This window comes from Herbaspirillum sp. 1130, assembly GCF_017833835.1.
Taxonomy (GTDB): Bacteria; Pseudomonadota; Gammaproteobacteria; order Burkholderiales; family Burkholderiaceae_D; genus Herbaspirillum; species Herbaspirillum huttiense.
Genome location: NZ_JAFICQ010000001.1, coordinates 344,598 through 1,267,343 on the forward strand (window position 1 = coordinate 344,598; position 922,746 = coordinate 1,267,343).

The window sequence follows — 922,746 nt, forward strand, 5'->3', positions numbered from 1 at the left end:
CGCGAAAAGCGCGCCCTGATCGCTGCCTCCGAGGGTCGCAAGCAGGAACAGATCAACATCGCCACCGGTGAGCGCGAAGCCGCGATTGCCCGTTCCGAAGGCGAGAAGCAGGCCTCCATCAACCGTGCCGAGGGCCAGGCTGCGGCCATCCTCGCCATCGCCGAAGCCAGTGCCGAGGCGATCCGCAAGACCGCCGCCGCCATCGAGCAGCCGGGTGGTTCGGATGCGGTCAACCTGAAGGTCGCCGAGCAGTACGTGGATGCCTTCGGCAAGCTGGCCAAGACCAATAACTCCATCATCGTGCCGGCCAACCTGGCGGACATGAGCGGGCTGATCGCCTCGGCCCTGCAAGTCGTCAAGCAGCAGAAGTAAGCCATGCATTCACGTTTCACGTCCGTTTTTGCATGCAAACCGCTGGCTGCACTGATGGCGGCGGGCCTGATGCTCGCTTCCGTTTCCGTGCTGGCGCAGGAAAGCCCCGACATGGCCGCCGTGGCCGAACGCGTCGACCAGCAGATGACGCAATTGCTCGGTCAATATCCCGTGCCCGGTGCCAGCATCGCCATCGCCTATCAAGGCAAGCTGGTTTACCAGCGTGGCTACGGCATGGCGGTGACCGAATCGAATACGCCGGTCACGCCGCTGACGCGTTTTCGGATCGGCAGCGTCTCCAAGCCGGTCACGGCGGTGGCGGTGCTGAAGCTGTTCGAGAAGGAGCTGCCGCAGGTCCTGGATCGTCCCGTGTTCGGTCCGGAAGGATTGCTGCCGGACGCCGCCTATCCTGACTTTGCCCAGCCCCTGGACCAGCGTGTCCTGAAGATCACCTTGCGCGAGCTGTTGCAGCACACCAGCGGCTGGGGTGGCAGCGATTACGATCCGCAATACGACCTGGTCAACATCGCCAAGGCGCGCCAGGTAGCCGCACCGGCCTCGGCGCGCGACGTGATCGCCTACGTGCTCAAGCAGCGCCTGCTGGATGCAGCGCCTGGGACGGAGTATTTCTACAGCAATTTTGCCTACAACGTCCTGGGACGCCTGGTGGAGCAGAAGTCCGGCATGTCTTATGAAGAGGCGTTGCAGGCACTGGTCTTCAAGCCCGCTGCGGTGGAGGACGCCGCCATCGCCGGTGACCGCCGCATCGAGCGCGCCGCCAACGAGACCGTCTACTACGACGATCCACGCTGGCCCGCTGTGGCCGATCGCGATGGCAGTGGCGCCACCGGTCCGGAATCCTATTCGGCCCTGCATTTCAAGGCCATGGATGCCACTGCGGGCTGGATCGCCACGGCGGCCGACCTGGTACGCTTTGCCGATGCGACGCAGGGACGGGGCGTTGCTGCGTTGCTGCAACCGCAGACGCTGGCACTGATGAAGCAGCGCAATCCCGCACAGGCCGAGAACAACTATGGCCTGGGCTGGGTGGTGACCCGCAGCAATGGGGTGGAGATCCTCTCCCACAGCGGCGCCCTCACCACCGGTACGTACGCCTACCTGCAATCGCGCGCCGATGGCTGGACCTGGGCAGTGCTGATGAACCGCCTGCCGATTCCTTATCCACCCGAGCAGGGCGTGAGCGAGTTGCAGGCCTTCCAGGTGGCGGTGCAGCGCGGGTTGATGAATGCCATCGTCAATCCGGCCGCGGTGCCTTCTGCTGCACAATAATTCATACAGCAAACGCCCATTGAAAAGCCCCGCCCGGCGTGAAACCGGACGGGGCTTGGTCTTGGTGAATATCGTTCATATCGTGCTTGTCGCCCGCGAGGCGGCGCTCAGATCTCGGCAGTGTCTCCGCGTGCCGGCTCATCGGCCATGAAGGGCAGGGTGATGTCCACCCGCAAGCCACCGTCGCTGCGATTGGCGGCGCGGATGAAGCCCTGGTGCGCTTCGACGATGCGCCGTGCAATCGAGAGCCCCAGTCCGTGGCCGGCGCTGTTGCTCTTGGTGCGGCTGCTGCGGAAGAACAGCTCGAAGATGCTGTCCATTTCTTCTTCCGGTACACCCGGTCCGCGATCCAGGATGGACAGGTGCAGCAGCTTGTTGACCTCGTCGATCTCGGCCACGAATTGCACGGCCGTCTCGGGTGCCGTGTGCTTGATGGCATTGCGCAGCACGTTCTCGATGGCGCGATAGAGCAATTCCGGATTGCCCTTGACCTGCACCCGGCAATCGATGCGGCTTTCCACCCGCTTGCCCAGCGCCTCGGCCTCGAAGCTGGCGTCATTGGTCATGTCGGCCAGCATGGCCTGGATGGCGATAGCTTCTTCCATCGAACCGGGCACGTTGGCTTCCAGCCGCGACAAGGTCAGCAATTCGCCCACCAGCTTGTCCATGCGCACGCTTTCGCGTTCGATGCGTTCCAGGGTCAGTTCCAGCTTGTCCTTGTCCTGCACGCGTGCCAGGCCGATGGCCATCTGCAGGCGCGCAATCGGCGAGCGCAGCTCGTGCGAGACATCGTGCAACAGGCGGCGCTGGCTTTCCATCAGGGTACGCAACTTGGCCGTCATGGCGTCGAAGTCGCGTCCCAGGTCGGCCAGTTCATCGTTGCGCGCGCTCATGACCGGTTCCAGCGCCTGGTCCAGATTGCCGTTGGCGGCCTGGTTGAAGGCATTCTTGAGGTGCCGGATCGGATGCGAGAAATACCAGGCCAGCAGCAACGCAAACACCAGACTGGCCACCAGCGCCACGGCAATCGGCATGGTCGGGAAGAACAGCGGCTTGGGTCCGCCCCTGTCCTTCATGTAACGCGGCTCGCGGCCCGGCATGCCGCCCGGGGGCGGGCCGAACTCGTCGTTGGGCGTGGGAATGAACATCAGGTAGCTGTGGCCATTGGCGGCCTTGACCAGTTCCACCACCCGGCGATCGCGTTCGGTGGCCAGCACGCGGCGCGCCTGTTCCACCAGATGCGGCGAGACTTCGCGGCCCATCAGGTCCTGGTTGTCTTCATCCACGGCATACAGCTGCAGGCGATGCGGGCGCCCCTCGTTGATCAGGCTGCGCAAGGCTTCCGGGCCGCCGAACTGCAGGGTGGCGGCGGCCGCGCGGATCATGAAGGAGGCCGGTGGACTGAGGTCGATCTCCGAATTGCGGTTGCTGCGTTCCAGGTTCTCGATCCAGAACAGCACGCCCACGCCGAAGGTGGCGGTGATCTGGGCGATCGCAATGAAGAAGAAGAACTTCCAGAAAAGCCGGCCCACTTTATTCCTTGATGAACTGGTAGCCCAGGCGGTAGACGGTCTGGATGCAGCTCTTGTCGCTGCCCAGCGCGGCGATCTTCTGGCGGATGCTGGAGAGGTGGACGTCGATGTTGCGGTCGAAGCGCGCCAGCGGACGGCCCAGGCCTTGCTCCGACAGGGTCTGCTTGCTGACCGGCTTGCCGGCATTGCGGGCCAGCACTTCAAGCAGGTTGAATTCGCTGCTGGTCAGTTCCAGCGGACGGCCGTTCCAGGTGGCACGGCGCTGTTCCGGCCACATCGACAGGGCCCCCACGGCCAGCGGCGAATAGGGCGCCTGCTCGCTGCTTTCGGCCGAGGCGCGACGCAGGATGGCACGGATGCGGGCAGCGATCTCGCGCGGCGTGCAGGGCTTGGGGACGTAGTCGTCGGCACCGAGTTCCAGACCGATGATGCGGTCGGTGTCATCGCCCTTGGCGGTCAGCATCACGACCGGCATGTTGCTCTTGGCGCGGATGCGGCGCAGGGTGTCGACACCGTTCAGGCGCGGCATCATCACGTCCAGCACGGCGATGGCGTACTGGCCGGTGAGCGCCTCGGCGGCACCGGCTTCGCCGTCATGGGCGACGTTGACTTCGAATTTTTCCTGCTCCAGGTATTCCTTGAGCATCTCGACGAGCTCCACGTCATCGTCGATCAAAAGCACTTTAGACATTGCTGCATTCCATTCTCGAATTGCCCTGCCTTCAGGCCGCAGGGCGTCGGCAGCCCGTAATATGCCGTAAAAGGTTTTGCAGAAGTGTTTCAGGCCTTCTTTACAATTGCATCTTTACATTCATTTACCGCGGCCGGCCGCCGCCTGTCAAAGTGCGAGAACTCGCATTTTTCTTGCTTTCCATTCATCAGTGCCTGACGGCAACCCGCACCGGGCCTGGCTGGGGCGCTGAGGCCGGACGAGCGCGCTTAACAAGACTTTACTCGGCTTTACGCAGCAGGCATCAACTTAACACGTCTTGATGACCGATACTTTTGGCATGTACAAGGGAGCGATGCACGGGGCATCGCGCACAATAAAAGGAGTCCGTCATGGCCATCAGCAGCGTGTCGTCCAGCAATTTCAGTCTTGCCGATCTGTCGGCGTTGTCCGGAACCAGCGGTTTTTCGACCAGCGCCACGCCGCGCATGGATGCGCCGCCACCGCCGCCGCCGCGTGGTGACAAGGGCGGGGGCCTCATCGGGGCGCTCAAGGATATCCTGTCCGCGCTGGGCGTCGATCTCGACAGCTCGGCCACCAGCGCCACTTCGGTCACGTCGGCGACCACCACTTCCTCCAGCAGCAGCATCTCGTCGGCCAACGTCGATTCCAAGCTCGATGCCTTCCTGCAGGAATTGATGGCGGCTCTGAAGGGCCAGAACAATCCGCCGCCGGGACCGCCCCCGGCCAGCTCCACGTCTTCCTCGGACAGCAGCACCAGCAGCGTATCGGCCACCAGCGATACCAGCAGCACGAGCAGCACGAGCAGTACCACCAGTTCAACCAGTACTGATACCACCGCACGCGCCTACACACCGGGCGGCCGTCCGCCGCCACCGGGAGGAGGGCTGGAGGCGGATCTCCAGAGCCTCATTTCCAGCCTCTCCGGCAGCAGCGGCGGCACTGATGCAGGCTCAGGAGACGGCACCGTCTCCTCGCTGGAAAGTGCGTTCAGCAACCTCCTCAGTTCCTTGGGCGCGTCGTCATCCACGACCTCGCTCTCGAGCTTCCTGCAAAGCCTGCAGAGCAAGCTGGCCGCAGGCAAGACCACCGGCAACCTGATCGATACCACGGCGTGACGGGAAGGGCCGTGCCCGGGCCGGCAGCCATGCTAAGCTGCCGGCCATGAATGCTCCCGACCCCGCCACCCTGGCTGGCATCATGGGCCTGATGTGCGAGGCCATCGCCCTGCGCGGTGCAGGCCAGCCTGCCGCCGCCCTGGCCGCTCTCGATCAGGCCCTGCGACTCGATGCCGGCTTCCTGCCCGTGCTCATGCAGCGTGCCAGCCTGTTGCAGGAAACCGGCGATCTTCCTGCCGCGGCCGCTGCCTACCAAGCCTGCCTCGATCTGCTGCCCGATTACGACGAAGCCCGTGTGGCGCATCGTGCCGTCTTGCTGCAATGGGCCGATGCGCTCCAAGCGCGGCTGCTGCAGGAGGGCGCAAGGCCTGTCGATCAGCGGGTGTTGCTGGCGCGCTTGTACCACCAGCTGGACCAGCCTCATGCGGCCTTGTCCGCCATCGAGCCTGCCCTCCCGCTGCCTGCGCTGGAGGACCAGGCCCTGCATGCCGATATCCTGCTGCGGCTGAATCGCCATGAAGAGGCCTTGCGCTGCTATCCCGACGACGCGGCCGAGGATGATGCGCGCGCCCTGATCGCCTTCAATCGGGCCGACATCCTGCGTCGCATGGGCCGGATCGAGGCGGCTCAAGCCGGATATGAAGAAGCCTTGCGCTGGCATGCCGACTTTCCGCAAGCCCAGGTGGGGCGTGCGCATATGTTGCTCACGCGCGGGGACTTCGCCGAAGCTTGGCGAGAACATGAAGCGCGCTTCCGGATTCCGGAATTGGCCCGGCGCGCCATCGCCACGTCCAGCCCGTCCTGGCAGCACGGTGAGTCGCTCAGTGGCAAACACATCCTGCTGTGGTCTGAACAAGGGCAGGGCGATTGCCTGCAATTTGCTCGCTATCTGCCGCTGGTGGCAGCGCAGGCGGCGCAGGTCACCCTGTGTGCGCCGGCGGGCTTGGTGGCAGTGCTCGCGCCGTCCTTTGCGCAGGTTCGCTGCGTGGCGCATGTCAGTGAAGCCGGTCCGCATGATTGTCACGCTTCCTTGCTCAGTCTTCCGTATTTGCTGGATCTGCCTCATCCGAGCCAGGCTCCGGCCGCGCCTTACCTGAATGTGGATCCGATCCGCCTTCAGCAATGGCAGCAGCGTCTGGCCGAGACAGCGGCGGCTTCACCGCGCCGTCCGCGCATCGGCCTGGCCTGGGCCGGTCGCCAGTACGCCACGCCGCACCCCAGTCGCGACGTGCCACTGGCCGAGTGGCTACCTTTGTTTGAGTTGCCGGTAGAGGTGGTCTGCCTGCAAGTCGAGATCCCGCTGGCCGATCAGGGCGTACATCAGGAGCTGTCTGGCCGGCTCTGCACCTTCCCGCTGGCGGACTGGGCCGATTCGGCAGCGCTGGCCTGTGCGCTGGATCTGGTCATCAGCGTCGATACCGCCGTGGTGCACCTGGCCGGGGCGTTAGGCTTGCCGTGCTTCCTGCCGCAGCGGCTGGAGGGCGAGTGGCGCTGGGGCGTGCAGGGCGAGCAGACTGCCTGGTATCCCTCGGTGAGGCTGTTCCGCCAGCAGCAGCGGGGGCAGTGGGGCAGTGTGGTGCAAGAAATCGTCACCGCTTGCCGTGAACGGTTTGAGGGTTGGGCGTAAGCGCGCTGCAAGCGGACATGAAAACGGCTGCACAAGGCAGCCGTGGTCGCAGTCAAGGAGAGGCAGGAAGGGATCAGCGGCGATGCTGCTTCATCGCCGTCTGGATTTCGCGCTGGGTGTCGCGCTGTTTTTCGGTCTCGCGCTTGTCGTGCTGTTTCTTGCCCTTGGCCAGGCCGATGTCGCATTTGACGCGGCCTTTGCTGTAGTGCAAGTTCAGTGGCACCAGCGTGTAGCCGGAGCGTTCCACCTTGCCGATCAGCTTGCTGATCTCGGCGGCATTCAAGAGCAGCTTGCGGGTGCGGGTGGTCTCCGGATGCACGTGCGTGGAGGTGCTGGTCAGTGCACTGATGTGGCAGCCGAACAGGTAGACCTCGCCATTGCGCACGATCACGTAGGCTTCCTTGAGTTGCACGCGGCCGGCGCGGATCGATTTGACTTCCCAACCTTGCAAGACGAGGCCTGCTTCGAATCGCTCTTCGATGAAGTAATCGAAAAAGGCCTTTTTGTTATCAATAATGCTCATCTAAATAAAAATTCGTCTCGTCGGTTAAAATTGTGCCTTTGCGATTTTATCAAACGGATCACCCTCGATGGCAGTCGTACACAAAACCGTCCTGATCAACTATAGCGCGGAGCAGATGTTCAACCTGGTCGACAAGGTTGAGGATTACCCTGAATTCCTGCCCTGGTGTGGCGGTGTCGAGGTTTCCGAGCGCAGTGATGAGAGCCTCACGGCCAAGATCAAGATCAATTATCACGGCCTCAAGCAATCCTTCAGCACCCAGAACACCAACGTGCGCCCGACCAGCATGACCATGCGCCTGGTGGAAGGCCCGTTCAAGCATTTCGAAGGCCGCTGGACCTTCAAACCGCTGCGCGAGGATGCCTGCAAGATCGAATTCGACATGGAATATGAATTTTCCAGCCGCATCCTGGAAGGGGTGATCGGGCCGGTCTTCAGCATGATCGCCAACAGCTTCGTCGATTCCTTCTGCAAACGCGCCGAACAGATATATGGCTGATGATGCCTTTTTGCAAGTCCAGCTCTGCTACGCCGCGCCCGGCCTGCAGATCCTGCAGGACCTGCAGGTAGCCCCCGGCAGTACCATCCAGCAGGCCATTCTGGACAGCGGCCTGCTGCGCGAGCAGCCGGCCATCGACCTGTCGGTGTGCAAGGTCGGCATCTTCGGCAAGATCAAGACGCTCGACACGGTGCTGCGCGCACGCGACCGCATTGAGATCTACCGGCCGCTGATTGCGGACCCCAAGCAGTCGCGCCGCCGCCGCGCCGCGCACCGGGAGCAAGCGGACCGCCCTTGAACGGTGCTGCTGCCCGGCCCGGAATCCCAGCCTTCCGGCATTTTTACGACGCCCGGAGGGAGAAACGCAAGTAGAGCAAGACGCGCGTTCAGCTTTTCTGTATAATTCGCTTTTGCGCCTATAGGAAACACTATGCGTCTTCTCCAAAAAGCACTCACGTTCGATGATGTGCTGCTCGTTCCGGCCTTCTCGGACATCCTCCCCAAAGACACTTCCCTGACCACGCGCCTGACGCGCAACATCTCGCTGAACATTCCGCTGGTCTCCGCGGCAATGGATACCGTGACTGAAGCCCGCCTGGCCATTGCCATGGCGCAAGAGGGCGGCATCGGCATCATCCACAAGAACCTGACGCCCAAGGAACAGGCGCGCGAGGTTTCCAAGGTCAAGCGTTTCGAGTCCGGCGTGGTCCGTGACCCGATCACCATCCCCCCCACCATGAAGATCCGTGACGTCATCGCGCTGTCCAAGCAGCATGGCATTTCCGGCTTCCCGGTGGTGGAAGGCAAGGCGCTGGTCGGCATCATCACCAACCGCGACCTGCGCTTTGAAGAAGAACTGGACGCAGAAGTCCGCGCCAAGATGACCCCGCGCGACAAGCTGGTCTACGTCAAGGAAAACGGCTCCAGCGCCGATCCGGAAGAAGCCAAGCGCCTGATGAACAAGCACCGCCTGGAGCGCGTGATGGTCGTCAACGATGCCTTCGAACTGCGCGGCCTGATCACCGTCAAGGACATCGAAAAATCCACCGAACACCCCTTCGCCTGCAAGGACGAACACGGCAAGCTGCGCGTGGGCGCCGCCGTCGGCGTCGGCCCGGACAATGACGAGCGCATCGAGCTGCTGGTCGCCGCCGGTGTGGACGTGATCGTGGTCGACACCGCCCACGGCCACTCTGCTGGCGTGCTCAACCGCGTCAAGTGGGTCAAGACCCGCTACCCGCACGTGGAAGTCATCGGCGGCAACATCGCTACCGCCGCTGCCGCCAAGGCTCTGGTGGAACATGGCGCGGATGCTGTCAAGGTCGGTATCGGCCCCGGCTCCATCTGCACTACCCGTATCGTCGCCGGCGTCGGCGTGCCGCAGATCTCGGCCATCGCCAACGTCGCTGAAGCCCTCAAGGGTACTGGCGTTCCGGTGATCGCCGACGGCGGTATCCGTTTCTCGGGCGACGTCGCCAAGGCGCTGGCCGCCGGCGCTTCGGCCGTGATGATGGGCAGCATGTTCGCCGGTACCGAAGAAGCCCCGGGCGAAGTGATCCTGTACCAGGGCCGCAGCTACAAGTCGTATCGCGGCATGGGTTCGCTGGGTGCGATGGCTGACGGTTCGGCCGACCGCTACTTCCAGGACGGCGACAACACCGCAGACAAGTTCGTGCCGGAAGGCATCGAAGGCCGCGTTGCCTACAAGGGCTCGGTGGTTGCAATCCTGTACCAACTGGTCGGCGGCGTGCGCTCCTCCATGGGTTACTGCGGTTGTGCCTCCATCGACGACTTCCGCGAGCGCGCCGAGTTTGTCGAGATTACCGCGGCCGGCATGCGTGAATCGCATGTCCACGACGTGCAGATCACCAAGGAAGCCCCGAACTACCGCGCCGAGTAATTTTCGATGCGGCCACAGCCCGACAGTCCACCGGCCTTGTGCCAGGCTGTCGGGCTGTTGATCTTTTCAGAAGTCCATTTTTAACGTAGCCAGACCTCACTGCCCATGTCCACGCATTCGCATTCGAAAATCCTGATCCTCGACTTCGGTTCCCAGGTGACCCAGCTCATCGCTCGCCGCGTGCGCGAAGCCGGTGTGTTTTCCGAGGTATTCCCGCATGACGTGACCGACGAGTTCGTGCGCAACTACGGCGCGGCCGGCGTCATCCTCTCCGGCGGCCCCAACAGCGTCACCGAAGGCGATACGCCGCGTGCCCCGCAAGCGGTCTTCGAACTGGGCGTGCCGGTGCTGGGCATCTGCTACGGCATGCAGACCATGGCCGAACAACTGGGCGGCAAGGTCGAGAACGGCCACCTGCGTGAATTCGGTTACGCCGAAGTGCGCGCCCACGGCCACACCAAGCTGCTGGACAACATCAGCGACTTCACCAATGCGCAAGGCCACGGCATGCTGAAGGTGTGGATGAGCCACGGTGACAAGGTCAACGAACTGCCCGCCGGCTTCAAGCTCATGGCCTCCACGGGCAACTGCCCGATCGCCGGCATGGCCGACGAAGAGCGTCGTTTCTACGGTGTGCAATTCCACCCGGAAGTGACTCATACGGTGCAGGGAAAGGCCATGCTGGGCCGCTTCGTGCACGAGATCTGCGGCTGCCAGTCGGACTGGAACATGCCGGACTACATCGCCGAAGCCGTCGAGATGATCCGCCAGCAAGTGGGCAGCGATGAAGTCATCCTGGGCCTGTCGGGCGGTGTCGACAGCAGCGTGGCGGCAGCGCTGATCCATCGCGCCATCGGTGACCAGCTGACCTGTGTGTTCGTCGACCACGGCCTGCTGCGCCTGGACGAAGGCAAGATGGTCATGGAGATGTTTGCCAAGAACCTGGGTGTGAAGGTGATCCATGTGGACGCCACTGCGCAGTTCATGGGCCATCTGGCGGGCGTGACCGATCCCGAAGCCAAGCGCAAGATCATCGGCCGCGAATTCGTGGAAGTGTTCCAGGCCGAATCGGCCAAGCTGACCAGCGCCAAGTGGCTGGCCCAGGGCACGATTTATCCGGACGTGATCGAAAGCGCCGGCAAGGGCAAGAAGACCGCCCACACCATCAAGAGCCACCACAACGTCGGCGGCCTGCCGGAAACGCTGAACCTGAAGCTGCTGGAGCCGCTGCGCGAACTGTTCAAGGATGAAGTGCGCGAACTGGGCGTGGCGCTGGGCTTGCCGCCGGAGATGGTGTATCGCCATCCGTTCCCGGGTCCTGGCCTGGGTGTGCGTATCCTGGGTGAAGTGAAGAAGGAGTACGCGGACCTGCTGCGCCGTGCGGATGCGATCTTCATCGAAGAACTGCGCAATACGAAGGATGAAGATGGTCAAAGCTGGTATGAGAAGACCAGCCAGGCCTTTGCCGTGTTCCTGCCGGTGAAGTCGGTGGGCGTCATGGGTGATGGCCGTACCTACGAATACGTGGTGGCCTTGCGTGCGGTGCAGACGCAAGACTTCATGACGGCGCACTGGGCGCACCTGCCGCATGAACTGTTGGGACGCGTGTCCAATCGCATCATCAACGAGGTGCGTGGCTTGAACCGGGTGGTGTATGACATTTCGGGGAAGCCGCCGGCGACTATTGAGTGGGAATGATTCCCTAGAAACCCGGATCAGCCTGAACCTGGCTTTGCAAAAACCCGCTGAATGGCGGGTTTTTTCATATCCGGAGGGCGACCGTGGCGCGCTATCATTGGCTTCGCCCCATTGCGCCGCCGTTTCGGGCAAAGGCCTGGCCTTGAATCTTCATATCGCCCCTGAACCTCATGCCCCCACCGCAAATCCACTTCCGATGCGATCCTGCGCTGATTGATCATCTCCCACGCCCCCGCCTGGCCCGCGAGCTGATCCCCGACTGGATCCGCAGCATGCCGGCCAAGGCCTTCTCCGCGCTGCATGACCGCGATATCCGTACCGTCAAGCAATGCCCGCCCTTCATCGATGCAATGGCCCATGGCTTCATGATCCTGCTGCCCTGCGACGTGCACGTGGACAAAGGCAGCTTCAGTTGGGATTGGGAAGCCCCGGCGACCACCGTGGAGGGCCATCCGCGCGCGCCATTGAGTTTTCATCCGCCCGCACAGGTCACCGGCACACCCTTCGAACAGGGCGATGCGCTGGTGCTGAAGTTCAACAGCTTCTGGACCATCGAACTGGAACCTGGCTGGTCACTCTTTGCGACGCATCCGGTGAACCGCCACGACCTGCCGTTCCGACTGCTCTCAGGACTGGTGGATGCGGACCAGTTCCATGACGCCGGTATCAATTTCCCTGCCGTCTGGACCGATGAAGAGTTTGTCGGCGTACTGCCCAAAGGCATGCCGGTCGCGCAATGCATGCCCGTGCCGCGCGAACGGCCCGTGCTGCACTTCGATACCCTGGAAGGGGAGGCCGCTACCCGCTACAGCCAGACCGTCGCCGACGTGCTGGCCGCCCCCAACGTCTACCGCAAACAATACCGCCAGCGCAAATAGCCGCTTACGGGCGTCCCGGCAGGATGGTCGGTGTGGCGCGGGGCAGGGTGCGTGGATAGTCCTGGCTGAAGTGGAGGCCGCGGCTTTCCTTGCGCATCAGGGCGCTGGAAACGATCAACTGCGCCACATCCACCAGGTTGCGCAGCTCCAGCAGATCGCGCGAGATGCGGAAGTTGGCGTAGTACTCGTCGATCTCTTCCTTGAGCAGGCGGATACGGTGCTGGGCGCGTTCGAGACGCTTGTCGGTGCGCACGATGCTGACGTAATTCCACATGAAGCGGCGCAGCTCGTCCCAGTTGTGGGCGATCACCACTTCCTCGTCGGCATCGCTGACGCGGCTTTCATCCCATTGCGGTACCTCGGCGATGCGCCAGGTGCCCGCTGACAATTCCCGTTCAATATCCTCGGCGGCCGAGCGGCCCAGCACCAGGCATTCCAGCAGCGAATTGCTGGCCAGGCGATTGGCGCCATGCAGTCCGGTATAGGCCGTCTCGCCGACCGCGTACAAGCCCGGCAGGTCGGTACGGCCGGCCATGTCGGTCACCACGCCGCCGCAGGTGTAGTGCGCTGCCGGCACCACCGGGATGGGCTGGCGCGTGATGTCGATGCCGAACTCCAGGCAGCGCGCCTGGATGGTCGGGAAGTGCTCGGCGATGAAGGCCGGGCTTTGATGACTGATGTCCAGGTCGACATGGTCCAGCCCGCGTTTCTTCATCTCGAAATCGATGGCACGCGCCACGATGTCGCGCGGCGCCAGCTCGGCACGCTCGTCGTGTTCCGGCATGAAACGCTGGCCCGCCAGGGCACCCGCCGAAGCCGGCAGCTTGAGCAAGGCCCCTTCGCCGCGCAAGGCCTCGCTGATGAGGAAGGATTTTGCGTAAGGGTGATACAGGCAAGTCGGATGGAACTGGATGAATTCCATGTTGGCCACCCGGCAGCCGGCGCGCCAGGCCATGGCGATGCCGTCGCCGGTGGCTGAATCGGGATTGGAAGTGTAGAGATACACCTTGCCGGCCCCGCCTGTGGCCAGCACCGTGCGGCCGGCCGCAATGGCCAGCACGCGGCCGCTGGCGGTGTCCTGGACATGCACGCCCAGGCAGCGCGGTTCGGCCTTGGGATCGAGCTTGCGCGCGTGGATCAGGTCGATGGCGCAGTGATGCTCCAGCAGCGTGATGTTGGGGTGGGCCCGCACGCGCTGCTCCAGCGTCACCTGGACGGCGTGGCCGGTGGCATCAGCGGCGTGGATGATGCGGCGCTGGCTGTGGCCACCTTCGCGGGTGAGGTGATAGCCCAGCTCGGCGCTGTCGTCGCGGGTGAAGGGCACGCCCTGCGCGATCAACCATTCGATGGCCTCGCGGCCGTGTTCGACGATGTAGCGGGTGGCGCTTTCATCGCACAGGCCGGCACCGGCCACCAGCGTATCGTCGATATGCTGGGCGTGGCTGTCGCCCGAATCGAGCACGGCAGCAATGCCGCCTTGTGCCCAGTTGCTGGCCCCGTCCAGCAGCTCGCCCTTGGAAACGACCACCACCTGGTACTTCTCTGCCAGATGGAGGGCCACGGAAAGACCGGCCAGACCGCTGCCGAGGATGGCGACATCACACTTCATGATCGTGAGCAAAGCTGCTGTTGTGGAGGGAGACGGTGATTATAGCGGCATGCCGTAGGCATATCGTTTATATCGTTTCTGGCACAAGGGTGATGTTTTTGCCCGCCCAAAACAAAACGGGCCCCGATTTTCGTCGGAGCCCGTTCACGTCATGCGACTGAGTGCAAGATCACTGCGGAATCACCGGCTTGACCTTGGCCGCAGCCTGCTTGGCGCGGATACGTGCGGTTTCGACGCTGTCACCGGAAGCCAGCGCCACGCCCATGCGGCGGCGGGCGAAGGATTCCGGCTTGCCGAACAGGCGAATATCGGCACCCGGGATGCGCAGCGCTTCAGCCACGCCATCGAAGGCGATGCCCCGGGCGTCATGCTGGCCGTAGATCACGGCGGAGGCACCGGGGCTCCTGAGGGCGGTATTGACCGGCAGGCCGAGGATGGCTTTGGCGTGCAGTTCGAACTCGCTCTGCACCTGGCTGACCATGGTGACCATGCCGGTGTCATGCGGACGCGGGCTGACTTCGGAGAACCAGACCATGTCGCCCTTGACGAACAGTTCCACGCCGAACAGACCCAGGCCGCCGAGGTTCTCGGTGACCTTGCGGGCGATGTCGCGGGCCTTTTCCAGGGCGGCGCCGGGCATGGGATGCGGCTGCCAGGACTCGACGTAGTCACCCTTGACCTGCACGTGGCCGATGGGGTCGCAGAAGCTGGTGATGGTGTCGCCGTTTTCGTTCAGCGAGCGCACCGTCAGCAGGGTGATTTCATAGTCGAAGTCGATGAAGCCTTCGACGATCACGCGGCCGGAGTCGACGCGGCCACCGGCGGCGGCGTAGTTCCAGGCGGCTTCAATTTCATCGGGGCCGTCGATCTTGGACTGGCCCTTGCCGGAAGACGACATGACCGGCTTGATCACGCAGGGGAAGCCGATCTGGTCAATGGCCGCCTTGAGTTCGTCCAGGCTGTCGGCGAAGCGGTAGGGCGACGTTGCCAGGCCCAGGGTTTCACCGGCCAGGCGGCGGATGCCTTCGCGGTTCATGGTCAGCCAGGCAGCGCGCGCGGTCGGGATCACGCGGGCACGGCCGGCTTCTTCCAGCTTGACCAGGGTCTCTGTGGCAATGGCCTCGATTTCGGGCACGATCAGGTCGGGCTGCTCCTGCTCGATCAGTGCGGCCAGGGCGGCACCGTCGGTCATGTTGATCACATGGGCACGATGGGCGACCTGCTGGCCAGGCGCGTTCTCATAACGGTCAACGGCAATGACTTCAACGCCCAGGCGTTGCAGGGCGATGATGACTTCCTTGCCGAGTTCGCCGGAGCCCAGCAGCATGACTTTGGTGGCGGAAGGAGACAGCGGAGTGCCGAGTCGGATTGGTTTTTTCATATCGGGGGGAGTGTGTCAGCGGGGGGCGCTGATGCAGTGCGAGAATCAATCACGGGCGGACGATACCAAATCTTGCAGGGTTTGGACAGACGCAATGTACGCAGTTTAGCCAGGAATAATTGGCTAAAAATTTCCTATTTTTCCAAGGGGAAACTAATATCTTCCGATGCCGATGCTGATGTGACTAACGTCGCGCTAACTGGCGTCAAAAGCCCATAAATTGCTGAAGATTTTTCATTCTTGCTGGGTGGGAATGCTCTTCGCTTTGTCAAAAATCCTGTTCAGCGACCTCGACTCGCAAGTCAATATCGAGCATCACCCCCGACAACGCCTTCCCATGCGCATCCAGCGCCAGTGACCGGGTAACCCCTCCGCCCAGCGCACGTTGCATCACGAAGTTGAGCGCCCCCAGATGCGGCAGCGCGTGGCGCACCACTTCCCCATGGACCACACCGGCAAAATGCGCACGCACCCGTTCGGCCGTCAGGGTGCGCTCCAGCAGCGCATAGTCCTCCTGCCGATAGGCGATTACGGAGATATTCGATATGTCGCCTTTGTCTCCGGCGCGCGAATGAGCAATTTCTCTGAGCAGCATCTCAGGCCTCCTCGATGAAAACGGATGGATGCACCAGCGTGCGTGGAAGCAGCAGCGACAGCACGGCGATGACTTCGCGGGCCGACTTGGTGGCGCCGCCGCCACCGGCCGGGCCATTGGTATAAAGCGTCTCGACTTCGTTGCCGATGCGGACCGCCTCTTTCATGCTGGCCGTGCGGCCGGTCACACGCAGGCGGACTTCGTGCGGCTCGGGCGCTTGCGCCGACATCTGTTCACCGGCAATGGCATTGATGCCGATCAGGTCCACGCGCAGTTCTTCAGTCTGCACGCCGGTCATCGCCAGCCGCTCGCGCACGATCTCGCCGGCCAGTTGCGCACGCGCTTGCGCGCCTGGCCCGGCATACGAGATCTGGCCTTCGCCAATGAAACTGTCGCGGTAGCCCAGCGTGGTCTTGAGCGTCTGCGGTCGCGCACGGCCGCGGCCGCCGGTGACGGCGACGCGGTCCGGCCCGACTTCTTCGATGCGGACTTGCGAGAAATCGGCAATCACATCCGGCGTGAAGTAGGCGCTCGGATCATGGATTTCATAGAGCAATTGCTCCTTGCAGGTGCGCGCCGTGACTTGTCCTCCGGAGCCGGCCACTTTTGTAATGACTGCACTGCCATCGGCTTTCACTTCACCAATGGGAAACCCCAGCCGCGCCAGTCCGGCTACGTCCTTCTTGCCGGGGTCGGCAAAATAGCCACCGGTAATCTGTCCTGCGCACTCCAGCAGGTGGCCGATGAGGGTGCCCTGGCCGAGCTTGTCCCAGTCATCGGCGGCCCAGCCGAATTCGTGTACCAGAGGCGCCAGCACCAGCGCAGGGTCGGCCACGCGGCCGGTGATGATGACCTGGGCCCCGGCCTGCAGGGCTTCGACGATGGGGGCGATGCCCAGATAGGCATTGGCCGAGATGAGGCGGCTACCGAGGGAAGCGACCGGCTGGCCATTGTCCTCGATGCGCCATTCGTCCTGCTGCACGGCCTCCAGCACGTCGTCTCCTGCCACGGCTGCTACCTTCAGTCCGCTCAGTCCCAGTTCACGCGCGATCTCGCGCACGCGTTGCGCCGCCGCCAGCGGATTGGCCGCGCCCATGTTGGTGATGATGCGGATGCCCCGGGTGGCGCAGGTCTTGAGTACCGCATGCATGCGCTCGGCCAGCAGCGGGTCGTAACCCTTGCCCGGGTCCGCTAGCCGGGCTTGCTGGCCGATGGCGATGGTGCGCTCGGCCAGGCATTCGAAGATCAGGTAATCCAGCTGGCCGTGTTCGGCCAGTTCGGCGGCCGGCTCGATGCGGTCGCCTGAATAGCCGGCACCGGCGCCGATGCGCACGGTGCGCTGTGGATCTTGGGTCATGCGATTCTCCAAAACAGGGTGTTGCACTTCCGGTGGCCCGCGCTCAGAACAGCGGGAACAGCCCCAGTACCACGCAGGCGATGGTCATCACCACGGAGGCACCGAAGAGGAAGGGAATGGTGTATTTCTGGTGGTCCGCCAGTTCGATCCCGGCCAGGCCGCACACCAGGAAGGTCGCGGGCGTGAGCGGGCTGACCGGGAAACCGGTCGTCATCTGGCCCAACAGCGCTGCCTGGGCCACCTGGATGGTCGGTACGCCCAGCATGTGGCTGACCTCGGCGATCACCGGCAGCACGCCGAAGTAGAAGGAATCCGGATCGAACAGCAGCGACAGCGGCATCGACAGCACGCCCAGCACCACCGGGATATGCCCGGCCATCTCGGGCGGCACGAAGCCGACCGCGGTCTTGGCCATGGCCGAGAGCATGCCTGACTTGGTCATGATGCCGGTGAACACGCCCGCCGCAAACAGGATGCTGGCCATCAGCAGGGCCGCCTTGGCGTGGGCGTCGATGCGCTCGCGCTGCATGGCCACGTCACGGTAGTTGATCATCAGCGCCAGCACCACGCCGATCATGAACATCACCACCGGATCGACCTTGCCGCTGATCATCACGCCCAGCACGAAGACCGTCAGCACGATGTTGGCCCAGAAATTCTGCGGGCGACGGATCTTCAGTTGCGCTTCGCTCAGCTCATGCTGCTGCACGAAATCGACCGTCGATCCCTTGCCCAGCCCGAGTCGGCGCTCTTCCTTCAGGCCCAGCAGATACGAGGCGATGAACACGAACGCCAGCCCCACCAGTTGCACCGGCACCAGCGGCGTGAAGATGTCCGAGACCGGGATGTGCAGCGCCGCCGAGGCGCGGATCATCGGCCCGGTCCACGGCAGGAAATTCACGCCCGCCGCCATCGAGGCCACGCAGGCCAGGATGCGCTTGTCGATGCCCAGCCGCGTGTACAGCGGCAGCATGGCGGGGATGGTGATGAGGAAGGTCACCGCACCCGAACCATCCAGGTGGATCAGCAGCGCCAGCAGCGCCGTGCCCGGCACGATGCGGGTAGGGCGGCTGCCCACGGTCTTGAGGATGCGGCTGATGATCGGGTCCAGCATACCGGCATCGGTGACGATGCCGAAGAACAGGATCGCAAAGACGAACATGCCGGCCACCGGCGCAATGGCGGTCACGCCCTGGACGATGAACTTGGAGGTCTGCAAGCCGAAACCACCCACTAATGCGGCAATGATGGGGATGGCGATCAGCGCCACCAGGGGCGACATCCTCTTGGTGAGGATGGCCGTGAACAAGGATACGATCGTAACAAAGCCGAGCAGGGCCAACATGCGTGTCTCCGGTTTTTTTGATGTGATGTTCTTGTCGTGTCAGCACATCCGGTACCGGTTCGTTCTTTTTTCTGCTTCAGCTTCTGTACATGATTCCGTACAGGGTGCGCGGATGTGAGCAGGGCGAGTGTAGGTGGCGGCTGATTTTGTTGTAAAGTCGCTTTTTTCGATTGATTGACCTGCTTTTCGGCATAATCCGCTCCCGTCTTCCACCATGCACGCCAACCTGTCCACGCGCCTGCTGCACGCATTCCTCGCACTGGCCGACTGTCGCCATTTCGGCCACGCGGCCGAGCGCTGCCATGTGTCGCAGTCAGCGTTCAGCGCCATGATCCAGAAGCTGGAAACGGCAACCGGCGCGCGCCTGTTCGAACGCGATACCCGCAACGTGAGCCTGACGCCGGAAGGTGAAGTCTTTGTCGAGGTGGCACGCCAGCTGGTCGCAGACATGGAGGCGGCGCTGGCGGACATGAACGATTACGTCGCACGGCGCAAGGGCAGAGTGGCCATCGCGGCCTTGCCATCGCTGGCGGCGGGGTGGCTGCCGCCGGCGCTGGCGGCTTACCGGCAACGTCATCCGGGCGTGGCGGTGGAGCTGTTCGATGCCATATCGGATCAATGCCTGGACCTGCTGCGCCAGGGCAAGGCCGATATCGCCCTTACCGCGCCGGGCCCCAATCTGCTGGAGTTCACCACGCAGCCCCTGTGCGCCGACCCGTTCTACCTGGTCTGCCGCAAGGACCATGCGCTGGCCGGCAAGCGCCGCATCAAGGTGGCCCAACTGGCCGGGTGCGAAATGATCCACCTGGCGCGCTCCACCAGCGTGCGCCAGCATCTGGATGCCGTGCTGCGGCCGGGCGCGGTGATCCACACCGGGCTGGAGGTCGAGCACCTGGCCACCCTGGCCGCCCTGATCGAAAGCGGCCTGGGCGTGAGCGTGGTGCCGGAGCTGACGCTGTTCCAGTTCCGCCTGCCCAATCTGGTGGCCATTCCGGTGGACGCGCCGGAGCTGGTGCGGCCGCTGCTGATCGTCACGCCCAAGGAGCGCAGCCTGTCCATCGCCGCACAAGGATTGCTGGACCTGATCCAGGCCAAGGCGCGCGCTGAAAGCGCAACCCCCGCGCGGCGCGGCCGCAAACCACAGGCTTCCTAGAACAATTCCATGGCCGGCAAGTCCGGCTCGCGCACCAGGTGGCGGTGCTCCTGTTCCACGTAATCGATGACCACCTGCGCGATGACAGTGGCCGCCTCATGCGCGGGCAGGATCACCGTGGTCTCGCCCGCCATTTGGGCCAGGGCCGCATTGCGCCGGTCCACGGCGTACTGGACGCGCTCCACGCATTGCCGCACTACGTCCTGGAACTGCAGATGGCCCAGCATGTTGCCGGTGGTCGCGACCAGTTCCTCGCCGTGCGCCATCATCTGCGCGTATTGCTGGTCACTGGTATCGCGCACGTGCTCGAAGCTGCTACGCAGCCTGCCCACGGCCTCGGCGGTGGCGGCGATGCGATCCAGGTCGGCCGCCGACTGGGCCGTATTGCCGCCCAGTTCGTCGTGCAAGGTCTTGCGCACTTCCGACAGGGTGGTGCGAATCCGTGCCGCCGCGGTATGCGAATTGGCTGCCAGGTTGCGTACCTCCGAGGCGATCACCTTGAAGGCTGCTCCCTGCTGGCCGGCGCGGCTGGCCTCGATGGCCGTATTGATCGACAGCAGGTGCGACTGCGTGCTGATGGCCTGGACGTTCTGCGCCAGATCGGAGAGGTTGTCGATTTCCTCGGCGATGCGGGCAATGCTTTCAACATCGCGGCGCATGCGTTCGGGCAGGCTCTTGAGGAATTCGGTCATGGACACCAGGGCATCGACCGTTTCCAGCATCTCGTCACGTACGCGTTCGTTTTCCTGGCTGGCACGCTGCATGCGCTCCAGCAGTTGCGCAGAGCGGTCGCACAGGGCGCGCGCTTCGCTCATGATGGCCAGCGAGGAATTCTCGGTCTGCTCCACCGCACCCTTGAGGCGCACGGCGATTTCTTCGTCGAGTTGCATGCTGGCCACCAGGGCGGCCTGGCAGGTCGGTCCCGGTTCTGCCGGCATGTGCGGCTGGGCGCGTACCCGGGTGCGCAAGGCGTGGATGATTCCCATGTCAGGCCCCCGGCAGCACCTGTTTGACGATCTTGAGCAGCTCGGCGCCCGGCACCGGCTTGACCATCCAGCCGCTGGCCCCGGCACTGCGGGCTTCATCGCGCTTGGCCTGCTGGCTCTCGGTACTGAGCACCAGGATGGGCGTGAAGCGGAAACCCGGCAGGGCGCGCGCCTTGCCGATGAATTCGATGCCGCCCATGTTGGGCATGTTGATGTCGGTGATGATGAGATCCGGCTTTGGCGCCTGGCCCAGGCGGGCCAGGGCGGCCGCACCGTCGTTGGCGGTGATGACCTTGAAGCCGGAAATTTCGAGATTGTTTTTCAGGCTCAGGATCATGGTGCCTGAATCGTCCACTACCAGGATGGTCTTGCTCATTTGGGTACTCCTTGCTGGTTGATGCTGCTTGTCTGGTTTGTCTGGTGTGTTAGTTTGTCCGGGTCGTTGGCGGCGCAGGCGGCCTCAGTGCTGCGGCAGAGCCGCGCGCAGCCATTCGCTGAGTTCCGGCGCGCCCGGCCAGGCGCTGATGCTGGCGGCACTCGCCATCAAGACCTGCAGGCAGGCCGTATGCACATGCTCGCAGGCAGAGAGGTCCACCGCGGCCGCCGGATGGCCGGCCACCAGGGCCAGCAGGGCCTCGGCATCCTCCACGGCCAGTACGCCCGCACAGTGCAGGGTGTCGTCCTTGAATTCGATCGTCATTTCAGCAGCTCCTTGGGGTTGATGACCATCAGTACCGAGCCGTCGCCCAGCAGGGCCGATCCGGCATAGGCCGTGAGGCCGGCGAGCACGCCCGAGAGCGGCTTGAGAATCACTTCCACCACCTCCCGGAAGTCATCGATCACCAATCCCAGGTACTGCCCGTGCACGCGCAGGATCAGGGTCGCCCATTCGTCGTGCTCGTTGCAGCGCTGCGGGGTGTCCAGCCCGAGCAGGCTGTTCAGTTCCAGCAGCGGCACGATGCGCCCGCGCAGGACGGCGGCATTGTGCTGCTTGATGCGGTGTACGTCGGCGGCCGGGACGCGCACCGTTTCCACCACCGCTTCCATCGGCAGGCCGTACTGCACGCCGCCGGACTGCACGATCATCACGTTGGTCACCGCCATCGACAGCGGCAGCGACAGTTGCAGGCGGGTGCCCTGGCCGGCTTTGCTTTCCAGCTGCACGCTGCCGTGCAGGCGTTCGATGGCGGTGCGGACCGCATCCATGCCCACGCCGCGCCCGGAGAGATCGGTGACGGCCTCGGCCGTGGAGAAGCCGGGCAGGAACACCAGGTTCACGGCCTCGCGGTCGCTCATCCTTTCCAGTGCCGCTTCATCCACCAGGCCGCGCGCATAGGCCTTGCGCCGGATCACGGCGGGGTCGATGCCGCGCCCGTCGTCGGCGATCTCGATGACCACGCAATCAGCTTCCTGGCGTGCGCTCATGACCAGCTTGCCGGTGGCCGGCTTGCCGGCGGCGCGGCGTTCTTCGGGCGTTTCCATGCCGTGGTCCAGCGCATTGCGCACCAGGTGAACCAAGGGGTCGGCCAAGGCCTCGATGACGTTCTTGTCGGCCTCGGTGGTCTCGCCTTCGAGCAGCAGTTGCACCTCCTTGCCCAGCTTGCGTGCGATGTCGCGCACCAGGCGCGGGAAGCGCTGGAACACGAAGGACACCGGCATCATGCGCACCTGCATGATGGCATCCTGCATTTCCTCGACGATGCGGTTGATGACCGCATGCTGGGCCCGGATATCGCGGCCCAGCTCGCGCTCGCCGTACTGGTTCTCGGCACGGGAGGCCAGGTAGGGCAGGCCGTTGCGGGCCACCACCATCTCGCCGATCAGGTTCATGAGGCGGTCCACTTTTTCCTGTTCCACCTTCAGGACCCGCGCGCCATTGCTGTCCTCGGCACGGCGTCCGAAATTGACGGGAGCCTCTCCCTCGGCAGTGGCGGGCGCCATTGCCGCCGTCGCCGGGGCGGCAGCCGCTGCCACTGCGGCCGGTGCGGCGATCTCTGCCGCGATCATTTCTTCTTGTACATCAGCGTCTGCGCTCATCTCGGCCACCGACTGCACTTGCGCATGCTGCTCGATCCAGGCCACCACCGGCGCCACGCCAGACAGCGCAAGGGCTTCCTCGGCGCAGGCTTCCAGTGCCGGCAAGACATCCAGGCGTCCGATGGCGCGCATGCAATTGGCGATGGTCGTCACGGCCGCTTTCAGATGGCCAGGGACCCAGGGCGCGCCTTCTAGCGCCCACAGTGCATCGTTCTGGGTTTGCACGATCATCAGCGCATCGTTGGCCCGGGTCTGGTCCTTGACTTCGATGGCCGCTGCCGGCAGGGCGGTGATCCAGAACTGTCCCGGCACGTAGCGGAAATGATCATCCAGCAGGCTGCGGTCGGCTGTCGTTACTGCCTGGAATACCAGGTTGGCCCGATAGGCGTCCAGCTCGGCCAGGGCCGGCCAGGCGCTGCCGGGCAGGACCCGGCGCCACAGCACGCCCGGCATCTGCGCGGCCAGGCGCAGCGGATCCTCGCCTTTGAAGAAGCATTCCGGTTCCGGCGTGTATTCCACCCACAGCAAGGTCTCGCCATTGCGGGCGGCATCCGCCCACGCCATCCGCAGGCTGGCCGGCACCCGGCCCAGGGCCTCGGCCATGCGGCTGCGGGCGGCTTCTTCAGCCGCGCGCTGGCTCGCCTGGTGGGCATCCTGGCCACCGCCCTGGGCCAGCTGCATCCCGCAGCGCTGGCGCAGGCGGGCCACCAGTTCCGCGCACGGGGCAGCCTGGGCCGGGTCCGGCTGGCCGGCCAGTTCGATGTCGTCGAACTGGCGTACCACGAAATCCATGGCTTCCAGCAGCAGGTCGGCCATCTCGCGGTCATAGGCGACCTGGCCGTCGCGCACCGCACTCATCAAGTCTTCGGCCGCATGCAGCACCCGGAACATCTCGGGAAACTCGAACAGTCCGCAGTTGCCCTTGAGCGTATGCACCACCCGGAACAGGGACTCCATCAATTCAGGATCGGCCGGCTGGCGTTCCAGGGCCAGCAGGCGGCTGGCGATCTCCTGCAGGCCGTCGCGCGACTCCTGCATGAATTGCAGCAGCAGGGGGGAGAAGGCGGTCGTCATTGCGTTTCTCCCAGCATCAGTTTCACGTTGCGCAGCAGCGGCACGGGGCGCGCCGGCTTGACGATGTAGAGATTGGCGCCGGCCTCGAAGGCCTTGCGGCGATCGCATTCCTGGGCTTCGGTACTGACCATGATGGCCGGTGCCTGGGGGATGTCGTGCTGGCGCAGGGCGCGCAGGAAAGAGTAGCCATCCATTTGCGGCATGTTGACATCGACCACGTACAGGTCGAAGGGCTGCTGGCCTTCGGCGCAGGCGGCCAGCGCCGTCTCCAGCGCCTCCAACCCGTTGCTGGCTTCGCGCACGGTATAGCCGGCGTCCTCGAAGATGGCCCGTTCATACAGACGGACGGTGGCAGCATCGTCCACGATGAGGATATGTTTCATGCTTGCTCCAATGGCTTCTGGTAGACGATCGCTTGTGCAAACTTGCGGATCGCAAACAGCGATGAGATGCGGCTCATCGACTCCGAGTGGCCCAGGCAGATGAAACCGCCCGGGCGTAATACGTCATAGAAGGCTTCGGCGGCACGGCGGCGCGAGGCGTCGTCGAAGTAGATCAGCAGGTTGCGGCAGAACACCAGGTCGTAGTTGCGGTAGGCCGCCACTTCGGCGCGTTCGTTCAGGTTCACGCGGGTAAAGGCCACGACCTCGCGCAGGCTGCGGTTGATGCGCCAGTTTTCCCCCTCGCGGGTGAAATACTTCTGCAGCCAGGCGGCCGGCAGCTGGTGCACGGCACGCGGCGAATAGAGGCCGGCCTCGGCCTGGGCCAGGATGCGGGTGTCGATATCCGAGGAGACGATCTCCACATCCCAGCGTGCCAGTTCCGGCCAGCGTTCCAGCAGGTACATGGCCACCGTGTAGGCTTCCTCGCCGGAAGACGACGGCATGATCCAGATGCGCATCGGTTCGCCGCGCGGCTTGAGCGCCACCAGCTCGGGCAGCATCGACTGCACCATGCAGTCGAACTGGTAGTGCTCGCGCATGAAGTAGGTCTCGTTGACCGTCATCTCGTTGACCAGGCGCTGCCATTCGCGGCCCGAGGTCTCGAAGCGCAGCAGCGAGAAGTACTCGCGAAAGTCGGCACAGCCTGCTGCCTGGATGCGGTCGATGAGGCGCTTGTCGACGAAGTAGCGTTTGGTCGATTCGAAGTGGATGCCGCTGCGGCGGTAAAAATATTCACGGAAGCGCTCGAAGTCTTCGGCGCTGATGCTGCTGGTGGGGGCTTCTGCAGAAACATTCATTACGCGCCCCGTCCAAGCCGGTTCAGCAGCAGGCGCCCGGCAAACGTGATGTAGGGCTCGTCGGCAAAGCGGCGCATGAGCGTGGTCACCGGTCCGATGGCCGCTGGCGTGCCGATGGTGGTCAGCACTTCCAGTGCAGCGCCGCAGACGTTGACATCGGTCTCGGCATCGATCAGTTGCAGCAGCCAGTCCTCCACCCGCGCATGGCGCAGCGTGTCGAGGATGCCCACGGCCAGGATGCGGATATCGGTTTCCGGATCAATGAGCATGTGCGCGATCACGGGAGCCACCTGCTCGGGCATGCCGCGCAGCAGGTCGATGGCGGCGTTGCGCAGCCAGGCGTCTTCGCTGCGCAGGCAGCCGGCCAGGGCTTGCACGGCCTCGTCGCCGGGCGTGGCCGCCAGTGAATCGAGCAGGGCCGTGCGCACGGCCAGGCTCGATTCGCGTTCCAGGGCATCGAGGATGACCGGTACCGCCTCCGGCTGTCCGGCCAGGGTCTGGGCCGCACTGCGGCGCAATGCCGGGTCCGCCGCCTGCAGGCTGGCCAGGGCCGTGGCGCGGGCCACTTCCGGGATACTGGCGCTGGACATTCCTGTGGACTTGTTCAAGGGCATGATGGGTTCCGTATCGGTGTGATTCGTATCAGTTGAGGGGACACAGCCACTGGATCAGCTGGCCTGCAATCCGTTCGGCCGGCAGTACGCTGCTGGCGCCGCCACGGCGGATCAGTTCGGCCGGCATGCCGAAGACCACGGCGGATTGTTCGCTTTCGGCGATGGTGCGTCCGCCGGCTTGCCGGATCTCGGTATAGGCCTCGGCACCATCGCTGCCCATGCCGGTGAGCATGACGCCCACGATGGCCTGGGGCGGATACAGCTGCAGGGCGCTGGCCCCCAGTAACTGGACCGAGGGATGCCACAGCTGGGTTGCGTCGGGCGGGCGGCTGACCAGCGTGGGACGGCCGTTGCGCGTGGTGAAAATGCTGTCGGCACCGCCCTTGCAGACATACACCGTGCCCGCTTCCAGCGGCATGGGCTGCGCCGCCTCGACCACACGCAGGGCGCATAGCCGGCCCAGGCGCTCGGCGAAGGGCGCGGTAAAACTGGTCGGCATGTGCTGCGCCACCACCACCGGCCAGGGGAAGTGCGCCGGCAACTGCGGCAGGATGCGCTCCAGCGTGCGCGGGCCGCCGGTGGAGACTCCGATGACCACCACCCCCGGCCGGCGGGCATCCAGCGGCGCGGAGAGGGTAGCAGTCGGGGCCGCCGTCGCTGGTCCGGCAGGATCGGCTGGCCGAGCGGCGCTACGGGGGCGGGCAGCGGTGCGCGGCGACGTGGCCGGCGGTGCTGCGTCGGGCCCGCGCACCTTGGCCTTGGCGGCGCCCCGTACCTTGGCCACCAGTTCGGTGCGCAGCGCATCGATGCCCAGGCTGATGGTGCCGCCCGGCTTGGCTACGTAATCCACCGCCCCCAGGGCCAGGGCTTCGAAGGTCGCCAGCGCCCCCTGGGCCGTCAGGGAGGAAAGCATGATCACCGGCACCGGACGTTGCAGCATCATCTCCGCCAGCGCCGAGAGACCATCGAGTTCGGGCATGTTGATGTCGAGGGTGACGACATCGGGCGCGAATTCCAGGTTCATGCTGACGGCTTCGCGGCCATTGCGGGCAAAGGCCACCGCAAAGCCACCGGCCTGCTCGAAGAGCTCGCCCAGTTGCTTGCGCATGAGGGCTGAATCGTCGACGATGAGCAGCTTCATCCTTCTCTCTCCTGTCCTTTCTCGTGCGTAGGCTTACGCGGCTTGTCTCATGCCGGCCAGCAGGGCCAGCTCTTCGCCTTCCACCAGGTAGCGCGGTTCCACCAGCTGGATCATGCGTTTCTGTTTCTCGATGTTGGCCATGCGCGAGAGCAGGCGCACCTGCTGGCTCGACAGCGAAGGCGCGGGCCCGATGGCGCGGCGTTCGATTTTGAGGACCTCGGCCACCGAATCGACGATGAAGCCGGTGCACACCTGGTCGATCAGGAACACCATGATGCGCTGGCGGTCACTGCGTTCCACCCGTGGCAGGCCCAGCCGCATGCGCAGGTCGATCACCGGCAGCACGGCGCCGCGCAGGTTGATGACGCCTTCCACAAATGTCGGGGCGCGCGGCACGTGGGTCAGTTGCTCCGGCACGCGCACGATCTCCTGCACGCTGTCGATGGGCACGCCGAATTCCTCCTCGCCGAAGCGGAACACCACGACCTGTTCCTCATCGTCGCTGCGGGTTTCGGGCTGCTTGTTCTGGTTCACCTCGTTGTCCTCCAGCAAGGTTTCGATGGCCGGCTGGCGCAGCAAGCTCACGGCATCGATCACCGACACCAGCCGCTTTCCGTTGTCCAGCCGGCAGATGCGGGCGATGTCGGCCATCCCCTGGTCGCGCGCCAGCAGCGTGGGGACCGCTTCCACGGTGTTGAGCGGCACCCGCAGCACTTCGTTGACGGTATCGATGACCACTCCCACGGCGCCTGCCGAGTCCCCGGCCGCCGGGGCAACCACGGCGATGCGGCTGCTGTGGTCCTGCTGGTGCGGCGGCAAGCCGAACATGTGGCGCAGCGACACCAGCGGCAAGAGCCGGTTGCGCAGGGTCATGATGCCCAGCACGTGCGGCTCCGCATGCGGCACCTGCACGATGGTCTGCGGCATCTGCACGATTTCCTGTACGTCTTCGATGGCTACCGCATATTCCTGGCCGGCCACCATGAAGCTGACCAGTTGCAGTTCGTCGCCACCCTGGGCCTGCACGTCTTCGGTGCTGCCGCCATCCATGGCAGTCTGTCCGGCGCGCGTGCCGGTAGCGGCTTCGGCAAATTCGGCCGCCACCAGCCGGGCGAAATCCAGCACCATGATCATGGGGTGGCCGCCGACGTCCTTGATCAGTCCGGACAGCAGCTCGGTGCGCACCGAGGAGGCGATGCAGGCCACGTCTTCGATCTGGCGCAGGTCCACGCCGACCACGCTGGCCACGTGATCCACCACGAAACCCAGCGGCTGGCCCAGGTCGATCACCACGGCACGGCTGGCATCGTCGGCCGGCCGGTCCGGCAGCCCGAAGATGCGGCTCAGGCTGACGATGGGCAGCACCTTGCCGCGCAGGTTGGCCAGGCCCAGGAGGGCCTGCGGGGCCAGCGGCACGTGCACTACTTCCGGCACGCGGATGATTTCCTGTACCGGTGCCATGTCCACGCCAAAGACCTCGTCGCCCACCGTGAAGGTGACGAACTGGCGCAGTTCGGTGTCGCCGGTGGTGGGCGGGGGCAGGTCGTCGTCGGCTGTGCCGGAGTAGGCCGGCGGCGTCGCTGCGCCGGGTACGGGCGCGACGGCGGCCGGGGCCGTCTCGCGCTCGATGAGGGATGCGTCATTCATGTTGTGTGTGCCTTTCTCGGGTCCACGGGTTCACTGGAGCAGCGAGTCAGGTGCTTTGCAGCTCATCGGCCAGCGAGGCCACTTCCTCGACGGCGGCGGCCAGTTGCTCGGCCCCCTGGGACTGCTGGCGCGCGGCGGCAGCAGCTTCGGTGGCGGCACGGTCGGCTTCCTGGGCGGCGGCGGCAATCTGCTCGGTGCCGGTGCGCACCTGCACGATGGCCGCAGCCACCTCGCTGGCAGCCGACAGGATTTCCTGCGTGCCTTGCTCCACGGCGGCCACATCGCTTTCGATGCTGACCAGGGCGCTGGTGATGGCCTTGGCTTTTTCGGCTTCACCGATGGCAGCGTCGGCAATTTCTTCCAGGTCGCGTTCGACCACGGCGATCTGGTCCTGCACTGCTTTGACCAGATCCTTGATGTTGTCGGCATTGCCGGCCGAGTCGTGGGCCAGGTTGCGGATGTCTGTCGCGACCACCACGAAGCCCTTGCCGAACTCGCCGGCGCGGGCCGCTTCGATGGAGCCGTTCACGGCCAGCATGTTGGTCTGGATGGAGACGGTGGTGATGGCATCGACGATCTTGTCGATGCGGCGCGAGACCAGGGCCAGGTCCTTGATCTGGCGGATCGAGGCGCGTGAGGCGTCCACCGAATTGGCGATGCCGGCGATGAGCGAATCGACGGCCTTCTTGTTCTCGCCCAGCAGCGTCCGGATCGCGGTGGCGCGTTCGCCGCTGGTGCCGGCGCGTGCTTGTGCCACCTGCAGGCCGCGTGAGATCTGTTCGATGGCCGTGGCCGATTCTTCGGTGGCCACTGATTGCACCTGCGTACCTTTGCGGATCTGTTCGATGGCCGACATGATCTGGGCGCTGGCGCGGCTGATTTCCTGTACGGCCGCCGAGAGTTCTTCGGCACTGGCGGCGACTTCTTCGGCACTCTTGGCCACATCGGTGGAGTTCTTGAGGTCTTCGGACAGTTCCGAGAGCGCTTGCGAGGTGGTTTCTGCTTCCGACAATGCCTGGCCTTGCTCGGCCACGGTCTTGGCGGATTCGACGGCAGCGGCCGATTGTTCTTCGGCGGCAGCGGCGATTTCCTGGGCGCCATCAAGCGCCTGCTTGGTCGCGGCGACCGACTGCTGGGCGCCTACGGCAATCTCTTGCACGCCGGCGACGATCACCTGGGCATCGCGGCGGATGTTCTCCAGCTGGGCGCTGATCATCTTGCCGCTTTCGACCTCGCCCAGGACAGTGGTGGCGGCCGCGCCGATACCTTCGACCACGGCCTTGACTTCACGCTGGATCTGGCCGACCAGTTCCTGGATCTGCTTGGCGCTTTTTTCCGAGGTCTCGGCCAGGGTGCGCACCTCGTCGGCCACCACCGCAAAGCCCTTGCCATGCTGTCCGGCGCGGGCCGCTTCGATGGCCGCGTTCAGGGCCAGCAGGTTGGTCTGGTCGGCGATGCGGGCCACGGCCTTGACGATGTCGCCGATGTTGGCGGCCTGCTTTTCCAGTTCGGCCACCATGGCCACCGAGCTGGACTGGCGCTGGGCGGCGATGCCCACGTTGGTGACCAGGGTGGCGATATCGCCGCTGGTGCGGGTGACCTGGTTCTGCACGGCCAGCATGCGGGCCTGGCTTTGATCGGCATTCTGCAACTGGCGGCCGATGGCCTGCTCGACCTGGCGGAAGGCGGCCAGCGACTCCTGAGCGGCGCTGGAGGCTTGCTCGGCGCCGCTCGCAATCTGGTCGGAGGCGCTTTTCAGTTCTTCTGTGGCGGCAGAAGCCTCCGAGATGCCGGCGCTGAGTTCGGCGGTGGCGGCGGCGATGCGCTCGGCGGCCTGCTGCTGCTTGGCCAGGGTGCGTGCCTTCTTGCGCAGGGCATCGGCCTGGCGCGACGTCGAGGCGGCCGCACGCTGGTCGGTTGTGCCCTCATAGTTGGAGTTCTGGATAGTCTTGACGAGCGCCATGTGCGCCTCCTGGAAAAAAGTTGTGCTCAAACGGACGGTCTTGCAGGAGAAATGGTAGGCGGCAATATTGCCGGGCGGAATCGGTTCTGGTCCTAGGAGATACATAGGAAATGTCCTAGGCAAACCGAGCAGCCCGGTTGCGCTTGCCTAGGGCCGTGTTGACGCCTTGGCCATGTGCGCAGGACCGCGCTTTGCGCAAGGCAAGCGCGAAAGCACGCGTGCCGCGGTCAGCGGGCGCTGTTCCGTACAAAGGATGGGGTGGAAAGTCGCCGCACTGGCGTGCCGGGTGGCAGGAACGGGGACAGAGAGGGCGCGGGAAGTTGCGCGAATGGATCAGGAAAAACGACTGCAGCAGCAGCTGAAGGAAGGTTCAGGTCTGCCGTTCCACCAGGTTGTTCTTGACGGCCCACAAGACCAGTCCGACCACGTCGCGTACGCCGATGCGGTCCATGATCTGGGCGCGGTGGGCCGCGATGGTCTTTTCGCTCAGGTCCAGTTCGTAGGCGATTTCCTTGGTCGTCTTGCGATGGGCGATCATGGCCAGGATCTGGTGCTGGCGCGGCGTAAGCGGATCGGCCTGGGTCTGCCGGGCGGGCCCCGTGTAGAGGCAGTGGCTGATCATGGACTTGGCTACAGCCGGGGTCAGGTAGCACTCGTTGCGGGCGACGGCCTGCAAGGCGATATCGAGTTCAGCGGGATTGGATTGCTTGAGCAGATAGGCCGCTACCCCCATGCGCATCACCTCGGCCAGCAGCTCGGCATCGGGCTGGTTGCCGACGATCACCACGCGGCTGGCAGGGCATTTGCTGCAGATGTCGGCCAGCAGGGCCAGTCCCTTGCGGGTGTCGGTGGAGATATCGATGATGACCGCGTCCGGCGCCACGCTCTGGATCACATGCAAGGCCACCGGTCCGGCTTCCACTTCGCCAATGACTTGTTGGCCTTCCAGCTTCTCGATCAGGCAACGCAGGCCCGCGCGCATCATGATCTGGTCGTCCACCAGGACTATATTCATGTTCAGGATCCCCCACTGAGCAAGTTGATGTGGCAACCCTCCTCAGTGTGCCGGCGACAGCGCAGGGCACGCGCAGCGGTCTCGGGATGCCTGTTCTCAGCGGTGAATTTACCGGTTTTTCTTAATCATTTCAATCAAATATAGCGAATAAGTGCAAATTCATCAGAAGTATGATTTTTGATGAAGATGATCTGGTCATTCTGTTCACGTTCAGCACGCCCGTTCTTGGCTGTTACGCCTCACCCATGAAAAAACCGGGCGCAATCATGATTGCGCCCGGTCCGGGAATGCTTTGCGCTGCGCCGTCCTGCCTTGGGGGGCGGGCGGCGAGCACGTCATTGAGAAGCTTACTCGTGGATGTTGTTGCGCACGGTTTCCTTCACGAACAGCAGACCGATCACCACGGTGATCAGCGAGATCACGATCGGATACCACAGGCCGTAGTAGATGTCGCCCTTGAAGGCCACCAGTGCGAAGGAGGTGGTGGGCAGCAGGCCGCCGAACCAGCCGTTGCCGATGTGGTAAGGCATGGACATGGAGGTGTAGCGGATGCGGGTCGGGAACATTTCGACCAGGCAGGCGGCGATCGGGCCGTAGACCATGGTCACGTAGAGCACCAGGATGAACAGCAGCAGCAGGACCATGGGCTTGTTGATCTGCTCCGGATCCGCCTTGGCCGGGTAGCCGGCGGCCTTGATGTCGTCTGCAAGTGCCTTGGACAGTTCCTTGTCCTTGGCAGCAGCGTCTTCCTTGGACAGGCCGGTCGCGTCATAGGAGGTGATGATGCGATCGCCGATCTTGACGGTGGCCACCGAACCCGGGGCGCCGGCCACGTTCTGGTAGTTCACCGAGGCAGCCGACAGCTTGGCCTTGACGATGTCGCAGGACGAGGTGAACTTCTTGGTGCCGGTCGGGTTGAACTGGAACTGGCAGCTGGCCGGGTCAGCGGTGACGATCACCGGCGACTTTTGCAGGGCGGCTTCCAGCGCCGGGTTGGCGAAGTGGGTCAGGCCGTTGAAGATCGGGAAGTAGGTCACGGCGGCGATCAGGCAGCCCCCCAGGATGATGGGCTTGCGGCCGATCTTGTCCGACAGCGATCCGAAGAACAGGAAGAAGGGCGTGGCCAGCAGCAGGGCTGCAGCGATCAGCAGGTTGGCGGTCGGGCCATCCACCTTCAAGGTCTGGGTCAAGAAGAACAGAGCGTAGAACTGGCCGGTGTACCACACCACGGCTTGACCGGCGGTCAGGCCGACCAGCGCCAGGATCACCAGCTTCAGGTTCTTCCATTGGCCGAAGGCTTCGGTCAGCGGGGCCTTGGAGGTCTTGCCTTCAGCCTTCATCTTCAGGAAAGCCGGCGACTCGTTCATGGACATGCGGATCCACACCGAGATGGCCAGCAGCAGGATGGAGACCAGGAAGGGAATGCGCCAGCCCCAGTCGGCGAAGGCGGCTTCACCCACGGCCGTACGCACACCCAGGATCACCAGCAGCGACAGGAACAGGCCCATCGTGGCCGTGGTCTGGATCCACGCGGTGAAGGCACCGCGGCGGCCTTCCGGCGCGTGCTCGGCCACGTAGGTGGCGGCACCGCCGTATTCACCACCCAGCGCCAGACCCTGCAGGATGCGCAGGATGATCAGGATGATCGGGGCAGTGATGCCGATGGAGTTGTAGTTGGGCAGCACGCCGACGATGAAGGTCGAGGCCCCCATGATCAGGATGGTCACCAGGAAGGTGTACTTGCGGCCGACCAGGTCACCCAGGCGGCCGAACACCAGCGCGCCGAAGGGACGCACGATGAAACCGGCAGCAAAGGCCAGCAGGGCGAAAATGAACGCGGTATTGGGGTCGGTGCCGGCAAAGAACTGCTTGGCGATGATGGCCGCCAGCGAGCCGTACAGGTAGAAGTCATACCATTCGAAAACGGTGCCTAGCGAAGAGGCGAAGATGACTTTCTTCTCCTCCGGGGTGATGCCGCGCGCAGTCGTATTGACTGATGCTGTGGTCATGTCTGTCTCCTTGGTTTTAATGAGTGTGCTACTGCATGGAATGCAACCAGGTACTCGGGGCAACAGGGCAACAATGCAACAGATGGCCGAATGGGGCGTTATGCAAGAACGCACCGGAGAACAAAGCATGAAGAGCATGCAAAGCATGAAACATCGACACCCCTCGCTTCCCCGTCTGACACAAACCGCGATATTGGCTTCGCATTGCTTGCGTAAGGACCCACTTGTCCATGCGGCGAGTGTGCGACGCCAAACTTACGCAGGACTTGCTCCAAACTTACACAAGCTTACAGCGCAGCAAGTCGATTTCTGGTTGCGACGCAGCAGCAAAAAGCCCGTCAGCCAAGGCCTTGCGGGGTGGTAACAGATATTGCGGCGCAGCGGCCGCAGCGCGCGGCTCGCCTTTTGGGGAACGCGGTCAAAAAGATTTTTCTGTCAGGAATCAGCGCGAGCAAGTGAAGCATCGTGCCAGGCATGCGGATCAGCGGCAGGTGCTCCCGGGCGGGACGGCAGACGGGACGGCGGTGACAGGACGGCATCACCGCCCTGTCACGGCTCAGGTGCGGGGATCAGGCCAGCGCAGTGGCCGGGGTTGCTTGCGCTGTCGGTGTGGGCAGGCTGTCGCCCTCCAGCAGCGCCTTGACCACGCGTTCGCCCAGGCCCAGGCCGACGCTCATGCCGATGCCGGTATGCATCAGCACCACCGAGGTGTGGTCGTCGATGGCCAGGGCCGAGAACGGGCCCGGTCCCTTGCTGCCGTAGACGCCTTGCCAGCGCTCGATCACCTGCACGCGCGAAGCCAGGGTATGTTCGACCAGGCCGATCAGCAGTTCATCGATTTCCTCACTGTTGAACGGGGGCGAATCGGTACCGTAATGGTGCGAATCGCCGACGATGAGCTCCTGATACGGGGTCGGGCTGACCAGCAGGTGAATGCCGTGCTTGTTCAGCAGCGGGGCGTTCGCCTCGATCTCCGCGTGCACCGCGCGGGCGGTCGGCAGGTCCGAGAAAGCGCCGTAGTGGGTGCAGGACAGGCCGGTCAGCACGGCATGGGTCAGCGGCACCGCCTCTTCAGTCTTCAGGCGCAGCATCTGCAGGCGGCACTGCTTCAGGTTCATCGGCTGCAGACGGTCGGCAAAGAGCGTCAGGTAATCGTGGCCCGAGCACACCACCACGCGCTCGGCGCGGAATTCGCCGGCGGTGGTCGAGAGGCGGCCGTCGGCGGTGCCATGCACCAGCGTGTTGAAACGGAAATGCACGCCCTGCGAATGCAGGTAGGCCACCAGGGCCGGCATGGCTTCGCGCGAATACAGCTGCAGGTCTTCGGTGCCGTGCAGGGCCGAGCGGTGATGGCTGAAACGGCCGTTGTAGAGCGCGTCCAGCTTGTCGCCTTCGAGCAGGGAGGCGCGGTAGTCGTACTGGCGTGCACGCACGGTCATGAATTCCAGCAGCACGTCGTGTTCGGCCTCGCTGCGGGCAAACAGCAGGGTGCCAGCTTCACGGGCGCTGAAATGCGCGCGCGCGGCCAGGTGCAGCCAGAGGGCGCGGCTTTCGCGGGCCAGGTCGAGCATGATGCCGGGGGGCTGGCCGGTCACCAGGCCCATGCCGAAGTTGCGTACGGACGCGCCCAGCGGCGTGCCGGTGCGTTCGAAGACGGCCACCTTGAGGCCGCGCTTGACGGCGGCATAGGCGTGGGCGAGGCCAAGGATGCCCGAGCCGACCACGGCCAGGTCGAAGTGCTGCGGATCGTGTTCTGAGAGGGAATTGTTCATGAGAAGTGCTCCATCGGAGTCAGTGGCGAGATGTTGTGCGGCGTCTTGTGCGGGGACGCTCTGACGGCGTCCTGCGGTCCTCTCCGTGCGCCGTCACGCTACAGCTCGAAGCTGTTGGACCCGTGACGGCGCGGTAGTGCGGGCAAGTGCAGGGATTACTGCTTCTTCTCCGACTTGCTTTCGTAACGCTTGCTCCACTCGGTCAGGATGCGGTCACGGCTGGTGCTGGCCCAGGTGAAGTCGTTCTTGATCAGGCGCTTTTCATAGTCGGCCGGCAGCAGCTCGTCCGGCTTGGCCACGCCAGGAATGGCGACCACGGCGAAGTTCTTTTCATACAGGGCCATGGCTTCCTTGCTGGCGGAGAAGTCGGCCAGTTTCTTGGCGGCTTCCAGGTTCTTGGTGCCCTTGACGATGGCAGTGGCTTCGATATCCCAGCCCAGGCCTTCGGACGGCAGGATCACGTCGATCGGTGCGCCTTCCTTCTTGGTCTTGACGGCACGGTACTCGAAGGCGATGCCGATCGGGAATTCACCGGTGGCCGCCTGTTTGCAGGGCTTCGAGCCGGAGTGGGTGTATTGGCCGATGTTCTTGTGCAGGGCGTCCATGTAGGCCCAGCCTTTTTCTTCACCCATCATCTGCAGCCAGGCCGAGACATCCAGGTAGCCGGTGCCGGAGGAAGCCGGATTGGGCATGACGATCTTGCCGGCATAGACCGGCTTGGTCAGGTCGGCCCAGGAGGTCGGCTTGGGCAGGCCCTGCTTTTGCGCTTCCACGGTGTTGAAGCAGATGGCCGAGGCCCACACGTCCATGCCGACCCAGGCCGGCGGATTGGCGGCGCTGCGGTACTTGGCGTCGATCGCTGACAAGCCTTGCGGGGCGTACGGGGTCAGCATGCCTTCCTTGTCCAGCAGGGCCAGGCTGGTGGCGGCCAGGCCCCAGATCACGTCAGCCTGCGGGTTGGCTTTTTCGGCCAGCAGCTTGGCGGTGACGATGCCGGTGGAGTCGCGCACCCACTTGATCTCGATGTCCGGGTTGGCCTTCTGGAACGCGGCCTGGTAAGCCTTGATCTGGTCGGCTTCGAGGGCGGTGTAGACGGTCAGCGTGGTAGCGGCGTGGGCCTGGGCCGAGAACAGCAGGCCGGCACCGATCACCGATGCGAACAGGGAAAACAGCTTGGTTTTTTTCATGATGGCCTTCGTCAGTGAATGGCTGGGTTGAAAACGCGTCGGGGACGCAAGGTGGAGAAATCGTAGGGCTGCCGGTCCGGCTCAATGCGCGCGTCCACGGCGCCAGGCCTGGGCCCGCGCCAGCCAGCGGCTGCCGGCCAGGTGCATGAAGAGCGAGGCTGCAGCCGAGGTCAGCAGGATCAGCGTGGACATGGCGGCCGCCGGGCCGACATCGCCGGCGTCGTCCATGTTCAACACCGCCACCGAGGCCAGTACCGTATCCGGGCGATACAGGAAGATCACCGCCGACACCGTGGTCATCGAGGACACGAACAGGTAGCGGAAGATCTCCAGCATCTGCGGCAGGCACAGCGGCACCGTCACGCGCAGGAAGGTCTGCAGCAGAGGCACCTTCAGCGACAGCGAGGCCGCTTCGAATTCAGGATCGAGCTGCTTGAGCGCGGTGACGGCGGTGAGATGGGCCGTGGTGTAGAAGTGCACGATGGAGCAGAGCACCAGCAGCGTCATGGTCCCGTAGAGGAAATTGAACGGATTGGACGGATGGTTGAAGAACAGCAGGCTGCCCAGACCCAGCACCAGCCCGGGCACGGCCATCGGCAGGAAACTCAGCATGCGCAGCAGGGGGGCGAGCCAGGCCTGGCCACGCGTCTTTTCCATCAGCCAGGCACCGGTGAAGATGACCAGGGTCCCGGCCACGCTGGTGCCGCAGGCCAGTTTCAGGCTGTTCCAGTAGGCCAGCCAGCCGCCGCCATCCATGTTGTCGAAGTCGTAGTGCTGCAGCGTCAGTTGCAGGTTGTAGGGCCACAGCTTGACCAGAGAAGCCCCCATGGCCACCACGATCATCATCAGGATGGCGGCCGCAATCAGGGCCACCGCCAGCAGGTTGATGCCATCACGGCGCCAGTCGGGGCGGGGAACGTAAGCTTCGGAGCGGCTGCTCATGGTGGCGCGCTGGCGCCGCTGCAGCCAGGCGTCCAGCGCAAAGGTCAGCAGGGCCGGCACCAGCAGCAGCAAGCCGATCAGGGCACCGCGTCCGAACTGCTGCTGGCCGACCACCGCCTTGTAGGCTTCCACGGCCAGCACGCTGTAGGCGCCGCCGGTGATCTTGGGTACGCCGAAGTCGGTGATGGTGAGCGTGAACACCAGGCACAGTGCACCGAAGATGCCGTAACGCGTGGCCGGCAGGGTGACGGTAGTGAAGATGCGCCAGCGCGAGGCGCCCATGGCGTGCGCCGCGTCGTACAGCCGGCCATCGGCCTGCGACAGCGCCGACAGCAGGATCATCATGGCATGCGGGAAGGTGTAGAACACTTCACCCAGCAGGATGCCCCAGAAGCCGTAGATGCTGCCATCCATCCACTCCTTGAACAGCCCCTGGTTGCCGAACAGGTAGATCAGCGCGATACCGGGCAACAACGACGGTGCCAGCAGCGGCAGCAGGCCGATGCCACGCCACAGGCCTTTGAAGGGAATGCAGGTGCGCTGCAGGGCGTAGGCGAACACATAGGCCAGCGGTACCGTCACCACGGCGGTCACTGTAGAGACCCACAGGCTGCGCCCCAGCATGGGCAGGAAATTGATGTTGGAGAACAGGGTCACGAAGGGCTGGCTGCCCGCCCAGTTGCCCTCGGGCGTCAGCACGGCTTGCGCCAGGATGAACAGCAGCGGTCCGCCCAGACCCAGCAGGAGCAGGGCCAGCAGCATCCATTTCATCGCGCCCGGCAGCCGCTGGCTGCGGTCGGTCGGGGAACGCCGCGCCGCTGGGGCGCCAGCTTGGGTGCGATCGCGCGCCAGGGCAGGCATGGGGGAGGTGGGCGGCAAGGAAGATTGCATCGTCATGAACGGTCCGGCTCAGGCAAAGACCTGCAGGGCCTGACGCGGCAGCGCCACCCACAGTCCGTCGTGCGCCGGCAAATCGGCCAGGCGCTCGTGCGATTCACCGCTGACATCGGCCAGCAGCGTCTGGCCCGGCAGGGCATCGGCCGCCAAGGCCAGGCGATAGCGGTTGCCGAGATAGATGCGATCGATCACGCGCGCCTGGAAGCGGTTGGCGCAGGACTCGGTAGCAAACAGTTCCACGGCTTCGGGGCGGCAGAACAGGCGGCCGGTTTGCAGCTCCGCTTCTTCAGGGCGGACTTCGAAGCGCAAGGCCCCGACCGTGACCTGCGAACCCGAGATGCGCGAAAACGGCAGCCAGTTGGCGTGGCCGATGAAATCCGCCACGAAGGGCGTGGCCGGGCGACGGTAGATCTCGGCGGGCGTGCCGAACTGTTCGATGCGGCCATGCTGCATGACGGCGATGCGGTCGGCCATGACCATGGCTTCTTCCTGATCGTGCGTGACCATCAGGGTAGTGATGCGGAATTGCTTCTGCAGGCGGCGGATTTCCAGTTGCAGGTGTTCGCGCACCTGCGCGTCCAGGGCCGAGAGCGGTTCGTCGAGCAACAGCAGCGAAGGCGAGGGGGCCAGCGCGCGCGCCAGGGCCACCCGTTGCTGCTGGCCGCCTGAAAGCTGGCCGGGATACTTGGATTGGCTGCCGGCCAGGCCGACCATGGAGAGCATTTCCGTGACGCGCTCCTGGCGTGCCTGGCGCTTCATATTGCGCAGGCCGTAGGCGACGTTGTCGGCCACGGTCAGATTCGGGAAGAGGGCGTAGGACTGGAACAGGATGCCGTAATCGCGCGATTGCGGCGGCAGATCGGAAATGTCGCGGCCAGCGGCGAAGATCTGGCCGGCATCCTGGCGCTCCAGGCCGGCGATGGTGCGCAGCAGGGTGGTCTTGCCGCAGCCCGAGGGACCCAGAAGGCAGACCATCTCGCCTTGGCGCACTTCCAGCGAAACGCCGTCCAGCGCGGTGAAGGCGCCGAAACGCTTGTCGATGCCGCGCACCGACAGGAAACGCGCGTTGCCGTCGGTGTCATCAGGCGGGCAAACCGGCATCGCAAGGGCGGCGGCGGAAGAGGGTGTCTGCATCATTTCGGAGGGTTTCCAGCTGGTTCGCGATGTTGCCCAAAGGCAGTCCCCATGCGGACTTTCGCCGGATGGACTGGCCCGTTCAGAGGCAAGCGGATGGTACGGGCCAAATATGACTGCTGGATGACACCCCCTGCTGTGATAGCAGCCCGGAATCCTTGCTATAGATTGAAGCTATGGATCATCTTGGAAGCTCTCGCGGCGAGGGAATCCGGGCGGCGCAACGCTGTCCAAATTCGGTCCGATCATTCATTGACGCCATGCGGCGAGTGAAGCAAGATCGGCCAGTGATCAGGAGGAGAAAATGAATAAATACGGTAGGCCCGCCCGCCGGCCGGGCGTGCGCCTGGCGATGTCGGGCTTGGGCATTGCTGCCATGCTGGCGGCCTGCTCCGCACCCGAGAGCACCCAGCAGGAGCGTGATGCGCTGGCGCGCTCCCTGATCGAGCAGAAGAAGACCACCGAGGACGCCACCTCCACAGCGACGTCCGTGGATGGCTACAAGGTCGACCTGGCCAAACGCATTTCGCAGGTCAACTTCACCAGTGTCTACGTGGAACGCCCCCAGGCCTTGCTGCGCTCGGTGATCGTCATCAAGTACGTGGTCGATGGCGACGGCAATCTGGTCAAGAGCGAGATCCTGCGCAGCAACCGCGACAAGCACGCCGAAGCCAGCGCCCTGGGCAGCCTGAAATCGGCCACGCCCTTCCCCAAGCCGCCGCCGGCGCTGCTCAAGCAGGGCCGCATCGAACTGTCGGAGAGCTGGCTGTTCAACAACGACGGCCGCTTCCAGTTGCGCAGCGTGGCCCTGGCCCAGATGGACCGCTAGCGGCAGCCTTGCCAAAGATGCCGCCCGGCATTGGCATGTGTATAATGTCGCGCGAGCACGACGGTGTGCGTTGTGTCTCCCGGGCCTGACGGGCCTGCGCCGGATCAGGGCGAACGCGAGTTCGCCTTTTTTCTTATGGGCGCGCACCAGCGGCAGTCTGCGCTGAACCCCGCTGTCCTTCATTGACCAGATCGTTTATTGATTGGCTATACATGTTTGATTTCATTCGTACTCACCAGCGTCTGATGCAGTTCCTGCTGCTGCTGTTCATCTTCCCGTCGTTCGCTTTCTTCGGCCTGGAAGGCTACAGCCGCCTGACCGACGACAACGGCGTGGCCAAGGTGGCCGGCCAGACCATCACCAAGGAAGAGTGGGATGCCGCGCATCGCCAGCAGCTGGACCGCATGCGCCAGGTGTACGGCAATCAGTTCGACAGCAAGATCTTCGACAGCCCGCAGGCGCGCCGTGCCATCCTCGACAACCTGATCGCCCAGCGCGCCCTGGGTGCCGAAGTGGTGGCCAGCAAGCTGGTGGTGCCGGACCAGGTGCTGCAGCAAAGCATCCTGCAGATCCCCGGCCTGACCAAGCCGGACGGCAGCTTTGACAATGAGCAGTATCGCGTGCTGCTGGCGGCCCAGGGCATGACCCAGAAATCCTACGAAGCCGGCCTGCGCCGCGAGATGGCCCTGCAGCAGCTCAATGCCGCCATCCAGACCACCGCCTTCGCCCCCAAGACCGTGGCCGAGAACCTGTCCAGCCTGAACGACCAGGAGCGCACGGTCCAGATGCTCAACTTCAAGCCGGACAGCTACGCCGGCCAGGTCAAGGTGAGCGACGACATGCTCAAGGCCTACTACGACAAGAACGGCGCCCGTTTCGAGACTCCGGAACAGGCCGACATCGAATACGTGGTGCTGGATGCCGCTGCCGTGGCCGCCCAGGCCAGCGTCACCGATGACGACATCAAGGCCTACTACGAGCAGAACCAGAAGCAGTACGCCACCGAAGAACAGCGTCGTGCCAGCCACATCCTGATCACCGTCAAGAAGGATGCGTCGGCCGCCGACAAGGCTGCCGCCAAGACCAAGGCCGAAGGCCTGGTGGCGCAGCTGCGCAAGAACCCGGGCGACTTCGCCAAGCTGGCCAAGGCCAATTCGCAGGATCCGGGCTCGGCCGACAATGGCGGCGACCTGGGTTACTTCAGCCGTGGCGCGATGGTCAAACCCTTCGCCGATGCCGCTTTCAGCCTGAAGCAGGGTGAGATTAGCGATCCGGTCGAGTCTGACTTCGGCTATCACGTCATCGAAGTGACCGGCATCAAGCCGGCCGCCGTCAAGCCGCTGGAGTCGGTCAAGGCCGAGATCGGAGCCGAGATCAAGAAGCAGATCGCCGCCAAGAAGTATTCCGAAATGGCCGACCAGTTCAACAACCTGGTCTATGAAAACGGCGACAGCCTCAAGGCCGTCTCCGACAAGCTCAAGCTGAAGATCCAGACCGCCTCGGGCGTCACCCGCAATCCGAATCCAGCTGCCGGCGCTGCGCCGTACAACAATGGCAAGTTCCTGGCCGCCCTGTTCACCGACGACGTGATCAAGGCCAAGCACAATACCGAAGCCGTGCAGACCGCCCCCAACACCCTGGTGGCCGGCCGCATGACCAGCTACAAGCCGGTGGCCAAGCGTCCGTTCGAGGAAGTCAAGGCCGATGTGCAGAAGGCCGTTCTGTTGGCCGAAGAGCAGTCGCTGGCGGTCAAGGCCGGCCAGGAACGCCTGGCCCAGCTGCAAGCCAAGGATGATGCGACTGGTTTCAGCGACGCCAAGGTGGTCTCGCGCGTGAAGTCCGAGGGCTGGACCCAGGAAGCCTTCAACGCCGTCATGAAGGCCGATACCGCCAAGCTGCCGGCCTACGTCGGTGCCGAGACCCCGGGCATGGGCTACCAGATCTACCGCATCACCAAGGTGGAACCGCCCAAGACGGTCGACACCGCGCGCCGCAAGGCCGAGCAGGAACAGATCACCGCCGCCTTGTCGCAGCAGGAAGCACTGGGTTACCTGGACTATCTGCGCGAGAAGGCCAAGACCAAGCTGTTGAAGGGCGCCGCCGCCGTCAGCGCGGATGACGCCGCCAAGTAAGGTGAAGGGCATGGCCCGCCTTTGGGGCAATGCGTGCAGAGGGCGCACCGGGATCGTGAATCGGTGCGCAGTGCCGCCCCAAGGCGGGGAATTGTCGGCATGACTGCCACAATTTACTAAAAAATTTACACGGGCCGCTTTTCCAGCGGCCCTTTTTGTTTCATCATGGACACCGGCGCTGCATTCGGGCGGGATGCACAAGGGAGCCGGCACCGGGGAATCCGCTTCATTTCTTCCATCGCCGTTGGCGTTTCGTCAGCTTTCCATCTAGCGGGAAAAGGCAGTTTTTGTGCTGTCGAGATGAATTTCCTGTCATCCGCACGTCATGTTGCGCCGTTTCGGAAACAAACGGCTGCCGTACTTGTTGTCGCTTTCTCCAGTCGACATTCGAAAAGCATCGCAGGGGGTATTTCCACGAGGAGTACGTCCGATGCGAGTCTTGCCCTGAATACGACCACGTTTTTATGCCTGCCCCAGTCCTGATCATACAAACCGGCGATGCCAATCCCGCCCTCAAGACCAACTACGGTGGTTACGCCGACCAGATAGGCTGCGCTGCCGGCCTGTGCCACACCGAGATCGAAGTCGTCACCGTTTATGAAGGCCAGCGCCCGTCCTGCCCGCGCAGCTACCGGGCAGTCTTCATCACCGGCTCACCGGCCATGGTGACCGACAAGGAAGACTGGAGCGAACGGACCGCCGAATGGATCCGCGACGCTGCCGAGCTCGACACCCCCATGTTTGGCATCTGCTACGGCCACCAGCTGCTGACCCACGCCTTTGGCGGCGAAGTCGGCTACAACCCGGCCGGCCGCGCGGCCGGCACCATGCACGTGAAGACGCTGGAATGCTGCCGCCAGGATGAATTGCTGGGCGTGCTGCCTTCGGAGTTCCCGGCCCACATGCTGCACATGCAGTCGGTGCTGCGTCCGCCCAAGGATGCCATCGTCATGGCGCGTTCGCCGATGGATCCCCACCACGTCATCAAGCACAAGCACAACGTCTATTCGACCCAGTTCCATCCCGAGTTTTCGCCGGAGTTCGTGCGGGCGCACCTGCATTACTACACCGATATCTATCGTGGCTGTGGCATCGATGCCCAGGCGCTGTGCGAGAAGGTGTGTGACACGCCGCAATCGACCGGATTGCTGCGGCGATTCCTGGAGTTGTACGCGCGGCATTGAAGCGCCTGCGCTCAATGAAATAGCCCCTGCGACCAGCGATGGCACAGGGGCTTTGTTTTGTGTTGCTGCGCTGAGGAGGCTTACTTCACCCCGACCAGCGGCTTCAGATACGGCCACACATTGTCCAGCAGCCTGGGCTGGGCCTGTTCATTGGGATGGATGCGGTCGGCCTGGAACAGCGAAAGATCGGCGGCAATCCCCTCGAAGAAGAACGGCACCAGTGCCACCTTGTTGCTCTTGGCCAGCTCCTGGAACATCCCTGCGAAGCGGCGCGTGTAGTCGGGGCCGTAATTGGGCGGAATCTGCATGCCCACCAGCAGCACCTTGGCCTTCTGCTGGCGCGCCAGGTTGATCATGGCCTGCAGGTTGTCCTGGCTGGTCTTCAGCGGCAGGCCGCGCAGGGCATCGTTGGCGCCCAGTTCGATCACCAGGACCTCCGGCTTGTGCTGCGTCATCAGCGCCGGCAAGCGGTTGCGCCCGCCGATGGTGGTGTCGCCGCTGATGCTGGCGTTGACCACCCGGTAATCCGCCTTGCTCTGTTGCAGCCGCTGCTGCAGCAGTCCGGTCCAGCCGGTGCCGCGCTGCAGCCCGTATTCGGCCGAGAGGCTGTCGCCGAGCACGAGCAGGTTTTTTGGGGCAGAATAAGCGCTCGTCGCCGCAACCACCAGCGCGACGCCCGCCAGCAGCCGCACTGCCGCGCCCAACAGCGCCTTGCGCCTCGCCCCTGTTCCGGACCCTCTTGCCCGATTGCCCTGCATGCCTGCTTCCGCTCCTGCCAGTTCCGCCGTCATTGCCGCCATTGAAGTCCTTCAGTTATCCAAACACGTTGCCGATGTCTCCGCGCCTGCCGGCCGGCTGACCATCCTGAGCGACATCGATTTTACCGTGGCCGCCGGGACCACGGTGGCCATCGTCGGCGCCTCCGGCTCCGGCAAGTCCACCTTGCTGGGCCTGTTGGCTGGACTGGATACGCCCAGCGAAGGTTCCGTCCGGCTTGATGGCGAAGACATCTATGCCCTCGACGAAGACGGCCGGGCGCTGCTGAGAAAGCGCAAGCTGGGGTTCGTGTTCCAGTCCTTCCAGTTGCTCGGGCACCTCAATGCCTTGGAAAACGTGATGCTGCCGCTGGAACTGCGCGGTGATGGCCAAGCGCGGGCCAAGGCCGAGCAGATGCTGGGCCGGGTCGGCCTGGGCAGCAGGCTGAAGCACTATCCCAAATACCTCTCCGGCGGTGAGCAGCAGCGGGTGGCGCTGGCACGCGCCTTCGTGACCGAACCGCCGTTGCTGTTTGCCGATGAACCGACTGGCAGCCTCGATGCGGCGACAGGAGAATCGGTCATCCAGCTGATGTTCGAACTGAACCGCGAGCGCGGCTCCACCCTGGTGCTGGTGACCCATGACCCCGGCATCGCGGCGCGCTGCGAGCGCACCCTGACCATCGCGGCCGGGCGGCTGGTGAAGTAAATCCGACCGATCAGACGGATTCCATCGGATCGGCCGGCGGCAGCGGGTGCGCCCGCTTGTGTTCGATATAGGCAATGCCGATGCCGCTGGCGCAGATGATGGCAATGCCCAGTACCGTGATCTGGTCCGGGAACTGCCCGAAGACCAGCCAGCCCATGCCGCAGGCCGAGATGATCTGGGCGTAGAAGAAGGGCGTGAGCACCGAGGCTTCCGCGTGCCGGTAGGCCGAGTTCTGCAGGAAATGGCCGATGGTGCTGGTGATGCCGGTCGACACCAGGATCGCCAGTTCCACCACCGTCGGCGTATGGCTGGTCCAGAAGAAGGGCACCAGCAGCGTCGAGACGATGCTGCCCACCAGCGCGCCATAGAACAGCGTCACCATCGGATTGTCCGCCTGGCTGGCCTTGCGGTTGAGGATGGATAGCAAGGCTTGGGTGAAGGCCGAGACCAGGCCCAGCGCCACGCCCACCGGCGGGATGTCGCCGCTGGGGCGGATCACGATCAGCATGCCCGTAAAACCGATCAGCACCGCAATCCAGCGTGACAGATAGCTGCGCTCGCCCAGCAGCCAGGGAGAGATCGCCAGCACGATCATGGGCGCGCAGAAGTTCATGGCCGTGCCTTCGGCCAGCGGTACGATCTTCAACACCGAGAAGAAAATCAGCGTCGAGGCCAGCAGCAGTGCGCCGCGCCCCAACTGCAGTCCCAGCCGGTTCGACTTCAGGATGCTGCGCCCGTGACGCCGCCGGTAGAGCGGTGCCAGCGTGGCCGCCATGAAGAACAGGTTGATGGTGTAGCGCATCCACGCAATCATCACCACGTGATACCCGGCCAGCGCCAGCAGCTTGCCGGCCGTATCGAGCAAGGACAGCGTCCACAGGCCCGCGATGAGGAAAATGATGCCCAGCTTATGGTTGTGGGCGATGCGGATGTAAGGCAGGACGGCGCTGGACATGGTCTCGGAGGATCTGGTTGAACACGGCACGGATGGCCGGGATGAATTCGCTGGCGGTCAGCCCCACCGGGCCCTGGCCGGCCGCCACCAACTGGTCGGCGGCGGCGCCGTGGATCCAGGTGGCCGCCAGTGCCGCTGCCCGGGTCGGCCAGCCCTGCGCCAGCAGCGCGCCACACAAGCCTGACAGCACGTCGCCGGTGCCGGCCGTGGACAGCGCAGGATTGCCGCTGGGGTTGATGGCGATCTCGCCATCGGGGAAGGCAATGACGGTCCCCGCGCCCTTGAGCACGGTGATGGCGTTGAACTGGCGTGCCAGCAGGCGTGCGGCCTGCGGGCGGTCCTGCTGGATTTGCTGGGTAGTGCTGTCGAGCAGGCGTGCTGCCTCCAGCGGATGGGGCGTGATGATGCTGCAGGCCTCCTTGCTGCGCTGGCTGCGGCGATGCAGCTTGTGCTGCAGCGTGGGTTCGGCCGAGATCAGGTTCAGGGCGTCGGCATCGACCACGATGTCGGCTTCGCTGTCGAGCGCCCGCGCCAGGATGTCATGCGCATGGCGCGAGGTACCCAGGCCGGGGCCGATCACCAGCGCTGCGCTGGCGCCGAATTCGACACGGTCGGCCAGGCGGAACATCAGTTCGGGGTGCTTGTCGTCATAGGCCGGGCCATCGTCGACGAAGGCCACATAGACCCGTCCGGCTCCGCCGAAGGCGGCGGTGCGCGCCGCCAGCACCGGCGCACCGGCCATGCCGCGCGCCCCGCCGACCACGATGACGTCGCCGTAGCTGCCCTTGTGGCTGTTGTTGGCACGCGGCTTGAGCGCGGTGGCAAAACTCTGCGGACCATTCAGGAAGGCACGCGCCGGCGGCAGCAGGGCGGTGTCGATCTCCAGCGCGTCGACCACGATCTGGCCGCTGTGGTCGCTGCCGTCACAGGTGTGCAGTCCGGGCTTGTCGCCGATGAAGCTCAGGGTATGGGTGGCCTGCACCGCCACGCCCTCGCGGCCGCCCACAATGCTGCCGGTATCGGCATTCAGTCCGCTGGGGACATCGATGGACAGCACCGGGCAGCGCAGGCTGTTGATGTACTCGATGATGGGCCGCAGGGCCGGGCCGGGCGGGCGCGTCAGGCCGATGCCGAACAGTCCGTCGATCACCAGCGCCCAGGAGCGGGCGCGCAGCGGGACATCCCCCGTTCCTTCAATGAACTCCAGCTCGGCCTCGCGCGCCCGTGCCAGGGCACGGCGCGCATCGGCAGGCTGGCGGCTTTCATCAGCGTGCAGTTGCACGCTCACTTCGATGCCGGCTTCTTCCAGCAGGCAGGCGGCTTCCAGTGCGTCACCGCCATTGTTGCCGGGACCGGCCAGGACCAGCACCGAGGGCGAGGAGGCCGTGGTCGAGCACAGCAATTGCTGGGCCTGCTCGGCGATGGCGGCGCCGGCGCGCTGCATGAGGGTGTAAGGAGGCAGGGCGGACAGGGCCGCTTGTTCAACCTGGCGGATCTCGGCAACGGAATGGAGCGCGCTCATGATCGGGGTGGCAGGGACGTTGAGTGGATGGGCGTGAGTGCAGCAGGCAGATCGCTGGAACCCCGCGCAAGATCGGCGCTGGGAAGCCAAGTGCAGAAAAATTCACCTGCTCAAGCGCTGGTCACGCGGGTGCTTGATTTTAAGTGAATTGTTCTGCCAGCGCAGGCGCTTCGGCGATTTTCATCGATGAAAAGAATGCACGCGGTCGGCCTGCACCGCGTGGTTCGGCAACTGCTCGCTCAGCCGAGCACGTCGCGCGGCAGCAAGCCTTCGACCGGGATTTCGCTGTCATCGCCGCTGATCATGTCGCACAACAGGCGCGCCGAACCGACGCTGGCGGCCCAGCCGGTGGCACCGTGGCCGACGTTGACGAAGACGTTGCCTTGCCGCGTCGGTCCCACCACAGGCAGGCCGTGCGGCAGCAGGGCCATGGTATTGCTCCAGAAATGCGCCTGGTTGTAGTTGGCGGCATTGGGGTAATAGTCGCCGGCAATCTTGAGCAGGTTGCGCAGCGCCTTGGGCGGCAAGGTCTGGCTCTGCGGCACGAAGCCCAGCAGGCCACTGATGCGGATGCGGCTGCCCAGGCGCGTCATGCTGACCTTGTAGCTGTCGTCATGCAGGGCCATGCTGGGTGCATCATCCGGATTTTTCACCGGTACCAGTGCCGAATAGCTCTGCAGGGCCAGCAGCGGCAGGTCGGTATCGAGCGGACGCAGCAGTTCGGCGCTGGACATGCCGGCTGCCACCACCACGGCATCAACCCGCATTTGCGAGGCCAGATGAGGCGAGCTGACGTGCAGCGTCAGGCGGCCGCCGAATTCGGCGTTGATCGAGGTGACGGTGGAATCGAAATGGAAGCTCACCCCCAGCTCCTGGGCCGCATTGCGCATCTGCTTGGCAAACAGCACGCAGTTGCCGGCCATGTCTTCCGGGTAGTAGAGCGCGCCGGAGAGCTTCGCTTCCGACGAGAAGGCCGGTTCCAGTGTGCGGATGCCGGCCGCGTCCAGGGCCTGGTGCTTGAACTCGCATTGGCCGGCGGCTTCCTCCAGCTGCGCCATACGGGCCGCTTCGGCAGGTTGGCGGAAGAGGTGGAACACGCCCTGGCCATTTTCATGGTCCAGGTTGTGATGGGCCTGCAATTGCAGGGTCAGGCTCTGGCCGTAGGCCGACAGGCGCGTCAGGCGCAGCTTGTTCCCGGCAAAATCGTGGTGCTGGGCCTGGCGCGTGGCGCGCATCCAGCGCCGGCGGCCGAAATCGGTCCCGGGGGCCAGCAGGACCCGCGGCTCGTCCTGGAAGCGGCAGGCGAAGGTCGCCATGGCACCCGGTAATGTCAGCGGCATGGCCGCCCCCGGTGCCAATAATCCTGAATCGCCGAAGGTGGCTTCTTCGGCCACGTGCGCACGGCGCTCGATGACGGCAACTTCATAGCCTCTGGCGGCCAGGAAGTAGGCGCTGCAAATCCCTGAAAGTCCCCCGCCGATGACGGCGATCTGTCGTTGTGTGCTGTTCACTCTGTTCGTCTTGGAAGCGGCAGGGCCGCTGTGGTCGTGGGCATCGGCCATGGATCGCCGGGCTGGCCCTGCGCCGATGCGGGCCGAATGATACCGCGAAATTTCCTTGCAGTTTGGATATTGCCGCAGGGCTACGTGCGTCCTGCCCGAAAGGGGGGGGACATTTTCTGCTCCAAATGACAACGTCTGGCGACACGGCGCGGATGACAGCGGTCTGCTGCATCGCGCTGCCGCCCGCTTGGAGGCAGCGCGGCCCCACCGCTCGCTTTGCGCGGGACTTGGCGCGGTGTCCACTGTATAATGCCGGCTCTGCCAGCAAACGCGCGCACGATCCATCATTCCGCCAGTCCCCGACCTGCACGATTTTTCCTTGTGCGATGCGTCATCCGGGGCGGTTGGTGTCGGTGGACCGGTCCCTGCCGCGATGCTGCGACGGTTTTCCCGATTCAAGCTAACTGCCTCGACCTCGCCATGCTGATCCTGCCGGGCTCCAATGCCCTTTCCGCTTTCCGTACCCAACGCCTTCTGACCCAATTGCAAGCAGTGGATGCCGCCATCACCGGCGTATCCGGCCGCTATCTGCACTTCGTCGACGCCGGCCAGGCCCAGGCCCTGACGCGGGAGGACGAGGCACGCCTCAACGGCCTGCTGACCTATGGCGATCCCTTCAATGGCAGCGACGAGGGCGATGCCTTCGTGGTGATCCCGCGCTTCGGTACCATCTCGCCGTGGGCCAGCAAGGCCACCGACATCGTGCGCAACTGCGGCATGGGCCACATCCACCGGGTCGAGCGCGGCATCATCTTCCGCGTGCAGGTCAAGACCGGCCTGCTGGGGGGGACCAAGAAACTGAATGAAGCCAGCATCCCGGCCGTGGCCGCGCTGCTGCACGACCGCATGACCGAAACCTTGCTGCGCGATCCGCAGGACGCCGCCGGCCTGTTCTCGGAACTGCAGGCCAAGCCGCTGGAATCGGTGGACGTGATCGGCGGCGGCCGTGCCGCGCTGGAACGCGCCAACACCGAACTGGGCCTGGCCCTGTCGGATGACGAAATCGATTACCTGGTGGACGCCTTCACCAAGGCCCAGCGCAATCCGACCGATGTCGAACTGATGATGTTCGCCCAGGCCAACAGCGAACACTGCCGCCACAAGATCTTCAATGCCGACTGGACCATCGACGGCGAAAAGCAGGACAAGTCGCTGTTCGGCATGATCAAGAACACCCATCAACTGGCGCCCAAGGGCACCGTGGTGGCCTATTCGGACAACTCCTCCATCATCGAGGGCGCGACCGTTTCGCGCTTCTACCAGCGTGGTGCCACCAAGGGCAACGTGTATGAAGCTTCGGACGAGCTGACCCACATCCTGATGAAGGTCGAGACCCACAACCACCCGACCGCCATCTCCCCGTTCCCGGGTGCCTCCACCGGCGCCGGCGGCGAGATCCGCGACGAAGGTGCGACCGGCCGTGGCTCCAAGCCCAAGGCCGGTCTGACCGGCTTTACCGTGTCCAACCTGATGGTCACGCATGCGGTGCAGCCGTGGGAAAACGCCCGCGACGTCGCCCAGCCGGTGGACCAGCGCGATGAACACGCCCAGGGCGGCATCTACGGCAAGCCGGAGCGCATCGCTTCGCCCCTGCAGATCATGATCGACGGCCCGCTCGGTGGCGCGGCCTTCAACAACGAATTCGGCCGTCCCAACCTGGGCGGTTACTTCCGCACCTACGAGCAGAACGTGGGCGGGCAGGTCATGGGCTATCACAAGCCCATCATGATCGCCGGCGGCATGGGCAACATCTCCGCCAAGCACACCAAAAAGAACGACCTGCCGGTGGGCAGCCTGCTGATCCAGCTGGGCGGCCCCGGCATGCGCATCGGCATGGGCGGTGGTGCTGCGTCCTCGATGGCTACCGGCGTGAATACTGCCGATCTGGACTTCGATTCGGTCCAGCGCGGCAACCCGGAAATGGAGCGCCGTGCCCAGGAAGTCATCAATGCCTGCTGGGCGCTGGGTGACGACAATCCCATCCAGTCCATCCACGACGTGGGTGCGGGCGGCCTGTCCAACGCCTTTCCCGAGATCACCAATGATGCCAAGCGCGGTGCCATCTTCGACCTGCGCAAGGTGCCGCTGGAAGAAAGCGGCCTGGCTCCGCGTGAGATCTGGAGCAATGAATCCCAGGAGCGTTACGTGCTGGCCATCCTGCCGGAACACCTGGATCTGTTCAAATACCTGTGCGAGCGCGAGCGCGCCCCCTTCGCCGTGGTCGGTACCGCCACCGAAGAACGCCAGCTGAAAGTCATCGACCCCGAGCACAACAACAACCCGGTCGACATGCCCATGGATGTGCTGCTGGGCAAGCCGCCCAAGATGCACCGCGACGTGCAGCACGTCGAGAAGCAATTGCCGCCGGTGGACCTGACCGGCATGGAGCTGGTGGACGTGGCCCAGCGCGTGCTGCGCCTGCCGGCCGTGGCCGACAAGTCCTTCCTGATCACCATCGGTGACCGCAGCGTCGGTGCCATGACCGTGCGCGACCAGATGGTCGGCCCGTGGCAGGTACCGGTGGCTGACGTGGCCGTGACCGCCATGGGCCTGGAAGGCTACCTCGGCGAAGCCATGGCCATGGGCGAGCGTACGCCGCTGGCCGTGATCGACGCCCCGGCTTCTGGCCGCATGGCCGTCGGTGAAGCCATCACCAACATCGCTGCCGCGCCCATCGCCGAAATCGGCGACATCAAGCTGTCGGCCAACTGGATGGCGGCCTGCGGCCAGCCCGGCCAGGACGCCGCGCTGTTTGACACCGTCAAGGCCGTGGGCATGGAACTGTGCCCGGCACTGGGGATCTCGATCCCGGTGGGCAAGGATTCGCTGTCCATGCGCAGCACCTGGAGCGATGAAGAGGGGGCCAAATCGGTGACCTCGCCGGTCTCGCTGATCGTCTCCGGCTTTGCGCCGGTGACCGACGTGCGCCGCGTGCTGACCCCGCAACTGCGCAAGGACAAGGGCGAAACCGTCCTGATCCTGATCGACCTGGGCCGTGGCAAGAACCGCATGGGTGCCTCGGCGCTCACGCAGGTGATGCAGCAGATCGGCAACGAGACCCCGGACGTGGATAGCGCAGAAGACCTGAAGGCCTTCTTCAACGCCATTCAGCAACTCAATACCGAAGACCGCCTGCTGGCCTACCACGACCGTTCCGATGGCGGCCTGTATGCCACCCTGGCCGAAATGGCCTTTGCAGGTCACACCGGCATCTCGGTCAACCTCGACATCCTGACCATGGAAGCCGAGCATGCCGCTGACTGGGGCGATTCCAAGAACTGGACCACCCAAGTGGCCGAACGCCGCAATGAACTGACCCTGCGCGCACTGTTCAGCGAAGAATTGGGTGCGGTCATCCAGGTTCCGGCCGAGCAGAAGTCGGACGTCATGAACGTGCTGCGCAGCTACAACCTGGGCGCGTGCAGCCACATCATCGGCAAGCCCAACGACCGCGACGTGATCGAATTCATGCGCGACGCCAAGAACATCTACAGCCAGCCGCGTGCCGAGCTGCACCGGGTCTGGAGCGAGACCAGCTGGCGCATCGCCCGACTGCGCGACAACCCGGCCTGCGCCGATGCCGAATACGAACGCCTGCTGGACGCAGCCGACCCCGGCATGACGCCCAAGCTCACCTTCGATCCGCAGGAAGACATCGCCGCACCCTACCTGTCGCTGGGCGCAGCGGCGCGTCCCAAGGTCGCCATCCTGCGCGAGCAGGGCGTGAACTCGCACATCGAGACCGCCTATGCCATGCACAAGGCCGGCTTCACCGCCGTGGACGTGCACATGAGCGACCTGATCGCCAACCGTGCCAAGCTGGATGACTTCAAGGGCTTCATCGCCGTGGGCGGTTTCTCCTACGGTGACGTGCTGGGCGCCGGCGAAGGCTGGGCCAAGACGATTCTCTTCAATGCGCAGCTGGCCGAGCAGTTCTCGCGCTTCTTCCAGCGCCAGGACACCTTCTCGCTGGGCATCTGCAACGGCTGCCAGATGATGAGCAACCTGAAGTCCATGATCCCGGGGGCGGAAGCCTGGCCCAAGTTCACCCGCAACAAGTCCGAGCAGTTCGAGGCGCGTTTCGTGATGGTGGAAGTGGCCGATTCGCCGTCCATCTTCATGCAGGGCATGGCCGGTACCCAGGCACCGATCGCCACCGCCCACGGTGAAGGTTTTGCCGACTTCTCGCAGACCGGCGACATCGACAAGGCCCTCATCGCCATGCGCTACGTCGACCATCGCGGCGCGGCCACCGAAGCCTATCCGTTTAACCCCAACGGTTCGCCACAGGGCATCACCTCGGTGACCACCCCGGACGGCCGCTTCACGGTCCTGATGCCGCACGCCGAACGCGTGTTCCGTACCGTGACCCAATCCTGGCACCCGGAATCGTGGGGCGAGGATTCGCCGTGGATGCGCATGTTCCGCAATGCCCGCAAGTGGGTGGGTTGAGCCGGAAATGGCTTGAAATGAAGTTTCCTGTTCCGACTGCCCGCTGTGCGGGGCACTCGGGCAGGGGCTGAAAAAGCAGGATGAAAAAAAACGCAGTTCCTTTCGGAACTGCGTTTTTTTGTTTCTGCTGCGCGGTCGGATGATGGCGCTTCCCCGAAGGAAAGCGCCATCCTCAAGCCGGATCAGAAGATGTGACGAATGCCAACGCCGACGGTGGTCAGGTTGCTCTTGCCGTTGGCCGAGTTGGTGATCTCGTACACGGCAGCATCCTTGGCCTTGTTGTAGTCCACGGTGGTGTACAGCTGGGTGCGCTTGGACAGGGCGTATTCGGCCACGCCCACGACGGTGTAACGCTTGCCGTCGCCGACATTGCCCAGGGCCTGGTAGGCCACGTTCTTGCTCTTGTCGTAGTACACGCCGCCGGTCAGGCTCAGTGCAGCGGTGGCCTGGTAGTTGGCACCGAAGAAGTAGCCATCATCCTTGCGTTCCACGCCGACGGTGTTGCCACCTGCGGTGTTGGCCAGCGAGTAGTTGGTGGTTTCCATGAACAGACCGTTCAGGCCGGTCGCGTCCTTCATGCGGTAGTAACCGGCGAAGACCTTGGCCGCGCCGAAGGCGTAGGAAGCCGACAGGTTGTAGGTCGTGGCCTTGTTGCGTGCAGCCGTGGTATCGACGGTTTGCTGGAAGCCGCCACCGATGGCGAAGCCACCGTTGTTGTAGCGCAGGGCGGTGCTGATCTGGCTGCCGCTGCGGGTCGAACCGGCTTGCTCGCCGAAGGCGTAGCTCACGGAAGCGGCCACGGGGCCGAACTGGCCGTCATAGCGCACGGTATTGTCGCTGCGCACGCGGGTGGCGGCAGCCGGCATCCAGGAGTTGGTTTCGTAGTTGCCGACGGTCAGCGGATCGAAGTGATCGGCCATCAGGTCGAACAGGGCGGTGTTCTGGCGGCCCACGGAGACCTTGCCGAAGTCACCGGCCAGGCCAACCCACGATTGACGACCGAACAGACGGCCACCCTGTTGGGCGGCGCCGGTGTCGCTGCTGAAACCGTTTTCCAGACGGAACACTGCCTTCAGGCCGCCACCCAGGTCCTCGGTCCCCTTGAAACCGATACGGCTGTTGGAAATGGCGCCATTGTCCATGCGCACGTTGCTGCTGCCCTGGGCATTGTCATTGCTCAGATAACGAATGCTGGTGTCGACGATGCCATAGATGGTCACGGAGGACTGGGCAAAGGCTGCGCCGCCGGTGGTCAGGCCGGCTGCCAGCAGCAGCATGGAACTCTTCTTCATAGGTTTCTCTCCAGAAAGCACGATGTTGTGTTGTTGATGGCGCCGCGGATCAGCCTTGTGTGCCTCTCCCCGAAACACCTCTTTTATCGCCGCGACCGCATTCAACGTGGCCGGCCGCAGCCTGTCCCTATTTGGAACTGGATCGAAGAATATCAGAACGATGGTTCGCAAAATGCGCGAAATGCTGCAGGAAAATTCCTCTTTTTTAATTATTTAGTGAATTTATATGATTATAAAAAATTCATTGCGTAAATCTTTTATAAAAATAAATCTTCGCTATGAAACTGGATTTGTGTCTTCCATATGACAGGAAAGCCAATTTCAGCGGTTTTTTGGAGGAAATCCGGGGTTTACAAGCGACTTTTTGACGTTTCAAGCAGAACTTGTGCGTGCAAACGTAGCTAAAAAGCAACATGCCCGGCAAGGAAACCTGGCCGGGCATGCGGGGAGAGCGATGAAGAGGAGGGCGCGCGGCCGTCCTCTTCGGCGATCAGGGCGTCAGGCTTATTGCACCTTGGCCTTGGCGCGCAGTTGCTCCTGGTAAGCCTGCAGCTTCTTCTGTTGCAGGGCTTCGGCGATCTGCGGCTTGACTTCGTCCAGGGTCGGGACCTTGGCCGGGCGCACATCTTCCAGCTTGATCACGTGCCAGCCGAACTGGGTCTGCACCGGAGTCTGGGTGATGTCACCCTTCTTCAGGGCCACCATGGCGTCGGAGAACGGCTTGACGAAGGAGGCCGGGGTCGCCCAGTCGAGGTCGCCACCGTTGGCTGCCGAACCGGTGTCCTTGGATTGCTTGGCCAGGTCTTCGAACTTGGTGCCGGCCTTCAGCTTGGCGATGATGGCCTCGGCGTCTTCCTTCTTGTCCACCAGGATGTGGCGGGCGTGGTATTCCTTGTCGCCGGCCTGGGCCTTGAACTTGTCGTATTCGGCCTTGATGTCGGCGTCGGAGACCGGGTTCTTCTTCAGGTAGTCAGCGATCAGGGCGCGGATGACGATGGACTGGCGGGCCAGTTCCAGCTGGTTCTTGACGTCGGTGCTGTTGGACAGGCCTTGCTTGTCGGCTTCCTGCATCAGGATTTCACGATTGATCAGCTCTTCCTTGATGGCACCGCGCAGTTGCGGGCTGTCAGGCTGGCCTTGCGCAGTCATCTGCTTGACCATCAGTTCGGCGCGGGAGGAAGGGATCGCCTTGCCGTTCACGACGGCCAGGTTTTGAGCGAAGGCCGGGATGGAAGCGATGGCGAACAGCAGCACCAGCAGACGAGCGGGTTTGAATGTCATTGTTGAATCCTAGAAAAGAAAGGAATGAATCAAAACGGAGAAGAAAAACAGGAGGGGCTTGGATAAAAGCAGGCGTCGGTCTTTGTTCTTGGTCTCAGTTCGTTGCCTCTGATGGGGAGAGCGCCACTATGGCCAGCGCATGGATCTCCTGCTGCATCAGGTCGGACAGGCAATCATACACCAGCCGATGGCGGTTCAACCGATTTTTGCCCTCGAACAAGTCGGAAACCAGGCGGATCCTGTAATGTCCTCCGCCAGAGGCGGCACCGGCATGTCCAGCATGCAGGGCCGACTCATCCTCGACCAGACAGACCTGCGGCGAGAAAGTTGCAGTCAGACGCTCGGTGATGCGCTGCACGCGTGTGTCAGCGGCGCTCATTCGGCATCCTTCATGTACTTGGAGAGGAACAGGCTCTGGCCGATGATGAAAGCAAACATCAGGCCCATGCTGCCGAACATCTTGAAGTTGACCCAGGTATCGAGCGAGTAATTGAAGGCGATGTACAGGTTCAGTACGCCCATGACCGCGAAGAACACGATCCAGGCCAGGTTCAGGCGCGGCCAGATCGCTTCGGGCAGGGTGACCTGCTTTTCCATCATGACGCGGATGAGATTTTTCTTCATGAACAGCTGCGACACCAGCAAGGCCAGGCCGAAGGCCCAGTACAGGATGGTCGGTTTCCACTTGATGAAGGTATCGTCACGGAAATAGATGGTGGCACCGCCAAAGACCACGATGATGGCCAGCGACACCCACAGCATGCCGTCCACCTTGCGCCGGCGCAGCAGCAGCCAGGCGATCTGGCCCAGCGAGGCGACGATGGCGACCGCGGTCGAGAGCAGGATCGGGGCCTGGCTGGCCGTGACGGCACCGGCTGACATGGCCCCGCCCAGGTATTGCATCACCAGGTCCTGCGCGGCCGAGGGATGGCCCTCGGCCCATTTGAAGACGCCGAAAAACAGGATGACGGGGAACAGGTCGAACAGAAACTTCATCGGGTTGGCTTCTTCAGTGAGTCAATGAAACGGTGGAGGAGCGGCTTACGCCGGGTCGAAACGCAGCGAAGCCGAATTGATGCAATAGCGCAGTCCGGTCGGCGGCGGGCCGTCGGGGAAGACGTGGCCCAAGTGGGCGTCGCAGACGTTGCAGATGATCTCGGTGCGAATCATGCCATAACTGCGGTCCACTTTCTCGCGCACGTTGGCCGGATCGATGGGTTCGAAGTAGCTGGGCCAGCCGCAGCCGGAATCGAACTTGGCATCCGAGGTGAAGAGCGGCGTGTCACAGCAGACGCAGGTATAGGTGCCGGCTTCATGATGATCCCAGTAACGGCCGGTGAAGGCGCGCTCGGTGGCGGCTTCGCGGGTGACCTGGTATTCCATCGGGTCCAGTTGTTCGCGCCATTGCGCTTCGGTCTTTTCTACACGTTTGTTCATGCTTGGCTCCTTGGGGGATGACGGGCGGCGGGCAACTGCGGCCTGCTCAGGAAGAAAGTTTCAGATGTGCCAAAAGTCAGGCCATGCTTCAGGATGAACAGCTCACTTCCAGGTGACGGGCCCATTCCGGCGGCAGTTCGGCATAGCGCTCGAATTCGGGCTGTTCGTCAAAGGGATGTTGCAGGATCTGCTGCAGGCGGGCCACTTCCCTGAAGTCCTTCTCCAGCGCACGGTCGATGGCGTCCTGGGCGAGGTAATTGCGTAGAACGTACTTGGGGTTGACCGCGTGCATTGCAAGCCGGCGGGCAGCGTCGTCGCTGTCTTCGGCGCGCAGCCGGGCGCGGTATTGCGTGGCCCAGGCATCGAAGGCGGGGCGGTCGAGGATGAGATCGCGTACCGGCTCGTCGTCAGCCGTATTGCCGATACGCAAGTCGCCCAGGCGGCGGAAGAACAGGGTGAAATCCACGCCATTGGCTTGCAGGATGGCAAACAGCGCTTCGATCAGTTGCTCATCCTCGGGCTGTTGCGTGCGCAGCCCCAGCTTGGCGTGCAGCAATTCGGCATGGCGCGCCTGGAAGATGGCTTCATAGTCGGCCAGCGCCGCTTCGGTCCGCTCCACCGAGCCGATCAGCGGCAGCATGGCCTGGCCCAGCGCGAAGCAGTTCCATTGGCCGATGCGTGGCTGCATCTGGTAGCTGTAGCGGCCCTGGCGGTCGGTGTGGTTGCAGATGTGGCGGGCGTCGAAGGCTTCCATGAAGCCGAAGGGGCCGTAATCCAGCGTCAGGCCCAGGATGGACATGTTGTCGGTATTCATCACGCCATGCATGAAGCCCACGGCCTGCCATTGCGCCATCAGCGCCGCCGTGCGGCGGGTGACTTCTTTCAGCAGGGCCTGATACGGGTTCTCTTCAGACAGCAGTTCCGGATAGAACTGCTCGAGTACGGTATCGGCCAGAATCTTCAGTTCATCGAAGCGCTGGTTGTAATACCAGTGCTCGAAAGAACCGAAGCGGATGAAGCTGGGGGCCATGCGGGTGACGACGGCGGCGGTTTCCGGGGCTTCGCGCATGACGCGCTGGTCCGAGCCGATCACGGTCAGGGCACGCGTGGTCGGGATGCCGAGCGCGGCCATGGCTTCCGAACAGAGGAATTCACGGATCGAAGAGCGCAGCACGGCACGGCCATCACCCATGCGCGAATAGGGGGTCATGCCCGCGCCTTTGAGCTGCAGCTCGATGCGTCCCTGGCCGTCGGCGGCCGGCAGGTCGCCCAGGGTGATGGCGCGGCCATCGCCGAGCTGGCCGGCCCAGACGCCGAACTGGTGTCCGGAATAGACCGCCGACAGCGGCGTCGAACCGGGCGGGATCAGGTTGCCGGCGAAGATGTCGAGGAAGCTGAAGTGCTCATCGGCCGGCCGGGGCAGCCCGGCCGTGGCCGCGGCTGCCTCGCTGAATCCGACCAGATAGGGCGCGGGCAGGGGCGTCGGCTGCAGCCGGGTATAGAAGGCCGGTGGCAGTTCGGCGAAACGGTTCCCGAAAGGGGGCAGCGGATAGGATTGCGTCATGGTCAGCCTGTGGCGCGCAGCCCGGACCGGGCCGCAATCCGCTATTTTGACAGAGAAGCGCGAATCCCATAGGATCGCTGCACTTTTGCGTCCTGCCGCGCCTGGCCGGACGCGGCAAGCTCTTCAACCTCCTCGATACGGCATCTCCCCGCAAGGCTGGCAATTTGGAATTCGCGCTGATCACCTTCCTGAACGGCCTGGGCTACGGCTTTTTGCTGTTCCTGCTGTCCTCGGGCCTGACGCTCATCTACAGCATGATGGGCGTGCCCAATTTCGCCCATGCCAGCTTCTACATGCTGGGTGCCTATGTTGCCTATGCACTGGCTGGCGTCCTCGGATTCTGGTGGGCGCTGCTGCTGGCGCCCCTGATCGTGGGTGTGGCCGGGGCGCTGGTCGAGCATTACGGCCTGCGCATCGTGCATCGCTATGGGCATGTGCCGGAATTGTTGTTCACTTTCGGTCTGTCCTATCTGGTGGTGGAACTGGTGCAACTGGTGTGGGGCCGCTCGCCGGTGCCTTATCGCATCCCGCCCGAACTGGACGGCACGCTGTTTACCCTGTATTCGACCGCCTTCCCGGTCTATCGCGGCTTCATGCTGCTGGTGGCGGCCTTGATGCTGCTGGCCTTGTGGCTGTTGCTGCGCCATACCCGCATCGGACTGGTGATCCAGGCCGCGCTGACCCATCCGCAGATGGCCGAAGCGCTGGGCCACAACGTGCCGCGCGTGTTCATGCTGGTATTTGGCGGCGGCTGCGCACTGGCGGCGCTGGCAGGCGTGATCGGTGGCAATGCCTTCGTCACCGAGCCGGGGATGGCGGCGGCCGTGGGCAGCATCATCTTCGTGGTGGTGGTGGTGGGCGGCCTGGGCTCGCTGGCCGGAGCCTTCATCACCTCCCTGCTGATCGGCATGATGCAGACCTTTGCGGTGGCGCTGGATGTCTCGCTGGCCAGCCTGGGCTTGCAGGTGCCGGCCGGCAGCGCGCTGGCACCGCTGGCGCGGCTGACATTGGCGCAGGTGGCACCGGTCTTGCCCTATCTGCTGCTGGTAGTGATGCTCATCGTGCGTCCCAAGGGCCTCATGGGCCGGCGGGAGAGTTGAGCCATGCGACGGATCGTGCTTCCCTGGCTGCTCTTTGCCCTGATGCTGCTGGCCGCACCGCTGGTGTTTCCGCAGAGCGCAGCGTTGTCGCTGCTGTCGCAGATGGGCACGATGGTGCTGCTCTGCCTCTCATACAACATGCTGCTGGGCGAGGGTGGCATGCTTTCTTTCGGGCATGCGGTGTATTCCGGCCTGGGCGCCTTTGGGGCCATCCACCTGATGAACCGCATGGCCGATGGCGTGCTGGCCTTTCCGGTGACGCTGGTCCCGCTGGCCGGCGGCCTGACCGGTGCGCTTTGTGCGGTGGTGCTGGGCTATCTCACCACGCGCCGCGCCGGCACGACGTTCGCCATGATCACGCTGGGACTGGTGGAACTGGTCTCGGCCTGCGTGTTGATGTTTCCCGAGGTTTTCGGCGGGGAGGGCGGCATTTCGGGCAACCGCGTCATCGGCGAGCCCGTGCTCGGGATCAGCTACGGCCCGCAGATTCAGGTGTATTACCTGATCGCCGGCTGGCTGCTGGTCTGTGCCGTCGCCATCCATGCCCTGCGCCATACCCCGCTGGGCCGCATCCTCAATGCCGTGCGCGACAATCCTGAACGCGCCGCCTTCCTCGGCTACGATCCGCAGCGGGTGCGCTATCTGGCCTTGATCCTGTCGGCTTTCTTTGCCGGCGTCTCTGGCGGGCTGTCGGCCATCAATTTCGAAATCGTCAGTGCGGAATACGTCGGAGCGCTGCGCTCCGGCACCATCCTGCTGTTTACCTTCATCGGTGGCACCGCCTATTTTTACGGGCCCGTCATCGGGGGCGTGGTCGGGGTGCTGTTTTCTTCCTGGCTGTCGGCTTATACGCAGGCCTGGCAGTTCTATCTGGGTGCGTTCTTCATCCTGATCGTGATGACTACGCCGGGCGGGCTGGCCAGCCTGATCGACCGCAGCTGGCACCTGCTGCAAGGCGGCCAGATGAATGCCCGTCTTGCGGGACGTCTGGCATGGTGGCTGGCGGCTGCATTCTGTACCTCGACGGGTGTCATCCTGGCGACCGAGATGGCGTATCAGGCCAGCCTGGGCAGCCTCGCCGATACCGGCGAAGGCGCTGCATCGCTGATGCTGTGGGGCTGGCGCATCGACGTTCATGCCGCTGCCCCGTGGGGCATTGCAGCGCTCTGCGTGGTGGTCGGCGCGGGTGCGCTGGTGGGCTGGCAACGTTCGGGGAGGGCGCGATGACGGCCGCTTTGCCACTGGTACTGCAGGATGTGCACAAGGCCTTCGACCGCAGCGAGATCCTGCGTGGTGTCGATCTGCAATTGCAGCCCGGCGAGCGCTGTGCCCTGATCGGGCCGAATGGAGCCGGCAAATCCAGCCTGTTCCACGTCGTCTCGGGACGCCATCGCGCCGATGCCGGCCGCGTGCTGCTGCACGGACGCGACATCACGCGCCAGCCGCCCCAGCAGATTCACCGGCTGGGACTGGCACGCAGCTTCCAGATCACCAGTCTGTTCCCGCGCCTGAGCGCTTTTGAGAATGTGCGTTGCGCGCTCTTGTGGACCCTGGGCTACCGCTATGCCTTCTGGCGTCGCATCGGCCAGTTGCGCGATGCCAGCGAGCGGGCGCTGTCCGTGCTGGACAAGGTCGGTCTGGCCCAGCGTGCCGAGGTGGCCGCGGGCGAGCTGAGCTATGCCGAGCAGCGTGCCCTGGAGCTGGCAGTGACCATCGCGGCCGATGCCTCCGTGATCCTGCTGGACGAACCGACCGCCGGCATGAGCCGTGCCGAGAGTGCCGCCATGGTCGCGCTGATCCGCGAAGTCACCGTCGGCAAGACCCTGCTGATGGTGGAACACGACATGCAGGTGGTCTTCGGCCTGGCGGACCGCATCGCAGTCATGGACAACGGCCGCGTGATCGCTTGCGACAGCGCCGAGCGCATCCGCGCCAATCCGGATGTCCAGGCGCTGTATCTGGATCGGAGGCCCCATGGATAAATCCTCTGCGTTGCTCAGGCTCACCGGCCTGCAGGCCTGGTACGGCCAGAGCCACGTACTGCATGGCATCTCGCTGGAGGTGGCGCGCGGGGAGATCGTCAGCATCCTGGGCCGCAACGGCGCGGGCCGCTCGACCCTGCTCAAGGCCGTGATGGGCCAGGTGCGCAGTACGGGGGAGATCGATTTCGAGGACCGTTCGCTGGCCGGTCTGGCCACCTACGCCATCGCGCAGCGCGGCATCGGCTACGTGCCTGAAAGCCGCGATGTCTTTCCGGCGCTCACCGTGCAGCAAAATCTGCTGCTCGGCCGCAAGAGCGGGCCGGTACCGCGCGATGGCTGGCGCGAAGAGGAAGTATTGACCTTGTTCCCGTCCCTGGAACGGCGCTACAAGGTGGCGGCCGGGGCGCTGTCGGGCGGGGAGCAGCAGATGCTGGCGCTGGGCCGCGCACTGATGGGCAATCCCCGGCTGTTGCTGATTGACGAACCGACCGAGGGCCTGTCGCCACAGATGGTCGGGCAGGTCGCCCATTACCTCGAACTGCTGCGCCAGCGACAGGTGGCGGTGCTGCTGATCGAGCAGAAACAGGCTCTGGCGCTGGATCTGTCACAGCGGGTTTACGTGATGGGACGCGGCGAAATGGTCTTTCATGGCACGCCGGCGCAACTGGCGGCGGACCAGGCCTTGCAGCAGGAGTGGCTGGCTCTCTGAGGCCAGCGTCGATGAAAGGCGGCAATTCTCGTGCCGCCACGATGGCCGGGCCATCAGGGGACGCGCACAATCCCCGCTTTAGCCGATCGGGAGATGTTCATGCTGCTCTGGCCCCTGCTGATTTGCCTGGCCGTCCTGGCCCTGTATGCGGCTGACCGCGCCTGGTTGCGTTACGTCCGTCGCGAGGATGTGCCCTTGCACGATCCGCAGGGCTATCTGGAAATGACCGCTCGCATGACCGAACTCTGCCACGGGGACCGGATGCGGGTTGACCAGCTGATTGCCCGCCAGCGGCAGCGTTTCCCGCAGGCGGGGCATGCCGAGCTGGTGCGGCTGGCCATGCGGGCATTGCTGGAGCCGCAATCCGCAAGCCAATCGGAACGCAGACGTTGATCCACGGCGTGTGGATTTTTCTCTTCTGATTACAGCATGGCCGGTGGCAAATCCAATCCCAGGGTGCGCAGCATCTCCTTGCGACGCAGGCGCAGGTCGTCGTCGCTGGCCGGCCATTTGCGGTAGATCGACAAATAGTCCAAGGCGATCGAACCTTGGGACTTGGCGTCGTTGTTGCGGCTCTGGCCTTCATTGATGTGCACGACCGGCCCGGAAATGCCGAGGAAATTGAAGTCGTATTTGACCACCAGCGAAATCAGGTAATCCCAGTCCTCATGGCTTTGCAGCGCGGCATCCACCAGATGGCGCTTGGCGATGGACGAGGAGAGGATGATGGTGTTGTTGGGGATGAAATTGCTGACCAGCAGGCCGCGGATGTCGGTGCCGCTCATATCGATGTCGGTGCTGGAGATCACCTGGGTGCTCTCGGCTGTACGCATTTCCCTCACCTGGCTATAGGACACGTAGTTGACGGCATCGCTGCGGAAGCGGTTGCATTGGACGATGGCCTGCAGGAAATCGGGCCGATAGCTGTCGTCATCATCCAGGAACAGGATGAAACGGCCACGCGCCAGCTGCACGCCCGCATTGCGTGATTCGGCCGGGCCCTTGGCACCGGGCAGGCAGAGGAAGACATCAGTTTCGCGCAGCAGGCGGCTGGCGACTTCCTTGGTCGCGGCAGTGCCTTCATCAGCGACCAGGACAATCTCGAAATCCCTGAAACTCTGGGCCAGCAAGGATTGCAGAGCGCGTTCAAGGATGGCCGGGCGGCGGTGCGTGGAGACGACGATGGAAAACACGGGCGCAATATGCATGGTCATGAGTCAGTAGTGGGCGGTGGATGTCAGCCGGCCTGGGCCGGTAATCCTGAAAGGAGATCGTCAGGCCATTCGTCCGGCTGGCAGGCAATGCTCTCCCGGCGAAGGTAGAAGAGGTGCAGGGTGTCGATGAACATCGGCCCGGCGGGCAGACGATGCAGCAAGATGGGATCCCCCCCGGAATCGACTTTTATTGGGGGCTAACTATAGCGCCCAAAACAGGCACTGTAAACTTGATGCGGGGAGCTGCATGAAGAAGTCCTCCTGCCGGGAGGCAGGTGGAGGGCCGACCTGAATGCGAAGAGGATTGCCAGGCCGTCTTACTTGTTGACCAGCTTGGCTGGCAAGCTCAGCGTGAGCAGACCGCCGATCACCAGCGAGGCCGCCAGCACATACATGCCGGCATTGGTGCTCTGCGTGGTGTCCTTGAGCCAGCCGACCAGGAAGGGGCTGACGAAACCGGCCAGGTTGCCCAGCGAATTGATCAGCGCGATGCCGGCCGCAGCTGCGGTGCCCGACAGGAAGGCCGTCGGCAGGCTCCAGAACAGCGGCAGGGTGGTCAGGATGCCGACGCTGGCCAGCGTCAGCGAGGCCATCGCCAGCGCCGTGTTGTGACCATACAGGGTGGACAGCAACAAGCCGATGCAACCGACGAAGGCGGGAATGGCCACGTGCCAGCGGCGCTCGCGGCGGGCGTCGGCGCTGCGGCCGATCAACACCATGGCCGCAGCGGCGAAGGCGTAGGGGATGGCGGTGAGCAAGCCCACGTTCAGCGGATCGGAGACGCCGGTGGCCTTGATGATGGTCGGCAGCCAGAAGCTCACGCCATACAGGCCCATGACGAAGCAGAAGTAGATCAGCGCACCCAGCCAGACGCGGCCGTTGGCGAACATGGCACCCAGGGACAGGTGCTCCTTCTGGCTTTCTTCGTGGCTGATATTGGTTTCCAGCAGGCGCTTTTCGTCTTCGGTGAGCCACTCGGCGTCACGGATGCGATCCTTCATATACAGGATCACCAGAACGCCCAGGATCAGCGAAGGAATGGCTTCCAGGATGAACATCCACTGCCATCCGGTATGACCCCATACGCCCGGCATGGCATGCATGATCCAGCCCGACAGCGGGCCGCCGATCACGCCCGAGAGGGCAATGCCGGTCATGAAGAGCGCAGTGATCTTGCCGCGCCGCGCAGCCGGATACCAGTAGGTCAGATACAGGATCACGCCCGGGAAGAAGCCGGCCTCGGCCACCCCCAGCAGGAAGCGCATGATGTAGAACATTTCCGGCGTGGTGACATAGGCCATCGCGCCCGAGATGATGCCCCAGGTGATCATGATGCGGGCGATCCAGAGGCGCGCGCCGACCTTGTGCAGGATCATGTTGCTGGGCACTTCAAAGACGAAGTAACCCAGGAAGAAGATGCCCGCGCCCAGGCCGTAGACGGTATCGCTGAATTTCAGGTCCTGCAGCATCTGCAGCTTGGCAAAGCCGACGTTGACCCGGTCCAGGTAGGAAGCGACATAGCACAGGAACAGCAGCGGCAGCAGCCGCCAGGTGACCTTGCTGTAGGTCGCGTCTTCAAAGGATGCGCGCGCGCCGTCGGCGGCTGCGCCTGCTTGGTAGGTCATGTCTCGCTCCAGATGATGTTTGACGTATCGTTGTTGTGCGTCGCCGGTTCTTTGTGACCGCTTGACGGTGCCACGCATTGTAGTGGCGGTGAGGACATTGTCAAATCATTATCCTCACCGCTTGCATGAAGATTTTTACATCGCCGCCTTACACGCAACGCCCGCCATCGACCTCGATGCAGACGCCGGTGACGAACTCTGCTTCATCCGAACCCAGGTAGAGGCAGGCATTGGCGATGTCTTCCGGGGTGGAGAAACGGCCCATGGGGATGGTGGCGACGAACTTCTTGCGGTTTTCCGGGGTGTCGGCCACGCCCATGAATTCCGACAGCAGGCCGGTGGCCGAGATGACCGGATTGACGCAGTTCACGCGGATCTTGTCCGGACCCAATTCGGCCGCCATCGACTTGCTGGTGGTGATGACGGCGCCCTTGCTGCCGTTGTACCAGGTCAGGCCGGGACGCGGGCGGATGCCGGCGGTGGAGGCGATGTTGACGAAAGCACCGCCACCAACCTGGCGGAAATAGGGCACGAAGGTCTTGGCCGAGAGGAAGATGCTCTTCACGTTGACCGCATAGACGCGGTCGAACTCGTCTTCTTCCACTTCCAGCATGGGGCGGTTGCGATGCGTGGTGCCGGCATTGTTGACGACGATGTCGAGCTTGCCGAAGTGCTCCAGGGCGCTGGCCAGCAGCTGGTCCATGTCAGCGCGCTTGGAGACGTCTGCCTTGGCGAAGACCGCACGGCCGCCGGCCGCCTTGATCTCTTCAACCACCCGCAGGCCGCCCGTTTCGCCGATATCGGCCACCACCACGGAGGCGCCTTCACGGGCATAGGCCTTGGCGATGCCTTCTCCGAAACCCGAACCGCCACCGGTGACGATGGCTACCTTGTCTTGCAAACGCATGATGTGTCTCCTTGAAAATTGTGTGTGTTGAATGAGGGGGAGGATGTCAGCCGTGGCGGATGGCGATGGTCTTGAGGACCGTGAAGCCATAAAGGGCTTCGAAGCCCTTCTCGCGTCCGTGGCCGCTGGCCTTGACGCCGCCGAAGGGTAGTTCCACGCCGCCGCCGGCGCCATAGTTGTTGATGAAGACCTGGCCGCTGCGAATGGCGCGCGCCAGCCGCAGCTGGCGGCCGCCGTCGCGGGTCCAGACGCTGGCTACCAGGCCGTAGTCGGTACCATTGGCCAGGGCGATGGCTTCTGCTTCATCCTCGAAGGACATGGCCGCCAGCACCGGACCGAATACTTCTTCCTGCGCCAGCCGATGCTGCGGCGGCACGTCACGCAGCAGCGCCGGGGCCTGGTAGAAACCGCCCGCCGGGGCGCCGGGCGCGATCTCGCCCTGCGCCACCAGGGCGATGCCGTCGCGCCGCGCATCCGAGAGGAAGCCGGCCACACGTTCCTGCTGGGTCTTGCGGATCAGCGGGCCGCAATCCAGGTCCATCTGCGAGGAACCCACCTTGAGTTGCGAGAACAGCCCGCCAAGCCGTTCCAGCACCTGCTCGTAAGCGCCACGTTGCACCAGCAGGCGGCTGCCGGCCGAGCAGGTCTGGCCGGCGTTCTGCACGATGGCATTGACCACCACCGGCAACAGGGCGTCCATGTCGGCATCCTCGAAGACCACCTGCGGCGACTTGCCGCCCAGCTCCAGAGTGACCGGGGTGTGATGCTCGGCGGCCGCGCGCACCACCAGCTTGCCCACATTGGGCGAGCCGGTGAAGGACACGTGGTCCACGTCAGGGTGCTTGACCAGCAGGTCGCCGGCCTCGTGGCCATAGCCGGTGACGATGTTGAGCGCACCCTCGGGGAAGCCCGCCTCGGCGGCCAGTTCGGCCACCCGGAGGATGGACAGGCAGGCATCCTCGGCCGGCTTGACCACGCAGGTATTGCCGGCAGCCAGGGCGCCGCCCACGCAGCGTCCGAAGATCTGCATCGGATAGTTCCACGGCACGATGTGGCCGGTCACGCCGTGCGGCTCGCGCAGGGTCAGTACCGTATAGCCGGCCTGGTAGGGAATGGTGTCGCCGTGCAGCTTGTCAGCGGCACCGGCGTAGAACTCGAAGTAGCGCACGATGGCCGCAGCATCGGCACGTGCCTGTTTCATGGGTTTGCCGCAGTCGCGTCCCTCCAGCTGGGCCAGTTCTTCCTGATGATCCTGCAGTTTGAATGCCAGCTTCATCAGCAGGCGGCTGCGCTCGGCGGCGGAAAGCTTGCCCCACGCACCTTCATACGCGCGGCGTGCTGCCTGCACGGCCTGGTCGATGTCGGCGGCATTGCCACGGGCGATGGCCTCGAAGGCCAGGCCATCGGAGGGATCGATGACCGGGATGCTTTCGCCGGAGGCGGGGGCGACCCAGCGATTGTCGATGAAGTGCTGTTTCATGGCGGTGCGGTCCTTGGAGGCGGATGACGGGGGGGGCAGCACAGGGACGCGGCAGGATGGCACGCCTTGCAGGCGCGGGCCTGCTTCGGATGGTCAGTCCGAGCTTGGCCGGGTAGGGGCTTGTCTCCTGGTGTCTTGTCGTGTGCTGCTGTTTTTTGTTGTGCCTGAATCTAAGCCTGTGCATCCAAGATGTCAAATATATTTACTACTTTGATGACTACTTGCATCGGATGGCTGGCGGTGAGACTGACAAATCCGCTACCATGCGGCCCATGCCGTTCCTGTCCTTTCCTGCCTAACTGGAGTGTCGATGCCCTCATCGAGCAAGTCCCCACGCCCCGGCGCTTCCGGTGACATCCTGAGCCTGGCCGCGGCTGGCCTGGGTCCGGTGCGGCCGGAACGCTTCGCTGAACGGGTATATGAAACCTTGTTCCATGCCATCGTTGAAGGCCGCATTGCCGTCGGCAGCAAACTGCCTTCCGAAAACGACCTGGCCACGCTGTTCGAGGTTTCGCGGCCGGTGGTGCGGCAGGCGCTGGATCGGCTGCGTGAAGATCAGCTGGTGGAGTCCCAGCGTGGCTCCGGGACCTATGTGAAGGAAAAGGCAGGATTGGCCCCGGCCCGTCCCGATGGCGATCCCGAGACCCGCATCGGCCACATCATGAACGGGCTGGAACTGCGGCTGGTGCTGGAGCCGGAATGCGCCTACATGGCCGCCCTGCGACGCAACAAGCAGGATCTGGAAAAGATGGATGCCTTGCTGCTCGGATTCGAGGAAGCCAACCGCGTGGGCGGCATCGCCCATCACTATGATTTCGGTTTCCATGAAGCCATCGCTCAGGCCACCGGCAACCAGCGCTTCGTGCAGGTGATGAAGACGCTGGAATACGATGTCAGCCACGCCGTCAACATGCTGCGCCACCTGATGCAGATCCCGCCCTGGAAGCGCTCGCAGGATGCCATGGACGAACATCGCCAGATCTTCGAGCTGATCCGCCTGCAGGATGCCGAAGGCGCACGGCGCGCCATGCGTGGGCATATCGAGAATGCCCGCACGCGCATGTTCAACAGCCGGCCCGGCTTGTAAGGCTGCTTGTCATTCAGGCTGTCAATTTAGTTAACTACTTATCGTCAAGCAGGAAGCTCTTCGCATGGAATTACGCCAACTGCGCTACTTCGTGGCCATCGTCGATCACGGCTCGCTCTCACGCGCGGCGCGTGTGCTGCACATCGCCCAGCCGGCGCTGACCCAGCAGATCCGCCAGCTGGAGGACGAGATGGCGGCGCAATTGCTGCATCGCTCGGCCCAAGGGGTCATCGCTACCGATGCCGGCAAGGTCTTCTATGAGCACGCGCTGGCGATCTTGAAACAGGTGCAGGATGCCAAGCAGGCCGTGGCGCAGTCCACCGACAAACCCTCCGGCACGGTGGCGCTGGGCATTCCGCAGAGCGTCTCCAATGCGCTGGCCTTGCCGCTGCTCAATGCAGTGCGCTCGATCTACCCCGAGATCACCCTGCAACTGACCGAGGAATTGACCGGTAACCTCATCACCCAGTTGAAATCCGGCCGCATCAATCTGGCGGTGCTGTTTGACGACGGCCAGCTGTCGTCCTTCGCAGCCACGCCCATGATCGAGGAAGAGATGATGTACATCACCCGCGCCAAGTCGAGATATGGGGTGAAAGGCCGCAAGGGCGTGCCGCTGGCCAAGGCCATCGAAGCCCCGCTGATCCTGCCGGGCCTGGCCCATGGGGTGCGCCCGCGCATCGAGAGCCTGGTGCGCGGCCAGGGCATGAGCCTGGACAACGTCATCGAGATCAACTCGGTGGCCATCCTCAAATCCGCCATCCTGGCCGATATCGGCGCCACGATTCTGCCGGTGGCACCGCTGCTGGCCGACATCGAGCGCGGCGAGATGGTCGCCCATGCCATTGCCGGCGAACAGATCTCGCGCACCCTGGTGCTGTGCGCCTCGCGCAATATCCCGCTGACCACCGCGGCGGCTGCGGTGGAACGGCTGGTGCTGGATGTGACCGACGCGCTGTGCCGTTCCGGCCAGTGGGGACATACCCGGCTATTGGAACGTACATGAACCACGCTAATAAAGTGAATAAAATTGAACAAGCGCCGTCTTTTTGAGCTTAAAAGTTCAGATTTTTTGATGAATTGCTGAAAATCACTGCTGAGCTGGCGCCTTCGGTTACACTGGCGACGACCCTGGCCGTCCTCGAGCCCCAAGCCAACTGAGGATGCCGCCGATGCGCTGAGGGGCGCATCCTCCGCATCGCTTGCCGCGATGCCTTCTATACCTGCCCGCAAGGGCAAGCGAATCCGCATGAATCCTTTCACCGCCAGCATTGCGCTGGCCATCGTACAGTTTTGCAGTGGCGTGATCATGACCGGCCTGTTCATCAGCACGCCGTCAGAGCGCTTCACGCGGCTGTGGGCGCTCTCGGGCGTGTTCTCGGCACTGGGGATCTGCGTCACCGTTGCAGTGTATGCCGGGCTGGCTGGCAGCCTGCGGCCGCTCGGCTTGTTGCTGGGCAATACGCTGGTGTTTTCTTCCGGCATCGTTGCCTGGTGCGGACTGCGCAGCTTTTACCAGCGCCAGTCGGGCGACTGGCCTTGGATGCTGCTGATCGCCTATGCCGTCAGCTTTACCGCGCTGCTGATCGGCGGCGCCGATTTCACCCATCGTGCCTACCTCGCCGTGGGCGGCATGCAGGTGGTGTTCTGCCTGGTGCTGCTTGAATTCTTCAAGGGCTTGTCCGGGCCGCTGGCCGCGCGCTATCCACGCTGGACCTTTGGCCGCTGGATCGGCATCGTGGCCTTGTTGATCCTCAGCGCCACCCATGTGAGCCGGCTGCTGCTGTCGTTGTCGCATCCGGAACTGTTCATGCCCCCTGAGATGAGCAGTCTGGGTGTGGGCCTGATCTATCTGATTCCCATCAGTGGCACCTTGCTGCTGTCGGTGTCGCTGATGATGATCTACTTCGAACGGCTGCTGGCCGACAAGCAGCGGCTGGCGACCGAAGATGAACTGACCGGCACCCTCAACCGCCGCGAGCTGGTGCGCTGTGGCGAAGAGGCGCTGGCCCGGGCCGTGCAGGGCAGGCGGGTCCTGACGCTGGCCTTCATCGATGTGGATCACTTCAAAGACATCAACGACACCCACGGCCACCTGGTCGGAGATCGGGTGTTGGCTGACATCGGCGCCTTGCTGCGCGAGCACTGTTGCCAGGGCGGCATGGTCGGCCGCTACGGTGGCGAGGAATTCTGCGCGGTCTTCCCGGACTGGTCGGAAGCCCAGGCACGTCAGATTGCCCAGCATCTGCTGGAAACCGTACGCAACCACGATTTCGGTCATGGACAACCAGTCACCATCAGCGTCGGATTGGCCGTGCTGTCACCGGGCCAATCCAGCAGCTGGGATGCGCTGGTGCACGAAGCCGACCTGGCCCTGTACCGTGCCAAGAGCGAAGGGCGCAATGCTTTCCGGATGGCGCTGGCGGCTTGATTTCATCGGTAAAAAATGCTGAGTAAAGAACACAGCGAGTCAGCACGACTTGCTTGACTTGCCGCTATACGAGTTGCTAGTCTTCAACCTCCCATGTAAATGGGATCGGGTTTGGCGACTCGAATTCACCCAAAGCGGACATCCGCCTCACGGCGGCTTTTTTACGTCCGTTGCCTTCGCACGTCCGTACCATGGCGGGCCTGGGCAGGGATACCTTCGGGTATGCCGGTGGCTTTGGGTGCCGGTTCGCCAACCCTGTCTTGTGCCTGCCACCTTCATTTGGCGATGAAGTGGCTGGTTTTTCAATGCGACCCAAGGAGGCAACATGCCTGATACTCGTCATTCCGAAGTGTCCCCGGTGCCCTTATTCCAAGCGTTTTCGTGGCACAACCCTGAAGTCCCTCCCTCCCACAACAAGAAGTTTTTTGAGTACGCACACGACGTCAGCAACGGCGTGGCGATCCTGCTTTCTCTGATCGAGTTCAGCGAAAGTGAGAAAGAAGATGAGAGGCCGCTGCTTTGCGAGCCTGACAAAGGCGCGTTAATGCGGTTGGCGATTACTGCAAGCCGGATGCTCGCCAACGTCGCGGAGAAACAGATCGACTCAGCCAATAACGCTTATTCGCAGCAATAGTTCTCTGCCTTGGGAGGTGTCATGACGCCTCCCAAGTTCGCTTCAGCACGCATTCAGAAGAAATCCCGGCTGCGCGGCTGCAGCTCGCCCAGCAGATGGGTCCAGTCTTCCAGCCGTCCCGCCACCAGGTGGCGCACTTCTCCATGGCACTGCCAGCTGCCATACACCCCCAGCAAGCGCGCATTCAAGACCTCGCTGCGCTGCCTTTCCAGCACCGAAGGCCAGACGATCACGTTGGCCGAACCGGTCTCATCCTCCAGCGTCATGAAGATCACTCCCTTGGCCGTACCCGGCCGCTGGCGCACCGTGACGATGCCGCAGCAGCAGGCGAACTGGCGGTTCTGCAGTGTGTTCAGGTCGGCCACGCTCATGAAGCGCCGCCGCTGCAAGGTCGGGCGCAAGAGCGCCAGCGGATGGCGGCGCAGCGTCAAATTCATGGCGCGGTAGTCGTCGACGATCTGGTCGCCTTCGCCGGGTGCCTCCAGCTGGACCGCGTCATCCCCGCGCGCTGCCGTGCGCAGCAGGTCACGGTCGGGCACTGCGCCTACCGCATGCCAGAGCGCAGCGCGCCGGTGTCCGGCCAGCTCGCGCAAGGCATCACCTGCTGCCAGTGCCTGCAGGGCGTGCCGATCCAGTCCGGCGCGCCGGGCCAGGTCATCGACATCGACAAAGGGACGTTCGGCCCCGGCCTGCTCGATACGCTGCGCCGCCTGTTCGGGCATGCCGCGCAGCAGGCTCATGCCCAGCCGCACGGCCGGACGCGCCTGGCCGGTCGGGTCCAGCTCCAGAATGGATTCCCAGCGGCTGCGCAAGACGTTCACCGGCAGGACCTTGACCCCATGCCGGCGTGCATCCTGGATCAATTGAGAGGGCGAGTAAAAGCCCATGGGCTGGCTGTTGAGCAGGCCGCACAGGAAGGCTTCCGGCTCGTGGCACTTGAGCCAGCTGCTGAAATAGGTCAGCAGGGCAAAGCTGGCGGCATGGCTTTCGGGGAAACCGTATTCGCCGAAACCCTCGATCTGGTTGAAGATGCTCTCGGCGAATTCACGTGAATAGCCATTGTCGGTCATGCCCAGCACCAGCCGTTCATGGTGCGGTCCCATGCCGCCCTTGCGCTTCCAGGCGGCCATGGAGCGGCGCAGGTCATCGGCTTCACTGGGGGAATATCCGGCAGCCTCGATGGCCACATCCATCACTTGCTCTTGGAAGATCGGGATGCCCAGGGTGCGCTCCAGCACTTTCCTGATCTTGCCGCTCTTGCTGGTGTTGTCCGGATAGTCGAAGCTGCCGCCGCTGCGCACCAATTCCCGCCGCCGCAGGTAGGGATGGACCATGCCGCCCTGGATCGGCCCCGGCCGCACGATGGCGACCTGCACCACCAGGTCGTACTGGGTGCGTGGCTGCATGCGCGGCAGCATGCTCATCTGGGCGCGGCTCTCGATCTGGAACACGCCGATGGTATCGGCCTTGCAGATCATGTCGAACGTGGCCGGATCTTCACGCGGAATGTCGTACATCTGCATGACTTGGGGCAGGCCGCGCCGCAGGCTCACCAGTTCCAGCGAGCGGCGCAGGGCGGTCAGCATGCCTAGCGCGAGCACGTCGACCTTGAGCAGCTTCAACGACTCCAAGTCATCCTTATCCCATTCGATGACGGAACGCTCTTCCATGGCCGCATTCTGGATCGGCACCAGCCGCGACAACTGCCCGCGTGCGATCACGAAGCCCCCGGTGTGCTGCGACAGATGGCGCGGAAAGCGCAACAGCTTGCCGGTGATGCTGGCCCATAGGCCGATCTGCGGCAGTTCCGGGTCCAGACCGGCTTCGGCAAAGCGGGCCAGCAATTCTTCCCGGCTGTCGAACCAGTGCTGCGACTTGGCCACCGTATCGACGATGGCCGCATCCACGCCCAGTGCCTTGCCGACCTCGCGCAGAGCGCCACGCGGCCGGTAGCTGTGCACGGCGGCCGCCAGCGCAGCGCGGCGGCGGCCGTACTTGCGGTAGATGTGCTGGATCACTTCTTCGCGGCGCTGGTGCTCGAAGTCCACGTCGATGTCGGGCGGTTCTTCCCGTTTTTCGCTGATGAAGCGGGCAAACAGCAGCCGGGTGGAGGTGGGATCGACCTCGGTCACCCCCAGGCAGTAGCACACCGCCGAGTTGGCCGCCGAGCCGCGCCCCTGGCACAGGATGCCGCGTGAACGGGCGAACTTGACCAGGTCGTAGACCGTCAGGAAATAAGCTTCATATTCCTTTTGGGCGATCAGGGACAATTCCATCTCGATCTGTGCGCGCACCTCGCCCGGCATCCCTTGCGGATAGCGTTTAAAGGCCCCGGCCAGGGTTTCCTGCCGCAGGTAGTCGGCCGGGCTCATGCCCAGCGGCACCAGTTCGTCAGGATATTCATATCGCAATTCAGCCAGGCTGAACTGGCAACCGGCCGCCACCGCCAGGGTCTGGGCCAAGGTGGCCGGGCTGTGCACCAGCGACAGCCGCATGCGTGGCCGCAGGTGCTGTTCGGCATTGGGGGCCAGGGCCAGGCCGCATTCCTGCACCGGCTTGCCGACGCGGATGGCCGTGACCACATCTTGCAGGTATTTGCGCGAACGCTGGTGCATCTGCACATCGCCCACCGCCGCCAGCGGCAAGCCATGCCGCCGTGCTGCGGCATCGATGGCAGCGCGATGCAGGTCGTCCAGCGGACGGTACAGGCGCGTCATGCCGACCCATGAGCGGCCGGGGGCCAGCGGGGCGAACCAGCGCAATTGCGCATCCAGCGTTTCTTCATCGGCCGGGTAGTCCGGCACCAGGATCAACTGGCAATCGGGCAGGGTGCGCAGGTGCGACAGGGCGGGCGGCGGCTGGCTCAGGTCTTCCGGCGACAGCAGGTAGCTGCCTTTTTCGGCGCGGGTGCGCGCCAGGGTGATGAGTTCGCAGAGGTTGCCATAGCCCTCACGATTCCTGGCCAGGGCCACCAGGGTCATCCTGGCCAGGGGATGGGCCGGATCGTCCTTCAAGGCTGTAAATCGGAAGCAACTGCCGATGAGCAGCTTGAAATCCTTGGCCTTGCCGCGATGGACCTGTTCCACCCAGGCGGCATGGGCGCGCACCACCCCGGCCATGGTGCATTCGTCGGTGATGGCCAGGGCCCGATAGCCCAGTTCGATGGCACGATCCACCAGTTCCTGCGCATGCGAGGCCCCTTGCAGGAAACTGAAGTTGGTGCGGCAATATAGTTCGGCATAGTCGGGCAGGCCGGTCTGGGGGACGCCCAAGGGCAGGGAAGCTTGCATGCCGTGCTCCTAGCCGAACAGGCCGTGCAGGAACCACTGCGGCTCCTCGTCGGACCACTCGCCGCCGCGCCACTGGCGGAAGATCCAGTAATAGGCATGGCTGGCATCGCGCGCCGTGAAGTAGTCGCGCGTCAATGGCCGGCCTTCCCACCAGCCGGCTTCGATGCGTTCGGGCGGCGAAGTGAATTCCAGCGCACTGCGATAGAAGGGCTTGTGCTGCTGCATCCGCAAGGGCAAGGGTTCGGCCAGCAGCCACAGCGGACGCGGCGGCAATCGTGCCGCATCGGTGTTCAGGGCAGCCGGCAGGCTGGCGGGGCTCTGCATCACGCTGCACCAGCGGTTGGCGATCTCGGGCCGGTGATCGGCGCGCGGGGCGGCCTGCTGCACCTTGTCCGCGCCCAGACGCGCCACCAGCAGTTCCAGCAGGCGCTGGTGATCCTCGGCACTGCCGCCGGGTTCGGGAAAGAGCATCTCGCTGGCCGCCTGCTGGCTTTCCAGTTCATCGGCGGCCAGCCCCAGGGCGATGGCCGGGGCGGGCAGGGAGGAACGGGCCAGCTTTTCCTTGACCAGGGTGTGCAGGTGGTCTTCCTGCCAGGCCGGGACCGACAGCGCTATCTGCAGCCCGGTCGGTGCCACTGCCTGCCGTCCCCGTTCATGTTCCAGCCACAGGCACAGCTTCTTGATGGCCAACTGGCGTGCCGTCAGCCAGCCGGCCAGCTGGGCCAGCAAGCCTTGAGCATAGGCGGCCAGGATGTCGGTGTGCTCGATGCGGTCCGGCAGCTCCACCCGGGCCTGGAAGGTTGGCGGTGCCACGATCCAGTCATGCACTTCGGGTGCGGCACCATAGGCGCGGTCCAGCATGGCCAGCAAGTCCTTGCCGCAGCGGCGCTGCAGACCGGCGCGGGGCAGGCGTTGCACCTGACCCAACTGGCGGCAGCCCAGCCCGTGCAGCCATTCCAGATGGGCACGGGCGGCGGTGAGCAGAACCACTGGCAGGCGGTCCAGTCGGCGCTGCAGGGAACGATGATTGAGGGTACGCACGTAGCCGTAGCGCGCCAGCAGCCAAGATCCGGTCGCCGTAACGGCGCAGGACAGGGTAGCCGACAGTCCCATGCGGGCGATAGTCACGCGGATCTTGCGGCACAAGGCCCGGATGCCGCCGAACAGGCGCAGGCTGGCGCCCACTTCCAGCAGGATGCAGGCCTCTTCGGCCAGCGTGACCTGGGGCGTGTATTGCAGCAGGGCCAGGGCGGCTTGCTGCAAGGTGGTTTGCTCCCGCAGGATATCCCGCTCATTCAGATGCGCTTGCGGTGCCAGCAACTGCACGCCGCCACGCCGCATGCCTTCGTGCACGCCCAGCGCGCGCGCCGGTGCCGTCAGGGCGGATACGCGATCGCGCTCGAAGACCACGGCCGCTTCCTCATCCAGCCAGTTCGGACGGAAGACTTCCAGCGGCAGCAGTGGCAGGTGTACGGCGATCCACAGGGGTGACATGGCGTTGCAAATTCGGTGAAGGCAGCAAAGGGAGAAACAGGCTTTGTTCGCGCAGCGGTCCGCGGCGCTTGAGAAAACCGATCTCCAGCCCGTCGCGCGCCGGCTTGAGCGTCAGCCGCAGGGGCGCGGGGGAAGGCTCGCGCGCGCAGGACAGCGGCCTCAGCATGAAGAACAGCGTCTGACCGGCCTGCGCCGCCACATGCAGGCGTCGCAGCAAGTCATGATCGCCCTTGCGCAAGCGCGGCTGCCACATCAGCAGGGCCTGGCAACTGTCGGCCCGCAAGACCTGCTCGGCAGCCCAGCAGGCGTCGGCCGCATGATCGGCCTGCAACTGCAGCAGCCGTGATGCTTCCACCCCCATATGCGCCCAGCCGGGGGCATTGACCTGGTGTGGGGCCTGCAGCAGGGCGATCCGGCCAGCCTGCGGCGGGCGCCGGGCAGTGGCGGGCGCACGCGCCAGTACCGGGCGCAACAGGCGCAGCTCGCCCACGCCCTCCTGCGGCAGCAGCAGCTCGATGAGCACCCCGGGCGGCCAGCCGCGTTCGGGCAGCTCGGCATCCAGCGCCTCGAATCCGCTGGCGACACCGCGCGCACCACCGCGCGCCAGCTGGGAGGCCAGCCAGAGCGAGGGGTGGATGATTTCCGGACGAGGGACCGGAGAGCTGGATGTCAACATGGCAAGAAAACGAGGATGCGAAACAGCAGGAAAGTGCGGGTAAAAGCAAAGACTGTATAAATATACAGTAATTGTTTTGAGGTGTGAAAAAAACTGCCTTTGGGCTTTCAATCACGTGAAATTTCCTGGGTGCAATGCCGAAGATCGCTGATCCATCAGCAATTGATACCGAAAATGCAAGCTCATCTTCAGTTTTTCCTACCTGTCTGACAGCCATTGCTGACCTTGGCAGAAGAGCTCTTCCGATAGTGAGGATCGGTGAGGCTTTCTACACTGCAGATGTGGACAAAAGTTGGGTTGTCATTTGCATGCTCGCGCAGAGCAAGAGGGCGGCGAATGACAAATGTCTGCTCCATTCGATCATCCAAGACAAGGAGTCACACATGGCAAATTCACAAAATCCGGGGAACAGCAATCGCGGCTTCGCCGCCATGGATAGGGAGAAACAGCGCCAGATCGCCAGCATGGGAGGCAAGGCCGCCCACGCCAAGGGTGCCGCCCATGAGTTCACCTCCGCCGAAGCCCGGGAAGCCGGACGCAAGGGTGGTCTGAACAGCCATGGCCGCAAGAATGCCGCCGCGGCCGCCGCTGCTCAGAACGGCAATGGTGGCAATGGCGCCAGTGCATCGGCCCAGCCGCAAATGAACCAGAGCACGCCGCAAGAGGGCAATGGCGCCCAGCAGCCGCAGCAGTCGGACAGCAATCCCCAGCAGCAAGGCTGAGAAAGCGGCCCCAGCGGCCACCTCAGGCAGACTCAGCCGCCGTACCAGGACCCTGATCGCATCAGGCAGCCGTTCCAACGAAGGACCCTGCGCTCCACTGGCTTCAGGAACCGGGCGGTGCACCTAAGTCGATAACAATAAAACGAAAGGCGCGTTGAGCGCCTTTTTTGTTGCCTGCAGCCCGCCTCCGATGGGAGGCTTCAATTGCGTGCCAGATCATCCATCATCGGCACCAGCGCCAGCAGGAACAATGCGGCTGCCAGCGGCATGGTCGCGAGGAAGCCCAGCGCCTTGAAGCCAAAAGCACCCGTCACGCCCCCCAGGAAGAACATCAGCAACAGCGAGGACAGCAGCATGAACTTGCGCCGCGCACCCGGCACGGGATCTTCCGTCACCGCCTCATGGGGCTGGCGGGGGGCCAGGGTCCAGTAGCACATCTTGCCGATCTCGATGCCGATGTCGGTGACCAGGCCCGTGACGTGGGTGGTACGGATCTCCGATCGCGAAATCTTGCTGATCATGGCATTTTGCAGACCCATCACGAAGCACAGCAAGGCCGCGGTCACCGGCACGAACAGCAGACGGTGATTTTCCAGATTGCTGCCGAGGATGCCAAAACACAGCAACAGCATGGCTTCCAGCATCAGCGGCATGGCGTATTCGCTGTGCAGGCCGCGCCGCCGCGCCCAATTGATCATCACCGCCGAACAGGCCGCTCCCAGCAGGAACGACAGCAAGGCACTGGCGCCGGCCACCAGCAGCAGGGTTTCCCCCAGCACCAGGTTGTCGGCCAGCGAGGAGACGATGCCCGACATGTGCGAGGTGTATTGGCCCACGGCCAGGAAACCGCCCGCATTGACGGCGCCGGCGATGAAGGCCAGTGAACGCCCCAGATGGCGGTTGGAGAGATCGGTGCGCGCCGGACTGGTCAGACGGCGCAGGTAATTGATGGGCATGACGGTTCCAGACAGAGAGGCAAGCACCCCAGGCGACAGCATCCCCCAGCCACCCCTGCGCAACGTCTGCCTCTCCTGTCCCCCCGGAGAGACTCATCTTCGCCGCTTCCTACGCAGAGAGCCGGTGGCTTCTTGCTGCCTTTGCCTTCAGTGTTTCTTATGCTGACAAGAATACTTCTTCCTGGCCCGGCGCGGGGAAAGAGGCTGCATTGCCTGACCTGCGTCAGTGGCGCGGGCGGCACAGGTTTCTTCCTGCCGGGTCTTTCACCTTGAACAGAGGAGCACACCATGAGCATTCCCATCGACATTCCCGGCGGTCACCATCTGGGCGAACTGAGCGGCCCCGTGGCCGATGCGCAAGGAGGAGCGCTCATGCAGCCAGGCGTGCAGCAATCCGAGGAAGGCGGCTTTCGCGGCATCGTGCTCATCGGCGCTTCCCCGCAAGCGCCGCAGGAGCCGGTCTCTACCCATGTCTGCCCGATGTTGCGCACGACCAGCGAACTGGCCTATGCCGATGCTCTGGCGTTTATCGCCGGACAGGGCAAGTGAATCATTCGACCCATGCGAACCATTCTTCAGGTGAAGAAACCAATGCGGATAAAAATGAAGATAAAAAAAGGCCGCCTGGGGAGGCGGCCTGAGGGGGAGGGATATAAGACGCCGGGGATCGGGGGAATCGCCGGAGAATTTCTGCTTATGAAAACGACTCGTGGGGATAAACCGATGGGGGATGGACTGTATTCATGACACGACGGAGGGGGACGTTCGTATCGGAATGTGGGGTCCTCGGTTTCGAGTTCGTTGAGATGCATAGTAGCGATGCAGCGCAAAAAAGAAGATCGGACAGTGTCCAATAAACGCGTAGGAAAACACCTACAGCGCGTCTCTCCAGATGCCCCGCAAAGCCGCGCCAGTACTAGTTGTGGCCGATATTGACCTCGTGCATGTCACTATTGCGCACTTCCGGCAATTCGAAGTCGCCAGAAGGCGACACTTCCTGTGCCGGACGCACCGGTGCAGCGGGCAAGGAAATCTCCGCCAGTGCGTTGCCCACGCCGCGATTCTGGGTCTTGGCGGCGACGTCGCCCAGGCTCACCATGCCGACCAGATTCTTCTGGCGGTCCATCACGGGCAGGCGGCGGATCTGGCGCTGCACCATATCTTCGTAGCACCACAGGACCTCGTGGCTCATTACCTCGGTCAGCGGCAGGCTCTCGGAAAGGCGATTGCGGGCCACGGCGCGCAGAACGATGTCGCGGTCGGTGACCAGGCCGACCAGATTGTGCTGGGCATCGCAGACGGGCAGGGCGCCTACGTCCAGTGACTCCATCGCCTGGGCGGCCCGGATGACGGAATCATCCGGGCTCAAGGTATGGACACCGCGTGTCATGACGTCGGCAATGGTTCGGGTAGCGTGCATGTTGACCTCCTGAGTGGATGGGAATGGCTGTAAAGGGGGATCTGAAGGGGGATCTTGACTTCCACTCCAGACTAGGGAAGTGAGGCCGATGCCGCAATGCCACATGCGCCCTTTGTCGGGTCGGCCAATTCGCGCAGGCCCGTGCGAATGCGCCGACCTGCGTTGCAGGGCTGCCGGGGAAACTTCCTACACCGCCTCGCGGCGCTGGCCGACTGTGGCCGCTGCCGGCTTGGTCCACCATCGGCACACCATTCGCTTGCCGGGCCTTCACGGGCTCATCTCGACCATCATGTCCGATCACATCACCGACCTCATCGGCTGGGGCGCGACCCTCATCCTTCTGCTCACCATCTCCTCCCAGGTCTACGAACAGTGGCGCAGCCGCTCCACCCAGGGCGTCTCGCACTGGCTCTTTGCGGGCCAACTGGCGGCTTCTACCGGCTTCGTCGCCTACAGCGTCCTGCAAGGGGACTGGGTGTTTGTAGTCTCCAATGTGTTCCTGCTCTTTACCGCATTGCTGGGGCAGGTGCTGTATCTGCGCAATCGCCGCCGGCAGCAGTGAGTCACGCATGAGTCACGCATGATCCGGGCGCCATCCCGCTCATCGATTCTTACATCGGTCATTGGCGCTGTCTGATGCAAGCCGCCGCGCTTCCTGACTACAGTGAAAACATGGCAGCCCCGAATGGGGCAGAAGCTGATCCATCATCCACACGACAAGGAGCCTTTCATGCAACGTACGCAGAATATTCAATCCCGCCCGCACACCTGCGCCAGCCGCCGCCTGATCGGGGCCGGCCTCCTGATGATCGCCGGGGCCGCCTTGTCCTTCAATGCCGCGGCCGAGTCCGTGAACAGCAAGGACAAGAGCTTCATGACCAACGCCGCCGAAGCCGGTCATGCCGAAGTCGAAGCCAGCAAGATCGCGCTCGAAAAGAGCAGCAACCAGGCCGTCAAGGATTACGCCCAGAAAATGATCGACCAGCACACCACGGTGGATGAGCAACTCAAGCAACTGGCCTCGAGCAAGGATGTCACCCTGCCGGCCGAACCGAGCATGGCCCAGCGCGCCAAGATCGCCATCCTGGAGAAGCTCAAGGGCAATACCTTCGACAAGCGCTATGCCAGCATGATTGGCGTGTCCGCCCATGAAGATGCGGTCAAGCTGTTCCAGAAGTCGTCCAAGGAAGCTCAAGATCCGGATGTGAAGACTTTTGCCGCCAAGACGCTGCCGGGCCTGCAGGAACACCTGCAGATGGGCCGTGATCTGAAGAAAACTGTGGATGCCGCCAAGAAATAATCGTCATCCCTTCAGTCGATCAGCTCTGCAAATGAAATAAACCTTCCCTTGCGGCGTTGATCGACTAAGCTGTAGTCAGCTTCACTCCCGCTCCCTGTCATGCCGTCCCCCCCTCACGCCCGTGTGCCCAGGAGACTTGCCATGAAACACTTCGCCCGCTCCGTCGAACAGCAGCAAGCCGGTCATTTCATGCCGCGTGTCACCAAGCTGGACAAGCACAAATACGTCGCCTACATCGATACCCGTATTGATGAACTCTGGCACATGGATTTGCTGGACCTCGGTGCGCAACCGGTGCGTATCTGCAAGAAACGTAAAGCGGCCGAGAAGGCTGCCTTGGCACTGCTGGCCGAAGCCATGCACAAGCATCAAGCGGAACAGAGGGGCTAGGCCGCCGATGGATGCCGGCCATTTGCCTGGCGTCCTTGGTGCTGCCAATGCCGTCCGGCGTGGTCCGGGCGGCATGCTCATTTTCAGGGCTGGCAGTTTTGGTCAATTCCTTCACGCAACAGGCGCGCGCTTCAGAGCCAACCCGTCGCCCGGCCATAAAAAATCGAGGGGCTAGCCCTCGATTTTCACTTTCCTTCATATCAGCCTGAAACCGTGCTTAACCATCGCTTTGCGCCGATTCGCCATGGGCGACCGCAAAGGCTTCGCTTTCATGGTTGGGCGGTGCGGCCGGGGCACTGCCTTTCTCCGACAATTGCGGTTTGGAGGAGCCGCCGGCAGAGATGGAGCCATCGCCTGCAGCGTCGGCGGGTTGCTGGCGCTGTTCACGGCGCTGCTGCTCATCCAGCAGTTTCATGAATTCATTGTTGAAGGCCGGGATATCGGCGGGTTTGCGCGAGGACACGAAGTTTTCGTCCCGCACCACTTCCTGGTCGACCCACTGGCCACCCGCATTCTTGAAGTCGTCCTGCAGGCTGGGCCAGCTGGTGACGGTGCGCCCCTTGGCGATGCCCGCCGAGATCAGCAGCCAGCCGCCATGGCAGATGGAGGCGATGGGCTTTTCCGCATCATTGGCGGCGCGCACGAAATTGCGGGCTTCGGGCAGCAGGCGCATGGCGTCGCCATTGACCACGCCACCCGGCAGCAGCACGGCCGAATAATCAGCCGGATTGGCGCTATCCAGGCTGTCATCGACACTGACCACTTCGCCCTTGTCCACGTGCTTGAAGCCCTGCACGCTGTCGCTCTTGTCGGAGAGGATGTGGACCGTCGCGCCGGCGGCTTCCAGCGCCTTTTTCGGTTCCAGCAGTTCGGCCTGCTCGAAGCCATCGGTCACCAGCACGGCGACCTTCAATTGGTTGTAGCGATTGCTCATCATGGTTCTCCCTTCATCAAATAAAAAAGCGGCCGGCATGCACCGGCCGCCCAGGAATCGGGCGCAACTGGATCAGTTGGCCTTGGGGGTGTTTTCCTTGACCCGGTGGCTGTTCTGGTGGTCGTCCTTGGCCTTGTCCATCTCGGGCGCCTTTTCGATGCGCGTGATGTTGGAGGTGGACACCGGATCGCTGCCGGGGAAGCTCATCTCATTGGCCTCATCCAGCGTTACTTCGGACGGCGTGTCGTACTGGTTGGGACGATGGTCCTTGCCGGTTTTGCTTTCGCTCATGCTGTTCTCCTTCTGGTCTGATGGAATGGGCTGGCAAGCGGTGCAGCCTGTGAGATGAAGCTTACTGCGCCTGCCGCTGCCCCCCTATAAGCGGGAGGCGCAACCGCACGTAAGAATGCGCGAGGAAGATTTCTCCCCGCGCAGATTTCACGGCCAGGGTGCTGGCGTCACGTCTTCGAACTGCGTTTGCTGCGCGCCGCTGGCGGGAATGCCGTCGGGTTTGCGGCCCGGGTGCAGCATGGTGCCGGTGAGCAGATCCAGTTCACGTTCGGCCGCAATGAACGCGCTGTCGTCCAGCGGCTGTTCCGCCACGGGCCAGTGCTCGATGGCCCAGCGCTTGTATTGCTCGAAACGCAGGCGCAGCTGCCTGGCGTACTCTTCTCGTTGCTGTTCGATGGCATCCATGGTTCATCCTCCTTGCATGGCAATCAGGCTTTCCTTGACCTTGGCCAGGCCGAATTTCCAGATCTGCTCCATCTTGATGTGCGGCATGACGGGCAGCTCCGACGGATCGATGAAAACATCCAGCACCGCCGGGCCAGGCGCGGCCAGCAGCTGCTGCAGGCTCTCCTGCAACTCTTCCGGGGCGCGCGCAGTGAAACCTTGGCCGCCACAGGCACGGGCGAAGGCGGCGAAGTCGGCATTGGGGAATTCCGAGCCCTCGAAGGCAGGCATGCCGGCTTCTTCCATCTCCAGATGCACCAGGCCCCATTCACGGTTGTTGAAGACGATCACCTTGACCGGCAGCTTGTGTTCCACGCTGGTCATGAACTCGCCCAGCAGCATGGTGAAGCCGCCGTCACCCACGCCCACGATCACCTGGCGTTCGCGGTCCAGTGCCTGGATGCCATTGGCCTGGCCAAGCGAAGTGCCGACCGCGGCATTGTTGAACGAGGCCAGCAGGCGCTGCTGGCCGCGCTGGCGGATCCAGTTGCCGCACCACAGCGTGACCACGCCGGTATCGATCACGAAGCGCGCATCATCGTCGGCCAGGTCGCTCAGGGCCCGGGCCACGCTTTGCGGTTTGATCTTCTTGTGATGGCGCTTGATCTCGGCGGCGCTGTCCAGCTTGCTGTTCCAGCGTTCACGATCGGCATTGGCTTTCTGCAGGAAACTGCCATCGGTCTTGCCGTCGACCTTTTCCAGCAAGGCTTGCACGGCCGGTCCGACCGAGCCGGTAATGCCCAGCGTGACCGGGGCGCGGCGGCCGAGCACGAAACCGCGTTCGTCAATCTGGATGATCTTGGCTTTGGTCGGCAGGAATTCCGAATACGGATAATCCGAGCCCAGCATCAGCATCACCTCTGCACCATGCAGGGCATCAGTGCCAGGCGCGCCACCAATGAGGCCGACTCCGCCGATCCAGTGCGGATGGTCGTAAGCCACCAGATCCTTGCCTCGGAAGGTATGCATGACCGGAGCCTGCAGCTTGCTGGCCAGGGCCAGCACCTGGTCGATGGAACCGCGGCAGCCATTGCCGGCGAAGATGGCCACCGAGCCGGCGGCATTGATCAGTTCAGCCGCAGCGGCAATCTCGGCGGCCGGCGGGGCCAGTTCACTGCGTTCACGCAGCGTATGAATGCTGGGGACGGTGCCGCTGACCTTGGCGCCGATGATGTCTGCAGGAATGTTCAGGTGCGCTACGCCGCGCTGTGCATAGGCCTGGGCGATGGCCTGGTGGAACACGGCGGGGGCCTGTTCCGGGCTGGTGACGACCTGGCTGTAGGCAGCCACATCGCGGAACAGCATGTCGGGTGAATTTTCCTGCAAATAGTCGGTGCCGCGCTTGGCCGCGGGCACACCGCCTGAAATGGCCAGCACCGGCGCGTGGTCCTTGCGGGCTTCGTAGAGCCCGGCCACCAGGTGGTTGGCACCGGGGCCGGTGGTGCCGCAGCACACGGCCAGGCGGCCGGTCAGTTTGGCCTGGCCGGCGGCGGCCAGGGCGGCGCCTTCTTCGTGGCGTACACCGATCCATTCGATGCGCTTGTCACGGCGGATGGCGTCGGTCAGCGGGTTCAAGGCATCACCGACGACGCCAAAGATCTGGCGCACGCCGATCTCGTAGAGCGTGTCGATGAGAATGTCTGCAACGGTAGCGGGCATGGCGGCTCCTGGGAGGGGGAGGGAATCGCTCAAGAGTAAGTCCGGCAGTGCCGGGCCTGTATCGGCATGTGCGGTAAATCCATGTAGGAGAAGACCGGGCGGGAGGCCGCAAGGCGCGCCATGGCGGGCGGGAGCGGCACATTCCTACGCGGGCTTCATCGGCAGTCCGACTGCGCGGCGGACGGGGCGATTTGATAATCGGCGCATCAGCGAACTTGCGGAGGAAGCGATGCGACGCGCACTGTGGAAGGGAGCCATCAGCTTCGGGCTGATCAATATCCCGGTCGAACTCTATACCGCCGAAAAACACGATGAGCTGGATTTCACCCTGCTCGACAAGCGCGACCTGTCTCCGGTGGGCTACAAGCGCTACAACAAGAAATCCGGGCGCGAAGTCCCCTGGGAAAACATCATCAAGGGCTACCAGTACGAGGAGGGCAAGTTCGTCCTCATGTCCGATGAAGATTTGCGCCAGGCCAATGTGGAGGCGACCCAGAGCATCGACATCCAGAGCTTCGTGGAGCGTGAGAAAGTCCCCATCCTCTACTATGAGCAGCCGTATTTCCTGGCCCCGGCCAAGGGCGGCGACAAGGCCTACGCCTTGCTGCGCGAAACCCTGCTGGCCAGCGACAAGATGGCCATTGCCCAGATTGTCATCCGTACCCGGCAGCATCTGGCCGCCCTGATTCCCCAAGGCGACATGCTGCAACTGATCACCTTGCGCTATCCCAGCGAATTGCGGGCACCGGATGACTTGCCGGTGCCGTCACGCAAATCGAAGAAATCCGCCGTGTCCAAGCAGGAAGTCGAGATGGCGCGGGCGCTGGTGGATCACATGTCTTCCGATTGGGAGCCCGGCCAGTTCCACGATACCTATCGTGATGACGTGCTGGCGCTCATCAAGAAGAAGATCAAGAGCCGCCAGACGCATGCGGTGGCCGAACCCGATGAGGCCGCTGCGCCAGCCACGTCGGGCGCGAAGGTGGTGGACCTGATGGCCTTGCTCAAGAGCAGTCTGGAGGGACGAGGCAAATCCAAGCCAGCCCCGAAAGACAAGGCAGAAGAGAGCACTGCCAAGGTCCACAAGATGGCCGACCGCAAGCCTGCTGCCAAACGCCGCAGCTCGGCCAAGAGCGAGTCCCGAACGGCGGCCCGCAGCAAGGCATCGCCCCGTAGCAAGGCCGCCGCCAGCAAGAGTACGGCGCGCAGCATGCCTGCGCGCGCCAACGCCAGGAGGGCGCAGGCATGAGCCGGTCTTCTTCCGCACTGGATCGTTACCATGCCAAGCGTGATTTCAGCGTCACGCCCGAGCCGTCCGGCCACGCTCAGGCTGCCCGGCGGCAGGGCAAGCAGGCCTCACCGGAGGGCTTGCAGTTCTTCATCCAGCGCCATCATGCACGTCGGCTGCATTACGACTTCCGGCTCGAGCTCGATGGCGTACTCAAGAGCTGGGCCGTTCCCAAAGGGCCGAGCCTGGACCCGCATGACAAGCGGCTCGCCGTGAGGGTCGAAGACCATCCTTTTGATTACGGCACGTTTGAAGGCGATATCCCGGCCCACCAGTACGGTGCCGGCCACGTGGTGCTGTGGGATCGCGGCCAATGGCAACCGCATGGCGATCCGCAGGCCGGGCTCAGGAAAGGCCATCTCAGCTTCCTGCTCACGGGTGAGAAACTGCAGGGCCGCTGGGCTCTGGTGCGCATGGGCAAGCCTGCCGAGGACGGCAAGGAGAATTGGCTGCTCATCAAGGAAGAAGATGACGCCGCCCGCACCGGCGCAGCCGCCGCCATCACCGACCTGCGCCCGGAAAGCGTGAAGGACCAGGGGGATACGCCCCCTGCTGGCAAGGCCATCGCGCCTTCGCCCGCGCAATCCACCAGCGACATGTCCGAACGCATGGAAGCGCAGTTGGCCACGCTCGCCGACAGCGCACCCCAGGGCGAGGAATGGCTTTCCGAACTGAAGTTCGACGGTTATCGCGGCCTGTGCCGCATCGAGAACGGCCGGGCTGCCATCCATACCCGGGAAGGACTGGACTGGAGCCATCGCTGGCCCATCCTGGTGGAGGCGCTGGCCAAGCTGCCGGTGGATCAGGCCTGGATCGACGGCGAGGTGGTGGCACTGGATGCCGACGGCCGTGTCAGTTTCGAGGCCCTGCAAAATCTGGTGCGCGGCGACCGCCAGCAGGCCAACGGCATCCGCCTGGCCCTGTACGCCTTCGACCTGCTGTACCTGAATGGCCATGACGTGCGCGAACTCCCGCTGCACCAGCGCAAGGAGCTGTTGCGCGAGGTGATTCCGGGTGGCGATGAACAGGGCTTGCTGCTCTACAGCGAGCATATCGCTGGCCACGCAGATGAAGTATTTCGCCACGCGTGCCAGCACGGGATGGAAGGTATCGTGGTCAAGCGGGCCGATGCGCCCTATAGCGGGCGGCGCGACCGCAACTGGATCAAGGTCAAGTGCGAACATCGGCAGGAGTTCGTCATCGCGGGTTATACGGAGCCGGCCGGACAGCGCAGCGGCTTCGGGGCCATCCTGGTGGGTGTGCATGACGAACAAGGGCAACTGCAATATGCCGGCCGCGTGGGCACGGGCTTCGACGAACGCTTGCTGGGCAGCATGCTCAAGCAGTTCCACCAGCGCGAACAGGACCAGCCTGCCTTCGTCAATCCGCCGACCGGGCAGCAGCGGCGTGGCGTGCACTGGCTGAAGCCGGAACTGGTGGCAGAGGTGAAATTCGCCCAGTGGACCAAGTCCGGCATCCTGCGTCACGGCAGCTTCGTAGCGCTGCGCGAGGACAAGGCACCGGAGGAGATCGTCAGGGAAACGCCGGGAAGCGCCTCTGATGAGGTCCATCCCGAAAACGCGGAAGCGAAGCCGAAAGCACCCGTCCGCCGCAGCGCCCAGGACCTGTCCAGGCCCGTGATGGTGGAGGGCGTCAAACTGACGCATCCCGGCAAGATCCTGTTCCCCGATACCGGCCTGACCAAGCTGGAACTGGCGCGCTACTACCAGAGCGTTGCGCCCTGGATCCTGCCCGAACTCAAGCAGCGCCCGCTATCCCTGGTGCGCTGCCCGGATGGCCATGCCGGGAAGTGCTTCTTCCAGAAACACACTGGCCAGGGCATGCCGGACGCCATCGAGACCATAGAAGTGCCGGAAGGCGAAGGTACGGCCCGCTACATGATGGTCAACGACGTCGCCGGACTGGTCGCCACCGTCCAGATGGGCGTCCTGGAGCTGCACGCCTGGGGGGCCACCGGGCGGGCGCTGGACAAGCCGGACCGGGTGGTGTTCGACCTCGATCCGGCACCTGATGTGCCCTGGGCCACGGTGGTGGAGGGTGCGCAACTGGTACGGGGGCTGCTGGAGGAGCTTGGCCTGAGCTGTTTTTTGAAGACTTCCGGCGGCAAGGGCCTGCATGTCATGGTGCCAATTCGTCCGGAACACGACTGGGACGTCATCAAGGACTGGGCACACCGCCTGGCGGCGCATCTGGCGCGCCTGCTGCCGGATCGTTTCATTGCCCGCATGAGCAAGGCCGCCCGCACCGGCAAGATCTTCATTGACTACCTGCGCAATGCGCCCGGTGCCACTACGGTTGTGGCGTATTCGGTGCGCGCCCGCGACGGCGCGCCGGTGTCGGTGCCGATCACCTGGGAAGAGCTGGAGCAGGGCGTGCAGGCCGACCATTTTCGGGTCTCCACCATGCAGAAAAGGCTGGAAAGCCTGTCCCACAGCGACCCTTGGGCCGATTTCAACAAGCCTCCGCAGCGCCTGACGCGCGCCATGCTGAATGCCTTCGATCCGGCCTGAGCCGACCGGCAAGCTCAACAAGGAGGTGATGTCCTACACGCGGTTCATCTTCCTGCCGACTGTGGATGACAAGGGCAAACTTCATAATCCACTTTAACTTGATGGACGCGGCTAGCCGGTCCGTTTGCAACCTGACAGAGCACGCCCCGCCGTGACATGAACAACAAGAAGGATTTGGCCAGCGCCATGAATACCATCAGCCACCGCACTTCGCTGACCCAGCTGTTTACCCGCCCCTTGCAAGCCGTGATGCCGGCCCTGATGCCGCAGGCTCCCGCCGCGCTGCACGTTGCCCAGCCGCGCAAGTTGCCGGCGGCACTGGTGGACCGCCTGCTGGAACAGGAAGGACAGCGCGGCCTGCGCCACGCGGGCTTGCCCCGCGCCACCTTCAATGCACCGCAGCCGGCGGCCCATCGCGCTGCCACGTTCAGCTATCCGCTGCATATCGACCGCGCCAGCATTGAAGCCTTGCCCGCAGCCTGCGGCGTCTACATTTTGCGTGGTGTGAACGATCAGGCTTTGTACGTGGGCCGCAGCGTGAACCTGCGCAGCCGCGTGCTGGCCCATTTGCACAATCATGAAGAACAATTCCTGATCGGCCAGACCCGCCGCATCGAATGTCGTCGCACCGCCGGTGAGCTGGGCGCTGCCCTGCTGGAAAGCAGCCTGCTGCGCGATCTGCGTCCGTCGCACAACAAGAAGCAGCGCACCAAGCGTGGACTGTTCACCTTGCGCCTGAACGCTGCCGGCCAGCCGCAGGTGGCCCAGGTCGAGGAACGTGAATTCAGCCGTGCCGAGAATCTGTTTGGCATCTATACCAGCGAGCGTGCTGCACAGGAAGCGCTGCAAAAGATGGTCGAGCGCCATGGCCTGTGCTCCATTGCCACCGGTCTGGAGCAGGCCGATGGTGTCGGCATGGCCTGCTTCGGCCGCCAGATCCGCCGCTGCCGCGGTGCCTGCACCGGTGAAGAAACGCATGAACAGCATCAGCAGCGCCTGATGCAGGCGCTGGAAGACCTGCGCATCCTGCCTTGGCCTTATGCTGGCCCGATGGCCCTGGTAGAGCAGGGTGATGGCTGGCAGCAGGTGCATGTCATCGATCATTGGCGTTATCTGGGCTCGCTGGACCGGGACAACCGCCAACTGGCCAGCCGTCCGGCCGCCAGTCTCAAGGGTTTTGACCTGGACAGCTACAAACTGATGATCCAGCCGTATCTGCTGGGCCAGTTGGAATTGCGTCCACTGCCCGGGCTGCCGCTGGCGCAGGGCTGAATTCGCATTGACTTGGGCCGGTCTTCCCGGCCCTTGCTGTTTTTGCCGGACCAGAAGTCCGCATCACACTCCTCCCGCTTTTTCTGTTTTGACTCCCTTCGATCCGATGCAACGACGATTCCCTCTCCCTGTCGCCGCCATCCTGCTGGCCGCTCCCATCAGTCTGAACCCGGCCCATGCCGCTGATTCCGCAGGTTTCTGCAACACCGAGCAAACGCTGGACAAGGACCAGCTGGCTGCCACGCTGATCCGTACCTATCCCGTGAGTACCGCCTATCTGTCGGTCGGCAAGGAGCCAGCGCCGCTGAACTCGCCGCGCGCGCTGGTCGCCTGGCTGCTGCAAAAGCGCGCCACGGAAAAGTCAGGGGGACAGGCCTGCCAGGGCGACAGCTGCAACGTCGACCACATGGCGGCCGATGTGCAATCGCTGCTGGATGGCAAGGATGCCCGTTTCCAGCCTAGTGGCCGCAGCGATGTCATCGCCTTCTTCCGCGACAACAGCCGCGTGGCCTTGCGCTGCACGACGGCCGATGCCACTCCGCGGCTGGCCCATGCAGATGCCGCCTTGCGCATGGGCGTGGCACCGGCTCCTGCATCGACGCCAGCGGCCGCACCCGCCGCGCCAGCCACGGCGCAGGCTCAGGAGGCTCAGCAGGCGGGCTGGATGGACCATGTACGCATTCGCGGCAATCCTGACCAGCTTTCCATCGATCATCGCAACAAGGCGGCTTTTGCCTCGGTCGACCGGGCCAGGGTGTCGCTGGCCAATGACGATGTGGCGCAATCGCGTACCAATGATGTTGTGGTGTTTGCCGGGTATTCGCTGGACAAGCGGGCCATGGGCGAGCCGGGCAGCACCTATGAGGCGGTGCCTTATGTGGGCTTCAAGCAGAACCGGGTGACCACCTATGACACGGGCAATCCCGAGATCACCACGACGCGCACCAGCCAGATCGGGATGCTGTCCGCCTTTCACTTCGCGCATGCGGATACGGCCAATACGGAGGATCTGACGGCGCGTCCCGACTACCTGGTCAACAATACCGACGGCAGCCGCCTGCTGACGGTCAACTTCACGCTTACGCCGGTTCGCCCGGGCGTGCTCAACGATTTCCTGCGCTGGAACAACGGGCTGGCGTTCAAGCCGATTCTGATTGGCCAGAGCCGTAACGGTATCTACATCAACCGGGGGGATCCGGATGTCTACGACCAGCACCGGGATTTCATCCGACTGGGGGCGCAGGCGGGGTTCACGCTGTCTTCGACCAATCCGGCCTTGCCGTTTGATTTCACCACGACCTATACCGGATTGAAGGCTTTGCAGGGCAATCGCAGCATTCATTACTGGAAGTCGGTGCTGACGTACAACTTCAACCAGAACGTGGGCCTGAGCCTGGATTATTCGAACGGCTTGCTGCCCGATAGCGGGGATGCGGAACGCAAGTGGGGGTTGGGGTGTCGAGCAAGTTCTGATGAGTGGACGCAGCGCTGACGGGGTCGGCGGCGCTGTCGCGATGCTTAATCGCATCCTGCGCCAAGCCCGTAGAGCAGCCATTTTCCCTGGTCGAGTCGGAGGCTGCGGCTTTCCACGCAGGCTTCGTCGGCAAAGAACATCACCTCAATTTGCTCATCGGTGACGGTTGTGGTGACGCCAGGCTTCACCGGCTTTCATCAGGTGATCGAGCAGCTCGTCGTTTCATCTTGACGCCACGAATTCACTGAGTACTTCTTTGATTTCGTCCTTGGATAGATAGCCAGTGCTGAGAATCGTATCGAGATCCTTTCTGGTAAGGGGATGATTCCTGAGAAGTTTCAGCAGGGCTTCCTGACGGAAAGGAGCTGCTTCTAACGGGGCGATCATGGTCGGATCCGGCAGGTTCTCCAGCGGCAGCGGCATGCGGTCGATGTTGACGTAAATTTTATAGCGGGAAAATCCTTCAGGGAACGAGGTGTCGTAATAGAGCGTTGTGCCAACCGGTAAAAGTCCATTGGAAGCCTCCTTCGTGCCGAGCTGCAGCGGTGCGGCCAGGCGATGGATTTTTACGGTAGCTGGCTTCCAGACAAGGTAGACGCAGATCAGCAAACTTGCGGCAGTGGCCCCGCCAAGGAAAGAAAGTATCGTGCCTGGTATTTTCATGATTCGTAAATTTCTGAGCTTGAGCCTTTTGCGCCTCGACATCATGAGGGCAGCAGTAGTCGGTAATTGTTAGCCTGACTGCTTTCCGGGAAATGCGGGACAAGTTTCCAAATCAAGATTCATGTCGTAAATCACGTCGACCACCTTTCCTGTCGTCAGATCCACGATATCGTGATCCACTATCGCTGTTCTGTGATTCCTGCTGAAGGCCGCTTCGTAGGGGCCCCTCGTTCTCGTGAAATGATTGATCGGCTTTCTCTTTTTTAGATCGATGACGTAAATCTTATTAACGGGCGGGGCACCTATCCGTGCTTTACTTAGATCTTGTCCCCATGCAATGGCACGGGTTCTTGAGCAGTTGACGGCCCAGTCGCTCACTCGGATACCGAGCGGAATTGAAACTGTACGTTTTCCTGCTTCGAATGCGAATCCATTTGCTCCGCCGCGGAACGAATTGCGAAGTTCAATGTTCGAGGCGCTGATCGGATCTGGAAATAAGAAAAACATTGAGAGAAATAGGGAGAGGTAATCGCATGCTTCGCCAATTTTGTAGAGAAGCCATTTTCCTTGAGCAAAGCTGAGAGTGCGGCCTTGCAAACATGCTTGGTTGACAAAAACCATTGCGTCAATTTGTCTGTCAGTGATGTCTGCCGGGCCTGAGATGGCTGAGCGAGAAACTAATCGCAAGCATCATCGGTTTCGGCGATCCACCATTTTCCTTTGAGCCGAATTAAATTCCGACTGGAATGACAAACTTCATTTGGCATGAAGTTGAGCTGGATTCTGTCAGTAGTGACCTCCAAATCTACATTCCATGCTTCGCCTGCGCTCAGTAGTTCTTCTGCAAGCTCGGGGTCGGCTTTGATCACTTTGGTGCGCTCAATATAATTTTCGTCTAGTCCTGTTCTTTTAATGAATTTGCGCATATGCCTCAGCAAATAGGTTTTGCTGGCTTCTGTTTTCTTTACACATAAAAGGGCATCAACTAAGCCACGGGCGTCCTCCGGTAGTCTCTTCAACATGGACTGCTTTTGTTCGGGGAGACACGCGTTATGTTTTATCTCTCCATAAACGTCAAGAGGTGGAAAATCTGTACTGTGCGGGTTGGCCGAAGCTGCAGTGCAAAGGATCAACAAGGTATGAAACAGCACAAGAGGAAATTTGCTGATCATAAAATCTTTTCTTCCAAGATGGTGATGTGGAAATGATGCGCGTGTGTTTTCTTGTTCTGTGTGATTTGCATATGAGGTAGTGGTACGTCTTTATCTTTGCTGTTGGCATCGATGTGCCATGGCTCAAATATGTGCGATACCGCTGGTTGCCTCATCAGTGACTGTCTAAACGTCCTGACCCGTTTGCCTGGGTGACAGCAAGGGTGATCAGGATCGCTTGCGCGGTATTGCGGAGTGTTATTTTTTCTCCAAATTGATGTCAATGGCGAAGCCATGGCTGCGCTTGCATTGGCCTGATGAGCAGCAAGGGCGATGAGAATTGCGTACGTGGTGTTGCGGAGCTGACCTGCTTCTGAATTACTAATCAATTACTTTTGTTCCGAATGCTTTCCGGGGAATGATGGACAAGCTTCCGTGGCTATCTTTACGTTATCCGTCATGCTCAGCACTTTTCCTGAATTTTGGTCTATCACATAGTCATCTACTATCACCGTTCTATGATCCGCGCTGAATGCGGCACTAAATGGACCACGTGTGATTGTGTAGTGATTAATGATTTTCCTGCTATCAAGGTTAATGATGTAAACCTTGCTTACTGACGGTACACCTGATTGACTTAGGCCAAGATCGACGCCCCAGACGACGGCCCGAGTTCTTGTGCAGTTGATGGACCAACCATTGACATGGATGTCGAGATCAAATCTAACCGTCCGCTTTCCCTGTTTGAAGGAAAACAAATTCTTCCCGCTGCTGAACGAACTGCGCGATTCGAAATTCGCGGCGTTAGCCTTACCTGAAACAGGAAGTGCTGATAGTAGTATTGAGAAAATCAAAATCTTATGGCCGTGGAAGCGCCCCACGACCAGGGATTCGGGAAATCCAGCGTCCTGTGCGCTGGCCAGCGTGATCAGGCGCGCGTGCTGCAACAGGCCGGGCCCGAACAGCGTAGAGGGGAAACCAGAAAGGAGTGTGGAAAGTAAGCGTGCTGCAACAGGCGCGCTGTGCTGCCTGCCGGGCGGTGCTGCATCTTGCGTCACGGGATAGCCTCATCTTGATGGTCCGCCATTCGCGCTGTACTGCGAATGAACGTGTGTTGGTCTTCAACACCACGCTGGCATCAAGTTGTCCCCGTGCTACCCCCGTATCGACTGCTGCATGGCAGCGGCGCTCAGCAATAAGCCCGCTCATTTTTGTGCCGTGCATTTTGCCAATCCGGGCCTTCACCCTCCATCGAAAAAGTTCGTTAATTCATGACTGAAATATGGGCAAGAAAAATAAAGCTTCATGCCGCAGCATGGCGACATGAAGCTTCAACCAGGTTTGCTCTTTACTGGAACGTGCTGGCCATCTTCGCCGGCAGCGGCACGTTGAGCCATTTCTGAACAATGGCATTGAGTTCGCCGCTCTTCTTGGCCGCCGTCAGCACCTCGTTGACCTTGCCCAACAAGGCCGTCTCGCCCTTGTTCAAGCCGACGTTGCAGGCCGATTCCTGGATGATGTACTTGAGCACCGGCTTGTTGTTGGGTGCCTTCTCCGCCAGGGCGTAGGCCACGAAGTCACCCGTGCCCACCAGCTGTACCTGGCCCGAGACATAGGCCGAGATCATGGCGTTGTTGTCCTCGTAGCGTTTGATGGTGGCGCTCTTGGGCGCCGTGTCGGTCAGTTGCAAATCCTGGAAGGTACCGCGTGCCACGCCCACGGTCTTGCCGGCCAGGTCCGCAGGGCCGCTCACCGCCACACTGGCCACACCGAACACGCTGTTGTTGTAGGGCGCATAGGGCTGGGAAAAATCGATCACCTTCTCACGCTCGGCATTCTTGCCCAGGGTGGAGATCACCAGGTCGGCCTTGTGCGTCTGCAGATAGGCGATGCGGTTGGCGCTGGCCACCGGGACCAGTTGCACCTTGAGGCCCATTTTCTGGGCGATCAGCTTGGCCACATCAATGTCCAGCCCCTGCAATTGCAGGTCCGTATTGACTGAACCGAAAGGCGCAAAGTCCTGCGGTACGCCGATACGAACCACGCCGGCCTTCTGGATGTCGGCCAGTGCATCGGCCTGTGCCGGCGCGTTGGCCAGCACGCCCAGACCGAGTGCAATTGAAAGGGCCAGCAGGCGGTGTTTGGATGTCATTTTCTTGGTCTCCTCTTATGAATATCAGCGCGCCGATGATACCCCCATATTGCATGGGGGTTCAGCCCGGCAGCGGCAAGACACAATCCTCCGCCGCCAGATAGATGCGCTGCCCCGGCAAGGCATCGACACGATAGCCGCCCGTGAACGCGCCAAAGGCCGGAAGCATCGCCCAGCGCTCATCCACGACAAAGCAGGGCAGCCGCAAGCTGTCGCCCGCCGAGGACAGGCGATACACCGGATGCACATGGCCGACAATGGCAAAGGCACCGTCGACCGTCTGCGGATGATGGCAAAAGGCCAGCGGGCCGACCCGCCAGGGTTCATCGACCAGCTCCATGCCCAGTGCTTCAGGCGGATCCCCCGCATGATGGTCGTGATTGCCGCGCACCAGCGTGAGCGTCAGCCCCGCGTTGCGGCCACGCCATTGCGCCAGCGCCGCGAGCGTTCCTGCAGCACGGCCCGCGCGAGCATGCAGGAAATCCCCAAGGAACACGATGTGACGCACCGCATGCTGCTGAACCAGCGCATCAATGGCCTCCAGGTTGGCGCGGGTCGTGCCGTGCGGGACGGGAATGCCGCCCGCCCGAAACGCCGCCGCCTTGCCGAAATGCACATCGGCCAGGATCAGCATGCCGCGCTCGCGCCACAGCAGGGCGCGTTCCGGCAACATGGTCAGGATGGCGCCATCGGCGTCGAAGCTGGGGTAGTGCATCATGCAGCTGTCTTGGGCTTGGCCTTGCGCCGTGCGGCGGGCTGGGGTTGTTCACGAGAAGCGGTCTTGTCTGCGGCACCTTCCAGCTCGCGCAGCATGCGTGCGACACGGTCCGCCAGTTTCTCGGTCGAGAGTTTCTCGCGGAAGCGTTCCACCATCAGCGGCAGCGCAAACGGGGTAGGGCGCTCCAGTTGTACCAGCGTCATGGTGCGCGCCCGCAGCTCGGCGAGGGTGCTGCGCAGGCGTTCCAGTTCCAGCTCCTGTTCCAGTACCTCGCGCTGGGCCTGGGTGAGCAGCAGATTGCCGGCATCATGCTTGCGGAAGACCTCGAAGAACAGCGCCGACGACGCCTGCAACTGGCGCGCGCTCTTGTGCTGGCCCGGATAGCCCTGGCTGACCAGTCCGGCAATGCGGGCGATCTCGCGGAAGCGCCGTTGCGACAATTCCGTCGCGTTCAGGCTGGCGAGCACGTCCTCCAGCAAGTGTTCTTCGCTGAAAAGGTCCTGCGCCTGTTGCGGGGCCAAACGGGCCATCTCCACCTGGTCCGCCGCCAGCAATTCGAAACCATAGTCGTTCACGGCAATGGAAAAGGTGGCGGCGCGCGTGCTGGCCAGTCGCCAGGCCAGCAGCGAGGCCAGCCCCATGTGGACCAGACGCCCGGCAAAGGGATAGAAGAACAGGTGATGCCCCTCGCGGCTTTTGAGGGCTTCCACCACCAGCCGCTGCCCCGTTGGCAGCGCCGACCAGGCATGCTGCAAGGCCAGCAGCGGCTGCACGGCCTGCATCTCGGGGCCGTCGAAGTGCTGTTGCTCGGCTTGCTGCAAACGATCCAGGACAGCATGCGCCAGTGTCGAGGACAAGGGCATGCGCCCGCCTTGCCAGCGAGGAACCGCGCCACTGCCGGCGGTGCTGCGGCGGACCCAGGCCGTCATCTCATGCACCCGGACAAATTCCAGCACCCGCCCCCCGAAGAGAAAACGGTCACCCGGACGCAGGCGCGCGATGAAACCTTCTTCGATGGTGCCGATGCGTCCGCCCTTCATGTACTGCACATGCAGGCTGGCATCGGCCACGATGGTGCCGATGTTCATGCGATGCCGGCGCGCGATGGCGGGCACATCCACACGGTAGACGCCATCCTCGCCCTGGCGCACCCGGTGGTATTCGGGATAGGCGGTCAGGCTCTGGCCCCCGCGCACCACGAAATCCAGCGCCCACTGCCACTGGTCCTCGCGCAGATCGCGATAAGACCAGGCTTGCCTTACTTCGTCCAGCAGCGCATCGGCCTGGAAGCCGCCGCCCAGCGCGATGGTGACCAGATGCTGCACCAGCACGTCCAGTGGCGTTTCCGGTACCGGACGCTGTTCCACACGACCCGCTGCGATCGCATCCTGGGCCGCGATGGCTTCCACCAGTTCCAGGCTGTTGGTCGGCACCAGCGTGGCGCGCGAACTGCGACCCGGGGAGTGGCCGGAACGTCCGGCACGTTGCAGCAAGCGGGCCACGCCACGCGGACTGCCGATCTGCAATACCCGCTCTACCGGCGTGAAATCCACGCCCAGGTCCAGGCTGGAGGTGCAGACCACGGCCTTGAGCCGGCCATCGCGCAGGCCGTGTTCGACCCAGTCCCGCACTTCGCGGTCCAGCGAGCCATGGTGCAAGGCGATGATGCCAGCCCAGTCAGGCCGGGCGTCCAACAAATTCTGGTACCAAAGTTCAGCCTGGGACCGGGTATTGGTGAAGACCAGCGTACTGCCACTGGCCTCGATCTCCTGCACCACGGCCGGCAGCATCTGCATGCCCAGGTGGCCGGCCCAGGCGAAGCGTGCCGGTTGCGGCGGCAGAAGGGTGTCGATGACGATGCGCTTGCGCTGTTCGCCGCGTACCAGTACGCCTTGTTCGGCAGCTGCCGGACCCAGCAGGGCTTGCAGTGATTGCTCAAGATTGCCCAGCGTCGCCGACAGCCCCCAGACCACCATTCCGGGCCGCCAGCGGCGCAGTCGCGCCAGCGCCAATTGCACCTGCACGCCGCGCTTGTTGCCCATCAGCTCATGCCATTCATCGACGATGACGGCATCGAGCCTGGCAAAGCGCTGCCGGGCATCGGCTTGCGAAAGCAGCAGGGACAGGCTTTCAGGGGTGGTCACCAGCGCCTGCGGCAGGGATTTCATCTGGCGCGCACGTTCGCCGGAGGCGGTATCGCCGGTCCGCATGCCCGCCTGCCAGTGCGGCAGCAGATCGGCCAGCGGCGCTTGCAGGGCGCGCAGGGTGTCGGCCGCCAGGGCGCGCATCGGTGTAATCCACAAGACCCGCAAGCCAGGAGCGTTGGCGGGCAGGTCAGGCTGGCCGAGCCTCGGCTCGGCATGGAGCAGGGCTCCGAACCAGACGGCATAGGTCTTGCCGGACCCCGTGCCGGAATGCAGCAAGCCGCTTTGGCCGCTGGCAGCGGCCTGCCAGACGGCGCGCTGGAAATCGAAGACTTCCCAGCCGCGCTGGCTGAACCATTGTTCTGCGCGTTTCAGTGCGGGCGCACGGGAGTTAGTCGTCTTGCGTGGCACGATGCAGTTCTTTCTGTTTTTCTTCAGGCGGCAGGCTGGCCGACGGCCCCAGCAGCGCCCGCAGGCTGGCCAGGGTATCGGCCTGCTCGATGGTCTTGTCCAGGCGCTGGCGCAGGATGCGCGGGAAGCGCACGGCGATGCCTGCCTTGTGGCGCGAGGACAGCGCAATCCCTTCGAAGCCGATCTCGAACACCATGCTCGGCTTGACGCTGCGGACGGGGCCGAATTTCTCGATGGTCGTCTTGCGGATGGCCTGGTCCACCACGGCAATTTCGGCATCGGTGAGGCCGGAATACGCTTTGGCGAAGGGCACGAGCTTGCGTTCGCCCTGGTCGTCCGGCGCCTCCCAGACGGCAAAGGTGTAATCGGTGTAGAGCGAGGCGCGTCGGCCATGGCCGGCCTGGGCGTAGATCAGCACGGCATCGATGGAATAGGGATCGACCTTCCACTTCCACCAGGTGCCGACATTGCGCGTGCGGCCAATGCCGTAGCGGGCTTCCCGTTGCTTGAGCATCATGCCTTCCACGCCGCGTTCGCGCGAGGTGCTGCGCAATCGCGCCAGTGACTCCCAGTCGCCCGAGGCGATTTGCGGTGCGAGCATCAGCGCCGGGCTTGCATGGGCCTGCACCAGCGTTTCAAGCCGGCTGCGGCGTTCGTGCTGGGGCAGGCTGCGCAGGTCTTGCCCATCCTGCTCCAGCAGGTCGTAGGCAATCAAACCGGCCGGCAGGTCCGCCAGCAGTCGGGCGGTGAGGTTCTTGCGGCCGATACGTTTTTGCAGATCGGCGAAGGGGGCCACACGATCGGCCCGGGGGCCGGAATCGGGCAGGCGGATCACGATCTCGCCATCGATCACGGTGCCGTCCGGGAGGGCCAAAGCGGCTAGCTCGGGGAAGCGATCCGTGATCAATTCTTCACCGCGCGACCACAGCCAGTTGCTTCCCTGACGTCGCACCAGCTGGGCGCGGATGCCGTCGTATTTCCATTCGACTTGCCAGTCCGAGAGCGGACCCAGGGTGTCCGGTGTTTCCAACAGGGGATGCGCCAGGAAGAATGGATAGGGCTGGCCGCCCTGCAACTGCGCATCCTGGCCGTCCGCCGGCGCGATGAGCGCGGCGAAACGGCGGGCGTCCGGACGGGCGCGGCCATCTGTCCAACCAACCATGCGTTGCGCCACCAGCTTGGGATCGAGTTGTGCGACGCTGGCCAGTGCACGCGTGACCAGCAGCCGCGACACGCCCACCCGGAAACCGCCGCCGATCAGTTTGGCCAGCAGGAAGCGTCCCTGCCAGTCCAGTTCATCCCAGGCAGCAAACAGGGCGGTGCGGATCACGGCAGGATCGGCCCCGCGCAAGGGTGCGATGCGCTCTTCCATCCAGCGCGCCAGCCCCAGGTCGCTTGACCCCTTGGGCGGCGGCAGGACGTGGGCGATGGTCTCGGCCAGGTCGCCGACGCTGTGATAGCACTCCTCGAACAGCCATTCATCGATCTGCGCGTATTCCATGGCGCATTGTTTGAGCAAGCCCGTCGGGACGGCCTGGCGCGGCTTGCCGCCTGCCAGGAAATACACCGCCCAGGCCGCATCGGCGGCATCGGCGCGGCCGAAGTAATCCTGCAGGGCCGCCAGCTTGCGGGTGGTGGAGGTGGTGGCGTCCAGTTCGGCATACAGCCGTGAAAATTCACGCATGGCCGCCTTCCTGCGCCGTCACGGCGGCGGCGGGGCTGGGGTTCTCGTCAGTTTCTTCATCTCCGTATTCAGTGGCGAAGGCCCCGGCATCCAGTCCGTTCTGACGCAGCCAGCGCACCATGGTGGCGACTTGGCCGTGGGTGACGATGACGCGTTCAGCACCGGTGGCGTGGATGGCTTCGTGCAGGGCCGGCCAGTCCGCATGGTCGGAGAGGATGAACCCGCGATCCACGCCACGCCGGCGGCGCGTGCCGCGCAGGCGCATCCAGCCGCTGGCGAAGGCATCGCTGTAGTCGCCGAAGCGGCGTATCCAGGGCGACCCGGCCGCCGATGGCGGGGCAATCACCAGACTGCCCGCGTAGGCGGCCGCCTTGCCGCGCTTGCTGGCTTCCGCTTCGCCGACCGTCAGTGTCTCCGGCAGGGCGATCCCGGCCTCGCGGTAGAGGCGATTGAGCGGCTCTACCGCGCCATGGCACACGATGGGGCCAATGCTGGCATCGATGCCGTGCAGGATGCGCTGCGCCTTGCCGAAGGAATAGCAGAACAAGACGCTGGCACGCCCTTCGGCGGCATTGCTGCGCCACCATTGGTTGATTTCCTCGAAAATTTCCCGCTGTGGTTGCCAGCGGTAGATCGGCATGCCGAATGTGGACTCGGTAATGAAGGCGTCGCAGCGTACCGGCTCGAAGGGGGCGCAGGTGCCATCCGCTTCCAGCTTGTAATCGCCGGAGGCTACCCAGATGCGGCCTTCATGTTCCATACGCAGTTGCGCCGAGCCCAGCACGTGGCCGGCCGGGTGCAAAGACAGGCGCACGCCATTGTGGGTGATGGTTTCGCCATAGGGCAGGGGCTGCAGGTTGATCTCTGCGCCCAGCCGCGCACGCAGGATGCCGGCCCCCGGCGCTGCTGCCAGATAGTGGCCATGCCCTACGCGCGCGTGGTCGGCGTGGGCATGCGTAATCACCGCGCGCGCCACCGGTCGCCAGGGATCAATGTAGAAATCGCCGGGCACGCAATACAGGCCCTCTTTGCGTACCACGACCATGTCTTCCTTGCCTGCCATTGCTGATGTGTCCTCGCTCTGCCTTGTCGAAATCGTGCGGCTCCGTTGTGCCGTGTCCGGCGGGCTTTGTCCATGCCTGCCGCGTCCTTGTCCCGGCTTTGCCGCAAGTTATATGAAGGTTCAGGCAAATTTGCCGCTACTTGTCACGCTCGGTCAGCTTAACGGCAAGCCGGTCCGGAAGCTGTCAGTGCCTGTCTTGCCTTTCTGTCAGCGGGAAGGTCGCGAGCACGCATGAAACTTGATTTCAGTTTGCAATGATGCAACGCACAACGGCTATTATTTGGGTATGCTTGTCGTCAATTCCAATTGGCGTTGCGCCAAGCATCGAACTCAAAAGAATCACACCAATCCTCATGTCTCATTACGTCGATCCCAAGGTTTTCCGTGAACTGCAAGACTCCGAAGTCTTGCCTGCGCCTTCCGGCGTGCGTCTGAAGATCATGCAGATGTGCCAGCAGGAAGACATCGCGCTGCCGGATCTGGTGGCGCAGGTGCAGGGCGACCCTGTACTGGCCGGCCGCCTGATCCAGATTGCCAACATCCCCAACATCAACAAGGGGCGCATGGTTGCAGCCGTCAATGTCGAGCTGTTGCTGATGGTGGGGCTGCACGCGGTACGCCAGATGGCGCTGGCGATTTCGCTGACGGAATCGGCACGGCGCGGCGATTGCAAGGAATTCGATTACGACCTGTTCTGGAGCCGTTCCACGGCCATGGCCTGCGCCGGCCAGGCGTTGGGCGACCTGCTGCAGGTGGCTCCCCCGGCAGAAATGTTCACCATCGGCCTGCTGGCCGATATCGGCCGCCTGGGTCTGGCCTCGGCCCGTCCCAAGCGGTATGGCGAACTGCTGGCTAGCGGCGTGCAGGGCAGCCAGTTGCGCCAGGAAGAAAAGGCGCTGTTCGGATTCAATCACCTGGAGCTGGCCGCCGCGATGATGCAGGACTGGCATTTCCCCAAGCTCTTCTGTGAAACGGTGCTGTATCACCATGACGCCGACAATACCGGCATGGACGAGGAAGACCGCCAGCAGCGTCTGATTCGCTTGCTGGAACTGGCGGCTTGTGTGGCGGACGTCTGCGTGGCCAGCGATGCCGCACGGCCAGCTTTGCTGCCGCGCCTGCTGGCGCTGGGTCAGCGCTTCGAGCTGCCGCTCTCCAGCCTGGAGTACCTGTGCGGCCGCGTTTCGTGGGACTGGAGTGACTGGGGGGCCTTGCTCAAGGTGCCGACCCGGGTGCTGCGAGAGATCGGGACCGAACTGGCTGCCGCCGCGGAAAAGCCGGAGTGACGGATCTGCAAGAATCGTCAGATTTAGTCATGAAAAATCGAAGTTTTTTGTTGCTGATTTGTCAGTCGCCGATGGTACTATCCCCCTCGCTCTGGAAGTGAAGCGCCTCTGTTGACCGTCAGGATCGCTGCAGGAACCGCCTGCAGCCGGCATTCCCCGTCATCATCAGACCCTGCCAAAACTTCGCTTCCAGCCGCATGCAAGGCTCGATGAACCCAGCCAGATTGATGTTCCTTCCGTAAAAGCCACGGCATTTACCGCAGCCACCAACGAGGACATATTCATCAATAAGGCCTTGCCTGCGCCTCTCCTGTCCGGAATGCCTGGCAAATTCCTTTGCTAATGTGTCCCGGCATGGCAGCGGCGCGATTTCCCTTCGGTTCGCTCCGACCACTTTGCTGTACCCGTCGCCTGCGGCGTGCTCCGTCACGTCCGTGGCAGGCACGGGTGTGTCAGTGTGGCCACGCGAATGCCGTACCGATCAAAACAAAGTACACAAAGTACAAGAAAGTGGGGTCTTTCATGAAAAACAACACCATCCGTCTGTCCTGCCTGACCGCACTGCTGCTGGCAGCCAGCCATCCCGCCTTCGCGGCCCACCCGCTGAACACCGACGATGCCGGCGTACAGGGGGCCGGCGGTATCCAGCTCGAAATGAATACCGACTGGAGCAAGCAGAGTGGCGATGCTGGTCACGTCGGCGCGTTTACCTTCACCTATGGTGTCACCGACAAGCTCGACCTGTTCTTCAACCTGCCACAGACCTTTCAGTCGCCTAACGGCACGGGGGTGGGCGATGTCTCGGCAGGAGCAAAGTGGCGCTACTACGAGGCGGACGGTCTGGCCCTGGCGCTCAAGCCGGAATTGTTCATGCCCAGCGGCGAGGAAAGCAAGGGGCTGGGGAGCGGCCGCAACGGCATGGGCCTGACTGGCATCGCTTCCTATGAGACCGGCCCCTGGACCCTGCACGGCAACCTGGGCCTGCGCTATAGCCCGTACAAGCTGGAGACTGAACAGGAAACGAAGCGCAAGACCATCTGGCGCGCCTCGGTGGCGGTCTGGTATGGGCTGAACGAACAATGGCGACTGGTGGCCGATACCGGCGTGGCACAGAATCAGGACGCGTCCAGCCGGAAATTGCCCTCGTATGCCCTGGTGGGGGCCATCTGGTCACCCAACAAGACGGTGGACATCGATGCCGGCGCCAAATTCGGCCTGAACAAGGCCGAGGTGACGCGCCAGTTCGGCGTCGGAGTGACCTTGCACTTCTGACGAGGCAGGCAACGGCGCACAAAGCTTCATCTCTGTGCGCTGCAACATGCAATGCGCTGGAAAGCCGCGCCAAATCTGCTATCGTTGACCTTGGCGCTAGGCCACGACTAAGGAGACGACATATGGATCTGGTGGAAAAATTCGATGCCAAGGGCAAGACCGGCGCACCTTACCACGTAGAGGTGTACCAGACGCAGCAGGACGAGGCCGATGAAGCGGCCCAGGCCTTCAGCCGCAGCTACAAGCTGGCTGATGGTCGCGCGCTGGATCCCCTGACCAACGAGAAATTCAGGATCGTCCAGACCGGGGAGAAAATCTACCGCGTCTGAGTCCACCCTGGACCCGCAAGCCGATCAAGCCGGCACCGCAAGGTGGCCGGCTTTTTCATGTCTGCAGCCACTGGCCGCAGCCTCGCCTCAGAACGCATCCCCCGGCACCCGCACCCACCCCTCCATCAACACCCGCGCGCTGCGGCTCATGATGGCCTTGGTGACGACCCACTGGCCGTCTTCCAGCTTCGCTTCCGCACCGACACGCAAGGTCCCGGACGGATGGCCGAAGCGTACGCTGGTGCGTTCACCGCCGCCGGCCGCCAGGTTCACGAGCGTTCCGGGAATGGCGGCTGCCGTGCCGATGGCCACGGCAGCCGTGCCCATCATGGCGTGGTGCAGCTTGCCCATGGACATGGCACGCACCAGCACGTCGGTATCCTGTACCGTGACGGTCTTGCCGCTCGAAGAGACATATTCCTTGGGCGGCGCAACAAACGCGACCTTGGGCGTGTGCTGCCGGGTCGCGGCTTCTTCCACCTTGCTGATCAATCCCATGCGGATCGCTCCATGGGCGCGGATGGTCTCGAAGCGGGCCAGCGCGGCGGGATCGCTGTTGATGGCGTCCTGCAGTTCGGTGCCGGTATAGCCGATCTCGTCGGCATTGAGGAAGATGGTCGGGATGCCCGCATTGATCATGGTGGCCTGGAAGCTGCCGACGCCGGGCACTTCCAGCGTATCGACCACGTTCCCGGTGGGGAACATGGCACCGCCGGCGCCTTCTTCCTCGGCCGCCGGATCCATGAATTCCAGCTGGACTTCAGCGGCGGGGAAAGTCACGCCATCCAGTTCGAAGTCGCCGGTTTCCTGCACCTGTCCGCCGCGAATGGGCACATGAGCCACGATGGTCTTGCCGATGTTGGCCTGCCAGATGGTGATGACGGCCACGCCGTCCTGCGGCACTTTGGACGGGTCCACCAGCCCGGCGGAAATCGCGAAGGGGCCGACGGCTGCGGACAGGTTGCCGCAATTGCCGCTCCAGTCCACGAAATCCTTGTCGATGGAGACCTGGCCGAACAGGTAGTCGACATCATGGCCCGGCCGCTCGCTGCGTGAAATGATCACTGTCTTGCTGGTGCTGGAAGTCGCACCGCCCATGCCATCGATCTGCTTGCCATAGGGATCAGGACTGCCGATCACGCGCTGCAGCAGCTTGTCGCGCGCAGGGCCCGGGACGCGGGCGGCTTCGGGCAGGTCATCCAGCTTGAAGAAGACGCCTTTGCTGGTGCCGCCCCGCAGATAGGTGGCGGCAATGCGGATCTGGGGGACTTGGCTCATGCTTGTTCCTTGGCGTTCTGGCCGGCGTTGGCGGAGGCTTCCAGGAAATCCTGGGCGAAGCGCTGCAGCACGCCGCCGGCTTCGTAGATCGACACTTCTTCGGCGGTATCGAGGCGGCAGGTCACCGGCACTTCCACACGCTCGCCATTCTTGCGGTGGATCACCAGCGTCAGGTCGGCGCGCGGACGGCGCTGGCCGATGACGTCATAGGTTTCGGTGCCGTCGATGGCGTAGGTATTGCGGTTTTCGCCGGCCTTGAATTCCAGCGGCAGCACGCCCATGCCGATCAGGTTGGTACGGTGGATGCGTTCGAAGCCTTCGGCCACGATGGCTTCCACACCCGCCAGGCGCACGCCCTTGGCGGCCCAGTCGCGCGAGGAACCCTGGCCGTAATCAGCCCCGGCAATGATGATCAGCGGCTGCTTGCGTTCCATGTAGGTTTCGATGGTTTCCCACATGCGCATGACTTTGCCTTCCGGTTCCAGGCGCGCCAGTGAACCTTGTTGCACGCTGCCATCGGCCTTCCTGACCATTTCGTTGAACAGCTTGGGATTGGCAAAGGTGGCGCGCTGCGCGGTCAGGTGGTCGCCGCGATGGGTGGCGTAGGAATTGAAGTCTTCTTCCGGCAAGCCCATCTTGGCCAGGTATTCGCCGGCCGCGCTGTCGAGCAGGATGGCGTTGGAGGGCGAGAGGTGGTCGGTGGTGATGTTGTCGCCCAGCACGGCCAGCGGACGCATGCCCGAGAGCGTGCGCTCACCGGCCAGCGCACCTTCCCAGTAGGGCGGACGGCGGATGTAGGTGCTTTGGGGACGCCAGTCGTACAGCGGGCTGACCGATTGGCTGCGGTCCACGCGGGCGGAGAACATCGGGGTGTAGACATTGCGGAATTGCTGGGGCTTGACTGCGGTAGCCACCACGGCATCGATTTCCTCGTCGCTGGGCCAGATGTCCTTGAGACGGATTTCCTTCCCTTCGGCGGTCACGCCCAGCACGTCCTGTTCGATATCGAAACGAATGGTGCCGGCAATGGCATAGGCCACCACCAGCGGCGGCGAGGCCAGGAACGCCTGCTTGGCATACGGGTGGATGCGGCCATCGAAGTTGCGGTTGCCGGACAGTACGGCAGTGCTGTAGAGGTCGCGGTCGATGATTTCCTGCTGGATCTTCGGATCGAGCGCGCCTGACATGCCGTTGCAGGTGGTGCAGGCGAAGGCGACGATACCGAAGCCCAGCTTTTCGAGGTCAGCGGTCAGGCCCGCTTCTTCCAGATACAGTTCCACCGCCTTGGAGCCGGGTGCCAGCGAGCTCTTGACCCACGGCTTGCGGGTCAGGCCCAGGCGATTGGCATTGCGTGCCAGCAGGGCGGCTGCGATCACGTTGCGCGGGTTGCTGGTGTTGGTGCAGCTGGTGATGGCGGCGATGATGACGGCCCCATCGGGCATCTTGCCTGGCTCGCTCTCCACCTTGCCGGCGATGCCTTGGGCGGCCAGTTCGGAGACCGGCAGGCGCTTGTGCGGATTGCTGGGACCGGCCAGGGTGCGGACCACGGTGGAGAGGTCGAAGCGCAGCACGCGCTCGTATTCAGCCTTGCTCAGGCTATCGGACCACAGGCCGGCCTCCTTGGCATAGGTTTCCACCAGCTTGACCTGTTCATCTTCGCGACCGGTCAGCTTCAGGTAGTCGATGGTCTGCTGATCGATGGAGAACATGGCGGCCGTCGCGCCATACTCCGGGGCCATGTTGGAGATGGTGGCGCGATCCCCCAGCGTCAGGCTGGCCGCGCCATCGCCATAAAATTCCAGATAGGCCCCCACCACCTTCTGCTTGCGCAGGAATTCGGTCAGCGAGAGCACGATGTCGGTGGCAGTGATGCCGGGCTGGCGGCGGCCGCTCAGTTCCACGCCGATGATGTCGGGCAGGCGCATCCAGGAGGCGCGGCCTAGCATGACGTTTTCCGCTTCGAGGCCACCGACGCCGATGGCGATCACGCCCAGCGCGTCCACGTGCGGGGTGTGGCTGTCGGTGCCGACCAGGGTGTCGGGGAAGGCCACGCCATCCTTGGCGTGGATCACCGGCGACATCTTCTCCAGATTGATCTGGTGCATGATGCCGTTGCCGGGCGGGATCACGTCCACGTTTTCGAACGCCAGCTTGGTCCAGTCGATGAAGTGGAAGCGGTCTTCATTGCGGCGGTCTTCGATGGCGCGATTCTTTTCGAAGGCCTGCGGATCGTCGCCGCCACATTCCACCGCCAGCGAGTGGTCCACGATCAGTTGCACCGGTACCACCGGGTTGACCTTGGCCGGGTCGCCGCCCATGTCGGCAATTGCGTCGCGCAAGCCGGCCAGATCCACCAGCGCGGTCTGGCCCAGGATGTCGTGGCACACCACGCGCGCCGGGAACCACGGGAAGTCCAGTTCACGCTTGCGTTCGATCAGCTGGCGCAGTGAATCCGTCAGGGTCGCCGGATCACAGCGGCGCACCAGGTTTTCTGCCAGCACACGGGAAGTGTAGGGCAGGGTTTCCCATGCGCCAGGACGGATCGCTTCCACGGCGGCGCGGGCATCGAAATAATCCAGTCGGGTGCCGGGCAGTTGCTTGCGGTATTGGGTATTCATGGCGGTTGGCTCGTGTCTCGTTGATGGAATGGTTGTTGTGTGGAGGAATGCGTTCAGGCCTGATCGCGCTGCTGCCCGGTACTGCCGGGCCCGGTCTGGGCGATCTGGTGTTCGATGTTGCGGCGGGAGGCCCCGATGTGACGCCGCATCAGCAGGTCGGCCAGTTCGCCGTCGCCATCGGCCAAGGCATCGAGGATGCGGTGGTGTTCGGCAAAGGCCTGGCGTGGCCGGTTGGGTGCGGCCGAATACTGGATGCGATACATGCGCGCCAGCTGGTACAACTCGCCGCAGAGAATGCGCGTGAGGATCTGGTTGCCGCTGGCCTGGATGATCTTGTAATGGAAGTCGTAGTCGCCTTCCTGCTGGTAATAGCCGCGTCCGGCCTGGAAGGCTTCGTCCTTCTCGTGGGTTTCCAGCACCCGGCGCAGCTCGTCCAGCTCGGCGCGGCTCATGCGCTGCGCCGCCAGGCGGCAAGCCATGCCTTCCAGCGATTCGCGGATCTGGAACAGTTCCACCAGCCCTTCCAGGGTCAGTGAAACCACGCGCGCTCCCACGTGCGGCACGCGCACCAGCAGGTTCTGGCCTTCCAGCCGGTGGATGGCTTCGCGCAGTGGTCCGCGGCTGATGCCATAGGTGCGGGCCAGTTCCGGTTCGGAAATCTTGCTGCCGGGCGCGATCTCGCCCTGCACGATGGCGCTCTGGATTTTGCGAAAAACGTGTTCGGAGAGGGTCTCTCCCTCACGTTCGGCACCAGGCAGTGCAATCAGCTCGCTCATGGGTTTTTTACCGTGTCAACAATCCAAGGAATTTGATGCGTTTAATCATAGCACTTCGCCTGAAAAATGGAAGAAGTGTCGACACTAGAATATTTTCGGCACTACCTAGTAAAAAAATAGCATGAGGCAATTTTCGTTACAGGTGAGAAAATTCAGCCGCCCGCTGGGAATATATGAAAAAGTAGCTCAAAATTTTTCTATTTATTTCCTCATATACGGGAATCGTTCGCCCAAAGTGAGAATTTAACCTTATATTGCCGCCATGGACTCACCACAAACCTCTACCATCGTTGACCGCGTTCTCCACGTACTCGCCGGCGTGGCCCGTGCCGGCAAGCCCGTCAGTGCCAAGCAGATTGCTGCGATGGTGCAACAACCGGTCAGTACCGTTTATCGCCACCTGGCATCCCTCAAGAAATGGGGACTGTTGCAGGAGCACATGAATTCCGGCACCTTCGAGCCGGGTCCGACCGGGGTGCAGCTGGCGTGGGGGTTCGACCAGAACTCCAACCTCATCAGCCAGAGCCGCGAGGAAATCATTTCGCTGGTCCAGCGCAGCGGGGAGAGCGTGGGCCTGCTGGTGCCGATCAATGGCCAGATGGTGTGCATCGCCATGGAAGAAAGCGATCAGCCACTGCGCTGTTCCTTCACCAAGGGCCGGGCACATCCCTTGCTTAAGGGAGCATCGGCCAAGAGCCTGCTGGCCTTCATGCCACGCAAGCTGCAACAGAAACTGGTGGCTGACCAGCTGGGCGACAAGCCCGAGGAAGCCGCCGCGCTGGAAGCACAGCTCGATGAGATTCGCCGTCGCGGCTATTCCATCAGCGAGAGTGAAGTGGACCTGGGCGTGTGGGGCGTCTCGGTACCCATCATGACTTCCAATGGCCGCCTGGAAGGCACCATCACCCTGATGGCGCCGGCCCTGCGCGTGGGTAACCGCGAACAGGAGCTGGTCCGCATGACGGTGGAGTCCGCCCAGCGCATATGTAATCGTTTTTAAGCCAGTCAGGCTGCGCCGTCCGGAGAGACGGTGCTGGCTGGACGCGGGAGGGCCCCATCCGGGCCCAGGGATGAATAATCCATTACGCCGGTACCCCGGCGTCCAGTCCATGTCGTCGTTTCTACCGAGGAACTCATGATGAAGCTTTCCCGCCTGCTGTGCGCCGTCTCGGCCAGCCTGTTTCTGCTGGTGGCGGCCGCGCCTGCCGCCCGTGCCGCCGACAACGTGATCCGTGTCGGTACCGATGCCACCTTCCCGCCGATGGAATTCGTCAAGGATGGCAAACGTACCGGTTTCGATATCGAATTGATGGAAGCCCTGGCCAAAACCATGGGCAAGAAGATCCAGTGGATCGACATCGACTTCAAGGGCCTGATTCCCGGCCTCATTTCCAACCGCTTCGACATCGCTGCCTCGGCCATCTACATGACCGACGAGCGCCGCAAGGTGGTTACCTTCAGCGATCCCTACTATCGGGGTGGTCTGGCCGTGCTGGTGCGGCGTGACGACAACAGCATCAAGGTGCCGGAAGACCTGAACAAGGGAAAGCGCGTCTCGGTCCAGGTCGGCACCAAATCGGTGAGCTATCTGCGTGACAACTTCCCCGGCGTGGAACGCGTGGAAGTGGAAAAGAACCAGGCCATGTTCGACCTGCTGGCCACCGGCCGCGTCAATGCGGTGGTGACCGGCCGTCCGGCCGCCGTCGAATATGCCCGCACCCAGCCGCTGGTACGTGTGCTGGACAAGGGATTGACCACCGAACTGTATGGTTTTGCCCTGCGCAAGAACGATACCGCGCTGGTCGAGCATCTCAACAAGGCCCTGCAGACCTTGCGCATGAACGGCACCTACGATGCGCTGACCGAAAAGTGGTTTGCCAGGAAGGACTGAGATCCTGCGCACCTGGCCTGGCGTTGTCGCCGGGCTCCTCCATTCCTCTCTGCATGGCCGACCCGGTCCGCCAGCCGTGACCGGGCAAGCGACTCCTTTTGCCGGAGCACTTCATGAAACTGGATTTTTCGGGCGTCTGGGACAGTTGGCCCTCGCTCCTCCACGGCACCATGGTGACCGTGGAAATCACCGCCGCCTCGCTGGTGCTGGGGTGCGTGCTGGGCCTGCTGACCGGCCTGGGGCGACTCAATCCGCAGCGCCGGCTGTTGTATGGCCTGTGTACTTTCTATCTCACGCTGGTACGCGGCACGCCCTTGCTGGTGCAACTGTTCCTGTGGTTCTTCGGATTGCCGCATGTAGGCGTGATTCTGCCGGCGTATGTGTGCGGCATCCTCGGGCTCGGCATCTACAGCGCTGCCTATATTTCGGAAATCGTGCGTGGCTCGATCCAGTCCATCGAACGCGGCCAGATGGAAGCGGCACGCTCGCTGGGCTTGCCTTATCGGATGGCGATGCGCCGCGTGATCCTGCCGCAGGCCTTCGTGCGCATGATTCCGCCGCTGGGCAATGAATTCATCGCGCTGATCAAGAACTCGGCACTGGTGTCGCTGCTGACCATCGCCGACCTGATGCATGAGGGCGAGAAGATCATCAGCATTACTTACCGCTCGCTGGAAACCTATCTGGTCATTGCCCTGATCTATCTCGTGCTGACCAGCGTGACCACGCTGGCGCTGCGCCGGATCGAGAAGGTCCTGCGCTCCGAAGGGAGGGTGTGATGGAACACAGCGTGGTCGATATCAAAGGCTTGCGCAAATCCTTCGGCAGCCATCTCGTGCTCAAGGACATCGATTTTTCGGTCGCCCCAAGTCAGGTGGTCGTCATTATCGGCCCCAGCGGCAGTGGCAAGAGCACCTTGCTGCGCTGCCTGAACGGGCTGGAGACCGCCGAGGGCGGCACCGTGGTGGTCGGCGGTCATACGGTGGTCGAGGGCGGGCGCATGATGCCTGAAGCCATGCTCGATGCGCTGCGCGCCGAGGTGGGCATGGTATTCCAGTCCTTCAACCTGTTCCCGCACCTGAACGTGCTGGACAACATCACCCTGGCACCGACCTGCCTGCGCGGCGTGCCGCGCAAGGCGGCGCAGGAGCAGGGGCTGCGGCTGCTCAGGAAGGTCGGGCTGGAACACAAGGCGAAGGAATATCCCGGCACCTTGTCCGGCGGCCAGAAACAGCGCGTGGCTATCGCCCGTGCGCTGGCCATGGAACCGAAGGTGATGCTCTTCGACGAGCCCACCTCGGCGCTGGATCCGGAACTGGTCGGTGAAGTACTGCAGGTGATGCAGGACCTGGCCAGCGACGGCATGACCATGCTCATCGTCACGCACGAGATGGGATTTGCGCGCGAGGTGGCCGATGTGGTGGTGGTGATGGATCACGGCAGCATCGTCGAGTCCGGTCCGCCCTCCGAGATATTTACTTCACCGCGCGAGGCACGTACCCGCAGTTTCTTGCAAACCATGCTGGCCCGCGAGGTGGGTCATGCCGGGTAAAGCCCATGCGGTGGCGGGTTCCGGGGTGCCGCAGCACGGCGCGATAGCGTTCGTCGGCGAGCTGGCCAGCGTGGCAGCCGTCCCCTGGAAGAACGAGGGCGGGCAGACCCGTGAACTGTGCGTGGAGCCGCCAGAGGCCGACTTCGCCAGTTTTATCTGGCGGGCCAGCGTGGCCGACGTCGGTAGCGATGCAGATTTTTCCACCTTCGAGGGTATCGATCGCACCATCGTCCTGCTTGAAGGCGGCGGTTTCACGCTGCACAGCGAGGGACGGCAGGTCCACGATCTGGCGCACTGCTTTGCGCCCTACGACTTCCCCGGCGAGCAGCCGATCCAGGTGCGGATGCATGGTGCGCCCACGCTGGACTTCAACCTGATGGTGCGGCGTGAAGTCGCCGAGGGCAGGGTAGTGATGCTGGACGAGCGCAATTCGCGTTGCCTGCCCAGCCACAGCGCTTTGTTGTACGTGGCAAGAGGCGCCGCCTGCCTTTCCGATGAAGACGGTCTGCAACAGGCCTTGCGCGCCGGCCAGTTCGCGCGGCTGCAACCAGGGCACAGAGCGCGCATGCCCGATCTGCTTTGTGCGCCAGGGGCGGTGGTGGTGCTGGTCTGCATCATCCCCAAGCAAAAGGAAGGCCAGCACATGTAAGCGTTGAAGCGCCGAGGCCGTTCTGATTCCACCCGCTGCAAGCGGCACAACGGTGTCCGGCATACACTACAAAACCGCCAGTATAAAAGGTGAGCATATGGCATCGCTTGGCGAACAAACACAGCAACACCTGCATGCACATCCACAGCCGCATGCGCACGCGCTCCCTCGCCAATCGGCGCGTGCCCTGTTTTGCCCGCTGGCCTTGCTGCCGGATGGCTGGCAGCATGACGTCCTGCTGCGCTGGGATGACTCCGGACGCCTGATCGAGATCAGCGCCCGCAGCGCGCCTGGCACAGCAGCGCAGGCATCCGGGCCGGTGATTGCCGGCATGCCCAATCTGCATTCGCATGCCTTCCAGCGTGCCATGGCCGGCCTGACCGAGGTCATGGGCAGTCCTTCGGATTCCTTCTGGAGCTGGCGCAAGCTGATGTACCGTTTTGCCCAGCGACTGCAGCCGGAGCACCTGCACGCCATTGCCTGCCATCTCTATATCGAGATGCTCAAAGCGGGCTATACCTCCGTCTGCGAATTCCATTATCTGCACCACGCCCCGGGCGGCAGCCCCTACGCCGACCGCGCCGAACTGGCGCTGCGGCTGATGCAGGCGGCGTCCGAGGCGGGCATCGGCATGACCCTGCTGCCGGTGCTGTACCAGTACGGCGGCTTCGGGGGCCAGCCGGGTTCGCAGGAGCAGGCGCGCTTCATCGCGACGCCTGACGACCTGCTGGCCCTGCGCGAGCGCCTGCTGCACGCCTTGCCGGAGAACCCGATGCGCCGCTATGGCGCAGCCCCGCATTCGCTGCGGGCGGTATCGCCGCAAGGCCTGGAAGAACTGGTCAGCGGCCTGCGCCAGCAGCCGGGAGGACGCGACGCTCCCGTTCACATCCACGTCGCCGAGCAGTGGCGCGAGATTCAGGATTGCCTGGCCTGGTGCGGCCAGCGTCCGGTGCAATTGCTGCTGTCGCTGCAGGAGGTGGATGCGCGCTGGTGCCTGATTCACGCCACCCACATGGATCAAGCGGAATACCTGGATCTGGCCGCCAGTGGTGCGATCGTGGGACTGTGCCCGACGACCGAGGCCAATCTGGGCGATGGCATCATTGATGCCGGGCAGCTTTTGCAGTCCCGGACTCCCTGGGGCCTGGGCTCGGACAGCAATATCGCCATCAACCCGCGTTCCGAATTGCGGCTGTTGGAGTATGGACAACGCTTGCATCATCGCCGGCGCAACGTGCTGGCCTCCGAAGCGTCACCGGCCACGGCCGACCGCCTGTTTGCCCAGGCCGTGGCAGGCGGTGCGGCTGCCAGCGGCCGCGCGGTCGCCGGGCTGGCTGTGGGGCAGCAGGCGGATTTCGTGGTCCTCGACGGGGACGACGTCAACCTGGCCGATCGCAGCCCCGGGCAATTGCTCTCGGCACTGGTGTTTTGCGAGCATGATGGCCAGCCCATCCAGGATGTCTACGTGGGTGGCCGCCAGGTGGTGACCGCCGGGCAGCACCCCTTGCAGGATGATGCGCGCCGCGCCTATCGCCGCGCGATTGCCGAATTGTTGAAGGATTGAGGACCGCACGATGCCAGTAATGCCGCACGATATTTGCCAACTGCACCAGGGCAGTTCGCCCCTGCTGATTTCCATGCCTCACGTGGGCACCCGTCTGCCGGAGGAGTTGCTGGCCTCCTTTAGTGCGGTTGGCCTGCAGGTGGACGATACCGACTGGCATATCGCCGAGCTCTATGATTTTGCCGTTGGTCTTGGTGCTTCGGTGATTCGTCCTTTTCATTCACGTTACGTGATCGATCTCAACCGGCCAGCGGACGGACAGAGCCTGTATCCGGGGCAGAACACCACCGGGCTGTGTCCGCTGACGACATTCGACAACCTGCCGCTGTACCGCGAGGGCTGTGAGCCGGATGCCGCCGAGGTCGCACGCCGCCTGCAGGTCTACTGGCATCCCTATCATGCGGCACTGCAGGCCGAACTGGCGCGCCTGAAGGCAGTGCATGGCTACGCGCTGCTGTGGGATGCGCACTCGATCCGCTCGGTGATTCCGCATCTGTTCGAGGGCGAACTGCCGGTCTTCAATTTCGGAACTGCCAGCGGTGCTGCCTGCGCACCTGGTCTTGGAGAAGACTTGCTGGCGCTGGCGCAGCAACTGGCACCGCAGTTTCCCGCCGTACTCAATGGCCGCTTCAAAGGCGGCTACATCACTCGTCATTACGGCCAGCCCGCCCGGCAGGTCCATGCCCTCCAACTGGAATTGGCGCAGCGCAGCTACATGCAGGAGCACGCACCTTACGCGTTGCAGGCAGCGTTGGCAGATCGGCTCAAGCCGGTGCTGAAGGCGCTGGTGACGCGCTTCATGGCGTTTCATCCCTGATGCGAGCCTGCGCCCGTACCATTTGATCCAGCGCAAACGCAGGCCAGCTGCGGCGCTGCAGCCCGGGCGGCTTGATGCATGTCAAATCCGTTCATGCAGGCGAGGCTTAGTATGCAGTCATACCAAGTCAACGCAATCCAGTCACCTGCTGAGGTCATCATGTTCAAGAACATCCTGTTGGCAACCGATGGTTCCCGTCTGTGCAACGAATCCGTCAAGGCCGCCATCGCGCTGGCCAAGAGCTGCGGCAGCACCTTGGTTGGCTTGTCGGTAGCAGGCAATCTGCGGGCCTTGTCGATTCCTGAAGTCAGCGTCGGCGTGGATGTGGAGCGCACCGATGAAGCCGGTCGCGAACGTGCCCTGGCCAGCGTCGAGATGATCACCGCGATGGCCCGTGAAGAAGGTGTCCCCTGCACGGTGCAGGTGGCCCAGGGTGGACGTCCCTACGAAGAGATCATGCGCGTGGCCGAACGCGAGCACTGCGATGCCATCATCATGGCCTCCAAGGCCCGTTCCACGCTGGGCCGCCTGCTGCTCGGCAGCCAGACCCAGAAGCTGCTGGCGCATAGCAAGGTACCGGTGCTGGTTTATCGCTGATTGGCGAAAAGATGAAGAGATGCGCACCGCATGCGTGCGCATAGGGCGGTTGAAAATGCCGTCATGAAGGTTTGTGGTGTGGAGGGTCGGGCCGTTCCTGTGGAGAGGGACGGCCCATTTTTTTTTGTCCGCGCATCGCGAGCCCGGGGCCGAAAGTTTGGAGAAAGACCTCGGCCTTTGTTACAGTCAGGCCTTGTTTTGAAGACGACAACAAGGAGCCCGCATTGACCACATCCCCTCATCAGGCCCACGGCGGTAACGCCTTTACCCGCTTCTTCGCGCATGAAGCCGCTGGCGGCATCGTGCTGGCCATCGCTGCGGTGCTGGCGCTGATCATCAGCAACAGCAGCTGGCGAGAAACCTACGAGGCCTTCACCCGAATTCCCGGCAAGGTCGACATCGGTGGATTGGTGGTCTTGTCCAAGCCGCTGTTGCTGTGGGTGAACGACCTGTGGATGGCGGTGTTCTTCTTCCTGGTCGGTCTGGAAATCAAGCGCGAATTCGTCGAAGGCGAACTGGCCTCACGCAAACAGGCCATCCTGCCGGCGGCAGCGGCCTTGGGCGGTATGGTGGTGCCGGCGGCGATATATGCGCTCATCAACCTGGGCGATCCGGTAGCGCTGCGCGGCTGGGCCATTCCGGCAGCGACCGACATCGCCTTTGCGATCGGTATCGTGATGCTGCTGGGGTCGCGGGTTCCGACCTCGCTCAAGGTTTTCCTCACCGCCGTGGCCATCATCGATGACCTGGGCGCCATCGTGGTCATCGCGCTCTTCTATACCGACAACCTCTCACTGGGCATGCTGGCCGGGGCCGGGGTAGGGACGCTGGTCCTGTTGCTGCTCAATCGCAGCGGCGTGCGGCGCGCAGATATCTACATCGTCGTCGGTCTGGTGATCTGGGTGTGCGTGCTCAAGTCGGGCATCCACGCCACGCTGGCCGGGGTGGTCACGGCGCTGGCCATTCCCATGCGCGACGCCGACGACCAGCCGCTGGCGGGTGCCCTGGAGCATGGCTTGCATCCCTGGGTGGCCTTCCTTGTGCTGCCCATGTTTGCCTTCGCCAATGCCGGCGTGTCCTTCCAGGGCATGTCGCTGGGCAACCTGTTTGAGCCGATCCCGCTCGGCATCGCCGGCGGACTGGTACTGGGCAAGACCATCGGTGTCTTCGGTGCAGCCTGGCTGATGATCCGCAGCGGACTGGCCGCAGCACCGGCCGGTGCCAGTACCCGGCAGTTCATCGGCGTCTGCATGCTGTGTGGCATCGGCTTCACCATGAGTCTCTTCATCGGCGGCCTGGCCTTCCAGGGATTGAGTGCGGATTTCGAAGCCAAGCTCAAACTGGGGGTGCTGGGCGGCTCCATCCTGGCGGGCTTGCTGGGCACACTGGTCTTGTGGCGCAAAGAGATATCACCAGCGTGAACATCACGGTGCGCCGCATTTTCCATGCGGCCACTGTGCGTGTTGTCTATCAAAAACCTCATCAATACGCTTGAGACACACGAAAAGTCGCCATTTGGCGACGAAATATCGACTTTCTGTTTTGCGATGCAAAAAATTATATAAAAAATAATTGTTTGCACACCATTAGTGCGATTCCGGCCGGAAATGGGGTCCCGACGGGCTTCCGCTTCCACATGACGAAGTGAATCCCTACGACAACGAAATGTCGACCAGCAGCTCGGCCATGAATTGCTGCTGCGCAGAACAAGCGATTGTTTACATCACCTTTTGGCAGTAGCAAGATACTTGCACGGGCCTGTAACGGCGCGGCGTGGAAGGGCGCCGATGCTGACACTACTGACAACAGCGCCCGCAGCAAGCCGGGGATATTGTCTTTTCGACATTTTCACCCCTTGGGACGATAAGCCAGGCGAATAACAGCCCGGCCATCAAAAGCAGAGGAGACAAGCATGAAACTGATGGAATTGCTCATGAGCTACGGTAGCCAGGCACTGGTGTGGTATGCGATGTACGTGATCGTGGGGAGCTGTGCCTTCGGAGCTTATGTCTGGCGCCGCACCCATTTCGGTCACTGACCTCCAAACATTCACCCTGACGCACGCCGGAATGAACGCCGGCGCTGCGTGAACGACGCCAGGCGAGGGTACCGGACCAGTGCTGGCCTGAAGCATGCCGCTTCCCATCCCGCGCAAGGGCGTGGACATGGGAGCGGTGCCGTGCTGGTCTCCCGCGCGTATCGTCGACTTGTCATTTGACACCTGCATTTGCCTGCCAGAACGGCGGGGAGCGTCTTGCCGGCGCTCCCCGCCGTTCGCCGTTTTGGCGGTGGGGAAGGGCTGCAGCGGGCTTCCTCACGCAATCTCCAAGGATGAAAAAAAGCTGCACCGCAGCTTTATTTTCTTATTTTGCGGTGCTATTCTCCTTTCCGCGCAAACGTTTGCGCACTTATAACGGCGTCTATCTTCTAGGAAACGCCGGCAACATCAATACTGGAGACCCAGATGAACAAATTCACCCGCCGCCATTTCGCCATCGCCGCCCTGGCATGTGCAGTCCTTCCCGGTGCCGCCATGGCACAGACTCCGGCCAAGCCCAAGGTGGCCCTGGTCATGAAGTCGCTGGCCAACGAGTTCTTCCTGAACATGGAGAACGGCGCCCGCGAATACCAGAAGGCCAACGCCAGCAAGTTCGACCTGATCGCCAACGGCATCAAGGACGAGCAGGACACCGCCAACCAGATCAAGATCGTCGAGCAGATGATCGTCTCCAAGGTCAATGCCCTGGTGATCGCCCCGGCTGACTCCAAGGCCCTGGTGCCGGTGGTCAAGAAGGCCATCGATGCCGGCATCATCGTGGTCAACATCGACAACAAGCTCGACGACGCCGCCCTGAAGGAAAAGGGCATCACCGTGCCGTTCGTGGGCCCCGACAATCGCAAGGGCGCCAAGCTGGCCGGCGACTACCTGGGCAAGCAACTGCAGAAGGGTGACAAGGTCGCCATCATTGAAGGCGTGTCCACCACCTTCAACGCACAGCAGCGCACCCTGGGCTTCCAGGATGCGATGAAGGATGTCGGTGCGAATGTCGTGACCGTGCAGTCGGGCCAGTGGGAAATCGACCAGGGCAACAAGGTCGCCGCCTCGATCCTGAACGCGCATCCTGACATCAAGGCCATCCTGGCCGGCAATGACAACATGGCGCTGGGCGCCGTGGCAGCCATCCGCGCCGCTGGCAAGACCGGCAAGGTGCAACTGGTGGGCTACGACAACATCAACGCCATCAAGCCGATGCTGAAGGATGGCCGCGTACTGGCCACCGTGGACCAGTTCGCCCAGCAGCAAGCCGTCTTCGGCATCGAGACCGCCCTCAAGGCCGTGACCGAGAAGAAGCCGCAAAGCGCCCTGGGCGGTGTGGTCGAGACCAAGGTCTCGCTGGTCACCAAGTAATACCGACGCTCTCTGGCGTCTTCTCTGCAAGGTACCTGCGCCCGTGACCGGGCGCGGGGCTTTGCCTCTCCCTCCTTGTGCGCTACAGAACCATGCAGCCCAACGACTCTCCCTCCCAAGCTTCGCCCTTGCTGACCTTGTCCGGCATCGGCAAGAGCTACGCCGCACCGGTGCTCGATGGCATTGACCTGGACCTGCGTCCGGGCCAGGTGCTGGCCTTGACCGGCGAAAACGGCGCCGGCAAGAGCACGCTCTCCAAGATCATCTGCGGCCTGGTCGATGCCAGCGCCGGCGGCATGACGCTGGATGGCCAGCCCTATCAACCGACATCGCGCACGCAGGCTGAAGGCCTGGGCATCCGCATGGTGATGCAGGAACTGAACCTGATCCCCACGCTGTCGATTGCGGAAAACCTGTTCCTGGAAAAACTGCCGCGCCGCTTCGGCTGGATCGACCGCAAGAAGCTGGCCGAGGCCGCTCGCGCCCAGATGGAAGTGGTCGGACTCGGTGAGCTCGACCCGTGGACGCCGGTCGGCGACCTGGGCCTGGGCCACCAGCAGATGGTCGAGATCGCCCGCAACCTGATCGGCAGCTGCCGCTGCCTGATCTTGGACGAACCCACGGCCATGCTGACCAACCGCGAGGTGGAACTGCTGTTCTCGCGCATCGAGCGCCTGCGCGCCGAAGGTGTGGCCATCATCTACATCTCGCACCGGCTGGAAGAATTGAAGCGCATCGCCGACCGCATCGTCGTTCTGCGCGATGGCAAGCTGGTCTGCAATGACGACATCGGCCGTTATTCGACCGAGCAACTGGTGCAACTGATGGCCGGTGAGCTGACCAAGGTTGACCTGGATGCCGAACATCGCCACATCGGTGCTCCGGTGCTGCGCATTCGTAGCCTCGGGCGTGCTCCAGTCGTGCAGCCGGCCAGCCTGGCGCTGCATGCTGGTGAAGTGCTGGGCATTGCCGGCCTGATCGGCTCCGGCCGGACCGAACTCCTGCGCCTGATCTTTGGCGCAGACCGTGCCGATCAGGGCGAGATCTTCATTGGCGACAGCCAGCAGCCTGCGCGCATCCGCAGTCCCAAGGATGCGGTCAAGGCCGGTATCGCCATGGTCACCGAAGACCGCAAAGGGCAGGGCCTGCTGCTGCCGCAAGCCATCAGCGTCAATACCTCGCTGGCCAATCTGGGCAGCGTGAGCCGCGCCGGCATGCTCGATCACGCGGCCGAGAGCAGCGTGGCGCAGGACTATGTGAAGAAACTGCGCATCCGCAGCGGCAGCGTGGCGCAAGCCGCCGGCGAACTGTCGGGCGGCAACCAGCAGAAGGTGGTGATCGCCCGCTGGCTGTACCGCGATTGCCCCATCATGTTGTTCGATGAACCCACGCGCGGTATCGACATCGGCGCCAAGTCCGATATCTATCGCCTCTTTGCCGAACTGGCGGCGCAGGGCAAGGGCTTGCTGGTGGTCTCCAGCGACCTGCGCGAGCTGATGCAGATCTGTGACCGTATCGCCGTCATGAGCGCAGGCCGCATTGCCGATGCCTTCAGCCGCGATGACTGGTCGCAGGAGCGCATCCTGGCGGCCGCCTTCAGCGGTTATGTGGGACGCCAGGAAGCTGCCGCAGCGGCGCACGTGGCCGGCAATACTGCCTGAGTGGCCGCACTCTTCGGCCCGACTATCAACTGCCAAGAATCAACGAGACAGATGCAAACTTCTTCCTCTACCCCCGCCGCCAGCCGGCAAGCGGCCTACCTGGCCGGTTTCAAGAACTACCTGGGCCTGATCGCGGCCTTGCTGGCCATGTGCGTGATGTTCGCCTTCCTGAGCGAGAACTTCCTCAGTGCGGCGACCTTCATCACGCTTTCCAATGACATCCCGCCGCTGGTGGTGATGTCGGTGGGCATGACCTTCATCCTCATCATCGGCGGCATCGACCTCTCGGTCGGCTCGGTGATGGCACTGGCGGCCTCCATGCTGTCCATGGCCATGGTGCGCTGGGGCTGGCCGCTGTATGCCGCAGCCCCGCTGGGCGTGGTGGTGGCGGCGCTGTGCGGCACGCTGACCGGAATGGTCTCGGTGCACTGGCGCATTCCTTCCTTCATCGTCTCGCTGGGTGTGCTGGAGATCGCTCGTGGCCTGGCTTACCAGGTCACCAACTCGCGCACCGAATACATCGGCAGCGCGGTGGACGTGATCAGCTCGCCGATTCTGTTCGGCATGTCCCCGGCCTTCCTGTCGGCCATCGCCATCGTGATCATCGCTCAACTGGTGCTGACCCGCACCGTGCTGGGCCGCTACTGGATCGGCATCGGCACCAATGAAGAAGCGGTGCGCCTGTCCGGCGTGAATCCCAATCCCAGCAAGATCCTGGCCTTCGCCCTGATGGGCGCGCTGGCCGGTATCGCGGCGCTGTTCCAGGTCTCGCGCCTGGAAGCGGCCGATCCCAATGGCGGCGTGGGCATGGAGCTGCAAGTCATCGCGGCGGTCGTCATCGGCGGCACCAGCCTGATGGGTGGCCGGGGTTCCATCGTCAGCACCTTCATCGGCGTATTGATCATCTCCGTGCTGGAAGCGGGCCTGGCCCAGGTTGGCGTGAGCGAGCCGATGAAGCGCATCATCACCGGCGCCGTCATCGTGGTCGCCGTGATCCTGGACACCTATCGCCGTCGCGGCCAACGCCACGCCCGCTGAGCGAATTCGCCATGGCCACCATCAAGGATGTCGCCAGGCTGGCCGGGGTGTCCTACACCACGGTCTCGCATGTGCTCAACCAGACGCGCCCGGTCAGCAGCGACGCCCGTGAGCGCGTGCTGGCTGCCGTCAAGGAACTGGACTACGTGCCCAGCGCACTGGCGCGGTCATTGCGCAGCAAGGTCACGGGCAGTATCGGCCTGATCATTCCCAACAACACCAACCCGTACTTTTCGGAGCTGGCGCGCGGAATCGAAGACCACTGTTATGGCGCCGGCTACAGCGTCATCCTCTGCAATTCCGACGATGATCCCGACAAGCAGCGCGACTACCTGCAAGTCCTGCAGACCAAGCGCTGCGATGGCCTCATCATCGCCACCTTGAACCAGGCCGATCTCAATCCGGCGGGCAGGCTCGATATTCCGACGGTCCTGCTGGACCGCGCGCCCAAGGAGCTGGACATCGATCTGGTCAGCACCGACAACGCGCTCGGCGGCAGCCTGGCGGCGCGCCATCTGCTGGACTTGCAGCGCCGCCACGTGGCCTGCATTGCCGGGCCGGATGGGCTGGAACTGTCGGACGAGCGCGTGCAGGGCTTCCGCCAGACCCTGCAGGCGGGCGGCCTGGCGCTTGCCGAGGGAGACCTGCTGCATGCCGACTTCAGCGGCATCGGCGGTTATCAGGCTGCGATGCAATTGCTGCAGGGACGAGCGCAGGGCGCACGGCCGGATGCCATCTTCTGCTGTAACGACATGATGGCCATCGGCGTGTTGCGTGCCGCCGGTGAATTGCAGATCGAGGTGCCGGGCGAATTGTCGGTGGTGGGTTTCGACGATATCGAACTGGCGCAATTCGTCCATCCGCCCCTGACCACGGTGGCACAAAATACCCGCAAGCTGGGCAACCTGACGGCGCAGTTCCTGCTGGAACGCATCGCTGACCCCGGCTTGCCGGCGCGCCGCGAGACGGTGGCACCGCAACTCCAGCTGCGCGGCTCGACCGGCCCGCGCCGGAACCCGACCTGAACAAGAAACACTTCAACAGAGCACGAGAGAACACACATGATCGTCATCATCGGCAGCGTCAACATGGACCTGGTCCTGCGCGTCCCGCGCATGCCCTTGCCGGGCGAAACCCTGGCTGGCGACAAATTCATGACCATCCCCGGCGGCAAGGGTGCCAACCAGGCCGTGGCTTGCGCCCGCCTGGCCGCACCGGGCACCTCGGTGGCCATGGTGGCCTGCGTGGGCGACGATGCCTTCGGTGGCCAGATGCGCCAGTCGATCACCGCCTGCGGCATCGATGACCGTTACATTGACGAAGTCGCGGGCGAAGCCACCGGCATTGCCTCCATCATGGTCGACGCCAATGCCCAGAACAGCATCGTCATCGCCGCCGGTGCCAATGGCCGCCTGGACGTGGAGCGCATCGAACGCGCGCGCCCCGTGATCGAACAGGCTTCCATCGTGCTGCTGCAACTGGAAGTGCCGATGGAGACCGTCATCCACAGCATCGAACTGGCTCACGCCCTGGGCAAGACCGTAGTGCTCAATCCCGCACCGGCACAAGCCTTGCCCCGTGCACTGCTGCAGAAGATCGATTACCTGATCCTCAACGAAATCGAAGCCGCCATGCTGGCCGAGGAACAATCCGAGGACATCCCGCTGCTGGCGCAGAAGTTGCACGGGCTGGGCGCGCGCAACGTGGTGGTGACGCTGGGCGAGAAGGGCGTCTACGGCTCCTTCGCCGACGGCCAGCAGCGCCATCTGCCGGCGCGCAAGGTACAGGCGGTCGACACCACGGCGGCAGGCGACACTTTCATCGGCGGTTTCATCGGTGCCATTGCGCAGGGCCGCGATCAGTTCGACGCCATCGCCTATGCCCAGGCGGCGGCCGCCCTGAGCGTGACCCGCGTCGGTGCCCAGACCTCCATTCCCACGCGCGACGAAGTCGTGCTCTGATCGCTTATCTTTCTGATTGCCATGAAAAAGACTGCTCTGCTCAACGCTGCCATTTCCCAGGTCATCGCCACCATGGGGCATGGCGATACGCTGGTCATCGGGGACGTCGGTTTGCCTGCCCCCGCAGGTGTTCCTGTGATCGATCTGGCGGTGACCCGCGGCGTGCCGGACTTCATGACGGTACTCAAGACGGTGCTCACGGAATTGCAGGTGGAATTCCACGTCGTGGCCGATGAAATGCAGACCGTCAGCCCTGCCTTGGCTGCACAGATTGCGGCGCTGGACCTGCCGCAAGCGCGTACCCTGTCGCATGAGGCCTTCAAGCAGGCAACCGCCGCTGCCAAGGCCTACATCCGCACCGGGGAATGCACCCCTTACGCCAATATCATCCTCGGCGCTGGCGTGGTGTTCTGAGCAAGAGATTTACAAACAAACACATTTATACATCTAGTTGTGTGATGACTTTGCGACACTTGCTGAAATAGTGTCGCGCAACGGTTGTACGATGGGTTGCCTTGGCGCATCATGCGGGCTCCAGAATAAAAATACAGAGGAGCTTGTTTCCCTGTTCGATAACAAGAAGCTGGATCTTCGAGGACTGGAAGAGACAGACAATGAATGAACAGCATAGGGAACCAGCATGTTTGGATATTTCGGGAATCTCAAGGTCGGCGCGCGCCTGGCGATCGTGTTTGCTTTCATCGTGGCCTTGCTGGCCGTGGTGAGCATCACCGCCTTCATCAAGATCAACAACATCAATCGTGCGATCGACCAGATCGTCAATGACCGCTACCTGAAGGTGCGCTGGGCATTCGACCTGCGTGACGGCGTCAACGAGCAGATCAAGTACCTGCGTGGCATGGCCATCGACATCGGCAATCCGGCCGCCAATGAAAAGCGCATCGGCCAGCTGGACGTTGCGGTCCGCGCCAGCAAGGAAGCCCTGGACAAGATCACGGCGCGCCAGGTGACTGCAGTAGGCCAGAAGAAGGCCAAGGCGCTGGATGATGCGCGCCAGCTCTTCGAGACCAGCCGGGCGCAGTTCCTGGCGTTGATCCGGGCAGGCCAGGGCGATGCCGCCGACGAATTCGTCCTGCGCAAGATTACCGACAGCCAGAACGCCTATCTTTCCCTCGCCACCGCCTTCGCCGATTCCCAGGACAGCCAGCTGCGTGCTGAAGGTGCGCAGGCCGTCGCTGACGGTGCGCTGGCGATCCAGGTCACCCTGGCTTGCTCGGCGGTCGCCGTGCTGGCCGCGATCCTGCTGGGGTATTTGATGGTACGTTCCATCGTCAAGCCGCTCAACGAGGCCGTCCGCGTGGCCGAGAACGTCGCTGCCGGTGACCTGACCACGCGCATCGAACCGCATTCCAGAGATGAGACGGGCCAACTGATGGCGGCCCTGCGCAAGATGAACGACAACCTGGTCGACATCGTCTCCGGTGTGCGTCGCAGTACCGACTCGATTGCCACCGCCTCGGGAGAAATCGCCAGCGGCAACATGGACCTGTCGTCGCGCACCGAGCAGCAAGCCGGTTCGCTGGAAGAAACTGCCTCGGCCATGGAAGAGATGACTTCCACCGTGCGCCAGAACGCTGACAATGCCCGCCAAGCCAACCAGCTGGCTGCCACGGCCTCCGAGGTGGCCTTGCAAGGCGGTGAAATCGTCGGCCGCGTGGTCACCACGATGGAAGAAATCAACCAGTCTTCGCGCAAGATCGTCGACATCATCGGTGTCATCGACGGTATCGCCTTCCAGACCAACATCCTCGCCCTGAACGCTGCCGTGGAAGCGGCGCGCGCGGGCGAGCAGGGCCGCGGCTTTGCGGTGGTGGCTTCTGAAGTGCGCTCGCTGGCGCAGCGTTCGGCGGCCGCAGCCAAGGAAATCAAGGGCCTTATCAGCGATTCCGTCGCCAAGGTGGAGGGCGGCAGCCTGCTGGTGGCCGAAGCCGGCCACACCATGGAGCAGGTGGTCAGCAGCGTGCGCAGCGTTACCGACATCGTCGGCGAGATTTCGGCCGCCAGTGTCGAGCAGAGTACCGGGATTGAGGAAATCAACCGGGCAGTGGGCCAGATGGATGAAAGCACCCAGCAAAATGCTGCCTTGGTCGAACAGGCCGCTGCCGCTGCGGGAGCTCTGCAGGACCAGGCCGCCAACCTGGCCACCGCGATCAGCATCTTCAAGCTGGCGCAAGGCCCGCAGGTGACCGTGGCAGCGCCTGCCAAGCCGGCAGCACCCGTCCGGCCGCCGGTCCGGCCGCCAGTTGTGGCCCCGAAGGCAGCGGCCGTCCCGGTTCTCCGTGCGCCTGCCGTGGCGGTCCCGGCGTCCACACCCGCGAGCAAGTCCGCAGCGCGCGCTGACGAAGACCTCTGGGAAACCTTCTGAGCGGTTCCTGACGGTGCTGCCCTCCGCGCTGCCGCTACTCTGACAAGCAGGTGGCGCAGCCTCCTATAGCCTTGGCGCGTCCGCCAGCTGATACTGTTGCGTTTGCAGAACGCAGATCAGTCGATGGCCAGCGGCCAGGGAGGAAGGGGAAACATGCGAGAGGGCGGGGAGACGGCAATCACTATCATGATGAGGCGGGGTTTCAGGTTCCTGACCTGGGTGGCCCTGACGCTGGTCGCATTGATGGCCACGCTCGCGCTGGCCGTTGCCCTGTTCGACTGGAACCTGGCCAAGCCCTGGATCACGCGCCAGCTCTCTGCTGTGCTGGCGCGCGAGATTCGTGTCGATGGCCCCATCACGCTGGGGTGGTCGCTGGCTCCTGCGCACAAGGACGGCAGCAGCCCCTGGCTCCCCCAACTGCATTTCACTGCACGCGAACTGCACATCGGCAATCCCGATTGGGCCCGCAGTGCCGACCACCTGCTGCGCGCCCGCACGCTGGATCTGCACTTTTCTCCCTTGCCGCTGCTGCGCTGGCATTGGCACATTACCGACCTGCGCGTCGAAGGCCTGGACCTGGTCATGGAACGCGCCGATGAGCGTCGCAAGAGCTGGCGCTTTTCCGACCAGCCACGTTCACGCTGGAGTTTCGACATTCATCAGATCGTCTTCGAGCGCGCACAGATCCGTTATGTCGACCAGCCGCTGAACATGGATCTGCACTTCGATGTTCGACCGCTGGTCAGTTCGGCTAACCAGGCCGCCGAGGTACGCCAGGCAGAAGGCGCTGCCAGTGTCGGCCCTGCCAATCCATCGGCCATGGTGTTGCAGGCCGCGATCACCGGGCGCTTTGGAGATGCCAGCATTCAGGGCAATCTGCGCGGCGGAGCCTTGCCCGATCTCCTCAATGAAGACAGTATTTATCCCTTGCAGGCCGAAGGTGAGGTTGGCGAAGTCCATACGGCGTTATCGGGCAAACTCATCAATCCTCATCAATTGACCCGTGCCGAACTGCAGTTGCAACTCAGCGGCGACAGCCTCGACCGGCTTTACGCCGCCAGCGGTGTCCCGCTTCCCGCCACGCGGCCCTTCACGACCCAAGGTCAGCTCAGCATCACCCGCCTCGATACCGAGACCCGCGCCTGGGACTGGCACTATGCGCACTTCACCGCCAAGGTCGGTGACAGTGATTTCTCCGGCGATGCACAGTACTACCGCGGCCCCCCCAAGAATCGCTTGCGCGTGACGGCGGAGGCGGGCCTGCTGCGCCTGTCCGACTACGTTCCCGATGCAGGGAAAAAATCCGGCGCGCATCCGGACAAGACCGACTCCCGCGTTCTTCCCGATCAGCCCGCCAAACCACAGCGCTGGGCCAAGCTGGATGCCGAGATCGCCTTGCATGCAAAACGCTTGCAGTTGCATCCGGACATCGCCTTGCAGGACGCCAGCACCACGCTGCGCCTGCAAGACCAGGTGCTGACCGCCGCGCCACTGCGCTTTGCACTGGCCGGTGGCAAGGGAGAAGGAGAGATCCGCCTGGACGGACGCCAGGCCGATATCGGCGCGAAGCTGCAACTGCAAGTGCAGGGTGTGCAGGTGCGTGAACTGTTCCCGCGTCTGGCCCGCATCGATGCCAGCTTCGGCAAGGTCGATGGCCGCGCCACGCTGACTGGTAGCGGCAATTCGGTCGCAGCCATGCTGGCCCATGCCAATGGCGAAATCAAGGCGGACCTCAGCCAGGGCACCATCAGTCAATTCATTCTGGAGGCGGCCGGCCTGAACCTGGCCAATGCAGTGTTCGCCAAGCTGTATCGGGACCAGCAGGTCAAGCTGCTGTGTGGTGCCGCCGATGTTGGCATCAAGGACGGACTGGCGCAGGTGCGTCATGGCATTCTCAATACCGAGGATGCCGCCATCGACATCAGCGGCCAGGTTGATCTGGCCAAGGAAACCCTCTCGCTGGACGTGGTCCCTCGCACCAAGCAGGTTCGCATCCTGTCGCTGCGTACGCCCTTGTATGTACGTGGCACGTTCGCAAAACCGGACATCGGTGCCAGCAAGGGTGCACTGGCCGCGCGGGCTGGTGCGGCCGCTGCGCTGGCGCTGGTGGCGCCGGTGGCCGCAGTGATTCCATTGATTACGCCGGGACAGAAGATTCCCGACGACTGCGCGCCGCATGCCGCTGCGGCACCCTCATGATGGTATTGCGTTTCAGTCGGTGAATTCGAAGACGGCGTCAAAATCAGGCAGGGCCACCAGCACCCGTTGCGCATCCTGCTGCAACGGCAATCCGAGGGAGCGCGCGCCCGCGGCGACAATGGCCCGGTCCGCCCCGAAGAAACGTAGCATGGCAAAGGCCGCCGGTCGCGAGGGAGCATGCTCGGCCAACGTGTCGAGACGTGAAGCGAGGGCAGGAGCATCCAGGAACTCCAGCTGGAAGCCATCTTCCCACTGGCCCAGCCGTGCATAGGAAAGGCGGGTCGCCTGAGGATCGCGATCCACCACGACCATGCTGGCAACACCGCGCGCACCATTGGCGTGGGCCATCCACTGCGGACGCCAGACCAGTTCGGGCGTGAAGTGATGGCAGGCATAGACGCGTCCGGCGGCGAACTGGCCGGGAATCAGGCGGACCGTGGAGAAGCGCGCATCGATGGCCACCCCGTCCACTTCCACCGGCCGCGAGAAGTGCTGCACCGGTTGCACGGCCAGCCCCAGCGCCAGCCAGGCGTCGTGGCAGGCGGGGACGTCATCGACGGCATAGACCAGGCCATCGAGGCCGAGCGGACTGTCGAGGATTTCCTGGCGGACTTTTTCGCTCTCCCGGGGCTGGCCGATCAGCTCCAGGTAACCGCCTTCGAACATGACCAGATGGTTCACCGAGCCCAACGTATGATGGCCGCGCGGTGTCAGCGTAAAACCGAGCGCATGCAGTTGCGCGTGGGCACGATCGATCTGGTAGTGGGTATTGAGGACCACGTGATCCAGCCGGGCAGGAATATTTTGCGAGGACGGGAGCGTTTTGGAGGAAGCGGTAGTCATAAAAGCCAATCAACAAGAAAGAGCGCGCCAACCAGCAGCGGGCTGCCATTGTAAGGGCGGCCACATGGACTGTCATGGCGGGGGGATTTGTCCGGGAAACTGGCCGCAGGGTCAGGGATTCCATTACTATGCCGACAAGCTCTACCGTAACGACGCAAGCGTGGTGGCGGAGGACGCTCAATCAGAACAGTGCGACGAGGAAGGGCGTAATCTTGGATCAGCAAGCGGCAACGGCAATGGAAAGCAATTCTCCTTTGAGCAGAGCGTATCGGCACGCCTTGCTGGAGGCGATCGATGACGGTTTCTGCATCATCGAATTCATCGATGGTCCGCACGGACCGCTCAGTGACTACGTCCACATCGAAGCCAATTCGGGCTATTACCGGCATACCGGCATCGAGGGCATTGTCGGCAAACGCCTGCGCGAGATCGAGCCGGACAATGCCCAGGTCTGGCTGGATGTCTATGGCCAGGTCCTGCTGACCGGCCAGCCGCTGCGTTTCGAACAGGAATTCCAGGCCGTGGGCCGGCACATCGAAGTGTCGGCCACGCGCGTCGGGCCAGTGGAGATGCGCCAGGTCTCGGTGCTGTTTCGCGACATTACCGCGCGCCGCCGTACCGAAGCCGCTCTGCGCGAGAACGTCCAGCGCGTGCAGCTGGCCATGGAGGCCGGGGCCATCATCGGCACCTGGATCTGGGACATCCCCTCCGACCGGTTCAGCGTGGATGACGGTTTCGCGGCTGCCTTCGGCGTCCCCCCTGAGAAGGGCCTGGTTGGCCTGAAGCTGGAAGACCTCATGCAGTCCGTACACCCGGACGACCGCGAGCTGCTTTCCACCCGCATCCGCGAAGCCCTGGCGCGTGGCGGTGCCTATGCCCACCAATACCGCACGCGCCGCCGTGACGGCCGCTACTACTGGCTGGAAGCCAATGGCCGCGTGGAGTTGACCTCGGACGGCCATGCCAGCACCTTCCCCGGTGTGCTGATCGACATCGAAGGGCGGCGCGCCGTCGAAGCCGAACGCGATCGCGCACTGGCTGCGCTGCGCGCCCTCAACGACACGCTGGAACAGCGCGTGCAGGAGCGTACCAACGCCTTGCTCGAAGCCGAGGAAGCCCTGCGCCAGGCGCAGAAGATGGAAGCGGTGGGCCAGCTCACCGGCGGCCTGGCACATGACTTCAACAACATCCTGGCCGGCATCAGCGGTAGCCTGGAACTGATGAAAGTGCGGCTGGCCCAGGGCCGCATCTCGGACATCGAGCGCCACCTCAATGGCGCGCAATCTGCCGTCAAGCGTGCGGCTTCATTGACGCAGCGGCTGCTGGCCTTCTCGCGCCGGCAGACGCTGGATCCGAAATCGGCCGACCTGAACCGCATCGTGGCCGACATGCACGAACTGATCGGCCGCAGCGTGGGCCCGGCGATCACGGTGGAAACCATCGCGGCCGGTGGCTTGTGGAACACCTTCGTGGACGTCGGCCAGCTGGAAAACGCCTTGCTCAATCTGTGCATCAATGCCCGCGACGCCATGCCGCACGGCGGGCGGCTGACCATTGAAACCGCCAACCGCTGGCTGGACGACATTGCCGCCATGCAGCGCGGTGTGCCGCCGGGCCAGTACGTGTCGCTGTGCGTGAGCGATACCGGCACCGGCATGTCGCCGGATGTGGTGGCGCGCGCCTTTGATCCTTTCTTCACCACCAAGCCGACCGGGCAGGGCACGGGGCTGGGGCTGTCCATGGTGTATGGTTTTGCCGGCCAGTCGGGCGGTGCGGTGCGCATTTATTCAGAACTGGGTCAGGGCGCGACGCTCTGCATCTACCTGCCGCGCCACCTGGGCGAAGCCGGGGAAGAGGACCTGCCGTTGCCGGACGACGGTTCTGCGGCGGCAGCGCCTGGCAGCAAGACCATTCTGGTGGTCGATGACGAACCGCTGGTGCGCATGGTGACGGTGGAGGTCCTGAGCGATCTGGGCTACAGCGTGCTGGAGGCGGAAGATGGTCCCTCGGCCTTGCGCGTATTGGCCGCTTATCCCGAGCTGGATTTGCTGGTCACCGACGTCGGGCTTCCCAATGGCATGAACGGCCGCCAGCTGGCCGATGCCATCCGCGCACCGCGGCCCGAATTGCCGGTGCTGTTCGTGACCGGCTATGCCGAGAATGCGGTGCTCAATCATGGTCATCTTGAACGCGGGATGCAGGTCTTGACCAAGCCGTTTGCGGCCGATGTCCTGGCGCGCAGGGTCAGGGAGCTGGTGGGGGAGGAGAGTTCGGACCGCAGCGGGTGATGCGACAGCGGGGCTACCTCCGGCGGCGGGATCGGGTGCCCGAGTGGTGCGTCGTGTTTTCCGATCCCTACGTGCTCGCTCCGCCACCACCGCTGAGGACGGCCCATCCCTCGCGCAGGTGGTCGGGGAATTGCGGCAAGTGTTGATCGGACTTGGGCGGCCTTGACGACACTAATTCGCCTTGCCGCTGCACTCTGCGGCATCCCATCTGCATTTCGTCGCATCCCGCTATCGTCCTGCCAGCAGCCTCAGCAGAATCGCTCCACCGATTCGCTGAAAGCCTGCCATGTCCCTCACACCTCTCATCGCACTCCATTTGAGCGTCGCACTCGCTGCGGTCGTCATTGGACCCTTCGCCTTCTGGGCCCGGCTCGGCCGCACGGTGCGGCCACGATGGCACCGCGCCCTGGGCTATGCCTGGTTCAGCTGCATGGCCGTTACTGTCCTTTCGGCGCTCTTCATCCGTTCGCATGACCTGCCCAACATCGCGGGCTATACGCCGTTGCATCTGCTGGTGCCAGCTACGGCCTTCCTGCTCTACCGCGGACTCGCGGCGGTGATGCGTGGTGATATCGCGCTGCATCGGCGCACCATGCAGCGGGTCTACATCGGTGCTTGCCTGGTGGCGGGGGCCTTCACGTTGCTGCCGTCACGCTATCTCGGCCAACTGATTTGGGGGCAATGGCTGGGTTGGCTTTGATGGCTAGACGGCCGCGCCGAAGAAAGACCCGATCGCCGCCGTACACCCCATGGCCAGCGAGCTCCACAAACTCACCCGCAAGGCTCCCTTCCACAAGTTGGCACCACCGGTTTTGGCCGCGACCGCACCCAGTACTGCCAGCGACAGCAGGGCGGCGATCACGATGGCCGGCAACAGGCTGGCGACCGGTGCCAGCAGCACCACCGCCAGTGGCAAGGCCGCACCGACGGCAAAGCTCAGGGCCGAGACGATGGCCGCTTGGACCGGCCGCGCTGCCGTGGTTTCGGAAATGCCCAGTTCATCGCGCGCATGCGCATCGAGGGCATCGTGGGCCATCAATTGGGTGGCGACCTGATGCGCGGTCTCCTGACTCAGTCCCCGGCGCATGTAGATGCCCATCAGTTCGCGATGTTCGCCTTCCGGATCCGTGGCCAGTTCTTCGCGCTCCTGGCTCAGGGCGGCGTGTTCACTGTCCGCTTGTGAGTGCACGGAGACATATTCGCCGGTCGCCATCGACATGGCGCCCGCGACCAGGCCGGCGACGCCGGTCAGCAGCACGTTCTCATGCGTGGCATTGGCCGCCACCACGCCCACCAGCAGGCTGGCAGTGGAGACGATGCCGTCGTTGGCACCCAGGACGGCGGCGCGTAGCCAGGAGATGGCGTCGACCTTGTGATGTTCGAGATGGAATTTGGCCATGACACTTCTGTTCATATACAGGGTTGCGGAATGGCGCAGATTCTAGGGCTGTGCTGCGGCAAAGGCTACGACAATTAGCGAAAATGAGGGCAATTCGTATTTGATGGCGAACGGATGGCGCAGCTTGACCGCCGTTTGTCCCACGAGGATGACAGGCTTTCGGAAGGCCATTTCCAGGCTGGCGCTGATGCCGTTGCCCGACTCCGCTTGCTAGGGTGAACGCTTGCGGATGAGTCTTCATTCTGAATTTTGAGCGATCCGTCCGCAGACCCCATTACATCCATGCATCAAGGGAGATCTCATCATGGCTGATCGCAAGCCCAAAGCCGCCATCGCCATCGTGGCCGGCATCCTCATCCTGGCACTGATCGGCGGCCTCGCGCTGCTGGGACTGTTCCAGTCCGCCGGACACAGCTGACCTTGCTCACACCGCGTTGAGCGGGATCTTCAGATAACGCACACCATTGCCTTCCGCTGGCGGCATCTGTCCGGCGCGCATGTTGACCTGTACCGAAGGCAGCAGCAGCACCGGCATGTCCAGCGTGGCATCACGCGCGCTGCGCATGGCCACGAATGCCTCTTCGCTGATCCCTTCGCGAACGTGAATGTTGTGCTGGCGTTCTTCCGCCACGGTGGTCTCGAAGCGCAGTTCGCGGCCCCCCGGCTGGTAATCGTGGCACATGAAGAGGCGTGTCTGCGGCGGCAGCGACAGCACCGCATTGATTGAACGGAACAGCTGCCGCGCATCTCCGCCCGGAAAGTCACAACGCGCCGTCCCATAGTCGGGCATGAACAGCGTGTCACCGACGAAGGCGGCGCTCTGTCCGCCTTCTTCCACTACATAGGTGACACAAGCCGGCGTATGGCCAGGCGTGTGCATCACGCGCGCCTGCAACTGGCCGATCCGGAAGATTTCGCCATCGGTGAAGAGATGATCGAACTGGCTGCCGTCGTGCTCGAATTCGGTGCCGGCGTTGAAGAGCTTGCCAAAGACCTGCTGCACCTGGCGGATGTGCTCGCCGATGGCGATGCGGCCACCCAGCTTCTGCTTCAGGTAGGGCGCGGCGGAGAGATGGTCGGCATGCGCATGCGTTTCCAGTATCCATTGCACCGTCGCACCGAGTGCCTGCACACGGGCGATCAGATGATCGGCGCTGCGGGTGGAGGTGCGGCCGGACTTGGGGTCGTAGTCCAGCACGCTGTCCACCAGCGCACAGTGCAAGGTGGCGCGGTCCAGCACGAGGTAGCTGACGGTGCTGGTGATGGTGTCGAAATGACCTTCGATATGCAGATTGTCCATGGGTGATCCTGGTGTTTTTTCTTCACATTCAAACGGGCAGATTACGGCGAGAGGCCCCCTGTAAGGACACCCTGCGTGCAGCAACATTCATTTCGCCCAAAACCGCTCATTCCAGCGGAACAGCAGCATGCCGGCCACCATGGCCAGCACGAAGGCCAGGCCCTTGCCCGATGCCATGCCTAGCAAGACCAATGCCGGTCCCGGACAGATGCCGGCAATGCCCCAGCCGATGCCGAAGAGCAGGCTGCCCAGCACCAGCCGGCGGTCGATGGTGCGCGCCGTGGGCAATTGCATCGGTTCGCCCAGCAGTGTCCGCTGACGCTTGCGTGCCAGCGTAAAGGCCGGCAGCCCGATGGCGATGGCCCCGCCCATCACCAGGGCCAGCGACGGATCCCACTGGCCAGCCAGATCCAGAAAGCCCAATACCTTGGCCGGATCGGCCATGCCCGAGACGATCAGGCCTAAGCCGAACAGCAAGCCAGCAGCCAGCGCGGCGAGGCTGCGCAGGAGCCTCATGGCAGTACTCCTTGCAACCCCAGCATGTGGCGCAGCAGATAGACACTCAGGAATCCGGCCGCCATGAAGCACGCCGTTGCCACCGCCGAGCGTGGCGACAGGCGCGACAAGCCGCAGACGCCGTGACCACTGGTGCAGCCGGCACCGTAACGGGTCCCCACGCCGACCAGCAGGCCTGCGAGTACGATGGCCGCATAGCCGGCATCGATGCGCGGCGCGGGCAGGGCGCTTGCCAGTGACGCCAGCAGCGGCGCGAGAAGCAAGCCGAGAACGAAGAGGGCGCGCCAGGCGCGATCCGATGCCGAGGGAGGCAGCAGCCCGGCGACGATGCCGCTGATGCCGGCAATGCGTCCATTGCAGAGCACCAGCACGCTGGCGGCCGCTCCGATCAGCAGGCCACCGGCCAGCGAGGCGACGGGGGTGAAGGCATTCCACGCAATGTCCATGCTCATTCCTTGGGGCAATAAAGTTGGTACATCAGTCCCAGCATCTCAAGCAGCTTGGGATCGGCGACACGGTAGTACACCCGCTTGCCCTCGCGCCGCGTACTGACCACCCCTTCGTTGCGCAGCACGCCAAGTTGCTGGGACAGTGTGGGCTGGCGGATATCGAGTGCTTCCTCCAGCTCGCTGACGCACATTTCAGCCTGCGATAGCTGGCACATCAGCAACAGCCGGTCTTCATTGGCGAGTACCTTCAACGCGGCCACCGCCTGGCCGGCGGCGCGGCGCATCTGGTCGGCTTGTAGCGAGCTGGGGCTGGTCATGGTGAACACTATTCAATTTAATAATATATTAAGTCATATAATAAATGCGCGACATGAAGATGGCAAGGCTTTCTGAACCGGAAGCGAAGCAAGAGGAGGGTGTGAAACGATGGGTGATTCGCTGAAACAGCTGTGGCAAGCGCGCTGCGCTGCTCAGGGGGAGGCGTGCAGCAGGTCGATCAGGTGGCGGCTGGCCTGCTTGGCGGCCGCCATCGCCTCTTCAGCGAACGCAAACGGGGCATCTTCACCACAGAATTGCAGTTCGCCATTGATATAGAGATCCCAGGTCCAGCCGGTGCCGACGTCGCCCGGACACTTGAGCTCTATCCTGACCAGCTCGTCGCGATACCTGAAAAGTGCCTTCCTCATCGTGCCCGCCGGGTTTCTTGTCGTGAAGCAGCAAGCTCGACAACACTTGCCCCCTGAGTTGCCCAAGTGTACGCCATTACCACGTTGGCAATATTGGCATTAGCGTACATATATTTGCGCAAATCTTCTTGCATTCTACCAAGGAGTAGCATTTATTTCTGACCGGTAACCGGCGTGCGGCTGAAACAATCTTCCTCGAAGATCAAGAAGGGACGGGACCGCCCGCCAGCAGCCGGTCCAGCAGTTCATCGTAGTGATGATGCGGCGTGGTGATCGCATAGAAGCTTTCCACCAGCTCGCTCGTCTGGCCGGCCACGACCAGGGCACCATTGCGCAGTTCGTCCTGCACCACCACTTCCGGCAGTACGGTGAGCCAGCCGCTGTCGCGCGCGATCAGGCGCAGCATGGCCATGTCGTCCACCTCGGCACGCATGCGCGGGCGCACGTCGTTGGAGATGCACAGCGCGTCAAATTGCATGCGCAGGGCGTGACGCGGGCCGGGCAGGGCCATGTCGACGCCTTCCAGGTCTTGCGGAATGCGCAGGCTGCGTGCCTCCCAGCGGTGCGCCGGACCGACCACCGAGACCGCCTGGCTGCCCAGGAAGCGGCAGTGCAGGGGCCGATCCGGGTCGGAGGGCACGGTCTCATTGGCCAGCACCACATCAAGCTGATGCTGCATCAGCCGCTCCAGCAGCCCTTCCAGCAAGCCCGACTCCAGCGTCAGGGAGACCGAGGGGTCAGAGAGCATGGGACGGATCCAGTTTTCCTGATAGTTACGCGACAGTGTGGCCACGCTACCCACTCGCAGGCGCGTCACCCCGGCCGAGCGGCCCTCCAGCCGGCCCAGCAGCTCCTGGCTCAGTCCAAAGATATTGTCGGCATAGGTGAACACCAATTGCCCGGTATCGGTCAACGTCAGGCGGCGGCCTTCGCGGATGAAGAGATCTTCTTCCAGCTGCTTTTCGAGCTGGCGGATCTGCGCGGACACGGCGGATTGCGAGGTGTGCAGCTCTTCCGCCGCCCGTGTCAGATGGCCGAGCTTGGCCACCCGCCAGAAATAACGCAAATGATGAAAGTTAAGCTGTTCTAAGCGCATCGTTCGTTTTTATGAATGAATTTGTTCTGATAAATGTAATTTACAGAACGATCGATGGCAAGCATCATGATGCCATTCCAATGCATGAGGTTCTTGTCATGACGACCATCCCCCTGATTTCCTGCAGCGCCTGGGCACCGCCCGCGCTGACGATGGCCGCCGCCCTGGCGCTGTGTCTGTCCCGGCTGGCACCGCCGCGCGTCTGGACGCTGTTCCAGTCGCTCTCCCTGTTGGCTTTGCTGCTGACCTTGTTCAACCTGGTGATGGCCCGCGACAGCGCCCCGTGGCCGGGCGTGCTGCATCCGTCCACGCTGGGCCTGGTGCTGGCCCTGCTGGTACAGGGACTGGGCACCGTGATCGGCAGTTTTTCGGCGCGCTACCTGCAGGGTGAAGCCGGCCAGCGCCAGTATGCCGCGGCGCTCGCGCTGGTACTGACTGCCGTCCACCTGCTGTTGCTGGCCGATCACTGGGTGGTGCTGATCGCCGCCTGGGCCGTCGTGGGCCTGGCCCTGCAACGCCTGCTGTGCTTCTATCCGGAACGTCCCTTTGCCCGTCTGGCTTCGTACAAGAAAAGCATCGCCGACCGCATCGCCGACTGCCTGCTGATCGCGGCGGCCGCGCTGGCCTGGACGACCGTGGGCAGCGGCTCCTTCTCGGACTTGTGGGCCTACCTGAGCCAGCACGGCATGAGCACCAGCCTGCAGGTCAGTGCACTGTGCCTGACGCTTGCGGTGATTCTGCGGACTGCGCTGCTGCCGGTACACGGCTGGCTGATTCAGGTGATGGAAGCGCCGACCCCGGTCTCGGCGCTGCTGCATGCCGGCGTGGTGAATCTGGGCGGCTTCGTGCTGGTGCGGTTTGCCCCCTTGCTGGAGCAGGCCGTCGCGGCGCGCGCCGTGCTGCTCATCGTCAGCGCCGGTACCGTGCTGCTGGCCGGGCTGGTGATGCTGACCCGCATCAGCATCAAGGTCAAACTGGCCTGGTCGACCGTGGCGCAGATGGGCTTCATGCTGCTGGAGTGCGCCGCCGGACTGTACCTGTTCGCCGCGCTGCACCTGATCGGCCACTCGCTGTACAAGGCACACGCCTTCCTGTCGGCCTCCTCGGTGGTGCGGGAGACCCGCCTGTCGGCCTTGCACAGCCCGGCGCTGCCGTCGGCCTGGAGCGTGATCCTCGCCCCGATGGTCAGCATCGCCCTGGTGCTGGGTCTGCACAGCCTGAGCCCGCATGCGGCCTGGCCATGGTGGTGGAGCGGCATCCTCGGGCTGGCCTGGGCACCGCTGCTGTGGCGCTCCACGGCCAAGGGCAGTGGCGGCCTGCGCGGCTGGCTGCTGGGCCTGCTGGGTGCGGCCGGCCTGACCCTCGCGGCCCTGGTGGCCCACCTGCTGCCGCTGCACGTCAACGATTACCCGCGTGCCGTGTTCGGCGTGACGGCCTTGCTGGCGATGCTGGCCCTGTATGTCTGCATGGGCTTGCTGCAACTGGCACCGCAGTCCATGGCCGCCTGGCGACGCCGCAGCTACGCCGGCTTCTACCTCGATGAAGCCTATACCCGCCTGGCGCTGCAGTTGTGGCCCTCGAACTGGGCTCCCAGTGCCCGCCGGGCCGCTGCCGAACAACAAGTGAACAATCTCGCCGCCGATGGCCGTAGCCAGGGCTGAGCCCGTCTCACCGGAGAAACAGCATGAACGTATTAGCCCAAGATAGCCAAGGACCAGCCGCCGCGCCGATCGCTGCGTGGAGCGCCGAGCTGGAGCAGCAATTGCAGCAAGCCTGCCAGGATGCCTGCGGTGCCATCGCCCCGGCCTGGCCGCTGGATCGCGCCATCGCCGTCAATCCGCACTGGTCGCGGGTGGGCATGCCGCTACGCCAGGTGGCCGCGCGCATGGCCCTGCTGGGCGGGATCCAGGTCTTTCCGCCCAAGGAACAGCTGCAGCAGGCCTGGGACCAGGGCCGGGTGACCCAAGCAGATCTGGAATACGCCCTGGCACACTCGATCGAGGCCCAGGAACGCGGTTTCGACGTTGCCCACTGTCTGTCGGTACTGGCCGCCACCGGCCCGGCGCCAAGGCTGCCGCTGCTGATCGACGTGCTGGACAACGATCCCCAGCGCCACACCCGGCTCTCCTGGCGGCAGGCCATCACGCACCAGGTCAGCCAGACCTGTGCCGCCTACTTCGACCAGCACCAGGCCGACTGGCAGCCTGAACGCGGCATGGGCCTGTATGCCTTCTGGCGCGAGACGCTGGAACACGACCACGGCATCGGCCTGCTGATGGGCCTGCCGCACATTGCCGATGGCGTCCGGGCGCTGCCGGCCTGCGCGCGCGAGGCCGAACGCTGGGTGATGCGGCGCATGGACCTGCCGCCCGAGGTCTGGGCCGATTATCTTGAATCGGTCCTGCTGACCGTCAATGGCTGGGCCTCGTGGTGTGCCTATCTGGGCTGGGAGGCCAAACTCGCAGGCGGCAGTGATGAACACCTGCGTGAATTGCTGGCCATCCGCATGGCCTGGGGTGCCTTGCTGTTGGAGTGCAAGGATGACGAAGCCGCCAGCCACGCCTTCCACACGGTGCAACAGGCCTGGGCACGCTCGCAGGAGCGTCTGGAACAAGTGCGTCAGGACCTGCTGGTCGATGAACTCTGGCAGGTCGCACTGGAGGCCGGCTACCAGCGCAAGCTGGCGGCAGCCTTGCTGCAACAGTCGGCCAATGCAGCGCCGCAGGTCGAGGTGCAAGCCGCATTCTGCATCGATGTACGCAGCGAACCGCTACGGCGGGCGCTGGAAGCGGTCCATCCCGGCATGCAGACGATGGGCTTCGCGGGCTTCTTCGGCCTGCCGGTGGCCTACACGCCGTTGGCCACCGAGGCCAGCCGTCCGCAGTTGCCGGGCTTGCTGGCACCGGCCTATCAGGTGCAGGACGTGGTGGCACCTGCTGGAGCGGCCACCGGTGACGGCGTACTGGCCGGTGCCGTGGCACGGGCGCGGCGCAAGTCGCTGGCCCTCAAGGAACAGTGGCAGGGCAATACGCGCTGGCCGGGGTCGGCGTTTTCCTTCGTCGAGGTGGCGGGCGTGACAGCACTGGGCGGTCTCTGGAAATGGCTGCAGCCTGGCCAGGCCGAACGTGCGCGCGATGACCTGGCCGGGTTGCCGGCGCGCTATCGCGAAGTGTGCCGGCCGCAACTGGTCGGCGTCGCGCTGGAAGACAAGGTGGCACTGGCCGCCCGCGTGCTGCACGCCATGGGCCTGGATCGCCAGGTGGCCCCGCTGGTGCTGCTGGCCGGCCATGGCAGCCAGTCCGCCAACAACGCGCATGCGGCAGCGCTGGACTGTGGCGCCTGCTGCGGCCAGACGGGCGAAGTCAACGCGCGCACGCTGGCCCAGTTGCTCAACGAACAGGAGGTGCGCCGCGGCCTGCTGGACCGGCAGATCTTCATCCCCGAAGACAGCCACTTCCTGGCCGTCCTGCACAACACCACGACCGACGAAATCGAAGCTTTCGATCTCGACCTGATGCCGGCAGCGGCCCGCGCGCGCTGGCAAGCCCAGCAGCCGGCGCTGGCCGAGGCCGGTGACCGTGTCCGCCGCGAGCGTGCGCTGCGCCTGGGGATGGAGCCGGCCCAGGCCGCGCCGGCCTTGCTGAAGCAACTGCGCCGCCGCGCCAACGACGGTGCCGAGACGCGTCCTGAATGGGGTCTGACCGGCAATGCCGCCTTCCTGATCGCCCCGCGTTCACGCAGCCGTGGACTGGACCTGGGTGGCCGCTGCTTCCTGCACGACTACGAGGCCAGCGAGGATCAGGACGGCAGCGTGCTGGAACTGCTGATGACCGCGCCCATGCTGGTGACGCACTGGATCAACTGGCAATATCACGCCTCCACCAGCGATCCGCAGCGCCTGGGCAGCGGCAACAAGCTCTTGCACAATGTGGTCGGGGGCACCATCGGTGTGTTCGAAGGCAATGGCGGCGATCTGCGCATCGGCCTGTCGCGCCAGTCGCTGCATGATGGCCAGCAGTGGGTGCATGAACCGCTGCGCCTGACCGTCGTGATCGATGCGCCGGCCGAGGCCATCGATGCCGTCGTCGGCCGTCACGCCATCGTGCGTCAGCTGCTGGAACATGGCTGGCTGCACCTGTGGCGTTTCGGAGAGGCAGGCCTGGAGCAGTGGCGGCGCGAGGGATGGAAGTCAATCGGCTTGTGAAACTTCTGGTATCGTTGGCAAGATGCGGTAGCATAGATGCCGTTTTGCAACTAATGATTTGCCGGAGAAAGCATGATCCCCATCATTCCAGACTCCAATGCCAGCCCGGGAGAGGACGCCGCGCGTCGCTCCTGCGAGGGCTGCTCGGACGACGGTAAGCTGGACATCGAGTTTGAATATGCCTATCAGCCCATCGTGCGCCTGTCCACGCGCTCGGTGTACGCCTATGAAGCATTGGTGCGCGGGCCGCAGGGCGAGCCCGCGTACACGGTGCTGGAGCAGGTCAACGACAGCAACGTCTATCGTTTCGACCAGGCTTGCCGTACCAAGGCGGTGGAAGGCGCGGCACGGCTGGGCATGACGCAGTACCTGTCGATCAATTTCCTGCCCAATGCGGTGTATCGCCCGGAGGTCTGCATCCAGAGCACCTTCAAGGCCGCGCGCAAGCATGACTTCCCGATCGAGCGCATCATCTTCGAGGTAACCGAAGGGGAGCGCGTGGTCGACCGCCCGCACCTGGTGAACATCTTCCGGGAATACAGCCGCTTCGGTTTCCGCACCGCCATTGACGATTTCGGGGCCGGTTACGCGGGCCTGAACCTGCTGGCCGAATACCAGCCCGATCTGATCAAGATCGACATGGACCTGGTCCGCAACATCGACACCGACAAGCCGCGCCAGGCCATCGTGGCCGGCATCGCCGCCATCTGCAAGGAACTGGATATCGAGATCCTGGCCGAGGGCGTGGAGACCCGTGCCGAACGCGATCACCTGGCGGCGCTGGGGATCGACCTGATGCAGGGGTACTGGTTTGCCAAACCTAAGTTTCAGGCACTGAGCGTGTTAGAGAATTCGGTTTGGGAATAGCGCAACCTTGCTCCCACCGGTGCTGGCGGACTGCCTTGTGGGCAGATGCCCGCGAGCCGCGTCGCGCGCGATTTTAAGATCCTGACGCAAGCATGCTTATAAAACGCCCAGCATGTGTGGGTATGCAGCATGTTGGTGTTTCCCTGTAGAATCGTCACAAAAATTTACGAACGACAGGGCTTGCATGAATCCCACGACGCAGGAGCTCAGGGGGCTGACTCCGCTTGATTATCACCTCGCCGTCATCGACCATCTGCGCACGCACGAGCCCGAAGTCTGGCGCTGGGCGGCCGCCCGGACCAGCCATGCAGAGCAGCGCGAATCCTTGCGCACGGCACTGTTGCGCAACACTTACCGCATCGACCAAGCGGCCCATCCCGAGATTCACGCCACACTGGACTTGGCGCGGCAGCGCCTGGGCCTGAACGTGGAGGTACCGGCCACCCTGTACCAGTCGGCCGGGACGGAGATGAATGCCTCGCTGGTGTTCGTGCCCGGTGAGGTTCACCTGATCGTGCAGGGCGACCTGCTGGCGCGCCTGTCCGAACAGGAACTGCTGGCCGTCTTCGGGCATGAACTTGCGCATTACGTGCTCTGGTCGCAGGAGGAGGGGGCGTTCCTGCATGCCGAACGCATCCTCTCCGATGCCAGCGCGGCTCCGGGTGCCGCCGCCTCCTTCAGCGAAACCTGGCGTCGCTACGCGCTGCATACCGAACTGTTCGCTGATCGCGGTGCGGCCATCGCCTGCGGCTCGCCGGACCCCGCGATTTCCTCGCTGGTCAAGCTCAATACCGGCATCCGCCAGGTCGATGCGGCCGCCTATCTGCGGCAGGCGGCCGAGGTCGATGCGCAGCAGACCGGTGCCAGTGAGGCGGCCAGTCATCCGGAAGTATTCATGCGCGCCCGCGCCCTGCAGCTTTGGTGGGAAGGCAGCGAAGAACTCGGCCCGTGGCTGCAGCAGCGTCTGCAGGGGCCGCTGGCGCTGCGCGGCCTGGACCTGCCTGGCCAGCACCGGCTGCAAGGCATGACCCGCGGATTCCTGGCGCACTTCTTTGTCGGGACGGAGCTCCTGAGCGAGACGGTGAAGGCGCAGATAAAGCTGATGTTCCCCGACTGGCACCAGGATGAACCCGCCGTCACACCGCAAGCCTTTGCCCCGGAACACGCCGATGAACCCGTGCGCCATTACCTGACGGCCTTGATGCTCGATCTGGCCCTGGCCGATCCGGACCAGCAGGAACCGGTCCTGCTGCGTGCCGGCGTGATCGCGCAAGCATTGGCGACGCTGGACCATCTGCATCAACTGCTCAAACGCGAGGCTGGCTTCGGCAAGCGCGAACTGGACCGATACAAGCGACAACTGGCCAAGGAGGCCGCAGCATGAGTGAACACCCATCCTCCCCGGCCGCATCGGCCAGCCTGCGCGAGCTGATCGATGCGCAAGCCGGCAAGCTGCTCTCCAACGATGACCTGCTGGTGCTGATGCTGCCGCTCTTTGCGCAGGTCGCAGAACTGCATGCACAGGGCCGGGTCGCCGCACTGAGCGAAGAGACGCTGCTGGTGGATCAGCAAGGCGGACTGTCCCTGCGGCATCCGGCGGGTCAAGCCCCGCAGATGAATATCGATGCCGTCCATGCTTTGCAACCGCATCTGTCTTCGGGCCTGTCCATCGTGGGTGCGCTGCAGCTTGATCATCACTCCGACGGCCTGCGCACCCAGCACGATCTGGCCTTGCTCGAGGACGAATCCGCGCGGATGACGCGGCCGGTCTACCTGAGCGGTCCGAAGAGCTGGGAAATCGCGCTGGGCCATCATGATGAAATCACCGATGTGTTCCAGCTCGGCATGCTGCTTGGCGGGCTGGCCTGCGGGCTGGACCTGGCCGAGCAGGACGACCTGCGCCTCTTCGTGCAGCACCGTCACAATCTGTTTGAGCTGCACGACAAGCTGTCTCCCATCATCGCCAGCGTCATCGTCGAGATGACCGAACTGAACCGCCATGATCGCGCCACCGATGTGGCTGCGTTGGCGCTGCGCCTGCGTACCTGGCGCGACCAGCCGGTGGCGCTGGATGTGGAACGGGCGCTGGCGGGCAAGGATGGGGTGGCCCCGCGCCGCATCGCCGTGCTGTCGCACCTGCGGGATCGCCTGTTCGACCTGTCCCGCCGCAACCGGCTGCTGTATTTCCGCCCCACCAGTGCCAACGTCAACCTGACGGTGGCCAGCGTACCCCTGATGCTCAACGTCGACAGCATCAAGCCGGAACAGATTTGTACCTGGGGCGACCCTTTCGCCGAACAACTGGTGGCGGGCAAGCCGATTTCCCTGCAGAACTGGCTGCGCTTCGATGACCAGCTCTATCTGCCCGCCACGCTGGACAAGCTGATTTCCGAGACACGCCACGACCGTGCCGAGTTCGGCTTCAGCAACCTGCGGCTGGTGGTGGCTTTCCTGCGCTGGCACAACCTCAAGGAAGCGCCTGATGAGCGTATCGTCTCGCCGCTGCTGTGGCTGCCGGTGGAGCTGGTCAAGCGCAAGGGCGTGCGGGATCAGTACCTCATCCAGTGCAGTACTTCCGAAGCCGAATTCAATCCGGTGCTGCGCCACTGCCTGTCCCAGCTGTACGACATCGCGCTGCCTGAAACCATCGACCTGGCCAAGACCTCCCTGCAGCAGATCCACGAGGACTTGCGCAACAAGATCCACCAGTCCGAACCGGCGGTGGAGTTACGTCTGGTCGACAAGGCCTCGGTGCGGCTGGTGCGGCAGAAGGCCATGCAACGCATGCAGCAATACACGCGCCGCCGCCCGGGTGGCGGTGCGCAGCGCAGCCGGGCCACGTCATGGCTTCCGCCTTACAGTTATGCCCGTGATGACTATCGTCCGCTGGGCAAGGCGCTGTTCGAGCACTATGTGCGTCCCAGCGAGCTGCCGCAGCGCTTTGAGGCCGGTGCCACGCTGCGCCGCCCGCAGATGGTGGCCACCAGCGAAGCGGCCGTCAGCGAGCAGCAGGAAGAGCGGGCCGGCTATGTTCTGGAGGAATCCAGCGGGCATCGTTACGCCTGGGATCTGGATCTTACCCAGGTAACGCTGGCCAATTTCAACTACAGGAAAATGTCGCTGGTGCGCGACTATGCCCAGCTGCTGGAGGACGCCAACGGCAATCCGGCCTTTGACCGTATCTTCTCGATCCAGCCACGCGAGCTCGATACCAGCCCGCCGGCACCGCTGGCCCCCTCCGAGCAATGGAACGTGGTGTCCTCGGATGCGACCCAGAACGCCGCCGTGCAACTGGCGCGCACGCAGCGCAGTTTCATCATCCAGGGGCCGCCCGGCACGGGCAAATCGCAGACCATCACCAACCTGATTGCCGATTATGCCGGGCAGGGTAAGCGGGTGCTGTTCGTCTGCGAGAAACGGGCGGCGCTGGATGTGGTGTTCCACCGTCTCAAGCAGAGCGGGCTGGCGCAGCTGTGCTGCCTGATCCACGACTCACAGGCCGACAAGAAGGCCTTCATCGCCGATCTGAAGCAATGCTATGAGCAGTGGATCGCCCAGCCGCCTGAGGGTGAGCGCTTGCGCGCCCGGCGCGCCGGCGTGGCGGCAGGCTTGCAGGATCAGCAGCGGCACATCGACCAGTTCGAACAAGCCATGGCAATGGTGCCGGAGAGTGTCGGCCTGAGCGTGCGCAGCCTGTTGCGGCGGCTGGCCGAGCTGCCGCCGCCACTGGACGTGGGTGCAGCGGTACGTGAAGCTTTGTGCGCGTGGACGCTGTGGGACGGGCAGCGCGAGCTGACCCGGCGCTTGCAGGGCGTCATGCAGGAACGTTTTGGCACCAGTGTGCCGGCCACCCATCCCTTTGCCACGCTCTCTGCCACGGTCTTGCGCCAGCAAGGGGTGGTGGCTGAACTGGAGCGTCGCTGTGATGCGGTCGATGCCATCCTCGGGCGTCTGACGTCTTTGCTGGAAAGCAGCCAAAGTCCGATCGTCGCCGACACCCCTTTGAAGGCTGCGCAGCAGGTCGTTACCGAAAGCAAGCGCCTGGTCGACAGCGGCCTGGCGCGCCATCTGGATCTGCTGGATCCTGCTTCACCTGGCCAGGCGGCCTTGTCGCAATGGTGCGAAGCGATGGCACAAGGCCAGCAAGCCGTGACGGCAGCCCAGTCGGTCACCGGCCACTGGCGCGACAAGCTGCGGGCGGATGATACCGAGACCGCGCTGCGGCTGGCCGGCCAGATGGAATCATCCTTCTCGCGCTGGTTCAAGCCTGCCTGGTGGCGTCTGCGCGGAGAACTCAAGCGTCGCTACGATTTCAGCCAGCATGCTTTGCACCCCGGCTATGCCACCGTCCTGACGCAACTGAAGGCCGAACACGAGGCGCTGTCACGGCTGGCTGCGACGGAGGAAGAGGCGCGTCGACGTTATGGGGCCAGTGACATGCAGCAGTTCCTGCAGACCCTGGAAACGCTCAGGAACCGCATGAACACGCCGGCCGGTCTGCAAGCGCTGGTCGATCATCTGCGCCGCGCCGGGGATCCGGCTGCGCTGGTGATGGGTCTGGCGGGTGCGCATGACGATGTGCAGGCGCTGGCAGCACTGGTCGATTCGACGCTTTCGGCTCCGGATCAACGGAATCTGGAACAGACAGGCGAGCTGTTCCGCGATCTGCGCGAAGCCCTGGAAGATTTGCCGGACCTGCTGCCGCTGTTGCAGGCGGTCCATGACGCTGACGCCACCTACGCTACGACGGTACTTGGCGTGCATGCCGATCCGCTGGCGCTGGAAGCTCTGGTGGCGGATGAGGCCTGGCGTCGCCTGGGGCGCGCCCATCCGGTGCTGGAACGCTTCAGCGGCACCGACCTGGCGCTGGCGACCCGCGCGATAGCCCAGGCCCAGCGCAGCTTGCTGGACATCAATGCCGAGGCGATCAAGGCCACCTTGCAGGGACAGTTCAGCGAGCATGTACGCCTTTCCGGGCTCTCGGCCACGCAGCTCGATACCCAGGGCAAGGCCCTGAAGAAGCAATACGCCACCGGCCGCCGCGAACTGGAACATGAGTTCGGCAAGAGCATGCGCTATCGCTCCATCCGTGACCTGGCCGATGATGAGACCGGCGCGGTCATCAATGACCTCAAACCGATCTGGCTGATGAGTCCGCTGTCGGTGTCCGATACCTTGCCCTTGAGCAGCACGCTGTTCGACGTCGTCATCTTCGACGAGGCCAGCCAGATTCCTACCGAAGAGGCGATCCCGGCACTGAGCCGCGCCCAGCAGGTGATCGTGGTGGGCGACGAGATGCAGTTGCCGCCGACCAGTTTCTTCTCGGCGGCCGGCAGCGGCGAGGAAGACGAGATCCTGGTGGAAGAGGATGGGGAGCGCATCGCCATCAATCTGGATTCCGACAGCCTGCTGAACCAGGCAGCCCGCAATCTGCCCGCCACGCTGCTGGCCTGGCACTACCGCAGCCGCCACGAAACCCTGATCAGCTTCTCCAATGCGGCCTTCTATGATGGCCGTCTGGTCACCATTCCGGACCGTCTGCGGGAACGTCCGCTGGAGCAACTGCCGCGCCCGCGCTCGAACCAGGACGATGCCGGCACGCTGGCCGCCGACCTGCTCATGGGCAGCCCGGTCAGCTTCCACTGGCTGGAGGACGGGGTCTACGCCGATCGCAGCAATCAAGCCGAGGCACGCTACATCGCCCAGGCCGTGCGGGAAATGCTCAATCGCGAGACCGGCCTGAGCTTGGGCATCGTGGCCTTCTCCGAAGCCCAGCAAAGCACCATTGAAGCGGCACTGGAGGCGCTGGCGTCTGAAGATCCGGAGTTCAGCACCCGTCTGGAGCGCGAATACGTGCGCGAGGACGACGACCAGTTCAATGGCCTCTTCATCAAGAACCTCGAAAACGTGCAGGGCGACGAGCGTGACGTCATCATCCTCAGCATCTGTTACGCCCCCGGCCCCAACGGCAAAATGCTGATGAACTTCGGCCCGATCAACCAGCGCGGCGGCGAGAAGCGGCTCAACGTGATCTTCAGCCGGGCACGCCATCGCATGGCGGTGGTGAGCTCGATCCAGGCGGACGCCATCACCAACGTCCACAACGACGGTGCGGCAGCCTTGCGTAGCTTCCTGCAATTTGCGCAGGCCAGCGCCACCGGCCGCTTCGATCACGCCCAGACCATCTTGGGCGCGCTCAACCAGGGGGCGCGCAAGGCCTTTGCCGCCGAGCTGCAGCCAGACAGCATCCGCGATGCACTGGCTCAGGCCCTGCGCCAGCGCGGGCACCGGGTCCAGCTGCAGGTCGGACGGTCGCAGTTCCGCTGCGATCTCGCCATCGAGGGCGTGGACGGTACCTACGCACTGGCCATCCTGCTCGACAATCCCGCGCAGGCGGTCACCGATACGATGGAGCGCTACGTCTTCCGTCCGGCCATCCTGCGCAGTTTCGGATGGAAGGTGCTGGACCTGCCGGGACGTGACTGGCTGCGCGATCCGGTTGCGGTGATCGAGCGCATCGAACGGATATTGGCCGAGGGAGAGGACGCGGTGCTGCCGGAGCAGAACGCCGGTCCGGGCGAGCAGCCCGCCGAGTCGCCAGCCACACCGACCGCGCACGTTGCCATCGATGAGCTGTCCGAAGCGACCGCTGCGAGCGGTGCCGCCGCCGAGAGTCGTGCGCTTTCCTATGTGCAGGGGAGTTCCAGCAAGTTCTGGAACATCAGCCGGTCGGGTGCCGAGCTGACCGTCACTTACGGCCGGACCGGGACGCAAGGTCAGCGCCTGATCAAGTCGCATGAATCGGAAGAGCGTGCACAACGCGAGATGGAAAAACTGGTCGCCGAAAAGCTGCGCAAGGGATACGTCGACGCACCCTGATCATCCAAGGCGCAGGGAAGGGCCGGAGCGCTACAGCCAGCCTGCGCAGTGCCGCTCCGGTGCAGGCAGGTGAGCTTACTCGGGGAAGCGCACCAGCCGCTTGGCCTCCTTCGGTGCCTGGTATTGCGCCGCGTTCATCTGCATGGCCAGCAGCGTGTAATAGGCATTGATGCCGGTCAGATCGACCACGCCCTTCTTGCCGAAACGCTTTTCGGCGCGGGCGAAGGTCGGATCGGAGACGCGCTTGTTGCGATGCAGTTCGAGCGAGAAGTCATAGACGATCTGCTCGTCCTCGCTCAGGCCCTCGGGACGGCGGCCGTCGGCGATGGCCGCCGCCACTTCCGGCTTGATGCCGGCCTTGATGGCGATGGGGTAGTGCACGTACCACTCGTAATCCTGGGTCCATTCACGGGCCGTGATGAGGATCACCAGTTCGCTCAGGGTATTGCCGATGGCCGAGTTGTAGCGCAGGTAGTCGCCCATCGAGCGCGCCTGCGTCATCACTTGCGGGCTGTGCATCAGCGGTTCGAAGGGGCCGAACACCGGCACCTTGCGGGCGGCCAGGAATTCATCGGCGGCTTTTTTCTGTTCCGGCGTGTATTGATCGGGCGGGATCACCGGCAGGCGATCCGCAGCCTGGGCTACGGCGGCCGAGAGCAAGGTCGAGGCAAGGGCAATGCGCAGGAATCGTTTCATGAAGGTCTCTGTCTCTGGATGTTGGTCTGGTTATGGTGCCGACGCTGGCCTTGGCGGGCCACCGGGATGGCGGCTCCAGGATAGGGGAGCTTCAGCGGATTGTGTTGCTGAGTCTTCACTTTCGCCTGAGCCCATGTGAATGTCATGCAACATCGGCACGTCCTTGCCGATTTCGCTCCCGTCCGGAGGTGCTGCTGCGCGGCGTCATGGTGCCGGGACCCGTGCGCGGCTACAATCTCTGCCCACAGAACAAGCAACGAGACCTTACCGATGAAAACCTACGCCGTGCTCCCGTGGCTGGCCGTGATGCTGGCGCTTGGCGGTTGCGCCACCGAGGCCTATCGCGCCACCGAGAGCCAGTGCGCCCCGGCCGCCTATGCCCAGTACCCGATCATCCAGCAGACGCGGATGGAAATGCGCACCCGCACCATCCAGGTACCGACCGGGCAGACGCGCTGCAGCTCGGTGGTCAACGGCAACCGGACCGATACGGTCTGCCAGGACATCCTGCGTACCGAGTACCAGCAATATCCCGTCTACGTGACGGTCGACATCAATGAATATGGCCGCAACCAGGTGATCGCCGCCTGCGCCCGTGCGCAATGCGTCAGAACGCACGGCAATCCGGACTGCGAGTAGTCCGGCCAGACGGGATCGCGGTGGTTTATGGTTCGGCCTGATCGGGCGTGTCGAGCGCCGCAGTCTGCTGCGGCAGCAGACGCTCCAGCATGGCGCGGTGGTAGGGATCCTGGGATTCCACATAGCGTGCCGCCGAATGAATGTTTTTCCATCCCACGTATTCCATCAGGGCGCGCATCTCCCAGCCATTGGCGCTGGCCCAGCTGGCAAAGCCGCGCCGCAGCGAGTGCGAGCTGTAGAGATGTGCATCATCAATCCCTGCCGATTTCAGGATCCGTCGCAGCAAGGGGATAATGCTGGCCGCATTGACCGCTTCTTCGCTGATGCGGCCCCAGCGATCGATGCCGCGCAGTACCGGTCCGCTGCTCAGGCCGCTCACCGCCAGCCAGTCGAGATAAGCCGCCACCGGGCACAACCGTGACAGCGCCGGCGTCTTGTAGGTGCTGCCTTTGAGGCTGCGGTCGGTCTTGGTGCGAGGCAGGTGGATGCGCATGCCTTCGCCTGCTACCGCCTCGATGCGTTCGATATCCAGCCGCGCCAGTTCGTCGCTGCGAAATCCCCGCCAGAATCCGATCAGCAACAATGCCTTGTCGCGCGTATGCCGCAGCAGGTCGGCAAAGCGCGCCTGCTGGCGTGCCAGTTCCCGTTCGCGCTCCAGATGGGCGATGGTCTGCTCCAGCGCCTCCAGCTGCAGCGGCTTGGCGCGTTTTTCCTGGGCAGGATGCAGTTCCAGGATGCCGCGCAGCATCTTGCGCACGACCGGGGCCTTGGTCGGGTCCGGGAATCCCTGGTCCACATGCCACTGGCCCAGCGCGGAGATGCGCTGCTTGAGCGTGTTGTTGGCCAGCTTGCCGGCGTGCTCAGCGAGATAGCGCACCAGGCTGTCCGCCGTGGCTGGCAGAAAACCACCCCATTCCACTTCGAAATGCTTCACGGCCGCACGATAGCTGCGGCGAGTGTTGTCACGCGTGGCGGCGTGCAGATAGTCATCGATATTCAACGGTGCTGGTGCGGCTGGCATGGGCTCATTACAGACGGGTGAGGGCAGATTAGGAGGATTTTACGCGATCAGATTCGATAATCATCCAATATCCTGTGTGAAATATGTTTGCAATATTTCTGAATACTCTTCAATAATCTTATGTAATTACGTATTATGTAATACATAATCAAATAACGGATCTGGACCATGGCACGTACCGGCCTCTACAAATCGGAAGTGAAGAAAGCGCGCGATTCCTTGCTGGCATTGGGCCGGCATCCGTCGGTGGATGCTGTGCGGGTAGAACTGGGCAATACCGGCTCCAAGACTACAATCCACAAATACCTGAAGGAATTGGAAGAAGAGGAGGGCGGCCAGAGCCAGCCGCGCAGCATCAGCGAGGCGCTGCAGAACCTGGTGGAGCGGCTCGCCGTGCAGTTGCAGGAGGAGGCGCGGGCTGAGGTCAAGGCAGTGCGTGCCGAAACCGAGACCGTAACCGCCCGATTGGCGCAGGAATTGGCATTGCTGAAGGCCGCCCATGGCGAGCAGGGCCTGCGTCTGGATCAGACGCAAAAAGCCCTGATCGCCGAGCGCGCCGCCCATGAGAAAACCCGCGAGGAACGCCAGGAGCAAACCGCCATGGCACGCACCCTGGAAGTGAAGCTCGCTGCCTTGCAGGAACGCCTGGCCGAAAACGAACAGCACCGCCAGTCGCTCGAAGAAAAGCACCAGCACGCCCGCGATGCCCTGGAGCACTACCGCAGTGCCGCCAAGGACCAGCGCGACCAGGACCAGCGACGCCACGAGCAACAACTCCAGACCCTGCAAGCCGAATTGCGCCAGTTGCGCCAGGATGCAGTGGTGCGCCAGGAGGACGTCACCCGGCTCAATCAGGAAGGCGTGCGCCTGATTGCCGAGTTGTCACATGCGCGGCAGGCGCTGGCAGAACAGCACACGCTGGCCACGCGTCGCGAACAACAAATGGAGGTGCTGCAGGAGCAGGCTTCCGCCAAGCGCGTGCTTGAAGCGCAACTGGCTGCCAGGAACGAGGCCTTGACGCAACTGCAGGCCCGGGTCATCAGTGCCGAAGAAGAGGCCGCCAGCGCGCGCCGGCAATGGCAGCAGGGCGAGCGCGAGCTGGCGGCGGTACGCGCACGACTGGATACGCACGAAATGCTGCTCAAAGAGTGGCGCAGCCAATCCGCCGCGGAACAGGAGAGGCAGGCAGCGCCGCCGGTACCAAAAGAGCCAGGCACCGACCCCGGCTGATACCGGGGCAGGGCAGTGGTGCCGTGCATGCGCTCGCTGCACGTCCGTGCTGCACTTCCATTCAGCCAGCCATGCCCGCCGATGAAGGCTCATGCAAAAAGCTGATATCCAAGCATGTTTTACTTTGTAGCTCCAAATGATCTGATCGCCCACAATCGGGGCTCGCGGCGGCTTTCGAGGCCGTGTCCGCTGCCTCCATTGAACGACTCCACGATCAGGTCATGCACGCAAAGAACTTCATTCGCCGCTTCCGGTTTCCGCAGTCTCTGGCCGGTGCCATCCTGGCCTTGAGCGCAGCGTTTTCGCACGCTCAAGCCCTGACCATCGGCGTGACGCCCGGCGTGATCGCCGACTCCATCCAAGTGGCCGCAGCAGAAGCCAAGCGGCAGGGACTGGAGGTACGCGTGGTCGAGATGACCGACTGGACCACGCCCAATGTCGCCCTGCAATCCGGCGACCTCGACCTGAATTACTTCCAGCACACCGCCTTCCTGGAAAACGCCATCCGTGAACGTGGCTACGCCTTTGCGATTGCCGGTTATGGCGTGCTGCCCAACATCGGCCTGTTTTCCACCCGCATCAAGAGCCTGGCGCAACTGAAGGACGGTGCCACCGTCGCCGTGGCCAACGATCCCGTCAACCAGGGCCGGGGATTGCTGCTGCTGGAACGCGCCGGACTGATCAAACTCAAGCCGGGTGTGGGCGCCAAGGCCAGCCTGGCTGACATCGCCAGCAACCCGAAGAAACTGGATTTCAAGGAAATCGAAGGTCCGCAACTGGTTCGCGCCCTGGATGATGTCGATCTGGCGCAGGGCTACCCGGCGCATCTGGTTGCCGCCGGCAAGCCGGAGATCGCCAAGAGCGGCCTGCAGTATTCGACCGTGGACGACCAGCGCTTCGCGATCGTCTTCGTCTCCCGCACCAGTAATGCAGTCGACCCGCGCATCCGCAAATTCATCACGCTGTACCAGCAATCGCCCGCCGTGCTGGCCAAGATCGATGAGCGCTATGCACACGACAAACGGCTTTACAGCCTGCCCTGGCAAAAGCCCTGAGTGAAGCTTTATGTCGCTGGCGAGTGATCTTCTCGTGCCTCGCCGGCCGCAAGCCCGCTTCCAGCGGCCTCCCGTTGCGCCGACGCTGCCAGCGGCTGATTCACGACCTGAACATTTTTTCCCAAAACCCATTTTTTCCGGAGCCCTGCATGCAGCCTTCCCGTCTTTTCCGTCATTTGCTGGTCGTCCTGACTGTCCTTTCTGCCCATGCCGGTGTGGCGCACGCCGCCGACAAGCTGCGCATCGGCGTGGTGCCTGGGGCCTATGGCGACTCCATCGCAGTGGCCGCCAAGGAAGCCAAGAACCAGGGCATTGACGTGCAAGTCGTCGAATTCACCGACTGGACCACGCCCAATGTGGCGGTGGATGCAGGGGACCTGGACCTGAACTATTTCCAGCACCAGCCCTTCCTCGACAATGCCATCCAGAAGAACGGCTACAAGCTGGCCAGTGCCGGTACCGGCATCCTGGCCAACGTCGGCCTGTATTCGCTCAAGCACAAGTCCTTCGCCCAGGTGCCACAGGGCGGCAAGGTCGGCATCGCCAACGATCCGGTCAACCAGGGGCGCGGCTTGCTGTTGCTGCAGAGTGTGGGACTGATCAAGCTCAAGCCCAACGTCGGCTACCTGGGCAGTCTCAATGACATCGTCGAGAACCCCAAGAAGCTGAACTTCGTCGAAGTGGAAGGCCCGCAGCTGGTGCGCATCACGCCGGATGTCGACCTGGCCCAGGGCTATCCGCACTTCATCGTGGCGGCCAAGGCCTTCGATCCTTCCAGCGGCCTGGCCTATTCCGGTATCGAGGATGCCCGTTTCGCCATCCAGTTCGTCACCAAGGCCAGCCGCGTGAATGATCCGGTGATCCAGAAATTCATCCGCATCTACCAGAACTCCGAGACCGTCAAGGCCGATATCCACCGCGCCTTCAACAGCGACAAGCGTCTCTACACGCTGGCCTGGCAGAAGCCCTGAACCCGCCGCACCCGTCCCGGAAGGAAACCGCATGGAACTCTCGATCACGGCCAGACAATCCTTGACCGCTCCCAGCCGTCCCGAGGCGGAGCATGATGCTGCCGCGCAGGCCTCGGCCCCCGGCGGCCCGTGGCCCGGCAGCGGTCCCAAGGGCAGGGTGGCCTTGCGCCAGGTCGGCAAGACCTACCTCTCATCGGCCGGCCCGGTGCAGGCCTTGCAGGACATCGACCTGGAGATTGCACCCGGCAGCATCTTCGGCATCATCGGCCGCAGCGGGGCCGGCAAATCCAGCCTGCTGCGCACCATCAACCGGCTGGAGACGCCCACCAGCGGGCGCATCGAAGTCGATGGGGTGGATATCGCGACCCTCGACGATGCGCAACTGGTGGAATTGCGCCGGCGCATCGGCATGATCTTCCAGCATTTCAACCTGCTCTCGGCCAAGACCGTCTTTGACAACATCGCCTTGCCGCTGCGCGTGGCCGGCGTGCCGCGCCAGCAGGTGGAGGGCAGGGTGCGTGAACTGCTGGCCCTGGTCGGTCTGCAGGACAAGGCAGAAACCTATCCGCGCCGCCTCTCGGGTGGCCAGAAGCAGCGTGTCGGCATTGCCCGCGCCCTGGCCAGCGGGCCCGAGATCCTGCTCTGCGACGAGGCCACCTCGGCGCTGGACCCGGAAACCACCCACGCCATCCTGCAACTGCTGCGCGACATCAACCGCAAGCTGGGCATCACGGTGATCCTGATCACGCATGAAATGAGCGTCATTCGCGAGATCGCCGACCAGGTGCTGGTCTTGGAGCAGGGGCGCATCGCCGAGCTGGGACCGGTGTGGCAGGTGTTCGGTAATCCCGCCCATCCAGCCACGCAAGCTTTGTTGGCGCCACTGCAGCAAGGCCTGCCGCCGGAACTGCTGGACCAGCTGCAGACCGTGCCGCCGTCCGGGCTGCATGAGCGCATTCTGCAATTGCAATACCGTGGCGGGGATGGCCTGGAGCCTGATCTGTTGCGCGTGGCGCAGGCGCTGGGCGGCAAGACGCGCTTGCTGCAGGCCAGCGTGGAGCGCATCCAGGGACATACCCACGGTCAGCTCTACATCGCCTTGGCCGACGTCACGGGATCACCAGACTGGCAGGCCCTGACGCAGGGACCCACGGCGATTGCGCATCACATCAAGGAGTTGGGATATGTCACTCGAACTTAGTCTTTCCATTCCCATCGAGCGCTACGGCAATGCGCTGGTCGATACGCTGCAGATGGTCGGCATCTCGGGCGCACTGGCGCTGGTGGCGGGCATTCCGCTGGCGGTGCTGCTGATCGTGACGGCGCCGGGCGGCTTCCTGGCCTCGCCGCGCGTGCACCGGGTATTGGGCAGCATCATCAATGGTTTTCGTGCCACGCCCTTCATCGTTCTGCTGGTGGCGCTGATTCCGCTCACGCGCCTGGTGGCGGGCACCACCATCGGCGTCTGGGCCGCCATCGTGCCGCTGGCCATCAGCGCCACGCCTTTCTTTGCGCGCATCGTCGAGGTGAGCTTGCGCGAGGTTGATCCTGGTCTGGTCGAAGCAGCGCAGGCACTGGGCTGCAAGAAATGGGACATCGTGCGGCATGTCTACCTGCCCGAAGCCTTGCCGGGGATCGTGGGTGGATTCACGATCACGCTGGTGGCCCTCATCAGCTCTTCGGCCATGGCCGGTGCCGTGGGCGCGGGCGGGCTGGGGGATCTGGCGATCCGCTATGGCTATCAGCGATTCGATACGCAGGTGATGGTGATCGTCATTGCGGTGCTGATTTTGCTGGTGTCGGTGGTGCAGCGGCTGGGGGATGGCTACGTGCGCTGGCTGCGGAACCGATGATAGCGGCCGGCAGAGCCCAGTAGCGGCTGGATCCGTGGCAGCGTACGCAGCAAAATATCGCTGAATTCATGCACCGGCAAGTTCGCAACAACCATCTCTTTGATACCATTGCCGACTGTTAACAAGCGGCGATACAACGGGGGAGGTTAGAACGATGCTTGACGGTTGCAGCAAGACCTTGGATGGCACAACGGCCAACGTGCCGCAGAACTGGAACGAACAGCTTGAGGCACTGCTCTCCCGCATCAACGGATTGCCGGAGGGGACGGTGCGCGCAGGACTGGTTGGCGACATGGTCTCTTATGTCCTCACAGGTGCGCCCCAGGCTGTCCTGCAAGAAGTCGGCCAGAACTCCAATGTGGCTGAACAGCTGAACGTAGTCGGCTACAGCGATGAACGGGAGCATGCAGTCGTCCTTCGTTTTTACGATGCTTTCGACACCCTGCCGGTGGAGGTCGCGTTGCGTTGGGCCAGGCTGCTGGAAGCTTGCGTGGTGTGGAACAACAGCAGGTTGTTTCTGAAATTGCCTGGCGAGGCGCATTGGCCGGAAGTCTTGCTCATGCACACTACCGGCCATGGCCTCAACGTCTGGTCGCCGCGGCGACCCCACAGCGCAGCGCTGTCGGCACCAACCATCGAAAAGCTGCTGATCGAAGCGGGAATCGCCCCGGCTGCACTGCTGGTGGCCTCATTTTCGGAGGCTTCTCTGGTGGGCTACTACGCCTACCAGCGCCACCTGCTCATCACTGACCTCAAGGACTACGGCATGTGGCTGGACCGCGAAGTCGAGTCCATCCGCCACTTGCTGGACGGCTCCGTTGCGCACCGCCTGCACTGCCTTTCCATGCTGGAAAGAGCCGAGGTTTCCACACTCCGGAGCCTGCTGCCGGAGCTGATGGCAATGGTCGCCTCGAGCAGCAAGCAGGTGAGATCGGCGGCGGACGTGGTGATCCGCCGTGTCGGCCTGCCGGCCTGCGCGGCTTTGCTTGACTTCGCCTGCCGTGGCAAGCCAGAGCAGCGGCTGCACGCATTGCGGCTGATGTACACCATTGCGTGCGAGCAGGAGGATGCACCCAGCCAGCAATTGGCACGGGATACTGCCGCCGCCGACAAGGCGGCTTCCGTCAACGCCTTGCTTGCTGAGTGGGACGATGAGCAGCAATCCGCTGCCAAGGCAAGCACACAAACCTTCGACTATGCGATGCCTGTCATTAAATGGCCGGTGGCGCTGACTCCGGTTCTTTCTGATCAGCTCGACGCCTTGTGGCAGACGATCACGGACTCCATGGTCACCGCCAACAAGCAGTCAATCCAGCATCACCAGCGGATGCAGGCTGCAGGGCACAACTTCCCGTTGCGTCAGATAACCCTCTATACGGAGGATGACCAGCGTGCGTTGCGCGCCTACCTGGCCTCGGAGAGCCCCATGCCGCCCGAGCACGACGATCGGCGCATGATCAATCATCACCATGTCGGTCCCGCGCTGCGGACACTGGTTGCCTCGGAGGAGATGACGCCAGCCGCATTGCTGAAAATGCTGTTGTTCTTTGACTTGGCTACCGACTCGGACGGCAAACTGAGCTCGGTAGCGTCGGGGGCCTTCAATGAGATGTACCGCACCAGCGGCCGGCCGACCCTCCTGGAGTTGTCGGGAATGCTCGAAGAAGCCGGACAGTCGGCCACCAGCGTTCTGTACACTTACTGCTCCGCCTGGGGCGATCCGATCGGCAGAGAATGGGACCATGGGGCCGTATGGCCATTCGTGGCCCGTCATCTGGAGACCGTGGTTCAGCTGCTGGCCGGAAGAGATGAGCCGTTCGGGTACTGGTTCAACCGTGATGGTCTGTTCCGTGCGATAGCGACTCTGCCGTTCCCACCGCCGCCATTGGTCAACGTGCTGTTCAGCCTGGCGCTCGGCACGGCCAAGACGCAACGCCAGGCGGCCCAGGTTGCGCTGGCAACCTTGCCGGACAAGGAAGCGCGTATCGTTTCCGCCTTGGCCGATGGCAAGGCAGATACCCGTGCGGTGGCGGCGCAATGGCTGGGCCGGCTAGGTTTTACAGGTGCCGTTGCGGCGCTGGAACTGGCGCTGAAGAAGGAGAAGAACGATCTTGCCAAGGGGGCCATGCTGGATGCATTGGAGGTATTGGGTCAGCCGGTCGACAAGTATCTGGACCGCACCGCACTGCTAGGCGATGCAACCAAGGCGCTGGGCAAGGGCTTGCCCAAGGAACTGGCCTGGTTCCCTTGGGCCGCCTTGCCGACAGTCCGCTGGGCCAATAACGGAGAGGCCGTCGATGGCGATCTGCTGCGCTGGATGATGGTACAGGCCGTCAAGCAGAAACAGTCTGAACCCAACACCTTGCTGCGCAAGCTGTGCGCGATGTTTGAGCAGCGCGACCGCGAGCGGCTTGGGCAATTCATCCTGGAGGCCTGGCTTGATGAAGACGTGCGTCCGATCGCGCCCGAGGATGCCATGGCGCTGGCGCAAGGCCAAGCACACTCGATGCACCATTACTTGAGCAATTATTCAAAAGGCCCGAATGCTCCCCAGCAGGTTCCGACGTTGGAGGAACTGGTAGCCAAGTATCTGCCAGCCTGCCTGCGCCAGCCGGCAGGCTCTGCCAGCGCCAGCCGGGGCTTGCTGGCCATTTCCGCAGTGTGCGCACGCGAAGGTGCCGCCGTCCCGGTATCGCGCTACCTGAAGGCCTGGTACGGCTCGCGTGCCAGCCAAGGCAAGGCGCTCATCGGTATGCTGGCGTGGATCGATCATCCTTCCGCGACCCAACTGATGCTCTCCATCGGAAGTCGTTTTCGTACCAAGAGCTTCCAGGATGAAGCCACCTCCCAAGCGAGCGCACTGGCCGAGCGCAAGGGCTGGACACTGTCCGAGCTGGCGGACCGGACCATACCCACGGCGGGATTCGACGAGAACGGCGAGATGGAATTGAATTATGGCCCGCGCAGCTTCGCCGCACACCTGCATGCAGACTTCAGGATCGAACTCTGCAACCAGGACGGGAAAAAGATCGCCGCCTTGCCGGAGCCGCGCCAGGACGATGATGCTGAGCTCGCCAAGGACGCCAGGAAGGCGTTGAGCGCGGCCAAGAAAGAGATCAAGAGCATCGTCAGCCTGCAGAGCGAGCGCCTGTATGAAGCGCTGTGTACAGAGCGAGAATGGTCGTTCGAAGACTGGAGCCTGTACTTGAACCGGCATCCGGTGGTGCGTCATCTGGCGCAGCGTCTGGTATGGGTCGAAGTGGGGAAGGAGGGCGCGCTGCGCACCTTCCGTCCGCTGGACGACGGTACCCTCACCGATGTTGATGATGAAGAACTGCAGTTCCGGGCGAACGCCCGCATTCGCATCGCCCATGACTGCCTGCTGACGCCGGATCAGATAGCGCGCTGGCAGCAGCATCTGTCCGATTACGAGATCGTGCCGCTGTTCCAGCAGATGGGCAAGGGCATCTACATCCCGCCGGCAGAGGTCAGCAACAATCAATGCATCACGGATTTTGAGGGCCACCTGATCGAATCGTTTGCGCTGCGCGGCCGCTCGCTCAAGCTGGGCTATCTGCGCGGGGCGACCGAGGATGGTGGATGGTTCTACAGTTACGAAAAGCGCTTCCCGACCCTGGGTCTGCAGGCCGTGATCACGTTTACCGGGAATCCGCTCCCAGAAGAAAATCGTACCGTGGCGCTGTTGAACCTGTCGTTTTCCAGCACGGCGAGCAGATCGGGTTGGCAGCGCGCGGGCCTGCCTTTGCATACGGTACCCAAGATCCTGCTGTCCGAGTGCTACAACGACTTGCGGGTGATTGCTTCCGAAGGGAGCGGTTTCGATCCTGAATGGAAAAAGAAGAGCGAGTACTGACATGAACTTCGTACATGAGTCCATCCTGCGCGCTCCAGCCGAGCAGGTGTATGCGGCACAACTTGCCCTGCTGGCCGAACGGGATACAGGTCCAAGGCCCAGCGGCTGGAAGCTCTCCCCCAGGGCGGTGCGCGCGTTCATCCTGGGTGACGAAAAGTTCGGCATCAAGCGCAAGTTCTACGGCGATGATGCGCTGGTTGACCGCTGTATCGTCACCCTGATGAGCGACCGAGGCCTGCTCCTGGTGGGAGAGCCGGGCACGGCGAAATCGATGTTGTCGGAGCTGTTGTCGGCCGCCGTGTCGGGCAACTCCGCCTGCGTGATTCAGGGCACGGCGGGTACTACAGAAGACCAGATCAAGTATTCCTGGAACTATGCGCTCCTGCTGGCTGAAGGGCCGACGCCGCGCGCGCTGGTGCGCGGACCGGTTTATCAGGCCATGCAAAGCGGTGGTGTGTGCCGCTTCGAGGAAGTCACACGGGTGCAGCCCGAGATCCAGGACAGCCTCATTGGCGTGCTCTCGGACAAGGTGCTGCATGTGCCCGAACTGGATGGCGAGGCCGCGCTGATCTTTGCCGCACGCGGCTTCAATGTGCTGGCCACCGCCAACATCCGCGACCGGGGCGTGCATGAGATGTCCAGCGCGCTCAAGCGCCGTTTCAACTTCGAGACGGTGCGACCGATCAATGACCGCAAGCTGGAAATCCAGCTGGTACGAGAACGTACCGAAGCGCTGCTCAAGCACGCCCAGGTGGACGTCGAGCTGACACCGGATGTGGTGGAACTGCTGGTCACCGCGTTCCACGATCTGCGCGCCGGGGTCACCAGTGAAGGCGTGGTGGTGGAGAAGCCCAGTGCCGTAATGTCCTCCGCCGAGGCGGTATCGGTCGGCTTCGCGGCGTGTCTGGACGCGCATTATTTCGGCGACGGCCTGGTTGGCGGAGAGCATATTGCGCGGCAGTTGATCGGTACGGTGCTCAAGGACAATGTGGACGACGGCAAGAAGCTGCGGCATTACTTCGATGTGGTGGTCAAGCCCCGTGCCGAGCGCCAGCCGCAATGGCGGCGCGTGCTTGAGGCGCGCCGCGAACTGGACCGCTGATCGGCCCCGGATGCTGCCGATTTCCGACCACGTGCGCGCATTGGGCGCACAGCTTTTCTCGGATGAGCTGGTGGTGTTCCCGGTGCGGCACCACAGCCCCGTGTGCGCATGGCATTTGCAACAGCTGCTTGAGCAGATCCGGCCATCGGTGGTGCTGGTAGAGGGCCCGCGTTCATTCACAGCGCTGTTGCCCCAGCTGGTGGATTCTCGGGCACGCATGCCGCTGGCCATCTACACGTATGCGGTGCGGCGCGCGAAGGGCGACGAACCTCCCCCACGGCGGGCCGCCTATTATCCTTTCTGCGATCATTCGCCCGAGCTAGTGGCGGCGCGCGCTGCCAGCAGGCAGGGCATCCCGGTCCGTTTCATGGACCTGGATTTTTCCGAACAGATACTGTTGACCCCTGCAATCCAGCCCGAGGGTACACACGCCGAGTCACTGCTGGAAGAGCGACATTACCGCCGCAGCCATTATCTGAGCGCCTTGGCAGAGCGGCTGGGGTGCCGCGACCATGAGGAACTTTGGGAACACCTGTTTGAGATACCGGGTACGACGCGCACTGTGCAAGAACATGTCACGACCATGGTCGCCTACTGCCACCTCGCCCGCGGCGAATATGGCGATCAGGAGTTGCAGGCCGAAGGAAATCTGGCGCGCGAAGCGGAAATGGCATGGCACATTCGCGAAGCGCTTGCTACGAGGCAGCCGGGAGCGGGGCCGGTACTTGCCGTGATGGGCGGATTTCATGCTGTTGTAATGCCGGACCTGTTGCGGCGAGGGGAGGAGGGAGCGCCGCGGCCGTCGCTATCGCTATTGCGCCAGGACATTGCAGATGAGGCCTCTGCGCTGATCCGTTACAGCTTTGACCGGCTCGACCGGCTCAACGGCTATTGCGCCGGCATGACATCGCCGGCCTGGCAACATCAGGTCTGGGAGGGCATGCGCAAAGCCAGTCAGTTGGCGTCGCGCCCGTTGGTAAAAGTACGCCACGACGTGGCCCTCCACGTGCTGTTTGACGTCGCCGCCAGATTGCGGCAGCAGCATGGGATGCGTTTGCCCACGCCCACGCTGGCGGCGGCCTACGAGCACGTTGTCAGGCTAACCCGGTTGCGCGGTCGCCCAGCACCCGCACGGGAAGATGTGATGGATGCGGTCACGAGCTGCTTCGTCAAAGGCGACACCGATGCTGAGGGAGCGCAGGTGTTTGCTGCTGCGGGACATGTTCTGAGCGGCGACGCCATGGGACAGGTACCGCCCAACGCCGGAATGCCGCCGCTGGTCCAAGACTTTCACTACAGAGCACGGCGCCAACGGCTGAAAATCGACGACGTAACCTCCCGACGCCTGCTGCTCGACATCTATCGAAGGCCCGAACACCGGACGACCAGCCGGCTGCTGCATGGCCTGGCCTTTCTCGGGATACCGCTGGCGGCGCGCACCGGCGGCCCGGATTTCGTCAATGGGATCGGGCTCGAACGCCTGCACGAGCAATGGCAATACGCTTACTCGGCCGCGACCGAAGCGACGCTGGTGGAAGCTTCAGTCTACGGTGTGACCGTTCCAATGGCCGTGGCCAACCGATTCCTGGCAAAGGTAGCGCAACTGGAAGCCGACAGTGGCCAGCACAGTGCACGCGCCGGCGCCGCACTACTGACGCAGGCCTGCGTGCTGGGCCTGCATGATCACGTACCGCGCGTTGTGGCCCTGTTGCGGCGGCAAGTCGGGGCGGATCCTGCGTTCGATTCCGTGGTGGCGGCGGCGGGTAGTCTCTGCCTGTTGACCGAATCCCGCGAACCGCTGGAGGCACGCGAAGTGGAGGGCTTGCCCGACCTGCTGCAGGCCGCCTATGCCCGCGCCATCTACCTCGGCCGCGAACTTGACGGGCACCACAGTACGGCAGGAGACAGCATGCAGGCGCTGGCAAGGCTGCGCGAGTTGCTGGCCAGCCGCGCGGGCGACGCCTTGGATGCCAGCCTGTACTGGGCCATGGTTGTCGGCTTGCACGCTGGCCATGACTCCACGCTGATATGCGGTGCCGCAGCCGGTCTGTTGTTTGCCGCGGGCCGCCTTACCGATGCCGGCCTGGGGACGGTCTTGCGGGGCCATCTGCGTGGAATGGCACCGCCGCACGCGGCGGTAGGCTTCCTGCGCGGCTTGTTCCATACGGCGCGCGAAGTTGCGTGGCAGCAGGAAGGCGTGCTGCAGGTACTGGATCATTTGTTGGCAGAATGGGACGATGAAGCGTTCATCGCCAACCTGCCGGAGCTGCGCCTGGCCTTCACCGAGATGACTCCGAAGGAGACGGGACGGATCGCCGAATCCGTGGCCCGGCTTCATGGGCAGGACTACCTCGGTCGACTGACCCACCACGATCTGAGCGCAGCGGATGTACAGGCTCATCTTGTATTGTCGCAGAGCATGGAAGAGATCCTCCGCAACGACGGTCTGCAAGGATGGATGACGTAATGAGCGAACCCGACAACACACTTGCACGCTGGCGCTTGATACTCGGCAAGTATGCCGAGAAAGGCTTGCCACACACCATCCAGTCAGCCCACGCCGCCCGGCTTGATGCCGCGCTGGAATTCCTGTACAGCCGGGAGTATCTCGGGCGAGGAGTGCGTGGCGAACACGGAGCCGCCTCGCTGGAAGCGTCGCAGCCAAGCTTGGTGACCTGGTTAGGGGAGGTCCGCGAGCTGTTCCCGAACGACGCCGTCGAAGTCATCGAGAAACATGCACTGGAGCGCTATGGCCTGACGGAGCTGCTGACAGATCCCCGGACGCTGGAGCGGTTGGAGCCCAACCAGCAGCTGCTGCATACGCTGTTGACCTTGCGTGGCTACCTCAAGGATGAGGTCTTGCAGGTAGCCCGACGCATCATCAGGCAGGTCATTGAGGAGATTCGTGCCAGGCTCGAATCGGAGGTCCGCATGGCCTTGGCCGGGCGGCTTAACCCTTTGCGGCATTCGCCCATGGCGATGGCGCAGAACTTCGATGTGATGGGCACCATTCGTCGCAACCTGAAGCACTACGACACCCGACGCCAGCAGATCGTGATCGAACAGCTGCGGTTTTTCGAACGCAACAACCGGCGGTTACCCTGGGACGTCATCCTGTGCGTGGACCAGAGCGGCAGCATGGCCGACTCGGTCATCCACAGTGCTGTCATGGCAGGCATTCTGGCCGGCCTGCCTGCGTTTCGGGTCAAGATCGTGGTATTTGATACCAACGTCGTGGATTTGTCGGGCTACGTTGACGATCCGCTCGAGGTCTTGATGCGGGTTCAGCTCGGGGGCGGTACTCATATTGCCCAAGCAGTCCGCTATTGCAGTCAGTTGGTAGAGAATCCGCATCGCACGGTCTTTGTACTGGTGAGCGACTTCTGCGAAGGTGCGCCGCCAAGTGAACTTCTGCGCGAGGTGGCCAAACTGGCCGAAGCGCGCGTGAAAACCCTCGGCCTGGCGGCGCTGGACGGGCAGGCTCACCCGGCCTACGACCGCCAGATGGCAGAGCGGCTGGCGGCCTGCGGGATGGAGATCGCCGCACTGACGCCGCAACGGCTCGCGCATTGGCTGGTCAAGGTGATTTCATGAGCCACTTTTTGTCGCAGTTGCAGAGCCAGTTGCAACGCTTTGACGACGAGGCGTTGGCGGCGCTGGCCAATCGCGGGCTGCTGCGGCGCGCCCACAAAGACCTGGAGAAGCTGACGCTCCGCATCTCGGAAGAAAGCGCTGCCGAGCTTGTCTTGAGCGCCGGTGAACACCGGATCCGTTTCGATACCCGCGGCCCCGCCCACGCTCAATGCAGTTGCCCGGCCAGCGGTATCTGCCAACACATCCTCGCTGCGGTGATCGCTCTGCAGAGGATGACTCCGGCTGCGGACGCCAGTCCAGTTACGGAGCACAATCGCGAACAGAAGAGCGGAGAGGGCGCAGATGCAGCCGAGGCCACCTCTGATGAACCGCTTGCTCCCTTGCATGCCGCACTGCTGCACATCACTCCCTCCGACATGACACGCCATGGCGGAACCCGCGCTTACCGATGGGCGCTGCAATTCGTGCATGATCTGGACGCGCAGTCTGACCCGAAAATCAGTGGCAGCAAATACGTCGTGATCCGTTTCGCACATCCGCGGGTGGAGTTCAGGTACCTGGGCGGCGGGCTGGACAACCTGATAGCGGACGTCAACCTGCCTTCCCGCGAGAAGTACCAGATTGCAGCAGTGCTGGCGTATCAACGCGCGCATGGGGCCGAGCTGCCCGCACCGTTCTCGCACGATCTGCCCAAGACCGGCACGGCGGCCCTCAACCTGAGCAAGGAGCATGCCCTGCCGGATGCTGCCGGCGAGCAGGCAGCAGCGCGACAGCGCTTGCGAGAGAGTCTGCAGCAATTGATTGAGGAATCGGTCAGTCTCGGTCTGGCGCATTTGTCCCGAGGCATACAGGAGCGGTTTTCTACACTGGCGGTGTGGGCCCAGGGGGTGCAATACCATCGGCTGGCCTTGCTGATCCGCGGGCTGGCAGACCATGTAGAGATGCTGCTGGTCGGAGCGGGCGGTGCGGATGAACATCGATTGCTTGACGAGTTGGCACTGGCCTATGGGCTTGCCAACGCCCTCGGCAGTGCGGCCACTGAGGGCGGTGCACCGACGCATTTGATCGGGCGTGCCCGCAGTCAGTATGCACAGGGCGGCCCAGTCGAACTGCTGGGCCTCGGCGCCTGGCCATGGCGCTCCGCTTCGGGTTATGTGGGTCTGTCGATATTCTTCTGGTCGCCGCAGGATGGTGTTTTTCTCTGCTGCAGTGACGCGCGGCCGGAAACACAGCGTCGTTTCAATCCGCGTGAGCGCTATCGGGCATCGGGCCCTTGGGCGGGTATTAGTGCACCGGCCCAGTTGACCGGCTGCCGGGCCTCGGTTACCGGAGCTCACTTCAATGCCCAGGGACGGATTTCAACAGGACAGGGCTGCAGTGCGTCGGTATTGCCGCCCGTCGGCGCAGCCCACTTCGCAGCGACCTTGCCGGTCTGCGACGACTGGTCGGTCTTGATTGCGGCGCGCGGGCAGCGCGGGGGCAGCTTGTTGGCCGAGTCGCAACCAATGAGGGATTGGGTCGTCTTGCGGCCCGCGCGCTATAGTTCGGCCACGTTCGACACGACGCGCCAGACACTGAATTGGCCTGTTTTCGATCAAGAGGATCGTATGCTTGATGTTGAACTGGTCTACAGCGACATGGCCGCACACGCCATCGCACGCATCGAGCAGATGGAGCCTGACCAACTGCCACCCGGCACGCTGCTGGTAGCGAAGTTGCGTAACGACCGGGCACGCCTGACTGCCGAGCCGCTCAGCCTGATCTACCCTGATGCCGGGATTGGCCAGACTGTGGTCGATGCTCTGCACTTTGATGATCCGGTCGACGCCAACGAACCGTTGCGTGCCCGGATACGGCACCCGCAACACTACCCTGCTGTTCAGGACGCCCATGAAGTCATCGCTAACGGCGCGCCATCTCGGGTCCCGAGGGCGTTGCGCGACGTTCGGGAATGGGCACAGCGGCAAGCAGAATCCGGTCTTGCACCGGAAACAGGTCGGCAAGCACTGGCGCGGATCAGTGTGCTTGACCAGAGAGCAGAGGCTGGTGGCATGACACTGTTTTCGAAGCTTGCGCCGGAGGTGAATCCTGCGAGACGTTTGCTGCGCATGCATTACCTCTGCATGCAGTACGAGCGGCTTTTGGAGAGTGAGTTGGGTGACGGAGACCTTGGTGGGCGGACAAGATGAACCTCCAACCGAGTACTGCCCCTTTTCATGAGCGCGAGCTCCAGCTCAGCCAGGCAAGCTCGCCACGATGAACATGCGCTGGAACGGCAGCAATGTGCTGCCGTCTGCGCTGGGCGGGTAAGCCTGTTGCATGCGGCGCGCATATTCGGTGCGGAAGGCCTGCAATTGATCGCCTTCCAATTTCTCGAGATAGGGACGCAGGCTGCTGCCGCTGGCCCATTCCAGTACCGGGTCCGCGCCCGTGAGGATGTGCAGGTAGCTCGTTTGCCAGATGTCCAGCGTCGCCACGCGCGGGCGCAGCAGGTCGTAATAGCGGCCCACCTCCAGGACATTGCGCCGTTCCGACACCTCGCCCAGCACATCGGCATAGGCGGGTGACCTCGCCAGCTCCACCTGCGCGCGCCGCAACGGCGCGTCATGCATGACCGGCATCTGCACCGCCAGGCAACCGCCAGGATTGAGGAAGGACAGCAGCCGCGGGAACAGCTGCGCATGATCGGGCAGCCACTGCAGGGTCGCATTGGTGTAGATCAGGTCCAGTTTGTGCTCGGGCACCCAATGATTCAGATCGGCAGCGACGAACCTGGCCTGCGGCACGTTCAGGCGCGCCTTGGCCAGCATGTCATCGGAGCCATCCACGCCCAGCACCTCGGCCCGTGGCCAGCGCTGCTGCAGCAGTGCGGTCAGGTTGCCGGTGCCGCACCCCAGGTCGAGGATGCGCGCGGGGTTCTGCGTGGGCAGATGCAACATCAGGTCCAGGGCCGGGCGCAGGCGTTCGCCGCCGAAACGCAAATACTGGCTGACGTCCCATTGAACCTGGGCTTGTATGGATTCTGGAGAGGTTTGCATGGATTGCTCCTGTGGCGAAGGTTGATTCTGGCTGAGCAGTCTGCCTCGCCTGGCTTGCAGATGAGCGGCACCGGCTTGGCTGACCTCTATCCGGGCCACGCCGCCAGATGCATGGACGCGTGCCAGATAGCCTCGCGCATTGGCGTCTTCCCAGACCGGCAAGCGAGGGCATGAGGTTCGCCAAGTATCTATCACTTCGCTGTAAGGCCGTCCATCGGCTCCTATCCATTCGAGAAGATCAAGGATGAGCGGCTCGACGGCGTCGCTTGCGGCCGGTTCTTCATGACCTGGCTGCGCGTCCGATAGGGTGATGTTCATGATCTGGCTCCCTTAGGGCTGACTTGAGGCTGTATCTTGAGCGCTGCCGGAGAAGCAGTAAAATGAAATTATCTGAAAGATTAATAAGTTTTACTCATGAAAATCGACATCCTCGGTGTACAGGCGTTTGTCGCGATTGCCGATCACGGCAGCTTTCAGGGCGCGGCTGGCGCCTTGCACGTGACGCAGACGGCGGTGACGCTGCGCTTGCGCAAGCTGGAGGATTTTCTGGGAGTGACCTTGATGGAGCGGACCACGCGCTCCCTTGCGCTCACCGAAATCGGACAGGACTTCCTGCCCCAGGCCCGGCGGCTGCTGGACGAGCTGGCGGGCGCGCTGGTGGAGATCCGGGAAACCGGGATGGCGCGGCGTGGCGACGTCTGCATCGCCTGTGTGCCCACCGTGGGTGTGCAGTACCTGCCACGCATCCTCCAGGCGTATTCCGCGCGCTATCCGCACAACCGCATCAAGATTCTCGATCACGCCTCTTCAGCCGTGGCCGATGCGGTGCTGCGCCGCGAAGCCGAATTCGGCATCAACATGGCCAGGGAACATCATCCCGAGCTGGCAAGCGTTCCATTGACCACGGACCGGTACGTGCTGATCTGCCACCACACCCATCCATTGGCCAAACGCCGCCGGGCCACCTGGGCGCAGCTCAAGCCGTATCCGCTGATCTTTGCAGGGGAGGTGAGCGGCAATCGCACCTTGCTCGATCCGGTGCTGGACGCCAACCGCCTCGCCTTGCGTTCTTTCTATGAAGTGCAGCGCAGCTCAACGGCGATGGGACTGGTGGCGCAGGGGGTGGGCATCGCCGTGGTGCCGGGGCTGGCCGTGCAGGAGGGAGCCTATCCTGATGTGCGCACGATCCAGCTGGTCGAGCCTGTGGTGTCCCGCAGTCTGGTGCTGATCACACGCAAGTCGGCGCACCTCTCGCCGGCGGCACAGGCGCTCTACGACATGATCCTGACAAAAGAAAGCAAGAACTGACAGGTCAATACGCTACATGTCTGAGGCCAACTCGATAATCACGTCGCGTAGCCAGCGATGTCCGCCATGGGCGTGGTTACGTTCGTGCCACAGCATGCCGACGGGAAATCCCGGGACCGGGAAAGGGCATTCGACAACGGTCAGGTTTTCCTGCCGATCGAGCACCAGCCGCTCCGGCACCAGCGCCACGACATCGGATCGCGAAACCAGGTCCGGCACAATCAGAAACGAGGCTGCCGAGAGCACCACGCGACGCTGGTACCCGAGGGCGTTCAATCCATCATCCACAGCCGTGCTGAAACCGCCGCCATCGAGCGAGACGACGACGTGTTCAAGCTGCGCGAACTGCGCCACGGAGAGCTTGCGCCTCAGCTTCGGATGTCGATGCCTTCCGATGAGCACATAACGTTCGTCAAACAAATGCCGGTAGCGCAGGCTTTGCGGCGCATGATCCGGCGTCATCAGCGCCAGATCGACGTCGCCTGCGGCCATCTGTGCTTCGAGTTGGGGCGGGTCAAGATGGCGCAGCGCGATGCGGATGCCCGGCGCGTGCTGCCGCAATACCATGCAGAGCGTTTGTATGACGCATGCCTGCACATAGTCGGTACTGGCGATGGAGACACTCATCTGCGCGCTCATGGGATGGAACTGGCTATGTTGCGCGACCGTGGATCGCACTTGATCCAGCGCCTGCCGCAAGGGTTCCAGCAGATCAAGCGCTTTTGCCGTCGCGGTCATGCCACGGTGGGAAGGAATCAACAGCGGATCCTCGAACAGTTCGCGCAGTCGATTGAGTTGCGCGCTGACAGCCGGCTGGCTCAAATGCAGCCGCTCAGCTGCCTTGGTAACGTTCTGCTCTGCAAGCAGCGTTTCCAGCGTGACCAGGAGATTCAAATCCAGGCGTTTTTTGCTATCCATAGAATGGATGGTAGCAGCAAAGATTCATGATTTCACTGATACCTGCGACTGGCCCACACTGGCTCCGTTTTCATTGCATCTGAAAGGAAGGCTGGCCATGCATTCGCACGACCGCAAAAAAATACTGATCGTCCACGCCCATCCGGAAAAGACCTCGCTGACGCACCATCTGGCCGAGGTGGCATCGAGGACCTTGCGCGATCAAGGCCATGAGGTCCTGCACTCGGACCTGTATGCCATGGGGTGGAAGAGTGCATTGGATGCCCAGGATTTCCCTGTCCGCCAACATTCCGATCGTCTTTCTATCATCGCCGAGTCCGAGCATGCCTTTGCACATGGCTGCCAGACGTCCGACGTGGCGGAAGAACAGCGCAAGCTGTTGGCTGCCGATGCGCTGATCCTGCAATTTCCGCTCTGGTGGTTCAGCATGCCGGCGATCATGAAAGGCTGGATCGACCGGGTGTGGGCTTATGGGCTGGCCTACGGCTATCGCGGCGCGGGCAATGCCTACCGATACGGGGAAGGCGGGTTGGCCGGAAAGCGTGCGTTGCTTTCGGTGTGTGTGGGAGGGCCGGAAGTGGATTATTCACCCCGGGGCATCAACGGACCTCTGGAGCAGCTGCTTTTCCCGATCACCCATGGCAGCTTGTTTTTTCCGGGGATGGAGGTCTTGCCGACCTTTGCGGTATATGGCGCAGGGCATTTGAACGAGGCCCGACTGGCTACAGCTGAAGATGCCTTACGTTTGCGGTTGGCGGGACTGTTCCGGGACAAGCCGATTCCTTTCCGCACGCAAAACGGGGGAGATTATCCGGATGCTCATGTTCTGGCGGAGCATATCGCCCCGGGACAGAGCGGCCTGGCGGCGCATGTCGAGGAAGTCGGGCTTGGTTGAGACATCGGGACCATAGCGCTTAGAAGGAAAGTTTGCCGGGGTAAGGTATCGGGTTGTCCCACGCACTACCTTCCTTTAGGCGCACCCTTACGAAGCTTTCCTTCCTAAATGTTGCTGATCCAAAATAGAAAGTCGGAGCGATAAAGGAATAATTGGTACTTTCAAAATCTCCAATTCCAGTGAAAGAACCATCCTCCTTTTCCAGATCTTGACTAGCTCCTATTTTTGATTGAAATGTCAGATTTGTGGCCTATAGTAAAACTATGTTCGCCCCTTGCGAGGCCGCGATTGTTGATTTGCTCGCAGATTTGACCCTCTCCATTTGACCCACCTTCCACCGCCTACCAAAGGCGGCCACACGGTCATACGACCCTTCATATCCCAGTTCTTTTAGATCCAGGAACATCTGTTTCAGGGTTCTTCGTTGCTTTCGAGATTTAACGGACTCAGCGCTCAGCCAAGCGGAGAGCCTGGGAGCAAACTCATCAAGAGAGCTCGGTGAATGCCTTGCTGGGTATGCTGGTTCGATCGCGTCCGACCGGATATAACGGCGAACCGTATTGCGGGAGATGTCCAGGCGGCGGGCGATTTCCCGGATTGAGATATGGTCTCTAATGTACCAGCGTCGAATAATTCCAAGTAGGGCCACGTTTATCACTCCGTTCTCCCGCTCGCTGTCATGAGCAGGATTGTGGTCTAAACATGGGTCAACTTAGGATGCAAATTTCCTGAGAAAGTGGGTCAGATTTAAATGCAATTCAACACTGTGACTGTTAAATTTATTTTTCCAGACAAGCTTCCTTTAACGCTTCTCATCGGAGCGGATATGTCCTTGAGTTTCTTCCGTTGAGTATTGAATTGAAATTTGATAATCATCTCGCCTTCGTCCTTAGGCAAGAGCCGAGCGTAATTCATGTCGTGAGTCTCACCATTTTGCGGGAGACCGGCTAGGAAATTTTAGGTAGCAGCGTCGCATCTTCAGTCAACCTGTAGCATACGTGTCATTGCTCACCCGTCGCTGAAGGGCTATACAAAGGAAATGGAAAAATTGCTTATACAACCGATGTAGTGGCAAGAACGATTCCCACTTTGCGCTTCGTAGATCATAAGCTGGGGAGGGTGGGAACGAAGGATGGAAAGGGCGGACGGTTCAGTCTCCCCCCTTAGTTTTTCCAAAGATTGAGCATCGCCGCAGCCAGCCTTAGGAAACTATTCTGCGCTAGCTCAACGGCTATCTTGTCCTTGAGTTTCTTCCGCTGAGTATTGAAAGCTACCTCCTGAGAAGCGCGGATGGGTCAAGGTTGATCTAGAAATTTTTCCGCTTGCCGCGCAAGTTGTGCTTCGAAACGACCCGGTTATTTATAAACGAGCTAAGAATCATGGTTGACAGTCCCAACTGGTTTGGGCAGGAGCGATCTCACAGGGCGTTTCGCAATGCGCGCCTTACCCGTCTAAAGTAGAAATTTCCGGCCATCATTGGAGCTGTCGTACTGGCTCCTGGCTTGCCCGGCGGAAGCCCCATTCGCCGGCATCCGGTCGGTACAACGCATAGATCTCAGTAATTCCCTTAATGGTCCACGTACGCAGATAGTCGCTGATGCCCGTAATGTGAATCTTGCGCAGCGCCTCGGTCGCACATTGGCTCACGGCGCATTCGGAGTGATTTTCGAGCGCACCGATCAGCTGGGCATAATTCTCGCCCCCTATACGGCCCCACCAATACTGGACAAAGGCCGGAATATCGGTTCCGATACGCATCTGGCGCGGGCCATGTCGCCGCTGGCGCATATCGAACTGCACCGGCAGCAAGGGCGTCACGAGCGATTGGCTGTCATCGGCGAGCAAGTCGTTGCTCTCGGAGGCATAGTACCCCAGCGACAGCATGAGCCGCTGTTGTTGTTCCGGTATCGCTGCCAGCACGACGGAAAGGTCAATACGTTCCAGGCGTTCTCGCTGCCATCTGCCTCCGCCGCTCGCCGCCAGATGCTGGCAATAGATTTCCGCATCCAGTGCCGAGGCGAAGGTGAGTACGCCGGCTTCCTGCCCGAGCCGGACGATGAAGGTTTGCTTCATGGGCGGCTGATGAGGAGCGGTCTCGGCCTCCAGCGTCAGGCCCCAAAGAGAAAAGGGTGAATGCTTCGCGGACACGTTAGGATCTCCCATGATCGATCGGGATGCGAGGATGAGAAAGCATGTCCGGGAATCCCGTCTTGTCTTGACAAGGCGTACCGCTTTCGCCGAGATCAGCGAAGGCGGACTGTTCTGGGTGGCAAGGTTCGGCAGCGCGGTTCCACGCCTACGCAACGCAGCGCCAGGGTCCGGTACCGCAGTGAGCGCAGGATGCCGGTGCTGGGGTTGCTTGCCATGCGGGCATGCCGCTGGCCGCGTCGCCTACGCATCGAGCGCAGCAAGGAGTGAACATGCATGGGCAGGTGCATGCTCATGATCACGCCATCTTCAAAGCCCGCGCCGTGTCATCCAGCGTCAGCGCGAGCTTGTCGATCAGTTCGTCCATTTCGGCAAGACTGGCCACCAGCGCCGGCGCAAGGATGATGCGTGCGCCGGAAGTGCGCACGATCAGTCCATGGTGCTGCGCCCGCTGCATGCAATACAGCCCCACCGCATTTTCGTTGGCAAAGCGCTGCTTGCCCTGCTTTTTCGGGGCCAGCTGCAGGGCGGCTACCGCGCCGGTTCCTTCAATACCGTTGACCAGTACATGGTCGCCCAGCCGGCTGCGCAGTTGGGCCTGCAGATACGGCCCGGTGCAGCTGGCCAGTCGCGCCAGGACACCGCCTTGGTCCAGCAGTGACAAGGTCGCTAGCGCGACCGCTGCGGCAACCGGATGCCCCTGGTAGGTGAAGCCATGAGCAAACACGCCACCACGCTCGGCCAATGTCTCGCCGACGCGCTCGGAGAGCAGCAATCCGCCCATGGGCACATAGCCGGAAGTGAGGCCCTTGGCGATGGTGATCAGGTCGGGCTGGAACCCGAAATGCTGATGCGCAAACCAATGACCGGTCCGTCCGAAGCCACCGATCACCTCATCGGCGCACAGCAAAACGTCATGGCGTTGGCAGATGCGCTGTATCTCGGGCCAATAGCTGGCGGGCGGGAAGATCATGCCACCGGCGCCCTGAAAGGGCTCCGCCACGAATGCCGCCACGTTGTCCGCACCGAGTTCAATGATCTTGCGCTCCAGGGCTTGCGCTGCATGCAACCCAAACTCGGTCTGGCCCAGCGAACCGTCATAGCCGAACCAGAAGGGCTGCTCAATGTGCGCGACCTCCGGCAGCAGGCTTGCACCCAGCGCGTGCATCATCTTCATGCCGCCCAGGGAGGCGCTGCCAACCGTCGAACCGTGATAGGCATTGTGACGCCCGATGATGACGCGCTTGCCGGCGCGGCCGGCGAGTTCCCAGTAGCGGCGGACGACCTTGATGAGCGTCTCGTTGGCCTCGGAGCCCGAGTTGCAATACAGCACGCGGCTGTAACAGGCCGGCAGCAGCTCGAACAATCGGGCAGACAGCTCGGCTACGGCAGGGTGGGTGGTGTTGAAGAACTGGCTGCAGTAGGACAAGGTCGTCATCTGCCTGGCGGCCGCGTCCACCAGCTCTTGCCGCCCGTAGCCGAGGGTGGTACACCACAGGCCGGACATGGCATCGAGCAAGCGATGGCCCTGCTCGTCCCAGACATGCAGGCCCTGCCCGCGTACGATGACGCGTGCATGCTCGGGTTGAAGGAACTTGTGATCCTCGAAGGGCAACAGATGTCGCGCCAGATGAATGGCCCGATAGTCTCTTTGCTCCAGTACGCGACCGACGATATGGTTCATGGTTTTTGTCAGCAGAAGTTTGCCTCGGGGAGCGCCAACGGAGCAGAGCGTGCCGTGGCGGACCATTTCTCGTTGAGTGGCATCGCAGCGCCGGCGGTTCCCCCACCGGCAGGATCCCGACCGCAGGAGTCAACATGAAAGCCATCGTGACCGGCCACAGCCGTGGTCTTGGGGCGGCCATCGCCGCCGAATTGATGCAACGCGAGATTGCGGTATTGGGGCTGGCGCGTGGCCGCAATGACGCGCTGGCCCGGCACTGGCCCGGGTTGTTGCATGAACAGGCGATCGATCTGGCCGATCCCCGGCAACTGGGCAGCTGGCTAGACAGTGGCATATTGGCGGCCTTTTTCGCAGATCAGGGGCAGGTGCTGCTGATCAACAACGCTGCCACGATCGAACCCAGCGCTGCGTTGCCATTCCAGTGCGCCCATGACGTCGCCCAGGCTGTCATGCTCAATGTCGGCTCGGCCCTCATGCTGTCGGCCAGGGTGGCGACACTTGTGCAAGCCCGCCCCGGATGCACTTGCCGCATCCTGCATCTGTCCAGTGGTGCTGGTCGCCACGCTTATCCTGGGTGGTCGGTATACGGCGCGAGCAAGGCCGCGCTGGACCAGCATGCACGCGCGGTCGCGCAGGATGCCTTGCCGTGGCTGCGCATCTGCAGCTTGGCCCCCGGGGTGGTCGATACCGACATGCAGGCGCAACTGCGGGAGCTTCCCGCCGAGCGATTTCCTTTGCGGGAACTGTTTCTTAGCCTGCGGGCGCAGGGGCAACTGGCGGAACCGGCTACCTGTGCGCGGCATCTGGTGGAGTTTCTTCTGGCTGAAGCGTTCGGGCAGCAGCCGGTGGCAAGCCTGGCTTGAGCGCCGCCAGGGCGTATAGGCTGGCGATCTCAGGCAGGGCGGTAGCCATGGCCGGACAGAGGGATGACCGTCACGCCGCACGGTCCGAAGCGATCGCAAGCTGCCGCCGCCGCGTCGCCGCTGCTGTGAGCAAGTTCCATGTAGGTATAGGCTTGTTCGGCCGTTCTTACCCGGACTGCAAATTTTCTCATCTGAGCGTCTCCTCCCGGATTGCGCCATCGGCTGTCACGGTCTGCATGCCTGGCCACGGTCAGTGGCGATGGCGCGCCAGTTGGTTCGCCAAGCAGATGCACCGCCATGCCACAGACTTGTATTGTTTCCGTCAGGGAAACAGTGTATCGTTTTGCTCTTGATCTTCCGTTTCATCGGGCAGGTTACGGACCAGGTGCCAGAAGCCGTGACCTGATTCGCCTGGGCGGGCGACCGCCATCCGCTATTTCTGCGAAAATGGCCAACCCGTGGGGCGGGACCAGGCGCTGGCGAAGGTCTCGTGACGATCGCGTTGAACAACAAGGAAACTGATTTATGAGTTACACCGTCGATGCCGTCAGCAAGGCGATAGAGCTGCTGTTTCTGGTGGCTGAAGAAGGGGGGCATGGCGTGACCGAGCTGGCCAAGCGCTCCGGCAATACCAAGGCGCGAGCCTTCCGGCTGCTCACTACGCTGGAGGAGCGCGGTCTGGTACGGCGTCAGTTGCCCATGGCGACCTACAGCCTCGGCTATCGTGCGCTGATTCTGGGAACCGCCGCGCAGGGCCAGTTGAGCCTGGTCAGCGTGGCCCGTGACATCCTTCAGGATATCGGAAACGAATGCAACGAGAGCGTCCTGGTCAGGGTGCGCGACGGCATGGATACGGTCTGCGTGGCGTGGTGGGATGCACCGCATGCGATCCGGGTTCACAGCCAGTTGGGTGATCGTCGTCCCTTGTTTGCAGGGGCTTCCGGCAAGCTCTTGCTGGCCTATGCGCCGGCCGATGTGCAGGCCGAGATCCTCTCCGGCAAGCTGGAGAAATTCACCCCGAACACCATCATCAAGCAGACCGATCTCAAGAAGGAACTCAAGAAGATCCTGGCGGAGGGCTTCAGCATTTCCCATTCCGAAAAGACGGCGGACATGGTGGCGGTCGCTGCTCCGGTGCGCGATTCCCAAGGCAATGTGGTGGCGTCGCTGTCCATGACGGCGCCATCGAGCCGCGTTCCCAAAGAGAAACTGGACAAGTACGTCAAGATCATCACCCAGTCCGCCGCCCGTTTCTCCCAACTGCTCGGTTACGTCGACGCGCTGGCCTGAGAAACACAGGCCTTATCTGTATAGCTTTCAAGCCGGACTGCTCGCGCGATGAGTCGAGTCCTCCCGGGAGACGTTCCCGGTCCGGCCTGGAACGCCTCTTGGTCCTTCATTGATACGCATGCAGCAGCGATCTGAGCTTGCGCCGTGCATGAAACATTCGGGTCTTGATGGTATTGACCGGACATCTCATGGTGTGTGCGATCTCGTCGTAGGCCATGCCGTGGTAGTAGGTCAGGGCGATCACATTACGCTGCTCCAGCGATAGCTCCCCCAGCGCGTTTTCCAGCAATTTCCTCATTTGCAGATGGTTCATCTGCTGCTCCGGCTCAGGCATGTCGCTGAGTTCATCTTCGTCGACCAAGATCTCTGTCTTTTGCCGCAAGCTGCGCAGTGCTTTGAGACCTTGGCGATAGGCGATCGAAAACACCCAGGTCGAGACTTTGCAGGTCTGGTTGTAGGTGTGCGCTTTCTGCCATACCACCAACATGGTGTCGTTGATGATCTCATCTATGAGGTGGGGGTGGGCGGTGAAGCGACGTAGGAACGCGGTCAGCCGCGGACCATACTGTTTATATAATTTCTCGAAAGCGAGCACATCGCCCTTGGCGATGCTCGCCATCAAGCCAGCGTCGTCTGCGGCCAGATCGGCGTCCGGTACGCGGCGCTGTTGCCTCTTTTTCGGCATGTCGTGTTGCATCTCGCTTTCCTTGTACTCAGGTGTCAATAGGCTGGCATGCATGGCCTGAGGTAGTCATCGACGCAATGTACGGAGCACGCCAGCGCTCTTCGTTCAATGAAACACCCGCTTCAGCCAACATTGAAGCCGGGTATGGTCTCGTTTTGGGCAAAGTCGCCTGCCGGCGCATCTTCCGGTGTATTTTCTGCACCTGAATAGTCACTTCTGTTTCACATGATAATACCGTATATTTTTTGATGAAACATCGTTGACGATCTCAATACAGCTGTTTAACATATCGCCTATCGTTACATTGGTTTGCTTAGTGAGACGTTGGGGTGATGTTTCTATTATCGACAATCTGGTATCAAGGGAGAGAGATGTGAAGAAATCCGCAATTGGACTGGCCTGCCTGGGCATCGTGGGGACCGCCTGTGCGCAAAGCTCGGTGGAGATTTACGGCATTGCCACGGCTGGTCTGGGCTATGTCGACAAAGTGGCTACCACCGGTACCAGCACAGGTAACCGCGTGGGCATCGATTCGGGTCAGTACACGCAGTCGCGTCTCGGCTTCCGTGGTGCCGAGGATCTGGGTGGCGGAAACAAGGCCGAATTCGTCATTGAAGGCGGCTTTACGCTGGATAACGGCGCCTCCACGCAGAATGGTGCCACCTTCGGTCGCCGCACCACGGTGGGTCTGTCGGGAAACTACGGTGATGTGCAGTTGGGTCGCCGCAAGGATTACACCGATTTCATCGCCAATCAGTATTCCACCGCATCGCGCATGCTGCCCTTCACCGGCAAGGCGCATGGCAACAATCTGGATCGTGCCACTGGCGAACGTGCCAACAACATGATCTACTACACCACGCCGAACTTCGGTGGCTTCCAGGCGAATTTCACTTACGCCTTCGGCGAAACGGTCGGCTCCAACAGCACCGGTCAGTCGCTGGGACTGGGTGCCAACTATGACAATGGCCCGTTCGGCATCGGCTTCGCCTATTGGCAGTCGAAGAAGGCGGCGACCGTCGGCTCGGCCACCACCAATACCAGCAGTGATCAGGGCGCGGCCACCAACGCCGGCTGCAATACTTCCACCTTGGGCAATGCAGGCGACACCTGCACCAAGGTCTGGATGCTGGGCAGCAATTACGATATCGGTCCGGTGACCCTGCGCGGTACTTATTCGCTGGTCAAGCAGCCGCTGGTCAACGCCTCGTCGGGTACTGCGGTCAACTTTGTACGTACAGCGACCGCCACCAGCGGCGTGGCGGCATTCACTGCGGGCGGCATCAACAATTCGCGTGCTGATATCTATGACGTCGGTGCCGACTACAAGTTGGGTAACTGGGTCTTCAAGGGCAGCGTGATCCATTCCCGTTACGACTTCGTGGGTGCATCCAACAAGGGCAAGCTCACCACGCTGGTGCTGGGTGCCGACTACAACTTGTCCAAGCGCAGCCTGCTGTATGCGATGGTGGCCAACATGCGGGCCTCCGACATGTACAGCCCGGGCCTGACCAGCAATGGCGCGCCGGGCGCGGACAAGTCGCAGAATGCCCTGGCGCTGGGCATCCTGCATCGCTTCTAAGGTTCCGTTTTTCTTGAGGTGTCTCCTCTTTGCCAATCTCGCTTGCGGGATTGGCTTTTTTCTGGAACGTCGGCCTGCCTATGCAGCGCCGGAGAACCGCGCTGGACTCCTGCCGAGACATCAGAGTCATGACTGATTACACAATCGATGCAGTTGAAGAGACGCTGGGGCTGCTCCTGCTGGTGGCGAAATGTCCCGGCCTGGGTGTGACGGAGTTGTCGCTACGCTCGGGGATGACCAAGGCGCGGGCGTTCCGCATGCTCTATACGCTAGAGAAGAGTGGTCTGGTATGTCGTGATCACCAGGCACCTGTCTATTGCCTGGGCCACAATGCCTTGTACCTGGGGGTGGAGGCCGAAGGTCAGATCAGTCTGGCCCGACTGGGCAAGAAATATCTGCGTCAGATCGGTACTACCTGCCAGGAAACCGTACAGATGCGCATTCGCGATGGTCTGGAATCGGTCTGCATTGCACGCTGGGAATCCGTAGAGCCGGTCAGCGCTCCGTGCGAGCCAGGTAACCGGCGACCGCTCTATGCGGGAGCGTCAGGCAAGGTACTGCTGGCTTATGCTCCGCGGGAGATTCAGGATCATATCCTGCGCACAGAACGCAAGCGCTTTACCGGGGCCACGCTGGTCAATCGCAGCAGCCTCAAGCAGGCGCTGGCCAAGGTCCTGCAGGCGGGGCATGCGGTCTCCTACGGTGAGATGTCGGTCGATTCGGTGGCCATTGCAGCGCCTGTCTTCAATGCCAATGCCGAGGTGATGGCCACCATCAGCGTGGCCGGCCCGGCCAGCCGTATCGGTGGCGAGGAGGTCGCGACAATGGCAGGCATGCTGCGAACGGCGGCGCGCCAATTGTCAATGAATCTGGGATATCGTTGAGCGCCGGACGAAATATCCATGTGCTCACCTGGCGGCCGCTGGTAAGGATGGTTGATGCGAGCGACAACGAGGCGAAGCCGTCATGAAATAAGCGGGCGCGCCAATACGGTTCTTGTGTTCTGCCTCTGGCCGGACGCATTGCTGCACCGGCCAGAGGGTGACAGGCAATGAGCTGATGGCGGCAGCTTCAACTGTTTAATCGAAGTCAAGGAGAGGGTCGCAACATGTTCAAGGTAGTGAGGAAAGTATTTGCCGCAGCCTGTATTGCCGTTGGGCTGCTGGCGTCGGTCGTGCAGGCGGCTGAACTGAAGATCGGGTTCAAGGCGGAGATCACCTCGGCCGATCCCCATGTGCTCAACAGCGCCAACCGCAACATCTGGGTTCACGTCTATGACTCACTGGTGGCCCAGGATCATCAGCTGCGTCCCAAGCCTGGCCTGGCGCTGTCGTGGCGCATGCTCAATCCGACCACCTGGGAATTCAAGTTGCGGCCGGATGTGAAGTTCCATGATGGGCAGACCATGACGGCCGAGGACGTCAAGTATTCGATCGAGCGCGCCATGAATCTTTCGGGACCGCGCACCTTCCGCTCCTATCTGCGCGAAGTGAGCGCCATCAGTGTCAGTGCGCCCCTGACCGTGCAGGTCAAGACCAAGCACGTCAGCCCGACGCTGCCAGACAATCTCGGCCTCATCGCCATCCTGCCCAGATCCCTGGGTGAGCACGTCAGCGAAGAAAGCTTCGCCAATGGTAAATCGGCCATCGGCACCGGACCGTATCGCTTCGGCAGTTGGCTGCATGGACAGAAACTCGTGCTCACCAAGAATCCGACGTACTGGGGCGAGAAGGAGCCTTGGGATACCGTGAGCTTCCAGTTCATTCCGCGTGAGCCGGCTCGCGCAGCCGCCTTGCTGTCGGGCTCGCTGGACATCATCAACGATATCACCGCCAACATGGAGACATCGCTGCGTGCCTTCAAGCTGGTCTCGGTGACGTCCTACATGCTCAACTATCTGGCGCTGGATCAGTTCCGCGACAGTTCGCCCTTCGTGCGCGACGCCAGTGGTGCCCCCCTGAAGAAGAATCCCATGAAGGATCTCAAGGTGCGTCAGGCGATGACGATGGCCATCAATCGCGACGGCATCATCAAGTACCTCATGAAGGACGATGCCACGGCGGCGTTGCAAACGGTGCCCAAGGGATTCTTCGGCTACGACGCCGACCTCGGAATGCCCGCCTATGACGTCGCCAAGGCCCGGGAGTTGCTGGCGCAGGCGGGCTATCCGCAAGGTTTTCAGCTGACCCTGCATTGCCCGAACAACCGCTATGTCAATGACGCCCGACTATGCGAGGCGGTCGCCCAGCAATGGAGTCAGGTGGGGATCAAGACGGACGTGGCGACGATGCCATATGCCGTGTTCCAGACCCGTGCCTTCGGAAGTGGCGGCAGCGGCGAGCCTGAATTCAGTGCCTTCCTGGTCGGCAACGGGGCGGTGACCGGCGATTCACTCACGGGGCTGGTGTCGATGATCCACAGCTACAACGCGGCAGCCTCTGTTGGCGTGAGCAACTATGGACGCTACAGCAACAAGGAAGTGGATGCCCTCATCGAACGCGCTGCGGGTACTACCGATGAGGCAACCCGGGCGGATCTGCAGCGGCAGGCCAGCCGCCTGGCCTTGAGCGATGTCGCCATCATTCCGTTGCAGCACCTCAATGCATCCTGGGCCATGAAGAAGAGCCTCGTTCTGACACCGCGCGCTGACGGATTCACCATGGCCATGGATATCCGCCAGAAGTAAAGATCGTCGCATACGACCCGGGAAGGAGTGCGCAAGGAGTGCAGATTGCACTCCTTTTTTTCTTTTGCTGAACCACGGTTTCTCCACGGCTCCGCGCCCGAAGACGATCTGCGATGATTGCTGAAATCCCGCTCTGGAACTGGGTTTCCGCCTGGAATCGCAGGGCATGAAAAGATGTTTCGGATGGTGATCTTTGTTTGACACGGTATCGCTTGATAATATATAGTATCGCTCATTGATACGGCGTAACATGAGCTGCGAGGGGCTGCCGGGACAGCCTCCTGATCGCGAGCAGGAGTCCGGCGTGAATTCGACATGGGAGCGGAACGATGTTTGAGATGTTGTTGAGGCGCGCGCTGCAAAGCGTGCTGGTGATCTTTGTGATGTCGATTCTGGCTTTCGTCGGGATCAATCTGGTGGGCAACCCCATTCATCTGCTGGTCGCACCGGATGCACCACTGGAAGAAATACAGCGCGCCTCGCATGCGCTGGGGCTGGATCTGCCGATGTACCAGCAATACCTGCGCTTCGTGACCAATGCCTTACATGGGGATCTGGGCAATTCCTTCGTCTTCAATCAGCCGGCCATCGGCCTGATCTTCGAACGCATGCCGGCCACCTTCGAACTGGCTGTGGCGGCCTTGCTGCTGTCGGCGTTGATCGGCATTCCGCTGGGGATGTGGTCCGGTTTGCGTCCCGGTAGTCGCGTGCACAAGCTTGCCATGGGATTTTCGGTGCTGGGTGTGACGGTGCCGGTGTTCTGGCTGGGCCTGCTGCTGATCCTGGTATTTTCGGTCAATCTGGGATGGTTGCCTTCCGGCGGCCGCGGTCCGACCACTTCCTTGCTGGGAGTGCAGGTGAGTTTCCTTAGCTGGGAAGGGCTGCAATACATCATCCTGCCGGCCAGTACGCTGGCCCTGCACAACATCGCCCTGGTGATGCGCATGACCGAGGCCGGCACGCGCGAGGTGGCGGTACAGGAATATGTCAAGTTTGCGCGTGCCAAGGGGGTAGGGGCGGTACGCCTGATGATGCGGCATATCGCGCCCAACGTCATGATTCCCATCGTGACCGTCATGGGCATCGAGTTCGGTCACCTGATCGCCTTTTCCCTGATCACCGAAACCATTTTTGCCTGGCCCGGCATGGGCAAGCTCATCATCGATTCGGTACTGCAGCTGGACCGGCCGGTGGTGGTCGCCTATCTGATGGTGGTCTTGCTGCTTTATGTGGTGATCAATTTCGTGGTTGACGTGTTGTATCTGATTCTGGACCCGCGTCTGCGGACCAAGTCGGCTTGAAGAGGCAAACATAATGATGATGAATGATATCGAGACAGGCGCACTGGCATCGGAGGCTCATTCCGGAGCAGGCATCGCCAGGCCGTCCACCGAAACCGCTGCCTCGGAGTCTCCCTGGCGCGTTCTGGCCAGACGCTTCTTCAAGAGCCGCGTCGGCACGGCGGCGTCACTGCTGCTGGCCATCCTGATCGTCGCGGCGGTAGCCGCACCCCTGATTGCCCCACAGGATCCCTATGATCTGTCCAAGGTCTCCATCCTAGAAGCCGAACGCAGTCCCGGTACGCTCAGTACCGACCAGAGCATGCACTACGTACTGGGCACCGATGGCGCTGGCCGCGACATGCTTAGTGCCATCCTCTATGGCTTGCGCATCAGTCTGGGCATCGGCGTGGCCAGCGCGCTGGTGGCACTGGTGCTGGGCACCAGCCTGGGCCTGGTGTCGGCCTACTTTGGCGGCAAGGTGGATGCCTTGCTCATGCGCGTCGTCGATGTGCAACTAAGCGTGCCGACGATCCTGGTGGCCTTGGTGCTGCTGGCCGTGCTGGGGCAGGGGGTGGACAAGACGCTGATGGCGCTGGTGCTGGTGCAGTGGGCCATTTTTGCCCGCAATGTGCGCGGCGCGGCCCTGGTCGAACGCGGCAAGGATTACATCGAGGCGGCCTTGGGCCAAGGCTTGCCGGCGCGCCGCATCATGTTCCGCCACGTGTTGCCCAACTGCGTGGCACCTCTGATCGTCACCACTACCAATCAGATGGCCAATGCCATCACGCTGGAGGCGACCATGAGTTTTCTGGGCATCGGCCTGCCGCAGACCAAGCCTTCCCTGGGCCTTTTGATTTCCAACGGTTTCGACTACATGCTGTCGAACCAATACTGGATCAGCGTCTTTCCCGGTGTGGCGCTGGTCCTGCTAGTCATGGCGGTAAGTCTGGTGGGCGACCAGCTGCGCGTGGTCCTCAACCCCAAGCTGGATGCATAAGGAGCGAAGATGGCACTGCTGGAAGTCAGGAATCTGGTCACCCAATTTCATACGGAAGCGGGTGTGGCCAAGGCGCTGGACGATGTCTCGTTCACGCTGGAAAAAGGCAAGGTATTGGGCATCGTCGGCGAATCGGGATCAGGCAAGTCCGTCACGGCTTTTTCATTGATGAACCTGATTGACGCGCCGGGCCGTGTCACGGGCGGCGAGATCATCTTCAACGGCGAGAACCTGCGGCAAGCCAGCCCCAAGCGCTGGAGCCAGTTGCGCGGGGATCGCATCGCGATGGTGTTTCAGGATCCGATGATGTCTCTGAACCCGGTCATGCGCATTGGCGCGCAACTGGGCGAGACCATTGCCATCCATCGCAAGGTATCGCGCAAGGAGATCGATGCGCGCGTCTGCGATGCCTTGAAGCGGGTCGGCATCCCGGCCCCGGAGGAGCGCATGCGGGTGTACCCGCACGAGATGTCCGGGGGCATGCGTCAACGCGTTGCCATCGCCAATGCCATCATCAATCATCCGGATCTGATCATCGCCGATGAGCCGACCACAGCCCTGGATGTGACGATCCAGGCCCAGATCCTGTACGAGATGAAACAGCTGGCGCGCGAAAGCGGAACCGCCCTGATCTGGATCACCCACGACATCAGCGTGGTCAAGGATCTGGCCGATGATCTGTGCGTCATGTATGCCGGCCGCATCATCGAGCGCGGGCCGGTACAGCAGGTCATCCGGCAGCCGCTGCATCCCTACACGCAAGGCCTGATCGACTCGCTGCCGCAGGCCGAGCATCAAGGCAAGCGCCTTTACTCCATTCCCGGTGCCACGCCGCCCCTGCTGCGACTGCCGCCCGGATGTTCCTTCGCGCCACGCTGCAGTCGTGCAGCGCCGGCTTGCCAGACCATTCCGCCGGTCGTGGCTGCGGGCGGCCGGGAACATCGCTGCTTTTACCCATTGAGTGCATGAGGATGACAACAATGCTGACGACCAACGAATTGAGCAAGAGCTTCAGCCTCAAGAGCAGCGGGCTCACACGTGCACTGGGCAAGCTGGGGCTGGCCAAGCCGCCGGCACAGCGGGTATACGCGGTCAATGAAGTCTCGCTGTGTATAGAACGCGGTGAAGTCCTGGGGCTGGTCGGTGAATCGGGCTGCGGCAAATCCACCGTGGGCAGGATGATTGCCGGTCTGCTGCCGGCCACCAGCGGCAGTCTCGCCTTCGAAGGCGAGGATATGACCAAGCCGAGCCTGCAGACACACCTGAACATTCAGATGGTATTCCAGAACCCGTATGCCTCGCTCAATCCGCGTCAGCGCGTGGATCAGGTCATCAGCGAAGCGGCCTTGTATCACGGACTGGTGCAACGCAAGGATGCCTCTGCCTTCGTCGGCGATCTGCTCAAGCAGGTCGGTCTTGACCCATCCTATGCCGGTCGTTATCCGCACCAGTTCTCCGGCGGGCAGCGACAGCGCATTGCGATTGCGCGCGCGCTGGCACTGGACCCGAAGTTCATCGTCTGCGACGAGGCCGTCTCGGCGCTGGACGTGTCGGTGCAGGCGCAGATTCTCAACCTGTTCATGGAATTGCGCGAGACCAAGCAACTCACCTATCTGTTCATCAGCCATAACCTGGCGGTGGTCGAATACATCGCGGATCGGGTGGCGATCATGTATCTGGGCCGCATCGTGGAGATCGCCGACAAGCGGTCGGTGTTCGCCCGGCCCAACCACCCTTATACCCAGGCGCTGATGGCCGATGCGCCCAGGCTCGATGCCAAGGTGGTGCAACATCGGCCGATCCAGGGCGAGCTGCCCAGTCCGCTCAACCCACCCACCGGCTGTACCTTTCACCCTCGCTGTCCGCGCGCCATGCGCCGCTGCAGCGAGGAACGGCCGATGCTGCGCAGCATCGGCGATGGCCACTGGTCTGCATGCCATCTCAATGACGCCTGATGGCGTCGCAGTATCCAACGGAAAAAGCAATGATCAAGTCAGTCAATCAAGTGTATGCATTACTGCGCCCGGGCGTGAGCGAGACCCAGCTGCCGCTGGTGGTCGATTCGCCCCACAGTGGCACGATGTATCCCTTCAACAGCGGCATCGTGGCACCTGCCGAGGTCTTGCAGACCACCTGGGATGCGTACGTCGACGAATTGTGGGCGGGCGCGCCGGCGGTCGGAGCGGCCTTGCTGTCGGCGCGATTTCCGCGGGCCTACATCGATCCCAATCGCGCGCCCGATGATATCGACCAGGAGATGCTGGCACAGCCCTGGCCCCATGCGCTCACACCCTCAGCGGCATGCGGCCGCGGCATGGGCCTGATCCGGCGTCACGCCTTGCCGGGCATTCCGATGTATCAGGACAAGCTGAGCATCGAGGAGGTCGAACATCGCCTGCGTCATTACTATCATCCCTACCATGCCGTTCTGAAGGACTTGCTCGATGAAGCGTTCCAGCGTTTCGGCCGCGTCTGGCATATCAACTGCCATTCGATGAAGTCGGTGGGCAATGCCATGAACGTGGACAATGGCGCGGATCGCCCCGACATCGTGGTCAGCGACCGCAAGGGCAACTCGGCCAGCAGCGCGCTCACCGAGTGGATCGCCGGCGAGTTTGACCGACGCGGCTATCGCGTCAGGATCAATACGCCGTATCAGGGCGGCTATATCGTCCAGCATTATGGTGTTCCGACGATGCGCCGACATAGCATCCAGATCGAAATCAAGCGCAGCGTCTACATGAACGAGAAACGCTGCGAGAAACATGAGGGATTCGACCGCCTGCAGCATGATCTGAGCAGCTTCCTGGGCTCGCTGGCCGAGCACCTGCGCCAGGATATGCACCAGAGTCCTCCGGTGACGCCCGCACCGTGAGGCTACTGCGTCACCTCCTCACTTAGCACAGAATCGGAAATCGTCGAAAAGGAAATCAAGATGCAAGACCTGGTAGCGCGCCTGAACGCCATCTGCGATGAGCAGCCCTATGTGACCGCCTGGTATGTCAAGAACCTGATCACCGGCCAGGAGGCCGATCGCGACGGAAATGTCGCCTTTCCGTCGGGAAGCACCCGCAAGACCTCGATCCTGATGGCCGTGCTGCGCGCCGTCAACCAGGGCCGGCTGGACCTCAATGCGCCCATCGTGTACGAGGAGAGGCTGCGTCAGGGCGTGATGTCTGGAACCTTCAAGTACCTTACGCCGGGCTTTACCATCAGCCTGCGCGACGCCCTGGTCCAGATGATCATCGTCAGCGACAACGTTTGTACGGCCATGGTGATGGAGCGTATCAGCCTGGAAGAGATCAATCAGTTCTGTCACGGCATCGGCATGCGCAATACGGTCCATCGCAATTCGGTGCCGCGTCCGGATATGCCGGCCGATCACAAGCTCGACGAAGTGACCACCATCAGCGCCTGCGATCAGGGACTGCTGTATGACCTGATCCTCAAGGGCTGTTCCGATCATGAAGCCGCACAGCGCCTGGGTTGCACGCCGCAACAATGCGCCTTTGCCATCGAGGTCTTGAGCTGGCAGAAGTTGCGGACCAAAATGGCATCGCTGCTGCCCTCCGATACCAAGGTCGCCCACAAGGGCGGCACCGGCAAGCGGGGTCGCATGGATGGCGGCATCGTGTTCCGCAACGAACAGCCCCTGTTCATCCTGACCGGTTACACCGACCAGGTGCCCTGGGAAATGCCTGACGGCATGCCCGGCTACGTGTCGGCCTTCAATACCCTGGGCCGCCTGGCGCGGGCCTGCTGGGATGGTATCGGCAACGACCGCTGATCCGCGTCCCGACCCGCTTAACGTAATGAAAGAGCAGCCATGAACGACAAGCAAGATGTCCACCACGAAGAAGGAAAACTGGACCCTTCGTGGATGGATGCCAACCTGCCCGAGGGTTTCACTCTGGTGGCCGTAGGCGACCTGATCCTGACCGACGCCATCTTTCCACGGCTGCAGCGCAAGAGCCCGGACCTGATCGACTTGCTCAAGAGCGGGGATGTCACCTTCGGCAATTTCGAGGGAACCGCCATCGATCTGCAGCGCTTCGGCGGTTACCCGTCGGCGCTGGCCGGTGGCTCCTGGCTCATCAGTACGCCTGCCGTGGCGCAGGATATCAAGGACATGGGCTTCAATCTCATGAGCCGCGCCAACAACCACACTACCGACTGGGGCGTGGAGGGCATGCGTTATACCGATGCGTTGTTCGACAAGGCCGGCATGGTTCACGCCGGAACCGGCGAGACTCTGGCGCAGGCCCGCGCGGCGCGCTACTTGTGCATCCCGGCGGCACGCGTGGCCATGGTGGCGCTGGCTTCGCGCTTTGAGGCCAATGCCCGGGCCATCGACCCGCTCGGCCAGATTCCGGGGCGCCCCGGCCTCAATGCCTTGCGCACCACGCGCCATGTACTGGTTTCCCCGCAGCGACTGGCGATGCTGGCGGCCATCCGCGATGCGCTGCCCAAGGGCATGATGCGCAAGTCGGTTCTGGCTGCCGATGCCCGCAATGGCACGGTGACCCTGTTCGATATCAAGTACCGCGCCAGTGAAGAGGTCGGGGAGGGCGTTGATTTCACCTTCACCATGGACGAGCGTGACCGCAAGGAAATCATCCATCACCTGCGCCAGGGCAAGCAGAGTGCCGATTTTGCCATCGCCTCCATGCACACGCATGAACCGGGCAATTTCTGCGAGACACCGCCGGACTTCATGCCGCTGCTGGCCCGCCAGGCCATCGACAATGGGGCCGATGCCTTCATCGGCCACGGCCCTCACCAGTTGCGCGGAATCGAAATCTACAAGGGCAAGCCGATCTACTACTCGCTGGGCAATTTCTTCTTCATGGAGAACCAGCAGCAGCCCATCACCCGCGATGAACACGAGAAGGACAAGGTAGAACCGATGTCCATGACCGAGGCCGAGTTCATGGAACACCGGCGGGTGCATGGCGTGTTCAAGGAACAGGTGTGGTATGAAAGCGTCGTGGCCGTCAATCGCTACGGCAGTCGTGGCCAACTGCAGCAGATCGTGCTGCACCCCATCGAGATGCATTGGCAGGGTGAACGCGATGCCGACCGCGGCATTCCGCGCATCGCCAACGGCGAGGATGCCCAGCGCATCCTGCAACGTCTGCAACGCTTGTCTGCCGCCTATGGCACCCGCATCGATATTGTCGGGGAAGTGGGCATCGTCAGCCTGACCTGAACGAGACCACAGAAAAAATGCTGCCTGCCGGGAAGGCAGGCAGCATCGTCAGGCGCAGATCATTGATGACGCGTCAGTTCAGCAGCACTGGCGCGCACTGCTTCAATGCGTGATGGCATCGTCGTCGGTGGACGTGGGTCTGCTCCACAGCTGCGGGATCTTACTGGCATGACCGTGATGCCGCCTGGCCGGCGGAGGGTCGAGGAACTGATCCTTGCGCCAGTCCATGGCCTTGGCGGCCAGATGGGCCAGAATCGAACGCAGCATGGCGGCATCCATGCCGCCGAGCCGGTAACGGTTGGCAAAGACGACCCGACCGGTCGCCGGCGAGAGCGTGTAGATGGGACCGTTGCCGGCATACATCAACAGATTGGTCTCCAGCAGCGCGCGATAGGCCTGGGCTTCGCGTCCGGCTTCCACCGCGCCGAAATCACAATAGACCAGCAGGGTGTCGGGGCTGAGCTGCTCGTGGTGGGCCAGTGAGAACACGACATCGTTCACCGCCACCGGTCCGCCTTCCAGAATACCCTGCGCACCCTTGATTTGGCACAGGTTGCAGAGCTGGTGGATCAGTTGTTCATAGTGCTGTCTGGACATGGATGACCTCGTTGTTCTTCGTTATCGGCCTAGCGTGCAAACTTCGTTTCCAGTCGCGCCAGGTTGCGGGAAAACTCCACCGCCATCTCCGCCAGGGCCTGGGTCGGGTCGATCAGTTTGATGTCGCCGTAATCTTTGTCTTTCAATGCCAGGGGAATTTCGGTACATCCTTCCACCACGGCCGAGAGCTTGTGCTCCTTGCCCAGTTCCTGGACCGCATTGTCCAGCAGTCTGGTTCCCTTTTCCATGTCGCCGAACTTGACGCCTTCGTAAATGCCGGCCATCACGTTGTCTCTCTGGGATGCTGGGGAGGGCAGCGCCCACTTGATGCGGGGGCAGCCATACTGCTCCATCCGCGTCGCCGTGGTCTGGTAGAGCTTGCTGTCGATGGTGCCGCTGGTAGCCAGCAGACCGACTGACTTGTCCGGATCCAGATTCTGCTTCCTGAGTGCCCACATGGTGGCTTCGGCGATATGCAGCAGCGGCACCTTCAGTTTTTCAGACAGCACGCCGTGGTAAGCGTGGAAGGTATTGCAGGGAAAGATCAGAAAATGCGCCCCGGCGGCCACGCAGGCCTGTGCCACGACGAGCGCGCCATGATAGGGATTGTTGGGATCGTTCTTGAGCAGATGGGCGCGCCATTCGTCGGCGTTGTTGCGGTCGCCCGTGAAGCTGTTGAGATAGGCAGTGCGGTCCTTGATCAGATTGGGGATGTTCATCGTGATGACCTGCATGTGATCCTGGTCGGATTTCGGGGCGCCCACCTCCTTGGCTGTCTTGAAGAGCTTCTGGGTGAGGTCCAGCGTCGCTTCCGGGCCCATGCCGCCGACCACCCCGACCGGGACGAAGTTGACGCAGGGCGGCAGCGGCACCTGGGCCGTGTCGATATCCTCCGTGCGCGGGCGCTTGGGGGAAGACCCCTCCTGGAAACTGCTACCCAGATCGAGGTGCCTCTTCCACTTCTGTTGGAGGATGGGATAGATGTCGTCGTTGTTCAGTTGCAGGGCCGGTCCCCACGGAACGACGCGCGCTTGCAATGCGGGCACACGTTCCTGGACCGGGGCTTGTTCTGAGGAACCCGCCTGGCTGGTGTCGCCGGGCGAATGATGTGAAATGGCGGCCATGATGATATCTGAGTCGAATTGATGGAGCAGGGCGCAAGCCCCGTGCGGCGCCGGGCCGCACGGGATTACGCGCTCTGACTCTGCGGAAATTACTTGTCCAGGATGGTGTCGCTCTGGTCGACGTTGGCCAGGATGTGCGACACCAGGCGAGTTGACCACTTGCACAGCTCGGTCATCTCTTCCTTGCTCACACCGACCAGATCCAGCGTGGCTTCACTGCACAGCGGCTTCATGAATTCGGACGCGGGCAGGCCGGTGGCCAGCACCTGGGCCGAGACGCTGGCGAAGCTCTTGGAGAAGTCGCCGCTTTCACCTTCGCGCAGTTTGGAGCCGCCATCGATCTTGATGATCGCCGGCACCGCCTTGAGCTGAGGGCCCTTTTCCTTGTCGGAGTAATCCGAATACACGGCCACGCGGAATTCGTACTTCATCGACTTCAGCGGCGAGTCCTCCTTGGACACACGGTCGGCGGTCAGGTACTCGGAGATGGTGTACGGGAAGCCGCCACGGTCACCATAGGTGCCCTTGACCGATTCGTAGGACTCCCTGATTTCCTGGCGGATCAGTTCCGGGGTCTCCTTCTCGGCAATGTCGAAGGCGCGGATACCGTCGCCATGGCCGGTGCCACTGGGCTTGATGATGACGCGCTTGCCCTCGGCCAGCATGCTCAGCACTTCCTTCTCGACATCTTCCAGGGTGGAGGCCTGACGATTGACGATCTCGCGCGAGAAGCCCGGATAGGCCGCCCCCTCGGCCTTGTTGAACTGGTTGGTGAAGGCGTAGGCGTGACCCTTGGAAGCGGCCGGCACATAGCTGATGTTGTTGGAGGTGAACTTGCTGGTATCGAGTTTCTTGCCGCTGCCCTCATTGAGCGCATTGATGTTCAGCACCAGACGGTCGTTGCCGATGAAGCTGACCTTGCGGCCATTGAGGAAGGGCGTGCCGTCATGAATCTCGATGGCCTTGGCCAGTTGCGCGGTATAGCCGACCAGCACGGTGGGTTGGGTGGGCTTGTCCCAGTTGTGGCTGTTGAGGATGTTCTTCATCTTTTCCACGCCATCCTTGTCGCGTCCCGGCTTTTCCAGTGCCTTGCTGTTCTCGATGACCGGCTTGCCGTCCTTCATGATCAGGGCGTCGGCATCGAAGCTGTCCACGCCCAGTACCTGCACGCCCAGGACCGGCTGGCCGGTCTTCTCGGCTTGCTCCTGTTGCGCTTGCGTGATGGTGGTCTGCATGGCATTGGCGATCATCAGCTTTTCGTGGATCTTCTTGCTTTGCCCGAACGCGGGCGGATCTTCACGTCCGGAACAGGCGACCAGGAACAGTGCCGTCGGTTCTTTCTCAAGGATGTGGCTGACGTTGCCGAACGAACTCATCACGGTGTCCAGAGTGTTGGGCTCCATGGTGGTGATGTTGCCGTAACCGGTGCCGTTGAGTTCCAGCAGGGTGGCGCGGAACTCGCCGGAGTCGGCAACCTTGTAGGGCATGATGTCCAGCGGTGCCACCACGAACTCGGTCGGCTTGATGTTGGCGGGCAGCGGCACGGCCGAGGCGTCGCCAAAATGCTTGGCCAGGGCGGCGTCCTGTCCGCGCTGGGTCTCGAAGTTCTGTTCCAGCTTAACGTCGCGCACCAGGTCGGCCACGCCGGGGCTGGTCATCATCTTGACGAAGCCGGAACCCAGGCGCTTTTGCAGCAGCGACAGGTTCTTGGCCGCCAGGCCATCGTCCTTGCCGGTGATGTTCTGCAGGATCTCGGCGACCACGGGATCTGAGACTGCCCGCAGCGAGGAGGCACGCGAGCCGGAACCGGAGATGCGCGGGGTGCCGCCGGTTTCAGTGGGCGTCGTTGCGCGGGTGGGGGATTGGGAGGGGGTGTCGGCGTAGTCGTCGTAATCACGTTTGACGCCGCTGGTGGAAGGAATGTATGCCATTTTTTTTCTTGCCTGTGTATTCTCAAAATTGCGTGATGAACCGGAGGCAGTTGCCGTGTAACAGAGGCGTGTCCGCGCCAATGGGAGGGCGGTGTGTGCATGTCACGTCAAAGGTGCTTCCGGGGTGAATGACGGGAAATTCATTGAACCCGCGTCATTGAGTTGAGGCCCGAAAAGAGCTGGTTCCATCGCGGCAACAAAATGGGAATGGCCGGGCGATCCGGCCGCTACCGGGTGGCCGGCAAGGGGGCGTGGGCAGGCGTGGGGAACGAGACGGGGAGGGAACCGGGCACAGTGGCGCGCCCACTCATGTCGACTCATGTCGAGTCAACTTCACCTCAAGGAAAGGAGTACATCATGTCGCTCATTGGCGGTCTGTTTCATGCACTGACGCATCCCCTGGATACCCTCATGAACCCCGTCGGCACCTTCATCGAGGGATGCACGGAAGACAGCAGCCCCAAACCGGAAGACATCAAGTAAGACGGCAGGCCGGAGCAGGACGTTACAAGGACGTCGTGGAGCCGGCTCCCAGCGGCGGTGCTGCAGATGCTTTCCCCGCTGCGGCACCGCCTGGCCGACGCAATACGCGGGCCGACAACAACAAGCAAAAATGACGATCAGCCGTTACCGACAATTGATTGAACAACTGGGCGCACATTTCGGAATGCCGCTACAGGGAACCATGCACCAGGCCACCACCATGCAGGTGAAGGGGGTGGAATTGAATCTCTATCACGGTGGACTGATCGTGCCGGACAGCATGCTGCTGTCTTGCGAGTTCGGCCCGCTGCCTCAGTTTCAGCGCGAGAAAATATTGCTGCGTCTGCTGGAGACCAACATGTATCTCTTCAACGCCAATTGCCCCGCCTTCACCTATCAGGCGCAGAAAGACAGCATCATCCTCATCTGCCGCTTTTCACTGAGTTCGGCCTCGCTGGAATCGACCCTGGAATTGTTTGATTTCCTGGTAAGCCTGGCACTGCGCTGGCGGCGCGACCATTACCTGTTTGGCGAGGACGGAACGGAAATCTGAGTGCGCCAGGATAGCGCCGCGTGTAATTCGTGCGCTCGCTGATGATGCAACACGCAAGCAGCGACGAGATCCCGGCATGCCGGGATCTCGTCTGCTTTGTTGCTCCGCCTGCAGGTACCGCACAGACGCGCACAGGCGCTGCGATGGCTGGATCGTGCACGCCATCGCGCAACCCTGCTACAGGATCAGCCGCCCTTGATGTCGCCGCCGCCGGCGTCACCACCGCCAGCATCGCCGCCCTTGGCGGCATCCAGGGTCTGGGTATCCACGCCCAGAGCACCGGCCAGCTTCTGCTCTTCACCAGGGCTGATGGTGCCTTTAGTCAGTTTCTTGAGCAGCTTCTTGATCTCGTCATCATCGCCGCCATTGCCGCCACCGTTGCCGGCGCTGTTGGCACCGCTGTTGGAATCGGGTTTCTGCGATTGCTGCGCTCGGTTTTCCAGTTCCTTTAGGATGGCATCCTTCTGCCACGGCTCCATACCATCTTTGCCCAGGGCCTTGAGCAGGTCGCCGGATGATGCATTTTTCAGGGTCGACGAGAACGAATCCATTTCGGCGCCGGTCGGGATGCTGCTGACGCCACCAGACGAGATACTTAAGCTCATGTTATTTCCTTGTAAGAGTTGAAGGGAACATCATTACTGCCCCGATAGGTTGTTTCTGGGGGCGCAACGGTTCCGTGCGACTCTTTCATTTCGTCGCATCGTCTCGCCGTTCGATCGCAAGCGCCTGCCATGAATGGAACCGCACCGCCGGAAAATCCATACAGGGAGACTGGCGGGCAATCCACCAGCTCGCTGCACAAAGAAAATGATCTCGCCGACGGAACTATCGGCGTCGGCTTTCCCACCCATCGATGACCGTTCTGCTGTTTCGGTAGTGCGGTACTTTTTTTTACCATTCATGGAGGTTGTTATGGCTGCTGTAGGTGGTGCTTCTCTTGCAGGTTCTGGACATGCAATTGCGGATCAAAGTATGGAAAGCGCAGCTGAAACCGCTGTCAATGCCGTTACCGCATATACCAAATTCGTGAAGAAAGGGGAGGATAACGCCATTCAAAATATTTAAGCTCGGTAACGACCGGAAAGTTTCCGGCAAGTGGCGGTATCCGCAGCGGTGCCGCCACTGCCACTGCCGATTCTTTTTTCAAATGACGTCCTCATGAAAGGATACGCCGATGAGCACTTATCAAAGCCAGATGATGAATTCGTCCCAGTCGTACGGCAATCCCAGCCTGCGTCAGGGTGGTGAAGATCCCATGGTGCAGAATGCCCGGGCTGGCTCGGAAAATGCCATGGAATTCCAGCTGTGGGTGTCTCAGCAAGCTACATCGCTGGCCAAGCTGAAGATCTTCAGTGCGATGGCCAAGAACGTCAACGACCAGCAATAGGTAGTGCACGCCAGGCGCGATTGCTGCCAGGAGAAATCAAGGAGAAATGGATGATCAGTAATGCGACTTCTTCGGTTGGTGTCGGTGATGGCGTTCGCAAGGGAGCTGAGCGCTCCATGCAAGTCGAATCGGCCATCAGTGCTGCGGTGACAAACGTCGACAATGTGACGGTGTTCACCAAGTTCATCAAGAAGGCCGAGGATGCGGCGCAGGCGGCTGTCTGATCAGCGCTGCGCCTTCTTTACCTGCTTGATCTGACAGGATGACGACCACGATGACCCATTCACATTCACGCGACGATGCGGGAAGCGGCCACAGCATCTCAGCTGCGACCCTGCCTGTGGACACGCTCCAACAGCCCGTGTTGGATGAGCATTTCCCCTGGCACCGCATTCGTCGCATGCCCCGCAAATAAGCCAGCGGATCAGTACAACGGCATGCAGTGTGTCGCATGCGCAGCGCCTGCCCGGGGATACGGTGCGGCGCATTTCTTACGACAGAAAGGCAAACGCAATGGAATGGAGCAATGGCTATGTGCATGGCATCGACTATCCGGTCAGTTTCTTCGCCGAGCAAAGCCCGGTTCATTTGAGTGTTGGCTGTGTGGTGCACGGGGTGGAACCGGTGCCGCTGGACCGGCCCTTCACCTATATGGAACTGGGTTGCGGCCAGGGCCTGACCTCGGCGGTGCTGGCAGCGGCCAACCCGCAAGGGCACTTCTATGCCGTTGACTTCCTGCCCACCCACGTCCAGACCGCACGCGAGATGGTCGACGCCGCATCGCTGGACAATCTGACCGTAATCGAATGCAGTTTCGAGCAGATGGCAGGCGGCGAGATCGATCTGCCGCAGTTCGATTTCGTCACCATGTACGGCGTCTACAGTTGGGTCGATGCAGCCAACCGCAGGTACATCGCCGAATTCCTGCGTCGTTACCTCAAGCCGGGCGGCATCGCCTACCTCAACTACAACGCCATGCCGGGCTGGAGCTCGGCGCTTTCCCTGCAGCGTCTCCTGCGCGAATTCGGCCGTGACAGCACGCTGTCCTGCGAGCGCCAGGTGGCACAGGGGCGCGCACTGGTCGAGGCGCTGCGTGACCAGAAAGCCGCCGCATTCGCCCGCGCTGACAGCGACGGACTAGGGCTGCGGCTGGAGATGTTGGGCGGCAAACACGTGGACTACCTCGCCCACGAATATCTCAACCAGGGATGGGATGCGCTGTATTCCATCGATGTGATCCAGGCGATGGCTGCGGTCAAGCTGGATTATGTCGGCTCGGCCCTGCTGGAGAACAGTTTCACCCAGCTGTATCTGACACAGGGACAACGCGAGCTGCTGGCCGGCCTGCCCAACAGCGGCATGCGTGAGCTGGCATGGGACCATTTGTGCAACAGCTCTTTCCGCGAGGATATCTACGTCCGCGGCGCGCGCATGATGAGTCCGGCTCGCCGTGACGCCTGGCTGGAGCGCTGCGGCGTGGCGCTCACCCTGCCTCGCTCACGGATCAATCTGGAACTGACGCTGGTGATCGGCAAGATCAACGCCGATGCGCGCCTGGCCGATCCGATGATCGAGGCGCTACTGGAGCGCCCGCATTCGCTGGTCGAACTGGCCGCTCTGCCGGAAATCCGCAGCCGGGGATATGGCTTGCGCGAGGTCGCGTCGATGGCTGGCTTATTGATGGCGGGCAGGCAAGCGGCGATATTCTTTCTGTCCTCGGCCGGGAACGATCAGGCTCCGGCAGCGCGCCTGAACCGGGTGATCGCAGCCCGTTCCCGCGAGTGCGATCATTTCCAGGCCCTGGCGTCGCCATTGCTGGGCAATGGCGTGAAATCCAGCCTGCTGCAGCGGGTAGCTTACGATCAGGCCGGGCACGCGGTGCTACAGCCGGAAAGCTGGGTACAAGCCATGGCGCAAGCCGTGCAGCGCCAAGGTGCCAAGCTCGAACGGGCGGGCGTGGCGTTGGAAACGCCGCACGAAATCGATGCCGAACTGCGCTATCTGGCCGAAGCCATCGCCGAACAGCGCATGCCGGTCTGGCGCAACCTGAACATGGCACCGCTGGCTGCCACGCCCTGAGGGACGGTACGCGCCAAGGGGAAGGCGGGAACCCATGTCATCCATCGTGGTGAGATGCGTTCCCGGCACATGTCATTTCTTTGCACGGGTTGAAGCGAGCTGCTGACGCTGCTCACAGGTCTCATGACGGACAACGACCGTTCCGTGAGCTTCCTCATTTCATCGCGAGATCCTGCCTAGGCGCAAGCACCTGCAATGAAGGGAACCGGTACAAGTCTGTCGCGACTCAGAAATCAGTTCAGCGACGTGACTTCCGCACCGCTTCTTTCTGAGGACAACAACATGGGCATTTACAACAATTTCAGTTTCCGGTCGGTCAGCGACTATTTCTCTGTCGGCGGCGAGGGCCGTACCAAGATTCGCGAAGGGGCAGCCAGGCTGTCCTCGTCATTCAGCGCCATGCGCAACAGCGCCTGGTACAAGAAATGTACTCGGTTCGATGCTTCTGATCTGTCCCGGCGCATGCAGAGCCATCCGCGCGCGCAACAGGCTTATGCCGAGGCGCGTCAACGATTGGCTCAATTGCAGGTGCAGATGAGCGGGCTGATCCAGGAGATCTACAGCAAGCTCAAGCAATACGGTATCTACGCCAGTCACCAGCCCCATGACGCGGAGCGTGCCATCCATCGGCGCTGGAGTAACGTACTGCCGCCGGGCGCAAGCATTCTGCCGGGCGCCCATTTCGATGCCAGGGAACGGGTCGAGCGAATGGAGTGGCACAGCGAGAGTGTGAAATGGAACGCGACCCATCATGTCGATACCGGTGAACGTATCTCCGTGACCGACTGGAGAAGCGGCGCTGATGGCTGGCAGCAGCGTGAAGAGATCGAACACAACTACCAACGCCACTGGACCACCAGCCGACGCGAGGGACCACCGCTGCAACATTTCAGCATCTTTGTTCCGGTCGTTCCGAATAACGAAGGCTGGTTTGTCGGCATGATCCGGGATCATGCGAACGCTATCGAATGGAAGACCTACTTCCATCCCGGACGGCAGACGCATTATCGTTGTACGGCGTGGAGCGCCTCGGGTGATCAGGGAGTGCTCTTGCGAACCACCTACGACGAAGTTACCAAGACGACTTGGCACGAAACCTACAATCAGACGAACGGAGCGCACCACTCCAGGTCGGACTGGCGTACTGCGGAAGATGGCGTCAGCCGGGAGCGCACGGTCAAGGATCACATCACCGGAGAGGTCTTCGTCGAGGTCAACGAAGACTTCAACCGGACCGGCTTCTTCGATCAGGAATACGCCGGACAGGACTTGCACAAACTGGCAGCGGAGTCTCTTGCCGCACTGGGGCTGGAACCGCACGAGCGTGACCAGAGCACGATCAAGAAGCACTACAAGAGGCTGGCCTTGCGCTGGCACTCCGATAAACAGGTGAGTAAAAGCGAGGCGGAAAAGGAGGCAGCGCAGCGGGAATACGATCAGATCGATCGCGCCTACAAATTCCTCTCCAGCCCGGCCTTTGCCCAGCTTTGAGCGCCAGGATCCGACATGGAACGTGACGAATTGACGATGTACTTTTCCTATCCCGATCCGCAGCTCAAGTGGCCACTGAAACGCATCCCCATCCAGCTCCCGCCGGATCCTCAAACGACGGTGGCATACACTGACTTCGCCGCGCTGGCCCAGGCAGCGCGTGCATCCATGGAGCAGGCGTCGGACACCGCGCAGCAGCAGGATCAGCAGGGCATACGACAGCTGGAGGCGCTCAGGAATATCGGCTTGTCCGAGCAGGAGATGGAGCTGCTGCGCAAGCAGCTCCAGGAGGGTATTTCAGCCGTGATCGATCAGGTTTTCGCGGTACTGGTCAAGACGACGGAGGCCCCGGCGCGGCTCGGTGGCCAGATCGAAGAGATGGATCTGCGCACACTGAAAAAAATGTCGCGCGATGGCGAATCCATGATCCGCAACGGTCGCGAGCTGGCCGAGGATCTGGTCATCGGCAGCCTGGTCAACTGGGGCAACGAAGTGTGGGATCCGAATGATCCTTCCACCAGCGCGGCCTCGTCCGGCAACCTGCTGATCAAGATGCTGCAGCAGTAATTCGACAGCAGGCATGGCTGTCTTCATCCGACGCGTCATGAAGCCGTGGCAAGCGCGCTTGTCGTTGGTCGTATCTTCAGGAGCCGGCGGCCAAGTGAGCGCTGGCCGCCGGCATTCAAAAAAAGGAACCCGGCAAGACGCGGCGTCACTCATTCGGGAGTCCATGGGTGTTGCGGCAGTGGAAGGCATGGCGTTGGGGAAGACCCTCTCCAGCAATGGGTGCTGCCGCGCGCCACGGGCGTGCGGATCGTCCACCATCTTTTGGAGAAATCTATGTCGGTAAATATCACCACCACGACCACCACCACGACCACCTACAACATTGATCAGGAGAATCTCCTTCCACGTGCTCTAACGGATGGACAGCTCGATCCCGAGTCCAGCGATATCCTGTTGAAGGAGGGCGACGACGCGACCTCCGATATGGTCAACAATCTACCCATCCCCGACAACTTCAAGGGCGCGATCCTGAGCCTGATGGGCCTGGCCGGCGGACGCAATCCGTCGAGTGCGAGCGCAGCCAATACCATCCGCAACTTCCAGCAGGAAAACAATACCGGTCTGCTGTCGGCCAAGCAGATGAGCGATATCGCCGATACCGGCTATTACCAGGACAAGAACGGCAATCTGAAACCGGTCTCTGCCGATGTACAGGCCGCCGCCCAAGCCTTGATGGCCAACGGAGGCGCGCTGTTCAAGCAACTGGAATCGGCCAACACCGGCAAGCAGGATGGCCTGCTCGGTCCCAAGGATTTCCCGGCTGCCCGGCGCCAGGGAATCCTGTCGGACGATTCCGGTACCAACCGTACGACGCCGCGCAACGGCCTGGCGGACGACTTTCTGCTGCAGGCAGTGATGCGGGGTCTGCTCTCCAACGGTCAGTCGGGTTATGACGCCGGCAAGACGATGGACAGCTTCATGAAGGACAACAAGATCGATCTGCTGTCGGCCAATGACGTTCGTGATATGGCCCAGACCGGCTATTACAAGGACAAGGATGGCAACCTCAAGCCCCTGCCTGAAAACGTTCGTGAGGCGGCCGAGGAACTGATGGAAAATGGCGGCGAGCTCTTCAAGAAGCTCGAATCGGCCAACACCGGCGTGCAGGATGGCCTGCTGGGACAGAAGGACTTCGATGCCGTCGTCAAGAACGGTAGTCTGGACGGATTCAACAATACCCGCAGCGCCGGCAGCTGGAATGCCCCAACCAGCGTCGCCAGCAACAACGTGTTGCCCTCGGCCTACAGCGCGGGCAGTACGATGGATCACTTCCTGAAGGACAACAATATCGATCTGCTGTCGGCCAATGACGTGAAGAACATCGCCGAGACCGGCTACTACCAGGACAAGGATGGCAAGCTCAAGGCCGTTCCTCCTGAAGTGCAGCAAGCTGCGCAGGCCCTGATGGCCAATGGCGGTCAGCTGTTCAAGGAACTGGAGTCGGCCAACACCGGCAAGCAGGATGGCCTGCTGGGACAACTGGACTTTGCTGCCGCCGTCAAGAATCGCAGCCTGGACAGCCAGAACGCCACGCCGGCCATCGCCACACCCAACATCGTGCTGCCCTCGGCCTATAGCGCGGGCAACACGATGGATCACTTCCTGAAGGACAACAAGATCGATCTGCTGTCGGCCAACGATGTGAAGAACATCGCCGAGACCGGCTACTACCAGGACAAGGATGGCAAGCTCAAGGCCGTTCCGCCTGAAGTCCAGCAAGCCGCGCAGGCCTTGATGGCCAATGGCGGTCAGCTGTTCAAGGAACTGGAGTCGGCCAATACCGGCAAGCAGGACGGGCTGCTGGGACAACTGGACTTCGCCGCCGCCGTCAAGAACGGCAGCCTGGACAGCCAGAACACCATGCCTACCATTGCCACGCCCACCAACGTCCTGCCGTCTCCCTACAGCGCGGGCAATACGATGGATCACTTCCTGAAGGACAACAAGATCGATCTGCTGTCGGCCAATGATGTGAAGAACATCGCCGAGACCGGCTACTACCAGGACAAGGACGGCAAGCTCAAGGCCGTTCCGCCTGAAGTGCAGCAGGCCGCTCAAGCGCTGATGGCCAATGGCGGTCAGCTGTTCAAGGAACTGGAGTCGGCTAATACCGGCAAGCAGGACGGCCTGCTGGGACAACTGGACTTCGCCGCCGCGGTCAAGAACCATAGCCTGGACAACAATACCTCGACCTTGCCGACCGGTTCCCCGACCATCGTGGCCGACAACACCGTACTGCCATCTGCCTACAGCGCGGGCAATACGATGGATCACTTCCTGAAGGACAACAAGATCGATCTGCTATCGGCCAATGACGTGAAGAACATCGCCGAGACCGGCTACTACCAGGACAAGGACGGCAAGCTCAAGGCCGTTCCGCCTGAAGTGCAGCAGGCCGCGCAGGCCTTGATGGCCAATGGTGGACAGCTTTTCAAGGAACTGGAGTCGGCCAACACCGGCAAGCAGGACGGTCTGCTGGGACAACTGGACTTCGCCGCCGCCGTCAAGAACGGCAGCCTGAGCGGCAACGCCAACATGCCCACGATCTCGCAACCCAACACTGTCCTGCCGTCTGCCTACAGCGCGGGCAATACGATGGATCACTTCCTGAAGGACAACAAGATCGATCTGCTATCGGCCAATGACGTGAAGAACATCGCCGAGACCGGCTACTACCAGGACAAGGACGGCAAGCTCAAGGCCGTTCCGCCTGAAGTGCAGCAGGCCGCGCAGGCCTTGATGGCCAATGGTGGACAGCTTTTCAAGGAACTGGAGTCGGCCAACACCGGCAAGCAGGATGGCCTGCTGGGACAACTGGACTTTGCCGCCGCCGTCAAGAACGGCAGCCTGAGCGACAACACCACCATGCCCACGATCTCGCAATCCAACACCGTCCTGCCGTCTGCCTACAGCGCGGGCAACACGATGGATCGCTTCCTGAAGGACAACAATATCGATCTGCTGTCGGCCAATGACGTGAAGAACATCGCCGAGACCGGCTATTACCAGGACAAGGATGGCAAGCTCAAGGCCGTTCCGCCTGAAGTGCAGCAAGCCGCTCAAGCGCTGATGGCCAATGGCGGTCAGCTGTTCAAGGAGCTGGAATCGGCCAATACCGGCAAGCAGGATGGTCTGCTGGGACAACTGGACTTCGCCGCCGCGGTGAAGGCTGGTCAGTTTTCAGCTGGCTAAGTAAAGGACGGTGCCGGGCCGGATGGCATACGGCCTGGCACCCTCTGAGCGTTCAGCAAATCGATAGGAAGCATCATGTCAATTGCTCGTATCAATACCCACGGGCCATCCCGTGCAATCGACTACGCCTTGTTCCTGCGTGACTACATCGACATGCAGGAAAGTCAGTCCGCACAGGACTCGGCCCCTGCACCTGCCGCAAGCGTCGCGACCGCGCCGCCGAGCGCACCGGCCAAGGCGATCGATCATCCCCGGCGTGGCACCCGCGCTTTTCTGGAGCGGGCACCCGGTACACCGCGCAACCGGGTCAGCAACAAACGCCGCTACGGTGATTCGTCAGAAATCGTCCAGGGCGACATCGCGCACTGGCAGCCCATGGATACGCAAGCCCGCGAATCGCTGGATGCGATTCCGCAAGGCGACGAACTGGCGCGCGCCATGCGCGTGGACAAGCCTTACATGCGGCGCATCGGCGAGGGCAGGGCAGGCAGGTCCAAAGACGGCCCGGCGGCCGCTACCTCAGCGCCGCCGAACAAGGCTGCGATGAAACGGGCGAGCGGAGTCGGCCAGGCCATGCGCGAACGCGCCCAGTTCATCCGGATGCACGGTGTGCTGCTGGAGGCAGCATGGCGGCCCGTCGCTCACCTGGCACAGGTCTGAGGTCCGCCGCAGCTGTGGCGGCAAGATCGTTTCAGAAATCAATCTGCATACATCCCGGTTGGAGTTCAGCATGAAAAGGTATCTGTCTGGCATCGACGCCATGGAGCGCGAGAACGGGCCGCAAAAGAACCGCAAGCGTCGCAGGACGCCCTCCCTGGAGCACTTCGGGGATGGCGAGGAACTACGCCTGGACGAGCATTTCCCCTGGCATCGCATTCGCCGTCTGCCACGCAAATGAAGCGCCTGCGGGCGCGCTCCTGGCACAGCTGTGGGTCGGTGCGCAGCAAGCGGCCGTCGTCATCTCAACTCATCACGAGGGATTCAAATGCAATGGCATGAAGGCTATGTTGCCGATATCGACCATGTGGCCACGTTTTTTCCCGAGCAGAGTCCCGCCCAGTTGAGTTTCGCGTGTCTGCTCAATGGCTGCGAGCCACCTTCTCCGGAGCGGCACTTCCGCTATCTGGAACTGGGATCGGGCCAGGGCCTGACCGCCAATATTCTGGCGGCGGCCAATCCTCAGGCAGATTTCTATGCCGTCGATTTCAATCCGGCGCACATCGCGGGCAGCCGGCAACTGGCCGAGGCGGCAGGACTGCAGAACATCCGCTTTCTGGAAGCCAGCTTCGCTGATCTGGCCGATAGTCTGACGGCGCTGCCGCCGCTGGATTTCATCACGATGCATGGCGTCTACAGCTGGGTCAGCGCTGAAAACCGCCATTGCATCATGCGCCTGGTCGAGCGCTACCTGAAGCCGGGCGGGGTGGTCTATCTGAGCTACAACGCCATGCCCGGCTGGGCCCCGAGCTTGCCACTGCAGCGCCTTCTGCTGGAACATGCGAGCCGCTCTCCGGGCAGCATGCAGGCACAAATCGACAAGGCCCGCAGTCTCGTGCGGGCTCTGACGGAAATCCAGGGCGGCTATTTCACCAGGACCACCAGCGCCAACCTGCAGGCCCATCTGCGGCTCGCCATGGAGCAGGATGCCGGCGGCGCGCCCGAACTGGTTCACGAATACCTGAGCCAGGGCTGGCAGCCGCTCTATCACATCGATGTGGCTCGCGCTGCGGCCCAGGCCAAGCTGGAGTATGTGGGGTCGGCCGACCTGTCGTGGGCATTCCCCGCGTTGTACATGAATGCACAGCAACGCGACCTGCTGCAGCAGATCGAAGACTCCGCGCTCCGTGAAACGGTAAATGATTATGTCAAGAACACTTGCTTTCGCAAGGATATCTACGTGCGTGGCAAGCGTCCTCTGAGCGACCGGCAACAGGAGCAATGGTTCGACCGTATAGGCCTGGCACTGACGGTGCTACGGGAGACGGTGAGCCTGAAGATGGGGTTCCCCCTCCATGCCCACCAGCCCGATGCCGAGATCTACGGTGCCATGCTGGACGCGCTGGCGCCCGGCCCCAAAAGTCTGGCGCAATTGCGCCAGCTGCGGTGTCTGCAAGACCGGAGCCTGGCTGATATTGCAAGTCTGGCGGCCTTGCTGGTCGACACCGGACAGGCCGCGCCTTATTTCCTCCAATCCGCCACGCAGGATCGTCGACCGGCGCTGTGCCTGAATCAGGCGATTGCCCAGCTGGATAGCGGCTATCGCGTATTCGCGTCGCCCTTGCTGGGCAGCGGCGTGGCAACGCCACTGTTCCAGCGGCTGGTCTACAACTCGCTGGCTGATCCGCATACCGCCACCATGAGTTCCACGGACCTGGCCAGCCGGGTGCTGCGCCGGGTCGAGTCGCAGCATGTGCCAATTCTTCTGGACGAGCGCGAACTGGTGAGCGCGGAAGAAAAAAGGCGTGAGGTACAAGAAACCGTCAAGGCCATCCTGACCCGCCGCCGCCCGTTCTGGAAGCACTTGCTGATGTTGCCGGATGCGGCACAGGTCGGCGCGCATTGATCGACAAAGAGGAACTATGGAGTGCAAGCAAGCGTATGTCGCCGGCATCGATGATCCGAGCGGTTTCTACCGGGAGGCAAGCCCGGTGCATTTGAGTTTTTCCTGCGTTCTCCATGGTGTGGAACCGGTAGCGCTGGATCGCCCGTTCAACTATCTGGAGCTGGGGTGGGGACCGGACCTGGCTGCCAGCGCGCTGGCGGCAGCCAATCCCCAGGGGCGCTTCTACGCAATCGATTGCAGACCCGCCCAGATGCAGTGCGCGCGGGAACCAACACAGGTCGCTGAACCGGACAAGCTCTGCGTACTGGAATACAGCGTCGCTGAGGTCGCTGCCAGGCTGACCGAATTGCCGCCGATGGATTTCATCGCTCTGCGCGGCCTCTACAGCCGGGCCGGTGCCGGCCAGCCCCAGTGTATCGTCGACCTGATCTCCCGCTGTCTCAAGCCGGGCGGCATCGTCTGGCTGAACTATGACGCCATGCCGGGATGGAGCCCCTCCTTGCCGCTGCAGCGCCTCATCCGTGAACGGGCCTGCAGCGATGGCCCTGCCACGCACAAACAGATGTCAGCGGCACGCGAGATGGTGCAGCAACTGCAGGCAGCGGGGGCAAGCTTTTTCGATGGCAATCCCAATCTGCAGTACCAGCTCGATTCGCTGCGCCAGGAAGAGGGCGGCTATCTGGCCCAAGCATGCCTGAGCGAGGGTTGGACGGCGTTCTATCATGCCGACGTCGCAAGAGTAATGGCCGGGGCCAAGATGGATTACGTGGGCCCGGCAGACCTGGCGCAGGCCTTTCCCCGGCTCTACCTGACGCCACAGCAGCAACAGTTGCTGGCGACGGTGGACGATCCCATCCTGCGCGAAACGGTCAAGGACTACCTGTGCAACACCAGTTGGCGCTCGGATATCTACCTGCGCGGGGTGCGGCGTATGACTTCTTCGCGGCGCGAGCTTTGGCTGCGTCAACTCGGTCTGTCGCTGACCAGCCTGCCGGACAGCCTCACGCTGGATCTGGAATTGTCCATCGGCATGGTCAAGGCCGATCCTCGTTTCTATGAGCCGGTGCTCAATGCGCTGGTACGGCGACCACACAGTCTGGTGGAGCTGGCCGAGATTCCAGCCCTGTTCCCGCTGCGGCTGGAAGACATTGGCCAAATGGCCGCATTGCTGACAGCCTCGGGCCAGGCCGGCGTTCATTTTCTCGGCGCTGGTGAGCTGCCGGTCGCGCCGGTGCCGCGCCTCGCTGCTGCCCAGAGCGATGCGATCATCATGCGGTATGCGTCGGCAGGGCGCACCCTGCACAAACGCTGATGCGTGCGACAAGGGCGCGCTGGCGCGCCCGGATATTGCCTGGCGTCATCATTACGAGGCGTTGAGAAGCCGCGCCGGCCCACGGCGTTTCGCGGTTAGAATAACGGCTGCATTGGGCGGGCGCGCTGCGCCTGGCCAATCATGACCCGGGGAGGACCGTTGGCCATTCCCGTTTGCAACGATAGCGAGACGCCACCATTGGATAGTGAAGAAGAGAAGTCTGGTCCGTCCGGCGAGACCCACATTGAAGGGGTCAACCGCCTGCTGCGCGAGCTCATCGGCTTGACCGGCCAACCTGACGCGAGCGTGGCGGTGCTGGAGTTGCAGCTGGGCGAGATTTTCACGCGGACCCTGATCGATCCCGACACCTCGGATCACCACCTTGCCATCACGGCCTTGCTGCCCCGTTGCGAGCAGCCGCATTACCTGCCGCGCATGTTTTCTCCGCCGGGCGCACCGCCCCTGCCACCGCATACCGATTTCCTCTGGCATGCCGATCAGGGCTGCTATATCGTTGTGCAGCGCATCGCCGTGGACGCATTGGCCGACGAACGCAGCATCATGGATGCCATCCTCCTCACCGCCGACATTGCCCGCGACTACCATCTGGCGATCAATGCCGGTGCCGCCTCGGGTGGCTAGGGCGTATTTCCGCTGTTTCCTTAACGACGTCCTGTAACTCAGCTACGCTCAGGCGCGCCTGCCCCTAACGAACAGGGCAGGCCCATGTCTCGCATCAGGCGTACAGACTGTGGCTCAGCGGCGCGCTGCCATATTTGCTGCGCACGGTGGCGCGTACGCGCGAGACCCGTGAGCGTACGGTACCAATCGGAATGTGCAGGTGCTCGGCGGCTTCCTCGTAGGTCGCATCGCCATCGAGCACGGCCTCGAAAGTGGCGCGGATCTTGACGGGCAATTCGTTGAGCAGGTTTTCGACCTTCTCGGCCATCTGGCGCATTTCATAAAGCACGGCCGGATCCGCGTGCGTATCGACAATCTGTTCCATGAAATTCTCATCGACGGCATCGCAGCGGTCGGCGATGTTGCGACGGACCTGGTTGCGTGCCAGGTTGAGGGCAATGCCGAACAGCCATGTCGAAGGCTTGGAGAGCCCGGAAAAGCGATGCGCGCATTTGCTGGCTTCGATGAACGTGTTTTGTACTACGTCTTCGGCATCTTCATGGCTGCCGACATAGCGCTGGATGAAGCGCAACAAGTGAGTTCTGTGTTCGGTATAGAGTTGAACGACATCGATGGGGACGATTTGAGCGGCCGCTTGTTCCTGGGCGTACTCGTCATGTTTCTCTGCGCTGTCGTGCAGTTGTTCTTCGAATGCTTGATTCATTTGCTCCTCCTTGGAAAATCGAGGGGTGGGTGGGGGCAGGGTCACGCCGCGTTGGCGGGCGAACCTTGCTGGTTGGGGCGGAAGATAGCAGCGACAGATCAAGTTTCATCAAAACGGTGAACATTCATGAGACTTTGAAAAATGTTGAGGAAGCTCTTCATCATTGATGAGAAATTTCCGGAACCGGAGATGTTAGGGTAGCCACCGACAAGATTGCGCACCCGTCACTGGGGCCGCAGTGAGGGGAAGGAACCATGGACGCGGGCCGAGCCACTCAGGGCCATGAACATGAAAATCATCCCCTTCGATAGCCTCGACAACCTCAGCCCGGACACCACCCTGCCCAGGCCGCATCTGCGTCACGGCCATCGTCCCGGCATGGATCCCTTGGGCAATGCCAATACGACGGCCGAACTCAGTCCGCTCGATGCGCTGGAGGTCCTGGCCGGGGTTCAGGAGGGACTGGCGTTCAGCCGCAAGAGCCTGCGGCAGCGCCTGCGCGCACCGGTGCGCGCACAGACCCAGCAAAAGCTGTCCACGCCCGCACGCAAGTCCAAAGTCAGAGTGAGCGAGAAGGAACACCGCGACGAGGACGAGGAAGAACTGTTCGCGCCAATCGAACAGACCCTGGATCTGCTGCGCAACGGGGCGGACCGTGAGCGCCAGGCGGAGGTGGAGGCCATGCTGGCCAGGCATTTCGATCCGCTGCAGCGCTACCACGTGTTCTACGAGGCCTTGGAACAGATTGAACAGAATCCGCAGGGTGGCGGCAAAGACCGGGCGATCAAGAAGGCACTTACGGCGATGATGAACAATCTCACCGAGCGCCATCCCCATGAGCTCAGACGCGCCTTGCAGCAGAGCGATGAGATGGTCAGTTCGCTCGAAGCGATGGCCGGCGAGGATGGTATCTCCGCCAGCGGACCCAGCACGCGCGAGCTGCGTTTCCTGATCGGCGCAAAGTCCAAGGGCAATTTCGATGCGCCGCTGACACCACTGACCATGCTCAAGGCACTGATCCGTAATTTCGGACCGACCAAGTGCGAGCAGGCGCTGAGCAGCTTGCGGGCACGCATGATGGCCGGCTTCTGAGCCTCTTCACAACATGAAATGAAAGCGAACACCAATGCAACGAGTACTGACATGGCCCGCGCTGCGACAACACCGAGGCGGGGCCGCGGCATGAGTCTCCGATTCGATTTTGCCGTAGCCGAGGCGCTGCGACGCAAGCTCCTGGATGGGTGGCAACCTGCCCACGGGAGCGAGCTGCACGGCCTTGGCCAGCTATCGGCCATGTTGCGCAGACCGGAATTTTGAAACAACCCCGGCACGCGCAGCGTACCGCCGTCCTTCACACGGAGCGCTGATGTCAGCGCCTGCTGAGAAGGCGGGCGCATTTTTCATGCAATTCTTCGTCGGTGTTTTCATCCACTCGCCGGAACAGGAAGACTCAAGATGAAATCGGATTTGCGCAAGAATCCGCATCGGAGCATAGGGCGCTACTGGCTCACGATGTCCGATGCCTCGGCCTTTACGCTGGTGCGATCGGGTATTGCCATCGCCGATGAGTTGCGCGTGGCGCTGTGCGACAAGGAAAAGCTGTTGATCACGCAAAGCAGCGCGGAATTGGCGGTACTGATGCTTACCGCAGCAGAAGCGGGCTGGGGCAAGGGCAAGGTGGCGCATCTGGTGTCGCAGATGGTGGATGTGCGCAAGCTCGACAACCACGGCAAGGGCAGGGTGTATCTCCTGATCCGGGATGCCATGACGCGCTTGCCCATGATTCTGTGGCCGCAGGAAAAAATGCAGATGCGCCGCGAATTGCTGGAGGAGCTGACCCGTCAGATCAATCTCTACCAGGACGATGCGCCCAGCGTGATGACACGAGACGAGGTTCGCGAGCGCCAGTGGCGTGAATCGGTGCTGGCCATGCGCCAGCGGGAAACCAGGATCAGGAGCTGAGAGCAGGGAGATGGAAGAGATTCTCACCACGATGATTCATGACGCCAGCTTGCAGAAGGTGGTAGCCACCCGGCGTCGGGAGGATGGCCTGGTGCTGTTCGTCTATCCGCTGGCCGAGGGCGTCATTGTCGGGATGGGCGGCACGCGCGAGGGGGCTGCGTCTGCCAGGCAGATCTTGAGCCGACGCGCAGAAGATCTGGAGCGGTATGGCGCCTGGTTGCCCGCCATGTTCACCGACGGCAGCCTTTACGTGCTGCAGCGACTGAGCAGCGTCCATGAGCAAGTCCCGCCACTGGACGATGCGGCGCTGGCCATTGCAGAGGAGTTGCTCAATTGATCCATCAGAAACTCAGTGCCAGTGATCCGGGCTATCTGGCCGGGTTAGATGAACTTGGGGATATCCATAGCCTTCCCCAGCTGCCGGTCACCCGCAAGGCGCTGCCGGAGTTGTTGCCGGTCGAGCAGGAGAATTCGCTGCCCCCCCTGGATCTGCCGGTCGATCCGGGGATGGTGGTGCTCAACCGCCTGCTTGGCCCCGAATGCTCCTTCGACAGCCCGGCATGGAGCCTCAACCCGGTGCCGTGCATGCGCCAGCTGCAGAAGGTGCTGATCGCCCATTCGTTGCAACTGCCTGAACAACAACGCGGCCCCTGCCTGGCCGCAGTACGCAGGATCAACGACAACATCGACTGGCGTCTGCGCCTGCAGCAGATGCGACGCAGCCACGCCGAGGGACCGTCCATTCAGCAAGACCAGGAAAATGATGAGAAGAAAGAGACCGCATGATGCCCTCTCCGAGGAACGGCTCATGGCCATCGCTCTGGTCTGGGGCTACTTCAGCGCCTACCAGTACGAAGCGGCCTTTGAGCTGGCCCAGGGCTGCCTGCAAGTGTGGCCGGACGAACCGAAACTGTTCCTGATGGCGTCCTATGCGGCGACCGAATTGCTTGAGCCGGTGGACCGACAGCGTCTTCTGACCATGCGCAATACGGAAAACGCAGCCTGGATCGACCTGATCCTCGCCAGGCTCAATGCAGGCGAGGCGTCCCAGGCGCTCTGCGCCACCAATCGCTAGGGGAAGGCATGCAAGGAATCGGGATACTGATGGCGCTCAACAAGTTTGCTGCCAAACTTGCCCAGCGCGCCGAACTGATCGTCGCCGCCTTCGTCGTCGGCATCGTGTTCATGCTCGTGCTGCCCATGCCGGTATGGCTGCTGGACATGCTCATCGCCTTGAGCCTGTGCATCTCCGGCCTGATCGTGATCGTGGCCATGTACATGCCCGGGCCCACGGCCTTTTCCACCTTCCCGGCGGTGCTGCTGCTGACGACGCTGTTCCGGCTGGCCATCTCGGTCTCGACCACGCGTCTGATCCTGCTGGAAGGCGACGCCGGCCATATCGTCGAGACCTTCGGCAACTTTGTCGTCGGCGGCAACCTGGTGGTGGGTCTGGTGATCTTCCTGATCCTGACGGTGGTGCAGTTCATCGTCATCACCAAAGGCTCGGAGCGGGTCTCGGAAGTATCGGCACGCTTTTCGCTGGATGCCATGCCCGGCAAGCAGATGTCCATCGACAGCGATCTGCGCGCCGGTATCCTGACGGCCGAGGAAGCCAAGCAAAAGCGCGCCAAGCTGGGGCAGGAAAGCCAGCTGCACGGGGCCATGGATGGCGCCATGAAGTTCGTCAAAGGGGATGCCATCGCCGGCATCTGCATCGTGGCCATCAACCTCATCGGCGGCATCTCCATCGGCATCATCCAGCGCAATCTGGATGCTGCAGAATCGATGCGGGTCTATTCCATCCTCTCCATCGGCGATGCCCTCATCGCGCAGATCCCGGCCCTGCTGATCTCGCTGGGCGCTGGCGTGATCACCACCCGGGTCAGCAAGGATGAGGAAGCGGGCAAGAGCACCAATATCGGCCGCGATCTGGTCGGCGAGTTGTTTGCCGAGCCGCGGGCTCTGCTGACGGCGGCGGCCATCATGCTGTTGTTTGCAGCCATCCCCGGCATGCCCAGCATGGTCTTCGTCATCCTGGCGCTGGCGCTGTTCGTGGCCGGCATGGTCGGGGTCCTCAAACCGCTGGCCGATGCCCAGAGCAAGCTGGAGGCCGAGGAGATCGAGCGCGCCAACGCCGGCATCGTCGACCTCACCAATTTCTCGGCCACCACCCCCTTTACGTTGCGCATGCCCGAAGCCATGCGCAACACGCCGGAGGCCGAAATCATTCGCTCGGCGGTACGCATCATGCGCAACGGATTGCTTGAGCGGCGTGGCATCCCGGATCTCAAGCCCATCGAGTTCGAGTTCCATACCGCTGTGCCGGAAGGTCGCGTGCAATTCCTGATGGCCGAGGTTCCCCTGATCGATGAACCCATCATGTTGGGCTGGGGTGCGACCCGCGAGAATCTGGAGCGGGTGACCGAACTGGGCTTCGAGGCGCACGAACGCAATATCGCCGGATCACGCCGCCGCCGCGTCTGGCTGCGTCTGGACGATGAAGAAAAACTGGCCCAGACGGGCGTGCCGGTACAGCGCTGGGAACACGTCTTCTCTGCCGATATCGAGGTGGAGATGCTGCGCAACTGCCAGATGTTCGTCGGCGTCAACGAGGTCATCCGCTTCACGCGCTGGGCCGAGCGGCGTTACCCCGAACTGGGCAAGGAGGTCATCAAGTCGGTGACGCTGCCGCGGCTCACTGAAGTGGTACAGCGCTTGACGCGCGAAGGCGTCGCCCTGCGTAATGCCCGCCTGCTGCTGGAAACCACGCTGGACTGGGCACCCAAGGAACGCGATCCGGATGTCATCGCAGACTATGTGCGGCTGGCATTCAAGCGCCAGCTCTGTTTTGAGGTCGCCAGGGAGGGGCTCATCGAAGTCATCCTGCTGTCTCCGGAACTGGAGGACAAGCTGCGCAATGCGATGCGCCAGACCAGCCAGGGCAGCTACCTCGACATCGATTCGGAACTGGAACAGATGTTTCTGGACCGCCTCAACGAATTGTCTTCCAACGTCAGTACCCCCATCACGCCACCGGTACTGGTGACCGCCGCCGACATCCGGCGCTCGGTGCGCAAGCTCATCGAGGAAGAATTCTTTCCGGTGCCGGTCTTCGCTTTTTCCGAGCTGACCCAGCATGCCAAGGTGAAACCGGTCGGAATGATCGAGATCTGAGCCGGGCAGGGCAGCTCGCCACTGCACCACCGTGGAACTTGTTGCCACAGACCGACATAAAGAAGGGTAGGTCTTCTCCGTCCCGCCCCGCTGCAAGTGTGCAGTCAGACTGGATGCCCGCAGCCGCAAGGCGACGACGGTGAAGATGTCAGGGGCCGCCATCACGGCGCTCATCGCAATTCATCTGTTGGAGCAACAATCATGGCTTTTCATGTCAACTCCTCGGGAGCACCCGAGATTCATCACGATCATGCCGCAGAGACCGGATCCCCGTCCCTGCTGGCCAAGGTCTCGCGTCAGGCGGTGTCGCTATCGCGGCGGTTCATGGTGGCGTATGCCGCCTTCAGCCTGAAGCATCTCGAACACACCATGCGTGCATTTTCGACACGCAATGGCGAGGCGCACGATACCCGCACCTTCTACGCCGGCATCTTTGCGCACGCAAGGCAACGACTGCAAGTCAAGCAATACAGCGTCGAACAGGACCTGCTCAGGATCTTGACGTTGCTGGAGGCGCGGGGGCCGGGCGCACCGCATGGTGCGCATGCAACGGCAACACCGCCGGCCTTCACGGACGTGCTGGAAGCCTTGGCAGGCCAGCGCCAACGCGACGCGGAGGCCGCCGCATCGGCGGCAGAGCGGCATGATCGCCGCGGACAAAGCTGATGACACTGGCGTTTCAGCACACCGTCCTTTCGCCTATCCCTATCGCTTGATTCAACGGAGTGTAATTCATGAGCTTTTCTGCAAAAGAAGTACCAGCCCAGCCGCCCGCCTCACCGATGACCCGGGAGCAGGCGCAGAACATCATCGACCGGGCGAGCAAGGACAGCTTTCTGGCACAGGAGATCGATCAGCTCAGGGAGAAATGCTGCCTGTTCATCGGGGAAGTCATGCAGGAGGTCAATCAGGCGCTGGCCGAAAAGGAAAAACGTACCCCGGCCCTGCTGCGCAGCAAATCTGACAGCGCCATTTCCTTGCAAGCGGCCGGCCGCGAGCGCGAGAAGCTGGCCAAGCAGCGCCGCGAACTGGCCGAAGCCATGGTCATCGGGGCCTTGCTCAACAGTGACAATCCCGGCTGGAATCCGCTCGACCCATCGACCGCCAGGAGCGGCGGAGGCAGCCTTTTGCTGGCACTGCTCAAAAGTGCCGAGTTCTGAGCCTGCAGGGGCAACCACATCACCGGTTCACTCTTGAATTTGATGGAGCATTGTCATGCATGAAATGCGGATTCTGAATGGTTATCTTCGCGGTGCAACTATCCCGCTTGGCGACCAGGTCTGCATCATCGGTGCCAGCGACGAGGCCGATGTGGTCCTGGCGGACCCTGGCATTGCCACACGCCACGCCAATGTGTCGCTGAGCCCCGAGGGCTGGACACTGGAAGCGCTGGACGGCCAGCTGCGCAATGCCGAGGACAACCACCAGCGTGATTTCCTCAAGCTGGAGGTCGACGATTTCGCACGCCTCGGTCCGATCTGGCTGACCGTCACCGAAGAAGGCACACCCTGGCGTGATCCTCCCCCGGAGCCGGTCGACAGCGTGGCCGAGGTGCCAGATGCGCCGATCCCGCACGCTGCGGAAGACGACGAGGTGCACCACGCGGTCACGGACGCCACCGTGATCAGCGCAGATGAGGCCACGGCCACGCCGTCGGCAGAGACCTTGCCCACCGCACCCACCAACACCAAACGCGGGCGTCGCCTGTTGTTGCTGCCCTTGTCGCTGGCCGCGTTGCTGTCGGCGGCAGCGGCCTATGCCATCACCCGCCATTACCCGGTCGACGCGGAGCAGAGTTTGAGCGCCAATGAGCGGCTGCTGCCGCCGATTGGTACCACCGCGGCCATGGAGCCGCCCGCTGCCAGGATGACGCCTGAACAGTTGCGTGCGGCCTTTCGCAAGCGGCTGGCGGAGGTGGATCTGCTCAAGCGTTTCAATCTGCAACTGGACGATCACGAGTGGGTATTGCAGGCGGCCCTGGATGAAGACGAGAGCGAACGCTTCCAGCGCATGCTCAGCAGCTTCGTGCGTGCGCATGACATTGACTTCCCGGTCAGGGTCAAGATCGGCAGCGCCGAATCGATGTTGCCGTTCCGCATCCAGCAGGTGATTTCCGGCAGCAATGCCAGCATCGTCACCGAGGATGGCCGGCGTCTCTATATCGGCGACGAATATCGCGGCGTCGTCCTGGCCGCCATCGACAACAACCAGGTCAGCTTCACCGGCCGCCACAACATCAACGTCCGATGGTAAGCCCGACGCTAAGCCCGATGCCAGCCACGACCGCAGCCGTCGACGATGCCGATCCGTTGGAACGCAAACTGCAACACATGCGTCGGCAGCTCGGCGCATGGCGCCAGAGTCTGCCTCTGCGACCGGGGTTCGTCAGCTTCGGCAAGGTATCGCAGGTGCTGGGCACCCTGGTGGAAGCCCACATGCCGCCGGTCCAGATCGGTGAACTCTGCCATCTGCGCGGCCCGCATGGGGAAGGTCCGCCCATCCTGGCCGAAGTGGTGGGTTTCACCGACAAGGCGGCGATCCTGTCGGCCTTGAGTCCGCTGGAAGGGGTCTCCAGCAGCACCATCATCGAACCCTTGCGGCGCGCTCACAGCATCGAGGTCGGGGATCACCTGTTCGGTTGCGTGCTGGACGGATTCGGTCGCTGGATGTTTCGCGCGCCGGCAGCGGCGGAGAACGTGGCGACCTGGCGCGCCATCTCGCCGGTCATGCGCGACGCCCCCAAGGCCACCGACCGGCCACGCATCTCGGTGCCGCTGGCCACGGGCGTACGGGCCATCGACGGTCTGCTGACCATGGGGACGGGACAGCGTATCGGCGTCTTCGCGGGGCCCGGATGTGGCAAGACCACGCTGATGGCGGCCATTGCGCGCGGCTGTGAAGCCCAGGCCATCGTCTTCGGACTGATCGGCGAGCGTGGCCGTGAGCTCAACGAATTCCTGGAACATGAACTGGATGCCGAACTGATCCGCAAGACCGTGGTGGTCTGCGCGACGTCCGACCGTACTTCGATGGAACGGGCGCGCGCGGCCTTTACCGCTACCGCCATCGCCGAGGCTTTCCGCGATCGCGGCATGAAGGTATTGCTGCTGGTGGACTCACTGACCCGATTTGCCCGTGCCCAGCGCGAAATCGGCCTGGCCGCCGGCGAGCCACCGGCCCGGGGCGGCTTCACGCCCTCGGTCTACACCATGTTGCCGCGCCTGATCGAGCGCGCCGGGGGGACGCCGCAGGGTTCGATTACGGCGATGTATACGGTGCTGGTGGATGGCGAATCGGTATCCGATCCCATCGGCGACGAAGCCAAGTCGTTGCTGGATGGTCATATTCTGCTGACCCGCAAACTGGCCGAACAGGGGCATTACCCGGCCATCGATGTGCTGGCCAGCATCAGTCGGGTGATGAGCAATGTGACCACCCGCGAACACCGCAAGGCGGCATCGCATTTCCGGGAACTGATGGCGCGCTATCAGGAGATGGAGCTGCTCATCCGCCTGGGTGAGTACAAGAGCGGTACCGACCCGGTAGCCGACCGCGCCGTCAAGCTGCGGGACGAGCAACTGGCCTTCCTGCGCCAGGATACCAGCAGCAGTGCTCCCTTCCAGCCGACGCTGGACAAGCTCATGGAATTGCAGGCATGACGACCGCACATCAGATCGCGGGCGGGATCGGACGTCGCGGCCGCCGTGAGGTCATCGATGTACCCGAACGCAAGCGCGAGGACCGGCGGCTGGATCAGTTGCTCCATGTGCGCAAGCAGCGTCTCGGGCGTCTGGAGCGCGAGCGCAACGAGGCCCGCCAGGCCTGGCGGGCCTCGCGCAATCAGTTGCGGCAGGCACGGCAACTCTGGCGTGACATGCTGGCCCGCACTCAGGAGCAGTGGCAGCAGTCGCGCCGCGAGTTCATGCAGATGACACTGACCACCGGCCAATTCAATCGCGCCAAGGCGCTTTACAAGCGCATGCAGGCGGAAAGCGCCCAACTGTATCTGCGCTGCCAGGAATGGGTACAGCGCTGCCGCCAGGCACGCAGCGTCTTTTTCGAGGCACGGCGCAAGGTGCTCGAAGCCAACCGGCAGCAGGAAAAACTGAGCGTCTTGCGCGACGAAATGCGTGCGCAGGCGCAGATGATGGAGCAATGACGGATGTCACCTCAAACCATTTCTTCGGTCATGGAGCACCTCTGCGGCGAGCCGCTGCCGGTGCAGCGCTCACCGGCCAATCGCGCGCCGCCATTCACGGCACACTTGCCGCCGGTACGGCCGGCACCGGCGGCGGCTCCCTCGCATGCTCAGCCAGGCACGCAGAACAACCAGCGTCCACGTACGCCCGCGAGCCCCCGGCGGGTGACCCGGGAGCGTTCGGCCATGTCGGGCAGCGGCGAACGCGCACCGGCCAGTGCCAGCGATACAGCGCGTATGGATGGCTGCATCGTGTTGCCAGAGGACAGACAGCAGGAGCATTCCGGGGAGGACGACAGCCAGCCGGAAGAGGGACTGGGCAGCACGGACGCGACGTCAAATTTCGATACAGAGGCCTTGCTCGATCTGCTGCCTGTGCAGGCCCAGAGCGGCGTCTTTGAGGTCATCCTGCCCGGTGGCGAGACGCTGGCCGTGCTGACCGACCTGAGGGAGTCTCTGGCCTCGTTCCTGCTGGCGGCCGGGAGCGATCGGCTGCGCGAGATCCTGCTTGGCAAAAGAATGGAACTAGAAAAGGGGCTGGCGCAACGTATGGGCAGAAGCGTGCGACTGGCCGTGCTCTAGCTGGATGGCCAACAGACCGGGTGCCAGCCCTAATGCGGACACCTACGATCAACCATGCAGCAGGATGCCCCATTCATGTCCTATACCGTTGCCGGCGACCTTCCGGAGCAGAACGGCGAGTCTGCCCGATTGACCACGAATCCTCTTCTGCGCCGCGCACCCAAGGTCTCTGCCAGCCTGGCGGCGCTGACGCGCAAGGTCGGACGCGGGTTGCTCATGGTGCTGCCGGACCAGCAGGGCGAGCTGACGCTGCGTCTGGCCACAGGCAATGCAGCGTCGCAGACAGCAGACATCCCGCTCCTGCTGTCGGGACCGGCCGGTTCCGTGTGGCTCGACGACGGCATACGCTGGTTGCGCGTACTCACCGGCATCGACCTCACTGCGGCGCTGGCCGATCCATCAACTCAGGAATGTCCGCCGTGGTTGACCGCTGCCGTCGCCGCCAGATTGCAGGGCAGCCCGTTGTACCGGACCGCACGGATCAGGTCTGCACAGATAGCCGATGCATCAAAGGTTTGCACCCTGGAATTGAGCCTGCAGCAAGACGCTCATGTGATGCTGGGCAGTCTGCACGCGGCGCCGCAAACCTGGCTGCGCTTGCTGGAGGACTGTGACCTCACCGCACTGCGCGCGCCAGAAGACGATTTTTTTGCGATCCCGTGGCACCAACCCGTGTTGCTCGGATGGCACCGACTAAGTGATGCGGACTGCGCCGCACTGGCGCCGGGGGACATCATCTTGCCCTCCCGTCCTGCCTTCCAGAGCAATGGCACGGGCAGGCTCAATCTGGCCGGGCGCAGCTGGCGTGTACGTTATCTCGCTCCCGCGCAACTGCAACTCATCTCACCGGAGTCAAGCTTGGATATGGAATCAGCAGAGGATCTCGATTACGACGCAGCGCCGGATTCCCCCGCAGGTGAGGGCATCGCGGAAGTCGACGCGCCCGCCGCGCTGGAAGCGTTGTCGCTGACGCTGACCTTTGAACTGGGACGCATCGCCTTGCCGCTGGGAGCGGTGCGCAGTCTGGCCCCGCAATCGATTCTTGCCTTGCAGTCCGGCCAACCGGGCGACATCGGCATCTTCTGTGGAGGCCGCCGGGTGGGACAAGGCGAAGTGGTGGATGTGGATGGCGCGCTGGGCATTCGTATCGTCCACTGGGGTGGGGCATGCTGAACAATCAGTTCGACGTCGTATCGTTTTCTGTCCTGCTGGCCCTGCTGGCGCTGATCCCGCTGCTGGTGGTGACGACCACCTCGTTCCTGAAAATTTCGCTGGTGCTGCTGGTCCTGCGCAACGCCATCGGGGTGCAGCAGGTGCCGCCGACACTGGCCATCTATGGCATCTCGCTGGCGCTGAGCGTGTTTATCATGGCACCGACGGTACAGGAGATCGGGGTGCACGCGTTACAGATGGAGTCCTCGCCGGTCACGTCACGGACCACACCATTGCTGGTGAGGGCGCAGGAATCATTCGAGCCGCTGCGCAAATTCATGATGAAGGTCAGCCGACCGGAACAGCGCGAGCTGTTTCTTGCATCGGCCAAAAAACTCTGGCCCAAGGACGTGGCCAAGGAGGCGCGCCCCAGCGATGCGCTGATCCTGATCCCGGCCTTCGTGGTATCGGAACTGCAGGCCGGCTATGAGATCGGCTTTCTGATCTATATCCCCTTCGTGATCATCGATCTGCTGATTTCGAATCTATTGATGGCGCTGGGCATGCAGCAGGTCAGCCCGCAGACCATCACCATTCCCCTCAAGCTGCTGCTCTTCACACTGGTGGCCGGCTGGGGCAAGTTGCTCAATGCGCTGGCGCTGTCCTATGTGTGACAGGTCTTCCGGGTTCGGCGCAATTTCACAAGAAAGCGAAGATGGCTGATACGCTCAATTTTTTCCAGCAAGGCCTTTGGATGGCAGTGATGATGTCGGCACCGCCGCTGGTCATCGCCACCCTGTGCGGCGTGGTGGTCTCACTGATCCAGGCGGTGACCCAGATCCAGGACCAGACGCTGCCCTATGTGGTCAAGCTGGTGGCGGTGGCCGTCACGCTGGCGACCATGGGCCGCTGGATCGGTGTGGAACTGCTGCGGCTGGCGGACCTGGCCATGACCATGGTCCCCGACATCGGCCGCTGAGATTGCAGCGCCCATGCAATCTTCCACCCTGATCGACCTGCATGCGGTGATGGTGACCGTTGCCATCGTCACGCCGCGCGTGCTGGTGTGCCTGGTGATTCTGCCCGGCTTCGGCCTGAACGTGCTGACCGGGATGGTCAAGAACGCCACCGCCATGGCCATTGCGCTGCCGGCTGCGGTACCGACCTTTCTGTTCGTGCAGGACCGCGTTCCCGATTTCCTGCTCTCGGCCATGCTGGCCTTCAAGGAAGCCATGATCGGTCTGCTGTTCGGTGTCTTGATGGCGCTTCCGCTGTGGGTCACGCAGTCCATCGGATCGATCTTCGACATGCAGCGCTCACCCATCCAGATCCAGGCCAACAACGCCAGTGTGGACCGCGATGCCAGTGCCATCGGTGCCATGCTGCTGCAAGCGGTGGTGCTGGTGATGGTGCAGGCCGGACTGTTTTCGGCACTGGCGCGCATCCTGCTGGAGAGCTATGCCCTGTGGCCTGCCTACACCTTGTTGCCGCCTTTTGAGGCTGGGCATTTCGATGTCTTGGTCAAGCGCTTCGGCGAGTTCCTGTGGTATGTCGTGGTGTATGGCGCGCCGGTCATCATTCCCCTGATGCTCATCGAATTCGCCTTCGCCATCATCGGGGTATTCGCCTCCAATCTGCAGGTCTCGTTCGCGTCCGCCCCCATCAAGAGTCTGGTCGGCTTGCTGATCCTGCTGATGTACTGGGCCACTTTTTCGCATCACGTGACCGGCGACTTTTCCCATCTGCTGGACCTGCTGGCCAGCCTGACCGATGCGGGGAAGCGATGAGTGACGAAAAGAACGAAGAACCTACCCACAAGAAGATCGAGGATGCCAGGAAGAAGGGCCAGATCGCCGTCAGTCGGGATCTGGCACGGCTGGCCATGCTGGTGGTGGTGGCCGAACTGGCGTTGTCCACCGAATCGCTCTGGCGCGGTGCCATCTCCAACCTGATGGAGGCCGGCATCCATGGAGTGGGACAGGATTTCATCCCGGTGGCCATGTCCATCCTCAGTTCGGCCGGCATCTTCGTGGCTATCGTCGTGGCCACCTGCTTTGTGGTCTGCATCGTCATCGGCGTGGCCGCCCACTGGGGGCAGTTCGGTATGCTGGTGGCCAGCGAGGCGCTTACGCCCAAGTTCGACAAGCTCAACCCGGTCAATGGTCTCAAGCAGATCATCTCCAAGAAGAAGCTGGTGGAGCTGATGACCACCGTGGGCAAGGCGCTGTTGATCGGCTGGATCGTCTACGTGCTGGTGCGCGGGAATCTGGCCAACATCGTTTCTCTCTCCAGCGGCGATCCCAAGGACAGCTACTACGGTTTTCTGACCATCCTGCGGTCCATCTTCCACGTCGTCATCGTGGTCTGTCTGTGTCTCGGTCTGGTCGACTTTGCCATCCAGAAGTACTTCCACAAGAAGGAACTCATGATGGACAAGGAGGAAATCAAACGTGAGCACAAGGAGTCCGAGGGCGATCCGCTCATTAAGGGGCAGCGCAAGCGGCTGGCGCGTCAGTGGGCCAATGAGGTACCGGCGGCCAAGACCGCCAATGCCAACGCCGTAGTGGTCAATCCGACCCACTTCGCGGTGGCCCTTTACTACGATGCAGGCCAGCAGATGGTTCCGCAGGTACTGGCCAAAGGCAAGAACGAGACGGCGCGGGCCATGATCCGGCGCGCACGCGAATGCGGCATTCCGGTGATTCGCCATGTCTGGCTGGCCCGTCACCTGTACGCCCACTGCGATGAGGATACGGTGATCCCGCGAGAAACCTACGAGGCCGTCGCCCATGTCTATGCCGTGGTGCACGAGCTGGTGGCCAGTGCCCGCACCGACCGCCACGTCGAGCTGGAAAGTCACGGCATCAAACCGGATTCATCGGAAGGGCCGCCATGATGAAAATGCCCGACTATCTCAGCAGCGCCGAGCAGACGACAACGCCGGGAACCGCCCGAGAAAGCCTGTCCCGACGCACCATCAAGGCGACGCTGAGCCATACCGTCACCCGGGTGCGCGTGAGCGGCAAGGAGAACCCCGACAGTTCGGAGACCGGTGCGGCACGTACCGACATCGGAGACATCACGAGTTTCAGTTGCACCGTCCAGCTGGAGATCATCGGTGATATGCAAGCGACCGCATTACCTGTATCGCCTGCGCCCCAAGCAAGGTCCGGGGAGGCTGGCGGTCTGCTGCCGGGCGAAGCGGACGGGCCATGCGATGACAACGCCGGCATGGTCACGGGCGGCACCGAACGCGACGCGGGAGAAGAGACCATCATCGGCAGCGGTGATCGCGCCCATCATCTTGCGCTGAAGGACACCCAGGTCTCGGTGTCCTTGCGATCTTCCCGCATAGTAACGCCGCCACTGATCGCGCCCGGTGCGCCCTTGTCGCCGAGCCAGCGGCAACGTCGCTGCCTGCAGTCCGGGTTCTGCGATCCCTCTTCGCCGCTAGGCTGCGGCGGGCAATTTTGCGACCTGCTCCCCGACTTCTGAGCGCGGGCAGGGCGGAACCAGCAGTGCGCCAGCGACCACTCAGGAAGGAGTCAAGAGCTGCCATTTCCTGGAGAGGCGAAAACATGAGTGTGATGACAGAGGCTGGCAGCGCCGGCTATTCCTTTGAAACGCTGGGCAAGAACAATAACGTGACGCTGGACTTGCAGCCCGTCAATGCAGCCGACAGCAGCGATTTCCGTGCTGCCCTGGCGCGCCATCTGAACAACGATCCGGCGCATATCAAGACCGACAACGCCTCGCTGGGTTCGGCCATCGTTGATCGCACCACGCACCTGGCTGCGGAGATCAAGCAGGACCAGCAGTACGTCTCCAAGCTGCTGGAACAGGCCACCCGTACCGGCGACTCGATGCAGTTGATGAAAGCGATGATGGCACTCAATGATTTCCAGCTACGGGTGCAGACCGTGTCCAAGGTCGTCTCCAAGGCGGTGACCTCGGTTGATTCGCTCACCAAGCTCCAATAAACCATGCGCCTGCGACCACTGGCCAATTTCCTGCCCCTGCGCCCGCGATCACGTTGCAGCAACCGGCTGCTGGCACAGCTGCCGCGCCTGGCGGCGATTCTGTTGCTGCTGCTTCTGCTGTCGGCCTGCTCACGATCGGTCAATCTACAGGCCGGTCTGTCCGATGGCGATGCCAACGAAATCGTTCTGGTGCTCAATCGCAAGGGCATCAGCGTCGAGAAGCAGAAGAGCAAGGAGGGCGTCACGCTGATCGTCAAGGAAGATGATCTCTCGCGCGCCACCGAAACCATGAACGAGGCGGGCCTGCCGCGCCGCAACCTGTCCAACCTGGGGGAGGTGTTCAAGAAGCAGGGGATGATTTCCACCCCCATGGAGGAGCGTATCCGCTACATTCACGGGCTCTCCGAGGAACTGGAGTCAACGCTGCAGCAGTTCGACCATGTTATCTCGGCGCGCGTCCATGTGGTCCTGCCGGAGCGGATTGCACCGGGCGAACCGATTCAGCCGTCGTCAGCGGCGGTATTCGTCAAATATCGTGCACCGCTGGACGAGGATATGGTCATGCCGCGCATACGCAAGCTGGTGGCCTCCAGTATTCCTGGCCTGAGCGGCGAGGAGGGACGTGCCAAGGTCTCGGTGGTGATGATGCCCGGCGAGGTGCCCACGGCGGGCATCGAATGGACCACGCTGGGGCCCTTCGTGGTGGCCGTCTCCTCGGTGAGGGCGCTGGGCCTGACCCTGCTGGGGCTGGTTTTGCTGGTCCTGCTGGGGGGCGGCTGGCTGGCATTCCTGCATGTGCAGCGCAATCCCAAACTCATGTTGATGATCGCCCGGCTCGCCATGCGCAAGGCCAAGTCCGCAGATCCAACCGAACCGACCACGACCACGACCAAGGCCACGGCTGCGCCGACTTCGCCAGCCCCCGCAGCCGCAACGGCGATAGCGGGCAAGGCAGGGCAGGGCAAATCGTGACCGATCTGGTTCCCGAGCCTGCACCACCGATATTGAGTCAGGCTTTTCTCGACTGGTGGTTCGCCCCCTGGCAATACCTTGATCTGGCCGTCTTGCCGGGGATGAGCGCCACTCTCGTGGCCAGGCGCGACAGTTATCGTGCCTGGTGTGAACGCGCCGCGCTGGCCCCGGACCTGCCGCGCCTGTTCAATCCCGGCTGGCAGAGTGCGGCCAGCCAGCAGGGGCTGGAGTTGCGCCGTCGTGCCGGACTGTTCGGCGGCCTGTTCGCCGCGCGGGAGCACCAACAGTCGGTTCTCGGTACGCTGACCCGCGACCAACAGACCTGGTGTCAGCGCATCTCGCTGGCCCAGCCGCTGACGCGCTGCGTCCCCCGGATCAGCAGCCCCGACGGTGCTCAGGCAGACGCCGTCCTGGTCGGACTGGCCGAACTGGCGTGGCGGCTGCAACAACATTTCCCCGGTATGTGGGCGCGCCTGCGCGGCTTGCTGGATCCATCCGAATGCAGCCGCATCGACAGCGCCTTGCCCGCTGCGGCCCAATCACCGGTGGCCGAATCAGCCGCTGCCGCCCGGCGTGCACTGCGGTGTTGGCAGTCCTGTTGCACGCGTGCGCAGCAAGAATGAGATCGCCCGCGTTTTATGAAAGTGACGACCCATGAGCGACTTTGCCGTGCAGCGTGTGACCGTGCCGGATCAACTGCGTGCGCACCACGGTGTGCTGCGCCTCACCGGGCTGACCGTGACCAGCGACGCGGCGCAACTGGCAGAGCAGATGCTGGCGCAGGCCCGCGACGAGGCTGAGCTGATACGCGAACAGGCCGCAGAAGACGCCAGGCATGCCGTAAAGCGACAGCAGGAGGAAGTCGCGCAACGCGGGACTGCGTTGCTGGAGGGATTGCAACGAGCGCAGCACGACATGCTGGAGCGCATCGAAGAGGTCGTCGTGGATCTGGCGCAGGACGTGATGGAGTGCCTGCTGCTGGAGCTTGCCCCGCGTGACCGCATCGCCGCCATGCTGCGCAGGGTAAGTCAGGAGGCGCCAGCCAAGCTGCACGAGGCGGTACTGTGGGTCCACCCGGACGACCAGCAGCTGCTGCCGGCTTCGCCCTGGGAGATCCAGACCGATTCCGCGCTGGCCCCGGGCAGTTGCCGCCTGGAGGCGGCCAGCGGGGAGTGGCGCAGCGACTTTGCGCTGGCGGTGCAGGCTTTGCGCGATGGTCTGGCCGCTGCCCGCACCCACCTCGGAGCCCAAGATCCTTCATGAGCAGTGGTGGCAGAACACATCGACCCGGCAGATAGCGAGCTCGCAAAAAATCCGAACTGAAGTCCAGGCCGCTGCCACCTATCCGCCGTAAGCCCCCTGTCATCCACATGAGGAGATGAGCGTCATGTCGAGCAATCCGGTACTGCAGAATCTACGCCACATGGACAAGAAGTTCGATGAGATCAGCCAGAAGATCAACGACTTCAACCGCCAGCAGGTCGACGGCGAGATGCCTGATCCGGCCACCTTCATGGATCTGCTGCAAAAGCAATCCGTCACCAAAAGCGCCATGAGCGCCCAGTTCAATCTGCTGCAAAAGCCGTTGAAGACCGTCCTCAACGAAACCAAGTAACACGATGTCCACCGAGAGCCCAGACCACTGGCTGCAGACCCTGCCGCTGGATGAACCGGTCGTCATCGATGGTGAGACGGTGTTTCTGCGGGTACGCCAGGAAGGTGCCGAGCTGGGCGTCTACCTCGGCGGCCGGCCCAGCGACAGTGCATTGGCCGAGGCCATGCGCGTGAGTTTCCAGAGCGCCAGAGAATTCGACGCAGGTCTGGCCTGGGAGCCGGAAGGCGGACTGGTGCTGTCGCGCTGGGTGGCCGGTGCAAGTGGCTGGCACGACCTGGCAGAGCCGCTGGAGCAGCTGCTCAACCAGCTGGCCTTGTGGCGCGTCGCCTTGTCCCGCGCCCCTGCCGGCCATGACAAGCGCACCAGGCGCGATGAAGAACGCTTCTACAAACTGTTGTCTCAGTCCGGGGGAATGAAATGAATAGCCGCGAGTGGATCAAATCGTGGGGCATGGGCATCTTGCTGGCGGCGTTGCTGCTGTGGGGGACGACACTGCATGCGGCCGTGCCGGCAGCATGGAAGGACAGCGGCTTTTCCATCAATGCCAACGGCATGACGCTCAATGGTGTGCTGGAGGATTTCTCCCGTACCTACGGGGTGCGGCTGTCGATGAGCGGCGAGGGCGACCGCCTGGTGAAAGGGCGGCTCAAAGCCGACAACGGTATCGAGTTTCTCAACCGGCTCGGTGCGACCTACAAGTTTCGCTGGTTCGTCTACAACAACACCCTCTACGTCGCCTCGGCCAGCGACAACACCTCCGAGCGGCTGGAGGTGGGCGAGGATGCCGTGCAGGACGCCAAGGCTGCGCTGGTCGGGCTGGGTCTGTATGACGAGCGTTTCGGCTGGGGCGAGCTGCCGGACGAGGGCGTGGTCATCGTCAGCGGCCCGCGCAGCTATGTCGATCTGGCCCGTAATGTGCTGCTGCCCGCCAGCGACAAAAAAGTGCCCCGCAAGGGGCGGCAGATCATGATGTTCCGCCTCAAGTACGCCACGGCGATGGATCGTGTCATCACCTCGCGCGGCAAGACCGAGACCATCCCCGGCATCAAGACCATCCTCAGCAACCTGCTGTTCGGTCCCAACAGTGGCGAGAAATTGAGCGGTTCTACGCCACGCTTCGATGCCGCCAGCAATAAACGATCGCGCCAGCCCAAAAATGAGCGCGCTGCCATCGGCGAGAGCACCGGTGAGGGGCTGGGGCCGCTGTTTTCTGCGCCCGTGGGCAATGGCAACAACCTGATGATGCCGGGAGGCGCGATGGACGGTGGTCGTAATGGCGGTGGTGCCGGTGACTCCGGACGCGCCAGCGAAGAGGAGGGACGTCCGCGCATCGAGGCCGATCCCAGCCTCAATGCCATCATGATCTACGACAACATCAACAAGCGCGACATGTATGCCTCGCTGATCGCCGAACTGGATGTCCAGCCGCAGCAGATCGAGATTGAGGCCCTCATCGTCGATATCGATCGCAGCAAGCTCTCCGACATGGGCGTGGAATGGGGCGTGCGCGCCGGCGCGGTCAACAGCACCATCAATGCCACTACCGCCGCCTCGGAAGGCATGAACCTGCCATTGCCCGGCGCCACGCTGCTCATCAGCAACGCCGCCCGCTTCTATGCGCGGCTCAAGGCCATGGAATCCAATGGCGATGCCCACGTCCTGGCCACGCCCACGGTACTGACCCTGGACAACGTGGCGGCCGTGCTCGACCTGAGCCGTAGCGCCTACGTGTCGCTGGTGGGTGAGCGCGTGGCCGACCTCGCCGACATCACCGCCGGGACCAAGCTGCGCGTGATCCCGCGCATCATCCATGATGGTGGACAGACGCGGGTGAGACTGGAGGTCGACATCGAAGATGGCTCCTTGGACAGCAACGACAGCGGCAACAGCGGCAATCCCAACAATACGGTATCGACCAGCGTCACCCGCTCGACCATCAGCACCCAGGCCATCATTGACTCGCAGCAGACCCTGATGATCGGCGGCTATCGCGCCGAGGCATTGAGCAAGAACAAGCAGAAGGTGCCGGTGCTGGGAGACCTGCCGGTGTTGGGCGGACTGTTCCGCAGTGAATCGCAGTCCACCAGCACCAAGGAACGTTTGTTCCTCATCACGCCGCGCATCACCGGCACCGACGGTCTGGATGTGTCCACGACCAGGGCATTGCGCGAAAAGTCGCCTGACCAATCGGCTGCGCCGGCCATTCCCGCCACTCCGGCCACTCCCGCTGCGCCAGGAACAATGCCGGGTGCGCCAGCCGCACCGATGCCGCCACTGCCTCCAGGCATCCCCGGCACCACGACCGGACCCGTGCTGCCGGTAGGACCGCCACCGCATGCCGCCGGTCCGAGCGATACGACAGAGGCCAGCGCGACGCCCGCCACCGCGGCGGCCACCACTGCATCCGATACCCCTGCCGCCCCGGTAAGCACTGCTGCTGCAGCTGGCCCTTTCAGCCCCATTGGCAATGGCTTGCGCCTGCCCACACGAACGCGGGTCCAGTGCAAGCGACCCGCCGGCGTCGGAATGATGTAGGTAATTACGTAATGGTGACAGCCTTGTTGCAGAAGAGGGCAACGGGTCTTGAGAACGATTTGATGAGGAAGCGAACGTTCGATCTTTTTAAGAAATGCCGGGGAGGATTCTAAGAAAATGCCGGTCATATTTTTTGAGAATCTCCGTCTTGAATCTTCTTTACTATCAACAAGAAATAAAACAAACAGAAGCCAGCAAGGCAAAGGTCGCTCAGCCAGTCTCGAGGAGAAATTGCGGACAGATGCCACTTTCTGTATCGCCGCAACACCCTGACAAGAGCATCGGGCGGTGAAGAAATCAACCAAATGACGCATAAGGGTTAGTCATGTATTCAGAACAAATTACTTACAAATGCATGAGCAGAGTACTAAGTATTTTCTCCTTTACGCTGGGCTGCACGCTGCTGGCCGGTAGCATGCAGCCTGCCCATGCGGAAACCTCCACCGAACATCTGTTCCCCGTGACGGGCCGGTTCGACCTGCTGGCGGGAGACCGCGGCTTCTCCGATGACTGCGATACCGCGACGGGGCTGGCCGCCGGCGACAATGGTGTGATCATGCTGGCCAAGCTGGATGGTCAGAAGACGCGGGCAACCGGGAAGGGCAAGAATGGCGGCGCCACCGCGCCTGCAGCGGATGTGGAGCAGCTGCCGGCAGCGCTGCCGCAGAGTCCGACGGCACCCGATGCGCAGGAGACCTGGGAAATCATCGTCTCTGATAAGACCCTCAATGCCGCCCTGGCACGCTGGGCCAGCAAGGCTGGCTGGCAACTGGTGTGGGAGCTGCCGGTGGACTACGCGGTCGAGACCCGTACCACTGTCCATGGCAGTTTCGAGGAAGCGGTCGGTGCCGTGACACGCGGCATGGAAAGTGCCGAGATCCCGATGAAAGCCATGTTCTATCAAGGTAACAAGGTCTTGCGTATCACGGCCAAGGGAGCGGAATGATGAAGGCAAAATACTGGGCGCTGGCACCGTTGGTCGTCGTCATGGGCGGATGCACCGCGCTGCACCAGATGGAAAACGATATCGATGCCACCACCGACAAGACCACAAGCCTGGTCAAGGAAGTCGGCCGCACCGCACCAGGCGCGGTGATGCCGTCCACGCCACTGGTGACCCACGATAGCGGAATCTGGTTGGGCAAGAACGTGGTCAAGCTGGGGCAACCGGCGCTGCCGCCCATCTTCTACGAACCCACCACCTTTGATCGCACCCTCTATTCGCTGAGCGAACTGGCCGAGCGCATCACCTTGCGCACGGGCATTCCCAGCCGGGTCACGGCCGATACCCAGGAAGTGGCCGGCATGGCATTTCGCAATCGCCCCGGCGCGGCCGGGTTCAATGCTACGCAGCCGCTGCCGCCTGGTTTGCCCGGCGAGAATGGCCCGGGGGCAGCACCCGGCGCGGCGGCCGGCAATGCCGCACGCCTGCCGCTGCCATCTGCACCGACGCCGCAATTGCTGTCCCTGCCAGGAGATGCGTCGACGGGCGTGCGGATTTCCTATGCCAATGGTTCGCTCAAGGGGCTGCTTGATACCGCCGCTGCGCGGTTCGGTGTCTCGTGGAAATACGTCGACGGGACAATTCAGTTCTTCCACACGGAGTCGCGCAACTTCCAGATCAATGCCATTCCGGGGGACTCCACCTTCACGGCCACCGTTACCAGCGGTGCCACTTCCACCGGCGGCGTCTCCGGAGGGGGCAGCAGTGGCGGGGGCAGCACGACTTCCAGTGGCAGCGCCGTATCGGCCAACAATTCCCAGAACACCGGGGTCGCTTCGAAGCTGTCGGTCTACAGTGGTATCGAGAATGCCATCAAGGTCATGCTCTCGCCCTATGGCAAGGTACTGGCCTCGCCTGCTACCGGGGCCATCACCGTCGTCGATACGCCGGATTCCCTGGACAAGATCGCCGCCTACATCGATGGCGAGAACAAGGCGCTGTCACGCCAGATCGCCATCAATGTCACGGTGCTGTCGGTGAGTCTGTCGCATTCCGACGAATACGGCATCAACTGGAGTGCGGTCTACAACAGCCTGAACCGGAACTTCGGCATCAGCAACAGCTTTACGCCAGCCTCGCCGGGCTCCGGCAATTTCACGGCCGGCATCGTCGGCTCCTCCAAGTTCTCCGGCACTACGGCGGTGATCAATGCCTTGTCCGAACAGGGCAAGGTGCGTCGTCAGACCACCGCCTCGGTCGTGACCCTGAACAACCAGCCGGTACCGGTGCAGGTGGCGCGCCAGACCAGTTACCTGCAATCTTCGCAGACGTCGATCGTGGCGCAGGTCGGTACCACCACCACGCTGATCCCGGGGGTAGTGACGGCCGGCTTCAACATGAGCATCCTGCCGCACGTGCTGACCAACGGCACGGTAATGCTGCAGTTCTCCACTGACATCTCCACCTTGCGCGGCATCCGGCAGATCGAAAGCAATGGCAGCCGTATCGAATCCCCTGAACTCGATACCCGCAATTTCCTGCAGCGTGTCGCCATGAAGTCCAACGAGACCCTCATCATCAGCGGCTTTGAACAGACCGATGACAACCTCGATTTCAAAGGGGTGGGCACGCCCAGGAATTTCCTCCTCGGTGGCGGCGTCAATGGCCAGAACAACAAGGAAATCATCGTTGTGCTGATCACGCCGGTGGCCATGGCCGCGATCTGAGGAACAGGACCCGAGCTATGGCGAGCTATGTCACCCAGATAGAAAAGCACCGCTTCGTCTGCGGGCTTTTCTGGCAGTCCCTGTCGCGTCCGCGCGAACTGAAGAAGGAGGCCATCGACCTCGGCCGCAAGATCGATTCCGATCTACTGGTCATCCGCATGGATCACTCCACCGCCCAAGCTGGTTTTGCGCATAGCCGGGAGGGCGGGCGTTGCGGGATGTTCTCACTGGCGGCGATCGTCTCCAAGACGCTGGCCATCGAGGGTGCCTTTTACGATGGCGAGCAGCAGGCGGTCCACAACTGGCTGGGGGTGTTCATGCTCCCGGACGGGAAGTGGCTGTACCTGGCCGTGCGCGACGCCAACTTCCTGCCCAACGGCGACTTCGTGGGCGAGAAGGAGGAGGTGCTGGACCGGCTGCATTCCGACTATGCGCTAGGAGGATGGAATGTGGTCATCGGCGAGCCCGAGCTGGCCGATATGGGCTTCCACAATTTCAACGCCCGCACCATCGCCACCCTGATCCCGCGCAAGAAGGACGGCAGCATTCGCGTGCACAAGTGGTGGCGCCTGTATCAGATCGACGGCGTGCCGTCCTGGCTGCCCACTGTAGCGGGGGCTGCGGCCGCCCTGTTGGTGGCCGCGGGCGGATGGCTGGGCTGGCGCTATTACCAGCAAAAGCAGGCGGAACAAGAAAACGAGCAGGCCATCGCCCGTGCGCGCGAGCAGATCCAGCGCGAAGCCCAGGCCGCCGCGCATCCCTGGTCGCACATCCCGTTGCCGGCAGTGATGGTGAAGACCTGCATGCATCAGTTCGATCATCTGACCGCAGGCGGCTGGCAGCTTGAAAGCTACCTCTGCACACCGGAGCGACAGAGCTACAGCTGGCAGCGCGGCGATTCGACCATCGCCCTGCTGCGCGCCCAGGTGCGGGACGCCATAGTCGATGCCAGCGGCGACAAGGCCAGCTATGTCCACCCCCTGTCGATGGCAAGCGGTGACAACGATGTGCTGGGCGAGGCGCAGCCCACCCTGGAAGGGCTGATGTCGCGCTTCCAGGCCATCGGTTTGCCCATCAAGGTGAGCGCGGTCGCGCCGCTGAAGCTGCAGGCGCAGCAACAACCGCAACAACAGCAGTGGCAGCCGGGATGGCGCTCTTTTCTTTTTTCCATCAATGCCCATGGCATGGCACCGACCGACATCGCCGCCATGCTCAGCCGCCCGGGCGTCCGGGTCGAAAAACTTGTTTATCACGGGGCCGAGTGGTCCCTGGAGGGAACGATCTATGCAAAATAATCTGGCGCTGATCTGGGTCGCAGCCACCGCGCTGCATGTGATGTCAGCCTCGGCTGAAAACGTCTCCGAGAGCCTCACGCGGATCGAAGCGGAAACCCTTGTGTTGAAGGCCCGAGAACGACAGTTGGAGATCCAGTCCAACATCGTCACGCGACAGAATGAGATCGCCGTGAAGCAAAACATGACTGCTGCCATCACCCAGCCCGTGGTGGTGGGTGACCCGGTGATCCGCGCCATCGAAGGCGTGGGCAGCAAGATTTTCGCCACCCTGCAGCTCAGTGACGGCAGCATCGTCGATGTCCAGCAGGGAGATACCTTGTCCAATGGCATGAAAGTGGTCTCGGTGACGCCACGCGAGGTCGTGGTGATGTCCAAGTCCAATCAGCGTATCCGCCTGGGAACCTATGCACCGCAGAGCGCGGTCTTCAACGGCGCTTACGCGGGCACGGCACTGGGTATGCCTGCTGCGCCAGCCAGGAGTGCTGCGCGATGATCCAGCATGCCGAACGGCAGGAGGGGCAGGCAACGGGCAAGGGGCAGGCCACACTTGGACTCGATGATCTGCAGGCGCTCTGTGGACTGGGCCTGCTCAGCAATGCCGGCAGCTTGGAGGCGCGACCGGAAGAGAAGAAACTGCTCTGCCTGCTGGGTGATGGCCGGCTGCTGGTGGCGGCCGGTCAGGCATTCAATCCGCATGTGCTGTCCTACCGCGGGCGGCTGGAGCGCATGGGCCATCCCTTCAGGGAAGTGCAGGCCAGCATCGAGCTGATCCGTCGCATCAACAGCAATGGCTTGCCGATCCAGGCCGAGCGCAATCAGGAACACTCGATGATGCAGGTCACGGCCAAGGAGATGCTCAACAAGGCCTGCCGGGTGCGGGCCTCGGACATCCATCTGCGGGTGCGGAAGAATTGTACGGAGATCTATTTCCGCATTCACAACGATCTGTTGCCAGTGGGGGGACAGACCCGCGAGTACGGTGAGCGCCTGTTGGCGACCTTGTATGGTGCCATGACGTCGGTGTCGGACAGCTCCTACAAACCGACCGAACGCCAGGATGCCAGCATCGCCGACCGTGACAAGCTGCCCCCGGAACTGTATGGGGTGCGCATCGCCACGGTGCCGACCAACGAGGGCAGCGTGATGGTACTGCGGTTGTTGTACAACGATGTGGGCGAGAACCTGGACCTGCGCTCGCTGGGCTTCTCCGACCAGCATGTGAGCGACCTGCAGCGTCTGAAGGAGCAGCCCATCGGCATGAACATCATCAGCGGGCCCACAGGCTCGGGCAAGTCGACCACGCTGCAGCGTGTGCTCTGCGGGCAGATTCTGGAAAGCGAGGGGAAACTGCACGTACTGACCATCGAAGATCCGGTCGAATATCCGATCGAAGGCGCGGTCCAGACCACGGTGACCAATGCCCACACCGAAGAGGAACGCTCGCGCCTGTTCTCGGCGGCGATCTCCAATGCCATGCGGCTCGATCCGGACACCATCATGATCGGCGAGATCCGCGACCGGGCTTCAGCCCAGAATGCCTTGCGTGCCTCGATGACAGGCCACCAGATCTGGACCACCCTGCATGCCAACAGTGCCATGGCCATTGTGGACCGTCTCGTCGATCTGGGCTTGCAGCAGAGCCTGGTGCTTGACCACACCGTCATCACCGGCCTGATCAGCCAGCGCCTGGTCAAGCAGCTGTGCCCGCATTGCAGGCAGCCACTGCTGGCGCACCTGGATCGGGTGCCGGCGGCCTTGTTGGCGCGCTTGCGCAAGGTGATCCCGGATCGTCTGCAGGACGTCTTTCTCTGCGGCCCGGGATGCGAAGTCTGCTCGCATCGCGGCACGATCGGACGGACTGTCGTTGCCGAGGTCATCGTGCCGGACGAGATTTTTTTCCGCCATCTGCGGATGGGCGAGAAATGTCAGGCGTGGCGCCACTGGAAGCAATCCCTGGGCGGCCGGAGCATCGCCGATCATGCACTCGAAAAGGTCGTGGCCGGTCTGATCGATCCGGCCATGGCGGAAAAGGTGGTCGGATATTTCCAGGAAGCGGCGGTGACCGCCGCACCTCACCTGCACGTAGTGGAGGCCGACGGTGCTGCGTGATCTCAATCGCTGGTGGGCGCGGACCCAATTCACGGCCACGGTCAGGTTGAGCCTGTACCGCAAGATCGCCAAGATGCTCTCGCATGGACTGCCCTTGCTCAAGATCCTGGAAGAGTTGCGCGACCGCGCCTCCGAGCACGGCAAGAAGCCGGGTGAGCCGCTGGCCATCGTCCTGGATGACTGTCGGCGCATGGTGCAGAACGGGCGTCTGCTGGCCGAGGGTCTGGAATGGTGGGTGCCGCGCTCGGAGCAGATGATCATCATGGCCGGCGAACAGTCCGGCAAGCTGGAGCACACGCTCATGGCGGTGGTGAACGTGGTGCAGGCAGGTAAGAAGATCAAGGGGGTGATTCTCGGCGGACTGGCCTATCCCTTATCGGTGCTGGCGCTGGTGATCGTCTACATCTACCTGTTCGGAACCCGGGTTATCCCCGAGTTCACCCGCATGATCGATCCCTCCGGCTGGCATGGTGCGGCCCGGTCGCTGTACCTGATGTCGCTGTGGGTACAGCAGTGGATGGCTTATGCCGTGCTGGGCTTGCTGGTACTGCTGGTCGCCCTGGCGCTGTCGATGAGTCGCTGGACCGGTTCGCTGCGCATCCTGGTGGACCGGCTGCCGCCTTATTCCATCTATCGCCTGATGGTCGGATGCGGATTCCTTACCGCATTCTCGGCCTTGCAGTCGGCCGGCGTGACGGTGGAGAAGTCGCTGCTGCGCCTGTCGGCGATGGCACAACCCTGGTTGCGCGAACGACTGGACGGTGCCTTGCTGGGGGTGCGTTCGGGCCTGAATTGCGGCGAGGCACTGCGCAATGCGGGGTATCAGTTCCCGTCCAAGGAAGTCATCGATGACTTGTGTGTCTATGCGGAATACAAAGGATTTGCAGAAGCGCTCAGGCTTCTGGCAGATGAATGGATGGAGCAGGGCGTGGAGGCCATCTCACTGAGGATGAAGGTATTGAACGGTTTTTCCATCATTACCCTGGCCTTGGTGATTGGCTGGCTCGTGACCGGATTTTTCGGCATCCAGCAGGAAATTGCAGCACTAACCCGAAGTGTCCATTGAACTACCAGACAAGGAAGCATGATGAAGTGCAAATACATCCATAGCAAAAAAGACCATCTGGCCATCCGTTCAGACAGCCTGCTGGCGCGACAGCAAGGGGCGTCGCTGCTGGAAGGCATTGCCTACCTGGGCATTGCGGCCATTGTGGTGCTGGGCGCGGTCTCACTGCTCACCGGTGCCTTCGGTAGCGCCAAGGCCAACCAGATGACCGAAGAGGTCGTGGCCATCCGAACCGCCGTCAGAAAGCTCTATATCGGCCAGAGCTATCCGACCTCCTCGCTGGTGCCCAGCCTGCTGCTGGCCAATGCCATCCCCAATACCCTGGCACGGCCGACCAATACCACCCTGAGCAACAGCTGGGGTGGGGCCGTGACCATCGTTGGAACCAGCACCGGCTTTACCATCACCTACAACGCAGTACCGCAGGATGTGTGCGTGAGCATGATCAGCGGTGCCAGCGGCTGGACGCAGATCGACCAGGGCGGCAACAATCCGATCACCACCTTCCCGGCAACGGTGAGCAATGCCAATTCGTTGTGCACGGTGAATTCGGCAGCCGGCAATTCGATCACCTTTACCGCCTCCTGAAAGCCGCTGCTGCCCCTGCCGCCAGCGAGGCGGTGGGTGCGACCACCGGGCTGATGCAGGAACGCGCATCAACCGGTGGCAATGATGTCGACCAAGGAAAGGACAGAGCGATGTGGGGCCTCATCGTGGCATTGGCAATGATTGCGGCGGGTGGCTTTTATTGCAGCACCAGCAGTCAGCAACTGGCCGTGGTCCAGTCCAATCGCGTCCGCGAAACGGCAGCGGAGATGGCCCTGTACCGCCAGGCCGTCATCGATTATTTCAGTGCCAACGACCTGCGCGGCACAAGCGTCTCCATCGAGACCCTCAAGAGCGCGCACGCCTTGCCGAGCTGGTCGCTGCTCTATCAGCAAAGTGACCGGCTGATCTGGAGCAACTACCGTGACCAGGACGGAATCATCTATGTCTACGGGACGTCGCTGCCTCCATTCAACATTCTCGCCGATCTCACGCAGCTCTCCGGCAATTCCCTGCTGGTCGGCGTCTACCGGAGCGGCAAGAGCACACTGCAGTCGGGGCTCTTCGGCGACACCGGCATTCCCGTCACCGCGTTGGCCGGCAGAGCCGTTCCGGATGGTTCTCCGCTGTGGATCGCGATGACCCAATGAGGCAAGCGGGTCGCAAGCCTTGCGACTGATTTTCCGTTTTCCAGTTGTTGCCGCTGTTCGTGCAGCCCGGCCTGCGCTTTTTTTTTTCGGAGCCGATCCCATGCCTCATCCCTCCTCACGTATCCATCCGCAGCGCGGTTTCGCCATTATTGAAGTGCTCGGCGCACTGGTCATCGGTTCGATGATCCTGTTGGGTCTGGCGCATCTGATCGACGACTCCATCGATGATCTCAAGGGCACGCAGACAGCCTACTATCAGTCGCAGATCAGCGCGGCAGCGGCGAAATATCTCAGTATCAACAACCAGGCCTTGCAAAGCGCCACCCCCACCGCCAGCACGGTAGTGGCTATCGGCCTGGCCGATCTGAAAGCCGCCAAGCTGGTTGCCAGCGGGATGGCCTCCAGCAATCCTTACGGGCAGATCCCCTGCGTCCTGGTGCGCCAGCCGGATCCGACGGGTCATCCCGGGCAGTTCGATGCCCTGGTGATCACCAGCGGAGGCAACAAGATTCCCGATCGCGAGATCGCCGCCGTCTCCATGAATGCCGGCCTCGGCAGCGGCTACATTACGGCCGCCAATCCCGGCGTAGCGCGAGGTGCCTCGTGGAGCATGGCGACCGACGCCTATCGTTCGGTGGCCTGCAGCGGTGCCCCGGCATTGAGCGGCGGGGCCGCCGATGGTGGCCATCTGGTGTCGAGCGTCTTTTACGATGGGCCGGGACAACTCTCCACGGATTTTCTGTACCGTAGCGCAGTGCCGGGGCGACCCGAACTCAACCGCATGAATACGCCGGTGCGGTTTGCGTCAACGGCACTGGCGCAAAGCGGCACGTCCTGCCTGAATGCGGCCGGCGTGGCGGAGGCGGGCATTGCCATCGACAGCGCCACGCGCAACCTGATCACTTGCGCCAGCAATGGTCGCTGGTCGAGCTCATCCCAATGGCGCGAGCCGGTGGCCAGTTGGGCGGCTCTGCCCAGTTCAGGAAATCAGGCCGGCGATGTGCGCATGGTCACCGGGCTGAGCCGTGCATTTACCTATGATGGTGCCAAGTGGGTGGCACTGGCGGTGGACCAGCAGGGCAACATGACCGTACCCGGCACCCTCGATGCCAGCAAGCTGGCCGCCAGCCAGTCCGTCAGCTCCGGGGGAACCATCAGCGCCAATGGCGACATTAATAGCCAAGGCAACGTCGGAGCCGGCAACGATATGAGCGCAGGTCGCAACATGAGCGTTGGCATCAACCTCGCGGTCGGCAAGAACATCAACGTCGACAACATCTACGCCCAGGGCAACGTCAACTCGAAGGGTGGCATGCATTCGCCGCGTATCCAGTTGTACGACTCCGCGAATCCTCATGATCCCTGCAACTACAACGCAATTGACGACGATGGCAATCCCTTCATCAAGTTTCCGATCGGCACGATGCTGATGGACCAGAACGCCACGCCCCTCATCTGCTACCAGGACAAGACTTTTAGATATGCCAATGGTACTTACTCACCCTGATCAGCGCGCTGCGGCCAGTGCGCTCCTCGCGCAGCGTCGCTGGCGCAACCTGTTGGCCGGCACGCTGCTGGCGTCAAGCTGCGGCCTGGCGCACGCCTGCTGGGAGCAGGTGGCCAACTGGTACGGCGTGAACGTGCATCTGCTGTATGCGATCGCCAAAACCGAATCCAATCTCAATCCTCTGGCGAGGAACCAGAACAAGAACGGCTCTTACGACATCGGGCTGATGCAGATCAACAGCACCTGGCTGCCCACGCTGAAGAAGTACGGAATCGACGAGTCCCGCCTGAAGGATCCCTGTGTCAATCTGCAGGTCGGCGCATGGATTCTCTCCCAGAACATGCAGCGAATGGGACCGACCTGGGAGGCGGTCGGCGCCTACAACGCCAGAAATCCCAAACTGAGAATCGAATATGCGCGGCGGGTCTATCGAAATATCCCGACCGAAGCGCTGGTTCAGGCGGGAAGGTAGTCGTCCGGGTCTGCGGTGTGCTGACCGGACGCCGCCTCCTTGCATAATTCCAACCGATATCCCTGGTTGTAGGCGGTGCGGATCATGACCACCGGCCGGTCGGGGTCGATCTGCAGCTTTTTGCGCAGCTTGTAGACGTGCTGTTCGATGGTGCGGCCGGCGATGTCACTGTCGGTGCTCCAGATCACGGCACCGATGGTCTCGCGCGAGATGTAGACCCCGGGGGAGGAAAAGAACAGCCACGCCATGCTGAATTCGCGCGGGGTCAGGTTGATCGGCGTTCCCTGATAGCTGAACCGGGTGGATTCCCGGTTCAGGGAAAATCCCGCATATTCAATCGTGCGCCGGCTCGCGGCCGGTGCCGAGCGCCGGATGAGGGCGTTCACACGCGCAGTAAACTCAATGACTTCGAAAGGACGGACCAGAAAGTCGTCAGCCCCGCTGTCCAGGGTCAGCGCAGCCAGCTCGGCGCTCCGGGTGGGCGACAAGACCAGGGTCGGGGTGCGGTCGCCGCTCCGGTAGTTCAGCCAGGAAAAAATGTTATCGTCACTGCCGGGGGCCTCGGTGATATCGATGATGATCAGGCTGAATCCCCTGCGCCGCAGCGAGCGCAAGAGATCAGTCTCCGTCGTGAAATGCACTGGCTCGAGGCCAGCTCGCATTAGTGCTTCCTTCACTTGGACATATACAGACGGGTTACGTAGATAGCATGCTATTTTCATTTCGCGATTCAAGCTGTGTTATGCCATCTCTACGTCGATGGATATTCCAGATTTCGGTTGTCAAAACGTTGAGAATTCTTGAACATCTCGTCATTCAACGGAAGGTATACTTTAATTATTAATATAGAGCAATTTCATCCGATCCCTGGGGCTCTGCAATGGTTTCCTCCCTGGTGGTTCAATGCCAAAACTGGACAGGCAAGGCAATAGTGTTTCTCCGGTTGCTCAATAATTCATGATCATCCAGGTGACCGAATGGCAAACAATTCCTCCTTTGCGCGAGATATGCGGCAAGAACTTCTCCTGCTGCTCAATAACCAAAAGACGTTCTCCGATATCCATATCGAGCAGGACGAGCCGCTGATGCTGAAGACGCCCCGTGGCTGGCAGTCTTGCGGCGACTCTCCGGTGACGCTCGAAGAGATGCAACCTCTGCTCAACGCAATCGACGAGGATTGGGAAGACAAGATCATCGACAAGGCAATCGATTCTCCGTTCATTCTTGATCGCTGGCGTCTGCGCTGCAATGTGTTCCGCATGGCACGTGGCACACGGGTGGCGATTTCGATCCGCCGCTTCCCGCTTGAGCCGATGGCACTGGAAAGCACCGGATTGCCGCCTTACATCAAGACCATCCTGGATGTCACCAAGGGCCTCATCCTCATCACCGGACCAACCGGGGCGGGCAAGACAACCACCATGGCCTCCATGCTGGAGTACATCAACGCCACCCGTCACGCGCATATCGTCACGATCGAAGAGCCCATCGAATACGAACTTCAACGCAAGCAATCCATCATCTCTCAAAAAGAGGTGCCCACCGATACCGCGAGTTTTTCCAGCGGTCTGCGCGAAGCCCTGCGTCAAAAACCCGACGTATTGATGGTCGGAGAAATTCGCGACTTCGAGACCGCCGACACGGTCCTGCATGCCGGTGAGTCAGGGCACCTCGTGCTGGCCACACTGCATACCAGCAGTGCGGTGCGCGCCATTACCAAACTTCTCAGTTTCTTTCCGCCCGATCAACGCACTCAGCGGGCGGCGTCGCTGGCGGATTCGCTGATCGGCGTCATCTTCCAGAGCCTGCTGCCTTCCGAGGATGGCGAACAACACGTGATGGCCAGCGAGATGGTGTTCAACAACAACCAGCAGATCGCGCCCTTCATCACGGATCCGGAAAAGCTGCCGCTCATCGGCGACTTCATGAAGCGCAAGGAAGATAATATGTCCCGCACGCTCAACGATGTCCTGATCCAGTTGATCGCCAAGAAGCGGATCAATCCGCGCGATGCCTTGCGCATTGCCTATAACCGCATCGAACTGCACGAGATGCTGACCAGCAAGCGCTGAAGGCTGACCATGACGGACGGGGGCGCGCCCTCGTCCGCATCCTGCCGGCAGCACAACGGCGGCGCAATGCCGTAGCATTTGCACGCACGAAGTACGCGCAACGCGTCACCGGGCTTTCTCCTGTCTTACTCTCTGAAACTGCCGGTTTATACCAAGTTCCCCGGAAGCAGGTTCTATCGGGCAGCTCTTTTTTCTATTTCTCTCATGGCACCCATGGCGCTCACGCGAGACCATCGGCCGCGCTACGCCCCTGTCACCCGGTGATCTAACCCGGCAGATCGCGATGAACATGCCGTGATGAGTGGAACTGTGATCACGGCAATGGTGACCCATGACTGTGCACGGAGTCGCTCGCTATCGACATTGTTAACGGACGAAGCTGACATCTGTGTGACATGCATAGAACCCATTTCATCAATAGGCGTGAGATGCCTATTGATGAAATGGGTTCTAGAACAACAGCGGACCAAGTCCGTGGTCAACTTCGAAAGACCTCAATGAAAGAAACTGACTTTGGCACACTGGTGGCCGATATCTCCCGGCTTGCCAACATCCAGCCACCGGAGGGAGTGGCCGGGCATGCCCACCTGGAAATCGATGGCATCAACTTCACCCTGATGGATGGTGCGGCCATGGAGGAGGGCAGCCTCGCCTACTTTTGCGACTTCGGCCCCATCCCCGACAACGCCGACCGCGCCGATATCCTGCAGCGCCTGCTGGAATGCAATCTGCTGATGTTCGGCGTGGGCACGCCGACTTTCTCGGTCAACTTTGAGACCGGCCACGCCATGCTGATGGGACGCGCCGAACTGGCGCAGATCGATGCCCGCAAACTGGTCAATGCCTTCGTCCACTATGCCGCCGAAGCAAGGCAATGGCAGCAGAACCACTTCCTGGAAAGTGCCACGCGCACCAGATCCAAGACTCAACACCGGCTCTTCAGCGCGGCTTAAGCCAGCGCACCAGCCCCGATTTCGGAACATATCATGCACATCACAACGGGAATTACCGAGGCCGGCCCCCTGTCGCCGACTCGCGAAACAGGATCGACATCACCCCCTGCCGGGCCGGTGCCGTCCATCAGCATCAGCCTGACACCGCCCCCGGCCAGCTTGCGGGAAATCGTTCAGCAACAGGCGCCGGCAGTGCAGGAACTGGATGTCCTGCCACTGGCTTCGGCAGCCGACACCGCGCGCGCCGGTGATATCGAACTGCGGCAGATCCTGGACAACTACCTGCAGGTCAAGAATCGACCGGTCAATCCCGAGCAGGCACTTGCATTCGTAAGGGAACAGCAAACGCAGCTGGCCAGACCGCAAGCACAGCAGGACTGGACCCGCGCTCAGGAACTCTATCTGCAGATGCAGCACATCACGCCGGAGGAATTCAAGGCAGTGGCGGGTGGCGTCTTCAAGGGAGGCTGGATCGGTTCGGGTACGGTGTACGCAATGAGCAGCCAGTTGGGCAATTTTCTTTCGGTGCTGCCGTCCATTTACACCGCTTCGGTCCCGCGCGACGAACTCAGAAATCATCCGGTCCACTATGCGCTGGTCAACCTGTGCATGCAGCTGGGCTTTTCACTGATTACGCCGATGATCAATGCGGCCATTCAGATTCCCATGGTGGCGCGCCAGGAGCTGATGCGCGCCAAGGGGCAGCCGGCACGCTCGAAGGAAATGCGGGCGCCCCTCTATCCCGAGACCCGGCAGCAGCTCATCAACGTCACGCGCCAGATGGAGTTGTGTTCCAAGCACATGGAAGCACATAGCGAGGCACTGGCCGCGTTGGAGAAAGGTTCGCCGGCGTGGAATGCGCGGGTCGAGCAAATGCAGCGGCACGGTGAGGAGGCGATTGGCCTGATGCAGCGGCACACGCAGTTGCAGAAAGAATTCCAGGTGCGCAAGGACGTCACCGAACTCAACTACGTCAGCCAGTATTACCTCGCATGGAATCGTGTGCTGCGCGTGGCGGGCACGCTGGCCGGGCAGATCAGCGGTACGGCCACGGGCAATTCGCACCTGTCGGCCTATATTCAGATCGGCACGGCCGTATTGACCATGGGCCTGCAACAATTCTGGGCCGGGCCCAAGGGACAGTTGGCCAAGCAAAGCGATACCCTGCTGGCCACCTTGCGTTCAACCCGCTTGATCCGGCCCGAGCAGCAGACGCAACTGGAGCAGGGCCGGCTGAGCGTGGAAGAACTCTCGACGGAACACCTTGACCTCAGCGATGTTCCGCGCCAATGGACCCGCGGCGAGGCGGTCGCCTTGGGTCAATTCAAGGAGTACCTGTCTCTGCAGATCCAGTATCTGGAACAGCAGATGGCCGACATGCTCGGCATGAATCCGCATGAGTGGCGCACCCTGGCTGCCACCAGCGCGGACCCCGAGGCAGGCGAGGTCAGGGCGCTGGCCGTCCATGAGCGCAAGCTCGACAGTATGGAAGGTGCGCGGCAGCGCTATGCGGCCCTGGGTGAAGAACTGGCACAGGTGAAGGCGGACAAGGAGCATGTCCAGGCAGACCGCTGGCTGGATGTCTCGCCGGAGAATCGCGCGATCCTCTTGCGCAGCGTCGACGGCAAGCACGACTGGGAGACCGCCCTGCGTACGGCATGGGTGCGCATGCGTCTGCCCTCGGACTTCATTCCGCAGGTGGCGCAGCGGGTGGGTGCCCAGTTCCAGATGGTGTTCGCCGGCAGCAACATGCCACTGGTGGTCTCGGCCTTGATACGCATGATCCAGGCGGAGTCCACCGAGGCGCATCGCCGGGCCGTACATATGCTGGCCCAGGCCCCGTCTCCGCTCAACAGCCTGGCTCCCGTACTGGCGGCCACCCCCACAGTGGCGGCCGCAGCCGCACCGGTGATCAGCAACGGTGGCCGCTATGCCATCGCCTCGGTCATGTCCCTGATCGGCGTGGCCGGTGCCTTCTCCAGCGGTGCACTGGTCAACGACAAGATCACCCAGCGCAGCGAGATGCGCGACGATGCCAAGCGCGGCGAAACGCCTCGTGTCGGTTTCCAGCCGGGTCTCACTGTCCGCGCATTGAAGGCGATTGGCCGTTCCATGTTCGCTTTGCCCACGGCTGTCGTGAAGCGGACGATGATCGAATACAGCGCGCGCAGCGCCCGACATACGCAGGCGCAATTGCAGCAGCGCATCGACAGCGCAAACAAATTCGCCGCGGGTAACGGCTGATCCGCAAAGTCTTTGATACGTTCTATGAAAACCGCTTCCACCTCTTTTCACTTGCCTACGCTTTCTGAATTGCCGCCGCTGGCCGGTGCAATTGCTCCGTCTGACGGCACCGTTCAGCCCCGGCTGGCGGCCGACGACGAAGATGAGCGTGGCCACTCGCAACGCATCATCTCCGACCGCCGCGCAGCCGCGGTCTTGCTGGCGCAGGTGCGCAGAACCGCTTCGGCACCCTTGCCGCAAGGACGCGCCGCGCCACCGTCCGAGGAGATCGCCGACAGCGAGCTCGATCACGTCAGCCTCATCGACAGCCAGGCACCGCCTGCCGACGGCGATACGACGGTCTCCCCGGCGCTGCTGCAGCTTGCGCGGCGCGGTGAGCTGCTGCTGCAATACCAACATGCCATCGATCGTCGGTTGGACCTGGACCATGCGGTGGCTGCGATCAAATTGCGGCGAGCCGCCGAAATCTATTTTCCCAAGAGAAATCTTGCAAAATTCCTGCCACGCCTGCCAAAGTCCGACCAAGACCGCCAGACACTGCAGCGGCTGTATCACCAGCCGATTGACGATCTGCTCGCCGAACTGCGCTGCCATCCCGAAAATTATTCCCGTACGCTGCTCACTGACGTGGCCACCGCGCACATGATGGAGGCGCTCAATATCGATGTCGCCAACTATCTGCGTGGCATCAGGGCTGCCGGACGTTATGAGGGACTGCACAGTGTTGCCGGGCGTGTGGTCAGTACTGCCGCCGCACTGATCAGCCTGGGTGTATCGGAGTTGCCGTGCAGCGGTGAAGCGCTCAAGGTGCTGGCGGAGGTGTTCAAGATACTGGCCCATGAACTCCCGCCCAACCTGATCAATCCGTTCGTCACGGGTCGGTTGCGCACGTACACCGATATCAAGGAATCGTTCAAGCGCGCCGGCGGACAGCCGGTGGTCAGGCCGGAGATCGACAAGAGCCCGGACATGGGGCAGATCCTGCACAGGGCCGCCGCCCGTCGCCAGGCGCTGGAACAGGCGATCACGCAGTTCGAGCGAGTGGTCGATGGTGACGATCAATCCGCTGCACTGGCCGGCCTGGTCGCGGCCTTCATGGACTTGCACGAGCTGATCGACCGTACCTACCGGCGGCGCATCGGTCTCAATCGCACCCAGACCTACAGCAAGGCCTGGGGCATGGCCGTCAACGGCATCGGCGTGAGCGGCGCAGTGATCACGGCCACCGTGCCGGTGGCCGGCCAGATTGCCGGTCCGGCCATCCTTGGCGCGACCATTCCCTTGCAATGGGCGGCCGGTTATCTGGATGAGCAGCGCAACCGTCACCGTTACAACCTGCGCGCCAATGTGAAATGGGGAGATTTCCTGCTGCCGCATGCCGCAAAGCGACACTTCTCGGAACTCACTGCAGCGGACGTGAATGAAGCCGCTTTGCGCCAATCCTTCATCACCCAGCCGGAGATCCGCGTGGCGGCTATCCGAGAGGTGTACGAAGATGCGTTCGCCACGCTGGTCAAGGAACAACTGGAGCTTGAACGCGAGATTGCCGCAGGCGGCAGCCGGCAACGACCGCTGGCGGTGCTGCAGCGACGCAGCGCCGAACTGGCCGAGGAAATCGCCATCGCCACCCGCGAGATCGACGACTTCGAATCGTTCGACATGGAGCACTGGCACCGGCTCCCCGCAGACGGTCTGATCGGCCGTTGCCTGGACGATCTGTCCTACCTCGAAAAGCGCAATCGCCGCGCACGCCTGCGTAAGCCGGGCGAGTCCGCCCAGATCATCCAGCGCTACGTGCAGGCTTTCCAAGGGGGAATCTCGACCGCCACCAGCATGCCGATCATCGACACCCTCACCAACATCGACAGCCTGCATGTCCCTGGCGATAGCCACCAGCTGCAACCTGCTCCGCTGGCCGGGGCGGTCACGGTGGGGATCACCGGGGGAGCCGCCTTCACGGCTGCGACCGGCGAGGTGCGGGTGACCAAAGCCGACAACAAGCGCATCCTTTCCGGGCCACCGCCCTCGGCCCTCGACAACCCGCCGCTGGATGATCCGCGCTGGTCCCTGCAAACCTCCACGCGCAGCGTGGACCTGCGCGGCACCCTGGCTTACCGGCGCTTTACCTATACCCGTCGCGACGAACTGAGGCTCTTGGGGCGCGCCGTAGGACATGGCCTCACCAGCGGACCGGTCGGTTTGTACAACATGGCACGGGCGCGCGGGTGGCCGCAAGCCGAGGTGGCGCAGTCGCGCCGCATGTTGCGCCGCGCACTGGACGCACTGGCGAGAGTGGGCTTGCCCAGACTGCCGCCGCCGGGCGTACGCGCCGACACGATCTCGGCGATGCGAGACGAACTGTACGACTATCCCGCCATCCGTTCACTGCTTGAGCGGCCGCAGGCAGGGTAGTCCAGCCTGGCCTGAACGCTCAATACTGCAGCGCCAGCGAGCGCTTGACCAGCTTGCCGGACGCGTCCTCCAGTACCGGGGTCTCGGGACTCCCCTCAAGCTTGAAGATGCTGATGAGGTCCGCCAGACTGCGGGCCTCATCCTTCATGGCGGTCGCTGCTGCCATGGCTTGTTCCACCATGGCCGCATTCTTCTGCGTCACGTCGTCGATCAGGTTGATGGCGTCGCTGACTTCGGCGATGCCACTTGCCTGATCCTGGCCGGAGGAACTGATATCGCCAATGATGGCGGCGACGCTCTCCACGCTCACGACGATGCCGTGGATGGTCTTGCCGGCTTCCTGTACCAGCGCGGTGCCTGCGTTGACCTTGAGCACCGAATCGGTAATCAATTCCTTGATCTCCCTGGCCGCGGCCGCCGAACGCTGAGCCAGGCTGCGCACTTCCGTGGCCACCACGGCGAAGCCACGCCCCTGTTCACCGGCACGGGCGGCCTCGACTGCCGCATTGAGTGCCAGGATATTGGTCTGGAAGGCGATGCCATCGATCACACCGATGATGCTGGAGATCTTCTGGGATGAAGCATTGATGGTTTCCATGGTCCGTATCATCCGCGCTACCGCGTCACCACCGGCCGAGGCCGCACTGGAAGCGATGGCGGTGGTCTGGTCGGCACGCCGGGCGTGCTCGGCGTTGCGTTTGACGGTGGTGGCGATCTGTTCCATGGCGGCTGCGGTCTCTTCCACCGAGGACGCCTGCTGCTCGGTCCGTACCGAGAGGTCCTGGCTGCCGGTGGCAATTTCGGCCGAGGCGATGGCAATGCCGTGGATGCTGATGCGCAGCTTGCTGATGAGCTCGCGCAGATTGAGCGTCATCGAACGTAGCGATTGCATCAACTGGCCAACCTCGTCCCGCGCGTCCACTTGAAGGTTGGCCGTCAGATCGCCGCGGGCGACCCGGTCCGCGACACCGACCGCCTCGGTCAGCGGGCCGATGATGGAGCGCGCCAGCAGGTGCACCACGATGGCCGCCAGCACGATGGCAAGCCCCTCCAGAATCAACAGCAGCCGACGGCTCTGCTTTGCCGTCTGTTCAATATCGAAATTGGTGCGATCGATCTGCTGGCGCTGGACATTGAGAAAGGCTTGCATGAGCTGCTGGAATTCTTTGGCCACCAGCACGTATTCATTTTCCAGTGTCTTGAGCGCCAGCTCGGCCTGGCCGGCCGCCTTCAACTGATTGACCCGATCCCGCGCGGCCAGATAGCGCTTGCGCTGCACACCGATCTTCTCAAACAGCGCGCGTTCTTCATCGGTGTCGAGCAGGCTGCCGATATGTTCTTGCAGATCCCCCGATTTCTTGGGCCCTTCGGTAGCGAGAAAAGCCGTCAGTGAGGTATCGCTGCTTTTGGCGATGGCGGTGGTGCGCATGATCCCGGATTCGATGGCCCGATACCAGTCGCTGCTGAGCCGCTCCTTCATCAAGGGTTTCTTCATCATGGCCGAGGAGGCGTCGCTCAGTGTCTGCAGATTCCACAACGCGGCCCCGGTGGTCATACAGGACAACACCAGAACCAGCCCAAGACCCAGGCCAAGTCGCCTGGCTATCTTCAGATGAGTGAACATGACCGCCCCTTTTCAAGAAAACCTTACGCCGTATCAAAAAAGTAGAGTATCGAGGATGGTAACACCGTATTGATGAGTGAGACATAAAAAATTCAATGTATGGCACGCAGCGCTGCCACATTGCGCGACTGCGCCCGCCATTCATGAACGTCGGCGTCGCGCTTCAGAGCAAAAAAGAGAATGAAATCGGGGCAAAAGCGGGCAGGGTGATGCAGAGCGTTGGCGAGCGATGAAAGGCGCGGCGGCGCCTCCCTGCAAAGCAGGGGATGGCGACACGCAAACACGGATTCGCAGGCAGCCGCCCGCACGGGCATCCGCGTGTCAGGTATTTGTCAGCTTGTCTGGCGTTCTTCGATCAGGCACTTGACTAGCTGCGTCCGGTTGCTGACGTTGAGCTTCTTGAAGATCTTGGAAATATGGGTGCGTACCGTCGAGAATTCGATGTGCAATTCACGTGCGATCGCCTTGTCGGAAAGCCCGCAGCAGATGTAGCGGGCCAGGTCGCGTTCGCGCTCGGACAGCCGGGATACGACGGCGGGGTCGACTTCAGCCGCTGCCAAGGCTGCCGCACGCGGTTTGGTCCGCTGCAGGGCGTGGGTGAACGATGGCTGGATCAATGCCAGCAACTGCAGCGCCGCCGGACTGAAGTTTTCTTTCCGCGCGCCGCGCCAGATGCGGATGTCACCGATATTGCGGGTGCCATCGTAGGCAAACATGTTGATGCCGAAGCACAAGCCGTCCCGCGCCAGGAAGTCATTGAAGAATTCGGTGCGTTGCAGATGCTCCATCGGCATCACCTGCGTGACCAGGGTCGGTACGCTCAGGCGCTGAAGCTTGTGGGTGATGGGATCACGATACTGATAGTAGTGCTCGTAGTTGGCCAGATTGGCCGGATCCATATTGACCGACACCCGGTCACTGAAACACTGCCGGTCGTCATCCCAGGTGTAGGACGCGAAGTAATCCGCTTCCAGCAGCCGGAGCAGCGGCAGGGAAAGGAATTCCCGAACTTCATGGTTGGAGCGGCAGCCATTGAGCCCCCACATGATGTGCTCAAGCAACCGCAATTTATCGGCCGAAATGTACACGCGTCGCGCCCTCCTCAACACACATCCGTCGTCCCTTGCTCGTCCCGGATCACGCACCAAAAAGCATCGCGCCCGCACCTGATCGTGCCGCCATGCACCCGTGGATGCTGCATTCGGATGCAGATATCTTCGCCACAGGTAGCACGCAGGCAAGCGACCTGCCATCAAGCAAGATGCATTCCACGCCTGCCTTCCAGCCGGCGCGCGATCACATCATCGAAGAACAAGGGACTGCAGGGTACGCAGTGACAGGGAGTCAATCCTGTCGCCGCGCGGTCTCCATACTTTATAAATTATTTAAATCGTTTTGATTGCCGGTTCCGGCGCCTGCGGTCTCACGAGCCACGCTCGCGAGCCAGATTCGCAGCGCGACCATGCTACCGATTTTCCCGTCACGACGCAATGCTGCCGATGTTGCGCGCCGGCCGCAAGCGCTGATCTCGCCTGCATTTCGGGCCGATGGCGGGCTGCACGCGATGGGCGACGCACAGGCGTCGACGTTTGCGCAGTCTCTCTTCCGGCTCATCAACGCATCCTCATTCTTGTGGATAGGCGCGGACGCGGCACTGACCTATTCTCCAAATCAACCGATGAGCTGTTTCTCTGAGTGAGATGCGATCTCAGGCCGATACCTTGCGGCTGGCTCGCCTGTGCGGCGGGCGTGCGGGAAGCGATGGCGGCAGGTTGCCACCAACCAATTGACGAAAAAAAGGGAGTGACGTGATGCGCAATATTCTGTGGAAAGGCTTGTTCTGCTCGGGCGTGGTGCTGGCGTCTCCAGCCGTGCTGGCCGTGGAAGGCGGGGGCGGCAATACACCCAACGGGGCTGACGGCTTCATGGCAGGCGCGCTGCCGCCGCCGGGCACCTACGGCCTGGCGTTTCTGAACCACTACAGTGGAGACCGCTTCAACGACGGCAACGGCAATTCCTCCGTGCCGGGGTTCAGCGTCAAGGCCAATGTGGCTGCCCTCAAGATCGTCCACATGACCAACACCGACGTCTATGGCGGCCTGCTGGGCTTCTACAGTGCGCTGCCGCTGGTAGACCAGACCGTCCAGGCTGTAGGCCGCACAGATAGCCGAACCGGCCTGGGCGATCTGGAAGTGGGTTCGCTGGTGGCGTGGCATCAGGGTGACTGGCACTGGTATGGCCTGATGGCCCTGGTCGCACCGACCGGCTTGTACAACAAGGACCGGCTGGCCAACATCGGTTCGAACTACACCACCCTTCGCCCCCAGTTTGGCTGGACCTATGCGCCGGCCAACGGCATCGATATTTCCAGCCGCTTCACCTATAGCTTCAACACCCGCAACAACGCCACCAACTACAAATCCGGTCAGTACTTCGAGGCCGACTACAACCTCGGTTATGCCTTTACCCCCAGCTTCAAGGCAGGTTTGCAGGGCTATTACTTCCAGCAGATCACCAACGACGAACAGAACGGCGTGAAGGTGGGTAGCGACGGCAACAAGGGGCGGGTACTGGCAATCGGCCCCGGGCTGTTCTATCAGTCCAGTTTCGCGTCCTTCGAACTCAAGTACCTCACCGAGACCATGGTGGAGAACCGGGTACAGGGCAAGAGCCTGTGGTTCAAGAGCGTATTCAAGTTCTGATTCAAGTTTTTGATTGGCGCGGCTGCGGCTCGCATCACCTTGAGACCGGCCGTCGCGCTTGTGGGGCTGCGTGCAGGCGTGGCCGGTCTCTTCACTAGTAAATGGATGAATTCATGGATCTGCTGGAACTGACCCTGATCGAAGCGAGAAAAGGGCTTGCCGATCGCCGTTTCTCCTGTACGGAATATGTCAATGCTCTCATCGCCGAGACCGAAGCACAGGCACATCTGAATTGCTACCTGCACCGCGACTCCGAGTTGCTGCGGGCGCAGGCGCGTGCGTTCGACAAGGGTGCCGTGCATGGTGCGCTGGCCGGCATGCCGATCGCCATCAAGGACAATATCGACGTCGCCGGTATCGCCACCACGGGCGGCACGGCGGCTTTGCGACAGCACGTGGCGCAACATCACGCTCCGGTGGCAGCGCACCTGTTTGCTGCTGGCGCGCTGTATGCAGGCAAGGCCAACCTGCATGAACTGGCCTTCGGCATCACCAGCAACAACGGCGTGTTCGGGCCGTGCCGCAATCCGTATGACCGTGATCTGATTGCCGGTGGCAGCAGTGGCGGCTCCGCAGCCCTGCTGGCGGCGCGACTGGCCCCGGCCGCGGTGGGCACGGACACTGGCGGGTCGGTCCGCATCCCGGCGGCACTGTGTGGCGTGGTGGGTCTGCGGCCGAGTTCGGGAAGGTATTCGCAGCAGGGCATCGTGCCGATCTCTCATACACGCGACACTGCAGGCCCGATGGCGCGCAGCGTGGCCGATGTAGCCCTGCTGGACCAGATCATGGCGGGCAGCCCCGAGCTGCAGCCTCTGACCGCGATCTCGCCCGGGAAATTGCGGCTGGGGGTATTGCGCAATCCTTCCTGGGTCGGCCTGGAGCAAGAGGTAGAAGCCGCCGCCGAGGGTGCGCTGGCACGCTTGGCCAAGGCGGGCGTGGAGCTGGTCGATGTCGAACTGCCGACGCTGCAGACACTCAATGGTGCCGCCGGCTTCGCCATTGTGTTGTATGAGTTTCTGGTTGATCTGCCCGCTTATCTGCATGCGTCGGACGCCAAGCAAGCCTTGCTGGACATATTGAAACAGGTCGGCAGCCCCGACGTGGCTGGCATCATCCATGCCGCCATGGATCAGCCCGTACCGGAACAGGCTTACCGTCAGGCGCTCAGGGAGCGCGCGATGATCCAGGCACTTTACGACGATTGCTTCCGCAGCAATCGTCTCGATGCCTTGATCTTCCCCACGACCGCGCTCACGGCCCGTCCCATCGGCGAGGACGCCAACGTCGATCTCAACGGCGAACGCATACCCACATTCGGTGCGTTTGCCCGCAATGTCGACGGTGCCAGCATTGCCGGGCTACCCGGCATCAGCATCCCGCTGGGCTTGTCGGAGCATGGCCTGCCCGTGGGTCTGGAACTGGATGGCCCCGCCGGTTGGGACCGCCGCCTGCTGGAGGTGGCGGCCTGCGTGGAGGCGATCCTCGGCACGGTACCGCCACCGCCGCGGCAGCCTCGCTAGGCCGATGCCGCTTGCAGGTTCTGTTTTTCATTGTTCTTCTATCCTGTCATTTTTCCGGAGAAACGCATCATGCAACGTCGTACTTTTCTCGGCCGCACCTTACTCGGCGTCACCGGCATGGCCAGCAGCAGCGTACTGGGTCTGGCTGGCGCGCTGACCGCCCGCAACGCCCACGCGGCCGACACACTCAAGGTCGGTGCCATGATTCCTGCAAGCGGTCCGGCCGGATTGTTCGGCCCATCCAGCAAGAATTGCTGCCTGCTCGCCCAGGATGACATCAACGCCCGTGGCGGCATTCTCGGACAAAAGATCGAGGTGCTCTTCGGCGATGCCGGTGCCGGGCCGGAAGCCGCCACGCAGACTGCCCTCAAATTATGGAAGGGGGCCGGCGTACGTGCATTCGTCGGCATGCACGACAGTGCCGTCCGTGGTGCACTGACCACCATGCTGCGGGGCCAGGTGCCGTATTTCTACACCGCTTCCTACGAAGGCGGGGAGTGCTCTCTCGGCGTCTACGTCACCGGCGAAACACCGGCCCAGCAGCTGGCACCGGTGATCCCCTGGCTCAGCGAGCAACGCAAACTCAAGCGCTGGTACCTGATCGGCAACGACTACAGCTGGCCACGCGAGACCAATGCGATTGCGCGCACCCATATCGCCAGCAGCGGTGGCAGCGTGGTCGGTGAGGAATATGTACCGTTCTCGGTCGACAACTTCGATGCCAGCCTGGCTAAGATCCGGGCCAGTGGCGCCGACGCGGTGCTCATCACCCTGGTGGGCGGGGCCTCGGTGAGTTTCAATCGCGCCTTCGCCGGCCTCGGTCTGGCCGCCGGCATCACCCGTCTGGGGACACTGATCGAAGAAAACACGCTGGCCGGTATCGGTGTGCAGAATGCCGAGAATCTGTATTCCTCCGCCGGTTACTTTGCCGCCCTGCAGACCGCACCGGCCAAGGCGTTCGCGGCGCGCTACCAGGCTCGATTCAAGGGTCCGGATGCGCAACTCAACAGCCTGGCCGAATCCTGCTACGAGGGATTCCTGATGTTCGAGGAGCTGGCCCGACGCGCGGGCAAGATTACGGTTCCTGCCTTCAATGTCGCAAGCGAAGGGGCCCATTACGACGGTCCGCGCGGTCGGGTGGAAATGCATCAGCGACATGTGGTGGAGGATATCCTCGTCGCGCGTGCCTCACCGAGCGGCTTTGAGATCGCCAAGACCTTCCCCGCCGTGGGTGCCGGCCAGAGCTGCAAAGTCTGAGCACCATGACTGCGATGCATGCAAGCGCGCTGGCGACGATGGGGCTGGACCTGCTCTACGTGCTCTCCATCCTGGCGCTGACAGCCATCGGACTGGGTATCGTGTTCGGATTGCTGGGGGTGATGAACATGGCCCATGGCGAGTTCGTCATGCTGGGAGCCTACTGCGTGGTCTTCATACAGCAACGCGGACTGCCGACCCTGATGGCCTTGCCCTTGGCCATCGTGGTCTGCGCCACGGTCGGATGGGGGGTGGAACGCTACCTGATCCGCACGCTCTACAGCCGTCCCTTCGATACCTTGTTGGCGACCTGGGGACTGTCGATCGTGATGCGTGAGCTGATCAAGGCAGCCTTCGGTGCCGGATACCAGAACGTGACGCTGGCAGCCGCGCAGCCGCTGCAACTGGGGACGCTGGCCTATCCGCTCTATCGGCTCGAACTGATGGCGTGCGTGTTCCTGGGCTTGCTGGCGCTGGGAATCTGGTTTGGCCGCAGTCAGGTTGGTGCGCGTATCCGCGCCATGACCGGCAATCCGGTCCTGGCCAGGGCGGTCGGTGTCAATACCACGCGGCTGGCGAGCCTGAGCTTCGTGACGGGCGTGACGCTGGCCGGCCTGTGCGGCGTCATGCTGGCACCGCTGGTACGGGTCGAGCCCTACATGGGGCTGGACTATCTGCTCAACGCGTTCTTCGTGCTCATCGTCGGCGGTTTCGGCAGCGTGGCAGGCCTGCTGGCCGGTACCGGGATCATCGGTGCCACCCAGAGCCTCACGGCCAACCTGCTGGATCAGACGGCTGGCTATGCCGCGGTGCTGATCGTGTCGATACTCTTTCTCTGGATTCGTCCCAATGGTCTCATCGCGCGCCGCTAACCGCCTTGCCCTTGTCCTGATCAGCGCTGCGCTCTTGCTGGTGCCTGCCATGGTGGGGGATTTCGATGCCTATCAAATCGCGCTCTACCTGTTGCTGGGCATCGTCACGCAAGGCGTGGCGCTGTGCTGGGGCAATGTCGGTTTCCTGTGTCTGGGCCAGGCCGTGTTCTTCGGGCTGGGTGCCTACCTCTCAGGAACCCTGTTGCGGGCCGCCATGCAGCAGCCCGTGATGCTGGCGCTGCTGCCGCTGTGCCTGCTGTTGCCGGCGGCCATCGCCTATCTGCTGGCCCGTGCAGTCTTTGGGCGCAAGGTGGACAATGGCCCGTTCTTCTCGCTCATCACGCTGGCGCTGGCCATGCTGGCCAGCCTGCTGGCCAATCGTTTCAGCGGCCTGACGGGCGGCTTCAATGGCATGGTCGACATTCCCGATCTTCCCGGAACCGATCGATACGCCACGCTCTACTACGTCATCGCCGTGGTATCCATCGGCAGTACCTGGATTTTCTGCCGGCTGCTGCGTTCACCGCTCGGCATCTTGTGGAGCGCCCTGGAGCAGAACGAGGAGCGTCTGCAATTCTTCGGTTTCGATACCGGCAGGCTCAAGGCGATTGCCTTTGCCATCGGCGCGGCGGCCTCCGGACTGGCCGGCCTGCTGTACGCTCCCCACCAGGGCATTGTGACACCCAGTGCCATTGGCATCGGCATGTCCACGCAATTCGTGATCTGGGCGGCCATCGGTGGTCGCCGCAGTCCGGTGGGGGCATTGGCGGCCACGGTGATCATCGGTCTGGTCTCGGCCAGCTTGCGGGATCGCTATCCCTTCTGGGAAGCGCTCATGGCGCTCATCTTCATCGCCGCGGTGCTGTGGTTTCCGCAGGGACTCTCAGGCGCGGTGGCGCCTTGGCTGCGCTGGCCGGCGCGCTGGGTGCGACCGTCCACCTCGCTCACGGAACTGCAAGCACCGGCGCTGTCGTCAGGTGCGCCCAGCGGCGGCGATGCCGTCCCTCATCTGCAACTGCAGGATGTGCACGTGCGTCGCGGGGCGGTACGCATTCTTGACGGGCTGGCGCTGGAGAGCCGAACGCGCGGTATCTGTTGCGTGATCGGTCCCAACGGGGCAGGCAAGACCTCCATGTTCAACGCCATGAGCGGACGCCTGAGCGCCGACCGGGGAAACATCTGGTTCGACGGTCAATCGATCACCCGCTCTCCCGCATGGCGGGTCGCGCAGTTGCGCATCGGACGAAAGTTCCAGATTCCCTCGGTATTCCCTCGACTCAGCGTCAGACACAACCTGCTCATTGCGCTCTGGGCCAACCGTCTGTCGCCGCGCGATCATCTGCGCAGCGCACCACTGGGGTGGCACTCGGCGTTCGGTCAGCACCTGCTGGCAAGGCTGCCGCTGTTGCAACAGCGGCCCGAGCTGGCAGCGGGCAGCCTCTCGCAAGGGGCGCGCCAGATGCTGGAGTTCGCCATGGTGGCGCTCATGGAACCGCGACTGATGCTGCTCGATGAACCCTGCGCCGGGCTGTCGCCGGCGGAGACCCAGCAACTCATGGAGGTCGTACGCTGGAGTGTCGACCATCTCGGTGCCAGCGCGCTGCTGATCGAACACGACATGAGTGCGCTGGAGGCCATCGGCGGCCATGTCTTCGTGCTGCATCAAGGCCAGTTGCTGGCACAGGGCGCACTGGCGGAGATCAAGGCATCGCCAGAGGTACGCAAGGTCTATCTGGGAGGAAGAAAATGACGCTACCCGTCCCGCTGCTGACATTCGATAATCTGGTGGCCGGTTATGCGGATACGCCCGTCCTGCATCGCGTGAGCGCTAAGGTGAGCGCCGGGCAGGCGCTGGGCTTGATCGGGCGCAATGGCGTCGGCAAGAGCACGCTCTTGCGTGCACTGGCCGGGATCATCCGCCCCTTTTCCGGCAGCGTGTCCTGGTCAGGTCAGGCGCTGGAAGGGCAGCCCGCCTATGCCTATCGGGCAATGGGCATGAGCTATGCGCCTCAGGAACGGGTGGTCTTCGACGAGCTTTCGGTGGCGGACAATCTGACGCTGGGTCAGGCCAACCGCGACCTGGCGATCTTTGCCAACAGCTTTCTGCTGTTTCCGCGGCTGCAGTCCCGGCTGCCTCAGAAGGCCGGAGTGATGAGCGGCGGCGAAAAGAAACTCTTGTCCTTTGTCCGCATCATGAGTGAAGAGGGCGCCTTGAGCTTGCTGGATGAGCCCAGCGAAGGAGTGGCTCCCGAAAATATCGCGCTCATGGCCCAGGTCATCCAACAGGCCAAGGCGCGGGGCAAGGCGTTTCTGCTGGCGGAACAGAATATCGACTTCCTGCTGTCGGTATGCGATCACCTGCTGATCATGGATCATGGGGAGTTCGTTGCCAGCGGCCCGCTGGCGCAATTTTCGCGCGAACGCATCGAGTCCTATCTGGCGGTGTGAGCCGCAATGCCGGGCGCAGACGAGGATCGTGACACTGCGTGAATGCGCTTCACGCAGTGTCGCACTGAAGGTCTAGTGTGAAGCGATCAGGCCGCGCCGTAGTCGTACTTGTTCTTGTCCAGGCTCAGCGGCGAATTTTCCGGTACCGTGCCGCCCAGGTGGACGGCGGTGGCCACGGCCGCATTGATCGCAGTCGTGACCGCGCCTTCGACCCAGCCGCCGTTGTGAGAGATCGAGTCGCCGGCGATGTAGACCCCGGTATCGGTATCGGGATGGTCCTTGTTGACGCTCAGGTACTGGTAGTAGGCCTCTTGCTGGCTGGCCTCCTGACCGGGGGTATTGAGCTTGAAGGCACCATACTGGTTAGGCGTACCCTGCCAGTCGATGGCATGGATCTCGTCATTGACCGGCACCAGGTTACGGGCGAACTCGGGACTGACCTGTTCGATCACCTTCTTGAATTCGCTCAGCCGCTCTTCCGGCGTCATGGCCATGAGCTTGGTGGATTTGTCACCCCAGGTGTAGCTGACCAGTACCACGCCTTCCTTCATACCCGGATAATCCAGGCAATAGATGCCGTGCGGCGACTGGTCGGTCTGGATGGTCTGCGGAATATCCTTGCGGGGGTTTCCCTGCTCATCCAGCCAGAACTTGGTCGGGGTGCGGATGAACAGCTTGGAAGAATCCATCATGTGCAGATCCATCAGCGCACTCTTGACGGTATCGCTGAGCGGGTCCGTACCTGTTCCGGAGGTCACGGTCAATCCCATGCGCTGCAAGGCGGGGGGAGTCGCCGTGACGATCACGGCGTCGAAGGTTTCGGTACTCTCTTCGGCCGCCTCGCCGTTTTGGCGGACGGCGGTCAGACTCGGACGGCCATTGTCCATCTGCACACTCGTCACCTTGGTCTGCAGACGAATGTCGGCGCTGTCGTCGAGGCTGACCTTGCTGCCGTCAGGACGCGTCACCGGTTCCGAATAGAACTGTCGCAGCGCTGCGCTGGTGCCGTCGGGCAGCAGGTTCTGACGATCTTCCAGCTTGTTGAGCATGACGCGCAGAATCTCCAGGAAATTGACCTGGTACAGCGGGCCGAAACCACCGGTCCCGATCCCCAGCGCACCGAAGGCATCCATTTCCGTCTTGCCCCAGCCTTTTTGTTCCTTGAGTCCATCCAGCACGGCGGCCTGGAAGCTCATGTCCTTGTACTTGGTGATATAGCCCTGCCAGATTGCCTCCATTTTTTCCGTATCATGGACGGCACGCGCCTCTTCCAGCGGCATCATCAACGCGGTCGCAAATTCGGTGAAGTCGCGGCCCACCTTCTGCAACACCGGGTCCGACGGTGTGGCATTGCCCCCCGGCCAGTCGATGACCTGATTGCGATAGAACAGCTTGGTGTCGACCTTGCCCGGATTGGGGAAATTCGGATCGGTCTTCACACCGAACTGCTTGAGATAGTGGAACCAGGTCTCCCCGGTGGGCGGAAAGCGCATGGCGCCCATTTCCGAGAAGGCTTTCGATTCTGTCTCGCCGTCATGATAGGGACGGGATTTCAGGCGACCACCGATGCGCTTGTCGGCTTCTATGATGACGGGGGTCAGGCCGATCTTGAGCAGCTCACGTGCGGCGACGGTGCCGGCTGCACCACTGCCCACGATGGCCACCTTCTTGTTCATCGCCTCGGGCGGCAAGACGGCGATGCCGTCATTGAACTTCAGGTATTTCTTGTAACTGTAACCGGTGTCGATGAAGCTGATGTCCGGCTTCTTCTCCAGGATTTCAGTGATCGCACTGCGTTCGCCATCATCCAGATGCATCAGTAGCTTGTTGCGCTGAGGCGAGCTCATCTCGCTGAGCAGCGAATGCAACACGCTGACCGACGGGCCCTGGCGGCGTACCGCGATCAGCGCAGCCAGTCGCGCAGGCGGCAGGGTACTCTTGAGGTGATCGAGCATGCCACCGGGGACGCCTTCAGCGGCGAGATGGTAATACTGATTGGCCAGCCATAACTCCTTGTTCTCCAAGGTAGGGTTGGGGCTGATATCGCCCTTCAGGTATTGCACGCTGACATGCTTGAGCAACTCGACCTTTTCGGCGTCGCTCATGACATGCCAGTGCTGATAGATCTCGCGCTGTGCCTGCAAGCGCTGTTCACCCTTGGGCATATTGCGCAGCAGTTCCAGGTTGTGGAGCATCGGTGCGGCCAGGGATTGCGGACGGACCGCCGGCCACTCGCCCACCCGGGTGGTATTGATGAATGGCAGATCGCGTTTGCCGTTGGTGCGGCTGGGGCCGCTCTCCAGAAGGGACAAGGTAGCGGCCGTGAGACTGGCGGCAGAAGTGGATGGAGCAACTTCGCAGCCGGAGGAAGTGGATGCCGTAGCATCGAAGCCCGTCCGGGAAGTTTCTGTGACGTTGTGCATGATTGAATTCCTTGGTAAGTCATGGGGCGGCACCGCCCTCAGCGGTTGCGCACCATGAGTGAAGCAAAACTGGATGCACCCTTGCTGGGCGGTGGCGCGCGCCGCTCCTGGCTGAGCAGGAGCGGATCGATGCGCCATTGCCGCGCTTCGTGTGCGAGGACTTTTAACTTTTGCAGCAGCGATCCCGGGGTCAACTCGGCCACCGTCTCGGCTTGCAGACGGACCAGGTGCCCGGTGTCCGGCGAGAGTGCAAAGATCGGCTTCTCGGTGGTGTGCAGCGACAGGTTCATCTTCAGCAGTTTCTGGCAGAGATCCGGAGCCTGCGTCTGGCCGAGTTCACCCAGATCGCAGCAGATGGTCATGCGCGCCGGATTGATCTGTTCGCTGTGGATCAGGGAGAAATCGATTCCCTCTACCTGAAAAGCCTGGCCCTTGAGCAGGGGTTCAGGCTGTTCGAACAGGGTCAGACCGCAGAACTGCGCGATGAGCCGGGAATAAGGGGAGTGGGACATGATCGTGAAAGAGGCATCGTTAAAAGGCGGAAGAAAGGAGGGCGCCCATAAGACGACGCCCCGGTTCTTTTCCCGCATCGATAAGTGGCATCCGGGCAGCGCCGGTTCCATCTCATGCGCCGCCTGATCAGCGCGCCGTCGCGGCTGGCTGCGTTCGCTCACCATGCAGTTCGGCATGGGTTCGGTCGAGCCACTGATCGATGGGATCGTAGTCGCTGCGCGCAAAATTCTTGAGACAGGCGAGTACATCGCGGGCCGAATTGGCCACGTAGTCGGGGCGTCCCGGCACCAGTCTGCGCCAGCCGCGCGTCGTGTCGGTAGCACTGACCAGAGCACCATCACGTACCTGATAGCGGCGCTGGTCGGGGTTGGGATACGCGGCCGCCAGGAAAGCATGGATGAGATTGCCGGCCTGCAGGCTATCACCGGCAATACGTACCGGAACTGCCCGATAGCTGGCCTCATGCAGTGTGACCAGATAGTAGCCGCGCGGCCCGACGCCCAACATCGGGGCGACCTCGGGGGAATAGGTGAGGTCGAACAGGTCGTGGGTCTTGAGGAAATGCCGTCGTATCGCTGGCACATTCTGCAGGCGCAGGGCGTGGTTGTCGTCGCGCACTTCCTGTTGTTCCAGCAGCAGCTGGCCGGCCTCATCCACTTCCATGACCATCAGCGGACGGTGCAGGGCGGTCGACAGCGTACGTGCCAGCATTTCGCCCGGAAAGGGCCGACCGGGCAGGAACGGCTGGCCGGGGGCGGGCAGGGGGAAGCGCGTTGCGGGTGTCCAATCGAGAATCTCCGGCAACACATTGGCACGCACCCGCTCCTTCATGGCCTGGCGCCGCTCGTCGTCGCGCTGCTTGTAGCGGTGATTCGGATGATTGACGTCGTAGTAGCCCCCTTTTTCCCGGAACTTCTCATGCGATACGTTGCGCACGGCGTCGTTGAGAAACGGCGTGATCGGATGGCCGGTAAGGATGGCGCCCAGTATGCCCACGCGGATCTGCGCCGGACTGAGCGCCGAATGGTAGGGATGGCGCCAGCGCGCCGGTTCATCTTCGCGAGGCTCCAGCGGCGCGCCGTGAAAATTGTTGAGCGTACCGCCGGTAAAGATCATCTCCTGGCGTTGCGCATCGTAGCGATACATCTGCGCCGTCTCCGGATGGCAGCAGATGGCACCGTCTTCCAGCTCCAGCTGTAGCGGCTGACCATCTTGCCGGGCCTGTTCCAACGCTTCCAGATAACGGTGATAGCGCACCTCGGCCTGGAAGGTGTCGAGCTGGCGGATGTAGAGCACCTGACCGAGATTGAATTCTTCTGCGTCGTCCGGGCCGTCCGCCCCCCCGCGCCGCGCGCGCGCGGCTGGCGGATCATGATCGATGCGATCCAGCACCGCGACCGAACCGGCCATGAGCAGGCTCTCCACCTGCATGTGCTCGGCCAAGGGGATGACCGTCACGGCGGTCTCCTGCTGTATCACCATCTTCTGGCTGCGATCCAGCGGGGCCGCGCCATAGCCCAATCCCTGCAGGAAGGTCGCCGCCATGTGCCCGGAGCTGGTGACCGACATGAATTCGGTCATGGCCAGCAGGGCCCCCTCGCCGATGAAGACGGCATCCGCGCCATAGCGTTCGCGCGCCTGCGCCTGGCGCGACTGCTCCACGTAGTAGGCATCGGTCACCACGGCCCGGTAGACGTTGTGCGGGACGGTCTTGGCGTGCAGGGACATCAGATTGACCATCAGGACCGATAAAGGCGTGACCATGCGATCACGCTCTCCGGTGAGATTGCCACGCTGGTTCATGGCCGCCGTCTTGAACCACACGCCCGGCGCCAGCCGCAGATAGCGCGCCTGCCCGGTCTGCGCCCAACGCAGCAGGTAGTGGAACAGCTGCGACTCCAGCGTATAGGCATGGATCGCTTCCCGTCCTTCCTCGATCATGCGATTGCTCAGACGCTGGTAGAGCGGATTGCTGTGCTCCACGGTCTGCGGCATGCCCGGTGCATTGCCCAGCGTCTGCTGCAATTCCTTGACGTAAGGTACCTGGGCATCGGTAAAGGTGGTCTGTTCGCGCGGAATGCGTTCGGTGCGGGCGAAGGGTGCCGACGGGCTGGCCGTGTGCGGCAGCGGTGCACTGATGAAGTCGGGCGACACTGCGGTCGGATAGGCCATGGCCGAGTTGACCGCATAGGTCGCCGGAAAACTTTTCATCAACTGTTCCGTGGCCTTGCGGATGCGCACCGGCAAACTGGCAATGCTGTTGGAGGCAGCCAGTTCCAGATCAGGGAGCTGCGAGGGACCGGCCTGCTCGATATCGGGCGGGTGCGCGCGCCCGGAGAGCAGGTCGGAGGCGGCGATCATCTCTTCGTAATAACGCTGCACATCCTCCAGATGTTGCTGTTGCCGTGCCGGCGACATCTCGTGGAAACGGGCCGCTGCCTGCACCTGTTCAAGCTCTGTGCGTGCCGTGCGTGGTGCCTCCAGGTTGAGATGGTTGATCGCCCGCCGCATGTTCTCCACGCCATCCTTCAGCATGACCGAGGTTCGTCGCAAGGCTTCCACATCTTCCAGACGATCACGTCCTTGCTCAAGCATGCGCTCGGTTTCCACAGAAAAGACGTTGAGCAGATCGCGCACCCGTGCCAGCAGATTGTTGGGACTGTTCTCCCGCGCCAGTTGGTCTTCGCCGACGCGCGCGGAACGGCCGGCCAGACCGGCACCGGCAAACACGATAGAGAGTATCGGCAGCAAGGCCTTGTCGACGCCACGTACACCGAGACGCGTGACGAACGCTTCCAGATAATTGCGGCCCATGTCGCCGTGCCCGGCGGCAGCACCGCTGGCGCTGGCCGCAGGCGGCGGGGCACCGTAGACCGCGCCCAGCGAACGGAACACCAGGTCAGCCGCGAAAAAGTCCATGGCCTTGTAGGTTGCGCTGAGCAACAGATGGTTCTGCGGGTCGCCCGAGCGGCCGCGCAGGAATTCGATGCCGGTGAGCACCGTGGCCACGCCGAAGAGGCTGTAGATATCGTTCTGATTGCCGCGCGGCAGTCCCATGCGGGACTGGATGCCGTAATTGAGCAGCAGCCGCCCCAGCTCGCCCAGGAAAGGCAGCAGCGCTTCATTGAAAATCTGCCCCGGAATGTGTTCCCGGCTCTTGGCCGTGTCCTTGACGAAATTCTTGTACGCAAAACTGTAGGCCACAGTCACCACATCCTGTGCCAGCACGGTCACTGCGATGGCGCTGGCAATGGTCTTCTCGTCGACGACACCCGCGCCCGAACCGGTGAAGGCGCGGGCACCGGAAAACAAGGTATGCGTCTTTTCGTCGCGCAGGCTGTTCATCAGCGCCGTCATGCCATAGACCGTGGTCCCGGTGATCAGTGCGCGCAGGCTGGTGCGGATGATGCCATTGGCGGTAGTGCCCGCGACCATGGGATTGAGGTCGTTGAGGATGATGTCGGTCAGCACATGCGAGGCCGCCGTGGCAATGCCCTTGAGCGAATGGCGATCCTTGAGGAAGGGAGCGGCGGGGATTTCCTCGCCGGTGGAAACGATGATCCGGGGATCGGCATAGCCGGCGATGCTGCCATAGGGTCCGGTATTGTCGCCGCGCCACCCATAGGTCGAGACATCCGCACCTGGCAAGGGCGATAGCGCCTTGACCGCATCACCATGCGGATCGAGCAGGGTCATTTGCAGGCCCTGCTGCGTGTATTCGAAGCGGTGTCTGTACTGGTCTTCAGTGCGTACGATGAGGGTGCGGTTACGTGGCCGCTCGTCCATGAAGGATTCGATGAGCTGGCGCATGGTCGCGTTCTTCACGCCCGGCGCATTGCTGGGCGCGATGATCTCCACCCCGCGTTCATCGAAGCCGGTCACCTGGGCGATGGCGCCGCCGCTGATGTTCAGACTGGCCGGATACTCGCCATAGGAGCGGCTCTGGATCGGACGCGGGGTATCGTGGTACTTCTGGTCGGTGAGGAAGATGATGGCCCGGTTCTCCGGACCATTGAGATCGCAGTAGCCCAAGCGGAAATCACTGCTCCGGCCGTCGGCGCGGCTCGATGGTGGCGGATCGCCAAATCCCTCGGCCATGTAGTTCTCGGCATTGGCCCATGAAAACTGGCGGGGGAACTGGGTGGCATTGGGCGGCACCGGCATGACTACGGTATTGCTCTCGTCCACGCTGCGGCGCGCGAACAGGACCGAGCGCCGCGAACACTCCAGCAAATAGGTACAGAAGTAGGTTTCCATGGTCACTTGCGGACCGCCCGTGCCGCTGCGTTCTGCCGCCATGAGTTCCTCGCGCCGTGCGTCAAACCCCACCAGCGCGCGCGCGCTGACCAGCCGGTTGGCGTAACCCTTGATGAAGTAAAGCTCGTCCGGGCCCTGCGGCCCCGGCACGCTGTCCTTGACCACCAGCAGGTGCGTGGCGACCGTGCTGGTACGGAAGGCGAACGGAAAACTGGCGATGCCGACATGATCATTGAGCGAGGCCAGCCTGATCCCGGCCGAGGCCGATTCCACGTGCCGCCCATTGAGGGCCACGACGATCTCGTCGAATTCGGCACGGCTTACGCCGCTCTGCCGCATGTCTTGGTGCAGCTGTGCCAGCGCAGGCGAGGGGGCCGCTACTGGTGTGCGCAGCGCCGACAGCAACGTGGCATCGGGCGCGATCTCGATATGGACGTCGGCCGGGGCGTCAATATGCGGGTGCAGAACCGGTATTTGCTGCTGCTCGATGCGTCCTTGCAGCTGTACGGGTCGGCGTTCCAGGCTGCGACCGGATGGCAGACGAACGGAATCCGCCGATTGCGGAGGCGACGCCGCCTCAGTGTGAGCGACGGTCGTTGATGTTGCAGATGACGCCCCGCTCGGCTCGGCGATGTCGCCGAACGCTGGGCGTGAAGAAGAAATATGGGCCATGTTGGTGCAAGAGAAGAGGGCTGAAGGAGGTCCTGCCGGCGTCGCGCGACGCGGCAATGACCTTGGGTCTGCTGCTGGGTGGCACGAACCGTCACATCGTTCCAACGTCATCGAAATGTCATATTCTCAGAGCGCAGTTAACCACTAATTGGACCGTACCACTTGTGCAAAAAGGTTCCTTTTTGGCGCGCCTTGCAATTCCCCGACGGCAGGGATGCGGGGCAGGCAGTTTTGCGTTGACCGCCCTAAATTGGCCCTATGCAGCACTTTAACGGTGCATAAGGAGAAATATCCCCGTAGCGACAAGCGAAGTAAACGTCCCCAATACCGCATTTTTGTTACCGCAATATTAAAAACAAAAAAATCAAATATATATTTAGTTGGTACGTACCACTTATTGACAGCCGAGTTCTGAAATTTCATAATCGCCTCACTTTCAGGGCGCGTGCGAACTTTTTCCCATGCGCGATACCGACCAAGGAGTTGAAGCGATGAGAAGCTGGGGCGAAACGGAAAAGCGCAGGGCGCGTATCGAGATCATTCCGATGATCGACGTGATGATGTTCTTGCTGGTCTTCTTCGTGCTGCTGAGCCTGAACGTCATTCCGGCGTTGGGCATCAAGACTTCCTTGCCCAGCTCCTCCTCGGCCAGCGACCTGCAGACCCAGTACATCGCACGCATCGCCCTGGGGGCAGGCGGGGAGCTGGAGCTCGAAGGCAAGCCGGTCAAGCTGGAGGCGCTGGTGCCGGGCCTGAAGCAATTGCAGCAGAAGGAGCCCGGCAAGAAGCTGGTGCTCATCGTCAATGCCGATCAGAAGATCGAGTTCCAGCGCGTGATCGACCTCATGGATGTCCTCAAGGGCAACGGCTTTGATGCGCTGTCCTTCGTGTCCAAGCGCAAGTGATGGCCATGCAGCTCATTTATCGCCATCGCGACTGGGTAGCCGCCTTGCCGGCAACCGGGCTGATCCTGCTGCTCGTGACGGCCGGGATACAGGTGGTCAAGCCGCTCAAGCCGAAGTACGACGAGCCAGTGAAATTGGAGGTCATCGATCCTGTCAGCCTGCCCCCTCCACCGCAGCCACCGCAGCCGCCCAAGACACCGCCGTCCGAGCCGGCCCCGCGCAGCCTGCCGCAGCCCAGGCCGACACCGCCGGTGCCAAAACCCGAGCTGCCCAAGCCGACGACCACGCCGGCGGTAAGCGTGCCCGCGCCGGTGGCAGCGCCCACCCCGCCAGCGCCCGCAGCGCCTGCGCCAGCAGCGGTGGCGCCGCCGACGCCACCGGCACCGCCTGCACCCAAGCCGAATGTGGAGGCCGAATTCATCGCCCGGGTGCGCGCCTATCTCAATGCCGTGAAGCGCTATCCGACCGGGCGTGAAGCCAGCCTGCAGCGACCGGAAGGAACGGTCAAGGTGTGGTTCATCCTCAATCGCGATGGTTCGGTGGTCGACGCCGGTATCGAGCAGAGTTCCAATTCGATGCTGCTTGACCAGGCCGCGCGGCGCAGTGTGGGGATGGGGCGGTTCCCCGCGTTTCCCGAACAGTTCCAGCCGGGACAATCCACGCACCGCTTCGTAGTCGATCTCGAATTCAAACCGGCAACGGACTGATACGGACCACCCGTGGCCCACGCCAGCAAAGCTTTTCCGAGCAGTCGGCATCGCATGGGCGATGCATGAGAAACGCAATGGCCATCAGCGTCGGCAAGGCGCGCGAGGCACAACCGAACCACTCTATGGGAGTCGCAACGATGAAGTTCAAATTCAACAAGCTGGCCCTGCTGGTGTCGGGCCTGTTCCTGACCGAACTGGTGCCGGCATGGGCGCAGGAGACCAGCAATCTGGGTCAGATCACCGTCACCGGTGCGGCCGAGGCACCGGGCGGCGGCATGATCCAGGCCGACGACACGCCCAAGGCGCGCAGCTCGGTCAGTCGCGAGGCCATCAGCAAAATGGGAGCCTCTTCGACGGCCTTCCAGATCATCCAGAGCCTGCCGGGGGTATCGGCGTTCGACCAGGACGGCACTGGCCTGTTCGGCGGCACGCTGCGGGTACGCGGCTACAACGCCAATCAGATGGGCTTGACGCTGGATGGCGCACCGCTGAACGACTCGCTGAACTATTCGATCAACATCCAGGAGTTCGCCGATCCCGAGAACACCTGTGATGTCTTCCTCAACCAGGGCAGCGGTGACATGGAAGCACCGCACGTCGGTGCCAGTGGCGGTAACGTCGGTATCAGTACCTGTGACCCGCGGGACACGCTGGGTGGCAAGTTCAATCTCGCCTTCGGCTCCAATCGTTACAACAAGGAATTCGTGCGCTTCGATTCCGGCAAGTTTGCCAATGACCGGGCCAAGTTCTTCATTTCCATGTCGCAGGCCGGTGCTGACAAGTTTAAGGGCAGCGGCAGCGCCAAGCGCGAGCACGTGGACGCCAAGGCGGTCTTCGATTTCGGCTCAGGCAGCTACTCCAAACTGGCCTTCCTGTGGAACAAGATGGACAACGCCAACTATCGCACCGTCAGCAAGGCCGATCTGGCGCGCTTCGGCTATGGCTATGATTTCGGCACGACACCGCCGAGCCACCTGACACCCGGCAGTGGTACGGCCCAGAATGAGGCCACGGCCAATGCCGCCATCCTCGGCAACTACCAGGGCTTCAACAACAATCCCTTCGAAAACTATCAGGTATCGATGGTGAACCACTGGCAGCTCTCGCCGCAGGCCAGCGTGGATGTCAATCCGTACTACATCTACGGCTACGGCACCGGCGGCAACCAGCTCACCAGCGTCTCGGAGGCGCGCGGCAGCAACCTGCTGCACGGTGGCATCGGCGACCTCAATGGCGACGGCGACACGCTCGATACGATCCTGGGCTACGGCAGCAATATCAGCCAGACCAATCGCTTCGGTGTCACCACCAAGGCCAACTATCAACTGGGCAGCCACAACCTCTCGGGCGGATTGTGGCTGGATCGCGGGATCTCGCAGCAATACAGTCCCTTCGCCTCCATCGACAGCAATGGCAATACCTCGGATTACTGGCTGACCAACAGTGCCCAGTACCTGAAGTACGCCGATGGGGCGCCCTACAATGCCGGTCGCAACTGGTACACCCGGGTGGATGCGCACACGGTGTTCCTGCAGGACAGTTTCTCGCTGGTCAATGATCGCCTCAACATCCAGTTGGGCCTGAAGCGCCAGGAGGTCAAGCGCGACTTCCTCAACTTTGCCAGCGGCCTGACCGTCAACAGCGGCGGGGCGGACTACGAAGTGAAGCAGACATTCAGCAATACGCTGGGCAATGTCGGCCTGCGCTATCAGCTCACCGAAACCCAGTCGGTCTTCCTGAATCTGGGGCAGAATGCCCGCGCACCGGAGAACACCGCCAATACCGGCCTGGTACAGACCGCGGCCGCCAGCAACTACACCACCTCCATCGTCAATGGCGCGCTGATCGCACGTGACAGCCAGGGCAACATCGTGCCGCTGCGCATCGGCTCGCCCAAGGTCAGTCCGGAAAAATCCAACAACATCGACCTCGGCTACCGCTATGCAGGCAACCGCCTCACACTCTCCGGCTCGGTGTTCTACATCGACTTCAAGGACCGCATCGCCAGCCAGTATGATCCGGTCTCGGCCCTGAGCACCCAGTTCAACGTGGGTGCCTCGCGCACCTATGGCCTGGAGCTGGAAGCGGGGTACAAGATGAATGACAACTGGAACATGTATGGCTCGCTGACCCATGCCGACTCCAGCATGCTCGATGACAAGGTGGCCGTACGGGCCGCCAACGGCACCGCCACCACCTTGCAGACCTCAGGCAAGCAGATGCCCGACACCCCGCAATGGCTGGCCTCCCTGTCGCTGCAGTACACCACCGGTCCCTTCTACGCCAGTGCGCAAGGGCGCTACGTCGGCCAGCGCTACACCACGCTGGTCAACGACGACAGCATCGGCGGTTATACGCTCTTCGATCTCGGCGCAGGCTATCGCTTCAACAAGACCCTGTTCCTGCAGACGCCGACGATCCGTTTCCAGCTGCTCAACCTGTTCGACAGGAAATACCTGAGCATGACCGGCCCCAGCGGTTCGTCCTTCACCACCAATGCCAACGCCACCACCGGCACCAATGGTGCCGCCATCGCGGCGGCCTCGGCACCGCTGTTCTACGTCGGCGCACCGCGCACCTTCCAGGTATCGCTGAGCAGCGATTTCTGATCCGACTGGCCTGACCGACCGCACTGCCGTCCTGAAACCGGCAGTGCCTCTACCCCAAGGAGCTTTTATGAATGCCATCCAGCTATTCCATGAACTGACTTTCTATGCCATGTATGCGGCCGCTGCACTGGCGGTTTTCATGATCGTGGAACGGCAGCTGTTCTTCCTCTTCAGCGCCCGCGACGCAGCACGCTTGCTGCGCACGATGAGTGCCGGGGAGGGTGGCTCGCCGCTCATCGATCCCGCGCTGCTGGAACGCCAGACGGTGCCCGCGCAACTGGTTCGCGAGGCGCTGCAGACACAGGGCAGAGGGCTGACACATTCCCAGCAGGAAGACCTCGGCGAGGCCATCTACATCGCCGGCAAGAAACGGGTCAATGCGCGCCTCTGGGTCCTCGACACCATCGTCACGGCCGCACCGTTGCTGGGCCTGGTCGGCACCATCCTGGGCATCATCGATACCTTCGCGGTCCTGGCCTCCTCGGGCATTTCCGACCCCTCGGGCGTTTCCAAGGGCATCGGCACGGCACTGTATGCCACCGCGCTGGGCATTTCCATTGCGTTGTTCGGTCTGCTGTTTTACAACTATTTGCGTGAATGCGCCGACAACCTCAATGACCTGCTCAAGGAACTGTTGCTGCGCAGTTCCGGTCTGGAACATGATGCTGCCGAGGACGACAGCCGCCGCCTGCGCGACGCCGGCGCGGCGGCCCGCAGCGCCCGCCACCCGGTGCTGGCGGCAGGCTGAGCTAAGCTGAGCGGGCTGGTACGCGCCGGTGACTCACTTCGCCACTTCACCACTTCGCACCTGCCCGGTGCGACGGTTTCGGTCCGGGTTCAGTGATTTACAACTGGTACGTACCAATGTAAGATTGCCGTCATGAAAAAAGACCTCACTCCAAGCGAAACCCAGCTGCCGCGCTACCGCTGGCTGGCCGATATCATCCGCGACACGATCGATCGCGGTCTGCTCACCGACAATCAGGCGCTACCGCCCGAGCGCGAGCTGGCAGAGCACTATGAAGTCAGTCGCGATACGGTGCGCAAGGCACTGCGCTACATGGAAGAGCGCGGCATCATCTACAGCGATCATGGACGCGGCACCTTTGTCTCGCCGGCCATCGTGCGTGGCACCACGCGCTTCATCGACAGCTTCTCGCAAGATACCGGCAATCGGGGCGGCGTACCTGGACAGCGCATCATCAGCATCGAGAACATCGGTGCCAGCATGGCCATCGCCACCTTGCTCAATATCGAGTCCGGTACGCCGCTGGTACGGGTGCGGCGCGTGCGCCTGATCGACGACATTCCGGTCGGGGTGCACGATGCCCATCTGGTCCTGCCGCGCGGATCGCGCCTGACCCGCAGCCAGATCGAGCGCAGCGGTTCGCTCTACAAGCTGCTGACGGCACAGTACGGTTTCGACCCGGCCGAGGCCGTGGAAAATCTGTGTGCCGGTGCGGCCGATGCCGACGACGCGCAATGGCTGGATGTACCGGTGGCGGCACCTCTGCTCATCTGCGAACGGATCACTTTGTCCGACCGCCGCCAGCCTATCGAATATTGCCTCATGAAATACGTGTCCAGTTACCGCTACCGCACGCGCATCGCCCGTCATAGCGACGGCACGCGCTGAACCTGCCTCCACCCGCATTGATGAACGCCACTCTCCGCTACCTGCTGCCTCGCCTGGCCTGGACCCTGCTTCTGCTGGCACTGCTGTCGCTACTGGCGCACTGGTCCGATGGGCTGGCACGCAAGGGCAATGACAAGACGGTGCTGCGTGCGGTCCTGTTCATCAATGGCACGCTGGGCGACAAATCCTTTTTCGATTCGGCGGTCAAGGGAATGCGCCGCGCCGGGCGTGAACTGCCGGTCAGCGTGCGGGTGGTCGAAGGCGGCAATGACCCGACGCGCTGGGAGTCCGCGCTGGCCGATCTGGCCGATAGTGGCGACTACGATATCGTGCTGGCCGGCACCTTCACCATGGTGCCCTACGTACAGCGGCTGGCCGGAGAGTTTCCGCGCATGCGCTTCGTGATGTTCGATGCTGCAGTGGACTATGCCCGCTGTGCTTGCGGGAATGTACATTCCATCCTGTTCCGCCAGAACGAGGGCGCTTACCTGGCGGGCTATCTGGCCGCCATGCTGCTGCAGGAGCGGCTGCTGCCGGGCCTGCCCACCAACGCCGGTCTGGGGCAGGTGGGTGGCATGCAATTGCCGGTGATCGATGATTACCTGCTGGGCTTCGGTGCGGGCGCACGTGCGGCCAATCCATCGATACGGGTGGCGATACAGTATGCCAACGGCTTTTCCGATCCTGCGGCCGGCAAGGATATTGCCAATGCCCAGATGGCGGCGGGTGCCGGTCTCATCTTTCAGGCGGCCGGTGCGACCGGGCAGGGCGTGACCGAAGCGGCCAGCGAGGCGCATCGTTACACCATCGGCGTGGATCTGGACCAGTATGAGATGTATCGCCACAGCAATCCCCAGCGCGCCGCCGCCATCGTCACCTCGGTGTTGAAGAACGTCGATGTGGCCATCGTGCAGGCCCTGAGTCTGGCGCTGCGGCAGCAGCTGCCCTATGGACGCGCCGATTCCCTCGGCCTGGCCGAGGGCGGTATCGGGCTGGCACCGCATTCGGAGGTGCTGGACCGGCTGCCGCAGCCCCTGCGTCAACGTCTGGATGCCGTGCGCGCCGATCTGGTGAGTGGCCGCGTGCACCCGCCCAGTGGCTTTGCCCGCGCCAACACGGAGGCAAGGGGATGAGCACGCCAGCGATGCCGCAGGCCGGCACGGCGCTACTGGAGTTGCGCCAAGTCTCCAAACTCTATCCCAACGGCACGCTGGCCAACGACGATGTGAGCCTGTCCATCCGGGCCGGGGAGATCCACGCCATCGTGGGCGAGAACGGGGCCGGCAAATCGACCGTCATGAAGATGCTCTATGGCCTGGAACAACCCAGCTGCGGCAGCCTCTGGCTGGACGGCCAGGCGCGCGTACTGGCCGATCCGGCGCAAGCCATTGCCGCCGGAATCGGGCTGGTGCCCCAGCATCTGCATCTGCTGCCTTCCTTCACCGTGACCGACAACATCGTGCTGGGCGCGGAGCCCCGGCGAGGCTGGCGCATCGACCGCAAGACGGCGTTGCGGCGCGTGCAATCGCTGGTGCAACAGTTCGGACTGGAGGTGGAGCCGCTGGCGCGCGTGCGCGACCTGCCGGTCGGGGTGCAACAGCGCGTGGGTATTCTCAAGGCGCTCTATCGCGGTGCGCGGGTGCTGCTGCTTGATGAGCCCACGGCGGTGCTCTCGGTGCAGGAAGCCGAGAGCCTGTTCCGCGTTCTGCGCAGCATGGTGGCGCAGGGTCTCACCGTGGTGCTGATCAGTCACAAGCTCAAGGAGATCCGCGATGTCGCCGACCGCTTTACGGTATTGCGCAAGGGACGGGTCAGCGGCAGCGGTCGGGTAAGCGATTTTTCCGAGGCCGAACTGGGCAGCATGATCGTTAGCAAGGCACCGCCGCCCATCCCCGCGCGTACCCGGCAGCGGGCGACGCAGCCGCTGGTCGAAATCCGCGATCTGCAGGCGCATCATGCAGACGGACGCCTGGCCTTGCAGTCGCTGTCACTGGACATCGCAGCCGGAGAGATTCTCGGCATCGCCGGCGTGGAGGGCAATGGGCAGGATGTGCTGGCGCGGGTGCTGCTGGGCCTGCAGCCAGCCAGCGGCGGACAAGGCCGTTTGCAGGGGCGGCGCTTCACCGGCCTGAGTGTGCGTGAGGTGCGTGCCTGCGGCGTGGGCTACATCCCCGAAGACCGCATGCGCGACGGCGTGGCAGCCGAGATGAGCATCGCCGACAACCTCATCGCCGTCAGTTACCACCAGGCACCGCTTGCCCGCCGCGGCTGGCTCGACAGCGCCGCCATCGGCCGTACCGCCGCCACGCTCATGCAGCACTGCGGTGTGGCCGCCCCTTCATCGGCGACGCTGATGGGAGCGCTCTCCGGCGGCAACATGCAAAAACTGGTGCTGGGGCGCGAGGTGGCGGCCGGGCCGCGTCTGCTGATCGCCAGCCAGCCCACGCGCGGGGTCGATATCGGTGCTGCACGGGCCTTGCATGGTCAGTTGCTGGCCTTGTGCGAGGGCGGTGCGGCAATCCTGTTGATCTCGGCAGACCTGGATGAATTGCTGGTGCTGTCGGACCGCGTGGCCGTGATGGCCGAGGGGGCGCTGGTGGCGCACTTCGATGCAGCCGGGCTGAGCGCCGATGTCCTCGGTCCCTATCTGACCGGCGCCCAACGCCAGCAAAATGCCACCGCCTTGCTCAATAACGCAGTCACATTTTCCGGAGTTCCCGCATGAAGCAAGCGACCGCCCTGCCATTGCAGCAGCGTCTGCAACGTCAGCAAGCCCTGGCGCAACGTCTGCGGCTGCCGGTGGCGCTGGCCGCCGGTCTGGGGTGTGGTTTCCTGATCATGTGCGCGGTCAGCAGCGAGCCCCTGCGCGCGTTCCTGACCCTGCTCACCGGTGCCTTGCCGCGCCTGCACTGGGGTGCGGGCGAGGGCTGGCAACTGACCCGCCTGGTACGTTTCGGGGCCGTGATCGAAGACGCCATCACGCTGACCCTGCTGGGTCTGGCCGTGGCCATTCCTTTCCGCGCCAGGCAATTCTCGCTGGGCGCAGATGGTCAGCTGTTCCTGGGCGCGCTGGCCGCTACCGTGGTGAGCCTGTATCTGCCGGGGCCGTGGTTTGTGGTCCTGAGCCTGTCGATGTTGGCGGCCTGTGCCAGCGGATTCCTTTGGGGTGCCTTGCCGGGGCTGCTCAAGACGCGCTTTCAGGCCAACGAGATCGTCACCACTCTGATGCTCAATATGGTGGCGGTGCAGGCCTATCGCTGGCTGGTCAGCGGCTGGCTGCGCGACCCCGCCGGCGGCTTCATCGTCACGCCCTTCCTGCCGGCCTCGCTGCAGCTGCCGGTGCTGCTGGTCCATACCAACGTGACGGTGATGCTGCTGGCCTTGCCGCTACTGGTCTGGATCAGCTGGCTGCTGCTCATGCGCACCACGCTGGGTTACGAAATCCGGGTGGTCGGACAGTCAGCTGCGTTCGCCTTGCAGGCCGGCCTGCCGGTACAGCGCACGGTCTGGCTGTCGATGGGAGCGGGCGGGGTGCTGGCCGCGCTGGCGGGCATGCATATCAGCCACGGCCTGCTCAAGCGCCTGCCGGTCGATCTGCCTGCCGGACTGGGTTACGAAGGCTTGCTGGTAGCGTTGCTGGCCCGCTGCGAGCCGCGCGCAGTGCCGTGGGCGGCGCTGATGTATGCCTATCTGCGTACCGGGGCACTGGCCATGGAACGCAGTACCGATGTATCGCGCGAAGTGGTGCTGGTGATCCAGGCGCTGGTCATCCTGTTCCTGGTGGCCGAACGCATGCAGCCGGCGCTGGCCGGGGGCTGGCTGCGCTGGCGCGCGCGCAGGGTAGCGGGAGGCCGACATGACGCATGACTATTGGGCCTGGAGCATGGCTGCCGCCACCTTGCTGCCGGCGGTGCTGCGCGCCGCTACACCGATCCTGCTGGCCGCGCTCGGTGGACTGATTTCTGATCTGGCAGGTTGCATCAACGTGGGCCTGGAAGGCCTGATGCTGGTGGCGGCTTTCTTTGCCGTGGTGGGGTCGGCGCTGGCGGCGTATTGGCTGCCGGGCCTGCCGCCGGTCTGGCACGCCTGGCTGGGGGCGTTGGCCGGGGTACTGGCGGCCATGCTGCTGGCGCTGCTGCTGGCGGTGTTCCACCTCGAATGGGGTGCCGATCTGATCGTGGCCGGCATCGCCCTCAACGTACTGGCTGCCGGCCTGACGGTGTTCCTGCTGTCCACGCTGGTCGGCGACAAGGGCTCGACCGCCAGCCTCGATACGCCAGTGCTGCCGGCGCTGCATCTTCCCGGCCTGCAGTCCTGGCCGCAACTGGACCTGCTGCTCAATGGCGAACATGGTCGGGGCCATCATCTGCTGCTGTGGACCGCCTTGCTGGCCATTCCCCTGCTGCGCCTGCTGTTGCGTCATACCAGTACCGGCGTGTGGCTGTGTGCCTCAGGGGAGCATCCGCAGGCCGCCGCCGAGGCGGGCATTCCGGTCAAGCGCATGCGCTATCTGGCACTGCTGGTCTCGGGGATGCTGGCTGGCCTGGGCGGGGTCTACCTGAGCATGGGCTACCTCAGTCTGTTCCAGTCCGACATGACTGCCGGACGTGGATTCCTGGCACTGGCGGCGGTCTTCGTCGGCGCGCGCGGTCTCACCGGCACGGTGCTGGCGTCCCTGCTCTTCGGTGCCAGCGCGGTCCTCTCGACCCGGCTCGGTGCGGCGGGCATAGCACCGCAACTGCTGTACATGCTGCCTCCTGTGGTCACCCTGCTGGCGCTGGTCGCCGCCGGTGCACGCAAGCAGGGCAGGGCGCACAGATCAAGCTAAGCAACAACCCCGTCGCATTACAGGAGAAGCATGTGAGCAGCACAAACTTTAGGGACAGGATCTTCGCCTCGCTGGCCCTGGCCGGTATGGGCGACGCCCTCGGTGCCCAGACCGAACAATGGAGCATCGACGAGATCGCCGCCCGTCACGGCGGACTGGTGACCCGCTTCGGCACCCCGCCCGATGACACCTTTGCCGGTGCCAATGCCGGCAAGCGCGCTGAGGTCACCGATGACGCCAGCCAGATGTACTACCTGGCGCGCGCCCTGATCGCCGCCGACGGACGGCTCGACTATGACGGCTGGGTGAGCTGCCTGCTGGATTGGGCCAGCACCAGCCCCAAGGCGGGATTCATGGGGCCGAGCACGGCGCTGATGGTCAAGGCCTTGCAAGAGGGCGGCGATGTCAATGAGGTGGGCATCATCGGCCGCTCGCGGCGCAAGATGACCACCATTGGCATTACCAATGGTGCGGCCATGCGGGTGGCACCGGCTGGGCTGATTCATCCCGGCGATCTGGCGGCGGCCTGCGAACAGGCACTGGTCACCTGCCTGCCTTCACACGATACGGATGTGGCCATTTCCGCCGCCTGCTCGATCAGCGCTGCCACTGCCCAGGCGCTGGTGAGCGACGATCTGCAGCAGGTGCTGGCGGCGGCCACCCACGGCGGCCGTATGGGCGAGCGAATGGCCAGCCAGCATGCGCGCTCCGTGGCCGGGCCGAATTATCTGGCCAGGCTGGAAATGGCCTTGAGTATCGCCGCCGAATCGCGCAACGACCGCGAGTTTCTGGTGAACATGGAAAAGAAGGTCGGCAATTCCGTGCTGGCAGCGGAGTCCGTACCGGCGGCCCTGGGCGTGGTGTGCTATGCGCAGGGTGATCCTTTGCGAACCATCGCACTGTGTTCCTCGATCGGCAATGATACGGATTCCATCGCCACCATGGCGGGGGCCATCGTCGGCGCTCTGCGCGGCACGGCTGCGTTGCCGGCCGATCTGCTCAGTGAATTCCTGGAAGTCAATCATGACGACTTCGACCTGCAGCAGATCGCCGAGGGCCTTAGCCAGCTTGCGATCGTCAACATGGCGCAACGCGCCCAACGTCTCTCCAGCACCGTATCGCCACGGGTACAGCCATGAGTTCGCGCTCGTACGACCTGCTGACCCTGGGCGACCCGGTGGCCGACCTGATGCTGCGCGCCGAGCAGCTGCCGCCGCCCGGCGGCAAGACCGTGGGGCAATGGCTGGGCGTCCTGCCCGGCGGCACCACGGCCAATGTGGCCTGTGCGGCCAGTCGGCTGGGGATGCACTGCGCCCAATTCGGACGGGTTGGCGATGATCCTCATGCGCAGCTGCTGCGCGACTCCCTGGGGGAGTATGGTGTTGCCACGCAATGGCTGACCGTGCAGCAGCAGGCGGCCTCGGCGTCGTCAGTCGCAATCCTGGCGCCTTCCGGGGAGAAGTCGATCATCTACCTGCCCATGGCCGCCGCCACGCTGGATACGGACGCTTTGCAAACGGCGCTCAGACAGTCGCGGCTGGTCTATGCCATGCCCTACGATCTGGCTGAGCTGGAGACGGTCAGTCACCTGGCCCGTGCCACTGGCACGCTGGTGGCCATCGATCTGGAGGCAGCCGTGGCACCGAACGCAGACGAGATGTGGCGTCGGGCCTCGCTGGCGGACATCGTGTTTTTCAACGAGGCGGGCTTTCACAAGGCGACCGGCTGCGCACCCTCCGCTCAGGTGCTCACCGAGGCTTTGCGCCTGGGCCCCTCGGAGATCATCGTCACGCTGGGGGCGGGTGGGGCCATTGGCGCAGTACGTACCAGTTCCTCCCGCCACGCGGCCTTCCCCGCACAGGTGGTCGATACCACCGGGGCCGGCGACTGCTTCAACGCGGCCTATCTGAGTGCCCGCCTGAGAGGACAGCCCTTGTCGCTGGCGCTGCGTTTTGCCTGCGCTGCTGCCAGCTGCGTCGTCAGCGCCCTCGGTGCGCGCCACGGCTTGCCCGACCAGGGCAGCGTGGCCGCCATCCTTGCCGCCACCGCTTGCACAGGAGCCACTTCATGAGCACTGTCATCATCGACTGCGATCCCGGTATCGACGATGCGCTGGCCTTGTTCCTTGCTGCCGGCAGCGTCGAGCTGGATCTGTTGGCCATCACCACGACGGCGGGCAACCGGCCTGCTGCGATCACGGCCGGCAATGCCCGCAAGCTGATGGATCTGGCCGGTCGGCCAGACCTGGCTGTTCACGCCGGGGCCGAACACCCCTTGAGCGGCCAACCGGCGCGCTGCAACCTGGTGCATGGTGAAGACGGCCTCGGTGGCGTCCTGCCCGGGACACCCGCTGCTCTCGAGAGCGAGCACGGTGCGCTGGCATTGGTGCGCCATCTGCAGCAGGCACCCGCCGGCAGTATCGACCTCGTGGCCATCGGCCCTCTGACCAATCTGGCACTGGCCGAATTGCTGGTGCCGGGCATTCTGCGGCGGAGCAGACGGCTTTCCATCATGGGCGGCGCCTTGCGGGTGCCGGGCAATATCACCCCGGCGGCCGAGTTCAATTTCTATGCCGATCCGCTGGCGGCTGACCTGGTCATGCGCAGCGGTGCTGCCATCCATCTGTATCCGCTGGATGTGACGCACCAGGCGGTCATGAGCCCCGCGTGGATCGAGACGACAGGGTGCCTGGCCAATCGCTGCGGGCAAGCGGCCGCCGCCATGCTCAGGCAATACGCCGCCATGGATCCATTGCTGCACGATGTCTGCCCGGTTGCCGCGCTGCTGCAACCTGCCTTGTTTGGCGAGCAGCTGTGCCGCGTTGAGGTCGACTGGCGCCCCGGTCTCACCGAGGGCTATGCGCTCACGCAGTTTGACCCGCCAGATGCGTCTGCCTCCTTCATTCGAGCCGCCACCAGCGTCGATAACGACGGGTTGCTGGCGCTGGTGCTTGAAAAACTTTCCGGTCTCCCGTGAATCCTGCTTTGTCATGCGATGGGCCGTCGCTGAACTCCAACCGTTCCTGTTTATGCGTTCATTACCGTTGCCTGTTTTTCTGATGCGCACCCGCCTGGTGTGGCTGGCTTGCCTGCTGGCTTTCTGGTTGGGCGGCTGTGCCGTCAACCCGGACCAGAGCACACCGACGAAATCCCTTGTGGGCAGCCTGCGTCTGCTGGGCGAGCAGCGCATTGCGCTCAATGCGCCATTCATGGGGACGGTGATCGGCGGCTTGTCCGGAATCGACTACGATCCCCGCTCCGACACCTGGGTCGCGGAAAGCGATGATCGCTCCGAGGTCAGTCCCGCGCGCTTTTACACCTTGAAGCTGCGCTATGACCTGCAGGGATTTCATGCCCTGCAGGTGGATGCGGTGACGCTGCTGAGACAAGCCGATGGCAGCCTGTACCCGGATGCAAGAGAAGCGGCAGTGCGGGGCGGCGATATTCCTGATCTGGAATCCATACGGGTTGATCCGCTCGATGGCAGTCTCTGGTATAGCAGTGAGGGTAATCGTCCGAAAAAGATGTCGCCCTTTGTCCGGCGCGCTGATCGCGACGGGAGCTACCTGTCACAGTTTCCCACCGGTACGATGTTCCAGGTGCGCCCGGATCAGCCACTGGGGCCGCGCGACAATCTTTCCTTCGAAGGTCTTTCTTTCTCGCCCGACGGACAGACACTGTGGCTGGGGATGGAGGCTCCCTTGTATCAGGACGGCGAAGTACCTACGCTGGAACATGGTGCTCTGGCCCGTATCACTCACTATCGTCGCGACGGCACGATCATCGCCCAATATGCCTACTCCTTGGACGCAATTGCGCATGCACCGGGAGGCCGATATGCCGATAACGGCCTCTCCGAGTTGCTGGCCGTCGATGCACATCATCTGCTGGCGCTGGAACGCTCGGGAGTGCAGGGGAGCGATGGCGTGTTTCGTTTCCACATCCGGCTCTACGAAATGGATATCAGCAATGCTACCGATATTGCGGCGATGCCTGCACTGGCCGGACAGTGCTGCATCAGGCCGGCCGGCAAACGACTGATCCTCGACTTTGACACCTTGCCGCTGGCGAAGATCGACAATCTGGAGGGCGTATCCTGGGGGCCGCGACTGGCCAACGGGCATGACAGCCTGGTCTTCATTTCAGATAATAATTTCAATGCCTCCCAGGTAACGCAGCTATTGGCGTTCGAAGTGATTCCCCCTTGAAGAGAAAGGACTGCTTGCAATGAAAATTCTGTCCACCATAGCACTGCCTCTCATCGGTCTGTGCTTGAGCGTGCCCTCCGCTTTCGCCGACACAGTCCCTGTGACGGCGTTATCCAGCCAGGCCGACATCGTGCAGGCGCTCGACCAGGGCGCGACTGTGCGGCTCTCGCTGGACCTGAGTCATTGCCGCCCGGATGGGGTGACCAGCCGGACTGGCAAAGCGAAAGGGGGCCTGACCATCGATGCTTATCTTGTCATGGATGGCGTGCTGAGCTTCTCGGACAGCCATCCTACTGTGAGCAGAAACGGCGAGCCGTTGTGGCAATTCCTGCGCTACCAGGTCAAGGCCGATCAGAGCGTAACCTTCACTGCTGACATGTTCCAGCTGCCTGCTTACACGCGGCTTGGAGAGCGCATTTCCTACCAGTGCAGCATCAATGAAGGCATCCGGTTCTTCCAGCAATGAGCCATGAGTGCAGGGCGTGTACGCCCTGTGCAAAGGCCCTAGCGATAGCGGTCGCGGTTGCAGCTCAGTTCGAAGACCAGTTCGTGACGCGATGAAGTAAAGGACAAAGGCCGCTCCTGATTTTGGTCGGCATGGACGCGGCCGGTCTTCCGCCACTGTTCCATTTCTTCGGCCACGGTTTGTCGTATGGCGTTGCGTAACGCAATGCGGAACAGGATGACGACAACGATGCCGCAGCCGATCCCCGTGATTTCCAGCCAATCGAGCATGATTCCTCCTGTGTGCCAGGTTGAGACTAAGTGAGCCGCCACGCATAGGTAGGTGTGACTGGAGAAAGAGTTCCTCGACGCATTGAGCACCTGTATCAGGCGCCGTGCGTAAGCTCGATGCGTGCAGGCATGGCGAGCGAATTGTGCGACATGGCTCGGAACGCTGAAGCTCCTGCTGCCAGATCCTGATCCGTCGCTACTCTGCATGATCAATCCAGTTCGCCAGCCAGTTGCGCAAGAGGGGTTGCGCTGACGTCCTCAGTGAACTCCATTTTCAGGATGGAACGGATTCCTGAGAATGCGTAAGCTCTTGTCGCCTGGTAAAACCGGGACATCTCGTTCATGAATCGGGGCAATTCACCCGGTGGCACCTTACATTCACCCAAGTTTGAATCAAACACGGTCAGTGAATGCCTATCCCCTTGCGAAAATACGCTGAGGTTGTGGCCAGCTTCTTCTCCGCTCTGATTGGTGAGACTAATGCCAAGATCGTAATAACCGGGCGATCTTTTCAGTAGCTGTTCTGCACGTAGATACGCTGCTGACCCCGTGAAAAATTCATTGCTGATGCACCTCGCCTGACTTGAATAGACGCTTGAGAGATTTGATACCGCCGTATCGAACTGGGCTTCGAGCCCCAGCTCCAGCAGCCTTTTCAGGGACGGCGCTGCACCGGAGTGGTGATGAACATTTTCCTGGGCGTACAGTCGTTGTGCGATGGTGGCATGTGCCGTACCACGCTCCGACATCAGCAGGGACATGCGTGCCGAGGCTTTTGCCGCCGGTTTCGCCTGATGCAGACGAAGCCAGACGGAGCCCATACCTCGGCAGATTCCTCTCTGGCTTTCAAGATGGTCGGCACCGAAGTGCCTTTGCTGGGCCAGTGCTTTTTGCATGCGCGCTTTGACGTACTTGCGCAGCGCAGGTTGCAGTTCGTCCCATTGTGGATGATCGATATTGGCGCACTCATTGACAGAACCGGACGCAGCTTCCTGATGCCGGAAGAGGCGACTGAATTTGCTCAGCGTGGATTCGCGGCGGCGAGACGGTCCGCCGACTTGGCTGGAGTCGCCAAGCGCAGCAGCGGGACTGCCGCAAGGTAATTGGCCGGCGTTTTCTGCGCCGGAATCCTCTGCTTCCGGCACCATGCTCCATGGGAGAGATGCATTGAGGTGGGCGGGAGGATTTGAGCGTGGAAACATGTTTGCAAATGAAAACCGATGTGGGCAGTTGGAGTGATGAAGATTCAATCTCCTGATGGGTGCAGGAACAAGTAGATAAGTTCGCCGAGCGCATCTGAAACAACGCGAATAATTTATCCATTCTTGATTTTCCCGATTTGTCTTTTTAGCCGATTTTCGGATTGGGCTGCGCTTGTCTGTACACCCAACAAGGGCTGGACATTGATCCCGCGTTTGGGGGCTTTACTTCGGATCACCCGCTCAGGGCCGACTCTGCGAGTCAGTCAACACCTGTCGCCGATTATCGGAATTTTTTTCCGCTCTTTCGCTTGCAATCTGCTAGTACGTCTGGAACCCGATGCCGGATAGCGGGCTGCGCCCTCGCAGGGTAGAGCAGCTGAACACTTGAGCGGCACGGAAGGGCAGGTGCAATAGAACCAGGCGCGTCCGCGCACCACTCATGAGCTCCATTGCCTACCAGGAGCTCGCGGATGAGGATTGCCAGCCATTCGATCAGCACCATGGTCCCCACGGAGACTGAACTCAATGCTCAGGAGGCAGCGGCCTCATCGATGGGGGGCATCGGCTGTACTCAGCGCCACCAATACGGGGTCGGCCAGCATGCGTCACAGCCGTCCAGTTTGGCTCCAGTCTGAGGACTTCGCCGACGACATGGCGCTGTCAGCGCACTCGGGCCCGCGAAGCTGAAGCTGAAGCTGCGCCTCAGGGTGGCGATGATTTTTCATCCGCGCTGGAACAGTACCTGGCGGTGCGCTGGAGGCACGATCGCACCGCCGTACTCGACCGGCTCGGCCAGCTACGCGCGTCAGCGCAGCGAGCAATTGCAAGCCATCCACGGTAGTGGTGATCCGGCCCGGCAATATGGCCTCCTCGCGACCAGGAAGGAATACGCGCTGCGCGGGTCCTCACTGGACCAGCACCATGTGCCCGGACTTACGGTGGAACATCAAGAAAGTGCAGAATATCAGCGGGATGCGCCCTCCGAGCGAACTAGGACGCAATGCCTGGACATCTACCGCATCTTGGGGCGCAGCCATCCTTCCAAGTGCGTCCTTTTCGCCAACTCGCAGACCAACGCGGCCCGCATCCTTGCCCAGCTCAAAATACGCAATTCGGCTTCCTGCCTGGTCCCCGGGCGCAAGGAGCCAGGCAGGATCCTGCCCTTGAAGCCGGGCCTGGTGGCCATCGAATTGTACAGCGAGGCACTGGAACCCGAGGCGCAAAAAATCGGTGTGACGCCTGGGCTGCCAACCTTCGCATTTTCATGTCGACAAGCTCCACTGGCAGTCTCTGACAATACGGTACGGCCGCGCAAAACGCTGCAGCATCTCTTTGATGAGGAACGCATCGACAATCACGCGCAATTGCAGTCGGCCAGGGGCGGAGACATGCCACAGACGATATCATCACTGCGGCAGCTGCCATCTGGTCATGCCATGCAGACGTTGGCCAACAGCACCGCATCCTTGCTGGCAGCATTGCAGCAGACCCTGCAGAGCAAGCTGGACAGCCCCGGATTGCGACACGATCCCCTCATCGCCGATGCCCTCGACAGCCTCCTCAGGACTGCGCAGGCAATGACCACGGTGACCAACGACTCCACGCTGTTCTTCTGGGCGCAGGAGGCGATCATCGAGGAAATGCATCTCCTGCAGGCGTCCGTGCAGCCCTACGGCTAGACCGATTTCAAGAAGGCAACGGCAGCGTTGCTAGAGCGCCGCCCTGGACCGGTGCTGGGTCAGCTGCAGATCTTCCTTTTCAACATCTATTTTCAGAAATAGGAATACGAGCCTTTCCCTACAATGTTATTGCAATAGCTACTTTTTCTACTTATTCGCTTAGCGCGCTTAAATGCATCGCCTGCTCTGAAATTTTCATGACGCCTCTATCTAGCTAGTTTTCTCAGCTGGGGCAAATCAATTCTCAAATTAAAAATTAACTTTTTTGAAAATAACAAATACTTACAAATCTCATTTCTAATTGCTGATTTTGTAAGGTATTTGTCAGCTTAAAAATGCGAGCTTGTAAGAGAATGTTCCCGTCACTTCGCATTGAGGTGACGTTCCCCTCACATCTATAAGGAGTTGTTTCATGCGTATCGTCAAGACCGTGGTAGCTGCTATTTTGTTGGTCGGTTTCGCATCCTCTGTCTTTGCGGAACCTCGTCTGTCCAGTGGTCTCCGTATCAACAAAGCTTGCGACGACATCGATGGCGTGAAAATTTGCTACTGAAGCATCTAGCGAGCAATAAAGAAGCCCCGGATCTAGCCGGGGTTTTTTTTTACGGTACCACCTGAGATAAATCCAAGTGGATTTTGTTCGGTGTCATTAAGAGATTAAAAAGCCCAAATTCCGTGGCTTTCCTTCTTTTTTGAGAGTAGTGAGCTTGTTTATTTCTATTGCTAGAACGTTTGGAATCCGATTCTCCTCGATCCGCTTGGGTTAATAACCTCCCTATATGGCTCTACATTGTGTTCCATGGCCGTCACAAGTGCTTCTCGCATGTCAGACCAAGCTTCGATTCGTGAATTCAAATCGCTCAAGATATTTTCTACTCGATGTCCGGAATGAATAGTGGAAGCGCCAGTAAGATAGGCGTAATGCATGTCAGCCGTTTGAAGTGTTGTCGTCGTATCTCGGAACAAGCGGTTGTAGCGATCACGAATACCACCAGGTGCTCGGTAGATCACGAAGTCATATTGATCTCGTGGTAGGCCGGCCGAATTTTGCAGTTCGTTCCGACGCTGCAAAATTTGTGTGGCTGCATCACTTTCCTGATGTGTTGGAGAGCTAACTTCATGGGTTCCGCTCGAACCCCCTACGCAAAGATAATTTCCCATTGCAATTCCTTTAAAATTTGAACTAATGATCGAGCCAGAATCTATATGGTCTCGATACGTTAGTACGTGGAAGAAAAGCAATATATGGTTCGATTTACTAATTGAAAAAAAGCCCCAGAGTCTGGGGCTTTTTTTATTTTGTGCGGATTCACTTTTGGAAAACGAGCCACTTATTGCACGAGATTAAATGACGCTTTGATTTCCTTTTTCCCTATCGCATATGCGGAGCGAGCCAGAAAAGCCATTCTCAACTCTAATTTTCAATTCAATACACTATCAATTTTGAAGGACTTAATGTAGCCATGAGAATTCCCGACAAATCCGTGCATGTCTCGGCCCATCTCGAAGTGGCAGGCGAGATAGAAGAGGTGACGGCGTCGCCTTCACCAAGTCCTGTGCACGTAACTGGACATTTTCCGAGTGTCCCTCCTCACATCAGAAGGGTTGGCGAAGAAGCTACGAGTAAACGCCTCCTCAATGAAATGACTGGTACGAATATAGATCTGCCTGATATTCGAGAAAGCGAAATATGCATCGATATCTCGGAAGACATACTAGTTCAGGTCGCTCTCGATAACATTCCCTGGTCTGCTCGCACCGCCGAAAATCAGCCCTTTCATGAAAGACAGCGGCAGTTGGAGCGAATCTTTGTTGATTGGGCCGCTCAACAGGTGAAGGCGCGGCAGCAAGCTTTCGGTCACGCCTATGTTCTCGGAGTTGACATGAACGCTCCTGTAAAGGAAGCATTGTTGCCTGCGCTTTATGATGGCGTCCGGCAGTTTATCTATGCTGCTGCGCGAGGCCCGATTCGGAATGCGACCGTATCAGCGCTTGGCCCCCGCAAGAACGAGGCAGGTCAGAACATTGGGGAGCTCAACACCGAATTCAGTGCGACGATGGTAGGCGGCGCTACAGGTGGATTAAGCGCTTACCTGGCAGAGGTATGGTTATTACAGGCAATGGATCGGCGCGCCAATCTTTCGAATCTGGCGAAGCTTGATCCGGTAGATATGCGTGTGCTGGCACCGGATCCTTGTCCCGTACAATTGCGATTGGTTGATGGTGCCAAAGAATATTGGCTTCCTGCCTCTGATGAATATGGCGGGCATGCTGAAGCCGGTAAGGATGAGAATGATCCCAGCTTGCCGCGCGACATTGATCCGACCCTTACTATGCTGAAGGACCAAGCCGTCGAACTGAGAGCGTCGTGGGTTCGATGGCAGGGTAATATTGAAGGGAAGGGAATGCTATCTTGGTTCCGCCCCGGTCTAAGTGGCGCGTTTAATACCGCGCGTAGAGCGCTTTCGACCATGCAAATGCTGAAGTCACCCCTCCCGTTGTTCGGCACTTCGGTGCTGGCTGCCAGCGCAGGAGGTGTCGCTAACTTTACGATTGGGATGAGCAAGGCGATGCCGTGGATATCGCAAGTGCAAGCAGATAACTTGATAGGCGGGACGCAAACGCTCAATCTGTTCAAGCTCACGAGCCCGCAGTCGAATATTTCCTCTGTGTCGTGGCGTGACGCCCCTTCTTTTCCTCGCTACGCAAAGGATGTCATATGGGAAATGGGCGGGCGCATAAAACATTCCTTCAATCCGCAGCGCTCGTGGCGCGATTTCTCGGTGCAGGCTAAGGATGGCTTTCGAAATGCCGCTATTAGTGCAATCGGAAGCATGATGTCTGCCGCCACCGCCAAAAAATTGGCGGAAGTCATGCGCAATGGAAGTCCCGTGGAACTGCCGGGAGAATCTTTCAAGGCCGGGGCGAGCCTTCTCCAGCAATTTGGTCAGAGCACCACCTATGACTATATTTGGGAGGCCTTCAGGGATTTCACCAAAGGCGATGCGTACGACCTTTCTCCGAGCCTAGACAGGACACGTGATCAGCGGCAATTGTCTCTTCTATTTCAAACAAGGCAAGAGTGCGCGACATTGCTCGTTGCTATGGATGAATGGCGCAAGCGTATGCCGTCACATATCCAAGTTATCGAGCAAATCAATCTTCATATCAACGAGTTTGAAAAGTATGTCAGTGTGAATCAGATTCAAGCCATCCATGAGGTTCTCACAAGCGAAACTGTTATATCCTGCCAAAGAACCGCAGCACAACTTCATTCGTACACAAAGCTAATAGATTCGACAGAGAAGGTGATTAAGCTGATCAATCAACGCGAGGCGTTGATGGCCAAACGCAGACCAGCCAACTAAAGATAAAGTCATCAGTAATTGTGGTGGGCGGCAAGCTTCGATAGCTTACAATTCAGGAAATTTCAGCAGAAGATATACCATCAACTGAGCCCGTTTTAAGCCGATCTCATGTAGAAAAGTACGAACTTGGGAATTTTCGACAAAATACACAGCTGGCGGCAGATCTTGCATCGCGTGGCAACGGATGTAATGCAATTATTAATTGGAGTCCCGAAGTAAGCATGGAACTGACCGACCGATGATCTCCGGTTTGTCTTCATACTGCTGCTGAAGAGTCTTTTGTAGTGCTCGGCCATGAGCTGGTACATGCTCGGCATTTGATGGAAGGCACTTCAAAGGCGTACTCAGGTGGTTATCGATATGATGAGACAACTCCTGCAGGCAAAGAAGAATTGAGGGCAGTTGGTTTAGGCAAATATAGGAATTTGCCGTCCGCAAACTCGATCAGAGCGGAGTATGGTCTTCCTTTGATGTTTAGATATAGACCTCGGGATGCCTAATGACATATTGCAGTCCTGCCGTATGGATGGGATAGAGAGAGGCAAGATCCAAAAAAGAAAGCCCCGGAACTCCGGGGCTTTCTGTTTGGTGAAGGGCAGGGCGCTTGTCAATCTGGTGGACGACCGCGCCGAGCGATACAAATGCGCAAGAGTGGGCATCTGCTGTACTCAGCGCCACCAATACGGGGTCGGCCAACATGCGTCACAGCCGTCCAGTTTGGCTCCAGTCTGCGGAGTTCGCCCACGACATGGCGCTGTCAGCGCACTCGGGCCCGCGAAGCTGAAGCTGAAGCTGCGCCTCAGGGTGGCGATGATTTTTCATCCGCGCTGGAACAGTACCTGGCGGTGCGCTGGAGGCACGATCGCACCGCCGTACTCGACCGGCTCGGCCAGCTACGCGCGTCAGCGCCGCGAGCAATTGCAAGCCATCCATGGTAGTGGTGATCTGGTCCGGCAATATGGCCTCCTCACGGCTAGGAAGGAATACGCGCTGCGCGGGTCCTCACTGGACCAGCACCATGTGCCCGGACTTACGGTGGAACATCAAGAAAGTGCGGAATATCAGCGGGATGCGCCCTACGAGCGAACTAGGACGCAATGCCTGGACATCTACCGCATCTTGGGGCGCAGCCATCCTTCCAAGTGCGTCCTTTTCGCCAACTCGCAGACCAACGCGGCCCGCATCCTTGCCCAGCTCAAAATATGCAATTCGGCTTCCTGCCTGGTCGCCGGGCGCAAGGAGCCAGGCAGGATCCTGCCCTTGAAGCCGGGCCTGGTGGCCATCGAATTGTACAGCGAGGCACCGAGCTGGCCCCAGCGTCACGGCGAACAGGACAAGCAGAACGATTGGAGCACGGACAAGCTGGTCCGTCAGACCATCGCTTGGGTCAAGAACGGGAAGATGAGTAAAAGCGATCCCGGTGTACTGGTGCTTGTTGCGACGCTGGAGCAACGTGCCTCCGATGGCAAATCCGATCTCGCCGATGTCACTAAGAAGCTGCAGCCGCTGATCGACAGTGGTCAGCTCAAGATCGTACTCTGCAAGAGCTATCAGAAATACACCTCACTGGGCAGTGGCAAGAGCATGGCGGGGGCAGTGACCGTCATCGGACGTGACGATGCCAAAACCCGCCTGGCCAACAGCAAGCTGCGTGAGGCAGAGCTGGGTCTTGGCTGGATCAACAATGACGAGAGCCAGTTGCTGGTGCGCATGCTCAGCCACGCGCAGGACGATGAACTCAAGCTCATCGACGAAGCCACCCAAAATGCTGCCTTCGTCGAGGCTTTCTGCCTTCGCAAAGCTCACCAGATCGACGCCGGGATGATCCTCCGGGAAAAGGATTTACCTTTCACTATCATCAATACCGAAAGCGCCCGCAGGGCCATGCAGCTCCTTGCGCGTCAGGTGGAGCTGCGGACCAGTTTCGGCTTCCTCGGGACGGCCATGCTGGATGTCGGGAGATAGTGGCTGCGCTTGACTGTGAGTAGCGAGAGCAGGGTGGAGCTGGTGGAGAAACACTTTGCGATGGGCTGGACGCTGGAGGGTGGCCTGTCCGATAACGCGGTTTCCGAGCTGCATCACAAGGTCGTGGAAGTCGCCAAGGATGCCTTGCGTACGATGCTCGAGCAGGGCGATGTGACGCGCTGGGGCCCCACGGCGATACAGATCATCAACACGCGTTCCGACACGCGTGGTATCCCAGCGCCATTGACGCTGCAGCGCTGCAAGGTCTTGTTGGACGAGCTCATCGTCAGCGCGACGCCGACTTCTAAGTATGCCGCGGATAGGGTGGCCGGCCAGAAGCAGTGGCTCAGGGAGCAACTCGACAGCCTGCTGGAGGAGTCCGAATACCTGTCCGACGCGCTGATTACGGAAGAAATGCTCGTGCTGAGCTTCCCCAATCGCGCTTTGCTTTCGCACTGTTTGGACCTGTAATTTACAGTCAGTTATCTAACGTTGAGTTCTGTTTCTTGTAGTAACTACTATTGTCGAAGTATTCGATGGTTCTTGTAAGTGCTGTGTCTAAGGCCTGGGATATTTCGTCCCTATGTTGTTTATCTTTTGCGAGTTCTACAATGGAAGAATAGTCGAGGTGGTAGTTTTCAAGATGCTGTACAAATACCTTCTTCCGCTTTTCATCGAGTAACCCTTGCCGATTACTATTTGCGAAACGCTTCGCTACGGATGGGGGAGACTTGCCATTAAGAAGCCTTTTTTCCAGCGCTTTCGTCCTTGCTACCTCTTCCGAATTCAGTTCAATTTTTTCGCTAGCAATGATTGCAGTGTAGACGGCCATTACTTCGTTTAGAGAATGGCCGCCGTCAAATCCGAGAAACATCATGCCAGCCAGTATGGCTTGATCCACTGAAAAATCACTGTCTTCCTTGGCGATCCTTCGGCTGAGGTAAGTCAGCAAGTTGGCGTTGCCGGATAGTCCCGTAACGATCGCATGCCCGTGATACAAAGCTTGCTGTTCCATTCCTGACAGGTTCGCCATGTTGGGATTCATGCGCCCATAAGTGGTATCTCTCGCGATATAAAATTTCTCCTGCGGTTCGTACTCGGGATGGTTAAGCAAACCGGTGCCGTATCTGCTTGTTTTGATATCCAGTCCCAGTTTATTTGTCAGATCTGCGGCTTGCTGTGCGCTAACGCCGACTTCATTTTCAAGAACCTGGAATGGGCGCGTCTTGCGAGCAGGCTGCAAGACGTATTTATATCGTTGATCAGCGTACTCTTTCCATTCAATGTCATCAGAAAATTGTTTGCTCACTTTGGAGATCAGTGACTGTACCTTAAGTATATCGATGCCATTGTTGACGCTTAGTAGCATTGACTTCAGGTTGCTGTAAGTAGGCTCCTCCCTGAACTTCTCCAGATCAGGGGCCAGTGCTGTCCAAGGTCGCAATTCGATGGATTCCGCTATTCTTTTCAATGTCGTTTCGGTGGATAGAGCACCTGACGCATGTATCTTGTCAAAATCATTCAGCAGCGCTTGGCCAATCTTCTGGGTAACTTCTATGGTGCCGCCTGGGGGATTTTTGACGAGAATATGAATGAACTCGGATTCGAATTTTCTTCCATACATATTGTCATTTCGCTGGGTTGCCTCTTTCGGCTTGATGACAGCATCAGCAATTGAAACTACGTAGGAATGAAGACGAGATCTGTCTTGCAACTCCGACGCGGCATCCATCAGGAACGCAGCCACTGCGGTATCACTGAGATTGCCGGACATCCATAGCTTGCTTGCCTTTTCAAGCAATTCCTTTGCTCTATCTCCTCCTGATCTCTGCATGAGATCCATGAACTGAATCAAACAGTCCGCTCCGGGACGTGCTTCAGATCTCTCGTCTGCGGTGTTGGTTTGGGTAAGTGATTTGATGATGGCCGCTTGTAGTTCGTTGAGCGCGGTGTTGGAAAGTTGTTTTTTGAAAGAGATAACGCGCCCGATCCCGTCAAATTCGACGGAATGCATGTGTTTTTCGGCAACCCTAGGGTCTATTGTTTGACCTATAAGCAGGTTTTTTCTCCGATTGAGTAAAGCTTTCTTCTCAGAATTCGAGGAAAAAAATCTCCTGAGGATGCTCCGTTGCTGAGTATTTGAGTGAGCAGTCAATCCCTGTCTGTTCAATGCCGACTCTGCAGCGCGAGTATCCTTGGCGGGATGATTGTGCTCCGAGTTCCGTACGCGAACTTCAGCATCTCTTTGATCTAAGGGGCCAGGGGGCTCAATGCTCGACGCTGGCCAGATGTTTTTCCACACAGGGCGGTTCCTCTCGTGTTGTGCTCTAAAAGTATGTCGCTATCAGCGGCAGAGTGCTCCATGAGTGTGTATGAAGGAGTACCTGACGCAATGAAGGCCCGACCAACGGAGGCATCTCGCAGCCATTGCTTGACTTTGCCACAGTGACTCGGCTCCGCTAAGCCACTTCCCCTTACCGGTGATGGGTACTATGGCAGGCATGCCCCCTGTTCTCAGCGCTCGCCATGTTCGAGATCAGGCGTGACGCTGGTCGCCGCATCGTCGGATGGCTTTCCCAGCACTGCCCGCTCGTAGGGCAATCGCGCACGGATGCGCAGATTGTTCTCAGCCGGTCCGAGCAGGTCCGTCATGGTCTTGCTTGCCTGCGCGGGTAGCGCCCTGAGCATCTCGGTATAGCGGGTGGCGGTCTGTGTATCAGGCGCATGCTCTTCGCCACGTAGATAGGAAATCGACGGGCGCGCGACGGCCATGCCAGCAGAGACCGCCCATTCCACGGCAGTTCCAGCACTGGCACCGACATACTGCCCTGCCGTGGAGAGCAATTCTCCAGTGCGGGATGCCAGATGACGAACAGCGTCGGGCATGGTCGCGCCGATGCGCGATGGCAGATCTGCCAGTGCACGCAGCCCGACCCGCCCGCCGTTTCTGAGATGGCTGCCCCCCTCATAGACCGGATGAATCATGGCACCGCCCAACATGGACACTGTCTGTTGCTGCCATTGGCGCAAGCCTTCTTCCGAGATCAGTCGGTTATCCAGCAGGAACTGTACTGCCATGCGCCGGCTCCGGACCGCGCCAGGATTGTCCTGCGAACATGATTGCATCACCTCCGCCAGGCGCGTCCGCAGCTCTTGTTCGTTGGCGCGATTGGAAATGGCGCCTGTGATGGTCATCCAGAGAAGTTCACCCGGGCCAAAGAAGACGGTATCGAGCGCAAACGAAATCGCCTGATTCATCCCCGGAATCAGCGAAATACCACCCTGCACGACACCCGAAAGAAACTCCATCGGGACCGACAGGCGGACCGCCAGCGCATCGGGCTCGTTGTTGAGCTGTTCCTGGGTCATATCCCAGACCGCGCGCTTGACTTGCTCCATGTCGCTGCGGTCGAAGGCCTGAGTGGCATCGAAAGGATTGTGCTGTGGCCAGGCCAATTGCCGCTGTTCGAGTGCTTGCAGAACTGCTGCTTCGGTCTCGGCCGCTACTTCGCCCATCTTGAGGAAGAATCCTGAACTGCACGCGAGGCTGGATACGGGAGATGTCACCGCGACCTTGAAGCCTGCCTTAAAGGCACCCACGGCACCGGCTGGCTTCCAGATCTCGATCGCCTTGTCGGGCCAAGAGAATACGCCCGAGATGATGCCGGCCGGCACTGCGAACGAAGCAGAAGAGACCATCTGCCCCATCATTGCAGAGGCTTTCGCAGCTACCGTGCTGAGCCCTGACTTCAGATTGGCGGCTGTCAGCTCTGCCAGACCCTGTCCTATTTTCTCTTGCGACGCGACCAGTGCCCCGGCTAGCAAGACAGTACCAGCTTCGGCACCAGCGTTCTCGCCAGCCTGCACAGAGATCTGATCAGTGGCATCGGTTGCCACGGCTTGCAGCGACGGCTCATCGTCGGAGTCGTCATCGCCCAGCACGGCATCGAGGATGGCGTTGTCGAAGATCTCCCAGCTACCCAGTTGCCAGCTCGGATCGAATGTCATCAGGAATTTTTGCCACGGTGTCGCTACCGACAGGAGGTCTTCGGATACATCCGAAAACAGTTTCTGTGCCGTGGTTTGTCGATCGAGCCCGCTTTCGCGCCGCACCTCTGCCGGGATCATGCTGCGGTTGATGACATTGTTGAGCATCATCATTCCGAGCGAATAGACAGCGCCGCCTATCATGCTGCCGCCTAGCGCGCCCCAGCTGTGCTCAATCCGGCCCGCCTGATAACGCGCATGAATCAGCGCCTGACTTGCGCGAAAGTCCGCATGGGAAGGTTCGGCCAGTTCCAAACGGATGGCCTCTCCAAGCGCGTCTAGCCAAATGTCATCGGCTGTCGCATGTACCGAGATATCAGGTATCACGCTTGCGAGGCGGGCATAATCGTCATGGCCAGTTTTCTCGTCCCAGAGTGCCCCCTGCTGGCGCATACCTGCGAGGGCGGCACTGAAGACGCTGACACCGTTGAGGTCGAGCACAACGAAGTCCTCTTCAGCCCCGATCGAAGGCGAATGTTCGGACGCGGCCGCCAGCACTTGGTCGCGACGACGCGCTGCATGGTCGCCATCCTTCCATACCAGAGCCTGTTTGACTTTGAAGCGTGATTGCAGATGACGATATTGCGCATCCATTGACGCGCCCATACTGTAGCGCAATTCAAGTGTCTGTTCTGGCGCGAGGTTTTGGTACAGATGCTTCATCCGCTCCAGAAATGTGGGAGAGCTGTTCAGCTCTTCCACCAGACTGGTCAGGGCCGCGACATCACCGGCCGCGCCGGTTCGCGCAGCCCCCAGGCGCCCACTAGCGGGATCAATCACCAACAGGCAACGCAGCACAGGCCACTGCAGCGGTTTAATTTGCTCATCGATGTCGATATGCGCTGCGAGCTGTTCGTTATTGGCCCGGGCAAGCGTGATTTCCGTACTGCAGCTGAGCTGCTGCGCGCGGATGCGCTGTTCGTGACTACGATCTAACATGGCTGCAGCGGTTGGCAGCGAGGCCTGTGCAGGCGCATCGGCAGCACCATGCTGATGTGCGGCAATATCTTCGAGCAACGGATCCAGGAGGATATTGTTGCTGGCGTTTGAAGGAAGAACGTGGTTATTCATTAGATGGTCCAATAACATTTTTATGGGAAGCTCCGCCTTGGCAATCTGGCTCACTAACCGGATCGGATGCGGACTACCCTGCAGTTCAGATCACTGCTGTAAGAGGGCAGGTCACGAATGTATATCGTGCTTGCAGGGGGACTAGTGGTCAGTCCGCACAAGTACGCGTCTGCGGCGAACGGGAAAGATTTTCCGACATGAGCACGTCTGAGCGTAAAAATGGGTCAAGAGGAGAACTTCCTTTTCGCTGTCGACGTCGCGAGGCTTGCAGGATTTATCGATGGACTCGACGTCGCCCTGAGCAAGATTATGTAGACAGCGGAAGACTCCTAGTTCCACAGATCAATACTGTCGCCAAAGAAACCGTGGGTGGAAACGAAAAATTTTCCGTAAAAATAGGGAGTATTTGAAGGCAGAAAATGCGATAGAGACCCGCCTGTTCGATCAAGACTTACTTCCTCGTTTTTCGAATTTGTAAGTAACTAGGGAGTGGGAGCGGATGAGGGATGAAGTGGCAGAGGCAATGAATAATCCGCAGCGGCCTTCCGTTATCGTGATTAATCCCTCTGAAACGTTAGACCCTCGCAATATATCTCGTCGAATTGGTAATCAAACATTTTGATAAAAGAAACAGCCCCCTAGCGTGGGCTTTTTACTGGAATCTGGATTGATGTAACTTCCTAATACGGCCCCGGGATTTAGCAAACCGTAATATTTGATTACCGATTAGATTGGTATTGTCTGCAGCGCCTTCGCCCCACGCGTGAGTGATGCGGCACGCCATGGTACGGATGTGGCGGCGATGCGCGCGGCGATTCAGCGAATCGGTATGGCCGCCGGCACGGGCGAGGGCGAGGACCTGTCGGCTGCGATGGAACGAGCCCGCTATGCGCCGCATGCCATTGCCTCGCTGCTGGCCGGAGGTGCGGTGGCATTTGCACCGGGGGCGATGCCAGTAGAAGATCCGTCTCGTTGGGAGTCACTTTTTGCGATGTGCCTGGACTCAGGCTTGCCCGGCGTGACTGCCGAGACCCGCGCGCATATCCTTTCGGACTGGGCCATGCTGCATGAACGCAATCTGCAAACCGAGGACCCAGCCCTACAGCGTGCTGCGGCAGAAGAGATTCCGCGTCACCTGCGCCTGGGCTCCTATCGCGACATCGGGGCCAGGATCTTCGCCGCCATCAAGGAGAACACCTTTGCCGCGCTTGCGCCTTCGGTTCAGCAATGCCTGACTGAAGCCTTGTGCGCCGGGCTGGATGTGGATGCCCGCCTGGCCTTCATACAGAAGCTGGCACAACGCCAGCAGACCAGCAAACTGCCGGCGTGCGTGAAAGGTTTTGCTACCGCGTTGGCCCAGGAGCCCAACGCGGTAGCTGCCTTACGGATGTCCGATATTCTGCTGGAGGGCAGGATCGCACCGCGTGAGCAAATGCGCCCACTCACGTAGGAGAAGCGTGGAGAGCTACTGCAGGCGCTACAGTCCTATCAAGGGCCGCAGGTGGACGTAACGATATGAGCAAATGTCTCGGCCAGTGTTTTCAGTGCAAACGCCGGAGGCGGGCGGAGATGGATATAGAAGCAGATCCAGTCACCAATGTCGTGAAAAAGTCGGACATGAAAGAAGAGACAGGAAGGGTTGATCCTGCCTTCCCTTATTCGGACAATTGCCGAACGCGGCGCAACTTCTCTTCAGCATCTAGTGCTCTGTCACGATACTCGCCTGCATGCTCTAGAAGGTGATAGACCTCCAACCAATACGCGCCGTCAAGATCTCCTCCCTCTAATTGCAGGCGATGCAACTTCTTGAGAGCTGTGGTCAAGTCGATTTTTTCATCCATGGTTTTCTCTTTTGCATTCCTAAAATTAATGCCCAGCCGCTATTCAAAGAATGCCAAAACTTGGATCTTTGTTTGCTCAGTGATAGCGGGTTGCGCTTCATAGGTTTTCACCGCGACGCCTTTGGCGTCAAAGTGCGCATAATAAGGAACGCCAGCTGGCGCAGCTTCATATTTTCCAAGCCCCAAAACCTCCGGAAAACGTAGCTCGCTAAAGCCGCTCTCATGCTGAACTCGTTCGATCATATATACCTTGCATCGGGAGCCAAGATCACCTACTGCGTATTGGATGAGGCGCTCCACCGAAGAAATAATAGCCATAGAAAAAGGTTTTACGCACTTCTCAGCTTCGTTATTAGCAGCGACGATGAAGCATGGCTCCGTTTCTGACGCCATCACCCAATCCCACATTTTGAATGATTTAACCCAATGCTTGCGTGCATCTCGCAATTCGGATGATGGATCTGTAATCAACATAGATTTCGAAATACTGAGGTTTTTTGAAGTTGAACAAATAGGGGCCCGCAAGATTGCGAAGACCGCGACGTCCTATTAGCGTAGATCCCAGCCGAATTTGAAGCTGCGCACCTCATAGCGTGTGATGCGTGGCGTGCATCCGCTCAATTTGCAATCGACGAAGTCAAATTCGACATCAACATCTGCGGTAAATTTAAGCGACGAGTTTTCTTTTGAGGCAGCATAAATTTGTGCCTGATGTACTTTCGGATCAACTGGAACATTCAGATGTAATTTCGGCACTTCATAGTTGATATTACAGTTTTGGAATGCCCAGGAGTCGTTCGGAGAATTTGATACAAGAGGACCGTAACTACCCATTGAGCGCGATTTCCCGTTTCCTTTGAGCCGCTTGTTGGCGGGCAAATTGACAAATACGTCGAAGACCGATAAGTCATCTCGCCCCGAAGCGATCGGTGCTGTAAAGGCCTCTATCTTTTCCCGGGTCCAGTAGCGGGTAGTTGGATATGCCCGAATTGCCTCTTGATTACGGGCCGCTGCCATGGCTGTAACATCGCCCAAAATCGCCTTCGGGTTCATCTTGGCGTTTGTCCGTGCTATCTGCTCTAGGGCTAAGTCGCGGTAGCACATAGTCGCGAATCGCGACCGCTCGGCTAAATTGGAATTTAGAAGGAGAGCACTGATAAATACTTGATTCAACTCCTGTGGGTCGATCTGGTCTATACGAACAAGTCCTAGATCAGCAATCGGTTGTTGGCTCGTGTTCCGCTGTGTAGATGAGCAAGCCACTAGGCCTACAGAAACCGCGGCAGTTAAAAAAATTTTTCTCATTCTTACACAAGCATCATTTATCAATAAGATGCTAATCATAGTATGTAGAACTATAGTATGCAACGGGCGGACACTTTGCGCATGCCCGTCGCACCCCAAAACAGCCCGCTAGTAATTAAATTTGCGCACAATGTGCGCAAATTTCGTCTAGCTCGCGGCGTCTCGCAAGAGGCATTGGCGGAGGCAGCAGGATTGCACCGTACTTACATAGGCATGATTGAAAGGGCGGAAAAGAACATTACGCTCTACAACATCGAGCGAATCGCCATTGCACTGGATGTAGCTCCGGCGACATTGCTCAGTTAGCCCATATTTTCTCCGCTGCGCGCTTAGATCTGGGAGACGAATTGAGATGCGGAGGCGTATCCTTGATCTTGGTTGTCTTCTTGGTTAGGACTGAACTTTTTTCCCGTACAATCAATCTGTGCCGCTTATCAGGCATGTGTATCTACATTAGTTCTAATCGCGATACACGAACTGTTAGGGTAGGGGACTGACCGCCCCTTCTCATCTGATCTTGAGTGTGCTCGTTATCATTATCGTAGCAGTGAAAAAGACCTTAGGGCATCACACTTAGCTCGGCTGAGGCCGGGGGCCTATCAACTTTCCTCGTCTGACTCTTGTAACACAACCGCATCGAATTCCCATCAATGAGAGTGCCTGCGTGCCTAGGCGGCAATTCGGCGTCAGAAGTCAACTTTGGGCTGGCAGCCCCATATCTTCATCTTTACAAATCCCACCATGAGCGCATGCCTTAGCCATCGATATTCGGGGCCTAGGGAATAATGTACTGTATTACGTTACCCCTCTCAGTACGTACGAGTACACATAAAAACTCGGGGCAACCTTACGGGTATAACCGTCGATAAGACTTCTTATCGACGGTTATCTTTTTCGCGCATGGCGTGAGTCAATTTATACCGGTACAACATCCCATAACAAGCGACGCATTTTCCTTCGCCTTTCGCCAAATCATTGACGACCCGCCCGGCAGGCGGTCGGCGAAAAGCGGGATTCGTAGTTTTGTGTTGACGCCTTGGGGTAAGCCCGATTCCTCCTCAGCCAAGTAGCTGTCGCAACAGCTCCTTGTTAAGCTGATTCGCATAATGAAAACGAAGGTCTTCATCCTCTTAAAAAGATAGGCAGTTGCATCTTCGTGAAAAGTGGACTATTCATTGTAAGTAAGGCTTGACATCGGCATCTAGCATCGAGCGATGAAGGCTCTCTCCAGCTCATCTAAGGTCGAGTTTCTTACAGCGCAGCTAAAAAAGAGTTTAATAAGGTTGGGACACCATGCTTAGCTCAGATCAAATATCGTTGTGGAGTCGAGATAGTCGCCTTGCATTCGAGGCCTGGATCCTCTCTATGAAGGGAAGGGGCCTCAGTAAAAATGCAAAACAAGGAACAATCAAGATATATCGAGTTCGATGGGGACAATTTGACCAATATTTGCGAGACCATAGACTCAATATCTATCAGGTCCGTCCACAACATATAGGAGAGTTCTTATCCCAGAAGGCACGGATGCTCTGTGACAAGAAAAGTAGTTATGAGCAGGACGAGCTCAATCAAATTGAACAGCTTCTGTGCTATCGCCGGCTTATTGAGAAGGTCTACGAATTTGTCATCGACACCTGCCCCGACAATATCTCAAAAAATCCAGCTGAACTGAGCAATCAAGAAGGGAAGGAGTGGACTGGTGCGATTAAAAGTGATGGCCGAGATTTTCTGTCAGAGCCAGAACTCGAAATTCTTGAGCAGCACCTTGAATACATTGCGCAAAAGCCCTTCGAATCACTCCGAACGCTCGCAGAAATCAGAGAGTTAAGGCGATACGTCACTACGGCATTAATGATTGGCGCTGGACTGAAATCATCTGAAATTCTGACACTCAAAATTTCCGACATTCATATCCGATCGGGACAGATCTCATTACATCGGGAAGATACACCTTTTCACAGAAAGATAAACTTAAAAGACGTTAGCTATCTTTATGTATTGCTAGAAAATTGGCTCACCTACTGGCACTCGTATTTTGAGCAACCGCAGCCGCGGGAAAAGCTGCTATTCCCTGCGATGGGCCCTGTGGCTTACCCAGCCGTCGGCGGCCAGATGAATAAGACCACCTTGCAACGTAACACAAATGCTGTTTTCGAGGAGGCCTACAAACATGCGGAGGCCATAGTGCCGGAGCTATGCGTACGAGCTTTAACCTCCTCGGCGGCAAGAGGAGGGATCGTAAACCCACAGATTTTACGTAACAGCTATGTAGCCCAGCTTTTCCGAAATGGATCAAGCACGGAATCAGTTGCGAAACACATGGGATTTGCGGAAGTCGTAATCGCGGTGCGCATTTGGCGTTCTTGGATGCAATGGCGCGCAAAATATGAAACATCTGCGTTTATCGCCTGGGTAACAAATAACCCATGGGACTATCATCTTCATCAATCGCTAATACAAGCCCTCGGCGATTTGGAACATAGTGAGTACTTTTCAGGCGACTTCACTGATAAAATTTATTCAATTTTAGAATCGGGGGGTACGCCGCGCGCGGCCACCGGCTGACCTGCTTCCCGATTTCGTACGAGAACGACATGGAGTCTGGGTTCAACCTGGAGGAAGGCTCAGCGCCTTTCTATCTGATTAGGATCGGCGGCCACTCGTATAGCGTTCCTCATGAAAGAATAATTCGCGGTGCTTTCGCGGAGAATATTCACCGTTGTCGATGATAATCGATTGCGGCAAACCTCGAAGCTCTGATAGGCGCGACAGCACCGATACGACCCGTGCGCGAGGCAGCGACGTATCCAATTCGATAGCCAGGCATGCCTCGGGGAGGGCGCCCACGATGTTCAATCAGCACAATCGGCGACCATCAACCAATCGATCCGATACAAAGTCCATCGACCAGCTTTGATTGGGCGTCGTCGCCCGAACGGTCGGCTGCATGATCTGTTTTCCTTTTTATCTCTTGCCTTGCGCCACAATGCGGCGAAGGGGTGGAGGGGGCGTATCGGGGAGGGAGCGGGACGAGGTTCCATAGGTACGGCTACGACCGCGACGTAGTCGCAGCGATGGCAAGGCACGTAGCAATCCCGCACCGACAGCAGTTTGTCAGCCTGTTCTCCTAAGATATTCACTCAATATGCCCACCGCTGACCTGGCCGCTTCGGTTGTTGCTGTTTGCCCTCAATGATGAAATCATTCAATCAGGATCGATCTGCTCAGCTATTAGCAATTTTGTTTGGAGGCATGTGGCTTTTACTTATGTCCCCTTATCTCCTCAAAGTCTTCCATCCGCCCAAAGCGGATCTCTGCGCCACTACTGAGTCCGGCTACCCCGCTGCCAACCGTTTCGTGCAAGGGATCGTTCACTATCTCGGAAGATCAGTCGTGATCGAGAGTGGAGAAGGAAAGCAATTTGGCAGGACCTTCCTCGGTGGATGCGGGAAGCAAGGATGCACGCTTGTGTACGAGCAGCTAAAGACATATGCAGGAAAGAAGATCACAGCTGGATTTTGTGAAAATACTCTGGTGGCGATTACGACATTGGATGGTGTCGTTCAATATCGCGGCAGTCCAACAACACAGGCTGAGCTGGACCGCAAATACAGACGCGATTCGCTGTTTATAGTGGGCGTGTACTTGATGGTCTTGGGTCTGATCTGCGTCTCTTGGCGCAAGATCAGACAGGTCTCTTAATTTTCCGTCTCAACACCGTATCCATGAACATCTCCCGTTTCCTGTTGGTCCTCTGCTTTCTCGCCGCTACGACCGCTCATGCCGCGAGCTTCGATTGTGAGAAGACCTTGACTCCGATGGAAGAGACCATTTGCGAGGATCGAGAGATTTCCGACTTAGATGAAGTGCTGCTCCGGACATACGAGGCCGTGTTAAGAATTTCGGAAGATCCTGCCTCGGTAAAGATAGATCAAAGGCGGTGGCTCACTAAAATTCGTAACGGCTGCGATGATGAAAAGTGCCTTGTTTTGTCGTATGCGAACCGCATCTCTGAACTCGAAGATAGCTGGAAGAAGAAAACAGTAGCACTCCATTCGAAGCAGAGACGTAACGCCCTCTCCAACGCTAAACCGTTTGAAGGAAATTGGAATTCATGCCAGCTTATCAGGGGTGATGAAGTCTGCGTTTCTTACACTCTCCTTCAGAACGGAGAGCGCATTTGCGGTGAGTCGGAGCATTGGGCCACCTTTCGTACATACGATGGACGCCTTCAGGCAACACTACAAGCACGTGGGCGTGCGACAGTTGAAGCGAGTTGTGGGAGCGTCGGCGGAACTGGCTGTGTAGATCCAGAGGATGGGAAAGACCGATGGGAAACGGTGGAAAGTACATTGCTAGTCTGCGGAAATCAACTTTATAACGCTGCTGCCGACAAGCAATGCAGCGAGCTGTCCCGTGCCCCCGGTTTTTTTTATAGCAATCTAACAAACGCACAACGGAAAGAAATGCTTTCGCAACCCTGGTTAAAGCAGTGCATTGGTAAGAACTAGTGACTCTTTTTCGGGGCCGACTTGGCAGGGGCCGGCCTGGTCAGTGCTCCGTGGCCGTGTCCGATGCGGTTGAAACCGTCCAGCTTCGGTGTCTCTCGACCGCGATATCGGCGTTTTATGGCTACCAATTCGCAAAGACGTTGACGCAGTTCCACATCGTCAGGACGACGGGATTCGTAGTGAAGCAAGGAGCAGGAACTTCCTATCAGTAGGCGTGCACTGGTTCCGCCTAGACCGTCGACATGTATGATGTGCGTTACGGCGCTTCGCTTATCCTGCGGGCATGCCACTTCCGGCCGAGCGCATCCTTCAGGGCAGCGTTCCCTGGCAGGTTTTCTGCAAGCCGTTTCTTGGGTGAAAATTCCTGATTTGTAACTAGCTAGGTCAGATTCATTTAACAGTTATACGTCTAAGATCATTTAATTTTTACCAGATCAAGAAGAATCGATTAAGGAGCACTTAGCGTCTTAAGCCTCTAATCGCGCTTGTGAGGGACTACCTAGCGTCACAACAGTTTGCAGATACCTTTTTAACCGCAAACTCCAAGTTCCCGCAGTAACTTAGGAAGCAGGTCAGGCGTAACTAATACCCTCAATATGTATTTTTTGGTACCAGTATTGCCGGCAATTTGTTGACTATCTGTTACAGTGTAAGGAAATGCTAAGACGAACACTGGCTCAACAAATGACTGCCTCATCTCGGCGGTCTTGCAGCCATTCTACGTTTCCAATTAAGAAAAAAATCTGGAGGGTAGTCGATGCAAGGCAGTGTGGGCAGCACCGCGGGGGATATACCGCGCTTGACCATTGATGCGTTTGTTCGCTCGATCTCGGTAAACCGCAATCGGCCTACGATCATCCTTTTAGGAGCAGGCGCCTCCATTACATCTGGAATGCCTTCGGCGCAGCGCTGCATCTGGGAATGGAAGAAAGAGATATTCGTCACGAAGAATCCTTCGTTGCAAGACTCCGTGTCCGAACTTTCGCTCCAGGGCACAAAAAAAATTATCCAACGATGGCTCGATCAGAGCGGTTTGTATCCGCCAGAAGGTGCACCAGAAGAATATTCGTTCTACGCGTTGGAGTGCTATCCCACCGCGCTGGATCGATCTGCCTTCTTTCATAAATTCATTGCCGAATCCAAGCCTCACGTTGGCTACCAGCTATTGGCGTTACTCGGCGGCGCCGGCGCCGTAAGAAGCATTTGGACCACCAATTTCGACAATCTGGCCGCGCGTGCCTTGAGCGCTGCGAACGTAGTGTGTGTCGAAGTCGGTATAGATACCCAGCAACGAACATCGCGCGCCCACGGCAACAACGAAGTGCGCCTTTTGGCTCTGCATGGTGATTTTCGATACGACAAGCTCAAGAATACGAACGACGAACTGCGAGCGCAAGAGACTTGGCTAGGCACCGAACTGATACGCGAAATTCAGAACTACGACCTAATCGTAGTGGGGTACAGCGGCAGAGATCAGTCACTCATGGATGTTCTTGGCCAAGCCTACAGAACGTCGGAGCGTCGCCTTTACTGGTGCGGCTTCGGCGACGAACCGTCGGAAGAAGTCAAGATACTCCTACGTACCATCCCAGCTGAGAAGCAATCTGCTTTCTATATTGCGTCCGCCGGATTCGATGACCTGATATCGCGATTGGCAATGCGCCAGTTAGAAGGTGATGATCTGACGAAGGCGCAGGCGTTGATCGCCAGCACAGGACAAGATGGTGTTCGCAAGATGGCATTTTCGGTACCGCCACTGCAAATCAGCCATCTCATCAAGAGTAATGCGCATCCGCTGCGATATCCTGCATCAGCCCTGAAGCTGCCCTTGGATATGCCGGAAGTTGGAAGCTGGAAGGACTGGCTGCGTGAGCAGACACCGAACGAGGCTGGCCCAACCGTGGTATTCGACAAAGGGGCGCTGTGCCTGTGTGACGCACCGCTTGCGCAAAGACTATTTGCCCACCATTTGAACGGACCGGCGACAGAAGTGGCCATCTCGGATGAAAATCTCATCTCGGACGGCCGTATTTTGGGGCTGTATCGCCGCGCGTTGGTGATCGCTGCCGCAAGGGCGACGGGAATGCAGACGGACTGCCGGCGCAGGATCTGGGAGGCCGCGCCGTACGACCAGAAGATGGCAGACAAGGTCAGCTACAAGGTACATCGTGCATTGTCGATCGATATTGTCGGCATTGATGGGGTACCGCATGTCGTCTTTATGCCAGAGATCGTCGCCACAACGTTGGAAGGCAAGATTGCCGATGTTGAACCCACCAAGGCGCTTCGTAACCAGATTTACGGCTATCAGCACAACAACGTCTTCGATGCTGACTTATCGAGATGGACTGGCCAGCTGGTGAGTTTGGACTTACCGTCGCCGCATGGTGGCATATTCCATATTGCCCGGGCGCCGCTGTTTGCCGGGCTTTCGAATAAGGCGGCGAAGCCGCTTCCTGCTGAATTTTCCAAGTATGCAAAGCAGTCGGGGATTGTAGTTCCTGATGCACCGTTGATTTTCGCCAGCAAAATGGGGCGTCACGAGATCAAAAATCCCAATCCATTACACGGTTTGGTCGAAAATCGACCCTGGGATCATTCGCTGACAAGTTCAGGATTCTGTCAATCGACGGATGTCGCAGTGGTATGCCCGGCCAATCTTGCGGGCAATTTTGAGCAGTTTTTGCATGGCTTGGAGCAGCCCGCCAATCCAAGCCAGTCTGAGAGAGACTATCTGCACGACTACCCGGGATACACGGCGGCTTTCGGCCTGCCGTTGAGGACACCATGCAGAGGAGAGTCCGCTTGGCTGGCGCTTGACGACAATGTCAGCAGTGACGCCATGGTCGGCGCCAAGCAGCTCGCGCAAAGGATATGCCAGACGCTGGATCTGATCCGACGGGCTCGTCAGTCAGTAACGGTGGTGATCTATGTCCCTCGGCGCTGGGAGCCGTACAAGCTTGTGTCGAAGGCCCACGAGTCGTTCAACCTTCATGATTATGTCAAAGCATATGCCGCACGACATGGCCAGAGCACGCAATTCGTGCGGGAGGAAACCACGGGTTCAGCCTCCCTATGTCGAGTGCGCTGGTGGCTGGCCCTGGCGCTTTTCGTGAAGTCGATGCGCACTCCGTGGCGGCTAGACGCACTCGACGAAGACACTGCCTTCGTCGGAATTGGCTATAGCCTGGACAAAGATGCTCACAACGATAGTCACGTGCTTTTAGGTTGCAGCCATCTCTACAGTGCTCGTGGAGAGGGACTTCAATTCAGGCTAGGTCGCATCGAGAATCCGATCATAAAAGGTGGCAATCCATTTATGTCGCAAGACGACGCGCGACGAACAGGCGACACTATTCGCCAGCTCTTTTATGAGTCCAAGATGCATCTTCCGCGGCGCGTCGTGATACACAAGCGCACGCGCTTTACGCAGGATGAACAGGAAGGGCTGCTACAGGGGCTTGAAGGCGTGCCCAATGTCGAGCTGATCGAGATCAACGTTGAACGCTCGCTACGCTATCTCGCCTCCAAGCTTAAAGACGGAAAATTGGGCATCGACGGCTTCCCAGTACAGCGGGGAACGACTGTTGTTGAAAGCGACGATACGGCGCTTCTATGGGTTCATGGATCTACACCCAGCGCGGCCAACAAATACTACAAATATTATCAAGGGAAGCGACGAATTCCGGCGCCGCTGAGGATCCGCCGGTTCATGGGCCAATCTGATGTCATGCAATGTGCAACTGAGATTCTTGGCCTGTCGAAAATGAACTGGAACACCTTAGATTACTACTCCAGAATGCCGGCTACGCTGGATTCTGCCGGGAGTATTGCCAAGTTCGGCAAATATCTCGATGGCTTCACGGCGGCACCGTATGACTACCGTCTTTTGATTTAAAGAAGTATAGAGGAGAAGGGCAGTGAACCCAATATGGACGGCTGTTATCCCTATTATCACGGCCATTGCTGCCGGAACTGCCACATTGGTCGGCATTCGTTGGGGAGCTGGGCTCACGCGTAAGCGGGAGCAAGAACGGGAGGATGCTCAGAGACAGCAGGATGCGACGTACTTGGCCATCATTGTTAGTACGCACCTGGAGCGCTTCACAAATTCGTGCGTCGACGTCATGTATGACGATGGAACTGCATATGGTCAGCCGGCCGATGCTAAGACCGGCTATCACGAGGTAACAACTACCACACCCACCATCGATCCGATGGAATTTGACGTGAACTGGAAAGCATTGCCGGGAGCGTTGATGTACGAAATACTTTCGTTGCCGTATAAGCAGGAGCTGCTGAAACGGCATCTGGGAGCGGTCGGGGAACACGATATGCCACCCGACTTTGCTGACTTCTTTTGGGAGCGCCAATACGGTTACGCCTGTTTGGCGAGGGATGTTGCCGACCTTGCTTCACGATTGCGAATGAACGCAGGATTGCCGGTGCTGCCTCATTCCCTTGGCAAGTGGGATAGAGCGCAAGGCATCGACGAACGGATTACTAAGCTAGAACACATCCGAGACTCTCAACCCAGGCCTGTCATGCCGTTTTTCCCGGAAGGGTGAAAGTCATGTCCCAGAACCCCTGATCGGTGCCCGAATTAGCCAAAAAGTGTCTACAACTTTTAGCAAACAACAAAAGTCCTCTGGCCATCTTGAATTTCCTATGGATGCGGCTTGTTTGAGCCAATCAATCATCTGTTTCTTGTTGTTCGGCACTAAAGAACGACGTGCGCATCTCCCGAAATGGTCTGATATTACTTTGGTGAATGCGTGAAGGAATAATTTAGTTTTTGAGGGGAGTGAATTTTGGCGGAAAGAATAACTGTTTTTTTGAGCTAAATTACTGAATTATTTTCAAAGGGAAAACGATTACTTCTTGTAGGCGCTAAAAAGATCAATCTTTCTTTCTAAGCGCTAAAGGTGGCTTTTCTCTGAGGGCATCGAGTAGGAAACGCTATTTTACATAATACAAATTATGCGAAATCGACGAAATATAAACCCGGGAAACGAGTTCGATAATTTCTCGCACAACGGGAACAATCTTTTCTCGCGGGTCACCTATCAACTCGACTAAATAAAACACGAGCCCATATGAGATATCCCAATATCAGATACGGTCACAAAGGCGAACTTGAGTTTTGGATGCAAGGACATTCAGTAAAGGACGTGGCAAAACGGCTCAAGCGTTCTGAGCGATCCGTGCATGATTGGCTGCACGGCAAACGCAAGGTGCCTTGGTGGGTTCCAGAGATACTCCGGCTACAACATTATGAATACCAAGACCGACTCAGACAAATGGGGTTTATCTCTCCTAAGACAAAGCTTGCCATCGCTACCGCCGATGTATTGACGTTTCCCACGCCCGCCAGCCCGGTCAGCGCTCCGATAACATCACTCCAAAGGCCCAATGAATCCAACCAAACCAGCGCCCGCTAACACGGTGCTATACTGATCGAAAGCAGCCCAATGGCAACTACCCTTTTTGATACTCACGAATACGTCAAACGGCTTGAAGCAACTGGTGTTCCCACCGAGCAAGCCGAAGCCCACGCAACCGCACTAGCCGAAGCCATGAATAACGAACTGGTCAAGAAAGCCGATCTAACAGAGTTCCGCGCCGAGGTGCGCGGACAATTCGAGCTGCTCAAATGGATGCTGGGTTTTATGCTGGCTGGCACCGTGGGAATTTTGTTCAAGATTTTCCACTGACAAGCGCCCTTCCCTCCACAAAATGCAAAGCCCTGGATTTCCGGGGCTTTTTTTTGCGCCTTTTGAAGCTCCAGACCATATCAGCACAGCACGAAAGCTGAAAAAAGCTCAGCTCGCCGCAATGTCTGATTCGCCGTAGCCCCTAATAAGATTTCAAGTTCAATTGATAGCAGCGCGTCTGGTTACTAGGACATCTCGTTTATGAACCAGCTTAATCAGCTTCTTTGTCGAATTAATCAGCTTCGTATAAGCATGAAGCTGTGCAGCCGTTCTTTGACAAGATGAAACCGCTTCGCTTGTGAGTACGTCGTGAATGGACTGGATCTGCCTCACACTAATATCCCGTTCTAAAAGGCTCCTCTGCTATGAAACCATGGGGCAAGCTTGACGAGCGCCCTGCTGGATAAGCGGCTGAACGACATCGGATCGGATCTAGTAGCGAACTATGTTGCTGGAAACATGAAGCCTGCGGTCGATTTTCCGAATTGAAATGTGGTCTCTGATGTACGAGCTTCGAATCCCTTGCTCAGCTAAGATTTCTGCATACAGGGACTTTTTCACTAAGAGTATCTGGTGCCTTCGAACTTCACATCAATATTCCCTTTGATAACTTTTAGGCCAAAAGTCTCAGGAATCAGCAGGACATGCTTTCTACGTATGAGCTTACTCGGCATAAAAAAGGCCGGCTTATAAGTAAATTCTCGCCCAGCAATCTTAACCACGGAACGGCCATCTATGAGACCTCCTATAGGAGCCGAGACATATCCAACCCTAATTTCCAGCTGATCTAATGCCTCCAGAAACTCCTTAAGGAAATCACCCTTACCGTTACGACAGCTTTGAAACTTGATCACGCCTACTTCTCGCAACCCTGCCCTCTTTAGTTTACAAGCAAAGATAAACGGACCGTCATCCTCGAACATAAACATGTTCCCATGGCCGTGCAAATCAAGCCGGCAACTGCAATCAAGCGTACTCAGGGCCCCTTCGTGCAATAGCTCGCCGAACTCCGAATAGTAAGATGTTTCCTCCAGCTCGAAACGGTTTGACTTGGGAATACGACGGTCTAATGCATTCAGCAACCCGCTAGTTCGTACCACGCTATCACTCATGCTAGAAATAACAAATCGTTTTTCCGGCGCCCATTTATGGCGACCTATATGTAGCATTGAGCGCAATTTTTCCGCAATGCTTTGCCCCCCATTTCTCTGAAAATATACATCATTCGATGTTTTTTTGTAGGAAGACGAAGGCGGTGAGCACTCGCCCCCATTCCCTATGGATTTGTTATCTTCAGACACGTCAGAAATATGGTCACAGCGAAAAATGTGGCTCGTTTTGAAAATCATGATGCCTCTAATAGATTCATATTTGGCTAAAATATCAGCAATTACACTCAGATATGTCGTGAACGTTACGTGAAGGTTCCATCACTATGTTGATTTGCTCGCAGATTTAACCCTCTCCATTTGACCCACCTTCCATTGCCTTCCGAAGGCAGTCACCCGGTCAGACGACCCCTCGTATCCCAGTTCTCTTAAGTCCAGGAACATCTGTTTAAGGGTTTTTCTTTGGTTCCGAGATTTGATCGCCTCTGCGCTGAGCCAGGCGAGAGCCTAGATGTGAAGTTGTCGGGCGAGCGTGGCGTACGCCTTGCTGGATACCCGAAATGAAAAAGGTCGTCTGACCGCGTGACAGCCTTCGGAAGGCAATGGAAGGTGGGTCAAATGGAGAGGATTCTGCGAGCAAATCAACACACCGGTTGCGCGGTGAATGCTCGCAAAGCTACGCCCCGCAACGACGGAAGATACGATATTTAACGCTACAACATTTTCGTCTAGAGAACTATTTATCGAGATGTTTTCACATACCCATGCGAAAAACGTCGCAATTTTTACCTTTTGATCGAATTTATATTGTTGAGGCTTACTAATGGGAAATTTATGTGTTGGTGGTTCTAGAGATGCTCAAGAGGTGAACTCTCCTAATCACGAGAACCACGTCATTGCAAGACAGATTTTGGAAAAACGAAATGAGCTACGAAATGCCGCTGGCGTACCGCAAAATCAATACGATTACGTTCTTAATGCAGCACCCGAAGAGCTTCGTAATCGCTATAACAGTCTTTTTACAGCAACGAATAACTCCATTCGAATGGCAGATGTAATACACGACTATCTAGCAGAGATTTCACGTGTTCATCCTGGCGTTATCACCCCTCAATCTACATTAACTGACCTGAACGAGAAAATTGAAGCTTGGACGGCTATGAGAACCTCTATAGAGGCTCACATGCGCAGCAACGGTGCCCCATACACGGCGGTAATTGGCCCCAGTGGTTCACGCAGAATCGGCTTCCAGACATTTTAATTTTCGTATTCCGAAAGTGCCGCTCTCCATTTAAATATTGTCTGACTGGTGCAAATCAACAGCCTGAAGGTCACAACGTCGAATTCAAGCTTTCGATAATGAGGAAGGGGAGCTTCCCCAGTTGGAACTTAACCGCATCAATGACTACGTATTAACTCTCTTCCAAGAGAGCGATTATTATTTTTAATTTAAATAGAAAGGACCTCGACATGTCTCTGAACAGCCTATTTCATAACATTGGCCATTCTCTTTCCGATGCATTTCATGGCCACAAGGTAGATAAGGAAGAACTGAAGCAGGCCCATCCAATGAAGGAACACGAGGCAAAAGCAGAAGACATTAAGTAATCGAAAGCCCCGGCTGGTTCCGGGGCTTTCGTGCCAGCTAGATAATTTAGAAACAAATCTTCTGACCGTCTTCGTAGGTGCAAGCGGGATCGTCCTTCGCTGCGTTCACGCGACGGCCACTGGCCAAGTTGGGCTCCGCAAAGACCGAGGATGCAAAACCGACCAACAGAACAGCAGCTACAACAGTCTTGATGATACGCATGGAATATAACTCCTTAAAAATTTGGTTAATGTCATCTCAACGGGAAACGACGTTTCTATTCTTATATAAGCTCGCATTTTTAGGCTGACAATTTACTTACAAATTAATGACATCAACATAAGAATCGTAAGTTTTTGTAATTATTAACTAACCGCTTCTCTTCTTTAATAATCGCTGATCCCTCTATGAGAAAAATATAACTAGAGCGTTAATTGAAAGCTCTATCGTTGAAATTTGATCTGCATGGATATGAAGCAGGATATCTAAATTAGGCTCAACAATAGAATTTCCCAAGAGCCATCGCGTTTCTATTCGCAAAAATTTTATTTAAAACGGAGCGGTCAACAAACTTCCTTTGCCTTGATGAGGTGCGGTTGCTATCCAGATAACATCTAGCGCTTTGTTGTACCAAAACTGCGCACCGTCTAAGAGGCCCGTACCGGCAATGACAAAGGCCGTTTGCACCGCACCGAGAGAGTCAGTACTGGCGAGCGTCCAGCTCTGCACATCGGGCTTAGGAATACCCCTTGAGGCGAAATAGCGCTTCTGGTCAAAGTCCCTGCACTGCATCTGCTTACCGCAGTATTTAGCGATATAAGAGGCGAGCTTGTGAATGCCCTCCTTCCCGAAACCGAACTTGGAGGGATTGCGTACATCAATATTTGACATTGAGCGCCCTTGGTCATCGACACCGACGATGCTTGACCAGATCGAGCGCAGAAGCTGATAGCACTGCCGGCCACGGACAGCAACATGGAAATGCAACGCTCCACGTTGCTGCTCCTCAATCACGGCCACATAGTGGAAATCAACGCACTTTCCAACCCTACGTCGGAACTTGTCCCAATCCTTCAGTGCCTTTTCCCGATCAACCATGTTGTCTCTATAGGTCAGCGTAATCATGCGATCTGCCCCAATGGACTTACAGCGCTCTCTTACGCATTTCTTTGCATTGCGTGCGGCGACGGCCTCGTTACGCTCGCGGTTTTCGGATTCACCGCGCTTGGTGCGCTTACCGATAATCGGAGCGGGGCCTTTGAAGTGCTTCTCACGGCAGACTGTCACTTCCATCTGCCCGTCTGGATATGTGACCTTACGGGCCACGTAGCGATCATTCCACGTGTTTCTGATGCCCTCATCGCTCCAGCCCGGAGCCTTTTGTTCGAATTCGTTGCAGGCATCAAACGAAACGTTTGACAGATCAAAATCTGGGGTATAACTTGCAGACATTCATTCACCTATCTCAGCTAGTTGGATGAACGCCCTGATCGGATCGCGAGTCCTTTCAGGGCATTTTCTTTTCTGGACTACCCTTCCCTACTATTTTCTTCTTTCGGTTTGTCTGCCTTGGCATGCCGCGCCAGGCTTGTTTCCGTTAAGTATGCTTAATACAAGTCTAGGCGCTCGCTTCGCTCGCGCCGTCCTCGCAAGCTGCGGGCGGCGCGATCTTGCTGCGCCTCTTTTCCGTTACGCGTAACGGAAATTCCCCTGCCTTTATCGAGCGCCGCAGCGCCTCGAGTCAACCGCATGAAACCTGACTTGTGAGTGCTTTGCACTCATGGGCCGTTGAGGCCGTTTCTCCGATCAACCCGCCACCGTTTTCCTGAGTTCTCCGCCTTTTCGATGAACGATAGCCGGCGCGTCTTTTGCTGCAAGGGGGCATTCATAAAAGCGCCAGCAACCGCGCTTTTACAAACCTTCCCCCTTGCGGCAAAAGCCTAATGCGCCGTCTATTCGATCATCGGGCGAAGAACTCAGGAAAACGGCGGCAGGCGGTGGAGTAGAAACGACCGAAACCGCCGGTCTTACGGAGGGCTCCGAATCTAGGAACCCGGTCAGCTTTAACACCACCTCGAAGGCGCGATCATGGAACAACCAGAACTGCCCCTGCTGCATTTCCTGTATCAACCTTACTTCGCTCATTTCAAGCGCACGCGTAAGGCGCTGGCTCCGTCCAACTTCGTCCCGCCGTGGAAGCAACTGCGTCTGACGCTGTATGTCCGCAATCTGATGCGCAAGGGTGCGGCCTTCATCTGGACGCGTCCGGATGGCCGTCAATTCTTCTGCAAGACCATGCGCCAGTTGGTGGCGCGGATCATGGACTACGACGGATATATCCTGCATACGATTTTCAAGAAATATGGAATACGAATGATTAAAACCTAAGGCATATTTCAATTTCTATTGCGTCGATCCTGCGTTTCCTTCACGGAACTATCAAACCATTGCCTGTTACCTACCTCATAGGTTGCGGCAGTGAAAAAGGCCTGCCGTTTCGCAAGACGGGCATTCAGATCAAAGTTGCCCATATCTACTAATGAGAGAAAAAATGGATCGTATTTATCCAAAACCCCCCTTCGAGTTTTACGATAGCAGTGACAGTGACAACGAAAGTAAAAACACTCAGTCCCCCTCGCGCGGTGAGTCGAGCAGCAGTAATTGGCAGCCAAGCACCCGCATCCCTGACAGCAATCGTCGAGTTCGCTTCGACGTTCCAACAGAGCCAACTCTTCAGCGTAGTACCGGTAGCCGACAAGAAGTGATGGAGATTTACAGCCTAGAGCAGGAGTTAAGAAAGGCAAAACGACATATCAATGAGGCTGCAGCTGATCTCGTAAAAATGGGGCAAAGTTACTCCACAATGGTGAAGGAATACGTCGGAAAAGGAGAAATTCCTCCGGCTCTTAAAAGCAAATACAAGCTTGACGAACTTGACATCCCAGAAGTGATCAAGCGATACAAAGACACTCTTGCGGATCGATAATAGTTAATCGAACCTTAAGGCGGTTCCTGTAGAGTGCCCATAAAGCTGGGCGCTCTACAGTTTTGTAACCTGTAATACAAGGAGTATCTCTATCTTTCCGGTCTGCCCTGTGTTGGATCTCATCCAATCAGGCAAGAACGAAAATCCGATGCGGCCGGAGCTTTCTCGGTTCTCTGCAAGACCACCGATGATGACCACATCACCATCCGTGACCGACAATGAAGTGCTGACTTCCCGCTTAGTAAGCGTAGGCGAATTGTTGACGCCAGTTTGCGTGACAATGAAATTTGATAGCTGCTGGCTGACTATCAAATCCACTACTGACTCTCGCACAATCGGCTTCAAATCGAAGATAACGCCCGAGCTCCGATACTCCACCGACTGCACCGGAGCGCTTCCATTCCCAGGATAGCTGATTGCGCCAAGCACAGGCACATCCTGACCAACAGCGAAGCGACCAGCCGCACCAGAGCGCACACGTAATGACGGTGCAGATATCGTCTTGAAGCGGCTGTCACTGGAGAGTGCTGCAAATACGGCGTCAATGGACGCATTCTTGATCCGCACGAAACCGTCAAGGGTGGATGGCGTAGAGAGACCGGCAGACACAGTGCCGCCAAGCAGATGCAGGGCGAGAGAAAATGCCGAGCCTTCGGCCCCATTGGAAGCGACCTCAAACACCTGGCCGCGTACCATCACTTCGCCTTGCCGTGTATCCAGTTGCGCAAGCAGCGCAGAGAGCTTCTTGATATCTGGTTCCGTTCCATTGAATACCAGCGCGTCCGGATCGGTATCGAGCAGCGAGGCGGCAGAACCTGCAGGGGCAGGCATTTTCGATTGGCCGGTCACTGAGTCCGCCGTGATCGCTTGCGGCGCGCCATGAATGGATCGCGTGGAGGTGAATTCCCCTTTTGGGAAAAGGCCGCGCAGAAGCTCTACCAGATATGTCACATCCCGATACTTTGGCCGATACACGAAAGGCTCTTTGTCCGGCTCCACTTCTTTCACAATCCCGACGATATCAACGCCGTTCACCGTGCGCACTGATAATCCGAGTAGACCCATGAAGCGAGAGACTTCAGAGCGAGCGGAAACGCCAGTGCCGAAGCGGAATGAAACAAGCCGCTCATCAGCTACGACTTCAGGCTGTATCAGGTATGGCGTTTTGAGGATCTGCGTATACATCGCTTCGACAGCTTCCGCCACGCGCACCCGCGAGAACTCCATAGCGCTATCAGACTGTGGCGGCGCACCAGCGGGAAGCGGCATAGACAGAGGCATGAGAGGAAGCAATGGGCCAGCAGGGGCAGCGGCTGCAACTGCGCTGTATGCCATCAGTAACGCCGTAATCATGCGTTTCATTTCTTCCCCTCGATATGAACTGGATGAACCACCGCGCCGGAATAGCGCGTCACTTTGGCACCATCAATTTCCCCAATGGTCTGCGGTCCCATCTGCACGAACATCGAGGGCGATTCATAGCGCAGACGGCCAGCCTCATCCGCAATAACGACATAGCTTGTCGTGCCGAATCGCGCCGTCCCTACAATCCGCCACGCGTCCGAGAATGCAGGCTTTGCAGGCTGGACAGCAGATTGCTTTCCGCTGTTATTTCCTGTGTCTTGCTTCCCTGCCTGAGTTGATTCGGAGACCGGCTTCGGATGAAAAAAACGATTGATGCTGTAAAGCCCAACCACCAAAGCTACCAGCAGAACCCCCGCTGTCATCCAAATCTTTTTACGCGCCAGCATGTTTTGACGCTTATCGACATTGACTATTTTCCCGTCAGCTCCGCCCTTGAAGGAGGAATACAGAGGAAAGATATCCTTGCGGTACTTGCGCAGTTCGACACTGATCCGCGCTGCCTTGCTCTGCTTATTCCCCTCGAAGATCGACACGCTGTAATGCGTGGGCATGCCTAGCGATATCTTCTTGTGCGTGCGAATGTGAAACGCCACCACGTTCTTTACGAAGCGATTCAGCGTAGACATGTCCTGAATCATCAGCACCAAATCGCAGGCCACTCCCGTTTGCTCATTGGTGAAATGCCGATGCTCAAGGAAGAAGCTCTTATGCTCTTGCAAGAGATTCGCACCAGTGGCAGGCCAGAAGCGCCACGCCTCATCGATGCAGACCAAATCCCCAGGCTGAACGATGGTATCGGTGTGCGCACCCTTCTTATCGTCGTAATAAGGGAAGAAGTTGGCGAGCGCGACATCGCCATTTGTCACATGGTGTACCTCGCCTAATTGCTCTGGAACCGGCTTGTAATTCTTTTCAATGTAGGCGCGGATTTTTTCTCCATCGATCCCATCCACATTGGTGACAACGCGCCGCCCTTTGGCGATGGCAGGGACGATGACTTCAGCTACTACCTCATAGCTTTTTCCGGAGCCCATCAGACCGGTATAGACATTGATGCCCATGATTAGCCAATCAGCGGGATACGGCGGATCGTGAAGCGCGTCACGTAGGCCGATAGCAGCAGCGGTATCCCGGCCTTGATATTGAATAGGTTGAGGAAATACCAGACCGCATTGGGAATGCCGCCAAAGGCATTCGTGAGCTGATCGCCAGTCGGAAGGAATTGCACGATGACGGCCATAAATTCAGTCGTCACAAAGAACAGTGCAAAGAACACGACGAACTTAACAATAATCGACCGTAGAACGAATGCAAGGACGGCATTGAGCGCCGACAGAACGATGCCAAACATGTCTTGTTCCCCTTAAGAGCGAAGGACAATGAACAGCGCTAGGAGCGCATAGACCACGGCCATTGCCGCATAGAGGGAAGACCTCGATTGCTCCAGGAGCGGACAGTGATCCTTCAACGCGATATCTTTGCCGAAAACGGGAACAGTCCAAGTCGGGCATTGCACATCCACACTAGGGACAACGAAGGATTTCAGTGTCGGAAAGATATTGCGCGTGGGCGCAATAATTTGCGTGGCCGTTGGAATGGGCTCCAAGGAGGGAGCGCCAATGCCGGGATCAGGTCCGAGGTTTTCCAGCGGCTGAGTGCTGGGATTGCTGCCTGTATTTGGTGCCGAACTGGACGGATCAACCGAGGATTGTGGACTGCTGGAAGTCGGTAATCCAAAGGGTGACGAACTAGCAGGCGAACTGGAAACCGGGCCGCTGCTAGGAATCGGATTGGTCACATTGCCGGTGCCGGGATCTACCGGCGTGGCCTGCTGGGGTGTTGCGAAGTCTCCTACGGTCGGCCAGTAATCGGGGTGAGAAGATTGCCAGTTGGAGACATCCCCCGTTGTGATCGGATTGGAGGCGTCATAAGGCAGGCCATCATAGCCGGACGAACCTGCAGCGGTTCGCCACGCTGCGTTAGCGATATCGGCAATGGGTTGCGTTGGCAAAGGCGCTGCTAGATCAGAGGAAGACAATGACTTGGCCGCGTCAGCAGCGCTCATCGAAGGAGCAGCAGCTAACTCTTTGAAATTGGAGGCGGGACAGACGCCGTTTGAGGCCGTGAGCTTGATGCCGGGACAGAGCGTTTTATTGTTGGACGATTTTTGTGGCGCGCCCAGCGAGCCATTATCTTCTGTGTAGGAGCCGCCCGTATCTGAAACAACGGTGCGGATCAGGTGGCAGAAACCGTCTGAGTTCAAGACAGCGCGTTGCGTACCGTGTCCACCGGAAATCGTGAAGTCAGAATACGATGCGCCTAAACAAGCAGTGGCCGGAGAAGTCGCCACTGCATTAGAAAAAATATAAATCGTATCCGGAGGTGCAAGGCCCGCAGGCGTATTGATCGAACTAGGGTTATCGCCAACTTGCACACTTCCGTTTTTGCCGTAGTACCACTTTGCCCCAAGATAACCGATCGCCCAACCAACGGCACCAGCCACTGCAAGCGCTCCGATGACAATAGCGCCAACCGTTCCCCACGCTACCAGCGTGCTAGAGGCGGCAGCAGCCCCACCAGCAGCAGCTTGGGCTTGCGTCGCCTTCACCACAGCATCCGTCAGAGGGTAAGAAGAACGCACCAACGTATTTGCCAAGCGGGGATCAGATGCGGAAATGCCGTTGGATACGGCTTTTGCTTGAATCACACCGGCCAGCGCATTCTGCACTTTCGAGACCGGCACGTTTGCGCTATGCGCATCCAGCCAAACGGTCCACAGCGCTACGAGCAAGAGGAAATGGGCGCGCTTCATTTTGAAACCTCAAGGCCGACGACCACCGCCCACGCGCAAACCATACCCCACGCGAATGCGATCAGATACCACCAGTTCGAATAATTCACGCCTTCCCCCTTTTCGTATGGACGAAAAAAAGGACGATGCAGCGCTACATCGTCCCTGATTACAGCTTGGCGAACCTTAGGCCGACTTCAGGAACGCCATCACCAGCTTGGCCGCTTTCACGGTCACATGCACTACGGCCAGAACCGCACCGATGGCCAGAACGCCGGTCACGATGTCGCCGGACGAGACAGCACCGGTGATCGAACTCAGATCCACCGTGGTGCCAGCAGCATGAGCAGGCACCGCAGCGACTGCCGCCACACCAGCAGCGGCGACGGCTGCACCCTTCTTGAACTTGGAGAGCACTTGCATGGTTCTACCCCTATAAAACGCCGGAACCGTCCGGCAGCGCTTGCCCGAGATAGGCAAATCTTTAGCAGAAGGCGCGGAAGATCAACACGAAATCTAGCACCCACAAAGCGGCGACGCCTGCCGCCAATAGCCCAGTTATTGCACCTGTTGACATCACCCCTCCCGAATCATTTGAAGTACTGCGCCAATGCAACGCCCGATCAGGAAACACGCCATCACCAAGGAGAAACCGGCAGTCCAGACACCAGCTACTGACGAGGCATCCGGGGAGTCCAGCGTTGTTTCCAGCAGCCCGACCTGTAGCGCCGATGTACCGCCGTCGCACGAGAGCTTGCCGTCCACTGACACCGTAGGTGCGGCATCTTGCGAGCAGTACAGAACGTACTTAGGCATCGGATTTATCGTTACGCGTAACGGAAATTAGGAAATCGAACTTGCGCCGCTGGCGAAACTCGCGCTGACGTTGTGCATTCGTTTTAGGCACGAGCTTCGGCGGGCGGCCACGGCGGGGACTACTAAACAGATCCGCCGTGAATTTATCCGCCGCCTGTTTCATGGTCAGGCCGCAGCCTTTGCTGGTTCTTTTTGTGCGGCTTTTGGTACGTAGGGAACGATGGAATCCACTACGGACTGGATACGCTTGTCTTGGGCGACCGACAGGCGGAAGTCAACTTCGTACATCCCTCGCGGAATATCGTTGTATTGCTTCGGCAGAAGTAGTTCGCCAACGAGCGGCTCAACTTGGCCGGTATCTTTGTTGACGTGGTGGACGATGCACTGAGCAAAGCGCATGTCGTAAGCGTTGCCGGACTTTTTTCCGACGCCAGACAGGGGAACAACGTGAATGATTTCAATGATGGATTTAGCCATTTTCTTCGAGCCTCTAGACTGAATAGAGAAGATGGAGATTCGCGATACCAGCCGTTTCGCTTAGTACGCGCGTACTTGTGATATCTTACAAATAGCCCAACTGAACTAAGTACATTTGGGCTAATGCAAAATCAATCTTAGCCCAATCGTACAAACTTTGTAATTGGAGTTTCAAATGAACTACGAAGAATTAATAGCTAAAGCTGTCAAGGGAAGGACAGTGAACAGCCTTGCAAAGGAATGGGGAATACCCCAGAAAACCTTGGACAACTACGTCAAAGGAACGCGAACACCCGACTTTCATACCGCTTTAATTTTGGTCAAAGAGACGGGGATAGCCGCAGAGAAGGTGCTCTGGGTGCTGGCCGAGCATGAGGCGAATCGAAAGCTGACCAAAAGAAATCTGAGTGCAATTACCGATAAATTTTCGCCGTCTTTTGAATTGTTACTGCGTTTGGCGAACACTTGCTGGGCTCAAATACAGCGAGTGGCGTAGTAACTGATTCGTCGATTTCTTTAAATACAAATTATACGAAGGGCCTGTAGTTTTGGATCTGAACACCTCAGTAAAGCCAAACCGATCGAATCGATCCGGTCTTTACCCGCAACCACCGTCCAGGCGCTTTATGAAACGCTAGACCCTCTATCACCCACAAATCCCTTCCACGAATTAGGGCTCGATGGAGAGTTTATGTGTCCTTCATACTGATCGCAAGGACGCCGCGATATCTCAGAAACTCGAGTACATGAGTTTCAAAAGATGGACGCACAAGCACCATCACGCCATTCCCCACCCAAGGCCTTGTAAAGCGTTACCGCTGCTTCAAGTTCGGTCAGGCGTTTTTCGACTGCCACATCCGATATTGCGTAAAGCTCGGCTCTCGCATCGCCCAATGCCAGCACATCGACGAAGCCGGCCGCATGACGGGAACTGGCCAGACGAACCAGCTCGCTCGACTCGGCCAGGGCTTGCTGCTGCTGTCTTCTCTCACTTCGGCTGGCATCCAATCCCTGCAGAGCGCTTTCCACTTCCGCCAGTGCATTGATGATGGCGGCGCGGTACAGGGCCAGGACCTCATCACGTCTGGCCGAGCGCTGATCACGTTGGGCCCGGAGTTGACCACCGTTGAAAATCGGCATCGTCAGCCCTGCCACCAATTCATAGACCGGATGTCCTGGCAGACGCCATCGTTCATCGCCGAGGCCCAGCGATGCGCCCAGATTCAGTGAAGGCAACAGTGCCGCCCGGGCGACCGTGACGTCGGCATCGGCGGCGGCCAACTGGTGCTCCATGGCAACGATATCGGGCCGCCGCAACAGCAACGACGGTGGTAACGCGGCCTGCTGGGTTGGCACTTGCAGTGTGTCGAGGCCTTCGAGACTCACCCTCACCTCCTGTACCGGCAAGCCCAACAACGCGGCCAGTGCCGCCAGACCAGCTGCCGCTTGGCGTTGATGCGAGACCAGTTGCTGCTGCAAGGCGAGCAGCGCGCGGCGGCGCCGGGTCAGTTCGGTGGCCGTGACATGTCCGGCCCGATATTGGGAGTTGACGGCCGCCAGGCTTTGCAGTGCATTCTCGATGGCCGCACGCGTCAGCGCCGCACGCTGGCGACTGGCTACGGTCTGCAGGTAAGCCTGGGCGACACTGGCGTCCAGACTGATCTTCATGGCCTGTTGCAGATAGGCCGTGGCAGCGGCCTGCTGCTGGGCCGAACGGGATGCGCTCTGTCGTGCGCCCCACAGGTCGAGCTCGTAGTTCATGGCCAAGGCCAGCACGTGGGCATTGCTACTGGGATCGCTGGCCGTCCGGGTGCGCTCGGCGTAGCCTTGCAGCGCCAGTTCGGGTAACAGCGGCGCACCCGCAGCGCGAGCCAGTGCATCTGCCTGGCGCACCCTGGCCTTGGCCGCCTCCAGCTCGAAATTCCCGGCGCGAGCGCGCCTCAGCAGGTCGCTCAGTTCAGTGCCGCCAAGTGCCGCCCACCAGCAGGCGTGAGCAGTGCCCTCGCCTGGCGCCAGCTCATGCGGCGCACGCCATTGGCTGGGCATGGGCAGCTCCGTGTGCTTCTGTTCAGGGGCCAGGGTGCAGGCCGCGACGGGCAGCATCAGGATCCAGGCCAGCAGCAACCGGCAGTAACGGACAATCACGTCAGCCTCCTCACTCGCTGGACAAGGCCTGAACAGGATCCAGACGCGCTGCCTTGCTGGCGGGCATGAACCCGAATGCCAGGCCGGTGAGCAGGGCACTGGCGAAAGCTGTCAGTATGGTTCCGAGCGAAAAGATCAAGTGGACTCCGGCAAGAATGAGCAGCACCCCGATGGCGATACCGATGATCGCACCGGCCCCGCCGCCGACCAGCGAGACCACCAGGGCTTCGCACAGGAACTGCCGACGGATGTCACGCTGGCGGGCTCCCACGGCCAGCCTGATGCCGATTTCGCGCGTGCGCTCGGCCACGCTCATGAGCATGATATTCATCACCCCGATACCGCCCACCACCAGGGAAATGGCGGCGATCAGACCCAGCATCAGGGTCAGGGTCTGTTGCGTCTCCTTTTGCGCGGCGATCAGCGCGGCCTGATTGAATACCTGGAAGTCCTTGACTCTGCGCACCTGCTGCATCACCCGCGTGATCTCCTGCGCGGTTGCTTCCGATTGCGACACGTCGTCCAGAAGAATTGAAATCCATGACAGTTCGGTCTGCCCCAGCACTCGCCGGGTGGCGCTGGAAAAAGGTACCAGGATGACGTCATCGTCGTCGCTGTCGCCGGTGACCAGCCCTTTTTCGGCCAATTCGCCGATGACCCGGAACGGCACATCGTTGACCAGCAGGTAGCGGCCCACCGCCTGCTGCGAGCCAAACACGCGCTGGCGTGCTTTTTTGCCCAGCACGGCGACGGCTGCCAGGCTGGTTTCATCGGCGCGGGAAAAGAACTCCCCGCGTACCGTTTTCCAGTTCAGGACCCGGGGCGCATCGCTGGTGACCGCCCATATCCGGGACTGCACGTCGACCCGCCCGGCACGCAAGGTGACGTTGCCTTCACGAAACGGCATGGCGATGGCTACGTTGGGAATACTGGCCACCAGCGCGACATCCTCTGGCATGAGCACGCCGCCGAGGGTGCGCCCCTGCTCTGCTCCCGGCACGACATACATCCTGTTGCTGCCGAATAGCGCCATCTTCTCGATCACCTGCGCTTGCGTGCCCAGGCCGATGGCCATCATGACGATCACCGACGCCACGCCGATGATGATGCTCAACAGCGTCAGCAGCGTGCGAAAACGATTCACGCCCAGGGCGCGCCAGGCATCCAGTAGCGTCTCCCGCAGCGCCCAGGGCGCACGCAACGGCAGGTCGAAGGTCTGCCCGGCAGACCCGCAGGGTGATCGTTCGAGACGCCGGACTGGGCCACTGTCGGCCACGACGGCGCCGTCACGGATCTCGATCCTGCGATCAGCCTGCGCCGCAATGGCGTGATCATGCGTAATCAGGATGACCGTGTGGCCGGCCGCCGCTAACTCGTGCAACAACTGCACCACCTCAGCACCACTCTGGCTGTCGAGGGCTCCGGTCGGCTCGTCGGCCAGAATGATCTGGCCGCCGTTGATCAACGCGCGAGCGATCGAGACCCGCTGTTGCTGACCGCCTGACAACTGGCCGGGGCGATGATGCAGGCGCCGCCCCAGTCCCAGACGGGCCAGCAGTTCGGTGGCACGCTGCCGGCGCTGTTGCGGCGGCAGGCCCGCGTAGAGGGCGGGCATCTGGACATTGTCCAGCGCATCGAGCGTGCGGATCAGGTGATAGCCTTGGAAGACGAATCCGAAGGTCTCCCGTCGCAGGCGGGCCAGCTCCTCCGCCTCCATCTGCCCCACGTCCTGCCCACGGATGCGGTAACTGCCAGCGTTGGGACGGTCCAGGCAACCCAGGATATGCATCAGGGTCGATTTGCCCGATCCCGAACTGCCAACCAGCGCAACGAATTCGCCGGCGTGAATGGTCAGCGAAATACCCTTGATGACTTCCACTGGCGCGCCCTCCTCCCCCGCTGGATAGGCTTTGCGCAGATCGCGTAATTCGATCAGTGGCATGGCAGCGCTTACCACGAGACCCTCCCGTTGATAGGACGATAGGTCTCACGCCGGGTCACCAGCCGCTCACCCTCGGCCAGCCCCGCCAGCACCTCGACTTGAAGACGGTCGTTGAGGCCCGTTCGCAACTGTCGCTCGGCGATGCGCCCATCGGCCTGCAAGACTTGGGCGCGGTACTGCGCGGAGCTGCCGGGTATCGCTTGCAAGGCCGCCAATGGCGCCAGCAGCGCACCCTGTACCGTCTGCGCAATGAAGTGTACTTGCGCGCTCATCTGCGGACGCAACGTCCCATCGGGATTGTCGACGTCCAGCAATACCGTATAGAACACCACCTTGCTGGCCGGGGCGCCAGCTTTGCCAGCGTCTTGCAGCTCGCCCCCTGCTGCCAGCGCAGGCGCCGGAAGGATCTGGCGCACCTGCCCTCGCCAGCGACGGTCGTCGCCCAGCGTCGAAAACCAGGCTGGCATCCCTTCACCGACATGCCGGATATCCGCCTCCGACACCTGGGTCCATACTGTCATGGTCGTCAGGTCGGCAATACGCATGATCCTGGGCGTCTGGTAAGTGGCGTTGAGCGTCTGTCCGACCCGGGCATCCAGGGTCACCACGGTGCCGTTCATGGGCGCGAAGATGCGGGTATAGCCCAGTTGCACCAGGCTGCCCTGTACCGTCGAGGCCGCCCCGGCCAGCTGGGCGCGCAGGCTGGCAATGCGGGCATGCGCCACACGCAGGGCGTTCTGGGCGATCTGCACATCTTCCTCGCGCGTAGAACCCTCGGCCTGCATCCGCTGCTGACGCTCAAGCTGTTGCTGCGCCAGATCGCCATTGGCCACCTGCTCGAGCAACTGCGCCCGCAAGTTTTCCAGGTTGGCTCGGTCAGTATCGAGCTTGGCTTGCTGCGCGGCGGGATCGATCTCGGCGATCAACTGGCCCTGGACTACCTTGCTGCCAGCGGCCACGTTGATGCGACGGATCTCACCGGAAGCTTGCGCGCCGACATCGACGTAGTTGCGCGCTTGCAGCGTTCCCATTGCACTGATGCTGGACTCCAGATCACCGCGATTGACCAGCACCGTTTCGATGGTCTCGCGTTCTCGCAGCAGGCTCCACCAGAGCAGGCTACCAAGCAGCACCAACAACACTGCCAGCCCAAGCGGACGCAGCAGACGCTGCCTAGCTCGCATGACGGAGCGCCAAGCGCAGACTGAAGCCGGGGCTCAAGTGCCGGACCCGTTGCTGCCAGGAGCACTCTGGTGCCCGGCCGCGAGATGGGCCAGGCCTTGCGTCAAGGCCGGGAACAGGCTGTGATTGAAGTTCTTCCAACGCAATTCGATGATCGTGTCATCGGGCTCGATCTCGGTGCCGAGCACGTCCAGGATGACTTCCCCGGAATCGATGCCATTATCGACGTAATGAAAGGACGCCCCTGTGCGGGTGATATGAGGCGCCGGTGCGGTTCGCAGGGTGTTCCAATCCACCACCTTCTGCGACCTTGCGCCATACAGCGCATCCAGCGTGGCATAGGCGCCGCGCCGCTGGTAGGGAGAATCCGGCCGGGTGATGCCGGGATGGATATTGACGATCTTGCGTTCCATGCGCGCGCCGGGACGCACCAGTGCATCAAGGATTACCAGCAAGCCATCCAGCACCACCAGGTCGGCCTCAAGCGACAGCAGCTTTTCCAGCAGACGGTCCTCGAACAGGCGCTTGGCTGCAGGCCGCCCGGCCGCTGTCAGCGGCAGGCGGCGATAGGTCGAGGCAATGTTGCAGAGCAGATCATTGAGCGGACGCCCTGCCACCGTCAACCCGGGCGGATAGAACCAGGGCTGTCCCGACTGACAGCTAAAGCCGTACTCGCCGATCTTGGCACGATCCGCTGGTGACATCTCGTCGTCGTCGTTGATCACGGCCTGCAGCGAATAAGCCTCTCCAAGGGGCGTGTCATTCAAGGCCATCACCAGATGTTCCAGCGGCGACATCATGTAGCGTCTTTCGCCCTTGTAGTCGATCTCCTGGCCCGCCAGGTCGGCGGCGGCATTGCGGAAAGACCAGATATACACAAGTTTCTTCTTTGCCATCAGCAGTTTGTCCTCAAAAGAGATCGGCGCATTCCGGTGGTCCCTGGCCACCCTTTCACTCCAAGACGCCGGGGCCGCGTTTTTGTTTAGCCATTTGCCAGGGCCGAGGCCCTAAACAAGCCGGTGCAGGCACCGTCCTGTGAATGTAGCCTGCGCGTTGCGCCATTCCCTTTTCCTTCAGGAGCTTGTCGTGATTCCCATCCTGACGCCCTTCTTCCCTGGACCCTTGGCCCCCCTGGGAGAGGCGCTGGCGCTGTCGCCGACAGCGCCCCCCGGGGCCTTGCCGGTACTCAGGCTGATCAATGACGCCGCCGTCCTCAAGGCCGCCCTGGTCGCTCACGCCCGCTGGCTTGACTACGACGGCAATGACCTGCGTGCAGTCGCTTCGGCCTGGAGCATGGCTTATCTTGGCGCCCTGCTGCCGCCCTACTGCGCTGCGGCCAGCGTGCTTGAGCATGTGTTCCCGGCTGCAGCCGGGCAACTCAGCGTGAGCCTGGACGCGCATGGCACGCCGAGCACATTCCACCTGCACAGCGCTGGCCATGTCCTGCCCCACGGCAGTGCCTGGGAACGATACCGGCCACTCCTGCAGGATCATCTACCGATGCTGTTTGCCGCCCTGACAGCCTGCTCGCGCATTCCCCCCAAGATTCTCTGGGGTAACGTCGCGCGTCATTTGCACGTCATCTTCGACAACGCGACCCAGCAGTTGCCATCGGTGACCCGGATCGAAACAGACCGCGCCCAGTTGCTGGAAAGCGCCGACGGCGACCATGGTCCCAATCCCTTGCATGATCGCCAGCGTTGCGTGCGGCTGGTGGAAGATGGGCGCATTGCCAGTCGCGTGATGTATCGGCAGTGCTGTCTTTATGTGTTGCTGCCGCCCGGCCTTTACTGCCAGGGTTGCCCGCTCGACCCCACCCAGCGATCCGGCTAGACCACGGCGACCTGTTGCTGCGCTGCCTGGGGCGAGCTGGGGCGGTCCTCCACGATCTGGCCGCCTGCCATGCGCACCACGCGGTCAGCCAGATGGAAATAGCGATCGTCATGCGAGATCGCGATCACCAAATGGCCTAGTTCACGGAGTTCCGGCAGCAGTTCGGTGTAGAACAGGTGGCGGAATGTCGGGTCTTGATCCGCTGCCCATTCGTCGAAGACCAGCACCGGACGCCCTTCCAGGTACGCATGTACCAGCGCCAGCCGCTTGCGCTGGCCAGTGGACAGGTCCAGGGTAGTAAAGGCGTCGTCCTTGATGCTGACTTTGTGCGCGATTTCCAGTCGCTGCAGATAATGGCCAGCTGCCTGCGCCACCTGCTCGTTGCGTGCTTCACCCGCCGTGGGCAACAGTTCGTCGAAGAGGTGAAAGTCGGCAAAAACGGTAGTAAACAGCTGGCGGTAGTCGTCCCGGTCTTCATCCGTGACCGGCTTGCCGTCCAGCAGGATGCTGCCCTGCTGGGGCCGATACAAGCCCAACAATAGCTTGATGAGGGTGGTTTTGCCGGAACCGTTGTCGCCGACGATGAACAGCAGCTCGCCGCGCTTTAGCGCAAGATTCAACGGTCCCAGCATGAAGGGCTGCTCCACGCCAGCGGCTGACGGGAAGGCGTAGCGCACCTCGCGCAACTCGATTCCCTCTTCCAGAGTTGCCGGTGGCGCGCTCCCGTCCAGATGCAGATGCGGCTCGGGATTGGCGAAGCTGGCCGAGAGTTCGGCAATGCGCTGGAAGGCCACCTTGGCCCGACCCACTTCCGGCAGGACGCCCATGATCTGCTCCACCGGCCCCTTGAGAAACAGCAGGATCAAGACAAAGCCGCTGAGCACCGCCATGTCCACCGGATGGAAGGCGGCCCAGCCCAGTATCAGGGCGATCAGCAGGAAATACAGTGCCGATCCGTAGGCGGCGGCCAGTACATAGATATTGATGGCGCGGCTGTTGACGTCGCGAATGGCTTCGATGGTGTGCTCGATGCGGCGACGGAACATGCGGCTACGCCGGCCACGCTGCATACGCAGTTCCTTGGCTCCTTGACTGATATCGCGATAGGCCTTGTGCAGTTCTTCCTCGTGATCGCGGGCCTTCCAGAAACCCGCTACCCCCTTGACCTGCGCCCACACCTGAATCGCCCCGCCCAATACCAGGGCCAGCACCAGGATGCCCAACAGCGGCAGCGAAAGCCAGGCCAGGAAAGCCAGGCAACCCAATACCGTGACCACCGAGACCAGCGTTGTGGCCAGCACGAAGATCATGTCGCTGATCATGTCCACATCCTGGGTCAGCACCGGAATGAGGCGGTAGCTGCGATAGCGCTCCAGAGCGTCGATAGGAGCCGAGAGGATCTTCTGCGCCAGCCGCATGCGGATCTGTGCCACCAGATCCTGGCCGACACGATTCATGGCGATATGCGAGAGGGCACGCCCGATGAGCGCCGCCACGCACAGCGCAACGAAGATCAGCAGTGCTTCACCGTTGACCTTCATGGTGGCGGCGAGCACCTGATTGACCATGGCCAGCAACGCCACGGTGGCCATGCCGGCGATGATGCCGGTGACGGCGGAGAGCAGGATCCAAGCCGAGAAGGGGCGTAGCAGCAGGAAAAGCTCCCGCTTCCGATTGGGCAAAGGGGGGGTATGCATCATAGGAAGACCTTATTTTTGCAAAAAGAAAAACGGAGCCTCTTCATGGCGCGCTCAAGACGGTGCGGCTCAGTTGGGGATCACGCGCGATATCGGCTTCACGGAAGGGGAAGTCGAGCCACTGCTTGCGGGTGTAGCGGACCACCGGCGCGCTGCCGCGGCCGCCGGTAACGGCTTGCTCATCCTCGCCGTGTGCCAGCAAGGTGCGCGCCTGCACGCCCTGGCGACCGAACCAAACCACTTGCAGATAGCTGTTGGTGACTGCATTGGGGCTGAGCGCATCCTGGTCTTTCTCGGCGCAGCCGGAGGTGAAGTAACCGGCCTCGCCGCAGCCGCCGTAGATGGGCCAGTGCCGGCCACCGCTATAGACCGTGCGATACCGGCCCGGACGCTCATCGAGTGCTACCGAGCGGGTCTGCAGACGCTCGACGGCCGCCGCCAGGGCGGCCTTGGCCGCGGCCCGTCCAGGTGTGGGCGCAGCGGGCGTGGTCAGCGGTGCGGCCGCATCAAACGCTACCGCATACAGCTGATCGGTCGGCAGTTTTTCCAGCTCTTCCCAGAAAACGTCCCACAGCAACGCACCGCGATCGCCGACCTCGGCGGTATTGCCCCAGGCGCGCAGCACCCGGCACGCCTGCTCCAACTGTGCCGCCGGTGGTGCACAGGCCTGCGCCAGCAGGATCGATTTGAATTGCTCGGCGGTGTAGGCGCGCGCGCGCAGCACCTCGCGCTGCACGGCCAGGGCCAGTTTCGCCGCCGAAGCGGCACCGCTGGTCGCCAGGGTGGCACCGATCTGATGTCCCAGCCGTCCGCGCGCGCTCAAGGCGGCGCGTTCCTCGCCCAGTACGGAGGCATAGCCTTCCAGCGGCGCATCCGGATTGGACAGCCAGTGACTATCGTTCATATTGGCGACGTAATCGTGCCGCAACAGCGCAGGCAGCCGGGACACCGGCATCGCACCGGCCTGCGCCGCGCCGGGAGCGGATGGCCAGTCGCAGTCCGAGCGGCTGCCGTCCAGCACGGGAGTGCGCGCATCGAAGCGGGCGAATACCTGGGACAGCGCTGCCGCGCATTGCCCACGCAGGCTGTCAGACACGTTGGGAAGCGCACCGATATCGGCATACCAGACGCGTCCATCGCCACGTCCGATGGCCACCGTATTGACCCACGGCATGGCCGCCTCACGTCGCTGGATAGCGATGAAGTCGTCCAGTGAAGAGGCCCGGCCCCAGGCCAGGAAGTTGCGGTAGATGCGCCAGTTTCCTGCGTTGATGTCGCGCACGGCCAGCGCTTGCTGGCGTGTCCAGCCCAGGCTCGGATGCAGATCGTGCAAGTCGAGTACCGGACCGAAGCGTGATGTGTAGAGCGTGCGGCTGATCTGGCTGGCGCGACCCGCTTCATCACGGACGGCGACCGTGATCTGGCGCTGCTGCATGGTCTGGGCGACGCCGTCGACCAGATAGCGCTGCGGGTCCTGCGGATCCAGCTGCAACTGGAACAGGCCAAAGCGCCGCGCGCGCGAGACGGTATGTGTCCAGGCCACATGTTCATTGAACCCGATCATCACCACCGGAATCCCGAGAAAGCCAGCGCCGGCAACATTGATCTGGCCTGGTAGTGTCAGCTGCATCTGATAGAAGCGATCCGGCCCGCCCCAGTACCAGTGAGGATTGCCGAACAAGAGCGCGCCATCGCCACCAGTGGCTTGACTACCCCAGGCGATTGCATTGCTGCCCAGTTCGGCGCGCGTCCCCAGGTTATTGGCCAGACGCAGTCGCAGCGCGGCGTCGTGCGCCTGGCCCAGGCCGGATCCGCTGGCGCCGCCCGGGGTGGCATTGACCAGTTCGGCCAGCAACGGCGCATAGCCTGCCATGACCTGGACTGCGTACATGCGACGATAAATGTCTGCAGCGGAAATTTCCTTGAGCCATGCCTGCCCGACGCAATTACGCTGCGCAAACCGCGCCGGACTGCGGAAGGTCTCGCGCACCAGGCGGTTGTAGCCTTGCGCATAGCCCTCGATGAGGGCATTGAGTTCGTCGGGTTGCTGCGCGCGCATCTGCGCCACCATGGCGTCGTCGGCGTATGCCTTGAAAAAGACGTCGGAATCGATGTTGCGTGGCCGGCCGAGGCTGGATTCCACCGGCAGTCGCTGTTCGGCCCCGAAGTACCAGGACCGTTGTCCCGAGTAGGTCACGAAGCCTTGCGCCAGCGTGCACAGCGCATCCTGCGCTTGCGCATAGCCTACGCCCACGCCGAGCGCGCGCCAGCTATGGGCAAGGATATGGGGAATGCCGTCAGTGGTACGACGGATCTCCACGGTGGCGTCAGCACTGGCGGTATCGGCCGGTTCGGCGTGGGCGATGGCGCAACAGCACAGCAGCAGCGCCAGCAGTGGGCGTAACGGAGAGAGTGAAAGACAGGACATCATTGACTTGGCCAGGCATCCGGCCACAGCCGGGTATTGAACGCGCCCTGGCATGGACCAGGGCCTCATCACGGAAGTTGGCCGCACGCAGGCCAGGGTACGTGTTCTGCATAGACGCGCAGAGGGCCGCCTTGTTTAGGGCCTGTTGCCCCGGTCGCAGCGCCGGCTTAAACAAATCTTTCCGGCCAGCGTCTTCTGGGCAAGCAGCTACGGCGCTCGGCCAATTGCGCTCATGCGTACTTCCCTCCCCCATTTTCGCGAGGAATATCAATGCACATTCATGACCTGATCGGGATAGGCTTCGGTCCCTCCAACATCGCCCTGGCCATCGCGCTGCAGGAACAGTCGCAGAGCGGGCAACGTCCGCTGGACGCTTTTTTCATCGACAAGCAGACCTCCTTTGCCTGGCATCCCGGCATGCTGCTCAGTCACGCGCACATGCAGATCTCCTATCTCAAGGATCTGGTTACCCTGCGCAATCCGCGCAGCCGTTTCACCTTCGTGAACTATCTGCACGAACATGGTCGTTTGCCGGATTTCATCAATCTCAAAAGCTTCTTTCCCAGTCGTCATGAATTCAGCGACTACCTGAGCTGGGCCGCGCGCCACTTCGAAGCGCAATGCGCGTATGGCGAAGAAGTCTTCGATATCCTGCCCGAGCTGCACGAAGCTCAGGGGCAGTTGCTGCGGGTGCGCTCGCGTGACCGCAGCGGCGCTGTACGCGAACGGCTGGCGCGCAATCTGGTGGTGAGCATTGGGGGCACGCCGCTGCTGCCGCCCTGTTTCCGGGCGTTGGAGCGGGATAAACGCATTTTCCATTCCAACTCCTATCTGCAGGGCATCGCCGCCAATCCGCAGGCGCGCAAGATTGCCATCATCGGCGCAGGCCAGAGCGCCGCCGAGATCTTCCTGGATCTGCACAACCGTAGCGACATCACGCAGATCGACCTGATCATGCGCGGTCGGGCCATGCATCCCTCCGACGACAGTCCTTTTGTCAATGGCATCTTCAATGCCGACTACACCGACCACATCTATCACAAGGACGATGCCACCCGAGCAGAATTGCTGGCCGAGTTCCGCCGCACCAACTACGCGGCTCCGGATCTGGCGCTGATAGAGCAAATCTTCAAGATCTTCTATGAAGAGCGCATTACCCGCGGCACTCGCCACCATCTGCTGGCCCGCCATGAGGTCCTCCGCGTCGATACCCACGGCGATGGCATCGAGTTGCATCTGCGCGATCTGGAGCAAGCCATGGAGGTGAGTACGCGCTATGACGCCGTGATCCTGGCCACCGGCTATGAACGTCAGCAGCACCGGCAACTGCTGGGTTCGCTCGGCGACAACCTGGGCCACTTCGTGGTGGACCGCGACTATCGTCTGCTGACCGCCCCGGGTTTTCGCCCCCGCATTTTCCTGCAGGGTGCCTGCGAGGCCAGCCATGGCCTGAGCGACACCCTGCTGTCGGTGACGGCAGTGCGCGTGCAGGAAATCATCGATGCCCTTTGCGCCAGCAACGAAGCTGCCGCCACCTCCCCCAGTCGGCCCGACACCAGGCGGGCGCTCGATACCGCCGTGGCAGGTTGATTCGTCTTTCCGTCTCGTCCGCACTCTTTGGGAGAACCCAATGCAGCTTCCCAGCAACGCCCAACACCGTGAACTGGCGCGCGAACTGGCCCGCCGCCATCTCGCCCTGCGCGCGCCCTATGACCTTGGTACCCATCCGCTGCTGCAGCGCCAGGCGCGCCAGGAGTCCAACGCGCGCAGCTATCCGCGGCGTCTGCCGTTGGTGCTCAAACGCGCCGCCGGCATCTATGTGGAAGACATCGAAGGACGCGTTTTCATCGATTGCCTCGCCGGTGCCGGCACGCTGGCACTGGGTCACAACCATCCGGCGGTGATCGAAGCCATCGTCGCATTGCTGCATGATGGCGCGGCGCTGCATACCCTGGATCTGACAACGCCGGTAAAAGACCGCTTCATGCAAGACCTGCTGGAGATCCTGCCACCCGAGTTGAGCCGCCAGGCGCGCGTCCAGTTCTGCGGTCCGACCGGCGCCGATGCCATCGAAGCCGCGCTCAAGCTGGTCAAGAGCGCCACCGGCGGCGGCACGGTGCTGGCGTTTCAGGGCGCTTATCACGGCATGACACAGGGGGCGCTGCAACTGATGGGTAGTCTTGCCCCGAAAGCCCCGCTCAACGGCATCCTCAGTGGGGTACAGTTCCTGCCCTACCCCTACGACTACCGCTGCCCACTGGGGCTGGGCGGAGACGCGGGTGTGCGGGCCGGACTGCATTACATCGCGGCAACCCTGAATGACCCCGAGGGTGGCGTTCCCAAGCCCGCTGGCGTGGTGGTGGAGGCGATTCAGGGGGAAGGTGGCGTCATCGCCGCACCGCCTGCCTGGCTGGCGGGACTGCGCCAACTCACCCAGAGCGCCGAAGTGCCGCTGATCCTCGATGAAGTGCAGAGCGGTTTTGGTCGCAGCGGCAAGATGTTCGCCTTCGAGCACGCAGGCATCACGCCCGATGTGGTGGTGCTATCCAAGGCCATTGGCGGCGGCCTGCCACTGTCGGTGGTGGTCTACAAGGAGCAGCTGGATCAATGGAAGCCAGGCGCCCATGCCGGCACCTTCCGCGGTAACCAACTGGCTATGGCAGCCGGATCGGCCACCATGCGCGTGCTGCGCAGCGAGGATCTGGCCGGCCAGGCCAGGATCAAGGGACAGCGGCTGGAAACAGCTTTGCTGGCGCTCAGGCAGCTCCATCCACACATCGGCGAAGTGCGTGGACGCGGGCTGATGCTGGGCGTGGAGATCATCGATCCGCAGGCGCCCGCAGATGTGCTGGGCAATCCGGCGGCGGCGCCAGCCCTGGCGCGTGCGCTCCAGCACGAGTGCTTACGCCGAGGCCTGATCCTGGAACTGGGCGGACGGCACGGCTGTGTCGTCCGCTTCCTGCCGCCGCTGGTGATTGGCGAAGATGAACTGGAGCGAGTCATCGACATCTTTGCCCAAGCGCTGCGCGTGGCCTGCGCCGCTGTCCCTTGTGAGCAGCGCACCGAGGGCGCGCCGGACCGCGCATCAGCCTTGCCGGCCTGAGTCCTGGCGATCCATGCCATTGGCCAATGACCTGTGGTAGCATCGCAATGCCTTCACTTTGCAACATGCTCAAAGAAATTTTCCTGCACACATGCGGGTAGCTTGAGAGTATGCCAGGCCGCCAGGCCTGGTCTGCGCTAGCCAGATAGCCACGTAGTACGCCCAGGAATGGCATGCCCCCTGACGACTCGACCAATGTCCATTACGCCTTGCTGCGCGCGGTGCCCGGCGCTTGAGGCGTCGTCCCAGGGCCTGTTGTCTTATGGCTTGGACTGGAAACGTGATTACCCGCTATTACCGAGAGCTGTTGCAGTTCTGTCTGCGCAAAGTCAAAAATCCAGAGACTGCTGCCGATCTGGTACAGGACAGTTTTGTCCGGGTCTTGACCATGGAGCGCGCTGGACAGGCCATCCTCGATGCACGCGCCCTGCTGCGCCAGGTCGCCCTGCATCTGAAGATCGACATGGACCGCCGCGCCGCGATACGCCAGCACGAGGATCTCGACAGCCTGCCGGAAACCGAGATGCCTGCCGTTCCTGCGCATCTGCAGCCAGAACAGGCCTGCGCTGCCATCCAGTCCGCGCACGCTTACCTGGAAGCCATCGACAGCCTGCCGACCCGTTGTCGCGAAGCCTTCCAGCTGTATGCGTTCGAGGGGCTGCCCAACAAGGAAATCGCTGAACGCATGGGTATCTCCCTGAGTATGGTCAACCAGTACATCAGCCGCGGCAAACTGGCCTGCGCAGCCTGCCGGGAGGCCCTGGAGGCTGCTCCGGCCGCCCGATGACCACGCTTGTGCTGCCCGTCCCCGCTGGCGGGTGCAGTTTCTCCAGTCTCATGCGTCTATACAAGTAAGATGAAGCCATCGACAGCCCCGACCGCGACCAGCGGTTCCCCCTCCCCCGACCAGCCCGTCCAGCCCGTCCAGCAGGAAATGGCTGCGCTCTTCGACACCGAAGACCCTGTCAGGGTCGAGGCGGCACGCTGGCATACCTGCCGTGAACAGGGCTGTTCACCCCAGCAAGAAGCACAATTCCAGCAATGGTTGAGCGCCAGCACCGCCCATGGCGCCGCTTATGCGCGTATTGAAGCTGGCTTGGCGGGACTCAATGCGGCCACGCTGGCACTACGGCGCAACGCGGCGTCAGCTGCTCCCGCTACCATCCAGGCGCGCGGCGCATCCGGGGGCAGTTGGTGGCAACGCCACATGGGGGCCCGCTGGCGCCCCCGGTTCAATGCCTTGGCACTGTGTTGCGTGATGTTGCTGGGCTGCGGGCTGGCGACGCTGCATTGGCTCGGGCAGCGCAGCTTCCACCAATCCTTTGCCGTCCGGCAAGGCGAGCGTATGGAGCTGACCCTGCCGGATGGCACCGAGTTGGCGCTGGATTCCGGCACCGCGCTGGAGGTGACCCTGCTGCCACAGCGACGCGAAGTACACCTCACCAGCGGCCAGGCAATGTTCCACGTGGCCCATGACAGCAGCCGGCCGTTTGTGGTGGAGACTGGCGCCACTCGCGTCACCGTGCTGGGTACGCGTTTTTCGGTACGCCGCGGCAATGAGTACGCGGTGGAAGTGGCCGTCGAGCAAGGCCATGTCATGGTGACCAGCACTGCCCCTGACCATCCGGCACAGGCCAACCTGCTCGCCGGGCAGACCGTGCAAGCTTCGGCTAGCGGGCTGCTGGGTGCCGTGCGCGACATCGACCCGGCCAGCATCGCCCCATGGCGCCGAGGTCTGCTGCACTTCACCAGTACACCATTGGCCCAGGCCTTGCAGGAGTTCGAGCGATATGGCCCCAGCCACGTCTTCGCGCGAGATCCTGTGGTCGCCGCCATGCAGGTCGGCGGCAGTTACCGTCTGGACAGCCCGCAGGCTTTTGCCCAGACCATGCCGCGTATCCTGCCGGTGCGGCTGGTACAAGCGCCCAATGGTGACATCGAGATCGTCCGGCGCTAGGGCCCACAACGACATTGTGATTAAAGTTCACAACAAGAGGTGCACATTTGAGGCACTCAAGCGTCTTAATGATAGTGAGACCCATTTTCATTTAACTGTCATCGAGACCTTATCCCAATGCACAAGCCTCCATTCCGCTTTGCGCCCACCCGCATTTCCCTGGCTGTCGCCCTTTTGCTGGCCCAGGCACCTGTCCTGCACGCCCAGACCGTCGATAACGACCGCACCGTCAGCATTGCCATTTCCGCCCAGCCTCTGGGCTCCGCGCTCAATGCACTCTCTGCCGCCACGGGCATCCCCATCGCATTCCCGCCGGCCCTGGTGGCGGGCAAGAACGCTGCTGCCGTGCAGGGCAGCCTGACGCCGCGCGCAGCGTTGACACAACTGATGAACAACAGCGGGCTGGAGGTGCAGCAGGTCAACGGCACTTTCGTCATCCGCGCTGCGGGAACGGCTCAACAGTCTGCGGCCCCGCTACCGCAAGTGGTGGTGAAGGCGGCTGCGGAGAATGAAGAAAACCTGCCGGCCGCCTACGCCGGCGGCCAGGTGGCACGCGGCAGCCGCGCCGGGCTCTTGGGTAATACGAGCATCATGGACACGCCCTTCAATACCACCAGCTATACCTCGACGCTGATGGAGAACCAGCAAGCCATCACGGTCGCCGATGTACTGGCCAACGATCCTTCGGTACGCACGGTGTCCTATGGCCTGACCAATTCGGCGGCGGGGGGTGAAGTCTTCATGATTCGTGGCCTGTCTGTGCAGGATTCAATCCTCTTTGACGGCGTGCCCGGCATCATGTCCGGGCGCGCCGGTTCGGCCGAAATCGCTGAACGGGTCGAACTGCTCAAGGGCCCCAATGCGCTGCTGAACGGCATGGCGCCCGGCGCTGGCGGCGCCGTGGGCGGTGCCATCAATATCGTTCCCAAGCGCGCCGATGACGAACCGCTCACGCGTGTGACGACCACCTACATGTCCAACAGCAACCTGGCCGGCCACCTGGATCTGGGCCGTCGTTTCGGAGAGGACAAACAATGGGGCATTCGCTTCAACGGCAGCTATCGCAACGGTAACACGGCCACCGCCGAACAATCGGTAGAGCTGGGCACGGCGGTGCTGGGTCTCGATTATCGCGGCAGCCAGTTGCGTGCTTCGCTGGACTTGGGCCACCAGACCATGAACAACAATGCGCCGCAGGGTTCTGCCGGCTTCGGTATTGGCGATGGCGTTGAGGTCCCCTCGCCGCCCAGCGCCACCGCGCGCATCGCCCAGAGCTGGGAGAACACCAAGTCGCGCAGCAATTTTGTCCTGGCCAAGGCGGAGTACGATCTCAGCCCGCAATGGATGATCTACGGCGCAGTGGGCGGCAGCGAGACCCAATCGCGCTATCTGTCCACCGATATCACCGTCAACGACAGCCAGGGCAACGGTACTGCCAATGTCTATTTCTGGCCGAACTGGAGCCGCAACCAGGTAGTGCAAGGTGGCTTGCGCGGCACCGTCTTCACCGGCAGCGTGAAACACAGGCTCAACTTGAGCGCGACTTATCTCAAGAGCGATTCCGGCTACACCTCTTCCTACTATGGTTTCACCAGCTACGATACCAACATCTACCAGCCTGTCACCGTGGCCGCGCCTTCGCTGGAGGGCTTCTCTTCCAACCCGCCCAAGACCAATTCGCTGCAACTGCCGTCGCTGGCCCTCTCCGATACCCTCTCCTTCATGGATGAACGTATCGCACTGACGCTGGGTGGACGCTACCAGCGTGTCAAGAGCATCACCTACGACACCAGCGGGACCGGCACTGGAGATACGGTCTACCAGAAGCAGGCCGTCACTCCGGTATTGGCCGTGGTGTTCAAACTCATGCCCAATCTTTCGCTCTATGGCAACTACATCGAGGGACTGATCCAGGGCGATACTGCACCGGTGGGCACGACCAATGCGGGGCAGATGTTCCCGCCGGTCAAGGTGAAACAGCGCGAGATCGGCGCCAAGTATGACTTCGGCAGCTTCGGCACCAGCTTGAGCCTGTTCGAGATCCAGCGGCCCAGCGGTTTTTCGGTGGCCAATGCCGATGGCACCTCGACCTATCAGATCAGTGGCGAGCAGCGCAATCGTGGCGTCGAGTTGAATCTCTTTGGCGAGTTGGCCCGCAATGCACGTCTGCTGGGCGGCCTGGCTTATACCGACGCCCGCCTGACCAAGACCGATAGCGGCACCTACGATGGCAACGTCGCGCCCAACGTCTCACGCTGGCAGCTTAATCTCGGCGGGGAGTACGATGTTCCCGCCCTGGCCGGCCTGACGCTGAGTACCCGCATGATTTCCACCAGTTCCCAGTACATCGAACAGTCCAATGTTCGCAGCATTCCCGGCTGGACCCGTTGGGACATTGGCGCGCGCTACACGACCCGCGCCTTCGACAAGCCCATGGTGCTGCGCGCCAGCGTGAACAATGTGTTCAACCGCAACTACTGGTCCAGCAGCAGCGGTAACTGGATCTACCTGGGCCAGCCCCGCACGGTGGTCCTTTCGGCCAGCGTCGATTTCTAGGCGCGGATGCCGGCGGGTTCTCAGGCCCGCCGGCCTGCCTTCTTCTGCGTTCCTCCCCTGCCCTGCAGTTCTTTCTGCTCTTTCAGCTGCCGGAATTGGCGACGAGTCCATCCAGGCAGCTACGCACCTGCTGCACCAGGCTGGGTGTATTGACCATTTCCTCGTGGTTGGCCTGGCTATGCCATTGCCGCAGATGGGCCGCGCCGAGCTGCTGCACCAACGCTGCGCGCTCGGCTGCCGCACGATCACAAGCCCACCAGCAATCAATCGGGGCGGCCAGCCGAGGCAGGCGGTCACTGGAACGATCCACGGCCAAATACAGCGCACGCCCGATAAGACAGCGCCGCACCAGGTCTTCCGCGCCCAATCCCAGGAACGCGCCTTGCGGCCGCAGCCGCCCGCTTTCCAGCTGCGCGCGCGTCCATGCCAGCAGCTCCTGCTCGCTCTCCAGCGGATTGGCGATGCCCTGCGGGACGGCCGGCAGATCCTCGACACCGGCCGAGACCTTGCGCAGCAAGTCGGCATATTCATCCTGCCAGGCAATGGCACTGTCGGTGCCGCGCAATTGCGTCAACAGCGGTGCATCCAGCAGGCCCAGGAAGGCTACCTGTTGCCCGGCAGCCTCCAGTTCGGCAGCCACCAGCGTGGCCAGGGTCGCGCCCAATGACCACCCGAGCAGGTGATACGGGCCGTGCGGCTGAAGCGTGCGCATCTGCGCGACATAGTCCCTGGCCATGGTTTCCAGCGAATGATCGCGATGGGCCGGATCGATCAGGGTACGGCAGGCGATCCCATAGACCGGTCGCACGCCATTGAGGCCCCTGGCCAGCGACAGGTAGCCCAGAACGGTACCGATGCCCGAATGGAGGCAGAACAGCGGCGCCACGTCCGCGACCTTGGCATTGAGCAGAATCATCGTGCTGGCGCTGCGCCTGGCTAGTTCCCGCAGGCTGGGGGCGCTCAACAATTCGCGCAAGGTCAGCGGCAGGCCAGGCAGCTGGCACGCTCTGGCCAGCCCGACCACCCGTAGCGCCGAGATGGAGTGACCACCCAGTTCAAAGAAATTGTCGTCCCGGCCGATACGCTCGATCCCCAGCACTTCCGACCAGATCTGCGCCAACGCTTGTTCGATCGGTCCTTCCGGGGCCACATAGTGGCGCGTGCTGCTCCACTGCGCGGGCGGCAGCGCCTTGCGATCGACCTTGCCATTCGCATTGAGCGGCAAGGTCGGCAGCACCACCACCGCGTCCGGCACCATGTAGGCCGGTAACCGCTGGCCCAGCTGCTCGCGTATCTGCGTGGGCGTGACCATATTGCCCGCGCGCGGCGATACATAAGCCACCAGGCGCAGGCCGTCCGCTGCCGGCTGGGTGATCACCACGGCTTCGCGTAGCGCCTCCTGGGCCAACAACTGCGCCTCCACTTCCCCCAGCTCGATGCGCAAGCCGCGAATCTTGACCTGATGATCGATCCGTCCCAGATATTCCAATTGCCCCTGCCCGTTCCAGCGCACCAGGTCGCCGGTACGATACAGTCGGCCACCATCCGGATCCCCGGGGTCTGCCACGAAACGCTCGGCCGTCAACGCCGCTCGCCCGAGATAGCCGCGCCCCAGCAGCGCGCCGCCAATGTAGAGTTCGCCGGCCACACCAAGCGGGACCGGATTGAGGGCGCCATCGAGCACCTGTGCCGAGGTCGCGAAAATGGGGCGGCCAATCGGCACCAGCGAGCGGCCATCGTCCCGGCAGCTCCACTGGCTGACATGGATAGTGGTCTCGGTCGGGCCATAAAGATTTTGCAGGCTGACACCAGCCAGCCGGCGCAGTGCTTCGGCCTGGGTCGCCGCGGGCATGCTTTCCCCGCCGCAGATGACGTAACGTAGCCGGGTCTGCTGCTCAATGCCGTCGTGGGAAAGAAAAGCCTGCAGCATGGACGGCACGAAGTTGAGCGTGGTGATGCCATGACGCCTGATCAGTTCGGTGATCCGCTCCGGGTCTTTCTGCTCACCCGGTGCGGCCAGCACCAGTCGGGTCCCCGCCGTGAGCGGCCAGAAGATTTCCCATACCGAGACGTCGAAACCAAAGGGCGCCTTGTGCAATACCGCGTCCTGCGCGCTGAGAGCATAGCGCCGCTGCATCCAGCCCATGCAGTGGGCCAATGCGCCATGGCCGATCGCCGCGCCCTTGGGCTGGCCGGTGGACCCTGAGGTGTAGATGACATAGGCCAGGTTGTCCGGATGAAGTGCCACCATGGGGGGCGTCACCGGGATTGGCTGAAGCTGCAGACGATCCAGCTCGATCACCTGCACGCCACGATCCGGCACCAGACGCTGGCGCAATCGGCTGTGCGTGATGAGCAGGGCAAAACCGCTATCGGCGGCGATGTAAGCCAGTCGCTCGGCAGGATAGTCCATGTCCAGCGGGACATAGGCCGCCCCGGTCTTGAGAATGGCAAGCAAGCCCACGATCATCTCCAGCGAACGCTCGACGGCTATCCCTACCCGGGTTTCCGGACCTGCACCATGGGCCAGGAGATGGTGTGCCAACTGGTTGGCGCGCTGTTCCAGCTCACCGTAGCTGAGACGCTGCTGGCCGAACAGCACGGCCACGGCATCCGGCTGCTCCTGCGCGATACGCGAGAACTGCTGATGCACCGGCACCGGTGCCGCCGGCCCCAGCTCAGCGCGCCACAGGCTGCCGTCCCACTGCTGCAATGCTTGCCGTTCCTGCTCCTGCAACAAGTCGATGTCGCCGATGCGACGCCCGGGCTGCCATACGAGGGCCTCCAGCAGGATCAGGTAATGCCTGGCCATGCGCTCCATACGTACCGCACTGAACAACTCGCTGGCATAGATGAAATCGATGGCAATGCCGCCTTCGCCGTCGTCGACACTGTCGATCACCAGTTCAAATTGGGCACGTTTGCCCGGCAGGATGTACTCCTGTGCCTGGAGTCCCGGCAGTGTCAGGCTGCCATTGCCGTGGGCCGACTGATGATTGAACAAGACCTGGAACAGCGGCGCCATGCCACTGCTGCGGTCTGGCTGCAACGTTTCCACCAGTTGCTCGAAGGGCAGATCCTGATGCGCCTGTGCCTCGATGACGGCATGCCGGGCGCCTTCCAGCACCTGTTGCAGTGACATGGCATCACTCATCCCGGCGCGCACTACCTGGGTGTTGACGAAGAAACCGACCAGATCCTCGATTTCGGCACGGCGGCGGTTGGCTACGGGCACCCCGACCCGGATATCGCCGTCGCCCGCGTAGCGAAACAGCAAGCTCTGCAATGCTGCCAGCAACACCATGAACACAGTGGCACCCGCCGTCTGCGCGCGCCCCGGCAGCGCCTCGGCCAGCGCCCGGGGCAATGTCAGCCGGTGGGTGGCGGCGCTGTAGTGGCCGTCCTCCCTGCGTGGATGATCGACCGGCAGTTGCAGCACCGGATGATGCTCCCCCAGTTGGGCACGCCAATAGGCAATCTGCCGGTCGCGCTCGCCAGCCTCCAGCCAGTTGCGCTGCCAGGCGGCGTAATCCGCATAGTCGATGGCCAATGAGGGCCACTGTACCGGCGATGGTTCCCTCCCCTCGCGATAGAGTTCGATGAACTCGCGCAGAAGGATCTCCATGGACCAGCCATCGGAGACGATGTGGTGCATCACCACCACCAGCACTTGTTGCTGTTCGCTTTCGCGGATCACGCCGACCCGCAGTAACGGACCGTGTTCCAGATCGAAGGGCCGCTGGTAGAGTTGCTGTGCCTGCTGGCCCACCAGCTCGGCAAGTGAGGGGGGCTGACTGTGACGGTAATCGCACAGGCAGAATTCAAACTCGCCCTGAGGCAGCACCTCCTGGTAAGCACCTCCCTGGGCATCGCAGCCAAAGCGCGTGCGCAACGACGCATGGCGCGCCACCAGCGCGTTAAAGCATTGCTGCAGCAAAGGCAGATCCAGTTCGCCTTGCAACTGCATGGCGGTACTCAGATGGTAGGCACTACTCTCCCGGTCCAATTGCCAGAGGAACCATTGCCGCGCCTGCGCATAGGACAGCGCAGAGCGATCGGCGGCCGCCGCCTTGACGATGGGCAAGCGCCCGAAATCGATCCCACGTGACTTCAGGGCTGCCAGAAAGGCGGTTTTCTTTTCACCCGGCAACAGCGCAAAGCGCCTGGCGATGTCGTACTGACTTGCATTCATTCAGGACTCCAGATCTGCCAGCAGATCGCCCATCTGGTCGATCTCGTCCTGGCCCGATGGCAGCGACGAGCGCGTCAGTTGCTGGGCAAATGCGGCGATGGTGGGATGGTCGAAGTGGCTGCGCAACGGTAGTGCGCTGGCGGGAAACTGTTGCTGTATGCGGCTCTGGATGCGAAGGATGGACAGCGAATGTCCACCTAGTTCAAAGAAATTGTCATGACGCCCCACCGCCGGCAGACCCAGCACCTCGGCCCAGATCGCCGCCAGTGCTTTTTCGCACTCACCCTGCGGCGGCTCATGCCCGGTGCGGCTCTCGTAGACCGGTTCGGGCAGCGCCTTGCGATCGACCTTGCCGTTGGCGTTCAGCGGCAACGCGGGCAAGACCACCAGCGCCGCGGGTACCATGTAGTCCGGCAGGTGCCGCACCAGGCACTCGCGCAGCTCGGCCGTCTCGATGTGCCGCCCATGCTGTGGCGTGACATAGGCCACCAGCTGCAAAGAGCCCGCTCCCTCGCGCGCTACTACCACCGCCTCGCGCACCTCAGGTTGGGCCAGCATGATGGACTCGATCTCCCCCATCTCGATACGGAAACCACGTATCTTGACCTGGTGATCAATGCGTCCCAGGTATTCCAGCTGGCCAGCGTGAGTCCAGCGCACCAGGTCACCGGTACGGTACAGGCGTGCCCCGCCGTCACCCAGTGGATCGGCGACGAAACGTTCTGCACTCAGGCCGGGCCGGTTCAGGTAGCCCCGTGCCAGCAATTCACCACCGATGCACAGCTCACCCGCCACCCCAATGGGCAGCGGTGACAGCTCGGCATCCAGCACCCTCAGCTTGCGCCCTGCCAGCGGCGCGCCGATGGGCATCTGCGCCGGCAGCACCGTCTGGCCGCTCACGTAAGGTGCGCAGCTGAGGATGGAAGCCGTCACCGTAGCCTCGGTAGGACCATAGGTATTGAATAGCTCGACCTGGGCCAGTCCGGCGTCGCGCCACGCCTTGATACCTTCCGGCGGCATCGCCTCGCCACCCACGTGTACGCGGCGCAGCACGCCATAGTCGCGTACCCCCATGCGGGCGAAATCCTGGACCAGCAACAGCCAGTAGGCCGTGGTCAGGTCCAGCACACTGATGCGATGCGCCAGCAACTCGACATGCAGTCGCTGGCTATCCCACAACTCCGGCCCACGCAGCACTACGGCGGCCCCGACCAGCAAGGGTGGGAACAGCTGCTCGATGCAGCCGTCGAAATTGAGCGTGGAAAATTGCAACATGCGGTCCTGCGGCGTGAGTCCAAAGAAGTCGGCTGCGATCTCTCCATGCTCCATCAGGCAACGATGGGAAATACCCACGCCCTTGGGGCGGCCAGTGGAGCCGGAGGTATAGATGACATAGGCCAGGCTGTCGGAATGGATCGTTACATCAGGCTCATCGTGCGGCTGGGCTTGCAGATCGAGTTGATCCAGATACAGCGTCTGCTCCGCCCTGCCGCCGGGGAGCCGTTGTCTGACCGACGTCTGCGAGAGCAGCAGCGACAGCGCGCTATCCTCGATGATGGCCGCCAGCCTTTGCACCGGGTAGTCCGGGTCAAGCGGGACATACGTGGCACCGGCCTTGAGAATGGCCAGCACCGCCACGACCATGTCCGCCGAGCGCTCCAGCGCGACCCCGACGCGTGCCCCGGGTTGCAGGCCGCGCTTGAGCAGGTAATGCGCCAGCTGGTTGACGCGCGTATTGAGCTGTCCGTAGCTCATGGAGCGATTGCCGCTGATCAGCGCCACGGCATCCGGCTGGATGCTGGCACGCTGGGCGATGCGGGTGGTAATGACCGCAGGCGTAGCATAAGGCGATACCTTGTCGCCCCAGGCTGCCAGGCGGCTCCGCTCGGCCGCGCCAAGCCAGTCGATCTCGCCCACGCGGCACTGTGGCTGGCTGGCCAATGCCTCCAGCGCGACCAGGTAATGGCTTGCCATGGTCGCCATCGTCTGTGGATCGAATAGTTCGCGGGCGTAGGTCAACGAAACGCTCAGGCCACCATCCGTGTCTTCGAGGGTATCGATGGCCAGCTCGAACTGGGCATCCTGTTCTTCCAGTTCGAATGGCTCCAGCGTCAGTTGCGGCAAGTGATGCGACGTCGGGCGTGCGTGCCGCTGATGATTGAACATGACCTGGAACAGCGGATTGACGCCGACCAGGCGCTGCGGCTGCAGCACCTCGACCAGTTGCTCGAACGGCAGGTCCTGATGCTGCTGCGCGCCCTGTGCCGTTTCCCGGGTCAACTGCATCAAGCGCGCCAGTGACTGGCGCGGGTCGATCTCGGCGCGCAACACCTGGGTATTGACGAAGAAACCGACCACGCCCTCGGTATCGGGCAGATGCCGGTTGGCAATCGGGACGCCCAGGCGGATATCGTTCTGGCCGCTATAGCGATACATCAGCAATTGCGCCGCTGCCAGCAGCACGGCGAAGAGCGTGCCGCCGTCGCTCTGCACGCGCTGGCGCAGTGCTGCCACCAGGGGCGGCGGCAGCACTACCTCATGGCGCGCGGCCCGGTACAGGCCGTCAGGTCGGCGCGGGTGGTCGGCGGGCAGCAGCAGGCTGGGCTGGCTCTGGCCCAGATGGTCCTGCCAATAGCGCAATTGCGTCTCGCGCTGACCACCTTGCATCGATTGCCGTTGCCACACCGCATAGTCGGCATATTGCAGCGGCAACGCTGGCAAACCAGCCTCGCGGCCCTGGCAGCAGGCGCCATAGAGCGACGCGAACTCGTCCATGATCAGTTGCATCGACCAGCCGTCGGAGATGATGTGGTGCATCACCATCACCAGCACATGACGATGGCCACTCTCGCGCAGCAGACCGATGCGCAGCAGCGGCCCTGCTTCGAGATCAAATGGCTGCCGACAGAGGCTGGCCACCTCGGCGTGCAGCCGCGCCTGGCGTGGGCCCTCCGCGAGCGGCTCCAGATCGATCCGCGTGAACGCCAGGCAGGCATGGGGCTGCACCCACTGCAGCACCTGACCATCCGCATCGGCCCGCAACACCGTACGCAGCGACGGGTGCCGTTCCAGCAGTCGGGAGAAAGCCTGTTCCAACGCGGCCTCGTCCAGCGTGCCGCACAAGCGCAGCGCACCGTTGATGTGATAGGCACTGCTGCCAGGGTCAAGCTGCCAGAGGAACCATTGCCGGGCCTGCGCATAAGAGGCCGGTAGCAACCCGTTGCGCTGTGCTGGCGGCAACGGCATGATGCGCTCGACGCCGCCCGCCGCTCCGCTTCCCGCCGTTAGCAGTTGCGCCACGCCGGCCGGGGTTTTGCCCTCGAAGAGCATCTTCGGCGCCAGTTTCACATCGCGTTTGCGGGCGCGGGCCACCAGCTTCAAGACCAGAATGGAGTCGCCCCCGAGGGCGAAAAAGTCATCGTTGCGGCCCACCTGCGGCAGTCCCAGCAACTCGGCCCACAAGCCGGCCAGGGTCTCTTCCAGCGGTCCTCGCGCGGCCTCGTAGACGGAGGTAGCCGTGCTGTCAGGCCGGGGCAGCGCCTGCCGGTCCAGCTTGCCATTGGGCGTGAGCGGCATGACGTGCAGTGGCACCAGCGCCGTCGGCATCATGTAGTCGGGCAGCCGCGTGGCGAGCTGCTGGCGCAGATCGGCCAGATCCAGGGTCTGCCCGCCCATTGGCACCAGGTAGGCGATGATCTGTGGGGTCGCCGCCTCTCCGTCAGGTCCCGGTTGAGCTGGTTCCGAATGCACCACTACCTCGGCCTGGGCAACCGCTTCCAGGCTCTGCAAGAGCGCGGCGATCTCGCGCAGCTCGACGCGATAGCCGCGTACCTTGATCTGGCCATCCAGCCGACCCAGGAATTCCAGGCTGCCATCAGCGAGCTGGCGCACACGGTCGCCGCTGCGGTACATGCGCTGGCCCGGCTCCAGCAGATCGGCCACGAAACGTTCGGCGCTCTGCGCCGGACGTTGCTGATAGGCGCGCGCCACACCATGCCCGGCCAGATACAGTTCCCCCGCTACGCCCTGCGGCACCGGCTGCAGTTCAGAGTCCAGAACATAGGCCCGGGCCTGGGCGATGGGCTGACCGATGGGCAGACTATCGGCCTCATCCAGCGCACTGCTGGCTTCCTGTGTCAGTACGCCGACCGTGGTTTCGGTCGGTCCATAATGGTTCATGACACGGCATTGTGGCCGCAGGCTGGCGATATGGGCCAGCAATGGCTTGCGGGTGGCCTCGCCGCCCAGCACGAGGCGGCTGCGCGGCAGCACACTGGCCGGTGAAGCCGCATGTAATAGGGCCTGCAAATGGCTGGGAACGATCTTGAGCACATCCACCTGGTGTTGTTCCATGTAGCTGGCCATGGCATCGGGGTCGAAGCTGCATTGGGGCGGAATCAGATGCAGCAGCCGTCCAGAGCACAAGGCACCGAACAGCACCGTATGGCCCAGGTCGGCCCCCACGGTCGAGACCATCGCCATGGATCGGTCCTGTTCCCGCAGGTCCAGCCGTTCGAGTACCCCGGCGACGTAATTGGCCAGGGCCCCGCGACTGACGACCACGCCCTTGGGGCGGCCCGTGGAGCCGGAAGTATAGATGACATAGGCCGCCTGCCCAGGATGCACGGCGGGCCAGCAATACGGCACCCGCTTCGGGACTCCTTGCAACGATGCCAGCGGCAAGACCGGTACGCTAGCGGCCCAGTCGGGTGCAGTCGCGCTCAACAGCAACACCGCTGCACTGTCCTGCAACTGGTAGTGCAGACGTTCGGCCGGCAGCGCCGGATCCAGCGGCACGTAAGCCGCACCGACACGCAAGGTGGCCAGCACGGCCACCACGAAGGCGCAGGAGCGCTCAGCGTGGATCGCCACACGGTCTTCGCAACCGATACCGCGCTGCCGCATCTGTTGCGCCATCTGCTCGACCCAGGCACACAGGCCTGCCATGTCCAGCGCATGGTTGCCATCGGTGAGTGCGGCGGCCCCAGGTTGCTGGCTGACCTGGGCGGCCCAACGCTCGATCACATCATCGGCCCTGATCGTCGGTCCTTGCAGTGGGGCCGGCAGATCTGTCAGGGACAGGTCCGCCAGACGTCGTCGGCGAGTCTCACTGTCGTCCTGGCTGAATTGTTCGAGCAGCGACGTGAACTGGGCTGCCATACGGGCCAGCAGTTCAGGTGCGATCATGCCCGTGTCATGCAGGAAGTCGATCTGCAGTTGCTCGGCCAGGCTCACACGCAGAGTCAGCGGGTAGTGATTCCCGCTGCTGAAACGTACCTCGCCCACTACCAGTTTATCCACCTCCTGGCTATGCAGGGCAGCGTCGACCGGATAGTTTTCAAACACCACCACCGTATCGAACAGACTCTGTCCACTGTGTCCGGCCAGGCGCTGTATTTCATACAGCGGAGTATATTCATGCTCGCGCGACTGTGCGCTCTGGCGCTGCAACTGCTGCAACCATTCATCCAGCGCAGTCTGCGGCGTGAGCGTGGTCACCACCGGCAGCGTATTGATGAATAGCCCCAGCATGGACTCGGCACCGGCCAGATCCATCGGACGGCCCGCCGTGGTGGCGCCGAAGCAAACCGTGCCGTGGCCCGTATACCGTTGCAAGAGCAAGGCCCAGGCAGCCTGTACCAGGGTACTGAGGGTGAGGTGTCTGGCGCGCGCGAACTCAACCAGGCGGCGCGTCTGCGCCTGGCCCAGGCAGCACGTGTATTGTCGATAGTCGCGGGCGCGGTTGGGCTGCTTCGCGGGCGGCAGCCGCGCGACCAGCAGGCTCGGCTCCTGCAGCCTATGCAACAGTGACTGCCAATGATGGCGACTGGCTTGCTGATCTCTTCCCTGCAACCAACGGATATAGTCGCCATAGGCCGCCACCGGCTCATCCAGGGTTTGGCCGGCGTAGTGGCGCAAGACCTCGCCGAGCAACTGCGATGTACTCCAGCCGTCCAGCAGCAGGTGGTGCACCGTCCAGATCAAGTGATAGCCTTGTTCGCCGGTGCTCACGAGCATGAGCCGCATCAGTGGCGGACGGGCCAGGTCGAAACCAGCTTCGCGCTCGCGCCGGGCCAGCTCGTCCAGTTCTGCCGCCAGATCCGGACTGTGGCGGCAGTCACGCAGCTGCCACGGCAAGACGACCCGGCGCGCCACCCATTGTAGCGGCGCGTCATCGCGCTGCAGGATGGCGCTGCGCAAGATGGCATGACGATCCAGCACGGACTGCCATGCGGAGCGGAAGCGCTCCGGCTGCAGTGCTTCCAGCGCCACCTGCATCTGCATCGTGTAGGCAGCATTATCAGGTTCGGACACGCTATGAAACAGCATCCCCGATTGCATCGACGACAGGGGATACAGATCCGCCACATCGGCCAGCGACACTCCCAGTTGATCGATGGCGGTCTGATCCAGGCCGGCCAGCGGGAAGTCCGAAGGGGTGGCCCCGCACGCACCGCTGGTGCAGTGCGTGATCAATGCATCGAGCTCCTGCTCGAAACGCTCTACCCAAGCCTGTACGCTGGCGCGCGCGTAGCGCTTCCCGCTATAGGCCACGTTGATCAGCAGTTGGCCGTCATAGACCTGCCCCTCGACGGCAAACTCATGCTGCATCGGCGCGTCGGGGTCAATGGCCGCGCCACTCTCCTCTTGTGCCGGACGCCAGCCGGAAGTGCCGTCAAAGCTGGCATCGAATTGCCCCAGATAGTTGAAGATCACCGGCGAGGACGATGACCCCGGCAGGGTACCCGCTTGCCTCAGCAGGCCAAAGCCCAGCCCGGCCTCCGGCACGGCGCGCAGGCTTTCCTTGATGCGCTTGAGCGCTTGCTGTGGCGTACCCGCGCCGCTCAGACGCAGTGGGAACACACTGGTGAACCAGCCCACCGAGCGCGACAGGTCGAGCTGGCCAGTGCCATCCTCGCGGCCATGGCCTTCGATGTCGACCTGGATTTCCGACAGGCCGCTCCAGCCGCACAGGGCCCGCACCAGCGCCGTGAGCAGCACATCGTTGATGCGGGTGCGATAAGCAGCCGGCACACGACGCAGGAGTGCGTTGGTGCGTTCCTTGTCCAGCCCGAAGCTCATTTCCTGGCGCTGGCGCATGGTTGCCTCGCCGCCTGCATCGTCGCAGGGCAGCACAGATGGTGGCTGCATCTGCGCCTGCCAGTAAGGAAGTTGCGGCAGCAAGGCACCATGACGGGCCTGCAGCACATGAGCCCACTGCTGGTAGCTGGCGGTCCTGGCCGGCAAGACCAGCGGTTCAAGCGCCACACACTGTCGATACGCTTGCTGCAGGTCGGCCAGCAGAATACGCCAGGAAACCCCATCGACCACCAGGTGGTGTATCACCAGCAACAGCCGCCAACCACCCTCTTCCAGTTCCATCGCCAGGGCGCGCAGCAGCGGACCGCGCGCCAGATTCAGGCTGCGCTGGGCTTCTTCGCACAGTGGCGCAATGGCATTGCCAGGCAGGCCTTGGCGTACCCACAGCAGCTCACGCAACTGGGCCGGATCGTGCTGGCCGTAGGTCTGTCGCCACTGCCCCTGGTCATCCCGGGTATAACGCAAGCGCAGGCTGTCGTGGTGCGACACCACCGCCTGCAGGGCGGTATTGAGGGCCGCCATGTCCAGTGGAGCATCAGTGGCCAACAGGATGGACTGATTCCAGTGATGCCGCTCTGGTAGATCCATGGCGAAGAACTCCGCCTGAATCGGCAACAGGGGCAGTTCGCCCTGCACGCTTGCCTGGGCGTGCAGTTGTGGCGCTGTGCTGTGTGCGATCGCCGGAGCCAGCTGGGCGATGGTCTGACGTTCGAAGATCAGGCGTGGCGCCAGCTGGCTGCCACGGCGTCGCAACCCGGCAACGATCTGCAGGCTCAGGATGGAATCGCCCCCCAGCTCGAAGAAGTTGTCATGCCGGCCCACCTGCTGCAGTCCAAGCACCTCGGCCCAGACCGCCGCCAATACCTGCTCGGCCTGGCCGCGCGGGGCTTCATAAGCGCGCTGTAACGGTTGCGCCGGATCCGGCAAGGCGCGCCGATCGACCTTGCCGTTGGCGTTGAGCGGCAGATGCTCCAGCACCTCGATGAGTGCCGGCACCATGTAGTCCGGCAAATCCTTGTTGAGCGCACTGCGCAGCGTGCCCGCCACCAGATCGGTACCCGACACATACGCCACCAGGCGGCTCGTGCCCGCGCTTTCACGCGCCACCACCACGGCTTCACGTACCCCAGGCTGGGCCAGCAGCCGCGCTTCGATCTCGCCCAGCTCGATGCGCAGGCCTCGAATCTTCACCTGGTGATCCAGCCGGCCCAGATAATCGAGCTGCCCTTCCCTGTTCCAGCGCACCAGGTCGCCGGTGCGGTACAAACGTTCACCGTCGGCACTGAAAGGATCGGCCACGAAGCGCTCCGCGCTCAGGCCGGCGCGCCCCAGATAGCCGCGCGCCAGACCAATACCGCCCAGATACAGCTCGCCGGGTACACCCTGCGGGGCCAGGTTCAGATCCCCGTCCAGCACCAGCGTGCGAATGCTGCTGATGGGGCGGCCGATCGGTACCTGGCTGCGACCATCGGCACGGCAGGTCCAGTGGGTCACGTCAATGGCCGCCTCGGTCGGACCATACAGGTTGTAGAGCGCCACCTGCGGCAGACGCGCGAAGACCCCCTGCTGGGCTTCGACCGGCAAGGCCTCGCCACTGCAGATGAGGCGACGCAGGCTGCTGCAGCCTTCGATCTCATCGTGGGCCAGGAAGGCTTGCAGCATGGATGGCACGAAGTGCAAGGTGCTCACGGCATGACGCTGGATCTGCTCCACCAGTCGCGCCGGATCGCGATGATCCCCAGGCTGCGCCAAGGCCAGGCGCGCTCCTATCATCAGCGGCCAGAAAAATTCCCAGACCGAGACGTCGAAACTGAAGGGGGTCTTTTGCAGTACCGTATCGTGCGGCTCCAGCCGGTAGGCCTGCTGCATCCAGGCCAGCCGGTTGCGCAAGGCGCAATGCCGGTTGGCCGCCCCCTTGGGCTGGCCGGTGGAGCCGGAGGTATAGATCACGTAGGCGAGGTTCTCGCCATGCACCCTGACGGCGGGAGGCTGGTGCGCTTCATCGTCGAGATCGAGCTGGTCCAGCGCCAGTACCGGCAAGCCTGCCAGAGGCGGCAGCGTTGGCAGCACATGCTGCTGGGTCAGCAACAGGCCCATGCCGCTGTCTTGCATCATGTACTGCAGGCGCTGGGCCGGATACTCCGGATCCAGCGGCACATAGGCGGCACCGGCCTTGAGAATGCCCAGCAGCCCGATCACCATCTCCAGCGAGCGTTCGACGGCAATTCCTACCTTCACTTCCGGCCCTGCGCCCAGCCTGATCAGGCGATGCGCCAACTGGTTGGCGCGCCGCTCCAGGGCGCCGTAGGACAGCTGCTGCCGGCCGAACAACAGGGCCGTGGCCTCCGGCTGGCGCCGGGCCTGGCGGGCGATCTGTTCATGCACCGGCTCCATGACCTCGGCATGCTGTTCGTTGTTGACGCCCCAGCTGTGCAGCTGTCGGTCTTCCTCCGGCCCCAGCAGTTGCAGCTCGGCTACCCGCAATTGCGGCTGCGTTGCCAGCGCTTGCAGGATTGCCACGTAATGCTGCGCCATGCGGGCAATGCTGCTCTCGTCAAACAACTCGCGGGCGTAGGAAAAACCGATCTGCAAATTGCCGTGTTCATCTTCCACGCTATCGATGGCCAGTTCGAACTGCGCGCCTTGCTCGCCGATCTCGATCTCTTCCAGCCTCAGACCCGGCAATTGGTGCAGGGCCTGTCCATCCTGGCGCTGGTGATTGAACATCACCTGGAACAGCGGATGCACGCCGAGATTGCGCTGCGGCTGCACATCCTCCACCAGTTGCTCGAACGGCAGATCCTGATGTTGCTGCGCGCCCAAGGCGGCGCTGCACGCTTGCCTCAGCACAGCGTCCAGCGGCGCATGTGCATCAACGACCACGCGCAAGACCTGGGTATTGACGAAGAATCCGACCACGCCCTCGGTTTCCACCCGGTGGCGGTTGGCAATGGGCACGCCGACGCGGATGTCATACTGCCCGCTGTAGCGGTGCAGCAGCAGATGCACCCCGGCCAGCAAGCCCATGAACAAGGTTGCCTCACTCTCGCGCACGCGCTGCCGCAGTGCCTGCACCAGTGCCGGCGGCAGATCCAGCCGGTACTGGCTGGCCAGATAGCGGCCATCGCTGCGGCGGGCATGATCGGTCTGCAACTGCAGCACTGGCTGCGATTGCCCCAACTGAGCGCGCCAGTATTGCAACTGGTGTTCCCGCTCACCCGCATCGAGCCAGTTGCGTTGCCAACTGGCGTAGTCGGCATATCCGATGGGAGGGGTGGGCAGCGCTGCGCTGCCACCCTCCACGCGCGCCCGATACAACGTCACGAACTCGTCCAGAATGATCTGCATGGACCAGCCGTCAGAAATGATGTGATGCATGACCACGACCAGCACATGGCGCTGGGCCTGCTCACGGATGAGTCCGATACGCAGCAGCGGTCCCTGCTCCAGATCGAAGGGGGTGCTGGCGATCTGCCGGACCTGCTCTTGCAGGCAAGATTGGGCCGCCTGATCATTGGCCGGCAGCTCCGTACTGATGAACTCGAACGCCAGTGAGGGCAACTGGCGCACCTGCACCCGCCCGGCCTGATCGGCCGAAAACAGCGTGCGCAGCGAGGCATGGCGTGCGACCAGATCGGCAAAGCTGGCACGCAGGGCTGCCACATCCAGATTTCCTTCCAGACGCAGTGCGCCGCTGACATGATAGGCGCTGCTGTCAGGATCCATCTGCCAGAGGAACCATTGCCGCTGCTGCGCCGCCGAGGGCAGCGAGGCATCAGCGGCGGCATCCGTGGGCAACGGCAGAATGGGGAGTTGCGACAGCGTGATGCCTTCCTCACGCATCTTGCGATAGATAATCCGGCGATTCTCTGCCGAGGTGGCAGAAAAACGCTCCATCAAACGAACGGCCAGTGCGCGTTCCATCATGCATCCTCCAGTGAATTCAGGAATTGCTCCAGGTTTTCCAGCGCCTGGTCGCTGGCGCCTGCGTGCAGCTGGTCCAGCTGCGCCGCCAAGCTCTCCAGTCTGGGCGCGGCCAGGAACAGATTCAGTGCGATTTCCTTGCGCAAGGCACTCTGCAACCGTGCTACGGCCTGCATTGCATTGAGCGAATGGCCACCCAGCTCGAAGAAGTTGTCATCCAGCCCGACCTCAGCCAAGCCAAGGATTTCCTGCCAGACTTCGGCGACCAATTTCTCGGTGGCGCTGACCGGGACACGGAACACCTGACGTCCCTGCGCAAAGTCGGGCGGTGGCAAGGCACGGCGGTCGATCTTGCCGTTGGCATTGCGTGGGAACGCCGGCAGCGGCATCCAGATGGTCGGCACCATGTACTCGGGCAGTCGTTGTGAAAGGACTTCGCGTAATGGCAGGGCACCCGCTGCGCTCTGCGCAGCTGCCACAAAATAGGCCACCAGACGTGGATTGCCGGCCTGATCGATGGCGCATGTCACCACCGCATCAAGCACACCGGGCTGTTGCGCCAGTACCGCTTCAATCTCACCCAGCTCGATGCGATGACCACGGAGCTTGACCTGACTGTCGGCCCGGCCCAGATAGGACAGCGTGCCATCGGGAGATTGGCGCACGATATCTCCAGTGCGATACATGCGCGCGCCCTCCACCCGGGAAATCACGTCGGCGACGAAACGCTCGCCGGTGAGATCCGGTCGGCCCAGATAGCCCTGGCCGACACCGATGCCAGCCACATACAACTCTCCCGGCATTCCGAAAGGTACCGGTTGCAGGTCTGGGTCGAGCACACACAGTTGCGTGTTGTCCACGGCCTTGCCGATCGGGAAGATCCCCTCGGTAGCGTCATCGGCTGGCAAGCCGTGCGAGGCCCCGGCGATATACAGGCTGACGTCGTCGGCGCACTCGGCCGGTCCGTAGGCATTGACCAGCAAGGCGTGCGGATGACTGGCATGCCAGGCGCGCACATGGCTGGTCTTGACTGCTTCGCCTGTGACCAGCGTCACGCGCAGCCGCGGTAGCGGCAGCACGGCCTCGCTCATCGTTTGCAACAGCGATGGCACTGCCTCCAACACGGTCACATCATGCTCCCTCAGTGCCTGCAGCAGTGCCGCCGGATCGCGTGTGACCGCGGTGGGAATGATCTGTGTGCAGGCACCGCACAGGCTTGCGCACAGCAGCTGCCAAACCGAAATATCGAACCCCTGCTGCGCGGTCTGGGCGATCACGTCGCCCACCCCCAGGCCGAATAGGGCAATCTTGCTCAACTGGTTGTTGAGCATCCCCTGGCTGGTCACTACTGCGCCCTTGGGCAGACCGGTAGAGCCTGAGGTGTAGATGACATAGGCCGGTTGTTGCGGATGCGTGCTCACCAGCGGCAAGGCAGCACCCTCACTGGTGCGGGCCTGCTCCAGCGTGAGTACGCGTGGCCTGGGCCTATCCGCCGGCAGGCTGGCCAGCACGGCATCCAGCGGCGTCAGGCTGGGTGCATCGGCCACCACCACTTGGGCACCGCTGGCGGTGCAGATACTGGCCAGCCGTTGCGGCGGCTGCTCCGGGTCGACCGCCAGATAAGCAGCACCTGCCTTGAAACTGGCCAGTACGGTTTCCAGCAAGCCGACATCGCGCTGCAGCAACACCAGCACCGTATCGCCGCGACGCACCCCGGCCCGGATCAGGGCGTGCGCAATGCAGTCGCTGGAGCGATCCAGTTCCAGATAGCTCAAGGCCCGCGCTCCGCAACGCACCGCCGTGCGCCCAGCGTGTTGTCGTACCTGTTCCCGGAACAATCCCACATAGTCCTGGGTCGCCGAAAGCGCGCGCTGCGGACCGCGCCCGGCCTGCAATACCGCCGCGCATTGCGATGGCGGTAGCAATGCAATGGACGATAACGGGGCGTCGGGACTCTCTATCAGCTGATCGACTACATGCGCAAAACCGTCCATCAGACGCTGCGCCTGAGCGTCGTCGACCCGATTCTGGTCGAAAGTGATCTGCAACAGCATCTGCACGCCCGGGGTGACCACGACAGTCAGCGGATAATTGGTATGGGTGCGCGAGCTGGCGTCGTCCACCGACCATTGGCGCGCACGCGCCAGCACATCGGCCGACACCGGCGCGTTCTCGAAGACGAACAGGCTGTCGAACAGCGGCTGGTCTCCCGGCAAGCCACTCAGCGCGTGCATTTCCACCAGGGGGAAGAAATCGAATTGACGCGCCTGCAGGTTGCGGGCGAACAGCTCACCCAGCCATTGCCCGGCGCTCACGTTGGCCTGCTGGGCCGGCAAACGGACTCGCATGGCGATGGTATTGATGAACAGGCCGATGGTCTGGTGCAGCGCCGGCAACTCGGCCGGACGACCGGCCACAGTGATGCCGAACAACACATCGCGCAAGCCCGAGTAACGCGCCAGCAATAAGCCCCAGGCTCCCTGGATCAGGGTATTGGCGGTGATGCGCAGGCGCTTGCAAAGCGTATTGAGAGCTTCGGTGCGGGCCGGCGTCAGCATCACCCGCAGGTTCACCATCCGCGATGGCGCGGCGTCACCGGGCGCGCGCCGCCGCACCGGCAAGGGTGTCACCTGCGCCAGCCCGGCCAGTTCCTTGCCCCAGTAGGCGCGAGCGGCCTGCTCGTCCTGCTGCTGCCGCCAGGCAAAGAAGGCGCGATAAGGCATGGCTACCGGGCGCGCCGCGCTGGCCACCCCGCCCCGGCGGTCATAATCGGCCAGCACCTCGCCCATGAGCAGACCGGAACACCAGGCGTCCATGAGGATGTGGTGGAAACTGACCACCAGGAGATATTCCTCCTCTTCGATCCACGCCAATCGAATGTGCATGAGCGGCGCGCAGCTCATGTCGAAGCCGCAGGCCAGGTCCTGCTCCAGCAACTGCTCCAGATGGTGCATGGCCTGGTCCCGGCCCAGCAGGCGCAGGTCCAGGCACTCCTTGGGCAAGACCACGTCGTTGCGGATCACCTGGCATTGCGTCGACAGCCCCTGCCAGAGGAAAGCGGCACGCAATGCGGCATTGGCGGCAAAGACCGTATCCCAGGCTTGCCACAGCCGTTCGACATCGATCCGGCTGTGAATGTGAAAGCGGTCCTGCATCAGGTACATGCCCGAACGCGGATCAAGCAGCGTATGCAGCAACATGCCCTGCTGCATGGGGGTCAGCGGCAGGATATCCTCGATGCTATCGGCCGGCAGCGGCAGCGCCTCCAGCTCGGCCGGATCGAGGCCGGAGCAGACTGCGGGCGCGCTGGACGCCTGCCCGACAGCGCCCTGCTCCTGCGGCGTTGGCGCCTGCAACTGCGGCGCCAGTTGCGCCACCGTCTGCTGCTCGAAGATCTGGCTGGAGGACAAGCGCCAGCCAGCACCATGGGCACGTGCGACGATCTGCAGGCTGAGGATGGAATCGCCGCCGATCTCGAAGAAATTGTCATGCCGGCCGACTCGCTCCAGCCCGAGCACCTCGGCCCAGATCGCGGCTAGCAGCTCTTCGGCCGCGCCCTGTGGCGGCACATAGCCACTCTCATTGGCAAACTGCACCGACGGCAGCGCCTTGCGATCCACCTTGCCATTGGCATTGAGGGGCAAGGCCGGCAGTACCATGATGGCGCTGGGCACCATATAGGACGGCAGTTGTCGCCCCAGGCGTTCCCGCAACATGGCCCCATCGATGGCATGACCTGCCGCGGCTGCCACGTAAGCGACCAGGCGTGCGCCAGATGGGCCGTCCTGGGTGAGCACCACGGCCTCCGCCAGTTCTGGCTGCGCCAGCAGCTGTGCCTCCACCTCACCCAGTTCGATCCGCAAGCCACGAATCTTGATCTGGTGGTCGATACGGCCCAGGTAATCGAGCTGCCCTTCCTGGTTCCAGCGCACCAGGTCGCCGGTGCGATAGAGCCGTTGGCCGGCGTCGCCGAAGGGATGTGCGACGAAGCGTTCGGCGCTCAGAGCGGCACGGTTCAGGTAGCCACGTCCCAGCAACTCACCGCCGATATAGAGTTCTCCCGCTACGCCTGGCGGGACCAGGTTCAGGGCCGCATCCAGCACCAGCGCGCTGGTTTCGGCAATCGGGCGGCCGATGGGGACCTGGTGCCGTCCGTCTTCGCGGCAGCTCCATTGGGTGACATGGATGGTGGTTTCGGTAGGTCCATAGAGATTCTGCAGGCTCACCCCAGCCAGCCGACGCAAGGCCTCGCCTTGGGTTGCCGCCGGCATGGCTTCGCCGCCGCAGATCACGTAGCGCAGCCGGGTCTGCTGTTCGATTCCCTCGTTGGCCAAGAAGGCCTGGAGCATGGCCGGTACGAAGTTGAGCGTGGTAATGCCATGACGCCGGATCAGCGCCGTGATGCGTTCCGGGTAACGATGCTCACCCGGCGCGGCAATGACCAGCCGCACGCCATTGGTGAGCGGCCAGAAGATTTCCCAGACCGACACATCGAAGCCGAAAGGTGCCTTGTGCAGCACCGTGTCGGCACTGGTCAGCGCGTAACGTTGCTGCATCCAGCGCATGCAACTGGCCAGCGCGCGATGACGGATCGCCGCTCCCTTGGGCTGCCCGGTAGAGCCTGAGGTGTAGATGACATAGGCCAGATTCTCGCCATGCACGGGCACATGTGCTGCCTGCCCGCACAAGCCGTCCAGATCCAGTTCTTCCAGCACCAGCCTTGGCAGCCCCTCGATGTCGGGCAAACCTGCCAGCAGATGCCGCTGGGTCAGCAGCAGCCGGATACCGCTGTCCTGCATCATGTAGTGCAGGCGTTGCGGCGGGTAATCGGGGTCCAGCGGGACGTAGGCAGCGCCCGTCTTGAGAATGGCCAGCAAGGCCACCACCATCTCCAGCGAGCGCTCGGCAGCGATGCCGACCCTGTCCTCCGGGCCGACACCCAAGCCAATCAGATGATGCGCCAGCTGGTTGGCGCGGCGCTCCAGCTGACCATACGACAACTGCTCCTCTCCGCACAGCAGGGCTGTGGCGTGCGGCTGCTGCTGCGCCTGACGCGAAATCTGGTGATGCACCGCTTCTATCTGCGCGGCATAGCGCTCGCCATTGACGCCCCAGTCGTGCAATTGGGTCAGCTCATCGGCACCCAGCAAAGACAACCCGGCCACACTCTGCTGCGGCTGCTCGGCGATGGCCTGCAGGATGACCAGATAATGGTGCGCCATGCGCGCCATGCTGGCCGGCTCGAACAATTCACGTGCATAGACAAAGCTGATCTGCACAGCGCCTTGCTCATCCTCCACACTGTCGATGGCCAACTCGAACTGGGCATCCTGGCTACCGAGCTCGACCTCTTCCAGCATCAAGCCCGGTAATTGTCGCAGTGCCCGGCGGTCGCGGCGCTGATGGTTGAACATGACCTGGAACAGCGGATGAACGCCGACGGTGCGCTCCGGCTGCAAGGCTTCCACCAGGTGTTCAAACGGCAGATCCTGACAGTGCTGCGCCCCCAGCGCCGCCGCGCGCGCCTGCAGCAGCACGGCTTCCAGCGGCTGATGCGGGTCGATCAGGCCACGGAGTACCTGGGTATTGACGAACATGCCGACGATGCCCTGCGTCTGCGGGTGATGGCGGCTGGCGATCGGCACGCCCAGGCGAATGTCACTCTGCCCGCTATATCGGTGCATCAGCACCTGCGCTGCCGCCAGCAGGGCCATGAACAGGGTCGCGCCGCGCCTCTGCACGTAAGGCTGCAGACGCTGCAACAAAGGCGCAGGCAAGATGAGGTTGTGGCGTGCGGCTCGATAGCGCCCATCGGGACGGCGCGCATGATCGACCGGCAATTGCAGAGGCACATGCTGGTCACCAAGGTGATCGCGCCAGTAGTGAAGTTCACGCTCGCGCTGGGGCGATGCCAGCCACTGACGCTGCCAGTGACCATAATCGGCATACTGCAGCGGCAAGTCAGGCAGGTCGGCGCTGTCTTGCTGCACGTTGGCGCGGTAGAACGCGGCGAACTCATCCATGATCACTTGCATGGACCAGCCATCGGCGACGATGTGATGGACTACCAACACCAGCAGGTGGCGCTCGGCCAACTCGCGCAACACGCCCACGCGCAGCAGTGGTCCGCGGCGCAGGTCGAAGGGCTGGTCGATCAGGTCCTGCACCTGTTGCAGGTGATGGCGCGGCGGCGCAGCCCGACTGTCGGCGCTGGGCTCCGACAGCTGTACCTTGACCGCCATGCCGGCAAGGATGTGTTGCTGCACTTCACCAGCGGCATTGACATCGAATACCGTGCGCAGCGATTCATGGCGCGCCACGAGGGCGTCCACACTCGCTTGCAGCGCCGTCATGTCCAGCCGGCCGTGCATGAGCAGCGTGCCATGCAAATGGTAGGCCGTATCGTTATCACCTGATTGCCACAGGAACCATTGGCGGGCGTGCGCCGCGCAAGCGGGTAAAGGCTGGGCGCGAACCTCCATCGGCAAGGGAGCAATCGGAGCCGGCGGATCGCCAGCCTGTTCTGACTCCCTGGCCGCCTCCTCGACGATGCGGGACAACACCTGATGTTCCAGTATCTGCCGGGGTGTCAGCACGATACCGCTGGCGCGTGCCCGGGCCAGCAGCTTCAGGCTCAGGATGGAATCCCCCCCCAGCTCGAAGAAGTTGTCATGCCGGCCTACCTGCTGCAGTCCAAGCACCTCGGCCCAGACCGCCGCCAATACCTGCTCGGCCTGGCCGCGCGGGGCTTCATAAGCGCGCTGTAACGGTTGCGCCGGATCCGGCAAGGCGCGCCGATCGACCTTGCCGTTGGCATTGAGCGGCAGATGCTCCAGCACCTCGATGAGTGCCGGCACCATGTAGTCCGGCAAATCCTTGGTGAGCGCACTGCGCAGCGTGCCCGCCACCAGGCCGGTACCCGACACATACGCCACCAGGCGGCTCGTGCCCGCGCTTTCACGCGCCACCACCACGGCTTCACGTACCCCAGGCTGGGCCAGCAGCCGCGCTTCGATCTCGCCCAGCTCGATGCGCAGGCCTCGAATCTTCACCTGGTGATCCAGCCGGCCCAGATAATCGAGCTGCCCTTCCCTGTTCCAGCGCACCAGGTCGCCGGTGCGGTACAAACGTTCACCGTCGGCACTGAAAGGATCGGCCACGAAGCGCTCCGCGCTCAGGCCGGCGCGCCCCAGATAGCCGCGCGCCAGACCAATACCGCCCAGATACAGCTCGCCGGGTACACCCTGCGGGGCCAGGTTCAGATCCCCGTCCAGCACCAGCGTGCGAATGCTGCTGATGGGGCGGCCGATCGGTACCTGGCTGCGACCATCGGCACGGCAGGTCCAGTGGGTCACGTCAATGGCCGCCTCGGTCGGACCATACAGGTTGTAGAGCGCCACCTGCGGCAGACGTGCGAAGACTCCCTGCTGGGCTTCGACCGGCAAGGCCTCGCCACTGCAGATGAGGCGACGCAGGCTGCTGCAGCCTTCGATCTCATCGTGGGCCAGGAAGGCTTGCAGCATGGATGGCACGAAGTGCAAGGTACTCACGGCATGACGCTGGATCTGCTCCACCAGTCGCGCCGGATCGCGATGATCCCCAGGCTGCGCCAAGGCCAGGCGCGCTCCTATCATCAGCGGCCAGAAAAATTCCCAGACCGAGACGTCGAAACTGAAGGGGGTCTTTTGCAGTACCGTATCGTGCGGCTCCAGCCGGTAGGCCTGCTGCATCCAGGCCAGCCGGTTGCGCAAGGCGCAATGCCGGTTGGCCGCCCCCTTGGGCTGGCCGGTGGAGCCGGAGGTATAGATCACGTAGGCGAGGTTCTCGCCATGCACCCTGACGGCGGGAGGCTGGTGCGCTTCATCGTCGAGATCGAGCTGGTCCAGCGCCAGTACCGGCAGGCCTGCCAGAGGCGGCAGCGTTGGCAGCACATGCTGCTGGGTCAGCAACAGGCGCATGCCGCTGTCCTGCATCATGTACTGCAGGCGCTGGGCCGGATACTCCGGATCCAGTGGCACATAGGCGGCACCGGCCTTGAGAATGCCCAGCAGCCCGATCACCATCTCCAGCGAGCGTTCGACGGCAATTCCCACCTTCACTTCCGGCCCTGCGCCCAGCCTGATCAGGCGATGCGCCAACTGGTTGGCGCGCCGCTCCAGGGCGCCGTAGGACAACTGCTGCCGGCCGAACAACAGGGCCGTGGCCTCGGGTTGGCGCCGGGCCTGGCGGGCGATCTGTTCATGCACCGGCTCCATGACCTCGGCATGCTGTTCGTTGTTGACGCCCCAGCTGTGCAGCTGTCGGTCTTCCTCCGGCCCCAGCAGTTGCAGCTCGGCTACCCGCAATTGCGGCTGCGTTGCCAGCGCTTGCAGGATCGCCACGTAATGCTGCGCCATGCGGGCAATGCTGCTCTCGTCAAACAACTCGCGGGCGTAGCGGAAAGTGGCACTGAGTTCCCCGTTGGCCTCTTCGGAGGTCTCCAGCGTCAGTTCGAACTGGGCTACCGCCGCGTCGAAGTCGAGCCGCTGCACTGACAACCCTGGCCAGCTCTGGCTGCCATCGGCCTGCTCACGCAGATGGTTGAACATGACCTGGAACAGCGGCGTGCGTCCAATGCTGCGCTCAGGCTGCAACACCTCGACCAGCCGCTCCAGGGGGATGTCCCGATGGGCTTGCGCGGCAAAGGATGTATCACGCACTTGCGCCAGCAGGCTCTCCAGCGTGGTTTGCCCGGCCAATTCGGCGCGCAGCACCTGGGTATCGACAAAGAAACCCACCGCGGCTGCCAATTCAGAACGCTGGCGATGGCTCACGGGGACGCCCACACGGACATCGCGCTGGCTGGTATGCCGGTACAGCAGGGCCTGGAACGCACAGAGCAAGACCACGAACAAGCTGCACCCTTGCCCCTGGGCGCGGCGGCGCAAGGCATCGAGCAGGGCTGGCTCCAGCACGATGCGCCAACTGGCAGCACCATACTGGCCATCTGGACGGCGGGCATGATCGGTAGGCAACTCCAGCACCGGACTGGAGTTGCCCAGTTGCGCCTTCCACCACGCCAGTTGCCGCTCGGCTTGCGTGCTATTGAGACACTGACGCTGCCAGACGGCGTAATCGCCCAGGTCCGGGCCATGCCACGCCGCGCTGATGGCCTGGCCCTGCCTGGCCGCCTGATACAGGGCCGGCAATTCCGCCAGGATCAGTTGCGTGGACTGCGCATCGGAGATGATGTGATGCATCACCACGATCAGCTGATGCTCTTGGTCATCCACTTGCAACAGGCAGGCGCGCACCAGTGCGCCGCCATCCAGCTCGAAGGGCCGGCTGCACAAACGCTGCACTTGCCCGCGCAGAGCGTCCTGGCGCCGGTGCGCCGGCAACAGGCTCAGATCCTGTCTCGACAAGGACCAGGCGGAGGCCGGCAGCACCGTCTGTGTCACGTTGCCGTCGGCATCCTCGCGCAGCACGGTACGCAAGGCGGGATGATGCAAGGCCAGCGCGTCGACGGCGCGCTCGAGCGCGGCGGCCTCAAGAGGCCCCTGCAGGCGCAAGCCACCGGCCAGGTGATAGGCACTGCTCTGCGGCGTCAGTTTCCAGAGATACCAGAGCCGCTGCTGGGCAAACGACAGGGGGGCAGGCGTTCCGGGGGCGCGGGTGGCGAAGGGCAAGGCAGCAGCGGCGTCGCCGCTGCCCTTGGCGCCGTTGCCACGCAGGCGTTGCTGCAGGCGACTACGTTGTTCAGCGCTCAGCTGGGCACGGCGCTGCGGGAGATCGGGAGTGTTGGACACGGATACCTCTTAAACGGATGCAATTCGGGGAGCCACGGCCTCGGGCGTTTTGGCTAACTGATCGGAGGGCGCCGAGGCCTCCTGTTCGATTTCTTCGATGAGCCGCTCTTCGACCTGGCAAGCCAGCGTGCGGACGGTTGGTGACTGGAAGAAGGAAGCTGGTTGGACGTCCACGCCGTAGCGCTGGCGCAGACTGGCCAGCAATTGGATGGCCAGCAGCGAATCGCCCCCCAGTTCAAACAGGTTGTCGTCCAGCCCCACGGGCGTGATACCGAGGAACTCGCTCCATAGCGCTGCCACACCGCGCTCCAGCTCCTGGACCGGTTCGACATAGGGGGTACTCAACGCGGGGCGCGCATGAACGGCACGCGCTGCCACTGGTGCAAGGGCCGCAGGGTCCAGCGTTGTCGCCGTGACCCGACCCGCCCGCGCGAACTGCTCGGCCAGACTGATGGAGGAAACCAGCACCTGGCTGCTGCCGGCGTCGCACAGCACCTGTTCCAGCAAGGCGCCAGCCTGATGCGGGGCGATGCCGAGGTCACCGTCGCCCTCCTCGGCGCGCAGCGCGGCGGCCATCCCGGTACCGGGCCAGACATCCCAGTTCACTGACAACACCCGGGTCTCACTACGCGAAGCGGCCGCCATGGCGTCGAGCACGCAGTTGGCCGCGCAATAGTCGGCCTGACCGTAGTCGCCGGTGATGGCGCTCATGGAGGAACACAACAGCACGAAGTCCGGCGCATGCGAGGCCACGGCTGTCAGCACGTGGTGGGCGCCCTGCACCTTGGCCGCAAACACCTGTTCGATGGCATTGCGCTGACGCTGGGCCATCAGGCCGCCACCAGGAAGTCCTGCCGCATGGATCACGCCATGCAAGGCGCCCAGCTCGCGCACGATCTCGGCCACCAGTGCCTGCACCACCGGCCCGTCCGTGACGTCACCCTGACGCACCCAGACCTGCGCGCCCAGCGATTCCAGTTCAGCCACAGCTGCCTGCTGCGCGGCCGACAGGGTGCGGCCCATCAGCACCAATCGCGCCTGCCAGTGCTGCGCCAAATGGCGCGCCAACGCCAGACCGACGCCACCCAGTCCGCCCGTGATCAGGTACACACCTCCCTGCCGCAGTTCGGGCTGGCATCCCGGCGCGAAACTGGCTGGCTGGTAATGTCGGATCCAACGCTGGCGGCCACGATAGGCCACCAGCGCTGCCTGGTCGCCGTCGCCAATCTCGTCAGCAATCTGTTGGCCCACGCGTGCCACCTGGTGTGCATCGGTGGGCTCTTCGATGTCGATCACGCCGCATGCCAGTTGAGGATATTCCAGCGGTGCCACCCGGCACAGGCCGAGCAGGCTGGCCTTGGCGCTGCTGATACGTTCAGCGCCGGTGACCTGATGTAGTTGGCTGGCAACCACGACCAGCCGAAGCGGCTGGCGCTGGTACTGACCCAGCGCCTGGATCAGCGCCAGCAGCCCGAACAGGCTGTGTTCGCTGTGCGCGCCAGGCGCAACGGGCCCGACATTGGAAAGGTCGCAGACCGCGTCAAAGGCAGCGACTGCGGCGTCCACGCCAGCGAACAGTTCAGTGAAATCGGCGCGGCTGTTACCGGCGCGACTGAAACGCTGCGCTGCCAGCTGCGCGTAGATGCGCCCCGGCTCGACCTGCACCACGCGCTTGCCCTGCTGACGCAGTTGCTCGCAGACGGCTTCATTGAGCGCAGCCTGCGCGCACAGCAGCACTACCACTACGGAGCTGTCCGCCATCCGGGACGCACAGGCTTGCACTGGCCGGGCGCGACGCCAGGTGGGGAGATACAGCCAGCGGCCCGGATCGTTGGTGATCGTGGGCTGGCGTGGCTGCAACACTGCGCCAGCGGGTTCGATCCAATACGGCTCGCGGGCGAACGGATAGGTCGGCAGCGGCACCCGCCGCGCAGGGGTCTCGTCGAGCACCGGCGCGTGCGAGATATCCAGTCCGCAGGTGAAGAGTCTTCCGAGACATTGCAGTAAGGGGTCGACGCCAGCATCGACTTGGCGTGGATGGCGCTGTGACGCGAGCGCGGGATGCTGGCTCGCCTGGGGATGGCGACGTGTCAGGGTGGTCAGCGTATCCCCGGGGCCAACTTCCAGCCATACCCGCGCGGTCTGGCCGGCCAGCAGCGCCAGGCCATCGGCGAAGCGGACTGTGGCCCGCACATGCTGGACCCAATACGCCGGGCTACGGGCTTGCTGTTCTGTGATCCAGGTACCGCTGACGTTGGAGACGAAAGGCAACTGTGGTGCCTGCAACGGGACCCGGCCCAGCAACTCGCCGAAGGCCGCCAGCATGGGTTCAACGCGGGCCGAATGAAACGCATGTGAGACCTGCAAGGCCCTGCTTTCCACACCACGGGTTGCCAGGGTTGCCTTGGCCTGCGCGATGGCCTGCGCCGATCCGGCCAGCACGCACAGTTCAGGGCCATTGACCGCCGCCAGGTCGCACCCCGCCAGCGCCTGCTCGCGCAGGCAAGCCTCGCTGAGTGGGACGGAGAGCATGGAACCTGCTTCGGTCTGTTGCAACAGACGCCCGCGCGCGGCGATCACCGCCAGCGCGTCTTCCAGCGAGAACACGCCGGCCAGGGTGGCAGCAACGTATTCGCCGATGCTGTGACCCAGCATCGCATCCGGCCGCACCCCTTGCTCCAGCCACCATTGGGCGAGCGCATATTCCACGACGAACAAGGCCGGCTGGGTCAGCGCGGTCTGCGCCAGGCGCTGTCCCGCCTCGGCTTCTGTGCCAGGCGCGGGAAACAGCAGTTCACGCAGATCCAGGCCGAGATGGGGCTGCAACAGGGTGCAGCAATGATCGACCACCTGGCGCACGCGCGGATGGTCTGCGTAGGCTGCCCGTCCCATGTTGGCGTGCTGGGCGCCCTGGCCGGGGAACAGGAAGACCGCCGCTGGCGCAAGCCCGGACAGGCTCGGCGACGAATGATTCGTGGCCTGGTGACGCAACTGCTCCAGGGCATCGGCATGCCCCTTCACCAGCAGCGCGGCACGATGGGCCAATTGCTTGCGGCCCCGGCGCAAGGTGAATGCCACATCGGCCAGACCCAGCGTGTCATCCTGCGCCAGATGCTGCGCCAATCGTGTGCAGATCTGCTGCAAGGCCGTGTCGGTGCGCGCACTTAACAGCAGCAGGCGCGGCCGCTCTTGCGGCGCGGCCGACAGGGCCTCGCGCATCGGTGCCGGGGCTTGCTCCAGCACCACGTGGACATTGGTGCCGCCCATGCCAAAGGAGCTGACCCCGGCCCGCCGTGGCCACCTCTGCTGCGGCCACGGCTGGGTGACGGTGTTGACGTAGAAAGGGCTGCCGGAAAACGTGATCTGGGCATTCGCTTGCCGAAAATTCAGGCTGGGCGGCAGGATCCCCTGCCTGATGGCCTGCACCGTCTTGATCAGCCCTGCCACGCCGGCAGCGGCATCGAGGTGGCCGATATTGCCCTTGAGCGAACCGATCGCGCAAAATGGCTCTCCGCTGGCACTCCCGAAGGCCTGCATCAGGGCTGCCGCTTCAATCGGGTCGCCCAGCGCCGTGGCAGTGCCATGCGCCTCGACATAGCCGATACTCTGCGGGCTCACCTCGGCCATGGCGTGCGCCGCCATGATCACGGCCGCCTGGCCGGCGATGCTGGGAGCGGTATAGCCTATCTTGTCTGCACCATCATTGTTCATGGCCGAGCCACGGATCACAGCATGGATCGTGTCACCATCAGCGCGCGCATCCGCCAGCCGTTTGAGCACGACCAGACCAGCGCCGCTACCGATGGCAGTGCCGCCAGCCTGGGCATCGAACGGTCGGCAATGGCCGTCTGGCGAGAGGATGGCGCCAGCCTGGTAGCGGTAGCCGCGTCCCTGCAAGAGGTTGAGCCAGACGCCACCGGCCAGGGCCAGGTCCGCTTCATGATTGAGCAAGCCGCGGCAAGCCAGGTGCACGGCGGCCAGCGAGGTCGAACACGCGGTCTGCACCGCCACCGCTGGCCCCTTGAGATCGAGCTTGTACGCGATGCGCGTGACCAGCGCGTCCGGGTCGCTACCGTTGAGCAATCCCAGCAGGCCGGCAATATCGCCCTGCGCCAGATCAATCTGCGGCATCAGGTGCCGGTGCAGGTATAGACTGGGGCCGCTGCCGGCGTAGATGCCGGTCAGTAGTTCGGAATGGCGAGCGCCATAGCCCGCGTGCTCCAGCGCCTGCCAGGCGATCTCGAGCAGCAGGCGATGTTGCGGATCCATGCGCTCTGCCTCGCGCGGAGAATAGCCGAAATGGGCAGCATCGAAGCATTCGATATCGTCCAGCAGCACCCCCTTGCACACATAGGCGGGATCGGCCAGTGCCTCGGCGCTGACGCCGCGTGCCAGCAGTGCTTCTTCGCTCAGGGCGGTGACCGATTCGACGCCTGCGCACACATTGCGCCAGAGCGCCTCCACATCATCGGCCTGCGGAAAACGTCCGGCCATCCCGATGATGGCGATCTCCACACCATTGAAATCGTGCGTATCCTGATTCATTGCTCTGCTCCTGAGGGCTGTCTGCGGCGTGACAGGAAGCCTCCGCGCTGGCGTGCGGCGCGTTCCTCAAGGGCCGGGCCGGCATCGTTGCGGGTCGGGGCGGCGCCGTCGAGGAACGCCGCCAGCGTGGCGATGGTCGGATATCGGAACAGATCCACCACGCTAGGCACGCAGGCAAGCGACAGTGCCTTGATGCGCTCATGCGCCACCAGCAGCAATAAGGAATGACCGCCCAGTTCAAAGAAATTGTCGTCGCGGCCCACCTGTTCGAGCCGCAGCAGTTCGCGCCAGATTCCCGCCAGTTGCTCCTCCAGTTGGCCCACCGGGGCTAGTCCGCCCACGGCAATGACGTCGGCGGGTGCGGGCAAGGCATGGCGGTCGATCTTGCCGTTTGGATTGGTCGGCAACTGTTCCAGCACGATCACCGTGGCCGGCACCATGTAGTCCGGCAGGCTGGCGCGCAAGCGTTCCCGCAATTGCGCCGTACTCAGCTCCTGGCCCGGATACAGGCTGGCGTAGCCCACCAGCCGCGCCTGGTGCGCCACGACGATGGCTTGGCGCACCTCCGGTTGCGCCAGCAATTGCGCTTCGATCTCGCCAAGCTCGACGCGGAATCCCCGGAGTTTGACCTGAAGGTCGCTGCGTCCCAGATAGTGCAGTTCGCCCTGGGCGTTCCAGCACACCAGATCGCCGGTGCGATACAGCCGGCCACCGGCCTCACTGCCGGGGTCGGCGACGAAACGCTCGGCCGTCAGGCCCGGTCGCTCCAGATAGCCCCGTGCCAGCAGGTCGCCGCCGATGTAGAGTTCGCCGGGCACCCCCGCTGGCAGCGCTTGCAGACGCTCGTCGAGCACATGCAGACTGCGCCCGGCCAGGGGCTGTCCGATCGGCATCTGGGTCGGCACCTCGCGCTGGCCCTGGACGAAAGGGTCGCAATCGAGCAGTGAGGCCACTACCACCGCCTCTGTAGGGCCGTAGGTATTGAGCAGGCGCACCGCACTCAGGCCGGCCTGGCGCCAGGTCGCAATCGACTCGGCCGGCATGGCTTCGCCACCAATGTGGATCTCGCGTAAGCGGCCGTAATCACTCTGCCCCTGGCGGGCGAACGATTGGATCAGGGCGTGCCAGTAGGCCGTGGGCAGATCGGCGATGCTGATCTCATGCTCACGCAGCCGTTGCTGAAATTCCTCGGGACTCCATAACTGTGGCCCGCGCAGGACCACCGACGCACCCACCAGCAGCGGCGGAAACAGCTGTTCGATGAAACCATCGAAATTGAGTGTGGCAAATTGCAACATGCGGTCATCGTTGCGCAGGCGCGAGAACTCCGCCGACAATTGCGTATGTTCGACCAAGGCCCCATGTGATACCGCGACCCCCTTGGGTCGCCCGGTCGAGCCCGAGGTGTAGATGACGTAGGCCAACTGAGCCGGATGAGTGATGACGTCCGGCGCTTCCATAAAATCGGACGTGGCCGCAGGTGCTGGCAAGCGGTCCAGTTCCAGCCAGCGCACACCGGCCTGCCCGGGCAAATGCTCGCGCATATGGCTTTGCGTGAGCGCCAGACGGATGCGACTGTCCTCGATCATGGCCGTCAGGCGCGCTCGCGGGTATTGCGGATCGAGCGGCACGAAGCAAGCGCCTGCCTTGAGGATGGCCAGCAAGGCCGGCACCATGTCCAGCGAGCGCTCCAGCGCCAGTCCGATACGCTGCTCAGGCTGCACACCCATTGCCAGTAGCTGCCGTGCCATCTGGTTGGCGCGTGCCTCCAGCTGCGCATAGCTCAACTGCTGCCGGTCCAGCACCAGCGCGATGGCCTCTGGCGTGCGCCGGGCCTGCTGCGCAATGCGAACATGTATCGGCGGATCGAGCGGATAGCGCTGCGGATTGCAGCCCCACTGCTGCAACTGCGCCTGCTGCGCTGGAGATAGCAGGGCAACTTCGGCGACCAGCTGTTGCGGCTCGTCCACCAGGGCGCGCAGGATCGCCAGATAGCTCTGCGCCAGTTGCGCAATGCGCTGCGGATCAAACAATTCCTTGGCATAGGTCAGCACGGCGCTGACGCGGCCATCTGGATGTTCGCGGGTATCCAGCGTCAACTCGAACTGGGCCTCGCGGTCGGGAAGGAACAGCTCCTCGACCACGTCGCCCAGGCCCTGTGCACTTGCCGCATAGTGCTGTGGCAGGTGGTTGAACATGACTTGGAACAGCGCACTGTGGGTCAGGCTGCGTTCGGGTTGCAGTACCTCCACCAATTGTTCGAACGACAGCCCTTGATGCCGCTGGGCCAGTAGCGTGCGTTGAGCGGTCTGCGCCAGCAGTTGGGCCAGCGTGATGTCCTCGTCGAACGAGGCGCGCAGCACCAGGGTATTGACGAAGAAGCCAACCACACCCAGCAGATCAGGATGGCTGCGGTTTGCCACCGGCACGCCAACCCGGATGTCTTGCTGCCCGGTGTAGCGGTGCAGCAAGGCTTGCAGCCCGCTCAGCAGTAGCGCGAAAAGGGTCACGCCTGCTTGCCTTGCCTGCCCGCGCAATCCCGCCAACAGATCATCCGGCAGGGCGAAATGATGATGGCTGGCGTGATAGCGCGCGAGCACCGGACGCGCTCTGTCGACCGGCAGCGCCAGTACCGGCTGGGCCTGGCCGGCAGGAACCGCCAGCTCCCGGGCCCAGTAATCCAGCGCGACACGATGTTCCGGGTCATCCGCACGGGCCTGTTGCCAGGCGATGTAGTCGACATAGTGCAAGATGGCCGGTGCCAGGGCGCTCTGCCTGCCAGCGTGCAGTTCCGCGTAGAGCTGGGCCAGTTCCTCGATGAGCAGATGCATGGATGCGCCATCCGAAATGATATGGTGCATGACCATGCCCAGCACATGGCTGCCATCGTCCAGAGCCAGCAGACAGGCACGCACCAGCGGCCCGTGCGTGAGGTCGAAGGGCTGTCCGTGGCGTTGTTGCAGCAGATCCAGCGCAGCTGGCAGCGACAGCGCGCCGTTGGGGCCGGTATCGGCTTCGACCAGCTCCAGCTCGGCTACCGGCTGCGTCCCGACGACCTGCTCGAGCTGGCCCTGATCAGTGCTGCGGAACACGGTCTGCAAGGCCTCATGGCGCCGCATCAGTGCATTGAAGGCACGTTGCAGGGCGAACACATCGAGTGGGCCTCCCAGGCGCAGCGCACCTTGCACGTGATAGGCCGTACTTTGCGGTGCCAGTTGCCAGAGAAACCATTGGCGCTGCTGTGCTGACGACAGGGGCTGCGGTGTGCGTCGCTGTGCCTCGGACAGGCGCGCGATGCCGGTGGCAGTGCCACCCTTGCCATCTTCCAGCGCATCCAGGATCAGTGCCGCCTGCTGCTGCAGCCGTGGGTATTCAAATACCTGAGACGCAGCGAATGCAATCTGCCAATGCTGGGAAATCCGCGCGGCCAGTTGCACCGCCGCCAGCGAATTGCCGCCGCAGGCCAGAAAGTGGGCGTCGGCAGATGGCTCTCCGGCCACGCCCGGCATCAATACCTCTTGCCACAGCAGCGCCAGAGCGGCCCGCACTTCCGGCTCACCAGCGCGCTGCGCAGCGACGGGCGGTACTGTTGCCATCGTCGTCGACTGGCTGCCCTGCACCATGCGTCCCTGCTCGAAAACGGCGTAGGCGTCCAGACTTCCCTGATGCCAGCCGGTGCGACATGCGCCGCGTTGCAGCTTGCCGCTGGAGGTCTTGGGCAAGCCTCCTGGATTGAGCAGCACAAGCACTTGCGGCGCTTCTCCACACTGCCTTTGCACCACCGTGGCAACCGCCTCGCACAAGGCTTGCGGGGCCACCAGCTTTTGCATACCCCGCGAGACCTCGACGGCAACGCCGACGCCCTCCTCCGTGTCCAGGCTGACGGCGAACACGGCGATGCGGCCTTTGCGCAAGGCTTCCACCTCGGCTTCCAGGGCTTGTTCGAGATCCTGCGGATAGATGTTGTGGCCGCGCACGATGATCATGTCTTTCAGGCGTCCGGCCACGAAAAGTTCGCCGTCAGCCCAGAAGCCCAGATCCCCGGTCCTCAGCCAGGTCTGGTTCTCCAGCTCAACGAAGGTCTGGGCACTCTGCAGCGCTTGCTTCCAGTAACCGCGCGCGATGCTCGGACCAGTCACCCAGATTTCGCCGATGGCCCCCGGCGCCGCCGGCGCGCCCGAGGCATCGGCAGCGATGCGCACCTGATGCTGGCTTGGCGCGCGGCCGCAGGCCACCAGCGCCACCGCTGGTTCCTCTGCGTCGGCGGGCAAGGCCAGGCGAGACCTCAGTGCGTGTGGCAGATAGCGCTGTACGCGCAGTCCCGCACCGCGCCGCCCGCCGGTAACAAACAGGGTTGCCTCAGCCAGACCGTAGCAGGGGTACACCGCCGCAGGGTCGAGACCGACGCTGGCGAAGCGCTGCACGAACGCCTCCATGGTCTGGTGGCGCACCGGCTCCGCACCGGTATAGGCGACACGCCAGCAGGACAGGTCCAGACCCTCGAGTTGACGATCCTTGATACGGTCCAGACAGAGCCGATAAGCAAAATCCGGCCCGCCGCTGATGCTCACGCGATGACGCGCAATCATCTGCAACCAGCGCACCGGGCGCTCCAGGAAATAGCGGGGCGAGCACAGCACGCAGACAATCCCGCTGTAAAAAGGCTGCAACAGACCACCGATAAGTCCCATGTCATGGAACAACGGCGACCAGACGCAGAAGCTGTCGCCCTCGCCGATGGACAAGCCCTCACGAATGGCGGCTTCGTTAGCCATCAAGGTGGCGTGCGTGACCATCACCCCCTTGGGTGCCGAGGTAGAGCCGGAGGTGTATTGCAGGAAGGCGATCTCCTGCGGATCCGGGGCGGCTGCCTGCCACGGGCCCCGATCGCCTGCGCCGATCTGGTCGACAGCGATCATCTCGGCCTGCTGCAGCCCCTCGCAGGCGGCGACCAGCGCCCGGTTGGCGTCAAGGATGAGCAGCCCGCGCGCGCCGGCATCGGCAGCGATCCCCGCCAGCCGCCCGGTGTGCGCGGCACTGGCCGACTCCGGCGGGAACACCGGTACCGCGATGACACCCGCATAGAAGCAGGCAAACATGCTGATGGCGTAGTATTCGTCGTTGTCCAGCAGGATCAGTGCCCGCTCGCCGCGGCCCAGCCGGGCTTGCAGCACCGCCGCCAGTGCGCGCACGCGTTGCGCCAATACCTGGTAACTGAACCGGCGCTCCTGGTCGACGCCCGCAACCGCCTGCACCACGATGAGCGCGGTATCGTCGGGCCGTTCCCGGGCTAGCTGCTCCAGCCGTTCAACGAAGTTGCGGGCGCCCTTGAAGGGCAATGCCGTGGAGGACTCCGCCGATCTCATACCGCTGCCTCCAGCGCTGGCGCGAGCAAGTCACGTTGCAGATTGTCGTGTGACTGCGCCATCGCCACCACCACCTTGCGCGGCCCCTTGAAAGGCGCACGCGCATGGGCCACCAGCATGTTATCGAGCATCATCACGTCGCCCTTTTTCCACAGGAAGGAGACGGTCTCGGCATCGAGGATCTCGCGCACCTCGGCCAGCATGGCGTCCGGAATGGACGAACCATCGGCAAAATAGGTATTGCGCGGCAGCTCTTCGATATCCAGCAGCTCTTCCAGCGACTCTCGCACATCGGCCTGCAGATTGGAGACGTGGAACAGATGCGCCTGGTTGAACCACACCATCTCGCCAGTGACCGGATGGGTCTCGACGGCCTGACACAACTGTCTGGTGCGCAACTGACCGTCGCTCTTCCACTCCCAGGCAATCTTCGCTTTCCGGCAGAAGGCCTCGACCTCGGCACGCTGCTCGGTATTGAAAACCTTCTGCCACGGCAGATCGAAGTCGCCATAGTTGCGCACGTACAGAATGCCGTCCGCAAAACGCCGCCGAATCGCCAGTGGCATCCGGCGATAGATCGCACGACTATCAGCAATGGGAGTCTGGCCTCCTTCCTGCGCGGGCTCGACGCAATGGAACCAGGCTTTCATCGGCCAGATGCGGGTGTAGGCCTGTTCGTTATGCAGAGGAATCGACTGGTGCGCCGGATATTCCGTGGTGGTGTAGACGCCGCCGCCGATGGCCGAACGCGGTGTGGAACCGAACTCATAATCCAGCAAGGGATGGCCGAAACCGGCGGCGAAACGGCGGAAATCCTCGACCGCAGGCACGTCGAAGCCACGCAGCAGGACCGCACCGACCTGTGCGAGGAGCTTCTCGATCTGGCCCTGCAAGCCAGGCAAGGCCGCCAGCAATGACTGGCCCGGCGCACTCGGCGTGATCAGCACGGGCAATTCGGATCCCGCCGGAGCAAGGCGTTCGAGAGAAGGCAACTGGATATTCATCACAACTCCTTGATTAATGACGATGGCTTTTTGCTGCGGGCGGCAGCAGCGGCACTATCAGAAAGTGGGCCATGCATAGGCCAGCGCCGCCCGATAACCGGCTGGGGCCGGCAGTGGCCAGGCGCACAGGTGCGGCCAGTCACGCTGCCGGTGGCGTAACAGGTAGCGCTCTGCTGCGCGGGCCACGCAAAGCTGCTGGAGATGCTCGCTCACGCCGCTACCGATGGCCTTGAGTACGGCCTCCTTGACCACCCAGCGCTCGGTGAAATCCAGCCTGTGGGACGGTGTGGCTGCAAGCTCCTCGGGCGACAACACCAGCGCTTCGAGCGCGGCCACATCCAGATCGGGATCGCAGCATTCGATGTCCACGCCGACATCGCCGCGCGTACTGATGGCAATGAGCGCATGGCATCCGGCATGTGACACATTGAATGCAAGCCTCCCGGCGCCCATCTCCATGTCCAGCAGCGGCTTGCCCCTGGCACTGCAGCGCAGCGGCACCTGCTGTGGCTGCATATGCAGGCGCAGGGCCAGCAAACGTCGCAGCGCGGCACGGGTGCATGCATGGCGAACACGGTCGCCGGGCTGCCGGAATCGCTGGTTGAAGGCTTTCTCGGCGGGTGTCAGGAGCATCCAGTCGAGCTGCGGGACGGGCGCGCGGATATCGAGATCAAGGCGCCAGAGCGCCAGTTCGCAAGGAGCACCGTCAGGCAACTGCACTGGCCGCATACCATCCTCCGGCGGCCATGCGGGCCAGTGCCGATGCCAAGGTGGCCAGCACCGCGCGTTCCTGCGCGCGGATGAAGAAATGGCCACCGTCGAACCAGTCCAGCGAAGCCGCCAGTGTGGACTCCTTGCTCCAGGCCTCGATACGGTGCGCAGCGATATCGTCCTGGCGCCCTGCCAGGATCTGCAGCGGCAAGGAGAGGGCCGGCAAGGGGCGATAGCAAAAGCTTTCGCATACCCGGTAATCGGCCGCCAACGTATCGAGGGTCAGACGCAACAATTCGGGGTGGGCAAACACCTCCTCTGGCGTACCGCCCTGTTTGCGCAGCTCTGCCATCAAGGCCGCATCACCGCGTTTGTCAGCGAAGCGAGACGGCTCCCGCATCGATGGCGCAGGACTGCCCGAGACGATCAAGCCCAACGGCACGCGCTCGCCCAGTCGGTGCTGGTGTTGCGCCAGGCCATAGGCCAGCAGCGCGCCCATACTGTGACCGAACAGGACGTAGCGTCCCTGCAGGCAGTCGGCATGGCGCTGGACAAGATGCAGCACCAGTGCCTCAAAATCTTCGATGAAAGCGTCACCGATGCGGCCGCCGCGTCCCGGCAGCTCCAGCGGCAGCAGTTCCACCCAGTGCGGCAACCAGCGCCGCCAGCGCAGATACATGGTGGCGCTGGCGCCGGCGCACGGCAGGGCCAGCAGCTTCAGAGGCAGCGGATTCACGCGACCGATCACTGCGTGACAGGCGTGGTCGCACCCGCTTCGGCGGCTTGTTCGCTCATCCATTTACGCAGCGATATCGGACGCATGTCGGTCCAGTGCTGCTCGATGTAATCCGAAACGGTCTTTTTGAGCCCCTTGACCGGCTGGCCCTGGGCATCGTTGACCACGGTCCAGCCTCCGGGGACTTTTTTCCAATGGGGCCAAATCGAATACTGGCCTTCGTGATTGATCAGGACGATGAAGGTTTCGTCTTCGCGATCGAAACAGCTGGTGCTCATAGGCATCTCCTCAAGTAACAGGCAAAAAACGAAGGGACAGACGCCCATGCGAATGTCCTGTGCCTGCCTTGAAGACGGCGCACGCGCCAATCTGTTTAGGCCCTGCGCGCACCCAATCGGAGCGATGCGACTCCCACGGAAGTGACGTCGGAGAGACAGCTGCCAACCAGCGCGTCGTGGCAGGAGATGACATGAAAAAAGCCGGCACGCAGCCGGCTTGGGGATAGTCAGGTCGAGCGCTAAGACGAAGACCGGGAAGGTGCCACCAATCCTGCCACAGCCCATATCCTGGCTGCCTCCTGATAGGCCGCCTGGTGGGTCGGATCGGCTTGCAGCCAGTCCTGCAAGGCAGCGGCAACATCCCGGTCATGCGGGCCAGCTTCGTGCTGTCGCTGTATCCAGTACCAGGCCGCTTCCCGACAGGCAGTTTGATTGAGTGAGTGGGTGTCGTTCATCGCGGGCGAACACTCCGGGCGCGTTCGCCGGAGGGGCAGGTTGAGGTCAGCGTCCGATGATACTACGCCTGCCCCGCAGATGTGCAGCCCTATGAGGTGGACTCATGCGCCCAGCAGGTCGCCACACGAGGCCAGCGCTGCCATCACGTCCTTGAGCATGAAATTGACCAGTGTCGCCGACACGCCCAGGCACTGGGCAATATCACGCTGGGTACGACCTTCCAGGCGATACAGTTCGAACACGCGCCGGGTGCGCGGTGGCAACGTCGCCAGGGCAGCCTCGATCCGTTCCAGCAGACGTCGTTCATCGATGCCGACTTCAGCGGCCCGGCCGCCCTCCACTTCCGGCATTTCCCCATCAGCGGTGGTCACCAGGTGGTTGGCTTCCACCATCCGTCGACGACAGTAATTCACCGCGGTGTTGCGTACCACCTGGCAGCAATAACCAAAAGGATTCTGAACCTCGGATGCGCAGGTGCTGCTGGCCAGACGGAGATAGACATCCTGCAGGACGTCGTCGACCTCCTCGGGACGAGCAATGATCTTGGCGGCCACCCCGCGCAACTCGCTGCGACGCGACAGATAGACCTCGATGAGAGCCTGCCTGGCGGGGCTGGCACACTGTCCGCTACGCGGGCAGCCTGCGCTGGCGGCGCACTCCGGGTTCTCGAACGGCAAGCTCCCATGCTGGACAGGCCTGCTCAGGGACGACGCCAGGCACGCCTCGCTATCCAGTTCGACAGGAGGAAGGGGGAGCGCCGGCACAGCGAGGGGGGCCGCGACCAAGCGCGGCTGGGTTGAACTCCACAACATGACGTTAAAGACCTCCAGAATCAGGAATAAGGCAGGACCGGTTGCCCGCTCCCGCACGCAATGACAGGCACTTCGATCCAGCAGGCGAACAGCAGATGTCCCCCAACCCGAACGGGTGCGGCGGCGCGCCGCACGCAAAATCCTGAGCGCCGCAGCAAGCGCTCCACGCCCATCGGGGAGACTGTGATAAGGCTACGCACACCGCGTTGGGCGGCGTGCACCAGGACACATTGCATCAACGCCACCGCCAGAGGTGAGGAAAACTGACGCTGGGCACCAACCCCGCTGAGCGCGGTATCGACGGCAGAAAATCGGGATAACTCCCAGACAGAAGCATCACTGGGCAACGCCTCCTCCCCCATGAGCTGCGGAAACACCTCAGCCAGCAAATAAGGGCGTTGAGTGGGCAACAGACGGGCCATTCCCGTCATTTCGCCGTCGCGCAGCGCCATGACGTACAGGGTATCGTCGCGATCGAATTGGTCCAGTTCCCGACCGACCTCGCAGGGCAGCTTCCACCCCAGCATGTCGACGAAGACGCGGTAACGGAAATCCGCCATTCGGCTCAGTAGATTTTTAGGCAATATGTTTTGCGTGCCCACAACAAATTCCATTGTTGGCTCAAAAGTATTTGAGAATGATTCACATTTCATAGGAGCTTGCCGGGATAGGAAACTGTACTTTTGGCTAGGTGTAGCGAGCACAGCCTGGTTCGTCCGCGCTGTCGCCTGAACGCAATGATGGCCCGCCGAGCCGCCATGGGCGCGACATCTGCCGCAATGAAGGGGAAACATGGCGCGAAGATGCATGATTGTTCGCACGGAGCAATACCCCTCTGCGAACAGGGTCATATGTCTGCCAGAGAAAGTGCGCTAGAGCAAGAGACCCATGGCGAGAGCGCGGGCCACTGCCGCGGTACGATTGAAGGTGCCCAATTTTTCGGAAGCGCTGCGGGTATGGAACTTCACCGTGGCCATTGAGATTTGCAGGATCGCCGCGATTTCCTCGATGGTCTTGCCGTCGGCCGTCCAGCGCAGCACTTCCTTTTCCCGTGTGGACAGCTTGATATTCCATTGTGCCGCCAGTGTCCGCCTGAAGCCGTAATGGGCTGTCTGCGCCAGCCAGGCCATCTGGGGTTGCCGTGCCGCCAGCTCTTTTTCGGAAAGGGCTTGACTACTGCGGGCGAGGCTCAACATGCCGCCCGCACTCACGAGTTCGAGCACCGATTTGGCCCAGCCCACCTTGAGACCGGCTGCGCGAGCTTCCTCCCATAGTTCAGGGCTCGACTCGAACAGCGCGTCATTCCACACGAAGGCTTCGGACGATGACGCGCCCCGCGCCACGCTGGGATCGATCTCCAGGTAACGGCGTTCGGCATAGCGCTCCTGCCAGGATGCCGGGTAGGTATTGAGCATGAGGGTCTTGGGACTGCTGATCGGCACCGGCAGACGCATTCCGAAGGCGCAATAGTCAAATCCCAGCGCCTGGGCGGCAATCTGGATCTTCGACAACAACACTTCGCCGCTCTGGCCGCGATCAATTTCGTGAAGCAGGTCTTCCGCCCACCAGATCATGTTTTTCTCCTCCAGGAGATCCCGCCGGGAGCAGGGATCGAGATGAATGCGCAAACACACGCAAGGGGTCCGTTTGCCTGGAGCTGTTTTACTGGCTTGGGTGAACAGAAACTAAACGAAGCCAAAAATATACGTTAATTGCCAATTCGATTGCAACCAACCTGACGTCAGCAAATTCCCTTCGACAAATCAAATTGGAGGCATGCAACCAAACGTCAGGTCGAGAGCCGGCGAGCTCGTCCTTCACGCAACACGCAAGCTCGGATCCTGGATTGAAGTTGCAGAGAGGTGTTGCGCTCGGAATGCTTTTGACTGCAACAAAACCGATGGCACTGTGCACGCAACGCTGCTTATGCCAAAAGTCAAGATTGCCAGAGGAGAACGACCGCAACACAATACCCGAAGTACCAAGTTTGCGAATAAATAGCCCTCGAATAAATAAGAATAATAGCTATTCTCATTTGATACAATTCAAAGACACTTTGTTACATGAGGCAACAATATGCGTACTTTGAATCTCATCCAGGACCTAGGTGAACCCCAAGATGTCCATCTCAACCGAGCCTGGCATCAAGCCCGGCAGCGCAGTCTGCAACGCACCCTGCAAGCGCTGTTCCGCGAAAAGCTGCTGCAGCGGGAACACCTGATCTTCGATGGGCACTACGCCTGGCTGCCCTTGTGGAAAGCGCAAAGCATGCTGCGCATCGAGGGCCTGCACCTGGGTGTGGCGGACAACTGCCAGCTTTACGGTTCCATCGCACACTACAGTGTCGGAAACCCGGTCCCGCAAGCCTTGCTGAGCTCGTCCATGCTGTTGGCAAAGGTGGCTCGGGCGCATGAGGACATTTCCGAAGCCAGCCTGCAACGGCTGATCATGGAGCTCTCCAACAGCGCAGAAAATGACGCCCTTTGCCTGAATTACCGCCAACACTGGGGACTTCGATTGCGTGCTGATTTCGGGCAGCAGCAGACCAATTTTGTCTCTGCATTATTCCGTTCAGCGCATCCCAACCCGAGCCTGCTGCTGGAACAATGGGGCACGCTGGGCCATCCCTGGCACCCCAACTACAAGACCAAACTCGGCTTGAGCAGCGCCGAGGTCATGGCGCTCTCGCCCGAATTTGAAGCCACGATCACGCTCTCCCTGGCAGCAATGCACGTCGATGTCGCCTGCATCACCGGCGGCCAGGACCACGCCGAATACCGGCAATGGTTTGCTACCCACTACCCGCAAGCCTGGGAAACGTGGACAGCATCCTTGCAGCACCGAGGTGAAGACGTTTCACACTGGCTCCCCCTGCCGTTGCATCCCTACCAGCTGGATCGCGCCATCCCCGAACGCTTCGCTCAGGCATTGGAGAAGCGCCAGCTCCTGCTGCTGCCCGAAGCGAGCCTGCCGGCACGGCCGACCATGTCCTTCCGCACCGTGGTTCCTGAAGGCTCGCCTACACAGCCGCACATGAAATTGCCCGTATCGCTGCGCCTGACCAGCGTCGAGCGTACCGTCTCGCCCAAGTCTGCCGTGATGGGCCCGCGCTTGACCAGGTTGCTGCGCGACATCATCGCCAAGGAAGACGGTTTCGGCGGACGACTGGCCATCCTCGGTGAAGAAGTCGGCCTGTATTACCGCGATCCGCAAGGCAATGACGATGTCTCTCGCCATCTGGCCGTGCTCTACCGTACCAACCCCATGACGCAACGCTGCGAGCAGCGCATGCCGGTACCGGTGGGAGCCTTGTTTGCAGATTCGCCTCTGAGCGGGCGTCCGCTGGTCTGCGATCTGGTCAGCGCAGCGTGGGGAGACGACGCCGATGCTGCCGAACAATTCTTTGCTGCCTATCTGGATGTCGCCTTGCCGGCAGTGCTGGGGGCTTATCTGCGCTATGGCATCGCGTTTGAAGCCCATCAGCAGAACAGTTTCGTGATGGTGGATGCCCAACTTCGGCCCGTGCAGATGCTCTTGCGCGACTTTGGGGACCTGCGCATCCATGCCCCCACCTTGCGCCACAGCAGACTGGCGCTGGAAACTTACAGCAGCAAGCACACCCTGTTCGAAGACAACGATTCCGTGCGCGACAAATTTCTGCACGCCTTCATGCTGTGCCACATCATCGAACTTGCCTTGCTGCTCTCACGCACCTATCAGAAGCCGGAAGCAGCATTCATGGCGGTACTGCGCGAGCGTCTCGAAGCCTGCTTCGCGGAACTCAAGCCAAACACCGAACCGCAGCGTTGGCAAACCGAGTATCGGGCACTGCTGCAGGATGACTGGCCGGCCAAGTCCTTCGTCCGCATGCGCCTGAGCGACACCTCCGAGGACGTCGTCCTGCGCATGCCCAATCCCCTGCTGGGCGCAGCATGAGCGTGTTGATGGGCCGCAGTCCGGCTGTGGCGTTGCGCTATCTGATGGCCATCCAGCTGCTCTCCATGGGCGCGATGGAAATGAGCGGCCCCTTCTGGCCTCTGCATTTGCGGGAGCTGGCTCCCATGTCGGCTGCCACGCTGGCCTGGGTCAGCATGGCGGTCTATGCCGGCCCCTTGCTGATGACCATGCTCACTGCCCCCTGGTGGGGCCGCCTGGGCGACCAGACCGGCCACAAGCCGATGGTGGTGCGGGCCTTGCTGGCGCTGGCGGTCAGCCAGCTGATGGCGGCCTGGACCGACAGCGTCACCGTAGTACTGCTGGCACGCCTGATCCAGGGCGCGCTGGGCGGCTTCATCGCTACGGCGCAAGCCTATGGCGCGGGTCTGGCTACCCCGGCGCAGCGCAGCTCGCTCATGGCACGATTGCAAGTGGCCACCGCCATGGGCTCAGCCCTGGGCCCATGGCTGGGCGGCCTCCTGTTTGACCTCTGGGGCTTCTGGATCGTCAACCTGACGACCGCTCTGGTGTGCGTGCTGTGCGCGCTGCTGGCTGCAGTGGCCCTGCCCTTCGTCAAGCCAGCCGCGCCGACTGATCGACAGCGCGCATCATCAAAGCCGGTTGCTCCAACGGCGGCAGAACGCCCTGCACTGCAGGCGTTTCAAGGCTTGTTGCTGGGCATCTTGCTGGTGCAGGCGGGCAAGATCATGCCGCAGGCTTTCTTTGCGGTGTATGCCGATCAGGTCCTGCATGCCAATGCCAGCTTCACCGGCCTTTGCTATGGCGCTACCGCACTGGGCCTGTGCATTGCGGCTCCGCTCTGGGCACGCGCCTTCGCTGCACTGGCACCGGAGCAAGTCCTGCAGCGGGTCAAGTGGATCACGCTGGCCTGCGCTGCCACGCTGGCCTTGCAGTCCATGAGTCATGTGCCGGCATGGTTTGTCGCGGCACGCTTGCTGTGGGGCGTGTTCCTCGGCGCATTGCTACCGGTGTTCTACACCCTGCTGTCACGCCAGGCCGATGGGCACCGCCAAGGCTGGGTGCTTGGCGCCGGCAACAGCGCCGCCAAGGCCGGTGCCTTGCTGGGAACAGCTGCCGGTGCCTTGGCCATGGGCTGGCTGCCGATCAGTGAAGTGTTCTGGCCCAACGCTGCCGTCTATTTGATCGTGGCCGCCGCCCTGCATGGTTTGCAGCGACGTTCCGACACCCGCGAGGCCGCCAGCTGAAACACGTCCCTTGCCGTCACAAGCTTTCCCTCCGCCAGCCTTCCGCCAGCCTCTGCAACAGAAGTTCGTCCATTCACAACGTAAAACAATATTGCTATGAACACCAAACTGTGTACCCTCAGTGCCCTGCTGGCCCTGGCCTTCGACAGCTACGCGCAACAAGTCCAAACCAATGCACTGCCGGAAGTGACCGTCAAGGCGACTGCAGATGACAACAGCGGCTACCGGCCCAAGAACTCCTCGGCGGCCACCAAGATCGACGTACCGCTGCGCGACGTGCCGCAAACCGTCAACACCGTCACCAAGCAGGTCATGCGCGATCAGAATGCCCTGTCGCTGCAGGATGCCCTGCAGAACGTGGCCGGTCTCAGTTTCAGTCTGGGCGACGCCCAGCGCGACCAGGTCATCATCCGCGGCTTCAGCGCCATCACCGATCAGTTCATCGATGGCGTGCGCGATGATGCGCTGTATTTCCGCGACCTCTCCAATGTGGAACGCGTGGAAGTGCTCAAGGGTCCGGCCTCCGTGCTGTACGGACGCGGCTCGGCGGGCGGCATCGTCAATCGTGTGACCAAGAAACCGAGCGACGATCCGGTCAGCGAGATCGGGCTCACCGTCGGCAGCGAAGGACAGAAGCGCAGCGAATTCGACGTAGGCCGCAACAGCGCCGACGGCACGCTGCTGTTTCGCCTGACCGGCGCGGTGGAAGACTCCAGCAGTTTCCGCAACCAGTATTTCCTGGAACGCCAGGCACTCTCCCCTTCCCTGACCTACAAGCCGGATGCGCAGACCAGTTTCACGGCGCAATTCAATTATCTGCACGACAGGCGACTGGCCGACCAGGGCATCCCCAGTTACCGGGGCCGTCCCGCCGATGTGCCCATTGCCACCTATTACGGTGCGGCCAACGGGCGCGACAGGGCCTTCGTGCAATCCGAGGTGAAGGACGCCACCTTTACCCTCGACCACAAGTTCAGCGAAAGCCTGGCCTGGCGCTCGGTGCTGCGCACCTATGATTTCGACCTCGACCGCAACTACACCACCATCAGCCGGGTCACCCAGACCGCCAATCCGACGGTGACGATCGCCCAGGCCCATCGCCAGCGTGCCGAGCGTGGCTTGTTCTGGCAAAACGAACTGACCCAGAAACTGCAACTGGCGGGCATGCACCACGAGCTGTTGTATGGCGTGGAATACAGCTGGCAAAACAAGACTGACTGGCAGGTCACGCGCAACAATGCGGCGACCTATTCCCTGTTCAATCCGGTGCTGGCCAACTTGTCGCCCATTGCAGCCAACGCCGTGCCGAACATCAATGCGGAGACCCGGATCAATACGCTGGCCACCTATGTCCAGGACCTGATCAGCCTGACGCCGCAATGGAAACTGCTGGCCGGCCTGCGCTATGAGCGCCTGTCCCAGGACCGCGATGACAAGGTCGCCAGATCCAGCCTCAATCGCGTCGACACCCCGCTGTCGCCCCGTGTGGGCCTGGTCTATCAGCCCGATGAGCGCACCTCGCTGTATGCCGGCTACAGCCGTTCCTTCCAGCCGCTGGCGGACTCCTTCGTCTTCTACGGCAACAGCGCCCAGCTGGAACCGACCAAGACCGAGAGCAAGGAGGTCGGCATCAAGTACGAGCTCAACGACAAGACCAGCCTGACGGCCGCACTGTTCGAGATGACGCAGAACAACATCCAGGTCGCCGACCCCAACCGGCCGGGCTTTGCCATCAACGTCGGCCAACAACGCACGCGCGGCGTGGAATTGTCCGCCAGCGGCGAGCTTGCGCCGCACTGGAATCTCATCGCCGGCTATGCCTACATGAATGGGCTCATCGTGCAATCCAGCGGGTTGACCTCCGCCGGCACGCCCTTCCAGGGCAACGTGTCTTCCCTTACGCCGCGTCACACCTTCAACCTGTGGCTCAAGCGCGATCTGCCTGATGGCTACTGGGTGGCGGCGGGCGCGCGGGCCGAATCGGCGCGTTTCGCTTCCTCTGACAACCTGACGGTATTGCCCGGATATGCAGTCATCAATCTTGGCGCAGGTTATGTAGCCGAGAAGTTTGACGTCACGCTGTCACTGAAGAACCTGCTGGATCGCCGCTACTTCATCTCCGCCCACAGTGCCGCCAACGATTACAACATGCCCGGCGAGCCGCGCAGCCTGCTGGTGAGTACGCGTTACCGGTTCTGATAGCGGAGCGGCCGCGTACGTGATTTGCGCCGCATCGGATCCTGTCCCCTTGCAGACAAGAGCCGATGCGGCGGGGAGCAAGTCGGGGCCGGCCTGGCCCGGATTTCCAGGACTAATGATGATTTGAGAAGTCAGCCTCGGTACGGTATCTATTCCCTCGGTCATCATGAAATGGATTCAACCCTCAGCGTTAGCGGGGTGGCTTGAATTGGCCGGCCATCTGATGCTGTCGTTATGCTGTATCGAGGCGCAATGCATTGGCTGGATCCGGCGCAGCTGCCGCCAAGGAAGTCAGCCGGGACGACCATTGTTTATGCGGTGGAGCGCCAGATTCATCATGGTCTCGCGGAGGAACTCCACCACTCGTCGCGCACTCGGCGACAAGGGCCACTCCGCCCGATGGATCAGCCACAGGTTATCGACCACCTGGGTGCCATTCTGGATGACCTGCAACTGATCCTGTCGCGCGAACGCCTGACGCGCAAAGCGCGGGATCACCGTGAAGCCCAACCCGCGGCTCACTGGTTCCAGGATCAGGCCAATTTGGTTGCTGAAGCCATGGCAGGGTAGCTGCCGCACCCCAGGTGCGTCCGGGAAGCGACGGCTGAGCAGACGCGTGGCCATGGCCTGCCCGTCCGGATGATCGATGAAACCCAGTCGTGCAAGATCATCCCACTGATCTGCATGACGGCCGGCGGGTACCACCAGTTCGAGCGGCTCTTCTGCGAAGTGCGTCACACTCAGACGCGCATCATCGGGCCGCAGCGCCAACACCCCAAGTTCATAGCGGTTCTCCAGTACCTCACGCAATACTTCGGTATCGGGAGCAAAGCGGTGGCGCACTGACAGCCCCTGCCAGCGCTGCTGCAAATCCATCAGTAGCGGATACAGGCATAGTCCGATGCTGCCCGGGGTGATGAGAGAAACCTCCCCCGGCGTATGGTCCGCCTCTACCAGACGCTGACGCAAACGGCGCTCGGCATGATCAGCCTCACGGCAGTATTCCAGCAACAGCAGGCCGGCTGGCGTGAACTCGAGGCGGCGCGGGCTGCGAATCAGCAAGGGCCCCAGCTCAAGTTCCAACTGACGCACGTGCTGACTCACGGCCGCCTGCGTGAGGCCCAGACGATCGGCACTACGGGTGAAGCTGCCCTCCTCGCCCAGTGTGGCAAAGGTTCTCAGCCATTGCGGATTTAGCATAAGCAAAATTTATGGCACTGATAATTTGCACGTCATTTTAATGATTCGGGGCAGGTCCTACACTACGGCACTCTGGTCCGTCGCAAATCTCCCGCGGCGCCGTCAGTCTGGAAAGGAAATCTCGTGCCCCGCTATCCCCGGAATTTTTCTCACATCGGCCTCTCAGTCACGGATCTGGATGCTGCCGTCAAGTTCTATACCGAAGTGCTGGGATGGTACCTCATCATGCCGCCCACCACGATCAATGAAAATGACAGTGCCATCGGCGTGATGTGTACCGATGTCTTCGGCGTTGGCTGGGGCTCCTTCCGCATCGCCCATCTCTCCACGGGTGACCGTGTCGGCGTGGAAATCTTCGAGTTCCGCAACGCCGAACGCCCGGCTGACAACTTCCAGTACTGGAAAAGCGGCGTTTTCCATTTCTGTGTGCAGGACCCGGATGTCGAAGGGCTGGCCGCCCGGATCGTGGCAGCCGGAGGCAAGCAGCGCATGCCCGTCAGGTATTACTTTCCTGGCGAAAAACCCTATCGCATGGTCTACATGGAAGACCCTTTCGGCAATATTCTGGAGATCTACAGTCACAGCTACGAGCTGACCTATTCGGCGGGAGCTTATGCCTGAGATCGGCTTGCCGCCACTGCCACCGGACCACCTCGCGTGGGGTTGGTATGCAGGTTTTGATGCGCGGGCCTTGCGCCCCGAGCGGCAGCCGCTGCCGCAGGTCGGGACGGCCCAGGTGCTGGTGCGCAATCGCGTCGTCGGTCTCAACCCGGTTGACTGGAAAGTGCTGGGCCGTATGGGCGCCTCCTGGGGCCCCGGACATGTGCCCGGGGTGGACGGTGCGGGAGAAGTCATGCGCTTGGGCCCGGACGTACCGTCCAACTGGCTGGGCAGCCGGGTGGCCTATCACCAGGACCTGCGCCGTGGTGGCAGCTTTGCCGAGTACACCGTGGTCGATGCGCGTGCGCTCATGCGTATTCCCCATGCAATGAGCTTTGCTGATGCAGCAGCCTTTCCCTGCCCTGCATTGACGGCATGGATAGCGCTGCAGAAGCTGCCGGCGCCTGCGGGCCGGAGGTTGCTCATCAGCGGAGCCGGCGGATCGGTTGGCCACTATCTGATGCAGCTGGCGTGCCGTCAAGGCTGGCAGGTAACCGCCATGGCCCATGCGCGTCATTGGCCGCGCCTGCATGCGCTGGGAGCGATCAACTGCCTCGATGGCCCCCTGTCGCCGACTCATGGTGCATTGACCAATGACCTGCACGTCACGGCCATCATCGATTGCATCGGTGCACAGCATGCCGCCCTGCTCGCCTCCGCCCTGGATGCCAATGGCCATCTGGTCTGCATACAGGGCCGCATTGAACACTGGCCTTGCGCGCCATTCGGCCGCGCGCTGTCGCTACATGAAGTGGCGCTGGGCGCCTTGCACGTGCATGGCAGCGATGCCGACTGGAATACGCTCACCGGCGCTGGCCAGCAGATGCTGCAGGACCTCGCCCGGAGGGACTTGCAAGCCGAGCAGCATCTCCTGCATGACTTCGATCAGCTGCCTACGGCGCTCGAAGGACTCAAGCAACGCAATTTCACCGGCAAGTCGCTGGTCCACGTCAGTTCATGAACGCCGCTACGGCCTTACGGGGAAACGCCGCCCGGATGCGCTGGATTACGTGGCTGGTCACCGGCGCCCTGTTCATGGAGATCCTTGACGGTGCCATCACGACGCCGGCCATCCCCGCCATGGCGCGCGACTTCGGTGTCACGCCACTGGCCCTCAATGTAGGCATCAGTGCCTATCTGCTGGCCGTGGGCATCTTCATCCCTGCCAGCAGCTGGATCGCCGATCGCTTCGGCTCGCGCCGGGTCTTCATGTCGGCTATCGCCCTCTTTACGCTCAGCTCAGTGCTTTGCGCACTGGTGCAGCATCTGGAAGCCTTCGTTGCGATCCGCATCATCCAGGGCATCAGCGGCGCCCTGATGGTCCCGGTCGGGCGATTGGTGATACTGCGCCAGACCCCGCGCGAAAATCTCATGGCTGCGATGTCCGCACTGATCTGGCCGGCGCTGGTGGCCCCGGTCCTCGGTCCACCATTGGGCGGCTTCATCAGCCAGCATCTGGGCTGGCAATGGATTTTCCTGATCAACGCCCCCCTCGGTCTGCTGGCGTGGGTGGTGGCGTGGCGCATCCTTCCCGACGTCCGTGGCGAACAGATCACTCGCTTCGACTGGACCGGCTTCCTGCTCTGTGGCGGCAGCATCTCGCTGTTGCTGATCGCACTGGAGAAGTTGGAGGCCAATATCGACGCAACAAGCCTATGGTCCGGCCTGGCCGGAGTGATTCTGGGCGGACTGTCATGTCGGCATTTCTTGCGCAGCAGCGCGCCGATGCTGGACCTGGCAGCACTGCGCATTCCTACCTTCCGCTTTGCCATGTTCAGCGGCACACTGGCCCGCATGGCCATCGGTGCTGCGCCTTTTCTGCTCACGCTGATGTTCCAGCTCGGCTTCGGTGCTGATCCAGGTACGGCCGGCCTGCTGGTACTGGCTCTGTTCGCCGGCAACCTTCTGATGAAGAGCATGACCACCCGCGTGTTGCGCGAGTTCGGCTACCGCCAGGTCCTGTTGTTCAATGGCGCGCTCTGTGCACTTGCCTTGCTGGGCTGCGCCCAACTGCAGCCACACGACTCTCCGGTCCTGGTAGTGCCGCTGCTGATCGTTGCCGGAATGACGCGCTCGATGCAGTTCACCGCCCTCGGCACCATCGGTTTTGCCGATGTGCCCAAAGCCATGATGGGGCATGCCAACGGACTGTCCAACACGATCAATCAGATTGGCATGGCAGCCGGCATCACCGTCGCTTCACTGAGCGTGCGCCTGGCGCACGGCGGGGTGAACCGTACCCTCATTACTCCCACCCTGGAAGATTTCCAGACGGCCTTCATCGTGTTGGCACTGATGGTCGTGGTCAGCCTGGTGGGCGTGCTGCGGCTACCTGCGCATGCAGGGCAGGATTTTATTCAACGCAGCGGCCAAGGCTGAACTCCCGGTTGGCGTGTTGTCGCGTGCGGTTTCCATAATCAGCACGAGTGCGCCACCGCGCACGGATCATCTGATTCATCGTAGTCCACTATGAGAGGAGGCCTATCCATCCGATCCGCATCAACGTTGTTGCAACACGCGCACACTGAGTGAAGTGCATCCGCCTGTCATTTTTCCGACGGTGCAAATCCAGGTAAATGCGCAGGGAATACTTTTAGAACAGTAACAATTACTATTTAAAATATTCCAGCTCTGGCCCCCCTTGCAGCCCCCATCCACGGTTTGTACCCCGCTGCTGCAGCTGCCAGATACTCCGCGAAATCCCGCCAGCCGCCAGACTCGCTCACTCCAACTCCCTGAAACCAGGACGCTTCGCCACCTGCATATCCATGCGGGCGACGGTGCTTTCCTTTCCACTCAACAGAGGACGCTTCGTGTCATACATAAAAAGTCGCAAACGCGCGCCAAACGATTTCCCTGTCTCACCGCTCTCTCGCGGCAGTGCTACCGTCATCACCGGACTGGCCATGACACTGTCGGTGTCCGTGACCCACGCCGCTGATACCGGCACCGGTGCTGACAGCAGCACCGCTCTGCCCGGTATCACCGTCGAGGCAAGCGGGACCAAGGTCCTGTCTTCGCCGAAGTACACTGCCCCTCTGGCAGAGACCACCCAGACCATCCAGGTACTCGACAAGGAAGTGCTGAAATCCGAGGGCGTGACCACCCTCACCGAGGCCATGCGCAACGTGCCAGGCGTGGGCACCTTCAACGCCGGCGAAGGTAACGGCGGCCCGAATGTCGGTGATGCGCTCTACATGCGCGGGCTGGATATTTCCAACAGCATCTACGTCGATGGCATTCGCGACCTCGGCTCAGTGACCCGCGACATGTTCAATATCGAACAGGTCGAGGTCACCAAGGGTGCGGCAGGTACCGACAATGGCCGTGGCTCGGCGGCTGGTTCCATCAATCTGGTGACCAAGCAACCCAAGCTGGCTGACAGCTTCGATGCTTCCGCAGGCGCGGGTAGCGGCAGCTACCGGCGCACTACCCTGGACTGGAACAAGAACCTGGATGAATTCAGAAGCGGTACGGCTTTCCGCCTGAACCTGGTTGGCGAGGATTCTGGTGTAGCCGGTCGTGATCAGGTCAGGAACCGCGGTTGGGGTGTCGCTCCCTCACTGGCCTTCGGCCTGCATACCGATACCCGGGTCTACCTGAACCTGCTGCACGTGGAAAAGAACAACCTGCCCGAAAGTGGACTGCCCACCATCGGTATGGCCGGCTTCTCCGGAACCGTCGCCGGACTGTCCTCTGCAAGCCAGGTCAACAGCAGCAATTACTACGGCAGCAGCGATTCGCACGACAACTCCATCGCTACCATGGCTACTGCACGTGTCGAGCACGATGTCAACGGCTCCACCATGCTGCAGAACACCACGCGCTGGGGCAAGAACAGTGTCGACTATCTGGCCGTCACGGCCGGCGTTCCTGCCACCAGCAACGGCACCATTACCCGTCTGGGTGCAGCCAAGCAACTTGACGACGAGATCATCTCCAACCAGACGAACCTGACGACGAAATTCACGACGTTCGGCATGGAACACAGCCTGAGTTCCGGCTTCGAAATCTCGCGGGAGAAGCAAACCAATTACGGCTTGAACAAGACCGGCACCCTGTCTTCCCTGAGTCTCTACGATCCGCAACTGACCTCCAGCGGCCTGACCATTACCCGCAACGGGCAGGACGCTGTGTGGCAGACCGATACCGCCGCGCTGTATGCGTTCGATACGCTCAAGATCAACCAACGCTGGCAGGTCAATGCGGGTCTGCGCCTGGATCACTACAAGACCACTTACAACGCCATCGCCACTACCGGCAACACGAATATCGAGGGCAGCGGCAACCTGTTCACCTACAAGCTGGGCGCACTCTACAAGCTGACCAGCAACGGCAACCTCTACGTCAACTACGCGCTATCACATTTGCCGCCGGGCAGCACCAGCAGCTTCGGTGCCTATTCGCTGTCGAGTTCAACCAGCAGCGCCAGCAATCCGAGTATGGAACCGCAGAAGTCCAAGACGTTGGAAGCGGGCACCAAGTGGGAATTCTTCAACCAGAATCTCCTTCTGACCGCGGCGCTGTTCAGGACCGATGTCTACAACGAAGTCTACGAGAATGACGATGGCACGTATTCCCAGATCGGCAAGAAACGCGTGCAGGGTGTCGAACTGTCCGCTACCGGCAAGATCACCCGCGACTGGGACGTGACTGCGGCCTATACGCATCAGAAGACCGATATCGTGGTCGGCGCGGCGACCGCACAGGATGGCTCGTCCACCCTGCCCTATGCTCCCGAGAACGCGTTGAGCCTGTGGAGCAGCTACCGCATGCCAATGGGACTGACCGTCGGCGGCGGCGCGCGCTATGTCGGCATCGTCAAGCGCCAGACCAAGCTGGCCACCACGCCGGACCACATTCCTGCGTACTGGGTGTATGACGCGATGGCAAGCTACAAGGTCAGCAAGAACTGGGATCTGCAATTCAACGTCTACAACCTCTTCGACAAGCACTACATCACCGCCATCAACTACCTGGGATATCGCTATACCCCGGGCCTGGAGCGCTCGGCGCGCGTGACCGTCAATTATCACTTCTGACGGAAGATGTTCCCGGGGCCGAAGGCCCCGGGATTTTTATGAGGTCTGGACGATGTTATTGCATATTCCCAACGTACTGAGCCGGGAGCAGGTCCTGGCGATGCGTGCCGCCATTGATGCAGCCGACTGGATCGATGGTCGCGCCACGGTCGGCAGCCAGGGCTCGCAGGTCAAGCGCAACCGTCAACTGCCGGAAGATTGCCCGGTGGCACGCGAACAGGGACAGCTCATCCTGCGCGCCTTGCAGCAGAATCCGATGTTCTTCCGGGCAGCGCTGCCGGCGCGCTACATGCCGCCTCTGTTCAACCGCTATGCCAGCAGCACCGGGGAAACCTACGGCCTGCATGTAGACGGCTCGCTGCGCGGGGTTCCCCATTCACCGGTGTGGCTGCGCACAGATGTCTCCAGCACGTTGTTCCTGAGTGATCCCGAGGATTACGACGGCGGCGGTCTCGTCATCGTCGACAGCTATGGTGAACATGAGGTCAAGCTGCCTGCCGGCGACCTGATTCTCTATCCGGCCACCAGCCTGCACAGCGTGGAGCCGGTCACGCGCGGAGAGCGCGTATGCTCCTTCTTCTGGACGCAGAGCCTGATCCGGGATGATGCACGGCGGACCCTGCTGTACGAAATGGATCGCTCCATCGACAGCCTGCGCAGCCGCGTGGGCGAATGCAAGGAAACGCTCACGCTGACCGGCAATTATCACAACCTGCTGCGCATGTGGAGCGAACCGTGAAGCGGGATCACCGGCTCAAGCGCTACGCGTGGGCTCCGTGAACAGCTTGACCACGGCAGTCATGTTTTCCTTGCCCAGGCCACACTGCATTGCGGCACGGAAGACTCCGCGCGCAGCAGCGATGGTTGGCACCATCAGCTCCGACGTTGCAGTGTCCACGGTATAGGTAAAGTCCTTCTCGATCAGCTCGACCGGAAACTGCGGGGCAAAACCTCCCGCGAGCATCGAGCCGGCCACACGCCCTGCTACCGGACTCCATACGGGCGTCGCCGCAACCGCTTCGAGTACCCTTGCCACGTCCGCGCCGGCATGACGGAGCAGGCCTATCAGTTCGCCAAGGACGCTGACCTGGACACCAAGCAAGGTATTGGTGGTCAGCTTGGTCAGTGCCCCCGCCCCGAGCGAACCCACGTGCTGGATGACGCTGCCCATCGTCTTCAGGACGGGTTCGGCGCGGGCCAGCGTAGCAGCCTCGCCACCGACCAGATAGACCAGTTGGCCCGCCTCGGCCTGGGGCGTACTTCCCGATACCGGTGCCTCGAGCAGGGCGATCGACCTGTCGGCAGCTTGGCGTCCCAGATCACGTATCCAGTCCGGAGTGAGCGTCGAGCTCTCGATCGCAATGGCGCCAGGACTCATGCCGGCCAGCGCACCGGTGGCTGCATCCAGCCACACCTGCCGCGAAGCCTGATCGTCACGCACCATGGCCATGACGAAGTCCGCGCCCATGGCGGCTTCCTTGGGCGTGCCGGCCCATCTGGCGCCGGCGGCTACCAAGGCGTCGGCGGCAGCCGGGCTGCGATTCCAGACGGTCACGGTGTGACCTGCCTTGATGAGATTGGCGGCCATGCGCGAGCCCATCGCGCCCAAGCCCAATACGGCGATTGTTGTCATGTGTCTTTCCTTTTGGCGGGCGGGCTTACTGCAGGGGCCCGGCCCTGAATGAACAAAATGGCGACGCCGTTACGGGCGACGTGCCTGACGTGCTGCTGCCACCAGGCCATCCAGCCAGTCCTGGTGTCCGTTGATCATCGGGTTGGGCTTGGTATTGTGCAGCACCTCGGCCGGCTTGCCTTTCTGCGTTTCCTGCGTGAGGATCCGCACCCGCCCTCCGTCCAGGTCTTCCACCAGCCATGCGTGATGCACGTCCAGGCGATCGTCGCTGCCCACCTCCCCGGCCCAGCCGTGCCAGGCGATACGACCGGCCTGTCCGGCAGCGGGGGCCACGTATTCATTGCATTGCGCCTCGACCGGGAAACCGAAGGTTTCGAAATAGAATCGGTCCCCGTCAGCCAGTTGCGGACCCTTGCCGTCGTAGAAACGTACATTCGCCGAGTTGGCGTAGTAGGTCGGCCATTGCGATGGCACGGCAAGCAGCGGCCAAACGTCGGCCGCACTCAGGCCAGCGACGATGACTTCGTTGGAGGCAAAATTCTCGGTAAAGCCCGGCACGTAGCCTTCGGGCCAGATGATGGCGTTCATGTCACATCCCTTTTCATGGTGCAGTTGAATGAAGATGAGGCAAGCTACCAGCGTGTCGGACTGGCATTTGCCGACGGTCGCAGAGGATTGCCTCATCACAGGAAGGTCATGATGCGAACAAATCAGATATAAATCCAATCCTGTTTTCTTATCATTGTCATCAGCTCAAATGATATGAGAAATGATCCCTCCCCTCAGTTGGCAGCTTGTTCTACCTGTGTGTGGATCCATGCAAACAACCCATCGTTAGGTAGCCCTGAAATTTCCGGACACGCCTGTTTGTTAAACTTGACCAACAGGAGCAAGCAATAAGCAAATCAGAGAAACAGAGATACACAAGGGAGCTCCGCACCGAGACGCCCGGCACATGGCCTGATTCATCACACGGACCGTGGCAGTCAGTATTGCTCCCATGCCTTTGGTCGTTTGCTGAAGAAGTTTGGCGCGTGGGCATAGATGTCGCGCAAAGGGAACTGCTACGACAATGCGCCGATGGAGAGCGTCTGGGCAGCTTGAAAAACGAACTGATTCATCGCCAACGTTACACAACGCGTGCAGAGGCTGGGGCGTCGATTCGGGAACACATCGAAATTTTTTATAACCGCAAGCGGCGTTACTCTCGTCTTGGCAACATTGCCCCCGCTCGGTTTGTTGAACAATTCAACAGGAAACTGCGGACCGCATAAAACAAGAGTGTCCGTTATTGACTGAGTTGTACCGAATTTTGCAGCGAACCTGTCCGACGACAATGCACTAGCGGCAAGCCTGCTGGCCTGCCGCTGAACACCCGTTACCGATGCGGCAACAAGAAAATCAAGGTTGCTGCAAAGCCCGCTGGATATCCCCCACCATATCGAAATCCGCACCCACCCAGCGGCGCGCCAGCCTGTCAATGGTGCCATCGCGCGTCATGTCGCCAATGGCCTTGCTGACGGCCTCCTTCAATGGCTGCTGGCCCTTGGCCATGGCCGGTGCCGACAGCTGGTAGATCAGTACTGGTCCGACTTCCTTGATCGGCAACTTGTTCACGTTCGCGTATTTCATGCCACCGAAGTGCGAACTGATGACCGCATCGATGCGCCCATTGCCCAGGTCATTGAAGACGAAACCGCCATTGTCATAGGCGCGGATATCCGATTCCTTCAGATTGGCCCGCGCCCAGCTTTCGTTGGTGGTGCCGGTCGTCACGCCGACCTTCTTGCCCTTGAGATCGCGCTTGTCCTTGATGCTGGCATTGCTGGCCAATACGAAGATACGAAAATCCTCCACGCCATAGGGTGCCGCAAAATCGACCTGCTTCTCCCGTTCCGGCGAAGGGGTGAGGTCGTTCATCACCATGTCGTACTTGCCCGCCTTGAGTCCTTCCACAAAATTCTTGAAGCTGTCGGCCACGAAGACCACCTTGGCCACGCCGATGCGGCGCGCCACTTCCTTGGCCACCTCGACGTCATAGCCGGCCGGTTGCAGCTTGTCATCGATCAGGCTCCAGGGCGGACTGCTCTGGGTATTGGCGATGCGGATCACGCCCGACGCACGGGCACTGGCCAGAATGTCGGCCTGAATGTTCTGGGCTGTCACGGCAGCCGCTGCGCTGCCCAGGAGCGCTGCCAGCAGGCAGGCGGGAATGAAATGATGCAACTTCATGGTGCTGTCCCCTCTTGATCATCAATGGAATCGGAAGCCCATTCTGTGCTCAGGCCGGGGGATCAGCAATCCGTGCACGTTTCTTGAGTGATAAGCGGAACTTATACTTTCTTCGATCAAACTGATGGATCGATAAGATATGCCGCACCAATCCGGCACAGCAAAATGATAAGGGCCAACAGTGTTTCACCCTTCCCTGTCCCGGTTTTCTCCGGGCTGACTGCTCTTCTTACGGTCTCGTGCAGCATGGCCTTGCCCCAAGCCTGTGCGCAGCGCTCAAATCGGTGCATTGCAGGGAAGTTCAGAACGCGCCGGGTTTCTGGTACAGCACCTGGCGCAGTGAGCTCATGTCCGACTCCATCTGGATGCGCATCACCCGCAGCAGCTCCTTGGCATTCTCCGACATCGGCACCCCAGGCCGGAAAACCAGCAGCGCCGTAAAGTTGGCCGTCACTTCCATCGGCTTCAGGCGCAGGCCGCGCGTGACGTAATCCAGCGCCAGGATGGGATGCGCCATGCCCATGCCAACCCCGCGCATGGCGAATTCGCACACCGAATTGGAATAAGGCGTCTCCAGGATGGGACGCAAAACCTTCCCCTGCAGCATCAGCTCCTGCTCCAGACGCCGGCGGCTGGCATCTTCCGGATTGAGGGCAATAAAGGGATGTTCCAGCAGATCGTCAGCCGTGATCACCGGCTTGCCGGCCAAGGGGTGCCGGTCGTTCATCACGATCACACCCGGCACGCTCATGAATTGCGAATGCTCCAGCCCGGAGACTGACAGCTCATCGGCCATCAGTCCGAAATCCAGCTGCCCTGCGCTGACCTGCTGGTAGACCTCGCGCGAGCTCATGATCTGGAACGACATCTGCACACGCCGCTCACCCAGTCCGAAGGCGGCGATGGCGCGCGGCATGAAACCATTGCCCAGTGCGGGGAAGGAAGCGATGGCCAGACGACCCAGTCCGAACGAGCGCAGGCTGCGGATGCGGTGCTCAATCATCTCGAAGCCGGCAAAGCAACGATCCACTTCCACGATCAAGGCCAGCGCCTCCTGCGTCGGCACCAGGCGGCCACGGGTGCGCTCGAACAGCCGCAGTTCGGAAGTCGCTTCCAGCTTGCGGATCGACTGGCTGATCGCGGGCTGGGAGACGTTGAGCAGGGCGGCGGCCTTGCTGGTGGTTCCGGCGCGCATGACGGCGCGGAAAACCTGGATATCTCGCATGTCCATATATAAGTACCACTTATAGAGTTAGTCCGGCGTGCTGTTGATGGCTGCGGCGCGAATTCGGATACTGGGTTCCTCTTTTTTAGATTAACAAATTAATCGCATGAGCCACCCTATTTCATCGCAACCCGCGTTCGCCAGTCTCTCGCCCCCGGTGATGCGCGCCTCCACCGTGGTATTCGACACCTTCGAGGACTTTGTCCAGCGCAAGCAGCGCCAGCCCGATGGCTTCAGCTATGGCGTCACCGGCACCCCCACGGCGCGCCTGCTGGAGCAGCGCGTGGCCGCGCTGGAAAACGCCCGCCACTGCGTCATTGCGCCCTCCGGTGCGGCTGCCCTGATGACCACCGTCATGGGCTTCGTGCGCGGTGGCGACCACTTGCTGGTTTCGGCCGCCTGCTATGGCGCGCTCAAGACCTTTGCCGAGAAATGGCTGGCACACATGGGCGTGGAGGTCGAGCTGTATCGGCCGGACATCGGTGCGGAAATCGCCGACCTGATCAAGCCCACCACCCGCATGATCTGCATGGAAGCGCCCGGCACGGTCACCATGGAAATGCAGGACATCCCGGCCATCACCGCCGTGGCACGCCAGCACGGGGTACTGACCATGCTCGACAACACCTGGGCCAGTCCGCTGGGCCTGACATGCCTGGATCTGGGCGTGGACTTCAGCATCCAGGCCGCCACCAAGTTCCTGGGCGGTCACTCCGACGTGCTCATGGGATGCATCAGCATGAATGACCACGGCCACTACGGCATCCTGCGCGAGACCCAGAGCATCCTCGGCCAGCAGGTCAGTCCCGAGGATTGCTTCCTGGTGCTGCGCGGGATGGAAACACTGCCCTTGCGGGTGCAGGCGCAAGGTGCGTCGACCCTGCAGGTGGCACGCCATCTGGCCGGTCATCCGATGGTGGCGCGCATGATGTATCCGCCGCTCGACAGCGACCCCGGCCATGCCCTCTGGAAACGCGACTACAAGACCCCTGGCTGCCTGTTCTCGATGATCCTGCAACCGGCACCGGAGAGCGCCTTCCATGGCTTCTTCGACGCCCTGCAGCACTTCGCCATCGGTGCCAGCTGGGGCGGCGTGCACAGCCTGGCGGCGTATTATCCGGCCGCGCTGCAGGCCAATCGCGCTTTCCCGGCGACCGACCAGCCGGTGGTGCGCCTGTCCATCGGACTGGAAGATCCTGCCCTGCTGATCGCCGATCTGGATCAGGCACTGGCCCAGTACGCAAGCGCGGCAGCCCAGGCGTGATGCCCGCATCAATGAACACTGAAGCAGCGCCCCAATGCAGGCGCTGCAACCGGGGAGGAGAACCATGATTGATCTGCTTGTCAGGGCGCTACCGCTGCTGGAAAAAGCGGTAGTGGTGACCATCGGGCTGGGTATCGGCTCGTTCGTGCTGGGCTCGGCGCTGGGCATGCTCATTGCGCTGGCCCGCATTTCCGATGCGCGGCCGCTGCGCTGGCTGGCGTTTGCCTATGTGTCGGTGTTTCGCGGCACGCCCTTGCTGATCCAGATCCTGCTGATTTATTTCGGCCTGCCCAACTACGGCATCACCATCGATCCCATCCCCGCCGCCTTGCTGGCGCTGACCTTGTTCTCGGCGGCCTACCTGAGCGAGAACTTTCGCTCCGGCATCAATGCGGTCGATCGCGGCCAGTGGGAAGCCGCCTGGGCCATGGGCATGGGTTACTGGAAGACGCTGTGGCGCGTGATCCTGCCGCAGGGCCTGCGCATCGCTATTCCACCCGTGGGCAGCCGCCTGATCGCGCTGATGAAGGACACCTCGCTGGCCTCCACCGTCACCGTGGTGGAGCTGACACGCGTGGCCGACCAGCTGGGAGCGACCACCTTCCGCTACATGGACATGTTCATCATCGTCGGGACCATCTACTGGGTCATCAATCAACTACTCACTCTCCTGCAAACCTGGCTGGAAGAGAAACTGTCGAGGCGCTATCAATGAATCCGTCTTCTTCCTGTACCGTGCGCGTGAGCGCCTTGGCCAAGGCGTATGGTGCCAATCAGGTACTGCGCAACATCAACCTCGAAGTCGCGCGGGGCGAAGTGGTGGTCATCATGGGACCCTCCGGGTCCGGCAAGACCACTTTCATCCGCTCGCTGAACCTGCTGGAATTGCCGGATCGCGGCAGCATCGAGATCTGCGGCGTGGCGCTGAACGATCCGGCGACGCTGCCCGCCCGTGAACTGCGGCGCAAGACGCTGCAGATCCGGCAGCAGACAGCCATGGTGTTCCAGTCCTTCAACTTGTTCCCGCACATGACCGCGTTGCAGAACGTGATCGAAGGGCTGATCTCGGTCAAGGGGGTCGCCAAGGGGGAGGCCCGTGAGCGAGGCCTGGCACTGCTGGACAAGGTCGGGCTGGCGGAGAAAGCCGATGCCTATCCGGGCAAGCTTTCCGGTGGCCAGAAGCAACGCGTGGCCATCGCCCGCGCGCTGGCCATGGATCCGGAAGTGATCCTTTTCGATGAGCCGACCTCGGCACTGGATCCGGAACTGCGCGACGACGTGTTGAACGTGATGCGCGCGCTGGCGGCCGAAGGCATGACCATGCTGGTCGTGACGCACGAAACGCGCTTCGCCCGGGATGTAGCCGACCGCATCCTCTTCATGGAAGGTGGACACGTGCTGGAAGATACCACCCCTGCCCTGTTCTTCGGCACGCAGGGCAGCGAGCGCTCGCGGCAGTTTCTGGGACGCCTGCACGAATGATGTGCGCAAGCTGGCGAGCTACCTGGCCGCGCTGCGCACTATCCCGGCGGCGATATCACCTTAGGTTCCAAACTGCCGAGAGACCGTGACCTGGGCCGACAATGGACGGCCCGGGCTCAGGGTGTAATTGAAGTTGGAGGCCGAACCACCCGTGTAATAGCGACGATTGAACAGGTTCAAGATATTGAGCTGTGTTTTCCATGGGCCGGCCTGATAGGCGAGCATGAGGTCGGTACGGGCGTAGCCTGCCAACTGGAATGTATTTGGCAAGCTCGCTTCGCGTGCGCCCATCGCGTAAACGCCAGCACCCGCCTTCAAGCCTCACAGCGATTTGAGCTCATACCTGGTTGGTGATTGATTCAGCGCTTCTCAATGATCCATGGTGTTTCGGCACGTCTACAAATACTCAAGAAGCCGAAAGAGATTCAAAAAGTTTGCTGCGCTCGGACCATAACTGCTGGAGCGACACGTCCAGAAAGAACGGCTCGTCACCGTCTTCTGGCCACCATTCGAACACACGTCCCTCAGCGGTCATGCCCCAGGTCGACCCGATACCATAATCCCCGAAGGCCACCGCTGCGGACCATAGTGATGCAGCGGCCGGCAAGCCGCGCAGAACTTGCGTGAGCCTTAGCATGGTCACCAAGGAGAACGCCTCTCTTCGCGCCAGCGGGTAAAGAAACCGGGCTTCGGACGGCCCGGTAAAACCGTTGGCGCTGAGGTAGGCATTGCGCAACTCCATCGGCAATGAAAAACCAAGGATGCATTCCGCATCGAGGATTTCCCGCTCGGTACAAGGCTGGCCGCTCTCCAGCACTTCCAGATCCGACATCAAGAACATAAGAAAACAGCGAGCCCGAAGCCCGACTCAGAATGCAAACCAATCTTCAGCTGCCGACTGGTCGCGAATTGATTCATTCGGATACCATCTGCCTGCCTTGCAGGAGTTGATGATTGTGCGACCAATCGAACTCCTTGTACCGGATTTCATGTGCGACATATTGTCGCTATGTCCGCTCCTCGCAATAGGCTGAAGACGGCCCCCTCTCGTTCAGGCGGCCAGCTTTTCCGTCTCCCATTTCGTTGGAATCCTGCCGCGCATGAGTTGCTCCAGGACTTGTGCCAGCCGTATCATCCAGAGCCGCTTCAACGCATCGTGAGCTAGCCTGTCAGCAGACAAGCGCAGACGATTGCCGAGCTGCCCCTGGACTGCGGCAAGGATTTCCGGCGGACACTCCATCGTCTTGAGCAACTCTATAGCGGCACGTCGGAGGTCATTGGGAGTCCAGTCCGAAATGGGCAGGCGTGGCCGCTGATATTCAGGTCGGGAATCGCAGTCCTCGCGTGCATTCCAGACGGCCACGCCGACATTCTTGGGATCGAAGCGGCCGCCCTTGCGTCCTTCGAACAGATAGCCTGTCCCGCTGGCCAGCAGGCGACGCTGTACGATTTCCAGCGCCCGGCCCACCAGGGGAACACAAAAATCACCAGCGGCACCGCGTCGTTGGGGACGCCGCTTTTCCTCCGGGATCGTCCACCACCAGCCATCTTGCTCCTGGCTGATCTCGCGGGCGTGCATGGCGCAAATTTCCTTTCCGGGAGCGCATGTCCAGGCAAACAGCGTCAGGATATCCTCGTTGGCGCTGGTGAAATGATGGAGCCACGGCAATAGAACGGCGAGCTCATTGACCGACAGCAGACGCTTCTCAGGGCCGCGATGCACGCCCTTGATACGAACGCCTTTGCTCTTGAACTCACCACGCATGACGCTACGCCACACATTGACGCACTGGGCAGGAAGCAATCCATGCACGATGGCGTAGTCCCAGGCAGCACCCAGTTCGCGTCGCGTGATAGTGCCTTGCGTGGGTCGGTCCAGAAAGCCACGAAGAAAGTCAGCGGCGATGTCTGCATCGACCGCCTGTGCAGACAGGTTCCCGAATTCACCCAGCGTGCGCGCGAAAATACGCCACACTTCCTTGGCCCCTCTTTCGCCCCAATGATGCTTGACGTGTCCCTCGTAATAATAAAAACCAATTTGCTGCACCGTCAGTTGCGCAGCGGACTCATTGGACATTGATACGGAATCACGTTGCGGGCGTTCCGCTTGCCGATGCACCGTTGATGGATCGATCCCCTGATCACGCAAACTCTTGAGTTGCCGCCATTGGCGAACGGCCGAGTTCAATGACATGTGGGGCCACTCGCCCAGTTTGACCTGGCGAATCCTGCCATCATTCGGATTCTTGTAACGATAGATCCAGTTGTACATGCTTTCGTTGGCGCGCAAGCGCAAGCCACGATGCTTGGGGATGGTGAGATGTTTGCCAGCGGGCAGAGATTGCACTGTGATTGCATTGAACATGTTTTCTTCTCCCTCAGAGCCCTTCAAAGGTCAGCCAATTCATTTGGCTTTGCCGATCTTGAGGTGGGCCGCCAGTTCGGGATGACGGAAGGAAGTTGAGCTGCTGACTGCGGTATGGCATGTGGGGATCAGAGGGTGCGGGAAATTTTTCCATCATTGAGGCCCACGCTGCTTTCACCTCAGGGGCCTTCGAACGTTCAAGATGAACATCGATCAGGACGCGAGCAACCGGAATACCGGTTAGCTGGGCCACCTTCACTGCTGTCGCATCGCCGATACCACTTTTTCCACTTTTCATATGGCTGATCGCACTGCGCGTCACACCCAGTACATTTGCCAATGCGTGGTCGGACTGCAGGTCGAGCTTTCTCTTTACCAATTCCAAATAATCATTCGTTTGCATATGGCCTCCTGGGGCCGGACAGGCCGGGGTAACAAACCTCGTGATGGACGTCTCGATTGGAGATCATGCAGTCGGACGTACGTGTGTTGCGGCATCCTGAACGGAGCGTTCGCTGAATGGATCGGGAGAGAAATGAGAAAGCCTCCGCGCTGACTGCGCTCGCTTTCCCATTGTGATGAGCCGATGGCATGCATCCCTGCCTGGATGCAGGCTGCTTGCTCATGTTCCGCCTTGCTGAACATCTGTGGTCAGGTCCAGGTACACAAAGACCTGCACAAGTCTGCGAAAGAGACCTGTGCAACACACATGATCTAGGCGATTAAACGAGACCCGGAGGCGCTCGACTGCGATGTGCCGTGGGAGCCAGAACCGGGACCACGGTGACGTCAGCAATGAAGAAGACAGGATGCGCGAGCAACGCAATCAGCGAGGTGATGCCGGGGGCAACAGAGGGTAGTGTCGGTGCGTGCTGCTGAAGGACACAATAGCCGCAGTGTGCTCCGTCGATGGGCACTTTCTCCTGCCCTGTCGTACTGTTTCCCGGTGCCGCGACGCGCTTGGTGCCACTGGCACTACAGACTTCCATCCAGGTGAGCTGGCTATTGGAGGCCAGCGTCCGCGAAATGGTTGGAGCGGCAGCACCAAACACCATCACGCATAGCGCAAGCCATGCGAGCAGTTGATGAAAGCGTCGGCTCAAACTCATGTTCGGAGGTCTGGAAACGATGTACAAAATAAGATCTGGCGTAACCTATGATAAGCCCGCATTCGCAGGTGATGACGCTGCATGGACCTGGCTGCGTCAATTTGCCGCAGCCAGGTCATGTGCAATGCGACTTCTGTAGCATTGCTTGGCGTCGGAATCTCCCTGTCGGGTACCGATCAAATTCTCGTCAAAACAATCGCGCCGTCCATGAAGTAAATTTCTGAAAACCAGCTTGAAGAACTTCTCGACCGATATGATCTTCAGGCAGGCCATTTCTGGCACAGTCTGCGCGGAGAAGATTCAAGGGTTACGCCATTTTTTCCCTACGCGAACCAGGCGACGCAATTGGCATGGCTTTAAATTTCAATAAGGCAACATCCTCATGAATCGACGAGAATTCAATTTGGCACTGCTTGCAGCGGCCACGGTTTCCAAAACCGCTTTTGCGCAGCCGATCCGAGAGAACCCGCAACTACTGCTGGACACGGAGCATTACAAACATCAACAGGTAACGGTTGATGGGCAGGTCATCCAGGTACGAGCCTTTGAGGGCATCTCCTATGTGGCGCGACCCGTCGAGCCCGAGTACCAGGTACTCAACCTGTACATTCCCGAGACCTACTTTCAGGGCGGCCGCATCGGTAGCTTCGACGCGCGTAGCGCCCCGATCTTCTTTCCCAATGCGGTAGGCGGCTACATGCCCGCCAAACCAGGGACGCTTGCCGGCCGCGGCTTTCCGCCGGGACCGCCGGGTGGCCAACGTGCGCAGCAACACAATCCGCCGCCAAGCCTGCCTCCGGGGGCCTTGCCACCTCCCCCTATGGGCACAAATACCGTCAGCGCCAGTGCCGTGGCCCTGGCGCGTGGATTCATCGTCGCGGCCCCGGGTGCGCGGGGACGCACTCTGCAAGCGAGCGATGGCCGATGGACCGGCAAGGCACCCGCTGCCATCGTCGATCTCAAGGCGGCAGTGCGCTGGTTACGCTACAACGCTGGCCGCTTCCCCGGCAACCCCGAACGTATCATCTCCAATGGCACCAGCGCGGGTGGTGCCTTGTCAGCGCTGTTGGGTGCCAGCGGCAATCACCCAGACTACGAGGCTGAGCTCAACAAGCTGGGGGCAGCGCCGGGGCGCGACGATATCTTCGCCGTATCTGCTTATTGCCCCATTACCAATCTGGCGCATGCAGACGAAGCCTACGAATGGCAGTTCGAGGGCTTGCGAGAGTATCGCAACGTGGCCATCTCGATGCTTGATTACAAAATTCAGCGTCAGGAAGTCGTGGGGCAGCTCAGTGATGCGCAGTTGCAGCTGTCGGCGCAACTGCGTGCGGCATTTGTCGACTATGTCAATGCCTTGAGCCTGCGTTCGCCGGAGGGAGGCACGCTCAGCCTGCAGGCCGATGGTCACGGACCATTGCGTGATCATATCGCCGGGCTGCTGCTCGACTCAGCCCGCAAGGCCCAGGCCGGCGGCACTGATCTGGGCCAGCCGGCATGGCTCCAGCTTCGCGATGACAAGGTGGTGGCCGTCGATTTCAGTGCCTATGCACGTAGTGTCGGACGCATGAAGAGTCAACCAGCCTTCGATGGCCTGGCCCTGGAAACCGGCGAGAATCAGCTGTTCGGCGATGCGAACACCGACAAGCGCCACTTCACCGCATTCTCAGCGCAGCACAGCAAGGTCTCAGGTGCTGGCCTGGCTGATCCGCAGACGGTCAAGGCCATGGATGCGATGCAGCAAATCGCTGATGCGCGCTCCGTAGTGGCGCAACGCTGGCGCATCCGACAAGGCACGATGGATCGGGACACCTCGCTGGCCGTGCCAACGCTACTCGCTGCTGCCGCTCGTCAGCGTGGCGCACAGGTCAATCTGGAGTTCGCCTGGAATCGCCCGCATAGTGGCGATTACGACCTGGAAGCGCTGTTTGCATGGATCCAGGCGCAGGTGAGTTAGGCTGGGGAGACCGGATATCTCAGAGCGCAAGAGCATGTGCTCAAGACGTCACGCTGCGGCGCTTTGCCGCAGTGGCAGCATTTTCAATTTGGCTGCAACATTCCCAGCCATGCCAGCAACATCAACGCAAACCAGGCGAGCAAAATTTCCGCCAGGGTCAGTCGGCGTATCTGTCGCAGGGCATTGCGATGATGACGCATCGACGGTACCAGTACATACCTGTTGAACACGGCAATCGCCATCATTGCGCCAGCCACCAGGATCTTCATGCTCAACAGCGCTTGGTAGCGAAAATGGAAGTCCAACGGCAGTCGTCCAAGAATGAGGAGGGTATTGAGCAAGCCTGTCAGGAAAACCAATGCCACCACTGCATGACCGATATTTGAAAAACGCCGCAATATTGTATTGACCATATCTGGATACGCGCGACGATATCGGTCTGACAGGACCATCAAGACGATCGGCAACGCGCCTATCCAAGCCCCGACGCTCCACACGTGGAGAACGTCGTTTGCCTGATGCAACAGTCCCCTCCATCCTTCATGCATGACGGCATGTCCGGTCAGCGCCAGGCTCGTCAGCATGATGCCGCTACCACCGATGCATGCGAGCAAGCGCATGCGATCCAATGGCGTCACGCTGAGCAAGAGCAGGCAAATGGCGACCAATTGGGTCCACCATGCCGTACCGATCGAGGTCCCGTTGGCTACCGCGGCGAGCATGTCAAGGTGCCAGGCATCAGCCCAGCCATCACCAAGAATACTGGCTTGCACGGGCAAACTGGCAAGCACGGCAGTCAACAGGAGTCCCAACAAAAGACGTCGCCATCCGGCCAGGCGTTGCCATAGCTCGCTCCTGAGCGGCTCTGCCACCAGCACAAACAAGGTCAGGCCGGAGCCCCACAGAAACAGTGCCGCACCATCGATTGACAGCCGGCAAAGCCCCAACAGAAGCGTGGGAGAAATCAAGGCGCTACGGAAAAGCTATAGCTGCCCTCGGTCTTGTGTCCATCCACGGACAAGGCATGCCATTGCACCGTGTAGGTACCCGGTGCCAGTCGCGTGGGGATCCCCACCATGAATGACTTCCCCTCGTCCATGAGCATGGACTCACCCAATTTGACTTCCTTCTGATCGGGGCCTGACAGCCTGACGCCGCTGAATTTCAGATTCAATCCCTCTGAGAAAGTGAGTGTCAGCTCTGCTGGTGAAGCCACTACCGCCTGATCGCCAGGAATGGCCGTCTTCAGGTGGGCGTGCGCCCAGACGAATTGCGCCAGGAAAAGACTGGAAAGGATCACTAGCGACAGGAGGCGCTTAACGTTTTTCATTATCTTCAATTCCGCTATGGGATCGGCTGAGGGGATGTACTTACCCTGATCGGTCCGGTGATTTGATTCATGGAAGCTGACTGAGCCCGCATCCGGGCGCACATCTTCGCGGGCGACAAGTTTGCCACGACCAAGGCGCAGCACATGCGACATATTGTCGCAGACAAGCCGAATGTGCATCTGACGAAAATCTTACAAATCCTTTACAGGCAAGGACTTCCTGTCTTTTTCTCACAGGAAGGCTTGATTTCCGTGAGCGGCCCGATCGGCTCCTTGGGCGTTAGAATCTGCGCCCATGAAAACTCGCCTTCCCCGCATGCGCATGATCGCGTGGCTCACCATTGCTGCCCTGCTGGCAATGATGTGGTCGGGAGTGGTGCAAGCACGCATCGGTACCAAGCTTGCCTTAGCTTGGAATGACATATGTTCCGTCTCCGATGATCCAGCTACGACTTCAGGTGGGGCCAGTGGCAAAACCGGGAATGTAGCCCATGCAGGGCACTGCATGTTCTGCGCAAAGCAGGATCTTGCCCACGCATTGCCGCCGCGGTTGGACCTGTCACAGCCTCCATTGCGGATATCGCGGGCCGTCGAGCTTGTCCAGGGAGCGCGACGGACACACACGGCCTGGGCAACTGCCGCCCCACGCGGCCCACCAGGTACACGCTATTGATTGACCCGATGCGGTCACTGTAGCCGGCATCCCCACCCTGACGCCCTCAAGAGGCGTTGAAGATGCTGTGTGCCGCGCGTGACTGGGTCTTTCTCAGTCACCCCACGACACCTTCCCCGAGACACTGACATGACAAAAAAATCCCAACCACACACCCTCGCGTATCCTGCCCGTTCGCTGCCAGCCCAGTTGCGCCGCACGATTGCATATGCTCCCTATGCACTGCCCCTGCTCTGCCTCGCCGCTCCTGTCCAGGCAGAGCAATCCGCCAATGCGCTGCCGGCCATCACGATCAATGCCCAGAGCACATCGCCGCTGCAAAATCAGGTGTCGGTCGGTTCCAATCTGGATCTGACACCATTGCAGACGCCAGCCAGCGTCACCGTCATCAACCGCCAACAACTGGAAGAGCGCGGCGACGCCAGCATCACCGATGCCATCACCCGCGCACCCGGCTACAGCGCCATGGGCCACCCGGGCAACAGCGGCAGCGCGCTGTCGGCACGCGGCTTCACCGATGCCACCTCCGTGATGCGTCTCTATGACGGACTGCGCCAATACGGTGGCGTGGGCGTGAGCTTTCCGTTCGACACCTGGAACATTGACCGTATCGAAGTCCTCAGCGGACCTGCCTCGGTGATCTATGGCGATGGTGCCATCGGCGGCGTAGTCAATGTGATCCCCAAAAAGCCCACACGCGGGAAGATCGAAAACGAAATTGAAACGACCATCGGCACCCACAACACCCGGCGCCTGGGACTGGGCAGCGGCGGCGCCATCAACGAGATGCTTTCCTACCGGGTCGACATCGCGGGAGATCGCTCGGATGGCTGGGTCGATCGCGGCAACACGAACAACCTGAGCCTGTCCGGTGCGCTGCGCCTGGATGTCAATCGCGATCTGTTCGTGCAGCTGAGTTATGCCCAGGGGCATCAGCGTCCGATGGCCTATTTCGGTACGCCCCTGATCAACGGTCAACAAGTCGATGCGCTGCGCGAACGCAACTACAACGTGGTTGACGGCACCATCGACTACAAGGACCGCTGGGCGCAACTGGAAGCCCAGTGGACACCCGACGCCGATACCACGCTGCGCACCCGTCTCTATCAGATCAACAGCAATCGCTACTGGCGCAACGCTGAAAGCTATGTCTACAACAACGCGACCGGACTGGTCGATCGTGGCGATGCCACCGAAATCCGTCATGACCAGTCTCAGACCGGGGTGACTACTGATGCGACTTTCAAGGGACATCTGGCAGGCCTGAAGAATCAGGTCTCGGTCGGCTTTGATATCAACTCGACGTCTTTTACGCACACCAACAACACCTACAGTGGCAGCTTCAGCTCCGTCAATCCCTATAGCTTCGACCCGGGCAGCTATGCCAGCGGCGTGGGGATTCCGGCTTTCCTGCCTCGCTTCCGCGCGCGCGCCTCGCAGTATTCAGTCTTCTCCGAAGACAAGCTGGACCTGACCGAAAAACTGAGTGTGCTGGCCGGTCTGCGCTTCGATCACGCGGATGTCTCCCGCACCGATCTTGCCGGCGGCACGGGTGGTTTCGATCAAGGCTTCTCCAACCTGGGCTGGCGCTTGGGAACGGTCTATGCCATTACCCCTGACCTGAGTGTCTACGGCCAATACTCGAAGGCTGCCGCGCCCGTGAGCAGCATGCTCTTCATGAGCAAGGCCAACAGCAAATTCAAGTTGTCGACCGGACGACAGATTGAGGCGGGCATCAAGCAGGTGTTCTGGGACAAGCGCGGTGAGTGGACGCTGGCGGTCTACGATATCCGCAAGAACGATCTGCTGACCCGCGATCCGGCCAATCCCAGTGTGAGCGTGCAGGTCGGACAGCAGTCCTCGCGAGGCGTCGAAGCCAGCCTGTCGCTGGCCTTTGCAGAGCAATGGAAACTGAACGCCAATGCCACCGTGCTGCGCGCACGCTTCGATGACTTCACCGAATCGGTCAGTGGCGCAGCTGTCTCGCGTGACGGCAAGGTACCCACCAATGTCCCCGAGCGTCTGGCCAATGTCTGGCTGAGCTGGAACTTCCTGCCGGCATGGACCGCCAGCGGCGGCCTGCAGTATGTCGGCCAGCGCTATGCCGACAATGCCAATACGATCAGACTGCCCTCCTACACCACCACTGACCTGGCGCTGCAATGGAAGGCCACGCAGGCCACCACGGTCACACTGCGTGCCAACAATGTCTTCGACAAGCGTTATTTCACCACGGCGTATTACACCACCACGCAATGGCTGTATGGTCCCGAGCGTGAAGTTCAGCTGACGCTGAATCATCGCTTCTGAGCTTGATGAAGAAATTGACAGGCAGCCTGCGGCGCTGGACCTATCTCACGCACCGCTGGTGCGGTGTCGCCGGCTGCCTGCTGATGGCGTTGTGGTTTGTCAGCGGCATGGTGATGCTGTTCATCGGTTATCCCAAGCTCACCCCTTGGGACCGATTGGCGGCATTGCCAGCGCTGAGTGCCGCGCCACAATTGCCCTCGCAGGCCATGGGAGATGGGACGGTCAGCCGACTGGTCCTCAACGCCGCTTCCGGGCAAGCGCGCTATATCGTGCAGCGTGCGGATGGCAGCCTGACCAGCGTAGATGCGTCCAATGGTGTGCCAGCAGACGGCTACGGCGGCGCTGCGGCACTGCATAGTGCCAGGGTGTTCTCAGGCGGTGCCAATGTTCAATACCTGGGCAGCATCGATGAAGACCGCTGGACCCATTCCGGCAGCCTCAACCCGCATCGCCCCCTGCACATGGTGCAGGTCGGCGATGTTGCGCAGACCTTGCTCTACGTTTCCTCCCGGACCGGTGAGGTCGCGATGCAGGCCAGCCAGTCTCAGCGCATGTGGAATTATGTTGGCGCTTGGCTGCACTGGATTTATCCCTTGAAGAACCAGTCGCGCGATCCTGTCTGGAGCTGGACCGTTATTGCGCTCTCGGCCGGCTGCGTTCTGGTTGCCTGCAGCGGCATCGTCGTGGGGCTTTGGCGCTGGCGCTTTGCGCGACCTTACAAATCCGGTTCCCGCTCGCCCTTCGCCCCGGGATGGATGCGCTGGCACCATCTGCTCGGGTTGGGCTTTGCTGCCATTACGCTGACATGGATCTTCAGTGGTCTGATGTCGATGAATCCACTGGGTATTTTTTCACCGACGCAATCGCCGAACCTGGCGCGCTACGACGGGGCCATTATCTCCCGGCAGCACATGGATCGCACGCCAACGGACATCCTGCAGGCACTGCAGCGGGATGGTTTCCAGGCCGTCGAACTGGAGTGGAAGAATCTTGGCGGCCATTGCTTCGTGCTAGCACGGGATGCCGCAGATGGCACGCGCATCGTCACCACGGATGCACAGGGTCTGCTGGTGCAGCGGCGATGGCCACAGGCCGTACTGCAAGAGGCCGCTGCAATGCTACTGCCCGCCAAACTCATGCAGGCAGAGCTGCTCGATGGCGGTGATGCCTATTACTACCGCCGTGCGCCGGAAGCCATGATGGGCGGCGCCGAGCGTCGCCTGCCTGTGCTCAGGTTGCGTTTTGATGATGCGGGCAGCACCCTGGTCTATATCGATCCGGCCACCGGACAGGTCGTTTTCAGCGCCGACCGCGCACAACGTCTGGGGCGCTGGCTGTTCAGCTTCCTGCATAGCTGGGACCTGCATTTCATGCTGGCTGCGGTCGGCTGGAGGGAGGCTGTGCTGATCCTGCTCAGTCTTGGAGGACTGGGGCTTTCTCTCAGCGGGATTGTCATCGGGGTGCGTCGTGTCGATAGAAAGATGAGAAGTGGCAACTAGAACTCGTTGAAGTCCCAAGGACAGCGATCTTTGGCTTGGCTGGCGGCTGACATTTCGGGTGTCGCAAATTATCTGCTTAAGTCGTTCTCTGCATTAGCAACGACATTTTTCTTCGTTGAAAGCCGGCGCTCCAACGGACAGACTGCCGCCTTTGAGCGTGAGCACCTTTGCTCATCGCGCCCTCCTTGCTGGCTTTTTGCATGAACGACTTCTTCACTCCCATTACCGGCTCGGTGCTACCGCGCTTCGCCGGCATCCCCACGCTGATGCGGCTGCCGCCGCTGACACTGGAGGACGCGCGTCTGGCCGAGCTCGACATCGCACTCGTGGGTGTCCCCTGGGACGGCGGCACCACCAACCGTCCCGGTGCACGGCACGGTCCGCGCCAGGTGCGCGATGCCTCCACCATGGTGCGCAACGTCAACCGTGCCAGCGGCATCAATCCCTTTGCGCTGTGCCACTGTGCCGATCTGGGCGACGCCCCCGTCAATCCCGTGGACCTGATGGATAGCCTGCAATGCATCGAGTCCTTCTTTGCCAAGCTGCATGCCGCGCAGGTGGCCCCTCTGGCCATCGGCGGCGACCATCTGGCCAGTCTTCCCATCCTGCGCGCACTGGGCAAGGAGGGACCGGTGGGGATGATTCATATCGATGCCCATACCGATACCTGGGACACCTACTTCGGCGGCCACAAATACACCCATGGCACAGGCTTCCGGCGGGCTATCGAAGAAGGTGTGCTCGATGCGCGCCGCACCGTGCAGATCGGCATTCGCGGTGCGCTCTACCACGATGCCGAAGATACCTGGGGTCAGCAGCAAGGCATCCGGGTCATCGATATCGACGAGTTCCATCAGCTCGGACTCGACGCCGTCATCGCCGAAGCACGGCGTGTGGTGGGTGATGGCCCCACCTACATCAGCTTCGACGTCGATGGCCTGGATCCCGTCTACGCGCCCGGCACCGGCACCCCTGAAATCGGCGGCTTGACAACGCTGGAAGCCCAGCGCCTGCTGCGCGGCCTGCAGGGCTTGCATCTGGTCGGCGGCGATGTGGTGGAGGTGTCGCCACCCTTCGATCCCAGCGGCAACACCGCCCTGGTGGCCGCCACGCTCGCCTTCGAAATCCTGTGCGTGCTGGCGCACAGCGTGCAAGCTCGCAAAGAGTCATCCGCGAAATCCGCATAAGGAACCGCGAAAACGGTCGTTGTGCAAGCCATGCGCGCTTTGCATACTCCTCAACGACGCAAGCTTGCGCGCCCATTAAACCAAGAACAGGAACAGACCATGCACATCACAAGAAGAGTATTCAACACCGCCATCGCCGCCCTGCTGCTGACCGGAGCCACAGCCGCAGGTGCAGCCGACAAGCCCATCGTCGTCGGCTACCAGAGCGATGCCCTGCCCTCGTCGCTGGCCATCGCCAACGGTGAATTCGAAAAGGCCACCGGCAAGAAGATCGACTTCCGCAAGTTCAATTCCGGTGCCGACGTGATCGCGGCCATCGCCGGTGGCGATGTGCAGGTGGGCTATGTGGGCTCGAGCCCGTTGGCTGCAGCCGCTTCGCGCGGACTCGACGTCAAGGCCTTCTACCTGGCCTCCATCTCCGGGACCGATGAGGCCTTGGTGGTGCGCAATGGTTCGGGCATCAACAGCGTTGCCGACCTGAAGGGCAAGAAGCTGGCGGCCGCGCCCGTCTCCACCGACCATTACCAGCTGCTGGCGCTCATCAAGAGCCAGGGCTGGACAGAGAAGGATGTGAAGGTCTTTGCCATTCCCCAACCTGAAATCGTGGCCGCCTACAATCGTGGCGACATCGACGGCGGGTTCGTCTGGGACCCGGCACTGACCGAACTGAAGAAAAACGGCAAGGTCCTGGTGACCTCCAAGGATGTGGCCGACAAGGGTGCACCGACTTTCTCGGCGTGGATTGCCACCGGCTCGTTTGCCAAGGAACAGCCTGAATTCCTGAAGACCTTCAGCGCCGTGATCGACAAGGCCAGCCTGTCCTTCCAGAACGACAAGGCCGCCTGGAACAAGGATAGCGAGAACGCACGCCTGCTGGCCAAGCTGCTCGGCGGCACCCCGGCCGACCAGGCTTCGGGCCTGCAGAACCTGAACCTGGTACCGGTCAGCGCCCAAGCCTCGCCGGCCTGGCTGGGTGGCGGTGAAAACTCGGGCTTGGCCAAGATCCTCAAGGAAACCGCCGTGTTCCTGAAGGAACAGAAGAAGATCTCGGACGTGCTGCCCAGCTATGCCGCTTTCGTCACCCCAACGGCGGTGACTGGCCTGAAGTAAGCCTCCCCGTCGATACCGTCTGCAAGCCCGCCGTGCCGATAGCCACCCTGTCGCACGGCGCTTGCGTTTGAACGGTTTGGAAAGAACACACCATGTTGAAAGTAGAAAACGCCAGCGTCTTCTTTGCCGGCCGGGACAAACAGGTGGTCCATGCGCTGGACCGGGTCTCGCTGGAGATTCCCGAACGCGGCTTCGTGGTCGCGCTGGGCACCTCGGGCTGTGGCAAGTCGACCTTGCTCAATGCCATGGCAGGATTTCTGCCGCTCTCCGAAGGCAGCATCACCCTCGACGGCAGACCGGTCTCCGGACCCGGTGCCGAGCGTGGTGTAGTGTTCCAGAAGGACAGCCTGCTGCCCTGGAAATCGGTGCAGGACAACGTTGCCCTCGGTCTGAAGTTTGCCGGCGTGCCGCGCAATGAAAGCCGCGACCGTGCTCAGGAATTGTTGCGCCTGGTAGGACTGCAGGATTTTGCCAAGGCTGCCCCCTACGAACTCTCGGGCGGCATGCGCCAGCGCGTGGGCCTGGCCCGCGCTTTGGCTCCGGATCCCAAGATCCTGCTCATGGATGAGCCCTTCGGGGCGCTCGACAGCATGACCCGCGAACAGATGCAGGAGCTGCTGGTGTCGGTCTGGGCGCGCACGGGCAAGCAGGTTTTCTTCATCACGCACTCCATCGAAGAAGCGCTTTTCCTGGGTACCGAGGTGATCGTGATGTCACCGCGCCCGGGCCGCATCGTGGCGCGTTTCGAGACCGATTTCGTGCGCCGTTTCGCCGCCGAAGGCGATGCCCGGGCCATCAAGACCGAACCTGCCTTTGCACAATTGCGTGAAGAGATTCGCGCCATCGTCCACCAGTCCGAAGGCCTCGTCACATCATGAGCGACCAAGTCCAACCCCTCCCCTTGCTCGATTCCCTGCGCGCAGGGACATCGGCTCCCCCCACGGCCAGTGCGCCGCCGCGCCTGGTCAAGATGCGCAGCTTTGGCATCGGCGAAGGCTCTACGGTGCGCATCAGCGTGGCCGCCGGCATCGCCATCCTGGCGCTGTGGTGGCTCATCGCGCAGACCGGCTGGGTGCCGCACCTGTTCCTGCCTACCCCTTCCGAGGTCATCAATGTGGCCCGGAGCATCTGGGAAGACGGCTACGCCAATGCCACCCTGACCGAACACGTGGGCGCAAGCCTGCTGCGCATCCTGACCGCCGGCGTCATTGCGGTTTCGCTGGGTATTCCGGTGGGCCTGCTGATGGGGCTCAATCGCTGGGTCAAGGGCGTGCTCGATACCCCGATTGAATTTTATTGGCCCCTGCCGCCGCTGGCTTACCTGCCCTTGATGATCATCTGGCTGGGCATCGGTGAGGCCTCCAAGATCACCCTGCTGACCCTGGCCATGTTTGCACCCGTAGTGCTGTCGGCGCAGGCGGGCGTACGCTCGCTGCCGCTGGAGCGGGTCAATGCGGCGCTCTCGCTGGGCGCGACACGCTGGCAACTGCTGGTCGAGATCGTCCTGCCCTCGGCCCTGCCGGAAATCCTGACCGGCATCCGCATCGCGCTGGGCGTGGGCTGGAGCACCCTGGTGGCAGCCGAGCTGATTGCAGCCAATCGCGGCATCGGCTACATGATCATGTCGGCCTCCCACTTCCTGGCCACCGATGCGGTCTTCGTCGGCATCGCCTTGATTGCCACCTGCGCCTTCGCCTTCAGCTATGGCATGCGCCTGCTGGAACGCGCGCTGGTTCCCTGGAAGGGCAAGAGCTGAGGCCATCGGGCCAGCCTGCTTTCCTCCTTCAATCCCCTGACACTTTCAAGCCATGACATCTGCTCACCTTTCCGCCGTTGCACGCGATCCTGACCACACCGACGAGCTCTCCGTCGCCACACGCCGTGCCGCCGCCGTTGCCCACTTCGTGGCGACCGCCCGCCAACTGATCGGCGACCCCGCGCATGCGCGGCGCGAGGACCTGGAAGCGGTAGCCCGCCATCTGGAAACCCTGGGCCGCCAAACGGCGCTGTTTCCGGAAGGCGACTTCCCGGTCAATGAAGAAACCCCGGCCGTGGTCTATCGCCTCAGCGAAGAGACCGACGGCACGTTCGCCCTTTACCTCTCGGTCGGTTTGCCAGGCAAGTCGGTCCAGCCGCACGACCATACGACCTGGGCCATGATCACCGGCGTGCAGGGCATCGAGCGCAATGTCTTCTATCGCCGCGAAAAGACCGCCGACCCCGCACGCGATACCCTCACCCCTGAACGCACCATCGATGTCGTGCCGGGCAATTCGGTCATCCTTGGGCCGGACGATGTGCACACCATCGAATTGCAGGGCCCGCAGACCGGCTTGCACCTGCACTTCTACGGCCGTGGTCTGGACCACATGCCGGCGCGCGTAGTCTTCGAGAGCCGCGAAGGCGGCAGCTATCGCACCTTCGGCCCGCCGGCCGGGATTCGCCACGCGCGCATCAGCCCGCAGGCGCTCAAGGCGGCGCTGGCCGGGCGTGAAGAAATCGCCCTGCTGGACGTGCGCGATGCCGGCGTCTATGCCCGCAGCCACCTCCTGTTTGCCGTGTCGGCGCCGCGCTGGCGGCTGCCGCTGGAGATCGATCGCCTGGTACCGCTGCGCAATACCCGCATCGTGGTGGTCGATGGCGATGAAAGCCAGGCGCACGACGGCGCGCATCAGCTGATCCGCCTCGGCTGGACCAATGTCTCGGTCCTGGCAGGCGGCACCGAAGCCTGGGCGGCCGCCGGACTGGAAGTGTTCAGCGGCACCAATGTGCCCAGCAAGGCCTTTGGCGAAGTCATCGAACACGAGAAGCAGACGCCCTGGATCACCTCCGATGAGCTGGAGCACCTGGTCCAGCAGGGTGAAGACATTGCGGTGGTCGACAGCCGCACGCCGGAAGAATTCGCCGCCTTCAGCCTGCCGTTCGCCCACAGCGTACCGGGGGCCGAACTGGTCTACCGCATCGGCGAGATCGCGCCCGATCCGAAGACGCTGGTGGTGGTCAATTGCGCCGGTCGCACCCGCAGCATCGTCGGCGCTCAAACGCTCATCGACGCCGGCATTCCCAATCGCGTGGTCTCGCTGCGCAACGGCACCATGGACTGGCTGCTGACCGGCCGTACGCTGTCGCACGGCCGCCAGACGGCGCTGCCCGAACCCTCGGCCAGCACCCAGGCCAGTGCGCGCGCGCAAGCCGAAGCCGTGGCGCAACGGGCCGGCGTGCGCCGTATCGACAGCACCACCCTCAAGCGCTGGCAGGAAGCCGCACGGCAGCAGCAACGCACGCTCTACCTGTTCGATATTCGCACCCGCGCCGAATACGAGGCCGGCCATCTTGAAGGCTGGCGCTGGGCACCGGGTGGCCAGCTGGTACAGGCCACCGATGAATATGCAGGGACCCGGGGCGCCCGCATCGTGCTGGCCGATTGGGATGGCGTGCGCGCCCTCACGACCGCCGCCTGGCTGGCCCAGCTGGGATGGGATGTCTCCGTGTATGCCCCGGCCACCCACGGTTCCGAGGCAGCCCGCGTGACCGGGCCGGAGCCGGTACGCGTGCTGGTCCCCGACCACCCTGCGCCAGTGATCTCCCCGGCGCAGGCGGCCAGCTTGCAAGCGGCGGGCAACGCCATCCTGATCGACATCGACAGCCGCGCAGCCTACGAGAAGCGGCATCCGGCCTCGGCCCGCTTCGTCGCGCCAAGCCGCCTGGCGGAGTTCCTGGCCTCGCAGCCGGCGGAGCTCTCGGTAGTACTGGTTTCCGGCGACGGCGTGCTGGCCGCCAGCGTGGCCGCAGGATTGCTGCGTGGCGCGAAACCGGCGCAGCCGCTGCTGGCCTTGCGCGGGGGTACGCAAGGCTGGATCGCCGCGGAGCTGCCCACCGGCAGCGGCAGCGAGGGCGTGGTCACCGGCGACGATGACCAGAGCTACAGCCCCTACCTGCTCAAGGACCTGGCGCTGCGCAATGCCGGCTTCGTCGACTACCTGGAGTGGGAACTCGGCCTGGTAGCCCAGCTGGAACGCGAGGGACATACCGGGATCACCTTGATCGAGTAAGGCAATGGGCGCTGGCCTTCGCCTCCGGCGCTGCGTACGCCGGGGCGAAGGCCGGTGAGCGTTTTGCAGGGCGGGCATAAAGCGCATTAGCAAACGCAAAAAGCTTCGTTGCTCGTGGTTGCCGGGATATTGCATGATCTGCGCCCATGTTCAACCGTCCTCTGCGATCCGCCATGTCCTCTGCGCCCGTTTCTCTGCCTCGTACTGCTTCCCGTCTCTTCACCCTGCTGCTGCCGCTGGCCCTGCTGGCCAGTCCCGCTGCACAGGCCGATGCCACCCTCGACAAGATCAAGCAGCGCGGCAAGCTCTCCGTGGGCGTGGACGGGATCAGTCCTCCTTTCGGGGTCATGGATCCGGCGACCGGCAAGACCGGTGGCTACCAATACGAACTGGCCGCCGATATTGCCAGCCGCCTGGGCGTGGCGCTGGAAACCGTCTCGGTCACTGCCTCGACACGCGTGCAGTTCCTGCAGACCGGCAAGGTCGATCTGCTCATCGCCAACATCCAGTGGACCAAGGAACGCAGCGATACGCTGTCCTTCGCACCCACGCCCTACGACCTCATCGGCGGCGGCGCACTGGTGGCCAAATCCAGCGGCATCAAGCGCTGGGAATACCTGCGCGGCAAGGTGGCCTGCGTTTCCCAGGGCAGCAATTTCGCCAAACCACTGGCGGAAAGCTATGGTGCCGTGGTCAAGGGCTTGCGTGGCATTCCCGAGTCCCTGCTGGCGCTCAAGGGTGGTACCTGCGACGCTTCGGTACATGTCTACCCGGCGCTCTACAACACCCTGCACGGCGACGGCAGCGACCAGTGGAAGGACTTCACCCTTGGCACCGAAGACCAGCTGATTCCCTCGCCCACCGTGGTCTGGGTGCGCAAGGGAGAAAGCGATACCCAGGCCTTCGTCGACAAGGCCATCCAGGATTGGCATCGCTCCGGTTTCCTGCTGCGCCAGGCGCGCCAATGGGGTGTCCCGGACAAGTGGATTGCCAGCCGCCACGAGCTTGCGCTCAAGGGCAAGTTTGATCGTGCGCCCTTTGATTTCGACGTCTACAAGTCGGCGCAACTGGCTGACGCCACCAAGAGCAGCAAGCCATGAGCGCAGCGGCCCTGCTTGATGCGCTGCGAACCGCCCTGGGTACGGCGCACGTACTGGTCGGGACAGACGCCGCGGGCTATCTGACCGACCAGCACGGCCGCCTCACCGGGCAGGCGCTGGCGGTGGTACGGCCGGCCGATACCCACCAGGTTGCCGAGGTGGTCCGCCTGTGCCGTCAGTACCGCACACCCATCGTCGCCCAGGGCGGCAATACGGGTCTCATGGGTGGCGCCACGCCAGACACCTCCGGCCAGGCCATCGTCCTGCTGCTGGGGCGGCTCAACCGCATCCGCCACATCGATACGGACAACGACACCCTGACCGTCGAAGCCGGTGCCATCCTGGCCAATGTCCAGCAGGCCGCACGCGAGGCCGGACGCCTGTTTGCGCTCAGCCTGGGTTCCCAGGGCAGTTGCACCATCGGCGGCAACCTGGCCACCAATGCCGGCGGCACCCAGGTGCTGCGCTATGGCAACGCACGCGAGCTGACACTGGGGCTGGAAGTGGTCACCGCCGAAGGCGATATCTGGGACGGCCTGCGCGGCTTGCGCAAGGACAATACCGGCTACGCCCTGCGCGACCTGTACGTGGGCAGCGAAGGTACCTTGGGCATCATCACCGCTGCGACCCTCAAGCTGCACCCGCTGCCGGCAGCCCAGCAGACTGCCCTGCTGGCGTTTGCCAGCATCGAAACGGCGCTGTCGTTCCTCAATCTGGCCCGCGCCGGTTTCGGCGCCGGCCTGACGGCCTTCGAGCTGCTCTCCGAGGCCATCCTCGGCCTGGTCGCGCAGCACGTGCCGGAGCAGCCGCTGCCGCTTGCGCTCGGCCATCCCTGGTACGCCCTCATCGAGCTCTCCGACAGCCAGGACGATCAACATGCGCGCACCCTCTTCGAGAAGGTGCTGTCGCAGGCCATGGAGGACGGCATCGTCCAGGACGCCGCGCTGGCCCAGAGCAGCAGCCAGCACCTGGCGCTGTGGCGCTTGCGCGATGAAGCGCTGGGCGTGGCCCAGAAGCGTGACGGGGGCAACGTCAAGCACGACATCTCGCTGCCGATCTCGCGCATTCCGGCCTTCCTCACGGCCACGGCAGCTGCACTGCAGGCCGGCTTTCCAGGGGTGCGCCCGGTGGCGTTCGGCCACCTGGGCGATGGCAACCTGCATTACAACGTCTCGCATGCGCTCTCCGGCACGGCCGCCGAGCTCTTTGCCGTGGAGGACCAGATCCATGCCATCGTGCATGACAGTGTGCACGCCCATGCAGGATCGATCAGCGCCGAGCACGGCATCGGCCAGACCAAGCGCGACCTGCTGCCCCGCTACAAGAGCGCGGTTGAACTGGACCTGATGCGCAGGCTCAAGACGGCCTTCGACCCGCTGGGCCTGCTCAATCCCGCCAAGATTCTCACTCTCGACTACCGACCCTAGACCACCACCATGAGCCAGGCCATTGCCCCCATCGTGCTTTCGCCGCGCGTCTCGCGCGTGAAGCTCTCTCCCAATGCCGCTGCGGCAGCCCGCGCTGCGGCGCTGGTCGCCGAAGGACGCGACATCATTTCGCTGACCACCGGCGAACCCGATTTCGACACCCCCGAAGCGATCAAGCAGGCCGCCATCGCCGCTTTGGCGCGTGGTGAAACAAAATACACGCCCACCCCCGGCACGCTCGGCCTGCGCCGTGCCATCAGCAGCAAATACCTGAACGAACTGGCACTGGAGTACGGTACCGGCCAGATCATCGTCAGCAATGGCGGCAAGCAGGTCATCTACAGCGCCTTTGCCGCCACCCTGGCCGAAGCGGATGAGGTGATCATCCCCACGCCCTACTGGCCGTCCTTCCCGGACATGGTGCTGGTCAACGATGGCGTACCGGTGCTGGTGGCCTGCGGCATCGAGACCGGCTACAAGCTCAGCGCTGCCGCACTGGAGGCGGCCATCACGCCGCGCACGCGCTGGCTGGTCCTGAACACGCCGGGCAATCCTTCGGGGGCCGTCTATGACCGCGACGAACTGGCCGCGCTGGCCGAGGTGCTGCGACGGCATCCGCAGGTGCTGGTGCTGCTCGATGAACTGTATGAGCACATCTGGTTTACGCCGGAGGCACCGGTGCACTGGCTGCATGTGGCACCGGACCTGAAGGCCCGCACCCTGCTGGTCAGCGGCGCTTCCAAGACCTATGCCATGACGGGCTGGCGCATTGGCTGGGGAGCGGGACCGGAACGGCTGGTGCAGGCCATGGTGGTGATCCAGTCACAGGTTTCGTCCGGCCCCAACGCCATCGCGCAGGCGGCGACCCAGGCGGCGCTGGAGTCACCCGACCAGGAGTTTGCCGTGCAGGCACGCCAAGCCTATGCGCGCCGCGCGCGACTGGTGGAAGCCGCCATCGCCAACATCCCGGGCCTGGCCCTGCGCCGTATCGATGGTTCCTTCTTTGCCTTCGTCCATTGCGCCGGGCTGATCGGCCAGGTGCGTCCGGATGGCCAGGTGATTGCCACGGACCAGGATGCGGTGCAATGGCTGCTGGAGTCCGAAGGACTGGCGCTGGTCGATGGCGCGGCCTTCGGGCTCTCGCCCTATCTGCGCTTGTCCACGGCGGCTGCCGATGCGGTGCTGGAAGAGGCCATGCGGCGGCTCAAGCGCGCGGTCAGCGCCTTGCGCGCGCCAGTACTTGAACTCAATCAGTACTGAAACCGAGAATGACGCCATGCGTCTGCGACGGCGGCACCACCAGCTTGCCGCCGCTTTCCTGCACGCCCTCCACGGCCTGTTCCTGCAGGTAAGCGCGCGTCGCGTCCAGCGACTGCACGCGCACGGTCAATCCCACGGCACGCTCGATGCCTTGGGGTACCAATCCCACATCCACACCGTAATGCGCTGCCACGCCCTCGCGGGTCAGATACCAGATGGCCGTGGGGCCGGCCTGGAAACGCACGCCATGCGCATGCCGGGTCAGGCTGCCCGTACCGAACGCCTGCGCCAGGATGCTTTGGGCAGCGCTCGGATCGAGCGCCAGGTAGACATATTCGGCCAGGCCCGTTGCACCGTTGGGATGCTGCTGCCATTCCTTGCGCCACACCAGTTCGGGCGTGCCGTGCTCACAAAAGAACACCCGGCCGTTGGGGATGCGGTTGGCGGCAATTCGCAGGGTACGAAAACGGGCATCGCCCAGGTGCTGCCCGTCGACCACCACCGGCCGGTGGAAGGACTGCGGCCCGCCTTCTTCCAGCGGCACGCCGCGCTCAGCCAGGTGGCGCCAGGTGTGATCGGCATCGCTGGTCTTGAAGACCAGCCCGGCCAGCCCGCCAGGATGGCCCCAGCGCAAGGTGGAGCGCTGCGGCTCCACCCCCAGCAGCTCCAGGTAATCATCGCCGAAGACGGCCAGGTGATTGCTGGTGCCTTTGGAATGATGGCCGCGCGGGGTGAGCGCAAAACCCAGGCGGGCATAGGCTTCCTGGGCCTGGTCCAGGGCTTCTTCGACGTGGATCACGACGTGGTCGATACGTTGGGTCATGCTTGTCTCCGGTGGGTGTGGCTGTCCTCACGGGCCAGCGCGTGATGCCAGTGCCGGCCCGGAACCGAGTCGAGCAGCTGGCGCGTATAGGGATGGACAGGCGCACCGAATACCTCGGCGCTGCTGCCGCTTTCGACTACCCGGCCGTCCTTCATGACGGCGATGCGGTCGCAGATCTGCGCCGCTACGCGCAGGTCATGGGTAATGAAAAGTATCGACAGCCCCAGCTGTTCACGCAGGCGCGCCAGCAAGGCCAACACTTGCGCCTGTACCGACACATCCAGCGCCGACACCGGCTCATCGGCCAGCAGCACGCGCGGTTGCAAGGCCAGCGCACGCGCCAGGCCGATGCGCTGGCGCTGGCCACCGGAAAATTCATGGGGATAGCGCTGCAAGGCATTCGGATCCAGCCCCACCAGCGCGAACAATTCGCGCACCTGCGCCAGAACCTGCCGGCGTGGCACGCCTTGTTCCAAGGGACCTTGCGCGACGATGTCGCCCACGCGATGGCGCGGATTGAGCGATCCATACGGATCCTGGAACACCATCTGGATCTGGCTGGCCCGCTCGCGCCGTCGTCGCCAACCCTGGGGCAAGGGAGCACCACCGACCTGGATGCGGCCGGCATCAGGTTGTAGCAGACCCAGGATCAGGCGCGCCAGGGTCGATTTGCCGGAGCCGCTTTCGCCGACGATGCCCAGCGTTGCGCCCGCTGGCAGGAGCAGGCTGACCTCGTTGACGGCCGGACGGGCTGGGGTCTTGCGCTGGAACCAGCCGCGCGGACGATAGGTCTTGGACAGGCCACTGACCTCCAGCGCGAGAGCCGCATCACTGGTGGTGGCTGCCGGGCGCGGCGGCGGCGGGACCAAGGCCGGTACGGCAGCGATCAGGCTGCGGGTATAGGGATGCAGCGGGGCGTTGAGAACGTCTTCTGCGGGCCCCTGCTCCACCAGCTTGCCCTTCTGCATGACCGCCACGCGGTCGGCGATCTCGGCGACCACACCGAAGTCGTGGGTGATAAATAGCACGGCCGTGCCGCGCCGGCGTTGCAGTTCGTGGATCAGGTGCAGGATCTGCGCCTGGGTGGTGACATCGAGCGCCGTCGTCGGTTCGTCCGCAATCAGGAGGGCCGGTTCCAGCGCCAGGGCCATGGCGATCATCACCCGCTGGCGCTGTCCGCCCGAGAGTTCATGCGGATAAGCCTTGAGCGCGCGCGCCGGATCAGGCAGCTGCACCGCCACCAGCAGGTCATGCACGCGCACGGCAATCTCGTGCCGGCGCAGCGTGGTGTGGACCTCAAACACCTCGGCCAGTTGGCGGCCGATGGTGTGCAAGGGGTTCAGGGCCGTCATCGGTTCCTGGAAGATCATGCCGATGCCCTGGCCGCGCAGGCGGCGCAGCTCGGCGGGGTTCAGTTGCAGCAGGTCCTCGCGGCCCTGCCAGAGCGCCTGGCCGCTGCGCACGGCCACGCCTTCGGGCAGCAGGCCCAGCAAGGCATTGGCCGTCAACGACTTGCCCGAGCCGCTCTCGCCGACCACGCACAGGATTTCACCGGCACGCAACTCGAAGGAAACGTCATCGAGTGCCAGCGCCCGGTCCGCGCCCTTGGGCAGTGCGATCGATAATTGGCGCACCGACAGCAACGCGGGAGGAAGAGGATGAGGAGCGGTCATGAGCGGTGCAGCCTTGGATTGAGTGCGTCATTGAGGCCCTGTCCGACCAGCGAAATTCCCAGCACGGTCAGCAGGATGGCCACCCCGGGAATGGCCGAGACATACCATTGCACGCGGATCACGCCACGGCCGGCGCCGATCAGGTTGCCCCACGACGGCACATTGGGATCAGAGAGATTGAGGAAGGCCAGCGCGCTTTCCAGCAGGATGGCCACGGCCATGATGACGCTGGCATAGACGATCACCGGCGGCAAGGCATTGGGCAGGATCTCGCGGAAGATCAGCTTGATGTCGCCCACGCCCAGGCTGCGCGCAGCCTGCACGAACTCGCCATGGCGCAGCGCCAGGAATTGCGAGCGCGTCAGCCGCGCCACCGGTGGCCAGGAAACGATGCCGATGGACAGCACCACGGTACGGATGTCCGAACCAAACACCGCCACCAGTACCAGCAGCAAGAGAAAATTGGGCAGGATCTGGAAGGCTTCCGTGATGCGCATGAGCACATCGTCGATCCAGCCGCCGTAGAAGCCGGCCACCGCACCCAGCACCAGGCCGATGATGGCCGCGATGGCCGTGGCGACCACGCCGATGCCCAGCGAGATGCGGGCACCATGCAGGATCTGGGCGGCGATGTCACGGCCGACCTGGTCGGTACCCAGCAGGAAGCGCGCGCTGTCGCCCGGCCACTGCAACGGGCGCCCGGCCAGCGACAGGGGATTGCGCGGATAAACCCAGCCGGCGGCCAGGGCGCCGGCCACCACGGCCAGCAGGAGCAGCAGTCCGACCACGGCGGCCGGATTGCGCAGGTAACGTTTGAGCAGATTCATGGGATGTCGCCAGGTCCTTGATTCAGTGCGTGCCGTGAATGCGCGGGTCCAGCCGCGCATAAAGCAGGTCGACCACAAAGTTGATGGCGATGACCAGCAGCGCCGAGACGAAGACGATGCCCAGCAAGGTGTTGAGATCCCGCTGCAGCACCGCTTCATAGGCGAGCCGCCCCAGCCCGGGCAAGGCGAACACGGTCTCCACCACCACCGAGCCGCCCAGCATGGTGCCGGCCTGCAGGCCGATCAGGGTGACCATGGGCAGCAGCGCATTGCGCAGCATGTGGCGCACCACCACGGCCGTCTCGCCCACGCCCTTGGCACGGGCGGTACGGATGAAGTCCTGGGTCGACACCTCCAGCATGGAGGCACGCATGATGCGCAGGTACACCGCCAGGAAGATCAGCGACAGGGTGACCGTCGGCAGCGTCAGGTGCCAGGCGATATCGGCCACTCTGGCCCAGCCGTGCAAGGCCACGTCGATGGACTCGAAGCCGCCCGAGGGCAGCCAGTCCAGCCAGATGGCGAAGACGAATATGCCCATCAGGCCGAACCAGAACGAGGGCGTGGCATAGAACACCAGGCCCAGGGTGGAGATGAGCGTATCGGGCCAGCGATTCACGCGCCGCGCCGCCAGCACGCCCAGCGCCATGCCCACCGCAAAAGCGATGGCCAGCGCCGAGCCCATCAGCAGCAGGGTCGCCGGCAAGCGCTCGATGATGACCTGCGCGACCGGCTTGCCGTAGATGGCCGAGTGACCCAGGTCCAGATGCACCAGCCGCCACAGGTAGTCGCCCAGGCGCACCGAGACCGAATCATTGAGACGGTAGTACTCGCGCAGGCTGGCGATCATGGTGGCGTCACCACCGCCCATCTGCGCCACCAGCGCATCGACGGTGTCGCCGGGAGCCAGTTGCAGCAGCAGGAACAATCCCGCCAGGATGATCAGCAAGGCCGGCAGCGCCGCCAGCAGGCGGCGTCCGGCCAGGGCAAACAGACGCATGCGTTCGCCCCTTATGCCTTGAGCCAGGTGTCATGCCAGCTGCTGGAAGGCCAGCGGGCATTGTTGTGGCCGTTCTGCACGTTGCGGCTGACCACCGAATAGAACTCGCGCTCGGTGGCCATCCAGATCGGCAGTTCGTCGTTGACGGCCTGCACCCACTGCGCATAGAGCGCACGGCGCTTGGCGGGATCGATCTCGCTGGCGGCATCGTCGATGAGCTTGTCGACCTTCTCGGACTTCCAGCCGTACTGGTTGGTCCAGGGCGCGCCGGCCGGGCTGCCCGAGCGATACCAGACGGTGGTGGAGACGGCCGGATCGCCGCGGAACTGGTGCCAGCCGGTGGCGATGTCGAAATTGCTGTCCTTGTAGACGGCAGTCAATGCGCCGGCGATGTCGTACTGCACGATCTCGACCTTGATGCCCACCGCCTCCAGCGACTGCTGGATGAAGGTGGCCAGCAGCGGCACGTCTTCGCCGTTCTGGATCGGCACCAGCTTCAGGGCGAAACGCACGCCATCCTTGCCGCGCTTGTAGCCTGCTTCTTCCAGCAGGGACTCGGCGCGCTTGGGATCGAAGGGATAAGGCGGCTTGGCCCCCTTGGGCGAGAACGACGAGCTCGAGGGAATCGGTCCGTTGGCCGGCTTGCCCAGGCCATAGAGGAAGTTCTCGATGAAGTAATTGATGTCGATGGCATGCACGATGGCACGGCGCACGCGCACGTCGGACAGTTCCTTGCGGCGGACGTTGAACTCCACCGTATTGTTGAAGAGGTTGGCCTCCAGTCCCTTGCTGCGCACTTCGAACTTGGGATTCTTGCGCAGGCGGTCGAGATCGGCCAGGCCCAGCTGTGAATAGGCCGACAATTGCAGCGAGCCTGTCTCCAGCGCTGCGGTAGCAGCCGACTTGTCGGTGATGATGCGCCAGACGATGCGGTCCAGGTAAGGCAAGCCCTTGCGCCAGTAATTCGGATTGCGCTCGGCAATGATGTACTGGCCGCGCTGGTATTCCACGAAACGGAACGGACCGGTACCGATGGGCGCGGTATTGGCCGGATTCTCCAGCACATTGGATTTTTCATAGATATGACGCGGCACCACGTAGCCCAAGTCGGCCAGTGCGCGGAGCAGCAGATCCAGCGGCATCGGGCGCTCGTAGCGGAACACCACCGTGTGGGCGTCGGGCGTATCGACGGCGCGCAGATAGAGATGCAAGGCTGTGGCGTAATTGAGCTGCTTCTTCCACAGCTCCAGCGCGTTGTACTGTACGTCGGCAGCGGTGAAGGGCTTGCCGTCATGCCACTGCACGCCTTCGCGCAGCTTGAAGGTGATGGTCTTGCCGTCGGCCGAGCTGGTCCAGGAGGTGGCCAGCTGTGCAACCGGCTTGCCCTCTGCATCCAGGTCGACCAGTGACTCGATGATCTTGCTGGTGACGATGTAGACGCCGGTGGAGGCGCGCAGAGCCGGATTGAGGATGCGCTGCTCGGAGCCGAGGTGGACGTTCAATACCCCGCCGCGGCGCGGTTCGGTCTGGGAGAAGGAAATCGAGGGCCAGGCGGAAGACACCAGCAAGGCACCGGAAGAGAGCAGAAATTGACGGCGGGTTGCGCGCATTGTTTTTGTTCCTGTGTGGGTTGTTCGAAACACCGCGCAGCGTATGTCAGGGGCTGATGGCTGCGGAACGACCAATTTCGCATTTGCAAATGCGTTTGTCGTTGCCAGCGGATGACGCCCGCACCCAGGCGTCATCGCCGGCGGTCCTCCCTGCCGCCCGGGAGGACTTCGCCAGGCCGGCTCAGACGTTCAGCGGAAAGAAGTGATTGACCACGAACAGCACGACCAGGAGCGTAATGCCGGTGATGAGACTGCCGGCGATGAGCTTCTTTTCGATTGGCAGCAGGGGCTCGGCGTGGGTGCCGGAGGCCAGTTCCTGTTTCAGTTCTTGTTGCGACATGGGCTTATCCTTTCAGTAAGAACGCGTCAGTTGGCCAGTGGTGGCTTGACGCCGGCGAAGAAGATCCACGACACCAGCAGCCCGACCCAGATCACGAAGCCGAACAGGCTCACCACATAGACCGCCACCAGCTTGCCCAGCCCGTCTTCCCACAGCTTGCGGAAGTTGGAGAGCACCCCGATGGAGAAGAAGGTGAGGATGAAGAAGATCACCCGGAAGGTATTGGCGACGCCGACCGAGGGCGTGAGCTTGGCCAGGGTGTCGGGCGAGCTGGTGGTGGCCAGCCAGAAGCCGACCAGGAAGGTCGCCACGAAGCCCAGGATGAATTTGGGGAAACGCTCCCAGATTTCAGCGGCGCGGGCGCGCGGCTGGCCGGGCTGCACATTGACGTGGTTGGTCCAGATATAGGCCAGGATGAAGGCCCAGATGCCGATGAAGACGTCGATGAAGACCTTCACGGTCGCCGTCGTGCCGAGGATCCAGCCACTCTGGTAATGGATGCCCTCGGCCGCGTTCTTGGCCTGGATCAGGGCTTCGGTGATGCCGCCTGCGGCCACGGCCGCGCCATCGGTCTTGACCGCCAGGCCCAGCCATGCAGCGGCGACCAGCGGTTCATGCGAGAGGAAAGCCTGGGCCAGGAACGGCAGCACCAACACCTCGATGACGGCAAAGATCACCACCAGCGACGACACCAGCACCGGGACCGCCGGGCGTGAGCGGATTGCGCCGCCGGTAGCGATGGAAGCCGCCACGCCGCAAATGGAAATGCCCGAAGCGAGCGGCGCGGCCCATTCCCGCGAAAAACCGAACCACTTGCGCGCCACGAAATACACCACAGCCCAATAGATGAGGTAGGCCTCGACGATGGCGGCCAGTCCACGCAGCAGCACCGAGCTGGCCAGCGAGAGCTTGCCGGCGATGGTTACCGCAATGAACCCGCCCAGGATCACGATGGCGATCTTGATGTACAGCTCGGGCCGGATGGCTTCCTTGAGCCAGTCGGCAAAGCGCGGGAAGACATTGCTGATGACCAGTCCCACGATCAATGCCACCACGAAGCCACCTTCATTGGTCAGCCGCAGGGACCAATCGATGCCGAACTTCTGCAGGTCGGCCGGCGTCACCGCAGCCAGGTAGGCATTGTTGCCCACGAACCAGCTCAGGTAGGCCAGCGCAAAGACGACGGTAAAGGCCGCCGCAAAGCGCCCGACCCGCAGCTTGAGCAGGGAAGCCCCCAGCGACAGCACCGCCAGCAGGGCCACGTAGGTCGCCAGCAAGGCGCCGATGCCGCCCAGTCCCGCATAGGACTTGGCGGTCGGCCCGAGCGCGCCGGCCGGCGCGTGCCAGACCGAAGTGGAGACCACCCAGCCCAGCAGGTTGGCGCCGGCCAGGCCACTCAAGGCCAGCGCAAAGATCAGCAGGCCGATACCCAGGGCCAGCCAGTCTTCGTTGAAGCGAGCCTGCTGGCCCACCTGGGAATTGACTGCATTGGCAATCACGGGATTGGACATGGAAAAACACCTCCGCGTAAGGAATACGACGCCAGCGGTCTTGGATGTTGTTGGCGATGGCGCGTTTGCTTCGACGATCTGCCTGGCCCTTGCAGGGGCCAGGCCCGGATTGCCGCTCCGCACTTTATGGCGCTTCCCGTCCGGTGCAAGACGGGTCGGCGCACAGGGGCTTTGGCGATTTGGTCATTGGTGGTACGGACCGGCAAGTGTTGAAAATACCGCGCCGCCGCGGCGTGCAGAACGAATCGATTTGCATATCCATACGCAACTTTTGCGCGGCAGGGGCGGCCGCCGCTTATGCGTTTTTCTTCTTTCAAGCCTCTTTTTTATTCGTTCACCAAAGACAACGGCAGTTTTACAGTGAACCCATCGATTGCCGTCTATAGCCACCAAAAGACGGCCCGGCCCCACAACGCTTCCTTGTCCATGGAGAACCCGAGATGTCTTCCCTGTCGTCCGTAGCCACCCTGAACACCTTTGCCCCCGATGCCGCGCAGCAAGGCCTGCCGCCCGAGCTGGAACAGATCCGCGTACAGGCAGCCGCCGATGGCCTGTCCTACGCCGGCGGCATCGGTCCGAAAGAAGCCTGGGCACTGGTCGAAGCGGGCAAGGTCGTGCTGGTGGACGTGCGCACCGCGGAAGAACGCAAGTTCGTCGGCCATGTCCCCAACAGCCTGCACGTGGCGTGGGCCACCGGCACATCGCTGTCGCGCAATCCCCGCTTCGTGCGTGAGCTGGAAAGCAAGCTCGGTGGCAAGGATGTTCCGGCGCTGCTGCTGTGCCGCAGCGGCAAGCGTTCGGTGGCTGCCGCCGAAGCCGCGACCAAGGCCGGGCTGACCTGTATTTTCAATGTGCTGGAGGGCTTTGAAGGCGAACTCGACGCCGGACAGCAGCGCGGCAAGACCGATGGCTGGCGCTTCCACGGCCTGCCCTGGGTGCAGGACTGACCCGAAGCGGCGACCGCCTGCGGCCCCCAACAAGAACCAACAAGAGAGTCCCATGGCCAATTTCGATATCCACCAGATCGTCCACTCCCTGCATGAAGCCCGCGTCGGCTGGCGTGTAGCGCAGCGGCGCAACAATGATTCCAACGGCCGCGAGTTTCCCTCGCGCGATGCCCTCGATGGCATCGTCACCACGCTCAAGGGCGTACTTTTTCCAATGCGCCTGGGGCCGCCGGATTTGCGCCAGGAAAGTGAGAACTACCACGTCGCCCACGCGCTGGACGCCGCCCTGCATGGGTTGCTGGAGCAGGTGCGACTGGAACTGAAATACAGTGCCGGGCTGGCTGGCCGGGCCACGCCCACACTCGAAGAGGACGCCGTTTCCATCACCCGCGCCTTCGGTGCCTCCCTGCCCCAGATCCGCAGCCAGCTCGATACCGACGTCCTGGCCGCCTACCAGGGTGACCCGGCCGCTCGCAGCGTGGATGAAGTGCTGCTCTGCTACCCCGGCACCCTGGCCATGATCCACTATCGCCTGGCCCATCGCCTCTACCAGCTGGGCCTGCCCTTGCTGGCGCGCATCATTGCCGAACTGGCGCATGGTGCCACCGGCATCGACATCCATCCGGGCGCACAGATCGGCACCGGTTTCTTCATCGACCACGGTACCGGCGTGGTGATCGGCGAGACCGCCATCATCGGCAACAATGTGCGCATCTACCAGGCCGTAACGCTCGGTGCCAAGCGCTTCCCGACGGATGCCGAGGGCAAGCTTGAAAAGGGCCGGGCGCGCCATCCCATCGTGGAAGACGATGTCGTGATCTATGCCGGTGCCACCATCCTCGGGCGCATCCGCCTGGGACGCGGGGCCATCATCGGCGGCAACGTCTGGCTCACGCATGATGTGCCAGCGGGTGCCAACATTTCTCAGGCAGCCTCGCGCGAAGACGCGCTGTCCGTGGCCAACTCCGCAGCAGCATGAGCGAGGCGGCCATGAGCAATCCCGTCATTGCTTCCGGGCATGCCGATGAAGAGGCCCTCACCAGTGCGCTGGTCCAAAGTTTCGGTATCGGCGTGCGCCAGCTGCGGCGCGAGCGCGGCTGGTCGCAGGAGAGGCTGGCCGAGAACTCCAACCTCAATCGTTCCTACATCGGCGAGATCGAGCGCGGCACGGCGATCGCCTCACTGGTGACGGTGGAGAAACTGGCTACCGCCCTCACCCTGTCGCCCTCGGCGCTGGTGACCCATGGCGAGCGGATCAACCAGCAGAACCTGGTGCGTGGCCTTCAGTTGATGGCTATAGCATGTTGAGCCATCAGGCCTGAGCCCCGACACTTCGCCTGTTCACTCACCCCATTCCCTGCAACCTTCTCTTACGGAGTCCAGATGTCCGCAACTGTCGGCGGTACCACCGCACTCGGCGATAACGCAGCACGGCAACTAGCCAATGCCACCAAGACCGCCCCCCAGCTCGAAACCATCAGCCCGCGCTGGCTCACGCACCTGCTGCAATGGGTCCCGGTCGAAGCCGGCATCTATCGCTTGAACAAGGTCAAGAACCCGGAATCGATCAAGGTCACCTGCACCGCCCGCCAGGAAGAAAACCAGCTGCCGCGCACCTTCGTGGACTACGAAGAACATCCGCGCGAATATTTCCTCAATGCCGTCTCCACCGTGCTGGACGTGCATACCCGCGTCTCCGACCTGTACAGCAGCCCGCATGACCAGATCAAGGAACAGCTGCGCCTGACCATCGAGACCATCAAGGAAAACCAGGAAAGCGAACTCATCAACAACCCCGACTACGGCCTGCTGGCCCAGGTGACCGACGAACAGCGCATCTTCCCGCTGACCGGTGCGCCGACCCCGGACGACCTGGACGAACTGCTGACCAAGGTCTGGAAGGAGCCTGCCTTCTTCCTGGCGCACCCGCTGGCCATTGCCGCCTTCGGCCGCGAAGCCACCCGCCGTGGCACGCCGCCGCCGACCATCAGCCTGTTCGGTTCGCAGTTCATCACCTGGCGCGGCGTACCGCTGATCCCCTCGGACAAGGTGCCGGTGGCCGATGGCAAGAGCAAGATCCTGCTGCTGCGCGTGGGCGACAAGCGCCAGGGCGTGGTCGGCCTGTACCAGCCTGGCCTGCCGGGCGAGCAGAGCCCGGGCCTGTCGGTGCGCTTCATGGGCATCAACAACCACGCCATCGCGTCCTACCTGATCTCGCTGTATTGCTCGCTGGCCGTGCTGACCACCGATGCCCTGGCAGTACTGGACGATGTCGAGATCAACAAGTACCACGACTATCCCGACACCTACAAATAAGAGGCCGCCAACGTGAGTATCCTCACTCCCGCTTCCCCCGGCTCCGGCTTGCCCGGCCAGGACGCGTCGGCGGCGCCTTTTGATCCGGCGCTGCTGGCGCGGCTGGCCAACGAGCTGTTCGCCGCGCCAGCGGCTCCAGCCTGGGCTCCCGGCCAAGTGCCGGGTGCCCAGCCGCCGGCCAACTTCGCACCGCCCGCCTCGCCCCTGTCCAGTCCGGCCGGCACCAGCCAGGGCGTGCCCGGCACTGCCATTCCGCAAGGACTGGCACCGGGCCTGAACCTGATTCCGTCGTCGCCGCATCAGGTGCTGACACTGGGCAACCGCGCACCCTCGCTGGCCCCTGCCGCACCCGCTGGCAACGGCACGCCGGACAAGGCGTTTGCCGCCCTGCCCGCCTACGAGCCACGCCTGGGTGGTGCTGCCACTGGTGTGCCGCAAGCGGCCGCACCGGTAGCCACGCCTGCTGCGCCCTCCACGGCGGGGTATTACTTCCTCGATGGTGGCCATGGCCATCCCCGTGGAAGTGCGGCGGCACCTGCTGCCGCTGCGCCATCGGCCCCGGCCGGCGCGGCCAGCAGCCCGCAGTATTATTTCCTGCACGCGGTGGAATTGCCCAGTGGCTATGTCACCCCTGCCAAGCCGGCGCCGCACGCGGTGCACCAGCCTGCCGGCGCGCAGCAAGGGGCGGCCTTCGACGTGCATGCGGTGCGCCGGGACTTCCCTATCCTGCAGGAGCGCGTGAATGGCCGGCAACTGATCTGGTTCGACAACGCTGCCACCACGCACAAGCCGCAATCGGTGATCGACCGCATCAGCGAGTTCTATCGCCGGGAGAATTCCAACATCCACCGCGCAGCGCACGAACTGGCCGCGCGTGCCACCGACGCCTACGAAGGCGCACGGGAGCGGGTGCGGGGCTTTCTCAATGCGCCGGATGTGAACGAAGTCATCTTCGTGCGCGGCACCACCGAAGCCATCAACCTGGTCGCCAAGTCCTGGGGCGGCAAGCACGTGGGTGCGGGCGACGAGATCATCGTCTCGCATCTGGAGCACCACGCCAACATCGTCCCCTGGCAGCAACTGGCCGCCGAAAAGGGGGCCAAGCTGCGCGTGATCCCGGTGGACGATTCGGGCCAGGTGCTGCTGGATGAATATGCCAAGCTCTTGAACGAGCGCACCAGGATCGTGGCGGTCACCCAGGTCTCCAATGCCTTGGGCACCGTCACACCGACCAAGCAGATCGTGGAGCTGGCCCGTCTGGCCGGTGCGCGCACGCTGGTCGATGGGGCGCAATCGGTGTCGCACATGCGCACCGACGTGCAGGCGCTGGGCGCGGACTTCTTCGTTTTCTCCGGCCACAAGGTGTTTGGTCCGACCGGCATCGGCGCACTGTGGGGCCGGCGTGAAGTGCTGGAAGACATGCCGCCGTGGCAAGGTGGCGGCAACATGATTGCCGACGTCACTTTCGAGAAGACCATCTTCCAGCCGCTGCCCAACACCTTCGAAGCCGGCACCGGCAATATCGCCGATGCCGTCGGACTGGGTGCGGCCATCGATTACGTCAACCGTATCGGCATCGACAACATCGCCGCCTACGAACATGCGCTGCTGGAATACGGCATGCACAAGCTGGGCGAGATCGAAGGCCTGCGGCTGATCGGCACGGCCGCCCACAAGGCCAGCGTGATGTCCTTCGTACTCGACGGTTACAGCACCGAGGAAGTCGGCAAGGCGCTCAACCAGGAAGGCATTGCGGTGCGCACCGGGCACCATTGCGCACAGCCGATCCTGCGGCGCTTCGGGGTGGAAACCACGGTACGTCCGTCGCTGGCCTTCTACAACACCTTCGAGGAAATCGACTGCCTGCTGACGGTAGTGCGTCGGCTGGCGGCGCAGCGTCACCGGCGCTGATCCATTCCAGATGGACTTGCAACGGCCGCCTCGTGCGGCCGTTTTTTGTTTTGCATCGGCATCGCAAAAACCGCATAAGCACATGAAAAATGGGCGCAGCGGGATGAGGACAGCTGTCTTAGACTCGGTTCCATTCTCCCTCGCCTGGAACCTGCATGCCCCAAAAATACTCCGACATCGCCATCATCGGCGGCGGTTTTGCCGGCACCGTCACGGCCATCAAACTGCTGCGCGCCCTGGCGACCGAGCCGCAGCGCCTGCCCCTGACGCTGACCCTGATCGAGAGCCGTGCCGAGATCGGACGCGGTATCGCCTACAGCACCGACAATCCCGACCATATCGTCAACGGCACGGCACAGTTGTTCGGTCTGTACCCCGAGCAGCCCAATCATCTGCCAGACTGGCTGGCGGCCAATGCTGCGCGTCACGGCTGGCAGCCCCCGGCAGGCGTGGCCGAGGCCGGTTATGTGGATGCCTTCCCGCCACGCAGCCTTTATGGCGCCTATCTGCAGGACGAATTGCGGCAGGCGCTCAAGGCCGCCGGCCCGCAAGTGCGCTGGCAACCTGTGCAGGGCCGCGTGATCGATCTGCTGCCGCAGGAGTCCGGATACGAACTGATCCTGGAAGATGGCCGCCGCTTGGAGGCCGCACGCACGGTGCTTGCGCTGGGCCTGTTCCGGGCCAGCGGCGCCGGTTTCTTCGCTACGCCGCAAGAGCGCCAGGTCTTGGGAGACCGCTATATCGACGACGTCTGGAGCGCCGCAGCCTGGCAGCCTGGGGCCAATGACCAGGACATCCTGCTGGTGGGCGCCAGCCTGACGGCGCTGGATGCAGCGTTCAATGCCGACCGGGCAGGCTTCCGTGGACGCTTCCACCTGCTCTCGCGCCGTGGTCTGCTGGTCCAGCCACGCCGGGGACTGACGCCGTGGCCGGACTTGCTGGATGCCGAGAAGCTACCTTCCAGCCTGCGCGACCTTTTGCGCATCACACGCCAGGCGCGCCGCGCCGTGCGCGCCAGCGGTGCCGACTGGCAGCAGTTGCCCCCAGCCATCCGCCCCCACGTACCGGCCCTGTGGGCGCAGGCCAGTGCCAGCGACCGTCGGCGCTTCCTGCGCCATCTGCGGCCTTTCTGGGAAATCTCGCTGCATCGTGCCGGTCCGGAATCGGCCCGCAAGCTGGCGCAGTATCAGGATCAAGGACGCTTCCGGCAACTGGCAGGACGCATACACGCCCTGCGCAAATCGGGCGACAAGGTCGAGGTGCAATGGCGTGCGCGCGGCAGCGACACCTTGGAGACACTGCTGGTGGATCGCGTTGCCAATGCCGCCGGCTACGAATTCAACTGGCCGCGCATCGCCGATCCGCTGGTGCGTGCACTGCTGGAACGGCGACTGGTCCGTCCGCATGCCACCGGATTCGGCATCGATGCCGATCCGGCCAGCGGGGCGCTCTTCAACGCCGACGGCCATCTGCAGGAAACGCTCTTTGCGGTCGGCCATCCCTTGCGCGGCGTGTCCTGGGAATCCAATTCCATCGGCGAGCAACTGATCGGTGCTACCGCGACCGGACTTGCCCTGGCCGCTACGCTGGTGTCACAGGCCACTGCCGAGGCCGCCTGATTCAACCCTTCAATGACTGACAGACCATGAGCCGTACCCAGTACAAATCGCACTCCCCGCGCCACCTCGCCCTCGGCGCCTTCCTGATGCAGACCGGCCATCACATCGCCGGCTGGCGACATCCCGAGGCGCAGGCCGATGCGGGCAGCAACTTCGCGCATTACGTCGCATTGGCCAGGCAAGCTGAAGCCGCCAAGTTCGATGCCATCTTCATCTCGGATTCGGTGGGCGTGCGCAACCGCGACCTCAACTCGCTCTCGCGCACTGCCCGTGCCGACCAGTTCGAGCCGCTCACCCTGCTCTCTGCCCTGGCAGCGGTCACCGAGCGTATCGGGCTGATCGGCACGGCCTCGACCTCCTTCAACGAGCCTTACAACATCGCCCGCAAGTTCGCGTCGCTGGATCAGATCAGTGGCGGCCGTGCAGGATGGAACCTGGTCACCTCCAGCGGCGACGGCGAAGCCGAGAACTTCAATCTGGTCAAGCATCTCGACCACGCCCTGCGCTATGAACGCGCGGCCGAATTCCATCAGGTGGTCCAGGGACTCTGGGACAGCTGGGAAGACGATGCCTTCCCGCGCGACAAGCAAAGCGGCCGCTACCTCGATCCGGCCAAGCTGCATGTACTCAATCACCAGGGCAAACATTTCTCGGTGCGCGGCCCGCTGAACGTGTCGCGCTCGCCGCAGGGACGGCCGGTCGTGGTCCAGGCCGGCGCGTCTGAAGCGGGGCGCGACCTGGCCGCCCGTACGGCTGAAGTGATCTTCGTGGCACACCAGACCTTTGAGGAAGCACGCAGTTTCTACGCGGATATCAAGCAACGAGCTGCAGCATACGGACGCACGCCGGACGAAATCAGGATCATGCCGGGCATCTTCCCGGTGGTGGCCGCGACCCGCGCCGAAGCGGAAGAGAAATTCCAGGTACTGCAGGAGCTGATCCCGGTGGAAGTCGGGGTGCAATTGCTGTCGCAAATGGTCAGCTTTGATCTGTCGCCCTATCCGGTGGACGGTCCCTTGCCCGAGCTGCCGCCCACCAATGGCGCCAAGAGCCGCCAGCAGCTGATGGTGGACCTGGCCCGGCGCGATGGCCTATCGATCCGCCAGACCTATCTGCGCATCGCCGGCGCACGCGGGCACCAGCAAGTGGTCGGCTCGCCAAAGGATATTGCCGACCTGCTGGAGTTGTGGTTCCGCGAAGGCGGCGCGGATGGCTTCAACATCATGTCGCCAGCGCATCCGGTTGGCCTCACGGACTTCATTACGCTGGTCCTGCCGGAACTGCGCCGGCGTGGTCTCTTCCGCGGCGACTATGAAGGCCGTACCTTGCGCGAACACCTGGGCTTGCGTAGACCCGCTCATCCTGCTGCAGCATGATGTTGCGGGATCTGTGGCAACGTCCATCAGGGCAATTCTCCGCGATCCGCTTCCTGTTGACGGACATGGACGAGACGCTGACGCATCACGGGCGCCTGGCCGCAGCGACCTATGCAGCGCTGGAGCAATTGCAGCAGGCAGGCATCAAGGTCATCCCCGTGACCGCCGCGCCGGCAGGCTGGTGCGACCAGATGGCGCGCATGTGGCCGGTAGACGGCGTCATTGGCGAGAACGGCGGGTTCTTCTTCCGGCGTGACGGTGCGCATGGCGTGCACCGTCATTTCTGGCATGGCGACTATGCGGCAGCGGTCATGCAGCAACTGCGCGACAAGGGGGATCTGATCTTGCGCCAGCTGCCGGGGGCACGGCTGGCAGACGACCAGCCATTCCGCCTGACCAGCCTGGCCTTTGCGCGCCAGGGCAATGCCGAACTGGAACAGGCGCTGCTGGCTGCCATGCAGTCGCTGGGCCTGGACGCCACCATCAACAATCTGTGGGTACTGGGATGGATAGGCGGCTACGACAAGCTGGCGGCGGCACAACGCGTCCTGCACGAGCATTACGCAACCGACGATGCCAGCGCGCTGGAGACCTTGGCTTACAGTGGGGATTCGTTGAACGATGCGCCCATGTTCGCGCATTATCACCATACCCTGGGGGTATCGACCATTGCAGCCTGTCTGCATCAGCTGCCACGTGCACCGGCCTGGATCAGCCAGGGTCCCGGCGGTGCAGGTTTCGTCGAGTTTGCGCAGGCGATCCTGGCTGATCAGCGTCAGTAGAGCCCGGCTTCGGTCCGTTGCGGAAGTTCGCGGTCATAGGCCTCCCCATCGAGCTTGCCGGCACTCAGGCGCTGATGCATGGCCCCCGGCGATGGCAGGCTGCTGCGTTCGACCTGGGCCGAGGCAGACCACAGGGCCGAGCGCACGATGGACTTGGAACAATGGAAGTAGGCGCGCTCGACCTGTACCACGATAACACTGCGCGGCAGCTTGTCCCGTATTTCGAAGCGCGCCAGCAAGGCCGGGTCAGTCGAGATGGTGGCGCGGCCATTGACGCGCAAGGTCTCACCCACCCCGGGAATGAGGAACAGCAGTGAAATACGCGGATCGGCAATGAGGTTGCGCAGGTTGTCGAGCCGGTTGTTGCCCGGCCGGTCGGGGACCACCAGCGTGCGCGCATCGATGATCTGCACGAAGCCGGCCGGGTCTCCCTTGGGCGAACAGTCCAGTCCTTCGCTACCGGCAGTGGCCAGCACCACGAAGGGGGACGCCCGCACGAAGGCCTGGTAGTCCTCGTTGAGATGATCGATTTCCTTGACGATGGCGCGCTCCCCTGGCTGGCCATACAAGGCTTCCAATTGTTCGACGGTCGTGATGCGCTCGCTCACTGTGCTCTCCTCCAAGTGAATGGCAAGGCCTCAGTATAGCGGGCCATCCTGCAGGTCTCCTTGGCACGAATGCGCATAAGCAAAGCCGGAAATAGTCGTTCCACAATGGGGCGGGTGTTTCTATACTCGCTCCGGTTTGGTGCGGATCGCACCAGATCGCAGCAAGCCTGAAGCCGGGCCGCCACGAGCCCCGGCAGACAGCCTGCCGCGTTCCAGGACATGCGAACAACAAGGAAAACCCATGAAACAAACAATCTTGAAGACGGCGTTCACGCCGCTGTTCATCGCCCTCGCTCTGGCCTCGGGCGCGGCCCACGCCGACAAGCTGGACGACATCAAAAAGGCCGGCGTGCTGCGCGTAGCTGCCTTCGATGGCAACCCGCCGTTCGGCTATGTCGATGCCACCACCAAGAAGATCGTCGGCCTCGATATCGACTATGCCAACGAACTGGGCAAGAAGCTGGGCGTGAAGGTCGAGATCATCCCGACCAACCCGGCCAACCGCATTCCGCTGCTGACCTCCAACAAGGTGGACCTGGTCTTCGCCAACTTCACCATCACCGAAGACCGCGCCAAGGTGATCGATTTCAGCATTCCCTACATCGCCTCCGGCCAGCAGTTCCTGGCCAAGAAGGGCTTGCTCAAGTCGGCCGATGACATCAAGAAGGTCCGTGTGGGCACCGACAAGGGCACCACCATGGAAACCACCCTGCGCGAGAAGTATCCCGACACCAAGGTCGTGCTCTACGACGACACCCCGCTGGGCCTTGCCGCCCTGCGCAACGGCAACATCCAGGCACTGAGCCAGGATGGCACCAAGCTGACCGCGATCCTGGCGACCCTGCCGGACAAGGACAAGTACGAGATCCCGCCCTTCGCCATCTCCGAAGAATATGAAGGGGTGGGCGTACCCAAGGGCGAGACGCGCCTGGTGAATTACCTCAACGACTGGCTGCGCGAACTGGAGAAGACCGGCACCGCCCAGCAGATCTACGACAAGTGGTTCGGTCCGCAAAGTGCGCAGCCGCTGCCGCGTCTGTTCAAGATCGGCGATACGAAACTGAGCCAGAAATAATTTTCGTCTTGCCACAGCCGGCCGGCGTCATGCCGGCCGTTTTCGTTTTCCGTATCGGACCCCGCATGTTGTCGCATTTCCTCGCCGGCCCCTGGCTGGCTCCCAAACATCTGCTCTGGATGTGGCAGGGTTTCCTGACCACGCTCTGGCTGAGCCTGCTGGTGGCCTTGTTCGCCACCCTGCTGGGCATCGTGCTGGCCAGCGCCCGCGCCAGTACCCTCGCACCGCTGCGCAACGCGGCCGCGTGCTACACCTCGCTTTTTCGTAATACGCCGTTGCTGGTGCAATTGCTGTTCTGGTATTTCGGCGTGCCCAGCCTGTTCCCGGAAGGGACCATGGACTGGCTCAACGCCGACCACGTCCTGAACCTGCTCGGCCCGTTCTCGCTGCGCTGGCCCTCCTTTGAATTCCTCTCGGCCTGGTGCGGGCTGGTGTGCTACTCCACCGCCTACATTGGCGAAGAGATCCGCTCCGGCCTGCGCGGCGTACCGGGCGGCCAGGCCCTGGCGGGTGCGGCCATCGGCATGACGCGGCTGCAGGTGCTGCGCCACATCGTGCTGCCCCAGGCGATCCGGCTGATCCTGCCTTCGCTGCTGGGCCAATACATGAACATCCTCAAAAATACGTCCCTGACCATGGGCATCGGCCTGGCCGAACTGTCCTATGCCTCGCGGCAGGTGGAATCGGAAACCTTCCTCGCCTTCCAAGCCTTCGGTGTGGCGACCGTCCTGTATATCTCCGCCATCGCTCTGCTCGAAGCGCTGGGACAGGCGCACCTGCGCGCACGCCGTGCGCGGCAAGGGAGGGCATGATGCAGTTGGCCGTGATCGTGGACAACCTGCCCTATCTGCTCTGGGGCAATTATCCGGACGGGCCGCTGGGAGGCGCAGCCCTGACTGTGCTGCTGAGCGCCGGTTCGGCCGTGCTCTCGGCGATACTGGGACTGGCGCTGGGTATCCTGCTGGCGGTCGGCCAGGGCCCCTGGCATCGGCTGCTGCTGGTGGTGATCGGCTTTCTGCGGGCGATCCCGGTGCTCATGCTGATCTTCTGGACTTACTTCCTGCTGCCCATCGCTTTCGGCATCGACGTGCCGGGGGTGCTCTCCGTCATGTTCGCGCTGTCGCTGGTGAGCGGTGCTTACCTGGCGCATGCGGTGGCAGCCGGCATTGCAGGCATCGGCAGCGGGCAATGGCAGGCCGGCCTGTCGCTGGGCCTGCTGCGCTGGCAGGTGCTGGCCCACATCATCCTGCCGCAGGCGCTGCAGATCATGCTGCCGTCCTTCGTGAACCAATGGGTGACGCTGGTCAAGGACAGTTCACTGGCCTACATCGTAGGCGTGGGCGAGCTCTCCTTCGTGGCGGCACAGGTCAACAGCCGGCTCATGGTCTATCCCGCCGAGGTGTTCCTGCTGGTGGGGCTGCTGTACTTCCTGATGTGCTCGGCACTGGAACAGCTGGCGCTCTGGGTCGGCCGCCGTTTCTCGGCAGAACGCCGCGCGGCGCGCAGGGAGGCGGCGCAACAAGGGACAGCGCTGGCCACTTCGCAGGCCGGAGCAAACACGGCAGGCGCATAAGGATATCGATTTATATTCGTTCCGTGCAGGTGGGCGCATTCATTAGAGTGAGCCCCTCACCTTCACCACGAAAAAAATATACTCATGCGCAATTCGTTCCACACCTCCACTTCCCGCAGCCTGAGCCAGTTCGCTGCAGCGCTCGCCCTGACCGGCGCTACCGCCCTGCTGGCCAGCGCACCGGCACACGCTGACGCCACCCTCGACAAGATCAAGAGCCGCAACAAGATCGTGGTCGGCGTCATGCTCTCGGGTGGCCCCTTCGGTTCCATCGATCCCTCCACCCAGAAGCCGGTCGGCTGGAATTTCGAACTGGCCCAGAAACTGGCGAAGGACCTGGGTGTGGAGCTGGAGACCGTGCAGGTACAGCCGTCGAACCGCGTGCAGTTGCTGCAGCAGGGCAAAGTCGATGTGCTGATCGCGTCGATGGAATGGAATGCCGAACGCGGCGAGCTGCTGTCCTTCGCGCCGACGCCGTTCTATCGTGTCGGCGGCGTGGCCATCGTCCCCGCCGACAGCAGCATTCGCCGCTGGGAAGACCTGCGCGGCAAGGACATCTGCATCTCCCAGGGCAGCAGCTACATCAAGCCGGTGTCGACCGAATACGGTGCCATTCCCAAGGGGTTCAAGGGCGCGCCCGAATCGCTGCTGGCCCTGCGCGGCGGCAATTGCGTGGCGGCCGTGCATGACGCCACGCTGCTCAATCCGCTGGTGGCCAGCAACCCGGACTGGAAAAACTATCGCACCATCACGCCCGAGCTGATCCCCGGCAATTCGGTGGCGTGGGTGCGCAAGGGCGAGCAGGATACGGCGGCCGCCATCGACCGCGTCATCCAGGGCTGGCACAAGAGCGGCTGGCTGATCGCCACCGAAAAGAAGCTCGACATCACCCCGGCCTCGCCTGCCCTGCCGGAACTGCACAACAAATACAAGAACGGCTGAGTCCCCGGCATGAGTTCCACCGATTGGCCGCAAGCCGCCGTCGCCAGCCTGAAGGCGGCGGGCCTCAATTATGATTTCCTGCTCGCCGCCAGCGAGCGCGCTGCCTTCCTGCACGGACTGGTGGTCACGCTCGAACTGGCGGTGGCCGCCATCGTCTGCAGCCTGGTCGCCGGGCTGCTGCTGGCGGCCATGCTGGTCTCGCGCCACGGCTGGCTGGCGCTGCCGGCGCGTGCCTTCGTCGAGGTCACCCGCAATACGCCCACGCTGGTGCAGCTGTATTGCGCCTTCCTGGTGCTCAACATGCTCATCACCGAAGCGCTGAAACTCTCCGGCGGCAATCCGCTGACGCCCTTCCTGTGGGTGGTGGTGGTGATCTCGCTGCACAAGGCGGCGTTTCATGCGGAGGCCCTGCGTGCAGGACTGCAGGCAGTGCCGCCGGTGATGCTGGAGGCGGCGGCCTCGCTGGGGTTCACCACCACGCGCCGCCTGTGGCTGGTGCAGTTTCCGCTGGCCCTGCGCTTTGCCTTGCCCAGCCTGGTCAACAACCTGGTGGACCTGGTCAAGATGACCACCGTGGCCTCGGCCATTGCGGTGGGCGACGTGACCTACCAGGCCATCATGATCTGGAGCCAGCGCGACAACGTACTGGAGCTGATGCTGCTGCTGTTGATTTTCTTCGGCCTGCTGACCTGGCTGGTCAACCGGGGCGGCCGCGCCCTGGAGCACTACTGGAGGATGCCTGGCTATGGCCGATAACACCGAACTGACGGCGCGCCTGCCGGCCTGGCGCAGCGCGCGCAGCATTACCCTGCCAGCCGCGGCGGCATTGGGCATTGCGCTGCTGCTGGCACTGGCCGTGCTGTGGGTCATTCCCGTGTGGACGGCCTCGCCGCTGCTGGGCCATATCCAGCGCTGGCTGCCGGCGCTGCTGTGGGGCATGCTGGCCAATATCCAGATCAGCGTGCTGGCCATTGCCCTGGGCACGGCGGCCGGACTGGTGATCGGGGCGCTGCAATTGTCGCCGGTGCTGCCGGTGGCCACCGTGGCGCGCTGGTATGTGCAGATCTTTCGCAATGCGCCGATGCTGATCCTGATCTACTTCAGCACCTACGTCTTCCCCTTCGAGATCCGCCTGGGCAGCACTTATCTGGCCTTTCCCGACTGGATCAAGGTGACCCTCGGACTGGCGCTGCCAGCCAGCGCCAACGTCGCCGAGATCTTCCGGGGGGCCATCGGCGGCATTCCCTCGGCGCAATGGGAAGCAGCCGCACAGCTGGGGCTGCGCCGTTCGCAGGCCTACCGCTGGGTGATCCTGCCGCAGTGCCTGCGCCGCATGCTGCCGCCGTGGATGAACCTGTACGCCACCATCACCATGGGCACCGCACTGGCTTCGCTGGTGGGTGTGAAGGACCTGCTTGATACCGCGCAGATCGCCAGTAGCACCGTCAACCGGGTCGATTTCACGGTGGCCGTGTATTTCCTGACGCTGCTGCTGTTCTTCCTCTACTGCTATCCGATTTCGCGTTTGACGCAATACCTGGAAAAGAAACATGCCTTCCATTGACTCCCCCGGCCAGGCCTTGGTCAGCCTGCGCGACGTTCACCTGACTCTGGGCGGCAACGCCATCCTGCGCGGCATCGACCTGGAGGTGCAGCGCGGCCAGGCGGTTTCCATCATCGGGCCTTCCGGTTCAGGCAAATCGACCATCCTGCGCTGCATTACCGGTCTGCTGCATCCGCAACAGGGGCAGATCCTGGTCGATGGCGTGGAACTGGGTTCGCTGCGTTCCGAAGCCCAGCTGGCGCGGCTGCGCCAGCGCGTGGGTTTCGTGTTCCAGCAATACAACCTGTTCCCGCACCTGACCGTGCTGGAAAACCTGGTGATGGCCCCGGTACGCATCCTCGGACTGGACCGCGGCACCGCGCGCAGCCGTGCGCTGGCCCTGCTGGAACGCGTACGCCTGGCCGGCAAGGCCGATGCCTATCCCGGCCAGCTCTCCGGTGGCCAGCAGCAGCGCGTGGCCATTGCGCGGGCGCTGGCCATGCAGCCGGAACTGATCCTGTTCGACGAAGTGACCTCGGCGCTGGACCCGGAAATGGTGGGCGAGGTGCTGGCCGTGATCCGCGAACTGGTACAGGAAGGCATGACCTGCGTGCTGGTCACGCACGAGATGCGCTTTGCCGAGGAAGTCAGCGACCAGGTGCATTTCATCGAGAGCGGACGCGTGGTCGAGCACGGTGCGGCCAGCCATATCTTCAGTGCGCCCGACAACGAGCGTACCCGCGCCTTCCTCAACCGCGCCCTCAACGGTGAACGCAGCGCTGCGCGCAACAGTTTTGCACCCATCGCCTTCAACCAGCTGGCCTTCTCCGTCTAGGCCAGCCCACTTACAGAACAAGGAAATCCGCCATGAGCCTGTCTTCGCAACGCGCCACCGCAGTGGCCGCCACCCTGCAACGCATCCGCCAGATCGAACAACAGCAAGGCATCACCCGCGCCTCGCTGCAGGACATCACCGCCGTGCTGCAGGAACTGGCAACACGCCACGACCTGTTCAACTTCGGTGAGTTCCCGCCGCCGCAGGCCGACAGCGGCAGCACCTCCAAGCGCTACTACCTGAACCAGGAAGGCGCAGAAACCGACAAGGATGACATCGCCCTATACCTGAATTCCATCATTCCCGGCAAGACCACCTTCCCGCACAACCACGATACGTGGGCCGTGATCGTGGCCGTCAGCGGCCAGGAACTCAACCGCCTCTACGAGCGCGAGGATGACCGCAGCAATCCCGAACAGGCGCAGATCCGCGTGGCTCGCGAGCTGGTGGTGGAACCTGGCACGCCAATCAGTTTCCTGCCAGATGACCTGCACAGTATCCACGTGCAGGGCGATACACCTACCTTACACTTCCACCTGTACGGTCGCCCGCTGGACACCCTCACCGGACGCATCGGCATTGATCCGCAGAGCGGCCGCATCCTGAACTACAACCAGAATTTCTTCAACCGCAGCGAGCAGCCAGCATGAGTCACCACCTGCACACTGCACTGATACACGCCGGTACACCTCGCCTGACAGAAGGCACCGGGCCGGTCAATGTGCCGGTCGTCCGGACCAGTACACTTCGCTACGCCAACATGGCCGAATACGACGGCATCCATGAGCGGCGTGCCGCTGGCGAGAACGTGGCCGCCTACGGACGCCACGGCCTGGACACGCACCGAGCACTGGAGTCGGCCATCGCTACCCTGGAAGACGGCCAGCACTGCCTGCTGGCACCCTCCGGTCTGGCTGCCATCACGCTGACCTTGCTGGCCTTGCTGTCGCCGGGTGACCACGCCCTGGTGCAGGACAGCGTCTATTCGCCGCTGCGCCGGGTAGACCAGAGCCTGCTGAAGCGCCTGGGCATCCGCCTGAGCTACTTCTCGCCGGGGAAGGATGATCTCGATGCCCTCATCGAGCCGCAGACCAGGCTGCTCTATCTCGAAGCCCCCAGCTCGCTGCTCTACGAGATCCCCGACCTGCCGGCCCTGGCGGCACGCGCACGCGATCGCGGCGTGCTGGTCGCCACCGACAATACCTGGGCGTCCGGTTATCTGTATCGTCCGCTGGCGCTGGGCGCTGATGTCTCGATCCTGGCCGCGACCAAGTACATCTCGGGTCATTCCGACGTGATGCAGGGCGCGGTGGTGGTCAAGGATGACGGACTGGCACAACAGTTGCGCGAGACCAGCGACAGCCTCGGACTGGCCGTCAGCCCCGACGATGCCTATCTCTCCCTGCGCGGCATCCGGACCCTGCCGGTGCGCATGCAGCAGCACCAGGCCAATGCCTTGCAGGTTGCGCAGTTCCTGCACAGCCATCCGCAGGTGGCGCGGGTGTTCTATCCGGCCTTGCCCTCGGACCCCGGCCATGCGCTCTGGCGGCGCGATTTCAGCGGTGCCAACGGGCTGCTGTCCTTCGCGTTTGCGCAGGGCGATGTACAGCACGCGCGGCGCTTCATCGATGCGCTGGAACTGTTCGCCATCGGTGCTTCCTGGGGCGGCTATGAAAGCCTGGTCCAGCTGGCCGCACCGGCGCGCCTGGCCGAGCACAGCTACTACCAGGGCAATACGCCGGTGGTACGCCTGCACATCGGCCTGGAAAACCCGCATGACCTGATCGACGACCTTTCGCGCGCCTTCCAGGCTGCGCAGGGCTGATGCAAGGAGACTGACATGGCAGACACGATTTCCCCCGCCACCCTGCGCCACTGGCTGGCTGACGGCGCTGAACTGGCGCTGTTCGATGTACGCGAGGCCGGCCAGTTCGGTGAAGGACACCTGTTCTTCGCCGTGCCGCTGCCCTACAGCCGCCTGGAACTGGATGCGCCCCGCCTGGCCCCGCGCAAGGACGTGCGGCTGGTGCTGGTGGACGACGGCGACGGCGTCGCCACGCTGGCCGCAGGCCGGCTGGAAGCGCTGGGCTATCGCCAGGTGCTGGTGCTCGATGGCGGCGTGGCCGCCTGGCAGGCCGCCGGACATCCGCTCTTCAAGGGCGTCAACGTCCCCTCCAAGACCTTCGGCGAGCTGGTCGAACACGCCTACGCCACACCGCACATCAGCGCGCACGAGCTGGATCAATGGCGGCGCGAAGGCAAGCGCTTCGTGCTGCTGGACGGCCGCACGCTGGAAGAACACCACAAGATGACCATCCCCGGATCGGTGGCCTGCCCCAATGGCGAGCTGGCCTATCGCATCGGCACGCTGGTGCCCGATGCGGATGTGCCGGTGGTCATCAATTGCGCGGGCCGCACGCGCAGCATCCTGGGTGCGCAGACGCTGCGCAACCTCGGCCTGGCCAATCCGGTGCTGGCGCTGGAGAACGGTACCCAGGGCTGGTACCTGGCCGGCCTCACGCTGGAACATGGCAGCCGCGCGCGCTATCCGGACCAGGTGCCCCACGACCTGGAGGCCGCGCGTGCCGCCGCCGAACGCCTGCGCCAGCATTTTTCCATTCCCTTGCTGGACGCGGCCCAGGCACAAGCCTGGGTCGATGACACACACCGTACCACCTATGTGCTCGATATCCGCAGCGCCGAAGAAGTCCGCGCCGGCACGCTGGCCGGCGCCGCCCATGCCCCTGGCGGGCAGCTGATCCAGGCCACCGACCAGTACGTGGGCGTGCGCCGCAGCCGGCTCATCCTGCTCGACAACGAACAGGTGCGCCCCCCGGTAGTGGCCAGCTGGCTTTATCAGTTGGGCTTCGAGGTGGCGGTGCTGACGCAAGGCATCGCCACGCCGCTGCGCCTGCCGAAGAAGGACGAGGCCCTGCAATCCAATCCCGCAGCGGTGGCGCATGCGGACGTGCAAGCGGCGACCGCCCTGATCAAGCAACGCCAGGCGATCTTGCTGGATGTGCGCAGCAGCGAGGCCTATCTGAAGGAGCATGCCCTCACCAGTCAATGGCTGTCTCGCGCGCGGGTGGCGCATTGGCTCAAGGCACAGCCTTCGCTGCCCGACCAGCTATTCCTGGTGGCCGACAGTGCCGAAGCAGCAGCACTGGTGGCGCAAGACCTGCAGGAAAACGGCGTGCGGCAGGTGGCCTGGATTGACGGGCTGGCACCGCTGCAACAGGCTGGATGGCCGACCATCACCGACCCCGCTTCACTGGGCGCGGCTGAACGCATCGATTACCTGTTCTTCGTGCATGACCGCCACGCCGGCAACGCCGAGGCGGCGCGCCAGTACCTGGCCTGGGAGACCGCGCTGGTCGGCCAGTGCAGCCGGGATGAACTGGGCGCGTTCCGGCTCGATTCGCTGCCGCTCTGATCGTCCGCTTCTCCCTCACAACCGGCCTCCGTGCGAGGCCGGTTTTTGTCGTTTCTTGCGGGTTTTTCCTGCGCTTCCTTAGCGTTTTTTCTCCCGCGTCTCCTGCACCACTGCTGGCACCAGCCAGCGCATAAGGTCATACGAATTCATTCGTTTTCCTGCGCAATTCCCCCTTCCTATACTGGCCGCACGCCTTTCGTCCTCCACGACGATCAACCTCCGCCCCCAGAAAGGACCCGCCATGCAACAGGACCGCCGTAGCGTCCTCAAACAACTCGCGGCTGGCAGCGCCGCGCTGCTGACCCTGCCGCTGCACGGCGCACGTGCCGCCGCTACCGGCAATGGCCAGCCGGCCATCATCCGCATCGGCGTAGCGCAGCCGGGCATCGGCAATCCGCCGGTTTTCTCGGGCAGTTCCGCCGCCGTGGCGCATGCCAAGGGATGGGTGGAGGAAGAGTTCAAGGCCGACGGCATCAAGGTCGAGTGGTTCTTCTTCAAGGGGGCGGGGCCGGCGGTCAATGAGGCGCTGACCAACCAGCAGCTGGACTTCGCCTTCCAGGGCGACCTGCCGGCCATCGTGGCACGCGCCGCTGGCCTCAAGACCAAGCTGGTGCTGGCCACCGGTGTGCGTTCCAACATCTATCTGGCCGTGCCGCCGGACTCGCCCATCCAGTCGGTGAAGGACCTGCGCGGCAAGCGTGTGGCCATCTTCAAGGGCACCAATGCGCAGTTGCCCATCAACCGCGTGCTGGAAGCCAACGGCCTGCAGGAACGCGACCTGCGCTCCATCAACCTGGACCAGGCGACCACGCTGGCCGCACTCTCCACCAAGGACATCGACGCCGCCTTCGGCAACATCAACCTGCTGCGCCTGCGCGACAAGAACGCCGCGCGCATCGTCTATTCCAGCAAGGGCGGCAATCCCATCTTCACCACCCAGTCGCACGTGCTGGTGACGGAACAGTTTGCCCAGCAATATCCGGAGGCGACCGCGCGCGTGGTCAGGACCTTTGTCAAGGCCGCCAAGTGGGCCTCGGACGAGGTCAACCGGGACGAGGTACTGCATCTCTGGGCCAAGGCGGGTACGCCCTACGAGCACTGGCGCGAAGACTACGAAGGCCAGCCGCTGCGGGTGCGCATCAATCCCAATTTCGATCCCTTCCTGATCGCCCGCTACAAGGATTCGGTGGAACAGGCCTACCGCTTCAAGCTCAGCCGCGCCCGCGTGGACGTGGACCAGTGGATCGACCAGCGCTACCTGCAGGCGGCCCTGAAGGAACTGAAGCTGGAAACCTACTGGCCGATCTTCCAGGCCAACGGCAAGATCCTGGGGGCCTGAGCAATGGCCCATTCCTCCGGCACTCTTCCGGCCGCCGCCAGCGTGCCGGCACGCAGCAACAGCGGCCCGGCGCGCAGTGCCTACAGCGCCTTCTTCGGGCGCTGGGCCGGCACCTGGCTGGCGCTTCCTTTCCCGCTGGGCTTGCTGCTGCTGTGGGGCGTGTCGGCCCATTACGGCTGGGTCGCCCCCCAGGTGCTGCCTTCGCCGCAGGCGGTGCTCACCACCTTCATCGACCTGGCCCAATCCGGCGAGCTGTGGGACAACCTGTGGATCAGCCTGCTGCGCGTGCTGGCCGGCTTCGGCGTGGGTGTCGTCGGCGGCCTGCTGCTGGGGGTGGCCATGGGGCTCTCGCCGCTGTTCAAGGATTACACCTATCCCTTCTTCAAGGCCTTCAGCCAGGTGCCGGTGCTGGGCTGGCTGCCCTTGCTGATGCTGCTGGTGGGCATCGATGAAGCGCTCAAGATCATCCTCATCGCCAAGGCTGCGCTGGTGCCTATCGCCGTCAACACCTACAAGGGCATCGAGAACGTGCCCTCGCGCTATGTCGAAGTGGCGCGCGTGCTGCAGTTCTCGCGCTGGCAATTGCTGTGGCGGGTGGTGTTCCCGGCCGCGCTGCCGCCGGTCTGGAATGGCGTGCGCTATGGTTTCACGCATGCCTGGCTGGCGCTGGTGGTGGTGGAACTGCTGGCCTCCTCGGAGGGGCTGGGCTACATGATCGTCTTCGGCCGTCAGCTGTTCCAGCTGGACGTGGTGATTGCTGCCGTGGCCGTGGTCGGCGTGGTGGGCTACCTGGGCGACCAGTTGCTGGCCCGCATCGCAGTCGTCCTGCTCGGCTGGCGCCGTAGCGGCTTCTGAGGAGTTGCGCATGATTCCGTATTTCAACAAGACCCGTCATCAGCGCGACCGCCATCCGGTGCCGCCCTTTCTGCGCGGCTGGGTGCTGCCCATCGCCCTGGTGCTGCTGTGGTGGCTGGCCGCGCGCCTGCACTGGTCGGATTCGCCGCTGCTGGTGCCGCCGGGCAAGGTGTGGGACACCGCCGTGCAGCAGGTCGCCAGCGGCGAACTGGTCCGCGCCCTGGCCGCCAGCCTGCGGCGCGACCTGATCGGGCTGGCCATCGGGGTCAGTGCCGGGCTGGTGTTCGGGATCGCCTTTGGCTTGTCGCGCCTGTTCGAAAAAATGATCGGCCCGACCTTCCATACCTTGAAGCAGATTTCGCTGTTCGCCTGGATTCCGCTGTTGTCGGTGTGGTTCGGACTGGGGGATGCCGCCAAGGTGGCCTTCCTCTCGCTGGCAGCCTTCTTCCCGGTGGTGTTGAACACCTTCGAAGGCATCCGCAGCGTGCCCGGCGAACTGATCGAGGCGGCCCGCGTGCTCAAGTTCACGCGCCGCCAGTGGCTGACCAAGCTGGTGCTGCCGGCCGCCGCGCCCTCCATCCTGGCGGGCATCCACTTGGCGCTGGTGTACGCCTGGCTGGCCACGCTGGGTGCCGAATACCTGCTGGTCTCGGGCCAGGGCATCGGCAACACCATGATCGATGGCCGTGAACTGTTCCTGATGGACCTGGTGATCTTCGGCGTGATCGTGGTGGGGCTGGTGGGCTTTGCCCTGAACTGGCTGGCCGCACGGCTCGAACGCCGCCTGCTGGCCTGGCGCGGACGCTCGGTGGCGCAATTCTGAGATCGAACAAGAACGGAAATTCCCAACAAGGAGTCAAGATGGCGCAAGCCGGTACGCTGGAAATCCAGCACCTGAGCAAATCCTACGCAGTCAAGGAAGGCGACCTCGCCGTCCTGGAAGACGTGACCCTGCACATCGCCCCGGGCGAATTCGTCAGCATCGTCGGCACCAGCGGCTGCGGCAAGTCCACCCTGCTGCGCCTGATCGTGGGCCTGGAAGACCAGTACCAGGGCCAGGTCCTGCTGGATGGCCAGCGCATCGTCGGTACCAGCCTGCAACGGGGCATCGTGTTCCAGGAGCACCGTCTGTTCCCCTGGCTGACGGTGGAGGGCAACATCGAACTGGGTCTGCTCAATGCCCCCGGCACGCCCGCGCAAAAGCGCGAAGCGGTGCGCGAGCACATCGCCCTGGTGGGTCTGCAGGGCTTCGAGAAATCCTATCCGCACCAGCTCTCCGGCGGCATGGCCCAGCGCGTAGCCATTGCCCGTGCGCTGGTGAGCAAGCCCGAGATCCTGCTGCTGGACGAACCCTTCGGCGCCCTCGACGCCATGACCCGCGCCTACCTGCAGCAGGAGCTGCATCGCGTCTGGCAGGCCGAGGGTATCACCATGATCCTGGTGACCCATGATGTGGAAGAAGCCGTCTACCTCGGCGACAAGGTGGTGGTGATGGAACCGCGTCCGGGCCGCGTGCGGCGCATCGTCCCGGTCGATTTGGCGCATCCGCGTGCGCGTGGCGAGGCGGATTTTGCCGCTGTGAAGCAAAAGGTCCTGGACGAGTTCTCCCACGACAGTGCCAGCCTGGCCGAAGCGCCGCTCAAAGCGGATCCCGGGACTGTGCCCCAGCTGCCGGCCGCGCTGTGGCAATTCGCGATATGAAGGAATTGGTAAAAAACCAGAACCGCCGCCGTTTCCTGCGGGGCGGTGGCGCACTGGCCGGGGCTGCCCTGGCCTCCACCGCATCGGCCGCCGGCGCGCTGGCGGGACAGGCCCAGCCGCTGGAGGTGGCCCCATGGAGCAAGACGCCAGGCGAGCCGGCCCTGTGGCATCCCTACGGCCAGCCCTCTCCCTTCGAGGACAAGGTGGTGCGCCGCTCGCGCGGTGCAGCGCCCTTCCCCGGTGCCAATTCTTCGATGACGCCGCTGCAGGACCTGTTCGGCATCATCACCCCGACCGGCCTGGTATTCGAACGCCATCACGCCGGCATCCCGCTGATCGATCCAGCCCAACATCGACTGGCAGTGCATGGGCTGGTGGCGCGGCCGACGCTGTTTTCCATGGACGAGCTGGTGCGCCTGCCGTCGGTGTCGCGCATCCATTTCCTGGAGTGTTCCGGCAACACGGGGCGGGAATGGAAAGGTCCCGGCACGGCCTCGCTGCAGTTCAGCCATGGCTTGCTGTCCTGCTGCGAGTGGACCGGCGTGCCGCTATCGGTCCTGCTGGAGGAAGTAGGCGTGGACCCGCAAGCCGCCTGGATCCTGGCCGAAGGCGCGGATGCGGCCGGCATGACGCGCAGCATCCCGATGGCCAAGGCGCTCGATGACGCGCTGCTGGTCTATGCGCAGAACGGGGAGCGCCTGCGGCCCGAACACGGTTATCCCTTGCGCCTGTTCCTGCCTGGCTTCGAAGGCAACATGAGCGTGAAGTGGCTGCGCCGGCTCAAGGTCGGGCGCGAACCCTTCATGTCCCGCGAGGAGACCTCGAAATACACCGACTCCCTGCCCGATGGCACGGCGCGCCAATTCACTTTCCTGATGGAGACCAAGTCCGTCATCACCTTCCCGGCACCGGACCACCGGCTGCGCGAGCCCGGTTTCTACCAGATCGCCGGACTGGCCTGGACCGGGCGCGGGCGCATCCGGCGCGTGGATGTATCGGTGGACGGCGGGCGCAACTGGCAGGAGGCGCGCCTGCAGGAGCCGGTGCTGGACCGCGCCCTGACCCGCTTCACCCTGCCCTGGCGCTGGGATGGTGCGCCTGCCGTGCTGCAGAGCCGCGCCATCGACGAGACCGGCTACGTGCAGCCGAGCGGACGGCAATTGGTCCACGCCCGTGGACTGGAATCGAATTATCACTTCAATGCAATCCAGAGCTGGAAGGTAGGCGCCGATGGGATCATCAGCAATGTGCAGGTCTGAGCGCGCCTGGTTGGTGCTGGCGCTGCTGATGGCGATGGCCAGCAGCAGCAGCGCGGCCGAACGCCTCGCCCTGGGCCAGCCGCTGTCGGACGCCCAACTGGCGCGCTGGAACATCGATGTCGATGCGCAAGGGCGCGGCCTGCCTGCCGGCCGGGGCAGCGTGGCACAGGGCCAGCGGATCTACGCCCAGACCTGCGCGGCCTGCCATGGCGACAAGGGCCAGGGCAATCCGGCCGATGCGCTGGTCGGCGGCCAGGGCAGCCTGGCCACGGCCAAGCCGCTCAAGACCATCGGCAGCTTCTGGCCGTACGCCACCACGGTCTTCGATTTCATCAACCGCGCCATGCCCTACAACGCGCCCAAGAGCCTGAGCGCCGATGAGGTCTATGCGGTGACGGCCTACCTGCTGCATCTCAACGGCATCGTCCCGGCCAACACGGTCCTGGACGCCGCCAGCCTGCCGCAGGTGCGCATGCCCAACCGCGACGGCTTCATTGGTGACACCCGGCCCGACACCAGCAACGTAGCCTGCCAGCATTGTCCGCCGCCGGCCGCCGCCTCAACGCAGTAAGGATTTTCTTTTCCGCAGCACAGAGCCCGCAGTCCCATCCAACAAGGAGATTCGCCATGTCTGACACCCTGCTTGACATCCACCCGGTCGCCGGCCGCATCGGCGCTGAAGTGCGCAACATCCGCCTCTCGGCCGAGCTCGATGCGGTCACCTTCGCCGCCGTGCGGGCGGCGCTGCTGCACTACAAGGTGCTGTTCTTCCGAGGCCAGCACCATCTGGACGATGCCGCCCAGGAAGCCTTCGGCAAGCTGTGGGGCGAGCTGGTGGCGCATCCCACGGTACCGGTGCGCGACGGCACCGACTATCTGCTGGAGCTGGACTCCGAACATGGCGGCCGCGCCAACTCGTGGCACACCGATGTCACCTTCGACCTGGCCTACCCGCAGGCCTCGATCCTGCGCGGGGTGGTGATCCCGGCCGCAGGCGGCGATACGGTCTGGGCCAATACCGCACAGGCCTACCTGGACCTGCCGGCGCCGCTGCGCGCACTGGCCGACCAGCTGTGGGCGTTGCACACCAACGAATACGACTACGCCTCGCGCTTCAATACCAGCGAAGCGGGCCTGAAGCGCTACCGCGAGATCTTCACCTCCACCCTCTACGAGACCGAACACCCGGTGGTGCGGGTGCATCCGGAGACCGGGGAACGCACGCTGGTGCTGGGCCACTTCGTCAAGAAGCTGCTGGGCTATCCGACCTCCGACTCGGACCATCTGCTGCAACTGCTGGAGAGCTACGTGATCCGTCTGGAAAACACGGTGCGCTGGCGCTGGTCCGTGGGTGACGTCGCCATCTGGGACAATCGCGCCACCCAGCATTACGCCATCAACGATTACGGCGACCAGCATCGCGTGGTACGCCGCGTGACCGTGGCCGGTGACGTGCCGGTATCGGTGGACGGCCGCCAGAGCGTCTCGCGCAACGTGCGCCGCCAGGCCGCCGATTCGGTGCGTGCGCCCGAGGGCGTGGCGCAGCAGGCGGCGGTGCTGTCATGAGCACCCCGCGCCGTCAGATCAAGCTGGGGGCCTTCGTGATGGCCACCGGCCATCACGTGGCGGGCTGGCGTCATCCGGGTGCGCAGCCGGATGCGGGGCAGAACATCGCCCACTACAGGCAGATCGCCCAGGCCGCCGAGCGCGCCAAGTTCGATGCGCTGTTCCTGGCCGATGGCGTGGCCATCCGTGCGCATGACCAGGAGACCCTGCATCGCACCGCCCGCGCGGCCTCCTTCGAACCCTTGACGCTGCTGTCGGCCCTGTCACAGGTAACCGAACGCATCGGGCTGGTCGCCACCGTCTCGACCACCTACAACGAGCCCTATCACGTGGCCCGCAAGTTCGCCTCCCTGGATCATCTCAGCGACGGCCGCGCAGGCTGGAACGTGGTGACCTCGTGGTCCGAACACGAGGCGCAGAACTTCAACCTGGACAAGCATCCCGAGCACGCTGCCCGCTACCAGCGCGCCGAGGAATTCGTCGATGTGGTGCGCGGACTGTGGGACAGCTGGGAAGACGATGCCTTCCTCTACGACCGCGAGAGCGGCCTGCTCTTCGATCCTGAGAAACTGCACACCCTGCATCACCACGGCCAGCATTTCTCGGTCAAGGGACCGCTGAACGTGGCGCGGCCGGTGCAGGGCCATCCGGTGATCGTGCAGGCCGGTTCCTCCGAGGCCGGGCAGGACCTGGCCGCCCGCACGGCCGAAGTGATTTTCACGGCCCAGCAGTCGCTGGCCGATGCCCAGGCCTTCTACACCAGCCTCAAGTCGCGCATGGCGCGCCATGGCCGTGACCCGGACCAGCTCAAGATCATGCCGGGCGTGTTCCCGGTGGTCGGGCGCAGCCACAGCGAAGCGCAGGAAAAATATGAAGAACTGCAATCCCTGATCCATCCCAGTGTCGGGCTGTCGATGCTGCAGCAGCATCTGGGCGGCATCGACCTGTCCGGCTATCCGCTGGACGGACCGCTGCCGGAAGATTTGCGCGAGCCCAACGGGTCAAAGAGCCGTTTCCAGCTGGTCACGGCACTGGCACGGCGCGAGGGGCTGACGCTGCGCCAGCTTTACCTGCGCCTGGCGACGGCGCGCGGACATTGGTCGCTCTATGGCACACCGGAGAGCATCGTCGATGAGCTGGAGGCCTGGTTCACCCAAGGCGGTGCGGACGGCTTCAACATCATGCCGCCGACCTTGCCGGGCGGGCTGGACGATTTCATTGCGCTGGTGCTGCCGGAGTTGCGGCGGCGCGGTTTGTTCCGCACCGAATACGAGGGCCGGACCTTGCGCGAGAACCTTGGGCTGGCCAGGCCCGCGCACCAACGGCCGAGCCGGCCGGATAGCGCGCTGACCAAGGTGGCGTAGCAAGGTTCGGAACAGGTTTGCGCGGGTATGCGCCGCCCGCGCAAGCTAAGAAGAATTTCGCAGTTTGGTCCGGCGCTGCATGACCCTATGATGTCCTCATCCTTGCCATCCGCTGCAAGGCCGATTCCCGGACCTCTTCAGACACGACCTCATGAGCACAATCTCTCCCGACCTCCTGCAACGCATCGCCGACGGCGCTGCCCAGCGCGACGCCCAGCGCGAACAACCCTTTGACGTCATCGCCGAGGTCAAGGCCACCGGTTTCGGTGCCGGCCGCCTCGACGCCGACTACGGCGGTGGCGGCGCGAGCTTCGTCGAGACGCTCGATACGGCCATCCAGCTGGGTGCGGCCGATCCCAACGTCGCCCACATCTGGCGCAATCACCACGTCGCCCTCGAACGCCTGCTCAATGCACCTCTGCAGCATGCGGGCGTGCAGCGCCTGCGCGAGCGCGTGCGGGCCGGAGATCTGGTCGGCGCTTCCCACACCGAACTGGGCCAGCCCCAGATTGGCGGTAACGCACCGCTGGCCACGCGCCTGGTGCGCCAGGGCGATCACTACGTACTCAACGGCCAGAAGTTCTATTCCACCGGCTCGCTCTTCGCCGACTGGCTGCACGTGACCGTGTCGGTCGAGGATGGCCGCCGCGCCGTCGTGCTGCTGCCGCGCCAGCGTGAAGGCGTGCAGACTGTCGACGACTGGTTCGGCATGGGCCAGCGCCTCACCGGCAGTGGTACGACCGTCTTCGAAAACGTGGTGGTGGCCGCCGACGAAGTGGTCCTGCCGGATCAGGTACCGGCGCGCCAGGCCGTCTTCGGCTCGACCATCGCCCAGCTCTTCCTGACCTCGGTGATCGCCGGCGTGGTCAGCGCCGTTGCCCGTGACGGTGCCGCCCTGCTGGGCAAGCGCAAGCGCAATTACTACTACGCGCCTACGCCCTCGGCTGCGCAGGATCCCATCCTCCTGACCGCCCTGGGCGAACGCGATGCCGATGCCTTCGCCACCCGCGCCGTGGTGCTGGCCGCGGCCGCTGAAGCCGACCGCGCCTATGCCGCCCTGAAGGCCAATGCGTCTGACGCCGATGATCGCCTGCAAGATGCGGCCGCTGCCGCCGCCCGCGCCAAGATCACGGTGGACCGCATCGCCCATCACGCCGCCACGGCGCTGTTCGATATCGCCGGGGCCTCGGCCACGCTCGCGCAGTTCAACCTGGATCGCCACTGGCGCAATATCCGCACCATCTCCACCCACAACCCGACCTCGCACAAGGCCTATGCGCTGGGCAACCTGAGCGTGAACCAGGTCCGGCTGCCCACGCAAGGCTTCTTCTGAGCCTGACCCTGCCCGTAATACCCTGCGCCCGCCAGGGTTTTCATTTGGTTAGTTGTCCTATAAAGTAGACAAAAAACCAAATCAGGGACAGGCGCGGGCAGCATGAATCAACCAGCACCCACTCTGGCTGCGACAGGGGAGAAACCGGCCAGCGGTCAACAGGGCAAGCCGTCCAGCGGCAACGCGTGGCGGCTTCGCCGTTCGTGGCCATGTCTGCTGAAACGGCTCGCACTGCTGGGCCTGTTGGCCGCTGGCAGCGTCTGCATGACTGCGCACGCCCAGCCGCCAGGCGCACCTGCCAAGCTGTTGACCGTCGGCGTCTATCAGAATCCCCCCAAGATCTTCTTCGACGGCGAAGGGACGGCCAGCGGCCTGCACATCGACCTGATCCGGCTCATTGCCGAGCGCGAGCACTGGCAATTGCGCTTCGCCCCCTGTGAGTGGCAGGCCTGCCTGAAGCAGCTTGAGGAGGGCCGGATCGACCTGCTGCCCGACGTGGCCTGGACCGAGCAGCGCGAAAAGGTCTTCCAGTTCCCTTCCATACCGGCGCTCTACAGCTGGTCCATCCTTTATCGCAGCCGCTCGGTGGCGATCAATTCCGTCTTCGATCTCAAGGACAAGCGGATCGGCCTGCTCGAAAACTCGGTGCAGGCCAGTTATTTCCGCAACCTGATCGACAACTCCGGCATCAAGGTCCACCTGGTCATGCTGCCCAACGTCGAGAGCGGTTTCCGGATGGCGGCGGCGGGCGAGCTCGATGGCATCGTTGCCAGCCAGCAAGCGGGCGACATGCTGGCCGATCGTTATCATCTGGCCGATACCAGCATCGTGTTCCAGCCGGTCAAGCTGTTCTTTGCCAGTGGCAAGCAAGAGGACCCGGAAGTGCTGGCCGCGATCGACCGCGCGCTCAGCCAATGGCAGGCCGATCCTGATTCCGTGTATTTCCAGATCCTGCGCAAGTGGGGGCGCGGCAATACCAGCCTGCCCGCCCATGTCTGGTGGCTGCTGTGCGGCGCGCTGGCCTTGCTGCTGTGTGCCCTGCTGATTGCGGCCTACCTGCGGCGCGAAGTGGCACGCCGTACGGCACGGCTGCAGCAGAGCGAGACCTCGCTGCGCATCGCGGCGGCGGCCTTTCATTCGTCCGAGGCGATCTGGGTGCTCGATGCCGGGCGCAACGTGCTCGATGCCAATGCCGCCTTCATCGCCCTGACCGGCTACCAGCTGCACGAGCTGCCAGCGGAGGGAATGCCGCCCTGCCAGCGCGAGCAAGACCAGGAGGATTTTCGCGCCCGGCTATGGACGCTGGTCCAGCGCAACGGCAAATGGCAGGGAGAGGTGCGGGTCTGGCGCAAGAACGGCGAAACCTTCTGCGCCATGCTGACCCTGACCGCCGTGGCCGATCCGGCCGGACACATCACGCACTACGTCGGCACCCAGATCGACATCAGCGACCAGAAGCGCCTGCAGGACGAAACCCGGCAACTGGCCTTCTATGATCCGCTCACCGGCCTGCCCAACCGCCGCCTGCTGCTCGACCAGATCGCCGCCGCCAGCTATCTCGGCCAGCCCTCAGCGCTGTTCTTCATCGACATCGACAATTTCAAGGATCTCAACGATGCCCTCGGGCATTCCATCGGCGACCGCCTGCTCTGCCAGATCGCCGCACGCCTGCAGGAACTGGCTGGCGGGGCCCTGGTCGCCCGCCTGGGCGGTGATGAATTCGTGATCCTGCAGCAGCAGCCCCTGGCCTCGCCAGCCCTCATCGAAGAGAGCGCCTGCGGATTCGCACAGCGCATCGTGGCGGCCATGGAGCAGCGCTTCGACCTGGACGGACTCAGTCATTTCGCGACCTGCTCGGTCGGCATCGCCCTCATGCACGGACAAGGGGCCAGCGTCGAAGACCTGTTGCGCCAGGGCGACCTGGCGATGTATGCGGCCAAGCAGAAGGGGCGCAATACCAGCTGCCTGTTTGACCAGGCGATGGAACATGCGCTGCATTTCCGCACCGGTCTGGAAAGCGACCTGCGGCGCGCCATCGGCAGCAGCGAATTCCTGCTGCACTATCAGCCGCAGCGCGACCAGGCCGGCAACCTGATCGGCGTGGAAGCGCTGGCGCGCTGGAACAGTCCTTTCCGTGGCAGCGTCTCGCCGGCCATCTTCATTCCGGTGGCCGAAGCCTCGGGATTGATCCTGCCGCTGGGTCACTGGGTGTTCCAGCAGGCATGCCGGCAGTCGGTGCGCTGGAACCGCGAAGGCCGGCGGGTACCGGTGGTCATTGCCGTCAACGTCAGTGCTGTCCAGGTGCGCCAGCCGGACTTCGTGAAGTGCATCCTGGAGACCCTGCAAGCGACCGGTGCCGATCCCTGCCATCTCAAGCTGGAGCTGACCGAGTCCGCCATGGTCGAGGATGTGCAGGCCACCATCGAAAAGATGATGGAACTCAAGCAGCACGGCCTGGCCCTGTCGCTGGACGATTTCGGGACGGGATATTCGTCGCTGTCGCTGCTCAAGCGGCTGCCGATCGACCAGCTCAAGATCGATCAGTCCTTCGTGCGCGAATTGCTTTTCGCGCCCAGCGACGTGGCCATCGCCAAGAGCATCATCACCCTGGCTGATGCGCTGGGGCTGGAAGTCATTGCCGAGGGCGTGGAAACCCGCGAGCAGCAGCAGTTCCTGGCGGCGCTGGGGTGTACGCGCTATCAGGGCTACCTGTTCGGCAGGCCGGTGCCTGCGGAACAGTTTGATGACGTGATGTGAGGCATGGGTTGCCGGCTCGAATGAACGCTTGAATGAACGCCCGAATTCAAGCGCGAATTCAGGTGTGAATTCAGGCTTGATTTCACCCCTGAATTCGCGCGTGTTGCCTCATTCAATGGGTGGCGCGACGCTCCGCCATGGTCAGGTATTCCGCATGCAGGTGCGCTGCTTCCAGCACCTTGCGGCATTTGGCGCGCTCTGCCGGCAAGGCCGCCAGTTCATGCTGCAGCAGCTGTTCGATAATCTCGGCGGCCTCCATCGGTTCGGTCCCCGCCGTCTGCATGGCCAGCAGGCAGTTGCGGACCGTGGCGCGCACCAGCTCGGCGATCGGTTCATCCTGTTCCGACATCTCACACAGCCGCACGATGATGCCCAGATGACGCCGCGCGATGCTCATGGCATTGGTACACATGTCTCCCTCCTTGTTATGCAAACCAAGATAGGACGTGGCCATCCACACCGCCATCAGGCGTTTCCTGATTTCAACATCGACAAGCAGCGCGCATTCCCGGGCGATGAAAAGCCTGCCTTGCGTAATCTGCCGCCATGATTTTTTCATCGTGCCGCCTGTCGTCCTAAACAAGAACACGTCTCATTCGTCAACCAGAGAACGGGCCCTTCGGTTCGTGCCAGCACCGCTGGCGATCCCTCTTTGCGACCACGCTCCTGACCATGACGACAAGAAAAACCTGCCGCACTTCCCCGCACGCCCGCGCTCTCCTGCCCTCTCCCGTGGCCCGTCCCCGCCTGATGGTGCAGGCGCTGCGCCTGGCCTTGCTGGGCCTGCCCGCCGCCGCCCCCGCCTGGGCGCAGACCACCACCGATGCCACGCTGCCCCAGGTCACCGTCACCGCCGGCCAGGAAGAACAGGCCACCGGCCCGGTCCACGGTTTCGTCGCCAAGCGCAGCGCCACCGCGACCAAGACTGATACCCCCATCACCGAAACTCCGCAATCGATCTCGGTCGTCACGGCCGACCAGATCGCCACCCAGCAGGCGCGTTCCGTCTCGGAGGCACTGGGCTACAGCAGCGGCATCCAGGTCTCCAATGGCGCCTTCGCCATTTCCGAAACGGCCTCGCTGCTGCGCGGCTTCCCCATCAACAATGGTGGCTCGCTCTATCGCGACGGCACGCTCACCGCCTCCAACGCCAGCTACAGCCGCTACGCGCCGGAACCCTACGGACTGGAACGCATCGAGCTGCTGCATGGACCGGCTTCGGTGATGTTCGGGCAGAACGCGCCGGGCGGTCTGATCAACGTGGTCTCCAAGAAACCGACCACCACTACCCTGCGTGAACTGCAGCTGCAGGCCGGCAGTTTTGATCGCAAGCAGGTGGCCGCCGACTTCGGTGGCGCGCTCGATGAAGGCGGGGTCTGGTCCTATCGCATCACCGGGCTGGCGCGCGACGCCGGGACCCAGGTCGATGGCACCGTCGATCGCCGCCTGTTCCTGGCACCGGCCATCACCTGGCGTCCGTCCGACCGCACCGAATGGACCGGCCGCTTCGAATACCAGCGCAGCGAAGGCCTGTCCAACAACGTCTTCCCGGCCAGCGGCACGGTCACGGCCAATCCCAACGGGCAGATCCCGACCAGCACGGCTGTGGGCCGCAGCGCCGACAACAGTGAGCGCTACGAGAACTGGTCGCTCAGCTCGCAGTTTTCGCATCAGTTCAACGAGGTGTGGAGTTTCCGCCAGAACCTGCGCTATACGGATTACAACGGCACCCGCAACAGCATGCGCTTCGCCGCCTTCTATCCGGCCACGCAGTCGGCGACCGCCGCCCTGCAGCGCTGGCGACTGGGTACCGAGTCCGATACCTTCACCGCCGACAACCAGCTGCAGGCCGACTTCAGCACCGGTGCCGTGCAGCACAAGGTGTTGATGGGGGTGGACTTCCATCACACCGCAGGCACGGTACGCGGTTATGTCAGTCCCAATACGCTGGCCGGTTATGTGCTCTCCAATCTTTACACGACCAGCTACGGCAATCTGCCCGCCGTATCCGAGAACTACAATCTGCGCACCGTGGATGACCAACTGGGCTTCTATCTGCAGGACCAGCTGAAGATCGCCGAACGCTGGTTTGTCTCCGCCGGCATCCGCCACGACCGCTCGCAACAGACCGTCAGCAATGCCATCGCGCGCACCCGGACCGAGCGCAGCGACCGCGCCAACACGCGCAACCTGGGGCTGGTGCATGAGTTGGCCAATGGCGTCTCGCCCTACCTGAGCTACACCGAATCCTTCACGCCCACCACCGGCACCAGTTTCGGCGGCGACATGCTCAAGCCTGAACGCGCCAAGCAATATGAAGCCGGCGTGAAATACGCACCCGTCAATACCAATGCGCTCTTCACGCTGGCGGTATTCGACCTGCGACGCCAGAACGTGGCGACCACCGACCTGGCCCATGCCGGCTACTCGGTGCAGACCGGTGCGGCCCGCTCCAAGGGCGTGGAACTGGAAGGCAAGCTGTCCCTCAACGAGGGCCTGAGCCTGACCTCCAGCTACAGCTATACCAACGCCAAGGTCACCAGCAACAATGCCACCAGCAGCAGCACCAACACCGAGGGCAAGGCCTTGCCCGGCGCGGCCAGACACAATGCAGGCGTGCTGGCGGACTATGCCTTCCAGCGCGGCGCGCTGGCCGGTGCGCATGTGTCGGCAGGCGTGCGCTACATCGGGCGTTCCTACGGCAATGCGCTCAACACCTTCGAGGTGCCTTCGGTCACGCTGCTGGACTTCGGCGCGCGCCTGGACCTGGGCCGCATCAATGCGGACTGGCGCAACTTCGAGCTGGCCTTCAAGCTCAACAACGTGACTGATCGGGTCTACGCCTTCTGCTCTGAACTCTGCGAGTATGGCGCGCGCCGCACCGGTCTCGTGCAGTTGACCACGCGATGGTAAGCACGCTGTCCGCCTGGCTGTGCCGCTTTGCGCCACGCCGCCACCACCTGGTCCTGCTGCATCGATGGACCGGGCTGGCCATCGCCTTGTTCCTGCTGGCGGCCTGCCTCACCGGCAGCCTCCTGAGTTTCGAAGAGGAGCTCGATACCTGGCTGGCACCCGAGCTGCACCTGGCGCAGCCGGCGCCGGGCCAGGCGGCCACTGCGATGCTCGATCCTTACCAGTTGCGCGCACGGGTGGAACGGGCGCTGGGACCGCAGGCACAGGTGAACCAGTTGATCCTGCATCCGCAACCGGGGCGCACGGTGCGCTTCATCGCGGAACCGGCGCTGGATCCGGCCAGCGGCAAGCCCTATCGGCTCAGTTATGACGAAGTCTTTGCCAATCCCTACGATGGCACGGTGCAGGGCGTGCGCGACCGCAACGCGATCAGCCTGCGGCCCGCGCAGCTGATGCCCTTCCTGTTCAAGGTGCATCATTCGATGGCCCTGCCGCGCGTGCCGGGCGCGCTGCTGATGGGCATCGTGGCGCTGCTATGGACCCTCGACTGCTTCGTCGGCATGATCCTCACCTGGCCGCGCGCGCGGCCCTTCCTGGTGAAATGGAAACCGGCCTGGCTCATCAAGTGGCAGGCCGGTTTCTATCGCGTCAATCTCGATCTGCATCGTGCCTGCGGCCTGTGGCTATGGGTGATGTTGTTGCTGATCGCATGGTCCAGCGTGATGTTCAACCTGCGCGACCAGATCTATCTGCCGGTGATGTCGCAGATCCTGCCCTTCGATACCAGCTGGCGCGGCCGACCGCCACTGCCCAAGCCGCTGGCGCAGCCGCCGCTGGAATGGCCGCAGGCCCATGCCATGGCACGTGCGGCCATGGCGCGCTTCGCGCAGGAACGTGGCCTGACCGTCGACTTCGAGGAAAAACTGAGTATGGATCGTCGCAGGGGCTTGTATGCATACATGGTCCACAGCAATGCAGACATCCGCAGCGACGCCGGCAATACCGGCTTGCTGATCGACCCCGCCACCGGCGATATCCGTGGCCACTGGCTGCCGCAGGGCGACCGCAGCGGCAATACTTTCAGCAACTGGATCGGCGCACTGCACATGGGCCAGGTGTTCGGCCTGCCATGGCGCATCTTCCTGGCCGTGCTGGGCGTGCTGGTGAGCGTGCTCACCGTGACCGGCATCGTCATCTGGTGGAAGAAACGCGCAGCGCGCGCTCCACGTCCGGTCAGGGCGGCGGTGTCAGCGCGAGGCACTGGCGGCAGCTTGCCTGGGCATCGCGGATCAGGAAATTGACCAGCGTGACCGAGATGCCCAGTTCGGTTGCGATCTCGCGCTGGCTCAGTCCGGTCAGGCGATACAGCTCGAAGGCCCGCCGGGTACGGGCAGGCAAGCCGTCCAGCGCCTGGCTCACCAGTGCCAGGGTCTGGCGGCCAATGGCGATGGCCTCGGGACCCTGCGCTTCTTCGTGGATGTCTTCGCCGGCTTCTTCCTCGGCAAAGACATCGCTTTCAAAACGGCAGCGGCGATGACGATCGATCGCCAGGTTGCGCACGATGCGCATCAGGTAGGCCTGCGGCTGGCGGATGGCGCAGTTTTCCTGTTCCTGCACTTCACGGATCTTGAGATAGGCATCCTGCACCACGTCATCGGCGCGATGCGGACATCCCAGAATGCGCTGGGCCGCCTCGCGCAAGCGCTGGCGCTGGCCGATGAAGTGCTGTTGCAGGCCGGTGGGGGTGGCGGCGGTGGCGTGATGCATGCGTCCGGGTCTCCTCGTGAAGTGCTACCAGCGATAGCGGGCACTGAGCACGGCGGTGCGCTCCTCGGCCCAGAAACAGGTCAGCGTCGGCTCGGCCAGGCAGGACGTGCTGCGGCGATTGGCCAGGTTGCTGACGTTGAGGGCATAGCGCCAATGGCCCTGGTCCAGCCGCAACATCGCGTCGAGCAGCACCGTGGCGGCGTTGCGCACGCTGTTGTCGGCATTGGCGTAACTGGCCCCCGTATAGCGCGCGCCGGCACCCACGCCCAGGCCGGGCAAGTCTTCGCCCGGCGTGTAGTCCAGCCACAGGCTGGCGGCATGGCGCGGCACCAGCATCGGCGTCTTGCCGACCAACGCCGGATCGGCATGGGCCGTATTGATGGCCTGCGTCCAGGTGTAGGCCGCCAGCAGGTTCAGACCCGGCGAGAGTGCACCGCGCGCTTCCAGCTCCAGGCCGCGCGAGCGTACCTGGCTCTGGTCGACCGAGAAATTGGCGTTCTGCGGATCGCTGGTGAGGACGTGATCCTTGGTGGTCTGGAACAGCGCAGCGGTGTAGAGCGCCCGCCCCGCCTCGGGCTGGAACTTGATGCCGGCTTCGATCTGACGTCCGTGGCTGGGGGAGAACGGCCGGCCCGCCACATCCTGCCCAGGCTGCGGCAGGAAGGACGTGCTCACGCTCAGATACGGCACCAGCGACGACATCAGCTTCCACGACACACCGGCGCGATGACTGAGCGCATGGGCGCGCGTGTCGGTGCGCACTGCCGTGCTCAGGTTGCGGGTGGTGTCGGTGACGCGGTCGTAGCGGCTGCCCAGCGTCCAGACCAGTGAGCCGTCACGAATCTGGTCCTGCACGTAGAGCCCGGTCTGCTGCATGTCCTCCTGCAAGCGCGCGACCAGTTGCGAGGCCATGGCGATGGGCACGCCATACACCGGTGCGTCCAGGTCCAGACTGGGTGCGCTGCCGCGATAACGTTGCTCGTCCTGATGCAGGCGAGTCAGGTCCAGGCCCAGCACCACGGTGTGTTCAGCGTCACCCTGCTGCAACTGGCCCTGCAGGCGCGTATCGAGCTGGCTGCTTTGCAGTTGCGTGTCGTAGCGTGCCGCCATGCGGGTGAGCACGCTGCCACTGAGACTGACCGGATTGAGGACCGAATACTGGGACCGCAAGCCGGCCTGGCGGAAATCCTGCAGCAGCTGCCAGCGCTCATCCAGACGATGCGCCAGTTGCCAGCCCAGCGACCATTGCTCGCCGCGCTGGCGGTCGATGCCGGGATCGCCTACCAGCGTGTGGGTGAGGCTGCCGTCGGCATTGACGGCGGTCCAGCGGCTGCTGCCGTTGCGGTCCTTGAGGTAGTCGGCCAGCAAGATGAGGCTGGTGTCGCTGCCCAGGCGCAGCTTGAGCGAGGGGGCCAGATACAGGCGGTCGTTCTCCACGGCGCGGCCATTGCCGTAACGGAACTGGGTATCGCTCTCTCGCACCAGCGCCACGAGACGCGCCTGCGCCTGCCCATCCTCAGCCAGCGTGCCGCTGAGGTCGGCGGCCAGCTGGCGCGTGTTGAACGTTCCCGCCGACAGCACCAGTTCATCGGGCGACTCCGCGCCGGCCAGTTTGCTGATGCGGTTGACCACCCCGCCCGGATCGGCCTGGCCAATGGTGGCCGAGGCCGCACCGCGCAGCACTTCGACCCGCTCCAGTCCATAGGCTTCAGTGCGGAACATGCCGAAGCCCGCCACCAGCTGGCGCAGGCCGTTGAGGTAGTTGCTGGTGTTCTGCGCATTGATGAAGCCGCGCAGGTTGAAATAGTCGTAGCCACGCGGATCCACGCCATGGGTCTGGGTGTTGGCCCCCGGCAGGTAGCGCAGCGCGTCCATGACGCTGGCGGCTCCGCGTGCGTCCATTTCCTCACGCGTGACGACCGAGAGCGATTGCGGGATCTCCAGCAGCGGTGTGGCGGTGCGGGTTGCAGTCTGGCCGTGGGTGGCGGCGTAGTCTGGCTGCCCCTCGTGCATCGCCACAGGGTCGGGACGGCCGATGATGACGACCTGTTTCAGGCGTTGGCCCTGCTCGGGGATGAGGTCATTGCCGGAGCGCGCCGGCCCCTGCCATTGCAGGCCATAGCCGCCGCCCGGGGTGCGCACGGCCCGCAGGCCGGATCCGGCCAGCAGCTGCGCGAGGGCATCTTCCACCGCCAGATCGGCGTCGAGGGCGGGGGCAGTTCGGCCCTGCACCATGTCCGGCGCATAGGAGAGCGTGATGCCAGCCAGACGCGCGAACCGGTTCAGGGCTTCGTCCAGCGGTCCGGCAGCGAGCTGGTAATGGCGATGCACTGCCCTCGCCTCCTGCGCCCAGGCGAATCCGCCGAAGCCCGGCACGGCACAGGCCAGCAGCAGCCCGAGCACGAGGCAGGGGCGGCGCAGACGGTCAGCGTGCAGTCGCGGCGGGATGAAGGCGGGCATGGAAAATGACAAGAACATTCACTGGTTTCATGAGGTATGCCGAAGCAGGCCCCCAAAACCCGCAATCCCTGCCAGAAAATTCTTATCGGCTGTTTAGCGCCGTCACCCGGACCCAGAAGCGGGTACGCTGTTCGATGCGCACCGGCAGCGCTTGCGCCAGCGATTCCAGCGCTGCATCGCCATCGCGCAGCTGGAACACGCCCGACACCTTCAGGGATGCCACGGCGTCCTCGCAGACCAGCCATCCGTGGCGATAGCGTGCCATCTCGGCCAGTACATCACCCAGGCGCATGTCGCGCGCCACCAGCGAGCCATCGAGCCAGGCCGTGGGGTCCATGGCGGCCGCCGGAATGGCCTGCCGCCGCAGCTCGCCGCGCGTATCGATCTCCACCGTTTCGCCGGGGACGATCACGGTGCGCGTGCCCTGCCCCGGGTCCACGGCCACCCGCCCTTCCAGCACGCTCAGGCGGGTCACGCCCTCTTGCTGGCGCACGGCGAAGCGCGTGCCCAGCGCCTGCAGGCGGGCCTGGGCGGTCTGGACCAGGAAGGGGCGATGGCGGGGCGAGAGTGCATCGCGCCCGGTATCGATGAAGATTTCGCCGTGTTCCAGCGCGATCAGGCGCTGCTCCGCATTGAACTGCAGGCGCACGGCCGTCGCGGTATTGAGGGCCAGTTGCGTGCCGTCGCCCAGGGTCACGCGGCGCTGGTCGCCGGTCCCGGTGGCGTAGCGCTGGCCGGCGAGGCTATCGAACAGCCCGGCCTGGCGTGCGGCCAGGCTAGCCAGGGCTACGCTGCCCAGGCCCAGAGCCACCCCGCCCAGCCAGCGACGACGCGACTGGCGGCGGCTGCGCGAGCGGTTCAGCGCCGAGAGCGGCTGCTGCCATTGCGCAGGGGCGACCGGCAAGGCCACCAGCCGCTGAAATTGGGCTTCTGAGGCCATCAGCTCGGACCACACGCTTTCATGACGGCCATCTGCCGCGCGCCAGGCATCGATGCGGGCTTGCAAGGCGGGATCCGGCGCCACACCGGAGGGCTGCGCCCGCAGCTGAACCAGCCAGGCGATGGCTTGTTCCAGGACCGGATCAGGTGGGGCCGAAGGCATTGGATTGGCGGACATCAGCGTGAAGGATGCGCTTCAGCGGGCTTGCCAGGCTTGCCGCATCAGGTAGCAATGGCGGATGGCGGCCGCCATGTATTTTTCGACGCTGCTCAGCGAGACACCCATGCGCCGGGCGATCTCGGCATAGCCCAGGTCGTCCAGCCGGGACATCAGGAAAGCCTCGCGCGGCTTGGCCCCCAGGCCTTCGAGCATGGCGTCGATGGTGGCCAGCGCTTCCACCAGCAGCATCCTGGCCTCGGGCGAGATCACTTCCGGTACCGGCAGATGGGCGATGGCCTCCAGGCAGGCGCGTTCGACCTCGTCGCGCCGGACCTTGTCCACCACCAGGCCCTGCGCGATGCGGGTCAGCCAGGCGCGCGGTTCGCGTACATCAGCCAGCACTTGCGGCTTGCCCAGCACCCGCAGGAAGGTATCCTGGGCCAGGTCGGCCGCATCGCTGCTGCTGCCCAGCTTGCGTCGCAGCCACTGCTGCAGCCAGCCATGATGCTCGCGGTAGAGCGAGTCGATGTGCTGGGCGTCGGCGGGGTGCGGGACGGGCATGAGGGAGTCGGTAGTCTCTAAATAATAATAATTCTCATTTTAGCGGCGGATATGAAGTTTGACAACGGTGGGAAAGGTACGCTGCGTTGCGATGGATGTTTTAATGCTGTATAACTACATCATTATTCTCTGCATGATGCATTTATGCGCCATAAATCGGATTTCCTTACTGCGACAGTACACGACACGCTGACCCAGCTTGGACTGCGAATCCGGCGCGCGCGCAAAGCGCGCAAATTGTCGTTGTCGCAATTGGAACAGATCACCCGCATCCACCGCTCGACCTTGGGCAGACTGGAGTTGGGTGACCCGGGCGTTTCCATTGGCGGCTTCCTCGCCGTACTGGAAGCCTTGCAAGAGCTATCGGATGTCGAATTGCTGGTCAACCGCCCGGAAACTCCGCGGCACTTGCGCGATGCGCCGTCGCCAATAGTCGATCAGGACTTCTGACATGCGGCAAACAGCCTGTACTGTCTTCGATTGCTCCAATCCGGAAGCGCCCCGCCCGGTGGCCGGTTTCGCGCTCGACGCCAACGGCGACGGCAGGCTGGGCTACGGCAAGCACTACGTTGCACACCCTGACGCGTTCTCGCTCGACCCGGTTCACTTACCGCTCCAGACTGACTTGCATACAGTGCGCCGACGCCGTGATGGCTCCTTCGGCGTGCTCTCCGATGCCGGACCAAACGCCTGGGGTGTGCGCCTGACCGCCAGCATCAATCGCCAGTACGGCCGCCCACAGCCCGAGACGCCGGTAGACTGGTTCATCCACTGCTGGCATTTCGGATCGGGCTGCCTGGGATTCTCCGAACACCATTCGGTGGTACCCGTGCCCGGTAACCGGCCCGAGCCGTTGTCGAGACTGGACGAGCGGCAGACCCATGCGATCGAGGCCCTGACGGGTGACCCGGATAGCGAATTGGATGAGGAAGCACTGCGCCTGTTCTTTCCCGGTGCCAGCCTTGGCGGTGTCCGGCCAAAGACCGTGGTGCTGCATGAAGGCCGGGAGGCCATCGTCAAGTTCAGCCGCCTCGACGATCGATTCGACGTTCCGACGGTTGAATACGCCACACTGCGTCTGGCGCACCAGGCCGGCATCGACGTACCCGACTTTGAACTCGTGACATTGGGGAGCCGTTCTCTGCTTTTGCTGACCCGATTCGACCGCACGGACGATGGACGCCGTCTTCATTATCTCAGCGCCAACAGCCTCATCGACATCGACCAGGTAGACCCCGGGCTCCTTCGAACCCGTTACTCCTATGCCGGTATCGCCGAAGCCCTTCGTCCGCTGGACGATTATGCCGTGCGGGACGCTCACGCCTTGTTCCGCCGGATGGTCTTCAACATCTTGATCGGGAATGTTGATGACCACATGCGCAATCATGCTCTGCTGCGTGATACGCGTGGCCGCTATCGACTCTCTCCCGCCTTCGACCTGCTTCCGCATCTGGATGCCGCCTATCTGCCGCAATCCATCGGCGTGGGGGACCATGGTGCTGCCAGCACGACCATCAACGCCCTGTCGCAATCCCGCCGTTTCCTTCTCACGCCGGAAGAAGCACGGACGATCATCGAGGAGGTGCGATCTTGTGTTGCGGGCTGGCGCACGCTCTTCGCGGAGTGCGGGGTAAGCCGTACCGATCTTCAGCTGCTGGGGACCTGCATCGATGCCGGCCGTTGAACGCGTCCATGCTCTGCGCCGCGCGCTCCGGAACGTAATGTCCGTGCCCTGACCAGTCCAAATGGACTAGTTTCATTCCCGGCAAGCCCCGTTAGAATGCCGCTGGTAGATGAGTCACCCTGGAGGGGGGAAAAGATCGGCCCGCATAGCGCGGCGTCGGCAGCTCGGGGGGGACTCATCTGCTTTCTTCTCGCGGCATCCTCTGCCGCTTCTTCCGGACTTCCATCCCTGCCCCGTTGATTCCCTGCCCGGCGCGCTTCTTCCGCCGCCCTCCCACAGACTGACCATCTTGCGGCTGCCCGACAAGGCATCCGCCACCTCGCCATGCTGCAGCGTGGCGGCCTCGTGATGAGAACGCGCAGGCGCGGATTCCCGGCCTGCGGAAGAGGCCGGGAGCGGCTGCTACAGCGTGCTGTAGCAGCCGTCCAGAAAAAAATTCTGTGCGGTTTGAGTGTCCCTTTTTGCATCAAGCTCCGGCACGCGCGCCCGTATTCTGGACCCACTGGCCCCCGCGCAGCCATTCGTGGCCAGGTCCCCCACTCTCATCGTCATTCCCTTTTTTCTGGAGCAAGACATGCCTCTGAAGGATTTCAAGGTACTCACGTTTGACGTCGTCGGCACCCTCATCGATTTCGAAGGCGGCATGCTCGCGTACCTGCGCAAGGCCGCTCCCGACTGCAAGATCTCGGACGAGGATTTCCTGGCAGCCTATCGCGCCGCGCGCAGCGATGGCAACACTGGCTGGTATCCGGATGACCTCGAGCGCTGCTGGCATGTCATCGCCCCGGCCTTGGGTCTGCCCGACACCCCGGAACTGGCGCGCGGCCTGCGCGATTCGGTGGCCGACTGGCCGGCCTTTGCCGATTCGGTCGAGGCGCTGCAACGCCTGCACAAGCATTACAAGCTGGTCACCATGACCAATGCGCAAACCTGGGCCCTGCAACACTTCGCCCGCACCCTTGGCGAACCGTTTGACCTGCTGCTGAGCTGCGACGACGCCCTCTGCGAGAAACCCGACCCGCAATATTTCGCCTACGCCCGTGGCCGCTTCGAAGGCGCATGGGGCTATCGCCAGGCCGACAACCTGCATGTGGCGCAAAGCCAGTATCACGACATCGGCGTCTCCAAGCGCCTGGGCATCACCACCTGCTGGATCGAGCGCCGTCACGGCAAGTCCAGCTCGGGCGGCACCATCGCCTCCGAGCACACCGTCCCCGATTACCACTTCCACACGCTGGCGCAACTGGCCGATGCGGTAGAAGCGGGGCAATAAGCTTCACCCTCACAGCGGACCGCAGAGTCCGCATTCACCGGCACGCAGCGCCGTGCCGGCTTGCATCAGTGCATCCGAGTCCAGGCGGGCCGCCATCGCCCCGCCGGTCTTCTCACGCCTCAACAACACAGGGAGCTGCACCATGGACCACAACAGCAAGAACAAACTCGACCTGCTCAGCGCCAGCGACACCGCTGGCCTGATGGATTGCCTCAAGCGCGGTGCCAGCCGGCGCGACATTCTCAAAATGCTGCTGGCCGGGGGCATGCAAGCCACGCTGGCGGGCGGTCTTGCCACCAGCGCCGCCAGTGCCTACGCCCAGACCCCGCGCCGCGGCGGCAAGCTGCGCGTGGGCGGCGACACGGCATCGGTCAGCGACACGCTCGATCCCGCCAAGCAATCCAACAAGACCGATTACTCGCGCGGCACCATGCTCTACAACGGCCTGACCGCGCTGGATGCCAGCCTCACGCCGCAACCGGCGCTGGCCGAATCCTTCATCAGCAAGGATGCCAGGGTGTGGGTGTTCAAGCTGCGCCGGGGCGTGAGCTTCCACGACGGCAAGGCGCTCACGCCGGCCGACGTGGTGTTCTCGCTGATGCGCCACAAGGATCCGGCCACCGCATCCAAGGCCAAGACCCTGGCGGACCAGATCGAGAGCGTCAAGGAAACCGGCCCCAATGAAGTGACCGTCACCCTGACCGCGCCGAATGCCGACCTGCCGGTCATCGTCGGCACCTTCCACTTCCACATCGTGAAGGCCGGGACCACCGACTTCAGCGCCGGCATCGGTACCGGTCCCTACAAGCTCAAGGAATTCACTCCCGGGATCCGCTCGGTGGTGGTGCGCAACGACAATTACTGGAAACCCGGCAAGCCCTATCTGGACGAGATCGAATTCGTCGGCATCGGCGACGAGAATGCGCGCGTCAACGCCCTGCTCTCGGGCGGACTCGATCTGGTGGCCAACCTCAATCCGCGTTCGATCGAGCGCATCAAGGGCAGTGCCGGCTTTGCGGTACTGGAAACGCCATCCGGCGCCTATACCGACCTGATCCTGCGCAAGGATGTGGGCCCCGGCAGCAACCCCGATTTCGTGCTGGCCATGAAGTACCTGATGGACCGTGAGGTCATGCGCAAGAACATTGCGCGCGGCCATGCGGTGCTGGGCAATGACCAGCCGATCGATCCGACCAACCCCTTCTACCTCGCCGGCCTGCCGCAGCGCCAGATGGATCTGGACAAGGCCAAATACCACCTGCAGAAGTCCGGCGTGACCGGCAAGATACCGCTGGTCTGTTCGGCGGCGGCCATGTATTCGGTAGACATCGCCACGGTGCTGCAGCAGACCGCACAGCGCGTCGGACTGGACCTGGAACTCAAGCGCATGCCACCGGAAGGCTACTGGTCCAACCAGTGGCTCAGCAATCCGGTCGGCTTCGGCAACGTCAACCCGCGCCCCAGTGCCGACGTGCTGCTCACCCAGTTCTTCCAGTCACAGGCGGCATGGAACGAGTCGCGCTTCAAGAGCGAGAAGTTCGACCAGCTGCTCACGGCCGCGCGGGCCGAGATCGATGTCGGCAAGCGCAAGCAGATGTATGGAGACATGCAAACCATCATCCATGAGGAAGCCGGGATCGGCATCCCCATGTTCCTCGCCCTGCTGGATGGCTACAGCAGCAAGGTCAAGGGCCTCTCGCCGATTCCGCTGGGCGGCATGATGGGCTACTCCTTTGCCGAGCATGTATGGCTCGATTCATGATTTGATCCATACAAGCTGGAGGGCTTGTCCGACGGCGGCCTGGCTCACTTTTCCGCAGTCACTCGCGCTTTTGCCTTAGACTCTGGCACCATCCGATGGCCGGATGCATTGAAGGAGGCATGGCAAGCGATGCGAATTCTGCTGGTGGAAGATGACGCCATGATCGGCGAGGAAGTCCGCGCGGCCCTCCGGGAGGCCAGCTACGCGGCGGACTGGGTGCGCGACGGCAACGCCGCGCATGCTGCCCTGGTCCAGCAGGACTACGACGCCGTCCTGCTGGATCTGGGCCTGCCCGGTGCCGATGGCTTGTCGGTACTGCGCCAGATGCGCCGGCACGCCACCACGCCGGTACTGATCCTGACCGCCCGCGATGGCGTGCAGGACCGCATCGACGGACTCGACAGCGGTGCCGACGACTACATCCTCAAGCCCTTTGCCATGGGCGAATTGCTGGCGCGGCTGCGCGCGGTGATGCGGCGCAAGTCGGGGGCGGCTACGGTGGTGCTGGACAATGGCGAACTGTCTCTGGATCTGGCCGACAAGACCGCCCGCTGGCAAGGCCAGCCGCCGGTAGCGCTGTCGGCACGCGAATTCGCGCTGTTGCAGGCACTCATGCATCGCCCTGGCGCGATCCTGTCGCGCAGCGAACTGGAAGAACGGATTTATGGCTGGGGCGAGGAAGTGGAAAGCAATGCGGTCGAATTCCTGATCCATGCATTGCGCAAGAAACTGGATCGTACGGCCATCAGGAATGTGCGCGGCATGGGCTGGATGGTGGCGCGCGGAGCAAGCGCGTCATGACACCCCTGCAACGCTCCCTGCAAGCGCGGCTGTCGCTGGCGCTGACGCTGGCCATACTGGCGGTGGCCCTGTGTGCCGGGGCCTTCGGCTTCCTCAGCGCCTATCGCGATTCGATCCGGCAGCAGGACGACCTGTTGCTGCAGGTGGGCACACTCATCGCCCGCCTGGGCGGCACCCTGCCCGAGGATGGCGCGGTGGGCAGCTACCCCGGTGCCGATCATGAATCGCGCATCAGCGTGCAATGGCTGCCCGAGCCGGGCCAGTCCCCATCGGCGGTTGCCGCCTTGCCGCTGCCCTCGGGCCTGCGGGACGGCTTCCAGACGGCCGTCATGTTTCATGAGAATTTCCGCGTCTATGTCCAGCCGCTTCCTTCCGGCCGCCGCATCGCGCTGGCGCAGGAAACCGATGTGCGCGATGGCATTGCATCGCGCAGTGCCTGGCGCGCAGTGATTCCCGTCCTGCTTCTGGTACCGGTGCTGCTGCTGGCACTGCGGCGCATCATGCGCACGCTCTTCGCGCCGCTGGCCCAACTGCGCCGCGAGATCGACCAGCGGCGCGATGACCAGCTCGATCCCTTGGCCACCCAAGGCCTGCCCATTGAAATCAGCCCCTTCGTTGACGCCATCAATCGACTGCTGGCGCGTGTACAAGGCGCGATGACGGCACAGCGCCGCTTCGTGGCCGATGCCGCGCACGAGTTGCGCACGCCCCTGGCCGCGCTCTCGCTGCAGGCAGAAGGACTGCAGCAGAGCGAGCTTTCCGATACCGCCCGCGCACGCTTGCAGCGTCTGGAACAAGGACTGGAGCGCGCGCGCATGCTGGTCACCCAAATGCTCGCCCTGGCCCGCGCCCAGGATCAAACGGCAGCCTCGCCGCGCACACGGCTGCTGCTGCGCGAGGCCGTGCGGCCGGTGCTGGAGGACCTGCTGCCGCTGGCTCAGCAAAAGGACATCGACCTTGGCGTGGACGGACCGCTGACGGCCGAGGTGGACAGCAATCCGGTAGAACTAGGCTTGCTGCTGGGCAACCTGATCGACAACGCGATCCGCTATACGCCGGCGGGCGGTTGCATCAGCCTGGCGCTCGCCGCAGCGGCTCAGACGCCGCCGGGGCGCGTGCGTCTCGAGATCACCGACAATGGTCCCGGCATTCCGGCCAGCGAGCGCGAGCGCGTGTTCCAGCCCTTCCATCGACTCGATCCCGCAGCCGCTCCCGGTGCTGGCCTGGGGCTGGCCATCGTGCAGTCGGTGGCGGCGCGGCTGGATATCATGATCGGGCTGGCGGCATCGGACGAGAAATCACAGACCGGATTGCGCGTGATCCTGGATATTCCTGCGCCGGGCCAGGCCTGAGTCAGACTTGGTCAGTAATTTCTTGCGCGAGGCTAATGCTGAACTAAGTTTCCTGACTTACCATGCAGGCTCATTTTTCCAATGGGAACCCAGATGAACAAAACCAATAATGCCCTCGGGCAAGGCACCCGCTACCCCCCCCTCTACGCCGCGCTGCACTGGCTGATGTTCGTCCTGTTCGTGGTGGCGCTGGCCACCATCGAATACCGCGAGGACATCCCCAAGGGCGACCCGCTGCGCGACTTGCTGCGCACGGTGCACATGCATGCCGGTCAACTGGTCCTGATCTTCGTCGTGGTGCGCCTGATCGCCCGCAAGCTGCTGGGCGTGCCGCCCGAACTGCCGCTGCCGCGCCTGCAGCAGCTGGGCGCGAGCGCCGTGCACCTGCTGCTGTATGCCGTGATGATCGGTCTGCCCATCACCGGCATCCTGTTCACCCAGGCCGGCGGCCGCGATGTGGTGTTCTTCGGCATGACGCTGCCGGTGATTCTGGCCAAGGACATGGCCGTGCGCGGTCCCATCAAGGAGGTACACGAATTCATGGGCAATGCGGTGTATTTCCTGGTCGGGCTGCATGTGCTGGGTGCGCTGTGGCACCAGTTCTTTGATCGCATGCCCATCCTGCAGCGCATGTCCTTGCGCTCGCCACGCAAGTAAGCGGACTTGCCAGCCGCGCAGCGAATCCTGCGCCGCCTTCGTCGACCACGCCATCCGGGCATTCCGGGTGGCGTTTTTTGTTGCGAAAGGCCAGGTTGTGAAAGCCATCAAATAGCTGACAGAGGTTGCGCCAGCGGTCTTTGCGGAAGATCAAACGCCTTCCGATCAGCGCATCGATGTGGTCACGGTGCAAGGTTTAAATGGGGAACGTTTCTGTCTCGGAATAACGATCCGGCCCCATCATGACAACACTTCACCGCCCCCTTCTTCCCCTGATTTTTCTCTTGCTCGCCACGCTGATGCTCTGCTCACCGCTGGCCACTGCCGCGCCGGCCATCGCCATGCCGACGAGCGCGGCCAGCCTGAGCGACGATCTTCCGGCCGACTTCGGCGACGACCTCGATACCAGTACCCGCGAGCAAGTTCTGCGCGGCCGCTATGTCGCCCGGCTGGGCGACTGTGTGGCCTGCCATACGCAAGACAAGCGCAAGCCGATGGCTGGCGGCCTGGCGCTGGAGACGCCGTTCGGCAAGCTGTATTCCACCAACATCACGCCAGATCGCCAGACCGGAATCGGGCAATACAGCTTCGCCCAATTCGATCGCGTCATGCGTGAGGGCGTAACGGCGGACGGTCGCCATCTTTATCCCGCGATGCCCTACCCGTCCTACGCCAGGATGAGCGAAGAGGACATGCGCGCGCTCTACGTCTACCTGATGCAGGCGGTCAAGCCGCTGGCGCTACCCAACCGGCCACCGGAGATGTCCTTCCCCTTCAACCAGCGCTGGGGGATGGCGCTGTGGAACATGGCCTTCCTGCAAGCCGGTCCATTCCGGCCCGATCCTGCACAGTCTGCCCAATGGAATCGCGGAGCCTACATCGTGCAGGGGCCGGGGCACTGCGGGGCCTGCCATACGCCGCGGGGTATCGGCATGCAGGAAAAAGCCGTGAGTGAATCCGGCAGCAATGGCCCGCTGTTCCTCTCCGGCGAGACGGTAGCGCATTGGCGCGCGCTCGACCTTCGCGGCCGCTGGCAGCCCGCGGATGTGGCCGGGCTACTGCGCACCGGCAGCAACCGCTTCGGTACGGTGGCAGGCAACATGGTCGACGTGGTCCAGCACAGCACGCAATACCTGAGCGACGAGGATCTGCTGGCCATCGGCACGTATCTGGCCAGCCTGCCCTCGCCCGCGCGCCGGCGCTCGCCGCAAGCCACCGCCGCACCCGTCGCCGCCGCCATCCCGGCCGACCTCTACCTCTCGCGCGGCGGGCTGGGTTACGTGCAGTTCTGTGCCACCTGCCATCGTAGCGACGGCAACGGGGTGCAGGGGCTGTTCCCGCCGCTGGCGGGCAATCCGACCCTGCAAAGCAATGAGCCCGCCTCGCTGATCCACATCATGCTCACCGGTTGGCGTGCGGCGCGCACCCATGCCCAGCCCAAGGCAATGAGCATGCCGGCGTTTTCCGCGCTGAGCGATGGCGAGATTGCCGAGATTCTCAACTTTGCGCGGGCCAGCTGGGGCGGCCGTCAACAGGCGGATATCAGCGAGCGCCAGGTCGCACGGCTGCGTGCCGAACTGGGCGCGCAGCCGGCAAATACGGTGGGGCCGCGCTTCGAAGCGCCGCGCCTGGCTGACATGCTGAAAGAAAAAAATGCCGCACAGCTCATCCTTGGTGCCCGCCTCAATATCGAGACCGGACGACTGCTGCCGCAGCACGTCGGCAACGGACTGAACTGCGCCAGCTGCCATCTCAATGCGGGCACCGTCGGCGGCGGGTCGCCCTATGTGGGCGTGTCGGCCGCCTTCCCGACTTATGCGGCACGGGCCGGGCGTGTCATCACGCTGGAAGATCGCATCAATGGCTGCTTCCCCCGCTCCATGAATGGCAAGCCACTGCCGCCAGGATCGCAGGACATGCAGGCCATGCTGGCCTACATCGAGTGGATGCGCCGTGACGCGCAGCCCGGTGAAAAAGTACCTGGACGTGGCATCGGCAAGATCGATCAGAAACTCAAGCCCGATCCGGTCAATGGCGAACGCATCTACCACGCGCAGTGTGCCGCCTGCCATGGCGCGCAGGGCGAAGGCATCCGCAGCCCGTCCGGCCAGTGGGTCACCCCGGCGCTGTGGGGCGCGCAGTCCTTCAACATCGGTGCCGGCATGGCGCGCACTTACACCGCTGCCGCCTTCGTCAAGCGCAACATGCCGATCGCCCTGCATGACCGTTTCCCGCTAGGCCAAGGCGGGCTGTCGGACCAGGAAGCGGTGGATGTGGCGGAGTTCTTCACGCATCAGCCGCGTCCCGACTTCGCACCCAAGACCAGGGACTGGCCACGGGACAAGAAACCGGCCGATGCGCGTTACTGAGGCGTCGCCGCGCGATCCGGGAAGTGCAGCCGACAGGCTGCCCCCATGCCATCGCCGCGATTGCTCAGAGTAATGCTGGCGCCATAGCCGTCCAGCACGGCACGCACGATGGCCAGTCCCAGTCCGGCGCCGCTGGTCTGCCCCTGCTGCGAGGCGCGACCGCGATAGAAGCGTTCGAACAGTTGCGGCTGGTCGCCACTGGCGATGCCGGGGCCGCGATCGAGCACTTCCAGCGTGGCCCCGCCACCCTCGGCAAACACGCGGATCTCCACCGCCGAATCAGGCGCGCAAAACTTGATGGCGTTGTCCAGCAGATTGTTCAACACCAGCAAGGCAGCGCGCTCGCCCACGCTGGCGTGGACCGCCTCCGGTGCGTGCAGCTCAAGCCGGATGCGGCGCGCAGCGGCAGTGGCTTGCCATCTGGCGATGGCCTCGCGCATCACCGCATCCAGCGCAATGCGCTCGGGTTGGCGGCTTTCCTGCCCGGCATCCAGGCGCGCCAGTTGCAACAGCTCTTCCACCATGCTGGTGAGACCGACCACTTCTTCCAGGCAGGATTGCAGGGTGGCCACCTGCTCCTGCACCGAACGCGGCCGCCGCAGCGACAGCTCGATCTCGGTGCGCAGGCGCGACAGCGGCGAGCGGATCTCATGGGCGGCATTGGCCGTGAAGTTGCGCTGCAGTTCAAAGGCGCGCTGCAGCCGTGCCAGCATGGAATTGAGGGTGTCCACCAGATGCCCGATCTCGTCATCGCTGCCCGGATGCGCGAGCCGCTCGCCCAGGCTGGCATCGCTGATGCGTCGCGCCTGCGCGGCGATGCGCTCGACCGTGCCGAACAGGCGGCCGGTGAGAATCGCCCCCGCCGCCGCCAGCGCCAGCAGCAGCGCCACGGCCAGGCCGCCGAACAGCAAGGCGGCTGATTCGACGATATGGTCCGCATCGTCCAGCGACCCGGCCACCAGCACCGCAAATCTGCGCTCGCCCAGCCGGACCGGCACCGCCGCCATGCGCAACGGTTCTTCGCTGGCCTTGGGCAGGGTTTCAAAGACGGTCTGTCCGCCCTCCAGGCGCTTGAGCAGGCCGGCCGAGACCGGCAGGGTTCCCGCGCCCAGGTTGTTGCTGCGCGCGAGCACCTGGCCGTCGGCATCGATGATCTGCACCAGCCGGTCCAGCCGCACCAGCGAAGGCGGCGCCGTACCGGGGCGCGGTTCGTGGACGTGGATGGCATCGGGAGCACCTTCCGCCAGCAGACCCGCCTCGGTCTCGCCCAATGCCAGCAGCGCCGCATCGAGCTGGCCCAGCACGGATTGCGAGAGCAGCCACCAGCCCGCTGCCGCCGCACACGTCACGATCAGCACTACGGCCAGCATATGCACCAGCAGCAGCCGTTTGCGAAAACCCATGCTCATGGCGCGCCGTCACCGCGCATGCGAAAGCCCTGCCCGCGCAAGGTTTCGATCAGCGCCGGCCGGCCATCGGCTTCGATCTTGCGGCGCAGGTTCTTGATGTGAACGTCCATCAGGTTGTCGATGGCGATCAGGTCGGCATGCCAGACTTCCTCCGCCAGTTGCTGGCGGCTGACCACCTGGCCGCTGTGGCGCACCAGCAGCACCAGTACGGCGTATTCCTTCTGCGTCAGGTCCAGCCGCTGGCCGTCGCGCATCACCTCATGCGCCAGCAGGTCGATGCGCAGATCGGCCAGCTGCAAATGCAGCACCTGCAGCTGGCGCGGACGGCGCAGCAAGGCATGCAGGCGCGCCAGCAATTCCTCGAAGGCGAAGGGCTTGGCCAGGTAATCGTCGACCCCGGCATGCAGGCCCTCGACCTTCTCGCCCAGTGCATCGCGCGCGGTCAGCATGAGGATGGGCCACAGCACCTGCGACTGGCGCACGCGCCGGCACAGCGCCAGACCGTCCATGCCGGGCAGCATGCGGTCGAAGATGGCCACCTCGAAGGGACGATCCAGCAGCGCCAGCGCCTCTTCCGCACTGTGCGCCACCGTCACCGCGAAACCTTCTTCCTGCAAGCCCTGGGCCAGCAGTCGCGCGGCTTTCATGTCGTCTTCCACCAACAGGAGTTGCATACCTTTCCATTCACGTGCGTCATCGAGATCGGGATTAAACCATGGGCTGGCGGCCCGTTTCCTGAAGAAACATTCAGAAACCCCGGAAACCAGGCCCCCTATCATAGCGACGTTTTCTGCAGCGCGGCCCACGGCGACGGCCCGGCGGCGCGGCTGCAAGACACAGCGGCGACTTCGCCACGCGGACACCCGTCCCTCCCCCCAACCGCACAGTCCACGGTGCCACCATGAAAACCAGAATCTCCACGCGCAGTGGCGTCCTCGCCCTGCTCGGCGCAGCCGCTTTGCTTGTCATCGCCGTACGCGGCACCCTGCCGCTCATGGCCGGCGAGCTCAAGCCGAATCCGGCCTCCAGTCCCACGCTGACCCATGAAGGCGAGGCCATCGTCGTTCCTGCCGGATCGGCGCTGCGCAGTACCCTGAAAACCGCCACCATCGAGGCCCGTCCGATGGCCATCCCCTTCAGCCTGCCGGCCGTGGTGGAAGCTGATCCCGCCAAGCTGGCCAGGATTCTGCCGCCGACGACCGGGCGCATCGTGCTGCTGCACAAGCGCCTGGGCGATGCGGTCAAGGCCGGCGAGGTCTTGTTCGAAATCGATTCCTCCGACCTGGGCCAGGCCGTCAGCGATGCGCGCAAGGCGCAGGCAGCGGTGCAGCTGGCACGACGCAATCTGGAACGCCAGCGCAGCCTGGACCAGGCCAACATTTCCGCGCGGCGCGACCTGGAACAGGCGCAGAGCGACTATGAGCAGGCCGACAGCGAAGCCGCCCGCGCCCAGGCGCGCGTGGCCGCACTCGGCGGCACCGCAAGCAGCAGCGGTACAGCGCGGCTGGCGGTGCGCTCGCCCGTGAGTGGGCACGTGATCGAGCTCAATGCCGCCGCCGGGAGCTTCTGGAACGACGCCACGGCCTCGGTGATGACGGTGGCCGATCTGTCCTCCGTCTACGTCACCGCCAGCGCCCAGGAGAAGGACCTGGCGCGCCTGCGTCCCGGCCAGGACGCCGATCTGACGCTGGACGCCTATCCGGGCCAGGTACTGCCATCGAGGGTGCAATCGGTGGCCCAGGTACTGGACCCGGATACCCGCACCGTGAAGGTCCGCATGCGCGCCGCCAATCCCGATGAACGGCTCAAGCCGGGCATGTTCGCCCAGGCCACCCTGCACGAGCCGTCCCGGCCCGGTCTGCTGGTGCCGATGACGGCGGTGGTGCAAAGCGGCTTTGCCAATCGCGTCTTCGTGGAAGTGGCCCCGTGGAAATTCGCGGCCCGCAAGGTCAGCCTCGGCGCGCAGATCGGCGATGCGGTTGAAGTGACCGCCGGTCTGGCATCGGGCGACCGCGTCGTCACCCAGGATGGAGTGCTGCTCAATGATTGAACGTCTCGTCAACCTCTGCTTCCAGCGCCGCGGCATCGTCCAGCTGGTGTTCCTGCTGGCCGCCCTGTACGGCTGGTATTGCTGGAACCAGCTGCCGCTGGAAGCCTATCCCGACATCGCCGACGTCACCTCGCAGGTGGTCACCCAGGTCAACGGCCTGGCCGCCGAAGAGGTGGAACAGCAGATCACCATTCCGCTGGAGCGCCAGATCATGGGCACGCCGGGCATGCACGTGATGCGCTCGGAGAGCACCTTTGGCCTCTCGCTCATCACGGTGGTCTTCAATGATGGCGCCGAAGACTACTGGTCGCGCCAGCGCCTGCAGGAGCGCATCGCCGCCGTCAGCCTGCCCTATGGCGCGCAGCCGGGGCTGGATGCGCTGACCTCGCCCATCGGCGAGATCTACCGCTATACCCTGCAATCGAAGACGCGCGACCTGCGTGAACTCTCCGAGCTGCAGTTCTGGAAGGTGATTCCGCGCTTGAAGCAAGTCTCCGGCGTGGTGGATGTGTCCAATTTCGGCGGGCTCACGACGCAGTTCATGCTGCAGCTGGATCCGGCCAAACTGGTCAAGTACAACACCTCGCTGAGCCAGATCAGCCAGGCCATCTCGGCCAACAATGCCAATGCCGGCGGCAGTATCATGAAACGCGGCGAACAGGGCCTGGTCATTCGCGGCGTCGGACTCATCCGCAGCCTGGACGACCTGGGCAATATCGTGGTGTCGCAAAAGAATGGCGTGCCGGTGCTGGTCAAGGATCTGGGCCAGGTGGTGCTGGGCAACCAGGAGCGCCATGGCGTGCTGGGCATCGATGGCCAGTCCGATGCCATCGAAGGCATCACCCTGCTGTTGAAGAACGAAAATCCCTCGCGCGTGATGGAAGGCGTCCATGCGGCCGTGCAGGACCTCAACGAACACATCCTGCCCAAGGACGTGAAGATCGTGCCCTACATCGACCGCAGCAAGCTGGTGGACGCCACCGTGCATACGGTCGGCAAGACGCTGGTGGAAGGCATGCTGCTGGTGTCGCTGGTGCTGCTGCTGTTCCTGGGCAGTGCGCGCGCAGCGGCCATCGTGGCCATGACCATTCCGCTGTCGCTGCTGACGGCCTTCATCCTGATGCATCATTTCAAGATCCCGGCCAACCTGCTGTCGCTGGGGGCGATCGACTTCGGCATCCTGGTCGATGGTGCCATCGTGCTGGTGGAAAGCGTGCTGCGCCTGCGCGAAGAACGTCCGCAAGGCGAGATTACCGGTGCCGACATCCAGCAGCTGATGCGCCAGCTGGCGCGGCCGATCTTCTTCGGCATGCTGGTCATCATCATTGCCTACCTGCCCCTGTTCGCCTTCCAGCGCATCGAGTACAAGCTGTTCGCGCCGATGGCCTTTGCGGTCGGCTTCGCCCTGCTGGGCGCGCTGCTGGTGGCCTTGCTGCTGACGCCCGGCCTGTCCTGGCTGGCCTATCGCAAACCGGTGAAGATCTTCCATAACCCGGTGCTGGCCTGGCTGGAGCCGCGTTACCGCCAGGTGCTGGGACGGCTGGTCGGCAAGTCGCGCTTCGTGCTGGCCGCCACCGCCCTGACCCTGGCCGCCATCGGCGTGCTGGGAGCGACCATCGGGCGCGACTTCCTGCCGTATCTGGATGAGGGCTCGATCTGGCTGCAGGTGCAATTGCCGCCGGGCGTGTCGCTGGACAAGGCCAGCGAGCTGGCCGACCGGCTGCGTGCCGCGACCCGCGAGTTTCCCGAGGTCGAGCACATCGTGACCCAGGTGGGCCGCAATGACGATGGCACCGATCCGTTCACGCCCTCCCACATCGAGGCTGCGGTGACGCTGCATCCCTATTCCGAATGGGCCTCCGGCTGGACCAAGCAGGAACTGATCGCGCACATGGCCGAGCGCTACAAGAAGCTGGCCGGCATCGACGTCGGTTTCACGCAGCCCATGATCGATGGCGTGCTGGACAAGCTTTCCGGCTCGCACAGCGACCTGGCCGTCAAGATCTACGGCAACGACTTCGGCGAGATGCGCGTGCTGGCCACGGCCGTGCAAGGCGTGCTGCAAGACGTGCCGGGCGCGGCTGACGTGGTCATCGACCAGGAGCCGCGCCTGCCCCAGGTGCGCGTGAATGTGGACCGTGCTGCCGCCGCCCGGCTGGGCATCAACGTGGCCGACATCATGGCGCTGATCCAGACCGGCATCGGCGGCAGTCCGGTGACCCAGGTCTTCATCGAGGAACGCAGCTACAACGTGGCCGCCGTCTTCAATGGCCGCGCCCGCTCCACGCCCGAGGCGCTGGGCAACCTGACGCTGGTGGCCGCCAACGGTGCGCACATCGCACTGTCGCAGGTCGCGCACATCACCATGGAAGATGGCGAGACCACCATCACCCGCGAGATGAACCGCCGCCACCTGACGGTGCGCCTGAACCTGCGCGGCCGCGACCTGGCCTCCTTCCTGGATGACGCCAAGGCACGCATCGCGCAGCAGGTGCAATACGACCACGGCCGCTACCAGATCGCCTGGGGTGGCCAGTTCGAGAACCAGCAGCGGGCCCAGGCGCGCCTGGCGCTGATCCTGCCGATGGCGCTGGCCCTGATGTTCGTGCTGCTGTTTGCCGAGTTCAAGAACCTGCGCCAGCCTGCGCTCATTCTGCTGTGCGTTCCGCTGGCCACGCTGGGCGGACTGGTGGCGCTGCATCTGCGCGGCATGACGCTCAACGTGTCCTCGGCGGTGGGCTTCATTGCCCTGTTCGGGGTGGCCGTGCTCAACGCCATCATCATGATGTCGAACCTGAATCGCTGGGTTGCGCGGTCCGGCCTGCCGCTGCGCGAAGCCGTCATCAGCGCTGCGCTGGAACGCATGCGGCCGGTGCTCATGACCGCGACGGTCGCCGCGCTCGGCCTGGTCCCGGCCGCCATTGCCCACGGTCTGGGCAGCGACGTGCAGCGGCCGCTGGCCACGGTAGTGGTGGGCGGCCTGATGAGCGCCACCCTGCTGACCCTGGTCTTGCTGCCCGCCTTGTACTACCTGGTCGAATCGAAGCTGGCGCGGCCTGCGCAAGCGCCTTCCGATGACCCTGCCAACGCCCGATGAGGATGACTTCACCATGTTCCTGACTCCTGTCACTCTCCGCCTGCTGCGCTGGCCCAGCCTGGCCTGCAGCACCGCGCTCGCGCTGACCCTCGGCGGCTGCGCCGTCGGTCCTGACTTCAAACAACCCGCTGCCCCGGCGGTCAGCAGCTACACCGCCGAGAAGGTGGAAACCACAGCGTCTCTCGATGGCCAGCATTTCGTGGCCGGGCAGGATGTGCCGGCGCAGTGGTGGAAGGTCTTTGGCTCGCCGGCGCTGGATGCGCTGGTCGACCAGGCCTTGGCCCACAACGCCGACCTGGAAGCGGCGCAGGCCGCCCTGCGCGCGGCGCGCGAGTCCGCCGCGGCCCAGGGCGGCGGGCTCTGGCCCAGCGTGGACCTGCATTTCATGCCCACGCGCCAGAAGGTCGCCGATACCCTGGCCAGTCCGCTGGCCGACAACAGCTACATCTACAACCTGCACACCGCCCAGCTCAATATCGCCTATGCCCCGGACATCTTCGGCGGAACACGCCGCCAGATCGAGGCGGGCCGGGCGCAGGCCGAGGTGCAGCGCTTCCAGCGCAATGCCACCTACCTGACGCTGGTGTCCAACGTGGTGCTGGCCGTGGTCAATGAAGCGGCGCTGCGTGAGCAGTTGCAGGCCGCTGAACAGGCCGCCGCTCTCGCCGCACGGCAGCTGGATCTGGTGCGCCAGCAACGCGCGCTGGGGGCGCTGGGGCTGGCTGACGTGGCGGCCCAGGAAAGCCTGCTGGCGCAGGCCCAGGCGGCCTTGCCGGCCCTGCGCAAGCAACTGGCCCAGCAGCGCGACCAGATCGCCGTGCTGGCAGGACGCTTCCCCGGGGAAGGCGGCAGCCCGCAACTGCCGCTGTCGGCCCTGACCCTGCCGGCCGAGCTGCCGCTGAGCCTGCCGTCGACGCTGGTGCAGCAACGCCCCGACGTGCGCGCCGCGCAGGCGCAACTGCAGGCGGCCTCGGCCCAGGTCGGCGTGGCCATCGCCAACCGGCTGCCCAGCTTCAACATCACCGGCACCATCGGCAGTTCGGCGCAGGAGTTCTCCAAGCTGTTCACCTCGGGACCCGGCTTCTGGACCTTGGGGTTGGACCTGGCCACGCCCCTCTTCCATGGCGGCAGTCTGCAACATCAGCAGCGCGCGGCCGAGGCCGGGCTGGATCAGGCCGGCGCACAGTACCGCAGTGTGGTGGTGGGCGCGTTCCAGAACGTGGCCGACACCTTGCATGCCATTGCTGCCGATGCCGACGGGCTGGCAGCTGCCACACGCGCCGAGAGCGCGGCCCAGCGCAGCTTCGATGCCGCGCAGGCGCAATGGAAGGCCGGCATCGCGGGCTATCCGCAGGTCCTGCTGGCACAGCAGAACCTGCTGACGGCCAGCCAGTCGAGGGTACAGGCGCAAGCCGCGCGCCTGGCCGATACCGTGGCGCTGTTCCAGGCACTAGGTGGCGGCTGGTGGCATCAGGACCTGTAACCGCTCACACCACCACAATGTCACGGAGGGCGCGGCCGGCATGCCGCCGCTCTCCGTCACCCGGAGACCCGATCATGAAACTGCCCCCGACCTCTTTGCTCTTGCTGCTGAGCGCGCTGGCCCTGACGGCCTGTGCCTGGACGCCATCATCTCCGGCCCACCGAGCCAGCAACACGCCCGGCGTGGTGGAAGGCTTCATCGATCCGGACACGCCGGCCGACCAGTTGCCACCCTGCGTGGCAAAACAACTGGCCAAGCTGCGTGGCGGCACGCGCTTTGCCGCCATCGGCTATCGCCACTGGGCCAGCCATTTCCATGGCACTGCCTACACCGCGCTGGCCGACGGCACCGCTTTGCAACTGCATCAGAAAGTGCTGATTGTTCCCGGAGACTGCAATCGCGGCGACCTGGCGCAACTACTGGAACCGACCTGGATTCCCGTCATGAACAACGCCCCCCCGTAATGCTCAGAACCAGTGATTGGCCTGCTTCAGATCGCTGCGCAACTCGCGGAAGCAATGATCGGTCCAGTGGCTGCGGCTGACCTCATTGCGCCGCATGAGGACGATCTTGCGTTTCAGGGTCGGCTGCCGCAGCGGGGCCACGTGCAGGCTGTCATCGCGCAGATACGTGGTGTAGAGGCTGGGCATGATGCCGATGGCAATCCCCGAGCGCACCACCCCATAGAGTGATTCGCTGTGCACGACTTGATAGCGCCGCGAGGATGCCAGCCCGTGCTGCATCAGCGCTGCGGAAGCAAATTCCCACACGCTGCCCTGGGTGAACAGCACGATCTCTTCCCCCGCCATCTGCCGCCACTGCACCTCCTTGGCCCCCGACAGGGGATGGCGGCGCGAGACGATCAGCACCAGTTCATCTTCGAACAGGGTCACCGTCTCCAGCGTCTGTGAGGACAGCGAATCGGGCGGCTTGATGCCCACGCAGAAATCCAGCTTCCCCGAATGCAGCGCGTCCAGCAGGGCATCATTGGGCATGTCCTGTAGCAGAATTTCCACATGTTCGTCATGCGCCTGGTTGTAGCGCGCGATCACCGCCGCCGTCAGCGTCACCGCCGAGGGAATCGCACCGACCCGGATGCGATGGCGTCCGGTGCCGATGGCGTGCTCGATGTCGTCGAAGATGTTGCTGGCCGTATTGAGCAGATGGCGGGCGTATTCCAGCACCACGCTGCCCTGCGCGGTCAGGCTGATCTGGTGCGTGGTGCGGTCGAAAAGCCGCGTGCCGAGCTGGTTTTCGAGCTGCTTGATGGAAGCCGACAGGGCCGGCTGGGTCACCGCCAGGGCATCCGCAGCACGGCTGAAGCTGTTGGTGTCGGCCAGTGTGACCAGCGCCTGCAGATGGCGCAGGGTGACTTTCTGATTCAGTTTGATCATGGCAAGCCCGCAAAACAAGTTGGCAATCCCCCAGTCCATGCAGAATCAGCTGACGGGAAACGCGGCATCGTTATAAATTGAATTTATGAAATTATAAATATAAACAAATTATATTATTTAACGTCTTGTCCTATCCTCCACACCGTTCGCAGCACATTCCAACAATGAACGGTCGCAAGGCCATCTTCAATACCACAGGGGCAGGCATGAAAAAACACTGGATGATAGGCGCGCTGGCCATTCCGGCAGCGCTGGCAGGCGCACAGGCACAGGCGCAGAGCAAGGTCGAGATCTACGGTCTCATCTCGGGCGGCGTGGGTTATCTCACCAACCAGGGCGGTCCGCACAACTTCGAGGCGCTCTCGGGGACCAACCAGAATCCGCGCATCGGCTTCCGCGGCCAGGAAGACCTGGGCGGCGGCACCCGCGCCATCTTCACGCTGGAAAACGGCTTCAACATGATGACCGGCGCGGCCTCGCAGAGTGGCCGCCTGTTCGGCCGCCAGTCCTGGGTCGGCCTGGCCTCCAACAGCATGGGTACCGTGACCCTGGGCCGCCAGTACGAAGCGGTCAAGGACTACCTGGGTCCGGTGGTCATCGCCAGCAACGGCGTGCACATCGGCGACAACGACAACGGCTACAACAACCTGCGCGTGCAGAACTCGGTCAAGTATGTCAGCCCGATGTTCAACGATTTCAACGTCACTGCCTTGTATGGATTTGGCGAAGCCGCCGGTGATGCATCGGTCAACCGCGTCATGAGCATCGGCTCCGGCTACAAGGGCGGCAACTTCCGCTGGGCCGTGGCCTTCACCCAGATGGACCAGCCCAACAGCACCAAGAGCCCCGATGGCGCCATGGGCAACGACTACGCCAGCTCGCTGCTGATCTTCAACAAGAGCGCGGTCAACAGCTCGGCCGGCGTACGCCGCCAGCGCATCGCCGGTACCGGCGGTTTCTATACCGTCGGCAAGACCGACTTCGGTGCCATGTACAGCAACGTCAAGTACGAATACCTGGACAACACCAGGCTGACGCTGCAGAACTTCGACATCAACCTGGTGCACCACTACACGCCGGCCCTGAACCTGGGCGCGTCCTACTTCTATACCACCGGCAAGTACGACACCATCAACAAGAACCCGAAGTGGCATCAGATCAACCTGCAGGCGGATTACTTCCTGTCCAAGCGCACCGACGTGGCCATTACCTACAGCTACCAGCTGGCGGCAGGTGATGCGACCAAGGCCACCATCTTCGGTTTCCCCTCGTCCAGCGACAAGAAGCAGGCCGTGCTGATGCTGGGCATGCGTCACGTGTTCTAAGTTTCATCTGCTCTCCCCAGGCCTGGCCAGTGGCTCCCGCGCTGGCCGGGCCTACAATATGCAGTCTTTTCACCGGTATCAAGGATCGCCATGTTCAAGCCCGCTCGTTGCTCTCGTCCCCTCGCCGCCCTGGCCATGACCGGCCTCGGCCTGTCCCTGCTGGCGGCCCCGGCCCACGCGGAAAAGCGCACGCTGGTGCTGTCGGCGTATCCGATTTCCCAGCCGCTGTTCAACAAGCTGGTCTATGCGCCCTTCAAGGAAAAATGCGGCTGCGAAATCGTGGTGGAAACCGGCAACAATGCCGACCGCATCGCCAAGCTCGACGCCCGCCGCAACAATCCGGTGGTGGACCTGGTGCTGCTGTCGGACTTCGGCATGCTCGAAGCGGCGCGCAAGGGCCTGGTGCAGCCGCTGGACTATGCCAGGCTGAAGAATTACAGCCAGATCTATCCCTTCGCCCGCAATCCCATCGGCGGCAATTACGCGGTCGGCTACACCATCTATTCGGTCGGCCTGGTGTACCGCAGCGACAAGACGCGTGCCCCGCAATCCTGGAAAGACCTGTGGAGTCCCGAACTGAAGGGCCGCCTGGCGCTGCCCGACGTGAGCACCACGCAAGGCCCGCTGGCCCTGCAGATGGCCGACCTGGCCTGGGGTGGCAAGGGCGGCGACTATGCCGCCGGCATGCAGAAGATCCTCTCGATCAAGAACAACGTGGTGACCTTCACCAAGAACAGCGCGCAGTTGTCGTCGCTGTTCGCCCAGGACGAGATCTGGGTGGCACCGGTAGCACGCTTCACCTGGTCGCAACTGATGAAGACCGGCATGCCGCTGAAATGGGCCATCCCCGCCGAGGGCCAGGCCGCCGGCATGAACGTGATGGGCATCGTCGCCAAATCGAAGAATGCCGACCTGGCCTACCAGCTGATGGACTTCTGGCTCTCCAAGGAGGTGCAGACGGCCCTGGCCATGGAACTGGTGGATTCGCCGGTCAATACCCAAGTCGTGCTGCCCAAGGACAAGGCCGAATTCAATACCTATGGCGGTGAACACATTGCCTCGCTCAAGTTCGTCAAGCCGGAAGACCTGCTGAAGTACCGCTCGGGCTGGCTGGAACAGTGGAACAAGGGCATCAGCAAATAAGCGAAATCCTTCATGTCGTGGCGACGCCTGCCGGGTGCAGTGCGCCGCCCTTTTCTTTCCGGACCCCGTTAGCGCCCCATGCTCGCCTCTTCCAAATCACGCCTCGGACTGATGCTGGTCACGCCTGCGCTGATCTTCACATCGGTCTGTTTCCTGCTGCCGGTGGCGGCTTTGCTGCTGGATGCCTTCCGCATCGGCGGACCCGACAGCCTCGATGGCGGCCCGCTGCAATGGAGCCTGGCTCGCTTCGCCGATTTCTTTGCCGAGCCGCTGCACCTGCAGGTGCTGTGGCGCACCCTGCGCATTGCCGCCCTGGTGACGCTCTGTTCGGCCCTGCTCTGCTATCCCGCCGCCCAGGCCATCGTGCGCGTGCATGCGCGCTGGCGCGGGCTGGTGCTGGGCATGATGATCCTGCCGCTGATGGTCTCGCCCATTGCGCGCACCTATGCCTGGATCGTGCTGTTCGGACGCAACGGCGCGGTCAACGCGGTGCTGTTGCATCTCGGGCTGACCGATGAGCCGCAACGCCTGCTCTTCACCGAGATGGCGGTCTTCGTGGGCCTGCTGCAATTGCTGTTGCCGCTGATGTTGATGTCGCTGGTCAGCGCCATGGAAAACATTTCCGCCGACCTGGCGCTGGCCGCCTCCACGCTGGGCGCCAATGCCTGGCAGGTGTTCACCCGCGTGACCCTGCCGCTGACGCAGGAAGGCTTGATCGTCGGCGGCACCCTGGTCTTTACCGGCAGCGTCACCGCCTACGTCACTCCGGCCCTGCTGGGCGGACCGAAGGTCCTGATGCTGGAAACCCTGCTTTACCAGAAGGTCAGCGTGGAAAGTGATTTCGGCACCGCCAACGTGATTGCGGTGATCCTGGTGGCGATGACGCTGGCCGTCAACGCCGGTCTCAAACGCATTGCCGCTCCCCGGAGGACGACATGAAACAAGGACTCTTCCCGCGCGTGGTGCTGTGGGCCGTGATGCTGTTCCTGCTGGGCCCCTTCATCATCGTCTTCCTGGCCGGGTTCAGCGGCGGCGAAACGCTGGCCTTCCCGCCGCCTTCGTATTCCCTGCGCTGGATCGTCTCGGTGCTGCAGGCCGATGAATTCCGCCAGGCCTTCGGCACCAGCCTGCAGATCGGCTTGCTCGCGACCGTGATCGCGCTGCTGCTGGGCGTGCCGGTGGCTTATGCGATGTCGCGCATGCCGCCGCCGGGCATGGCGGTGATCAAGCAGGTGCTGACTTCACCGCTGATCATCCCGGCCATGCTGGTCGGTCTGGGCCTGTTGCGCCACTTCGTGCTGCTGGTCGATGCGCCGGTGTTCCTGGGCCTGCTGATCGGCCACGTCGGGCTGCTCACGCCCTATGCGGTGCGGGTGGTCTATTCCAGCCTGGCCAACCTGCGGGTCGATATCGAGGAAGCCGCCATCACGCTGGGGGCCACGCGACTCCAGACCTTCCGGCTGGTGGTGCTGCCCAATATCCGGGGCGCGGTGATTGCGGCCTTCTTCCTGGCCTTCGTGACCTCCTTCAACCAGGTGCCGGTGTCGCTGTTCCTCACCGGCCCGGGCATCAGCACCCTGCCCATCGAGATGCTGGGCCACATGGAAAACAGTTTCGATCCCTCCATTGCGGCGCTGTCCACGCTGCTGGTGCTGTTCACCATGGCCTTCGTGCTGGTCACCGAGAAGGTGCTGGGCATTTCCAAATACATGTGATGTGAGAACCTGATGAGTTACCTGAATCTGCAGCAAGTGGCGCTCGGCTACGGCAACGCCAGGACCGCGGTGGAAGGCCTGGACCTGGCCGTGCAACGTGGCGAACTGATTTCTCTGCTGGGCCCCAGCGGCTGCGGCAAGACCACCACCATGCGCGCCATCGCCGGCCTGATCGACCTGCGCGCCGGCCGCATCACGCTCGATGGCCGCGATATCAGCCGCCTGCCGCCCAACAAGCGCGACATCGGTCTGGTGTTCCAGTCCTATGCGCTGTTCCCGCACCTGAACGTGTTCGACAACGTGGCCTTCGGCCTTCGTCTGCGCAAAGTGCCGGCCGCCGAACTGCGCCAGCGCGTTGAGAAGGTCATCGCAGCGGTCGGCCTCAGCGGTTTTGAAGCGCGCCTGCCGGCGCAGATGTCGGGCGGCCAGCAACAGCGCGTGGCGCTGGCGCGCGCCATTGTGATCGAACCCAAGCTGCTGTTGCTGGATGAACCGCTGTCCAACCTCGATGCCAAGCTGCGCGTGCAGATGCGCGCCGAGCTGCGCCGCATCCAGCGCGAACTGGGCATCACCATGCTCTACGTCACGCACGATCAGGATGAGGCGCTGGCCATGTCGGACCGTATCGTTGTCATGAACAGCGGCAAGATCGAGCAGCTCGATACGCCCGAGCAGCTCTTCAATGCGCCACGCACGCGCTTCGTGGCCAACTTCATGGGCTTCGAGAACCTGTTCGATTATCGCGACGGCCAGTTGCACGGCGCGGCGGGACAACTGCCGCTCCCCGGCCTGCCCGCCAACACCGCCTGCGCCGGCTGGCGAGTACAGCAGGTGCAGGTCGGCAGCGGTCCGTATGAGGGCCGCGTGCTCTCGCGCGGCTTCCTCGGCGAGCATGTCGAATACCTGCTGCAGACCGCCCTGGGCGAGGTGCGCGGTATGGCCCCGGCGGCGCAGGCATCGGCACGTGAAGGCGACACCGTCCGCTTCGACCTGCCGGCGCAGGACGCGCTGGCGCTGGCCGCCTGAGCCTTTCCCCTGGACCTTTGAAGAAGAAGACAAACATGCACAAGATCTGGCTCGATACCGACCCCGGCTTTGACGACTGGCTGGCCATGCTGATGCTGTCGGCCAACCTGGAAGTGAACTGGCTGGGCGTCTCCGTGGTGGCAGGCAATGCCCCGCTGGTCACCACCTACGACAATGCGCTGCGCATCAAGCAGCATTACCAGCTCGACGTGCCCGTCTATGCGGGCTGCGAGCGGCCGCTGGCCGGCGCCGTGGAAACCGCACAAGGCATCCTCGGCGAATCCGGCATGGCGACCACCGGCGAGGCCCTGCCCCAGGTCGACATCGCCGACCTCGAGGCACGCCAGTCGCGGCAACTGCAACGCGACCCGCTGCCGCATGCGGTGGATGCCATGATCGAGGCGATCCGCCTGCATGCGGGCGAGATCACGCTCATGTGCATCGCCCCGCTGACCAATGTGGCCGTGGCCTTGCAGCGCGCGCCCGAGATCGCGGGCATGGTCAAGGAAATCATTCTCATGGGCGGCTCGGCCGACCAGGGCAATCACACCGCTGCCGCTGAATTCAATATCTATGCCGATCCGGAAGCGGCCGATGTGGTGTTCCGCTCCGGCATCCCGCTGCGCATGTTCGGCCTGAACCTGTGTCGCCAGCTGCTGGTGACCGCCGCTGAAGTGCAGCAGGTGCGCGCCTTGGGCACACCGCGCGCGAAGTGGCTGGCGGGCTACTTCGATGCCTACCTGCGCATCCGCAGTCCCGACGGCTCGGTGCCGATGCCGATGTATGACCCGGCGGTGGCCATCTGGCTCAAGCGTCCGGAATTGTTCAGCTTCCAGCCGGCACGGGTGGACATCGAATTGCAGGGCCGTCTCACGCGTGGCATGACCGTCTGCGAATTCCGCGTGCCGCGCCGCGCCCCGGCCAACACCGAGGTCGCCATGACGGTCGATGGCCCGCGTGCCATGCAATGCATGATGCAGGAATTGCTGGGCAGCCTCTCCTGAAGAGGCCGCCCTCCCAGCACACCGGCCCCGGCCCTCTCCACTGATTTGCGTTTCATGACCTTCGACAACCAACACCAAGACGACACTGGCCCGCTCACGCTCGAACAATTCGTGCGCGCGCTGCCCAAGGTCGAACTGCATTGCCACCTGTTCGGCGCGGTGCGCCGCGAGACCTTCAGCGATCTCTCCGCCCGCGCCGGTCATCCGGTCTCGCCGGAAGAGATCGAAGCCTTCTATACCCGTGGTGAAAAACCGGTGGGCGTACTGCGCGTACTGCGCGCGCTGGATGCCGAGCTGATCCGACAGCCTGGCGATCTCTACCGCATCACCTACGAATACCTGGAGGATGCCCACGCCCATGGCGTGGCCTGGAGCGAATTCTTCTGGAATCCGACCGGTACGGTGCGCGTGTCCGGCATCCCCTATGCCAATGCGCAGGACGCCATCGTGCGCGCCATCGTCGATGCCGAACGCGAAATCGGCATCATCGGCCGCCTGATCCCCAGCATTGACCGCGAGGCCAGTCCGGAAGAAGCCGTCGCCATGGTGCAGTGGATGCTGGCCGCCCGCGTCCCGCAGGTGCCGGGCATCGGCATGGATTACCGCGAAAACGACCGCCCGCCGGAACTGTTCGAAGCCGCCTACCGCCTGGCGCGCGAAGCCGGCCTGAAGACCACCGCCCATGCCGGTGAATTCGGCATGCCTTGGCACAACGTGGCCACCGCCATCGACCTGCTGCAGGTGGACCGCGTCGACCACGGCTACACCATCGTCGACAATCCCGATCTGATGCAGCACTGCATCGGCCGCGGGCTGGTCTTCACGGTGGTGCCGACCAATTCCTACTACTTGCGCACGCTGCCCCCGCAGCGATGGGCGCAGGATCACCCGATTCGCCAGATGCTGGCGGCCGGGCTGCGCCTGCATCCCAACACCGACGATCCGACCTTGCATCTGGTGACCCCGACCGGGGCCTGGATGTTGATGCTGCAGCTCGGGGCCACGGTGGAGGATTTCCGGGACTTCATGCGCAATGGGCTGGATGCGGCCTGGATGGATGAGGACTTGCGCAGCCAATGGCAGCAGGCCTGGAGCGAGCGCTACGATCAATTGCGCGCGCGCCTGCAGACCTGATCACCGGGGCATCAACGGGACATGTCGATGACCAGCTCGCCCTCGCCGGTACCCTCACCCGTCTCCAGGCGGAAGCGGGCCATCAGTGCGGCCATGCGTTCGGTCGCCAGGCGCATGGCTTCTGCGGCGGCCGACGATTGCTGCACCAGCAGCACGTTGCGCTGCGTAGCCTGATCGATGGCGCTGACCGACTGGCTGATGCGGCGCGCCCCGGCCGATTGCTGGCTGCTGGCGCTGGCCACCTCGCCGATGAGCTGATTGAGCCGTCCCACCTGCGCCACCACTTCCTGCATGCTGCGACCGGCCGTTTGCGCGCGCCGGCTTCCTTGATTGATGCGCGCCATCGCATCGTTCAGCAAGACCCTGATCTCCTGCGCCGCATCGGCGCTGCGGCGGGCCAGCTGCCGCACTTCATCTGCCACCACTGAAAAAGCCTGGCCATGGGTGCCGGCATGGGCCGCCTCGACGGCTGCATTCAGCGCAAGCAGATTGGTCTGGGAAGAAAGGCCATCGAGTTTGGCCACGATCTCTTCGATACGCCCGGCCGCCAGGTGCACCGCGTGCATGTTGCCGACCATCTCGCTGACCGCCACGCCGCCCTCCAGCGCCGCTTGCGCCGCCGACCGGGTCAGGCTGCAGGCTTGCTGCGCGCGGTCGGCGCTCTGCTGCACGGCCTGATTCAACTGTTCCATGGCGATAGCCGCCTGCTGCAGGGAACCGGCCTGCTGGGTGGCCCGTCTGGTCAGATTGAGCGCCCCCTCGGCGATCTCCCCGGCGGAACCCCGCATGACCCGCGCCCCGTGCCTGACCTCCCGCACCAGATGGCTCAAGCCCTGGCGCATGTCTTGGAGGGACGACAGCAGTTGCCCGGTTTCGCCCTGGAAGCCCCCATCGATGCGTCCGCACAGATCGCCCTTGGCCACCCGCGAGGCCACCTGGGCCGCCTGCGACAGCGGACCGGTCACCAGCCGGTACAGACTGGCCACACTCACTATCATCACCAGCAGCAGCAAGCCGCCCACTGCGGCCACCACGGTATCGAGCCGCTCCCTGGCCTGACGCGCCCCCAGGATGTCCGCCCGGGTGCGGGTGTCCAGCATGGCCTGCAGTGCTTCCAGCGGGCGCATCATGGCGGCCCGCGCCGTTTCGTAGCGCGGTTCGTGGAGCAGTCGGCGGGCCTGTTCGAGCGGGTCTTCGCGCAGGGCCGCATCAATCAGGACGCGGTCCCGCGTATGCCGCCGCACCAGTTCCATGGCGCGCAACTCGATGGCCAGCACCGCACCGGACCGGCTGCGCACTTCCTCCACCTTCGCCATCTCATCGCGGCTGAAGCCGGCCTGCTGCATCAGCTCGCCAAGCGGCACGATGACCGCGCTGTCCGGACGCGGCGGCCGGCCATCCGCATCCACCAAGTCCCAGTAGATGCGCTCGTAGTGTTCCGGGCGGGGACGGCGGCCGTCACGGATTTCCGCAACGGCCTGATATTGGCGTTCGGCCTGGTATTCACCGGTGGCCACGAAGCTGCGCGCCAGGCGGCTCAGGTCGTCAGCACCCTGGCGCAGCTCGGCCACCAGCCGCTGTGCCTGTTCGCGCCGCTCACTGGCGATAGCCATGCGGTCTTCGGCTTCCAGCGCTGCCACTGACAGGGCAATGAGCAGCGCCAACAGCAAGGCGACCACCACGCTCAAGGCGGACACGATCTGCCGCATGGAAAAATATTTGTAGATGGACATGCTCCCCTCGCTGATTCGACTGAAGATGCCGGGCCCGGGCCTGCGCGCCGGGCGGCGGCGTCTCGGCGGGGACGGCAAGCGGACGATACGTGGGGAGCCCGTCCTTGTGCGCGAGGGGCCAGATATGCTGAACGAATCTCGAATTACTTCGCTTTTTATCTCGAAATTATTTGAATTTCTCTCTAAAACTATCCGTTTACTTGCCAAATAATTCGGCTCTTTTTTCTACTTTCGGAGACAGTCTTCCAACGAAAGAGCGAGCGCCAGCAGAAAAACGCACCAAGGTTCACAATAGCAGTCTTTGCCATGCAGCATCCGCTCTCCATGAACCCTGTCAGTCCCGCCACACGGCCTGTGCCGCGCCATCCGCCGAATCACCCGAAGTTCCTGCTGTTCCTGATCTGCGCCTTTGCCTCGGCGGGCCAGTTGGCCATCGACTTGTACGTGCCGGCCCTGCCGCAGATGGCAATCGACTGCGGCACCTCGGCCCAGGCCATCCAGACCAGCGTGACCGGCTACCTGATCGCCTACGCCTTTGGCCAGCTGGCGTTCGGACCGCTGGCCGATGCCTGGGGTCGCAAGCGCGTCCTGATGCTGGGGCTGGGCCTGTTCACGCTGGGATGCGTGCTGACGCTGCTGGCCCCCAACCTGGAAACCTTCGTCGCGGCACGGGTGCTGCAGGGCTTCGGCATTGCCGCCACCAATTTGCTGGCCAAGGCCATCATCACCGATTCCTTTGTCGGCCAAACCCTGGTGCATGCCTACACCTACATGGCCATTGCCTGGGGCCTGGCACCGATCATTGCGCCGGTGATCGGGGCGCACTTGCAGGAAGCCTTCGGCTGGCGTTCCTGCCTGGTGTTCCTGCTGCTGTATTCGTTCGCGATGTGGGCCATCCTGTGGCGCTATCGGGAAACTTTGGCCGAGCCGGTGCACCTGCATCCGGCGACCCTGCTCAAGAATGCGCGCATGGTGCTGGCCAGCCCGGTGTTCCAGAGCTGTTTCCTGGCCCAGGGGCTGTGCTACAGCATCCTGCTGGTGTTCAACATCGTCGGTCCCTTCATGGTGCAGAACACGCTGCGCCAGCCGCCGACCTTCTTCGGCTACCTGGCGCTGGCGATCGGGATGATGTATTTCCTGGGCGGCATCTCCAACCGCATCCACCATCGCCGCCTGCCCTCGGCCGAACAGCGGCTGCGCATCGGCGCGCGGGTGATGACGGCGGCGGCCTTTGCCATGCTGGCCCTGGCCTTGCTGGTGGGGCTGACGGTGTGGACCCTCATCACGCCGGTGCTGGTGATGGCCTTCTGCGCCGGGGCCATGTATCCCACGCTGATGGCCAAGGGCAATTCGATCTTTCCGCACATTGCCGGACTGACCAGCGCCATCCTGGGCTTTGCGCTGCTGCTGGTGTCCTCGGGCATGATGGGGCTGGCCGGGTTCGTCTCCATCCACAGCCTGACGCCGCTGGCGGTGTTCTTCTGCATCGTCGGCCTGACCGTGATTGCCATGGTGGGCAAGCTGCTGCAGCACCTGCAGGTACCGGCGGCTGCGGCGACGTTGCAAGTCAGACCATCAGAAAAACCCTGATATCCGCCGCCTCCCGGCAGGCATACGATGTGGCCATCGACACTGATTCATTCCCGGGAGGACCCCATGGCCATCATCCAGACCTTGCTGCACTACGGTAGCTATCTCGCCGCGTTCTACGCCGTCTATCTGCTGGCGGGCAGCCTGGCGTTCGGGCTGGTGCTCTGGCAGAAGGTCTACGGCAAGGCGCAGCGCCAGCCGGTGCCGGTGCGCGTGCGTGTGCATTCGGAGCGGATGGACGGACGCGAGCGTGATTCGTATTACCGCTGAAGCGTGAATACTGTGATGGGTCGAACGTAGACAATCGCTGTTCGCCTGCAGGTCAGCCAAGGGCTGGATTCGTGGAATCCGGCCCTTTGTCTTTGGTGATGCTCCCCATCCGTTCAGAACAACTCCTGCTGCGGCGAGGTCACCGCCGCAAAACTGTCGCCCACGAAGACCAGGATGGCATCGGCCACCGGGGCCAGCTGGCGTTCCAGGTAATGGCCGTAGTCGATGGCGGCGCGGCGTTTTTCCAGGGGTTCCGGTCCGGCCGTGGTCATGACGTAGTTGATCCAGCCGCCTTGCTGGTATTGCAGCGGACGCCCGCCTTCCTCGTTGACCTGGTCGGCCATGCGCGCAGCGCGCACGTGGGGCGGGACGTTCTTTTCGTAATGGTCGAGCTGGCGGCGCAGGCGCTTGCGATATACCAGCAGATCATCCAGCCGCCCGGCCAGCAGGTCGGCCACGTAGCCGGTGACGAAGTCGCGGTAAGGCTCGCCCCGGAAGATGCGCAGATACAGTGCCTGCTGGAAGCGCTGCGCCAGCGGCGACCAGTCGGTGCGCACCGTCTCCAGTCCCCTGTAGGTGACCTTGTCCTCGCCTTCGCTGGTCCGCACGTAACCGGCGTAGCGCTTCTTGCTGCCGGTCTCGGCCCCGCGCACATGCGGCATCAGGAAACGCTGGTAATGCACCTCGAACTGCAGTTCCAGCGCGCTTTCCAGCTGATACTGCCCGGCCAGATGGCGACGCCACCAGTCATTGATGCGCGCGGTCAGCTGCAGACCGATCTGGCGCGCCTCGTCATCGCCATGCGGCCGACGCAACCACACGAAAGTGGAATCGGTATCGCCATAGATGACTTCGTAACCCGCCTCCTCGATCAGCTCGCGCGTGCGATGCATGATCTCGTGCCCGCGCCGGGTGATGGACGAGGCCAGGCGCGAATCGAAGAAGCGGCAGCCGGTCGACCCCAGCACGCCGTAAAAGGAATTCATGATGATCTTCAGCGCCTGCTGCAACGGCTTGTTGCCCTGGGCCTTGGCGGCCTCGCGACCCTGCCAGATCTGCTCGATGATGGCCGGCAGGCTGTGGCTGCGGCGTGAGAAGCGGGCGCCGTTGTAGCCGGGCACGGTCTCGCTCTCCGGCTCATTCAGGGTGCCATCGACCAGCCCGACCGGATCGATCAGGAAGCTGCGGATGATGCTGGGATACAGGCTCTTGTAGTCCAGCACGATCACCGAGTCATACAGCCCCGCGCGCGAATCCATCACGAAACCACCCGGACTGGCCAGTGCCTCGGCATCCCCGAGATTGGGGGCGACGTAGCCCTTGCGATGCATGTGCGGCAGATACAGATGCGTGAACGCCGCCACCGAACCGCCGCTGCGGTCGGCCTGCAGGCCGGTCACGCTGGCGCGTTCCAGCAGGAAGGAGAGAATGTCGGTCTTGGCGAAGATGCGCGTGACCAGTTCACAGTCCTTGATGTTGTAGGTGGCCAGGGCTGCCTTGTCCTCGTTGAACATGCGATCGATCTCATCCATGCGCTGATACGGCGTGGCAATGGCCTTGCCTTCGCCCAGCAGCGATTGCGCCACGTTCTCCAGACTGAAGGACGGGAAATTCCAGAACGCCCCGCGCAGGCTTTCAATGCCGTCGATCACCAGCCGGCCCGCTGCGTTGACCAGCAGGTGATTGGCGCGCATGCCATGTTCGCGCCATTCCAGTGCCCGTCCCGCACGGCCCAGGCGCAGCGTGGTGTGGTATTTCTCCGCCTGCTTCTGCAGTACGTTGAGGTCGAACTGCACCAGGTTCCAGCCGATGAGCGCATCCGGATCGTGGCGTGCCACCCAGTCATTGAGGCTGTCGATCAGTTCCTTGCGGCTCTGGCAGAACTTCAGTGCGAAATCCACCGACGCCACCGCGCCACTGGGCGGCCCCAGCGCATAGACGCTGCGCTGGCCGCAGCCTTCGATGGCGATGCTGTAGAGCTCGCCCTCCCAGCTGGTTTCGATATCCAGCGACGCCAGCCTGAGCGGCGGACGATAGCCCGGCAAGGCACGAATGCGCGCTTCTGCCAGCACCCCGTGCCCATCGTCCACGCCCTGAAAGGCCAGCGGGGCATTGATGAAACGCTCCATCAGATAACGTTCGGGCGGACGGATATCGGCTTCATAGACACTGATGCCAGCGGCGATCAGGGTCTTCTCCATCTTCAGCAGCTTGCGGTACTGGCGCGCATACAAGCCCAGCACCGGGCGCTGGCTGACATCTTTGAGATGTTCCAGCGCACGCAGTTCCATACCGGGTTCGCGGGCGATCAAGGCCTGCACGCGTTCGGCCTCGGCTTGCGGCACGAAGGCCACCGCTGTCTGCGGCGGCAAGCGCAGGCATTGCGGACCGTCATCAGTGGCCACCCACAGCTCGATCTCCACCCCGGCCGGGGTATCGCGCCAGTGCCGGGACAACAGGAAGCCTGCGCGTTCGCCGGGGCGCAAGGCGGTGGAGGAAAGAGGAGCGGCTGAGTCGGTCACCGTCAATAGCGGGCTGGTGCGGATGGAGACGGGATTGTAGAACTCATTTCATCAATAGGCGAGAGTGCGAGCGAGTCCCGTTTGGGATGAAGTGCAAGGCGCGAATTTGGGTCAAGACTGGGCGTCTTGACCCAAATTCGTAACGCAGCAATTCGCCCAAACGGGCCGCTCCCTCCGGGTTCTGCCCAGAAAGGGCGCTGGCCGCGTTGCGCTCCTTGCGTGTGGCACCGCCACACGACGCGTCGCGCGCCTTGCCAGCGCCCTTTCTGGGCAGAACGCATCTCACGCCTATTGATGAAATGAGTTCTACTTGGATGTGGGCGAGCTTGCGCGACTGCGCACGGGCAATTGTGAAGAACGGCCAACATGCTTTTTCAGCTGCAAAGATTTTAAAAAAATTCCGTTTCTTCTCCGCGTTTTGGGCAGCCAATGGCAGTGCGATGCTGGCGCCCATCACGTCCCCGCAATACGGAGAGTCTCGCCATGAAAGCCCTGCCCCTCATCCTCCTGCTCAGCAGCGCCAGCCTGTTGGGTGCGCTGGAACTCCCGCCGGCGCGTGCCGCCAGCTTCGACTGCAGCAAGGCCGGTTCGGCCAATGAAAAGACCATCTGCCGGGATGCCGAGCTGTCCGCGCTGGACGATCAACTGGGCCACGCCTACCGCCGCGCGCGCCAGGCCGCAGCCGATCAACGTGCTTTCCGCACCGCCAGCGATGCGCAATGGCGCTGGCGCGAAGACAACTGCCGCGACCGCGCCTGCCTGCTGGCCTGGTATCAGCGTCGCCAGAGCGAACTGGAGGCACAAGCCGCGCCGGCCATCGCAGCGGCCCTGCTCACCGCCAAAGGAAATGCGACTTCACCTGCGCCCGCCCTGGTCGCAGTGCCCCCTGCCCAGGTCCCGCTTGCGGCACCGGCCGCCCCGGGCTTGCGGCTGGGCCTGGACGCGCGCCAGATCGACCACCTGGCGCCGGCAGGCAGCACGCCCTGGCCGCATTACGCGCGGGCCGAACGCGGCCAGTATTTCTATCGCGACCCCGAGGCCGGCGAGACCCAACCGCTGGTGGCCGTGCGCTATTACGGCATCGAAAACGGCCAGTACATCCTGGAAGCCGTGCGCGGCCAGACCGTGCTGCGCTACACCTGCAGCGCTGACTGCCGCTACATCGCACAGCTGGCCCTCCCCGGCGACGTGGAAAAGGATACGGTGATCGTCAGCAATGACCGCGCATCGCTGCCCGGACTGATCGTGAGCGATGCGGTCAACGGCTTGCTGGCGCCGGTGCAATCGCGCTAAAGCGGCGTCACGGATGAGATTGCGTTCTTGTCCTACACGCCTTTGCGAAGGCGGATGACAGGCAGGAGAAATCGCCAGCGGCATACTGCGCAACATCGAGCATGGTGCGCATGCTCCCCTTGCCCTGGCGAGAAGCTCCTATGAAGAAAATCGAATTCGACGGTTACCTGCTGGTCTATCAGGCCGATGATAGCGAAGGCCGCTGGAAAGGCTCCTACGCGATCCTGAAGGATCGTGCAGAAATCACCCGGGGCTCCCTGCCCCTGTCCGCCCATTCGGAGGACGAAGCCGTCGGCGAGATTCTGGCAGCCGCGCGCCGCCAGACCAGTCTTGCCATCGCGGCCTAGGTTCTCACACCACCTACACTACTGTTTCGCGCAGGCTGCGGCGATGGGCCAGTTCCATCAGCCGCCGCAAGGCGTGGACCAGTTCAAAGCGGCTGCGCGAACGCCCCAGCGAGAGACGAATGTGCGGCGCACCGCTGCGCGCGGGTTCGCCGTCACCGGCCTGGAAACTGTCCTGCGCAACCACGTTGAGCCCAGCCTCCCTGGCCTTGCGGACGAAGTCCTGCCCCTTCCAGTGTTCCGGCAAGGCCTTCCAGAGATGGATGCCGCCGCTATCGGCCGGCCCTTCCTCACCCAGCGTACGCAAGGCCAGCGCCTGGCGCGCCCAGGCTTCCTGGCGGATGCCTTCGGCCAGCATGGCGGCGGTGCCATCGTGGATCCACTGCGTCGACAGCGCCGTGGTCAGCGGCGTGGACATCAATACGAAAGACCGCAGTGCAGCCAGCACGTCGTCCTGTGCCTGCCCCTCAGGGGTGAGCACATAGGCGGTCCGCAATCCGGGGAGCAGGCACTTGGCCAGCGTGGACACGTAAAACACATGCCGCGGTGCATAGTGCGCCAGCGGCCTGGGCGCATGGGCCGCAAAGCGCCAGTAGGGATCATCTTCGATGATGCGCAGATCGAGCCGGGTGGCGACGGAAGCGATCTCGGCGCGGCGCGTGGCCGGCATGGTGCGGGTGGTCGGATTCTGCAGCGTGGGATTGAGATAGACCAGCCGCGCGCCATGCTTGCGCACCATGGTCGTGAGCAGATCCGGGCGCATGCCTTCGTGATCCACGCCGACCGCGACCACGCGGCGCCCGAGCTGGGCTGCCGCCGCCAGCAGCCCAGGATAGGCCAGCGGTTCGGCCAGCACGGTTTCACCCGGCCGGGTCTGCGACAGCAGCAAGGCGGCCAGGGCCGACTGCGCCCCCGGACAGGCCAGCACCCGGTCATCTTCCACCGGGCCCAGCATGTCCTGCAGCCACATCGCACCGGCGGCGCGGTCGGCACTGCTGCCACCGCCCAGGTGATACGTCATCAGCAGATCGACATCGCTGTGCATCAGCACCTGCGACACGCCCTGGCGCAGCAGGTCATCCAGATCGATACCGGCCGGCGGCGGCGGGATGTTCATCGACAGGTCGATCACCTGGCTCAGGTCCACCTTGGGCGCGGCCACGAAACTCCCGGCGGCGCCGCGTCCTTCCAGCAACTGGCGGCGGCGCGCCTCGCCATAGGCGCGGGTGACGGTGGTGAGATCGACATCGAGGCGATCAGCCAGCATCCGCTGCGGCGGCAGGCGATCGCCGGGCTTGAGGCGTTCGTCGGCGATGGCCTGCTCCAGAAAGCCCACGATCTGCAGATAACGTGGACCGCCATGAGCCGTGAAGCGGCTGATCCAGTCCAGGGAGGGATCTGCGGTGTGTGAAGGGTTCGGTCGGGCCATGGAAAATCCTGGTGAAGGGCTGCCTGCCGGCAGGTGTACAGGCAGACATCTAGTATGGATGCACCAACAACAAAAATCCATACATCCCAACTGCCCCTTGTGCCAAGGTTTTCCGGGCTGCTGGCGTTTATGCGGAGGCCGTGCGCATCCATTCCACCGCATCTTCTCCTGCGGCGATGCGCATCGGCGCGGCCGCCTCGGTCGCCGCACGCCAGACCGCTTCGGCTACATCGCTGGCGTGGGTGATCTGGCTGTGATCCTGGAAATTGTTGAACACTTGCGCTGCGAGCGCGCCGTAAGCATCCGGGATCGCCCCTTCCATGCGCTGCCGGGCATTCTCGGCGAAGCGGGTCTGCGGTGCGCGCCCCGGCAGGACCAGACGCGCCTGCACGCCGACGCTGGCCAGTTCGAGGGCGACGGATTCGGTGAAGGCATTCACGGCAGCCTTGCTGGCCGTGTAGACCGCCAGCAGCGGTAAGGAGCGCAAGGTCACCGAGGAGGTGACATTGACGATCACGCCCGCGCCGCGCTGGCGCATCTGCGGGATGACCGCCTGTGTCATGGCGATGCTGCCGAGGGTGTTGGTGTCGAAGATCTCGCGCACCTGCTCCATGGGCTGGGCTTCGACGGCGGCAAGCGCGCCGATACCGGCATTGTTGACCAGCACGTCAATCGGGCCGGCCTCTGCGATGGCAGCGGCGATGCTGGTAGCGCTGGTCACATCCAGCGGCAGGATGCGCAGCCGGGGCGAGTCGGGCAGCAAGTCGCTGCGCGGTGTACGCATGGTGGCGATGACCTGCCAGTCGCGTTGCAGGAAGTACGAGGCGATTTCGAGGCCGAAGCCGGACGAACAGCCGGTGATGAGGACGGTTTTCATGCTGGATTCCTTGTGAGGTGTAAGAGAACAAGGCGAAGAATAGGCGCCCGCAGCCGGACTTGCTACAATCCAGAGTCCATCATTCATTGGCAATCGTCCAGCCATGTCCGAACCATCACTCACCGATCCCCTGGCGGAAGTGGTCAGTCTGCTGCAGCCGGCCGCCCGCTACACCAAGTACGTCCAGGGTGCCGGTGGCTGGCGGGTGCAGCGTTCACGGCCGGAGCTGGCCTTCTATTGCGCGGTGCTGGAGGGCAGTTGCCGCATCCTGCGCGCAGATGCCGGCGCAATGACCGAGGAGACCTGCATCGTGCTGCACGCCGGCGATTTTTTCCTGGCCCCGGCCTTGCAGGGTTTTACCCTGGCCAGCATGGACGATTGCGATGACGCCCTGCTCGATGAAGACAATCCGCCGCCGCGTCTGTCCGATGGCCGCTATCACCTGGGGACGCTGGGCTTGCCGCCGCAGGTGCAACTGGTGGTCGGCCATTGCGTCTTCGCCTCGCCCGATACGCCGCTGCTGCTCTCGCTGCTGCCCAGCCTGGTTGTGGTGCGCGCCCATGCGCGTCTGCATACGCTGGTGCAACTGGTGGGCGACGAATACCGCGCCGAGCGTCCGGCGCGCGACGTCGTGCTGGCGCGTCTGCTGGAGGTGCTGCTGATCGAAGCCCTGCGTTCCGGCACCGACACCGGAGCGGCCGCCACACCCGGCCTGCTGCGGGGTCTGGGCGATGTACGGCTCGCTGCGGCGCTGCGATCCATACATGCGCGGCCCGCCGACAACTGGAACGTGCTGCGGCTGGCGCGGGCTGCTGCGCTGTCGCGCTCCTCCTTCTTTGAACGCTTCCGCCGTGAAGTCGGACTGGCTCCGATGGAATACCTGCTGGCCTGGCGCATGGCGCTGGCCAAGCGCCTGCTGCTGGGCGAGGCGGCCTCCATGGCGACGGTGGCTCAGCAGGTAGGCTACAGCTCGGCTTCCACCTTCAGCGTGGCCTTCAGCCGGCATGTCGGCGTGCCGCCGTCGCAGTTCGCCCAGCAGGGCAAGGCCTAAGCCGCCACGAAGCCGACCCGTTCCATGGTTCCGATGTGCATGCTCAGCAGCTGCACGGCACGGTCGGTCTTCTTGTCGCGCAGGGCTTCGATGATGAGGCGGTGATCGTGATCCGAACGCGGCTGCCAGCCGCGCTTGAAGCCGGTCGAGAACAGGTAGCGTGAATTGGTCAGCTGCAGTTGCTTCAACACCGCCAGCAGGCGCGGCATGCCACATTCGCTGGAGAGGATGTCGTGGAACAGGTTGTTGGCGGCATCCCATTCGATCAGCGATGCGGCCTGGGCACAGGCCTCCTGGGCGGCTTCCAGGCGGGCGATGTGCTCGGGGCCGAACTTGCGGATGCTGTGGCGCAGGGCCAGGATTTCCAGCGAGCCGCGCATCTCGGCATTTTCCTTGACCGCCGCCCGGTCCACCTGCGTGACCCGCACCCCGCGACGGGGCAATGTGAGCACCAATCCCTCGGCTTCCAACTGGCGAAACGCTTCCCGTACCGGCACGTGGCTGGACTGGAATTCCTGCGCCACGTGATCCTGCCGAAGCGCCGCCCCGCCTGCGATTTCGCCGCGGATGATGCGCGTGCGCAGGACCTCCGCGATGCGTTCGACGGTGCTTGGATGCTCGGAATGATGCGCCATGTTTTTATAGATAATCTATGAAAAAAGAAATTGTTGAACGAATTTGAGCGAAGTTAGAATCCGCCGAAGCTGAATTCTAAGCCTTTTCACTCACGGACCGGATTTTATCGATGAGCCAGTGCCCTTCCCCCGCCGCTGCCCAAGCCAGCGCTCCCCTGCATTTCCACCGCCCTTTGGCCGCCATCGACAGCAGCGCGGCCGAGCAGCTGTTTGAACTGCCCTTCCTCGATCTGCTGTACCGCGCACAGACCGTGCATCGCCAGCACCACCGCGCCAACGAAGTCCAGCTGTCCAGCCTGCTGTCGATCAAGACCGGGGGCTGCGCGGAAGACTGCGGCTATTGCTCGCAGTCGGCGCATCACAAGGAAGCGGGCGTGCCGGCCGGCAAGCTGATGGGCGTGGACGAGGTAGTGCAGGCCGCACAGGCCGCGCGCGACCAGGGCGCGACGCGCTTTTGCATGGGTGCGGCGTGGCGCAATCCCAAGCAACGTGACATGGCCGCGCTCACCGAGATGGTCAGCCAGGTGCGCGCACTCGGGATGGAAACCTGCATGACCCTCGGCATGCTGGAGCAAGCCCAGGCCGAGGCGCTCAAGCAGGCCGGACTGGACTACTACAACCACAACCTCGATACCGCGCCCGATTTCTATGGCCAGGTCATCTCCACCCGCAGCTACCAGGACCGGCTGGACACCCTGCAACGCGTGCAGGAAGCCGGCCTCAACGTGTGCTGCGGCGGCATCATCGGCATGGGCGAGACGCGCGCCCAGCGTGCCGGCCTGATTGCCCAGCTGGCCAGCCTGCCGGTGCCGCCGCAATCAGTGCCGATCAATCACCTGGTGCCGATCGCGGGCACGCCGCTGCAGGATGTGGCACCGCTGGACGAATTCGAATTCGTGCGCACCGTGGCGGTGGCCCGCATCGCCCTGCCGCACGCGGTGATCCGCCTGTCGGCCGGGCGCGAGAGCATGAGCGAGGCGACCCAGGCCCTGTGCTTTGCGGCAGGCGCGAACTCCATCTTCCTCGGGGCCAAGCTGCTGACCACGGCCAATGCGCCGGTCTCGGCCGACCTCGACCTGCTGCAGCGCCTGGGCCTGCAAGCGGCAGCTGCGGCCGCCTGATGCCGCTGCACTGGAGCACTGCCCACTGCGGCGGAGCCTGGGTCATCACCGGCTACGAGGAAGTGGCCGCGGCCTTGCGCGATCCGCGCTTCTCCGTAAGGCGTGCAGCGCGCTGGATCAACAGCGGGCTAGGTGAAAGCGGTAACGGACAGCAGGACGAAGCGCAGCGTGAGTTCAAGCGCCTGTTCTCGCGATCCTTGCTGTTCCTGGACGGCCGCGCCCATCGCCGCCTGCGCGGCGTACTCAATCCGGGATTCAAACCGGCTGACCTGCAAGCCCGGCGTGGCGACATCACCGCACTGGCGCAGCGGCTGGCCGATGCCATCGTGGCCGATCCGCAGGCAGCACGCGGCTTCGATTTCATCGCGCGCTTTGCTCGTCCCCTGCCCGCGCTGGTGATTGCGCAACTGCTGGGATTGCCCGACCGCGTACCGGCGGAATTCATCGACTGGGCAGCCGATCTGGCGGCCTTCATCGGCAGTCCGACGCCGGACGCCACGCAGACCCTCGCGGCGCAACAGGCCATGCGCAATCTGTGTGATTTCTTCAGCCAGGCGCTGGCGCGAGCGGACGAGCTGCCCGAGGCTTGTCTTCTGCGCGGCCTGCTGCAAGACCATGCAAGCGGACAACTGAATCGCAACGAACTGCTGGCCCAGTGCAGTACCCTGCTCTTCGCCGGCTACGAGACCACCCGCAATCTGCTCGGCAATGGCGTGCTCGCCTTGCTGCAACATCCCGCGCAATGGGCCGCACTCAAGGCGCGCCAAGCGGACCCGTCCGCCCTGCGGATGGCCGTGCGGGAGATGCTGCGCCATGACAGCCCGGTGCAGTACACCGGCCGCCGCCTGTTGCAGGACGTGACGCTGGCCGGTCAACGCCTGCAGCGCGGCCAGCTGGCCATCTTGCATATCGGGGAGGCCAATCACGATGCGCGCCGCTTCCGTGATCCGCAGCGCTTCGACATCCGGCGTGACGAAGGCATGCACCTGTCCTTCGGCCAGGGGCCGCATGTCTGCCTGGGGGCGGCGCTGACGCAGCTGGAAGCCGAAATCGCTTTCAGCGTGCTGATGCAGCGCCTGCCCACGCTGTCCCTCGCTGACGAAACGCCGGTGTGGCAAGGCAATGCCGCCTATCGGGCGCTGGATCGCTTGTCCGTATTTTTCTGAAAGCCCCTCCATGCAAGATTTCACCCGTGAGCTGGATGCCCTCGCCAGCCAGAGCCTGCTGCGCACGCGGCGTGTGGTCGACGGTCCGCAGGGACCGCTGCTGCAGGTCGATGGACACGACGAATTGTCCTTCTGCAGCAATGATTACCTGGGCCTGGCCAACCATCCGCAGCTCATCGCCGCTGCCGCCGAGGCCTTGCAGCGCTATGGCGTGGGTGCAGCGGCCTCGCCTCTGATCAGCGGCCACAGCCGCGCTCATGAAACGCTGGAAGCCGAACTGGCGGCCTTTGTCCGCATGCCTTCGGCGCTGGTGTTCGGCAATGGCTACATGGCCAACCTGGGGGTCGCCGCAGCGCTGGCCGGCAAAGGAGACACCGTCGTCGTCGACCGCCTGGCCCATGCCTCGCTGATCGATGGCGCACGCTTGTCCGGGGCCAGCCTGAAGGTATTTCCGCACAACGATGTGAGCCGTCTGGAGCAGGTGCTCTCCCGCTGCAGCAGCTCTCGCAAGCTGGTGCTCACCGATGCTGTCTTCAGCATGGATGGCGACCTGGCCCCGCTGGCCGAACTGGCGGCAGTGTGCGCCCGGCATGGGGCCTGGCTGCTGGTGGATGACGCCCATGGCCTGGGCGTACTTGGCCCGCAAGGACGAGGCAGCCTGGCCCTGGCGGGCGTGCAGGCGCCGCACGTGCTGCTGATGGGCACACTGGGCAAGGCGGCCGGGGTGGCCGGCGCTTTCGTGGCCGGTGACGCCGGCGTGCTTGCATGGATCCTGCAGCGCGCCCGTACCTACATGTTCAGCACGGCGCATCCCCCCGCGCTGGCCGCCGCCACCTCGGCCAGCCTGCGCCTGATCGCCCGCGAAGAGTGGCGGCGCGCGCATCTACAGGTACTGGCCAAGCAATTGCGCAGCGGACTGGCGGGGCTGCCGTGGACACTGCTGCCCTCCCCGACCGCCATCCAGCCGCTGATCGTGGGCGACAATGCGGCCGCCCGCGCCCTCTCGGCGGCTCTGCGCGTCAGGGGCATCTGGGTGCCGGCGATCTGCCCGCCCACGGTCCCCAAGGGGACAGCCCGGCTGCGCATCAGCCTGTCAGCCCTGCATACCCCGGCCGATGTGGCGCGCCTGGTGGCGGCACTGAGATCACTGGCCCAAGGAGAATCCGCATGACCATGGCAAGCCCGCTGGCCGCCCGCAGCCTGCGCAGCGTGTGGCATCCCTGCACCCAGATGCGCCAGCACGAGCGCACGCCTCCCATCGCGCTGGCCCGTGCGCACGGTGCATGGCTGGTCGATACCGAGGGACGGCGCTATCTGGATGCCATCAGTTCCTGGTGGGTCAATCTGTTCGGCCACACCAATGCGCGCATCAATGCGGCCCTGATCGACCAGTTGGGCCAGCTGGAGCACGCCATGCTCGCAGGCTTCACGCATGAGCCGGTGGTGCAGCTCTCCGAGCGGCTGGCGGCGCTGACGGAGCATGCGCTGGGCCATTGCTTCTATGCCTCGGACGGTGCCTCGGCGGTGGAGATCGCGCTGAAAATGAGCGTGCATGCATGGCGCAATGCCGGGCATGCAGACAAGAATGAATTCATCTGCATCGCCGGCGGCTATCACGGCGAGACCGTGGGGGCGCTCGGCGTGACCGACACGCCGCTCTTTCGCAGTGCCTATGAATCCCTGCTGCGTCCGGCACATATCGCTGCCTCGCCCGATGCGCGACAGGCTGCACCGGGCGAGACGGCCGCCGATGTCAGCCGCCGCGCGCTGGCCGATGTGGAAAGGCTGCTGCAGGAACGCAGGGGACGCATTGCCGCCCTCATCGTCGAACCGCTGGTGCAATGCGCTGCGGGCATGGCCATGCATGATCCACAGTATGTGCGCGGACTGCGCGGGCTGTGCGATGCCTACGGCGCGCACCTCATCGCGGACGAGATCGCGGTCGGCTGCGGGCGTACCGGCCGCTTCTTCGCCTGTGAGCAGGCGGGCGTGTGGCCGGATCTGCTGTGCCTGTCCAAGGGTATCAGCGGTGGCTACCTGCCGCTGTCGCTGGTGATGGCCAGCGAGGCCATCTATGCCGCTTTTTACGATGACGATGTGCGGCGCGGCTTCCTGCATTCGCACTCCTATACCGGCAATGCACTGGCGTGCCGTGCTGCGCTGGCGACGCTGGACATCTTCGCGCAGGAACAGGTGCTGGACCGCAATGCACGGTTCGCCCCGGTGCTGGCCCAGGCCCTGCAGCCGCTGGCGCAGGATGCGCGGGTGCGGCACGTGCGCCAGCGCGGCATGATCTGGGCTTGTGATGCGCGCATCAATGATGCGTCCGTAGCGGCAGGGTTTGCGCGCCGGCTCGCCGACGAGGCCGCGCAACGCGAACTGCTGGTGCGCCCGATCGGCAAGACGCTTTACGTGATGCCGCCCTACATCCTCGATGCGGCCCAGGCGCAATGGATGGGCGAGCGTCTGCATGCGGCCTTCGATGCGGCGATGCGCGCGGAGGCTCGCCCATGAGCGGCCGCAGCTATTTCGTCACCGGTACCGATACCGGCGTGGGCAAGACGCTGGTGGCGTCCGCGCTCATCCACCTGCACGCCGCGCGAGGCATGCGTGCCGGCGGCATGAAGCCGGTGGCATCCGGAGCTTTCCTGCAGGACGGCGTCTGGTGCAACGAGGATGTGCAGGCCTTGCAGGCCGCGGCCAATGTGGATTTGCCGCTGCACCTGGTGAATCCCTACCTGCTGCGGCAGGCCACGGCACCGCACATTGCGGCGGCGGAGGAAGGCGTGCAGATTGCACTCGATCATCTGGCGCTATGCCATGCGCAATTGCAGTCGGCGTGTGACGTACTGATTGTGGAGGGTGCGGGTGGCTTCATGGTACCGCTCGATGCGGACCACAACAGCGACGATCTGGTGGCCCGGCTGGGCTTGCCGGTAATACTCGTGGTCGGCATCCGCCTTGGCTGCATCAATCATGCCTTGCTGAGTGCGCTGGCCATCCGCGCGCGCGGGCTGCGCCTGGCGGGCTGGGTGGCCAATCATGTCGACGCCCGAGAGACGCAGGCCGGCGCCATGGTGAACACGCTGGTGCGGCGGCTGCAAGCGCCGCTGCTGGGACGTCTGCCCTGGTCACCTGAAATGACGGCGGCGCAAGTGGCTGGTCTTCTTACTTGGCCAGATCCATCTTGACGACGTTGGACGTGCCACTGCGCACGGCCGTGATGTGCTTGTCGTGAATCGTGCGATAGCTGGCCAGTCCCAGTTCTGCCATGGAGTTGGACAATTCCACCAGGTCGGTGACGGCCTCTTCGGAATACATGGCATCGACCTCGTTGGCATCGAGCCAGTGACGGATGCGGCGCTCGCCGGAGAAGACGAAATCGCTCAGCCGCACCCAGTGGCCACCAAGGATGGCAGCCTCCTGGCCGTCGCGGCCGGCCAGCACGCTGTCAACCTGCGTGACCAGCTGGCGCATGCTCTTGCCGCTGCCGTCGACCAGGAACCGCGTGAGCTCCTCTTCGCTGGCGCAGTACCACAGCCACAGGGCATTGAAGGCGGCCTCGATCTGGTGCCCGATGAGGGCAAAGGCCGAGGCGTGGACCGGCATGTCATCACGCAGCAGCAGGATGATGCCGCAGTGATGTTGCTGGGCCACAGTGAGACAACCGATGGCGGCGCAGGCGCGCCGGTCATCGGGCAAAGGCTGGCCGTTGAATTCGGCCGAAATGCGATAGGCAAGGGACTGCGCCCTGGCCAACAGGTGATCCAATTGCATGGGACAACTCCCCTTCGTGTGAGGGCACGTGTACGGACGACTTGTTGTTATTCTTTTCAGCTCACGCCAGTGGCGCCGTCGAGGACAATGCGGATCTTGCGGGCCAGCTCATCGTGGCGGTAAGGTTTGTCGAGGACGGGAAATTCGCCATCGGCACCATGCCGCTCTATCGATTCACTGGCATAACCGGTAGTTAATAAAATTTTGATGGAAGGTATCATGCGCCGGGCCTCTCGCGCCAGTACCACGCCATTCATGCTGCCCGGCATGATGAGGTCGGTGAAAAGCAGATCCACCTTCGGTTCGGAACGCAGCACCTGCAAGGCTTCCGTCGGTGAATTCACCATGCTGACGCGATAGCCCAGGCTTTCCAGCATCGCCTGGGCCAGCTCGGCGACCTCGATTCTATCGTCAACCACCAGAATGTGCTCGTGACCGCCTTGGGTATGCGTGCGGTTGTCATACTCGAAGGCCCCCCCGACCTGGTCCTGCGTGGCCGGGAAGTAGATCGAGACGGTCGTGCCGCGCTCTGCGCTGGAGACGATGCGCACGGATCCGCCGGACTGCTTGACGAAGCCATACACCATCGACAGACCGAGGCCGGTGCCCTTGCCTTCGTCCTTGGTAGTGAAAAACGGGTCCATCACGCGCGGGAGGATGTCCGCAGGAATGCCGGGGCCGTTGTCCGTGACCGCGATGCAGACATAGAGACCGGGTTTTACGCCCAGCTGGATGGCACGATCTTCCGAGCTCAGGTCTTCATTGCTTGTATGGATTTTTACCGTTCCCTTGCCGGAAATCGCATCGCGCGCATTGATGAGCACGTTCAGCAATGCCACTTCCATCTGGGTCGGATCGAGACGGCAATTCCACAGGCCCGAGGCCAGCTCGGTTTGGACCTCGATATCGCCACCGAGCGTGCGTTGCACGAGATCGGTGAAACCTTCCGTGAGCGAATTCAGGTTGATGGTGCGCCCCTCCAGCCGCTGCTTGCGGGCGAAGGCCAGCAATTGCTGGGTCAGCATGGCCGCCTTGCCGGAAGCCTTGCGGATGCTGTCGGCGCTGCGCGAGACACGCCCGAGGTCGGGCGTATCGCTGCGCAGCGCAAGATTGATGATGTCCAGGTAGCCGCTGATGACCTGCAGCAGGTTGTTGAAGTCATGCGCAATGCCGCCGGTGAGCTGGCCCAGCGCTTCCATCTTGCGCGCCTGGCCCAGGGCCTGTTCGGCGTCGCGGCGGCGGCTGATGTCCAGTTGCGAGCTGAAGAAGTATTTCAGTTCGCCATGCTGGTCATAGACCGGTGAAATGAAGAGCGCATTCCAGAACGTCGAGCCATTCTTGCGGTAGTTCAGCAGCTCGGTGGCGAGCTCGCGCTTTTCCGCCACGGCCTGGCGCACTTGTGCGACCACTGCGCGATCGGTCTCCGGGCCTTGCAGGAACCGGCAGTTCTTGCCCACGACCTCGGCCCGGCTGTAGCCGGTCATGTTCATGAAGGCGTTGTTGACGAAGATGATCGGATTGTCCGGCTTGTTGGGATCGGACACGATCATCGGCATGCGCGTCATTTCGACGGCTGCGAAGAAGATATCGTTGGCGTCATCGCCTACCGCGACCTTGGCGTGGTCGTTGCGCATTCCTGCATCATTGAAGTCGTCGGCAGGCCAATGCACCGTGGGGTGCTTGGCGGTGTTGGGCATTGTATTTTTCTCCAGTGGGCTGGGCTCGGTTGCAGTGAGGTAACGGGAAGCGAGCTGCTTTCAGGAGTTTGGACACGGACGACCTCAACGGTTCCCGGCCCAATTGCAACAAGAATGCGAGTGTCCTGTTACATGTTGAGATGCATTTTGCGCAGCCCTTGCTGCAGGCCGGATTGCCATGGATGAGCTTGACGGGATGGCGTGCTGTCCTACGGCAACATGCGGCCCTGATCCAGTGTGTAGCTGCGGTCGCTGACCAGGCCGGCGAAGTGCGTATTCTGTTCGCAGAGGAGGATGGACATGCCGCGCCGTTTCAATTGCAGGATCATGTTCGCCATCTGCTCCACAATCACCGGGGCCACGCCTTCGGAAGGCTCATCCAGCAACAGCAGGTGCGGATTGCCCATGAGCGTGCGGGCAATGGTCAGCATCTGCTGTTCGCCGCCGCTCATGCGCCCGCCGGGGCGATGCGGCATGGCGCCCAGGTTGGGGAAGAGCGCGAAGAGCGCCTGCGGCGTCCATGCCGGCTCGCCCGCGCGCGCAGGCTGCCGACCGGTTTCCAGATTCTGCAGAACGCTCAGTTCGGTGAAGATGCGCCGGTCCTCGGGCACGAAACCGAGTCCCAGGCGGGCGCGCTGGAAAGGGGCCAGGCGCGTGATGTCGCGGCCCTCCAGCGTGACCTGGCCCTGCGTGCCTTCCAGCAAGCCCATCAGCGCCTTGAGCGTAGTGGATTTTCCCGCGCCGTTGCGCCCGGTGAGCGCGACCACTTCGCCGCGCCCCACTTCCAGCGAGAGATCGAACAGGATATGCGCCTGCCCATAGAAGGCATGCAGTCCCTCGACCATCAACAATGGCCCACTCATGCCGGGCTCCCGAAGCTGGCACCCGAGCCGAAGTAGACCTCGCGTACCCGCGCGTCCTGGCGCACTTCCTCGGGTGCGCCTTGCGCGATCAACTGGCCGCGCGCGAGCACGATGATGCGGTCGGCAAACGCGAATACCACATCCATGCTGTGCTCGGTGAAGAGTACCGACAAGCCGCGTTCGCTGACCAGGCGGCGCGTCAGGGCCATCAGCTCCTGACGCTCATACGGGGCCATGCCGGCGGTCGGTTCATCCATCAACAGCAGACGCGGCGCATTGGACAGCGCCATGGCCAGCTCGACGCGCTTGATGTCGCCATAGGCCAGCACGCCGCAGGCCCGTCCGGCCTGATCAGCCATGCCGACCTGCGCCAGCAAGGCCATCGCTTCATCGCGCAGGCAAGCCGCAGCGGGACGCCATAGCTGCCACAGCCGGCGACGATGCGAGAGCAAGGCGGCCTGGACGTTTTCGAGCACGGTCAGGGATGCGAAGGCGGCCGACACCTGGAAAGTCCGCCCCACGCCGCGCCGCCAGATGCGGCGTGCATCAAGGCCGGCAATGTCCTCGCCATCGAGCAGCACGCGCCCGGCATCCGGACGCAACTGGCCGTTGATGAGATTGAAGCAGGTGGACTTGCCGGCACCGTTCGGTCCGATCAGCGCCAGCATCTCGCCGGCCGGCAGCGTAAAGGAAACGCCATCCAGCGCGGCGACACCGCCGAAGGATTTGCGCAGGCCATCGATCTGCAGCAGGCTCATGGGCCCTCCTCCCGCTTCAACGGTGCACGCAGGCGGCTGAACGCGCCTGCCATGCCGCCGGGGAACAGCAACACCAGCAGCAGAATCACGCCGCCCAGCAAGGCACGCCAATAATCGGTCTCGCGCGCCACCAGGTCTTGCAGCCAGGTGAACAGCGCTGCGCCCAGCAGCGGACCGAGCAGGCTCTGCACGCCGCCCAGCAAGACCATCACCAGGCCATCCACCGAGCGCCCCACGCTGGCCACCTCGGGCGAGATGCTGCCCTTGGAGAAGGCGAACAATACACCGGCCAATCCGCAGAACAGCCCGGCGATGGCGAAGCCGCCCCATTGCAGGCGGCGCACATCCATGCCCAGCGACTCGGCGCGCACGGCCGCGTCGCGGGCGGCGCGCAAGGCCAGTCCGAATGGCGCATGGATCACGCGCCGCAGGAGAATGACGCCAAGCGCGGCACAGCCCAGGGCCAGGTAGTAGTACGCCAGCGGCGAGGCCAGCGCTTCAGCGGGACGAATGCCGACCAGCCCGTTGCTGCCTCCGGTCAGGTCATCCCACTGGAAAAAGGTGGCCCAGACAATCTGGGCGAAGGCCAGCGTCAGCATGGCCAGATACACGCCCGACAGCCGCACGCAGAACCAGCCGAACAGGATCGCGCCAGCCATGGCCGCGAGCGCGCCGGCGAGCATGGCCAGCGGCATCGGCCACTGCAGTTTGAGCGTGACCAGTGCGGCGGCATAGGCCCCCAATCCGAAATAGGCGGCGTGACCGAAGGACACCATGCCCCCCGGCCCCATCAGGAAATGCAGGCTGGCGGCGAAGAGGACGGCGATCAGGATTTCCACCATCAGCACCGGCAGATAAGGGAAGCGGCTCGCCAGCAAGGGCAGCGCCAGCAAAGCCAGCAGCGCGGTCCATCCCGCCAGGCGTGCCTTGCGCCCGTGTGTGCGCAACGGCGCGTCATGGCCGGCACCGCTGCGCACCAGCGCCAACGGCTTGCCGAACAGGCCCCACGGGCGCATCACCAGGATGGCCGCCATCACCAGAAATTCCACCACCAGCGTGAGCCGCGAGAGCGAGACCTCGATGCCGAACAAGGAGACATTGCCCAACGCAATGCACAGCGCCTTGACCTCGGCGATCAGCAAGGCAGCGGCGAAGGCACCGCCGAGCGAGCCCATGCCACCGACCACCACCACCACGAAGGCGTTGCCGATGGTATCGAGATCCAGTGCCAGGTTGGCCGGCATGCGTGGCCCTTGCAGCGCGCCGCCCAATCCGGCCAGGAAGCAGCCCAGCGCGAAGACGGCCGTGAACAGCCAGGCCTGATTGACGCCCAGCGCACCGAGCATCTCGCGATCCTGCGTCGCGGCGCGGATGAGCGTGCCCCAGCGCGTGCGGTTGAGCAGCAGCCACAGCAGCCCGAACACCAGCGGACCGATGACGATGAGCAGCAAGTCATACTGAGGCAGCCGACGCCCCAGCAGATGTACGGCGCCGGAGAGCCCGGGCGCACGCGGGCCGAACAGGTCTTCCGGCCCCCAGATCCAGAGGGCGGCATCCTTGATGATGAGGACGAGGGCAAAGGTGGCCAGCAGCTGGAACAGTTCCGGCGCACGATAGATGCGACGCAAGACCAGCACTTCCACCACGGCACCCAGCGCGGCCACGGTGAGCGCGGCCAGCAGCAGTGCGCCCCAGAAACCGAGCGCCGTGCTGCCCAGCCGTTCCACCAGGCTGTAGGCCACATACAGCCCCAGCATGTAGAACGAGCCATGCGCAAAATTGACGATCCGTGTAACGCCGAAGATCAGCGACAGGCCTGCCGCCACCAAAAACATCGCGGAAGCATCGGCCAGGCCATTGAGCAGCTGGACGGTGAGGCTGGCAAGCGTCATGGCATCAGCAACGGCCGCATTGGAACGTGAGCAAGATCAGCGTGGCAGGTCAATCCGCCGGACGCAGCTTCTTGACCTCGGCATCCGGCAACTGCAGGCTGGCGCCGTCGACATAGCTGAAGCTGGTCATGATGCCCTTGCCGTCCTTGATGCCGGTACGACCGACGAAAGCGCCCAGCGTGGACTGGTGATCCTGCGGGCGATAGACGATGGAGGCCACCGGCGTCTCCACCTTCAGGCCCGAGAAGGCCGCAGCGAGCTTGTCGGCATCGGTGCTGCCGGCCTTCTTGATGCCGGCGGCAATCGACATCAACGCGCTGTAGCCGACCAGCGAACCATTGCGCGGGTAGTCGTTGAATTTCTTGCGATAGGCGTCCACGAATTTCTTGTGTTCGGGGGTGTTGATGGCGTACCAGGGATAGCCGGTGACGATCCAGTTCTGCGGGGCTTCGTTCTTCAGCGGATCGAGGTATTCAGGTTCGCCGGTCAGCAGCGACACCACCTCCACCTGATCGAACAGGCCGCGCGTATTGCCTTCACGCACGAACTTGCCCAGATCGGCGGCGAAGAGTGCATTGAAGATGGCATCCGGCTTGGCATCGGCCAGCGCCTGCGTGACCGCGCCCGCATCGATCTTGCCCAGCGGCGGCGCTTGTTCGGCGACGAATTCCACATCCGGCTGGGCTTGCTTGAGCAGGGTCTTGAAGCTGGCGACGGCGGACTGGCCGTATTCATAGTTGGGATAGACGATGGCCCAGCGTTTCTTCTTCAGCTTGGCGGCTTCTTTCACCACCGACGCCACCAGCATGTAGGTGGACGGACGCAGGCGGTAGGTGTACTTGTTGCCGTTCTGCCAGACGATCTTGTCGGTCAGCGGCTCGGCCGCCAGGAAGAAGACCTTGTGCTGCTTGGCGTAATCGGTGAGCGCCAGGCCGGTATTGGAGAGGAAGCCGCCAAAGAGCAGCGCCACGCGTTCACGCGCCATCAGTTCTTCGGCCACGCGTACCGAATCGCCGGGGTTGCCATTGTCGTCGCGGGCGATCACTTCCAGCTTCTTGCCCAGCACGCCACCGGCTGCATTGACTTCATCCAGGGCCATCTCCCAGCCCCGGCGGTACGGCTCGAGGAAGGCAGGCTGCGCCTTGTAGCTGTTGATCTCGCCGATCTTGATGGTCTCCTGGGCCTGGGCTGCGCCTGCAGAAAGATTCACGATGGTCGCGGCGCACGCCCACAGCAGGCCGCGCTGGAAGTTGAAATGGTTCACGTCATTCCCTTCTGGTGAGAGTGCCCCGGCCGTTGCGGCGCGCGGCGCGGGCGTAATGATAACCGCTGGCGCGGCCGTGTGCAGATTACTTCACACGCTGTTTTTCCAGCTTGCGCGCCAGGGTACGGCGGTGCATACCGAGGCGGCGCGCGGTTTCGGAGATGTTGAAATCGGTTTCCACCAGCACCTCGTGGATGCGTTCCCATTCCAGGGTCTTGATGGAGGTGGCGCGCGCGGGCAGTTCGACGTCGGAGGCACCGGCCACGTGGCCGAAGGCGGCTTCGATGTCGTCGGTATTGGAGGGTTTGGCGAGGTACTGGCAGGCGCCCAGCTTGATGGCTTCCACCGCCGTGGTGATGCTGGCGAAGCCGGTCAACACGACAATGAGCATGGCTTCATCGTGGGCATGCAGCATCTGCACGCAAGCCAGGCCGGAGGCGTTGCCGCCCAGTTTCAGGTCGACCACGGCATAGCCGGGACTGTGTTCTTTCAGGTGGGCCGCCGCTTCCTCCTGGCTGGCGGCCAGCAGGACGGTGTAGCCGCGACGCTCGAAGGAGCGTCCCAAGGTGCGTGCGAAGGCGGCGTCGTCCTCGATGATCAGAAGCAGGCGATCAGCCGGCATGTGCATTTCCTATTTTTCTGCTTTGCCAAAGCCGGTATTGTAAGGCGAGACGGCGCCGGACATCGCCAGCACATGAAGAAAAAGGAAATGATCACGGTCAATGCCGCGTCAGGCGCGGCTTGCGGCACATCAAGCGCCCATCGGATAGTCCGGTGGTTCGCTGCTAGGCTCCGTTTCGGTCAGCGGGGCCAGGCTGATGGCCGACAGCGGCAGCTCAAGCGTCACGCGCGCACCACCCGCGGCACGATTGCTGGCCCAGACCCGTCCGCCCAGCTTGCGCGCGACGTTGACCACAAAGAACAGGCCCAGGCCACGACCCGGCTTGCCCTTGGTGGACTGGTAGGGCTTGCCGATCTGGTTGATCATCCAGTCGGGGAAGCCGGGGCCGCGATCGCTCACTTCCATGAGCAGCAGATCCCCTTCCCGCCTCACCTCCAGCGCCAGCCATTGCGGCGAGACCTCGAAGGCATTGTCCAGCACGTTGCCCAGCATCTGCTTGATGGCCGAGTCGAAGGCGACCGGCACATCCTGCCCGATCAGGTTGCGGTATTCGAAGATCTCCACCGGCCGCGTCTTGCGCCAGTCTTCGGCGACGCTGTCGAGGAAGGTGTTGATCGTGGTCTTGATGGACGATTCGCCGCGCGCCTCGCCGGCCGACAGCAACACGCCGCTGACGATGGATTTGCAGCGCTGCAGCTGGGCTTCCATCTCGGCGATGTCTTCCAGCATGTCGGCGCGCTGGCTGATTTCGGGCATGCGCTTCCAGTCACCCAAGATCACGGAGACGGTCGCCAGCGGCGTGCCCAGCTCGTGCGCCGCACCGGAAGCCAGCAGGCCCATGCGCACGATATGGTCCTCTTCAGCGGCACGCTGGCGCAGGTCGGCCAGCAAGGCATCACCGGCGCGCAGGTTGCTGCTGATGCGGGTGATGAAGAACACCATCAGCCCGGCATTGAGCAGGAAGCAGATCAGCGTACCCTCCACATACAGGCTCAGCAAGCCCGCGTTGTGGTCCGGCGGCAGTGCCAGCGGCTCGGAAAACAGTGCCAGCCCCGCCAGGCAGGCCATGGTCACGGCGACGATGGCCCAGCTCGACCAGGGCTTCAGGAGCACGGCCGAGAGGATGATCTGCATCAGGTACAGGAACGCGAAGGGATTGGTGATACCGCCGCTCAGGTAAAGCTGGAAGGTCAGCACCGCCACATCCACCAGCAAGGCCAGGAACAGTTCGGCATTGGTGGCGATGCGCCGTTCATGCCAGCGCAGGTGGCTGGCGATGTTGAAGGCGATCAGGCAGGAAAGCACCTCCAGCATGTGCGGCAGCGGCAGGTGCAGGTCGAACACCAGCACCACGAAGGCAATCGTGGAGACCTGCCCCAGCACCGCCAGCCAGCGCAGCTGGATCAGCAGCAGCATGTTCTGGTGGCCGGCCGGGTTCTGCTCGCCCTGGCGCAGGCGCTGCCAGCGCTCGCGCAGGGTCTTGCGCTTGGCGACGGTGTCGGAGGCAGTCATCGCTCAGCCCCTGGCTTGCGCATCCTGGATGCGCTGGCGCCAGCGGCGTTCGTCGCGGATCACCCAATAGCCCGCACCCAGCGACATGAGCGCCAGGGCATACCAGGTCAGGGCATAGACCAGGTGGCTGTTGTGGAAGGCGATCACGGTCAGGCCGCCGACGGGTTTCTGCGCATCAGGAGCGCTGGCGGCATTGGCTTCCGACGACGCCTTGTCGGCATCGACGAAATACGGTGCCACCTGCCCCGCTGGCAAATGTCGGGCTTGTGCAATTGCCTTCACATCGCGCGAATACCAGCGGTTCTGCGCGGCGTCATTGCTGCGCAGGAAACCGCCGCCCTGCTCGCTCATGCGCAGCAATCCAGTCACTTCGTTCAGTTGGCCTGCAGGCGCATCCGCCAGCTGGGAGTCAGCCAGTTTGAGCGGCGAGACCGGCACGAACCCGCGATTGATCAGCACTACGCTGCCATCGGCCATCTGCAAGGGCGTCAGCAGCCACGCTCCGCTGCCCAGGTCGGTACTGGCCTGCACGGCCACCGTCTTGCTGTACAGGTAGCGGCCGCTCAAGGCCACGCGCTTGTACTCATCGCGTTCGGCGGTCACGTTCGGCCAGTCCTGCGCAGCGGGTGGCGCCACCGGTGCGGCGTGCACCCGGGCGTCGACCTTGGCGATCAGGTCCAGCTTCCATTGCAGGCGATAGACCTGCCAGGTTCCCAGCGCAGCGAAGACCAGAAAGAAAAATCCCGCCAAAAGCGTCAGCAGCAACAAGCTGGCCTTTGTGCGGGATACCGGGGCGGCTTGCGCCGCCCCGCTTTCTTTGCCTTGCGTCACGCCATCAGTTGGCGTCGGGCTCATTTCGATGGGGCTGCGCCGTGTTGCATGCCCTGCATGCCCTGCATCGACTGCGGCACGGTTTCGGTCGGCATGTTTTCAGGCGACATGGTCGGCATCATGTTGTGGTTCAGGTGATACATGACCCACAGCGAACCGGACAGCGTAATGACCACGATGACGATGGTGAAGATCATCGCCAGCATGTTCCAGCCGCCTTCGGACTTGCCGTTCATGTGCAGGAAGTAGCGGATGTGCACCACGATCTGCACGGCCGCCAGGGCCAGCAGCACGATGCCCAGGGTCGCCGAGCTGGCGATGGTCTTGTTCATGACCATCCAGAACGGGATCGCGGTCAGGATCACGGCCAGCACGAAGCCGGTGACGTAATCCTTCATCGTGCCGTGGGCGGCGTGGTCGCCATGACCATGGCCGTGACCATGGTCATGGTCGTCGTGATGGCCCATCGGTCGGGCCGGGTGTTCTTGGTGGCCGCGGCTCATGGCAGGACTCCCATCAGATAGACAAAGGTGAAGACGCCGATCCAGACCACGTCCAGGAAGTGCCAGAACATCGACAGGCACATCAGGCGGCGGCCGTTGGCTTCGGTCAGGCCGTGCTTGTTGATCTGGAACAGCAGCACGATCAGCCAGATGATGCCGAACGTCACGTGCAGGCCGTGGGTTCCGACCAGCGCGAAGAACGAGGTCAGGAAGCCGCTGCGGGACGGGCCCGCGCCTTCGTGGATCAGGTGCAGGAACTCATACAGTTCGAAGTAGATGAAGCCGGCACCCAGCAGACCCGTGATGATCAGCCAGATGATGGTGTTCTGCTGCTTCTTGGCCTGCATGGCCAGCATGGCGAAACCGTAGGTGATCGACGACAGCAGCAGCAGCGCGGTGTTCAGCGCCACCAGCGGCAGGTCGAACAGCTCGGCACCGGTCGGACCGCCTGCATAGTTGCGGCCCAGGACGGCGTAGCACGCAAACAGGCAGGCGAAGATCAGGCAATCGCTCATCAGGTAGATCCAGAAGCCCAGCAAAGTGCCGTTCTCCGGATGGTGATGGCGGACGAAGTAGCGCGAGCTAGGCGTCGCGTCGGCCGTGTGGTTGATTGCTTCAGACATGGCTATTCAACAGACGTGTGCGCTCTGCTTCGACACGGACGACTTCGTCGGCCGGGATGTAGTAGTCGCGGTTGTAATTAAAGGTGTGGATGATGGTGGCGGCAACCAGAACAACGAAGATTGCCACGGCCGGCAGCCACATGTGCCAGATCAGGGTGAAGCCCAGCGCTGCCGACAGCGCAGCGATGATGAAGCCGGCACCGGTGTTCTTGGGCATGTGGATTTCCACGAAATCACCCAGCGGACGCTGATACTTGTTCTTCTTCATGTCAGCCCAGGCGTCGTTGTCATGCACGACCGGGGTGAAGGCGAAGTTGTAGGCCGGCGGCGGCGAGGAAGTCGACCATTCCAGGGTACGGCCGTTCCACGGGTCGCCGGTCACATCGGCCAGCTTCTTGCGGTCGCGGATCGAGACGGCGATCTGGATGATGAAGGAACCGATGCCCAGGGCGATCAGGCCAGCACCAACGGCAGCGGTGACGAACCAGATCTGCAGCGACGGATCATCGAAGTGGCTCATGCGGCGGGTCACGCCCATCAGGCCCAGTACATACAGCGGCATGAAGGCCAGGTAGAAGCCGACCAGCCAGAACCAGAACGAGCACTTGCCCCAGAATTCGTTCAGCTTGAAGCCGAAGGCCTTCGGGAACCAGAAGTTGATGCCGGCGAACATGCCGAACACCACGCCGCCGATGATGACGTTGTGGAAGTGGGCGATCAGGAACAGCGAGTTGTGCAGCACGAAGTCAGCCGGGGGAACGGCCAGCAGCACGCCGGTCATGCCACCGATGACGAAGGTGACCATGAAACCGATGGTCCACAGCATCGGGACTTCGAAGCGGATGCGGCCACGGTACATCGTGAAGAGCCAGTTGAAGATCTTGGCACCGGTCGGGATCGAGATGATCATCGTGGTGATGCCGAAGAACGAGTTCACGCTGGCACCCGAACCCATGGTGAAGAAGTGGTGCAGCCACACCAGGTAGGACAGGATGGTGATCACCACGGTCGCGTAGACCATGGAGGTGTAGCCGAACAGGCGCTTGCCGCTGAAGGTCGAGACGATTTCAGAGAAGATGCCGAAGGCCGGCAGCACCAGGATGTAGACCTCGGGGTGGCCCCAGATCCAGATCAGGTTCACGTACATCATGGCGTTGCCGCCCATGTCGTTGGTGAAGAAGTTGGTGCCGAAGACGCGATCCAGGGACAGCATGGCCAGCACGGCGGTCAGCACAGGGAAGGCAGCCACGATCAGGACGTTGGTACACAGCGAGGTCCAGGTGAAGACCGGCATCTTCATCATGTTCATGCCCGGGGCGCGCATCTTGACGATGGTCACCACCAGGTTGATGCCTGAGAGCAGTGTCCCTACCCCGGCCACCTGCAAGGCCCAGATGTAGTAATCCACCCCCACGTCAGGGCTGTACAGGATGCCCGACAGCGGCGGGTAAGCCAGCCAGCCGGTGCGGGCGAATTCGCCCACGAACAGCGAGGCCATCACCAGCAGTGCGCCGAAGGTGGTCATCCAGAAGCTGAAGTTGTTCAGGAAGGGGAAGGCCACGTCACGTGCACCGATCTGCAGGGGCACGACGTAGTTCATCAGACCGGTCACCAGGGGCATGGCCACGAAGAAAATCATGATCACGCCGTGGGCGGTGAACACCTGGTCATAGTGGTGCGGCGGCAGGAAGCCGGCATTGTCGCCAAAGGCGATGGCTTGCTGCGCACGCATCATCAGCGCATCGGCAAAGCCGCGCAGCAGCATGACGATGGCCAGCACGATGTACATGATGCCGATGCGCTTGTGGTCGATACTGGTGAACCAGTCGCGCCACAGCATGCCCCACAGGCGATATTTGGTGAGCAGGCCGAGTACTACTATGCCGCCCAGCGCCACCATGGCGAAGGTACCGATCAGGATCGGCTCATGGTATGGAATCGCTTCCAGACTGAGACGACCGAAGATCAGCTTTATCAGGTCAAAATTGTCAGACATCTTTACTTCCCGGGGAAAAAGGAAATGGGGGCGCAGCGGTGTTCTGCTGCGCTGATACGGCTACCAGGCAAGGAAATCATTCGGCCTTTTGCTGGCCCGGTTTCACGTTCAGGTCGGTGGCCATCATCTTGTCCATGCAAACCGTGTTGGGTGCGACGCAACGATTCACGATGGCGTGGAACAGTTCGGGCTCGACGCTGCCGATCAGGCGGGCAGGTTCACGTTCACTCGGCTGTTCCAGCTTCAGGTATTCGGCACGGTCCAGCTTGCCCGCGCCCGCCTTGGCCTTCTGCACCCAGGCGTCAAAGCCGGCCTGGTCCAGGCCATGGAACTTGAAGCGCATGTGCGAGAAGCCGGCACCGCTGTAATTGGCGGAGAAACCGTCGTATTCGCCGGCCTTGTTAATCACGGCGTGCAGCTTGGTTTCCATGCTCGGCATCGCGTAGATCTGGCCTGCCAGTGCCGGGATGTAGAACGAGTTCATCACGTTGGAGGCAGTGATCTTGAACTGGATAGGGGTATCCACGGGTGCGGCCAGTTCATTGACGGTAGCGATGCCCTGCTCCGGATAAATGAACAGCCACTTCCAGTCCAGCGCCACGACTTCCACCACCAGCGGCTTGACCTGAGGCGACAGCGGACGCTCGGCGTCGATGCGCGAGAGCGGACGGTACGGGTCCAGGGTGTGGGTGGTGATCCAGGTCAACAGGCCCAGGGCGATGATGATCAGCAGGGGTGCGCCCCAGATGACCAGTTCCAGGCGGGTCGAGTGATCCCAGTCCGGCTCGTAGGGAGCGGAAGTGTTGCTCTTGCGATAACGCCATGCGAACAGCAGCGTCAGGATGATCACCGGGACGATGATGAGCAGCATCAACGCGGTCGAGATGACGATCAGGCGTGCTTGCTGGTTAGCGATGTCGCCGGAAGGATTCATCACGACGGTGTTGCACCCAGCCAACAGAAGCGCAGGAAGCAGGAGCAATCCGCGACGGAGGATTTGAGAAACCATGAAGGAAAATTCCAGTCGTATGTATCAGAGCGTGGTAATGTAACGCCAATAAAGTGTGTTGGCGATTGGACGTTTTGTCCCACCCTGTCACTTGCCACCTGCCAGGTTGGGATTTGTAGCACGTACTGCGACTAAACCTCTAACAGTGGGAGACAAAGCCATGGCAAGCACCAGCATCCACAATGGTGAAGGTTCCGGTCAACTCCGGCCTCAATCCAGCAATCCTTCCACTCACCACGAACACGGCACGATCGAACCCGGTGAGATCGCGGTGGGCGTGGTGATCGGACGCGCGTCCGAATACTTCGACTTCTTCGTTTATGCACTGGCTTCAGTGTTGGTGTTCCCGGCGGTCTTCTTTCCCAACGAACCGAAACTGGAAGGCACGCTCTACGCCTTCGTGATCTTTGCCTTCGCCTTCCTGGCCCGCCCCATCGGGACCACGATCTTCATGGCGATTCAAAAGCACTACGGCCGAGAGGTGAAACTGACGCTGGCGTTGTTCATGCTCGGCTTTTCGACTGCGGGCATTGCGTTATTGCCAACTTACGAACACATTGGTGTGTGGGCCATCATCTTGCTCTCGCTCTTGCGTGTCGGTCAAGGGGTGGCGCTGGGCGGTGCGTGGGACGGCCTGCCTTCGCTGCTGGCGATGAACGCCCCGCCGAACAAGCGTGGCTGGTATGCCGCACTGGGCCAGCTGGGCGCGCCGCTGGGCTTCGTGATTGCCGCCAGCCTGTTTGCCTACATGCTGGCCACGCTGACCACGGCGGACTTCCTTGACTGGGGCTGGCGCTTCCCCTTCTATGTGGCCTTTGCCATCAACGTGGTGGCCCTGTTCTCGCGCCTGCGCCTGGTGTCGGCGCCGGAATACGCCAAGCTGCTCGATGAACGCGAACTGGAGCCGGCCGGCGTGGTTGAGCTGGCCACCACCCAAGGCCGCAACATCATCATCGGCGCCCTCGCCGCCCTGGCCAGCTATGCGCTGTTCCACCTGGTGACGGTATTCCCGCTGTCGTGGATCAAACTGTATTCGCTGCGTGAAGCCTCGGCTTTCCTGGTGATCCAGATCTGGGGCGGTGTGATCATGGCAGCTGGCATCGTGGTATCGGGCCTGATTGCGGATCGCTTCGGGCGCCGCAATACCCTGGGTTCGATGGCATTGCTGATCGCTATCCTGTCGGCCTTCGTCCCGAGCTTGATGAATGGCGGCGAATCCGGCCAGAACACCTTCATCCTGATCGGCTTTGCGCTCTTGGGCTTGTCTTACGGCCAGGCTGCCGGCGCCGTGACGGCCAACTTCAAGACCCGCTATCGCTACACCGGCGCGGCCCTGACGTCAGACCTGGCCTGGCTGGTCGGTGCCGGTTTCGCACCGCTGGTCGCACTGGGCTTGTCAGCGCACTTCGGCATGGCCTACGTAAGCTTCTACCTGCTGTCGGGCGCTGTGGGTTCGCTGGCGGCGTTGAGCCTGAACCGGGCGCTGGAAGGGCGTGATGACTGAAACAGCCTGAACTCTACGTCACGGCTTGCCTGATGAAGAAAAAACCCGGAAGGAAACTTCCGGGTTTTTTAATGGGCGACGCGCATGTGAGTGAACAATCCTGCGAGCCTCAAGCAGGCGCGCCGCCATTGACCACCTCATGCACGAAGCGCAATTTCTGCAGCACCGGCGTAGACAAGGTGAAGGGATAGGAATCCGGCATGCCAATGCTGCGATTGAGGCTGTTGAGCACATAGGTCAGCGCAAACCACTCGCGGGCCAGTTCGTCAAAGGAACCGGCCGCCACCGGCGGCGCCTTGATGACCAGCTTCTGCTCGCCCTCATGGCGCGGCCGCAGCTGCACGCCGCAGGCATAGGCCGTCTCCAGCGTATCGAACATATGAAGATAATGGGCCCAGGTCTCCGCCCAGTCTTCCCAGGGGTGGCTGCTGGCGTAGGCACTGACGAAGTTTTCTTCCCAGTCCGGGCGCGGGCCATTCTCGTAATGAGCCTTGAGCGCTTCGCCATAGTCCTGGCGCTCGTCACCGAACATCTCCCGGAACCGTGTGATCCAGTCGGTTGGCGCCACCAGCCGGTCGAAATAGTAATGGCCGCTCTCATGCCGGAAATGCCCCAGCAGCGTGCGATACGGCTCGGCCATCTGCTCGCGCGCCTGTTCGCGGTAGGCGGGATCGGCTTCGGCAATGTTGATGGTGATGACGCCATCGGCATGCCCGGTCAGCACCCGCTCGCCATGCGGAAGGTCTTGCAGGAATTCGAAGGCCAGGCCGGCTTCTTCATCTTCCATCTTCGGTACCGGCTGCAATTGCAAGGTCCAGAGAGAATGCAGCAGGCGCCGCTTGGCCGTCTCCAGGCGGCTCCACAGCACCCGGTTGTTGCCTTCGTCGAGATTGGGAATGACGCGCGTGAGGCGGCAGGAGGCACACAGTTCGTGCGGCTCGCGCTCATCGAGCATCCAGTTGCAGATGTTTTCGCGCCAGTAGTTGACGCACTGCTTGAACACCAGACCCTCATTCTGCGGCTTGACGCTGCGCCAGCGTCCCGGCCCGGCTTCAGGGACGACGGCGTTGGCGTCCGGCGCCGGTGCGGCTGCCGGCTCCAGCGGCGAAAAGCTGGCAATGGCCTGCAATTGTGGCTGATAACCCAGCATCCAGCCGCAATTGCCACATACGGTGTTTTCGAAGAAGACTTGCGCGCTGCAATTGTCGCAGTGAAAGGTTTTCATGGGCTCCCCCGTTGTTTATCGTCATTGCCAACGAAGCATTGTCGTCGGCATCTGGCGTTTGAAGGGGAAAACCGAGATACGTTCCTGCATGCAGGAACGCAAAAAAGTGAAGCCTGGTGCAAGTTACTGCGCCAGGCCGATGCAAGGGTGAGGCCGGCCGTTCAGCCGGTCAGCCAATCACGCGCAAGGAAAAATCGGTCGCCTGGATATCCTTGGTGAGGCTGCCAATCGAGATGCGATCCACGCCGGTCTCGGCAATGGCGCGCACGGTCTGCATGTTGATGCCGCCGGACGCTTCAAGCAAGGCGCGCCCCGCATTGACGGCTACGGCCTCGCGCATCATGTCCAGAGAAAAGTTGTCCAGCAGAATCGATTCGGCACCAGCCTGCAGGGCTTCATTGAGCTCGGCAATGCTTTCCACCTCGACCTGGATGGTCACGCCTGCGTTGAGCTTCAAGGCGGCAGCCACAGCCGCAGTGATGCCGCCGGCGGCCGCGATGTGGTTTTCCTTGATGAGGATGCCGTCATACAGCGCCAGGCGCTGGTTGGCACCGCCGCCCACCCGCACCGCGTATTTCTGCGCCAGGCGCAGACCGGGCAAGGTCTTGCGGGTATCGAGGATGGCCGCGCGCGTACCCTGCACTACTTCCACGTAACGACGGGTAGCGCTGGCCACGCCCGAAAGCAGCTGCAGGAAATTGAGTGCGCCGCGCTCGGCGGTCAGCAAGGCACGAGCCGGGCCTTCGATGGTGCAGACCTCGCTGTCGGCGGCCATCAGGTCGCCTTCGGCATAGCTCCAGCTGACCTGCAGGCGCGGGTCGAGCCGGGTCATGACGGCCTCGAACCAGGGCGCACCGCACAGCACGGCAGCTTCGCGCACGATGACGCGGGCCTTCACGAATTCGTTTTCCGGTACCAGGAGACCCGTGTAGTCGCAGTCGCCCACATCCTCGGCGATGGCCTGGTTGACGTTGGCGTCGAAAGCTGCATGCAGCGCGGCATCGAAAGGACCGAAGGGATTGCGCAGATTGCTGGCCGCGATGGTCGAGGCAGTCTTGAGGGCGTGGAGCGTCATGCGGGGCCGATTCCTGCAAACAGTTGCTGTTCGTCTTCAAGGCGCGCCGAGGGGCGGACCTTGGCCTTGCGCTGGGCGGCGAAGTCCAGCATGCGGTCGATGCAGACCACGGCCTGCTTGCCGATCGCCGGATCGACGTGGATTTCATTGGCGCCGGTTTCCAGCACGTGCAGCAGGTTCTGCAAGCCATTCATGGCCATCCACGGGCAGTGCGCGCAGCTCTTGCAGGTGGCGCTGTTGCCGGCGGTGGGTGCATCGATGAAACGCTTGCCAGGAGCCGCTGCGCGCATCTTGTGCAGGATGCCATTGTCAGTAGCGACGATGAAAGCCGGCGCATCGGACGATTGCACCGCCGCGATCAGCTGCGAGGTCGACCCGATCACATCGGCCTGCGCCACCACCGCTTCGGGCGACTCCGGGTGCACCAGCACCAGCGCGTCCGGATGTTCGGCACGCATCAGTTCCAGCTCGATACCCTTGAATTCGTCATGCACCAGGCAGGAACCCTGCCACAGCAGCATGTCGGCGCCGGTCTGCTTCTGGATGTAGCTGCCCAGGTGCTTGTCCGGTGCCCACAGGATCTTCTTGCCCTGGGCGTGCAGGTGCTGGACGATCTCAAGACCAATGCCGGAAGTCACCATCCAGTCGGCACGGGCCTTCACGGCCGCGCTGGTATTGGCATACACCACCACGGTGCGGTCCGGATGCTGGTCGCAGAAGGCCGCGAACTCATCGGCCGGGCAACCCAGGTCCAACGAGCAGGTCGCGTCCAGGTCGGGCATGAGGATACGCTTTTCGGGGCTGAGGATCTTGGCCGTCTCGCCCATGAAGCGCACGCCGGCCACGACCAGGGTCCGGGCGGCATGGTCACGGCCGAAACGCGCCATCTCCAGCGAATCCGAGACGCAGCCGCCGGTTTCCTCGGCCAGGTCCTGCAGGTCGCCATCGACGTAGTAGTGCGCCACCAGCACCGCCTGCTTTTCCTTGAGCAGCTGGCGGATGCGCGCTTTCAATTGCGCGCGTTCCTCGGGGCTGGGCGTGGCCGGTACCTTGGCCCACGCATTGGCGGTACAACTGCCGCCGGTCTCCATTTGCGGTCGCTCGAATTCGACGACCTTGGTTGCTGTTGCTTGCATGGCGGTCAACAATGCTGTGCTGATGCGGTTGGGGGAATTATTCGATGCCCTGGCTGGCCAGGTAGTCTTCGTAGCCGCCCTGGAAGTCGATCACCTGGCCGTCCTTCACTTCGAGGATGCGGGTGGCCAGCGAGGACACGAATTCACGGTCGTGCGACACGAAGATCAGCGTACCGGCATACTTTTCCAGTGCGATGTTGAGCGATTCGATGGATTCCATATCCATGTGGTTGGTCGGCTCATCCATCAGCAGCACGTTGTGGCGGCCCAGCATCAGCTTGCCGTACATCATGCGGCCCTTTTCGCCCCCGGAGAGCACCTTCACCGACTTCTTCACATCATCGCCGGAGAACAGCAGACGGCCCAGAATGCCGCGCACGGCCTGGTCATCGTCGCCTTCCTGGGTCCACTTGCCCATCCAGTCGGTCAGGGTCTCGCCACCGGCGAATTCCTCGGTCGGATCCTGGGGCATATAGCCGACGTTGGCGTTTTCCGCCCATTTCACCTCGCCCGAATCCGGATGCAGGCCGGTCACGTCGCCGCCGATGCTGCGCAGCAGAGTGGTTTTACCCGCGCCGTTGGCACCGATGATGGCGATCTTCTCGCCGGCTTCGACCATGATGCTGAAGTTCTTGAAGATGTCGCGGTCGTAGGTCTTGGTGATGCTTTGGGTTTCCACGGCCAGGCGGTGCAGCTTCTTTTCGCCTTCGAAGCGCACGAACGGGTTCACGCGGGAAGACGGCTTGATGTCCTCGACCTTGATCTTGTCGATCTGCTTGGCGCGCGAAGTCGCCTGGCGGGCCTTGGACTTGTTGGCCGAGAAGCGGCGCACGAAGTCCTGCAGTTCGGCCACTTTTTCCTTGGCCTTGGCGTTGACGGCCAACTGCTGCGCTCGCGCTTGCGATGACGCCAGCATGTAGTCGTCATAGTTGCCGGGATAGATCTTCAGCGTGCCGTAATCCATGTCGGCCATGTGGGTACAGACCTGGTTCAGGAAGTGGCGATCGTGGGAAATGATGATCATGGTGGAATTGCGCTCGTTGAGCACTTCTTCCAGCCAGCGGATGGTGTCGATGTCCAGGTTGTTGGTCGGTTCGTCCAGCAGCAGGATGTCCGGGTTGGAAAACAGGGCCTGGGCCAGCAGCACGCGCAGCTTCCAGCCGGGTGCGACATTGCTCATCGGGCCGGTGTGCTGTTCGATGGGCACGCCCACGCCCAGCAGCAGCTCGCCGGCACGCGCTTCGGCGGTGTAGCCGTCGTATTCGGCGAACTTGGCTTCCAGGTCGGCGGCCTTCATGTAGTCGTCGTCGGTGGCATCCGGATTGGCATAGATCGCATCGCGTTCGGACATGGCCGCCCACATCTCCACGTGGCCCATCATGACCACATCCAGCACGCGCATTTCTTCATAGGCGAACTGGTCCTGGCGCAATTTACCCAGGCGCTCGTTCACGTCCAGGCTGACGTTGCCGCCCGACGGCTCCAGGTCACCGCCCAGAATCTTCATGAAGGTGGATTTGCCGCAGCCATTGGCACCGATCAGGCCGTAGCGATTGCCATCGCCGAACTTGACGGAAATGTTCTCGAACAACGGCTTGGCGCCGAACTGCATGGTGATGTTTGCGGTGGATAGCACTGCGAAAACCTTTTCAAAAATGTAACTTGCGTACGCCGGTCAACAACGAACCCTTGGCGCGCTAAACCGGGCATTTTACCACTGCACGCCTGATGCGGCTTGTGTTGCGGTGGCGGCGCACTGCCAAAATCTTGCCAAATTTCAATGTTTGCGTTGCTCATCTGCAGCGCTGGCTTACAATTCCCGGGATTTTTACGCGCCCGGGCGCGCTCTGACCCATTTTGTCACTCTGGAAACCGCAAGCATGAAGCGAGCCATCCTCTCCGCCACCGCCCTCCTCGCCGTATCCACGCTGCCCCTGCTGCCAGCGCACGCAGCCGATACCGGTTACAACATTTGGACCAATGAATACACCGTCTCCAGACAGCAACTGCAGACGGCCATCGCCCCGCAATTCCCGCGCAAGATGCGCTACATGGACATCTTCGACGTGACCTTCAGCAACCCGCGCCTGGGCATGCTGCCGTCCGAAAACCGCATGAATACCGTGGTCGACGCCCAGATTGCCAATCCCCTGCTCCTGCAGCGCCCGGTCAACGCGGTGCTGACCCTGAGCAGCGCATTCAAGTACGATCCGGCCACGCGCTCGCTGCGATTGGATGCCCCGAAGGTGGACAAGGTCGACAGCACCGACCTGCCGCCGCAATATGCCCAGCAGTTGACCACCCTTGGCAATGCCGCCGCCGACCAGTTCCTGCGCGACTACGCGCTCTATACCTTCAAGCCGGAGCAGTTGCAGATGAACGGCAAGACCTTCGAGCCCGGCAAGATCACGGTCGAACAGGACGTGGTCAAGGTGGAAATCAAGGAAAAGTGACGATTCCTTCACTGAGCACGCAAGCAGCCCGCCGGGCCGCGTGCAGTCTCAGCGACGGGCCAGGGTCGGATAATCCGAGAGAGTCAAGGTGAAGCCTTCTGCGCCGCGGGCATCCAGCTCCGCGTGTGCGCCCAGCGGCAGGGTCACCAGATCGCGCACATGGCCGAAAGGCAGGCCGGTCACGATGGGGGTGGCGATGCGCTGGCGCAGGAAGGCCAGCATTTCAGTGAAATCGTAGCCGTTGTCGATCTCGGCCAGGCGGTAGGCCGAGAAGTCGCCCAGCAGGATGGCCTTCTGCCTGGCCAGCACGCCAGCCTGCTCCAGCTGCAGGATCATCCGTTCCACCCGGAACGGATGTTCATTCACATCCTCCAGGAACAGAATCCCGCCGTCGATCGCGGGAAACTGCGGATGGCCAACCATATGCGCCATCATCGCCAGATTGCCGCCCCACAGCTTGCCCGAGCACTGCAGCACCGGGCTCAGCGGATCGGTACGGCGGTCGCCGTTGGGGACGCGATCTGCACCTGCCGGGCCGTCATAGTTGTGGACCACCACCTGCGATGAAATCAGCGTGCGCCACAAGGTCGCCAGCGCTGCCCAATTGGGCGATTCGGCGCCAAAGTCACCGGAGAGCATCGGCCCCTGGAAACCGGCGTAGCCGGATTGCGCCAGCAGGCAGCACTGCAGGGCCGTGAAATCGCTGTAGCCCACCAGCAGCTTGCCACTGGCAGCGAGCGCAGGAATATCCAGCGCTGGCAGGATACGGCTCATGCCGTAGGAGCCACGCAGCCCCATGATGACCTCGATTTCCGGGTCGGCCGCCGCTTCCATCAGTTGCGCCGCGCGCTGCTCATCGGTGGCGCCGAAGCGCTGGTAGCGCCGGGCATGGTCGTAGAAATTGCGCACCCGGCAGCCCAGCGATTCCAGCAAGGCTACGCCACGCTGCACGCCGGCCGGGTCCAGCCCGGCATGCCCACACGGTGCCACAATGGCCACCCCCGTTCCGGGCGGGACCAGTCCTTCCAGCAGTTCACGGCCAGCAGTTGCGATCGTCATGTTGGTTCACCTGATGCTTGAGCATCGCCTTGCGCGGCGGCGTCCAGCAGGCGTTGCTGCTTCACTTGTTCGCGTCGCATGGCGAAGAATTCTTTCAGTAACTGGCCACATTCCTCGGCCATCACGCCGCCCAGCAGTTCGGTGTGATGGTTCAGCTTGTCCTGTTCAAACAGGTTCACCACCGAGCCGCACGCACCGGTCTTTGGATCGGCCGCGCCATACACCACGCGCGCCAGGCGGGCGTGCATCATGGCGCCGGAGCACATCACGCAGGGTTCCAGCGTGACGTAGAGTTCACATCCGGGCAGGCGATAGTTGCCCAGCTTCTCGGCCGCCCGGCGCAGCGCCATGATCTCCGCATGGGCGGTCGGATCGTGCTTGCCGATGGGCTGGTTGAAGCCGGTGGCGATCACCACGCCATCCTTGACCACCACCGCACCCACCGGCACCTCGCCCAGCGCCCAGGCATTGTTGGCCTGGTCGAGCGCGGCGCGCATGTGGCGCAGGTCGGCCTCGGTGATGGCTTGCGGGAGGACAGCGCCGTCCATCAGTCGGCCGTGATTTCAGCCCAGCAATTGGGCGTTTCGTGCAGCACCAGCTTCTGCAGATGCAGGCCGGTGCCGTAGCGGTCCTTGTAGGCTGCCTTGAGGATGGCGAAGGCTTCGCGGGCCAGGTTTTCGACCGTCGGGATGCTGCCGATGATGACCGTCTTGTGGCCCGGCAGGCTGGCCAGGAAGTCGCGGACCGGCGCGTCCTTTTCATAGACCAGGAAGGCATGGTCCCAGACATCGACCAGGTGCTCCTTGGCCAGGGCCTTGATGTCGGAGAAGTCCATGATCATGCCATTGTCGGAATTGCCCTCGATGTCGATGACCGCGCCGGTCAGGGTGATTTCCAGCGTGTAGCGGTGGCCGTGCAGGTTGCGGCACTGGCTCTTGTGGTCCGGAATGCGGTGGCCGGCGTCGAATTCGAGTTTGCGGGTAATGGTGAGCATGAATGTTTCTTCGAGGATGGCCGCCGCACAAGCCGTGCAGCAGGCCGGGTAAAGCCATTGTAATCACGCGGCGCAGCGCCGCATGAAGAAAAAAGCAAAAAATCGGTCAGGGGATATTGAGCAGCTTGTGGGTCTGGATGCTCAGTTTCCACTTGGGGTTGTTCTTGACCATCTCGATGGCCAGCCGAGTATTGGCGGCCGCCTGCAGGCCATCCATCGGTTGCAGCAGGAAGTGCTGGAAATCCAGCTTTTCATACTCGTCCAGCGGCTGGCCGGGCTGCGGCACCACCACTTTGAGTTCGCTGCCGCGTTTGACCTTGAGTTCCGAACCCATCTTGGGGCTCACGCAGATCCAGTCCACGCCCTGCGGCACCTCGATGGTGCCATTGGTCTCGATGGCGACTTCAAAGCCGACCGCATGCATGGCCTCGATCAGGGCCGTATCCAGTTGCAGCAGGGGCTCGCCGCCGGTGAAGACGACGTATTTGCTGGCCGCGTGGCGGGCCGGCCAGAAGCTGTTGATCTTGTCGGCCAGCTCAGCCGCCGACTTGAACTTGCCGCCGTTCTCGCCATCGGTGCCGACGAAATCGGTATCGCAGAACTGGCAGATGGCGCGGGCGCGGTCTTCCTCGCGGCCTGTCCAGAGGTTGCAGCCCGAAAAGCGGCAGAACACCGCCGGACGGCCGGCGTGCGCGCCCTCGCCTTGCAAGGTATAGAAGATTTCTTTGATGCTGTAAGTCACGATATGAAGGCGAAAGGCAGGCGCAAGGCCGCATTGGGATGAATTCACGCGGCGGGCTTCAGCAATTCAGCAAACTTCACTAAGTCACTGATATTGCAGCCCATTTTGTCCGCATCAGGGGCGATATTATAGCCGCTCCTCGCGCCAGTTCACCTCATTGATCCTCATCGAGCATGCGGCCGGGAGGCGGCAAGTCCAGCTTCAGGCCCAGGCGTTCGATCAGGCGGGGCGCGTCAAAGGGGGCCTTGACCTTCATATCGTTATCAAAATAACAGTAAATATCGCGGCTGGCCCGCTTGCGCGGCGCGCTCCCCGAGATGCGCGGCCCATCTTCCGGCTGACCGCCGCTGGCCCAGGCCCGGATGCGCTCGGCCCAGGCGTCGATGGCTTCATCGCTGTAACCGCTCTGGTACAAGCGCTTGTCGCCATGCAGGCGCAGGTACATGAAATCGGCTGTCACGTCCTCCTGATAAGGCCATTTCTTGGGTGCATCGGCGACGACCAGCGCGACCTTGTATTTGCGCAGCAGCTTGATGAAGGATTCATCCACGAAGCTGTCATGACGAATTTCCATGGCATGGCGCAGCTTGCGCTTGCGGTCGACATCCAGCGCCGCCCTGCCCTCCATGCGCGGCTCATGGGCACGCGCCAGCCGCTGCGCCGCCTCGGTATCGTGCGGCAGCAGGCTCAGGAAGTGTTCCAGCGGCTCCGGCTCATAACGGAAGCTGGGCGGGAATTGCCACAGGAAGGGGCCGAGCTTTTCTTTCAGGTTCAGTACGCCGGAGGCGAAGACATTGGCCAGAGCGCCATCAATATCCTGCAGCCGGCGCGTGTGCGTGATGAAGCGATTGCCCTTGTGGCTGAAAAGGAAGCCGGGCGGCGTGTCTTCGTACCAGCGCTGGTAGCTTTCGGGGCGCTGCAGGGCGTAGAAGGAACCGTTGAGCTCGATGCTCGGCAGCACCCGCGAGGCGTAGTGCAGTTCGTCGTCCTGACGCAACCCCTCGGGATAGAAACTGCCGCGCCACGGCGCATAGCGCCAGCCGGAAATGCCGATCCATATCTTGCCCATGATGCTCTCCTCGTTCAGATTCTCCTGTCCGGATGTGACCAAAGGCATCCAGCTTGGTGCCAGCCAGCGCGACTGTAGCGGGCCCGCTGCTGTTACACTGCTGGCCTCGCCGTTGACCATGCCTGTCCACTTCTTCACCATGTCCGCCACCCCTGCCATCACCCAGTTCCGCCTGAATTCCCCTGCACCCGAATATGACCACCCACGCGAAGACCGCCGGCTGGAGGGCAATCCGCTGCGCACCACGTGGAATCACTTCACCAATGCCAGCGGAGAAATGAACGCCGGCATCTGGGCCTGCGAAAAGGGCAGCTGGCGCATCGCCTTCGCCCCCAACAAAGATGAATATTTCTGCGTCCTCGAAGGCCGCTGCCGCGTCATCGACGAACAGGGCCATGCAGCCGAAGCGGGTCCGGGCGATGCGATGGTGATTCCGGCGGGATTCAAGGGCGTCTTTGAAGTGCTGGAACCGGTGCGCAAGCATTACGTCATCGTCGAACGCACCGCTGGCTGAGCAACCACCTGCCCGCGCCATGTCCGCCTCGCCAGCCGCTCCCGACCAGATCATGGGCGACGCCCTGCAGCACTACAATGCCGGACGTGCCGCAGAAGCCGAACAAGCCTGCCACGCCTTGCTGGCGCTGGTGCCGCAGCATCCGGCGGCCCATCAGCTGCTGGCCATGCTGGCGCTGGACCGGCAGGCGCTGGCGCAGGCGCGGCAACATATCCTGCTGAGCCTGGCACCTCGGCCGCAGCATGTGCCCTCGTTGCTCATGGCCGGCCGGATTGCGCTGGCCGAAGGCGATCCCGCCACGGCGGTCCACTATTTCCAAGCAGTTGCGCGACATCAGCCTGAACTGAGCCAGGCGCATTTCCACCTCGGCACCAGTTTGTCGGCAGTGGGGCGGCATGCGGAGGCCGTAGCGGCTTTGCGCCAGGCCGTCGCGCTGGCGCCGCAAGCCATGGAAGCCGTCCTCAACCTGGGGAGCGCCCTGCGTGAACTGGGCGAGCTGCCCGCCGCCCGTGAGGCCTTTGAACAAGCGTGCCGGCTGCGTCCCGAGGTAGCCGAGACCTGGTTCAACCTCGGTCTGACGCTGCAGGATATGAAGGAAGGTGCCGCCGCCGTCGACGCCTTTGCCCGCGCGCTGCAACTGCGTCCCGGCTATGCCGATGCCGCGCTCAACCTGGGTGTGGCCCTGCAAGAGATACATCGCATGGACGATGCCCTGCAGGCCTTCCGCACGGCGCTGCGGCTGCAGCCGCAGTGGTTCGGCCGCATCGCCCACGCCCTCACGGCAGGCAGCAGCGGCCGGCTGTGGCTGCACTTGCGTGACCTGGAAGCGGCCCTGCGTGGATGATTGACCTATGCACTGTCTGCAACAGACAACGCACCGTTGTCGATGAGCTTCAATCTTGCTACTATCGGGGTCAAGGAGATGGCATTCCTCCTTCAACCGCCACCAACGTCCTGTTGGGGCTGATGATGCCTACAGTGACCTGGCAATCCGGGGCTGTAGGCGTTCGCCTTTCTGCTTCGCGCGCTCCTTACCCGGTGTGCCAGGATGTTCATTCAGCACTCTGGTCACATGAAAAATCAAAAACTCCCCGAACAGCTGCACCTGCTGCCTTACATCGTCAAATGGTGTCTGATCGCCAGCCTGATCGCCGCCCTTGCCGGATCGGCCTCGGCCTTCTTCCTCTTCGCGCTGGACTACGCCACGCACTGGCGTGAAACCCATCCGTGGATCATCTGGCTGCTGCCGCTGGGCGGTTTTGCGGTCGGCTGGCTGTACCTGAAGACCGGCAAGCCGGTGGAAGCCGGCAACAATCTGCTGATCGATGAAATCCACGATCCGAAAAAGGTGATCCCGCTGCGGATGGCGCCGCTGGTGTTGTTTGGCACCGTGATGTCGCACCTGTTCGGCGCCTCCGTGGGCCGTGAAGGCACGGCCGTGCAGATGGGCGGCGCGCTCGCCGATCAGCTGACCACGGTGCAGCGGTTGCGCACGGAAGACCGGCGCATTCTCCTGATGGCCGGCATCAGCGCCGGATTTGCGTCGGTCTTCGGCACGCCGATGGCCGGTGCATTGTTCGGACTGGAAGTGCTGGCCATCGGCCGCATGCGCTATGACGCCATCCTGCCCTGCTTCGTGGCGGCCATCGCGGCCGATCAGGTCGGGCTGGCCTGGGGCGTGCATCACACCCACTACCACATGGGCAGCGTGGTACCGGTCGCGCTGTGGAGCGTGGCGGCGGTGATCGCAGCCGGTGTGGTCTTCGGGCTGGTCGGTATGGTGTTTGCCAACAGCACGCACCGGCTGTCGGCCTTCATGAAGCGCCACGTCAGCTATGCGCCGCTGCGGCCCTTCATCGGCGGTGCCATCGTTGCGGTAGCCGTGTGGGCGCTGGGTACGCAACGCTACATCGGTCTCGGCATCCCGGTGATCGTGGAAGCCTTCCAGCAGCCGCTGGCCCCTTGGGATTTCCTGGGCAAGATGGTGTTCACGGTGACCTCGCTGGGCACCGGTTTCAAGGGCGGCGAAGTCACACCGCTCTTCTACATCGGCGCGACAGTGGGCAATGCGCTGGCACCCCTGCTGCATCTGCCGTTTTCGATGCTGGCCGGGATCGGCTTCGTGGCGGTCTTTGCGGGCGCGGCCAATACGCCGATTGCCTCCACCATCATGGCCGTCGAATTGTTCGGGCCGGAGATCGGTCCGTTTGCGGCGCTGGCTTGCGTGGTGGCCTATCTGTTCTCCGGACATACCGGCATCTATCACGCGCAACGCGTGGGACAGGGGAAGGTTCTGTCGCTGCCGGAAGGCTTGAAGATCGGCGAGATTGGCGCCTACAGAGCGCGGCGTCGCGTGGAGCGGGAGTCGGAGCACGCTCGCGAGAAGTGATGCCAGGTCAAACCAGAACCGTACAGCAAGCTGTATCGGGACTGTAATGGTTATCAGCCCAAACTGTACTGCTGCCCGAACCAGAGGTGTCCGCACAAGTGTCCGCACCAATGCCGATTTCTGATGCGGCCCCGGTCAGAAGTCCAGCTGCTCCAAGGTGATGCCCAGCGCTGACGCAATACGGACCAGCGTTGCTGGCCTTGGGCTGAGGCTCTTCTCATGTTTTGCGTAAGTTGGCTGGGCGACTCCCATCCGCGCGGCCACTTCGGTCTGCGTCAAACCAAGATATTCCCGCCACGCGCGCGCTGGCGTTGCGCCCTCAACCGTGGCTCCCACTACCTCGTTGGGTATGAGCTTGCGCTCCTGTCCGCACAGCGCGAGGAATTGCGCGTAGGGCAGTACGGCAAACGCCGGTTTGCCGTCCGCGCCCTTGATCATCTGAATGTCAGTAGGTACGTTCATCACGTTTTCTCACTTCCTGGATTTCCACGATCCGGATCTCGACCGTCCAGTCAAACAACACGCGATATTGGCCCACTCTCAGGCGATAGCCGTATTCGTGATTCATCAGGCGTTTGACGTTGTGGCAGCCCGGCATCTCAACAAGCTCCTGGATCGCGCTGTAAATAGGCGTGCGGATGTGCGCGTCCAGCTTGCGCAATTGTTTGGCTGCTCTAGGGGTCCAAGTAATCACGTTCATGATTACCGAATATAGCCAAAATATCACTTTACGAATAATTTGGCTATTTTTCCTTGACGAAACTCGTCAAATTTTGGTTCAGGGGGTGCCGCTGCCCACTTCATCTGCATGCTGACAGATTAAAAACATTCACCGGCATCACGTCACCGAACGCGCGATAATCCCCGAACTCGACCAGCTCAGATGGCCCCTCAAAGCCACACCGCCCGCAGCCCAGCTGCCAAGGAGACCGCATGCCAGCCGCACCCGCCTTCGCCCGCACCGTCCGCCACCCCGGCCCGCCTGATCCGCAGCGCATCGTTGCACTGGCCGGTCCGGCGATGCATCTCAACTTCACCCTCGAAGCCGGCATGAACCTGCGTGACGCCATCAGCATTCCACTGTCACGTGCGGGCCTGGATGGCGGTACCGTGCGCTTCGCCAATCTCCCTGTCTCCCTCCTTCACTTCCTCATGCCTGCACTGGCGGTGGATGACCAACACGCCGCTTTCTACAGCGCGCCACAGGCGATGGAAGAAGGAACGGTGATCGAATACGCCTGCGCGACCGTCGGACGCAAGGATGGTGAGCCTTTCGTGCACTGTCACGCCATCTGGCTCGGACGCGACGGCCAGCGCCAGGGCGGTCACCTGATGATGGAAAAAACCGTGGTCGGTGCCAATACGCCCGCGCAAGCCTGGGGCCTGCACGACACCACCATGGCGACTCGCTACGATCCGGAGACCAATTTCACCCTGTTCTACCCTACCCGGCTGAGCGATCAGCCCCTGTCAGCGAGTGGAAAACGCGTAGTACTGGCACGCATCCGCCCCGACCAGGATCTGACCATCGCCGTCGAACAGGCCTGCGCAGAGCACGGCATGCGCGATGCCGTCGTGCGCGGCAGCGTGGGCAGCATCATCGGGGCGGAATTTGAAGACGGGCGCGTGCTGGAAGACCGTGCCACTGAAATCCTGGTCCGCTCGGGCGAAGTGCGCGATGGAAGGGGACGCTTGGACATCGGCCTCATCAATCCCCGAGGTCAGGTCTATGAGGGCGTACTGGCGCGCGGTTGCAATCCCGTCTTGATTTGCTTTGAGCTGGTGCTGGAAGAAAAATAAAGCCGACCTCATCATGAAGGCCGGCTTTGTGACTAGCTCAGCGAGGTTTAGACACCCACCAGCTTCTTGAACGTCGGCAACACCGCCTCCCCCTTGAAGGGCTTGACGATCCATCCCTTGATGCCGGCCGCCTTGCCGCGTTCCTTCATGATGGGGGAATTCTCGGTAGTGAGCATGATGATGTTCACAGTGGCATTGCCCAGTTCGCTGCGGATCTTCTCGGCCATGGTCAGGCCATCCATGTTGGGCATGTTCACGTCGGAGACCACCAGCTTGATGGCCGGGTCGCTCTTGAGCTTGGCCAGGCCATCGCGGCCATCCACGGCCAGGGCCACGTCCAGGCCATTCTTCTTGAGGAAGTCACCGACTTCGGCGCGCACGGTGCTCGAATCGTCCACTACCAGGATTTGTGCCATCTTGAATTCTCTCTTTGCTTGATTTGCGTAATTGCTTGAGGGGAAGGTAAATCAATGCCGGGGTGCTGCCCCGGCCTCAGAACAGTTCCAGCTCGCCGGATTCGAACAGCTCTTCCACCGAAGTCTGGTTCTCGGTGAAATCCTCCGGCGACCATGACAGGTTGAAGATGAAGCGCTGCAACAGCACCAGCGGCGCAGCGCCGTCATTCCGGCGCAGCAAGTACTTGAAGCACAGCTGCGCATCCTCCGAACCGAAGGAAATGTATCGATGCTGGTGATTGATGATGATCGGCACCTGGCTCAGTTGATGAATGGGCTGGCTCTGGTTGATGAAGCGGTTCTTGAACCAGCCCCAGATCAGGTTGGTCAGTTCGCCCAGCGCATTGTTGAGATGGCGGAAATCGCCCGATTCGTCCGGTGCCAGTGCCTGCAGCGTCTTCTGTTCCGCCTGCAGCATCATGTAGCCACGGCACCAGCTGCTCTCCAGCGGAATGAGCGTAAACACTTCGCCGAAGATGATCCGGTCGCGCACCAGGTAAGGCTGCTCGATCTCGACCTGCATCCCGGGGAACTGGCTCTCCAGCACCATGCGGCTGATCTCGGCAATGCCGCGCACCAGTGCATTGGGGTATTGCTGGCTGAAGATCGACGAGGCCACCGCTGGTGCCAGCGCATCGATGTGCTCGATGCGATAGACGGCGCTGAAAAGTTCACTATCGCGTTCGGACAATTCGACATCAGCAGCTTCCCGGCGGCGGCGCAGGAAGATCGGCAACTCCGGCCGCACCTCGCGGATGCGGCGCGCCAGGCCCTGCCCGCCCTCGCCCAGTCCGGCCAGGCTTTCCGAGAGCATGATGCCGCCCAGGTCGACGTTGCTGCGCAGGACCGCCATCACATGTTCTTCATGCGCCTTCAGCCCAACCAGGTTGTGGCGCTCGCAAAAGGATTTGATGGTGTCGTAGCAGTCGGCGTCGCGGTCCAGAACCAACACCTTGCTGGTGATGGCGTTGTCGAGGCTGGCAGTGGCTTCCATGGTGATGAGATTCCCCCGAATCGTTGAATGGTCAGAACAGTTCCAGCTCGCCCGTGGTATCGGCCTCTTCGCCCGGTGCCACGGCAAAGTCCAGCCGATCGTAAGTGGAAAGGGCCAGCGAAACGTGCAGGCGCGGCGTGTCTGCCATGTCGATGGCGAAATGCCGCACGTGCGCGCAGTTGAGTTTTTGCAGGTAGGCCACGCATTGGGTATCGATCACGTTGGGCGTGGACATGCCCAGGTGCGGGAAGAAGCGCCCCAGTTCGCGATTGAAGATACCGCAGCAAAGATTGCCGCATTCGGCAATCGCATCCATCAGGGCCTGCTCGCCCATCTCGCTGGCCGACACCCGCGTCAGGCGCGCAAAGTGGCCGCGAGTGGCGGCGTCCGGCGTGAAGTGGAACATCACCATCAGGCGGAACAGATAAGACGAGATGGTCAGCACCACCATCTTCTTCCCGGTGAGGGCGGCGATGTCTTCCACCACCGAGATCTCCGCACTGGCGTCCGACGGCACCAGGCTGCTGCGCAGCGCCTGCTGCAGGAGCGTATCGAAACCGTCGCGCGCGCTGGCGCTGATGCGCTCGTCGGCCACGACCTCGGCTACTGCCTGCAGCTCGTCCATGTCGTTGGCGCTCATGCCGCTTCGGCCAGGGCTTGCCGGGTCTTCTTGTTGATCAGGTCGAGGCCGATGACGGCACCCATGATCATCTTGCCGCCGGCCTGCAGGTCCTGGAAGGTGGTGGTGGTGATCAGGTCGTTCTGGTACAGGTTGGCGCGATAGCTCTTGGAAAGCTTCTCGGCCCGCTGCGCCAGATCGCGCACTTCCTGCGCCACCACGGCAAAGCCACGGCCATGCACACCGGCACGCGCGGCTTCGATGGACGCATTCAGGGCCACGATGATGACCTGATTCACGATCAGCGCGAACTCGTCGTTCTTGCGATGCATCTCGCGGTTGTGCGCGATCAGCTCGTTCATGTCGTCATGCCAGCGCTCGAAGGTGCGCACCAGACCCAGCAGCTTGCTGATGGTGTCCTGCGACTCGTCGCAACTCTGGCGCACGCGCGACACGTGATCGGACTGCTCGCTGGACAGGCGCGCCAGCATGGCCTCGCTCTCGCGGCGCATCTCGGCCATATGCTGCTGCGCGGCCAGCCGATCCTGTTCCAGCTGTTGCTGGTGCGCGCTCCATTGCTGCTGTTGCTCGGCGAGTGCGGCCTGTGCCTGGTCACGCACGCGTTCCAGCTGACCGGCATCAATCAGCTGGCGCGCGCGGCGCTTCTGGCGCAGCCACAGCGCGGCCATCGGCAGGCCGGCCAGGGCAGCGCCCAACGCCACCAGAAGAAGTGATTGAAACATGGCGTGCTATTCCTGCTGTCTTGATGAGATTGCGTGATCGCGTCAGGTGAATCAGGCGACCTGCGCATCGCCGCCCGGCGGCAGCACCGCCGGGGCTGCGATTTCCTGCCCCGCCACCGGATACGGCACGTCGATGCCATCGACTTCTACCGCCACGTTTTCCGGCAGCATCACGATGATCTGGAAGGCACGGAAGGCAGCGCCCTCTTCGCTATCCATGAAACGGATCTCGATCTTGCCGTGTTCACGGGTGACGAAGTCCAGCACTGCATCCATGCCCACGCCGCGTCCCGATACCTCGGTCACTTCGCTGCGTGTGGAGAAGCCCGGTTGCAGGATCAGGCGCGCGATCTCGGCATCGGTGAGTACCTGGTCCACGCTGATGAGCTGCTTCTCGATAGCGATCTGGCGCACCTTGTGCAAGGCCAGGCCACGGCCATCGTCGGACAGGGCCATCTGGAACATGTCTTCCATCACGCCCATTTCCAGCTTGATGGTGCCGGCTTCGGGCTTGCCTTTGGCCAGGCGCTCTTCGCCCGATTCCAGGCCGTGATCCATCGCATTGCGGATCAGGTGCATGAATACGTTCTGCAGCAGAGGCGAAGCAAAACTGTGGACCACGTAGCCGTTGTCGTCGATCTGCACCACCGGGGCCGACTTGCCGAGGTCGCTGGCCAGCGCCGGCAGCGAATCGATGACCGGGGCCAGTACTTCCTCGATGGTCTCGGTGCCCAGCAGGCGCAGGGTACGGCGCACGTCGTTGCGCACGGCCACCAGCTCGTGCAGGTTGGCGGTATTGACGTTCTCCAGACGCAGCAGGCTTTCCTGGATGTGCTTGCGGTCGATGGTCAGGACATGGCGTTGGTAGCCCGGCAGCACCTGGTCGCCGCCGGCACTGGCGCTGGCACCGCGGCCCAGCGTGACGTCGTTGATGCGGGCGTAGCGGTCGATGATCTCGCGTACCTGGGCCAGTTGCAGCAGCAGCTGTTCCTGGTTCCAGACGGCACCGCTGTCCTGATGGCGCAGGTCGTCATAATGCTGCTCGGTGTGGTGGACCACGTTGGCCAGGTGCAGCAGGCCGTAGGTACGGCCGTTGCCCTTGATGGTGTGCATGTTGCGGAACAGCTTGGCGATGGCGAAGGCCGTCGCCTGCGGGTTCTGGTGCACGATCTGCTCGTTCTCGTCCAGGAAGCGGCGGGCGCTGACGATGAATTCGGCAAACTTGGCCGGGGCCACGGCGAGGATTTCACCAATCATTTCCAGTTCGCGCTTCTGCTCGTTGGCTTCGGCAGCCAGGTGGCGCAGCTCGGTCACATCGCGCACGCACAGCATCAGGCGGATCACCATGTCCTGCTCATCGGTGATGGGCGACCACGAGAGATCGAGGATCTTCACGCTGCCGTCGGCCATGGTCTTTTCGATTTCGCCGACCATCAGGTGTTCGTTGAAGCTGAAGTTCATCACGTTTTCGCCGATGCAGGCGCCGCCGATGGCATCGATCTGCGAGAGCGTGTCGGCGCCGAGATTGGTGTTGGAGAAGACCAGTTCCATCACGTCGCGGCCGGCGATGTCGGTGGTATCGAACACCGTTTCCAGGAAGGCCGAATACTCCGGATGCACCTTGTTGCCATCGACGATGGTGAGAATGCCCTGCGGAATGTTCTGCAACATGGCCTGCATGTCGGCAGTTTTCTGGCGCACCTGGGCCGAGGCTTCCTCGATCTTCTCGACCATGCCATTGAAGGCGACGATGGAATGGCCCACTTCGTCCATGCGCTGCACCGGCAAGCGGCGGGTGAAGTCCTGGCTGGTAGCGATCTCGCCCATCATGGCGGCCATGCGGCTGATCGGTCCGGTGATCTGGCGGTACAGCAGGAAGCCCAAGCCACCCAGCAGCAATACCGCCACCACGGTGACGATGCTGATGGTGGTGGTGGTCTGTGCCAGCTTGCCGTTCAGCGAAGCAATCGCGTTGTCCTTGAAGCGGTTCTTCTCGATGCGCAGGGTGTTGACGATGCCTTCCAGCTCGGTCTGGTACTGCATCACGCCGCCGAAGAACTGCGCTTGCGCGATCTCGTTCTTGCCGGCCAGCTTGAACTTGGCGGTGGTATCGATGGCACCGAAGTAATTGTCCAGGCTTTCCTTGGCCTGCTCGATCAGCCCGCGCTGCGCTACGCCCTCAGCCTGCTGCGCCTGCAGGGCCAGTGCCTTTTCCAGCACGGCCTTCTTCTCGGCCAGCTTGTCGTTTTCCTGCGCGACCAGTTGATTGTCGGTCTCGTTGACCATCACCATGGCGGCCAACTGCACATCCTTCAACTGCCCCATGAGATCGGCCGAGGCCAGCACGCTGGGCATCACGCCCTCGGTCACCGAACGCACCTCCACGGCGCTGCTGCGGGATTGCATCATCGCGTAGCCACCGATACCGGCGATCGCGACAAAGGTAAGTATCACCAATAGCGTGATACGCATGCGGATGGTCATGGAATTCCCCTTGAGGTGGCGGTGAACCGGCGCAGGTTTGGTCATTTGCTTCAGTTTCTTCCCTGGAAACTGAACGAATGAACAGCCGGTCTGGATGCGGGGCGCATTGTTGCACTGAAGTATTACTGCTCCATGACAACAAAAAATTACACTTTTGCGTTTATCGGAGACTCGCATTTGCCCTGCCAGGGGCGATCTGCGACAGCATCTTCCTACATCAGCTTGGGGAGCTGTCCGATGGGCTGCCGCCGAGGAAGGGCCTAATGTGAAGCTTTTGGCGGCATGGCCCCCTGCGCCCTGCTGCCATCACGCTTACCCATTTGCTTTACCAGTTGAACAGGAGCCCGCATGCCCAGCCTCAATCCCTCCCAATTGCAACGTTTCAAGGACAAGGTCGTCATCGTTACCGGGGCCGCCTCCGGCATCGGCGAAGCGACTGCGCGCCGCTTTTCGGACGAAGGCGCGAAGGTATTGCTGGCCGACCGCGATGCTGCCGCACTGACCAAGGTCTTCGATTCCCTTCCGGCCGAGCGCAGCGCCGCGCGTGAAACCGATGTGTCGCACCATGAAGACGTGCGCCAGATGGTGGATTTCGCCATCGAACGCTTTGGCCGCATCGACGTCCTGGTCAGCGACGCCGGCATTTTTGCCGAAGGCGACATCACCCAGGTCAGCCCGGAAGACTGGCACCACGTCCAGGCCACCAACGTCAACGGCGTGTTCTACGGGGCGCGCGAGGCCATGCCCCATCTGGAGAAGACGCGCGGCTGCATCGTCAACGTGGCCTCGGTCTCGGGACTGGGGGCCGACTGGAATCTGGCGGCCTACAACACATCCAAGGGTGCCGTCGTCAACCTCACCCGCGCCATGGCCCTGGATTTCGGCCGCAAGGGCGTGCGCGTGAATGCAGTCTGCCCCAGCCTCACCTTCACCGGCATGACCGCCGATGTGGCGGAGGACCAGGAACAGCTGGCCAAGTTCGCCGAACGCATTCCGCTCGGACGCGGTGCGGACCCGGTGGAGATTGCTTCCGTGATCGCCTTCCTGGCCAGCCCTGATGCCGGCTTCGTGACCGGTGTGAACCTGCCGGTCGACGGTGGCGTCACCGCCTCCAACGGCCAGCCGCCGCAATGAACCACAAGTGATTGAAAGTGAAGAGGAGCCCATCGTGAGCGACAAAATTCCCCTGCCCGAAGAAACCACGGAATCCACCGAGACCGGCATGGACCAGCGCAAGCCCAAGCCTCTGCCGCACCAGGCGCTGCAAGAGCGCAGCAAAGGCGCGACGGATGCGTCCCGGCAATCGACCGACACGGATGAACATCCGATGTCTGTTGGCAAGCCCTGATCCCATTCACACCACAACGATCACAAAAGTCACGTGTCTCCGGAGGCCATGATGTCGTCCACCCCTGTCCAGGACTCCCCCGCAGCGGGGCTGCTGCAGCCCGGCCGCAATTGCTGGCGGGTGGAACATGCGCAGCGTTTCAAGCTGCTCATCGACGCCGCCGATTATTTCCGCGCCTTGCGCATGGCCCTGATCAACGCCCGGCGCAGCGTCTTCATTCTCGGCTGGGATATCGACAGCCGTACCGTCCTGGTACCCGATATCACTGACACCGACGACGGCCTGCCGCCGCAGCTGGGTGACCTGCTGCATGCGCTGGTCGAGCGCCAGCCCGATCTGCACATCCGCGTGCTGAATTGGGACTACGCCATGCTCTACGCGCTCGAACGTGAATGGATGATTGCCCGCAAGCCGGGCCGTGCGCGTAACAAGCGTCTGCATTTCCGGACCGATGCGCGCCATCCGGTCGGCGCTTCGCATCATCAGAAGATTGTGGTGATCGATGACAAGCTGGCGTTCGTGGGCGGCCTCGACCTGACCCGCTGCCGCTGGGATACGCCGGAACATCTGCCAGAGAACCCGCTGCGTCGCGATCCCGACGACAAGCCTTACGCCCCTTTCCATGACGTGCAGGCCATGGTCGATGGCGATGTCGCCCGTGCCTTGGGCGAACTGGCGCGTCGGCGCTGGAGCCTGGCCGGCTACGCCGAACGCCGTACTGCGCTGACACAAACCACCAGCATGCCTGCCGGTGATCCTTGGCCTCAGGGTTTCGAGCCCGATGTGTGCGATCTGCGGGTCGGCATCTCGCGCACCGAACCTGCCTATGAAGAACGTCCGGGGGTGTTTGAAGTGCGCGAACTCTATCTTGATGCCATCGCCGGCGCGCAGCATCACCTGTTCTTCGAAAACCAGTACTTCACCTCGAACGTGCTGTCCGAAGCGATTGGCGCGCGCCTGCGCGAACCGCAAGGCCCCGAAGTGGCCGTCATATCTCCGCAGACCCAGAGCGGCTGGCTGGAGCAGGCTACCATGGGCGCGCTGCGCGCCCGCATCCATCACCGTCTCAAAAGCGCCTTGGAAAACCAGGGCGAGCAGGCCGCTACGCGCTACCAGATGTATTGCCCGCACCTGCCCGGCCTGGAAGATGGCTGCTGCCTGAACGTCCACAGCAAGGTCTTCAGCATGGATGACCGGCTGTTCTCGGTCGGCTCGGCCAACATGAGCAATCGCTCCATGGCCTTCGACACCGAATGCAACCTGACCATCGAATTGCAGGGCGATGCCGCCAAGCAGGACGAAATCCGCGCGGCCATCGCGCTCATGCGCAACCGCCTGCTGGCCGAGCATCTGGGCGTCGCACCTGCCGATGTGCAAGCCGCCCTTCAGCAGGAACAGAGCCTGCATGGCGCCATCACCCGCTTGCGCAAGGCAGAACGGCGCGAACTGCGCCCCATGGATCCGCGCCTCATCCCCGAGCTGGATGCCTTGACCCAGGACAATGCCGTCTTCGATCCGGAACGCCCCATCAGTCCCGATGAAATCGTCGATGCTTATGTGCCGCACAGTGCCAGAAAGCCGGTCCCGCGCCGCATGATCGGCCTGGGCGTGCTGGCCGTGGCGCTGGTGGTCTTTGCATTGGCATGGCGCTTCACGCCGCTGCGCGAATGGATCAATCTGAGCTCGCTGATTGCGCTGGCGCGCAGCGTCGACCAGATGCCCTTCACGCCGGCCATCGTGATTGCGGCCTTCGTGGTGGCGGGCATGCTGATGGTACCCATCACGGTGCTGATCGCGGTCGCGGGGGTGGTGTTCGGGCCGGTGAATGGCGGCCTGTATGCCACGGCGGGCGTGGGCTTGAGCGCCCTGCTCGGCTTCGGCTTGGGCCATTGGCTGGGGCATGACGCGCTGCGCGACATGCTGGGTCCACGCATCAACAACCTGAGCCGACGCTTTGCCCAGCGCGGCATCGCTGCCATGGCCGTGGTGCGGCTGCTGCCGATTGCGCCCTTCACGGTCGTCAACGTGGTGGCGGGTGCGTCGCACCTTGGCTTGCGCGATTACCTGCTGGGCACCCTGATCGGCATGGCCCCGGGTATCGCGTTGACGGTGGTGTTCTCGCACAATCTGGCCGAAGCCATTCGCCATCCGAGTTTGCAGACTGTGCTGATTCTGGTCGGCGTGACTGCCGCGCTGATGTTGATGGCGTTTGGCTTGCAGAAGCTGCTCAAGCCGCGCGTCGGGAAGAAATCGAAATCGTCCGCACCGTCCACCCGCAAGAGCCCTGCGCCGCACACTCCGGGCGATGAGGACATGGCGCGCGTCAGCGCCGAGCATGGCGTGGAGGCGAGGCAGGCCTGATGCGCTCCGGTAGCCTGTCCCATCGTGCCGCCGAGCACCAGCCGGCGTCGACGGCGGAGGCGCGTTCCGATACGGAACTCGTCCTCACCGGCGATGTGCCCTTGCGCAACCTCGACCCATGGCCGCTCACCGTGGCGACTTACAACATCCATGGGGCGATCGGCACCGATGGCGTATTCTCCCCGCAGCGCATTGCCCAGGTGCTCAAGGAAATCAATGCGGATGTGGTAGCCCTGCAGGAAGTGCCTCTGGGCGGCTCCTCGCAGCCGGATGTGCTGTCCTTACTGAGGAAAGAGACTGGATTTTTCGCGGTCGAGGGACCGACCATGGAGAGTGCCGAACGCCGCTATGGCAATGCCGTCCTGAGCCGCTACCCCATTCTGGCCAAACAGAGCATCGACTTGTCCTTCGGCAGCCGCGAGCCGCGTGGCGCACTGGATGCGGATATCGATTGCCACGGCCACATGCTGCGCGTGATCGCCACCCATCTGGGGCTCAAGCCCGCTGAGCGGCGTGCTCAGATCAAACGGCTGCTGCAGGCCTTCGATACCGACCAGGCACCGGTGATCCTCATGGGCGACGTCAATGAATGGTTCATGTGGGGGCGTGCCCTGCGCTGGCTGGTTTCCCACTTCGAGGCCGCACCCGCGCCGCGCACGTTCCCATCTCGCTGGCCGCTGTTTGCGCTGGACCGCATCTGGATCAGCCCGCGTCAACGCCTGCTGCAGGTGCAGGTCCACCGCACCGCCCTGTCACGCGTGGCCTCTGACCATTTGCCGCTGGTGGCCCATATCGATGGCTGACCAGCTGATGACGCGGAGGATCAGCCTGCGCTGCGCTTGCCGCTCCACAGCTTGACTGCCAACGCGATCCAGATCAGCAGGAACAGCATGTTGCCGGGCAGCCAGATCATCTGCGTCCATACATAATCGCGTACCCACATCGAGACTGCCTCACGGCAATCGCAGACGTGATCGGCATAGAACAATTCGCCGCCGCTGCGCGCGGCGACGAACTGCAGCCAGAGAAATCCCAGCAAAAACGGAATGCCGACGAAGCCGGTGAGACACCAGCGCCGCATCTTGCGATAGCGGCGGCAGAATTCCTGGCCATCGCCGGAAGCATCACCGCCCCGGCATGACTGCATAGCGTTGCTGTGCATATTTCCCCCTTGCACTGGCATATGTTGCATGTGTGGTCTGCCCCTGGGTTGCCCACGCGCCGTCGTGACGACGCCCAAATGCGCGGCGGCAACCATGCGCCAGTCTCCCGTGAGGGATGCTGGCAATGTCTGTTCGGATCAACGTCGTCTGGAATTGCGCCGGCCTGCACCGGTGCATGGGAAGAAGCAGGTCACCCGCTGAACAGGTGGCTCGCATTTCCCGAGGGCTGTCCTCCGCGCCCTCTGCGGAGGAAGAGATGGATTCTTGTCGTCGAAAGCCGCCGTCTGCTGGCGCTCTCAGCGTATCCCGGTGGCCCGGAATCGCTGATTTTTGACGCAAAAGTTCACTTGCCCAGAACCAATACGATACGTTTCGTCTCGGATTCTAGGTGCAATCGGGGTACTGCTCAATAAAATTTACGTTTGTTGGCTCGAAATTTTACTTGGCGTCAAAAGGGGTTGGGACAGCGCAATGCTGCCCAGGACCAGTTTCAGTTGGGACTGGATCTGGCGTTCGTCGATGTCGGCGCTGCCGGTCAGCAGACGCTGCAGTACGGGGGCGTACAGCAGGTCGAAGACCAGGTTGAGGTCGGCATCTTCCCGGAATTCGCCGCGCTGGGCGCCACGGCGCAGCACGTTGACCAGCGCCAGGCGGCGCGGCTCCAGGTAGTTGTCGTTGAAAATGCGGCGGCTCTCGGGCTCGAACTGAGCCAGCGCGATCATCTCGCGCACCACCCGGCCGGACTTGCCACGCAACAGTTGGGACAGTTGCAGCATGTGCTGTTCGATGTCGTCGCGGGCCGAACCGCTGTCGCCCAGCGGCGGCAAGGGTTCGACCGCGCGCAGCAGGGCTTCCATGGCCAGTGCGCTCTTGTTGGGCCACCAGCGGTAGATGGTGGCCTTGCCTACGCCGGCGCGCGCCGCCACGCCCTCCAGGGAGAGCTTGTCGAAACCGATCTCCTCGAGCATCACATAAGTGGCATCGAGGATGGCGTCATGACTGACGGCATTCCTGCGGCGACCGGTGGCCGGATCGGAGATGAAGGTGAGAGAAATGATGTGCTCCAGATGACAAAGGCATGTTTTCCGTCATTGATAACGGCATGCTTTTGGACAACTTGAGCGATTGACAGCAAAAAAACGAAGATTTTTGTGACAAAAATCCCGGAAATCTCATTACTGCATCGTCACCGCGTCCAAGGGACGGCCGAAACGCTCCAGGCGCGGCTTGTAGAACTGGTCGGCATCCAGGGAGAAGGCGATGCGGCGGGTGCGCCCCATCAGCTCGCTGCGGGCGAAGAAGCCGAAGTAGCGCGAATCCATGCTGTTGTCCCGATTGTCGCCCAGCATCATGTAATGATCGGCCGGCACCACCACCGGGCCGAAGCTGCTGTGCAGGCTGGGATGGGCCTCGGACAGGCGCACCAGGTGATTCATCCCGTCCAGCCTTTCATCGCGGTAGCGCGCCTGGTCGACGCCATCTCCGCTTTCGGGACGCGCGTGCGCCGGGCCGTAGCTGGCGGGCTGGCCATTGATGAAAAGCACGTTGTCACGCAGCTCCACCACATCGCCCGGCAGCCCGATGATGCGCTTGAGCAGCAGTTCGCCGGCCTGCCGCGAATCGATGGTGACGATATCGCCACGCTGCGGTTCACCCAGGCGCAGCAGGCTGATGTGGGTGAGCGGCAGGCGCAGGTCGTAGGCCAGCTTGTCGACCAGGACGCGGTCGCCCACCATCACGGTCGGCAGCATGGAGCCGCTGGGCACCACGTTGTAGTCGGCGATGGCGCTGCGAAACACCACCATCAGCGCGATGAAGGCCAGCAGGCCCTTGTTGGCTGCTGCCAGTTGCTTGAGGGGGAAGCTCATGTTGCCGTCTCGTTGTTTGTTTTCACGAAGACCACCATGCTAAATGAAATCAGCTCCATGCGGGCTGGACGCTGCGCAAGGGCGAGGCCGACCGGTCCCACGCCATCTCGGCCGCCCCCACGCTGAGCGCGCCTCGCAGGCGCCGGGCCGGGCCCCAGACGGTCATTTCCAGATGCGGATGCACGTCGGCCATCGTTTCGGGGGCCAGCGGCGATTGGCCTGAGGCGGCCGGATAATCGGCCAGCAGGCGGGCAGTACGGGCCAGCGACAAGCGGTATTGGCTGCCGCCACCGGTCTGGCGCCGGGTGAGCCCGCGCACGGCGGCCGCCGCCATCAGATAACCGGTCGCATGGTCCAGCGCCTGCACCGGCAGCGGTACCGGCTTGTCGCTGCCGGCGGCGCGCATGCCGGCCTCGGCAATGCCGCTGCTCATCTGCACCAGGCTGTCGAAGCCGCGCCGCGACGACCACGGACCGCTCCAGCCGTAGGCATTGAGGGCCACATCGACCAGCCCGGGGTTCAGTTCGCGCCGCCGCTGCACACCCAGCCCCAGGCGCTCCAGGGCATCGGCACGATACCCGTGCACCATCACGTCGGCCTGCCGCACCAGCGCTTCCAGCACGGCGCGTCCGGCTGGCTGGCGCAGGTCCAGTCCGGCGCAACGCTTGCCGAGCGTCATGTCGGGAACCACGCCGGGCTCCTCCCACGAGGCCGGGTCGATGCGCAGCACATCGGCCCCGAAAGCGGCGAGCAAACGCGTGGCAGTCGGGCCGGCCAGCACCCGCGTCAGATCCAGTACCCGCACCCCGGCCAGTGGCCGCACCGGGTCCACCGGGCACGGCGCGGCCGCAGCCGCATCGAAGTAACGGCAGGCCACCAGCGGCTCGGCCGCCACGGCCGCGCCTTGCGGATGGCTTGCCCATTGCACCTGGCTGCGCATTTCGGCGGCGCAGCCACCGTGGGCTACCACGGCGCTTTCCAGTTCGCTGGCGCGCCAGCCCGAGACGGCACGACCCACGTCCTCGCGCGTGGCCTGCCCTGCTTCCAGCCCCAGCGCTGCCAGGGCTGCAGCACGGTGATGGCTGGCGTTGGTGTGCAGGCGGATCCAGCCATCGGCGGCGCGGTAATCGCCCGCTACCGCATCCCACAAAGGCGGCGGCGCCCAGCCCTCGGGCCGCAGGCTGCTGCTGAACCACATCGCTGCAAGGCGGCGATCGCAGCTCACCTCGAGGTAAGCCCCGCCGGCACCGCTGACCAGCCCGGCCAGCGCGAGTCCGGCTGCCGCTACCGATGCCTGGGCCAGGTCGGTGGTGGCAAACACCGACGGCAAATCGCCCTCACCCGTCAGGCGCACGGCGGCAAGAGCGTCAGGATCGCCGTCGAGGGCGCTCCACATCATGGCAAGCATGGCTTGCGAGGGGGAAAGGGATGTCATGGCAATCCTCGGAATGAAAGGGCGATGACTGCAGGATACTAGCCTTGAATTAATCGTCAATATTGATTAATTTAATCAACTTGTCTGTCTTTCAGGGCCCCCATGAGCCGCTATCTTTCCTCTTCCGAGGCCGCCACCTTGCTCGGCGTATCCCGCCAGACGCTCTACGCCTACGTCAGCCGCGGCCTGCTGCACGCCCATCCCGGCGGGCAGGCCCGCGACCGCCGCTACCTGGCCGCCGAGGTCGAGCGGCTGGCCGCCAGCCGCTCCCGTGGACGCAAGCCGCGCGAGGTGGCACGGGCAGCACTGGACTGGGGCTTGCCGGTGCTGGAATCGGCGCTCACGCTGATCGAAGACGGCCGGCTCCATTACCGGGGCCATGATGCCGTGACCCTGAGCGCCGAGGCCAGCGTCGAAGAGGTCGCCGCCCTGCTCTGGGATTGCGCGGTGGAGGATGCCTTCGGCCCGGTGCCGCCGGCCCGGCCGCCGCGGCTGGAGAGCGTCCAGTCCGAATGGAGCGCAGGCCGCGCCGAGCAAACCTTGCTGCCGCTGTTTGCCCTGGCCTGCGCCGAAGACATCGGCGCCCAATGGCACCTGCCGCTGCCGCGCCAGCTGGCCAGCTGCGGCTTGCTGGTACGCCGCCTGGCGGCCTGCCTCCTCGGAACGGCGCCTTCCACCGCGCCCCTGCACCAGCAATGTGCCAGCGCCTGGGGACTGGATGCGGCCGGTGCGCAGCTGGTACGCCGTGCCCTGGTGCTGTGCGCCGACCACGAACTCAATGCCTCGGGTTTTACTGCCCGATGCATTGCCTCGACCGGCGCCAACCTGCAGGCGGCCGTCATCGGCGGGCTGGCCGCGCTGTCCGGGCCGCTGCATGGCGGCACCACGGCGCGTGTCGAAGCCCTGCTCGAGACGCTGGATGAACAGGACGATCCCGCCGCCAGCCTGCGTCAACGGCTGGCGCGCGGCGAAGAGCTGCCCGGCTTTGGCCACCATCTCTATCCGCAGGGTGACGTGCGCGCTTCCGCCCTGCTGGCGCCGCTGCTGCCGGTCCATCCGCGCTGGCAGCAAACCATCGAGGTGGTCCGCGAACTGACCGGCCATCCCCCCTCGGTGGACTTTGCCCTGGCCGCCGTGCGGCGCCATCTGCACCTGCCGCCCGGCAGTGCCTTCGGCCTGTTTGCGCTGGGGCGTTCGCTGGGCTGGATCGCCCATGCGCTGGAACAGGGCCGCAGCGGCAGCCTGATCCGGCCGCGGGCTGCCTATGTCGGTGTACGTCCTGGCTGACAAAATTGTCATGTTGATGTCAGCCTCGCGTTGAGCGGCCGAGCTTACATTAGCGTCGTAAGCAGGGGTCGGCCTCGGGTGCTGAGGGGTGCCGCGTTGCCGGCCAGTCCTTCATCCGCAAGCCATCATCGTGAGCCCTATGGTCGTCCCGTTTCGCCGCGTCGCAGCCAGCGCCCGTCTTCGTCATTTCACTCATCCCCCACAACACTCCCCCTTCCGCGCCAAGAAGGGAATGACGGTACTGGTGCTGGCCGCGCTGCTGGGCGGCTGCGCGGTCGGGCCCGATTACGTGCGCCCGGCCATGGATCTGCCCCAGGCCTACAAGGAACAAGGCCCCTGGAAAGTGGCCGCGCCGCGCCAGGCCGATGACCATCAACGCTGGTGGGAAGCCTATGGCGATCCCATCCTCAACGACCTGGTCAATCAGGCCAACGCCGCCAACCAAACCATCCAGCAAGCCGCTGCCCAGTATCGCCAGGCCCAGGCCACAGCCGCCGTGGCGCGCGCCAGCCTGTGGCCGACCGTCGGCGCGCAGGCCGGTGCGGCCCGGGCGCAGACCAATACCAACGGCGTGCAACGCCTGGGCGACAGCTACACCGTGGGCCTGAATGCCTCGTGGGAAGCGGACGTCTGGGGCCGCATCCGGCGCGGTGCCGAGGCCGGCGATGCCAGCGCCCAGGCCAGCGCCGCCAGCCTGGCCGCGGCGCGCCTGGCGATCCAGGCCACGCTGGCGCAGAACTACCTGCAACTGCGCGTGACGGACCTGCAAAAGGATTTGTACCGCCGCACGGTCGAGGCCTATACCCGCTCGCTGCAACTGACCACCCATCAATACGAAGCCGGTACCGCCCTGCGTTCCGACGTCGCCCAGGCGGAGACGCAGCTGCGCTCGGCCCAGGCCCAACTGATCGACCTGGACGCCACCCGCAACCAGCTGGAACACGCCATCGCCATGCTGATCGGCAAGGCACCGGCGGCCTTCAGCCTGGCTCCCCTGCCAGCGGCGGCGGCCACCGACAGCGGCATGGATGCCAATGCCCTGCGCCTGCAGGCCAGCCTGCCGCAGATCCCGGCAGGTTTGCCCTCCGACCTGCTGGAGCGCCGCCCCGACATTGCCAATGCCGAACGCCTGGCCGCTGCCGCCAACGCCAATATCGGCGTGGCCCGTGCGGCTTACTTCCCGACCCTGACCCTGTCGACCACCGGCGGCTACAACAGCGCCTCGTTCGCCGACCTGTTCAACACGCCCAGCCGCGTCTGGTCGCTGGGTGCAGCGCTGGCCGAGACGCTCTTCGATGGCGGCGCGCGCACTGCCCGCAACGACGCAGCGATGGCCGCCTATGACGCTGCCGCTGCGCAATACAAGCAGACCGTCCTGGCCGGCCTGCAGGACGTGGAAGACAACCTCTCCACCCTGCGCGTGCTGGATCAGGAAAGCGCGGCCCAGGCCCAGGCCGTCAGATCGGCGCAGCTGGCCGAACGGCTGGCCATGAGCCAGTACCAGGCCGGCACCGTGACGTATCTGTCGGTTGTCACCACCCAGGCCACCTCCCTGACCAACCAGCGCAGCGCAGTCACCCTGCTGGGCCGCCAGTTGGTCGCCAGCGTGGCGCTGATCAAGGCCACCGGCGGCGGCTGGCAGGTCGGACAGACCGATCCGGCCAGCGTGCAGGCACCGATGGCTGCGCGCTGATGTGCGCGGCCCATCTTCCGAATCCCATGTGCATTTTCCAGGACGAGTTTCAGGCATGACCACTTCACCCAACTCCCCCAAGACTTCCCCGACTCCGCAACGCTCCCCGCTGGCCATCGTCGTGGCGACGGCCCTGATCCTGGCCGCCGGCGTCGGCGGCTGGAGCGCCATGCAACGCGCCACCGCGGCCGATCAGCCTGCCACCAAGGCACTACCCCCGGTATCGGTCTCGGTGGCCCGCGTGCAGGAGCGCGATCTGCCGCTGTATCTGGCCGGCGTCGGCACGGTCACCGCCAATGCCAGCGTGGTCGTCAAGACCCGCATCGACGGCCAGCTGGACAAGGTCGGCTTCGAGGAAGGCCAGGAGGTCAAGAAGGGACAACTGCTGGCGCAGATCGACCCGCGTGCGCTGCAGGCGCAACTGGCGCAGGCCGAGGCGCAACGGGCCAAGGATGCGGCCACCCTCATGAATGCGCGCCTGGACCTGCAGCGCTACACCACCCTGCGCAGCCAGGATGCGGCCACCCAGCAGCAGCTGGATACGCAGAAGGCGCTGGTGGCGCAGCTGGAGGCAGCGGTCAAGACCGATGAGGCGCAGGTGGCCTATGCCAAGGTGCAACTGAGCTACACCACCATCAATGCGCCACTCTCGGGTCGTGTCGGTGCGCGCCTGGTCGATCCGGGCAATATCGTGCATGCGGCCGATGCCAATGGCCTGGTGGTCATCAACCAGATCGATCCGATCACGCTGGTCTTCACCCTGCCGGAAGAAGCCGTGGTCGGCATCAACCGGGCCCAGCGCAACAGCCAGCAGCCGCTGAAGGTGGTCGCCTATGCGCGCGACTCTCAGGAAGTACTGGCCACCGGCAAGCTGATCCTGCTGGACAACCAGATCAACACCACCAACGGCACTGTGCAGTTGAAGGCACGCTTCGACAATGCCGAACACAAGCTGTGGCCGGGCCAGTACGTCAATGCCCGCCTGCAGATGAACAGCCACGGCAACGCCCTGACCGTGCCCGCTGCCGCCATCCAGCGCAACCAGCAAGGCACTTATGTCTATGCCATCGACCAGGACGACAAGGCCAACATGCAACCGGTCAAGGTCGACCGCATCCAGGACGGCGTCGCCGTGCTGGCCGCCGACAGCGGCGTGACGGCGGACCAGCGCGTGGTCATCGACGGCCAGTACAAGCTCAAGCCGGGCAGCCGCATCGTGGAAAGCAAGCCGCAGCCGGCCAAGGGCGCTGTTGCTGCTGTGCCTGCCGCCAACGCTGACGCGAAAGGAAGCACCAAGTGAGCGTCTCCGCCGCCTTCATCAAGCGCCCCATCGGCACCACGCTGCTGGCCATCGCCATCCTGCTGGTGGGCATCGCGGTGTGGCCGCTGTTGCCGGTCGCGCCCTTGCCGCAGGTCGATTTCCCGACCATCCAGGTGACCGCGCAATTGCCGGGGGGCAGTCCCGAGACCATGGCCTCCAACGTGGCACAGCCGCTGGAACGCCAGTTTTCGCTGATCGCGGGTCTCTCGCAGATGACCTCGCAGAGCACCCTGGGCAGCACCCAGATCACCCTGCAGTTCGACCTCAACCGCAACATCGATGCCGCCGCGCTGGACGTGCAGGCCGCCATCAACGCCTCCACCGGCCAGTTGCCGGCCAACCTGCCCAATCCGCCGACCTTCCGCAAGATCAATCCGGCCGATTCGCCCATCATGATCATGTCGGTGCAGTCCGATGCGCTGCCGCTGACGGTGGTCAACGACTATGCCGACAACATCCTGGCCCAGCAGATCTCGCAGATCTCGGGCGTGGGCCTGGTGAGCGTGAACGGCCAGCAGAAACCGGCCGTGCGCATCCAGGTCGATCCGGCCAAGATCGCTACGCTGGGCATCAGCCTGGAAGACATTCGCGGCGTCATCGCCACCACCACGGTGAACCAGCCGAAGGGCACGGTCGATGGCGCGCGCCAGGCCTTCACCGTCTATACCAACGACCAGCTGCTCAAGGCCGAGCAGTGGAACGACATGGTCCTGGCCTGGCGCAATGGCGCGCCGATCCGCGTCAAGGACATCGGCATCGCCATCGACGGCCCGGAGAACAACAAGATCGCCGCCTGGGCCTTCGCCGGTGCGGCCAATACGGCCGATCACACCATCAGCAATGGCCGCTCCATCGTGCTGGCCATCACCAAACAGCCCGGTGCCAACGTGATCGAGACCGTGGGGCGCATCAAGGCCGCCATGCCACGCCTGCGCGCGGCCATCCCGGCGGCGATCAACGTCAACACCCTGATCGACCGTACGCAGACCATCCGCGCCTCCGTGGAGGATGTGGAATTCACCCTGGTGCTCACCATCGCGCTGGTGGTGATGGTGATCTTCGTGTTCCTGCGCAATGTGGCGGCCACGCTGATCCCGTCGGTCACGGTGCCGCTGGCCATCATGGGCACGGCCGGGGTCATGTACGTGGTCGGCTACAGCCTCGACAACCTCTCACTGATGGCGCTGACCATTGCGGTCGGTTTCGTGGTGGATGACGCCATCGTCATGCTGGAAAACATCTACCGCTACGTCGAGGAAGGCATGTCGCCGCTGGAAGCGGCCCTCAAGGGCGCGGGCGAAATCGGCTTCACCATCATCTCGATCTCGGTGTCGCTGGTGGCGGTGTTCATTCCGCTGCTGCTGATGGGTGGCATCGTCGGGCGGCTGTTCCGCGAATTTGCGGTGACGGTCACGCTGACCATTGCGGTCTCGGTCATCATCTCGCTCACGCTCACACCCATGCTGTGCTCGCGCTTCCTCAAGAACGAGCATGGCCGTCAGCACGGCAAGCTGTATCAATGGTTCGAACGCTGCTTCGATGCCATGCTCAACGGCTACAAGCGCGGGCTCGACGTGGTGATGAAGCACCAGTTCATCACGCTGATGAGCTTCATCGCCACGGTGGCCCTGACGGTGGTGCTGTTCATCTTCATCCCCAAGGGTTTCTTCCCGCAGCAGGACAATGGCGTCATCGTCGGCTTTGCCGAGTCGGCCCAGGATACGTCTTCGGCGGCCATGCAGGAACGGCTGCTGAAGGTGGCCGATGTGGTGCGCAAGGATCCGGACGTGATCGGCTTTGCCATGAGCGCCGGTTCCACCACCTTCAATACCGGACAATTCTTCATCGCACTGAAACCCAAGGATGAAGGCCGCACCACCAATGCCGACGAAGTCATCGCGCGCCTGCGTCCGCAGGTGGCCAAGGTGCAAGGCGTGAACCTGTTCATGCAGGCCAGCCAGGACATCAACGTTGGTGGCCGCCTCTCGCGCACCCAGTACCAGTACACCATCACCGACACCGACCTCGATGAACTGAACGTCTGGGCACCGCGCATGCTGGAGCGTTTCCGGCAGCTGCCGCAGCTGACCGACGTGGCCTCCGACCAGCAGAACCAGGCAGCAGCAGCGGTCATCACCATCGACCGGGCACGCGCCTCCAGCTTCGGCATTTCGCCTTCGCTCATCGATGCCACCATCTATGACGCCATCGGCCAGCGCCAAGTGGCGCAATACTTCACGCAGATCAACAGCTACCGCGTGATTCTGGAGGTGACGCCACAGTTGCAGAAGGATCCTGCACTCTTCGACAAACTCTACCTGACCTCGCCCCTGACCGGCCAGCAGGTGCCGCTGTCGACCTTCGTGAAGGTCGATACCACCAAGACCTCTTACCTGTCGATCAGCCACCAGAGCCAGTTCCCGGCGGTGACGATTTCCTTCAACCTGGCCAAGGGCGTCTCGCTGGGCGAGGCGGTAGACATCATCCAGAAGACCAAGGACGAGATGGGCGTGCCGCAGACCCTGGTGGGCAACTTCCAGGGAACGGCCAAGGCCTTCGGTGATTCGCTGGCCTCGCAGCCTTATCTCATCGCGGCCGCCCTGATCGCGGTCTACATCGTGCTGGGCCTGCTCTACGAGAGCTACATCCATCCGCTGACCATTCTCTCCACGCTTCCCTCGGCCGGCGTGGGGGCACTGCTGATTCTGATGATCGGCGGTTACGACCTGTCGGTGATCGCCCTGATCGGCATCATCCTGCTGATCGGCATCGTCAAGAAGAACGGCATCATGATGATCGACTTCGCCCTCACCGCCGAGCGCACCCAGGGGATGAAGCCGGAAGAAGCGATCTACCAGGCCTGCCTGCTGCGCTTCCGTCCCATCATGATGACCACCATGTGCGCCCTGCTCTCGGGCCTGCCGCTCATGCTCGGCCATGGTGCCGGCTCCGAGCTGCGCCGTCCGCTGGGTTATGCCATGGTCGGCGGCCTGGTGCTGTCGCAGGCGCTCACGCTCTTCACCACGCCGGTGGTCTACCTTTACCTGGACCGTGCGCACTACTGGTACGAACGCAAGAAGAAGGCAAGGCAGGAACGCAAGGCCGCGCGCCTGGCGCAGGAACATTGACTCCGTAGCTGTTCATCAACAAGGGGAGCCGGGAAGGTAGAATCCGGCATGGGCCGGCGCCGGGGAATGTTCCCGGCGCGGCCAGTGGAGACCGAATGAAGATCCTGATAGTCGAAGACGAGCAAAAGATGTCCGAATACCTCTGCAAGGGCCTCACCGAGCAGGGATGCGCGGTGGATGTGGCCAGCAACGGCATCGACGGGCAGCACCTGGCGATCCAGCATGACTACGACGTCATCGTGCTGGACGTGATGCTGCCGGGCCTGGATGGCTTTGCCGTGCTGCGTTCGCTGCGTACCGTCAAGCAGACGCCGGTCATCATGCTGACCGCGCGCGACAGCGTGGAAGACCGCATCAAGGGCTTGCATGACGGCGCCGATGATTACCTCATCAAGCCGTTCTCCTTCCTGGAACTGCTGGCCCGCCTGCAGGCCCTGACCCGCCGTGGCCGCGTGCAGGAAGCGCCGCAGCTGCGCATCGGCGACCTGCAGATCGACCTGATCTCGCGCAAGGCCTTCCGGGGCGGGCTGCGCATCGACCTCACCGCCAAGGAGTTCGCCCTGCTGGCCGTGATGGCACGCAGACAGGGCGAGATCCTCTCCAAGACCGCCATCGCCGAACTGGTCTGGGACATGAATTTCGACAGCAATACCAACGTGGTGGAAGTCGCCATCAAGCGCCTGCGCGCCAAGATCGACGCGCCCTTCGAGCAGAAGCTGCTGCATACCGTGCGCGGCATGGGCTACGTGCTGGAGCCGCGCGCCACCTCCGATGCCGGCGATGAGTGAGACCGCTGCCGCGCCGGCAAAGAAGCGCCGCCTGCCGCTGCGCCAATCCATCACCGCGCGGCTGGTGCTGATGTCGGCGGCGTCGGCCCTGTTGATCTTCGCAGTGGCCGGCGTGGCGCTCTACACCGTCCTGAAGGGGGAACTGCTGCGCCACGAACGCGATGCCCTCTTCACCACCCTCAACGACATCAGCTACCAGATCGAGCGCGCCGGCAATACCGAGCGCTGGGCCCGCGTACAGTTGAAACTGTCGACGCTCTCGCAGGCCGACCAGCACGTGTTCTTCTGGATCGCCAGCGATGATCCCCGCTACACCTATGGCGACCTGACGCGGCTCGCGCCCTCGGCCATCAATCATGCCGACGGCAAACAGGTCGGCCGCCTGCACCTGCCGGGACGCGCCTATCCACTGCACATCATGACGCGCACCCTGCCGGCCTTCGAGGATCGTCCTGAAGTGCGCGTGACGGTCGGTGTCGATGGCGCTCCCTACTTCGAGATGCGCCGCACCTTCCTGCTGGCCACCAGCATTTCTTCGCTGCTGGGCATCGTGCTGGCGGTCATCTCCAGCTACTGGATCGCTCGAGCGGGGCTGGCCCCGCTGCGGCGCATGTCAGCGCGCGCGCAAAGCTTTTCGCCACGCAAACTGTCAGCTCGCATGCCGGTGGAAGCCTTGCCGGAAGAATTGTCGGTATTGGCCGATGCCTTCAACGGCGCGCTCGAACGCATCGAGCAGGCCTATACGCAACTGGAAGCCTTCAATGCGGACGTGGCCCATGAGTTGCGCACGCCGCTGGCCAACCTGATCGGCGAGACCCAGGTGGCGCTGGCGCGCGAACGCAGTGCGGGGGAATTCAAGGACGTGCTGCAATCGAACCTGGAAGAGCTGGACCGCATCCGTTCCATCGTCAACGACATGCTGTTCCTGGCGCGCTCCGACCAGGGCGAAGCGGCCACTGCCCGGGTACCGGTGCGGGTCGCCGAAGCGGTGCAGAAGACCGTGGATTTCTTCGAGTTCGTGCTGGACGACACCGGCATGTCCATCACCGTGGCGGGCGATCTGGAGGCCACGGCCACCATGGAAACGGCGCTCTTCAAACGCGCCCTCACCAACCTGATCCAGAACGCCATCCAGCATTCGCCGCAGGGCGCGCAATTGCGCATCGACATTTCCGGTGGCGAAGAGATGGTGCGCGTGGCCGTGACCAATCCCGGCCCGGCCATCGACGAGCAACACCTGCCACGCCTGTTCGACCGCTTCTACCGAGTCGACAGCGCGCGCCAGGACATCAACGGCAGCCACGGCCACGGCCTGGGGCTGGCCATCGTCAAGGCAGTGGCCCGCATGCACGGCGGGCGCGCTTTTGCCAGCAGCAGTGGCGGGCACAATACCATCGGCTTTACCATCGCGCGCCAGTGAACGCGCCGGTTGTACTCAATGGCGCGATGGCTCAATGGCTCAATAACCGCGCTTGAGATCGACATTGGCAGCGATCTCTCCGGTGTTGCGATAGCGGCGGATATTGGCGGCCACGATGGCTGAAGCGGTGCCCGAATCGGTCGGTGCCGAACAATGCGGCAGTACCGTCACCGCAGGATGCGACCAGGGCCACGCCTCTGGCGGCAAGGGCTCGGTGGCGAACACGTCCAGCACCGCATGGCGCAACCTGCCCGCATCCAGCGCCTCGCGCAGCGCCTCATCATTGATGATCGGCCCGCGTGCGAAATTGATAAGCTGTGCCTGAGGAGGTAGCAGTGCCAGCCGCACTGCATCCAGCAGTCCGCGCGTTTCGGCCGTCAGCGGTAGCAGGCAGACCAGAATGTCGGTCTGTGCCAGCATCTCCGCCAGTCCGTCCATGCCGCTGCAGGTCCGCACGTCCGGCACGTTGCGCGCACTGCGGCTCCAGCCCAGCACCGGGAAACGCGCCTGGCGCAATGCCATGGCTGCCGCTTCACCCAGCGCGCCCAGGCCGAGGATGGCTACGCGGCGCTGCTCCGGCAGCACGTAGTCCAGCGGCTGCCATTGCCGCGCCTGTTGCTGGCGCGCGTAATGCGGCATGTCGCGATGCAGGTAGAGCGTCCAGGCCAGCACGGCTTCGGCCATGGTGGCGGCCAGGCGCGGATCGACCAGGCGCGTGATCTGCAAGTCGCTCTGTCCGAGATCGGCCACCAGCCGCTCGACTCCGGCCCAGACGCTATGCACCCACTGCAGTTGCGGCAGCAATTTCAGCTGCGCCGGATCAGGATTGGCGACGATGGCCACGCGGCATTGCGCGCGTTGGTCTTCGTCCAACTCGCTGAAGGCGATGATCTCTTCCTCCGGCATGGCCGCGCGCAAAGCTTGCAACCACGACGCTACCGCAGCGGGATCACTCTGGCTGACGAAGGGGATCGGCATGGGCGCGCTCATTTGGCGTACACCGTCGCCAGATCGCGGAAGCCCTTGACTTCAATGGGGTTGCCCGAGGGATCGAGGAAGAACATCGTGGCCTGCTCGCCCGGTTCGCCCGCAAAGCGGATCTGCGGGGCCAGCACGAATTGCACCTCCCCGCTGGCGCTGAGGCGATCCGCCAGTTGCTGCCATTCATCCAGTTGCAGGATCACCCCCAGGTGCGGCATCGGCACCAGATGATGGCCGACATGGCCGGTATTGCTCACGGCAAACGGTTCACCCAGGTGCAGCGAAAGTTGATGGCCGAAGAAATCGATGTCGACCCAGGTTTCGGTGCTGCGCCCTTCGGCGCAACCCAGCAGGTCGCAATAGAAGTGGCGCGACTGGTCGAGGTCGCGCACGTGGTAGGCCAGGTGGAAGATGGATGGCATGGACAGTCCCGGATCGGCAGGCAGGTTGCGAAAGCCGACAAGCATACCGCAACCGTCATGCTTGTATGGAAACAAGCCAATAATGCCTCCCTACAAGAGCCACGGGGCAGGATTGACATGCGTCAAGCAGTTCGGGATTTGCGCTGGACGCATGGAGGTGCCCGGCCTAATCTGCCTGCATGGCATCCCGCCCCGGATGTCTTCCCCCACGAATTTCCGAGGAGCCACCATGAGCTACAAGTCCATCCTGGTCCACGTCGACCAGTCGCGCCACGCCGCCCAGCGCATCCGCATTGCCGCCGAGCTGGCCCGCGCACAGCAGGCGCACCTGATCGGCAGCGCCGTCAGCGGCATCTCCAGCTTCATCACCATGGAAGGCGCGGCCTACATCGCGGCGCAGATGGATGGTTTCCGCGACCGCGCGCTGGCCGCGCTGGAAAATTTCGACAAGATCGCCAACAGCGTCGGCGTGCCCTCCTGCGAAAAGCGTTTCGTCGATGACGACGCCGAGGGTGGACTGGCCCTGCAGGCGCGCTATGCCGACCTGGTAGTGGTGAGCCAGGCCGACCTGGACGATGCCGATGACAGTTTCCTCACCGACCTGCCCGAGTACGTCATGCTCAATTCACCGCGCCCGGTGCTCATCATCCCCAGCGCCGGTGAATTCAAGCAGGTAGGCAAGAATGCCCTGATCGCCTGGGATGGCAGCATGGAATCGACCCGCGCCATCACGGCCGCCCTGCCCCTGCTGCGCCAGGCCGACAACGTGACGGTGGTGCTGTTCAACTCCGACAAGCGCCTGGGTACCCACGGTGAACAGCCCGGTGCCGACATCGCGCTCTATCTGGCGCGCCATGGCGTGAAGGTGGAAGTGGCACAGGAACAGACCACGCTCGATATCGGCAATGCCCTGCTCTCGCTGGCTGCCGACAAGGGCTCCGACCTGCTGGTCATGGGCGGCTACGGACACACCCGCTTCCGCGAAGTGCTGCTGGGCGGCGTGACGCTGACCATCCTCAAGACCATGACGCTGCCGGTGCTGATGGCGCACTGACACCGTCAGCAACACTTGCGCGGATTCAGCGCGCCTCCACCACCGGCCCCTCGCGGGCCGGTGTCTTTTGGGCGGCCAGGCGCTCGCGCTGCTGCAGGCGGGCACGGCGCTTGCGCACCCAGATGATCACCCCGGTGACCGACAGCATCGCCACCAGCACGCCCATCAAGGAAATCAGCACGCGTCCCGTCAGCCCGAGGATGCGGCCGGAATGCAGCGGGAATTGCGCCTGCAGGAAGATATCGCCTGCACTGCCGCGTCCCGGAATCTTGCCGCCTTCATAGGCGCCGCTCATGGCATCGAAATACAGCCAGGCATTGCCGAGGCCCACATCGCCATGGTCATTGCCAGGCTGGAAGAAGCCCACGCCATAGACCCCGAACATTCCCGAGTAGAAGACCCCGCCGACCGGCTCCGTCAGGCCCAGCTTCTCGCCTTGCGCGCGTCCCAGCGCCACCGCTTCCTCGCGTGAAATACGCGGTTCCGGCACCTTCTCGGGCGCAATCGGCGTACGCGTGTCGAAGGGGCCCGCAGTCAGGGTGGAAACGCTTTGCAGAATCGGACGCATGACCTGCCGCTCCAGATTCATCGACACCGACGTCACCGCCAACACCAGCAGCAAGCCCCAGATCCAGACCCCGCCCGAGCGATGCAGGTCGAAGTTGAGCTTGTGGCCGCCCTCGCGCCAGCGGAAGGCCAGCGACTTGCGCCAGCTGCGCCAGTTGGGGAAGGACAGATAGAGCGCAATGAAGCAATCCAGCGCCCACACGATCCCGATGATGCCCATCAGCCAGATGCCGGTCTCGATCCCGCCCATGTCCGGCAGGTGCATCGTGTAATGCAGTTTGTAGAGGAAAGGCAGCAGGTTTTCACGCGCCAGCGAAATCGCGCCCCACATGCGGCGGCCCTGTATTTCACCGGTCACCGGATCGACCGCGATCTGGTTGTAATCCAGGACCGGCAGCTTGCCGGTAGCCGGATCCAGGCGCGGTTCGACCATCATGCTGATGGTATGGCCGGGCTCGGCTTCGGTGAGCACATAGGTCACGCGCAGCTTGGGCTCGGCCGCTTCCACGCGCTGCGCCAGTGCCAGCCCGGGCATGGGCTGCCCGGCATCCGGACGGTCGGCGCTGCGGGCATGGAACAGTTGCGGATTGAGCCAGGCATCCAGTTCGTGATCCCAGGAGATCAGCGCACCGGTCACGCCGGCGATGAACAGGAACACGGCCACGGCCAGGCCGAACCAGCGATGGAGGAGGACGAGAAGTGTGCGCATGGGCTGGATTACCTGGCTAATTGGCGGAGTGATTCAGGGACTGCCGGGAGGGCGACCATGACCACATCAGAAATCGACCTTGGCCGACACGCTGAAGGTACGCGGGTCACCCGGCTTGATGTAGTTCTCGTACTGGTATTGCCAGTAACGCTTGTCCAGCAGGTTGTTCACCGAGGCCCGGAAAGTCGTGTCGTGCTGGCCAATGCGCGTGGTGTAGCTGGCACCGAGGTTGAACAGCGTATAGCTGGCCAGCTCGATGTCGTTGGCCGCGCGCGCCATGGTGCTGCCGGTGAACTTGGCATCGGCCGAGAGCTTCAGGCCAGCGACTTGCGGCACCAGATAGGCGACCGATGCGGTCGCCATGTTGCGCGGCGCACCGGCCACGCGATTGCCATTGTAGGTATTGCCCTTGTCGTACTTGGCATCCAGCAGCATGAGGCTGCCGGCCACTTGCCACTGCGCCGTCGGCCGATAGGCTGCGCCCAGTTCCAGCCCCTGGTAGTTGGACTGGCCATCCTGCACCAGCGCCCCGTTGAGCGTGTATTCCGAGGCGCGTTCGATACGGAACAGCGCAGCGGTGGCACTCCAGTTCTGCTGATCGGTCTTGGCCCCGACCTCGTACTGCTTGCTCTTGAGCGGCTTCAGCTGGCTGCCGTAGTTGGTGTTGGTCACGCCCGGTACGCCGCCCTGCTCCAGCGATTCCACATAGCTGGTGTAGACGGTGGTGTTGCGCTCAGGCTTGAACATCAAGGCTACCGTAGGCGTCAAGGCCGACTTGTCGTAGCGCGAACTGAGGGTGCCGCTGGTGCTGAAATTATCCTGGCGGAACTGGTTGTAGCGGCCACCGGCCAGCAGCGACCAGCGCTCCGAGAAATTCAGCGTATCGCTGGCGAAGACCGCCTGCTGGGTGATGATGGCGTTGTGATAGGTCTGCAGCTCGGTGCTGCTGTAATACGCATTGGTGTTCTGCGTATAGAGATTGCCGGTACCGATCTGCTTGTACACCGAGCTGATCGAGTAATCATTGACCTGCTTCTGCCACGAGGCCCCCAACACCAGCTGATGATCGATGCTGCCGGTGCGGGCATTGCCTTCCAGCATGGCCTGCCACTGGTCGAAGGTATGGCCTTCGCGGCTGTCCGAGCGCCAGTCGGTGTAGTTGCCGGCGGCATCCGAGAGCATCGCGATGTCCTCGTTGCGGAAGCGCTTGGAGGTGCTGTGGCTGTAGCTGAGGTTGGCCTTCCAGTCCGGGTTGATGCGATAGGTCAGCCCGGTCTGGTAGAGCTGGAAGTTGGTATCGAGATGCTGGCCCGGACCGACCAGAGTCTTGTCGGCCCCGCTGACCACCGACGGCAGGCGGCTGCCGGTCAGGCTGCTGGTGACGACCGACGGCGTCTGGTCGGTGGAATTGCTGTTCTGCCAGATGGCCTGGAAATCCCAGGTCAGGTCGCGCGTGAGACGACCATCCAGCGCCAGCGAAGCCGAGTTGCGGCGGATGTGGCCTTCATTGAAGGTCTCGCCCTGGTCATGCGTGACGTTGAGGCGATAGCCGAACATGTTGTCGTTGCCGAAGCGCCCGCCGAGATCGACGTGCTCGCTCCAGATGCTGTTGCTGGTATAGCCCACCGAGACGCTGCGCACCGGGGTGTCGGTCGGCTTCTTGGTGACGTAGTTGAGCACCCCGCCCGGCGAGCCGAAGCCATACATGAAACCGGCCGAGCCCTTGAGCAGGTCGACGCGCTCGAAGTGATCGTAGGGCAGCGTGATGCCATAGCCGAGGAAGGGCTTGCCATCGATGCGGAAGGAATTCTGCCAGTCCGCCGGCAAGCCGCGAATGGTGATGTACGAAGCCCAGGCGCTGTAGCCACCGCTGTTGTCGCTGACCGAGGCCTCGTTGTAGAACAGATCGCCGAGCTTGTTGACCTGCTTGTCGGCCAGATCCGCAGCCGTGATGCTGGTAACGGAAAAGGGTGTATCCAGCAGCGAACGCGATCCGAGCGCACCGGCGCTGGACTGGCTTTGCAGGTGCTGCGTTCCCTCGCCTGCAGCAGGGGCCGAGACGGTCACGGTCGGCAATTGGCCGGCGCTACTGTCATTGGCGGCAGCGGCCGCGCTGTCGGTGGCGGACTGCGCCAGCACCAGCGCAGGAGCGCCGGCCAACGCCATGCTGATGAACACCGGACGGAGAGCGCGGGACATGGCGCTGGGGCGGGCGCGCAGGGACGACTGGAGCAAGGGATTCCTCTTCATATTCATTTTATTTAATACGAACGATAATAGTTCTTATTTATTTTATGGAATATGACAGAAAAAGGAAACCTTCCTTACAAAGTTTCTGAAGTCCCTGCCCTGACTTCTCGAAATGATTCGACGCAGTGCTGCAAAAATTACTGATTGTGATTGATCTCTTGCCGCCTATGCGCCACAGGCTGAGCGATGGCTTTATCTTCCCTGCTTTTCCTCCTGTGAAAGAGAGTGCATATGACCAGGGCCATCATCCGCCTCGACGATCCGACCTCGCATGGCGGCGTTGTCCAGCAAGGATTTGACAATGTGAAGCTGTACGGCAAGCCCATGGCCGGGGTGGGCCATCGCGGCTACTGTCCGAAATGTCGATGTGAATTCATCATCCTGCCAGGTGAAGAAAACTACGAATACCTGGGCCGACGGGTGGCCGTGGAAGGGATGAAAACTTCATGTGGTGCCCTGCTCATCGCGACCCAGCAGTTGGCCAGGATCGCGCCAACCAAAGACGACGAATGATCGCCACGAAAAAATGGCCCGCTCACCGGGATGAGCAGGCCATGTTCTGCGCGCGGCAGCAGGAAGGAACCCGCCCTGCCCCACGCGCTCTCGCCGGGCATCACGCGGTCGCGATCTTCTTGAGTATCTCCTGCAGCTGGTCGATATCGTAGGGCTTGGGCAGCGCATGCGAGGCGAAGCCGACATTGCGCGCCACCATCGCGCCATAACCGGAGGCGAAGATCACCGCCATTTCCGGGAAGCGCTCCAGCGCGCTCCTGGCCAGGTCCACGCCGGACATGCCGGGCAGATTGACGTCGGTGAAGAGCACATCGAAACTCTGCTCGCCCAGCGCCTGCTGCGCATCCTCCGCGCTGACCACGCCGCGTGCCTGGTGGCCCAGCGTTTCCAGCAATTCGCACACCAGTTGCTGGGAGTCGATGTTGTCTTCCACCACCAGCAGGCGCAGGCCGCTTGCTGACGCGGAGACGGATTCTGCCTCCGGCACCGTCACTACGCTGGCCCCGCTGCCTGCTTGGTCGAAATGCGCATCCTGACCGTCAGCCTGGCGATGGCTGCCTCCCACCGGAAGGACATGGAGCATGGCATTGGCGCCTGCACTGGCATTGGCCTGGTCGCGCTCGCGCGTCATCTGTGCCAGTTCGATGCGATGCGCCCGGCCCGACAGCATCTGCCGGATGCGCTGCGCCAGTTGGTTGATGCGATACGGTTTGGACAGCAGCTCCACGCCCGCATCCAGCCGCCCTTCATGGACGATGGCGTCGCGCGGATAGCCGGAGGTGAACAGGATCTCGATCTCCGGCAACAACTGCCGTGCCTGGCGCGCCAGTTCAGTCACCGGCACGCTGCCGGGCATGACCACATCGGTGAACATCAGGTCGACCGGAATGCCGCTCTGCAGGATGGCCAGCGCGCGTTCGCCATTGTCCGCCTTGAGCACACGGTAGCCCAGCGAGGACAGGGTATCGATCACCGTCAGTTGCAGGTTGGGATCGTCTTCCACCACCAAGATGGTTTCGTCACCGCCGCGCACTTCCATGTCGCGGTTGTCGTCGATCACCACTTCCTGATCGATGCACCGCGGGAAGTAGATGCGGATCGTGGTGCCCTTGCCCGCTTCGCTGTGCAGGCTGATGTGGCCCTTGCTCTGCTTGACGAAACCGTAGGCCATGGACAGACCCAGACCCGTGCCCTCACCTTCGCGCTTGGTCGTGAAGAAGGGCTCGAAGGCACGTTCGCGCACCTCGGGCGACATGCCGGCCCCGTTGTCGGAGATCTGCAATTCCACGTAATCGCCCGGCAGCAGGTCGGCCTGCGAGAGGAAGGCGGGATCGCTCAGTTGCACATTGTCGATCTGCAGCGTGAGCCGTCCGCCATTGGGCATCGCATCGCGCGAATTGATGGCGGTGTTGATGATGAGGTTCTCGACCTGATTGGGGTCGAGCATGGTATTCCAGAGATCATGCGTGATGACGGTGGAGATTTCGATGTTCTCGCCCACGGCCCGGCGCAGCAGGTCATCCATGTTCAGCACCACGCGTTCCAGATTGATGCTGCGCGGCTGCAGCGGCTGGCGGCGGGCAAAGGCCAGCAACTGCGAGGACAGCTTGGCACCGCGATCGACCGCGCCAATGGCGATGCGCACGCGCTGGCGGCTGCGGTCATCCAGGCGCGGATCGGTCTGCAGCAACTGCAGGTTGCCGCCGATGATCTGCAGCACGTTGTTGAAGTCGTGCGCCACGCCGCCGGTCAGCTGCCCCACGGCTTCCATCTTCTGCATCTGGCGCAGCGCCGCCTCGGCGCGGCTGCGTTCAAGGATCTCCTCGACCACGCGCTGCTCCAGCGTGTCATTGAGTTCGCGCAGGGCGTCTTCGGCGCGACGCCGTTCGGTGATGTCGGTAGAGACCGCGATCATGGCCTGTGGCCTGCCCTCGCCGTCGACGATGCGGCTGATGTCGCTGGAGACCCAGAACGCGCTGCCATCAGGACGCAGGTAGCGCTTTTCCAGCGTGAAGGAACTGCCGTCGGCAATGCAACGCTTGAACAGCGTCATGTTCATCGGCACGTCATCAGGATGGGTGACGTCGGCCAGGGTCATCTGCAGCATCTCGGCCTCGGTGCGGCCCAGCATGCGGCACAGCGCCTGGTTCACGCGCAGATAGCGGCCCTCCAGGTCCAGCTCGGAGAAGCACACCGAGGCCTGGTTGAAGATGGCGGTCAGGCGATTCTCGCTCCACGACAGCGCCTGCATGCCGCGCCGCCGTTCGGTCAGATCGATGAAGGTGCACAACGCACCTTGCAGCTCACCATCCTGCCAGACCGGATGGGCCTGGTATTGCACCGGGAAACTGCTGCCATCAACGCGCAGGAAATCTTCGCTCTCCACGTGCGTGGTCACGCCGTCACGGGCGGCCTTGAGCACGGCACATTCGCCGCGCGCGCCGCTGCCATCGTCGGCTGAGGTCAGGATCACCTCGTGGATCGAGCGGCCCAGCACATCCTTCTCGCCGGCATAGCCGAGCAATTTCAGGAAGGCCGCATTGCACAGCGTGACGATGCCCTCGCGGTCGATCGAGAAGAAGCCCTGGTCGGTGGAATCCAGCAGTTGGCGCACGAAGGCATTGTTGGCCCGCACGCTGGCTTCGGAAGCGGCCAGTGCCTGCTCCATCAGCTTGCGCGAGGTGACGTCGAACACCACCCCTACATAACGCGAACCGGCACGCGGATCGTCTTGCACCACCTCGCCTTTGCGCGCCAGCCAGCGCTGTTCGCCGTCGGGGCGGGTGATGTGGTATTCGGTATATTCCAGCGGATTGCGCGGACCGCCTTCCTTGATGCGCGAGGTGCCCAGGTTCGGGTGGAATTCTTCATCGATCATGTCCACCAGTTGCTGCGAGGTGACCTCGCCTTCGGCTGGCAGACCCCACAAGCGGCGGAATCGATCCGAGACCGCCAGCTTGCCGGAGACCGGGAACCATTCAAAGATGCCGATCCCGCCCGCGCGGTCGACGATGCGCAGGCGCTCTTCGGCCACGAAGCGTTCGGTGACGTCATTGCCCTCGATGAAGATCCCGGCCACCTGGCCATCGGCGCCCTTGATGGGCTGGAACACGAAATCCAGCACGGCCCCCTCGAAACCGGTCTCATGCGCGCGCCGCAGGAACAGGCGCGCACCGCGTTCGGTATAGGTCTGCCCGGTCTGGTAGACGCGGTCCAGCAATTCGTAGAGGTTTTCGTCCAGCAGCTCGGGCAGCGCCTCCCGCGCCGGCAGGCCCAACACCGGCCGGTCACCGAAGAGCTTGAAGTAGGCCCCATTGACGCGTTCGAATACGTGCTGCGGACCGCGCACCACGGCCTTGAAACTGGGCGACTGCTCCATCAGGTCGCGCAGCATGTCGGTGTGCGCCAGCGCGGCATCCAGACCGGTAGCGCGCACCAGCGTGCAGAGCACGCCGGCCACTTGCGCGGGCTGATCATCGGCCGCGTCTTCCCACACCGGCACGCAAGTCAGGTCCCATTGATCGGGTGTGCCCGCTGCTGCCGCGGTATCGGCAAACAGCGATACCCGGCCCAGTTGCTGTTGCTGGCCCTTGAAGGCCGCACCGATCGCCGCTTCGCAGAGGCGCGCGGCACCCCGCCACAGCGCGGACTCGCTCAGGCGCGCACCGAAGGCCGCCGGATGGGCCGTACCGATACAGGCCGCGAAGGCATCGTTGTAAAGCATCTGGCGTGCTGTGCCCCAGACCAGCAGACTCGGCAGGGGTGAATGCAGTGCGATGTTGAGAGAGGTGCGCAGGGTCGGCGACCATTGCGCCGGCGCACCCAGGGGACTTGTGGTCCAGTCGGTTGCCGTGACGATCTGCGCGGCCAGGCCTGTGCCGCGCAACCAAGAAATGTCTGCCATGTCGTGAAACTTACCTTTAAGCCTAGCTTTGAGCACCGAGGTCGGTCTCGCGAGAGACGAGGCTTGCGCCGTCATGCTCCCGCGGGTCCCTTCATTGTTGTTCGCATCCGCTTGGAGCAGGCCCGTGAAGACGGGCGCAAGCGCCCGGCGCGCCTGCTGCGTGCCGCCGATGATTATACGGGAAGCCGGCGCCGCTTCCGGGGCCGCTCTCAGCCCACGGAAAAACATCCACCGGCCGCAACACCGCATGGGAGAGGCATCTGCGCAGTCTTCCTGTTTTCCTACATGAAATTGCGCCGAGCACCTACGCGCGCCCTTCCCGCAGGACGGCGCGCGAAGGGAATATTCAACTGATGCAATTGGCGCAATTGGCGCAAGGCGCGCTCAGCTGTCGGGCTGGCTTTTCTTTTTCAGCGCCCGCTCCTCACGCAGCAGGCGGTTGAGTTCGGCCAGTTCCTGTACCGCTTCCTGGGTCAGGATCACGGGCTCGTTGGGCCGGTAGGCACGGCCGCCGAGACGGCCGTTCATGCCGATGTAAGCCCGCGCACAGCGCCGCCGGTAGGCGAGGATATCTTCCTCGCCGTGCAGTGGCTGGCCGGCGGTGTCCTGCGCCGGTTCGGGGTAAGCCGGCATCGCCAGTGGTTCGGGCTCGGCATCCGCCGCGGCGTGGCCCTGCGAGGCGATATGGTTGCGGTAGGCCGTCCAGTCGCCTTGGGCAATGGCGATCAGCGGATCATAAGGATGGGTGGAATCAGACTTGTCCATGAGGCTACCCTGCTCAAAGATCCGGCGCTGACCACTTGCGCCGGGCTGGTTGCAACGTCAGCTTGTCCTGTGCGGCATCGCGAAGGACCTGCGCATGCAGGCGCTCGCGCTGCCACTGATCGACCAATCGTGTCGTCTGGCCGACACTGCGATCGATTTTTTCCCTGTGTTTCATCGACAGCATGGGGTGTTCGCTCCCTGATGGTTCACCGGCTGCCCTGCTGCCTCCCGCTTCCGATGACAATTCATTTTAGCCGCGTCCGCCCAAACTGGAAGAGGCTGATGCAGCCGTTGTCCACGAATTGTCACTGCAAAAGTGGTCACAGCGCAGGACCGGAATTTTCTTTTCCCATGTGGCACCAATCGGATCCGCTCATCCTGCAGGAAGACCGACCGTGCCGCGTTGTTTCTGCGAGTTTTGAGGATCTTAGAACCTCGCACGGATGAGTCCTATCGGACTGCGCCCGATTGATTTGTAGGACAAAGTGGAAGAACCCCCTTGACGGCGATACTGCCCGGATCGTCACTTGTCGCGCGGTGGAATTAAATGTTGTTCAGCCTGCACGCAACTTTGCGATGACGCCTATAATTGGCATTTCCCGAAGCCAAGAATGCGCATCATTTGCCATCGCAGCCACTGGTCATGAGCCAGCATCTGCCGGACGTGAGACCGGGGTCTCCCGGATGCCCTTGCTTTCGCCCCCCACCTTGCCGGCGCGCGCGCATCGGCAGTTCGACGTCCTGCAGTGCAGGCATCGAGAAAGTAGTGAATGAGCAATCCGTATCACGCAAGCCGCCGGCGACCGGTCGACCTGAGCAATTGTGATCAGGAGCCGATCCACATCCCCGGATCCATCCAGAATCATGGTGCCCTCCTGTGCTTCACGCCCGAGGGCAAGCTTGCCACGCGCAGCGCCAATGCCGCTGCCTTGCTGGGCGACTTGCCGGAGGTGGGACAGCCTCTGGAGGAGGCCCATCTCAACGCTGCTGCCCGCGCCGTGATCCAGGCGGCACTGGAAGACCGCTATGGCTACGTCGACTCGCGCATGATCACGCTGGCCTCCGGTGCCTTCGACCTGGTCACGCACAAATCCGAAGGCGTGCTCATCGCCGAATTTGAACAGCGTCCCGCCGATGCCCTGTCGCTGGAGTCGTTCGCCCTGGCCGCGCATCAGGCCATCCAGCGCATCCAGCGCCAGCCCGGCGTGGAAGACCTGCTGACGCTGGCGGTCGACGAGATCGCCCGCATCACCGGCTTCGACCGCGTGATGGCCTATCGCTTCCTGCATGACGACAGCGGCGAAGTGATCGCCGAGCACAAGCGCGAGGACCTCGAACCTTTCCTCGGCCAGCGTTATCCGGCCAGCGATATCCCGGCGCAGGCACGCCGCCTGTACGTCATCAATCCGATCCGCCTGATCGCCGATGTGACAGCCTCCACCGTGGCGCTGGAACCGGATCACAATCCGCTCACCGGCCGTCCGCTGGACCTCAGCCACAGCATGCTGCGCAGCGTCTCGCCGGTGCACATCGAATACCTCAGCAACATGGGCGTGGGTGCCTCCATGAGCCTGTCGATCGTCATCGGCGAACGCCTGTGGGGCCTGATCGCCTGCCATCACATGAGCGCGCACCTGGTGCCGCATGCGGTGCGCATGTCATGCCAGCTGCTCTCGCAATTCGTGAGTGCCCTGGTGGAACGCAATCTCAACGGCGAGCGCGCCCGTGCACTGGAGTACAGCGCCGACCTGCGCCGCAAGATCGTGGCCCAGGTCACCGACCGGGAAGACATCGTGCTGGCCCTGGCGGCTGACCATGAGGGCTTCCTGCGTCTGATGAATGCGCACGGTGGCGCCATCTCCATGGAGCGCAAGACCCAGGTCTTCGGCAAGGCTCCCTCGCGCGAAGGCGTCAACGCGCTCATCAACTGGCTCAACGAAAACGAGCCGGGCGACTTCTTCTCCACCAGTGCGCTGGGGGCCGATGTGCCGGCACTCAAGGCGGCGCTGGGCGATATCTGCGGCGTGCTGGCCGTGCGTTTCTATCGCGAACAGGATGGCTACGCCTTCTGGTTCCGCACCGAGCAGGTGGAAGACGTCCGCTGGGGCGGCAACCCGGAAAAGAAATACAGCATCGGCCCGCTCGGTCCGCGCCTGACCCCGCGCGGCTCCTTCGCGGTCTGGAAGGAAACGGTACGCGGCAAGAGCCTGCCGTGGGCCAAGACCGAAACCGAAATCGCCAACCAGTTGCGAATGGACTTCCAGGAAGTGGCGCTGTCCAATGAGAACATGGTCAAGCGCGCCCGCGAAACCCTGCTGGCGACGCTGGGCCATGACCTGCGCGATCCGCTGCAGGCCATCATGATGGCCGCGCGCATGATCGAGGTGCGCGAGCATTCGCCGTCCAGCTCCAACCTGAGCAAGCGCATCTCGTCCTCGTCAAGCCGCATGCATCGCCTGATCTCCCAGGTGCTCGACATCAGCCGCCTGCAAAGCGGCATGGGGCTGGACATCCAGCGCCGTCCGGTGGATGTGCGCAAGATGGTCACCGAAATCGTCAACGAAGCGCGCATGGCCTACCCCGATAACGAGATCATCCTCGAAGCGGAAGACTGCGGCGAAATCGAACTCGATGGCGACCGCATCAGCCAGGTGGTCTCCAACCTGCTGTCAAACACCCGCCATCATGGCGAGATCGGTACGCCCTCGACCCTGATCGTGTTCCGCCGCGACGACGTACTGACGCTCTCGGTCTCCAATCACGGTCCGGCCATCCCGATGGCGGTGCGCGAGCACATGTTCAAGCCCTACAAGAAGGAATCCATGGGCAATCAGCGCAATGCGCGCGGACTGGGACTGGGCCTGTACATCGTCAGCGAGATCGTCAACGGCCACGGCGGCAAGATCGACCTCAACTGCGATCACCACATCATCACCTTCACCGTCACCTTGCCCATCCTGCCGGCCTGAACCGGCTGGATGGCGCATCAAGGCCAGTGCCGCTCCTGCTCCGGCAGCGCGCCGGAGAGGATGCGGTGCCGGGCCAGCAGGTCTTCCACCCACTGCGACTGCGCCCGCGCATGGCGCTCGATCACCTGCAAGCCCTTGTGCAGGTTGGCGGCATCCGTCCCGCCTTGCAGCAGGTAATCGGTCCAGCCGAGGATGGCATTGAGCGGCGGGCGCAGTTCCTGTGACAGCGTGCGCAGGAAGGCATCGCGTGCACCGTGCAGGCGCTCGATCTCGGCCTGCGCCGCCTGCACCTCAGCCAGCAGCGCGTCGCGCTCGGCCTGCAGCTGGCGCACCTGCTCATCAATCTGCCCGGCATCACCGGCCTGCCGCTGCTGCGCCAGCACGCGCTGCACGCATTGCGGCAAGTGGTCGAGGTAATCGCTGGTCTTGGGCAGTACATCGGCTACGCCAGCCCGCAAGGCTTCGATGATGCGCATTTCATCCGACATGCCCGAGACCATGATGGCCGGGATCCCCATGCCCGCAGCCCGCAGGCTGCGGAAGAAATCCAGGCCACTGTCCAGCGCCTGCAGGTTGTAGTCCACGATCAGCAGGTCGGGCCGATCCTGTTGCACCGCCGCCTGGGCGGACTCGGCATCGGCCACGGCGGTGACACGGTATCCCTGCTTCCTGAGCACACGGCCGGCCAGCGCCAGCAGGCCTTCGTCATCCTCCAGCACCAGCACATGGACGGTCGCACCGCTCATCGGGAATCGCTCTCCCGCACCGGCGCGCCCGGCGGCGGCAGCTTGACCACCTGCAGGAAGAAGCCCAGCCGGCGCACCGCTTCGATGAAGTCGTCGTATTCCACCGGCTTGGTGATGTAGACATTGCAGCCTACTTCATAGCAATGGGCGATCTCGCGCGGGTCGTCGGTCGTGGTCAGCATGATCACCGGAATGGCTGCCGTGGCCGCGTCCTGCTTCATTCGCCGCAGCACCTCTACGCCATTCACGCGTGGCATGTTAACGTCCAGCAGCACCACCACCTGCTGCAGGTCGGTCCGCCCCAGCTCGCCCCCGAAAAAATGATCCAGCGCTTCCTGTCCGTCGCGCAGGCGCTGGAAGCCGTTGACCAGCCCGGCGCGCCGCAGGTTCTTCTCGACCAGCACGGCATGGCCGTCGTCGTCTTCGACCAGGATGATGTTGACGCTCTGCTCTGTGGCCATCTCGTTCCCCCCTTGTCCGTTGTTGATCCCTGTTTTGTCCGATACGGTTCGAATGCGTTCAGAACACCGGCGGGCGGGCCGGCAGGGCGACGTAGAAACAGCTGCCCTGCCCTTCGACCGATTCCACCCAGATGCGGCCGCCGTGCCGCTCCACCACCCGCTTGACCAGTGCCAGCCCGATGCCTTCGCCCTTGGCGGCGTTGCCATGCAGGCGCTGGAAGGCAATGAACATCTTGTCCATGTAGGCGGCGGGAATACCGAGCCCGTTGTCGCGCACGAAATAGGTCACCAGACTGGGAGCCGCCACCACGCTGTCGGCCTGCGGCACATGACCGATGGTGATGTGGCCCGGACGGCCCGGATCAAGATAATTGACGGCATTGCCAACCAGGTTGCCTAGCACCTGCTCCACCGAGGTCGGATCGCCATAGGCCGGCGGCAGATCCGCTTCGATCTCGACCCGGGCGGACTTGGCACGGATGCTGCCGCTCATGGCGGCGACGATGCGGGTGACGATGGCATGCATGTCCAGCATCACCGGCTGATATTCAACACGGCCGGCACGGGACAGTCGCAACATGGCGTCAATAATCCCGGCCGAGCGTGTCACGGCATTCTGGATGAAGCGCAGCGATGTATGGATGTCCTCTTCGACAAGCGTGCGCAGGCGTTGCCGGTCCGGTTCGGGCAGCGCCAGGCGATCCACCTCGTCCAGCAGATCCCGGGTGGCATGGGTGATTTCCTTGCTGAAGCCCTGCAGGTTCACCAGCGGCGAGCGCAGGTCATGCGAGACGCTGTAGATGAACATCTCATTGTCCTGGGTCTGCTGGCGCAGGTCGGTGTTGACGTCGGCCAGTTCGCGCGCGCGCTGCTCCAGTTCCTCGCGGTAACCTTGGCCCTGGCGCGCGGCTTCGGCGAGGCGCTCGCTGCTGCGATGCAGGGCATCGTCGAGCAGCGAGATCTCATCATGGCCACCCAGGCGCGCCGCCAGCGGCTGGCCATCGGCCAGGCGGCGGGCATTGCCGGTGAGCACGCCGATGCGGGTGCTGATATTGCGCATGAACGCCAGCGAGGCCAGTCCGGCCGTCACAATCGAAACCAGCACCGCCAGAACCAGCAGCCAGGTCTGCGAGCGGCGTGCCGCCTGCAGACGCTCGCTGCGTTCGGCACCCAGACGCCGCTCTTCGGCCACGAAGTTGTCGAGCAGATTGAGGAAGGTGGAAAGCCGGTGTGCGCCCTGTTCGTCGCGCAACTGGCGGATCAGGTCATCGCGCTGGCCGCGCATGAGGCGCTCGCGTGCACTGTCATCCCAACTGCGGTAGCTGGCAATGGATTCATGCACCTTTCGTACGGCCGCGCTTTGCGACGCGTTGTCGGCAACCAGCCGCGCAAGCTCGCCGGTCTTGACCTCGATGTCGGCCCACAGGTCGCCCCGACTCAGGGTGTCAGGCAGGTCCAACAGAACCGCATTGCGCACGCGCGCTGCCTCCAGCAGCATCGGCTCACGCAGTTCGGCGGCCTTGTTCATCACCTGCAGGGAATGCGAGGCCCAGCCCTCGGCATCCTCGGCATCGGCCTGGACCTTGAACAGCGCTCCCAGCAGCAGCACTTCAAACAGGCTTGGGATGGCAACGATCAGCAAGCCCTTGGTCAGCAATCTCATGTGCATTCGCCCGCTTCACGAACATTCTTACGGTGCAAAGCCACCGGTCCAGCGCTGCCGCGACTCGCTGCCCGGCGAATGCCAGACTGCATCGGACGGCATCGGGCTTGACCTGCAGTGCGCCCCCTTCTGCGTTTCCTTGTTGTTCTGTCCTGCGCACGTCCCGGTTTGCTTGCGGACCATGGGTCACGTTGATCCGGCCCGGCAGGCGTGCGTTTCTGGTAATCAATTGTTACGCACGATTATAAACTCACAATATGCCCGCACGTGTGCGCGATGGCAAGCGTCAATGCAAAAGCCCGGCAGGACACTGCCGGGCCAGGGGGAAGCGAGGCTATTCGGAACCTCAGCCGTGGAGCCCTGCGCCCCTACGCATTCACGGGCTGCGGCTGGGAGAGCGGATCAAAGTCGATCCAGTCGCCCGCGCGGATGTTGCCCTCGGCGCGTTCCAGATCGCTGCCGTCCACGCCTTGCAGCAGGCGGATGACCTGCAGGCTTTGGGGCTCGTCCTCCACGGCAACTGCCACCAGCATCCCAGCCAGACGCCGTGGCGGTGTGACCTCGTCGGTCGCGGCCAGGCTGCCGACCAATCCACCGAGATGGCCGCCGACCAGGCCGCCCAAGGCGGGGCCAAGCGGGCCAGTCACTGGGGCGGTGACCAGACCGGCAGCCGCTCCCGCACCGGCACCCGCTGCAACACCGACGGCGGCGCCGCGGTCGGTATCTTCGGCACCGGGTGATTTGTCGCGATCGCCGCCGACTGCAAAGCGGTCATGCTGGCCCGCCGGGTTGACGAAGAAACTGCTGATCCGCTCGCGCGCAAAGCCGGCGTCTTCCAGCACCGAGACCGCGTGCGCGGCGTCTTCCTGCAAATCGAAACGGGCGGCGATGATGGTGCTCATGGTTTCTCCTGCGCAAGGACGGGCAGCGCGGCTCAATCATTCTGATCGGACCAGGCGCTGCGATAACGGCGAATCAGGGCGTTGGTGGAACTGTCATGGTGCAGCGGTTCGGTCGGGTCGAGCAGCTGCCGCGCGGTGCGCTTGGCCAGCTGCTTGCCCAGCTCGACGCCCCACTGATCGAAGGAATCGATGTTCCAGATCACGCCCTGACAAAACACGCTGTGCTCGTACAAGGCCACCAGCGTCCCCAGGCTGTGGGGCGTGAGCCGCTCGACCAGCATGCTGTTGCTGGGACGGTTGCCAGGGAAGACGCGATGCGGCGTCAAGGATTCCGGCGTGCCCTCTTCCCGCACCCGCTGCGCACTCTTGCCGAAGGCCAGCGCCTCGGCCTGGGCAAACATGTTGGCCATCAGCAGCGCATGGTGGTCGCCAAGTGCTTCCACCGGCTGGCAGAAGCCGATGAAATCGCAGGGAATCATCTGCGTGCCCTGGTGCAGCAACTGGTAGAAGGAATGCTGGCCGTTGATGCCATTGTCACCCCAGTAAACCGGCGAAGTCTGGTAGTCCACGGCATCGCCCTGCAGGTTCACCTGTTTGCCGTTGCTCTCCATGGTCAGCTGCTGCAGGTAGGCTGGCAGGCGCTTCAGGTACTGGCTGTAAGGCAGCACCGCCTGACTCGTGGCACCGAAGAAATTGGTGTACCAGACGGTGAGCATGCCAAGGATGGCCGGCACGTTGGCTTCCAGCGGGGCGGTACGGAAATGTTCATCCATGGCATGGAAGCCGGCCAGCATCTCGCGGAAATGTTCAGGCCCGATGGCGATCATGGTGGACAGGCCGATGGCACTGGTCATCGAATAGCGGCCGCCGACCCAATCCCAGAAACCGAACATGTTCTGCGGATCGATACCGAAGCGGCTGGCCTCCTCGATGTTGGTGGTAACCCCGACGAAATGACGGGCCACCGCCGCTTCCTCGCCCAACTGCCGCACCAGCCAGTCGCGCGCCGCGCGCGCATTGGTGGTGGTTTCGAGCGTGGTGAAGGTTTTGGAACAAACGATGAAGAGCGTCTCCTCGGCGGGCAGGTGGCGCACCGTTTCCAGCAGCGCGGCACCATCCACGTCCGAGAGGAAGTGAAGAGACAGGTCCGGTTGCGCATAGGGACGCAATGCCTCGTACGCCATCATCGGGCCGAGGTCGGAACCGCCGATGCCGATGTTGACGACGTGGCGAATGCGACGGCCGGTGTGGCCTGTCCATGCGCCGCTGCGGACCTGTTCGGCGAAGGCCTCCATGCGGGAGAGCACCTCTTGCACCGATGCGATCACGTCCTGGCCTTCGACCACCAGGCGTGCGTCGGCAGGCATGCGCAGGGCCGTGTGCAAGACCGAGCGCTGCTCGGTGGCATTGATGCGGTCACCGCGGAACATGGCCTCGATGCGATCCTGCAGGTCGCACTGGCGCGCCAGGTTCATCAGGAGGGTCATGGTCTCGGTGGTGACCAGGTTTTTGGAATAGTCGAGATAGATGCCGGCGGCTTCGGCCACCAGTTTTTCACCGCGTTTGTCATCGGCAGCGAAGAGACGCTCCAGCCGGAAATGGCGGGCGCTGTATTGATGGTGTTCCTGCAGGGCGATCCAGGCGCTCTTCTCGGTCAGCGACTGGCGCTGGCCATAGGTGAACAGCGGCAGCTGCAGATCGGCGGCGGGCAACTTGGTCATGCGCAAACTCCTTGTACAACATGGCGGGGCCGGCGGAGATGCCGGTATCGCATCATGGTAGTGGCCGGAGACGAATGCACGACATCGGACGGCGGAACATTTCCATGTAGGAAAAGAGGAAGTCATGCGTGACGACGCACATAAGCGCAGCGCCATCCGTGAAACTCAGAGCCCCCGAACAATCGGTTGTTCGGGGGCTCTTCACGCTACGGCTCAATTCACACGCAACGCCAGCAATTCCACCGGCAAGCTGCCCAGAATGTCAGCCACCACAATGCTGCCGCCGCGTTCGCCATCAGGCATGGCGCACTCCTCCAGCTCACCCTGGCCACTGGTGAGCACGCTGCGCCAACGGCGCATGCCGCCGCCAGCATGCGACAGGACCTGCGGAATGGCGATGCGCGTATCGCCCCAGGACTCGGCGGAGACCAGCGGCAAGGCCTCTTCGCGGCGTCCCTCGAAGGACAGCAGATGACCGGCCAGGCGCGTGCAGATCACCAATGTTGCCTCAAGCGCGTGCTCGCCCCCTTCCTGCACCGGCAATAGCCGGGCAAAGGCGATCACGTGCCGCGCCAGCTTGCCGTGGGTAGTCAACGGAACATAAGCACCCTGCGCAAACAAGAGCGCATGATCGCGCCGGTACTGCAGCACAGCGTGAATCAATTGCTGCTTGGCGCTGCCGCTCTGCCAGTCACGCAGCGACACCGGCCGGCTGACGGCATCGGCCAGACGCCGTTCACGCAAGGCGAAATCCACCGGACGACGATTGTCGGGATCGACCATGCTCAAATCCCACAACTCGCTGCCCTGGTAGAAATCCGGTACGCCCGGCGAGGTCAGCTTGAGCATGGTCTGCGACAGGCTGTTGACCGTGCCCAGCGGTGCCAGCCGGCGCACGAAATCTTCCAGCTCGGTGAGGAAAGGATGATGGCGCGGATCGAGTCCCGGATCACACAGCAGCGCGCGCGTAAAGCGCTCGCAGGCCGCCTCGTAGTCAGTCTGCGGCACCACCCAGTCGCTGCGGCGCTTAGCTTCGCGCAAGGCCTTGCGTTGCCAGGCGATCACGCGCTCGGCCAGCTCGCCCAGTGCACTCAGGTCATCGTCACCGGCACGCATGCCGTCGGGCCAGGCACCGACCAATGTCTGGTACAGCATGCATTCATCGACTGCATCGATGCCGCCCTGCTGGCCCGCCGTCGCCGCCACGATGGGCGCGTTCAATTGATGCCAGTGACGCAGCACCGTGGACCATTCCTCGGCAATTTCGGAGAGCGCGGCAAGCCGCATGCGGGCATCCTCCCCGCGCTTGTGATCGTGGGTGCCGGTGGCCAGCAGGGTGCCCGGCGTCTGCTCGGCGCGTCTGGCCGCGAGCCGGTGGAAGTGCGACACCGACAGTGACAGATGGGCCGGCTCGGCACCGACTTCATTGCGCGAGAGCAGTCGGCCAAAGCGATAGAAGGCCGTGTCCTCCATCGACTTGGCCGTCAGCGGTGGCGTCAGTTGCTGGAATCGCGCTATGGCACGCAGCTGCAGGGCGCGGCGATGCGCATCGCGACTGTCCAGCAACAGGTCCCCGCCCAGCCAGCCTTCCACCACATGCAGCGTGGCATGGTCGGCCGCATGCAGCGTGGCCTCGGCCTTCTGCACGGTGCTGGCCAGCAGCTCGCGCTCTCCGGCCGGCATGCCCTGCGCGTTGGCGTAGGTACGGTAGACCGGGAAATGCACCAGCAGCTCGGCCACCGCACGGCGGATGGACATGAGCGTCAGGTCGCGCGTCTGCGTGGCGCTGCGCGCCAGCTGATGCAGGCACAGTGTCAGGGCATTGAATTCCGCAGCAAAATTGCGGACCAGGAAGCTGCGCCGCGCCTCCTGCACGATGGTCGGGAAATGGCACAACTCGCCCGGACCGTGGCTCTCCAGCTGATCGCGTGTCACCGGCAATTCGCCGACGATGTCGCGCCAGAGTTCGTCCAGCACAGGCTCGCCTTCGCCATCGTGCAGCACCGCTGCGCATTGGTCCATGAACTCGTAACCGGTGGTGCCGTCGAGTTGCCAACCGGGTGGCAGGCTTTCGTCGCCGGCCAGAATCTTCTCGGCGATCAGATAGGGTTCGTGACCGGGGCGCAGCGATCGCAGGCGCTCACGCAGACGCAGGCAATAGGTAGCAGGATCGGTCAGGCCATCGATATGGTCCAGCCGCAAGCCATCGATGATGCCCTCGGCATAAAGCCGGAAGATCTCTGCATGCATGGCCTCGAAGACGTCTTCGCGCTCCACGCGCATGCCTACCAGTTCGCTCACTTCGAAAAAGCGCCGCCAGTTGATCTCATCGGCGGCATTGCGCCAGTACGCCAGACGATAGTGCTGGCGCTCCAGCAATTGATGCATGGCACTGCGGCCATGCGGCTGGCTGGCCGAGAACGCAGCGAGCGCGGCGTCGATGTCGCCCAGCGCCTCGGGATCGGCGGCCAGGGCGCGCAATTGCGCGCGGGCGGAATCGGCGCGGCCATCCTTGTTCTCCTGCGCGGGATCGATGGCGGCAAAGGCAGCGATCACATCCTTGAGCCGCGCACTGCCTGCCGTTTCCAGTACGGCGGCGTAATCCGTCGGAGTGAGCGGGAACACATTGTCGTGATGGGCAATCTGCAGCTCGCCGTGCTCGGCATCAAAGCGCAACACCAGCTCGCCCGCCTCCAGCGCTTCCGCATAGGGTTGCCCCAGGAAAGGCAGCAGGACCTTGCCGCTCAGGGCCGGATCGGGGCTGTCCCAATGGATGTCGAACCATTCGGCGTGGCGGCTGTGGCGGCCCCAGCGCAGCACGTCCTGCCACCAAGCATTGTGATGGCCCACGGCCATGTGGTTGGGCACGATGTCGACCACGATGCCCATGCCCTGTGCGTGCAAGCGCTGGTGCAAGTGGCGCAGTCCGGCTTCGCCGCCCAGTTCGGGATTGATGCGAGTGGCATCCACCACATCATAGCCATGGGTGGAACCGGGGCGGGCCACCAGAATGGGAGAAAGATAGAAGTGGCTGATGCCCAGGCGGTGGTAGTAGTCCACCGTCGCGGCCGCCTGCTCGAAACGGAAATCGCGGTGCAGTTGCAGCCGCGCGGTGGCGCGCGGAATGCCGCTGTGCGCCGAAAGGTCTGGCGATACGGAAGGGGCTGGCATCAAATCTCCTTGGCGGTGCCGCCGCGCACGCGGCGCAGGCGCTCCAGCCTGGCCTTGGCGGCGTAGGCGGAAAACAGTTGCGGCGTGTCTTCCGGCAAACGGCGACGCCAGTTGGGGTGAGGCTCGGTCATGCCGGGCAGATTGGGTTGCTGGGTCAGGCCGAGGATGTCTTCCACCGGCACCACGGCCAGCGAGGCGGGCGTGGCGGCGACGTAATCCAGTGCGGCATCGACCACCATGGCACAGTCGTCCAGCGCAACGGGCAAGGCGGACTCTTCGTCGCCTTCCTTGAGGGCCGGCGCAGCTTCGGGCAGCGGGCCGCTCGCGCAGCCCTGCTGCACCAGTCCTTGCCAGAGCTGGCTGCGCTCTTCGCGGCGCTGCTCACGGGCGGCCGGCAAGCCGTCCTCCAGTTGGCCGAGACGCTCGCGCCAGGCCAGATCGGCACCGGACCACCAACCGGCCACCGTCGGCAGGTCGTGCGTGGTCGTCACGGCAATGGCCTGACGCGACCAGTCCGAGGGCGGCAGGAAACCCGTCTTCTCACGCTGGAACCAGAGCACGCGAATACCGGAGACACCCGCCTCATCCAGCACGGTATCGAAGCCGGGCGGCACGGTGCCCAAGTCCTCGCCGATGACGATGGTCCGATAGCGCCAGGACTCCAGCGCAATCAGGCGCAGCATGTCCTGCTGGGGGAAGGATACATAGGCCCCGGCATCGGCCTCTCTCCCCTGCGGCACCAACCACAGGCGGTTCAAGCCGAGCACGTGGTCGATGCGGACCCCGCCGCCCTGCGCGAAGGTCGCACGCAACATGGACAGGTAAGCACGATAGCCGGTGCGGCGCAGGGCCAGTGGCGAAAACGCGCCCAGCTCCCAGTTCTGGCCCTGCGGGGCCAGGCGATCCGGTGGCGCGCCGACGGTCAGGCCGGCGGCGATCTCGTCCTGATGGCTCCAGGCCTGGCTGCCGCCATTGTCGGCACCGACGGCCAGATCGGCGATGAGACCGATCGCCATGCCCGCCACGCGAGCGCTATGCTGGGCCTCTGCCAGTTGGCGTGCCGCCTGCCATTGCAGGAACAGGTGAAAGTCGATCTCGCCTGCATGTTCAACGGCGAAGGCCTGCATCTCGGGCGTATCGGGATGGCGTCCAGCCTCGCCCCATTGCCGCCAGTCGCAGCAACCGGTGACACCCTGACTGCTCAGGTGGTGGCTGTAGGCTTCGAACAAGGCGTGTGCGCGCAGTGCGGCACCGCCTTCGAGCTGGAAGGCGGCGAAGGCCGCCTGCTGCGTGGCATCGCCTGCGTGCTCCGTGCGGAACAGCGCATGAAGCCGGCGCAGCAGCGTCATGCGATGCGCACCGGCGCGCGCCCAGTCGATCAGGTTGGATTGTTGCAGGCGTTGATGCGCGGCGATCATTTCCGAGCCGCCCTCGGCCAGCACCTGGGCCTGGGCATCCGCACCGAGAATGCCGGCCGGATCGATCAGAAACGGATTGAGGAACAGACGGCTGGACGGCGAATACGGGCTGCTGCGGCCGGGATCGGCGGCAAACATGGCATGCACCGGCGACATCGCCAGCGCGGCTGCACCATAGCGCGCGGCCAGCGGTGCCAGTTCGGCCAGCGCGCCGAAGTGGCCGATGCCGCCGTCGCCATAGACCTTGCGCGCTTCCTTGAGGCTGTCGCTGCGCAAGCCATAGACCTGCGCAGCCAGCGCCCAGCCGCGCTCGCGTCCCTGCTCGGCCAGTGCATCGGCAATGGTGTAGCAACGCGGCGGTGCGATGGCCAGCGTCAGGATGTGACCTGCCACCAGCAGGCGGTGATAGCCGGGGACATCAATGGGCGGCAAGGTCGGCGGCGCGTTCAGATCGGAGGAGATCAGCAGGGTCAGGCGGGCACCGTTGTCCAGCTCCACGCGGCAGGACAGTCCATGCAAGCGCGAATGCGCAGGCAGTGTAACCGGCTGATGCTGTACGCCCGTCAACAGCGGAGGCAGGTAGCCTACCGCGTGCTCGCGGTCGAGCTGCGCCAGGCTGTCACGGCAGTCGCTGGCCGTAGCGCAGGGCAGGCCCAGCGCTTCCAGGATCGCCTGCAAAGCCTCATCGGCGACGACCTGCGGCTGGTCGTAAGCGTCGATCCAGTGGACGGCAATGCCGGCACGTTCTGCCAAACGATATAAATCGTTTTCAGACGAGGACGAATTCACCGGGGCAATGAGTTCGGGGGCCGCTGACGCAGCCGGCTGGCGCAGGGCGGCGTTCATGCTGCGCTCCCGGCCTCGGCGGCGGCCGGAGGTTCGCGCAGTGCCAGGATGGCATGGCCCGGGAAGCTGCCGGCGGCCAGCGCCTCCAGTGCGCCGCCACTGTCGAAGAGCACGTCGGCGCCGGCCGGCCGGGCCAGATCGTCCAAGGCTTCCTGCAGCGGCGCTTCGTCGAGATTGACCGTGATGTTGAGGACGCTGCCATTGGCCAGTTGCCAGCGCGCGTGCACGGCCTTGGGACCGATGGCGCGCGCCTCCAGCGACTTGGCTCCACGCAGGTAAGGCACGATGTGCAGCTTGCGGATGTGCAGCAGCTCGGCGACGCGCCGCAGGCAAGCCGCTGAACCGGGTGCCGGACCGGGCTCCGGAATGGAGGACACGAAGGTGGCAAAACTGTTGGGATCCGGAATTTGCTCCAGCAGCTTGGGATCGGCAAATTGCGGGAAGCGCGCGAACTCGCGTCGACGCCCTTCCCGTACTGCCTTCACCAGTTCTTCGTCGCGATGGCTGGTGAAATACAGGAAAGGCTGCACCGCGCAGAACTCCTCGCCCATGAACAGCATCGGCACCTGCGGTGCCAGCAGGATCAGGGCCTGTGCGGCGTGCAAGGCCAGCGGATGGGCCAGCACGGTCAGGCGCTCACCGAAGGCGCGATTGCCGATCTGGTCGTGGTTCTGCAGGAAATTGACGAAGGCCGTGGGCGGCAGGTCCGCACTGGGCTCGCCACGCGGCTCACCGGAATACGGCGAAACCTCGCCCTGATAGACGAAGCCCTGTTGCAGGCAGCGCGCCAGTTTCTCGGCGGGGGCCTCGGCATAGGCGCTGTAGTAGCCGCTGTCCTCGCCGGTCAGCAGCACGTGCAGGACGTGATGGGCATCATCATTCCACTGCGCATCGTAGACATGGCTGGAGCGCTCGCGCACCTGGCCGATCTCGGCCACTTCCGCCTCGGCCTCGACGGCAGCGGCATAGCCCAGCAGATGCGCGGCGTTGCCGTCATGCTCCAGCACCAGATGCACATGGCGTTCCTGGCCGATCTCGGCGCGGACGCGCTGGCCCAGCGCCACCAGCCAGTCGGGCTCGCAGATGGCGTGCACGGCATCCAGGCGCAGGCCATCGAAACGATATTCCTGCAGCCAGTACAGCGCGTTCTGGGTAAAGAAGTCCGCCACTTCCGGCCGGCGGAAATCGATGGTCGCACCCCACAGGGTATTCATGTCATGGCGGAAGAAATCCGGCGCATAGCTGTGCAGGTAGTTGCCATCCGGCCCGAAGTGGTTGTAGACCACGTCGAGGAAGACCATCATGCCCAGTCCATGCGCAGTATCGATCAGCGCCTTGAGCTGGTCCGGCGTGCCATAGCTGGCATCGGGCGCGAACGGCAGCACGCCGTCATAGCCCCAGTTGTGAGCCCCGGGGAATTCGGCCACCGGCATCAGTTCGATGGCGGTGATGCCCAGCTCGGCCAGTTCGGCCAGGCGCTGCTGGATGCCGGCAAAGCCGCCCATTGCGCCCGGATGCAATTCGTACAGCACGGTCTCTTCCCACGGACGCCCCTGCCAGTTCGTGTGCTGCCAGAGGAAGGCTTCCGGATCGACCACCACGCTGGGATCGAAGACATCGCCGGCCTGGCCGCGCGAGGCCGGGTCCGGTGCGCTCACTTCGCCCTGCTCGCGGGTCTGGAACACATAGCGATACAGGGTGCCCGGATCACACTCGGTCTCGAGCACGTACCACGCCGGGGAGGCCGTATCCTCGGCGCTCATGGGCAGGCGGCCACGGCCGGTGATGTCCACCGCGACCGCGTCGGCACCGGGTGCCCAGACGCGGAAGCGCACCTGGCCGGGCGCGGTGACCTGCGCGCCGAACGGCAGCTTCACGGAAAAGCGGGCACTCATGCGCGTTCTCCCCATTCGTTGCGTTTGATCCATTCATTGGCGGCCAGCGGATAGATGGCCGAAGACAGATGCAAGGGCCGGTTGGCAAACACCTGCAGGGTGTGCGCCTGCACTTGCACGGAGGCGCTGCCGTCGACCTTGACCTGGCCGCCCTCTCCTTCCGGCATGCCGGTCGGCTGGGCGCAGTCGAGCAGCAGGAAGTACTCGCCCTCGGTACGCGGGAAGCTGAATTCGATCGGCTCGTGACCGGCATTGACGAAGATCATCAGCACATCGGGCGGCACTTCCTGAGCCTCCCCCGGCCCGTCTGCAGCGGCACCGGCGCCGTCATGCAGGCGTGAACTGAGCTGCTTGTGCGGCTCCAGCCGCTTGCCCGCCAGTTGCAGGGTAATGGCGCGCGCCACCGGGTTGTTCCAGTCTTCGCTGGTGACCGGTTGCGCCGATTCATCGAACCAGGCCACATCCGGCAAGCCATCGGCCACCATCTGGTTGCCATGCAGGAAGTAACTCGCACGCAGGACGTCGAAGTCGCGCCGGATCGCCGTCACGCGGCCGACGAAGGCGGTCAGCGCGGCACCTTCTGGCGAGCGGGCCTGTTCCCAGTTGATCCAGGAAATGTCGTTGTCCTGGCAATAGGCATTGTTGTTGCCGCCCTGGCTGCGATTGAACTCGTCACCGGCCAGCAGCATCGGCGTGCCCTGCGCCAGCAGCGTGGAGGCCAGCATGGAGCGCTGCACACAGGCGCGGGTGGCCTGGATGGCGGGATCATCGGTCTCGCCTTCAGCGCCCCAGTTGTAGCTGGCGTTGTCGTTGTGGCCGTCGTTGTTGTTCTCGCCATTGGCGTCGTTGTGCTTGCCGTTGTAGCTGACCAGATCGCGCAGCGTGAAACCATCGTGCGAGGCGATGAAGTTGACCGTCGCCCAAGGCTTGCGGCGATTGTGCTCGAACAGTTCGGCCGAGCCCATCATGCGCTGGGCAAAGCCGCCGCGCATGGCTTCATCGCCCTTCCAGAACTTGCGCATGTCGTCGCGGAATTTGTCATTCCACTCGCCGAAGCGCGCCGGATGATTGCCGAGCTGGTAGCCGCCGGGGCCGATATCCCATGGTTCGGAGATCAGCTTGAGCTTGGACAGGACCGGGTCCTGCAACAGCGCATCGAAGAAGCCCGAACCCGGATCGAAGCCATGCGGCTCGCGTCCCAACGTGGAACCCAGATCGAAACGGAAGCCGTCGACATGGAAAGACTGCGCCCAGTAGCGCAGCGAATCCATCACCATCTGCAATACACGCGGATGCGACAGATTGAGCGTATTACCGCAGCCGGTATCGTTGATGTGATAGCGCTCCTGCCCCGGCAGCAGACGGAAGTAACTGGCGTTGTCGAGGCCACGGAAAGACAGCGTGGGTCCGAGTTCGCTGCCGCAGCTGGTGTGGTTGTACACCACGTCGAGAATCACCTCGATGCCGGCGCTGTGCAGGCGGCGCACGGCCATGCGCAATTCGTTGGGATCGCCCATGGACATGTAGGACGGCTCCGGTGCGAAATACGACAGCGTGCTGTAGCCCCAGTAATTGGAGAGGCCGCGTTCGATCAGGAAGCTGTCCTGCAGGAAGGCGTGCACCGGCATCAGCTCCAGGGTGGTGACACCCAGGCGCAGCAGGTGATCGATGAAGGCCGGATCGGACAAGGCGGCGAAGGTGCCGCGCTCATGCGGCAGCAGATCCTCGCGCATCTTGGAAATGCCCTTGACGTGGGCCTCGTAGATCACCGTCTTGTTCCACGGCACCTGCGGCAGGCGATCGTGTTCCCACACGAAGGCATCATCGGTGACCATGGCCTTGGGCATGGCGGCGGCACTGTCGCGACGATCGAAGGACAGGTCGGCACGTGCCGAGTGCAGGCGATAGCCATAGAGCGCATCGGTCCAGCGCACCTGGCCGACCAGGCGCTTGGCGTACGGATCCAGCAGCAGCTTGTTGGGATTGAAGCGATGGCCCTTGGTCGGCTCGTAAGGACCGTGGGCACGGAAACCATAGACCAGGCCGGGCGCGGCACCGGGCAGGTAGCCGTGCCACACTTCATCGGTACATTCGGGCAGCGTGATGCGCTTGAGTTCGCGCTTGCCGGAGGGGTCGAACAGGCAGAGGTCCATGCGGGTGGCATTGGCCGAGAACACCGCAAAATTGACCCCCAGGCCGTCGGAGGTGGCACCGAGGGGGTAAGGCAAGCCTGGCATCAGGCGATCAGGAAAGGCGACGCTCATTATCAGGACTCTCTACGCAGGATCAGGGTGGATAGCGGGGGCAGGTTCAGTTCGATGGAAGTCGGGTGGCCGTGCCAGCCAAATTCCTGCACTTGTACCTGGCCCAGGTTGCCGCTGTTGCTGCCGCCATAGACGGCGGCATCGGTATTGAGCACTTCGCGCCAGACGCCATGATGGCCGGGCGCGATCGGAGGCACGCCGATACGGTAATGGGTGCGCGGTACCGGGGTCAGGTTGACCACGATCAGCACTGGCGGACCCTCATCGGCATAGCGGAAATACGCCAGCACGCTGTTGACGCTGTCGTCGCCCACCGCCCAGGAGAAACCGTCGGCGCGGCAGTCGCGCTGGTGCAAGGCCGGCTCGCTGCGATACAGATGGTTCAGGTCGCTGACCAGCTGGCGCAACTGGCGATGGCCCGCAGGATGGTCGCCGTGCTCGTTGAGCAGGTGCCAGTAGGGCGACTTGTCGTGGTCGAACTCGTCAGGCTGGCCGAACTCGCTGCCCATGAACAGCAGCTTCTTGCCGGGATGCGTCCACATGAATCCGTAATACGCACGGACGTTGGCGAAGCGGCGCCATTCGTCGCCGGGCATCTTGTTGAGCAGCGCGCGCTTGCCATGGACCACCTCATCGTGCGATATCGGCAAGATGAAGTTTTCCGAGAAACCATATAGCAAACCGAATGTCATGTCGTGATGGTGATAGCGACGGAACAGCGGGTCATGCTGCATGTAGCGCAGGGTGTCGTTCATCCAGCCCATGTTCCACTTGTAGCTGAAACCCAGGCCGTGATGGTCGGCCTCGTTGCTGACCTCGGAGGTCACGCCGGGCCAGGAGGTCGATTCCTCGGCGATCATCAGCACGCCAGGGCAGCGCTGTGCCACCACGGTATTGAGTTCGCGCAGGAAGGCCACGGCCTCCAGGTTCTCGCGGCCGCCGTGGATGTTGGGTACCCATTCGCCGGACTTGCGGCTGTAGTCGCGATACAGCATCGAGGCGACCGCATCCACACGCAGGCCGTCAACGTGGAAGTGTTCTATCCATTCCAGGGCGCTGGCGATCAGGAAGCCGCGCACTTCATTGCGGCCGAGGTTGAAGATCAGCGTATTCCAGTCCTGATGGAAACCTTCGCGCGGATCGGCGTGCTCATACAGCGCGGTACCGTCAAATTGCGCCAGGCCATGCTGGTCGCTGGGGAAATGCGCCGGCACCCAATCCAGCAGCACGCCGATACCGGCCTGGTGGCAACGGTCGACGAAGGCCGCAAAGCGTTCCGGTTTGCCGAAGCGGGCACTGGGCGCAAACATGCTGATGGGCTGGTAGCCCCAGGAGCCGCCGAAGGGGTGCTCCATCACCGGCATCAGTTCGATATGGGTGAAGCCCATGCCGACCACATAGGGGATCAGCTCATCGGCCAGCTCATCCCAACTGAGGTTGCGGTGCGCCTGTTCGGGGATGCGCCGCCACGACGCAGGATGCAGCTCATAGATGGACATCGGTGCCGACAGCGACTGGCGCTGCGCGCGCTCGGCCATCCACTGCTGGTCCTGCCACAGGTAAGGACGGGCATCCGCCACGACCGAGGCGGTGGCCGGCGGGGGCTCGGTAGCGCGCGCGACGGGGTCGGCCTTGAGCGGCAGCAAGGCACCATCGCGGCCCAGGATTTCGTACTTGTAGACATCGCCGGGGCCGATGCGCGGGATGAACAGTTCCCACACGCCGGATTCGTGGCGCAGGCGCATGACGTGGCGGCGGCCGTCCCACTGGTTGAAGTCGCCGACTACCGAGACGCGCTCGGCATTCGGTGCCCACACCGCGAAACGCGTGCCGGGCACGCCGTCGATGTCCATCGGACGTGCGCCCAGGCAATCAGCCAGCTGGCGATGCCAGCCTTCGCGCAACAGGTGCAGGTCGAGCTCGCCGAGCAGGAGGCCGAAGGCATAGGGGTCTTCCGTGCTTTGTACGCTGCGGCTGCCGTCCGGGATCAACCAGTCCACTTCAAGCACATAAGGCACTTGATGGCGACCCTGGTCGAGACCGGTGGCCACACCACTGAAGAAACCGCTGGGCTGGCCATGCAGCTCGAACTGCTGCAATTCGCCCAGCAGCACACCGCTGTGACGGCAGCGCACACGCACCGCTGCCGCGCCGGGATGGAAGGCGCGGATGGCAGAAACGCCACAGGACTGGCTGGCATAGCGCGGGCCGAGCAGGCCGAAGGGCTGTGTCAGGCGGCCGGCCAGCAAGGCTTCGAGCAGGCCCTGCTCTTCAAGGGAAAGGGACAAGGCGGTTTGTTCCGGGAATTCAGAGGGATGAGAGTAATGAGAAGAAGACGGCGGCTGCGCCGAAGCGGAACCGGGCGCGGCCGAGCTGGCGTCGGAAGTCTCTTCCTGGGGCGTCGTGGACGCCCTATATGCCGTGACAGACATGCCGGACATGCACACTCCTGTTGTTGTTATCGGGGTTGATCGAAACATCGCAAAACAGCGGAATCAAAACAGCTGAATCAAAAACCGGCGCGCTGAGGGCGGCGCGCCGGCAAACACTCTCCCTGCCCGGTCCATGCGGACCGGGTAAGGATCAAAACAGAATCACAAGGGGCGCAACGCCGGCGCAATCGCCCCGGCGCCTCGTCGTTCAGGCAGCCGCCACGGCGGCCGGTACGCCGACCACGCCGGCCAGTGCCGCAGCGATGGCGGCCGCCGGACTGACCATGCGCTCCGGCTGGGCGTGCGCCTGGGCAGCAGGACGATCCACCGACAATGGACGCGGTGCGAACAACGGGCGCACCGCCATGTCGGCCACGTGCGCATAGGCGTCGATGTAGGCGCGGGTCGGGCCAGCCCAATCGCAGTCGATGCTCATGGCATTGCGCTGCACGCTCTGCCAGCGCTCGGTGTCGTTGTACAGTGCGAAGGCACGGGCCACGGCGTGCTGCATGTCGGCGGCGCTCTCGCCTTCGAACAGGACGCCGGTGGCGCGCTGTGGATCGCGGTCGGCATCGCACACGGTGTCGACCAGGCCACCGACGCGTGAGCCGATGGGGATGGCACCGTAGCGCATGGCATACAGGGGAGTAAGGCCGAAAGGTTCAAAGCGGGTCGGGTGCAGCAACATGTCGCTGCCCGCATGCAGGGCGTGCGCGCGGCGCTCGTCATAGCCGATGTGGACCGCGATGCGGCCGCGATAACGCTCGGCCAGATCAAGGAAGGCGGCTTCGTAGTCGTGATCACCACAACCCAGGATCACCACCTGCAGGCGCGGATGGCGCTCCATGATGCCGGGCAGCGCTTCGATGACGACATCGGCCATCTTCTGATGCGAGATGCGCGAGCCCAGGCCCATGACAGGTGCGAAGGGATCCACTGGCAAACCGAAGAGCTTTTGCAGGTCGCGCTTGCAGGCAGCCTTGCCCTTCATGTTGCCGATGCTGAAGTTGCGGGCGATGAGCGGATCATCGGCGGGATTCCACAGTTCAGCATCGATGGCATTGGGAATGGCGCGCAGATCCAGCTTGCGGAAGGAAAGAATGCCGTCCATGCCGCAGCCGAAGCGCGGGGTCATGATCTCTTCCGCGTAGTTCTTGCTGACGGTGGAGACGCAATCGGAGAAACGAATGCCGGCCTTGAGGAAGGACAGCTTGCCCCAGTACTCGACGCCGTCGCCGGTCAGCAGATGTTGGGGAATGCCGATCTGCTCGGCCGACTCCAGCGCGAAATTGCCCTGGAAAGCCAGATTGTGAATTGTCAGCATGGTGCCGATGTGATCCAGCCCGCGCAGCTTCAACAGGCAGGGAATCAGACCGGCGTGCCAGTCGTTGGCATGCACCACGTGCGGCACCGGCAGGCTGGTTTCACCGGCGCAGATGGCCACAGCGGCGTGCGACAGATCGGCGAAGCACAGCGCGTTGTCGCTGAACTCGACGCCGTCGGTATCGACGTAAGGATTGGCCCCGCGCTGGCGGAAGCGCGCCGTATCCAGCAGCAGCGCCGGCACGTCGGTACCGGGGATGGTGCCGCGCAGAATCCGGCCGGCACCGCCGGGCAGGCCGTGCTTCAGGCCGATCTGCACCGTGTCGCCGAGATTGCGGACCGCCTCCGGATAGGCGGGCATGAGGATGCTGGCATCGATGCCGACTTTGCGCAGCGATACGGCCAACGCGGTAATCACGTCGGCCAGGCCACCGGTCTTGACGAGCGGTACGGCCTCTGAGCTGACTAACAGAACTCGAGCTTGCAAGATGGACCCCTAATGTGTGAAAGCACCTGAGATGGAAAGCACCCTTGGCTCGTCGCATCGCATAGGTCTTCGTCCTGGCCGTGGCTTGATCCGGGGGCCGGGGCGAAAACACGTCCTTGTTGTTGTGTTGGACTGGACAGTCTTTTGAGCGCCGATGATTACGTTATACGGATCGGCAGATCCGCTCACTATCGGACAGCGGCCTGAGATGGCGTAGGATGAATCCTACTGTTGCAGCGCGGCGAAAAAGCCCACGCCTCAATGCATCGACGATCACCATAAAGCAACAAGCCGGCATCGCACAGCCGGCTTGCGCTCTTCAATCACGGAAGAGCTCGCCACGCTGCACCGCCAGATGAGCTACCTGAATGGCTAAATGATTTACGGGAAAAAGCGGCTCAAGGTGCCGTCATTGAAACGCCCTGGATCGAGGGTTCAGGGCGCAGGGTGCGAAGAGTTTTCAGCTTAACGAGCCGATGCCTCAGACGCAAATTGAACATCGCTATCCGCTGGCGATGCGCATTGCCTGCCTGTATCCCTCATCCATGGCATCGGCCTTGATCGCTCAGGATTCGACGCGGAAACCGATCTTCAAGCCCACCTGGAAATGGCCGATGCTGCCATTTTCCACATGGCCACGGCATTGCGTGACCTCGAACCAGTCCACGTTCTTGACAGTCTTGGCCACGTCGGCAAGGGCATTGCGGATCGCTTCATCCGTGCCGTTGGGCGAGCTGCCGACGACTTCGATGATCTTGTAGGTGTTGGAATTGTCTTGCTTGCGTTCGGTCATGGGAACTCCTTCCTGATGGGGATGGGCTCATCGGACGATGAGGCGAACCGATAGCCTAGCCGGGCCATTGGGCGGACGGCATCGGCCAACGCCAGCAGCTTGCGTAGGACAGCAGGTGGGAAAGCCATCCCGCGCAGGACAGACGACCGATCAGATCAACTCGTTTTTTGCTTCGCAGCAAATTTACCCGGAGCCGCCCTGCCATTGCCGCAAAACAAGGATTGCCGGTCTTCAACAGTGCGTGTCTTCCTACAAAAATTTAAGCCGCTCAATACCTGTTGCAGCGCAACCAAACCGGCTAATATTGCATCATCTGGCTTGCTAAAACGTTCATATAACGTATAGCTGCCCTGCCCGCCCTGATCCGTTCCGGCGGGCCTGCACGAGATTTTCATCCCTTGGAGATCATCATGTCGCAACTCAACCCCGGCGTTACCGTCACTGCACCCGCAGGCGCACCCGTGAAGGTCATCAGCGCACCGCCCGAAGACCTGCAACACGTCAACGACGATGCCGCTGCCGCCCGCAACCTGACGGCGATCCGCATTCGCGGCCAGCTGGCAGAACTGGATGTGGAGCGTCAAGACGCCTGAGGCTGTTCTCCGCTCTGGCTTTTTGACACCAGGCTTCACGCCGCCACGGCCGGAATCATGATGGGCAGCCTGCCCTGACGGATTCCGGCCGTTTTCTTTTCTTTTTCTTCATATCGACCGTAAACCACCCTCCCCTCGGCTCAACGCAGTCCGAGACGTCTGGCCAGCCGGTTCAGGTTGGCCCGGTCCACCCCCAGCTCCCGCGCCGTCGCGGCCAGGTTGCCGCCATGGCGTTCGAGACACTCACTGACCAGCTTGCGCTCGAAGCGCTCGACGGCTGCACGCAGGCCTTCGCCCGGCTGCGCGGGTTCAGCTTGTGCGCTCGCCGCAGTGTCAGGCGAGGCTAGCGGGCGGGCGGGATGCCCCAACTCCAGCGCCGCCGCATCCAGCGTCAGGATGGCGGGTCGTTTTGGCTGCGATGCCAGGGCGCGCAGGGCGCTGCGCCCGATCAGGTGTTCCAGTTCGCGGATGTTGCCGGGCCAGGCGTAGTCCAGCAGTGCGCGCTGGGCATCGGCTGCCAGGCGCAGACTGGACAAGCCCAGCCGCGCCCGGTTCTGCTCCAGGAAATATCCGGCCAGCAGCAGCACATCGCGCCCGCGCTCGCGCAGCGGCGGCACGCGGATCGGGAACACCGACAAGCGGTGATAGAAATCCGCGCGGAAATGGCCGCGCTTCACTTCCTCGGCCAGGTCCCGGTTGGTGGCAGCGATCAGGCGCACGTCCACGCGGTGCTCGCGATCTGAACCGACCCGCTGCAGCTGCCCGCTCTGCAGCACCCGCAGCAGCTTGGCCTGCACCGCCAGCGGCAGCTCCCCGACCTCATCCAGAAACAGCGTACCGCCATCGGCCATCTCGAACTTGCCGCGACGGTCTGCAACCGCTCCCGAGAAAGCCCCCCGCACGTGGCCGAACAATTCACTTTCGACCAGCGTATCGGGCAAGGCTGCGCAGTTCAGGCTGATCATGGGCTTGTGCGCACGGGGCGAGGCTGCATGCAGGGCGTGGGCCACCAGTTCCTTGCCGGTGCCGGTTTCGCCGGTGACCAGCACCGTCATGTCGCTGGGGGCGGCCATGCGGATCTCGTCCAGCAGCTGTTGCTGGGCCGGACTCTGGCCGATCAGTTCGCGCTTGCCCTGGCTCTCCTCCAGCCCCAGCCGATAGGCTTCGGCGCGCTGGCGTGCCTGTTCGCCAGCGGCGGCCAGGTCGTCGATGCGTTCGGCCACATGAACGGTGGCAGCCGCCAGCGCCGCAAAAGCCTGCAGCGAGGCCATGTCGACACCATCGAAGCGCCCTGCACCCAACGCATCCAGCGTGACCAAGCCCCACGGGCGGCCATTGACCGAGAGCGCACAGCCCATGCAATCGTGCACTTCCAGCGCGCCGGAATGGGCGTCATTCAAGCCATCGACCAGACCGTCGTAGGGATCGGGCAGGCTTGAATCGGCAGGAAAGCGTGTCGGCCCGAGATTGGCCAGCAGTACGCCGAAGCGCGGATGGTCGGCGATGCGGAAACGGCGGCCCAAGGTATCGCTGGAAAGTCCGTCGATGGCCAGCGGCACCAGCAGCTCGCCCTCCAGTCGCAGCAAGGCTGCAGCATCGCAGGGGAACAGCGTGCGCAAGGTCTGCAGCAGGCGGCGATAGCGCTCGCGGTCATCGATCTGGCGCGACAGGTCGGCTACCAGCGGGAGCAAGGCGTCGAGCAGGACTTTTGAGGTCATATTGACTTCCAAAGGAAGATTGATTGGTCATTATGACACAGGTCATAAATACACCAACCGCTTGCAAGCTACTGATTTTATTGGCATTCGAAAGTGGCACGCCTTTTGTAATAGCAAGAGGGTCCCGGACATTCCGGCACTTCCTCCACCGCTTCCAACAGAAAGGTCCCGCATGCTTACCGATGCCCAACTCGCCATCGTCAAATCCACCGTCCCCTTGCTCGAATCGGGCGGCGAGGCGCTGACCACGCACTTCTACAAGATGCTCATGCGCGACTACCCACAGGTTCATCCCCTCTTCAATCGCGCCCACCAGGCCAGCGGCGACCAGCCGCGTGCGCTGGCCAATGGCGTACTGATGTACGCGCGGCATATCGATCGCCTGGAAGAAATGGGCCCGCTGGCCGCGCAGATCATCAACAAGCACGTCGCCGTGCAGGTGCAGCCCGAGCACTACCCGATGGTCGGCGACTGCCTGCTGCGTGCCATCCGTGAAGTGCTGGGCGCGGAGATCGCCACCGATGCCGTCATCGATGCCTGGGCTGCCGCCTATGGCCAGCTGGCCGACATCCTCATCGGCGCCGAACGCCAGCAATATGACGCCAAGGCCGCCGCGCCAGGCGGCTGGCGCGGTGCGCGCAATTTCGTGGTCACGCGCAAGGTGGCCGAGAGCGAGGAGATCACCTCCTTCTACTTCATGCCCCAGGATGGCGGCGCGCTGCTGGACTTTGAGCCGGGCCAGTACATCGGCCTGCGCATGGTGGTGGACGGACTGGAACAGCGCCGCCAGTATTCGCTGTCGGCCCCGCTGCGCCAGCAGGGGCAGCCGCTGCAATACCGCATCAGCGTCAAGCGTGAAGCCGAGGGCAAGGTCTCGCGCCATCTGCACGACGAGATCCATGTGGGCGCGGTGGTGGAACTGTTCCCGCCGGCCGGCGACTTCACGCTCACGGCCAGTGACAAGCCGCTGGTGCTCATCAGCGGCGGCGTGGGCATTACGCCGATGATGACCATGCTGGCAGCGGCGCTGCCGACCGGTCGCCCGGTACATTTCATCCATGCGGCGCGCCATGGCGGCGTGCATGCTTTCCGCCGTCAGGTGGAAGAACTGGCGGCGCAACACCCGCAACTGCAGGCACATTTCTGCTATGAACGGGCGCGCGCAGGCGATCCGGCCCCCTACGCCACCGGCTTCATCGATGCGGCTCTGCTGCAGCAATGGCTACCGCAAACGCGGGACGTGGACGCCTACTTCGTCGGCCCCAAGCCGTTCATGAAAGCCATCAAGCGTGCGCTGGGCGCGCTGGGTGTACCGGCGGCTCAGAGCCGATATGAATTCTTCGGTCCGGCTGCCGCGCTGGAGTGATCCTGTCTGGCCGAAAGGCGCGCTGAAGGGGCGATGGCGGGCGATCCGCCATCGCCCTTTTGTTCCGTCTGAGCGCCATGCTGCAGCAGCGTGAAGCTCTTTGCAAAATTTACCTGCCTCGCGCTGGCAATCCCTGAAAGATTGATCTTCGACAAGTTTTCCGCGTTGCAGCAAATGCTATCCTGAGGACTCCCCTCCTCCTCCGAAAGACCGCCATGAGCGAAAAGCTGAGCGCCGAGCGCCACACTCCCGATGAACTGACCCAGGAACTGGAAGCACTGGACCTGGAGATCGTCCGCTGCGCCGTGATCTGCCAGGTACGCCTGTTCGATCCGGGCGTACTGAACCAGGTCATGGAGAACAACGAGCAGGTCTGCGGCCAGGCCCATCCGACTGCTTTCCAGAGTCTGCGCGGACTGCTCTACCTGCATTTCGACATGCATCGGCAGCTGGCGCAGACCTATGGCGCCGACGATGCCGAACACATCATCCAGCGCGTGCATGAACACCTGCGTCCGCGCATCGGCGAGCAGCTGGGCTCGCTGTTCGACACCGGCCGCCATGCGAGCTGATCAGGCCACCAGACGCTCGCCCAGTTGCTTGCCCGCGGCGAAATCATTCAGGTTGGCGATGGTGGTCTGCATGATCTGGCCGATGGCTTCCTCGGTGAAGAAGGCCTGGTGGCCGGTGACGATGACATTGGGGAAGGAGACCAGGCGCTGGATCACGTCATCGGTGATGATGGTCGAGGACAGGTCCTGGAAGAACAGGCTGGCCTCCTGTTCATAGACATCGATGGCCAGGCCGCGCAACTGGCCGCTCTTCAAGGCGGCAATCGCGGCTTCGGTATCGACCAGCCCGCCGCGGCTGGTGTTGACCAGGATGCAGCCGGGCTTGGCGAGGGCCAAGGTCCCGGCATTGACCAGATAGCGCGTGGCTTCAGTGAGCGGACAATGCAGCGAAATCACGTCACTGGCGGCGAAGAGCTCTTCGCGGCGCACGTAGCGTCCGCCCAGAGCCTCGAAGTCCGGATTGTGATGCACGTCGCTGCCCAGCACGGTGCAGCCGAATCCGGCCATGATGCGGGCGAACAGCGCGCCGATCTTGCCGGTACCGATCACGCCCACGGTCTTGCCGTGCAGGTCGAAGCCCATCAATCCTTCCAGCTCGAAATTGCCTTCGCGGGTGCGCATGCTGGCGCGCGCGATTTTTCGGTTCACCGCCAGCAGCAGGCCCACGGCGAACTCGGCCACCGAGTAAGGTGAATAATCGGCCACGCGCGCCACCGTGATGCCCAGCCGCCGCGCGGCTTTCGTATCGATGTGATTGAAGCCGGTGGAGCGTGTGGTGACGAAACGCACGCCCAGAGCGGCCAGGCGTTCCAGCACGGCAGCACCCAGGTCATCGTTGACGAAGGCCGCCACGGCCTGGCAGCCGCTGGCCAGCTGTGCCGTATCAAGATCGAGACGGTCTTGCAGAAACACCAGTTCATGCGCAGCGCCGGACGCGGTATTGGCGCGCGTGAGCAGGGTCTGGTCGTAGCGGCGGGCGCTGAAGACGGCGGTTTTCATAGGAACCTTTCATGGATGAGCTGGGCTGCGTGAAGTCACGAGCCATGCCGCATTGCACCATAATTCACCTCTGATCGCCTTGATACACCGCAGCTTGTCGCGCGAACAGCTTTTTGCGATGGAAATGCGCGCTGAAGCTTTCATCCAGCTATCGAAAAAACCGATATTTGCTTGCGCAGCGCGGCAAGTGGGTCCCATGGATCACTTTCGGGCATAGAATCGGCGGCGCAATAGCTGTCCCCACAAAAAAAGATCCTGACACAAGCTGCCGCATGGCAGTACGAGACAGGCGCAAGACCGGAATCAACACGGTCCGCCCAACAGATAACGAGGCACATATCATGACGACATCCACTTCTTCGCAATCGAAGTTTTCCACCGTGCTGCGCGTGACCAGCGGCAACTTCATGGAAATGTTCGATTTCTTCCTGTTCGGTTTCTACGCGACCCACATCTCGAAGGCCTTCTTCCCCAGCGACAACGAGTTCGCCTCGCTGATGCTGACCTTCATGACCTTCGGTGCCGGCTTCCTGATGCGCCCGCTGGGCGCCATCATCCTGGGCGCCTATGTCGACCGCGTCGGCCGCCGCCAGGGCCTGATCGTGACCCTGGCGCTGATGGCCCTGGGCACGATGCTCATCGCCTTCGTCCCCTCCTACGCCACCATCGGCGTGCTGGCTCCGATGCTGGTGCTGGTCGGCCGCCTGCTGCAAGGCTTCTCGGCCGGTGTGGAACTGGGCGGCGTGTCGGTCTACCTGGCCGAAATGGCCACGCCTGGCAACAAGGGTTTCTATGTGAGCTGGCAGTCGGCCAGCCAGCAGGTGGCCATCATCGTGGCAGCGGCCATCGGCTACATGCTCTCGACGACGCTCACCCCGGCCCAGGTCGGTGACTGGGGCTGGCGCGTGCCGTTCTTCATCGGCTGCCTGATCGTGCCGGTGCTGTTCGTGATCCGCCGCTCGCTGCAGGAAACCGAAGAGTTCATGCGCCGCAAGCATCGTCCGAGCACCGGCCAGATCTTCCGTTCCATGATCGAAAACTGGAAGCTGGTCATTGCCGGCATGATGCTGGTGTCGATGACCACCGTGTCGTTCTACCTGATCACGGTCTACACCCCGACCTTCGGCAAGAACGTGCTGAAGCTCTCCACCGAGGCCAGCCTGATCGTGACCTTGTGCGTGGGCCTGTCCAACTTCATCTGGCTGCCCATCATGGGCGCGCTGTCAGACCGCATCGGCCGTCGCCCGATCCTGGTGACCTTCACCGTCCTGACCATCCTGACTGCCTACCCGGCCGTGAACTGGCTGGTGCATGACGCCAGCTTCGCCAAGATGCTGATGGTGGAACTGTGGCTGTCCTTCCTGTACGCCAGCTACAACGGCGCGATGGTGGTGGCCCTGACCGAGGTGATGCCGGCTGACGTCCGTACTGCGGGCTTCTCGCTGGCCTACAGCCTGGCTACCGCCGTCTTCGGCGGCTTCACGCCGGCCATTGCGACTGGCCTGATCGAAATGACCCACGACAAGGCAGCGCCTGGCCTCTGGATGAGCACGGCTGCAGTGTGCGGGCTGATCGCCACCCTGATCCTGTATCGCAACAAGGCGGCACGGCAGGCAGTGACGGCCTGAGACAGGTTCTTGTACTAGCTATTGGGATGGGCCGCAGAGTTGCGGCCCTTTTTTGTTTGCTCAGCGTCCGTGATCGAACCCGATATTCTCAGGTAGTCCTGATTTCTTCAAGCAGACCGGGATGGCGATCCAGCAGCCTGAAGAGCTTCACCAGTGAAAGCGGCGGCTTGGCCTTCCCGTTTTCGTAGCGAGAAAAGGCATTGACGCCGCCGCCGAACAACTCGGCGGCCTCACGCTGGTCCAGATCAAGCTTGCGTCTGACCCGCGTGATATAGGCCGGGTCAACATAGGTGGCGTTGACCGTGCGCTGAAATTTGCCGATTTGTGCGCTGTAGCGGTCGCCGTGTTCACGATCAAGCAGGACTTCGCCGCAGGCCGGACAGAAATCTCCCGTCACCGCTTCAATGAGGGTGCTCTGCCCTTTGTAGGTGTAGGGCAGATTGCGCGTCTCGCGGACCAGTTCAGCTGCACCGCAGCAAGGACATTTCATTTCATAGCTCCTTGAAGGAAACGACAAGCACATCATCAACCACGCTCAGCTTGAGATACACCTTGACGCCGCTGGCAAGCCGAGGGTGATAAACATCCTGCCAGATGCGATGGTCGGCGTGCGTGGTCATGCTTTTATGGAAATCACGGACGGACAGCCCGAGAATCACCGCACAGATGCCTTCCAGGTTGTCGATGCCGCAAGCCCGCGCACCCTGGAAGGCAGTAGCGGTCACCCTCACCCTACCGGACTCGATCAACGACCTGAGCAGGGGCAGCTTGCAATGTGCGGTGTGCTTCTCCATCGGAATTCTAACCTGTCAGGTGATTAAACCAAATAGGTTAAAAGATTCCACGGAAGGAACAAACGCGGCGGCTCACATTCAAGCCAAAAGCAAAAATTTCTTCAACTCTTATAGATGAGTTGAAGCGCTTTATTGGAATAGGCCGCAGATTTGCCGCCCCTTCTTATGGGCTGCTGGAGAATTGCCGCTTGCTTAACGCACTGACGCGAGGGGCAAGAACAGCGTGAGCGGTGCATCCTGCAGGGCGATGAAACCATGGTGGCGGTAAAAGGCTGACGCCTTCGGATCCTTGGCGTCGACCACCAAGACCGCGCCCGGAATCTCCGCCGCGACGGCCCGGCGCAATGCATTGACCAGCAAAGCATCACCGAGGCCCCGGCCCTTGAATTCCCGGTCGGCGGCAAGACGACCGAGACGGATGGCAGGAATGGCGCCATAGCGAGGCAGCTTGCGGCGCATCTCATCGGACAGGCCCACCAGCGGCACGCTGGCGCTGGCCAGCGTGTAATAGCCGGCCACCCGCTGATCGTCGTCCACTGCGACAAAGCAGGCGGCCACGCGGCGCCGGATATCCTGGGTCACCTGTTCGCGCAAATAGCGGTTCAATGCGGGTGTGCCGCTGTCGAAGCGGCTGCGATCGTGAAGGGCGGGTTCTAACGCCGTCACGAGGAACGGCGGGCGCGTCATTCTTCGCTGCGCAGGAGTTTGTCATGACGCGCCATGGCGCGCTGCAGTGCTGCCGATGGTGGTGGCGGAGCCAGAAGCGCCTCGGCAAAGCGCTGTTGGTCCTGCAAGGACAAACGGATGACTTCGGCCTGCTCGACCGCTTTCTGCGCCGCTTCCCGGACGGCAGCAACGACAAAGTCGGTCAAGGTCCGTCCTTCAATCTCGGCGGCACGTTTGAGCAATTGCTGAAGCTCCGGGCTGATCCGGGCTTCCAGTCGAGCAGTGGCGACAGCTGGCGTCATGCGTTTTCCCATGAAATGAATTGTACGGCATTTTGCCGGATACCCACAAAAAGTGGATCCACGACAATAGCAGAGTCATGCCAAGGGATTGAGAACGGGGCAGCAATCCTTCGAAAAGCAAAAATTTCTTCAAGTCTTATATAAGAGTTGAAGCATTTCGCCCCGCTTAGGAGTAAACTACCGCTGTTTTTTGCCGCGGCCTTCTGGCAGCAGTACGCCAGCCATGCCGCCCCGGGAGACGAATTTCCACGCAGCACAGCCGACAAGGAGGTGGCGCCAGCCCAGGCCGACAGAGCCAGGGCGGTCCATCCGGCGCTGCGGGGATCGCACCAAAGCACATCAACACACCAACGCAAGGACATCATCGTGACTACTGGCAACCCGACCATCATCTATACGCTGACCGACGAGGCACCCTATCTGGCGACCCACTCGCTCTTGCCCATCGTCAAGAAGTTCACCGCCGCGGCCGGCATCGACGTCGTCGAAAGCGATATCTCGGTGGCTGCGCGTATCCTGGCTGAATTCCCGGAGTACCTCACCGATGAACAGAAAGTCCCCGACAACCTGGCCGCACTGGGCGCACTGACCCAGAGCCCCGACGCCAACATCATCAAGCTGCCCAACATCAGCGCCTCGATCCTGCAGCTGCAAGCGGCCATCCGCGAACTGCAAGCGCGCGGCTACAAGCTGCCCGACTATCCGGAAAACCCGAGCACCGAAGAAGAAAAGGCCCTGCAGAAGCGCTACGCCAAGGTCACCGGCAGCGCCGTGAACCCGGTCCTGCGCGAAGGCAACTCCGACCGCCGCGCACCCAACGCCGTCAAGAACTACGCCCGCAAGCACCCGCACTCGATGGCCAAGTGGTCCATGGCCTCGCGTACCCACGTGGCGCACATGCACGGCGGCGACTTCTACGCCGGCGAAAAGAGCCTGACCCTGGACAAGGCCGTGGACGTCAAGATGGACCTGGTCACCAAGTCCGGCGAAACCATCGTCCTGAAACCGAAGATCTCGCTGCAAGCCGGTGAAATCATCGACAGCATGTTCATGAGCAAGAAGGCCCTGTGTGCCTACTACGAAGAGCAGATGCAGGACGCCTTCGACACCGACCTGCTGCTGTCGGTGCACGTCAAGGCCACCATGATGAAGGTCTCGCACCCGATCGTCTTCGGTCACGCCGTGCGTACCTACTACAAGGACACCTTCACCAAGCACGCCAAGCTGTTCGCCGAGATCGGCGTGAACCCCAACAACGGCATGTCCGGCGTCTACGAAAAGATCAACACCCTGCCCGAAGACAAGAAGGCCGAAGTGCTGGCCGACCTGAAGGCCGATGAAGCCAAGCGTCCGCGCCTGGCCATGGTGGACTCCGCCAAGGGCATCACCAACCTGCACGCCCCCAACGACGTGATCGTCGATGCCTCCATGCCGGCCATGATCCGTGCTGGCGGCAAGATGTGGAACGCCGCTGGCAAGACCGAAGACACCAAGGCCCTGCTGCCGGAGTCGACCTTCGCCCGCATCTATCAGGAAATCATCAACTTCTGCAAGACCAACGGCGCCTTCGACCCGACCACCATGGGTACCGTGCCCAACGTCGGCCTGATGGCCCAGAAGGCAGAAGAATACGGTTCGCACGACAAGACCTTCGAAATCGCCCAGGCCGGCGTGGCGCGCATCGTCACCCTGGATGGCCAGGTGCTGCTGGAGCAGAACGTGGAAGAAGGCGACATCTGGCGCATGTGCCAGGTCAAGGACGCTGCGGTGCGTGACTGGGTCAAGCTGGCCGTGACCCGTGCCCGCCTGTCCGGCATGCCCGCCGTCTTCTGGCTGGACCCGTACCGTCCGCACGAAGCCGAACTGATCAAGAAGGTCAACACCTACCTGAAGGATCACGACCTGACCGGTGCCGACATCCAGATCATGTCGCAAGTGCGCGCCATGCGTTACACCCTGGAACGCGTCATCCGCGGCCTGGACACCATCTCGGTGACCGGCAACATCCTGCGCGACTACCTGACCGACCTGTTCCCCATCATGGAACTGGGCACCTCGGCCAAGATGCTGTCGATCGTCCCGCTGATGGCAGGTGGCGGCATGTTCGAAACCGGTGCCGGCGGCTCGGCCCCCAAGCACGTGCAACAGCTGGTCGGTGAAAACCACCTGCGCTGGGATTCGCTGGGTGAATTCCTGGCCCTGGCCGTCTCCATCGAAGACGTGGGCATCAAGACCGGCAACGCCCGCGCCAAGATCCTGGCCAAGACCCTGGACGCTGCCACCGGCAAGCTGCTGGACAACAACAAGTCGCCTTCGCCCAAGACCGGTGAGCTGGACAACCGTGGCAGCCACTTCTACCTGGCCCTGTACTGGGCCCAGGAACTGGCCGCACAGAAGGACGACGCCGAACTGGCCAAGCAGTTCGCCCCGCTGGCAAAGGCACTGTCCGAGAACGAGCAGAAGATCGTCGAAGAACTGAACTCGGTGCAGGGCAAGGAAGTCGACATCGGCGGCTACTATCTGCCGGATCGTGAGAAGACCTTCGCCGTGATGCGTCCGAGCGCCACGCTGAACCAGGCACTGGAATCGGTGTAAAGCGTCGATGCTTGAGGGAGGGGGGATGCATCGCCCTCCCCGCGCAAAAATGAAAGGCCGCGAATGAAAGTTCGCGGCCTTTTCCTTTTTCCCGATAACGCTTCCCTTTCAGATTTTCAGATAAGCCGGCTCATCCCCGCCGAGCAAAAAGTTGCGCCGCACATCCAGTGCCTCACCCTCGCTGGCCGTCTCATCCTTCAAGGCCACGCCGGACAGGGCACGCTGGTGCGCCTGCGCCATCAGGTAATGCAGCTTGTAGGCGGCTTCCGGATAGGGCAAACCTTCCGGCCGCACATTGGAGATGCAATTGCGGCTGGCGTCGGTGAGTCCGCGCGAGGGCATCCAGGTCAGATAGAGACCCATGCTGTCCGGCGAACTCAGCCCCGGCCGCTCACCGATCAGGATCACCACCAGCTTCACGCCCAGCAACTCCCCGATTTCATCGGCCACCGCCACCCGTCCCTGCTGCACGATCACGGGTGGCGCCATCGACCATCCTTCCGGCGCAATACGCTGCATCACCTCCGCCAGGAAAGGCGCGGCATTGCGCACGATGGCCAGCGCCGACAAGCCATCGGCGATCACGAAGCCCACATCGAAGCGCCGTTGCGGCTCGGTACCGAAACGCTCAAGCAATTGCTGGCGCGATGCTTCCGACAGCCTGCGCCCGAAGTCCGGTCGTTGCAGGTACACCAGCCGGTCCGCTGCCGCGCTTTGCACATCGATCACTTCTTCGGCTGCGCAGAGACCTTGCTGCTGCAATTGTTCCTTGAGCGCAGCCACATCCAGCGGCAGATGCACGGCATCGCGCGCCTGCGCATGCGCCAGCTGGAAAGCCAGTTGCGGCGCGGTCGGCAGGCTTACGCCACTGCGTCCCAGGGCGATGCGCGCAGCAGTGAAGCGGCGCAATGCCTCCCATGGATTGGCCGTGACGTTTTCTGCACCGGGGCTGACGTTTTCTGCACCTTGCGGTGAAATGGCTTGTTTGTCGTCCATGGTCATTGAAGGCGCAACAAGGTCTCGCGGAAACCGGGGGGCATGTCGGCATGCAGGCGGAATGCCTGATCCTGGCCACCCGCATTGAAGATCTGCATCCTGTGCAGCCACGCCTCGAACTCCGGCGCCGGCCGCGAACCCAGTACCCGCCGCGCATACAGCGCATCGTGGAAGGAAGTGGTCTGGTAATTCAACATGATGTCATCCGAACCGGGGATGCCCATGACGAAGGTACAGCCGGCGACGCCCAGCAAGGTCAGCAGCACATCCATGTCGTTCTGGTCCGCTTCGGCATGGTTGGTGTAGCAGACGTCACAGCCCATGGGCAGGCCCAGCAGCTTGGCGCAGAAATGGTCTTCCAGTCCGGCGCGGATGATCTGCTTGCCGTCATACAGGTATTCTGGCCCGATGAAGCCCACCACCGTATTGACCAGCAGCGGCTTGAAGGCGCGGGCCACGGCATACGCGCGCGCCTCGCAGGTCTGCTGGTCGAGTCCGTGATGCGCATTGGCCGACAGCGCACTGCCCTGGCCGGTTTCGAAATACATCACGTTGTCGCCGACCGTGCCGCGCTTCAGGGACAGCGCAGCCTCACGCGCCTCGCCCAGGATGGCCAGGTCGATGCCGAAGCCGCGATTGGCCGCCTCGGTCCCGGCAATGGACTGGAACACCAGATCCACCGGCGCGCCGCGCTCGATGGCGGCAATCGTGTTGGTGACGTGGGTGAGCACGCAGGATTGCGTCGGGATCTCGTAACGCGCGATCACATCGGCCATCATGCCGACCAGCTTGACCACCTGCGGGACGTTGTCGGTAGCGGGATTGATGCCGATGACCGCATCGCCGTTGCCATACATCAGGCCATCAAGCATGCTGGCGGCGATGCCGCTGGCGTCATCCGTGGGGTGATTGGGCTGCAGGCGGGTGGACAAGCGGCCGGGCAAGCCGATGGTATTGCGAAAGGCCGTGACCACGCGGCACTTCTTGGCCACCAGGATCAGGTCCTGGTTGCGCATGATCTTGGAGACGGCCGACGCCATCTCCGGCGTCACCCCGGGTGCCACGGCGGCCAGCACCGTGCTGTCGGTGTCATCGGCCAGCAGCCAGTTGCGGAAATCGCCCACGGTCAGGTGCGCGATCGGCGCAAACGCGGCACGGTCGTGACTGTCGAGGATCAGCCGGGTGACTTCATCCTGTTCGTAAGGGATCAGCGGCTCGTCGAGAAAAGTCTTCAGCGGCAGGTTCGCCAGCGCCATCTGCGCAATGGCACGCTCCTCGGCGCTGCCCGCCGCTACACCGGCCAGCAGATCGCCGGAACGCGCCGGGCTGGCCTTGGCCATCACTTCCTTGAGATCACGAAACACGTAGCTGGCGCTACCCACACTGTGCCGGAAACGGTGTTCGGCCATGATGATGCTCCTCCTTGGTCACCGCTGCCTGCTCAGGCAGCGGTGCGTCATGCCCCGCAACGGCGCGATCAGCTGGTCAGCAGTTGCGGTGCGGTCTTGCCGTATTTGATGCTGGTTTCGGCCGGCAGCCAGTTGCCGGTCGACTCCTGGCGTCCCTGCAGCAGGAAGCGCGGCTTGGCGGCACTGATCTGGTCAGCCGCGAGTTTGGACAGCTCACCGATCTTGCCGTTCTTCATGCGATTGACGATGAGGCCGTAACGGGTCTCGGGGAAGTCACGCAGCATATCGTAATCGCCATCGCTGTCGCCCGCCACGAACAGCGGACCATACCCCTTTTGCGCCACCAGCACCTGCTTGATGGCGACCGTCTTGCCCGGCCCCCAGGTCAGCGGCCACTCCTTCAGATAGGCATTGCGGAAGCTCTGCCCGTTGCGCTCCAGGCGCAGGCCGATGACGTTCTCACGGGTAACGTGGTAGCCATACTTGGGGTGCGTCGCAAACACGGCCACCACATCTTCCAGCGAGGCGGTACAGACATAGACGTCGATGCCATTGCGGCGCAGGCTGTCCATCAAGGTGGCGATTTCGGTGCACAGGCGGATGCCATGGAAGTGCGACACGCTCACCACGCCCGCCTTGCCCGCACGATCGGCCGGGCTGGTGTACTTGACCTTGGTCAGCGCCGCGCCCAGCGCAGCATCGTTGGAGGCTTCGGCCAGCGCGCTCACTTCGGCCACGCTCATGTTGGCGAAGAAGTAGATCACCCACGGATAACCGACGGCTACGCCATGGGTATCGTTGACGGCTTCATAGAGGTAGTAGAGCTTGGTACGGAAGTCCTGGAACTCCGGCGTGGCGGTGATTTCTTCCAGGCTCTTGCTACCGGCCATGCCCTTGTAGTTGGCGTACAGGAACGCATAATCCGCATCGAGGTCAGCGCAGATCGCTTCCAGATCCACGATGTTGCCTGCCGCATTCTTGAAGTCCTTGCTGAACGGACCCGGCGGCACATTCTGACGGGTGATGGCCGCGAACTCGTTTGGTGTCAGCTTGAAAGACAGCGTATTGATCTGGTACATCAACAGCGCTTCTTCGCAGTCATTCATGATGCTGGTGTTGTCCCAGTCGAACACGGCATAGGGCCGCTTGCCGCTCTGGTAACCGGATGACAGCTTGCCATGCTCGGCGATCATCTGCGCCACCATCTCGTGATTGCGGGCCGCCCATTTGGCACGGTCCAGCGCGACTTCAGCGCGGGCGGCCGCCTGGCCGGGCGTGGCGATGGTGGCCAGTGCGCCACCGGCCGCAGCCGCCAGCAGGCCGCCCAGGAAGCCACGGCGCTTGAGAGCGGGTGCGGCGGTGTCGGTCGTCGGTTTGTGATTGTTGTTCATGATGGCCCTGTCGAATGATCGGTATGGAGTTATCGGTATAAAAGTTTTATATCGTTCAGAATTCTGCAACCGCCGCCGCCCCTTCCGCACGCTGGCGTGCCGTCGCCAGGAACCAGGCATAGCCCAGTGCCAGCAAGGCGACGAAGATGCCGAAGATCAGCGGGTTGTAATAGATCATGGTGGCCATGCACACCAGCGCACCGAAGAGCGCGAAGGCCGGGAAGTACGGATACAGCGGTGCCCGGAAAGGCCGCTCCAGGCCGGCCTCGGCGCGGCGCAGGCGGAACAGCGAGAGCATCGACAGGATGTACATCAGGATGGCGCCGAATACCGACATGGTGACGATGTTGGCCGTGAGCGTCTGGCCGCCGATCTTGATGAGTTCATCGCTGTAGATGGCGGCGATCCCCACCACCCCGCCGGCCAGGATGGCGCGGTGCGGCGTCTTGAAACGCGGATGGACGCGGGCGAAATACGCCGGCAGGTAGCCTTCGCGGGCCAGCGCAAAGATCTGGCGCGAGTAGCCCAGGATGATGCCGTGGAAGGACGCCACCAGCCCGAACAGGCCCAGCCACACCAGCATGTGCAGCCAGTTGCTGTTGTCGCCGACGATCAGCTTCATGGCCTGCGGCAGCGGGTCGTTGATGTTGGCCAGCTTGGTCCAGTCGCCCGCACCGCCAGCAAAGAGCATCACCCCAATGGCCAGCACCACCAGCGTGAGGATGCCGGTGATGTAGGCGATGGGAATGGAACGCTTGGGGTCCTTGGCCTCTTCGGCCGCCATGGCCACGCCTTCGATGGCCAGGAAGAACCAGATCGCAAACGGAATCGCCGCGAACATGCCAGGCACTGCCGCCATGCTGAAGCCATCACTGCCGGACCAGCCGCCCTTGGTGAAATTGGCCAGCGAGAAGCCCGGTGCCACCACGCCCATGAACACCAGCAGCTCGAAGATCGCCAGCAGCGTGACGAACAATTCAAAGGTCGCCGCGATCTGCACGCCGACGATGTTGAGCGTCATGAACACGAGATACGCCCCCAGTGCCGCCAGCTTGGGATCGATATTGGGGAACTGCACATTCAGGTAGGCGCCGATGGCCAGTGCGATGGCCGGTGGCGCAAAGACGAATTCAATCAGCGTGGCGGCCCCGGCCAGATAGCCGCCGACCGGCCCGAAGGCGCGCTTGCTGTACGCAAACGGCCCGCCCGCATGGGGAATCGAGGTGGTGAGTTCAGTGAAGCTGAAGATGAAGGTGGCATACATGGCCGCGATGAACAGCGCCGTGACGGTGAAGCCCAGCGTCCCGGCACTGGCCCAGCCATAGCTCCAGCCGAAGTATTCGCCGGAAATCACCAGCCCGACCGCAATGGCCCAGAGCTGCAGGGTGGACAGGACGGGCTTGAGCGTATGCCCCTGCCCTGAAGAGCTTGCATTCATCGGATTCTCCCTTTGGCGCGAAGGCGGAGCCGCTGCATGGCGGCCCCTGTGAAAGGACGGGCGGGCATGGCGCTTGCTTGATTTCGCGCAATGCGCTGCCCTGCCGACGCAATATAGCAACGGCGATTTCAGCGGCGTTATCGAAATTCGGCAAAACTGCGCGGCTTGCCCGCCCCCCGTCGATCAAGGAGCCTGTCCATGCCCACTCTCGCACTGTCCCAAGCTGACACACCTGCCACGCACAGCCAGCGGGCATTGCGCACCGCCATCGCGCGCGACGTGGATGAGCATGCGCACAACCTGACCGATTGGGAGCAACGCTACGACCAGATCACCTGCGGCGCTTTCGAAGGCGTGCTGCAGGAATGGCAGAGCAGCGGCCTGCAGATCTTCCGCGAGGCCAGCAGCCGCGCGGTACGGCAGTCCTGCCAGGTGTGGCCGGACGCCTTCTGGTTCGGCATCGAGGTGCGCACCAGTGGCATGCGCATCAACGGCCGCCAGGTCGGCGAGGATGTAGTGATGACGCGGCCCGGCGCCTGCGAATTCGAACTGGTCACGCCGGATGCACACGAGATCTATGGCATCGTGGTCCAGCGCGATGCTCTGCAGTCCAGCGCGGCACGCCTGGGCTGCATGGCCTCACTGGACTGGAAGCGTCTGGGCCAGGCAGAGTTGCTGAAAGTCGATCACCAGGGGCTGGAGGAGTGCCGCCAGCAGATCGCTGCCCTGCTGACCCTGGCCGGACAGGCCAGCGGTGCGCAAGCGCACGCCGCCCTGCAGCTGCGCCAGGAAGCGGTGCTGGTGGCGCTGCTGGCGATGCTCGATGAAGGCGAGATCGAGGCTGAAGCGGGGGCCAGCTTCCTGCGCCGCCGCCGCATCGTCAACGATGCGCGCGAGTTCGCCATGGCGCATCAGGACAGTCCGGTGACCGTGCCCATGCTGTGCGAAGCGGTCCATGTCAGCCGCCGTACGCTGCAATACTGCTTTGAGGATGTACTGGGCATCAGTCCCATGAGCTATCTGCGGTCGCTGCGCCTGAACGGCGTGCGCCGCGCCCTGTGCGAAGGTGATGGCAGCCAGGCGGTGGGCAGCATCGGCGACATCGCGGCCGCCTGGGGCTTTGCCAATTTCAGCCAGTTCTCCTGCGACTACAAGAAGCTGTTCGGACAGACGCCGTCGGCCATGCTGCAGGCACGGACCCGGCACTGATCGCCGCCCGCCGGTACGATGAAACGAGAGGCATGCACGACCGGCCATGCCGCAACGAGGTATATTCTGCACATATGCATTCGCATGCAAGCCTGCACTTGAACCTATGGTACGCCGATGGTCCGCTTAGCCCCCCTGGTCCGCTCAGTCCGATTTTCTGCCCTGCTCATCGCCGCCTTGTGGGCGTTGCCAGCAGCAGCCGAGTCCTCATCGTCCTCCCCGCCCGCCCCTGAGCAGGCGCGTCAGGCGCTCTCGCTGGGCAGCACGCCCTACACCATGGCCGTCTATGCCAACGCCGATCTGAACGATCTCCCCAGCCATGTCGAGCGCGCCGTCATCATCGTGCACGGGGTCAAGCGCAATGCGGTTGACTACTTTGCCCTCGGTCAACACCTGCTGCAGCAGGCAGCGTTGACTTCAGGCAATACACTGCTGCTGGCACCCAACTTCATGGCCCGCAAGGATGCCGGTCTCTTGCCGGGCATGCCGATCTGGGCCGGCAACGGCTGGATGCAAGGAGCAGCCTCCATTCGAGGCGTCACGGGGATCAGCAGCTTCGCGGCACTGGATGACCTGGTGCGCTGGCTGGCAGAACCGCGGCGCTTTCCCGACCTGCGCGAGATCGTCCTGATCGGCCATTCCGCCGGGGCCCAGCTGATGCAGCGCTACGCCTTGCTCAATCCGGTCGCGGAGACCTTGCAATCCGCCGGGATCCAGGTGCGCTACATCATTTCCAGTCCTTCGTCCTATCTCTACGTAAGCCCGGAACGTCCGCAGGCAGGCGCATTCGCGGTACCGGCAGCGGCGTCCTGCCCGCAATACGACCACTACCGTTACGGTCTCGTCGAGCCTCCCGCTTACCTGATGCAGCAGCATCTGGAGGCGCGCCAGCTATGGGCGCGCTATGCGGCTCGTGACGTGCGCTATCTGGTGGGCGGGCGCGATGTCGATCCGCAGCATCGCTTCCTCGACCGCTCCTGCGGCGCCGCGCTGCAGGGACCGACGCGGCTGGCGCGGCAACTGGCGTACCGGGACTATGAACAGTTTCTGGCCGGGCAATGGCAGATCCCGATACACCATCCGCAGCAGGTGATTCCGGACGCGGCCCACGGGGCGCCGCGCTTGTATCGTTCTCCGCTGGCGCCGCGCCTGATCTTTGCACAGCCCGCGCAGGAGCCTCCGGCTCAGCACTAGCCGTCTTGGGGCAACGCCTCTCGCAGATTGCATGTGAACAGGCTCCAAAGCACTGGCAGTGAACCCGGAGAGACGGCACAATGCCGGCAGCCCAAGCCCGACAACGAGAACACAATGACGGCCAGCCAAGACGACATTTTCTCCCTGGAAAACTTCGAGTACCTCTGTTACGCGCGCCAGCAGGAACCTGCGGCACGGGAACTGGTGCGCCTGCTGCAACTGATTGACCGCCAGTATGGCCAGCTGGCCGGCAAGTTTTCGCTGCAGGTCTCCCCGGCCGTAACCCAGGCAGAACTGGAACAGCACACGCTGACCCGCATCACCGGTGCCATCTCGGCCCTGCTGTCGGATCCCGGCTTTCACCTGAGCCCCAATGGCTTCGGTCAACTGATCCACTTCCAGCGCTGGCTGGCGGCCCTCTTCGGTGCCAGCCACTTCATCAATGCCGACCACATCCTGCGCTCGCTCAACTTCGGCGGGCCACAGGCCCAGGTGTTCGAGGTCAAGCCGCTGGACCTGGTGAAATTCTGTCTGCTGTATTCGCCCGAGTCGGAGTTGGCACTGGATGTGGAAGCCCTGTGGGCGCAAAACAAGCCGCTGGCCGCCGCCCTCTTCCTGGCGCTGATGTCACCGCGTTTTCTCGGTACGCCGGCGGCGCACTCCAAGCGTGAAGCGCTGCTGCAGTGGCTGCCCGACCGGCTGCCCGAGCTGGAATCGCTGGACGGGCTGCCAGTGGCCGTCCTGCATGATGTCTACATGCACTGCAGCTACGCCGACCTGCCGCAGCGCCATCGCATCAAGGGCGCAATCAACCAGCTGCTGCGCAGGAAGCTGGATGCCGAAGGGCTGGACGACCTTTCGCAGACCGGCGATGCACGCGTCAATGGCAAGCCGGTGATGCTGGTCTTGCTGGAATGGTTTTCGGGCGGGCATTCGATCTATCGCACCCACTCCAAGACCCTGGAAGCGGCGCGCCGTCATTTCCACGTGGTGGCCCTGGGCTACGCGGCCAATACCGACGAACTGGGCCGTGCCGTCTTCGATGAATTCATCACGCTGGCGCAGCCGGGCAATCTGATGGCCAGCCTGCAGACGCTGCGCGAGATTGCCACGGCGCGCCGGCCGCGGGTGTTCTACATGCCCAGCGTGGGCATGTTCCCCATCACCATGTTCGCCGCCAATCTGCGCGTGGCGCCCTTGCAGGTGGCGGCGCTCGGGCATCCGGCGACCACCTGCTCGCCGCGCATCGACTACATCAGCGTGGAAGAGGATTTCATCGGCGACCCGGCCTGCTTCAGCGAGCAACTGCTGCGCCTGCCTGCCGACGGACAACCCTACCGGCCCTCGGCCGTGCCCTTCATCGTGCCGCAATTGCAGCGGCGCAATCAGCCGGTGGTGAACGTGGCTGTGGCCGCCACCACCATGAAACTGAATCCGCGCTTCCTGATGGCCTGCCAGCGCATCGTGGAATTGTCGGCGCAAGTGCCGGACGGCGCGGCGCGGGAGGTGCGGCTGCATTTCCTGGTGGGGCAGGCACAAGGGCTGCTCTATCCGCAGCTGCAACGGCTGATCCTGCGCTACGTTCCGAGCGCGCAGGTCTATCCGCACCAGCCTTACCAGCAGTACCTGTCGCTCTTCAACCAGTGCGACATGTTCCTGTCGCCCCTGCCCTTCGGCAATACGAATGGGATCATTGATGCCTTCACGGTAGGACTGCCGGGCGTCTGCAAGACCGGGCCGGAGGTTTTCGAACACATCGATGAGGGGTTGTTCCGCCGTATCGGACTGCCCGACTGGACCATTGCCGCCACGCTGGACGACTACATCCTGGCGGCAGTCCGCATGGCGACCGACTATGCTGCGCGCAGTGCGCTGTATGCGTTGCTGGCCGATCCGCAAGCGCTGCAAAGACTGTTCGAGGGACGGCCCGAATCGCTGGGCGATGCGCTGGCCGCACTGTGCGGCGAGGCAGCGGGCGACTGAGCCTCAGGCGGTGGCGAGGGGTGCCGCCTGCTCCGGCGGCAAGGCAGCCAGCGCGGGAAGGTTCAGGGCTGCGCGTCGTTGCTGGCAGGCGGGATTGGGTTGCCCGTCGGGCTCCCAGGGAGAGAATTCACGGCAGGTGCTGGGCCGCTGCGGGTAGATGCGGCATCCCACGCCCGGCTTGCCCAGCTCCCCGACCAGCGCGATGCAGCGGCCATGGCCGTTTTCCGTGCCTTTCATGCAGGCCAGCGTGTCGTTGACCTTGCTGGTGAGTTCCACCGGCACCACCCCGCCCAATCCATCGCTGAGTTCGCCGCAATAGAACGACACCCGGAAATGCGCGCAGCAGCCACCACAGGCAGTGCAAGGATTGTCGGGTGAATCGGCCATGTCGGTGAAGAGACGGTCTTCATCGACGATCCAGTGGAGGGCGGTGTTTTTCGGCATGAAGAAACGTAAGCAAAATGTCGGGCATATTCAAATGACATGCGCCGGCAGGCGAAGACGCGACTGCTTTCAGTCGTCCTCAGGCGGCCACTGCTGCGCGCCATGAAGAAGACGAATGACTTCGATCACACGTTGACGTGGCCGATAACGATAAACAGCAATGAAGGGAGTGCCACTGATGACCAACTCGCGGGTACCGTTTATGCGTCCGGCTCGCCCCAGAAGCGGATGCGCAAGAAGATGAAGAAGTTGATCTTCAATCTTGTCGCCCTGATCAATCGCAGCGCTGAGATTATGTTGAGCGATGTAATCGATCAAAGCATCGCGGTCAAGAAACGCCCTGGGAAGCCAACGTAAAATCAATCACTTCCCCCTCTTCACCTGCCTCAACAAATTGGCCCGTTTTTCGGACCAACTTGCCTGCGCTTGCTCCTGGCTTATCCATTGGGTCGCGGGATCATCGGCTTCGGCCAATCCCTGTTCCACTTGAGCGCGGAACCAGCGATCATGTTCGACGGCTTCATTGGCGTTCTTCATGGCTGCGGCGCGATCGGGCCGTGTACGCGCCAACGGCTTGAGCTCGGGATTCCAGTTGGAAATATCAAATGTGCCTACCATCAGGCCAAGCTTGCGCAACAAGGTAATGGCAGGAAGCGGATTGGGAAACGTACGCGGTTCATCGCTGCGCGCATGCGAAAGTACGGCTTCCGCATTGTTCTTGGTCGTAATCCGGACGTAGAACCCGCCGCCTTCGGCCTGCAACCTGACGGCAGAAACTCCGCCCGCCTCCGTTGCAGTACGCAATTGCTCAAGAGTCCAGCTTTGCATGATGACACCTCGGCGCGAGACCAATAATGATTAATTGTCTGCAAGTTTAACATAAAACGTGCGAATTTTTCAAGACTGAACTTGCATAAGTTGCCTTACCATCTCTGCGATAATCGGCAGCGCGCACCACTGCACACATCGGACCGACAATCTATCCTGGCGAAACACGACGGGTTCGCCTTATTGTGATGAGCTCAACGTCCAAGGATCTGAATCGGATTTCCACATGGCAGCCAAAGCCAAAGACCCGCTCTCTGCTATTCAGAAGACGCACTCCATTCTCTGGATGAGTCTGTGTTTTACGATCATCTTTATCGTCATGGGAAGCTATTCGTACTTCGAAAAGCCAATCGGACTTCCATGCAAGTTCGCCACGAGAACAGGCATTCTCAAGAAAACGGCCAACTCGGATTTCCTGCTGGATGGCACGCATCAATACGCACTTTCCTGGCCACTCCGCCACGGCCATGGGGGTGCATGGAACGCCTTGGAAAACGCCCGCAACGGCATGCATGTCCAGTCGCAGGTATGTGGGAATGACTTGGTGCGGGTGTTCCTGGAAGGTCGTGAGGTCTTCGTCATCCACTCACGAGACACGCGGGCAGAAAACGTCGCCAGTGCCAAACTGGCGTTCGGCATGGCTTTTTTCTGCCTCGTGTTGATGACCACGATGAGGTATCGATTGAAGCATTTGCGCGCCTGAGCTCGCAACTACGTTGCAGCGGCGATCGCCACACACCATACGAAATACACCCCTGTCCGGGGTTGCCGCGTCGAATCAGCCACCCTTGCGCTCCTTGAACACCGGCACGAACATCTCATCCCACACCGCCGGCTTGGTCTTGATGGTGCCGGCCTTGCCCATGAAGATCACGTATTGCATGATGTCCACCGGGGTGCTCGTGAACTCGGTGCCCGGGTCCGCCAGCATCTGCTCCACTTCTTCCTGCGGCAGCTTCAGCTTGGAGACGCGCAGGAAGATCTCGGCTGCGCCCTTGCGGTTCTTGGCGATGTAGGCGTTGGCCTCTTCCTGCGCGGCCATGAAAGCCTGGGTCAGTTTGGGATTCTTGTCGGTGAAGGACTTCAGTGCAAAGACCACGTCAATGGTGATGTGGCCCAGCACGTCGGTGGAATTCAACACACGGGTGATGCCCGGCGCCTTGGCTTCCTGATAGGAGAATGGCGGCGAGGTGAAGTGCGCCGTGATCTCGGTCTTGCCCGAGACCAGCGAAGCCATCGCTTCCGGGTGCGACAGGCTCACCGTCAGCGGATCCAGCTTCGCGTAGTTCTCGATGCCGAAGGTCTTGGCGGCCGCCATCTGCAACAGCACCGCCGACAGCGAAGTCTTGATGCCGGGAATGGCGATCTTGTCCTTGGGCGTAAAGTCTTTCAGCGACTTGACGTTGGGGTTGTTGGTGTTGAGCCAGAGCGGCGACGTCGACAGTGCGCCCAGTCCCACCACTTCCGAACGCGGAATGCCATGCGCCTTGGACCACAGCGTCACGAAGCCCGGTGCGCCGGTGCCGGCGATGTCGAGGTTGCCGGCCAGCATGGCGTCATTGATGACGTTGCCGCCGTCGAGCAGCACCCACTTGGTCTTGACCTCGCCCAGGCCCATGGCCTTGGCGTGCTTTTCCACCAGGTTCTGGTCGCGGATCACCATCAGCGGCAGGTACAGCAGGCCATAGCCGTGCGAGATGCGCACTTCCTGCGCTTCGGCGCGGGCCGTGCCGGATACGGCGGACAGCGCCAGGGCGCTGGCGATCATGAGGCTGGTGAAGGTACGTCGTTGCATGCTTGTCTCCTGAAGGTCGTCAGTTTATCGGTCTTGTATGGATCGTTGCGTGTTGATGTACGGCTTGCGCGGACCTTGTATGGAGGCAAGGTCCGCAGCCCGGCAGCTCAGTGCTGCATGCCCCAGCGGCGGATGGTGCGCTTCTCGATCTGGGCGAAGATCAGGTTCTCCACCACCAGGCCGATGATGATCACGAAGAACAGGCCCGAGAAGACATTGGCCGTTTCCAGCTGGTTGCGGTTTTCGAAGATGTACCAGCCCAGGCCGCCCGCCCCCGAGGACACGCCAAAGACCAGCTCGGCTGCGATCAGCGTACGCCAGGCGAAGGCCCAGCCCACCTTGAGGCCGGTCAGGATGCTGGGGAAAGCGGCCGGGATCAGGATCGATTTCACCAGCGAGAAGCGGCGCAATCCATAGTTCTGGCCGACCATGCGCAGCGTGTTGGACACCGCCCGGAAGCCGCCATGGGTATTGAGCGCCACCGCCCACAGCACCGAGTGCACCAGCACGAAGATGATGCTGCCGGTACCGAGACCGAACCAGATCAGCGCCAGCGGCAGCAGCGCAATGGCCGGCAGCGGATTGAACATCGAGGTCAGCGTCTCCAGCAGGTCATTGCCGATGCGCGAGCTGATGGCCACCGTCGTCAGCAGCCCGGCCAGCAGGATGCCCAGGCCATAGCCGACCAGCAGCGTCTGCATCGATACCGCCGCGCGCTGCAGCAGCACGCCGCTGCCGATGCCGGAGAGGAAGGCTTGCACCGTCTCGCTGAAGCTGGGGAAGAGCAAGGCATTGTCCAGCCAGCGGCCGTAGACTTCCCAGATCAGGGCCAGCACCAGCAGGATCACGGTCTTGCGCAGCCAGCCCATGCGATACAGGGACTCGAAGGCCGACAGCGGCCGCTGCACTTCGGCAGTGGCATGGGGATTGGGGTCCACTAGGATTTCCGGGCGGACGAAGGGCAGATTGGTTTGCATGATGAAGTCTCCGGCGCGGCTCAGTGATGGGCGAACAGCATGTCGTTGATGCGGGTTTCCAGTTCGGCCTGGGCAGCGGTGCCCAGCTGGCCGGGATCGATGCTGTTGAGTTCGGCGCGGACCTGGCCCGGGTGCGGTGTCAGCAGCAGGATGCGGGTGCCCACGCGGATCGCTTCTTCGATCGAGTGCGTCACGAAGAGCACCGTGAACTGGGTGTCGTCCCACAGGCGCAGCAGTTCATCCTGCATCTTGCGGCGGGTCAGTGCATCCAGCGCGGCGAAGGGTTCGTCCATCAGCAGCACGTCCGGCTCCATGGCCATGCCACGGGCAATCGAGACGCGCTGCTTCATGCCGCCGGAGAGCATGTGCGGATAGCTGTCGATGAACTTGGCCAGGCCGACCTTGCCGATGTAGTACTCGGCGCGCTCGGCGGCAGCCTTGCCTTGCAGGCGGCCACTGGCGTGCAGCGCGAACTCCACGTTCTGGCGCACCGTCTTCCAGGGCAGCAGCTGGTCGAATTCCTGGAACACCATCATGCGGTCCGGACCGGGCTCATGCACTTCCCGGCCCTTGAGACGGATCGCCCCCGAGGTCGGCTGCAGGTAGCCGCCGATGGCCTTCAGCAGCGTGGACTTGCCGCAGCCAGAGGGGCCCAGCAGGATGTAGCGGTCGCCCGGATGGACGTTGAAACTGACGTTCTGGGTAGCGGTGACCAGTGAATCGGTGGTTTTGTATTGCAGGGTGACGCGGTCGATTTCCAACAGCGGACGCGATGGGTCGAGGATAGCCGCAGCTTGGGCAGGGTCGCTCATGCCAGTCTCCAAATGATTTATAAGAATTATTGATGCTGGAACGGATGCTAGGCCGCCAAGCTGTAACGAATCTGACTAAATCCTGACGTCTTCTTTTCGTGAGCGGTTCGGACATACAATGACGACCTGCCCAAGCAGCGTCCAACAGCTGCGGCATCGAAAAACAACACTGGAGATCCCATGCGCATCCTGCTGGTCGAAGACACCGCCGACGTGGCCGAGGCCATCGTTTCCCACCTGGCCCGCATCGGCCACACGGTCGAATGGGAAAGCCACGGCGGCCACGCCGCGCGCCGCCTGGGCGAGGCCTTCGACCTGCTGATCCTGGACGTGATGCTGCCGCAGACCGATGGCTTCGCCCTGCTGGAGCAACTGCGCGCGCGCGGCCAGCACACGCCGGTGCTCATGCTCACCGCCTGCGGCGAGATCGAAGAGCGCGTGCGCGCACTGGACCTGGGCGCGGACGATTACCTGGTCAAGCCCTTCGACTTCCGCGAACTGGAGGCGCGCATCCGCGTGCTCCTGCGCCGGAGCGGCGGCGAATCGACCAACCTGCTGCACTGTGCCAACCTGTGCATCGACCGCAAGAGCCGCACCGCCACGCTGGACGGCCAGCCCATCGAGCTGACCCGGCGCGAGGTGACGCTGCTGGAAATCATTGCGGCAAGGCCGGGGCGCATCTTCAACAAGGATGAGTTGATGGATCGCCTCTTCACGGTCGACGACACGCCCAACGCCAACACGGTCGAGCAATACGTGGCGCGCCTGCGAAAGAAACTGGCCGCTGCCGCCTTCGAAATCCGCACCCTGCGCGGCCTCGGTTATCAGCTGGTGTTGCACGCCCCGGCCGCCGGTGAAGCTTCCGCGTCCACCCCGGCCGCTGCCCTGCACTGATGCTGGGCCGTTCGCCGCACGTCGTCGCCGGACGCTCGCTTTACACGCGGCTGGTGGTGCGCGTAGGCGCGGTGCTGCTGGTGAGCGCCGCCGTGCTGCTCATCGCCATCTGGATCTCGACCCAGCTGGCCGCGCGCCAGGCCTATGACCGCATCCTGGCCGGCAGTGCCTTGCAGATCGCCGAAAACACCTGGTACGACCATGGCGAGGTCAATGTCGATGTGCCGCTGGCGGCGCTGTCGATGCTGGGCACCGGGGACCATGCGATCTATGCGGTCTTCGATCCGCGTGGCCGGGTGATCGCAGGCGATGCCGAATTCCGTCCGGAGATTCCCTGGAACGAGCTGGAACAAGGCCCGCTGTTGCGCGACGGCGATTATCTGGGCACGCCGGTGCGCATGGCCATCATCGGGCGGCGCATGCCGGTCGACAGCGCCCATCCTTGGGCCGTGATCGTGCTGGCGCAGACCAACAACGCGCGCATGTCCTTTGCGCAAAGCCTGGGCGGCAAGGCGCTGGTGGTGATCGTGGCCATGAGCGCCCTGACGATTTTGGCAGCGATGTTCACCCTGTACCAGGCACTGGCGCCGCTCAAGCGCATCGAGGCGGCCATCCGTGAACGGGACCTGAACGATCTTTCACCCCTGTCGTTAACCGTGCCTGCCGAGACGCATGCGCTGGTGTCGGCCATCAATGCCTTCATGGAGAGGCTGGTGGTCCACCGCGCCACCATGCGCCGCGTGATCGGCGATGCCGCGCATCAATTGCGTACGCCCGTCACCGCCCTGGTGGCGCAGATGGAACTGCTGGCCACCGAGCCCAGCGAGGAGAAGCGCCAACGCCACTTGGCGCTGCTGCGCGAGCGCACGCGCCACCTGGGCGCGCTGGTGAACCAGCTCATCAATCACGCCATGGTCCAGCATCGCAATGACAGCCGCCTGCAGGAACGCATCGATCTGGCCGACCTGGTGCGCTCGCAGATGACGGAAGTGCTGTCCAATCGCGCGCGCACGCCGCACGACCTGGCGCTGGATGTGCCGCCCCTGCCCTGCCTGATCCAGGGCGACCCGATTGCGCTGGGCGAGGCCATCAAGAACATCCTCGACAACGCCCTGCAATACGGTGCGCCGGGGCTGTTGCACGTACGGCTGGACAGCGATGGCCAGCGCCATCGCCTGAGCTTCATCGATGACGGGCCGGGGATTGCTGCCGAGGATTGGGAGAGATTGCGCAAGCCCTTCGCCCCGCGCGGAGAGAACCGCATGGGGGCGAGCCTGGGCTTGTCCATCGTGGAAGAAGTCATGCGCGCGCATGCGGGCGAGATGCGCTTTGCTTACCTGCCCGACGGGCATTTTGCGGTCCTGCTGGATTTCCCGGCCTGGCAGGAGCCGGCCTGAGGCGCTGAGCGCGAATCAGCGCCCTATTTCCATTCCAGGATCGCATTGCGGCGATCCAGCCAATGTACCTTCACACTGCCGGGTGTCACCTTGCGTGCCGCGCAGGCGCTGGCCGCGAGCGCGAAGGAGGCATCGTAGTAACGTCCGCTGGCCGACGAGCGCAACGGCGTCTGCGGCGCATTGCGGGCAATCCAGTCAGCCGCATTGGTGCGCAGGAAGATCATGCAAGCGCTGCCACTGGTCTCGGCTACCTGGCAGGCGCAGCTGTTGCCGGAGGTGGTGATGGGTTCGCTCAGTGGCGGGTTGCGATTCAGCGCATCCGGCACCGGGACAGGGACCGGTACCGGAACGGGCACCCCCTGCTGCGGACCGTAATGGCCGCCCAGATCGCGGGTGGTGACCTGGGCCGTGGCCGGCAGGAGCAGCACGCCCAACAGCAGCGGCAGGCATCGGATCATGTTCATGGATGGTGTCTCCTCGCTGGCATCAGGTGTGTTCAGGCGCGGGCGCGCAGGCGATACAGGCTGGTGGTTTCCTTGCTGCGCGCAGCATGCAGCGGATCATCGCGATCGACTGCCTTGCCGTGGCGCGGCTTGATGTCGTGCCGTGCCAGCACTTCCAAGCCGGCCTGGGCAATCGCCTCGGCCAGCATGCCGGGGGCGCGCAAACCCAGGTGTTCGGCGAAGTCGGAGAGGATCAGCCAGCCTTCGCCCTGCGGGGTCAGGTGATCGGACAGTCCCTTCAGGAAGCCCAGCAGCATGCGGCTGTCCGGATCGTAGACCGCGTGTTCAATCGGTGAACTGGGACGCGCCGGCAGCCAGGGCGGATTGCAGACGATCAGCGGTGCGCGGCCTGAGGGGAACAGGTCGGCCTCCTGCAATTCGACCTGCGGCAAGACCCCCAGCCCTTGCAGGTTCTCGCGTGCGCAGTCCAGCGCGCGCGGGTCCATGTCGGTGGCGATGATCTTGCGCACGCCGCGCCGGGCCAGGACGGCGGAGAGCACGCCACTGCCCACGCCGATATCGAAGGCCAGTTCGGTCGAGGGCAGCGGGGCCTTGGCCACCAGGTCCACGTACTCGCCACGCACCGGCGAGAAGACGCCATACCACGGATGGATGCGGCTACCCAGTGCGCCGATCTCGACGCCCTTCTTGCGCCACTCATGCGCACCGATCAGGCCCTGCAGCTCGCGCAGCGAGACCGCAAAGGATGTGCCCTGCAGCGAGGGCGCATAGGCTTCGCGGCAGGCGGCCTGCACGTCGGGCGCACGGCGCAGCGGCACCACGAAACCGGGATCGACGGGAATGAGCAGCATGCCCAGGATGCGCGCGCGCTGCGCCTGCATCTGGCGATGATGATGGAAGGCTTGCGCCGGGCTCTCGGCGGTGGCCGCTTTGGATTTGCTCTTGGCCTGGGCGCGCTCGCGGGCGCGGTCCACACGTCGGCCCAGGGCTTGCAGCAGTTGGCGCGCATTCTGGAAGTCGCCGCGCCAGAGCAGGCCGGTACCCTCGCAGGCCAGCTTGTAGGCGGCATCGGCGGCCATCTGGTCGTCCCCCTCGACGACGCGCTTGGGGGGCGGATTGCCGGCCTCGGAATGCCAGCGCAGTTGCTGTGAAGTGGCACCGGTGGTCCAGGTGATGAAAGCGGAAGTGTCGTCGTGTGAGGTCATGAATCAGGGGATCAGCGAGCGCGGCACAGGAAGCGCCGCGCAAAAACAGCCGCCAGTGTAACAAAGCATGGCCTGTACTCGGCGCTGCCGGAACTTGTGCCTGGCAACCGTACCCAAACAGAAGAACTTGATGCCGGGCAAACCCCGGCACCTTTTTTTGCCGGCCCGGGCGTGATGCGCCTATGATGGAGCCGGTCCATCACCGAAGGAGAATCCATGAGCGAGCCCATGCAAACCCCAGCGTTCGACCACCAGCGCCTGCTGGACATGGTCGGCCAGTTCGAGGCGGAATTGCAGAAACTGCCCGCTGGCAGCACCGAAGCCGACCAGCTGCGCGAAGACATCGCCCGTCTGCGCCAGCACCTGAGCGAACCGCAGCCGCATGCGGGACAGGTCGGCGATACCTGGCACTCCCTGCGCCGCGCCGCCGACAGCCTGGAAAACCAGGTGCTCAAAGACAGTCCCTACATCACCGAGATGGGGCGCATCATCGGCCTGATCTGATTTTTCAGCGCATGAACGGCTGCAACGGCCGATCACTAACCGCCTGTCGCTGGAATGCCGCAGGCGGTTTTGTTTTCAGGTGGTCGGTAGCAATTCGATCATCTTGCATGGCTTATTCTCCAAAATCCGTACAAAATATTCTGCCATAGCAGAATTTGTCACTCGATTTCCCGAAATACGCTCCACCGCAATAAAAAATTCTATTTTGATAGAATATTGAGTGAATTCAGCCATTGAGAAACCTGATATTCTTCTATAGCAGAATACGGAGGGCATATGGCAAAGCCAGAATATTTTGGAAAAATCAACGAAGCAGCAGGTTTCGGCGCTGCCATCCGGGCCGCACGTAAAGCAGCCGGGATGCGAATTGCCGACGTTTGCGCACTGGCGGACGTGTCCATCCAAACCCTGAGTGACATTGAATCGGGCAAGCCGACGGTCAGCATCGGCAAGATGCTTGATGTGGCGGATTGCCTGGGCGTTTCGTTCTTCTCGGTCTCGGCAGAAGAACGGCACACTGCGGAGAAAGAACTCCCGCGCTTGTTCCCGGCGTGGCATCGATGAGCATGTTCCTCAACATCTGGATGGGTGGAGTGCGGGTCGGCGAGCTTTGGCACCACACCGATGAGAACCTGTTTTCCTTGCGCTACGACGAGGCCTGGACGCAATCCGGCCATGCCTTGTCACCGGCCCTCCCCCTGATTCGTCCCGAAGCAGAAAGCAGGGAACGTCACAGCATGGAGGTGCGCAATTTCTTCCAGAACCTGCTTCCGGAAGGAAAGGCGCTGGACGACGCCGTGGCCACCTACCATCTTTCCAAGTCGAACCTGGCGGGTCTGCTGCATGCACTCGGCCGCGAGTCGGCGGGCGCGCTGGTCTTCACCGCCAACGCCGTTACGCCCCACGACAAGGACGAGCGACAAGCCAGGCGACTGTCATCGGAGGAACTTTCCCAGCGCATCCGGGCCCGGCCGGAGCATCCTTTCACGGTGTGGGATGGCCGGGTCAGGCTGTCCATCGCCGGTTATCAGGACAAACTGGCCGTCCTCCAGCAGGGCGATGTGTGGTTTCTGCCGGAAACGCTGCAACAGTCCTCCACCCACATCCTCAAGCCGGAGCCGGTCAGCCGGCAGCTCGCGGGCATGACCACCAACGAACTGATGTGCATGCTGCTGGCAGGCGCGGTGGGCGTCAGGGCGGCTGGGGTGAGACTGGCGCACGTACCGGAGCCGGTACTGGTGGTGGAGCGATTTGATCGTGTCCACGCCCGGGGGGACATGCAAGCAGCGCAGGCCGACGGCACGCAAGTCTTGCGCCGGCAATGCATAGACGGCTGTCAGGCCTTGGGACTTCCGGTCGACTTCAAATACGAACGGCCCTTTGGGGATGGCGATGACGTCAAGGAGATACGCGATGGCGCCTCGCTCAAACGCTTCTTCCGTTTGCTTGGCGACCGTGACCTCATGCACTCGACCGGCCCCGCCAAGCTTGCCTTCCTGCGCTGGCTCATCTTCCAGGTATTGATCGGCAATACCGATGCGCACGCCAAGAACCTGAGCTTTTTCAGCGATGCCAATCGGCTTGTACTGGCGCCCGCTTATGACATGGTGTCGGGATTGGCGCTCATTGACGCTCAGGTGGCCGACCAACTGGCGATGGCGGTGGGCGACAATTTTGATCCGCGCACCATTCGTGCTTTCGACTGGGCCTTGATGGCGCATGAGTGCGCCCTTGCACCGAGGCTGGTCGTCAATGCGCTCAAGGAGCTGGCTACGCTCAGCCTGAAAAAATTGCCGGACATCTGCCACGAAGTGCTGGCGCAGGGAGGAGACCCGCGCATGACGCAGCGCGTGGCGGGCGTCGTGCAATCGCAATGCGAAGCAGCCTTGGCCTGTGCGAAGGATATCCTGGCCGTCAATCCGGCCTACCTTTGATCGGACAAATCGGACAAAAAAACTGCCTGTCGCAGCCAGGGCGACGGACAGTTTTCGTTTTGGATCACGGCGTATCAATGCGCCGGCAGCGGAATCCACTCAGTCTCACCGGGAATATCCGGGAACACGTTCTTGTCACGTCCATTCCAGGCCAGCTTGGCCGCTTCGATCTTCTCGCGCGAGGTCGCCACGAAATTCCACCACACGAAGCGCGGACCATCCAGCGGTGCGCCGCCCAGGATCATGAACACCGTTTCTCCCACGGCCTTGAGCGCCACTGCCGCACCCGGGGCCAGAATGGCCAGCGTGCCCGGCTCCATGCGCTCGCCGTCCAGCGTCACGTCACCGCGTACCACGTAGACCGCGCGTTCCTGTACGTCGGCGGCAATCTCCAGCTCGGCGCCTTGCGTGGTGCTGCCCGCCACATACAGCGTCGGGCTGGCCGTGGCCACCGGCGAGCTCACGCCGAAAGCCGAACCCGCCAGCACGTGCAGACGGGCGCCGCCCACTTGCGCCTCAGGCATGTCCTCCGAGGCGTAATGACGGAACAGCGGGTCGCTGTCTTCCTGCTCGACCGGCAGGGCCACCCACATCTGCAGGCCATGCACCGGCACCTTCTGCTCGCGGATATCGTCGGGGATACGCTCTGAATGGACGATGCCGCGTCCCGAAGCCATCCAGTTGACCGCCCCCGGGGTGATGCGCTGGACCACGCCCAGGCTGTCCCGGTGCATCATGGCCCCCGAAAACAGGTAAGTCACGGTGGCCAGGCCGATGTGGGGATGCGGACGGACATCGCCTTCGGTGGTGCCGGCATCGAATTCCACCGGCCCCATATGATCGAAAAAGACGAAGGGACCGACCGTGCGTGCAGCCGCCGCCGGCAGCAGGCGCCGCACCGGAAAACCGATGTCGCGAGTCAGGCCGTGGATCTGGTGAAGAATGTTGCTCATGGTGCTCTCCTGTGGCGGCGGGCGCACTTGGCTGCCCGCCGCTGGGGTTCGGATGAATCAAGGGTTCAGAAACGACCGGCGCGGAAATCGTCGATGGCGGCTTCCACCTGTTCGCGGGTATTCATCACGAACGGGCCCCACTGGGCAATCGGTTCATTCAAGGGCTTGCCGGCAATCAGCAGGAAGCGGCTGGCCTGCTCGGCCCGCACCGTCACACCGGCGGCGCCCGCCACGTTGGACAGCACGGCCATGCGACCAGCCTCGGCGGCACGGGTCTCGCTGCCAGCCGCACCTACGGCCAGCTTGCCTTCATACACGTAGAGGAAAGCATTGTGCGTGGCCGGGATCGGCAGGTCCAGCGTCACGCCGGATTCCAGCTTCAGGTCCAGATACAACGGCTCGGTGGTCTCGCGGCTGATGGCGCCAGCCACGCCAAAGGCGGTCCCGGCCAAGACGCGGACCTTCACGCCCGCTTGCGGCTCGGTCTCGGGGATACCTGCCGAGGGGATATCCTGATAGCCGGGATCGGTCATCTTGTCCTTGCCCGCCAGGTTCACCCACAGCTGGAAGCCGCTCATGAGGCCGTTTTCCTGTTCCGGCAACTCCGAGTGCACCAGGCCACGGCCGGCCGTCATCCATTGCATGCCGCCCGGTTCCAGCAAGCCTTCGTTACCGGCATTGTCGCGGTGGCGCATGCGGCCGGCCAGCATGTAGGTCACGGTTTCGAAGCCGCGATGCGGGTGGTCGGGGAAACCCGCCAGGTAATCGCTGGGCTCGTCCGAGTGGAAGGCATCCAGCATCAGGAACGGGTCCAGGCGGCGCTGCAGGTCGTGGGTCAGCACGCGGGTGAGGCTTACGCCGGCGCCATCCTGGGTAGGGATGCCGTTGACCAGGCGTTCGATTTGACGGGTGTAGGGGGTGCTCATGCTTGTCTCTCCTGTAGAGGCCCGCACGTCGTGGGCGCGGGCCGGTGAATCATGGTCGATGGTTGGAACGGGTGGCCATCAGGCTCAACGGCTTTCTTCCGGCTGGGCTTGCGGGTCGATCGAGGACACCAGCAACAGTGCACCGATCAGGGCCACGTTCTTGAGGAAGTGAATCATCTGGCCTTGGGCGGCAGCGCCTTCGAGCGTCCAGAAATGATGGGCCGACAGGGTTGCGCCGACGGTGAAGAGCGCAATCACCAGCGACACCGGACGCACGCCGCGACCGGTCATCAGCAGCAAGCCGCCGCCGACTTCGACCAGGATGGTGACCAGCACGGCCAGAGTCGGTACCGGCAGGCCCAGGCTGCCGAAGTAGCCGACCGTGCCGGCAAAGCCGACGATCTTGAAAATGCCCGAAATGACGAACAAGGAAGCCAGCAGGACGCGGCCAATACGGAAAGTGGTGAAGTTGGTAATCATGGTAAGCCTCTCTGATGTTGGGTGAACGACGATGTTTGAATTGTGATGCCGTGGTGCCTTGAATCTTGTTGTTGCCTGACGCCAATCTCTGACCGGCTCTCGCGCTGTGCTCTGCCCGGTGATGCATTCGCTGCAGCCAGTGACGACAGAATAGGCAAGTTCGCCTTCGGCTAAAACTGATTATCTTTTTATAATCATGATCTAAATTTTAGATATAGTTGGCACTTTCTTATTTCATCGTAGCTTGAGGGCCTTATGAATATTGAGCGTCTGTCGCTGGATCAGTTGCGGGTTTTCGTGCAGGTGGCCGACAGCGGCAGCTTCCTGGCCGCCGCGCGCAAGCTGTCGCGGGCGCAGTCGGCCGTCAGCTATGCCATCGCCACGCTGGAGGATCAGTTGGGCGTGCTGCTGTTCGACCGCAGCGGCTACCGGCCACAGCTGACCAGCCCCGGCGTGGCCCTGCTGGCCGATGCCCGGCAGGTGCTGGATCACGTGGATTCGCTGCAGGTGCGGGCCAATTCCTATGCGCGCGGGCAGGAACTTGAAGTGTCACTGGCGGTGGATGTGTTTTTTCCTACCGATTGTCTGGTGGACCTCCTGCAGCGCTTTCGCGTGGCCTTCCCGGCGGTGACCGTACGACTGGAGGTGGAAGCACTGGGGGCGGTGGCCGAGCGCGTCATTGACGGACGCTCCATGCTGGGCATCCTGGGGACACTGCCGACCACGCCGCCCAACCTGCTGCGCATCACGCTGCCCAGCGTGCAACTGGTGGCGGTGGTATCACCGGACCATCCGCTGGCCAAGGTAAAGGGAAGGATTTCCGAAAAGCTCCTGCAGCAGCAAACCCAGCTGGTGCTGTCCGACCGCAGCGAACTCACTGCGCGTCAGGATTTCTCGGTGCACTCGCGGCTGACCTGGCGCATGAGTGATCTCGGCACCAAGCACGCCCTGCTGCGTGCCGGCATGGGCTGGGGCAACATGCCGCTGCACGTGGTCAAGAATGACCTGGACCGCGGCCGGCTGGTCAGCATCAGCACCATCCACCATCCGCCGCAAGGAGCGGAACTACCGATCCAGTGTGTTTACAAACCGGACCATCCGGCTGGCCCGGCCCTGTCGTGGTGGCTGGATTCGCTGGCAGCGTTGACTGCATTGACGGCGCTGTCGCCAGACGACCCGACACAGCCATGATTACAAGCCAAAGCTGATAATGTTGGTTTATCGTATTTAAACGATAAATACTAAAAACAAGACATTTCTTATATTGTAATTTTATCGTTCTTACCCTATATTTTCCTCAACAGCCGCGCAGCCTGGCCATCCGCCATGCGCACCGTTGCGGCTGCATCCTTGTCTTGAGGAAAACTTCATGGCCAACGATTTTCCCATCAGCCTCTCCATCCAGTTGCGCGAGCATCTGCGTGCCTTGCGCAAGCAGCGGCACATGACCCAGGCGCAACTGGGCGAGCGCATCGGCATCAGCCAGGCGCGCATTGCCGAGATCGAAGCCAATCCGGGTGCCGTGAGCGTGGAGCAGATGCTGTTGCTCCTGTCGACACTGGGGGCCGGTCTCAAGCTGCATGTCCACGCGGCAAACAAGCCGGTCGATGCGGTCGGGGAAGATGGAGCTGTCTACATCCCCTCACGCAAACAGGGCTCCTGGTAATGCTGCATGCCTGGATGAACGGTGAGCTGGTCGGTACCTGGAGCGTGGAACGCCAGGTGCATCGCTTCCGCTATGCGCCCACGTGGGTGCGCTCGTCGCATTTCCGTCCATTGTCGCTGTCCCTGCCGCTGACCGCCTCGGGCGAGCTGCGCGGCGACAGCGTGCGCAACTATTTCGACAACCTGCTCCCGGACAACGCCGATATTCGCGAACGGCTGCGGCAACGCTATCGCCTGCCCTCCACTGAAGTCTTCGACCTCTTGCAGGCCTTGGGACGCGACTGCGTCGGCGCCCTGCAACTGCTGCCACCGGACCAGGAACCGCAAGGCTGGCGCAGCATCCACTGCGAGCGTCTGGATGAGGCGATGCTCGAACAACTGCTGTATGCCCTGCCCTTGTCTTCCCCCCCGGCCAGCGCACAGGAAGATGCGCTGCGCATCTCGATCGCAGGTGCACAGGAAAAGACCGCTCTGACCTGGCATCGCGGCAAGTGGTGCCGTCCTCTGGGTGCCACGCCGACCACCCACATCATCAAGCTGCCGCTGGGCCTGATCGGCGGCGTGATGCAGCGGGTCGATGCGGGCGACTCGGTCTACAACGAATGGCTGTGCTCCCGCATCCTGGCAGCGATGGGTCTGCCGGTGGCCCCGGCGCGGGTGGAACATTTCGGGCGTCATACGGTGCTGGCGGTGGAGCGTTTCGACCGCGTCAGGATGAAGGAGGGCTGGATCGCCCGCCTGCCGCAGGAGGATTTCTGCCAGGCCTTCGGCCTGCCACCGACGATGAAGTATGAAAGCCAGGGCGGTCCCGGCCTGAACCAGTGCCTGGGCCTGCTCAATGCCAGCAGCCAGGGCGGCGACAAGACGTATTTCCTGCTGGCGCAACTGGCCTTCTTCCTGCTGGCGGCCACCGACGGCCATGCCAAGAATTTCTCGCTGCACCTGCATGCGGGCGGCCGTTACGAGATGACGCCGCTGTATGACGTGCTGTCGATGTGGCCCTACTTCGGCAAAGGGCCGAACCAGTTCCGCGCCCGGCAGGCCGGTCCTGCCATGCTGCTGCGCGGACGCAATCCGCATCGCCACTTCCATACCATCGAAGCCCGCCACTGGCGGCAGCTGGCCTTGCAGCACGGCGGTGAACCGGTGTGGCAGGCGATGCTGGCGCTGGTGCAAGGCGCCGAGCATGCCCTGGCGGTGGCCGAAGGCGAACTGCCGGACGACTTCCCTGCACGCACCTGGGAGCGCATCAGCGAGGGAGTCCGACACCACCAGGAACGTTTCCTGCGCGGTGTGGGGCAGTAGATCACTGGGCCGCGAAGCGCTCGCGGTATTGCCCCGGGCTCACCCCCAGCTGGCGCAGGAAGACCCGCCGCAGGTTCTGTTCTTCCCCGTAGCCGGACTGGCTGGCAATGCGCTTGAGCGGCAGCCGGGTTTCTTCCAGCGCCCGGCGCGCCGCCTCCAGCCGCATCAGCTCGACCGTGCGCGCCGGCGTGCGGCCGGTCTCGGCCACATACAGCCGCGCGAAGGTACGCGGACTCATGTTGGCCTGGCGGGCCAGGTTCTCGACCCGCAGATCCGCTTCCAGATTGCCGGCGATCCAGGCATGCAGCTCGGCAAACCGGCCCGCCCCGGTGGCCTGTGAAGCCAGCGGCGTGCTGAATTGCGATTGTCCGCCCGGACGCTTGATGAACATCACCAGCTGGCGGGCCGTCGAAATGGCGGCGGCGTGGCCCAGGTCCTGTTCCACCAGCGCCAGTGTCAGGTCGATACCGGCGGTGACGCCCGCCGAGGTCCAGATGCGGCCCTGGCGGATGTAAATGGGCTCGCCATCCACTTCCAGTGCGGGATAACGCTGCTGCAAATCTTCGGCCGAATCCCAGTGCGTCGTCACCCGCAAGCCGTCCAGCACGCCCGCCTCGGCGAGGTGGAAAGCACCGGTGCAGACCGAACAGACGCGCCGGGCCAGCGGCGCGGCCGCGCGGATCCACGCGACCAGGGCGGGATCGATGCGGAAGCTGTCCCCCACGCTGCCGCCGGGCGAAATCAAGGTGTGCAGTTCCTCAGCGCGCAGCAGCGCGTCCAGCGCAGACAGCGCTTGCGTCAACACCGGCAGGCCGGCGCTGGTGGTCACCGCGCCGCCCTCTGCCGAGGCCACATGCAGGCGATAGACTTCACGGCCTTGCAGGCGGTTGGTGGTCGCCAGCACCTGCATCGGGCCGGCAAGATCCAGCAGGTTCATGCCGCCATAAGCCAGCAGCACCACATTGCGCGGGGCCTGTGCGGCCTGCGCGGAAAGGACGGGGTTCATTGGAATCATGCTCCGATGTTAGCGCAGGCCCGTCACCAGCGCCGTGCGCGCAGTACGCTGGGCCCACATCCAGCGCAGCGTGACCAGCGCCGACACCAGCAGCACCGGCAGGATGGCCGCATTGAGCGTTTCCCAGCCGAAGCGGGCCAGCAAGGGACCGGCACCCAGCGTGGCCAGCGCCGTCGCGGCATAGCGCATCAACTCGGCCAGCCCCTGGGTCTTGGCGCGTTCCGATGGGGTATAGGACTGCGCCAGCAAGGTAGTGCCACCGACGAACATGAAATTCCAGCCCACGCCCAGCAGCAGCAAGGCAACATAGAAAGCGGGCAGCGTGGTCGAGAGCATGGCGATGACGGCGCAGCCGAGGTTCATGCCCAGCCCTGCCAGCAGCACCGGTCCCAGGCCGAAGCGCTGGATCAGGCGTCCGGCAAAGAAGGAGGGAGCGTACATGCCCATCAGGTGCCACTGGATGATGGCCGCACCATCATCAATGCCGTGATGGCAGGCCACCGCCGCCAGGGGTGCGGCCGTCATGATGAACATCATCACCATGGAGCCGGCCACGTTGTTGGCAACCGAGGCCATGAAGACCGGCGTACGTGCAATGGCCGATAGCGGGCGCGCGGGGGCGAGGTCAGATTGCGACTGCGCAACGGCCGCCGGTTCGGCCTGATCCCGATAGAACAGCACCAGTACCAGCACCGACAACAGCCCCATGAGCGCCACCACCAGATAGGCCCCGGCAAACAATGCCGTCGGGAACCAATCCTTGCTCCAGGCCGCCAGGGCCGGGCCGACCAGGGCCGCGATGACGCCCCCGGCCAGCACGGTGGAAATGGCACGGCTCTTGGCCGCTTCGGCGACCGCATCGGCGGCCGCCAGCCGGTAATACTGCGCAAACGCCTGAAATACACCGACCAGCGCCGTGCCGACGCAGAAGAACCAGAACTGCCCATGCCAGACCGACCACACCGAGATCAGCCCGCCGACACAGCAATTGGCCGCTCCCAGCACGAAGGACCAGCGGCGACCCAGGCGCTGGATCAAGAACGCCGCAAACCAGGTCACCACGGCACCGGCGACCGTGATGAGGGCGAACGGCAAGGTTGCCAGCGCCTTGTCCGGAGCGAGTTGCCAGCCGGTCAGCGCGGTCAGGGTCAGGTCGATCGAGATGGCGCAGGTGAACAGGCCCTGGCACAAAGCCAGGATGGCGGCATTGCGGCTACCGCCATGGGAATCGGCGGACAAGGAGGCGCGCATGGATTTGCTCCGAAGGGTCAATGATGGAAAAATTGTCGGATTCCCACCCGCTTGGCGTCAATGACACAAGACCTTCAATTTCTGCCAAGCCCACATGACAGGACTTCCATGCTGATCCAGGCTCATCAATCCGCCCTGCTGGTGATCGATCCCCAGGAAAAACTCTTGCCCGCCATCCACGAGGGCCAGGCCGTGCTGGCGCAGACCGTGCGCATGGCCGCCATTGCCGGCCTGCTCGGGGTGCCGGTCATCGCCACCGAACAAAGGCCGGACAAGCTCGGCCACAACCATCCGGATATTGCCCGCCTGTGCGACAAGACGCTCTCCAAGCAGCATTTCGATGCCTGCGCGGACGGCCTGCTGCCGGTCATACCACCGGCCGTACGGCAGCTCATCGTCGCCGGTTGCGAAGCCCACATCTGCGTGCTGCAGACTGCGCTTTCCCTGCTGCAACAGGGCTACACGGTGCTGCCCCTGCTGGAGGCCTGCGGCTCGCGCCGTCCGCTGGACCGCGACGCCGCCTTCGAGCGCATGCGCGCCGCCGGTGCCATCCCGGTCACACTGGAGATGGTCGCCTACGAATGGCTGCGGCACAGCGCACATCCGCAGTTCCGGGCGGTCCTGAAACTGGTGAAATAACCGGGCCCGCCAAGCGCAAACAGGGTGACGTAACCGAAAAGCAAGTTTCCCCTTGCTCCGATGAAAGTTTTGATTGCTCCCCCTGCGTATGCGTTTTGCAGGCAAGAACTGTGGTAAAAGTACGGGAAAAATAGCTGCGCAGCTGCATGACAATGTGGCGCATCACAAATCATCACGCCAAGACCTGGCCAGCCGACGCCGCCACAACATAGAGGAAAATCCAACGCTTATGTCCAGCTTACCTGCCCACACGCCCATTCATTCGCCGCCTCCGCTCACCCTGCACGCCCTGCGCGCCAGCTGCTCGGCCTGCAGCATGCACCAGCTGTGCCTGCCGATGGGGCTGGACCAGGGCGACATGCAGCGGCTGGAACAGGTCATCAACCGCCGCCGCAAGGTCAAGCGTGATGAAAGCCTGTACCGCCTCAACGACAAGTTCGACATGCTCTACGCCATCCGCCTGGGCCATTTCAAGACCTTCCAGGGCAATACCAATGGCGGCCAGCAGATCACCGGTTTCCAGATGGCCGGCGAATTGCTGGGCATGGATGCCATCGGCGCCGGGCACCATCTGTGCGAAGCCGTGGCACTGGAAGACAGCGAAGTCTGCGAGATTCCGTTTACGCGCCTGGAAGAATTGTTCCGCGACATGCCCACGCTGCTGCGCCAGTTCCATCGCATGATGAGCCTGGAGATTTCGCGCGAGCAACGCGTCATGCTGACCCTGGGCAGCATGACCGCGCAGCAGAAGATGGCGGCCTTCATGCTCAACCTGTCCTCGCGCTACGCCAGCCGTGGCTATTCCTCGACCCGTTTCCAGCTGCGCATGACGCGCGAGGAAATCGGCAACTACCTGGGCCTGGCCGTGGAATCCGTGAGCCGGCTGCTGACCAATTTCAAGAAAACCGGCGTCATCGAAGTCAACCATCGCGACGTCGAACTGTGCGACCTGCCTGCCCTGCGTGCCATCGCGCTGGGCAGCGATCCCTGCGCCTGACCATACCGGCACCCTCCAGCCCCTTGCCGGGGCACGGGGGGCTGAGGTTAGAATGGCCGGATGACAGAACGACACTCTTCTCCCTCTCCCTCCCTCCAGCGTTTCCTGCGCGCCCGCATGGCGCGCGACCACCATCTCGGACTGCCGCTCACCACGGGCCTGATGGCCGCGCTGGCCACGGTGATGCTGTTCGCGCTGATCGCCTACGAAGTCAGCAGCAAGGGTGCGCTCACGCGACTGGATCAGCAACTGGCGGACTGGTTCAACCAGCATGCCTTCTCGCCCCTGACCGAACTGGTCCTCGGCTATACGCATCTGCATGGCACCATCGGCGTGCTGGCCATGGGCGCACTGCTGCTGTGGCACATGGTCCGCAAGCAGCGCTGGGCCTGGGTCACCGACCTGCTGCTGGTGCTGCCCGGCGGCATGCTGTGCAATTTCACGCTCAAGCACATCTTCGCACGCCTGCGTCCCAGCTTTGAGGATCCCATCCTGGTACTGCACAGCTACAGCTTCCCCAGCGGACACACCATCGGCGCCACCCTGCTCTACGCCATGCTGGCCGCCTACCTGCTCAACCAGCCGGGCGTGACGGCCGCCATCGGTGCGCGCCTGAAGACCGGCGAGCGCGGCGTGCAGGCCGCCGTCATCGGCGCAGCCCTGCTGCTGGTGGCGCTGACCGCTTTCAGCCGGGTCTACCTGGGCGCGCATTTCCTGAGCGACGTACTGGGTGCGATGCTGCTGGGCACGGCCTGGTTCGCGCTGTGGACGACCGTGGTTTTCACCTGGCAGCGGCACTATTACGCGCAGCCGCGCTCCAACGGGCTCTGAAACCACCTTCCTACTCGCCTGCGGATGACAGAACAAGACATGACCCAGGAATTGCCCGCCAGCCAGGGCCGCCCCGACGTGGTGGCCGCCATCAACGCCCGTGCCGGTGGCGGCCACGCCGAGGAACTGGCCGCGCACATCACCGAAGAGTTCGCCCGTCACGGCCTGCACGCCGTGGTGCATCTGGCGCGCAGCGGCGAAGACATGCTGGAGGCCGCCCGCGATGCCGTGCGCAACAAGATCGCGGTGGTCGCCGTGGGCGGCGGCGATGGCAGCGTCAATGCCGTGGCCTCGACCCTGCTGGCCGATCCACACTGCGAGAGCGCGCTGGGCGTGTTGCCGCTGGGCACGCTGAATCACTTTGCCAAAGACCTCAACATCCCGCTGACGCTGGACGAGGCCATCGCCAACATCGCCACCGGGCGCAAGCTGCGGGTCGACAGCGGTGAGGTCAATGGCGCGCCCTTCATCAACAATTCCAGCCTGGGTCTCTATCCCGACATCGTGCGCGAACGTGAAAAGCAGCAGGCTCGCCTGGGCCGTGGCAAATGGCTGGCCTTCACCTGGGCCGCCATGGGCGCGCTGCGGCGCTATCCCTTCCTGCGCGTGCGGCTCTCCATCGACGGCAAGGAACACTGGCGGCGCACGCCCTTCGTCTTCATCGGCAACAACGAGTACCTCATGAGCGGCCTGGACATCGGCAAGCGCTCCACCCTCACCGACGGCCAGCTGAGTCTGTACGTGTGCCACCGCACCGGCCGCCTGGGCCTGCTGCGACTGGCCCTGCATGCACTGTTCGGCCGCCTGCGTGAAGCGCATGACTTCGATGTACTGACCTGCAGCGAGATCCATATCGAGACGCACAAGAAACGCATGCGCGTGGCCACCGATGGCGAAGTCAACCTGATGCAGACACCGTTGCACTACCGTATCCGTCCGGCCTCCTTGACCGTGATCGTGCCGCAGCTCGCCGCCCCGCAAGCGGCCGCCCCCCGCGAACCCGGCCTGCTCGACAAACTGCTGGGGGAGAACTGATGCGTACCCTCATTCATCTGTCGGACCTGCATTTCGGGCGCACCGATCCGGAGATCCTCGAACCGTTGATCGCCCAGATCCACGAGCTCAAGCCGGACCTGGTCGTCGTTTCGGGCGACCTTACCCAACGCGCGCGCAGCATCCAGTTCAAGCAGGCCAGGGAGTTTCTCAATGCGCTGCCGCAGCCCCAGCTGGTGGTGCCGGGCAATCATGACGTTCCGCTCTTCAACGTGGCGGCGCGCCTGCTGCAGCCGCTGCGCAAGTACAAGCGCCACATCACGGCCGATCTGCAGCCGCGCTACGTGGACGAGGAAATCGCCGTGGTCGGCATCAATACCGCACGTTCCCTGACCATCCAGGATGGCCGCGTGAACGACAGACAGATCGAACACGCGCGGCGCGAACTGGCTGGCGTGGGCGATCACCTGGTCAAGATCATCGTCACCCATCATCCCTTCGACCTGCCGCCCGGCCCGCAGCATCACGGCTTGGTCGGCCAGGCGGTACCGGCCATGCGTGCCTTCGCGCTGTGCGGCGCCGACCTGCTGCTGGCAGGTCACGTGCATACCAGTTCGGCCGTGAGCAGCGCCGGGCGCTATCACATTCCTGGCTATTCGGCGTTGGTGGTGCAGGCGGGTACGGCCACCTCCACCCGTGGGCGCGGCGAAAGCAATTCCTTCAACGTCTTGCAGGTGGAAGCACACCAGATCGTGGTGCATCGGCTGGGCTGGAAGCCCGATGTGAAGAGTTTTGCGCTGGCCGCGTCGCAGACCTTCGTGCAACGCGGCAGCGAGTGGTTCGAGCAGACCGCCGATGGCCTGCTCAGTGAATGATCAGACCGTCGCGCGGCGTGCGCGGGAATAACGGATCACATCCACCAGCAGGAACAGCAACAAACTGGCCCCCATCAACGGCAGGCTCCAGCCCAGCAGCAGGGCCAGCACAGCCAGCGTCAGGCGTTGCAGGGGCGCCAGGCGCATCACCGCCTGCGTCAACGGAGCCAGGCTGGCACCCGCCGCCGGGCGGCGCCGCCACCACATGACGTAGCCCAGCACGATGAGCCCGGTCAGGGCCACGCCGAAGAGGGCCATCAGGATCTGGTTCGCCACGCCGAACAGCACCCCCATGTGCGCATCCACACCCCAGCGGATCAGCTTGGCGATCAATGGAAAATCAGCGAAATCGGCCCGGCTGGTAATGGCCATGCGGTCGGCATCGATGGCCACCGTATCGACCTGGGTCGGCCAGGAGCGATCCACCTCCCGCACCACCCAAGCCTGCTGGGCCGAGCGCGGTGGGCGGATTTCGATCTCGGAGGAGTCGATGCCACCCGCGCGGGCGATCTGCTGCACCATGTCGAAACGGGCCGGGTCACTGGCCTCCGGCATGGGCATCTGCATGCCATGTGCGCCCATGTGATCGGCGTGTTCGCCCATGGACATGGCCGGGGCACCGGCCTGCAATTGCGTCGAGACCGAGGGCGTGATCCAGCCCAGCTGAGTGCGCATCTGGCTCACGCGCTCACCGGCCCAGCGTGACCAGGTCAGGCCGGTAGCCGAGAAAAACACCAGCCCCAACACGATCCACAGCCCTACGAGGGCATGCAGCCGGCGCGCGTTCATGGGACGCGGCGCGCGCACCGTACTGCCAGCGCGGCGCTGGCGACCTCGCCACCACAGCCACACTCCGCCCAACGCACCCAGCCACAGCCATGAAGCGGCCAGCTCGCTGTAGTTGCGGCCGAAGTCGCCCAGCATCAGGTTGCGGTGCAGGTAATCCAGCGTAGTGCGCAAAGGCAGCACGCCGCTGGTGCCATAGACGATCAGGTCGCCCTTGACCTGCAGGCTGACCGGATCGACGAAGATGGCCCGGCTTTCCGAGTCGCCCAGACCGGGCTGGCTGAACATCACGCGGGTATTCCATCCCTCCGCCTTGGCCGGGCGCACCGCGAACAGGCGCGCCTGCGGCCCCAGGAAGGCCTGCGCGGCCTTCACCTGTTCGGCCAGCGGCCGGGCCTCGCCCCGGCTCTGGTTGGTGAGCTGCGAGGCGTAAAGATGCGATTCGATCTGCGGGGTGAGCACGTACAGCGTACCGGTCAGCGCCGCCACCAGGATGAAGGGGCCGACGAACAGGCCGATGTAGAAATGCAGGCGCAGCAGCACCGCATGCAAGGCGGAGCGGTGGGCATCGCCAGTACGAGCGGTCGCGCTGGCGGCGTTGGCGGTGCCATCGCCGGCGGGCTGGAAGGAGGTGGTCATGGCTGCGGGCGGGGAGCGCCGGAAACGGAAACAGGCTCGCGATTGTAGGCCGTACGGCCGTCCCTGCGAATGTGGCAATTTGTCGCAGCCCCAATGAAAAAGAGCCGACGGAACAAATTCCGTGCGGCTCTTCCTGCCTGTGACCTGCGGCACCGTGGCAACGGCGCGCGGCGGGATCACATGGGATTTTCGTCGATCCAGTCGCCCGAAAAATCGAGGATGTAGGCAATCGCCTCGTCTTCGGTATCGAACTCATTGGTGGGCGCCTTGCGCTGGTAGCGCAGCTTGCCGCTGCCATCCTTGCCTTCGTGAATCACGAAGCAAGCCATGAATTTGCCGTTGTCGAGCTTCTTGATCTCCGGGATGACGGCGTTTCCCTTGTACGGGAAGATCTGGGACATGTGATGAAACCTCCTTGTTGCGAGGCGACATGCTAGCACAAGCCGGGCTTTCCTTCCCGCCGACGGCCACTGGCAACCCCTCTCTCAGATGCGTGACCGGCGCGCACACCGCACCCACTATTTGCAACAAGGTTGCATTTATGAGATATTCGCAACTCAGTTGCATTTATGAGATATTCGCAACTCAGTTGCATTTATCTCGAGAAATCTGTCATCAGTTTCACTGATGGCATCGCTTGCTCCTCCACCCTTACGCTGATTTCACACTCGCCATGACCTCCCTCCAACGCCAGCCCGGCGACCGCCGGCTTCCCGTGACGGTGCTCTCCGGTTTCCTCGGTGCCGGCAAGACCACCCTGCTCAACCACATCCTGCACAACCGCGAAGGCCGGCGCGTGGCGGTGATCGTCAATGACATGTCGGAAGTCAACATCGATGCCGCGCTGGTGCGTGATGGCGGTGCGGATCTGTCGCGCACGGAAGAAAAACTGGTGGAAATGAGCAATGGCTGCATCTGCTGCACCCTGCGCGAAGACCTGTTGATGGAAGTGCGCAAGCTGGCCCGCGAGCGCCGTTTCGACCAGCTGGTGATCGAATCGACCGGCATTTCCGAACCGCTGCCGGTGGCCGAGACGTTTACTTTTACCGATGAAGAGGGAGCCAGCCTGGCCGATGTGGCGCGGCTGGACACCATGGTCACGGTGGTGGACGCCTTCAATTTCCTCAAGGACTACAGCTCCCAGGACAGCCTGCAGGAGCGTGGCGAATCGATGGGCGAGGAAGACAGCCGTACCGTGGTCGACCTGCTGATCGAGCAGATCGAGTTCTGCGACGTGATCGTGCTCAACAAGCTGGACCTGGTCTCGCCGCTTGATCTGGAGCGCCTGCACGCCATCCTGCACAAGCTCAATCCGCGTGCGCGCATCGTCACATCGGAGTTTGGAAAGGTCGCGCTGGACCAGGTCCTCAACACCGGCCTGTTCGATTTCGAACAAGCCAGCCAGGCCCCGGGCTGGCTGCAGGAACTGCGTGGCGAGCACGTCCCGGAGACCGAACAGTACGGCATCACCAGCTTCGCCTGGCGCGCGCGCCGGCCCATGCATCCGCAGCGCTTCCACGATCTGGTCAACAGCGAATGGCCGGGCGTGGTGCGCTCCAAGGGTTTCTTCTGGCTCGCCACCCGCCCGGCCCATGCGGGTTCATGGTCGCAGGCCGGTGCCGTCTGCCGCCACGGGCTGGCCGGCAAATGGTGGGCCGCCGTGCCGCGCGAGAAGTGGCCGCAGGATCAGGAGTCCATCGACTTCATCCTCGAACAATGGGATGACAACGTCGGCGATGCCCGCCAGGAACTGGTGCTCATCGGCATGGACATGGATCAGGCCGCATTGACGGCCAGGCTGGAAGCCTGCCTGCTGACCGATGCCGAGATGGCGCAAGGTCCGATGGGCTGGGCGCGCATGGCCGATCCCTTCCCCGGCTGGGAGTGATCTGCATGACCCTCATCAGCAAGCGCAATTCCTTGCCCGACGTCGCCCGCGATGAACCCGCCAGCATCGCCCTGCCCCTGCAATGGGTAGGCATGTGCGGCATCGCCCTGCCGCTGCGGCTGGCCGACGGCACGCCCCTGCCGGCCAGCGCCGAAGTGGCGGTGGACCTGCCCGATCCGCAGGCCAAGGGCATCCACATGTCGCGCTTGTACCTGCTGCTGGACGCCTTCGCCGCTCGATCGCGGCTGACGCCGGCCGCTGTGCATGAACTGCTGCGCCAGATGCGCGAGAGCCACGCCGATTGCCAGTCGCGCGCCGCCTTGCTGCGGCTGGACTTCGCCTTGCTGCAGCAGCGGGCCGCGCTGGTCACGCCGGAGCTGGCGGGATGGAAGAGCTATCCGGTCACGCTGACGGCGCAATTGCGCGATACCACGCTGGCGCTCCGCTTGCAGGTGCGCATCGCCTATTCCTCCACCTGCCCCTGCTCGGCCGCCCTGTCGCGACAGGCCCTGCAGGATGCCTTTGCCGCCGACTTCGCGCAGCACGAGGCCATCGGCCGCGATGCCGCGCTGGGCTGGCTCGCCCGCCATGCGAGTCTGGCCACACCGCACAGTCAGCGCAGCGAAGCGGAGCTCAGCATTGCCATCACCGGCGATGCCGCGCAGTTCCCGCTGTTGGAATTGATCGATACCGCCGAAGCCGCACTGGGCACGGCCGTACAGACCGCCGTGCGGCGCGCGGATGAGCAGGCCTTTGCGCTGGCCAATGGGGCCAACCTGATGTACGTGGAGGATGCTGCGCGCCGACTGCGGCAAGCACTGGAAGCGCGCTTTGCTGCCTGCTCCGTCCGCGTGTCGCACTTCGAAAGCCTGCATGCGCACGACGCCGTGGCGACTGCCGTGACACCCGGCTGGCAGGAGCTGCTGCGCTGATCCCGGCGGCGGCGACTGGCAGCGCCGCCCGAACCGGGGTATCGTTGCCCTTTCTGCTTCCTGTGCATGCCACCCGATGACGTCCGACTCCCTTCCTTCTTCCCTGCGCAGGCTGCAATATGCGGCCTTCACGCCCGGCCCGCGCCTGCTGATCCTCGGTGCCGTGCACGGCAATGAAACCTGCGGCACCCAGGCCATCACCCGCCTGCAGCGTGAACTCGACAGCGGGCAACTGCGCCTGCAGCGCGGCCTGCTGACGCTGGTGCCGGTGACCAATCCGCTGGCCTATGAAAAACAGCAACGCCAGGGTGACCGCAATTTGAACCGCAACCTGCGCCCGCATCCGGCCCCCGCCAACTTCGAGGACCAGCTCTGCAACGTGCTGTGTCCGTGGATCGATGAACACGAGATCCTGCTCGACCTGCATTCCTTCCATACCGGCGGCATGCCCTTCGCCATGCTCGGCCCGGAAGACAATGACGGCGAGGTCGAACCCTTCGCGCATGCCGCCGCCGAAGCACGCATGGTCGCGCACCTGGGCTGCCAGCGCGTGGTGGAAGGATGGATGGGGGCCTATGTGCGCGGGGTGGAACGCCGCCGCCAGCAAGGCCATGCGGTCTCGCCCGACCTGCTGGACCGGCAGTATGGCGTGGGCACCACCGAATACGCGCGCAGCAAGGGTTTATACGGCGTGACCCTGGAATGCGGCCAGCATGATGATCCGCAAGCGCCGGAAGTCGCCTATCGCGCGATCCTGCAGACGCTGGCACTGCACGGCATGATCGATGCGCCCCCGCAGCCGCCGGTGGCGGATATCCAGCTGATCCGCCTGGTGGACGTGATCGACATGGAACATGCCGAGGACCGCTTCACCCGTGACTGGTCCAGCTTCGACCGCGTGCAGCAGGGTGAAGTGATCGGCCACCGGCACGATGGCCAGGCGGTGCTGGCAGCGGGCGACGGCTACATCGTCTTCCCCAATCCGCGCGCCTTGCCGGGCAATGAATGGTTCTACTTCGGGGTCGACAGCCAGCGCCGGCTGTGACCTCGCAAGCGCTTCAGCAATCCAGCGCGTAGAAGCGGGTATCGACCACCATCACCGGGAAAGCGGGCGGCAGCGTGCTCTTCTCGATGAGCCGGAAACCGTTTTTCTCGTAGAAGCGATGCGCCGCCAGGAACTTGTCCGTGGTACCCAGGAAGATCTGGCGCACGCCCTGCGCACGCGCCCAGGCGATGGCCCCTTCCAGCAGGCGCGCGGCGGTGCCGTGCTCCTTGCCGCGATGGCTGGCCGCCACGAACATCTTGCGCAGCGCGACCTGGGCGTTGCCGATATCGAGCAGGGAAATGGTGCCGACCACCTTGCCACCATCAACCGCCACCCAGAAATTGCCGAGGCCCTTCTGGTAGAAACCGGCAATATCCTTCAGGTCGGGCTGCCCTTCCAGCGTGATGGGAATACCGAACTCTTCCTGCTGGATGGGCAGGATGACCTCGACCACGCCCTGTGCGTGTTCCGGGCGATAGACTTGAATCTCGATCATGGCAATTCTTTATAAATGATTTAAAACGTTATTTAAGTTCATTTCCGGGCGTCAGCTCCCAGCAGCGGGGGCTGTGGGCGAAACCGATATGGCTGTAGTAGTCGGTGGCATCGGGGGCGGCCAGCAACCGCAGGCGGCAGCGCGGACCGAGGCGGCTGCGGGCGGCGCGGATCAATTCCTTGCCGATGCCCCGGCGCTGGTACTGCTCATCGACGGCCAGCTCCGACATATAGCAGGCGTAGACGAAATCGGTGACGCAGCGCGCCACACCGACCAGCAATTCGCCATCCCAGGCGGTCGCGGTCAGGCTGGCATGGGTGACCATGGCCTCCATGCATTCGCGGTCCTCGAGCGGACGGCGCGGGCCCAGCGAAGTACGGGAAAGAATGTCGATGAACTGATCGGCGGTCAGGCGAAGGTCGGTACGGTAGACGATGGACATGGGCGCAGGCGGACGTGACGACGAAGCCGGTCACGTTAACACAAAACGCCGCAGGGCATGCAGCGCTGCGGCGTCCGTTGTGCTTGGCGAAGACCGGCGGATCAGTCGGGCCGCGCGTAGACCTTGTGCGATACGGGCTTGCCGCTGGCATCGACCCGCACCAGCACCATTTCTCCCGAGGCCACACTTTCTCCGGTCCAGCGGCCGATGTTCACGTCATGCGTGACCAGGATCAGCGCCCGGCTGCCCTTGCCCGGCAAAGCCGTGCGCAGGTACTGCTCCAGTCGCTGGTTGGCGGTCTCGCCCTGGGCCGCGTCGTTGAAGAAGGAGGCCAGGCCATCCTGCACCTCGGGCGTACCGAAACCCAGCAAAGTGGCGGTCTCTTTGGTACGGCACCACGGGCTGCTGGCGACGATGGCGCGGCTGATGCCTTGCTGGCGCAGCCAGTTGCCGATCTTGCGCGCCTGTTCGCGGCCTTCATCGTTGAGATTGCGTTGCGTGGCACAGTCATTGAGCGTGAATCCTGCAGGATCGCCAATGCCCGGCGCACGCGCGTGGCGCATGATCAGGACATGATCGGGCTGGGACAATTTGTCCGACAGTTCGGAAGCCCCCGCCGCAACGGGCAGGCAGGACAACGTCAGCAGGGAGAACAGAAACGCGGCGATACGTGATGACATGGAAAGCCTCGACGGGACCGGATGGATCAAATGGATCACGTGGATCAAGGCTGCCAGTCTAGCCCAAGGCCATCGCACCACGCCCGCTTCAACGCCGCATTTGCCGCGTCAAAAACAGTTCATGGTGCAGAAAACGTCAGGCCCTGTGCCGAAACGTTCAGGCGTTTTTCCAGCTCGGCGCGCGCTTTTCGAGGAAGGCGTTGACGCCCTCCTTCTGGTCCTGGGTATCGAAGAGATCGACGAAGAGTTCGCGTTCGGTCTGCAGAATGGTGCCCAGCGGATTGTGGCGCGCCCCCTGGATCAGCTGCTTGCTGGCCGCAACAGACGAAGGGCTCTGCTTTTCGGCCTGCAAGGCCAGCGCCAGCGCACGTTCGCGCGCTTGGCCCTTGGGGACCACTTCCTCCACCAGGCCGATACGCAGCGCGGTCTCGGCATTGACGCGTTCGCCGCACAGGATCATGCGCTTGGCCCAGCCTTCGCCGACCAGCCACGGCAGGTTCTGCGTGCCGCCCGCGCAGGGCAGCAAGCCCACGGCGGCTTCCGGCAATGCCATCTGGGCCTGTTCTTCGGCGATGCGGATGTCGCAGGCCAAGGCGCACTCCAGGCCACCGCCCATGGCGTAGCCATTGATGGCCGCAATCGAAACGCCCCGGAAGCCCGACAAGGTCTCGAAGGCTTCCCCGAAGCGGCGCGCCATCTCGCGCGCCATGGCCTTGTCGCCATCGGCGAAGAGCTTGAGGTCGGCCCCGGCGGAAAAGAATTTCTCGCCCTCGCCGGTCACCAGCAGGGTGTAGATCTCACGGTCGGCGTTGAGGTCCTTGACCAGGCGCGTGAGGTCGGCCAGGGCTTCACGGGTCCAAGTGTTGGCGGGGGGATTAGACAGGGTCAGCACGGCGGTGTGGCCGCATTTTTCCAGCTTCAGGTTGGTGTAGGTGCTCATGCGTTTCCTTGTGAGGGGTCAGCGGATGTCGTCCAGCGTGTCGCGGCCGAGCAGGTTGCGCGAGATGATGACGCGCATGATTTCATTGGTGCCTTCCAGAATCTGGTGCACCCGCACGTCGCGGAAATAGCGTTCCAGCGGATATTCGCGGATGTAGCCATAGCCGCCATGCAATTGCAGCGCCTCATTGCAGACGCGGAAACCCAGATCGGTCGCCAGCCGCTTGGCCATGGCGCAATAGGTGGTGGCTTCGGGCGAGCCGGCATCCAGCTTGGCCGCCGCCAGCCGCACCATCTGGCGCGCGGCCACCAGTTCGGTCTGCATGTCGGCCAGCTTGAATTGCAGCGCCTGGAAGTCGGCAATCGGACGGCCGAACTGCTTGCGTTCCTTCATGTAGGCGTGGGCCGCATCCAGCGCTGCCTGTGCCGCACCGACCGAGCAAGTGGCGATGTTGATGCGCCCGCCATCGAGCCCCTTCATGGCGAAGACGAAGCCCTCGCCCTCCTCGCCCAGCAGGTTGCCCACCGGCACCTTGACGTTGTCGAAGCTGATGGTGCGCGTGGGCTGGCTGTTCCAGCCCATCTTGCTTTCCTTCTTGCCGTAGCTGATGCCGGGGGTATCGCCCGGCACCGCGATGGCCGAGACGCCGCGCGCGCCGGGGCCGCCGGTGCGGGCCATCACCACCAGCAGGTCGGTGCTGCCCGCGCCCGAGATGAAGGCCTTGGAACCATTGATGAGGTAAAAGTCATCGACCCGGCGCGCCGTGGTCTTGAGCGATGCAGCATCCGATCCCGAGCCCGGCTCGGTGAGGCAGTAGGAGCCGATCTTCTGGCCGGCGGCCAGTTGCTCGCACCATTCTTCCTTCAGTTCGGCATGGCCCCAGGTGGCCACCATCCAGCTGACCATGTTGTGGATGGTGAGATAGGCCGCCGTCGAGGTACAGGCGCGCGCCAGCTCCTCGAAGACCACCGTGGCATCCAGGCGCGAGAGGCCCAGGCCGCCCACCTCTTCCGGGGTGTAGAGGCCGCAGAAGCCCAGTTCGCCGGCCTTGGCGATCACGTCCAGCGGGAAATGCGCCTCCTCGTCCCACTTGGCGGCGAAGGGGGCCATGGCGCGCGCAGCGAAATCGCGCGCGCTTTGCTGGAAGGCCAGTTGGTCTTCGTTGAGTTCAAAATCCATGCTTGTCTCCTGTTCGTTGTTCTTGCCAGGCAATGCGGGTTGGGCGCTTGGCTTCCCGCTTTGCGCCCAAGCTTAATGGAATTCGCGCCGGACAGTTGTCACCGGCGCGACATTGGCCGATCTCGATGCCGAAGCGGTCAGGACCGGTCAGGCTGCGGCCGGCGTTGCACTCGGGGCGGCAGGCTTCTTGCCTGCCTGCGCAAACGCCGCCAGCAATTCCGCCTGCCGCCCCTGCATGGCCTGTACCGCCTGCTCCTTGACATGACCGAAGCCGCGCACCTGTTCCGGCAACTGCGCCAGGGCGATGGCCTCGGCCAGATTGTCCGCCGTCAACGCGGGCAGCAACTGCAGCACCATCTGGCGATATTGCACGATGAGCGCACGCTCCATGCGCCGTTCTGCGGTACGCCCGAAGAGATCGAAGACACCGCCACGCAGCCCCTTGCAGCGCGCCAGCAGCTTGAAGGCCGTCATCATCCAGCTGCCATAGCGCGCCTTCACCAATCGCCCCTGTCCATCCTTGCGCGCAAAGATCGGCGGTGCCAGGTTGAAGCTGAGGGTGAAATCGCCCTCGAACTGCTGCGCCAGGTCCTTCTGGAACTGGCCGTTGGTGTAGAGCCGCGCCACCTCGTATTCATCCTTGTAAGCCATCAGGCGCGAGAGGCTGCGGGCGACGGCCAGGGTCAGCTTGTCGCTGCCCAGCGGCGCTTCGGCGGCACGCACGGCCGCAACCACTTCGGCGAATTGGGCGGCGTAGGAGGCATCCTGATACTCGGTCAGCAAGGCCACCCGGCGCTTGACCATTTGATCCAGTGACTGCGGCAGATGCACCACCACCGGCTGGGCCGGCACCGCGATCTGCTCCACGCGGCGCAGATCGACTGCGGCACGGCGGCCCCAGCGGAAAGCGGTCTGGTTGGCTTCGACCGCCACGCCATTGAGTTCAATCGCACGCAGCAGCGCGCCTTCGCTCAAGGGCAGTTCACCGCGCTGCCAGGCATAGCCCAGCATGAAGAGATTGGTGGCGATGGCGTCGCCCATCAGGGCCGTGGCCAGGCGTGTGGCATCGATGAAGTCGGCCTGCTGGTCGACCGATTCCAGGATCAGCGCCTTGACCTCCTCGAACGGAAATTGCCAGTCAGGATTTTTGGCGAACTGGCCCGGCGGCTGCTGGTGCAGGTTGACCACCGCCCGCGTGCGGCCGGGGCGCATCTTGGAAATGGCATCGAAAGCGCCCGCCGTGAGCATGTCGCAACCCAGCACCAGGTCAGCTTCCCCGGTGGCGATGCGCTGCGCGCGGATGGTGTCGCGCCGTGCAGCGATGCGCACGTGCGAGGTCACGGAACCGTTCTTCTGCGACATGCCGGTCATGTCCAGCACCGACGCGCCCTTGCCTTCCAGATGCGCGGCCATGCCCATGAGTGCGCCGATGGTGATGACCCCGGTACCGCCGATGCCGTTGATGAGGATGTTGAACGGCGTCTCGCAAGACGGGATGGCCGGTTCGGGCAGCGCGCCGAAATCGTCAGTCGCGCCTTTCTTGTGGACGCCGGTGCGCGACTTCTTCAACTGCCCGCCGGTCACGGTGACGAAGCTGGGGCAGAAGCCCTTCACGCAGGAGTAATCCTTGTTGCAGGAAGACTGGTCGATGACGCGCTTGCGGCCCAGCTCCGTCTCCAGCGGCAGGATCGAAGTGCAGTTGGACTGCACGCCGCAATCGCCGCAACCCTCGCACACGGCCGCATTGATGAAGAGCCGTTCGTTGGGGTCAGGGAATTCTCCCTTCTTGCGGCGGCGGCGCTTTTCGGCGGCGCAGGTCTGGTCGTAGATGATGACGCTCACCCCCGGAATCTCGCGCAGCTCGCGCTGCACGGCATCCATCTCCTTGCGGTCATGCAGGCTCACCGCCGCCGGCAAACCGTTGCGGCCGGTGTAACGGCTGATGTCCTCCGACACCAGCGCGATGCGCTGCACGCCTTCAGCGGCCATCTGCTGCGCGATCATCGGCACCGAGACTGTCCCGTCCACCGGCTGTCCTCCGGTCATGGCCACGGCATCGTTGTACAGGATCTTGTAGGTCATGTTGACCCGCGCGGCCACGGCGGCGCGAATGGCGAGATAACCCGAATGGAAATAGGTGCCATCGCCCAGGTTGGCAAATACGTGCGGCACTTTGGAGAAGGGCGCTTGCCCGATCCAGGGCGCACCCTCGCCGCCCATGTGGGTGGTCAGCTTGTTGAATTCCGGATAGATGGCGGTGGCCATGACGTGACAGCCGATCCCTGCCAGCGCGAAGCTGCCCTCGGGGACGCGCGTGGAGGTGTTGTGCGGACAGCCCGAGCAATAGTAAGCCGGGCGCGGCGGCGTGTTGACGGCCTTGGTCAGCACCGCATCCTTGGCATCGAGGAAGGCCAGGCGCGCCTTGATCAGGTCACTGGTATGGAAGCGCGCAATGCGTGCGGCGATCACGCGGGCGATCTGCGCCACCGAGAAATCGGCCTTGGAAGTCAGCAGCCATTCGCCGCGCGGAGCCACCCATTCGCCCTTCTCGTCGAACTTGCCGATCACGCGCGGACGGACATCGTCGCGCCAGTTGTAAAGTTGCTCCTTCAACTGGTACTCCACCATCTGGCGCTTTTCTTCCACCACCAGGATTTCATCGAGGCCCTGCGCGAATTCGCGCACGCCATCCGGCTCCAGCGGCCAGGGCATGGAGACCTTGAACAGCCGCAATCCGATCTCGGCTGCGAAGGCTTCATCAATGCCCAGTTCCGATAAAGCTTCCAGTACGTCGAGATAGGACTTGCCCGAGGCGATGATGCCCAGCCGCGCACGGGGGCTGTCGATCATCACGCGGTTGAGCCGGTTGGCGCGGGCGTAGGCCAGCGCGGCGTAGATCTTGTAATCCTGCATCAGCGCTTCCTGCTTGCGCGCCTGCACGCCCAGGGTATCGGTCGACAGCCGTGCATTGAGTCCGCCCGCAGGCATGACGAAATCGGTCGGCAGACGGATGTCGACGCGGAAAGGATCGGCATCCACCGAAGCGCTCGATTCCACCGTGTCGGCCAGCGCCTTGAAGCCCACTACGCAACCGGAATAACGCGACATGGCCCAGCCATGCAGGCCCAGGTCCAGGTATTCCTGCACGTTGCAGGGATAGAGCATCGGGATCATCGATGCCGAGAAGATGTGGTCGGACTGGTGCGGCAGGGTCGACGAATAGGCCCCATGATCGTCCCCGGCCACCAGCAGCACGCCGCCCTGGGCGGAGGTGCCGGCGTGGTTCATGTGCTTGAGCACATCGCCGCAGCGGTCCACGCCGGGGCCCTTGCCATACCACATGGCATAGACGCCGTCATAGTCGGACGGGCCGATCAGCCTGACCTGCTGCGTGCCCCAGACGGCGGTGGCGGCCATGTCTTCGTTCACGCCCGGCTGGAACTTCACGCGGTGCGCAGCCAGGTGCGGCTGGGCATGCCAGAGGGCTTCATCCAGTCCGCCCAGGGGCGAGCCGCGATAGCCCGAAATGAAACCGGCCGTATTCAGGCCCGCCGCACGGTCGCGGATCTGCTGCAGCATCGGCAGACGCACCAACGCCTGGATGCCGGAGAGGTAGATGGCACCTTCGGTGGCGGTGTATTTGTCGTCCAGACTGACAGGTGCCAATCCGGAAGTGTCAGGAACTGTACCGGTACGGTTTGCAGCACGGTCAGTCAAGTGTGCGGTGACGGTATGCAAGCCGTCTGTCGCGGGGGTGCCGGGTGTCTGGTCGAGGACCGGCGAGTGAGCGCTCACTGGGGTCACAGCCTGTGCGCAGTCGCGAACGCCTTCTACGGTTGGCGTCGCCGCTGCGGCAGGCTCAGCTGCCGAACGGAATTGCATTGCTTGTCTCCAAAATTTTTGTTTCAGATAGCGTCTGCCATTACTGCACCGGGTACGGCACATCACTGCCAGACACATCGACCGTGGTAGCGGTCCACACAACAATCTCCGTCTCGAAAACTGCTGTGACTGAAGTCTATCTGCAGGAGCGGGGAAGGCGGAAATACCGAATGAGGATAGGGGTATAAGGAAAAACGATAGCCCTGCACACATGGCGCGCGTCGACTTCCGGCGATTGCCCTGCAGAAACTTGAGTGGACAGCTGCACGCTTGAGCGCATTTTTTCATCGTCCTGACAGCAAGACGCGTTATGCTTGCCGGCAAATTTTTTGTGCTGCCTTGTGGCAGCATTTCCCGACAACAACTCCGTTACCACCACCTCGCGACCAGGAATCATGAGCAACTCGATCCAAGAACAGATGGAACCCGACAGCGCCGTCTACAAAACCCTGCTGGAATCAACCAAGGCGATTCCCTGGAAGATCGACTGGAGCACCATGCAATTCACCTACATCGGCCCGCAGATCGAACAGCTGCTGGGCTGGACCCCGGAGAGCTGGAAGACGGCCGACGACTGGGCCATGCGCATCCATGCGGAAGACCGCGAGGCCGTGGTCAACTTCTGCATCTCGCAATCCAAGGCCGGTGCCGATCACGAAGCCGACTACCGCGCCCTGACCCGCGATGGCGAGCACATCTGGATCCGTGACGTGGTGCACGTGGTGCGCAATCCCGATGGCAGCCCCAATGCGCTGATCGGCTTCATGTTCGACATCACCGAACGCAAGAAGACCGAAGCGCGCCTGGTCGAGCTGCAAAAGGAACTGGAGGCGCTGTCCTATCGCGACGGCCTGACCAACGTGGCCAATCGCCGCATGTTCGATTCGGCGCTGGAAGTGGAATGGGCCAATGCGGTCAACACGCGTGCGCCGCTGTCGATGATCATGCTCGACATCGATTACTTCAAGCAGTACAACGACCATTACGGCCACATCCGGGGGGACGAGTGCCTCAGGCAAGTAGCCCAGCTGCTGAGCCAGAGCGCGACCCGCAGCCGCGATTTCTTTGCCCGCTATGGCGGCGAGGAATTCGTGCTGATCCTGCCGGATTGCGACGAGAAGGCCGCCCTGCAAGTGGCCCAGCGCTGCCGCGCGATCATCAACGAGGCCGCCATCCCGCACGCCAAGTCGCAGATCTCGACCCACGTCACCATCAGCCAGGGCGTGACCACCATCGTGCCTTCGCCGATGGACCAGCGCATCGCCTTCCTGGAACAGGCCGACCGCCGCCTGTATCGCGCCAAACAGTTGGGCCGTGACTGTATTGGCGTGGGAGACTGAACTGTACCTGTCTCGCAGTGAAGGCCGTGGCTACAATCGGCCTTCCTGCTTCTGCCGATGCGGAAGTTTTATGAACCTGCTGCGAGACCTCCATGCCTGCCACCTACGCTTACCGCCTGCTCAACGTCTTCGCCGAATCCACCTTCGGCGGCAATCCCCTGTGCGTGTTCGAGGATGCACGCGGCCTGGATGAGGCCACCATGCTGGCGCTGGCCCTGCAATTCAATCTCTCGGAAACCACCTTCATCCTGCCCTCGGCGGTGGCCGATGCGCGGGTGCGCATCTTCACCACCGGCTACGAGATGCCCTTCGCGGGCCATCCCACGCTGGGCACGGCGCAGGTGGTGCGTGATCTGCTGGGAACGGGTGACGCGCTGCGCCTGGAGTTCAAGGCCGGCGTGGTCCCGGTGCATGCCCAAGGGGATGTCTGGACCTTCACTGCCCCCTGCCCCGGCGGCCCGCGCACCGCGCCATCGCCGCTTTCGCGTGCCGAAGTGGCCGCCCTGCTGGCGCTGGAGGAAAGCGACCTGGCAGCCGATCCGGTCTGGGTCGATACCGGGGCCGACCAGTTCCTGATCCCCCTGCGTTCGCCCGCAGCGGTGCGCCGTGCCCGGCCCGACAGCGGGCTGCTGGAGCGCTGGCCGGTGAGCAGTCTGGGACGCAAGACGGCCTATGTGTTCGCCTTCGATGAAGACGCACCAGGCCAGGTGCTGGCCCGCTATTTCTTCACCAAGCAAGGCGGCGGAGTGGCCGAAGATCCGGGCACCGGCTCGGCCTGCGCCAATCTGGGCGGCTGGCTCATTGCCACCGGTGCCACCCTGCCCGCCCACTACGCCATCGACCAGGGCGCGGCGGTCGATCGACCCTCGCGGCTGCGCATGACCGTCAATGCGGATGGGGCAATCCAGGTCGGCGGACGCGTCATCGAGATCGGACGCGGCACGGTCACCATCGATCCGGCCGGACAGACCATGCTGGCCTGAACGGGCCGCTCAGCGTGTGAGGCCGCCCTCCTGCGTGAGCGGAAAGATCAGCGCATGCAGCCAGTCCATGAACTCCGCCAGCCGTGCCGGTACATGGCGCCGACTGGCATAGAGCAGGTTGATGGGCATGGGCGCCGGACGATATTGCGGCAACACTTCCACCAGCTTGCCGCCGTCGAGCATCTTGCGTTTCTGCGCGCCCACCAGCGGCAGCTGGATCAGGCCCAGGCCGGCCTGGCAAGCGGCGTAATAGGTCTCCGTACTGTTGACCGTGACGCTGCCGGCCATGGGCAGCGTACGGGTCTGGGTGCCGTCGAACCACTCCCATCCCGGTGAACGTCCGCCCAGCACCTGGCGGTAGTGCACCAGCTGGTGATGGGCCAGATCCTCCAGGGTGCGCGGTGTGCCGTGCCGTTTCAGGTAGGCCGCGCTGGCGCAGTTGATCTGCACCAGATGGCCGATGGGCCGCGCCACCAGCGAGGAATCGTCCAGCGTGCCGGTACGCAGCACGCAATCAAATCCTTCAGCCACCAGATCGACACGACGGTCGCTGGCTGACAGCTCGATCTCCAGTTGCGGATGCTGCGCCAAAAAAGTCGGCAAGGCCGGCAGCACCACTTCACGCGCCATGGCACTGGACATGTCGACCCGCAGCTTGCCGCTCAAGGGCTGCCCGCCCGCGCGGAACATGCCGCGCAGGGATTCGAATTCATCCAGCAACTCCTGGCTGCGCCGGTAGAAGGCTTCGCCATCGGCGGTCAGCTGCACGCGCCGCGTGGTGCGCTGGAGCAGGCGCGTGCCCAGCATCTGTTCCAGCTGCTGCACCGCCAGCGAGACGCTGGCATTGGGCAGGCCGAGCTGGCGCGCCGCACCGCTGAAACTGGCCAGTTCGGCCACGCGCTGGAAGATCTTGAGGGTGTCCAACTGGTTCATGTGCCCGCCTGATTATTATTCAATTCTGAAAAGTCTAATAGTAAAACCGAAATTTATTCTGAAATTTCTTCTCAATATACTGGGCTCCGTGGTCTTGCAACATCCCCTGCATTGCTTTCCTCAACGACTTCAGGAGCCTCACATGAACGCAGCAACCGCTTCCAGCAACACTATTCCCCGCATCGCCCTGATCACCGGCGGCAGTCGCGGCCTGGGCAAGAACGCCGCCCTGCACCTGGCCCGCGAAGGCGTGGGTATTCTCCTGACGTATGTCGGCAACCGTACTGCTGCCGATGCCGCGGTGTCAGAAATCGAAGCCCTGGGTGTACCGGCGGTGGCCCTGCAACTGGACTTGGCCGACAGCGCAAGTGTGCCGGCCTTCGCACAACAAGTGTCCGATGCACTGTACCGGGTGTGGCAGGTCCGCCAATTCAACTATCTGGTCAACAACGGCGGCATGGGCATCTATGGCCCGATCGCCGAGACCAGCGAAGCGGACTTCGATGCGCTCTACAAGGTGCATCTCAAGGGACCGTTCTTCCTGACCCAGGCGCTGCTGCCGCTGCTGGCCGATGGTGGCCGCATCATCAACATTTCCAGCGGGCTGGCCCGCTTCACCCTGCCGGGCTATGCGGCCTATGCCGCCATGAAGGGGGGCGTGGAAGTGATGACGCGCTACATGGCCAAGGAATTCGGCGCGCGTGGCATCGCCGTCAACACCGTGGCACCGGGCGCCATCGAGACCGATTTCGGCGGTGGCCGCGTACGTGACAATGCCGAACTGAACGCTTTCATCGCCGGCCAGACCGCGCTGGGCCGGGCCGGCGTGCCGGATGACATCGGCGCGGCAATCGCTTCGCTGCTGCGTGAGAACAATGGCTGGATCAACGCCCAGCGCGTAGAGGTCTCGGGCGGCATGTTCATCTGAACGGAACAATGCTTCAAGCGATGTCCCTGTCATCCCGACATCAGACATCGTGATCTCCCGATCTCCCGAAATCCTCACAGACAGACCGGTGTTTCCATGGTGGAAACTCCGGTTTTTTTGTGCATGACACCCCGCTTTCCTGTCAGCTCATCCGTGCCTTTCTGCACTCCCGTGCACATCGCGCGCGGCCGCATCCAGCCTGCCGCAGCGGCGGCGGATGCATTCTGTTGCGCAATGGAATCTGCTCGGGTAACATCGCTCGGCATTTGGTGCAGTGCCGTTTCTGCTGGCGTCTCCAGCATGTCAGCAGAGCTGGTGATCACACCACCGTCTCCACGGACGGCAGAGTCAAAACTACAGGACAGGACACCGCTCTCATGCGGTGATTTCAGGGAAGGACGACACGGCAGTGCGTCGGGCGCGAGATCGCGAAGTTCGCGCCACGCTCGTATTGCTTCGTCCATAGGGTGGCGTCTACATAGGGGGCAGTATTTTCAGTCGACTCTTTCGCAATCGCGCAGTGCGTGCCTGTGCGAATGTGGCCACACTTTTCACTGCCCTGCTGGCTTGTTCCCCTTCCCACGCTGCCGGTCCCGATTGCTCGCGTCCCTATACGCTGGCGCTGCACGATCACGGCCTGCTCTACTCGGCCGCTACCGATACCGGCATCGACAAGGATTTCGCCGACGAGCTGATCCGCCGCAGCGGCTGCAAGGTCAATGTCAGTCTGATGTCGCGTGCGCGCATCTGGCAGCTGATCGAATCGGGGGCACTCGATTTCAGCCTGTCCGGCATTACCAATCCGGAACGCGACAAGTTCGCCGCCTTCGCCTGGTACTTCAGCAACAAGTACTACCTGCTGGTGCGCAAGGATGCCGGCATCACTCAGTTGGCCGACGTCGCGCGCAATGATCGTTTCCAGATCGGCGTCATCCGCGGCTTCCGCTACAGCAGCAATGCCAATCGTATGGTGGACCAGCTCACGGCTGCCAATCGCGTCACCCTGGCCGGTGGCCTGGAACCGCTTTATGAAGCGCTGCTGCAGAACCGCATCCAGGGCATGATCATGGAGCCCTTCGATTACCCGGTCGTGGAAGAGAAACGCATTCGCGAGGCCACCACCATCATCAGCTTCGAGGATCCTTCCGTACCGCACGGTCTGATCATGTCACGCAAGGCGCTTGCGCCGGCCGAGCTGGACAAGTGGCGCGCCCTGGTCAACGGCATGCTGGCAGACGGCACGGTGCTGCGCATCTTCCGCAAGTACTTCAATCCTGAACTGGCGGCAGCCATGGTCGAATTCCAGAGCAAGCCGTGAACTGGATACGCCAGATCCTGCTCCCCGTCATCATCCTGGCTACAGGATTGGGCGTCACCTGGACCGCATGGGACCACGAGCGCGAAGCCGCCGCCAAGGAAGTCCACACGCAGTTCGCCTCGGTGCTGCGCGAGACGGTCAGCCGCATCGAGCAGCGCATGGCGTCCTACGAACAGATGCTGCATGGGGTGCAGGGCCTGGTTTCTGCCACCGGCAACATCGACCGCAACCAGTTCCGCGATTACGTTGACGCGCTCAATCTGGACGCCAATTTCTCCGGCATCCAGGCCATCGCCATCGAGGAATGGGTACCGGCTGCGCAGCTCGACGCCCATCTGCTTCGCATGGCGCGCCAGGGGGTGGCCGATTACAAGATCCGTCCGAGCGGCAGCCGTACTGCCTATGCCCCGACCATCCTGCGCGAGCCCTATGTAGGCCGCAACCGCATCGCCTTCGGCAATGACCAGTGGGCCGATCCGGTGCGGCGCGCCGCCATGGAAAAGGCGCGCGACTCCGGCATGGCGACCATCTCCGGCAAGATTGAACTGAGCAATGAAGGGCCGGCAGCACCGGCCTTCATGATGTACCTGCCGCTGTACGAGCGCGGCAAACCGCAGTCCACCATTGCCGAGCGCCGCGCCAGCCTGATCGGCTGGGTACATGCCGTTTTTCGGATGAGCGACGTGATCGCCAGCCTGTATGGCGAAAACAGCCGCACCATTGCCTTCACTCTCTATGACGGCGTGACCCAGGAAACGCAAGCCCTGCTCTACCAATCGCCGCTGGCCAGCGGCCCGCTGCATCGCCCGCGCCTGCAGGCCGATGAATACCTGGTGGTGGCCAACCACAACTGGACGCTCTCCATGAGCACCACCGATGCCTTCACCGCCCAGTTCGGGCGCAATGCCGAGCAGCTCATCGCCGTCACCGGCATCGCCATGAGCGTTACGCTGGCGCTGCTGGCCTGGCTCATGATGTCCAGCCGCAAGCGCGCGGTACGCCTGGCGCAGAAGATGACCGTCGAGCTGCGCGCCAGCGAAGAGCAGTTCCGCGCCATCGCCGATTGCACCGTCAACTGGGAAGTCTGGTGGGGCCTGGATGGCCGTCCGCGCTGGATCAATCACGCGGTGCGCGACTACACCGGCTATACCGTGGAGGAATGCCTCTCCATGCCGGACTTCATCGGCAGCATCGTCCATCCGGATGACGAGCGCCGCATCCGCGCCGAACTGGCGCGCTGCATGGATGGCCAGAAGCGCGAAGACGTGGAATTCCGCTGCGTACGCAAGGATGGCACGGTATTCTGGCTCTCGCTGTCATCGGCCCCGATTGCCGATGCCCAGGGCAGCTTCACGGGCTTCCGTACCAGCGCGCGCGACATCACCGACCGCAAGCAGATTGAAGCCGAACTGCGCATCTCGGCGGTGGCCTTCGATTCGCGCGAAGGCATGCTCATCACCGACGCCAACAGCAAGATCCTGCGCGTGAACAAGGCCTTCACGGAGATCACCGGCTATACCGCCGAAGAAATCGTCGGCAAGCACCCCAACCTGCTGCGCTCGGACCGCCACGGCCCGGCCTTCTTCCAGGAGATGCGCGAGAGTGTCCGGCGCTTCGGCAAGTGGCAGGGCGAAATCTGGGACCGCCGCAAGAACGGCGAGGTCTACCCCGAATGGCTGACCATCTCCGCCGTCAAGAACAAGGACAACCAGGTCACCCACTACGTCAGCACGCATCACGACATCAGTGACCGCAAGCTGGCCGAGGAGCGCATCCGCGAACTGGCCTTCTTCGATGCTCTCACCCGCCTGCCCAACCGCACCCTGCTGCTGGACCGCCTCAAGCAGGCCATCGCGCTGTCGCTGCGCACGCGCACCTGCGGCGCCTTGCTGTTCATCGACCTGGATCACTTCAAGACCCTCAACGACACGGTCGGCCACGAAAAGGGCGACACCCTGTTGAAACAAGTGGCGCAGCGCCTGCTGGCCAACGTCCGTGAAAACGATACGGTGGCGCGCGTGGGTGGTGACGAATTCGTGGTGGTGCTGGAGGGGCTCAACGACACCCAGCAGGAAGCCGCGACCCAGACCCGCACCATCGGCGAGAAAATCCTGGCGGCACTGGGCCAAACCTACCAGCTCGACGAGGTGGAATACCGCACCACCGCCAGCATCGGCGCCACCGTCTTCCTGGGCCGTGCGGCCTCGGTGGATGAGCTCATGAAGCAGGCCGACCTGGCCATGTACAAGGCCAAGGAAACCGGCCGCAATGCGCTGCGCTTCTTCGACCCCGCCATGCAGACCGCCGTGCTGGAACGCGCCACGCTGGAAGCCGGCCTGCGCAAGGCCATCGAGGGCAACCAGCTGCTGCTGCATTACCAGCCGCAGGTGGTCGAAGGCGGCCGCGTCACGGGTGCCGAAGTGCTGGTGCGCTGGCAGCATCCGCAGCGCGGCATGGTGCCACCGGGCGACTTCATTCCGCTGGCCGAAGAAACCGGGCTGATCCTGTCACTGGGCAACTGGGTGCTGGAGACCGCCTGCACGCAACTGGCCACCTGGGCCAAGCGGCCGCGCATGGCCGAGCTCAGCATCGCCGTGAACGTCAGCGCGCCGCAATTGCGCGAGCATGATTTCGTGCAGACCGTACTGGACATCATCGACCGTACCGGTGCCAATCCGCGCCGCCTGAAACTGGAGCTGACCGAGAGCCTGCTGGTGGACAACGTCGAAGACATCATCCAGAAGATGTTTGCCTTGAAGGCTTACGGCGTGGAGTTTTCGCTGGATGACTTCGGTACCGGTTACTCGTCCCTGTCCTACCTCAAGCGGCTGCCGCTGAATCAGCTTAAAATCGACCAGTCTTTCGTGCGCGATGTCCTGATCGATCCCAACGACGCCTCGATAGCCAAGACCATCGTCAACCTGGCCCAGAGCCTGGGACTGGGGGTGATCGCCGAGGGCGTGGAAACCGATGCCCAGCGCTCCTTCCTGGCCGATGCCGGCTGCCATGCCTACCAGGGCTACTACTTCTGCCGGCCGGTGACGGTCGAGGCCTTCGAAAAATTCGCTCAGGACCGCGATCTCCACATATCCGTTGCCTAGGAGTCCGATCTCATGAGTCACGCTTTGTCCGCCTTCGCCATCAATCAAAAATGGCCGGCGCAACATCCCGACCGCATCCAGCTGTATTCGCTGCCCACGCCCAATGGCGTGAAGGTCTCGATCATGCTGGAAGAAACCGGCCTGCCCTACGAAGCTCACCTGGTCAGCTTCGAGACCAATGACCAGCTGTCGCCGGAATTCCTGTCGCTCAATCCGAACAACAAGATCCCCGCCATCATCGACCCCAACGGTCCCAATGATGCGCCGCTGCCGCTGTTCGAATCGGGCGCCATCCTGCTCTATCTGGCCGAGAAGACCGGCCAGTTCCTGCCGGCCGATCCCGCTGCGCGCTATCAGGTGATCCAGTGGGTGATGTTCCAGATGGGCGGCGTCGGTCCGATGTTCGGCCAGCTCGGCTTCTTCCACCGCTTTGCCGGCAAGGAATACGAAGATAAACGTCCGCGCGACCGCTATGTCAACGAATCCAAACGCCTGCTGGGCGTGATGGACAAGCGCCTGAGCCAGAGCCAGTGGCTGGCTGGCGATGCATATTCCATCGCCGATATCGCTACCTTCCCGTGGATCCGCAATCTGATCGGCTTCTACGAAGCGGCCGAGCTGGTCGGCTTCCAGGACTTCCCCCATGTGGCCCGTGCGCTGGAAGCCTTCGTGGCCCGTCCGGCCGTGGTGCGCGGTCTCAACATCCCGGCGCGCGGCTGACCGGCCCTGCGTTGATCGCCAGGTCCGGAGCGCAGGGTGTAAATCGCTTTGCGCCACCGTGGCCTGCACGTTAACATGGCGTCCATTCCCGCGACCGCATCCTGCCTGCCATGACGAACCGCTTTCCGTCTCGCCCTTCTGATCGCGCCGGCCGCTTGCGCCGCCACTTGCTGGCAGCGCTGTGCGCACTGTGCGCACAGCCGCTGCTGGCCAGCCTGCCGGCACAGGCGATCGATCTATCCTTGAAGACGATCCGCGTCGGCAATCTGTCACGCGCCTATTTTTCCGAACGCAGTGCCGCCGGTGAACCGCAGCCGCTGATCGTCGCACTGCACGCCAGCGGTTCCAGCGGCTCGCTGATGGCGCGCGCTACCGGACTGACCGAGATTGCCGAGGCGGCGGGCTACATGATCGTTTACCCTAACGGCACCGGGCTGGCCATCGACGCCCGTACCTGGAATTCCGGCGGATGCTGCGGTTACGCGCAGATGCACAAGGTGGATGATGTGGCCTTCCTGCGCGCCCTGATCGACAAGCTGGTCAAGGATGGGCTGGCCGATCCGCAGCGCATCTACCTGGTGGGCGTGTCCAATGGCGGCATGATGGCCTATCGCATGGCCGCCGAAGCGCCTGAACTGTTCAAGGCAGTGGCGGTGGTCAGCGCGGTGCTGGATGTGCCGCCCGAGGCCGTCAAAGCCCCCATGCCGCTGCTGCACATCCATGGCAGCGATGATCCCTTCATTCCCTTCCTGGGCGGCATCGGCAAGCAGGAAGTCTCGCAGTTGCCGCGCATCTCGGTGGCGCGCAGCATCGAAGCCTTCGTCAAGGCCGATGGGGCCAACCCGCGCCCGACCGTCGCCGATATTCCCGATACCGCCAACGATGGCACCACCATCCGCCAGTACACCTATGCCAGCAAGAGCGACCCGCAGGCCGTGGTGCTTTACGAGGTCAAGGGGGGCGGCCACGCCTGGCCGGGTGGCGTAGTGCCCATCGTCAATGGCGGCAAGTCTTCGCAGAACCTCGATACCTCGCGCACCGTCATCAACTTCTTCAATGCCCACGGCGGTGGCCGCCAGAACGAGCAGGTCGATGAAAACCTGCCACCGGGCGCAACGCCGCTGCCCGCCGCCGCGCCTGCGACCACGGTCACGCCGACGGGCGCTGCTCCGGCCAAGCCGCCCGTACCGGCTGCCCCGGCACCGACACGGCCCGGCATGAAGGGGCTGTCGCCCGGCTGATGCGCCATCACAGGTCAAATCGCACTATCATAGGCCCCAGCGTTCAACCCTCCCGCCAAGACAATGAAAAGACTCCTGACCAGCATCCTGATCGCCATCGTCCTGTATTTCCTGCTGCCGTGGATCGGCAAGCTGATTCCGCACTACCGCCTGGCGGTCATCTGCATTACGGCGGGCATCGTTTCCTTTGCGGTCTCGGCGCTGATGGAAAAGATCTGATCCCGTCCGCCTCAGCGCAACCCGCCTACGACAACGGCCGCAACGTCTTCACGTTGCGGCCGTTTCGTTTCATCACTTCAATTCAAATCAAAACCGGCGAGCTTAAGCACTCACCCTTGCGCGCATGGCCCGGCGGGCAGTCGCGCCCGCGTCCCGGACCACGGTGGTCGTCATCGCCATCATCATGACGCGGACCCCTTCCCGGCGGCGGACCACCGCGCCAGCCACCGCGATCCAGTTCCCAGCCGCGCGGTCCCTGGCGCCAGACCGGCTGCGCATAGACATAGCCGGGACGCTCGCGCACCCAGTGGCCTTCGCGCCAGATGTGGCGGTAGCCATCCCAATCCCAGAAGCCGGGCGCCCAGACATAGCCATGGCGCGGGGGTGGCAGCGGTTCAGCGCGCGGCGGCGGCGGTGCGCCGATGTTGATGTTCACGGAGACTTGCGCTTGGGCAACCGGAAGCACCGCTGCCGACGCGCCCAGCGCGATGAGGCTGGCGAATATTATTTTTTTCATCATATAAAACAGTCAGGGGGTGAAGAGTGTTGTGTGACACACGCCAGGCCGATGCAGTTCCGGCCTTTACACCGGCCCGGCGCGCGGCCTTCAGCCGCCCTTGGCGTTCTTGAACATGGTCTTGATGCCACGGATGGCCTGGCGGATGCGCGATTCATTCTCGATCAGGGCAAAGCGCACGTACTCGTCGCCATATTCACCAAAACCGATGCCGGGCGAGACGCAGACCTTGGCCTGTTCCAGCAGGATGCGCGAGAATTCGAGCGAACCGAACTGGCGATACGGTTCCGGGATGCGCGCCCAGATGTACATCGAGGCCTTGGGCACATCGACCATCCAGCCCGCCTCATGCAGGCCCTTGAGCAGCACGTTGCGGCGTTTTTCGTAATTGGCGCGGATCTCCTCCACGCAGGACTGGTCGCCTTCCAGCGCCGCAATGGCTGCCACCTGCACCGGGGTGAAGCTGCCATAGTCGTGATAGCTCTTGATGCGCGCCAGCGCCGCCACCAGGCGCGCATTGCCGACCATGAAGCCGATGCGCCAGCCGGCCATGTTGTAGCTCTTGGAGAGCGTGAAGAATTCCACCGCGACCTCCCGCGCACCCGGCACCTGCATGATGGACGGCGCTTTCCAGCCATCGAAGGTGATGTCGGCATAGGCCAGGTCATGCACCACCAGGATCTGGTGTTCGCGCGCCAGCTTGACCACCCGCTCGAAGAATTCCAGCTCCACGCATTGGGCGGTCGGATTGGAGGGAAAGCCCAGGATCATCATCTTGGGCTTGGGATAGCTCTCCCGCACCGCGCGTTCGAGTTCATCGAAGAAATCCACGCCCGGGCTCATGCGCACCGAGCGAATGTTGGCACCGGCAATCACCGCACCATAGATGTGGATGGGGTAGCTGGGATTGGGCACCAGCACGGTATCGCCCTTGTCGAGGGTGGCCAGCATCAGGTGCGCCAGGCCTTCCTTGGAACCGATGGTGACGATGGCTTCGCTGTCGGGATCGAAGTCGACTTCGTAGCGGCTGCGATACCAGTGCGCAATCGCCCGGCGCAGACGCGGGATGCCCTTGGAGGAGGAATAACCGTGGGTATCGGGCCGCTGCGCCACTTCCACCAGTTTCTCGACGATATGGGGCGGCGTGGGACCATCCGGGTTGCCCATGGACATGTCGATGATGTCCTCGCCCCGGCGGCGCGCGGCCATCTTGAGTTCGGCGGTGATGTTGAAGACGTAGGGCGGCAGGCGTTCGATGCGCGGGAAGCTGACCGGGAAGGCGTCCGGGGAAGTGGCAGGAGAAGAGGATACGGCAGGCGTGCGCGAGGGATCGCGCGAATCGGCGGATTGCGTCATGGGTGTCTTTCACGTAAGCGCCCGGAACCGTCCGAGCGACGTTGGAACTAATGTTCCGCCACCGATTTTATGCGCGAAGCTTCACCTGCACAAGCACAAATCGCCCGGCATGTTCGATCCCCTGCAAGCTCGTTCACCTATTCGTATTTGCGGGCGTCCTCAATGACCTTGCCATCGTTGGGCAAACTCCCCGGCGCCACCAGCAACACCTCCCCCCGCAGCTTGGTCACCTCGCGCAGGCTACCGGCCAGCGCATTGACATCAATGGCCGGATCTTCCGGGTCCCCCACTTCGCAATGCAGGGTCATGATGTCATTGGCCATCTCGCCCGACACCACCAGCCGCGCCCGCAAGACATCGCCATGGCGGCGCAATACGTCAGCCACCTGCGAGGGATGAACGAACATGCCGCGCACCTTGGTGGTCTGGTCGGCGCGCCCCATCCAGCCCTTGATGCGGGTATTGGTGCGGCCGCAGGGAGAAATGCCCTGCACCACCGCCGACAGATCCCCGGTCCCGAAGCGGATGAGCGGATAGTCGGGATTGAAGGACGTCACCACCACCTCGCCGACCTCGCCTTCGGCCACCGGATCGCCGGTGCCGGGCCGCACGATTTCCAGGATCAGGGATTCATCCAGCACCATGCCGGGATGCACCGCGCCCTCGCTCATGGTCTCGTAGGCGATGTTGCCGATGTCGGCCGAGGCATACAGCTGCAGCACCTGCGGCACGCCGTGTTCATGGAACCAGCTGCGCAGCGAAGGCGGCAGCGCTTCGGCGCTGACCAGGGCGCGCTGCACGCTGCTGATATCGGCGCCCATCTCGCGCGCCTTCTCGATGATGATCTTCAGGAACGAGGGGGTGCCGACATAGGCATCCGGCTTCAGCGCTACCATCGCATTGACCTGCAACTCGGTTTGTCCGATGCCGGCCGGGATCACCGCACAGCCCAGCCGCGCCGCCGCGCCCTCGACCATGAAGGCCGCCGGCGTGAAGTGATAGGCGAAGCAGTTCTGCAGGATGTGCCCGCCCTGCAATCCCAGCGCCTTCATGGGACTGGCAAAACGCCACCAGTCCGCACCCTGCCCCTCGGGATCGAAGATCGGGCCGGGCGACACGAAGAGCCGCCGCAACTGCCGCGCCGGGGTCGTGTTCAGACCGCCGAAGGGGGCCTCGCGGGTCTGCAGTTCCTTGAGGTCGGACTTGCGCGTCACCGGCAGTTGCGCCAGCGCCGCGCGCGAGGTGATCGCCGCCGCGTCCACGCCAGCGAGGATGCGCGCCCAGCCCGGCGCACTTTGCGCGCGCGCCACCAGTTGCGGCAAGGCGCGCATGAGCGCTTGCTCGCGCTGCTGCGGATCGCGCCGCTCCAGCGCATCCAGTTCGGCCAGTACCTGTGTCGGATCGGACATGATGCCCTCCCCTTACGCCAGCCAGCGCTTGCGGCGGCGATAGAACTTCATGTCGCGGAAATTCTTGCGGCCGCCACCGGAGACGCCCAGATAGAACTCCTTCACGTCTTCGTTATCGGCCAATTCGCTGGCCGCACCTTCCATCACCACGCGGCCGTTTTCGAGGATGTAGCCGAAGTCGGCATAGCGCAGCGCCACCATGGTGTTCTGCTCGGCCAGCAGGAAGGAGACTTTCTCCTTGCTGTTCAAATCCTTGACGATCTCGAAGATCTCTTCGACGATCTGCGGCGCCAGCCCCATCGAGGGTTCATCCAGCAAGATCATGGACGGCTTGGCCATCATGGCGCGGCCAATGGCCGTCATCTGCTGCTCGCCGCCCGAGGTATAGCCGGACTGCGATTTGCGGCGCACCTTCAGGCGCGGGAAATAATCGTAAATCTTTTCCAGTTCGTGCTTCACTTCGGCGTTGCTGATGCCGCGCGTGTAGGCACCGGTCAGCAGGTTCTCTTCCACCGTCAGGTGACCGAAGCAATGCCGTCCTTCCATCACCTGGATCACCCCGCGCTTGACCAGGTCATTGGGCGTCATGCGGTCCACGCGCTCGCCACGGAATTCGATGCTGCCCTTGGTCACGTCGCCACGTTCAGCGTGCAGCAGGTTGGAGATGGCCTTCAAGGTGGTGCTCTTGCCGGCGCCATTGGCCCCGAGCAGCGCCACGATCTTGCCTTCCGGCACGTCCAGCGAGACGCCCTTCAGGACCAGGATCACGTGGTCATAGATCACTTCGATGTTGTTGATGGCCAGCGCCTTGGCCACCGCTGCCGTAGCGGCGGAAGGCGCGGCACTGGTCTGGATCGGTGTGGCATTCATGGTCGTTCGCATTCCCAAAAAAGCACCGGCGGCCGTGGGAGACGTGCAGAGCCGCCGGCGCAAGCGCCTACTTCATGCAGGCAGGAGTGATGCCTTTTTCTTTTGCGTATTTCGCGGCCGAGGCCTTGAAGAGCGGGTGGATCAGGTTCTTGTTGCCCTCGATCCAGTCCGACACCAGCACCCACTTCGTGCCATCCCATTGCTGGATCTTGACCTTGCCCGAGCCCTCATGGTTGTCGCACGAGGTCTTGATTTCAGGCAGCAGGCCGGTCGCCCCCAAGGCCTTCAGACGGGCATCGGTGATGTTGAGGTTTTCAAAGCCCCAGCGCACCTGCTCGCCGCTCATGACCTTGCCCTTGCCGTATTTGTCCTGCGCCGTGCGCACCGCTTCCACGGTGGCAATGGCCGCCGAGACGCCACGGTTGTAGAGGATGGAGCCGAGCTTGTTCTTGTCCTGCATGTTGCCCTTGCCCGCGCCATAGACCACCTTGTCGATGTCGGCAATCACGGGGACATCCTTGCCGGCCACGTTCCAGGTGGCCGACAGGTAGCCCTTGGCGGCGTCACCGGCGGGGATGGTGTCTTCTTCCGAACCGGCCCACCAGGAACCGACGATCTTGTCACGCGGATAGCCGACCTTCTGCGCGGCCTTCAGTGCGGTCTGGTTCATCACGCCCCAGCCCCAGAAGATCACGTAGTCCGGGTTCTCCTGGCGGATGCGCAGCCACTGTGCGCCCTGCTCGTTGCCGGGGTGGGCCACCGGGATTTCCACCAGCTTGAACTTGCCGATGGAGGACTCCGCCTGCAGCGCCACGATGGGTTCCTTGCCATAGGCCGAGTCGTGATACAGGAACACGATCTTCTTGCCCGCCAGCGAACCATTGTTCTTGCCGGCCAGGTATTTCACGATGGCCGAGACCTGCATCTGGTAGGTGGTCACCAGCGGGAAGGCATACGGGAACACCGAGCCATCCACCGCATCGGTACGGCCGTAGCCGATCATCACCAGGGGTACCTTGTCCTCGGCGGTCTTGTCGATGAGCGCATAGGAGATGCCGGTGGCCATGGGGTTGATGGCGGTGCCGCGCGTGACCTGGTTCTTGTTCTTCATGCGCTCGTAGCACTCCACGCCCTTGGCGTTGTTGTACTCGGTCTCGCACTCTTCCCAGGACAGCTTGACGCCGTTGACGCCGCCTTCCTTCAGGTTGATGTAGTTGAGGTAATCGACATAGCCGCCGTAATACGACTGGCCATTGGTGCCATACGGCCCGACCCGATAGCTGGGGATGGCGATGAACTGGTCGCTGGCCTGCGCCAGGACCGGCGCCGCCGGAGCCAGCAGGCTGGCGGCGCAGGCGGTGGCCAGCAGCCACTGCCGCAGATGCTTCATGGTTTTCATGGTCTCGTCTCCTTGTTGTTGTCGTTGCCGACTTTGATCGGAGACCGGTGTTCCGGTCTCCGCCTACCTCAATCCGGTCCTTGCGGCGCTCAGTGCGGGAACGGCCACAAGCGCAGTTTTTCCTTGGCGATCTGCCACAGCCGCGCCAGCCCGTGCGGCTCGGCGATCAGGAAGAAGATGATCAGGGCACCGAAGACCATCATCTGGATATGCGAGACCGTCGCGTTGGTGAACGGCAGGTGCAACAGCGACGCCAGCGGCGGCAATGCGTTGTCCAGGAAGATCGGCAGCAGCAGGATGAAGGCCGAGCCCAGGAAGGAACCGAGGATGCTGCCCACGCCGCCGATGATGATCATGAAGAGGATGCGGAAAGACAGGTCCAGCGAGAAACCGTCCGGCTCCACCGAGCCCAGGTAGCAGAAGGCATACAGGGCACCGGCCACGCCGCAGTAGAAGGAACTCACGGCAAAGGCGGTCAGCTTGGTGCGCATGAGCGGGATGCCGATCACTTCGGCCGCCACGTCCATGTCGCGCACGGCCATCCAGGCGCGTCCCGTGGAGGAGCGCACCAGGTTCTTGGCCACCAGCGCCAGCACACTCACCACGGCCAGCACGAAGAGGTATTTGCGCACCGGAGTATCGATGGCGATGCCGAAGAAATCGATCTTGGGCGTGCTGATCACGCCGGATGAAGAATTGTTGGAGAACCAGGGAAACTTGGTCAGCGCCCACACCACGAAGAATTGCGCCGCCAGCGTGGCCACGGCCAGGTAGAAGCCCTTGATGCGCAGCGAGGGCAGCCCGAAGAGCACGCCCACCATGGCCGCACAGGCCCCCGAGAGCAGCAGCGTGGCGACGATGGGAATGCCCTCCACCCGCAGCTGGAAGTTGTAGGCCGCATAGGCGCCCACGGCCATGAAGGCCGCCGACCCCAGCGAGAGCTGGCCGGCGTAACCGGTCAGCACGTTCAGGCCCAGTGCGGCCAGCGCAAACACCAGGAACGGCACCAGGATGGCCGAGAACCAGTATTCACTGCCCAGCAGCGGCACGCCCACGAAGGCGAACACCATGAAGAGCGTGAAGATGATGCGATCCTGGCGGATCGGGAAGATCTGACTGTCGGCGATGTAGCTTGTCTTGAATTGTCCTGCTTCACGGTACAGCATCATGTTCTCCTTGTTCCTGCATGGCACCTGTGGCGACATATCGCCAACATTGGAATGAGCAGATTGTCATACGCGGTCGATATGGCGCTCGCCAAACAGTCCCTCCGGTCGCACCAGCAGGAACAGCAGCGCGAACACGTAAGGGAACCAGCCTTCGATGCCACCGAAGTTGCCGCCGAAGGCATCCTGCATGACCGGCGGGATATAGATCTCGGCCAGTTTCTCGGAAGCACCGATGATGAGCCCGCCCACGATCGCCCCGGGAATCGAGGTGAAGCCGCCGAGGATCAGCACCGGCAGTGCCTTCAGGGCCGTCATGGTCAGCGCGAACTGCACGCCATTGCGCGAGCCCCACAGCAAGCCTGCAATCAGCGCCACGAAACCGGCCACGCCCCACACCACGGCCCAGATGTGCTGCAGCGGGATGCCCAGCGACAGCGCCGCCTGGTGATCGTCGGCCACCGCACGCAGGGCGCGGCCGACCTTGGTCTTCTGGAAGAACAGCGCCAGTGCCGCCACCAGCGCCACCACCATGCCGGAGGCGAAGAGGTCGAACTTGGAAATGCCGATGCCGATGCTGTCCATCACCGACTGGATCGGTTCATCGACGATGCCCAGGTCGATGGGCCGCACTTCGCTGCCGAACAGCAAGGGCCCCAGCCCTTCGAGGAAGAAGGTCAGGCCGATGGTGGCCATGAAGAGCGTGATGGGCGGCTGGTTGACCAGCTTGCGCAAGACGAAGCGCTCGGTGGCCAGACCCACCAGGATCATCACCACGAAGGCGCCGATGATGGCCGCCCACATCGGCATGCCCTTCTCCATCAGGCCCACCACCGCCAGCGCGGCGAAATACACCATCGCGCCCTGGGCGAAATTGAAGACGCCGGAGGCCTTGTAGATCAGTACGAAACCCAGCGCCACCAGGGAATACATCAGCCCCGAGAGCAAACCGCTCAGGGTGACTTCGAGGAAGAATTGCATGTCGTCTCCTTGCCTGCCATGTCCATATTGTTTTTATTGTTTATATTGTTTTCACATTCAGTGGGAAGTCCCGAGATAGGCCTTGATGACTTCCGGATTGCTCATCACCTCATCGGGCGTGCCGTCGCCGATCTTCTTGCCGTAGTCCAGCACCACGACGCGGTCGGAGATATCCATGACCACACCCATGTCGTGTTCGATCAGCACGATGGTGGTGCCGAACTGGTCGTTGACGTCGAGGATGAAGCGGCACATGTCCTGTTTTTCTTCCACGTTCATGCCGGCCATGGGTTCGTCCAGCAGCAGCATGTGCGGCTCGGCCGCCAGGGCGCGCGCCAGTTCCACGCGCTTTTGCAGGCCGTACGGCAGGCGTCCCACCGGGGTTTTGCGGATGTGCTGAATTTCAAGGAAATCGATCACTTCTTCGACTTTCCGCCGATGCTCGATTTCTTCGTTGCGGGCCGCGCCCCACCACAGCGCATTGGAAAACAGGCCCGAGCGCATCTTGGTGTTGCGGCCGGTCATGATGTTGTCCAGCACGGTCATGCCCTTGAAGAGCGCGATGTTCTGGAAGGTCCGGGCGATGCCCTGGCGCGCGATGCTGCTCGGATGCATGCCCAGGCGCGGCTGGCCGCGATAGAGGATGCTGCCCTTCTGCGGATGGTAGACGCCGTTGATGACGTTGATCATCGAGCTCTTGCCGGCGCCGTTGGGTCCGATGATGGCGCGGATCTCATGCTCGCGCACATCGAAGGAGATATCGGTGAGCGCCTTCACCCCGCCGAAGGACAGCGAAATGTTCTGCAGGTCGAGGATGACCTCGCCGATGCGGCGGCCATTGGCGGCCACCGCCGGGGCTTCGTCATCGGGGCTGGTCACGGGCGGCAGTCCCGCGGGCAGGATTTCGGAAGACAGGTGTCGTTTCATGGTCGGATTCATTCAGCAGTGGTCTGGTCGGGCTACGCTGCAAGCCGGAGGCATCGAGGCCGCCGGGACGGGACTGCGTGCTGCTCAGGCGGCGCTTTGCAGCGTCTTGAAGGTCTTGGCGTCGGCAATCCTGAGGTCGGCCGAGATCATGCCCTGGCGGCCATCCTCGAACTTGACCTGGGTCTCGATGTACTGCGACGCATGGCCCGCATAGAGCGCCTCGATCAGGACCGCATACTTGTCCGCGATGAAGCCGCGCCGGACCTTGCGGGTGCGGGTCAGCTCCTCGTCATCTGGATCGAGTTCCTTGTGCAGGATCAGGAAGCGATGGATCTGCGAATCGGCCAACAGCGGATCGGCCACCAGGTCAGCATTGACCTTTTCCACGCATTCACGCACCAGGTCGTAGACCGCCGGATTGGCGGCCAAGTCGGTATAGCCGCTGTAGGGAAGATTGCGGCGCTCGGCCCAGTTGCCCACGGCATCCATGTCGATGTTGATGAAGGCCATGCATTGTTCGCGGCCATTGCCGAAGGTCACCGCTTCCTTGATGAAGGGGAAGAACTTCAGCTTGTTCTCGATGTACTTGGGCGCGAACATGCTGCCGCAGGCCATCTTGCCGACATCCTTGGCGCGGTCGATGATTTTCAGGTGGCCGTCGCTGTCGAAGAAACCTGCATCTCCCGTGTGGAAGTAGCCGTCCTGGTCGATGGCTTCGGCGGTGGCATCGGGCCGCTTGAAATATTCCTTCATCAGGCCCGGAGAGCGCACCAGTACCTCGCCATTGGCATCGATGCGCACTTCCACGCCCTTCATGGGGCGGCCCACGCTATCGAGCTTGACGTCGCCCGAGGGTTGCATGCACACCGTCACGCAGGTCTCGGTCATGCCATAGAGCTGCTTGAGGTTGATGCCCAGCGAACGATAGAAGTCGAACAGGTCCGGCCCGATGGCCTCGCCGCCGGTATAGGCCACGCGCAGGCGCGACATGCCCAGCACGTTCTTCAGCGGTCCATAGACCAGCAGGTCGCCGATGGCGTATTGCAGGCGATCCACCAGCGACACGCCCGGCTTGCCATCGAGGATGCGCATGCCGACCCGGCGCGCCACCTTCATGAAACCATGGAACATCTTGCGCTTGATCCAGCCGGCGTCCTCAATGCGGATCATCACTTGCGTGAGGATGTTTTCGTACACGCGCGGGGGCGCAAAATAATACGTCGGGCCGATCTCGCGCAGGTCCGTCATGACTGTATTGGGCGACTCCGGGCAATTGAGGCAGAAGCCGGCCACGTGCTGCTGGGCGAAGGAGTACAGGAAGTCACCGACCCAGGCCAGCGGCAGATAGCAGAGGATGTCGTCGTTCTCATCCAGATGATCGAACTCCACCAGCGTGGTGGCGGTGGTGATCATCGCGCGGTGCGAGTGGCACACGCCCTTGGGCTTGCCGGTGGTGCCGGAGGTATAGAGGATGATGGCCACGTCATCAGGCGAACCGGCTGCCACTTCCTGCTCGAAGAAACCCGGATGCGCACGCTCGTAAGCGCGGCCCAGTTCCTGCACGCGGGCAAAGGACAGCAGCTCGGGCTGGTGGTAGTTGCGCATGCCGCGTTCGTCGTCATAGATGACGTGGGCGATGCGGGGCAGGTTTTCCTTGATCTCGAAGACCTTGTCGACCTGCTCCTGGTCTTCGGCCATGACGAAGTCGACGTTGGCGTCGGCCAGCACGTAGGCCATGTCGGCCGCAGGCGCATCCTGGTACAGCGGCACCGGCATGCCACCCAGCGCCTGGGCCGCGCTCATGGCCCAGTACAGGCGCGGGCAGTTGTTGCCGATGATGGCCAGGCTCATGCCGCGCTTGAATCCCAGGGCCGCCAGGCCGCAGGCAAAGCTGCGCACCTCGTCGGCCACCTGGCGCCAGGTCGTGGTCTGCCAGATGCCCAGGTCCTTCTCGCGGAAGGCCGCCCGTTCGGGCCGTCGTTGGGCATGCGCCAGCAGCAGCCGCGGAAAGGTCGCGGCTTCCTTGTCTTGTCTCGTCTCCACCATTTCCCACCTTCTTGTGCAGGTTCGAAAGATCCGTTTCCTTCATGGAATGGCATGAGGATACGAACCCGGTGTCGGATCAGTCTGTGCCGCCAGGCTTACGCTGCTCTTACTGCGGCAGTCATTGTGTCGGGCATGCCAGCTGTCCTGTCTCTATGATTGGCCAGACTTTTGCCTGGGCCTTTTTTGCGATGATAGTAGAGGCAGTGGTTGCCAGTGGATGTCATCTCACCGACAATTGACAAAACTTTCGATATTGCGACGCATCATCATGGAGACATCAATTCGACGCATGCTGTCCAAGAGCATCTGGGCGCAGGCGCTGACCGAAGAACAGCTGGCCCGGGTGGAAGCCGAGGTGGTCAGCCGCAAGATCCCGGCCGGGGGCTACGTCTGCCGCAAGGGCGATCCGGTGGCGCACTGGATCGGTGTGCACGAGGGCTTGCTGAAGATGAGCAGCGTCTCGCCCGAAGGCAAGACCGTCTCCTTCGCCGGCATGGCCAATGGCGGCTGGCTGGGCGAAGGCTCGCTGCTCAAGGACGAACCGCGCAGGTATGACGTGGTGGCCCTGCGCGAAAGTGAACTGCTCTACATGCCCAAGGCCACCTATCTCTGGCTGCTGGACAACAGCATTCCCTTCAACCGCTTTCTCGTGACGCAATTGAACGAGCGCCTGGCGCTGTTCATTTCGCTGGTGGAATACGACCGCATGCTGGAGCCGGATGCCCGCGTGGCGCGCTGCCTGGCGGCGCTGTTCAATCCTTATCTGAATCCTGGCATCGGGCTGAACCTGCAGATCTCGCAGGAAGAAGTCGGCAACCTCTCCGGCACCTCGCGCCAGCGCGCCAACCAGGCCCTGCAGGTGCTGGAAAAGGCCGGCCTGCTGAAGGTGGACTACGGCAGCATCACCATCAATGACCTGGAAGGGCTGCGGCAATTTCCGGGATGAAACGCAGCTCCGGTCGGGAACCTGATGACATGAAAAAAGCGCGGCCAGGCCGCGCTTTTTCGTTGGGGTACAGTCGCTCTCTCAGGGCGTGGGCCGGGCGGGCTCATCCCCGCGCGCCGGACGATTGCGGTTGCGCCAGTAAATGCCGGTATCGGCCACCGTGCCCATGAATTCCTTGGGATCCGTGGATTTGACCACGTAGCCATTGGCACCGAGTTCGTAGCTCTGGTTGATGTCGCGCTGGTCGTCGGAAGAAGAGAACATCACCACCGGAATGTGCGAGGTGGCGGCATTGGACTTGATGATCTTGAGGAAATCGTGGCCGCTCATCAGCGGCAGGTTCAGGTCCAGCAGGATCAGGTAGGGATGCAGATCCTTGCGGCTCGCATATTCCCCCTGGAAAAAGAATTCCTCCGCCAGCTCCGCATCGGCAAACCAGGTCAGCTTGTCAGCCAGCTTGCGGCTGCCCAGCGCCAGGCGTGTCAACTCGGCCACTTCCGGGCTGTCGTCGACGAGGATGATGTCATATTGCTCGATATCCATGGATGGATCGCTTTCTTCAATTAATTTCAAGCTGGAACACTTCTTGTCTGGATGACCACATCCCGGCCACCCTGCATCGCGTTGCTGCCGCCTGCCCCGTCCATCCCCGACGCAGCTGCGGGCAGTGCATTTCACTGCTGCCACTGCCCTGCGGCCTGGTTCCAGCCTCGGCGGTCTGCTTGAAACCAGTACCGACGCCGATCTCCGTACTGTCAGGGGATTATTGCACAGGCATTTTCAAAAAAAATCAGAAATTTCCTGAATGTGAAGATCTCTTCACTCAGGTTTTTTGTCACTTGTCCGGCGTGGCAATGCCGGTACGAATCGCATAGCGCACCAGGCCGGGCACGTCGCGGATGTCCAGGCGCTCCATCAGCTGCGCCCGGTGGGTCTCGATGGTCTTGGCGCTGACGTTGAGCTGGTAGGCGATCTCCTTGGTATTGTTGCCTTCGGCAATCAACTGCAGGATTTCGCGCTGGCGCGGGGTGAGCACTTCGACCGGCGTGCCGTTTTGTGCAACACGCTTCATATAGTTATCGAGCGCCTCGCGCGAGATGTGCGAATCCAGGTACTGGCGCCCATGTTTTACTTCATACAGGGCTTTTTCCAGCTCGGTGGCGGCCGAATCCTTGAAGAGATAGCCGTTGGCGCCGGCATTCAAGGCCTGCATGACGTATTCCTCGCTGCCGTACATGGACAGCATCAGGAAGCGGATGGTCGGATACTCGCCCCGCAGGCGGCGCAGCGCTTCCAGGCCGTTCATGCCCTTCATGGCGATGTCCAGCAGCACCAGGTCGGGTTTCAGCTGCGGGATCATCTCGATGACTTCGGCACCGTCGGACGCCTCGCCCACCACCTCCACACCCGGCATGGCGGTCAGCAGTGCCTTGATGCCGCTGCGCACCAGCGCGTGGTCGTCGGCCAGCATGATTCGGGTCAGCATTTACATTCTCCTTACGATGGGGGCGACCGGCAGGTGCATGACGATTTCCGTCCCTGCGCCGGGCGCCGAAGTGATGTCCATGGAACCGCCTACCAGCACCGCCCGCTCTTCCATGTTGAGCAGGCCGAAACTGGTGCCGGAAATGGCATTGCTGCGGGCACGCTCGATGTCAAAACCTTTTCCGTCATCGCGGATGCTCAGGTACACCTGGTCCTGCTGGCGGTCGATCTTGACCCAGATGTTCTGGCACTTGGCATGGCGCAGGATGTTGGTGACGGCTTCCTGCACGATGCGGAAGGCGGTGTTCTCGATGTCGTGGTGCAATTCTTCATCATGCCCGCTGCTCTCGAACCAACCGTTCACGTTGGCCAGCTTGGACTTCTGCTCCACGTAGGAACGCAGCGCGGCAATCAGGCCCAGGTTGTCCAGCTGCGGCGGGCGCAGGTCCAGCGACAGGCTGCGTACCTGGGCCAGCACGGCGGTGACGATGTCGATGCCGTTCTGCAGCGACGGGCCTTCCAGCGAGCCGGTCTTCTTGATGGTTTCCAGATTGATCTTCAGGGCGGTGAGCGACTGCCCGACGTCGTCATGCAAGCCGCGCGCCAGGTGCTGTCGTTCGCGCTCCTGCACCTCGATCACGCGCGAGGAGAGCAGTTGCTGGCGCTGGATCGCCAGTTCCAGTTCGCGCCGTGACTGTTCGCGCTCGGTGACGTCAATGGCCAGGCCGGCCACCATGTCGCCCTTGCCTTCCCCACTGATCGGGAAACGCACCACGTCGAGGATGCGTGCATTGTGGTTGTGGTCGAACACGGTTTCCTGGGTGTGCAGCTCGCACTTTTCTTCCAGCACCTTGCGATCGTACTCACGCGAGGCTTCGGCCCCGCCCGTGGTCATCAGCTCGGCATCGGTCATGCCATCCATGTCGTGCGGGGTCATGCCGTAGAAGGCCGACTGCGCCGGATTGACGTAGCTGTAGCGCAGCTGCGCATCCTTGATCCAGGTCGGCATGGGGGCGGCATTCATGAAGGCATTGAAGCGCGCCTGCATCTCGCGCAGGGCCTGGGCACTGGCGCGCTGCTTGCGCCGCGCCTGGGCGTCGCGCAGCTCGCGGTCAACCGCGTGCGGCAGGCGGGCGATGGCGCTTTTCAGGAAGTAATCCTGAGCCCCCGCCTTCATCACCTCCACTGCCGTCTGCTCGCCGATCACGCCGGAGACGATGATGAAGGGCGTCTGGTCATTGTCGGCCTTGACCAGCTTCAAGGCTTCGACGCCGGAGAACATCGGCATCGAGTAATCCGAGATGACGATGTCCCAGCGCTGCGCCTGCAGCGCCGCCAGCAGGGCCTGTTCGTCATCGACCCGTTCCCAGGTCGGATCGAAGCCGCCGCGCTTGAGCTCACGCACCATCAGCACGGCATCTTCTTCCATGTCTTCGACGAACAGTACGCGTAGCGGAATGCTCATGGGACCTTGTTCTCCTTCGGGCTCACGGTTGAGTCGGTTCAGTTCTCATCGGACGATCGGCGCGCTTCGCCCAGGCTGGGCAGCACGCCCTTGCGCGGCAACGCGAAGTAGAAGCTGGCCCCTTCCCTGGGCTTGCTCTCAGCCCAGACCCGGCCGGTGTGGCGCACCACGATGCGCTGCACCAGTGCCAGGCCAATGCCGGTGCCGGCGTATTCCTCCTGACGATGCAATCGCTGGAAGGTACCGAACAGCTTGTGCGCATAGCGCATGTCGAAGCCGACGCCATTGTCATGGACGCCGTAGACGTATTCGTCAGCATTGGCCTGCATGGTCACGCACACGCGCGGCTGCTCGCTCTTGCTGCTGAACTTGACGGCATTGGACAGCAGGTTTTCCCATACTTGCGCGATCAGCCCGCGATTGGCGACCGCACCTTCCAGACGCGGCACGTCGAAGATCACGCCCGGGTTTTCCTGCTGCAGACCAGCGACCACCTGCGCCACCAGTTCGTCCATCGAGAAGCGCTGCAAGGTCAGTTCACCGGTGGTGGACTTGGCCAGCTTGAGCAGGTCGTTGATCAGGGCATCCATCTTGCGCACGTTGCGGCGGATCACCTGCAGCTGCTCGCGCCCCTTCTCGTCGATGGCGTGGGCGTAGTCCTCTTCGAGGATCATGGCATAGCCGGAGATGGCACGCAGCGGCGCGCGCAAGTCATGCGAGACCGAATAGGAAAAACTCTCCAGCTCCTTGTTCACGTTGTGCAGGTGCTGGGCCTGGCGCTCCAGGTCGGCATTGAGGGCCTCGATCTCTTCCTCGGCGCGCTTGCGTTCGGAGATGTCGTAGATCACGGTGCGGCTGATGAGCTTGCTGTTGTCGCGGCTGGGAATGGCGGTGGCATTGACCAGCGCGGTGAATTCGCTGCCATCGGCGCGGCGGAAGTTGAGGTCGATGCCGCTGATCTCGCGCCTGAGCAAGAACTGGGGTTGCAGCTCGCGCTCGTAGCGCGTGGCGCTGGCCGGGGCCAGCAGGTCGGCCTGGGTCATGCGGCCCACCACCTGTTCGCGCGTGTAGCCCAGCCATTTCAGTTCGGTGTCGTTGATCTTGATGATGCGCTTGTCGGTCTCGTCGACCGAGTGATAGCCGCAGGGCGCGTTGTTGTAGAGATCCTCGATCTCGTCCGAATAGGCTTGTGCGCGCTGCTGGGCCTCGACCCGGCGCGACATTTCCTTGCGCAGCTTGCGATAAACCAGCAGCAGCAAGGCAATGCTGAGCAGGCTGCCGCTGATGACCATGAAAATGGTCAGATTGGCGCTCATGGCCGTGTCATGCGCGCGCGTGGCCAGCAATGCGTTCTCGTTGCCCTTCATCTGCTCAAAGCCGGTGCGGATGCGCTCACCCAGTTCCTTGCCCTCCAGCACGCGGGCGCGGCCCTCTTCCTGGCTCAGTTCCATCAGCTGGCGCGACAGCGTCAGGCGCTGCATCACCAGGTCTTCGGTCTGACTGAGCAAAACAGCCTGCCGCGGGTTGTCGCTCAGCAGGCGGCGCAGATCCTGCAGCAGTGCGTTGACATGACGCACCCCCGTCTCGAAATTGTTGCGGTATTCCTGCTCACCCGAAAGCGCAAAGCCGCGCGAACTGCTGACTGCGTCGCGCAGGGCCGAGTTGGCTTCTTCCAGCTTGTTGAGCACCGTGTAGCTATGCTGCAGCCAGACGGCACGCCGCTCGAAGTCACGCACGCTGTGGTACGAAAAAGCTGCCACGCCCAGTGAGAGCAACAGGGCCAGCAGAAAGAAAATGCCGGTGCTGGCGCGGGCCAGTCCGCTTTGTCTGGTTATCGGCATGGTTCACGTTTCATTGGTCTGCCAGTCACGCTTCCGGCTTGCGAGCCGGTTACCCGACCACCTGCCCGAATGCAGCACGCCTTGAGCAGGCTGCTCGGGTATTCATACTGTGTGTTGCCGGGAACCGCGCATGCACACGCACCTGGATGCGGCGTAGCCATTCCCCCCCGCAGCAGCCCGGCCAACCTGTCTGCGCCAGGGTGGTGAGGGGGCGGCTGAAGTGTCTCCTTGCTGCCTGTCCCGATACCGGAATACGGCCTATCCGATATCAACTGTTTTCTTTCTGTCAGCAAATGGAACCAACATCTTCAAATTCGTGGAAAACGCTGTTGCGCAAATGCGCCATGCGATGCGCATCAAGCCCAGCTATCCGGCATTTTCCTATTGTTTATTCGAATTAATTCTATAATAGATTCCGATATTTACCCGTTTTTTCCGGGCTTGGGCCCGAGCTCTGCCGGCGCGTATTTCGATGAAAAATTCACATTCCCTGCTTCTGGCTGCCGGCCTCCTGAGTTGCATCAATCTGGATGCACTGGCTGTTTCCTCCACCGGCAACCTGGAAATTTCAGCCATCGTCCCCTCACAATGCGCGGTCCAGAGCGCCGCCCTGCCCTTCGGCAGCTATGCAGCCAGCGCCCTGCAGCAGAATGCGCAGATCGGCGTGGCTTGTTCCAACGGCACCAGCTACACCGTGAGCCTGGATGCCGGCACCGGCAGCGGTGCCAACGTCGCCACGCGCAAGCTGAGCACTGCCGATGGCCTCAATACCCTCAACTACGGCCTGTATCAGGATGCTGCGCGCACCCGTTCCTGGGGCAACAGCACTGGCAGCGATACAGTGGCCGGGGTGGGCAACGGCAGCAACCAGAACATCCCGGTCTACGGCTACATCCCGGGTGGCCAGACCGCCCGTGCGGGCAGCTACAGCGACGTGGTGGCCATCACCCTGTCCTATTGATTCGGAGAACGCCGGCGCAGCGCCGGCAGGCCAACACAATGGCGCGGACTCCTCACGGAGACGCGCCATTTTTCTTGCCCGCACCGCTGTCGCTGGCGCCACCAAGTTACTGATGAGCAAATTTTTTGTTGATTGTTGATCACATTCTGTGGCTGGCTTGCAACTTTCTTCACACTTTTTGACCAGTTCCGTTTTAATCTAGCAAAAAACTGACAACGATCTGACAACCAGAGTGGAGATGTCGCAGCGTGACGAGATCAGCATCCATAGGGGGGCAGCTGGTGCGCGTAATGGCGCTGGCTTGCCTGGCAAGTGCGGGGGGATGGCAGGCGGCCCACGCGTCCAATTTCGAGATCGCTCCGGTGGTGCTGGAGCTGTCGTCCTCGCGCACGGCCGGCGTGATCAAGATCGTCAACAACGACAATCACAATGTCTCCCTGCAACTGCGCGCCTATGACTGGCAGCAGGCCGACAGCAAGGATGAGCTGCAACCCACGCAGAACCTGATCCTCAGTCCCCCCGTATTCAATCTGGCCCCCGGTGCCTCGCAAGTGATCCGGGTGGTGGCCAAACAGCCTGCCGCGCCGACCGAGATCGCCTATCGCCTGCTGATCGATGAAATCCCCGCCGCCACCGAGGGAGCCACCATCAATTTCAAATTCCGCATTTCCATGCCGGTGTTCATCGCACCGTCCACCGCGCCCAAGGCCCAGCTGGAGTATCAGCTGCGCGCCGGCAAGCCCTTGCGCCTGCTGGTCGAAAACAGCGGCAACCGCCGCGCACGCCTGCTGGACCTGGCGCTGACGCTGCCCAATGGCAAGAAACTGAGCGCGCCGGGCGGGGGCAATCCCTACACCCTGGCCGGCATCACCCGGCAATACCTGATCGAGAGCGACACCCCGCTTGCCGTGGGCAGCCGAGTCAAGCTGACTGCCAACAGCGATGCCGGGCCGATTGATGCCGAACTCACCGTGGCACCTTGATTCGCACGGCACGCTGGTTTGCTTCCCTCCTCCTGGCCGGGTGCCTGGCCATGGTGGCGCTGGCGCGGGCTGCCGAGCCGGGTGACGAGATCCTGTTGCTGGAGGTTTCCATCAACGGACGCAACACCAGCCTGGTAGCGCAGTTCACGCGCCGCCAGCAGGCACTGTATGCCACGGCATCGGAACTGCGCAGCCTCAAGCTGCGCGTCGATGGCGCGGATGAGGAGCTGATCGCCCTGCGCGCCCTCACGACGGCAGTCGACCTCGACGAGGCCGGTGCCAAGATCAACCTGATGGTCCCGGCCCGTTTCATGAACACCACTGACATCGACGCCGCCAGCATCGCCAGCAAGGTCCCCCTGTCACCCGGCGGACAGGGGCTGGTGCTGAACTACGACCTGCTGGCGTCCAGCAGCCAGAACCAGCACGCGCTGGGCGGACTGTTCGATGCGCGCTGGTTCTCCGGCAGCAGCGTGTTCAGCTCTACCGGGCTGGGCTATACCGGCAATAGCGGCGGGGTGTCGGCCCGGCTGGAATCGACCTACACCTATTCGGACCCGGCCACGCTCACCCGCTATCGCCTGGGCGATGTCATCAACAGCAGCCTGGCCTGGAGCCGCTCGGTGCGTCTGGGCGGTTTCCAGTACGCATCGGATTTCAACCTGCGGCCGGACCTGGTGCGTTTTCCCACGCCGTCGCTGGGCGGCGAAACGGTAGTCCCTTCGACCGTCGACCTGTTCGTCAACGGCGTGCGCCAGCTCTCGCAGCCGGTGCCGCCCGGTCCCTTCGAGATCCGCCAGCCGCCCATCGCCAGCGGAGCCGGCCAGATCGCCGTGGCGGTGACTGACGAACTGGGGCGGCAGACCTTCCGCACCATCAACTTCTACGCCACCGACCGGCTGCTGAAACCGGGACTGTCGTCCTATTCGGCCGAAGGCGGCTGGGTGCGGCGCAATTACGGTCTGCGCAGCAATGACTATGGACAGTTCGCTCTCTCCGGCACGGCACGCCATGGGATGAGCGACTGGCTCACCCTGGAAGGGCATGCCGAAGCCATGCGCAGTCTCAAGCTGGCCGGCGGCGGCGCGGTCTTCAACCTGGGCAATCGCGCGGTGTTGGCCAGCTCGCTGGCGGCCAGCAGCAGCGAGGGCAATTCCGGCCAGCAAGTCTCGCTGGCCATCGAGCGCAATGCCGATCCGGTCAGCCTGTCGCTGTCGCGCACGCAATCCACGCGGGGCTATCAGGATATCGGTGCGCTGCAGGGGGCCCCGGTCTCGCGCAGCGCCACGCTGGCGACGCTGGGCCTGAACCTGCGTGAATACGGCTCGCTGAGCATGGCCTATGCACGCAGCAAGAGTCCGCTGCTGTTCACCGACCTCGGCACCAGCAATCTGGCAGACAGCGAGACCGTGACGGTGACCTGGTTCAAATCGGTCGGCAACACGTCCAATTTCTATCTCACGGCCTATCGCGACTTTCGCAGCAGCGGCTACGGTGCCACCATCGGGCTGATCATCCCCTTCGGCGGCCGCGACGTGGCCGGGGCCAGCGTGAGCAACAACAACGGCCAGCGCACCAGCACGCTGCAAGCCAGCCGCTCGACGGTGGCCATCGGCGATCTCGGCTGGCAATTGCAGGATACCGAGGGCAGCTATCGGCAGCGCATCGGCCAGCTCAACTACAAGAGCCGCTACGGCAGCGTCAGCGCGGCAGCCTCGCAATCGAACGGTGCCACCAGCCAGCGCCTGGGTGCGCGCGGTGCGCTGGCCTTCATGGATGGCAGCGCCTTCGCCACCGACTGGATCGAGGACAGCTTCGCGGTGGTCAATGCCAGCGGGGTCAAGAATGTCGGCATCTACAACGAAAATCGCTACGCCGGCCGCACCGACGACAACGGCCAGTTGCTGCTGACCGACCTGCGCGCCTATGACGTCAACAAGATCTCGGTGGACGTGCTGGACCTGCCGCTGACCCTGCAACTGGACCAGTCGGACCAATACGTGAAGCCGCGCGACCGCTCCGGTGTGGTGGTGCATTTCAACGCCCGGCGCGCCTCGGACGTAACCATCATCCTCAAGGACGCCGCGGGGGAATTCATCCCGCTCGGCTCCTCCATCCGCGTGCGCGAGAGCGGCCTGCAGGCACCGGTCGGCTATGACGGCGTGAGCTATCTGCAGGAACTGGGGCCGGTCAACACGCTGGACGTACTGCTGCCGTCCGGAGCCCGCTGCCAGGCCATGCTGACGCCGCCGGCACGCAGCGAAGGTGGCATGAGCAATGAAATCGTGACCTGCCGTTGAAGGGCGGCCTGCATCGTGGAGAGCACATGAAGAACACTATCCATTCCGTGTCCCTGGCTGCGCTGGCGCTGCTCATCGCATTGGCCGCTGGTCCGGCGCAGGCCCAGCAACTCTGCTCGGCGGCGTCCAACCCGGTGTCCTTCGGCCTCTACGATCCGCAGTCCAGCAGCAGCCTCGACAACACCGGCAACATCACCGTCACCTGCCAGGCAACCGCCTCGCTGCTGATCGCCTATACCGTCAAGCTCAGTGCCGGCAGCAGCGGTGCCTATGCCCAGCGCAAGATGCTCAGCGGTGCCAACAGCCTCAACTACCAGGCATATCGCGACGCCGCGCACACCTCCGTGTGGGGCGATGGTTCCTCCAGCACCAGTTTCATCAGCGACGGCTACCTGCTTCAGGTCCTCACGCCGGTGAGCAGGACCTACACCGTCTACGGACGCATACCGGGCAGCCAGAACGTCAAGGCTGGCAGCTATCTGGATACGCTGACGGTGCTCATCACCTACTGAGCGGATCCGGCAAAGTGGCTGGAGAACTGCTGATGAGCTTGATAAACGTTCTCGTTGCGATTCAGGTTTTCCCTGACGAAAATTGACAGGGTGATAGGGAATAGCCGGATGCCTGATACGGGCTGCGGAAATTAAAGTATCTCCATACCAACGCTGCACAGGGAAGTTCTTGCAAGGGGCGAGGACGGGGCAGCCAGACCAGGAGAAACAAAATGTTCTTCATCAAGAAAAATCGCATCGTCGCTGCTTCCATCGCTGCTGTCGTGCTGGCTTCCAGCGCACCGGCTTCCTTCGCCGCCACTGCCAGTGGCACGCTGACCATCAGCGCCTCGGTGGTCGCCGCCTGCACCGTGGTCGGTTCGGCCATCGCCTTTGGCGCCTACACCCAGAGCGTGGTCAACCAGTCCGGCACCATCACCGTGCTGTGCACCAACGGCACGGCCTACAACGTTGGTCTGGACGCCGGTACCGGCACCGGTGCCAGCGTGAGCAACCGCAAGATGAGCGCAGCCGGCGGCGGCACCCTGAACTATGCGCTGTACCGCGATTCGGCCCGCAGCAACAACTGGGGTTCGACCATCGGCACCGATACCCTGACCGGCACCGGTTCCGGCCTGACCCAGACCCTGACCGTCTACGGCCAGATCCCGGCGGCCCAGACGCCGCTGGCAGGTTCCTACTCGGATACCGTGACCGTGACGCTGACCTACTGAACTACGGAAGTATTCAAGGATGGAAGGCTGACAGGATGGCCTGACGCGCTTTTGACACAAGGATTGCACTGCAAGCATTGCGCTGCAGCTTGACGATCCTGCAAGACGCGGACTACAACATCAGCTGCGATGCATACCGGGGAAACCGGAGGGGGTGGGCGGTGTACTTCATGATGAAGTACACCGTTTTTTTTCATCCGCCAAGTCGTGGTTTGGCGCGTCGGCCTGATGCGTTCATGCCGGGAATACGGACTGCACCAGCGCCGCCTGCTGGGCATAGTGGCGGGCCTTGGACGCCGTCGGACCGGCATCGGTATCCGGCCGTGTTACGGCTCGCAGACGCACCTGCAACGGCAAGGCCGCTTCGATGGCATCCCGCACGCACAGCCAGGCCCCCTGCTTGCTCTCTTCCTCCTGTACCCAGATCACTTCCTCCAGCTGCGGATAGCTGCGCAAGACAGCACCCAGCCTGTCTTCGGGGAAGGGATGCAACTGCTCCACGGTCAGCAGGACAGTGCGCGTGTCGCCCGCCTTGCGGCGGCCGTCGGCCAGGTCGTAGCAGACCTTGCCACTGCACAAGACCACCCGCTGCACCTGTGCGGGCGGCGGCGCATCGGCATCCTCCACCAGGGGTTGGAAGTCCCCTTGCAACAGGGCCGACAAGGGCGACTGCGAACGCACTTCGCCATGCAGCATCGATTTGGGCGTGAAGACCACCAGCGGACGGTCGCCCTGCAGTGCCTGCTGACGCAGCAGGTGGAACCACTGCGCCGAACTGGACGGATACGCCACGCGCATGTTCTCCTGCGCGCACAGCAGCAGCATGCGGCTGAGGTAGCCGGTCGAGTGCTCCGGCCCCACGCCTTCATAGCCGTGCGGCAGCAACACGGTCAGCGCGGAGGGGTAGCCCCATTTGCCGCGACCGGAGGCGATGAACTGGTCGATCATGATCTGGGCACCGTTGACGAAGTCGCCGAACTGGGCCTCCCAGATGACCATCGTACCGGGCCCCGCCTGTACGCTGAATCCATATTCGAAGCCAACCACTGCCTCTTCACTCAGCGGTGAATTGACCACCTCCAGCGCCGTACCGGGCGCAGCCACCTGGCGCAGGGGCCAGAAGGCCTGCTGCACGCCTTGCGCCGCGTCGATCGCATGCCAGACGGCGTGGCGCTGCATGAAGGTGCCACGTTGCACATCCATACCGGAAATGCGCAGCCCCTGCCCTTCCCACAGCAAGGAGGCATAGGCCATGTTTTCGGCGAAATTCCAGCTGCACGCGTGATCGCTGGCGCTGACGCTGTCCTGCCACTGCGCAATCAGTCGCGTGACTGCAGGATGTGCAGCAAAGCCTTCCGGCAAGCGCGTCATGCGTTCCACGAACTGGCGCAGGCGCAGCAGGTCCGGCGCGTCGGGCTTGACGGCCAAGGCGGGTGCCCTCCGTTGCGCCGCCGGGGCGGATGGACGACTGTTGCGGAAGCTTGCGAGCACTTGCTGGCTGCTCACCGCCAGCAGCGTCGCGCCGTCGTCCGAACCGGGCCACCCGGCCTGGGCATAGAGCTGCGTGACCGGCGGATGCTTGTCGATGAAACCGTGCAGCAGGGGCTGGGTCACGGTCGCCGTATCCTGTTCCGCATGCCCCCAGCGACGATAGCCGACCAGATCGATCACCACATCGGCGCCAAACTGCATGCGATAGTCGAAAGCGATCCGCGCGGCACGCAGTACCGCCTCCGGCTGGTCGGCGTTGACGTGCAGCACTGGCGCGCCGACGATGCGGGCGATGTCGGTGCAGTAGCCATGATTGAGGGGATCAAGCGGATTGGGCGTGGTGAAGCCGATCTGGTTGTTGACGATCACGTGGACCGTGCCGCCCACGCTGTAACCCGGATGCAGGGACAGCTTGAGCGACTCCATCACCACGCCCTGGCCGCAGAAGGCAGCATCGCCATGGATCACCACCGAGGCCGGCATGGGTGATTGCGGATGCGCACTGCGGTAGCCGCGCACCATGCCCAGCAGCACCGGATAGGCGCTTTCCAGATGGGAGGGATTGTGCGCCATGAACAGGCCCAGCTGACCATGGGCGGTGGTGCGCACGGTCTCGGCCCCCAGATGGTAAGGCAGATCCACTGCGCCGGCTGCTGCTGCGGTCGTGCTCGTCGCGTCGAAATACGCCACGATATCGGCCGCCGGCATCTGCATCAGGTTCACCAGCAGGTTGAGACGGCCGCGATGCGGCATGGCCAGGAACAATTGCTCCAGCTGATAGAAACTGCTGCGCTCGGCCAGCGCATCCATCAGTACCAGCAGCGCTTCGCAGCCTTCCAGCGAAAAGCGCTTGGCGTGCGGATAATCTTGCTGCAGGTAGTGCTCCCACTGTTCGGCGGCAGCCAGCCGGGCCAGGATGGCGGCGCGCTCGGCAGTTGCAGGATCGGCCCCCGGGTCGCGCGCGGCCAGGCGTGCAAACAGCCACTGGCGGCGGGACTCATCACGTACGCCACTGGCATCGAGGCCGAGCGGGCCGCAATACAGCCGACTCAGAAAATGCGTCAATTCCTTCACATTGGTGAGGCCGAGCCCCTCCAGAAAGCGGTGCTGGCCCAGCGCCAGGTCCTCATCCTTCAGATCGTGGTGTTGGGGCAGCAAGGCAGGGATCTCGGGCACCGAGAGCGTGCCCAGAGGATCGATGTCAGCGATCCGGTAGCCCTCATGGCGATAGGCCTCGATGAAGGATTGTATGCGGGCGTGGGCCAGGGCCTGGCGCGCATCGGACGTCTGCTCGGTGCTGCCGGCGGGGGAATGGTGGAGCGTCATGGCTAACCTTTCGGGGCTGGGTCGGGGGCGGACTGCGTGCAGCGCCCTGAGCAGCGGCGACGCACGCAACGGACGTGTCCGCTCCTGCCAGCCGGCTGCCAGGCCTTTTCAGGCCGGGTGCGGCAGCAGCGTGCAGGGGGACACTTTGTTGTTGTCGCGCCCGGCGTGACGAAGCGGGCGCGGTCTCCTCGCAGATACCGGTTCAGGCGGCAGGCACGCCGCCCGGGTGAAGCATCAGCCCTGGATCAGCGACAGCTCGGGCTGGATGACCTTTTCGCGCGGACCTTTGCGCGGGGAAGCGGCATGGCCGCCAGCCTGGCCGTTGGCCAGCAACTCGCTGAGCCGGAAGCGGCCCATCAGCGCCGACAGCTGCTCGGCCTGGGATTGCAGTGCCTGGGAAGCGGCCGCATTCTGTTCCACCAGGGCCGAGTTTTCCTGGGTCATCTGGTCCATCTGGCTGATGGCCTGGTTGATCTGCTCGATGCCCTCGCTTTGCTCCTTGCTGGAGGCGCTGATATCGGTGATGAGGTCGGTGGCGTGCTTGATGCTGGCGATGACTTCATCGATGGTGGCGACGGTCTGCTCGACGATGCTGCTGCCGGCCTTCACATGACCGACCGAGCCTTCGATGAGCGACTTGATTTCCTTGGCGGCCACGGCACTGCGCTGAGCCAGGCCGCGCACTTCGCTGGCCACCACCGCAAAGCCACGTCCGTGCTCGCCGGCGCGGGCCGCTTCCACGGCCGCGTTCAGCGCCAGCAGGTTGGTCTGGAAGGCGATGCCATCGATGACCGTGATGATGTCGGCGATCTTGCCGGAGGAGGTGCTGATGGCGGTCATGATGTTGACCACCTGCTCCACCGAGGCACCACCGCGTACCGCGACATCCGAGGCGGAGACTGCCAGTTCGCTGGCCTGGCGAGCATTGTCGGCATTCTGGCGCACGGCCGAGGTCAGCTGCTCCATGGCGGAAGCGGTTTCTTCCAGCGAGCTGGCCTGCTGTTCGGTGCGATCCGACAGGCTCAGGTTGCCTTGCGCCAGTTCGCGCGCGGCCATGTCGATGGCGGAGGTGCCATTGCGCACGTTGGAGACGGTATCGTGCAGGTTATCGCTCATGTGCTGCAGCGCCTGCAGCAGGCGGCTGATCTCGTCCTTGCCGGCAGCGTTGAGGCGATAGGACAGGTCGCCCTGGGCCACCGCTTCGGCCAGCACCACGGCGTGGCGCACGGGGGCGGTGATGGAGCGCGTGATGAGCACGCCAATCACCGACGCCAGTACCACGGCCACGGCGGCCAGCACGATCATCTGGATCACGGCCAGGTGGCCGTCCTCGGCGACCTGGCGGGAATCTTCGACCATTTCCTGGGCCAGCGAATTGACCATCTTGTCGACCATGACGAAGTACTCCGTCTGCAGGCGCGCCAGATCGCCCTGGAAGAGCGTGGTCGCCTCGGCGCGTTCGCCGGTCTTCATCAATTCGAAGAACTTGCGCACGGCCACGCCGTAGGCCGAGCGGGCGGTAGTCTGCTCGGCGTAGAGCGCTTTGGTCTTGTCGGAATCGAGCATGCCTTCGAGCTGCTTGTAGGCCTCGGTGTTGGCCTTTCGCAGGCCGTCGTATTCACCCATGTACTTCGCCGAAGCCTCGGGCGTGGTCGCCAGCAGGATGTTGGACAGCACCGCATTGGCCTTGTAGCCATTGTTCTTGATCTGGTTGCTCAAGGCGATGAGCTGGTACTTCTCGTTGACGATGCTGTTGATTTCAGCGTTGTTGGAAGACTGGTTCCTGACACCGACCATGGCCGTCACCATGATCAGCAGCAAGACTACTGCAAAAGCGCCGCCCAGGCGGACGCCAATGTTGAAATTGGCGAGCTTCATCGCTACCCCCTTGTTTGTCCCATTTGATGCCCACGTGCAGGCCCTGGCTGGACGACTTTGTCCCGAGTCGTCGCTGATTGCCCTGCGTGCCCATGACACTGCACCACTTTGCGAATCCGCAATGCGTCTCTTGGGTTCTCTTCACATCTTTGGGGAGCGGCTTGTGCCCTTCTTCCTCGGCCTGCTTGCAGGGGCCGGGTTCCCTCAAAAACATTGTTTGCCCCGGGCTATGCCGGTCTCCTGTTTTTTGAGAAATTGCAAATTCCGGTTCAGTGTAAACATTTCCGCGCGGAAAAGTACTTGAAAATCACATTTATTTGACTCCTGTCGCGTAATTTTGTCAGGAGAGGGAAATAAAGCCAGTGGGTGAGAAATGATGAGTGGAGTGAAGCTTTTCGCTGCGCAAAAACAAAAACGCCCCGTTCTTGCGAACGAGGCGTTTTATTTGGCGGAGCGGACGGGGCTCTCCTACACAAGCGCAGGCCGCGGAATCGCTTGCAAGCGATTCCCTTCTCGCCCCGCCGGGAGCCGCGCAGGCGGCTCCCTCCGCTCCGCATGTTTTTGCTGCGCAAAAACAAAAACGCCCCGTTCTTGCGAACGAGGCGTTTTATTTGGCGGAGCGGACGGGGCTCGAACCCGCGACCCCCGGCGTGACAGGCCGGTATTCTAACCAACTGAACTACCGCTCCTAAACTGGTGCTGACTGCAAGATGCTGGTGGGCGCTGAGAGGCTCGAACTCCCGACCTAAGCCTTGTAAGGGCTCCGCTCTACCAACTGAGCTAAGCGCCCCGGCAAACTTGTCAGTCTCGTTGCTTTGTTACCTCAGCAACGAAAGAACATTATTTTATAGCATCTTTTAAAGCTTTGCCAGCTTTAAATTTAGGAACCTTGGATGCCTTGATTTTCAGGGCAGCGCCCGTCTGAGGATTGCGGCCCGTACGCGCCGCACGCTTGCCCACCGCAAAAGTGCCGAAACCCACCAGGGTAACCGTGCCATTCTTCTTCAGCGTGGTCTTCACAGCACCAATGAATGCGTCTACTGCTCGTCCTGCTGCTGCCTTGGAGATGTCTGCCTCGCCGGCAATGTGCTCAATCAGTTCGCCTTTATTCACTTACGCCCCTCGAACAAGTTTCTGGTTTGTTTGATTTCAAACGACGGTGCTTCGGCTCCAACACAGCGCGACAGAGCCCTCCTCACCATCGCTTGCCTGACGGAAATTTTCCGCAGCGGCTATTAAACAAGCCCATCTGCAGCGCTGTCAAGCCAAGGCGCAGGCTTGACGCGATTTTCAGTGAGATTTTCACGCACATTCCCGCAGGCCGATACATGAAGCCTTTGGGTACATAAAAAAGGCGCCTCAACTGAGGCGCCTTTCAAAGCGGAGGACTCCCGCAGGATCAATGCTTCACAACCGGGTCCGTCGCACCTTCCTTCGGCTTGACGGCCGCTTCGACGATGGCTTCATCTTCGGTCAGCGGGACCGGCTGGCGCTCCAGCGCCACTTCCAGGACCTTGTCGATCCAGCGCACCGGGATGATCTCCAGCTTGTTCTTGACGTTGTCCGGGATCTCGGCCAGATCCTTCACATTCTGCTCAGGAATCAACACGGTCTTGATGCCACCGCGATGCGCCGCCAGCAGCTTTTCCTTCAGACCGCCGATGGGCAGCACCTCGCCGCGCAGCGTGATTTCACCGGTCATCGCCACATCAGCACGCACCGGAATGCCGCTGAAGATGGACACCAGCGCCGTGGTCATCGCAATACCGGCCGACGGACCATCCTTGGGCGTCGCACCTTCCGGCACGTGGATGTGAATGTCGCTCTTCTCGAACACCTCATTCTTGATGCCCAGCTTGCGGGCACGGCTGCGAACCACGGTACGTGCTGCCTCGATCGATTCCTTCATCACGTCGCCCAGAGTACCGGTGCGGATAATCTGGCCCTTGCCGGGCATGTTCACCGCTTCGATGGTCAGCAGGTCGCCGCCGACTTCGGTCCAGGCCAGGCCGACCACCTGGCCGATCTGGTTTTCCTTCTCGGCCATGCCGAAGTCATAACGACGCACGCCCAGGAACTTGTCCAGATTGCGCGAGGTGACGGTGACCTTCTTCTCCTGCTTCTTCAGCAGCAGCAGCTTGACCACCTTGCGGCAGATCTTCGAGACTTCGCGTTCCAGCGAACGCACACCGGCTTCACGGGTGTAGTAGCGAATGATGTCACGGATGGCTGATTCAGCCACGCTGATCTCGCCTTCCTTCAGGCCGTTGTTCTTGATCTGCTTGGGCAGCAGGTAACGCTGCGCAATGCTGGTCTTCTCGTCCTCGGTGTAACCCGACAGGCGGATCACTTCCATCCGGTCCAGCAGCGCCGGCGGGATGTTGAAGGAATTCGACGTCGCCACGAACATCACGTCCGACAAGTCGAAATCGACTTCGATGTAGTGGTCGGAGAAGGTGTGGTTCTGCTCCGGATCCAGCACTTCCAGCAGGGCCGACGAAGGATCGCCACGGAAATCCATCCCCAGCTTGTCGATTTCATCGAGCAGGAACAGCGGGTTGCGCACGCCGACCTTGGACAGGCTCTGCAGGATCTTGCCCGGCATGGAACCGATGTAGGTGCGGCGGTGGCCACGGATCTCGGCTTCATCACGCACACCACCCAGGGCCATGCGCACGAACTTGCGGTTCGTTGCGCGGGCGATGGATTGGCCCAGCGAGGTCTTGCCCACGCCCGGGGGGCCGACGAAGCACAGGATCGGTGCCTTCAGCTTGTCCACGCGCTGTTGCACGGCGAGGTATTCCAGGATGCGTTCCTTGACCTTCTCCAGGCCATAGTGATCGCCTTCCAGCACCTTCTCGGCATTGGTCAGGTCGTTGTTGACCTTGGACTTCTTCTTCCACGGCAAGGCCACCAGCGTGTCAATGTAGTTGCGCACCACGGTCGCTTCGGCCGACATGGGCGACATGAGCTTGAGCTTCTTCAGCTCGGATTGCGCCTTTTCCAGAGCTTCCTTGGGCATCTTGGCAGCGGCGATCTTCTTTTCCAGCTCTTCCAGATCGGCACCGTCTTCGCCTTCGCCCAGTTCCTTCTGGATGGCCTTGACCTGTTCGTTCAGGTAGTACTCGCGCTGCGACTTTTCCATCTGGCGCTTGACGCGCCCACGGATGCGCTTTTCCACCTGCAGGATGTCCAGTTCGCCTTCCAGCTGCCCCAGCAGATGCTCGTAGCGCTTGGTGACGTTGAAGATCTCCAGGATCACCTGCTTCTGCTCCAGCTTCAGCGGCAGATGCGCGGCGATGGTGTCGGCCAGGCGGCCAGCGTCATCGATTCCGGCCAGCGAGGTCAGGATCTCGGGGGGGATCTTCTTGTTCAGCTTCACGTACTGGTCGAACTGCTGCACGATGGTACGGCGCATGGCTTCGACTTCGGCCTCGTCGCCCTGCTCGGATTCGACCGGGGTCAGGTCGGCGACGAAGTGGGTTTCCAGTTCGCTGATGTGATGGATGCGGGCACGCTGTGCGCCTTCAACCAGCACCTTCACGGTACCGTCAGGCAGCTTCAGCATCTGCAAGATATTGGCCACGCAGCCGATTTCATAAATGTCTTCGGCCGAAGGCTCATCCTTGGCGGCGGCCTTCTGGGCTGCCAGCATGATGCTCTTGCCCTGCTCCATGGCCGCTTCCAGCGCCTTGATCGACTTCGGGCGGCCGACGAAGAGCGGAATCACCATATGCGGGAAGACAACCACATCCCGTAAGGGCAACAGCGGCAATTGCGATTGTTCTGTGAGTATAGGAGTCGTCATGGCGGGCCTTATCAATAAGTACTGTGAATGATGTTGGCACGAGTGACCAAAACACAAGTCCGGTGGAAGAAATATTCACCAGCTGCGCGTTGTCATGATCGCAACAAAATAAAAAAGCCACACGCGAAGCTAGCTCCGGGTGGCTTTTCGATGGAAGCCAGTTATGTGCGCCGGTTTATTTTACCGTGTTTGCGGTGACCGGACTTCGTGGTGGCTTCTTGCTTCCGGAAGGCCCCACTTGGGGGCCTTCCTTTTACTGCTCTTTACTTCACTTGCCGGGCAATCAGCCGCCCGAGACCTTGGGTTGGTCGTGATAGATCAACAGCGGCTTGGCACCATTGGTGATGGTGTTCTCGTCGACCACCACCTTGGCAACGTTCTGCTCGCTCGGAAGTTCATACATCACGTCCAGCAGGGCGTGCTCCAGGATGGACCGCAGGCCGCGTGCACCGGTCTTGCGCGCCAGGGCCTTCTTGGCGATGGCGTGCATGGCCGCCGGACGGATTTCCAGCTCTGCGCCTTCCATCTGCAACAGCTTGGCGTACTGCTTGATGAGCGCGTTCTTGGGCTCGATCAGGATCTGGATCAGGGCTTCTTCATCCAGCTCGTTCAAGGTCGCGATCACCGGCAGACGGCCCACCAGTTCCGGTATCAGGCCGAACTTGACCAGGTCTTCCGGCTCGGCATTCAACAGCACTTCCGAATTGCTCTTCTGGGTCTGGCTCTTCACGCTGGCCGAGAAACCGATGCCGCTCTTTTCGGAACGGTCGGAAATGATCTTGGCCAGGCCATCGAAGGCGCCGCCGCAGATGAACATGATGTTGGTCGTGTCGATCTGCACGAAGTCCTGGTTCGGATGCTTGCGGCCACCTTGCGGCGGCACCGATGCCATGGTGCCTTCGATCAGCTTCAGCAGGGCTTGCTGCACACCTTCGCCGGACACGTCGCGGGTGATGGACGGGTTATCCGACTTGCGGGAAATCTTGTCGATCTCATCGATGTAGACGATGCCCTTCTGGGCTTTCTCGACTTCGTAATTGCAGTTCTGCAGCAGCTTCTGGATGATGTTCTCGACGTCCTCGCCAACATAGCCGGCTTCGGTCAGGGTGGTCGCATCCGCGATCACGAACGGGACGTTGAGCATGCGTGCCAAGGTCTGTGCCAGCAAGGTCTTGCCGGAGCCGGTCGGGCCCACCAGCAGGATGTTGCTCTTGGCCAGTTCGACGTCATCCTTCTTGCCGAGGTGCTTCAGGCGCTTGTAGTGGTTGTAGACCGCCACCGACAGGATGCGCTTGGCGGTAGCCTGTCCGATCACGTACTGATCCAGCAGGTCGGTGATTTCCTGCGGGGTTGGCAGATCCGACTTGGTGCCGGTGACGCTTTCCACGCTGGCGGCTTCATCACGGATGATGTCGTTGCACAGGTCGATGCATTCGTCGCAGATGAAGACCGAAGGACCGGCGATGAGCTTCTTCACTTCATGCTGGCTTTTGCCGCAGAAGGAGCAATAAAGCAGTTTTTCGCCGCTGGAAGATTTTTTCTCGGACATAGAGCTACTAGAGTAAAAGTTACGACCCGATCATACCCGCGAAATCCGGATTCGTCACGGCTTGGTCATTTTTGCTGTCCCAAATTGCTTCACAGGACTGCCGTATGACCGTTATATGTCAGCCCAGGTGCCATTTATCAAGCAAATAGAACCCGAAAAGCCGCTCTGTGCCAATTCCGTCAAAATTTGGCCAAAAAAAATGCCCGAACAGCATTACGTTCGGGCATTTTTCGCGTTGGATCGTCGCCAATGCGATGACGCAAACTCAAGCGCGCTGGGTCAGCACCTGGTCGATCAGACCGTATTCCGCGGCGGCCTCGGCCGACATGAAATTGTCGCGATCGGTGTCCTTGCTGATCTGCTCGACGCTACGGCCGGTCTTCTCAGCGAGGATGGTGTTCAGACGTTCACGCAGGTACAGGATTTCACGTGCCTGGATCTCGATATCCGATGCCTGGCCCTGGGCGCCGCCCAGAGGCTGGTGAATCATGATGCGCGAGTTCGGCAGCGAGAAACGCTTGCCCTTGGCACCAGCAGCCAGCAGGAAAGCGCCCATGGAGGCAGCCAGACCCGTGCACAGCGTCGACACTTGCGGCTTGATGAACTGCATCGTGTCGAAGATCGCCATGCCGGCCGAAACCGAACCGCCAGGCGAGTTGATGTACAGGGAAATGTCCTTGTCCGGGTTTTCGCTTTCCAGGAACAGCAGCTGGGCCACGATCAGGTTGGCCATCGCATCATTGACCGGTCCGACCAGGAAAATGATGCGTTCCTTCAGCAGGCGCGAATAGATGTCGTAAGCGCGTTCGCCACGGCCACTCTGTTCGATCACCATCGGCACCATGCCGAGCATTTGGGTATCCAGTGCAGATTGCTTCATCAGACCTGTCATGTATGCATCCTTAAGCGTAAGAGTTTTCTGATACTACTAGAGAAAACCGGATTACGCTTGCGCCTGATTACCCATCAGTTCGTCGAACGAAACCGGCTTTTCCGAGACCTTGGCCTTGCCGAGAACGTAGTTGACGACGTTTTCTTCCAAAACAAGAGCTTCGACTTCGGCCAGACGGCGACGGTCGGAGAAGTAGTACTTCAGCACTTGTTGCGGATCTTCGTAGCTTTGGGCGAAGTCTTCGATCTGGGCCTTGACCTGCTCTTCGGTGGCTTCCAGCTTGTTCTGCTTGACCACTTCAGCCAGGATCAGGCCCAGGCGCACGCGGCGCTCGGCCTGGGCGGTGAACAGTTCCTTGGGCAGTTGCATGACCTTCGGGTCCATGCCGCGCTGGGCCATGTCCTGACGGGCCATTTCGGACAGGCGCTCGACGTCCTGATCGATCAGGGCCTTGGGCACTTCCAGTTCCGACGCCTTGATCAGGGCGTTCATGACGCTGTCCTTGGTCTTGGCCTTGGTGCGGGCGGTGACTTCACGCTCCAGGTTCTTCTTGATGTCTTCGCGCATCTTGGTCAGATCGCCGTCTTCGATGCCCAGGGATTGAGCGAAGACTGCATCGACTTCAGGCATGTGGGCCCATTCGATCTTCTTGACGGTGATGGTGAATTCAGCGGTCTTGCCGGCCACGTCCTTGCCGTGATAGTCCTCGGGGAAAGCCAGCGGGAAGGACTTCGACTCGCCGACCTTCAGGCCGATGGTGGCTGCTTCGAATTCCGGCAGCATGCGGCCTTCGCCCAGCACGAACGGGAAGGCATCGGCCTTGCCGCCCTGGAATTCGACGCCGTCGATCTTGCCGACGAAGTCCACGGTCACGCGGTCGCCGTTCTGGGCCGACTGGTCGGCACCGCCGTCGCCGTGCGCGCCTTGCTCGCCCTTGACGTGGTAGTGCACGCGCTGCTTGCGCAGGATGTCGATGGTCTTGTCGATTTCGGCGTCGGAGACGGCCGCGGTGGTCTTCTCGACTTCAGCGCCGGACAGGTCGCCCAGGGTGACTTCCGGATAGACTTCGAAGGTGGCGTCGAAGGCCAGCTTGCCTTCGCCGGCTTCTTCGCTGGTCTTGGGTTCGATGCGGGGGAAACCTGCCACGCGCAGATTGTTTTCGACAGCAGCGTCGTTGAATGCGCGGCCGACCTTGTCGTTCAGGACTTCGGTTTCGACCTGGTAGCCGAACTGGGCGGCAACCATCTTCATCGGCACTTTACCCGGACGGAAACCCGGTGCCTTGGCGGTACGGGCGCGCACCTTCAGGCGCTTTTCCACTTCAGCCTGAACATCGGCCAGCGGGAAAGACAGGGTCATACGACGTTCGAGTTTGCTCAGGGTTTCGACTGCAGTTGCCATTTAAATCGTCCAAATGTTAAGAATTCCGTAAGCCGGAGCATGCTGTCTTCCATCCCAATCATCAGACTGCAGACGAAAAGCGCCCTGCCCGGCCGCGCTAAAGCTCGCTATTTTATACGCAAAAAGCGCCGATAGTCCAAAAATGGGCTTGCCATGCTGCAAACAGCAGCAAATCCCCTCCAAAGCCCGCCGGGCCAGCGCCGGTGCGGCCCGCCAACACGTGACCGCCGCCCATGGATTGCCTGTCAGCAAAGTCCACCGTAAAGAATTTAGAGAATTTTCCTCATTTCACCGGAATCGGCGTGGAAGGTGCCACCGGCACGGCGGTGACGGCATTCATCGGGCTGCCATCGATGAGCTTGTCCGAATAGGTCAGGTAGACCAGCGTATTGCGCTTGGTATCGACCACCCGCACGACGTGCAGGCGTTTGAAGAGAATGGACATGCGCTCGCTGAAGACGTCTTCCTGGACCGGTAGCTTGTCCTGGAATTGCAGGGCCGGCGCCACCTGGCGGCAGGCGATGGAGGCTTCCGACTTGTCCTCGGCCAGGCCGACCGTGCCCTTCACGCCGCCGGTCCGGGCACGCGAGACGTAGCAGGTCACGCCCTGCACCTTGGGATCATCATAGGCTTCGATGACCACGCGGTCGTTCTTGCCCAGCCAGCGGAAGGCGGTGCTGACGTCGGCCAGTTCTTCGGCCGAGGCCACATGGGGAATGGTGGCGGCAGGGGCGCAGACGGAGAAGATCGCCCCGACCAGGGCGCGTGCTTGATGTTTCATGAGGATGCCCGAATAAGGTGAATTGAATTTATGAAGGAGTGAAGTAGACCGTCATGCGCGCGCATTGTTCAGCTTGCATCGGCCAGCGACGCGGTTTTGCATCGAATCGCAGCAGCCACTCGGCGCTACGGGCAGGGTCAGTCCTCGATCTTTTCGAAACGCGGCACCTGCTTGCCATCGACTTCGACCGTTTCGAAGAAGACATCGCGCGGACGCAACCAAAGGCGGCCGTCGGCGGCGCGGTAGATGATCATGGGCGTGAGGTCGGCTTCGAGGATGGCTTCGTCGATATATTCATAGATGCCGCCCTTGTAGTGACGATAGCGTGTCATGGCGATCCTGCTGGCTGGAAGAAGAAGCGGCATGGTACTACCGATCAGCGGCGGCACAAAAATGTCCGCACAGAAAAACGCCCACAGTGACAACACCTTGCAGTACAATGGCGCGCTTTGACAAATTGCTACCTGCATCGGTAGCGGCAGGTCTGCTGCGAAAGCCCTGCCAGACTGCTATCGCACCGGTGCCCGACCCCCTTCAGCGAGGATGGCGAAATTGGTAGACGCACCAGGTTTAGGTCCTGACGCCAGCAATGGTGTGGGGGTTCGAGTCCCCCTCCTCGCACCAGAAAATCTCTTTGAAATCAAAGACTTAGAAATTCTCGACTGACATTGTTGCGCGTATTGTGTGACAGTTTTAGCACAGTAATGCCAGCAGAATCAGAAGCTGACTCTGTTTAGGTGCAAACAAAAAGGCCCCTACCGCTCATGCAGCAGAGGCCTTTGTTTTTCCTTCTCGGCGGCTCAGCCTTGTCATACCGGCGGCATATTTTCGTCAGGCGAAGAAAATGTCGTGATCAATGTCCGGCAGATGGCCAAAAGTCAGGGGCTACATGCCGATAAATCATCGCAGCTGTGCCTACAAACTCCATTGAACATTCTTTTCTCGTTCATCGAAGCCTTCCCACATGGGTCAGATAACAACAGCGCCAGCCCTGCCTGCTGGCAGAGCCGGCGCTACTGGTATCCCCCTCCAGGCACTCAGGACTTCGGAGCGAGCCAGGAGTCTTCAGCCTCGATACCGTCTGGATCGAAGGTCCAGGTGACCTTCTCGTAGGTGAACGAGATATCTTCCATGTGGCCCATCTGCTGATTGGTCGGCGTCAGGCAGTTCGGCGTCCAGGCCCGGATATTGGTCAGGATGGCGTTGGACAGCTTGACCGTGTAGTACTTCTCTTCCGTGCCCTTGGGCGAGATGCGGTAGTACTCCAGCGTCACATCCTTCATCTGCTCGCCCGAAGTCAGCGCCTGGAACAGCTTGGGCGAGGACTTGTCGATTTCCTTGGTCAGCGTCATCGGCAGGTGCACGCGCTTGCCGGTCGGCAGCCCGGTCTGCGGGCTCTTCGGGATCTCGATGGTGTGATCCACGGCTTGCACCAGGATCTTGCCTTCGTGACCCTTCACTTTGGTCGAGCCTTCGATCTTGCCTTGGTTCTGGCCTTCGAGGATCAGGTAGCATGGCATCGGCATGATGGTTTCCTTTACGTATGTCAGTGATTGATGGTGACGGTGGCGACCCCATGTCTGAACCGTCCTGTCGTGTCGACGCCCAAACTGGTCTGAGGCGCCTGCCCGGGCTGGCTTGCTGTTTGCCCCGGTGCATGAAACGTATTCTGGGCCAGCCCGGTTAGCGCCGTGTTTCAACCAGAAGCTCAACAAGTTACAACTGACATACGGCCAGGCCAAGGAACTCATGCCGGAAATTCTCGCGCGCCCGAAGCCAGTCTCGTCGGCATCCATTTACTGCATACAATCTGGATCATTGCCTCTACAATGAGGGCCGCATCGCCAGATCCGGCCCGCCCGGGCCGGCATTTCTTCCAAGACCAGGGAACATGTACTTCATCGGCTTGACCCAGCAGGCCGCCACCGGCGGATTGGCGCGCTTGAATCAGGGAAATGGCGCGGTTCTTCCTGCCAGCCACGTCTATCCTGGCCGGCACAGCTTTCGCGAATTCATCGCACCAATCGAACGGCGCCTGCAAGCCGATCCCGGTGTCGAGCGTTTTTCCGTTCAGTCAGTGCTGGGCCGTTACGGCATCAGCCAGGAACTCTCGGTAGGGCTGGAGGTATGGGCGCAAGCGCATTTCAATACGCCGGCCTTTGTCGAGGTGGTATTTCGCCAGGCCGAGGCAGCCCAGCAGCTCGACGCCTTCGTGGCGCGTACGCTAGAACCCGATGAATGGACCGACAATGCACGACCCGGCCTGACCGTGCTCTTTGAACATCCGGTTCGCATCGGTCAATTGGCTCCCCTGCGCAAGGCCGTGCTGGAATTCCCGGGCGATGGCTGGCCGATCGACGGCTTTACGACCATCCCTGCACCTGGTCACGGCGTCGCGATGGTCCGCGGACTGCGCTATGTGTTCCTGCCGGAGATCAGCGTGCGCTGGGACGGCGCCCTGCGCGAACGCCTGAGTACTTCGCTCATCGAAATCGAAATCATCCTCATCGACCAAGCCACCAAAATTGGCCGCCTGAGCCGGAGACTGACCCAGTTGCCCAACGTCGAGCGCGCCTATCTCAACTGGTTTGACGTCATCGTGGGCGGCCAGGAAAACTATGGGACCCTCATCGAACGCCTCCACGCCCAAAGCAGTCTCGCTTCCCCAGCCCTGCCCTCCATGGCGCGTACGCCCTTCTCCGAGATGATCGGCCTTACCAGCAGCGCCGTTCTGCAGGAACGGCTGGCCATCGTGAGCGACACTGCTGCCCCAGACATGTCCTGACCGGTCCGATGGCGTAGGAAGGTTCACATGGACTTCACTCGCAGTCCGGATTGCCGTGGGTTTTCAGGCACCTGTCGCGGGCGCAGGCGGCAATGACCTTGTCGCGCCCGTCTTCGTTGATGTCGACCGTTACATAGACCGGATACTGTTGATATTCCGTACGGGTAATGTCGGTGCAGGTGGTGTCAGTCTTGTTGCCGTTGACCGTGGATGTGCACTTGGTCTGGCCGGTAGGCACCTGGACCGAGCGCGTGCGCATTTCCATTTTCTGCTGGTTGATCACGGGGTATTGTGCATAGGCCGCGGGGGAGCACTGGTCCGCAGCAGCCCGGTAGGCCTCGGTAGCACACCCGCCGAGGGCCAGCCCGAATGATAGGATGATGATTGTTTTTGTCATGTTGAAGTCTCGCACGCGTGAAAAATTCGTGATGTCGCCGTGGTCAAGATGCGCCTGACCGACGATGCACCGCCACTCAGGTGACCAGTCGCACCGCCGCTTCGGCATCGATGCTCGCCAGGCGCGCCAGCAAGCCGTCGGTCTCCGCCTTCAATTCATCGTCGGCGGAAAGAATGCGCCACGCTGCGGTTAACCCGGCGGCGGCCAGTGGCGGATCCCAGTCGGTCAGGTTGAATCGGATGATTTCGTCGACCAGCATGCGCGCAAAAGGCATGAGGTTGGCACCAGGCCGCTCCGAAAAAAGCAGTTCGCACAGCTGCACGCGCAAGCGGAAACGCAGTGCAGGTACCTGGCTCTCGCTGATGGCCTGCTGCAGGAATTGGGCTGCGGCCCCCAAGTCGCCGTCGGCGGCCAGCGCACGTGCCTTGCCGGCGGCAGCCTGCGCCGGATCGACGAGTGGCGCGTTGACGGTCCCGGCGCTAGCACCCTGCCCCAGGCTCCCCAGCCATTCACGCGTCTGCGGACTGGCAAAGGGCATGCCACCAGAAAACGACAGCGCGACGATGCCGGGCAGACGGGCGTAGAGCCAGGCACTGGCACCGATGACCTCGCGGCGCGCACTGTCATAGGCCTGTCCCAGTCGCTGCAAGGACTCGGCAGCGATGGCGTTGAGGTCGAGCCAGAACGGGAAGATCGCGAGTTGCGCTTCGGCAAAACGCACGATGTCTTCATCCGCCTGGCGGTTCTGCATTGCCTTGAGCGCTTCCTGCACCTGCGGCACCGGGCCCGGCAGACTGGTCTTGCCGCTGTTGGCGGGGGGCAGTTGCTCGATGCCGGCCCAGGCAGCAATCCGGTTCAGTCGGAAGGCGGTCGGTTGATTCAGCTCACCTTCCCCCAACCACTGCGCTATATCGGCCAGCCGCTGGAGTGCCTCGCTACTGACTTGTTCGGCAGCCTCGGGGGTATCGACCGGCCCAGCGGCAATGGCAGCCATGGTTGGCGGTACTGCATTATTGGCGGGGCCAACAGTCGCGGCCACACTGCTCGCCGCGACTGCAGGCGCAGGTTGGGCGGCCGATGGGGTCGAGCTAGACGCGGCCACCACGAGCGGTGGTGGTGGCGTACTCTCCTTGACCAGCAAATTGCCAACCTGGCTGACGGCCGGACGCAGCGACGGGGCATCAGCATCCTTGGCCGCCACGAACGCATCGATGGATTTGAGGCGCTCACGCAACGCTTCGACCAGGTCCGCTTCTTGCGGTGGCAGGGAGGACCAGTCGTGTTCGCTGCCGTGGGAGGCGATACGGTCCATCAACCATTGCAGCGCATTGCGACGCGCACGCAGCCGGGCCAGCGGGGGGTACATGCCATCCCAGTAGGCTTGCAGCATCTCGTCAAGTACTTGCAGACCGACCGCCAGGCCTTCGAGTCCCCTGGTCTGCAGCAAGCCGCCGACTAGGTAGCAGGCCACCATGATGTCCTTGCCCTTGCCGGAGGTCAGCGCAGCCGCCTGGCTGACGACCTGCTCCCAGTCGACGCCACCACTTCCGGCCGGGCTCGATAGCTTGGCGATCTCGTTTTGCAGGAGGTCAAATTCGGGCTGGTCGCGCACATCGGTGCCGGCCGGCTGGGCCTCGCTGACCGGCGCGCCGCCGATGGTCGAGAGTTGGGTCAGATCCACGTGGAAATCCTCTTCAGTTCAATGACGGGTCTGCAAAGCTTCAGCCCCACAGCGTCTCGATTTCGGTATCGAGGAAATAGCCAGCCCCCCGCTCGGTACGCAGCAATGCCGGATTCTTGGGATCAGCTTCCAGCTTGCGCCGCAGCCGGAGAATCTGGACGTCGATGGCCCGGTCATACACGTCATCGAAGGCGCGCGTGCCCTCGATGAGTTGCTCGCGCGAGATGATGCGGCCGGGTGCGCTGAGAAACACCACCAGCAGGTTGAATTCGGCATTGGTCAGCGCCACGCTGCGCTGGTCCGGCGCCGTCAGGCGGCGGGTATTGAGATTGAGATTCCAGCCGGCGAACTGATAGGCCCGTGGGTGCTTTCCGCGCGTCACAGGGGTCTGTGCCACCTGGCCGGTACGGCGCAGCACGGCGCGCACGCGTGCCAGCACTTCCCGCAACGAGAACGGCTTGGTGATGTAATCATCCGCACCGAGTTCCAGACCCATGACCAGGTCCGCCTCCTCATCCCTTCCCGTCACGCAAATGATGGACATATTGCTTTCCCGGCGCCATTGGCGCGCCAGTTCGGCACCATCCGCATCGGGCAATCCGAGATCGAGCAGCACCAGGTCATAGGACCTGGCCGCCAGTGCGGCGTTGGCCTCGGCGGCATTGATGGCGCTGTCGGCCGGCAGACCATGTCCTGCGAGATATTCCACCAGCAGTTGACGCATCGAATGATCGTCCTCGACGACCAATATCTTGGGGGGTGGTACGGTGCTCATTCTTGCTCTTCCTCCGGTTTGCCCAGCGCGGCCTGAACGGCACGGCGCAGTCCCTGTTCATTGAACGGCTTGCGCAGCGTGACCAGGTCATGTTGCCTGCCCATCTCGTCGAGTCGCGCATGATTGCCCGAACACAGCAGCACGGGCAAGTCGGCGCGCAGCGCCCGCGCTTGTACGATCAATGTCTCGCCGCTAATCTGCGGCATGTCCAAATCAGTCACCAACAGGTCCACGGCGCGCGGCTCAATGGTCAACTCGTTCAGCGCCTCGACCGGATCGGCAAAGCCGATAGGCTCCATACCCATGCCGGAAAGCCAGCGCTGGTAAAGCGGCCGCAACGCAGGATCGTCGTCGACCAGGAACACGCTCTGCCCCTGCCCTTCCCACTCCATCACGTTGGTCCTGTCGTCGGCGGTCATTTCCGATGCCGTGTCATGCGATCCGGACCACGATGGCACCAGCGAGGTGATGACCTCGCCTGTTGATGAAATCGGCGAGGACGGAGTTTGCGCAGCGTCGGCATCCGCGCTACGGGCCAATTGGCCAGCCAGTTGCGACTCCACCGGCAGTAGCAAACGGAATACTGTGCCCTCATGGCTGGTCAGCACTGCCACCCCGCCGTCGTGTTCGGTGGCAATGCCCGCGACGATGGCCAGGCCCAGGCCGGTTCCCTTGCCGCCCGGACCGCCACGGGTGGTAAAGAATGGCTCGAAAAGCCGGGCCAGGTGTTCCCTCGCAATGCCCGCGCCGTCGTCCGTCACCTCCAGCCAGACCGCCTCCTCGGGAGGGACCTCACCGATCATCAAACCGGCGGCCTCTGCCTGTCCATGATGCAGGCTGACGCGCACTTCGCGGCGCGCCGCCAGGCTGGCGTTGCGAATCAGGTTCAACGCGACTCGCGTGATCTGTCCGCCATTGGCGCGGACAGGCAGCGCCTGCTCCGGCGGGGTGAAGAAAATGTGAATGCCTTCGCGGCACAGCGGCCGTGCCAGTCGCACGGCTTCGTCGACCGGCGCGCGCAGATCCAACAGCGCTCGCTGCCGATCGCCGCGTCGGCCCGCCAGCAGTATTTGCTCAGTCAGATCACGCCCGCGCGCCACCGCCGAACACACCTCTCGCAAGGGAACCTGCGCTGGCGACTCTGCGGGCAGGCGCTCGGCGGCCAGTTCGGCATACCCCCCGGCGGCCCCCAGCACATTGTTGAAATCGTGGGCAATACTCCCGGCCATCAGGCCCAATGATTCGAAGCGTCGCATCTGCTCCATGCGCAGCGTCAGTGCCTGGCGTTCACGCATGGCGACCGCGATGAAAAAGGTCAGCATCGCATAGCCAGCCAGGTCGATCTGCAGACGCAATGTGCTGTCCAGTCCATCCTGGCGATAAGGACCAAGATCATAAAGTGTCAGCAGCACCGCCAGCACCGCCGCCGTACTCATGGTCAGGGTCGCGCTGCGCATGCCGCCATACAGCGCCGCGCCGGCCAGCGCCAGCGACAGCATGACCCGCATTACCTCCTCGGGGAGGTCGAAAGTCACGCTGGCCAGCAATGCGCAAAGCACCATCAACGAGCACAGGATGGAAGGCAGGCTCAGCAGGCGTGCATTGCCGTGCGCGCCGGACCAGGTCAGGAAGGCTGGAACCAGCACCAGGATCGCCAGCCCGTTGCCGACCAGCAAGGTGCTCCATTCGTGCCACCAGTTGCCGTGCATCGCGTGCACCGCCAGCGTGGCCCCGCAGGCGGCGACCACGGCGATGACGCCGACCGGTAGCAACAACAGGAAGCGGCTCAGGCGACGCAGCGTATCAAGCTGTCCGTCGCGCGCCACGAAGCGTCGTCCGACCAGCGCGCACGCCGCCACTTCGAAGGCGTTGAGCACGGCAAATCCGGCATCGGTATAGACGCTGAGGCGATCATGCTGGCCCACGAACATGATCGCCACCATCACGGCCACCAGATACACCGGCCACTCTCGCAGCGGCTTGCGCCACAGCAGCGCGATCATGAAAGTCGGTGCCGGCCAGGCAATGGCGGAGAGCGTGGTGCTCTGCTCGATGCCCACCGCCGGGCTGGCCAGCAGGTAGTAAAGTAGCGCGCAGCCAACAGCACCGCCCAGGCTGCGCGCCCAATCTACGGTATCGCCGGTCTTGACCATGCCCGTCGTCCGCCGCCGTCAGGGCTTGCGCGCCGGCACCGGCGATTTGCCGACCGGCGCCTGGGGCGTGGCCGGCACCGGCGGATCGGTACGGCTGCCCACGCCAGGAGCGCTACCCGTGCTGACCGCATCGAATGAAACCTGGTTGTTGACCAGCTCGTTGATGATGGACTGCATGTTGCGCGAGCGATCCTTGACGGCTTCTTTGTCCCAGCAAGCGCCGATCTGTGGCGGCAAGAACACCTCGTTGGACGGCTCGACGATCTGTCCGCCCACACGTGGCGCCTGCGCAGCGAGTTTGGCCTGGATATTTTCCTGAGAGCGCTTGAACTGCTCATCTTGCAGTTTCTGTTTCTCGGCGGCGGCCTCCTTGTCCAGCTTGGCGTAGGCATCGAGCTGCTGGGCGGTCTTCAGGATGGCGTCTTGTCCTTCGAAGTTGTAGCGGACAGAGATCTGCTTCACACCCAACGCCTCGAGTCCCTCGCGGCCGGCAGGGAACTCGTCCACGTCAAACTGACGCACCCCGCCGCGGAAGTCCCGCAGGAAATTCGGTACGCCCATGGCACCCGGGTATTTCTTGGTGAGGACCAGCGTATCGATCTTGATCTGCAGGCTGACTTCACCGCATTGGCCTGGTGCCCATGGGAAAGCCACGCTGACCGGGAAGTTGTAGTTGTCCAGCACCTGCGCTCCCGCCGCACACTGTACCGAGAGCACGGTCTCGAACGGCTTGGCAAGGGCCCCGCCGTTGACACCGGTCGGTTGGGCCACGATCGAGAGCTGCGTCACCTGTGCCTTGAGGGCATCGGTTTTTTGCTTGATTTCGGCCTGCGTGCGCTCGATATCGGCCTGCGCCTGCTGGGCCTGCAATTGGGCCTGCTGCGCTTGCAACTGCTCGGCCTGCTTGCTGGCTTCCTCGCGCTGCTGGCTGACCAGCTGGGCTACGCGTTTGTCGACGGCAGCGTTGAGGGTAGGCAGGAAAGCCCCGGTGAACGGCACGCTGTAGCCCAAGGTCTCGACAATACGGAAGCGACGTGCATCGCGCTCAAGGAAAGGCTTGGCAATCCCGTCCGCAAAGGCCCATACGGTCCCTTTGGCCCCATACAGCTGATCCAGCATGGCGGCCTTGTCCGGGGCAGTCTGCAATGGCCAGTGCACCTTGGCCTGCCAGTCCTTCTGCAGTTCGCAAGAGGCCTGCTGCTCGATATAGGTCAGGGTGAAGTTGAGCGGTCCCTCAATAAGCTTCCAGACGGCATCATCTGCCGCCTCGCGATGGCCGACCAGTTGCTTGAGTTGCACCAGCGCACCGGCTGCCACATGCGCGCCGGAAGACTTGACGGCCGGATCAATGCCGAACTGGTGAAAATCGGCCGCCAACTGGTAGGACTTTCCTGTGCCGACCACAGCGTCAGCGGCCAGTTTGTTGATTTCGTCCTGGTACTTGGCCAGGGTGTCGACCGCGGACAGGTTTTTCAACAACGTCTGCTGGCCGGCTACCGGCTGGCCGGCGAGGGTCTCACGCACAGCCTGGCCGCCGACGGCATTGATGGAATCAACCATCTGCACCGCCTTGCCCACGGTCTGGCTGGCCAGTCCGGAGCGTACTGCCTGGCCGCGCAATTGCCTGAACTCGCGTGCAAGGACCAGCCAACCTGGCAGTTCCTTGGTATCGACATCCTGGAACTCGTCGTTGAGTCGATCGATGAGGCGATAATAGGGACTTTGCGAACCGGTGATGCTACCCAGCGCGGAACGCCATTCGGGCTCGGTGCGCAACAATTTTTCCGGGCCGCCGAAGTCCGTCACGAAACGTTGCCATGCCAGCATGCGCTGGTCCTGGTACCACTGCTCGAAGGCGGCACGATGCTGGAGGAAGCGTGGACCATCGTCCATGGCCTTTTCCATCTCGGCCAGGAAGGCGTCAATCTCCTTCTTGCCGGCCTTGGTGAAAGCCGCCGGCACAATCGTCCCCGAACGGTTGGCATCGCCACTGGTGCTGGTGCTCCAGAAGTCGCCAGCAGTCACGGCCGAGGCCGCCGTGCCCGGCGTGCCATTGTCGGCAACCAGGCCTGCCAGCCAGGTCATCTGGCCGTCGGCGTACGCCACGCGATCCAGCGTCGCCTGGTCCTCGCGCAGGCGATCCGCCAAGTACGGGTCGTTCAGCGGCGTCCACGCCAGGTGAGACAGGCGCAGTTCGTTGAGTTGCTGGTACTGCTGGGGCGTGTATCGCCGGATATGCACCAACGCAGGCATCTGCTTGAGCACAGAGCGATCGGCACCCTGCATGCGCGCGTGGACCAGGTTGGTGTAGCGGACCAGGTTGCGGATCAGCAGCGGGAGCTCCTTGTCCGGATCGCTGCTCTGGACGCGCTGGAAATCATCGCGGTAGTTCTGCACCGTCACCGGCAGGACGTACTTGCGGAAATTGCTGACGAAATTGAGCTTGAGCCGGGCCTCCAGGTCATCCATGTTGGTTGCGATGACCATCCATTCGGTCTTCCAGTTCTCATTGCGCCGCTCCACCAGTTGCACCGCATCGCTGACCTTCTGCAAGGCCGGAATGTCCTGTTCAATGATGCCGCTGAATCGCACGTCGAACGGCCGCTTCTCGCGTACCAGCGACAGCGTCTCCATGTTGGAGACAAAGGAAACCGTGATCATGATCCCCACCGCCGAGGCAATGAGGATCCACGCCACCACTCCCAGGTTCCGTGTCACCTGCCGCCAGCGGTTGACCAGCTCGGCAGGACGCGAAACGAAGCGATCCTGCGGCAGGATGCGGCCGAAGAAATCATGCAGGAACAGTCCTGCATGGGTATTCGGATGCGGTGCCACCGGAGGCAGCACCTGCCCGAGCAAAGATGAGACCGCCCCACCCTCCTGCAGGCCACTGGAGAAGAACAGGCCGCGCAAGAAGGGGCGCTCCAGGTAAGGATTGTCCGCCAGGCAGGCGTTGAGGAACAACTCCAGTTTGGGACGCAGGTTCTGCAGTTCATTGGGAAACAGCAGCAGCTCAGGAGAGGCCGCTTCTCCCGCCGCGCCTGCCATGCGTGCCACCAGTGCGATGCGCAGTTGCTGCAAACGCGCACCGATGCTGTCAAACGCGCCTTGCAGGAACTGTGCCGCGCTGCGGTCGCCGACGATTTCGTCGGACAGGTAACCCATGGCCTGTTCGAGCGTGTTTTCGGGCATGCGCTTAGCCCACTCTTCCATACCGTAAAGTTGGTCGCACTTGGTCACCAGCACGTAGATCGGAAAGCGCTTGCCGAACATCTGTATCAGCTGCTCGATACGCGCGCGTACCACCCGCCCTTCCTCTGCCAGTTCATCGCGCGACACATTGGCCAGGCGATCGGTGCCGATGGCCAGTACCAGCCCATCGATCCCTTCGCGCGGCCGATAACGCGCCAGCAAGTCCAGGCCCAGTTCCCATTCCCGACGATCGGCCTCACTGTCCTGGGCATCGACGTAGCGCCCGGCACTGTCGATCACCACCGCCTGGTCGAAGTACCACCAGTCATAGTTCTGAGTCTGCTCCACAGGTCCGCTTTGTCGTACCCGCTGGATCGGCGAGGACAGCCTTGCCCGTGTGAGCGCAGTGGTCTTGCCGGTACCGGATTTGCCCACCACGATGTACCAAGGCAGCACGTACAACGGGTTGCCCCGCCGGCGCAGGCTGGAACCACGCAAAGTCGCGACGGCCTCCTTCCATTTGCGCCGCAGCAGTGCTTCCGGAGAAGCGGCCTGCGCCACCGAACTGCGGGTGGCTACGTCCTGCTGCGCCAGCTTGCTCCGCGAGCGCATGACGATGTACACGCGGCGCAGGAATTTACTCAGGAAGTACACTCCGATGACACCGCAGAACAGCGCCAGCGCCACCCACAGCGGCCAAGCCATGTACAGGGCAGCGCCCCAGCAGCCCAGGGCGAGCAGGACCAGCAGCACCAGCCACAACAAGAACTTTCCGAATGTCTTCATATGCTTATCTGCGGCAGGATGGTATTGACCACCTGCCAGATGATGACGTGATAGATGCCGTACAACACCACCAGCACCAGCAGTGGGAGCAGCATGGCGTTGAAGGCGAACGAGGACAGCTTCCAGCGACGCCGGCTACGCACGGGCTTGCGCTCCGGTTCGCCAGGTTGCAGGGCAGCACCATAACCATCAGGAAACAGCAACCTGCCGGCCTCTGCCGGCAGCCCATCCTCGTCCTGCTGCAGCAGCTCCAGGTTGCTGCGCTTGATGTCGGTGAGCGCCTTCTGGTTGCGGTCGTAACCATAGCGGCCGGCGAAGCCCAAACTCAGGCACAGGAAATACACTTCGCGTACGCCGCTCCGGGAGGCATCCAGAGCGTCAAGCCGGGTGTAGAAGGCCACACCGGCATTGGTAATGCCGAAGTAACGGCGCTGCAGCAGACGTCGCTGCCATTCTGCGCGGCCCAGCCAGTCGGTAGCCAGGATGATCTCGTCGGCCAGCGCCAGCACGGCGAACAATGCCTCCTCGATATCGGCATCGGCATGTCCGGCGTCCTGCCCGGCCCGGCGTGCCTGCGCAATGGCCGCGTCCAGCTGCGCCGACAGCGCCGCCGGGTCCCCCACGGGCTGGCGCTGGAACTGGCGAATCTGCGCTAACAGCGGGATAAAGCAGTCGAGTAATCTCATCATCGTCTGAGCACCACGATTTCAGCCTTCAGGTCGTCGGGGGCATCCAGCCACTGCAGCGCGATTGCACCGTGACGTTCGACTGAGTCCCACAGCTGGCTAATCTGTTCGATGCGGAAATAATACGAATAGGCACGGCGCGGCAAGCCCTGCGGCGCCACCTGCATGTGGATCAGCTCCAGTCCGGGCAAGGCGTGCGATACCAGCCCCGGGATATCCTCCGGGCTGGCCAGGCGCGCGTCGTTGAGCAGCGCGTCAGCCACCCACTTGGGATCCTGCTCAGTTCTGACCACCAGGTAGAAGCGGTTGCGACGATCGAAGAAGGTATGAGGCAGTTCCGCCGCATGGTAGCCATCACGATATTCCAGGATCGCCAGGAACTCGGGGCCCACCGTGATTTCGTTGAGCAGGTTGCTGATCAGCGCGTGGGCGCGCGAGAAGCATTTGTTGAGTTCGGTGTGGTCGTAAGGGGGCAAGCCGGGTGTGCCATCGCTGGCCTCGCCCAGCATGTTGAAGCGTTCCGAGAAAGAGCTCAGTTCACCAATGAGCTGACGCAGCGCACCATAGGCCATCCAGGGGTGAGCCTGGCGTGTCTCCGTCAGGTGGAACAGGTAGGGGCTGGCCCGGTTCAGCGAGCGCAGCGCCAACAGGAAAACCATGTAGCTGGCGTCGAACTCGGCCTTCTGCATTTCACGCGGGCTTTTGTATTCCTGCAGCTGGCGGGTTCGCCCGGACAGTTCGTCGCGGATGTCCCGGATGGTGCGCATGAGCACCTCCGAGCCTCCCAGCGTATAGCAGGGAGGGATGAAGTTGTCGGCCAGCTTGATGGTGTCGCCATCACGCACCAGGCGCGCGATCGGGATGAGATCGTAGCCCTGCAGATTTTCCAGTTCGGACTCGAAGAACACCTTGACCACATGCAACAGCGTGCGCACCTGCGACGGGGGGCCGTCGGAATACAGGTCCGGCACCTCTGGCGTGTTGCTCAGCGAAGCAAACCGCGTGGGTGCAGCGGCAGCCTCTGCCAGGGAATCGGCCTGGGTGGCGTTCTTTTCCTGGTCATTGAGTTTCTTGATACCGAGATAGACATTGAAGGGCTTGTCGCCCTCGATCCAGGCGCTGTCAAAGGAGCGCGGCGCGATCGCCGCGTTGCCGGGATATTCGACGTAGCTGCGGTCGGGGAACAACAGTTGCGCCCGCTCGATCTCGATGATGCGGTTGGAGGCTGCCGAGGCCGACAGGATCAGCTCCCCTACGCCCCAGAAGTGCGGCAGCCCCGACTCCAGCAAGGGCTTGTTGCGGAACTGGCCGTGCAAGTCCGCCATCTGGAAATGCTGGGGCTGCATGAACATGCCCTGATGCCAGTAGATCGCCTTGTTATCTTCCATCGTGACTCAATCCCCAATCTTTTTCAGTGCCTGGCCAGCCTGAACGGCTTCCTGGATCGTATCGGCGGTGAGCTTGATCTCCTTGCCGCCGCCATCCAGCGGCACCGCCTGCTGCATCTTCTTCTCGCTCGGATCGTAGTTCAGCCGCTCGGCATTGAGAATGCCGTCCGGGCCGAACTTGACACGCGCCGCGAGTTGGGCCGGTGCCGCTTTCCAGGTCTTGGACAACAGTCCGTCGCTGGCCACGGTCAGCGGAATCTCGAACAGGCGTGCCGCCGTGGGACCGCTCATCTGATAATAGCCAGCCACCAGGCCAATGAACTTGGCCTTCTGCGCCCGATCAAGGATGAGAATGGAGTGCTGCCCGGGATCGACGACATAGCGGGTGAACTGGACGAAGCCTTCATTGCCCTTGTTGGCGGACAGGCTACGCGCCAGTGCAGCGGGATCGGCAATCAGCTTGTAGAAGGCGGCGGCGTCTTCCATCTGGTATATGCCCAGCAGCAAGGTGTGGGACTCGCCGCCGTAGCGGTTGAGCTCGCGCTCGGCCGACAACTCCAGCATCACGCCATCCTTGGCGAATTCCCAGGCGACCTCGGCCAACGCATCCTTGCGGCTGTTTCCGCCCATGGCGGAATTGGCCGCCGCGCACCCTGCGCCGGTGATTACGGCCAGCGCCACGGCAGTCCACGCCTTCCAGGCCGCAATCCTTCGTGGACGCAGCAACATTCCCTGATGTCTGCTTTGCGATTGCAATTGAAAGCCTTTTATTATCGTTGTGCATGATGCCTGCCCGCAGGACAACCCCGCCTGCCCTGAGGACATCGACCACCCGAAACGGCGAGCGGAATTAGCAAATCATGCAATTTTCCTACAAGTGTCTCAAATTAAACCATCAAAAACAGGCTGATTTCGGTCTATATGTCAGATGTAATTCAATGGCCGAGTCGAATATCTTCAATAAGACCCGGGATGGCGTTAGCATCCCGTGATGCGTTTCGGCGCTCAATTGCCGTCCTGCATTGCCGCCAGCCCCCCATACCGACTCCCCTGCCCGAGATGACAATTCGCCCCAGCCTGCCCTGTCCCTTAGTCCGTAGCGCGTTGCTCCTCACGCTGCTGCTGGCCTGCACGGGGGCACAGGCCGCGCCATTGAAGTTGCCGGAGTTTGACAACGGGCCCGAAACCCGCACCACGGTGGCGCCCGTTCTGTTCGTCTATGCCTCCCAGAACCGTGACCGCAGCGTCGGCGAGCAGTGCTGGGACACCCTCATTTCGCAACGAGACCTTGCCATCCGCGAGGACAATGCCAAGCCCTTCTTCGTCCGCAACCTGTTCCCGCTGGTCGGCGCGGCCATGGGCGGAATAGCCGGTGGCTGGATGCTCAAGCGCCTGGCTTCCGACGCCGCGGCTCGCAAATGGATGCTGCCGGTGGTTGCCGGCAGCGGCCTGGGCGGCTACTTCGCGGGTCCCGGGGGCGTGGCCGGCGCGCTGGTGGGCGGCGGCATTGCCGACAAGCTGGGCAAACACGATCGTTTCAAGAAGACCCTGCCGGGTGCCTTGGCCGGGGCATTGGTAGGCAAGGCGCTGTGGGACGCGGTGTTCCCCCCGGCGGTGCCTCCTGCCCCACCCTCGGACCCGGACGGCGAGATCGCTCCCGAGACTTTCGTGCGCGACAAGACCTGCGGTCCACAGCTGCTGATGTCGCACGAGGACTCCCTGTACCGCATCGGCTACCGCTTCAACGGCGAGGAGTACACGGTCGATGTTCCCTTCGACCCTGGCGAGGCGGTCTTGCTCGACCCGACCGGGAAGGCCGTCGGCCCGGCCCGCGAACGCGTGGAATAAGCCCCTTGCCTCGCAGTTACGTCGGCGGGCGGACTTGCAGCAGGGTCTGGCCGGTATCGGCACCCTCCAGTGCGGCCCGACTGATCTTGACCTCCTCCACATCCACGCCATACAGGTTGGCATGATGCATGACGGCACGTTCCACCTTGGCCTTGCGCAGGGATCCCTTGAAGAGATTGACCGCACTGAGGTCTGCGCCCGTCAGGTCGGCCTTGGCCAACCTCGCACCGCGTGCGGAGGCTCCGGCGAAAATGGCATCCTGCGCCTGCAAACGGGACAGATCGGATTGATCCAGCGTGGCCTGGTCGAACCGCGCCGACCTGGCTGACGCGCCTTCCCAACTGGCGCCGGTCATCTGCGCGGCACTGAAGATGCCGCCGTCGAACACGGAGCCGACGCCAGCCCGCGAGCCTTGCAGGCTGGCGCCGGTGAAGTCGGCACCTGGCATCTGGGCGCCGTGGAAATCGGCGTTGTCGCACATACTACGACCCAAACTGATCCCAGCGCCGTTGGCGCCGGCGAAACTCGCTGCGGTGAGCACGGCCCCCGATAAATCGGCGCTCTGGAGGGATGCCCCCGCAAAACTGGCCTGCATCGCCTGACAGCCACCCGCCTTAAGTCCATCCATGGCGGCATCGGCAAAGACCGCATGGAACAGGCTGGCCCCGGACAGCGAGGCAGCCGAAAAATCGGCACCCGTAAAATCAGCCTTGCTCAGGTCGCCTCCCTCCAATTGCGAGGTGGTAAAGACGGAGCGGTCAGCTGAGGCACCGGACAGCACCGCATGCCTCAGATCGGCCTCTGTAAAGTCAGCCATTTGCAGCACGGCACCGTCGAAACGAGCACGCCCCAGCTGCGATTTGCAGAACGAAGTTTGCGTCAGCAAGGCGTTGCTGAAGACGGCACCGCTGAGGTCAAGCATCGAAAGATCGAGTCCCGAGAGGTCCAGGTCAGCCAAACTTTCTCCCTGTGCATGACGCTCGATGACTTGTTCTCGCGTAAGTTTGACTGCCTGTTCATTTGCCAAGAGCGGCAGGTCCGGTAGCTTTGGCAAGGTCGGCGCTGCGGCGGCGACCGGCAGCGCCGCTGCTGCTGCAATCGCGGCCTGCAGCGCATCAAGCTCTACCTGTTGCTGCGCCAAGGCCTTCGGTACATCTCCGATGAATTTGGCAGCGTCACTTTGGCCCTGCTGTAAAAGCCAGCCCTGAAGCTGGGCGTCGGTGACGCCATGCTTTTGCATGAACGCCGCCTTGTCGGCCTCCATCCGGGACGTTATGAGCTGCAATTGCTCCAGCGATGTCCTTGGCGGTTCGGTCGGCGGGTGAATGATGTCAGCCTCGGTCAAGCCGTTCCTGCTCAGTAAAGCCTGGGTCTCGGCACGCATCTGCTCGGTGAGGGCCTCGATTTCCGCCAGCGAGGTCTCAGGAGCTTCAACGGCGGGACGGGTGATATCCGCTTCGCTCAGTCCATGCCGACGCAACACGGCATGGGTGTGCGCCTGTAGAGAAGCCGTCAGCTTCTCGATTTCCAACAATTCAGGCTCCAGCGCCGGTACCGCAGCTACGGCAGGCACGGCAGCCGCCGGCAGCGCGATTTCCGCCGGTGGAATGACTGGAGAAATCGGCGGTGCCACATCGATGGGTGCCGCTGCTTGTGCTTGCGCAATTTGATTCCGGAATTGCGCCTCGTAATGGGCGAACGGCAAAGGCGACTCAGCCAGCATTTCCCATTCCAAAAGCGCGTAGGTCACATCGTCGCCGTCGCTATCCTGTATCTGCGTGGCAGCGCGATACAAGATGATGCCGCGCTCCTGCTCGGGCAAGAACCAAACGGTTTCGGCTCGCGGCTGAAGCTCGACAAATTCTTTGCCGCCGCTCGCCAGCGCGCGCTCAATGAAGCAACGCGCCCGCAGGCCGGGCAAACGCCCCTCGATGTGAGCCCACTCCGGATGCAAGTGATCCAACGCGAAGGCTTCGTCGCCGCGCAAGTATCCTGGCATGCGTTGATCCGGCGGTGCTGCCATGAAATAGTTCATCTGAGTTTCTTCCGGCAGATGCGGCCAAGTCTGTTGCGTCCAACGCTGGTCAAACTTGCCGAGCAAGGCCTTGCGTACGCTGTGGTCCGGTGCCAGCGCCGTAAAACCTGCCGGCATCGGCTCGTCCGAGACCGCCGCCATCAACTGGCGCGGATGCTCCACATTGGGCAGAGCACGCCGCCGTCTACCGTCGAGGCCTGGCATCGGCACGAAGCCTTTCCCGGACGGGTTGTCCTTGAAACCGGCGCCGCCAAATGCCTGCGCCGGTCCTAGCGGCATGCGGTTGAAGGGCTGGGCTGCGGATGGCAAGCCGCCGAGGCCGAACTCGCGATCCCCGAACACATACAGTTGCTTGGTGACCCCGCCAAGCGTGGCCGTGACAGCGATCTGGGGGACCTCTGCGCCTTTGTTCGCACCTGGCGCAAATGCCGAGCCGATCACCATGTATTCCGACGCCGGCTTGGACCAACCCTCATCGAGGGGCGCGTCGATGCCGATGGCCGCCAGCGCCTGCGCGGTAAGGCCCCATAATTGAGGCTCCTGCACCAGCGATTCCCGGCCGCCACCAGAATACGGGAACATGGCCAGCATGCCGAGTGACAACGTCTTGCGACCAGCGAAGGTATAGGTGCGATACAGCAGGGCAAGGTCGTTGGGTTTGAACACTTTCATGGGGTTTTGCCCTCAGCCGAGCTGTATCATCGCGCCATTGAGCGTCACACCGGTCGCTCCCAGCTGAGCCATTCCGCCCGTTGAATTGAGGTTGATCGCCGTGGCGGTGACCTTGACGTTGACGGTCGATGCGGCCATGGTCGCGTCAGCAGACGTGAGCTTGACCGAGGCCGCTGCCGTGGCCATACCGACTTCCGTGGCGGTGGCCGAGAACTTGTTGGTCGGTCCAGCCTGCATCGCGGCAGCGTCGGCGGAAAGAACGATCTTTTGCGCCATCTGCTGCATGCCTGTTTGGCTGGCCGACACATGCACGCGCCGGGCGGCCGACATGCTCATCACACCGCCATCGGTCGGATGCAAATGCAGCTTGGCCTGCAAGATGTCGTTGGCATCACTGGCCTTCAGGTTGACGCCATCGGCGTCCAGCGAGAGTGAATTGCGGGGCCCGGCCGCCGGCAACGCACCCAGCGGAAGGTCCACCGTCATCTTGATCCCGGTCTTGTCCATCGACATCTTGCTGACCAAGGTCTTGGCCGCAGCTTTGAGCTTTGAGGTCACGACCCGTGCAGCGCCCTGGATAGCCACCATCGCCGCCGTGTTGGCAATGGCATCCACGCCGAATTTGGTGATGATACCGGGCCAGCCGCCGACAAAGTGGGAATCGGTCATGACCTGCTTGTCCTCGACATCGAGCGCCGCGTATTTCTTGTTGATGGCCTCCAGTGCTGCCTTCTTGGCAGCTACATCGGCCTCGCTGGTCTTTTTCTCGTAGGACTTTTCAACATCGCTGATCTCGGAAGCCTTGTCGGCATCGCGTTTTTTCTTCAACTCATCTCGGCGAAGGTCGGCTGCACTCTTGTTGGTATCGTAATTGGCATCCTTCAACTGCCCGTTCACCCCCATGGAAAAGACCGTCGATGCCGCCAGATTCACCGTGGTGTAGGCACCGATGGCGGTGCGCAAGATCCTCTTTGCCGTCTTGGCTGTGGCCACCAGCGGATCGAGATCGGCATGCCCGGCCGAAATGGAATAACTTTCCAGCGCTGTCTCGCTGGTGGATTCGGAGACGAATTTGGCCGAGCTGCTGTCGTCAATGGTAAAACTCTTGGGCGTAATCTCCTTCAATGCGTCGATCGCACTGAGGGGATTGAGGTTCATGTTCCACTTGATGTCGTTGGCCAGGCCAATGGAAATGGACGCGCCGATCGACACCTTGTTGGCGATCGAGAGATCCAGGCTGCTGGCAGTGCCTGCCGACAGCGAATTCTTCGATCCGAACGACATGCTGTTGGAGTTGCCGAAAGATACCGAATCACTACTGCCCTTGGTCGCGCTGTAGATGCTGCCCCCCCCTTTGGGATCCACCGACCCGATGCCGATACTGCTGTGATGGAATGGGGAGTTGAGCCAGATCACTTCCTTGCCCTTCACATCGCTCATGTGCATCTGGTTGCCGCCCTTGGTGCTGATGCGGTTCTCGGTAGCGCTGTTGGCATTGACCAGACTGACATTTTCCGAGTTGGGGACAGCGCCCAGTATCACGGGTTGATCGGGATCGCCATCGGTGAATGACAAAAGCACTTCCGCGTTCTTGTGCAAGGGGAAATGCATGCCGTGATTGCTGCCCGAATAGGGGGTCGCCATGCGAACGCGCGCCGATCCCTTGTTGGCATTCTTGTCGCTCTGGTCGAACGGCAGTTGTACCTTGTACTGTCCAAATTCGTCGAGCTCGGCATATTCCCCGCTGCCCTCGCCGTCAATGGTAGCGTTCATGGTGCCAGCCACGCGCGGCTTGGGGGTTACGCGCTCGGGGCGAAACTGCACGTCCGACCTGATCGCCACGAAACTGTTGTGGTAATTGGTCTCGCCACCGGCACCGCTTTGACTGTACGGGCTGCGGATCCCCTCAAGCAACGCCCCGGCCTGCGACCCTTCATGCGTGATCTCGGTGACCAAGTACTTTCCGTTGAAATCTTCGCGGTAGTGTTGTGCCAGCTCCATGAAATAACCGCTACGCAAACCGACGGCTGTCGAGTCCCCGGCGAACAGCTTGCCTCCACAGGCAATTTCTTCGGCGCGCAGGCGCGCATAGCGCTTTCCCTCCTGCTCATTGCGGAAATTCTCGCCGTAAATCATCACATCGCCGAAGCCGTTTTCGGAAACGATATCGGATACCTTCAGTTCAACCGCTGCCTTGCGATAGTTGAAATCCTGCAGGATCACCTGGTAAGGCAGGGGCTTCTGTTTGCAGACGAATCCCTGGACGGCATCCGCGGCTGCGCCAGTATCGAGTTCATCGGCGGGCCGGTAGCTCACTTTGATCGCGTCCTGTGCATGCATCATGCGGTGATCGCCGATGATCAGTTTCTCGGCGCGACCGCCATGATCGAACCAGTAATACATGCCTTCTTTTTCCATCCAGCGGGAAAGGAAGTCAAGATGGGTTTCCTGATACTGGCAAACGAAACTGCGCGGACGATAATCGCCCGTCAATTTCAATTCGAATGCTGAGGCAGGCAGGCGCGCTCCCTTAAGCAAGCCTTCTATGATGGACGGGATGGTCTGTTCGTTGAGGTACACCTCTGACACGCGATACAGCGACAAGCGCCACAAGTGAGGCACAAGGACTGCGCGATAGAACACGTAGCCGTCGGCGCGATGCAACTGGTCGAATCCCGCCAGCACGCCGTGGTAAGGTACGGCACCACCACCATCGGGCGCGAAGATGGAAAAGGTCGCCGGGTTCTGCAGCATCTGGTCGAAGTCGATCGTTGCATCGTCGGTGACCAGCGTCAGCGTGAAGCGAAAGGTCTTCGATAGCGATTCGAATCCCTGCATGTTGACTACCGCGAACTTGTCGCGATCGAATGCCGTCGACACAAACTCAAAGCGCTTGTTGCTCATCAGGCGGCTGGATAAGGAAGCCATTGCGAATGATCTCCGGTAAAAGTGCACGGGCCGGCGCCAGCGGTCTCGTCTGTTTGTTCGTTTGACGCGTTACTTCAGCTGCAGCACGGTCGCCTCGGCATCCGCCCCCTCCGCATAGGGCATGAACAGCAGCGAGTGCGGACAACCCTTCACACGAGCGTAGTAGGACTGGCCTGCCTCGACCTGGTTGCGCACCGCCCAAGCCGTATATTCCTGTTCGCCGATCTGAAGTTTCATGCCCTGCTGGGCGTATTCCAGAATGGTCTTCTCCGGCAGGCCGCCGGCATCGCCGACCGCCTGGAAGTCGATCTCGGCGCCCTCCCCCGCCACACCGAACACCACGCCATCCCACTGGCCTGCGCGCGGTCCAATCTCGAACCATTGCCCCAGCTTCTCATCACCACTGACATGCAGTCGGTATTCGGGCGGTTCAACTTTGGCCGGCATATTGGCCTTGGCCACGATCTTGGCGGGCCAGGCGGCGCCCGCCTCTTCCAGATGCAGTGCATTGCGCAGCAAAGGCGGCAGCATGGCCGCGTCGGGTATCTTGCCGCGCCACATGAAGACGAGGGGAAAACCCTGCCCCGCGCGCTCTCGCAGCGATGCCGCCAGCAACGACAGGCCATAGCGCACCCCCGGCCGAGCCAATTCCGCTTCGTCAGCCAGCACGAGCCAGACCGCCGCTTGTGCCTGCAGCAGCGCATCCAAGGCCACCCGCCACGTCATCTTCTGCGCATCATCCGCCCAAAAATGTCCCTTCACATCCAGTCCATAGCGCTTCAATACCCCGGTGAACGCCTGCACACGCGCAGGATCGTTGGCCAGGGAAGTCATCCATACCGTCTTCATGTCATCGGCTGCCTGAAAAATTGAACACCCCCGTCGCGCCGCTTCGCGTCGGGCCATCGCCAAACCCTGTCGGGCCCGGCACCTAGCTCATGATCATGACCTTGACCTGGCTCGGCACCAGCACCGCGCCTACCGCATTGCCGTCGTTCTGCTTGGTGGTATCGCCCATGCGCACGGCCGGGTTGCCCTCCAGCTTGACCTTCATGCTGCCCATGATGAACTCGGCGGGCCCCATGATCTTGCCGCTGACCACCCCGCCATTGACGCCCGCCTGATTACCATTGCTCATGGTGATCTTGGATGACTTGGTCAGCGCCGGCATGCCGGAGATCATCACCTTGGTCGTGGCCGGGTTACCCATCATCGGCATGGCGATGTTGGGATAAGGAATTGGCACCGGGCCTGCCGGCGGAATGGGCGTATTGCAAACGTCCGGCATCGCCATGCATTGGCCGGCTTGCTTGGTGACTGCAAACATGTTTTGCTCCTTTGCTTGAAAGCGTCAGCCGAGGTCGATCTTCTCGCCATCGATCTTGACCTGGCCATCGGCCAGCAAGGTCGTGTGCGCGGCCTTCATGTGGAAACGATCCTTGACCAGCATGCGCACACGTCCGGCCCGGGTTTCCTCCAGGTTCTCCGTCCAACGGAAACTGTCGCGCGCTTTCTGCACCAGCCGTCCTACTGTGGCGGTGATGTTCTGCGCCACGCTGGTCAGGCTGCCAAAGCGTGCCTGCGCCTGTTCGGCACTGGCGTTGAGCTCGCGGAAGCGCAGTTCGCCACGAATGCCGGTCACGTCCACTTGCGCGCCGACCATGGTCACGCGCTGGCGGCCCTGCAATTCCAATTGCTCTGCCTTCACCTGCAGCTGGCCTTGACTGGTCTGCAATTGCACCGCGCCTGGCAAGGTCAGCGTGGCCTGCTCCGGAGTGGCACGAGCCAGCACCGCCAGCACGAAGCAGGATTGCGTGCCGCCATGGCAGACCAGCACCGTATCGCCGCATTCCGGCTCAATCAGGCAGCTGTCTGCGCGCAGGGCGCGTTCCACTGCCATTTCCGGCGAACTGAGGAAGAACCACTTGTCGGCGCGGCCAGTCACGGTTGCATACAACATCCCGACGGCGTGATCCGCCCCCGGGCGGGACATGGTGATGAGCGTGTTTTGCATGATGTTTTTCCTTGCGTGAACTATCGATTTCATCTGGCTTGCGTGGCGCGTTCAGCGCGCCGCTACTTTGGATTGCCATTGCTCGGCCCGCTCCAGCAGCGGGTCGGTGGGGCGCACCCCGTCAAAGTTGGTGCCGTCCCAACGGGTGCTCTGCTGCAGCAGTCCATGAATGTTGGCGCCGCCCAGATCGGCCTGGCTGCAGTCGGCCTCCGAGAAGTCCGCATGGGACAGGTCGCAATGGACCCATGCAGAACCCTTCAGTTGCGCTCGTTTCCAGAGCGTCTTCTGGTGCACCGACATGTGCCAGGAGACCCCCGTTGCCTTGGCCTCGCTGAAATCTGCCTGGGAAGCGTCGCTCATCTCGAAGGCAGCGCCTGCGAGATTGACCTGCTGCGCCTGCGCGTCGATGAAGCACAGATAGCTGCTGCGCGTACCTGCCAGATTGGCCTGCTGCAGCTGGGCGCCCATGAAGCTGGTGCGATCCAGTCGTGCGCTGGTGAAATCCGCCTGCTGCAGTTGGGCGTTGACGAACATGGTCATGGTCAGGTCGCAACCTGCGAAGTTCTGCGCCTGGAGCTGGCTGTCCTTGAGAAAGGCCTGCGTCAGCACCGCGCCGGCCAATCGCACGCTGCTCAGGTCGGTATGCATAGCGGTCCAGCGGGTCAGGTTTGCACCACTGAGGTCGGTGTTGAGCAGGGTCACCTCGTTCATGTCACAGCGCACCATCTGTGCGCCTGCAAGGATGGCACCATCCAGCCGGCAATGGCCAAAGGTCGCCTGCAGCAGTTCTGCCCGCTGCAGTTGGGCCGCGTTCAAATCCACTTCGTTGAAGCTGGCCTGTGCGGCCTGGACGCCTTCGAGATTGGCACCGGAGAGGTCGACATTGTGCAGGTACGCATTGGCGAGATTGGCCGAGCTCAAACGTGCGTTGGCCAGCCGCACGTTGATCAGCGTACAGCCCGACAGGTCGCGTCCGCAGAGGTCAGCACCAGAGAGGTCGATATCGCTGAGCCGGCGCTCTTGTGCCAGTGTCTGCCAGATTTGTTCGAGTTCCACGTTCATTCCCTTGTCATCTGCTGCATTCTTTTCATACCGATCGTCGCGCTGGAGGTGTCACTTGCAGCGACCCGCACCATCTCTGCCATCACGCCAACGGTGGCCGCACCGTCAAAATGGTCCGCTCGACGTGCGCCCCTTCCAACGCGCTGGCACGCAAGGTGCATCCCTCCAGATCGGCACCGTAGGCGTTGGCAAAATGCAGCACCGCCGCTTCTACCCGTGCCTTGCGCAACGAGCCCTTGAACAGGTTGATTCCACTCAGATCAGCCTGGCTCAGGTCAGCCCGGCCGAACTTGGCATGGCGTGCCGATGCCTGACGAAAGCTGGCCCCGGAAGCCTTGACCTGACTGAAATCCGCATCATCCAGTATCGCGCCGACGAAGCGGGCAGCTGTGAGCTGCGCCCCCTCCCATGCCGCACGCTGCAATTGCGCGCCATCAAAGACGGCATGGCTGAACTGGCTGCCACCATCTGCGCGCGAGGCACCCATGATCGCCGCCACGAACTGAGCGCCGGTGGCATCAGCACCATAGAACTCAGCCTCTTCGCAGTACGCCGCCTTGAAGTTGGAAGCCGCCAGCTTGCTCTCGTTGAACATCGCCTGATGCAACCGGGCCTGGCCGAAATCTGCCCCGGACAAATCGGCCCCGCTGAAATTGCCATGCGTGGCAGTACAACCCGCCGCCTGCACTCCCGACATCGCAGCCTGGGAAAAAATGGCGTCGTCCAGCACCGCATTCGGCAACTGCGCCAGGGTGAAATCGGCTCCGGTGAAATCGCCCTCCTGCATGCGGGCACCCGGCAAACGGGCCTTGGCGAACTTGGCCCCGCCCGCGCTGGCCTGCGCCAGGTTGGCATTGCTGAAGTCGGCCTCGCTGCAGTCGGCACCTTGCATGAGGCAAGCCGACAAGTCCGCATGGGCCAAGCGGCTACCCGCAAATACAGCACCTTCGAGCAAGGACCCTGAAAAATCCGCCGCGCTGAGGTCCAGCTTCGAGAGATCAACACCACAGAGGTCATAGCCACGCAGTGAATGCTTTGCGGTGTGCAGTTCGATCACTTGCTCGCGAGTCAGTTTGGGCAGGGCTGCAGGGGCCTGCGCAAGCGTCGGGATGGCCACCGCTGCCAGCGCCTGTGTAGCAGCCACGGGAGGCGGCATGGAGACTTCCGGCCAGTCCGGCAGGACGTCAGGCACGTTTTGCAGCAATGCCTCGACATCGGTACCGAACACGGCTTCCCCTGGCTCAGCGCCGGGTCGGGTGGCGGCGAATTTTTCGATGTCGGCTTCGCTCAGCTTGTGTTGCCGCATCAATTCCTGGCTGGAACGCTGCAAGTCCAGCACGGAGGCTTTGGCCTCTGCCAGGGAGCCGCTGCCTGGCGGAGCCTGCGGGACCTCCATCTTCAGGGCATCTGCCTCGCTCAGGTTGTGCTGGCGCATGAGGGTCTGAGTTTCCCGCTCCAAGTCAGCGATGGCCCGCTCGGCCTCAGCGATGGAAACGTCGGTCGGCACGGCTGGCGGAGGCTCCAGCGCAGCCAGGTCAGCGGGCGTGATACCAAAGCGTTGCATCAGCTCCGCGGTCTCACGTTCCAGCTGGATGATCGCCTGCTGCGCTTCACCCAACTCCGGAAACGGTGCGGCAGCAGCAGCGGCCACTGTCGCTGCTGGCATCACCACTGCCGGCAATGGTGGCAGTTGCGTCGCTGACGCAACAGGATTGGCCGGCACCGTATCGGCTGCCACGGCCGTTGCGCTCGCCTGGCCACGATACAGATCAAACAAGGCCTCGTAGTGTCCGAAAGACAGTGGCGCATCCTGCAGGCGTTCCCATTCGGCCATCACATGCAAAACATCGCTGGCATCCTCGTCGGCCACATCAGACTGCGCCCGATACAGCACAATGCCGCATGACAACTCCGGAAACAGCCAGACGGTATCGAGACGCGCCTCGATCTCGCTGAAACGCTCGGCGCCGTTGACTTGCTGCCGATGGATGAAACAGCGTGCGCGCAAGCCCGGCAAGCGCGCCGTCAGGGTCGCCTGCTGCGGATGCATTCCGTGCAATTCGACGACCTCGTCTCCCACGTAATACCCGGGATTACGCTGGTCTGCGGGAACCGTATGAAAGTATTCGGTACGGGTATCTTCTGGCAGATGCGGCCAGGTGTGTTTCAACCACTGGCCGTCGCACTTTCCCAACTGGGCGGTGCGCAACGGTGCGGTCGCGTCTACCGCCCAGAATCCGGCAGGTTCTACGCGGTCGCCTCGTGATGTGATGCGCTGGCGCATCCGTTCCACATTGGGCAGCGGCCACTGTGCAACGCCGTCGGCCGAGACGGTGGCGGCGGCCCCCTTGCCCGCAGGGTTCGCCGCTTCATCCGGTCCGCCGAAAGCCTGCCCTGGCGTCAGCGGCATTGCCACGAAGGGGGAGGTTTGCGAGATCAGGCCCACGGCGTTGAAGTGCCGGTCACCGATCACCAGCAATTGCTTGAGCACGCTGCCCACTTTGGCAGAGACCAGCATTTCCTGCACCGGCTTGCCGCCCGGCGCATGGGCGCTGCCGTAGACCTTGAACTCGCCGGCTGGCTTGGGATAGCCTTCATCGAGCAAGCCTTCCCCCATGGCGCGGGCGACGGCATCCCACAACTCCGGTTCGGGACGCAGGCCCGCCAGTTCGCTCCGGTCAAAGGGAAACAGGCCCAGCATGCCAACGGCCAGCGTATTGCGTCGGGCAAACCGAAAACTGCGGTAGAGCACCGCCAATTCATCAGGACGGAAAATTTTCATGTCAGCCCACCCGGATCATGGAACCGTTGATGGTCACGCCGGAAGCGCCTGCACTCAGGGTATTGGTACCCATTTCCAGGCTGGCGGAGGTGGCGTTGAGCGTCATGCTGCTCTTTCCAAACTCAGCCACTGCCTGCATCGCAGTAGTGGTGACGGAGGCCTTGCCCATTGAGATCGAGGCGCCTTGTACCGGATCGGCTGCCACGGCGGCCTTGCCGGACTTGGCGAGGAATCCATCCGAGGTCAGTTTGGCCGTTGCAAGGTTGTGTTTGAGCACGATACTGGCCCCAGGATTGTTGCTGGCCAGCGTGCAGGCCGAACTGGTGAGATCAAGCGTGCCTGACATCTGGGCGGCATCACTGGCGGCCAGACTGATTTTGTCCGAATTCAAATCGATGGACGACTTTTTCAGCCCCTTCGTTTCTGCCGTGATCGCGACCGTCCCGGTCTCGATATTCACCATGCCGCGCTTGTTCCCGGGAGGCAGCACTCCGGCCAGCACGGGCAAACTGTCGGCAGTCATCTCGATACCGCTCTGGCCGAGTTTCATATTGCTGACATAGGCTTCCTCCTTGGCCGTTGCGGCCAGGGCGTCGGCAGATTTGTTCAGGGCGAAATGATAGATGCTGCCGGCCGTGACCAAAGTGTTCAAGGCCGCCTGCGCGCCCGAGAAACTGGCATTCCACCAATCGAAGGCCGGGATTTTCCCGCCCTTGGCGTCGGACTTGAGCGCCATGCCGGCAGAGGCGCCAGCTGCCACTGCCATGTTGACCAGCACATTGACCTTGACCGCCTTCTTGAGCGCTGACTTGAGCGTATCGACCGTGTCCTTGATCAACTTGCGCTGGCCGCCGGAGATGAGCACATTGTCATTGCCCTGCAACTTCCCCTCGGTCTTGAGCGATACCGATTCGGAATCGTCGAGGCTGAAACTGCGCCCGAACTTCCAGGAAACGTCACGCCCGTAACTCACCCCGATGCTGGCCCCCACCGAGGCCTTGGTACCCAGCGATGCCGAAATGCTGTTTTCGATGGAAGCGCTCAGCGAGTTCTTCACGCCGATCGATACCGAGGTCGAACTGCCGGCCGACATGCTGACCGAACTTCCCGAAGTACTGGCCCAGATCCCCTTGGCTTCGTTGCCGTAGCCGATCACGGTCTTGTCGTTGGAATTGCCCGCGGAGATGATCTTGACCGACTCAGTGCCCTCTTTGTCTTCCAGCACAATGCTGTTGCCCACGGTCTGCAAGACGGTCTGGGTGGAATTCTTCTCGTTGACTACATTGGGATTCTCGGAATTGGCCACCGCCGACATGATCACCGGCCGATCAGGATCCCCTCCTTCGAACGACAGCAACACCTCCGCTCCCTTGTGCAAGGGCGCATGCATGCCATAAGTCTTGGCCGTACCGTCCTCCTCCGTCACCGTGCCTGCATAGCCCGAGGCCATGCGGATGCGCACCGAGCCTGCGCCATCCTGGCGATCGGTCTTGTTGAACCGCAACTTCACCAGATACCGGCCCTTGTCGTCCAGATCGGCGATCTTGTTGCTGGATGCCGAATCGATCACGGCGCTCATGGTGCCGGTCAGCTGCGGCCACGGCGTTACCCGCGGCGGACGAAATTGCACCTCGGCCGCAATGGCGTGAAAACTGTTGGCGTAATGGGTTGGCGCTGCACTCTTGTCGCGGTTGTAGGGGGTATCCAGCCCGTTGAGCAAAGCCCCGGCCTGGGAGCCGCGATGTTCGATTTCGGTCACCAGATATTTGGCATTGAAGGCGTCGCGATAGTGACCGCGCATTTCCATGAAGTAGCCACTGCGCAAGCCAACCACGGTGGACTCCCCCGCAAACTGCTTGCCGGTGCAAACCAGCTCCTGGGCGCGCAGTGCAGCATAGCGCTTGCCTTCCTCATCGCTGCGGATGTGCTCGCCCTGCAGCATGATCTCACCGACGGCACTGTTGAGCGTGGAGACATCATGTTCGAACTTGAACGATACCTTGGCATTGGCGTAATCGTAGTCGTAGACAGTAACCGTCTTCGGCAAGGGCCGCTGATTGCCGATAAAAGCCTGCACCGACTTGTTTCCCACGCCCGTGTCGAGCTTGTCTGCGGGACGGTATTCCACCGTCACCGTATCGACCGCATGGCCCTCCTTGGCATCCAGGATCGTGATCGTATCGGCCTTGTCATCATGCGTGAAATAGTAGTAGAGACCATCGCGCTCCATCCAGCGCGAGAGGAAATCAACATGGGTCTCCATGTGCTGGCAGACGAAATCACGCGCGTAATAGGTGGCGGTCGCCTTGATGTCGTACTTCAGCGTCTTGTCCGTATCGAGGACGAGCTTGATCAGGTCCGGCGTCTTGCGGCTGCCGAGATAGACGTCCGAGATACGATTGAGCGACAGGCGCCACATGTGAGGCACCAGTACTGCGCGATAGAACGTGAAGTTCTTGTCGACCTGCTGCAGCAACTCGAATTCGGCAAGCATGCCGTGATAGGGCGTAGTCGAACTCCCGTCGGCGGAGAATATCTGCAACGTGGCAGGATGCGCCAACATGGCGTCGAAATCCACGTTGGCGTCGGCGCTGACCAGGATCAGTTCGAAACGGAACATCTGCGAAATGGCTTCGCGGCCTGTCAAGCTGACCACCGCGACCTCGGCCTTGAACGCGTCGGAAGAAAAAGCGAATCGCTTGTTGCTCTTGAGGATTTCGTCAAATGAAGCCATACGCATTCCCTGGAATCTGATTATTCACACACCGATGTTGCCCATGCCGTCTTGCCGCGCCATGTCAGTCCGGTTACAGCCGTAACACGGCGCACCAGGCCGCATCCGGCTCAAGCCGGAAAGTCCACCTTGAACGTTCCATCCTCAGCCACATCCAGCGTGATGGCCGCAGGTTGCACCTCGCCACTCATGCGCGAGAGAATCTCCTGCGACATCAGCGGCATGACGGTGCCGCGCAAAATGAAATCAATGTTGCGCGCGCCGGTCTCGACCTCGGTGCAACGGGAAGCGATCTGCTCAACCACTGCATCGGTATAAGTGAACTTCATCTTGTTGTTGTGCAAAAGGCGGCTGACGATCTTGTTCATCTTCAAGCGCACGATACCGGCCAGCGCATCACGCGCCAGTGTGAAGTAAGGAATGACGGTCATGCGCGCCAACAGTGCCGGCTTGAAGTGCGCCGAGAGAATCGGACGGACCGCCGAGAGCAGCGTATCGTGGTCGGGCCTGTCATCGCCAGCCGTCATTTCGGTGATCACGTCGGTCGCCAGGTTGGAGGTGAGGAAGATGACGGTATTGGAAAAGTCGATCTCCTTGCCCTCGCCATCGGACAGCATGCCCTTGTCGAAGACCTGATAGAACAGGTTCATGACGTCCAGGTGTGCCTTCTCCACTTCGTCCAGCAACACCACCGAATAGGGACGCTGACGCACCGCTTCGGTCAACACGCCCCCTTCGCCATAACCGACATAGCCCGGCGGCGAGCCGATCAGGCGGCTGACGTTGTGCTTTTCCTGGAACTCGCTCATGTTGATGATGACGGTGGACTTCTCATCGCCGAAGAGGATGTCGGCCACTGACAGCGCCGTTTCGGTCTTGCCGACCCCGGAAGGACCCGCCAGCAGGAACACGCCGAGCGGCTGTTGGGGATCGCGCAGGCCGGATTGGGCGGTTTTGAGGATCTCGCCGATCTGGTGCATCGCGTGATCCTGCCCACGTACGCGCTCGGAGAGCGTCCTGGCCATGTGCATGACGGTCGCGGCCTGGTCGCGCAGCATCTTGCCTACCGGGATACCGGTCCAGTCCGAGATCACCTTGGCGACGACATCAGGATCGACATCCACGCGCACCAGGGGCTCCTTGCCCTGAGCAGTCTTGAAGGCGGCACTGGCGGCTTCGATCTCCTGCACCAGACGCGCCAGCTCTTCCTCCGAGGCTCCCTCATCCCGAGCTTTCTTGCGTGCTGCGCGCGCTGCCAGCAGCGCGTCGGCAGCGGCCTTCTGTCCCTGCCAGACCTGCCGCAGTGCCTCGGCCTGTTCTTCCGCAGTGGCCAGCAGGCCATCGATATCATCGAGCCTTGCGAGGTCAACCGGCTGCAGGTTGTCGCGATCGCGCTCCAGGCCCCCCTTCTCGCGTTGCAGCGCCTGGATCAGGCGTTCCTTGTCCTCCAGCACGTCCGGCTTGGCGCTCTGCAGCACCTTCACGCGGGCGCAGGCGGTGTCGAGCAGGTCGACCGCCTTGTCCGGCAACTGACGGCCTGTGATGTAGCGAGAAGACAGCTCGGCAGCCGCGATGATGGCGTCGTCACGCATCACCACGTGATGCACATCCTCATACTTTTCCTTCAGTCCACGCAGGATCAGCACGGCCGTGGCCAGATCCGGCTCGTCCAGCTTGACCAACTGGAAGCGACGTGCCAGGGCGGCATCCTTCTCGAAGTACTTCTTGTATTCGGCCCAGGTCGTCGCCGCGATGGTGCGCAGCTCCCCGCGGGCCAGCGCAGGCTTGAGCAGGTTGGCCGCGTCGGAGGTGCCGGCCTGACCACCGGCACCGATCAGGGTATGGGCTTCATCGATGAAGAGGATGATCGGTTTGGGCGAGGACTTGATCTCGGTAATCACGCCCTTGAGACGGTTTTCAAACTCCCCCTTGACGCTGGCTCCGGCCTGCAGCAGGCCCATGTCCAGTCCCAGGATGGTCACCTCCTTGAGCGAATCGGGAACGTCGCCGGTGACAATGCGCAAGGCCAGGCCCTCGACCACGGCGGTCTTGCCGACGCCCGGATCGCCCACGCAGATGGGATTATTCTTGCGACGGCGCGCCAGGATGTCCACCATCTGGCGAATTTCCATGTCGCGCCCGAATACCGGGTCGATTTTGCCGGCCCGTGCCTTGTCGGTGAAATTTTCGCAGAAGCGGGCAATGGCGCTGCCGTCGCCCGCCGATGCGCCCGCGGCTTCGCCACCGCCTGGTGCATCTGCGGCTGCGGCAGTTTCCTCGATGGAGGCGCTGCAGATCTGGCCGAAGGAAGCCAGCAGGGTTTCACGATTGAGGGCGCGCAGCGGCGTGGCGTAGTCGCCGGTGGCATAGTAGGTCGCACGTGCCAGGAAGGCCAGCAGGATCGCGCCGGAACGGATGCGGCTCTCGAACAGATTCACTGATGCGATCAGCCATGCGTCCTGCAGCAACTCCAGCAGCAACGGCGAGAACGCCGGGCGACCGGCATTGCCGGTGCGCATGTCCTCGATGGACTTTTCCAGGGCGCGTCTGACCAGGGCCGCATCTACGCCGTGCTGGCGCAGCATCAGCACGATATCGGATTGCAGATCATCAAGGAGTTTGACCAGCAGGTGCTCCACGGTGATTTCATAGTGCCCGCGCGAGACGCACAAACCCACGCCGTCTTCCAGTGCCTGTTTGCTATAGCCGTTGAGGCGGCCTACCAGGGGTTTCAGTTCAACCAGCAGCATGTCTTCTCTCCCAAAATGAATTTGTTTGCATGGATTCCTGCTTCCGTCCAAAGGACCACCGCGCGCGTTGCGCTACGGACGGTCCTACAACATGAATTTCACCGTCGTCGACGCCCCACCGTGCCCGGGCGCCAGCCAGGTGTCCTGCCCCAGCCTGGACCACTGCTGGCTGTTGCAGCGCATGCCTTGCGCTTCTTCACTACGCAGGTCCAGCACGACTTCCACCTCGAGCGGATCAATCAGGTAGAAGCGAGTCAGGAAGCGCAGGCGCTGGTGTCCGGCCGCCCCGGGCAGCAGTTGCCGGAACAGTGCTTCCGGCAAATCGGACAAACGCAATCGCAGGGTGCTGCCGTAATCATCAATAGTGCTACCCAGGTAAGCTTCCTCGCCCAGGCTCGTACCCTGGCGCCCCAGACTCCACTGCTGGTCGGGCGGAATCGCCATGACCCGCAGCACGCAACTGTCGATCTCCACGCTTGCCCCCGGGAAGGCGTCGGCCAGCATCGTGCGCAGTCCCAAAGCAGAGCGCGGACGCTGATTGAGCAGACCGGCGTAACGGAGCAGTCCGGCGCTGCCCGGCAGCAGGCCGACGCGCAATTGCTCCTCGTCCAGGCCGACGAAAGAGAACATGTGACCGAGGGCAGCGGCATCGCCATCCTCGACCACCCGCTGCTCCAGCCGGTATTTGGACCAGGCTTCGAAAAGCAGCGGATACAGCGCGTAGTGCACAATGTCGATGAACTCGCGCTGGGCATGTCCCCCTTCGCGTTCTTCATCGAACAGGTCCTCGGTGTAGTAGGTCGGCAGTGGCGAGGCCACGCCGTACAGTCCGAAGAAATTGGCCGTGATGCGATAGCCGCCCTGGGGGCGGGCTTCGATGCTATCGACATCGTTGTCCGGGAAATTGAGCGACAGTTTGGGCCGGATGCGCAGGTTCTCGGGGCGCGCGGCACCCGTATTCTTCTCGAACAGGCGCAACAGGCGGATCGCCTGGAAGTAGGAATACCGCTCACCCCGTGCGAGCAGGTCATCCTTTACAGAAGGGCTTGTTGTCCCAGTCGCGCCGGCCATTTGAAGACTGCTCCCGAAAAGGCGTCTTCCATCTCGACGCGGGTATAGGAATTGATGCCGGCATAGTCGGCGATGAAACGTTCGATGACGCAGCCAAACAGGTACATGTCGCCGATGCCGGCGAAGAAGTCCTGGCGGCATTTGATGCGCACCCGCTGTCCGCGCAGCACGCTGCCCCGACCAACCAGGCGGGTCTCGGGTGTGGCGATGACTTCCTGGATACCTTCGATGCGGCGACGGTTGGCGGCTTCCTGCCCCTGCTCATGCCGCTCGGGGAATACGTACAGCGACAGCAGCGCCTGCAGGTTCTCCGCATTGGCCACTGAGAGGAAATTCAGCGACACGTGCGAGACCATGCGCCACAGCAAGGCTTCGCCGGTCGGCGGATTGAGTGCAGGCGAGACGGTGCGGATGTTGCGAAACTGCATGCGGTCCGGCGAACTGCTGGTGGGCTGACTGATGTCGCCCAGCTTCAGGCTCTCCGGCAGGCTGCCATTGGTGCAAGTCAGGCGCACCGACAGCGTCTCCGGCCGGGGCTCGTCACCGGGCGGATAGTTTACCGACAGGAACATCTCGTTACCGCGGCCCACGGTGGCGCTGCGAATGGTCGTACGGTAGGACAGGCGTGCACCGCGCCGGTCGTGGCGGTACAGGCCGAAGGGTACATACACCCTCTCCTGGCCGATACCCTGTTGGTAGCCCGTGACCTCGTCCACCGAATAGACCTGGAAATGCTGGCGGGTACGTCCTTCCGGAGTGATCCTGTACTCCGTCACCCGATGCTCGTGGCTGATAGGATCAGCCGGATGACCGAACAGGTTGATGGCCGGCACTACGTTGAGCATGAAGCTGTCCAACCGGATTTCGGGCATCCAGTCCGGCATCTGGTCCAGCGTGATGTACACCGAGAAGTGGCCACCGCTGCGCGTACTCCAGCGCTGCAGCCCGGTCAACTCGACGAAGAGGAACTTCTCGGGTTGGACGAAGAACTCCTGGATGTTGCGATAGCCGGAAAAAGTATTGCCAGGATAGGGCAGCATGGGCTGCTCGAAACCGGACACGCGGATTCCCTTCGCCCCCAATTCGAAACGGGCACCGTCGCCACCTGTCAGGCGCACATTGACCACGTGATTGCTCAACAGCAGCAGCAGTTTCGCGGCCTCGTTGTAACCGCCGCCAAGAAAGAGCTGCAGACTGTCAGCCTGCCACTGCGACAAATCCTGCCCCACCATCTCGAATTCAAGCACCAGCATGGGTGCAGCGCCTGCATGGCTGAGCACGTTGACATCCACCAGTTGCAGTGGCTCCACCGGCAGCGCTGCCGTGGTGACGAAACGGCACGGCGTTCCGTCAACCGGCAATGAACTCAGCTCGGTGCCGGCCGGCACCACGGCCGTCTCCATCAGCGGCCCCCGGGGCGTGAAGCTGATCATGGTGCTGGCCGGCACGGGCCGCAGATAATGCGGGAACAGCAGGTTTGCCAGTTCCTGCACGAATTCGGGGAATTCGTCGTCGAGCTTCTGGCGCGTCAGACCGGTCAGGAATGCCACGCCTTCCAGCAGACGCTCCACATCTGGATCGGCCGACGAACCTGAGAGCATGGGCGCGAGTGCCGGATTGTTCTGCGCGAACTCGACTGCCAGTCCCTTGAGCTTGTTCAACTCATCTTCGTAATATCGATTGAACATGTCAGACGGCGTGTTATGAACCCTGTTGTAAATCCCGTGATCACGCGGTCGGTCTCGCGGCGAAAAAAACGGCCCCTGCTCGACTCACGGCGGAACGATCATTGCCCATCCTGCTGGCAGGCAAACGCATTTCAGCAGGAACATCCGAAGAAAGCGTGGGCCTGATGCCCGCTCCATCGGCATGTGCCTGGTGAAACGGCTCCTGTGTGCGTATCAGCCTATCCTGACCTTGCCATTGGCACCGACCGTAGTGGAAATCTGCAAGGGGATCTCGCGGTTGTCGACTTCCAGCGTTCCTTGCAGGGAAAAGCGAATCGACAGCACATCGGTGGTCTCTGCATTGAGCAGCACGCGCGGCGATTTCACCCGCGGCTCATACTTCAGCACCATGCGACGGATCTCCTCTTCCATGTCCGTGACCGAACCCCGGCCGGTCCCCCCGGCCAGGTTGGTAAAATCGGGCACGCCGAAATGCGGATCGATTGGTACGCTGCCCTGACGCGTATTGAGCAGACGGGAAAGATGGTCGTTCACCGATCGCACCAGGATGTCCACCTGGGTCTGGCTGGTGCGCTCGGCATCGGCCTCGCTCCAGTTGGCGATCCGTTCCAGCAATCGGCGTTCCCGCATCTTCCGCTCCTGCTCAATGACGCGCCTGAACCGATTACGACTTCGGAGCGAGCCAGGAGTCTTCTGCCTCGATACCGTCCGGATCGAAGGTCCAGGTGACCTTCTCGTAGGTGAACGAGATATCTTCCATGTGGCCCATCTGCTGATTGGTCGGCGTCAGGCAGTTCGGCGTCCAGGCCCGGATATTGGTCAGGATGGCGTTGGACAGCTTGACCGTGTAGTACTTCTCTTCCGTGCCCTTGGGCGAGATGCGGTAGTACTCCAGCGTCACATCCTTCATCTGCTCGCCCGAAGTCAGCGCCTGGAACAGCTTGGGCGAGGACTTGTCGATTTCCTTGGTCAGCGTCATCGGCAGGTGCACGCGCTTGCCGGTCGGCAGCCCGGTCTGCGGGCTCTTCGGGATCTCGATGGTGTGATCCACGGCTTGCACCAGGATCTTGCCTTCGTGACCCTTCACTTTGGTCGAGCCTTCGATCTTGCCTTGGTTCTGGCCTTCGAGGATCAGGTAGCATGGCATCGGCATGATGGTTTCCTTTTCTAGTGGTAGTTGCTTCACGTCATTCGCGTGGACGGCCCGGGCAGTTAGCCTTGGTCGCCTCCCTTGTCATTGCGACCGGGGTTTCCCCGGTGCGGTGCCCAGTACATTGCGCTTCCTGTGTGTTCTGTGCATGCAACGTATTCTGGTCGCATTGCGTTACGCCCCGGTGTCAAAGGGCGGCGCCTGCGTTACAACTGAAACCGGGAGAGTAGCTTCGCCTGTGGGCGGAAGAGCGCGGCGATCATGTACGACCGCTGTGGGTGTGGCGATTCCCCTTTTCGCCCAAGGATGATGCTGTCGGCTGCAGCGCGCCCCCGTTCCCCTGCGCACCACAGCCGTGTCCTGCCGTTTATTTCTTGTCCAGCTTGCCCACCAGTGACAGCGTGAACGAGGCACCCATGTACTTGAAGTGCGGTCGCACCTTCAAATCCACCTTGTACCAGCCCGGATCACCTTCGACGTCAGCCACCACGATCTCGGCCTGGCGCAGCGGACGGCGGCTGCGCACACCTTCAGCCGGATTGTCCATGTCGGCCACGTATTGGCGGATCCAGTTGTTGAGTTCGCTTTCCAGGTCGCCGCGTTCCTTCCAGGTACCGATATTCTCGCGTTGGATCACCTTGATGTAATGCGCCAGGCGGCTCACCACGAACATGTAGGGCAACTGGGTGCTGAGCTTGTAATTCAGCTCGGCTTCCTTGCCTTCCTTGGTGTTGCCGAAGAACTTCGGCTTCTGCGCCGAGTTGGCCGAGAAGAAGGCGGCATTGTCGCTGTTCTTGCGCATGGTCAAGGCCATGAAGCCCTGCTCGGCCAGTTCGAACTCGCGGCGTTCCGAAATCAGAACCTCCGTCGGAATCTTGTTCTGCAGCTCGCCCATCGACTCGTAGGTGTAAACCGGCAGGTCGCCCACGGTACCACCACCCTGCGGGCCGATGACGTTGGCGCACCAGCGGTAATCTGCGAAGCTGGCGGTCAGGCGGGTAGCAAACGCGAAAGCCGCGTTACCCCAGAGGAACTGCTTGTTGCCACCGGAGACGTCTTCCGTGTAGTTGAATTTCTTGGCCGGCACGGTATCGGTGCCGTAAGGCACGCGCAGCAGGAAGTGCGGCAGGGTCAGGCCGATGTAGCGCGCATCCTCGCTCTCGCGGAAGGCATTCCACTTTACGAATTGAGGGCCCTCGAAGATTGAGGACAGATCCTTCAGGTTGGGCAGCTGGTCATAGCTGTCCACACCGAAGAACTGCGGTGCGGTCGCAGCGATGAAGGGCGCATGGCTCATCGCTGAGACGCTGGCTGCATATTGCAGCAGCTTGATGTCCTGCCCGCCGGGGCCGAATTCATAGTTGGCCACGATGGCGCCGAATGGCTGGCCGCCGAACTGGCCGTATTCTGCCGTGTACATGTTCTTGTACAGGCCGGACTTGGTGATGTCGGCCGAGTCCTCGAAGTCTTCCAGCAGTTTGTCCTTGCTCACGGACATGATCTGGATCTTGACGTTCTCGCGGAAGTTGGTGCGATCCACCAGGAACTTCAGCGAGCGCCATGCCGATTCCAGTTTCTGGAAATTCTCATGATGCAGGATGGCGTCGACCTGGGCACAAAGCTTCTTGTCCAGATCGGCAATCATGCTGTCCACGGTGGCCTGGGTGATCCGTTCGACCGCATTCTGCGGTTCCAGCAATTGCGAAATGAAGGCCTGAATACCCTGCTTGGTGATCGAATAGGCATCGTCGCCCGGCTTGATGCGGGCAGATTCTATCAGTTGGTCCAGCAAGGAATCGCTGGCTTGCGCTTCGGCCGCCTGGGGGGCGGACTGCTTTTGTTCTTCACTCATGTTCTCTCCCTGAAATTCCCGGTTCCCCGATTACTTTTCTTCGATGCCCAGCTCGGAGAGAAGGCGGGCGCGCACACCCTCATCCTCAATCAGCTCCTGCACCTTCTTGCGGAAGTCGGGGATGTTGCCCAACGGTCCCTTCAAGGCTTTCAGTGCGTCCCGCAGCGCGATCATCTGGCGCAGCTCGGGCACCTTGTCGACGATGGCGTCGGGCGTGAAATCGTTGATGTGCTCGAAGCTCATGTTCATGGCCAGGACAGCGTCCGGGTCGGCCTTGTCATCGAGCTTGTTGGGGACGGTCAGGTCCAGGGAGAGCTTCTGTGCCTTGAGCACGTCATTGAAGTTGTCCTTGTCGATGTTGACCGGTTTCATTTCTTCGATCGGGGTGTCGTCGTTGCGCAGCGTGTAATCGCCCACGACGAGCAATTTCAGCGGCAGTTCGACTTCTGACTTGGCGTCGCCCGTTGCAGGACGATAGACGATATTGACACGTTCCTTCGGCGCTACTGATCCATCTGCCATGATTTTTCTCCTGAGTAAGGCAGCACAATGTGCATGAGACGAGCGGTATGGGCCTGGAGATTCTTGACACCCCATAACCTTCAAAGTCTCGCAGATAGCAAGACAAAGCTATGCGAGAAAAACAAACAAAAATACCCATCAGTGTTTCAATTGAAACCCGACCGCTGCACTCGCCTGCCATGAGACGCAGCAGTCGCAAGGCCTGCGACCGCACCCGCCGGGTGCTGCGCGAGCCGATCCCTCCCGGCTCAGCCGAGATGGGAGAAATGGACGAGCGCCTGTTCGCGCGTGTCTGTGACGGTCAGAATGCTGAGAAAGCCGCTGATGTCGAACACTTCCCGGATCTGCGGTTGCATGCCGTGCAATACCAGCACGCCACCGGACTGCTTGAGTTTCTTGGCCAGCAGCAATATGACCCGCAGGCCGGCGCTGGAGATGTAATCGAGTCTGCTCATGTCGAGCAGCATGTCGGACTCGCCGCGTGCCACCTGCGCCATGAGGTCAGCCTCGGCCTGTCCTGCATTGACGCTGCTGATGCGCCCCTCCAGCGAAACCAGCAGGATCTCGGCGCTCTTTTCAAAGGTAATGTTCATGATGATCTACGATGAGGCAAGTCGATGTGCGGCCATGGGCGCAGCACAGGGGCAGTCAGAAAATGGAATGCTCAACGCCCCCTAGTCGCCAGCGACATGCTTGGCGAACCACAGGCAATTGTGACGCTCGGTGCGACGATAGGACACCTCGTCCATGAGGGTCTTGAGAAAGTGGACCCCGAGCCCGCCGACCGGGCGCTTGTCGAGATCCAGAACGAAATCGGGCGGACCGCCCAACAGCGGATCGAAAGCGGTACCCGTATCCCTCACCTCGGCTACCACTCGCACCGCCCTACCCTCGTCACTGTTGGTCTCAAGCACGACGCGGACGTGAATTGGCTCGTCAGCGCCGCCGCCGGGGAAGGCGTAGTTGATCACGTTGACCACCACTTCTTCCAGGACCAGATTGAGTTCGAAGGCGAGCTTCCCCGGTAGCGCGCAGGCGGCGCAAAACTCGTCGACCGCTTCGGCCAGCCGGTCCAGCTCAGCCACATCGTTGTGCAGCTGCAATAATAGTTCTTTTGATTCAGCCATCGCCCCTCCCGTCGATAACGCGGCGAAGTGTAGCACGGCAACCAGTCGGCGCAACATCAAACCACCGCGCCTCACCTCCTGGGCGGGCGCAGTGGCTGCAGCGGCTGCGATCAGGACTTCGGAGCGAGCCAGGAATCTTCTGCCTCGATACCGTCCGGATCGAAGGTCCAGGTGATCTTCTCGTAGGTGAACGAGATGTCTTCCATGTGACCCATCTGCTGATTGGTCGGCGTCAGGCAGTTCGGCGTCCAGGCACGCATGTTGGTCAGGATGGCGTTGGACAGCTTGACCGTGTAGTACTTCTCTTCCGTGCCCTTGGGCGAGATGCGGTAGTACTCCAGCGTCACATCCTTCATCTGCTCGCCCGAAGTCAGCGCCTGGAACAGCTTGGGCGAGGACTTGTCGATTTCCTTGGTCAGCGTCATCGGCAGGTGCACGCGCTTGCCGGTCGGCAGCCCGGTCTGCGGGCTCTTCGGGATCTCGATGGTGTGATCCACGGCTTGCACCAGGATCTTGCCTTCGTGGCCCTTCACTTTGGTCGAGCCTTCGATCTTGCCCTGGTTCTGGCCTTCGAGGATCAGGTAGCATGGCATCGGCATGATGATTTCCTTTATGTAGAGAGTCGGTTGGTTCGCTGTTGATAGCGTAATGGGCACATCCATTCATGGGGCCCGCTCCGGCGGCAAGGCCCCTCAGCCCCACACGCCATCATTTGCCTGCCCCTGCCCAGTCCTTCTTCAGCGCCCTGGGCATGGAAATCATTCTGGGGCGCTTTCGTTACCGGCACATTTCACGCCCGCACCGTTTCGGTTACAGTTGAAACACAAGGATGTCTCACACCCCGGCAATTGCGTCAGCCGGACGTGACTCCCGGGCCCTGCGCCAACGCGCCTGCTGGCGCGCAACGGCGGTTTTCCGTCACCGAGGCCGCTCATTTCCATCTACAATAGCGCGCGGATTGATCGACGCAGCCGGCATCTGACCGGCAAGGGCGCTCAGTACGGGGGGATGGCCGTGAAAATATCAAGGGGCGGGAAAAACAGCTGGGCAAACGCAGCCGTCGCGTCATGCGCTTCGAGTGAGGCGTGTGCTTGCGTCGGTCCGTTCACGTCCAGCGCACCAGGCGTTGACGAGGGAGCCGACCTGGCATGAACTCGCTGAAGCGCCTCTGGATGTTCACGCTCACGCTGAACCGTTTTTTCGTCATGTTGCTGGCACTGGTGCTGCTCGTGGGCAGCGTGGCCGGTGTACTGGCCTGGCGCGAGGCGCTGGAACAACGCAGTGCTGTCCTGCGCGAGGCACGATTCCAATTCAATCTCAACACCATCAAGCGCCAGCTCGAATCCGGACTGCAGGTCGGGCTGCAACTGCCCGAGCAGACCGGCATGCAGCATCTCATAGAGCAGGTGCGCGCCTACGAGGTGGTCATTCGTTCCATCGACGTCTTCGACGCCCAGGGGCATATTGTTTTCAGTACCGATGGCGGTGGCGTGGGTGCCAACATCCCGGTGTCCTGGCGCCAGTCCTGTCTGAGCGCGACTGCAGCCAACTGGGGGGCGGAGGATGAAGAGGGCCGCCTGCTGTGCGGTTCGGTCATCACCGGCTTCGATCAGGTCGCCGGGGGAGTGGCCCTGCGCTACGGCCTGCCGGACCGCAGCAGCCTGCTCAATCAACTGACGCGCTATTGGCCGATGTTGCTGGGATTGGGCGCGACGCTGCTGTGCGGTGTCGGCCTGCTGGCGTGGCTGCTGTTGCGCCCGCTGGAGCGGGATCTGCAAGCGCAGACCGCCGCCCTCGCCGGCGAGGGTACGGCGCACAACGATGCCTTGTGCGGGCCGTTGGCCGATGCCATCGTGCAAGGCCACGCCTTGCAGCAAGCGCTGGCGCAGGTCGACCGCGAAGCCGATCGGCTCGACAACCTGGAGGCGAGCTGATGCTGCCCCGCCCCTTGCGCAGGCTTTGGCTGAGCTGGTCCTTGCTGATGCTGACGGCCTTGATGGCGCTGGTCGCCGGCCTGGGATGGATGGCCCACCGCGCAGCCGCCGATCTGGCGGCTCCCGAATTGAAGCAAAGCTCGCGCCTGATTGGCCGCACCTTGGTCGGCGATCTGGAACGGGCCCTGGCCTATCGCATTCCCATCGCCCGCCTGGTCGGCGTCGATGCCTGGTTCAATGGACTGGCGCGCGACAATCCCATGCTGGACCTGCTGGTGCTGACCGATGCCCAGGGCAATATCCTGGCCAGGCTTGGCGGCGATGCGACCGTGCTGCGCGAGCTGGGCGCGGCTTCCGCCCAAACCACGGCGGCACATGGCATGGCGCGCGGCAGTTTCAGTTACATCGAAACCTTGCCAATCAAGACCCCCGACGGCGCGCTGGCCGGCTGGTTGCACGTGGGCAGCAAAGCTCCCCCCCTGCCGCTCTACGGCTGGTGGTGGTCGCTGTCGGCAGCCGTCGTCCTGGCCGCACTGGCGACCCTCAGCCTGTTGCAACTGGTCCGCTGGCGCCTGCAGTCGCCCTTGGCGCTGTCGCACCAGTGCACCCTGGCACTGGCCGGCGGGAAGTTGTCGCACCTGAGCGATGTACCGGTACGCGATCCGGCTTCGCAATATCAGGCGGCCCTGGCGGGATACCTGCATACGCTGCGGCGCCGTAACGATGCGTTGCTGCTCAAGCTGGAGGAAGTCCGCGCGGCGCATTTCAACCCCGCCATCGTCGAGACCCTGGATAACTTGGCGCGCCCGCTGTTGGCGCGCCGTCCGCCCTCCCATCAGGAGGCCGCGCAGTCCACCGCTCGCGGTGCGAATGCTCAGCACCGTGCGCTACTGGTCACACTGATGTGTGTGCTGACCCTGCTGACCTGCGCCTATGGGCTGCACCGACAATACCAGCAGGCGGATCAGCGCAGGCTCCTGGAAAGCGGCTCACAACTGCTGCTGCAGTCCTGGCAAGCTGTGCTCGATGAAGACCGTAACCAGCTCGACCAGGATCTGGCACCGCTGCTGACCGCAGAGGCCGGCCAGCGGCTGCTACGCGACAAGAGCCCTGACGATGTCCTGGAGACGGTGATACGGCACAGTACCCGACCCGGGCTGGCGCTGGCCGTGCTGGAGCTGGACGGCTCGCTGCATGCCGCCGCCGGCCAGTCGCGCGAAGCCACCACCATTCCTGTGCTGACCTTGCCCTTGCTGCGGGGCACCACCGATGGCCTGTACGGCATCTGGCAAAACGGTGTGCGCGATTATCAGAGCGGTGCCGTCAGGCGCATCGAGGTCGAGGGACACGCCCTGCTGCTGGTGGCCACCCGCCCGCTGGAAAAGAGTCTGGGCCGCCTGCGCGAACGCCTGCTGGCCACTCGCTTGGCAGCCGGGGACGACGGCGCAAGCAGTTTGCAGGTGGCGGTGGCCGACCTGCGCGGCCAACCGGTACTGGACGCCTATGCGTCACTGACCAGTCTATGGCGCGCCCACGATCGCAGCAATTTCATGCGCGATGGCAATCAGGCCGCAGTCCTGGTGAGCCTGGCCCTGAATGCACCCAGCGGGCATGCGCTGGGCACCTTGTTGGCCATGCTTCCGCAGGCGCCCCGGCTGGAACCGGACGAAGACCTGGCGATCCTGCTGTGGGCAGCACTGGCGGCATCGGCCCTGCTGGCCTTGCTGCTCTACGTGCGCAGCCCGTTCGTGTTGCTCGGACAGGCGACACGGCAGCTGGAAAGACTGGCCGATGGTGACACCGATGTCCAGGCGCCCTTGCAGGGCGTTCGCCAGGTACGGCTATGGCACGGCATGATGCAGCGTATTGCCGGCAAGATCGATGCCCTCGAAACGCTTCGCCGTTCCCGCGAGCGCCAGGGCAAGCGTCAGGCGCGTTTCATCCGGCGCCAGATGATGCAGCTGGCCGAGCGCCTTGATGAAGCCGCCCGCCGCGGCATCCTGGAGGACCTGCACCGCATCGAGCACGGCCGGCGCCCGGATGCGACCAGCGATTCCGGAACCGATGAGCGCGCCGGGCGCATCGCTGACGAATTCGGCGTGCTGGCACTGGGTTTCCAGAACTTGGTGAGCCGCGTCGGCGAGCAATACCAGGAACTGGACCGCCTGGTAAACCAGCTCCGCGAGGCCTTGCAAGCCAAGACCCAGTTCATCGCGCTGCAACAAGAACTCGAAATCGCCAGCAAGATGCAGTTATCCATCCTGCCCCGGCAATTCGCCGCCAATCCGGCCTTGTCGCTGCACGCCATGATGATTCCGGCCAAGGAAGTCGGCGGCGATTTCTATGACTTCTTCGACCTCGACGCCCATCGCACTGCCCTGGTGATTGCCGACGTTTCCGGAAAGGGCGTGCCTGCGGCATTCTTCATGGCCGTGTCACGCACGTTGCTACGTGCCATTGCGCCGTATACGAGCAGCGCAGCGGCCTGCATCGCGCGCGTCAACGATCTGCTGGCAGCAGACAATGAAGAGATGATGTTCGTGACCCTCTTCTACGCCATCCTCGACACTCGTGATGGCAGCATGCACTACATCAACGCCGGGCATAACCCTCCCTACCTGCTGCGTGCGGACGGGTGCGCCGGACATCCTCCCGCGACCCGAGGCATTGCCCTGGCAGTGGAGACGGACATGTATTTCGAGCAGGGAACGGTACAGCTTGCGCCGGGCGATGGCCTGTTCCTCTATACCGACGGCATTACCGAAGCCACCGATCCTGATCAACAGCTGTTTGGCGAGCAGCGGCTCATCGAAGAGCTGAAACAGGCGACCGGACGGCCGGTAGACCAGATTACCCGACACGTTGTCGAGCGCATCAAGGACTTCGAGGCTGGCGGACCGCAAGCCGATGACATTACTTGCATGATGGTGCGCTACCGGGGTGGCGCATGAATACTCCCGCCCCGCCGCCCCTGGCGCCCTCGGCCTCAGAACGGCAGATGGCCCGGCAAGCGGCGCTGGAAGCGCAGGTGCACCTCGCGCAGCGAACGTTGTTCCCCTACGCCGATGTAGCCGGCGGCAAGCGCCTGCTGCTGGCCGCTCAGGTTGTCGCTGCCGATCAGGCGCTCGTCGCTGGCGACGACGACGGGCCTGCGCCGCATGTCGATGAGGGTGAGCTGTCGTTGCAAGCCATCGATGTCGCCGGCCCAGGCAATGTGCATGCCCGAGCGCAGCATGTTGTGACGGCTGGAATGATTGCGAAGCGAGACCATGCCCATGCAGACGTTGCGGCCATAGCCGCGCGCCAAGGCCAGGCGGGCAGCCAGCAGCGCCCGCTGCAAGCCGATGCCACGCCATCCCTCGCGCACCATGCAGCTTGCCAGGTGAGCCACCTCCATCCGATCGCGCGGCGGCAGGCCGATCACCGCACCCAGGTTGGCGGGATCCTCCGGGTGCGGCAAGGCCAACATGGCATAGGCCACAAGGCTGCCCTCATGGAAGATGCCGATGGTGGCACCATGTGCACCGAGGTGTTGCAGCAGGAAAGTGTGCTCATCGGATTCGCGCACATAGCAATCGGGATCGGGCAACGCCGCCAGCACTTCATCACGCAGCGCCTTGAGAGCCGGCAGGTCATCCCGCAAGAGCAAACGGCTGTGCAGCTCCGACCGGCCGGCGAAACCGCCGACAGACATCTGCGTGGACATCATGGAATATTGCGTCGAATACAAGTCTGAATCTCCTAGACAAGCGTAGGGAAATACTCAGTCTTCGGCGCGAGGAGGGGGAAGGTAAAACTGAATGTGGTTGGAGTTTAACATGGGAAAGCAAGAGTTGGATACTTCAGTTCAAGCGCACTCAATGCGAAAAAAACTGCGTCGCCAGGCGATGCAGTTTTCAGGCTTGTTCTGCGGCTTGCTGTTCTGCCTGACACTGGTACTGATCATCTGGCGGGTCGAGCAGATGTTGACGACGCTGGCCCAGGACAGGACCGATCGCATCGTGCGCCAGCTGGTCGAGGAAGGCGAAGGCGCCATGCGGCTGGGGATCGATGCTGGCGACCTGCAGTTCTACCAGGAGCGTCTGGAGCGCTTGCGCCAGGACGATCCGGGCATCTTGCTGGCCTTCGTCGAAACTCGTACCGGCGAGGCCGTGGCGGAATCGGGCGACCGTGCCCTGCGCCGGCTGATTGATCCACGCTGGATCCAGCGCCTGATGAGCGGGGGACGCAGCGCGGCCAGTGAACTGCGTCACCTGCCGGCGCACACGATCAGCGGTGCCACTCTGTTCGATCCGACCGGTAGCCCGGTAGCCAGCCTGTGGCTGGTCGCGAGCCCCGAGGCGCTGCGCATCCAGGCGCGCAGCGCAGCCCAGGCGGTGGTCCTGAAGGCCTTGCCGCTGGCGGTGCTGTCCTGCCTGGTTCTCTACCTGGCCATGCATGGCTGGGCCAGGCGCAGCATCTGGCTGGTCACCGGCCACACCGGCACGGCCGGTAGCCGGCGCGCGCGCCGCGCCGCGCCGCTGATGCTGGCGGCCCTGTTGCTGGCTTCTCCGGCGATGATCTGGATCGCTCGTGAAGCCGCCCGCCCCTATGTCAGTGCACAGATCGAATCCAGCGCCGACATGGTGGCAGCCAGCGTGGCCGGCCAGGTCCAGCGCGCGCTGCAGCTGGGCGTGCCACTGCAGTCGCTCAACGGGCTGCCAGCCCTGTTCGCGGATCGACTGGCGGTGGCGCGCGAGCTGTCCTGGCTGGCCCTGCGCGGCCCCGACGGCCAGGAACTGGCGCATGCCGGCACCAGCCATCCGGATGACATCATGACCGAGCGCAGCGCCCCGGTTGGCGGCAGCAGCGCCCGCATCGTGGCCGCCTATTCGCACAACTACGTGGATCGCGCACTGGGCGCAATGCTGCTGGACCTGGTACTGGCCGTGGTCATCAGCGTGGTGCTGCTGCGTGAGCTCACCCGAGGGCTGTGGCGCCGTTCGCTGCTGCATCCTTTGCTGGACTATCGCATTGCCCGCGTCTGGTGGTGGATTGATGGCCTGCGGGGACGCAAGCCCTCGTCGAAGACCGTCGAAGAGGCACGCAAGAAATGCAAGGCTGAACTCTCCATCGCCGCCTCGGGCCACGTCCACGGCGAGATCGACAGCGGCGGCACGGATTTCGGCGTCCAGCTGACGCGGCTACGGCTGGCGGTGTTCCTGATTGCGCTGTCGGATGAATTGCTGCGTCCCTTCTTCACCGCTTTCGCAAGTGAGATGCAAACGTCTTCTGCATGGCTGTCACCGGCCATGCTGGCCGGTCTTCCGGTGGTGGCCTTCATGAGCATGCTGGCCTTGTCGCAGATCATCGGCCCCATGCTGGCACAACGTTTCGACCTGCGCCGCATGCTCATGCTCGCTGCACCGGCAGGCGCCCTGGCGCTGGTCGGAACGGCCTTCACCCACGATGTTGGCGCGCTGGTATTGTTGCGCTCGGTCAGCGGCGCAGCCTACGGCCTGGGATTGATCCTGGTGCAGACCGCCATCGTGCGCCATGCGCCTCCAGCCCAACGCGCCCGCAGTCTGGCGGAGGTAGCTGCGGCCATCGTCGCCGCCGGCATCGTCGGCCCTCCGTTCGGCGGCATGCTGTCAGGCCGTATCGGCGACGCCCACGCCTTGCTGGCCTGCGCGCTGGCGATGATCGGCGCCCTGGTGGTGGCATCGCGCCTGCGCCTGTCGTGCACCGCCCGGGATGCTGAGACTCCGGTAACCACCACGGCACCCACCTGGCGTGGCTACCTGGCGGTCCTCCACAACTGGCGGGCCATGTGCGTGATCCTGGGGTCGGCACTGCCGGCCAGGCTGGTGGCTGTGACCGTCCTGGTGGTGGTGGCACCGCTGTACGTCAGGCAGCTGGAGCTGTCAGCCGATGCCGCCGGCCGGGTGATGTTGATGTATTTCCTGTGCTTTGCCGCAACCGCCTCGTTGATGGCGCACTGGTCTGACCTGCTAGGGCAGCGCAAACCGTTCATTGTGGCCGGTTGCCTCGTGGCTGCTGTGGCCTGCCTGCAGTTGCCGGCCATCCAGGGCATCGGCGGACTGGCGCTTTGCTGCGCCTTGCTGGGTGTGGGTCAGGCGGTCCAGTCCTCGCCCCAGATCACGCTGGTGACCGAGCTGTTCGAGCGCAAGGAGGCCTCCGTTCAGGCCGCCACGCCTGAGCAGGCGCTGGCGGCCTTCCGCCTGATCGAACGGGGTGGCAGTATCATCGCCCCCTTCGTGACCGCATTGGCGATCGCGCTGCTGGGCCTGGAGGGGGCGGTAGCGGCCGTGGGCGTGTTGCTGGCGCTGGGCGCGCTCGGAGTCTGGCTGGGGCTGCGACCCTCTGCGCCGCTGGCGATCAGCGCTCGCTCTTGATGAATCACGTGCTTATACCAAGGAATTGTTCCATGCATGCCTTCTTTGCTTTCACGTCGGCCGGGATGACCCGCTTGCTGTGTGCGCTTTTTCTCTGCAATGCGACGCTGGCCATGGCCCAGATGCCGACTCCCCGGGACCAACCGGTGGAGGCGCGCAATATCGCGACGGTGACCATTGCCATGGTCCTGCCGCGCGAGGAACAGAATATCGAGGAAGCCTTCAAGGCTTATCTGCAGCATCAGGGCCTGTCGGTGCATTACATCCCCATTCGCTTCAGCGGCAGAGCCGAGGATGCCGGCCGCTTGCGCCAGGAAGTGCGCGATGCGCATCCCGACCTGATCTATTCCTGGGGCACGCCCACCACCCTGGCACTGGCTGGCAAGGTCGATGGCCCGGCGGGCGACGCCATTCGCGACATTCCCATCGTCTTTACGGAGGTGACCGATCCGGTCGGAGCCGGACTGATGCGCTCACTGGATCACCATGAGAGCAACGTCACCGGCGTGAGTCACGTAGCGCCGCTGCCGGTGCAGCTCAATGCGATACGCTCATATCGCCCGTTCAGTCGGCTGGGCTACCTGCACAATCCGGCCGAACCCAATTCCGCGCTGGTCCGCGCCCAGTTGCAGCAACTGGCAGCGCAGCAGAAATTCGAGGTGGAAAGCGCCGACATTCCGCTCGATGCCCGCGGCGAACCCGATGTCCAGGCCCTGCCGGCTCTGATCCGCCGCATGGCCGAACGCAAGGTGGATTTCCTGTACATCGGCCCCAGTACGTTACTGGCCTTCACCCACCGGGATCTGGTCACCGGGGCGGCGCTGCAGGCCCGCCTGCCCACGTTCTGCGCCACCGAGAGCATCGTGCGGCGCTCCGGCTGCATGTTCGGATTGTTTTCCAACGGGGCCAACACCGGGCGTTACGCTGCGGCCAAGGCCTTGCAGATTCTGGTACAGCATATCCCTGCACAACGCATACCAGCCTCCACCCTGCAGCGCTTCTCGCTGCTGATCAACATGCGCACCGCGCAGAGTCTGGACTTGTACCCGCCCATGCTGCTGCTCAATATCGCTGAAGTCATCGGCTTGGGACCGAACCCGTTGCGGCTGGGCATGGCGCCGCGATGAGCCGGAAATACACAGTCCATCTGGACTAGTGCCAATGTCCCTGAGAATTCCTAAAATGCTGTTGGATTTGCCGACTTCAGGAGGGGGAACCGGACCGCCATTCAGCGGGCCAGGCTTCGGGGGGGTGGCGAGTCCGGATCACCACAACAAGAAGCGACCAAATGCGCGACAGGCTCATCGGCTTGTCGCGCTGGATTGCAAACTCAACACGTTCACCAGGGCCTGGGCGAGCCGACAGGCTGACTCTGCGCCATTAATCCCGCCATTTACCTGGGCTTCATCAGGAAGAAAGGGGCGAATCGATTGCATTTCAGATGCACAAAGTCAACTGAATCGTCTGGCACTTACCTACCCTCTCAAGGGGTTTTCTCCTGACTCAGAGCGAGCCGGGGGCGGATTAATCGCTGCCTGAATGAAGAGATATTGACGTCTCGCCGTAGAGCCCAAAAAGAGAATCCAACTATGCACTGCCTCGTCGCACAGCATCGTCGACCAAATTCGATCTCAACAAGAAAATGCCAGAATCAAGAGGGCGTAAATAGGCGCAAGACGCATTACAGTATCGAACCGTCTCCGGGCCATTGATACGCCGTGAAGCCCACCCTTGCTTCACCGACCTAACTCCTTTGAGCAGCAAAACGCGCCTGCAACGGCTCACCCTCGTGGCACCCGGCCACTGCCGACCCTTCGTCACAGGCCGCACCGGCATGAAAAAAAATATCATGCCCCCTTCCCGCCTCCCCCGCTTCCAGTCCTCACCGCCACCGCTTTGAACGACCATCAGTCCCCTCACGTTGGCATTTCTCTTGTGGTCAGTTCTTGTCAAGCGGCCAACGGCACTTTTGTGCGATTTACCGAAGCATTTCAATCCGATTGAATCGCCCCGGGACAACAAAATTCATATAGCAAGCTTGCGGCACCGTGCCATCCCGGCGCTGGCACTTCCGGCCAGCGTCCGGGCCACGCGGCATTGCAAGCAACACGTCCCCGGGGAAAGACGCAGCATGCGCAGACTCTCCCCGAACGCCTTCGCCTTTACCGGCGTAATTGAAAGGGAACCCGTGTCAACCACCACCTCGCAGGATCAACCCAAGGCAGCATCGTCGCTTTCGCATCCGGTCATCACTCGCATCGACAAGCGCTTCGTCCAGATCAAGACCGGCACCGGCACCAAGATCGTCTTTGCGCCGATCTCGCCCGACATCAAGCTCTTCGATCCACCGGAAAAGCCCGCCACCACGCCACCGGCCACCAGGCCGCCAGCCATTGCGAGCAAGCCCGTCGTCGCGCCGCCCTTGGCCAGCCCCACCAAACCGGCAGCAGCCAAGCCGTCGCCCATCCAAACGCCGGTCAACGTCAAACCGGATATCGCACCGCCACCCATCACCAGCAAGCCCGCAAGCAACAAGCCCGTCAGCGGCGACGTACCCGCCAGCCTCCAGAAGCCCGTGACTCCTGACAAGTCCATCAGCCTCGACAAGCCGGCCAGCCTCCCCACGGCCAGCCCCGCCAAACCTGCCGTTACCCCAGCACTGGCCCCGGTTTCGCCGACGCCGGTTGTCACCCCACCCAGCGCACATGCCAGCCCTCCTGCACCCGTCAGCAGCAAGCCTGCCGCTGCAGCCCCGGCACCAGTCCCGCTGCAGGTACCAACGCCCGCCAGCCTCAAGCCGGCCACCCCGGAAAAACTGCCCGCCCCAACGACCATGCCGGCCCAGCGGGACAAGATCGATGGCAAGGACGTGCTGGTCTACGGCAACCCGAAGTCCTATGTAGATCTGGACTATGCCCAGGGCAATGCCGTCCCGGGCTACATGGGCAGCTTCGCCGACGCCCGGCAGGACAACCTGTGGTTCAGCAAGACCGGCCAGGACCTGCGCATCAAGGTGCTCGGCACGACCGACCAGGTGACGGTGAAGGACTGGTATGCCGGCGCTGCCGGGACGACCGACAACCACATCGAGCGCATCAAGACTGCCGATGGCAAATCCTTGCTGGACACCGATGTCGACAAGCTGGTGCAAGCCATGGCCAGCTTCGCCCCGCCGGCGGCTACCCAGACGACCTGGGCACAGGCGCAGGGAGGCGACGGCAAGGTCTTGCTGGCGGTCAGCCATTGACGATGGGGCCGATTGGAGCCAGTCCGGATTGAGCGGCTGGCACCAGGCAAGCCGGTGGCGAATCAAGACCTCGCCGCCGGCTTCTGTTTTTTTGCAATTTGCTTCACCAGCCCCCAAGGCGGCGGCCCCCGACGGGCGACGGCAAGGGGCTGCCGGAGAAAACTTCACTTGAAGGCTTTTTTGCTGCGATCCACGCACGCTGGGCTGATTGCGCCTCGCCTGCCCGCAGCGGCGTGCTGAACTGCTACAATCCGCGCCTTTGCTGGCTGCTGCAGGAGCCTATCCTGCCCCAGCCGCGCCATCCCGCGAGGACCCGCCATGCCCACCCAGGAAGAATTCGACGCACTCAAGCAAAGCCACAACGCCTTGCTCAACAAGTTCATCGAGAACAATACCGCTGACCAGATCCTGTTCTCCACCCTCTTCACGGCAGCGGCCGTGCTGTCCAAGGATGGCAAGCAGTTCACCGAAGGCGCCATGGGCATTGCCCGCTCGCTGGCCGCGCAGTTGAATGCCGGCGGCACCATGCCCAAGGCCCTGCTGGAGACGGTCGAAACCCGCATCGCCACCATCGAGGCGCTGCTCAAGGACAAGTTCGACTGAGTCACGTGCCCCATGGCCGTCGATCACTACGAGAACTTCCCCGTGGCCTCGCTGTTGCTGCCGGCCCGCCTGCGGCCGGCAGTCACCGCCATCTACGCCTTTGCCCGCAGCGCCGACGACATCGCCGATGAAGGCGACGCCCGCCCTGAAGAACGACTGGCCGCGCTGCATGCCTACGACGCGCAGCTCGACCTGATCGAGCAGCAGTTGCCCTGCACGCATCCCGTCTTCCCGCGTCTGCAGCAGACCATCGCCGATCACGCCCTGCCCCTGCAACCCTTCCGCGACCTGCTCTCGGCCTTCCGCCAGGATGTGGTGACCACCCGTTACCCCCGCTATGCGGACCTGCTGGACTACTGCCGCCGGTCTGCGAACCCGGTAGGAACTCTGATGCTTCACCTGTACGGTGCGGCAAATGAAGAAAACCTCCGGGATTCGGATGCCATCTGCAGTGCCTTGCAGCTCATCAACTTCTGGCAAGATGTGGCCATCGACTGGCAAAAGGCGCGCATCTACCTGCCGCTGGAAGACCTGGAGCACTTCGGCGTCAGTGAAAACGACATCGCCCAAGCCTGCAGCGACCAGCGCTGGCAACAGCTGATGCAGTTCGAGGTCACGCGGGCGCGTGCATTGATGCTTTCCGGTGCCCCGCTGGCGCGCCGCCTGCCGGGCCGTATCGGGCTGGAACTGCGCATGGTGGTGCAAGGCGGGCTGCGCATCCTGGAGCGCATCGAGGCGGTGCAAGGCGATGTCTTCCGCCAGCGCCCCAAGCTGGGCAAGCCGGACTGGCTCCTCGTCGGCTGGCGCGGCCTGACCCGATAAGCCGCAGCCGCAATGAAAAAGCCCCGCCCGGCACATTGGCCGGGCAGGGCTTCAAGAAGAAGCGGTCGCGTACTGGTTCAGACCAGCAAGGCAGCGGTCAGGGTGCGGATCTGTTCTTCGGAATCATCCAGCATCTCGCGCAGCGAACGGTCCCCGATGTAATCATCCACCAGGTTCTCGCCACCGATGCCGGCCTCGGCCACCACGGTGCGTTGCAGCGGCGAGGGCACCGGCGACAGTTCCTTGGCCAGCAGCAGCACGTCGCCGATGGTCTGCGGCGGCAGCACCCGCACGCCATGCCACAGGGATTCGATGGCATCGACCACCGGCTGCGGCACGCCCAGCTTCTTGAGCACGGCACGGCCGATCATCTTCTCTCCGTATTCCATCCAGTCCTCAGTACCGCCGTCGAGCAGCCCGGGGAAGTCATCCGTGCGTGAGAGCAGGTAGAAGCCACCCACTTCATGCACGATGCCGGCAAACATCGCCGTTTCCGGATCGGCCTTGGTCAGCTTGGAGGTCAGCACATAGGCGGTGGCCGCCACGTGGGCGCAGTGCTCCCACAGCTGGGCCGACTTGATGCGCATGCCGGGATTGTTGATGGTCCGCCCCAACTGGCGCACGATCACCGACGTCGTGATGGTGTTCAGGGTGCGGAAGCCCAGCCGCATCACGGCCGCCCGCACGTTGTTGATCTCGCCGCCGGAACGGTTGTAGGCCGCCGAATTGGCAATGGCCACGGTACGCGCCGACACCAGCGGCTCGGCCATCACCAGCTTGGCAGCCAGCTCCAGATGGCAGTCCGGGTCGGCCAGGGCCTTTTGCAGCTTCAGCGAGGCGCTGACGTTGGCCGGGAATACCAGCTCGCCGCGACCAGCCTGCGAAGCGATGTTGCGAAAGATTTCCAGTCTGTCCATATTGTCTCCAGCCTCCAGGGGGCCATCGTCGATGGCCGGGGTTGCCGATGTGCCGCGCTGCAAGCGGGGTTGACCGCTGCAGCGCCACGTCTGGTTAGATTAACGGCAGAATTCATCCGGATTTGATGTCATGTGAATTTGTTTTTCCGGGATGCGCTTGACCCGAGCTTAATGGACAACGCCGGGGGCCGCAATAGACGGGTTTCAGGCCCCGTTTCAAGGCCAGGTCAACGGCAGCCGGCATTTGCCCTGCCGGGCGCACTCGGCTAGCATAGCGCCTTTGCCGCAGGGGGCCGTCAGGCTGCCTGCCCCATGCTTCAACCGCCCGCCACGCATCCATGTCTCCAGACGAATACTGCCAGCAGAAGGCCGCCGCCAGCGGTTCCAGTTTTTATTACAGCTTCCTGTTCCTGCCGCCGCAACGCCGGCTGGCGATCACGGCGCTGTACGCCTTTTGCCGCGAGGTCGACGACACCGTCGATGAAATCGAGGACGCCATGGTGGCCCGCACCAAGCTCATGTGGTGGCGCAAGGAAATCGCAGCCATGCTCGAAGGCCAGCCCACGCACCCGGTCACCAAGGCCCTGCATCCGCACGTGGCGACCTACCAGCTCAAGGGAGAACACCTGCAGGCCATCATCGATGGCATGGAAATGGACCTGGACCAGACCCGCTACCTCGACTATCCCGGCCTGCAGCGCTACTGCTGGCACGTGGCCGGGGTGGTCGGGGTGCTCTCGGCCAGCATCTTCGGCCATACCCAGCCCGGCACCCTGCTCTTTGCCGAAAAGCTGGGGCTGGCCTTCCAGCTCACCAACATCATCCGCGATGTCGGCGAGGATGGCCGCAAGGGCCGCATCTACCTGCCCGTCAATGAATTGCAGCAATTCAACGTCACCGCCGCCGACATCCTCAACGCCCGCCACAGCGAGCGCTTCGAGGCACTGATGAAGTTCCAGGTCGAGCGCGCCCAGGCGGTCTATGACGAAGCCTTCGCCCTGCTGCCCAAGGAGGACCGCCGCGCCCAGCGCCCCGGCCTGATGATGGCCGCCATCTATCGCACCCTGCTGGACGAGATCACGCGTGACGGCTACCACGTGCTCAACCAGCGCATCTCACTCACCCCCATCCGCAAGCTCTGGCTGGCCTGGAAGACCTATGTCTTCGGCTGACCGGGCATTCTCCCGATGAACGCCCCGCGTCACTACGCCGTCATCGGTGCCGGCTGGGCCGGGTGCGCTGCTGCCGTGGCGCTGGCTGCCGGCGGCCATCGCGTGAGCCTGTTCGAAGCTGCCCGTACGCTGGGCGGCCGCGCGCGCCGGGTAGAACTGGACGAACGCACGCTCGACAATGGCCAGCACATCCTGCTGGGGGCCTATCGCTCCACATTGGCACTGATGAAGCAGGTCGGCGTCGATCCGGCCAGCGCCTTGCTGCGCCTGCCCTTGCAGATGCGCTATCCGCTGGCCACAGGGGCCGAGGGCATGGATTTCGTGGCACCCCGCCTGCCGGCCCCCTGGCATGTGGCCGTGGCGCTGCTGCGGGCCAAGGGATTGCAACGCGAAGACAAGATGGCGCTGGCGCGCTTTTCCACCACGGCGCGCTGGATGGGCTGGCAGCTGAATCAGGATTGCAGCGTGGCCGAGCTGCTGGAACGTTATGAGCAGACCGCGCGCCTGATCCGCCTGATGTGGCGTCCGCTGTGCATCGCAGCGCTCAATACCGCGCCGGAACGGGCTTCGGCGCAAGTCTTCCTGAACGTGCTGCGTGACAGCCTGGGCGCGCGCCGCGCCGCCTCCGACATGCTGCTCCCCCGCGTTGACCTGAGCGCATTGCTGCCCGATGCGGCCGCGGCCTATCTGGGCAAGCGCGGCGGTCTGGTGCAGGCAGGCGTGGCCGTGGCACGCCTGCTGCCGGGCAATGACGAGGGCAGCTGGCGGCTGGAAGACCGCGCCGCTGAAAGCCTGGGCGAATTCGCCGGGGTGGTGCTGGCCACCGGCCCCGACGCCGCCGCCCAGTTGCTGGAAGGCCTGCATGACACGGCGCTGCTGCAGGCGCTGGACCACGAACCGATCACCACCTGCTACCTGCAATACCCGTCTGGCGTGCGCCTGCCGGCTCCCTTCCTGGCGCTGGCCGATGATCCGCAGCGCCAGGCCTGGGGCCAGTTCGTCTTTGATCGGGGACAACTGAGCGGTGAGGCAGGCTTGCTGGCCGTCGTCGTCAGCGCTGCCGGCCAGGCCATTGCCGAGGGCCACGCGGCACTGACGGCAGGCATCACACGCCAACTGGCCAGCGACTTCGGCGAAGCGGCCCTCGCCACGCCCGGCTGGAGCCGCGTCATCACCGAAAAGCGCGCCACCTTTGCCTGCACACCCGGCCTGCAGCGGCCCGACAATACCGGCATGCCCGCCGGACTGGCACTGGCCGGCGATTACGTGGCGGGCGATTACCCTGCCACCCTGGAAGGCGCGGTGCGCAGCGGGATGGCAGCTGCGCGGCTGCTGGCGGCCTGACCGTAAAATTTTCATGGATGGCGGCAAAGGGATTCACCCCAAGCGCGGCAGGTATGCACTAGCATAACGGGCATTCTGCAGTCCTTTTGTCCGCAGCCCGATTCCGGTTCGTGTCTGCAAGCCCAACACAAGGCGGCCCTGGCCGCCCACCATAACAACGGAGAAAACACCATGCCGGTCATGACCTGTGTCGAAGACTTCCGCCTGCTGGCCAAGAAGCGCGTTCCCAAGGCGTTCTACGATTACGCCGACAGCGGCTCCTACACCGAGAGCACCTATCGCGCCAACACCAAGGATCTGGCCGCCTTGAAGCTGCGCCAGCGCGTTGCCATCAATGTCGATGAGCGCAGCACCCGCAGCACCATGATCGGCCACGACGTGACCATGCCGGTGGCCATCGCCCCGACCGGCCTGACCGGCATGCAATGGGCCAATGGCGAGATGCTGGGTGCCATCGCGGCCGAGAAATTCGGCATCCCCTTCACCCTCTCCACGATGAGCATCTGCTCCATCGAGGACGTGGCCAGCGTGACCACGAAACCCTTCTGGTTCCAGCTCTACGTGATGCGCGACCGTGGCTTCGTGCAGTCCCTGATCGACCGCGCCAAGGCCGCCAAGTGCTCGGCCCTGGTGCTGACGCTGGACCTGCAGATCCTCGGCCAGCGTCACAAGGACCTGAAAAACGGCATGTCCGTGCCCCCCAAGCTGACCCTCGACACCCTGCTCGACCTGGCCAGCAAGCCCGGCTGGGCGCTGCGTGCACTGGGCGGCCGCAAGACCTTCGGCAACCTGGCCGGCCACATCAAGGGCGGTGAAGGTGCCGGCGGCGTGCAGACACTGTCCAAGTGGACCGCCAGCCAGTTCGACCCGACCCTGAACTGGGAAGATGTCGCCTGGATCAAGCAGCAATGGGGCGGCAAGCTGATTCTGAAGGGCATCCTCGATGTGGAAGATGCCAAACTGGCCGTGCAAAGCGGTGCCGATGCCATCGTGGTCTCCAACCACGGTGGCCGCCAGCTCGATGGCGCCATGTCCTCCATCGAAGCCCTGCCCGCCATCGCCGAAGCCGTCGGCGACCAGATCGAAGTCTGGTTCGACGGCGGCATCCGCTCTGGCCAGGATGTGTTGAAGGCGGTCGCCCTGGGCGCACGCGGCACCATGATCGGCCGTGCCTTCCTCTACAGCCTCGGCGCCATGGGCGGCGATGGCGTGTCGCAGATGCTGGAAATCATGCGCAAGGAACTCGACGTCAGCATGGCACTGACCGGTACCAAGGACATCAAGGACGTCGGTCCGCAGATTCTGGTGCGCTGAAGCAGCCGACCATGTAAAACGTCCCGGTCCACCGTGAGGTGGCCGGGACGTTTCCTTTTGCGGGACCGAATGTGCGGCTTACTGGCGCGGTTTGACGTTGAGCACGTCGATCACGCCCTCCTGCCCGTAGCGGCGGGCCAGGTCCATGGCAGTCAAGCCATCCTTGTTCTTGAGCGTGAGGTCAGCGCCGTTGTCGCGCAGCACTTCCACTGCCGCAACGCGGCCGCGCATGGCGGCCAGCATGACGGGCGTCATTTTGTCATCGGGGGACTCGGCATCGACATAGGCCGAGGCATCCAGCAGCAGCTTGACGATCTCGGAGCTGCCATTGATGGCGGCGTAATGCAGGGCGGTCCAGCCGGGACGGTTGACCTCGACCTCGCGCGCCAGCAACAGCTTCACCACAGGGATATTGCCGTAGAAGGAGGCCAGCATCAGCGGCGTGTCACCGTTGGTGGCCTGGGCTTCCAGGTTCACATCGGGCGCATTGACCAGCACGTCGAAAGCCTTCATCGAATCTTCGCGGATGGCCAGCATCAGGCCGGTATAGCCGCGCTTGGGCTCGATCAGGTTGGGCCCCATGCCGCGCTGCATCAGCTGCTTGAGGAAATAGACATTGTCCATGCGGATGGCCTGGAAATAATCTTCATACGCACCCGCGCGGGCGGCCCCCGGCAACAGCAGCGAGGTATAAAGGACGATACGGCCGATGCCGCCGAAGCGGGCGCGCAGCTTTTCCAGCAGGGTCATGGCTTGATTCCGAACAGCTTGAAGAAATTGTCAGAGGTCTGGCGCGCCACTTCGGCCGCGCTGATGCCGCGCAGGTCGGCGATGAATTCACCGACATGGCGCACGTAACCTGGCTCGTTGGTCTTGCCCCGGAACGGAACCGGTGCCAGGTAGGGCGAATCGGTTTCGATCAGCATGCGCTCCAGCGGAATGGTGCGGGCGACTTGCTGCAAGTCCTTGGCCGATTTGAAGGTGACGATGCCGGAGAAGGAGATGTAGAAGCCCAGTTCAATGGCCGCATCGGCCACCGCCTGTGATTCCGTGAAGCAATGCATGACCCCGGCCACGCCGCCCGCCTGTGGGCTGGCACCCTCTTCCTGCAGGATGCGGATGGTGTCTTCCGACGCAGAACGGGTATGGATGATGAGCGGCTTGCCAGTGGCCCGCGAGGCGCGGATATGGGTACGGAAGCGCTCGCGCTGCCATTCCAGGTCACCCTGCAGGCGGTAGTAATCCAGCCCGGTTTCACCGATGGCGACGATGCGCGGATGGTCCGCCAGGCGGATCAGCTCATCGAGCGTCGGCTCGGGGGTGTCTTCGTAGTCCGGATGCACGCCGACCGAGGCGTAGACGTTGGGATATTGTTCGGCCAGGGCCAGCACCTGCGGGAAATCCGGCAGGTCGACCGAGACGCACAGGGCATGGCTGACCTGGTTGTCGGCCATCTTGCCGAAGATCTCGGGCAAGCGCGCCGCCAGGTCGGGAAAATTGATGTGGCAATGGGAATCGATATACATGGCCGCTATTGTAAAGCCATGCCGACAGGCTGTCGCCCCTGCTTGCCGGGTGCTTACCTTTCGTTACAGAGCCGCGCGAGGTCGGCTCAGCGTGCCACCGGCCGCTTGGCCAGCTTGCGCTGCAGGGTGCGGCGGTGCATGTTCAGCGCCCGTGCGGTGGAGGAAATATTGCCTTCGTGCTCGGCCAGCACGCGCTGGATATGCTCCCATTCCAGTCGTTCCAGCGACAGTGGCGATGCCTCTTCCACCGGCAACACGGGCTCATCCACTGCCTCGCCTTCGGCCACGTACGAAAGCGCCGAGAGGATGGAATCCACATTGGCCGGCTTGGCCAGGTAGTTATCTGCCCCGGACTTGATGGCCTGCACCGTGGTGGCGATGCTGGCATAGCCGGTCAGCACCAGCAGGCGCGCCTCCGGCAACGCCTGGCGCAGCGGCCCGACCCATTGCAGGCCGGAATCCTTTTCCAGCTGCAGGTCGATGGTGACGTAGTCGAAACGCTCGCGGCGCGCGGCCTCCAGCGCCTCTTCGCCGGTGTGGGCGACGACGGCACGAAAGCCGCGCCGTGCCAGCGAACGTGCCAGCGTGCTGGCAAAGACGTCATTGTCATCGAGGATCAGGAAGGCGGCACTCATGGGGATATCCGTAAAACCAGAAGAATGAAGGATGGCGGTTCACACCAGGGGGAAGCGCAACTGCGCGACCGTGCCCTGGCCCGGCGACGAGCGCAGCTTCAGCTTGCCGCCCAGGTGGGTGGCGCTGGCCGAGGCCAGCATCAGGCCGATGCCCGAGCCGCCCGAACTGCTGGCCACCGGCCCGTGGCCCAGGCGCTGCAACAGTTCCGGGCTGATGCCGGCGCCATTGTCGGAGACCTCGATGATCGCCATGGTGCGCCCCGGCTTGCCGGAGGCGGCAGATCCGCCCTCGCCCGCCTCGGCCGGTGCCAGGCGGATGCGGATTTCGCCCTGGTGGCCGAGGCCGCGCACGGCGTGGGCTGCATTGTCCAGCAAGGTCAGCAGGATCTGCGACAAGTCCTGCAACTGGCTGGCCCGCCAGCCCGGCTGATGTACCTCGGCCGCCAGCAGCACGGCCGGATGGCGCAGGCGCCAGCCTTCCAGCAGGCTGGTGAGCCAGGGCGTGATGGGCGCGCTGTCTTCATTGCGCAACTGGGCATCGGCGTCGAGCCGCATGTTTTCCAATGCGGCCTTGCAGACGGCGATCTGTTCCTCGACCACCCGCACGTCTTCCTCATAGGCCGCCAGCGCGGGATTGCTGGCCATGTCGCGGCGCATTTCGCCAGCGATCACTGCTACCGTGGACAGCGGTGTATTGAGCGCATGGGCGGCACCGGCAGCCTGGGTGCCGAGGGCGACGATGCGATGGCTCTGCAGCTGGCGCTCGCGCGCCTGTGCCAGCTGGCCGTCGCGCAAGCGCACGGCCGCTGCGATGCGGCTGACGAACCAGGTGATGAGCAAGGCCGAGATCGAGAAGTTGATCCACATCCCGGCCAGGTGATAGGCCATCGCCTGCCCGTGGTCGTGGATGTGCAGCGGCTGGTAAAAGTACACCAGCCCCGAATAGCAGCCCAGCGCACACAGGGCCAGCAGCAAGGCATAGGGCCAGGCCAGCGTGGCAGCGCCTGCTGCCAGTGCCGGCAGGTAGAAGGAAACGAAGGGATTGGTCGAGCCGCCCGAAAAATACAGCAGCGCCGTCAATACCGTCACATCCAGCAGCAATTGCATGAACAGTTCGGCCTGCTCGGCCGGCCGCGCCCAGCGCATGCGCAGCCAGGTGGCAGCGTTGATGAGGGCCTGCAGGCCGATCAAGGCCAGCAGCGCCGGCAAGGGCAAGGCGATATGCAGCCAGGCATGCGCCCCGGCCAGCACCAGCAGCTCGCCCGCCACCATGGCCCAGCGCAGCCAGAACAGCCGCGACAGAAGCAGGTGCTGCGGCTGGTTCATCTGCTCGGAGACGGGAATGAAGAAGGAGGTCAGCGACATCATGCCGGAATTATACGGTCCGGCACGCCGCTTCCCCCCAGGCGCGGCGATTTGCCGCAGGCCCGGCCTGGTCGACGCGGCGTCAATCGAACAAGCGCGCGTAATCGATCAGCATTTCCTCAATGAACAGCTTGGCCGACAAGGGGTGATCCGCAATGGCGCGGCGATCGCCCATGCCGCGCAAGGCCTTGGACACGGCCAGCGCATCGACCCGTTCGGCCAAACGCCCCAGTTCCTTGCCATACCGCGGGTAGTAGCGCACCACCCCGGCCGACTTCAGCGACAGCAAGTCATACAGCCAGCGCTGCACCCAGCCGACCAGGTCGGCGGCCGGCGTTTTCTGCAGTTTGTCGGCAGCGCGCAAGGCACCATCCACGCCGGGCTGGGCCAGGTGGCGCAGCAATTCATCCAGGGCATCACGGCCCTCGCCCTGGGCAGCTTCCAGCGCGGCCAGCGGTGCCCCCCCCTGCTCGGCCAGCCAGGCATCGGCATCCTTGACGCCCTGCTGCTTGAGCCAGGCCAGCGCTTCGTCATGGCCGGGTGCGGTCAGGGCGAACTTGCGGCAGCGCGACAGAATGGTCGGTAGCAGGCGGTCCAGGCGATTGGACAGCAGCAGGAACATGGTGCCCGGCGGCGGTTCTTCCAGCGTCTTGAGGAGCGCATTGGCGGCCGCCGTGTTGAGCGCTTCGGCCGGATACAGCATCACCACCCGCAAGCCCGAGCGGTGGGTGGAAACGTTCATGAAATCGGCCAGCGCACGGATCTGGTCGATCTTGATGTCCTTGGAGGGGGCCTTGCTGGCCTTGGCGGTTTTCTTTTCTTCACCTGCTTCGTCTTCGGCGGTCTCATCGTCCAGTACTTCAGGGCGCACGCGCCGGTAGTCAGGATGATTGGATTGCGAGAACCAGTTGCAGGAGGCACATACGCCGCAGGCATGGGCCTCTGGCGTGGGCGATTCGCACAGCAGGGACTTGGCGAAGGCTTCGACGAACTGCGTCTTGCCGGTGCCGGCCGCGCCATAGAACAGCAGCGCATGCGGCAGGCGTTCACGCAGCTGCTGCAACTGGCGCCAGCTCTCGCCCTGCCAGGGCAGCAATACCTCGGAAACGGTCACGGACATGCAGCCTCCCTCACAGCGCTGCCACGATGGCGCGCAGTTCTTCCTGGATCACCGGGATGGGACGCGTGGAATCGATCAGGCGGAAACGCTGCGGGAACTGCGCGGCGCGGCGCAGGTATTCGGCGCGGGTGTTGGCGAAGAAATCGGCCTTTTCCTGCTCGAACTTGTCCAGCGTGCGTTCGGCATCCAGCCGCGCCCGCGCCACTTCCAGCGGCACATCGAAGAGCAGCGTCAGATCCGGTTGCAGATGGGGATGGACCCACTGTTCGAGGCTGTCCAGCTTGTCCAGCGCCAGCTTGCGGCCGCCCCCCTGGTAGGCGAAGGTGGCATCGGTAAAACGATCCGAGATGACCCAGTCGCCGCGTGCCAGGGCCGGCTCGATGACCTGGGCCAGATGCTCGCGGCGCGAGGCGAACATCAGCAGGGCTTCGGTTTCCAGATGCATCTTGTGATGCAGGACCAGCTCGCGCAGGCGTTCGCCCAGGTCGGTGCCGCCGGGTTCACGGGTGGCGACCACAGTCATGCCGCGCTCGCGCAGCAGCTGGGTCACGAAAGGAATGTGGGTCGACTTGCCGGCGCCGTCGATGCCTTCGAAGGTGATGAATTTGCCTGATGCCATGAAGGTATCGCTACTCAATGAATGAAACGGTAAAAGAAAGACTGGCTCAACGCTGGTAGCGGTTGACGGCCTGGTTGTGTTCGTTCAGGTTGCTGGAGAAATGGCTGGTGCCATCCCCGCGCGCCACGAAGTATAAGGCCTCGGTCTTGTCCGGGTTCAAGGCCGCCGCCAGAGAGGCTGCTCCGGGCAAGGCAATCGGCGTGGGCGGCAGACCGGCGCGCGTGTAGGTGTTATAGGGGGTGTCGGTGAGCAGGTCGACTTTGCGGATCTTGCCCTGGTAACGGTCGCCCATGCCATAAATCACGGTCGGATCGGTTTGCAGCAGCATGCCGGTGCGCAGGCGGTTGACGAAGACCCCGGCCACCATGCCACGCTCGGATTTCTGCCCGGTCTCCTTCTCGACGATGGAAGCCATGGTCAGCGCCTCATAAGGCGTACGGTACGGCAGCGACAGGTCGCGCCGCGCCCAGGCTTCGTTGAGCTTCTTGCTCATGAGGGCGAAGGCCTGTTTGTAGACCTGCATATCACTGGCCCCCTTGGCGAAGAGGTAGGTATCGGGGAAGAACAGGCCTTCCGGGTAGGTGTATTCGTTGGTCAGCTTGGCCAGGATCTGCTGATCGGTCCAGGTGGCGGTATCGTGCTTCAGGGCGGGTTGATCGGCGATGGCCTTACGCATCTGCTTGAAGGTCCAGCCTTCGATCACCGTCAGCGCTTCCTGGGCGAATTCCCCGCGCACCAGTTGCAGCAGCAGGCGCTGCGGCGTGTAGCCGGGCTTGATTTCATAGCTGCCGGCCTTGATGCGGCCGCCTTCGCCGGACAGGCGCGCGTACAGGGCAAACAGGTCGGGGTTGACCGGCACCCCGGCCGCGGCAATCTGCTGGGCAGCGCCGTTGACGCCCGCGCCCGGCGTGATGGTGAAGGCAATCACTTGTCCGTTCGGCTCCACGATGGGCTGCCTGGACCAATAGACGCCTGCCCCTGCCACCAAGGCTGCCAGCACCAGCAATGTCACAAATAACTTCTTCATACCAGAGGCGAAATCCTTGTTGCTCCGACGCGATTTTTCGGAGATCACTATAATCGAGGCATCAATGATAATCGCTGGCACGACAGTTGCCTAATTTGCCGGACCGACCGACCCGGCAAGACGTAATCCGTAAAAGATTTCCTTTATGACAGACATGACTTCTTCGCCCTCCGGCTGGCGTGACTTTCTGGCGCAACAAGGCGCCCAGTTCGACGCCGAGAGTGGCGACATCACAGGCTTTGGCCCGACCGCCCCGGCACCGCAAAGCCTGGAAAGCTTCATGGCCCCGCTCACCAGCCTGGGCCTGATCACAGCCACCGGCGAGGACGCCGCCAGCTTCCTGCATGGGCAGCTCACCAATGATGTGCAACAGCTCGACAGCAGTGCGGCCCGCCTGGCCGGCTATTGCTCGCCCAAGGGCCGTCTGCTGGCGACCTTCCTGATGTGGCGCGACGAGCAGGCCATCTGGCTGCAACTGCCGCGCAGCCTGCAGCCGGCGATCCAGAAGCGTTTGCAGATGTTCGTGATGCGTGCCAAGGCAAAACTGGCCGATGCCAGTGCCGAACGTGCCGTGCTTGGCCTGGTCGGCCCGGCCACGGCCAATGCCCTCGCTGAATGGTTCCCGGTCTTGCCGGCGGCCCCCTACGCCAAGATCGACAACAGCCACGGCACCCTGATACGCCTGGCCGATGCCGCCGGCAGCCCGCGCTACCAGTGGATCGCGCCGGTCGACATCCTCACCGCCGCCTGGCCCAAGCTGGCCCAGCATCTGACCCCGACGGCCAGCCTGGCCTGGCGGCTGTCGGAGATCCGTGCGGGCGTGCCGGGGATCGTGCAAGCCACGCAGGAGCAGTTTGTCCCGCAGATGATCAATTTCGAACTGATCGGGGGCGTCAACTTCAAGAAGGGCTGCTATCCCGGCCAGGAAATCGTGGCGCGCAGCCAGTACCTGGGCAAGCTCAAGCGCCGTACCATGCTGGCCACCATTGCCAGCGCCGAGGCACGCGCCGGGCAAGAAGTCTTCGCTGCCGCCGATCCGGGGCAGCCCTGCGGCATGGTGGTCAACGCCGAAGCGCTGGATGCGGAGCACGCACTGGCTTTGGTGGAAATGAAACTGGCCGCTGCCGAGGATGCCGTGCATCTTGGTGCCGCCGATGGCCCGGCCCTGCATTTCCACGCCCTTCCCTATGAGCTGGCCGATCCGCAATAAGCGGCGCGCCGCCTGAGCCACACCGCAGCCATAGGGACGCATCCATGGATCTCTACATTTACTATCGGGTCGACAGTGCGCACGCGACTACCCTGTTCGGCAAGATCAAAGGCGTGCAAGCCATGCTGCAAGCGCGTCTGGGCATCGCCGGCGCGCTCAAGCGGCGTCCCGGCGAACAAGACGGCCTGCAGACCTGGATGGAAATCTACCAGGGCATCCTGCCCGCTTCCGCTGAGGACTTCACCCAAACCCTGGACCGCGCGCTGGCAGATTCCGGCGCAGCGGCGCTCATCAGCGGCGAACGCCACGTCGAGCACTTCGAGGATGTTGCGCCATGTGCCTGATCATCTTCGCCTGGAAAGTGATCCCCGGCATGCCGCTGATCCTGGCGGCCAACCGGGACGAGTTCTATGCCCGCCCCGCCGCCGATGCCGGCTGGTGGAACGACCATCCCCACATTTACGCCGGGCGCGATCTGCAAGGCGGCGGTACCTGGCTGGGCGTGACCCGGGACGGACGTTTTGCGGCGCTCACCAATGTGCGCGCACCTTCGGAGCGACGGGCCGATGCGCCCACACGCGGGCAACTGGTGGCCGACTATCTGGCCGGAGACCTTGATCCGCAAGCCTACTTGCGCCAGATCGAACCGCAAGCGCAACGCTACAACGGCTTCAACCTGCTGCTGGGCAACCGGGAAACGATGGTGTGGTATTCCAACCGGGGGCAGGAGGATCCGCGCAACGGACAGCCTTTGGAGTATGGCGTCTACGGCATTTCCAACGCCTTGCTCGATACCCCATGGCCCAAGCTCACCCGCGCCAAGGCGCAATTTGCCAGCCTGCTGTGCCAGGGAGCTCCGGAAGAGACCTTCTTCGAGATGCTCACTGATGGCACCCGCGCCAATGATTGCCGCTTGCCCGATACCGGGGTGGGGCTGGAGAAGGAGCGCATGCTCTCGCCCATCTTCATTCGCTCCCCGGACTACGGTACCCGCTGCTCGACGGTGCTGCGCGTGCCCATCGTCGGTGAGCCGGTGCTGACCGAGCACGTGGTCGATCCTATGGCAATGCAATATAGTGCCGAGCCGGCCACGGACAAGGCTTGCAAGATTCCGTGCAAACCACGTGTGCAAGAAGCTTCACCAGAAGACGGGCTGCAGGGTGAAACCACACGCCCGGCGTGATGATTCGGCTTCACATGAGCCCATCGAGAAATAAGCAAATCGAATATCTGATATACGAAAGATAAATTGGCTGAATTTGGTGCGGAGCAGTAAAGTTGCACCTGTCTCCTCCAATTTCCTCCTAAAGAATTGGATTGAAGCCCACACCGCAAGGTCGTGGGCTTTTTTTTCGTCCATACACGGCGATACCGGGCCAACGGGATTGCTCCCGCCGCCCGGTGCCGCTCTCAACGCAACTTCTTGCGCTTCAACCACGCCAGCAATCGCTGCGGTTCATCGGTCTGGATGATGCTCACCCCACTGGCGATGAGCTTGCCCCACACTTGCTCGGGATGAACCACCGCCACCGTATCGAGGAAAGGTCCGGCCAGATCCATGGGCCGTCCGCTGTCGATGTCGATCGCCATGGTGTTGACCAGCAGGCGTACCGGCCTGCGCCCGATCGCCTGAACTGCCTCGCCGACTACGGCAGGATCACGGAAGATGATCTGCAACACCGTCGGCTCCTGTCGGGCCATGGTTTGCAATTGCCCGCTGCGCGCTGACGCTCCGGTCTTTTCATCGAAATACAGCGTCTGCACGGCAATGCCCAGCGAACGCGCCCAGGCCACCTGCTGCGCATCGACACCTGCATTGATGTTCAGCAGCACGTCGCGCGCGGTATCCGTCTCCAGGATCGCCGCCACCATTGGCCCGATGTCCGCCGCCTTGACATCCAGATTGAGCAGGATGCGCCCGCGCGCCGCAGCCAACGCTTCTTGCAGCGTAGGCACCCGGCGCGCGGTCAGGGACGCGCCTTTGCCACCGCCGCGCGCATACAGGCGCAGGGCCTGAATCTCGGCCAGCGTAAGGTCGGCCACCGCGCCATGTCCGTTGGTCGTGCGATCCACGGTCTCATCGTGCATCAGCACCAACGCGCCATCGCGCGTAGTGCGGACATCGATTTCTCCGATATCGATGCCTTCGGCGATGCAGCGACGGATGCCATCGAGCGAATTCTCCGAGGTTTCAGTCCAGCAGCTGCGGTGCGAGGACACCAGCACCGGGCCGGTCGCGGTGGTCAGCGCCGACTGACGCCAGGCAAGGGGTGCTGCTTGTGCGAGAGCTTGATCCATGAGCAGGCAAAAGGTACAGGTGAGGAGAAAACGGCCAAGAGAATGCATGAAAACTTCCTGGTAGATGAAGGAATGTAAAAATGGGCCGTCCTGAAATGACCCATGAAGAAATGACTAGGTGACGAAAAAGGACGGACGCCCGGTTTCCACATGCCCCGCCAGCCGGCGCGCAAAACCCGGCCTGTCCTCGCTCTGGACCAGCAGGTCGTACCAGTGGTGACTGTTTTGCAGCGGCCATCGCAGCGTGGCCGACTGCCCCGGTGCCAGCGCAGCCGTACGCGCAGGCTGCCCGTAGGCCTGATCCCGCAGCACCAGGCGCACTACTTGCGCACCCGGATTGGTCAAGGCCAGTACCAGCTCGCCACGCTCGCCATCATGGCGCACCTGCACTACCGGCCCGGCATCGCCGCCAGCGTCCAGGCTGCCTCGCAGCTCGCGCAGGAAACCGTTGGGGCCGTACACCTTCAGGTCGTAGACGCCCGCCGGCCCGACGCCGCGCCATTGCGCCGTCAGTGACTTGCCCGGTTGTACGGTGAAGGTCTGGTAGCGTTCGCTCTCCTGACGGGCATACACCTGATAGACCACACCCGCCTTGCCGGGGTTGAGGAACTCCAGCTGCAGAGCGCCCCCTTGTGGCAGCGGCAGGTCATCCACCGCCAGCACATACGGCAAGGCCCGCGCCGGCCGCATGCCGCGCTCCTGCTGCGGCATCATCGGACTGGCAGGCGCCACGGGTGCGGGCAGGCGGGCCTGCGCATCCGACAGCGCGCGATAGGCCGAGGTGTCGGGCAAGACCGGACTGGCCACGTCGCGGCGACTGAAATCGAAGGCCGAGGTCAGATCCCCGCACACCGCGCGCCGCCATGGGCTGATGTTGGGTTCGTGCACATCGAAGATCTGCTCCAGGAAACGGATGACCGAGGTATGGTCGAACACTTCCGAGCACACATAGCCGCCCTTGGACCAGGGCGAGATCACCATCATCGGCACCCGCGCCCCCAGCCCGGCGGGCAGGTCATCGGCCGGGTTGACGTAGTCGCCCAGCCGATGGAATTCGCCGCTGACCTCTACCGTTGACTGGCCCTGCCCCCCATGCAGCGGCGGCGTGGGCGGTGCCACGTGGTCGAAGAAACCATCGTTCTCGTCGTAGTTCACCAACAGTACGGTGCTGCTCCACAGCGCCGGATTGGCGGTGAGGATGTCCAGCACCTGGCTGATGTAATGCGCGCCGTAGCCGGGAGTGCGGTCAGGATGCTCGCAACTGAGCTTGGGCGGCATCAGCCAGGATACCTGCGGTAGCGTGCCGCCGTTGACATCACGCGCCAGGTCGGCCAGCGTGAACTTGCTGCAGGCCTTCTGCCACAACGGCGAATCGGGCGCGGCATTCTGGTACTGCGCGAAAAAATACTGCAGCACGTTGAAGTCGCTCGGATAGTCGCCGTGGTCCTTGTGCAGGTCATCGGTCCCCTGATACACCTTCCACGACACGCCATGCTGCTCCAGCCGCTCCGGATAGGTGGTCCAGCGGAAACTGTCGGCACCGTTGCGGCGCTCGCCCGGCACCCCGGACCAGCTGCCGGTACGCGGCTGGAAGGTCATGGGTCCACCTGCCCTGCCCTGCAGGTCGATGCCGCCGCTCATCATGTGAAAGCGATTGGGATTGGTCGACCCCAGCACCGAGCAGTGATAGGCATCGCAAATGGTGAAGGCATCGGCCAGCGCGTAGTGGAAAGGCAGGTCTTCGCGCGTGAAGTAGGCCATGGTCACGGTGTCCTTCTTGGCCTCGATCCACTTGTCATAGTCGCCCCGGTTCCAGGCCGCGTGCTGATCCCTCCAGGCATGCGGCAGATTGCCGCCGGCGCGCCCGGCACTGGTGGTGGCCATCTCCATGCGATACGGCAGCACCAGCCGGCCCTGCGGATCGCGCTGGTGAAACACCGGGCTGCCGTCCGGCAAGGGACGCGGGATAGGATCAGCGAAGCCGCGCACGCCCTTCAGGCAGCCGAAATAATGATCGAAGGACCGGTTCTCCTGCATCAGGATCACCACGTGTTTCACATCCTTGATGGTGCCGGTCGGTGACGAGGGGGCCACTGCCAGCGCCTTGCGGATGCTGGCTGGCAAGGCCGTCAGTGCCAGCGCCGCGCTGCCGGTGCGGGCAGCATTCTTGAGGAAATGGCGGCGGCCGGGGGATTTTCTGTTCATCGGCGAATCTCGCAATCTTCGTATTGTTACGCTCAGTTCAGACTGAAGCGCAGTTCGACCTCACCCAGCACCGGCTCATCGGTGCGTGAGAACTTCCATTGCATCAACGCCTTGGTCGCGGCCTGGTCGAACAGCTTGGGCGGCTGCGCGCGCACGATCTGCACGGCGCTGACTGAGCCATCCTTCTCGATGGCCAGGTGGGCCACCACCACACCTTCGGTATTGCTGGCCAGGGCTTTGGGCGGGTAGTCCGGCTCAACTCGCTTCAGCGGCACCAGACCGCGCCGTACCTCGCCGGGCTGGGCCTTGGGCGCAGGCGCCGCCGGTGCCGGCGGCGTACTGGGCGCAGCGGCAGCAGGGGCAGGCTGACTGGGAGACACCGGGGCTTGCACTTCCTGAGACGGCGCGCTCGGTGCGGGCACCACCGGAGCCGGCTTCGGCGTGGGCGCTGGCTTGGGCGGGACCGGTTTGGGCGGCGGCCTGGGCGTCGGAGGCACCGGCGTCGGCGGTGTGGGCGCAGGCAACGGCGGTGCCTCGGCAATGCTCACCAGCTTCATCACCTTGACCGGTTCGGGCGGAGGTTCGGGCACCTGTGCCTTGGGCCAGGCCAGCAGCACGATGGCGCACTCGACCGCCACCGCCACGCCGACCGCCAGCGGCCAGCGCAGGGCGCTGCCGGCGGGTACGGCGGGTGGCTGATCCTGCCAGGAAGATGACGGCGCGGCGGACCGCGGCAGGGTCATGGAATGACGCATATCCACCTCAATGCTTGGCCGCAATGCCGATGTCTTCGACCCCGGCAGCGCGGGCCACATCCATCACGTGCAGCAGGTTTTCCAGCGACACGTCCTTGTCGCCGGCTACCAGCACTTCCAGCTTGGCGGTCCGGGCGCGCTCTTTCAGTTGGCCAACCAGCGCATCATGCTCAACCGGCTTGCCTTCGAAGAACATGGCCCCCGTCTTGTCCACCACGATGGTGAGCGACTTGCTGGGCAGCGTGGCGGCACTGGCGGCTTGTGGCACGTTGATCTTGAGTCCGCTCACATCGATCATCTTGAGCATCGTCACCATGAAGAAAATGAGCAGGAACATCATGATGTCGATCATCGGGATGATCTCGATATGCGGCTCATCCGACTGCAGGTAGCGGGTGCGGCTCATGATGCGGCTCCGGCATAGACGACCTCGGCGGCGCGCTTGATGACGGGCTTGCCCTGCCCGGAGGCTGGCGACTCTCCGGCCTGACGCACCACGATGGATTCTTCCAGCAGACAGTGCTGCTTGATGAAGACCAGCTTGATCAGATCCAGCTCCAGCAGCGCCAGGCGCACTCGCTTGGAGAAGTAACTATTGGCCGCCACCCCGGCGATGGCCACCAGCAAGCCGCAGCCCGTGGCCAGCAGGGAGTGGCCGATACCGTTGGTGACCGCCCCGCTGCTGCTGCCGGCGGTGCCCAGCACATTGAAGGATTCAGTGATGCCGATGATGGTACCGAGCAGGCCGATCAGCGGGCCCAGCGTAATGGCCGCACCCAGCAGCCACAGTGCGCGGTCCAGTTCGGGCATGGTCCGTACGATGGCCTCGTCGATGTAACGATCCATGGCCTCGCCCGAGGCCAGTGCACGCGACTCCACGGCCGCATGCAGGGTCGGGCCGAAGACCGTGTTGCGATAGCGCTGGGCGATCTCCTGCAAGGCGGCGTCGCTGCGGTGATCGGCGCGCAGCAGCGCCTGGTCGATCTGCTTGCCCGACGGCAGGCAGCGGGCAAAGAAGATGAAGCGCTCGACCGAGACGGCCAGCACGACCAGCAGCAACAGGGCCAGGACGGGAATGATGCCCATCGATTGGCGGCTCAGTTCCAGGAGTTGTTCAAGATTGGACATGGCGTTTCCTTACAGGGGGGAGGTACAAAGGGTGAGTCAAACAAAACAATGCATCACAGGTTCTTGGGGCTGTAGTTCACTCCGAGCCAGATCATCCGGCCCATGGAGAAGGTGTCCTTGAGCTGGTCCTTGTTGGGACCAGTGACGCTGGTCACCGGCGAATTGGTCAGGTTGGCCACCTCGGCAAAGGCGCGCCAGCCACCGCCCAGGTCGTAACGGGCCTGCAGGTCGATCTGCTTGCGGGCCTGCCAGTAGACATCCTGGCTGGGCAGGCTGGCGTCGACCAGGCGCAGGCTGCGGCCGGTCCAGTTGTAGGCGGCCGAAAGATCCAGCTTCTGGTAGTTGTAGAACACGGTAAGGTTGCGGATCTGGTCGGGCTGGTTGACCAGGTTCTGGATGGTGCGCGTACCGCCACTGCTGGTGGCGGCGTTGAGCCGGCCGTCCAGGAAACTCAGGTTGGCGCTGAAGCCTAGGCCTTGCAGGGCCGGGCTGATCCAGCCCAGCGAACTCTGCACGTAACTCAGTTCCACGCCGTTGATACGCGAGCTGGAGGCATTGACCGGCTGGGTGATCGAGGCCGCACGGGTCGCGCCGTTGTAGAACAGAGTGCCCTGGCTGGAAAGGGTGTAGATCTCGTTCTTGATCTTCTTGTTGAACACCGCCAGCGACACCAGGCTGGAATTGGGCAGGTACCACTCGGCCGAGGCATCGAGGTTGGTCGATTCGCGCGGCTTGATGTCCGGATTGCCCTGGGTCACGGTGACCGAGCCATCGGTGTTCTGGCTGATCGTGGTGTTGGGCGCATAGGCATCGTAGTTGGGACGGCCGATGGTCTGGCTCGCCGCCAGTTTCAGCTTGACGGCATCGGTGGCGCTGAAGACCAGCGACGCTGCCGGCAGCAGATAGTTGTAACTGGAATCCTTGGTCTGCGACACCCAGGTGGTGCTGCCATTGCTGACGTTGCGCACATTGCCGGTGGTGGAAAGATTCGTATTGTCCTGGCGCAGCCCAAACAATGCGCTCCAGCGATCGGTGCGGTAGGCCCCCATCGCATACAGAGCCGCGGTCTGTTCACTGTGCGAGTAATTGCTCTGCAGGCTGTTGACACTGTTGGCGCTGCTGGCGGCGATCTGTCCCTGGTTGGCCGCGAACTGCTGCCAGGCCTGGGCACCGTTGACCAGGATGAAGGGCAAGCCGCCGCTGTAGGGCATGATGGTGCCGGATACCGAACCATTGCCGGCCAGCGTCAGCCCGCCCGAGGTCGGGAAGTACTGGTTGTTGACGTAGTCATAGCTGTGCTCCAGGCGGCGATAATCGACGCCCACGCCGGCACCCAGTCCGCGGGCATCCTGGTCCATGTTCCAGCGGTAATCCAGCTTCACGTCGCCGACCTGGTCATCGATGCTGACCATCTCCTTGCGCCAGTAATAAGCCTGCCAGTTGTTCAGGTTGGTGAAGTTGGAAGGATTGTTCAGTGCGACCGAAGGCTCGAAACCGGAGGTGTTGTAGCTCATGCCGAGCGCATTGGTGCCGCTCAGGACCGGTGCCGATCCCGCCCCCGGATAGGCGAAGTTGGCAAAGATGTACTTGGCCAGCTCGCGCGGTTCACGGTGCTGGGCTTGCGAGTAGGAAGAACGCAGCGATAGCACCTGGCTGTCGTCGAGCTTCCAGTCCAGTCCGCCCTGCAGGGCCGATGTGGTGCGCTTGATGGTGGAGGCAGCATAGCCGGCTTCGGCCTCGCCGCGCGCGAACTGCCCGCTGGTGGCGGACTGGTTCAGGACCGGATTGTTGCCGGTGCTGCGGCTGTCGTCGATGAAGGTTTCATTGCGCAGGATGTGGGTGGAATCGCTGTTGTAGCCAAAGCCCAGGAAGCCGTAGACATCCGGGGTGAAGCGCCCTTCCAGCTTGGCATTGAAGCCGCTGGTCTCGCTGTTCTTGAGGTGCTGCCAGTACTTGAACTGCTGCGGCACCGGGAAACCGTTGCCGGTGTTGGGCCCGCCGGATGCCGCCGGATTGGCGATGCTGCCGTTGGCGTTGTAATAGTTGTAGAAGATGTTGTCGGTGGTCATGTGACCGATGGAGACCGTGTTTTCCTTCTCGAAATTGGCCGAGATCACGTAGCCGAAACGATTGTCCGGACCAAAGGTGTTGCTGAAGGTGACATCCGACTTCTTGGCCAGACCCTCCGCGCCCGAAGCGACCTTGCCGCTGCCGCCGGCGTGGCCGAGGGCACCGGTGGCGCTGAACATGGGTTTGCCGCCGTTATCGAAGGCGCTGCGGCTGACGATGTTGACCGAGCCGCCGACCGCATTGGGATCCATGTCCGGAGTCCAGGTCTTGAAGACCTGCACTTCCTTGACCATCGAGGCCGGCAGCATGTTCGTACGGGCGCTGCGGGTGGTCTGGTCGACCGAGGCCAGCGGTGCGCCGTTGATGGTGACGTTGTTGTAGCTGCCATCAAGCCCGCGAATGGCGATGAACTGGGCCTTGTCCCGACCGTTCACATTATCCGGGTTGAAACTGACCGATACGCCAGCCACGCGCTTGACCACATCGGTCACCGTGGAATCCGGCAGGCGCTCCACCTGCTCGCGGGTCACGCTGTCCATCACACGCTCTTCCACCTGCTTGCCGGCCACCGCCGCACTGGTCTGGCTGCGCTTGCGCGTGACCACCACGCTGTCGAGGCGCTTGACGCTCCCATCCTGGGCTGCCGGCGCCCCATCGGCCTGGGTCGTGGCAGCAGGCGAAGCGGTGTCATCGGCTGCCCGCGCCAGCAGCGGCAGCACCGACAGCATCGCCAGGCTCATCAAAGACAAACGTCGGTACTGCGGACTTCCACTGCGGTAAGACATGGTATTCCCCTGAAAATCAAGTCGTGGCGAAAAGGCGTGCGCATCCGGATCAGCCATGGCGGCGGGATGCGAAGCGGGCTATCATTTATAGAACGTTCTAATTTCAGAAAGAAAAAAATGGCAGTCTTTACAATAAGTCCCTGCCACTATTCTTTTTTGGCAACTTTGTTTCAGTTGCTTTACATTAGAACGTTCTAATAGACTCGTATTTTCTCGAAGATTTGTGACCTCGTGATTACATCCGATGCACTTGTCGCAAAAACATTTTTGGCGGCTACCCAGCCCGGTTGTGCATGGCGTCATATATGATTGCGCAGCGCGGCACGCTCTTGCGCCGCCGCAACCCGACGCCGACCTGACATGACTTGCCTGCTCCGCTCCTCCCCGTCCTCGCTGCGCTTGCGCCAACCGCTCCGTTCATGAGTCGCCTCACCATCAAGGATGTCGCCAAGGCGGCTGGCGTCAGTTTCCAGACCGTCTCGCTGGTGCTGAACCACCCGGAGAAAGTCGCCCCGAGGACGCGCGAGCTGGTGCAAGCGGCCATCGATTCGCTCAATTTCATCCCCAACGTGGCCGCCCGCTCGCTGCGCAACATTTCCACGCGCACGCTGGCCTGCGTGATGTTCAATGGTTCGTCCTACGACGAACGCTCCGAGCGCACCCAGGACACCCACTATCACAACGTGGTGCAGACCCTCACCCGCGCAGCCGATCGCGCCGGCTATACGCTCCTGCAACGCAATCTGATGCGCGAAGACGAAGCCTCGCTGGTCTATGTGCGCGACCTGTTCCTGGCCGGACGCATCGACGGCATGATTGCCATGGTCAATCGCGCCGGCAATCCGGTGGTGAATGAATTGCATCGGCTGGGCTACCCCTGCGTGGTCTATGGCATGGCCGACCCGGCTTGTCACCACGTCGTGCAATCGGACCGGCAGGCCGGGCTGGCCGTGGTCGAACACCTCTATCGCACCGGCTGCCGCCGCATCGCCCTGGTGACCGGGCCGCACAAGGATCATGAACAGGGAAAATCGCGCGAGGACGGCGTACCGACTTCCAGCGAAGCGCGCTATTTCGGTTATCTCGACGGACTGGAAAAGTGCGGCCTGACGCCGCGCCCGGAATGGATAGTGACCGGAGACTGGTCGCTGGAAAGCGGCTATCGCGCGGCCGCCCAGCTCTGTCACCAGTCCGAGCGTCCGGACGCCATCTTCCTCGGCAATGACCGCATGGCGCTGGGCGCGCTCAAGGCGCTCTACGACCTTGGCGTGAAGGTGCCGCAAGAGATCAGCGTGGTGGGCTTCGACAACATGCGCTATGCCGACTTCAGCATCCCGTCCCTCACCAGCGTGGACGCGCCCATGCTGGAGATGTGCGAGTTTGCCGTGAAGCTGCTGCTGGAACGCATCGAGCTGCGCCAGGAGCAACGCAACCAGTCCGGTGATGCTGCCGCCGCCCAGGCGGCCCTGGTGCAGAAGATGTTCTCGACGCACCTGGTGATCCGCGACAGTACCCGCCCGGTCATGTGAAGCATCCTGCCCGTCCTGGCCGCGCACGCTGCCGCCTCACTCTCTTCCGGCACTGCATGGCATTGCTGCTGGTCTTGGCGGTGCCGCGCGCGCAGTCGGCCAACTTCGAATTCTGGAGCAGCCACAGCGGCCCCATGGCCCAGGCCGTGCGGCAACTATGCGCCGGCTTCAATGCCGCACAAAAGCAGCATCAGGTACGTTGTGTCACGCCCGGCTCCTACGAGCAGACCATGCAGAAGACCATCGCCGCCTATCGCGCCGCGCAACAACCTGCGCTGGTGGAAATCTACGATGTCGGCACGCTGGACATGATGCTGAGCGGAGCCATCGTGCCGGTCCACCAGTTGATGGCAGCGCATGGCTACCACGTGGACTGGCAGGATTACCTGCCCGCGATCCGCAGCTATTACACCGATGCCAAGGGGCAGTTTGATTCCCTGCCCTTCAATGTCTCCACCGCTGTTCTGTACCTGAACACTGCCAGGCTGCAGCAAGCCGGCATCAACACCCTGCCCGCCACCTGGGGTGAACTGGAGCAGGCCGCACGGCAGTTGCGCGCGGTTGGCCAGACCTGCCCGCTGGTGAGCGACTTCAATCCCTGGATCCTGCTGGAGCAGGTCAGCACCATCGAGGGCGCACCGCTGGCCGACCAAGACAACGGCCACCGGAGCCTGGCCACCCACTATCTGTTCGACCAGGGACTGCATCTGCGCTTCATGCAGCAGGTACAGCGCTGGCATCAGCAGCATCTGCTGGTGGAAGCCGCCGCCACCCGCACCGGGCGCCATACCCTGGCCTTCACTACCGGGGAATGCGCCATGCTGCTCGACTCCACCAGCGCCTGGCATGCCGTGGCGCGCAGCGGCCTGCCCGGACTGGCAGTGCTGCCGCTGCCGGTGCATGCCGGGAGTGCGCGCCACAACAGCGTACCCGGCGGCGCCTCGCTGTGGGTGATGAAGGGATTTGACGACCAGGTCTATGCGGCCGTGGCGGCCTTCATCGCTTATCTGCAGCAACCGCAGAACCAGCGTCTGCTGGTGCGGCAGACCGGTTACCTGCCCGTTACCCGCCAGGTGGCAGCCCAGATCATGGACGATGCGGGGCACTATCCGGCCTCGGTGGTGGCGGGCATTCATTCGCTGGATGCGAACGCTGGCCAGCCAGGAGTCGGACCGCGCCTGGGCTTCTTCCCGCAGCTGCGACTGGCCTGGACCGAGCAGGTGCAGACCGCACTGGCCGGCCAGCAGGACATGGCGAGTGCTTTGGCCAAGGCGCGCCGCCGGGGGGATGCCTTGCTGCAGCGTTTCCGCCTCACCTATGCCCCCGCCGATTCCCCTGCACCGCAGCGCTAGCACACATCATGGATACCCGCCCCGCCTTCCCTGCCCGCTGGTTCCCCCTGCTGCTGGCCACGCCGCAGATGCTGATCGTGTTTCTGTTCTTCCTGTGGCCGGCCGTCAAGGCGATCGCCTGGTCCTTCTATCTGGTACGTCCCTTCGGCAACGGTTCGCGCTTCGTCGGACTGGACAACTACCTGCGCATTCTCACCGATGACGGTTTCTATGCCTCCCTGCGCGCCACGCTGGTCTTCACGGCCGGCAGCACCCTGCTGGCCGTGACCATCGCCCTGGCACTGGCGGCCTGCCTGGAACTGGATGTGCGCGCCAAGCGCCTGCTGCGCAGCATCTTCATCTGGCCCTATGCCGTGGCCGGGGTAGTGGTCGGTATCGTGCTGAAGGTCTTGATCAATCCGGTTACCGGTTTGCTGGCTTTTCTCAACCACCTCTGGCCGGGCCTGTGGGCACCCCATCTGGCTGGCCAGCAAGCCATGCTGGTACTGATCGCGGCCTTCGCCTGGACCCAGGTGCCGCTGAACTTCATCCTGTTTTCTGCCGCCTTGCAGCGGATTCCCGCCGATCTGACGGGAGCCGCCGCCATCGATGGGGCTGGCCCGTGGCGGCGCTTCATGGATATCCAGTTGCCGATGATCGCACCGGCACTGCTGCTGGCCGGTGTCCTCAACGTGATCGAGGCCTTTACCCACGGCTTCGGGCTGGTGGACGCACTGACCCAGGGCGGACCCGGCCGCAGCACGGCGATCCTGGCCTATCAGATCTATTCGGATGGCTTCATCGGGCTGGACCTCTCGGGCTCATCGGCCTTGTCGGTGATCCTGATGCTGTTCATCGTGGCGCTCACGGTGTTGCAGCTGCGCTTCTTCCGCCAGGGAGCAGGACGATGGTAGAGCGCCATCCGCGCATGACCGCGCTGGCCTACTGCATCCTGGGGCTGGGCGTAGTGCTGGCCTTGGGGCCGCTGTACCTGATCCTGTGCTCGGCCAGCGTCTCCAGCCAGCAGTGGATCAGCCAAGGCATGCCGCTCATGCCAGGCACCGCGCTGCCGGACAATCTGCGCGAAGTGGCGCAGCGCATCGACCTCTGGCGCTATCTCTTCAACAGTCTGCTGGTGGCCGCTCTGGTGGTGACCGGCAAGCTGCTGCTGTCCTCGGTCACGGCTTTTGCGGTGACCTACTTCCAGCCGCGCTGCCGGGGCCTGATCCTGGTCTTGCTGTTCAGTGCCCTGCTGCTGCCATTGGAAGTACGCATCGTCCCGACCTATGCAGCGGCCTCTGACTTGTTCGAACCTCTGCGCAGCCTGTTGCAGGCGCTGGGCCTGGGTGGACAACATGCGGTGCCGTCGATCAGCCTGATCAATACCTATGCAGGCCTGTCCTTGCCGTTGGTGGCGTCCGCCACGGGAACCTTCCTGTTTCTGCAGTTCTACCGCACCATCCCGCCCGAGCTGGTGGAAGCGGCGCGCATCGACGGGACCGGGCCGTGGCGCTTCTACGTAGATATCCTCCTGCCGCTGTCGAAGACCAATTTTGCGGCGCTGGGATCCATCGTCTTCATCAATACCTGGAAAGACTACATGTGGCCCCTGGTCATCACCAGCCATGACCAGATGCGCACCATCACCCTCGCGCTGGCCAGCTTCCTGCCGGTAGAAAGCGGGCAGATGCCGCAGTGGAACCTGCTGATGGCGGCGGCCCTGGTGGCCATCGTGATCCCCGCCGTGTTCGTGGTGGCGGCGCAGCGCTGGTTCGTCAAGGGCATCGTCGGCACGGAAAAATAAAGGCCCGCCCCGCATGGGACGAGCCTTTCAACCAGCAGACGACAGGAAAAATCAGGCACCCAGTTCCAGCGCTTCCAACAACATTTCAGCCACGCGCTCGGAAGACTGCGGATTCTGGCCGGTGATCAGCTGGCCGTCACGGATGGCAAACACCTGCCAGTTGTCGGTCCCCTCAAAGACGGCACCCAGTTCACGCAGACGGCTCTCCAGCAGGAAGGGCACGACCTCGGCCAGTCCCACTTCGCGCTCTTCGGCATCTGTGAAGGAATTGACACGCTTGCCAGCTACCATCGGCTTGCCATCGGCCTTCACGGCCGACACCAGGCCAGCGGCACCGTGGCAGACTGAAGCAATGAACTTGCCGGCGGCATAGGCGCTCTCGACGGTCTTCTTGACGTTGGCATCGGTAGGCAGGTCCCACATGGTGCCATGGCCGCCGGGGAAGAACACCGCATCAAATGCGCCGACTTCGATTTCGCCCAGCGCACGCGTGGCCGCGATGCGCTGCTGCAGTTCCGCATCGGCCAGCATGCGTTCGACGATGGCATCGTTCTGACCTTGCGGCTTGACGCTGCCCGGATCGATCGGGGCCTTGCCACCGGCGGTGGAGGCGATGACGACCGAGGCACCGGCATCCACCAGGGCGTAGTACGGGGCCGCCAGCTCTTCGGCCCACAGGCCGGTGGGCTTGTCGGTGTCACCCATGCGGCTGCTGGAGGTGACGATCATCAGGATGTTGGGCTTCTTCATGGTGTTCCTTTCTTCACGAGGGAGGGACGGCATCTGCAGCAAAGCGGCATTGCCAGACTGCCGATCACTGTATTCCCATCAAAAACAAAGATAAACTCCATCCCTCTCAATTCATTCATTACACCATTGAACAAATGCGCAACTTCGATCCCGTCCAGTTAGGCAGCATCGAACTGTTCTGCAAAGCCGCCGAACTGGGCAGCTTCACGGCCGCCGCCGAGGCGCTGGGCCTGACGCCGGCCTCGGTGAGCCGTTCCATCAGCCGGCTGGAAGCTCGTCTGGGCGTACGGCTGTTCGCCCGGACCACGCGCCAGATCCGGCTGACCCGCGAGGGCGAGCTGTATCACGAGCAGTGCCGCCAGGCGCTGGAACAGATCGCCGAGGCCGAACGCATCCTCACCGGCCAGCAGAAAGTGCCCAGCGGCCCGCTGCGCATCAGCGTCGGCACGCCTTATGCGCACTATCGGCTGCTGCCGTTGCTGCCGCGTTTCCAGGCGGCGTTTCCGCAGATCGAGGTGGAATTGAGCATTGCGAACCGCGTCATCGATTTCGTCGAAGAGGGCTATGACCTGGCCATCCGCCTGGGCGTGCCGCAGGATTCAAGGCTGATCGCGCACACGCTGGAGGATGCCACGCTGGGCGTCTTTGCGTCCCCCTCCTATCTGGCCCGGCGCGGCACGCCCGACAGCGTGGAAGCGCTGAAACAACACGACTGCATCCAGTTCATCCTGCCCAGTACCGGACGCGCGATGCCGTGGATCTTCAAGGACGGACAAGGGCGCGACATGGATTTTCATTTCCGGAGCCGGCAGCGCATCCATGACGACGTACTGGGCTGCGTCAACTGGGCCATTGCCGGCGGGGGCCTGTTCCAGATCTATCACTTCATCGCGCAAGCCGCCGTGCAACGGGGCGAGCTGGTGGAAGTGCTGCAGTCGGCCGGGCATCGCACCCGGCGTTTCTCCATCCTGTATCCGCACAATCGCCATCTGTCGGCGCGGGTGCGGGCGTTTGTGGATTTCGTGATGCAGGCGGTGCGGCCATAAAACATCGGCCCCATCGCCACGCCAACTAAGACGCGAAGATGGGGCCGACGAGGCAATGGGTGCGGGAATGCTTCCCGCCTCCCTGCTTAGTGATGCATCTTGGCTTCGGTACGATCCAGGACGGCTTCAGGGGCTTGCGCGTCTTCCACGGTCTCGTTGTTCAAGACCTTGGTCAGGCGTTCGCTGTCCAGTTCACCGCTCCACTTGGCGACCACCAGGGTGGCCACGCCGTTGCCGATGGTGTTGGTCAGTGCGCGAGCTTCCGACATGAAGCGGTCGATACCCAGGATCAGCGCCAGACCGGCCACCGGCACGTGGCCCACGGCCGACAGCGTCGCCGCCAGCACGATGAAGCCCGAACCCGTGATGCCGGCTGCCCCCTTGGAGGTCAGCAGCAGCACGCCCAGAAGCGTCAGTTCCTGCACGAAGGTCATGGGGGTGTTGGTCGCCTGGGCGATGAACACGGCGGCCATGGTCAGGTAGATCGCGGTACCGTCCAGGTTGAAGGAGTAACCCGTCGGGATCACCAGGCCGACCACGGTCTTCTTGGCACCGGCGTTTTCCATCTTGGCCAGCATGCGCGGCAGCACCGATTCCGAGGACGAGGTGCCCAGCACGATCAGCAGTTCTTCCTTGATGTACTTGACGAACTTCCAGATCGAGAAGCCGTGCAGGCGGGTGATGATGCCCAGCACCACGAAGATGAACAGCAGGCAGGTCAGGTAGAAGGTGCCCATCAGCTTGGCCAGCGAGAACAGCGAACCGACGCCGTACTTGCCGATGGTGAAGGACATCGCGCCGAAGGCACCGATCGGGGCCACCTTCATGATCGCGCCCACCACCGAGAACAGCACGTGCGAGATCTTTTCGATGAAATCGAACACCAGCGTGCCGCGGCCGCCGAACTTGTGCAGCGCGAAGCCGAACAGCACTGCCACCAGCAACACCTGCAGCACGTCACCCTTGGCAAAGGCGTCCACCATGCTGGTGGGGATGATGCCCAGCACGAAGTCGGTCACCGAACCCATCTTGCCCGGGGCGGTGTAGGCGGCGATGCTCTTGGTATCCAGCGAAGCCGGATCGACGTTCATGCCCACGCCCGGTTGCAGGAAGTTCACCAGCAACAGGCCGATGATCAGTGCCACGGTGCTGACGATTTCGAAATACAGCAGGGCCAGGCCGCCGGTTTTGCCGACCTTCTTCATGTCTTCCATGCCAGCGATGCCGATGACGACGGTACAGAAGATGACCGGCGCGATGATCATCTTGATCAGCTTGACGAAGCCATCGCCCAGCGGCTTCATGGCTTCACCGGTAGACGGATAGAAGTGACCCAGCGCGATACCGATCACGATGGCACACAGGACCTGGAAATACAGGGATTTGTAAAGGGGCGGTTTTTGCGCCGACATAGTGCTTTCTCCTTGAAACATGGATGACCGGCGGGTCCGTGGAGACCTGCCGCCTGCCGTTGTCGGATCGTCGTCCGTTCTGGCGGGTACTTATTGTTTGTCCGGGAGAACTCCCCCTCCCCGGTTCGGCCGCAAGTATCTCGCAGTCATTTCCGGGCGGGTATTGTGGGAAACCACATAGCGTCACTAAAGAGGCACGCAAACTGCTTTATTCTTCATTCTGCATAGCAACAAAATTCGCTATATTCTGTGCCGGACTGAACGGTTCATTCTTTCTCCGGATGCAGTCGGCACTTACAAGGAAAACATCGTGCAACGAAAACTGACGGTCACCGCCCGCCTGGCGATCCTGGTGGCGGTACTGTGCGGCAGCGTAGTCCTGCTGGCCTGGCGCGACATACAGGGCATGGCGTCCAGCAACGACAAGCTGCGCTACGTCTATGAAGACCGCACCATGGCGCTGATCCACATCGCCCGGGTGCGCGACGCGCTCTACCTGAACCGCGACGTCATGGGCCGCGCCCTGATGATCGCCAACCTGCCCGCTCCGGCCATTGACGACAGCAACGGCACCAGCAGCGATCGCATCAAACCCCTGCTGGAACGCATCCCGGCGCTGGATGCGACCTTTGAGCAAGGCTGGCAAGCTTACCGGGCGACGCGGCTGGAACCTCAGGAACAGACCGAGGCGGAACGCTTCGAGCAGAGCTGGCGGCGCTACGTCGCCGAGCGCGCCGTGGTGCTGGACCTGTTGCGCAGCAACGAGCCGCTGCAGGCCAACCGCCGCTGGACCCCGCTGACCAGCGAGCTGGCCGGACTGGCGACGCAGCTGGCCACCCTGGGCCAGTTGCAGGAAAGTTTTACGCGCACCTCTTATGAGGCGGCGTTGCAGGACTATCGGCAACTGCGCACCCACAACCTGCAGATCGCCGGACTGGCGCTGGCCGTCGGCGTGTCCATTGCGCTGTGGATCATGATCAGCCTGCGCCGCCAGCTCGGTGGAGAGCCGGATTACGCCGCCCACATCGTGCATCAGATCGCCGAAGGCAATCTGGGCGTGGCGGTCACCCTGCGCCGCCGGGACCGCAGCAGCCTGCTGTACGCGATGCAAGGCATGCGCGAACGGCTCACCGACATCCTGCGCGGCGTCACGCTTCTGACGCAGGCCCTGGGCGACTCTGCCCGCCAGCTCAATGCCACTGCCCAGGACCTGGCGAGCGCTTCCAACGAGCAGGCGGCCGCCGTGGAAGAAGTACACAGCGCCATCAGCAACATCAGCCTGGCCATCCAGCAGACCGGAGAACATGCCCGCCGCACCGACCAGATCGCCCTGAACGCTGCTGCCGACGCCGACCAGAGCGGTGCGGCCGTCCAGAGCACGGTGGCGGCCATGCGCGGCATCGCGCGCCAGGTCGGGGTGATCGACGACATCGCCTACCAGACCAATCTGCTGGCCTTGAACGCCGCCATCGAGGCGGCGCGCGCGGGAGAACACGGACGCGGATTCTCCGTGGTGGCGGCTGAAATCCGCAAGCTGGCCGAGCGCAGCCAGGGCAGCGCGCAGGAGATCAGCGTGATTGCCCAGCAAAGCGTGGAATTGGCCGAGGCCACCAGCCAGCGCCTGGCCGCCGGTACGCTCAACGGCATCCGTGAAGCCTCACAGCAGATCAACAAGATCACACTGTCTGCGCGCATGCAGGAGGAAGGTGTGCAAGAAATCGGTTCGGCGGTGATGCAGCTCAATGACACCACCCAGCGCAACGCGGCCGCCTCCGAGGAACTGGCCACCACTGCGGAACTGGTGGCCGAACGGGCGCGCGAACTGACCGCCCAGCTGTGCTACTTCAGACTGGACGAGAGCCGTCCGGCGATGCCGCCGTCGGCCTCGCAAGCTTGAGCAGGACGATCAAGCGGCCGCCCCTTGCAGTCGCGCGCGCATGGTGATGTGGGGGATGCCGGCTTCCATGAATTGCTCACCCTCGCGGGCGAAACCATGGCGCTGATAGAAGCCCTCGGCATGCAGCTGGGCATTGAGGATGACTTCGGCGTCGCCACGTGCACGAGCCGCAGCAATCAAGGCCTGCAATACGGCGCCGCCCACGCCTTGGCCGCGCCCGGCCTTGCGCACGGCCATGCGGCCGATGTGCCCGTCCGGCAGCAAGCGGCCGGTCGCCAGCGGCTGGCCCGCATCGTCATAGGCCACGGCGTGTACGCAATGCGGGTCCATCTCATCGAGCTCGATCTCGGCGGGTACCTTCTGTTCATCGACAAAGACCTCGAAGCGAATCGGCTGGGCCTGCGCACGCAGCTGCTCCCAGCTGCCGGTGGTGATTTTCATGGTGGACTTCCTGCAAAAAAAAAGAACAGCGTGCTCCGCTCACTCCTGATCCAGCTTGCGCGAGATATCCAGGCGGCGAATCAGCTTGAAGGTGCCCATGGCCTTGGCCACCAGGCGATCGCCGTTGAACAGTTCGGCCTGGCAGAAGCACATGGTGGTGGAGCGGTGATAAGTGTGGCCACGCGCGATGATGGTGTCCCCGGCGTGCCCGGCCGGCTGCAGGAAACTGGTGCTCATCTCGACGGTGGCGGAGGATTTGGCATCGGGAGCGCCGGCGCGAGCTGACAGGCCCATGGCAACGTCCAGCAAGGTCATGCTGATGCCACCCTGGGCCACATGCCAGCTGTTCATGAACTCGGGCTTGAGCTTCAGCGCCATGACGGCACGGTCATTGCCGTATTCCAGCACCTCCACGCCCAGTGCTTCCAGATACGGATTCCCCTGCGGGAAGATGTCAGTAACGGACAGACTCATGCCGGCCTCAAATTTCGTAATCCATACACTGGCGCGCTTCGCGCACGGCACCGATGAAGGGCTTGATGGCCACGTGGTCCGGATGCTCCTGATAGGCGTCCAGCGCTTCGCGCGAGGCAAATTCGGAATAGAGCACTACATCGTAGGTCGCTTCCAGGCCCGGCTGGGCCAGCACGGCTTCGAACTTCAGGATGCCGGGCACCACGTTGGCACAGCTGTCCAGCAGGGCCTTCATCTTGAGCAGGTTGGTGGCCTTGTCGGCCCCTTCTGCATGGTCCTTCAGTTTCCACATGACGATATGCTTGATCACGGTAGGGCTTCCTGGTCAGAAATGAACAGTCCGTAATGATAAGCCAAAGTGCCAGCTGCCTCAGTTGCCAGCGTTGCGCTGGGCGATCTTCATGAAGGAGCCGACCAGCCGCCCTTCCCTGCGTTCGGCCAGGCAATAGACATAGGTGTGGGTGCTGACAGGATCGCCCTCAATGCGCACCATGCGGAAACGTTCATCCGCAATGAATTCTGCCTCGGAAACCGCCCCCAGGCCCAGCCCCCGCGCGACTGCTTCGCGCAAGGCTTCACGGCTGCCGATTTCCATCACGATCCGTGGGCTTGCACCGGCCTGCTGCATGGCTTTTTCCAGCGCCAAGCGGGTGGTGGATCCCTGCTCGCGCATCAGCATAGGCTGCTGGTCCAGCTCGGCCAGTGAGACCGCTTCGCGCTGGTAGAAAGGATGACTGCGGTGGGCGAACAGCACCACCGCATGGTCCGCGTAGGGCAGCGCATGAAAGCGCGCGTCGTCGGTGAAACTGGCCAGCACCGCCACGTCGGTCACGTAGTTTTCCAGGTCAGCCAGGGATTGCGCGGAGTTGCCCAGTTTGATCGACAGCTCCACCTGCGGATAACGGGCGCGATAGGCATCGACCATCTCGATCACGTGAAAAGGGCCGACCGCGCCGATGCGCAGATGGCCCACGTGCAGCGCGCCCGAATTGACCAGCAGGTTCAGGGCATCGAGCTCCAGCTCGGCGATGTTCTGCGCGATCGGCAGCAGGCGCTGGGCGGTTTCAGAAAGATCGACACGTCGCCCGCGCCGGAAGAACAGTTCCACGTTGTGCTCACGCTCCAGCGATTGCACCTGGGTGGTCAGCGTGGGCTGGCTCACGCCCAGCGCCCGGGCAGCGGCCGAAAAACCACGATGGCGTGCGACGGCCAGGAAAGCGCGCAATTGTGAAGGGGTCATCTATAGATCCTATCAATAGATTTATTCGATTTTCACGATTATATCGATAACAGGGGCGTCACAATGTCTCTTTAAGCTTCTGTCCTGTCGGCGCCGCATCAACCGCAACGGCTCCTGACGAGCGCCTAAGCCGAACCATCGGTCCTTTGGCACCCCGCTCATCGCGTCCCGTCCCCGGGACGCCCTCAACAAGGATGCAATCATGCAGCGACGCAGCTTCTTCACCCTGTGCCTGGGCGCCCTCGCCTCTGTCTTGCTGGCCGGGCCTGCAGCCGCAGTACCGCCACTGACTGTCGGCCTGATCCCGGCCGAAGATTCGCAGGCCATGCTGGAAAACAGCAAGGCCGTCATCGACAGCCTGCAGCAGCAACTGGGCATACCGGTCAAGCCCTTCATCGCCACCGACTACAACGGCATCATCGAGGCACTGCGCTCGCGCAAGCTGGATGTGGCTTATCTCGGCCCCTTCTCCTACGTACTGGCCAGTTCGGTGGCCAACGTGGAAGCCTTCGCCGTGGCCGAGACCAAGAAGAGCGGCCGCAGCTTCTACAAGAGCCTCATCATCACCCGCAAGGAGAGCGGGCTGCAGAGTCTGGAACAGTTGAAGGGCCGCACCATGGCATTTGTTGACCCCTCGTCGGCTTCCGGGCACCTGTTCCCCAGCGCCGGCCTGCAGAAACTCAACATCGATCCCAACAAGTATTTTTCGCGGGTGATCTTCTCGGGCTCGCACGACGCCAGCATCCTGGCCGTGGCCAACAAGAAGGTCGACGCCGCCGCCGTGGCCGACCGCATCCTGGCCGCGGCCGTTGCCAAGGGTGTGGTGCAGCAATCGGAACTGAACGTGGTGTGGACCTCGCCGGACATTCCCGAGTCGCCCATGGTCTGGCGCAAGGATCTGGACCCGGCCCTGAAGCAGAAGATCGCCGCCGCCTTCGCCAACATCAAGGACGTGAAATGGGGTGACCAGGGCGTCCTCAACGGTTTCGTGCCCACTACCGACGGTGCTTACGACGTGGTGCGCGAGACCGCCAAGATCCTGAACCTGGACCTGAAGGCCATGAAATGATCCACATCCGCGGCCTCGCCAAGCAATACGGCAGCCATGCCGTATTGCGCGGGATCGACCTGGACGTGCCGGCCGGCCAGTTCCTCGTAGTGCTGGGCCCGTCCGGGGCCGGCAAATCGACCCTGCTGCGCTGCCTGAACGGCCTGGTCCAGCCCAGCTCGGGAGAACTCCGGGTGGCCGGCTACGATGCCACCGACACCCGCGCCCGCCAGGTACGCCAGTTGCGGCGCCAGGTGGCGATGATCTTCCAGCATCACAACGTGGTGCCGCGCCTGTCGGTGCTGAAGAATACCCTGACCGGCCGCCTCGGTCAGGCTTCCACCCTGGCGTCGATCCTGCAGTTGTTCTCGCCCCAGGACATTGCCCTGGCCCTGGACTGCCTGCGCCGGGTGGAATTGGAACACAAGGCCCATCAACGCACCGACGCGCTCTCCGGCGGCCAGCGCCAGCGGGTCGGCATCGCCCGCGCCCTGGCCCAGCAGCCGCAGGTGATCCTGGCCGACGAGCCCATTGCCAGCCTGGATCCCAAGACCGCGCGGCTGGTGCTGCATTACCTGCGCGCCGCATCGCGGGAGCTGGGCATTACCGTGCTCTGCAACCTGCACCAGGTGGACTACGCCCGCGAGTTCGGCGACCGCATCATCGGCCTGTCCGGGGGACGCCTGGTCTTCGATGGTACCGGTGAAACGCTCAAGGAACGACATCTCGACGCCATCTACGGCGGAAAGCCCGACATGAACGAGGCTGAGTTGCCCCTGATGGCATCGGCCGTGCAGGCAGCAACAGGAGCACTGACATGAATTTTCCTTCTCCGGCCGCCCCCCCTTCAGGACCGCGCGGCTACCTGTGGACCGGTCCGCGTCCGGCGACGCTGCGCGGCTGGCTGGGATTCATGGCGATTGTGCTGCTGGCGGCCTGGATCCTGGCCTGGAGCGCTGCCGGCACGCAACTGTCGTGGAGCGAATTGGCCAATGGCCTGCCGCAGATCGGCGACTTCCTGGCGCGCTCCTTCCCGCCCAACTGGGGCTTGCTGCCGTCACTGCTGGCCCCGGCCGTCGAAACCTTGCAGATCGCCCTCTGGGGAACCTTGCTGGGTGTGCTGGGCGCAGTACCGGTGGCCTTGCTGGCCGCGCGCAATCTCAATGCCAACCGCACCCTGCATGCGCTGGTACGCCAGGGCCTCAACGTCACGCGCAGCATCAATGAACTGATCCTCGCGCTGGTGTTCGTCTCGGCAGTGGGGCTGGGGCCCTTTCCGGGTGTGCTGGCGCTGGCCGTGCACGGCGTCGGCATGATCGGCAAGTTCTTTGCCGAGAGCATCGAGGAAATCGACCAGGGCCCGTTGGAAGCCCTGCGTGCCACCGGAGCCCGGCCCCTGCAGGTGATCGTCTTCGGGGTGCTGCCCCAGGTGGCTACGGCCTGGATCGCCACCGTGCTCTACCGTTTCGAAGTCAACCTGCGCCAGGCCACTGTGCTGGGCATGGTCGGCGCCGGCGGACTGGGCTTTGAACTGGTCAACAGCCTCAAGCTGTTCAAGTACCAGGACACGGCCACCTGCATCGTCGTGGTGACCTTGATGGTGGTGGCGGCAGATGCCCTGTCGAGCCGGCTGCGGCGCATGATCCAGGACGGCCATGCCCATTGACTTCGCCCCTCCCCGTTTTGATGCAAGAGGAAAAAAAACCATGTGGCATTTTCATAATCCTGTCGATCTCCATGCCGGTGTCGGCAGCCTCGCACAATTGCCGCAGCTGCTGGCCGGCCGGCCCGCATTGCTGATCACCTTTCCCGAGGCCGCTGCCCTGGGGCTGCAACAGAAGGTCGCCGACCTGCTGGGCCCGCAACTGGTTGGCATCGACAACGGCGTCCTGCCCAATCCTGACGTGAACTGGCTGACCGGCATGTACCAGCGCCTGTGGCAGCGCCACGCCGATGTCCCCTGCCTGATCGCCCTCGGGGGCGGCAGCGTCATCGATTGTGCCAAGGCCATGCTGGCACCCACGCCGTCGGGCCACTTCGACGAACTGCTCGCGCATCTGCGCGAAGACACCCCCTTTGAACCCGATCCGGCGCATCTGAAGTCGCTCATTGCCATCCCCACCACGGCCGGCACCGGCAGCGAAGTCACGCCCTGGGCCACGCTGTGGGATGCGCAGCGCGGGCGCAAGTATTCACTGCATCGCCCCTGGACCTGGCCGCAGGCAGCCATCATCGATGCCAGCCTGATGCTGAGCCTGCCCGCCCCGGCAACGCTGGCCAGCGGCCTGGATGCCCTCTCCCATGCGCTGGAGGCGATCTGGAACGTGCATCGCAACCCGGTCTCTTCGACCCTGGCCAGCAGCGCCGCCCGCGCCATCGTGGCCACGCTGCCGGCACTCATCCGCGAGCCTGAGGACCTGGCCCTGCGCGAACAGATGGCATTGGCTGCGCTCCAGGCCGGCCTGGCCTTTTCCAATACCCGGACTGCGCTGGCGCATTCCTTGTCCTATGACATCACGCTGCAGCGCGGTGTCCCGCACGGCATCGCCTGTTCCTTCTCGCTGCCACACATCCTGCGCCTGGCGATGGGGCGCGACAGCGCGGTCGACGCCCTGTTGCTGCAGATCTTCGATGCCACCAGTACCGAGCAGGCCGTCGCGCGCCTGGCCGGCTTGCTCGAATCGCTGGGCGTGTCCACCGACCCGGCCCACTATGGCCTGCAAGACCGCTGGGAAGCGGCCCTGCAGGCAGCGCTGTGCGGGCCGCGCGGACGCAACTTCATCGCCGCAATCCATTGACTTCTGCTGACTCACTTTCAAGGAAAAACCCATGCACCCATCACTCGCCCGTCCGCGCAACCTGCAAGGCGTCATCTTCGACTGGGCCGGTACACTGGTCGACTTCGGTTCGCTGGCGCCCACGCAAATCTTCGTCGATGCCTTCAAGAGCTTCGGCATCAACCTCACCCTGCAACAGGCACGCGGCCCCATGGGCCTGTCCAAGTGGCAGCATATCCGCGTGCTGCTGGACGATACGGCCATCGCGGCGCAGTGGCAGCAGCAGAACGGCCGGGCGCCCACCGATGCGGATGTCGATGCCATCTATGCCCGCTTCATGCCGATGCAGATCGCCAAGGTCGGCCAGTATTCGCAGCCCATCGCGGGCGCGGCGCAGGTGCTGGCCTGGCTGCGCGGCCAAGGTCTCAAAATCGGTTCCTGCTCCGGCTATCCGCGCCAGGTGTTGGATGTGCTGCTGCCGATGGCGGCCGAGGAAGGCCTGCGCCCCGACCACGTGGTGGCCGGCGACGAACTGGAGGCCGGTGGCCGTCCGGGCCCCTACATGGCACTGGCCAACGTACTGGCGCTGCAGATCGATGACGTGGCCTGTTGCATCAAGGTCGACGATACGGTGCCGGGAATTGAGGAAGGTATTCGCGCCGGCATGTGGAGCGTTGGCCTCTCCCTTTCGGGCAATGAAGTGGGGCTCACGCGAGCCGAACTGGACGCCTCGCCGACCGAGGAAATCGAGCGCCTCAAGACACACGCCGAAACACGCCTGCTCGCCGCCGGCGCGCACTACGTGATCGATTCGGTGGCCGACCTGCCGCAGATCGTGGCTCATGTCCGGGCGCGGCTGGCAAGGGGTGAACGCCCCTGAAAACAGGCGGCACCGGCTGCTGCGCCATCCTTTGCGGTCGTTGACAAGCCCGTCGCCGGGCTCATAGAATTGCCCGGCAGATAATTCACACAAGAGACCATCTGCAAGATGGTCTCTTCACGCGCGCAGTGCGCAGGCCTCTTGCAGTCAACATCAGGAGAGCCCTGTGCACACCGCAGTCCCCTTGCGCGACATCGACGATGTCGCCGCCTTGATTGACTCCCGCCCCTACCGCTGCGGCCACGCCACCGCCAGCAGTGCGCCCGTTCCTGTCGACAGAAGCCGCCATGAACAGCCGTGACGGGATCCTCGCCATCGACGCCGGCAGCTCCAGCACACGCGCGGCGATCGTGACGGCCGATGGCCTGGTCTCCTGCCTGCACCGACGCCCCTTGCGCACGCACTACGCACGCAGCGGCGTGGTGGAACAGGATGCGGCGCTGATCTGGCAGCAGACCCTGGCCGCGTGCCGCGCCAGCCTGCAGCAGGCGCGGCAGAAGGGACTGCGGGTGCGCGCCATCGGTCTGTGCAACCAGCGCGCCAGCGCCGTGGTGTGGGATACCGTGAGCGGAGAACCGCTGGCACCGGCACTGTCCTGGCAGGACAGCCGGCACGCGGCCGAACTGGCGGCACTGGCACCGCACTGGGATCAGCGGCTGCGACCGCGTCTGGGGCGACCGGTCGGCAGCCGCTCGCCCTACCTCTGGGCGGCCCATCTGCTGCGCCATCAGCCGCGCGTGGCGCGTGCCTGGGCGCAAGGACGGCTGGGCTTTGGCGGCATTGACACCTGGCTGCTGTGGCAACTGAGCGGCCGCCGCCTGCTGGCTACCAGCGCGACCAATGCCACGGCCTGCAACGCCTATGTACTGGACGCGCATGCCTATGCGCTGGACTGGCTGGAGGCGCTTGGCTTCCCCGCCGGGCTGCTGCCCACGCTGTGCCAGGATGCCGACGACTACGGCCGCAGCGACGCTGCCGTTCTCGGCGCCGCCCTGCCGATTCGCGCCTGCGCCGGAGATCAGCTGGCCGCTGCCATCGGGCAGGGTTGCCTGGAACCCGGCCAGGCGCTGTGTCAGCACGGCACCGGCAGCTTCATCGACGTGCTGGTCGGCCCGCGCGTTGCACTCGCCCCCGCCGACAGCACCGCCGAGGCCAGCGTAGTAGTCACCGCCAGGCGTCAGAACGGCGTCTCCCACTTCGCCCTCGAAAGCTACACCGCCTCCACCGGAGCCGCACTCACCTGGGCCTGCCAGCGCCTGCGCTGGTTTCCGGATGCGCGCCAGCTGCTGGCCCTGGCGGCCAGCGTGAGTTCGGCCGGCGGCGTCAGCTTCCTGCCGGCGCTGGCCGGGATGCAGTCACCGCAACGCCAACCCGCAGCGCGAGCAGCCCTGCAGGGGCTGTCGCTGGCCACGGGCCGCGCCGAAGTGGCACATGCGCTGGTGGAGGGAATCGCGCAATCGGTGACCGCGTGCGTCAGTGCCAGCGCCGACACGGCCGGACTACCGGTCTCGCGGATCATGAGCGGCGGTACGCTGGCCAGCAGCGACCTGCTGCTGCAGTTGCAAGCCGACCTGTCGGGCGTAACCACCTGCCGCACCCACCAGAGTGCGCACGCCAGCCTGCGCGGCATCGCTTTCCTGGCCGGCAGCCATGGCCTGCTGTGGGATGACTTGCCCCAGGCCTGCGCCCGGACCCGGTTGCAGGCGGTCTTCAAGCCACGCATCGACTTCGCCGAGCGTGCCTGCCGCCGTGCCCGGTGGCAGGCACGGCTATGTGCCGAGCTGGACCATGTGCGCCAGGAAAACACACGCTAGCCGCGCGTTTTCCATTCGCCTTTCTTTCTTGCTTCTCTTTTTTCACTCTGGAACCTTGCATGCGCTCTCCCTCTCCCCCTCGTTCCCCGGCACGCGCCGCCGCCGCGCCGGCCTCCCCTGACGACCGCTCCCTGCAAGCCAGGCTCAGGCGGCATCCGGTCATGGCAGCGGTCTATGGAACACAGCACCTGCCAGCCTTTCTCGCCAGCGCCGCTGAAGTCGGCATCGTTGCCAACGTGGAGTTGCGTGAGTTGCAGGCGCTCAGCACCCGTATCCGGGATGCGGGCAAGTTCCTGATGCTCAATGTGGATACCTGTGAAGGACTGGCGCAGGACAAGGCCGCCATCGATTATCTGGTCGCCCTGGGCGTACCGTCGCTGGTGTCAACGCGGGTGGCCACGCTGCTGCGGGCCAGCCGGGCCGGCATGATCACCATGCAGAAGGTATTCGTGACCGATCGCACCACCTGGCCGCGCAGCCTGAAGGCGCTCGAACAGAGCGAACCCAACCTGGTGCAACTGATGCCGGCACCGATGCTCACGCAACTCAAGCCGGCGGACCGCGCCGTGCTTCCGCCCATCGTCGCGTCGGGCTTCGTCTGCAATGCAGACGATGCGCGTGCGGCACTGGAGGGTGGCGCGGTGGCCTTGTCCACCAGCGAGCAGGCCATGTGGAACCTGCCCGCCGGGACTTTCGGCAAACCATGAAGGCCATCCGCAAAGGGCAACGTGAACCTGGCCTTGAGTGTTTCAGCTGCGCTTGGACCGCGTGCGCGCCGGTGTGCCGCTCCTGGTGGTCTTGGTGGTCCCCGTGGCTTTGGCGATGGGCGCAGACTTCGCTGTCTTGGCTGAGGTCTTGGTCTTGGCGCTGGCAGGCTTGGCCGAGGGTGCGCTTCTGACCGGCTTCGGCGGCGTACTCACCTTGGCCGGCTTGGCCACGGACGCAGGCGGGCGTGCGGCCCGCTTGCGCGGTGCTGCCGCCGGTCGCGCCGGTTCCTCATCAGACGACGGCAAGGTCAGCGCATCATCGTCTTCACCGATGGCCTTGGTCAGCTTGCGGGCCAGCGCGATCACGCGATCGGGATCGACCTCCAGCGTTGCAACCAGCAGTTCGATGATTTCCGAGCGCGGATTGGCCAGCGTCGGTTCGATCATCATCACCGCCGCTGCCAGTGCCAGCGCGCGCTCGCGCGAGGCTGCATCAGGCAGCATCTGCCCGAGTGCATTGAGCGCCTCCACAGGGGCCACCGCGGTAATGCGTGCCTGCTCCTTCAGCAACTGCACCCAGTTGGTCTGGGGCGACACGCTGGCATGCATGTTCGGCAGTTGCGCCAGCAGCCTGGCCAGACGCAGGCTGCGCCGTTCGAACGCACCGATGGAGACCATGCCGGCGATGACGATCCGGCAAACCGCTTCGGCAAAACCGCCGTCGGCTATCTGGCCAATGACCGTATCACGGTAGCTTCCCAGCTCCTGCTGCGCCCAGCGCTGGGCCAGATCGGCATCCGGCTCGCGCGGCGGCAGCCAGGCACCCAGTCCGGTCGGACCGAACAGCTGGCGCGTCATCCGTACCGTGCGGGCATCGCGCTGGTCGCGCCAGGCATTGAGCTCGTCGGTGATCTTCTGCGCCATGCGGCGTTCGTATTGCTTCAGCGGATGGTCGGGGTCGAGTTGTACCCGGTGCGTGCGCGCGGCAGCAGCTTGCTGGCGAATGAAGGCGGCGGCCGGGTGCTTGTCCGAGAACAGTTGCCGCTGCATGCGCAAGGGATTCATGCGCATCAGTGCATTGGCGCTGTCGCGGGTCGCCGTCATGCGCACCCAGGGCCGGACCCAGGTCTTGTACCACTGCGCATTGAGTTGCGACCACTGGCTGATGGTCGAGAACAGCGACTCTTCCTCTCGGCCTTCGGGATTGAGCTTGCGCAGGTCTTCCATGGTGCGGTGCTGGTAGTGCACCGTGTAGTCACCCGGCTCCAGCGCATCCCAGCGCTGGGTCGCGCGGCCGTCCTTGCGTTCCAGCTTCATTTCGTAGAGCCCTGGTGGCAGGCTCTCGATGACGTCCAGCGAGCTGACCAGCTGGTCGTGTTCCTTGAGCGCCACCGAGCCGCCCACGAAGATGCCCAGATGGCCCACGCTCTCGTGCAGCACGTAGATGATGGTGCGGCCGGCGGCGGCGATGGCCCGCTCGTCGCCCCAGACATCGATGATCCAGTTCAACGCCTGCGGCGGCGGCGTGATGTTGTCCCCCCAGGAGGCGAAGACCACGATGGGCGCCGTGATGTCGCGCAGATTGACTGCCCTGCCCTTGACCTCCAGCTCTCCGCGCGCCAGCTTGTTGCCCACGAACAGATTCTCGGTGATGGCCTCGATCTCTGCCCCGGTCATTCGGAAGAAACCGCCCCACCAGCGTTCGAATTCCAGGAAACGCGCTGCCTCCTGATCGACTCCGGCCCAGAGGTTGTAATACTTGCTCCAGAAGGTATTGGCCGGATTGAGCTTCTCGAAGTTCTCGACCAGATAGGCGCCATCGAAGCGGTCGGCCCCGAGATCGGCAGCCAGTGAGGCCAGCCAGGTCCCGCCGAGGTTGGCGCCGCTGTAGCGCATGGGATTGAGCGTGGAGCTGCCGGCCCAGTAGGAGGCCGGGGCACCCACCATCATCAGCGGCCCGAACAGCTCGGGCCGCACGGCATCGAGCGTCATCATGGCCCAGCCGGCCTGGCAATTGCCGATCACTACCGGCTTGGCCGGGCATTGCGGATGGCGGCGTATCACTTCTTCGAGGAAGCGCGCCTCCGCATCCATCACGGTGACCAGCGTCTGGCCCTCCTCGGGCTCGGGCCGGAAAGTGACGAAATACACGGTATGCCCGGCCTTCATCGCCATGCCCACTTCCGAATCGAACTTGAAGCCGCCAATACCGGGGCCGTGTCCGGCGCGCGGATCGACCACCACCACCGGTCGTGCCTGCGGATCGACCGGCAGGCCCGGCGGCGGTTGCAGGCGCAGCAAGGCGTAGTTGCAGGGCTGCGGCAGGTCGTGACCGTCCAGCACCAGTTCGTGCTCGAATTTGAGGAGCGGCGGCGTGCCCTGCTCCAGATGCTCCAGGTAGTCATTGCCCCGGTCGAGCAAGGTATCGAGGAAAAGGAAACTGCGCTGTACGCAATCCTGCACATAATTCGGTACATCTCCCCACGCCCCGGCGGGCGTGACGGGCTGCTCGGGAGGATGCGGGTCGGACGTCTTGCGGCTTGCCATGGGTGCACTCCGGTCAAGTGAGACTTCCATCATACTGACCTGGATCGTCAGCAAATCGTCCGAACTCTGCGACAATGGAACCGCAATTCCCGGAATTGCCTGCAAAAACCACACAAACCATTGCATGGAGGAACTGTCATGGAGCTCAAGAGCCTGGTAGACCAGCCCGGCAAGCTGCCGACCATCCCCAAGGTCGTGCAGCAGCTGATGACCAGCTTCAACAGCGAGGAAGTCTCGGCCCAGGATATCGCCCACCAGATCGCGGCCGACCCGACGCTCACCGCCAAACTGCTGCGACTGGCGAACTCGGCGTTCTTCCATGCTTCGCGCACCATCGGGACAGTCGACGATGCGCTGCGCATGCTGGGTTTCATCATGGTGCGCAATCTGGTGCTGGGCAATGGCATGGTGGCGGCCTTCAAGAGCACGCGCGGCATGGAGCTGCCGCAGTTCTGGCGACATACCCTCTACACCGCAGTGGCAGCGCGCTGGCTGTCCATGCACGCCGGCATCCACGGCGAAGACAATGGCGACGCTGTCTTCACCGTCGGCATGATGCATGGCATCGGCCAGTTGCAACTGCATGCGGTGGCCGCCGCGACAGTCGCCCCGCTGGACAAGCAATGCAACGTGCTCGACGGCGACCGCGCCGAACGGGAAAAGCAGGCCTGGGGCTTTCACTACGCCGATGTCTCGGCCGAACTGGCGGCGATCTGGAATTTCCCTGAAGCGCTGGTCACGGCACTGCGCTCGGTGCCTGATCCGCTGGCAGCGGGCCGGCTCGACCGCGCCGCTGCCTGGGTACACCTGGGCGCGTGGGCCGCGCGCGTGACCGTGCTGTCACTGGATGACGAAGCCGCACTGGCCACCTATCCGGTGGCCGTGGGCAAGAGGCTGGGCGTGGATCCGGCCTGGATGCCGGTGCTGGTGAAGCGCGATCCCGACAAGGCCGAGCGTGCCATGCCCTCGCTCACCGAACTGGCGGCGGGGCTGGACGCCATGCTGGAGTAACTGGAGCAATCCGGCCGGCCTCAGGTCGCGCAGATGCTGCAGCTGTGGCCCTTGCAGTTGTGCAGCACGCTGCTGCGGCCTGCCCCTGCATGGGTGCCCGGCCCGGTCGCCCCCTGCCCGGCCAGTTGCTCGGCACCGTTGCGCGGCTGCCAGCGATGCTTGACCTGCAAGCCGACATGACCGCCCGTGGGCATGGGTGAGGCGGCCGTCTCCTCCTTGCAATAGGGACAGCAAGTCTGGCCGTGCAATCCCTGAAGGGGAATGAGGCGTTCGAAGATGCCTTCGCAATGGCTGCAACGAATGTCATACAAGGGCATGGGGACTCCTTCACCAATCCGTTATCACGAAAAAAACCGGCCAGGCCTGCGCCCGGCCGGGAACACACACGTCACTGCGTTGATCGCTAGCCCTTGCGGCCCCAATAGGATTTGTCGTTGAGCATGCCCTTGGGCGTGATGTCCTGATCGAAGATGGAGGTCGGCAAGGCCACCGTGCAGGCGCAGTTGGGAATATCGACGATGCCGCCGATGCGCCCTTCCACGGGCGCGGCCGTCAGCAGCATGTAGGCCTGGCTGCCGGTGTAGCCGAAGTGGGTCAGGTAGTCGATGGCCTTCAGGCAGGCCTGGCGATAGGCCACGGTGGCGTCGAGGTAGTAGTTCACGCCGTTTTCCACACTGATGCCTTCGAAAGTCAGCCACTGCTCGTAATGCGGCTTGACGATGCTGGGCATGAAGATGGGCGAGGTGATGTTGTACTTGGCCATGCCGCCCTTGATGAGGTCGAAGCCGACGTGGCTCACGCCATCCATCTCGATGGCGCCGCAGAAACCGATCTCGCCATCACCCTGCGAGAAGTGCAGGTCCCCCATCGAGAAACCCGCGCCCTTCACGTACACCGGGAAGAAGATGCGGGTGCCTGCCGACAGGTCCTTGATGTCGGTGTTGCCGCCATGCTCGCGCGGCGGCACGGTGCGGGCGGCAACCTTGGCCATCTCGTCGAATTTCGCACCGGTCAGGCCGCGCAAGACGGCAGTGCTGGGGTTCGGTGGTTGCGCCAGACCCTTGGCGGCCAGCGGCGCTTCCCGGCGATTCCACTCAGCCAGCAGATCGTGGGACGGCAGACAACCCATCAGACCAGGGTGGGTCAGGCCTGCGATGCGCACGCCCGGAATATGGCGCGAGGTGGCATACAAGCCCTTCAGGTCCCAGATCGCCTTGTCGGCTTCGGGGAAATAATCGGCCAGGAAGCCGCCGCCGTTTTCCTTGGCAAACACGCCCGAGAAACCGACCGGGGTGACCGGCTTGATGTCCAGCAGGTCGATCACCAGCAGGTCGCCCGGCTCTGCACCCTCGACGTGGAAGGGACCGGTCAGCGGATGGGCGCGCGTGAGATCGACGTTCTTGACGTCGGAGACGTCGTCGGTGTCCTGGATCTGCGCGTCGAGGAAGTCCAGCGACTCGATCAGGATGGATTCGCCCGGCTTGACCGAGGCCAGGAAAGGCAGGTCCGGGTGCCAGCGGTTGTGACCCAGTTCAGCCTGCTCTGCCAGCGGGACGCCGGGCTTGATCTTGAAGTGTTGCATGCGATCTCCTTGGTGGTGGATGTGTGATGAGGCCTTGCGCCTTCGGCCTCAGGCTGCCGGCTCGGTGGGAATCCCCGGCATCGGGCATTCGGGCGTACCGGCACTGTTGCGCGTCAATGCCTCGACCTGGGCGCGTGCAGCCGCCGGGTCGTTGACCCAGGTGCGATAAAAGTCGAAGGGACACTCGGCCACGCCGGCCGGGGATTCGCCAGAATTGATCTTGCCGGTGTAGCCGCGATGCAGCAGCTTGTAGAGGTGGTTCTGCGACTGCCAGTTGCGGCGTGCATCGCGGATGGCCGAGACCGACAGTTCGGCATACTGGATGCCCATCTCTTCGGTACCGCACTCGCCCAGCGTGCGGCCGTCGAAACCGACGATGGCCGAATGGCCGAAGTAGGAATAGACGCCATCGAACCCTGATGCATTGGCCACGGCCACATACAGGTTGTTCATCCAGGCCATGGCCTTGGAGACCATGATCTGCTGTTCCTTGGCCGGATACATGTAGCCCTGGCAGCGCACCACCAGTTCCGCACCCTTCATGGCGCAGTCGCGCCAGATCTCGGGATAGTTGCCGTCATCACAGATGATGAGGCTGATCTTCAAGCCCTTGGGGCCGTCGCAGACGTAGGTGGTATCGCCCGGATACCAGCCCTCGATGGGCGTCCACGGCATGATCTTGCGGTACTTCTGCACGATCTCGCCCTGGTCGTTGATGAGGATGAGGGTGTTGTAAGGCACCTTGCGCGGATGCTCCTCATGGCGCTCGCCGGTGAGCGAAAAGACGCCCCACACGCCGGCGATGCGGCAGGCTTCGGAAAAGATGGCGGTTTCGTCGCCGGGGATGGTGGCGGCGGTCTCGAACATTTCTTCACGGTCATACATGATGCCGTGGGTGGAATACTCGGGAAACACCACCAGGTCCAGCCCTGGCAGTCCCTGCTTCATGCCGACCAGCATGGCGGCGATCTTCCTGGCGTTCTCCAGTACCTCGCCGCGCGTATGCAGGCGTGGCATCTTGTAGTTCACCACGGCCACGCCGACGGCGTCCCGGCTGGCTGAAATGTCTCCGTGTCGCATGGGCTTGCTCCTCTGAAAAGACGGTCGGATCAGACCGACAGATACTTGCTGATGGTGGGCGCATCGACGTTCTCGCGCGTGTCCTCGTAGACAAAGCGGCCCTTGTCGATGACCAGAAAACGGTCCGCAATCTCCAGCGTGAAGCTCAGCACCTGCTCCGAGACCACGATGGTGAGCGCACGGATCTTGCGGATTTCCTTGAGGCTTTTGGCGATGTCCTTGATGATGGAAGGCTGTATCCCTTCGGTCGGTTCATCCAGCAGCAGCACGCGCGGGTTGGTCGCCAGTGCGCGCGCAATGGCCAGTTGCTGCTGCTGTCCGCCGGACAGGTTGCCGCCCTTGCGGGTGCGCATGTCATAGAGCACCGGGAACAGCGAATACAGTTCATCGGGCACCTTGCCCTTGGCCGATGCGGGCAGGCCGGTCTGGATGTTTTCCAGCACCGTCATGTGCGAAAAGATCATGCGCCCCTGCGGCACGTAGGCCACGCCGCGCTCGACGCGCTGGTGGCTTTCCAGGCCACCGAGTTCCACGCCATCGATGCTGATGCTGCCGCCGCGCAGCGGCAGGATGCCCATCAGGGTCTTGAACAGCGTGGTCTTGCCCATGCCGTTGCGGCCCATGACGGCGACGATTTCTTCCTTGGCCACCGACAGGTCGACATCGTGGATGACCTTGCTCTGGCCGTAGCCGGAGGCGAGTTGCGAGACTTTGAACATGGCAGGCTCCGAGGGTGAGGAAAGTTCAGTGACCGAGATAGACGTCGATCACCTTGGGATCGGACTGCACCTTCTCCATGCTGCCTTCGGCCAGGATTTTTCCCTGGTGCAGCACGGTGACCTTGTGGGCGATGCTCTTGACGAAATCCATGTCGTGCTCGATCACCACCACCGAGCGGCCCTGGCTGATGCGGCCCAGCAGCTCGGCCGTCTTTTCGCGTTCGGACACGCTCATGCCGGCCACCGGTTCATCCAGCATCAAGAGCTCCGGCTCCTGCATCAGCAGCATGCCGATCTCCAGCCACTGCTTCTGGCCGTGCGAGAGCAGGTCGGCTTGCGTATGCAGCTGTTCGTCCAGGAAGATCTCGGCAGCCACCGCTTCCACCCGCGCCACCACATCCGGCGAACGCTTGAAAGTCAGCGCGCCGAACACCTTGCGGCCACGCGGGAAGGACATCTCCAGGTTCTCGAACACGGAGAGGTTCTCGTAGATGGACGGGGTCTGGAACTTGCGTCCCACGCCTACCCGCACGATGGCGTGCTCGCTCATCTTCGTCAGTTCGTGATTGTTGAACTTGATGCTGCCGGAGGTGGCGCGGGTCTTGCCGCAGATCAGGTCCAGCACCGTGGTCTTGCCTGCGCCGTTGGGGCCGATCACCACGCGCACCTCATTGCGCTGCACGTAGAGATTGAGCTTGTCGACTGCCTTGAACCCATCGAAAGACACGGTCAGGTCTTCGATGGCCAGGACCGGATGGGCGTCCGATTCGAAACCGATGGCGTTCTCGCTCATTTGCTGGCCTCCAGAGTCGCGCCCGGCTCGATGCCATCGCGCTTGGGTTCAGGGGTGGATGCTCGGGAAACCGGCTTGGCGGCTTCTGCAGCAACGGGGGCTACCGGCTTGGATGGGCCGCGCAGCTTGTCCATCAGGCGCTTGCCCTGGGTCTGCCAGAGACCGGCCAGGCCATTGGGGAAATACATCACCACCGCGATGAAGAGACCGCCCATCAGGAACAGCCACAATTCGGGGAAGGTTTCGGAGAAGTAGGTTTTGCCAAAATTCACCAGCAGCGTTCCGTACACCGCGCCCAGCAACGACATGCGGCCACCCACTGCAGCAAAGATCACCATTTCGATGGAGGGCACGATCCCGACGAAGGACGGCGACATGAAGCCCACCTGCAGCGTGAACATGGCCCCGCCGATGGCCGAGAACATGGCCGCCGCACAGAAGACGAAGACCTTGAAGCTGGCCACGTCATAGCCGGAGAAGCGCACCCGTTCTTCCTTGTCGCGCATGGCCACCAGCAGGCGGCCCAGCTTGGACCCGAGCACGTAGCGGCCAAACAGGATGCAGCCGAACAGCAATCCCGCATTGACGAAATACAGCACCAGCTTGGCGTGGTCGGTGCGGATATCCCAGCCCATCAGAGTCTTGAGGTCGGTGATGCCGTTGACGCCGCCGGTCAGCCCCTGCTGGCCGATGATGAGGATGGACAGGATGGCCGCAATGGCTTGCGTGACGATGGAGAAATACACGTCCCCCACGCGGCGCTTGAACATCGCCAGCCCGATCAGCATGGCCAGCGCGGTAGGCACCACCAGCACGGCAAGAATGGTGAAGGCAAAACTATGGAAAGGCTCCCACATGGCCGGCAAGGCGGTGATCTGGTTCCAGTCCATGAAGTCGGGGATGCCCGGCGTGGACTGGATCTTGGTGCTGATGGGGTCAGAGGCTTCGAGCTTGAGGAACATGGCCATGCAATAGCCGCCCAGTCCGAAGAACACGCCCTGCCCCAGGCTGAGGATGCCGCCGTAGCCCCAGCACAGCACCAGGCCCACGGCCACGAAGGCGTAGGACAGGTATTTGCCCACCAGGTTGAGACGGAACATGTCCATCGTCAGCGGGAACACCACCAGCAACAGGGCTGCCATCACCAGCAGGCCAAGCGCACCGGAGCGCCCGCCCAGCAGTTTTTCATAGGCTGCATTCATCATCGGACCTCGCTCATGTAGTTGGATCGGGAGTGGCCATCTTTCACGTTCATTTGCGCACCTTCGCCGAGAACAGCCCTTGCGGACGCAGCATCAGGATCAGGATGACCGCCGACAAAGTCAGCACCTTGGCCATGGAACCGGTCAGGAAGAATTCCGCCGTGGACTGCGTCTGCGCGATCGAGAAGGCCGAAGCGATGGTGCCGATCAGGCTTTGTGCGCCGCCGAAGACCACCACCAGGAAGGTGTCGACGATGTAGAGCGATCCGCTGGTCGGGCCGGTGGAGCCGATGGTGGTGAAAGCCGCACCGGCCACGCCGGCGACGCCGCAACCCAGCGCGAAAGTGGTACGGTCCACCTTGCGGGTATTGATGCCTACCGCTCCGCTCATGACGCGGTTCTGCATCGTGGCCCGTACCTGCAGGCCCCAGCGTGAACGGAACAGCAATACGAAGATGGCACCGGTGAGCAGCACCGTGAGGCCCATCATGAAGAGACCGTTCAAGGGGATATCGATGGCATCGGTCGGCTTGAAGGAACCCATGAGCCAGTCCGGCAAGGTGGCGCTGACTTCCTTGGCCCCGAAGATGGAACGGAAGGTCTGCTGCATCGCCAGCGACAGGCCCCAGGTCGCCAGCAGCGTATCGAGCGGACGCTTGTAGAGGCGGCTGATGAGCAGCAGCTCGGTGAGATAACCCACGCCATAAGCCACGGCGAAGGACAGCACGATGGCCACGAAGAAATAGAAGGGCTGCAAGGCCGGCGCATAGGTGGTGGTCAGGTGCGACAGCAGGTAGGTGATGTAGGCACCGATGGTGAGGAATTCACCGTGGGCCATGTTGATCACGCCCATCTGCCCGAAGATGATGGCCAGGCCCAGCGCCATGAGCAGCAGCACGCAGAAGACCGAGAGGCCATTGAAGCCCTGCATGGCGAAGATGGCGCCGAATTCGGATAGAGAAACCATGATGACTCCCGACGGGGCAGAGTTGCCGATTGGAGAAATGGGCGGCAGCGCCCGCATGTCACTACAGACGCCGCCGCTTTGCTGCACGAAGGGCCGGTGCGGCACCGGCCGGGCCGCCTTACTGGTAGCCCTTGGGGAAGGGATTCGGCTCGATCAGTTCGGACTCGTAGACCACCTTGAACTGGCCATCCTTCTGCGCCTCGCCGATGCGGGTCTTGCTCCACAGGTGATGGTTTTCGTGGACCTTGACGTAGCCTTCGGGCGCGGTCTTGAGTTCGATGCCGGGCGAAGCGGCCACCACCTTGTCGACATCGAAGCTGCCGGCCTTTTCCACGGCAGCCTTCCACAGCCAGGGGCCGAGATAGGCGGCTTGGGTGACGTCGCCGATGACCGAATTGGCACCGAACTTGGCCTTGAACTCGGCCACGAATTTCTTGTTGTTGGCGTTGTCCAGGCTCTGGAAATATTTCATCGAGGCGAAGAAGCCTTCCACGTTCTCGCCGCCGATGCCCAGCATTTCATCCTCGGTCACCGAAATGGTCAGCAGGTTCTGGGTCTTGGCGGTCACGCCGGCGGCCTTCAGCTGCTTGTAGAAAGCGACGTTGGAGCCACCGACCACGTCGGCGAAAATCACGTCGGGCTTTTTCAACTTGATCTTGTTGATGAGCGAACCGAATTGCGTGTTGCCCAGCGGGTAGTATTCCTCGCCCACCACCGACCCCTTGAGCACGTTCTCGATGTGCTTGCGGGCGATCTTGTTGGAAGTCCGCGGCCAGATGTAGTCCGAGCCAACCAGGAAGAAGGTCTTGGCCTTCTTCTCCTTGGCCACCCAATTCAGGCCTGCCAGCACCTGTTGCGTCGCCTCCTGCCCGGTATAGAACACGTTCTTGGACTGCTCCAGGCCTTCATAGAAGGTCGGGTAATACAGCAGGCCGTTGTCCTTCTCGAACACCGGCAGCACCGCCTTGCGCGAGGCCGACGTCCAACAGCCGAAGACGGCAGCCACGCGGTCGTTTTCCAGCAGCTTCTTGGCCTTTTCGGCGAAGGTTGGCCAGTCGCTGGCTCCGTCTTCCTGGATGATCTTGATCTTGCGGCCGAGGATGCCGCCCATGGCATTGATCTGGTCGATGGCCAGGCGCTCGGCCTGGATCGAACCGGTTTCGCTGATGGCCATGGTGCCGGTAGCCGAGTGCAGCTGGCCGACCGTGACTTCGGTATCGGTGATGGCCAGCTTGGTGGTGTTGACCTTGGCGGTCGGATACTGCTGGGCCGAGGCCATGCCCGGCAGGGCCGCTGCTGCCGCCCCGGCGGCCAGGCCCATGAGGATCTTGCGGCGCGGGAGCGAGGGAGGATTGGAAGACGAGGAATGCGACATGCGGTACTCCTTTCGGGCGTTGTTGTTGGACTCGGTCTGGGCCATCGTGGCGTCATGCAAGCGGTGAAACGAAGACCGGACAAGTCACTGCCCCGGCAGTGGCGCAGCTCGGGAAACCCCGTCCATCACACGGTTCCGGCGCTTCGTTCTGAGGCGCAGAATAGGTTCGCAGGTGCAGCGCAACAATACGTTGTTTGACGTAAGCCCCCTGCTGGTGCGGCCTGCCGGCCTGCACAGCTTTTGATCATGGCTTGCCTGCTGTTGGTGCGCACTTTGCGTGCAGGGCGTCGGGATGCGGCGACGGCGTTCATGCCGGCTGCCTTTTCTTGGTGAATTCTCATGTCATGCAGACAGGCATCTACGTCATTTGACGTATGCCCTCTTGCCCCGAATGGTTTGAAAATTGCTTGGACATAAACACGAGCCAGGCAGCCCGTCTGCGCTGCAGCACACTGACAGAATGCTGACGGACATGAGCCACCGGAACCCCCGACCCCACCAAGAGCCAACGTGACCCATCCCGCCACACAACGCATCGTCAAGGTCAGGCGCGACTACAACACCTGGGTCGCCAACGAGACGCTGGAAGACTACGCGCTGCGCTACACGCCGCTGTCCTTTCGCCGCTGGTCCGAATTTCGCCTGGCCAACACGGCGCTGGGGGCCACCTCCTTCCTGGCGCTGGAAGCCATCAGCGGTGCCATCACCCTGAGCTATGGCTTCACCAATGCCTTCTGGGCCATCATCTGCGTGATGGTGCTGTTCTTCGCGACCGGCCTGCCCATCAGCTATTACGCGGCGCGCTACGGGGTCGACATGGACCTGCTCACGCGCGGCGCCGGCTTCGGCTACATCGGTTCGACCATTACCTCGCTGATCTACGCCAGCTTCACCTTCATCTTCTTCGCGCTGGAAGCGGCCATCATGGCGCAGGCCATCGAGATCTATTTCGGCCTGCCGCTGGTGTATGGCTATGTGCTCTGTTCGCTCATCATCATCCCCATGGTGGCCTACGGCATCACCCTCATCAATCGCCTGCAGATGTGGACCCAGCCGCTGTGGCTGGTGCTGCTGGTGCTGCCCTATGCCTGCGTGCTGTACAAGGAACCGGAGGCACTGTCGAACCTGATGAGCTTCGCGGGCCGTGCCGAAGAAGGCAGCTCCTTCAACCTCACGCTCTTCGGCGCTGCCGCCACGGTGGCCTTCTCGCTCATTGCGCAAGTGGGCGAACAGGTGGACTTCCTGCGCTTCCTGCCGCAGAAGACCGCCGCCAATCGCGGCCGCTGGTGGAGCGCCCTGCTGCTGGCCGGACCCGGCTGGATCCTGCTGGGCGGGGCCAAGATGCTGGGCGGAACGCTGCTGGCGTTCCTCGCCATCCAGCATGAAGTGCCCATGGCGCGTGCCGTGGAGCCGACCCAGATGTACCTGATCGGCTACCAGTACGTGTTCGGCAATCCGGCCTTTGCGCTGGGGGCGGTGGTGCTGTTCGTGGTGGTGTCGCAGATCAAGATCAATGTCACCAATGCCTATGCCGGCTCGCTGGCCTGGTCCAATTTCTTTGCGCGCCTCACGCATAGCCATCCGGGGCGCGTGGTGTGGCTGGTGTTCAATGTGCTGATCGCGGTGCTGCTCATGGAGCTTGGGGTGTTCAATGCACTGGAACACGTGCTGGCGCTCTACAGCCTGGTGGCCATCTCCTGGATCGGGGCCGTGGTGGCCGATCTGGTCATCAACAAGCCGCTGCGCCTGAGCCCGGCGCACATCGAATTCAAGCGCGCGCACCTGTATGACGTGAACCCCGTGGGTGTGGGATCGATGGTGATTGCCACCCTGCTCTCCACGCTGGCCATGTCGGGCGTGCTGGGCAAGACCATTGCCGCGATGGCCCCCTTCATCGCATTGGGGACGGCGCTGGTGACGGCGCCGCTGATCGCGCTGGCCACCGGCAGCCGCTACTACATCGCGCGCCGCGATACGCTGTCCGAGCAGAACTATCGTCCCGTCACGCCCGGACAGGCGCATTCGGTACTGGATTGCGTGATCTGTGGCAATGCGTTCGAGACGCCGGACATGGCGCATTGTCCAGCCTACCAGGGGGCCATCTGTTCGCTGTGCTGTTCACTCGATGCACGCTGCAAGGACCGCTGCAAGACGCCCCGCGCACGCCTGCCCAACCAGATTCTTCATACGCTGCGCCAGCTGATCCCGGCGCGCTTCGCACTCAAGCTCAATACGCGTATCGGGCATTACCTGAGTGTCTTCGGGCTGCTGGCCGGCGGGCTGGCCATCGTTTTGTGGATGCTGTATTTCCAGCAGATGGCCGATCTTTCCGGGCTGAGCTTGTCCGCACCGGATTCACTGCGGGGTGTTTTCATCAAGCTGTTCTGCCTGTTGCTGGTGGTGGTAGGCGTCGGCGCCTGGTGGCTGGTGCTGACCAACGAAAGCCGTGCCGTGGCCCAGGAGGAATCGGAACGCCAGACCAACCTGCTGCTGCAGGAAATCGAGGCCCACAAGCAGACCGATGCCGAACTGCAGCGCGCCAAGGAAGCCGCCGAATCGGCCAACCTGGCCAAGAGCCGCTTCGTGGCCGGCATGAGCCACGAATTGCGCACGCCCCTGAACAGCATCCTCGGCTATGCCCAGATTCTGCACGTGGATGCCACCATCCCGCCGGCCCGCAAGGAAGCCATCGCCATCATCCGCCGCAGCGGCGAACATCTGTTGAGTCTGATCGATGGCCTGCTCGATATCGCCAAGATCGAAGCCGGCAAGATGCGCCTGGCCTCGGACGAGCTGGCGCTGGAAGCTTTCCTGGAACAGATCGTCGGCATGTTCGCGCCACAGGCCGAACAGAAGGGGCTGCACTTCCGCTTCGAGAAATCCGGACGCCTGCCGCAGATCGTGCACGCGGACCAGAAGCGGCTGCGCCAGATCCTCATCAACCTGCTGGGCAATGCGGTGAAATTCACCGATCACGGCGGCGTCACGCTCAAGCTGCGCTACGCCCGCGAGATCGCGTATTTCGATGTGATCGACAGCGGCATCGGCATTGCCGACGAGGACCTGGAACGCATCTTCCTGCCCTTCGAGCGCAGCAGCGCCGCCAATCTGCGCGAAGACATCGGCACCGGCCTCGGCCTGGCCATCAGCCGCATGCTGGTGCACATCATGGGCGGTGAACTGAGCGTGCAGAGCCGGGTCGGCCAGGGCAGCAGTTTCCATCTCAAGATCTACCTGCCTGAAGTACACGTCCCGCGCCCGCGCATCAAGCTGGAAGACCAGATGTCGGGCTACGCCGGTCCTTCTCGCCACATCCTGGTGGTGGACGACCAGGCCTCGCAACGTCGCCTGCTCAGGGACATGCTCATGCCGCTGGGATTCGTGGTGAGCGAAGCCGACAGCGGACTGGTCTGCATGGAGCGTCTGGGACGCGAAGTACCGGACCTGATCCTGCTGGACATCGCCATGCCGCAGATGGATGGCTGGACGGTGGCCCGCGCCATTCGCGCACGCGGGCTCACGCAGCTGCCCATCCTGCTGGTCTCGGCCAATGCCTTCGAGAACCTGCATGAGCGCAACGAGCCGCCGCTGGTCAATGACTTCGTGGTCAAGCCGGTCTCGTATCACGAATTGCTGGGCAAGATCCGCCAGCATCTGCAACTGGACTGGGTGGCGAGCATCCTTCCTGCTGTGCCGGCAGAAGTGCCACCGCCATCTGCGGCGCCACAGGCCCTGATGCTGGTGCCACCGCAAGAGAAGCTGGCCACCCTGCTGGAACTGGGCAGCATCGGCTACGCCAAGGAAATCCTGCGCCAGCTCGACGCCATGGAGCGCCAGCAGCCGGCCTACCTGCCCTTCACCACCGAGCTGCGGCAGCTGGTCAAGCAATTCCGATTGAACGAATACGTCACCCGCATCAAGGAGCTGATCCGACATGATCTCAACGACGTTCGATAGACACGTGGTACTGATCGTCGATGACATGCCCGACAACCTGGCCATGTTGTCCGACGCGCTCGATGAGAGCGGCCACATCGTGCTGGTCGCCACCGACGGCCTGGCGGCGCTGGAGCGGCTGGATCACATCACGCCCGACCTGATCCTGCTGGATGCGATGATGCCCGGCATCGATGGCTTCGAGACCTGTCGCCGCATCAAGCAGGTCAAGCGCGTGGCGCATGTCCCGGTGGTGTTCATGACGGGCCTGTCGGAGACCGAGCACGTGGTGCGCGGCTTCGAGGTCGGCGGCATCGACTACGTGACCAAGCCGATCCGTCCGCAGGAGGTGGTGGCGCGCATCGGTGCGCATATCCGCACTGCGCGCATGATGACGCAGACGCGCGGCATGCTGGAACATGCGGCCCATGCGGTGATCGTGCTGGGTGGCAATGGCCTGCCGATGTGGCAGACCACCAAGGCCTCACAGTGGCTGGAAAAATACTATGGTCCGGCGGCACCGGCCAGTCACAAGCTGCCCGGGCCCTTGCAGGTCTGGCTCAACGAGCAGCTGGTACGGCAGCGCCAGGGCGAGAGCCTGGATCACGTACCGCCGTTGATCGTGCGCCAGCAACAGGATGAACTGCACATCACCCTCTCCGGTCCGGGCCAGGGTCATGGCGTGAGCCTGGTGCTGGAGGAGAAGATCGCCGGCTCGGCGCATCGCGGCGAAGAGCTCATGGTCCTGCCGGCCACTCTGGAAGGCGCACGCCTGACGCCGCGCGAAAGCGACGTGCTGCTCTGGCTGGGCAAGGGCAAGACCAACCGCGACATCGCCGAGATCCTCGGCATGAGCCCGCGTACGGTCAACAAGCACCTGGAACATATTTTCGTGAAGCTGGGGGTGGAGACGAGGTCGGCGGCGGCGGTGCTGGCCAGCAGTATCGCGGCGGCCAGCGGTACCAGCAGCGGCAGCCAGTTGCTGCAATGAACCCGGCCCAATCAAAGTGCGCACGCATGGCCGGTTTGGCCTATCCTTGCACAGGGCACTCACGCCCATCATCACCGAAGCAAAGGAGTCAACATGCCCAAGAAAGAGAAACTGGACCCGGAAACCGAAGCCCTGATCCAATGGTGTACCGAAGTCGAGCAATTCCTGGTCAAGGGCGGTGCCACGCTGGACCAGGCACAAGAGCACATCGAGGAACAGGTCGAATGGTTCACTGACCTCTACTACGATGGCCTCACCCCGGAAGAAGCCGCCAAGGAAGCCCTGGCCTGATTCTCATCCGCCACTCCCCCAACCGCATCCCGGCCCGCAAGGCCGGGATTTTCTTTGGCTGACACGCTGCACCGTGACACCGGGGCCGCCGAGGCAGACCACCGCTCACAGGACAAGGCAAGTGAAACGCCTTTGATCTGAGCTGAACCCGGCCAACGTTACGCAGTCAGAGGACGAGCCCGGTTCAGTGATCCCAGGCTTTGCTGGACACTCCACTGTCGCCCCTTCACGCGCACACCATGCTGACAATTTTCTTCCAGACCACCCGAACCACACTGCGTACCGCCTTGCTTTGCCTGTGCGCGGGATGCACGCCGCTGGCGGAGGCCGAAGGCAGCGCCTTCGTTCATCCGGGCGGCCTGCACACCACCGCGGATTTCACCCGGATCAAGACCCGCCTGGCCGCCATGGACCAGCCCTGGACTGCAGGCTGGCAGCGCCTCACCGGCAACCGCCACGCCGGCCTCGACTGGCAGCCGGCGGCGGTCCCGGTGATCTATCGCGGCAAGGATGGAGCCGGACATGCAGAAAACTACAGCCGCCTCTTCAATGATGCGGCCGCAGCCTATGCCCTGGCCCTGCGCTGGAAAATCAGCGGCGACGATCGCTACGCCGCGCGCGCTGCGCTCTTGCTTGACGCATGGGCCAGCACCTTGCAGGCTATCGAAGGCAGTTCGGACCGCTTCCTGGCATCGGGCATCTATGGCTACCAGCTGGCCAACGCAGGAGAACTCCTGCGCGACTATCCACATTGGCCCGGCGGCGGCTTCAACGCGTTCAAGGACATGATGCTGCGGGTCTTCTACCCGATGAATCACGACTTCCTCACCCGCCACAATGGGGCCCGCATCGATCACTACTGGGCCAACTGGGACCTCGCCAACATGAGTTCGATGATGGCGATCGGGATCCTGGCCGATCGCCACGATCTCTACCAGGAAGCCGTCCGCTACTTCAAGCAGGGAGCCGGCAATGGTGCCATCAACAATCTGGTCTGGACGCTCCATCCCGACGGTCTTGGCCAGATTCAGGAAAGCGGTCGCGACCAGGGACACAGCCTGCTGGACCTGGCCCTTGCCGGCGCGTTCTGCCAGATGGCCTGGAACCAGGGTGATGACCTGTTCGGCTACGAAAACAATCGGCTGCTGCGCGGTGCCGAATATGTGGCGCGCTACAACCTGGGCGATACCGTTCCCTTCACGCCCTATCACAACAGCGACGTGACGCAGGAGACCATCTCACCCGCAGGCCGAGGCGAAATACGCCCGATCTGGGAACTGCTGTACCAGCACTATGTGGTGCTCAAAGGCCTGCCCGCGCCCGCCGTGCAACGCTTTGCCGAGAAGGTGCGGCCGGAGGGCGGCGGCGGCGACTACGGACCCAACAGTGGTGGTTACGATCAGACCGGCTATGGCACCTTGATGTACACCTTGCGTTAGCAAGCCGCCCTTCCGGCAGCGCCAGGCAATCAGACGTGCGTCTGGCCTGCCGTATTACTTCAGCGCAAACCGCGTCGGCACCCGCTGCAGGGCGTCATACAAGGGCCGGCAGGACTCGGCCAGACGCTCCAGGCTGGCCTCGCGCAGCGCGTCCAGATCCACCGGCTCCGTTCCCGCCAGTCCGGCCCAGGCCAGCAGCGCACCGAAGGCTTGCGGCGTATCGAACATGCCATGCAGGTAGCTGCCCAGAATCTGACCATCTTCCGATTGCGCACCCTCGCCGCGCCCGTCGATCACGAACGCAGGACACCCCAGCGCCGGGCCGGAGGACACGCCCATGTGGATCTCGTAGCCACTGACCGTTGCAGCCGTCTCTCCGAAGGCACACTGGCCGCTGACCTGCAGCAGTTTCTTCTCACGCGTCAGTTCGGTACGCATGGGCAGCAAGCCGAGGCCGGCACTGCTGCCGGGCGCACCTTCCACACCATGCGGATCGTCCACGCTCTCCCCTAACATCTGGAAGCCGCCACAGATGCCGATGAGCTTGCCGCCATAGCGCAGGTGGCGCGCGATGGCCGTGTCCCAGCCATGTTCCCGCAGCCAGCGCAGGTCACCGCGCGTGTTCTTGCTGCCCGGCAGGATGATGAGATCGGCGGGCGGCACCGGCTGACCCGGCCCGATGAAACGCAGGTCCACACCGGCATGGGCGCGCAGCGCGTCAAAGTCGGTGTGGTTGCTGATGCGCGGAAAGACCGGCACCACAATGCGGAAATCGCCCTTGACTTCCTGCGTGGCCGCCACGGCATCCTCGGCATCGAGATGCAGTCCGTGCAGGTAAGGCAGCACCGCCAGCACGGGCTTGCCGGTGCGGGCTTCGAGCCAATCCAGGCCACCCTGCAAGAGACTGATATCGCCCCGAAAACGATTGATGACGAAGCCGATCACGCGCTCGCGCTCACTCTCGGAAAGACAATCGAGGGTGCCGGTCAGATGGGCGAAGACGCCGCCCCGGTCGATGTCGGCCACGATGATGACCGGACAATCGACCGCTTCCGCAAAGCCCATGTTGGCGATGTCACGCGCGCGCAGGTTGATCTCGGCCGGACTGCCCGCGCCCTCCACGATCACGCAGGCATATTGCGTGCGCAGGCGCTCGTAGGATTGCAGCACGGCCTGCATGGCTTCGGTCTTGTAGCGGTGATAGTCACGGGCGTTCATATCCGCGCGCACCTTGCCATGCACGATGACCTGAGCGCCGGTATCGCTGGAAGGTTTCAGCAGCACCGGGTTCATATCGGTGTGGGGCGCGATACCGGCGGCCTGGGCCTGCAAGGCCTGGGCCCGTCCGATCTCGCCACCGTCGCTGGTGACGGCGCTGTTCAAGGCCATGTTCTGCGGCTTGAAGGGGGCGACGCCGATGCCATCCTTCTTCAGCAGACGACACAGCGCAGCGGCCAGGGTGCTCTTGCCGGCATCCGACGTGGTGCCCTGGATCATCAAGGTATGAAAGGGAAAATCAGCCACGTTGGCTCCATGTGTTCAAGGCATCTTGCAGACGCGTCCAGCCCGCTTCATCCGGCGGCAGGCCGAGCCGGATGCCACCGGCGCCGCGCGTGAAGAGGCGCACCCAGATGCCGGCACGCGCCATCGATTCATGAAACGCCTGCGCCTCGGGCTCGGGCCACCACTGGAACAGCGCCGTACCACTGGCGCGGATGCCGTGCTGCGCCAGCAGCGCATGCAGGCGTTCGCCTTCGGCCAGCAAGGTCTGCAGCGTGGCGGCCTGCCATGGTCGATCACACAGCGCGGCGCTGCCGATCTGCTGCGCCGGGCCGCTGATGGACCAGGGACCGAGCCAGTCGGCCAGCGCCTCCAGCACGGCGGGCGCAGCCCCCACGAAACCCAGCCGCAAACCGGCCAGGCCAAAAAACTTGCCGACCGACCGCAGCACGATCAGGCCAGGCTGGCCGCTGTGGGCGGCCACGCTGTGGCCCTGCACGGTGTCGCCAAAAGCCTCATCCACCACCAGCCAGCCACCGCGTGCGGCCAGCAGCGTCGACCAGCGTAATACATCCTCCGGTGCCGCCATGGCACCGGTCGGGTTGTTGGGATTGCACAGCACCAGCACCTCGCAGCGCGACTCACGGACCGCCTCATCCAGATCGTCATACGGCACCTCCCGCACGGCATGCCCTGCACGCCGCCAGCAGTGGGCGTGTTCGGCATAGATGGGGGCCGCGACCACCACCTGTGCCGGTCGGCCTTGCTGTTGCAGGCGCAGTTGCGGCAATGCCTGTATCGCCGCTTGCGTGCCCGCCACGGCCAGCAGGCGGGGCGCGCCGTAATACGCGCAGGCGGCCCGTTCCAGCGCGTGCGAGGGCTCGGGCAGGCGATGCCATGCATCGGGCGCAGGTGCAGGGGCCGGGTAAGGACGCGGATTGATGCCGGTAGAGAGGTCCAGCCATTCACTGCGCGCACGGCCGTAATGGCGGGCCGCTTCGTTCAGATTGCCGCCGTGTTCAAGCATGGTGCGCTCCCGTTCCGACTGCGAGGGTCAGCACTGCCAGCGCGCAGACCACGGCCACCCATAGCGCCGTGCTCATCGCCACCAGACGCCAGGCACGCACGATGTCCGGCCCTTGCGGCGGCAGGCCGCGTCCCAGCGGAGGGCGCTCTTCCACTTCACCGTCGTAGATGGCAGGTCCGCCCAGGGCCAGCCCCAGTGCGCCGGCACCGGCCGCCATCACGGGGCCGGCGTTGGGGCTGCTCCAAGCGGGTGCCTGCGCCTTCCAGCAATCCAGCGCTTGGCGGCGCTGGCCCAGCCACGCATAGGAGAACGCGGTCAGGCGGGCGGGCAGCCAGTTGAGGGCATCATCGATGCGGGCGGCAGACCAGCCAAAATACAGGAAACGCGCATTGCGATAGCCCCACATGGCATCCAGCGTATTGGCCAGCCGGAACAGCAACGCCCCCGGACCGCCCGCCACCAGAAACCAGAACAAGGTGCCGAAGACGGCATCGTTGCCATTCTCCAGCAGGGATTCAACGCCCGCCTTGGCCAGCTCGCCCTCACCGGACTCACGCGTATCCCGGCTGACGATGTACGAGGTCAGCCGCCGTGCCAGTGGCAGATCGCCTTGCGCCAGCGCCTGCGCAATCGGCAGCGTATGTTCGCGCAGGCTGCGCAGGCCGATGCAGAAATACAGCAGCGCCGCATGCGCCAGCGCGGCCAGCCATCCCGGCAATACGGAGAGCAGCCAAGCGCAAGCCAGCACCGGCGGCAACACTGCCAGGCACCAGGCCAGTACACCGCGCAGACGCAGCGCGGGAGCGTGATTGAGTGCGCCCTCGATGCGCTTGGCCAGGTGGCCGAAGCCGACCAGCGGATGCCAGCGCCGCGCCTCGCCCAGCAGCAGGTCCAGCGCGATGCCCAGCGCCACCAATGCGGCCAGCGCGGGCCACGACAGCCCGCTCAACATGGATGGTCCTTGAAGGTCAGCGGCAGGCCGGCCGCCACCCATTGCACGCGTTCGCACAGGGCCGCTACAGCCTGGTTCAGGCGCCCTGCCTCATCGACGAACCAGCGCGAGATCGCCCCCTGCGGCACGATGCCCATACCCACTTCATTGGAGACCAGGATCACGCTACCCTGCGCGTCCTGCAAGGCGCGCAGGAAATCCGCGCGCTGCTGCGTAAAGGCCAGCGGCGGCGTGATCGGCCCTACCTCCGGATAGTCCACGCCCTCGGCGAAGAGCAGGTTGGCCAGCCAGACGGTGAGACAGTCGACCAGCACCACGGACTCGGGCCGGCTCAGGCTCCGCAGCGCCTGACCCAATGCCAGCGGTTCTTCCACGGTGCTCCAGTGGCCGCCCAGCGCGCGGCGGCGCTGCTGGTGATGGGCGATGCGTTGCTGCATCTCGGCATCGTCGCGGCTGGCGGCGCGATTGGCGGTGGCCAGATAGACGATCTCCTGCGGACCGGACTGCGCCGCCGCCAGGGCCAGGCGCTCCGCGTGCGCACTCTTGCCGCTGCGGGCGCCGCCGAAGATGAGGCTGCGATGTCGGGTTGAGATTGGGGAAGTCATGCTTGTGATGCTCCTTGCACGGGCCAGCGGTCTTCAAAGACCAGGTCCTCCAAACGTTGGCGGGTCGCCCATTGCTCCTGCTCCAGCATGGGCTTGTCATAGAATGCGGGCACGTGGCCCAGGCACAGTACCGCTACCGGTTCGGCACCCTCAGGCAGATGCAGCAATTGCGCCAGTGCCGCCGGTTCAAACAGCGATACCCAGCCCATCCCCAGCCCTTCGGCACGGGCGGCCAGCCACATGTTCTGCAGCGCGCAGGACAGCGAGGCCAGGTCCATCTGCGGCAAGGTGCGGCGACCGAAGATATGGGTCTCGCGCTGATCCATCAGTGCGGCGACGAGTACCTCGCCACACTCGCGAATGCCTTCTACCTTCAGGCGCATGAATTCGTCTTCGCGCTGATCCAGTGCGCGAGCAGTGGCGATGCGCTCCTGTTCCACCAACGTATGGATCTGCTGGCGCAGCGCCTGGCTGCGGATGCGAATGAAACGCCACGGCTGCATGAAGCCCACGCTGGGGCCATGATGGGCGGCCTGCAGCAGGCGTTCCAGCAGGTCAGGCGCAACCGGATCGGGCAGGAAATGGCGCATGTCGCGCCGCTCGCGAATGACACGGTAGACCGCATCGATCTGCGCCTGCGGATAGCGGTGAGAGACGCCCTCGCTCATGAGGCCGCCCCTCCCAGCAGCGCCGCCACCGTGCGCGGCGCCGAACGGAAATAGGCGTGCAGATAGCTGGCGGTGACCTGGCCACGGCGATAGACCACTTCCCCTTCGGAAGAATCAAAGAGACGCTCGCCGCGTGCGATGAATTCCGCCCCGACCACCGCACGCGAATAGTGGAAGGTATGGCAGCGCAGATGCTCGCCGACTGCACCGGGCAGGTTCAGTTGCAAGGTCTGGTAACCGAGTCCCTGCAGGCGCGGCTGCACCGTGGCCTGGCCGGGCAGGATGCCGCACAGCTGGCCGCTGCTGCCGTCACCGGCAATGACCGTCTCCAGCAGGAACAGCATGCCGCCGCATTCCGCATAGAGCGGCTTGCCGGCCCCGGCATGCGCGCGCAGCCTGGACTGGGTACGTTGCGCGGCCTGCAGGGCTGGCAGGTGCAGTTCCGGATAACCGCCCGGCAGCCAGACCGCGTCGCACTCCGGGACCGCTTCATCGGCCAGCGGCGAGAAGAAGGTCACGGTGGCCCCCATGAGCGCCAGCAGATCGAGGTTGGCGGGGTAAATGAAGGAAAACGCCAGATCGCGCGCCACGGCGATGGTCTTGCCCTCCAGCAGGCGCGGGAATGCGCGTTCCGGCGGGGGCGTGCCGAAGTCCACTTCCGGAGGCAGATTGGCCAGTGAAGTAGCGGACATTCTTTCGGCCACGGCATCCAGGCGTGCATCCAGATCGGCGATCTCGGGCGCAGCCACCAGGCCCAGGTGGCGCTCCGGCAAGGCGAATTGCATGTCGCGCTGCAAGCCGGTCAGCAGCGGCACTGAAGGCCGTGCATTCTGCAGGCCCTGGCGCAGCATCTGCGCATGGCGCGGACTTGCCACGCCATTGGCCAGCACCCCCGCGAACTTGAGCTCGGGACGATAGGCCAGCAAGCCTTGCGCCAGCGCGCCGATGGTCTGGCCCATGCCGCGCGCATTGATGACGGCCACGATGGGAATGCCCAGCAACTGCGCCAGGTCGGCACTGCTGGGCTCGCCATCGAAGAGGCCCATCACGCCCTCCACCAGCAGCACATCGGATTCGGCGGCGGCCAGTGCCACCTGGCGGCGGCAGTGATCCTCCCCGCCCAGCCACAGGTCGAGGTTGGCCACCGGCTGGCCGCTGGCCTGCTGCAACACCATCGGATCGAGGAAATCCGGGCCGGTCTTGAACACCCGCACCCGCTTGCCCTGGTGGCGATACAAGCGTGCCAGGGCGGCGGTGATGGTGGTCTTGCCGTGGCCGGAGGCCGGGGCCGAGATGAACAGGGCCGGGCAACGATATTGCGGGGCAGACATCAGAACTCCACGCCTTTCTGCGCCTTCACGCCCTGCTCCTTGTAGGGATGTTTCAGCGGGCGCATCTCGCTGACCAGGTCGGCCTGTTCAATCAAGGCCTCCGGCGCATGGCGGCCGGTGACGACGATGTGCAGCATCTCGCGGCGTGCCGCGAAGACACGCAGCACTTCCTCCAGATCGAGGTACTGGTATTTCAGGACGATGTTGAGTTCATCCAGGATCACCATGTCGTAGCTCGGATCCCCGATCATGCGCACGGCCTCGTCCCAGCCGCGCGCGGCGGTGCGCATGTCGGCGTCGCGGTCCTGGGTATCCCAGGTGTAACCTTCGCCGACGACGTGGAAGTCACAGTTGGCGTGCCCGCCCAGGAAGTCGCGCTCGGCGCTGTAGAGCGCGCCCTTGATGAACTGCACCACGCCCAGCTTCATGCCGTGGCCGAGGATGCGCATGCCCATGCCGAAGGCGGCACTGGACTTGCCCTTGCCGGTACCGGTGTTGACGATCAGCAGACCCTTTTCCTTCTGGGCGGCGGCCTTCTTCTTTTCGAAGCCCTCCTTGTGACGCTGGGTCATGCGCTTGTGCGATTCGGGATCGGTTTTCATGGTGAGGTTCTTTCCTGGTACTGCAACAAATTCAAATCCATTCGGTGCCGGTCAGCGACGACAGCAACTGCGCCACACGCGTGCGACTGGGGTGGTAGCCAATGAAGACCAGTTCCGATCGTCCCGCGCTCTTGCCGCCCTGCGCGCCGGCCACGACGGCCCGCGCACGCACGGCTTGCAGCAATTGCGTGCTGCCCTCGGCAGTGGCGATGAAACCCTTGGTGCGCAGGATGGGCTGGTCCAGCGCCACGGCCACCACGGCACGGCGCAGGGACTCCGGCTCCTGCGCTGCCTGGCTGCGCAGCGTAAAGGATTGCCAGCCGGGATCCTGCTCATGGAAATGCTTGTGGGTGGACAAGCCATGGCTGTGCGCGCCCAGCCCGGAGTGTGCATGGCCATTGAAGCGCCACTGGTCCGCTGCCACGGTGGAGCGTTCGCCCGGCATGCCGACCGGCGTGTAATGGTGATGCACGGTGCTGCCTGCCTGGTGCAGGCGCAAGCCGAGTGCGAGACGGATGTCCAGCCTCGCTCCATAGGCAAGCTCCAGGAAACGCACGTTCGGTGCCAATGCGCGCACGGTCTCCTCAGCCTGCAGCAGCGGCGCTTCTTCCATGCCATCGATCTTGTTCAACACCACCACGTCAGCGCATTCCAGCTGCTGGCGGAACAGCTGCGCCGTCGCATCGCGCACGGCGTCGCCGCTGGCAAAGGCTTCTTCCAGCAGCAGCGGCGTGTCGACCACGGCCAGCGTGGCATCGAGCACGAAGTGCGGGGCCAGTTCCGGCGATTGCAGCACTTCCATGACGGCACTGGGCAGGGCCAGGCCGGACGTCTCGATGAGCACGTGATCGATCTGTGCCCGCCGTGCGGCCAGGGCCAGCATGGCGGGGACGAAATGTTCATCGTCGCCATAGGCGATGAGGCCATGGGCAAAATCCTGGATCTGTACATGACCCTGCGCATCTCCTTCGGCACGCAGCAAGTCGCCATCGATGGCGACCTCGCCGAATTCATTGATGAGCAAGGCCAGACGGCGCGACTGGCGGCGCTGGACCAGGCCGCGCAGCAAAGTGGTCTTGCCGGCACCGAGGAAACCCGTCACCACTGTTACTGGTATCGGCGGCAATGGTGGCGGCAAGGAAGGTAAGACGCTGGCCATCTTCAGCCCCCGGCCAGTGCCGCCAGTTGCGCCTGCAGGGCCGGCACATCATGGGCCACCTGCGGATAGGCCAGCGCTGGCCGGCGCACCGTCAACAGCGGGATGCCCAAGGCGCGCGCCGCCTCCACCTTGGCCCGATAGCCACCGGCCTCGCCCGAATCCTTGGTGACCACGCAGTCGATGCCCCAATCCCGCCACAGCGCTTCATTGAAGGCCTGCGAGAACGGTCCCTGCATGGCGCACAGGTGGGCGCGCGGCAAGCCCAGCTCCAGCGCGCGCTTGATGAAGTCCGGATCGGCGGTCACGCGCGCGAACCATTGCTTGGCGGCCGCACCGGGCGCCTGCAGGAAGCTGCCCAGGTCCTTGGAGCCGGTGGCCAGGAAGATGCGGCGGCCCATGGCGATGGCGCGGGTGGCGGCTTCTTCCATGTCGGCGCAGGCGTGCGGGTCATCGGCGGCCAGGTCGCTAGCACGTTCGTAGCGCAGATACGGTATCGCCAACTCCTTGGCCAGCGTCATGAGTTGCTGCGACATCTGCACCGCAAACGGATGCGTGGCATCCACCAGCACGCGCGCCTGGCTCTCGCGCAAGGCCTGGCGGCGCGCTTCCACGCCCTGGCGGCCGGACCAGACGTGAGCCCCCGGACAATCCTGGCTGGCCAGTTCGCCGCCATAAGCGGTCGCCGTGGAGATCACCACCCGCTCGCCCTGCCCGGCCAGCTCGCGTGCCACCAGGTTGCCATCGCTGGTGCCGGCAAAGACCCACACCGCCCGCTGCGGCAGTTGCGCCACTTCAGCGGCCTGCGATTCTTCGCTCCAGTCGTTGTAGCCGCGCGGGGTAAAGATCCAGTCGCGCTTGCGCTGGGTAAAGCGGTTGCCGATGACGATCGAGGTCAGCATGTCGAACTGCAGGCCCGGCAATTCATCCAGGCGATGAATGGACACCTGCTGGCCCGGCCGATAGGCGTTGCGCACCACGCCGCACAGGGTGTGCGGGGCCTTGTGTTGCAGCATCAGCTGCAGGATGCGATAGACGCCCTCCTGCCGCCCGGCACTCTGCACGTTGTAGAGCACGCAGGCCAGGTCGGCCTGGGCGATGTGGCTGGCGCGCTGCTCGATCCATGACCACGGGCACAGCAGGTTCGACAGCGACAGCGTGGCGAAGTCATGCGACAGTGGCGACCCCAGCAGCGAAGCGCAGGCATTGGCCGAGGTCACGCCGGGAATGACGTTGACCTCGTAGGTATCGTCCTCGCGCATGTCGTCGAAGGCCAGCGCGGCCATGGCGTAGATGCCGATGTCGCCGCTGGAGATGAGCGCCACGCGGCGTCCGGCGCGGGCCTGCTCGATGGCCAGCAAGGCGCGCTCGCGCTCTTGCGTGAGCGGCGGCGTGTGGATTTCCTTACCCACGATGTGCGAGGCGATCCAGCGCAAATACAACTCGTAGGCGACGATGACCTCGCTGTCGCGCAAGGCCTCGATGGCGCGCGGGATGATCATCTCTTCAAAACCGGGGCCTACGGAGACCAGGTTCAATACGCCTTTTTTCTTGACGACTTCCATCTGCATACTTTCCATGTTTTACAGCTTGTCTTTGAATGTCCGCCAAGCATCGGCGTCATCCACCACGGCCACGGTCACCCCGTCCAGCGCGGTCTTGCCCAGCAACAGACGGCCACGGGGGCTGGCGATCAAGGCGGCCGGTTCGCAGACGCCGTCCACGCCGACATTCTGGCGCACCCACTCCGAGGGCTTGCCGACCCAGGCACGCTGGGCGATCTGCTCGCGTGCAATCACGCGCAGCGGCAAGTCATGGGTGGCGCAAAAGGCCAGCAGGCCCGGCTCTTGCGCCTTGATGTCGATGGTGGCCACTTCGCGCACCTCGGCCAGTGACGTGCCGGGGCACAGATCCAGCGCCTGCGACACGGCAAGGGCAATCTGCTCTGCCGAGGCCAGCTTGCGGCAACCTATGCCCAGTACCAGCGGCTTGACCGCTTCCGTGGCGGTCGTCACGACCGGCTGCGCCCCCGTCAGTTGCGCCACGCGATAGGCCAGGCCGTTGGCCCCGCCCTCATGTCCGGCCAGCAAGGCGATGGCAAAACGGGCCACCTCATCGACCACCACCAGTGCCGGATCGCTGTGCTTGTCCTGCGGCAGGCCGTCCAGGAAGCGCACGGCAATGCCGGTGGCGCCGATCATGATCCATTGACGATGGCGGCGATAGGCCAGCGCAAACTGCTGCCGCTGCGACAGTCCGCCCTCGGCCTGCAGCCACGGCTGATACAGCTCGCCGCCCAGCCTGTCCTGCAGGTAAAGAGCCAGCGCCGCCGCCTCGGTACGCACCGGCCACAGGCCGAGTTCAGCCGGGGCGACGGGGGGATTCATGCGGCGTCCTTGTTCTTCTTGACCACGCGGAAGAGGTGCGTGAAGTCCTTGGAGTAGAGACTGGATTCGGCGACCTGTTCCTTGTTCAGGGCGGCACCCACCAGCATCATGGTGGTCAGGTTCCACTCGCCGCGCTTGTTCTCTTCCAGCACCTTGTCGAGCGAGCCCTGATAGACGCGCTGCTCCGGCCATGTCGCACGATAGACCAGTGTCACGGGCGTTTCCGGCGGATAGTGCAGCAGCAGGTCGTTGACGATCTTCTTCAGGTGCGGGCCGGAGAGGAAGATGCACATGGTGGCGCGATGTGCCGCCAGCGAAGCGATCGATTCCGATTCAGGCACCGCTGAAGCACGTCCCGACACCCGCGTCAGGATCACGCTCTGCGACACCTCCGGCTTGGTCAGTTCAGCCGACACCGCCGCTGCGGCAGCGGTGAAGGACGACACCCCCGGCACCACTTCATAGGCAATGCCCAGCGCATCGAGACGGCGCATCTGCTCGGCAGTCGCGCCGTAGATGGCGGGATCGCCCGAATGCAGTCGTACCACATCAATGCCCTGCTCGTGCGCACGCACGTAGCAAGCTTGCTGCTGCTCCAGATCGAGGGCGGCGGTATCGATGATCTCGGCCTCGGGGTGGCAATGTTCCAGCAAGGCGGTCGGCACCAGCGAACCGGCATACAGCACCATGCGCACCTGGCCCAGCAGGCGCGCACCGCGCAGGGTGATGAGGTCGGCCGCACCGGGGCCGGCCCCGACGAAATAAACTTTCATGCATTTCCTTTCGAATTCTCTTGGGGCGCGCGATGGCGCTGCGCCTGGGCCGTCTTGCGGATCAGCAGCACGGCGAGATAGCCGCTCGCTTCTGCCGCATCCAGCGAGGTGAGGTCAGTGGCCAGCACTTCACCTTCCAGCCCGATGCGACGGGCGAAGCCGCAGTGCTGCGCAATGCCCATCTCCCGCAGCAAGGCCAGCACCCAGGGCAGGCGCGCGCCGACCTTCATCAGCACGACGATGTCATGGCCTTCGATCTCGGCGCGCAGGGTAGCGGCGTCTTCCGGACAGGGCAGGATCAGCGTGCGCTCCTTGCCCACCCCCAGCGGCCACTCCAGCGCGGCCGCCGCAGCGGCGTAGCTGGTGATGCCGGGCAGCGTCACGCAATCACACCCGGGATACAGGTCACGCACCGCCGCCAGCACATAGCCGTAGGTCGAATAGGTCAGCGCGTCACCGATGGTGAGATACACCACCTGCAAGCCCTCACGCAGTTGTGCCGCCAGTTGCTGGCCCAATTGCGCGTAATGTTCCTGCAGGACCTGACGGTCCGGGTCCATGTTGAATTCGATCTCGCACAAGCGGCTACGGTCAAACTCCACACCTTCCAGGCATTGCAGGGCCACCGACAAGTCCGCGCCACGCGCACGCGGCATGTAGATCACATCGGCCGAGCGCAGCGCAGTGAGCGCCGCCAGCGGCAGATAGCCGGCCGGACCGGGGCCGACACCGATCCCCGTGAGACGTCCGCTCATGCGCCCTCTCCAAGTTGCTGTCCATCCAGATCGAACAGCCGCACCGCGATGCGTTCAACCGCCGGCACGCGTGCATGGGCAAGCGCCGCAATGCGGGATTCGATCTCGCACCAGAGGCGGCGCGACAACGCGGCATCCTGCTGGCGCACCAGTTCTATGATTGCTTCCACCGTATTGGCTTCCTTCATCTGCTGCAGCAGGGCGGCGTCAAACCAGACGCCCTGCCCTGCCGCGTTCATTTCTTCGGCCACGCGGGCCACGCCCTGCATGGCCATGTTGCTCTTGCTGGAGTGTGTATCCCATACGCCATCCAGCACCTTGGCCAGTTTGCCCGGATGCCCCGCCAGCCACAGCAGCGGCAGCGTGCGTCCCTCTTCGGCCAGCGCCTTTTGCGTGAAGTCCAGCGCATCGCCGAGGAAATTGGCGATCTGCACGCTGCGCTTGTCGGGCAGGCCCAGCGTCTGTGCCACGAAGACGCGGCCGATCTTGCCCGGCAGGTAAGCCACCGCATCGCCCGGCGCGCAGGCGGCCAGGGCGACGCGGATGTAGACCTCGATGGAGGCGATCCACGAGGCCATCGACATCGGCTCCACGATGCCCGAGGTGCCCAGGATGGAAATGCCGCCGACGATGCCCAGCTTGGGATTGAAAGTCTTGGGCGCAATCGAGAGACCTTCGCGACAGCCGATGGTGAGGTCGAAGCCCCATCCCTGCGCACCGGGCAACAGCTCCGCCAGCACCTCCGCCACGGCCGCCCGCATCATGGCACGCGGCACCGGGTTGATGGCCGGCTCGCCGACGGCTACCCGCAAGCCCGGCATGGTGGCCGTGCCGACGCCCTCGCCGGCGAAGAACCGTATCTCGCCCCCGGCATTGCGCCGCACCTGCGCCACAATGGTCGCGCCGTGCGTATTGTCGGGATCATCGCCGCCATCCTTGAGCACTTCCGCCTGCGCGGTATCGGCATCGATCATGCTCACCGACTGGATCGGCACACTCAGGTAATGCAGGCCATCGGGCAGGCTCACTTCGGTCTGCTGCACCGTCATGCCCGCCAGCAAGCGATACAAGGCCGCACGCACCGCAGCGGTGGCGCAACTGCCGGTACTGCGTCCGCGCCGCAGGCCATTGGGCGCCAGCACGGACAGGTCGTACTCGGCCCGCTGCAGCTCGCCGCTGGCCTCGTTCACTGCACGCCTTCGCTCTGCGCTTCCTGCGCGACCAGCCAGGCGATGGCATCGATCATCAGTGCATTGACCACGCTGGCCGCCCAGGGCGAGCCGCCGCGCGTGCCGCTGTTGGTGATGCGCGGCACCTGCAGGCAGCGACGCAGTTCATCCTTGCTCTCGCGCGTGCCGACGAAACCGACCGGCAGGCCGATCACCAGTTGCGGCCGCCAGCCGTGTTCGCGGATCAGGCGCACCGCCTCGGTGATGGCCGTCGGTGCATCGCCGATGGCCAACACAATGTCGTTGCCAAACTTTTGCCAGGCGCGGCGGATACCGGCGGCCGAACGCGTCATGCCCAGGTTCTGCGCCATCAGGTGCGATTCGGGATCATGCACGCCGCACCAGGTTTCCACACCCAGCTGTTCCAGCACGGCGCGCTTGAGACCCGTTTGGACCATCGTCACATCCGTTACTACCCGCTTGGTGCGCAGCAAGGCCTTCATGCCGGCCTGCACGGCACCGGCAGAAAAATAGATTTCATCGGCCACGGCGAAGTCGCCGCTGGTGTGGACCAGGCGCTGCAGGACCGTCAGGTGATCGGGCGGGAAGCCGCTCCAGTCGCGTCCGGCCTGGATGATCTCCATGCTTTCCGCTTCGATGGGATGGGGCACGTAAGGGGCCGTGCCTGCCGTGGCCGGCGCCAGTTGCTCGCGCGCGGACAGATCACGCACCTGCAGGTGATGCGCGCGCTGCGGCTCGCCGACCTGCTGCTCGAAGCCGACGATCTGCACCCGGTATTTGCAGAGCGTGCAGTTCATGGCGGCACGGCCTTCAGCGGCATCACGCGCGCGTTCCAGCATCACATCGGCCACGTGCGCATGCACGCCCAGATAGGCCGCTTTGAGCACTTCCACGCCCGGCTCGCGCTGTGCCAGTTCATCGGCAGCGGCGTAGATGCGCTTGACCAGCACGCCATCGAAAAGGAAGAACGGCAACACCACCAGACGCTGCCAGCCTTCGCCAGCGGCCTGGGACAAGCCGTCCCGCACCAGCGGCGTGGCCGTGCCCGAGAAGCAAACCTTGACGCCGCCAAAGCCCATGCCTTCCTGCACCATGCGCGCCAGCTTGGCGATCTCGCCATTGGCGTCCGGATCGGTGGTACCACGGCCGACCAGCACCAGGCAGGCATCCTGGCGATGGATGATTTCTTCCGAACCGGCTTCGGCTTCCACCACGCGCTGCTGCACCAGTTGCAGCAGCAGCGGGTGCAGGTCCATGGGCGCGCCGAAATGGAAATCGACCTGCGGATAATCGCGGGCCAGGGCCAGCAGTTCGGCCGGCATGTCGTTCTTGGCATGGCGCGCGCCCAGCAGCACGCCGGGCACCACCGCCACTTCGGTGGCGCCGTCGGCCACGCAGGCAGCCGCCGCTTCCGAGATCGTGGGGGCCGCAAATTCCAGATAGCCATGGCGCACGATGCGGCCCTCGGCGCGATCCCGCACCAGCGCCACCAGTGCCTCGAATTCCCGCAGGGCATCGGGATCGCGGCTGCCGTGGCCGGCGATCACGACGGCCGATTGGCGCGTGGCGCTCATGCCCGAGCTCCCGCTGCCACCTTCTCCGGCGGCGGTTCGATCTGGCTGTCCATGGGCGTCAAGGTGCGGATGAGCATGATGCTCATGTCGCTGAATTCCTTGTCGGCACAATCGGCCAGCTTGCCGTGCCACTCGGCATCGCCCCGGGTCAGGTTTTCCCAGACTTCCGTGGGATGATCCGGATTGACGCCCTGCTGCAGCAAGTAAGTCGCAATGTGGCGCGGCATGAAGGAGCGCGCCGCATCCCACGGACAAGGGATGACGATGGCATTGCGTCCATCGTTCAATACGTTCACCAGATGGCGCTTGAAAGGCTCCAGATCGCCGCGCCGGTGGAAGGTGATGAAGGTCGTTTCATCAAAGCACACCCGCGCCCTGGAAGCGAGGATCTGCGCCGAGGAAATGCCCGGCAACGTCTCCACGCGATGGCCGCAAGCACGCTCCACGCGCTCCAGGTACTGGAAGCCGCTGAAGTGGATATCGCCCATGAAGACCACCACGCAGCGCTTGCCCGCGTGATGCAGGGCGGCGACTTCGTCGAGCTTGGCGACCTGGTCGCGATAACCCATCAGCACGACCTGCGCGCTGACGGGGATGAGGTCCTTGACCACATCGACCACGGCATTGAAGCCGGCCACCACGTCGGCATTGCGGATCAGTTCCGCGCCGCGCATCGTCAGGTAGGAATGGTCGCCGGGTCCGGCGCCGATGCAGATGATCATGTGTTTTCCTTGTTCAGCGCGCGCCCAGTTGCGCGCGCACGGTCAACGCCAGAGCGTCGCCGGTCAATTGTTCGAGGGTCAGGCAAGGCGCACCCAGCGCCTCGGCCAGCTGGGCCGCACGGCCCAGGCGCAGGTAGCCGGCTTCGGTGTCCAGCACCAGGGCCGGTACGCCCTGCGCGGCCAGCGTCTGTGCGGCTTGCAGGGTTTCGGTCCAGGGGTCGCCGCTGCTGCCGGGCAGGCTGACGTTGGCCTTGCCGTCGGAGAGGATCACCAGCAGCGGGGGGGCTTCCTGCGCGCCGTGGTGGGCGGCTTGCTGCAGCACTTGTGCCGCCAGTTGCAGCGCATGCGGCAATGGCGTGCGGCCACCAGTAGGCAGTTCGCGCAAGCCCTGCTCGGCCAGATCGGCGCTACGGGTCGGGGCCAGCAGCAATTGCGCCTGCTCGCCACGGAAGGCGATCACGGCCAGTTGATCGCGGCGCTGATAAGCATCGGTCAGCAGCGCAAGCACCGCGCCCTTGACCGCTTCCATGCGCCGCTGTGCGGCCATGGAGCCGGACGCATCGACCACGAAGACGATCAGGTTGGCACCGCGCCCGCTGCGGACCTGGCGATGCAGGTCGTCGCGGGTGACGGTGAGTGGCCCGTCCGTCTCGCCCGCCAGTGCGCCGCGCACGGCGGCACTGCGCAGGGTGGCACCGATGGCCAGGCGGTCCGGATTCGCATCGGGCACGGCGCGCACGGCGCTGCCCCGGTTGGCATCAGCCACGGTACTGCGGCGGCCGCTGGCTGCATTGGCGGCGGCTTGCGGCGTGGCAGCCACACTGATTCTGCGGGCCGTACCCGCTGCGGCAACGGCGAAGGTCTGTTGCCCGCCCTCGCCTTCCTGCTCCTGTTCCTGCTGCGGCTCATCGGAGGGAGGCGTCTCTTCCGCATCTTCGCCCCGGGTATCGCCATGTTCAGCTTGCGGCGGCGTCGGCTCGGGCTGGCGCGCCTGATCGACCAGATCATCCAGCTTGTTCTCGTCCATGCCGGTCTGCTCGAAGGGCTTGCGGCGGCGGCGATGCGGCAGCACCAGCAAGGCGGCCTCGCGTACATCATCGGGCGTAACCCGCGTGCGGGCCTGCAGGGCGGCGATGGCGCGCGCGGTCTTGTGCATGACGATGTCGGCCCGCAGGCTCGCCACTTCGAACTCGCAGCAGAGATGGCTGATCAGCTCCAGCATGGCATCATCCAGCACCACTGCTGGCAGCAGGCGCTGGGCCTCGGCCACCTGCGCAAGCAAGGCGTCCTGCTGCGGCTGCCAGCGCTGCGCAAAGGCGCCAGGATCAGTCTCGAAGGCAATGCGGCGACGTACCACCTCGGCGCGCACGGTCTTGTCGGTCGGTGCGCTCACTTCCACCATGAGGCCGAAGCGGTCCAGCAATTGCGGCCGCAGATCGCCCTCTTCCAGGTTCATGGTGCCGATCAGCGTGAAGCGCGCCGGATGGCTGATCGAGATGCCATCGCGCTGCACTGAATTGACGCCCATGGCGGCCACATCCAGCAGCACATCGACCAGGTGGTCGGCCAGCAAATTGACTTCATCGATGTAGAGGATGCCGCGATGGGCCGCAGCCAGCAGGCCGGGCTGGAACGCGCGCTGGCCACCTTGGAGCGCCTGCTGCAGGTCGAGCGAACCGAGCACACGGTCTTCGGTGGCGCCAAGTGGCAAGGTCACGAAGGGTACGGTGTCCTGACGCTGTACCGGGTCTGTATTGCAAACTGTACAGGCACTGGCCGGCTGGCCCGGCGCGCAACGGAAAGCGCAGCCCTCGCTCAGGGTGATCGGCGGCAGCACCTGGGTCAGCCCACGGGCAGCAGTGCTCTTGGCCGTGCCCTTGTCGCCGCGCACGAGCACGCCACCAATGCCGGGATCAACCGCGCACAGCAGCAGCGCCTGCTTCAGCAGCGACTGGCCGACGATGGCCGCGAAGGGATAGGCATGGAAGGCCGTCATTGCATGTCCTTGGTATGTTCACTGCCGCGCACGGTTTCACCGCGTGCTTCCAGCAGGCTTTCACTGTGCAGGTACAGTGAGCGCAACTGTTCGATGGTCTGTACTGCAGGTGTCTGCCACATGCCGCGGCTGGCGGCTTCCAGCAGACGCTCGGCGATGGCGTTCTGGGCCCAGGGATTGGCCTGCTCCAGGAACTCGCGCATGGCCGGATCGAAACCATAGGTCTCGGCCAGTTGCTGGTACATCCAGTCCTCCATCACTTGGGCGGTGGCATCGTAGCCGAACAGGTAATCAACGGTGGCCGTCAACTCGAGGCCTCCCTTGTAGCCATGGCGGCGGATGCTGGCCAGCCACTTGGGATTGACCACGCGGGCGCGGAAGACGCGCAGGGTTTCTTCCTTCAGGTCGCGCACGGCGGCGCGCTGCGGGTCGTGGCTGTCGCCAAAATAATGGCGCGGCTGCTGGCCGGACAAGGCGCGGATGGTGGCGATCATGCCGCCGTGATATTGCAGGTAGTCGTCGCTGTCGAAGATGTCGTGTTCGTGGTTGTCCTGGTTGTGCAAGGCCACCTGCACGCCCGAGAGGCGCTGGCGGAAGGCCTCGCGCTGGTCCGCGCCCTGCACCTTGCGGCCGTAGGCATAGCCGCCCCAGTTGATGTAGGCCTCGGCGAAATCGGCCTGGTCTTGCCAGTTCTTTTCCTGGATCAGCGGCAGGATGCCTGCGCCGTAGCTGCCGGGCTTGGCCCCGAAGACGCGATAGGAGGCCTGCGCCGCCGCCTCGGCCTGGCCCAGTCCGCCCTGCATGGCCTGCTGCAGATCGCGCAGGTAGTGCTTGCGCACGAAGTTCAGGTGGTCCGGCTCGTCGGCGGCGATGGCCAGTTGCACGGCATCGTCGATCAGGTCGATCAGCTGCGGGAAGGCATCGCGGAAAAAACCGCTGATGCGCGTGGTCACGTCGATGCGCGGACGCTGCAATTGATCCAGCGGGATCAGTTCGACCCCGGCCACCTGCCGGTTGCCTTCGCGCCAGACCGGCTGCGCGCCCATCAATGAAAGGATCTGCGCCACATCGTCGCCATGGGTACGCATGGCGCTGGTGCCCCAGATGCTGATGGCCACGCTCTCGGGATAGTCGCCGCTCTCGCGGTGATGGCGCTCCAGCACTTCGCGCGCCAGTTGCTGGCCCACGCGCCAGGCCGACTGCGAGGGCACGCTGCGTGGATCGACCGAGTAAAAATTGCGCCCGGTCGGAAGAATATGCGCCATGCCGCGCGTGGGCGAGCCGCTGGGTCCGGCCGGAATGTAGCCACCGCGCAGGCCGTTGAGCAGGTTGCTGATTTCCTCATCGGTGCGCTGCAGGCGCGGTACCAGTTGTTCGCAGGCGAAGCTGAGGATGCGGCGCACGGCGCTGGTGTCGGTGGCCTTGATGGCGGCGGCCGGTACTGCGCGCTTGACCGGGGCCGGTCGCGCCATGGCGCGCATGCCGCCGAGCACGCTGCCTGCGCTTTTTTGCAGGGTCGGTTGCAGGCGCGGTTTTTCTTCGGCGGGGGCGCTGAACAAGGGGGCGAACAAGGCCTGGATCACGCCCTCGATGGCCTGCACTGCAAAGCCTTGCTGCTGCAGGGACTGCATCAGCGACAGGCACAGCGCATCGATGGCTTCAAGCGCATCGGCGCGGGTGACGATGGCACGTCCGGCCGTGCGGGAGAGCGCATCGTCGATGTTGAGGCGGCGGCCCTTGTGTTCCAGCAGCATGTCCAGCGACAGGCCGAAGAGACGCGCCACTTCTTCCTGCAGGCCCGGCAGGTCCTGGTTGGGCAGACGCGTCAGGGCCACCAGCATGTCCGGCAGTTGCTGTCCATCGGGCATGCGGCCGAGGATGTGCAGGCCGTCGCGGATCTGGGCCGCGCCCAGTTCGCACAGGTAGCCGTCGAGATCCTCGATCAGGTGCGCCACACCGGCACCATCCAGTTCACTCAGCGCGTGCGGCAGCGCGCCGTCGTCGTGCGCATGGTCATGGTCGTGATGATGGTGATGGTGATGGTCATCGTGATGATGATGTCCGTGATGATGGTGATGCCCATGGTCGTGCCCGTGCTCATGGTCATGATCGTGGTCATGATGCAGCAGCTTGTACTGCAGGTCCGTATCCAGATTGGTCTGCCGCACCAGCTCCCAGATCTGCTGCTGCAGCAGCGGCAGCTTGGCCGGATCGAGCACCTCGACCTGGTAATACTCGTCCACCAGCTGCGTCAACTGGGCCAGCGCGCCGTAGCTGTCGGCGGTGGTCATGGGCGGCGTCAGGTGGTCCACCACCACGGCATGGGCGCGGCGCTTGGCCTGCGAACCTTCGCCGGGATCGTTGATGATGAAGGGATAGAACAGCGGCACGTCGCCCAGCAAGGCATCCGGGAAGCATTCTTCAGACAGGCCCACGCCCTTGCCCGGCAACCACTCCAGGGTGCCGTGCTTGCCGACGTGGACGATGGCATCTGCGCCCCATTCTTCATCCAGCCAGCGGTACAGCGCGTAGTAGTGATGCGTGGGCGGCAGGTCGGGCTGGTGGTAGATGGCGTCCGGGTCCATGCCGTAGCCGCGCGGCGGTTGCAGGGCCACGAAGGCATTGCCCAGATCGAGGCCGGCGATCACCAGATGCTGGTCGTGCACGTAAGCCTCGCCGGGCGCAGCCCCCCACTGGCGCTGCATCCTGGCCTGCAAGGCGGTGGGCAACGCGGCAAACCATTGCGCGTAGCGCGCCGCCGGGATGCGCGCGGCAGCACGGCGCAGCTGGTCTTCGGTGAGCAGGATGTCGTCGTAGGAGCAGCGGTCCACCAGTTCGTGGATCAGGGACGTGCCGGTGTCGGGCAGATCGCCGATGGCGTAGCCATCTACTGCCAGTGCGCGCAGCACGGCCATGAGCGACTCGGGCGCATCCAGCCCCACGGCATTGCCGATCTGCGCGGCCTTGCTGCTGGAATTGGTGAAGATGAAGGCGATGCGCTTTTCTGCATTGGGCGTGCAGCGCAGGCGCACCAGCCGCTGCGCCAGCCCGGCGATGCGGCGCACGCGGTCCGGCAGGGCCTGGTACTGCACCACACCGGCCTCGCTGGCGTGCTTGAAGGATAGCGGCACGCCGATGATGCGGCCGTCGAATTCGGGCAGGACCACGTTCATGGCCGCATCCAGCGGATTCATGCCGCGCGTGGAATGCTGCCACTGGTCCTGCGTCATGCCGCTGGTGATGGCCTGCAGTACCGGGCGGTTCAACTGTTCCAGCACCGAGACCGACCAGCCCGCCGGCGTGATGCCGCCTGCCGTAATCTCGCCCATGGCGAAGCTGGTGGTGTTGATGATGAGATCGACCCGGCCCTCGGCGAAATACGCCAGCGCAGGCGGCAGCGTTGCCCCACTGCTGGCCGACACCCGCAGCGAGGAAGTAAACACTGGCAGCACATCCATGCCGCGCGCCTCCAGCGCCGCCACCAGCGCATCGATGAAGGCGGTATTGCCCGAGAGCCAATGCGCCCGGTAGAAGATGATGCCCACCGCCGGCTTGCCCGCCGGGGCCTGAGCGCGCAGGGCCAGCCAGTCGTCGAGGCGGGCGTCCTGTTCGAGGTCGGGATGATAAAGGCCGTGTTCGGGCAAGGCTTGCGCGGGTTCGTAGCCGTAGCCGCTCAGCAGCAGGCGGTCCGACAGACAGCGCAGCAACTGCGCCAGGTTGACGCTGCCGCCGCCGTTGAAATACGCCAGCGCCTGCTGTTGCACATCGGGCGCAGCAGTGGACGCCGCAGCCAGTTCGGCATCGGGCTCGCCGGTGCCGGACAGCACGATCAAGTGCCGCCCTTCGGCGCGCGCAGCGCGCAGCAATTCAGGAAAACCGGCTACTGCACCCAGCCGTCCGAGGACGCGCAGCACGATCACCTGGGCGCTGGCCAGCTCCGTGCGCAGCAGGGTCGCCAGCGTGCGCAGCGGCTGGCCCTGCTCGTCGGTGCCAGATTGCAGGGCTTGCAGGTCGTAGCCCGCTACGGCGGGGAATTCCGCCGGCAACTGCGCGCGTGCAGCAGCCAGCAGCGCCAGGTCGGTCGGGGCGTGCGTCAGCAGGACGATTCGAGCCACGGGATCATGCATCGGAGGCCTCCGCTTCCGGCATCACGTCACCGGTGCCAAGGCGATGGAAGATGAGGTCGCTCACTTCGCGTCCGCCTTCCAGGTGCTCCACCACCACGCGCTCGATGGCGGCGGCATCCTCGCAGCGATACCACACGCCCTCGGGATAGACCACCACCACCGGGGCCTGCGCCTTGCAGGCCACCATGCAGTGGGTACGGGTGCGCTTGACGCGCAGCTCGGGGCGGGCGTCGATCTGCTCGCCCAGCACGCCGAACATGGCTTCGGCCAGCACGCCGTTTTCGGTACAACGCGGACCCACGCACATGAGCACGTGACGATGATGAGTTCTCATGGCTTTGATGCTTTACTTTCCCCGGCGCAGCAACGCCGGACAGGGGCCCGTCAGGGCCGGCCCATCAGCCGAAGCGGCGATAGAAGAAACCGGTCAGCCCGCCCAGCGCCAGCCAGAACACGGCATTGGCCGCCGCCGTGGCGCGGATGAAGGCTTGTGCCAACTCTTCGGGTGCCACGCTGCCATGCACTTCCGGCTGCGGTGCGCCGATGAAATGCGGAACCACCAGGAGCATGACGCCGACCAGCTTCCACGGCCAGCCACGGGTGAAGACGAACAGGCCCAGGCTGGCCGCCGTCATGGCGGCGGTCATCACCCACCAGAGCTGGCGCGCCTGCAGCGGTGCGGCCAGGGTACCGGGGACTTCCGGCGGCAAGCCCAGCGAGGGCGCGACGAAGAACACGCCATAACCGGCCAGGCCCCACAGCAGGCCGCTGCGCCAGCTGATCTGGCGTCCGCTCAGGGCAAAGGCCGCCACCAGCAGCAAGGCGAAACCGACCGCCATGCTGACGTTGGCCAGCACGGTGTAGCCGGTGCGCTCGGCGCCGTCAGCCGGCTCCCAGGCATTGGCGTCATGCGCGTGTTCGTGCTCATGTGCGTTCGCATGCGAGTGCTCGTGCGCAGCCGCCTGGGCGGCGGGTTCGTGGGCGTGGTCATCGGCCGCGGGGGCCGCCGATTCGCTGGCCTTTTCATATTCCTCTGCCTTGAGGATGATCTTTTCGACTTGGAATTGTTGCACGCCCGACAGCAGCACGCCCGACAAGGCACCTGCCACCACCACAGCCGACGCCATGCGCCGGAATACGGTCCAGTTCATCGTCCGCTCCTCAGTGGCAAGGGAAACCGGCCGAGTGGCGGCCATCGTGGGCGGCATTGTGCAGCTCGACTTTGGAGGCGAAGCCGGCGCCGTAGATCAGCGCCACGCCCAGCGCGAAGGCCAGCAGCGAGGGCGCGATGCGGTCGCGCCAGACCTGGCTGCCGGAGCGGCTGGAAGAGGAAGAATCAGCGGTGTGACGGGCGTCGAGACCGGAGGGAGTGGACATGCGCTTTCCTTGGCAGGTGGATGAAACGAAGGAAGCCACACGGCGAGCGCCCAAGCACAATCCCGCCGTCGGCTGACGGCACCGGTTCACACCAGCGGGAAATGATGGAAGCTTTCCGCATGATCGCCCTCCGCGATGCATTCAAGAACTTGCCTCGGGCCGGTCTCCGGGCTGGCGAGGGGAAGCCTGGGCTTCGGGACAGGCGCCTTCCCATGCGCGGGGCACAGTGGCGTAGTGCGTGTCCTTCCTCGCTTACCGTTGCGGGGGCAGCGCCGGCTTTGGCCCGATGCTGTGGCACCGGCCGCACCGGCTTCCCGTTTCAATTCCAGGCGCGGCTGCGCACAGGAATACCAGAAGCAATGCTAAGTGGCGAAGTATAAAGGCGGGGGCGGGCTTGGGCAACCTGCATTGTCAGCCTGCACGGGGCTGGCGGCAACTTCAGCGGGGCAAGGCGGGCTGGAGCGGCGAGGAGGATGAGGGGGATGCACTGGAGGAAGCAGCCGGCAGTTGCGGCAAGGCAGGCGAAGCGGCCAGCTTGTAATACAGGCTCATTTCCGCCCCCATGCGGGTGGGAATGCGCGCCACGTACACCGAGCGCTGGCCGGACCGGGGACCGTGCCCGTGCACTTCCATCAGGCACAGGTAGCGTTCCCCCAGGAAGCCCAGCACGGCAAACGAGGCCTTTTGCGGGCGGGACAGCCGGGGGGCGCGCTCCGGTGACAGGCCGATGGCCCGGTCAAGGTAGCCGCGATGGGAATTGACGAACAGATAGTCACGTCCGGGGGGCTTGCCGCTGGCATAACCGATGCGCCACTGGCGATTGTCGCCATCAGGCAGATACAGGCTGTAGGGAGATGCCGGGCCGCTTTCCATCACCTCGACCCGCCCTGCGACCGGATCGATGCTGACCCTGCTGAGGGGAAAATGGTCTACGGCCAGGCAACTGGCCAGCACTTCTTCGGGCGGCGATCGCGGACCGGGCAGCGCCGCCAGACAGACGAACAGCAGGACCAAGGGCAGGCAGCGCAGCGCGCTCTTCTTCCAGGGAGAGGCATGGGCAAGGAAGCAAATCATTGACAGCTCCTTCAACAGACGGCGGATCAGATCGGCTGCAGCAGAAACACAACCGGCCACCATGGTTGCAGAAGGGCAATGCCATGGATATCAGAAAACTCTCAATGAGCAGGAACAAGTCACTTGCCACGGACGGCGTGCGCCCTGTTGTGCGCCCGGCGACAACACCGAGAGGCCGATGTCGGCTCGCGACGGCCTCAGCGCGGCCCGGCGACCATCTCGGCAAGAAAATCGAGGGCGACGAAGTGCCATTGCGCCGATTCGGCGTCATACAGCGCGATCTGGTTGATTTCCCGGCCCGGTTCAGTGCGGCCCGGGATGCGCTCCATGGCCCGCTCGGCATGCCGGTGGCGCTGCTGCGGGTTCAGTTGTTCCAGCCGGGCCGCTGTCTCCGCATGGGCGTAGAGACCGGCGCACTCCCATAGTCGGGCGTGGCATTCGAGATCGGCCAGTCCGATGTCCAGCGGGATGCTGTCGATGCTCGCCGACACCTGGGCCACGCGCGCCGACGACAGCCGCACCGGATCGCCCTGCGCGCGCACGGCGATGCGGCCATCGTGCGCGCCCCATGCCAGATGCAGGCAGTACGGCAAGTGGCCCTGATGACGCGCCACCAGCTCATCGGGGGAAAAGGATGCCACCGGCAGTACCTGGTAATCCTCCACAGCCAGACCCAGCCAGAGCGCATCGAGATGCGCATCAAAGGGAGACAGGTAGAGCACCATGGCCTGCGCACCGGCAGCCGGCCCGGCCTTGACCGGCTCGCACAGCACCCGGGCGGTGCTGCTGCCGCTTGGCTGCAGGCGTACCAGCACATGCAGAGGAAGCGCCGCCAGCACAGTGTGGCGGCGGCCAGCGGGAAAACCCATGGACTGCGGAGGATAGGGATACAAGGTGCCACTCCTGACAAGGACGGCGGAGGTGGCAGTCCTGCTCAATTCATCTGCGGTCTCCGCAAAAAGCAGATGCTTTCACAAATGCAAAGCGGCTTGAACGAGAAAAGTCTCAATCAACGCGAAAGAATGGCGGGGAGAGATGGCAGACTGCAAAGGAGATGGTGCGGGCCGAAATCAGGGCGGTTCCGGGGCGATATGAAAGAAAAAGACAGCGCGCAGTCGCAATGGCCGCGTAACGGCATGTTGCACGCTCGATCGCTCGCAAGACGTGAACGGAAATGCAAAAACCAAAGTCGCGATGGACGGCTGCAAGCGCAACGAAGAACGGCGCGCCTGCTTCGCAAGCGCGCTCAACGACAGCTACTTACATGCGCAAAGGCTTGTCGGAAGGCCGGGGATTGTCGGGCGGATCTTGCACCGGCACCGGCTCATCATCGGGCAGTGCCGGCGGCGGCAGGTTGGGCTCGTTGACCGGCGGGGTTTCTTGGGGAGTGTGCAGGGAATGGTACAAACAGACCTCCTCGGAGAGTGCAATTCGGGTGGCAGATCCGGCAGGCAAGCTCAACCCTGGCCGGCCATCGGGTTCTGATGGGGAATCGGGTCCTGGGGCGGCGTCGGATCGAGCGGCGGGACCTCGACCGGCGGGGTGTCCTGGGGCTTGTGCATGGTGTTCTCCTCTGAGGGTAAAGGGGTAGTGTGGTCGCCGGGCCGTGCCGGCAGCGTGGGCAGCAAGCCATCATCGGCATTGGCCAGCGGGTCTTCGGTGCCGTCGGGCTCAACGACATGGCCGGGATCGGCCACGATGTGATCCGGCACGGGCGCGCCTGACGGCGCAGGCGGCGTGCCGGGTGGACGCAGCAGTGCGGCTGCCGGGGTTTCCGGTGGTCGCGCGCCCTGCGCTGCAGCGGACTCTGCAGCGAGATCCGGACGAGGCAGGTTCATGGCGGTCCTCCTGACAAGGTGGCAAACAATACCTCATCTTACGAAGCCCCTGCCCTGCCCTCAGCCAGACATCGGCCCATTCGCCTGTAGGAAGGCCGGAAAAAAAACGCCGCCAGCCCCAAGGGGTGGCGGCGTCATCGGCATGCGCAATGCAAGACGTCAGCGCAATCAGCTGGCCTTGAGCGCGCGCGTCACGATCTCTTGCGCTTCGGCGAAGATGCGGTCCAGATGCGCCTGGTCGCGGAAGCTCTCGCCATAGATCTTGTAGATGCTCTCGGTGCCGGAAGGACGGGCCGCAAACCAGCCATTGTCGGTGACGATCTTCAGGCCGCCGAAGGGCTTGCCGTTGGCCGGTGCGGTCGTCATCACCTCGCGGATGGTCTCGCCGGCCAGCTCGGTCGACGTCACATCCTGCGGCGACAGTTTGGACAGGCGCGCCTTCTGCTCCGGCGTGGCGGCGGCTTCCTTGCGGCCATTGACAGGCGCACCCAACTGGCGGGTCAGGTCCTGGTAGATCTGGCCGGGATCATTGCCGGTGCGGGCGGTCATCTCGGCGGCCAGCAAGGCGGCAGTGATGCCGTCCTTGTCGGTGCTCCAGGGCTGGCCGTCGAAACGCACGAAGGAGGCGCCAGCGCTTTCCTCGCAACCGAAGCCCAGGCTGCCGTCGTACAGGCCATCGACGAACCACTTGAAACCGACCGGCATCTCCAGCAGCTTGCGGCCCAGGTGATCGGCCACGCGATTGATCATCTGGCTCGACACCAAGGTCTTGCCCACGGCCGCATCGGCACGCCAGGCCGGACGATGGCGGAACAGGTAATACACCGCCACCGACAGGTAGTCGTTGGCCGGCAGCAGGCCGGTGCTTTTGGCGACGATGCCGTGGCGGTCATGGTCGGTGTCGCAGGCCATGGCGACGTCGAAACGGTCCTTCAGGGCGATCAGCTCGCTCATGGCATAGGGCGAGGACGGATCCATGCGGATCTGCGCGTCCCAGTCCAGCGGCACGAAGCGGAAGCTGGCATCGACATCGGTGTTGACCACTTCCAGGTTGAGCTTGTAGCGATCGGCGATGGCCGACCAGTAATGCAGGCCGGCACCGCCCAGCGGATCCACCCCGATCTTGACGTTGGCCGCCGAGATGGCCCCCAGGTCGATGATGTTGGGCAGGTCGCCCACGTAGTTGTCGAGATAGTCGTAGCGGCGCGTGGTCTCGGCCTTCAGGGCCTTCTCGAAGCTGACGCGGCGCACGCCTTCCAGCTTCTGCTCCAGATAACCATTGGCGCGCTTCTCGATCCAGCTGGTGACGTTGGAATCCGAGGGACCGCCATTGGGCATGTTGTACTTGAAACCGCCATTGTCCGGCGGGTTGTGCGAGGGCGTGACCACGATGCCATCGGCCAGCTTGTCACGGTGCACGCGGTTGTGCGTGAGGATCGCGTGCGAGACGGCTGGCGTGGGCGCATAGGGGCTGCCCTCGGCCAGCATGGTCACCACTTCGTTGGCGGCCAGCACTTCCAGTGCGCTGTGCCAGGCCGGTTCCGACAGGGCGTGGGTATCGATGCCCAGGAACAGCGGCCCCTTGAAACCCTGCTCCTTGCGGTAGTCGCAGATGGCCTGCGTGATGGCCAGCACGTGCCATTCGTTGAAGCTGTGCAGATTGGCATTGCCGCGATGGCCGGAGGTACCGAACGCCACACGGTGGCTGGCTTCGGCCACATCAGGACGCAGGCTGTAGTAGTTCGACAGCAGCACCGGCAGGTTCACCAGGGCTGAGGGGGCGGCACGCTTGCCGGCGAGGGGATTGACGCTACTCATAGGTTTGTTCTGGATGAATGGATATCTGAGGAAACGAGGTGGCACGGCCACTTCGCTACTTGATCTTTTTTCAACGTCCCGGACATTGTAACGCCAGGATGGCGCGCTGCAGCATCGATATGAAGATTCTTGCAGAAAGCTTGCCGCGGGGCACTGTTCACGGGGCTTTGCGGGCCGCAGCGATGCGCGGATGCGGCTGACTCATGAAGCGCCTTGCCGAAAAGCAAAACGCGTCCGGGCCAAGGCACGGACGCATTCGGTCAGGGCAGAAACACCGGCCGCGCCCCTTCAGGCGTGGCCGCGTGCAGGCCTGGTCAGGCTCGCCGGAAAGCGCGCACGATCACCAGCAGCACGATGGCACCCAGCGTCGCCGTGACGATGGACGCCAGGATGCCGCCACCCACGGCGATGCCCAGCAGACCGGCGAGCCAGCCACCGATGACGGCACCGACGATACCGATGAGGATGTCAGCCAGCAGACCGAAGCCGCCACCCTTGACCAGCACACCGGCCAGCCAGCCGGCAACGGCACCAATGATCAGCCATGCGATGAGTCCGTGTTCCATGATGTTCCCTTTCAATCGTTCTGTCGTTCTTGGGTTGATGTCGGAAACCGTGCAATGCAGGGGCTTCCTCTTGCTTCCACTTCTCTGCAAGCGCTCTGCGCAACAGATGAGGTGATGATAGAAAAGCGCGCGTCGGCAAGGTATCGGACAGCGGCCCATTTCCTTGTAGGACAAGCCCGGCATGTGGCGCTGTTGAGCCGATCAGTACCAAGTCGCGCTGGTTTGCGGCGCGCAAAGCGGTCATGGCCGCGCCTTCCTCTTTTCCTACATCGCAAAAGGCGGCATTCCTATAGAGAGGAAGCGCGAGTTTTTTTACTCTTGCTGCACATAAGCGCAGTGCAGCATCGAACCCAGCATCCATCGCTTGCCGCCGCGCCTGACCAATACCGCATTCGCCAGCCCGATTTCCAAGAGAGCCGCCATCATGTCCGCCACCGAAACCAGTGCCCGTCCGTCACCCGTCTTTGCCAATGCCTTCGCGCTGAACACCTTCGGCACTGCACCGCAGGCCGCCGAGGGCGCTGATTTCGTCGAACACTATGCCCGCTACGCCCGCGAATCGGCCGAGATGCTGCATCAGATTTCGATGAAGGCACCACAGCTGGCTTCGGTGCTGGACCAACTCAACGAAGGCAGCCTGCCGCAGCGCATCGCGCTGGTCGATGAGCAGGCAGCGGCCGCTGTACCGGCAACGCGCCGTCAGCCACGTGCTTCCCTGCTGGAGACTGCGGCGCATGCATTGAGCCACGCCTTCCCCGGCGTCGCGCCCCTGTTTCAGGGATGCCGCGCGTTTTTGCAGATGAAGATGATCAAGAACAACAGACAGGCGTGAGGAGGCGCGAGTCGCTAGCAAGCCTGCATTGTGTGCCTTTGGGTGTCACGCCCTTCACTCAACCAAAACTGGACTTACCATGAAAAAAATCACCAAAGCCGTTTTCCCCGTCGCTGGCCTCGGCAGCCGCTTCCTTCCCGCCACCAAGGCACAGCCCAAGGAAATGCTGCCCATCGTCGACAAGCCGCTGATCCAGTACGCCGTTGAAGAAGCGGTGGAAGCGGGCATTACCGAAATGATCTTCATCACCGGCCGCAACAAGCGCGCCATCGAAGACCACTTCGACAAGGCCTATGAGCTGGAATCCGAACTGGAAGCCGCCGGCAAGGTGAAGCTGCTGGAAACCATCCGCAACGTCATTCCCAAGCACATCAACTGCGTCTACGTACGCCAGGCCGAGCCGCTGGGCCTGGGCCACGCCGTGCTGCTGGCCAAGCCGCTGGTGGGTGACGAGCCCTTCGCCGTGCTGCTGGCTGACGATTTCATGGATGCCGCTCCCGGCCAGAAAAACGTGATGGCACAGATGACCGAACTGTACGAACGTGAAGGCAAGAGCCTGCTGGCCGTGCAGGACGTACCGCGTCCGGAAACCCGCCAGTACGGCATCGTCAGCGGCACTGCACACGGCGAGCGTACCGAGCTGCTGAGCGGCATCGTCGAAAAGCCGTCGCCGGAAGACGCACCGTCGACCCTCGCCGTCGTGGGCCGCTATGTGCTGACCCCGGCCATCTTCGAGCGCCTGGAAAACATCGGCACCGGTGCCGGTGGCGAAATCCAGCTGACCGATGCCATCTCTGCCCTGCTGGAACAGGAACAGATCCTGGCCTATCGCTACGAAGGCCAGCGTTTCGACTGCGGCTCCAAGCTGGGCTACCTGAAGGCAGCCGTCGCCATGGGCTTCAAGCACAAGGAAGTCGGCACCGGCTTCGCCCAGTTCCTGCAGGAATTCACCAGCCAGAACGATCTGGCGCAGGCCGCCCAGCACAAGGGCCCGGCCACCGTGACCCCACTGAAGACTGCTGCCGGCAACCAGCCTGGCAGCACACCGGTCTCCAGCGATAAGTTGCCAGCCGTCGCCAACAGCATCATGTAAGTCCCCGGTAGAGAGCGTTGTTGATTGCAGTCCGTCCGCAAGGCCGGGCTGCTTTTTTTTGTGGCTTTGCGCTTCGTATAAATTGTTTTGACCTTTGTCACAGAGTTTTAACCTGGACTTGCTAGCATCGCGGCCATGAATCTGGAGAAGTTCATTTCGCCCGGGACAAGTAATTCGCCGCAATACGGCCAGGCGCGTATGCTGTGGTCACCGCACCCCTGAAAACGTTTGCAACATCGAAATACGACGATGAAATCGTTGCCAGGCGGCAGGAATGTTGCGGCAAAGGCGCAAAAAATATATATTGTTTATATCAATTTTCAGAGGAGCGTTCATGGCCACCAGAGTTCAAGCCGCAGCAGCAGCAACCGAAACCAAGAAACCTGTCGCCAAGCCGGCAGCCCCCAAGCCCGCCGCGGTGAAGAAACCAGCCGTCAAGCCCGCCACCCGCGCAGCCGCCAAGCCGGCCGCTGCAGCAGCTGCACCGGCAGCCCCCAAGGCCGAAAAGAAGATCGAGAAAGTCGCCAAGCCTGAAAAGGCCGACAAGCCGGTCAAGGCCGAGAAGGTAGAAAAAGTCGAGAAAGCCCCCAAGGCCAAGAAGGTCAAGCAAGTGCGCGACAGCTTCACCATGCCCGAGAACGAGTACGCCGTGCTGGCCCAGGTCAAGAAGACCTGCCTGAAGTCCGGTGTCGAGATCAAGAAGAGCGACCTGCTGCGTATCGGCGTGTCGCTGATCAAGAACCTCAAGATCAACGAACTGAAGGACATCCTCGGCAACCTGACCCCGCTGAAGGTGGGACGTCCCAAGAAGTAAGCCACCCCCTGCTCTTCGCAAACAGCAATGCCGCCCGGTTCATCCGGGCGTCATTGTTTTTGGCAGCGACAATGTTCTTCGAATTCTTCGATCGCCCTCAACTCCTGTCCGGATTGCCGATGCTGCGCACGACGCGCCACCGTCCGCCACTGACGCGATACAAGGTGAATACGGGATCGCGCAAGTTGCCTTGGGCATCGAAGGCGATCGTGCCGGAAATCCCCTTGTATCGAATCCGGTGCAGACTGGCCGTGACCTTGGCCGGCTCCACCGAATCGGCCTCGCGCATGGCGGCCGCGATCACGCGCACGGCATCATAGGCAAAGGGCGCATAGAGATAGATCTCGTCCTGATAACGCGCCTTCCAGGCTTGTTCGAAATGGCTCCACTGCGGGCCCTTGTAGGAAGGCAGTCCCGGTTCCACCACGCTCACCCCCTCCCCGGCGGCACCGGCCAGCTTGAGAAAGGTCGGCCCCACCAGTCCGCCGATCCCCACCAGCGGCGCGCGGATCTGCAACCGCCGCAGGTCCTGTACCAGTTGCGCGGCCTGGGCATCGAGTCCGGCGAAGAAGACCACGTCGGGATGGCTGTCGCGGATGCTGCGCAGGACGCTGTTGAAGTCGGAGGTCTTGCTGCTCACCGCATAGCGTCCCGTGACCCTGCCCTGCAAGGCCGTCAGCGACTTGACGAATTCGTCGGCGTAAGTGGAGCCAAACACCGTGCTGTCATCGATCACGGCGACGTTGACGCCTTTCAGCTCGCGGACGACATAGTCGGCGGTCAGGCGCGCGCCCTCGCCGTCGTGCGGCACGATGCGGAAGGCACTGGCGTCGCCCTGCTGCGTGTAAGCCGGGGCCGTTACGGCGGGGGCCACGTGCGGAATGCCTGCCGCGGCATAGATGCGTGCGGCGGGGATGCCCACGCCACTGTTCCAGTGACCGACTACGGCGGCCACCTTGCTCTTGACGAAGTAATCGGCGATCAGCTCGCCCGTGCGCGGATCGGCCCGGTCGTCCTGCGGCAGCAGCTTGAACAGCACCGGCTCGCCGGCGATGACGGGCTTGCTGTTGTTGAGGTCGTCCACCGCCAGTTGGGCGGCGCGTTCCAGGCTCACGCCCGTGCTGCCGGACGGGCCGCTCATGGGCGCGGCCAGGCCGATCAGCACGGTACGTGCCTGGGCCCCAGCGCTGCCGCTGGCAAAAATGCACCCCGCGCCCGCCAGAGCCAGGGTGAGCAGGAGGGATTGTCGCAATGCCTTGATCATCTTGTTCCTTGCTGCGGTACTGCCGAGATGGCTTGAGTCTGGATTGAGATTGACGGGGCTACCCGGCGGGACACTCAGAAATTCAGTTCCCACTCGCAGGCCTGGCCGACCTCGATCACGCCGCCCTCCCCGCCGATCACGATGGCGTTCTGGCCGAAGGTGAGACCGCCATTCACCCTGGCATTGGCACGATAGGTGGCCAGCGTGTCCATGGGTTCATTGGGCCACTGCGGATCGCGCTGGCCGCTGCGCTGGTCGATGCCGGGGATGGGACATCTTGCACAAGGCTTCACCAGCTTCAGTTGTACCGGACGGTCTTCACTGCCCAGGCGCACGGTATCGATGAAGTCTTCTTCATAGGCCTCCCAACCGGCGATCACCAGGTTAGGACGGAAGCGATCCATGGGCAAGGCCGGTGCGCCCTTGGCGGCGAGCCGGGCGTTGAGGTCATCCAGCGAGGCCTGGCCGATCACCAGCAGCGGATAGCCATCCGAAAACTGCGTCGTGGCCCGATGCTCGCCGGTCCAGCGGGTACTGCAGGCGCGCTTGACGGCCGGATTGAAGCGCACCAGGCGGGCGTCATCCTGCAGGTAGGCGGAGAACCACTCGCGCGCCTGCTCACCCTGGTCGAGCGCTTCAACCCGGCTGTCCCAGACCTTGACGGCGAGCGTGGCACCATCCTGGCCGGCGGCGGCCAGCTGCAGCGCGGGCATGCCGGGCGCACGCAGAACCAGGGCATCGCCCTCGAAAGCGGGCGTGATGCAGGCCATCGCCGGATGCGTGCGCTGGGTCAGGAACTGGCCTTGGCGGTCCACCAGCATCCAGTGGCGGTCCAGCGCCAGGCCCAGCGGACTGATCTCGGCGCGGCTCAGGGAGAGCGCGCCGCAGGATTTGATCGGATAGAAGAAGATGGCACTGAGCGTGGTGCCGCTGAAGCTAGTGTTCGACATGGTGTGACCGTCCCCCCGGATGGCGGCGCAAAGAAGCGCCCGATGAGTAGTATTAGTGATGAAGTTTCTGCAAGACATTACCACAAGCTGGCGGTTTCGCCCGGCTGACGATACGCCGTGTTCCCACTCATGCGACAATGCGCCACGGACGCATATGAACTTTTCTGACGGGAGCGCCATGCTGTTTGCCAAATTCTTCCATCTGCTGGGCCTGACGATCTGGGTCGGCGGCATGTTCTTCGCCCACATGGCCCTGCGCCCCGCGCTGGGCGTGCTGCATCCGGAGCAGCGGCTGAGCCTGATGGCCGCCGTGCTGGCCAATTTCTTCATCTGGGTCTGGGTCGCCATCGCACTGGTGCTGGGCAGCGGCCTGCACATGATGGCCGTGATGGGCGCTGGCGCTGCCAAGCTGCCGCCTTATGTCCACGCCATGACCGGCATCGGTATCGTGATGATGCTGATCTTCGCCCACATCTTCTTCGCCCCCTTCCGCCGCCTCAAGCTGGCGGCCGCCCAGCAAGACTGGGACCGCGCCTCGCGCGCCCTGCGCCAGGTGCGCATGCTGGTAGGCATCAACCTGTGCCTGGGCCTGCTGACCATCGCCATCGGCGCACTGGGCCCCTTGAGCGTCTGAACACAAGCCTTCATATTGGGGAGACCGCCGTGCTGACCGATTCACAATGCCAGGAAGCCGCCGACCTGCTGTGGGACTGCTGGGCGCACAACCGCCGCATCCCGCAATTGCCGGCGCATCTGCAGCCGGGGGACCGGCGTCAGGCCTATGACATCCAGCGCCGCCTGGAAGCGCGCAGCTTCGCGCCGCTGGCCGGCTGGAAGAACGCCGCCACCGGTCCCGGCGGACAGCAATTGCTCAAGGTCGATGCACCGCTGGCTGGCCGCCTGCTGGCCGAGCGCATTCACCGCAGCGGTGCCCGCATCACGCTGGGCGACAACCTGATGCGCGTGGCCGAAGTGGAAGTGGCCTTCCGCATGGGCAGCACGCTCGCGCCACGCAATACGCCTTACACGCAGGAAGAAGTGATGGCGGCCGTGGCCACGGTACATCCGGCCATCGAGATCCCCGATACCCGGTATGACCTGTTCCGCGAAGTGGGCGCAGCGCAGCTGATCGCCGACAACAGCTGTGCCGACCAGTTCGTGCTGGGCGCACCGGCCAGCATCGACTGGCGCAGCCTGGACCTGGCCGCGCTGGCGACCTCGGCCACCATCGAAGGCGGTGAAAGGCGCACCGGCAGTGGTGCCCAGGTGCTGGGCGATCCGCGCGTGGCGCTGACCTGGCTGGCCAATGAATTGCGCGAGTACGGCCTGACACTGGCGGCCGGACAGCTGGTTGCCACCGGCTCCACCATCGTGCCCATGCCGGTGCGGGCAGGACAGACTGTGCTGGCCGAGCTGGGCGTGCTTGGCTCGGTGGTGGTGCATCTGGACTGAGCGCCAGTCCGGCGGGAATCAAAAAAGGGGATGAGCACAGGCTCATCCCCTTTTTCATTGCGCGATCCGGAAAGCTCAGTTGGCCTTGTCCGTGCCGGGCTTGACTTCCTCGTAGCGGCGCGCCAGTTCCTGGCGCAGCGACTTGCGGATCACGGCGGCGTCAAAGCGGCGCTTTTCTTCTTGCGAGAAGGGTCGCAGCGGCGGCACCGGGATCGGCTTGCGCTGGTCGTCCACGGCCACCATGGTGAAGAAGCAGCTGTTGACGTGGCGCGTTTCCTGGGTGCGGATGTTCTCGGCCACCACCTTGATGCCGATTTCCATGGACGACTTGCCGGTATGGTTGACGCTGGCCAGGAAGGTCACCAGCTCGCCCACGTGGATGGGCTGGCGGAACATCACCTGGTCCACCGACAGGGTCACCACGTACTGGCCGGCATAGCGGCTGCCGCAGGCATAGGCCACCTGGTCAAGCAGCTTGAGGATGGTGCCCCCGTGCACGTTGCCGGCGAAGTTGGCCATGTCCGGGGTCATCAGGACCGTCATGGTGAGTTGGTGAGATGGCAGATCCATGGTGCGTGGCTCTCTCTGTAGTGTGATGGCGATGGGTTGATCTTGGAATGAAATGACACCGGGGTGCCGTGCGCCGGCACGCTCCCCCGAGCGCGCGCAGGCGACCGGCCAGGACGCTCTCGTGGAGGAAAGCACCCCGGCCGCGGCCGACATTATCGGCCAGCCAGCCCGGCTATGGCAAAAAAAACTCGCGTCAGCTGTCGCGCAGCCGCCCGCTCAGGCCCGCACCACCGGCTCGGCTGCCGCGAAATGCTCCTCGCAATTGCGCAGGAACTGGCGCACGGAAGCACTGATGGCTTCCGGCGACCAGCCGGCGATGTGCGGCGTCAGGACCACATTGGGCAGGCCGATCAGGGCCGCAGGCGGCTTGGGCTCGCCTTCGTAGACATCCAGCCCGGCACCGGCCAGGCGGCCGGCCGACAGGGCCGCGGCCAAGGCCTCGGTATCGACGATACTGCCACGGCCGATGTTGACCAGGTAGCCCTTGGGACCGAGTTCTTCCAGCACGCGTGCATTGATGAGGTGATGGGTCTGGGCGCCGCCGGGCGCTGCCACGATCAGGCAGTCGGCCCAGCCGGCCAGTTGGGCCACGTCCGGAAAGTAGTGGAAATCGACGTCATCACGCTTCTTGCGGTTGCAGTAGGCGATCTCGGCATCGAAGGCAGCGGCGCGGCGGGCGATCTTCTTGCCGATATTGCCCATGCCGACGATGCCTACCCGCTTGCCCGCCAGCTGCGGTTGCAGGGGGATGGTCTCGCGCCAGCCGCCGTCGCGGGTGTAGCGGTCCAGCACCGGGATGTTGCGCAGGATGGCCAGCAGCAGGCCCAGCGTATGGTCGGCCACGCAGTCCTCGTTGGTACCGGCACCGGTGGCGATCTCGATGCCATGCGCCTTGGCGTGGGCGGCATCGATGTTTTCAAAGCCGGCGCCCAGGGCACACACCAGCTGCAGATGCGGCAAGGCGCGCATTTCGTCGGCAGTCAGGCCGGTGGAGCCGTTGGTCAGCACCACCGCCACCTTTTTGGCCGGGCCGGCGATCATCGCGTCACGGCGCTGGCGATCCGGCGCGTAAAGGATGTCGTAGTGGGCGGCGATGGTGGCAGTGCTTTCTTCGGAAAGGTGAATCAGGACGAGCAGAGGCGGTTTCATGAGGGGGACCTGGCCGGACGAGGAAAAGGAAGACGTGAAGGAAAATGCAATCAACGCCATTTTATTGCGAAACAGCAGAGTGAGCAGCCTGCCACTCATCAGCCGCTGCCGTCAGCATGCGAATTCCATGCCATCAGCGTCCAATCAATGCGAAGAAACCCGATGCGCCAACAGGCGGATCGGGCTTCTTTAGTGGGAAACGGCGGTCAATGCCGCGCTGTCTGCTTCTCCAGCAGCTCATGCGCAGCCTGGCGCGCGCCCTCCTCGGCCGCCTTTTCATCGGCGAAGGTCTGGTCGGGCAGCACGCGCTGCACCGGGAACACCGGGTTGCGGTGCATGGGATTGGTGGAATGGCCGAAGATGGCCACCTGGGCCACCCATTCGTCGCCGCCGATGAGGCGCACGCCAGCGTATTCCACTTCGTAATCGCCTACTTGTTCAGTGGGCATGATGATCTCCTCTGCGGATGGGCCGATAGCCTGGGGTCTCAGGCCGCGCCGTCGCCGCTGCGTTGGTCCAGATGGGTGATGGCGTAGCCTTTCTCGCCGATCTGCATGAAGGCATCTTCCGGCTCCAGCGTGAAATGCCGCTTCCCGTCGCGCTCAAAGTCCACGTTTTGCTCGTGGAGCTGCCAGTCGGTATTGGTCACCTCTTCCGGCATCGGCTTTTCGTGGGGCAGGACGAGGTAGGAAAACAAACCGTCGCCGTCCGGGCGCTTGTACACATCGACTTTCATCTTGGGGCCTCCTGGTCGGGTTGAACATGGGCACTGCTTCAAGATGCGACTGAGGGTTCGGTCATTGGTTCGCCGCCGCGATGGACTGAACTGCACAAAGCGGGTTGCGCTGTCAGCCGGATCCGACAGGCGCATGGACAATGGAAGAATTCTTCATTTCACGATAGCACCAGCATGGCGCAGAAGCCAGCCGAGGGCGGACCGCGCGCCGATTCAGTCAGTCTGCCGACGCAGCCATGCCAGCGCGCCCGAGAGGCTGCGGAAGTCCGCCAGCGAACGGCAGGCCATCTGCGGATGGCGCTCGCGCAGCATGCGCGATAGTGCCGCGCCAGGCCCCAGTTCCAACGCGACCGTCACGCCACGCTCAGCCATGGCATCCATGCAGCCGGCCCACTGGATGGGCGCGACCAGCTGTCGCACCAGCAGTGTCCGCGCCTGCGCTGCGTCGGCAATCGCCTGCCCGGTGACACCCGCCAGCAAGGCCGGACCGGGCGAGCGCAGCTGGAGTGCGGCAAGCTCTGCCGCAAACAAGTCCGTGGCCGCCTGCATCAACGGGGTGTGCGAGGCCAGTCCGACGGGCAACGTTGAAGTCCGCGCACCGGCGGTTGCAAGCTCATCCGCGGCGGCTTGCAGGGCTTTCCCGCTACCACCGCCGATGAGCGTGTCTTCACCGGTGACGATAGCCACGTAACCACCATGCCGCGCCAGGCATTCCTGCGCCACGGCAAGCGGCAGTCCACCAATGGCCATCAAGCCTTGTTCCGGTTGCACGCTGGCGGCCTCGGTCATCGCTGCAGCGCGCCGTGCGGCCAGTGCGACGGATTGCGCGGGATCGAGGACCCCGGCCACCGCATAGGCGGCCAGTTCGCCCACGCTGTAACCCGCCACCACCAAAGGCGCACCCGCGAAGGCTGACAACGGCTCCCGCAATGCTTGCCATGCGGCGAGTTGCGCCGCGACGATCAGCGGTTGGGCGTTGCGATTGGCGTACAGCTGCGCAGGATCGTTGAGCACCGTTTCCACCGGCGCTTGCAGATGCGACGACAGATCGCTTTGCGTCAGGAAAGCGCTGGCCACGGGATCCTCGCGCAGCAGATCGAACATGCCCGCATGCTGCGCGCCCTGCCCCGGACACAGAATAGCCAGGCGCAGACTCATAAGTTGCAAACCTCATGGACCAGGCAAGCCGCCGCCAGCAGATCGGCCGCGCCGCCCGGCGACAGGCGGCGGGTGACGAACTCGCGATGGCAGTCCAGCGCACGCGCTTCCCAATCGGCAAGCGCAGTACCGCCCGCCGCCAGGAAGGCCGCACTGCGACTGCGAACCAGGGCAGCGCCCTCGGCCCCGCCGCGATGGTAGACATTGGTATCGCTGAGATGCGCCATCAGCGCAAAGAGCGCATCGATACGGGCTTGATACAGCTCGCGTCCGGCCGCCAGCGTGGCCTGCAATTGCGGCAAGGCCACCTCGAACACTGCCGGGAAGCCCAGCGCGCCCTCCTCTCGCGCCCCGCCCACGGCATGCTCGGCGGCCACGCGCTGGCCATGGCTGTGTTGGCCGCACGGCATCGCTGCCGCGCTATGGCGGGCCAGTGCATCGCCCCACTGGATCAGCAAGGTGGCGCGGAGGGTGGCCGGTTGCATGGGCATGTGACGGCTGCGCGCATATCCCATGGCCGCGCACAGCATGCCCAGCGCAAAGATCGCGCCGCGATGCGTGTTGATGCCGCCGGTGGCGCGCAACATGCGCTCTTCGGCGCGAATCGCCAGCGTCTGCAGGGTGCGGAAAGACGCGCCGTCGAGGCCTGCGGCGGCGATCTGGAAAAAGTAATGGCGCAGCGCAAACAGACTGCGCAGGAAAGTCTCGGCCGTCATGTCGGTGTGGCTGCCATTGTCCACGCGCGAGACCAGGCCGGGCTTGGGATAGAGCACCAGTTCCTGGTACAGGCTGCGCACCGCCAGGCGCGCGAGCTGGCGGCAGAACGCCAGGTTCTCGCGGGCGGCGCGGCGCTTCTGCGTATGGTGCAGCGGCGGGGTCAGCGTATCGGGATGCTGCATCAGGCGGCGCATGTCTGCTCCTGCGGCAGGCTGGCGCGCAGTGCGCCCACGCGTTCGAGCGCTACGCTGGCTGGCCGCTTGACCAGCACCTGGCCTTCGGGATGGCTGCCCAGCACCGCGACCTGTCGCCATTCCTTCCACGACACGGCGGCCCCGTCAGGAAACACGATTTCTCCATCCAGCGGCAGGAACATCGCCTGCCAGGCCAGCAGCCTCACGCCTGCTTCCAGCTGGGCCTGGCTGCGCGGCTGGAACAGCAGGTCGATGTCGGAACTGCTGCGCAGATAGACTTGCGCCGTCACCGCCTGCCAAGCCAGAGAACCGAATACAGAGAGAGCAATACCGGCGCGCTCCATGTGCTCCTGCAACTCCGCCAGCCCAGCCTGCCACGCGGCCGGCAGACCGGCCAGACGCGCAGCGACGATGTCGCGCAGCAGGAAAGGCGCGCGGCTTGATGCCACTTCATCGGCCCTCACCCGCAGCGCAATGCGCGGCTTGTTGCCCTGCGCATCGGGCGGCAAGGCGATGCCGACACAGATCTCTTCGTCCTTGGCCTCCACGTCGCGGCGACGCACGATCAGCGGCCAGCGCATGCGCTGCCAGTGCTGTAGCGTGGCCTGCTGGCGTGCATCACTGCCACCGGCCAGCAGGCGCGACCAGCCCGCCTCGCTCAGCCAGAGCAGGTGATGACGCGAGTCGGCCAGAGCGGACGCGGACGGCATACTCATCCGTTCAAGGGCGTATCGTTGGCGACCGCATCGATGACGCGTTGCGCCCACTTGCGCCCGCCCCGTTCGAGACCCGTGGCCGCACGGGTGTCGGCACTGCGATCCTGGGCCAGCGCATCGGCCAGCGCCTTGGCGAGGTCGTCATTCCAGATCTCAGCAACGCCGCCCATGCGTAAATAATTTTCAGGTCCGGGGGCAAACACCGGATTGCTCTTGGCCAGCTCGGTCAGCCGTTCTTCCGGCACCTTGGTAATGCGTGCCATCGCTGGCAGGCCCATCACGCGAATGGTCGCCTCCGGCAAGGCATAGCAGGCATCGGCGATCAGGCCGCTGGTGATGAAGCCGCCCGACAGCGCCTGGTCATACACCAGGCCGACCACGCGATGGCCCTGACGGCGCGCCAGTTCCACGCATTTGCCCAGATGCGCCATGTAGCTGTTGATGCCCAGCATTTCATCGCGGTGGCGCAGGCGCTGGCCCTGGGTATCGACCAGGATCACGATGGGCCGGCCGGGATGTTCACGCACCGTCTGCAGGATTGCACTGGCCTGGGCCAGCGCAATTTCGATGCCGATGGGCGTGTGCCCGGTGGTACCGACCACGGTGACGGTACGGCCATCCACCTGCGCCGTGCCGGAGAGAAAATGATCCTGCTCGGTGATCGCGTGGCCTTGCGGGAACAAGTCCTGCGCCAGTGCGCGCCAGTCGACCTGGGGTTGAGTAACAGTCTGGTTCATGAATTCCTCTCAGGCCTTGGAAACGATGCGCAGGCGCTCGGCCATGGCGGTGAAAGCAGCGGCTTCCAGCATCGGTACCGTTTCCGGTCGGGCCACGCCCAGCTCGGCCCAGATATCCATCGGGTCCTCGGCATGGCCGAAAGTGGCGATGCGACGGCGCAGCATCTCCTGCTCGGCCTCCAGCCCGGACAGCGTGAGCTTCGCATCGCTGACGGCGGACAACGCGGCGATGGCTGCCGTGCGGAAGGCGTCAATGTCATCGCTCACCAGTTGCTGGCAATCGCCGATCAGGTAGCGATGCTTGCCGCCGGTCGTTCGCCAGACCAGGGCGCGGTCGCGCGAATCGAATTCTTCGACGCCATTGGCGGTTTCGATCACTTCGGGACCGGACATGGCCAGCCGCCCTTCCTCGGACATGATGACGGTATTGGCACAGCGCGCCACGATGCCCATGCCGCCGAAGCAGCCATTGGCGCCGCCAACCAGCACGATCACCGGGATGCCGGCGGCACGCGCCTCCAGCACTGCGCGCATCACTTCGGAGACGGCGATGAGCCCCGCATTGGCTTCATGCAGGCGCACGCCGCCGGTTTCCAGCAGCAGGATCACGCCTGCGGCCTGCCTGGCCATGGCGCGCTTGAGCAGGCCCACCAGCTTGGCACCGTGCACCTCGCCCACCGCCCCGCCCATGAATCCGCCTTCCTGCGCGGCGGCCATCACGGCGCTTCCACCCAGCAGGCCTTCGCCGATGATGACGCCATCGTCGAAAGAGACCGGCGCATCGAGCTGGCCCAGATGCGGACTCACCACACGCTGCGCGGGCGGCAGCAGTTCCTTGAAACTGCCCGCATCCAGCACCGCCAGGATGCGCTCGCGCGCCGTGGCTTCCAGATAGCTCGCACTCATGCGCCCTCCTCCACCATGGCTTCCACGGCCTGGTCCAGGCGCAGGCTGACCACGGCCGGCGTCGCGCCCATGTCGTTGATGGAGATGCGGGTATCGGCCAGTTGCCAGCGTTGCTGGAAGTCGGCCATCACCGCTTCCCAGATGGTGCCGAAGCCGCGCGCGGCGGTCTTGACCTCGATGGCGCAGGCACCATTGAGGGCCGCATGCTCGATCAGTACCTCCAGGTTGCCCGAGCTGACCACGCCGACCAGTTCAGGCGTGGCCTTGAGGCGGCGCTGGCCGTGCTCGAAGCGAAAAGTCAAAGTTTCCATAATGTCGCTTTCATTGCGGGAAAATCACCAGTTGCGGAAGCGCTTGGGCGGGTTGTACAGCCCGCCGGAAGCCCGCACCAGGTCCTTCATGTTCTTGGCCGCCAGCAGGTCGCGGGTGGCCATGCGCTTGTCGATGCCCAGGTCTTCGGCGCGGCGGATGATGCCACGGTCGCGCAGGTTTTCCACCATGCGCTTGTCGCGACCCATGCCGACCGCCGTATAACCGGCCACGCCACGGATGGCCTGCTCGCGCTCCTCTTCGGTACGGCACAGCAGCAGGTTGGCGATGCCCTCTTCGGTGAGAATGTGGGTGACATCGTCGCCATAGATCATCACGGGCGGAATCGGCATCTTGGCCTGCTCGCCCAGCTGCCACGCGTCCAGCTTCTCGACGAAGGCCGGCTGCATGTGCTCGCGGAAGGTCTCCACCGTCTGCACCACCAGCTTCTGGCCGCGCGGAATGGTATTGCGTCCGGCACGTGCCTGCTGGCCGGCCTTGAGCCAGGCTTCGCTGGCATGGCGGCGTCCGCGCGCATCCGCGCCCATGTTGGGGGCACCGCCAAAGCCGGCGATGCGGCCCAGCGTGGCCGTGGAGGAATTGCCCTGCAAGTCGATCTGCAAGGTCGATCCGATGAACATGTCACAGCCATAGTGGCCGGCCGTCTGCGAGAAGGCGCGGTTGCTGCGCATGGAGCCATCGGGTCCGACGAAGAAGACATCGGGCCGTGCGCGAATGTAATCTTCCATGCCCAGCTCGGAGCCGAAGGAGTGCACGGACTCCACAAACCCGGCCTCGATGGCAGGTATGAGCGCCGGATGTGGATTGAGCGCCCAGTGCTTGCAGATCTTGCCGCGCAGGCCCAGCGATTCGGCGTAGGTCGGCAGGATCAGCTCGATGGCGGCGGTATCGAAACCGATGCCGTGATTCAGGCGCTGCACGCCGTATTCGGCATAGATGCCCTTGATAGCCATCATCGCCATGAGCACCTGGATCTCGGAAATCTGCGCCGGGTCGCGCGTGAAGAGCGGTTCGATGTAATGCGGCGTGGGGGCCTTGATGGCAAAGCTCACCCAGTCGGCCGGGATGTCCACGCGCGGCAGCTCATCGACGATTTCGTTCACCTGCGCAATGACGATGCCGCTGGAGAAGGCCGTCGCTTCGACAATGGCGGGCGTATCTTCCGTATTGGGCCCGGTATAGAGATTGCCGTGGCGGTCGGCCGCCTGGGCGGCCACCAGCGCCACGCGCGGCGTCAGGTCGACGAAGTAGCGGCCAAACAGCTCCAGGTAAGTATGGATGGCACCGATGTTGAGCTTGCCGGCCGAGGCCAGCTTGGCCAGGCGGCCGGCCTGCGGACCGGAGAAGGAAAAATCGAGCCGGTCGGCGATGCCCTTCTCGAACACGTCCAGATGTTCCGGCAAGGCCAGCACCGAGAACAGCATGTGCAAGCCGTTGACCCGCGCCGGATCGAGCGCCGCCAGGCCCTTGGCCAGGAAATCGGCCTGTTTCTGGTTGTTGCCCTCGACACAGACCCGGTCGCCGTTTTCCAGCACCGCATAGAGCAGGTCCGCCAGCTTGTCCGCAGGCGCGATCTTGCCCTGCAACTGGCTACCCAATGCGGCGGTGGCGCGCGCCAGCCGCTGTTCACGGTTCTTCTGGCGCGCATCCCACACGCGTTCGCTACTACTCATTTACTTGGCTCCCATCAACAAATCAGGCAATACGGTCGCGATGCCCGGGAACATGCACAAGAGCAGGACCGCGAGAAACATCAGCGCCAGGAAAGGAATCGTACCCTTGATGACATCGCCCAGCGCGATATCGGGTGCGATGTTCTTGATCACGAACAGATTCAGCCCCACCGGCGGGTGAATCAGGCCCATCTCCATGACCACCGTCATGACGATGCCGAACCAGATCAGGTCGAAACCGGCGGCCTTGAGCGGCGGCAGGATGATGGGCGCGGTCATGAGGATGATCGACACCGGCGGCAGGAAGAAGCCCAGCACGATCACCATGCCCAGTATCACGGCCAGCAGCAGCCACTTCGACAGATGCAGGTCGACCACCCATTGCGCTGCCGACTGGCTGATGTGCAGGTAGCTCATCACGTAGGAATACAGCAGCGACATGCCGATGATGAGCAGCAGCATCCCCGATTCCTTGATGGTGGAACTGAGGAAGGGTGCGATCTCTTTGGGCTTGTAGATGCGATAGACCACCGCGATCAGCACCAGCGCCAGCAGCGCGCCCAGGCCAGCGGTTTCGGAAGGCGTGGCCAGGCCGCCATAGAGCGCCACCATCACCCCGATCAGCAAGATCAGGAAAGGCAGTACGCGCGGCAGCATTTCCACTTTCTGGGCCAGCGTGAAATGTTCGTCATCCAGATAGGCCGACTTGGCCCCACCGGCGGTGTAGACGGCATGCGCCAGCTTGTATTCCTTGCGCGCCCGGAAGACCGCATAGCCCGCGAACAGGATCACCAGCAGCACGCCCGGCCCGATACCGGCCAGGAACAGGCGTCCCAGCGACTGCTCGGCGGCCACGGCATACAGGATCATGGTGATCGACGGCGGCAGCAGGATGCCCAAGGTGCCGCCGGCGGCGATGATGCCCGCGGCAAACCCCGGTGAATAGCCACGACGGCGCATCTCGGGAATGCCCGCCGAGCCGATGGCCGAGCAGGTCGCCGGCGACGAACCGGCCATGGCGGCAAACAGCGCGCAGGCAAACACGTTGGCAATGCCCAGCCCGCCCGGCACCTTGTTCAGCCAGGCGTGGATGGCCGAATACAAGTCCTTGCCCGCAGGAGATTTGCCGATGGCCGCCCCCTTCAAAATGAAGAGCGGAATCGACAGCAGCGTGATGGAAGCGATTTCTTCATAAACGTTTTGCGTGATGGTATCCAGCGACGATTCCGGCATGAAGAAATACATGAAACCGGTCGCCACCACGCCCAGCGCAAAGGCAATCGGCATGCCCGAACACATCACCAGGATGGTGACCACGCCATAGAGCACACCCAGGGTCAGCGGACTCATTGCGCACCTCCGGACGTTGCAGCAGGCACGGTGCCGGTGATGCGCGTGAGCACCTGCACCAGCAATTGCAGCGTCAGCATGCTCATGCCCAGCGCCATCAGGGAATACGGAATCCACAGCGGCGGCGCAAAGGTGGACGACGTGGTCTGCCCCTCCACCCAGGCTTCATGGAACAGGGTCCACGACTTCCAGGTGAAGAAAGCGCAGAACAGGAAGGACACCACATCCACGATGAACATGCGCACCTTGTTGGCCAGCGGCGAGAGCAAGCCCGCCAGCGCCTCGATGCCGATGTGCCCGCGCAGCGACTGCACATAAGCCGAGCACAGGAAGATCACGCCAACCAGCATGAAGACCGAGGCTTCATCCTGCCAGTCGGTAGGCTGATGGAAGAAGTAACGCACCACCACCGAATAGGTGAGGATGCAGGAGGTCACCAGCAGCGCAATCATTCCCAGGAACACGGCCACGCGATGGTAGCCCTGCAGGAAGGCCGACAGCCAGGCCACCGGGGCGCTGGCCGGCACGGCCGGGCGCGTGGCCGCCGCGCCGGGCATCTCGAAGCCGTGGCTCATACGGTCTTCTCCGCCAGGGCCAGCAGCTTGGCGCAGTTGGTATTGCGGGCCGCGAAGTCCTTCCAGGCGGTATTGCGGGCGATGTCCTGCCACTTCTTGACGACCTCGGCGTTGAGGTCAACCACCTTGGCACCGGCCTTCTGGTAGACCTGGGCCACGGCGATGTCGTCGGCCTGGGCAGCCTTGGTGGCGAACTGTTCCATGTCTGCACCGACGGACATGATGACGGCCTGCTGGTCCTTGGGCAGGCGTTCGAAGACGGCCTTGGACATCATCAGCGGCTCGAACATGTACCAGTAAGCCTTGTCGCGGCCGGTCGTGAGGGACTTGGCCACCTCCTCCAGGCGGAAGGACATGAAGGAAGTCGACGACGTCATCGCCGCATCCATCGCGCCGGTCTGCATGGCGGCGTAGATTTCATTGGACGGCAGGGTCACCACGGCGGCCCCCGCCTCCTTCAGGATCAGGTCCATCTCGCGTGAACCGCCGCGCACCTTCATGCCCTTGGCATCGGCCGGATCGACGATGGGCTTGCCGCGCGACGCTACCCCGCCCGCCTGCCAGATCCAGCTGACGATCACTACGCCTTTCTCGCCCAGGATGCGGGCCAGTTCCTTGCCCACTTCGGCATTCTTCCAGGCGGCGCCCTGCTGGTAGGAGGTCACCAGGCCAGGCATGAGGCCGATGTTGGTTTCCGGGACTTCGCCGCCTGCATAGTTCAGCGGTACCAGCGACATGTCGAGCGCGCCCTTGCGCAGGGCGGAGAACTGGGCATTGGTCTTCATCAGGGACGAGCCGGGATAGATCTCGAACTTCAAGGCCCCTTTGGTCTTTTCGTTCACTTGCTGGGCGAACATGCGCACCAGGCGGTCTCGGAAGTCGCCTTCTGTCAGGGTGCCACCGGGAAACTGGTGAGAAATCTTCAGGCTGGCCGTTTGCGCCCAAGCAGCGGGCATGGCGGTGGCAAGCGGTGCAGCGGCCAGGGTGCCAAGGAAATGGCGACGGGTAAATGCGGTCATGCTGGTATCTCCTCCAGGAATTGATGGAACTACTGTGTTTTTATGCTCTCATCGTGTATACAATTTCAGGTTAAACGCATACATTGTCAAGCATTAATCCTGTGGAAGCCCTTCCCTTTACAATGCTTGTTTTAGAGGCAACACACCATGGACACGCCAAAGACCCGTTCTGAAACCCTGCGCGAATCGATTGAAGAGCTGATCGCCGTCGGCAAGCTGGCGCCGGGCCAGCATCTGGATGAAACCTCGCTGGCCGAGGAATTCGGTGTTTCGCGCACGCCCATCCGTGAAGCGCTGATCCAGCTGGCCTCGATGGGCATCGTCGAGATGCGGCCGCGCCGGGGGGCCATCGTGGCCGAGATCGGCCCGCAGCAATTGATCGAGATGTTTGAAGTGATGGCCGAATTCGAAGCCATGTGCGGCCGCCTGGCCGCGCGCCGCATGACGCCGGCCGAGCATGCCGAGCTGCTGGCGGCGCACCAGGCCTGCCAGGCGGCGCGCGATGCCAGCGATCCGGATGCCTATTTTTACCTGAACGAAGCCTTCCACGACCACATCTATGCCGGCAGCCACAATGGCTTCCTGGCCGAGCAGGCGCGCGCCCTGCACCGCCGCTTGCGGCCGTATCGCCGCCTGCAGTTGCGGGTGCGGGATCGTCTCAGGATGTCCTATGACGAACACCAGGCCGTGGTGGATGCCATCATCGCCGGCGACCCGGAACGTACCGTCGAGGTGCTGCGCCAGCACATCATGATCCAGGGGCAACGGTTTGCTGATCTGGTGGCTTCTCTGCACCAGCTCAAATCGGCTGCCTGACCCGCGTTAACGTCCCGGCTAAAGGCTGCGCTGGCTGACGAAATGCCGCTCGCTGCCATCGAGCGGATCGATGAAGAACAGGGAACGGGCCAGCAGTTTGAGGGGCTTGTCCAGATCATCGGCCACGCCCACGGGCACGGCGTGCGGATAGAACAGATCGTTGAGGATGGGAATGCCCAGCGAGGCCATGTGCACCCGCAACTGGTGACGCCGTCCGGTGACCGGTTCCAGCTGGTAGAGGCCCAGTTCTCCCCGCTGTTCGAGGAGGGAAATGTGGGTTTCAGAATTGGGCGCGCCTTCGGCCTCATACATCTTAAAGAACTGTTCAGGGATCTCTTCCACTCGGCTGCGGTGCACCCGTGGCAACGCCAGATCCGGCCGCAGCGGGGCAATCGCTTCATAGACCTTGAACATGGACCGTTGCTGGAACATGGACTGATACTTGCCTCGGCTGGCCGGCTGATGCGAAAAGACGATCACCCCGGCCGTCTCCCGGTCCAGCCGGTGGATGGGGACCAGGTCCTGCAGGCCGGTGGCCTTCTTGAGTCGCACCAGCAGGGTTTCCTGCACGAAGCGACCAGTCGGGATCACCGGCAGGAAATGCGGTTTGTCGGCTACCAACAAATGGTCGTCCAGATGCAGAACTTTTTCTTCCACCGGAATGCGCGCTTCACCCTCGGGTAATTCGCGGTAGTAGAAAATGCAATCGCCGCTGCGATAGGGCGACTCCGGGCGCAATGCTTCACCATGCTGGTTGCGGACTTCCCCCCGCAGCAGGCGCTCGCGCCAGATCGATTCGGGGACGGCCGTAAAGCGGTCGGCCAGGAAGGACAGCATGTCGCGCCAAGGCCCCGGTTGCAGCCACAGGTAGCTGGGCGACAAGCCCTCGCGCATGGGCAGGGTGGGCGTGGGCCTCATGCGCCCTCCGCGCTGGCAGGCTTCCTGCGCGCGGCGCGGCGGCGCCAGGCGGCCACGCTGGCATTGGCCTCCAGATGCGCCAGCAGCTTGCCGCGCTGGGCGTCGGTGAAGGGGAGGCTTTCGATCAGGGAAGGCCATTGCGTCATGGCGCGCTCGACCGTCTCCACCAGCACCGCCTGCAATCGCGGCTCCGGCAGGCGCCACAGGTTGGCGAGCTGGCGCAGGATGGCGGGCGTGAGCAATTGCTTGCCCTTCTGTCCCGGCACGAAGGCCAGCGCATGGCCATCGCCGCCCACGTAGGCCGCATAGGCCACGATGTCATAAGCCGGCGACAGCGTCGCCTGCTGGGGCGTGTAATACAGCAGGCTGAAATTCTTCAGGTGCGCATCGAAATTGCCGAGCAGCTCGTTGACCTTGATCCGCCGCAGCAACTCGTAGACATCCTCGGCCCCGCGCGTACTGCGCTCCAGCAGTACCACGCCGATGGCCGCGTAGGTACCGACATACTTGGCCGCCGGCGCAGTACCGGTGACCTGGGCGAAATCCTCCATGTGCAAGCGTCCGGTGGGCGTGGGCGCGTCGCGGTCGAAGCGCTGCACCAGCAGGAAACGGCTGGCGTCGTTGCGCAGGCCGAACGGCAGGTGATCACCGATGGCCGACAACGGCTCCAGGCTGAACCGGCAAGTCTGCACGCCAGCGGCAGCGGCCAGGGTCAGCGAGGCAAACTCAACCTGCGGCATGTTGGGGTAGTCGGTGGCCGGCAGCTTGGCGATGAAGTGGCTGCCCTGGCTATCCTTGGAGCGCATGACGTAGCGTCCGCCGCTCTCCCGCACCAGCGCCAGCTTGGACTGCACGCCGGAGAGCGATTCCCCGCCGGGTACCGGCAACTGGCCGGAACTCATCTCGTAGCTGTCATGGCCCTGCCCCAGCAGGCGGCCGAGACCGCGTTCATCCAGTTCTTCGGCCAGTGCCGAGACATCGCCCGGCAGATCGCGACCGCAATAGGCCAGCAGGCCAAATTCATCGTCCGGAGCGAGACCGGCGCGCTGGATCAGGTGTTTGCGCAACTGCCCTTCGGGCAGGAGATTCTGGAAGAAGGGAGGCAATCCGCCACGGCCATCCCCCCGGTTGGCCGCCAGCGTGGGATCGAGCAACTGGGCGCGGGTACGCTCTTCGGTGGAGGCCAGATAAAGCTGCGAGAGGACGGGACGATCGTCCCCCTGCAAGGCATAGGCGTCATCGAAACGGAAATAGCAGCGCCCGTCATCCAGGGCGAACAAGGAACCGACCTCGGTCTGCCCGAGGCGGATGCGCAGGGAACGCAGCATGCTCATGCCCCGCCTCCTTCGCCCATGAGCGCTTGCAGCCGCGCCCCCAGTTCGGTCTGGCTGCCAGCGCCTTGCGCCTCGGCGGCGCGCAGCGGCGCTGCTTGGCGCGGCAACAGCAGCAGGTCCAGCTCCAGCTCCTCGCACAGGGCCAGCAGCTTGACCAGTTCGATGTTGCCGCGCCCGGTTTCCAGCGCCAGCAAGGTGTTGCGGTGCATTCCGGCCAGCGCGGCCAGCGCGACAGCCGTCATCCCCCGTGCTTTACGCGCGGTGCGGATGCGACGACCGATGTCTTGCAGATTGGTCATCAGAAGATCTAATTAAATGGTTCTTTTTACATATAACCATTATATTGGTCATCTGCACGAAATCAAGAACAATAGATTGTGCATTTACCTAAACGCACAATCTATTGTTCTTCCGAAGAATGGGCAGAGGCGGCGATCCGACGATGCACAAAAAAAATCGCAGTCCGGCAAGGACTGCGATTTCAAGAGGACGGTGTTCAGGCAGTGGTATTGACGTTGCGCCCGATGTTCGGGTTGGCCGGCAACGGCGGCAATGCCTGCAACAGGCCCACGGCGGCAGAAGCCTGGCTGTCGAGCGCTTTCTTCAGCATCAGTACGTTGACCGAATCCGAAGTCTGCGCCGACGCCATGCTAGTGGCCAGTGATGCGATTTGATTGACATCCATGGTGCTCTCCTTTTGGGGGATACCGGGAAACAGGATGCGTCGCCCGGTGCCTTGGTTACGGCATTGGACGCTGTTTCTTTACATCAATCAAGAATATTTTTGAGTATTTGTCAGTATTTCAACTCAGCTCGACACGTCTCGCTGCGAATATCTTGAGCCCATCATGACAAAAAAAATCGCACCCCGAAGGGTGCGATCAAGCGAACGCCAAGGCAGCAAGCCCTGGCCACCTAGACGATGGTATTGATGATGCGTCCAATGTTGACATTGGACGGCAGGCGCGCCACGGTCGTTGCGACACCTACCACATCATCCACCGCCGCCTTGGCGACCTTGCCCAGATCGATGCCGACGGACTGCGCCGCCTTGTCGACCAGCCAGGCCGTTGCTGCACCGCTGGCGATAGTTGCTAGCTCCATATGAAACTCCTTGTCTGAAGTGCAACCGGACCATGGCGTGAGCCTGATCTCGCATGTTTCCACATCCCCCCACCATGGTTGATCAGGCTTTACGTCATGGGTAAATGTGTTAGCGGCAGGCAAGCAGACAGTCTTGACGGGAGTTGCCCCGTCCTTACCCGCTTTTGCATGTGTAAACCTCAAGTCGGAACAAGGTCCGCCGTAAGGCGCTCAGCGTGACGGCGCGGGCTGCAATGGCACCAGTTGCTCGTAGACCGAACTGGCAATGCGCGACAGTTCAGCGCGTGCAACGCCGCCCGACAGCGCATAACCGAACTGGCCATCGATCCAGTAGAAGACGTTGACCTTGCCTTCCTGAGCGAAGCGGAAGCCGGTCTCGCTGTTCTGCACCTGGTCGTGCGAGACATACAGGGTCAGCCGCTGTCCGGCCGCATCCTGATACATGAACTGCGCCACCGGACCGCTCTGCCCCGGCAGCAGCCGGCCACCGATCAGGTCGTACCCCAGCGGTGCCAGCTTGGGGGCGCGCACGTTCACGCCCAGCCGGCGCGACAGCCAGGTCACCAGCGCCTGTTCCTGATCGGCCCCGACTTCCACCGGCCGCCGCAAGTCGGCACTGAAGACGGTATGGGCCACCGCGGCCTGGCGCGCCAGCATCACGGGCGCGGATGCCAGCGTGCCGGCGCGGCCGCCGCCGCTCAGGTCATGCGCCAGCCAGCCGCCCGTAGCGCCCGCCAGCGTGAGCAACAGCATGGCCGCATAACGCCACCAGAACCGGCCATTGGCCGCCCCCTCGCCTGCCTCATCGCGGCGGCGGTGCGGCTCCCCCGCCCCGGCCAGCACCGCTGCAGCCAGACGCGGCGGCAGGGGTTCTTCGAGGACCGGGTCGTAATGGGCATGCAAGGCGCGGTTCTGGGCGCGCCAGGCGCGCACGCGGTGCAGATCCCCGGCGTGTGCCGGGTCTTGCTCCAGCCAGGCGGCCATCTCGCTGGCACGCGCCGCCGGCAGCTGGCCGTCGGTGTAAGCGTGCAAATCTTCTTCGGGGAATGCCGGGGTCTTCATTTCACCACCTTCAGGGTCGCAGCGGCTTCACCCTGCCCGCCGGGTCCCTCCATCCATTGCCGCAGACGCTCGCGGGCGCGCGACAGGCGGGACATCACGGTCCCGGTCGGAATGCCCAGCGTGGCCGCGACTTCTTCATAACGCATCTCTTCCAGCACCACCAGCAGCAGGACTTCCCGCTGCTCCGCCGGCAGCAGCTGCAGGGCCGCTTCCAGATCCAGGGCCAAGCCGTGTTCGGCCAGCGACGCCGGGGCCGCAGCGTCTGCTGCCTGCTCCAGGTCCACCGTGACCAGCGTCGGCTGGCGACGCTGGTCGGCGTGCAGATTGTGCATGATGGCAAACAGCCAGGGCCGCATGTCGCTGCCGCGTTGCCAGCTGTCGAGCTTCTGCCAGGCGCGCTCCAGGGTGTCCTGCACCAGGTCGTCGGCACTGTCGCGCCCGCCCGTCAGCGCGCGGGCGTACCGCCGCAGGCGCGGCAGGCAGGCGAGCATGGCTTGCTCGTCGGCCTGACGTTCCCGTTGCTGGCGCTGCAGCCTGGCGGTACGTCCGAACATGGCGGGCAGGAGGGTCTGAAGGACGATCAGGGCTTGACGACGTGCCAGACGTCCTTGAAGTTGTCGCCGGTACGGTCACCCGGCTTCTTGTCGGCCTCGTACAGGTACAGCGGCTTGCCCTGGTAGGCCAGTTGGGCGCTGCCATCGTCGCGCGTCACCGTGGAATACGGCGCGGCCGGCTTGCCCATCGGTGCGACCGGCGGCCACAGCTTGGCACAGGGGCCGTTGCAGACGCTCTTGCCGCTGTTGGCGGTGTCCTTGTCGAAGGTGTAGACGGTCATGCCGCTGGCGTCGACCAGGATGCCGTCCATGGTCTTGACACCGGCGCTCTGGGCCGAGGCGGTGAAAGAAACCGAGGCGCAGGCCAGCGCCAGCAGGGAGGTTGCGAGCAGTCTCATGATGTTTCCTTTTCGTGGTCGGGTTGCGCGATGTGCCATACCCATGCCGACGTATACGGAAGGCGGCCCTGCTTTATTCCCGCCGCCACAAAATATTTTTTGCTATCGACTGACCGTCTCGCGCTGCATGGGTGCCAGCAACGCCAGCAGGCGGTTCTGGGTGCGGGACGGGATGCCATTCTTGTCCATGGCCAATTGCAGATCTTCCACCAAGGCATTGAAGTCCGCATTGCTCAGTTTGAGACCCTGGTGCACTTCGCGCATGGGATCGCCGGTATAGACGCAACCGCCGCCGCTGAGCTGGCAGAACTGCTCCACCAGCTTTTCCCTGACGCGCTTGACGTTGGAATTGTCGAAGGTATGGCGGATGCGGGCATCCGCCAGCATGTTGTCCATGAAATCCTGCACCACCCGCTCGATCACGGGCAAGCCGCCCAGTGCGCGAAACAGGCTGTCATCGGGCGTGGCCGGAGTCCGGGTCTGGGCCTGCGCCAGGCCGAGGGCACAGGCCAGGGCCAGTCCGAGCGCGGCTTGCTGCATTCTGAACTTGTTCATCGCGGCTCCCGTGCGCTCAGAAACCGGCCTGCAGCGACAGATAGACGCCGCGTTGCCGCTTGGGGTTGTAGACGGTGATGTCGCCCAGCGCCACGTAGGCCAGGGTCATCGACAGGTTCTTGCTGGGGAACCAGGCCAGGAAGGCATCGTAATAATCCTTCTCGTGGTCGGCCGCCAGGTTGCGCGGCTTCATGCGGTATTCCACGCCCAACGCCAGCTTCCGGTTGATCAGATAAGCCGCCGAGAACTCGCCCATGGCCTGGTAGCGGTCGTTGAGGTCGCCGCCGAAACCGAGCAGTCCCATCTGGTTGGCCTTGGTCAGCCGCAGCGTGCCGTTGAGCAGCAGGCTCTGCTCCAGCAGCAGCTTGGTGGCCGAGAGGTAATAGTCGATGCCGGCATCGCTGGCCGCGCCAAGCTGCTTGACGCTGGTGACCGTGCCCAGTCCGCCGATGCCGTTGTTGTGCTTGAACATGGCACCGACGGCGATCTGCGGCAGCCAGCGGTCCTGATCATAGACGGCGTCACCGGCCAGCTTGAGCTTGATGCCGACGATATCCTGCGTGATCTTGAGATCGGCCAACGGGGCCAGGCTGCCGTAGAACTCCTGCTTGGCCAGCGACAGTTCCAACCGGTCCAGCATCCCCACGGCCACGCCATAGGATTTGAGCGTGTAATCCTGGGTCGCCAGATAGGTGTAATGGGCGTTGGCACCATAGCTGTCGCGCGTGCCATAGCCGGTGATGAGCGCCCAGGGCGTCAGACCGCCGCCGCCGGCCCCCTCGACCTGGATCACGCCGCCTGTGGCGGTGAGCTTGCCGAGGTCGGGCATCCAGCGCGTCTTGTCCTGATCGGCAGCGGGTTCGGCGGCAGTAGCTGCCGCGCCGGAACTGACGGGGCCCGGCGCGGCGCGCATGGCTTGGGCGGCCTTGCGCTGCTGGGCCTGCATCCAGGCCTCGCGGTCAGCATCGCTGAGCTGCGCCAACACCGGCGCAGACAGTGTCGCCAGCAGCGCGAACGCGCCACTTTTGGTGATTTTCTTCATGCTGTCCCCTGCTCCCCTCCCGGTGATTCTTTGCTGGCGCGACCCCTCGCGCCATCCTTCATATTGCGACGTTTTCCGACTGATCCAGCATCTCCGGCGCCCGCCACTGCTGCAACCATTCCAGGAAGCGCTCCACCGGCATCGGCTTGCCCATGAAATACCCTTGTCCCTGGTCGCAGCCCATCTGCCGCAGCAGGAACCAGACCTCTTCGCTTTCCACTCCTTCGGCCACCACCCGCAGGCCCAGGTTGTGGCCCAGGTCCACGGTGGAGCGCACGATCTTGGCGTCATCCTGATCCTGCGCCATCTTCATGACGAAAGACTTGTCGATCTTCAGCTCATCCACCGGCAAGCGCTTGAGGTAGGCCAGCGAGGAATAGCCGGTACCGAAGTCATCGATGCTCAGCGCAAAGCCCATGGCGGCCAGCCGGTCCAGCGTGCTCTGGGCGCGCGCCGGATCATCCATGATGGCGCTCTCGGTGATTTCCAGGCAGAGCGCGGCGGGCGTGAGGCGATGGCGTTCGAGGATGGCCCCGAAGGCGTTCGGCAATTCCTGGTCCAGCAAGTCGCGCGTGGAGAGGTTGACCGAGAACTTCAGGCGCAGCCCCTGCGCCTGCAACCGGGCCGACAGCCCCGCCACCTTTTCCATCATCCAGATGGTCAGCATGCGGATGAAACCGGTGGTCTCGGCAAACGGAATGAAATTGTCGGGCCCGATGAAGCCCTTCTCCGGATGCACCCAGCGCACCAGCGCTTCGCCGCCGACCACGGCACCCGTGGCCAGGTCCAGCTTGGGTTGGAGATAGAGCATGAATTCGTCGCGTTCCAGCGCGCGGCGCAGTTCGGACAGCAGCGACAGGCTTTCCTGGCTGCTCTGGTCGATGGCCGGATCGTAGATCGTCACACCATTGCCCTTGCGTTTGGCGGTGTACATGGCGACCTCGGCCCGGCTGAGCAGCACTTCGCTGCTGTCACCGTGGGCCGGATAGCCGGCCACGCCGATGCCGGCCCCCAGGTCCACGGTCTGTTCCTGCAGCGACAATGGCTGTTCGAGCGCACGCAGGATGTGTGCCGCCTGATCCAGCGCGCCAGCGAGATCGACGCCCGGCAGCAGGATGGCGAACTCATCCCCGCCCAGGCGCGCCACCTTGGCCCCCGGATACAGCAGCTGCGCGTCCAGGCGTGCCGCTACCTGGCGCAGCAGGTCGTCGCCGAAGCTGTGGCCGAGCACATCGTTGACCTGCTGGAAGCGGTCCAGGTCCATCATGAGGATGTGGCAGCTGCCTCCCGGCAGCGCCTGCGCCTGGCCGATCGCTTCGCGCAGCAGGTCGCCGAATTGCACCCGGTTGGGCAGGCCGGTCAATTGGTCCTGATACGCCAGCCGGCTGATCTTGAGTTCGCGGCTGGCGATTTCCGAGCGCATGGTTTCGAAGGCCGCACCCAGACGGCCGATTTCATCCTGCCGGCGAATGTAGAGCCCTTCGCTGTAATCGCCCTCCCCCAGCCGCTTGGCCACGGTGGCCAGGTCACGCAGGGGACTGGTGATGCGGCGCGCCATCACGGCGCTGGCGACCGCCGCACCGAGCACGCCCAGCACGGTGATGCTGAGCAAGATCAGTTGCAGACGCTGATATGGAGCCACCGCCTCGCTCACCGAGCGCTGCAATACGGCCACCGCTTCCTGGCCATTGCTGGCGCGTGCCAGCGGCAGCACGCGGGCACGATACTGGTTGCCGTCGATCTGCAGGTCGGTGGCACCCGCCTGGCCCATCTGCGGGCTGCTGGCCTCCTTGGCCATCATCTGAGCTTCTGCCTTGGGCAGGGTCGATACATCGGCCGTCCAGCCCGCGCTGCCACGCTGGCGCACCAGGATGGAGACCTGCAGTTGCGACAGCGCGCGCATGTCGTTGACCAGGTCGCGGTCCACCGGGAAGCCCATCACCACCCAGGCGATGGTGACCGGGGCCTTGATCGGCACCGCTACGATCTGGAACAGGTTGTCGCCGACCACCGCACTTTCGGCCGCGCCATTGCCGTTGCCGGCCTTGCGGACCAGTTCCAGGCTGCTGCGCTGCAGGTCGGTATCGGGATATTCGAGGGTGGAAGCGTGGATGAGGCCATCGGTGCCGACCAGCATGCCCATGGACGCACCGATGCGCGCCCCGTGGTTGGCCAGTACCGAGGCGATGGTGTCGCGGTCATCGGTGCCGATGGCCTGGCGGAAGCCGAAATCGGAGGCCAGCAGACGTGCGCCTTGGGTCAGCTTCTGGGCATTCTGGTCCAGCAGGCGTGTGAAGACGCGCTCGCCAATGATCAGCTCCTCGCTGATGGCGCTGCGCGCATTGCGATCAATGGCGGTTCGGATCGCCACGAAGCCGGCCAGTTGCACCACCACGATGAGGATGATGAACAGCGCGACGATCTTGCTTTCCAGACGGTAAAGACGCACCCCGGCCCCGATTCCTGTTGTTCAGATTGGCGTGATGCCGCCGCTTCAGAGCGGCACCGCCTTGACGTTGAGTTTGATGACGGCCCGGCCGTCTCCCTGTACTTCCAGCGGCTGCTCGACGGCGGCCTGGTTCGGTCCCATGGTGAAATACCAGGCCTTGAGCGTGTAGCGGCCATTGGCGATGCCGTCCAGCTTCACCACGCCGTTACGTTCGCTCACTCCGAAATGCGGCGTGTTGACCACCTGCACGTAGGCCACCATTTCGTCGTGGATGTTGCAACCCAATACCACGGTACCGGCCTTGTCGAACACTACCGGACTGCCCGGCACGCCCGAATACAGCTTCAGCTCGAAGGTCTTGGCCGGGGAAAACGAATAGACATGGTGCCGGACGTTGTCATGGTTGGGGAACAGGATCGCTGTCCCGGTCTGCACCACCGTCACCAAGGGAATGAAGGTCTTGTTCTTCTGCTCGATCTCCACCTGGCGCGCCGCCTTGACGGCGCCCCCGCCACCCGCCGGTTCGGCATAGACCACGGCATTGGGCACCGGCTGGCCGGCGCTGTCGAGCACCTGCACCGAGACGGCGGCCTGAGCGCTCAAGGCCCACGTTCCTGCCCACAACAGGAAGAGAGTCAGGAGGGGGGCGCGGCGCATGTTCTTTTTCTGCATATCGCTGTCATTGAAAAATAAGGGCAATGAAGATGACCGGCGGCGACCGTGGCAACAGCGCATCCTTCCAGCCTTCCATCCCCGCACTATACGGAAGCCCTGCGGGATGGATATCGGGGAGTTTCTGACTTGCCTGTGCGCAATATTCCAGGATCATCGGCCTTCCCGCCCTCGGTGGCCGCCCCGATCCCCGTTTCAATCTTCACTCTGGTAATTATGCCCGTGAATTTCAATACTGGATGCCCCTCAGCAACCAGATCATTTGATGTCGCGCTACTGACTGCGCGGAGCGGTCAGATAGCCGATCACGGCGGGCAGGATCTCGGTCCGCACGCTGGCCGGGGAGACGCCACCGTAACCGGTCAGCACCACCGCCTTGATGAGCGCCTTCAGCATGCGCTGGACCACGAAGGTCGCCACATCCAGATCGGGGGGCGTGATCGCGGCGCGGTGCTTTTCCAGCACCCGGCGGATGGAATCGAAGAAGCCCTGGCGGATTTCCTGCGAGACCGGCAGGTTGAAGGCCGGAAATTCCTCTTCGAGGATGCGATTGAGTTCCGGCTCCAGCAGGTGTGCCGCCACCAGTGCGTTGATCAGTTTCTCGAAATCGCCCGAGAGCGTCCCGGAAGCATCGATGTGCGCCACCACGTCTTCGAACAGCGTGAGCATGCGCGTGCTGTGCCGCTCGCGCAGCGCGAAGATCAGCGCATCCTTGTTGGGGAAATACTGGTACAGCGAACCGACGCTGATGCCGGCCGATTCGGCCACGAGATTGGTATTGGTCTTGGCATAGCCACGCTCGACGAGCACGCGCGACATGGCATCAAGGATGGTATCGACCATCGCCCGCGAACGCGCTTGGCGAGGTTCTTTTCTGGGTTGCAGTTTCATTGGCAGCTTTGGTGAGGAATTCGCCCGCCCCCGACGCGAATTCGCAACGTGAGTGATTGTTCGTATATCGAAGTATAATACGAAAAATGAGTTTTTACTCGCCCGACCCCGTCATGGTACTCGTAAATCCAGGCAAGCGCTGCCTGCCCCATCGGCCCGGTCCTGCGAGTCTTCGCGACTGAAGGCTGTCGGAACGTCGCGGCGCGTATCGCAAAACTCGAAAAACAACTCGTATCGCCAAACATTCTTCGTGGAGAATTCTATGCAACGCATCATCTCGCCCGCCACCCGGCCGCGGGCGAAGGCAGCCTGCGCCGTGCTGGCCGCGCTGATCGGGGCCATCGGCCTGGCGGGCTGTGCCAGCTTCGAGGGCATCGGCAGCGACAAGCAGCTGGCCCAGGCGCGCGACTTCAGTACCACACGCAGCCTCTCCGATCCCAATCCCGGCGCCCCCAACGGGCAATGGCCGGGCAGCGACTGGGTTCGCCAGTTCGGTGACGCCCAGCTCACCGCATTGATCGAGGACGCTCTCGCCACCAATCCCGGCCTGCAACAGGCGCGCGCCCGCATCAGTGCAGCGGCCGCACTGGCTGAGTCACGCGGCGCACCGCTGCTGCCGACCGTGAACGCCGAAGCCTCGGTCATCCGCAATCAGTTTTCCAGTACCTCGATCTACCCGCCGCCTTACGGTGGCAACTGGTACAACGAAAAAAAGGCTGGCCTGAACGTCGGCTATGAGCTTGACCTCTGGAACAAGAACCAGTCTGCCCTGGAGCAAGCCATCTCCAGCGAGAAGGCGGCCCAGGCCAGCGAGCAGGAAGCACGCCTGGCACTCACGGCCTCGATCGTCTCGGTCTACAGCCAGCTGGCGGCGCAATATGCGGTACAGGACATCCTGCAGCGCACGGTACAGCAGCGCAGCAATCTGGAGACCATCACCGCCGACCGCGTCAAGACCGGTCTGGACAGCCAGATCGAACGCAACCAGTCGCGCACCAGCAGTGCCGATGCCCGCGCCCAGCTGGAACAGAATGCCGGCCAGATCGTGCTGCTGCGCCAGCAGCTGGGCGCGCTCAGCGGCAAGGGACCGGACCGCGGCCTGCAACTGGCCCCGCCCGCCCTGCAGAACATGGCCACGCCGGGCCTGCCGGCCGACCTGCCGCTGAACCTGCTGGGCCGCCGTCCCGACATCGTGGCCGCGCGCTGGCAGGTGGAAGCCGCCAGCCGTGGTGTGGATGTCGCCAAGGCGCGTTTCTATCCGGACATCAACCTGAGCGCCACGATCGGTTTCGACAGTCTGGTCGATGCCAATCCCTTCACGGCCGCCAGCAAGAGCATCGCCTTCGGTCCGGCCATCACGCTGCCGATCTTCGAAGGCGGCGCACTGCGGGCCGGGCTCAAGGGCGAATACGCAAACTACGAGCTGGCCGTCGCCACTTACAACAAGACCTTGAACGATGCCTATGCCGATGTGGCGCGCCAGATTGCGGCAATCCACTCCATCGAGCGCCAGCTGCCGATCCGCCGTGAAGCGCTGCAAGCCGCCGAGCGTGCCTACGACCTGGCGCGCGAACGCTATCGCCTGGGCCTGGTGTCGCAACTGACGCTGCTGTCCTCGGAAACGGGCGTGCTGGCCCAGCGCCAGTCGCTGGTGGCGCTGGAAGCCCAGCGCCGTGAACAGCAAGTGGCGCTCTACAAGGCTCTGGGCGGCGGTTTCGACGCCCAGCAGGCCGGACTGGCGGCAGCCCCGCCGCCGTCGCGATGAGCCTGCCCCAAGACGACCTGAGCCAATGAACTGAACCCAGCCCGCCACCGGCTTCTCCACCCTGCCGCCGGTGACCGGGACGGCCCCGCTGCTGCGGCGGGGCTGATCGACCGACTACAAAAAGATAGAACGGAGTCCTCCATGAGTGACAGCACCACCCAACAAAACCCGCAAGCCAACAGCAATGGCAATGGCAATGGCAACGGAAATGGCAACGGCAAGCGCAAGCGTCAGCTGATCCTGCTCACGCTGGTCCTGCTGGTGATCGCCATCGCCTGTTTCCTGTACTGGTTCCTGCATGCCCGCTTCTTTGAAGAAACCGATGACGCCTATGTCGGCGGCAACGTCGTGCAGATCTCCGCCCAGGTTGGCGGCACCGTGGTGGCCGTCAAGGCCGACGACACGCAAGTGGTCAAGGCCGGTCAGCCGCTGGTGGCACTCGATGCAGCTGACACCAAGCTCGCGCTGGAGCAGGCCCAGGCCGCACTGGCCCAAGCCGTGCGCCAAACGCGCCAGCTGTTCCTGAACAACGACACGCTCGCCGCCAATGTGGCCGCAGCCGACAGCAACCTGGCCCGTGCCCGGGAAGACCTGCAGCGCCGCCAGGCTGGCCTGTCTTCCGGTGCGGTCTCGCAGGAAGACGTCTCGCACGCGCGCGACGCCGTCAAGAGCGCCGTCGCCGCACTCGACCAGGCCCGCGCTGCTGCAGCCGCCAACCGCGCCCTGACCGACCACACCAGCGTGACCGAGCACCCCAACGTGCTGCAGGCGGCCACCGCCGTGCGCAATGCCTACCTGAACTATGCCCGCGTGAACATCGTGGCACCGGTCTCCGGTTTCGTCTCCAAGCGTTCGGTGCAGGTCGGCCAGCGCATCGCGGCCGGCAATCCGCTCATGGCCATCGTGCCGCTGGAACAGATCTGGATCGACGCCAACTTCAAGGAAAGCCAGTTGCAGCACATCCGCCTGGGGCAGCCGGTGGAAGTGATCGCTGACGTCTACGGTTCCAGCGTCAAGTACAAGGGCACCGTGATCGGCTTCTCGGCCGGGACCGGTGGCGCCTTCTCGCTGCTGCCGGCACAGAACGCCACCGGCAACTGGATCAAGGTGGTGCAGCGCGTACCAGTGCGCATTGCGCTCGATCCGGAACAGGTGCGCGCACATCCGCTGCGCATCGGCCTGTCCACCACCGCCACCGTGGACATCCATGGCGATGGCCGTGCGCTGGAAGCGGTGCCGACCAATTACCAGACCAATGTTTATGACGACCTCGGCAAGCAGGCCGATGCCATCGTCGAGCGCATCATCAGCGACAACGCCAGCGGCCTGCCGCAGGCGCGCAAGAGCAAGGCGGCCGCCGCACCGGTGGCGGTGCCGCACACCTGATGGGGTGCGGCTGTCCCTACCCGACCTTCACCGGACATTGATCAAGCCTTATGGCCACTACTCCCCCCAAACCCTACACGCCGCCACCGCCGCTGACGGGTGCCAACCTGGTGCTGGGCACCTTGTCGGTGTCGCTGGCGGTGTTCATGAACGTGCTGGATTCCTCCATCGCCAACGTCGCCATTCCGACCATCTCGGGCAACCTGGGTGTGTCGGTCGATGAGGGCACCTGGGTCATCACCTCGTTTGCCGCTGCGAACGCCATCTCGATCCCGCTGACCGGATGGCTGACGCAGCGCCTGGGCGCGGTGCGCCTGTTCGTGACCTCGGTGCTGCTGTTCGTGCTGGCCTCCTGGCTGTGCGGCCTGGCGCCCACCCTGCCCATCCTGCTGGCCGCGCGCGTGCTGCAAGGCCTGGTGGCCGGCCCCATGGTGCCGCTGTCGCAATCGCTGCTGCTGGGGGCCTACCCCAAATCGAAATCCTCCTTCGCCCTGGCGCTATGGGGCATGACGGCGGTGGTGGCACCGGTGGCCGGCCCCGCGCTGGGCGGCTGGATCACCGACAGCTACACCTGGCCCTGGATCTTCTACATCAACATCCCGGTGGGCCTGATTGCCGCCGGCGTCACGCTGGCCATCTACCGTTCGCGCGAGACGCCGACCCACAAGCTGCCCATCGACAAGATCGGCCTGGCGCTGCTGGTGACCTGGGTCGCGGCCTTCCAGATCATGCTCGACAAGGGCAAGGACCTGGACTGGTTCTCCTCGCCCACCATCGTCACGCTGGGCATCATCGCGCTGATCGCCTTTGCCTACTTCGTCGTGTGGGAACTGAACAATGACCATCCGGTGGTGGACCTGCGCCTGTTCGGCCGGCGCAATTTCGCCGGCGGCACCATCGCCATTTCCATCGGCTACGGGGTCTTCTTCGGCAACCTGGTGATCCTGCCGCAATGGCTGCAGCAATACCTGGGCTATCGCTCGATCGACTCGGGGCTGTCGACCGCACCGATCGGCATCTTCGCGGTGATCCTGATGCCGCTCATCGGACGCTTCCTGCCGCTGGTGGATGCGCGCAAGGTGGCCACGGCGTCCTTCATCGGCTTTGCCATCGTGTTCTGGCTGCGCTCGCGCTACAACCTGCAGGTGGATCAGATGACGGTGATCCTGCCCACGCTGCTGCAGGGGATTCCGACGGCCATGTTCTTCGTGCCGCTGACGGTGCTGCTGCTCTCCGGCCTGCCACCGGAACGCATCCCGGCGGCGGCCGGCCTGTCGTCCTTCGTGCGCGTGTTCTGCGGCGCGGTCGGCACCTCCATTTCGACCACGGCCTGGAACAACCGCACCATCATGCACCACGCACAGCTGACCGAACACGCCACCCCCTACAGCCCCTGGCTGCAGGAAACCGTCAACAACCTCAGCAGCACCTTGGGCCTGAACGCCGAGCAGACCGCAGGCATGCTGGAGCGGACCATTACCTTCCAGGCGGCCATGCTGGGCATCAATGACATTTTCTATGTCTCGGCGGTGATCTTCATCGTCATCATCCCGCTGATCTGGATCATCAAGCCCTCCAAGGGCGGCGCGGGTGCGGCCGAAGCGTCGGCGGCACACTGAACTGGCCGGCCTGTGGCGGCTAACGCAGCCGTGACAGGCCGTGCTGCAGGCGGATGATGTCGATGAGCTTGCGCAAGGCCGGATGCGCATGGCGGCGGCTGCTGTAGTACATGTGAAACGGCTCGCTGGGGGCCGCCCATTCTTCCAGGATGGCTTCCAGCGAGCCTTCATCGATTTCCTTGCTGATCCTTCCCTCCAACAGATAGGCGATACCCACCCCGGCCTTGGCCGCCGCGATGGTGGCTGCCGTATTGTTGATCGTCACCAGGCCCGGCACGCGAATGCGCTGGCGGTGCTTGCCTTTACCGAATTCCCACTGGTAGCTGGAGTTGTCACCCAGAAGCAATTGCAGGCAGGTGTGCTGCTGCAGGTCTTCCAATGTGAGCGGCCGTCCATGCCGATCCAGATACGCCGGCGAGGCCGCTGCCACCCAGCGATGCGCGCGCGTGAGCGGCGCAGTCACCATGCCCTCCGGCACGTAGTGGCCGTAACGGATGCCGGCGTCATAGCCTTCGCTGACGATGTCGATGGGCTTGTCATCGACCACGATGGTGAGCTTGACCTTGGGACATAGCCGCACGAATTCGGGAATGGCCGGCTCGATCAGCAGATGGGCGGCGTCGGCGAAAACGTTGATGCGCAATTCGCCCAGGCTCCCCTCTGCCGAGCTTTCCAGCTGGCCCAGCGCCTGCGCGATCTGCTCAAATCCTTCTTCCAGCCGGGCCGCCAGTTCACTGCCGGCCGCCGTGGGCGAGATCGCGCGGCTGGACCGGTACAGCAATTGGGTCGACAGCCGCTCTTCCAGCCGCTTCATGGCATGGCTGGTGGCCGAGGGCGTCAGGCCAAGCTGGATCGCGGCGGCCTTGAAACTGCCGGTACGCAGGATGGTGACGAAGATCCGCAGATCGGAAAATTCGATATGGTCGAGGAGGGACATGAATGAATTGAAATCACTTCAGGAATGAATCTGGCTCATCTTAAACCAGCCACCTTCGCGCGTGGTGCGCGGTATAACTACGGCTTTTGGAATGCTCAGAAGGAGTACCGGCATGAAAACAAGACGCTTTGGCCGCACGGGTGCGGAAGTTTCCGAAATCGGATTTGGCGCATGGGCCATTGGCGGTTCGTGGGGTGACGTCTCCTCCCAGGATGCCAAGGCCGCGCTGCACGCCGCACTGGATGCGGGCGTCACCTTCATCGACACGGCCGATGTCTATGGCGATGGCCGCTCCGAGCAGTTGATTGCGCAAGTCCTGAAGGAACGTGGCGGCGCACGTCCGTTCGTGGCCACCAAGGCCGGCCGCCGGCTCTCGCCGCATGTGGCCAGCGGCTACAACAACAAGGACAATCTCACCGCCTTCGTGGACCGTTCGCTCAAGAACCTGGAGGTCGATTGCCTGGACCTGGTGCAACTGCACTGCCCGCCCACCGAGGTGTATTACCAGCAGGAAGTGTTCGCTTACATGGATGATCTGGTCGCGGCCGGCAAGATCCGCCATTACGGCGTCTCGGTAGAGAAGGTGGAAGAAGCGCTCAAGGCCATCGAATATCCGAACGTGAAATCGGTGCAGATCATCTTCAACATCTTCCGCCAGCGCCCCATCGGGCTGTTCCTGCAGGAAGCGCAGCGCCGCGACATCGCCGTGATCGCCCGCGTGCCGCTGGCCTCGGGCCTGCTGACCGGCAAGATGAATGCGCAGACCACCTTTGCCGCCGACGACCATCGCCAGTTCAACCGCCATGGCGAAGCCTTCGATGTCGGCGAGACCTTCTCGGGCGTGCCGTATGAGGTCGCACTGGCCGCCGTGGAAAAGATCCGCGCGCTGCTGCCGCAAGGTGTTCCCATGGCGCAATTCGCGCTGCGCTGGATCCTGATGGAAAGCGGCATCAGCACCGTGATCCCCGGTGCACGCAACGTTGCGCAGGCGCAGTCCAACAGTGCGGCCAGCGCCCTGCCGCCGATCACGGATGAGGTGATGCAGGCGCTGCGCGAACTCTATCTGCATGACATTGCACCGTACGTGCATCAACGCTGGTAATCTGTGGCGCCTCCCCTTCATGTAACCAATAATAAGCAAGGACACCATGACACCCATCCAGCTCGCCATCGCCGGCGTCGGCAAGATCGTTTATGACCAGCATGCCCCGGCCATTGCCGGCAATGCCGATTTCAAGCTGGTCGCGACCGCCAGCCGCAACCACAGCATCGAGGGCGTGACCGCCTACAAGAGCATGGCCGAGATGCTGGCCTCGGGCACGGCCATCGAGGCCATCTCCCTGTGCATGCCGCCGCAGTACCGCTATGAAGCCGCACGAGAAGCACTGAGCGCGGGCAAGCACGTGTTCCTGGAAAAGCCGCCAGGTGCCACGCTCTCCGAAGTCGAGTCGCTGAAGAACCTGGCGGCGGACAAAGGCGTGACCCTGTTCGCCAGCTGGCACTCGCGCCATGCGCCGGCGGTGCAGGTGGTCAAGCGCCATCTGCAGGAACATGCGCCGCGCAAGGTCAAGGTGATCTGGCGTGAAGACGTGCGCCACTGGCACCCGGACCAGGAATGGATCTGGCAGCCGGGCGGCCTGGGCGTGTTCGATCCGGGCATCAATGCCTTGTCGATCGTCACCGAGATCCTGCCGCAGGCGATGTTCCTGAAGCAGGCCACGCTGGAAGTGCCATCCAACCGCCAGACGCCGATTGCCGCGCGCCTGGGCTTTACCGATGCTCTGGGCACGGATGTACAAGCGGACTTCGACTGGCGCCAGACGGGTGAACAGACCTGGGACATCGTCATCGAGACCGACAGCACCCGGGTCCACCTGAAAAAGGGCGGACATGAACTTTGGATCAACGATGCGCCGTGCCAGCTGCCGGTGGAGGGGGAGTATCCCTCGCTGTATGCACATTTCTGCCAATTGATCCGCAGCGGATCGTCCGATGTGGATGTGGCACCGCTGCGGCATGTGGCAGATGCGTTCATGCTGGGGGAGCATGTTGTTACTGACGCGTTCGTCTGATTACGCGCATGCGGCGTCGAGCTGCATCGATTCAGAAAAATCGGCCCTCGGGCCGATTTTTCCGCTTTTGAGCGCTGAATCAGTCCACTAGCCCATCGAAGAAGAACAGCCTCCCCTTCTTCCACGTCTCCAGCAGATAGCCATATCTGGCTTTCTGGAAACTGCCACTGCGACCGATACCGTCGAACTGATCGCTGACGCACAGATATTGCTTGCCGTTCTCCCGGATCAAGGACCAGTCTGCAAGCGCAACCTGGATGGCGGGACGCTCCCTTGATCTTGTCTGCGGCAGCTTTACTGCCCGCCTCAGCGGGTAGAGCCTGCCGCGATACAGCAACGCATCGCCGCGCCCCGATTGGGCGCTCCCGATCTCCATGCCACGAAATAATAAATACTCGGCCTGATAACCGGGCTGGCATTCGTCCTGAAGATAGAAAGCCCCGGTTTCAATCGCAGTTCGCGATACCCCATTGCGGGCCGTGCTGGAGAGACAGCTTTTGACGACATCCTCTGAGGGTGCGGCAAGCGCCGTCAACGAGACCAGCCACAACACAAATGGAAGCGGCCTCATTGACTTGCCCTTCCTTTGAAGTCACCACAAGAAATCCGGCTTGTCAGGAAAATCACGGAGCACATCGGCCCTCCTTTGAAAATCGACAAATTAAACGAGTAGCGCCGCAAGACCTATCGTTGCATGACGATTTCCATACGTCCGGATAAGGGTTGGGATCCGCGTAGTCAATCAATCACAGCAAGCGTGCATCAGTTCAAAAGTGAACATTACGGGTCTGCAGAGCATGTGGAAGGACTGAAGAAAAAAATAAGGGCTGACGATGTTGATCGTCAGCCCTTCATTTCAGCTCAAGCGAGTTCAAGCCATCAAATTCGCATGATGGAATCGCAAATGATCTTCCACAAAACTCTCGATGAAGTAATACCCATGGTCATACCCCGCATGCCGACGCAAGGTCAGCGGCTGTGAGGCTTCCTTGCAGGCTGCCTCGAAGCGTTCCGGGTGCAGCTGCTCGATCAGGAATTTGTCTGCGAGCCCCTGATCGATCAGGATCCCCTGCGGGAAAGGCGCATACAGCTTGCGCATCAGCTCGCTGGCGTCATGCGCCTGCCAGCTTTCCTGATCCTCGCCCAGATAGTGACTGAAGGCCTTCTGCCCCCACGGGCAGTGCACCGGCGCGGCGATCGGCGCGAAGGCCGATACCGAGCGGTACAGATCACGATGCCGCAAGGCCAGCGTCAGTGCGCCATGCCCGCCCATGGAATGACCGAAAATGCCCATGCGCTGCGGGTCGGCCGGGAAGCGCTCCAGCACGGCGCGGCGCAAATCCTCGACCACGTAACTTTCCATGCGGTAGCGCTGGCTCCACGGCGTCTGGGTGGCATCCAGGTAGAATCCGGCACCCACGCCAAAGTCCCAGCTGTCGCTTTCACCGGCAATGCCGGCACCGCGCGGGCTGGTGTCACAAGCCACCAGAATCAGGCCCAGTTCAGCCGCCACGCGCTGCGCACCAGCTTTGATCATGAAGGTTTCTTCCGTGCAGGTCAGTCCGGCCAGGTAGAACAGCACGGGCAGCTTGCGGTCGCCCTGCCCGGCCTGCGGCGGCACGAACACCGAAAAGCGCATGTCCAGCCCGATGGCGGGCGAGGCATGGCGATAAAAGCCCTGCACGCCGCCAAAACAGCCGTGCTCGGAGAGAGTCTCCAGCATCGCGCTCTCCTCAGAACTCGACTACGGAGCGGATCGACTCGCCGCTCTTCATCAGGTCGAAGCCTTCATTGATGCGCTCCAGCGGCAGCTTGTGCGTGATCAGGTCATCAATGTTGAGCTTGCCTTCCATGTACCAGTCGACAATCTTCGGCACGTCGGTACGCCCACGCGCGCCACCGAAGGCCGAGCCCTTCCAGACGCGGCCGGTCACCAGCTGGAACGGACGGGTCGAGATCTCCTGGCCGGCTGCGGCCACGCCGATGATGATGGACTGGCCCCAGCCCTTGTGGCAGCACTCCAGCGACTGGCGCATGGTGGTGGTGTTGCCGATGCACTCGAAGCTGTAGTCGGCGCCGCCATCGGTCATGCCGATGATGGCATCAACCACGTTGGGCACGTCCTTGGGATTGATGAAGTCGGTCATGCCGAACTTGCGCGCCATGGCTTCACGCGCCGGATTCAGGTCGACGCCGATGATCTTGTTGGCCCCCACCATCTTGGCCGCCTGGATGACGTTCAGGCCGATGCCGCCCAAACCGAACACCACCACGTTGGCACCCGCTTCCACCTTGGCGGTGAACAGCACCGCACCCACGCCGGTGGTCACGCCACAGCCGATGTAGCAGACCTTGTCAAAAGGCGCATCCGAACGAATCTTGGCCAGGGCGATTTCCGGTACGACGATGTAGTTGGAGAAGGTGGACGTGCCCATGTAGTGGAACAGCGGCTTGCCGTCCAGCGAGAAGCGGCTGGTGGCATCCGGCATCAGGCCGCGGCCCTGGGTGGCACGGATGGCCTGGCACAGGTTGGTCTTTTGCGAGAGACAGAACTTGCACTCGCGGCATTCCGGCGTGTACAGGGGGATGACATGGTCATCCTTCTTGAGCGACTTCACGCCCGGGCCGACGTCGACCACCACACCCGCGCCTTCGTGGCCGAGGATGGCCGGGAAGATGCCTTCCGGGTCGGCGCCCGAGAGCGTGTAATAGTCGGTATGGCAGATGCCGGTGGCCTTGATCTCGACCAGGACTTCGCCGGCCTTGGGGCCGCCGAGTTCGACTTCCTCGATGGTCAAGGGCTTGCCTGCCTGCCATGCTACCGCTGCTCTTGTCTTCATAGGGATGGGTCCTTTGCGTGATGATTGAAGTAAAACTTCCCGACCGGCCAGTTGGGCCTCGTCAGGAAAATTCAGTAAAACTGGTGATGCCTGTGAAACTTCCGGCTGGGCGGTATTATCGCATTGCAAACGAAAACGCATCTGCAACGCTTAACATCCTTCATGTTGATGCCAGAACAAGTGAAAATTTCCATCTGACATGAAAATCACGCTGTCGCGTTGCCGCGACGTTGCGCGCAGGATGACAAAGCCCTTGGCTTGCGGTAAGGTTGCTACAAAACAAACGGTGAACGTGGCTGGCGCAGCGGCCATTGATCAGCGCACAACAAGGGCACAAAGCAAGGACAAGCGCCAACAAAGCGCAGCAGGACACGAGGTGGCATACTGACGCCTCGCGTATCACGAAGTGGGGGCATCCACGTAATTTTGGCGTAAGCGCGATCACACCGTGTGAACGCGCGCGGCTTGCCGCACTGACAAGGGCTATCCACCATGCCCGTGTCAGCAGCCGCCGTTCCGCTGGCAGGAACGTGCCGATTGCGTGCGAGGGCTGTCGAAACGGTCGTCCGGCATCTTTCCGGGCCAAGGGACGTGCAGCAATCTGCTGCCTAACGACAGGTAATGTGATAGTGGGTCACATGGGAAAACAGAACAAATCGCCAGGACGCCCAGGCTACACCCTGAAAACCTTGCTGCTGTTCGTCGGCTTCGTCGGGTCGTTCATTGTCGTGCAGACCTGGTGGGAAATCCGCCAGGACCGCCAGCTGACCATCGACGCCGAACGCGCCAGCTCGATGGCGGCCGTGCGCAGCGTGCAGGAGCACGCAGAACGCGTTTTCGGCGAACTGGACAAGTTGCTCTGGTCCGCCGCCGAGCAAATCCACGTCGCCGGCCCCGACCTGCTGGACGACGACCAGGCGCTGTACCGACTGCTGTCGGACACGCAACAGCGGCTGTCCACCGTGATGGTACTGCGCTACATCGACCGCAACGGCAACACCCGCGCCAGTTCGCTGCGCTCCTTCGACACCACCAGCATCCCCGAAGACCACAAGCTGACCCACGTGGACGGCAATCCGGCCAGGCCCAACCTGTTCGTGGGCCAGCTCATGCGCAGTCGCTACAACCGCGACCTGGTGCTGCCGGTGGCCATGAATCTCTACGACCGCAGCAGCCGCCCCATCGGCCTGCTGGTCGCCGAACTGAAGGCTGCAACCTTCTTCGACTTCTACAAGCGCATCACCAATTTCGAATCCATCGTCTCGCTGCGCACCGACAGCGGCTCGATGATGCTGCGCTCGCCTTTCGAAGAGCGCTGGCTCAGCGTCAGCCTGGCCGATGCCAAAAGCATGGCACGCATCCGTGCCGGGGCCGAGGAAGGGTCGTTCGAAGAGATCTCGCATCTGACCGGCGAACCACTGCTGTTCTCCTACAAGCGCCTGGACAAATGGTCATTGGTGGCGGTCTATGCGCGGCGCATGGAAGACGTGCTCTCGCCATGGCGCAGCCGTACCGAAAACCGCATCCTGCTGACCACCGGCATCCTTGGTTTCATCCTCATCGCGCTCATTGCCTTCCTGGTGTACTACCGCTACCAGCGCCGCCTGGATCACGCCCTGTCGAGCAGCGAATACCGCTACCGCAAGCTCTACGAAGAAGGCAGCGATCCCATCGTGCTGATCTCCTCGGAGCTGCGCTACCTCGACTGCAATGCGGCCGCGCTGCGCTTCTTCGGGGTGCCGGACAAGGACCGCATCATTGGCCGCAAGGTCGGCCTGTTTTCTCGCCACAAGGCGCGCCAGCCCGACCAGCCGGACATCGATGAGCTGGTCGGCCGGGTACTCGCGGGGCAACCCCAGCAGTTCGAATGGGTAACGGTCCGCCGCAACAAGATCATCCATACCGACGTTACCCTCAACCGCGCCGAATTCGATCGTGGCTATGCGATCTTCGCCATCCTGCGCGATATCAGCGCCCGCAAGCGCGCTGAGTTGCTGCAGAGCGAACAGAACCGGGTGCTGCACATGGTAATGGCCGACGATGACCTGGACGGCATCCTCAACGAGATCATCGGCTTTGCCGATGCGCAGATTCCATATGGGGCCAGTTGCGTGATGCTGGTCAATGAGCAAGCCTCGCATTTCACTTCCGTGCTGAGCAAGCGCTATCCGCCACGCCTGCTGCGTGCCTTGCAGGGCATGCCGATCCGTCATGGCTGCGGCGTCGGCGCTGAAGCGGCTTTGCGGCGCGGACCCTGCATCGTCACCGACATCGCGCGCGATCCGGTGACCGAACACCTGCGGGTGCTCATCGATGTGGAGATCTACCCGTCCTGTGGGGCCTGGCCCATCATGGGCAAGGAAGGCCAATTGCTGGGCGTGTTCGCCGCCCTGCTCAAGGAAAACCAGGCCCCCAGCAATGAATACCTGCAGCTGGCCAACATCGCCGCCGACCTCGCCAGCGTGGCCATCGAGAGCCGCCGCGCCGACGAGCGCATCCGCCACCTGGCGCACTATGACGAGCTGACCGGCCTGCCCAACCGCTTCCTGTGCACCCAGCACGTTTCCAATGCCATTACCCACGCCGAGCACCGCAACGGCATGGTGGCCGTGCTGCTGATGGACCTGGATCGCTTCAAGAACATCAACGATACCTTCGGTCACGAGGCCGGCGAAGCGGTGCTGCAGGAAATCGCCCAGCGCTTCCGCAATACCCTGCGCGAGCTGGATATCCTGGCGCGCGTGGGCGGCGATGAATTCATCGTGCTGGTGGATGACTTCGACGATCCGCTGCAACTGGGCGAGATTGCACAGAAGCTGCTCACCGAGGCGCGCAAGCCCTTCATCATCGACGGCCAGGAAGCCATGCTCTCGGCCAGTATCGGCATCGCCACCTATCCGGGCGATGGCGACAATGCGCAAACGCTCATCAAGAATGCCGACATTGCCATGTACCGCGCCAAGCACCATGGCAAGGATGACTATCGCTTCTTCTCCGACGAGGTCAACACCAATACGGTAGAGCGCATCGCGCTGGAAGCCGAACTGCGCCGCGCCATCGAACGCGCCGAGTTCGTGGTGCACTACCAGCCCAAGATCAACCTGGCCACCGGCGGCATCGTCGGTGCGGAAGCCCTGGTCCGCTGGCAGCATCCGGTGCGCGGCCTGGTGCCGCCGGGTGAATTCATCCCGCTGGCTGAGGAGACCCGCCTGATCGACCAGATCGGCCTGGTGGTGCTGGACGTGGCCTGCCGCGACATCGGCCTGATGCTGGAACGCGAACTGGTGTGCGGACGCATCTCCATCAATCTGACCGGCAGCCAGTTCGGCGATGAACATCTGCTGGAAGACATCAAGAGCGTGGTCCAGCGCCACGGCACGCCACCGGCCTGCCTGGAGTTCGAGATCACCGAAAGCATGGTGATGCACAACCGCGACCGTGCGATCGCGATCATGGATGGCATCCGTGCAGAAGGCTTCACCATTTCCATTGACGACTTCGGCACCGGCTATTCCTCGCTGGCCTATCTCAAGCGTTTCCCGGTCAATACGCTGAAGATCGACAAATCCTTCATCAACGACATTCCCGACGATGCCAACAGCAGCGCCATCGTGCAGGCCATCATCGCCATGAGCCATGCATTGAACCTGAAGGTGGTGACCGAAGGCGTGGAGACGGAGAAACAGTTGCAGGCGCTGCGCGAGTTCGGCTCGGATGAGTACCAGGGCTATTACTTCAGCAAGCCGGTTCCCTATGCGCAGTTCCTGCAGATGCTGCTGATGCAGCAGGAGCTCACGCGCCAGTCCAGCCAGATGCTGGTGACCGAGGGCGATCCGCCGTGAGCGCGCGACTGCTTGCCGCCGGCTTCAGGACTGGCGTGCGGCCAGCCGGTCGACCTGATAGAGCGAGGGGAACAGGCGCATCCACAGCAGCACGATCAGCAGCGTGCCGATCCCGCCGATGAGCACGGCCGGCACCGCACCGAACCAGGCGGCGGTGAGGCCCGATTCGAATTCTCCGAGCTGATTGGACGTTCCGATGAAGACCGAATTGACGGCCGAAACGCGGCCGCGCATGGCGTCCGGCGTTTCCAGCTGAACGAAGGACGAGCGCACCACCACGCTGATCATGTCGGCCGCGCCCAGCACCGCCAACGCGGCCAGCGACAGCGGGAAGGAGCGTGACAGGCCGAACACGATGGTGGCCAATCCGAACACGGCCACGGCGATGAACATGGTGCGCCCTACCCTGCCGCCCAGCGGAAAGCGCGCCAGCAGCAGCGCCACGATCAAGGCTCCGGCCGCCGGTGCCGAGCGCAGCAGACCCAGGCCGACCGCACCGGTATGCAGGATGTCGTTGGCGAAGACCGGCAGCAAGGCGGTAGCACCGCCCAGCAGCACGGCAAACATGTCCAGCGAGATGGCACCGAAGATGGCGGGCTTGCTGCGGATGAAAGCCAGTCCTGCGAACACCGACGACAGACTGGCCCCGGTCGGCTTGGCCGGTGCAGCCTGGGCCGCCGCGACCTGGGCCGGACGCCGGATCAGCGACAACAGTACGCTGCATGCAACGAACAGCGCGCAGCTGCTGGCATACACCACCGCTGGTCCCGCCACGTAGAGAAAGCCCCCCAGCGCCGGGCCGATGATGATGGCGAACTGGGTCGCCGAGGCCGAGCCCGCCACCGCGCCCGGCAAGGCCTTGGGCGACATCAGGCTGGGCAGCAGCGCCGACATGGTCGGCTTGGAAAAGGCCCGGCCCGCACCGATGATGGCCACGATCACGAAAATCATCTCGCGGCTGAGCCAGCCATGCAGGCTGCCCAGCGCCAGCGTGGCGGCAGCGGCGGCTTCCACCAGCGAACTGACGCGCGCAACGTTGCGGCGATCAAAGCGGTCGGCCACATGGCCCACCACGAACACCAGGATCAGCGAAGGAATGAACTGCACCAGGCCCACGATGCCGAGATCGAAGGCGCTGTGGGTGAGCTGGTAGACCTGCCAGCCAACCGCCACGATCTGCATCTGCAGGGCAATGGTGGATGCGACGCTGGCGCACCAGAAGAGCTTGAATGGGGTGTGATGGCGCAGGGATTCGGCGGCTTCATCCGGGGGGATACTGGGGGAAGGAACTGACATGTCTCGTGGATGGGAAGGAAGTGTTCTGGCGTTATCGAGTCCGGGCACTGCAAGCGGCAACCGGCCTGGCGCGAGCGGTCTTGGCGCCGCTGCGGCCCTGCCCTGCAAGGCAGGACGAGCGCCGCTATACTACCCGATCCCGCGCCAGCCGGCAGGACACGCCCCGGTCCCTGCCTGCGCATCACAAGGAGAATCCGCATGCAGTACCGCCAACTCGGCCGCACCGACCTGAAGGTCAGTCTCATCACTCTGGGTACCATGACCTGGGGCGAGCAGAACACTGAAGCCGACGCCCACTCGCAACTGGACTACGCCGTCGAACGCGGCATCAACCTGATCGACGCCGCCGAAATGTATCCGGTCCCGCCCAAGGCGGAAACGCAAGGACTCACTGAACGCTATCTCGGCACCTGGCTGAAGAAATCCGGCAAGCGCGACCAGTTGCTGATCGCCACCAAGTGCACCGGCCCCGCCCGCAAACCACACAACCCGCGCCACATCCGTGGCGGCAACAACGAGCTGGACCGCAAGGGCCTCACCGATGCACTGCATGGCAGCCTGGAGCGCCTGCAACTGGATCACGTGGATCTGTATCAGCTGCACTGGCCCGACCGCAGCGTCAACAGCTTTGGCCAGTTGGGCTACGAGCATGTGGAAGATGAAACCACGGTACCCATCGAAGAGACGCTGACGGTGCTCTCTGAATTCGTGAAGGCCGGCAAGATCCGCACCATCGGCTTGTCCAACGAAACCGCCTGGGGCGTCGCGCAATTCCTGCGCGCGGCCGAGCAGCATGGACTGGAGCGCATCGTCACCATCCAGAATCCGTACAACCTGCTCAACCGCAGCTTCGAAGTGAACCTGGCCGAATTCGCCCATCGCGAGCAGGTCGGCCTGCTGGCCTACTCGCCGCTGGCTTTCGGCATGTTGAGCGGCAAATACCTGGAAGGGGCACGTCCTGCAGGCGGACGCCTGACGCTGTTCGAACGCTTCGTGCGCTATAACAATCCACAAGCGGAAAGCGCCACCGCGCAGTACGTCGCACTGGCGCGCCAGCACGGACTGGATCCGGCGCAGATGGCGCTGGCCTACGTCAACAGCCGCCGCTTCCTGACCTCCAACATCATCGGCGCGACCACCCTGGAACAACTGCGCAGCAACATCGACAGCACCCAGGTGCAATTGAGCGACGAGGTGCTGGCGGGCATCGAAGCCATCCACCGCAAGCAGCCCAATCCGGCGCCCTGAGCCGAAACGGGCGAACCGCCAAAGCAAAAAAATGACCGGCCTTGCCGGTCATTTTTTGTTGGCGGATACAGCGCCCGGGAATCTCAGTCGCCGCCACTTTCAGTAGCCACGGCCGCCTTCACCTGTTCGTCACGCGCACCATACCGCGCGGCCATGACGGCACACACCATGAGCTGGATCTGGTGGAACAGCATCACCGGCAACAGCACCATGCCGATGGCACCGCTGGAGAACAGCACCTTGGCCATGGGCACGCCCGAGGCCAGGCTCTTCTTGGAGCCGCAGAAGACGATGGTGATCTCGTCCTCCTTGTTGAAGCCCAGGCGGCGGCTACCGAAGGTGGTCAGCCCCATGATGATGGCCAGCAGCACCGCATTGATGACCAGCAGCGCCACCAGCATCGACAGCGGCACCTGGTGCCACAGGCCCTGCACCACTGCCTCGCTGAAGGCTACATAGACCACCAGCAGGATGGAACTCTGGTCGACGAACTTGAGCCAGGACTTGTTGCGCTCGACCCAGCGGCCGATGAAGGGACGCGCGATCTGGCCGGCCACGAAGGGCAGCAGCAATTGATAAACGATTTTCAGGATGGAATCGAGCGAGGAATGCCCGCCGCCATCATGGGCCACCACCAGCACGCCCACCAGCAGCGGGGTCAGGAAGATGCCCAGCAGGTTGGAGGCGGACGCCGCGCAGATCGCCGCCGGCACATTGCCGCGCGCCACAGAAGTGAAGGCGATGGACGACTGCACGGTGGAGGGCAGCACGCACAGGAAGAGCAGCCCCAGGTACAGCTCGGGCGTAATGAATTGCAGCAGCACCGGCTTCAAGGCCAAGCCAATGAGCGGGAACAGCGCAAAGGTACACAGCAGCACGGTGACGTGCAGCTTCCAGTGCGTGAACCCGGCCACCACGGCTTCCCGTGAGAGCTTGGCCCCGTGCATGAAGAACAGCAGGCCGATCATGAACGTGGTCAGCCCGTCGAAGGCCTCGGCCACCTGGCCGGTACAGGGAAGGAAGGATGCGGTCAGCACGACGGCCAGCAGCATCAGGGTCATGTTATCGGGCAGGAAGCGGGGACGGGCCATGGCGGTTTCGTTGTTGTCTTGATCGGGAAACCCGCAAGCTTATGTATACATAGGCTGCAGGCAAACCGCCATTCTACGTGAGAGCGGGCCCGGCTTGCAGGGCTCCGCTCAGGATGCAGGCCAGGATCAGGCCTTGCGCACGAATTCGGTCTTCAGGCCCATGGAGCCGAATCCGTCGATCTTGCAGTCGATATCGTGGTCGCCCTCAACCAGGCGGATGTTCTTGACCTTGGTGCCCATCTTGACCACGCCACCGCCGCCCTTGAGCTTCAGGTCCTTGATGACGGTGACGGTATCGCCATCCTGCAGCACGTTGCCCGAGGCATCGCGCCAGACGCGGGCCTGCTCGGCGGGAGCAGCCTGGGCACTCCATTCGTGGCCGCATTCGGGGCAGACGAACTGGCTGCCATCCTCATAGGTGAATTCGGACTGGCATTGGGGACAGGCGGGCAAGGTGCTCATGTAAATTAAACTCCGGCAATTGGCTTGAAAAGGCAGCGATTGTACTGCTTCGGTCGCCAACTTCACATAGCTTGCGGGACCCAAGATCAAATAAGACGCAAATAAAAATGGCAGGCTTGCGAGCAAGCCTGCCATTTTCCTTCATATCACTGCTGCGGAAGACGCTTTACCAGCCCCAGAACATCAGCCACCAGGCGGTATTGACCAGCGCCAGGCCACCGATCAGCGGCAGCATCGCCAGCACTTGCTGAACCCAATGGGTGGCATGGCGCGCCACCACTTTCCAGCACAGCCACAGGCTCCACAGCGTCATGACCGTCAGGAGCGCCGCGCGCACGTCATTGGCCCAATAGACCGGCCAGTGCTCGGCCCGCAGCAGGCTGATGGTGGTCGCCGACAGGCCGATGAAGACGCCGCAGCCCGCCAGCGGGATCAATGCCTGTACCAGGTGGTTGAAGCGGCTCCACTCCCACTTGCCCAGCAGGCGCGTGGCCAGCCCGAACATCAGCGCCACGCCGGTGCCCAGCACCAGGCCGGTGGCGAGAATGTAGCCCACGACCATGGCGCCATCGAGCCAGGTGAAGACATCGCTTTGCTGCGGGTAATTGGTCAGCAGCCACCACGGTGCCTGGGTCCCGAAAGGCCACATGATGTCGCGGTCAATCAGCCAGGTGGCGATGTCCTGCTTGATGGCGATGAACCAGGGGCTGACCGTCCAGTGGAAGGCACCGATGGCGATGCCCAGCAGGCCGTAGAGCACCAGGGCGCTTTCCCACAGGTTGTTCTGGGTCTTGCCGAAGTGCACCACCTCGACGGCAGGCGGACGGAAGCTCAGGGCAATCGCATCGCGGTGGCCACTGCAGCGGCCGCACATATGGCAGTCGGAAGCACCCTTCATATTGCGCAAGGGGACCAGCGGCGCGCAATTGATGGGAATGATCTTGTGCTCGGGATGATAGGAGGCGCGCCATGCATCTTCGTTCACTTTGTAGTGAACCGGGGCCAGTTTGGCCAGCAGGCCGAAGACGCCATTGACCGGGCACAGGTACTTGCACCAGACGCGCTTGTCGCGGCCATAGAGGTAGCCGATGATCATGGCACCAACGGTGGAGCCGCCCAGCACCAGCAGCACCGCCTTCGGATACTGGTACACGCTGACCATCTGGCCATACACGGTGGTCAGGGCGAAGGCCACGAAGGGCCAGCCGCCCCAGCGTACCCATTTGGGAATCGCACGTCCGCGTCCATGGCGGCTGGCGAACTCGGTCAGCGCCCCTTCCGGGCATAGAACGCCGCACCACACACGGCCCATCAGCACCATGCTGACCAGCACGAAGGGCCACCAGATGCCCCAGAAGGCAAACTGGGCGATCAGGGTGAGGTTGGACCAGAGATGCGCGGTTTCATCAGGCAGCGGGAGGAACACCGGGACCAGGATCAGCAGCGCATAGACAGCCACCACGATCCATTGCAGGCCTCGGATGAATGCGCCATGGCGGCGCATCCAGTCTCCGGTACGCGTGAGCAGAGTCGGCGATTGCGTACAGGTTGTCATGAGGTTCAGACGGCTTCCTGCCTCTTGCTCTTGAGCTGAGGCTGGGGTTTTCGATAGAGGAACGAACATACCACGACCCAGTAAAGGGCGTAGACGATCACCGACAGCAGCGCCGGACGGGCGCGGTAGCCGGTCAGGGTCGAGACCAGGCTGCCCAGGGTGGTGGAGTCATCCAGCAGCGCCGAGGTATCCCAGAGCTGGCCGGTCAGGGTCATGGTCCAGTTGGCCGAGGCCAGCATGTCGGAGCTTTCCAGCAGTACGTCGAACAGCTTTTCCACGCCGGTGACCAGCAAACCGGCCGCCAGCAGCAGCAGGATCACTTCGGTGACCTGGAAGAAACGCCGCCAGGAGAAAATCTTTCCGCCCAGCTGCAGCAGATAGAAGGTCAGGAAAGCCAGTCCGAAACCGATCGCGCCTGCCAGCACCAGCGACGCCGTGCTGGCATCCTGCTGGCCCAGGCCAATGCCGTACAGGAAAACGGCAGTCTCGCTGCCTTCGCGGGCGATCGCCAGCATCACCAGCACGAACACGCCCCACCAGTTGCCGCTTTCATAGCTGGACTGCATGGAGCTTTCCATTTCCTTCTTCAAGGTCCGGCCGTGCTTGCGCATCCAGAACACCATCTGCACGATCAGCACCGCCGCAATCAGGACGATGGCTATCTGGAAGTAGGTCTGGGCATCGCCCGAGAGCAGTTCCGAAAAGCCCAGCAGCGCTGCGCCCAGGGCACCCGCCAGCACCACGCCGGCAACCACGCCGCCCCACAGATAGGGAATGCCGCGCCGCGCGCCGGCATCGCCGTTCTTCAGCCAGGCATACAGAATGCCGACCACCAGAAGCGCCTCGACGCTTTCGCGCCAGACGATGAACATGACCTGTCCCATGAAACTCTTCCCTTCCTGAAAACCTGGACTTCCCTGCTTCCTTACTGCTTGCGCGCATCCCCTCTTACTTGGCGACGATCACGCCGGGAGGCATGTTGAGGTGGAAGTCATCGAAAAACTTGTATTCGCCCGGACGCAAGGGAGCGATCACCACGAAGGACTGCGCACCCGGTGCCAGCACCTTTTCCTTGCGCAGTTCAACGCTCTCGAACTCGGCGGCGGACTTGCCGATGTTGTGCACTTCGATCTTGATGCGCTGTCCGGCCGGCACTTCGATGCGCGGCGGGATGAGCTTGCCATCCTGCATCTCCAGCTTGAAGGTCAGCAGGTCGGAAGCGCTGGCCTGCACGGCGCTGCCCAGCATGGCCATCGCAGCCAGGGACAGGCAGATCAGTCGGACGATTCTTGCGATCATGAAAACTCCGGAACTCTCAAAACGGTGAAGCCGGTCCGCCATCACGGCGCGGACCGGCATCGCATCACTGCAAACGTGCGGTCTGGATCAAGACCCGGCGACCTGTTTAGTAGCCGCCCTTCTTGCCGATGCCGGCGAAGGTGAAGTCGTAGTTCAGCTCGAAGGTCTTGAACCACGGACCGACGCCGGTTTCCTTGTCGACGTGACGGCCGAAGTGGGCGTGTTCATTGGCTTGCGGCGAGGAGATGGTCAGCTTGAGCTTGTACTTGCCCGGGCCTTCCAGCTTGACGTTGTCGCCGTAGTGCGGACCGTCGTTGGCCACCATGGGCATCATGTCGCCCTTGATGGACTTGGTGGAACCGACCTTGGTCAGTTCGTACTTGATGACCATGTAAGGCATCCAGTCGCCTTCGGCGAAACCATTGGGGTTCTTGGCCACGGCGCGGATATCGGCTTCGAGGTGGATATCGGATTCCTCTGCCTTGCGCATCATGCCGTCCGGCTCCATCTTCACCGGCTGCAGGTAGACGGCGTTGACTTCAAAGCCGTTCTGGATCTGCGGCTTGCCGATGGGGTATTCGGCGGCCGAAGCGGTACCTGCAAAGCACAGTCCGAGTGCTGCGGCGACCGCCAGTTTCTTGAAACCGATCATTGCGTATTCTCCTGGTGACAAATGATAATGATTAGCATTAAGTATATCACCCTTTGAGGCAGCCGACGCCGCACCTTAGTGCAATCCTTCACAGCAATGCTGACCAAAGCGTAAAAACAGGCAAAAAATGAAAAACCGCCCGGCGTTGAAACCGGGCGGTTTTTCAGGGTGCGGAGTGCACCGGTAGCGGCATGCTGCCACCGGTGCCGGGTTCAGAATCCGGGAGTCAGGATTCGGAACTCAGCGCTCAGAATTCTTCCAGCTCAGCGATCTGGCCAGCGGCCACCGGTGCTCGCGGTGCCGCCACCGGCTTCACCTCCACGCTGCGCACAGGCATGGCTGCGCGCCCTTCGAGCTTGAAGACGGCAACCACGCTTTCCAGCTTCTCCGCCTGGCCCTGCAAGGCCTGGGCTGCTGCGGCCGCCTCTTCCACCAGCGCCGCATTCTGCTGGGTGCCCTGGTCCATTTGCGAAATGGCCTGGTTGACCTGGGTGATGCCGGCGCTCTGCTCCTCGCTGGCGTCGGCGATGTTGCCCACGATCTGGGTCACGCGCTGCACGCTATCGACGATATCGCTCATGGTGGCGCCCGCCTGCTCGACCAGCTTGCTGCCGCTGCCGACCTTGTCCACGGAGTCGTCGATCAGCTCCTTGATTTCCTTGGCAGCGGCGGCCGAGCGCTGCGCCAGCGAACGAACTTCAGAGGCAACGACGGCAAAACCGCGTCCCTGCTCTCCGGCACGGGCCGCTTCCACTGCCGCATTGAGCGCCAGGATATTGGTCTGGAAGGCAATGCCATCGATGACCGCAATGATGTCGACGATCTTGCGCGAGGAGGCATTGATGGAGTTCATGGTATCGACTACCTGGCGCACCACGTCACCGCCTTGCGAGGCGATGTGCGACGCCGATTGCGCCAGCTCATTGGCCTGACGGGCGTTCTGGGTGTTCTGGAGCACCACCGAGGTCAGCTCCTCCAGGCTGGACGCGCTTTCCTCCAGCGCTGCCGCCTGCTGTTCGGTACGGGCCGACAGGTCGGCATTGCCGGCGGCAATCTGGCGCGCCGCCACGGTTACCGAATCGGTCGAGGTACGGGTCGTCGCCACCACATCGACAATGCGGGCCAGCAGCTTGTTGAAGGCAGCAGCGGTGCGGCCGATTTCATCCATGCGTTCCACCGGCACCGGACGCGACAGGTCCAGCGTCTGGCTGACATGCTCGAAGGTCTGCTGGATCTTGCCCAGGCTGCGCGTGACGCTGCGCAGGGTGCGGATGCCCAGCACGCCGGTCAGCAGCACCGCCACCACGATCACGGCGATCATCGCGCGCAATGCGAAGGCATAGGCGGCATCGCTCTCCTGCTTGACGGTATCGATCATCTGGCGACCCACCAGAATGTGGTCGTCGAAACCCTTCTTGGCAGCAGCCGCCGACACCGCCAGCGGTGTCCCGGCCTGCAGCGTGGCGCGCACGCCGTCCATGTCATTGGCATAAGCCGCGGCGAAGAATGGCACCAGAGCCTTGCGGTAGGCCTCGATGTTGGCCTTGTCAGCCTGGATCAGGGCGCGGTCCTTCTCATCGAAGATGAGATCGCGCTCATAGTGGGCGAATTCCTCATCCAGCGCCTTGTTGGAGGCATCGACCGCCTTCTGCAACGCGGTCTTGTCGGGCAGGTTGGCAAAGACCGAGAGGCGATAGCCGGCCAGGCGTGAATCGGCCAGATAGCCCTTCAGCAGGTTGAGGCTGTCCATGCCCGGAATGATGCGGTTCTGGATCAGTTCCAGACGCTGCTGGGCGCGCTGCAATTGCCAGAGCCCGTCGGCACCGACGAACAGCAGCGCCAGCAGGGCTGTCGAGAGAGTGAGGATGAGGCGCTTGGTAATGGTCATGATGGAAAATTCACCGGAGAAAGGAAAGCGCGCCGCGGCGCGCCGGTTCAGCTACACAACAAAACAAGGAGATGAAGAAACAGGCCCGCTGGCCAACCCGCCCGCCTACGCGGCCAGCGGCGCATCCTGCGCCACGGCACCCAGCAGCTCGCCGTGCTGGCGACAGAAGTCGACGCCGGCGCGATATCCCACGCCGAACAGCAGCTGCATGTTGGAAGCGGACCAGTCCAGCACCTGCGGCCAGTGATCCTGCGGCACACCGGCCATCAGATCGACCTTGAGCACCTGGCGCAGCGGCGCGCCGGTCGCGGGATCACGGTTGTGTTCCAGCTCGAAGAGACGCTGCTCGGTCTGGGAGATCTTGACCAGCGGCGTGATGATGGAACGCACCCAGGCGTCATACAGGTTGCGCGGCTTGCGGATCAGGCGATCCTCGCCCAAGATGTCCAGCACCACCAGGGTATCGACCTCACCGGCCGGCGCCACGCCGGTGGCCGGATCGGTGATGAAAGGCGTGAAGTTGAGCGTATCGAGCGCCGCGCCTTCGATGTAGTGCTCGCCATCGATCTCGGTGGGTGCATACAGGAAGGGAAAGGACAGCGAGGCCCGCACATGCGCCGCCGTGATCTGCTCCTTGCTCCAGATCTGCATCTGGTGGCGGTCGAGGTTGTAGGCGTTGATGTAGAACTCGGGGCGCATCTGCGGCACCGCCGAAAAATCGATCGATTGCTCGAGGAAGGGAAGATGGGCGCACAGTCCCAGGCTGCCCGAATGCAGGTCGGAAGGTGACAAGGCCGACATCATCAGATGCATCCAGTCATTCCACTTGGCCGAGGCGTCGGCGAAGTGTTGATTGAACATGGCGGCGAAGGGCGAGGCGGCCAGGCCCGGCATCTGCTGCCATTGCGCCAGCATGGCATCGCGGTAGTTCTCCGCCTGCGCCCCCGGCTTTTTGAAGACCTTGTAGTTGACCGGGAACAGCTTGTAGATGCTGTCGGCCACACCCACTTCCGCCCATTGCATCAGTGCGTCCTGCGGCGCGGCGTCGCGCGGTGCGGTCGCCAGCAAGCCCATGAGCACCCCGGCACCGGAGGCCGAGATGACATCGAACTCCACCCCTTCCGCGAGGAAGGCCGCCAGTGCCCCGGCGATCAAGGTCGAATTGGGCGCCCCGCCCCCGATGACCAAGGCCTTTCTGTTTCGTCGTGGCGACACCTTCATTGCACTCCCCTTGTTGAATGCCTGTCCTGATTTTTTTGGATTTTTTGTGCGACGCACCGGAAGCATCGCCGCCACGTACGCGATGACGGTTTACGACGTAATTTCGTCTCAAGCTGTGACGTGGCTGTCAGGAATATAGCCCAGCAGCAATGAAGAAATGCTGCAGTGCGAGATTTTATTCACGCATATCTGGCATTCAGAAATTGAATGATCCAGTATCGAGGCCGAGGAGCGCGGCAAAAGGCGTCGGGAGGGGGCAGTCAAGCTTGCGTTGTAATTCTCACGTAAGCTCACTGCGGTAGCGCGCGCTCGCGGCGGAATGCGTCGTATCGGGGAGACTCAAGCGCTGCCGGGCTTGGCGAGCGTATTCAATAATGGATTTCTGCACCCTGCTATGTCAAACTTGCCGGAAATCAGAAATGCAACATTCAAAAAACAATACCCAGTCCCGCACATAACGCATGTCTCGCCCCAGCATATTGATGGTTGATCCCAGTCCGGAGTCGGTGGAACTGGCGCGCTTCAGCCTTTGGCGCAGCAAGCTGGAGTGCGACTTCGGCTGGTTCGAAGATGCGGAACGGGCCATGGAATCGCTGTTCAGCCCGCACGCACAACACCACCCCGACACCCTGCCCTGCCTGATCCTGCTGGAACCCCGCCTGCCGCGCATGGAAGGCCTGGACCTGCTGCACATGCTGCGCAGCCAGCCACATACGCAGGCCCTGCCGGTCATCATGTTTGCCACGTCCTACGACGAAACCGACGCCACCCGCTCGCGAGAAGCGGGGGCCAATGACTATCTGGTCAAACCGGTGGATGCAAGGGAGTTCATGCAGTTGATCAACCAGACCGTGAATTACTGGCTGCAACATCCTCCGGTGACAACAGAACCAGGCTGATCCTGCGACGACACCCTGCCTGCCGCACGGAGCGGCACCACAGAGAAGACACCGGAAAAACAAAAACGGAAGCAGAAAAGACAAAAGGGTCCATCTTGCGATGGACCCTTTAAATCTGGTGCGGCTGGCAGGAATCGAACCCACGACCCCTTGGTTCGTAGCCAAGTACTCTATCCAGCTGAGCTACAGCCGCGAAAAATAAAATTATAGCAGCATGTTTTCCCGTTTGGGAAGGCCCTTTTTGAAATTTTTTTGCCTGACGAGAAATTCGGCTTTTCTTCCCTCTTCATCCCATGGGTCCTGAACGCCACGGCCACCGAACGCCAACGGCGCATCTACGCTATTGATGCAGGATGGATGACCAGCCGGTCCCTCACAGCTATTATGAAGGAATATTCACCACCGTTGACCTGATCCGCCCCGAATGTCCGATCCAGCTGCCCCCGCCCTGTCCGCCGCTTTTCGCCTACGTGAAGAAGAACGCACGCGCATCGCCCGCGATCTGCATGATGAGCTGGGCGCGCAGCTGACCGGCATCGGCATGGCGCTGGGCCAGTTGCGCGAACAGCTGGCCTTGGAGCGCCATGCCGCCCTGCCCCAAGCCGACTACGCGGCGCAATTGCTGCAGCAGGCACGCGAGGGCATGGAGCGCATCATTGACGATCTGCATCCGCCCATCGTCGAGTTCGGCCTGGCCGATGCCCTGCGCTGGCAGTGCCGCCACTTCAGCCGCCAGAGCGGAGTGGATTGCCGGTTCCTGGCCACGGATCAGTTGGCAGTACAGGACGACTTCCTGGTACTGAGCCTGCTGCGCATCCTGCGGGAGGCACTCAACAATATTGCGCGGCACGCTGCCGCCAGTCAGGTCGAGGTTCGCGTGGAGCAGACCGACGACAGCCTGCATCTGCACATCGACGACAACGGCCGTGGCTTCGACCCCGCCGCTACCGGGCGCGATGGCAGGCGTGGCCATGGCCTGGCCAACATGCGCCAGCGCGCCGCAGCCCTGGGCGGCAGCGCCGCATGGGAGGCGCGCGCAGGACATGGTTCTCGCGTACATATCTGCATACCTGTCGCACACTGAATGAACGCTATAGAATACGCCCTCGCCTTCAGCAGCATGCAGCAAGGCTTCCAGAGGAGTGTCGCCGTCCGCCCATGAGCAAGAAATCCACCGCCGCCATCAAGGTCCTGATCGCCGACGACCACGCCATCGTGCGCGAAGGCCTGCGCCAGATCTGCGCCGGCAGCAAGGACATCGTCGTGGCCGGCAATGCCGCCAACGGGCTGGAGGCCATCAAGCTGGCCCGCGAAGGCAATGGCGATGTCATGTTGCTGGACATCGTGCTGCCCGACCGCAGCGGTATCGATATCCTCAAGCAGATCCGCAAGGAACAACCGGACCTGCCGGTGCTGATCCTGTCCATCCATCGCGAAGACCAGTACGCGATCCGCTCGCTCAAGGCGGGGGCCGCCGGTTTCCTGAACAAGCAGGCCAGCCCGGGTGAGCTGCTGGCCGCCATCCGCCAGGCGGCGGCCGGGCGCAAGTACGTGAGCCCCTCGCTGGCGCAGGAACTGGCCAACCAGATCGGCTTCGACCACGACACCCCGCTGCATGAAACCCTCTCCGACCGGGAATACCAGACCATGGTCATGATCGCCTCCGGCAAGACCGTCAGCGACATCGCCAGCGAACTGCTGCTGTCGGTCAAGACCATCAGCATGTATCGCTCGCGCGTGCTGGCCAAGATGAAGATGCGCCACAACGCGGAACTCACCCACTACGCACTCAAGAACAATCTGGTCGAGTAAGCCATCGCCACGCTCCCGTCACGCGGGAAGCGCTGGCTTCCCAGTTGGAAAGGGGCTTTTCTCCTCCTATTAAATGCATCCAGAGAACAGGCGCTGACGTACAATTAGTTGTCATTTTTGCCTCTCCCTTCCGGGCGAGCGGCAACGGACTGCAACTGAGGGGGGAGACCAGGGTGCGTCCGCACGATGATCGGGGTGGAAGGCCGTGCTCAAGCAATGCCTGCCTGCGCCGATACCGTAGGAAATTCCCCGTGGCACACAGACAATCACACCAACAATACAGTCACCAGCCGGCATGTCCAAGAAACCGACCACGCTCACGCCCGTCGAGATCGCCCGAGAAGCTTTCCAGAGGCTTGGGGCGCGTCGCATCTCGCCTACCCCGGATGCCTATCGCATCGCCTACGAGGAAATCCAGGGGGGCATGCCCGGCGTGACGGCCGAGTCGGTACTGAGCACCTTCGCCACCAAGCTCTCGCGCCAGCCAGGGGAAAACGGATTGCTGGGCACGCGCCTGGTGCGCGCCCGCGAGAATGGCGACTGGACCGAGTTCGAGCGCCAGCTGATCGAGTTCGCTGACGCCAACTGGCAGAGCCGACCCATCGTACCGGCCAAACCGGCCGTGCCGCATGGTGAACTGGTGCCGATCGACCTGGAACGGCAATTCATCCGCGACAGCATCAAGGAGAAGATGCTGCGCGAAATGCTGGCCCGCATCCTGGTCTTCAACCTGCCCTCGCTGCTCTCGACCGCACCGGAACTGGCCAACGAGTCGCGCAACAGCGGCCAGGATCTCAAAATGGCGTTCTCCGAGCAGGCGATGAACGAGATCATCACCCGCGTCAAGCAGCTGAGCTTCCAGATCGAGCTCAAGACCGACGACATGGCCCAGCAGCAGGAATTGCTGATGCGCCTGTTCCAGCTGCTGCTGGAAAACATCAACGGGCTACTGGAACAAGGCTCCTGGCTGTCGAGCCAGATCGAAACGGTGCAAAGCCTGATCGCCGGTCCGCTCAGCAATACCTCGCTGGCCGACGCCACCAAGAACCTCAAGGAAGTGATCTACAAGCAGGGCCTGCTGAAGAACACGCTGTCCGAGGAAAAAGTGGTGGTCAAGAACATGATGCTGACCTTCGTGGACCGGCTCTCGGCCATGGTCTCCACCACCGACAACTACCAGCGCACCATTCGCGGCTTCTCCCAGCAGATCAGCCAGGCCGGCAACATCGCTGACCTCAACAGCGTGCTCAGCGAAATCATGACCGAGACGCAGAAAGCCCAGGAAGAAGCCACCCGCTCGCGCGACGCCATGGTCGATGCGCGCCAGGAAGTGGAAAAAGCCGAAGAACGTATCCAGGCGCTGGAACAGCAATTGCAGCAGATGGGTGAACTGGTGCGCGAAGACCAGTTGACGGGCAGCCTCAACCGGCGCGGCATGGATGAATCACTGGATCGCGAGATCGCCAACGCCCTGCGCCGCGAAACGCCACTGTGTGTGGCCTTGCTGGACCTGGATGATTTCAAGCGCATCAATGACACGCATGGTCACGCCACCGGCGACGAAGTGCTGGTGCACCTGGTGCAGGTGATCCGGGAAACCTTGCGCAAGCTGGATGTGATTGCGCGTTTCGGCGGCGAAGAGTTCGTCATCCTCATGCCGGAGACCAGCCCGCAGGATGCGGTGCAGATCATCACCCGCGTACAGCGCGAACTGACCAAGCGCATCTTCATGCATGAAAGCCAGCGCCTGCTGATTACCTTCAGTGCCGGCGTGTCGGTCTATCATCCCGGCGAGAGCCAGGCCGAATTGCTCAAGCGCACCGACGTGGCGCTGTACAAGGCAAAGAATGCCGGCAAGAACCGCATCGTCTTTGCCGATCCGCCGGCGGACGCTCCCAGCCTGCCGTCGCCGGACTGAAGGGATCCGCTGCCGGCGCTTCAGCGCCGCATGTCCGCCAGCGCACGCTGCCAGCTGCGCCAGCCGGCCATCGCCATCAGCACGAACAGTGCGTACAGGATGGCGGTGAGCGTCAGGTGCTTGTAGAGATACAGGCCGACGTAGAGCACGTCCACCGCGATCCAGACCAGCCAGTTTTCCAGCTTCTTCCGAGACAACAGGAACTGCCCGACCAGGCTGCCCGCCGTGAGGAAGCCATCCATATGCGGCACATCGGTGTCGGTATAACGCTGCAGGAACCAGGACAGCAGCAGCCACCCGCCCAGCCAGGCGACTGCCATGATTGCCCAGCCACGTGCGGCCAACTGCGATACCTGCAAAGCCTGGTGCTGGTCGCCGCCACGCAGCCACTGCGTCCAGCCCCATACTGACACTGCCACGAAGACGAACTGCAAGCCGGCGTCGCCATAGAGGCGCGCATCGGCGAAGACGGCCGCGTACAACAACGAAGAGAGAATCGAAAACAGCCATGCCCAGTGATTCTGGCGAATATTGAGCCAGACCGTGATCACGGCCAGCGCGAAGGAGACCAGTTCCAGTGGCGTGGTGCTCAGGCCAAGCCACACCAGCGGGGTATCAGGACGCATGTGAAGGAAAAAACTGCAGGTGCTCAGCGCGAGGCGACACGGCCACCGGCGGCGGGCGCATTGGCCGGCACGGAGACACTGTTGGGCTGCCCGGAACCAGGCATGTAGGGATTCGGATTGACGGCTGCCGCAGGCTTGCCGGAGCTGCCATCGAGCAGCTGAATGAAGATTTCGTTCTGGCGGATCATGCCCAGCTCAAAGCGTGCACGTTCCTCGACGGCCCCCTTGGACTGCTTCAGGTCGTCCACTTCAGAGGACAGCTTGGCGTTGCGTTCCTTGAGTTCGTCGTTCTTCTTGTGTGCCAGTTGAACCTGGCGGTCGAGCTCCCAGACCTTGAACCAACCACCCTTCCCCAGCCAAAGAGGATACTGGATCACGACCAGCAGGAAGGACAGGCAAAGGATGATCAGGCGCATAGCCGGGAGCTCTCGATGCGGTGCCTGCCTTCAGGGTCGGCACCGCAAGCTTGTTTACTTCAGGTTGTAGAACGCAGCGCGGCCGGGATAGCTGGCGATGTCGCCCAGATCTTCTTCGATACGCAGCAGCTGGTTGTACTTGGCCATGCGATCCGAACGCGACATGGAGCCGGTCTTGATCTGCAGGGCGTTCATGCCCACGGCGATATCGGCGATGGTCGAGTCTTCGGTTTCGCCCGAACGGTGCGAGATCACGGCGGTGTAGCCGGCACGCTTGGCCATTTCGATGGCAGCGAAGGTTTCGGTGAGGGTGCCGATCTGGTTGATCTTGATCAGGATCGAGTTGGCGATGCCCTTGTCGATGCCTTCCTTCAGGATCTTGGTGTTGGTGACGAACAGGTCGTCGCCCACCAGCTGCACCTTCTTGCCCAGGGTTTCGGTCAGGAGCTTCCAGCCAGCCCAGTCGTTCTCGGCCATGCCGTCTTCGATGCTGATGATCGGGTACTTGTCGCACCAGGATGCCAGGAGACCCGTCTTTTGCGCCGGGGTCAGCACCATGTTTTCACCGGCCAGATGGTAGTTGCCGTCCTTGTAGTACTCGGAAGCGGCGCAGTCCAGGCCCAGGGCGATCTGGGTACCCGGCTCGTAGCCAGCCTTCTCGATGGCTTCGATGATCAGCTTGATGGCTTCTTCGTGGCTGGAGACGTTGGGGGCGAAGCCGCCTTCGTCGCCGACGGAGGTGGCCAGGCCACGGTCGTGCAGGATCTTCTTGAGGGTGTGGAACACCTCGGCGCCGTAGCGCAGGGCTTCACGGAAGCTCGGTGCGCCAACCGGGATGATCATGAATTCCTGGATATCCAGGTTGTTGTCGGCGTGGGCACCGCCGTTGATGACGTTCATCATAGGCACCGGCATCTGCATGGAGCCGCTGCCACCGAAGTAACGGTACAGGGGCAGGCCCGATTCTTCGGCAGCGGCCTTGGCCACGGCCATCGAGACGGCCAGCATGGCGTTGGCTCCCAGGCGGCTCTTGTTCTCGGTGCCGTCCAGGTCGATCAGGGTGCGATCCAGGAAGGCTTGCTCATTGGCGTCCAGGCCCATGATGGCTTCCGAGATCTCGGTGTTGATGTTTTCGCAGGCTTGCAGCACGCCCTTGCCGAAGTAGCGGCTCTTGTCGCCGTCGCGCAGTTCGATCGCTTCGCGCGAACCGGTGGAGGCGCCCGAAGGCACGGCAGCGCGGCCCAGCACGCCGGATTCCAGCAGCACGTCGCATTCCACGGTCGGATTGCCACGCGAGTCGATCACTTCGCGGCCGATAATATCAACGATTGCACTCATTCCAGATCTCCATCGAGGTTTTAAAAATTGTTGGCGGGAGCAGGCCCGGTCGCCGGGACAGCCGCACCCTGTCAGCGTGCGTTGCGCCCATGATGAAACGGCCGCCGGGCGGCAGCCGTTTCATGCACACATCAGGAAAAATTGTTTTCCAGGAAGCCTGCCTTCTTCACGATGCGATCCAGATCGATCATCGTGCCCAGCAAATCCTTCATGCGCGCCAGTGGCACGGCATTGGGACCATCCGACTTGGCTTCGGCGGGGTTCGGATGGGTTTCCATGAACACACCCGAAATGCCCACGGCGATGGCGGCGCGCGCCAGCACCGGCACGAACTCGCGCTGGCCGCCTGACGACGTGCCCTGCCCGCCCGGCAGTTGCACCGAGTGGGTTGCATCAAACACCACCGGAGCACCGGTTTCGCGCATGATGGCCAGGCTGCGCATATCGGACACCAGGTTGTTGTAGCCGAACGAAGCGCCGCGCTCGCAGGCCATGAACTGGTCAGTCGGCAGCCCGGCTTCCTTGGCAGCAGCACGGGCCTTGTCGATGACGTTGACCATGTCGTGCGGTGCCAGGAACTGGCCCTTCTTGATATTGACCGGCTTGCCCGATTGCGCACAGGCGCGGATGAAGTCGGTCTGGCGGCACAGGAAGGCCGGCGTCTGCAGCACATCCACCACGGCGGCCACGGGCTTGATCTCGTCGATCTCGTGGATGTCGGTGAGGACCGGCACGCCGATTTCCTTCTTGACCTTGGCCAGGATCTCCAGACCCTTCTCCATGCCCAGGCCACGGAACGAGGTACCCGAAGAACGGTTGGCCTTGTCGAAGGACGACTTGTAGATGAACGGGATACCCAGTTCCGTCGTGATCTCCTTCAGGGTACCGGCGGTGTCGAGCGCCATCTGCTCGGACTCGATCACGCAGGTGCCGGCGATCAGGAAGAACGGGTGTTCCAGACCGACATCAAAACCGCACAGTTTCATGCTTTGCCCTTTGCAGCGGCATCCTGTTGCAACTCGGCGTGATGCGCCAAGGCTGCACGGATGTAGGAAATGAACAGCGGATGGCCATCACGCGGGGTGGACTTGAACTCCGGGTGATACTGCACGCCGATGTAGAACGGGTGAGCGTTTTCGCCGGTGCGCGGCAGTTCCATGATTTCGCACAGGTCTTCGGTCGGGGTACGGGCCGAGACCACCATGCCGGCTTCTTCCACGCGGGTCAGATAGAAGTTGTTGGCTTCATAGCGATGGCGGTGACGCTCGGTCACGCTGTCGCCATAGATCTCGGCCGCCAGGGTACCCGGCTTGACCGCACAGGTCTGCGCGCCCAGGCGCATGGTGCCGCCCAGGTCGGAATTGGCATCGCGACGCTCGACCTTGCCATCATGGTTCTGCCATTCGTCGATCAGAGCGACCACCGGTTGCTCGGTATCCGGATCGAACTCGGTCGAGTTGGCCTTGGACAGGCCGGCCTTGTTGCGGGCATATTCCAGCAGAGCCACTTGCATGCCCAAGCAGATGCCCAGATACGGAACCTTGTTCTCACGGGCGTAGCGGGCAGCGGCAATCTTGCCTTCCACGCCGCGCTTGCCGAAGCCGCCCGGGACCAGGATGGCATCGTACTTGTTCAGGCTGTCAGTGCCGTTGGCTTCAATCTCTTCCGAATCCAGGTACTCAATGTTGACGCGGCTGCCAGTATGAATACCGGCGTGGCGCAGCGCTTCGGTCAGCGACTTGTAGGACTCGGTCAGGTCGACATACTTGCCGACCATGCCGATGGTGACTTCGTGCGAAGGATTGTTCTGCGCATCGATCAGCTTGTCCCACATCGACAGATCGGCCGGCTTGGGCGACAGGCCCAGCTTTTCGCAGATGATGGTATCCAAACCCTGGTCGTGCAGCATCTGCGGAATCTTGTAGATGCTATCGGCATCCCACACCGAAATGACGGCGTCGGCGGCGACGTTGGAGAACAGCGAGATCTTGTCACGTTCGTCGTCAGGAATGCGGCGGTCGGCACGGCACAGCAGCGCGTCGGGCGAAATGCCGATCTCGCGCAGTTTCTGCACGCTGTGCTGGGTAGGCTTGGTCTTGAGTTCGCCGGCCGAGGCCAGGAACGGCACCAGGGTCAGGTGGACGAAAGCGGTGGCGTTGCGGCCGGAGCGCAGGCTCAACTGGCGCGCAGCCTCCAGGAAGGGCAGCGACTCGATGTCACCGACGGTGCCGCCGATTTCCACCAGCGCCACTTCGAAACCTTCGGCGCCGCGATGGATGAATTCCTGGATCTCGTTGGTGATGTGCGGGATCACCTGGACGGTCTTGCCCAGGTATTCGCCACGGCGCTCCTTGCGGATCACCGATTCATACACCTGGCCGGTGGTGAAATTGTTCACCTTCTTCATCTTGGCCGAGATGAAACGCTCGTAGTGCCCCAGGTCGAGGTCGGTTTCGGCGCCGTCATCGGTGACGAATACTTCACCGTGCTGCAACGGGCTCATCGTGCCGGGGTCGACGTTGATGTAGGGATCGAGCTTCAGGAGGGTGACTTTGAGGCCGCGCGATTCGAGGATCGCAGCCAGGGACGCGGCGGCAATCCCTTTACCCAGGGAAGACACGACGCCGCCAGTGACAAATACAAACTTGGTCATTACAGATGAGTGCCGAACGGCACATGCGGGAAATTCAAATTATACCCCAAAACCGGCTCGTTTTTTAAGCCTGCTTGCGATTAGTGTCTCGCCATCGACAAACTTGCAGCAGGAAAACACGCCCGGCCGCCGGGAATGGCTTCTTGACCATCATCCCGGCAGATTGGTTCATCTCCGCGCTATTTAACCTGAAGCCCCCTGCCCTGCAACAGCTGCCCGATCATGGCGTGCGTGGCTTGGGCCGCCTCCACCGGCGACTCCATCGGGAACAGGTGCCCTCCGGCGATCTGCAGGAAATTCGGTCCGACCAGCCGGCGCGTGGCGTCCAGTCCGGCCAGGCGGCACTCGACCGAATCGACGCCACCGACGAAGCCCACCGGCACCGGATAGGTCTGGCGCGCCAGACGCCCGAGGTGATGCGGAATGGTGCGGTAGACCGCCGTTTCGGTCTCCCGCGAGAAGCGCAGCCTGACGCCCCCGCCCGGCTGGGGCACCAGCCCATGCTGCACGTAGTCGCGCAGCACCTGCTGCGGCCAGGCAGCAAACAGGGACTTGGCCGCGTAATGCTCATAAGCCGCTTCCATGTCGGGCCAGTTGTCGCGGCGGCGCGCCGAGGCCACCGAGGGCGAATGGCGGCTCTCGTATTTGAGGATCTTGGCCAGACGCAGCAGGTGCGCACGCCAGCCAGCCACGATGGGCGAATCCAGCAGCACCACGCAGCGCACCAGCGCAGGCCGCTTGCGCGCAGCCATCAGGGCCAGGATACCGCCCATGGAATGACCGACCAGGATCACCGGTTCGGTGTAGCTGCGCTCCAGCTCCTCGCGCAGCTCGCGGGCCAGGGTACGCCAGCCGTCATCGACCGGGAAGCGCGGATTGTGGGCGTGGATCGGCAAGGCACGCACATCGTAATGGGCGCGCAGCTGCTCGAAGAACATGCCGTAAGTCCCCGCCGGATAGCTGTTGGCGTGGGCGAAATGAAGAATCGGATGGCTCATGGAAAGGCACAGGCTGGGCAATGGCCGCAGCATAGCAAAACGGCCAGCGCCGCGAGCGTGCTATTTTCCCGCATCGCGAAATGAAGGATCAGGCAGGACCGACCCCGCCCAAGGGCATCACTGCTCGTACCAGTAACGCGCGTGCTGCTTGCGGTATTGCTCCACCTGCAACTGGTCGCCCAAGGTCATGGTCAGCGCGCCGGTTTCGTCAGTGCGCAGGCGGCGAATGCCGAGTCGGCCATAACGTTCATAGACTTCCGGCTTGGGATGATTGAAACGGTTGCGATAGCCGACCTGGAACACCGCCAGTTCCGGCCGCACCGCGCGCAGGAAAGGTTCGGTGGACGAAGTACCGCTGCCATGATGCGGAGCCAGCAACACCGTGGAGGGCAAGCGGTCGGCCAGCGGCCCGCTCACCAGCTCATCTTCCTGCACCGCCTCGATATCCCCGGCCAGCAGGACCGATTGCCGTCCGATCTGCACCTTCAGCACGCAACTGCGGGCATTCGGCCGCCATTTGTCGCTGTCATAGCTGGCTGCATCCGGATGCAGCACGGTAAAGCCGATGCCATCCCAGTTCCAGGATTGTCCGGCCTGGCAGCGCGTGTGCTCGGGGGCGGCGCGCAGGATCGGGCTGTCCGGCGACAGAGAAGAATAGACGCTGTCAACCGGCAAATGCCTGAAGAGCGATACCGCCCCGCCGGAATGATCGTTGTCATTGTGTGAAATCACCACGCGATCCAGATGGTCGATCCCGCGCGCACGCAGGTAGGGCAAGATCACACGCGTGGCCCCGTCCGACTCGGCCGTGTAATACGGGCCTGTGTCGTAGAGCAGGCGATGGCCCGGCGTCTCCACCAGCACCGCCATCCCCTGCCCGACGTCGAAGGCAGTCACACGCATGCTTCCTTCCGCCGGCGCTACCGGGGCATTGAGCAGCAAAGGCAACCAGCCGAACAGGCCCAGCCAGCGCACCGGCCAGCCGCGCGGTGCCAGCACCAGCAGGGTTCCGCCCAGGGCCAGGGCAAACATCCAGGTGCTGGGCAGCGGCGTTTGCCACACGGCCCAGGGCATGGCATTGAGCCCCTGCAGGAATTCGGCCAGCCAGACCAGCAGTTGATGCGGCACCTGCAGCACGAATTGCGCGAGCACGGCCGGCAGGATGCTGCCCAGCAGCGCCAGCGGCGTGATCACCAGCGAGACCAGCGGAATGGCCACCGCATTGGCAATCGGGCTGACCAGCGAATATTGTCCGAACAAGAGCACCGTCAGCGGCACCAGTCCCAGCGTGACGACGTATTGGGCATAACCGGCTTGCTTGATCCGCTGCAGCAGCGCCGACCACCAGTGCTTGTGCGAAGCGGCAGCGGCCATGGCCTGCGGCGGCTGCATGCGCCCGACCGAGCCATACAGCAACAAGGCCACCGCACCGAAGGAAAGCCAGAAGCCCGGCCACAGCACCGCCCAGGGATCCAGCAGCAAGACCAGTGCCAAGGCCAGGCACTGCACCACCGAGACGCGCACGATGCGGCCGCGCCAGAAAGCGATCCCGACCACGATGAGCATGTAGAGGGTACGTTGCGCCGGCACCCCGAACCCGGCCAACAACACGTAGATGAATGCCGCTCCCATCCCGACGATCACCGCCACCTTCTGGGCCGGCAGCCGCAGCGGCAATTGCGCGCCCGTGAAGAAAGAGCGCCGCCACAGCCAGCTTGCCAGACCGCCGCACAAGGCAGCCAGCATGGTGATGTGCAGGCCGGAGATGGCCATCAGATGGCCGATGCCGGTGCGATTGAACACGGTCCAGTCCGCCTGGTTGATGCCGCGCTGGTCGCCCATGACCAGGGCTGCGATCACGCCGGCATAGGGGGCGCCGGGCAGCGCCGAGTAGATGCGGTCGCGCAGCCAGCCGCGGGCGCTGTCGATCATATGGGAAGGCGTCCAAACGAAGTCGTCGACACGGCGATTGAGCGCCGTCAGCGCAGCACCCGAGGCCGCCGGACGGCCCACCACGTAGCCGGTGGCTCGCACATCGTCCTGCAGCAGCCACAGCTCGTAGTCGAAGCCATCCGGATTGGCATTGCCATGGGGACGCTTGAGCCGCACCTGCAAGCGCCAGCGCTCACCCGGCCGCAGGTCGGGCACGGCCATCCTGGGCGGCGCGGCCTGCTCGCCATCCTCGGAGGGCTGCTGGTAGCGCTGGTTGCCGTACCAGGACAGCGCCAGCCGGGGCGGCACCGGCGGCTTCACGCCCCCCTGTACCACCACCTGCTCCACATCGAAACGGAAGCGCACGCCCTGCTCGGTATGCGCAGGCAAATCCGCGACGGTACCGATGACGGTGATATCACGTCCTTCCCAGGCTTTGGGGAGCTCCTGATCGAGGTAATACAGGGCAAAGGAAGCCGCCCACAAGAAGCCCAGCCAGGCACCACAGGTCAGCAACAGGGGCACCCGCAGCCAGGGCTGCCAGAACTTCCAGGCCGTCAAACCCAGCAAGAGCGCCAGCACCAGCCCGACCGCATACCATTCGGTGCCCGGCAACTGGCCCTGCACCTGCAGCAATCCCACGCCGATGGCAAACCCGATGATCAGCGCGCGCATCAGAGTGGCAATCCTGCATGCGCCAGGCGCGGCAACGCGGCCCGGGCATTGGCGGTGGTGGCGGCGGCGATCTCCTGCAGCGGCAGCTGGCGCAGCTCGGCCAGGACTGCACCGATGCGCGGGATCTGGTCCGGGGTGTTGATGCCGGGATGCCGCCAGGCCGGTGAAATATCCGGCGCGTCGGTTTCCAGCACGATCGAGGACAAGGGCAATTCGGTCGCCAGCCGGCGGATCTGCAGCGAACGCGGGAAAGTCATGGCGCCGCCAAATCCCAGGTGCAGCCCCAGCTCAACGAAGGTCCGGGCCTGCTGGTCGCTGCCATTGAAGGCATGCGCGATGCCACCCGGCACGCGGATGCGGCGCAGGTATTTGAGGATGATGTCCTGCGAACGCCGCACATGCAGCAGCACCGGCAGGTCGAAGTCGCGTGCCAGCTTGAGCTGCTCGGCAAAGAAGAATTCCTGCTTCTCGCGCAGCGGCGCTTCTTTCAGGGCCGGCACGAAGAAATCCAGCCCGATCTCACCGATCCCCACGAACAGCGGATCGCCCAGCGCCTCGCCGATGGCCGTACGCAAGATCTCCAGATCGGATTCCTTGGCAGTGGGGACGTAAAGCGGATGAATGCCCAGCGCATAGACGGCATTGCCGACTTCGCGCGCAAGCCGTCCGACTTCCTTGAAGTTCACTTTGGCGATGGCGGGAATGACGATGGCGCGCACGCCGGCCTGCGCAGCCTCGGCGGCCACGGCAGCGGAACGTTCGCCGAATTCCCCGGCGTCGAGATGGCAGTGCGTATCGACCCACATGTGCTGGCTTGGCGAAAATCGGAAGACCGGCCTCAGGGCAGCGGTTCCGGATAACGACACCCGCCGCAGGGGCCGCGATCGCATGATTCAGCCAGGCTGCTGATGCGGCTCGCTTCCCCCGAAGCGTCTTGTTGTTTGAACAGCATAGCCGGTTTGAACCGGCTTCAACCCGCGCAGTTTACCGTCTAACGCCCTCTTGCAGTAATTAACAATGGTAAAGAAATCCCGAATCCTTCACGCGCGGACATGAAAAAAAGGACGCGATCGCTCGCGTCCTTCATCTCGCACGCCACCGGGGTGCACCGATCAGGCGTGATCAGGCCGGCTGCAGCGATTTGCCCAGCTTGCGCAGGAACTGCTCGCAGCGCTCCATCTGCGACAGCGTCACGAACTCGTTGGGCTTGTGGGCATTGCCGATATCGCCAGGACCGCAGACGATGGTCGGGATGCCGATCTGCTGGAACAGCCCTGCTTCGGTGCCATAGGCGACCTTGCGGGTTTCGCGATCCCCCGTCAGGGCGCGCACCAGCTCGGTGATGGCCGCCTGCTCGACCGCTTCCAGCGCCGGGCTGCCGGCGAAGTTGTCGATCTCCACGCGGGCCTCCGGGAATTCGCTGCGCATCTTGGGCAGCAGGACCTCGGCGATGTACTTGTCGATCTGCGCCTGGATGTCGGCCACGCTCATGCCGGGCAGGTTGCGGAATTCGTAAGTAAATTCACATAGCTCGGGAATCGTGTTGACCGCGATGCCGCCCCGGATCTGATTGGTGGTCATGGTGCTGAAGGGCACATCGAAGAATTGGTCATACGGGCCATTGGCCTTGTAGCCATCGGCGAAATCGCGGATGGCGCAAATCAGGCGTGCGGCGTGCTCGATGGCATTGCAGCCCTGCGGGGTCAGCGAAGAGTGCGCGGACTTGCCGTGCACCTTGCAGGCAAACACGTTGATGCCCTTGTGCGCCACCACCACGTTCATGCTGGTGGGTTCACCCACCACGCAGCCATCGACCTTGATGCCGCGCTTGACGATTTCTTCCAGCATCACGGGCGCGCCGATGCAGCCGATTTCTTCATCATAGGAAAACGCCAGGTGAATCGGCTTTACACGCGGCATGGCCAGGAATTCAGGCACCAAGGCCAGCGAAGTGGCGATGAAACCCTTCATGTCGCAGGTACCGCGACCGAACAGGCTGCCATCCTTCTCGGTCAGCTTGAAGGGGTCGGTATCCCATTTCTGGCCATCCACCGGCACCACGTCGGTATGGCCGGAGAGCACGATGCCGCCTTCGGTGCTGCCGGCATGGGGGCCGGCGGTCGCGGGCAAGGTGGCGAACAGGTTGGCCTTGGTCTGCTCCTTGTTGTGCGCCAGCCAGGAGGAGATGCCCTGCTTTTCCAGGCTATCACGCACGGTGGTGATGAGTTCCAGGTTGGAATTGCGGCTGGTGGTATCGAAGGCGACCAGGGTCTCTAGCCATTGGCGGGTGTTCATTGTCTTGCTCCAGTTTCCGTCTGTACAGGTATTCGTGTCTTCAAAAGCAGACCGCCGTCTTGTATCAAGACGGCGGAGTCAAAGGCGATAGCTTACCCGGAATGCATCAAGGCTGCTGACCGGCCACTTTCAGGCCTTGGTCGGACAAGCGCAATACGCGCGCGCAGCGGCCTGCCAGTTCGATGTCGTGGGTCACGATCACGAAGGCCGTGCCCAGCGTGCGCGAGAGTTCGATCATCAGCTCGAAGGTGCGGTCGGCCGTGCTGCGGTCCAGGTTGCCGGTCGGTTCATCGGCCAGCACGCAGGCCGGACGCGTCACCAGCGCGCGCGCCAGGGCCACGCGCTGGCGCTCGCCACCGGAAAGCTCACCCGGCACGTGCGTCACGCGCTGCGCCAGGCCGACCTTGTCCAGCATCTCGCGCGCCTGCTCCTGCGCTTCGGCCCGCTTGACGCGGCGAATCATCAGCGGCATGGCCACGTTGTCCAGCGCCGAGAATTCCGGCAGCAGATGGTGGAACTGATAGACAAAGCCCAGCGACTGGTTGCGCAGCGTGCCGCGCTCGCTCTCGCCCAGGCTGGCGAAATCCTTGCCCAACAGGCTGACGGTACCGGTGCTGGGCGTATCGAGCCCGCCCAGCAGGTGCAGCAAAGTCGACTTGCCGGAGCCCGAGGCTCCGACGATGGCGACTTGCTCACCATGGTAGACGTCGATATCGACATTACCCAATACCTTCACCGAATACTTGCCCTGAGTGAAGGTCTTGCCCAGGCCGCGCGACGACAGCACGGCCTGGCGATTCTTGATCGGATCGTTGTTATTCATAGCGCAGCGCCTCCGCCGGTTTGACACGGGCCGCTGCCCAGCTCGGATACAAGGTAGCCAGGAAGGCCAGCACCACGGCCAGACCGCCGATGGTATAGACGTCCGACCAGATCAGTTCGGATGGCAATTCAGAAATCACGTAGATGCTCTTGGGCAGGAACTGTACGTGGAAAGCCCGCTCGATGGCCGGTACCAGCACGTCGATATTGAGTGCCACCACCACTCCCAGGCCGACGCCGATGGCAGTACCAACCAGGCCCACCAGGGCCCCCTGGATGACAAAAATCTTCATGATGGAGGCGGGAGAAGCCCCCAGCGTGCGCAGGATGGCGATGTCAGCCTGCTTGTCGGTGACCGTCATCACCAGCGTGGACACCAGGTTGAAGGCCGCCACCGCAATGATGAGCGCGAGGATGATGAACATCATGCGCTTTTCGGTCTTGACGGCCGCGAACCAGTTGCTGTTCTGCTGCGACCAGTCGCGCAGGTACAGGTCGCCGCTCAGGGTGCGCGCCAGCTGCTGGGTCACTTCCGGGGCCTGCAGCATGTCGCGGATGCGCAGGCGCACGCCGGTGGGGGCATCCATACGGAACAGGGTTTCGGCATCCTGCAGCTGGATGAAGGCCAGCGACGAATCGAATTCATAATGGCCGGCTTCGAAGATCCCGGTCACCGTGAATTGCTTCAGGCGCGGCAAGACGCCGGCCGGGGTCACCTGCCCTTGCGGCACGATCACCGTGACCTTGTCGCCCAGGCCCACGCGCATGCCGCGCGCCAGCTCGCCGCCGATGACGATGTTGAATTCGCCGGGTTTCAGGGAATCGAAACTGCCCTGCTTGACCTGCTTGGCCACGTCCGAGACCTTGGGCTCTTCCTCGGGCAGCACGCCGCGCACCAGCACGCCACGCAGGTTGTCGTCACGCGTCATCATGGCCTGGCCCGATACATAGGGCGCAGCGCCCAGCACCTCGGGGTTCTGGAAGGTCTGCTTGGCCACCGCCTGCCAGTCCTTCATGGAGCCGGAGGCATCGAAGACTTCGATGTGGGCCAGCACGGAAAGCATGCGGTCACGCACTTCCTTCTGGAAACCATTCATGACCGACAGCACCACGATCAGGGCAGCCACGCCCAGCGCGATGCCGGCCATGGAAATGAGGGAAATGAAGGAAATGAAACTGTTGCGGCCGCTGCGCTTGCCGGCCCGCGTGTAGCGGATGCCGACCAGCCATTCGAACGGCAGGTTTTTAATCAGACTCAAAATTGCTCCGGGAGAGGGCCTGCACAATGTGCTGCCAGTGGCCTCGCCTCCCGGTTCCGGGACGCAATCCTCTGGCCGCACGCCAACACGGGCGAAGACAAAGCGCGAAGTTTGCCACAGTTTGCAGTCATGGCCCATCCTTGGCCATCTGCTCCATACTCGCGCCGGACCCGTCGGTCGTCTGCCGTGAAACCTGTAGATTCACTTCTACGGCAGAGGTTCGCGCCAAGATGTTTCATATAGTGGATGTGCCTGATGTTGCATCGGGGACTGGTTATATATACAGTACCTCCTTGCCCAGCCATTGCCGATATGAATTTCCCCGCACCATGCCACCCGAACTCGCCCAGGACGTCCCCGACACCAGCAGCCCGCCCACCGGCGAGCGCGACCCGTTTGCGCGCCTGAACGCACAGCAGCGCGAGGCGGTCGAGCATGGCAGCGCCTTGCCAGCAGCACAGCAGCCGCCGCTGCTCATCGTGGCCGGTGCCGGTTCGGGCAAGACCAATACCCTGGCGCACCGGGTGGCCAGGCTGATCCTCGACGGGGCCGACCCGCAACGCATCCTGCTGCTGACCTTCTCGCGCCGGGCGGCGGCCGACATGGGCCGGCGCGTGGGCCAGGTGATCCGCCAGGTGCTGGGGCTGGCGGCCACCGACAGCCCGCCTCAACTGCCCTGGTCAGGCACCTTCCATGCCATCGGCGCGCGGCTGTTGCGCGAGTACGCGGCCGTCATCGGCCTGGAAGAAGACTTCACCATCCAGGATCGCGGCGATTCCGAAGACCTGATCGGACTGCTGCGCCACGAGATGGGGCTGTCCTCTACCGACAAGCGTTTTCCGCTGAAGGGCACTTGCCTGTCGATTTATTCACGTGCGGTCAATACCCGGCAAGATCTGGGCACCGTGCTGCAGACACAATTCCCCTGGTGCCGTGATTGGGAGAGGCTGCTGGGCGAACTTTTTACCCGCTATGTCGAGGCCAAGGAAGCACAGCACGTGCTCGATTACGACGACCTGCTGCTGTTCTGGGCCGACATGCTCTCCGACCGCGAGATTGCGCAATCGGTCGGTGCACGCTTCGATCATGTGCTGGTGGATGAGTACCAGGACACCAACCGCCTGCAAGCCGAGATCCTGCAACGGATGAAGCCCGATGGCGCCGGCGTGACCGCCGTGGGTGACGATGCCCAGTCCATCTATTCCTTCCGGGGCGCGACGGTGCGCAACATCCTCGATTTTCCCGAGCTGTTCACCCAGCCGGCGCGGCTGTTGACGCTGGAACAGAATTACCGCTCCACCCAGCCCATCCTGCAGGCCTCCAACGCCGTCATCGCCGATGCGCCGGAACGGCACGTCAAGCAGCTCTGGAGCGACAAGCCGTCCTCACAGAAGCCGCAACTGGTGGTCATCCCGGATGAGGCCGAACAGGCGCGCTGGGTCGCCAACCGCATCCTGGCGCATCGTGAAGAAGGGCTCACCCTGAAATCCCAGGCGGTGCTGTTTCGTACCGCCACCCACAGCGCGGCGTTGGAACTGGAGCTGGTCCGGCGCAACATCCCCTTCGTGAAGTTCGGCGGACTCAAATTCCTGGAAAGCACCCACATCAAGGACCTGCTCTCGCTGCTGCGCCTGGCGCACAATCCCAGCGGGCGCATGGCGGGCTTCCGGGCGCTGCAACTGATTCCCGGGGTCGGTCCCGCTACGGCCAGGAAGGTACTGGACCTCATGGCCGCCGCCAGCGACCCGGCCGATGCGCTGCTGAACTTCGGCGCACCCGCCAGTATCGCCCTGCAATGGCAGGCCTTTGCCGACACCTACGACCTGATGCGCCGCGCCAGTGCCAGCTGGCCGACCGACATCCAGGCCGCGCGCGACTGGTATCTGCCGCACCTGGAGCAGCGCTATGAAGACGCCGACGCCCGCGCTGCCGACATCGAGCAACTGACCGCGCTGGCCAATGGCTATGCCTCGCGCGAGAAATTCCTGACCGAACTGACGCTGGATCCGCCCGAAGCCAGCAGCGACTTCTCCGCTCCGCCCTACCGCGACGAGGATTACCTGACGCTCTCCACCATCCACTCCGCCAAGGGCCAAGAATGGCGCTCGGTCCACGTGCTCAATGTGGTCGATGGCTGCATCCCGTCGGACCTGGCCACCGGCAGCGAGGCCGAGATCGCCGAGGAGCGGCGCCTGCTGTACGTGGCCATGACGCGTGCGAAGGAGTATCTGCACCTGGTGGTGCCGCAGCGTTTCTACATCACCCAGCAGACCGCGCAGGGCGACCGCCACGTCAACGGCATCCGCAGCCGCTTCATCACGCCGCGCATGCTGCCCTTCTTCGAAGACAGCCTGTGGCTCTCGGCCGAGACCAATGGCGCGCGCACGCCCATGCCCGACAGCGTGCGCATGCTGGTGCGCCAGCGTGCAAAAAAGGCCTGGAACAATGGCTGACCCCGCTTTGAAGTGAAGCCTTGTTCAGGCAACCGGGGCCAAGCGGCGCGCCAGCCGCTAAAATAGCGCCCCATGAATCAACTCGACATCCTCATTCCCTTTGCCCTGCCCCCGGCTGAACTGGCGCGCGACCTGTTGCGGCAGAGCCAGGCACCGGCCCTGGCCATGCTGCTGGGCCGTGGCAAGGCTGCGCCACGCCTGGCGCATGACCCGTTTTCGCGCGCCCTGCCGCATGAGCACTGGCTGGCCCGGCGCTTCGGCCTGCCGCCCGCGCCCCAGGATTCCAGCCCCGCCGCCGCCAGCGCGCTGATGCAGCGCCTGGGTCACACGCCTGCGGCCGGTCACTGGTTCGTGCTGCATCCGGCCCACATCCACGTGGCGCGTGACCACCTGGTGCTGACCGACATCGGCCAGCTGCAGTTGGAAGAGGATGAATCGCGCCGCCTGTTTGCCGCCGCCCTGCCCCTGTTCACCGAGATCGGCCATGAGCTGGTCTATGGCGATGCCCGCACCTGGTTCATCCGGGCCGACGCCTGGGCCGGGCTGCGCACCTCCACGCCCTCGGCCGCGAGCGGGCGCAACGTCGACATCTGGATGCCGGAAGGACCGGGCGAACTGGCCTGGCGCAAGCTGCAGAACGAAGTGCAGATGCAGTGGTTTGCCGAGTCGCTCAATGAACAGCGCGAAATGCGCGGCCAGAAGGCCATCAATTCGATCTGGATCTGGGGTGGAGCCGATGCTGGCGTACGCGCCGACGCCACTTACGCCGCCCGCTTCGGCCTGCGCGGCTGGCTGCGCGCCTTCGGCGAAGAGCGCGCCGACGGTGGTGCGGCCCAAGTGGCCCAAGGCAGTGGCCATCGCCTGCTGGTACTGGATGCGCTGGCCGAAGCGGCACTGGCCGAGGAATGGGGCCTGTGGCTGCAGCATCTGGAACACCTGGACCGCGACTGGCTGGCGCCCTTGCTGGTGTCGCTCAAGGCCGGCAGCCTGGAATCGCTGAACCTGATCCTGACCGGCGCTGACCGCAGCCAGGAAGTGGCGGTCACGCGCGGCGCACTGCGCCGGTTCTGGCGTAAAGCTTCACTGGCGGGGCTGTCGGCATGATTCGCGTCACCACCCGTTCCTATGACATTTCCCAAGCCGAGCATCTGATCGCCGAAGGCGTGCATCCGGTGCTGGCGCGGGTCTACGCGGCGCGCGGGCTGTCCACTGCGCGCGAACTGGCCAGCGAGCTCAATGCCCTGATTGCGCCTTCCGGCTTGCTGCATATCGAGGCGGCCGCCATTTACCTGGCCGACGCCATCGCCGAGCGCAAGAAGCTGGTCATCGTCGCCGACTACGACTGCGACGGTGCTACCGCCTGTGCCGTCGGCCTGCGCGGCCTGCGCCTGCTGGGCGCGCAGGTGGACTACATCGTGCCCAACCGCTTCGAATACGGTTATGGCCTCACGCCCGAGATCGTCGAACTGACCGTGCGCGAGAAGAATCCCGACATCATCGTCACCGTCGACAACGGCATCGCCAGCATTGACGGCGTGGCCGAAGCCAAGCGGCGCGGCATCGACGTCGTCGTGACCGACCACCACCTGCCGGGCGACGCCCTGCCGGACGCACGCGTGATCGTCAACCCCAACCAGCCGCAGTGCGGCTTCCCCAGCAAGAACCTGGCGGGCGTGGGGGTGATGTTCTACGTGCTGCTGGCCTTGCGCGCCGAGATGCGCAAGCGCGGCCTGTTCGATGCCCAGACCCAGCCGCGCCTGGACAGCCTGCTGGACCTGGTGGCCCTGGGCACGGTGGCCGACGTGGTCAAGCTCGATGCCAACAACCGCATCCTGGTGGCCCAAGGCTTGAAGCGCATGCGCAGCGGCAAGATGCATCCCGGCATCGCCGCCCTGTTCCGCGCCGCCGGCCGTGAAGCCCGCCGCGCCACCCCGTTCGACCTCGGCTTTGCCGTGGGCCCGCGCCTGAACGCAGCCGGCCGCCTGGCCGACATGTCGCTGGGCATCGAATGCCTCACTACCGATGACGAAGGCCGGGCCTGGGCCATCGCCCAGCAACTCGATGCCATCAACCGCGAACGGCGCGACATCGAGGCCGGCATGCAGGACACCGCCCTGCTGCTGCTGGACGATTTCAATCCGGCCGACCGCCGTACCATCGCCATCTTTGATCCCTCCTGGCACCAGGGCGTGATCGGCATCGTGGCCTCGCGCCTGAAAGACAAGTTCTACCGCCCCACGATCACCTTCGCGCCCGGCGATGAAGGTTTCATCAAGGGCTCGGGCCGCTCGATTGCCGGCTTCCACCTGCGCGACGCGCTGGACCTGGTATCCAAGCACGCGCCTTCGGTGATGACCAAGTTCGGCGGCCACGCCATGGCGGCCGGATTGACCATCCATGCCGACGCCTTCGATGCCTTCTCCCAGGCCTTTGAGGCGGTCGGCCGCGACTGGCTCACGCAGAACCAGCTGGAACGTGTCATCGAGACTGATGGTGAACTGGAGGACAGCTATTACTCGGTCGAATTCATCACCCTGATGGACCAGCAGGTCTGGGGCCAGGGCTTCGCCCCGCCGGTGTTCTGCGACCATTTCCGCGTACTCAGCCAGCGCATCCTGAAGGAAAAGCACCTCAAGCTGCAGCTGGAAAAGGGGGGCCGCAAGTACGATGCCATCTGGTTCGGCCATACCGATGCCCTGCCCGATCACGCCCAGGTCGCCTTCCGGCTCGATGCCAATGAGTACAACGGCAAAACCACGGTGCAGCTGATGGTGGAGCACGCTGAGCCGGCCTGATCGGACACAGCCGCTTCCGGCCGGAAAACTGACGGATCATCACACCCTTGTCTGGCCGCGAACCCGCGCCAGACAAGGATTGCGGCATGGAAACAAGCGTAAAAAAAGCCAACAATCGCAACGTTGCAGTGGCACAATGTTGGCTTGGAGCGACTTCCGAATCGATTTGAGGGAAGTGGACAACACGGGCGCTCCGAGGAATAACAACAACAGCAAACCCCTGAATGAAGCTCAAGCGCATCCATTGCAGCCTGGTGACTCGTCTCGTCCTCTTCGGCCTCCTGCTGATCGTGGGCAGCGCGCTCCTGCGCTATCACATCCTGATCGGCTTTCTCGAAAAGGAGCAGGCCCAGGTCGCCGCCGACCAGCAAAGCACCATCGCCAGCTATCTGGCCGAAGACATTGGCTACCGCGTGCAGGAACGTGCACGTTATCTGGAGCGCCTGGCCCGGCACATGCCCTCGCCGATGCTGGACGACCGTGCCGCCATCCGCGCCTGGCTGCAGGACCACCAGGAGCTGCAGCCGCTGTTTGCCCAGGGCCTGTTCGTGGCCGATGCCAATGGGCTCATCGTGGTCGACTACCCCACGCTCAATGGCCGCCGCGCGCTCTCGCTGACCCAGTACACGGATTTCGAACGGGTGCTGCAAGGGGCGACGGTGATCTGTCCCCCCATGACCAGCCCGGCCAGCGGCAAACCCATCATCGCCATGCTCACCCCGCTGCGCAATACCGACGGCAAGGTGGTGGGCGTGCTGGGCGGCAGTACCGAACTCAATGCGCCGGGCTTCCTCGATCATCTGCAACGGGCCCGGCTGGGGCCGACCGGCAGCTTCCTGCTGATTTCACCGAGCCAGCGCTTGATCATCGCCTCCAGTGACGAAGCCCTGGTCTACAGCCAGTTGCCCCCGGTCGGCAAGGACCTGCTGATGGATCGCGCCCTGCAACAGGGTTTCCGCGGCAATGGCGTCGGCCTGGCCGCCAATGGCATCAATGAAATCAAGGCCTTCGCGTCGATTCCCGGTACCAGCTGGCTGGTGGCCGTGACGCTGCCGCTGGCCGACGCCCTGCCGACGGTCGAGCGCACGCGCGCCCTGATCGGACGCGGCGGACTGATCCAGGGAGCGATGGTGATCCTGCTGGTGACGCTAGCCTACTTGTGGTTCTTCCGCCCCCTGCGCCGCGCCGCCGCACTGGCAGACCGCATGACGCGCGGTGAATTGCCCTTGTCGCCGCTGCCAGTGGAACGGCGCGATGAAGTCGGCCACCTGACCATGGCCTTCAACGGCTTGCTGTCGCGCCTCAAGCTGCACCAGGCGGAATTGCAGCACCAGGCGCATCACGATGTACTCACCGGCCTGCCCAACCGCATGATGCTGGCCGAACGCATGGAAGCCGCACTCACTCACGCCTGCCGCGAACGCAATGGGGTGGCGCTGCTGTTCCTCGACCTGGATGGATTCAAGCCGATCAACGATACCCTCGGCCACAAGGCCGGTGACCAGGTGCTGCAGGAAGTCACGCGGCGGCTGCGCCAGGTGGCCCGCCACGGCGACACGCTGGCGCGTGTGGGCGGGGATGAATTCGTGCTGCTCATCACCGACCTCGGCCAGCCCTATGAAAACGGCGCGCAGGTACTGGCCGAAAAATGCATCCGGGTGGTCTCCGAACCACTGCACCTGGCGCAGGGCGAGTACCAGCTGGGCGTGTCAGTAGGCATCGCCGTGTGTGATGGCAGCTGTGACGCCGACAGCCTGCTGCAGGCCGCTGACAAGGCCATGTATGCCGCCAAGGGCAATGGGCGCGGTTGCTACGTGATTGCACCGGCTTGGCCGGGAGTGCCAGGAGAACTCAGCGCACCGGGAGGAACTGCAGGAATGACCCGCCCAGCAGGTTCTGCACATAGCTGATGCCGGCGCGGCGATAGCGCTCGGTCATGAATTCGGCCATCAGGTCGAGACGGCCGACGATCTTGCCGAATTCCCGTTCAAAACTCAGGTTGCGTGCCTCGCTGCCGATCTCGTCGGACAGCAGCAGGGGCGCTCCGTTGGCATTCTTGCGGCTGGAGAGAATCCAGGCGGCGATTTCCACATTGCGCGCAGCATTGTAGAGATGCTGGGCGTCGAGCCCGTCGACCAGGAAGAATTCGATCTTGTTGCCATGCGCGACGATGATCATGTCGGCGGTCGCATCGATGAAGGCGGCGACCCGATCCCCCTTGAACTCCGGTGACAAGGCCAGCGTCATGGCCTGGATATCGCGCTTGCCCTGCAATTCGGGCCAGGCCTGGCGCTGTTCGATGGCTTGTTTCACCTTCTTCTCGGCCTCGTCGCGGCTGCCAGCGGTTTTCTTCCACTCGGCCGGATTGCGCCGATACAGCTTGGACATCAGCAGGTACAGGCTATCGAGATTGGCGCGCATGGCCAGGGTGGCCACACGATTGCTGTCGGATTGCCCCATCTCGCGTGAACTGGCCTCGGCGCCCTTGACTTCGCCATGCGGTGCGGGGGCCGAAGCGCAACCCGCCAGCAGGGCGGCGCACAGCAAGGGCAGCGACAGAATGGGAAACAGCGTTCTGGTCATCGGCAGGCGGGACGAAACGAGCTAGGACTGATCCTAGCAGAATGCGTTCCGTCCGCCCCCTTCAGACTGAAGCCTTTTACTTCACCTCAGGCCTTGCCGGTCTGCGGCAAACCGGTCAGGTAGCCCACGGTGGCACCGAAGCG

At 62.9% G+C, this 922,746-nt stretch carries 781 protein-coding genes, 4 tRNA genes, 6 pseudogenes and 2 riboswitches (2 of these 793 running past the window's edge); of the genes and pseudogenes, 384 read left to right on the plus strand and 407 right to left on the minus strand.

Annotation, left to right across the window (positions count from 1 at the left end; translation table 11 throughout):
- Together JOD78_RS01615 and JOD78_RS01620 are read left to right on the plus strand one after the other, a co-directional pair.
- Window positions 1-372, plus strand: the 3' end of a protein-coding gene (locus tag JOD78_RS01615) for a stomatin-like protein (RefSeq protein ID WP_034336986.1). It extends 540 nt beyond the left edge of the window; only the last 372 of its 912 coding nucleotides appear in the window; the start codon falls outside the window, past its left edge; it ends in the stop codon at window positions 370-372.
- Window positions 373-441: 69 nt separating this feature from the next.
- Window positions 442-1,662 carry a serine hydrolase domain-containing protein gene (locus JOD78_RS01620; protein WP_227022629.1) on the plus strand — a complete coding sequence of 407 codons (1,221 nt, stop codon included), beginning with the start codon at window positions 442-444 and terminating at the stop codon, window positions 1,660-1,662.
- Window positions 1,663-1,769: 107 nt separating this feature from the next.
- Here JOD78_RS01620 and JOD78_RS01625 read toward each other — a convergent pair whose 3' ends face one another.
- Both JOD78_RS01625 and JOD78_RS01630 read right to left on the minus strand, forming a co-directional pair.
- A complete protein-coding gene (locus JOD78_RS01625; protein ID WP_039788249.1) occupies window positions 1,770-3,194 on the minus strand; it encodes an ATP-binding protein in 1,425 nt (474 codons plus the stop codon).
- A 1-nt stretch (window position 3,195) separates the two neighbouring features.
- Window positions 3,196-3,885: a response regulator transcription factor gene (locus JOD78_RS01630; RefSeq protein WP_039788247.1), complete on the minus strand. Its 690-nt coding sequence runs from the start codon at window positions 3,883-3,885 to the stop codon at window positions 3,196-3,198.
- A 371-nt stretch (window positions 3,886-4,256) separates the two neighbouring features.
- Between JOD78_RS01630 and JOD78_RS01635 the strand changes: the two genes are divergently transcribed.
- Window positions 4,257-5,003 carry a hypothetical protein gene (locus JOD78_RS01635; protein WP_209569045.1) on the plus strand — a complete coding sequence of 249 codons (747 nt, stop codon included), beginning with the start codon at window positions 4,257-4,259 and terminating at the stop codon, window positions 5,001-5,003.
- Between the two features lie 46 nt (window positions 5,004-5,049).
- On the plus strand, window positions 5,050-6,630 hold the full coding sequence (locus JOD78_RS01640; protein ID WP_121040020.1) for a tetratricopeptide repeat-containing glycosyltransferase family protein: 1,581 nt from the start codon (window positions 5,050-5,052) through the stop codon (window positions 6,628-6,630).
- A 73-nt stretch (window positions 6,631-6,703) separates the two neighbouring features.
- On the opposite strand, the gene smpB is transcribed toward JOD78_RS01640, so the two are convergent.
- Window positions 6,704-7,153 (minus strand): SsrA-binding protein SmpB, encoded by a 450-nt coding sequence (gene smpB / locus JOD78_RS01645; protein ID WP_088753876.1) that lies wholly within the window; start codon window positions 7,151-7,153, stop codon window positions 6,704-6,706.
- Window positions 7,154-7,220: 67 nt separating this feature from the next.
- Here smpB and JOD78_RS01650 point away from each other — a divergent pair, with 67 nt between their 5' ends.
- The 5 genes from JOD78_RS01650 (at window position 7,221) to JOD78_RS01670 (ending at window position 12,128) form a co-directional block, all read left to right on the plus strand.
- Entirely contained in the window at window positions 7,221-7,652 is a 432-nt protein-coding gene (locus JOD78_RS01650; RefSeq protein ID WP_013234181.1) for a type II toxin-antitoxin system RatA family toxin, read from the plus strand.
- Complete coding sequence (locus JOD78_RS01655; protein ID WP_121040023.1) at window positions 7,645-7,950, plus strand: RnfH family protein; 306 nt, start codon at window positions 7,645-7,647, stop codon at window positions 7,948-7,950. The genes JOD78_RS01650 and JOD78_RS01655 overlap by 8 nt, the downstream gene beginning before the upstream one ends.
- A gap of 132 nt (window positions 7,951-8,082) precedes the next feature.
- On the plus strand, window positions 8,083-9,552 hold the full coding sequence (gene guaB, locus JOD78_RS01660; RefSeq protein ID WP_121040026.1) for an IMP dehydrogenase: 1,470 nt from the start codon (window positions 8,083-8,085) through the stop codon (window positions 9,550-9,552).
- 105 nt (window positions 9,553-9,657) lie between these two features.
- Window positions 9,658-11,250 carry a glutamine-hydrolyzing GMP synthase gene (guaA, locus tag JOD78_RS01665; RefSeq protein ID WP_039788239.1) on the plus strand — a complete coding sequence of 531 codons (1,593 nt, stop codon included), beginning with the start codon at window positions 9,658-9,660 and terminating at the stop codon, window positions 11,248-11,250.
- Window positions 11,251-11,420: 170 nt separating this feature from the next.
- Complete coding sequence (locus JOD78_RS01670; RefSeq protein ID WP_158601245.1) at window positions 11,421-12,128, plus strand: hypothetical protein; 708 nt, start codon at window positions 11,421-11,423, stop codon at window positions 12,126-12,128.
- Window positions 12,129-12,132: 4 nt separating this feature from the next.
- Here the strand turns inward: JOD78_RS01670 and nadB are convergent, their stop codons facing one another.
- The 5 genes from nadB to JOD78_RS01695 all read right to left on the minus strand — a co-directional run bounded on the left by nadB (window position 12,133) and on the right by JOD78_RS01695 (window position 18,415).
- The gene (gene nadB / locus JOD78_RS01675; RefSeq protein WP_121040032.1) at window positions 12,133-13,737 is read right to left on the minus strand and encodes an L-aspartate oxidase; all 1,605 of its coding nucleotides are present in this window, start codon (window positions 13,735-13,737) and stop codon (window positions 12,133-12,135) included.
- Window positions 13,738-13,906: 169 nt separating this feature from the next.
- On the minus strand, window positions 13,907-15,118 hold the full coding sequence (gene purT / locus JOD78_RS01680; protein WP_039788224.1) for a formate-dependent phosphoribosylglycinamide formyltransferase: 1,212 nt from the start codon (window positions 15,116-15,118) through the stop codon (window positions 13,907-13,909).
- 268 nt (window positions 15,119-15,386) lie between these two features.
- A complete protein-coding gene (locus JOD78_RS01685) occupies window positions 15,387-15,713 on the minus strand; it encodes a hypothetical protein (protein WP_121040035.1) in 327 nt (108 codons plus the stop codon).
- A 1-nt stretch (window position 15,714) separates the two neighbouring features.
- The gene (locus JOD78_RS01690; RefSeq protein ID WP_121040038.1) at window positions 15,715-17,070 is read right to left on the minus strand and encodes an acyclic terpene utilization AtuA family protein; all 1,356 of its coding nucleotides are present in this window, start codon (window positions 17,068-17,070) and stop codon (window positions 15,715-15,717) included.
- A 43-nt stretch (window positions 17,071-17,113) separates the two neighbouring features.
- Window positions 17,114-18,415: a citrate:proton symporter gene (locus JOD78_RS01695; RefSeq protein WP_039788220.1), complete on the minus strand. Its 1,302-nt coding sequence runs from the start codon at window positions 18,413-18,415 to the stop codon at window positions 17,114-17,116.
- Window positions 18,416-18,629: 214 nt separating this feature from the next.
- Here JOD78_RS01695 and JOD78_RS01700 point away from each other — a divergent pair, with 214 nt between their 5' ends.
- Window positions 18,630-19,568 carry a LysR family transcriptional regulator gene (locus JOD78_RS01700; protein WP_209569043.1) on the plus strand — a complete coding sequence of 313 codons (939 nt, stop codon included), beginning with the start codon at window positions 18,630-18,632 and terminating at the stop codon, window positions 19,566-19,568.
- Here JOD78_RS01700 and JOD78_RS01705 read toward each other — a convergent pair.
- The 16 genes from JOD78_RS01705 to JOD78_RS01780 form a co-directional block, all read right to left on the minus strand.
- The gene (locus JOD78_RS01705) at window positions 19,565-20,554 is read right to left on the minus strand and encodes a methyl-accepting chemotaxis protein (RefSeq protein WP_209569040.1); all 990 of its coding nucleotides are present in this window, start codon (window positions 20,552-20,554) and stop codon (window positions 19,565-19,567) included. The two genes, JOD78_RS01700 and JOD78_RS01705, sit on opposite strands and share 4 nt — an antisense overlap.
- Window position 20,555: 1 nt before the next feature.
- Window positions 20,556-20,930, minus strand: a complete 375-nt coding sequence (locus JOD78_RS01710) for a response regulator (RefSeq protein ID WP_034309554.1) — start codon at window positions 20,928-20,930, stop codon at window positions 20,556-20,558.
- An 84-nt stretch (window positions 20,931-21,014) separates the two neighbouring features.
- Window positions 21,015-21,254 carry a hypothetical protein gene (locus tag JOD78_RS01715; protein ID WP_121040047.1) on the minus strand — a complete coding sequence of 80 codons (240 nt, stop codon included), beginning with the start codon at window positions 21,252-21,254 and terminating at the stop codon, window positions 21,015-21,017.
- Complete coding sequence (locus JOD78_RS01720) at window positions 21,251-23,665, minus strand: chemotaxis protein CheA (RefSeq protein ID WP_209569039.1); 2,415 nt, start codon at window positions 23,663-23,665, stop codon at window positions 21,251-21,253. Before JOD78_RS01720 ends, JOD78_RS01715 begins: the two co-directional genes overlap by 4 nt.
- A complete protein-coding gene (locus JOD78_RS01725) occupies window positions 23,662-24,048 on the minus strand; it encodes a response regulator (protein ID WP_034309545.1) in 387 nt (128 codons plus the stop codon). Before JOD78_RS01725 ends, JOD78_RS01720 begins: the two co-directional genes overlap by 4 nt.
- The gene (locus JOD78_RS01730; RefSeq protein WP_209569037.1) at window positions 24,045-24,905 is read right to left on the minus strand and encodes a protein-glutamate O-methyltransferase CheR; all 861 of its coding nucleotides are present in this window, start codon (window positions 24,903-24,905) and stop codon (window positions 24,045-24,047) included. The genes JOD78_RS01725 and JOD78_RS01730 overlap by 4 nt, the downstream gene beginning before the upstream one ends.
- Window positions 24,905-25,519 carry a HEAT repeat domain-containing protein gene (locus JOD78_RS01735; protein WP_121040053.1) on the minus strand — a complete coding sequence of 205 codons (615 nt, stop codon included), beginning with the start codon at window positions 25,517-25,519 and terminating at the stop codon, window positions 24,905-24,907. Before JOD78_RS01735 ends, JOD78_RS01730 begins: the two co-directional genes overlap by 1 nt.
- Before the next feature lie 28 nt (window positions 25,520-25,547).
- Entirely contained in the window at window positions 25,548-26,660 is a 1,113-nt protein-coding gene (gene cheB / locus JOD78_RS01740; RefSeq protein ID WP_209569035.1) for a chemotaxis-specific protein-glutamate methyltransferase CheB, read from the minus strand.
- Between the two features lie 33 nt (window positions 26,661-26,693).
- The gene (locus JOD78_RS01745; protein WP_209569033.1) at window positions 26,694-28,307 is read right to left on the minus strand and encodes a chemotaxis protein CheW; all 1,614 of its coding nucleotides are present in this window, start codon (window positions 28,305-28,307) and stop codon (window positions 26,694-26,696) included.
- A 46-nt stretch (window positions 28,308-28,353) separates the two neighbouring features.
- On the minus strand, window positions 28,354-30,270 hold the full coding sequence (locus JOD78_RS01750) for a methyl-accepting chemotaxis protein (RefSeq protein ID WP_209569031.1): 1,917 nt from the start codon (window positions 30,268-30,270) through the stop codon (window positions 28,354-28,356).
- Window positions 30,271-30,640: 370 nt separating this feature from the next.
- Window positions 30,641-31,285 carry a response regulator transcription factor gene (locus JOD78_RS01755; protein WP_121040064.1) on the minus strand — a complete coding sequence of 215 codons (645 nt, stop codon included), beginning with the start codon at window positions 31,283-31,285 and terminating at the stop codon, window positions 30,641-30,643.
- 347 nt (window positions 31,286-31,632) lie between these two features.
- Window positions 31,633-33,294, minus strand: coding sequence for an MFS transporter (locus JOD78_RS01760; protein ID WP_121040067.1), 1,662 nt, complete (start codon window positions 33,292-33,294; stop codon window positions 31,633-31,635).
- A 569-nt stretch (window positions 33,295-33,863) separates the two neighbouring features.
- Entirely contained in the window at window positions 33,864-35,066 is a 1,203-nt protein-coding gene (locus JOD78_RS01765; RefSeq protein ID WP_209569029.1) for a TIGR03364 family FAD-dependent oxidoreductase, read from the minus strand.
- Between the two features lie 155 nt (window positions 35,067-35,221).
- Window positions 35,222-36,253, minus strand: a complete 1,032-nt coding sequence (locus tag JOD78_RS01770; protein ID WP_039788217.1) for a putative 2-aminoethylphosphonate ABC transporter substrate-binding protein — start codon at window positions 36,251-36,253, stop codon at window positions 35,222-35,224.
- Between the two features lie 81 nt (window positions 36,254-36,334).
- Window positions 36,335-38,092, minus strand: a complete 1,758-nt coding sequence (locus JOD78_RS01775) for a putative 2-aminoethylphosphonate ABC transporter permease subunit (protein ID WP_209569026.1) — start codon at window positions 38,090-38,092, stop codon at window positions 36,335-36,337.
- Window positions 38,093-38,104: 12 nt separating this feature from the next.
- The gene (locus JOD78_RS01780; RefSeq protein WP_121040370.1) at window positions 38,105-39,193 is read right to left on the minus strand and encodes a putative 2-aminoethylphosphonate ABC transporter ATP-binding protein; all 1,089 of its coding nucleotides are present in this window, start codon (window positions 39,191-39,193) and stop codon (window positions 38,105-38,107) included.
- A gap of 337 nt (window positions 39,194-39,530) precedes the next feature.
- Here JOD78_RS01780 and JOD78_RS01785 point away from each other — a divergent pair, with 337 nt between their 5' ends.
- The 3 genes from JOD78_RS01785 (at window position 39,531) to JOD78_RS01795 (ending at window position 43,371) form a co-directional block, all read left to right on the plus strand.
- Window positions 39,531-40,055, plus strand: coding sequence for a TonB C-terminal domain-containing protein (locus JOD78_RS01785; RefSeq protein ID WP_199725023.1), 525 nt, complete (start codon window positions 39,531-39,533; stop codon window positions 40,053-40,055).
- A 212-nt stretch (window positions 40,056-40,267) separates the two neighbouring features.
- Complete coding sequence (locus JOD78_RS01790) at window positions 40,268-42,187, plus strand: SurA N-terminal domain-containing protein (RefSeq protein ID WP_209569024.1); 1,920 nt, start codon at window positions 40,268-40,270, stop codon at window positions 42,185-42,187.
- 464 nt (window positions 42,188-42,651) lie between these two features.
- The gene (locus tag JOD78_RS01795; RefSeq protein WP_039788210.1) at window positions 42,652-43,371 is read left to right on the plus strand and encodes a glutamine amidotransferase; all 720 of its coding nucleotides are present in this window, start codon (window positions 42,652-42,654) and stop codon (window positions 43,369-43,371) included.
- An 80-nt stretch (window positions 43,372-43,451) separates the two neighbouring features.
- On the opposite strand, the gene JOD78_RS01800 is transcribed toward JOD78_RS01795, so the two are convergent.
- The gene (locus JOD78_RS01800) at window positions 43,452-44,063 is read right to left on the minus strand and encodes an arylesterase (RefSeq protein ID WP_121040372.1); all 612 of its coding nucleotides are present in this window, start codon (window positions 44,061-44,063) and stop codon (window positions 43,452-43,454) included.
- 64 nt (window positions 44,064-44,127) lie between these two features.
- Here JOD78_RS01800 and JOD78_RS01805 point away from each other — a divergent pair, with 64 nt between their 5' ends.
- Window positions 44,128-44,835 (plus strand): ABC transporter ATP-binding protein, encoded by a 708-nt coding sequence (locus tag JOD78_RS01805; protein ID WP_134136242.1) that lies wholly within the window; start codon window positions 44,128-44,130, stop codon window positions 44,833-44,835.
- Window positions 44,836-44,845: 10 nt separating this feature from the next.
- On the opposite strand, the gene JOD78_RS01810 is transcribed toward JOD78_RS01805, so the two are convergent.
- From JOD78_RS01810 to JOD78_RS01820, 3 genes are all read right to left on the minus strand, one after another.
- Window positions 44,846-45,790, minus strand: coding sequence for a DMT family transporter (locus JOD78_RS01810; protein ID WP_121040085.1), 945 nt, complete (start codon window positions 45,788-45,790; stop codon window positions 44,846-44,848).
- Window positions 45,744-47,312: an NAD(P)H-hydrate dehydratase gene (locus JOD78_RS01815; protein WP_121040088.1), complete on the minus strand. Its 1,569-nt coding sequence runs from the start codon at window positions 47,310-47,312 to the stop codon at window positions 45,744-45,746. The genes JOD78_RS01810 and JOD78_RS01815 overlap by 47 nt, the downstream gene beginning before the upstream one ends.
- A 239-nt stretch (window positions 47,313-47,551) precedes the next feature.
- Window positions 47,552-48,823 carry an FAD-dependent oxidoreductase gene (locus JOD78_RS01820; protein ID WP_204725453.1) on the minus strand — a complete coding sequence of 424 codons (1,272 nt, stop codon included), beginning with the start codon at window positions 48,821-48,823 and terminating at the stop codon, window positions 47,552-47,554.
- Between the two features lie 471 nt (window positions 48,824-49,294).
- Between JOD78_RS01820 and purL the strand changes: the two genes are divergently transcribed.
- The gene (gene purL, locus JOD78_RS01825; RefSeq protein WP_209569021.1) at window positions 49,295-53,326 is read left to right on the plus strand and encodes a phosphoribosylformylglycinamidine synthase; all 4,032 of its coding nucleotides are present in this window, start codon (window positions 49,295-49,297) and stop codon (window positions 53,324-53,326) included.
- A gap of 182 nt (window positions 53,327-53,508) precedes the next feature.
- Here the strand turns inward: purL and JOD78_RS01830 are convergent, their stop codons facing one another.
- The 6 genes from JOD78_RS01830 to JOD78_RS01855 all read right to left on the minus strand — a co-directional run bounded on the left by JOD78_RS01830 (window position 53,509) and on the right by JOD78_RS01855 (window position 58,900).
- A complete protein-coding gene (locus JOD78_RS01830; RefSeq protein WP_121040093.1) occupies window positions 53,509-54,618 on the minus strand; it encodes a porin in 1,110 nt (369 codons plus the stop codon).
- A 504-nt stretch (window positions 54,619-55,122) separates the two neighbouring features.
- Window positions 55,123-55,899 carry a peptidylprolyl isomerase gene (locus JOD78_RS01835; protein ID WP_121040097.1) on the minus strand — a complete coding sequence of 259 codons (777 nt, stop codon included), beginning with the start codon at window positions 55,897-55,899 and terminating at the stop codon, window positions 55,123-55,125.
- Window positions 55,900-55,993: 94 nt separating this feature from the next.
- Window positions 55,994-56,278, minus strand: a complete 285-nt coding sequence (locus JOD78_RS01840; protein WP_121040099.1) for a BolA family protein — start codon at window positions 56,276-56,278, stop codon at window positions 55,994-55,996.
- Window positions 56,275-56,895 carry a septation protein A gene (locus tag JOD78_RS01845; RefSeq protein ID WP_039788195.1) on the minus strand — a complete coding sequence of 207 codons (621 nt, stop codon included), beginning with the start codon at window positions 56,893-56,895 and terminating at the stop codon, window positions 56,275-56,277. The genes JOD78_RS01840 and JOD78_RS01845 overlap by 4 nt, the downstream gene beginning before the upstream one ends.
- A 45-nt stretch (window positions 56,896-56,940) precedes the next feature.
- Window positions 56,941-57,336: a peptide-methionine (R)-S-oxide reductase MsrB gene (msrB, locus tag JOD78_RS01850; protein WP_034335690.1), complete on the minus strand. Its 396-nt coding sequence runs from the start codon at window positions 57,334-57,336 to the stop codon at window positions 56,941-56,943.
- Between the two features lie 88 nt (window positions 57,337-57,424).
- On the minus strand, window positions 57,425-58,900 hold the full coding sequence (locus JOD78_RS01855; protein WP_209569019.1) for a protein adenylyltransferase SelO: 1,476 nt from the start codon (window positions 58,898-58,900) through the stop codon (window positions 57,425-57,427).
- Between the two features lie 164 nt (window positions 58,901-59,064).
- Between JOD78_RS01855 and JOD78_RS01860 the strand changes: the two genes are divergently transcribed.
- From JOD78_RS01860 to JOD78_RS01880, 5 genes are all read left to right on the plus strand, one after another.
- Window positions 59,065-60,000 (plus strand): branched-chain amino acid ABC transporter permease, encoded by a 936-nt coding sequence (locus JOD78_RS01860; protein ID WP_121040103.1) that lies wholly within the window; start codon window positions 59,065-59,067, stop codon window positions 59,998-60,000.
- 3 nt (window positions 60,001-60,003) lie between these two features.
- The gene (locus JOD78_RS01865) at window positions 60,004-61,227 is read left to right on the plus strand and encodes a branched-chain amino acid ABC transporter permease (protein ID WP_134136252.1); all 1,224 of its coding nucleotides are present in this window, start codon (window positions 60,004-60,006) and stop codon (window positions 61,225-61,227) included.
- Complete coding sequence (locus JOD78_RS01870; protein WP_134136254.1) at window positions 61,224-61,982, plus strand: ABC transporter ATP-binding protein; 759 nt, start codon at window positions 61,224-61,226, stop codon at window positions 61,980-61,982. The genes JOD78_RS01865 and JOD78_RS01870 overlap by 4 nt, the downstream gene beginning before the upstream one ends.
- On the plus strand, window positions 61,975-62,691 hold the full coding sequence (locus JOD78_RS01875) for an ABC transporter ATP-binding protein (RefSeq protein WP_209569017.1): 717 nt from the start codon (window positions 61,975-61,977) through the stop codon (window positions 62,689-62,691). Before JOD78_RS01870 ends, JOD78_RS01875 begins: the two co-directional genes overlap by 8 nt.
- A 99-nt stretch (window positions 62,692-62,790) precedes the next feature.
- Window positions 62,791-63,084 carry a hypothetical protein gene (locus JOD78_RS01880; RefSeq protein ID WP_034335679.1) on the plus strand — a complete coding sequence of 98 codons (294 nt, stop codon included), beginning with the start codon at window positions 62,791-62,793 and terminating at the stop codon, window positions 63,082-63,084.
- A gap of 29 nt (window positions 63,085-63,113) precedes the next feature.
- Here the strand turns inward: JOD78_RS01880 and JOD78_RS01885 are convergent, their stop codons facing one another.
- From JOD78_RS01885 to JOD78_RS01905, 5 genes are all read right to left on the minus strand, one after another.
- Window positions 63,114-63,899 carry a glycosyltransferase family A protein gene (locus JOD78_RS01885; protein WP_227022690.1) on the minus strand — a complete coding sequence of 262 codons (786 nt, stop codon included), beginning with the start codon at window positions 63,897-63,899 and terminating at the stop codon, window positions 63,114-63,116.
- A 29-nt stretch (window positions 63,900-63,928) separates the two neighbouring features.
- Complete coding sequence (locus tag JOD78_RS01890; RefSeq protein WP_209569202.1) at window positions 63,929-64,066, minus strand: hypothetical protein; 138 nt, start codon at window positions 64,064-64,066, stop codon at window positions 63,929-63,931.
- Window positions 64,067-64,222: 156 nt separating this feature from the next.
- Window positions 64,223-65,530, minus strand: coding sequence for an MFS transporter (locus JOD78_RS01895; protein ID WP_121040111.1), 1,308 nt, complete (start codon window positions 65,528-65,530; stop codon window positions 64,223-64,225).
- A 148-nt stretch (window positions 65,531-65,678) separates the two neighbouring features.
- Window positions 65,679-66,437: an SDR family oxidoreductase gene (locus JOD78_RS01900; protein WP_209569015.1), complete on the minus strand. Its 759-nt coding sequence runs from the start codon at window positions 66,435-66,437 to the stop codon at window positions 65,679-65,681.
- 46 nt (window positions 66,438-66,483) lie between these two features.
- Window positions 66,484-67,917 carry an aldehyde dehydrogenase family protein gene (locus tag JOD78_RS01905; RefSeq protein WP_209569013.1) on the minus strand — a complete coding sequence of 478 codons (1,434 nt, stop codon included), beginning with the start codon at window positions 67,915-67,917 and terminating at the stop codon, window positions 66,484-66,486.
- 310 nt (window positions 67,918-68,227) lie between these two features.
- On the opposite strand from JOD78_RS01905, the gene JOD78_RS01910 reads away from it, so the two are divergent.
- From JOD78_RS01910 to JOD78_RS01925, 4 genes are all read left to right on the plus strand, one after another.
- Entirely contained in the window at window positions 68,228-69,004 is a 777-nt protein-coding gene (locus tag JOD78_RS01910) for a FadR/GntR family transcriptional regulator (RefSeq protein WP_204725461.1), read from the plus strand.
- A 64-nt stretch (window positions 69,005-69,068) separates the two neighbouring features.
- Window positions 69,069-70,010: a LysR substrate-binding domain-containing protein gene (locus tag JOD78_RS01915; protein ID WP_121040118.1), complete on the plus strand. Its 942-nt coding sequence runs from the start codon at window positions 69,069-69,071 to the stop codon at window positions 70,008-70,010.
- Between the two features lie 243 nt (window positions 70,011-70,253).
- The gene (locus tag JOD78_RS01920) at window positions 70,254-71,435 is read left to right on the plus strand and encodes a GGDEF domain-containing protein (RefSeq protein WP_121040120.1); all 1,182 of its coding nucleotides are present in this window, start codon (window positions 70,254-70,256) and stop codon (window positions 71,433-71,435) included.
- 325 nt (window positions 71,436-71,760) lie between these two features.
- On the plus strand, window positions 71,761-72,069 hold the full coding sequence (locus JOD78_RS01925) for a hypothetical protein (protein ID WP_209569011.1): 309 nt from the start codon (window positions 71,761-71,763) through the stop codon (window positions 72,067-72,069).
- 53 nt (window positions 72,070-72,122) lie between these two features.
- Here the strand turns inward: JOD78_RS01925 and JOD78_RS01930 are convergent, their stop codons facing one another.
- Genes JOD78_RS01930 through imuA form a run of 3 tightly spaced genes read right to left on the minus strand, consistent with a single transcriptional unit; the run spans window position 72,123 to window position 77,529 of the window.
- Window positions 72,123-75,359, minus strand: coding sequence for an error-prone DNA polymerase (locus JOD78_RS01930; protein ID WP_209569009.1), 3,237 nt, complete (start codon window positions 75,357-75,359; stop codon window positions 72,123-72,125).
- Window positions 75,360-75,368: 9 nt separating this feature from the next.
- The gene (locus JOD78_RS01935; RefSeq protein WP_121040126.1) at window positions 75,369-76,853 is read right to left on the minus strand and encodes a DNA polymerase Y family protein; all 1,485 of its coding nucleotides are present in this window, start codon (window positions 76,851-76,853) and stop codon (window positions 75,369-75,371) included.
- Complete coding sequence (gene imuA, locus JOD78_RS01940; RefSeq protein WP_121040128.1) at window positions 76,780-77,529, minus strand: translesion DNA synthesis-associated protein ImuA; 750 nt, start codon at window positions 77,527-77,529, stop codon at window positions 76,780-76,782. Before imuA ends, JOD78_RS01935 begins: the two co-directional genes overlap by 74 nt.
- Before the next feature lie 383 nt (window positions 77,530-77,912).
- Here imuA and JOD78_RS01945 point away from each other — a divergent pair, with 383 nt between their 5' ends.
- Complete coding sequence (locus JOD78_RS01945) at window positions 77,913-78,251, plus strand: KGG domain-containing protein (RefSeq protein ID WP_034336800.1); 339 nt, start codon at window positions 77,913-77,915, stop codon at window positions 78,249-78,251.
- A 200-nt stretch (window positions 78,252-78,451) separates the two neighbouring features.
- Here JOD78_RS01945 and JOD78_RS01950 read toward each other — a convergent pair whose 3' ends face one another.
- Window positions 78,452-79,207, minus strand: coding sequence for a YoaK family protein (locus tag JOD78_RS01950; protein ID WP_034336803.1), 756 nt, complete (start codon window positions 79,205-79,207; stop codon window positions 78,452-78,454).
- Between the two features lie 288 nt (window positions 79,208-79,495).
- Here JOD78_RS01950 and JOD78_RS01955 point away from each other — a divergent pair, with 288 nt between their 5' ends.
- The gene (locus JOD78_RS01955; protein WP_134136265.1) at window positions 79,496-79,756 is read left to right on the plus strand and encodes a hypothetical protein; all 261 of its coding nucleotides are present in this window, start codon (window positions 79,496-79,498) and stop codon (window positions 79,754-79,756) included.
- 367 nt (window positions 79,757-80,123) lie between these two features.
- Here JOD78_RS01955 and JOD78_RS01960 read toward each other — a convergent pair whose 3' ends face one another.
- Window positions 80,124-80,627 carry a CBS domain-containing protein gene (locus JOD78_RS01960; RefSeq protein ID WP_209569007.1) on the minus strand — a complete coding sequence of 168 codons (504 nt, stop codon included), beginning with the start codon at window positions 80,625-80,627 and terminating at the stop codon, window positions 80,124-80,126.
- Between the two features lie 289 nt (window positions 80,628-80,916).
- Between JOD78_RS01960 and JOD78_RS01965 the strand changes: the two genes are divergently transcribed.
- The 3 genes from JOD78_RS01965 to JOD78_RS01975 all read left to right on the plus strand — a co-directional run bounded on the left by JOD78_RS01965 (window position 80,917) and on the right by JOD78_RS01975 (window position 82,317).
- Window positions 80,917-81,189 (plus strand): PQ-loop repeat-containing protein, encoded by a 273-nt coding sequence (locus JOD78_RS01965; RefSeq protein ID WP_034329984.1) that lies wholly within the window; start codon window positions 80,917-80,919, stop codon window positions 81,187-81,189.
- A gap of 168 nt (window positions 81,190-81,357) precedes the next feature.
- Window positions 81,358-81,927 (plus strand): DUF4142 domain-containing protein, encoded by a 570-nt coding sequence (locus JOD78_RS01970; protein ID WP_209569005.1) that lies wholly within the window; start codon window positions 81,358-81,360, stop codon window positions 81,925-81,927.
- Window positions 81,928-82,068: 141 nt separating this feature from the next.
- A complete protein-coding gene (locus tag JOD78_RS01975; RefSeq protein ID WP_121040142.1) occupies window positions 82,069-82,317 on the plus strand; it encodes a hypothetical protein in 249 nt (82 codons plus the stop codon).
- 394 nt (window positions 82,318-82,711) lie between these two features.
- On the opposite strand, the pseudogene JOD78_RS01980 reads toward JOD78_RS01975, so the two are convergent.
- From JOD78_RS01980 to JOD78_RS01995, 4 genes and pseudogenes are all read right to left on the minus strand, one after another.
- Window positions 82,712-83,251 (minus strand): annotated as a pseudogene (locus tag JOD78_RS01980) (type 1 glutamine amidotransferase domain-containing protein); the annotation flags it as partial.
- A gap of 72 nt (window positions 83,252-83,323) precedes the next feature.
- Window positions 83,324-83,542: a hypothetical protein gene (locus tag JOD78_RS01985; RefSeq protein ID WP_121040144.1), complete on the minus strand. Its 219-nt coding sequence runs from the start codon at window positions 83,540-83,542 to the stop codon at window positions 83,324-83,326.
- 147 nt (window positions 83,543-83,689) lie between these two features.
- On the minus strand, window positions 83,690-83,947 hold the full coding sequence (locus tag JOD78_RS01990) for a hypothetical protein (RefSeq protein WP_209569003.1): 258 nt from the start codon (window positions 83,945-83,947) through the stop codon (window positions 83,690-83,692).
- 3 nt (window positions 83,948-83,950) lie between these two features.
- Complete coding sequence (locus tag JOD78_RS01995) at window positions 83,951-85,645, minus strand: thiamine pyrophosphate-binding protein (RefSeq protein WP_209569000.1); 1,695 nt, start codon at window positions 85,643-85,645, stop codon at window positions 83,951-83,953.
- A 229-nt stretch (window positions 85,646-85,874) separates the two neighbouring features.
- On the opposite strand from JOD78_RS01995, the gene JOD78_RS02000 reads away from it, so the two are divergent.
- The 4 genes from JOD78_RS02000 (at window position 85,875) to JOD78_RS02015 (ending at window position 92,228) form a co-directional block, all read left to right on the plus strand.
- A complete protein-coding gene (locus JOD78_RS02000) occupies window positions 85,875-86,894 on the plus strand; it encodes a Ku protein (RefSeq protein WP_209568998.1) in 1,020 nt (339 codons plus the stop codon).
- Entirely contained in the window at window positions 86,891-89,464 is a 2,574-nt protein-coding gene (gene ligD / locus JOD78_RS02005; protein WP_209568996.1) for a DNA ligase D, read from the plus strand. Before JOD78_RS02000 ends, ligD begins: the two co-directional genes overlap by 4 nt.
- Before the next feature lie 186 nt (window positions 89,465-89,650).
- Window positions 89,651-90,736: a nucleotide excision repair endonuclease gene (locus JOD78_RS02010; RefSeq protein WP_227022691.1), complete on the plus strand. Its 1,086-nt coding sequence runs from the start codon at window positions 89,651-89,653 to the stop codon at window positions 90,734-90,736.
- Between the two features lie 106 nt (window positions 90,737-90,842).
- Window positions 90,843-92,228, plus strand: coding sequence for a hypothetical protein (locus JOD78_RS02015; protein WP_209568993.1), 1,386 nt, complete (start codon window positions 90,843-90,845; stop codon window positions 92,226-92,228).
- A 26-nt stretch (window positions 92,229-92,254) separates the two neighbouring features.
- On the opposite strand, the gene JOD78_RS02020 is transcribed toward JOD78_RS02015, so the two are convergent.
- The 10 genes from JOD78_RS02020 to JOD78_RS02065 all read right to left on the minus strand — a co-directional run bounded on the left by JOD78_RS02020 (window position 92,255) and on the right by JOD78_RS02065 (window position 102,196).
- The gene (locus JOD78_RS02020; RefSeq protein WP_209568991.1) at window positions 92,255-92,398 is read right to left on the minus strand and encodes a hypothetical protein; all 144 of its coding nucleotides are present in this window, start codon (window positions 92,396-92,398) and stop codon (window positions 92,255-92,257) included.
- 34 nt (window positions 92,399-92,432) lie between these two features.
- Window positions 92,433-92,873: a hypothetical protein gene (locus tag JOD78_RS02025; protein ID WP_134040172.1), complete on the minus strand. Its 441-nt coding sequence runs from the start codon at window positions 92,871-92,873 to the stop codon at window positions 92,433-92,435.
- A 69-nt stretch (window positions 92,874-92,942) separates the two neighbouring features.
- Window positions 92,943-93,560: a hypothetical protein gene (locus JOD78_RS02030; RefSeq protein ID WP_134040174.1), complete on the minus strand. Its 618-nt coding sequence runs from the start codon at window positions 93,558-93,560 to the stop codon at window positions 92,943-92,945.
- Window positions 93,551-94,045 (minus strand): hypothetical protein, encoded by a 495-nt coding sequence (locus tag JOD78_RS02035; protein WP_209568989.1) that lies wholly within the window; start codon window positions 94,043-94,045, stop codon window positions 93,551-93,553. The genes JOD78_RS02030 and JOD78_RS02035 overlap by 10 nt, the downstream gene beginning before the upstream one ends.
- A gap of 368 nt (window positions 94,046-94,413) precedes the next feature.
- Complete coding sequence (locus tag JOD78_RS02040) at window positions 94,414-95,082, minus strand: hypothetical protein (protein ID WP_121040159.1); 669 nt, start codon at window positions 95,080-95,082, stop codon at window positions 94,414-94,416.
- Between the two features lie 290 nt (window positions 95,083-95,372).
- Window positions 95,373-96,176, minus strand: coding sequence for a transporter substrate-binding domain-containing protein (locus tag JOD78_RS02045; RefSeq protein ID WP_134136275.1), 804 nt, complete (start codon window positions 96,174-96,176; stop codon window positions 95,373-95,375).
- 61 nt (window positions 96,177-96,237) lie between these two features.
- Window positions 96,238-96,894 (minus strand): ligase-associated DNA damage response endonuclease PdeM, encoded by a 657-nt coding sequence (pdeM, locus tag JOD78_RS02050; RefSeq protein ID WP_121040163.1) that lies wholly within the window; start codon window positions 96,892-96,894, stop codon window positions 96,238-96,240.
- On the minus strand, window positions 96,891-99,449 hold the full coding sequence (locus JOD78_RS02055) for a ligase-associated DNA damage response DEXH box helicase (protein WP_209568988.1): 2,559 nt from the start codon (window positions 99,447-99,449) through the stop codon (window positions 96,891-96,893). Before JOD78_RS02055 ends, pdeM begins: the two co-directional genes overlap by 4 nt.
- Entirely contained in the window at window positions 99,430-101,133 is a 1,704-nt protein-coding gene (locus tag JOD78_RS02060; RefSeq protein WP_209568985.1) for an ATP-dependent DNA ligase, read from the minus strand. Before JOD78_RS02060 ends, JOD78_RS02055 begins: the two co-directional genes overlap by 20 nt.
- Entirely contained in the window at window positions 101,126-102,196 is a 1,071-nt protein-coding gene (locus JOD78_RS02065) for a ligase-associated DNA damage response exonuclease (protein WP_209568983.1), read from the minus strand. Before JOD78_RS02065 ends, JOD78_RS02060 begins: the two co-directional genes overlap by 8 nt.
- A gap of 353 nt (window positions 102,197-102,549) precedes the next feature.
- Between JOD78_RS02065 and JOD78_RS02070 the strand changes: the two genes are divergently transcribed.
- The 3 genes from JOD78_RS02070 (at window position 102,550) to JOD78_RS02080 (ending at window position 105,083) form a co-directional block, all read left to right on the plus strand.
- Entirely contained in the window at window positions 102,550-103,482 is a 933-nt protein-coding gene (locus JOD78_RS02070; RefSeq protein ID WP_209568981.1) for an HDOD domain-containing protein, read from the plus strand.
- 522 nt (window positions 103,483-104,004) lie between these two features.
- Window positions 104,005-104,754, plus strand: a complete 750-nt coding sequence (locus JOD78_RS02075; RefSeq protein WP_209568980.1) for a transporter — start codon at window positions 104,005-104,007, stop codon at window positions 104,752-104,754.
- Window positions 104,755-104,876: 122 nt separating this feature from the next.
- Window positions 104,877-105,083: a hypothetical protein gene (locus JOD78_RS02080; RefSeq protein WP_034334193.1), complete on the plus strand. Its 207-nt coding sequence runs from the start codon at window positions 104,877-104,879 to the stop codon at window positions 105,081-105,083.
- A gap of 87 nt (window positions 105,084-105,170) precedes the next feature.
- Here the strand turns inward: JOD78_RS02080 and prpF are convergent, their stop codons facing one another.
- From prpF to JOD78_RS02095, 3 genes are read right to left on the minus strand one after another with little or no spacing between them, the layout of a single operon-like run.
- Window positions 105,171-106,361 (minus strand): 2-methylaconitate cis-trans isomerase PrpF, encoded by a 1,191-nt coding sequence (prpF, locus tag JOD78_RS02085; RefSeq protein ID WP_209568978.1) that lies wholly within the window; start codon window positions 106,359-106,361, stop codon window positions 105,171-105,173.
- Entirely contained in the window at window positions 106,358-108,979 is a 2,622-nt protein-coding gene (gene acnD / locus JOD78_RS02090) for a Fe/S-dependent 2-methylisocitrate dehydratase AcnD (protein ID WP_209568976.1), read from the minus strand. The genes prpF and acnD overlap by 4 nt, the downstream gene beginning before the upstream one ends.
- A 53-nt stretch (window positions 108,980-109,032) precedes the next feature.
- The gene (locus tag JOD78_RS02095; RefSeq protein WP_034332584.1) at window positions 109,033-109,755 is read right to left on the minus strand and encodes a GntR family transcriptional regulator; all 723 of its coding nucleotides are present in this window, start codon (window positions 109,753-109,755) and stop codon (window positions 109,033-109,035) included.
- Window positions 109,756-110,017: 262 nt separating this feature from the next.
- Between JOD78_RS02095 and JOD78_RS02100 the strand changes: the two genes are divergently transcribed.
- The 17 genes from JOD78_RS02100 to JOD78_RS02180 all read left to right on the plus strand — a co-directional run bounded on the left by JOD78_RS02100 (window position 110,018) and on the right by JOD78_RS02180 (window position 129,479).
- Window positions 110,018-110,755 carry an IclR family transcriptional regulator gene (locus JOD78_RS02100; RefSeq protein WP_034332582.1) on the plus strand — a complete coding sequence of 246 codons (738 nt, stop codon included), beginning with the start codon at window positions 110,018-110,020 and terminating at the stop codon, window positions 110,753-110,755.
- Window positions 110,756-110,893: 138 nt separating this feature from the next.
- A complete protein-coding gene (locus JOD78_RS02105) occupies window positions 110,894-111,646 on the plus strand; it encodes a glutamine ABC transporter substrate-binding protein (RefSeq protein ID WP_134136515.1) in 753 nt (250 codons plus the stop codon).
- Between the two features lie 113 nt (window positions 111,647-111,759).
- Complete coding sequence (locus JOD78_RS02110; protein ID WP_039788129.1) at window positions 111,760-112,425, plus strand: amino acid ABC transporter permease; 666 nt, start codon at window positions 111,760-111,762, stop codon at window positions 112,423-112,425.
- Window positions 112,425-113,198 carry an amino acid ABC transporter ATP-binding protein gene (locus JOD78_RS02115; RefSeq protein WP_245201944.1) on the plus strand — a complete coding sequence of 258 codons (774 nt, stop codon included), beginning with the start codon at window positions 112,425-112,427 and terminating at the stop codon, window positions 113,196-113,198. The genes JOD78_RS02110 and JOD78_RS02115 overlap by 1 nt, the downstream gene beginning before the upstream one ends.
- Window positions 113,188-113,847 (plus strand): HutD family protein, encoded by a 660-nt coding sequence (locus JOD78_RS02120; RefSeq protein WP_121040179.1) that lies wholly within the window; start codon window positions 113,188-113,190, stop codon window positions 113,845-113,847. Before JOD78_RS02115 ends, JOD78_RS02120 begins: the two co-directional genes overlap by 11 nt.
- Before the next feature lie 97 nt (window positions 113,848-113,944).
- A complete protein-coding gene (locus JOD78_RS02125) occupies window positions 113,945-115,411 on the plus strand; it encodes a formimidoylglutamate deiminase (protein WP_121040181.1) in 1,467 nt (488 codons plus the stop codon).
- A 19-nt stretch (window positions 115,412-115,430) separates the two neighbouring features.
- Complete coding sequence (gene hutG, locus JOD78_RS02130; RefSeq protein WP_121040183.1) at window positions 115,431-116,228, plus strand: N-formylglutamate deformylase; 798 nt, start codon at window positions 115,431-115,433, stop codon at window positions 116,226-116,228.
- Between the two features lie 159 nt (window positions 116,229-116,387).
- Window positions 116,388-116,825, plus strand: coding sequence for a universal stress protein (locus JOD78_RS02135; protein WP_039788122.1), 438 nt, complete (start codon window positions 116,388-116,390; stop codon window positions 116,823-116,825).
- Between the two features lie 224 nt (window positions 116,826-117,049).
- Window positions 117,050-118,246, plus strand: coding sequence for a Na+/H+ antiporter NhaA (gene nhaA, locus JOD78_RS02140; protein ID WP_121040185.1), 1,197 nt, complete (start codon window positions 117,050-117,052; stop codon window positions 118,244-118,246).
- Window positions 118,247-119,289: 1,043 nt separating this feature from the next.
- Window positions 119,290-120,234: a sugar ABC transporter substrate-binding protein gene (locus JOD78_RS02145; RefSeq protein WP_039788120.1), complete on the plus strand. Its 945-nt coding sequence runs from the start codon at window positions 119,290-119,292 to the stop codon at window positions 120,232-120,234.
- Window positions 120,235-120,326: 92 nt separating this feature from the next.
- The gene (locus JOD78_RS02150) at window positions 120,327-121,895 is read left to right on the plus strand and encodes a sugar ABC transporter ATP-binding protein (RefSeq protein WP_121040187.1); all 1,569 of its coding nucleotides are present in this window, start codon (window positions 120,327-120,329) and stop codon (window positions 121,893-121,895) included.
- Window positions 121,896-121,946: 51 nt separating this feature from the next.
- The gene (locus JOD78_RS02155; RefSeq protein WP_121040189.1) at window positions 121,947-122,933 is read left to right on the plus strand and encodes an ABC transporter permease; all 987 of its coding nucleotides are present in this window, start codon (window positions 121,947-121,949) and stop codon (window positions 122,931-122,933) included.
- 11 nt (window positions 122,934-122,944) lie between these two features.
- A complete protein-coding gene (locus JOD78_RS02160) occupies window positions 122,945-123,958 on the plus strand; it encodes a LacI family DNA-binding transcriptional regulator (protein ID WP_121040191.1) in 1,014 nt (337 codons plus the stop codon).
- Window positions 123,959-123,994: 36 nt separating this feature from the next.
- A complete protein-coding gene (gene rbsK, locus JOD78_RS02165; protein ID WP_121040193.1) occupies window positions 123,995-124,894 on the plus strand; it encodes a ribokinase in 900 nt (299 codons plus the stop codon).
- A gap of 21 nt (window positions 124,895-124,915) precedes the next feature.
- Window positions 124,916-125,308 (plus strand): D-ribose pyranase, encoded by a 393-nt coding sequence (gene rbsD / locus JOD78_RS02170; protein ID WP_034341119.1) that lies wholly within the window; start codon window positions 124,916-124,918, stop codon window positions 125,306-125,308.
- A 226-nt stretch (window positions 125,309-125,534) separates the two neighbouring features.
- Window positions 125,535-127,280 (plus strand): methyl-accepting chemotaxis protein, encoded by a 1,746-nt coding sequence (locus JOD78_RS02175; RefSeq protein WP_134136286.1) that lies wholly within the window; start codon window positions 125,535-125,537, stop codon window positions 127,278-127,280.
- Between the two features lie 186 nt (window positions 127,281-127,466).
- On the plus strand, window positions 127,467-129,479 hold the full coding sequence (locus JOD78_RS02180; RefSeq protein ID WP_227022693.1) for an AsmA family protein: 2,013 nt from the start codon (window positions 127,467-127,469) through the stop codon (window positions 129,477-129,479).
- 12 nt (window positions 129,480-129,491) lie between these two features.
- Here JOD78_RS02180 and JOD78_RS02185 read toward each other — a convergent pair whose 3' ends face one another.
- Window positions 129,492-130,322: a VOC family protein gene (locus JOD78_RS02185; protein WP_134136287.1), complete on the minus strand. Its 831-nt coding sequence runs from the start codon at window positions 130,320-130,322 to the stop codon at window positions 129,492-129,494.
- Between the two features lie 236 nt (window positions 130,323-130,558).
- On the opposite strand from JOD78_RS02185, the gene JOD78_RS02190 reads away from it, so the two are divergent.
- The gene (locus JOD78_RS02190) at window positions 130,559-132,610 is read left to right on the plus strand and encodes a response regulator (RefSeq protein WP_209568974.1); all 2,052 of its coding nucleotides are present in this window, start codon (window positions 130,559-130,561) and stop codon (window positions 132,608-132,610) included.
- 286 nt (window positions 132,611-132,896) lie between these two features.
- On the plus strand, window positions 132,897-133,310 hold the full coding sequence (locus JOD78_RS02195; RefSeq protein WP_209568972.1) for a DUF2306 domain-containing protein: 414 nt from the start codon (window positions 132,897-132,899) through the stop codon (window positions 133,308-133,310).
- A gap of 3 nt (window positions 133,311-133,313) precedes the next feature.
- Here the strand turns inward: JOD78_RS02195 and JOD78_RS02200 are convergent, their stop codons facing one another.
- The 7 genes from JOD78_RS02200 to JOD78_RS02230 form a co-directional block, all read right to left on the minus strand.
- Window positions 133,314-134,009, minus strand: coding sequence for a VIT family protein (locus JOD78_RS02200; RefSeq protein WP_121040202.1), 696 nt, complete (start codon window positions 134,007-134,009; stop codon window positions 133,314-133,316).
- 424 nt (window positions 134,010-134,433) lie between these two features.
- On the minus strand, window positions 134,434-135,309 hold the full coding sequence (locus tag JOD78_RS02205; RefSeq protein ID WP_121040204.1) for an MBL fold metallo-hydrolase: 876 nt from the start codon (window positions 135,307-135,309) through the stop codon (window positions 134,434-134,436).
- Between the two features lie 87 nt (window positions 135,310-135,396).
- Window positions 135,397-135,825: a YeeE/YedE family protein gene (locus tag JOD78_RS02210; RefSeq protein ID WP_121040206.1), complete on the minus strand. Its 429-nt coding sequence runs from the start codon at window positions 135,823-135,825 to the stop codon at window positions 135,397-135,399.
- Window positions 135,822-136,271: a YeeE/YedE family protein gene (locus tag JOD78_RS02215; RefSeq protein WP_121040208.1), complete on the minus strand. Its 450-nt coding sequence runs from the start codon at window positions 136,269-136,271 to the stop codon at window positions 135,822-135,824. Before JOD78_RS02215 ends, JOD78_RS02210 begins: the two co-directional genes overlap by 4 nt.
- Window positions 136,272-136,273: 2 nt before the next feature.
- Complete coding sequence (locus tag JOD78_RS02220) at window positions 136,274-136,591, minus strand: metalloregulator ArsR/SmtB family transcription factor (protein WP_204725487.1); 318 nt, start codon at window positions 136,589-136,591, stop codon at window positions 136,274-136,276.
- 153 nt (window positions 136,592-136,744) lie between these two features.
- The gene (locus JOD78_RS02225; RefSeq protein WP_209568971.1) at window positions 136,745-136,960 is read right to left on the minus strand and encodes a hypothetical protein; all 216 of its coding nucleotides are present in this window, start codon (window positions 136,958-136,960) and stop codon (window positions 136,745-136,747) included.
- A 202-nt stretch (window positions 136,961-137,162) separates the two neighbouring features.
- Entirely contained in the window at window positions 137,163-138,056 is an 894-nt protein-coding gene (locus JOD78_RS02230) for a LysR family transcriptional regulator (RefSeq protein ID WP_209532789.1), read from the minus strand.
- Window positions 138,057-138,154: 98 nt separating this feature from the next.
- On the opposite strand from JOD78_RS02230, the gene JOD78_RS02235 reads away from it, so the two are divergent.
- From JOD78_RS02235 to JOD78_RS02255, 5 genes are all read left to right on the plus strand, one after another.
- A complete protein-coding gene (locus tag JOD78_RS02235; protein ID WP_209532787.1) occupies window positions 138,155-139,717 on the plus strand; it encodes an NADH-quinone oxidoreductase subunit L in 1,563 nt (520 codons plus the stop codon).
- Between the two features lie 23 nt (window positions 139,718-139,740).
- A complete protein-coding gene (locus tag JOD78_RS02240; RefSeq protein ID WP_209568970.1) occupies window positions 139,741-142,260 on the plus strand; it encodes a DUF2309 domain-containing protein in 2,520 nt (839 codons plus the stop codon).
- A 72-nt stretch (window positions 142,261-142,332) separates the two neighbouring features.
- A complete protein-coding gene (locus tag JOD78_RS02245; RefSeq protein ID WP_121040218.1) occupies window positions 142,333-143,127 on the plus strand; it encodes an EAL domain-containing protein in 795 nt (264 codons plus the stop codon).
- 184 nt (window positions 143,128-143,311) lie between these two features.
- The gene (locus JOD78_RS02250; RefSeq protein ID WP_121040220.1) at window positions 143,312-144,511 is read left to right on the plus strand and encodes a M48 family metalloprotease; all 1,200 of its coding nucleotides are present in this window, start codon (window positions 143,312-143,314) and stop codon (window positions 144,509-144,511) included.
- The gene (locus JOD78_RS02255; protein WP_209568969.1) at window positions 144,508-150,006 is read left to right on the plus strand and encodes an AAA domain-containing protein; all 5,499 of its coding nucleotides are present in this window, start codon (window positions 144,508-144,510) and stop codon (window positions 150,004-150,006) included. The genes JOD78_RS02250 and JOD78_RS02255 overlap by 4 nt, the downstream gene beginning before the upstream one ends.
- Before the next feature lie 75 nt (window positions 150,007-150,081).
- On the opposite strand, the gene JOD78_RS02260 is transcribed toward JOD78_RS02255, so the two are convergent.
- Window positions 150,082-150,702: a carboxymuconolactone decarboxylase family protein gene (locus JOD78_RS02260; RefSeq protein ID WP_209568968.1), complete on the minus strand. Its 621-nt coding sequence runs from the start codon at window positions 150,700-150,702 to the stop codon at window positions 150,082-150,084.
- Between the two features lie 270 nt (window positions 150,703-150,972).
- On the opposite strand from JOD78_RS02260, the gene JOD78_RS02265 reads away from it, so the two are divergent.
- The gene (locus JOD78_RS02265; RefSeq protein ID WP_039788085.1) at window positions 150,973-151,341 is read left to right on the plus strand and encodes a hypothetical protein; all 369 of its coding nucleotides are present in this window, start codon (window positions 150,973-150,975) and stop codon (window positions 151,339-151,341) included.
- Between the two features lie 25 nt (window positions 151,342-151,366).
- On the opposite strand, the gene JOD78_RS02270 is transcribed toward JOD78_RS02265, so the two are convergent.
- Window positions 151,367-152,362, minus strand: a complete 996-nt coding sequence (locus tag JOD78_RS02270; protein ID WP_209568967.1) for a site-specific integrase — start codon at window positions 152,360-152,362, stop codon at window positions 151,367-151,369.
- 168 nt (window positions 152,363-152,530) lie between these two features.
- Between JOD78_RS02270 and JOD78_RS02275 the strand changes: the two genes are divergently transcribed.
- From JOD78_RS02275 to JOD78_RS02320, 10 genes are all read left to right on the plus strand, one after another.
- The gene (locus tag JOD78_RS02275) at window positions 152,531-153,592 is read left to right on the plus strand and encodes a DNA-binding protein (protein WP_134136302.1); all 1,062 of its coding nucleotides are present in this window, start codon (window positions 152,531-152,533) and stop codon (window positions 153,590-153,592) included.
- 221 nt (window positions 153,593-153,813) lie between these two features.
- Window positions 153,814-154,647, plus strand: coding sequence for a MetQ/NlpA family ABC transporter substrate-binding protein (locus JOD78_RS02280; protein WP_209568966.1), 834 nt, complete (start codon window positions 153,814-153,816; stop codon window positions 154,645-154,647).
- A gap of 149 nt (window positions 154,648-154,796) precedes the next feature.
- Window positions 154,797-155,618, plus strand: a complete 822-nt coding sequence (locus tag JOD78_RS02285) for a MetQ/NlpA family ABC transporter substrate-binding protein (RefSeq protein ID WP_121040230.1) — start codon at window positions 154,797-154,799, stop codon at window positions 155,616-155,618.
- A gap of 31 nt (window positions 155,619-155,649) precedes the next feature.
- Window positions 155,650-156,819: an ATP-binding cassette domain-containing protein gene (locus tag JOD78_RS02290; RefSeq protein WP_134136304.1), complete on the plus strand. Its 1,170-nt coding sequence runs from the start codon at window positions 155,650-155,652 to the stop codon at window positions 156,817-156,819.
- A complete protein-coding gene (locus JOD78_RS02295; protein ID WP_121040234.1) occupies window positions 156,803-157,471 on the plus strand; it encodes a methionine ABC transporter permease in 669 nt (222 codons plus the stop codon). Before JOD78_RS02290 ends, JOD78_RS02295 begins: the two co-directional genes overlap by 17 nt.
- 154 nt (window positions 157,472-157,625) lie before the next feature.
- Window positions 157,626-161,345 (plus strand): DUF4132 domain-containing protein, encoded by a 3,720-nt coding sequence (locus JOD78_RS02300; RefSeq protein ID WP_134136305.1) that lies wholly within the window; start codon window positions 157,626-157,628, stop codon window positions 161,343-161,345.
- Between the two features lies 1 nt (window position 161,346).
- The gene (locus tag JOD78_RS02305) at window positions 161,347-162,447 is read left to right on the plus strand and encodes an AAA family ATPase (protein ID WP_121040238.1); all 1,101 of its coding nucleotides are present in this window, start codon (window positions 161,347-161,349) and stop codon (window positions 162,445-162,447) included.
- 10 nt (window positions 162,448-162,457) lie between these two features.
- Window positions 162,458-164,914, plus strand: coding sequence for a DUF5682 family protein (locus JOD78_RS02310; RefSeq protein ID WP_134136307.1), 2,457 nt, complete (start codon window positions 162,458-162,460; stop codon window positions 164,912-164,914).
- Window positions 164,914-166,041, plus strand: coding sequence for a VWA domain-containing protein (locus tag JOD78_RS02315; RefSeq protein WP_121040384.1), 1,128 nt, complete (start codon window positions 164,914-164,916; stop codon window positions 166,039-166,041). The genes JOD78_RS02310 and JOD78_RS02315 overlap by 1 nt, the downstream gene beginning before the upstream one ends.
- The gene (locus JOD78_RS02320; protein ID WP_209568965.1) at window positions 166,038-168,230 is read left to right on the plus strand and encodes an SWIM zinc finger family protein; all 2,193 of its coding nucleotides are present in this window, start codon (window positions 166,038-166,040) and stop codon (window positions 168,228-168,230) included. The genes JOD78_RS02315 and JOD78_RS02320 overlap by 4 nt, the downstream gene beginning before the upstream one ends.
- 45 nt (window positions 168,231-168,275) lie before the next feature.
- Here JOD78_RS02320 and JOD78_RS02325 read toward each other — a convergent pair whose 3' ends face one another.
- On the minus strand, window positions 168,276-169,079 hold the full coding sequence (locus tag JOD78_RS02325; RefSeq protein ID WP_121040244.1) for a methyltransferase domain-containing protein: 804 nt from the start codon (window positions 169,077-169,079) through the stop codon (window positions 168,276-168,278).
- A 414-nt stretch (window positions 169,080-169,493) separates the two neighbouring features.
- Between JOD78_RS02325 and JOD78_RS02330 the strand changes: the two genes are divergently transcribed.
- The gene (locus JOD78_RS02330) at window positions 169,494-170,387 is read left to right on the plus strand and encodes a LysR family transcriptional regulator (protein WP_121040245.1); all 894 of its coding nucleotides are present in this window, start codon (window positions 169,494-169,496) and stop codon (window positions 170,385-170,387) included.
- A 12-nt stretch (window positions 170,388-170,399) separates the two neighbouring features.
- Here the strand turns inward: JOD78_RS02330 and JOD78_RS02335 are convergent, their stop codons facing one another.
- Window positions 170,400-171,305 carry a LysR family transcriptional regulator gene (locus JOD78_RS02335; RefSeq protein WP_121040247.1) on the minus strand — a complete coding sequence of 302 codons (906 nt, stop codon included), beginning with the start codon at window positions 171,303-171,305 and terminating at the stop codon, window positions 170,400-170,402.
- A gap of 97 nt (window positions 171,306-171,402) precedes the next feature.
- On the opposite strand from JOD78_RS02335, the gene JOD78_RS02340 reads away from it, so the two are divergent.
- Window positions 171,403-172,200, plus strand: a complete 798-nt coding sequence (locus tag JOD78_RS02340) for an NAD(P)H-dependent oxidoreductase (RefSeq protein WP_209568964.1) — start codon at window positions 171,403-171,405, stop codon at window positions 172,198-172,200.
- 334 nt (window positions 172,201-172,534) lie between these two features.
- Here JOD78_RS02340 and JOD78_RS02345 read toward each other — a convergent pair.
- The 3 genes and pseudogenes from JOD78_RS02345 to JOD78_RS02355 form a co-directional block, all read right to left on the minus strand.
- Window positions 172,535-172,858 (minus strand): annotated as a pseudogene (locus JOD78_RS02345) (helix-turn-helix domain-containing protein); the annotation flags it as partial.
- 815 nt (window positions 172,859-173,673) lie between these two features.
- Entirely contained in the window at window positions 173,674-174,273 is a 600-nt protein-coding gene (locus tag JOD78_RS02350; protein WP_209568959.1) for a hypothetical protein, read from the minus strand.
- A 373-nt stretch (window positions 174,274-174,646) separates the two neighbouring features.
- Window positions 174,647-176,032 carry an aminotransferase gene (locus JOD78_RS02355; RefSeq protein WP_209568957.1) on the minus strand — a complete coding sequence of 462 codons (1,386 nt, stop codon included), beginning with the start codon at window positions 176,030-176,032 and terminating at the stop codon, window positions 174,647-174,649.
- Window positions 176,033-176,166: 134 nt separating this feature from the next.
- Between JOD78_RS02355 and JOD78_RS02360 the strand changes: the two genes are divergently transcribed.
- Window positions 176,167-176,895 (plus strand): SDR family oxidoreductase, encoded by a 729-nt coding sequence (locus tag JOD78_RS02360; RefSeq protein WP_209568955.1) that lies wholly within the window; start codon window positions 176,167-176,169, stop codon window positions 176,893-176,895.
- Window positions 176,896-177,420: 525 nt separating this feature from the next.
- Entirely contained in the window at window positions 177,421-178,185 is a 765-nt protein-coding gene (locus JOD78_RS02365; protein WP_204725508.1) for an IclR family transcriptional regulator, read from the plus strand.
- A gap of 106 nt (window positions 178,186-178,291) precedes the next feature.
- On the opposite strand, the gene JOD78_RS02370 is transcribed toward JOD78_RS02365, so the two are convergent.
- Window positions 178,292-178,882, minus strand: coding sequence for a sigma-70 family RNA polymerase sigma factor (locus JOD78_RS02370; protein ID WP_204725509.1), 591 nt, complete (start codon window positions 178,880-178,882; stop codon window positions 178,292-178,294).
- Window positions 178,883-179,243: 361 nt separating this feature from the next.
- On the opposite strand from JOD78_RS02370, the gene JOD78_RS02375 reads away from it, so the two are divergent.
- From JOD78_RS02375 to JOD78_RS02420, 10 genes are all read left to right on the plus strand, one after another.
- The gene (locus JOD78_RS02375; RefSeq protein ID WP_209568953.1) at window positions 179,244-180,452 is read left to right on the plus strand and encodes a porin; all 1,209 of its coding nucleotides are present in this window, start codon (window positions 179,244-179,246) and stop codon (window positions 180,450-180,452) included.
- A gap of 128 nt (window positions 180,453-180,580) precedes the next feature.
- Complete coding sequence (locus JOD78_RS02380) at window positions 180,581-181,336, plus strand: IclR family transcriptional regulator (protein ID WP_204725511.1); 756 nt, start codon at window positions 180,581-180,583, stop codon at window positions 181,334-181,336.
- Window positions 181,337-181,560: 224 nt separating this feature from the next.
- The gene (locus JOD78_RS02385) at window positions 181,561-183,138 is read left to right on the plus strand and encodes an ABC transporter substrate-binding protein (RefSeq protein ID WP_209568951.1); all 1,578 of its coding nucleotides are present in this window, start codon (window positions 181,561-181,563) and stop codon (window positions 183,136-183,138) included.
- A gap of 329 nt (window positions 183,139-183,467) precedes the next feature.
- Window positions 183,468-184,439 carry an ABC transporter permease gene (locus JOD78_RS02390; RefSeq protein WP_204725513.1) on the plus strand — a complete coding sequence of 324 codons (972 nt, stop codon included), beginning with the start codon at window positions 183,468-183,470 and terminating at the stop codon, window positions 184,437-184,439.
- Between the two features lie 13 nt (window positions 184,440-184,452).
- Window positions 184,453-185,418, plus strand: a complete 966-nt coding sequence (locus tag JOD78_RS02395) for an ABC transporter permease (RefSeq protein WP_204725514.1) — start codon at window positions 184,453-184,455, stop codon at window positions 185,416-185,418.
- A 9-nt stretch (window positions 185,419-185,427) separates the two neighbouring features.
- On the plus strand, window positions 185,428-186,387 hold the full coding sequence (locus tag JOD78_RS02400) for an ABC transporter ATP-binding protein (protein ID WP_209568949.1): 960 nt from the start codon (window positions 185,428-185,430) through the stop codon (window positions 186,385-186,387).
- A 2-nt stretch (window positions 186,388-186,389) separates the two neighbouring features.
- On the plus strand, window positions 186,390-187,373 hold the full coding sequence (locus JOD78_RS02405; protein ID WP_209568947.1) for an oligopeptide/dipeptide ABC transporter ATP-binding protein: 984 nt from the start codon (window positions 186,390-186,392) through the stop codon (window positions 187,371-187,373).
- Window positions 187,374-187,402: 29 nt separating this feature from the next.
- Window positions 187,403-188,293: an N-formylglutamate amidohydrolase gene (locus JOD78_RS02410; protein WP_209568944.1), complete on the plus strand. Its 891-nt coding sequence runs from the start codon at window positions 187,403-187,405 to the stop codon at window positions 188,291-188,293.
- Between the two features lie 60 nt (window positions 188,294-188,353).
- Window positions 188,354-189,205, plus strand: a complete 852-nt coding sequence (locus tag JOD78_RS02415) for a serine hydrolase (RefSeq protein WP_209568942.1) — start codon at window positions 188,354-188,356, stop codon at window positions 189,203-189,205.
- Window positions 189,206-189,244: 39 nt separating this feature from the next.
- A complete protein-coding gene (locus JOD78_RS02420; protein WP_209568940.1) occupies window positions 189,245-190,627 on the plus strand; it encodes a CapA family protein in 1,383 nt (460 codons plus the stop codon).
- A 102-nt stretch (window positions 190,628-190,729) separates the two neighbouring features.
- Here JOD78_RS02420 and JOD78_RS02425 read toward each other — a convergent pair whose 3' ends face one another.
- The 3 genes from JOD78_RS02425 to JOD78_RS02435 all read right to left on the minus strand — a co-directional run bounded on the left by JOD78_RS02425 (window position 190,730) and on the right by JOD78_RS02435 (window position 194,279).
- Window positions 190,730-191,224: a CesT family type III secretion system chaperone gene (locus JOD78_RS02425; RefSeq protein ID WP_209568939.1), complete on the minus strand. Its 495-nt coding sequence runs from the start codon at window positions 191,222-191,224 to the stop codon at window positions 190,730-190,732.
- 29 nt (window positions 191,225-191,253) lie between these two features.
- Window positions 191,254-192,348, minus strand: coding sequence for an amino acid racemase (locus JOD78_RS02430; RefSeq protein WP_245201946.1), 1,095 nt, complete (start codon window positions 192,346-192,348; stop codon window positions 191,254-191,256).
- A gap of 89 nt (window positions 192,349-192,437) precedes the next feature.
- Entirely contained in the window at window positions 192,438-194,279 is a 1,842-nt protein-coding gene (locus tag JOD78_RS02435) for a hypothetical protein (RefSeq protein WP_209568937.1), read from the minus strand.
- A gap of 357 nt (window positions 194,280-194,636) precedes the next feature.
- Here JOD78_RS02435 and JOD78_RS28175 point away from each other — a divergent pair, with 357 nt between their 5' ends.
- Window positions 194,637-194,762 (plus strand): hypothetical protein, encoded by a 126-nt coding sequence (locus JOD78_RS28175; protein ID WP_259435101.1) that lies wholly within the window; start codon window positions 194,637-194,639, stop codon window positions 194,760-194,762.
- A gap of 130 nt (window positions 194,763-194,892) precedes the next feature.
- The gene (locus JOD78_RS02440; RefSeq protein ID WP_209568935.1) at window positions 194,893-195,315 is read left to right on the plus strand and encodes a CesT family type III secretion system chaperone; all 423 of its coding nucleotides are present in this window, start codon (window positions 194,893-194,895) and stop codon (window positions 195,313-195,315) included.
- Between the two features lie 185 nt (window positions 195,316-195,500).
- On the opposite strand, the gene JOD78_RS02445 is transcribed toward JOD78_RS02440, so the two are convergent.
- Window positions 195,501-195,920 (minus strand): hypothetical protein, encoded by a 420-nt coding sequence (locus JOD78_RS02445; protein WP_245201948.1) that lies wholly within the window; start codon window positions 195,918-195,920, stop codon window positions 195,501-195,503.
- 310 nt (window positions 195,921-196,230) lie between these two features.
- On the opposite strand from JOD78_RS02445, the gene JOD78_RS02450 reads away from it, so the two are divergent.
- The 12 genes from JOD78_RS02450 (at window position 196,231) to JOD78_RS02505 (ending at window position 208,551) form a co-directional block, all read left to right on the plus strand.
- A complete protein-coding gene (locus tag JOD78_RS02450; RefSeq protein ID WP_209569200.1) occupies window positions 196,231-196,383 on the plus strand; it encodes a hypothetical protein in 153 nt (50 codons plus the stop codon).
- A gap of 109 nt (window positions 196,384-196,492) precedes the next feature.
- A complete protein-coding gene (locus JOD78_RS02455) occupies window positions 196,493-196,705 on the plus strand; it encodes a hypothetical protein (RefSeq protein WP_209568933.1) in 213 nt (70 codons plus the stop codon).
- 50 nt (window positions 196,706-196,755) lie between these two features.
- Entirely contained in the window at window positions 196,756-196,929 is a 174-nt protein-coding gene (locus tag JOD78_RS02460; RefSeq protein WP_209568931.1) for a hypothetical protein, read from the plus strand.
- 289 nt (window positions 196,930-197,218) lie between these two features.
- A complete protein-coding gene (locus tag JOD78_RS02465; RefSeq protein WP_209568929.1) occupies window positions 197,219-198,784 on the plus strand; it encodes a class I SAM-dependent methyltransferase in 1,566 nt (521 codons plus the stop codon).
- Window positions 198,785-199,066: 282 nt separating this feature from the next.
- On the plus strand, window positions 199,067-200,275 hold the full coding sequence (locus JOD78_RS02470; protein WP_245201949.1) for a J domain-containing protein: 1,209 nt from the start codon (window positions 199,067-199,069) through the stop codon (window positions 200,273-200,275).
- 15 nt (window positions 200,276-200,290) lie between these two features.
- Window positions 200,291-200,842, plus strand: coding sequence for a hypothetical protein (locus JOD78_RS02475; protein ID WP_209568927.1), 552 nt, complete (start codon window positions 200,291-200,293; stop codon window positions 200,840-200,842).
- Between the two features lie 273 nt (window positions 200,843-201,115).
- Window positions 201,116-204,034 carry a hypothetical protein gene (locus JOD78_RS02480; RefSeq protein WP_209568925.1) on the plus strand — a complete coding sequence of 973 codons (2,919 nt, stop codon included), beginning with the start codon at window positions 201,116-201,118 and terminating at the stop codon, window positions 204,032-204,034.
- Between the two features lie 75 nt (window positions 204,035-204,109).
- Window positions 204,110-204,694, plus strand: coding sequence for a hypothetical protein (locus JOD78_RS02485; RefSeq protein WP_209568923.1), 585 nt, complete (start codon window positions 204,110-204,112; stop codon window positions 204,692-204,694).
- Between the two features lie 70 nt (window positions 204,695-204,764).
- Window positions 204,765-204,932: a hypothetical protein gene (locus tag JOD78_RS02490; protein ID WP_209568922.1), complete on the plus strand. Its 168-nt coding sequence runs from the start codon at window positions 204,765-204,767 to the stop codon at window positions 204,930-204,932.
- 87 nt (window positions 204,933-205,019) lie between these two features.
- Complete coding sequence (locus JOD78_RS02495; protein WP_209568920.1) at window positions 205,020-206,597, plus strand: class I SAM-dependent methyltransferase; 1,578 nt, start codon at window positions 205,020-205,022, stop codon at window positions 206,595-206,597.
- A 16-nt stretch (window positions 206,598-206,613) separates the two neighbouring features.
- Window positions 206,614-207,909, plus strand: coding sequence for a methyltransferase regulatory domain-containing protein (locus JOD78_RS02500; protein WP_209568918.1), 1,296 nt, complete (start codon window positions 206,614-206,616; stop codon window positions 207,907-207,909).
- A 159-nt stretch (window positions 207,910-208,068) separates the two neighbouring features.
- Window positions 208,069-208,551 carry a hypothetical protein gene (locus JOD78_RS02505; protein WP_245201950.1) on the plus strand — a complete coding sequence of 161 codons (483 nt, stop codon included), beginning with the start codon at window positions 208,069-208,071 and terminating at the stop codon, window positions 208,549-208,551.
- Between the two features lie 94 nt (window positions 208,552-208,645).
- Here JOD78_RS02505 and JOD78_RS02510 read toward each other — a convergent pair whose 3' ends face one another.
- The gene (locus JOD78_RS02510) at window positions 208,646-209,254 is read right to left on the minus strand and encodes an RNA polymerase sigma factor (RefSeq protein WP_209568916.1); all 609 of its coding nucleotides are present in this window, start codon (window positions 209,252-209,254) and stop codon (window positions 208,646-208,648) included.
- Between the two features lie 288 nt (window positions 209,255-209,542).
- On the opposite strand from JOD78_RS02510, the gene JOD78_RS02515 reads away from it, so the two are divergent.
- From JOD78_RS02515 to JOD78_RS02685, 35 genes are all read left to right on the plus strand, one after another.
- Window positions 209,543-210,346 (plus strand): hypothetical protein, encoded by an 804-nt coding sequence (locus JOD78_RS02515; protein ID WP_245201951.1) that lies wholly within the window; start codon window positions 209,543-209,545, stop codon window positions 210,344-210,346.
- A gap of 363 nt (window positions 210,347-210,709) precedes the next feature.
- On the plus strand, window positions 210,710-211,216 hold the full coding sequence (locus JOD78_RS02520) for a hypothetical protein (protein WP_245201952.1): 507 nt from the start codon (window positions 210,710-210,712) through the stop codon (window positions 211,214-211,216).
- 10 nt (window positions 211,217-211,226) lie between these two features.
- Window positions 211,227-211,553 carry a hypothetical protein gene (locus tag JOD78_RS02525; protein WP_209568911.1) on the plus strand — a complete coding sequence of 109 codons (327 nt, stop codon included), beginning with the start codon at window positions 211,227-211,229 and terminating at the stop codon, window positions 211,551-211,553.
- On the plus strand, window positions 211,550-212,002 hold the full coding sequence (locus tag JOD78_RS02530) for a hypothetical protein (RefSeq protein ID WP_209568909.1): 453 nt from the start codon (window positions 211,550-211,552) through the stop codon (window positions 212,000-212,002). Before JOD78_RS02525 ends, JOD78_RS02530 begins: the two co-directional genes overlap by 4 nt.
- 22 nt (window positions 212,003-212,024) lie before the next feature.
- A complete protein-coding gene (locus JOD78_RS02535; protein ID WP_245201953.1) occupies window positions 212,025-212,291 on the plus strand; it encodes a hypothetical protein in 267 nt (88 codons plus the stop codon).
- 8 nt (window positions 212,292-212,299) lie between these two features.
- Entirely contained in the window at window positions 212,300-214,390 is a 2,091-nt protein-coding gene (sctV, locus tag JOD78_RS02540; RefSeq protein WP_209568905.1) for a type III secretion system export apparatus subunit SctV, read from the plus strand.
- Between the two features lie 201 nt (window positions 214,391-214,591).
- Window positions 214,592-215,056 (plus strand): hypothetical protein, encoded by a 465-nt coding sequence (locus JOD78_RS02545; RefSeq protein WP_209568903.1) that lies wholly within the window; start codon window positions 214,592-214,594, stop codon window positions 215,054-215,056.
- A gap of 68 nt (window positions 215,057-215,124) precedes the next feature.
- Window positions 215,125-215,550 carry a hypothetical protein gene (locus JOD78_RS02550; protein WP_245201955.1) on the plus strand — a complete coding sequence of 142 codons (426 nt, stop codon included), beginning with the start codon at window positions 215,125-215,127 and terminating at the stop codon, window positions 215,548-215,550.
- Between the two features lie 55 nt (window positions 215,551-215,605).
- Window positions 215,606-216,643, plus strand: coding sequence for an FHA domain-containing protein (locus JOD78_RS02555; protein WP_209568901.1), 1,038 nt, complete (start codon window positions 215,606-215,608; stop codon window positions 216,641-216,643).
- Between the two features lie 17 nt (window positions 216,644-216,660).
- Window positions 216,661-218,049 (plus strand): FliI/YscN family ATPase, encoded by a 1,389-nt coding sequence (locus JOD78_RS02560; protein WP_209568899.1) that lies wholly within the window; start codon window positions 216,661-216,663, stop codon window positions 218,047-218,049.
- The gene (locus JOD78_RS02565; RefSeq protein WP_209568897.1) at window positions 218,046-218,549 is read left to right on the plus strand and encodes a hypothetical protein; all 504 of its coding nucleotides are present in this window, start codon (window positions 218,046-218,048) and stop codon (window positions 218,547-218,549) included. The genes JOD78_RS02560 and JOD78_RS02565 overlap by 4 nt, the downstream gene beginning before the upstream one ends.
- Window positions 218,550-218,552: 3 nt before the next feature.
- Entirely contained in the window at window positions 218,553-219,170 is a 618-nt protein-coding gene (locus JOD78_RS27865) for a hypothetical protein (protein ID WP_245201956.1), read from the plus strand.
- Window positions 219,171-219,245: 75 nt separating this feature from the next.
- A complete protein-coding gene (sctQ, locus tag JOD78_RS02575) occupies window positions 219,246-220,343 on the plus strand; it encodes a type III secretion system cytoplasmic ring protein SctQ (RefSeq protein ID WP_209568895.1) in 1,098 nt (365 codons plus the stop codon).
- Window positions 220,337-220,996: a type III secretion system export apparatus subunit SctR gene (gene sctR, locus JOD78_RS02580; RefSeq protein ID WP_209568893.1), complete on the plus strand. Its 660-nt coding sequence runs from the start codon at window positions 220,337-220,339 to the stop codon at window positions 220,994-220,996. The genes sctQ and sctR overlap by 7 nt, the downstream gene beginning before the upstream one ends.
- A 41-nt stretch (window positions 220,997-221,037) precedes the next feature.
- Complete coding sequence (gene sctS, locus JOD78_RS02585; RefSeq protein WP_209568892.1) at window positions 221,038-221,301, plus strand: type III secretion system export apparatus subunit SctS; 264 nt, start codon at window positions 221,038-221,040, stop codon at window positions 221,299-221,301.
- Between the two features lie 13 nt (window positions 221,302-221,314).
- Window positions 221,315-222,109, plus strand: coding sequence for a type III secretion system export apparatus subunit SctT (gene sctT, locus JOD78_RS02590; RefSeq protein WP_209568890.1), 795 nt, complete (start codon window positions 221,315-221,317; stop codon window positions 222,107-222,109).
- Complete coding sequence (gene sctU, locus JOD78_RS02595) at window positions 222,106-223,218, plus strand: type III secretion system export apparatus subunit SctU (RefSeq protein ID WP_209568888.1); 1,113 nt, start codon at window positions 222,106-222,108, stop codon at window positions 223,216-223,218. The genes sctT and sctU overlap by 4 nt, the downstream gene beginning before the upstream one ends.
- Entirely contained in the window at window positions 223,215-223,817 is a 603-nt protein-coding gene (locus JOD78_RS02600; RefSeq protein WP_209568886.1) for a hypothetical protein, read from the plus strand. The genes sctU and JOD78_RS02600 overlap by 4 nt, the downstream gene beginning before the upstream one ends.
- An 83-nt stretch (window positions 223,818-223,900) precedes the next feature.
- On the plus strand, window positions 223,901-224,302 hold the full coding sequence (locus tag JOD78_RS02605; protein ID WP_209568884.1) for an EscI/YscI/HrpB family type III secretion system inner rod protein: 402 nt from the start codon (window positions 223,901-223,903) through the stop codon (window positions 224,300-224,302).
- Between the two features lie 3 nt (window positions 224,303-224,305).
- Entirely contained in the window at window positions 224,306-225,274 is a 969-nt protein-coding gene (gene sctJ / locus JOD78_RS02610) for a type III secretion inner membrane ring lipoprotein SctJ (protein WP_245201957.1), read from the plus strand.
- On the plus strand, window positions 225,271-225,897 hold the full coding sequence (locus tag JOD78_RS02615; protein ID WP_209568882.1) for a hypothetical protein: 627 nt from the start codon (window positions 225,271-225,273) through the stop codon (window positions 225,895-225,897). The genes sctJ and JOD78_RS02615 overlap by 4 nt, the downstream gene beginning before the upstream one ends.
- 31 nt (window positions 225,898-225,928) lie before the next feature.
- Window positions 225,929-226,537: a FliH/SctL family protein gene (locus JOD78_RS02620; RefSeq protein WP_209568880.1), complete on the plus strand. Its 609-nt coding sequence runs from the start codon at window positions 225,929-225,931 to the stop codon at window positions 226,535-226,537.
- A gap of 124 nt (window positions 226,538-226,661) precedes the next feature.
- The gene (locus JOD78_RS02625) at window positions 226,662-226,889 is read left to right on the plus strand and encodes a hypothetical protein (protein WP_209568878.1); all 228 of its coding nucleotides are present in this window, start codon (window positions 226,662-226,664) and stop codon (window positions 226,887-226,889) included.
- A gap of 4 nt (window positions 226,890-226,893) precedes the next feature.
- Window positions 226,894-227,310, plus strand: a complete 417-nt coding sequence (locus JOD78_RS02630; RefSeq protein ID WP_209568876.1) for a hypothetical protein — start codon at window positions 226,894-226,896, stop codon at window positions 227,308-227,310.
- Window positions 227,307-229,424, plus strand: a complete 2,118-nt coding sequence (sctC, locus tag JOD78_RS02635; RefSeq protein ID WP_209568874.1) for a type III secretion system outer membrane ring subunit SctC — start codon at window positions 227,307-227,309, stop codon at window positions 229,422-229,424. Before JOD78_RS02630 ends, sctC begins: the two co-directional genes overlap by 4 nt.
- A 355-nt stretch (window positions 229,425-229,779) precedes the next feature.
- A complete protein-coding gene (locus JOD78_RS02640; protein ID WP_245201958.1) occupies window positions 229,780-230,370 on the plus strand; it encodes a toxin co-regulated pilus biosynthesis Q family protein in 591 nt (196 codons plus the stop codon).
- Window positions 230,367-232,094, plus strand: a complete 1,728-nt coding sequence (locus tag JOD78_RS02645; RefSeq protein ID WP_245201959.1) for a PilN family type IVB pilus formation outer membrane protein — start codon at window positions 230,367-230,369, stop codon at window positions 232,092-232,094. The genes JOD78_RS02640 and JOD78_RS02645 overlap by 4 nt, the downstream gene beginning before the upstream one ends.
- 17 nt (window positions 232,095-232,111) lie before the next feature.
- Window positions 232,112-233,389 (plus strand): type 4b pilus protein PilO2, encoded by a 1,278-nt coding sequence (gene pilO2 / locus JOD78_RS02650; RefSeq protein WP_209568872.1) that lies wholly within the window; start codon window positions 232,112-232,114, stop codon window positions 233,387-233,389.
- Complete coding sequence (gene pilP, locus JOD78_RS02655) at window positions 233,379-233,882, plus strand: type IV pilus biogenesis protein PilP (RefSeq protein WP_209568870.1); 504 nt, start codon at window positions 233,379-233,381, stop codon at window positions 233,880-233,882. The genes pilO2 and pilP overlap by 11 nt, the downstream gene beginning before the upstream one ends.
- Entirely contained in the window at window positions 233,879-235,498 is a 1,620-nt protein-coding gene (locus JOD78_RS02660) for an ATPase, T2SS/T4P/T4SS family (RefSeq protein WP_209568868.1), read from the plus strand. The genes pilP and JOD78_RS02660 overlap by 4 nt, the downstream gene beginning before the upstream one ends.
- Window positions 235,488-236,564: a type II secretion system F family protein gene (locus JOD78_RS02665; RefSeq protein ID WP_209568866.1), complete on the plus strand. Its 1,077-nt coding sequence runs from the start codon at window positions 235,488-235,490 to the stop codon at window positions 236,562-236,564. The genes JOD78_RS02660 and JOD78_RS02665 overlap by 11 nt, the downstream gene beginning before the upstream one ends.
- A 21-nt stretch (window positions 236,565-236,585) precedes the next feature.
- Complete coding sequence (locus JOD78_RS02670; RefSeq protein WP_209569171.1) at window positions 236,586-237,152, plus strand: type 4 pilus major pilin; 567 nt, start codon at window positions 236,586-236,588, stop codon at window positions 237,150-237,152.
- A complete protein-coding gene (gene pilM / locus JOD78_RS02675; RefSeq protein ID WP_310841430.1) occupies window positions 237,101-237,760 on the plus strand; it encodes a type IV pilus biogenesis protein PilM in 660 nt (219 codons plus the stop codon). The genes JOD78_RS02670 and pilM overlap by 52 nt, the downstream gene beginning before the upstream one ends.
- Window positions 237,761-237,860: 100 nt before the next feature.
- Window positions 237,861-239,267, plus strand: a complete 1,407-nt coding sequence (gene pilV, locus JOD78_RS02680; protein WP_209568864.1) for a shufflon system plasmid conjugative transfer pilus tip adhesin PilV — start codon at window positions 237,861-237,863, stop codon at window positions 239,265-239,267.
- Window positions 239,248-239,739 (plus strand): lytic transglycosylase domain-containing protein, encoded by a 492-nt coding sequence (locus tag JOD78_RS02685; RefSeq protein ID WP_209568861.1) that lies wholly within the window; start codon window positions 239,248-239,250, stop codon window positions 239,737-239,739. The genes pilV and JOD78_RS02685 overlap by 20 nt, the downstream gene beginning before the upstream one ends.
- On the opposite strand, the gene JOD78_RS02690 is transcribed toward JOD78_RS02685, so the two are convergent.
- The gene (locus tag JOD78_RS02690; protein ID WP_245201960.1) at window positions 239,724-240,401 is read right to left on the minus strand and encodes a response regulator transcription factor; all 678 of its coding nucleotides are present in this window, start codon (window positions 240,399-240,401) and stop codon (window positions 239,724-239,726) included. The two genes, JOD78_RS02685 and JOD78_RS02690, sit on opposite strands and share 16 nt — an antisense overlap.
- A gap of 315 nt (window positions 240,402-240,716) precedes the next feature.
- On the opposite strand from JOD78_RS02690, the gene JOD78_RS02695 reads away from it, so the two are divergent.
- The 4 genes from JOD78_RS02695 (at window position 240,717) to JOD78_RS02710 (ending at window position 247,420) form a co-directional block, all read left to right on the plus strand.
- Entirely contained in the window at window positions 240,717-241,811 is a 1,095-nt protein-coding gene (locus JOD78_RS02695; protein ID WP_209568859.1) for an ATPase, T2SS/T4P/T4SS family, read from the plus strand.
- Window positions 241,812-242,308: 497 nt separating this feature from the next.
- Window positions 242,309-242,764 (plus strand): CesT family type III secretion system chaperone, encoded by a 456-nt coding sequence (locus tag JOD78_RS02700; RefSeq protein WP_209568857.1) that lies wholly within the window; start codon window positions 242,309-242,311, stop codon window positions 242,762-242,764.
- 33 nt (window positions 242,765-242,797) lie between these two features.
- Window positions 242,798-245,008 (plus strand): hypothetical protein, encoded by a 2,211-nt coding sequence (locus JOD78_RS02705; protein ID WP_209568855.1) that lies wholly within the window; start codon window positions 242,798-242,800, stop codon window positions 245,006-245,008.
- A 51-nt stretch (window positions 245,009-245,059) separates the two neighbouring features.
- Window positions 245,060-247,420 (plus strand): hypothetical protein, encoded by a 2,361-nt coding sequence (locus tag JOD78_RS02710; protein WP_245201961.1) that lies wholly within the window; start codon window positions 245,060-245,062, stop codon window positions 247,418-247,420.
- 19 nt (window positions 247,421-247,439) lie between these two features.
- Here the strand turns inward: JOD78_RS02710 and JOD78_RS02715 are convergent, their stop codons facing one another.
- Together JOD78_RS02715 and JOD78_RS02720 are read right to left on the minus strand one after the other, a co-directional pair.
- A complete protein-coding gene (locus tag JOD78_RS02715) occupies window positions 247,440-249,044 on the minus strand; it encodes a methyl-accepting chemotaxis protein (RefSeq protein ID WP_209568851.1) in 1,605 nt (534 codons plus the stop codon).
- 332 nt (window positions 249,045-249,376) lie between these two features.
- Window positions 249,377-250,297 (minus strand): response regulator transcription factor, encoded by a 921-nt coding sequence (locus JOD78_RS02720; protein WP_209570739.1) that lies wholly within the window; start codon window positions 250,295-250,297, stop codon window positions 249,377-249,379.
- Window positions 250,298-250,855: 558 nt separating this feature from the next.
- On the opposite strand from JOD78_RS02720, the gene JOD78_RS02725 reads away from it, so the two are divergent.
- From JOD78_RS02725 to JOD78_RS02750, 6 genes are all read left to right on the plus strand, one after another.
- Entirely contained in the window at window positions 250,856-251,746 is an 891-nt protein-coding gene (locus JOD78_RS02725) for a transporter (protein WP_209568847.1), read from the plus strand.
- Between the two features lie 113 nt (window positions 251,747-251,859).
- Window positions 251,860-253,266, plus strand: coding sequence for an indoleacetamide hydrolase (gene iaaH, locus JOD78_RS02730; RefSeq protein ID WP_209568845.1), 1,407 nt, complete (start codon window positions 251,860-251,862; stop codon window positions 253,264-253,266).
- 69 nt (window positions 253,267-253,335) lie between these two features.
- Window positions 253,336-254,523: a substrate-binding domain-containing protein gene (locus tag JOD78_RS02735; protein WP_209568844.1), complete on the plus strand. Its 1,188-nt coding sequence runs from the start codon at window positions 253,336-253,338 to the stop codon at window positions 254,521-254,523.
- 5 nt (window positions 254,524-254,528) lie between these two features.
- The gene (locus tag JOD78_RS02740; protein WP_209568842.1) at window positions 254,529-255,395 is read left to right on the plus strand and encodes a branched-chain amino acid ABC transporter permease; all 867 of its coding nucleotides are present in this window, start codon (window positions 254,529-254,531) and stop codon (window positions 255,393-255,395) included.
- Window positions 255,373-257,145, plus strand: a complete 1,773-nt coding sequence (locus JOD78_RS02745; protein WP_209568840.1) for an ATP-binding cassette domain-containing protein — start codon at window positions 255,373-255,375, stop codon at window positions 257,143-257,145. Before JOD78_RS02740 ends, JOD78_RS02745 begins: the two co-directional genes overlap by 23 nt.
- Complete coding sequence (locus tag JOD78_RS02750; RefSeq protein WP_209568838.1) at window positions 257,142-257,843, plus strand: ATP-binding cassette domain-containing protein; 702 nt, start codon at window positions 257,142-257,144, stop codon at window positions 257,841-257,843. The genes JOD78_RS02745 and JOD78_RS02750 overlap by 4 nt, the downstream gene beginning before the upstream one ends.
- 86 nt (window positions 257,844-257,929) lie before the next feature.
- Here the strand turns inward: JOD78_RS02750 and JOD78_RS02755 are convergent, their stop codons facing one another.
- From JOD78_RS02755 to JOD78_RS02765, 3 genes are read right to left on the minus strand one after another with little or no spacing between them, the layout of a single operon-like run.
- Complete coding sequence (locus tag JOD78_RS02755; RefSeq protein ID WP_209568836.1) at window positions 257,930-260,266, minus strand: NAD(P)/FAD-dependent oxidoreductase; 2,337 nt, start codon at window positions 260,264-260,266, stop codon at window positions 257,930-257,932.
- 38 nt (window positions 260,267-260,304) lie between these two features.
- Window positions 260,305-260,943 (minus strand): CesT family type III secretion system chaperone, encoded by a 639-nt coding sequence (locus JOD78_RS02760; protein WP_209568834.1) that lies wholly within the window; start codon window positions 260,941-260,943, stop codon window positions 260,305-260,307.
- Window positions 260,906-265,708, minus strand: coding sequence for a hypothetical protein (locus JOD78_RS02765; RefSeq protein WP_209568832.1), 4,803 nt, complete (start codon window positions 265,706-265,708; stop codon window positions 260,906-260,908). The genes JOD78_RS02760 and JOD78_RS02765 overlap by 38 nt, the downstream gene beginning before the upstream one ends.
- Window positions 265,709-266,199: 491 nt before the next feature.
- Here JOD78_RS02765 and JOD78_RS02770 point away from each other — a divergent pair, with 491 nt between their 5' ends.
- The 14 genes from JOD78_RS02770 (at window position 266,200) to JOD78_RS02835 (ending at window position 281,069) form a co-directional block, all read left to right on the plus strand.
- A complete protein-coding gene (locus tag JOD78_RS02770) occupies window positions 266,200-266,613 on the plus strand; it encodes a biopolymer transporter ExbD (protein WP_209568830.1) in 414 nt (137 codons plus the stop codon).
- Complete coding sequence (locus JOD78_RS02775; protein ID WP_245201962.1) at window positions 266,613-267,320, plus strand: TonB family protein; 708 nt, start codon at window positions 266,613-266,615, stop codon at window positions 267,318-267,320. The genes JOD78_RS02770 and JOD78_RS02775 overlap by 1 nt, the downstream gene beginning before the upstream one ends.
- A 140-nt stretch (window positions 267,321-267,460) precedes the next feature.
- The gene (locus JOD78_RS02780) at window positions 267,461-269,932 is read left to right on the plus strand and encodes a TonB-dependent receptor (RefSeq protein WP_209568827.1); all 2,472 of its coding nucleotides are present in this window, start codon (window positions 267,461-267,463) and stop codon (window positions 269,930-269,932) included.
- Window positions 269,933-269,999: 67 nt separating this feature from the next.
- Window positions 270,000-270,680, plus strand: a complete 681-nt coding sequence (locus JOD78_RS02785) for a MotA/TolQ/ExbB proton channel family protein (RefSeq protein ID WP_209568825.1) — start codon at window positions 270,000-270,002, stop codon at window positions 270,678-270,680.
- A gap of 132 nt (window positions 270,681-270,812) precedes the next feature.
- Complete coding sequence (locus JOD78_RS02790; protein ID WP_209568823.1) at window positions 270,813-271,568, plus strand: GntR family transcriptional regulator; 756 nt, start codon at window positions 270,813-270,815, stop codon at window positions 271,566-271,568.
- 20 nt (window positions 271,569-271,588) lie between these two features.
- Window positions 271,589-272,701, plus strand: coding sequence for a BMP family ABC transporter substrate-binding protein (locus JOD78_RS02795; RefSeq protein ID WP_209568821.1), 1,113 nt, complete (start codon window positions 271,589-271,591; stop codon window positions 272,699-272,701).
- A complete protein-coding gene (locus JOD78_RS02800) occupies window positions 272,698-274,293 on the plus strand; it encodes an ABC transporter ATP-binding protein (protein WP_245201963.1) in 1,596 nt (531 codons plus the stop codon). The genes JOD78_RS02795 and JOD78_RS02800 overlap by 4 nt, the downstream gene beginning before the upstream one ends.
- A complete protein-coding gene (locus tag JOD78_RS02805; RefSeq protein ID WP_209568819.1) occupies window positions 274,290-275,435 on the plus strand; it encodes an ABC transporter permease in 1,146 nt (381 codons plus the stop codon). The genes JOD78_RS02800 and JOD78_RS02805 overlap by 4 nt, the downstream gene beginning before the upstream one ends.
- Entirely contained in the window at window positions 275,425-276,396 is a 972-nt protein-coding gene (locus JOD78_RS02810; protein WP_209568817.1) for an ABC transporter permease, read from the plus strand. Before JOD78_RS02805 ends, JOD78_RS02810 begins: the two co-directional genes overlap by 11 nt.
- Before the next feature lie 32 nt (window positions 276,397-276,428).
- On the plus strand, window positions 276,429-277,535 hold the full coding sequence (locus JOD78_RS02815) for an ADP-ribosylglycohydrolase family protein (protein ID WP_348534245.1): 1,107 nt from the start codon (window positions 276,429-276,431) through the stop codon (window positions 277,533-277,535).
- Entirely contained in the window at window positions 277,532-278,467 is a 936-nt protein-coding gene (locus tag JOD78_RS02820; RefSeq protein ID WP_209568815.1) for a carbohydrate kinase family protein, read from the plus strand. The genes JOD78_RS02815 and JOD78_RS02820 overlap by 4 nt, the downstream gene beginning before the upstream one ends.
- A complete protein-coding gene (locus tag JOD78_RS02825) occupies window positions 278,464-279,372 on the plus strand; it encodes a nucleoside hydrolase (protein ID WP_209568813.1) in 909 nt (302 codons plus the stop codon). Before JOD78_RS02820 ends, JOD78_RS02825 begins: the two co-directional genes overlap by 4 nt.
- Window positions 279,347-280,603 carry an esterase-like activity of phytase family protein gene (locus JOD78_RS02830; protein WP_245201964.1) on the plus strand — a complete coding sequence of 419 codons (1,257 nt, stop codon included), beginning with the start codon at window positions 279,347-279,349 and terminating at the stop codon, window positions 280,601-280,603. The genes JOD78_RS02825 and JOD78_RS02830 overlap by 26 nt, the downstream gene beginning before the upstream one ends.
- 19 nt (window positions 280,604-280,622) lie before the next feature.
- On the plus strand, window positions 280,623-281,069 hold the full coding sequence (locus tag JOD78_RS02835; RefSeq protein ID WP_209568811.1) for a VirK family protein: 447 nt from the start codon (window positions 280,623-280,625) through the stop codon (window positions 281,067-281,069).
- Between the two features lie 38 nt (window positions 281,070-281,107).
- On the opposite strand, the gene JOD78_RS02840 is transcribed toward JOD78_RS02835, so the two are convergent.
- Entirely contained in the window at window positions 281,108-281,338 is a 231-nt protein-coding gene (locus JOD78_RS02840; RefSeq protein WP_209568809.1) for a hypothetical protein, read from the minus strand.
- A gap of 209 nt (window positions 281,339-281,547) precedes the next feature.
- On the minus strand, window positions 281,548-282,486 hold the full coding sequence (locus tag JOD78_RS02845; protein ID WP_209568807.1) for a YopT-type cysteine protease domain-containing protein: 939 nt from the start codon (window positions 282,484-282,486) through the stop codon (window positions 281,548-281,550).
- A 767-nt stretch (window positions 282,487-283,253) separates the two neighbouring features.
- Between JOD78_RS02845 and JOD78_RS02850 the strand changes: the two genes are divergently transcribed.
- Entirely contained in the window at window positions 283,254-284,219 is a 966-nt protein-coding gene (locus tag JOD78_RS02850; protein ID WP_209568805.1) for a hypothetical protein, read from the plus strand.
- Between the two features lie 412 nt (window positions 284,220-284,631).
- Window positions 284,632-284,772: a hypothetical protein gene (locus tag JOD78_RS02855; RefSeq protein ID WP_209568803.1), complete on the plus strand. Its 141-nt coding sequence runs from the start codon at window positions 284,632-284,634 to the stop codon at window positions 284,770-284,772.
- A gap of 170 nt (window positions 284,773-284,942) precedes the next feature.
- Here JOD78_RS02855 and JOD78_RS02860 read toward each other — a convergent pair whose 3' ends face one another.
- Window positions 284,943-285,380 carry a type III effector gene (locus JOD78_RS02860; RefSeq protein ID WP_209568801.1) on the minus strand — a complete coding sequence of 146 codons (438 nt, stop codon included), beginning with the start codon at window positions 285,378-285,380 and terminating at the stop codon, window positions 284,943-284,945.
- Between the two features lie 302 nt (window positions 285,381-285,682).
- Here JOD78_RS02860 and xopF2 point away from each other — a divergent pair, with 302 nt between their 5' ends.
- The 4 genes and pseudogenes from xopF2 to JOD78_RS02880 all read left to right on the plus strand — a co-directional run bounded on the left by xopF2 (window position 285,683) and on the right by JOD78_RS02880 (window position 290,023).
- On the plus strand, window positions 285,683-287,587 hold the full coding sequence (gene xopF2, locus JOD78_RS02865; RefSeq protein WP_209568800.1) for a type III secretion system effector XopF2: 1,905 nt from the start codon (window positions 285,683-285,685) through the stop codon (window positions 287,585-287,587).
- A 281-nt stretch (window positions 287,588-287,868) separates the two neighbouring features.
- Window positions 287,869-288,087, plus strand: a pseudogene (locus tag JOD78_RS02870) (M91 family zinc metallopeptidase); the annotation flags it as partial.
- Between the two features lie 310 nt (window positions 288,088-288,397).
- Complete coding sequence (locus JOD78_RS02875) at window positions 288,398-289,552, plus strand: hypothetical protein (RefSeq protein ID WP_209568798.1); 1,155 nt, start codon at window positions 288,398-288,400, stop codon at window positions 289,550-289,552.
- Window positions 289,553-289,585: 33 nt separating this feature from the next.
- Window positions 289,586-290,023: a hypothetical protein gene (locus tag JOD78_RS02880; RefSeq protein ID WP_209568797.1), complete on the plus strand. Its 438-nt coding sequence runs from the start codon at window positions 289,586-289,588 to the stop codon at window positions 290,021-290,023.
- A gap of 7 nt (window positions 290,024-290,030) precedes the next feature.
- Here JOD78_RS02880 and JOD78_RS02885 read toward each other — a convergent pair whose 3' ends face one another.
- The gene (locus tag JOD78_RS02885; RefSeq protein ID WP_209568796.1) at window positions 290,031-291,566 is read right to left on the minus strand and encodes a hypothetical protein; all 1,536 of its coding nucleotides are present in this window, start codon (window positions 291,564-291,566) and stop codon (window positions 290,031-290,033) included.
- 500 nt (window positions 291,567-292,066) lie between these two features.
- The gene (locus tag JOD78_RS02890; RefSeq protein WP_259435155.1) at window positions 292,067-294,724 is read right to left on the minus strand and encodes a hypothetical protein; all 2,658 of its coding nucleotides are present in this window, start codon (window positions 294,722-294,724) and stop codon (window positions 292,067-292,069) included.
- Window positions 294,725-295,472: 748 nt separating this feature from the next.
- On the opposite strand from JOD78_RS02890, the gene JOD78_RS02895 reads away from it, so the two are divergent.
- Entirely contained in the window at window positions 295,473-296,120 is a 648-nt protein-coding gene (locus JOD78_RS02895; RefSeq protein ID WP_209568795.1) for a hypothetical protein, read from the plus strand.
- A gap of 205 nt (window positions 296,121-296,325) precedes the next feature.
- Here the strand turns inward: JOD78_RS02895 and JOD78_RS02900 are convergent, their stop codons facing one another.
- The 3 genes from JOD78_RS02900 to JOD78_RS02910 form a co-directional block, all read right to left on the minus strand.
- The gene (locus JOD78_RS02900) at window positions 296,326-296,511 is read right to left on the minus strand and encodes a hypothetical protein (protein WP_209568794.1); all 186 of its coding nucleotides are present in this window, start codon (window positions 296,509-296,511) and stop codon (window positions 296,326-296,328) included.
- Between the two features lie 39 nt (window positions 296,512-296,550).
- The gene (locus JOD78_RS02905; protein WP_209568792.1) at window positions 296,551-296,985 is read right to left on the minus strand and encodes a hypothetical protein; all 435 of its coding nucleotides are present in this window, start codon (window positions 296,983-296,985) and stop codon (window positions 296,551-296,553) included.
- A 75-nt stretch (window positions 296,986-297,060) separates the two neighbouring features.
- Window positions 297,061-297,564 (minus strand): hypothetical protein, encoded by a 504-nt coding sequence (locus JOD78_RS02910; RefSeq protein WP_209568790.1) that lies wholly within the window; start codon window positions 297,562-297,564, stop codon window positions 297,061-297,063.
- Window positions 297,565-297,897: 333 nt separating this feature from the next.
- Here JOD78_RS02910 and JOD78_RS02915 point away from each other — a divergent pair, with 333 nt between their 5' ends.
- Window positions 297,898-298,122: a helix-turn-helix transcriptional regulator gene (locus tag JOD78_RS02915; RefSeq protein ID WP_209568788.1), complete on the plus strand. Its 225-nt coding sequence runs from the start codon at window positions 297,898-297,900 to the stop codon at window positions 298,120-298,122.
- 1,218 nt (window positions 298,123-299,340) lie between these two features.
- Window positions 299,341-300,381: a site-specific integrase gene (locus JOD78_RS02920; protein ID WP_209568785.1), complete on the plus strand. Its 1,041-nt coding sequence runs from the start codon at window positions 299,341-299,343 to the stop codon at window positions 300,379-300,381.
- 135 nt (window positions 300,382-300,516) lie between these two features.
- On the opposite strand, the pseudogene JOD78_RS27870 reads toward JOD78_RS02920, so the two are convergent.
- Window positions 300,517-300,738, minus strand: a pseudogene (locus tag JOD78_RS27870) (IS3 family transposase); the annotation flags it as partial.
- A gap of 270 nt (window positions 300,739-301,008) precedes the next feature.
- On the opposite strand from JOD78_RS27870, the gene JOD78_RS02925 reads away from it, so the two are divergent.
- The 6 genes from JOD78_RS02925 (at window position 301,009) to JOD78_RS02950 (ending at window position 308,041) form a co-directional block, all read left to right on the plus strand.
- Window positions 301,009-301,518 carry a hypothetical protein gene (locus JOD78_RS02925; protein ID WP_209568784.1) on the plus strand — a complete coding sequence of 170 codons (510 nt, stop codon included), beginning with the start codon at window positions 301,009-301,011 and terminating at the stop codon, window positions 301,516-301,518.
- A 23-nt stretch (window positions 301,519-301,541) separates the two neighbouring features.
- The gene (locus JOD78_RS02930; protein ID WP_209568783.1) at window positions 301,542-302,327 is read left to right on the plus strand and encodes a hypothetical protein; all 786 of its coding nucleotides are present in this window, start codon (window positions 301,542-301,544) and stop codon (window positions 302,325-302,327) included.
- Window positions 302,328-303,084: 757 nt separating this feature from the next.
- Window positions 303,085-306,225, plus strand: a complete 3,141-nt coding sequence (locus JOD78_RS02935) for an SIR2 family protein (RefSeq protein WP_209568782.1) — start codon at window positions 303,085-303,087, stop codon at window positions 306,223-306,225.
- Window positions 306,226-306,247: 22 nt separating this feature from the next.
- Window positions 306,248-306,895 carry a hypothetical protein gene (locus JOD78_RS02940; protein ID WP_209568781.1) on the plus strand — a complete coding sequence of 216 codons (648 nt, stop codon included), beginning with the start codon at window positions 306,248-306,250 and terminating at the stop codon, window positions 306,893-306,895.
- 528 nt (window positions 306,896-307,423) lie between these two features.
- On the plus strand, window positions 307,424-307,768 hold the full coding sequence (locus JOD78_RS02945; protein WP_209570740.1) for a hypothetical protein: 345 nt from the start codon (window positions 307,424-307,426) through the stop codon (window positions 307,766-307,768).
- Between the two features lie 30 nt (window positions 307,769-307,798).
- Complete coding sequence (locus JOD78_RS02950) at window positions 307,799-308,041, plus strand: DUF1640 domain-containing protein (protein WP_017454675.1); 243 nt, start codon at window positions 307,799-307,801, stop codon at window positions 308,039-308,041.
- A gap of 560 nt (window positions 308,042-308,601) precedes the next feature.
- Here the strand turns inward: JOD78_RS02950 and JOD78_RS02955 are convergent.
- Window positions 308,602-309,390, minus strand: coding sequence for a hypothetical protein (locus JOD78_RS02955; RefSeq protein WP_209568780.1), 789 nt, complete (start codon window positions 309,388-309,390; stop codon window positions 308,602-308,604).
- A gap of 583 nt (window positions 309,391-309,973) precedes the next feature.
- On the opposite strand from JOD78_RS02955, the gene JOD78_RS02960 reads away from it, so the two are divergent.
- Entirely contained in the window at window positions 309,974-310,411 is a 438-nt protein-coding gene (locus JOD78_RS02960; protein WP_209568779.1) for a hypothetical protein, read from the plus strand.
- A gap of 209 nt (window positions 310,412-310,620) precedes the next feature.
- Window positions 310,621-310,758: a hypothetical protein gene (locus tag JOD78_RS02965; RefSeq protein WP_209568778.1), complete on the plus strand. Its 138-nt coding sequence runs from the start codon at window positions 310,621-310,623 to the stop codon at window positions 310,756-310,758.
- A gap of 46 nt (window positions 310,759-310,804) precedes the next feature.
- Here JOD78_RS02965 and JOD78_RS02970 read toward each other — a convergent pair whose 3' ends face one another.
- Both JOD78_RS02970 and JOD78_RS02975 read right to left on the minus strand, forming a co-directional pair.
- Entirely contained in the window at window positions 310,805-310,960 is a 156-nt protein-coding gene (locus JOD78_RS02970; protein WP_209568776.1) for a hypothetical protein, read from the minus strand.
- Between the two features lie 327 nt (window positions 310,961-311,287).
- Entirely contained in the window at window positions 311,288-312,190 is a 903-nt protein-coding gene (locus JOD78_RS02975) for a hypothetical protein (RefSeq protein WP_209568774.1), read from the minus strand.
- Window positions 312,191-312,826: 636 nt separating this feature from the next.
- Here JOD78_RS02975 and JOD78_RS02980 point away from each other — a divergent pair.
- Both JOD78_RS02980 and JOD78_RS02985 read left to right on the plus strand, forming a co-directional pair.
- The gene (locus tag JOD78_RS02980; protein WP_209568773.1) at window positions 312,827-313,126 is read left to right on the plus strand and encodes a hypothetical protein; all 300 of its coding nucleotides are present in this window, start codon (window positions 312,827-312,829) and stop codon (window positions 313,124-313,126) included.
- Window positions 313,127-313,289: 163 nt separating this feature from the next.
- On the plus strand, window positions 313,290-313,724 hold the full coding sequence (locus tag JOD78_RS02985; protein ID WP_209568771.1) for a hypothetical protein: 435 nt from the start codon (window positions 313,290-313,292) through the stop codon (window positions 313,722-313,724).
- A gap of 54 nt (window positions 313,725-313,778) precedes the next feature.
- Here the strand turns inward: JOD78_RS02985 and JOD78_RS02990 are convergent, their stop codons facing one another.
- From JOD78_RS02990 to JOD78_RS03015, 6 genes are all read right to left on the minus strand, one after another.
- Window positions 313,779-315,086: a type II secretory pathway, component PulD gene (locus JOD78_RS02990; RefSeq protein ID WP_245201965.1), complete on the minus strand. Its 1,308-nt coding sequence runs from the start codon at window positions 315,084-315,086 to the stop codon at window positions 313,779-313,781.
- Window positions 315,083-316,150: a zonular occludens toxin domain-containing protein gene (locus tag JOD78_RS02995; RefSeq protein ID WP_209568769.1), complete on the minus strand. Its 1,068-nt coding sequence runs from the start codon at window positions 316,148-316,150 to the stop codon at window positions 315,083-315,085. Before JOD78_RS02995 ends, JOD78_RS02990 begins: the two co-directional genes overlap by 4 nt.
- Before the next feature lie 2 nt (window positions 316,151-316,152).
- A complete protein-coding gene (locus JOD78_RS03000; RefSeq protein ID WP_017453338.1) occupies window positions 316,153-316,440 on the minus strand; it encodes a DUF2523 family protein in 288 nt (95 codons plus the stop codon).
- 12 nt (window positions 316,441-316,452) lie between these two features.
- A complete protein-coding gene (locus JOD78_RS03005; RefSeq protein ID WP_209568767.1) occupies window positions 316,453-317,901 on the minus strand; it encodes a hypothetical protein in 1,449 nt (482 codons plus the stop codon).
- A gap of 165 nt (window positions 317,902-318,066) precedes the next feature.
- On the minus strand, window positions 318,067-318,303 hold the full coding sequence (locus JOD78_RS03010; RefSeq protein ID WP_061790620.1) for a hypothetical protein: 237 nt from the start codon (window positions 318,301-318,303) through the stop codon (window positions 318,067-318,069).
- Window positions 318,304-318,861: 558 nt separating this feature from the next.
- Complete coding sequence (locus JOD78_RS03015; protein WP_209568765.1) at window positions 318,862-319,173, minus strand: hypothetical protein; 312 nt, start codon at window positions 319,171-319,173, stop codon at window positions 318,862-318,864.
- 175 nt (window positions 319,174-319,348) lie between these two features.
- Between JOD78_RS03015 and JOD78_RS03020 the strand changes: the two genes are divergently transcribed.
- Window positions 319,349-319,669: a hypothetical protein gene (locus JOD78_RS03020; RefSeq protein WP_209568763.1), complete on the plus strand. Its 321-nt coding sequence runs from the start codon at window positions 319,349-319,351 to the stop codon at window positions 319,667-319,669.
- Window positions 319,670-319,926: 257 nt separating this feature from the next.
- Here the strand turns inward: JOD78_RS03020 and JOD78_RS03025 are convergent, their stop codons facing one another.
- From JOD78_RS03025 to JOD78_RS03040, 4 genes are read right to left on the minus strand one after another with little or no spacing between them, the layout of a single operon-like run.
- Window positions 319,927-321,318, minus strand: coding sequence for an efflux transporter outer membrane subunit (locus JOD78_RS03025; protein WP_134040177.1), 1,392 nt, complete (start codon window positions 321,316-321,318; stop codon window positions 319,927-319,929).
- A gap of 10 nt (window positions 321,319-321,328) precedes the next feature.
- Window positions 321,329-323,260, minus strand: coding sequence for a MacB family efflux pump subunit (locus JOD78_RS03030; RefSeq protein WP_121040253.1), 1,932 nt, complete (start codon window positions 323,258-323,260; stop codon window positions 321,329-321,331).
- Window positions 323,261-323,268: 8 nt separating this feature from the next.
- Window positions 323,269-324,444 (minus strand): efflux RND transporter periplasmic adaptor subunit, encoded by a 1,176-nt coding sequence (locus tag JOD78_RS03035; protein ID WP_209568761.1) that lies wholly within the window; start codon window positions 324,442-324,444, stop codon window positions 323,269-323,271.
- A gap of 33 nt (window positions 324,445-324,477) precedes the next feature.
- The gene (locus JOD78_RS03040) at window positions 324,478-325,338 is read right to left on the minus strand and encodes a formyltransferase family protein (protein ID WP_121040257.1); all 861 of its coding nucleotides are present in this window, start codon (window positions 325,336-325,338) and stop codon (window positions 324,478-324,480) included.
- A gap of 190 nt (window positions 325,339-325,528) precedes the next feature.
- On the opposite strand from JOD78_RS03040, the gene fhuF reads away from it, so the two are divergent.
- Complete coding sequence (gene fhuF / locus JOD78_RS03045) at window positions 325,529-326,275, plus strand: siderophore-iron reductase FhuF (protein ID WP_134040179.1); 747 nt, start codon at window positions 325,529-325,531, stop codon at window positions 326,273-326,275.
- Here fhuF and JOD78_RS03050 read toward each other — a convergent pair.
- Both JOD78_RS03050 and JOD78_RS03055 read right to left on the minus strand, forming a co-directional pair.
- Window positions 326,272-327,975, minus strand: coding sequence for a cyclic peptide export ABC transporter (locus JOD78_RS03050; RefSeq protein WP_121040261.1), 1,704 nt, complete (start codon window positions 327,973-327,975; stop codon window positions 326,272-326,274). The two genes, fhuF and JOD78_RS03050, sit on opposite strands and share 4 nt — an antisense overlap.
- A gap of 40 nt (window positions 327,976-328,015) precedes the next feature.
- Window positions 328,016-330,403 (minus strand): penicillin acylase family protein, encoded by a 2,388-nt coding sequence (locus JOD78_RS03055; RefSeq protein WP_227022694.1) that lies wholly within the window; start codon window positions 330,401-330,403, stop codon window positions 328,016-328,018.
- Between the two features lie 267 nt (window positions 330,404-330,670).
- Here JOD78_RS03055 and JOD78_RS03060 point away from each other — a divergent pair, with 267 nt between their 5' ends.
- The 5 genes from JOD78_RS03060 to JOD78_RS03080 all read left to right on the plus strand — a co-directional run bounded on the left by JOD78_RS03060 (window position 330,671) and on the right by JOD78_RS03080 (window position 338,016).
- Window positions 330,671-331,990: a lysine N(6)-hydroxylase/L-ornithine N(5)-oxygenase family protein gene (locus JOD78_RS03060; RefSeq protein WP_121040263.1), complete on the plus strand. Its 1,320-nt coding sequence runs from the start codon at window positions 330,671-330,673 to the stop codon at window positions 331,988-331,990.
- Between the two features lie 40 nt (window positions 331,991-332,030).
- The gene (locus JOD78_RS03065) at window positions 332,031-333,503 is read left to right on the plus strand and encodes a diaminobutyrate--2-oxoglutarate transaminase (RefSeq protein ID WP_121040265.1); all 1,473 of its coding nucleotides are present in this window, start codon (window positions 332,031-332,033) and stop codon (window positions 333,501-333,503) included.
- Window positions 333,504-333,765: 262 nt separating this feature from the next.
- The gene (locus tag JOD78_RS03070) at window positions 333,766-334,290 is read left to right on the plus strand and encodes an RNA polymerase sigma factor (RefSeq protein ID WP_209568758.1); all 525 of its coding nucleotides are present in this window, start codon (window positions 333,766-333,768) and stop codon (window positions 334,288-334,290) included.
- Window positions 334,291-334,359: 69 nt separating this feature from the next.
- Window positions 334,360-335,460 (plus strand): FecR domain-containing protein, encoded by a 1,101-nt coding sequence (locus tag JOD78_RS03075; RefSeq protein WP_121040267.1) that lies wholly within the window; start codon window positions 334,360-334,362, stop codon window positions 335,458-335,460.
- A gap of 117 nt (window positions 335,461-335,577) precedes the next feature.
- Window positions 335,578-338,016 (plus strand): TonB-dependent receptor, encoded by a 2,439-nt coding sequence (locus JOD78_RS03080; protein ID WP_121040269.1) that lies wholly within the window; start codon window positions 335,578-335,580, stop codon window positions 338,014-338,016.
- Between the two features lie 82 nt (window positions 338,017-338,098).
- Here the strand turns inward: JOD78_RS03080 and JOD78_RS03085 are convergent, their stop codons facing one another.
- The 12 genes from JOD78_RS03085 to JOD78_RS03145 all read right to left on the minus strand — a co-directional run bounded on the left by JOD78_RS03085 (window position 338,099) and on the right by JOD78_RS03145 (window position 378,503).
- Window positions 338,099-342,208 (minus strand): non-ribosomal peptide synthetase, encoded by a 4,110-nt coding sequence (locus JOD78_RS03085; protein ID WP_209568756.1) that lies wholly within the window; start codon window positions 342,206-342,208, stop codon window positions 338,099-338,101.
- Window positions 342,209-353,236, minus strand: a complete 11,028-nt coding sequence (locus JOD78_RS03090; RefSeq protein WP_209570741.1) for a non-ribosomal peptide synthetase — start codon at window positions 353,234-353,236, stop codon at window positions 342,209-342,211.
- The gene (locus JOD78_RS03095) at window positions 353,233-363,021 is read right to left on the minus strand and encodes a non-ribosomal peptide synthetase (protein WP_209570742.1); all 9,789 of its coding nucleotides are present in this window, start codon (window positions 363,019-363,021) and stop codon (window positions 353,233-353,235) included. Before JOD78_RS03095 ends, JOD78_RS03090 begins: the two co-directional genes overlap by 4 nt.
- 9 nt (window positions 363,022-363,030) lie before the next feature.
- The gene (locus JOD78_RS03100) at window positions 363,031-367,566 is read right to left on the minus strand and encodes a type I polyketide synthase (protein ID WP_209569848.1); all 4,536 of its coding nucleotides are present in this window, start codon (window positions 367,564-367,566) and stop codon (window positions 363,031-363,033) included.
- Window positions 367,563-372,932 carry a non-ribosomal peptide synthetase gene (locus JOD78_RS03105; RefSeq protein WP_209569847.1) on the minus strand — a complete coding sequence of 1,790 codons (5,370 nt, stop codon included), beginning with the start codon at window positions 372,930-372,932 and terminating at the stop codon, window positions 367,563-367,565. The genes JOD78_RS03100 and JOD78_RS03105 overlap by 4 nt, the downstream gene beginning before the upstream one ends.
- Entirely contained in the window at window positions 372,929-373,936 is a 1,008-nt protein-coding gene (locus JOD78_RS03110) for a TauD/TfdA family dioxygenase (protein WP_121045386.1), read from the minus strand. The genes JOD78_RS03105 and JOD78_RS03110 overlap by 4 nt, the downstream gene beginning before the upstream one ends.
- Before the next feature lie 57 nt (window positions 373,937-373,993).
- A complete protein-coding gene (locus JOD78_RS03115; protein ID WP_209569846.1) occupies window positions 373,994-374,665 on the minus strand; it encodes a 4'-phosphopantetheinyl transferase superfamily protein in 672 nt (223 codons plus the stop codon).
- Window positions 374,643-375,383, minus strand: coding sequence for an alpha/beta fold hydrolase (locus JOD78_RS03120; protein ID WP_227022697.1), 741 nt, complete (start codon window positions 375,381-375,383; stop codon window positions 374,643-374,645). The genes JOD78_RS03115 and JOD78_RS03120 overlap by 23 nt, the downstream gene beginning before the upstream one ends.
- 8 nt (window positions 375,384-375,391) lie before the next feature.
- Window positions 375,392-375,661 carry an MbtH family NRPS accessory protein gene (locus JOD78_RS03125; protein ID WP_058895455.1) on the minus strand — a complete coding sequence of 90 codons (270 nt, stop codon included), beginning with the start codon at window positions 375,659-375,661 and terminating at the stop codon, window positions 375,392-375,394.
- Window positions 375,662-376,218: 557 nt separating this feature from the next.
- A complete protein-coding gene (locus tag JOD78_RS03135) occupies window positions 376,219-376,794 on the minus strand; it encodes a sigma-70 family RNA polymerase sigma factor (RefSeq protein WP_227022698.1) in 576 nt (191 codons plus the stop codon).
- 155 nt (window positions 376,795-376,949) lie between these two features.
- Complete coding sequence (locus tag JOD78_RS03140; protein WP_121045394.1) at window positions 376,950-377,543, minus strand: acyl-homoserine-lactone synthase; 594 nt, start codon at window positions 377,541-377,543, stop codon at window positions 376,950-376,952.
- Window positions 377,544-377,801: 258 nt separating this feature from the next.
- Window positions 377,802-378,503: an autoinducer binding domain-containing protein gene (locus JOD78_RS03145; RefSeq protein WP_199725142.1), complete on the minus strand. Its 702-nt coding sequence runs from the start codon at window positions 378,501-378,503 to the stop codon at window positions 377,802-377,804.
- 502 nt (window positions 378,504-379,005) lie between these two features.
- On the opposite strand from JOD78_RS03145, the gene JOD78_RS03150 reads away from it, so the two are divergent.
- The 3 genes from JOD78_RS03150 to JOD78_RS03160 all read left to right on the plus strand — a co-directional run bounded on the left by JOD78_RS03150 (window position 379,006) and on the right by JOD78_RS03160 (window position 384,290).
- Window positions 379,006-380,865, plus strand: coding sequence for an IucA/IucC family protein (locus tag JOD78_RS03150; protein ID WP_134136318.1), 1,860 nt, complete (start codon window positions 379,006-379,008; stop codon window positions 380,863-380,865).
- Window positions 380,862-382,091 carry an MFS transporter gene (locus tag JOD78_RS03155; RefSeq protein ID WP_121045398.1) on the plus strand — a complete coding sequence of 410 codons (1,230 nt, stop codon included), beginning with the start codon at window positions 380,862-380,864 and terminating at the stop codon, window positions 382,089-382,091. The genes JOD78_RS03150 and JOD78_RS03155 overlap by 4 nt, the downstream gene beginning before the upstream one ends.
- A 96-nt stretch (window positions 382,092-382,187) precedes the next feature.
- Complete coding sequence (locus JOD78_RS03160) at window positions 382,188-384,290, plus strand: TonB-dependent siderophore receptor (protein WP_121045400.1); 2,103 nt, start codon at window positions 382,188-382,190, stop codon at window positions 384,288-384,290.
- Window positions 384,291-384,581: 291 nt separating this feature from the next.
- Here the strand turns inward: JOD78_RS03160 and JOD78_RS03165 are convergent, their stop codons facing one another.
- Window positions 384,582-385,490, minus strand: coding sequence for a LysR family transcriptional regulator (locus tag JOD78_RS03165; RefSeq protein WP_121045402.1), 909 nt, complete (start codon window positions 385,488-385,490; stop codon window positions 384,582-384,584).
- A gap of 123 nt (window positions 385,491-385,613) precedes the next feature.
- On the opposite strand from JOD78_RS03165, the gene JOD78_RS03170 reads away from it, so the two are divergent.
- The 5 genes from JOD78_RS03170 (at window position 385,614) to JOD78_RS03190 (ending at window position 391,931) form a co-directional block, all read left to right on the plus strand.
- Complete coding sequence (locus tag JOD78_RS03170) at window positions 385,614-386,111, plus strand: lactoylglutathione lyase family protein (protein ID WP_121045404.1); 498 nt, start codon at window positions 385,614-385,616, stop codon at window positions 386,109-386,111.
- Complete coding sequence (locus JOD78_RS03175; RefSeq protein ID WP_227022699.1) at window positions 386,104-387,111, plus strand: alcohol dehydrogenase; 1,008 nt, start codon at window positions 386,104-386,106, stop codon at window positions 387,109-387,111. Before JOD78_RS03170 ends, JOD78_RS03175 begins: the two co-directional genes overlap by 8 nt.
- Window positions 387,112-387,146: 35 nt before the next feature.
- On the plus strand, window positions 387,147-388,529 hold the full coding sequence (locus JOD78_RS03180) for an MFS transporter (RefSeq protein WP_121045406.1): 1,383 nt from the start codon (window positions 387,147-387,149) through the stop codon (window positions 388,527-388,529).
- Window positions 388,530-388,963: 434 nt separating this feature from the next.
- On the plus strand, window positions 388,964-391,192 hold the full coding sequence (locus JOD78_RS03185) for a catecholate siderophore receptor Fiu (RefSeq protein WP_348534246.1): 2,229 nt from the start codon (window positions 388,964-388,966) through the stop codon (window positions 391,190-391,192).
- A 52-nt stretch (window positions 391,193-391,244) separates the two neighbouring features.
- Window positions 391,245-391,931 carry a Fe2+-dependent dioxygenase gene (locus JOD78_RS03190; RefSeq protein WP_121045410.1) on the plus strand — a complete coding sequence of 229 codons (687 nt, stop codon included), beginning with the start codon at window positions 391,245-391,247 and terminating at the stop codon, window positions 391,929-391,931.
- Between the two features lie 15 nt (window positions 391,932-391,946).
- On the opposite strand, the gene JOD78_RS28180 is transcribed toward JOD78_RS03190, so the two are convergent.
- From JOD78_RS28180 to JOD78_RS03200, 3 genes and pseudogenes are all read right to left on the minus strand, one after another.
- Window positions 391,947-392,363 carry an NAD-binding protein gene (locus JOD78_RS28180; RefSeq protein ID WP_280920958.1) on the minus strand — a complete coding sequence of 139 codons (417 nt, stop codon included), beginning with the start codon at window positions 392,361-392,363 and terminating at the stop codon, window positions 391,947-391,949.
- Window positions 392,349-392,831: pseudogene (locus JOD78_RS28185) on the minus strand (NAD(P)-binding domain-containing protein); the annotation flags it as partial. The pseudogene JOD78_RS28185 and the gene JOD78_RS28180, both read right to left, overlap by 15 nt.
- A 63-nt stretch (window positions 392,832-392,894) precedes the next feature.
- Window positions 392,895-393,413, minus strand: a complete 519-nt coding sequence (locus JOD78_RS03200) for an SRPBCC domain-containing protein (RefSeq protein WP_134136322.1) — start codon at window positions 393,411-393,413, stop codon at window positions 392,895-392,897.
- A 354-nt stretch (window positions 393,414-393,767) separates the two neighbouring features.
- Here JOD78_RS03200 and JOD78_RS03205 point away from each other — a divergent pair.
- Window positions 393,768-394,099: pseudogene (locus JOD78_RS03205) on the plus strand (IS3 family transposase); the annotation flags it as partial.
- A gap of 127 nt (window positions 394,100-394,226) precedes the next feature.
- Here the strand turns inward: JOD78_RS03205 and JOD78_RS03210 are convergent.
- Together JOD78_RS03210 and JOD78_RS03215 are read right to left on the minus strand one after the other, a co-directional pair.
- On the minus strand, window positions 394,227-395,057 hold the full coding sequence (locus JOD78_RS03210) for a transporter substrate-binding domain-containing protein (RefSeq protein ID WP_209569842.1): 831 nt from the start codon (window positions 395,055-395,057) through the stop codon (window positions 394,227-394,229).
- Between the two features lie 301 nt (window positions 395,058-395,358).
- On the minus strand, window positions 395,359-396,288 hold the full coding sequence (locus JOD78_RS03215) for a LysR substrate-binding domain-containing protein (RefSeq protein WP_134222419.1): 930 nt from the start codon (window positions 396,286-396,288) through the stop codon (window positions 395,359-395,361).
- Between the two features lie 100 nt (window positions 396,289-396,388).
- On the opposite strand from JOD78_RS03215, the gene JOD78_RS03220 reads away from it, so the two are divergent.
- The 3 genes from JOD78_RS03220 to JOD78_RS03230 all read left to right on the plus strand — a co-directional run bounded on the left by JOD78_RS03220 (window position 396,389) and on the right by JOD78_RS03230 (window position 399,028).
- Window positions 396,389-397,546, plus strand: a complete 1,158-nt coding sequence (locus JOD78_RS03220; RefSeq protein ID WP_209569840.1) for an aminotransferase class V-fold PLP-dependent enzyme — start codon at window positions 396,389-396,391, stop codon at window positions 397,544-397,546.
- Between the two features lie 64 nt (window positions 397,547-397,610).
- Window positions 397,611-398,261 (plus strand): amino acid ABC transporter permease, encoded by a 651-nt coding sequence (locus tag JOD78_RS03225; protein WP_209569838.1) that lies wholly within the window; start codon window positions 397,611-397,613, stop codon window positions 398,259-398,261.
- Entirely contained in the window at window positions 398,258-399,028 is a 771-nt protein-coding gene (locus JOD78_RS03230; protein ID WP_121045421.1) for an amino acid ABC transporter ATP-binding protein, read from the plus strand. Before JOD78_RS03225 ends, JOD78_RS03230 begins: the two co-directional genes overlap by 4 nt.
- Window positions 399,029-399,088: 60 nt before the next feature.
- Here JOD78_RS03230 and JOD78_RS03235 read toward each other — a convergent pair whose 3' ends face one another.
- From JOD78_RS03235 to JOD78_RS03250, 4 genes are all read right to left on the minus strand, one after another.
- Entirely contained in the window at window positions 399,089-399,298 is a 210-nt protein-coding gene (locus JOD78_RS03235; RefSeq protein WP_209569835.1) for a TonB-dependent receptor, read from the minus strand.
- A gap of 136 nt (window positions 399,299-399,434) precedes the next feature.
- Window positions 399,435-399,860 carry an SMI1/KNR4 family protein gene (locus tag JOD78_RS03240; RefSeq protein ID WP_134040399.1) on the minus strand — a complete coding sequence of 142 codons (426 nt, stop codon included), beginning with the start codon at window positions 399,858-399,860 and terminating at the stop codon, window positions 399,435-399,437.
- Between the two features lie 219 nt (window positions 399,861-400,079).
- Window positions 400,080-401,393, minus strand: a complete 1,314-nt coding sequence (locus tag JOD78_RS03245; RefSeq protein ID WP_209569833.1) for an integrase family protein — start codon at window positions 401,391-401,393, stop codon at window positions 400,080-400,082.
- Between the two features lie 13 nt (window positions 401,394-401,406).
- Window positions 401,407-401,796, minus strand: coding sequence for a helix-turn-helix domain-containing protein (locus tag JOD78_RS03250; protein WP_209569830.1), 390 nt, complete (start codon window positions 401,794-401,796; stop codon window positions 401,407-401,409).
- Between the two features lie 1,088 nt (window positions 401,797-402,884).
- Here JOD78_RS03250 and JOD78_RS03260 point away from each other — a divergent pair.
- Window positions 402,885-404,459, plus strand: coding sequence for a subtype B tannase (locus tag JOD78_RS03260; RefSeq protein WP_209569825.1), 1,575 nt, complete (start codon window positions 402,885-402,887; stop codon window positions 404,457-404,459).
- 83 nt (window positions 404,460-404,542) lie between these two features.
- Here JOD78_RS03260 and copD read toward each other — a convergent pair whose 3' ends face one another.
- On the minus strand, window positions 404,543-405,427 hold the full coding sequence (copD, locus tag JOD78_RS03265) for a copper homeostasis membrane protein CopD (protein WP_209569823.1): 885 nt from the start codon (window positions 405,425-405,427) through the stop codon (window positions 404,543-404,545).
- Complete coding sequence (gene copC, locus JOD78_RS03270; RefSeq protein ID WP_245201967.1) at window positions 405,424-405,969, minus strand: copper homeostasis periplasmic binding protein CopC; 546 nt, start codon at window positions 405,967-405,969, stop codon at window positions 405,424-405,426. The genes copD and copC overlap by 4 nt, the downstream gene beginning before the upstream one ends.
- A gap of 622 nt (window positions 405,970-406,591) precedes the next feature.
- Between copC and JOD78_RS03280 the strand changes: the two genes are divergently transcribed.
- From JOD78_RS03280 to JOD78_RS03325, 10 genes are all read left to right on the plus strand, one after another.
- Window positions 406,592-408,772, plus strand: a complete 2,181-nt coding sequence (locus JOD78_RS03280) for a TonB-dependent receptor (protein ID WP_209569821.1) — start codon at window positions 406,592-406,594, stop codon at window positions 408,770-408,772.
- A 5-nt stretch (window positions 408,773-408,777) separates the two neighbouring features.
- Window positions 408,778-410,271, plus strand: coding sequence for a PepSY domain-containing protein (locus tag JOD78_RS03285; protein WP_209569818.1), 1,494 nt, complete (start codon window positions 408,778-408,780; stop codon window positions 410,269-410,271).
- Between the two features lie 200 nt (window positions 410,272-410,471).
- Entirely contained in the window at window positions 410,472-411,458 is a 987-nt protein-coding gene (gene speB / locus JOD78_RS03290; protein ID WP_245201968.1) for an agmatinase, read from the plus strand.
- A gap of 99 nt (window positions 411,459-411,557) precedes the next feature.
- Window positions 411,558-412,568, plus strand: coding sequence for a taurine ABC transporter substrate-binding protein (gene tauA / locus JOD78_RS03295; RefSeq protein ID WP_121045439.1), 1,011 nt, complete (start codon window positions 411,558-411,560; stop codon window positions 412,566-412,568).
- A gap of 92 nt (window positions 412,569-412,660) precedes the next feature.
- Window positions 412,661-413,446, plus strand: coding sequence for an ABC transporter ATP-binding protein (locus tag JOD78_RS03300; RefSeq protein WP_209569816.1), 786 nt, complete (start codon window positions 412,661-412,663; stop codon window positions 413,444-413,446).
- On the plus strand, window positions 413,443-414,324 hold the full coding sequence (locus JOD78_RS03305) for an ABC transporter permease subunit (RefSeq protein ID WP_209569815.1): 882 nt from the start codon (window positions 413,443-413,445) through the stop codon (window positions 414,322-414,324). The genes JOD78_RS03300 and JOD78_RS03305 overlap by 4 nt, the downstream gene beginning before the upstream one ends.
- Window positions 414,325-414,376: 52 nt before the next feature.
- Window positions 414,377-416,620 carry a rhodanese-like domain-containing protein gene (locus JOD78_RS03310; protein WP_209569812.1) on the plus strand — a complete coding sequence of 748 codons (2,244 nt, stop codon included), beginning with the start codon at window positions 414,377-414,379 and terminating at the stop codon, window positions 416,618-416,620.
- A 146-nt stretch (window positions 416,621-416,766) separates the two neighbouring features.
- Window positions 416,767-417,720, plus strand: a complete 954-nt coding sequence (locus JOD78_RS03315) for a transporter substrate-binding domain-containing protein (protein WP_245201969.1) — start codon at window positions 416,767-416,769, stop codon at window positions 417,718-417,720.
- A complete protein-coding gene (locus JOD78_RS03320; protein ID WP_209569810.1) occupies window positions 417,717-419,147 on the plus strand; it encodes an FAD-binding oxidoreductase in 1,431 nt (476 codons plus the stop codon). Before JOD78_RS03315 ends, JOD78_RS03320 begins: the two co-directional genes overlap by 4 nt.
- Before the next feature lie 9 nt (window positions 419,148-419,156).
- On the plus strand, window positions 419,157-420,407 hold the full coding sequence (locus tag JOD78_RS03325) for an aminotransferase class I/II-fold pyridoxal phosphate-dependent enzyme (protein WP_209569808.1): 1,251 nt from the start codon (window positions 419,157-419,159) through the stop codon (window positions 420,405-420,407).
- On the opposite strand, the gene JOD78_RS03330 is transcribed toward JOD78_RS03325, so the two are convergent.
- The 7 genes from JOD78_RS03330 to JOD78_RS03360 all read right to left on the minus strand — a co-directional run bounded on the left by JOD78_RS03330 (window position 420,394) and on the right by JOD78_RS03360 (window position 428,191).
- A complete protein-coding gene (locus JOD78_RS03330; RefSeq protein ID WP_134136334.1) occupies window positions 420,394-421,230 on the minus strand; it encodes a VOC family protein in 837 nt (278 codons plus the stop codon). The two genes, JOD78_RS03325 and JOD78_RS03330, sit on opposite strands and share 14 nt — an antisense overlap.
- On the minus strand, window positions 421,227-422,903 hold the full coding sequence (locus JOD78_RS03335; RefSeq protein WP_209569806.1) for an ABC transporter ATP-binding protein: 1,677 nt from the start codon (window positions 422,901-422,903) through the stop codon (window positions 421,227-421,229). Before JOD78_RS03335 ends, JOD78_RS03330 begins: the two co-directional genes overlap by 4 nt.
- The gene (locus JOD78_RS03340) at window positions 422,900-423,730 is read right to left on the minus strand and encodes an ABC transporter permease (protein WP_121045455.1); all 831 of its coding nucleotides are present in this window, start codon (window positions 423,728-423,730) and stop codon (window positions 422,900-422,902) included. The genes JOD78_RS03335 and JOD78_RS03340 overlap by 4 nt, the downstream gene beginning before the upstream one ends.
- Window positions 423,731-423,752: 22 nt before the next feature.
- Window positions 423,753-424,730 (minus strand): ABC transporter permease, encoded by a 978-nt coding sequence (locus JOD78_RS03345; RefSeq protein WP_121045458.1) that lies wholly within the window; start codon window positions 424,728-424,730, stop codon window positions 423,753-423,755.
- A gap of 11 nt (window positions 424,731-424,741) precedes the next feature.
- Window positions 424,742-426,340: an ABC transporter substrate-binding protein gene (locus JOD78_RS03350; protein WP_121045460.1), complete on the minus strand. Its 1,599-nt coding sequence runs from the start codon at window positions 426,338-426,340 to the stop codon at window positions 424,742-424,744.
- Window positions 426,341-426,521: 181 nt separating this feature from the next.
- Complete coding sequence (locus tag JOD78_RS03355) at window positions 426,522-426,680, minus strand: hypothetical protein (RefSeq protein ID WP_166675576.1); 159 nt, start codon at window positions 426,678-426,680, stop codon at window positions 426,522-426,524.
- A 26-nt stretch (window positions 426,681-426,706) separates the two neighbouring features.
- Entirely contained in the window at window positions 426,707-428,191 is a 1,485-nt protein-coding gene (locus tag JOD78_RS03360; RefSeq protein WP_121045462.1) for a putative sulfate exporter family transporter, read from the minus strand.
- Between JOD78_RS03360 and JOD78_RS03365 the strand changes: the two genes are divergently transcribed.
- The 9 genes from JOD78_RS03365 (at window position 428,190) to JOD78_RS03405 (ending at window position 437,142) form a co-directional block, all read left to right on the plus strand.
- On the plus strand, window positions 428,190-428,555 hold the full coding sequence (locus JOD78_RS03365) for a hypothetical protein (RefSeq protein WP_134136337.1): 366 nt from the start codon (window positions 428,190-428,192) through the stop codon (window positions 428,553-428,555). The genes JOD78_RS03360 and JOD78_RS03365 overlap by 2 nt on opposite strands.
- 76 nt (window positions 428,556-428,631) lie before the next feature.
- A complete protein-coding gene (locus JOD78_RS03370; RefSeq protein ID WP_209569804.1) occupies window positions 428,632-429,138 on the plus strand; it encodes a rhodanese-like domain-containing protein in 507 nt (168 codons plus the stop codon).
- Window positions 429,139-429,190: 52 nt separating this feature from the next.
- Window positions 429,191-430,117, plus strand: coding sequence for a serine O-acetyltransferase EpsC (gene epsC, locus JOD78_RS03375; protein WP_209569803.1), 927 nt, complete (start codon window positions 429,191-429,193; stop codon window positions 430,115-430,117).
- A gap of 11 nt (window positions 430,118-430,128) precedes the next feature.
- Window positions 430,129-430,446, plus strand: a complete 318-nt coding sequence (locus tag JOD78_RS03380) for a helix-turn-helix transcriptional regulator (protein WP_166675577.1) — start codon at window positions 430,129-430,131, stop codon at window positions 430,444-430,446.
- A 75-nt stretch (window positions 430,447-430,521) separates the two neighbouring features.
- The gene (locus tag JOD78_RS03385; protein WP_121045470.1) at window positions 430,522-431,454 is read left to right on the plus strand and encodes a family 2A encapsulin nanocompartment shell protein; all 933 of its coding nucleotides are present in this window, start codon (window positions 430,522-430,524) and stop codon (window positions 431,452-431,454) included.
- A 12-nt stretch (window positions 431,455-431,466) separates the two neighbouring features.
- Entirely contained in the window at window positions 431,467-433,365 is a 1,899-nt protein-coding gene (locus tag JOD78_RS03390; RefSeq protein WP_209569801.1) for a family 2A encapsulin nanocompartment cargo protein cysteine desulfurase, read from the plus strand.
- Between the two features lie 155 nt (window positions 433,366-433,520).
- Entirely contained in the window at window positions 433,521-434,984 is a 1,464-nt protein-coding gene (locus tag JOD78_RS03395) for an FAD/NAD(P)-binding protein (RefSeq protein ID WP_209569799.1), read from the plus strand.
- A gap of 26 nt (window positions 434,985-435,010) precedes the next feature.
- Window positions 435,011-436,360 carry an LLM class flavin-dependent oxidoreductase gene (locus JOD78_RS03400; RefSeq protein WP_121045476.1) on the plus strand — a complete coding sequence of 450 codons (1,350 nt, stop codon included), beginning with the start codon at window positions 435,011-435,013 and terminating at the stop codon, window positions 436,358-436,360.
- Window positions 436,360-437,142 carry an HAD-IIB family hydrolase gene (locus tag JOD78_RS03405; protein WP_209569864.1) on the plus strand — a complete coding sequence of 261 codons (783 nt, stop codon included), beginning with the start codon at window positions 436,360-436,362 and terminating at the stop codon, window positions 437,140-437,142. The genes JOD78_RS03400 and JOD78_RS03405 overlap by 1 nt, the downstream gene beginning before the upstream one ends.
- On the opposite strand, the gene JOD78_RS03410 is transcribed toward JOD78_RS03405, so the two are convergent.
- Window positions 437,136-437,750 (minus strand): pyridoxamine 5'-phosphate oxidase family protein, encoded by a 615-nt coding sequence (locus JOD78_RS03410; RefSeq protein ID WP_121045478.1) that lies wholly within the window; start codon window positions 437,748-437,750, stop codon window positions 437,136-437,138. The genes JOD78_RS03405 and JOD78_RS03410 overlap by 7 nt on opposite strands.
- Window positions 437,751-437,991: 241 nt before the next feature.
- Between JOD78_RS03410 and JOD78_RS03415 the strand changes: the two genes are divergently transcribed.
- From JOD78_RS03415 to JOD78_RS03510, 20 genes are all read left to right on the plus strand, one after another.
- Window positions 437,992-438,825, plus strand: coding sequence for an ABC transporter substrate-binding protein (locus JOD78_RS03415; RefSeq protein WP_209569798.1), 834 nt, complete (start codon window positions 437,992-437,994; stop codon window positions 438,823-438,825).
- A 65-nt stretch (window positions 438,826-438,890) separates the two neighbouring features.
- Window positions 438,891-439,637: an amino acid ABC transporter permease gene (locus JOD78_RS03420; protein WP_134136342.1), complete on the plus strand. Its 747-nt coding sequence runs from the start codon at window positions 438,891-438,893 to the stop codon at window positions 439,635-439,637.
- The gene (locus JOD78_RS03425; protein ID WP_209569861.1) at window positions 439,637-440,398 is read left to right on the plus strand and encodes an amino acid ABC transporter permease; all 762 of its coding nucleotides are present in this window, start codon (window positions 439,637-439,639) and stop codon (window positions 440,396-440,398) included. Before JOD78_RS03420 ends, JOD78_RS03425 begins: the two co-directional genes overlap by 1 nt.
- 84 nt (window positions 440,399-440,482) lie before the next feature.
- On the plus strand, window positions 440,483-441,340 hold the full coding sequence (locus tag JOD78_RS03430) for a transporter substrate-binding domain-containing protein (protein ID WP_209569796.1): 858 nt from the start codon (window positions 440,483-440,485) through the stop codon (window positions 441,338-441,340).
- Between the two features lie 9 nt (window positions 441,341-441,349).
- Window positions 441,350-442,096 (plus strand): amino acid ABC transporter permease, encoded by a 747-nt coding sequence (locus JOD78_RS03435; protein ID WP_121045487.1) that lies wholly within the window; start codon window positions 441,350-441,352, stop codon window positions 442,094-442,096.
- Window positions 442,086-442,904 carry an amino acid ABC transporter permease gene (locus JOD78_RS03440; RefSeq protein ID WP_134136345.1) on the plus strand — a complete coding sequence of 273 codons (819 nt, stop codon included), beginning with the start codon at window positions 442,086-442,088 and terminating at the stop codon, window positions 442,902-442,904. Before JOD78_RS03435 ends, JOD78_RS03440 begins: the two co-directional genes overlap by 11 nt.
- Window positions 442,891-443,718, plus strand: coding sequence for an amino acid ABC transporter ATP-binding protein (locus JOD78_RS03445; RefSeq protein ID WP_121045491.1), 828 nt, complete (start codon window positions 442,891-442,893; stop codon window positions 443,716-443,718). The genes JOD78_RS03440 and JOD78_RS03445 overlap by 14 nt, the downstream gene beginning before the upstream one ends.
- Window positions 443,719-443,750: 32 nt before the next feature.
- Window positions 443,751-444,368 (plus strand): cysteine dioxygenase family protein, encoded by a 618-nt coding sequence (locus tag JOD78_RS03450; protein ID WP_209569793.1) that lies wholly within the window; start codon window positions 443,751-443,753, stop codon window positions 444,366-444,368.
- Window positions 444,365-445,543 carry a cystathionine beta-lyase gene (metC, locus tag JOD78_RS03455; protein ID WP_209569790.1) on the plus strand — a complete coding sequence of 393 codons (1,179 nt, stop codon included), beginning with the start codon at window positions 444,365-444,367 and terminating at the stop codon, window positions 445,541-445,543. The genes JOD78_RS03450 and metC overlap by 4 nt, the downstream gene beginning before the upstream one ends.
- A gap of 15 nt (window positions 445,544-445,558) precedes the next feature.
- Entirely contained in the window at window positions 445,559-447,151 is a 1,593-nt protein-coding gene (locus JOD78_RS03460) for a rhodanese-like domain-containing protein (RefSeq protein ID WP_209569788.1), read from the plus strand.
- Window positions 447,152-447,392: 241 nt separating this feature from the next.
- Window positions 447,393-448,490 (plus strand): aliphatic sulfonate ABC transporter substrate-binding protein, encoded by a 1,098-nt coding sequence (locus tag JOD78_RS03465; RefSeq protein WP_121045500.1) that lies wholly within the window; start codon window positions 447,393-447,395, stop codon window positions 448,488-448,490.
- Between the two features lie 3 nt (window positions 448,491-448,493).
- The gene (locus tag JOD78_RS03470) at window positions 448,494-449,345 is read left to right on the plus strand and encodes an ABC transporter permease (RefSeq protein ID WP_209569786.1); all 852 of its coding nucleotides are present in this window, start codon (window positions 448,494-448,496) and stop codon (window positions 449,343-449,345) included.
- Window positions 449,346-449,355: 10 nt separating this feature from the next.
- Entirely contained in the window at window positions 449,356-450,168 is an 813-nt protein-coding gene (locus JOD78_RS03475; protein WP_121045504.1) for an ABC transporter permease, read from the plus strand.
- Between the two features lie 38 nt (window positions 450,169-450,206).
- The gene (locus tag JOD78_RS03480) at window positions 450,207-451,046 is read left to right on the plus strand and encodes an ABC transporter ATP-binding protein (RefSeq protein WP_209569784.1); all 840 of its coding nucleotides are present in this window, start codon (window positions 450,207-450,209) and stop codon (window positions 451,044-451,046) included.
- Window positions 451,043-452,305 carry a sulfite dehydrogenase gene (gene soxC, locus JOD78_RS03485; RefSeq protein WP_209569781.1) on the plus strand — a complete coding sequence of 421 codons (1,263 nt, stop codon included), beginning with the start codon at window positions 451,043-451,045 and terminating at the stop codon, window positions 452,303-452,305. Before JOD78_RS03480 ends, soxC begins: the two co-directional genes overlap by 4 nt.
- A complete protein-coding gene (locus JOD78_RS03490) occupies window positions 452,292-452,876 on the plus strand; it encodes a cytochrome c (protein ID WP_209569779.1) in 585 nt (194 codons plus the stop codon). Before soxC ends, JOD78_RS03490 begins: the two co-directional genes overlap by 14 nt.
- A 56-nt stretch (window positions 452,877-452,932) precedes the next feature.
- Window positions 452,933-453,871, plus strand: a complete 939-nt coding sequence (locus tag JOD78_RS03495) for a TauD/TfdA family dioxygenase (protein ID WP_209569777.1) — start codon at window positions 452,933-452,935, stop codon at window positions 453,869-453,871.
- The gene (locus tag JOD78_RS03500; protein ID WP_204726402.1) at window positions 453,868-455,235 is read left to right on the plus strand and encodes an LLM class flavin-dependent oxidoreductase; all 1,368 of its coding nucleotides are present in this window, start codon (window positions 453,868-453,870) and stop codon (window positions 455,233-455,235) included. The genes JOD78_RS03495 and JOD78_RS03500 overlap by 4 nt, the downstream gene beginning before the upstream one ends.
- Before the next feature lie 151 nt (window positions 455,236-455,386).
- Complete coding sequence (locus tag JOD78_RS03505; protein ID WP_121045516.1) at window positions 455,387-456,568, plus strand: acyl-CoA dehydrogenase family protein; 1,182 nt, start codon at window positions 455,387-455,389, stop codon at window positions 456,566-456,568.
- Window positions 456,569-456,670: 102 nt separating this feature from the next.
- Window positions 456,671-459,325, plus strand: coding sequence for an EAL domain-containing protein (locus JOD78_RS03510; protein ID WP_209569775.1), 2,655 nt, complete (start codon window positions 456,671-456,673; stop codon window positions 459,323-459,325).
- A 112-nt stretch (window positions 459,326-459,437) separates the two neighbouring features.
- On the opposite strand, the gene JOD78_RS03515 is transcribed toward JOD78_RS03510, so the two are convergent.
- Entirely contained in the window at window positions 459,438-459,737 is a 300-nt protein-coding gene (locus JOD78_RS03515) for a hypothetical protein (RefSeq protein ID WP_039785778.1), read from the minus strand.
- 260 nt (window positions 459,738-459,997) lie between these two features.
- Between JOD78_RS03515 and JOD78_RS03520 the strand changes: the two genes are divergently transcribed.
- Both JOD78_RS03520 and JOD78_RS03525 read left to right on the plus strand, forming a co-directional pair.
- Window positions 459,998-462,238 (plus strand): TonB-dependent siderophore receptor, encoded by a 2,241-nt coding sequence (locus JOD78_RS03520; protein ID WP_209569773.1) that lies wholly within the window; start codon window positions 459,998-460,000, stop codon window positions 462,236-462,238.
- Window positions 462,232-463,539, plus strand: a complete 1,308-nt coding sequence (locus tag JOD78_RS03525; RefSeq protein WP_209569771.1) for a PepSY-associated TM helix domain-containing protein — start codon at window positions 462,232-462,234, stop codon at window positions 463,537-463,539. Before JOD78_RS03520 ends, JOD78_RS03525 begins: the two co-directional genes overlap by 7 nt.
- Here JOD78_RS03525 and JOD78_RS03530 read toward each other — a convergent pair.
- The 4 genes from JOD78_RS03530 to JOD78_RS03545 form a co-directional block, all read right to left on the minus strand.
- The gene (locus JOD78_RS03530; RefSeq protein ID WP_209569769.1) at window positions 463,472-464,005 is read right to left on the minus strand and encodes an RNA polymerase factor sigma-70; all 534 of its coding nucleotides are present in this window, start codon (window positions 464,003-464,005) and stop codon (window positions 463,472-463,474) included. The genes JOD78_RS03525 and JOD78_RS03530 overlap by 68 nt on opposite strands.
- A 24-nt stretch (window positions 464,006-464,029) precedes the next feature.
- A complete protein-coding gene (locus tag JOD78_RS03535; RefSeq protein ID WP_209569767.1) occupies window positions 464,030-466,483 on the minus strand; it encodes a TonB-dependent siderophore receptor in 2,454 nt (817 codons plus the stop codon).
- A 64-nt stretch (window positions 466,484-466,547) separates the two neighbouring features.
- Window positions 466,548-467,582, minus strand: coding sequence for a FecR family protein (locus tag JOD78_RS03540; protein ID WP_209569765.1), 1,035 nt, complete (start codon window positions 467,580-467,582; stop codon window positions 466,548-466,550).
- A gap of 18 nt (window positions 467,583-467,600) precedes the next feature.
- Entirely contained in the window at window positions 467,601-468,125 is a 525-nt protein-coding gene (locus JOD78_RS03545; protein ID WP_209569763.1) for a sigma-70 family RNA polymerase sigma factor, read from the minus strand.
- A 144-nt stretch (window positions 468,126-468,269) separates the two neighbouring features.
- Between JOD78_RS03545 and JOD78_RS03550 the strand changes: the two genes are divergently transcribed.
- The 8 genes from JOD78_RS03550 (at window position 468,270) to JOD78_RS03585 (ending at window position 478,023) form a co-directional block, all read left to right on the plus strand.
- A complete protein-coding gene (locus JOD78_RS03550; RefSeq protein WP_134136366.1) occupies window positions 468,270-468,575 on the plus strand; it encodes a helix-turn-helix domain-containing protein in 306 nt (101 codons plus the stop codon).
- Between the two features lies 1 nt (window position 468,576).
- The gene (locus JOD78_RS03555; protein ID WP_209569761.1) at window positions 468,577-469,809 is read left to right on the plus strand and encodes a HipA domain-containing protein; all 1,233 of its coding nucleotides are present in this window, start codon (window positions 468,577-468,579) and stop codon (window positions 469,807-469,809) included.
- A gap of 574 nt (window positions 469,810-470,383) precedes the next feature.
- Window positions 470,384-471,082 (plus strand): HAD-IA family hydrolase, encoded by a 699-nt coding sequence (locus JOD78_RS03560; RefSeq protein WP_121045530.1) that lies wholly within the window; start codon window positions 470,384-470,386, stop codon window positions 471,080-471,082.
- 142 nt (window positions 471,083-471,224) lie between these two features.
- Entirely contained in the window at window positions 471,225-472,844 is a 1,620-nt protein-coding gene (locus tag JOD78_RS03565; RefSeq protein WP_209569759.1) for an ABC transporter substrate-binding protein, read from the plus strand.
- A gap of 129 nt (window positions 472,845-472,973) precedes the next feature.
- A complete protein-coding gene (locus JOD78_RS03570; protein ID WP_209569757.1) occupies window positions 472,974-473,645 on the plus strand; it encodes a response regulator transcription factor in 672 nt (223 codons plus the stop codon).
- On the plus strand, window positions 473,642-474,997 hold the full coding sequence (locus tag JOD78_RS03575; protein ID WP_245201971.1) for an ATP-binding protein: 1,356 nt from the start codon (window positions 473,642-473,644) through the stop codon (window positions 474,995-474,997). Before JOD78_RS03570 ends, JOD78_RS03575 begins: the two co-directional genes overlap by 4 nt.
- Window positions 474,998-475,090: 93 nt before the next feature.
- A complete protein-coding gene (locus JOD78_RS03580) occupies window positions 475,091-475,654 on the plus strand; it encodes a cytochrome b (RefSeq protein ID WP_121045533.1) in 564 nt (187 codons plus the stop codon).
- Window positions 475,655-475,995: 341 nt separating this feature from the next.
- A complete protein-coding gene (locus JOD78_RS03585) occupies window positions 475,996-478,023 on the plus strand; it encodes a c-type cytochrome (RefSeq protein ID WP_209569859.1) in 2,028 nt (675 codons plus the stop codon).
- Here JOD78_RS03585 and JOD78_RS03590 read toward each other — a convergent pair.
- Together JOD78_RS03590 and JOD78_RS03595 are read right to left on the minus strand one after the other, a co-directional pair.
- Window positions 478,017-479,432, minus strand: coding sequence for an ATP-binding protein (locus tag JOD78_RS03590; protein ID WP_245201972.1), 1,416 nt, complete (start codon window positions 479,430-479,432; stop codon window positions 478,017-478,019). The genes JOD78_RS03585 and JOD78_RS03590 overlap by 7 nt on opposite strands.
- Window positions 479,429-480,106 (minus strand): response regulator transcription factor, encoded by a 678-nt coding sequence (locus JOD78_RS03595; protein ID WP_121045535.1) that lies wholly within the window; start codon window positions 480,104-480,106, stop codon window positions 479,429-479,431. The genes JOD78_RS03590 and JOD78_RS03595 overlap by 4 nt, the downstream gene beginning before the upstream one ends.
- Window positions 480,107-480,333: 227 nt before the next feature.
- Between JOD78_RS03595 and JOD78_RS03600 the strand changes: the two genes are divergently transcribed.
- From JOD78_RS03600 to JOD78_RS03615, 4 genes are all read left to right on the plus strand, one after another.
- Window positions 480,334-481,482 (plus strand): efflux RND transporter periplasmic adaptor subunit, encoded by a 1,149-nt coding sequence (locus tag JOD78_RS03600; protein WP_121045536.1) that lies wholly within the window; start codon window positions 480,334-480,336, stop codon window positions 481,480-481,482.
- Entirely contained in the window at window positions 481,475-484,579 is a 3,105-nt protein-coding gene (locus JOD78_RS03605; RefSeq protein WP_209569755.1) for a CusA/CzcA family heavy metal efflux RND transporter, read from the plus strand. The genes JOD78_RS03600 and JOD78_RS03605 overlap by 8 nt, the downstream gene beginning before the upstream one ends.
- A complete protein-coding gene (locus JOD78_RS03610) occupies window positions 484,557-486,062 on the plus strand; it encodes an efflux transporter outer membrane subunit (protein ID WP_348534247.1) in 1,506 nt (501 codons plus the stop codon). The genes JOD78_RS03605 and JOD78_RS03610 overlap by 23 nt, the downstream gene beginning before the upstream one ends.
- A 74-nt stretch (window positions 486,063-486,136) precedes the next feature.
- Window positions 486,137-486,526 carry a hypothetical protein gene (locus JOD78_RS03615; protein ID WP_209569753.1) on the plus strand — a complete coding sequence of 130 codons (390 nt, stop codon included), beginning with the start codon at window positions 486,137-486,139 and terminating at the stop codon, window positions 486,524-486,526.
- Between the two features lie 3 nt (window positions 486,527-486,529).
- On the opposite strand, the gene JOD78_RS03620 is transcribed toward JOD78_RS03615, so the two are convergent.
- Window positions 486,530-487,456: a LysR family transcriptional regulator gene (locus JOD78_RS03620; protein ID WP_034330341.1), complete on the minus strand. Its 927-nt coding sequence runs from the start codon at window positions 487,454-487,456 to the stop codon at window positions 486,530-486,532.
- A gap of 206 nt (window positions 487,457-487,662) precedes the next feature.
- Between JOD78_RS03620 and JOD78_RS03625 the strand changes: the two genes are divergently transcribed.
- From JOD78_RS03625 to JOD78_RS03655, 7 genes are all read left to right on the plus strand, one after another.
- On the plus strand, window positions 487,663-488,781 hold the full coding sequence (locus tag JOD78_RS03625) for a porin (RefSeq protein ID WP_209569751.1): 1,119 nt from the start codon (window positions 487,663-487,665) through the stop codon (window positions 488,779-488,781).
- 90 nt (window positions 488,782-488,871) lie between these two features.
- Window positions 488,872-489,924 carry an ABC transporter substrate-binding protein gene (locus JOD78_RS03630; protein ID WP_039785808.1) on the plus strand — a complete coding sequence of 351 codons (1,053 nt, stop codon included), beginning with the start codon at window positions 488,872-488,874 and terminating at the stop codon, window positions 489,922-489,924.
- A gap of 78 nt (window positions 489,925-490,002) precedes the next feature.
- Window positions 490,003-490,863: an ABC transporter permease gene (locus tag JOD78_RS03635; protein ID WP_209569748.1), complete on the plus strand. Its 861-nt coding sequence runs from the start codon at window positions 490,003-490,005 to the stop codon at window positions 490,861-490,863.
- Window positions 490,860-491,639: an ABC transporter permease gene (locus tag JOD78_RS03640; protein ID WP_121045541.1), complete on the plus strand. Its 780-nt coding sequence runs from the start codon at window positions 490,860-490,862 to the stop codon at window positions 491,637-491,639. The genes JOD78_RS03635 and JOD78_RS03640 overlap by 4 nt, the downstream gene beginning before the upstream one ends.
- Before the next feature lie 12 nt (window positions 491,640-491,651).
- Window positions 491,652-492,665 carry an ABC transporter ATP-binding protein gene (locus JOD78_RS03645; protein WP_204726420.1) on the plus strand — a complete coding sequence of 338 codons (1,014 nt, stop codon included), beginning with the start codon at window positions 491,652-491,654 and terminating at the stop codon, window positions 492,663-492,665.
- A gap of 35 nt (window positions 492,666-492,700) precedes the next feature.
- Window positions 492,701-493,669 carry a nucleoside hydrolase gene (locus JOD78_RS03650; RefSeq protein WP_209569746.1) on the plus strand — a complete coding sequence of 323 codons (969 nt, stop codon included), beginning with the start codon at window positions 492,701-492,703 and terminating at the stop codon, window positions 493,667-493,669.
- Between the two features lie 54 nt (window positions 493,670-493,723).
- Window positions 493,724-494,803 (plus strand): adenosine deaminase, encoded by a 1,080-nt coding sequence (locus tag JOD78_RS03655; protein ID WP_209569745.1) that lies wholly within the window; start codon window positions 493,724-493,726, stop codon window positions 494,801-494,803.
- 11 nt (window positions 494,804-494,814) lie between these two features.
- On the opposite strand, the gene JOD78_RS03660 is transcribed toward JOD78_RS03655, so the two are convergent.
- Window positions 494,815-496,536, minus strand: coding sequence for a methyl-accepting chemotaxis protein (locus JOD78_RS03660; RefSeq protein WP_209569742.1), 1,722 nt, complete (start codon window positions 496,534-496,536; stop codon window positions 494,815-494,817).
- Here JOD78_RS03660 and JOD78_RS03665 point away from each other — a divergent pair.
- The 3 genes from JOD78_RS03665 (at window position 496,529) to JOD78_RS03675 (ending at window position 498,396) form a co-directional block, all read left to right on the plus strand.
- Window positions 496,529-496,747 (plus strand): hypothetical protein, encoded by a 219-nt coding sequence (locus JOD78_RS03665; protein WP_209569741.1) that lies wholly within the window; start codon window positions 496,529-496,531, stop codon window positions 496,745-496,747. The two genes, JOD78_RS03660 and JOD78_RS03665, sit on opposite strands and share 8 nt — an antisense overlap.
- Before the next feature lie 113 nt (window positions 496,748-496,860).
- On the plus strand, window positions 496,861-498,126 hold the full coding sequence (locus tag JOD78_RS03670; protein ID WP_209569738.1) for a multidrug effflux MFS transporter: 1,266 nt from the start codon (window positions 496,861-496,863) through the stop codon (window positions 498,124-498,126).
- A 66-nt stretch (window positions 498,127-498,192) separates the two neighbouring features.
- Window positions 498,193-498,396, plus strand: coding sequence for a hypothetical protein (locus JOD78_RS03675; RefSeq protein WP_039785818.1), 204 nt, complete (start codon window positions 498,193-498,195; stop codon window positions 498,394-498,396).
- A gap of 113 nt (window positions 498,397-498,509) precedes the next feature.
- On the opposite strand, the gene JOD78_RS03680 is transcribed toward JOD78_RS03675, so the two are convergent.
- Both JOD78_RS03680 and JOD78_RS03685 read right to left on the minus strand, forming a co-directional pair.
- Window positions 498,510-500,918 (minus strand): DNA polymerase II, encoded by a 2,409-nt coding sequence (locus JOD78_RS03680; RefSeq protein ID WP_348534248.1) that lies wholly within the window; start codon window positions 500,916-500,918, stop codon window positions 498,510-498,512.
- A 43-nt stretch (window positions 500,919-500,961) separates the two neighbouring features.
- Entirely contained in the window at window positions 500,962-501,372 is a 411-nt protein-coding gene (locus tag JOD78_RS03685; RefSeq protein WP_134136393.1) for a hypothetical protein, read from the minus strand.
- A 29-nt stretch (window positions 501,373-501,401) separates the two neighbouring features.
- Between JOD78_RS03685 and JOD78_RS03690 the strand changes: the two genes are divergently transcribed.
- Complete coding sequence (locus tag JOD78_RS03690; protein ID WP_245201973.1) at window positions 501,402-502,211, plus strand: hypothetical protein; 810 nt, start codon at window positions 501,402-501,404, stop codon at window positions 502,209-502,211.
- Between the two features lie 140 nt (window positions 502,212-502,351).
- Window positions 502,352-502,558 carry a hypothetical protein gene (locus JOD78_RS03695; RefSeq protein WP_166675067.1) on the plus strand — a complete coding sequence of 69 codons (207 nt, stop codon included), beginning with the start codon at window positions 502,352-502,354 and terminating at the stop codon, window positions 502,556-502,558.
- Window positions 502,559-502,571: 13 nt separating this feature from the next.
- On the opposite strand, the gene JOD78_RS03700 is transcribed toward JOD78_RS03695, so the two are convergent.
- Together JOD78_RS03700 and JOD78_RS03705 are read right to left on the minus strand one after the other, a co-directional pair.
- Window positions 502,572-503,984, minus strand: coding sequence for a PLP-dependent aminotransferase family protein (locus JOD78_RS03700; protein WP_121045550.1), 1,413 nt, complete (start codon window positions 503,982-503,984; stop codon window positions 502,572-502,574).
- A 127-nt stretch (window positions 503,985-504,111) separates the two neighbouring features.
- Window positions 504,112-504,861 (minus strand): SDR family oxidoreductase, encoded by a 750-nt coding sequence (locus JOD78_RS03705; protein WP_209569736.1) that lies wholly within the window; start codon window positions 504,859-504,861, stop codon window positions 504,112-504,114.
- A gap of 103 nt (window positions 504,862-504,964) precedes the next feature.
- Here JOD78_RS03705 and JOD78_RS03710 point away from each other — a divergent pair, with 103 nt between their 5' ends.
- Window positions 504,965-505,912: an AraC family transcriptional regulator gene (locus tag JOD78_RS03710; protein ID WP_121045552.1), complete on the plus strand. Its 948-nt coding sequence runs from the start codon at window positions 504,965-504,967 to the stop codon at window positions 505,910-505,912.
- Here the strand turns inward: JOD78_RS03710 and JOD78_RS03715 are convergent.
- Window positions 505,909-506,547, minus strand: coding sequence for a GntR family transcriptional regulator (locus JOD78_RS03715; RefSeq protein WP_039785832.1), 639 nt, complete (start codon window positions 506,545-506,547; stop codon window positions 505,909-505,911). The genes JOD78_RS03710 and JOD78_RS03715 overlap by 4 nt on opposite strands.
- Window positions 506,548-506,657: 110 nt before the next feature.
- Between JOD78_RS03715 and bioB the strand changes: the two genes are divergently transcribed.
- Genes bioB through bioD form a run of 5 tightly spaced genes read left to right on the plus strand, consistent with a single transcriptional unit; the run spans window position 506,658 to window position 512,025 of the window.
- On the plus strand, window positions 506,658-507,668 hold the full coding sequence (bioB, locus tag JOD78_RS03720) for a biotin synthase BioB (protein ID WP_121045554.1): 1,011 nt from the start codon (window positions 506,658-506,660) through the stop codon (window positions 507,666-507,668).
- A complete protein-coding gene (locus tag JOD78_RS03725; protein WP_209569734.1) occupies window positions 507,668-508,834 on the plus strand; it encodes a cytochrome P450 in 1,167 nt (388 codons plus the stop codon). The genes bioB and JOD78_RS03725 overlap by 1 nt, the downstream gene beginning before the upstream one ends.
- Before the next feature lie 10 nt (window positions 508,835-508,844).
- Entirely contained in the window at window positions 508,845-510,005 is a 1,161-nt protein-coding gene (bioF, locus tag JOD78_RS03730; RefSeq protein WP_204726430.1) for an 8-amino-7-oxononanoate synthase, read from the plus strand.
- Window positions 510,002-511,348, plus strand: a complete 1,347-nt coding sequence (bioA, locus tag JOD78_RS03735) for an adenosylmethionine--8-amino-7-oxononanoate transaminase (protein ID WP_209569732.1) — start codon at window positions 510,002-510,004, stop codon at window positions 511,346-511,348. Before bioF ends, bioA begins: the two co-directional genes overlap by 4 nt.
- Window positions 511,345-512,025 carry a dethiobiotin synthase gene (gene bioD / locus JOD78_RS03740; protein ID WP_209569730.1) on the plus strand — a complete coding sequence of 227 codons (681 nt, stop codon included), beginning with the start codon at window positions 511,345-511,347 and terminating at the stop codon, window positions 512,023-512,025. Before bioA ends, bioD begins: the two co-directional genes overlap by 4 nt.
- Here the strand turns inward: bioD and JOD78_RS03745 are convergent.
- From JOD78_RS03745 to cyoA, 13 genes are all read right to left on the minus strand, one after another.
- A complete protein-coding gene (locus JOD78_RS03745; protein ID WP_039785847.1) occupies window positions 512,003-512,611 on the minus strand; it encodes a hypothetical protein in 609 nt (202 codons plus the stop codon). The genes bioD and JOD78_RS03745 overlap by 23 nt on opposite strands.
- Before the next feature lie 56 nt (window positions 512,612-512,667).
- Window positions 512,668-514,308, minus strand: coding sequence for a histidine kinase famiy protein (locus JOD78_RS03750; RefSeq protein ID WP_209569728.1), 1,641 nt, complete (start codon window positions 514,306-514,308; stop codon window positions 512,668-512,670).
- A gap of 209 nt (window positions 514,309-514,517) precedes the next feature.
- The gene (locus JOD78_RS03755) at window positions 514,518-515,171 is read right to left on the minus strand and encodes an ABC transporter ATP-binding protein (protein WP_204726433.1); all 654 of its coding nucleotides are present in this window, start codon (window positions 515,169-515,171) and stop codon (window positions 514,518-514,520) included.
- Window positions 515,168-515,929: an ABC transporter ATP-binding protein gene (locus JOD78_RS03760; protein WP_121045560.1), complete on the minus strand. Its 762-nt coding sequence runs from the start codon at window positions 515,927-515,929 to the stop codon at window positions 515,168-515,170. The genes JOD78_RS03755 and JOD78_RS03760 overlap by 4 nt, the downstream gene beginning before the upstream one ends.
- Window positions 515,926-517,821: an ABC transporter permease gene (locus tag JOD78_RS03765; protein ID WP_209569727.1), complete on the minus strand. Its 1,896-nt coding sequence runs from the start codon at window positions 517,819-517,821 to the stop codon at window positions 515,926-515,928. Before JOD78_RS03765 ends, JOD78_RS03760 begins: the two co-directional genes overlap by 4 nt.
- Before the next feature lie 49 nt (window positions 517,822-517,870).
- Complete coding sequence (locus JOD78_RS03770; protein ID WP_034329238.1) at window positions 517,871-519,085, minus strand: ABC transporter substrate-binding protein; 1,215 nt, start codon at window positions 519,083-519,085, stop codon at window positions 517,871-517,873.
- Window positions 519,086-519,170: 85 nt separating this feature from the next.
- A complete protein-coding gene (locus tag JOD78_RS03775) occupies window positions 519,171-519,707 on the minus strand; it encodes a response regulator transcription factor (RefSeq protein ID WP_121045563.1) in 537 nt (178 codons plus the stop codon).
- Between the two features lie 129 nt (window positions 519,708-519,836).
- On the minus strand, window positions 519,837-521,219 hold the full coding sequence (locus tag JOD78_RS03780; RefSeq protein ID WP_209569726.1) for an ATP-binding protein: 1,383 nt from the start codon (window positions 521,217-521,219) through the stop codon (window positions 519,837-519,839).
- Window positions 521,220-521,222: 3 nt separating this feature from the next.
- Entirely contained in the window at window positions 521,223-522,074 is an 852-nt protein-coding gene (locus JOD78_RS03785; protein WP_209569724.1) for an SURF1 family protein, read from the minus strand.
- Window positions 522,071-522,553, minus strand: a complete 483-nt coding sequence (gene cyoD, locus JOD78_RS03790) for a cytochrome o ubiquinol oxidase subunit IV (protein WP_121045566.1) — start codon at window positions 522,551-522,553, stop codon at window positions 522,071-522,073. Before cyoD ends, JOD78_RS03785 begins: the two co-directional genes overlap by 4 nt.
- The gene (gene cyoC, locus JOD78_RS03795; RefSeq protein WP_121045567.1) at window positions 522,550-523,176 is read right to left on the minus strand and encodes a cytochrome o ubiquinol oxidase subunit III; all 627 of its coding nucleotides are present in this window, start codon (window positions 523,174-523,176) and stop codon (window positions 522,550-522,552) included. Before cyoC ends, cyoD begins: the two co-directional genes overlap by 4 nt.
- On the minus strand, window positions 523,169-525,172 hold the full coding sequence (gene cyoB, locus JOD78_RS03800; protein WP_121045568.1) for a cytochrome o ubiquinol oxidase subunit I: 2,004 nt from the start codon (window positions 525,170-525,172) through the stop codon (window positions 523,169-523,171). Before cyoB ends, cyoC begins: the two co-directional genes overlap by 8 nt.
- A 76-nt stretch (window positions 525,173-525,248) precedes the next feature.
- Window positions 525,249-526,181 carry a ubiquinol oxidase subunit II gene (gene cyoA / locus JOD78_RS03805; RefSeq protein WP_034331667.1) on the minus strand — a complete coding sequence of 311 codons (933 nt, stop codon included), beginning with the start codon at window positions 526,179-526,181 and terminating at the stop codon, window positions 525,249-525,251.
- 160 nt (window positions 526,182-526,341) lie between these two features.
- On the opposite strand from cyoA, the gene JOD78_RS03810 reads away from it, so the two are divergent.
- Complete coding sequence (locus JOD78_RS03810; protein WP_121045569.1) at window positions 526,342-527,685, plus strand: MFS transporter; 1,344 nt, start codon at window positions 526,342-526,344, stop codon at window positions 527,683-527,685.
- Between the two features lie 109 nt (window positions 527,686-527,794).
- On the opposite strand, the gene JOD78_RS03815 is transcribed toward JOD78_RS03810, so the two are convergent.
- The 4 genes from JOD78_RS03815 to JOD78_RS03830 form a co-directional block, all read right to left on the minus strand.
- On the minus strand, window positions 527,795-528,910 hold the full coding sequence (locus tag JOD78_RS03815; RefSeq protein ID WP_121045570.1) for a putative zinc-binding metallopeptidase: 1,116 nt from the start codon (window positions 528,908-528,910) through the stop codon (window positions 527,795-527,797).
- Between the two features lie 169 nt (window positions 528,911-529,079).
- Complete coding sequence (gene nadC, locus JOD78_RS03820; protein ID WP_121045571.1) at window positions 529,080-529,985, minus strand: carboxylating nicotinate-nucleotide diphosphorylase; 906 nt, start codon at window positions 529,983-529,985, stop codon at window positions 529,080-529,082.
- Window positions 529,982-531,121: a quinolinate synthase NadA gene (nadA, locus tag JOD78_RS03825; RefSeq protein WP_039786188.1), complete on the minus strand. Its 1,140-nt coding sequence runs from the start codon at window positions 531,119-531,121 to the stop codon at window positions 529,982-529,984. Before nadA ends, nadC begins: the two co-directional genes overlap by 4 nt.
- 37 nt (window positions 531,122-531,158) lie before the next feature.
- A complete protein-coding gene (locus JOD78_RS03830) occupies window positions 531,159-532,757 on the minus strand; it encodes an ABC-F family ATPase (RefSeq protein WP_134136421.1) in 1,599 nt (532 codons plus the stop codon).
- 244 nt (window positions 532,758-533,001) lie between these two features.
- On the opposite strand from JOD78_RS03830, the gene JOD78_RS03835 reads away from it, so the two are divergent.
- Window positions 533,002-533,574, plus strand: a complete 573-nt coding sequence (locus JOD78_RS03835) for a DUF1439 domain-containing protein (protein WP_209569722.1) — start codon at window positions 533,002-533,004, stop codon at window positions 533,572-533,574.
- A 48-nt stretch (window positions 533,575-533,622) separates the two neighbouring features.
- Here the strand turns inward: JOD78_RS03835 and ldcA are convergent, their stop codons facing one another.
- The 5 genes from ldcA to JOD78_RS03860 form a co-directional block, all read right to left on the minus strand.
- Window positions 533,623-534,633 (minus strand): muramoyltetrapeptide carboxypeptidase, encoded by a 1,011-nt coding sequence (gene ldcA, locus JOD78_RS03840; protein ID WP_209569720.1) that lies wholly within the window; start codon window positions 534,631-534,633, stop codon window positions 533,623-533,625.
- A complete protein-coding gene (tadA, locus tag JOD78_RS03845) occupies window positions 534,630-535,181 on the minus strand; it encodes a tRNA adenosine(34) deaminase TadA (RefSeq protein ID WP_034332337.1) in 552 nt (183 codons plus the stop codon). Before tadA ends, ldcA begins: the two co-directional genes overlap by 4 nt.
- Window positions 535,181-535,627: a 6-carboxytetrahydropterin synthase QueD gene (gene queD / locus JOD78_RS03850; RefSeq protein WP_034332336.1), complete on the minus strand. Its 447-nt coding sequence runs from the start codon at window positions 535,625-535,627 to the stop codon at window positions 535,181-535,183. Before queD ends, tadA begins: the two co-directional genes overlap by 1 nt.
- A gap of 106 nt (window positions 535,628-535,733) precedes the next feature.
- Complete coding sequence (gene queE, locus JOD78_RS03855) at window positions 535,734-536,369, minus strand: 7-carboxy-7-deazaguanine synthase (RefSeq protein ID WP_209569718.1); 636 nt, start codon at window positions 536,367-536,369, stop codon at window positions 535,734-535,736.
- A 154-nt stretch (window positions 536,370-536,523) separates the two neighbouring features.
- Window positions 536,524-537,438, minus strand: coding sequence for a DUF72 domain-containing protein (locus JOD78_RS03860; protein WP_209569716.1), 915 nt, complete (start codon window positions 537,436-537,438; stop codon window positions 536,524-536,526).
- Between the two features lie 139 nt (window positions 537,439-537,577).
- On the opposite strand from JOD78_RS03860, the gene JOD78_RS03865 reads away from it, so the two are divergent.
- From JOD78_RS03865 to JOD78_RS03875, 3 genes are all read left to right on the plus strand, one after another.
- On the plus strand, window positions 537,578-537,952 hold the full coding sequence (locus JOD78_RS03865) for a cupin domain-containing protein (protein WP_209569852.1): 375 nt from the start codon (window positions 537,578-537,580) through the stop codon (window positions 537,950-537,952).
- Between the two features lie 19 nt (window positions 537,953-537,971).
- Window positions 537,972-538,796, plus strand: a complete 825-nt coding sequence (locus tag JOD78_RS03870) for a tetratricopeptide repeat protein (protein ID WP_209569714.1) — start codon at window positions 537,972-537,974, stop codon at window positions 538,794-538,796.
- Between the two features lie 65 nt (window positions 538,797-538,861).
- Window positions 538,862-538,935, plus strand: a riboswitch (Fluoride riboswitch).
- 89 nt (window positions 538,936-539,024) lie between these two features.
- Window positions 539,025-540,341 (plus strand): voltage-gated chloride channel family protein, encoded by a 1,317-nt coding sequence (locus tag JOD78_RS03875; protein WP_209569712.1) that lies wholly within the window; start codon window positions 539,025-539,027, stop codon window positions 540,339-540,341.
- A 135-nt stretch (window positions 540,342-540,476) separates the two neighbouring features.
- Here JOD78_RS03875 and JOD78_RS03880 read toward each other — a convergent pair whose 3' ends face one another.
- Entirely contained in the window at window positions 540,477-540,803 is a 327-nt protein-coding gene (locus JOD78_RS03880) for a helix-turn-helix transcriptional regulator (protein ID WP_209535788.1), read from the minus strand.
- Window positions 540,787-541,041, minus strand: a complete 255-nt coding sequence (locus tag JOD78_RS03885; protein ID WP_209569710.1) for a type II toxin-antitoxin system RelE/ParE family toxin — start codon at window positions 541,039-541,041, stop codon at window positions 540,787-540,789. Before JOD78_RS03885 ends, JOD78_RS03880 begins: the two co-directional genes overlap by 17 nt.
- 233 nt (window positions 541,042-541,274) lie before the next feature.
- Between JOD78_RS03885 and JOD78_RS03890 the strand changes: the two genes are divergently transcribed.
- A complete protein-coding gene (locus tag JOD78_RS03890) occupies window positions 541,275-542,141 on the plus strand; it encodes a DUF296 domain-containing protein (RefSeq protein ID WP_209569708.1) in 867 nt (288 codons plus the stop codon).
- Between the two features lie 47 nt (window positions 542,142-542,188).
- Here the strand turns inward: JOD78_RS03890 and JOD78_RS03895 are convergent, their stop codons facing one another.
- The 5 genes from JOD78_RS03895 to JOD78_RS03915 form a co-directional block, all read right to left on the minus strand.
- On the minus strand, window positions 542,189-542,557 hold the full coding sequence (locus JOD78_RS03895; RefSeq protein WP_039787057.1) for a response regulator: 369 nt from the start codon (window positions 542,555-542,557) through the stop codon (window positions 542,189-542,191).
- A 76-nt stretch (window positions 542,558-542,633) separates the two neighbouring features.
- Window positions 542,634-543,590 (minus strand): chemotaxis protein CheX, encoded by a 957-nt coding sequence (locus JOD78_RS03900; protein WP_209569706.1) that lies wholly within the window; start codon window positions 543,588-543,590, stop codon window positions 542,634-542,636.
- A gap of 31 nt (window positions 543,591-543,621) precedes the next feature.
- Window positions 543,622-544,230, minus strand: coding sequence for a hypothetical protein (locus tag JOD78_RS03905; RefSeq protein ID WP_204726445.1), 609 nt, complete (start codon window positions 544,228-544,230; stop codon window positions 543,622-543,624).
- Window positions 544,227-544,952 carry a methyl-accepting chemotaxis protein gene (locus tag JOD78_RS03910; protein ID WP_039787064.1) on the minus strand — a complete coding sequence of 242 codons (726 nt, stop codon included), beginning with the start codon at window positions 544,950-544,952 and terminating at the stop codon, window positions 544,227-544,229. The genes JOD78_RS03905 and JOD78_RS03910 overlap by 4 nt, the downstream gene beginning before the upstream one ends.
- Before the next feature lie 51 nt (window positions 544,953-545,003).
- Window positions 545,004-547,436 (minus strand): ATP-binding protein, encoded by a 2,433-nt coding sequence (locus JOD78_RS03915; protein WP_209569704.1) that lies wholly within the window; start codon window positions 547,434-547,436, stop codon window positions 545,004-545,006.
- A gap of 348 nt (window positions 547,437-547,784) precedes the next feature.
- On the opposite strand from JOD78_RS03915, the gene JOD78_RS03920 reads away from it, so the two are divergent.
- Genes JOD78_RS03920 through JOD78_RS03935 form a run of 4 tightly spaced genes read left to right on the plus strand, consistent with a single transcriptional unit; the run spans window position 547,785 to window position 551,948 of the window.
- On the plus strand, window positions 547,785-548,570 hold the full coding sequence (locus tag JOD78_RS03920) for an SDR family oxidoreductase (RefSeq protein ID WP_209569702.1): 786 nt from the start codon (window positions 547,785-547,787) through the stop codon (window positions 548,568-548,570).
- Between the two features lie 34 nt (window positions 548,571-548,604).
- Window positions 548,605-548,784 (plus strand): hypothetical protein, encoded by a 180-nt coding sequence (locus JOD78_RS03925; RefSeq protein ID WP_245202077.1) that lies wholly within the window; start codon window positions 548,605-548,607, stop codon window positions 548,782-548,784.
- A 51-nt stretch (window positions 548,785-548,835) separates the two neighbouring features.
- Window positions 548,836-551,145, plus strand: coding sequence for a VTT domain-containing protein (locus JOD78_RS03930; RefSeq protein WP_209569701.1), 2,310 nt, complete (start codon window positions 548,836-548,838; stop codon window positions 551,143-551,145).
- A complete protein-coding gene (locus tag JOD78_RS03935; protein WP_204726451.1) occupies window positions 551,145-551,948 on the plus strand; it encodes an endonuclease/exonuclease/phosphatase family protein in 804 nt (267 codons plus the stop codon). The genes JOD78_RS03930 and JOD78_RS03935 overlap by 1 nt, the downstream gene beginning before the upstream one ends.
- A gap of 20 nt (window positions 551,949-551,968) precedes the next feature.
- On the opposite strand, the gene JOD78_RS03940 is transcribed toward JOD78_RS03935, so the two are convergent.
- From JOD78_RS03940 to JOD78_RS03955, 4 genes are all read right to left on the minus strand, one after another.
- The gene (locus JOD78_RS03940) at window positions 551,969-552,307 is read right to left on the minus strand and encodes a hypothetical protein (RefSeq protein ID WP_245201974.1); all 339 of its coding nucleotides are present in this window, start codon (window positions 552,305-552,307) and stop codon (window positions 551,969-551,971) included.
- Window positions 552,308-552,724: 417 nt separating this feature from the next.
- Window positions 552,725-553,375, minus strand: a complete 651-nt coding sequence (locus JOD78_RS03945) for a TetR/AcrR family transcriptional regulator (RefSeq protein WP_280920959.1) — start codon at window positions 553,373-553,375, stop codon at window positions 552,725-552,727.
- 108 nt (window positions 553,376-553,483) lie between these two features.
- Window positions 553,484-554,176 (minus strand): signal peptidase I, encoded by a 693-nt coding sequence (gene lepB / locus JOD78_RS03950; protein WP_209569699.1) that lies wholly within the window; start codon window positions 554,174-554,176, stop codon window positions 553,484-553,486.
- A 49-nt stretch (window positions 554,177-554,225) separates the two neighbouring features.
- On the minus strand, window positions 554,226-555,611 hold the full coding sequence (locus tag JOD78_RS03955; protein ID WP_209569698.1) for a CoA transferase: 1,386 nt from the start codon (window positions 555,609-555,611) through the stop codon (window positions 554,226-554,228).
- A 102-nt stretch (window positions 555,612-555,713) separates the two neighbouring features.
- Here JOD78_RS03955 and JOD78_RS03960 point away from each other — a divergent pair, with 102 nt between their 5' ends.
- The 6 genes from JOD78_RS03960 (at window position 555,714) to JOD78_RS03985 (ending at window position 565,248) form a co-directional block, all read left to right on the plus strand.
- Window positions 555,714-556,898, plus strand: coding sequence for a citrate synthase family protein (locus JOD78_RS03960; protein ID WP_204726453.1), 1,185 nt, complete (start codon window positions 555,714-555,716; stop codon window positions 556,896-556,898).
- 232 nt (window positions 556,899-557,130) lie between these two features.
- Entirely contained in the window at window positions 557,131-558,591 is a 1,461-nt protein-coding gene (locus tag JOD78_RS03965; RefSeq protein WP_227022715.1) for an efflux transporter outer membrane subunit, read from the plus strand.
- Window positions 558,592-558,646: 55 nt separating this feature from the next.
- Window positions 558,647-559,891 (plus strand): efflux RND transporter periplasmic adaptor subunit, encoded by a 1,245-nt coding sequence (locus tag JOD78_RS03970; RefSeq protein ID WP_209569694.1) that lies wholly within the window; start codon window positions 558,647-558,649, stop codon window positions 559,889-559,891.
- Window positions 559,888-563,040, plus strand: coding sequence for an efflux RND transporter permease subunit (locus JOD78_RS03975; RefSeq protein WP_209569692.1), 3,153 nt, complete (start codon window positions 559,888-559,890; stop codon window positions 563,038-563,040). Before JOD78_RS03970 ends, JOD78_RS03975 begins: the two co-directional genes overlap by 4 nt.
- 95 nt (window positions 563,041-563,135) lie before the next feature.
- Complete coding sequence (locus JOD78_RS03980; RefSeq protein WP_034341551.1) at window positions 563,136-563,828, plus strand: heavy metal response regulator transcription factor; 693 nt, start codon at window positions 563,136-563,138, stop codon at window positions 563,826-563,828.
- Complete coding sequence (locus JOD78_RS03985; RefSeq protein ID WP_134136440.1) at window positions 563,821-565,248, plus strand: heavy metal sensor histidine kinase; 1,428 nt, start codon at window positions 563,821-563,823, stop codon at window positions 565,246-565,248. The genes JOD78_RS03980 and JOD78_RS03985 overlap by 8 nt, the downstream gene beginning before the upstream one ends.
- 39 nt (window positions 565,249-565,287) lie before the next feature.
- Here the strand turns inward: JOD78_RS03985 and JOD78_RS03990 are convergent, their stop codons facing one another.
- Window positions 565,288-566,238 carry a glyoxylate/hydroxypyruvate reductase A gene (locus JOD78_RS03990; protein WP_209569690.1) on the minus strand — a complete coding sequence of 317 codons (951 nt, stop codon included), beginning with the start codon at window positions 566,236-566,238 and terminating at the stop codon, window positions 565,288-565,290.
- Window positions 566,235-566,651 carry a VOC family protein gene (locus tag JOD78_RS03995; protein WP_034341547.1) on the minus strand — a complete coding sequence of 139 codons (417 nt, stop codon included), beginning with the start codon at window positions 566,649-566,651 and terminating at the stop codon, window positions 566,235-566,237. Before JOD78_RS03995 ends, JOD78_RS03990 begins: the two co-directional genes overlap by 4 nt.
- A 229-nt stretch (window positions 566,652-566,880) precedes the next feature.
- On the opposite strand from JOD78_RS03995, the gene JOD78_RS04000 reads away from it, so the two are divergent.
- Window positions 566,881-567,705 carry a universal stress protein gene (locus JOD78_RS04000; RefSeq protein WP_121045592.1) on the plus strand — a complete coding sequence of 275 codons (825 nt, stop codon included), beginning with the start codon at window positions 566,881-566,883 and terminating at the stop codon, window positions 567,703-567,705.
- Between the two features lie 25 nt (window positions 567,706-567,730).
- On the opposite strand, the gene JOD78_RS04005 is transcribed toward JOD78_RS04000, so the two are convergent.
- Both JOD78_RS04005 and JOD78_RS04010 read right to left on the minus strand, forming a co-directional pair.
- Entirely contained in the window at window positions 567,731-568,981 is a 1,251-nt protein-coding gene (locus JOD78_RS04005) for a PepSY-associated TM helix domain-containing protein (RefSeq protein WP_209569688.1), read from the minus strand.
- 66 nt (window positions 568,982-569,047) lie between these two features.
- Window positions 569,048-571,180, minus strand: a complete 2,133-nt coding sequence (locus JOD78_RS04010) for a TonB-dependent receptor (RefSeq protein ID WP_245201975.1) — start codon at window positions 571,178-571,180, stop codon at window positions 569,048-569,050.
- A 282-nt stretch (window positions 571,181-571,462) separates the two neighbouring features.
- Here JOD78_RS04010 and JOD78_RS04015 point away from each other — a divergent pair, with 282 nt between their 5' ends.
- A complete protein-coding gene (locus JOD78_RS04015) occupies window positions 571,463-571,744 on the plus strand; it encodes a PAAR domain-containing protein (RefSeq protein ID WP_134136447.1) in 282 nt (93 codons plus the stop codon).
- A 100-nt stretch (window positions 571,745-571,844) separates the two neighbouring features.
- Here the strand turns inward: JOD78_RS04015 and JOD78_RS04020 are convergent, their stop codons facing one another.
- The 3 genes from JOD78_RS04020 to JOD78_RS04030 all read right to left on the minus strand — a co-directional run bounded on the left by JOD78_RS04020 (window position 571,845) and on the right by JOD78_RS04030 (window position 576,597).
- Window positions 571,845-575,648 carry a PAS domain S-box protein gene (locus tag JOD78_RS04020; protein ID WP_209569686.1) on the minus strand — a complete coding sequence of 1,268 codons (3,804 nt, stop codon included), beginning with the start codon at window positions 575,646-575,648 and terminating at the stop codon, window positions 571,845-571,847.
- A 384-nt stretch (window positions 575,649-576,032) separates the two neighbouring features.
- Complete coding sequence (locus JOD78_RS04025; protein WP_039787088.1) at window positions 576,033-576,413, minus strand: hypothetical protein; 381 nt, start codon at window positions 576,411-576,413, stop codon at window positions 576,033-576,035.
- 13 nt (window positions 576,414-576,426) lie between these two features.
- The gene (locus JOD78_RS04030) at window positions 576,427-576,597 is read right to left on the minus strand and encodes a hypothetical protein (protein ID WP_157845750.1); all 171 of its coding nucleotides are present in this window, start codon (window positions 576,595-576,597) and stop codon (window positions 576,427-576,429) included.
- A gap of 586 nt (window positions 576,598-577,183) precedes the next feature.
- On the opposite strand from JOD78_RS04030, the gene JOD78_RS04035 reads away from it, so the two are divergent.
- Window positions 577,184-579,382, plus strand: a complete 2,199-nt coding sequence (locus tag JOD78_RS04035; protein WP_121045597.1) for an ATP-binding protein — start codon at window positions 577,184-577,186, stop codon at window positions 579,380-579,382.
- A gap of 17 nt (window positions 579,383-579,399) precedes the next feature.
- Here JOD78_RS04035 and JOD78_RS04040 read toward each other — a convergent pair whose 3' ends face one another.
- The 12 genes from JOD78_RS04040 to JOD78_RS04095 form a co-directional block, all read right to left on the minus strand.
- Window positions 579,400-580,128, minus strand: coding sequence for a response regulator (locus JOD78_RS04040; protein WP_209569684.1), 729 nt, complete (start codon window positions 580,126-580,128; stop codon window positions 579,400-579,402).
- Window positions 580,125-580,589: a response regulator gene (locus JOD78_RS04045; RefSeq protein ID WP_034330180.1), complete on the minus strand. Its 465-nt coding sequence runs from the start codon at window positions 580,587-580,589 to the stop codon at window positions 580,125-580,127. Before JOD78_RS04045 ends, JOD78_RS04040 begins: the two co-directional genes overlap by 4 nt.
- 58 nt (window positions 580,590-580,647) lie before the next feature.
- Window positions 580,648-582,252, minus strand: a complete 1,605-nt coding sequence (locus JOD78_RS04050) for an ATP-binding protein (RefSeq protein WP_121045699.1) — start codon at window positions 582,250-582,252, stop codon at window positions 580,648-580,650.
- Window positions 582,253-582,620: 368 nt separating this feature from the next.
- Window positions 582,621-583,154 carry a hypothetical protein gene (locus JOD78_RS04055; RefSeq protein WP_209569682.1) on the minus strand — a complete coding sequence of 178 codons (534 nt, stop codon included), beginning with the start codon at window positions 583,152-583,154 and terminating at the stop codon, window positions 582,621-582,623.
- 32 nt (window positions 583,155-583,186) lie between these two features.
- The gene (pgi, locus tag JOD78_RS04060) at window positions 583,187-584,875 is read right to left on the minus strand and encodes a glucose-6-phosphate isomerase (RefSeq protein ID WP_209569680.1); all 1,689 of its coding nucleotides are present in this window, start codon (window positions 584,873-584,875) and stop codon (window positions 583,187-583,189) included.
- 213 nt (window positions 584,876-585,088) lie between these two features.
- Window positions 585,089-588,046: a malto-oligosyltrehalose synthase gene (treY, locus tag JOD78_RS04065; RefSeq protein ID WP_209569678.1), complete on the minus strand. Its 2,958-nt coding sequence runs from the start codon at window positions 588,044-588,046 to the stop codon at window positions 585,089-585,091.
- A complete protein-coding gene (malQ, locus tag JOD78_RS04070) occupies window positions 588,046-590,310 on the minus strand; it encodes a 4-alpha-glucanotransferase (protein WP_209569677.1) in 2,265 nt (754 codons plus the stop codon). The genes treY and malQ overlap by 1 nt, the downstream gene beginning before the upstream one ends.
- Entirely contained in the window at window positions 590,307-592,205 is a 1,899-nt protein-coding gene (gene treZ, locus JOD78_RS04075) for a malto-oligosyltrehalose trehalohydrolase (RefSeq protein WP_204726469.1), read from the minus strand. The genes malQ and treZ overlap by 4 nt, the downstream gene beginning before the upstream one ends.
- Window positions 592,202-594,469 (minus strand): glycogen debranching protein GlgX, encoded by a 2,268-nt coding sequence (gene glgX, locus JOD78_RS04080; protein WP_209569675.1) that lies wholly within the window; start codon window positions 594,467-594,469, stop codon window positions 592,202-592,204. Before glgX ends, treZ begins: the two co-directional genes overlap by 4 nt.
- Window positions 594,470-594,471: 2 nt before the next feature.
- Window positions 594,472-596,910 carry a 1,4-alpha-glucan branching protein GlgB gene (gene glgB / locus JOD78_RS04085; RefSeq protein WP_209569673.1) on the minus strand — a complete coding sequence of 813 codons (2,439 nt, stop codon included), beginning with the start codon at window positions 596,908-596,910 and terminating at the stop codon, window positions 594,472-594,474.
- Window positions 596,911-597,109: 199 nt separating this feature from the next.
- Window positions 597,110-598,711 (minus strand): glycogen synthase GlgA, encoded by a 1,602-nt coding sequence (glgA, locus tag JOD78_RS04090; protein WP_134136460.1) that lies wholly within the window; start codon window positions 598,709-598,711, stop codon window positions 597,110-597,112.
- 565 nt (window positions 598,712-599,276) lie between these two features.
- Entirely contained in the window at window positions 599,277-599,504 is a 228-nt protein-coding gene (locus JOD78_RS04095) for a dodecin (RefSeq protein ID WP_034330632.1), read from the minus strand.
- 410 nt (window positions 599,505-599,914) lie between these two features.
- On the opposite strand from JOD78_RS04095, the gene JOD78_RS04100 reads away from it, so the two are divergent.
- Window positions 599,915-600,097: a hypothetical protein gene (locus JOD78_RS04100; RefSeq protein WP_034330630.1), complete on the plus strand. Its 183-nt coding sequence runs from the start codon at window positions 599,915-599,917 to the stop codon at window positions 600,095-600,097.
- Window positions 600,098-600,237: 140 nt separating this feature from the next.
- Here the strand turns inward: JOD78_RS04100 and norR are convergent, their stop codons facing one another.
- Complete coding sequence (gene norR / locus JOD78_RS04105; protein WP_209569670.1) at window positions 600,238-601,815, minus strand: nitric oxide reductase transcriptional regulator NorR; 1,578 nt, start codon at window positions 601,813-601,815, stop codon at window positions 600,238-600,240.
- 172 nt (window positions 601,816-601,987) lie between these two features.
- On the opposite strand from norR, the gene hmpA reads away from it, so the two are divergent.
- A complete protein-coding gene (hmpA, locus tag JOD78_RS04110) occupies window positions 601,988-603,181 on the plus strand; it encodes an NO-inducible flavohemoprotein (RefSeq protein ID WP_134136462.1) in 1,194 nt (397 codons plus the stop codon).
- 215 nt (window positions 603,182-603,396) lie between these two features.
- On the plus strand, window positions 603,397-603,753 hold the full coding sequence (locus JOD78_RS04115) for a hypothetical protein (protein ID WP_134136464.1): 357 nt from the start codon (window positions 603,397-603,399) through the stop codon (window positions 603,751-603,753).
- On the opposite strand, the gene JOD78_RS04120 is transcribed toward JOD78_RS04115, so the two are convergent.
- A complete protein-coding gene (locus JOD78_RS04120; RefSeq protein WP_209569668.1) occupies window positions 603,754-604,752 on the minus strand; it encodes a 2-hydroxyacid dehydrogenase in 999 nt (332 codons plus the stop codon). It lies immediately after the preceding gene.
- Window positions 604,753-605,093: 341 nt separating this feature from the next.
- On the opposite strand from JOD78_RS04120, the gene JOD78_RS04125 reads away from it, so the two are divergent.
- Window positions 605,094-606,380 (plus strand): MFS transporter, encoded by a 1,287-nt coding sequence (locus JOD78_RS04125; protein WP_121045611.1) that lies wholly within the window; start codon window positions 605,094-605,096, stop codon window positions 606,378-606,380.
- 88 nt (window positions 606,381-606,468) lie between these two features.
- Here the strand turns inward: JOD78_RS04125 and JOD78_RS04130 are convergent, their stop codons facing one another.
- The 4 genes from JOD78_RS04130 to JOD78_RS04145 form a co-directional block, all read right to left on the minus strand.
- On the minus strand, window positions 606,469-606,870 hold the full coding sequence (locus tag JOD78_RS04130; protein ID WP_121045612.1) for a type II toxin-antitoxin system MqsA family antitoxin: 402 nt from the start codon (window positions 606,868-606,870) through the stop codon (window positions 606,469-606,471).
- A gap of 1 nt (window position 606,871) precedes the next feature.
- Window positions 606,872-607,174: a type II toxin-antitoxin system MqsR family toxin gene (locus tag JOD78_RS04135; protein WP_121045613.1), complete on the minus strand. Its 303-nt coding sequence runs from the start codon at window positions 607,172-607,174 to the stop codon at window positions 606,872-606,874.
- A gap of 192 nt (window positions 607,175-607,366) precedes the next feature.
- Entirely contained in the window at window positions 607,367-607,861 is a 495-nt protein-coding gene (locus JOD78_RS04140; protein ID WP_121045614.1) for a GNAT family N-acetyltransferase, read from the minus strand.
- Window positions 607,858-608,142 carry a DUF1778 domain-containing protein gene (locus tag JOD78_RS04145; protein WP_121045615.1) on the minus strand — a complete coding sequence of 95 codons (285 nt, stop codon included), beginning with the start codon at window positions 608,140-608,142 and terminating at the stop codon, window positions 607,858-607,860. Before JOD78_RS04145 ends, JOD78_RS04140 begins: the two co-directional genes overlap by 4 nt.
- 366 nt (window positions 608,143-608,508) lie before the next feature.
- On the opposite strand from JOD78_RS04145, the gene JOD78_RS04150 reads away from it, so the two are divergent.
- Window positions 608,509-610,737, plus strand: coding sequence for an NADP-dependent isocitrate dehydrogenase (locus tag JOD78_RS04150; protein ID WP_121045616.1), 2,229 nt, complete (start codon window positions 608,509-608,511; stop codon window positions 610,735-610,737).
- A gap of 108 nt (window positions 610,738-610,845) precedes the next feature.
- Here the strand turns inward: JOD78_RS04150 and eutC are convergent, their stop codons facing one another.
- From eutC to eat, 4 genes are all read right to left on the minus strand, one after another.
- Window positions 610,846-611,739 carry an ethanolamine ammonia-lyase subunit EutC gene (gene eutC / locus JOD78_RS04155; RefSeq protein ID WP_121045617.1) on the minus strand — a complete coding sequence of 298 codons (894 nt, stop codon included), beginning with the start codon at window positions 611,737-611,739 and terminating at the stop codon, window positions 610,846-610,848.
- Window positions 611,736-613,142, minus strand: a complete 1,407-nt coding sequence (locus JOD78_RS04160; protein WP_121045618.1) for an ethanolamine ammonia-lyase subunit EutB — start codon at window positions 613,140-613,142, stop codon at window positions 611,736-611,738. The genes eutC and JOD78_RS04160 overlap by 4 nt, the downstream gene beginning before the upstream one ends.
- A 68-nt stretch (window positions 613,143-613,210) precedes the next feature.
- Complete coding sequence (locus tag JOD78_RS04165) at window positions 613,211-614,533, minus strand: HAD family hydrolase (RefSeq protein ID WP_121045619.1); 1,323 nt, start codon at window positions 614,531-614,533, stop codon at window positions 613,211-613,213.
- A gap of 55 nt (window positions 614,534-614,588) precedes the next feature.
- Complete coding sequence (eat, locus tag JOD78_RS04170; RefSeq protein WP_121045620.1) at window positions 614,589-615,971, minus strand: ethanolamine permease; 1,383 nt, start codon at window positions 615,969-615,971, stop codon at window positions 614,589-614,591.
- 198 nt (window positions 615,972-616,169) lie between these two features.
- On the opposite strand from eat, the gene JOD78_RS04175 reads away from it, so the two are divergent.
- The 3 genes from JOD78_RS04175 to JOD78_RS04185 all read left to right on the plus strand — a co-directional run bounded on the left by JOD78_RS04175 (window position 616,170) and on the right by JOD78_RS04185 (window position 620,357).
- On the plus strand, window positions 616,170-617,180 hold the full coding sequence (locus JOD78_RS04175; protein WP_121045621.1) for a helix-turn-helix domain-containing protein: 1,011 nt from the start codon (window positions 616,170-616,172) through the stop codon (window positions 617,178-617,180).
- A gap of 117 nt (window positions 617,181-617,297) precedes the next feature.
- Window positions 617,298-618,374: a hypothetical protein gene (locus JOD78_RS04180; protein WP_121045622.1), complete on the plus strand. Its 1,077-nt coding sequence runs from the start codon at window positions 617,298-617,300 to the stop codon at window positions 618,372-618,374.
- Between the two features lie 114 nt (window positions 618,375-618,488).
- Complete coding sequence (locus JOD78_RS04185) at window positions 618,489-620,357, plus strand: hypothetical protein (protein ID WP_039787130.1); 1,869 nt, start codon at window positions 618,489-618,491, stop codon at window positions 620,355-620,357.
- Between the two features lie 3 nt (window positions 620,358-620,360).
- Here JOD78_RS04185 and JOD78_RS04190 read toward each other — a convergent pair whose 3' ends face one another.
- The 3 genes from JOD78_RS04190 to JOD78_RS04200 all read right to left on the minus strand — a co-directional run bounded on the left by JOD78_RS04190 (window position 620,361) and on the right by JOD78_RS04200 (window position 621,629).
- On the minus strand, window positions 620,361-620,801 hold the full coding sequence (locus JOD78_RS04190; protein WP_121045623.1) for a YkgJ family cysteine cluster protein: 441 nt from the start codon (window positions 620,799-620,801) through the stop codon (window positions 620,361-620,363).
- 69 nt (window positions 620,802-620,870) lie between these two features.
- Window positions 620,871-621,164: a type II toxin-antitoxin system RelE/ParE family toxin gene (locus tag JOD78_RS04195; RefSeq protein WP_083859711.1), complete on the minus strand. Its 294-nt coding sequence runs from the start codon at window positions 621,162-621,164 to the stop codon at window positions 620,871-620,873.
- The gene (locus JOD78_RS04200) at window positions 621,165-621,629 is read right to left on the minus strand and encodes a hypothetical protein (RefSeq protein WP_034335887.1); all 465 of its coding nucleotides are present in this window, start codon (window positions 621,627-621,629) and stop codon (window positions 621,165-621,167) included.
- A 226-nt stretch (window positions 621,630-621,855) separates the two neighbouring features.
- On the opposite strand from JOD78_RS04200, the gene JOD78_RS04205 reads away from it, so the two are divergent.
- Window positions 621,856-622,332 (plus strand): hypothetical protein, encoded by a 477-nt coding sequence (locus tag JOD78_RS04205; protein WP_134136470.1) that lies wholly within the window; start codon window positions 621,856-621,858, stop codon window positions 622,330-622,332.
- 75 nt (window positions 622,333-622,407) lie between these two features.
- Here the strand turns inward: JOD78_RS04205 and JOD78_RS04210 are convergent, their stop codons facing one another.
- The 3 genes from JOD78_RS04210 to JOD78_RS04220 form a co-directional block, all read right to left on the minus strand.
- The gene (locus tag JOD78_RS04210) at window positions 622,408-623,424 is read right to left on the minus strand and encodes an ABC transporter substrate-binding protein (protein ID WP_209569667.1); all 1,017 of its coding nucleotides are present in this window, start codon (window positions 623,422-623,424) and stop codon (window positions 622,408-622,410) included.
- A 107-nt stretch (window positions 623,425-623,531) separates the two neighbouring features.
- On the minus strand, window positions 623,532-624,401 hold the full coding sequence (locus JOD78_RS04215) for an ABC transporter permease (RefSeq protein WP_034335868.1): 870 nt from the start codon (window positions 624,399-624,401) through the stop codon (window positions 623,532-623,534).
- Between the two features lie 20 nt (window positions 624,402-624,421).
- The gene (locus tag JOD78_RS04220; RefSeq protein ID WP_134136471.1) at window positions 624,422-625,213 is read right to left on the minus strand and encodes an ABC transporter ATP-binding protein; all 792 of its coding nucleotides are present in this window, start codon (window positions 625,211-625,213) and stop codon (window positions 624,422-624,424) included.
- A 180-nt stretch (window positions 625,214-625,393) separates the two neighbouring features.
- Between JOD78_RS04220 and JOD78_RS04225 the strand changes: the two genes are divergently transcribed.
- Both JOD78_RS04225 and JOD78_RS04230 read left to right on the plus strand, forming a co-directional pair.
- Window positions 625,394-626,107, plus strand: a complete 714-nt coding sequence (locus JOD78_RS04225; RefSeq protein ID WP_134136473.1) for a response regulator transcription factor — start codon at window positions 625,394-625,396, stop codon at window positions 626,105-626,107.
- Complete coding sequence (locus tag JOD78_RS04230) at window positions 626,107-627,504, plus strand: sensor histidine kinase (RefSeq protein WP_121045628.1); 1,398 nt, start codon at window positions 626,107-626,109, stop codon at window positions 627,502-627,504. Before JOD78_RS04225 ends, JOD78_RS04230 begins: the two co-directional genes overlap by 1 nt.
- Window positions 627,505-627,527: 23 nt before the next feature.
- Here the strand turns inward: JOD78_RS04230 and JOD78_RS04235 are convergent, their stop codons facing one another.
- Both JOD78_RS04235 and JOD78_RS04240 read right to left on the minus strand, forming a co-directional pair.
- Entirely contained in the window at window positions 627,528-627,968 is a 441-nt protein-coding gene (locus JOD78_RS04235; protein ID WP_121045629.1) for a hypothetical protein, read from the minus strand.
- A gap of 32 nt (window positions 627,969-628,000) precedes the next feature.
- Entirely contained in the window at window positions 628,001-629,173 is a 1,173-nt protein-coding gene (locus tag JOD78_RS04240) for a class I SAM-dependent methyltransferase (RefSeq protein ID WP_209569665.1), read from the minus strand.
- A gap of 216 nt (window positions 629,174-629,389) precedes the next feature.
- Between JOD78_RS04240 and JOD78_RS04245 the strand changes: the two genes are divergently transcribed.
- The 3 genes from JOD78_RS04245 to JOD78_RS04255 all read left to right on the plus strand — a co-directional run bounded on the left by JOD78_RS04245 (window position 629,390) and on the right by JOD78_RS04255 (window position 631,611).
- On the plus strand, window positions 629,390-629,677 hold the full coding sequence (locus JOD78_RS04245) for a hypothetical protein (protein WP_034335895.1): 288 nt from the start codon (window positions 629,390-629,392) through the stop codon (window positions 629,675-629,677).
- Window positions 629,678-629,953: 276 nt separating this feature from the next.
- Window positions 629,954-630,241, plus strand: a complete 288-nt coding sequence (locus JOD78_RS04250) for a helix-turn-helix transcriptional regulator (protein WP_121045632.1) — start codon at window positions 629,954-629,956, stop codon at window positions 630,239-630,241.
- A gap of 2 nt (window positions 630,242-630,243) precedes the next feature.
- Window positions 630,244-631,611 (plus strand): HipA domain-containing protein, encoded by a 1,368-nt coding sequence (locus JOD78_RS04255; RefSeq protein WP_204726478.1) that lies wholly within the window; start codon window positions 630,244-630,246, stop codon window positions 631,609-631,611.
- 74 nt (window positions 631,612-631,685) lie between these two features.
- Here JOD78_RS04255 and JOD78_RS04260 read toward each other — a convergent pair whose 3' ends face one another.
- From JOD78_RS04260 to JOD78_RS04270, 3 genes are all read right to left on the minus strand, one after another.
- Window positions 631,686-632,564, minus strand: a complete 879-nt coding sequence (locus JOD78_RS04260) for a pirin family protein (protein ID WP_134136475.1) — start codon at window positions 632,562-632,564, stop codon at window positions 631,686-631,688.
- A gap of 65 nt (window positions 632,565-632,629) precedes the next feature.
- On the minus strand, window positions 632,630-633,490 hold the full coding sequence (locus tag JOD78_RS04265; protein WP_134136477.1) for a pirin family protein: 861 nt from the start codon (window positions 633,488-633,490) through the stop codon (window positions 632,630-632,632).
- An 84-nt stretch (window positions 633,491-633,574) separates the two neighbouring features.
- On the minus strand, window positions 633,575-633,970 hold the full coding sequence (locus tag JOD78_RS04270; RefSeq protein WP_121045636.1) for a DoxX family protein: 396 nt from the start codon (window positions 633,968-633,970) through the stop codon (window positions 633,575-633,577).
- A 255-nt stretch (window positions 633,971-634,225) separates the two neighbouring features.
- Between JOD78_RS04270 and JOD78_RS04275 the strand changes: the two genes are divergently transcribed.
- From JOD78_RS04275 to JOD78_RS04285, 3 genes are all read left to right on the plus strand, one after another.
- Complete coding sequence (locus tag JOD78_RS04275) at window positions 634,226-635,161, plus strand: LysR family transcriptional regulator (protein WP_121045637.1); 936 nt, start codon at window positions 634,226-634,228, stop codon at window positions 635,159-635,161.
- A gap of 178 nt (window positions 635,162-635,339) precedes the next feature.
- The gene (locus JOD78_RS04280; RefSeq protein WP_204726481.1) at window positions 635,340-635,636 is read left to right on the plus strand and encodes a helix-turn-helix transcriptional regulator; all 297 of its coding nucleotides are present in this window, start codon (window positions 635,340-635,342) and stop codon (window positions 635,634-635,636) included.
- Window positions 635,630-636,940, plus strand: coding sequence for a HipA domain-containing protein (locus JOD78_RS04285; protein ID WP_085946212.1), 1,311 nt, complete (start codon window positions 635,630-635,632; stop codon window positions 636,938-636,940). The genes JOD78_RS04280 and JOD78_RS04285 overlap by 7 nt, the downstream gene beginning before the upstream one ends.
- A 1-nt stretch (window position 636,941) precedes the next feature.
- Here the strand turns inward: JOD78_RS04285 and JOD78_RS04290 are convergent, their stop codons facing one another.
- Both JOD78_RS04290 and JOD78_RS04295 read right to left on the minus strand, forming a co-directional pair.
- A complete protein-coding gene (locus tag JOD78_RS04290) occupies window positions 636,942-637,946 on the minus strand; it encodes a GlxA family transcriptional regulator (protein ID WP_121045640.1) in 1,005 nt (334 codons plus the stop codon).
- Window positions 637,947-637,964: 18 nt separating this feature from the next.
- A complete protein-coding gene (locus JOD78_RS04295; protein ID WP_209569663.1) occupies window positions 637,965-639,206 on the minus strand; it encodes an MFS transporter in 1,242 nt (413 codons plus the stop codon).
- A gap of 108 nt (window positions 639,207-639,314) precedes the next feature.
- On the opposite strand from JOD78_RS04295, the gene JOD78_RS04300 reads away from it, so the two are divergent.
- The 5 genes from JOD78_RS04300 to JOD78_RS04320 all read left to right on the plus strand — a co-directional run bounded on the left by JOD78_RS04300 (window position 639,315) and on the right by JOD78_RS04320 (window position 643,541).
- Entirely contained in the window at window positions 639,315-639,845 is a 531-nt protein-coding gene (locus tag JOD78_RS04300) for an isochorismatase family protein (protein WP_121045642.1), read from the plus strand.
- Between the two features lie 229 nt (window positions 639,846-640,074).
- Window positions 640,075-640,842, plus strand: coding sequence for a fumarate/nitrate reduction transcriptional regulator Fnr (gene fnr, locus JOD78_RS04305; protein ID WP_209569661.1), 768 nt, complete (start codon window positions 640,075-640,077; stop codon window positions 640,840-640,842).
- 60 nt (window positions 640,843-640,902) lie between these two features.
- Window positions 640,903-641,673, plus strand: a complete 771-nt coding sequence (locus JOD78_RS04310) for a phosphatase PAP2 family protein (protein WP_121045644.1) — start codon at window positions 640,903-640,905, stop codon at window positions 641,671-641,673.
- A gap of 24 nt (window positions 641,674-641,697) precedes the next feature.
- Window positions 641,698-642,708 carry a diacylglycerol kinase family protein gene (locus JOD78_RS04315; protein WP_121045645.1) on the plus strand — a complete coding sequence of 337 codons (1,011 nt, stop codon included), beginning with the start codon at window positions 641,698-641,700 and terminating at the stop codon, window positions 642,706-642,708.
- Window positions 642,708-643,541, plus strand: a complete 834-nt coding sequence (locus JOD78_RS04320; RefSeq protein WP_134136479.1) for a metallophosphoesterase — start codon at window positions 642,708-642,710, stop codon at window positions 643,539-643,541. Before JOD78_RS04315 ends, JOD78_RS04320 begins: the two co-directional genes overlap by 1 nt.
- Here JOD78_RS04320 and JOD78_RS04325 read toward each other — a convergent pair whose 3' ends face one another.
- Both JOD78_RS04325 and JOD78_RS04330 read right to left on the minus strand, forming a co-directional pair.
- The gene (locus tag JOD78_RS04325) at window positions 643,542-644,966 is read right to left on the minus strand and encodes a PepSY-associated TM helix domain-containing protein (protein WP_209569659.1); all 1,425 of its coding nucleotides are present in this window, start codon (window positions 644,964-644,966) and stop codon (window positions 643,542-643,544) included.
- A gap of 176 nt (window positions 644,967-645,142) precedes the next feature.
- Complete coding sequence (locus JOD78_RS04330) at window positions 645,143-645,367, minus strand: hypothetical protein (RefSeq protein ID WP_034331366.1); 225 nt, start codon at window positions 645,365-645,367, stop codon at window positions 645,143-645,145.
- Window positions 645,368-645,639: 272 nt separating this feature from the next.
- On the opposite strand from JOD78_RS04330, the gene zigA reads away from it, so the two are divergent.
- From zigA to JOD78_RS04345, 3 genes are all read left to right on the plus strand, one after another.
- Entirely contained in the window at window positions 645,640-646,854 is a 1,215-nt protein-coding gene (gene zigA / locus JOD78_RS04335; protein ID WP_121045648.1) for a zinc metallochaperone GTPase ZigA, read from the plus strand.
- Between the two features lie 5 nt (window positions 646,855-646,859).
- Complete coding sequence (gene folE2, locus JOD78_RS04340; RefSeq protein ID WP_199725147.1) at window positions 646,860-647,786, plus strand: GTP cyclohydrolase FolE2; 927 nt, start codon at window positions 646,860-646,862, stop codon at window positions 647,784-647,786.
- A 76-nt stretch (window positions 647,787-647,862) separates the two neighbouring features.
- The gene (locus tag JOD78_RS04345; RefSeq protein ID WP_121045649.1) at window positions 647,863-648,831 is read left to right on the plus strand and encodes a succinylglutamate desuccinylase/aspartoacylase family protein; all 969 of its coding nucleotides are present in this window, start codon (window positions 647,863-647,865) and stop codon (window positions 648,829-648,831) included.
- 13 nt (window positions 648,832-648,844) lie between these two features.
- Here the strand turns inward: JOD78_RS04345 and JOD78_RS04350 are convergent, their stop codons facing one another.
- From JOD78_RS04350 to JOD78_RS04375, 6 genes are all read right to left on the minus strand, one after another.
- The gene (locus JOD78_RS04350) at window positions 648,845-649,327 is read right to left on the minus strand and encodes a GNAT family N-acetyltransferase (protein ID WP_121045650.1); all 483 of its coding nucleotides are present in this window, start codon (window positions 649,325-649,327) and stop codon (window positions 648,845-648,847) included.
- A gap of 28 nt (window positions 649,328-649,355) precedes the next feature.
- The gene (locus tag JOD78_RS04355) at window positions 649,356-649,769 is read right to left on the minus strand and encodes a GNAT family N-acetyltransferase (protein WP_121045651.1); all 414 of its coding nucleotides are present in this window, start codon (window positions 649,767-649,769) and stop codon (window positions 649,356-649,358) included.
- Between the two features lie 101 nt (window positions 649,770-649,870).
- On the minus strand, window positions 649,871-650,449 hold the full coding sequence (locus tag JOD78_RS04360; RefSeq protein ID WP_121045652.1) for a histidine phosphatase family protein: 579 nt from the start codon (window positions 650,447-650,449) through the stop codon (window positions 649,871-649,873).
- 157 nt (window positions 650,450-650,606) lie between these two features.
- Window positions 650,607-651,389: an enoyl-CoA hydratase gene (locus tag JOD78_RS04365; protein ID WP_121045653.1), complete on the minus strand. Its 783-nt coding sequence runs from the start codon at window positions 651,387-651,389 to the stop codon at window positions 650,607-650,609.
- An 18-nt stretch (window positions 651,390-651,407) separates the two neighbouring features.
- Window positions 651,408-652,568, minus strand: a complete 1,161-nt coding sequence (locus JOD78_RS04370) for an acyl-CoA dehydrogenase family protein (protein WP_121045654.1) — start codon at window positions 652,566-652,568, stop codon at window positions 651,408-651,410.
- A gap of 147 nt (window positions 652,569-652,715) precedes the next feature.
- Window positions 652,716-656,306 (minus strand): indolepyruvate ferredoxin oxidoreductase family protein, encoded by a 3,591-nt coding sequence (locus JOD78_RS04375; protein ID WP_245202045.1) that lies wholly within the window; start codon window positions 656,304-656,306, stop codon window positions 652,716-652,718.
- Window positions 656,307-656,869: 563 nt separating this feature from the next.
- Between JOD78_RS04375 and JOD78_RS04380 the strand changes: the two genes are divergently transcribed.
- Together JOD78_RS04380 and JOD78_RS04385 are read left to right on the plus strand one after the other, a co-directional pair.
- Complete coding sequence (locus JOD78_RS04380) at window positions 656,870-657,790, plus strand: sensor domain-containing diguanylate cyclase (protein ID WP_121045702.1); 921 nt, start codon at window positions 656,870-656,872, stop codon at window positions 657,788-657,790.
- Between the two features lie 92 nt (window positions 657,791-657,882).
- Window positions 657,883-658,773, plus strand: a complete 891-nt coding sequence (locus tag JOD78_RS04385) for a PhzF family phenazine biosynthesis protein (RefSeq protein WP_209569657.1) — start codon at window positions 657,883-657,885, stop codon at window positions 658,771-658,773.
- Between the two features lie 9 nt (window positions 658,774-658,782).
- Here the strand turns inward: JOD78_RS04385 and JOD78_RS04390 are convergent, their stop codons facing one another.
- On the minus strand, window positions 658,783-659,706 hold the full coding sequence (locus JOD78_RS04390; RefSeq protein ID WP_034331597.1) for a LysR family transcriptional regulator: 924 nt from the start codon (window positions 659,704-659,706) through the stop codon (window positions 658,783-658,785).
- 142 nt (window positions 659,707-659,848) lie between these two features.
- Here JOD78_RS04390 and JOD78_RS04395 point away from each other — a divergent pair, with 142 nt between their 5' ends.
- The gene (locus JOD78_RS04395; RefSeq protein ID WP_204726487.1) at window positions 659,849-660,634 is read left to right on the plus strand and encodes an SDR family oxidoreductase; all 786 of its coding nucleotides are present in this window, start codon (window positions 659,849-659,851) and stop codon (window positions 660,632-660,634) included.
- A gap of 74 nt (window positions 660,635-660,708) precedes the next feature.
- On the opposite strand, the gene JOD78_RS04400 is transcribed toward JOD78_RS04395, so the two are convergent.
- Window positions 660,709-660,957 carry a hypothetical protein gene (locus tag JOD78_RS04400; protein ID WP_209569655.1) on the minus strand — a complete coding sequence of 83 codons (249 nt, stop codon included), beginning with the start codon at window positions 660,955-660,957 and terminating at the stop codon, window positions 660,709-660,711.
- A 215-nt stretch (window positions 660,958-661,172) separates the two neighbouring features.
- Here JOD78_RS04400 and JOD78_RS04405 point away from each other — a divergent pair, with 215 nt between their 5' ends.
- The 5 genes from JOD78_RS04405 to JOD78_RS04425 all read left to right on the plus strand — a co-directional run bounded on the left by JOD78_RS04405 (window position 661,173) and on the right by JOD78_RS04425 (window position 667,233).
- Window positions 661,173-661,952 (plus strand): transporter substrate-binding domain-containing protein, encoded by a 780-nt coding sequence (locus JOD78_RS04405; protein ID WP_227022718.1) that lies wholly within the window; start codon window positions 661,173-661,175, stop codon window positions 661,950-661,952.
- Window positions 661,949-665,053, plus strand: a complete 3,105-nt coding sequence (locus tag JOD78_RS04410; RefSeq protein ID WP_204726488.1) for an EAL domain-containing protein — start codon at window positions 661,949-661,951, stop codon at window positions 665,051-665,053. The genes JOD78_RS04405 and JOD78_RS04410 overlap by 4 nt, the downstream gene beginning before the upstream one ends.
- Window positions 665,054-665,065: 12 nt before the next feature.
- The gene (locus JOD78_RS04415) at window positions 665,066-665,773 is read left to right on the plus strand and encodes a glutathione S-transferase N-terminal domain-containing protein (RefSeq protein WP_134136493.1); all 708 of its coding nucleotides are present in this window, start codon (window positions 665,066-665,068) and stop codon (window positions 665,771-665,773) included.
- A gap of 206 nt (window positions 665,774-665,979) precedes the next feature.
- Window positions 665,980-667,014: a PHB depolymerase family esterase gene (locus JOD78_RS04420; RefSeq protein ID WP_348534259.1), complete on the plus strand. Its 1,035-nt coding sequence runs from the start codon at window positions 665,980-665,982 to the stop codon at window positions 667,012-667,014.
- Between the two features lie 63 nt (window positions 667,015-667,077).
- A complete protein-coding gene (locus JOD78_RS04425) occupies window positions 667,078-667,233 on the plus strand; it encodes a hypothetical protein (RefSeq protein WP_166675069.1) in 156 nt (51 codons plus the stop codon).
- Window positions 667,234-667,315: 82 nt separating this feature from the next.
- On the opposite strand, the gene JOD78_RS04430 is transcribed toward JOD78_RS04425, so the two are convergent.
- From JOD78_RS04430 to JOD78_RS04470, 9 genes are all read right to left on the minus strand, one after another.
- Complete coding sequence (locus JOD78_RS04430; RefSeq protein ID WP_348534249.1) at window positions 667,316-667,669, minus strand: hypothetical protein; 354 nt, start codon at window positions 667,667-667,669, stop codon at window positions 667,316-667,318.
- Between the two features lie 171 nt (window positions 667,670-667,840).
- The gene (gene alaC, locus JOD78_RS04435; protein ID WP_209569651.1) at window positions 667,841-669,106 is read right to left on the minus strand and encodes an alanine transaminase; all 1,266 of its coding nucleotides are present in this window, start codon (window positions 669,104-669,106) and stop codon (window positions 667,841-667,843) included.
- 137 nt (window positions 669,107-669,243) lie between these two features.
- On the minus strand, window positions 669,244-670,515 hold the full coding sequence (locus JOD78_RS04440; protein ID WP_209569649.1) for an AMP-binding protein: 1,272 nt from the start codon (window positions 670,513-670,515) through the stop codon (window positions 669,244-669,246).
- Window positions 670,516-670,527: 12 nt separating this feature from the next.
- Window positions 670,528-671,385: an ABC transporter ATP-binding protein gene (locus tag JOD78_RS04445; protein ID WP_187697641.1), complete on the minus strand. Its 858-nt coding sequence runs from the start codon at window positions 671,383-671,385 to the stop codon at window positions 670,528-670,530.
- Window positions 671,386-671,452: 67 nt separating this feature from the next.
- Entirely contained in the window at window positions 671,453-672,784 is a 1,332-nt protein-coding gene (locus JOD78_RS04450; RefSeq protein WP_204726489.1) for an ABC transporter substrate-binding protein, read from the minus strand.
- 89 nt (window positions 672,785-672,873) lie between these two features.
- Window positions 672,874-673,950 carry a branched-chain amino acid ABC transporter permease gene (locus JOD78_RS04455; RefSeq protein WP_039787190.1) on the minus strand — a complete coding sequence of 359 codons (1,077 nt, stop codon included), beginning with the start codon at window positions 673,948-673,950 and terminating at the stop codon, window positions 672,874-672,876.
- Between the two features lie 66 nt (window positions 673,951-674,016).
- A complete protein-coding gene (locus JOD78_RS04460) occupies window positions 674,017-674,931 on the minus strand; it encodes a branched-chain amino acid ABC transporter permease (protein ID WP_013234543.1) in 915 nt (304 codons plus the stop codon).
- A 57-nt stretch (window positions 674,932-674,988) separates the two neighbouring features.
- Window positions 674,989-675,870 carry an ABC transporter ATP-binding protein gene (locus tag JOD78_RS04465; protein ID WP_034334319.1) on the minus strand — a complete coding sequence of 294 codons (882 nt, stop codon included), beginning with the start codon at window positions 675,868-675,870 and terminating at the stop codon, window positions 674,989-674,991.
- 72 nt (window positions 675,871-675,942) lie between these two features.
- Window positions 675,943-677,904 (minus strand): AMP-binding protein, encoded by a 1,962-nt coding sequence (locus tag JOD78_RS04470; RefSeq protein WP_204726492.1) that lies wholly within the window; start codon window positions 677,902-677,904, stop codon window positions 675,943-675,945.
- Window positions 677,905-678,172: 268 nt separating this feature from the next.
- On the opposite strand from JOD78_RS04470, the gene JOD78_RS04475 reads away from it, so the two are divergent.
- Window positions 678,173-678,850: a Crp/Fnr family transcriptional regulator gene (locus JOD78_RS04475; protein WP_121045664.1), complete on the plus strand. Its 678-nt coding sequence runs from the start codon at window positions 678,173-678,175 to the stop codon at window positions 678,848-678,850.
- 81 nt (window positions 678,851-678,931) lie between these two features.
- Here JOD78_RS04475 and JOD78_RS04480 read toward each other — a convergent pair whose 3' ends face one another.
- The 4 genes from JOD78_RS04480 to JOD78_RS04495 form a co-directional block, all read right to left on the minus strand.
- The gene (locus JOD78_RS04480; RefSeq protein WP_121045665.1) at window positions 678,932-679,393 is read right to left on the minus strand and encodes a response regulator; all 462 of its coding nucleotides are present in this window, start codon (window positions 679,391-679,393) and stop codon (window positions 678,932-678,934) included.
- A 292-nt stretch (window positions 679,394-679,685) separates the two neighbouring features.
- Complete coding sequence (locus JOD78_RS04485; RefSeq protein WP_008329401.1) at window positions 679,686-680,336, minus strand: response regulator transcription factor; 651 nt, start codon at window positions 680,334-680,336, stop codon at window positions 679,686-679,688.
- Window positions 680,337-681,800 carry an ATP-binding protein gene (locus JOD78_RS04490; protein ID WP_034334328.1) on the minus strand — a complete coding sequence of 488 codons (1,464 nt, stop codon included), beginning with the start codon at window positions 681,798-681,800 and terminating at the stop codon, window positions 680,337-680,339. It abuts the gene before it with no gap.
- Window positions 681,801-681,838: 38 nt separating this feature from the next.
- Complete coding sequence (locus tag JOD78_RS04495; protein WP_209569647.1) at window positions 681,839-683,641, minus strand: CHASE3 domain-containing protein; 1,803 nt, start codon at window positions 683,639-683,641, stop codon at window positions 681,839-681,841.
- 472 nt (window positions 683,642-684,113) lie between these two features.
- On the opposite strand from JOD78_RS04495, the gene JOD78_RS04500 reads away from it, so the two are divergent.
- From JOD78_RS04500 to JOD78_RS04520, 5 genes are all read left to right on the plus strand, one after another.
- Window positions 684,114-684,602 carry a spore coat U domain-containing protein gene (locus tag JOD78_RS04500; RefSeq protein ID WP_134136502.1) on the plus strand — a complete coding sequence of 163 codons (489 nt, stop codon included), beginning with the start codon at window positions 684,114-684,116 and terminating at the stop codon, window positions 684,600-684,602.
- 290 nt (window positions 684,603-684,892) lie between these two features.
- A complete protein-coding gene (locus tag JOD78_RS04505; protein ID WP_121045668.1) occupies window positions 684,893-685,585 on the plus strand; it encodes a fimbria/pilus periplasmic chaperone in 693 nt (230 codons plus the stop codon).
- Complete coding sequence (locus JOD78_RS04510; RefSeq protein ID WP_227022721.1) at window positions 685,582-687,885, plus strand: fimbria/pilus outer membrane usher protein; 2,304 nt, start codon at window positions 685,582-685,584, stop codon at window positions 687,883-687,885. The genes JOD78_RS04505 and JOD78_RS04510 overlap by 4 nt, the downstream gene beginning before the upstream one ends.
- 26 nt (window positions 687,886-687,911) lie before the next feature.
- The gene (locus JOD78_RS04515; protein WP_121045669.1) at window positions 687,912-688,397 is read left to right on the plus strand and encodes a spore coat U domain-containing protein; all 486 of its coding nucleotides are present in this window, start codon (window positions 687,912-687,914) and stop codon (window positions 688,395-688,397) included.
- Between the two features lie 212 nt (window positions 688,398-688,609).
- Window positions 688,610-689,110, plus strand: a complete 501-nt coding sequence (locus JOD78_RS04520; RefSeq protein WP_039787206.1) for a spore coat U domain-containing protein — start codon at window positions 688,610-688,612, stop codon at window positions 689,108-689,110.
- 234 nt (window positions 689,111-689,344) lie between these two features.
- On the opposite strand, the gene JOD78_RS04525 is transcribed toward JOD78_RS04520, so the two are convergent.
- The 11 genes from JOD78_RS04525 to JOD78_RS04575 form a co-directional block, all read right to left on the minus strand.
- A complete protein-coding gene (locus tag JOD78_RS04525) occupies window positions 689,345-691,927 on the minus strand; it encodes a 2-oxoglutarate dehydrogenase E1 component (RefSeq protein WP_209569645.1) in 2,583 nt (860 codons plus the stop codon).
- 234 nt (window positions 691,928-692,161) lie between these two features.
- A complete protein-coding gene (locus JOD78_RS04530) occupies window positions 692,162-693,805 on the minus strand; it encodes a methyl-accepting chemotaxis protein (protein WP_121045671.1) in 1,644 nt (547 codons plus the stop codon).
- A 612-nt stretch (window positions 693,806-694,417) separates the two neighbouring features.
- A tRNA-Asp gene (locus JOD78_RS04535) sits at window positions 694,418-694,494 on the minus strand.
- Window positions 694,495-694,519: 25 nt separating this feature from the next.
- A tRNA-Val gene (locus JOD78_RS04540) sits at window positions 694,520-694,595 on the minus strand.
- 50 nt (window positions 694,596-694,645) lie between these two features.
- Window positions 694,646-694,918, minus strand: coding sequence for an HU family DNA-binding protein (locus JOD78_RS04545; protein ID WP_008329418.1), 273 nt, complete (start codon window positions 694,916-694,918; stop codon window positions 694,646-694,648).
- Between the two features lie 286 nt (window positions 694,919-695,204).
- Window positions 695,205-697,613, minus strand: a complete 2,409-nt coding sequence (gene lon / locus JOD78_RS04550; protein ID WP_121045672.1) for an endopeptidase La — start codon at window positions 697,611-697,613, stop codon at window positions 695,205-695,207.
- 283 nt (window positions 697,614-697,896) lie between these two features.
- The gene (clpX, locus tag JOD78_RS04555; protein WP_121045673.1) at window positions 697,897-699,162 is read right to left on the minus strand and encodes an ATP-dependent Clp protease ATP-binding subunit ClpX; all 1,266 of its coding nucleotides are present in this window, start codon (window positions 699,160-699,162) and stop codon (window positions 697,897-697,899) included.
- 265 nt (window positions 699,163-699,427) lie between these two features.
- Window positions 699,428-700,054: an ATP-dependent Clp endopeptidase proteolytic subunit ClpP gene (gene clpP, locus JOD78_RS04560; RefSeq protein ID WP_034341328.1), complete on the minus strand. Its 627-nt coding sequence runs from the start codon at window positions 700,052-700,054 to the stop codon at window positions 699,428-699,430.
- A 51-nt stretch (window positions 700,055-700,105) separates the two neighbouring features.
- Window positions 700,106-701,455, minus strand: coding sequence for a trigger factor (gene tig / locus JOD78_RS04565; protein ID WP_034350407.1), 1,350 nt, complete (start codon window positions 701,453-701,455; stop codon window positions 700,106-700,108).
- Between the two features lie 283 nt (window positions 701,456-701,738).
- Window positions 701,739-702,236 carry a CreA family protein gene (locus JOD78_RS04570; protein ID WP_209569643.1) on the minus strand — a complete coding sequence of 166 codons (498 nt, stop codon included), beginning with the start codon at window positions 702,234-702,236 and terminating at the stop codon, window positions 701,739-701,741.
- Window positions 702,237-702,373: 137 nt separating this feature from the next.
- Window positions 702,374-702,568 carry a DUF1653 domain-containing protein gene (locus JOD78_RS04575; protein WP_034334933.1) on the minus strand — a complete coding sequence of 65 codons (195 nt, stop codon included), beginning with the start codon at window positions 702,566-702,568 and terminating at the stop codon, window positions 702,374-702,376.
- Between JOD78_RS04575 and JOD78_RS28190 the strand changes: the two genes are divergently transcribed.
- Window positions 702,567-702,689, plus strand: coding sequence for a hypothetical protein (locus tag JOD78_RS28190; RefSeq protein WP_269799922.1), 123 nt, complete (start codon window positions 702,567-702,569; stop codon window positions 702,687-702,689). The genes JOD78_RS04575 and JOD78_RS28190 overlap by 2 nt on opposite strands.
- Before the next feature lie 84 nt (window positions 702,690-702,773).
- Window positions 702,774-702,860 (plus strand) — tRNA-Leu (locus tag JOD78_RS04580).
- Window positions 702,861-703,273: 413 nt separating this feature from the next.
- Here the strand turns inward: JOD78_RS04580 and JOD78_RS04585 are convergent.
- A complete protein-coding gene (locus JOD78_RS04585) occupies window positions 703,274-703,762 on the minus strand; it encodes an Hcp family type VI secretion system effector (RefSeq protein ID WP_034331636.1) in 489 nt (162 codons plus the stop codon).
- Window positions 703,763-704,127: 365 nt separating this feature from the next.
- Here JOD78_RS04585 and JOD78_RS04590 point away from each other — a divergent pair, with 365 nt between their 5' ends.
- Window positions 704,128-705,021, plus strand: coding sequence for a hypothetical protein (locus JOD78_RS04590; protein WP_121041408.1), 894 nt, complete (start codon window positions 704,128-704,130; stop codon window positions 705,019-705,021).
- A gap of 34 nt (window positions 705,022-705,055) precedes the next feature.
- Here JOD78_RS04590 and JOD78_RS04595 read toward each other — a convergent pair whose 3' ends face one another.
- The 8 genes from JOD78_RS04595 to JOD78_RS04630 all read right to left on the minus strand — a co-directional run bounded on the left by JOD78_RS04595 (window position 705,056) and on the right by JOD78_RS04630 (window position 716,808).
- Window positions 705,056-705,418 (minus strand): hypothetical protein, encoded by a 363-nt coding sequence (locus JOD78_RS04595; protein ID WP_121042300.1) that lies wholly within the window; start codon window positions 705,416-705,418, stop codon window positions 705,056-705,058.
- Window positions 705,419-705,494: 76 nt separating this feature from the next.
- Window positions 705,495-707,099: a type VI secretion system protein TssA gene (gene tssA / locus JOD78_RS04600; protein WP_311433698.1), complete on the minus strand. Its 1,605-nt coding sequence runs from the start codon at window positions 707,097-707,099 to the stop codon at window positions 705,495-705,497.
- 40 nt (window positions 707,100-707,139) lie between these two features.
- Complete coding sequence (locus JOD78_RS04605; RefSeq protein WP_034331631.1) at window positions 707,140-707,874, minus strand: response regulator; 735 nt, start codon at window positions 707,872-707,874, stop codon at window positions 707,140-707,142.
- Window positions 707,871-710,027 carry an ATP-binding protein gene (locus tag JOD78_RS04610; protein ID WP_121041410.1) on the minus strand — a complete coding sequence of 719 codons (2,157 nt, stop codon included), beginning with the start codon at window positions 710,025-710,027 and terminating at the stop codon, window positions 707,871-707,873. Before JOD78_RS04610 ends, JOD78_RS04605 begins: the two co-directional genes overlap by 4 nt.
- Window positions 710,028-710,045: 18 nt before the next feature.
- The gene (locus JOD78_RS04615; protein WP_121041412.1) at window positions 710,046-714,005 is read right to left on the minus strand and encodes a type VI secretion protein IcmF/TssM N-terminal domain-containing protein; all 3,960 of its coding nucleotides are present in this window, start codon (window positions 714,003-714,005) and stop codon (window positions 710,046-710,048) included.
- Window positions 714,002-714,694 (minus strand): DotU family type IV/VI secretion system protein, encoded by a 693-nt coding sequence (locus JOD78_RS04620; protein WP_245201977.1) that lies wholly within the window; start codon window positions 714,692-714,694, stop codon window positions 714,002-714,004. The genes JOD78_RS04615 and JOD78_RS04620 overlap by 4 nt, the downstream gene beginning before the upstream one ends.
- The gene (gene tssK, locus JOD78_RS04625) at window positions 714,691-716,079 is read right to left on the minus strand and encodes a type VI secretion system baseplate subunit TssK (protein ID WP_209570205.1); all 1,389 of its coding nucleotides are present in this window, start codon (window positions 716,077-716,079) and stop codon (window positions 714,691-714,693) included. The genes JOD78_RS04620 and tssK overlap by 4 nt, the downstream gene beginning before the upstream one ends.
- 6 nt (window positions 716,080-716,085) lie before the next feature.
- A complete protein-coding gene (locus tag JOD78_RS04630) occupies window positions 716,086-716,808 on the minus strand; it encodes a type VI secretion lipoprotein TssJ (protein ID WP_158601252.1) in 723 nt (240 codons plus the stop codon).
- 330 nt (window positions 716,809-717,138) lie between these two features.
- Here JOD78_RS04630 and JOD78_RS04635 point away from each other — a divergent pair, with 330 nt between their 5' ends.
- The gene (locus JOD78_RS04635; RefSeq protein ID WP_134040116.1) at window positions 717,139-717,927 is read left to right on the plus strand and encodes a hypothetical protein; all 789 of its coding nucleotides are present in this window, start codon (window positions 717,139-717,141) and stop codon (window positions 717,925-717,927) included.
- A gap of 16 nt (window positions 717,928-717,943) precedes the next feature.
- Here JOD78_RS04635 and JOD78_RS04640 read toward each other — a convergent pair whose 3' ends face one another.
- The 18 genes from JOD78_RS04640 to JOD78_RS04725 all read right to left on the minus strand — a co-directional run bounded on the left by JOD78_RS04640 (window position 717,944) and on the right by JOD78_RS04725 (window position 742,913).
- Window positions 717,944-720,634 (minus strand): DUF2169 domain-containing protein, encoded by a 2,691-nt coding sequence (locus JOD78_RS04640; RefSeq protein WP_209570207.1) that lies wholly within the window; start codon window positions 720,632-720,634, stop codon window positions 717,944-717,946.
- Window positions 720,635-720,646: 12 nt separating this feature from the next.
- Window positions 720,647-723,562 carry a type VI secretion system tip protein TssI/VgrG gene (gene tssI, locus JOD78_RS04645; RefSeq protein WP_209570209.1) on the minus strand — a complete coding sequence of 972 codons (2,916 nt, stop codon included), beginning with the start codon at window positions 723,560-723,562 and terminating at the stop codon, window positions 720,647-720,649.
- Between the two features lie 69 nt (window positions 723,563-723,631).
- The gene (locus JOD78_RS04650) at window positions 723,632-724,411 is read right to left on the minus strand and encodes a hypothetical protein (RefSeq protein WP_204726501.1); all 780 of its coding nucleotides are present in this window, start codon (window positions 724,409-724,411) and stop codon (window positions 723,632-723,634) included.
- 82 nt (window positions 724,412-724,493) lie between these two features.
- The gene (locus tag JOD78_RS04655; protein WP_121041426.1) at window positions 724,494-724,889 is read right to left on the minus strand and encodes a DUF4150 domain-containing protein; all 396 of its coding nucleotides are present in this window, start codon (window positions 724,887-724,889) and stop codon (window positions 724,494-724,496) included.
- Window positions 724,890-724,913: 24 nt separating this feature from the next.
- Window positions 724,914-725,576 (minus strand): DUF3540 domain-containing protein, encoded by a 663-nt coding sequence (locus tag JOD78_RS04660; protein ID WP_209570211.1) that lies wholly within the window; start codon window positions 725,574-725,576, stop codon window positions 724,914-724,916.
- Window positions 725,577-725,627: 51 nt separating this feature from the next.
- A complete protein-coding gene (locus JOD78_RS04665) occupies window positions 725,628-726,632 on the minus strand; it encodes a pentapeptide repeat-containing protein (RefSeq protein WP_209570213.1) in 1,005 nt (334 codons plus the stop codon).
- Window positions 726,633-726,720: 88 nt separating this feature from the next.
- Window positions 726,721-729,420 carry a DUF2169 domain-containing protein gene (locus JOD78_RS04670; protein ID WP_209570215.1) on the minus strand — a complete coding sequence of 900 codons (2,700 nt, stop codon included), beginning with the start codon at window positions 729,418-729,420 and terminating at the stop codon, window positions 726,721-726,723.
- A 1-nt stretch (window position 729,421) separates the two neighbouring features.
- Window positions 729,422-732,154: a type VI secretion system tip protein TssI/VgrG gene (gene tssI / locus JOD78_RS04675; RefSeq protein WP_158601253.1), complete on the minus strand. Its 2,733-nt coding sequence runs from the start codon at window positions 732,152-732,154 to the stop codon at window positions 729,422-729,424.
- Window positions 732,155-732,264: 110 nt separating this feature from the next.
- Window positions 732,265-734,904 (minus strand): type VI secretion system ATPase TssH, encoded by a 2,640-nt coding sequence (gene tssH / locus JOD78_RS04680; protein ID WP_209570217.1) that lies wholly within the window; start codon window positions 734,902-734,904, stop codon window positions 732,265-732,267.
- Between the two features lie 84 nt (window positions 734,905-734,988).
- A complete protein-coding gene (tssG, locus tag JOD78_RS04685) occupies window positions 734,989-735,975 on the minus strand; it encodes a type VI secretion system baseplate subunit TssG (protein WP_209570219.1) in 987 nt (328 codons plus the stop codon).
- Window positions 735,939-737,663: a type VI secretion system baseplate subunit TssF gene (tssF, locus tag JOD78_RS04690; RefSeq protein ID WP_209570221.1), complete on the minus strand. Its 1,725-nt coding sequence runs from the start codon at window positions 737,661-737,663 to the stop codon at window positions 735,939-735,941. Before tssF ends, tssG begins: the two co-directional genes overlap by 37 nt.
- Window positions 737,664-737,876: 213 nt before the next feature.
- On the minus strand, window positions 737,877-738,293 hold the full coding sequence (gene tssE, locus JOD78_RS04695) for a type VI secretion system baseplate subunit TssE (RefSeq protein ID WP_051057434.1): 417 nt from the start codon (window positions 738,291-738,293) through the stop codon (window positions 737,877-737,879).
- A 34-nt stretch (window positions 738,294-738,327) separates the two neighbouring features.
- Window positions 738,328-738,816: an Hcp family type VI secretion system effector gene (locus tag JOD78_RS04700; RefSeq protein ID WP_034331636.1), complete on the minus strand. Its 489-nt coding sequence runs from the start codon at window positions 738,814-738,816 to the stop codon at window positions 738,328-738,330.
- A gap of 364 nt (window positions 738,817-739,180) precedes the next feature.
- Window positions 739,181-740,665 (minus strand): type VI secretion system contractile sheath large subunit, encoded by a 1,485-nt coding sequence (gene tssC / locus JOD78_RS04705; protein WP_034331635.1) that lies wholly within the window; start codon window positions 740,663-740,665, stop codon window positions 739,181-739,183.
- A gap of 30 nt (window positions 740,666-740,695) precedes the next feature.
- Entirely contained in the window at window positions 740,696-741,190 is a 495-nt protein-coding gene (gene tssB / locus JOD78_RS04710; RefSeq protein ID WP_085946189.1) for a type VI secretion system contractile sheath small subunit, read from the minus strand.
- Window positions 741,191-741,435: 245 nt separating this feature from the next.
- On the minus strand, window positions 741,436-741,780 hold the full coding sequence (locus JOD78_RS04715) for an STAS domain-containing protein (protein WP_204726506.1): 345 nt from the start codon (window positions 741,778-741,780) through the stop codon (window positions 741,436-741,438).
- Window positions 741,781-741,861: 81 nt separating this feature from the next.
- Complete coding sequence (locus JOD78_RS04720; protein WP_209566689.1) at window positions 741,862-742,314, minus strand: ATP-binding protein; 453 nt, start codon at window positions 742,312-742,314, stop codon at window positions 741,862-741,864.
- Between the two features lie 110 nt (window positions 742,315-742,424).
- The gene (locus JOD78_RS04725; protein WP_034331632.1) at window positions 742,425-742,913 is read right to left on the minus strand and encodes an Hcp family type VI secretion system effector; all 489 of its coding nucleotides are present in this window, start codon (window positions 742,911-742,913) and stop codon (window positions 742,425-742,427) included.
- 549 nt (window positions 742,914-743,462) lie between these two features.
- Between JOD78_RS04725 and JOD78_RS04730 the strand changes: the two genes are divergently transcribed.
- On the plus strand, window positions 743,463-744,248 hold the full coding sequence (locus JOD78_RS04730) for a hypothetical protein (protein ID WP_121041438.1): 786 nt from the start codon (window positions 743,463-743,465) through the stop codon (window positions 744,246-744,248).
- Window positions 744,248-747,199: a PP2C family protein-serine/threonine phosphatase gene (locus JOD78_RS04735; protein WP_209566691.1), complete on the plus strand. Its 2,952-nt coding sequence runs from the start codon at window positions 744,248-744,250 to the stop codon at window positions 747,197-747,199. The genes JOD78_RS04730 and JOD78_RS04735 overlap by 1 nt, the downstream gene beginning before the upstream one ends.
- Window positions 747,200-747,234: 35 nt before the next feature.
- Here the strand turns inward: JOD78_RS04735 and JOD78_RS04740 are convergent, their stop codons facing one another.
- On the minus strand, window positions 747,235-747,957 hold the full coding sequence (locus JOD78_RS04740; protein WP_209566692.1) for a GNAT family N-acetyltransferase: 723 nt from the start codon (window positions 747,955-747,957) through the stop codon (window positions 747,235-747,237).
- Between the two features lie 151 nt (window positions 747,958-748,108).
- On the opposite strand from JOD78_RS04740, the gene JOD78_RS04745 reads away from it, so the two are divergent.
- The 5 genes from JOD78_RS04745 (at window position 748,109) to hpnC (ending at window position 755,315) form a co-directional block, all read left to right on the plus strand.
- Window positions 748,109-750,643 (plus strand): MFS transporter, encoded by a 2,535-nt coding sequence (locus tag JOD78_RS04745; RefSeq protein ID WP_209566693.1) that lies wholly within the window; start codon window positions 748,109-748,111, stop codon window positions 750,641-750,643.
- Window positions 750,644-750,675: 32 nt separating this feature from the next.
- Window positions 750,676-751,770, plus strand: coding sequence for an ABC transporter substrate-binding protein (locus JOD78_RS04750; protein ID WP_158601255.1), 1,095 nt, complete (start codon window positions 750,676-750,678; stop codon window positions 751,768-751,770).
- 1,061 nt (window positions 751,771-752,831) lie between these two features.
- Complete coding sequence (locus JOD78_RS28285) at window positions 752,832-753,890, plus strand: calcium-binding protein (protein ID WP_348534250.1); 1,059 nt, start codon at window positions 752,832-752,834, stop codon at window positions 753,888-753,890.
- Window positions 753,891-754,208: 318 nt separating this feature from the next.
- Window positions 754,209-754,493: a hypothetical protein gene (locus JOD78_RS04760; protein ID WP_006463927.1), complete on the plus strand. Its 285-nt coding sequence runs from the start codon at window positions 754,209-754,211 to the stop codon at window positions 754,491-754,493.
- Window positions 754,494-754,505: 12 nt separating this feature from the next.
- A complete protein-coding gene (gene hpnC / locus JOD78_RS04765; RefSeq protein WP_204726512.1) occupies window positions 754,506-755,315 on the plus strand; it encodes a squalene synthase HpnC in 810 nt (269 codons plus the stop codon).
- A gap of 77 nt (window positions 755,316-755,392) precedes the next feature.
- Here the strand turns inward: hpnC and JOD78_RS04770 are convergent, their stop codons facing one another.
- Window positions 755,393-756,232, minus strand: a complete 840-nt coding sequence (locus tag JOD78_RS04770) for an HDOD domain-containing protein (protein WP_034331571.1) — start codon at window positions 756,230-756,232, stop codon at window positions 755,393-755,395.
- 338 nt (window positions 756,233-756,570) lie between these two features.
- On the opposite strand from JOD78_RS04770, the gene hpnD reads away from it, so the two are divergent.
- The 3 genes from hpnD (at window position 756,571) to JOD78_RS04785 (ending at window position 760,062) form a co-directional block, all read left to right on the plus strand.
- On the plus strand, window positions 756,571-757,404 hold the full coding sequence (gene hpnD, locus JOD78_RS04775; RefSeq protein ID WP_034331572.1) for a presqualene diphosphate synthase HpnD: 834 nt from the start codon (window positions 756,571-756,573) through the stop codon (window positions 757,402-757,404).
- Between the two features lie 15 nt (window positions 757,405-757,419).
- On the plus strand, window positions 757,420-758,748 hold the full coding sequence (hpnE, locus tag JOD78_RS04780) for a hydroxysqualene dehydroxylase HpnE (RefSeq protein ID WP_209566695.1): 1,329 nt from the start codon (window positions 757,420-757,422) through the stop codon (window positions 758,746-758,748).
- A 171-nt stretch (window positions 758,749-758,919) separates the two neighbouring features.
- A complete protein-coding gene (locus JOD78_RS04785) occupies window positions 758,920-760,062 on the plus strand; it encodes an alpha-hydroxy acid oxidase (RefSeq protein WP_034331575.1) in 1,143 nt (380 codons plus the stop codon).
- A gap of 78 nt (window positions 760,063-760,140) precedes the next feature.
- On the opposite strand, the gene JOD78_RS04790 is transcribed toward JOD78_RS04785, so the two are convergent.
- From JOD78_RS04790 to mltG, 7 genes are all read right to left on the minus strand, one after another.
- On the minus strand, window positions 760,141-760,812 hold the full coding sequence (locus JOD78_RS04790) for an ankyrin repeat domain-containing protein (RefSeq protein WP_034331576.1): 672 nt from the start codon (window positions 760,810-760,812) through the stop codon (window positions 760,141-760,143).
- Window positions 760,809-761,588 carry a TatD family hydrolase gene (locus JOD78_RS04795; RefSeq protein ID WP_034331577.1) on the minus strand — a complete coding sequence of 260 codons (780 nt, stop codon included), beginning with the start codon at window positions 761,586-761,588 and terminating at the stop codon, window positions 760,809-760,811. Before JOD78_RS04795 ends, JOD78_RS04790 begins: the two co-directional genes overlap by 4 nt.
- A gap of 86 nt (window positions 761,589-761,674) precedes the next feature.
- The gene (locus tag JOD78_RS04800; protein WP_121041455.1) at window positions 761,675-762,223 is read right to left on the minus strand and encodes a response regulator transcription factor; all 549 of its coding nucleotides are present in this window, start codon (window positions 762,221-762,223) and stop codon (window positions 761,675-761,677) included.
- Between the two features lie 39 nt (window positions 762,224-762,262).
- Entirely contained in the window at window positions 762,263-763,591 is a 1,329-nt protein-coding gene (locus tag JOD78_RS04805; protein WP_121041457.1) for an ATP-binding protein, read from the minus strand.
- A 79-nt stretch (window positions 763,592-763,670) separates the two neighbouring features.
- Window positions 763,671-764,708, minus strand: coding sequence for a DNA polymerase III subunit delta' (locus JOD78_RS04810; protein ID WP_121041459.1), 1,038 nt, complete (start codon window positions 764,706-764,708; stop codon window positions 763,671-763,673).
- 10 nt (window positions 764,709-764,718) lie between these two features.
- On the minus strand, window positions 764,719-765,327 hold the full coding sequence (tmk, locus tag JOD78_RS04815; RefSeq protein WP_121041461.1) for a dTMP kinase: 609 nt from the start codon (window positions 765,325-765,327) through the stop codon (window positions 764,719-764,721).
- Between the two features lie 46 nt (window positions 765,328-765,373).
- On the minus strand, window positions 765,374-766,354 hold the full coding sequence (mltG, locus tag JOD78_RS04820) for an endolytic transglycosylase MltG (RefSeq protein WP_121041463.1): 981 nt from the start codon (window positions 766,352-766,354) through the stop codon (window positions 765,374-765,376).
- A 145-nt stretch (window positions 766,355-766,499) separates the two neighbouring features.
- On the opposite strand from mltG, the gene JOD78_RS04825 reads away from it, so the two are divergent.
- From JOD78_RS04825 to JOD78_RS04835, 3 genes are read left to right on the plus strand one after another with little or no spacing between them, the layout of a single operon-like run.
- Entirely contained in the window at window positions 766,500-767,564 is a 1,065-nt protein-coding gene (locus tag JOD78_RS04825; protein WP_121041465.1) for a folate-binding protein YgfZ, read from the plus strand.
- A gap of 44 nt (window positions 767,565-767,608) precedes the next feature.
- The gene (locus JOD78_RS04830; protein ID WP_209566696.1) at window positions 767,609-767,908 is read left to right on the plus strand and encodes a DUF4936 family protein; all 300 of its coding nucleotides are present in this window, start codon (window positions 767,609-767,611) and stop codon (window positions 767,906-767,908) included.
- Window positions 767,899-768,747, plus strand: coding sequence for an NRDE family protein (locus JOD78_RS04835; protein WP_209566697.1), 849 nt, complete (start codon window positions 767,899-767,901; stop codon window positions 768,745-768,747). The genes JOD78_RS04830 and JOD78_RS04835 overlap by 10 nt, the downstream gene beginning before the upstream one ends.
- A gap of 227 nt (window positions 768,748-768,974) precedes the next feature.
- Here JOD78_RS04835 and JOD78_RS04840 read toward each other — a convergent pair whose 3' ends face one another.
- The 6 genes from JOD78_RS04840 to JOD78_RS04865 all read right to left on the minus strand — a co-directional run bounded on the left by JOD78_RS04840 (window position 768,975) and on the right by JOD78_RS04865 (window position 776,805).
- Window positions 768,975-769,862: a glycerophosphodiester phosphodiesterase family protein gene (locus tag JOD78_RS04840; RefSeq protein ID WP_209566698.1), complete on the minus strand. Its 888-nt coding sequence runs from the start codon at window positions 769,860-769,862 to the stop codon at window positions 768,975-768,977.
- Between the two features lie 114 nt (window positions 769,863-769,976).
- On the minus strand, window positions 769,977-772,067 hold the full coding sequence (locus JOD78_RS04845; RefSeq protein ID WP_134135801.1) for a phospholipase C, phosphocholine-specific: 2,091 nt from the start codon (window positions 772,065-772,067) through the stop codon (window positions 769,977-769,979).
- 32 nt (window positions 772,068-772,099) lie between these two features.
- Window positions 772,100-772,822: an energy transducer TonB gene (locus JOD78_RS04850; RefSeq protein ID WP_209566700.1), complete on the minus strand. Its 723-nt coding sequence runs from the start codon at window positions 772,820-772,822 to the stop codon at window positions 772,100-772,102.
- 7 nt (window positions 772,823-772,829) lie between these two features.
- On the minus strand, window positions 772,830-773,228 hold the full coding sequence (locus JOD78_RS04855; RefSeq protein WP_121041477.1) for a biopolymer transporter ExbD: 399 nt from the start codon (window positions 773,226-773,228) through the stop codon (window positions 772,830-772,832).
- Window positions 773,225-773,950: a MotA/TolQ/ExbB proton channel family protein gene (locus tag JOD78_RS04860; protein ID WP_121041479.1), complete on the minus strand. Its 726-nt coding sequence runs from the start codon at window positions 773,948-773,950 to the stop codon at window positions 773,225-773,227. The genes JOD78_RS04855 and JOD78_RS04860 overlap by 4 nt, the downstream gene beginning before the upstream one ends.
- A 53-nt stretch (window positions 773,951-774,003) precedes the next feature.
- Complete coding sequence (locus JOD78_RS04865) at window positions 774,004-776,805, minus strand: TonB-dependent receptor (RefSeq protein ID WP_209566702.1); 2,802 nt, start codon at window positions 776,803-776,805, stop codon at window positions 774,004-774,006.
- Window positions 776,806-777,224: 419 nt separating this feature from the next.
- On the opposite strand from JOD78_RS04865, the gene JOD78_RS04870 reads away from it, so the two are divergent.
- From JOD78_RS04870 to JOD78_RS04885, 4 genes are read left to right on the plus strand one after another with little or no spacing between them, the layout of a single operon-like run.
- Window positions 777,225-778,334 carry a LacI family DNA-binding transcriptional regulator gene (locus JOD78_RS04870; RefSeq protein WP_121041483.1) on the plus strand — a complete coding sequence of 370 codons (1,110 nt, stop codon included), beginning with the start codon at window positions 777,225-777,227 and terminating at the stop codon, window positions 778,332-778,334.
- Window positions 778,335-778,390: 56 nt separating this feature from the next.
- The gene (locus JOD78_RS04875; protein WP_204726519.1) at window positions 778,391-779,686 is read left to right on the plus strand and encodes an extracellular solute-binding protein; all 1,296 of its coding nucleotides are present in this window, start codon (window positions 778,391-778,393) and stop codon (window positions 779,684-779,686) included.
- Window positions 779,687-779,694: 8 nt separating this feature from the next.
- Window positions 779,695-780,579, plus strand: a complete 885-nt coding sequence (locus JOD78_RS04880; protein WP_121041487.1) for a sugar ABC transporter permease — start codon at window positions 779,695-779,697, stop codon at window positions 780,577-780,579.
- The gene (locus tag JOD78_RS04885; RefSeq protein ID WP_209566704.1) at window positions 780,573-781,469 is read left to right on the plus strand and encodes an ABC transporter permease subunit; all 897 of its coding nucleotides are present in this window, start codon (window positions 780,573-780,575) and stop codon (window positions 781,467-781,469) included. The genes JOD78_RS04880 and JOD78_RS04885 overlap by 7 nt, the downstream gene beginning before the upstream one ends.
- A 51-nt stretch (window positions 781,470-781,520) precedes the next feature.
- Here JOD78_RS04885 and JOD78_RS04890 read toward each other — a convergent pair whose 3' ends face one another.
- The gene (locus tag JOD78_RS04890; protein WP_134222598.1) at window positions 781,521-782,219 is read right to left on the minus strand and encodes a type 1 glutamine amidotransferase domain-containing protein; all 699 of its coding nucleotides are present in this window, start codon (window positions 782,217-782,219) and stop codon (window positions 781,521-781,523) included.
- A 134-nt stretch (window positions 782,220-782,353) separates the two neighbouring features.
- Between JOD78_RS04890 and JOD78_RS04895 the strand changes: the two genes are divergently transcribed.
- Window positions 782,354-783,265, plus strand: a complete 912-nt coding sequence (locus JOD78_RS04895) for a LysR family transcriptional regulator (RefSeq protein WP_199725067.1) — start codon at window positions 782,354-782,356, stop codon at window positions 783,263-783,265.
- An 86-nt stretch (window positions 783,266-783,351) separates the two neighbouring features.
- Here JOD78_RS04895 and JOD78_RS04900 read toward each other — a convergent pair whose 3' ends face one another.
- Window positions 783,352-784,677 (minus strand): dicarboxylate/amino acid:cation symporter, encoded by a 1,326-nt coding sequence (locus JOD78_RS04900; RefSeq protein WP_121041495.1) that lies wholly within the window; start codon window positions 784,675-784,677, stop codon window positions 783,352-783,354.
- A 310-nt stretch (window positions 784,678-784,987) separates the two neighbouring features.
- Between JOD78_RS04900 and JOD78_RS04905 the strand changes: the two genes are divergently transcribed.
- Window positions 784,988-786,574, plus strand: a complete 1,587-nt coding sequence (locus tag JOD78_RS04905) for a methyl-accepting chemotaxis protein (protein WP_209566706.1) — start codon at window positions 784,988-784,990, stop codon at window positions 786,572-786,574.
- Window positions 786,575-786,583: 9 nt separating this feature from the next.
- Here the strand turns inward: JOD78_RS04905 and JOD78_RS04910 are convergent, their stop codons facing one another.
- From JOD78_RS04910 to JOD78_RS04925, 4 genes are read right to left on the minus strand one after another with little or no spacing between them, the layout of a single operon-like run.
- Window positions 786,584-787,015 carry a GNAT family N-acetyltransferase gene (locus JOD78_RS04910; RefSeq protein ID WP_209566708.1) on the minus strand — a complete coding sequence of 144 codons (432 nt, stop codon included), beginning with the start codon at window positions 787,013-787,015 and terminating at the stop codon, window positions 786,584-786,586.
- A 39-nt stretch (window positions 787,016-787,054) separates the two neighbouring features.
- Complete coding sequence (locus JOD78_RS04915) at window positions 787,055-787,489, minus strand: PaaI family thioesterase (RefSeq protein WP_039787905.1); 435 nt, start codon at window positions 787,487-787,489, stop codon at window positions 787,055-787,057.
- A 7-nt stretch (window positions 787,490-787,496) separates the two neighbouring features.
- Window positions 787,497-787,799, minus strand: coding sequence for a Dabb family protein (locus JOD78_RS04920; protein WP_088753589.1), 303 nt, complete (start codon window positions 787,797-787,799; stop codon window positions 787,497-787,499).
- Window positions 787,800-787,859: 60 nt separating this feature from the next.
- Window positions 787,860-788,729 (minus strand): LysR substrate-binding domain-containing protein, encoded by an 870-nt coding sequence (locus JOD78_RS04925; protein WP_204726524.1) that lies wholly within the window; start codon window positions 788,727-788,729, stop codon window positions 787,860-787,862.
- A 202-nt stretch (window positions 788,730-788,931) separates the two neighbouring features.
- On the opposite strand from JOD78_RS04925, the gene phnD reads away from it, so the two are divergent.
- The 8 genes from phnD to JOD78_RS04960 all read left to right on the plus strand — a co-directional run bounded on the left by phnD (window position 788,932) and on the right by JOD78_RS04960 (window position 795,955).
- A complete protein-coding gene (gene phnD / locus JOD78_RS04930; RefSeq protein ID WP_209566710.1) occupies window positions 788,932-789,798 on the plus strand; it encodes a phosphonate ABC transporter substrate-binding protein in 867 nt (288 codons plus the stop codon).
- A complete protein-coding gene (gene phnC, locus JOD78_RS04935) occupies window positions 789,795-790,598 on the plus strand; it encodes a phosphonate ABC transporter ATP-binding protein (RefSeq protein WP_209566711.1) in 804 nt (267 codons plus the stop codon). Before phnD ends, phnC begins: the two co-directional genes overlap by 4 nt.
- Window positions 790,595-791,443 (plus strand): phosphonate ABC transporter, permease protein PhnE, encoded by an 849-nt coding sequence (gene phnE / locus JOD78_RS04940; RefSeq protein ID WP_209566713.1) that lies wholly within the window; start codon window positions 790,595-790,597, stop codon window positions 791,441-791,443. The genes phnC and phnE overlap by 4 nt, the downstream gene beginning before the upstream one ends.
- A gap of 40 nt (window positions 791,444-791,483) precedes the next feature.
- Entirely contained in the window at window positions 791,484-792,575 is a 1,092-nt protein-coding gene (psrA, locus tag JOD78_RS04945; protein WP_121041512.1) for an iron-containing alcohol dehydrogenase PsrA, read from the plus strand.
- Window positions 792,576-792,606: 31 nt separating this feature from the next.
- A complete protein-coding gene (gene phnX / locus JOD78_RS04950; protein WP_204726529.1) occupies window positions 792,607-793,434 on the plus strand; it encodes a phosphonoacetaldehyde hydrolase in 828 nt (275 codons plus the stop codon).
- 166 nt (window positions 793,435-793,600) lie between these two features.
- Window positions 793,601-793,735: a hypothetical protein gene (locus JOD78_RS28195; protein ID WP_256497630.1), complete on the plus strand. Its 135-nt coding sequence runs from the start codon at window positions 793,601-793,603 to the stop codon at window positions 793,733-793,735.
- Window positions 793,722-795,248: an FGGY family carbohydrate kinase gene (locus JOD78_RS04955; protein ID WP_209566715.1), complete on the plus strand. Its 1,527-nt coding sequence runs from the start codon at window positions 793,722-793,724 to the stop codon at window positions 795,246-795,248. Before JOD78_RS28195 ends, JOD78_RS04955 begins: the two co-directional genes overlap by 14 nt.
- Before the next feature lie 161 nt (window positions 795,249-795,409).
- Window positions 795,410-795,955, plus strand: coding sequence for a glycerol-3-phosphate responsive antiterminator (locus tag JOD78_RS04960; RefSeq protein WP_134135816.1), 546 nt, complete (start codon window positions 795,410-795,412; stop codon window positions 795,953-795,955).
- Window positions 795,956-795,997: 42 nt separating this feature from the next.
- On the opposite strand, the gene JOD78_RS04965 is transcribed toward JOD78_RS04960, so the two are convergent.
- Window positions 795,998-798,502 carry a DUF3141 domain-containing protein gene (locus JOD78_RS04965; RefSeq protein WP_209566717.1) on the minus strand — a complete coding sequence of 835 codons (2,505 nt, stop codon included), beginning with the start codon at window positions 798,500-798,502 and terminating at the stop codon, window positions 795,998-796,000.
- Window positions 798,503-798,640: 138 nt separating this feature from the next.
- Between JOD78_RS04965 and JOD78_RS04970 the strand changes: the two genes are divergently transcribed.
- A complete protein-coding gene (locus JOD78_RS04970; protein ID WP_121041521.1) occupies window positions 798,641-799,513 on the plus strand; it encodes an HDOD domain-containing protein in 873 nt (290 codons plus the stop codon).
- A 20-nt stretch (window positions 799,514-799,533) separates the two neighbouring features.
- Here the strand turns inward: JOD78_RS04970 and JOD78_RS04975 are convergent, their stop codons facing one another.
- The 8 genes from JOD78_RS04975 to urtA all read right to left on the minus strand — a co-directional run bounded on the left by JOD78_RS04975 (window position 799,534) and on the right by urtA (window position 807,231).
- The gene (locus JOD78_RS04975; RefSeq protein ID WP_034333572.1) at window positions 799,534-799,830 is read right to left on the minus strand and encodes a zinc ribbon domain-containing protein; all 297 of its coding nucleotides are present in this window, start codon (window positions 799,828-799,830) and stop codon (window positions 799,534-799,536) included.
- An 86-nt stretch (window positions 799,831-799,916) separates the two neighbouring features.
- On the minus strand, window positions 799,917-801,095 hold the full coding sequence (fmdA, locus tag JOD78_RS04980) for a formamidase (protein ID WP_013234603.1): 1,179 nt from the start codon (window positions 801,093-801,095) through the stop codon (window positions 799,917-799,919).
- A 48-nt stretch (window positions 801,096-801,143) separates the two neighbouring features.
- The gene (locus JOD78_RS04985) at window positions 801,144-802,175 is read right to left on the minus strand and encodes an aliphatic amidase (protein WP_121041526.1); all 1,032 of its coding nucleotides are present in this window, start codon (window positions 802,173-802,175) and stop codon (window positions 801,144-801,146) included.
- Between the two features lie 29 nt (window positions 802,176-802,204).
- Complete coding sequence (urtE, locus tag JOD78_RS04990; protein ID WP_034332312.1) at window positions 802,205-802,894, minus strand: urea ABC transporter ATP-binding subunit UrtE; 690 nt, start codon at window positions 802,892-802,894, stop codon at window positions 802,205-802,207.
- A 25-nt stretch (window positions 802,895-802,919) separates the two neighbouring features.
- Window positions 802,920-803,687, minus strand: a complete 768-nt coding sequence (urtD, locus tag JOD78_RS04995) for an urea ABC transporter ATP-binding protein UrtD (protein ID WP_034332310.1) — start codon at window positions 803,685-803,687, stop codon at window positions 802,920-802,922.
- Window positions 803,684-804,889: an urea ABC transporter permease subunit UrtC gene (gene urtC, locus JOD78_RS05000; protein ID WP_209567623.1), complete on the minus strand. Its 1,206-nt coding sequence runs from the start codon at window positions 804,887-804,889 to the stop codon at window positions 803,684-803,686. Before urtC ends, urtD begins: the two co-directional genes overlap by 4 nt.
- Window positions 804,890-804,938: 49 nt before the next feature.
- Entirely contained in the window at window positions 804,939-805,856 is a 918-nt protein-coding gene (gene urtB / locus JOD78_RS05005) for an urea ABC transporter permease subunit UrtB (protein ID WP_039787923.1), read from the minus strand.
- A 118-nt stretch (window positions 805,857-805,974) separates the two neighbouring features.
- Window positions 805,975-807,231 (minus strand): urea ABC transporter substrate-binding protein, encoded by a 1,257-nt coding sequence (gene urtA / locus JOD78_RS05010; protein WP_039788032.1) that lies wholly within the window; start codon window positions 807,229-807,231, stop codon window positions 805,975-805,977.
- Window positions 807,232-807,741: 510 nt separating this feature from the next.
- Between urtA and JOD78_RS05015 the strand changes: the two genes are divergently transcribed.
- The 4 genes from JOD78_RS05015 (at window position 807,742) to JOD78_RS05030 (ending at window position 813,888) form a co-directional block, all read left to right on the plus strand.
- Window positions 807,742-811,188: an ATP-binding protein gene (locus tag JOD78_RS05015; RefSeq protein ID WP_209566719.1), complete on the plus strand. Its 3,447-nt coding sequence runs from the start codon at window positions 807,742-807,744 to the stop codon at window positions 811,186-811,188.
- Window positions 811,166-812,158: a response regulator transcription factor gene (locus JOD78_RS05020; RefSeq protein WP_209566721.1), complete on the plus strand. Its 993-nt coding sequence runs from the start codon at window positions 811,166-811,168 to the stop codon at window positions 812,156-812,158. The genes JOD78_RS05015 and JOD78_RS05020 overlap by 23 nt, the downstream gene beginning before the upstream one ends.
- Before the next feature lie 93 nt (window positions 812,159-812,251).
- Entirely contained in the window at window positions 812,252-812,449 is a 198-nt protein-coding gene (locus JOD78_RS05025; protein WP_008329502.1) for a hypothetical protein, read from the plus strand.
- 239 nt (window positions 812,450-812,688) lie between these two features.
- Window positions 812,689-813,888 carry an alginate lyase family protein gene (locus tag JOD78_RS05030; RefSeq protein ID WP_209566723.1) on the plus strand — a complete coding sequence of 400 codons (1,200 nt, stop codon included), beginning with the start codon at window positions 812,689-812,691 and terminating at the stop codon, window positions 813,886-813,888.
- Between the two features lie 54 nt (window positions 813,889-813,942).
- On the opposite strand, the gene JOD78_RS05035 is transcribed toward JOD78_RS05030, so the two are convergent.
- From JOD78_RS05035 to JOD78_RS05160, 26 genes are all read right to left on the minus strand, one after another.
- Window positions 813,943-815,412, minus strand: coding sequence for a cobyric acid synthase (locus JOD78_RS05035; protein WP_134135822.1), 1,470 nt, complete (start codon window positions 815,410-815,412; stop codon window positions 813,943-813,945).
- Window positions 815,405-816,415, minus strand: a complete 1,011-nt coding sequence (gene cobD, locus JOD78_RS05040) for a threonine-phosphate decarboxylase CobD (RefSeq protein WP_209566725.1) — start codon at window positions 816,413-816,415, stop codon at window positions 815,405-815,407. Before cobD ends, JOD78_RS05035 begins: the two co-directional genes overlap by 8 nt.
- Complete coding sequence (gene cbiB / locus JOD78_RS05045) at window positions 816,408-817,367, minus strand: adenosylcobinamide-phosphate synthase CbiB (RefSeq protein ID WP_204726536.1); 960 nt, start codon at window positions 817,365-817,367, stop codon at window positions 816,408-816,410. The genes cobD and cbiB overlap by 8 nt, the downstream gene beginning before the upstream one ends.
- A complete protein-coding gene (gene cobU, locus JOD78_RS05050; RefSeq protein WP_204726537.1) occupies window positions 817,361-817,972 on the minus strand; it encodes a bifunctional adenosylcobinamide kinase/adenosylcobinamide-phosphate guanylyltransferase in 612 nt (203 codons plus the stop codon). The genes cbiB and cobU overlap by 7 nt, the downstream gene beginning before the upstream one ends.
- The gene (gene bluB / locus JOD78_RS05055; protein WP_134135828.1) at window positions 817,969-818,640 is read right to left on the minus strand and encodes a 5,6-dimethylbenzimidazole synthase; all 672 of its coding nucleotides are present in this window, start codon (window positions 818,638-818,640) and stop codon (window positions 817,969-817,971) included. The genes cobU and bluB overlap by 4 nt, the downstream gene beginning before the upstream one ends.
- The gene (locus tag JOD78_RS05060; RefSeq protein WP_209566727.1) at window positions 818,637-819,971 is read right to left on the minus strand and encodes a cobyrinate a,c-diamide synthase; all 1,335 of its coding nucleotides are present in this window, start codon (window positions 819,969-819,971) and stop codon (window positions 818,637-818,639) included. The genes bluB and JOD78_RS05060 overlap by 4 nt, the downstream gene beginning before the upstream one ends.
- Window positions 819,971-820,573, minus strand: a complete 603-nt coding sequence (gene cobO / locus JOD78_RS05065) for a cob(I)yrinic acid a,c-diamide adenosyltransferase (RefSeq protein WP_121041544.1) — start codon at window positions 820,571-820,573, stop codon at window positions 819,971-819,973. The genes JOD78_RS05060 and cobO overlap by 1 nt, the downstream gene beginning before the upstream one ends.
- Window positions 820,574-820,604: 31 nt before the next feature.
- On the minus strand, window positions 820,605-821,732 hold the full coding sequence (locus tag JOD78_RS05070) for a GTP-binding protein (RefSeq protein ID WP_121041546.1): 1,128 nt from the start codon (window positions 821,730-821,732) through the stop codon (window positions 820,605-820,607).
- A gap of 2 nt (window positions 821,733-821,734) precedes the next feature.
- On the minus strand, window positions 821,735-823,294 hold the full coding sequence (gene cobJ, locus JOD78_RS05075) for a precorrin-3B C(17)-methyltransferase (RefSeq protein ID WP_209567624.1): 1,560 nt from the start codon (window positions 823,292-823,294) through the stop codon (window positions 821,735-821,737).
- Window positions 823,295-823,312: 18 nt separating this feature from the next.
- On the minus strand, window positions 823,313-824,116 hold the full coding sequence (locus JOD78_RS05080; protein WP_209566729.1) for a cobalamin biosynthesis protein: 804 nt from the start codon (window positions 824,114-824,116) through the stop codon (window positions 823,313-823,315).
- Window positions 824,113-824,889: a precorrin-4 C(11)-methyltransferase gene (gene cobM, locus JOD78_RS05085; protein ID WP_209566731.1), complete on the minus strand. Its 777-nt coding sequence runs from the start codon at window positions 824,887-824,889 to the stop codon at window positions 824,113-824,115. The genes JOD78_RS05080 and cobM overlap by 4 nt, the downstream gene beginning before the upstream one ends.
- Window positions 824,886-825,644, minus strand: a complete 759-nt coding sequence (gene cobI / locus JOD78_RS05090) for a precorrin-2 C(20)-methyltransferase (protein WP_209566733.1) — start codon at window positions 825,642-825,644, stop codon at window positions 824,886-824,888. The genes cobM and cobI overlap by 4 nt, the downstream gene beginning before the upstream one ends.
- Window positions 825,641-826,834: a cobalt-precorrin-5B (C(1))-methyltransferase CbiD gene (gene cbiD, locus JOD78_RS05095; protein WP_209566735.1), complete on the minus strand. Its 1,194-nt coding sequence runs from the start codon at window positions 826,832-826,834 to the stop codon at window positions 825,641-825,643. Before cbiD ends, cobI begins: the two co-directional genes overlap by 4 nt.
- The gene (locus JOD78_RS05100) at window positions 826,831-828,408 is read right to left on the minus strand and encodes a precorrin-8X methylmutase (RefSeq protein WP_209566738.1); all 1,578 of its coding nucleotides are present in this window, start codon (window positions 828,406-828,408) and stop codon (window positions 826,831-826,833) included. The genes cbiD and JOD78_RS05100 overlap by 4 nt, the downstream gene beginning before the upstream one ends.
- Entirely contained in the window at window positions 828,405-829,130 is a 726-nt protein-coding gene (locus JOD78_RS05105; protein WP_209566740.1) for a cobalt-precorrin-7 (C(5))-methyltransferase, read from the minus strand. Before JOD78_RS05105 ends, JOD78_RS05100 begins: the two co-directional genes overlap by 4 nt.
- Before the next feature lie 13 nt (window positions 829,131-829,143).
- Window positions 829,144-831,126, minus strand: coding sequence for a putative cobaltochelatase (locus tag JOD78_RS05110; protein WP_209566742.1), 1,983 nt, complete (start codon window positions 831,124-831,126; stop codon window positions 829,144-829,146).
- Entirely contained in the window at window positions 831,123-835,253 is a 4,131-nt protein-coding gene (locus JOD78_RS05115) for a cobaltochelatase subunit CobN (protein WP_209566744.1), read from the minus strand. The genes JOD78_RS05110 and JOD78_RS05115 overlap by 4 nt, the downstream gene beginning before the upstream one ends.
- Complete coding sequence (locus JOD78_RS05120) at window positions 835,246-835,587, minus strand: ferredoxin (protein WP_166675565.1); 342 nt, start codon at window positions 835,585-835,587, stop codon at window positions 835,246-835,248. The genes JOD78_RS05115 and JOD78_RS05120 overlap by 8 nt, the downstream gene beginning before the upstream one ends.
- A gap of 64 nt (window positions 835,588-835,651) precedes the next feature.
- The gene (locus JOD78_RS05125) at window positions 835,652-836,404 is read right to left on the minus strand and encodes a CbtA family protein (protein WP_209566747.1); all 753 of its coding nucleotides are present in this window, start codon (window positions 836,402-836,404) and stop codon (window positions 835,652-835,654) included.
- Between the two features lie 10 nt (window positions 836,405-836,414).
- The gene (locus JOD78_RS05130) at window positions 836,415-836,630 is read right to left on the minus strand and encodes a CbtB domain-containing protein (protein ID WP_121041568.1); all 216 of its coding nucleotides are present in this window, start codon (window positions 836,628-836,630) and stop codon (window positions 836,415-836,417) included.
- A 139-nt stretch (window positions 836,631-836,769) separates the two neighbouring features.
- Window positions 836,770-837,000: riboswitch (cobalamin riboswitch) on the minus strand.
- Window positions 837,001-837,068: 68 nt separating this feature from the next.
- A complete protein-coding gene (locus tag JOD78_RS05135; RefSeq protein WP_245201978.1) occupies window positions 837,069-837,704 on the minus strand; it encodes a hypothetical protein in 636 nt (211 codons plus the stop codon).
- Window positions 837,705-837,901: 197 nt separating this feature from the next.
- A complete protein-coding gene (locus JOD78_RS05140; protein WP_199725068.1) occupies window positions 837,902-838,597 on the minus strand; it encodes a hypothetical protein in 696 nt (231 codons plus the stop codon).
- Window positions 838,598-838,964: 367 nt separating this feature from the next.
- Window positions 838,965-839,111: a hypothetical protein gene (locus JOD78_RS05145; protein ID WP_166675071.1), complete on the minus strand. Its 147-nt coding sequence runs from the start codon at window positions 839,109-839,111 to the stop codon at window positions 838,965-838,967.
- A gap of 50 nt (window positions 839,112-839,161) precedes the next feature.
- On the minus strand, window positions 839,162-839,542 hold the full coding sequence (locus JOD78_RS05150) for a hypothetical protein (protein WP_245201979.1): 381 nt from the start codon (window positions 839,540-839,542) through the stop codon (window positions 839,162-839,164).
- 168 nt (window positions 839,543-839,710) lie between these two features.
- Window positions 839,711-841,360 (minus strand): phosphoglucomutase (alpha-D-glucose-1,6-bisphosphate-dependent), encoded by a 1,650-nt coding sequence (gene pgm, locus JOD78_RS05155; protein WP_121041572.1) that lies wholly within the window; start codon window positions 841,358-841,360, stop codon window positions 839,711-839,713.
- Window positions 841,361-841,674: 314 nt separating this feature from the next.
- Window positions 841,675-841,926: a GlsB/YeaQ/YmgE family stress response membrane protein gene (locus tag JOD78_RS05160; RefSeq protein WP_017450312.1), complete on the minus strand. Its 252-nt coding sequence runs from the start codon at window positions 841,924-841,926 to the stop codon at window positions 841,675-841,677.
- 424 nt (window positions 841,927-842,350) lie between these two features.
- On the opposite strand from JOD78_RS05160, the gene JOD78_RS05165 reads away from it, so the two are divergent.
- The 3 genes from JOD78_RS05165 (at window position 842,351) to JOD78_RS05175 (ending at window position 844,665) form a co-directional block, all read left to right on the plus strand.
- The gene (locus JOD78_RS05165) at window positions 842,351-842,758 is read left to right on the plus strand and encodes a hypothetical protein (protein WP_198516508.1); all 408 of its coding nucleotides are present in this window, start codon (window positions 842,351-842,353) and stop codon (window positions 842,756-842,758) included.
- A 79-nt stretch (window positions 842,759-842,837) separates the two neighbouring features.
- Window positions 842,838-843,851, plus strand: a complete 1,014-nt coding sequence (gene galU, locus JOD78_RS05170) for a UTP--glucose-1-phosphate uridylyltransferase GalU (RefSeq protein ID WP_209566749.1) — start codon at window positions 842,838-842,840, stop codon at window positions 843,849-843,851.
- 334 nt (window positions 843,852-844,185) lie between these two features.
- A complete protein-coding gene (locus JOD78_RS05175; protein WP_209566751.1) occupies window positions 844,186-844,665 on the plus strand; it encodes a hypothetical protein in 480 nt (159 codons plus the stop codon).
- A gap of 97 nt (window positions 844,666-844,762) precedes the next feature.
- Here JOD78_RS05175 and JOD78_RS05180 read toward each other — a convergent pair whose 3' ends face one another.
- Together JOD78_RS05180 and JOD78_RS05185 are read right to left on the minus strand one after the other, a co-directional pair.
- Window positions 844,763-845,929, minus strand: a complete 1,167-nt coding sequence (locus JOD78_RS05180) for a branched-chain amino acid ABC transporter substrate-binding protein (RefSeq protein WP_209566753.1) — start codon at window positions 845,927-845,929, stop codon at window positions 844,763-844,765.
- 74 nt (window positions 845,930-846,003) lie between these two features.
- Window positions 846,004-846,879, minus strand: a complete 876-nt coding sequence (locus JOD78_RS05185; protein WP_121041580.1) for an MOSC N-terminal beta barrel domain-containing protein — start codon at window positions 846,877-846,879, stop codon at window positions 846,004-846,006.
- Window positions 846,880-847,057: 178 nt separating this feature from the next.
- On the opposite strand from JOD78_RS05185, the gene JOD78_RS05190 reads away from it, so the two are divergent.
- On the plus strand, window positions 847,058-847,513 hold the full coding sequence (locus JOD78_RS05190; protein ID WP_034334161.1) for a CopD family protein: 456 nt from the start codon (window positions 847,058-847,060) through the stop codon (window positions 847,511-847,513).
- Window positions 847,514-847,542: 29 nt separating this feature from the next.
- On the plus strand, window positions 847,543-848,331 hold the full coding sequence (locus JOD78_RS05195; protein WP_204726547.1) for a fumarylacetoacetate hydrolase family protein: 789 nt from the start codon (window positions 847,543-847,545) through the stop codon (window positions 848,329-848,331).
- Window positions 848,332-848,406: 75 nt separating this feature from the next.
- On the opposite strand, the gene JOD78_RS05200 is transcribed toward JOD78_RS05195, so the two are convergent.
- From JOD78_RS05200 to dctP, 14 genes are all read right to left on the minus strand, one after another.
- Window positions 848,407-848,901, minus strand: a complete 495-nt coding sequence (locus tag JOD78_RS05200; protein WP_034334157.1) for an acyl-CoA thioesterase — start codon at window positions 848,899-848,901, stop codon at window positions 848,407-848,409.
- Window positions 848,902-849,117: 216 nt separating this feature from the next.
- Window positions 849,118-850,050 carry a 2-hydroxyacid dehydrogenase gene (locus tag JOD78_RS05205; RefSeq protein ID WP_121042316.1) on the minus strand — a complete coding sequence of 311 codons (933 nt, stop codon included), beginning with the start codon at window positions 850,048-850,050 and terminating at the stop codon, window positions 849,118-849,120.
- A gap of 206 nt (window positions 850,051-850,256) precedes the next feature.
- Window positions 850,257-850,499, minus strand: coding sequence for a hypothetical protein (locus JOD78_RS05210; RefSeq protein ID WP_121041588.1), 243 nt, complete (start codon window positions 850,497-850,499; stop codon window positions 850,257-850,259).
- 38 nt (window positions 850,500-850,537) lie between these two features.
- Entirely contained in the window at window positions 850,538-850,786 is a 249-nt protein-coding gene (locus JOD78_RS05215) for a DUF6139 family protein (protein WP_039785709.1), read from the minus strand.
- 213 nt (window positions 850,787-850,999) lie between these two features.
- On the minus strand, window positions 851,000-851,944 hold the full coding sequence (locus JOD78_RS05220) for an acyltransferase domain-containing protein (protein ID WP_209566756.1): 945 nt from the start codon (window positions 851,942-851,944) through the stop codon (window positions 851,000-851,002).
- Window positions 851,941-852,855: a triphosphoribosyl-dephospho-CoA synthase MdcB gene (mdcB, locus tag JOD78_RS05225; RefSeq protein WP_209566758.1), complete on the minus strand. Its 915-nt coding sequence runs from the start codon at window positions 852,853-852,855 to the stop codon at window positions 851,941-851,943. Before mdcB ends, JOD78_RS05220 begins: the two co-directional genes overlap by 4 nt.
- Window positions 852,843-853,565, minus strand: coding sequence for a malonate decarboxylase holo-[acyl-carrier-protein] synthase (gene mdcG, locus JOD78_RS05230; RefSeq protein WP_245201980.1), 723 nt, complete (start codon window positions 853,563-853,565; stop codon window positions 852,843-852,845). The genes mdcB and mdcG overlap by 13 nt, the downstream gene beginning before the upstream one ends.
- Window positions 853,566-853,567: 2 nt before the next feature.
- The gene (gene mdcE, locus JOD78_RS05235; RefSeq protein ID WP_209566760.1) at window positions 853,568-854,308 is read right to left on the minus strand and encodes a biotin-independent malonate decarboxylase subunit gamma; all 741 of its coding nucleotides are present in this window, start codon (window positions 854,306-854,308) and stop codon (window positions 853,568-853,570) included.
- Window positions 854,309-854,317: 9 nt separating this feature from the next.
- The gene (locus JOD78_RS05240; RefSeq protein ID WP_209566763.1) at window positions 854,318-855,214 is read right to left on the minus strand and encodes a biotin-independent malonate decarboxylase subunit beta; all 897 of its coding nucleotides are present in this window, start codon (window positions 855,212-855,214) and stop codon (window positions 854,318-854,320) included.
- On the minus strand, window positions 855,211-855,525 hold the full coding sequence (mdcC, locus tag JOD78_RS05245; protein ID WP_209566764.1) for a malonate decarboxylase acyl carrier protein: 315 nt from the start codon (window positions 855,523-855,525) through the stop codon (window positions 855,211-855,213). The genes JOD78_RS05240 and mdcC overlap by 4 nt, the downstream gene beginning before the upstream one ends.
- Window positions 855,526-855,549: 24 nt before the next feature.
- Window positions 855,550-857,217 carry a malonate decarboxylase subunit alpha gene (mdcA, locus tag JOD78_RS05250; RefSeq protein ID WP_209566767.1) on the minus strand — a complete coding sequence of 556 codons (1,668 nt, stop codon included), beginning with the start codon at window positions 857,215-857,217 and terminating at the stop codon, window positions 855,550-855,552.
- On the minus strand, window positions 857,218-858,567 hold the full coding sequence (locus tag JOD78_RS05255; protein ID WP_121041604.1) for a TRAP transporter large permease: 1,350 nt from the start codon (window positions 858,565-858,567) through the stop codon (window positions 857,218-857,220). It lies immediately after the preceding gene.
- The gene (locus JOD78_RS05260) at window positions 858,564-859,142 is read right to left on the minus strand and encodes a TRAP transporter small permease (RefSeq protein ID WP_209566768.1); all 579 of its coding nucleotides are present in this window, start codon (window positions 859,140-859,142) and stop codon (window positions 858,564-858,566) included. The genes JOD78_RS05255 and JOD78_RS05260 overlap by 4 nt, the downstream gene beginning before the upstream one ends.
- The gene (gene dctP, locus JOD78_RS05265; protein ID WP_209566771.1) at window positions 859,139-860,161 is read right to left on the minus strand and encodes a TRAP transporter substrate-binding protein DctP; all 1,023 of its coding nucleotides are present in this window, start codon (window positions 860,159-860,161) and stop codon (window positions 859,139-859,141) included. Before dctP ends, JOD78_RS05260 begins: the two co-directional genes overlap by 4 nt.
- A 147-nt stretch (window positions 860,162-860,308) precedes the next feature.
- Between dctP and JOD78_RS05270 the strand changes: the two genes are divergently transcribed.
- Window positions 860,309-860,977 (plus strand): GntR family transcriptional regulator, encoded by a 669-nt coding sequence (locus tag JOD78_RS05270; protein WP_134135855.1) that lies wholly within the window; start codon window positions 860,309-860,311, stop codon window positions 860,975-860,977.
- Between the two features lie 18 nt (window positions 860,978-860,995).
- Here the strand turns inward: JOD78_RS05270 and JOD78_RS05275 are convergent, their stop codons facing one another.
- The 14 genes from JOD78_RS05275 to JOD78_RS05340 all read right to left on the minus strand — a co-directional run bounded on the left by JOD78_RS05275 (window position 860,996) and on the right by JOD78_RS05340 (window position 871,956).
- Window positions 860,996-861,895, minus strand: a complete 900-nt coding sequence (locus tag JOD78_RS05275) for a pseudouridine synthase (RefSeq protein ID WP_209566773.1) — start codon at window positions 861,893-861,895, stop codon at window positions 860,996-860,998.
- Complete coding sequence (locus JOD78_RS05280; protein ID WP_209566775.1) at window positions 861,892-863,229, minus strand: type II toxin-antitoxin system HipA family toxin; 1,338 nt, start codon at window positions 863,227-863,229, stop codon at window positions 861,892-861,894. The genes JOD78_RS05275 and JOD78_RS05280 overlap by 4 nt, the downstream gene beginning before the upstream one ends.
- Complete coding sequence (locus tag JOD78_RS05285) at window positions 863,226-863,528, minus strand: helix-turn-helix transcriptional regulator (protein WP_039785683.1); 303 nt, start codon at window positions 863,526-863,528, stop codon at window positions 863,226-863,228. The genes JOD78_RS05280 and JOD78_RS05285 overlap by 4 nt, the downstream gene beginning before the upstream one ends.
- Window positions 863,529-863,725: 197 nt before the next feature.
- Window positions 863,726-863,914: a YjfB family protein gene (locus tag JOD78_RS05290; RefSeq protein ID WP_121041615.1), complete on the minus strand. Its 189-nt coding sequence runs from the start codon at window positions 863,912-863,914 to the stop codon at window positions 863,726-863,728.
- Window positions 863,915-864,144: 230 nt separating this feature from the next.
- Window positions 864,145-864,333 (minus strand): hypothetical protein, encoded by a 189-nt coding sequence (locus JOD78_RS05295; RefSeq protein ID WP_088753525.1) that lies wholly within the window; start codon window positions 864,331-864,333, stop codon window positions 864,145-864,147.
- A 210-nt stretch (window positions 864,334-864,543) separates the two neighbouring features.
- The gene (locus tag JOD78_RS05300; protein WP_209566777.1) at window positions 864,544-865,395 is read right to left on the minus strand and encodes an anti-sigma factor; all 852 of its coding nucleotides are present in this window, start codon (window positions 865,393-865,395) and stop codon (window positions 864,544-864,546) included.
- Window positions 865,392-865,949: an RNA polymerase sigma factor gene (locus JOD78_RS05305; protein ID WP_209566779.1), complete on the minus strand. Its 558-nt coding sequence runs from the start codon at window positions 865,947-865,949 to the stop codon at window positions 865,392-865,394. Before JOD78_RS05305 ends, JOD78_RS05300 begins: the two co-directional genes overlap by 4 nt.
- Before the next feature lie 26 nt (window positions 865,950-865,975).
- Window positions 865,976-866,347 (minus strand): hypothetical protein, encoded by a 372-nt coding sequence (locus JOD78_RS05310; RefSeq protein WP_121041624.1) that lies wholly within the window; start codon window positions 866,345-866,347, stop codon window positions 865,976-865,978.
- A gap of 102 nt (window positions 866,348-866,449) precedes the next feature.
- Window positions 866,450-866,902, minus strand: a complete 453-nt coding sequence (locus JOD78_RS05315) for a group 1 truncated hemoglobin (protein ID WP_121041626.1) — start codon at window positions 866,900-866,902, stop codon at window positions 866,450-866,452.
- A 16-nt stretch (window positions 866,903-866,918) separates the two neighbouring features.
- Window positions 866,919-867,944, minus strand: coding sequence for a DUF3034 family protein (locus JOD78_RS05320; protein ID WP_121041628.1), 1,026 nt, complete (start codon window positions 867,942-867,944; stop codon window positions 866,919-866,921).
- A 58-nt stretch (window positions 867,945-868,002) separates the two neighbouring features.
- Entirely contained in the window at window positions 868,003-870,393 is a 2,391-nt protein-coding gene (locus JOD78_RS05325) for an EAL domain-containing protein (protein ID WP_121041630.1), read from the minus strand.
- A 45-nt stretch (window positions 870,394-870,438) separates the two neighbouring features.
- Entirely contained in the window at window positions 870,439-871,050 is a 612-nt protein-coding gene (locus tag JOD78_RS05330; protein WP_227022667.1) for a methylamine utilization protein, read from the minus strand.
- Window positions 871,051-871,072: 22 nt separating this feature from the next.
- The gene (locus JOD78_RS05335) at window positions 871,073-871,222 is read right to left on the minus strand and encodes a hypothetical protein (protein WP_209566782.1); all 150 of its coding nucleotides are present in this window, start codon (window positions 871,220-871,222) and stop codon (window positions 871,073-871,075) included.
- Between the two features lie 116 nt (window positions 871,223-871,338).
- On the minus strand, window positions 871,339-871,956 hold the full coding sequence (locus JOD78_RS05340) for a TetR/AcrR family transcriptional regulator (protein WP_121041634.1): 618 nt from the start codon (window positions 871,954-871,956) through the stop codon (window positions 871,339-871,341).
- A 262-nt stretch (window positions 871,957-872,218) separates the two neighbouring features.
- Between JOD78_RS05340 and JOD78_RS05345 the strand changes: the two genes are divergently transcribed.
- From JOD78_RS05345 to JOD78_RS05355, 3 genes are all read left to right on the plus strand, one after another.
- Window positions 872,219-873,721, plus strand: a complete 1,503-nt coding sequence (locus tag JOD78_RS05345) for an efflux transporter outer membrane subunit (protein WP_209566784.1) — start codon at window positions 872,219-872,221, stop codon at window positions 873,719-873,721.
- 141 nt (window positions 873,722-873,862) lie between these two features.
- Entirely contained in the window at window positions 873,863-875,107 is a 1,245-nt protein-coding gene (locus JOD78_RS05350) for an HlyD family efflux transporter periplasmic adaptor subunit (RefSeq protein WP_121041638.1), read from the plus strand.
- A 50-nt stretch (window positions 875,108-875,157) separates the two neighbouring features.
- The gene (locus JOD78_RS05355; protein WP_121041640.1) at window positions 875,158-876,726 is read left to right on the plus strand and encodes a DHA2 family efflux MFS transporter permease subunit; all 1,569 of its coding nucleotides are present in this window, start codon (window positions 875,158-875,160) and stop codon (window positions 876,724-876,726) included.
- 19 nt (window positions 876,727-876,745) lie between these two features.
- Here the strand turns inward: JOD78_RS05355 and JOD78_RS05360 are convergent, their stop codons facing one another.
- The gene (locus JOD78_RS05360) at window positions 876,746-877,663 is read right to left on the minus strand and encodes a LysR family transcriptional regulator (protein ID WP_039785660.1); all 918 of its coding nucleotides are present in this window, start codon (window positions 877,661-877,663) and stop codon (window positions 876,746-876,748) included.
- A gap of 112 nt (window positions 877,664-877,775) precedes the next feature.
- Here JOD78_RS05360 and JOD78_RS05365 point away from each other — a divergent pair, with 112 nt between their 5' ends.
- Together JOD78_RS05365 and JOD78_RS05370 are read left to right on the plus strand one after the other, a co-directional pair.
- Window positions 877,776-878,765: an aldo/keto reductase gene (locus JOD78_RS05365; RefSeq protein ID WP_121041642.1), complete on the plus strand. Its 990-nt coding sequence runs from the start codon at window positions 877,776-877,778 to the stop codon at window positions 878,763-878,765.
- Between the two features lie 46 nt (window positions 878,766-878,811).
- Window positions 878,812-879,735, plus strand: a complete 924-nt coding sequence (locus JOD78_RS05370) for a Gfo/Idh/MocA family oxidoreductase (RefSeq protein WP_121041644.1) — start codon at window positions 878,812-878,814, stop codon at window positions 879,733-879,735.
- Between the two features lie 79 nt (window positions 879,736-879,814).
- Here the strand turns inward: JOD78_RS05370 and JOD78_RS05375 are convergent, their stop codons facing one another.
- The 3 genes from JOD78_RS05375 to JOD78_RS05385 form a co-directional block, all read right to left on the minus strand.
- Window positions 879,815-880,288, minus strand: a complete 474-nt coding sequence (locus tag JOD78_RS05375) for a hypothetical protein (RefSeq protein WP_209570743.1) — start codon at window positions 880,286-880,288, stop codon at window positions 879,815-879,817.
- A gap of 318 nt (window positions 880,289-880,606) precedes the next feature.
- Window positions 880,607-881,458, minus strand: a complete 852-nt coding sequence (fghA, locus tag JOD78_RS05380; protein WP_121041648.1) for an S-formylglutathione hydrolase — start codon at window positions 881,456-881,458, stop codon at window positions 880,607-880,609.
- Window positions 881,459-881,468: 10 nt separating this feature from the next.
- Entirely contained in the window at window positions 881,469-882,575 is a 1,107-nt protein-coding gene (locus tag JOD78_RS05385) for an S-(hydroxymethyl)glutathione dehydrogenase/class III alcohol dehydrogenase (protein WP_013234687.1), read from the minus strand.
- A gap of 17 nt (window positions 882,576-882,592) precedes the next feature.
- Between JOD78_RS05385 and JOD78_RS05390 the strand changes: the two genes are divergently transcribed.
- On the plus strand, window positions 882,593-882,778 hold the full coding sequence (locus JOD78_RS05390) for a hypothetical protein (protein WP_209566786.1): 186 nt from the start codon (window positions 882,593-882,595) through the stop codon (window positions 882,776-882,778).
- A gap of 435 nt (window positions 882,779-883,213) precedes the next feature.
- Window positions 883,214-886,417, plus strand: coding sequence for an EAL domain-containing protein (locus JOD78_RS05395; protein ID WP_209566788.1), 3,204 nt, complete (start codon window positions 883,214-883,216; stop codon window positions 886,415-886,417).
- A 24-nt stretch (window positions 886,418-886,441) separates the two neighbouring features.
- On the opposite strand, the gene JOD78_RS05400 is transcribed toward JOD78_RS05395, so the two are convergent.
- Window positions 886,442-887,713 (minus strand): MFS transporter, encoded by a 1,272-nt coding sequence (locus JOD78_RS05400; RefSeq protein WP_121041652.1) that lies wholly within the window; start codon window positions 887,711-887,713, stop codon window positions 886,442-886,444.
- A 198-nt stretch (window positions 887,714-887,911) separates the two neighbouring features.
- Here JOD78_RS05400 and JOD78_RS05405 point away from each other — a divergent pair, with 198 nt between their 5' ends.
- Complete coding sequence (locus JOD78_RS05405) at window positions 887,912-888,961, plus strand: NADP(H)-dependent aldo-keto reductase (protein WP_121041654.1); 1,050 nt, start codon at window positions 887,912-887,914, stop codon at window positions 888,959-888,961.
- Window positions 888,962-889,044: 83 nt separating this feature from the next.
- Here the strand turns inward: JOD78_RS05405 and JOD78_RS05410 are convergent, their stop codons facing one another.
- The 8 genes from JOD78_RS05410 to JOD78_RS05445 form a co-directional block, all read right to left on the minus strand.
- Entirely contained in the window at window positions 889,045-890,052 is a 1,008-nt protein-coding gene (locus JOD78_RS05410) for a bile acid:sodium symporter family protein (RefSeq protein ID WP_121041656.1), read from the minus strand.
- Window positions 890,053-890,178: 126 nt separating this feature from the next.
- The gene (locus tag JOD78_RS05415) at window positions 890,179-890,514 is read right to left on the minus strand and encodes a zinc ribbon domain-containing protein YjdM (RefSeq protein ID WP_034330597.1); all 336 of its coding nucleotides are present in this window, start codon (window positions 890,512-890,514) and stop codon (window positions 890,179-890,181) included.
- 166 nt (window positions 890,515-890,680) lie between these two features.
- A complete protein-coding gene (locus JOD78_RS05420; protein WP_121041658.1) occupies window positions 890,681-892,018 on the minus strand; it encodes a 4Fe-4S binding protein in 1,338 nt (445 codons plus the stop codon).
- A gap of 56 nt (window positions 892,019-892,074) precedes the next feature.
- Entirely contained in the window at window positions 892,075-892,953 is an 879-nt protein-coding gene (locus JOD78_RS05425) for an FTR1 family protein (RefSeq protein WP_121041660.1), read from the minus strand.
- Between the two features lie 64 nt (window positions 892,954-893,017).
- Window positions 893,018-893,368 carry a cupredoxin domain-containing protein gene (locus tag JOD78_RS05430; RefSeq protein ID WP_039785565.1) on the minus strand — a complete coding sequence of 117 codons (351 nt, stop codon included), beginning with the start codon at window positions 893,366-893,368 and terminating at the stop codon, window positions 893,018-893,020.
- 106 nt (window positions 893,369-893,474) lie between these two features.
- Entirely contained in the window at window positions 893,475-894,020 is a 546-nt protein-coding gene (locus JOD78_RS05435; RefSeq protein WP_039785564.1) for an iron transporter, read from the minus strand.
- Window positions 894,021-894,267: 247 nt separating this feature from the next.
- Window positions 894,268-895,908 carry a methyl-accepting chemotaxis protein gene (locus tag JOD78_RS05440; protein WP_121041662.1) on the minus strand — a complete coding sequence of 547 codons (1,641 nt, stop codon included), beginning with the start codon at window positions 895,906-895,908 and terminating at the stop codon, window positions 894,268-894,270.
- Window positions 895,909-896,013: 105 nt separating this feature from the next.
- Window positions 896,014-897,129: a patatin-like phospholipase family protein gene (locus tag JOD78_RS05445; RefSeq protein WP_121041664.1), complete on the minus strand. Its 1,116-nt coding sequence runs from the start codon at window positions 897,127-897,129 to the stop codon at window positions 896,014-896,016.
- A 482-nt stretch (window positions 897,130-897,611) separates the two neighbouring features.
- On the opposite strand from JOD78_RS05445, the gene JOD78_RS05450 reads away from it, so the two are divergent.
- Window positions 897,612-898,028, plus strand: coding sequence for a response regulator (locus JOD78_RS05450; RefSeq protein ID WP_245201982.1), 417 nt, complete (start codon window positions 897,612-897,614; stop codon window positions 898,026-898,028).
- A gap of 116 nt (window positions 898,029-898,144) precedes the next feature.
- Here JOD78_RS05450 and JOD78_RS05455 read toward each other — a convergent pair.
- Window positions 898,145-898,221 (minus strand) — tRNA-Arg (locus tag JOD78_RS05455).
- Between the two features lie 231 nt (window positions 898,222-898,452).
- On the opposite strand from JOD78_RS05455, the gene JOD78_RS05460 reads away from it, so the two are divergent.
- The 3 genes from JOD78_RS05460 (at window position 898,453) to JOD78_RS05470 (ending at window position 901,758) form a co-directional block, all read left to right on the plus strand.
- Window positions 898,453-899,112 carry a sensor histidine kinase gene (locus JOD78_RS05460; protein ID WP_134135875.1) on the plus strand — a complete coding sequence of 220 codons (660 nt, stop codon included), beginning with the start codon at window positions 898,453-898,455 and terminating at the stop codon, window positions 899,110-899,112.
- 74 nt (window positions 899,113-899,186) lie between these two features.
- Window positions 899,187-899,840: a response regulator transcription factor gene (locus JOD78_RS05465; protein WP_121041669.1), complete on the plus strand. Its 654-nt coding sequence runs from the start codon at window positions 899,187-899,189 to the stop codon at window positions 899,838-899,840.
- 295 nt (window positions 899,841-900,135) lie between these two features.
- Window positions 900,136-901,758, plus strand: a complete 1,623-nt coding sequence (locus JOD78_RS05470; protein WP_034332073.1) for a GGDEF domain-containing protein — start codon at window positions 900,136-900,138, stop codon at window positions 901,756-901,758.
- Window positions 901,759-901,778: 20 nt separating this feature from the next.
- Here JOD78_RS05470 and pnuC read toward each other — a convergent pair whose 3' ends face one another.
- From pnuC to JOD78_RS05525, 11 genes are all read right to left on the minus strand, one after another.
- Complete coding sequence (gene pnuC, locus JOD78_RS05475) at window positions 901,779-902,384, minus strand: nicotinamide riboside transporter PnuC (protein WP_134135877.1); 606 nt, start codon at window positions 902,382-902,384, stop codon at window positions 901,779-901,781.
- A 23-nt stretch (window positions 902,385-902,407) separates the two neighbouring features.
- Window positions 902,408-902,800 (minus strand): cell division protein FtsB, encoded by a 393-nt coding sequence (ftsB, locus tag JOD78_RS05480; protein ID WP_121041673.1) that lies wholly within the window; start codon window positions 902,798-902,800, stop codon window positions 902,408-902,410.
- Between the two features lie 54 nt (window positions 902,801-902,854).
- Entirely contained in the window at window positions 902,855-904,138 is a 1,284-nt protein-coding gene (gene eno, locus JOD78_RS05485; RefSeq protein WP_013234743.1) for a phosphopyruvate hydratase, read from the minus strand.
- A gap of 131 nt (window positions 904,139-904,269) precedes the next feature.
- Window positions 904,270-905,124, minus strand: coding sequence for a 3-deoxy-8-phosphooctulonate synthase (gene kdsA, locus JOD78_RS05490; RefSeq protein WP_121041675.1), 855 nt, complete (start codon window positions 905,122-905,124; stop codon window positions 904,270-904,272).
- Window positions 905,121-906,791, minus strand: coding sequence for a CTP synthase (locus tag JOD78_RS05495; RefSeq protein ID WP_039785542.1), 1,671 nt, complete (start codon window positions 906,789-906,791; stop codon window positions 905,121-905,123). Before JOD78_RS05495 ends, kdsA begins: the two co-directional genes overlap by 4 nt.
- A 179-nt stretch (window positions 906,792-906,970) precedes the next feature.
- Window positions 906,971-907,789, minus strand: a complete 819-nt coding sequence (locus tag JOD78_RS05500) for an alpha/beta hydrolase (protein WP_204726567.1) — start codon at window positions 907,787-907,789, stop codon at window positions 906,971-906,973.
- A 117-nt stretch (window positions 907,790-907,906) separates the two neighbouring features.
- Window positions 907,907-910,396 (minus strand): DNA internalization-related competence protein ComEC/Rec2, encoded by a 2,490-nt coding sequence (locus tag JOD78_RS05505; RefSeq protein WP_134135879.1) that lies wholly within the window; start codon window positions 910,394-910,396, stop codon window positions 907,907-907,909.
- Window positions 910,396-911,202, minus strand: a complete 807-nt coding sequence (locus JOD78_RS05510; protein ID WP_134135881.1) for a TatD family hydrolase — start codon at window positions 911,200-911,202, stop codon at window positions 910,396-910,398. The genes JOD78_RS05505 and JOD78_RS05510 overlap by 1 nt, the downstream gene beginning before the upstream one ends.
- A 316-nt stretch (window positions 911,203-911,518) precedes the next feature.
- A complete protein-coding gene (argE, locus tag JOD78_RS05515; RefSeq protein ID WP_134135882.1) occupies window positions 911,519-912,691 on the minus strand; it encodes an acetylornithine deacetylase in 1,173 nt (390 codons plus the stop codon).
- 106 nt (window positions 912,692-912,797) lie between these two features.
- Complete coding sequence (lolD, locus tag JOD78_RS05520; protein ID WP_134135883.1) at window positions 912,798-913,514, minus strand: lipoprotein-releasing ABC transporter ATP-binding protein LolD; 717 nt, start codon at window positions 913,512-913,514, stop codon at window positions 912,798-912,800.
- Window positions 913,507-914,772, minus strand: a complete 1,266-nt coding sequence (locus JOD78_RS05525; RefSeq protein ID WP_134135884.1) for a lipoprotein-releasing ABC transporter permease subunit — start codon at window positions 914,770-914,772, stop codon at window positions 913,507-913,509. Before JOD78_RS05525 ends, lolD begins: the two co-directional genes overlap by 8 nt.
- 329 nt (window positions 914,773-915,101) lie before the next feature.
- On the opposite strand from JOD78_RS05525, the gene JOD78_RS05530 reads away from it, so the two are divergent.
- From JOD78_RS05530 to JOD78_RS05545, 4 genes are all read left to right on the plus strand, one after another.
- Window positions 915,102-917,225 carry an ATP-dependent helicase gene (locus JOD78_RS05530; RefSeq protein ID WP_209566790.1) on the plus strand — a complete coding sequence of 708 codons (2,124 nt, stop codon included), beginning with the start codon at window positions 915,102-915,104 and terminating at the stop codon, window positions 917,223-917,225.
- Between the two features lie 72 nt (window positions 917,226-917,297).
- The gene (locus tag JOD78_RS05535; protein WP_204726570.1) at window positions 917,298-918,329 is read left to right on the plus strand and encodes a hypothetical protein; all 1,032 of its coding nucleotides are present in this window, start codon (window positions 917,298-917,300) and stop codon (window positions 918,327-918,329) included.
- Complete coding sequence (gene recJ / locus JOD78_RS05540; protein WP_209566792.1) at window positions 918,326-920,020, plus strand: single-stranded-DNA-specific exonuclease RecJ; 1,695 nt, start codon at window positions 918,326-918,328, stop codon at window positions 920,018-920,020. Before JOD78_RS05535 ends, recJ begins: the two co-directional genes overlap by 4 nt.
- 224 nt (window positions 920,021-920,244) lie before the next feature.
- Window positions 920,245-921,930: a diguanylate cyclase gene (locus JOD78_RS05545; protein WP_209566794.1), complete on the plus strand. Its 1,686-nt coding sequence runs from the start codon at window positions 920,245-920,247 to the stop codon at window positions 921,928-921,930.
- Here the strand turns inward: JOD78_RS05545 and JOD78_RS05550 are convergent.
- On the minus strand, window positions 921,872-922,603 hold the full coding sequence (locus tag JOD78_RS05550; protein WP_134135890.1) for a hypothetical protein: 732 nt from the start codon (window positions 922,601-922,603) through the stop codon (window positions 921,872-921,874). The two genes, JOD78_RS05545 and JOD78_RS05550, sit on opposite strands and share 59 nt — an antisense overlap.
- An 86-nt stretch (window positions 922,604-922,689) precedes the next feature.
- A protein-coding gene (locus JOD78_RS05555) for an alkaline phosphatase PhoX (RefSeq protein ID WP_121041697.1) crosses the window boundary here: on the minus strand, window positions 922,690-922,746 show its end. The gene runs 1,899 nt beyond the window's last position; the window shows 57 of its 1,956 coding nt (coding positions 1,900-1,956); its start codon lies beyond the right edge, outside the window; its stop codon occupies window positions 922,690-922,692.

What these genes read in the sequence shown, in the direction of transcription:
- JOD78_RS03280 (WP_209569821.1), top strand. Translation starts at nt 406,592, where the DNA reads ATGACAAAAAAATCCCAACCACACACCCTCGCGTATCCTGCCCGTTCG.
- JOD78_RS02300 (WP_134136305.1), top strand. Translation starts at nt 157,626, where the DNA reads ATGCTTGACGGTTGCAGCAAGACCTTGGATGGCACAACGGCCAACGTG.
- JOD78_RS01985 (WP_121040144.1), bottom strand. Translation starts at nt 83,542, where the DNA reads ATGAGCGAAAGCAAAACCGGCAAGGACCATCGTCCCAACCAGTACGAC.
- JOD78_RS05320 (WP_121041628.1), bottom strand. Translation starts at nt 867,944, where the DNA reads ATGAAGAAAATCACCAAAAGTGGCGCGTTCGCGCTGCTGGCGACACTG.
- queD (WP_034332336.1), bottom strand. Translation starts at nt 535,627, where the DNA reads ATGCTCACCATTACCCGCAAACTCGAATTCGACGCCGGCCACCGCATT.
- JOD78_RS05350 (WP_121041638.1), top strand. Translation starts at nt 873,863, where the DNA reads ATGAGTGACAGCACCACCCAACAAAACCCGCAAGCCAACAGCAATGGC.
- JOD78_RS03050 (WP_121040261.1), bottom strand. Translation starts at nt 327,975, where the DNA reads ATGATGCATACCCCCCCTTTGCCCAATCGGAAGCGGGAGCTTTTCCTG.
- JOD78_RS02105 (WP_134136515.1), top strand. Translation starts at nt 110,894, where the DNA reads ATGAAGCTTTCCCGCCTGCTGTGCGCCGTCTCGGCCAGCCTGTTTCTG.
- JOD78_RS03490 (WP_209569779.1), top strand. Translation starts at nt 452,292, where the DNA reads ATGTGCAGGTCTGAGCGCGCCTGGTTGGTGCTGGCGCTGCTGATGGCG.
- JOD78_RS03395 (WP_209569799.1), top strand. Translation starts at nt 433,521, where the DNA reads ATGCCCCAAAAATACTCCGACATCGCCATCATCGGCGGCGGTTTTGCC.
- JOD78_RS04985 (WP_121041526.1), bottom strand. Translation starts at nt 802,175, where the DNA reads ATGCGACACGGAGACATTTCAGCCAGCCGGGACGCCGTCGGCGTGGCC.
- JOD78_RS01925 (WP_209569011.1), top strand. Translation starts at nt 71,761, where the DNA reads ATGCCTGATACTCGTCATTCCGAAGTGTCCCCGGTGCCCTTATTCCAA.
- JOD78_RS03550 (WP_134136366.1), top strand. Translation starts at nt 468,270, where the DNA reads ATGCGCCATAAATCGGATTTCCTTACTGCGACAGTACACGACACGCTG.
- JOD78_RS03450 (WP_209569793.1), top strand. Translation starts at nt 443,751, where the DNA reads ATGAGCCTGTCTTCGCAACGCGCCACCGCAGTGGCCGCCACCCTGCAA.
- JOD78_RS01655 (WP_121040023.1), top strand. Translation starts at nt 7,645, where the DNA reads ATGGCTGATGATGCCTTTTTGCAAGTCCAGCTCTGCTACGCCGCGCCC.
- JOD78_RS02445 (WP_245201948.1), bottom strand. Translation starts at nt 195,920, where the DNA reads ATGAGCTTAAGTATCTCGTCTGGTGGCGTCAGCAGCATCCCGACCGGC.
- JOD78_RS03415 (WP_209569798.1), top strand. Translation starts at nt 437,992, where the DNA reads ATGAAACAAACAATCTTGAAGACGGCGTTCACGCCGCTGTTCATCGCC.
- JOD78_RS04850 (WP_209566700.1), bottom strand. Translation starts at nt 772,822, where the DNA reads ATGCGTCATTCCATGACCCTGCCGCGGTCCGCCGCGCCGTCATCTTCC.
- JOD78_RS03595 (WP_121045535.1), bottom strand. Translation starts at nt 480,106, where the DNA reads ATGCAACTCCTGTTGGTGGAAGACGACATGAAAGCCGCGCGACTGCTG.
- cyoB (WP_121045568.1), bottom strand. Translation starts at nt 525,172, where the DNA reads ATGTCTGACAATTTTGACCTGATAAAGCTGATCTTCGGTCGTCTCAGT.
- JOD78_RS04035 (WP_121045597.1), top strand. Translation starts at nt 577,184, where the DNA reads ATGAGCAATCCGTATCACGCAAGCCGCCGGCGACCGGTCGACCTGAGC.
- urtC (WP_209567623.1), bottom strand. Translation starts at nt 804,889, where the DNA reads ATGAATGCAGCCTATGAAAAACTGCTGGGCGGGCGCTCCGGTGCGCTT.
- JOD78_RS04265 (WP_134136477.1), bottom strand. Translation starts at nt 633,490, where the DNA reads ATGAGCACCCCCTACACCCGTCAAATCGAACGCCTGGTCAACGGCATC.
- JOD78_RS04825 (WP_121041465.1), top strand. Translation starts at nt 766,500, where the DNA reads ATGACAGACATGACTTCTTCGCCCTCCGGCTGGCGTGACTTTCTGGCG.
- JOD78_RS03665 (WP_209569741.1), top strand. Translation starts at nt 496,529, where the DNA reads ATGGACATGCTCCCCTCGCTGATTCGACTGAAGATGCCGGGCCCGGGC.
- JOD78_RS01760 (WP_121040067.1), bottom strand. Translation starts at nt 33,294, where the DNA reads ATGACCACAGCATCAGTCAATACGACTGCGCGCGGCATCACCCCGGAG.
- JOD78_RS04485 (WP_008329401.1), bottom strand. Translation starts at nt 680,336, where the DNA reads ATGCTGACCCGAATCATGCTGGCCGACGACCACGCGCTGGTGCGCAGC.
- JOD78_RS04040 (WP_209569684.1), bottom strand. Translation starts at nt 580,128, where the DNA reads ATGAGCGGTGCGACCGTCCATGTGCTGGTGCTGGAGGATGACGAAGGC.
- JOD78_RS04045 (WP_034330180.1), bottom strand. Translation starts at nt 580,589, where the DNA reads ATGGCCACAGAGCAGAGCGTCAACATCATCCTGGTCGAAGACGACGAC.
- hmpA (WP_134136462.1), top strand. Translation starts at nt 601,988, where the DNA reads ATGCTTACCGATGCCCAACTCGCCATCGTCAAATCCACCGTCCCCTTG.
- ligD (WP_209568996.1), top strand. Translation starts at nt 86,891, where the DNA reads ATGAGCCGGTCTTCTTCCGCACTGGATCGTTACCATGCCAAGCGTGAT.
- JOD78_RS03085 (WP_209568756.1), bottom strand. Translation starts at nt 342,208, where the DNA reads ATGAATGCAAGTCAGTACGACATCGCCAGGCGCTTTGCGCTGTTGCCG.
- JOD78_RS04220 (WP_134136471.1), bottom strand. Translation starts at nt 625,213, where the DNA reads ATGAGCGACCCTGCCCAAGCTGCGGCTATCCTCGACCCATCGCGTCCG.
- JOD78_RS04805 (WP_121041457.1), bottom strand. Translation starts at nt 763,591, where the DNA reads ATGATGTCGCTGACCTCCTTCTTCATTCCCGTCTCCGAGCAGATGAAC.
- JOD78_RS03020 (WP_209568763.1), top strand. Translation starts at nt 319,349, where the DNA reads ATGAACTACGAAGAATTAATAGCTAAAGCTGTCAAGGGAAGGACAGTG.
- JOD78_RS02230 (WP_209532789.1), bottom strand. Translation starts at nt 138,056, where the DNA reads ATGCGCTTAGAACAGCTTAACTTTCATCATTTGCGTTATTTCTGGCGG.
- JOD78_RS05060 (WP_209566727.1), bottom strand. Translation starts at nt 819,971, where the DNA reads ATGTCTGCCCCGCAATATCGTTGCCCGGCCCTGTTCATCTCGGCCCCG.
- JOD78_RS02915 (WP_209568788.1), top strand. Translation starts at nt 297,898, where the DNA reads ATGCCCGTCGCACCCCAAAACAGCCCGCTAGTAATTAAATTTGCGCAC.
- mdcG (WP_245201980.1), bottom strand. Translation starts at nt 853,565, where the DNA reads ATGCCGTCCGCGTCCGCTCTGGCCGACTCGCGTCATCACCTGCTCTGG.
- mltG (WP_121041463.1), bottom strand. Translation starts at nt 766,354, where the DNA reads ATGAAGAAGTTATTTGTGACATTGCTGGTGCTGGCAGCCTTGGTGGCA.
- JOD78_RS02340 (WP_209568964.1), top strand. Translation starts at nt 171,403, where the DNA reads ATGCATTCGCACGACCGCAAAAAAATACTGATCGTCCACGCCCATCCG.
- JOD78_RS01650 (WP_013234181.1), top strand. Translation starts at nt 7,221, where the DNA reads ATGGCAGTCGTACACAAAACCGTCCTGATCAACTATAGCGCGGAGCAG.
- JOD78_RS02045 (WP_134136275.1), bottom strand. Translation starts at nt 96,176, where the DNA reads ATGACATCCAAACACCGCCTGCTGGCCCTTTCAATTGCACTCGGTCTG.
- JOD78_RS02240 (WP_209568970.1), top strand. Translation starts at nt 139,741, where the DNA reads ATGAACGTATTAGCCCAAGATAGCCAAGGACCAGCCGCCGCGCCGATC.
- JOD78_RS02695 (WP_209568859.1), top strand. Translation starts at nt 240,717, where the DNA reads ATGGCAAACAATTCCTCCTTTGCGCGAGATATGCGGCAAGAACTTCTC.
- JOD78_RS03915 (WP_209569704.1), bottom strand. Translation starts at nt 547,436, where the DNA reads ATGACCATCCGCATGCGTATCACGCTATTGGTGATACTTACCTTTGTC.
- JOD78_RS03685 (WP_134136393.1), bottom strand. Translation starts at nt 501,372, where the DNA reads ATGGGCGCCAGCATCGCACTGCCATTGGCTGCCCAAAACGCGGAGAAG.
- JOD78_RS01790 (WP_209569024.1), top strand. Translation starts at nt 40,268, where the DNA reads ATGTTTGATTTCATTCGTACTCACCAGCGTCTGATGCAGTTCCTGCTG.
- JOD78_RS05180 (WP_209566753.1), bottom strand. Translation starts at nt 845,929, where the DNA reads ATGATCAAGGCATTGCGACAATCCCTCCTGCTCACCCTGGCTCTGGCG.
- phnX (WP_204726529.1), top strand. Translation starts at nt 792,607, where the DNA reads ATGCACCCATCACTCGCCCGTCCGCGCAACCTGCAAGGCGTCATCTTC.
- JOD78_RS03885 (WP_209569710.1), bottom strand. Translation starts at nt 541,041, where the DNA reads ATGAACGTGATTACTTGGACCCCTAGAGCAGCCAAACAATTGCGCAAG.
- JOD78_RS03465 (WP_121045500.1), top strand. Translation starts at nt 447,393, where the DNA reads ATGCAACAGGACCGCCGTAGCGTCCTCAAACAACTCGCGGCTGGCAGC.
- JOD78_RS02175 (WP_134136286.1), top strand. Translation starts at nt 125,535, where the DNA reads ATGTTTGGATATTTCGGGAATCTCAAGGTCGGCGCGCGCCTGGCGATC.
- kdsA (WP_121041675.1), bottom strand. Translation starts at nt 905,124, where the DNA reads ATGAAACTGTGCGGTTTTGATGTCGGTCTGGAACACCCGTTCTTCCTG.
- JOD78_RS02350 (WP_209568959.1), bottom strand. Translation starts at nt 174,273, where the DNA reads ATGAAGCAAACCTTCATCGTCCGGCTCGGGCAGGAAGCCGGCGTACTC.
- pilV (WP_209568864.1), top strand. Translation starts at nt 237,861, where the DNA reads ATGCCTCATCCCTCCTCACGTATCCATCCGCAGCGCGGTTTCGCCATT.
- JOD78_RS04810 (WP_121041459.1), bottom strand. Translation starts at nt 764,708, where the DNA reads ATGTCCGTGACCGTTTCCGAGGTATTGCTGCCCTGGCAGGGCGAGAGC.
- JOD78_RS03645 (WP_204726420.1), top strand. Translation starts at nt 491,652, where the DNA reads ATGAGTTACCTGAATCTGCAGCAAGTGGCGCTCGGCTACGGCAACGCC.
- JOD78_RS02750 (WP_209568838.1), top strand. Translation starts at nt 257,142, where the DNA reads ATGACGCTACCCGTCCCGCTGCTGACATTCGATAATCTGGTGGCCGGT.
- lepB (WP_209569699.1), bottom strand. Translation starts at nt 554,176, where the DNA reads ATGAGCTTCCCCCTCAAGCAACTGGCAGCAGCCAACAAGGGCCTGCTG.
- JOD78_RS03815 (WP_121045570.1), bottom strand. Translation starts at nt 528,910, where the DNA reads ATGAAAACCTTTCACTGCGACAATTGCAGCGCGCAAGTCTTCTTCGAA.
- JOD78_RS02980 (WP_209568773.1), top strand. Translation starts at nt 312,827, where the DNA reads ATGGAACAACCAGAACTGCCCCTGCTGCATTTCCTGTATCAACCTTAC.
- JOD78_RS02390 (WP_204725513.1), top strand. Translation starts at nt 183,468, where the DNA reads ATGTTTGAGATGTTGTTGAGGCGCGCGCTGCAAAGCGTGCTGGTGATC.
- cobI (WP_209566733.1), bottom strand. Translation starts at nt 825,644, where the DNA reads ATGAGCGGACGTCTCACGGGGATCGGTGTCGGCCCCGGTCCGGCCGGC.
- JOD78_RS02420 (WP_209568940.1), top strand. Translation starts at nt 189,245, where the DNA reads ATGAACGACAAGCAAGATGTCCACCACGAAGAAGGAAAACTGGACCCT.
- JOD78_RS01750 (WP_209569031.1), bottom strand. Translation starts at nt 30,270, where the DNA reads ATGGCGCTCGTCAAGACTATCCAGAACTCCAACTATGAGGGCACAACC.
- JOD78_RS02905 (WP_209568792.1), bottom strand. Translation starts at nt 296,985, where the DNA reads ATGTTGATTACAGATCCATCATCCGAATTGCGAGATGCACGCAAGCAT.
- JOD78_RS05200 (WP_034334157.1), bottom strand. Translation starts at nt 848,901, where the DNA reads ATGGATCTGCCATCTCACCAACTCACCATGACGGTCCTGATGACCCCG.
- JOD78_RS02315 (WP_121040384.1), top strand. Translation starts at nt 164,914, where the DNA reads ATGAGCGAACCCGACAACACACTTGCACGCTGGCGCTTGATACTCGGC.
- JOD78_RS01710 (WP_034309554.1), bottom strand. Translation starts at nt 20,930, where the DNA reads ATGAGCAAGACCATCCTGGTAGTGGACGATTCAGGCACCATGATCCTG.
- JOD78_RS05410 (WP_121041656.1), bottom strand. Translation starts at nt 890,052, where the DNA reads ATGGCCCGTCCCCGCTTCCTGCCCGATAACATGACCCTGATGCTGCTG.
- JOD78_RS01775 (WP_209569026.1), bottom strand. Translation starts at nt 38,092, where the DNA reads ATGACGATGCAATCTTCCTTGCCGCCCACCTCCCCCATGCCTGCCCTG.
- JOD78_RS04115 (WP_134136464.1), top strand. Translation starts at nt 603,397, where the DNA reads ATGAGCGAAAAGCTGAGCGCCGAGCGCCACACTCCCGATGAACTGACC.
- hutG (WP_121040183.1), top strand. Translation starts at nt 115,431, where the DNA reads ATGCCGCACGATATTTGCCAACTGCACCAGGGCAGTTCGCCCCTGCTG.
- bioD (WP_209569730.1), top strand. Translation starts at nt 511,345, where the DNA reads ATGAGCGGCCGCAGCTATTTCGTCACCGGTACCGATACCGGCGTGGGC.
- glgB (WP_209569673.1), bottom strand. Translation starts at nt 596,910, where the DNA reads ATGTCCGGCATGTCTGTCACGGCATATAGGGCGTCCACGACGCCCCAG.
- JOD78_RS03035 (WP_209568761.1), bottom strand. Translation starts at nt 324,444, where the DNA reads ATGCGAGCTAGGCAGCGTCTGCTGCGTCCGCTTGGGCTGGCAGTGTTG.
- JOD78_RS04100 (WP_034330630.1), top strand. Translation starts at nt 599,915, where the DNA reads ATGTCGCAACTCAACCCCGGCGTTACCGTCACTGCACCCGCAGGCGCA.
- JOD78_RS03970 (WP_209569694.1), top strand. Translation starts at nt 558,647, where the DNA reads ATGACCACTTCACCCAACTCCCCCAAGACTTCCCCGACTCCGCAACGC.
- JOD78_RS03755 (WP_204726433.1), bottom strand. Translation starts at nt 515,171, where the DNA reads ATGAGTGGGCCATTGTTGATGGTCGAGGGACTGCATGCCTTCTATGGG.
- JOD78_RS04570 (WP_209569643.1), bottom strand. Translation starts at nt 702,236, where the DNA reads ATGAAACATCAAGCACGCGCCCTGGTCGGGGCGATCTTCTCCGTCTGC.
- JOD78_RS03070 (WP_209568758.1), top strand. Translation starts at nt 333,766, where the DNA reads ATGGCTTGGACTGGAAACGTGATTACCCGCTATTACCGAGAGCTGTTG.
- JOD78_RS05510 (WP_134135881.1), bottom strand. Translation starts at nt 911,202, where the DNA reads ATGTGGGTCGATACGCACTGCCATCTCGACGCCGGGGAATTCGGCGAA.
- JOD78_RS02330 (WP_121040245.1), top strand. Translation starts at nt 169,494, where the DNA reads ATGAAAATCGACATCCTCGGTGTACAGGCGTTTGTCGCGATTGCCGAT.
- JOD78_RS02515 (WP_245201951.1), top strand. Translation starts at nt 209,543, where the DNA reads ATGAAAATCATCCCCTTCGATAGCCTCGACAACCTCAGCCCGGACACC.
- JOD78_RS05185 (WP_121041580.1), bottom strand. Translation starts at nt 846,879, where the DNA reads ATGTCGAACACTAGCTTCAGCGGCACCACGCTCAGTGCCATCTTCTTC.
- bluB (WP_134135828.1), bottom strand. Translation starts at nt 818,640, where the DNA reads ATGAGCGAGGGCGTCTCTCACCGCTATCCGCAGGCGCAGATCGATGCG.
- JOD78_RS03015 (WP_209568765.1), bottom strand. Translation starts at nt 319,173, where the DNA reads ATGGCTAAATCCATCATTGAAATCATTCACGTTGTTCCCCTGTCTGGC.
- phnE (WP_209566713.1), top strand. Translation starts at nt 790,595, where the DNA reads ATGAATTTTCCTTCTCCGGCCGCCCCCCCTTCAGGACCGCGCGGCTAC.
- JOD78_RS04650 (WP_204726501.1), bottom strand. Translation starts at nt 724,411, where the DNA reads ATGAAGACGGTATGGATGACTTCCCTGGCCAACGATCCTGCGCGTGTG.
- JOD78_RS02850 (WP_209568805.1), top strand. Translation starts at nt 283,254, where the DNA reads ATGATTTTTCATCCGCGCTGGAACAGTACCTGGCGGTGCGCTGGAGGC.
- JOD78_RS03060 (WP_121040263.1), top strand. Translation starts at nt 330,671, where the DNA reads ATGCACATTCATGACCTGATCGGGATAGGCTTCGGTCCCTCCAACATC.
- JOD78_RS04455 (WP_039787190.1), bottom strand. Translation starts at nt 673,950, where the DNA reads ATGCTGTACCGTGAAGCAGGACAATTCAAGACAAGCTACATCGCCGAC.
- JOD78_RS03990 (WP_209569690.1), bottom strand. Translation starts at nt 566,238, where the DNA reads ATGAGCGCGCCCATGCCGATCCCCTTCGTCAGCCAGAGTGATCCCGCT.
- tmk (WP_121041461.1), bottom strand. Translation starts at nt 765,327, where the DNA reads ATGGCATCAGGCAAATTCATCACCTTCGAAGGCATCGACGGCGCCGGC.
- JOD78_RS03000 (WP_017453338.1), bottom strand. Translation starts at nt 316,440, where the DNA reads ATGTTTGGCATCGTTCTGTCGGCGCTCAATGCCGTCCTTGCATTCGTT.
- pnuC (WP_134135877.1), bottom strand. Translation starts at nt 902,384, where the DNA reads ATGCGTCCTGATACCCCGCTGGTGTGGCTTGGCCTGAGCACCACGCCA.
- JOD78_RS04290 (WP_121045640.1), bottom strand. Translation starts at nt 637,946, where the DNA reads ATGAACCCCGTCCTTTCCGCGCAGGCCGCACAGGCCCCGCGCAATGTG.
- JOD78_RS01845 (WP_039788195.1), bottom strand. Translation starts at nt 56,895, where the DNA reads ATGAAGTTTCTGTTCGACCTGTTCCCCGTCATCCTGTTTTTCGGCGTC.
- JOD78_RS03335 (WP_209569806.1), bottom strand. Translation starts at nt 422,903, where the DNA reads ATGACCGCTCCTCATCCTCTTCCTCCCGCGTTGCTGTCGGTGCGCCAA.
- JOD78_RS04360 (WP_121045652.1), bottom strand. Translation starts at nt 650,449, where the DNA reads ATGTCATCACGTATCGCCGCGTTTCTGTTCTCCCTGCTGACGTTGTCC.
- JOD78_RS04140 (WP_121045614.1), bottom strand. Translation starts at nt 607,861, where the DNA reads ATGACGCGCCCGCCGTTCCTCGTGACGGCGTTAGAACCCGCCCTTCAC.
- cobM (WP_209566731.1), bottom strand. Translation starts at nt 824,889, where the DNA reads ATGAAAGTTTATTTCGTCGGGGCCGGCCCCGGTGCGGCCGACCTCATC.
- JOD78_RS01930 (WP_209569009.1), bottom strand. Translation starts at nt 75,359, where the DNA reads ATGCAAGCTTCCCTGCCCTTGGGCGTCCCCCAGACCGGCCTGCCCGAC.
- JOD78_RS03775 (WP_121045563.1), bottom strand. Translation starts at nt 519,707, where the DNA reads ATGCCGGCTGATCGCCTGCTTCTGATCATCGAGGACGACGCCGCCTTC.
- JOD78_RS05465 (WP_121041669.1), top strand. Translation starts at nt 899,187, where the DNA reads ATGAGCAAGAAATCCACCGCCGCCATCAAGGTCCTGATCGCCGACGAC.
- folE2 (WP_199725147.1), top strand. Translation starts at nt 646,860, where the DNA reads ATGACCCTCATCAGCAAGCGCAATTCCTTGCCCGACGTCGCCCGCGAT.
- JOD78_RS04530 (WP_121045671.1), bottom strand. Translation starts at nt 693,805, where the DNA reads ATGAAGCTCGCCAATTTCAACATTGGCGTCCGCCTGGGCGGCGCTTTT.
- prpF (WP_209568978.1), bottom strand. Translation starts at nt 106,361, where the DNA reads ATGAGCCAAGTCCCCCAGATCCGCATTGCCGCCACCTATCTGCGGGGC.
- JOD78_RS03960 (WP_204726453.1), top strand. Translation starts at nt 555,714, where the DNA reads ATGAGCCGCTATCTTTCCTCTTCCGAGGCCGCCACCTTGCTCGGCGTA.
- ldcA (WP_209569720.1), bottom strand. Translation starts at nt 534,633, where the DNA reads ATGACGATCGCAACTGCTGGCCGTGAACTGCTGGAAGGACTGGTCCCG.
- JOD78_RS05460 (WP_134135875.1), top strand. Translation starts at nt 898,453, where the DNA reads ATGTCCGATCCAGCTGCCCCCGCCCTGTCCGCCGCTTTTCGCCTACGT.
- JOD78_RS03425 (WP_209569861.1), top strand. Translation starts at nt 439,637, where the DNA reads ATGCAGTTGGCCGTGATCGTGGACAACCTGCCCTATCTGCTCTGGGGC.
- JOD78_RS02845 (WP_209568807.1), bottom strand. Translation starts at nt 282,486, where the DNA reads ATGGTGCCGGAAGCAGAGGATTCCGGCGCAGAAAACGCCGGCCAATTA.
- JOD78_RS02380 (WP_204725511.1), top strand. Translation starts at nt 180,581, where the DNA reads ATGACTGATTACACAATCGATGCAGTTGAAGAGACGCTGGGGCTGCTC.
- JOD78_RS03995 (WP_034341547.1), bottom strand. Translation starts at nt 566,651, where the DNA reads ATGCCATCCATCTTCCACCTGGCCTACCACGTGCGCGACCTCGACCAG.
- JOD78_RS02010 (WP_227022691.1), top strand. Translation starts at nt 89,651, where the DNA reads ATGAATACCATCAGCCACCGCACTTCGCTGACCCAGCTGTTTACCCGC.
- JOD78_RS05080 (WP_209566729.1), bottom strand. Translation starts at nt 824,116, where the DNA reads ATGAATCCCCCCGTCGCCCCGGCTGAACTCGGCCTGTGGCCGGTGCGT.
- JOD78_RS03875 (WP_209569712.1), top strand. Translation starts at nt 539,025, where the DNA reads ATGAAAAATCAAAAACTCCCCGAACAGCTGCACCTGCTGCCTTACATC.
- JOD78_RS03635 (WP_209569748.1), top strand. Translation starts at nt 490,003, where the DNA reads ATGCTCGCCTCTTCCAAATCACGCCTCGGACTGATGCTGGTCACGCCT.
- JOD78_RS05530 (WP_209566790.1), top strand. Translation starts at nt 915,102, where the DNA reads ATGCCACCCGAACTCGCCCAGGACGTCCCCGACACCAGCAGCCCGCCC.
- JOD78_RS05175 (WP_209566751.1), top strand. Translation starts at nt 844,186, where the DNA reads ATGGCCACCAGAGTTCAAGCCGCAGCAGCAGCAACCGAAACCAAGAAA.
- JOD78_RS02370 (WP_204725509.1), bottom strand. Translation starts at nt 178,882, where the DNA reads ATGCAACACGACATGCCGAAAAAGAGGCAACAGCGCCGCGTACCGGAC.
- JOD78_RS01705 (WP_209569040.1), bottom strand. Translation starts at nt 20,554, where the DNA reads ATGGGAATCATCCACGCCTTGCGCACCCGGGTACGCGCCCAGCCGCAC.
- JOD78_RS03360 (WP_121045462.1), bottom strand. Translation starts at nt 428,191, where the DNA reads ATGTCCAATCCCGTGATTGCCAATGCAGTCAATTCCCAGGTGGGCCAG.
- JOD78_RS02560 (WP_209568899.1), top strand. Translation starts at nt 216,661, where the DNA reads ATGCCAGCCACGACCGCAGCCGTCGACGATGCCGATCCGTTGGAACGC.
- JOD78_RS04595 (WP_121042300.1), bottom strand. Translation starts at nt 705,418, where the DNA reads ATGACAAAAACAATCATCATCCTATCATTCGGGCTGGCCCTCGGCGGG.
- JOD78_RS02325 (WP_121040244.1), bottom strand. Translation starts at nt 169,079, where the DNA reads ATGCAAACCTCTCCAGAATCCATACAAGCCCAGGTTCAATGGGACGTC.
- JOD78_RS03545 (WP_209569763.1), bottom strand. Translation starts at nt 468,125, where the DNA reads ATGCCCGTCCCGCACCCCGCCGACGCCCAGCACATCGACTCGCTCTAC.
- JOD78_RS04225 (WP_134136473.1), top strand. Translation starts at nt 625,394, where the DNA reads ATGCGCATCCTGCTGGTCGAAGACACCGCCGACGTGGCCGAGGCCATC.
- JOD78_RS02950 (WP_017454675.1), top strand. Translation starts at nt 307,799, where the DNA reads ATGGCAACTACCCTTTTTGATACTCACGAATACGTCAAACGGCTTGAA.
- JOD78_RS03075 (WP_121040267.1), top strand. Translation starts at nt 334,360, where the DNA reads ATGAAGCCATCGACAGCCCCGACCGCGACCAGCGGTTCCCCCTCCCCC.
- JOD78_RS02335 (WP_121040247.1), bottom strand. Translation starts at nt 171,305, where the DNA reads ATGGATAGCAAAAAACGCCTGGATTTGAATCTCCTGGTCACGCTGGAA.
- JOD78_RS05215 (WP_039785709.1), bottom strand. Translation starts at nt 850,786, where the DNA reads ATGAAAGTCGATGTGTACAAGCGCCCGGACGGCGACGGTTTGTTTTCC.
- JOD78_RS05105 (WP_209566740.1), bottom strand. Translation starts at nt 829,130, where the DNA reads ATGATCATCTGCATCGGCGCCGGACCCGGCGACCATTCCTACCTGACG.
- JOD78_RS02690 (WP_245201960.1), bottom strand. Translation starts at nt 240,401, where the DNA reads ATGCGAGCTGGCCTCGAGCCAGTGCATTTCACGACGGAGACTGATCTC.
- JOD78_RS05370 (WP_121041644.1), top strand. Translation starts at nt 878,812, where the DNA reads ATGACACCCATCCAGCTCGCCATCGCCGGCGTCGGCAAGATCGTTTAT.
- JOD78_RS04240 (WP_209569665.1), bottom strand. Translation starts at nt 629,173, where the DNA reads ATGACCTCACACGACGACACTTCCGCTTTCATCACCTGGACCACCGGT.
- JOD78_RS02455 (WP_209568933.1), top strand. Translation starts at nt 196,493, where the DNA reads ATGAGCACTTATCAAAGCCAGATGATGAATTCGTCCCAGTCGTACGGC.
- JOD78_RS01865 (WP_134136252.1), top strand. Translation starts at nt 60,004, where the DNA reads ATGCGACGGATCGTGCTTCCCTGGCTGCTCTTTGCCCTGATGCTGCTG.
- pgi (WP_209569680.1), bottom strand. Translation starts at nt 584,875, where the DNA reads ATGACCAAGTTGCCCGCCGCCGATCTGCAGCTGCCGCTGTTCACCTAT.
- JOD78_RS03650 (WP_209569746.1), top strand. Translation starts at nt 492,701, where the DNA reads ATGCACAAGATCTGGCTCGATACCGACCCCGGCTTTGACGACTGGCTG.
- JOD78_RS04900 (WP_121041495.1), bottom strand. Translation starts at nt 784,677, where the DNA reads ATGTCGGCGCAAAAACCGCCCCTTTACAAATCCCTGTATTTCCAGGTC.
- JOD78_RS01640 (WP_121040020.1), top strand. Translation starts at nt 5,050, where the DNA reads ATGAATGCTCCCGACCCCGCCACCCTGGCTGGCATCATGGGCCTGATG.
- smpB (WP_088753876.1), bottom strand. Translation starts at nt 7,153, where the DNA reads ATGAGCATTATTGATAACAAAAAGGCCTTTTTCGATTACTTCATCGAA.
- iaaH (WP_209568845.1), top strand. Translation starts at nt 251,860, where the DNA reads ATGGATCTGCTGGAACTGACCCTGATCGAAGCGAGAAAAGGGCTTGCC.
- JOD78_RS04200 (WP_034335887.1), bottom strand. Translation starts at nt 621,629, where the DNA reads ATGCAAAGCTGGACTCTTGAGCAATTGCGTACTGCAACGGAGGCGGGC.
- JOD78_RS04575 (WP_034334933.1), bottom strand. Translation starts at nt 702,568, where the DNA reads ATGACACGCTATCGTCACTACAAGGGCGGCATCTATGAATATATCGAC.
- JOD78_RS03475 (WP_121045504.1), top strand. Translation starts at nt 449,356, where the DNA reads ATGATTCCGTATTTCAACAAGACCCGTCATCAGCGCGACCGCCATCCG.
- JOD78_RS02365 (WP_204725508.1), top strand. Translation starts at nt 177,421, where the DNA reads ATGAGTTACACCGTCGATGCCGTCAGCAAGGCGATAGAGCTGCTGTTT.
- JOD78_RS05445 (WP_121041664.1), bottom strand. Translation starts at nt 897,129, where the DNA reads ATGAAGGTGTCGCCACGACGAAACAGAAAGGCCTTGGTCATCGGGGGC.
- JOD78_RS05430 (WP_039785565.1), bottom strand. Translation starts at nt 893,368, where the DNA reads ATGATCGCAAGAATCGTCCGACTGATCTGCCTGTCCCTGGCTGCGATG.
- JOD78_RS04125 (WP_121045611.1), top strand. Translation starts at nt 605,094, where the DNA reads ATGACGACATCCACTTCTTCGCAATCGAAGTTTTCCACCGTGCTGCGC.
- JOD78_RS02035 (WP_209568989.1), bottom strand. Translation starts at nt 94,045, where the DNA reads ATGATCAGCAAATTTCCTCTTGTGCTGTTTCATACCTTGTTGATCCTT.
- JOD78_RS04025 (WP_039787088.1), bottom strand. Translation starts at nt 576,413, where the DNA reads ATGGACAAGTCTGATTCCACCCATCCTTATGATCCGCTGATCGCCATT.
- JOD78_RS03525 (WP_209569771.1), top strand. Translation starts at nt 462,232, where the DNA reads ATGGTAAGCACGCTGTCCGCCTGGCTGTGCCGCTTTGCGCCACGCCGC.
- JOD78_RS04130 (WP_121045612.1), bottom strand. Translation starts at nt 606,870, where the DNA reads ATGAAATGTCCTTGCTGCGGTGCAGCTGAACTGGTCCGCGAGACGCGC.
- JOD78_RS02660 (WP_209568868.1), top strand. Translation starts at nt 233,879, where the DNA reads ATGATCCAGCATGCCGAACGGCAGGAGGGGCAGGCAACGGGCAAGGGG.
- JOD78_RS01990 (WP_209569003.1), bottom strand. Translation starts at nt 83,947, where the DNA reads ATGGATGCCATCGAACAGCAACGAGAAGAGTACGCCAGGCAGCTGCGC.
- JOD78_RS05435 (WP_039785564.1), bottom strand. Translation starts at nt 894,020, where the DNA reads ATGATCGGTTTCAAGAAACTGGCGGTCGCCGCAGCACTCGGACTGTGC.
- JOD78_RS03860 (WP_209569716.1), bottom strand. Translation starts at nt 537,438, where the DNA reads ATGGGCAAGATATGGATCGGCATTTCCGGCTGGCGCTATGCGCCGTGG.
- JOD78_RS02825 (WP_209568813.1), top strand. Translation starts at nt 278,464, where the DNA reads ATGAGCACTGTCATCATCGACTGCGATCCCGGTATCGACGATGCGCTG.
- JOD78_RS05220 (WP_209566756.1), bottom strand. Translation starts at nt 851,944, where the DNA reads ATGAGTCTGCGCCTGGCTATTCTGTGTCCGGGGCAGGGCGCGCAGCAT.
- JOD78_RS03625 (WP_209569751.1), top strand. Translation starts at nt 487,663, where the DNA reads ATGAAAAAACACTGGATGATAGGCGCGCTGGCCATTCCGGCAGCGCTG.
- JOD78_RS05405 (WP_121041654.1), top strand. Translation starts at nt 887,912, where the DNA reads ATGCAGTACCGCCAACTCGGCCGCACCGACCTGAAGGTCAGTCTCATC.
- purL (WP_209569021.1), top strand. Translation starts at nt 49,295, where the DNA reads ATGCTGATCCTGCCGGGCTCCAATGCCCTTTCCGCTTTCCGTACCCAA.
- JOD78_RS04955 (WP_209566715.1), top strand. Translation starts at nt 793,722, where the DNA reads ATGAACAGCCGTGACGGGATCCTCGCCATCGACGCCGGCAGCTCCAGC.
- JOD78_RS04885 (WP_209566704.1), top strand. Translation starts at nt 780,573, where the DNA reads ATGGTAGAGCGCCATCCGCGCATGACCGCGCTGGCCTACTGCATCCTG.
- JOD78_RS02755 (WP_209568836.1), bottom strand. Translation starts at nt 260,266, where the DNA reads ATGCACAACGTCACAGAAACTTCCCGGACGGGCTTCGATGCTACGGCA.
- JOD78_RS05550 (WP_134135890.1), bottom strand. Translation starts at nt 922,603, where the DNA reads ATGACCAGAACGCTGTTTCCCATTCTGTCGCTGCCCTTGCTGTGCGCC.
- JOD78_RS04055 (WP_209569682.1), bottom strand. Translation starts at nt 583,154, where the DNA reads ATGAGCACCATCATCGCCGCCCGTTTCGATTTGCAGGAAGACGCCGCG.
- JOD78_RS02435 (WP_209568937.1), bottom strand. Translation starts at nt 194,279, where the DNA reads ATGGCATACATTCCTTCCACCAGCGGCGTCAAACGTGATTACGACGAC.
- JOD78_RS03600 (WP_121045536.1), top strand. Translation starts at nt 480,334, where the DNA reads ATGAAAACCAGAATCTCCACGCGCAGTGGCGTCCTCGCCCTGCTCGGC.
- JOD78_RS05190 (WP_034334161.1), top strand. Translation starts at nt 847,058, where the DNA reads ATGCTGTTTGCCAAATTCTTCCATCTGCTGGGCCTGACGATCTGGGTC.
- cobO (WP_121041544.1), bottom strand. Translation starts at nt 820,573, where the DNA reads ATGAAAACCGATCCCGAATCGCACAAGCGCATGACCCAGCGTCACAAG.
- JOD78_RS05415 (WP_034330597.1), bottom strand. Translation starts at nt 890,514, where the DNA reads ATGAGCACCTTGCCCGCCTGTCCCCAATGCCAGTCCGAATTCACCTAT.
- JOD78_RS03140 (WP_121045394.1), bottom strand. Translation starts at nt 377,543, where the DNA reads ATGGAATTTGTTGTGGGCACGCAAAACATATTGCCTAAAAATCTACTG.
- tauA (WP_121045439.1), top strand. Translation starts at nt 411,558, where the DNA reads ATGCACATCACAAGAAGAGTATTCAACACCGCCATCGCCGCCCTGCTG.
- JOD78_RS02145 (WP_039788120.1), top strand. Translation starts at nt 119,290, where the DNA reads ATGAACAAATTCACCCGCCGCCATTTCGCCATCGCCGCCCTGGCATGT.
- bioF (WP_204726430.1), top strand. Translation starts at nt 508,845, where the DNA reads ATGCAAGATTTCACCCGTGAGCTGGATGCCCTCGCCAGCCAGAGCCTG.
- JOD78_RS02460 (WP_209568931.1), top strand. Translation starts at nt 196,756, where the DNA reads ATGATCAGTAATGCGACTTCTTCGGTTGGTGTCGGTGATGGCGTTCGC.
- JOD78_RS01695 (WP_039788220.1), bottom strand. Translation starts at nt 18,415, where the DNA reads ATGTTGGCCCTGCTCGGCTTTGTTACGATCGTATCCTTGTTCACGGCC.
- JOD78_RS04795 (WP_034331577.1), bottom strand. Translation starts at nt 761,588, where the DNA reads ATGTATATCGATTCCCATTGCCACATCAATTTTCCCGACCTGGCGGCG.
- treZ (WP_204726469.1), bottom strand. Translation starts at nt 592,205, where the DNA reads ATGAGTGCCCGCTTTTCCGTGAAGCTGCCGTTCGGCGCGCAGGTCACC.
- JOD78_RS02875 (WP_209568798.1), top strand. Translation starts at nt 288,398, where the DNA reads ATGATTTTTCATCCGCGCTGGAACAGTACCTGGCGGTGCGCTGGAGGC.
- tssK (WP_209570205.1), bottom strand. Translation starts at nt 716,079, where the DNA reads ATGGAAGATAACAAGGCGATCTACTGGCATCAGGGCATGTTCATGCAG.
- JOD78_RS04870 (WP_121041483.1), top strand. Translation starts at nt 777,225, where the DNA reads ATGAGTCGCCTCACCATCAAGGATGTCGCCAAGGCGGCTGGCGTCAGT.
- bioA (WP_209569732.1), top strand. Translation starts at nt 510,002, where the DNA reads ATGACCATGGCAAGCCCGCTGGCCGCCCGCAGCCTGCGCAGCGTGTGG.
- JOD78_RS05305 (WP_209566779.1), bottom strand. Translation starts at nt 865,949, where the DNA reads ATGTTCGGACGTACCGCCAGGCTGCAGCGCCAGCAACGGGAACGTCAG.
- JOD78_RS02255 (WP_209568969.1), top strand. Translation starts at nt 144,508, where the DNA reads ATGAGTGAACACCCATCCTCCCCGGCCGCATCGGCCAGCCTGCGCGAG.
- JOD78_RS05205 (WP_121042316.1), bottom strand. Translation starts at nt 850,050, where the DNA reads ATGAAACCGCCTCTGCTCGTCCTGATTCACCTTTCCGAAGAAAGCACT.
- JOD78_RS02120 (WP_121040179.1), top strand. Translation starts at nt 113,188, where the DNA reads ATGCCGGGTAAAGCCCATGCGGTGGCGGGTTCCGGGGTGCCGCAGCAC.
- JOD78_RS02985 (WP_209568771.1), top strand. Translation starts at nt 313,290, where the DNA reads ATGGATCGTATTTATCCAAAACCCCCCTTCGAGTTTTACGATAGCAGT.
- JOD78_RS03930 (WP_209569701.1), top strand. Translation starts at nt 548,836, where the DNA reads ATGTCGTCCACCCCTGTCCAGGACTCCCCCGCAGCGGGGCTGCTGCAG.
- JOD78_RS04175 (WP_121045621.1), top strand. Translation starts at nt 616,170, where the DNA reads ATGCCCACTCTCGCACTGTCCCAAGCTGACACACCTGCCACGCACAGC.
- JOD78_RS05285 (WP_039785683.1), bottom strand. Translation starts at nt 863,528, where the DNA reads ATGACCAATCTGCAAGACATCGGTCGTCGCATCCGCACCGCGCGTAAA.
- JOD78_RS03570 (WP_209569757.1), top strand. Translation starts at nt 472,974, where the DNA reads ATGCGAATTCTGCTGGTGGAAGATGACGCCATGATCGGCGAGGAAGTC.
- JOD78_RS05165 (WP_198516508.1), top strand. Translation starts at nt 842,351, where the DNA reads ATGTCCGCCACCGAAACCAGTGCCCGTCCGTCACCCGTCTTTGCCAAT.
- JOD78_RS02295 (WP_121040234.1), top strand. Translation starts at nt 156,803, where the DNA reads ATGTCACTCGAACTTAGTCTTTCCATTCCCATCGAGCGCTACGGCAAT.
- JOD78_RS03895 (WP_039787057.1), bottom strand. Translation starts at nt 542,557, where the DNA reads ATGGCACAAATCCTGGTAGTGGACGATTCGAGCACCGTGCGCGCCGAA.
- fghA (WP_121041648.1), bottom strand. Translation starts at nt 881,458, where the DNA reads ATGCTGGAGACTCTCTCCGAGCACGGCTGTTTTGGCGGCGTGCAGGGC.
- JOD78_RS02355 (WP_209568957.1), bottom strand. Translation starts at nt 176,032, where the DNA reads ATGAACCATATCGTCGGTCGCGTACTGGAGCAAAGAGACTATCGGGCC.
- cheB (WP_209569035.1), bottom strand. Translation starts at nt 26,660, where the DNA reads ATGAAGCTGCTCATCGTCGACGATTCAGCCCTCATGCGCAAGCAACTG.
- pgm (WP_121041572.1), bottom strand. Translation starts at nt 841,360, where the DNA reads ATGAGTAGCGTCAATCCCCTCGCCGGCAAGCGTGCCGCCCCCTCAGCC.
- JOD78_RS02565 (WP_209568897.1), top strand. Translation starts at nt 218,046, where the DNA reads ATGACGACCGCACATCAGATCGCGGGCGGGATCGGACGTCGCGGCCGC.
- JOD78_RS02320 (WP_209568965.1), top strand. Translation starts at nt 166,038, where the DNA reads ATGAGCCACTTTTTGTCGCAGTTGCAGAGCCAGTTGCAACGCTTTGAC.
- JOD78_RS02070 (WP_209568981.1), top strand. Translation starts at nt 102,550, where the DNA reads ATGTCTCATTACGTCGATCCCAAGGTTTTCCGTGAACTGCAAGACTCC.
- JOD78_RS03670 (WP_209569738.1), top strand. Translation starts at nt 496,861, where the DNA reads ATGAACCCTGTCAGTCCCGCCACACGGCCTGTGCCGCGCCATCCGCCG.
- JOD78_RS02840 (WP_209568809.1), bottom strand. Translation starts at nt 281,338, where the DNA reads ATGCTCGATTGGCTGGAAATCACGGGGATCGGCTGCGGCATCGTTGTC.
- JOD78_RS04120 (WP_209569668.1), bottom strand. Translation starts at nt 604,752, where the DNA reads ATGAAAACCGCCGTCTTCAGCGCCCGCCGCTACGACCAGACCCTGCTC.
- JOD78_RS02715 (WP_209568851.1), bottom strand. Translation starts at nt 249,044, where the DNA reads ATGTTCACTCATCTGAAGATAGCCAGGCGACTTGGCCTGGGTCTTGGG.
- JOD78_RS02485 (WP_209568923.1), top strand. Translation starts at nt 204,110, where the DNA reads ATGTCAATTGCTCGTATCAATACCCACGGGCCATCCCGTGCAATCGAC.
- JOD78_RS01975 (WP_121040142.1), top strand. Translation starts at nt 82,069, where the DNA reads ATGAAACACTTCGCCCGCTCCGTCGAACAGCAGCAAGCCGGTCATTTC.
- sctJ (WP_245201957.1), top strand. Translation starts at nt 224,306, where the DNA reads ATGCGCCTGCGACCACTGGCCAATTTCCTGCCCCTGCGCCCGCGATCA.
- JOD78_RS01915 (WP_121040118.1), top strand. Translation starts at nt 69,069, where the DNA reads ATGGAATTACGCCAACTGCGCTACTTCGTGGCCATCGTCGATCACGGC.
- JOD78_RS02160 (WP_121040191.1), top strand. Translation starts at nt 122,945, where the DNA reads ATGGCCACCATCAAGGATGTCGCCAGGCTGGCCGGGGTGTCCTACACC.
- JOD78_RS04750 (WP_158601255.1), top strand. Translation starts at nt 750,676, where the DNA reads ATGCATGCCTTCTTTGCTTTCACGTCGGCCGGGATGACCCGCTTGCTG.
- JOD78_RS04205 (WP_134136470.1), top strand. Translation starts at nt 621,856, where the DNA reads ATGGCAGCCAAAGCCAAAGACCCGCTCTCTGCTATTCAGAAGACGCAC.
- JOD78_RS05505 (WP_134135879.1), bottom strand. Translation starts at nt 910,396, where the DNA reads ATGCGCGCGCTGATCATCGGGTTTGCCATCGGCGTGGGATTGCTGCAG.
- JOD78_RS01910 (WP_204725461.1), top strand. Translation starts at nt 68,228, where the DNA reads ATGCCCTCATCGAGCAAGTCCCCACGCCCCGGCGCTTCCGGTGACATC.
- JOD78_RS02700 (WP_209568857.1), top strand. Translation starts at nt 242,309, where the DNA reads ATGAAAGAAACTGACTTTGGCACACTGGTGGCCGATATCTCCCGGCTT.
- JOD78_RS04700 (WP_034331636.1), bottom strand. Translation starts at nt 738,816, where the DNA reads ATGCCGATGCCATGCTACCTGATCCTCGAAGGCCAGAACCAAGGCAAG.
- JOD78_RS02995 (WP_209568769.1), bottom strand. Translation starts at nt 316,150, where the DNA reads ATGGGCATCAATGTCTATACCGGTCTGATGGGCTCCGGAAAAAGCTAT.
- JOD78_RS03030 (WP_121040253.1), bottom strand. Translation starts at nt 323,260, where the DNA reads ATGCCACTGATCGAATTACGCGATCTGCGCAAAGCCTATCCAGCGGGG.
- JOD78_RS01920 (WP_121040120.1), top strand. Translation starts at nt 70,254, where the DNA reads ATGAATCCTTTCACCGCCAGCATTGCGCTGGCCATCGTACAGTTTTGC.
- JOD78_RS03560 (WP_121045530.1), top strand. Translation starts at nt 470,384, where the DNA reads ATGCCTCTGAAGGATTTCAAGGTACTCACGTTTGACGTCGTCGGCACC.
- JOD78_RS03630 (WP_039785808.1), top strand. Translation starts at nt 488,872, where the DNA reads ATGTTCAAGCCCGCTCGTTGCTCTCGTCCCCTCGCCGCCCTGGCCATG.
- JOD78_RS05395 (WP_209566788.1), top strand. Translation starts at nt 883,214, where the DNA reads ATGGGAAAACAGAACAAATCGCCAGGACGCCCAGGCTACACCCTGAAA.
- JOD78_RS02490 (WP_209568922.1), top strand. Translation starts at nt 204,765, where the DNA reads ATGAAAAGGTATCTGTCTGGCATCGACGCCATGGAGCGCGAGAACGGG.
- JOD78_RS04245 (WP_034335895.1), top strand. Translation starts at nt 629,390, where the DNA reads ATGAGCGAGCCCATGCAAACCCCAGCGTTCGACCACCAGCGCCTGCTG.
- JOD78_RS03980 (WP_034341551.1), top strand. Translation starts at nt 563,136, where the DNA reads ATGAAGATCCTGATAGTCGAAGACGAGCAAAAGATGTCCGAATACCTC.
- JOD78_RS02930 (WP_209568783.1), top strand. Translation starts at nt 301,542, where the DNA reads ATGAACATCTCCCGTTTCCTGTTGGTCCTCTGCTTTCTCGCCGCTACG.
- nadA (WP_039786188.1), bottom strand. Translation starts at nt 531,121, where the DNA reads ATGCAAGCAACAGCAACCAAGGTCGTCGAATTCGAGCGACCGCAAATG.
- JOD78_RS03900 (WP_209569706.1), bottom strand. Translation starts at nt 543,590, where the DNA reads ATGGAAGCCACTGCCAGCCTCGACAACGCCATCACCAGCAAGGTGTTG.
- JOD78_RS03260 (WP_209569825.1), top strand. Translation starts at nt 402,885, where the DNA reads ATGAATCGACGAGAATTCAATTTGGCACTGCTTGCAGCGGCCACGGTT.
- JOD78_RS03175 (WP_227022699.1), top strand. Translation starts at nt 386,104, where the DNA reads ATGCCTGAGATCGGCTTGCCGCCACTGCCACCGGACCACCTCGCGTGG.
- JOD78_RS03470 (WP_209569786.1), top strand. Translation starts at nt 448,494, where the DNA reads ATGGCCCATTCCTCCGGCACTCTTCCGGCCGCCGCCAGCGTGCCGGCA.
- JOD78_RS02215 (WP_121040208.1), bottom strand. Translation starts at nt 136,271, where the DNA reads ATGGACATTGCGTGGAATGCCTTCACCCCCGTCGCCTCGCTGGCCGGT.
- JOD78_RS04770 (WP_034331571.1), bottom strand. Translation starts at nt 756,232, where the DNA reads ATGGACAGACTGGAAATCTTTCGCAACATCGCTTCGCAGGCTGGTCGC.
- JOD78_RS02625 (WP_209568878.1), top strand. Translation starts at nt 226,662, where the DNA reads ATGTCGAGCAATCCGGTACTGCAGAATCTACGCCACATGGACAAGAAG.
- eno (WP_013234743.1), bottom strand. Translation starts at nt 904,138, where the DNA reads ATGAGTGCAATCGTTGATATTATCGGCCGCGAAGTGATCGACTCGCGT.
- JOD78_RS02095 (WP_034332584.1), bottom strand. Translation starts at nt 109,755, where the DNA reads ATGAGCGAGCTGATTGCACTGCCTGGTGCCGAACGTGAGGGAGAGACC.
- JOD78_RS05360 (WP_039785660.1), bottom strand. Translation starts at nt 877,663, where the DNA reads ATGTCCCTCCTCGACCATATCGAATTTTCCGATCTGCGGATCTTCGTC.
- sctV (WP_209568905.1), top strand. Translation starts at nt 212,300, where the DNA reads ATGCAAGGAATCGGGATACTGATGGCGCTCAACAAGTTTGCTGCCAAA.
- JOD78_RS02640 (WP_245201958.1), top strand. Translation starts at nt 229,780, where the DNA reads ATGAGCAGAGTACTAAGTATTTTCTCCTTTACGCTGGGCTGCACGCTG.
- JOD78_RS04830 (WP_209566696.1), top strand. Translation starts at nt 767,609, where the DNA reads ATGGATCTCTACATTTACTATCGGGTCGACAGTGCGCACGCGACTACC.
- phnC (WP_209566711.1), top strand. Translation starts at nt 789,795, where the DNA reads ATGATCCACATCCGCGGCCTCGCCAAGCAATACGGCAGCCATGCCGTA.
- JOD78_RS04365 (WP_121045653.1), bottom strand. Translation starts at nt 651,389, where the DNA reads ATGAGCACCTACACCAACCTGAAGCTGGAAAAATGCGGCCACACCGCC.
- tadA (WP_034332337.1), bottom strand. Translation starts at nt 535,181, where the DNA reads ATGGACGGCGCTGTCCTCCCGCAAGCCATCACCGAGGCCGACCTGCGC.
- JOD78_RS04330 (WP_034331366.1), bottom strand. Translation starts at nt 645,367, where the DNA reads ATGTCCCAGATCTTCCCGTACAAGGGAAACGCCGTCATCCCGGAGATC.
- JOD78_RS01795 (WP_039788210.1), top strand. Translation starts at nt 42,652, where the DNA reads ATGCCTGCCCCAGTCCTGATCATACAAACCGGCGATGCCAATCCCGCC.
- JOD78_RS02395 (WP_204725514.1), top strand. Translation starts at nt 184,453, where the DNA reads ATGATGATGAATGATATCGAGACAGGCGCACTGGCATCGGAGGCTCAT.
- rbsK (WP_121040193.1), top strand. Translation starts at nt 123,995, where the DNA reads ATGATCGTCATCATCGGCAGCGTCAACATGGACCTGGTCCTGCGCGTC.
- JOD78_RS02410 (WP_209568944.1), top strand. Translation starts at nt 187,403, where the DNA reads ATGATCAAGTCAGTCAATCAAGTGTATGCATTACTGCGCCCGGGCGTG.
- JOD78_RS04190 (WP_121045623.1), bottom strand. Translation starts at nt 620,801, where the DNA reads ATGCCGAAAAACACCGCCCTCCACTGGATCGTCGATGAAGACCGTCTC.
- JOD78_RS04215 (WP_034335868.1), bottom strand. Translation starts at nt 624,401, where the DNA reads ATGCAAACCAATCTGCCCTTCGTCCGCCCGGAAATCCTAGTGGACCCC.
- JOD78_RS02685 (WP_209568861.1), top strand. Translation starts at nt 239,248, where the DNA reads ATGGTACTTACTCACCCTGATCAGCGCGCTGCGGCCAGTGCGCTCCTC.
- JOD78_RS05420 (WP_121041658.1), bottom strand. Translation starts at nt 892,018, where the DNA reads ATGCGCCGCCATGGCGCATTCATCCGAGGCCTGCAATGGATCGTGGTG.
- JOD78_RS04670 (WP_209570215.1), bottom strand. Translation starts at nt 729,420, where the DNA reads ATGAAAATTTTCCGTCCTGATGAATTGGCGGTGCTCTACCGCAGTTTT.
- JOD78_RS03695 (WP_166675067.1), top strand. Translation starts at nt 502,352, where the DNA reads ATGAAGAAAATCGAATTCGACGGTTACCTGCTGGTCTATCAGGCCGAT.
- JOD78_RS02630 (WP_209568876.1), top strand. Translation starts at nt 226,894, where the DNA reads ATGTCCACCGAGAGCCCAGACCACTGGCTGCAGACCCTGCCGCTGGAT.
- JOD78_RS04615 (WP_121041412.1), bottom strand. Translation starts at nt 714,005, where the DNA reads ATGAAGACATTCGGAAAGTTCTTGTTGTGGCTGGTGCTGCTGGTCCTG.
- clpP (WP_034341328.1), bottom strand. Translation starts at nt 700,054, where the DNA reads ATGACAGGTCTGATGAAGCAATCTGCACTGGATACCCAAATGCTCGGC.
- JOD78_RS03240 (WP_134040399.1), bottom strand. Translation starts at nt 399,860, where the DNA reads ATGTCGGATCTGGAAGTGCTGGAGAGCGGCCAGCCTTGTACCGAGCGG.
- JOD78_RS02135 (WP_039788122.1), top strand. Translation starts at nt 116,388, where the DNA reads ATGTTCAAGAACATCCTGTTGGCAACCGATGGTTCCCGTCTGTGCAAC.
- cyoA (WP_034331667.1), bottom strand. Translation starts at nt 526,181, where the DNA reads ATGGTTTCTCAAATCCTCCGTCGCGGATTGCTCCTGCTTCCTGCGCTT.
- JOD78_RS04855 (WP_121041477.1), bottom strand. Translation starts at nt 773,228, where the DNA reads ATGAGCCGCACCCGCTACCTGCAGTCGGATGAGCCGCATATCGAGATC.
- sctQ (WP_209568895.1), top strand. Translation starts at nt 219,246, where the DNA reads ATGTCCTATACCGTTGCCGGCGACCTTCCGGAGCAGAACGGCGAGTCT.
- JOD78_RS01670 (WP_158601245.1), top strand. Translation starts at nt 11,421, where the DNA reads ATGCCCCCACCGCAAATCCACTTCCGATGCGATCCTGCGCTGATTGAT.
- galU (WP_209566749.1), top strand. Translation starts at nt 842,838, where the DNA reads ATGAAAAAAATCACCAAAGCCGTTTTCCCCGTCGCTGGCCTCGGCAGC.
- JOD78_RS05025 (WP_008329502.1), top strand. Translation starts at nt 812,252, where the DNA reads ATGCCCAAGAAAGAGAAACTGGACCCGGAAACCGAAGCCCTGATCCAA.
- JOD78_RS03405 (WP_209569864.1), top strand. Translation starts at nt 436,360, where the DNA reads ATGTTGCGGGATCTGTGGCAACGTCCATCAGGGCAATTCTCCGCGATC.
- pilP (WP_209568870.1), top strand. Translation starts at nt 233,379, where the DNA reads ATGCAAAATAATCTGGCGCTGATCTGGGTCGCAGCCACCGCGCTGCAT.
- JOD78_RS02015 (WP_209568993.1), top strand. Translation starts at nt 90,843, where the DNA reads ATGCAACGACGATTCCCTCTCCCTGTCGCCGCCATCCTGCTGGCCGCT.
- JOD78_RS02205 (WP_121040204.1), bottom strand. Translation starts at nt 135,309, where the DNA reads ATGGACAATCTGCATATCGAAGGTCATTTCGACACCATCACCAGCACC.
- JOD78_RS05150 (WP_245201979.1), bottom strand. Translation starts at nt 839,542, where the DNA reads ATGAACCTGCCTCGTCCGGATCTCGCTGCAGAGTCCGCTGCAGCGCAG.
- JOD78_RS03320 (WP_209569810.1), top strand. Translation starts at nt 417,717, where the DNA reads ATGAGCGCAGCGGCCCTGCTTGATGCGCTGCGAACCGCCCTGGGTACG.
- JOD78_RS03005 (WP_209568767.1), bottom strand. Translation starts at nt 317,901, where the DNA reads ATGAAGCGCGCCCATTTCCTCTTGCTCGTAGCGCTGTGGACCGTTTGG.
- JOD78_RS03105 (WP_209569847.1), bottom strand. Translation starts at nt 372,932, where the DNA reads ATGAGATCGGCGGAGTCCTCCACGGCATTGCCCTTCAAGGGCGCCCGC.
- tssG (WP_209570219.1), bottom strand. Translation starts at nt 735,975, where the DNA reads ATGGCCGGCGCGACTGGGACAACAAGCCCTTCTGTAAAGGATGACCTG.
- JOD78_RS04135 (WP_121045613.1), bottom strand. Translation starts at nt 607,174, where the DNA reads ATGGAGAAGCACACCGCACATTGCAAGCTGCCCCTGCTCAGGTCGTTG.
- JOD78_RS03955 (WP_209569698.1), bottom strand. Translation starts at nt 555,611, where the DNA reads ATGACATCCCTTTCCCCCTCGCAAGCCATGCTTGCCATGATGTGGAGC.
- JOD78_RS02970 (WP_209568776.1), bottom strand. Translation starts at nt 310,960, where the DNA reads ATGCGTATCATCAAGACTGTTGTAGCTGCTGTTCTGTTGGTCGGTTTT.
- JOD78_RS03520 (WP_209569773.1), top strand. Translation starts at nt 459,998, where the DNA reads ATGACGACAAGAAAAACCTGCCGCACTTCCCCGCACGCCCGCGCTCTC.
- JOD78_RS02310 (WP_134136307.1), top strand. Translation starts at nt 162,458, where the DNA reads ATGCTGCCGATTTCCGACCACGTGCGCGCATTGGGCGCACAGCTTTTC.
- tssF (WP_209570221.1), bottom strand. Translation starts at nt 737,663, where the DNA reads ATGTTCAATCGATATTACGAAGATGAGTTGAACAAGCTCAAGGGACTG.
- JOD78_RS03985 (WP_134136440.1), top strand. Translation starts at nt 563,821, where the DNA reads ATGAGTGAGACCGCTGCCGCGCCGGCAAAGAAGCGCCGCCTGCCGCTG.
- JOD78_RS05115 (WP_209566744.1), bottom strand. Translation starts at nt 835,253, where the DNA reads ATGCATGATCCCGTGGCTCGAATCGTCCTGCTGACGCACGCCCCGACC.
- JOD78_RS04525 (WP_209569645.1), bottom strand. Translation starts at nt 691,927, where the DNA reads ATGACGCTCCACCATTCCCCCGCCGGCAGCACCGAGCAGACGTCCGAT.
- JOD78_RS04910 (WP_209566708.1), bottom strand. Translation starts at nt 787,015, where the DNA reads ATGAAAATCACCACCGGCAGCTGGGAGCAGCTGCGTGCGCAGGCCCAG.
- JOD78_RS05365 (WP_121041642.1), top strand. Translation starts at nt 877,776, where the DNA reads ATGAAAACAAGACGCTTTGGCCGCACGGGTGCGGAAGTTTCCGAAATC.
- tssI (WP_209570209.1), bottom strand. Translation starts at nt 723,562, where the DNA reads ATGGCTTCCTTATCCAGCCGCCTGATGAGCAACAAGCGCTTTGAGTTT.
- JOD78_RS03905 (WP_204726445.1), bottom strand. Translation starts at nt 544,230, where the DNA reads ATGAGCGCCAACGACATGGACGAGCTGCAGGCAGTAGCCGAGGTCGTG.
- JOD78_RS02440 (WP_209568935.1), top strand. Translation starts at nt 194,893, where the DNA reads ATGACGATCAGCCGTTACCGACAATTGATTGAACAACTGGGCGCACAT.
- JOD78_RS03010 (WP_061790620.1), bottom strand. Translation starts at nt 318,303, where the DNA reads ATGCAAGTGCTCTCCAAGTTCAAGAAGGGTGCAGCCGTCGCCGCTGCT.
- JOD78_RS03350 (WP_121045460.1), bottom strand. Translation starts at nt 426,340, where the DNA reads ATGCGCGCAACCCGCCGTCAATTTCTGCTCTCTTCCGGTGCCTTGCTG.
- JOD78_RS04310 (WP_121045644.1), top strand. Translation starts at nt 640,903, where the DNA reads ATGACAGAACGACACTCTTCTCCCTCTCCCTCCCTCCAGCGTTTCCTG.
- JOD78_RS03125 (WP_058895455.1), bottom strand. Translation starts at nt 375,661, where the DNA reads ATGAGCACCAGCTGTTTCGATCGCGAAGACGAAACCTTCATCGTCCTG.
- JOD78_RS04640 (WP_209570207.1), bottom strand. Translation starts at nt 720,634, where the DNA reads ATGAAAGTGTTCAAACCCAACGACCTTGCCCTGCTGTATCGCACCTAT.
- cobJ (WP_209567624.1), bottom strand. Translation starts at nt 823,294, where the DNA reads ATGGAAGTCGTCAAGAAAAAAGGCGTATTGAACCTGGTCTCCGTAGGC.
- JOD78_RS03355 (WP_166675576.1), bottom strand. Translation starts at nt 426,680, where the DNA reads ATGTCGCAACAAGAACTGAAACAGGAACTGGCCTCCGGCACCCACGCC.
- JOD78_RS02195 (WP_209568972.1), top strand. Translation starts at nt 132,897, where the DNA reads ATGTCCCTCACACCTCTCATCGCACTCCATTTGAGCGTCGCACTCGCT.
- JOD78_RS04790 (WP_034331576.1), bottom strand. Translation starts at nt 760,812, where the DNA reads ATGACCCTGCTGGAAAAGCTGCGCGCCCGCTTCGGCGGCATCGGCCGT.
- JOD78_RS02600 (WP_209568886.1), top strand. Translation starts at nt 223,215, where the DNA reads ATGATGAAAATGCCCGACTATCTCAGCAGCGCCGAGCAGACGACAACG.
- JOD78_RS03460 (WP_209569788.1), top strand. Translation starts at nt 445,559, where the DNA reads ATGGCAGACACGATTTCCCCCGCCACCCTGCGCCACTGGCTGGCTGAC.
- JOD78_RS05440 (WP_121041662.1), bottom strand. Translation starts at nt 895,908, where the DNA reads ATGACCATTACCAAGCGCCTCATCCTCACTCTCTCGACAGCCCTGCTG.
- JOD78_RS03480 (WP_209569784.1), top strand. Translation starts at nt 450,207, where the DNA reads ATGGCGCAAGCCGGTACGCTGGAAATCCAGCACCTGAGCAAATCCTAC.
- JOD78_RS03420 (WP_134136342.1), top strand. Translation starts at nt 438,891, where the DNA reads ATGTTGTCGCATTTCCTCGCCGGCCCCTGGCTGGCTCCCAAACATCTG.
- fmdA (WP_013234603.1), bottom strand. Translation starts at nt 801,095, where the DNA reads ATGCAACACTTCAAGATCAAGCCCGGCGTCCCGCTGGCAGAGCAGGCT.
- JOD78_RS03555 (WP_209569761.1), top strand. Translation starts at nt 468,577, where the DNA reads ATGCGGCAAACAGCCTGTACTGTCTTCGATTGCTCCAATCCGGAAGCG.
- JOD78_RS05315 (WP_121041626.1), bottom strand. Translation starts at nt 866,902, where the DNA reads ATGAACAAGTTCAGAATGCAGCAAGCCGCGCTCGGACTGGCCCTGGCC.
- JOD78_RS02470 (WP_245201949.1), top strand. Translation starts at nt 199,067, where the DNA reads ATGGGCATTTACAACAATTTCAGTTTCCGGTCGGTCAGCGACTATTTC.
- JOD78_RS03210 (WP_209569842.1), bottom strand. Translation starts at nt 395,057, where the DNA reads ATGAAGTTGCATCATTTCATTCCCGCCTGCCTGCTGGCAGCGCTCCTG.
- JOD78_RS04735 (WP_209566691.1), top strand. Translation starts at nt 744,248, where the DNA reads ATGCTGCCCCGCCCCTTGCGCAGGCTTTGGCTGAGCTGGTCCTTGCTG.
- JOD78_RS05280 (WP_209566775.1), bottom strand. Translation starts at nt 863,229, where the DNA reads ATGAGCATGCTGCGTTCCCTGCGCATCCGCCTCGGGCAGACCGAGGTC.
- JOD78_RS04425 (WP_166675069.1), top strand. Translation starts at nt 667,078, where the DNA reads ATGAAAAGACTCCTGACCAGCATCCTGATCGCCATCGTCCTGTATTTC.
- JOD78_RS03435 (WP_121045487.1), top strand. Translation starts at nt 441,350, where the DNA reads ATGAGTTCCACCGATTGGCCGCAAGCCGCCGTCGCCAGCCTGAAGGCG.
- JOD78_RS04970 (WP_121041521.1), top strand. Translation starts at nt 798,641, where the DNA reads ATGGAGCTCAAGAGCCTGGTAGACCAGCCCGGCAAGCTGCCGACCATC.
- JOD78_RS04395 (WP_204726487.1), top strand. Translation starts at nt 659,849, where the DNA reads ATGAACGCAGCAACCGCTTCCAGCAACACTATTCCCCGCATCGCCCTG.
- JOD78_RS02100 (WP_034332582.1), top strand. Translation starts at nt 110,018, where the DNA reads ATGGACTCACCACAAACCTCTACCATCGTTGACCGCGTTCTCCACGTA.
- JOD78_RS04350 (WP_121045650.1), bottom strand. Translation starts at nt 649,327, where the DNA reads ATGATCGAGATTCAAGTCTATCGCCCGGAACACGCACAGGGCGTGGTC.
- JOD78_RS01885 (WP_227022690.1), bottom strand. Translation starts at nt 63,899, where the DNA reads ATGCATATTGCGCCCGTGTTTTCCATCGTCGTCTCCACGCACCGCCGC.
- JOD78_RS01690 (WP_121040038.1), bottom strand. Translation starts at nt 17,070, where the DNA reads ATGACCCAAGATCCACAGCGCACCGTGCGCATCGGCGCCGGTGCCGGC.
- fnr (WP_209569661.1), top strand. Translation starts at nt 640,075, where the DNA reads ATGTCCAGCTTACCTGCCCACACGCCCATTCATTCGCCGCCTCCGCTC.
- JOD78_RS02260 (WP_209568968.1), bottom strand. Translation starts at nt 150,702, where the DNA reads ATGAAACGATTCCTGCGCATTGCCCTTGCCTCGACCTTGCTCTCGGCC.
- JOD78_RS04730 (WP_121041438.1), top strand. Translation starts at nt 743,463, where the DNA reads ATGAACTCGCTGAAGCGCCTCTGGATGTTCACGCTCACGCTGAACCGT.
- JOD78_RS04745 (WP_209566693.1), top strand. Translation starts at nt 748,109, where the DNA reads ATGCGAAAAAAACTGCGTCGCCAGGCGATGCAGTTTTCAGGCTTGTTC.
- JOD78_RS03230 (WP_121045421.1), top strand. Translation starts at nt 398,258, where the DNA reads ATGAATCCGTCTTCTTCCTGTACCGTGCGCGTGAGCGCCTTGGCCAAG.
- JOD78_RS05020 (WP_209566721.1), top strand. Translation starts at nt 811,166, where the DNA reads ATGATCTCAACGACGTTCGATAGACACGTGGTACTGATCGTCGATGAC.
- JOD78_RS03745 (WP_039785847.1), bottom strand. Translation starts at nt 512,611, where the DNA reads ATGCAATTGGATCACCTGTTGGCCAGGGCGCAGTCCCTTGCCTATCGC.
- JOD78_RS02805 (WP_209568819.1), top strand. Translation starts at nt 274,290, where the DNA reads ATGAAGCAAGCGACCGCCCTGCCATTGCAGCAGCGTCTGCAACGTCAG.
- JOD78_RS04875 (WP_204726519.1), top strand. Translation starts at nt 778,391, where the DNA reads ATGGCATTGCTGCTGGTCTTGGCGGTGCCGCGCGCGCAGTCGGCCAAC.
- JOD78_RS04975 (WP_034333572.1), bottom strand. Translation starts at nt 799,830, where the DNA reads ATGCCCTTGTATGACATTCGTTGCAGCCATTGCGAAGGCATCTTCGAA.
- JOD78_RS01880 (WP_034335679.1), top strand. Translation starts at nt 62,791, where the DNA reads ATGCTGCTCTGGCCCCTGCTGATTTGCCTGGCCGTCCTGGCCCTGTAT.
- JOD78_RS04385 (WP_209569657.1), top strand. Translation starts at nt 657,883, where the DNA reads ATGCCTGCCACCTACGCTTACCGCCTGCTCAACGTCTTCGCCGAATCC.
- JOD78_RS01770 (WP_039788217.1), bottom strand. Translation starts at nt 36,253, where the DNA reads ATGAAAAAAACCAAGCTGTTTTCCCTGTTCGCATCGGTGATCGGTGCC.
- JOD78_RS02545 (WP_209568903.1), top strand. Translation starts at nt 214,592, where the DNA reads ATGGCTTTTCATGTCAACTCCTCGGGAGCACCCGAGATTCATCACGAT.
- JOD78_RS04345 (WP_121045649.1), top strand. Translation starts at nt 647,863, where the DNA reads ATGACGTCCGACTCCCTTCCTTCTTCCCTGCGCAGGCTGCAATATGCG.
- JOD78_RS04925 (WP_204726524.1), bottom strand. Translation starts at nt 788,729, where the DNA reads ATGACCCCTTCACAATTGCGCGCTTTCCTGGCCGTCGCACGCCATCGT.
- JOD78_RS04915 (WP_039787905.1), bottom strand. Translation starts at nt 787,489, where the DNA reads ATGAGTCTGTCCGTTACTGACATCTTCCCGCAGGGGAATCCGTATCTG.
- JOD78_RS02725 (WP_209568847.1), top strand. Translation starts at nt 250,856, where the DNA reads ATGCGCAATATTCTGTGGAAAGGCTTGTTCTGCTCGGGCGTGGTGCTG.
- JOD78_RS03715 (WP_039785832.1), bottom strand. Translation starts at nt 506,547, where the DNA reads ATGGCGCATCATTCCGAGCATCCAAGCACCGTCGAACGCATCGCGGAG.
- JOD78_RS02235 (WP_209532787.1), top strand. Translation starts at nt 138,155, where the DNA reads ATGACGACCATCCCCCTGATTTCCTGCAGCGCCTGGGCACCGCCCGCG.
- psrA (WP_121041512.1), top strand. Translation starts at nt 791,484, where the DNA reads ATGTGGCATTTTCATAATCCTGTCGATCTCCATGCCGGTGTCGGCAGC.
- JOD78_RS03890 (WP_209569708.1), top strand. Translation starts at nt 541,275, where the DNA reads ATGCCAGCCGCACCCGCCTTCGCCCGCACCGTCCGCCACCCCGGCCCG.
- JOD78_RS04000 (WP_121045592.1), top strand. Translation starts at nt 566,881, where the DNA reads ATGAGCTACAAGTCCATCCTGGTCCACGTCGACCAGTCGCGCCACGCC.
- clpX (WP_121045673.1), bottom strand. Translation starts at nt 699,162, where the DNA reads ATGTCCGAGAAAAAATCTTCCAGCGGCGAAAAACTGCTTTATTGCTCC.
- JOD78_RS04235 (WP_121045629.1), bottom strand. Translation starts at nt 627,968, where the DNA reads ATGAACATGATCCGATGCCTGCCGCTGCTGTTGGGCGTGCTGCTCCTG.
- JOD78_RS03675 (WP_039785818.1), top strand. Translation starts at nt 498,193, where the DNA reads ATGGCCATCATCCAGACCTTGCTGCACTACGGTAGCTATCTCGCCGCG.
- JOD78_RS01715 (WP_121040047.1), bottom strand. Translation starts at nt 21,254, where the DNA reads ATGACGATCGAATTCAAGGACGACACCCTGCACTGTGCGGGCGTACTG.
- JOD78_RS03725 (WP_209569734.1), top strand. Translation starts at nt 507,668, where the DNA reads ATGCCGCTGCACTGGAGCACTGCCCACTGCGGCGGAGCCTGGGTCATC.
- dctP (WP_209566771.1), bottom strand. Translation starts at nt 860,161, where the DNA reads ATGACCGCATTTACCCGTCGCCATTTCCTTGGCACCCTGGCCGCTGCA.
- argE (WP_134135882.1), bottom strand. Translation starts at nt 912,691, where the DNA reads ATGAACACCCGCCAATGGCTAGAGACCCTGGTCGCCTTCGATACCACC.
- JOD78_RS03940 (WP_245201974.1), bottom strand. Translation starts at nt 552,307, where the DNA reads ATGCACAGCAACGCTATGCAGTCATGCCGGGGCGGTGATGCTTCCGGC.
- JOD78_RS04255 (WP_204726478.1), top strand. Translation starts at nt 630,244, where the DNA reads ATGTTCCTCAACATCTGGATGGGTGGAGTGCGGGTCGGCGAGCTTTGG.
- cobU (WP_204726537.1), bottom strand. Translation starts at nt 817,972, where the DNA reads ATGACTTCCCCAATCTCAACCCGACATCGCAGCCTCATCTTCGGCGGC.
- malQ (WP_209569677.1), bottom strand. Translation starts at nt 590,310, where the DNA reads ATGAACGCCGCCCTGCGCCAGCCGGCTGCGTCAGCGGCCCCCGAACTC.
- JOD78_RS04500 (WP_134136502.1), top strand. Translation starts at nt 684,114, where the DNA reads ATGAAAAATTCACATTCCCTGCTTCTGGCTGCCGGCCTCCTGAGTTGC.
- JOD78_RS04865 (WP_209566702.1), bottom strand. Translation starts at nt 776,805, where the DNA reads ATGTCTTACCGCAGTGGAAGTCCGCAGTACCGACGTTTGTCTTTGATG.
- JOD78_RS03515 (WP_039785778.1), bottom strand. Translation starts at nt 459,737, where the DNA reads ATGTGTACCAATGCCATGAGCATCGCGCGGCGTCATCTGGGCATCATC.
- ftsB (WP_121041673.1), bottom strand. Translation starts at nt 902,800, where the DNA reads ATGCGCCTGATCATCCTTTGCCTGTCCTTCCTGCTGGTCGTGATCCAG.
- JOD78_RS01945 (WP_034336800.1), top strand. Translation starts at nt 77,913, where the DNA reads ATGGCAAATTCACAAAATCCGGGGAACAGCAATCGCGGCTTCGCCGCC.
- JOD78_RS04860 (WP_121041479.1), bottom strand. Translation starts at nt 773,950, where the DNA reads ATGTCCAATCTTGAACAACTCCTGGAACTGAGCCGCCAATCGATGGGC.
- JOD78_RS03655 (WP_209569745.1), top strand. Translation starts at nt 493,724, where the DNA reads ATGACCTTCGACAACCAACACCAAGACGACACTGGCCCGCTCACGCTC.
- JOD78_RS02500 (WP_209568918.1), top strand. Translation starts at nt 206,614, where the DNA reads ATGGAGTGCAAGCAAGCGTATGTCGCCGGCATCGATGATCCGAGCGGT.
- JOD78_RS02110 (WP_039788129.1), top strand. Translation starts at nt 111,760, where the DNA reads ATGAAACTGGATTTTTCGGGCGTCTGGGACAGTTGGCCCTCGCTCCTC.
- JOD78_RS03090 (WP_209570741.1), bottom strand. Translation starts at nt 353,236, where the DNA reads ATGATGGAACGCGCACTGGCCGTTCGTTTGATGGAGCGTTTTTCTGCC.
- JOD78_RS03965 (WP_227022715.1), top strand. Translation starts at nt 557,131, where the DNA reads ATGACGGTACTGGTGCTGGCCGCGCTGCTGGGCGGCTGCGCGGTCGGG.
- JOD78_RS03310 (WP_209569812.1), top strand. Translation starts at nt 414,377, where the DNA reads ATGACATCTGCTCACCTTTCCGCCGTTGCACGCGATCCTGACCACACC.
- JOD78_RS02910 (WP_209568790.1), bottom strand. Translation starts at nt 297,564, where the DNA reads ATGAACCCGAAGGCGATTTTGGGCGATGTTACAGCCATGGCAGCGGCC.
- JOD78_RS03370 (WP_209569804.1), top strand. Translation starts at nt 428,632, where the DNA reads ATGTCTTCCCTGTCGTCCGTAGCCACCCTGAACACCTTTGCCCCCGAT.
- JOD78_RS04740 (WP_209566692.1), bottom strand. Translation starts at nt 747,957, where the DNA reads ATGATGTCCACGCAGATGTCTGTCGGCGGTTTCGCCGGCCGGTCGGAG.
- glgX (WP_209569675.1), bottom strand. Translation starts at nt 594,469, where the DNA reads ATGAGCGTCGCCTTTCCTGATCGCCTGATGCCAGGCTTGCCTTACCCC.
- sctC (WP_209568874.1), top strand. Translation starts at nt 227,307, where the DNA reads ATGAATAGCCGCGAGTGGATCAAATCGTGGGGCATGGGCATCTTGCTG.
- JOD78_RS01900 (WP_209569015.1), bottom strand. Translation starts at nt 66,437, where the DNA reads ATGCGTTTGCAAGACAAGGTAGCCATCGTCACCGGTGGCGGTTCGGGT.
- JOD78_RS05240 (WP_209566763.1), bottom strand. Translation starts at nt 855,214, where the DNA reads ATGAGTGCGAGCTATCTGGAAGCCACGGCGCGCGAGCGCATCCTGGCG.
- mdcC (WP_209566764.1), bottom strand. Translation starts at nt 855,525, where the DNA reads ATGGAAACTTTGACTTTTCGCTTCGAGCACGGCCAGCGCCGCCTCAAG.
- JOD78_RS04260 (WP_134136475.1), bottom strand. Translation starts at nt 632,564, where the DNA reads ATGAGCAACATTCTTCACCAGATCCACGGCCTGACTCGCGACATCGGT.
- JOD78_RS04300 (WP_121045642.1), top strand. Translation starts at nt 639,315, where the DNA reads ATGCTGATCCAGGCTCATCAATCCGCCCTGCTGGTGATCGATCCCCAG.
- recJ (WP_209566792.1), top strand. Translation starts at nt 918,326, where the DNA reads ATGATTCGCGTCACCACCCGTTCCTATGACATTTCCCAAGCCGAGCAT.
- JOD78_RS03620 (WP_034330341.1), bottom strand. Translation starts at nt 487,456, where the DNA reads ATGATCAAACTGAATCAGAAAGTCACCCTGCGCCATCTGCAGGCGCTG.
- JOD78_RS04440 (WP_209569649.1), bottom strand. Translation starts at nt 670,515, where the DNA reads ATGTCCGATCCGACACAGGTACTGGCCGAACTGGATGCGCTGGAGCGG.
- tssH (WP_209570217.1), bottom strand. Translation starts at nt 734,904, where the DNA reads ATGCTGCTGGTTGAACTGAAACCCCTGGTAGGCCGCCTCAACGGCTAT.
- JOD78_RS04835 (WP_209566697.1), top strand. Translation starts at nt 767,899, where the DNA reads ATGTGCCTGATCATCTTCGCCTGGAAAGTGATCCCCGGCATGCCGCTG.
- JOD78_RS01815 (WP_121040088.1), bottom strand. Translation starts at nt 47,312, where the DNA reads ATGAGCGCGCTCCATTCCGTTGCCGAGATCCGCCAGGTTGAACAAGCG.
- JOD78_RS03145 (WP_199725142.1), bottom strand. Translation starts at nt 378,503, where the DNA reads ATGATCTGGTGGGCGGAAGACCTGCTTCACGAAATTGATCGCGGCCAG.
- JOD78_RS03920 (WP_209569702.1), top strand. Translation starts at nt 547,785, where the DNA reads ATGCCCAGCCTCAATCCCTCCCAATTGCAACGTTTCAAGGACAAGGTC.
- JOD78_RS04635 (WP_134040116.1), top strand. Translation starts at nt 717,139, where the DNA reads ATGACAATTCGCCCCAGCCTGCCCTGTCCCTTAGTCCGTAGCGCGTTG.
- JOD78_RS03315 (WP_245201969.1), top strand. Translation starts at nt 416,767, where the DNA reads ATGTTCAACCGTCCTCTGCGATCCGCCATGTCCTCTGCGCCCGTTTCT.
- JOD78_RS03640 (WP_121045541.1), top strand. Translation starts at nt 490,860, where the DNA reads ATGAAACAAGGACTCTTCCCGCGCGTGGTGCTGTGGGCCGTGATGCTG.
- JOD78_RS02400 (WP_209568949.1), top strand. Translation starts at nt 185,428, where the DNA reads ATGGCACTGCTGGAAGTCAGGAATCTGGTCACCCAATTTCATACGGAA.
- JOD78_RS05110 (WP_209566742.1), bottom strand. Translation starts at nt 831,126, where the DNA reads ATGACGGCCTTCCATGCCTATCCCTTCGCGGCCATCGTCGGCCAGTCG.
- JOD78_RS03785 (WP_209569724.1), bottom strand. Translation starts at nt 522,074, where the DNA reads ATGAGCCCGACGCCAACTGATGGCGTGACGCAAGGCAAAGAAAGCGGG.
- JOD78_RS04325 (WP_209569659.1), bottom strand. Translation starts at nt 644,966, where the DNA reads ATGACCACCTCCTTCCAGCCCGCCGGCGATGGCACCGCCAACGCCGCC.
- JOD78_RS03330 (WP_134136334.1), bottom strand. Translation starts at nt 421,230, where the DNA reads ATGACCCAACGTATCGACCACGTCGTGATCCACGTCGAAGAAGCCCTG.
- JOD78_RS04610 (WP_121041410.1), bottom strand. Translation starts at nt 710,027, where the DNA reads ATGGTCAAGACCGGCGATACCGTAGATTGGGCGCGCAGCCTGGGCGGT.
- eat (WP_121045620.1), bottom strand. Translation starts at nt 615,971, where the DNA reads ATGAATGCAAGCTCTTCAGGGCAGGGGCATACGCTCAAGCCCGTCCTG.
- JOD78_RS03810 (WP_121045569.1), top strand. Translation starts at nt 526,342, where the DNA reads ATGGCAAGCACCAGCATCCACAATGGTGAAGGTTCCGGTCAACTCCGG.
- JOD78_RS01995 (WP_209569000.1), bottom strand. Translation starts at nt 85,645, where the DNA reads ATGCCCGCTACCGTTGCAGACATTCTCATCGACACGCTCTACGAGATC.
- JOD78_RS01840 (WP_121040099.1), bottom strand. Translation starts at nt 56,278, where the DNA reads ATGAGCGCCGCTGACACACGCGTGCAGCGCATCACCGAGCGTCTGACT.
- JOD78_RS02305 (WP_121040238.1), top strand. Translation starts at nt 161,347, where the DNA reads ATGAACTTCGTACATGAGTCCATCCTGCGCGCTCCAGCCGAGCAGGTG.
- JOD78_RS01905 (WP_209569013.1), bottom strand. Translation starts at nt 67,917, where the DNA reads ATGAAACAGCACTTCATCGACAATCGCTGGGTCGCCCCCGCCTCCGGC.
- mdcE (WP_209566760.1), bottom strand. Translation starts at nt 854,308, where the DNA reads ATGAACCAGACTGTTACTCAACCCCAGGTCGACTGGCGCGCACTGGCG.
- JOD78_RS02860 (WP_209568801.1), bottom strand. Translation starts at nt 285,380, where the DNA reads ATGGGAAATTATCTTTGCGTAGGGGGTTCGAGCGGAACCCATGAAGTT.
- JOD78_RS02080 (WP_034334193.1), top strand. Translation starts at nt 104,877, where the DNA reads ATGGATCTGGTGGAAAAATTCGATGCCAAGGGCAAGACCGGCGCACCT.
- JOD78_RS03180 (WP_121045406.1), top strand. Translation starts at nt 387,147, where the DNA reads ATGCGCTGGATTACGTGGCTGGTCACCGGCGCCCTGTTCATGGAGATC.
- JOD78_RS04760 (WP_006463927.1), top strand. Translation starts at nt 754,209, where the DNA reads ATGCCCACCCAGGAAGAATTCGACGCACTCAAGCAAAGCCACAACGCC.
- JOD78_RS04470 (WP_204726492.1), bottom strand. Translation starts at nt 677,904, where the DNA reads ATGGTGGAGACGAGACAAGACAAGGAAGCCGCGACCTTTCCGCGGCTG.
- cyoC (WP_121045567.1), bottom strand. Translation starts at nt 523,176, where the DNA reads ATGTCTGAAGCAATCAACCACACGGCCGACGCGACGCCTAGCTCGCGC.
- JOD78_RS03445 (WP_121045491.1), top strand. Translation starts at nt 442,891, where the DNA reads ATGCCTTCCATTGACTCCCCCGGCCAGGCCTTGGTCAGCCTGCGCGAC.
- JOD78_RS03580 (WP_121045533.1), top strand. Translation starts at nt 475,091, where the DNA reads ATGAACAAAACCAATAATGCCCTCGGGCAAGGCACCCGCTACCCCCCC.
- JOD78_RS05355 (WP_121041640.1), top strand. Translation starts at nt 875,158, where the DNA reads ATGGCCACTACTCCCCCCAAACCCTACACGCCGCCACCGCCGCTGACG.
- JOD78_RS04605 (WP_034331631.1), bottom strand. Translation starts at nt 707,874, where the DNA reads ATGAGCACCGTACCACCCCCCAAGATATTGGTCGTCGAGGACGATCAT.
- JOD78_RS02925 (WP_209568784.1), top strand. Translation starts at nt 301,009, where the DNA reads ATGATGAAATCATTCAATCAGGATCGATCTGCTCAGCTATTAGCAATT.
- JOD78_RS04020 (WP_209569686.1), bottom strand. Translation starts at nt 575,648, where the DNA reads ATGGCAGACATTTCTTGGTTGCGCGGCACAGGCCTGGCCGCGCAGATC.
- JOD78_RS04270 (WP_121045636.1), bottom strand. Translation starts at nt 633,970, where the DNA reads ATGATTACCAACTTCACCACTTTCCGTATTGGCCGCGTCCTGCTGGCT.
- JOD78_RS03870 (WP_209569714.1), top strand. Translation starts at nt 537,972, where the DNA reads ATGTCCGCCTCGCCAGCCGCTCCCGACCAGATCATGGGCGACGCCCTG.
- JOD78_RS02900 (WP_209568794.1), bottom strand. Translation starts at nt 296,511, where the DNA reads ATGGATGAAAAAATCGACTTGACCACAGCTCTCAAGAAGTTGCATCGC.
- JOD78_RS02520 (WP_245201952.1), top strand. Translation starts at nt 210,710, where the DNA reads ATGAAATCGGATTTGCGCAAGAATCCGCATCGGAGCATAGGGCGCTAC.
- JOD78_RS02960 (WP_209568779.1), top strand. Translation starts at nt 309,974, where the DNA reads ATGGGAAATTTATGTGTTGGTGGTTCTAGAGATGCTCAAGAGGTGAAC.
- JOD78_RS03190 (WP_121045410.1), top strand. Translation starts at nt 391,245, where the DNA reads ATGTTATTGCATATTCCCAACGTACTGAGCCGGGAGCAGGTCCTGGCG.
- JOD78_RS05545 (WP_209566794.1), top strand. Translation starts at nt 920,245, where the DNA reads ATGAAGCTCAAGCGCATCCATTGCAGCCTGGTGACTCGTCTCGTCCTC.
- JOD78_RS03505 (WP_121045516.1), top strand. Translation starts at nt 455,387, where the DNA reads ATGAGCACAATCTCTCCCGACCTCCTGCAACGCATCGCCGACGGCGCT.
- tssI (WP_158601253.1), bottom strand. Translation starts at nt 732,154, where the DNA reads ATGGCTTCATTTGACGAAATCCTCAAGAGCAACAAGCGATTCGCTTTT.
- urtE (WP_034332312.1), bottom strand. Translation starts at nt 802,894, where the DNA reads ATGTTCAAAGTCTCGCAACTCGCCTCCGGCTACGGCCAGAGCAAGGTC.
- JOD78_RS02150 (WP_121040187.1), top strand. Translation starts at nt 120,327, where the DNA reads ATGCAGCCCAACGACTCTCCCTCCCAAGCTTCGCCCTTGCTGACCTTG.
- JOD78_RS04295 (WP_209569663.1), bottom strand. Translation starts at nt 639,206, where the DNA reads ATGCGCGCCTCCTTGTCCGCCGATTCCCATGGCGGTAGCCGCAATGCC.
- speB (WP_245201968.1), top strand. Translation starts at nt 410,472, where the DNA reads ATGAACGACTTCTTCACTCCCATTACCGGCTCGGTGCTACCGCGCTTC.
- JOD78_RS02060 (WP_209568985.1), bottom strand. Translation starts at nt 101,133, where the DNA reads ATGCGTGAATTTTCACGGCTGTATGCCGAACTGGACGCCACCACCTCC.
- JOD78_RS04250 (WP_121045632.1), top strand. Translation starts at nt 629,954, where the DNA reads ATGGCAAAGCCAGAATATTTTGGAAAAATCAACGAAGCAGCAGGTTTC.
- JOD78_RS02895 (WP_209568795.1), top strand. Translation starts at nt 295,473, where the DNA reads ATGCGCGCGGCGATTCAGCGAATCGGTATGGCCGCCGGCACGGGCGAG.
- JOD78_RS02115 (WP_245201944.1), top strand. Translation starts at nt 112,425, where the DNA reads ATGGAACACAGCGTGGTCGATATCAAAGGCTTGCGCAAATCCTTCGGC.
- JOD78_RS04585 (WP_034331636.1), bottom strand. Translation starts at nt 703,762, where the DNA reads ATGCCGATGCCATGCTACCTGATCCTCGAAGGCCAGAACCAAGGCAAG.
- tssE (WP_051057434.1), bottom strand. Translation starts at nt 738,293, where the DNA reads ATGCGGGAACGCCGATTGCTGGAACGGATCGCCAACTGGAGCGAGGCC.
- JOD78_RS04520 (WP_039787206.1), top strand. Translation starts at nt 688,610, where the DNA reads ATGTTCTTCATCAAGAAAAATCGCATCGTCGCTGCTTCCATCGCTGCT.
- JOD78_RS02000 (WP_209568998.1), top strand. Translation starts at nt 85,875, where the DNA reads ATGCGACGCGCACTGTGGAAGGGAGCCATCAGCTTCGGGCTGATCAAT.
- JOD78_RS05210 (WP_121041588.1), bottom strand. Translation starts at nt 850,499, where the DNA reads ATGCCCACTGAACAAGTAGGCGATTACGAAGTGGAATACGCTGGCGTG.
- JOD78_RS04145 (WP_121045615.1), bottom strand. Translation starts at nt 608,142, where the DNA reads ATGACGCCAGCTGTCGCCACTGCTCGACTGGAAGCCCGGATCAGCCCG.
- JOD78_RS04655 (WP_121041426.1), bottom strand. Translation starts at nt 724,889, where the DNA reads ATGTTTGCAGTCACCAAGCAAGCCGGCCAATGCATGGCGATGCCGGAC.
- JOD78_RS28180 (WP_280920958.1), bottom strand. Translation starts at nt 392,363, where the DNA reads ATGGGCAGCGTCATCCAGCACGTGGGTTCGCTCGGGGCGGGGGCACTG.
- JOD78_RS27865 (WP_245201956.1), top strand. Translation starts at nt 218,553, where the DNA reads ATGTCACCTCAAACCATTTCTTCGGTCATGGAGCACCTCTGCGGCGAG.
- JOD78_RS02645 (WP_245201959.1), top strand. Translation starts at nt 230,367, where the DNA reads ATGATGAAGGCAAAATACTGGGCGCTGGCACCGTTGGTCGTCGTCATG.
- JOD78_RS03835 (WP_209569722.1), top strand. Translation starts at nt 533,002, where the DNA reads ATGAAGCGAGCCATCCTCTCCGCCACCGCCCTCCTCGCCGTATCCACG.
- JOD78_RS03365 (WP_134136337.1), top strand. Translation starts at nt 428,190, where the DNA reads ATGGAAAAACACCTCCGCGTAAGGAATACGACGCCAGCGGTCTTGGAT.
- JOD78_RS04895 (WP_199725067.1), top strand. Translation starts at nt 782,354, where the DNA reads ATGCGCAACTTCGATCCCGTCCAGTTAGGCAGCATCGAACTGTTCTGC.
- JOD78_RS28190 (WP_269799922.1), top strand. Translation starts at nt 702,567, where the DNA reads ATGGCGATCCTGCTGGCTGGAAGAAGAAGCGGCATGGTACTACCGATC.
- cobD (WP_209566725.1), bottom strand. Translation starts at nt 816,415, where the DNA reads ATGCTTGAACACGGCGGCAATCTGAACGAAGCGGCCCGCCATTACGGC.
- JOD78_RS03540 (WP_209569765.1), bottom strand. Translation starts at nt 467,582, where the DNA reads ATGTCCGCCAATCCAATGCCTTCGGCCCCACCTGATCCGGTCCTGGAA.
- rbsD (WP_034341119.1), top strand. Translation starts at nt 124,916, where the DNA reads ATGAAAAAGACTGCTCTGCTCAACGCTGCCATTTCCCAGGTCATCGCC.
- JOD78_RS05030 (WP_209566723.1), top strand. Translation starts at nt 812,689, where the DNA reads ATGCTGACAATTTTCTTCCAGACCACCCGAACCACACTGCGTACCGCC.
- JOD78_RS04630 (WP_158601252.1), bottom strand. Translation starts at nt 716,808, where the DNA reads ATGTTGCTGCGTCCACGAAGGATTGCGGCCTGGAAGGCGTGGACTGCC.
- JOD78_RS03530 (WP_209569769.1), bottom strand. Translation starts at nt 464,005, where the DNA reads ATGCATCACGCCACCGCCGCCACCCCCACCGGCCTGCAACAGCACTTC.
- JOD78_RS05385 (WP_013234687.1), bottom strand. Translation starts at nt 882,575, where the DNA reads ATGAAGACAAGAGCAGCGGTAGCATGGCAGGCAGGCAAGCCCTTGACC.
- JOD78_RS04660 (WP_209570211.1), bottom strand. Translation starts at nt 725,576, where the DNA reads ATGCAAAACACGCTCATCACCATGTCCCGCCCGGGGGCGGATCACGCC.
- JOD78_RS02935 (WP_209568782.1), top strand. Translation starts at nt 303,085, where the DNA reads ATGCAAGGCAGTGTGGGCAGCACCGCGGGGGATATACCGCGCTTGACC.
- urtD (WP_034332310.1), bottom strand. Translation starts at nt 803,687, where the DNA reads ATGAGCGAGAACGCCATCGGTTTCGAATCGGACGCCCATCCGGTCCTG.
- JOD78_RS01835 (WP_121040097.1), bottom strand. Translation starts at nt 55,899, where the DNA reads ATGACATTCAAACCCGCTCGTCTGCTGGTGCTGCTGTTCGCCATCGCT.
- cbiB (WP_204726536.1), bottom strand. Translation starts at nt 817,367, where the DNA reads ATGTTGAGCGGGCTGTCGTGGCCCGCGCTGGCCGCATTGGTGGCGCTG.
- JOD78_RS05535 (WP_204726570.1), top strand. Translation starts at nt 917,298, where the DNA reads ATGAATCAACTCGACATCCTCATTCCCTTTGCCCTGCCCCCGGCTGAA.
- JOD78_RS02275 (WP_134136302.1), top strand. Translation starts at nt 152,531, where the DNA reads ATGGCACGTACCGGCCTCTACAAATCGGAAGTGAAGAAAGCGCGCGAT.
- hpnD (WP_034331572.1), top strand. Translation starts at nt 756,571, where the DNA reads ATGTCTCCAGACGAATACTGCCAGCAGAAGGCCGCCGCCAGCGGTTCC.
- JOD78_RS05070 (WP_121041546.1), bottom strand. Translation starts at nt 821,732, where the DNA reads ATGGCCAGCGTCTTACCTTCCTTGCCGCCACCATTGCCGCCGATACCA.
- JOD78_RS02775 (WP_245201962.1), top strand. Translation starts at nt 266,613, where the DNA reads ATGGCCATGCAGCTCATTTATCGCCATCGCGACTGGGTAGCCGCCTTG.
- JOD78_RS01970 (WP_209569005.1), top strand. Translation starts at nt 81,358, where the DNA reads ATGCAACGTACGCAGAATATTCAATCCCGCCCGCACACCTGCGCCAGC.
- JOD78_RS02285 (WP_121040230.1), top strand. Translation starts at nt 154,797, where the DNA reads ATGCAGCCTTCCCGTCTTTTCCGTCATTTGCTGGTCGTCCTGACTGTC.
- nadB (WP_121040032.1), bottom strand. Translation starts at nt 13,737, where the DNA reads ATGAAGTGTGATGTCGCCATCCTCGGCAGCGGTCTGGCCGGTCTTTCC.
- JOD78_RS03115 (WP_209569846.1), bottom strand. Translation starts at nt 374,665, where the DNA reads ATGCGGCCAGTGCAGTTGCCTGACGGTGCTCCTTGCGAACTGGCGCTC.
- JOD78_RS02790 (WP_209568823.1), top strand. Translation starts at nt 270,813, where the DNA reads ATGAAAAAAGACCTCACTCCAAGCGAAACCCAGCTGCCGCGCTACCGC.
- JOD78_RS04505 (WP_121045668.1), top strand. Translation starts at nt 684,893, where the DNA reads ATGGCGCTGGCTTGCCTGGCAAGTGCGGGGGGATGGCAGGCGGCCCAC.
- JOD78_RS03245 (WP_209569833.1), bottom strand. Translation starts at nt 401,393, where the DNA reads ATGTTCAATGCAATCACAGTGCAATCTCTGCCCGCTGGCAAACATCTC.
- JOD78_RS01730 (WP_209569037.1), bottom strand. Translation starts at nt 24,905, where the DNA reads ATGAATGTTTCTGCAGAAGCCCCCACCAGCAGCATCAGCGCCGAAGAC.
- JOD78_RS04180 (WP_121045622.1), top strand. Translation starts at nt 617,298, where the DNA reads ATGGTCCGCTTAGCCCCCCTGGTCCGCTCAGTCCGATTTTCTGCCCTG.
- JOD78_RS05340 (WP_121041634.1), bottom strand. Translation starts at nt 871,956, where the DNA reads ATGAAACTGCAACCCAGAAAAGAACCTCGCCAAGCGCGTTCGCGGGCG.
- JOD78_RS05310 (WP_121041624.1), bottom strand. Translation starts at nt 866,347, where the DNA reads ATGAGACTGCTCGCAACCTCCCTGCTGGCGCTGGCCTGCGCCTCGGTT.
- JOD78_RS02075 (WP_209568980.1), top strand. Translation starts at nt 104,005, where the DNA reads ATGAAAAACAACACCATCCGTCTGTCCTGCCTGACCGCACTGCTGCTG.
- tig (WP_034350407.1), bottom strand. Translation starts at nt 701,455, where the DNA reads ATGGCAACTGCAGTCGAAACCCTGAGCAAACTCGAACGTCGTATGACC.
- JOD78_RS03400 (WP_121045476.1), top strand. Translation starts at nt 435,011, where the DNA reads ATGAGCCGTACCCAGTACAAATCGCACTCCCCGCGCCACCTCGCCCTC.
- JOD78_RS03535 (WP_209569767.1), bottom strand. Translation starts at nt 466,483, where the DNA reads ATGTTCTTGTCATTTTCCATGCCCGCCTTCATCCCGCCGCGACTGCAC.
- JOD78_RS01635 (WP_209569045.1), top strand. Translation starts at nt 4,257, where the DNA reads ATGGCCATCAGCAGCGTGTCGTCCAGCAATTTCAGTCTTGCCGATCTG.
- JOD78_RS01700 (WP_209569043.1), top strand. Translation starts at nt 18,630, where the DNA reads ATGCACGCCAACCTGTCCACGCGCCTGCTGCACGCATTCCTCGCACTG.
- JOD78_RS04715 (WP_204726506.1), bottom strand. Translation starts at nt 741,780, where the DNA reads ATGAACATTACCTTTGAAAAGAGCGCCGAGATCCTGCTGGTTTCGCTG.
- JOD78_RS04465 (WP_034334319.1), bottom strand. Translation starts at nt 675,870, where the DNA reads ATGAATCCGACCATGAAACGACACCTGTCTTCCGAAATCCTGCCCGCG.
- hpnC (WP_204726512.1), top strand. Translation starts at nt 754,506, where the DNA reads ATGGCCGTCGATCACTACGAGAACTTCCCCGTGGCCTCGCTGTTGCTG.
- JOD78_RS02760 (WP_209568834.1), bottom strand. Translation starts at nt 260,943, where the DNA reads ATGGTGAGCGAACGCAGCCAGCCGCGACGGCGCGCTGATCAGGCGGCG.
- JOD78_RS01765 (WP_209569029.1), bottom strand. Translation starts at nt 35,066, where the DNA reads ATGAACAATTCCCTCTCAGAACACGATCCGCAGCACTTCGACCTGGCC.
- mdcB (WP_209566758.1), bottom strand. Translation starts at nt 852,855, where the DNA reads ATGCGCCGCCTGATGCAGCATCCCGATACGCTGACCCCGCCGCTGCAC.
- JOD78_RS02720 (WP_209570739.1), bottom strand. Translation starts at nt 250,297, where the DNA reads ATGGCAGGTCGCTTGCCTGCGTGCTACCTGTGGCGAAGATATCTGCAT.
- sctU (WP_209568888.1), top strand. Translation starts at nt 222,106, where the DNA reads ATGAGTGACGAAAAGAACGAAGAACCTACCCACAAGAAGATCGAGGAT.
- JOD78_RS03935 (WP_204726451.1), top strand. Translation starts at nt 551,145, where the DNA reads ATGCGCTCCGGTAGCCTGTCCCATCGTGCCGCCGAGCACCAGCCGGCG.
- JOD78_RS04390 (WP_034331597.1), bottom strand. Translation starts at nt 659,706, where the DNA reads ATGAACCAGTTGGACACCCTCAAGATCTTCCAGCGCGTGGCCGAACTG.
- JOD78_RS05160 (WP_017450312.1), bottom strand. Translation starts at nt 841,926, where the DNA reads ATGGAACACGGACTCATCGCATGGCTGATCATTGGTGCCGTTGCCGGC.
- JOD78_RS05425 (WP_121041660.1), bottom strand. Translation starts at nt 892,953, where the DNA reads ATGGGACAGGTCATGTTCATCGTCTGGCGCGAAAGCGTCGAGGCGCTT.
- JOD78_RS02795 (WP_209568821.1), top strand. Translation starts at nt 271,589, where the DNA reads ATGAACGCCACTCTCCGCTACCTGCTGCCTCGCCTGGCCTGGACCCTG.
- JOD78_RS01735 (WP_121040053.1), bottom strand. Translation starts at nt 25,519, where the DNA reads ATGCCCTTGAACAAGTCCACAGGAATGTCCAGCGCCAGTATCCCGGAA.
- JOD78_RS03510 (WP_209569775.1), top strand. Translation starts at nt 456,671, where the DNA reads ATGAATCAACCAGCACCCACTCTGGCTGCGACAGGGGAGAAACCGGCC.
- JOD78_RS01830 (WP_121040093.1), bottom strand. Translation starts at nt 54,618, where the DNA reads ATGAAGAAGAGTTCCATGCTGCTGCTGGCAGCCGGCCTGACCACCGGC.
- JOD78_RS04725 (WP_034331632.1), bottom strand. Translation starts at nt 742,913, where the DNA reads ATGCCGATGCCATGCTACCTGATCCTCGAAGGCCAGAACCAGGGCAAG.
- JOD78_RS01810 (WP_121040085.1), bottom strand. Translation starts at nt 45,790, where the DNA reads ATGTCCAGCGCCGTCCTGCCTTACATCCGCATCGCCCACAACCATAAG.
- hpnE (WP_209566695.1), top strand. Translation starts at nt 757,420, where the DNA reads ATGAACGCCCCGCGTCACTACGCCGTCATCGGTGCCGGCTGGGCCGGG.
- JOD78_RS04800 (WP_121041455.1), bottom strand. Translation starts at nt 762,223, where the DNA reads ATGAGTGCCGCCTTCCTGATCCTCGATGACAATGACGTCTTTGCCAGC.
- JOD78_RS03380 (WP_166675577.1), top strand. Translation starts at nt 430,129, where the DNA reads ATGAGCAATCCCGTCATTGCTTCCGGGCATGCCGATGAAGAGGCCCTC.
- JOD78_RS05330 (WP_227022667.1), bottom strand. Translation starts at nt 871,050, where the DNA reads ATGCGCCGCGCCCCCCTCCTGACTCTCTTCCTGTTGTGGGCAGGAACG.
- JOD78_RS04165 (WP_121045619.1), bottom strand. Translation starts at nt 614,533, where the DNA reads ATGAACAACAATCACAAACCGACGACCGACACCGCCGCACCCGCTCTC.
- JOD78_RS02835 (WP_209568811.1), top strand. Translation starts at nt 280,623, where the DNA reads ATGAAAATTCTGTCCACCATAGCACTGCCTCTCATCGGTCTGTGCTTG.
- JOD78_RS02855 (WP_209568803.1), top strand. Translation starts at nt 284,632, where the DNA reads ATGCGTATCGTCAAGACCGTGGTAGCTGCTATTTTGTTGGTCGGTTTC.
- JOD78_RS02265 (WP_039788085.1), top strand. Translation starts at nt 150,973, where the DNA reads ATGAAAACCTACGCCGTGCTCCCGTGGCTGGCCGTGATGCTGGCGCTT.
- JOD78_RS04010 (WP_245201975.1), bottom strand. Translation starts at nt 571,180, where the DNA reads ATGTCCCGCGCTCTCCGTCCGGTGTTCATCAGCATGGCGTTGGCCGGC.
- JOD78_RS04030 (WP_157845750.1), bottom strand. Translation starts at nt 576,597, where the DNA reads ATGCTGTCGATGAAACACAGGGAAAAAATCGATCGCAGTGTCGGCCAG.
- JOD78_RS02480 (WP_209568925.1), top strand. Translation starts at nt 201,116, where the DNA reads ATGTCGGTAAATATCACCACCACGACCACCACCACGACCACCTACAAC.
- JOD78_RS04515 (WP_121045669.1), top strand. Translation starts at nt 687,912, where the DNA reads ATGAAGAACACTATCCATTCCGTGTCCCTGGCTGCGCTGGCGCTGCTC.
- JOD78_RS03055 (WP_227022694.1), bottom strand. Translation starts at nt 330,403, where the DNA reads ATGATGTCCTGTCTTTCACTCTCTCCGTTACGCCCACTGCTGGCGCTG.
- JOD78_RS04095 (WP_034330632.1), bottom strand. Translation starts at nt 599,504, where the DNA reads ATGACCGAACGCAAGCAAGACAATTCCAACACCTACAAGATCATCGAA.
- JOD78_RS02465 (WP_209568929.1), top strand. Translation starts at nt 197,219, where the DNA reads ATGGAATGGAGCAATGGCTATGTGCATGGCATCGACTATCCGGTCAGT.
- JOD78_RS02495 (WP_209568920.1), top strand. Translation starts at nt 205,020, where the DNA reads ATGCAATGGCATGAAGGCTATGTTGCCGATATCGACCATGTGGCCACG.
- JOD78_RS03910 (WP_039787064.1), bottom strand. Translation starts at nt 544,952, where the DNA reads ATGTTTCAATCACTTCTTCTGGTGGCGTTGGGCGCTGCCCTGGCCGGC.
- JOD78_RS02250 (WP_121040220.1), top strand. Translation starts at nt 143,312, where the DNA reads ATGAATCCCACGACGCAGGAGCTCAGGGGGCTGACTCCGCTTGATTAT.
- JOD78_RS02965 (WP_209568778.1), top strand. Translation starts at nt 310,621, where the DNA reads ATGTCTCTGAACAGCCTATTTCATAACATTGGCCATTCTCTTTCCGAT.
- JOD78_RS04230 (WP_121045628.1), top strand. Translation starts at nt 626,107, where the DNA reads ATGCTGGGCCGTTCGCCGCACGTCGTCGCCGGACGCTCGCTTTACACG.
- JOD78_RS02990 (WP_245201965.1), bottom strand. Translation starts at nt 315,086, where the DNA reads ATGAAACGCATGATTACGGCGTTACTGATGGCATACAGCGCAGTTGCA.
- JOD78_RS02200 (WP_121040202.1), bottom strand. Translation starts at nt 134,009, where the DNA reads ATGGCCAAATTCCATCTCGAACATCACAAGGTCGACGCCATCTCCTGG.
- treY (WP_209569678.1), bottom strand. Translation starts at nt 588,046, where the DNA reads ATGCCAGCCCCTTCCGTATCGCCAGACCTTTCGGCGCACAGCGGCATT.
- JOD78_RS05495 (WP_039785542.1), bottom strand. Translation starts at nt 906,791, where the DNA reads ATGACCAAGTTTGTATTTGTCACTGGCGGCGTCGTGTCTTCCCTGGGT.
- soxC (WP_209569781.1), top strand. Translation starts at nt 451,043, where the DNA reads ATGAAGGAATTGGTAAAAAACCAGAACCGCCGCCGTTTCCTGCGGGGC.
- JOD78_RS01935 (WP_121040126.1), bottom strand. Translation starts at nt 76,853, where the DNA reads ATGTCACCCCTGTGGATCGCCGTACACCTGCCACTGCTGCCGCTGGAA.
- JOD78_RS04355 (WP_121045651.1), bottom strand. Translation starts at nt 649,769, where the DNA reads ATGTCCATCGTCTACCGTACCGACCTTCGCCTGACCGCCGATCAGTTC.
- JOD78_RS04880 (WP_121041487.1), top strand. Translation starts at nt 779,695, where the DNA reads ATGGATACCCGCCCCGCCTTCCCTGCCCGCTGGTTCCCCCTGCTGCTG.
- JOD78_RS02360 (WP_209568955.1), top strand. Translation starts at nt 176,167, where the DNA reads ATGAAAGCCATCGTGACCGGCCACAGCCGTGGTCTTGGGGCGGCCATC.
- eutC (WP_121045617.1), bottom strand. Translation starts at nt 611,739, where the DNA reads ATGACCATGGACGACAAACAAGCCATTTCACCGCAAGGTGCAGAAAAC.
- epsC (WP_209569803.1), top strand. Translation starts at nt 429,191, where the DNA reads ATGGCCAATTTCGATATCCACCAGATCGTCCACTCCCTGCATGAAGCC.
- JOD78_RS01755 (WP_121040064.1), bottom strand. Translation starts at nt 31,285, where the DNA reads ATGAATATAGTCCTGGTGGACGACCAGATCATGATGCGCGCGGGCCTG.
- JOD78_RS02225 (WP_209568971.1), bottom strand. Translation starts at nt 136,960, where the DNA reads ATGAGGAAGGCACTTTTCAGGTATCGCGACGAGCTGGTCAGGATAGAG.
- JOD78_RS05100 (WP_209566738.1), bottom strand. Translation starts at nt 828,408, where the DNA reads ATGAGCGCCACGCGCCAATCGGCCGTCGTGATCGCCGGCCACGGCAGC.
- JOD78_RS05500 (WP_204726567.1), bottom strand. Translation starts at nt 907,789, where the DNA reads ATGAGCCATCCGATTCTTCATTTCGCCCACGCCAACAGCTATCCGGCG.
- JOD78_RS02810 (WP_209568817.1), top strand. Translation starts at nt 275,425, where the DNA reads ATGACGCATGACTATTGGGCCTGGAGCATGGCTGCCGCCACCTTGCTG.
- JOD78_RS04005 (WP_209569688.1), bottom strand. Translation starts at nt 568,981, where the DNA reads ATGCGCACACTTCTCGTCCTCCTCCATCGCTGGTTCGGCCTGGCCGTG.
- JOD78_RS03750 (WP_209569728.1), bottom strand. Translation starts at nt 514,308, where the DNA reads ATGCCCAACACCGCCAAGCACCCCACGGTGCATTGGCCTGCCGACGAC.
- JOD78_RS03285 (WP_209569818.1), top strand. Translation starts at nt 408,778, where the DNA reads ATGAAGAAATTGACAGGCAGCCTGCGGCGCTGGACCTATCTCACGCAC.
- JOD78_RS02555 (WP_209568901.1), top strand. Translation starts at nt 215,606, where the DNA reads ATGCATGAAATGCGGATTCTGAATGGTTATCTTCGCGGTGCAACTATC.
- JOD78_RS03345 (WP_121045458.1), bottom strand. Translation starts at nt 424,730, where the DNA reads ATGCGTCTGTTTGCCCTGGCCGGACGCCGCCTGCTGGCGGCGCTGCCG.
- imuA (WP_121040128.1), bottom strand. Translation starts at nt 77,529, where the DNA reads ATGTTGACATCCAGCTCTCCGGTCCCTCGTCCGGAAATCATCCACCCC.
- JOD78_RS04845 (WP_134135801.1), bottom strand. Translation starts at nt 772,067, where the DNA reads ATGAACAGAAAATCCCCCGGCCGCCGCCATTTCCTCAAGAATGCTGCC.
- JOD78_RS03690 (WP_245201973.1), top strand. Translation starts at nt 501,402, where the DNA reads ATGAAAGCCCTGCCCCTCATCCTCCTGCTCAGCAGCGCCAGCCTGTTG.
- bioB (WP_121045554.1), top strand. Translation starts at nt 506,658, where the DNA reads ATGAGCCAGTGCCCTTCCCCCGCCGCTGCCCAAGCCAGCGCTCCCCTG.
- JOD78_RS03610 (WP_348534247.1), top strand. Translation starts at nt 484,557, where the DNA reads ATGACCCTGCCAACGCCCGATGAGGATGACTTCACCATGTTCCTGACT.
- JOD78_RS03220 (WP_209569840.1), top strand. Translation starts at nt 396,389, where the DNA reads ATGAGCCACCCTATTTCATCGCAACCCGCGTTCGCCAGTCTCTCGCCC.
- JOD78_RS03225 (WP_209569838.1), top strand. Translation starts at nt 397,611, where the DNA reads ATGATTGATCTGCTTGTCAGGGCGCTACCGCTGCTGGAAAAAGCGGTA.
- JOD78_RS04890 (WP_134222598.1), bottom strand. Translation starts at nt 782,219, where the DNA reads ATGAAGAAGCCCAACATCCTGATGATCGTCACCTCCAGCAGCCGCATG.
- JOD78_RS02180 (WP_227022693.1), top strand. Translation starts at nt 127,467, where the DNA reads ATGATGAGGCGGGGTTTCAGGTTCCTGACCTGGGTGGCCCTGACGCTG.
- JOD78_RS04490 (WP_034334328.1), bottom strand. Translation starts at nt 681,800, where the DNA reads ATGAGCATTCCGCTACGCGTACTGTTCGTCGAAGACATGGAAGAAGAT.
- JOD78_RS02270 (WP_209568967.1), bottom strand. Translation starts at nt 152,362, where the DNA reads ATGCCAGCCGCACCAGCACCGTTGAATATCGATGACTATCTGCACGCC.
- JOD78_RS05270 (WP_134135855.1), top strand. Translation starts at nt 860,309, where the DNA reads ATGGACACGCCAAAGACCCGTTCTGAAACCCTGCGCGAATCGATTGAA.
- JOD78_RS03660 (WP_209569742.1), bottom strand. Translation starts at nt 496,536, where the DNA reads ATGTCCATCTACAAATATTTTTCCATGCGGCAGATCGTGTCCGCCTTG.
- JOD78_RS02745 (WP_209568840.1), top strand. Translation starts at nt 255,373, where the DNA reads ATGGTCTCATCGCGCGCCGCTAACCGCCTTGCCCTTGTCCTGATCAGC.
- copC (WP_245201967.1), bottom strand. Translation starts at nt 405,969, where the DNA reads ATGCACATTCGGCTTGTCTGCGACAATATGTCGCATGTGCTGCGCCTT.
- JOD78_RS03705 (WP_209569736.1), bottom strand. Translation starts at nt 504,861, where the DNA reads ATGAAAACCGTCCTCATCACCGGCTGTTCGTCCGGCTTCGGCCTCGAA.
- JOD78_RS03765 (WP_209569727.1), bottom strand. Translation starts at nt 517,821, where the DNA reads ATGACGCTTGCCAGCCTCACCGTCCAGCTGCTCAATGGCCTGGCCGAT.
- lolD (WP_134135883.1), bottom strand. Translation starts at nt 913,514, where the DNA reads ATGAATAACAACGATCCGATCAAGAATCGCCAGGCCGTGCTGTCGTCG.
- JOD78_RS05260 (WP_209566768.1), bottom strand. Translation starts at nt 859,142, where the DNA reads ATGAGCCACGGCTTCGAGATGCCCGGCGCGGCGGCCACGCGCCCGGCC.
- JOD78_RS03215 (WP_134222419.1), bottom strand. Translation starts at nt 396,288, where the DNA reads ATGGACATGCGAGATATCCAGGTTTTCCGCGCCGTCATGCGCGCCGGA.
- JOD78_RS02955 (WP_209568780.1), bottom strand. Translation starts at nt 309,390, where the DNA reads ATGATTTTCAAAACGAGCCACATTTTTCGCTGTGACCATATTTCTGAC.
- JOD78_RS03110 (WP_121045386.1), bottom strand. Translation starts at nt 373,936, where the DNA reads ATGAATATCCAGTTGCCTTCTCTCGAACGCCTTGCTCCGGCGGGATCC.
- JOD78_RS02475 (WP_209568927.1), top strand. Translation starts at nt 200,291, where the DNA reads ATGGAACGTGACGAATTGACGATGTACTTTTCCTATCCCGATCCGCAG.
- JOD78_RS04840 (WP_209566698.1), bottom strand. Translation starts at nt 769,862, where the DNA reads ATGGATCAAGCTCTCGCACAAGCAGCACCCCTTGCCTGGCGTCAGTCG.
- JOD78_RS03385 (WP_121045470.1), top strand. Translation starts at nt 430,522, where the DNA reads ATGTCCGCAACTGTCGGCGGTACCACCGCACTCGGCGATAACGCAGCA.
- sctT (WP_209568890.1), top strand. Translation starts at nt 221,315, where the DNA reads ATGCAATCTTCCACCCTGATCGACCTGCATGCGGTGATGGTGACCGTT.
- JOD78_RS03605 (WP_209569755.1), top strand. Translation starts at nt 481,475, where the DNA reads ATGATTGAACGTCTCGTCAACCTCTGCTTCCAGCGCCGCGGCATCGTC.
- JOD78_RS02220 (WP_204725487.1), bottom strand. Translation starts at nt 136,591, where the DNA reads ATGACCAGCCCCAGCTCGCTACAAGCCGACCAGATGCGCCGCGCCGCC.
- JOD78_RS04450 (WP_204726489.1), bottom strand. Translation starts at nt 672,784, where the DNA reads ATGAAAACCATGAAGCATCTGCGGCAGTGGCTGCTGGCCACCGCCTGC.
- JOD78_RS01630 (WP_039788247.1), bottom strand. Translation starts at nt 3,885, where the DNA reads ATGTCTAAAGTGCTTTTGATCGACGATGACGTGGAGCTCGTCGAGATG.
- pdeM (WP_121040163.1), bottom strand. Translation starts at nt 96,894, where the DNA reads ATGATGCACTACCCCAGCTTCGACGCCGATGGCGCCATCCTGACCATG.
- JOD78_RS02605 (WP_209568884.1), top strand. Translation starts at nt 223,901, where the DNA reads ATGAGTGTGATGACAGAGGCTGGCAGCGCCGGCTATTCCTTTGAAACG.
- JOD78_RS03440 (WP_134136345.1), top strand. Translation starts at nt 442,086, where the DNA reads ATGGCCGATAACACCGAACTGACGGCGCGCCTGCCGGCCTGGCGCAGC.
- JOD78_RS01855 (WP_209569019.1), bottom strand. Translation starts at nt 58,900, where the DNA reads ATGACGCAATCCTATCCGCTGCCCCCTTTCGGGAACCGTTTCGCCGAA.
- JOD78_RS02550 (WP_245201955.1), top strand. Translation starts at nt 215,125, where the DNA reads ATGAGCTTTTCTGCAAAAGAAGTACCAGCCCAGCCGCCCGCCTCACCG.
- JOD78_RS03250 (WP_209569830.1), bottom strand. Translation starts at nt 401,796, where the DNA reads ATGCAAACGAATGATTATTTGGAATTGGTAAAGAGAAAGCTCGACCTG.
- JOD78_RS02535 (WP_245201953.1), top strand. Translation starts at nt 212,025, where the DNA reads ATGGCCATCGCTCTGGTCTGGGGCTACTTCAGCGCCTACCAGTACGAA.
- JOD78_RS02290 (WP_134136304.1), top strand. Translation starts at nt 155,650, where the DNA reads ATGGAACTCTCGATCACGGCCAGACAATCCTTGACCGCTCCCAGCCGT.
- JOD78_RS02280 (WP_209568966.1), top strand. Translation starts at nt 153,814, where the DNA reads ATGCACGCAAAGAACTTCATTCGCCGCTTCCGGTTTCCGCAGTCTCTG.
- xopF2 (WP_209568800.1), top strand. Translation starts at nt 285,683, where the DNA reads ATGAGAATTCCCGACAAATCCGTGCATGTCTCGGCCCATCTCGAAGTG.
- JOD78_RS03615 (WP_209569753.1), top strand. Translation starts at nt 486,137, where the DNA reads ATGAAACTGCCCCCGACCTCTTTGCTCTTGCTGCTGAGCGCGCTGGCC.
- JOD78_RS03200 (WP_134136322.1), bottom strand. Translation starts at nt 393,413, where the DNA reads ATGAACGCCATCATCTGGCCCGAAGGCTACGTGCCGGGCTTTACCGAG.
- JOD78_RS28175 (WP_259435101.1), top strand. Translation starts at nt 194,637, where the DNA reads ATGTCGCTCATTGGCGGTCTGTTTCATGCACTGACGCATCCCCTGGAT.
- JOD78_RS02185 (WP_134136287.1), bottom strand. Translation starts at nt 130,322, where the DNA reads ATGACTACCGCTTCCTCCAAAACGCTCCCGTCCTCGCAAAATATTCCT.
- JOD78_RS05345 (WP_209566784.1), top strand. Translation starts at nt 872,219, where the DNA reads ATGCAACGCATCATCTCGCCCGCCACCCGGCCGCGGGCGAAGGCAGCC.
- JOD78_RS04965 (WP_209566717.1), bottom strand. Translation starts at nt 798,502, where the DNA reads ATGGCAAGCCGCAAGACGTCCGACCCGCATCCTCCCGAGCAGCCCGTC.
- JOD78_RS01620 (WP_227022629.1), top strand. Translation starts at nt 442, where the DNA reads ATGCTCGCTTCCGTTTCCGTGCTGGCGCAGGAAAGCCCCGACATGGCC.
- JOD78_RS02385 (WP_209568951.1), top strand. Translation starts at nt 181,561, where the DNA reads ATGTTCAAGGTAGTGAGGAAAGTATTTGCCGCAGCCTGTATTGCCGTT.
- JOD78_RS03495 (WP_209569777.1), top strand. Translation starts at nt 452,933, where the DNA reads ATGTCTGACACCCTGCTTGACATCCACCCGGTCGCCGGCCGCATCGGC.
- JOD78_RS05450 (WP_245201982.1), top strand. Translation starts at nt 897,612, where the DNA reads ATGGTTGATCCCAGTCCGGAGTCGGTGGAACTGGCGCGCTTCAGCCTT.
- JOD78_RS05130 (WP_121041568.1), bottom strand. Translation starts at nt 836,630, where the DNA reads ATGTCCACTCCCTCCGGTCTCGACGCCCGTCACACCGCTGATTCTTCC.
- JOD78_RS03100 (WP_209569848.1), bottom strand. Translation starts at nt 367,566, where the DNA reads ATGAATCAGGATACGCACGATTTCAATGGTGTGGAGATCGCCATCATC.
- JOD78_RS05300 (WP_209566777.1), bottom strand. Translation starts at nt 865,395, where the DNA reads ATGAAGACCCCGGCATTCCCCGAAGAAGATTTGCACGCTTACACCGAC.
- JOD78_RS03040 (WP_121040257.1), bottom strand. Translation starts at nt 325,338, where the DNA reads ATGGCAAAGAAGAAACTTGTGTATATCTGGTCTTTCCGCAATGCCGCC.
- JOD78_RS02210 (WP_121040206.1), bottom strand. Translation starts at nt 135,825, where the DNA reads ATGAGGCTCCTGCGCAGCCTCGCCGCGCTGGCTGCTGGCTTGCTGTTC.
- JOD78_RS02405 (WP_209568947.1), top strand. Translation starts at nt 186,390, where the DNA reads ATGACAACAATGCTGACGACCAACGAATTGAGCAAGAGCTTCAGCCTC.
- JOD78_RS04280 (WP_204726481.1), top strand. Translation starts at nt 635,340, where the DNA reads ATGGCCAACGATTTTCCCATCAGCCTCTCCATCCAGTTGCGCGAGCAT.
- JOD78_RS04620 (WP_245201977.1), bottom strand. Translation starts at nt 714,694, where the DNA reads ATGATGAGATTACTCGACTGCTTTATCCCGCTGTTAGCGCAGATTCGC.
- cyoD (WP_121045566.1), bottom strand. Translation starts at nt 522,553, where the DNA reads ATGAGCCGCGGCCACCAAGAACACCCGGCCCGACCGATGGGCCATCAC.
- JOD78_RS02670 (WP_209569171.1), top strand. Translation starts at nt 236,586, where the DNA reads ATGAAGTGCAAATACATCCATAGCAAAAAAGACCATCTGGCCATCCGT.
- msrB (WP_034335690.1), bottom strand. Translation starts at nt 57,336, where the DNA reads ATGAACAAACGTGTAGAAAAGACCGAAGCGCAATGGCGCGAACAACTG.
- JOD78_RS01785 (WP_199725023.1), top strand. Translation starts at nt 39,531, where the DNA reads ATGAATAAATACGGTAGGCCCGCCCGCCGGCCGGGCGTGCGCCTGGCG.
- JOD78_RS03500 (WP_204726402.1), top strand. Translation starts at nt 453,868, where the DNA reads ATGAGCACCCCGCGCCGTCAGATCAAGCTGGGGGCCTTCGTGATGGCC.
- JOD78_RS05295 (WP_088753525.1), bottom strand. Translation starts at nt 864,333, where the DNA reads ATGGAGCTAGCAACTATCGCCAGCGGTGCAGCAACGGCCTGGCTGGTC.
- JOD78_RS01960 (WP_209569007.1), bottom strand. Translation starts at nt 80,627, where the DNA reads ATGCACGCTACCCGAACCATTGCCGACGTCATGACACGCGGTGTCCAT.
- JOD78_RS02920 (WP_209568785.1), top strand. Translation starts at nt 299,341, where the DNA reads ATGCTCTGTGACAAGAAAAGTAGTTATGAGCAGGACGAGCTCAATCAA.
- guaA (WP_039788239.1), top strand. Translation starts at nt 9,658, where the DNA reads ATGTCCACGCATTCGCATTCGAAAATCCTGATCCTCGACTTCGGTTCC.
- JOD78_RS03165 (WP_121045402.1), bottom strand. Translation starts at nt 385,490, where the DNA reads ATGCTAAATCCGCAATGGCTGAGAACCTTTGCCACACTGGGCGAGGAG.
- JOD78_RS04785 (WP_034331575.1), top strand. Translation starts at nt 758,920, where the DNA reads ATGCCGGTCATGACCTGTGTCGAAGACTTCCGCCTGCTGGCCAAGAAG.
- JOD78_RS02765 (WP_209568832.1), bottom strand. Translation starts at nt 265,708, where the DNA reads ATGGCCCATATTTCTTCTTCACGCCCAGCGTTCGGCGACATCGCCGAG.
- JOD78_RS05255 (WP_121041604.1), bottom strand. Translation starts at nt 858,567, where the DNA reads ATGAGTCCGCTGACCCTGGGTGTGCTCTATGGCGTGGTCACCATCCTG.
- JOD78_RS04275 (WP_121045637.1), top strand. Translation starts at nt 634,226, where the DNA reads ATGAATATTGAGCGTCTGTCGCTGGATCAGTTGCGGGTTTTCGTGCAG.
- JOD78_RS04480 (WP_121045665.1), bottom strand. Translation starts at nt 679,393, where the DNA reads ATGGATATCGAGCAATATGACATCATCCTCGTCGACGACAGCCCGGAA.
- JOD78_RS05275 (WP_209566773.1), bottom strand. Translation starts at nt 861,895, where the DNA reads ATGAGGCCCACGCCCACCCTGCCCATGCGCGAGGGCTTGTCGCCCAGC.
- JOD78_RS05290 (WP_121041615.1), bottom strand. Translation starts at nt 863,914, where the DNA reads ATGGATGTCAATCAAATCGCATCACTGGCCACTAGCATGGCGTCGGCG.
- JOD78_RS02800 (WP_245201963.1), top strand. Translation starts at nt 272,698, where the DNA reads ATGAGCACGCCAGCGATGCCGCAGGCCGGCACGGCGCTACTGGAGTTG.
- JOD78_RS04445 (WP_187697641.1), bottom strand. Translation starts at nt 671,385, where the DNA reads ATGAATGCCACACCGATCCAGACCAGTGCCGCGCCTTCCGCCGCTACG.
- JOD78_RS02945 (WP_209570740.1), top strand. Translation starts at nt 307,424, where the DNA reads ATGAGATATCCCAATATCAGATACGGTCACAAAGGCGAACTTGAGTTT.
- JOD78_RS04495 (WP_209569647.1), bottom strand. Translation starts at nt 683,641, where the DNA reads ATGCCGATAACCAGACAAAGCGGACTGGCCCGCGCCAGCACCGGCATT.
- sctR (WP_209568893.1), top strand. Translation starts at nt 220,337, where the DNA reads ATGCTGAACAATCAGTTCGACGTCGTATCGTTTTCTGTCCTGCTGGCC.
- JOD78_RS02780 (WP_209568827.1), top strand. Translation starts at nt 267,461, where the DNA reads ATGAAGTTCAAATTCAACAAGCTGGCCCTGCTGGTGTCGGGCCTGTTC.
- JOD78_RS02125 (WP_121040181.1), top strand. Translation starts at nt 113,945, where the DNA reads ATGGCATCGCTTGGCGAACAAACACAGCAACACCTGCATGCACATCCA.
- JOD78_RS03065 (WP_121040265.1), top strand. Translation starts at nt 332,031, where the DNA reads ATGCAGCTTCCCAGCAACGCCCAACACCGTGAACTGGCGCGCGAACTG.
- JOD78_RS02525 (WP_209568911.1), top strand. Translation starts at nt 211,227, where the DNA reads ATGGAAGAGATTCTCACCACGATGATTCATGACGCCAGCTTGCAGAAG.
- JOD78_RS05125 (WP_209566747.1), bottom strand. Translation starts at nt 836,404, where the DNA reads ATGAACTGGACCGTATTCCGGCGCATGGCGTCGGCTGTGGTGGTGGCA.
- JOD78_RS04720 (WP_209566689.1), bottom strand. Translation starts at nt 742,314, where the DNA reads ATGGCTGAATCAAAAGAACTATTATTGCAGCTGCACAACGATGTGGCT.
- JOD78_RS03585 (WP_209569859.1), top strand. Translation starts at nt 475,996, where the DNA reads ATGCCGACGAGCGCGGCCAGCCTGAGCGACGATCTTCCGGCCGACTTC.
- JOD78_RS01805 (WP_134136242.1), top strand. Translation starts at nt 44,128, where the DNA reads ATGCCTGCTTCCGCTCCTGCCAGTTCCGCCGTCATTGCCGCCATTGAA.
- JOD78_RS04320 (WP_134136479.1), top strand. Translation starts at nt 642,708, where the DNA reads ATGCGTACCCTCATTCATCTGTCGGACCTGCATTTCGGGCGCACCGAT.
- JOD78_RS02425 (WP_209568939.1), bottom strand. Translation starts at nt 191,224, where the DNA reads ATGTCCAGACAGCACTATGAACAACTGATCCACCAGCTCTGCAACCTG.
- JOD78_RS03880 (WP_209535788.1), bottom strand. Translation starts at nt 540,803, where the DNA reads ATGAACGTACCTACTGACATTCAGATGATCAAGGGCGCGGACGGCAAA.
- JOD78_RS03710 (WP_121045552.1), top strand. Translation starts at nt 504,965, where the DNA reads ATGTCCGAACCATCACTCACCGATCCCCTGGCGGAAGTGGTCAGTCTG.
- JOD78_RS02620 (WP_209568880.1), top strand. Translation starts at nt 225,929, where the DNA reads ATGAGCGACTTTGCCGTGCAGCGTGTGACCGTGCCGGATCAACTGCGT.
- JOD78_RS02770 (WP_209568830.1), top strand. Translation starts at nt 266,200, where the DNA reads ATGAGAAGCTGGGGCGAAACGGAAAAGCGCAGGGCGCGTATCGAGATC.
- JOD78_RS01685 (WP_121040035.1), bottom strand. Translation starts at nt 15,713, where the DNA reads ATGCTGCTCAGAGAAATTGCTCATTCGCGCGCCGGAGACAAAGGCGAC.
- JOD78_RS01875 (WP_209569017.1), top strand. Translation starts at nt 61,975, where the DNA reads ATGGATAAATCCTCTGCGTTGCTCAGGCTCACCGGCCTGCAGGCCTGG.
- JOD78_RS02705 (WP_209568855.1), top strand. Translation starts at nt 242,798, where the DNA reads ATGCACATCACAACGGGAATTACCGAGGCCGGCCCCCTGTCGCCGACT.
- JOD78_RS02065 (WP_209568983.1), bottom strand. Translation starts at nt 102,196, where the DNA reads ATGGCAGGCAAGGAAGACATGGTCGTGGTACGCAAAGAGGGCCTGTAT.
- JOD78_RS03325 (WP_209569808.1), top strand. Translation starts at nt 419,157, where the DNA reads ATGAGCCAGGCCATTGCCCCCATCGTGCTTTCGCCGCGCGTCTCGCGC.
- lon (WP_121045672.1), bottom strand. Translation starts at nt 697,613, where the DNA reads ATGACGACTCCTATACTCACAGAACAATCGCAATTGCCGCTGTTGCCC.
- JOD78_RS02415 (WP_209568942.1), top strand. Translation starts at nt 188,354, where the DNA reads ATGCAAGACCTGGTAGCGCGCCTGAACGCCATCTGCGATGAGCAGCCC.
- tssC (WP_034331635.1), bottom strand. Translation starts at nt 740,665, where the DNA reads ATGAGTGAAGAACAAAAGCAGTCCGCCCCCCAGGCGGCCGAAGCGCAA.
- JOD78_RS04590 (WP_121041408.1), top strand. Translation starts at nt 704,128, where the DNA reads ATGTACTTCATCGGCTTGACCCAGCAGGCCGCCACCGGCGGATTGGCG.
- JOD78_RS01780 (WP_121040370.1), bottom strand. Translation starts at nt 39,193, where the DNA reads ATGCCGGTTTGCCCGCCTGATGACACCGACGGCAACGCGCGTTTCCTG.
- norR (WP_209569670.1), bottom strand. Translation starts at nt 601,815, where the DNA reads ATGACCTCAAAAGTCCTGCTCGACGCCTTGCTCCCGCTGGTAGCCGAC.
- JOD78_RS05400 (WP_121041652.1), bottom strand. Translation starts at nt 887,713, where the DNA reads ATGTCAGTTCCTTCCCCCAGTATCCCCCCGGATGAAGCCGCCGAATCC.
- JOD78_RS04050 (WP_121045699.1), bottom strand. Translation starts at nt 582,252, where the DNA reads ATGAGATTGCTGACCAAGGGCTTGCTGATCGTTGCCATCCCAAGCCTG.
- JOD78_RS04415 (WP_134136493.1), top strand. Translation starts at nt 665,066, where the DNA reads ATGAGTCACGCTTTGTCCGCCTTCGCCATCAATCAAAAATGGCCGGCG.
- JOD78_RS03340 (WP_121045455.1), bottom strand. Translation starts at nt 423,730, where the DNA reads ATGAATCTGCTCAAACGTTACCTGCGCAATCCGGCCGCCGTGGTCGGA.
- JOD78_RS04370 (WP_121045654.1), bottom strand. Translation starts at nt 652,568, where the DNA reads ATGGATTTTGAACTCAACGAAGACCAACTGGCCTTCCAGCAAAGCGCG.
- JOD78_RS02820 (WP_209568815.1), top strand. Translation starts at nt 277,532, where the DNA reads ATGAGTTCGCGCTCGTACGACCTGCTGACCCTGGGCGACCCGGTGGCC.
- JOD78_RS02430 (WP_245201946.1), bottom strand. Translation starts at nt 192,348, where the DNA reads ATGGCCGCCATTTCACATCATTCGCCCGGCGACACCAGCCAGGCGGGT.
- JOD78_RS04475 (WP_121045664.1), top strand. Translation starts at nt 678,173, where the DNA reads ATGGAGACATCAATTCGACGCATGCTGTCCAAGAGCATCTGGGCGCAG.
- JOD78_RS03575 (WP_245201971.1), top strand. Translation starts at nt 473,642, where the DNA reads ATGACACCCCTGCAACGCTCCCTGCAAGCGCGGCTGTCGCTGGCGCTG.
- JOD78_RS03700 (WP_121045550.1), bottom strand. Translation starts at nt 503,984, where the DNA reads ATGGCCCGACCGAACCCTTCACACACCGCAGATCCCTCCCTGGACTGG.
- mdcA (WP_209566767.1), bottom strand. Translation starts at nt 857,217, where the DNA reads ATGAGTAGTAGCGAACGCGTGTGGGATGCGCGCCAGAAGAACCGTGAA.
- JOD78_RS02785 (WP_209568825.1), top strand. Translation starts at nt 270,000, where the DNA reads ATGAATGCCATCCAGCTATTCCATGAACTGACTTTCTATGCCATGTAT.
- phnD (WP_209566710.1), top strand. Translation starts at nt 788,932, where the DNA reads ATGCAGCGACGCAGCTTCTTCACCCTGTGCCTGGGCGCCCTCGCCTCT.
- JOD78_RS04380 (WP_121045702.1), top strand. Translation starts at nt 656,870, where the DNA reads ATGGAACCCGACAGCGCCGTCTACAAAACCCTGCTGGAATCAACCAAG.
- JOD78_RS02450 (WP_209569200.1), top strand. Translation starts at nt 196,231, where the DNA reads ATGGCTGCTGTAGGTGGTGCTTCTCTTGCAGGTTCTGGACATGCAATT.
- JOD78_RS03780 (WP_209569726.1), bottom strand. Translation starts at nt 521,219, where the DNA reads ATGACTGCCTCCGACACCGTCGCCAAGCGCAAGACCCTGCGCGAGCGC.
- JOD78_RS03590 (WP_245201972.1), bottom strand. Translation starts at nt 479,432, where the DNA reads ATGAGCATGGGTTTTCGCAAACGGCTGCTGCTGGTGCATATGCTGGCC.
- JOD78_RS02885 (WP_209568796.1), bottom strand. Translation starts at nt 291,566, where the DNA reads ATGCATTCCGTCGAATTTGACGGGATCGGGCGCGTTATCTCTTTCAAA.
- JOD78_RS01895 (WP_121040111.1), bottom strand. Translation starts at nt 65,530, where the DNA reads ATGACCTACCAAGCAGGCGCAGCCGCCGACGGCGCGCGCGCATCCTTT.
- JOD78_RS03565 (WP_209569759.1), top strand. Translation starts at nt 471,225, where the DNA reads ATGGACCACAACAGCAAGAACAAACTCGACCTGCTCAGCGCCAGCGAC.
- JOD78_RS03155 (WP_121045398.1), top strand. Translation starts at nt 380,862, where the DNA reads ATGAGCGTGTTGATGGGCCGCAGTCCGGCTGTGGCGTTGCGCTATCTG.
- JOD78_RS04210 (WP_209569667.1), bottom strand. Translation starts at nt 623,424, where the DNA reads ATGCAACGACGTACCTTCACCAGCCTCATGATCGCCAGCGCCCTGGCG.
- JOD78_RS01955 (WP_134136265.1), top strand. Translation starts at nt 79,496, where the DNA reads ATGAGCATTCCCATCGACATTCCCGGCGGTCACCATCTGGGCGAACTG.
- JOD78_RS01870 (WP_134136254.1), top strand. Translation starts at nt 61,224, where the DNA reads ATGACGGCCGCTTTGCCACTGGTACTGCAGGATGTGCACAAGGCCTTC.
- JOD78_RS01965 (WP_034329984.1), top strand. Translation starts at nt 80,917, where the DNA reads ATGTCCGATCACATCACCGACCTCATCGGCTGGGGCGCGACCCTCATC.
- JOD78_RS01720 (WP_209569039.1), bottom strand. Translation starts at nt 23,665, where the DNA reads ATGACGACCGCCTTCTCCCCCCTGCTGCTGCAATTCATGCAGGAGTCG.
- JOD78_RS02025 (WP_134040172.1), bottom strand. Translation starts at nt 92,873, where the DNA reads ATGAAAATACCAGGCACGATACTTTCTTTCCTTGGCGGGGCCACTGCC.
- JOD78_RS02740 (WP_209568842.1), top strand. Translation starts at nt 254,529, where the DNA reads ATGACTGCGATGCATGCAAGCGCGCTGGCGACGATGGGGCTGGACCTG.
- JOD78_RS04960 (WP_134135816.1), top strand. Translation starts at nt 795,410, where the DNA reads ATGGCAGCGGTCTATGGAACACAGCACCTGCCAGCCTTTCTCGCCAGC.
- JOD78_RS03080 (WP_121040269.1), top strand. Translation starts at nt 335,578, where the DNA reads ATGCACAAGCCTCCATTCCGCTTTGCGCCCACCCGCATTTCCCTGGCT.
- JOD78_RS05135 (WP_245201978.1), bottom strand. Translation starts at nt 837,704, where the DNA reads ATGATTTGCTTCCTTGCCCATGCCTCTCCCTGGAAGAAGAGCGCGCTG.
- purT (WP_039788224.1), bottom strand. Translation starts at nt 15,118, where the DNA reads ATGAAAAAACCAATCCGACTCGGCACTCCGCTGTCTCCTTCCGCCACC.
- JOD78_RS03430 (WP_209569796.1), top strand. Translation starts at nt 440,483, where the DNA reads ATGCGCAATTCGTTCCACACCTCCACTTCCCGCAGCCTGAGCCAGTTC.
- JOD78_RS01950 (WP_034336803.1), bottom strand. Translation starts at nt 79,207, where the DNA reads ATGCCCATCAATTACCTGCGCCGTCTGACCAGTCCGGCGCGCACCGAT.
- JOD78_RS01725 (WP_034309545.1), bottom strand. Translation starts at nt 24,048, where the DNA reads ATGAAACATATCCTCATCGTGGACGATGCTGCCACCGTCCGTCTGTAT.
- JOD78_RS03305 (WP_209569815.1), top strand. Translation starts at nt 413,443, where the DNA reads ATGAGCGACCAAGTCCAACCCCTCCCCTTGCTCGATTCCCTGCGCGCA.
- metC (WP_209569790.1), top strand. Translation starts at nt 444,365, where the DNA reads ATGAGTCACCACCTGCACACTGCACTGATACACGCCGGTACACCTCGC.
- JOD78_RS03300 (WP_209569816.1), top strand. Translation starts at nt 412,661, where the DNA reads ATGTTGAAAGTAGAAAACGCCAGCGTCTTCTTTGCCGGCCGGGACAAA.
- guaB (WP_121040026.1), top strand. Translation starts at nt 8,083, where the DNA reads ATGCGTCTTCTCCAAAAAGCACTCACGTTCGATGATGTGCTGCTCGTT.
- sctS (WP_209568892.1), top strand. Translation starts at nt 221,038, where the DNA reads ATGGCTGATACGCTCAATTTTTTCCAGCAAGGCCTTTGGATGGCAGTG.
- JOD78_RS04015 (WP_134136447.1), top strand. Translation starts at nt 571,463, where the DNA reads ATGACCAGGGCCATCATCCGCCTCGACGATCCGACCTCGCATGGCGGC.
- JOD78_RS02975 (WP_209568774.1), bottom strand. Translation starts at nt 312,190, where the DNA reads ATGTCTGCAAGTTATACCCCAGATTTTGATCTGTCAAACGTTTCGTTT.
- JOD78_RS03150 (WP_134136318.1), top strand. Translation starts at nt 379,006, where the DNA reads ATGCGTACTTTGAATCTCATCCAGGACCTAGGTGAACCCCAAGATGTC.
- alaC (WP_209569651.1), bottom strand. Translation starts at nt 669,106, where the DNA reads ATGACGCAATCCGCCGATTCGCGCGATCCCTCGCGCACGCCTGCCGTA.
- JOD78_RS03760 (WP_121045560.1), bottom strand. Translation starts at nt 515,929, where the DNA reads ATGAGCCTGCTGCAGATCGATGGCCTGCGCAAATCCTTCGGCGGTGTC.
- JOD78_RS04460 (WP_013234543.1), bottom strand. Translation starts at nt 674,931, where the DNA reads ATGCAATTCTTCCTCGAAGTCACCCTGAGCGGTTTGCTCTCGGGGCTG.
- zigA (WP_121045648.1), top strand. Translation starts at nt 645,640, where the DNA reads ATGACCTCCCTCCAACGCCAGCCCGGCGACCGCCGGCTTCCCGTGACG.
- pilO2 (WP_209568872.1), top strand. Translation starts at nt 232,112, where the DNA reads ATGGCGAGCTATGTCACCCAGATAGAAAAGCACCGCTTCGTCTGCGGG.
- JOD78_RS04160 (WP_121045618.1), bottom strand. Translation starts at nt 613,142, where the DNA reads ATGGCCGAACACCGTTTCCGGCACAGTGTGGGTAGCGCCAGCTACGTG.
- JOD78_RS04185 (WP_039787130.1), top strand. Translation starts at nt 618,489, where the DNA reads ATGACGGCCAGCCAAGACGACATTTTCTCCCTGGAAAACTTCGAGTAC.
- JOD78_RS02155 (WP_121040189.1), top strand. Translation starts at nt 121,947, where the DNA reads ATGCAAACTTCTTCCTCTACCCCCGCCGCCAGCCGGCAAGCGGCCTAC.
- JOD78_RS02510 (WP_209568916.1), bottom strand. Translation starts at nt 209,254, where the DNA reads ATGAATCAAGCATTCGAAGAACAACTGCACGACAGCGCAGAGAAACAT.
- JOD78_RS02190 (WP_209568974.1), top strand. Translation starts at nt 130,559, where the DNA reads ATGGAAAGCAATTCTCCTTTGAGCAGAGCGTATCGGCACGCCTTGCTG.
- JOD78_RS05470 (WP_034332073.1), top strand. Translation starts at nt 900,136, where the DNA reads ATGTCCAAGAAACCGACCACGCTCACGCCCGTCGAGATCGCCCGAGAA.
- JOD78_RS03160 (WP_121045400.1), top strand. Translation starts at nt 382,188, where the DNA reads ATGAACACCAAACTGTGTACCCTCAGTGCCCTGCTGGCCCTGGCCTTC.
- JOD78_RS03865 (WP_209569852.1), top strand. Translation starts at nt 537,578, where the DNA reads ATGTCCGCCACCCCTGCCATCACCCAGTTCCGCCTGAATTCCCCTGCA.
- JOD78_RS01745 (WP_209569033.1), bottom strand. Translation starts at nt 28,307, where the DNA reads ATGAATGACGCATCCCTCATCGAGCGCGAGACGGCCCCGGCCGCCGTC.
- JOD78_RS02245 (WP_121040218.1), top strand. Translation starts at nt 142,333, where the DNA reads ATGATCCCCATCATTCCAGACTCCAATGCCAGCCCGGGAGAGGACGCC.
- JOD78_RS05120 (WP_166675565.1), bottom strand. Translation starts at nt 835,587, where the DNA reads ATGAGAACTCATCATCGTCACGTGCTCATGTGCGTGGGTCCGCGTTGT.
- acnD (WP_209568976.1), bottom strand. Translation starts at nt 108,979, where the DNA reads ATGAATACCCAATACCGCAAGCAACTGCCCGGCACCCGACTGGATTAT.
- JOD78_RS02735 (WP_209568844.1), top strand. Translation starts at nt 253,336, where the DNA reads ATGCAACGTCGTACTTTTCTCGGCCGCACCTTACTCGGCGTCACCGGC.
- urtB (WP_039787923.1), bottom strand. Translation starts at nt 805,856, where the DNA reads ATGGTTTCTCTATCCGAATTCGGCGCCATCTTCGCCATGCAGGGCTTC.
- JOD78_RS05335 (WP_209566782.1), bottom strand. Translation starts at nt 871,222, where the DNA reads ATGATCCTGGAATATTGCGCACAGGCAAGTCAGAAACTCCCCGATATC.
- urtA (WP_039788032.1), bottom strand. Translation starts at nt 807,231, where the DNA reads ATGTCGCATTCCTCGTCTTCCAATCCTCCCTCGCTCCCGCGCCGCAAG.
- JOD78_RS04315 (WP_121045645.1), top strand. Translation starts at nt 641,698, where the DNA reads ATGACAGAACAAGACATGACCCAGGAATTGCCCGCCAGCCAGGGCCGC.
- nadC (WP_121045571.1), bottom strand. Translation starts at nt 529,985, where the DNA reads ATGACGCTCCACGCCCTCAAGACTGCCTCGACCATCGCGGCCAGCAAT.